The sequence below is a fragment of the Paraburkholderia sp. FT54 genome (assembly GCF_031585635.1).
GTDB lineage: Bacteria > Pseudomonadota > Gammaproteobacteria > Burkholderiales > Burkholderiaceae > Paraburkholderia.
The window spans coordinates 2,111,455-3,034,200 of the sequence record NZ_CP134195.1 but is presented as its reverse complement, the minus strand read 5'-3'; the positions used below and the strand labels follow the sequence as shown (position 1 = coordinate 3,034,200).

The 922,746-nt window shown below is 63.1% G+C and carries 802 protein-coding genes, 12 tRNA genes, 2 rRNA genes, 1 other RNA gene, 21 pseudogenes and 2 riboswitches (1 of these 840 only partly in view); of the genes and pseudogenes, 503 read left to right on the top strand and 335 right to left on the bottom strand.

Annotated elements, in window-relative coordinates; all coding sequences use genetic code 11:
- Positions 1–216: 216 nt before the first annotated feature.
- Positions 217–756 carry a hypothetical protein gene (locus tag RI103_RS14085; protein WP_310812581.1) on the top strand — a complete coding sequence of 180 codons (540 nt, stop codon included), beginning with the start codon at positions 217–219 and terminating at the stop codon, positions 754–756.
- 15 nt (positions 757–771) lie between these two features.
- Here the strand turns inward: RI103_RS14085 and RI103_RS14080 are convergent, their stop codons facing one another.
- The 4 genes from RI103_RS14080 to RI103_RS14070 form a co-directional block, all read right to left on the bottom strand.
- Positions 772–1,050 (bottom strand): DUF4224 domain-containing protein, encoded by a 279-nt coding sequence (locus RI103_RS14080; RefSeq protein WP_310812580.1) that lies wholly within the window; start codon positions 1,048–1,050, stop codon positions 772–774.
- Positions 1,047–1,154, bottom strand: a complete 108-nt coding sequence (locus RI103_RS39635) for a hypothetical protein (protein ID WP_409076944.1) — start codon at positions 1,152–1,154, stop codon at positions 1,047–1,049. The genes RI103_RS14080 and RI103_RS39635 overlap by 4 nt, the downstream gene beginning before the upstream one ends.
- Positions 1,155–1,258: 104 nt before the next feature.
- A complete protein-coding gene (locus RI103_RS14075; RefSeq protein WP_409076943.1) occupies positions 1,259–1,459 on the bottom strand; it encodes a helix-turn-helix transcriptional regulator in 201 nt (66 codons plus the stop codon).
- 23 nt (positions 1,460–1,482) lie between these two features.
- Positions 1,483–2,010, bottom strand: a complete 528-nt coding sequence (locus RI103_RS14070; RefSeq protein WP_310812578.1) for a hypothetical protein — start codon at positions 2,008–2,010, stop codon at positions 1,483–1,485.
- 65 nt (positions 2,011–2,075) lie between these two features.
- Between RI103_RS14070 and RI103_RS14065 the strand changes: the two genes are divergently transcribed.
- From RI103_RS14065 to RI103_RS14045, 5 genes are all read left to right on the top strand, one after another.
- Positions 2,076–2,411: a hypothetical protein gene (locus RI103_RS14065; RefSeq protein WP_310812577.1), complete on the top strand. Its 336-nt coding sequence runs from the start codon at positions 2,076–2,078 to the stop codon at positions 2,409–2,411.
- 293 nt (positions 2,412–2,704) lie between these two features.
- Positions 2,705–3,106, top strand: coding sequence for a hypothetical protein (locus RI103_RS14060; RefSeq protein ID WP_310812576.1), 402 nt, complete (start codon positions 2,705–2,707; stop codon positions 3,104–3,106).
- Positions 3,107–3,134: 28 nt separating this feature from the next.
- Entirely contained in the window at positions 3,135–3,413 is a 279-nt protein-coding gene (locus tag RI103_RS14055) for a hypothetical protein (protein WP_310812575.1), read from the top strand.
- A complete protein-coding gene (locus tag RI103_RS14050; RefSeq protein WP_310812574.1) occupies positions 3,406–3,882 on the top strand; it encodes a hypothetical protein in 477 nt (158 codons plus the stop codon). The genes RI103_RS14055 and RI103_RS14050 overlap by 8 nt, the downstream gene beginning before the upstream one ends.
- Positions 3,875–4,096: a hypothetical protein gene (locus tag RI103_RS14045; RefSeq protein WP_310812573.1), complete on the top strand. Its 222-nt coding sequence runs from the start codon at positions 3,875–3,877 to the stop codon at positions 4,094–4,096. The genes RI103_RS14050 and RI103_RS14045 overlap by 8 nt, the downstream gene beginning before the upstream one ends.
- Positions 4,097–4,123: 27 nt before the next feature.
- On the opposite strand, the gene RI103_RS14040 is transcribed toward RI103_RS14045, so the two are convergent.
- Complete coding sequence (locus tag RI103_RS14040; protein WP_310815239.1) at positions 4,124–4,330, bottom strand: DUF4224 domain-containing protein; 207 nt, start codon at positions 4,328–4,330, stop codon at positions 4,124–4,126.
- A gap of 138 nt (positions 4,331–4,468) precedes the next feature.
- On the opposite strand from RI103_RS14040, the gene RI103_RS14035 reads away from it, so the two are divergent.
- From RI103_RS14035 to RI103_RS14020, 4 genes are all read left to right on the top strand, one after another.
- On the top strand, positions 4,469–5,326 hold the full coding sequence (locus RI103_RS14035) for a hypothetical protein (protein WP_310812572.1): 858 nt from the start codon (positions 4,469–4,471) through the stop codon (positions 5,324–5,326).
- 65 nt (positions 5,327–5,391) lie between these two features.
- A complete protein-coding gene (locus tag RI103_RS14030; protein WP_310812571.1) occupies positions 5,392–5,628 on the top strand; it encodes a transcriptional regulator in 237 nt (78 codons plus the stop codon).
- Between the two features lie 110 nt (positions 5,629–5,738).
- The gene (locus RI103_RS14025) at positions 5,739–6,008 is read left to right on the top strand and encodes a ParB N-terminal domain-containing protein (RefSeq protein ID WP_310812570.1); all 270 of its coding nucleotides are present in this window, start codon (positions 5,739–5,741) and stop codon (positions 6,006–6,008) included.
- A gap of 89 nt (positions 6,009–6,097) precedes the next feature.
- Complete coding sequence (locus tag RI103_RS14020) at positions 6,098–6,289, top strand: rubredoxin (protein ID WP_007175738.1); 192 nt, start codon at positions 6,098–6,100, stop codon at positions 6,287–6,289.
- 153 nt (positions 6,290–6,442) lie between these two features.
- Here the strand turns inward: RI103_RS14020 and RI103_RS14015 are convergent, their stop codons facing one another.
- Positions 6,443–7,168 carry a GNAT family N-acetyltransferase gene (locus RI103_RS14015; RefSeq protein ID WP_310812569.1) on the bottom strand — a complete coding sequence of 242 codons (726 nt, stop codon included), beginning with the start codon at positions 7,166–7,168 and terminating at the stop codon, positions 6,443–6,445.
- A 149-nt stretch (positions 7,169–7,317) separates the two neighbouring features.
- Between RI103_RS14015 and RI103_RS14010 the strand changes: the two genes are divergently transcribed.
- The 7 genes from RI103_RS14010 to RI103_RS13980 all read left to right on the top strand — a co-directional run bounded on the left by RI103_RS14010 (position 7,318) and on the right by RI103_RS13980 (position 12,480).
- Positions 7,318–8,280, top strand: coding sequence for a helix-turn-helix domain-containing protein (locus RI103_RS14010; protein WP_310812568.1), 963 nt, complete (start codon positions 7,318–7,320; stop codon positions 8,278–8,280).
- Positions 8,281–8,526: 246 nt separating this feature from the next.
- Positions 8,527–8,601: transfer RNA gene (locus RI103_RS14005), tRNA-Arg, on the top strand.
- A gap of 168 nt (positions 8,602–8,769) precedes the next feature.
- Positions 8,770–9,975, top strand: coding sequence for a phage integrase central domain-containing protein (locus RI103_RS14000; RefSeq protein WP_310812567.1), 1,206 nt, complete (start codon positions 8,770–8,772; stop codon positions 9,973–9,975).
- On the top strand, positions 9,972–10,238 hold the full coding sequence (locus RI103_RS13995; RefSeq protein ID WP_310812566.1) for a pyocin activator PrtN family protein: 267 nt from the start codon (positions 9,972–9,974) through the stop codon (positions 10,236–10,238). Before RI103_RS14000 ends, RI103_RS13995 begins: the two co-directional genes overlap by 4 nt.
- Positions 10,239–10,524: 286 nt before the next feature.
- Positions 10,525–10,752, top strand: coding sequence for a hypothetical protein (locus RI103_RS13990; protein ID WP_310812565.1), 228 nt, complete (start codon positions 10,525–10,527; stop codon positions 10,750–10,752).
- A 505-nt stretch (positions 10,753–11,257) separates the two neighbouring features.
- Positions 11,258–11,470, top strand: a complete 213-nt coding sequence (locus tag RI103_RS13985) for an excisionase (RefSeq protein WP_310812564.1) — start codon at positions 11,258–11,260, stop codon at positions 11,468–11,470.
- A 173-nt stretch (positions 11,471–11,643) separates the two neighbouring features.
- A complete protein-coding gene (locus RI103_RS13980) occupies positions 11,644–12,480 on the top strand; it encodes a hypothetical protein (protein WP_310812563.1) in 837 nt (278 codons plus the stop codon).
- Positions 12,481–12,510: 30 nt separating this feature from the next.
- Here the strand turns inward: RI103_RS13980 and RI103_RS13975 are convergent, their stop codons facing one another.
- The 7 genes from RI103_RS13975 to RI103_RS13945 all read right to left on the bottom strand — a co-directional run bounded on the left by RI103_RS13975 (position 12,511) and on the right by RI103_RS13945 (position 15,351).
- On the bottom strand, positions 12,511–12,891 hold the full coding sequence (locus tag RI103_RS13975) for a DUF1353 domain-containing protein (RefSeq protein ID WP_310812562.1): 381 nt from the start codon (positions 12,889–12,891) through the stop codon (positions 12,511–12,513).
- Positions 12,888–13,316 carry a hypothetical protein gene (locus RI103_RS13970; protein WP_310812561.1) on the bottom strand — a complete coding sequence of 143 codons (429 nt, stop codon included), beginning with the start codon at positions 13,314–13,316 and terminating at the stop codon, positions 12,888–12,890. The genes RI103_RS13975 and RI103_RS13970 overlap by 4 nt, the downstream gene beginning before the upstream one ends.
- A 37-nt stretch (positions 13,317–13,353) precedes the next feature.
- On the bottom strand, positions 13,354–13,569 hold the full coding sequence (locus RI103_RS13965) for a hypothetical protein (protein ID WP_310812560.1): 216 nt from the start codon (positions 13,567–13,569) through the stop codon (positions 13,354–13,356).
- A gap of 8 nt (positions 13,570–13,577) precedes the next feature.
- Positions 13,578–14,063, bottom strand: a complete 486-nt coding sequence (locus RI103_RS13960; protein ID WP_310812559.1) for a hypothetical protein — start codon at positions 14,061–14,063, stop codon at positions 13,578–13,580.
- Between the two features lie 73 nt (positions 14,064–14,136).
- Positions 14,137–14,688, bottom strand: a complete 552-nt coding sequence (locus tag RI103_RS13955) for a glycoside hydrolase family 19 protein (protein WP_310812558.1) — start codon at positions 14,686–14,688, stop codon at positions 14,137–14,139.
- Positions 14,685–15,044 carry a hypothetical protein gene (locus RI103_RS13950; RefSeq protein WP_310812557.1) on the bottom strand — a complete coding sequence of 120 codons (360 nt, stop codon included), beginning with the start codon at positions 15,042–15,044 and terminating at the stop codon, positions 14,685–14,687. Before RI103_RS13950 ends, RI103_RS13955 begins: the two co-directional genes overlap by 4 nt.
- Before the next feature lie 91 nt (positions 15,045–15,135).
- Positions 15,136–15,351, bottom strand: a complete 216-nt coding sequence (locus RI103_RS13945) for an Arc family DNA-binding protein (protein WP_310812556.1) — start codon at positions 15,349–15,351, stop codon at positions 15,136–15,138.
- A gap of 161 nt (positions 15,352–15,512) precedes the next feature.
- On the opposite strand from RI103_RS13945, the gene RI103_RS13940 reads away from it, so the two are divergent.
- On the top strand, positions 15,513–16,595 hold the full coding sequence (locus RI103_RS13940; protein WP_310812555.1) for a phage portal protein: 1,083 nt from the start codon (positions 15,513–15,515) through the stop codon (positions 16,593–16,595).
- Here RI103_RS13940 and gpW read toward each other — a convergent pair.
- From gpW to RI103_RS13920, 4 genes are read right to left on the bottom strand one after another with little or no spacing between them, the layout of a single operon-like run.
- On the bottom strand, positions 16,552–16,800 hold the full coding sequence (gene gpW / locus RI103_RS13935) for a gpW family head-tail joining protein (RefSeq protein WP_310812554.1): 249 nt from the start codon (positions 16,798–16,800) through the stop codon (positions 16,552–16,554). The two genes, RI103_RS13940 and gpW, sit on opposite strands and share 44 nt — an antisense overlap.
- Before the next feature lie 12 nt (positions 16,801–16,812).
- A complete protein-coding gene (locus RI103_RS13930; RefSeq protein ID WP_310812553.1) occupies positions 16,813–17,781 on the bottom strand; it encodes a terminase gpA endonuclease subunit in 969 nt (322 codons plus the stop codon).
- Between the two features lie 13 nt (positions 17,782–17,794).
- On the bottom strand, positions 17,795–18,568 hold the full coding sequence (locus tag RI103_RS13925) for a toprim domain-containing protein (RefSeq protein ID WP_310812552.1): 774 nt from the start codon (positions 18,566–18,568) through the stop codon (positions 17,795–17,797).
- A 28-nt stretch (positions 18,569–18,596) separates the two neighbouring features.
- Complete coding sequence (locus tag RI103_RS13920) at positions 18,597–18,794, bottom strand: hypothetical protein (RefSeq protein WP_310812551.1); 198 nt, start codon at positions 18,792–18,794, stop codon at positions 18,597–18,599.
- Between the two features lie 199 nt (positions 18,795–18,993).
- On the opposite strand from RI103_RS13920, the gene RI103_RS13915 reads away from it, so the two are divergent.
- The 5 genes from RI103_RS13915 (at position 18,994) to RI103_RS13895 (ending at position 26,929) form a co-directional block, all read left to right on the top strand.
- Positions 18,994–19,395, top strand: coding sequence for a DUF4399 domain-containing protein (locus tag RI103_RS13915; RefSeq protein ID WP_134456770.1), 402 nt, complete (start codon positions 18,994–18,996; stop codon positions 19,393–19,395).
- Between the two features lie 180 nt (positions 19,396–19,575).
- On the top strand, positions 19,576–21,516 hold the full coding sequence (locus RI103_RS13910) for an ATP-binding cassette domain-containing protein (protein WP_310812550.1): 1,941 nt from the start codon (positions 19,576–19,578) through the stop codon (positions 21,514–21,516).
- 342 nt (positions 21,517–21,858) lie between these two features.
- Positions 21,859–23,844: a DNA topoisomerase IV subunit B gene (locus tag RI103_RS13905; protein ID WP_310812549.1), complete on the top strand. Its 1,986-nt coding sequence runs from the start codon at positions 21,859–21,861 to the stop codon at positions 23,842–23,844.
- Between the two features lie 69 nt (positions 23,845–23,913).
- Complete coding sequence (gene parC / locus RI103_RS13900; protein ID WP_310812548.1) at positions 23,914–26,238, top strand: DNA topoisomerase IV subunit A; 2,325 nt, start codon at positions 23,914–23,916, stop codon at positions 26,236–26,238.
- A gap of 232 nt (positions 26,239–26,470) precedes the next feature.
- The gene (locus tag RI103_RS13895; RefSeq protein ID WP_310812547.1) at positions 26,471–26,929 is read left to right on the top strand and encodes a CopD family protein; all 459 of its coding nucleotides are present in this window, start codon (positions 26,471–26,473) and stop codon (positions 26,927–26,929) included.
- 5 nt (positions 26,930–26,934) lie between these two features.
- Here RI103_RS13895 and RI103_RS13890 read toward each other — a convergent pair whose 3' ends face one another.
- The 6 genes from RI103_RS13890 to RI103_RS13865 all read right to left on the bottom strand — a co-directional run bounded on the left by RI103_RS13890 (position 26,935) and on the right by RI103_RS13865 (position 34,783).
- On the bottom strand, positions 26,935–28,143 hold the full coding sequence (locus tag RI103_RS13890; RefSeq protein ID WP_310815238.1) for a chromate transporter: 1,209 nt from the start codon (positions 28,141–28,143) through the stop codon (positions 26,935–26,937).
- Between the two features lie 164 nt (positions 28,144–28,307).
- Complete coding sequence (locus RI103_RS13885) at positions 28,308–30,662, bottom strand: EAL domain-containing protein (protein WP_310812546.1); 2,355 nt, start codon at positions 30,660–30,662, stop codon at positions 28,308–28,310.
- Positions 30,663–31,159: 497 nt separating this feature from the next.
- Positions 31,160–32,050: a PhzF family phenazine biosynthesis protein gene (locus RI103_RS13880; RefSeq protein ID WP_310812545.1), complete on the bottom strand. Its 891-nt coding sequence runs from the start codon at positions 32,048–32,050 to the stop codon at positions 31,160–31,162.
- Positions 32,051–32,249: 199 nt separating this feature from the next.
- Positions 32,250–32,714: a RidA family protein gene (locus RI103_RS13875; RefSeq protein ID WP_310812544.1), complete on the bottom strand. Its 465-nt coding sequence runs from the start codon at positions 32,712–32,714 to the stop codon at positions 32,250–32,252.
- Between the two features lie 99 nt (positions 32,715–32,813).
- Positions 32,814–34,010, bottom strand: a complete 1,197-nt coding sequence (locus RI103_RS13870; RefSeq protein ID WP_310812543.1) for a PLP-dependent aminotransferase family protein — start codon at positions 34,008–34,010, stop codon at positions 32,814–32,816.
- Positions 34,011–34,081: 71 nt separating this feature from the next.
- Positions 34,082–34,783: a VOC family protein gene (locus RI103_RS13865; protein WP_310812542.1), complete on the bottom strand. Its 702-nt coding sequence runs from the start codon at positions 34,781–34,783 to the stop codon at positions 34,082–34,084.
- A gap of 262 nt (positions 34,784–35,045) precedes the next feature.
- On the opposite strand from RI103_RS13865, the gene RI103_RS13860 reads away from it, so the two are divergent.
- Both RI103_RS13860 and htpG read left to right on the top strand, forming a co-directional pair.
- Positions 35,046–36,506, top strand: a complete 1,461-nt coding sequence (locus tag RI103_RS13860) for a PLP-dependent aminotransferase family protein (protein WP_310812541.1) — start codon at positions 35,046–35,048, stop codon at positions 36,504–36,506.
- Positions 36,507–36,689: 183 nt separating this feature from the next.
- Positions 36,690–38,588: a molecular chaperone HtpG gene (gene htpG, locus RI103_RS13855; protein WP_310812540.1), complete on the top strand. Its 1,899-nt coding sequence runs from the start codon at positions 36,690–36,692 to the stop codon at positions 38,586–38,588.
- A gap of 138 nt (positions 38,589–38,726) precedes the next feature.
- Here the strand turns inward: htpG and RI103_RS13850 are convergent, their stop codons facing one another.
- A complete protein-coding gene (locus tag RI103_RS13850; protein WP_310815237.1) occupies positions 38,727–39,008 on the bottom strand; it encodes a hypothetical protein in 282 nt (93 codons plus the stop codon).
- A 262-nt stretch (positions 39,009–39,270) separates the two neighbouring features.
- On the opposite strand from RI103_RS13850, the gene RI103_RS13845 reads away from it, so the two are divergent.
- Both RI103_RS13845 and RI103_RS13840 read left to right on the top strand, forming a co-directional pair.
- Complete coding sequence (locus RI103_RS13845) at positions 39,271–41,079, top strand: hypothetical protein (RefSeq protein ID WP_310812539.1); 1,809 nt, start codon at positions 39,271–39,273, stop codon at positions 41,077–41,079.
- A gap of 50 nt (positions 41,080–41,129) precedes the next feature.
- Positions 41,130–42,947 (top strand): tetratricopeptide repeat-containing glycosyltransferase family protein, encoded by a 1,818-nt coding sequence (locus RI103_RS13840; protein ID WP_310812538.1) that lies wholly within the window; start codon positions 41,130–41,132, stop codon positions 42,945–42,947.
- A gap of 63 nt (positions 42,948–43,010) precedes the next feature.
- Here the strand turns inward: RI103_RS13840 and RI103_RS13835 are convergent, their stop codons facing one another.
- Positions 43,011–43,517 (bottom strand): OmpA family protein, encoded by a 507-nt coding sequence (locus tag RI103_RS13835; protein WP_310812537.1) that lies wholly within the window; start codon positions 43,515–43,517, stop codon positions 43,011–43,013.
- Positions 43,518–43,756: 239 nt separating this feature from the next.
- Between RI103_RS13835 and RI103_RS13830 the strand changes: the two genes are divergently transcribed.
- The 6 genes from RI103_RS13830 (at position 43,757) to RI103_RS13805 (ending at position 49,333) form a co-directional block, all read left to right on the top strand.
- Entirely contained in the window at positions 43,757–44,440 is a 684-nt protein-coding gene (locus RI103_RS13830; RefSeq protein ID WP_310812536.1) for a chorismate lyase, read from the top strand.
- Positions 44,440–44,913 carry a DNA-deoxyinosine glycosylase gene (locus RI103_RS13825; protein WP_310812535.1) on the top strand — a complete coding sequence of 158 codons (474 nt, stop codon included), beginning with the start codon at positions 44,440–44,442 and terminating at the stop codon, positions 44,911–44,913. Before RI103_RS13830 ends, RI103_RS13825 begins: the two co-directional genes overlap by 1 nt.
- Entirely contained in the window at positions 44,910–45,842 is a 933-nt protein-coding gene (locus RI103_RS13820) for a spermidine synthase (protein ID WP_310812534.1), read from the top strand. Before RI103_RS13825 ends, RI103_RS13820 begins: the two co-directional genes overlap by 4 nt.
- A 421-nt stretch (positions 45,843–46,263) precedes the next feature.
- On the top strand, positions 46,264–46,509 hold the full coding sequence (locus tag RI103_RS13815; protein ID WP_310812533.1) for a DUF3311 domain-containing protein: 246 nt from the start codon (positions 46,264–46,266) through the stop codon (positions 46,507–46,509).
- Complete coding sequence (gene mctP / locus RI103_RS13810; RefSeq protein WP_310812532.1) at positions 46,509–48,059, top strand: monocarboxylate uptake permease MctP; 1,551 nt, start codon at positions 46,509–46,511, stop codon at positions 48,057–48,059. The genes RI103_RS13815 and mctP overlap by 1 nt, the downstream gene beginning before the upstream one ends.
- A 149-nt stretch (positions 48,060–48,208) precedes the next feature.
- Positions 48,209–49,333: an FUSC family protein gene (locus tag RI103_RS13805; protein WP_310812531.1), complete on the top strand. Its 1,125-nt coding sequence runs from the start codon at positions 48,209–48,211 to the stop codon at positions 49,331–49,333.
- Positions 49,334–49,348: 15 nt separating this feature from the next.
- On the opposite strand, the gene RI103_RS13800 is transcribed toward RI103_RS13805, so the two are convergent.
- From RI103_RS13800 to RI103_RS13780, 5 genes are all read right to left on the bottom strand, one after another.
- Entirely contained in the window at positions 49,349–49,762 is a 414-nt protein-coding gene (locus RI103_RS13800; protein ID WP_310812530.1) for a VOC family protein, read from the bottom strand.
- 485 nt (positions 49,763–50,247) lie between these two features.
- Positions 50,248–51,201: a transaldolase gene (gene tal, locus RI103_RS13795; protein ID WP_310812529.1), complete on the bottom strand. Its 954-nt coding sequence runs from the start codon at positions 51,199–51,201 to the stop codon at positions 50,248–50,250.
- A gap of 354 nt (positions 51,202–51,555) precedes the next feature.
- A complete protein-coding gene (locus RI103_RS13790; protein ID WP_310812528.1) occupies positions 51,556–52,776 on the bottom strand; it encodes a benzoate/H(+) symporter BenE family transporter in 1,221 nt (406 codons plus the stop codon).
- A gap of 40 nt (positions 52,777–52,816) precedes the next feature.
- Entirely contained in the window at positions 52,817–53,992 is a 1,176-nt protein-coding gene (locus RI103_RS13785; RefSeq protein WP_310812527.1) for a VWA domain-containing protein, read from the bottom strand.
- 96 nt (positions 53,993–54,088) lie between these two features.
- The gene (locus RI103_RS13780; protein WP_310812526.1) at positions 54,089–54,931 is read right to left on the bottom strand and encodes a MoxR family ATPase; all 843 of its coding nucleotides are present in this window, start codon (positions 54,929–54,931) and stop codon (positions 54,089–54,091) included.
- Positions 54,932–55,391: 460 nt separating this feature from the next.
- On the opposite strand from RI103_RS13780, the gene RI103_RS13775 reads away from it, so the two are divergent.
- Both RI103_RS13775 and RI103_RS13770 read left to right on the top strand, forming a co-directional pair.
- On the top strand, positions 55,392–55,760 hold the full coding sequence (locus RI103_RS13775; protein ID WP_310812525.1) for a c-type cytochrome: 369 nt from the start codon (positions 55,392–55,394) through the stop codon (positions 55,758–55,760).
- 56 nt (positions 55,761–55,816) lie between these two features.
- Positions 55,817–56,200 carry a c-type cytochrome gene (locus RI103_RS13770; RefSeq protein WP_310812524.1) on the top strand — a complete coding sequence of 128 codons (384 nt, stop codon included), beginning with the start codon at positions 55,817–55,819 and terminating at the stop codon, positions 56,198–56,200.
- Between the two features lie 110 nt (positions 56,201–56,310).
- Here the strand turns inward: RI103_RS13770 and RI103_RS13765 are convergent, their stop codons facing one another.
- From RI103_RS13765 to rsxB, 3 genes are all read right to left on the bottom strand, one after another.
- Positions 56,311–56,745: a DUF1841 family protein gene (locus RI103_RS13765; protein ID WP_012432270.1), complete on the bottom strand. Its 435-nt coding sequence runs from the start codon at positions 56,743–56,745 to the stop codon at positions 56,311–56,313.
- Positions 56,746–56,891: 146 nt separating this feature from the next.
- Positions 56,892–57,536: an endonuclease III gene (nth, locus tag RI103_RS13760; RefSeq protein WP_132375375.1), complete on the bottom strand. Its 645-nt coding sequence runs from the start codon at positions 57,534–57,536 to the stop codon at positions 56,892–56,894.
- 18 nt (positions 57,537–57,554) lie between these two features.
- A complete protein-coding gene (gene rsxB, locus RI103_RS13755) occupies positions 57,555–58,394 on the bottom strand; it encodes an electron transport complex subunit RsxB (RefSeq protein WP_310812523.1) in 840 nt (279 codons plus the stop codon).
- Positions 58,395–58,619: 225 nt separating this feature from the next.
- Here rsxB and RI103_RS13750 point away from each other — a divergent pair, with 225 nt between their 5' ends.
- Entirely contained in the window at positions 58,620–59,252 is a 633-nt protein-coding gene (locus tag RI103_RS13750; protein ID WP_310812522.1) for a TetR/AcrR family transcriptional regulator, read from the top strand.
- A 93-nt stretch (positions 59,253–59,345) separates the two neighbouring features.
- Here RI103_RS13750 and RI103_RS13745 read toward each other — a convergent pair whose 3' ends face one another.
- Together RI103_RS13745 and RI103_RS13740 are read right to left on the bottom strand one after the other, a co-directional pair.
- Entirely contained in the window at positions 59,346–60,623 is a 1,278-nt protein-coding gene (locus RI103_RS13745) for a polyhydroxyalkanoate depolymerase (RefSeq protein ID WP_310812521.1), read from the bottom strand.
- A 180-nt stretch (positions 60,624–60,803) separates the two neighbouring features.
- The gene (locus tag RI103_RS13740; RefSeq protein ID WP_310812520.1) at positions 60,804–62,684 is read right to left on the bottom strand and encodes a glycoside hydrolase family 15 protein; all 1,881 of its coding nucleotides are present in this window, start codon (positions 62,682–62,684) and stop codon (positions 60,804–60,806) included.
- A gap of 240 nt (positions 62,685–62,924) precedes the next feature.
- Between RI103_RS13740 and RI103_RS13735 the strand changes: the two genes are divergently transcribed.
- Positions 62,925–63,170, top strand: a complete 246-nt coding sequence (locus RI103_RS13735) for a hypothetical protein (protein ID WP_310812519.1) — start codon at positions 62,925–62,927, stop codon at positions 63,168–63,170.
- Positions 63,171–63,426: 256 nt separating this feature from the next.
- On the opposite strand, the gene RI103_RS13730 is transcribed toward RI103_RS13735, so the two are convergent.
- A complete protein-coding gene (locus tag RI103_RS13730; RefSeq protein WP_007175701.1) occupies positions 63,427–63,579 on the bottom strand; it encodes a DUF3096 domain-containing protein in 153 nt (50 codons plus the stop codon).
- 231 nt (positions 63,580–63,810) lie between these two features.
- Between RI103_RS13730 and RI103_RS13725 the strand changes: the two genes are divergently transcribed.
- The gene (locus tag RI103_RS13725) at positions 63,811–65,103 is read left to right on the top strand and encodes a lactonase family protein (protein WP_310812518.1); all 1,293 of its coding nucleotides are present in this window, start codon (positions 63,811–63,813) and stop codon (positions 65,101–65,103) included.
- A 120-nt stretch (positions 65,104–65,223) separates the two neighbouring features.
- Here RI103_RS13725 and RI103_RS13720 read toward each other — a convergent pair whose 3' ends face one another.
- Together RI103_RS13720 and RI103_RS13715 are read right to left on the bottom strand one after the other, a co-directional pair.
- On the bottom strand, positions 65,224–69,009 hold the full coding sequence (locus RI103_RS13720; protein ID WP_310812517.1) for a DNA translocase FtsK: 3,786 nt from the start codon (positions 69,007–69,009) through the stop codon (positions 65,224–65,226).
- A gap of 249 nt (positions 69,010–69,258) precedes the next feature.
- Complete coding sequence (locus tag RI103_RS13715; RefSeq protein WP_310812516.1) at positions 69,259–69,798, bottom strand: META domain-containing protein; 540 nt, start codon at positions 69,796–69,798, stop codon at positions 69,259–69,261.
- A 239-nt stretch (positions 69,799–70,037) separates the two neighbouring features.
- Here RI103_RS13715 and purT point away from each other — a divergent pair, with 239 nt between their 5' ends.
- The 6 genes from purT (at position 70,038) to RI103_RS13685 (ending at position 77,440) form a co-directional block, all read left to right on the top strand.
- Positions 70,038–71,252, top strand: coding sequence for a formate-dependent phosphoribosylglycinamide formyltransferase (purT, locus tag RI103_RS13710; RefSeq protein ID WP_310812515.1), 1,215 nt, complete (start codon positions 70,038–70,040; stop codon positions 71,250–71,252).
- Positions 71,253–71,399: 147 nt separating this feature from the next.
- Positions 71,400–71,612, top strand: a complete 213-nt coding sequence (locus RI103_RS13705; RefSeq protein WP_310812514.1) for a DUF6726 family protein — start codon at positions 71,400–71,402, stop codon at positions 71,610–71,612.
- A 92-nt stretch (positions 71,613–71,704) separates the two neighbouring features.
- Positions 71,705–72,073 carry an MliC family protein gene (locus RI103_RS13700; protein ID WP_310812513.1) on the top strand — a complete coding sequence of 123 codons (369 nt, stop codon included), beginning with the start codon at positions 71,705–71,707 and terminating at the stop codon, positions 72,071–72,073.
- A gap of 249 nt (positions 72,074–72,322) precedes the next feature.
- A complete protein-coding gene (locus RI103_RS13695; protein ID WP_310812512.1) occupies positions 72,323–73,975 on the top strand; it encodes an acetolactate synthase large subunit in 1,653 nt (550 codons plus the stop codon).
- Between the two features lie 90 nt (positions 73,976–74,065).
- Positions 74,066–75,502 (top strand): aldehyde dehydrogenase family protein, encoded by a 1,437-nt coding sequence (locus RI103_RS13690; RefSeq protein WP_310812511.1) that lies wholly within the window; start codon positions 74,066–74,068, stop codon positions 75,500–75,502.
- Positions 75,503–75,973: 471 nt separating this feature from the next.
- On the top strand, positions 75,974–77,440 hold the full coding sequence (locus RI103_RS13685; protein WP_310812510.1) for a DEAD/DEAH box helicase: 1,467 nt from the start codon (positions 75,974–75,976) through the stop codon (positions 77,438–77,440).
- 203 nt (positions 77,441–77,643) lie between these two features.
- On the opposite strand, the gene gluQRS is transcribed toward RI103_RS13685, so the two are convergent.
- Complete coding sequence (gluQRS, locus tag RI103_RS13680) at positions 77,644–78,534, bottom strand: tRNA glutamyl-Q(34) synthetase GluQRS (RefSeq protein WP_310812509.1); 891 nt, start codon at positions 78,532–78,534, stop codon at positions 77,644–77,646.
- A 27-nt stretch (positions 78,535–78,561) separates the two neighbouring features.
- A complete protein-coding gene (locus RI103_RS13675; protein WP_310812508.1) occupies positions 78,562–79,425 on the bottom strand; it encodes a sulfurtransferase in 864 nt (287 codons plus the stop codon).
- A 331-nt stretch (positions 79,426–79,756) separates the two neighbouring features.
- On the opposite strand from RI103_RS13675, the gene dnaE reads away from it, so the two are divergent.
- On the top strand, positions 79,757–83,326 hold the full coding sequence (gene dnaE, locus RI103_RS13670; protein WP_310812507.1) for a DNA polymerase III subunit alpha: 3,570 nt from the start codon (positions 79,757–79,759) through the stop codon (positions 83,324–83,326).
- Positions 83,327–83,504: 178 nt separating this feature from the next.
- On the opposite strand, the gene RI103_RS13665 is transcribed toward dnaE, so the two are convergent.
- On the bottom strand, positions 83,505–84,266 hold the full coding sequence (locus RI103_RS13665) for a glycosyltransferase family 2 protein (RefSeq protein ID WP_310812506.1): 762 nt from the start codon (positions 84,264–84,266) through the stop codon (positions 83,505–83,507).
- Between the two features lie 117 nt (positions 84,267–84,383).
- Complete coding sequence (locus RI103_RS13660; protein ID WP_310815287.1) at positions 84,384–84,641, bottom strand: hypothetical protein; 258 nt, start codon at positions 84,639–84,641, stop codon at positions 84,384–84,386.
- Here RI103_RS13660 and msbA point away from each other — a divergent pair.
- The 5 genes from msbA (at position 84,565) to RI103_RS13635 (ending at position 91,529) form a co-directional block, all read left to right on the top strand.
- Positions 84,565–86,259, top strand: a complete 1,695-nt coding sequence (gene msbA / locus RI103_RS13655; protein WP_310812505.1) for a lipid A export permease/ATP-binding protein MsbA — start codon at positions 84,565–84,567, stop codon at positions 86,257–86,259. The two genes, RI103_RS13660 and msbA, sit on opposite strands and share 77 nt — an antisense overlap.
- 112 nt (positions 86,260–86,371) lie before the next feature.
- Positions 86,372–87,448: a glycosyltransferase family 4 protein gene (locus tag RI103_RS13650; RefSeq protein ID WP_310812504.1), complete on the top strand. Its 1,077-nt coding sequence runs from the start codon at positions 86,372–86,374 to the stop codon at positions 87,446–87,448.
- Positions 87,449–87,794: 346 nt separating this feature from the next.
- A complete protein-coding gene (locus RI103_RS13645) occupies positions 87,795–88,922 on the top strand; it encodes a glycosyltransferase family 9 protein (RefSeq protein ID WP_310812503.1) in 1,128 nt (375 codons plus the stop codon).
- Positions 88,922–90,268 (top strand): O-antigen ligase family protein, encoded by a 1,347-nt coding sequence (locus RI103_RS13640; RefSeq protein WP_310812502.1) that lies wholly within the window; start codon positions 88,922–88,924, stop codon positions 90,266–90,268. Before RI103_RS13645 ends, RI103_RS13640 begins: the two co-directional genes overlap by 1 nt.
- A gap of 4 nt (positions 90,269–90,272) precedes the next feature.
- Positions 90,273–91,529, top strand: a complete 1,257-nt coding sequence (locus RI103_RS13635) for a glycosyltransferase (RefSeq protein WP_310812501.1) — start codon at positions 90,273–90,275, stop codon at positions 91,527–91,529.
- 16 nt (positions 91,530–91,545) lie between these two features.
- On the opposite strand, the gene RI103_RS13630 is transcribed toward RI103_RS13635, so the two are convergent.
- On the bottom strand, positions 91,546–91,866 hold the full coding sequence (locus RI103_RS13630; RefSeq protein ID WP_310812500.1) for a hypothetical protein: 321 nt from the start codon (positions 91,864–91,866) through the stop codon (positions 91,546–91,548).
- Between the two features lie 85 nt (positions 91,867–91,951).
- Complete coding sequence (locus RI103_RS13625; RefSeq protein ID WP_310815236.1) at positions 91,952–92,035, bottom strand: hypothetical protein; 84 nt, start codon at positions 92,033–92,035, stop codon at positions 91,952–91,954.
- A gap of 371 nt (positions 92,036–92,406) precedes the next feature.
- On the opposite strand from RI103_RS13625, the gene RI103_RS13620 reads away from it, so the two are divergent.
- From RI103_RS13620 to RI103_RS13605, 4 genes are all read left to right on the top strand, one after another.
- A complete protein-coding gene (locus RI103_RS13620) occupies positions 92,407–93,333 on the top strand; it encodes a recombination-associated protein RdgC (protein WP_310812499.1) in 927 nt (308 codons plus the stop codon).
- A 238-nt stretch (positions 93,334–93,571) separates the two neighbouring features.
- Positions 93,572–94,981: a DUF308 domain-containing protein gene (locus RI103_RS13615; RefSeq protein WP_310812498.1), complete on the top strand. Its 1,410-nt coding sequence runs from the start codon at positions 93,572–93,574 to the stop codon at positions 94,979–94,981.
- Between the two features lie 348 nt (positions 94,982–95,329).
- Complete coding sequence (locus RI103_RS13610; protein WP_310812497.1) at positions 95,330–96,277, top strand: transglutaminase family protein; 948 nt, start codon at positions 95,330–95,332, stop codon at positions 96,275–96,277.
- Between the two features lie 113 nt (positions 96,278–96,390).
- On the top strand, positions 96,391–97,194 hold the full coding sequence (locus tag RI103_RS13605) for a transglutaminase family protein (protein ID WP_310812496.1): 804 nt from the start codon (positions 96,391–96,393) through the stop codon (positions 97,192–97,194).
- 90 nt (positions 97,195–97,284) lie between these two features.
- On the opposite strand, the gene RI103_RS13600 is transcribed toward RI103_RS13605, so the two are convergent.
- From RI103_RS13600 to RI103_RS13585, 4 genes are all read right to left on the bottom strand, one after another.
- A complete protein-coding gene (locus RI103_RS13600; RefSeq protein ID WP_310812495.1) occupies positions 97,285–98,493 on the bottom strand; it encodes an MFS transporter in 1,209 nt (402 codons plus the stop codon).
- 190 nt (positions 98,494–98,683) lie between these two features.
- On the bottom strand, positions 98,684–99,154 hold the full coding sequence (locus RI103_RS13595; protein WP_310812494.1) for a VOC family protein: 471 nt from the start codon (positions 99,152–99,154) through the stop codon (positions 98,684–98,686).
- Between the two features lie 36 nt (positions 99,155–99,190).
- On the bottom strand, positions 99,191–99,655 hold the full coding sequence (locus tag RI103_RS13590; protein ID WP_310812493.1) for a VOC family protein: 465 nt from the start codon (positions 99,653–99,655) through the stop codon (positions 99,191–99,193).
- 153 nt (positions 99,656–99,808) lie between these two features.
- The gene (locus tag RI103_RS13585; RefSeq protein WP_310812492.1) at positions 99,809–101,419 is read right to left on the bottom strand and encodes an SH3 domain-containing protein; all 1,611 of its coding nucleotides are present in this window, start codon (positions 101,417–101,419) and stop codon (positions 99,809–99,811) included.
- A 263-nt stretch (positions 101,420–101,682) separates the two neighbouring features.
- Between RI103_RS13585 and RI103_RS13580 the strand changes: the two genes are divergently transcribed.
- The 4 genes from RI103_RS13580 (at position 101,683) to RI103_RS13565 (ending at position 105,245) form a co-directional block, all read left to right on the top strand.
- Positions 101,683–102,108, top strand: a complete 426-nt coding sequence (locus tag RI103_RS13580; RefSeq protein ID WP_310812491.1) for a TOBE domain-containing protein — start codon at positions 101,683–101,685, stop codon at positions 102,106–102,108.
- Between the two features lie 193 nt (positions 102,109–102,301).
- Complete coding sequence (locus RI103_RS13575; RefSeq protein ID WP_310812490.1) at positions 102,302–102,802, top strand: GAF domain-containing protein; 501 nt, start codon at positions 102,302–102,304, stop codon at positions 102,800–102,802.
- 159 nt (positions 102,803–102,961) lie between these two features.
- Complete coding sequence (locus RI103_RS13570) at positions 102,962–103,522, top strand: Rieske (2Fe-2S) protein (protein ID WP_310812489.1); 561 nt, start codon at positions 102,962–102,964, stop codon at positions 103,520–103,522.
- Between the two features lie 13 nt (positions 103,523–103,535).
- Entirely contained in the window at positions 103,536–105,245 is a 1,710-nt protein-coding gene (locus RI103_RS13565) for an EAL domain-containing protein (RefSeq protein WP_310812488.1), read from the top strand.
- A gap of 98 nt (positions 105,246–105,343) precedes the next feature.
- Here RI103_RS13565 and RI103_RS13560 read toward each other — a convergent pair whose 3' ends face one another.
- A complete protein-coding gene (locus tag RI103_RS13560; RefSeq protein ID WP_310815235.1) occupies positions 105,344–105,460 on the bottom strand; it encodes a DUF2945 domain-containing protein in 117 nt (38 codons plus the stop codon).
- A gap of 65 nt (positions 105,461–105,525) precedes the next feature.
- Here RI103_RS13560 and RI103_RS13555 point away from each other — a divergent pair, with 65 nt between their 5' ends.
- Positions 105,526–105,825 carry a hypothetical protein gene (locus RI103_RS13555; protein ID WP_310812487.1) on the top strand — a complete coding sequence of 100 codons (300 nt, stop codon included), beginning with the start codon at positions 105,526–105,528 and terminating at the stop codon, positions 105,823–105,825.
- Positions 105,826–105,999: 174 nt separating this feature from the next.
- Here RI103_RS13555 and RI103_RS13550 read toward each other — a convergent pair whose 3' ends face one another.
- The 14 genes from RI103_RS13550 to upp form a co-directional block, all read right to left on the bottom strand.
- Positions 106,000–107,112: a PHB depolymerase family esterase gene (locus RI103_RS13550; protein ID WP_310812486.1), complete on the bottom strand. Its 1,113-nt coding sequence runs from the start codon at positions 107,110–107,112 to the stop codon at positions 106,000–106,002.
- A 90-nt stretch (positions 107,113–107,202) separates the two neighbouring features.
- Positions 107,203–107,628, bottom strand: a complete 426-nt coding sequence (locus RI103_RS13545; protein ID WP_310812485.1) for a CopG family transcriptional regulator — start codon at positions 107,626–107,628, stop codon at positions 107,203–107,205.
- 324 nt (positions 107,629–107,952) lie between these two features.
- The gene (locus tag RI103_RS13540) at positions 107,953–108,120 is read right to left on the bottom strand and encodes a hypothetical protein (protein WP_310812484.1); all 168 of its coding nucleotides are present in this window, start codon (positions 108,118–108,120) and stop codon (positions 107,953–107,955) included.
- 17 nt (positions 108,121–108,137) lie between these two features.
- Complete coding sequence (locus RI103_RS13535; protein ID WP_310812483.1) at positions 108,138–108,536, bottom strand: hypothetical protein; 399 nt, start codon at positions 108,534–108,536, stop codon at positions 108,138–108,140.
- A 93-nt stretch (positions 108,537–108,629) separates the two neighbouring features.
- Positions 108,630–109,493: a hypothetical protein gene (locus RI103_RS13530; protein ID WP_310812482.1), complete on the bottom strand. Its 864-nt coding sequence runs from the start codon at positions 109,491–109,493 to the stop codon at positions 108,630–108,632.
- 115 nt (positions 109,494–109,608) lie between these two features.
- On the bottom strand, positions 109,609–111,078 hold the full coding sequence (gene rng, locus RI103_RS13525) for a ribonuclease G (RefSeq protein WP_310812481.1): 1,470 nt from the start codon (positions 111,076–111,078) through the stop codon (positions 109,609–109,611).
- Between the two features lie 9 nt (positions 111,079–111,087).
- Positions 111,088–111,717, bottom strand: coding sequence for a Maf family protein (locus RI103_RS13520; protein ID WP_310812480.1), 630 nt, complete (start codon positions 111,715–111,717; stop codon positions 111,088–111,090).
- A gap of 277 nt (positions 111,718–111,994) precedes the next feature.
- Positions 111,995–112,465 (bottom strand): 23S rRNA (pseudouridine(1915)-N(3))-methyltransferase RlmH, encoded by a 471-nt coding sequence (gene rlmH, locus RI103_RS13515; protein WP_310812479.1) that lies wholly within the window; start codon positions 112,463–112,465, stop codon positions 111,995–111,997.
- 64 nt (positions 112,466–112,529) lie between these two features.
- Positions 112,530–112,988 (bottom strand): ribosome silencing factor, encoded by a 459-nt coding sequence (gene rsfS, locus RI103_RS13510; protein ID WP_310812478.1) that lies wholly within the window; start codon positions 112,986–112,988, stop codon positions 112,530–112,532.
- A gap of 5 nt (positions 112,989–112,993) precedes the next feature.
- On the bottom strand, positions 112,994–113,710 hold the full coding sequence (locus RI103_RS13505; RefSeq protein WP_310815234.1) for a nicotinate-nucleotide adenylyltransferase: 717 nt from the start codon (positions 113,708–113,710) through the stop codon (positions 112,994–112,996).
- 49 nt (positions 113,711–113,759) lie between these two features.
- The gene (gene hemF / locus RI103_RS13500; RefSeq protein ID WP_310812477.1) at positions 113,760–114,683 is read right to left on the bottom strand and encodes an oxygen-dependent coproporphyrinogen oxidase; all 924 of its coding nucleotides are present in this window, start codon (positions 114,681–114,683) and stop codon (positions 113,760–113,762) included.
- A gap of 273 nt (positions 114,684–114,956) precedes the next feature.
- Positions 114,957–116,255: a phosphoribosylamine--glycine ligase gene (purD, locus tag RI103_RS13495; RefSeq protein ID WP_310812476.1), complete on the bottom strand. Its 1,299-nt coding sequence runs from the start codon at positions 116,253–116,255 to the stop codon at positions 114,957–114,959.
- Between the two features lie 240 nt (positions 116,256–116,495).
- Complete coding sequence (locus tag RI103_RS13490) at positions 116,496–117,224, bottom strand: YebC/PmpR family DNA-binding transcriptional regulator (RefSeq protein WP_091795956.1); 729 nt, start codon at positions 117,222–117,224, stop codon at positions 116,496–116,498.
- A 451-nt stretch (positions 117,225–117,675) separates the two neighbouring features.
- A complete protein-coding gene (gene upp, locus RI103_RS13485) occupies positions 117,676–118,326 on the bottom strand; it encodes a uracil phosphoribosyltransferase (protein ID WP_012432337.1) in 651 nt (216 codons plus the stop codon).
- A gap of 288 nt (positions 118,327–118,614) precedes the next feature.
- Here upp and RI103_RS13480 point away from each other — a divergent pair, with 288 nt between their 5' ends.
- The 15 genes from RI103_RS13480 to RI103_RS13410 all read left to right on the top strand — a co-directional run bounded on the left by RI103_RS13480 (position 118,615) and on the right by RI103_RS13410 (position 134,596).
- Positions 118,615–119,394 (top strand): SDR family oxidoreductase, encoded by a 780-nt coding sequence (locus tag RI103_RS13480; protein ID WP_310812475.1) that lies wholly within the window; start codon positions 118,615–118,617, stop codon positions 119,392–119,394.
- 63 nt (positions 119,395–119,457) lie between these two features.
- Positions 119,458–119,847: a methylglyoxal synthase gene (locus RI103_RS13475; protein ID WP_310812474.1), complete on the top strand. Its 390-nt coding sequence runs from the start codon at positions 119,458–119,460 to the stop codon at positions 119,845–119,847.
- A 52-nt stretch (positions 119,848–119,899) separates the two neighbouring features.
- Positions 119,900–120,874 (top strand): quinone oxidoreductase, encoded by a 975-nt coding sequence (locus tag RI103_RS13470; RefSeq protein ID WP_310815233.1) that lies wholly within the window; start codon positions 119,900–119,902, stop codon positions 120,872–120,874.
- Positions 120,875–121,129: 255 nt separating this feature from the next.
- Entirely contained in the window at positions 121,130–121,243 is a 114-nt protein-coding gene (locus RI103_RS13465; RefSeq protein WP_132375289.1) for a potassium ABC transporter ATPase, read from the top strand.
- Positions 121,240–121,332, top strand: coding sequence for a K(+)-transporting ATPase subunit F (kdpF, locus tag RI103_RS13460; protein WP_011487462.1), 93 nt, complete (start codon positions 121,240–121,242; stop codon positions 121,330–121,332). The genes RI103_RS13465 and kdpF overlap by 4 nt, the downstream gene beginning before the upstream one ends.
- Positions 121,329–123,134 carry a potassium-transporting ATPase subunit KdpA gene (kdpA, locus tag RI103_RS13455; protein ID WP_310812473.1) on the top strand — a complete coding sequence of 602 codons (1,806 nt, stop codon included), beginning with the start codon at positions 121,329–121,331 and terminating at the stop codon, positions 123,132–123,134. The genes kdpF and kdpA overlap by 4 nt, the downstream gene beginning before the upstream one ends.
- A gap of 68 nt (positions 123,135–123,202) precedes the next feature.
- On the top strand, positions 123,203–125,287 hold the full coding sequence (kdpB, locus tag RI103_RS13450) for a potassium-transporting ATPase subunit KdpB (protein ID WP_310812472.1): 2,085 nt from the start codon (positions 123,203–123,205) through the stop codon (positions 125,285–125,287).
- 27 nt (positions 125,288–125,314) lie between these two features.
- Positions 125,315–125,893, top strand: coding sequence for a potassium-transporting ATPase subunit KdpC (gene kdpC, locus RI103_RS13445; RefSeq protein WP_310812471.1), 579 nt, complete (start codon positions 125,315–125,317; stop codon positions 125,891–125,893).
- 182 nt (positions 125,894–126,075) lie between these two features.
- Entirely contained in the window at positions 126,076–128,910 is a 2,835-nt protein-coding gene (locus tag RI103_RS13440; RefSeq protein ID WP_310812470.1) for a DUF4118 domain-containing protein, read from the top strand.
- Positions 128,903–129,601, top strand: a complete 699-nt coding sequence (kdpE, locus tag RI103_RS13435; protein WP_168793126.1) for a two-component system response regulator KdpE — start codon at positions 128,903–128,905, stop codon at positions 129,599–129,601. Before RI103_RS13440 ends, kdpE begins: the two co-directional genes overlap by 8 nt.
- A 153-nt stretch (positions 129,602–129,754) precedes the next feature.
- On the top strand, positions 129,755–130,075 hold the full coding sequence (sugE, locus tag RI103_RS13430) for a quaternary ammonium compound efflux SMR transporter SugE (RefSeq protein ID WP_310812469.1): 321 nt from the start codon (positions 129,755–129,757) through the stop codon (positions 130,073–130,075).
- Positions 130,076–130,332: 257 nt separating this feature from the next.
- Positions 130,333–130,944, top strand: a complete 612-nt coding sequence (locus tag RI103_RS13425; RefSeq protein WP_007175644.1) for a DUF4126 domain-containing protein — start codon at positions 130,333–130,335, stop codon at positions 130,942–130,944.
- A complete protein-coding gene (locus RI103_RS13420) occupies positions 130,941–133,523 on the top strand; it encodes an FtsX-like permease family protein (RefSeq protein ID WP_310812468.1) in 2,583 nt (860 codons plus the stop codon). Before RI103_RS13425 ends, RI103_RS13420 begins: the two co-directional genes overlap by 4 nt.
- Before the next feature lie 25 nt (positions 133,524–133,548).
- The gene (locus RI103_RS13415; protein WP_310812467.1) at positions 133,549–133,962 is read left to right on the top strand and encodes a group II truncated hemoglobin; all 414 of its coding nucleotides are present in this window, start codon (positions 133,549–133,551) and stop codon (positions 133,960–133,962) included.
- A complete protein-coding gene (locus RI103_RS13410; RefSeq protein WP_310812466.1) occupies positions 133,955–134,596 on the top strand; it encodes a DUF924 family protein in 642 nt (213 codons plus the stop codon). The genes RI103_RS13415 and RI103_RS13410 overlap by 8 nt, the downstream gene beginning before the upstream one ends.
- Before the next feature lie 58 nt (positions 134,597–134,654).
- Here the strand turns inward: RI103_RS13410 and RI103_RS13405 are convergent, their stop codons facing one another.
- From RI103_RS13405 to RI103_RS13360, 10 genes are all read right to left on the bottom strand, one after another.
- Positions 134,655–135,401 carry an SDR family oxidoreductase gene (locus RI103_RS13405; RefSeq protein ID WP_310812465.1) on the bottom strand — a complete coding sequence of 249 codons (747 nt, stop codon included), beginning with the start codon at positions 135,399–135,401 and terminating at the stop codon, positions 134,655–134,657.
- 24 nt (positions 135,402–135,425) lie between these two features.
- Positions 135,426–136,010 (bottom strand): TIGR00730 family Rossman fold protein, encoded by a 585-nt coding sequence (locus RI103_RS13400; protein ID WP_310812464.1) that lies wholly within the window; start codon positions 136,008–136,010, stop codon positions 135,426–135,428.
- 2 nt (positions 136,011–136,012) lie between these two features.
- Entirely contained in the window at positions 136,013–136,738 is a 726-nt protein-coding gene (locus tag RI103_RS13395; protein ID WP_310812463.1) for a TetR/AcrR family transcriptional regulator, read from the bottom strand.
- A 206-nt stretch (positions 136,739–136,944) separates the two neighbouring features.
- On the bottom strand, positions 136,945–137,601 hold the full coding sequence (locus RI103_RS13390; RefSeq protein ID WP_310812462.1) for a diacylglycerol kinase: 657 nt from the start codon (positions 137,599–137,601) through the stop codon (positions 136,945–136,947).
- 20 nt (positions 137,602–137,621) lie between these two features.
- The gene (locus RI103_RS13385) at positions 137,622–138,653 is read right to left on the bottom strand and encodes a glycosyltransferase family 1 protein (RefSeq protein ID WP_106306728.1); all 1,032 of its coding nucleotides are present in this window, start codon (positions 138,651–138,653) and stop codon (positions 137,622–137,624) included.
- A gap of 30 nt (positions 138,654–138,683) precedes the next feature.
- Positions 138,684–139,625: a UDP-2,3-diacylglucosamine diphosphatase gene (locus RI103_RS13380; protein WP_310812461.1), complete on the bottom strand. Its 942-nt coding sequence runs from the start codon at positions 139,623–139,625 to the stop codon at positions 138,684–138,686.
- A 362-nt stretch (positions 139,626–139,987) separates the two neighbouring features.
- Positions 139,988–140,503 (bottom strand): RDD family protein, encoded by a 516-nt coding sequence (locus RI103_RS13375; RefSeq protein WP_310812460.1) that lies wholly within the window; start codon positions 140,501–140,503, stop codon positions 139,988–139,990.
- A 13-nt stretch (positions 140,504–140,516) separates the two neighbouring features.
- A complete protein-coding gene (locus tag RI103_RS13370; protein WP_310812459.1) occupies positions 140,517–141,275 on the bottom strand; it encodes a DUF3106 domain-containing protein in 759 nt (252 codons plus the stop codon).
- A 16-nt stretch (positions 141,276–141,291) separates the two neighbouring features.
- Complete coding sequence (locus tag RI103_RS13365) at positions 141,292–141,720, bottom strand: DUF3619 family protein (protein WP_310812458.1); 429 nt, start codon at positions 141,718–141,720, stop codon at positions 141,292–141,294.
- The gene (locus RI103_RS13360; RefSeq protein ID WP_054034971.1) at positions 141,717–142,280 is read right to left on the bottom strand and encodes an RNA polymerase sigma factor; all 564 of its coding nucleotides are present in this window, start codon (positions 142,278–142,280) and stop codon (positions 141,717–141,719) included. The genes RI103_RS13365 and RI103_RS13360 overlap by 4 nt, the downstream gene beginning before the upstream one ends.
- Positions 142,281–142,631: 351 nt before the next feature.
- Here RI103_RS13360 and RI103_RS13355 point away from each other — a divergent pair, with 351 nt between their 5' ends.
- The 6 genes from RI103_RS13355 (at position 142,632) to RI103_RS13330 (ending at position 149,738) form a co-directional block, all read left to right on the top strand.
- Positions 142,632–144,395 (top strand): acetolactate synthase 3 catalytic subunit, encoded by a 1,764-nt coding sequence (locus tag RI103_RS13355; RefSeq protein WP_310812457.1) that lies wholly within the window; start codon positions 142,632–142,634, stop codon positions 144,393–144,395.
- A 111-nt stretch (positions 144,396–144,506) separates the two neighbouring features.
- Positions 144,507–144,998, top strand: a complete 492-nt coding sequence (gene ilvN, locus RI103_RS13350; RefSeq protein ID WP_007175629.1) for an acetolactate synthase small subunit — start codon at positions 144,507–144,509, stop codon at positions 144,996–144,998.
- Positions 144,999–145,121: 123 nt separating this feature from the next.
- Positions 145,122–146,138 carry a ketol-acid reductoisomerase gene (ilvC, locus tag RI103_RS13345; protein WP_310812456.1) on the top strand — a complete coding sequence of 339 codons (1,017 nt, stop codon included), beginning with the start codon at positions 145,122–145,124 and terminating at the stop codon, positions 146,136–146,138.
- A gap of 130 nt (positions 146,139–146,268) precedes the next feature.
- Positions 146,269–146,907, top strand: a complete 639-nt coding sequence (locus RI103_RS13340) for a phosphatidylserine decarboxylase (RefSeq protein ID WP_310812455.1) — start codon at positions 146,269–146,271, stop codon at positions 146,905–146,907.
- A 24-nt stretch (positions 146,908–146,931) separates the two neighbouring features.
- The gene (gene pssA, locus RI103_RS13335; RefSeq protein ID WP_310812454.1) at positions 146,932–147,798 is read left to right on the top strand and encodes a CDP-diacylglycerol--serine O-phosphatidyltransferase; all 867 of its coding nucleotides are present in this window, start codon (positions 146,932–146,934) and stop codon (positions 147,796–147,798) included.
- Between the two features lie 392 nt (positions 147,799–148,190).
- Positions 148,191–149,738, top strand: a complete 1,548-nt coding sequence (locus RI103_RS13330) for a 2-isopropylmalate synthase (protein ID WP_310812453.1) — start codon at positions 148,191–148,193, stop codon at positions 149,736–149,738.
- 109 nt (positions 149,739–149,847) lie between these two features.
- Here RI103_RS13330 and RI103_RS13325 read toward each other — a convergent pair whose 3' ends face one another.
- The 3 genes from RI103_RS13325 to RI103_RS13315 form a co-directional block, all read right to left on the bottom strand.
- On the bottom strand, positions 149,848–151,428 hold the full coding sequence (locus tag RI103_RS13325; protein ID WP_310812452.1) for a SulP family inorganic anion transporter: 1,581 nt from the start codon (positions 151,426–151,428) through the stop codon (positions 149,848–149,850).
- Positions 151,429–151,515: 87 nt separating this feature from the next.
- Positions 151,516–152,151, bottom strand: coding sequence for a carbonic anhydrase (locus RI103_RS13320; RefSeq protein ID WP_310812451.1), 636 nt, complete (start codon positions 152,149–152,151; stop codon positions 151,516–151,518).
- A gap of 223 nt (positions 152,152–152,374) precedes the next feature.
- A complete protein-coding gene (locus tag RI103_RS13315; protein WP_116119424.1) occupies positions 152,375–152,926 on the bottom strand; it encodes a hypothetical protein in 552 nt (183 codons plus the stop codon).
- Positions 152,927–153,110: 184 nt separating this feature from the next.
- Between RI103_RS13315 and RI103_RS13310 the strand changes: the two genes are divergently transcribed.
- From RI103_RS13310 to RI103_RS13165, 30 genes and pseudogenes are all read left to right on the top strand, one after another.
- Positions 153,111–154,478 (top strand): branched-chain amino acid ABC transporter substrate-binding protein, encoded by a 1,368-nt coding sequence (locus RI103_RS13310; protein WP_310812450.1) that lies wholly within the window; start codon positions 153,111–153,113, stop codon positions 154,476–154,478.
- Positions 154,479–154,666: 188 nt separating this feature from the next.
- The gene (gene rpsO, locus RI103_RS13305; RefSeq protein ID WP_011487489.1) at positions 154,667–154,939 is read left to right on the top strand and encodes a 30S ribosomal protein S15; all 273 of its coding nucleotides are present in this window, start codon (positions 154,667–154,669) and stop codon (positions 154,937–154,939) included.
- A 346-nt stretch (positions 154,940–155,285) separates the two neighbouring features.
- Positions 155,286–157,433, top strand: a complete 2,148-nt coding sequence (gene pnp, locus RI103_RS13300) for a polyribonucleotide nucleotidyltransferase (RefSeq protein ID WP_310812449.1) — start codon at positions 155,286–155,288, stop codon at positions 157,431–157,433.
- A 149-nt stretch (positions 157,434–157,582) separates the two neighbouring features.
- Positions 157,583–158,599: an NAD(P)H-quinone oxidoreductase gene (locus RI103_RS13295; RefSeq protein WP_310812448.1), complete on the top strand. Its 1,017-nt coding sequence runs from the start codon at positions 157,583–157,585 to the stop codon at positions 158,597–158,599.
- Positions 158,600–158,720: 121 nt separating this feature from the next.
- Positions 158,721–159,500 (top strand): triose-phosphate isomerase, encoded by a 780-nt coding sequence (gene tpiA / locus RI103_RS13290; protein ID WP_310812447.1) that lies wholly within the window; start codon positions 158,721–158,723, stop codon positions 159,498–159,500.
- 82 nt (positions 159,501–159,582) lie between these two features.
- Positions 159,583–159,960 (top strand): preprotein translocase subunit SecG, encoded by a 378-nt coding sequence (gene secG / locus RI103_RS13285; protein WP_310812446.1) that lies wholly within the window; start codon positions 159,583–159,585, stop codon positions 159,958–159,960.
- A 113-nt stretch (positions 159,961–160,073) separates the two neighbouring features.
- Positions 160,074–160,158: transfer RNA gene (locus RI103_RS13280), tRNA-Leu, on the top strand.
- Positions 160,159–160,320: 162 nt separating this feature from the next.
- Positions 160,321–160,680: an NADH-quinone oxidoreductase subunit A gene (locus RI103_RS13275; protein ID WP_013339872.1), complete on the top strand. Its 360-nt coding sequence runs from the start codon at positions 160,321–160,323 to the stop codon at positions 160,678–160,680.
- A 63-nt stretch (positions 160,681–160,743) separates the two neighbouring features.
- Positions 160,744–161,223, top strand: a complete 480-nt coding sequence (locus tag RI103_RS13270) for an NADH-quinone oxidoreductase subunit B family protein (protein ID WP_006052903.1) — start codon at positions 160,744–160,746, stop codon at positions 161,221–161,223.
- Positions 161,224–161,244: 21 nt separating this feature from the next.
- Positions 161,245–161,847: an NADH-quinone oxidoreductase subunit C gene (locus RI103_RS13265; RefSeq protein ID WP_106280363.1), complete on the top strand. Its 603-nt coding sequence runs from the start codon at positions 161,245–161,247 to the stop codon at positions 161,845–161,847.
- A 9-nt stretch (positions 161,848–161,856) separates the two neighbouring features.
- Entirely contained in the window at positions 161,857–163,110 is a 1,254-nt protein-coding gene (locus tag RI103_RS13260) for an NADH-quinone oxidoreductase subunit D (protein WP_012432378.1), read from the top strand.
- Between the two features lie 131 nt (positions 163,111–163,241).
- Entirely contained in the window at positions 163,242–163,727 is a 486-nt protein-coding gene (gene nuoE, locus RI103_RS13255) for an NADH-quinone oxidoreductase subunit NuoE (protein WP_310812445.1), read from the top strand.
- Positions 163,724–165,052 (top strand): NADH-quinone oxidoreductase subunit NuoF, encoded by a 1,329-nt coding sequence (gene nuoF / locus RI103_RS13250; RefSeq protein WP_310812444.1) that lies wholly within the window; start codon positions 163,724–163,726, stop codon positions 165,050–165,052. The genes nuoE and nuoF overlap by 4 nt, the downstream gene beginning before the upstream one ends.
- A 112-nt stretch (positions 165,053–165,164) precedes the next feature.
- Positions 165,165–167,498, top strand: a complete 2,334-nt coding sequence (gene nuoG, locus RI103_RS13245; protein ID WP_310812443.1) for an NADH-quinone oxidoreductase subunit NuoG — start codon at positions 165,165–165,167, stop codon at positions 167,496–167,498.
- Positions 167,499–168,563, top strand: coding sequence for an NADH-quinone oxidoreductase subunit NuoH (nuoH, locus tag RI103_RS13240; protein WP_310812442.1), 1,065 nt, complete (start codon positions 167,499–167,501; stop codon positions 168,561–168,563). It abuts the gene before it with no gap.
- Between the two features lie 15 nt (positions 168,564–168,578).
- Positions 168,579–169,067, top strand: a complete 489-nt coding sequence (gene nuoI / locus RI103_RS13235) for an NADH-quinone oxidoreductase subunit NuoI (RefSeq protein WP_012432383.1) — start codon at positions 168,579–168,581, stop codon at positions 169,065–169,067.
- Between the two features lie 194 nt (positions 169,068–169,261).
- Positions 169,262–169,951, top strand: a complete 690-nt coding sequence (locus tag RI103_RS13230) for an NADH-quinone oxidoreductase subunit J (RefSeq protein ID WP_310812441.1) — start codon at positions 169,262–169,264, stop codon at positions 169,949–169,951.
- 20 nt (positions 169,952–169,971) lie between these two features.
- A complete protein-coding gene (nuoK, locus tag RI103_RS13225; protein ID WP_006052894.1) occupies positions 169,972–170,277 on the top strand; it encodes an NADH-quinone oxidoreductase subunit NuoK in 306 nt (101 codons plus the stop codon).
- A gap of 17 nt (positions 170,278–170,294) precedes the next feature.
- Complete coding sequence (nuoL, locus tag RI103_RS13220) at positions 170,295–172,361, top strand: NADH-quinone oxidoreductase subunit L (protein WP_310812440.1); 2,067 nt, start codon at positions 170,295–170,297, stop codon at positions 172,359–172,361.
- Between the two features lie 14 nt (positions 172,362–172,375).
- Complete coding sequence (locus RI103_RS13215; RefSeq protein ID WP_310812439.1) at positions 172,376–173,866, top strand: NADH-quinone oxidoreductase subunit M; 1,491 nt, start codon at positions 172,376–172,378, stop codon at positions 173,864–173,866.
- A gap of 25 nt (positions 173,867–173,891) precedes the next feature.
- Complete coding sequence (nuoN, locus tag RI103_RS13210; RefSeq protein ID WP_310812438.1) at positions 173,892–175,364, top strand: NADH-quinone oxidoreductase subunit NuoN; 1,473 nt, start codon at positions 173,892–173,894, stop codon at positions 175,362–175,364.
- The gene (locus RI103_RS13205) at positions 175,364–175,660 is read left to right on the top strand and encodes a DUF2818 family protein (RefSeq protein ID WP_054034952.1); all 297 of its coding nucleotides are present in this window, start codon (positions 175,364–175,366) and stop codon (positions 175,658–175,660) included. The genes nuoN and RI103_RS13205 overlap by 1 nt, the downstream gene beginning before the upstream one ends.
- Positions 175,661–175,702: 42 nt before the next feature.
- Positions 175,703–176,287, top strand: a complete 585-nt coding sequence (locus tag RI103_RS13200; protein WP_310812437.1) for an NUDIX hydrolase — start codon at positions 175,703–175,705, stop codon at positions 176,285–176,287.
- Between the two features lie 335 nt (positions 176,288–176,622).
- Positions 176,623–176,868: a hypothetical protein gene (locus tag RI103_RS13195; RefSeq protein WP_310812436.1), complete on the top strand. Its 246-nt coding sequence runs from the start codon at positions 176,623–176,625 to the stop codon at positions 176,866–176,868.
- Positions 176,869–176,920: 52 nt separating this feature from the next.
- Complete coding sequence (locus RI103_RS13190; RefSeq protein ID WP_310812435.1) at positions 176,921–177,445, top strand: DNA-binding protein; 525 nt, start codon at positions 176,921–176,923, stop codon at positions 177,443–177,445.
- A gap of 228 nt (positions 177,446–177,673) precedes the next feature.
- Positions 177,674–178,099 (top strand): DUF1178 family protein, encoded by a 426-nt coding sequence (locus RI103_RS13185; RefSeq protein ID WP_310812434.1) that lies wholly within the window; start codon positions 177,674–177,676, stop codon positions 178,097–178,099.
- A 48-nt stretch (positions 178,100–178,147) separates the two neighbouring features.
- Positions 178,148–179,344, top strand: a pseudogene (locus RI103_RS13180) (acyl-CoA dehydrogenase family protein).
- Positions 179,345–179,354: 10 nt separating this feature from the next.
- Positions 179,355–180,482 (top strand): acyl-CoA dehydrogenase, encoded by a 1,128-nt coding sequence (locus tag RI103_RS13175; RefSeq protein WP_310812433.1) that lies wholly within the window; start codon positions 179,355–179,357, stop codon positions 180,480–180,482.
- 35 nt (positions 180,483–180,517) lie between these two features.
- Complete coding sequence (locus RI103_RS13170) at positions 180,518–180,976, top strand: MaoC family dehydratase (protein WP_310812432.1); 459 nt, start codon at positions 180,518–180,520, stop codon at positions 180,974–180,976.
- Positions 180,973–181,449 (top strand): MaoC family dehydratase, encoded by a 477-nt coding sequence (locus RI103_RS13165; protein WP_310812431.1) that lies wholly within the window; start codon positions 180,973–180,975, stop codon positions 181,447–181,449. The genes RI103_RS13170 and RI103_RS13165 overlap by 4 nt, the downstream gene beginning before the upstream one ends.
- A 94-nt stretch (positions 181,450–181,543) precedes the next feature.
- Here RI103_RS13165 and RI103_RS13160 read toward each other — a convergent pair whose 3' ends face one another.
- From RI103_RS13160 to RI103_RS13135, 6 genes are all read right to left on the bottom strand, one after another.
- Positions 181,544–182,245 carry a glutathione binding-like protein gene (locus RI103_RS13160; protein WP_310812430.1) on the bottom strand — a complete coding sequence of 234 codons (702 nt, stop codon included), beginning with the start codon at positions 182,243–182,245 and terminating at the stop codon, positions 181,544–181,546.
- 143 nt (positions 182,246–182,388) lie between these two features.
- Positions 182,389–183,648: an acyl-CoA dehydrogenase family protein gene (locus RI103_RS13155; RefSeq protein WP_310812429.1), complete on the bottom strand. Its 1,260-nt coding sequence runs from the start codon at positions 183,646–183,648 to the stop codon at positions 182,389–182,391.
- A 78-nt stretch (positions 183,649–183,726) separates the two neighbouring features.
- A complete protein-coding gene (locus RI103_RS13150) occupies positions 183,727–184,833 on the bottom strand; it encodes a phosphotransferase (RefSeq protein WP_310812428.1) in 1,107 nt (368 codons plus the stop codon).
- Positions 184,834–184,854: 21 nt separating this feature from the next.
- The gene (locus RI103_RS13145) at positions 184,855–185,571 is read right to left on the bottom strand and encodes a histidine phosphatase family protein (RefSeq protein ID WP_310812427.1); all 717 of its coding nucleotides are present in this window, start codon (positions 185,569–185,571) and stop codon (positions 184,855–184,857) included.
- 11 nt (positions 185,572–185,582) lie between these two features.
- Positions 185,583–186,371: an oxepin-CoA hydrolase, alternative type gene (locus tag RI103_RS13140; protein WP_310812426.1), complete on the bottom strand. Its 789-nt coding sequence runs from the start codon at positions 186,369–186,371 to the stop codon at positions 185,583–185,585.
- A complete protein-coding gene (locus RI103_RS13135) occupies positions 186,368–187,933 on the bottom strand; it encodes a 3-hydroxyacyl-CoA dehydrogenase (protein ID WP_310812425.1) in 1,566 nt (521 codons plus the stop codon). Before RI103_RS13135 ends, RI103_RS13140 begins: the two co-directional genes overlap by 4 nt.
- 126 nt (positions 187,934–188,059) lie before the next feature.
- Between RI103_RS13135 and RI103_RS13130 the strand changes: the two genes are divergently transcribed.
- Positions 188,060–188,707, top strand: coding sequence for a glutathione S-transferase (locus RI103_RS13130; protein ID WP_310812424.1), 648 nt, complete (start codon positions 188,060–188,062; stop codon positions 188,705–188,707).
- 106 nt (positions 188,708–188,813) lie between these two features.
- Here the strand turns inward: RI103_RS13130 and RI103_RS13125 are convergent, their stop codons facing one another.
- Both RI103_RS13125 and RI103_RS13120 read right to left on the bottom strand, forming a co-directional pair.
- Complete coding sequence (locus RI103_RS13125; protein ID WP_310812423.1) at positions 188,814–189,986, bottom strand: pyridoxal phosphate-dependent aminotransferase; 1,173 nt, start codon at positions 189,984–189,986, stop codon at positions 188,814–188,816.
- A gap of 141 nt (positions 189,987–190,127) precedes the next feature.
- The gene (locus RI103_RS13120) at positions 190,128–190,625 is read right to left on the bottom strand and encodes a putative toxin-antitoxin system toxin component, PIN family (protein WP_310812422.1); all 498 of its coding nucleotides are present in this window, start codon (positions 190,623–190,625) and stop codon (positions 190,128–190,130) included.
- Positions 190,626–190,682: 57 nt separating this feature from the next.
- On the opposite strand from RI103_RS13120, the gene yaaA reads away from it, so the two are divergent.
- Together yaaA and RI103_RS13110 are read left to right on the top strand one after the other, a co-directional pair.
- Positions 190,683–191,465 (top strand): peroxide stress protein YaaA, encoded by a 783-nt coding sequence (gene yaaA, locus RI103_RS13115; RefSeq protein ID WP_310812421.1) that lies wholly within the window; start codon positions 190,683–190,685, stop codon positions 191,463–191,465.
- Positions 191,466–191,500: 35 nt separating this feature from the next.
- On the top strand, positions 191,501–192,655 hold the full coding sequence (locus RI103_RS13110) for a M14-type cytosolic carboxypeptidase (protein WP_310812420.1): 1,155 nt from the start codon (positions 191,501–191,503) through the stop codon (positions 192,653–192,655).
- A gap of 112 nt (positions 192,656–192,767) precedes the next feature.
- Here the strand turns inward: RI103_RS13110 and RI103_RS13105 are convergent, their stop codons facing one another.
- The 4 genes from RI103_RS13105 to RI103_RS13090 form a co-directional block, all read right to left on the bottom strand.
- A complete protein-coding gene (locus tag RI103_RS13105) occupies positions 192,768–193,424 on the bottom strand; it encodes a BspC domain-containing protein (protein WP_310812419.1) in 657 nt (218 codons plus the stop codon).
- Positions 193,425–193,591: 167 nt separating this feature from the next.
- The gene (locus tag RI103_RS13100; protein WP_132375227.1) at positions 193,592–194,266 is read right to left on the bottom strand and encodes an energy-coupling factor ABC transporter permease; all 675 of its coding nucleotides are present in this window, start codon (positions 194,264–194,266) and stop codon (positions 193,592–193,594) included.
- Between the two features lie 112 nt (positions 194,267–194,378).
- Positions 194,379–195,254, bottom strand: coding sequence for a response regulator transcription factor (locus RI103_RS13095; RefSeq protein ID WP_310812418.1), 876 nt, complete (start codon positions 195,252–195,254; stop codon positions 194,379–194,381).
- A gap of 234 nt (positions 195,255–195,488) precedes the next feature.
- Entirely contained in the window at positions 195,489–196,703 is a 1,215-nt protein-coding gene (locus RI103_RS13090; RefSeq protein WP_310812417.1) for a DUF2863 family protein, read from the bottom strand.
- A gap of 272 nt (positions 196,704–196,975) precedes the next feature.
- On the opposite strand from RI103_RS13090, the gene RI103_RS13085 reads away from it, so the two are divergent.
- From RI103_RS13085 to RI103_RS13050, 8 genes are all read left to right on the top strand, one after another.
- Positions 196,976–198,091 carry an AI-2E family transporter gene (locus tag RI103_RS13085; RefSeq protein WP_310812416.1) on the top strand — a complete coding sequence of 372 codons (1,116 nt, stop codon included), beginning with the start codon at positions 196,976–196,978 and terminating at the stop codon, positions 198,089–198,091.
- A gap of 473 nt (positions 198,092–198,564) precedes the next feature.
- Positions 198,565–200,095: ribosomal RNA gene (locus tag RI103_RS13080) — 16S ribosomal RNA — on the top strand.
- Positions 200,096–200,160: 65 nt separating this feature from the next.
- Positions 200,161–200,237, top strand: a tRNA-Ile gene (locus tag RI103_RS13075).
- 54 nt (positions 200,238–200,291) lie between these two features.
- Positions 200,292–200,367 (top strand) — tRNA-Ala (locus tag RI103_RS13070).
- 337 nt (positions 200,368–200,704) lie between these two features.
- A 23S ribosomal RNA gene (locus RI103_RS13065) occupies positions 200,705–203,580 on the top strand.
- The 16S and 23S rRNA genes sit together here with 2 tRNA genes alongside, the layout of an rRNA operon.
- 815 nt (positions 203,581–204,395) lie before the next feature.
- Positions 204,396–205,235: a translesion DNA synthesis-associated protein ImuA gene (gene imuA / locus RI103_RS13060; RefSeq protein ID WP_310812415.1), complete on the top strand. Its 840-nt coding sequence runs from the start codon at positions 204,396–204,398 to the stop codon at positions 205,233–205,235.
- Positions 205,135–206,946, top strand: coding sequence for a DNA polymerase Y family protein (locus tag RI103_RS13055; RefSeq protein ID WP_310812414.1), 1,812 nt, complete (start codon positions 205,135–205,137; stop codon positions 206,944–206,946). Before imuA ends, RI103_RS13055 begins: the two co-directional genes overlap by 101 nt.
- Before the next feature lie 5 nt (positions 206,947–206,951).
- Positions 206,952–210,521 carry an error-prone DNA polymerase gene (locus RI103_RS13050; RefSeq protein ID WP_310812413.1) on the top strand — a complete coding sequence of 1,190 codons (3,570 nt, stop codon included), beginning with the start codon at positions 206,952–206,954 and terminating at the stop codon, positions 210,519–210,521.
- Between the two features lie 113 nt (positions 210,522–210,634).
- On the opposite strand, the gene RI103_RS13045 is transcribed toward RI103_RS13050, so the two are convergent.
- Positions 210,635–211,555: an SDR family oxidoreductase gene (locus tag RI103_RS13045; RefSeq protein WP_310812412.1), complete on the bottom strand. Its 921-nt coding sequence runs from the start codon at positions 211,553–211,555 to the stop codon at positions 210,635–210,637.
- Positions 211,556–211,568: 13 nt separating this feature from the next.
- Entirely contained in the window at positions 211,569–211,826 is a 258-nt protein-coding gene (locus RI103_RS13040; RefSeq protein WP_310812411.1) for a cation transporter, read from the bottom strand.
- Between the two features lie 123 nt (positions 211,827–211,949).
- On the opposite strand from RI103_RS13040, the gene cueR reads away from it, so the two are divergent.
- The 4 genes from cueR to RI103_RS13020 all read left to right on the top strand — a co-directional run bounded on the left by cueR (position 211,950) and on the right by RI103_RS13020 (position 214,785).
- A complete protein-coding gene (gene cueR, locus RI103_RS13035) occupies positions 211,950–212,372 on the top strand; it encodes a Cu(I)-responsive transcriptional regulator (RefSeq protein WP_310812410.1) in 423 nt (140 codons plus the stop codon).
- Positions 212,373–212,676: 304 nt separating this feature from the next.
- Positions 212,677–212,823, top strand: coding sequence for a DUF3563 family protein (locus RI103_RS13030; protein ID WP_012432419.1), 147 nt, complete (start codon positions 212,677–212,679; stop codon positions 212,821–212,823).
- A 234-nt stretch (positions 212,824–213,057) separates the two neighbouring features.
- On the top strand, positions 213,058–213,402 hold the full coding sequence (locus RI103_RS13025; protein ID WP_310812409.1) for a hypothetical protein: 345 nt from the start codon (positions 213,058–213,060) through the stop codon (positions 213,400–213,402).
- A gap of 342 nt (positions 213,403–213,744) precedes the next feature.
- Positions 213,745–214,785 (top strand): ABC transporter substrate-binding protein, encoded by a 1,041-nt coding sequence (locus tag RI103_RS13020; RefSeq protein ID WP_310812408.1) that lies wholly within the window; start codon positions 213,745–213,747, stop codon positions 214,783–214,785.
- 201 nt (positions 214,786–214,986) lie between these two features.
- On the opposite strand, the gene RI103_RS13015 is transcribed toward RI103_RS13020, so the two are convergent.
- Entirely contained in the window at positions 214,987–215,832 is an 846-nt protein-coding gene (locus RI103_RS13015; protein WP_310815232.1) for a 23S rRNA (adenine(2030)-N(6))-methyltransferase RlmJ, read from the bottom strand.
- A 212-nt stretch (positions 215,833–216,044) separates the two neighbouring features.
- On the bottom strand, positions 216,045–217,016 hold the full coding sequence (locus RI103_RS13010; protein ID WP_310812407.1) for an aldo/keto reductase: 972 nt from the start codon (positions 217,014–217,016) through the stop codon (positions 216,045–216,047).
- A 222-nt stretch (positions 217,017–217,238) separates the two neighbouring features.
- Here RI103_RS13010 and RI103_RS13005 point away from each other — a divergent pair, with 222 nt between their 5' ends.
- Entirely contained in the window at positions 217,239–218,036 is a 798-nt protein-coding gene (locus RI103_RS13005) for a 3-hydroxybutyrate dehydrogenase (RefSeq protein WP_310812406.1), read from the top strand.
- Positions 218,037–218,046: 10 nt separating this feature from the next.
- Entirely contained in the window at positions 218,047–219,285 is a 1,239-nt protein-coding gene (locus RI103_RS13000; protein WP_310812405.1) for a patatin-like phospholipase family protein, read from the top strand.
- Between the two features lie 210 nt (positions 219,286–219,495).
- Here the strand turns inward: RI103_RS13000 and RI103_RS12995 are convergent, their stop codons facing one another.
- On the bottom strand, positions 219,496–220,695 hold the full coding sequence (locus RI103_RS12995) for an amino acid aminotransferase (protein ID WP_310812404.1): 1,200 nt from the start codon (positions 220,693–220,695) through the stop codon (positions 219,496–219,498).
- A gap of 446 nt (positions 220,696–221,141) precedes the next feature.
- On the opposite strand from RI103_RS12995, the gene uvrB reads away from it, so the two are divergent.
- From uvrB to RI103_RS12970, 5 genes are all read left to right on the top strand, one after another.
- Positions 221,142–223,235 carry an excinuclease ABC subunit UvrB gene (gene uvrB, locus RI103_RS12990; RefSeq protein WP_310812403.1) on the top strand — a complete coding sequence of 698 codons (2,094 nt, stop codon included), beginning with the start codon at positions 221,142–221,144 and terminating at the stop codon, positions 223,233–223,235.
- Positions 223,236–223,565: 330 nt separating this feature from the next.
- On the top strand, positions 223,566–224,114 hold the full coding sequence (locus RI103_RS12985) for an iron transporter (RefSeq protein WP_310812402.1): 549 nt from the start codon (positions 223,566–223,568) through the stop codon (positions 224,112–224,114).
- Positions 224,115–224,255: 141 nt separating this feature from the next.
- On the top strand, positions 224,256–224,588 hold the full coding sequence (locus RI103_RS12980; protein WP_310812401.1) for a cupredoxin domain-containing protein: 333 nt from the start codon (positions 224,256–224,258) through the stop codon (positions 224,586–224,588).
- Positions 224,589–224,662: 74 nt separating this feature from the next.
- Positions 224,663–225,508, top strand: a complete 846-nt coding sequence (locus RI103_RS12975) for an FTR1 family protein (protein ID WP_310812400.1) — start codon at positions 224,663–224,665, stop codon at positions 225,506–225,508.
- Complete coding sequence (locus RI103_RS12970; RefSeq protein WP_310812399.1) at positions 225,505–226,911, top strand: 4Fe-4S binding protein; 1,407 nt, start codon at positions 225,505–225,507, stop codon at positions 226,909–226,911. The genes RI103_RS12975 and RI103_RS12970 overlap by 4 nt, the downstream gene beginning before the upstream one ends.
- A 288-nt stretch (positions 226,912–227,199) precedes the next feature.
- Here the strand turns inward: RI103_RS12970 and hemP are convergent, their stop codons facing one another.
- The 4 genes from hemP to RI103_RS12950 all read right to left on the bottom strand — a co-directional run bounded on the left by hemP (position 227,200) and on the right by RI103_RS12950 (position 229,603).
- Positions 227,200–227,460, bottom strand: coding sequence for a hemin uptake protein HemP (gene hemP / locus RI103_RS12965; RefSeq protein WP_310812398.1), 261 nt, complete (start codon positions 227,458–227,460; stop codon positions 227,200–227,202).
- Between the two features lie 199 nt (positions 227,461–227,659).
- The gene (locus RI103_RS12960) at positions 227,660–228,142 is read right to left on the bottom strand and encodes an SRPBCC family protein (RefSeq protein WP_310812397.1); all 483 of its coding nucleotides are present in this window, start codon (positions 228,140–228,142) and stop codon (positions 227,660–227,662) included.
- 24 nt (positions 228,143–228,166) lie between these two features.
- Positions 228,167–228,565, bottom strand: a complete 399-nt coding sequence (locus RI103_RS12955) for an OsmC family protein (RefSeq protein ID WP_310812396.1) — start codon at positions 228,563–228,565, stop codon at positions 228,167–228,169.
- Between the two features lie 159 nt (positions 228,566–228,724).
- Complete coding sequence (locus tag RI103_RS12950; RefSeq protein WP_310812395.1) at positions 228,725–229,603, bottom strand: pirin family protein; 879 nt, start codon at positions 229,601–229,603, stop codon at positions 228,725–228,727.
- Positions 229,604–229,725: 122 nt separating this feature from the next.
- Here RI103_RS12950 and RI103_RS12945 point away from each other — a divergent pair, with 122 nt between their 5' ends.
- A complete protein-coding gene (locus RI103_RS12945; protein WP_310812394.1) occupies positions 229,726–230,712 on the top strand; it encodes a LysR family transcriptional regulator in 987 nt (328 codons plus the stop codon).
- A 354-nt stretch (positions 230,713–231,066) separates the two neighbouring features.
- On the opposite strand, the gene RI103_RS12940 is transcribed toward RI103_RS12945, so the two are convergent.
- The 11 genes and pseudogenes from RI103_RS12940 to RI103_RS12890 form a co-directional block, all read right to left on the bottom strand.
- A complete protein-coding gene (locus RI103_RS12940; protein WP_310812393.1) occupies positions 231,067–231,486 on the bottom strand; it encodes a biopolymer transporter ExbD in 420 nt (139 codons plus the stop codon).
- 16 nt (positions 231,487–231,502) lie between these two features.
- A complete protein-coding gene (locus RI103_RS12935) occupies positions 231,503–232,234 on the bottom strand; it encodes a MotA/TolQ/ExbB proton channel family protein (RefSeq protein ID WP_310812392.1) in 732 nt (243 codons plus the stop codon).
- 28 nt (positions 232,235–232,262) lie between these two features.
- The gene (locus RI103_RS12930; RefSeq protein WP_310812391.1) at positions 232,263–233,003 is read right to left on the bottom strand and encodes an energy transducer TonB; all 741 of its coding nucleotides are present in this window, start codon (positions 233,001–233,003) and stop codon (positions 232,263–232,265) included.
- 255 nt (positions 233,004–233,258) lie between these two features.
- The gene (locus RI103_RS12925) at positions 233,259–233,495 is read right to left on the bottom strand and encodes a (2Fe-2S)-binding protein (RefSeq protein WP_310812390.1); all 237 of its coding nucleotides are present in this window, start codon (positions 233,493–233,495) and stop codon (positions 233,259–233,261) included.
- 214 nt (positions 233,496–233,709) lie between these two features.
- Complete coding sequence (murI, locus tag RI103_RS12920) at positions 233,710–234,597, bottom strand: glutamate racemase (RefSeq protein WP_409076942.1); 888 nt, start codon at positions 234,595–234,597, stop codon at positions 233,710–233,712.
- A gap of 144 nt (positions 234,598–234,741) precedes the next feature.
- Positions 234,742–235,221 carry a bacterioferritin gene (gene bfr / locus RI103_RS12915; RefSeq protein WP_310812389.1) on the bottom strand — a complete coding sequence of 160 codons (480 nt, stop codon included), beginning with the start codon at positions 235,219–235,221 and terminating at the stop codon, positions 234,742–234,744.
- 192 nt (positions 235,222–235,413) lie between these two features.
- Entirely contained in the window at positions 235,414–236,937 is a 1,524-nt protein-coding gene (locus RI103_RS12910; protein ID WP_310812388.1) for a fumarate hydratase, read from the bottom strand.
- Positions 236,938–237,006: 69 nt separating this feature from the next.
- Positions 237,007–237,397, bottom strand: a pseudogene (locus tag RI103_RS12905) (YqhA family protein).
- Between the two features lie 273 nt (positions 237,398–237,670).
- Positions 237,671–237,808, bottom strand: a complete 138-nt coding sequence (locus RI103_RS12900) for a hypothetical protein (RefSeq protein ID WP_310815286.1) — start codon at positions 237,806–237,808, stop codon at positions 237,671–237,673.
- A 96-nt stretch (positions 237,809–237,904) separates the two neighbouring features.
- Positions 237,905–238,363 carry a hypothetical protein gene (locus tag RI103_RS12895; protein ID WP_310812387.1) on the bottom strand — a complete coding sequence of 153 codons (459 nt, stop codon included), beginning with the start codon at positions 238,361–238,363 and terminating at the stop codon, positions 237,905–237,907.
- A gap of 115 nt (positions 238,364–238,478) precedes the next feature.
- Positions 238,479–238,793 carry a ribbon-helix-helix domain-containing protein gene (locus RI103_RS12890; protein ID WP_310815230.1) on the bottom strand — a complete coding sequence of 105 codons (315 nt, stop codon included), beginning with the start codon at positions 238,791–238,793 and terminating at the stop codon, positions 238,479–238,481.
- 415 nt (positions 238,794–239,208) lie between these two features.
- On the opposite strand from RI103_RS12890, the gene sctC reads away from it, so the two are divergent.
- The 17 genes from sctC to RI103_RS12805 all read left to right on the top strand — a co-directional run bounded on the left by sctC (position 239,209) and on the right by RI103_RS12805 (position 253,211).
- Positions 239,209–241,272 carry a type III secretion system outer membrane ring subunit SctC gene (sctC, locus tag RI103_RS12885; protein WP_310812386.1) on the top strand — a complete coding sequence of 688 codons (2,064 nt, stop codon included), beginning with the start codon at positions 239,209–239,211 and terminating at the stop codon, positions 241,270–241,272.
- Complete coding sequence (locus RI103_RS12880; protein WP_310812385.1) at positions 241,262–242,359, top strand: FHA domain-containing protein; 1,098 nt, start codon at positions 241,262–241,264, stop codon at positions 242,357–242,359. Before sctC ends, RI103_RS12880 begins: the two co-directional genes overlap by 11 nt.
- Complete coding sequence (locus tag RI103_RS12875; protein WP_310812384.1) at positions 242,337–242,591, top strand: hypothetical protein; 255 nt, start codon at positions 242,337–242,339, stop codon at positions 242,589–242,591. The genes RI103_RS12880 and RI103_RS12875 overlap by 23 nt, the downstream gene beginning before the upstream one ends.
- A gap of 17 nt (positions 242,592–242,608) precedes the next feature.
- Positions 242,609–242,926, top strand: coding sequence for a hypothetical protein (locus RI103_RS12870; protein ID WP_310812383.1), 318 nt, complete (start codon positions 242,609–242,611; stop codon positions 242,924–242,926).
- Between the two features lie 63 nt (positions 242,927–242,989).
- On the top strand, positions 242,990–243,448 hold the full coding sequence (locus tag RI103_RS12865; RefSeq protein WP_310812382.1) for a hypothetical protein: 459 nt from the start codon (positions 242,990–242,992) through the stop codon (positions 243,446–243,448).
- 1 nt (position 243,449) lies between these two features.
- The gene (locus RI103_RS12860) at positions 243,450–243,773 is read left to right on the top strand and encodes an acyl carrier protein (RefSeq protein WP_310812381.1); all 324 of its coding nucleotides are present in this window, start codon (positions 243,450–243,452) and stop codon (positions 243,771–243,773) included.
- On the top strand, positions 243,773–244,690 hold the full coding sequence (gene sctJ, locus RI103_RS12855) for a type III secretion system inner membrane ring lipoprotein SctJ (protein ID WP_310812380.1): 918 nt from the start codon (positions 243,773–243,775) through the stop codon (positions 244,688–244,690). Before RI103_RS12860 ends, sctJ begins: the two co-directional genes overlap by 1 nt.
- Positions 244,687–245,262 carry a hypothetical protein gene (locus RI103_RS12850; protein WP_310812379.1) on the top strand — a complete coding sequence of 192 codons (576 nt, stop codon included), beginning with the start codon at positions 244,687–244,689 and terminating at the stop codon, positions 245,260–245,262. The genes sctJ and RI103_RS12850 overlap by 4 nt, the downstream gene beginning before the upstream one ends.
- Entirely contained in the window at positions 245,256–246,035 is a 780-nt protein-coding gene (locus tag RI103_RS12845) for a FliH/SctL family protein (RefSeq protein WP_310812378.1), read from the top strand. The genes RI103_RS12850 and RI103_RS12845 overlap by 7 nt, the downstream gene beginning before the upstream one ends.
- On the top strand, positions 246,032–247,003 hold the full coding sequence (locus RI103_RS12840) for a FliM/FliN family flagellar motor switch protein (RefSeq protein ID WP_310812377.1): 972 nt from the start codon (positions 246,032–246,034) through the stop codon (positions 247,001–247,003). The genes RI103_RS12845 and RI103_RS12840 overlap by 4 nt, the downstream gene beginning before the upstream one ends.
- Positions 247,000–247,644, top strand: coding sequence for a type III secretion system export apparatus subunit SctR (gene sctR / locus RI103_RS12835; RefSeq protein WP_310812376.1), 645 nt, complete (start codon positions 247,000–247,002; stop codon positions 247,642–247,644). The genes RI103_RS12840 and sctR overlap by 4 nt, the downstream gene beginning before the upstream one ends.
- Positions 247,641–247,916 (top strand): type III secretion system export apparatus subunit SctS, encoded by a 276-nt coding sequence (gene sctS / locus RI103_RS12830; RefSeq protein ID WP_310812375.1) that lies wholly within the window; start codon positions 247,641–247,643, stop codon positions 247,914–247,916. The genes sctR and sctS overlap by 4 nt, the downstream gene beginning before the upstream one ends.
- 2 nt (positions 247,917–247,918) lie before the next feature.
- The gene (locus RI103_RS12825; protein ID WP_310812374.1) at positions 247,919–248,641 is read left to right on the top strand and encodes a flagellar biosynthetic protein FliR; all 723 of its coding nucleotides are present in this window, start codon (positions 247,919–247,921) and stop codon (positions 248,639–248,641) included.
- The gene (locus RI103_RS12820) at positions 248,638–249,378 is read left to right on the top strand and encodes an EscU/YscU/HrcU family type III secretion system export apparatus switch protein (protein ID WP_310812373.1); all 741 of its coding nucleotides are present in this window, start codon (positions 248,638–248,640) and stop codon (positions 249,376–249,378) included. Before RI103_RS12825 ends, RI103_RS12820 begins: the two co-directional genes overlap by 4 nt.
- A gap of 1 nt (position 249,379) precedes the next feature.
- Positions 249,380–251,458 carry a flagellar biosynthesis protein FlhA gene (locus tag RI103_RS12815; RefSeq protein WP_310812372.1) on the top strand — a complete coding sequence of 693 codons (2,079 nt, stop codon included), beginning with the start codon at positions 249,380–249,382 and terminating at the stop codon, positions 251,456–251,458.
- An 11-nt stretch (positions 251,459–251,469) separates the two neighbouring features.
- Complete coding sequence (locus RI103_RS12810; protein ID WP_310812371.1) at positions 251,470–252,795, top strand: FliI/YscN family ATPase; 1,326 nt, start codon at positions 251,470–251,472, stop codon at positions 252,793–252,795.
- A gap of 35 nt (positions 252,796–252,830) precedes the next feature.
- Positions 252,831–253,211, top strand: coding sequence for a hypothetical protein (locus RI103_RS12805; protein ID WP_310812370.1), 381 nt, complete (start codon positions 252,831–252,833; stop codon positions 253,209–253,211).
- 190 nt (positions 253,212–253,401) lie between these two features.
- Here the strand turns inward: RI103_RS12805 and RI103_RS12800 are convergent, their stop codons facing one another.
- Positions 253,402–254,427, bottom strand: coding sequence for a DUF1521 domain-containing protein (locus RI103_RS12800; protein WP_310812369.1), 1,026 nt, complete (start codon positions 254,425–254,427; stop codon positions 253,402–253,404).
- Positions 254,428–254,734: 307 nt separating this feature from the next.
- Between RI103_RS12800 and RI103_RS12795 the strand changes: the two genes are divergently transcribed.
- Complete coding sequence (locus RI103_RS12795) at positions 254,735–256,312, top strand: hypothetical protein (RefSeq protein WP_310812368.1); 1,578 nt, start codon at positions 254,735–254,737, stop codon at positions 256,310–256,312.
- 153 nt (positions 256,313–256,465) lie between these two features.
- On the opposite strand, the gene RI103_RS12790 is transcribed toward RI103_RS12795, so the two are convergent.
- Positions 256,466–259,435, bottom strand: a complete 2,970-nt coding sequence (locus RI103_RS12790) for a hypothetical protein (RefSeq protein ID WP_310812367.1) — start codon at positions 259,433–259,435, stop codon at positions 256,466–256,468.
- Positions 259,436–260,045: 610 nt separating this feature from the next.
- Here RI103_RS12790 and acs point away from each other — a divergent pair.
- The 7 genes from acs to RI103_RS12755 all read left to right on the top strand — a co-directional run bounded on the left by acs (position 260,046) and on the right by RI103_RS12755 (position 268,377).
- Positions 260,046–262,028 carry an acetate--CoA ligase gene (acs, locus tag RI103_RS12785; RefSeq protein ID WP_310812366.1) on the top strand — a complete coding sequence of 661 codons (1,983 nt, stop codon included), beginning with the start codon at positions 260,046–260,048 and terminating at the stop codon, positions 262,026–262,028.
- 147 nt (positions 262,029–262,175) lie between these two features.
- On the top strand, positions 262,176–262,556 hold the full coding sequence (locus tag RI103_RS12780; RefSeq protein ID WP_310812365.1) for a DUF4212 domain-containing protein: 381 nt from the start codon (positions 262,176–262,178) through the stop codon (positions 262,554–262,556).
- Between the two features lie 4 nt (positions 262,557–262,560).
- Complete coding sequence (locus RI103_RS12775; protein WP_310812364.1) at positions 262,561–264,579, top strand: sodium:solute symporter family protein; 2,019 nt, start codon at positions 262,561–262,563, stop codon at positions 264,577–264,579.
- Between the two features lie 60 nt (positions 264,580–264,639).
- Positions 264,640–264,730, top strand: a tRNA-Ser gene (locus RI103_RS12770).
- A gap of 92 nt (positions 264,731–264,822) precedes the next feature.
- Complete coding sequence (locus tag RI103_RS12765) at positions 264,823–265,731, top strand: methyltransferase domain-containing protein (protein ID WP_310812363.1); 909 nt, start codon at positions 264,823–264,825, stop codon at positions 265,729–265,731.
- 204 nt (positions 265,732–265,935) lie between these two features.
- Positions 265,936–266,994, top strand: a complete 1,059-nt coding sequence (locus RI103_RS12760; RefSeq protein WP_310812362.1) for an acyltransferase — start codon at positions 265,936–265,938, stop codon at positions 266,992–266,994.
- A 120-nt stretch (positions 266,995–267,114) separates the two neighbouring features.
- A complete protein-coding gene (locus tag RI103_RS12755; protein WP_310812361.1) occupies positions 267,115–268,377 on the top strand; it encodes an MFS transporter in 1,263 nt (420 codons plus the stop codon).
- Positions 268,378–268,395: 18 nt separating this feature from the next.
- Here the strand turns inward: RI103_RS12755 and RI103_RS12750 are convergent, their stop codons facing one another.
- On the bottom strand, positions 268,396–269,307 hold the full coding sequence (locus tag RI103_RS12750; protein WP_310812360.1) for an EamA family transporter: 912 nt from the start codon (positions 269,305–269,307) through the stop codon (positions 268,396–268,398).
- A 136-nt stretch (positions 269,308–269,443) separates the two neighbouring features.
- Here RI103_RS12750 and RI103_RS12745 point away from each other — a divergent pair, with 136 nt between their 5' ends.
- From RI103_RS12745 to RI103_RS12720, 6 genes are all read left to right on the top strand, one after another.
- Positions 269,444–270,373 carry a LysR family transcriptional regulator gene (locus RI103_RS12745; RefSeq protein ID WP_310812359.1) on the top strand — a complete coding sequence of 310 codons (930 nt, stop codon included), beginning with the start codon at positions 269,444–269,446 and terminating at the stop codon, positions 270,371–270,373.
- A 94-nt stretch (positions 270,374–270,467) separates the two neighbouring features.
- Positions 270,468–271,544 carry an asparaginase gene (locus RI103_RS12740; protein ID WP_310812358.1) on the top strand — a complete coding sequence of 359 codons (1,077 nt, stop codon included), beginning with the start codon at positions 270,468–270,470 and terminating at the stop codon, positions 271,542–271,544.
- An 843-nt stretch (positions 271,545–272,387) separates the two neighbouring features.
- Positions 272,388–276,050 (top strand): type VI secretion system Vgr family protein, encoded by a 3,663-nt coding sequence (locus tag RI103_RS12735; protein ID WP_310812357.1) that lies wholly within the window; start codon positions 272,388–272,390, stop codon positions 276,048–276,050.
- 73 nt (positions 276,051–276,123) lie between these two features.
- Positions 276,124–277,497, top strand: coding sequence for a hypothetical protein (locus RI103_RS12730; RefSeq protein WP_310812356.1), 1,374 nt, complete (start codon positions 276,124–276,126; stop codon positions 277,495–277,497).
- 1 nt (position 277,498) lies between these two features.
- Positions 277,499–277,789 carry a PAAR domain-containing protein gene (locus tag RI103_RS12725; RefSeq protein WP_310812355.1) on the top strand — a complete coding sequence of 97 codons (291 nt, stop codon included), beginning with the start codon at positions 277,499–277,501 and terminating at the stop codon, positions 277,787–277,789.
- Positions 277,790–277,801: 12 nt separating this feature from the next.
- Positions 277,802–279,205, top strand: coding sequence for a hypothetical protein (locus RI103_RS12720; RefSeq protein WP_310812354.1), 1,404 nt, complete (start codon positions 277,802–277,804; stop codon positions 279,203–279,205).
- 204 nt (positions 279,206–279,409) lie between these two features.
- Here the strand turns inward: RI103_RS12720 and RI103_RS12715 are convergent, their stop codons facing one another.
- Positions 279,410–280,387 carry a chemotaxis protein gene (locus RI103_RS12715; RefSeq protein ID WP_310812353.1) on the bottom strand — a complete coding sequence of 326 codons (978 nt, stop codon included), beginning with the start codon at positions 280,385–280,387 and terminating at the stop codon, positions 279,410–279,412.
- Between the two features lie 414 nt (positions 280,388–280,801).
- Here RI103_RS12715 and RI103_RS12710 point away from each other — a divergent pair, with 414 nt between their 5' ends.
- The 3 genes from RI103_RS12710 (at position 280,802) to RI103_RS12700 (ending at position 284,441) form a co-directional block, all read left to right on the top strand.
- Positions 280,802–281,371, top strand: a complete 570-nt coding sequence (locus RI103_RS12710) for a DUF4142 domain-containing protein (protein WP_310812352.1) — start codon at positions 280,802–280,804, stop codon at positions 281,369–281,371.
- Positions 281,372–281,572: 201 nt separating this feature from the next.
- Positions 281,573–283,306, top strand: coding sequence for a tetratricopeptide repeat-containing glycosyltransferase family protein (locus RI103_RS12705; protein WP_310812351.1), 1,734 nt, complete (start codon positions 281,573–281,575; stop codon positions 283,304–283,306).
- A gap of 109 nt (positions 283,307–283,415) precedes the next feature.
- A complete protein-coding gene (locus RI103_RS12700) occupies positions 283,416–284,441 on the top strand; it encodes an aldo/keto reductase (protein WP_310812350.1) in 1,026 nt (341 codons plus the stop codon).
- Positions 284,442–284,491: 50 nt separating this feature from the next.
- Here RI103_RS12700 and RI103_RS12695 read toward each other — a convergent pair whose 3' ends face one another.
- Positions 284,492–284,683: a hypothetical protein gene (locus RI103_RS12695; RefSeq protein ID WP_310812349.1), complete on the bottom strand. Its 192-nt coding sequence runs from the start codon at positions 284,681–284,683 to the stop codon at positions 284,492–284,494.
- A 360-nt stretch (positions 284,684–285,043) separates the two neighbouring features.
- A complete protein-coding gene (locus RI103_RS12690) occupies positions 285,044–285,787 on the bottom strand; it encodes an SDR family oxidoreductase (RefSeq protein ID WP_310812348.1) in 744 nt (247 codons plus the stop codon).
- A gap of 137 nt (positions 285,788–285,924) precedes the next feature.
- Between RI103_RS12690 and RI103_RS12685 the strand changes: the two genes are divergently transcribed.
- The 21 genes from RI103_RS12685 (at position 285,925) to RI103_RS12585 (ending at position 318,275) form a co-directional block, all read left to right on the top strand.
- Positions 285,925–286,836, top strand: a complete 912-nt coding sequence (locus tag RI103_RS12685; protein WP_310812347.1) for a LysR substrate-binding domain-containing protein — start codon at positions 285,925–285,927, stop codon at positions 286,834–286,836.
- A gap of 206 nt (positions 286,837–287,042) precedes the next feature.
- Positions 287,043–287,966, top strand: coding sequence for a LysR family transcriptional regulator (locus RI103_RS12680; RefSeq protein WP_310812346.1), 924 nt, complete (start codon positions 287,043–287,045; stop codon positions 287,964–287,966).
- Positions 287,967–288,093: 127 nt separating this feature from the next.
- Complete coding sequence (locus RI103_RS12675; protein WP_106285001.1) at positions 288,094–288,411, top strand: single-stranded DNA-binding protein; 318 nt, start codon at positions 288,094–288,096, stop codon at positions 288,409–288,411.
- Between the two features lie 203 nt (positions 288,412–288,614).
- Complete coding sequence (locus tag RI103_RS12670) at positions 288,615–290,177, top strand: amino acid racemase (RefSeq protein WP_310812345.1); 1,563 nt, start codon at positions 288,615–288,617, stop codon at positions 290,175–290,177.
- A 291-nt stretch (positions 290,178–290,468) separates the two neighbouring features.
- Positions 290,469–296,354, top strand: a complete 5,886-nt coding sequence (uvrA, locus tag RI103_RS12665) for an excinuclease ABC subunit UvrA (protein ID WP_310812344.1) — start codon at positions 290,469–290,471, stop codon at positions 296,352–296,354.
- Between the two features lie 988 nt (positions 296,355–297,342).
- Positions 297,343–298,053, top strand: a complete 711-nt coding sequence (locus tag RI103_RS12660; protein WP_310812343.1) for an energy transducer TonB — start codon at positions 297,343–297,345, stop codon at positions 298,051–298,053.
- A gap of 77 nt (positions 298,054–298,130) precedes the next feature.
- Entirely contained in the window at positions 298,131–299,036 is a 906-nt protein-coding gene (locus tag RI103_RS12655) for a MotA/TolQ/ExbB proton channel family protein (protein WP_310812342.1), read from the top strand.
- A 12-nt stretch (positions 299,037–299,048) separates the two neighbouring features.
- Positions 299,049–299,471 carry a biopolymer transporter ExbD gene (locus tag RI103_RS12650; RefSeq protein ID WP_310812341.1) on the top strand — a complete coding sequence of 141 codons (423 nt, stop codon included), beginning with the start codon at positions 299,049–299,051 and terminating at the stop codon, positions 299,469–299,471.
- 106 nt (positions 299,472–299,577) lie between these two features.
- Positions 299,578–300,006, top strand: a complete 429-nt coding sequence (locus tag RI103_RS12645) for a biopolymer transporter ExbD (protein ID WP_035551441.1) — start codon at positions 299,578–299,580, stop codon at positions 300,004–300,006.
- Between the two features lie 9 nt (positions 300,007–300,015).
- Positions 300,016–301,200, top strand: coding sequence for a tetratricopeptide repeat protein (locus tag RI103_RS12640; protein ID WP_310812340.1), 1,185 nt, complete (start codon positions 300,016–300,018; stop codon positions 301,198–301,200).
- Positions 301,201–301,494: 294 nt separating this feature from the next.
- Positions 301,495–302,070: a cupin domain-containing protein gene (locus RI103_RS12635; RefSeq protein ID WP_310812339.1), complete on the top strand. Its 576-nt coding sequence runs from the start codon at positions 301,495–301,497 to the stop codon at positions 302,068–302,070.
- A gap of 303 nt (positions 302,071–302,373) precedes the next feature.
- Entirely contained in the window at positions 302,374–305,118 is a 2,745-nt protein-coding gene (locus RI103_RS12630; protein WP_310812338.1) for a TonB-dependent receptor, read from the top strand.
- Between the two features lie 282 nt (positions 305,119–305,400).
- A complete protein-coding gene (locus RI103_RS12625) occupies positions 305,401–307,332 on the top strand; it encodes an extracellular solute-binding protein (protein ID WP_310812337.1) in 1,932 nt (643 codons plus the stop codon).
- An 8-nt stretch (positions 307,333–307,340) separates the two neighbouring features.
- Positions 307,341–308,393 (top strand): ABC transporter permease subunit, encoded by a 1,053-nt coding sequence (locus RI103_RS12620; protein WP_310812336.1) that lies wholly within the window; start codon positions 307,341–307,343, stop codon positions 308,391–308,393.
- Complete coding sequence (locus RI103_RS12615; RefSeq protein ID WP_310812335.1) at positions 308,347–309,462, top strand: ABC transporter permease; 1,116 nt, start codon at positions 308,347–308,349, stop codon at positions 309,460–309,462. Before RI103_RS12620 ends, RI103_RS12615 begins: the two co-directional genes overlap by 47 nt.
- Entirely contained in the window at positions 309,459–311,126 is a 1,668-nt protein-coding gene (locus RI103_RS12610) for a dipeptide ABC transporter ATP-binding protein (RefSeq protein ID WP_310812334.1), read from the top strand. The genes RI103_RS12615 and RI103_RS12610 overlap by 4 nt, the downstream gene beginning before the upstream one ends.
- Entirely contained in the window at positions 311,119–312,555 is a 1,437-nt protein-coding gene (locus RI103_RS12605) for a TldD/PmbA family protein (protein ID WP_310812333.1), read from the top strand. Before RI103_RS12610 ends, RI103_RS12605 begins: the two co-directional genes overlap by 8 nt.
- Positions 312,555–313,916 carry a metallopeptidase TldD-related protein gene (locus RI103_RS12600; protein ID WP_310815229.1) on the top strand — a complete coding sequence of 454 codons (1,362 nt, stop codon included), beginning with the start codon at positions 312,555–312,557 and terminating at the stop codon, positions 313,914–313,916. Before RI103_RS12605 ends, RI103_RS12600 begins: the two co-directional genes overlap by 1 nt.
- Before the next feature lie 43 nt (positions 313,917–313,959).
- Positions 313,960–314,502 (top strand): GNAT family N-acetyltransferase, encoded by a 543-nt coding sequence (locus tag RI103_RS12595; RefSeq protein ID WP_409076941.1) that lies wholly within the window; start codon positions 313,960–313,962, stop codon positions 314,500–314,502.
- 4 nt (positions 314,503–314,506) lie between these two features.
- Complete coding sequence (locus RI103_RS12590; RefSeq protein ID WP_310812331.1) at positions 314,507–315,055, top strand: GNAT family N-acetyltransferase; 549 nt, start codon at positions 314,507–314,509, stop codon at positions 315,053–315,055.
- Between the two features lie 13 nt (positions 315,056–315,068).
- On the top strand, positions 315,069–318,275 hold the full coding sequence (locus RI103_RS12585; RefSeq protein ID WP_310812330.1) for a multidrug efflux RND transporter permease subunit: 3,207 nt from the start codon (positions 315,069–315,071) through the stop codon (positions 318,273–318,275).
- 22 nt (positions 318,276–318,297) lie between these two features.
- Here the strand turns inward: RI103_RS12585 and RI103_RS12580 are convergent, their stop codons facing one another.
- Positions 318,298–318,651: a DUF4148 domain-containing protein gene (locus tag RI103_RS12580; RefSeq protein ID WP_310812329.1), complete on the bottom strand. Its 354-nt coding sequence runs from the start codon at positions 318,649–318,651 to the stop codon at positions 318,298–318,300.
- A gap of 364 nt (positions 318,652–319,015) precedes the next feature.
- Between RI103_RS12580 and RI103_RS12575 the strand changes: the two genes are divergently transcribed.
- The 3 genes from RI103_RS12575 to RI103_RS12565 are packed head-to-tail and all read left to right on the top strand — an operon-like array spanning position 319,016 to position 321,847.
- Positions 319,016–319,693, top strand: a complete 678-nt coding sequence (locus RI103_RS12575) for a response regulator transcription factor (protein WP_310812328.1) — start codon at positions 319,016–319,018, stop codon at positions 319,691–319,693.
- A gap of 13 nt (positions 319,694–319,706) precedes the next feature.
- Positions 319,707–321,104 (top strand): HAMP domain-containing sensor histidine kinase, encoded by a 1,398-nt coding sequence (locus tag RI103_RS12570; protein WP_310812327.1) that lies wholly within the window; start codon positions 319,707–319,709, stop codon positions 321,102–321,104.
- Positions 321,105–321,139: 35 nt separating this feature from the next.
- The gene (locus tag RI103_RS12565; RefSeq protein ID WP_310812326.1) at positions 321,140–321,847 is read left to right on the top strand and encodes a response regulator transcription factor; all 708 of its coding nucleotides are present in this window, start codon (positions 321,140–321,142) and stop codon (positions 321,845–321,847) included.
- 171 nt (positions 321,848–322,018) lie between these two features.
- On the opposite strand, the gene RI103_RS12560 is transcribed toward RI103_RS12565, so the two are convergent.
- The 3 genes from RI103_RS12560 to RI103_RS12550 form a co-directional block, all read right to left on the bottom strand.
- Positions 322,019–323,839, bottom strand: coding sequence for a tetratricopeptide repeat protein (locus tag RI103_RS12560; protein ID WP_310812325.1), 1,821 nt, complete (start codon positions 323,837–323,839; stop codon positions 322,019–322,021).
- Between the two features lie 86 nt (positions 323,840–323,925).
- Complete coding sequence (locus RI103_RS12555) at positions 323,926–326,100, bottom strand: S8 family serine peptidase (protein ID WP_310812324.1); 2,175 nt, start codon at positions 326,098–326,100, stop codon at positions 323,926–323,928.
- Positions 326,101–326,265: 165 nt separating this feature from the next.
- A protein-coding gene (locus RI103_RS12550) for an IS3 family transposase (protein ID WP_310812323.1) occupies positions 326,266–327,401 on the bottom strand; the annotation gives its coding sequence in 2 pieces (ribosomal slippage) (positions 326,266–327,143 and positions 327,143–327,401; 1,137 coding nt in all).
- 367 nt (positions 327,402–327,768) lie between these two features.
- Between RI103_RS12550 and RI103_RS12545 the strand changes: the two are divergent.
- Positions 327,769–328,209 (top strand): annotated as a pseudogene (locus tag RI103_RS12545) (porin); the annotation flags it as partial.
- Between the two features lie 299 nt (positions 328,210–328,508).
- Here the strand turns inward: RI103_RS12545 and RI103_RS12540 are convergent.
- The 4 genes from RI103_RS12540 to RI103_RS12525 all read right to left on the bottom strand — a co-directional run bounded on the left by RI103_RS12540 (position 328,509) and on the right by RI103_RS12525 (position 331,411).
- On the bottom strand, positions 328,509–328,784 hold the full coding sequence (locus RI103_RS12540) for a DUF4148 domain-containing protein (RefSeq protein WP_310812322.1): 276 nt from the start codon (positions 328,782–328,784) through the stop codon (positions 328,509–328,511).
- Positions 328,785–329,092: 308 nt separating this feature from the next.
- A complete protein-coding gene (locus RI103_RS12535) occupies positions 329,093–329,767 on the bottom strand; it encodes a response regulator transcription factor (RefSeq protein WP_310812321.1) in 675 nt (224 codons plus the stop codon).
- Between the two features lie 16 nt (positions 329,768–329,783).
- A complete protein-coding gene (locus tag RI103_RS12530) occupies positions 329,784–330,707 on the bottom strand; it encodes a LysR family transcriptional regulator (RefSeq protein WP_310812320.1) in 924 nt (307 codons plus the stop codon).
- A 329-nt stretch (positions 330,708–331,036) separates the two neighbouring features.
- Complete coding sequence (locus RI103_RS12525; RefSeq protein WP_310812319.1) at positions 331,037–331,411, bottom strand: hypothetical protein; 375 nt, start codon at positions 331,409–331,411, stop codon at positions 331,037–331,039.
- A gap of 758 nt (positions 331,412–332,169) precedes the next feature.
- Between RI103_RS12525 and RI103_RS12520 the strand changes: the two genes are divergently transcribed.
- Positions 332,170–333,165, top strand: a complete 996-nt coding sequence (locus tag RI103_RS12520; RefSeq protein ID WP_310812318.1) for a helix-turn-helix domain-containing protein — start codon at positions 332,170–332,172, stop codon at positions 333,163–333,165.
- A 108-nt stretch (positions 333,166–333,273) separates the two neighbouring features.
- Entirely contained in the window at positions 333,274–333,825 is a 552-nt protein-coding gene (gene rfbC, locus RI103_RS12515) for a dTDP-4-dehydrorhamnose 3,5-epimerase (protein WP_310812317.1), read from the top strand.
- A gap of 47 nt (positions 333,826–333,872) precedes the next feature.
- Here rfbC and RI103_RS12510 read toward each other — a convergent pair whose 3' ends face one another.
- Positions 333,873–334,763, bottom strand: coding sequence for an EamA family transporter (locus RI103_RS12510; protein WP_310812316.1), 891 nt, complete (start codon positions 334,761–334,763; stop codon positions 333,873–333,875).
- Between the two features lie 108 nt (positions 334,764–334,871).
- On the opposite strand from RI103_RS12510, the gene RI103_RS12505 reads away from it, so the two are divergent.
- Positions 334,872–335,777 (top strand): LysR substrate-binding domain-containing protein, encoded by a 906-nt coding sequence (locus RI103_RS12505; protein WP_310812315.1) that lies wholly within the window; start codon positions 334,872–334,874, stop codon positions 335,775–335,777.
- A gap of 104 nt (positions 335,778–335,881) precedes the next feature.
- Positions 335,882–336,511 carry a GNAT family N-acetyltransferase gene (locus RI103_RS12500; RefSeq protein WP_310812314.1) on the top strand — a complete coding sequence of 210 codons (630 nt, stop codon included), beginning with the start codon at positions 335,882–335,884 and terminating at the stop codon, positions 336,509–336,511.
- Positions 336,512–336,712: 201 nt separating this feature from the next.
- Here the strand turns inward: RI103_RS12500 and RI103_RS12495 are convergent, their stop codons facing one another.
- Positions 336,713–336,874 (bottom strand): DUF1328 domain-containing protein, encoded by a 162-nt coding sequence (locus tag RI103_RS12495; protein WP_091795242.1) that lies wholly within the window; start codon positions 336,872–336,874, stop codon positions 336,713–336,715.
- 155 nt (positions 336,875–337,029) lie between these two features.
- Here RI103_RS12495 and RI103_RS12490 point away from each other — a divergent pair.
- Positions 337,030–337,216, top strand: a pseudogene (locus RI103_RS12490) (aldehyde dehydrogenase family protein); the annotation flags it as partial.
- Between the two features lie 90 nt (positions 337,217–337,306).
- Here the strand turns inward: RI103_RS12490 and RI103_RS12485 are convergent.
- Positions 337,307–338,164 (bottom strand): spherulation-specific family 4 protein, encoded by an 858-nt coding sequence (locus tag RI103_RS12485; protein ID WP_310812313.1) that lies wholly within the window; start codon positions 338,162–338,164, stop codon positions 337,307–337,309.
- 56 nt (positions 338,165–338,220) lie between these two features.
- A riboswitch (cyclic di-GMP riboswitch) is annotated at positions 338,221–338,300 on the bottom strand.
- A gap of 739 nt (positions 338,301–339,039) precedes the next feature.
- On the opposite strand from RI103_RS12485, the gene RI103_RS12480 reads away from it, so the two are divergent.
- The 11 genes from RI103_RS12480 to RI103_RS12430 all read left to right on the top strand — a co-directional run bounded on the left by RI103_RS12480 (position 339,040) and on the right by RI103_RS12430 (position 354,968).
- Positions 339,040–341,733, top strand: coding sequence for a sugar ABC transporter (locus RI103_RS12480; protein ID WP_310812312.1), 2,694 nt, complete (start codon positions 339,040–339,042; stop codon positions 341,731–341,733).
- Positions 341,723–345,730, top strand: a complete 4,008-nt coding sequence (locus RI103_RS12475) for a tetratricopeptide repeat protein (RefSeq protein WP_310812311.1) — start codon at positions 341,723–341,725, stop codon at positions 345,728–345,730. The genes RI103_RS12480 and RI103_RS12475 overlap by 11 nt, the downstream gene beginning before the upstream one ends.
- 37 nt (positions 345,731–345,767) lie before the next feature.
- Complete coding sequence (locus RI103_RS12470) at positions 345,768–346,319, top strand: penicillin-binding protein activator LpoB (RefSeq protein ID WP_310812310.1); 552 nt, start codon at positions 345,768–345,770, stop codon at positions 346,317–346,319.
- Between the two features lie 90 nt (positions 346,320–346,409).
- On the top strand, positions 346,410–347,852 hold the full coding sequence (locus RI103_RS12465; RefSeq protein ID WP_310812309.1) for a PelD GGDEF domain-containing protein: 1,443 nt from the start codon (positions 346,410–346,412) through the stop codon (positions 347,850–347,852).
- Positions 347,845–348,855, top strand: a complete 1,011-nt coding sequence (locus RI103_RS12460; protein ID WP_310812308.1) for a hypothetical protein — start codon at positions 347,845–347,847, stop codon at positions 348,853–348,855. The genes RI103_RS12465 and RI103_RS12460 overlap by 8 nt, the downstream gene beginning before the upstream one ends.
- The gene (pelF, locus tag RI103_RS12455; protein ID WP_310812307.1) at positions 348,852–350,489 is read left to right on the top strand and encodes a GT4 family glycosyltransferase PelF; all 1,638 of its coding nucleotides are present in this window, start codon (positions 348,852–348,854) and stop codon (positions 350,487–350,489) included. Before RI103_RS12460 ends, pelF begins: the two co-directional genes overlap by 4 nt.
- Positions 350,489–351,862, top strand: coding sequence for an exopolysaccharide Pel transporter PelG (gene pelG, locus RI103_RS12450; RefSeq protein WP_310812306.1), 1,374 nt, complete (start codon positions 350,489–350,491; stop codon positions 351,860–351,862). The genes pelF and pelG overlap by 1 nt, the downstream gene beginning before the upstream one ends.
- A 149-nt stretch (positions 351,863–352,011) precedes the next feature.
- Entirely contained in the window at positions 352,012–352,911 is a 900-nt protein-coding gene (locus tag RI103_RS12445; RefSeq protein WP_310812305.1) for an endo alpha-1,4 polygalactosaminidase, read from the top strand.
- A 45-nt stretch (positions 352,912–352,956) separates the two neighbouring features.
- The gene (gene galE, locus RI103_RS12440; protein ID WP_310812304.1) at positions 352,957–353,979 is read left to right on the top strand and encodes a UDP-glucose 4-epimerase GalE; all 1,023 of its coding nucleotides are present in this window, start codon (positions 352,957–352,959) and stop codon (positions 353,977–353,979) included.
- 420 nt (positions 353,980–354,399) lie between these two features.
- On the top strand, positions 354,400–354,750 hold the full coding sequence (locus tag RI103_RS12435; protein WP_310812303.1) for a hypothetical protein: 351 nt from the start codon (positions 354,400–354,402) through the stop codon (positions 354,748–354,750).
- Positions 354,750–354,968, top strand: coding sequence for a hypothetical protein (locus RI103_RS12430; protein ID WP_310812302.1), 219 nt, complete (start codon positions 354,750–354,752; stop codon positions 354,966–354,968). Before RI103_RS12435 ends, RI103_RS12430 begins: the two co-directional genes overlap by 1 nt.
- Positions 354,969–355,038: 70 nt before the next feature.
- Here the strand turns inward: RI103_RS12430 and RI103_RS12425 are convergent, their stop codons facing one another.
- Positions 355,039–355,656 (bottom strand): LysE/ArgO family amino acid transporter, encoded by a 618-nt coding sequence (locus RI103_RS12425; protein WP_310812301.1) that lies wholly within the window; start codon positions 355,654–355,656, stop codon positions 355,039–355,041.
- A gap of 97 nt (positions 355,657–355,753) precedes the next feature.
- Between RI103_RS12425 and RI103_RS12420 the strand changes: the two genes are divergently transcribed.
- On the top strand, positions 355,754–356,647 hold the full coding sequence (locus RI103_RS12420) for a LysR family transcriptional regulator ArgP (protein WP_310812300.1): 894 nt from the start codon (positions 355,754–355,756) through the stop codon (positions 356,645–356,647).
- Positions 356,648–356,720: 73 nt separating this feature from the next.
- Here the strand turns inward: RI103_RS12420 and RI103_RS12415 are convergent, their stop codons facing one another.
- Positions 356,721–358,118: an NAD(P)/FAD-dependent oxidoreductase gene (locus tag RI103_RS12415; RefSeq protein WP_310812299.1), complete on the bottom strand. Its 1,398-nt coding sequence runs from the start codon at positions 358,116–358,118 to the stop codon at positions 356,721–356,723.
- Positions 358,119–358,274: 156 nt separating this feature from the next.
- Between RI103_RS12415 and RI103_RS12410 the strand changes: the two genes are divergently transcribed.
- The 3 genes from RI103_RS12410 to RI103_RS12400 all read left to right on the top strand — a co-directional run bounded on the left by RI103_RS12410 (position 358,275) and on the right by RI103_RS12400 (position 362,598).
- Positions 358,275–359,255: a LysR family transcriptional regulator gene (locus RI103_RS12410; RefSeq protein ID WP_310812298.1), complete on the top strand. Its 981-nt coding sequence runs from the start codon at positions 358,275–358,277 to the stop codon at positions 359,253–359,255.
- 280 nt (positions 359,256–359,535) lie between these two features.
- Entirely contained in the window at positions 359,536–361,140 is a 1,605-nt protein-coding gene (locus RI103_RS12405; protein ID WP_310812297.1) for a cytosine permease, read from the top strand.
- A 66-nt stretch (positions 361,141–361,206) separates the two neighbouring features.
- A complete protein-coding gene (locus RI103_RS12400) occupies positions 361,207–362,598 on the top strand; it encodes an FAD-dependent oxidoreductase (protein ID WP_310812296.1) in 1,392 nt (463 codons plus the stop codon).
- Positions 362,599–362,714: 116 nt separating this feature from the next.
- Here the strand turns inward: RI103_RS12400 and RI103_RS12395 are convergent, their stop codons facing one another.
- A complete protein-coding gene (locus RI103_RS12395; RefSeq protein ID WP_310812295.1) occupies positions 362,715–363,086 on the bottom strand; it encodes a cupin domain-containing protein in 372 nt (123 codons plus the stop codon).
- 212 nt (positions 363,087–363,298) lie between these two features.
- Here RI103_RS12395 and RI103_RS12390 point away from each other — a divergent pair, with 212 nt between their 5' ends.
- Positions 363,299–364,744 carry an aldehyde dehydrogenase family protein gene (locus tag RI103_RS12390; protein WP_310812294.1) on the top strand — a complete coding sequence of 482 codons (1,446 nt, stop codon included), beginning with the start codon at positions 363,299–363,301 and terminating at the stop codon, positions 364,742–364,744.
- A 30-nt stretch (positions 364,745–364,774) separates the two neighbouring features.
- Here RI103_RS12390 and RI103_RS12385 read toward each other — a convergent pair whose 3' ends face one another.
- Positions 364,775–365,725 (bottom strand): LysR family transcriptional regulator, encoded by a 951-nt coding sequence (locus tag RI103_RS12385; RefSeq protein WP_132375086.1) that lies wholly within the window; start codon positions 365,723–365,725, stop codon positions 364,775–364,777.
- Between the two features lie 117 nt (positions 365,726–365,842).
- Here RI103_RS12385 and RI103_RS12380 point away from each other — a divergent pair, with 117 nt between their 5' ends.
- Positions 365,843–367,015, top strand: coding sequence for a M20 aminoacylase family protein (locus RI103_RS12380; protein ID WP_310812293.1), 1,173 nt, complete (start codon positions 365,843–365,845; stop codon positions 367,013–367,015).
- Positions 367,016–367,080: 65 nt separating this feature from the next.
- Complete coding sequence (locus RI103_RS12375) at positions 367,081–368,445, top strand: MFS transporter (protein ID WP_310812292.1); 1,365 nt, start codon at positions 367,081–367,083, stop codon at positions 368,443–368,445.
- Here the strand turns inward: RI103_RS12375 and RI103_RS12370 are convergent.
- Genes RI103_RS12370 through RI103_RS12360 form a run of 3 tightly spaced genes read right to left on the bottom strand, consistent with a single transcriptional unit; the run spans position 368,411 to position 370,921 of the window.
- Positions 368,411–368,671: a transposase gene (locus RI103_RS12370; RefSeq protein WP_409076940.1), complete on the bottom strand. Its 261-nt coding sequence runs from the start codon at positions 368,669–368,671 to the stop codon at positions 368,411–368,413. The two genes, RI103_RS12375 and RI103_RS12370, sit on opposite strands and share 35 nt — an antisense overlap.
- 22 nt (positions 368,672–368,693) lie before the next feature.
- Positions 368,694–369,947, bottom strand: coding sequence for an MFS transporter (locus RI103_RS12365; RefSeq protein ID WP_310812291.1), 1,254 nt, complete (start codon positions 369,945–369,947; stop codon positions 368,694–368,696).
- The gene (locus RI103_RS12360) at positions 369,944–370,921 is read right to left on the bottom strand and encodes a PRC-barrel domain-containing protein (protein ID WP_310815228.1); all 978 of its coding nucleotides are present in this window, start codon (positions 370,919–370,921) and stop codon (positions 369,944–369,946) included. The genes RI103_RS12365 and RI103_RS12360 overlap by 4 nt, the downstream gene beginning before the upstream one ends.
- A gap of 455 nt (positions 370,922–371,376) precedes the next feature.
- Between RI103_RS12360 and RI103_RS12355 the strand changes: the two genes are divergently transcribed.
- The 4 genes from RI103_RS12355 (at position 371,377) to RI103_RS12340 (ending at position 374,596) form a co-directional block, all read left to right on the top strand.
- Positions 371,377–372,759, top strand: a complete 1,383-nt coding sequence (locus tag RI103_RS12355; RefSeq protein ID WP_310812290.1) for an NCS2 family permease — start codon at positions 371,377–371,379, stop codon at positions 372,757–372,759.
- A gap of 303 nt (positions 372,760–373,062) precedes the next feature.
- Positions 373,063–373,464: a metalloregulator ArsR/SmtB family transcription factor gene (locus RI103_RS12350; RefSeq protein ID WP_310812289.1), complete on the top strand. Its 402-nt coding sequence runs from the start codon at positions 373,063–373,065 to the stop codon at positions 373,462–373,464.
- Positions 373,461–373,799, top strand: coding sequence for an SRPBCC domain-containing protein (locus RI103_RS12345; protein WP_310812288.1), 339 nt, complete (start codon positions 373,461–373,463; stop codon positions 373,797–373,799). The genes RI103_RS12350 and RI103_RS12345 overlap by 4 nt, the downstream gene beginning before the upstream one ends.
- 59 nt (positions 373,800–373,858) lie before the next feature.
- Positions 373,859–374,596 carry a thioredoxin family protein gene (locus tag RI103_RS12340; RefSeq protein WP_310812287.1) on the top strand — a complete coding sequence of 246 codons (738 nt, stop codon included), beginning with the start codon at positions 373,859–373,861 and terminating at the stop codon, positions 374,594–374,596.
- A 43-nt stretch (positions 374,597–374,639) separates the two neighbouring features.
- Here the strand turns inward: RI103_RS12340 and RI103_RS12335 are convergent.
- The 3 genes and pseudogenes from RI103_RS12335 to RI103_RS12325 form a co-directional block, all read right to left on the bottom strand.
- Positions 374,640–374,765, bottom strand: a pseudogene (locus RI103_RS12335) (helix-turn-helix transcriptional regulator); the annotation flags it as partial.
- A gap of 11 nt (positions 374,766–374,776) precedes the next feature.
- Positions 374,777–374,959: a hypothetical protein gene (locus RI103_RS12330; protein WP_310812286.1), complete on the bottom strand. Its 183-nt coding sequence runs from the start codon at positions 374,957–374,959 to the stop codon at positions 374,777–374,779.
- Positions 374,960–375,068: 109 nt separating this feature from the next.
- Positions 375,069–375,974: an NAD-dependent epimerase/dehydratase family protein gene (locus RI103_RS12325; RefSeq protein WP_310812285.1), complete on the bottom strand. Its 906-nt coding sequence runs from the start codon at positions 375,972–375,974 to the stop codon at positions 375,069–375,071.
- A gap of 106 nt (positions 375,975–376,080) precedes the next feature.
- Between RI103_RS12325 and RI103_RS12320 the strand changes: the two genes are divergently transcribed.
- The 8 genes from RI103_RS12320 (at position 376,081) to hutG (ending at position 385,615) form a co-directional block, all read left to right on the top strand.
- Positions 376,081–376,977, top strand: coding sequence for a LysR family transcriptional regulator (locus tag RI103_RS12320; protein ID WP_310812284.1), 897 nt, complete (start codon positions 376,081–376,083; stop codon positions 376,975–376,977).
- Positions 376,978–377,349: 372 nt separating this feature from the next.
- A complete protein-coding gene (gene hutH / locus RI103_RS12315) occupies positions 377,350–378,873 on the top strand; it encodes a histidine ammonia-lyase (protein WP_310812283.1) in 1,524 nt (507 codons plus the stop codon).
- Between the two features lie 25 nt (positions 378,874–378,898).
- Positions 378,899–379,594: a histidine utilization repressor gene (gene hutC, locus RI103_RS12310; RefSeq protein WP_310812282.1), complete on the top strand. Its 696-nt coding sequence runs from the start codon at positions 378,899–378,901 to the stop codon at positions 379,592–379,594.
- Between the two features lie 63 nt (positions 379,595–379,657).
- Positions 379,658–381,346, top strand: a complete 1,689-nt coding sequence (gene hutU / locus RI103_RS12305) for a urocanate hydratase (RefSeq protein WP_132375075.1) — start codon at positions 379,658–379,660, stop codon at positions 381,344–381,346.
- A 2-nt stretch (positions 381,347–381,348) separates the two neighbouring features.
- A complete protein-coding gene (locus RI103_RS12300) occupies positions 381,349–381,999 on the top strand; it encodes a HutD family protein (protein WP_310812281.1) in 651 nt (216 codons plus the stop codon).
- Between the two features lie 85 nt (positions 382,000–382,084).
- Positions 382,085–383,308, top strand: coding sequence for an imidazolonepropionase (hutI, locus tag RI103_RS12295; RefSeq protein ID WP_310812280.1), 1,224 nt, complete (start codon positions 382,085–382,087; stop codon positions 383,306–383,308).
- Positions 383,309–383,316: 8 nt separating this feature from the next.
- A complete protein-coding gene (locus RI103_RS12290; protein WP_310812279.1) occupies positions 383,317–384,723 on the top strand; it encodes a formimidoylglutamate deiminase in 1,407 nt (468 codons plus the stop codon).
- A gap of 76 nt (positions 384,724–384,799) precedes the next feature.
- Entirely contained in the window at positions 384,800–385,615 is an 816-nt protein-coding gene (gene hutG / locus RI103_RS12285) for an N-formylglutamate deformylase (RefSeq protein ID WP_310812278.1), read from the top strand.
- Between the two features lie 264 nt (positions 385,616–385,879).
- Here hutG and RI103_RS12280 read toward each other — a convergent pair whose 3' ends face one another.
- The gene (locus tag RI103_RS12280; protein ID WP_310812277.1) at positions 385,880–386,017 is read right to left on the bottom strand and encodes a hypothetical protein; all 138 of its coding nucleotides are present in this window, start codon (positions 386,015–386,017) and stop codon (positions 385,880–385,882) included.
- Between the two features lie 333 nt (positions 386,018–386,350).
- Here RI103_RS12280 and RI103_RS12275 point away from each other — a divergent pair, with 333 nt between their 5' ends.
- Entirely contained in the window at positions 386,351–387,016 is a 666-nt protein-coding gene (locus tag RI103_RS12275; RefSeq protein WP_310812276.1) for a hypothetical protein, read from the top strand.
- Between the two features lie 27 nt (positions 387,017–387,043).
- On the opposite strand, the gene RI103_RS12270 is transcribed toward RI103_RS12275, so the two are convergent.
- Entirely contained in the window at positions 387,044–387,607 is a 564-nt protein-coding gene (locus RI103_RS12270; RefSeq protein ID WP_310812275.1) for a hypothetical protein, read from the bottom strand.
- Positions 387,608–387,726: 119 nt separating this feature from the next.
- Between RI103_RS12270 and RI103_RS12265 the strand changes: the two genes are divergently transcribed.
- Positions 387,727–388,716 carry an AraC family transcriptional regulator gene (locus RI103_RS12265; protein WP_310812274.1) on the top strand — a complete coding sequence of 330 codons (990 nt, stop codon included), beginning with the start codon at positions 387,727–387,729 and terminating at the stop codon, positions 388,714–388,716.
- A complete protein-coding gene (locus tag RI103_RS12260) occupies positions 388,713–390,626 on the top strand; it encodes a DUF3857 domain-containing protein (RefSeq protein WP_310812273.1) in 1,914 nt (637 codons plus the stop codon). Before RI103_RS12265 ends, RI103_RS12260 begins: the two co-directional genes overlap by 4 nt.
- A 56-nt stretch (positions 390,627–390,682) precedes the next feature.
- Here the strand turns inward: RI103_RS12260 and RI103_RS12255 are convergent, their stop codons facing one another.
- The 5 genes from RI103_RS12255 to glgC form a co-directional block, all read right to left on the bottom strand.
- Positions 390,683–391,834 carry a branched-chain amino acid ABC transporter substrate-binding protein gene (locus RI103_RS12255; protein WP_310812272.1) on the bottom strand — a complete coding sequence of 384 codons (1,152 nt, stop codon included), beginning with the start codon at positions 391,832–391,834 and terminating at the stop codon, positions 390,683–390,685.
- A 423-nt stretch (positions 391,835–392,257) separates the two neighbouring features.
- Complete coding sequence (locus RI103_RS12250) at positions 392,258–392,719, bottom strand: hypothetical protein (RefSeq protein WP_310812271.1); 462 nt, start codon at positions 392,717–392,719, stop codon at positions 392,258–392,260.
- Positions 392,720–392,833: 114 nt separating this feature from the next.
- Complete coding sequence (gene pdxY / locus RI103_RS12245; RefSeq protein ID WP_310812270.1) at positions 392,834–393,700, bottom strand: pyridoxal kinase PdxY; 867 nt, start codon at positions 393,698–393,700, stop codon at positions 392,834–392,836.
- 293 nt (positions 393,701–393,993) lie between these two features.
- Entirely contained in the window at positions 393,994–395,454 is a 1,461-nt protein-coding gene (gene glgA, locus RI103_RS12240) for a glycogen synthase GlgA (protein ID WP_310812269.1), read from the bottom strand.
- Between the two features lie 70 nt (positions 395,455–395,524).
- Positions 395,525–396,787 carry a glucose-1-phosphate adenylyltransferase gene (gene glgC / locus RI103_RS12235; RefSeq protein WP_310812268.1) on the bottom strand — a complete coding sequence of 421 codons (1,263 nt, stop codon included), beginning with the start codon at positions 396,785–396,787 and terminating at the stop codon, positions 395,525–395,527.
- A 404-nt stretch (positions 396,788–397,191) separates the two neighbouring features.
- Here glgC and RI103_RS12230 point away from each other — a divergent pair, with 404 nt between their 5' ends.
- Entirely contained in the window at positions 397,192–398,313 is a 1,122-nt protein-coding gene (locus RI103_RS12230; RefSeq protein ID WP_409076939.1) for an alpha/beta fold hydrolase, read from the top strand.
- A gap of 78 nt (positions 398,314–398,391) precedes the next feature.
- Here RI103_RS12230 and RI103_RS12225 read toward each other — a convergent pair whose 3' ends face one another.
- The gene (locus RI103_RS12225; RefSeq protein ID WP_310812266.1) at positions 398,392–399,387 is read right to left on the bottom strand and encodes an LLM class flavin-dependent oxidoreductase; all 996 of its coding nucleotides are present in this window, start codon (positions 399,385–399,387) and stop codon (positions 398,392–398,394) included.
- Between the two features lie 176 nt (positions 399,388–399,563).
- On the opposite strand from RI103_RS12225, the pseudogene RI103_RS12220 reads away from it, so the two are divergent.
- The 17 genes and pseudogenes from RI103_RS12220 to astE form a co-directional block, all read left to right on the top strand.
- Positions 399,564–400,235 (top strand): annotated as a pseudogene (locus RI103_RS12220) (LLM class flavin-dependent oxidoreductase); the annotation flags it as partial.
- 7 nt (positions 400,236–400,242) lie between these two features.
- Positions 400,243–400,353 (top strand): annotated as a pseudogene (locus RI103_RS12215) (class II aldolase/adducin family protein); the annotation flags it as partial.
- 99 nt (positions 400,354–400,452) lie between these two features.
- On the top strand, positions 400,453–400,959 hold the full coding sequence (locus tag RI103_RS12210; RefSeq protein ID WP_310812265.1) for a cysteine dioxygenase: 507 nt from the start codon (positions 400,453–400,455) through the stop codon (positions 400,957–400,959).
- Complete coding sequence (locus RI103_RS12205; protein WP_310812264.1) at positions 400,956–402,557, top strand: rhodanese-related sulfurtransferase; 1,602 nt, start codon at positions 400,956–400,958, stop codon at positions 402,555–402,557. Before RI103_RS12210 ends, RI103_RS12205 begins: the two co-directional genes overlap by 4 nt.
- Positions 402,558–402,924: 367 nt before the next feature.
- Positions 402,925–403,179, top strand: a pseudogene (locus tag RI103_RS12200) (aliphatic sulfonates ABC transporter substrate-binding protein); the annotation flags it as partial.
- A gap of 559 nt (positions 403,180–403,738) precedes the next feature.
- Positions 403,739–404,290 (top strand): hypothetical protein, encoded by a 552-nt coding sequence (locus RI103_RS12195; protein ID WP_116116581.1) that lies wholly within the window; start codon positions 403,739–403,741, stop codon positions 404,288–404,290.
- Positions 404,291–404,325: 35 nt separating this feature from the next.
- Positions 404,326–405,279 (top strand): patatin-like phospholipase family protein, encoded by a 954-nt coding sequence (locus tag RI103_RS12190; protein WP_310812263.1) that lies wholly within the window; start codon positions 404,326–404,328, stop codon positions 405,277–405,279.
- Between the two features lie 270 nt (positions 405,280–405,549).
- Positions 405,550–406,239 (top strand): ABC transporter permease, encoded by a 690-nt coding sequence (locus RI103_RS12185; RefSeq protein WP_012432581.1) that lies wholly within the window; start codon positions 405,550–405,552, stop codon positions 406,237–406,239.
- A 4-nt stretch (positions 406,240–406,243) separates the two neighbouring features.
- Positions 406,244–406,957 (top strand): ABC transporter permease, encoded by a 714-nt coding sequence (locus RI103_RS12180; protein ID WP_310812262.1) that lies wholly within the window; start codon positions 406,244–406,246, stop codon positions 406,955–406,957.
- Between the two features lie 81 nt (positions 406,958–407,038).
- Positions 407,039–407,830 carry an ABC transporter ATP-binding protein gene (locus RI103_RS12175; RefSeq protein ID WP_310812261.1) on the top strand — a complete coding sequence of 264 codons (792 nt, stop codon included), beginning with the start codon at positions 407,039–407,041 and terminating at the stop codon, positions 407,828–407,830.
- Positions 407,831–407,855: 25 nt separating this feature from the next.
- Positions 407,856–408,905 carry a GlxA family transcriptional regulator gene (locus RI103_RS12170; RefSeq protein ID WP_310812260.1) on the top strand — a complete coding sequence of 350 codons (1,050 nt, stop codon included), beginning with the start codon at positions 407,856–407,858 and terminating at the stop codon, positions 408,903–408,905.
- A 143-nt stretch (positions 408,906–409,048) separates the two neighbouring features.
- Positions 409,049–410,284, top strand: a complete 1,236-nt coding sequence (locus RI103_RS12165; protein ID WP_310812259.1) for an aspartate aminotransferase family protein — start codon at positions 409,049–409,051, stop codon at positions 410,282–410,284.
- Positions 410,285–410,325: 41 nt separating this feature from the next.
- On the top strand, positions 410,326–411,384 hold the full coding sequence (aruF, locus tag RI103_RS12160) for an arginine/ornithine succinyltransferase subunit alpha (protein WP_310815227.1): 1,059 nt from the start codon (positions 410,326–410,328) through the stop codon (positions 411,382–411,384).
- A complete protein-coding gene (gene astA, locus RI103_RS12155) occupies positions 411,381–412,412 on the top strand; it encodes an arginine N-succinyltransferase (protein ID WP_310812258.1) in 1,032 nt (343 codons plus the stop codon). Before aruF ends, astA begins: the two co-directional genes overlap by 4 nt.
- Before the next feature lie 2 nt (positions 412,413–412,414).
- Positions 412,415–413,878 (top strand): succinylglutamate-semialdehyde dehydrogenase, encoded by a 1,464-nt coding sequence (astD, locus tag RI103_RS12150; RefSeq protein WP_310812257.1) that lies wholly within the window; start codon positions 412,415–412,417, stop codon positions 413,876–413,878.
- 9 nt (positions 413,879–413,887) lie between these two features.
- A complete protein-coding gene (gene astB / locus RI103_RS12145) occupies positions 413,888–415,228 on the top strand; it encodes an N-succinylarginine dihydrolase (RefSeq protein ID WP_310812256.1) in 1,341 nt (446 codons plus the stop codon).
- Positions 415,212–416,264: a succinylglutamate desuccinylase gene (astE, locus tag RI103_RS12140; protein WP_310812255.1), complete on the top strand. Its 1,053-nt coding sequence runs from the start codon at positions 415,212–415,214 to the stop codon at positions 416,262–416,264. Before astB ends, astE begins: the two co-directional genes overlap by 17 nt.
- A gap of 218 nt (positions 416,265–416,482) precedes the next feature.
- On the opposite strand, the gene RI103_RS12135 is transcribed toward astE, so the two are convergent.
- Entirely contained in the window at positions 416,483–417,241 is a 759-nt protein-coding gene (locus RI103_RS12135; RefSeq protein WP_310812254.1) for an acetoacetate decarboxylase, read from the bottom strand.
- A gap of 266 nt (positions 417,242–417,507) precedes the next feature.
- On the opposite strand from RI103_RS12135, the gene RI103_RS12130 reads away from it, so the two are divergent.
- Positions 417,508–418,890 (top strand): EAL domain-containing protein, encoded by a 1,383-nt coding sequence (locus RI103_RS12130; RefSeq protein WP_310812253.1) that lies wholly within the window; start codon positions 417,508–417,510, stop codon positions 418,888–418,890.
- Positions 418,891–419,026: 136 nt separating this feature from the next.
- Here RI103_RS12130 and RI103_RS12125 read toward each other — a convergent pair whose 3' ends face one another.
- Together RI103_RS12125 and RI103_RS12120 are read right to left on the bottom strand one after the other, a co-directional pair.
- Entirely contained in the window at positions 419,027–420,484 is a 1,458-nt protein-coding gene (locus RI103_RS12125) for an HDOD domain-containing protein (protein WP_310812252.1), read from the bottom strand.
- Positions 420,485–420,575: 91 nt separating this feature from the next.
- Entirely contained in the window at positions 420,576–422,390 is a 1,815-nt protein-coding gene (locus RI103_RS12120; protein ID WP_310812251.1) for a sensor domain-containing phosphodiesterase, read from the bottom strand.
- 301 nt (positions 422,391–422,691) lie between these two features.
- Here RI103_RS12120 and RI103_RS12115 point away from each other — a divergent pair, with 301 nt between their 5' ends.
- The 3 genes from RI103_RS12115 to RI103_RS12105 all read left to right on the top strand — a co-directional run bounded on the left by RI103_RS12115 (position 422,692) and on the right by RI103_RS12105 (position 425,360).
- A complete protein-coding gene (locus RI103_RS12115; protein WP_310812250.1) occupies positions 422,692–424,029 on the top strand; it encodes an EAL domain-containing protein in 1,338 nt (445 codons plus the stop codon).
- A gap of 201 nt (positions 424,030–424,230) precedes the next feature.
- Positions 424,231–424,794 (top strand): peroxiredoxin, encoded by a 564-nt coding sequence (locus RI103_RS12110; RefSeq protein WP_310812249.1) that lies wholly within the window; start codon positions 424,231–424,233, stop codon positions 424,792–424,794.
- Positions 424,795–424,895: 101 nt separating this feature from the next.
- Positions 424,896–425,360 (top strand): hypothetical protein, encoded by a 465-nt coding sequence (locus RI103_RS12105; RefSeq protein WP_310812248.1) that lies wholly within the window; start codon positions 424,896–424,898, stop codon positions 425,358–425,360.
- 72 nt (positions 425,361–425,432) lie between these two features.
- On the opposite strand, the gene RI103_RS12100 is transcribed toward RI103_RS12105, so the two are convergent.
- From RI103_RS12100 to RI103_RS12075, 6 genes are all read right to left on the bottom strand, one after another.
- A complete protein-coding gene (locus tag RI103_RS12100) occupies positions 425,433–428,756 on the bottom strand; it encodes an efflux RND transporter permease subunit (protein ID WP_310812247.1) in 3,324 nt (1,107 codons plus the stop codon).
- 3 nt (positions 428,757–428,759) lie between these two features.
- Positions 428,760–431,894, bottom strand: coding sequence for an MdtB/MuxB family multidrug efflux RND transporter permease subunit (locus tag RI103_RS12095; RefSeq protein ID WP_310812246.1), 3,135 nt, complete (start codon positions 431,892–431,894; stop codon positions 428,760–428,762).
- 18 nt (positions 431,895–431,912) lie between these two features.
- A complete protein-coding gene (locus RI103_RS12090; RefSeq protein ID WP_310812245.1) occupies positions 431,913–433,313 on the bottom strand; it encodes an MdtA/MuxA family multidrug efflux RND transporter periplasmic adaptor subunit in 1,401 nt (466 codons plus the stop codon).
- Positions 433,314–433,677: 364 nt separating this feature from the next.
- A complete protein-coding gene (locus tag RI103_RS12085; RefSeq protein WP_310812244.1) occupies positions 433,678–434,514 on the bottom strand; it encodes an IclR family transcriptional regulator in 837 nt (278 codons plus the stop codon).
- Between the two features lie 537 nt (positions 434,515–435,051).
- The gene (crcB, locus tag RI103_RS12080) at positions 435,052–435,432 is read right to left on the bottom strand and encodes a fluoride efflux transporter CrcB (protein ID WP_310812243.1); all 381 of its coding nucleotides are present in this window, start codon (positions 435,430–435,432) and stop codon (positions 435,052–435,054) included.
- A gap of 77 nt (positions 435,433–435,509) precedes the next feature.
- A riboswitch (Fluoride riboswitch) is annotated at positions 435,510–435,571 on the bottom strand.
- Positions 435,572–435,652: 81 nt separating this feature from the next.
- Positions 435,653–436,840: an ammonium transporter gene (locus RI103_RS12075; RefSeq protein ID WP_310812242.1), complete on the bottom strand. Its 1,188-nt coding sequence runs from the start codon at positions 436,838–436,840 to the stop codon at positions 435,653–435,655.
- A 410-nt stretch (positions 436,841–437,250) separates the two neighbouring features.
- On the opposite strand from RI103_RS12075, the gene RI103_RS12070 reads away from it, so the two are divergent.
- Complete coding sequence (locus RI103_RS12070) at positions 437,251–438,996, top strand: ATP-binding protein (protein ID WP_310812241.1); 1,746 nt, start codon at positions 437,251–437,253, stop codon at positions 438,994–438,996.
- 3 nt (positions 438,997–438,999) lie between these two features.
- On the opposite strand, the gene RI103_RS12065 is transcribed toward RI103_RS12070, so the two are convergent.
- Both RI103_RS12065 and RI103_RS12060 read right to left on the bottom strand, forming a co-directional pair.
- Entirely contained in the window at positions 439,000–439,323 is a 324-nt protein-coding gene (locus RI103_RS12065; RefSeq protein ID WP_310812240.1) for a hypothetical protein, read from the bottom strand.
- A 140-nt stretch (positions 439,324–439,463) separates the two neighbouring features.
- Positions 439,464–440,045 carry a DJ-1/PfpI family protein gene (locus RI103_RS12060; RefSeq protein ID WP_310812239.1) on the bottom strand — a complete coding sequence of 194 codons (582 nt, stop codon included), beginning with the start codon at positions 440,043–440,045 and terminating at the stop codon, positions 439,464–439,466.
- 108 nt (positions 440,046–440,153) lie between these two features.
- Between RI103_RS12060 and RI103_RS12055 the strand changes: the two genes are divergently transcribed.
- The 5 genes from RI103_RS12055 (at position 440,154) to RI103_RS12035 (ending at position 445,242) form a co-directional block, all read left to right on the top strand.
- On the top strand, positions 440,154–440,645 hold the full coding sequence (locus RI103_RS12055; RefSeq protein ID WP_310812238.1) for a GNAT family N-acetyltransferase: 492 nt from the start codon (positions 440,154–440,156) through the stop codon (positions 440,643–440,645).
- Entirely contained in the window at positions 440,642–441,115 is a 474-nt protein-coding gene (locus tag RI103_RS12050) for a hypothetical protein (protein ID WP_310812237.1), read from the top strand. The genes RI103_RS12055 and RI103_RS12050 overlap by 4 nt, the downstream gene beginning before the upstream one ends.
- 87 nt (positions 441,116–441,202) lie before the next feature.
- Positions 441,203–441,658, top strand: coding sequence for an Rrf2 family transcriptional regulator (locus RI103_RS12045; protein ID WP_310812236.1), 456 nt, complete (start codon positions 441,203–441,205; stop codon positions 441,656–441,658).
- Between the two features lie 142 nt (positions 441,659–441,800).
- Complete coding sequence (locus RI103_RS12040; RefSeq protein WP_310812235.1) at positions 441,801–442,448, top strand: NAD(P)-dependent oxidoreductase; 648 nt, start codon at positions 441,801–441,803, stop codon at positions 442,446–442,448.
- 178 nt (positions 442,449–442,626) lie between these two features.
- Positions 442,627–445,242 carry a mechanosensitive ion channel family protein gene (locus RI103_RS12035; RefSeq protein WP_310812234.1) on the top strand — a complete coding sequence of 872 codons (2,616 nt, stop codon included), beginning with the start codon at positions 442,627–442,629 and terminating at the stop codon, positions 445,240–445,242.
- 214 nt (positions 445,243–445,456) lie between these two features.
- On the opposite strand, the gene RI103_RS12030 is transcribed toward RI103_RS12035, so the two are convergent.
- The gene (locus RI103_RS12030; RefSeq protein ID WP_310812233.1) at positions 445,457–446,125 is read right to left on the bottom strand and encodes a cysteine dioxygenase family protein; all 669 of its coding nucleotides are present in this window, start codon (positions 446,123–446,125) and stop codon (positions 445,457–445,459) included.
- Positions 446,126–446,262: 137 nt separating this feature from the next.
- Between RI103_RS12030 and RI103_RS12025 the strand changes: the two genes are divergently transcribed.
- Both RI103_RS12025 and RI103_RS12020 read left to right on the top strand, forming a co-directional pair.
- Positions 446,263–446,736: an Lrp/AsnC family transcriptional regulator gene (locus tag RI103_RS12025; protein ID WP_310815226.1), complete on the top strand. Its 474-nt coding sequence runs from the start codon at positions 446,263–446,265 to the stop codon at positions 446,734–446,736.
- Positions 446,737–446,942: 206 nt separating this feature from the next.
- The gene (locus RI103_RS12020; RefSeq protein ID WP_310812232.1) at positions 446,943–447,152 is read left to right on the top strand and encodes a hypothetical protein; all 210 of its coding nucleotides are present in this window, start codon (positions 446,943–446,945) and stop codon (positions 447,150–447,152) included.
- 137 nt (positions 447,153–447,289) lie between these two features.
- On the opposite strand, the gene RI103_RS12015 is transcribed toward RI103_RS12020, so the two are convergent.
- Positions 447,290–449,848, bottom strand: coding sequence for an FUSC family membrane protein (locus tag RI103_RS12015; RefSeq protein WP_310815225.1), 2,559 nt, complete (start codon positions 449,846–449,848; stop codon positions 447,290–447,292).
- Positions 449,849–450,051: 203 nt separating this feature from the next.
- Here RI103_RS12015 and recC point away from each other — a divergent pair, with 203 nt between their 5' ends.
- The 3 genes from recC to RI103_RS12000 are packed head-to-tail and all read left to right on the top strand — an operon-like array spanning position 450,052 to position 459,391.
- Positions 450,052–453,426, top strand: coding sequence for an exodeoxyribonuclease V subunit gamma (gene recC, locus RI103_RS12010; protein ID WP_310812231.1), 3,375 nt, complete (start codon positions 450,052–450,054; stop codon positions 453,424–453,426).
- Positions 453,423–457,115: an exodeoxyribonuclease V subunit beta gene (gene recB, locus RI103_RS12005; protein WP_310812230.1), complete on the top strand. Its 3,693-nt coding sequence runs from the start codon at positions 453,423–453,425 to the stop codon at positions 457,113–457,115. The genes recC and recB overlap by 4 nt, the downstream gene beginning before the upstream one ends.
- On the top strand, positions 457,112–459,391 hold the full coding sequence (locus tag RI103_RS12000; RefSeq protein WP_310812229.1) for an AAA family ATPase: 2,280 nt from the start codon (positions 457,112–457,114) through the stop codon (positions 459,389–459,391). Before recB ends, RI103_RS12000 begins: the two co-directional genes overlap by 4 nt.
- Before the next feature lie 255 nt (positions 459,392–459,646).
- On the opposite strand, the gene RI103_RS11995 is transcribed toward RI103_RS12000, so the two are convergent.
- Complete coding sequence (locus RI103_RS11995) at positions 459,647–460,288, bottom strand: VC0807 family protein (protein ID WP_310812228.1); 642 nt, start codon at positions 460,286–460,288, stop codon at positions 459,647–459,649.
- Positions 460,289–460,441: 153 nt separating this feature from the next.
- Here RI103_RS11995 and arfB point away from each other — a divergent pair, with 153 nt between their 5' ends.
- On the top strand, positions 460,442–460,846 hold the full coding sequence (arfB, locus tag RI103_RS11990; RefSeq protein ID WP_012432640.1) for an alternative ribosome rescue aminoacyl-tRNA hydrolase ArfB: 405 nt from the start codon (positions 460,442–460,444) through the stop codon (positions 460,844–460,846).
- Here the strand turns inward: arfB and RI103_RS11985 are convergent.
- Entirely contained in the window at positions 460,843–462,162 is a 1,320-nt protein-coding gene (locus tag RI103_RS11985; RefSeq protein ID WP_310812227.1) for an EAL domain-containing protein, read from the bottom strand. The two genes, arfB and RI103_RS11985, sit on opposite strands and share 4 nt — an antisense overlap.
- 517 nt (positions 462,163–462,679) lie before the next feature.
- On the opposite strand from RI103_RS11985, the gene RI103_RS11980 reads away from it, so the two are divergent.
- A complete protein-coding gene (locus RI103_RS11980) occupies positions 462,680–462,970 on the top strand; it encodes a putative quinol monooxygenase (protein ID WP_310812226.1) in 291 nt (96 codons plus the stop codon).
- Between the two features lie 78 nt (positions 462,971–463,048).
- On the opposite strand, the gene RI103_RS11975 is transcribed toward RI103_RS11980, so the two are convergent.
- The 3 genes from RI103_RS11975 to RI103_RS11965 all read right to left on the bottom strand — a co-directional run bounded on the left by RI103_RS11975 (position 463,049) and on the right by RI103_RS11965 (position 464,768).
- Complete coding sequence (locus tag RI103_RS11975) at positions 463,049–463,306, bottom strand: hypothetical protein (RefSeq protein WP_007182306.1); 258 nt, start codon at positions 463,304–463,306, stop codon at positions 463,049–463,051.
- Between the two features lie 255 nt (positions 463,307–463,561).
- Entirely contained in the window at positions 463,562–463,801 is a 240-nt protein-coding gene (locus tag RI103_RS11970; RefSeq protein WP_310812225.1) for a hypothetical protein, read from the bottom strand.
- Between the two features lie 247 nt (positions 463,802–464,048).
- Entirely contained in the window at positions 464,049–464,768 is a 720-nt protein-coding gene (locus RI103_RS11965) for a YdcF family protein (RefSeq protein WP_409076938.1), read from the bottom strand.
- Between the two features lie 266 nt (positions 464,769–465,034).
- On the opposite strand from RI103_RS11965, the gene RI103_RS11960 reads away from it, so the two are divergent.
- On the top strand, positions 465,035–465,358 hold the full coding sequence (locus tag RI103_RS11960; protein WP_132374957.1) for a hypothetical protein: 324 nt from the start codon (positions 465,035–465,037) through the stop codon (positions 465,356–465,358).
- A gap of 333 nt (positions 465,359–465,691) precedes the next feature.
- On the opposite strand, the gene RI103_RS11955 is transcribed toward RI103_RS11960, so the two are convergent.
- Both RI103_RS11955 and RI103_RS11950 read right to left on the bottom strand, forming a co-directional pair.
- Positions 465,692–465,946, bottom strand: a complete 255-nt coding sequence (locus RI103_RS11955; protein WP_310812223.1) for a hypothetical protein — start codon at positions 465,944–465,946, stop codon at positions 465,692–465,694.
- Positions 465,947–466,245: 299 nt separating this feature from the next.
- Positions 466,246–466,641, bottom strand: a pseudogene (locus RI103_RS11950) (transposase); the annotation flags it as partial.
- A 409-nt stretch (positions 466,642–467,050) separates the two neighbouring features.
- Between RI103_RS11950 and RI103_RS11945 the strand changes: the two are divergent.
- The 9 genes from RI103_RS11945 (at position 467,051) to truB (ending at position 480,096) form a co-directional block, all read left to right on the top strand.
- On the top strand, positions 467,051–467,953 hold the full coding sequence (locus tag RI103_RS11945; protein WP_310812222.1) for a LysR substrate-binding domain-containing protein: 903 nt from the start codon (positions 467,051–467,053) through the stop codon (positions 467,951–467,953).
- A gap of 298 nt (positions 467,954–468,251) precedes the next feature.
- Positions 468,252–469,478, top strand: coding sequence for a pyridoxal phosphate-dependent aminotransferase (locus tag RI103_RS11940; protein ID WP_310815224.1), 1,227 nt, complete (start codon positions 468,252–468,254; stop codon positions 469,476–469,478).
- A 369-nt stretch (positions 469,479–469,847) separates the two neighbouring features.
- Positions 469,848–471,050, top strand: a complete 1,203-nt coding sequence (scpB, locus tag RI103_RS11935) for an SMC-Scp complex subunit ScpB (RefSeq protein ID WP_310812221.1) — start codon at positions 469,848–469,850, stop codon at positions 471,048–471,050.
- 64 nt (positions 471,051–471,114) lie between these two features.
- The gene (gene rluB / locus RI103_RS11930) at positions 471,115–472,983 is read left to right on the top strand and encodes a 23S rRNA pseudouridine(2605) synthase RluB (RefSeq protein WP_310812220.1); all 1,869 of its coding nucleotides are present in this window, start codon (positions 471,115–471,117) and stop codon (positions 472,981–472,983) included.
- A gap of 527 nt (positions 472,984–473,510) precedes the next feature.
- Positions 473,511–473,969, top strand: coding sequence for a ribosome maturation factor RimP (gene rimP, locus RI103_RS11925; RefSeq protein ID WP_007182297.1), 459 nt, complete (start codon positions 473,511–473,513; stop codon positions 473,967–473,969).
- Positions 473,966–475,441: a transcription termination factor NusA gene (gene nusA, locus RI103_RS11920; RefSeq protein WP_091794906.1), complete on the top strand. Its 1,476-nt coding sequence runs from the start codon at positions 473,966–473,968 to the stop codon at positions 475,439–475,441. Before rimP ends, nusA begins: the two co-directional genes overlap by 4 nt.
- A 93-nt stretch (positions 475,442–475,534) precedes the next feature.
- Entirely contained in the window at positions 475,535–478,501 is a 2,967-nt protein-coding gene (infB, locus tag RI103_RS11915) for a translation initiation factor IF-2 (RefSeq protein WP_310812219.1), read from the top strand.
- A 212-nt stretch (positions 478,502–478,713) separates the two neighbouring features.
- Positions 478,714–479,079 (top strand): 30S ribosome-binding factor RbfA, encoded by a 366-nt coding sequence (rbfA, locus tag RI103_RS11910; RefSeq protein ID WP_011487847.1) that lies wholly within the window; start codon positions 478,714–478,716, stop codon positions 479,077–479,079.
- Positions 479,080–479,160: 81 nt separating this feature from the next.
- Positions 479,161–480,096, top strand: coding sequence for a tRNA pseudouridine(55) synthase TruB (gene truB, locus RI103_RS11905; protein WP_310812218.1), 936 nt, complete (start codon positions 479,161–479,163; stop codon positions 480,094–480,096).
- A 113-nt stretch (positions 480,097–480,209) separates the two neighbouring features.
- On the opposite strand, the gene RI103_RS11900 is transcribed toward truB, so the two are convergent.
- The 4 genes from RI103_RS11900 to RI103_RS11885 all read right to left on the bottom strand — a co-directional run bounded on the left by RI103_RS11900 (position 480,210) and on the right by RI103_RS11885 (position 485,230).
- Positions 480,210–481,772, bottom strand: a complete 1,563-nt coding sequence (locus RI103_RS11900; protein WP_310812217.1) for a DHA2 family efflux MFS transporter permease subunit — start codon at positions 481,770–481,772, stop codon at positions 480,210–480,212.
- A 31-nt stretch (positions 481,773–481,803) separates the two neighbouring features.
- Positions 481,804–483,075, bottom strand: a complete 1,272-nt coding sequence (locus RI103_RS11895) for an EmrA/EmrK family multidrug efflux transporter periplasmic adaptor subunit (protein WP_310812216.1) — start codon at positions 483,073–483,075, stop codon at positions 481,804–481,806.
- An 81-nt stretch (positions 483,076–483,156) separates the two neighbouring features.
- Entirely contained in the window at positions 483,157–484,665 is a 1,509-nt protein-coding gene (locus tag RI103_RS11890; RefSeq protein WP_310812215.1) for an efflux transporter outer membrane subunit, read from the bottom strand.
- 49 nt (positions 484,666–484,714) lie between these two features.
- Positions 484,715–485,230: a MarR family winged helix-turn-helix transcriptional regulator gene (locus RI103_RS11885; RefSeq protein ID WP_310812214.1), complete on the bottom strand. Its 516-nt coding sequence runs from the start codon at positions 485,228–485,230 to the stop codon at positions 484,715–484,717.
- A gap of 322 nt (positions 485,231–485,552) precedes the next feature.
- Here RI103_RS11885 and typA point away from each other — a divergent pair, with 322 nt between their 5' ends.
- From typA to RI103_RS11855, 6 genes are all read left to right on the top strand, one after another.
- Positions 485,553–487,379, top strand: coding sequence for a translational GTPase TypA (gene typA / locus RI103_RS11880; protein WP_310812213.1), 1,827 nt, complete (start codon positions 485,553–485,555; stop codon positions 487,377–487,379).
- A 378-nt stretch (positions 487,380–487,757) separates the two neighbouring features.
- Entirely contained in the window at positions 487,758–490,619 is a 2,862-nt protein-coding gene (locus RI103_RS11875; RefSeq protein WP_310812212.1) for a 2-oxoglutarate dehydrogenase E1 component, read from the top strand.
- A gap of 144 nt (positions 490,620–490,763) precedes the next feature.
- Entirely contained in the window at positions 490,764–492,050 is a 1,287-nt protein-coding gene (gene odhB / locus RI103_RS11870) for a 2-oxoglutarate dehydrogenase complex dihydrolipoyllysine-residue succinyltransferase (protein WP_310812211.1), read from the top strand.
- A 161-nt stretch (positions 492,051–492,211) separates the two neighbouring features.
- Complete coding sequence (lpdA, locus tag RI103_RS11865; protein WP_310812210.1) at positions 492,212–493,642, top strand: dihydrolipoyl dehydrogenase; 1,431 nt, start codon at positions 492,212–492,214, stop codon at positions 493,640–493,642.
- An 89-nt stretch (positions 493,643–493,731) separates the two neighbouring features.
- A complete protein-coding gene (zapE, locus tag RI103_RS11860; RefSeq protein ID WP_310812209.1) occupies positions 493,732–494,829 on the top strand; it encodes a cell division protein ZapE in 1,098 nt (365 codons plus the stop codon).
- A 160-nt stretch (positions 494,830–494,989) separates the two neighbouring features.
- Positions 494,990–495,439 (top strand): transposase, encoded by a 450-nt coding sequence (locus RI103_RS11855; protein WP_310812208.1) that lies wholly within the window; start codon positions 494,990–494,992, stop codon positions 495,437–495,439.
- A 112-nt stretch (positions 495,440–495,551) separates the two neighbouring features.
- Here the strand turns inward: RI103_RS11855 and RI103_RS11850 are convergent, their stop codons facing one another.
- Together RI103_RS11850 and RI103_RS11845 are read right to left on the bottom strand one after the other, a co-directional pair.
- The gene (locus RI103_RS11850; RefSeq protein WP_310812207.1) at positions 495,552–496,037 is read right to left on the bottom strand and encodes a DUF2147 domain-containing protein; all 486 of its coding nucleotides are present in this window, start codon (positions 496,035–496,037) and stop codon (positions 495,552–495,554) included.
- Between the two features lie 230 nt (positions 496,038–496,267).
- Positions 496,268–496,593 (bottom strand): annotated as a pseudogene (locus RI103_RS11845) (ShlB/FhaC/HecB family hemolysin secretion/activation protein); the annotation flags it as partial.
- 156 nt (positions 496,594–496,749) lie between these two features.
- Here RI103_RS11845 and RI103_RS11840 point away from each other — a divergent pair.
- Together RI103_RS11840 and RI103_RS11835 are read left to right on the top strand one after the other, a co-directional pair.
- Positions 496,750–496,998 (top strand): annotated as a pseudogene (locus tag RI103_RS11840) (sigma-54-dependent Fis family transcriptional regulator); the annotation flags it as partial.
- A gap of 47 nt (positions 496,999–497,045) precedes the next feature.
- Entirely contained in the window at positions 497,046–497,768 is a 723-nt protein-coding gene (locus RI103_RS11835) for a DUF2968 domain-containing protein (protein WP_310812206.1), read from the top strand.
- A gap of 385 nt (positions 497,769–498,153) precedes the next feature.
- On the opposite strand, the gene RI103_RS11830 is transcribed toward RI103_RS11835, so the two are convergent.
- The gene (locus RI103_RS11830) at positions 498,154–498,330 is read right to left on the bottom strand and encodes a hypothetical protein (RefSeq protein ID WP_310812205.1); all 177 of its coding nucleotides are present in this window, start codon (positions 498,328–498,330) and stop codon (positions 498,154–498,156) included.
- 327 nt (positions 498,331–498,657) lie between these two features.
- Between RI103_RS11830 and RI103_RS11825 the strand changes: the two genes are divergently transcribed.
- On the top strand, positions 498,658–498,888 hold the full coding sequence (locus RI103_RS11825; protein WP_310812204.1) for a hypothetical protein: 231 nt from the start codon (positions 498,658–498,660) through the stop codon (positions 498,886–498,888).
- 22 nt (positions 498,889–498,910) lie between these two features.
- On the opposite strand, the gene hfq is transcribed toward RI103_RS11825, so the two are convergent.
- Positions 498,911–499,414 carry an RNA chaperone Hfq gene (hfq, locus tag RI103_RS11820; RefSeq protein ID WP_310812203.1) on the bottom strand — a complete coding sequence of 168 codons (504 nt, stop codon included), beginning with the start codon at positions 499,412–499,414 and terminating at the stop codon, positions 498,911–498,913.
- 353 nt (positions 499,415–499,767) lie between these two features.
- On the opposite strand from hfq, the gene RI103_RS11815 reads away from it, so the two are divergent.
- From RI103_RS11815 to RI103_RS11790, 6 genes are all read left to right on the top strand, one after another.
- Positions 499,768–499,911, top strand: a complete 144-nt coding sequence (locus RI103_RS11815) for a hypothetical protein (protein ID WP_310812202.1) — start codon at positions 499,768–499,770, stop codon at positions 499,909–499,911.
- Positions 499,912–499,925: 14 nt separating this feature from the next.
- Positions 499,926–500,456: a sigma-70 family RNA polymerase sigma factor gene (locus RI103_RS11810; protein ID WP_310812201.1), complete on the top strand. Its 531-nt coding sequence runs from the start codon at positions 499,926–499,928 to the stop codon at positions 500,454–500,456.
- On the top strand, positions 500,456–501,307 hold the full coding sequence (locus RI103_RS11805; RefSeq protein ID WP_310812200.1) for an anti-sigma factor: 852 nt from the start codon (positions 500,456–500,458) through the stop codon (positions 501,305–501,307). Before RI103_RS11810 ends, RI103_RS11805 begins: the two co-directional genes overlap by 1 nt.
- Before the next feature lie 255 nt (positions 501,308–501,562).
- Entirely contained in the window at positions 501,563–502,036 is a 474-nt protein-coding gene (locus RI103_RS11800) for a hypothetical protein (RefSeq protein ID WP_310812199.1), read from the top strand.
- A 39-nt stretch (positions 502,037–502,075) separates the two neighbouring features.
- A complete protein-coding gene (locus tag RI103_RS11795) occupies positions 502,076–503,653 on the top strand; it encodes an FAD-binding oxidoreductase (RefSeq protein ID WP_310812198.1) in 1,578 nt (525 codons plus the stop codon).
- Positions 503,654–503,694: 41 nt separating this feature from the next.
- Positions 503,695–504,129 carry a hypothetical protein gene (locus RI103_RS11790; protein ID WP_310812197.1) on the top strand — a complete coding sequence of 145 codons (435 nt, stop codon included), beginning with the start codon at positions 503,695–503,697 and terminating at the stop codon, positions 504,127–504,129.
- Here the strand turns inward: RI103_RS11790 and RI103_RS11785 are convergent.
- From RI103_RS11785 to RI103_RS11750, 8 genes are all read right to left on the bottom strand, one after another.
- Positions 504,126–505,199 carry a DUF1571 domain-containing protein gene (locus tag RI103_RS11785; protein WP_310812196.1) on the bottom strand — a complete coding sequence of 358 codons (1,074 nt, stop codon included), beginning with the start codon at positions 505,197–505,199 and terminating at the stop codon, positions 504,126–504,128. The two genes, RI103_RS11790 and RI103_RS11785, sit on opposite strands and share 4 nt — an antisense overlap.
- A 36-nt stretch (positions 505,200–505,235) precedes the next feature.
- Positions 505,236–507,050, bottom strand: a complete 1,815-nt coding sequence (locus tag RI103_RS11780; RefSeq protein ID WP_310812195.1) for an AMP-binding protein — start codon at positions 507,048–507,050, stop codon at positions 505,236–505,238.
- A gap of 193 nt (positions 507,051–507,243) precedes the next feature.
- Positions 507,244–508,545 carry an acetyl-CoA C-acetyltransferase gene (locus tag RI103_RS11775; RefSeq protein ID WP_310812194.1) on the bottom strand — a complete coding sequence of 434 codons (1,302 nt, stop codon included), beginning with the start codon at positions 508,543–508,545 and terminating at the stop codon, positions 507,244–507,246.
- 154 nt (positions 508,546–508,699) lie between these two features.
- Positions 508,700–509,635 (bottom strand): MaoC/PaaZ C-terminal domain-containing protein, encoded by a 936-nt coding sequence (locus tag RI103_RS11770; RefSeq protein WP_310812193.1) that lies wholly within the window; start codon positions 509,633–509,635, stop codon positions 508,700–508,702.
- Positions 509,636–509,637: 2 nt separating this feature from the next.
- The gene (locus tag RI103_RS11765) at positions 509,638–511,059 is read right to left on the bottom strand and encodes a 3-oxoacyl-ACP reductase (protein WP_310812192.1); all 1,422 of its coding nucleotides are present in this window, start codon (positions 511,057–511,059) and stop codon (positions 509,638–509,640) included.
- Between the two features lie 138 nt (positions 511,060–511,197).
- Positions 511,198–513,696, bottom strand: coding sequence for an acyl-CoA dehydrogenase (locus RI103_RS11760; RefSeq protein ID WP_310812191.1), 2,499 nt, complete (start codon positions 513,694–513,696; stop codon positions 511,198–511,200).
- 145 nt (positions 513,697–513,841) lie between these two features.
- Entirely contained in the window at positions 513,842–514,708 is an 867-nt protein-coding gene (locus RI103_RS11755) for a TetR/AcrR family transcriptional regulator (RefSeq protein WP_310812190.1), read from the bottom strand.
- A 357-nt stretch (positions 514,709–515,065) separates the two neighbouring features.
- Entirely contained in the window at positions 515,066–516,286 is a 1,221-nt protein-coding gene (locus tag RI103_RS11750; protein WP_310812189.1) for an MFS transporter, read from the bottom strand.
- 518 nt (positions 516,287–516,804) lie between these two features.
- Between RI103_RS11750 and RI103_RS11745 the strand changes: the two genes are divergently transcribed.
- From RI103_RS11745 to RI103_RS11730, 4 genes and pseudogenes are all read left to right on the top strand, one after another.
- Positions 516,805–518,136, top strand: a complete 1,332-nt coding sequence (locus RI103_RS11745) for a chloride channel protein (protein ID WP_310812188.1) — start codon at positions 516,805–516,807, stop codon at positions 518,134–518,136.
- A gap of 46 nt (positions 518,137–518,182) precedes the next feature.
- Positions 518,183–518,335 (top strand): annotated as a pseudogene (aspA, locus tag RI103_RS11740) (aspartate ammonia-lyase); the annotation flags it as partial.
- A gap of 334 nt (positions 518,336–518,669) precedes the next feature.
- On the top strand, positions 518,670–519,092 hold the full coding sequence (locus RI103_RS11735) for a hypothetical protein (RefSeq protein ID WP_310812187.1): 423 nt from the start codon (positions 518,670–518,672) through the stop codon (positions 519,090–519,092).
- Positions 519,093–519,173: 81 nt separating this feature from the next.
- Positions 519,174–521,777: a glucose/quinate/shikimate family membrane-bound PQQ-dependent dehydrogenase gene (locus RI103_RS11730; RefSeq protein WP_310812186.1), complete on the top strand. Its 2,604-nt coding sequence runs from the start codon at positions 519,174–519,176 to the stop codon at positions 521,775–521,777.
- A 342-nt stretch (positions 521,778–522,119) separates the two neighbouring features.
- Here the strand turns inward: RI103_RS11730 and RI103_RS11725 are convergent, their stop codons facing one another.
- The 4 genes from RI103_RS11725 to RI103_RS11710 all read right to left on the bottom strand — a co-directional run bounded on the left by RI103_RS11725 (position 522,120) and on the right by RI103_RS11710 (position 525,551).
- On the bottom strand, positions 522,120–523,016 hold the full coding sequence (locus RI103_RS11725) for a fructose bisphosphate aldolase (RefSeq protein ID WP_310812185.1): 897 nt from the start codon (positions 523,014–523,016) through the stop codon (positions 522,120–522,122).
- 499 nt (positions 523,017–523,515) lie between these two features.
- Entirely contained in the window at positions 523,516–524,490 is a 975-nt protein-coding gene (locus RI103_RS11720) for a helix-turn-helix transcriptional regulator (RefSeq protein ID WP_310812184.1), read from the bottom strand.
- Positions 524,487–525,304, bottom strand: a protein-coding gene (locus tag RI103_RS11715) for an IS5 family transposase (RefSeq protein ID WP_310812183.1) whose coding sequence is annotated in 2 segments (ribosomal slippage) — positions 524,487–524,956 and positions 524,956–525,304 — 819 coding nt in all. Because the reading frame shifts where the segments join, the coding sequence is not laid out codon by codon here. The genes RI103_RS11720 and RI103_RS11715 overlap by 4 nt, the downstream gene beginning before the upstream one ends.
- Before the next feature lie 61 nt (positions 525,305–525,365).
- Complete coding sequence (locus RI103_RS11710; RefSeq protein WP_310812182.1) at positions 525,366–525,551, bottom strand: hypothetical protein; 186 nt, start codon at positions 525,549–525,551, stop codon at positions 525,366–525,368.
- Between the two features lie 117 nt (positions 525,552–525,668).
- On the opposite strand from RI103_RS11710, the gene RI103_RS11705 reads away from it, so the two are divergent.
- On the top strand, positions 525,669–526,856 hold the full coding sequence (locus tag RI103_RS11705) for a LuxR C-terminal-related transcriptional regulator (protein WP_310812181.1): 1,188 nt from the start codon (positions 525,669–525,671) through the stop codon (positions 526,854–526,856).
- Here the strand turns inward: RI103_RS11705 and RI103_RS11700 are convergent.
- Positions 526,853–528,346, bottom strand: coding sequence for an APC family permease (locus RI103_RS11700; protein ID WP_310812180.1), 1,494 nt, complete (start codon positions 528,344–528,346; stop codon positions 526,853–526,855). The genes RI103_RS11705 and RI103_RS11700 overlap by 4 nt on opposite strands.
- Positions 528,347–528,551: 205 nt before the next feature.
- Positions 528,552–528,638: transfer RNA gene (locus RI103_RS11695), tRNA-Leu, on the bottom strand.
- Between the two features lie 672 nt (positions 528,639–529,310).
- On the opposite strand from RI103_RS11695, the gene RI103_RS11690 reads away from it, so the two are divergent.
- Positions 529,311–531,461, top strand: coding sequence for a phosphocholine-specific phospholipase C (locus RI103_RS11690; RefSeq protein ID WP_310812179.1), 2,151 nt, complete (start codon positions 529,311–529,313; stop codon positions 531,459–531,461).
- Between the two features lie 269 nt (positions 531,462–531,730).
- Positions 531,731–532,636 carry a MurR/RpiR family transcriptional regulator gene (locus RI103_RS11685; protein ID WP_310812178.1) on the top strand — a complete coding sequence of 302 codons (906 nt, stop codon included), beginning with the start codon at positions 531,731–531,733 and terminating at the stop codon, positions 532,634–532,636.
- Here RI103_RS11685 and RI103_RS11680 read toward each other — a convergent pair.
- Positions 532,623–532,820 (bottom strand): hypothetical protein, encoded by a 198-nt coding sequence (locus RI103_RS11680; protein ID WP_310815285.1) that lies wholly within the window; start codon positions 532,818–532,820, stop codon positions 532,623–532,625. The genes RI103_RS11685 and RI103_RS11680 overlap by 14 nt on opposite strands.
- An 8-nt stretch (positions 532,821–532,828) precedes the next feature.
- Here RI103_RS11680 and RI103_RS11675 point away from each other — a divergent pair.
- Positions 532,829–532,971: pseudogene (locus RI103_RS11675) on the top strand (IS110 family transposase); the annotation flags it as partial.
- A 353-nt stretch (positions 532,972–533,324) separates the two neighbouring features.
- On the opposite strand, the gene RI103_RS11670 reads toward RI103_RS11675, so the two are convergent.
- Positions 533,325–533,411: transfer RNA gene (locus RI103_RS11670), tRNA-Leu, on the bottom strand.
- Positions 533,412–533,748: 337 nt separating this feature from the next.
- On the opposite strand from RI103_RS11670, the gene rnr reads away from it, so the two are divergent.
- The 3 genes from rnr (at position 533,749) to rpiA (ending at position 537,952) form a co-directional block, all read left to right on the top strand.
- Complete coding sequence (gene rnr / locus RI103_RS11665; RefSeq protein WP_310812177.1) at positions 533,749–536,250, top strand: ribonuclease R; 2,502 nt, start codon at positions 533,749–533,751, stop codon at positions 536,248–536,250.
- A gap of 192 nt (positions 536,251–536,442) precedes the next feature.
- A complete protein-coding gene (rlmB, locus tag RI103_RS11660; protein ID WP_042323987.1) occupies positions 536,443–537,186 on the top strand; it encodes a 23S rRNA (guanosine(2251)-2'-O)-methyltransferase RlmB in 744 nt (247 codons plus the stop codon).
- Between the two features lie 70 nt (positions 537,187–537,256).
- Entirely contained in the window at positions 537,257–537,952 is a 696-nt protein-coding gene (rpiA, locus tag RI103_RS11655) for a ribose-5-phosphate isomerase RpiA (protein WP_310812176.1), read from the top strand.
- 96 nt (positions 537,953–538,048) lie between these two features.
- Here rpiA and RI103_RS11650 read toward each other — a convergent pair whose 3' ends face one another.
- Positions 538,049–539,326, bottom strand: a complete 1,278-nt coding sequence (locus tag RI103_RS11650) for a glycosyltransferase family 4 protein (protein ID WP_310812175.1) — start codon at positions 539,324–539,326, stop codon at positions 538,049–538,051.
- Between the two features lie 168 nt (positions 539,327–539,494).
- Between RI103_RS11650 and RI103_RS11645 the strand changes: the two genes are divergently transcribed.
- The 3 genes from RI103_RS11645 (at position 539,495) to RI103_RS11640 (ending at position 541,683) form a co-directional block, all read left to right on the top strand.
- Positions 539,495–540,712, top strand: a complete 1,218-nt coding sequence (locus RI103_RS11645) for a glycosyltransferase family 4 protein (RefSeq protein ID WP_310812174.1) — start codon at positions 539,495–539,497, stop codon at positions 540,710–540,712.
- 450 nt (positions 540,713–541,162) lie between these two features.
- Positions 541,163–541,264, top strand: coding sequence for a type II toxin-antitoxin system HigB family toxin (locus tag RI103_RS39630; protein WP_409076985.1), 102 nt, complete (start codon positions 541,163–541,165; stop codon positions 541,262–541,264).
- Positions 541,261–541,683 carry a transcriptional regulator gene (locus tag RI103_RS11640; RefSeq protein WP_310812173.1) on the top strand — a complete coding sequence of 141 codons (423 nt, stop codon included), beginning with the start codon at positions 541,261–541,263 and terminating at the stop codon, positions 541,681–541,683. Before RI103_RS39630 ends, RI103_RS11640 begins: the two co-directional genes overlap by 4 nt.
- A gap of 409 nt (positions 541,684–542,092) precedes the next feature.
- On the opposite strand, the gene RI103_RS11635 is transcribed toward RI103_RS11640, so the two are convergent.
- From RI103_RS11635 to RI103_RS11595, 9 genes are all read right to left on the bottom strand, one after another.
- Positions 542,093–544,489 carry a polysaccharide biosynthesis tyrosine autokinase gene (locus RI103_RS11635; RefSeq protein ID WP_310812172.1) on the bottom strand — a complete coding sequence of 799 codons (2,397 nt, stop codon included), beginning with the start codon at positions 544,487–544,489 and terminating at the stop codon, positions 542,093–542,095.
- 141 nt (positions 544,490–544,630) lie between these two features.
- A complete protein-coding gene (locus tag RI103_RS11630) occupies positions 544,631–545,584 on the bottom strand; it encodes a glycosyltransferase (RefSeq protein WP_310812171.1) in 954 nt (317 codons plus the stop codon).
- Between the two features lie 2 nt (positions 545,585–545,586).
- Positions 545,587–546,972 carry an undecaprenyl-phosphate glucose phosphotransferase gene (locus RI103_RS11625; RefSeq protein ID WP_310812170.1) on the bottom strand — a complete coding sequence of 462 codons (1,386 nt, stop codon included), beginning with the start codon at positions 546,970–546,972 and terminating at the stop codon, positions 545,587–545,589.
- Between the two features lie 36 nt (positions 546,973–547,008).
- Complete coding sequence (locus RI103_RS11620) at positions 547,009–547,743, bottom strand: Crp/Fnr family transcriptional regulator (RefSeq protein ID WP_006048767.1); 735 nt, start codon at positions 547,741–547,743, stop codon at positions 547,009–547,011.
- A gap of 629 nt (positions 547,744–548,372) precedes the next feature.
- Entirely contained in the window at positions 548,373–551,006 is a 2,634-nt protein-coding gene (locus RI103_RS11615; RefSeq protein WP_310812169.1) for a glycosyl hydrolase 2 galactose-binding domain-containing protein, read from the bottom strand.
- Positions 551,007–551,046: 40 nt separating this feature from the next.
- Positions 551,047–552,120 (bottom strand): DUF1839 family protein, encoded by a 1,074-nt coding sequence (locus RI103_RS11610; RefSeq protein WP_310812168.1) that lies wholly within the window; start codon positions 552,118–552,120, stop codon positions 551,047–551,049.
- Positions 552,117–553,181, bottom strand: coding sequence for an amino acid--[acyl-carrier-protein] ligase (locus RI103_RS11605; RefSeq protein WP_310812167.1), 1,065 nt, complete (start codon positions 553,179–553,181; stop codon positions 552,117–552,119). Before RI103_RS11605 ends, RI103_RS11610 begins: the two co-directional genes overlap by 4 nt.
- 1 nt (position 553,182) lies before the next feature.
- Entirely contained in the window at positions 553,183–554,469 is a 1,287-nt protein-coding gene (locus tag RI103_RS11600) for an acyl-CoA dehydrogenase family protein (RefSeq protein ID WP_310812166.1), read from the bottom strand.
- On the bottom strand, positions 554,466–554,717 hold the full coding sequence (locus RI103_RS11595) for an acyl carrier protein (RefSeq protein ID WP_007182182.1): 252 nt from the start codon (positions 554,715–554,717) through the stop codon (positions 554,466–554,468). Before RI103_RS11595 ends, RI103_RS11600 begins: the two co-directional genes overlap by 4 nt.
- Before the next feature lie 360 nt (positions 554,718–555,077).
- Between RI103_RS11595 and RI103_RS11590 the strand changes: the two genes are divergently transcribed.
- Genes RI103_RS11590 through RI103_RS11565 form a run of 6 tightly spaced genes read left to right on the top strand, consistent with a single transcriptional unit; the run spans position 555,078 to position 563,074 of the window.
- The gene (locus tag RI103_RS11590; protein WP_310812165.1) at positions 555,078–555,611 is read left to right on the top strand and encodes a GNAT family N-acetyltransferase; all 534 of its coding nucleotides are present in this window, start codon (positions 555,078–555,080) and stop codon (positions 555,609–555,611) included.
- Positions 555,611–557,167, top strand: coding sequence for a hypothetical protein (locus tag RI103_RS11585; RefSeq protein ID WP_310812164.1), 1,557 nt, complete (start codon positions 555,611–555,613; stop codon positions 557,165–557,167). The genes RI103_RS11590 and RI103_RS11585 overlap by 1 nt, the downstream gene beginning before the upstream one ends.
- Positions 557,168–557,178: 11 nt before the next feature.
- Complete coding sequence (locus RI103_RS11580; protein ID WP_310815223.1) at positions 557,179–558,357, top strand: glycosyltransferase family 4 protein; 1,179 nt, start codon at positions 557,179–557,181, stop codon at positions 558,355–558,357.
- On the top strand, positions 558,354–559,511 hold the full coding sequence (locus RI103_RS11575; protein ID WP_310812163.1) for a glycosyltransferase family 4 protein: 1,158 nt from the start codon (positions 558,354–558,356) through the stop codon (positions 559,509–559,511). Before RI103_RS11580 ends, RI103_RS11575 begins: the two co-directional genes overlap by 4 nt.
- A 13-nt stretch (positions 559,512–559,524) precedes the next feature.
- Complete coding sequence (locus tag RI103_RS11570) at positions 559,525–561,957, top strand: hypothetical protein (RefSeq protein ID WP_310812162.1); 2,433 nt, start codon at positions 559,525–559,527, stop codon at positions 561,955–561,957.
- The gene (locus tag RI103_RS11565) at positions 561,935–563,074 is read left to right on the top strand and encodes a glycosyltransferase family 4 protein (RefSeq protein ID WP_310812161.1); all 1,140 of its coding nucleotides are present in this window, start codon (positions 561,935–561,937) and stop codon (positions 563,072–563,074) included. Before RI103_RS11570 ends, RI103_RS11565 begins: the two co-directional genes overlap by 23 nt.
- 48 nt (positions 563,075–563,122) lie before the next feature.
- On the opposite strand, the gene RI103_RS11560 is transcribed toward RI103_RS11565, so the two are convergent.
- On the bottom strand, positions 563,123–564,586 hold the full coding sequence (locus RI103_RS11560) for an oligosaccharide flippase family protein (RefSeq protein ID WP_310812160.1): 1,464 nt from the start codon (positions 564,584–564,586) through the stop codon (positions 563,123–563,125).
- A gap of 333 nt (positions 564,587–564,919) precedes the next feature.
- On the opposite strand from RI103_RS11560, the gene RI103_RS11555 reads away from it, so the two are divergent.
- The 8 genes from RI103_RS11555 to lepB all read left to right on the top strand — a co-directional run bounded on the left by RI103_RS11555 (position 564,920) and on the right by lepB (position 574,189).
- The gene (locus tag RI103_RS11555; protein ID WP_310812159.1) at positions 564,920–565,912 is read left to right on the top strand and encodes a glycosyltransferase family 2 protein; all 993 of its coding nucleotides are present in this window, start codon (positions 564,920–564,922) and stop codon (positions 565,910–565,912) included.
- Positions 565,913–566,054: 142 nt separating this feature from the next.
- Complete coding sequence (locus RI103_RS11550; protein WP_310812158.1) at positions 566,055–567,950, top strand: alpha/beta fold hydrolase; 1,896 nt, start codon at positions 566,055–566,057, stop codon at positions 567,948–567,950.
- Positions 567,951–567,999: 49 nt separating this feature from the next.
- Positions 568,000–568,833 (top strand): class I SAM-dependent methyltransferase, encoded by an 834-nt coding sequence (locus RI103_RS11545; RefSeq protein WP_310812157.1) that lies wholly within the window; start codon positions 568,000–568,002, stop codon positions 568,831–568,833.
- A 105-nt stretch (positions 568,834–568,938) separates the two neighbouring features.
- Entirely contained in the window at positions 568,939–570,531 is a 1,593-nt protein-coding gene (locus tag RI103_RS11540; protein WP_310812156.1) for a mannose-1-phosphate guanylyltransferase/mannose-6-phosphate isomerase, read from the top strand.
- Positions 570,506–571,096, top strand: a complete 591-nt coding sequence (locus tag RI103_RS11535) for a flavin reductase family protein (RefSeq protein ID WP_310812155.1) — start codon at positions 570,506–570,508, stop codon at positions 571,094–571,096. The genes RI103_RS11540 and RI103_RS11535 overlap by 26 nt, the downstream gene beginning before the upstream one ends.
- Before the next feature lie 333 nt (positions 571,097–571,429).
- Positions 571,430–572,149: an FCD domain-containing protein gene (locus RI103_RS11530; RefSeq protein ID WP_310812154.1), complete on the top strand. Its 720-nt coding sequence runs from the start codon at positions 571,430–571,432 to the stop codon at positions 572,147–572,149.
- 147 nt (positions 572,150–572,296) lie between these two features.
- Positions 572,297–573,295 carry a Gfo/Idh/MocA family oxidoreductase gene (locus tag RI103_RS11525; protein ID WP_310812153.1) on the top strand — a complete coding sequence of 333 codons (999 nt, stop codon included), beginning with the start codon at positions 572,297–572,299 and terminating at the stop codon, positions 573,293–573,295.
- A 195-nt stretch (positions 573,296–573,490) separates the two neighbouring features.
- Positions 573,491–574,189 carry a signal peptidase I gene (gene lepB, locus RI103_RS11520; protein WP_310812152.1) on the top strand — a complete coding sequence of 233 codons (699 nt, stop codon included), beginning with the start codon at positions 573,491–573,493 and terminating at the stop codon, positions 574,187–574,189.
- Between the two features lie 18 nt (positions 574,190–574,207).
- Here the strand turns inward: lepB and RI103_RS11515 are convergent, their stop codons facing one another.
- The 8 genes from RI103_RS11515 to RI103_RS11480 form a co-directional block, all read right to left on the bottom strand.
- Positions 574,208–574,867, bottom strand: a complete 660-nt coding sequence (locus RI103_RS11515) for an amino acid ABC transporter permease (protein WP_310812151.1) — start codon at positions 574,865–574,867, stop codon at positions 574,208–574,210.
- A gap of 112 nt (positions 574,868–574,979) precedes the next feature.
- Positions 574,980–575,774 (bottom strand): cystine ABC transporter substrate-binding protein, encoded by a 795-nt coding sequence (locus RI103_RS11510; protein ID WP_310812150.1) that lies wholly within the window; start codon positions 575,772–575,774, stop codon positions 574,980–574,982.
- 172 nt (positions 575,775–575,946) lie between these two features.
- Positions 575,947–576,924, bottom strand: a complete 978-nt coding sequence (locus RI103_RS11505) for a quinone-dependent dihydroorotate dehydrogenase (RefSeq protein WP_310815222.1) — start codon at positions 576,922–576,924, stop codon at positions 575,947–575,949.
- Positions 576,925–577,078: 154 nt separating this feature from the next.
- Positions 577,079–577,900 carry an arginyltransferase gene (locus tag RI103_RS11500; protein ID WP_310812148.1) on the bottom strand — a complete coding sequence of 274 codons (822 nt, stop codon included), beginning with the start codon at positions 577,898–577,900 and terminating at the stop codon, positions 577,079–577,081.
- Between the two features lie 116 nt (positions 577,901–578,016).
- On the bottom strand, positions 578,017–578,754 hold the full coding sequence (gene aat, locus RI103_RS11495; RefSeq protein ID WP_310812147.1) for a leucyl/phenylalanyl-tRNA--protein transferase: 738 nt from the start codon (positions 578,752–578,754) through the stop codon (positions 578,017–578,019).
- 9 nt (positions 578,755–578,763) lie between these two features.
- Positions 578,764–579,309 carry an NUDIX hydrolase gene (locus tag RI103_RS11490; protein ID WP_132374874.1) on the bottom strand — a complete coding sequence of 182 codons (546 nt, stop codon included), beginning with the start codon at positions 579,307–579,309 and terminating at the stop codon, positions 578,764–578,766.
- A 776-nt stretch (positions 579,310–580,085) separates the two neighbouring features.
- Positions 580,086–580,265 carry a hypothetical protein gene (locus RI103_RS11485; RefSeq protein ID WP_310812146.1) on the bottom strand — a complete coding sequence of 60 codons (180 nt, stop codon included), beginning with the start codon at positions 580,263–580,265 and terminating at the stop codon, positions 580,086–580,088.
- Between the two features lie 382 nt (positions 580,266–580,647).
- Positions 580,648–580,724, bottom strand: a tRNA-Met gene (locus RI103_RS11480).
- A gap of 239 nt (positions 580,725–580,963) precedes the next feature.
- Here RI103_RS11480 and RI103_RS11475 point away from each other — a divergent pair.
- Together RI103_RS11475 and RI103_RS11470 are read left to right on the top strand one after the other, a co-directional pair.
- On the top strand, positions 580,964–581,461 hold the full coding sequence (locus RI103_RS11475; protein ID WP_310812145.1) for a heme-degrading domain-containing protein: 498 nt from the start codon (positions 580,964–580,966) through the stop codon (positions 581,459–581,461).
- A gap of 10 nt (positions 581,462–581,471) precedes the next feature.
- The gene (locus tag RI103_RS11470) at positions 581,472–581,804 is read left to right on the top strand and encodes an SMR family transporter (protein WP_409076984.1); all 333 of its coding nucleotides are present in this window, start codon (positions 581,472–581,474) and stop codon (positions 581,802–581,804) included.
- Between the two features lie 31 nt (positions 581,805–581,835).
- Here RI103_RS11470 and RI103_RS11465 read toward each other — a convergent pair whose 3' ends face one another.
- Both RI103_RS11465 and RI103_RS11460 read right to left on the bottom strand, forming a co-directional pair.
- Complete coding sequence (locus tag RI103_RS11465) at positions 581,836–582,225, bottom strand: hypothetical protein (RefSeq protein ID WP_310812143.1); 390 nt, start codon at positions 582,223–582,225, stop codon at positions 581,836–581,838.
- A 76-nt stretch (positions 582,226–582,301) separates the two neighbouring features.
- Entirely contained in the window at positions 582,302–582,493 is a 192-nt protein-coding gene (locus RI103_RS11460) for a hypothetical protein (RefSeq protein WP_310812142.1), read from the bottom strand.
- A 289-nt stretch (positions 582,494–582,782) separates the two neighbouring features.
- Here RI103_RS11460 and RI103_RS11455 point away from each other — a divergent pair, with 289 nt between their 5' ends.
- Together RI103_RS11455 and RI103_RS11450 are read left to right on the top strand one after the other, a co-directional pair.
- Positions 582,783–583,061, top strand: a complete 279-nt coding sequence (locus RI103_RS11455; protein ID WP_310812141.1) for a hypothetical protein — start codon at positions 582,783–582,785, stop codon at positions 583,059–583,061.
- Between the two features lie 176 nt (positions 583,062–583,237).
- A complete protein-coding gene (locus RI103_RS11450) occupies positions 583,238–583,522 on the top strand; it encodes a DUF1488 domain-containing protein (protein ID WP_310812140.1) in 285 nt (94 codons plus the stop codon).
- A 222-nt stretch (positions 583,523–583,744) separates the two neighbouring features.
- Here RI103_RS11450 and RI103_RS11445 read toward each other — a convergent pair whose 3' ends face one another.
- Positions 583,745–584,743, bottom strand: coding sequence for an NAD-dependent epimerase/dehydratase family protein (locus tag RI103_RS11445; protein ID WP_310812139.1), 999 nt, complete (start codon positions 584,741–584,743; stop codon positions 583,745–583,747).
- 135 nt (positions 584,744–584,878) lie between these two features.
- Between RI103_RS11445 and RI103_RS11440 the strand changes: the two genes are divergently transcribed.
- Both RI103_RS11440 and RI103_RS11435 read left to right on the top strand, forming a co-directional pair.
- Positions 584,879–585,742 carry a TetR/AcrR family transcriptional regulator gene (locus RI103_RS11440; protein WP_310812138.1) on the top strand — a complete coding sequence of 288 codons (864 nt, stop codon included), beginning with the start codon at positions 584,879–584,881 and terminating at the stop codon, positions 585,740–585,742.
- Between the two features lie 46 nt (positions 585,743–585,788).
- A complete protein-coding gene (locus tag RI103_RS11435) occupies positions 585,789–586,931 on the top strand; it encodes an enoyl-CoA hydratase/isomerase family protein (RefSeq protein ID WP_310812137.1) in 1,143 nt (380 codons plus the stop codon).
- Between the two features lie 177 nt (positions 586,932–587,108).
- Here the strand turns inward: RI103_RS11435 and RI103_RS11430 are convergent, their stop codons facing one another.
- Complete coding sequence (locus RI103_RS11430; protein WP_310812136.1) at positions 587,109–587,534, bottom strand: hypothetical protein; 426 nt, start codon at positions 587,532–587,534, stop codon at positions 587,109–587,111.
- A 582-nt stretch (positions 587,535–588,116) separates the two neighbouring features.
- Here RI103_RS11430 and ssuD point away from each other — a divergent pair.
- The 4 genes from ssuD (at position 588,117) to RI103_RS11410 (ending at position 591,461) form a co-directional block, all read left to right on the top strand.
- Complete coding sequence (gene ssuD, locus RI103_RS11425) at positions 588,117–589,277, top strand: FMNH2-dependent alkanesulfonate monooxygenase (protein WP_310812135.1); 1,161 nt, start codon at positions 588,117–588,119, stop codon at positions 589,275–589,277.
- A gap of 68 nt (positions 589,278–589,345) precedes the next feature.
- Positions 589,346–590,188, top strand: a complete 843-nt coding sequence (gene ssuC / locus RI103_RS11420; protein ID WP_310812134.1) for an aliphatic sulfonate ABC transporter permease SsuC — start codon at positions 589,346–589,348, stop codon at positions 590,186–590,188.
- Positions 590,185–591,198, top strand: a complete 1,014-nt coding sequence (locus RI103_RS11415) for an ATP-binding cassette domain-containing protein (RefSeq protein WP_310812132.1) — start codon at positions 590,185–590,187, stop codon at positions 591,196–591,198. The genes ssuC and RI103_RS11415 overlap by 4 nt, the downstream gene beginning before the upstream one ends.
- A 47-nt stretch (positions 591,199–591,245) precedes the next feature.
- Entirely contained in the window at positions 591,246–591,461 is a 216-nt protein-coding gene (locus RI103_RS11410) for a molybdopterin-binding protein (RefSeq protein WP_310812131.1), read from the top strand.
- Positions 591,462–591,469: 8 nt separating this feature from the next.
- On the opposite strand, the gene RI103_RS11405 is transcribed toward RI103_RS11410, so the two are convergent.
- Complete coding sequence (locus tag RI103_RS11405; protein ID WP_310812130.1) at positions 591,470–591,775, bottom strand: hypothetical protein; 306 nt, start codon at positions 591,773–591,775, stop codon at positions 591,470–591,472.
- Between the two features lie 150 nt (positions 591,776–591,925).
- Here RI103_RS11405 and RI103_RS11400 point away from each other — a divergent pair, with 150 nt between their 5' ends.
- Together RI103_RS11400 and RI103_RS11395 are read left to right on the top strand one after the other, a co-directional pair.
- Positions 591,926–592,123 carry a hypothetical protein gene (locus RI103_RS11400; protein ID WP_310812129.1) on the top strand — a complete coding sequence of 66 codons (198 nt, stop codon included), beginning with the start codon at positions 591,926–591,928 and terminating at the stop codon, positions 592,121–592,123.
- Positions 592,124–592,235: 112 nt separating this feature from the next.
- Positions 592,236–592,481: a hypothetical protein gene (locus tag RI103_RS11395; RefSeq protein WP_310812128.1), complete on the top strand. Its 246-nt coding sequence runs from the start codon at positions 592,236–592,238 to the stop codon at positions 592,479–592,481.
- A 369-nt stretch (positions 592,482–592,850) separates the two neighbouring features.
- On the opposite strand, the gene RI103_RS11390 is transcribed toward RI103_RS11395, so the two are convergent.
- The gene (locus RI103_RS11390) at positions 592,851–593,117 is read right to left on the bottom strand and encodes a hypothetical protein (RefSeq protein WP_310812127.1); all 267 of its coding nucleotides are present in this window, start codon (positions 593,115–593,117) and stop codon (positions 592,851–592,853) included.
- 315 nt (positions 593,118–593,432) lie between these two features.
- Here RI103_RS11390 and RI103_RS11385 point away from each other — a divergent pair, with 315 nt between their 5' ends.
- The 4 genes from RI103_RS11385 (at position 593,433) to RI103_RS11370 (ending at position 595,274) form a co-directional block, all read left to right on the top strand.
- Positions 593,433–593,657, top strand: a complete 225-nt coding sequence (locus tag RI103_RS11385) for a hypothetical protein (RefSeq protein ID WP_310812126.1) — start codon at positions 593,433–593,435, stop codon at positions 593,655–593,657.
- 29 nt (positions 593,658–593,686) lie between these two features.
- A complete protein-coding gene (locus tag RI103_RS11380; RefSeq protein WP_310812125.1) occupies positions 593,687–594,031 on the top strand; it encodes a hypothetical protein in 345 nt (114 codons plus the stop codon).
- Positions 594,032–594,108: 77 nt separating this feature from the next.
- Positions 594,109–595,110 carry a tRNA dihydrouridine(20/20a) synthase DusA gene (gene dusA, locus RI103_RS11375; protein ID WP_310812124.1) on the top strand — a complete coding sequence of 334 codons (1,002 nt, stop codon included), beginning with the start codon at positions 594,109–594,111 and terminating at the stop codon, positions 595,108–595,110.
- An 88-nt stretch (positions 595,111–595,198) separates the two neighbouring features.
- Positions 595,199–595,274, top strand: a tRNA-His gene (locus RI103_RS11370).
- Between the two features lie 76 nt (positions 595,275–595,350).
- On the opposite strand, the gene RI103_RS11365 is transcribed toward RI103_RS11370, so the two are convergent.
- A complete protein-coding gene (locus RI103_RS11365) occupies positions 595,351–595,698 on the bottom strand; it encodes a hypothetical protein (protein WP_310812123.1) in 348 nt (115 codons plus the stop codon).
- A 349-nt stretch (positions 595,699–596,047) separates the two neighbouring features.
- Here RI103_RS11365 and RI103_RS11360 point away from each other — a divergent pair, with 349 nt between their 5' ends.
- The gene (locus RI103_RS11360) at positions 596,048–597,640 is read left to right on the top strand and encodes a sulfotransferase (RefSeq protein WP_310812122.1); all 1,593 of its coding nucleotides are present in this window, start codon (positions 596,048–596,050) and stop codon (positions 597,638–597,640) included.
- A complete protein-coding gene (gene cysC / locus RI103_RS11355) occupies positions 597,637–598,176 on the top strand; it encodes an adenylyl-sulfate kinase (protein WP_310812121.1) in 540 nt (179 codons plus the stop codon). The genes RI103_RS11360 and cysC overlap by 4 nt, the downstream gene beginning before the upstream one ends.
- A gap of 174 nt (positions 598,177–598,350) precedes the next feature.
- Here cysC and RI103_RS11350 read toward each other — a convergent pair whose 3' ends face one another.
- Entirely contained in the window at positions 598,351–598,596 is a 246-nt protein-coding gene (locus tag RI103_RS11350) for a hypothetical protein (RefSeq protein ID WP_310812120.1), read from the bottom strand.
- A 207-nt stretch (positions 598,597–598,803) separates the two neighbouring features.
- Positions 598,804–599,016, bottom strand: coding sequence for a DUF3820 family protein (locus RI103_RS11345; RefSeq protein WP_012432778.1), 213 nt, complete (start codon positions 599,014–599,016; stop codon positions 598,804–598,806).
- A 165-nt stretch (positions 599,017–599,181) separates the two neighbouring features.
- Here RI103_RS11345 and RI103_RS11340 point away from each other — a divergent pair, with 165 nt between their 5' ends.
- On the top strand, positions 599,182–600,234 hold the full coding sequence (locus RI103_RS11340) for an NADP(H)-dependent aldo-keto reductase (RefSeq protein WP_310812119.1): 1,053 nt from the start codon (positions 599,182–599,184) through the stop codon (positions 600,232–600,234).
- A 233-nt stretch (positions 600,235–600,467) separates the two neighbouring features.
- On the opposite strand, the pseudogene RI103_RS11335 reads toward RI103_RS11340, so the two are convergent.
- Positions 600,468–600,623: pseudogene (locus RI103_RS11335) on the bottom strand (MFS transporter); the annotation flags it as partial.
- Positions 600,624–600,643: 20 nt separating this feature from the next.
- Here RI103_RS11335 and RI103_RS11330 point away from each other — a divergent pair.
- Together RI103_RS11330 and RI103_RS11325 are read left to right on the top strand one after the other, a co-directional pair.
- Entirely contained in the window at positions 600,644–600,835 is a 192-nt protein-coding gene (locus RI103_RS11330; protein ID WP_409076937.1) for a hypothetical protein, read from the top strand.
- Between the two features lie 448 nt (positions 600,836–601,283).
- Positions 601,284–601,706 carry a hypothetical protein gene (locus RI103_RS11325; protein ID WP_106283591.1) on the top strand — a complete coding sequence of 141 codons (423 nt, stop codon included), beginning with the start codon at positions 601,284–601,286 and terminating at the stop codon, positions 601,704–601,706.
- 65 nt (positions 601,707–601,771) lie between these two features.
- Here the strand turns inward: RI103_RS11325 and RI103_RS11320 are convergent, their stop codons facing one another.
- Entirely contained in the window at positions 601,772–602,599 is an 828-nt protein-coding gene (locus RI103_RS11320) for an ABC transporter permease (protein ID WP_310812118.1), read from the bottom strand.
- A gap of 67 nt (positions 602,600–602,666) precedes the next feature.
- Positions 602,667–603,581 (bottom strand): nodulation factor ABC transporter ATP-binding protein NodI, encoded by a 915-nt coding sequence (nodI, locus tag RI103_RS11315; protein WP_310812117.1) that lies wholly within the window; start codon positions 603,579–603,581, stop codon positions 602,667–602,669.
- A gap of 288 nt (positions 603,582–603,869) precedes the next feature.
- On the opposite strand from nodI, the gene RI103_RS11310 reads away from it, so the two are divergent.
- Positions 603,870–604,334 (top strand): universal stress protein, encoded by a 465-nt coding sequence (locus tag RI103_RS11310; protein ID WP_310812116.1) that lies wholly within the window; start codon positions 603,870–603,872, stop codon positions 604,332–604,334.
- Between the two features lie 153 nt (positions 604,335–604,487).
- Here RI103_RS11310 and RI103_RS11305 read toward each other — a convergent pair whose 3' ends face one another.
- The 3 genes from RI103_RS11305 to lexA all read right to left on the bottom strand — a co-directional run bounded on the left by RI103_RS11305 (position 604,488) and on the right by lexA (position 606,342).
- The gene (locus RI103_RS11305) at positions 604,488–605,156 is read right to left on the bottom strand and encodes a DUF2939 domain-containing protein (protein WP_310812115.1); all 669 of its coding nucleotides are present in this window, start codon (positions 605,154–605,156) and stop codon (positions 604,488–604,490) included.
- 118 nt (positions 605,157–605,274) lie between these two features.
- Entirely contained in the window at positions 605,275–605,619 is a 345-nt protein-coding gene (locus tag RI103_RS11300) for a hypothetical protein (protein WP_310812114.1), read from the bottom strand.
- Between the two features lie 72 nt (positions 605,620–605,691).
- On the bottom strand, positions 605,692–606,342 hold the full coding sequence (gene lexA, locus RI103_RS11295) for a transcriptional repressor LexA (RefSeq protein WP_310812113.1): 651 nt from the start codon (positions 606,340–606,342) through the stop codon (positions 605,692–605,694).
- A 313-nt stretch (positions 606,343–606,655) separates the two neighbouring features.
- Here lexA and RI103_RS11290 point away from each other — a divergent pair, with 313 nt between their 5' ends.
- The 6 genes from RI103_RS11290 to RI103_RS11265 all read left to right on the top strand — a co-directional run bounded on the left by RI103_RS11290 (position 606,656) and on the right by RI103_RS11265 (position 612,975).
- Positions 606,656–607,696, top strand: a complete 1,041-nt coding sequence (locus tag RI103_RS11290) for a sulfate ABC transporter substrate-binding protein (RefSeq protein WP_310812112.1) — start codon at positions 606,656–606,658, stop codon at positions 607,694–607,696.
- A gap of 150 nt (positions 607,697–607,846) precedes the next feature.
- A complete protein-coding gene (cysT, locus tag RI103_RS11285; protein WP_310812111.1) occupies positions 607,847–608,749 on the top strand; it encodes a sulfate ABC transporter permease subunit CysT in 903 nt (300 codons plus the stop codon).
- Complete coding sequence (gene cysW / locus RI103_RS11280) at positions 608,746–609,777, top strand: sulfate ABC transporter permease subunit CysW (protein WP_310812110.1); 1,032 nt, start codon at positions 608,746–608,748, stop codon at positions 609,775–609,777. Before cysT ends, cysW begins: the two co-directional genes overlap by 4 nt.
- On the top strand, positions 609,777–610,835 hold the full coding sequence (locus RI103_RS11275) for a sulfate/molybdate ABC transporter ATP-binding protein (protein ID WP_144143282.1): 1,059 nt from the start codon (positions 609,777–609,779) through the stop codon (positions 610,833–610,835). Before cysW ends, RI103_RS11275 begins: the two co-directional genes overlap by 1 nt.
- A gap of 93 nt (positions 610,836–610,928) precedes the next feature.
- Positions 610,929–611,855, top strand: a complete 927-nt coding sequence (locus tag RI103_RS11270) for a CysB family HTH-type transcriptional regulator (RefSeq protein ID WP_310812109.1) — start codon at positions 610,929–610,931, stop codon at positions 611,853–611,855.
- A 76-nt stretch (positions 611,856–611,931) separates the two neighbouring features.
- The gene (locus RI103_RS11265; RefSeq protein ID WP_310812108.1) at positions 611,932–612,975 is read left to right on the top strand and encodes an asparaginase; all 1,044 of its coding nucleotides are present in this window, start codon (positions 611,932–611,934) and stop codon (positions 612,973–612,975) included.
- Between the two features lie 160 nt (positions 612,976–613,135).
- On the opposite strand, the gene RI103_RS11260 is transcribed toward RI103_RS11265, so the two are convergent.
- The 4 genes from RI103_RS11260 to gcl form a co-directional block, all read right to left on the bottom strand.
- Entirely contained in the window at positions 613,136–613,531 is a 396-nt protein-coding gene (locus RI103_RS11260; RefSeq protein WP_310812107.1) for a DUF3597 domain-containing protein, read from the bottom strand.
- A gap of 556 nt (positions 613,532–614,087) precedes the next feature.
- Positions 614,088–614,996: a 2-hydroxy-3-oxopropionate reductase gene (locus RI103_RS11255; protein WP_310812106.1), complete on the bottom strand. Its 909-nt coding sequence runs from the start codon at positions 614,994–614,996 to the stop codon at positions 614,088–614,090.
- A gap of 96 nt (positions 614,997–615,092) precedes the next feature.
- A complete protein-coding gene (gene hyi, locus RI103_RS11250; protein ID WP_310812105.1) occupies positions 615,093–615,902 on the bottom strand; it encodes a hydroxypyruvate isomerase in 810 nt (269 codons plus the stop codon).
- A 109-nt stretch (positions 615,903–616,011) separates the two neighbouring features.
- A complete protein-coding gene (gcl, locus tag RI103_RS11245) occupies positions 616,012–617,787 on the bottom strand; it encodes a glyoxylate carboligase (RefSeq protein ID WP_310812104.1) in 1,776 nt (591 codons plus the stop codon).
- 157 nt (positions 617,788–617,944) lie between these two features.
- Between gcl and RI103_RS11240 the strand changes: the two genes are divergently transcribed.
- The 10 genes from RI103_RS11240 to RI103_RS11195 all read left to right on the top strand — a co-directional run bounded on the left by RI103_RS11240 (position 617,945) and on the right by RI103_RS11195 (position 625,738).
- Positions 617,945–618,859, top strand: coding sequence for a LysR family transcriptional regulator (locus tag RI103_RS11240; protein ID WP_310812103.1), 915 nt, complete (start codon positions 617,945–617,947; stop codon positions 618,857–618,859).
- A 139-nt stretch (positions 618,860–618,998) separates the two neighbouring features.
- A complete protein-coding gene (locus RI103_RS11235) occupies positions 618,999–619,733 on the top strand; it encodes an RNA polymerase sigma factor (protein ID WP_310812102.1) in 735 nt (244 codons plus the stop codon).
- On the top strand, positions 619,723–620,667 hold the full coding sequence (locus RI103_RS11230) for a zf-HC2 domain-containing protein (protein WP_310812101.1): 945 nt from the start codon (positions 619,723–619,725) through the stop codon (positions 620,665–620,667). The genes RI103_RS11235 and RI103_RS11230 overlap by 11 nt, the downstream gene beginning before the upstream one ends.
- Positions 620,668–620,949: 282 nt before the next feature.
- Positions 620,950–621,324 (top strand): 30S ribosomal protein S6, encoded by a 375-nt coding sequence (gene rpsF, locus RI103_RS11225; RefSeq protein WP_006048823.1) that lies wholly within the window; start codon positions 620,950–620,952, stop codon positions 621,322–621,324.
- Positions 621,325–621,374: 50 nt separating this feature from the next.
- Entirely contained in the window at positions 621,375–621,674 is a 300-nt protein-coding gene (priB, locus tag RI103_RS11220) for a primosomal replication protein N (RefSeq protein WP_310812100.1), read from the top strand.
- A 2-nt stretch (positions 621,675–621,676) separates the two neighbouring features.
- A complete protein-coding gene (rpsR, locus tag RI103_RS11215; protein ID WP_007182109.1) occupies positions 621,677–621,952 on the top strand; it encodes a 30S ribosomal protein S18 in 276 nt (91 codons plus the stop codon).
- A gap of 27 nt (positions 621,953–621,979) precedes the next feature.
- The gene (gene rplI / locus RI103_RS11210) at positions 621,980–622,432 is read left to right on the top strand and encodes a 50S ribosomal protein L9 (RefSeq protein ID WP_310812099.1); all 453 of its coding nucleotides are present in this window, start codon (positions 621,980–621,982) and stop codon (positions 622,430–622,432) included.
- 144 nt (positions 622,433–622,576) lie between these two features.
- Positions 622,577–623,962 (top strand): replicative DNA helicase, encoded by a 1,386-nt coding sequence (locus RI103_RS11205; RefSeq protein WP_064269887.1) that lies wholly within the window; start codon positions 622,577–622,579, stop codon positions 623,960–623,962.
- Positions 623,963–624,101: 139 nt separating this feature from the next.
- Positions 624,102–624,728: a DUF47 domain-containing protein gene (locus tag RI103_RS11200; RefSeq protein WP_007182106.1), complete on the top strand. Its 627-nt coding sequence runs from the start codon at positions 624,102–624,104 to the stop codon at positions 624,726–624,728.
- The gene (locus RI103_RS11195; protein WP_310812098.1) at positions 624,728–625,738 is read left to right on the top strand and encodes an anion permease; all 1,011 of its coding nucleotides are present in this window, start codon (positions 624,728–624,730) and stop codon (positions 625,736–625,738) included. Before RI103_RS11200 ends, RI103_RS11195 begins: the two co-directional genes overlap by 1 nt.
- Positions 625,739–625,796: 58 nt before the next feature.
- Here RI103_RS11195 and RI103_RS11190 read toward each other — a convergent pair whose 3' ends face one another.
- From RI103_RS11190 to RI103_RS11135, 12 genes are all read right to left on the bottom strand, one after another.
- Positions 625,797–626,603, bottom strand: a complete 807-nt coding sequence (locus RI103_RS11190; protein ID WP_310812097.1) for an SDR family oxidoreductase — start codon at positions 626,601–626,603, stop codon at positions 625,797–625,799.
- A 183-nt stretch (positions 626,604–626,786) separates the two neighbouring features.
- Entirely contained in the window at positions 626,787–628,001 is a 1,215-nt protein-coding gene (locus tag RI103_RS11185; RefSeq protein WP_310812096.1) for an NlpC/P60 family protein, read from the bottom strand.
- A gap of 212 nt (positions 628,002–628,213) precedes the next feature.
- Positions 628,214–630,082: a PhoH family protein gene (locus RI103_RS11180; RefSeq protein WP_310812095.1), complete on the bottom strand. Its 1,869-nt coding sequence runs from the start codon at positions 630,080–630,082 to the stop codon at positions 628,214–628,216.
- A 353-nt stretch (positions 630,083–630,435) separates the two neighbouring features.
- On the bottom strand, positions 630,436–630,897 hold the full coding sequence (locus RI103_RS11175; protein WP_310812094.1) for a peroxiredoxin: 462 nt from the start codon (positions 630,895–630,897) through the stop codon (positions 630,436–630,438).
- Between the two features lie 140 nt (positions 630,898–631,037).
- Complete coding sequence (locus RI103_RS11170) at positions 631,038–631,931, bottom strand: polysaccharide deacetylase family protein (RefSeq protein WP_310812093.1); 894 nt, start codon at positions 631,929–631,931, stop codon at positions 631,038–631,040.
- Between the two features lie 10 nt (positions 631,932–631,941).
- Entirely contained in the window at positions 631,942–632,988 is a 1,047-nt protein-coding gene (locus RI103_RS11165) for a bifunctional UDP-4-keto-pentose/UDP-xylose synthase (RefSeq protein WP_310812092.1), read from the bottom strand.
- Positions 632,985–633,920 (bottom strand): formyltransferase, encoded by a 936-nt coding sequence (locus RI103_RS11160; RefSeq protein ID WP_310812091.1) that lies wholly within the window; start codon positions 633,918–633,920, stop codon positions 632,985–632,987. The genes RI103_RS11165 and RI103_RS11160 overlap by 4 nt, the downstream gene beginning before the upstream one ends.
- Positions 633,917–634,960, bottom strand: coding sequence for a glycosyltransferase (locus RI103_RS11155; RefSeq protein ID WP_310812090.1), 1,044 nt, complete (start codon positions 634,958–634,960; stop codon positions 633,917–633,919). The genes RI103_RS11160 and RI103_RS11155 overlap by 4 nt, the downstream gene beginning before the upstream one ends.
- A 6-nt stretch (positions 634,961–634,966) precedes the next feature.
- On the bottom strand, positions 634,967–636,118 hold the full coding sequence (locus RI103_RS11150) for a DegT/DnrJ/EryC1/StrS aminotransferase family protein (RefSeq protein WP_310812089.1): 1,152 nt from the start codon (positions 636,116–636,118) through the stop codon (positions 634,967–634,969).
- Between the two features lie 257 nt (positions 636,119–636,375).
- On the bottom strand, positions 636,376–636,747 hold the full coding sequence (locus RI103_RS11145; protein ID WP_310812088.1) for an SMR family transporter: 372 nt from the start codon (positions 636,745–636,747) through the stop codon (positions 636,376–636,378).
- A 25-nt stretch (positions 636,748–636,772) separates the two neighbouring features.
- Complete coding sequence (locus tag RI103_RS11140) at positions 636,773–638,527, bottom strand: glycosyltransferase family 39 protein (protein ID WP_310812087.1); 1,755 nt, start codon at positions 638,525–638,527, stop codon at positions 636,773–636,775.
- Between the two features lie 442 nt (positions 638,528–638,969).
- Positions 638,970–639,344: an Mth938-like domain-containing protein gene (locus RI103_RS11135; protein ID WP_095419547.1), complete on the bottom strand. Its 375-nt coding sequence runs from the start codon at positions 639,342–639,344 to the stop codon at positions 638,970–638,972.
- A gap of 563 nt (positions 639,345–639,907) precedes the next feature.
- Here RI103_RS11135 and RI103_RS11130 point away from each other — a divergent pair.
- The 6 genes from RI103_RS11130 to moaE all read left to right on the top strand — a co-directional run bounded on the left by RI103_RS11130 (position 639,908) and on the right by moaE (position 646,369).
- A complete protein-coding gene (locus tag RI103_RS11130) occupies positions 639,908–641,158 on the top strand; it encodes a pyridoxal phosphate-dependent aminotransferase (RefSeq protein ID WP_310812086.1) in 1,251 nt (416 codons plus the stop codon).
- Positions 641,159–641,255: 97 nt separating this feature from the next.
- Positions 641,256–642,587, top strand: coding sequence for a homoserine dehydrogenase (locus RI103_RS11125; protein WP_310812085.1), 1,332 nt, complete (start codon positions 641,256–641,258; stop codon positions 642,585–642,587).
- An 8-nt stretch (positions 642,588–642,595) separates the two neighbouring features.
- Complete coding sequence (thrC, locus tag RI103_RS11120; protein WP_310812084.1) at positions 642,596–644,047, top strand: threonine synthase; 1,452 nt, start codon at positions 642,596–642,598, stop codon at positions 644,045–644,047.
- 220 nt (positions 644,048–644,267) lie between these two features.
- A complete protein-coding gene (gene glp, locus RI103_RS11115) occupies positions 644,268–645,566 on the top strand; it encodes a gephyrin-like molybdotransferase Glp (RefSeq protein ID WP_310812083.1) in 1,299 nt (432 codons plus the stop codon).
- 26 nt (positions 645,567–645,592) lie between these two features.
- Entirely contained in the window at positions 645,593–645,850 is a 258-nt protein-coding gene (gene moaD / locus RI103_RS11110) for a molybdopterin converting factor subunit 1 (protein WP_310812082.1), read from the top strand.
- A gap of 42 nt (positions 645,851–645,892) precedes the next feature.
- Positions 645,893–646,369, top strand: a complete 477-nt coding sequence (gene moaE, locus RI103_RS11105; RefSeq protein ID WP_310812081.1) for a molybdopterin synthase catalytic subunit MoaE — start codon at positions 645,893–645,895, stop codon at positions 646,367–646,369.
- 159 nt (positions 646,370–646,528) lie between these two features.
- Here moaE and RI103_RS11100 read toward each other — a convergent pair whose 3' ends face one another.
- Positions 646,529–647,080, bottom strand: coding sequence for a group III truncated hemoglobin (locus tag RI103_RS11100; protein WP_310812080.1), 552 nt, complete (start codon positions 647,078–647,080; stop codon positions 646,529–646,531).
- A 303-nt stretch (positions 647,081–647,383) separates the two neighbouring features.
- On the opposite strand from RI103_RS11100, the gene RI103_RS11095 reads away from it, so the two are divergent.
- Positions 647,384–647,884, top strand: coding sequence for an Rrf2 family transcriptional regulator (locus RI103_RS11095; RefSeq protein ID WP_310812079.1), 501 nt, complete (start codon positions 647,384–647,386; stop codon positions 647,882–647,884).
- A 119-nt stretch (positions 647,885–648,003) separates the two neighbouring features.
- Positions 648,004–650,601, top strand: a complete 2,598-nt coding sequence (gene clpB, locus RI103_RS11090) for an ATP-dependent chaperone ClpB (RefSeq protein WP_310812078.1) — start codon at positions 648,004–648,006, stop codon at positions 650,599–650,601.
- Between the two features lie 160 nt (positions 650,602–650,761).
- Here the strand turns inward: clpB and RI103_RS11085 are convergent, their stop codons facing one another.
- Both RI103_RS11085 and RI103_RS11080 read right to left on the bottom strand, forming a co-directional pair.
- Complete coding sequence (locus RI103_RS11085; protein WP_310812077.1) at positions 650,762–651,190, bottom strand: YidB family protein; 429 nt, start codon at positions 651,188–651,190, stop codon at positions 650,762–650,764.
- Positions 651,191–651,409: 219 nt separating this feature from the next.
- Complete coding sequence (locus RI103_RS11080; RefSeq protein ID WP_310812076.1) at positions 651,410–651,994, bottom strand: helix-hairpin-helix domain-containing protein; 585 nt, start codon at positions 651,992–651,994, stop codon at positions 651,410–651,412.
- Between the two features lie 301 nt (positions 651,995–652,295).
- Between RI103_RS11080 and RI103_RS11075 the strand changes: the two are divergent.
- Both RI103_RS11075 and RI103_RS11070 read left to right on the top strand, forming a co-directional pair.
- Positions 652,296–652,792: pseudogene (locus RI103_RS11075) on the top strand (MerR family transcriptional regulator).
- Positions 652,744–653,190, top strand: a pseudogene (locus tag RI103_RS11070) (carboxymuconolactone decarboxylase family protein). The pseudogenes RI103_RS11075 and RI103_RS11070 overlap by 49 nt, the downstream one beginning before the upstream one ends.
- Before the next feature lie 187 nt (positions 653,191–653,377).
- On the opposite strand, the gene RI103_RS11065 reads toward RI103_RS11070, so the two are convergent.
- From RI103_RS11065 to trxA, 8 genes are all read right to left on the bottom strand, one after another.
- Entirely contained in the window at positions 653,378–654,757 is a 1,380-nt protein-coding gene (locus RI103_RS11065; protein WP_310812075.1) for an MATE family efflux transporter, read from the bottom strand.
- Between the two features lie 2 nt (positions 654,758–654,759).
- Positions 654,760–656,517 (bottom strand): glycosyltransferase family 39 protein, encoded by a 1,758-nt coding sequence (locus RI103_RS11060; protein WP_310812074.1) that lies wholly within the window; start codon positions 656,515–656,517, stop codon positions 654,760–654,762.
- Between the two features lie 303 nt (positions 656,518–656,820).
- Positions 656,821–657,087 carry a type B 50S ribosomal protein L31 gene (locus RI103_RS11055; protein WP_064269917.1) on the bottom strand — a complete coding sequence of 89 codons (267 nt, stop codon included), beginning with the start codon at positions 657,085–657,087 and terminating at the stop codon, positions 656,821–656,823.
- A 238-nt stretch (positions 657,088–657,325) separates the two neighbouring features.
- Positions 657,326–658,159, bottom strand: coding sequence for a zinc-dependent peptidase (locus RI103_RS11050; RefSeq protein WP_310812073.1), 834 nt, complete (start codon positions 658,157–658,159; stop codon positions 657,326–657,328).
- 15 nt (positions 658,160–658,174) lie between these two features.
- Positions 658,175–659,728, bottom strand: coding sequence for an MFS transporter (locus RI103_RS11045; RefSeq protein ID WP_310812072.1), 1,554 nt, complete (start codon positions 659,726–659,728; stop codon positions 658,175–658,177).
- A complete protein-coding gene (locus RI103_RS11040; protein ID WP_310812071.1) occupies positions 659,725–660,261 on the bottom strand; it encodes a MerR family transcriptional regulator in 537 nt (178 codons plus the stop codon). The genes RI103_RS11045 and RI103_RS11040 overlap by 4 nt, the downstream gene beginning before the upstream one ends.
- Before the next feature lie 223 nt (positions 660,262–660,484).
- On the bottom strand, positions 660,485–661,753 hold the full coding sequence (rho, locus tag RI103_RS11035; RefSeq protein WP_006048863.1) for a transcription termination factor Rho: 1,269 nt from the start codon (positions 661,751–661,753) through the stop codon (positions 660,485–660,487).
- A 238-nt stretch (positions 661,754–661,991) separates the two neighbouring features.
- Complete coding sequence (trxA, locus tag RI103_RS11030; protein WP_006048864.1) at positions 661,992–662,318, bottom strand: thioredoxin TrxA; 327 nt, start codon at positions 662,316–662,318, stop codon at positions 661,992–661,994.
- 453 nt (positions 662,319–662,771) lie between these two features.
- On the opposite strand from trxA, the gene ffs reads away from it, so the two are divergent.
- The 8 genes from ffs to RI103_RS10990 all read left to right on the top strand — a co-directional run bounded on the left by ffs (position 662,772) and on the right by RI103_RS10990 (position 671,424).
- An RNA gene (gene ffs / locus RI103_RS11025) (signal recognition particle sRNA small type) lies at positions 662,772–662,870 on the top strand.
- Positions 662,871–663,101: 231 nt separating this feature from the next.
- Positions 663,102–665,885 (top strand): DNA polymerase III subunit gamma/tau, encoded by a 2,784-nt coding sequence (gene dnaX, locus RI103_RS11020; RefSeq protein ID WP_310812070.1) that lies wholly within the window; start codon positions 663,102–663,104, stop codon positions 665,883–665,885.
- Positions 665,886–665,952: 67 nt separating this feature from the next.
- Positions 665,953–666,279 carry a YbaB/EbfC family nucleoid-associated protein gene (locus RI103_RS11015; protein WP_007182071.1) on the top strand — a complete coding sequence of 109 codons (327 nt, stop codon included), beginning with the start codon at positions 665,953–665,955 and terminating at the stop codon, positions 666,277–666,279.
- A gap of 263 nt (positions 666,280–666,542) precedes the next feature.
- Complete coding sequence (gene recR / locus RI103_RS11010; protein ID WP_310812069.1) at positions 666,543–667,139, top strand: recombination mediator RecR; 597 nt, start codon at positions 666,543–666,545, stop codon at positions 667,137–667,139.
- 134 nt (positions 667,140–667,273) lie between these two features.
- Positions 667,274–668,506: a CaiB/BaiF CoA-transferase family protein gene (locus tag RI103_RS11005; protein WP_310812068.1), complete on the top strand. Its 1,233-nt coding sequence runs from the start codon at positions 667,274–667,276 to the stop codon at positions 668,504–668,506.
- 76 nt (positions 668,507–668,582) lie between these two features.
- Complete coding sequence (locus RI103_RS11000; RefSeq protein WP_310812067.1) at positions 668,583–669,620, top strand: ABC transporter substrate-binding protein; 1,038 nt, start codon at positions 668,583–668,585, stop codon at positions 669,618–669,620.
- Positions 669,621–669,739: 119 nt separating this feature from the next.
- Positions 669,740–670,552 (top strand): ABC transporter ATP-binding protein, encoded by an 813-nt coding sequence (locus RI103_RS10995; RefSeq protein ID WP_310812066.1) that lies wholly within the window; start codon positions 669,740–669,742, stop codon positions 670,550–670,552.
- A gap of 47 nt (positions 670,553–670,599) precedes the next feature.
- Positions 670,600–671,424 (top strand): ABC transporter permease, encoded by an 825-nt coding sequence (locus RI103_RS10990; protein WP_310812065.1) that lies wholly within the window; start codon positions 670,600–670,602, stop codon positions 671,422–671,424.
- A 131-nt stretch (positions 671,425–671,555) separates the two neighbouring features.
- Here RI103_RS10990 and RI103_RS10985 read toward each other — a convergent pair whose 3' ends face one another.
- A complete protein-coding gene (locus RI103_RS10985; RefSeq protein WP_310812064.1) occupies positions 671,556–672,530 on the bottom strand; it encodes an NADPH:quinone oxidoreductase family protein in 975 nt (324 codons plus the stop codon).
- Between the two features lie 224 nt (positions 672,531–672,754).
- Between RI103_RS10985 and surE the strand changes: the two genes are divergently transcribed.
- The 6 genes from surE to rlmD all read left to right on the top strand — a co-directional run bounded on the left by surE (position 672,755) and on the right by rlmD (position 679,030).
- Positions 672,755–673,513, top strand: a complete 759-nt coding sequence (surE, locus tag RI103_RS10980; protein ID WP_310812063.1) for a 5'/3'-nucleotidase SurE — start codon at positions 672,755–672,757, stop codon at positions 673,511–673,513.
- Positions 673,510–674,577, top strand: a complete 1,068-nt coding sequence (locus RI103_RS10975) for a protein-L-isoaspartate(D-aspartate) O-methyltransferase (RefSeq protein WP_310812062.1) — start codon at positions 673,510–673,512, stop codon at positions 674,575–674,577. Before surE ends, RI103_RS10975 begins: the two co-directional genes overlap by 4 nt.
- A gap of 5 nt (positions 674,578–674,582) precedes the next feature.
- A complete protein-coding gene (locus RI103_RS10970) occupies positions 674,583–675,518 on the top strand; it encodes a peptidoglycan DD-metalloendopeptidase family protein (protein ID WP_310812061.1) in 936 nt (311 codons plus the stop codon).
- 16 nt (positions 675,519–675,534) lie between these two features.
- Entirely contained in the window at positions 675,535–676,617 is a 1,083-nt protein-coding gene (gene rpoS, locus RI103_RS10965; RefSeq protein ID WP_310812060.1) for an RNA polymerase sigma factor RpoS, read from the top strand.
- A 4-nt stretch (positions 676,618–676,621) separates the two neighbouring features.
- Positions 676,622–677,398, top strand: coding sequence for a 3'-5' exonuclease (locus tag RI103_RS10960; protein WP_310812059.1), 777 nt, complete (start codon positions 676,622–676,624; stop codon positions 677,396–677,398).
- A gap of 213 nt (positions 677,399–677,611) precedes the next feature.
- Positions 677,612–679,030, top strand: coding sequence for a 23S rRNA (uracil(1939)-C(5))-methyltransferase RlmD (rlmD, locus tag RI103_RS10955; RefSeq protein WP_310812058.1), 1,419 nt, complete (start codon positions 677,612–677,614; stop codon positions 679,028–679,030).
- 143 nt (positions 679,031–679,173) lie between these two features.
- On the opposite strand, the gene RI103_RS10950 is transcribed toward rlmD, so the two are convergent.
- Entirely contained in the window at positions 679,174–680,034 is an 861-nt protein-coding gene (locus RI103_RS10950; protein WP_310812057.1) for an outer membrane protein assembly factor BamD, read from the bottom strand.
- A 38-nt stretch (positions 680,035–680,072) separates the two neighbouring features.
- Between RI103_RS10950 and RI103_RS10945 the strand changes: the two genes are divergently transcribed.
- The 14 genes from RI103_RS10945 to RI103_RS10880 all read left to right on the top strand — a co-directional run bounded on the left by RI103_RS10945 (position 680,073) and on the right by RI103_RS10880 (position 695,366).
- Positions 680,073–681,350, top strand: coding sequence for an RluA family pseudouridine synthase (locus tag RI103_RS10945; RefSeq protein ID WP_310812056.1), 1,278 nt, complete (start codon positions 680,073–680,075; stop codon positions 681,348–681,350).
- Positions 681,347–682,204 (top strand): peptidoglycan editing factor PgeF, encoded by an 858-nt coding sequence (gene pgeF / locus RI103_RS10940; protein WP_310812055.1) that lies wholly within the window; start codon positions 681,347–681,349, stop codon positions 682,202–682,204. Before RI103_RS10945 ends, pgeF begins: the two co-directional genes overlap by 4 nt.
- 638 nt (positions 682,205–682,842) lie before the next feature.
- Positions 682,843–684,672 (top strand): class I poly(R)-hydroxyalkanoic acid synthase, encoded by a 1,830-nt coding sequence (phaC, locus tag RI103_RS10935; protein ID WP_310815221.1) that lies wholly within the window; start codon positions 682,843–682,845, stop codon positions 684,670–684,672.
- Positions 684,673–684,808: 136 nt separating this feature from the next.
- Positions 684,809–685,990, top strand: a complete 1,182-nt coding sequence (locus RI103_RS10930; protein ID WP_310812054.1) for an acetyl-CoA C-acetyltransferase — start codon at positions 684,809–684,811, stop codon at positions 685,988–685,990.
- Between the two features lie 182 nt (positions 685,991–686,172).
- Positions 686,173–686,913 (top strand): 3-ketoacyl-ACP reductase, encoded by a 741-nt coding sequence (locus tag RI103_RS10925; protein WP_310812053.1) that lies wholly within the window; start codon positions 686,173–686,175, stop codon positions 686,911–686,913.
- A gap of 131 nt (positions 686,914–687,044) precedes the next feature.
- Entirely contained in the window at positions 687,045–687,674 is a 630-nt protein-coding gene (gene phaR, locus RI103_RS10920) for a polyhydroxyalkanoate synthesis repressor PhaR (RefSeq protein WP_132374758.1), read from the top strand.
- Between the two features lie 273 nt (positions 687,675–687,947).
- A complete protein-coding gene (locus tag RI103_RS10915) occupies positions 687,948–688,970 on the top strand; it encodes a tRNA-dihydrouridine synthase (RefSeq protein WP_310812052.1) in 1,023 nt (340 codons plus the stop codon).
- Positions 688,971–689,051: 81 nt separating this feature from the next.
- Positions 689,052–690,446, top strand: coding sequence for a 30S ribosomal protein S12 methylthiotransferase RimO (gene rimO / locus RI103_RS10910; protein ID WP_310812051.1), 1,395 nt, complete (start codon positions 689,052–689,054; stop codon positions 690,444–690,446).
- Between the two features lie 3 nt (positions 690,447–690,449).
- On the top strand, positions 690,450–691,400 hold the full coding sequence (locus RI103_RS10905; RefSeq protein ID WP_310812050.1) for a sugar kinase: 951 nt from the start codon (positions 690,450–690,452) through the stop codon (positions 691,398–691,400).
- A gap of 68 nt (positions 691,401–691,468) precedes the next feature.
- Positions 691,469–692,653 (top strand): beta-ketothiolase BktB, encoded by a 1,185-nt coding sequence (bktB, locus tag RI103_RS10900; RefSeq protein ID WP_310812049.1) that lies wholly within the window; start codon positions 691,469–691,471, stop codon positions 692,651–692,653.
- A 45-nt stretch (positions 692,654–692,698) separates the two neighbouring features.
- On the top strand, positions 692,699–693,346 hold the full coding sequence (locus RI103_RS10895) for a hypothetical protein (protein ID WP_310812048.1): 648 nt from the start codon (positions 692,699–692,701) through the stop codon (positions 693,344–693,346).
- Positions 693,347–693,485: 139 nt separating this feature from the next.
- On the top strand, positions 693,486–694,670 hold the full coding sequence (locus RI103_RS10890) for a cystathionine beta-lyase (RefSeq protein ID WP_310812047.1): 1,185 nt from the start codon (positions 693,486–693,488) through the stop codon (positions 694,668–694,670).
- Positions 694,671–694,862: 192 nt separating this feature from the next.
- Entirely contained in the window at positions 694,863–695,180 is a 318-nt protein-coding gene (locus RI103_RS10885) for a hypothetical protein (RefSeq protein WP_310812046.1), read from the top strand.
- A gap of 54 nt (positions 695,181–695,234) precedes the next feature.
- Positions 695,235–695,366 (top strand): hypothetical protein, encoded by a 132-nt coding sequence (locus RI103_RS10880; RefSeq protein WP_310812045.1) that lies wholly within the window; start codon positions 695,235–695,237, stop codon positions 695,364–695,366.
- Between the two features lie 52 nt (positions 695,367–695,418).
- Here the strand turns inward: RI103_RS10880 and serB are convergent, their stop codons facing one another.
- Positions 695,419–696,258 carry a phosphoserine phosphatase SerB gene (gene serB, locus RI103_RS10875; RefSeq protein ID WP_310812044.1) on the bottom strand — a complete coding sequence of 280 codons (840 nt, stop codon included), beginning with the start codon at positions 696,256–696,258 and terminating at the stop codon, positions 695,419–695,421.
- A 321-nt stretch (positions 696,259–696,579) separates the two neighbouring features.
- On the opposite strand from serB, the gene RI103_RS10870 reads away from it, so the two are divergent.
- The 4 genes from RI103_RS10870 (at position 696,580) to RI103_RS10855 (ending at position 702,377) form a co-directional block, all read left to right on the top strand.
- A complete protein-coding gene (locus RI103_RS10870; protein WP_310812043.1) occupies positions 696,580–697,833 on the top strand; it encodes a cytochrome P450 in 1,254 nt (417 codons plus the stop codon).
- Between the two features lie 134 nt (positions 697,834–697,967).
- Positions 697,968–698,993 carry a Ku protein gene (locus RI103_RS10865; protein ID WP_310812042.1) on the top strand — a complete coding sequence of 342 codons (1,026 nt, stop codon included), beginning with the start codon at positions 697,968–697,970 and terminating at the stop codon, positions 698,991–698,993.
- Between the two features lie 43 nt (positions 698,994–699,036).
- On the top strand, positions 699,037–702,027 hold the full coding sequence (gene ligD, locus RI103_RS10860) for a DNA ligase D (RefSeq protein WP_310812041.1): 2,991 nt from the start codon (positions 699,037–699,039) through the stop codon (positions 702,025–702,027).
- A 47-nt stretch (positions 702,028–702,074) separates the two neighbouring features.
- Positions 702,075–702,377 (top strand): hypothetical protein, encoded by a 303-nt coding sequence (locus RI103_RS10855; protein WP_310812040.1) that lies wholly within the window; start codon positions 702,075–702,077, stop codon positions 702,375–702,377.
- 42 nt (positions 702,378–702,419) lie between these two features.
- Here RI103_RS10855 and RI103_RS10850 read toward each other — a convergent pair.
- Positions 702,420–702,728 (bottom strand): annotated as a pseudogene (locus RI103_RS10850) (LysR substrate-binding domain-containing protein); the annotation flags it as partial.
- A gap of 254 nt (positions 702,729–702,982) precedes the next feature.
- Here RI103_RS10850 and RI103_RS10845 point away from each other — a divergent pair.
- The gene (locus RI103_RS10845; protein WP_310812039.1) at positions 702,983–703,540 is read left to right on the top strand and encodes a DUF6013 family protein; all 558 of its coding nucleotides are present in this window, start codon (positions 702,983–702,985) and stop codon (positions 703,538–703,540) included.
- Between the two features lie 37 nt (positions 703,541–703,577).
- Here RI103_RS10845 and RI103_RS10840 read toward each other — a convergent pair whose 3' ends face one another.
- Both RI103_RS10840 and RI103_RS10835 read right to left on the bottom strand, forming a co-directional pair.
- Complete coding sequence (locus RI103_RS10840) at positions 703,578–704,384, bottom strand: ABC transporter permease (RefSeq protein ID WP_310812038.1); 807 nt, start codon at positions 704,382–704,384, stop codon at positions 703,578–703,580.
- Positions 704,381–705,109 (bottom strand): ATP-binding cassette domain-containing protein, encoded by a 729-nt coding sequence (locus RI103_RS10835; protein ID WP_310812037.1) that lies wholly within the window; start codon positions 705,107–705,109, stop codon positions 704,381–704,383. The genes RI103_RS10840 and RI103_RS10835 overlap by 4 nt, the downstream gene beginning before the upstream one ends.
- Before the next feature lie 158 nt (positions 705,110–705,267).
- Here RI103_RS10835 and RI103_RS10830 point away from each other — a divergent pair, with 158 nt between their 5' ends.
- Positions 705,268–707,769 (top strand): AsmA family protein, encoded by a 2,502-nt coding sequence (locus RI103_RS10830; RefSeq protein ID WP_310812036.1) that lies wholly within the window; start codon positions 705,268–705,270, stop codon positions 707,767–707,769.
- Positions 707,770–708,035: 266 nt separating this feature from the next.
- Here the strand turns inward: RI103_RS10830 and RI103_RS10825 are convergent, their stop codons facing one another.
- On the bottom strand, positions 708,036–708,530 hold the full coding sequence (locus tag RI103_RS10825; protein ID WP_310812035.1) for a hypothetical protein: 495 nt from the start codon (positions 708,528–708,530) through the stop codon (positions 708,036–708,038).
- A 415-nt stretch (positions 708,531–708,945) separates the two neighbouring features.
- Between RI103_RS10825 and RI103_RS10820 the strand changes: the two genes are divergently transcribed.
- The 3 genes from RI103_RS10820 (at position 708,946) to RI103_RS10810 (ending at position 713,209) form a co-directional block, all read left to right on the top strand.
- On the top strand, positions 708,946–710,565 hold the full coding sequence (locus tag RI103_RS10820; protein ID WP_310812034.1) for an ATP-binding protein: 1,620 nt from the start codon (positions 708,946–708,948) through the stop codon (positions 710,563–710,565).
- A 79-nt stretch (positions 710,566–710,644) separates the two neighbouring features.
- Complete coding sequence (locus RI103_RS10815) at positions 710,645–711,154, top strand: response regulator (protein ID WP_310812033.1); 510 nt, start codon at positions 710,645–710,647, stop codon at positions 711,152–711,154.
- Positions 711,155–711,235: 81 nt separating this feature from the next.
- Positions 711,236–713,209, top strand: coding sequence for a response regulator (locus RI103_RS10810; protein WP_310812032.1), 1,974 nt, complete (start codon positions 711,236–711,238; stop codon positions 713,207–713,209).
- A gap of 127 nt (positions 713,210–713,336) precedes the next feature.
- On the opposite strand, the gene mscL is transcribed toward RI103_RS10810, so the two are convergent.
- From mscL to mfd, 4 genes are all read right to left on the bottom strand, one after another.
- The gene (gene mscL / locus RI103_RS10805; protein ID WP_310812031.1) at positions 713,337–713,783 is read right to left on the bottom strand and encodes a large conductance mechanosensitive channel protein MscL; all 447 of its coding nucleotides are present in this window, start codon (positions 713,781–713,783) and stop codon (positions 713,337–713,339) included.
- A gap of 183 nt (positions 713,784–713,966) precedes the next feature.
- Positions 713,967–714,989 (bottom strand): threonine/serine dehydratase, encoded by a 1,023-nt coding sequence (locus RI103_RS10800; protein ID WP_310812030.1) that lies wholly within the window; start codon positions 714,987–714,989, stop codon positions 713,967–713,969.
- Positions 714,990–715,043: 54 nt separating this feature from the next.
- Positions 715,044–716,282 carry an acetylornithine deacetylase gene (gene argE, locus RI103_RS10795; RefSeq protein WP_310812029.1) on the bottom strand — a complete coding sequence of 413 codons (1,239 nt, stop codon included), beginning with the start codon at positions 716,280–716,282 and terminating at the stop codon, positions 715,044–715,046.
- Between the two features lie 152 nt (positions 716,283–716,434).
- Positions 716,435–719,917: a transcription-repair coupling factor gene (mfd, locus tag RI103_RS10790; protein WP_310812028.1), complete on the bottom strand. Its 3,483-nt coding sequence runs from the start codon at positions 719,915–719,917 to the stop codon at positions 716,435–716,437.
- Between the two features lie 121 nt (positions 719,918–720,038).
- Here mfd and ispD point away from each other — a divergent pair, with 121 nt between their 5' ends.
- Both ispD and ispF read left to right on the top strand, forming a co-directional pair.
- On the top strand, positions 720,039–720,752 hold the full coding sequence (gene ispD / locus RI103_RS10785; RefSeq protein WP_310812027.1) for a 2-C-methyl-D-erythritol 4-phosphate cytidylyltransferase: 714 nt from the start codon (positions 720,039–720,041) through the stop codon (positions 720,750–720,752).
- A gap of 45 nt (positions 720,753–720,797) precedes the next feature.
- Positions 720,798–721,277, top strand: coding sequence for a 2-C-methyl-D-erythritol 2,4-cyclodiphosphate synthase (gene ispF, locus RI103_RS10780; RefSeq protein WP_132374734.1), 480 nt, complete (start codon positions 720,798–720,800; stop codon positions 721,275–721,277).
- A 103-nt stretch (positions 721,278–721,380) separates the two neighbouring features.
- Here the strand turns inward: ispF and RI103_RS10775 are convergent, their stop codons facing one another.
- The 3 genes from RI103_RS10775 to ompR form a co-directional block, all read right to left on the bottom strand.
- Positions 721,381–721,929 (bottom strand): peroxiredoxin, encoded by a 549-nt coding sequence (locus tag RI103_RS10775; RefSeq protein ID WP_310812026.1) that lies wholly within the window; start codon positions 721,927–721,929, stop codon positions 721,381–721,383.
- 187 nt (positions 721,930–722,116) lie between these two features.
- Positions 722,117–723,466 (bottom strand): ATP-binding protein, encoded by a 1,350-nt coding sequence (locus RI103_RS10770; RefSeq protein WP_035550334.1) that lies wholly within the window; start codon positions 723,464–723,466, stop codon positions 722,117–722,119.
- 44 nt (positions 723,467–723,510) lie between these two features.
- Positions 723,511–724,245: a two-component system response regulator OmpR gene (gene ompR, locus RI103_RS10765; protein ID WP_006048917.1), complete on the bottom strand. Its 735-nt coding sequence runs from the start codon at positions 724,243–724,245 to the stop codon at positions 723,511–723,513.
- Positions 724,246–724,474: 229 nt separating this feature from the next.
- On the opposite strand from ompR, the gene RI103_RS10760 reads away from it, so the two are divergent.
- The 3 genes and pseudogenes from RI103_RS10760 (at position 724,475) to RI103_RS10750 (ending at position 726,587) form a co-directional block, all read left to right on the top strand.
- On the top strand, positions 724,475–724,795 hold the full coding sequence (locus RI103_RS10760) for a hypothetical protein (protein ID WP_310812025.1): 321 nt from the start codon (positions 724,475–724,477) through the stop codon (positions 724,793–724,795).
- A gap of 280 nt (positions 724,796–725,075) precedes the next feature.
- Positions 725,076–725,277 (top strand): annotated as a pseudogene (locus tag RI103_RS10755) (DUF1800 domain-containing protein); the annotation flags it as partial.
- 65 nt (positions 725,278–725,342) lie between these two features.
- Complete coding sequence (locus tag RI103_RS10750; RefSeq protein WP_310812024.1) at positions 725,343–726,587, top strand: DUF1501 domain-containing protein; 1,245 nt, start codon at positions 725,343–725,345, stop codon at positions 726,585–726,587.
- 44 nt (positions 726,588–726,631) lie between these two features.
- On the opposite strand, the gene RI103_RS10745 is transcribed toward RI103_RS10750, so the two are convergent.
- Positions 726,632–727,456, bottom strand: coding sequence for a squalene/phytoene synthase family protein (locus RI103_RS10745; protein ID WP_310815220.1), 825 nt, complete (start codon positions 727,454–727,456; stop codon positions 726,632–726,634).
- 390 nt (positions 727,457–727,846) lie between these two features.
- Between RI103_RS10745 and RI103_RS10740 the strand changes: the two genes are divergently transcribed.
- The 9 genes from RI103_RS10740 (at position 727,847) to RI103_RS10700 (ending at position 737,095) form a co-directional block, all read left to right on the top strand.
- Positions 727,847–727,933: transfer RNA gene (locus RI103_RS10740), tRNA-Leu, on the top strand.
- A 239-nt stretch (positions 727,934–728,172) separates the two neighbouring features.
- A complete protein-coding gene (locus RI103_RS10735) occupies positions 728,173–729,582 on the top strand; it encodes an MFS transporter (protein WP_310812023.1) in 1,410 nt (469 codons plus the stop codon).
- A gap of 9 nt (positions 729,583–729,591) precedes the next feature.
- The gene (locus RI103_RS10730) at positions 729,592–730,137 is read left to right on the top strand and encodes a GAF domain-containing protein (protein ID WP_310812022.1); all 546 of its coding nucleotides are present in this window, start codon (positions 729,592–729,594) and stop codon (positions 730,135–730,137) included.
- A 166-nt stretch (positions 730,138–730,303) separates the two neighbouring features.
- Positions 730,304–731,452, top strand: a complete 1,149-nt coding sequence (locus tag RI103_RS10725) for a branched-chain amino acid ABC transporter substrate-binding protein (RefSeq protein WP_310812021.1) — start codon at positions 730,304–730,306, stop codon at positions 731,450–731,452.
- A 42-nt stretch (positions 731,453–731,494) separates the two neighbouring features.
- Positions 731,495–732,769 carry an FAD-dependent oxidoreductase gene (locus RI103_RS10720; protein ID WP_310812020.1) on the top strand — a complete coding sequence of 425 codons (1,275 nt, stop codon included), beginning with the start codon at positions 731,495–731,497 and terminating at the stop codon, positions 732,767–732,769.
- Between the two features lie 75 nt (positions 732,770–732,844).
- Entirely contained in the window at positions 732,845–733,747 is a 903-nt protein-coding gene (locus tag RI103_RS10715; RefSeq protein ID WP_310812019.1) for a dihydrodipicolinate synthase family protein, read from the top strand.
- A 257-nt stretch (positions 733,748–734,004) separates the two neighbouring features.
- A complete protein-coding gene (locus RI103_RS10710) occupies positions 734,005–735,003 on the top strand; it encodes a 4-hydroxyproline epimerase (RefSeq protein WP_310812018.1) in 999 nt (332 codons plus the stop codon).
- 46 nt (positions 735,004–735,049) lie between these two features.
- The gene (locus RI103_RS10705; protein WP_310812017.1) at positions 735,050–736,285 is read left to right on the top strand and encodes an amidohydrolase family protein; all 1,236 of its coding nucleotides are present in this window, start codon (positions 735,050–735,052) and stop codon (positions 736,283–736,285) included.
- A gap of 132 nt (positions 736,286–736,417) precedes the next feature.
- Positions 736,418–737,095 (top strand): GntR family transcriptional regulator, encoded by a 678-nt coding sequence (locus RI103_RS10700; RefSeq protein ID WP_310812016.1) that lies wholly within the window; start codon positions 736,418–736,420, stop codon positions 737,093–737,095.
- 55 nt (positions 737,096–737,150) lie between these two features.
- Here RI103_RS10700 and RI103_RS10695 read toward each other — a convergent pair whose 3' ends face one another.
- From RI103_RS10695 to RI103_RS10675, 5 genes are all read right to left on the bottom strand, one after another.
- Positions 737,151–737,627, bottom strand: a complete 477-nt coding sequence (locus RI103_RS10695) for an aconitase X swivel domain-containing protein (RefSeq protein ID WP_310812015.1) — start codon at positions 737,625–737,627, stop codon at positions 737,151–737,153.
- 10 nt (positions 737,628–737,637) lie between these two features.
- Entirely contained in the window at positions 737,638–738,894 is a 1,257-nt protein-coding gene (locus RI103_RS10690; protein ID WP_310812014.1) for an aconitase X catalytic domain-containing protein, read from the bottom strand.
- A 44-nt stretch (positions 738,895–738,938) separates the two neighbouring features.
- Positions 738,939–740,477 carry a hopanoid C-3 methylase HpnR gene (gene hpnR / locus RI103_RS10685; RefSeq protein WP_310812013.1) on the bottom strand — a complete coding sequence of 513 codons (1,539 nt, stop codon included), beginning with the start codon at positions 740,475–740,477 and terminating at the stop codon, positions 738,939–738,941.
- A gap of 171 nt (positions 740,478–740,648) precedes the next feature.
- Entirely contained in the window at positions 740,649–741,329 is a 681-nt protein-coding gene (locus tag RI103_RS10680; protein WP_310812012.1) for an ureidoglycolate lyase, read from the bottom strand.
- A gap of 142 nt (positions 741,330–741,471) precedes the next feature.
- Positions 741,472–742,086, bottom strand: a complete 615-nt coding sequence (locus RI103_RS10675; RefSeq protein ID WP_310812011.1) for a TetR/AcrR family transcriptional regulator — start codon at positions 742,084–742,086, stop codon at positions 741,472–741,474.
- Between the two features lie 85 nt (positions 742,087–742,171).
- Here RI103_RS10675 and RI103_RS10670 point away from each other — a divergent pair, with 85 nt between their 5' ends.
- Positions 742,172–743,302 carry an MBL fold metallo-hydrolase gene (locus RI103_RS10670; RefSeq protein ID WP_310812010.1) on the top strand — a complete coding sequence of 377 codons (1,131 nt, stop codon included), beginning with the start codon at positions 742,172–742,174 and terminating at the stop codon, positions 743,300–743,302.
- A 93-nt stretch (positions 743,303–743,395) separates the two neighbouring features.
- The gene (locus tag RI103_RS10665; RefSeq protein ID WP_310812009.1) at positions 743,396–743,533 is read left to right on the top strand and encodes a hypothetical protein; all 138 of its coding nucleotides are present in this window, start codon (positions 743,396–743,398) and stop codon (positions 743,531–743,533) included.
- 55 nt (positions 743,534–743,588) lie between these two features.
- Here RI103_RS10665 and RI103_RS10660 read toward each other — a convergent pair whose 3' ends face one another.
- From RI103_RS10660 to RI103_RS10620, 9 genes are all read right to left on the bottom strand, one after another.
- Positions 743,589–743,942: a RidA family protein gene (locus tag RI103_RS10660; protein WP_310812008.1), complete on the bottom strand. Its 354-nt coding sequence runs from the start codon at positions 743,940–743,942 to the stop codon at positions 743,589–743,591.
- Positions 743,943–744,018: 76 nt separating this feature from the next.
- Positions 744,019–745,203, bottom strand: coding sequence for an FAD-binding oxidoreductase (locus RI103_RS10655; RefSeq protein ID WP_310812007.1), 1,185 nt, complete (start codon positions 745,201–745,203; stop codon positions 744,019–744,021).
- Positions 745,196–746,602, bottom strand: a complete 1,407-nt coding sequence (locus RI103_RS10650) for an NAD(P)/FAD-dependent oxidoreductase (protein WP_310812006.1) — start codon at positions 746,600–746,602, stop codon at positions 745,196–745,198. Before RI103_RS10650 ends, RI103_RS10655 begins: the two co-directional genes overlap by 8 nt.
- The gene (locus RI103_RS10645) at positions 746,592–746,972 is read right to left on the bottom strand and encodes a (2Fe-2S)-binding protein (RefSeq protein ID WP_310812005.1); all 381 of its coding nucleotides are present in this window, start codon (positions 746,970–746,972) and stop codon (positions 746,592–746,594) included. The genes RI103_RS10650 and RI103_RS10645 overlap by 11 nt, the downstream gene beginning before the upstream one ends.
- A 7-nt stretch (positions 746,973–746,979) precedes the next feature.
- Positions 746,980–748,128: an FAD-dependent oxidoreductase gene (locus RI103_RS10640; protein WP_310812004.1), complete on the bottom strand. Its 1,149-nt coding sequence runs from the start codon at positions 748,126–748,128 to the stop codon at positions 746,980–746,982.
- Complete coding sequence (locus RI103_RS10635; RefSeq protein WP_310812003.1) at positions 748,125–748,922, bottom strand: ABC transporter permease; 798 nt, start codon at positions 748,920–748,922, stop codon at positions 748,125–748,127. The genes RI103_RS10640 and RI103_RS10635 overlap by 4 nt, the downstream gene beginning before the upstream one ends.
- Positions 748,923–748,938: 16 nt before the next feature.
- Positions 748,939–749,811, bottom strand: a complete 873-nt coding sequence (locus RI103_RS10630) for an ABC transporter permease (protein ID WP_310812002.1) — start codon at positions 749,809–749,811, stop codon at positions 748,939–748,941.
- Entirely contained in the window at positions 749,798–750,877 is a 1,080-nt protein-coding gene (locus tag RI103_RS10625) for an ABC transporter ATP-binding protein (protein WP_310812001.1), read from the bottom strand. The genes RI103_RS10630 and RI103_RS10625 overlap by 14 nt, the downstream gene beginning before the upstream one ends.
- Positions 750,878–750,934: 57 nt before the next feature.
- On the bottom strand, positions 750,935–752,002 hold the full coding sequence (locus RI103_RS10620) for an ABC transporter substrate-binding protein (protein WP_310812000.1): 1,068 nt from the start codon (positions 752,000–752,002) through the stop codon (positions 750,935–750,937).
- Positions 752,003–752,160: 158 nt separating this feature from the next.
- Here RI103_RS10620 and RI103_RS10615 point away from each other — a divergent pair, with 158 nt between their 5' ends.
- Positions 752,161–753,123, top strand: a complete 963-nt coding sequence (locus tag RI103_RS10615) for a LysR substrate-binding domain-containing protein (RefSeq protein ID WP_310811999.1) — start codon at positions 752,161–752,163, stop codon at positions 753,121–753,123.
- Positions 753,124–753,292: 169 nt separating this feature from the next.
- Here RI103_RS10615 and oxlT read toward each other — a convergent pair whose 3' ends face one another.
- Together oxlT and RI103_RS10605 are read right to left on the bottom strand one after the other, a co-directional pair.
- Positions 753,293–754,630: an oxalate/formate MFS antiporter gene (gene oxlT, locus RI103_RS10610; RefSeq protein ID WP_310811998.1), complete on the bottom strand. Its 1,338-nt coding sequence runs from the start codon at positions 754,628–754,630 to the stop codon at positions 753,293–753,295.
- 744 nt (positions 754,631–755,374) lie between these two features.
- A complete protein-coding gene (locus RI103_RS10605; protein ID WP_310811997.1) occupies positions 755,375–755,662 on the bottom strand; it encodes a hypothetical protein in 288 nt (95 codons plus the stop codon).
- 247 nt (positions 755,663–755,909) lie between these two features.
- Here RI103_RS10605 and RI103_RS10600 point away from each other — a divergent pair, with 247 nt between their 5' ends.
- Genes RI103_RS10600 through RI103_RS10590 form a run of 3 tightly spaced genes read left to right on the top strand, consistent with a single transcriptional unit; the run spans position 755,910 to position 761,035 of the window.
- On the top strand, positions 755,910–756,059 hold the full coding sequence (locus RI103_RS10600; protein ID WP_310811996.1) for a hypothetical protein: 150 nt from the start codon (positions 755,910–755,912) through the stop codon (positions 756,057–756,059).
- A 54-nt stretch (positions 756,060–756,113) separates the two neighbouring features.
- Entirely contained in the window at positions 756,114–759,575 is a 3,462-nt protein-coding gene (locus RI103_RS10595; protein ID WP_310811995.1) for a DUF2339 domain-containing protein, read from the top strand.
- The gene (locus RI103_RS10590; protein WP_310811994.1) at positions 759,572–761,035 is read left to right on the top strand and encodes a DUF3999 domain-containing protein; all 1,464 of its coding nucleotides are present in this window, start codon (positions 759,572–759,574) and stop codon (positions 761,033–761,035) included. The genes RI103_RS10595 and RI103_RS10590 overlap by 4 nt, the downstream gene beginning before the upstream one ends.
- 27 nt (positions 761,036–761,062) lie before the next feature.
- Here the strand turns inward: RI103_RS10590 and RI103_RS10585 are convergent, their stop codons facing one another.
- Positions 761,063–761,512, bottom strand: coding sequence for a MarR family transcriptional regulator (locus tag RI103_RS10585; RefSeq protein WP_310811993.1), 450 nt, complete (start codon positions 761,510–761,512; stop codon positions 761,063–761,065).
- Between the two features lie 62 nt (positions 761,513–761,574).
- On the bottom strand, positions 761,575–762,720 hold the full coding sequence (locus RI103_RS10580) for a glycerate kinase (protein WP_310811992.1): 1,146 nt from the start codon (positions 762,718–762,720) through the stop codon (positions 761,575–761,577).
- A 108-nt stretch (positions 762,721–762,828) separates the two neighbouring features.
- Between RI103_RS10580 and RI103_RS10575 the strand changes: the two genes are divergently transcribed.
- The 7 genes from RI103_RS10575 (at position 762,829) to RI103_RS10545 (ending at position 770,296) form a co-directional block, all read left to right on the top strand.
- The gene (locus tag RI103_RS10575; RefSeq protein ID WP_310811991.1) at positions 762,829–763,002 is read left to right on the top strand and encodes a hypothetical protein; all 174 of its coding nucleotides are present in this window, start codon (positions 762,829–762,831) and stop codon (positions 763,000–763,002) included.
- A 270-nt stretch (positions 763,003–763,272) separates the two neighbouring features.
- Positions 763,273–764,619: a trigger factor gene (gene tig, locus RI103_RS10570; protein ID WP_310811990.1), complete on the top strand. Its 1,347-nt coding sequence runs from the start codon at positions 763,273–763,275 to the stop codon at positions 764,617–764,619.
- A 190-nt stretch (positions 764,620–764,809) separates the two neighbouring features.
- Positions 764,810–765,463, top strand: a complete 654-nt coding sequence (gene clpP, locus RI103_RS10565) for an ATP-dependent Clp endopeptidase proteolytic subunit ClpP (RefSeq protein ID WP_007182010.1) — start codon at positions 764,810–764,812, stop codon at positions 765,461–765,463.
- Between the two features lie 183 nt (positions 765,464–765,646).
- Entirely contained in the window at positions 765,647–766,918 is a 1,272-nt protein-coding gene (gene clpX, locus RI103_RS10560) for an ATP-dependent Clp protease ATP-binding subunit ClpX (protein WP_007182009.1), read from the top strand.
- A gap of 202 nt (positions 766,919–767,120) precedes the next feature.
- Positions 767,121–769,544, top strand: a complete 2,424-nt coding sequence (gene lon, locus RI103_RS10555) for an endopeptidase La (protein WP_132374695.1) — start codon at positions 767,121–767,123, stop codon at positions 769,542–769,544.
- A 343-nt stretch (positions 769,545–769,887) separates the two neighbouring features.
- A complete protein-coding gene (locus RI103_RS10550) occupies positions 769,888–770,160 on the top strand; it encodes an HU family DNA-binding protein (RefSeq protein WP_007585907.1) in 273 nt (90 codons plus the stop codon).
- 60 nt (positions 770,161–770,220) lie between these two features.
- Positions 770,221–770,296: transfer RNA gene (locus tag RI103_RS10545), tRNA-Val, on the top strand.
- 313 nt (positions 770,297–770,609) lie between these two features.
- Here the strand turns inward: RI103_RS10545 and RI103_RS10540 are convergent.
- Together RI103_RS10540 and RI103_RS10535 are read right to left on the bottom strand one after the other, a co-directional pair.
- Entirely contained in the window at positions 770,610–772,199 is a 1,590-nt protein-coding gene (locus RI103_RS10540; protein ID WP_310811989.1) for an ABC transporter substrate-binding protein, read from the bottom strand.
- A gap of 42 nt (positions 772,200–772,241) precedes the next feature.
- The gene (locus tag RI103_RS10535; protein WP_310811988.1) at positions 772,242–774,299 is read right to left on the bottom strand and encodes an NADH:flavin oxidoreductase; all 2,058 of its coding nucleotides are present in this window, start codon (positions 774,297–774,299) and stop codon (positions 772,242–772,244) included.
- Between the two features lie 97 nt (positions 774,300–774,396).
- On the opposite strand from RI103_RS10535, the gene RI103_RS10530 reads away from it, so the two are divergent.
- From RI103_RS10530 to RI103_RS10520, 3 genes are all read left to right on the top strand, one after another.
- Positions 774,397–775,344 carry a LysR substrate-binding domain-containing protein gene (locus RI103_RS10530; protein ID WP_310811987.1) on the top strand — a complete coding sequence of 316 codons (948 nt, stop codon included), beginning with the start codon at positions 774,397–774,399 and terminating at the stop codon, positions 775,342–775,344.
- A gap of 342 nt (positions 775,345–775,686) precedes the next feature.
- Positions 775,687–775,763, top strand: a tRNA-Asp gene (locus RI103_RS10525).
- Positions 775,764–775,849: 86 nt separating this feature from the next.
- Positions 775,850–777,787 (top strand): SurA N-terminal domain-containing protein, encoded by a 1,938-nt coding sequence (locus RI103_RS10520; protein WP_310811986.1) that lies wholly within the window; start codon positions 775,850–775,852, stop codon positions 777,785–777,787.
- Between the two features lie 95 nt (positions 777,788–777,882).
- On the opposite strand, the gene RI103_RS10515 is transcribed toward RI103_RS10520, so the two are convergent.
- Together RI103_RS10515 and RI103_RS10510 are read right to left on the bottom strand one after the other, a co-directional pair.
- Complete coding sequence (locus RI103_RS10515) at positions 777,883–778,224, bottom strand: hypothetical protein (protein WP_310811985.1); 342 nt, start codon at positions 778,222–778,224, stop codon at positions 777,883–777,885.
- A 118-nt stretch (positions 778,225–778,342) separates the two neighbouring features.
- The gene (locus RI103_RS10510) at positions 778,343–779,017 is read right to left on the bottom strand and encodes an arylesterase (protein ID WP_310811984.1); all 675 of its coding nucleotides are present in this window, start codon (positions 779,015–779,017) and stop codon (positions 778,343–778,345) included.
- Between the two features lie 28 nt (positions 779,018–779,045).
- Here RI103_RS10510 and RI103_RS10505 point away from each other — a divergent pair, with 28 nt between their 5' ends.
- Positions 779,046–779,732, top strand: coding sequence for an ABC transporter ATP-binding protein (locus tag RI103_RS10505; protein WP_310811983.1), 687 nt, complete (start codon positions 779,046–779,048; stop codon positions 779,730–779,732).
- Between the two features lie 138 nt (positions 779,733–779,870).
- Here the strand turns inward: RI103_RS10505 and pgi are convergent, their stop codons facing one another.
- The 3 genes from pgi to RI103_RS10490 form a co-directional block, all read right to left on the bottom strand.
- Positions 779,871–781,493, bottom strand: coding sequence for a glucose-6-phosphate isomerase (pgi, locus tag RI103_RS10500; protein ID WP_310811982.1), 1,623 nt, complete (start codon positions 781,491–781,493; stop codon positions 779,871–779,873).
- A 232-nt stretch (positions 781,494–781,725) separates the two neighbouring features.
- Positions 781,726–783,315 (bottom strand): NAD(P)H-hydrate dehydratase, encoded by a 1,590-nt coding sequence (locus tag RI103_RS10495; RefSeq protein WP_310811981.1) that lies wholly within the window; start codon positions 783,313–783,315, stop codon positions 781,726–781,728.
- Positions 783,316–783,432: 117 nt separating this feature from the next.
- A complete protein-coding gene (locus RI103_RS10490) occupies positions 783,433–784,731 on the bottom strand; it encodes an FAD-dependent oxidoreductase (protein WP_310811980.1) in 1,299 nt (432 codons plus the stop codon).
- A gap of 393 nt (positions 784,732–785,124) precedes the next feature.
- Here RI103_RS10490 and purL point away from each other — a divergent pair, with 393 nt between their 5' ends.
- From purL to RI103_RS10475, 3 genes are all read left to right on the top strand, one after another.
- Positions 785,125–789,210: a phosphoribosylformylglycinamidine synthase gene (purL, locus tag RI103_RS10485; RefSeq protein WP_310811979.1), complete on the top strand. Its 4,086-nt coding sequence runs from the start codon at positions 785,125–785,127 to the stop codon at positions 789,208–789,210.
- Positions 789,211–789,573: 363 nt separating this feature from the next.
- Positions 789,574–789,831 (top strand): helix-turn-helix domain-containing protein, encoded by a 258-nt coding sequence (locus RI103_RS10480; RefSeq protein WP_310815219.1) that lies wholly within the window; start codon positions 789,574–789,576, stop codon positions 789,829–789,831.
- On the top strand, positions 789,821–791,113 hold the full coding sequence (locus RI103_RS10475; protein ID WP_310811978.1) for a HipA domain-containing protein: 1,293 nt from the start codon (positions 789,821–789,823) through the stop codon (positions 791,111–791,113). The genes RI103_RS10480 and RI103_RS10475 overlap by 11 nt, the downstream gene beginning before the upstream one ends.
- A 167-nt stretch (positions 791,114–791,280) precedes the next feature.
- Here RI103_RS10475 and RI103_RS10470 read toward each other — a convergent pair whose 3' ends face one another.
- The 5 genes from RI103_RS10470 to RI103_RS10450 form a co-directional block, all read right to left on the bottom strand.
- Positions 791,281–792,060, bottom strand: coding sequence for a peptidylprolyl isomerase (locus tag RI103_RS10470; RefSeq protein WP_310811977.1), 780 nt, complete (start codon positions 792,058–792,060; stop codon positions 791,281–791,283).
- 11 nt (positions 792,061–792,071) lie between these two features.
- A complete protein-coding gene (locus RI103_RS10465; RefSeq protein WP_310811976.1) occupies positions 792,072–792,386 on the bottom strand; it encodes a BolA family protein in 315 nt (104 codons plus the stop codon).
- A gap of 1 nt (position 792,387) precedes the next feature.
- Positions 792,388–792,918, bottom strand: a complete 531-nt coding sequence (locus RI103_RS10460) for a septation protein A (RefSeq protein ID WP_095419421.1) — start codon at positions 792,916–792,918, stop codon at positions 792,388–792,390.
- A 153-nt stretch (positions 792,919–793,071) separates the two neighbouring features.
- Positions 793,072–793,494 carry a peptide-methionine (R)-S-oxide reductase MsrB gene (gene msrB / locus RI103_RS10455; RefSeq protein WP_310811975.1) on the bottom strand — a complete coding sequence of 141 codons (423 nt, stop codon included), beginning with the start codon at positions 793,492–793,494 and terminating at the stop codon, positions 793,072–793,074.
- 98 nt (positions 793,495–793,592) lie between these two features.
- Complete coding sequence (locus tag RI103_RS10450; protein ID WP_310811974.1) at positions 793,593–795,149, bottom strand: protein adenylyltransferase SelO family protein; 1,557 nt, start codon at positions 795,147–795,149, stop codon at positions 793,593–793,595.
- A 195-nt stretch (positions 795,150–795,344) separates the two neighbouring features.
- Between RI103_RS10450 and RI103_RS10445 the strand changes: the two genes are divergently transcribed.
- From RI103_RS10445 to RI103_RS10430, 4 genes are all read left to right on the top strand, one after another.
- Positions 795,345–796,991: a 3-(methylthio)propionyl-CoA ligase gene (locus RI103_RS10445; RefSeq protein ID WP_310811973.1), complete on the top strand. Its 1,647-nt coding sequence runs from the start codon at positions 795,345–795,347 to the stop codon at positions 796,989–796,991.
- Between the two features lie 252 nt (positions 796,992–797,243).
- On the top strand, positions 797,244–798,248 hold the full coding sequence (locus RI103_RS10440) for a hypothetical protein (protein WP_310811972.1): 1,005 nt from the start codon (positions 797,244–797,246) through the stop codon (positions 798,246–798,248).
- A 251-nt stretch (positions 798,249–798,499) separates the two neighbouring features.
- Positions 798,500–800,584 (top strand): 3-hydroxyacyl-CoA dehydrogenase NAD-binding domain-containing protein, encoded by a 2,085-nt coding sequence (locus tag RI103_RS10435; protein ID WP_310811971.1) that lies wholly within the window; start codon positions 798,500–798,502, stop codon positions 800,582–800,584.
- Between the two features lie 87 nt (positions 800,585–800,671).
- Complete coding sequence (locus tag RI103_RS10430) at positions 800,672–801,850, top strand: acetyl-CoA C-acyltransferase (protein WP_310811970.1); 1,179 nt, start codon at positions 800,672–800,674, stop codon at positions 801,848–801,850.
- 118 nt (positions 801,851–801,968) lie between these two features.
- Here RI103_RS10430 and RI103_RS10425 read toward each other — a convergent pair whose 3' ends face one another.
- Positions 801,969–802,472, bottom strand: coding sequence for an LEA type 2 family protein (locus RI103_RS10425; RefSeq protein WP_310811969.1), 504 nt, complete (start codon positions 802,470–802,472; stop codon positions 801,969–801,971).
- 70 nt (positions 802,473–802,542) lie between these two features.
- Complete coding sequence (locus RI103_RS10420) at positions 802,543–802,917, bottom strand: hypothetical protein (protein ID WP_310811968.1); 375 nt, start codon at positions 802,915–802,917, stop codon at positions 802,543–802,545.
- A gap of 178 nt (positions 802,918–803,095) precedes the next feature.
- Between RI103_RS10420 and RI103_RS10415 the strand changes: the two genes are divergently transcribed.
- From RI103_RS10415 to RI103_RS10390, 6 genes are all read left to right on the top strand, one after another.
- Positions 803,096–804,592, top strand: a complete 1,497-nt coding sequence (locus RI103_RS10415) for a PLP-dependent aminotransferase family protein (protein WP_310811967.1) — start codon at positions 803,096–803,098, stop codon at positions 804,590–804,592.
- A 250-nt stretch (positions 804,593–804,842) separates the two neighbouring features.
- Positions 804,843–805,232 carry a hypothetical protein gene (locus tag RI103_RS10410; RefSeq protein ID WP_310815218.1) on the top strand — a complete coding sequence of 130 codons (390 nt, stop codon included), beginning with the start codon at positions 804,843–804,845 and terminating at the stop codon, positions 805,230–805,232.
- A gap of 409 nt (positions 805,233–805,641) precedes the next feature.
- Positions 805,642–806,127 carry a PaaI family thioesterase gene (locus RI103_RS10405; protein WP_310811966.1) on the top strand — a complete coding sequence of 162 codons (486 nt, stop codon included), beginning with the start codon at positions 805,642–805,644 and terminating at the stop codon, positions 806,125–806,127.
- A gap of 114 nt (positions 806,128–806,241) precedes the next feature.
- Positions 806,242–807,240, top strand: coding sequence for an NADP-dependent oxidoreductase (locus tag RI103_RS10400; RefSeq protein ID WP_310811965.1), 999 nt, complete (start codon positions 806,242–806,244; stop codon positions 807,238–807,240).
- 58 nt (positions 807,241–807,298) lie between these two features.
- The gene (locus RI103_RS10395) at positions 807,299–808,186 is read left to right on the top strand and encodes an SDR family oxidoreductase (protein WP_310815217.1); all 888 of its coding nucleotides are present in this window, start codon (positions 807,299–807,301) and stop codon (positions 808,184–808,186) included.
- Positions 808,187–808,268: 82 nt separating this feature from the next.
- Complete coding sequence (locus RI103_RS10390) at positions 808,269–809,228, top strand: alpha/beta hydrolase (protein ID WP_310811964.1); 960 nt, start codon at positions 808,269–808,271, stop codon at positions 809,226–809,228.
- Between the two features lie 62 nt (positions 809,229–809,290).
- Here the strand turns inward: RI103_RS10390 and RI103_RS10385 are convergent, their stop codons facing one another.
- Together RI103_RS10385 and RI103_RS10380 are read right to left on the bottom strand one after the other, a co-directional pair.
- Positions 809,291–810,148, bottom strand: coding sequence for an NRDE family protein (locus RI103_RS10385; RefSeq protein ID WP_310811963.1), 858 nt, complete (start codon positions 810,146–810,148; stop codon positions 809,291–809,293).
- Between the two features lie 88 nt (positions 810,149–810,236).
- Positions 810,237–811,310 (bottom strand): folate-binding protein, encoded by a 1,074-nt coding sequence (locus tag RI103_RS10380; RefSeq protein WP_310811962.1) that lies wholly within the window; start codon positions 811,308–811,310, stop codon positions 810,237–810,239.
- A 78-nt stretch (positions 811,311–811,388) separates the two neighbouring features.
- On the opposite strand from RI103_RS10380, the gene mltG reads away from it, so the two are divergent.
- The 10 genes from mltG (at position 811,389) to RI103_RS10330 (ending at position 821,975) form a co-directional block, all read left to right on the top strand.
- Complete coding sequence (gene mltG / locus RI103_RS10375) at positions 811,389–812,399, top strand: endolytic transglycosylase MltG (RefSeq protein WP_310815216.1); 1,011 nt, start codon at positions 811,389–811,391, stop codon at positions 812,397–812,399.
- The gene (tmk, locus tag RI103_RS10370) at positions 812,399–813,019 is read left to right on the top strand and encodes a dTMP kinase (protein ID WP_310815215.1); all 621 of its coding nucleotides are present in this window, start codon (positions 812,399–812,401) and stop codon (positions 813,017–813,019) included. The genes mltG and tmk overlap by 1 nt, the downstream gene beginning before the upstream one ends.
- 94 nt (positions 813,020–813,113) lie before the next feature.
- Entirely contained in the window at positions 813,114–814,148 is a 1,035-nt protein-coding gene (locus tag RI103_RS10365) for a DNA polymerase III subunit delta' (RefSeq protein ID WP_310811961.1), read from the top strand.
- A 113-nt stretch (positions 814,149–814,261) separates the two neighbouring features.
- Positions 814,262–814,795 carry a GNAT family N-acetyltransferase gene (locus RI103_RS10360; RefSeq protein ID WP_310811960.1) on the top strand — a complete coding sequence of 178 codons (534 nt, stop codon included), beginning with the start codon at positions 814,262–814,264 and terminating at the stop codon, positions 814,793–814,795.
- Positions 814,796–814,829: 34 nt separating this feature from the next.
- Positions 814,830–815,621, top strand: coding sequence for a TatD family hydrolase (locus tag RI103_RS10355; RefSeq protein WP_310811959.1), 792 nt, complete (start codon positions 814,830–814,832; stop codon positions 815,619–815,621).
- A gap of 67 nt (positions 815,622–815,688) precedes the next feature.
- Positions 815,689–816,402, top strand: coding sequence for an ankyrin repeat domain-containing protein (locus RI103_RS10350; protein ID WP_409076936.1), 714 nt, complete (start codon positions 815,689–815,691; stop codon positions 816,400–816,402).
- A 544-nt stretch (positions 816,403–816,946) separates the two neighbouring features.
- The gene (locus tag RI103_RS10345) at positions 816,947–817,303 is read left to right on the top strand and encodes a Rap1a/Tai family immunity protein (protein WP_007181973.1); all 357 of its coding nucleotides are present in this window, start codon (positions 816,947–816,949) and stop codon (positions 817,301–817,303) included.
- Between the two features lie 400 nt (positions 817,304–817,703).
- On the top strand, positions 817,704–818,927 hold the full coding sequence (locus RI103_RS10340) for a mechanosensitive ion channel domain-containing protein (protein ID WP_310811957.1): 1,224 nt from the start codon (positions 817,704–817,706) through the stop codon (positions 818,925–818,927).
- A 211-nt stretch (positions 818,928–819,138) separates the two neighbouring features.
- Positions 819,139–820,551 (top strand): alpha,alpha-trehalose-phosphate synthase (UDP-forming), encoded by a 1,413-nt coding sequence (gene otsA / locus RI103_RS10335; RefSeq protein WP_310811956.1) that lies wholly within the window; start codon positions 819,139–819,141, stop codon positions 820,549–820,551.
- Between the two features lie 356 nt (positions 820,552–820,907).
- Entirely contained in the window at positions 820,908–821,975 is a 1,068-nt protein-coding gene (locus RI103_RS10330; RefSeq protein ID WP_310811955.1) for a glycosyltransferase family 4 protein, read from the top strand.
- Between the two features lie 284 nt (positions 821,976–822,259).
- On the opposite strand, the gene RI103_RS10325 is transcribed toward RI103_RS10330, so the two are convergent.
- The 3 genes from RI103_RS10325 to RI103_RS10315 all read right to left on the bottom strand — a co-directional run bounded on the left by RI103_RS10325 (position 822,260) and on the right by RI103_RS10315 (position 824,225).
- Positions 822,260–822,847, bottom strand: coding sequence for a YSC84-related protein (locus RI103_RS10325; RefSeq protein ID WP_310811954.1), 588 nt, complete (start codon positions 822,845–822,847; stop codon positions 822,260–822,262).
- A gap of 379 nt (positions 822,848–823,226) precedes the next feature.
- Positions 823,227–823,676, bottom strand: coding sequence for a hypothetical protein (locus RI103_RS10320; RefSeq protein ID WP_310811953.1), 450 nt, complete (start codon positions 823,674–823,676; stop codon positions 823,227–823,229).
- A 252-nt stretch (positions 823,677–823,928) separates the two neighbouring features.
- Positions 823,929–824,225 (bottom strand): PsiF family protein, encoded by a 297-nt coding sequence (locus tag RI103_RS10315; RefSeq protein ID WP_310811952.1) that lies wholly within the window; start codon positions 824,223–824,225, stop codon positions 823,929–823,931.
- 446 nt (positions 824,226–824,671) lie between these two features.
- Here RI103_RS10315 and RI103_RS10310 point away from each other — a divergent pair, with 446 nt between their 5' ends.
- Together RI103_RS10310 and RI103_RS10305 are read left to right on the top strand one after the other, a co-directional pair.
- Entirely contained in the window at positions 824,672–824,968 is a 297-nt protein-coding gene (locus tag RI103_RS10310; protein ID WP_310811951.1) for a YciI-like protein, read from the top strand.
- A 593-nt stretch (positions 824,969–825,561) separates the two neighbouring features.
- A complete protein-coding gene (locus RI103_RS10305; RefSeq protein WP_310811950.1) occupies positions 825,562–826,743 on the top strand; it encodes a transposase in 1,182 nt (393 codons plus the stop codon).
- Positions 826,744–826,860: 117 nt separating this feature from the next.
- Here RI103_RS10305 and RI103_RS10300 read toward each other — a convergent pair whose 3' ends face one another.
- On the bottom strand, positions 826,861–828,426 hold the full coding sequence (locus RI103_RS10300) for a mannose-1-phosphate guanylyltransferase/mannose-6-phosphate isomerase (RefSeq protein ID WP_310811949.1): 1,566 nt from the start codon (positions 828,424–828,426) through the stop codon (positions 826,861–826,863).
- Between the two features lie 633 nt (positions 828,427–829,059).
- Between RI103_RS10300 and RI103_RS10295 the strand changes: the two genes are divergently transcribed.
- The 10 genes from RI103_RS10295 (at position 829,060) to RI103_RS10250 (ending at position 842,218) form a co-directional block, all read left to right on the top strand.
- Positions 829,060–830,457, top strand: coding sequence for an undecaprenyl-phosphate glucose phosphotransferase (locus tag RI103_RS10295; protein WP_310811948.1), 1,398 nt, complete (start codon positions 829,060–829,062; stop codon positions 830,455–830,457).
- 40 nt (positions 830,458–830,497) lie between these two features.
- Positions 830,498–831,949 (top strand): UDP-glucose/GDP-mannose dehydrogenase family protein, encoded by a 1,452-nt coding sequence (locus tag RI103_RS10290; protein ID WP_310811947.1) that lies wholly within the window; start codon positions 830,498–830,500, stop codon positions 831,947–831,949.
- A 43-nt stretch (positions 831,950–831,992) separates the two neighbouring features.
- Positions 831,993–832,448, top strand: a complete 456-nt coding sequence (locus RI103_RS10285) for a low molecular weight phosphotyrosine protein phosphatase (protein WP_310811946.1) — start codon at positions 831,993–831,995, stop codon at positions 832,446–832,448.
- Positions 832,442–833,671, top strand: a complete 1,230-nt coding sequence (locus RI103_RS10280) for a polysaccharide biosynthesis/export family protein (RefSeq protein WP_310815214.1) — start codon at positions 832,442–832,444, stop codon at positions 833,669–833,671. The genes RI103_RS10285 and RI103_RS10280 overlap by 7 nt, the downstream gene beginning before the upstream one ends.
- Positions 833,672–833,804: 133 nt before the next feature.
- Positions 833,805–836,003 carry a polysaccharide biosynthesis tyrosine autokinase gene (locus RI103_RS10275; protein WP_310815213.1) on the top strand — a complete coding sequence of 733 codons (2,199 nt, stop codon included), beginning with the start codon at positions 833,805–833,807 and terminating at the stop codon, positions 836,001–836,003.
- A 61-nt stretch (positions 836,004–836,064) separates the two neighbouring features.
- Positions 836,065–836,997, top strand: a complete 933-nt coding sequence (locus RI103_RS10270) for a glycosyltransferase (RefSeq protein ID WP_310811945.1) — start codon at positions 836,065–836,067, stop codon at positions 836,995–836,997.
- A 100-nt stretch (positions 836,998–837,097) separates the two neighbouring features.
- Complete coding sequence (locus RI103_RS10265) at positions 837,098–838,273, top strand: glycosyltransferase (RefSeq protein ID WP_310811944.1); 1,176 nt, start codon at positions 837,098–837,100, stop codon at positions 838,271–838,273.
- Positions 838,274–838,276: 3 nt separating this feature from the next.
- Complete coding sequence (locus RI103_RS10260) at positions 838,277–839,746, top strand: glucose-6-phosphate isomerase (RefSeq protein ID WP_310811943.1); 1,470 nt, start codon at positions 838,277–838,279, stop codon at positions 839,744–839,746.
- Complete coding sequence (locus RI103_RS10255; protein ID WP_310811942.1) at positions 839,743–840,972, top strand: glycosyltransferase family 4 protein; 1,230 nt, start codon at positions 839,743–839,745, stop codon at positions 840,970–840,972. Before RI103_RS10260 ends, RI103_RS10255 begins: the two co-directional genes overlap by 4 nt.
- A 79-nt stretch (positions 840,973–841,051) precedes the next feature.
- Entirely contained in the window at positions 841,052–842,218 is a 1,167-nt protein-coding gene (locus RI103_RS10250; protein ID WP_310811941.1) for a glycosyltransferase family 4 protein, read from the top strand.
- 161 nt (positions 842,219–842,379) lie between these two features.
- Here the strand turns inward: RI103_RS10250 and ppk2 are convergent, their stop codons facing one another.
- The 5 genes from ppk2 to RI103_RS10225 all read right to left on the bottom strand — a co-directional run bounded on the left by ppk2 (position 842,380) and on the right by RI103_RS10225 (position 847,074).
- Positions 842,380–843,426: a polyphosphate kinase 2 gene (gene ppk2 / locus RI103_RS10245; protein ID WP_409076983.1), complete on the bottom strand. Its 1,047-nt coding sequence runs from the start codon at positions 843,424–843,426 to the stop codon at positions 842,380–842,382.
- A gap of 200 nt (positions 843,427–843,626) precedes the next feature.
- A complete protein-coding gene (locus RI103_RS10240; protein ID WP_310811940.1) occupies positions 843,627–843,848 on the bottom strand; it encodes a YdcH family protein in 222 nt (73 codons plus the stop codon).
- Positions 843,849–844,053: 205 nt separating this feature from the next.
- Positions 844,054–845,097 (bottom strand): GDP-mannose 4,6-dehydratase, encoded by a 1,044-nt coding sequence (gmd, locus tag RI103_RS10235; RefSeq protein WP_310811939.1) that lies wholly within the window; start codon positions 845,095–845,097, stop codon positions 844,054–844,056.
- Positions 845,098–845,248: 151 nt separating this feature from the next.
- Complete coding sequence (locus tag RI103_RS10230) at positions 845,249–845,986, bottom strand: SGNH/GDSL hydrolase family protein (RefSeq protein ID WP_409076935.1); 738 nt, start codon at positions 845,984–845,986, stop codon at positions 845,249–845,251.
- A complete protein-coding gene (locus RI103_RS10225; protein ID WP_310811938.1) occupies positions 845,983–847,074 on the bottom strand; it encodes an acyltransferase in 1,092 nt (363 codons plus the stop codon). The genes RI103_RS10230 and RI103_RS10225 overlap by 4 nt, the downstream gene beginning before the upstream one ends.
- 671 nt (positions 847,075–847,745) lie before the next feature.
- Here RI103_RS10225 and RI103_RS10220 point away from each other — a divergent pair.
- From RI103_RS10220 to RI103_RS10210, 3 genes are read left to right on the top strand one after another with little or no spacing between them, the layout of a single operon-like run.
- Positions 847,746–849,947 (top strand): hypothetical protein, encoded by a 2,202-nt coding sequence (locus tag RI103_RS10220; protein ID WP_310811937.1) that lies wholly within the window; start codon positions 847,746–847,748, stop codon positions 849,945–849,947.
- Between the two features lie 57 nt (positions 849,948–850,004).
- A complete protein-coding gene (locus RI103_RS10215) occupies positions 850,005–851,471 on the top strand; it encodes a flippase (protein ID WP_310811936.1) in 1,467 nt (488 codons plus the stop codon).
- Positions 851,468–853,924, top strand: coding sequence for a glycosyltransferase family 4 protein (locus tag RI103_RS10210; RefSeq protein WP_310811935.1), 2,457 nt, complete (start codon positions 851,468–851,470; stop codon positions 853,922–853,924). Before RI103_RS10215 ends, RI103_RS10210 begins: the two co-directional genes overlap by 4 nt.
- A 116-nt stretch (positions 853,925–854,040) precedes the next feature.
- Here RI103_RS10210 and RI103_RS10205 read toward each other — a convergent pair whose 3' ends face one another.
- Entirely contained in the window at positions 854,041–855,252 is a 1,212-nt protein-coding gene (locus RI103_RS10205) for an acyltransferase (protein ID WP_310811934.1), read from the bottom strand.
- 242 nt (positions 855,253–855,494) lie between these two features.
- Here RI103_RS10205 and RI103_RS10200 point away from each other — a divergent pair, with 242 nt between their 5' ends.
- Positions 855,495–855,638, top strand: a complete 144-nt coding sequence (locus RI103_RS10200; RefSeq protein WP_165923841.1) for a hypothetical protein — start codon at positions 855,495–855,497, stop codon at positions 855,636–855,638.
- A 309-nt stretch (positions 855,639–855,947) separates the two neighbouring features.
- Positions 855,948–856,865, top strand: a complete 918-nt coding sequence (gene galU, locus RI103_RS10195) for a UTP--glucose-1-phosphate uridylyltransferase GalU (RefSeq protein WP_310811933.1) — start codon at positions 855,948–855,950, stop codon at positions 856,863–856,865.
- A gap of 341 nt (positions 856,866–857,206) precedes the next feature.
- On the opposite strand, the pseudogene RI103_RS10190 reads toward galU, so the two are convergent.
- Positions 857,207–857,813, bottom strand: a pseudogene (locus RI103_RS10190) (integrase); the annotation flags it as partial.
- A 642-nt stretch (positions 857,814–858,455) separates the two neighbouring features.
- Between RI103_RS10190 and RI103_RS10185 the strand changes: the two are divergent.
- From RI103_RS10185 to RI103_RS10145, 9 genes and pseudogenes are all read left to right on the top strand, one after another.
- Positions 858,456–859,273: pseudogene (locus RI103_RS10185) on the top strand (IS5 family transposase).
- The gene (locus RI103_RS10180) at positions 859,270–859,521 is read left to right on the top strand and encodes a hypothetical protein (protein WP_310811932.1); all 252 of its coding nucleotides are present in this window, start codon (positions 859,270–859,272) and stop codon (positions 859,519–859,521) included. Before RI103_RS10185 ends, RI103_RS10180 begins: the two are co-directional and overlap by 4 nt.
- Positions 859,522–859,837: 316 nt before the next feature.
- Positions 859,838–861,850: an iron-containing redox enzyme family protein gene (locus tag RI103_RS10175; RefSeq protein ID WP_310811931.1), complete on the top strand. Its 2,013-nt coding sequence runs from the start codon at positions 859,838–859,840 to the stop codon at positions 861,848–861,850.
- Between the two features lie 37 nt (positions 861,851–861,887).
- Positions 861,888–863,729: a carbamoyltransferase gene (locus tag RI103_RS10170; RefSeq protein WP_310811930.1), complete on the top strand. Its 1,842-nt coding sequence runs from the start codon at positions 861,888–861,890 to the stop codon at positions 863,727–863,729.
- A gap of 292 nt (positions 863,730–864,021) precedes the next feature.
- Entirely contained in the window at positions 864,022–865,116 is a 1,095-nt protein-coding gene (locus RI103_RS10165) for an SGNH/GDSL hydrolase family protein (RefSeq protein ID WP_310811929.1), read from the top strand.
- A gap of 266 nt (positions 865,117–865,382) precedes the next feature.
- A complete protein-coding gene (locus RI103_RS10160) occupies positions 865,383–866,936 on the top strand; it encodes a carbamoyltransferase C-terminal domain-containing protein (RefSeq protein WP_310815210.1) in 1,554 nt (517 codons plus the stop codon).
- A 53-nt stretch (positions 866,937–866,989) separates the two neighbouring features.
- Positions 866,990–868,339 (top strand): ATP-grasp domain-containing protein, encoded by a 1,350-nt coding sequence (locus RI103_RS10155; RefSeq protein ID WP_310811928.1) that lies wholly within the window; start codon positions 866,990–866,992, stop codon positions 868,337–868,339.
- A 23-nt stretch (positions 868,340–868,362) separates the two neighbouring features.
- Positions 868,363–869,565 carry a hypothetical protein gene (locus tag RI103_RS10150; protein WP_310811927.1) on the top strand — a complete coding sequence of 401 codons (1,203 nt, stop codon included), beginning with the start codon at positions 868,363–868,365 and terminating at the stop codon, positions 869,563–869,565.
- Positions 869,566–869,630: 65 nt separating this feature from the next.
- Positions 869,631–870,386, top strand: a complete 756-nt coding sequence (locus RI103_RS10145; RefSeq protein ID WP_310811926.1) for an alpha/beta hydrolase — start codon at positions 869,631–869,633, stop codon at positions 870,384–870,386.
- Between the two features lie 455 nt (positions 870,387–870,841).
- Here the strand turns inward: RI103_RS10145 and RI103_RS10140 are convergent, their stop codons facing one another.
- The 5 genes from RI103_RS10140 to glcD all read right to left on the bottom strand — a co-directional run bounded on the left by RI103_RS10140 (position 870,842) and on the right by glcD (position 877,387).
- Positions 870,842–873,016 (bottom strand): malate synthase G, encoded by a 2,175-nt coding sequence (locus tag RI103_RS10140; protein WP_310811925.1) that lies wholly within the window; start codon positions 873,014–873,016, stop codon positions 870,842–870,844.
- A gap of 115 nt (positions 873,017–873,131) precedes the next feature.
- Complete coding sequence (locus RI103_RS10135) at positions 873,132–873,536, bottom strand: heme-binding protein (RefSeq protein ID WP_310811924.1); 405 nt, start codon at positions 873,534–873,536, stop codon at positions 873,132–873,134.
- A gap of 18 nt (positions 873,537–873,554) precedes the next feature.
- Positions 873,555–874,784, bottom strand: coding sequence for a glycolate oxidase subunit GlcF (glcF, locus tag RI103_RS10130; RefSeq protein WP_310811923.1), 1,230 nt, complete (start codon positions 874,782–874,784; stop codon positions 873,555–873,557).
- A 36-nt stretch (positions 874,785–874,820) separates the two neighbouring features.
- The gene (gene glcE / locus RI103_RS10125; RefSeq protein ID WP_310811922.1) at positions 874,821–875,888 is read right to left on the bottom strand and encodes a glycolate oxidase subunit GlcE; all 1,068 of its coding nucleotides are present in this window, start codon (positions 875,886–875,888) and stop codon (positions 874,821–874,823) included.
- On the bottom strand, positions 875,888–877,387 hold the full coding sequence (gene glcD / locus RI103_RS10120; protein ID WP_310811921.1) for a glycolate oxidase subunit GlcD: 1,500 nt from the start codon (positions 877,385–877,387) through the stop codon (positions 875,888–875,890). Before glcD ends, glcE begins: the two co-directional genes overlap by 1 nt.
- 267 nt (positions 877,388–877,654) lie before the next feature.
- Between glcD and glcC the strand changes: the two genes are divergently transcribed.
- Positions 877,655–878,422 carry a transcriptional regulator GlcC gene (glcC, locus tag RI103_RS10115; RefSeq protein WP_310811920.1) on the top strand — a complete coding sequence of 256 codons (768 nt, stop codon included), beginning with the start codon at positions 877,655–877,657 and terminating at the stop codon, positions 878,420–878,422.
- A gap of 63 nt (positions 878,423–878,485) precedes the next feature.
- Positions 878,486–879,361 (top strand): MOSC N-terminal beta barrel domain-containing protein, encoded by an 876-nt coding sequence (locus RI103_RS10110; protein WP_310811919.1) that lies wholly within the window; start codon positions 878,486–878,488, stop codon positions 879,359–879,361.
- A 165-nt stretch (positions 879,362–879,526) separates the two neighbouring features.
- Here RI103_RS10110 and RI103_RS10105 read toward each other — a convergent pair whose 3' ends face one another.
- Positions 879,527–879,907, bottom strand: a complete 381-nt coding sequence (locus RI103_RS10105; RefSeq protein WP_310811918.1) for a response regulator — start codon at positions 879,905–879,907, stop codon at positions 879,527–879,529.
- 114 nt (positions 879,908–880,021) lie between these two features.
- Here RI103_RS10105 and RI103_RS10100 point away from each other — a divergent pair, with 114 nt between their 5' ends.
- Positions 880,022–881,227, top strand: coding sequence for a GAF domain-containing sensor histidine kinase (locus RI103_RS10100; protein WP_310811917.1), 1,206 nt, complete (start codon positions 880,022–880,024; stop codon positions 881,225–881,227).
- 80 nt (positions 881,228–881,307) lie between these two features.
- Here RI103_RS10100 and RI103_RS10095 read toward each other — a convergent pair whose 3' ends face one another.
- On the bottom strand, positions 881,308–881,700 hold the full coding sequence (locus RI103_RS10095; protein ID WP_310811916.1) for a hypothetical protein: 393 nt from the start codon (positions 881,698–881,700) through the stop codon (positions 881,308–881,310).
- Between RI103_RS10095 and nirB the strand changes: the two genes are divergently transcribed.
- The 7 genes and pseudogenes from nirB (at position 881,677) to RI103_RS10060 (ending at position 891,748) form a co-directional block, all read left to right on the top strand.
- Positions 881,677–884,217, top strand: coding sequence for a nitrite reductase large subunit NirB (nirB, locus tag RI103_RS10090; RefSeq protein WP_310811915.1), 2,541 nt, complete (start codon positions 881,677–881,679; stop codon positions 884,215–884,217). The two genes, RI103_RS10095 and nirB, sit on opposite strands and share 24 nt — an antisense overlap.
- Before the next feature lie 32 nt (positions 884,218–884,249).
- On the top strand, positions 884,250–884,603 hold the full coding sequence (gene nirD, locus RI103_RS10085; RefSeq protein ID WP_310811914.1) for a nitrite reductase small subunit NirD: 354 nt from the start codon (positions 884,250–884,252) through the stop codon (positions 884,601–884,603).
- Between the two features lie 35 nt (positions 884,604–884,638).
- Entirely contained in the window at positions 884,639–888,841 is a 4,203-nt protein-coding gene (locus RI103_RS10080) for a bifunctional nitrate reductase/sulfite reductase flavoprotein subunit alpha (protein ID WP_310811913.1), read from the top strand.
- Positions 888,842–889,041: 200 nt separating this feature from the next.
- Positions 889,042–890,411: pseudogene (locus tag RI103_RS10075) on the top strand (MFS transporter).
- Positions 890,412–890,624: 213 nt separating this feature from the next.
- Complete coding sequence (locus RI103_RS10070; RefSeq protein ID WP_310811912.1) at positions 890,625–890,819, top strand: MgtC/SapB family protein; 195 nt, start codon at positions 890,625–890,627, stop codon at positions 890,817–890,819.
- Between the two features lie 118 nt (positions 890,820–890,937).
- The gene (locus RI103_RS10065) at positions 890,938–891,399 is read left to right on the top strand and encodes an SRPBCC family protein (RefSeq protein ID WP_310811911.1); all 462 of its coding nucleotides are present in this window, start codon (positions 890,938–890,940) and stop codon (positions 891,397–891,399) included.
- Positions 891,383–891,748, top strand: a complete 366-nt coding sequence (locus RI103_RS10060) for a metalloregulator ArsR/SmtB family transcription factor (RefSeq protein WP_310811910.1) — start codon at positions 891,383–891,385, stop codon at positions 891,746–891,748. The genes RI103_RS10065 and RI103_RS10060 overlap by 17 nt, the downstream gene beginning before the upstream one ends.
- Before the next feature lie 194 nt (positions 891,749–891,942).
- Here RI103_RS10060 and RI103_RS10055 read toward each other — a convergent pair whose 3' ends face one another.
- Complete coding sequence (locus tag RI103_RS10055; RefSeq protein ID WP_310811909.1) at positions 891,943–892,569, bottom strand: NAD(P)H-dependent oxidoreductase; 627 nt, start codon at positions 892,567–892,569, stop codon at positions 891,943–891,945.
- 284 nt (positions 892,570–892,853) lie between these two features.
- On the opposite strand from RI103_RS10055, the gene RI103_RS10050 reads away from it, so the two are divergent.
- Positions 892,854–893,465, top strand: a complete 612-nt coding sequence (locus RI103_RS10050; protein WP_310815209.1) for a hypothetical protein — start codon at positions 892,854–892,856, stop codon at positions 893,463–893,465.
- Between the two features lie 110 nt (positions 893,466–893,575).
- Here the strand turns inward: RI103_RS10050 and RI103_RS10045 are convergent, their stop codons facing one another.
- The 10 genes from RI103_RS10045 to tam form a co-directional block, all read right to left on the bottom strand.
- On the bottom strand, positions 893,576–894,640 hold the full coding sequence (locus tag RI103_RS10045) for a ketoacyl-ACP synthase III (RefSeq protein ID WP_310811908.1): 1,065 nt from the start codon (positions 894,638–894,640) through the stop codon (positions 893,576–893,578).
- Positions 894,637–894,882, bottom strand: coding sequence for an acyl carrier protein (locus RI103_RS10040; protein WP_310811907.1), 246 nt, complete (start codon positions 894,880–894,882; stop codon positions 894,637–894,639). The genes RI103_RS10045 and RI103_RS10040 overlap by 4 nt, the downstream gene beginning before the upstream one ends.
- 21 nt (positions 894,883–894,903) lie before the next feature.
- Positions 894,904–896,268 (bottom strand): fatty acid--CoA ligase family protein, encoded by a 1,365-nt coding sequence (locus tag RI103_RS10035; protein WP_310811906.1) that lies wholly within the window; start codon positions 896,266–896,268, stop codon positions 894,904–894,906.
- 48 nt (positions 896,269–896,316) lie between these two features.
- A complete protein-coding gene (locus tag RI103_RS10030) occupies positions 896,317–896,664 on the bottom strand; it encodes a hypothetical protein (protein ID WP_310811905.1) in 348 nt (115 codons plus the stop codon).
- A gap of 83 nt (positions 896,665–896,747) precedes the next feature.
- Positions 896,748–897,539: an SDR family NAD(P)-dependent oxidoreductase gene (locus RI103_RS10025; RefSeq protein ID WP_310811904.1), complete on the bottom strand. Its 792-nt coding sequence runs from the start codon at positions 897,537–897,539 to the stop codon at positions 896,748–896,750.
- Between the two features lie 78 nt (positions 897,540–897,617).
- The gene (locus tag RI103_RS10020; protein ID WP_310811903.1) at positions 897,618–898,388 is read right to left on the bottom strand and encodes an SDR family oxidoreductase; all 771 of its coding nucleotides are present in this window, start codon (positions 898,386–898,388) and stop codon (positions 897,618–897,620) included.
- On the bottom strand, positions 898,385–899,557 hold the full coding sequence (locus tag RI103_RS10015; RefSeq protein WP_310811902.1) for a hypothetical protein: 1,173 nt from the start codon (positions 899,555–899,557) through the stop codon (positions 898,385–898,387). Before RI103_RS10015 ends, RI103_RS10020 begins: the two co-directional genes overlap by 4 nt.
- The gene (locus RI103_RS10010; RefSeq protein ID WP_310811901.1) at positions 899,554–900,594 is read right to left on the bottom strand and encodes an AfsA-related hotdog domain-containing protein; all 1,041 of its coding nucleotides are present in this window, start codon (positions 900,592–900,594) and stop codon (positions 899,554–899,556) included. Before RI103_RS10010 ends, RI103_RS10015 begins: the two co-directional genes overlap by 4 nt.
- Before the next feature lie 693 nt (positions 900,595–901,287).
- Positions 901,288–901,653 carry a hypothetical protein gene (locus RI103_RS10005; protein ID WP_310811900.1) on the bottom strand — a complete coding sequence of 122 codons (366 nt, stop codon included), beginning with the start codon at positions 901,651–901,653 and terminating at the stop codon, positions 901,288–901,290.
- 163 nt (positions 901,654–901,816) lie between these two features.
- Entirely contained in the window at positions 901,817–902,593 is a 777-nt protein-coding gene (tam, locus tag RI103_RS10000) for a trans-aconitate 2-methyltransferase (protein WP_310811899.1), read from the bottom strand.
- A 145-nt stretch (positions 902,594–902,738) separates the two neighbouring features.
- Here tam and RI103_RS09995 point away from each other — a divergent pair, with 145 nt between their 5' ends.
- Positions 902,739–903,635, top strand: a complete 897-nt coding sequence (locus RI103_RS09995) for a LysR substrate-binding domain-containing protein (protein WP_310811898.1) — start codon at positions 902,739–902,741, stop codon at positions 903,633–903,635.
- Positions 903,636–903,712: 77 nt separating this feature from the next.
- On the opposite strand, the gene RI103_RS09990 is transcribed toward RI103_RS09995, so the two are convergent.
- From RI103_RS09990 to RI103_RS09975, 4 genes are all read right to left on the bottom strand, one after another.
- A complete protein-coding gene (locus RI103_RS09990; protein WP_310811897.1) occupies positions 903,713–904,360 on the bottom strand; it encodes a GntR family transcriptional regulator in 648 nt (215 codons plus the stop codon).
- Positions 904,361–904,421: 61 nt separating this feature from the next.
- A complete protein-coding gene (locus RI103_RS09985; protein WP_310815208.1) occupies positions 904,422–905,780 on the bottom strand; it encodes an aspartate aminotransferase family protein in 1,359 nt (452 codons plus the stop codon).
- 46 nt (positions 905,781–905,826) lie between these two features.
- Entirely contained in the window at positions 905,827–907,164 is a 1,338-nt protein-coding gene (locus RI103_RS09980; RefSeq protein ID WP_310815207.1) for a glutamine synthetase family protein, read from the bottom strand.
- Between the two features lie 191 nt (positions 907,165–907,355).
- A complete protein-coding gene (locus tag RI103_RS09975) occupies positions 907,356–908,186 on the bottom strand; it encodes an oxidoreductase (RefSeq protein ID WP_310811896.1) in 831 nt (276 codons plus the stop codon).
- Positions 908,187–908,406: 220 nt separating this feature from the next.
- On the opposite strand from RI103_RS09975, the gene RI103_RS09970 reads away from it, so the two are divergent.
- From RI103_RS09970 to RI103_RS09960, 3 genes are all read left to right on the top strand, one after another.
- Positions 908,407–909,354 carry an AraC family transcriptional regulator gene (locus RI103_RS09970; RefSeq protein ID WP_310811895.1) on the top strand — a complete coding sequence of 316 codons (948 nt, stop codon included), beginning with the start codon at positions 908,407–908,409 and terminating at the stop codon, positions 909,352–909,354.
- Positions 909,355–909,443: 89 nt separating this feature from the next.
- The gene (locus RI103_RS09965; RefSeq protein ID WP_310811894.1) at positions 909,444–910,067 is read left to right on the top strand and encodes a glutathione S-transferase family protein; all 624 of its coding nucleotides are present in this window, start codon (positions 909,444–909,446) and stop codon (positions 910,065–910,067) included.
- A 138-nt stretch (positions 910,068–910,205) separates the two neighbouring features.
- Positions 910,206–910,550 (top strand): hypothetical protein, encoded by a 345-nt coding sequence (locus RI103_RS09960; RefSeq protein ID WP_310811893.1) that lies wholly within the window; start codon positions 910,206–910,208, stop codon positions 910,548–910,550.
- A 54-nt stretch (positions 910,551–910,604) separates the two neighbouring features.
- Here RI103_RS09960 and fabV read toward each other — a convergent pair whose 3' ends face one another.
- Positions 910,605–911,804 carry an enoyl-ACP reductase FabV gene (fabV, locus tag RI103_RS09955; RefSeq protein WP_310811892.1) on the bottom strand — a complete coding sequence of 400 codons (1,200 nt, stop codon included), beginning with the start codon at positions 911,802–911,804 and terminating at the stop codon, positions 910,605–910,607.
- A gap of 181 nt (positions 911,805–911,985) precedes the next feature.
- Here fabV and RI103_RS09950 point away from each other — a divergent pair, with 181 nt between their 5' ends.
- Positions 911,986–914,490: a transglycosylase domain-containing protein gene (locus RI103_RS09950; protein ID WP_310811891.1), complete on the top strand. Its 2,505-nt coding sequence runs from the start codon at positions 911,986–911,988 to the stop codon at positions 914,488–914,490.
- Between the two features lie 221 nt (positions 914,491–914,711).
- Here the strand turns inward: RI103_RS09950 and RI103_RS09945 are convergent, their stop codons facing one another.
- Complete coding sequence (locus tag RI103_RS09945) at positions 914,712–916,073, bottom strand: MFS transporter (RefSeq protein WP_310811890.1); 1,362 nt, start codon at positions 916,071–916,073, stop codon at positions 914,712–914,714.
- A gap of 109 nt (positions 916,074–916,182) precedes the next feature.
- Positions 916,183–918,045 (bottom strand): glycoside hydrolase family 15 protein, encoded by a 1,863-nt coding sequence (locus RI103_RS09940; RefSeq protein WP_310811889.1) that lies wholly within the window; start codon positions 918,043–918,045, stop codon positions 916,183–916,185.
- Between the two features lie 194 nt (positions 918,046–918,239).
- Here RI103_RS09940 and RI103_RS09935 point away from each other — a divergent pair, with 194 nt between their 5' ends.
- Entirely contained in the window at positions 918,240–918,611 is a 372-nt protein-coding gene (locus RI103_RS09935; protein ID WP_310811888.1) for a hypothetical protein, read from the top strand.
- A gap of 137 nt (positions 918,612–918,748) precedes the next feature.
- Here the strand turns inward: RI103_RS09935 and RI103_RS09930 are convergent, their stop codons facing one another.
- Complete coding sequence (locus tag RI103_RS09930) at positions 918,749–919,180, bottom strand: cupin domain-containing protein (protein ID WP_310811887.1); 432 nt, start codon at positions 919,178–919,180, stop codon at positions 918,749–918,751.
- Positions 919,177–919,860 carry an NAD(P)H-dependent oxidoreductase gene (locus tag RI103_RS09925; protein WP_310811886.1) on the bottom strand — a complete coding sequence of 228 codons (684 nt, stop codon included), beginning with the start codon at positions 919,858–919,860 and terminating at the stop codon, positions 919,177–919,179. The genes RI103_RS09930 and RI103_RS09925 overlap by 4 nt, the downstream gene beginning before the upstream one ends.
- A 236-nt stretch (positions 919,861–920,096) precedes the next feature.
- Between RI103_RS09925 and RI103_RS09920 the strand changes: the two genes are divergently transcribed.
- From RI103_RS09920 to RI103_RS09910, 3 genes are all read left to right on the top strand, one after another.
- Positions 920,097–920,534: a MarR family transcriptional regulator gene (locus RI103_RS09920; protein ID WP_310811885.1), complete on the top strand. Its 438-nt coding sequence runs from the start codon at positions 920,097–920,099 to the stop codon at positions 920,532–920,534.
- A gap of 70 nt (positions 920,535–920,604) precedes the next feature.
- Positions 920,605–922,119 (top strand): efflux transporter outer membrane subunit, encoded by a 1,515-nt coding sequence (locus tag RI103_RS09915; protein WP_310811884.1) that lies wholly within the window; start codon positions 920,605–920,607, stop codon positions 922,117–922,119.
- A 42-nt stretch (positions 922,120–922,161) separates the two neighbouring features.
- Positions 922,162–922,746: the start of an HlyD family efflux transporter periplasmic adaptor subunit gene (locus RI103_RS09910; RefSeq protein WP_310811883.1), read on the top strand. Its footprint extends 657 nt past the window's final position; only the first 585 of its 1,242 coding nucleotides appear in the window; it begins with the start codon at positions 922,162–922,164; its stop codon lies beyond the right edge, outside the window.

Genomic DNA, 922,746 nt, shown 5'->3' with positions numbered 1-922,746 from the left:
CATGGCGTCATGCCGCCGCGGACTTGGGTCGTGACAGTGTAATGCCCGTCGCCAGCCGGTGTTATATCGGTGACCGTTGTGCATGCAGCGAGCATGGTCAGGCTCGCAAGAGCTATTTTCGTTTTCATTTGAATCCCCCGATCGCACGTGATTGTGTCGCTTCTGAGGGAAGCCGGCAACGTATTATGCTTCGGTCGAAATCTAGGAGGCGATCCGATGGCAAAACAGCAATCGCTTGACCGTTACGAACTCTATGAGCAGGTCTGGCAATTCCCTATGATCAAGCTCGGGGAAAGGTACGGCGTCACGCGCGCGACCATCAAATGGGCCTGTACGCGCATGGGCATCCCACTGCCTCATCAAGGATACTGGGCGCATCTAGCCGCTGGACTTGCAAAGGCTAAAGCACCTCTACCGCCGCGCAGTGCAGATCAACCAAAGACGATCAGCCGTGCCGATCTCCTGAAGCAGGAGCCACCAAATCGGCGGAAGGGCAACCATCGGCAGCGCTCCCGTTGGATTGAGGAGCGAAAGCGTATCCTCGAAGAAGACATTAAACGTGCCAATCTGATGATGGAAGTCGATGGCTGGCATCGTGCTGAATCCATCAGGCGCTATCTCGGCGAATTGGACAAGCGTGTTGCGTTGGGAGGGACGCCGGCCGAAGGCTATGCCGAATGGCGAGCGTGGACCGAGCGGTGCGCTATGGATCTCGATTATTCCAGCTCGCGTGTCGAGACTGCGCCAGGAAGATGAATGCGGCGTCCACGCTCAGCCCTCCTTCAGGGAGCCGTCAGGATTCGGCTTCAGGCTCCCGTCCGGGTTCAATGCCTGTGGCTGCCATTTCTTTCTTGGTGGCTCGACATTCGCCTGCTTGCCCTCGATCGCCGAGCGGGGAACAGTCGGCCGTCCTCGAGCATTGACCCAGAACGGCAGCCCAGTTGTGCGCAGCCATTCAGCCTGCAATTGCTCACGCGTCTTGCCTCGCCGCCCCGTTCGTATGCCTGTGAGTTCGGCAATTTCCTCGGGTGTTAAAAAAGTTTCGCTCATTGCGATCCGACTCCGTGTCTCCGCGCCATCTCCCCGGCGTTGTCGGCATAGACCGCGATGGGCTCGACGAAGTAGCGATTCCCGATGCGGATGGGCGGCGCCACGATCAAGCCGAAGCGGCGCCAGTTGTAGAGGGTATTGCGGTCAGGTGCGTACTCGCCGAAAGACCCGCTTTGCCCACGCTTCGAGAGGGATCAGTTTGGGATGCTCAGTTGCCATGGCTGATGTTCTCGTTACTCTGGGCCAGTAGTGCATCGATACTCTCAGCAGTGACCCTGCTGGCGCGGCGGCCGATCTTTATCTTCGTCAGTTTGCCAGCGTCGACCAGTCTATAGACTGTCGCTCGAGAAACGCTCAGCAGCCTCATAACGTCGGTTATGCGGTATAACTTGACGGGGGTCTTGTCCACGATCATGCTTCCAGTGCGAGTTGTCAGCGAGCGCCGGTCATGCGTCGAATCTTCTGTACCACTGGGTCAAAGTACTCGGCATCCGGGCTACAGAAATGGCGATTGCCTACCCGGGCAGGCATCGGATAGATCAGGCCATTCTTGACCCAGTTCCGAAGCGTATTGGCACAGGGCGCGTACTCGCCAAATGTCTCTTCTGCCAATACGCCGACGGGTATCAGCTTCGGTCTCCGTTTTGTTGCCGTCGCTTTCGTACTCGGATCCGGTTTCGGCAGCATCGCACCAATCTCTTCAAGGTTGCGCTGGTGGTCTTCGCAGCTAAGCCGAACGCGTTCGATGAAGGGGAGTTTGCGGCGTTCCTTCTCCTCATTCAGCCACTCAAGATACTCCGTGACGTTCAGTTCGAACTGTCCCTCGCCAACTCTCCGGAAGTGCCGGTCGCGCTGGATACGACCGTTCCGCATCTGACTTTTAATTATCCTCAGATTGCGATTCATTACCGCTGCCGCCTCCTCGAGCGGTAGCCAACGGTCAACTTTCTTGTCGGCCATCCTAGCCTCCTGCATGACAATCTGGGCATGCTACAACATCCCTATTTTTCGGACGGAGTATGACGATGAGTGCGATTGGCAAAAAGCGCACCAGTGCGAAGGAGGCGGCCGAATTCCTCGGCGTGCCGTACGCAGCAATCAGCCGGATCGACAGAGCTGGAGAGTTCATCAAGCGTTATAAGCTCGGACACAAGACGTATGTCTACGACCTCGCGTCTCTGCATGCATTTCTCGAGGCCAAACTCGTCAAGCCGATCCCAAGTCCGGTCAGGCGGCCCCGCTCCCGACGATCTGACGTTGCGGTCGGGTTGTCAGGTGAGCAGAGGGAGTCGTTGCGGGATTTTTTCAACAAGACCCTAGAAGAGATCCGCGAACGCGAGCGCCGGTCGAAAGACCGTTAATGTTTACAAATTTCCGCTTGACGTCTGTGCGCCAGGTAACTAACCTACAACTGTCGCTTTAAACAAGAGCGACCGGGTTTGACAGCCCGGAAATGTAGGCGGACAACCGCCGCTCTGTGCGGTTTTTTTACGTCCGTTGTATCATCACGCTTACCCACTTTACGGGTGGGCTGTGGTGGGGGAGCGCTTGCGCTCGCCGGTGCCTACGTTCCGGTCTGTCAACCCTGTCACAGCCTGCCCACCCCGTTTGACAGCGCCAGGGCAGGCTCTTACTAAACGTAGGAGTCCGCACCATGACTACCAAAGCATCCGCTCGTCCTGAGCAATCCAACGACAACACGCAACCGCCGGCCGAGAAACGCTCGCTGGGACCGGTGACGCCATCCACCGTTCTCAGTTTCCTGTTCAACCGCGTTCGGGATTTTGACGCCGACGAACTCCGGTTCCTGAGCGGAGCGGCGGACTGTGCCAGCCACATGGCGTACGGCCTTGCCGATACCGTCTCGAATATCGGTTGCCTGATCAACGCGGATTTCACGCCCGGTCGCATGCGTGCCGGAAACTTCGAGATCCCCGACAACGTCAGCAGTCTGCTGTTCGTAGTCGCAGACCAGGTCCGCGTCATCAGCGAGCTCACCCAGATCGGCTCCGATGCGTCTTCTATGCTGCGCCACCGGGAGAGCAGCCGTGTCTGAGCGTCCTTCCCTTAGCGCGGACCGGTGGATGATGGACGATGGTCCGGAATTCATGCGCATCCGCAACGCAGCGCTTGCCGATATCTCGCGAGCATCGCGAGCCCTTGCGACGATCGGCCGCATCCTTCATAACTCCATCGGCGATGATTGCGATGGGGAGATCTGCAGCTCAATCAGCAACTACGACAATCAGAATCTGGCGGGAGCCGTGGAGTGCCTGAGCGACCTCATCTATTGGCATATCGAAAACGAGTCCTTTGACGCAGGCCAGGTAGAAAATCCGAAGCGGGAGACCAGGAATGTCTAAGCCCGTCAATCTCGCGTCTTTACCAAAAGACGAAGCGCTCGTGCTGTCCCGCGTCGACGGCCGTGCAATCTTCGGCGACGTCGACGCTGTGACCCACGTCTATTCTGAGTTGATGAGCCACTGGCTCTCCAAGCGTATGCCGCGGGCTGTCGGTCAGTCCGACGAGGAGTTTGGGGATCTCGTCGAAGAGGTAGAAAAGGAGTTCAACGCTGGTGTCGACGAGGCCGTTAGCGCAGTTCGTGAGGACGGTAAATCCAGGGAGGTCATCAAGCGCATCGACGATCTAGTGACCGCCCGGAGCATGTTTGCATTCAGGATTCAAGCTGTGGTGGCATTCATGGTCGAGGCGCTTCCCGACGACGCGGCCGATCAACTGCCAGTGAAGTTCACACTGACTGGTCTTCGCGACGATCTGCATCAACTCGGCGAGAACCTGTTGGACCTTGTGCATGAGGCTGAACATGGCTGACATCCTGCACATGCCACCGCGGCCTCTCCGGAAGGGCCGGCGCCGCGAACGTCCGACCGAGGGCGCTCCGTTGGCTCCGGTCATCGATGGCCCCCAGTTTCTGGAGCCCAACAAACCGACGTACGCGGAGGTCAAGGCGGCTGTCGACAAGCTTGCCTATCACTTGCTAGGAGCGATGCGGGCGGCAAAAGAGATTTTCCCGGCATACGAGTGACGGAGGCGTCGGCGCTCGCAAGAGCGCCTACTTCATCCAGTCTGGTTGCCACTCTGGCTCAGAAGGCTTGGCCGGCTTTTCTCCGAACAGCCGCTCTACATGGGATCGTAGAATAGCTACAGAGCCGTCCGGACGGATCTTGTGCTGCACGCACATACCGTTCAGCACCCGGATCCGCGCGGAGTTCCGGCACTTGCCGGTGAGGTCGGTAAGGTCGTCTTCGGTCAGGAACATCGTTGTCACCGCTGGCTCCGTTGGAGTGACAGGAAGTTTGCAATAATAGTTCACAACCGCGCCTAGCCCGACGGGGCGAAAGCAGGGCTCCCTTACCCTGTTGGCGCGGTTCCACATTCAAGGGTGCGTGAGGGCGCAATGTTTCCGTTCGAAGAAGAAATCTCCGCGTTGGGATTTGGCGGGAAAAACTACGTCAGAGATTGGGTGCGTACAAATCGGCCCCATCCGAACGTCGCAACCTTTATGCGACGAGGAAGCGCTTTTGCACGCGCTCCTTACAGTGAAAAGATGCTGCGCTCGAAAACTCGAGAAGCTCCTTTCAGGCGAGCCACTGAACTGAAGGCGGCAACTCGATCACTATGGCACCTGTTGACACGTAGTCACATAGCGAAGCTTGATTTGTTTTCCGCTGACTTCGTCGACGTCTTTGTCACCGGGGACGTAACAAAGGCCTGCAATGCAGTCTTCCAAAAGAAAGGATGGTCCAGCCATGTCTGGGCGCCTGAGTTCGTCGAACGATCATCGTTTAGGGCCGCGATTGGAATGGCACTGATCATCTATGCCTTCTATCTGCATCGTGCCTATAAGGCCGGCGACATTGATGCAGTGATCACGCAATGCGCTGACGCGGCAAACCTACTAGTCTTGGATCTGGAGAAGAAATCATCGGTCAAATATCGCCAGGTGAAAGCCGCATTGACAGTGATGCCTCGACAATTTGCCTTGAAAGGAGCGGCAGCGAAGAAAGAAAAGCGCGAGCCAGTTCGTCGATACGCCCTGCAGCTTGCCAACGAGGGTAATCATCGCAGTCGTCGGCAAGCCGTCCTCGCAATCAAGGATCTGGTAATTGCCTACGCGACGACAATACCTGGTGCTTCAATGAGCGCGCAGCAGGCCGAAAAGACGATTGATGGCTGGCTTAGAGACATGGGATATACCCCGTCTGCAAGCAAACAGGGTACGTCTGCAAGCAAAGGTAGTACGTCCTCAAGCTAACGATCTATATCGGAAAGTCAGCGAGGGACATTATTCGCTCACCAACATTCCCACGGTGAGCTAATATGCAAAGTCCCAACGCGCCGGTCCTCCCTGAGGTCGGCCTGCTCAAGTGGCGCCAGATAGCGCCATTCCTGCCTGTCGGCCGCGAGACTTGGCGCAAGCTGGTTCTCGCCGGCAGGGCTCCCCAGCCAGTCCGCTTTTCCAAGACCTGTGCCGCCTACTATGCGGCCGAAGTACACCTCTGGCTGGCCGATCCGATAGGTTATCGCGCCACGATGGCTGAAAAGCAGGCTGCCTAAGGCATGGCCTCCCTTCTCAAGCGCTTCATCATCGCCGCCTATAACCACGGCGTCTTGCCGCTTTCGGCAACAGGCTTCCTGATCCGTTCTCTGGGACTGGCGGAGCGCTGATGGAACTCGAACTTCATCCTCTGTGCACGCTTTTCCCGCGCCTCGAAGGTACCGAATTCGACGCGCTGAAGGCGGACATCAAGACCAACGGCCAACTTCAGCCGATTGTCATTCACGACGGCAAAATCTTGGACGGTGGCAATCGGTATCGGGCCTGCATTGAGCTTGGCATCTCCCCACTGATTGCCGAAAGGGATCCGTCGAGCGAGTTTGGCGTTGTGCCGGGCGCTGCGCGGCTCTGCCGCGTTGGTAGTTTTCGGTCGAATTGACAAATTCCGGTAATATTGCGGGTCGCCGCCGTGCCCAAAAAAGGGGCAGACTGGGCGGATCATTGCATTGAACCAGAGAAGAGTGCGTCGTGAGCGAAGTAATTGAAGTGACTGAATATAAGAGCTGGGTCTGCCTGATTTGCGGCTGGATCTACAACGAGGAAGAAGGTCTGCCCGAGGAAGGCATTGCGCCGGGCACGCGCTTCGCCGCAATTCCCGAAGACTGGCGCTGCCCGCTGTGCGACGTGGGCAAGGCTGAGTTTGCGGTGGTGGAGTTCTGAGGCGGCTTTATCCGGTCGCCGGAGCGCCGCGTTGATCTGTTTGCGCGCGCCGACGGTTCGCACGGCCCAGCAGGCTTTGACTGCTGGGCCGTTTGCTTTGTGGGACGGGCTTCGGCGCTTTTCGCGCGGCCCTCGTCCCAGTTCGACCTTTCGCTAAATGGACTTAGGAACTGAAGTCGAAAGCGAATCAGCATGTGCGACGCGGATAAGGTGAAACGTGCGACGCAATTCGAAGCCAAGACGCTCATACAATCCAATCGCCGAAATGTTGTCACTGAACACGTGGAGAAACGGCGTTGCCCCTCGTTGCCCAATTTCTCTGCGCAAGACTTTTACGAGCCGGCCAGCTAGACCATTTCCGCGATAATCTTCATCTACGCAAACGGCGCTGATCTCGACGTATCCGTCGACGCACATCCGTTCGCCCGCCATGGCAATAAGACGCCCCCGCTCGCGGATCCCAATGTAGTTGCCCATCTCGCGAGTTCGCTTGCCGAAAGGGCCGGGCTTGGTCTTTTGAACCAGGTCGAGCATGTCTTTCACATCCGCGTCACCCAGGCGGCTTACCTCGTGGTCGTCCGCGCTCCCTGCGTCGCGGTGCCGGGCGATCATTTGATGGATCACGCCCACGTCCGTCTTTTGAAGCCCGTCGATTGGACCGGTCGATTCATTGGATAGCAGGACTGCCTGCTCGTGAGGCAACAGAAGCTGAAGAAGCGTCTGGTATGCCGCGGGCGTTTCGCGTGCCAAAGCAGCAAAGGGCGCCACGTCGGGGTGGTATCGACGGGCAAGCGCCTCTCCATATCCAAGGTGCGCCTGCTTCGTTGTGAGGGCCACCCAGATCGGACGGTCCAGGTCAGCTTCTATTGAACCACTCATACTTTCTCCTTTTGCAAGCGCAGCTGTGTGTTGGTGGATTGGCTGAACGTTCAGCCAGCGCATTATCCTGGCCGCATTGCTACGCAGTCTAGACGTCCGATCGGAGCGAGGCTATAGTCGCAAATGACATTAATGGCGTTATTTGCGACATGCGATTGGTCATCTTCGCGCTTGACGGCCTGTTCGACACCGGGCTCACGGTACTACTGGATACTTTTGCGACGGCCAACGAACTGGCCGCCGCCCAGGGATTCGCCGCACCACCCTTCGATGTAAGGCTCGTTGGCGTGCGCCGACGCATCCGTACTGCGCATGGCTTGTCGACTTCAGTCGAACCGGCAAGCACCGTTCGCCGCCCGGATTGGGTGGTGGTGCCCGCGCCGAATGTCAGGCAACCGGAGCGCCTGATCGAGGCGCTGGAGGGTCCAGACGCGCGCGACGCGATGGCGCACCTGCGTACGTGGCACGCTGACGGCGTCGGCGTCGCGGCCGCCTGTATCGGTACTTTCCTGCTGGCCGAAGCCGGGCTTCTGGATGATCGCGAGGCAACCACCACGTGGTCACTGGCGCCTTTCTTCCGGCAACGCTATCCGGCCGTCAATCTGGATGATTCACGCATGGTCGTCGCCTCGGATCGCGTAGTGACGGCGGGTTCCGCGATGGGCCATCTCGACCTCGCGCTATGGTTGCTGCGTCAGGCAAGTCCCGAACTTGCGACGCTCGTTGCCCGCTTCATGCTCATTGACAAGCGTTCATCCCAGGCCGAATACATCATTCCCGATTACCTCGCCCACGCCGACCCGTTGGTCGCGCAATTCGAGCGATGGGCTCGCGACAATCTTTCCTCGGGGTTTTCGCTTCAGGCGGCAGCGGCTGCGTTGTCCGTCGGACCGCGCACTTTGCAGCGCCGTACCGAAGCCGTGCTTGGTAAGTCGCCACTGGCGTTCTTCCAGGATCTGCGCATCGAACGGGCGCAGAACCTCGTCTCGATTGGCTACGACCTCGAGACCATTGCGAGCGAGGTTGGCTACGCCGACTCGGCGACATTGCGGACTTTGCTGCGTAAGAGGCTCGGGCGGGGGGTGCGAGAGCTTCGCGCCGAAATGCGGTAGCGTCCCGGCGACGGATTGCGTTCTGTCTCTCGTCGATCTCGACTTCTTTTTCTCTTACCCAAGCCTCGGCAGCGCCTTTCGTTCTGAACGTTTTTGCTATACTCTGTGCCCTCGTTGGCGCACCTTGGCGCGCCAACGAGGGCCGACTGGCAGGATTGAAGCTGTGATTACCCGTCTCGAAACGCCCACGGGACAAGCCCAAGGCGATAGCAGAACGGGGTCGGTCGTCTCATTGCAAAGGTCCATCTCCCTGTAGTTCAATGGATAGAACAAGTGCCTCCTAAGCGCTAGATACAGGTTCGATTCCTGTCAGGGGGACCAACTAGCTTCCCAGCAACACCCAGATTTGCCTAGAAAAGCCCCGTATGCCTTGCGCTGCGGGGCTTTTTGCTGCCATCATTGCCCATACCTTCCCAACACAAACCAGAATGGTTGGGGGTATCGGTGGGTGTATCGCCGAATACCCCCAAATTTGATACCCCCAACATCATGCCCAAGCAAATCGCGCCGCTAAGCGAGCTTCAGGTGCGCAAGGCCAAGCCCGCAGAACAGCCCTATCGACTCGCAGATGGCAAGGGGCTCTATGTCCAGGTGATGCCGAACGGCTCGCGTTATTGGCGCATGAAGTATCGTTTTGACGGGAAGGAAAAACTGGCATCGTTCGGTGTTTACCCCGAAGTCAGCCTGGCGGATGCGCGGAAAGCGTGTCTGGCTGCACGGCAACTGCTGACCGCCGGCAAAGACCCGTCTGAGCAAAAAAAGGAAGTGAAGCGCGTTCGCGCGATCGAGGCGTCGTCAACGTTTGAAGTTATGGCGCGCGAGTGGTTCGAGTCGCAGAAAGCTGGCTGGACCGAAGTTTACGCCGGCAAAGTGATCAATTCGCTGGAAGTCGACGCGTTCCCAAAAATCGGCGCCAAACCGATCGGAGACATCGAAGCGCCGCACATGCTGGAGATCATCCGGACGATTGAGGCCCGCGGCGTGCGCGAAACGGCCAAGCGCGTCCTTCAGCGCTCCCGCGCCGTTTTTCAGTACGGGATCATGACCGGACGATGCTCACGCAACCCGGCCGCCGACATTGACGCTGAAACCGTGCTGAAGAAAGGCGCCGGCGTCAAGCACATGGCGCGCGTCAAGCCGATCGAGATCCCGCAACTCATGCGCGATATCGCCGGCTATCAGGGCGACGTCGTGACGCGCCTGGCGCTCCGATTCATGGCTTTGACTTTCGTGCGCACGACCGAAATGATCAACGCCGATTGGACAGAGATCGACGAAAAGGCTCGCGAATGGCGGATTCCGGCCGAGCGCATGAAGATGCGCGATCCGCACATCGTGCCTCTTTCGGAACAGGCGCTCGAAGTCCTTGCGGAATTGAGGAAACTCAACGGCGCCGAGAAACACGTCTTCTACAGCGTTCAGGGTAGGAGCCGCGGCCCCATTTCCAACAACACCATGCTCTTCGCCCTGTATCGCATGGGATACAAATCCCGGATGACCGGCCACGGGTTCCGTGGGCTGGCGGCGACGGTATTGCGCGAGATCGGTTACAGCCGCGACGTCGTCGATCGACAACTGGCGCATGCGGAACGGAATCAGGTAACGGCTGCTTATGTGCACGCGGAGTACCTGCCTGAGCGCCGCAGGATGATGCAGCAGTGGGCGGATTATCTCTCCGACCAAACACGCTCATGAAAACAGTGTTTCTGCTTCTGGCCCAGTATGACGCAACGGCTGTCGTCCCTATCGATCTCGTATGTCGTGATTATTTCCCACACCTCAGCACTGACAAGCTTATTCGCAAGATAAACATTGGCGAGGTGAAATTGCCGATGATACGCATGGAGCGATCAGCAAAGAGTGCCAAGGGAGTTCACATTCAGGATCTGGCCGACTACATCGATGCACGCCGAGCGGAAGCGATAAAAGAACTTGAACAGATGGGCGTTCGGATCTGAACCTGCTAGTATTCGTCCATTGCCCGCCGCGAGCGGGCTTTCGCACATTCAGCTCTCGAAACTGAGGTGTGACATGGCAGGTACAGCGCGGCGCCGGGCGGACCGGGCGCGAATCAGAAGGAATCGCAGCTACTACTGGTGGGGCCGTCGACTAACGTCGGAGGAACTCGGCAAAGTCGTCGACACTCCGACGCCCTGCAGTTGCTGGATGTGCGGCAACCCCCGGCGACATCTAAAAAAAGACAGGCTCTCTGTCTGGGAGCAACGCTGGTTCCAGGAGGGGACGATGAGTGACGAGAACCGAAATCTGATTGTCCAAAAAGCGAAAGCTTTGCTGCACCCGATCGCGAATGAGGCAGAGTACGACGGTGCTGTGTCGGTGCTGAACGCACTCCTTGATCTTCCGGAGTCGAGCGAAGGCGGGCCACTCGCGGGATTGCTTGTCGCGCTGGGCGAGTTCATTGGCGACTATGAGGATGCCCGCCGGGCGGACGAGGTCCGAGATGAGTCGTAGCCGACGCAAAATTCCGATACTGGGGATCACTACAGCTGAGACGGAGGCCCCGGCAAGGCAAAGTGGCATCGTCGGCATCGCCGCGAAGAGCGCGTGCGACTGAGCGCTACAGGAGATGACTACGTTGCGCGCAGTCACCGCGAACATTCCGACCCGTGGTCGATGGACAAGGACGGGAAGAAGTATTGGGCCGGTGCGCTTGGGTCTAAGTACATGCGCAAATGAACCTGGGCAGACGAGAAGACGCGCGAGCCGAGTTGCTCTGCGATCTCGTTGTAGCCGAACTGGTAGCGATTGCTGGCACTGCAGAATGGCTGCGCGCAGACCACCTCGCTGAACCGAGCCGCATCTAGTGGAAGGCAAACGGAGAGCACCCGGCCCGGCTGGGTCGCGACCGGTCTCGCACTATTTATCGATGAGTGACCAGAGGCCGCGCAGAAGGAATGCGAGCAGTTGACAGGGATTCGTCGTGACCTCGCCATGCGAATCGATACGGAGAGACTCAGTGCCCAACGAATTAGCTTTGCAAGTAAAGACCGCCCCGTACGTCACGATCGCACTGGCCGCCATAATTACTGGCCTAAGCCAGAAAGCGATTCGCAGGAAGATCGAAGACGGGAAATGGGTTGAAGGTCGGGAGTACCTGCGCTCACCCGATGGGGGCATCTTTATCTCTATGAAGGGATTCGAGCGGTGGGTAGAAAGTGGCGGTCGTTGAGCCAGTCGCAGAAAGCGAAAAGCCCAGCGAGAGGCTGGGCTTAGATCGACGCTCCAGTTGATGGAGCCGCTGCCGCACCTCAGATGACAGATTGAAGTGCGCCAGCGGGGGAAAGAATGTTTAAGCGCGATACCCAGCGTCGGATAAAATTCAAAAAAATACGAGGCGATTCTATGGCTGAATTTCTTGGTGTGCCTGACGTGATTTGGTCCGGTGTAGTTGCGTCATGCATAACTCTTGGCGGTGTTTGGCTTTCTAATCGAGGCAATACGGATCGCCTGGTCAAGCAGTTCGGTCATGACGAGAGGGAGAAGGCGAGGCAAAGGAAGGCCGACCTGCGCAGGGACGTCTACCTCGAATTCGTCGCCGAATTTTCGACCGCTAACGCACACACTGGGAAGCTACCGGAGATAGACATAGCTTCCGTCAACCCTGCCGCGGGCATCCAACCGTTTCTAGCTTTGGCTGCAAAGGTCCAACTTATCTGCACAAACGAGTCTGTCAACGCTATCACTCAGGTTATGGCAGCGTTTATGAGCCTCTTCACACGGGCGTCGGTCAAAGCACTCCCGATTCAGAACCTTGCAGCCGAAATTCGCAGCATAAACGCTGTGTACGAAGATTCACAGACCGAGATAAAAAGGCTTCTGTCAGCCATGCGGTCATTCACCGAAGCTGTCAAAACCGACGACATCGCGTTCGGTGTGCTATCACGGTCCTTCAAACAGCAGCAGGAATTCGCGAAAAGTCTTGCTGACAAGCGTGCTGACCTTTCGAACAAAAAAAACGAACTCCATGCAGACTATCTAAAATTCACAGTTGCAGAACTCTCCCCGATCATCGACTTAGTTGTTCCGGCCTCAGTCGCCCTTCGGCGAGAACTCGAAGTAGATGACGATGGCGACGATTTTGAAATTCAAGCCAGAAAGCGCGCCAATATCATGAAGGATCAAGTGCAGTCAGTAATAAACGAATTCCTCGCTGACATCAGGACTCATAGCGACGCATAAGCCTAGCGCTGCGGTGACGTCGACGCCACATCAAGCCGGGGTCGGTCCGTTCCAATGGTTACCACCGCCACCGATCCGTACGCCCATCCACATGAGCCACCGCCGCCACGCCGGCACACCGGTTACCGCTGAGGCCTCGCGAAGCACGGCATCAGCGACAGCGCGAGGCACGGCGTGCGTGGAGTACAGCCAGTCATGAACGACGCTCGCTTCGTTGGCGGTCCCACCTGCAAGCAAGTAGATCACCGGCCAGCGCGGCACTGAAGCGAGATCGGAGACGAAACCAGCTGGCACCGTGAACGTCTGCCCCGCCACATCCGACTGATAGATGACAGGCTCGTTCAGCCGCCACGTCGGCGGCGACTCCTTGATGAGATCGGCGTCGAGATCGCCAGACAGAAATTCACTCACGATGCGACCGCTCCCGATGCCGGCGCGGTAGACGTCGGCACGACCGTCGCGAGCGCGGTGTCGATCATCGCCTGAATGGTGCCGATCACAAGCACGGCTTTCGACTTGTCGTCCTTCGCGAGCTGCGAGGCGTTCACTATGTTGATGAGCAGCGGCGCGACGTCCTTTGATAGCGATTGCAGGTTGACCTGAGTCACAGTCGACGACGCCACGCATACCTTGTCGACGGCCGGCTGGATCTTGCTCGTCAGCGTGTCCTGTGCGCCGCCGGTGAACAGGCCCGCTTGCGAAAGCGTCGAGAGTTCGTCAGTCACGAGCGGGCACGCACGCGCGGCGATCTGCGCGGGTGTCTGCGGAGCCGTGGCGCAACCAAAGAGAGTGGCGAGCATGGCGATGCATGCCGCAAGCAGCAAAATGCGTTTCATGTGCGATTTCCAGAGAGTGCCGCGGGCGCGGCGGAGGTTACTGCGCGGGAGTGGCTTGTTTCATGGCGACGCGCGCGGCGATGTAGTTCAGTGCGGCATGCGCGCCGGATGCGAGTACGCCGGCGACGAGCGCCGATACACTGGCCGGTACCGGTACGTGAAAGGCCAAGGCTAGCGCCCACTCGACTGCGGGCATGAGGGTGGCGGTCGAGATCGCAACGCCGCCGGTGACGACTGCTGAGTTTTGAGCCATGAATGCTCCTACATTGCGTGGTGAATGACTTCGGCAGCCGAGAACTGATAGCCCTCTTTGCCGTACTTTTGCGCGATCCAGATCGGGAACGGCAGCGCATGCATGCCGTCGTCTTTCCCGATGTGGTGCGCCTTGCAAAGCAACATGCCGTTGACGGTCATGTCGTCGACGAACTGGGTCCAATCAGTGAAGTTGTCCCAGTCGAATGCCTTGATCGCGTCGCCCCACACGCCGGCCTGCGCGTCGAACTTGAACCGCTCCCAGTCGATCATCTCGGCGAACGAGCGCTCGATCGGGTGGTGGTGCGCCTCGAGCGGATGAGCGCTCTCCTCCGCCGTGGCATTGCAGACAAAACAGCGACCGCCATCGCGCGCGATCAGCGCCTTGCGCGTGCGCTCGAAAAGCGCCGTCGTCTTGCGCGGCTCGTGGCCTGGGATGTTGACGTCGACGGTCAACGTCTCTTTCTCTTCGTGGATTTGGGTAACGTCGGTCATGGTCCGTAAACGAAAGAAGCCACCCGTAGGTGGCAGGAATAATTTCCGGAATATTCCGGAGCGAGTTTTGTAGTCAGGCTACGCCGAGTGCTTTCTTCGCTGCGGTATAAAGCGCCTGCCGGTCGGCGAGCCCATTCGTGCCACCGTTGATGCGCCGGGTCAGCGTGACGAAGTCGCCCGCATGCGCGATCGCGCTCAGCTTCTTGTTGAACCAGAACCACGCGGCCGACATCGCGGCATGCTCCGGCTGTTCGAGCAACTCGGGGTGGTTCAGCAAATCGAGGTCAAGCCCGACCGCGGCGAGTGTGTAGTTGCGGCGCCCGGTGACCTGAATAAGCCCACGGCCGCAGAACCGCTCGCCATCACCGCGCTGCGTGTTGCCGAGATCGCTCGCTTTCTGGGACGGCGGCTCATACGCGCGCTGCGCGACTGTCGGGCCCCAGAGCTCCCGGGTGTAGAGCAAGCGCTGCGACTCGTGGCCGGTCTGTGCGAGAAACGCAGCGACGTCGAGCGGCGTGCTGATCTGGTAGTGGTCACAGGCCAGTTGCATGAACGGTGCGAACAGAGCCGCGCGCGACGGCGCCGCGCCGCAGCCGGCCGCGATGATCTGCGGCGTGAGGTTCATAGCACCGCCATCAGGAACTTGAAGCAGTCAGCAAGCCAGGCGGGAAAGCGATGGAATTGCGTGTAGTACCAAAGCCCGTAAAGCCCGAGCAATGGCAGCCCGAATGGCAGGAAGACCTGTTTTTGAAAGAACCGCCACGCGGCCGCTAAGCGACACATAAACCGCGCGCCGGCGGCGACGTCGCCCAGAATGCTGCGAATGAGCGCGGTGTCCTCGGCGACCTGATCGGCCGTCGCCTCCACCTTGCGAGTGACCTTGGTGTTCTCCGCAATCGCCGCATCGTGCGCAACGAGGTATTCGACAACGTGCGCGCGGAACTCTGGATCGGGCATCGTCAACATGTCTTTGGCTTCCATGAATCCCCGGAAATAAAAAAAGCCCTCCGGAGAGGGCTGGTGGTCGCGTTATGTAGAGGCGAAAAAAAACCGCCTCTAAGGCGGCTTGGTGCTACTTGTTTTTGATCGCCCGTCGCATTCGGGCTTCTATTTCATCCATCGATTTTTCGCCAATCTCAACGGCGGCTGCGCGCGGCTCAAATGATTCCTCAAGCCTCGCGATGATCTCGCCATTCAATGAGCGGTTTGATTCAGAAGTCGCTGCCTCGAGCTTTTCCTTCAATTCGACCGGCATCCGGATGTTCACTTGAGGGTCGGTTCGAGCCATAAAAATTTCTCCTGAGTGCTTGCCTATGTGCTACTACCGTACTATCATTGAATCGTGATAGCACAATGGTAGCACAAAGGATTTTCAACCCACAGGACTTTTGAAACAGGAGCGCCCCGCACGGCGGCAACGCGTTGCCGCGAAGCCCGAATCGGGCGTCCATGCTGGCAGGTCGAAGCAACGCGCCTTACGACGCCGCAGATCTGTACGGCGCGCACACAGAGGATTGGCAACCGTTCCTGTGGTCTCCCGATGGGGAGATCAACATGTATCGGGACCGGATCGTCTCGCGTGCGCGGGACTTGATCCGAAACGACGGATGGGCGACCGCGGCGGTAATGCGCACCGTCGACAACGTCATTGGCCCGGACTTCCGTCCGATCGCGAAGCCAGACTATCGTTCTCTGCAGGCGCTGACCGGCAACAAGGCTTTCGATCACGTCTGGGCAGACGAGTGGGGGCAGCAGGTTGAAGCGAACTGGCGCGCGTGGGCGCACGACAGCGGCTTTTATTGCGATGCGCAGCGGGCGCAGACGTTCCCTCAAATGATGCAGTTGGCTTTCCGACATCAGTTGATCGACGGCGACAGCCTCTCGATGCTTCACTGGAAGCCTGAGCGTGTCGGCTATGGTCGCGCGCGGTACGCTACGGCACTGCAGATCCTTGATCCCGACCGACTGTCGAATCCGCAGTTGCAGTTTGATCAGCAGGTGCTGCGCGGCGGCGTCGAAGTCGATGCTGACGGTGTAGCGGTTGCATATTACATTCGCCGCGCGCACCAGGGCGACTGGTTCAGTGCGGCCAAATCCGTGCATTGGGACCGCATCCTGCGCGAGACGGAGTGGGGGCGCCCGATCATCGTTCACCATTTTGAGCACGACAGAGCAGCGCAACATCGCGGTATTGGTTTTCTCACGCCGGTGCTGACGCGCTTCAAGATGCTGATCAAATATGACGGCACGGAACTCGACGCCGCGATCGTCAATGCGTTCTTTGCCGCATATATCCAGAGCCCCTTCGATGGCGAGCTCGTCGAAGAGGCGGTTGCCGGAAGCAACAAGGTAAGTGCGTACCAGCAGGAGCGGTCCTCATATCACAAAGAGCGGGGCACGCGCCTTGGTGACGTGGGTATGACCCACCTGTATCCGGGCGAAACCTTAGGGTTGCCGTCTGGGCCAAGAATCTGTACGGGGTTGTCCATTAGCGATATACGAAGCGAATTTGACGGCGCGCGCGCCGGATGATGCCGAGCTTCTGCTGAAGCACTGATATTGCGCCGTCGAGCAATCCGAGATCGGTCGCGCGGTAAGTGACTGATTTCGCGCCGTCACTCTGCGAATAACTGGCTTGCGCAACCTGCTGACCAGCAATCAGTTGGTCGTATGCCGACAGCAACGCTGTCAATTGCGCCTGCAGGTCCGCTCGGCTGCGGCCGTCGTAAGCGCCCATAAAAAGTCCCTTTCAGGCAAGTTGGCTTGTTCTGGAGAGCCCTGAACCGCCAGACCCCGCGACCGTGATTGACAGGCCACGCGGTGCTGTGGCGATAGGCGCCTCTACGACTGGCGTGTCCGGTTCAGGCTTCGGCGCGACATACGGCAATGACGTATGCGCTGCCTTTACCTCGTCAGCCGTCGCATTAAGTTTCAGGCCAAGATGCGATAAGCCGCACAGCGCTGCATATCCGTAGACGCGGCAATCAAGCGCTTCATTGGCTCGCCCTGGCGGCAAATCCCACACGCGGAATTTCTGACCGGCTGATACCTTCACGATCACGCGCTCAGATGTGAGCTGCGCAAAATAGTTGATGTCCCGGTCAGTCGGAAAGTGCATGTACCCGGGCCCGGGCACCTCTCTGTGAAGCCGCTCGCGGACCACGTCCTTGGCAGCATTCACACCGAGAATGACTGGTCGGAACGTGGCCTTCGTGCGCCGACTAGGCTTCTTCGTCGGCCACACAGGATTGCGCTTTCCACCAACGGCCGACTCGCCCTTGATCGCCCACACGCGACGCCCGAGCCGCTCCTTCGAAAAGTCATAAACCTTCTGCGTGTGGTGTCCGCCCGAGTCGATACACACCGCCATTGCTTCGAAGCCACGCCCATCGGCCCGATACCAGAGACGCTTGAGAAACGCGTCCAGACGATTCCACGGGTCCGGCGTTTCCATGTCGCCCTCAATCACCTCATGCGCGATCGACCAGCTTTCTTCGTTGCGTCCCCATCCGATCACCTCGACCTCGAATCGATAATCCTGTGTGTCTACGCCGACAGTTATGACGGCCACACCGTCCGGCACTTCGGCTGGCCAAACCTCGCAACGGCCCACCAATGCGTCTTCTTTCAGCGCGCGATCACCACGGTCTTCGTAGGTTTCGCCGAGCGTCGTGTTGATGAATGTCTGACGCTCAAGCGGATCGTCTTTGACCTCCAAGCACCGCCTCCCTTCATTTCATAACCAGCTTCGCGCCCTTCATGATCTGCATCCGGACTTTCGCCGGACCCCGATCGCCCCACTCCTGCAACGCATCGGCCCAATCGGTGCCCTTGATACCTTCCGGAAACGAGACACCGCAACCGATCATTTCGGCAGCCTTACGGCCGTTCTCGACGCCCTTGTTGATGCCCTTGTCATGTTGCGTTTCCCAGTCGTTATCGGCACACACAACGCCCATGCCGCGGATCTTGGTTTCCTTCGCGACCGCCAATAGGTTTTGTGCGTCGAAGCAGACGACCACCGATGAATTTGGCACAATCTGAAAAACCGCCAAACCAGTTGCGAACCCTTCGACGAAGCAGGTGACGGCACTTTTCGCGCGAGACATGACGAACGAAGCACACCGGGTCGGACATCCCTTCCGATAAAGCTTTTCCCCGCCCATCGAAATGTTTTGAAGGCTCACTAGCGCGCCGCCGCGATACATCGGGATAACCAGATCGTCGCCGTCAAGGCGCACGCCCTTGCATCCCTGCAGCGTCAGTCCCTTGCGCTCGATGTATGCGTGCCAATCAGTGAGGATCGGCAGCGATTCCCAGTGAGCCCGCGCCGCCGAAATCGCTTGGGCGCGCGCTGCGCATTCCTGATCGCGCAAGCGCTTGATGCGTTCATCCATCGCTCGTTGGTCGGCAATCGAAACTGGGCGATCTGAACGCCATTCGCAATAGTCGTCGTCGGTTGCGAAGTTTTTGAAGTAGCCGCGCTGGCCGCCTACCCACAACAAATAGGCACCATTCCTCTTGTTCGGCTTGTCAGCGGTCGGGCATGCGTTGGGTGCGTTCGCTGGCGCCCGACTTGGCCGCGCGGTCGGCGATAGTATCAAGCGGCAACGTTGCCACTTGCGCTGACTTACGATCGCCGCCGTGCGTCTGCGCCTCGAGCCAGTTTGTTGCAGCAGCGACGATCGCCGCATGCTGGCCCGGCGTCAGATGCCGGCGCAGGAGATTCACCGAAAGCACATACGAAAGCAGGTCGTAATCGCCCAGATCCCGTCACACACAGCGTGTATGCTCTGATCCGCAGCTGATCTTTTGGACCGGCGCGCCGGGGCGCCCGGCATGAACGGCGACGATCGACCTAGCCACCAGGGCGCCGTCGTCGCCGACATGGCCCGCGCATGACTCTCGTTTCCCACAAAGGAGAAAAACGATGTTCAAAAACAAATGGTTGGTCGGTGCGGCATTGGCCGGATTGCTCGCCGTATCCGGCGCGGCGCAGGCCGCAAGCGTGTCGTTCGTGCAGCCGGCGGACGGCGCAACCGTCAGCAATCCCGTCCACGTGGTATTCGGCGTCGACGGCATGAAGATCGCGCCAGCCGGCACGATGACAGAGGGCACGGGACACCATCATCTGCTGGTGGACGGCAAGCCGCTGCCCAAGGGCGAGGTCATCCCCGCGAACGACAAGTCGCTGCACTTCGGCAAAGGCCAGACCGAAACCGATCTGACGCTGCCGCCGGGCGACCACACGCTGACGCTGCAATTCGGTGACGGCGCGCATCGTTCGTATGGTCCGGAAATGAGCAAGACGATCACGGTGCACGTGAAGTAAGCCGCCGCACGAGACAGCCGGGCGCGTGCAAGCGCCGCCCGGCATCTTCATCATGTGCACCGGGCTTGTCCGCGTTTGGCAAGCCGGCCATTTGACCTATCTCTTCCGGCATGCAGGCACCCGCCCGCGCGCCCGGTACAATGGGCAGTTCCGACTCATCGCTGTCTTCTCCAATTCTCCATGTCGCTTTACACCATTACCGGGGCCCAACTGGCGTTCGGTCACGTCGCGTTGCTCGATCACGCGGATTTCTCTCTCGAAGCGGGCGAACGCGTCGGGCTGATCGGCCGCAACGGCGCGGGCAAGTCGTCGCTGCTGAAAATCGTCGCCGATCTGAGCAAGCCTGACGACGGCCTCGTCACGCGTCAGCAGGGCCTGACTTCGGTCTACGTGCCGCAGGAGCCGGAGTTCGACACGGACGACACGGTGTTCGACGCGGTCGCCGCCGGCCTCACGCACGCCCGCGCGCTGCTGGACGAATACGACGCGGTCGCCAACCAGCTCGCCGACGAGCCGGAAGGTCCGCAGCACGACGCGCTGATGTCGCGCATGAACACGCTGCAATCGTCGCTTGATCACTCGGACGCCTGGAACTGGAGCACGCGCGTCGCGACCACACTGCAGCAGATCGGCCTGAACGGCGAGGCGCGGGTCGGCTCGCTGTCGGGCGGCATGCAAAAGCGCGTCGCGCTGGCGCGCGCACTGGTCGTGCAACCCGACGTGCTGCTGCTCGACGAGCCGACCAACCACCTGGACTTCGACGGCATCCGCTGGCTGGAAGACCTGCTGGTCTCGCTGCGCGCGGGCCTGCTCTTCATTACCCACGACCGCGCGTTTCTCGACCGCGTCGCCACGCGCATCGTCGAACTGGATCGCGGGCGTCTATTGTCGTATCCGGGCAATTTCTCGGCTTATCAGACGCGCAAGGCGCAGCAGCTCGAGGTCGAGCAAGTGGAAGCCGCCAAGTTCGACAAGCTGCTCGCACAGGAAGAAGTGTGGATTCGCAAAGGCGTCGAGGCGCGCCGCACGCGCAGCGTCGGCCGGATCGCGCGACTCGTGGAGATGCGCAACCAGCGCGCGGAACGCCGCAACGTGCAGGGCAACGTCAAGCTCGACGTGGGCCAGGGCGAGAAGTCCGGCAAGATCGTCGCCGAATTGACCGACGTCACCAAGCGCTACGGCACGCGCACGGTGGTCGACAGCTTCACGGCCACCGTCATGCGCGGCGACAAGATCGGCTTTGTCGGCCCGAACGGCGCGGGCAAGACCACGCTGCTGAAGATGATCCTCGGTGAACTGGCGCCGGACGAAGGCACGGTGCGCATCGGCACGAATCTGCAGGTCGCGTACTTCGACCAGATGCGCGCGCAGCTCGATCTGGAAAAGAGCCTCGCCGACACCATCAGCCCGGGCAGCGAGTGGGTCGAAGTCAACGGCCAGAAGAAGCACGTCATGAGCTATCTCGGCGACTTCCTGTTCGCGCCGGAACGCGCGCGTTCGCCGGTCAAGTCGCTGTCGGGCGGCGAGCGCAACCGTTTGCTGCTCGCGCGTCTGTTCGCGCGTCCGGCCAACGTGCTGGTGCTCGACGAACCGACCAACGACCTCGACATTCCCACGCTCGAACTGCTCGAAGAACTGCTCACGGAATACGACGGCACGGTGCTACTGGTCAGCCACGATCGCGCGTTCCTTGACAACGTCGCGACCTCGGTGATCGCGTCGGAAGGCGGCGGCAAGTGGCGCGAGTATGTCGGCGGCTTTACCGACTGGCAGATCCAGAGCGACCGCTCGCAGCAAATGGCGCTCGACGCGCGCAAAGAAGCCGGCAAGGACGCGGGCAAAGACACGGCCGCGGCCAAAGACAGTTCCGCGGGCCGCAATCCGCCGCAACGCGCCGCGAAGCTGTCGTTCAAGGAGCAGCGCGAGCTGGAGGCGCTGCCGGAAAAAATCGCCGCGCTCGAAGCCGAGCAGAAAACGATTGGCGCTCAACTCGAAGACGGTTCGGTGTTCGCCAAAGACGCACAGGAAGGCGCGCGTTTGACCGAGCGCTATGCCGTGATCGACGAAGAACTGCTGGTTGCGCTCGAGCGCTGGGACGAGCTTGAAAACCGGCGCAAATGAGGCGTAAGGGCGGCGCGGGATCACCGCCGTCCCTTATCCAGAAGGCCAATCCCGCACGTCGTGAATTGCCGCTCGTAGTGAAATCAGTAAAATACCCCGCGAACAGGCTTCCTGGCGTTTGCGCCAGCGTCGACGTCGTCCGCCCTGCCAGATGCAGGACAGGCTGCGAGCCGCCGTCGAGCGCGCCCACGGAAGCCAGGCGACAAAACAGCTTGCCCGCCCTGCGGGCACCCCACCTAACCCCGTTGTTTCGTTTCGCTTTTTTTGAAAACTCAACGCATTGTCCACAGACCTGTGAACAGGACCTGTGGACAACGATGAACCGACGCACCCGAGTCAACCATGTCTACGAAAAAGCCAAACGCCGCGTATAGCGAAGCGTCGATCAAGGTGTTGAAGGGCCTGGAGCCGGTCAAGCAACGGCCCGGGATGTACACCCGCACCGAGAATCCGCTGCACATCATTCAGGAAGTCATCGACAACGCGTCGGACGAGGCCCTTGGTGGCCACGGCCGGCAAATCACGGTCACGCTGCACGCGGACCATTCGGTCTCGGTCGAAGACGACGGCCGCGGCATTCCGTTCGGTCTGCATCCGGAAGAAGGCGTGCCGGTCGTCGAGATCGTTTTCACGCGCCTGCACGCGGGCGGCAAGTTCGATAAAGCCGCCGGCGGCGCGTACACCTTCTCGGGCGGTCTGCATGGTGTCGGCGTGTCCGTCACCAACGCGCTGTCCACGCGCCTCGACGTCACCGTGTGGCGCGACGGCAAAGTCGCCGACCTGAGTTTCGCCAATGGCGACGTCGCCAAGGAACTCGAAGTGCGGCCCGCCGCGAAAGGCGACAAGAAATCCGGCACGCGCGTCACCGCGTGGGCCAATCCCAAGTACTTCGATTCGCCGAACCTGCCGCTCGGCGAACTGCAACGACTGCTGCGCTCGAAAGCGGTGCTGCTGCCGGGCGTCGAAGTCACGCTGATCAACGAGAAAACCGGCGAACAGCAAAGCTGGAAATACGAAGACGGTTTGCGCGGTTATCTGCTCGAAGGCATGAACGGCAGCGACCTGCTGATTCCGCTGTTCGAGGGAGAGCGCTATGCGGAAAACTCGCGCGCGAGCGAAGAGACCTTTGCCGAAGGTGAGGGCGCCGCGTGGGTCGTCGCGTGGAGCGAGGAAGGCACGCTCATGCGCGAGTCGTACGTCAACCTGATTCCCACGCCCGCGGGCGGCACGCACGAATCCGGTTTGCGCGACGGTCTGTACCAGGCGGTGAAGAGCTTCGTCGAGTTGCACAACCTGCAGCCGAAGGGCGTCAAGCTGCTCGCTGAAGACGTGTTCGCGCGCGTGTCGTTCGTGCTGTCGGCGAAGGTGCTCGATCCGCAATTCCAAGGGCAGATCAAGGAACGGCTGAATAGCCGCGACGCGGTCAAGCTGGTGTCGTCGTTCGCGCGGCCGGCGTTGGAATTGTGGCTGAATCAGCACGTCGAACACGGCAAGAAGCTCGCCGACCTCGTCATCAAGCAGGCGCAGGCGCGCACGCGTGCCGGGCAAAAGGTCGAGAAGCGCAAGAGCTCGGGCGTCGCGGTGTTGCCGGGCAAGCTGACCGATTGCGAATCGACGGAAATCGGCCGCAACGAACTGTTCCTCGTCGAGGGCGACTCGGCGGGCGGCTCCGCGAAGATGGGCCGCGACAAGGAATACCAGGCCATCCTGCCACTGCGCGGCAAGGTGCTGAACACGTGGGAAACCGAGCGTGACCGCCTGTTCGCCAATAACGAGGTGCACGACATTTCGGTAGCGATCGGCGTCGATCCGCACAGCCCGGACGACAAGGTCGATCTGTCGAATCTGCGCTACGGCAAGATCTGCATTCTGTCGGACGCGGACGTCGACGGCTCGCACATTCAGGTGCTGCTGCTCACGCTGTTCTTCAAGCATTTCCCGCAGCTGATCGAACGCGGACATGTGTGCGTGGCGCGTCCGCCGCTGTTCCGGGTCGATGCGCCCGCGCGCGGCAAGAAGCCGGCGCAGAAGCTCTATGCACTCGACGAAGGCGAACTCGAAGCGATTCTCGACAAGCTGCGCAAGGACGGCGTGCGCGATACGCAGTGGTCTATCAGCCGTTTCAAGGGCCTCGGTGAAATGAGCGCGGAACAGTTGTGGGACACCACGATGAATCCCGACACGCGGCGCCTGAGTCCGGTGGCGCTCGGCGAACTCGACTACGACGCCACGGTCGCGCGCATGACCATGTTGATGGGCAAGGGCGAAGCGGCGTCCCGCCGCAGCTGGCTGGAAGAAAAGGGCAACGAAGTGGAAGCGGATATCTGAGCGCGCGGTTTTGTCCGCGCTCTGACTTCGCACGAAAAACTCCACGCCAAACACGGATACGGAATCTAGATGGACGACGATAACACTCTCGACCTTTTCACCGAGCCGCCGCCCCCGGAGGGCGACTTTCTCACGCTCGGCAACTACGCGGAACGCGCGTACCTCGACTATGCGGTGAGCGTGGTCAAGGGCCGCGCGCTGCCGGATGTGTGCGACGGCCAGAAGCCGGTGCAGCGCCGCATCCTGTTCGCGATGAACGACATGGGTCTGTCCGACAACGCGAAGCCGGTCAAGTCGGCGCGCGTGGTCGGCGACGTGCTCGGTAAGTATCACCCGCACGGCGACCAGTCCGCGTACGACGCGCTGGTGCGTCTCGCGCAAGACTTCTCGATGCGCTACCCGCTAATCGACGGCCAGGGCAATTTCGGTTCACGCGACGGCGACGGCGCGGCGGCGATGCGGTACACGGAAGCGCGCCTCACGCCGATCGCGAAACTGCTGCTCGATGAAATCAACCAGGGCACGGTCGATTTCATGAAGAACTACGACGGCGAGTTCGACGAGCCGAGGCTGCTGCCCGCGCGCTTGCCGTTCGTGCTGCTGAACGGCGCGTCGGGCATCGCGGTGGGTCTGGCCACGGAAATCCCCTCGCACAATCTGCGCGAAGTCGCGGCCGCCACCGTGGCGATGATCCGCAATCCCAAGATCACGCACGCGGAATTGGTACAGCACATTCCGGGTCCAGACTTTCCAGGCGGCGGCCAGATCATTTCGAGCGAAGCGGAAATCTCCGCGGCGTATGAATCCGGCCGTGGCAGCCTCAAGGTGCGTGCCCGCTGGAAAATCGAAGAGCTCGCGCGCGGCCAGTGGCAACTGGTGATCACCGAACTGCCGCCGAACACGGCCGCGCAGAAGGTGCTCGAGGAAATCGAAGAGCAGACCAATCCGAAGATCAAACTCGGCAAGAAGGCGCTCACGCCCGAACAGTTGCAGACCAAGCAGACCATGCTGGCGCTGCTCGACGCGGTGCGCGACGAGTCCGGCAAGGACGCGCCGGTGCGTCTCGTGTTCGAGCCGAAGTCGAGCCGCATCGATCAGACCGATTTCGTGAACACGTTGCTCGCGCATACGAGCCTCGAGTCCAACGCGTCGCTGAATCTGGTGATGGTCGGTGGCGACGGCCGGCCGCGTCAGAAGGGCTTGAGCGAAATCCTGCACGAGTGGATCGCGTTCCGCTTCGCCACGGTGACGCGCCGCACGCGCCATCGTTTGAGCAAGGTCGACGACCGGATTCACATCCTCGAAGGCCGGATGATCGTCTTTTTGAATATCGACGAAGTCATCCGCATCATTCGCGAATCCGACGAACCGAAGGTCGCGTTGATGGCCGCGTTCGACCTGTCCGATCGCCAGGCCGAAGACATTCTCGAAATCCGCTTGCGTCAATTGGCGCGGCTCGAAAAGATCAAGATCGAGAAGGAACTCGCCGAACTGCGCGACGAGAAGGCCAAGCTGGAAGAACTGCTCGGCAGCGAATCGGCGATGAAGCGCCTGCTCATCAAGGAAATCGAAGGCGACGCCAAGCAATACGGCGACGAGCGCCGCACGCTGATCCAGCAGGAAAAGCGCGCGACGTTCGAAGCGCGCGTGGTCGATGAGCCGGTGACGGTCGTGGTGTCGCAGAAGGGTTGGGTGCGCGCGCTGAAGGGCCACGGTCTGGACGCGGCGGGCTTCACGTTCAAGGCCGGCGACGGCCTCTATGCGGCGTTCCAGTGCCGCACGCCGGACACGCTGGTCGCGTGGGGCAGCAACGGCCGCGTCTATTCGGTCGCGGTGGCGATGTTGCCGGGCGGCCGCGGTGACGGTGTGCCGGTCACATCGCTGATCGAGCTGGAGTCGGGCAGCCATCTGATGCATTACTACGCGGCGTCCGCGGATCAGGCGTTGCTGCTTGCTTCGAGCAACGGCTTCGGCTTCGTCGCCAAGGTCGGCGACATGGTGAGCCGCGTGAAGGCAGGCAAGTCGTTCATGACGATCGACGCCGGCGCCGCGCCGCTCGCGCCGATGCCGATGCTGCCGGATGCGACGAACATTGCGTGTCTGTCCTCGGGCGGGCGTCTGCTGGTGTTCGGCCTCGACGAGATGAAGACGCTCTCAGGCGGCGGCCGCGGCGTCACGCTGATGGGTCTCGACGACAAGGAAACGCTGGTGCAGGCGCTGGCCATCAACAACGCGGGTGTCGTGCTGATCGGCACGCGCCGTGGCGGCCGCGTCGACGAAGAGAAGGTGAGCGGCGCCGCGCTCGCGCCGCATATCGGCAAGCGGGCGCGCAAGGGCCGCGCACCTGAGAGCAAGATGAAGCTCGAAGGCATGCGTCCGGTGCTGGCCGTTTGACAAAACTTGACGCTGGAACACGGCAAGCGTCTGCTAGCATGCGAGGCGCTTGTCGTGCATAGTGCAAAACCGGGGAGCAGCATTGCCATGACAGTGGGCATGCTGCGATAACAACTACAAAAACGACGTGAAAGCCACAAGTGCCATGGAACTGCGTGCATAGCGCGTGGTCGAATGCGCTCAATAGCCGCTCGTTATAAGCGGTGTGGCGTCGTCGGGAGAGGAAAACAACATGAACAAGGCTATCGAACTCGCACTCTTTCTCCATCTGCTCGCGGTTGCAGTGTGGGTAGGTGGGATGGTGTTCGCTCATTTCTGTCTGCGTCCGGCCATTGCCGATCTCTCGCCGCAATTGCGCTTGCCGCTGTGGGAATCGGTGTTCGGCCGCTTCTTCAACTGGGTCGCTGCCGCCGTGCTGGTGATTCTCCTCACCGGCGGCTTCCTGCTGATGCAATTCGGCGGCGGTCACGCCACCTGGCCGCTGCATGCCATGGCCGGCCTCGGCATCGTCATGATGCTGATCTTCGGGCACATCCGTTTTGCCGTGTTCCCGCGCATCCGCCGCGCGGTGCAGGCGCAAAAATGGCCGGATGGCGCGCGCGCCGTCGGCACGATCCGTCGTCTGGTGCTGATCAATATCGTGCTCGGCGTGGTGACGATCGGTGTCGCGGTGCTGTCGCGCGGTTTTTGAGGCGTCTAGATCAGCGCGCCATACGCGAGCCACAATCCGCACACCGCCGCCACCGTCCCGTACACCACGTACACCGGCACCTTCAGCTTGGCGAAGCACATGGCGGAGAACAGCGCGGTCAGCAGATAAACCGGTTTGAACGGCACATGCGCGGCAATGCGCAGCACGGCCACCGCGAGAAACGCGGTGGTGACGGCGCGCAGGATCCGCATGCCGTGCTCGAAGCGCGGATTGGCCTTCAACTGATGCAGATGCCGCTGGGCCAGCACGACTAGACAGCCCGACGGCACGAACAACGCGAGCGTGGCAATCAGCGCGCCCACCCAGCCATCCACCAGATAGCCGAAGAACGGCACCACGTTCAGGAGCGGCCCGGGTGAGAGCGGCGACAGCGAGAATGCCAGCGTGAAGTCGTTATCGGAGACGCCGATCGCCGGCGTGACGAACAGCGTCTTGAGCACGGGCAACGCGGAGAATCCGCCGCCGAACAACGTCATGCCGGCACCCGCAAGCCGCGGCCACAATAGCGCCAGTTCATAGCCATGCGGCAACGGCATCGCAAACAGCGCGAGAAACACGCTCAGGGCGCTCAACATCTGCCAGTCGCCGCGCGCGAACGACACGACGACGCGCGAGTTGCGCACCGGGCTCACGAACCAGCCGGTGCCGAAGGCCGTCCCGAGCATGACGACATAAGCGGCCGGACTGCGCGCATAGAAGAGCGCGATGCAACCCAGCACGGCCGCGGTCCATTCGAGTTTGCCGCGCACCAGGGCGCGCGTCTGTTTGTACCAGGTGATCGCGATCAGCGTGGCCAGCACGACGCTGAAGTGATTGAGCAAGGTTTGCGAGGCAGCGGCGCGCACGAGCGGCGTGCGATAGAAGATCGCGAACAGCGTCATCAGCAGGAAGAAGGGCAACACGCTGGCAATGCCCGCGACCCACGCGCCGGCGCGTCCGCGCAGCGCGTGCCCGAGTTGCACGGCGACGTTGCAGCCTACCGGGCCGGGCACCATCCAGGCGAGCGCGATCAGATCGGAGAAGGCGACGCGCGAGAGACGTCCTTCGCGTTCGACATAATGGTTTTCAAGCTGCGCCATGAGCGCGAGGCCGCCCCATGACAACGCGGACAGGCCGAATACCACCCGGAACAGCGTCCATAGCGGTTCCCGTTCGCCTCGTCTGACAGCATCCTGGCTCGTGATCATCTGCATGGCGCCACGCGCGCCCGCATGCGGGCGCCCGTCCTTTGAGATCATCGTTTAGTGGTTTGCGCGACTGACGGACGGCATCGCGCTGTGATGCAGTACAGCGAGAATGTAGCCGGTTTTGCGGCGCAGCGGGTAGAAGACCCGACGACCCGCGCGGGCCGCGGCGCTCAGGTGTTGGTGCTGGACACGCTGCTGGTGTCGTCGGCTTCATGCGCGGCGCGGCGGGCCGTCATGCCGCAGACGCCGAAGCGTTCCAGCAGCGCCGGAATCGCGTCCACCGGCACCGGACGCGAGAACAGGAAGCCTTGCGCCTCGATATGGCCAAGCGCGGCGAGCCACGCAATCTGCTCTTCGGTCTCCGTGCCTTCGACCACCACCGTGAGCCCGAGCGAACGCGCCAGATTGACGATCGCGGTGACCATCACGCAGACGCTGCGGTCGCCCGGAATTGCCTGGATGAACGAACGGTCGACCTTCAGCGTGTCCACGGAGAAACGGTTCAGATAGGACAGCGACGAATAGCCGGTGCCGAAATCGTCGAGCGCGATGCGCACGCCGAGACGCTTCAACGCGAAGATCTTCTCGGAGACGAGTTCGGGATATTCCATCATCGCCGTTTCGGTGATTTCGAGTTCGAGGCGGCGCGCGGAGATGCCGCTTTCCTCGATGGCGCGCGAGATCGTTTCGTACAGGTCGCCGCGCCAGAACTGCACCGCCGAGATATTCACCGCGAGCGACAGCGTGTCGTAGCCCTGTTGCTGCCACAGCGCAAGTTGCCGGCAAGCGGTCTCGATCACGAAGTCGCCGATCGGCACGATCAAGCCGGTCGACTCGGCAACCGGAATGAATTCGTTGGCCGGAATCAAACCGTGCTGCGGATGATTCCAGCGCACCAGCGCCTCGAAACCCGTAATGCAGCGGCGCGTCAGATCGATCTTCGGCTGATAGGCAAGGAACAGTTGCCCTTCGGCGAGCGCCACGCGCAACTGCTGTTCCCACTTCATCAAATGATCCGCGCGATGCGACAGTTGCGGAGAATAGAACTGATAGCAGTTCTTGCCCGCGTCTTTCGCGCTGTACATGGCGAGATCGGCTTTTTTCAGCAGGTCGATCTCGCTCTCATTGGCGACCGAGTAGAGCGCGATGCCGATGCTCGCATGCAGCACGAACGAACTGCCGCGCACTTCGAACGGCTTGGCGAACGCTTCGGCCGCGGCTTCGGCGAGCGCGACGGCGCGCTTCTCGACGTCGTCGCCCTTGATCACGACGACGAACTCGTCACCGCCAATGCGGCTCAACGCGCCGCCTTCGCCGACCGCGGCGGCGAGCCGCGAGGCCGTCATTTGCAGGACGATGTCGCCGGCGTTGTGGCCGAGCGTGTCGTTGACAGTCTTGAAGTTGTCGAGGTCGATAAAGAGAATCGCGAGGCGGCCGAGGTTGGCCGGCAGCGCCACGTCGTGCCGCAGGGTTTGCAGCGTCGCATAGCGATTGCGCAGACCGGTGAGCAGATCATATTCGACCAGATGCGTCATCTCGCGTTCGCGGCCGAGCAGCTTGCCGATCAGGCCAGTGGCAACGGCGAAGAAGCTCAGCATGGCGAGCGAGATGAAACCCGCCATCAGCAGATAGACGTTGCGCGTGTGGTTGTAGTCGGCGAACTCTTCGGCTTGCGAAAGACCCACCAGCACGCCGAGTGGATAACCGTCGATATGCCGGTACGAGACGATGCGCGTGACGTTGTCGATCGAATCGACGTAGGTGCCCGACACATGCTCCGAGGTCGGATACGAGCCGCTCGCCGAGAATGCGCCGTTGGCGGTTTCGGCACTGCCGGTGCGCCGCGCGAGCACGGCGCCGTTGTCCGAGATCACCGCGATCACGCCGTCGCGGCCGATGGCCGCGTTGTTGTAGAAGTCGGTGGTGAAATAGCTGGGATCTTCCGAGACCACCACGACGCCCGCGAACGAGCCGTCCGGATGATTCAGACGCCGTGTCATTTGCAACGTCCAGTGACCGGACACGCGGCCGAGCACGGGCTTGCTGATATACAGCTGATCGTCGTTCTCGTGTTCGTGGACCTTGAAGTGCTCGCGGTCGGATAGATCGATGCGCTTGGGATTGAGTTCGGCCGTGTTGGCGATCAGCGTGCCGTGTTCGTCGATCAGCGACACCTGCACCAGCGTCTCGCTTTGCACGACGCCCTTTTCCACCGTGCTCGCAAGATCGAAGTGATTCGGCGTTTTCTCGAACTCGAACTTGACGAAGCGGGTGATCTGATCGACCTGGTGAATCGCCTTGACCGTGTGCTGCTCCAGCGCCGCTGAGAGAATGGCAGCAGAGGCCATGGCTTCACGATAAGTGGCTTCTTTCTCGACCGACAGACGCGCGAAGATCACTGTCCAAAGCAGGATCAGGACCAATACGCCGAGCGCGGGAATCGCCAGCAAAGCGCGCCGGCGCGACACTGCGGGGTCGCGCCGGGTTTTGGCTTCGCGCTGGTCGGAGAAGCGGGATTGACTCATCGGGCGGCCCGTGCCTGGGTGCCGGCCGGTTGCAAACGAACGAGCGTCGACTGCGCTGATTTCATGAGTGGCTGCATGGTGACCAAGGTGCCGGAACTGCTGCGCAGAAGAGATAAGCGTGGCGCCGTGCCTGACCATCCGCAGGTTATCGGGTACGTCTTGATATTACTTAATGCCACTGGATTAAGGAAGGGGCCGGGCATCGGGTATACGAGGGCGCGGCAAGCTGCCCGGTGCGCTACGCCTGGCACCCTGTGCGGCCGGCCTTGAGGCCGCTGTTTCGCGATCGTATTCGAGTATGTCATCGGGAATCGGCGCTCAGGCGCGTCAGCATTCAGGTGTGCCAGGCCTTTAGCGGACCTCTTCCAATGCAAGGCGCATTTAATAGTGCAAACGATGCGGCGTTTTGTGGTCAGGCGCGGCGGGGCAGGGCGAACCCTATGCCGCTTGGGTCGACGTGCACGGGCGACGCATGAGTGAGGCAAGGTGCGTGCCGGTCAGGGCAAGCGGAATGTGCCGTCGACAATCGTCACCGACGGGCCGCCAATCCACGTCTTGTGACGCGCGTCGTCGTAGTGCACGGAAACTTGGCCGGCACGGCCCAGCGCGGTGCCTTGACGGGCTGAATAGTGCGAGCCCGGGCGCAACTGCTGGGCACTCAGCAGGCCCGCGAGCGCTGCATTGGCGCTGCCTGTCACCGGGTCTTCACCGACGCCGAAACTGCCACCGGCCATCAGGCAGCGCACCTCGAAAGTAGCCGGGCCACCGGCCTCGTGCGGGCCGTAGACGGCGAGGCCATGCGTATTGACCGAACGCACCATGTCGGCGAGTGCGGCGGCATCGGGTTCGAGCGCGAGGCATTCACGCGCCGAATTGACGCGCACCACGAGCCATGGCGCACCATTGTCGACCGCGCAGGGCGTCGCGCTGAAGTCGATCGCGTCGCTACGTAAAGCCGTAGACAGTGCCGCGTAGCGATCTTCGGCAAGCGGCGTGACTCGCGCGGGCGGCGCCGCGAAGGCCCATGCGCCGTCCGAACCGGGCAGCACCTCGAGTTCGACGAGTCCCACGCCGCATTGCTGCATCAGCTTGCCGGCCTGCTTCGGCTGATAGCCGTTTTCGCGCAGCGCATGCGCGGTGCCGAGCGTTGGATGACCCGCGAACGGCAATTCGCCATGCGTAGTGAAGATGCGCACACGATAGTCGGCAGCGGGGTCGGTCGGCTTCAACAGGAAAGTCGTTTCGGACAGATTGGTCCAGTGGGCGATGGCCTGCATCTGATTCGCATCGAGTGCATCGGCATCGAACACGACGGCAAGCGGATTGCCTTTGAACGGCACCGACGTGAACACGTCGACTTGTTTGAAACGGACAGTGTGGGCGGGCATCGGGCGCGGTCCAGCGAATCAAACGGATTGATAGGGTTGGCGGATTCTATCCGTAGACGGCGGAACGAGCTACCTCGCCACAAATGCAAAACGCGCCGCGGGTGGCTGACACCTCGCGACGCGTTCCTTGCACTGCGCCGGACGAACCGGCAACCGTTGCGGGCCGCATTCGAGAATGCGGCGCGCAACTTCGACTGCGTTACTCGACTTCGGCGATCATCTCGATCTCGACGCACGCGCCGAGCGGAATCTGCGCAACGCCGAATGCCGAGCGCGCATGCTTGCCGCGCTCGCCGAACACGTCGGCGATCAGTTCGGACGCGCCGTTGGTGACCAGATGCTGTTCGGTGAACTCGAGCGTGGAGTTGACGAGACTCATCAGCTTGACGATGCGCGTGACGCGGTTCAGATCGCCGACATGCGCGTGCAGCGTGGCGAGCAGGTCGATGGCGATCGAGCGTGCCGCGGCTTTGCCTTCCTCGGTGGTGAGGGTAGCGCCGAGCTTGCCGGCCCAGACCTTGCCGTCCTTCTTGGCGATGTGCCCGGACAGGTACACCGTGTTGCCGCTTTGCGCGCTCATCACATACGCGGCTGCCGGCGCGCCGGCGGTCGGCAGTTCGATGCCCAGTTCCTTGAGCTTGTCGTACACATTTGCTTGAGCCATGGTGTGTCCTTCGTCAGTAGAGGATTTCGGTGGATGCGCGGGTCGGGCGAAATCATGCACGCCGCGCGCATGAAACACACGAACAGCGCGCGGCAGCGTTCAGATCTTCGCGCGGATCAGCGCGCCGAGCCGTGACACGCCTTCGTCGATCTTGGCCGGCGGCACCGTCACGAACGACAGGCGCAGCGTGTTGTGTTGCGCTTCGTTCGCGAAGAACGGACCGCCCGGCACGAACGCGACGTTCTGCGCGACAGCTTCTTCCAGCAGCTTCATGCTGTCGATCTGCGCGGGCAGATTCACCCACACGAACATGCCGCCTTCCGGACGGTTCCAGCTTACGCCTGCCGGCATGTAGCGTTCGAGCGAAGCCAGCATGGCCGCGCATTGATCGCGATACAGTTCACGGATGGTCGGCACATGCGTGTCGAGGAAGCCGTCCTTGATCACTTCGTACACGATGCGCTGCGTGAAGCTCGGCGTGTGCAGATCGGTGGCTTGCTTGGCTTGCACGAGTTTGAAGATCAGCTCTTCGGGCGCGATGATGTAGCCGACCCGCAGGCCCGGCGCCAGCACCTTCGAGAACGAACCGAGATGGACGATGTGGTCCGGCGCCATCGACAGCATGGTGGGCAGCGGTTCGCCCGCGTAGTCGAGCGCGCCATACGGATCGTCTTCGATCACCGGGAACGGCGCGGTCTTCGCGAACTCGGCGAGCGCGCGGCGGCGTTCGACCGGCAGGCGGCGGCCCGTCGGATTCTGGAAATTGGGTTGTGCATACAGGAGGCGTGCGCCGGCCATCAGATCGGGCGTGAGGCCTTCGGGGACGAGGCCTTGTTCATCGGTCGGCACTTGCACGTAACGCGGCTCGTACATCGAGAACGATTGCAGCGCGCCGAGATAGGTCGGTGTTTCGACCAGCACCGGGCTGTCCGGACACACCAGCACTTTGCCGAGAAGGTCGAGCGCCTGCTGCGAGCCGGTGGTGATCAGCACCTGAGTCGGACGAATCTGCGCGCCGTTCACCGAGTAGCGTTTGGCGATCCATTCACGCAGCGGCAGAAAGCCTTCGGTCGCGCTGTATTGCAGCGCCGCGGCGGGTTCGTCGCGCAGAATGCGGTCCGCTGCCGCGCGCATGCGTTCGGCCGGGAAGGTAGCCGGCGAGGGCAGGCCGCCCGCGAACGAGATGACTTCGGGCCGCTCCGTGACCTTCAGAATTTCGCGAATCGCCGAGCTCGTGAGCTTGCGTGCGCGTTCGGACAATTGCCACGTGGGGGCTTTCAAGTCGCTTTGGTCCATGGTCTCCTCTGCTGGTACTGGAACCGGTCAAACTTCAATTATCGCGCGAGTCGGCGACCCGCGCGCGCTGCTTATTCAAGGGTCCGTGGACCGTCTGCTGTTTCAAACTCGGCGATGAGCGCCGGCGCGCCGTCCGTGGGCTGCAACGCGATCAGATGGGTCGCGCCGAGCCAGCGCAGTTGCTCCGCCACCGTGTCGGCTTGCGGGTGGAAGCCTTTCAAGGCTTTCAGTGAAATCTCGCTTTCCGGCAAAGACGTCGACGGATGCCTGGTCGTGTCCCACTGGATCAGCGAGGGCAGCACGCCGTCGCCGATACCTTGCCACGCGGGGAACGCGCCGTCGTCGGGCACGGTGAGGCCCCACGTGAAATCGCCACGCGTCATCGGCACGACGGGGGGAATGCGCTGCGGATACTGTGCCTGCCACGTCGGCAGGTGTTTCGGCCGCTCGACCCGCGCGACCCAGTGCGACAGATACGGTCCGTTTTCGAGCCGCGCGTGCGTGGCCGGGTCGTCGAGCGCGAACAGGCGAGGGCGCGGCGCGCTGCCGTCGGCCGGCGCAGTGTCCAGCGACGCGCTCTGCGGATCGATCGCGATCACTTCCAGATACACGCCGCCCCACAGGTTCAGCAGGCGGTTGTGCGTGCGCATCAGCGGATGCGCACCGCCGCCGGCCGGTGCGACGCCGAGCCTGTCGGCGACGTACTGCGTGCCCTCGTCGAGGGTGCGGACGGAAATCACGAGGTGATCGAGGCGGAGCGGATGAGCAGTCATGACGGATCGGGGAAACGGTTTCTGCGGTAAACCGGAGCGTGCCGGGTGTCGCGGCAACGCTGCCGGGGCCGTAAGCATAACCGTTTGCCGGATCGGCGGGCCATGCGGATGGGTGTTCGGCAGGGTTTTGCCGGAGAGCGTGTGGGCGTCGTAAGGCTTGCCGCGTCGCATTCCATCCTTTACTTATCTCAAATGTAGCGATGCCGACCGGCACAGTAACGGTACAATCGATTCGATACTGTTCGGTACAGTTGGAGCCGCCATGTCAGTCCCGCTCGCCCAGATTCCCGCCCCGCACGATACGGCCTCGCTGACGCTGGTCGAGCAGCTCGTCCAGTGGGCGCGCCGCCGTATCGAGGAACGCGTGTTCCGCCCCGGCATGCGCATGCCGTCGATCCGCAAGCTCGCGCTCGACAAGGGCGTGTCACGCTTCACGGTGGTCGAGGCGTATGAACGGCTCGTGGCGCAAGGTTTTCTGGAGTCGCGGCGCGGCTCGGGGTTCTATGTGCGCGAGCGGCTGGGCGGCGCGGCCAGCGCCACCGCCGAGATTCATCCACTCATCGCGGCAGCGCCGGCGCCGGCCACGATCGACGTCGTCTGGCTCCTGCGCAACATGCTGCATACCGGCGCACGTCCCGAGCGCAGTCCTGGGCTTGGTTATCTGCCGGCACGCTGGCTCGACGGCGACCTGATCACCAACGCTCTGCGCACGCTCGGCCGGCAAAGCGGCGCGCAGATGCTCGGCATCGGCACGCCGCTGGGTTTTTTGCCGCTGCGCCAGCAGTTGCAGACGCGGCTCGAGGAACTGGAGATCGGTGCGTCGCCGGATCAGATCGTGATGGTGTCCGGTATCACGCAGGCCATCGACCTGATCTCGCGCATCTACGTGAAGCCGGGCGATGCGGTGATCGTCGGCGATCCGGCATGGTTTCAGATGTTTGGGCGTTTCGCCTCGCAGGGCGCGCGGCTGGTGGGCATGCCGTACACGCCGGACGGCCCGGATCTCGACGCGCTCGAGTCGCTCGTGCAGACGTGGCGGCCGAAAATGCTGGTGATCAATTCGGTGCTGCAGAACCCGACTGGCACGTCGCTCACGGCGGCCCAGGCGTTCCGCATTCTGCGCCTCGCCGAAGCGTACGATTTCATCGTCGTCGAGGACGATATTTACGGCGATCTGTGCCCGCCGAGCTATCCGGGCACGCGGCTGGCGAGCCTCGACCAGTTGAAGCGCGTGATTTACCTCGGCAGTTTTTCGAAGACGCTCGCGCCGAATCTGCGGGTCGGTTTCATTGCCTGCGCGCCTGATGTGGCCACAGCGGTGAGCGACCAGAAGATGCTGGTCGGCATGACGAGCCCGGAACTGAACGAGCGTGTGCTGTACAAGATTCTGACCGAAGGCCACTACCGGCGGCATGTCGAACGGTTGCGCGTGCGGCTCGACGGCGTGCGCGAGAAGTCCGTGCGGATGCTGGAGAAGACCGGCCTGAAGCTGTTCCTGACGCCGATGGCCGGCATGTTTCTGTGGGCCGACACGGGCGTCGACGCCGACGCGCTGGCGGCCGCCGGCCACGAAGCCGGTTTTCTGCTCACACCCGGCAGCCTGTTTTCACCCCAGCAGTCGTCGACTACCTGGATGCGCTTCAATATTGCCAACTGTGGCGATCCGGAGCTGGCAACCTTTTTATGCCGTTATCTCGACAGCGTGGCGCGCCGCGCCTCTTGAAACCGCGCCGGCTTGCCCCCAATTAGGCGGACAATCCGGCGGTCGGCGTATCCGGCGGCCGGCGCTTCGGCCCAGCGGCGGCGGCCCGCAGGCGTTACGCCGACGGCACGCCGGCAGGCAGGCCGCAACGAACGGCGCCGCGCCCGACTTGAACCCCATTCGCAACAGAGAGGAAGTCCGACCATGGCACAAGAAACCATGAGCTTTCAGGCAGAAGTGAAACAGCTTCTGCACCTGATGATCCATTCGCTGTACAGCAACAAGGAGATTTTCCTGCGCGAGCTGATTTCGAACGCGTCCGACGCGGCCGACAAGCTGCGCTTCGAAGCGATCGAAAACAGCGCGTTGTACGAAAACGATCCGAACCTGCGGATTCGCGTGTCGTACGACAAGGCCGCGCGCACCATCACGCTCGACGACAACGGCATCGGCATGAGCCGCGACGAAGCGATCGCCAACCTCGGCACGATTGCGCGCTCGGGCACCAAGGAATTCTTCGGCAAACTGTCCGGCGACCAGCAGAAAGATGCGGCGCTGATCGGCCAGTTCGGCGTGGGCTTCTATTCGGGCTTCATCGTCGCGGACAAGATCACGGTCGAAACGCGCCGCGCCGGTTTGCCGGCCTCGGAAGGCGTGCGCTGGGAAAGCGCGGGCGAAGGCGATTTCGCCGTCGAGCAGATCGAGCGCGCCGCGCGCGGCACGACCATCACGCTGCATCTGCGTGCGGATGAAGACGACCTGCTGTCGTCGCATCGTCTGAAGTCGATCATTCAGAAGTACTCCGACCACGTCGCGCTGCCGATCCTCATGCAGAAGGAAGAGTGGGACGCGGAAAAGAGCGAGATGGTCACGAAGGACGAGGACGAGACCGTCAATCAGGCCAGCGCGCTGTGGACGCGTTCGAAGAACGACATCACCGACGAACAGTACAAGCAGTTCTATCAGCACCTCTCGCACGATCATCAGGATCCGCTCACGTGGACGCATAACCGCGTCGAAGGCCGCAGCGAGTACACGCAATTGCTGTACGTGCCGACCCACGCGCCGTTCGACATGTTCAACCGCGATTATCGCGGCGGCCTGAAGCTGTACGTGAAGCGCGTGTTCATCATGGACGACGCCGAGCAATTGCTGCCGGCGTATCTGCGCTTCGTAAAGGGCGTGGTCGATTCTTCGGATCTGCCGCTGAACGTGTCGCGCGAAATCCTCCAGGAAAGCCGCGATGTGAAGGCGATCCGCGAAGGCGTGACCAAGCGCTCGCTGTCCATGCTCGAAGAACTGGCCAACTCGGATAACGAGGCGGACAAGGAAAAGTACGCCGGTTTCTGGAAGGAATTCGGCCAGGTGCTGAAGGAAGGCATCGGCGAAGACTTCGCCAATCGCGAGCGGATCGCGAAGCTCGTGCGCTTTGCCTCGACGCATACGGACACGACCGAGCAGACCGTGTCGCTGGCCGACTACGTCGCGCGCATGAAGCCCGAGCAGACCAGGATCTACTACGTGACCGCCGACACCTGGCAGGCCGCGACCCACAGCCCGCACCTCGAAGTGTTCCGCAAGAAGGGCGTGGAAGTGCTGTTGCTGACCGATCGCGTGGATGAGTGGATTCTGTCGTTCCTGAACGAATTCGAAGGCAAGCCGCTGCAAAGCGTGGCGCGCGGCGACCTCGATCTGGGCGCGTTGAACGACGAAGAGAAGCAGGCGCAGGAAAAGGTCGGCGAAGAGTTCAAGCCGCTCGTCGAGAAGATGAAGGAGGCGCTGAAGGACAAGGCCAAGGACGTGCGTCTCACGTTCCGCCTGACCGATTCGCCGTCCTGCCTCGTTGCCGACGACGGCGAAATGAGCGGCTACCTGCAACGCATGCTGAAGGCCGCGGGTCAGCAGGCGCCGTCGTTCCATCCGATTCTCGAAGTGAATCCGGAGCACGCGCTGGTGAAGGGTCTGCATGCGGACAGCGCGAACTTCGACGACTGGTGCCATCTGCTGTTCGATCAGGCCTTGCTCGCTGAAGGCGGCGCGCTGGACGATCCGGCGAGCTTCGTGAAGCGCACCAATGCGCTGCTGCTGGCGCGCGCGAATTGAGCGTGTGTCGAGCTTGAATCCGCGGCGTCGCACTGACGCGTGGGATTGAAAAATGCGCTGCTTCGGCAGCGCATTTTTTTTCAGACGCGGGCGCAGCGAAATACAGTTGAGTCCGCTTGGACCGGTTCAGGCGCGTGCTCAACGCGCGGGCGCCGTTCCCTCCAGATGACGCACTTGCGAAAGCACGCAACCGGCCAATTCCTTTGCCTCGTGACACGAAGCATGATCGACCAGCACTTTCGCCGCGAGTCTGCCGATGGCCTTGCTGGTCTGTTTTGACGTGTGGTGTTGCGCCAGCGCCGAACCTGCCAGTTCTTTTTCCAATTGCGCGACACCCGCGCGCCGCAACACGACCGCAGCCAGGTGTGCGATGCGGTCGGACGTTTCCTTGTGATTTGCCGTATTCAAACGATGCTCCATGTTGTAATGAGTCAACCTGATCGATTAGCAGGATGCTATTCGTAGTCGACGGAAATTAATTATGGTTAACTAACTAAATAGAAGCAACGGCATTAAATTGAGATTGGTTTATGAGATGCGAATGCGCGGTTTTGTCTTATGCTCGCGCGATTTTTATTCGGAGCAATGCGGGCTTATTTCTAATCTCTAAGCATTGAAAGCACCGAATCCTATTTTTGTGATTACGCGTTCGCGCATGACAACAACAACGCCCTGAACTTCCATGTCCGACTCCGCCCTGGCAGTATCTCTCGATTCCGTTCATCTCCTGTGGTCGATTCTGCGCGAGCAAGGCTTCGATGCCGCCGCGCGTCGTGCGGTCGAATTCGCCGTGGGCGGCGGGACACCGCAGTTGCACGCCGACCTGTGTGCGAGCGCAGGGCGATTCGAAGCGGCGTATCACAGCGCATCGCAGGCGCAAGCGTGCGCGAACGGCACGCGCCATGCGCGGGTGGCGCTCTTTGCCGATGGGCTCGGCAACACCAGCGCCGCGCAGCGCAACAGCGAGCGGGCGGTGGCGGCGCAGCCGCTCGAGGCAAGCATCGAGTGGGTTGCGTGGTTGATCGACACTTGCGGCGCGCATTCGGCGGCCGCCCACATGTTGCGTGCCTACGAGCGTCGAGCACCGCAGGACGCGCGCGCGCCGTGGTGGTTGTCGATCGCGTTGGCGGCACTGCCCGAGACGAGCGCGCGGGCCGAGCGTCGCGCGGCGCTGATGCGGGCGTATGCACTCGACCCCTCGGTCGATCCTGCGTTGCCGTTGCAACTCGCGCTGGCGTTCCGCGAAATTCGCGATTGGCCGACGGTCGAGCGCATCTGCCGCGAGAGTCTTGCGCGCCATCCCGCCGACGCGGAAATGGCATGGCAACTCAGCCACGCGCAATGGCAGTGCGATGACGCGGCAGCGGCGGAGGCCACCATGCGCGCCGTGGATGCCGCTGCGCCGGGCAATGCGGACGTGCTGGCGGCAATCGGCATGTATCTCAACGAGCAGGCGCGCTACGAGGACAGCGAGGCGGCGCTGCGCGCGGCACTTGCGCTCGATCCGTCAGCGGTGCAGGCAGCCGTCGATCTGGCAGACCTGGAATTGCGGCGCGGCGCGTGGTCGAGCGCGTGGCCGCGCTTCGAGGCGCGTCTTGCGCGCGAAGACCGCGAGCAGAACAACGTCGTCTGCGTGATGAAGCGCCTGTGCCCGCGCTGGCATGGCGAGGCGCTCGCCGGCAAGACTTTGGTCGTGCACAGCGAGCAGGGCAGCGGCGACGACATCCAGATGGTGCGCTTCGTTCCGCATCTGGCGGCACGGGTGCGTGACGAAGGCGGCCGGCTGGTGCTCGCCGTGCGTCGCGCGTTGCAACCGCTGTTCGCGCGTTTCCATGCCGATTGCGTGTCGATCGAAGCGGGCCCGCTCGGCTCGCCGGACTACGCTTTGCCGCTCATGAGTCTGCCGCTCGTGCTCGGTCTCGAGCCGCAGCAGGTGCGCGGCGCGCCCTACTTGCAGGCCGATGCGTCGAAGGTCGCGGCGTGGCGCGAGCGGATCAGCGTGTACGCGCCCAATGCGAAGTGGCACGTCGGTCTCGTCTGGTCGGGCAGCCCGACGCACCGGCGCGACGCGAAGCGGTCGATCCCGCTTGCCGCGCTGACGCCGCTGCTGGCGCTGCCGGATGTCGTATTCCATTCGCTCACGCCCGGACGCCACGCCGATGTGACAGCGCTCGCCGCACAGGGTTATCGCCTGTGCGATCTGAGCGGCGGCTATGACAGCGGCTTCGACGACGTGGCGGCGCATCTCACCGCGCTGGACGCGCTGGTGACGATCGACAGCGCGCCGTTGCATCTCGGCGGCGCGCTAGGGCATCGCGTGCTGGCGATGCTCGATCACGTCTCGCACTGGTCGTGGGGCAACGCAGAGACGCAGCCCTGGTATGACTCGGTCGATCTGTTCCGACAGCCGCAGCCCGCGCAATGGGCGCCGGTGGTCAAGCGGGTGACCGCGCGTCTGAAGACGACGATGGCGTCGGACCGGAAAGCCTGAGCGGCGCAAGCCATGGCAGGTTGAGCAACTCAGACAACTGATCGACGTTGATGCACAAAACCGATTTTCCGCTCCGCACCGGTTCTTCCGACGATGTCGGCACGATCGCCGCGCATGCCGACGCCTGCTTCGCCACTGGGCGTCATCACGAAGCCATTGCCGACTACCAGCGAGTCCTCGCGGAGCAGCCGCACAACGTGCACGCGCTCCACCGTCTGGGCCTCGCGTCATTTCGCGTCGACCGGCCCGACCGTTCGCGCGAGTATCTCGATCAGGCATTGAACGTCGCGCCCGAGCGCGCGGATATCTGGGAGCATCGCGGCTTGATCGCCGCGCTGGGCGGCGAGCTGATCGCGGCCGAAGCGTTCTACCACCGCGCCATGGTTTTGGGTGGCGGCAGCGCGAGCCTGCACCGCAATCTGGGCGATTGCCTGAAGCTCTCGAAGCGCTTTGTCGAAGCGCGCGAGCATTACCTCGCAGCGCTCGAACGCGAACCGTCGTTGCACCATGCCGTTCGCGCGCTCGCACAAATCAGTACGGATCTTGAACGCTACCAGGACGCGGCGGACTACTGGCTGCGCGCATGGACGCTCGACTCGACGCATCTGCCGGACGCGCTCGAGCTGATTGCGGCGTTCTCGAGAGCGCAGCGCGGCGCGGGGATCGACGGCATGCTCGCCGAATTGCGCGCGCGTTTTGTCGCCGACGCGTCCGCGTTACAACAGGTGGCCTATGCCCTGAACGGCGTCGAGCGTTTCAGGGATGCGATTAGCGTCGCCACTGAAGGCTTGGGCGTCGATCCGCACAACGGCTGGCTGCATCACAACATGTCATTTGCGTTCAACATGCTGGGCGAGTTCCCGGCCATGCATGCGCATGCCGTCGAAGCCGCGCGGCTGATGCCCGATCATCCGCTGATGCAATTCAACCTGGCGGCCGCACAGCTGCGTGCCGGCAACTACACAAGCGGCTGGCGGCAATACCGATGGCATGAAGCCTTGCCGGAAAATCACGATCTGGCTCGGCCGGCTTTTCCGGAGTGGCAAGGCGAGCCGGTGGCGGGCCGCCGGTTTCTGCTTGTCGGCGAGCAGGGGCTCGGCGATCAACTGCAGTTCTTGCGGATGGCCGACTGGCTGCATCGGCGCGGCGCACAGGTCGACGTGTGGGTCGAGGCTCCATTGGGCGACGTTGCGCGCCGGGCGGCCGGCGTGCATGCCGCATGGACCACCTTGCCGCCCGGACCGTACGACTACTGGTGTCGCATGCTCAGAATGCCGGAGCATATGAAGCTGGATCTGTCGATGCTGCCGCTCGCGACGTCTTATCTGCGAGCCGAACCGGCGCAGGCGCAACGCTGGCAGAGGCGGCTCGACGCAATCGCTCCGGGCGAGGCGCACGGTCCGTTCGGAAAACGCGTCGGCATTGTCTGGGCGGGCAATCCGGCGTATGGGCTCGATCGCTATCGATCGATTCCGCTGAGCCAATGGCTGCCGGTTTTGCAGCAGACCGGCGTGAGCTGGTTCGCGCTGCAAAAAGGCGAGGCGCAGAATGAGGCGATCGCGTGGCGCGCGGATCTCGGCATGCACAGGCTCGGGCCGGAGATCTGCACGTTCGCCGACACGCTGGCGATCGTGCAGTCGCTCGATCTGGTCATCACGGTGGACACGGCGGTTGCCCATCTGGCCGGCGCATGCGGCACGCCGGTCTGGGTGCTGGTGCCCACGTTCACCGACTGGCGCTGGATGACAGAGCGGGACGATAGTCCGTGGTATCCGTCGGCGCGTCTGTTCAGGCAGCGCGAGTTGGGGCGCTGGGATACGGTGCTCGCCGAGGTCGCGCAAGCATTGCGCGATTGTGTCGCCGGCTGAAAACCGGGCGGCCTCACCCGCGCCCGGGATTTCATCTGAAGCCGGCCTCGAAATGGCCGACGGCTACTTCTTTCCCATCAACGTCTCCATCGTTTCCCCGCGCACGACGATTTCGGTTCGACGGTTCAGCGCGCGGCCTTCGGGCGTGTCGTTGCTGGCCACCGGGTTGTTGTACGCGTTGCCCTTCGTACGGACGCGGTCCATCGCGATGCCGCGTGCCACCAGCGCGTAACCCACCGAGGTCGCGCGGTCTTCGGACAGGTGCTGGTTGTATTCGAGCGTGCCGACATTGTCGGTGTAGCCCTCGACGATAATCGGTTTCTTGCTGCGCTTGAGCAGCACGGCCGAACGATCGATGACCGCGGCCGCATCGCCGCGCACGTCGGATTTGTTGAAATCGAATAGCGCGGTTTCGGGCAGCTTGACCGCGACACCGCCGGCGACCGGCGCCACCTCGATGCCGACAGCCTTGTTCAACGACGTCTCCGTGTCGCGGTTCAGCGCAGACGCGCAACCCGCCACCAACAGGACCGAGATTGCGCATGCGGTTGCGCCCAGAATGTTCTTCATCTTCGTGCTTTCTCCTTGATTATTCATTGACGTGGCGCGCCGTTCGATCGCGGGCGGCCGGTTTGCGAAGCACGGAGGTTTTATCGCGCGACGCGAGCCGCGGAGAATCGGAACTATCTGAATTCGACACGTCAGTTGAAGTGCTTCACGACCGATGTCGGATTCGATGGAATCCGCTGAACGGAAAGGCGTGCGTGTTGGCGAATGGTCCGACAGCCACGCCGTTATAATCCGACACCATGTCTATCCGTTTCGATGCCGACGACGCCCACTGGCGCGTCGCGCCCTTACCCGGCTTGAGCGCCGCCCAGAAAGACTGGCTGACCCGTGGTGGTTCACTGACCGCGCATCTGCGCGCGCTCGGCGCGGTGGCGGTGCGCGTGACGCGCGAAGGCGTCGCGCTGCCGTGGGCCGACGAGAACGCAGCGCTCGGGCTCGTGCCGCGTGCGCCGGTCTGGGTCCGGGAAGTCGTCCTGTCCGTCGACGGCGTGCCGTTTGTGGCCGCGCATAGCGTTGCGCCGCTCGCCGCGAGCGCGGGCGTGTGGCAGGCCATGCGGCGCCTGCGCACGCGACCGCTGGCCGAGTTGTTATACAGCGATAGCAGCGTGGCGCGTTCGTCGCTGGTGAGCCGCAAGCTGACCGCGCGGCATCCGCTCTATCGTCTGGCGGCGCGTGAAGTCGATGGGTTGCCGCCGCACGCGCTGGTCGCGCGCCGCTCGGTGTTCGAGCGCCACGGCGCGCCGCTGATGGTGACCGAATGCATGTTGCCGGCGCTGTGGACGCATCTGGCGACGCTGTCCGGGGCGAGCACATCGCACGAGTGGCTCGCGCATCCGCGTGTGCGCGAACACGGCCGTGCGCTGGAGCACACCGCATCGCGCGCGCATCCCGCAACGCGTGCGTCCGACGAACCGGGCCGCTGATGCTGCGCGGCTTTCCTCCTGTCGTCGCCGCGGATACGCATACGCTGATTCTCGGAAGTTTTCCCGGCGAGGCGTCGCTCGCGGCGACGCAGTACTACGCGCATCCACGCAACCAGTTCTGGCGCCTGCTCGGCACCGTGCTCGACGAGCCGCTCGCCGAACTCACCTACGAAGCGCGTCTGCGGCGCGTGCTCGCGCATGGCATCGGCGTGTGGGACGTGCTCGCCGCCTGTACGCGCGAGGGCAGTCTCGACGCGGCGATCCGCAATGCCAGCCCCAATGATTTCGCTTCGTTGCGCGCCCACGCGCCGAAGCTCGCGAAAGTCTGCTTCAACGGCAAGACGGCGGGCCGCTTCGCGCCGGTGATCGGCGCGGCGGGTTACGTCACCCTGGTATTGCCTTCGTCGAGTCCGGCGAATGCTATGCTCTCGTTCGACCAAAAATTGCGTCTTTGGCGCGACATCCTTACATGACGAAATTGATCAAGCGCGCTTCGGCTGAAGCGCGTGCCTTCCGCAACCGCGACGCCGACGTCGCCGGCGGAAAACAGAAAACGCAGAAAGAGCACAACGCCATGCGCAACAAAAAGCGCGTTTCGCACGACGACGATCTGCACGACGCGCCGCAAATCGAAGCGCCGCGCAAGCCGCGTTTTGCACCGGTGACATTCTCGGAAGAGGGCGGCGTGCGCTTTCTGCATTTCGGCACGGAGTGGGTGCAAGGCGCGATGCGTCTGCGCAAGCCGGATCACATCGAACTCGAATACGCGCAGCAGATGATGGCCTGGCTGCTCTTCATCGAAACGCCCAAGCGCATCGTCCAGCTCGGTCTGGGCGCCGCGGCGCTGACCAAGTTCGCGCATCGTTTCCTGAAGCGCGCGAAGGTCGAAGCAGTGGAAGTGAACCCGGCGGTCGTGGTGGCCGCGCGCACGATGTTCGAACTGCCGCACGACGACGCCCGTTTGACCGTGCACGAAACCGACGCATGGGACTTCGTCAACGACCGCGCCAACCACGGCACGATCGGCGCACTGCAGATCGATGTCTATGATGCGACCGCGCGCGGCCCCGTGCTCGACAGCGTCGGTTTCTATCGTGCGGTGCGCGCGTGCCTGACCGACGCGGGCGTGGCGACGGTGAATCTGTTCGGCGATCACCCGAGCTTCGTGCGCAACATGAAGCGTCTGAACGAAGCCTTCGACGGCCGCGTGGTCGCGCTGCCGGAAGTGCACGACGGCAACCGCATTGCGATCGCGTTCTCGGGTCCGGCATTGGAGGTGCCGTTCGCGGCGCTGCAAGCGCGCGCGAAGCTGATCGAAGCGCAACTCGGCTTGCCCGCGCGCAAGTGGATCAAGGGTCTGCAGGAATCGACCGGGCAAACCGGCGCTTCGTTCTCGGTGTGATTCCCACTACCTGAGCGCTCGGGCCGCGCAAGCCGGTCCGATGCAAACCAGTGCATGCACTGAATGACTCGGCCGGTGTGCCGCTTGCCGTTGCGCCCACGCGACGCTCGCCGCCGTCATCTATCGCGCATTGAACAGCCGGTCCTCTTCCTCGCGAAGCGGGCCGGCCTGTCAGACCCAAGCTGCCCGGCCTGATGCGCCTCGCCGCAGCGCTTCAACTCCTCTTGCCGACACACGGTCCCGCCCGCCCTGAAAGCACGGTCGTGCTGGGGTCGTCCCTGCTTGACCGCGAGTTCGCCGCTCCTATACTCTTTCGAAGCTTCGGGGCGCCCGTGGCCATCCGCCGGGCGGCCATCCGCTATGGGATCCACCTCCCGTCAAACACGGGCCAACATTTCAATAATAGGGAAGAGGAGACGTCATGGCTCACGACGCCGACGCGAACAAGGCCAGCAAGAACTGGCTCTGGTTGCTGCTGTTGCCCTGGATCGCGATGATCTGGGTGCCGTCATATAACAAGGTCGAACCGGTGCTGTTCGACTTTCCGTTCTTCTACTGGTATCAGCTCCTGTGGGTGCTGATCAGCGCAGTCATCACGGCGCTCGTGTACTTCAAGACCAAGACGCGCTCGCGTTCCGACGGCCGTCCGCAAGGGGGCGCACGATAATGAACGCCATAGCAACTTTCGTCTTCGTTCTGTTTTTTGTCGGCGTCACGATTCTCGGCTTTATCGCGGCCCACTGGCGGCGCGGCGATCTCGCGCATCTGGAAGAGTGGGGCCTCGGCGGCCGGCGCTTCGGCACCATCGTCACATGGTTCCTGCTAGGCGGCGACCTGTACACCGCGTACACCTTCATCGCCGTGCCGGCGCTGGTATTCGGTGCGGGCGCAACCGGTTTCTTCGCGCTGCCGTACACGATCCTGATCTATCCGTTCGCGTTCGTCGTGTTCCCGAAACTGTGGAGCATTGCCAAACGGCAGGGCTACGTGACATCGGCCGACTTCGTGTCGGCGCGCTATGGCAGCCGTATGCTCGCTCTGGCGATCGCCGTGACCGGCATCGTCGCGACCATGCCGTATATCGCGCTGCAACTGGTCGGTATCGAAGTGGTGATCGGCGCGCTCGGTTTCGACACCAAGGGTTTTGTCGGCGATCTGCCGCTCATCATCGCGTTCGCGATCCTGGCGGCGTACACGTACACCTCGGGTCTGCGCGCGCCGGCCATGATCGCGGTGGTGAAGGACATCCTGATCTACATCACCATCTTCGCGGCGATCATTGTGATTCCGCCGCAACTGGGCGGCTTCGGCCACATCTTCAGCGTGGTGCCGCCGGCCAAGCTGCTGCTCAAGGCGCCGGACGTGTCGAGCCTGAACGGCTACAGCGCGTACGCGACGCTCGCGGTGGGTTCGGCGCTCGCGCTGTTCCTGTATCCGCACTCGATTACGGCGGTACTGTCGTCGAATTCGGGTAACACGATCCGCCGCAACATGGCGATGCTGCCGGCTTACTCGCTGGTGCTCGGCCTGCTCGCGCTGCTCGGCTTCATGGCCTTGGCCTCGGGCGTGAAGGACATGCCGGAGTTCGCGCCGTACTTCAAGGCATTCGGTCCGAACTTCGCGGTGCCGGCGCTGTTCCTGCATTACTTCCCGTCGTGGTTCGTCGGCGTGGCGTTCGCGGCGATCGGCATCGGCGCGCTGGTGCCGGCGGCGATCATGTCGATCGCGGCCGCGAACCTGTACACGCGCAACATCCACAAGGAGTTCGTCAACCGCAACATGACGCACGAGCAGGAGACCAATGTCGCGAAGCTGGTCTCGCTGATCGTCAAGGTCGGCGCGGTGGCGTTCATTCTCGGCCTGCCGCTCACGTATGCGATCCAGTTGCAACTGCTCGGCGGCATCTGGATCATCCAGACGCTGCCGGCGATCGTGCTGGGTCTGTACACGCGCGTGCTCGACTACCGCGGCCTGCTGATCGGCTGGGCGGTCGGCATCGCAACCGGCACGTGGATGGCGATTTCGCTGAAGCTGGCCGGCTCGATCTTCACGATCCACCTGTTCGGCATGGCGATTCCGGGCTACGCGGCGGTGTGGTCGCTAATCGTGAACCTGGTGGTGGCGGTGGTGGTGAGCCTGCTGGTGCGCGCCGCCGGCATGCAGCGCGCCGAAGACCGTACCCGTCCGGAAGACTATCTGGACGTGGTCGAAAGCTGATCATGCCCACTTTATGCCGTGCTGCTTCACGTGGCCCGACAGCCTGAAAACCGCAACGCCCGCATACGAAAGTGTGCGGGCGTTTGTCTTATAGCGCCACTCCAGGGCAGGATAGCGGGACCGACCATCACCGCATCGAGCGCGCCGCCATGGCTTCTGCCGATTCCCACACCGTGATTCCACGCCGCTCGGCGCTCAGCCGGATGGTCCGCGCGGTTACGTCACCTTACTACCGCTATCGCCACGCCAGGGTGCTGCACAGTCTGCGCGTCGGGCTGGCCATGCTGGTTTCGATTCTGGCGACCACCGGGATCGACATTCCGCACGGCATCTGGTCCTCGGTCACCTTGCTGGTGGTGATCGGCGGCTTGCAGCATCACGGCAACATCCGCAAGAAGGCGGCCGAACGGGCGGCCGGCACGCTGCTCGGAGCGTCGATCGGGCTTTCGCTGATCGTGCTGCAGAACCTCACTGGGTCGGCGCCGCTCACCTATGTGCTGATGTCGATCGTCGCGGGTATCTGCGCGTGGTTCGCGATCGGCTCGTCGGGCTATATCGGGCTCTTGACGGCCATTACCATGTGTATCGTCGCGGGGCACGGCGACAACCTGATCGAAGTCGGCCTGTGGCGCACACTGAACGTGCTGATCGGTATCGTGATCGCGCTGGCGTTTTCGTTCGCGCTGCCGCTGCATGCCACCTATTCGTGGCGCTATGGACTCGCGACGAATCTGCGCGAATGCGCGCGCGTCTACACGCGGCTGCTGGAGGGCGAGACGATCAGCGAGGAGGAGCAGGTGAAGCGCTTTCTGGCGATCCACAAGCGGCTCGTGCAATTGCGTTCGCTGATGCCTTCGGTGGCGAAGGAAATCGACCTGCCGCAGTCGAAGCTCGAAGAAATTCAGCGGCTGCACCGCTCGGTGCTCAGTTCGCTGGAGTTGCTCGCCACGGGTCCGTTGATGCAAGCCGACGCCGTGGCGCGTGCCGCGTATGCCGCGCACTGCGGCCTGGAGGTGCGCACCGTGCGTTCGATTTTGCTGGCGATGGCGCGCGGCCTGCGCTTTGGCCGGGCGACGCGCTTCGGCATTCCGGCCGCGTCGCCGCTTGCGCAGAGGGACAGCGACGCGGCGCTCAAGCTGCCGTCCGACTTGCAGGGGCCGTATTGGCTCGGCCAGCGGCTTGCCGAACAGGTGGACCGGCTGCGCGAGCGGTTGCTGGAAACCGAGCCGAACTGGAACATCGAACGGCATTCGAGGACTTTGCTGAAGGCGTAGTCCTGGCTATCGCCCTCAACCTTCCGGCACTGTCACCATCCACATGAGACCGAAGCGGTCGACCACCATCCCGAAGCCCTTGCTCCAGAAAGTCGGCTGAAACGGCAGCGTCACCTGGCCGCCGTCGGCGAGCGCATTGAAGTATTTTTCGGCGGAGGCGGCGTCGTCGGCGGTCAGTGAGAGGCTGAAGCCGTTCATCGTGGCAGCGGGGTCACAATGGCCGTCCGAGGCCATCCAGTCGGTCGAACCCATCCGCACGTTGGCGTGCATGATCTTTTCTTCGAGACCGGGACGCGGCTGATTTTGCGGATCGGGCGGCGCCTCCTTGTAGCGCATCATGAAGGTCACTTGCGCGCCGAGCTTCGCGCAGTAATAGTCGAGCGCTTCCTCGCAACGTCCGTTGAAAAACACGTAAGGTTGAACCAGCATGATCGTCTCCGGAAACAGGGTGAGCGGCGCGCGATCTCCGCGAAAAGCCACTGCAAGAGCCAACGGTTCGAAGAAGAACCGCGACGGCGCGCGCAGCGCCGCCGGAAGAATGAGCGCCTTGTCACTCACGCGGAATGTGCGAGGACACGGATTCCAGATGTACCACTAGCGTGGCTGCGCGAGGGACCCGCTTAAGAATTAGCGGTGTGAAGCGGCTTTCTTTGCCTACTTTCTTTGCCGCGGCAAAGAAAGTAGGTGCCGCCCCGCACAGGGGCAACGCTAATAGACCACCATGAAGCGCCCTTGCAGAAGATTCTAGCCGCCCCTCAGGCGACAATGGTGACTAAATGCCGTAAGCACACCGATGCCCGACGCGGTCCAAATGCACCCACACCCGCCGCAGGCCCGTAAACGCCACACGGCCCCGAACCATAAAGTCCAGGGCCGCGTGCGGAAAGCGCCGTTTCAACCAGCGCAAGCGAACCTTAACGCAACGCTTCGATCAGCTTTTCCAGCTTGACCGCGTCCGCAGCAAAGGCCCGAATCCCTTCGGCGAGCTTCTCAGTCGCCATAGCTTCGTCGTTGACGAGAAACCGGAACGACGATTCATCAACCGGCACGCGTTCGATATCCACATCCTTGGCGATATCCGGCGACAGCTTGCGTTCCACCTTATCGGTGCTGTCCTGCAGCTTTTGCAGCAGATCCGGACTGATGGTCAGCAGATCGCAGCCGGCCAGTTCCAGAATCTGACCCGGCGTGCGGAAGCTCGCGCCCATCACCTCGGTCTTGTAGCCGAACTTCTTGTAGTACGCGTAAATGCGGCGCACCGATTTGACGCCCGGGTCGTTGGCGCCGCCGTCTTTCGCTTCGTCCCACGCGCTGCCGGCGTTCTTCTTGTACCAGTCGTAAATCCGGCCGACGAACGGCGAGATCAGTTGCGCGCCCGCTTCGGCGCAGGCGGCCGCCTGGGCGAGCGAGAACAGCAGCGTCATGTTGCAGTGGATGCCTTCCTTCTGCAGCACTTCGGCCGCGCGGACGCCTTCCCACGTGGAAGCCAGCTTGATCAGCACGCGTTCGCGGCCAATGCCGTGCTCCTTGTACAACGAGATCAGTTCGCGGCCCTTGGCGATCGAGGCTTGCGTGTCGAACGAGAGGCGCGCGTCGACTTCCGTCGAGACGCGGCCCGGAATGATCTTGAGAATTTCGGTGCCGAAGGCGATTAGCAACTGGTCGATGATCGCGCCGACCGGCTTCGACGCGTGGGCTTTCACGGTCTTTTCGAGCAGCGGCTTGTAGTCGTCTTTCTGCACCGCTTTCAGAATCAGCGACGGATTGGTGGTCGCGTCCTGCGGCTTGTACTGGGCGAGCTGCTGGAAGTCGCCGGTATCGGCGACGACGGTGGTGAATTGCTTGAGTTGATCGAGTGCGGTTGTCATGTTCGGGCCTTCAGGGCGCGCGCGCCGTGGTTCAGGAGAAATGAGGTCGCCGCCGGCCTGAAACGCAAACCAGATCCGGCGGCCGCGGGTGACGCTGCAGCACTGCCCGTCATCTTGCCGGGGAATTTTGACGGAAAGCGCTGCCGGATGCTCCTATTCTATGGCGGATCGGCTGATGCGGTATTGACACTTGCCCGCGGCGGTCCGTTCACACGGATTTCAGGCGGCATTTTCCGCCGACCGATCTCGCGCTGACCGATTCCGCCGAGCGCTTTTTGCTGACCGATGTTGCCAACCGCCTTTGCCTACACCAAGCGGCTGGACATCGAGCCGCCGCCTCGTCCAGCGGTCGCCTCAGGCACGCCGCGCGTTCAACACCACTTGCGTCAGCACGCCCGCCACCAGTCCCCAGAAAGCCGAGCCGATGGACAACAAAGTCAGCCCGGACGCGGTCACCATGAACGTGACCAGCGCCGCCTCGCGCTGCTTCAGGTCCTGCATGGCGTTGGCGAGCCCGCTCATGATCGAGCCGAACAGCGCCAGCGCCGCGACGGAGACCACCAGCGCCTTCGGCAAGGCCGCGAACAGCGCGGCGATGGTCGCGCCGAAAATCCCGGCGATCAGGTAGAAGATGCCGCACCACACCGCCGCCGTATAGCGCTTGTTGCGGTTCTCGTGCGCTTCAGGGCCGGTGCAGATCGCCGCGGTAATCGCCGCAAGATTGATGCCGTGCGAGCCGAACGGCGCGAGCAGCAGCGAGGCGATGCCGGTGGTCGAAATCAGCGGCGCGGACGGCGTGGTGTAGCCGTCCGCGCGCAGCACGGCGATGCCCGGCACGTTCTGCGACGCCATCGCGACGACGAAGAGCGGAATCCCGATGCTGACGCTGGCCGCCACTGAAAACGCCGGCATCGTGAACACCGGCTGCGCCAGCGCGACGTGGAAGCGGCTGAAGTCGAGCAGTCCCAGTGCGCCGGCCGCCGCCGTGCCGACGATCAGCGTCGTGACGATCGCATAGCGGGGTGCGAGCCGTTTTACGATCAGGTAGGTGAAGAACATGGCCAGCACGAGCGCGGTCTGGAATTGCGCGGCGCGGAAAATCTCGATGCCGATCTCGAACAGGATGCCCGCCAGCAAGGCCGAGGCGATGCCCGCCGGGATCTTCTTCATGAGCGTGTCGAACCAGCCGGTCAGGCCGACCAGCGTAAGCAGCAGCGCACACACGATAAACGCGCCGATCGCCTCCGCATAAGCCACGTGCGGCAGCGACGACACCAGCAGCGCCGCGCCGGGCGTCGACCAGGCGATCACGATCGGCGCGCGAAAGCGCAGCGACAGGCCGATCGTGCAGACGGCCATGCCGATCGATAACGCCCAGATCCACGAGGAGATCTGCGCATCGCTCAGATGCGCGGCCTGACCCGCCTGGAACATCAGCACGAGCGAACTGGTGTAGCCCGTCATCATCGCGACGAAACCGGCGACGATGGCCGACAGCGACGTGTCGGCGAAGGGATTGAGGCGCCCGGGCGGCGTGACGGCAGGGGACAAATCGGGCGTGGAAGACGGACTCATGCAGATGCTTTCTTATCGTTGAAGGTAAAACCTGAGCGGACTATTTGCTCAGCGTGCGCATGGCTGTATCGAGACCGGCGAGCGTGAGCGGGTACATGCGGTGGCCGAGCACCTCGCGGATCGCGCTGACCGATTGCCGGTACGCCCACAAGCCTTCCGGTTCGGGATTGAGCCACGCGTGATGCGGGAAATGATCGGCGAGCCGGCGCAGCCATACCGCGCCGGCTTCGGCGTTGTTGTACTCCACCGACCCGCCCGGCTGCAGCACTTCGTAGGGGCTCATGGTCGCGTCGCCGACGAAGATCAGCTTGTAGTCGGACGTGAATTTGTGCAGCACGTCCCACGTCGGCATGCGCTCGGCGTGACGGCGGCGGTTGTTCTTCCACAGGAAGTCGTACACGCAGTTGTGGAAGTAGTAGAACTCGAGGTGCTTGAACTCGGCTTTGGCGGCGGAGAACAGCTCCTCGGTGCGCTTGATGTGATCGTCCATCGAGCCGCCCACGTCGAGCAGCATCAGCACTTTCACCTTGTTGTGCCGCTCGGGCACCATCTTCAGGTCGAGCCAGCCGGCGTTCGCGGCGGTACTGCGGATCGTGTCGGGCAGATCGAGTTCTTCGGCGGCGCCTTCGCGGGCGAACCGGCGCAAACGGCGCAGCGCGATCTTGATGTTGCGCGTGCCGATTTCCACCTGGTCGTCGTAGTCGCGATAGGCGCGCGCTTCCCAGACCTTGACGGCGGTGCGGTTGCCCGCCGCGTCGCCGCCGATGCGCACGCCTTCCGGGTTGTAGCCGCCATTGCCGAACGGTGACGTGCCGCCCGTGCCGATCCACTTGTTGCCGCCTTCGTGCCGCTCCTTCTGTTCGTCGAACAGTTCCTTCAGGCGTTCCATGAGCTTGTCGAGGCCGCCCATCGCTTCGATCTGCGCTTTTTCTTCCGGCGACAGGTCGCGTTGCAGCTTCTTCTTCAACCAGTCGAGCGGGACCTCGAAGGCGAGTTCCGAGGCTTGCGCGACGCCCTTGAAATACGCGCCGAACGCCTGGTCGAACTTGTCGAAATACTGCTCGTCCTTCACCAGCGTGATGCGCGCAAGATAGTAGAAATCGTCGAGCGACGGCGCGATCACGTTGGCTTTGAGCGCTTCGAGCAGCGTCAGGTATTCCTTCACCGACACCGGCAGTTTGGCGGCGCGCAGCGAGTAGAAGAAGTCGATCAGCATGCTGGGTCCTCTGCGGCGGCGGATGGTCGGGGCGGCGCTTTTCAGGCGCGGCCTGCCGTGCGCCCGCCGCTCAGTCAACGATCAATCGAAGATCAATCAGCGGTTGTTGCGATTCATGAAGATCAGCCGCTCGAACAGGCTCACGTCCTGCTCGTTCTTCAGAAGCGCGCCGTGCAGCGGCGGAATGATCTGCTTCTGGTCGGACGAGCGCAGCGCTTCCGGCGGAATATCTTCGGCGAGCAGCAGCTTGAGCCAGTCGAGCAGTTCCGAGGTGGACGGTTTCTTCTTCAATCCGGCGACGTTGCGAAGTTCGAAAAAGCTCTGCATGGCGGCCGCGAGCAGTTCCTTCTTGATGCCGGGATAGTGCACCTCGACGATCTGCTGCATGGTGACCGGATCGGGGAACTTGATGTAGTGAAAGAAGCAGCGGCGCAGGAATGCGTCCGGCAGCTCTTTCTCGTTGTTCGAGGTGATGATCACGAGCGGGCGCTGTTTCGCGCGGATCAGCTCGTGCGTCTCGTACACGTAGAACTCCATGCGGTCGAGTTCACGCAGCAGGTCGTTGGGGAATTCGATGTCGGCCTTGTCGATCTCGTCGATCAGCAGCACCGTTTGTTCCTCCGACTCGAACGCCTGCCACAGCACGCCCTTGACGATGTAGTTGCCGATGTCCTTGACGCGTTCGTCGCCGAGTTGCGAATCGCGCAGGCGCGACACCGCGTCGTACTCGTACAGACCCTGCTGCGCCTTGGTGGTGGACTTGATGTGCCACTGCTGGAGCGGCATGCCGAGCGCGGCGGCGACCTCTTCGGCGAGCATGGTTTTGCCCGTGCCGGGTTCGCCCTTGATCAGCAACGGGCGCTTGAGCGTCATCGCGGCATTGACCGCGAGCTTGAGGTCGTCGGTGGCGACGTACTGCGATGAGCCTTCGAAACGCATGGCGAGATGCTCTTTTCCAGGAAAAAACCCAGTATAAGTCAGAAGGCCTGTTGGCCTGAAACCGCCTCGCGTAAGGTGTCACCCGCAGTGCCGTGGCGCGCGGCGAGTACGCACGCGGCGCCGGCGAGCGGCCGGACGCTCGCCCGGCGCGCCCGGTGGGCGGGCGCGCCGGGCGAGAGCGGGCTGGATGCGGCGTCGAATGCCGTGTCGAACCGGCGCGACCGGGCGGCATGCGATGGCAGCCGCGACGCCTTGCGGATCGGGCGCGGCGGAGCAAAGCGGCGCTAGCCGTGGCTTTGCGGCGGCCGGATGCGCCGCGGCCCCGCGCGGTGGACGTTCGGCGCGGCGGCGCGGTACAATTAGCCCGATTTTTTTGGCCTGCGTGGCTACCCTATAAGAATAACGGCGCGGGCCGTTGCCTTTCTGGTCGCCCGTTTCCCCTCAAGCCAGGTTACATGCTATGAATAAATTCGTTGGCAAACACGTCGTGATCGCAGCGCTGACGGTGCTCGCGGGCTATACGGCCGGTGCGCAGGCAGCGGACGTGGTCGGCAACGCGAAGGCGGGCCAAGGCAAGGTCGCAATGTGTATTGGCTGCCACGGCATCCCTGAATACCGCACGGCTTACCCTGAGGTCTACCGCGTGCCGATGCTTGGCGGGCAGAACCAGGCGTACCTCGAGAACGCCCTGCATGGCTACAAGAAGGGCGACCGCCATTTCGAAACAATGCGCGCCATCACCGCGTCGCTGTCGGATCAGGACATTGCCGACATCGCGGCCTACTACGCAGCGCAAAATTCCTCTTCGAAGAGCAATCCCGACAAGTGACCTGCGGCTCGTCCATCCAGTCACTCGGCTAATAAATTCGCGGGATAGGAGAATTCATGAATAAGCCCCAACAGGCACTCCACACGGTGGTCAAGGCTGCATGCGCGTCGGCGGCAGTGCTCGGTCTGGTTGCAGCGAACCTCGCGCACGCCGCCGACGCCGGCAACGGCAAGGTGCTGTCCGACAGCCACAATTGCGCGGCTTGCCACGGTGTGAATCTGAACAAGCCGGTGAGCCCGGAATATCCGAAACTCGCGGGCCAGCACTCCGATTACGTCTACTGGGCGCTGCGCCAGTACCAGATGGGCAACGGCAACCCGCACCTCGGCCGCAACAACCCGATCATGCAGGCGCAAGTGCAAAGCCTGTCGCAAAGCGACATGAAAGACATCGCCGCTTATGTCGAATCGTTGAATGGCGATCTGGTGCAGAAGAAGTAAGCGAGCTTGCGCGGTTTCCGCGCGGCTTCCCGATTGAACAACACCCCGCTTTGGCGGGGTGTTGTGTTTTTGGGGCGAGGTTTTCGCGTGCCCTGCGACCGATGCCGCTCTCAGTCGCGCGTGGCGCGCCGCTCGATGCGCTGCAGATACGCGTCCGTATCCGGCGGCGTGCCGGTGCGCTGCGCTTCCCAGATGGTTTCGCCGAGGCAGTCCATGATGGCGTGCTGCGCCTCGTGGGTCGAGCCGAGGCGAGCGGCGAGCCGTTCGTGCGCGGCGCGAATGCCGGGCGGCTGGTCGATCGACAGCTGTTCGGTGATGGCGAGATGCATCGACAGATGCAGGAACGGGTTGGTCTGGCCGCGTTCGGGCGAATAGTCCTGCGCCTGGGCGGCGTCGCCGTCGGTCAGGTCGGCGTGGTATTCGGGATGCTCGACGATCCAGTCGGCGGCGATCGCCTCCAGCGGCGTCAGAATTTCGCCTTTGCGCTGCTTGCGCCAGGTGTCGGTGAAGAAGAGACGGACTTCGTCGCGGCTGGGATTGAACATCGTGAGGCCGGTGCGTTGAGTGGGGCGTGTGACGTGAGCCTGTCAAGCGTCAACCTGTGAAGCCGACGAGGCAGGGCGTCATTTTACGCCGGGGCGGCGCGGGCTGCTGGCGGCATCACGGCGTTTCACGAGGTGCCGGGCTCCGCTCACAGATCGGGCGGCGGCGTTTTCGGCCGGAACTCGCACAGCGGCTCGATCACGCAATGCCAGCATTCAGGCCGGCGCGCCTTGCACACATAACGGCCGTGCAGGATCAACCAATGGTGCGCGTCCTGCTTGAACTCGGCGGGCGTGAATTTCTCCAGCGCCGCTTCGACTGCGCGAACGTCCTTGCCGGGCGCGAGACCGGTTCGATTCGCAACCCGAAAGATGTGCGTGTCGACCGCGATGGTCGGATGACCGAACGCGGTATTCAGGATCACATTGGCCGTTTTCCGGCCGACGCCCGGCAAGCTTTCGAGCGCTTCGCGATCCTCGGGCACTTCGCCGCCGTACTGGTCGAGCAGAATGCGGCACGTCGCGATGACGTTCTTCGCCTTGGTGCGATACAGGCCGATGGTCTTGATGTAGCCGGTCACGCCTTCTTCGCCGAGATCGAAAACCTTCTGCGGCGTGTTCGCGACCGGGAACATCTTGCGCATGGCCTTGTTGACCGACACGTCGGTGGCTTGCGCCGACAGCAGCACGGCGATCAGCAGTTCGAACGGAGTGGTGTACTCGAGTTCGGTTGTCGGATGAGGAGTGAGACTCTGAAACGTCTCGTAGATGGCGCGGCGTTTGTTCGCGTTCATGCTGGGCTGACGATGCGGTTAGCGCTTGTCGGACGGCGTGCCGGTGTCGTCCGCGGCGAGGCCGAGACGGCGGCGGCGTGCTTCGGCGGCGTCGATCTGTGCCTGCACGTCCGCGCTCACACGCTCGGTGTTCAACGGGCCTTGGCCTTTGGCCGCCAATTCTTCTTTCTTCTTGCGAGCACGTTCGAGCGCGGCCTGGATGATCGCGCGTTTCTTCGCTTCGGCGTCTTCCGCAACGGGCGCGGCCGAAGGCGCTGCGTCGCCGGCTTGCGTTGTATCGGTAACCTGAGCAGCGGGGCTGCTGCCGGCCCGCCGCGCTGCCGCACGTGCCTCGGCGGCTTCGCGTTCGCGTGCGAGACGCGCTTCGCGCCGGTCATGGCGTTCGCGCGCGGCGTCGGCCTGGGCCTGGCTCCACGCGTCCCAACCGGTTGCTTCGCCGGTGACCGGCGGCAAGGCGATGCAGTCGACGGGGCAGGGTGGCACGCACAGATCGCACCCAGTGCAGAGTTCGGCGATCACCGTATGCATCTGTTTCGGTGCGCCAACTATTGCATCGACCGGACAGGCCTGCATGCACAACGTGCAGCCGATGCAAACTTGTTCGTCGATAACCGCCAACGGACGCGGCCGTTCGACGCCGTTGGCGGAATTGAGCGGAATCACCGGCTTGCCGAGCAAGGCGGCGAGCCGGGCGATGCCCTCGGCGCCGCCTGGCGGGCATTGATTGTAATTGGCCTCGCCGCTTGCGACGGCTTCGGCATAGGGACGGCATGCGGGATAACCGCACTTGGTGCATTGCGTCTGGGGGAGCAGATCTTCGATGCGGTCTGCGAGTGTTTTGGTATCTGTCACGGTCACGACGTGGGGCTTTGGCTTGCGGCCGCACAGCTTGAACTAAATAGCACATTATCACCGATTTCCCCAATTGCCATCCGCAATCCATGTGCCATAATCAAAGCGCTTTTTTCGAAAGACCGCAGAAGGGTATTCCCCCAACCAGCCCGTTCAGTGCCGTCGGTGCAAGGCCCGAGGAGAGGCCGGCGGTGCGATCCGGATAACGCGGCTCACGAAGACGATGCCACCATGAATCAGCCGAAAATCAAAAGAGATCCTGAAGGCACACGGCGCCGCATTCTGCTTGCGGCGGCCGAAGAGTTTGCAAATGGTGGGCTATTCGGCGCGCGCGTCGATCAGATCGCCCGCCGAGCGGAAACGAATGAGCGCATGCTCTACTACTACTTCGGTAGCAAGGAGCAGCTTTTTACCGCGGTACTCGAGCACGCGTTCAGCGCGCTCAATGAAGCGGAGCGTACGCTCGAACTCAATGGCATCGCCCCGGTCGAGGCCGTCACACGTCTCGCGCATTTTGTTTGGGATTACTACCGCGATCATCCCGAGTTGCTGCGTCTCATCAACAATGAGAATCTGCATGAAGCACGCTATATGCAGAAGTCGACGCGCATCCGCGAAATGATCTCGCCGATCGTCGCCACGCTTGCCGGCATTCTCGAGCGAGGACAACGCGCGGGGCTATTTCGCACCAACGTCGATCCGCTGCGCTTCTATGTCACGCTGTCCGGCATGGGCTATTACATCGTGTCGAACCGCTTCACGCTCGAAGCCACGCTCGGCCGCGATTTCAGCGGCGCGAGCGAGCGCAGTGAAGTCATTCAGATGAACACTGAGTTGCTGCTCGCGTATCTGTTGCGGAAGTAGGCTGCGTCGCAATCCGCGCAGTGAGGCTTCGGGATCCTCATAAACGACAACGGCCTCCGAAGAGGCCGTTGTTGTCGACTGCGCGTGCGAAGTTCAGGCTTCGATTTTTTCCTTCGCTACCTTCGCCGTCTTGTTGTGCTCGAGGATGAAGTCGCGCAGCTGCGGATAGATTATGGTGCGCCAGCGGCGTCCCGAGAAAATGCCGTAGTGTCCGCACTTTTCCGCGGTGAAGTGACGCTTGTGCTCTTCCGGAATGCCCGTGCACAGCTCATGCGCGGCAAAGGTCTGGCCGTCGCCGGAGATATCGTCCAGTTCGCCTTCGATCGTGAAGAGCGCGGTCTTCGTGATGTCCTGCGGCTTCACCCGTTCGCCGGAAACGTCCCACGTGCCTTCGGCAAGGCGGAATTCCTGGAACACCACGCGGATCGTGTCGAGGTAATAGTTCGCGTCCATGTCGAGCACGGCGTTGTACTCGTCGTAGAAGCGGCGGTGCGCTTCCGCGTCGTCTTCGTCGCCGCGCAGCAGGCTCTGGTAGAAATCCCAATGCGACGCCGCATGCCGTTCCGGATTCATCGCCACAAAACCGGTGTGCTGCAAAAAGCCCGGGTAAACCTTACGGCCCACGCCCGGATAATTCGGCGGCACCGTGAAGATCACGTTGTTATCGAACCACTCGTACGAGTGCTGCGTGGCGAGCGAGTTGACCGAAGTCGGGCTCTTGCGCGCGTCGATCGGGCCACCCATCATCGTCATGGTGCGCGGCGTGTCTTCGCCGCGGCTCGCCAGCAACGAAATGGCGGCGAGCACCGGCACGGTCGGCTGACACACTGAGATCACGTGCAGATTCTTCGCGCCGATATGGCGGATGAATTCCTGAATGTAGGCGACGTAGTCGTCCAGATGAAACTCGCCGGCTTCGAGCGGCACCATGCGAGCGTCGATCCAGTCGGTCAGGTAAACCTTGTGGTCTTGCAGCAACGTGCGCACGGTGTCGCGCAGCAGCGTGGCGTGGTGTCCTGACAACGGTGCGCACACCAGCACGACCGGTTCATCTTTCAATTGGATAACAGCGTCGCTGTCGTCGGCGAAACGCTTGAAGCGCATCAGGCGGCAAAACGGCTTCTCGATGATCGTCTGTTCAATGATCGGAATGTTATGACCGTCTTTGACAATCTGGTGAAGATTGAACTCAGGCTTCTCGTAATCTTTACCAAGCCGGTAGAGTAGTTCGTAACCGGCTGAGAGGCGCGTGGCGCCCGGCACGTAGGCCAGAGGGCTGGCGGGATTCGCGAAGGATTTCGACGCGGCCTGGGCCCAGGCGGTAAGGGGGCTCAACATCGCCCGCTGGAATTCGTGCAGTTGGTAGAGCATGGGTGCTCCGTTTTAAGCGGTTCGCATGGGGCTTCGCAAACACGCGCGAGGCGTTGCGGCGGGCCAATTTGGTTGTGGGCACATTGTTTTTCGGCCGACAGTCTAGTCGATCATATCGAACAAAGCGTATTTGTGCAATGCAGCATTTTACGGGCGACCAGCCCGCAAAGTGTCATTAAATCATGCTACTGGCGATGTTGCCGCGCCGCTATCGGGGGTTGCAGCAGCATCAAGTTCCGTTCCTCCGGTGCCGTCATGGGGCGGTTGCCCGGTCGCTTGCGCCATCGCCTGTTCATGTTTCATCAGGTTCAGGCCGGTGTGCACGAGCGCCACATGCGAAAACGCCTGCGGAAAATTGCCGACCAGCCGTTTCGCAGCAGGATCGTACTCTTCCGCGAGCAAACCCACATCGTTGCAGAGCGCGAGCAGCCGTTCGTACATCGCGATCGCTTCGTCGAGGCGGCCTTGCAGCGCCAGGTTGTCCACCATCCAGAACGAACAAGCTAGAAACGTGCCTTCTCCTGGCGGCAAGCCGTCGTCGTATTCAGTGGTGCGATAGCGCATCACGAAGCCGTCGCGCATCAGATCCCGCTCGATCGCCGCGACGGTGCCTTTGACGCGCGGATCGTTCGGCGGCAGGAACGCGACCAGCGGCATCAGCAGCACACTCGCGTCGAGCTGGTCGGTGCCATAGCACTGCGAGAACGCATTGAGCGCGGGATTCCATGCCTTCTCGCAGACTTCCGCGTGGATTTGCGCGCGGGTGGCGCGCCATTCGTCGAGTGGGCCGTCGAGCTTGAACATTTCCGCCGACTTGATCGCGCGGTCGTAGGCGACCCACGCCATCACCTTCGAGAAGGTGAAATGTTGACGGCCGCCGCGCGTTTCCCAGATGCCTTCGTCGGCTTCCTGCCAGATCGTGTCGAGATGGGCGAGCAGCGCGCGCTGCACGTTCCAAGCGGTGTCGTCCGCCTGCAGACCGCCGACGCGCGCGAGATGCAGCGCGTTCATCACTTCGCCGTAGACGTCGAGCTGGCGTTGGCCGACCGCGTTGTTGCCAATCCGCACCGGTTTCGCGTCCTGATAGCCGGGCAGCCAGTCGATTTCGAATTCGGGCAAGCGCCGCTCGCCCGCGATGCCATACATGATCTGCAACTGATCCGGCGCGCCGGCCATCACGCGACCGAGCCACGTGCGCCACGCGCGTGCTTCGTCGTAATAGCCGCCACGCATCATTGCGAGCAGCGTGATCGTGGCGTCGCGCAGCCAGCAGTAGCGGTAGTCCCAGTTGCGCGTGCCGCCGAGTTGCTCGGGCAGTGAAGTGGTGGGCGCGGCGACGATGCCGCCGGTGGGTTCGTAGGCGAGCGCCTTCAGCGTAATGAGCGAACGGCGGATCGGTTCTGCCCAGCGCCCTTCCACCGTGCTGCGCGCCGACCATTCGAGCCAGTGATTCTCGGTGCGCGCAAGCGAGGTGTGCGGATCGCGCGCCGGTGGAATGCGCAGATGCGAGGGCGAGTAGGCGAGCGAAAACGGCACGCGTTCGCCTTCGCTGACGGTGAACTCGGCGACCGTCTTCATGTCTTCGCCGCGCAACTCGACTGGCGTGCGCAACACCGCGGTATCCGGTCCGACGATCGCCTTGATGCCGCTGTCGTGCTTCAGGCGATCGACCCACGGCACCGAGAACCCGTAATCGAAGCGCAGGACCAGTTCCATTCTCATGCGCACGGTGCCGCGTTTGCCGACGACGAGCCGCACCATTTCCGACCAGCCGTTGCCCGGCGGCATGAAATCGATCAGCGTGATGGCGCCCTCGGGCGTCTCGAAGTCGGTTTCGAGGATCAGCGTCTCGCCGCGATAACGGCGGGTGACGGTGGGCGGCGTGTCCGAGACGGGCGAGATCAGCCAGCGGCCGTTCTCGGGCGTGCCGAGCAGGGCGGCGAAGCAGGCGCCGGAATCGAAGCGCGGCCAGCAGAGCCAGTCGACGGAACCTTCGCGGGAGACGAGCGCGGCCGTGTGGCCGTCGCCGATGAGCGCATAGTCTTCGATGAGTGCTGGCATGGGGAGCGGGTCAGTATGAAGCGTGGCAACCAGCGCCGCGCGTGGTGTCGTTGAAGTGTCGTCGTTGTTACCGGACTTGCGCGATGCGCTTTGGTTCATCACGCAACGCAGCAAAATGCGAGTTGGTAATTGTCAAATCAATGCCTACAATCAGATTTCATGCCGACGCCCGGAGCTTTCCGGATTATGAACCGGCCCCGCCCATGGCGCATCAACACGCCGTTTCCGAGGACCAAAGCTATGCTGAACCCGTCGAAATCCGATTGCATCACGATTCTCTCGGCCGCCAGCGAACTTGCCGAAGATTCGATGTTGCCGCTCGATCCAAGCCGGCTGGGCCTGAGCCGCAACGGCATGCTGGCCGCCGCTTCCTTTCTGGTCGAACGGGCCTGCTTCCGGCGTTATCAGGAAGGCGACGGCCATTATGCCGTCGGCGCGCTGTCGTTGCAGGGACGCCTGCGTCTCGACCAGCTTTCGAACGGCTGACCGGCCGCACTTGCGCGCACGCCGGATGGTTGCTGCGCCGCACTAGGCGCGCACTGGCCACACGCTCCCCGGTGCTTCGGGCGAGGACGCACTGCTTCACCGCGCCGTCCGGTTTTATCGCTTGCCTCGAACTTCACGGCCATCGGCGCGTGACGCTTCGGCGCGCCTCGCGTTCTGTCGTGATGCGGGACGGCGCCGGGCCGGCACTGCGCCCGGTCATGCGTGCCATGCTCGCGTGCGCGCTTGCCGCCGCCGCTCAGAAGTGCGACGACCCCACGCCGAAGATCCCAATGATGCCGATGATGATCAGATAGAGCGCGACGATGTAGTTCAACAGGCGCGGCATGACGAGAATCAGAATACCGGCGATCAACGAAACCAGCGGGCCCAGGCTGAGTGTGACGTTCATGAAGACTCCGTAGTGTGAGACGCGATTGGAAAAACGCCCCGTCAGGCGGGACAATTGCTGCTCATGCTGCCGCTTGCCGTCTGACCGGATGCCGGTCGCCGGATTAGCTGCATGATCCGACACAACGCTTTTATACTTCCTTCGATAAGAACAACGCTCGACCGATTGCGCGGCAGACCAGAGACACCATGACAACCGACTCAACCTAATAACCGATGTCCAGGAGGTCATATGCTTCGTCGTCACCGGGCCGCGATGTGTGCCGTTGCAGATTCCCGCTTGCCTTCTGCTGATCCCACCTCATGGCGCGCGGCGCAGTGTGCTTCATTGCGCTCTGCCCGCTCGATAATAAAAGGTTTCGTGCTCATGGTCTCGATTGTTGCTTCGCAGGCGTTTGCGCAAGATTCCGGCCCGGTTCCCGCCGACGGCATCTATGACATGCTGGTCGGCACGTATACAGGTCCCAAAAGCGAAGGCCTGTATGTCTATCGCTTCGACACGAAGACCGGTGAGGCGACGCGCGTCTCGGTCGTGCAGACCGTCAACCCGTCTTACCTGGTGGTAAGCCGCGACCGCCGCTTCGTCTACGCCGTCAACGAACAACCTGGCGACAACGGCCCGGCCACCCAGCGCGGCGGCATCAGCGCGTTTCGTTTCGATGCCGCGAGCGGCCAGCTCACGTTCCTCAACAAGGTCTCCTCCGACGGTAACGATCCGTGCTATCTGAGCCTGTCGCCGGACGGCAAATATTTGCTGACCGCGAACTACTCGGTGGCGGCCGATCCGGGCGGCAGCTTCGCGGTGTTCCCGTTGCAGGCCGACGGCCAGGTCGGCCCGTCGGTGCTCACGGTGCATCACGAAGGCGGCGGTCCGGTGAAGGGCCGTCAGGACAACTCGCACGTTCACTCCACCGTGTTCTCGCCGGACGGCCACTATCTGTTCGCGCAGGATCTCGGCGCGGACAAGCTGTACTCGTACCGCTACACGCCTGACGGCAGCCGCGGCCTGTTCGGCCCGACCGACTGGCGCTACAACCAGGAGAAGGCCGGCTCGGGTCCGCGGCATCTGGTGTTCGGCGCCGATGGCAAGCATGCGTATCTGACCAGCGAAATGGCCGCCACGGTCAGCACGTTCAATTACAACGAGGGCAAGCTCACGCAGGTGCAGACGCTGCCGTTGACCGAGCCGGGCTTCAAGGGCCCAGTGGGCGCGGCGGCGATTCATCTGTCGCCGGACGGACGCTTTCTGTACGCCACCAATCGCGGCGACGCGAACGACATCGTGATCTTTTCGGTCGACCCAACCAACGGGCACCTGAAGAAGATCGGCCATCAGTCGAGCATGGGCAAGTCGCCGCGTGAATTCGCGATCGACCCGACCGGCAACTGGCTGATCGTCGGCAATCAGAACAGCGATACCGTGTACGTGTTCAAGCGCGATCAGCAGAGCGGTCTGCTCGAAGCGAATCCGAAGCGTTTCGAGCTCGGCTCGCCGGTGGATTTCAAGCTGGTCTCGCCGTCGTGAGTGAAAACGAAGCGCGTGACGTAACGGCGCGCGCTGGATGAAAAAATGGGCCGCTGTTTTCAGGCGGCCCATTTTTTTGCGACGGGTGGGTTTGCTCCGGCGATGGCCGGCAATAGTCGCTTATTCCGCCGGCCCAGGCGCGAGCACTTCGCGGCTGCCGTTGATGCCCATCGCGGACACGAGGCCTGCCGTTTCCATCTGCTCGACGAGACGCGCCGCGCGGTTATAGCCGATGCGCAACTGCCGCTGCACCGACGAGATCGACGCGCGCCGCGTACGCACGACGAAGGCGACGGCTTCGTCGTAGAGCGGATCGGCTTCCGCATCCGGCGATTCGCCGAACAGGTCTTGCGCCGCGCCGCCATCGGTGGCCGGGCCGTCGAGAATGCCTTCCTCGTACTGCGGCTCGCCGAACTGCTTCAGGTACTCGACGATCCGATGCACTTCCTCGTCGGCGACGAACGCGCCGTGCACCCGTTGCGGATAACCGGTGCCGGGCGGCAGGAACAGCATGTCGCCCTGGCCGAGCAGCGACTCGGCGCCCATCTGATCGAGAATCGTGCGCGAGTCGATCTTCGACGACACCTGGAACGCCACACGCGTCGGAATGTTCGCCTTGATGAGGCCGGTGATCACATCCACCGAAGGACGCTGCGTCGCCAGAATCAGATGGATGCCGGCGGCGCGCGCCTTTTGCGCGAGGCGCGCGATCAGCTCTTCGATTTTCTTGCCGGCCACCATCATCAGGTCGGCGAGTTCGTCGATCACGACCACGATCAGCGGCAGCGGCGCGAGCGGCTCGGGCGCTTCCGGCGTCAGCGAGAACGGATTGCCGAGTTTCTTGCCTCTGGCTTCGGTGTCGCGGATTTTCTGATTGAAGCCGGCCAGGTTGCGCACGCCGACCGCCGACATCAGGCGGTAGCGCTTTTCCATTTCGCCGACACACCAGTTCAGCGCGTTGGCCGCGAGCTTCATGTCGGTGACGACTGGCGCGAGCAGATGCGGAATGCCTTCGTAGACTGACAGCTCCAGCATCTTCGGGTCGATCATGATGAGGCGGACTTCTTCGGGCGTCGCCTTGTAGAGCAGCGAGCAGATCATCGCGTTGATCGCCACCGACTTGCCCGAACCGGTCGTGCCCGCGACCAGCATATGCGGCGCCTTGGCCAGATCGGCGACCACCGGATGGCCGGTGATGTCCTTGCCCATGGCGAGCGTCAACTGCGAATGCGAGTTCTGATAAACGCTGGCTTCGAGGATCTCGGACAGGCGGATTGTCTGGCGCTTGGCGTTCGGCAGTTCGAGGCCCATGCAGGTCTTGCCGGGAATCGTCTCGACCACGCGGATGGACGTGAGACCGAGGCCGCGCGACAGATCCTTCATCAAACCGACGATCTGACTGCCGCGCACGCCGAGCGCCGGCTCGACTTCGAAGCGCGTGATGACCGGGCCGGCCGACGCGCCGACGACGGTGACCGGCACCTTGAATTCCTGCAGACGCTGTTCGATCAGCAGACCGGTTTCGATGAGCTTTTCTTCGGAGACCGGTTCGACGTCGATGTCCGCGGGCGCGAGCAGGTCGAGCGTGGGCAATTCGACCATCGACGCGGCGGGCGCGCGGAACTCGAAGCCGTTGGTGGGGCTGTGGCCGCGCACGGGTGGGCGTGGTTGGGCGGCGGGTTCGGTAGGTTCGGCGGGCTCCGTGGATGGGGCCACGGGTGTGTAAGGTGCCGATAGCGCCGGTGCGGGCGGTGCCAGTGGTGCTAGCGATGCCGGTGGAGGGATGGCGGCTTCGTTTGTACTGTCTTCGACGGCGACGGGTTCGTCGGCAATGACGTCGGACGTCACGGGCGCAGTCTGAATTGCGAAGCCCGGAAAGCGAACCACGTTCGATGCTTGCGGGGTGACGGGTTGCGACGGTGCTGCGCTGGTTATGTTGACCGCGTGCGCGGCGTTTGACGAATCGGAAACGCGCGGCGTGAGGTTTTGCGGCGGCACTGCGGTGGCTACGTCTTCCGCGTGCGCGGCATTTGACGAGCTCGACGCTCCAGCCGCGTCCGGGAACGCAGAGGAGTCCGCCGTTTCCGTTTCAACCCGCGCTGTGGATTCGCCAAGGCGAGCGACGGTCGACGTTGGTGTGACGTCACGCGTCGACACGGCCTCGCTCGACTCGACGACGCTGCTGACAGCCGGCGCACTCGATGACGAAGCCGCGTGTTGAGCTAGTACCGCATCGCGTTCGGCTTCCCAAGGCGCGAGCGTTTTATCGATCACGACTTGAGCGGCCGGCGCTGGCGCGGCCGGTTGTGGTTCGACAAGCGGTGCGGCTTCGTCGACGTGTTCTGCGATTGCCGGTGCAGTCGTCTGCTCGGCGACTTTCGGTGCGATGGCTTCTGAATGGTCCGTAGGCTCGCCAGGCGCCTGCGCGGTTTCAACCGGATCTGCTCGCGGCACATCCACACTCGACCGCTCAGCCTCGACCGACGGCGCGGCGTCCGGCGCACTCATCACCTTCGCGTTTTCCGCGCCGGTGCTGCGCGCGAGGCTGACACCCGCAATGTCAGTCCAACGCGCGGCGTTTTCCGCGATGCTGCGAAGCGTCTCCTGGACACTGGCGGGCGGCGTGACTTTCTGCGTCGTAGCCATCGGCCGCGTGTAACTCGGCGCCGGCTGGCGCGTTGCCGGCGGCGGCATGGCATCGTTCGAACGCGGGGCAGGCGAGAAGGCTTGCCGGGGCGCCGGCGCGCGATTGACGGAAGCCGCCGGGGTCGCCGTGCCTTGAGCCATCGTCGAAGGACGACCCACGCCTGTCGCGGCGTTCCCTGCGGAACGCGCAGCGGCGTGAGAGCGCGCGTCCGACACGGCAGGCGTCGTCGCTGTGGCATGCCCTGCCGCATGAGCCGCTTTAGCTGCCGCACCCGCTTTAGCCGCCATACCCGCCGCAGCCGCCGCACCCGGAGCGAAGGCAGCACCGGCTGCCAAACCCGCACCGATCCCTAACGATCCCGCCGGCCGCTGCTGCCCAGCCGAGCGACGTCCAACCTGCGACGCGCCATCGCGAGCCACGGCACCGGACGCACCCGGTCCCGCCATCGATCCCGCTCCCGGCGCGTTCGTGCGCTGCCCGGACTCGCGCAGCCAGCCAGCCGGCGCGACGGGTTCAGCCGGCATCCATGCAGCCTTGTCCGTTTTGAGTGGTTGCGTCTGCATCGGCACGTGTCGCGGCGGTGTCGTCGCGGCGCCCGTGCGCAGCACCGGCTCAGCCTGTGCCGTGCGGCGCGGCGTTGCCGCGCCGGCGCGCCAGTTCGCCCCGACGCCACGCGCCGCCGCATCCTTGCTCGCCGCGCTCGCCGCAGCGCTCGCCGCAGCGCCGGCCGCCGCATCGCGTCCGCGCGCCGGCGGCCGCCAGACTGTCGGGCGCGCATAACGTCCGTTGGTTTTGGGCGCCATCGTATTGGGGGCCGGCGAAACGTGCGACGGCAAACCGTCGTCGACGCTGCGATGACGGCGTGCCTCCTCGTCGCGTTTGGCGAGGCCGCGCGACAGGCCGAGGCCGAACGCGCCGTCGGCCCATGCGGCGAAGTCGCGCCAGCGGAAGTCGATGAGCCAGGGCAGGCTGATCAAAAACAACGCGAGCGCCGCCAGGGGCGTGCCGATATGCCCAAGCAGATGGCCGAAGCCCGCGGCCAGCGCATGCCCGAAGCCATCCACGCCGGCCACGCCGATCAGCGACGCCTCGAGTGTGCAGCTCGCCACCAGCACGCAGACGAAGCCGAGCCACAGCCGGATCGTGCCGGGGCCGCGCAGACCCGCGCCGCCCGGCAATGCCGACTTCACGAGGCGCCACAAAAGAGGAATGAACCAGACGGCAGACCCGCCGAACCAGCCGAAAACTACCGTGTGCATACTAGACATCAACGAATGACGGACGCGTAGAAACGCAATCCGTCGAGTTTAAACCGGCGAAGCCCGATGCTTCGAAGGCAGTCGCAAGTATGCTTGCGTCCAATTGGAAAGCAGACCGGCGCGCGGTCTGACGTCGGTGAAAAACAACGGCTGTCGAGACAGCCTTCACCCGTCATGCAGACCGTCCCGTTCGCGGCCCGCTTCGCTTGCGGGCGCGCCTGGGCATCGACCGCGCGCTGCGCGACTCGCTCATTTCGTGCTGCGGTCGAAGGTCAGCGTGTCGCCGTTGTCGAGCACCAGTTGCATCTGCTGTGGCGCGCGCATCTGCACGCCGGTGCGGTCGATGTGCGTCAGTGCATTGAGATACGCGCCTTCGATCTGTCCACCCGGCGTCATGCACGCCATGCGCGTGCCGCCCAGCGTGCCGAAGCTCAGCTTGCCGTCTTTCAGTGCGTACGAGCCCATGTAGCGGTTGCAGCCGGAGAAGCCGCTGGCGTGGCGCTGACCGGCCGACGTGGAGAGCGCGAGCGTGATCGGCGCACCCTGGTCCGCGGACGGAATCGCGCGCGCCGTGCCGTCGGCCTGTTTCCAGGCGCTCAGCACCCAACTGGTGTCGTCGAGCAATTGCGTGGCGGCGGGATTGAATGGATCGGGCGCGGCCGCTTCCGAGTCGGGATGTTTCGGGATCGCGCAGGCGCTCAACAGCGCGGCGAGGCTCAACGCGGCGATGGCGGTGCGCAGATACGGGGTGAAGCGCGCAACACGTCGCGCGGAGGAGCTTTGGAGCATGGCGTCGTTCCTCTTCAAACTGGCGAAGGCGTAAGGGTAACGCACTAAGCTCGCCGCACGCGAGAGCATTGGCAAGTGGAGCGCTCATTCGGAGCGCCGCGGCGCCCTTGCGCGCCGCCGTTGCCCTTCACGCGCGGATCAGGATGCGGCCGCCGCGAGTAAGGCGCGGCGAGGGGCTCGCATGTTAACATCGTGTTCCACCCAATCCCACCCTCATCCGACTTTTATCTGGAGACCTCATGCAGATCGGCCAACGGATCGGCACGCCCCTTTCTGAATCCGCCACGCGTGTCATGCTGCTCGGCGCCGGCGAGCTCGGCAAGGAAGTGATCATCGCGCTGCAGCGGCTGGGCGTCGAAGTGATCGCCGTCGACCGTTACCCGAATGCGCCGGGCCACCAGGTGGCGCACCGCGCGCACGTGATCGACATGACCGACCGCGCCGCGTTGCGCGCGCTGGTCGAGCAGGAACGTCCGCACCTGATCGTCCCCGAGATCGAAGCGATCGCAACCGACGCGCTCGCCGCCATCGAAAGCGATGGTCTCGCCGAAGTGATCCCGACCGCGCGCGCCACGCAGCTCACCATGAACCGCGAGGGCATCCGCCGTCTCGCCGCTGAAGAACTCGGCTTGCCGACCTCGCCATACGCGTTCGCCGATTCGCTCGACGAACTGCGCGCGGGCATCGCCAAAGTCGGCTATCCGTGCGTGGTGAAGCCGGTCATGTCGTCGTCGGGCAAGGGGCAGTCGGTGCTCAGGAGCGACGCCGACGTCGAATCCGCCTGGCAATACGCCATGGCCGGCGGCCGGGTGAATCATGGTCGCGTGATCGTCGAAGGGTTCATCGACTTCGAATATGAAATCACGCAGTTGACCGTGCGTGCCATCGACCCGGCGAGCGGCGAAGTCAGCACCTGTTTCTGCGACCCCATCGGCCACATCCAGGTGGCGGGCGACTACGTCGAATCGTGGCAGCCGCAGCCCATGAGCCCGCTCGCGCTCGAACGCTCGCGCGAAGTCGCGCACAAGGTGACGGCCGCGCTGGGCGGGCGAGGCCTGTTCGGCGTGGAACTTTTCGTGCGCGGCGATGACGTATGGTTTTCGGAAGTCAGTCCGCGTCCGCACGACACGGGGCTCGTCACGTTGTGCTCGCAGCGCTTTTCGGAATTCGAATTGCACGCGCGCGCAATCCTCGGTTTGCCGGTGGATACGTCCCTGCGGGCGCCGGGTGCGTCGGCGGTGATTTACGGCGGGCTCGACGAGGCCGGCATTGCCTTCGAAGGCGTCGCCGCGGCGTTGGCGGTGCCGGACGCGGACCTGCGTCTGTTCGGCAAGCCGGAGAGTTTCGTCAAGCGCCGCATGGGTGTGGCGCTTGCCACCGGCGAGAATACGGACGAAGCGCGCTCGCGTGCCAGACAGGCCGCGGCGGCGGTGCACCCCGTGTCGGCGAAGTAAGTGGCGGCGTGGCGCACCGGGAATCGCTGCAGCTGTCGCTGTAGCGAACCGTCGTGAGTCGCCCGACTCTCGCACCCCCGGCACGATCGCCGCGCGCGCAATCTGAATGTTTTTGGGCTGGTCGAGCTCATCGGAGTAGAAGTACCTATGGCGCTGGAAATCCGCAACACCGCGCGGCGCGGTCGTGTCCGCCGGCTCGGCGCACTCGGCGTGCTGCTGGCGCTGTCCGCCGGCTTGACGGGATGCGGCCTTGCGGCTGCGCCGTGCCGGGTTGCATCGGCAGGCTTGAAGATCGTGCCGCTAGTCGGGCACGTGGCCGCCGCGCCGACCGACGCGTGCGCCGACGTGATCGATCCATAACCGATCCGTTGTCGTCCGTTTTGAGCCGCAGCGCGAGGTGCAATGTGCGGCGCGCCGCCCTTGTCGAATTGCCGCAACGATCGAGGCATCTCATGAACAAATGGCTTGTTGTAGTCACCGCGGCGGCGGCCCTCGCTGCGCTGTGCGGCAATGCATGGGCCGCGCCTTTGCAGTTCTCCGAGATTCAGGCCAAGAACCGTCAGACGCACAAGTACACCTGCGCGACCGGCAAGATTTTGCACGTCACGTACTGGAACACGGCGAACGGCCAGAGCTTCGCGCTCGTGCCGGTGAAGGGCAAGCAACTGCTGTTCGTCAACACGCTTTCAGCGTCCGGCGCGAAATATCAGGCCGGCAGCTACACATGGTGGACCAAGGGGCCGCGCGCCGACCTGTATGACGCAACGGCCGGCGAAAACGCGCCGCCCATGCTCTCCGACTGCATCACCATCAATCGCTGAGCGCGATGCGGCGACTTGCCCTTCCCATGCCGCCGCTTGTCTTGTCCGCCTGCCGCTTCGCCGCGTTGCCCACCGGCGCACACCGTTTCCATCCGAGTAGTAAGCTGTCCCGCATGGCATTCGCCGCCGCGCCGTCGCGTCATGACATCGAAGCATGCCGGGCGTGGTCGTCGTCGTTGTCGATCGTCCGTTTCCGGGCCCCGCTGGTGGGGTCACGGCCCGCGTCCGTATCATCAAGCGAGACCTTTCATGAAAGCATCGGACCTGTTCGTCAAATCGCTGGAAGCCGAAAATGTCGAGTACGTGTTCGGCATTCCCGGTGAAGAAAATCTCGATCTGCTCGAATCGCTGCGCCGCTCGAAGATCCGTCTGATCCTCACGCGTCACGAACAGGCGGCCGGCTTCATGGCGGCCACGTACGGCCGACTCACCGGCCGCACGGGCGTGTGTCTGGCCACCCTCGGGCCGGGCGCGACCAACTTCGTGACCGCCGCGGCGTACGCGCAACTCGGCGGCATGCCGATGCTGATGGTCACCGGGCAAAAGCCGATCAAGTCGAGCAAGCAGGGGCATTTCCAGATCGTCGACGTGGTGCGCATGATGGAGCCGCTCACCAAATACACGCGGCAGATCGTGTCGATCGCGAATATTCCGGCGGCGGTGCGCGAGGCGGTCCGTCAGGCGGAAGAAGAGCGGCCAGGCGCCACGCACCTGGAATTGCCCGAAGACGTCGCGCATGAAGAGGGTGACGGTAAGCCGATTCCGAAGAGCTATAGCCGCCGTCCCGTGGCCGAGGAAAAAGCCGTCGCGCGCGCGGTCGAGGCGATCACCGGCGCGAAACATCCGCTATTGATGATCGGCGCGGGCGGCAATCGCAAGACCACGACCAAGATGCTGCGCGAGTTCGTCGACCAGATCGGCATTCCGTTCTTCACGACGCAGATGGGCAAAGGCGTGATCGACGAATCGCATCCCATGTGGCTCGGCAACGCGACGCTCTCCGACGGCGACTTCGTGCACCGCGCGATCGACCACGCGGACTGCATCATCAACGTGGGTCACGACGTGATCGAGAAGCCGCCGTTTTTCATGCGCAGCGGCGAGGCCGGCGAGAAGACGGTGATTCACGTCAACTTCCTCGGCGCGGAAGTGGATACGGTGTACTTCCCGCAGATCGAAGTGGTCGGCGATATCGCCAACGCCGTGTGGCAACTCAAGGAAAGTCTCAAGGAGCGGCAGGAGCATTGGGACTTCACGCGCTTCAAGGAGATCAAGGAGCACTTCGAAGCGCATCTCGTCAAAGGCCAGCACGACGACCGCTTTCCCATGTACCCGGTGCGGATCGTCAACGACGTGTACGAGACCACGCCGGTCGACGGCATCGTGTGTCTGGACAACGGCATGTACAAGATCTGGTTCGCCCGCTACTACCGCGCGCACGAACCGAATTCGCTGCTGCTCGACAATGCGCTGGCGTCGATGGGCGCCGGCTTGCCGTCCGCGATCGCCACCAAAATCGTGCACCCGGACCGCAAGGTCATGGCCGTGTGCGGCGACGGCGGTTTCATGATGAATTCGCAGGAACTGGAAACGGCAGTGCGTCTGAAGCTGGATCTGGTGATCCTGATATTGCGCGACGACGCGTTCGGCATGATCCGCTGGAAGCAGGAAAACATGAACTTCCCGGACTACGGCATGACGCTGAGCAATCCGGATTTCGTCGATTACGCGCAGAGTTACGGGGCGAAAGGGCACCGCATCGAATCGGCGGCGGAGTTCGCGCCGTTGCTGCGCGAATGTTTCGCGACGCCCGGCGTGCATGTGATCGATTTGCCGATCGACTATTCGGACAACGAGCGCGTGCTGAATCGCGAAATCAAGCGGCTTTCGGCGCAACTGTGAACCACGAGTGAACGGCGCAGGAGCGGCCGCGGGGCATGGGCCTTGCTGGCAGCTTCTCTATTGTCAGGCATCGGATCAAGGAGACGCGTCATGTTGCAGAAGACTTATCCGTACTACCTCGCTAACGTTGCGGTGGCCGCCAACACCGATCTCGAAGTCACCGATAAATTCAGCGGCGAAGTCGCCACCCGCGTCGCGATGGCCGACGCCACCGCGATCGACAAGGCGATCGGCCATGCCGTCGACGCCATGCCCGCCTTGCGCGTCTTTCCCCCGTTCAAGCGCCAGGCGGTGCTCGAACATTGCGTGAAGCGCTTTCGCGAGCGCTACGACGAACTGGCGCTCGCGTTGTGCATCGAAGCCGGCAAGCCGATCAACGATTCGAAAGGCGAGGTCACGCGTCTGATCGATACGTTCAAGGTGGCCGCGGAGGAAGCGGTGCGCATCGACGGTGAGATCGTCAACCTGGAGATTTCGCCGCGCGCCAAGGGCTATCACGGCTATGTAAAGCGTGTGCCGATCGGCCCGTGTTCGTTTATTTCGCCATTCAATTTTCCGCTCAACCTGACCGCGCACAAGGTCGCGCCGGCCATCGCCGCGGGTGTGCCCTTCGTGTTGAAGCCGGCGAGCCGCACGCCGGTCGGCGCGCTTATCATGGGCGAGATTCTGGCGGAGACCGACTTGCCGAAAGGCGCATTCTCGATTCTTCCCGCGCATCGCGACGGTGCCGATCTGTTTACCACGGACGAGCGCTTCAAATTGCTGTCCTTCACCGGCTCGCCCGCGGTGGGTTGGGACCTGAAAAAGAAAGCCGGCAAGAAGAAGGTAATTCTGGAGTTGGGCGGCAATGCGGCCGCGATCGTCGACGGCGATCAGAGCGAGAAGCTCGACTACGTGGTTGACCGGCTGGCGTTCGGCGCGTTCTATCAATCGGGACAGAGCTGCATCGGCGTGCAACGCATTCTGGTCCACGCGAAGGTCTATGATGCGTTGCGCGAGAAGCTGATCGCCAAGACCAGGTCGCTGGTGATGGGCGATCCGAAAGACGAGAAGACCTTCGTCGGACCGATGATCTCGGAATCGGAGTCCAAACGCCTCGCCGGCTGGATGGAGAGCGCGGTGCAGGCGGGCGCGAAAATCGTCGCGGGCGGCAAGGTCGATGGCGCGATGTTCGAGGCGACGCTGCTCGAAGGCGTGAAACGCGACACGGATCTGTATCGCAAGGAGGCCTTCGGGCCGGTCGCGATTCTGGAGCGCTTCGACGATTTCGGCGCCGCGCTCGCGACCGTCAACGACAGCGACTTCGGCCTGCAGGCGGGCGTGTTCACGGATTCGCTCGCGCATGCGCATCGCGCGTGGGACGAACTCGACGTCGGCGGCGTGGTGATCAACGACGTGCCGTCGTTCCGGGTCGACAACATGCCGTATGGCGGCGTGAAGGACTCGGGGCTGGGGCGTGAAGGCGTGCGCTACGCGATCGAGGACATGACCGAGATGCGGCTGATGGTGATGCGCGAGACGTGGTGAGGCGGCGGGGAGCTTGAATCGGTGAGGCGGCGACGCGACGTAGCCGCGAGACGGCTGAGACGCGCCAACGCCGCCCGCACGATCGCAACCCGGACGGCGCGCCGATCGCGGTGGCGCCGAACCGACACGCTGTCACGCAACTGTCGTCTCCACGAACTACGCTGCGAGCGACGCGCGCCACGGCTTTGCCGCGATTTGTCGGCCGGTGCGGGGCGTGTCGGCGATCGGCTTTCGCCGGCGTAAGCAGAAAGCCGGCACATGCGCCATGAGTGTTTTTGCTGAAGTGCTACAATACCGGCCTTTCCGGCGGGTGTTTCCGCCGGCCGGAGCCGGCCGCATTTTTTCCCGCCGTATTAACAGTACCAACGGGTCCCGTGCGGAACGCCGTGGCTCCGCCTTCATCACAATGCCTTCTGCGGTTCCGACCGCTGCCGCGCGCACGCGCCAAGCGCATTTTTAGCGAAAGCCACCATGTCCGACACAGCCGTCACGCCCAGCACTGCGACTTTTGATCAATTCGGCCTCGCGCCCGACATCCTGAAAGCCGTCAAAGAATCGGGCTACACCATCCCTACGCCGATCCAGGAGCAGGCGATTCCCGTCGTGCTGGCCGGCCGTGACATGATGGGCGCCGCGCAGACCGGCACCGGCAAGACCGCGAGCTTCTCGCTGCCGATCATCCAGCGCTTGCTGCCGCAGGCCAGCACGAGCGCTTCGCCCGCGCGCCATCCGGTGCGCGCGCTGATTCTCACGCCGACCCGCGAACTGGCCGACCAGGTCGCCGCGAACGTGCAGGCGTACGCTAAGCACACGGCGCTGCGCAGCGCGGTGGTGTTCGGCGGCGTGGATATGAATCCGCAATCCGAGCAACTGCGCCGCGGCGTCGAGATTCTGATCGCCACGCCGGGCCGCCTGCTCGATCACGTGCAACAGAAAACGGCCAATCTCGGCCAGGTGCAGATCCTCGTGCTCGACGAAGCCGACCGGATGCTCGACATGGGCTTCCTGCCGGATCTGCAGCGCATCCTGAACCTGCTGCCGAAAGAGCGCCAGACGCTGCTGTTTTCGGCCACGTTTTCGGGCGAAATCAAGAAGCTGGCCGCCACGTATCTGCGCAACCCGCAGACCATCGAAGTCGCGCGCAGCAACTCGACCGCGACCAACGTGACGCAGGTGGTGTACGAAGTCGCCGAGGGCGACAAGACCGGCGCGGTCGTGCAACTGATTCGTGAACGCGGTCTCAAGCAGGTGATCGTGTTCTGCAACAGCAAGATCGGCGCGAGCCGTCTGGCGCGCAGCCTCGAGCGCGACGGCGTGGTCGCAACCGCGATTCACGGCGACCGCACGCAGAATGAGCGGATGCAGGCGCTCGACGCGTTCAAGCGCGGCGAGATCGAAGCGCTGGTGGCGACTGACGTCGCCGCGCGCGGGCTGGACATCGCGGAACTGCCGGCGGTGATCAACTTCGATCTGCCGTTCAATGCGGAAGACTACGTGCACCGGATCGGCCGTACCGGCCGCGCGGGTGCTTCGGGCGATGCGTTGTCGCTGTGCAGCCCGAACGAGCGCAAGCAGCTTGCCGATATCGAGAAGCTGATCAAGCGTCCGCTGGATGTGCAACGACTGACGGTGGAAGCGCCGGTTCGGCATCACCATGAAGAGCGCGCGCCGCGTCGCGAGCGTAGCAGCGAAGGTCGTGAGGACCGCGGCAGCCGCCGGCGCACGGGTGCGTCGTCGGGTTCGCATGACCGGCCGCATCATCATCGCGCGCAGCCTGTGGATGATTTCTTCCTCAAGCCTTATGAGCCGTCGCCTTCTTCGGTTCGCAAGATCGAAGAAGCCGCTGCTTCCGCTGCGCCGCAAAAGGCGGCGTCCAAGCAGCCGCTGGCAGCGCTGCTGGGTGGGTTCGGGATGCCGAGGAAGTCGTCGTCTTCCTGATTTTCCTGGTTTGCTGGCACGGCTCGGTTCGGTTCGCCACGCGGACGGCGCTGCGCCCGTTCGGCTGATGGGCCGCCTGAAACGCGGCAAATTTGGGGCGCTGCAATAGCTCGTCCCGCGCCGCCCAAGTGTGCCGGTTGCCGCAGCCAGGCTGCGCAATGCACGCCGCGCACGGCGAGATCACTTCGAGACGCGAATCGCGTTCACGCTGCCGGTAAGCCCATTCGTTTTGCCCATGCCGCCGTTGCTGCAGCATAAAAGTCGTCTAGCGTCGTATGGGCGGCAGCTCTATCCAACTCCAGTCCAAGATGCCGTGCCGCCGCGCTCAGTGCCTCGAGCGGTTTGTCGTTATCCAGCGCCGTGGCTCCGTTCTGCTTGCTGAGTTTTTCGCCCTGTTCGTTCGTGACGACGGGCACATGCAAATACTCCGGTGTCGGCGCGCCCAGGCAGCGCTGCAAATAGATCTGTCGTGCCGTTGAATCCATCAAATCCGCGCCGCGCACGATGTGCGTGATGCCCGTGTCCGCGTCGTCGACGACCACCGCCAGTTGATACGCCCATTGGTCGTCCGCGCGTTTCAGCACGAAATCGCCGACTTCCGTGGCCAGATTCTGTGTCTGCCTGCCCTGCCAGCGGTCTTCGAACGTGATGAGCGCGCTGTCGCCGTCGGGCACGCGCAGGCGCCATGCGCGCGCCGGTTTGCCGTGCAGGCCGTCGCGGCAGGTGCCGGGGTAGGCGAGAGTCGTGTTGCGCGCATGCGCGTTGAGCAGCGAATCGGCGATTTCCTTGCGCGTGCAGCCGCATGGATAGATCAGACCGGCAACCTTCAACTGATCCAAAGCTTGCTGGTAGCGCGCCATCCGCTTGCTTTGCCAGACAGGCGGTTCGTCCGCATGCATGCCGAAGCGCTCAAGGGTGGCAAGGATGTCTTCGGCGGCGCCCGGCACAGTGCGCGGGCCGTCGATGTCTTCAATGCGAACGAGCCACGAGCCTCGATGCGCAAGCGCGTCCAGCCAGCTCGCGAGCGCGCTCACCAGCGAGCCGAAATGCAGCGGCCCGGTGGGCGAGGGCGCGAAACGTCCGCGATAGGTCATGACTGGATGGCCGCTGCTTCACCAGCCTCACGCGGCGCGCGCTGCCTTGCTGTCCGGATGGCATTCCGGACACGTCTTGCCCGCCACGTACATGGGCGATTCTTGTGCTTCCGGCGGAACCACCGCGCGGCAGCCGAAGCATTGCGTGGTCTTGCTCGGTTCCAGTTGCGGATTGAGCGCGGTGCGGTAGTCGAACACGAAGCAGTCGCCGTGATAATGCGCGCCGCCCACTTCCTCGAAGTATTTCAGAATGCCGCCTTCGAGCTGGTACACGTTCTCGATGCCGGCTTCCTTCATGTGGATCGCGGCCTTTTCGCAGCGAATCCCTCCCGTGCAGAACGACACGACCGTCTTGCCTTCCAGGTCGGCGCGATTCTGCTCGATCACTTCGGGAAACTCGCTGAATTTCGTAATGCGGTAGTCGAGCGCGTTGTCGAACGTGCCGACGTCGACTTCAAACGCATTGCGCGTGTCGAGCATCGCGACCGGACGGCCCTGGTCGTCGTGACCGCGATCGAGCCAGTTTTTCAGTGTCGGCGCGTCGACGAACGGCGCGCGGCCAAGCTCAGGACGAATGGCCGGCTTTTTCATCGTGATGATCTCGCGCTTGAGCTTGACCAGCATGCGGGTGAACGGCTGCTTGTCCGACAGGCTTTCCTTGAACTGCAGATTCACGAACTTGCCTTCGAACAGCGCGTCGTGGCGGATGTAGTCGATAAAGGCGTCGGTGTTCTCACGCGTGCCGGCGACGAACAGGTTGATGCCTTCCGGGGCGAGCAGAACGGTGCCCTTCAGGCCCAGCGCATTGCAGCGGTCCGTGACGAACGGGCGCCATGCGGCGGTGTCTTCGATAGTCGCGAATTGATACGAAGAGAGATTGACGATACTCATGAGTGTCCAGCAGTAAGAAGTGGCCGGCCTTGCGGAAAGCGGGCGCGGCGGGGTGCCCGCCTTCAGACGCCATGCGGCGCGGCCACGTCGAATAGAGCGAAACCCGTATTATCCCTCAACCCGGCGCTTTGCCCGACTCGGCCAAATGGCTAGCCGGTTGCCGTAGCGCAAATTGTCCGCGAACTTGCTGTCGGTCGCGCTCCGCGCGAGCGGCCATCCGCATGCACCGCAAGCTCAGGACCGCCTATGCAAGCGGCTCCCGCGTGTGCGTCCTAAGCCGATCGGCTAACGCGCGGTTTTGGCCTGAAAACTCCGGAAGGGTGGAGTTACAATGTCGCCCATGTCAGATCCCCGCTTCGTTCATCTCCGCGTTCACTCCGAATTTTCGATTGCCGACGGCATCGTGCGTCTTGACGACATCGTCAAGGCCGCCGCCAAAGACGGCCAGGGCGCGCTCGCCCTCACCGATCTGGGCAACGCATTCGGCCTCGTCCGTTTCTACAAGGAAGCCCGTGGCAAAGGGGTCAAACCCATTGCCGGCTGCGACGTCTGGATCACCAATCCGGACGACCGCGACAAGCCTTCCCGTTTGCTGCTGCTGGTGAAAGACCGGGTCGGCTATCTGAACCTGTGCGAACTGCTCAGCAAGGCGTCGCTCACCAATCAGTATCGCGGTCGCGCGGAAATCGAGGCCGGCTGGCTCGAATCCGGCCTGGGCGTCGGGCTGCTTGCACTGTCCGGCGCGCAGCAGGGCGACATCGGCCTCGCGCTCGCGGCGGGCAATGAAGAAGCGGCCAAACGTAACGCGTTGCATTGGGCGAAGGTATTCCCGGGCGGCTTCTATATCGAGTTGCAGCGCTGTGGTCTGCCGGGCGGCGAGCAGTATGTGCAGCAGGCGGTTGCGCTCGCGGCGTCGCTGAAACTGCCGGTGGTCGCCACGCATCCCATGCAGTTCATGACGCCGGACGACTTCACCGCGCACGAAGCGCGCGTGTGCATTTCCGAAGGCGACATTCTGGCGAATCCGCGCCGCTCGAAGCGTTTTACGTCCGAGCAGTACTTCCGTACCCAGGAAGAAATGGCTGCGCTGTTCGCGGACATTCCGTCGGCGCTCGCCAATTCGGTGGAAATCGCCAAGCGCTGCAACCTCACGCTCGAACTCGGCAAGCCCAAGCTGCCGCTATTCCCGACGCCCGACGGCATGTCGCTCGACGACTACCTCGTGCTTCTGTCGAAAGAGGGCCTCGAGAAGCGTCTCGAGCAGTTATATCCGGACGAAGCTGAGCGTGCGGCGCAGCGAGCAACGTATTACGAGCGCCTCGAATTCGAGTGCGGCACGATCATCAAGATGGGCTTTCCCGGCTACTTCCTGATCGTGGCGGACTTCATCAACTGGGCCAAGAACAACGGCGTGCCCGTCGGACCGGGCCGGGGCTCGGGCGCGGGTTCGCTGGTCGCGTACGCGCTCGGCGTGACCGACCTCGATCCGTTGCGCTACAACCTGCTGTTCGAACGTTTCCTGAATCCGGAGCGGGTGTCCATGCCCGACTTCGACATCGACTTCTGCCAGCACGGCCGCGATCGCGTGATCCAGTACGTGAAGGAAAAGTACGGTGCGGACGCGGTGTCGCAGATCGCCACCTTCGGCACGATGGCGGCAAAGGCGGCGGTGCGCGACATCGGCCGGGTGCTCGATCTCGGCTACATGTTCACGGACGGTATCGCCAAGCTGATTCCGTTCAAGCCGGGCAAGCACGTCACCATCGCGGACGCGATGAAAGAAGAGCCGCTGCTGCAGGAGCGCTTCGACAACGAAGACGAAGTGCATCAACTTCTCGAACTCGCGCAGCGCGTGGAAGGCCTGACGCGTAACGTCGGCATGCACGCGGGCGGCGTGCTGATCGCGCCCGGCAAGCTAACCGATTTCTGTCCGCTGTATACGCAGGGCGATGAAAGCGGCGTCGTGAGCCAGTACGACAAGGACGACGTCGAAGCCGTCGGCCTCGTGAAGTTCGACTTTTTGGGTCTGACCACGCTGACGATTCTCGATTGGGCCGAGCGCTATATCCGCCGCCTCGATCCGTCGAAGCAGGACTGGTCGCTCGGGCAGGTGCCGCTCGACGATCCGGCGTCGTTCTCGATCCTCAAGAAAGCGAATACGGTCGCCGTGTTCCAGCTGGAAAGCCGCGGCATGCAAGGCATGCTGAAAGACGCGCAGCCTGACCGCTTCGAGGACATCATCGCGCTGGTCGCGTTGTACCGTCCGGGCCCAATGGACCTGATCCCGAGCTTCTGCGCGCGTAAGCACGGCCGCGAAGTGGTCGAGTATCCGGATCCGCGGGTCGAATCTGTTCTGAAAGAGACCTACGGCATCATGGTCTACCAGGAGCAGGTCATGCAGATGGCGCAGATCATCGGCGGCTACTCGCTGGGCGGCGCCGACTTGCTGCGTCGCGCGATGGGTAAGAAGAAGGCCGAGGAAATGGCCGAGCATCGCGAGCTGTTCCGCCAGGGCGCCGCGAAGAACGGCCTGGCCAGTGAGAAGGCCGACGAAATCTTCGACCTGATGGAGAAGTTCGCGGGCTACGGCTTCAACAAGTCGCACGCGGCTGCGTATGCGCTGCTCGCGTATTACACCGCGTGGCTGAAGGCGCACCATCCGGCGGAATTCATGGCGGCGAATATGTCGCTCGCCATGGACGACACGGACAAGGTCAAGATCCTGTTCGAAGACTGTCTGACGAACAAGATGGCGGTGCTGCCGCCGGACGTTAATCTGTCCGCGTACCGCTTCGAGCCGGTGGCGGAAGCCGACGGCAAACGTTCCAGAACGATCCGCTACGGTCTCGGCGCGATCAAGGGCAGCGGCCAGAACGCGATCGAAGAAATCCTGCGCGCGCGTGAAGAAGGTCCGTTCATCGACATCTTCGATTTCTGCAACCGCGTCGATCGCCGCATCGTCAACCGCCGTACGGTTGAAGCCTTGATCCGCGCCGGCGCCTTCGACACCTTGCATGCGAATCGCGCCCAACTGATCGCTTCGGTCTCGCTCGCCATGGAAGCGGCCGAGCAGGCGAGCGCCAACGCGCTGCAAGCGGGTCTGTTCGACATGGGCGATGCGCCCTCGCAAGGTCACGAGCTGGTCGACGAGCCGGAGTGGCCGGAAAAGAAAAAGCTGCAGGAAGAGAAGGCCGCGCTCGGCTTCTATCTGTCTGGCCATCTGTTCGACGCCTACAAGGGCGAAGTGCGCCGCTTCGTGCGCCAGAAGATCGGCGAGCTGAAGGAAGGCCGCGACAAGCTGGTCGCGGGTGTGATCGCATCGCTGCGCACGCAGATGACCCAGCGAGGCAAGATGCTGATCGCGCTCCTCGACGACGGCACCGGCCAGTGCGAAGTCACGGTTTTCAACGAGACGTTCGAAGCGCACAAGCAGCTGTTCAAGGAAGACGAACTGCTGGTGGTTCAAGGCCAGGCGCGTAACGACGCGTTCACGGGCGGCATCCGCTTTACAGTCGACACGGTCATGGATCTCGGCCGCGCGCGCTGCCGTTACGCCGAAGCGGTGAAGGTGCAGATGAACGGCAATGCGGACGCGCTGGCATTGCGTCGTGTGCTCGAAGCGCATAGCGCGGGCAAGGACGAACCGCAAGCGGCAGCGGCGCCGGCGGCTTCATCGCGTGGTGGAAACGGCGGCGGGCGAAATGGTGGCGGCTATGGCGGCGGTGGCCAGCGTCAGGCCGTACAGATCCCGAACGGGCTTGCCGTGCAGGTGGTGTATCGCAGCCAGAATGCGGAAGGTGAAATGCGTCTGGGCGACGCATGGCGCGTGAAGCCGACCGACGAACTGCTGGCCGCCTTGCGCGGCGAGTTCGCGGGAAGCTCGATCGAGATCGTCTATTGATCTTGCATTTGCTCGCGCCGGTGGTGCGGGCAGAGCTGATTGGGCACTGTGGCGTCGAAGCATTGCGAAGCGAATGATGCTGCGCATGCCCGTTGCCCAAGCGGGGATCACTGGCGCGGGCGCCCGGCGCCCAGCGTCGCGGCAAGGCTGCTGGCGTTGGCGACGCACATGCCGACACCTACCGCGCCACCTTCTCCCCCAACCGCGCCAGCTTCAAAAACCTGTAATACACCGTCTCCGCATTGAACACGGCGATCATGAACCCAGCGCGGCCGTCCAGAAAACCACGGCGCAGCAAGTAAGTCCGCACGAACGCCCACGCGCCGCGCCCGAGCGCCTTGCCGAAGCTGCCGCGCTGACCCGCCGCGTGACGTTGCTGGGCGCCCGCTGTCGAATACGCGTCGAGCTTGCGCAACACGCCTTCGAAGTCCTCGTAGGAGTAGTGCATTAGCTTGCCGGTGAGGCGCTGCGCCGGGGTGTCGAACACCAGCCGCTCATGCACCAGATCGTCGGAGAAACGCGCGGCGCCACGTTTGAACAGACGCGGAATCCAGTCGGGATACCAGCCGCTGTGATGAATCCAGTGGCCGCAAAAACTCGACAGCCGGTCTACCGCGTAGACCTCCGCGGTAGGGGCCATAAGCGCCGCGCGGATCGCTGACGCCAGTTCCGGCGAGACGATCTCGTCGGCGTCGATCGAAAGAATCCAGCTGGTGCTGAGCGCGTCGACCGCGCGATTCTTTTGCGGGCCGAAGCCCGGCCAGTCGGTCTGCTCGATCACGCGGGCGCCGTGCGCGCGGGCGATCTCGGCGGTGCCGTCGGTGCTGCCGCCGTCGATCACGACGATCTGATCGGCGAAGGCCACGGCTTGCAGGCATTCAGCCAGCCGCGCCGCCGCGTTTTTGGTGATGATGGCGACGCCGAGGGTGGTTTCTTGCATACCTGAGTAGCGTGAGAGCGGATTGACGGAACGATCGCGCGAGCGGGGGGCGCCAGGCGAGTGGCACGAGGAGTATACACAGCCGGCCTCCAACCGCCGTCGCTCACCCCCAACCGTTTACAATGCTCTCTTTTGATATTCCGCACGGTCGGCATTCTGTTCGCCGCGCGGCTGCTGTCCCGCCTTCTCAGAGGATTCCTTGAGCGCGAAGCCAACGTTAAGCAAACCCATCGGTTCAGGTGAGGCGTCGTCGCCCGCCGTCGTCTTTAAACGGCTGTGGCCGTATATCCAGCCGCTGATGTGGGTTCTCCTCGGCGCAATCGTCGCGATGGCCGTCAGCGCCGCGACCGATGCGGCGATCCCCGCCTTGCTCAAGCCTCTGCTGGACAAGGGCTTCGGCGCGCATGCCAACGACATGACCAAGTGGTTCGTTCCGGCCGCGGTGATCGGCCTCGCGCTGATTCGCAGCCTGTCGCAATACGCGTCCGGGTATCTGCTTGCCTACGTGACGAACAAGATCCTGCTCGATCTGCGCCTGAAGATGTTCGAGCGCATGATCCACACGAGCGTCGCGTTCTTCCAGCGCGAAACCGCGAGCACGGTGATCAACGCGATCGTCTTCGAGGTGAACCAGATTCTCAACGTGCTGCTGAGCGTGCTGGTCACGCTGGTGCGCGATTCGCTCACCGTGGTCTTCCTGCTCGGCTACCTGTTCTATCTGAACTGGCGTCTGACGCTGATCGTCGCGGTGCTGCTGCCGGCCATCGGCTGGCTGGTCGGCAAGATCAACCGCCGCCTGCGTCGTTTGAACCGCGAACATCAGCTGCTCACCAATGAGCTGTCGTACATCGTCGAAGAATCGGTGGGCGGCTACAAGGTCGTCAAGGTGCACAACGGCGAGCAGTACGAGATGGAGCGCTTCGAGTCGATGAGCAAGCGTCTGCGCGGCTATGCCATGCGCATGACGGTGTCCGGCGGTCTCGCGCAGCCGTTGACGCAGTTCCTCGCATCGATCGCGCTCGCCGTCGTGATTACGATCGCGGTGGTGCAGTCGTCGTCGGATCAGACCACGGTCGGCGGCTTCGTCGCCTTCGTCACGTCGATGCTGCTGATCATCTCGCCGCTCAAGCATCTGATGGACGTGAACCAGCCGCTGCAACGCGGCATGACGGCGTGCGAACTGATCTTCGGTCTGATCGACGAGCCGTCGGAACCCGAAGGCGGTGGCAAGCCGCTCGAGCGCGCGCGCGGCGAAGTGGAATTCCGCGGCGTCTCGTTCAATTACAGCGCCAACGCCACGCACAACCGCCACACGCTCGACCAGGTGTCGTTCAAGGTGGCGCCAGGCGAGATGATCGCGCTCGCGGGCCCGTCGGGCAGCGGCAAGACCACGCTGGTGAATCTGCTGCCACGCTTTTTCGATCCGACCGCAGGTCAGATCCTGGTCGACGGCGTGCCGATCCCCGAATACGATCTGCACGCGTTGCGCGGCCAGATCGCGATGGTGAGCCAGGACGTGGTGCTGTTCAACGACACGGTCGCCAATAACGTCGCCTACGGCCAGACCGCCGATCCCGACAAGGTCAAGGCGGCGCTGCGCGCGGCCAATCTGTGGGACACCGTCGAGGCGATGCCCAAAGGCATCGACACGCTGGTCGGCGACAACGGCCTGATGCTCTCGGGCGGCCAGCGGCAGCGTCTGGCGATCGCGCGCGCGATCTACAAGGACGCGCCGATCCTGATCCTCGACGAGGCGACCTCGGCGCTGGACTCCGAGTCCGAGCGCCACGTGCAGGCTGCGCTGGAAACCTTGATGAAGGGCCGCACGACGCTCGTCATCGCGCACCGCCTGTCGACCATCGAGCGCGCCAACCGCATTCTGGTGATGGAAGCGGGGCGCATCGTCGAGAGCGGCAGCCATCGTGAACTGCTGGCGCAAGACGGGCTGTACGCGCATCTGCACCGCATCCAGTTCCAGCAGACCGCGGCCTGAAGCGCACGACACGTCAATCGTCCATTCGACTCTCCATTCACGCGGTCCGCCAGCCCGGACCGCGCATGACGTCCCCTTAACATTTGCCGAGGCGCAGGCGCGCGCTGTCTGAATGAAGAAACTTGGACTCTCCAGTAACGCCTTGCAGCACAGCGGCGGCCTCGAGCGCTACGCCATGGATCTGGTGCGCGGCCTCGCCGCGCTCGGCGTCGAGCCTGCCTTCTTCGCGCGTCGTTTCGACGCGTCGCTGCCGGAATGCAAGTTGGTCGAGCCGCATCGCATCAACGTCTCGTTCCTGCCGGGCAAGCTGCGCGATCGCTGGTTTTCGTGGCGGCTGCGCGCGGCGCGGCGCGCGGCGCATGTCGACGTGTTGATCGGCTGCAACCGCGTCGACTCGTCTGAAGTGGCGATCTGCGGCGGCACGCATCTCGGTTTTTTGCGGGCGACGGGGCGCGCGCAGAAGCGTTCGGACCGCTGGCAGATTGCACTCGAGCGTCGCCAATACGAGCGCTCGAAAGTGGTGGTGGCGCATTCGCAGCTGATGCACGACGAGTTGCGCGAACTGTACGCAGTCGACGAGGCAAAGATCCGCGTGCTGTTTCCCCCCGTCGACGGCACGCGCTTCGCGCCGACCAACGCCGCGACGCGCGCCGCCTTGCGTCGCAAATATGGTTTCGCCGACAACGAGATTGTCCTGCTGTTTCCGTCGAGCAGCCATGAGCGCAAGGGTTTGCCGCTGATCGAAGCCGCGCTGCGCGACACGACGCTGCCCGTGGTGGTGGCCGTGGCCGGCCGGCCGCCCGCGCGCACGTCGGAGCGGCTGCGCTATATCGGCTATGTGAAAGAACTCGCGGAGTGTTACCAGGCCGCGGACTTCACGATCCTCGCTTCGACCTATGAGCCGTTCGGCCTGGTCGGCATCGAATCGGTGATGTGCGGCACGCCGGTCATTTTCCCGTCGAGCATTGGGTGCTGCGATGCGATCGCCTCGCACGCGAAATTCATGTTCGCGCCGCATGACGTGGCCGATCTGCGCGCGACACTCGAACGGGCGGTGCGCGAGCATCGCGACGGCACGCGTCGCGCGCCGCTGGAACTGGCCCGCGACGCGGTCCTGTATGACGCAAGCGTGGCCGCTCACGTGAGCGCGCTGTTGACGCTGGCGCGACAGATCGACGCCGCGCGTTAGGGACCGCCGCACCCTTGTCACAGAAGGGGCGGGCGGGCCTGCTGGCGCGGTTTCGCGTCGTTCCGCAGCAGGGCCACATGTTATAATTTTGAGTTATCAACGCTCGAAATTCAATTCGAGCCGAACACCCACTTATTTGATCGAGCTTTCCATGCCGGCCCGGACAGGCGGCGGGCGAGAGGCGCCGCGTCCCGAGCCGCGCCGGCCCGCTGTGACGGGGCCGTAGCCGCTGCACTGGAGGCCTTCGGGAAGAATACCGCTGGAGATTGTGCATGGTGAACGCGACCTCGCGCCGGGTATCGGCGTACAGCAAGATCGCGGCGGGAACCCACGCGCCGATGAGCCTATGAGTCGGCTTGCCGGGCGTCTTCGTATCTTTGCGCGGGCCATTCCGCGACTGCTGATCAAGCCATTGCGCCGCGCGCCACGGCACCCGCGCCGTATCCTGATTGCGCACCATCTGTTGCTGGGCGACACGCTGCTGCTCACGCCGCTCGTCGCCAAGCTACGTGCACAATATCCGCAAGCGGAGATTGTTCTCGCCTGTCCGAAGGCGATCGTGCCGCTGTATGCCGGGCGGCCTTTCGACGTCACTGCGTTGCGCTTCGATCCGCGTGATTCGAAGTCGGTGCGCGACGTTTTGCTTTCCGGACCTTACGACCTCGGCATGGTGCTCGGCGACAATCGTCATAGCTGGCTCGCGTTGGGCGCGGGCTGCCGCTGGATCGTCGGACACGCGGGCGATGCACCGGCCTGGAAGAACTGGCCGCTCAACCGGAGCGTGCCGTATCCCGCTACGCCGGCAGCCTGGGCCGATCTCGCCACCGAGCTGATCGACGGGCCGCCGCCGCGCGCCTACCGGCCCACCGACTGGACCGCGCCGCAACACGCGGCCCTACCCGAGTCGGCGCTGCTTACGAAGCCTTATGTCGTGCTGCATCCGGGCGCGAGCACCAGCGTCAAACGCTGGCCCGACGCGCGCTGGCGGGAACTGGCGCAACGCGTCGAAGCACTCGGCTATCTGCCGGTCTGGACCGGCGGACCAGGCGAAGCGGAACTGATCCGTGCGATCGACCCGGACCCGCACCATCCGAACCTGGCGGCGCGGCTCGGTCTCGGCGAGTTATGGCACGTGTTCGCCGGCGCGCAAGCCGTGGTTTGTCCCGATACCGGCGTCGCGCATCTGGGGCGTCTGATTGGGGTGCCGACGCTCGCGCTGTTCGGGCCGGGCAACGCGCTGATTCACGGCGCGGGCCGCTACTGGCGCGAGGTGCCCTTCGTGCCGATTACGATCGCCGATATGCCGTGCCGCGATCAGCCTTTTATCTTCCGCCGCGAGGTAGCATGGGTGCGACGCTGTGATCGCAACGAGACGACCTGCGTCGCGTGGCGCGGCGACCATGCCGACTGTATGGGACGGCTGTCGGTCGAATCGGTATACAACGCATTGCAAAATGTTCTGGTGAAAGTGTAATGACTCACACGGCTGCGCGAGTGGAGCGCGTGTTCTGGGTTGCCTGTCCGGTCATTCTGTTTGTGGTGATGTTCGGCCACATGACGGCGATCGTCTTCAATGCACTCGCCCTGATGGCGCTCGGCGTGCTGGCGGCGGCCTGGTCGCCGGACCGGCCGTCGCCGTGGCACTGGCCACTGGCGCTGCCCATCGCGGGGTGGGCCGGCTGGAGCCTTCTTTCGGTCGCGTGGTCCATGTATCCGATGGTCAGTCTGCACGCGTGGTGCGACGAGGTGCTGTATCCGCTGGTGTCGTTCTGGGGCTTCTGGCTATTCGGCAATCAACTGCGGCGGCCTGAGCCCGTGGTGCTCGTCAACTGGATCGCGTGCGTGGCGCTCGCGGCGATCAGCGCGCGCTACTGGGGGCATCTGCAGCCGCCCACCGCGAATACTTTCCCGCTGCATTTCTATAACCGCGTCGGCCACACCAGTACGCTCGCGGTGTTTGCCATACCGCTGTTCGCGGGCTTCATGCTGCGGCCGCGTTGGCGTGTGATCGGCGCAAGCGGCATCGCGTTGTGCCTCTTCATCGGACTCGCCACGCTCAACCGGTTCTTCTGGCCGGCGGCCGCCGCGACGCTGCTGGTCGCCTTGTTCCCGCTGTACCGGCGTCGCCTGCTGCTGGCGTTGCTGGTCATTGCCGTGGTGGGCGCGGCCGGCGTGGGCACACTCGAACTCAGCTCCCGTCTGCGGACGGCCGGCGCCGTGCCCCTTCCCACGCAGGCGCGTGATGTCGCGATCGACGGTCATCAGGTTTACGTGCCGGGCTCGCTGTCCGCAATCGGCGACACGGTATCGGCTGACACGCGTCCGAAGCTGTGGGCGTTTTATGTCGGTGAAGCCGAGCGCCACGCGTGGGTCGGGGTAGGCTTCGGCAAGCCGCTGCCGGGTATCGTTTATCGCGGCGAAATGCCGGCCAGTTTGCTGGCGGTTGAACCACAAGCGCTGACGCATGCGCACAACCTGTTCATCAACACCTGGTTGCAGACGGGATTCATCGGGGTGGTGCTGCAGACCGTGCTGTTGGTGTGCCTCGTCAAGCGATTCTGGCGGCTGCGGCGAGTCGAGCCCTGGTTGTGCGCCGCGGGTGTGGCGCTGGTGGCGGGCATGATCGCGAAAAATACCACCGACGATTTCATGTGGCAGACCACCATGCTCGCGTTCTGGGCATTTGCGGGCCTGCTGCTGGGCTGCGCGGAACAAGCCGGCGCTTCGGGCGAGATATCGCCCGAAGCCGCACGCGGAGAATCGACGGTGGTGCGCAGAGAGCAACGGCGCGAAGCGCCGACGGCCGAGTTGGGCGAATGATCCAGTGACGAACGCAAACAACCGTCATGCTACTGAAGCTGACAGCACGCCGCTGCGCATCCTGTTTCACATCAACGATTTCGGCAAAGGCGGCACCGAGACCGCGCTGCTCTCCTGGCTGAAGACGCTCGACCGGCGGCTGTTCGCGCCGAGCCTGTCGGTGACGTATCCGACCGACGATCTGTCGTTCTGGCGCGCGCAGTCGATTCCCGATGACGTCCCCGTCCATGTTCTCGCCTCGTCGAAATGGATGTACGCGCTTCATCAGGCGGCGCGCCGGCGCAAGCTCGGCGTCGGCGCGAAGTTGTTGCACAAGCTATTGACCTACGGCGCGATCAGGCCGCTGGCGGCGCTGCGCATGCGGCGTCTTGCGAAGCGGCACGATCTGATCTGCGATTTCGATTTTTCGCTGCGCCATGTCGCGGGCAGTTGCAATGTGCCCTGGTTCGGCGTCAGCCATTTCAGTCTCGCGGCGCGCCTCGGCGGCAAGAGCGACCGCTATGTCGCCCGGCGCGTGAAGCATTATTCGCGTTACTCGGCGATCGCCGTGCTGACCCCAGCCATGCTGCGTGAGGCGCAAGAACTCTTCTCGGCAACCGGGCTGGACATTGTCGAATTGCCGAATGTGATCGACGTCGACGCACTGCGGCGCGCGGCGCGCGCGGAGATCGAACGTCCGGCGGAGTCGTTCATCGTTTCGGTGGCGCGTCTGGACGAAGGTCAGAAGGACCACAAGACGCTGCTGCGAGCCTATGCGCGGATATGCGAACGGGGCCGCTGCCAGGCGGCGCTTGTGCTGATCGGCGAGGGGCGCGACCGCCGGGAACTGGAGCAACTCGCCGAGGAACTGGGGATCGGCGCGTCCGTGCATTTTCTGGGCTTCTGCGCCAATCCGCCGCCCTATATCCGGCAGGCGGAAATGCTCGTCTTGAGCAGCCGCTACGAGGGATTCGGCATGGTGCTTGGCGAGGCCATGGCGCTCGGCACGCCGGTGCTATCGACGGATTGCCCGACCGGCCCGCGGGATTTGCTGGACGGCGGCAAGGCCGGCCTGCTCGTGCCGGTTGGCGACGTGGAAGCGATGGCGCTCGCAATCGAACGCCTGCTGACGGACACCGAGTTGCGCCGGAGTCTCGCGCAAGCCGCGCTGCAAAAGGTCGACACGTTCACGCCCGTGAGCGCCAACCAGCGGATGCTGGGACTGGCGTTGCGTATCTCCGGGAAGCAGGACTCGCCGTCGGGCGTGCAGGCCTCCCACTGAACCGCAAGCTACAGGTTCACACACCGCCGGTCACGAGCGGCAGCACCGTCAGATCAGGATGCGTGCCATCCACGATGCTGCGTCCCACGTGCACGCCCTCATAGAGCGCTTCGTTCTGGCCGGCGAAGCTCTCCTCGCCGTCGGCGTGAAACGGCACCGCATGGCCGGGGATGGCCGGATCCGCGCCCGGATGGCAAACGTAGCCGATATATGTGTAGCGTTGATTGGCAGCGGTCGGCGTGTGCCCTTCGATGGGCGGATTTTTCAGAAAAGGCGCTACGTGAATCTCGAAACCCTCGTATTCCACCATCTGCCAGGGTGCGGTTTCATCGGCCATGGCCGCCTCCGTCTAGTCGCGCGCTTGTCAAAAAGTCTAGGTGATTTGAACGTAAAGCGCGCTCAAAAGGGATACGGCTAAACCATTACGGCTCGATCGCGCCGAGCTGCTTGAGCAGCGTCAGATTGTTTTCGAGGTGCCAGTTTTCGACGATGCGGCCGTCCTTCACGCGATACAGGTCGAAGGCTGGAAATCCATGGTCTGGCCGTTGCGCGGCAAGGGCAAATCGGCGTCGCTGGCGGCATGGGCGCTCACACGCCGGCGAGGCCCGCGACGATCAGCGTGTGACGGGCGATTCTGGAGATTGATGAGGTGGACATGGCGCGTTGTAGAGAGAAAGTGAGTGGGGTGACGCGCAATTTTCCGGTGTAAGACCGTGTTTGATAATCGGTCTGCCGTTTAAGGGATTTTCTGCTGCCATTTGAAAATGACCGGCGCGGTGCGAGAGCGCCTGAAGGAAGTAACAGAGTCCGTCCGACCGGCCGCGCGATGTCTCTCGTCAGATAGAATGGTGCGCTTTGCCCGTACACGACTCTGCCCATGTGGTTCAAAAACCTTCAGCTTCACCGTCTTCCCGCTCCGTGGTCCGTCAACCCGGAACAGATGCAGAAGTGGCTCGCGCCGCATGCGTTCGCGCCCGGCAACAGCGTCGAGATGCAAAGCCACGGCTGGGCATCGCCGCGCGATAACGACTCGCTGGTGTACGCGCTCAATGGCCAGATGTTGCTGGTGTTTCGCGCCGAAAAGAAACTGCTGCCGGCGTCGGTCGTCACGCAGGTGACCAGGGAACGCGCGCTCGAACTCGAGGATCAGCAAGGCTTCAAACCTGGCCGCAAGCAGATGCGCGAACTCAAGGAACAGGTCACCGACGAACTGTTGCCGCGCGCTTTCAGCATTCGCCGCGATACGCGCGTGTGGATCGATTGCAAGAACGGTTGGCTCGTAATTGACGCGGCTTCACAGGCGGTCGCCGATGAAGTGCGCGGCCTGCTGGTCAAGTCGATCGATCAATTGCCGCTCGGCACGGTGCGCGTCACGCACTCGCCGGTCGCGGCCATGACCGAATGGCTGCTCTCGGGCGAGGGTCCCGCGGGCTTCACGCTCGACCAGGACACCGAGTTGCGTTCGCCCACCGAAGGCAACGCGACCGTGCGCTATGTGGGGCATACTTTGGACGCCGAAGATATGCGCCGTCACATCGAAGCCGGCAAACAATGCATGCGGCTCGCGATGACGTGGAACGATCGTGTGTCGTTCGTGCTGACGCCGTCGCTGACGATCAAGCGCATCGCGCCGCTCGACGTGCTGAAGGAAGCGAGCGATCCCACCGCGCAAAACGACGACGAACGCTTCGACTCCGACGTCACGCTGATGACCGCCGAACTGGACCGCATGCTGAGTGATCTGCTCGACGCGTTGGGCGGCGAGCAGGGCGGTGAAGCGATGCCACAAGCCAGGGCGGCGTAAGCAGCTTCTGGTTTTCTGGTTCGTTGCAGGCCGGCGCGTCGAAGTCATTTCCGCGCCGGCCTTTTTTATGCCGGATCGATTGAGCCGAAAGCGCATCGGTTTGACGGCGCATCGACGTTTGAGCAGCGCGCGGCGCGCGTGTGCGCTCGCCTGCATCATGCCGGAGCGTTGCGCGCCGGCGCCGCGATAGTGGTTAAGATGACGATCAACAGAACACATCAGTCACGGAGGACTTGCAATGGTTCGTCTGGTCATGATTCTGTTGGGCGTCGATTATCTGCGCACGCGCTGGCGATCGTTGCGGATCGTCGGTTGTCTCAGTCTGCTGCTCGGCGTCTTCGTGTTCATCGACGCGCTCGATAGTGCGCTCTATTTCCCAATCACCCCGTTCGCGTTGCTCCTGTTGCTCGAGGGCCTAGCCACGCTGGCCGTCGCCTGGACCGGCATGGGCGGGCAACGCACGCTGCGCTATGTGAAGGGCATCGCGTTCACCACCGCGGCGGCGCTGATTCTCGTCAGCCACGAGCACGGCAACTTCATTCTGTCGATGATCTTCGGCACGCTCTTTTTCGCCGACGGCCTGTTGCAGATCGTCTCGGCCAAAGTAGTCCGCTTTCGCACCTGGCGGCTCGCGATGATCGGCGGCGCCGTCGAAATCGCGCTGGCGATTTTCTTCTATCAGCCCTATCCGACTCACTACGTCGGCACCGTGCCGTACTGTGTCGGACTCGGCCTGATCTTTGGCGGATGGAACATGATCCTGCTGAGCGCGCGGGTGCGGCGGCTCGCGTCTAACCCGGCGGTCGTCGCGGGCGATTCGGCAGCGGATGCCGGCATTGCCGCCGCGAGCGCGCTGGCCGCCAGCCGCCTGATTGCGCATGAATGGGACGGCCCGCCGGCCGCCGATGAATCCGCCTTGACCGTGCACGTGTGGACGCCGGTCGGTTCGGCCAAGGGGGAAGCACGCCGGCAATTGATCGTGGATCGCTATATCGCAGCCGTGGATCGCAACGGCGTGATATCGACCGGCCATGCCGCGCTCGAATCGCCCGAGGGCGTCTACATCAGCTTGTACCCGGGTGTCGAGATCGATCGCTCGCCCGACGACTTCGCGCGACTCCTGCGTGCCACGCGCGAGAACGACGTGCCGGGGCTCTTCCAGCCCGATTACCCGACTGAATCGACAGCGTGGTGTCCGTCGACGGTTCAGGTGCGGATCCGCAACTACGATCCGGCCCGCCTGCGCCGTTTCTGGGACGCGTATCGACAGGACACGACTTACAACCTCACGCACCGTAACTGTTCGAGCAGTGTCTCGCGCGCGCTCGAGGCCGCGATCGAGGGCGCGTCGGCGCGTGTGTGGGGCGACCTCGGCGGATGGCAGCCGTTTTTGCGCGTCATCTCGACACCGGAACTGTGGGTCGCCGCGCAAGTGCGCAAACGAGCCGCGACGATGGCGTGGACCCCGGGCCTCACACTCGACTACGCGCGGGCGCTGAGCATGCTGGCCGACCCGCGGCCCTCGGGCTGGGTCAAGATGGCGCGCCTTGCGGTGCGCAGAATGGTTCGCTCGCGTCAGCAATGGCGCGAAGAAGCCCGTCACGCGCACGTCGCCGACGACACGGCGCGTGGCCCGATGCGCGAATGACGCGCGCCGGGCGCGAGCGCTGCCCAACTTCGGCGTCGCGGTAAAAACGGCAGTTGCATCAACAGCTTGTGGTTTTTGCCGGATAGTTATGCACAGCGTTAGGAACAGATTCTGTGGATAATTTCACCCCCGCCACGCCCTGCCCAAGTGAGTGTTTTCAACCAATATGGCGGGTGTATGCTGACCCCGTCAGTTTGTCGTTAAGAGCACTCGACCACACCGCAACCCGGCCGTGGCTCATTGAGGAACAAAACCGCGCCGCGCGCTTTTTGCCCGCTGCGTCGCGGCTTTTTACAAGCGTGAACGCGATGGACACGACGAACCCGGCGGCATCCATCGGACAGTCAGATGAATGACCCGCAGCGCTTCACGGTGCGCCACGTCAGCGTCTACCGTTACTCGGAACCCGTGCGCTTCGGCGAGCATCGCATGATGTTCCGGCCGCGCGCGAGCCACGATTTGCGCCTCGTCACAAACAGGCTGGTGATCACGCCCACACCGTCGCGGCTGCATTGGCTGCACGACGTATTCGATAACTCGGTGGCAGTCGCCAGTTTCGCGGACAAGGCGAGCGAATTGCGCTTCGACAGCGAAGTGACGCTCGAACACTTCGAAGCGCCCATGCCCGACTACGCGCTCGAACCTTACGCGGTGAACTGGCCGTTCGCGTACACGAACGAAGAGGCCTCCGATCTCGTAAACGCGCGCAGCCGCCAGTATCCGGACAGCGATGTGGACGAGTGGGCGCGCCGCTTCGTGCCGACCTTGGGTAGCGCCGCAAAGAGCGGCGAAAGTGGCAAGAGCGGTGCCGCAAGCGGCAGCGGCACGATGGCGCTGCTGCGCGCCATGACGCTCGAAATCAAGAACACGTTCTTCTACGTGCGCCGCACGGAAAAAGGCGTGAACCGTCCCGGCGACACCTTGCGCAGCCGCAGCGGCAGCTGCCGCGATTTTGCCGTGCTGATGATGGACGCGGTGCGCTCGCTCGGCCTCGCGGCGCGCTTCGTGAGCGGCTATCTGTTCGTGCCCGAGCACGACGCCACGCAAGGCGGCGGCGCGACGCACGCATGGTTGCAGATCTATTTGCCGGGCGCCGGCTGGGTCGATTTCGATCCGACCAACAGCATCGTCGGCAACCGCCATCTGATTCGTGTGGCGGTGGCCTGGAACGCCTACCAGGCGCTGCCGTTGTGGGGCACGTGGCATGGCGCGCCGCATTCGTTTCGCGGCTTGCAGGTGGATGTGAGCGTGACGGAAGGCGAATCTCGGCGAAGCAAGGCGGATAAGGGCGAATGAACGCCCGTCGAAGGCCGCGGCGGGTCGAATCGAAACGTGTTAGCGGGGCGTGCCGGTTTGGACGCTTCACCGTGCGCGTCATTTGAGTGTCTCAACTGGAAGAGGGCGTCGCGATGAAATTGCGCGTTGGCTACGAGCTGGTCTATGAGTGCGTGCAACCGACGCCGATGATGCTGATGTTGAACACCCACTATTCGCACGCGAAAGAGGTGCTGAATCCCGATTTGCTGGTGGTCGATCCGCCGGTGCCGATCAGCCAGTATCGCGATTCGTTCGGCAATCTGTGCAGCCGGCTGGTGGCGCCGCCGGGAAAAATTGCCTTTTCGACGAGCGCGGTGTTGGAGGTGTCGTCCGAGCCGGAGATGCGTCCGCCGTACACGGAACAGCATCCGGTGGAAATGCTGCCTGACGATACGCTGGTGTTTCTGCTCGGCAGCCGCTATTGCGAAACCGATCTGCTCTCCGAATTTGCGTGGCAGACCTTCGGCAAGCTGCCGCTCGGCCGCGGGCGCGTGGACGCGATCTGCAACTACGTGCACAACCACATCGTGTTCGGCTACGACTTCGCGCGACCGACCAAGACCGCGTGGCAGGCCTGGCAGGAGCGCAAAGGCGTGTGCCGGGACTTCGCGCATCTGGCCGTGGCGCTCTGCCGGGCCATGAATATTCCGGCGCGTTATTGCACGGGCTATATCAGCGATGTCGGCCTGCCGCCGCCCTACGCGACGATGGATTTCGCCGCGTGGTTCGAGGCCTATATCGGCGGATGCTGGCAGACCTTCGACCCGCGCAACAATGCGCCGCGCACGGGGCGTGTGCTGATGGCGCGAGGACGCGATGCGGCCGACGTGGCGCTCAGCAATGCGTTCGGTCCGACGCAGTTGTTGAAGTTCGCGGTGGTGTGCGAGGCTGTCTAGCTGCGTCGGCGGTAAGGACCTAAAGCCGCCCGAGCGCTTCGCAGCGCGCACTCGATATGAATAACGGCCTTCAGGCGAGCCGACGCGGCATTATTCCCCAAGCGCCAGCGCGCGCTTCTTGCGCACCAGCGCCGCGCCGATCGATACCGCCACACCGATGCCGCCCATCGTCAGCGACAGGATCACGATCAGCGGGCCGGTTTGCGTGCGCGCCGAAAACACGCTGACCAGCAGGCCGGCGAGCGGCTGCGTCATGTTGTTCAGGAGGATCACCACGCCAGTCGTCTTGCCGTAGTCCTTCGGCGGAATGATTCGCTGCCGCGCGCCGCGGATGTAGACGTTGAACATCTTGTCGAAGCCGACGATCAGCAGGAAGCCGAGCGCATAGCCCCACGGCGCCGCGCTCGCACCGGCGATCACGCCGCCCGCGCAGATCGAGACGAAGGCGACCAGGCCCAAGGCGCGGGCGGGCCATGCGGCGCGTGCGATCGTCAACAGAATCAGCACCGTGGCCACGGCGCCGGCCGTCTGCAGTCCGGCATAGTAGTGGTTCGACTGCGCGTGAAGGCCGGTCACCATGGCTGCGGACGTGGCGAGTGTCACGCCGATCACCAGATTTTCGGCGGCGGCGAGCAGCACGACTTTCTTCAGGCCGGGCAGCACCAGCACATGACGCAGCGCGATGCGCAGCGGCAGCGTCCAGTGACCCGGCACGAGCGGCGGCGGTGCGGGGGCGCGAAAACCGCTCGCGCGTTGCCACAGCAGCAGCGCGCCATCGGCGAGGAGAAACAGCACGCCAGTTGCGCCGACGACCCATTCCCAACGCCACAGGCCAAGCAGCAGCGCGGCGAGCATCGGACCGAGCACGAAACCCAACTGGTCGGCCAGTTGCGAATAGGCGAGCACGCGCTGAAACTGCTGCGTACTGAAGATCTGCGGCAGCATGACTTCGCGCGCGACCAGGCCCTGGCTCGTCAATACGCCGCACACGGCCGAGAGTGCGATCAGCCAGCCGATGCCGCCGAACAGCACATAAGCGAGGATGCCGCCGAAACACGCCAGCGCCCTCACGGTCTGGCTCACGCGCATCAATCTGAGCGGCGAGATGCGGTCGCACAAGGCGCCGAAGAAAGGAAACACCAGATAGCGGGGCAACGTTTCGATAAAGAACGCAAGCCCCGACCACGAGACCTGGTGCGTGGTCTGGAATACGACGAGCGGCACGAGAAACAGCAGGATCTGATCGGCGAGACGCGCGACAAACAGCGAGCAGAAGAAAGCCTGATGGTTGACGCGCACCGTTCATGTCCCGCCGTTTATGGGTCGAGACCGATGCTATCAAAGATGGCGGTCTTGCGCCCCGGCCTGCTTGCCGTGCCGTGGATTCAGGACAAGCTAACGGGACCGCAGGCCGACCGCCGACCTTGCGCCAAACTGCGCGCCAACCGCATGGCACTACGCGCCAACCGCACCGCTTATCGCGACCCCGCTAGCCGCGATAAGCCGCTTCGAGCGGCGCGATTTCCAGCTTGACCATATTCATCATGGTCTTCATTACGCGGCTCGCCTTGGCCGTGTCCGGGTCGCGCAGCATGTCGCCGAGTACGTCCGGCGCGATCTGCCACGAGACGCCGAACCGGTCCTGAAGCCAGCCGCACTGCCACGGCTTACCGCCGTCCAGGAGTTTGGTCCAGTAACGGTCGATCTCCTCCTGTGAGCTGCAGTGCACGAACAGCGAGATCGCCGGCGTGAAGGGGAACTGCGGGCCGCCGTTCAGCGCCATGAACTCCTGGCCTTCGATCTCGAACGTGATGGCCAGCACGCCGCCCTTCGGCCCGGGTCCGGCATCCGTGTAATGCATTGTCGTGGCGATGCGGGAATCGGAAAACACCGACGTGTAGAAGCGGGCCGCTTCTTCCGCATTGCCGTCGAACCATAGGCACGGCGCAATCTTTTGCATGACCTTTCTCCTCCTTCTCACCGGACGGACCGCGCCTTACTTCATCGCGGCCATGGCTTGCTGGATTTCTTCCGCGCTCAGATCGCGCTTGTGCGTGGCCAGCGACCAGCTATGGCCGAACGGGTCTTTCAACTGGCCGTAGCGGTCGCCCCAGAACATGTCGGTGACGGGCATCACGACCGTCGCGCCGGCGTCGACGGCCTGTTTGAAGCTGGCGTCCACATCTTCCACATAGTAGTGAATCGTGACCGGCGTGCCTTTCAGCGAATTCGGGCCGAACGACTGGTGCTCGGGCCATTCGTCAGTCAGCATCAGCATGGAATCGCCGATCTTCAGGGAAGCGTGCATGACCTTGCCGCCGGGGCCGGGCAGGCGGACCTGTTCGACGGCGTTGAAGGCCTTCGTGTAGAACGCGATGGCGTCCGCGGCGTTGGCGCAGATCAGATACGGCGTGAGCGAGTGCATCCCGTCAGGGATCGGTTTGACGGCGTTGCTGGACATGACGGCGACTCCTTGAAGTAAGAGGTTCGTGAGGTGAAAGACCGACTCGTCGAGTCAGGTCTTCAACGTTACGACGAGTACATGACCGTTGAATCGACACTCCGGAAAAAATATTTTTGGCCCGGGCATGCGGCGAGTGCCTGAGCGCGTGTATCAACCGGCCGGATTGTCCTCGTCCGGCGGCGCGGCGGACGGCGCCGGGGCGCCGCCGCGCGGTGCGCCGAGGATGCTGATCTGGAACGTCGGCGTCGCGGCGAGCGATTGCAGCGCGGCGTCTTCGGGAATGTGTTCGAACAGCGGCAGAATCACCGAGCCGCCGATCACCGCGCGCCGGCTATCGTCGGCGGGCCGCAGGCCCCACACGTCCTGATAGACGACGGGCACCGCGCTGCCGTTGCGGGTGGTGTTGCCGATATACAGCATCACGTGGCCGCCGATGTAGATCAGCGTGCGCAACGGCTCGCCGTGCTGCGCCAGATAGTCGAGCCGCTGCGCGGGCGTGGACGACGACAGGTCGATCATGCGGCCGGCGTTCATCTGCGTGGACGAATGGCGCGGCAGCCAGACGCCGAAGGCGGCGAAGATGCTCTGCAGTTCCGACGAGCAATCGTTGTAGAGGCCGCTATTGCCCCAGCCGTACGGGCGGCCGATCAGCGTTTTCATCAGCATCGCCAGATGGCGCGGCGTGGCGGCGAGCGGCATGGGCGCAATTTGCGCGTCGCTCAGGGCGGCGCTGCGGATCAGCGCCTGGCCGTCCGCGTCGCGGGCCGGGACGAGCACTTGACGCATCACTACATCGTCGACCGGGCCGCTGGCGTCGCTTGTGGCAGATTTTGCCTGCGCCGGCCGCGCGGCGTTGGATGGCGCGATCGGCAGCAGCGTGCCGGCCGGTGCGTCGAAGCGGAACACGCCGCGGCTGTCGCGCACCGGCGCCGACGCCACGATCACCGCTCCGAGCGATTTGGCCGTCGCCGCGCGCCATGTGTCGACGAAACGGTCGTCGGCCATGCCGACGCCGTCGCTGCGTACCCAGCCCTGCACGTCGGGCGTCTGCACGTAATGCCACGCGCCGTCGACGCTGCTGCCGAGCACATACAGCGGCGTGCCGGGCCGTACGGCCGAGATCTGCAGATTGTCGAACGGATAGCCTTCACCGGCCAGATGGTGGTCGTAGAACGACGGGTCGGTGGTCGGCAGTTCGCGCACCATCAGGTTGCTGGTGGCGATGGCGCGGCGCCGCGGCTGATAAACGGCCGTCTGCGTGAACTGCGCGACGTTCATGTTTTGCGCGATGGCGTCGATCCATGCCTTGTCGTGCGGCCGGAAATTTTCGCCGTAACCGACGTCCGCGCCGCTCTTGCCGGTGTTGTCGAACCTGCCGATGCGCCGCTGCTGCAATGCGGCAATGTCCGCGCCTTGCTGGCGATAGACGCGCGTCGTCACGAAGTTGGAGTTCCAGGGCGAGGGCGCCGTGGTGCCGGTGCCGAAGTAGCGTGCGTACAGGACTTTGAAGTGCGCCTGCTGGTCCGCGGCACTCAGGAACGGCTGGTCGTAGCCGGGGCTGTCCGGTTCGAGCCAGTGATCGACGTCCTGGTCGTAGCCGGCGATGGGAAACAACGTGACGGTGTCGACCGGCGCACGCGTGTCGCGCATCGGCGACGGATTGCTGCAGGCGCTGATCGCCGCGAGCGCGGCGCACAATGCGGCGGCGCGGCAGGCGTTCGGCCAGGCGGCGGTGAGGCGGGATAGAACGGCAACGGGCATGAGGTTCGGCGAAGAAGGTACAGGGCACGATGATACGGTGTCGGCGTATTGTGCCGCACGTTGTACCGGCGTCGCGTTGTGCATACCCAAACACAACGCTTGTGTGGTTTCATTGGGGTTCGCGTCGTCAATTGCGGCCGCGCGATGGCGCGCTTCACGCGCAGACTGTCGCAGCCGGCGAGCGTTCCACTACGCTCACTGCCCAACCCAACGCATGGCCTCGAAAAACGCCCGTACGAGGCTGCGTAACCAAGGAGAACAACATGCAGACCAGCGCACGCAATCAATTCGCCGGCGAAGTCACCGGACTCAAACATGGCGCCGTAAACGACGAAGTCACGCTGCGCACCCAGGAAGGCCTCGAGATCGTCTCGATCATCACCCACGGCAGCGCGACGTCGCTCGGCCTCACGGTAGGCACGAAAGCCTTCGCGCTGGTGAAAGCGTCGTCGGTGATCGTGATGGTCGACGTCACGAAAGAGCAGGTGTCGGCGCGCAATTGCATCGCCGGTACGGTGTCGGCGGTCACCAAGGGCGCGGTGAATTCCGAAGTGTCGATCACGGCGGGCGGCGCGCAGATCGCGGCGATCATCACCAACGATAGCGTCGACCGCCTCGGCCTCGCGAACGGCAAAGCGGCGACGGCGATTTTCAAGGCATCGAGCGTGATCATCGGCGTCGGTCAATGATCGTTGTGCGGTGATTCCCGTTGGCTCGAGCTTCGCGCCGATGCCGACGGGTCTGACGAAACCGGAAGGGACGAGGGTTTTGCTTTGCGCACGGCGCGGCGCAAGCGCGAGCGCGCGCCGTGAAGGAACCGGTGGCTTGCTTTAAACTGCACGATTCGCTGTTCCTCTTTCCGCTTTCCTCACGGACGCCGTCATGTTCGAAGTTTCCTCCGCCTCGCATCTGCCCAAAGCCGCGCACTACGAAGAACTGGTCGCCCAGGCGCGCTCGCTGCTCGCCGATGAGACCGACTGGATCGCCAACGCCGCGAACTTTTCCGCGTTCGTGTTTCATTCCCTCAGTGATCTGAACTGGGCCGGCTTCTATTTCCACGACGGCCAGGAGCTGGTCGTCGGGCCGTTTCAGGGCAAACCCGCGTGCGTGCGGATCGCGCTCGGCAAGGGCGTCTGCGGCACGGCCGCGCAAACCCGTCAGACGCAGGTGGTGCGCGACGTGCATGAGTTTCCCGGTCATATCGCCTGCGATTCGGCTTCGCAGTCGGAAATCGTCGTGCCGCTCGTCGCGCCGGACGGCACGCTAATCGGCGTGTGGGATGTGGACAGCCCAAGCGTGGCGCGCTTCGACGAAGAAGACGCGAAGGGCATGGAAGCGCTGTGCGCGGTGTTCATCGAAGCGGCCTTGCCGCGCGCCGCGTAAAAAGCGCGGCGGCGGTGCGGCGGCACCCTATGTTGCTCCGTACATAGAGTCAATGCGCTTCACGGGATGGGTCGGCGGACCTCATCCCGCTATCGTTCTCTCCAACGCGCTCGAGACAGCTCATGAGCGCGATGAGCCCACCAGGTTTTGGAGACACGCATGAGTTCCGCCGCTGCTTCTGCCACCGCCAGTCCGCTGACGTTCCAACGTTTCCCCGCCTTACCCCGCAATTGCACTTTCGCTAGTCACGACTGGGAGATTCTCAGCCGCTACTGGCATCCGGTGGCGTTCGCCGCCGAGGTCACCGACAAACCCATCAGCGTGACGCTGCTCGACGAACCGCTCGTGGTGTTCCGCTCGAACGGCCGACTGGTGAGTGCACGCGATATCTGTCCGCATCGTGGCGCGCTGCTCAGCCAGGGATGGGTCGACAACGGCAACATCGTGTGCCCGTACCACGGTCTTGCCTATAACAGCGAAGGCAAGTGCAAGCACATTCCGTCGCAAACGGACGGCACGATTCCCGAGCGTCTGCATCTCGTCACCTACGCGACACAGGAAGCGTACGGACTCGTGTGGGAGGCAGCGAATTCGGCGCGGGCGCGAAAGCCGCTATCATACGCACGGTTGCCCGAAACATCGGACCGGAATTTCGGGGCTTGCTGTTTGCACCCACGCGTCAAGAACACGTTCGATCGCTTTCACTACCCAGGAAAATAAAAAGGCCGGCGCGATGCAAGTCCCCCTTTACGCCGAAACGCGTACGCGCGATGCCGCGCTTGCTTCGGCGCCTTACGGCATGTTCATCTGCACTGCGGACGGTACGTTCGACTCCGTCAACGCCGCATTCGAAAAGCTGACTGGATTCGCGGCGGAGGAATTGATCGGCCGTCATACCTTCGAGTCTTTATTCGATCCTGCCGAACTTGCCAGGCGCCGCGCCGAACTGCCGCCGCTTGCCATGGTGGCCTTCCGCTACGAAGGCGAGTGGAATTTTTTGCGGCGTAACAGCACGCCGGTTCGCGTGGTGCTGGCGTTGGCGCCGCTCGTCACGGAGCCGGCGCGCTCCGGGGGTCTCGTCAGCGGGCCCGCGCGCTATGTCGGTATCGCCATCGACATGACGCGCTACGCGCAATCGGAAGCGCGTCTGTGGTACGTCGCGCATCACGACGGCGTGACTCGCCTGCCCAATCAAACGCTTTTTACTGAACGGCTGGAACTGACTATCGCGCGTTGTCAGCGCAGCGGCAGCGGTTTTACCGTGCTGATCGCCGAGCTCGATCATCTGCGCAAACTGCGCGATGCGCTCGGTTTGCATGCGGCTGAACTCGTGCTGCAGATCGTCGGCGAACGGTTGCGTGGTCTCTTTCCCAACGACGGTACGATCGCCTCGATCGGCGGAACGCAGTTCGCCTTGCTGGTCAACGAGAGCGGCGCGGCCGCCGATGCCTTCGCCGCCGAAGCACTGGGCCGCATCGCCGAGCCGATCGACTACGCCGGCACCACCTTGAACATTACCGCGAGCATCGGCATTGTGGCTTATCCGGCCGACGGCTGCGATGCGCCTACGCTGATGCGTCGCGCGGGCGTGGCGTTGTCGGCGGCTTCGGCGGTGAACGGTAATGCGGTGCGGCGGTTTTCCACCGCGCTGGAAGGTCAGGCGGCACGCCGCTTCGAACTGGAGACCCTGCTGCGTGATGCGATCGAGCGTCAGCAACTGCATCTCGTCTATCAGCCGCAGGTGACGCTCGCCAATGGCCGCATCGCGCAAGTGGAGGCGCTGCTGCGCTGGAACCATCCGCAGCGCGGCTTGATCAGTCCCGTCGAGTTCGTGCCGGTCGCGGAGGAGGCGGGTTTGATCGAGCAGATCGGCGAGTGGGTGATCCGGACCGCGTGCCGCGATGCCGGCAAGTTGCTGCGGCTGACCGGCACGTTGCCGCGCTTCGCGGTGAACGTGTCGCCGCAGCAGTTCCAGCGGCAGAATCTGTTCGAGACGATCCGCGAGGCACTGGAAGACGCGGCGCTCGACCCTTCATACCTCGAGGTGGAAATCACCGAGGGGGTGCTGCTCGGCGACACCGAGCAGGCTTTGCAGACGCTCTTTGCATTGCGCGATCTAGGCGTGGAGGTGGCGGTGGACGATTTCGGCACCGGCTATTCGAGCCTCGCGTATCTCACGCGTTTTCCGCTGAATCGCCTGAAAATCGACCGCTCGTTTGTGATGCGTATGAGCACCGATCCGCAGTGCGCGGCGCTGGTCGGCGCCATCATCGCGATGGCACATGCGCTCAAACTGCGTGTCACGGCCGAAGGCGTCGAAACAGCCGGGCAGGCCGCGCAGCTGGAAGCGCTCGGATGCGATGAAGCGCAGGGCTTCTGGTTCTCGCGTCCGGTTACTGTTGCGGCGCTGCGTAATTTGCTGAGGCCGTTGGGCACTCTCTGAGGCATTGCTTGCCGACGCTGGCTCGTTGCCGTGCCGGCGAGTTCTGCCGTTTGCTCTAGCGTCGTCGCGACGCCGATGGGTGTGGTTAGCCATCCATATCAATTCTTGAGCCGATGCAGCGCGTCGCCTCGATGAACGGCATGTTTGCCGCTCTTCTCACTTTCTACTTCGTAATGCGGGTCGGAGGTTGACGCGTTGACGGTCCTGCCCTCCACGATCGTATGGGTAGAAATGACACGCACCACCTTGCCGTGCGTGACGCCAGATCTGGAGCAATCCGGTGATCAATTACAGCAGCGGTGGCACGCAGCGCATCGAGGTCGAAGTGGGCCTCGCGCAGCGCAAGGACGTCGATGCCGCCATCGGCGAATTGAAGAAGCTGGTCGCCGACGAACCCCGCGTGCTGAGCGGCGCCACGCTCGCGCCGATCGTGACGGTAGCGGACTATCCCGACCATGGCGGTGCCACGCTGCGCATCGCGGCGTGGGTGCGTACGCCGGACGCGTCGCTGACCAGCGGCGACCTGCACGAGCACGCGCAAGCCGCGCTTGAACAGGCCGGTTGCCCGGTTGCGGCTTAGGCCCGCCTTGCGGTCTCTAGCGGGCCTATTAGCGGCTATCTGCGTTGGTATAGCGCACGAGGCGCCTCGCGCAGAACGAGTGTGATGCGATCAGGCGGCCGCCTATATAGCCAACCTCCGGTCATTCATGTTGAACTCCGGAGCCGTTTGGTTCGCCGCCGCCGATGTGTCGACTCAATGCGGGCGCGGATGGGCGAGGAAGAATCGCACCATTTCCGCGGCGGCGTCGGGCCCGCACGGGTCCGTGTACGAACCGCGCTGACTCCCGCCGGCCCACGCGTGTCCCGCGCCGTGAATCGACCACGACTCCGCTTCGACACCGTTCGCCGCTACATGCCGCTGCTGCGTGTACGCACGTTGGTGACTTGCATCGCCTGATTGCGTGCTGACTGTCGTGGTGCCGGCGTCGAAGGGCGCGATGATCTCGGCCGCATTCGACGGATGGACTGTCGTGTCAGCGTCGCCATGAAACACGATGAGCGGACGTTGCGGCGTGCCACGCGTGCGCTTGCGTTGCGCTTTGCCGCCCTTCATCGCGCCGAGCGCCGAGGGCAAGTCCTTCGCGCTGCCGTGGGCGAGACCCGAATGCACGCCGGCCGCCGCGTAGAGATCGGGCGAAGTCTTCAGCATGATGTCGGCCATTGCGCCGCCCGCCGACAGACCCGCGACATACACGCGCGCCGGATCCACTCGATAGCGGCCCATTACCTCTCGCGTGATGCCGGCGATCAACGACGGCTCGCCTTGGTCGCGTACCTGATCGGCAGGCTTGAACCAGTTCCAGCATTTGGAATGATTGGCCGCTTGCGCCTGATTCGGATACACGACGATAAAGCCATGACGCTCGGCCATTTCGTTCATGCGCGTGCCGGCGGCAAAGTCGTCGGCGTTCTGCGTGCAGCCGTGCAGCATGACGATCAGCGGCAACGGTTCACTGTTGTAGACCGCCGGCACGTAGAGCTTGTACTGGCGTTGTCCGGCTGCGTTGTTGAACGTGTGCGTACTGAAGGTGCCTGGCGTGTCGGCGTCGAAAGTCGGCGCGGCAGGGGCGTAAGGAGCGGGGCGCGCGTGGGCTTGCGCCTGGGTTTGCATCTGCGTCCACACTTGCGCCCATTCGCTGGCATTGGACGGCGTGTGCGGTGTTTGTACATGCTCGGCGTGGGGCATGTTCGCGTTGCCGCCCGAGAGCGCGCGTTGAACCGCCGCGGTGGCTTCCTGCGGGCCCTTCGTGCGCAATAGCTCGAAGGCGTCTGTCATTGATTTCAGGAAATCTTCGTTCATTTTCATGATGGTTTGCGTTGACCTGTGTGGGGCGTGGATGAGCGAGTCGACCGATGAGTCACTGCTTCAGCCACGGTAATGAGTCGAGCGTCGCGTCTAGCTGATGCGGCCGGCGAGCGCCGCCTTGACCGCGGGCGACGCATGAAAGGCGCCGAGCACCACCACGGATGCAATCGTGGCCGCCGCGAGTTCGGGCGGCACATCGGCTGCGATGCTGGCGAGGCCGAGCACATGAATGTCGAGTTGTTCGTGCGCGGCCTGAGCCGCCTCGAGATCCTGTCGCGAGAAGTGCTGCATGCCGAGCACCATGGCGCGCCGGGTGACCGTCTCCGTGACGACCTGGGAATGCACCGCGAGTTGGTTACGGATCGCCGTGCGGATCAGGTCGGTGCGATTCGAGTAAAAGCCTTCTTCGACCAGTAGATCGATCTGGCCGAGGTCGATCGGGCCCAGGTTGATGGTGATTTTTTCGGTCTCGCCGCCTTTGGGGCGGGAGGTGGCTATGAGGTTGAGTTTGGGCATTTGCACTCCGGTTGGCATCTTGATGCCATCCAATTAACATCCAGTGGGATGGTTATACGCCTGCCGGCGGGGTGCGGTCAATGGGGAAATTGGGGGGGCGTACGGGGTGGGTGTGGGTGTGGGGGGATTGGCGTCAATGGGTCGCCAAGCGATGCCACCAAACCGCACCCGATCGTTCCGATCGCCTGTCTCTTGTGCTTTACGTGCGTACTGGTTTCCCGGTCATCCGTTCAGACCGGTCGTAGAAGGCTGCCATGTTCGTCCATGTCGAAGACTTGGCCAAATATTTGGATTCGAGGTGTGCGGTCGCAGTGCGCGAGCACACTAGCCTATCTCCAACGGCCCGCACAGATGGTGCGGAAGGGCGTCGTGTGCTTGCCCGGATTTCCTGATGACATCCAGCGACCGATTATCGATGGCGGCAAGAGCTTCGGCGTCTTTTTCGTTGCCCTGGCCCATCACCGCGCCGAGGGTGTGCAACTTTTTGTGCATACCTCAGCACCGGGACCTCATTTGTGAGTCGAAAGCATGCAGATCAGAAGATCGCCGTAGCCCCAGATAAGCGTGCCTACCACCGTGAGGATAATGGAGAGCCGAAACCCAACCGCATGAACTGGCAAATATTTCTGCCTTAAAGCCACCATTTCAGAGCTTCCAAAAGCTCCAAACTGTAGATGCTCACCTAAACGAGTAGCCACGTTTTGCGAAAAAATCGCGAAGACGGTCATCGGAGCGCCGGCTCTCGACCACCACGCGCCCAAGGTTTGGCTGGCGGGTCTCGTTGCATTGATAAACGGCAATAGCATGGAGATCACTGCAATTATGGCAAACGCAGACATCCAGAAAATTAGTCGCCGGATTCTCAGTTCGTGCTTTGCCCAAAGCTCAGCGGTTGTTTCGTTGTACATCGTCTGATCCTTTTCGCTAGCCGCTGGCGGAGCTGCTGTCCGCGATATTTGAATGTCATATGCCCGCACGTTTTGCGACTCAGTGATGGATGCTCACTGGGAGGCAAGGAAGTTCGCGAGATTTTCCGGACTGACGAGTACTCTGCCTTTGGGCTTCCAAAGTTCTTCAAACGCTGCCGTGAAGAAACGCGTGTCAGAAGATACAACAACATCCGCATGATTTAGGAAGGTAAGCAGGTCGATATCCGCTTGGGAGTTGTCATCGATGGCGCTGTTCTGTTTGACGGCGGCGTAATAGCTCGCGTATAACAAACCCTCGACGAAGGAGGTGAAATACGGATAAAGGGCTTTGTTTGCGCACCATCGGTCCTGCACTTCTTCGATGCGCCGGGACACAAACTGTCCTTGTATGACGTCCCGTCCAAGAAAGTCAAAAGCCTGACGGCGGTGTTCCTCGAAGGGATATGAACTGAGAGCCCTTCCGAGGTGCTGCCTTTTGGCCTCTTCCGCAGCAACCTTGCGGATTTCTGCGTATAGGGACCGCTGCTTCGCCTTTTTGACGAACTCTTGGTCGCGCATCGGTCTAGTCGCGTGCCAGTGATTCCAAGATGCTTGGCGAATGCCTTTCATAGCACGCTGCCAGACTCTTGACTCTTCCTCTTTCGTAGTTAGGCAAGGCGTGCCTAACGCAAAATCACGGATCAGTTCGTCGGTCCAAATGTCGACGCTGTCGCGGAAAATTCCCCCGTTGCAAATCTCATGCAGGAAATCGATTTGTTCACGAAGTTCCTCCCTTCGATCCTTGCGGTTGTATAGCTCCAATGTCTCGGTTAAGAAGATCCCTGAATGCACGACCGCTAACTTGCCTTCGGAGACGAGTTGAACGATGCCGCTTTCTCGAACCTGCGCAAAGCGTTCGCGGTGAAGTGCGGATCGATCGAAAGTAATGCGGAGCATTGATTGGAGCCGTCCATTTGAGGACTTAGGAAGAGGCGCTTTAAAGTTGGGTAGCTAGTCTGCTATTTTTATGAAATTAGTGACGTAAGTTTTTGAAGAATATAAATATATTAAGTCACATCAGCACAATATCGTACTGCTCCTGACTCAAATTCGACTCCACCTGCAGTGACACCGGCTTGCCAATAAAATCAATCAACATCGCCAGATGCTGCGATTCTTCCTCGAGAAACAGATCGATCACCTGCTGCGACGCCACCACGCGGAACTCGCGCGGATTGAACTGCCGCGACTCGCGCAGAATCTCCCGCAGCACGTCGTAACACACGGTACGCGGCGTCTTGACCTGCCCCTTCCCCTGACAAACCGGACAAGGCTCGCACAACACATGCGCGAGAGATTCCCGCGTGCGCTTGCGCGTCATCTCGACAAGCCCGAGTTGCGAGAACCCATTCACCGTCACGCGCGTGCGATCGCGCGATAACGCCTTCTTCAATTCGCCCAACACCTGATCGCGATGCTCGACGTTTTCCATATCGATGAAGTCGATAATGATCACGCCGCCCAGATTGCGCAGACGCAATTGCCGCGCAATGGTGTGCGCGGCTTCGAGGTTGGTCTTGAAGATCGTGTCGTCGAAGTTGCGCGCGCCGACATAGCCGCCGGTGTTCACGTCGATGGTCGTCATCGCTTCGGTCTGGTCGATCACGAGATAGCCGCCCGACTTCAGATCCACCCGGCGCGACAACGCGCGCTGGATTTCCGCCTCGATGTTGTACAGATCGAAGAGCGGCCGCTCGCCGGTGTAGTGATGCAGTTTCGACGACACCGCCGGCGTAAACTCGGCCGCGAAGTCGGCCAGCATCTGATACGTCTCGCGCGAGTCGACCTGAATGCGCGACGTTTCATCGTTGACGAAATCGCGCAGCACGCGTTGCGCGAGATTCAGATCCTGATACAGCAGACTCGTCGGCGGCATGCGCTGCCCTTGCGAGAGAATCGTCGCCCACGTCTTGCGCAGATACGCGACGTCGCCGGCCAGCTCTTCGCTGGTCGCATCTTCCGCGATGGTGCGCACGATGTAGCCGCCTTTCTCATCGGCGGGCAGCACGGCGGTCAAACGCGCGCGCACGGCTTCACGTTCGGCTTCGCTCTCGATCTTCTGCGAGATGCCGATATGCGGCTCCTGCGGCAGATACACGAGCGTGCGCCCGGCAATGCTCACTTGCGTGGACAGGCGCGCGCCCTTGGTGCCGATCGGATCCTTCACGACCTGCACCATCAGCGTCTGGCCTTCGAAGACGATTTTTTCGATCGGCTGATGCGGCGTCTGATGCTGCGGTTCGCCGGCAATGCGCGGATGCCAGATGTCGGCCACATGAAGGAACGCGGCGCGTTCGAGACCGATGTCGATGAAGGCGGACTGCATGCCCGGCAACACGCGCACAACCTTGCCGAGATAGACATTGCCGACGCGGCCACGCGACAGCGTTCGTTCGACGTGAAGTTCCTGGACGGCGCCTTGCTGGACCAGCGCGACGCGCGTTTCCTGCGGCGTGACATTGATCAGGATTTCTTCATTCATGGTGTTATTTTAGAAGTCGATGCGCGCTGCGCGCAGGAGGGCAGCGGTTTCAAAAAGCGGCAAACCCATGATACCTGAATAGGACCCGTCGATATGCTCGATAAACTCCGCCGCGCGCCCCTGCACACCGTACGCGCCCGCCTTGCCGAGCGGCTCGCCGCTCGCCGCATAGCGGCGGATCGCGTCTGCGTGCAGTGCAGCAAAACGCACCTTCGACACGGATAGCGCGGCCGGCAGCAGCGCGCCCTCGGCATCGATCACGGCCACGGCGGTCAGCACTTCGTGATCGCGGCCGGCGAGGCGTTTGAGCATCGCGACGGCGTCGTCGGCATCGACGGGCTTGCCGAGAATCGCGTCGTCGATCGTGACGGTTGTATCCGCAACCAGAATCGGCCGCGCGGCATGGCCGCCGGCCACGAGGCGCGCGCGGGCCGCCTGCGCCTTGGCGATGCACACCCGCTGCACGTAGTCGTGCGCGCGTTCGTCGGGCAGCTCGGCTTCGAGCGCTTCGGCGTCTTCATCGGGGCGCGGCAGCAGCAGTTCGAAACGCACGCCGAGCTGTTGCAACAGCTCCTGGCGGCGTGGACTTTGCGAAGCGAGGTAGACGAACGGATGCAGCGAAGCGGCGGACGTGGACATGAACAGGTCTCGATGAAGCGGATTGCATGGGTGTGCGACGAGCGTGACGGTCGAGCGTCGATCAGCGCGGTAGGGAATGCCGGCGGTACGAGCATGGCAACGCGTACAACGCGCGTGCCTTTGTGCATGCCAACCTGCACGTCACTCAGCGCCGCAAACGCGACCCAAAAACCACGACAACGAGGCGCGATGCAAGGCGCGCAATTCAAGGCGCAATCTGAAGCCGCGGCTGACAACCCGCGCGCCAGCCGCGCATTTCACGCGCCGCCGCGTTCGCTCATACGCGATGATAGGGGTGATTTTGCGTGATGGTCCACGCGCGGTAAAGCTGTTCAGCAAGCAGCACGCGGACCATCGCGTGCGGCAAAGTCAGGCTGGAGACGCGCAGCAGCATGTCGGCGCGCGCTTTCAGATCGGGGTCGAGCCCGTCGGCGCCGCCGATCAGGAACGCCACGTCGCGGCCGTCCTGCTGCCAGCCGGGCAGGGCGCCGGCGAGTTGCATGGTGGTCCAGTCCTTGCCGCGTTCGTCGAGCGCGACAATGCGCGCATTCTTCGGCAACGCGGCTTCGATCTTGATACGTTCGGCGGCCATCACACTGTCCGCCGGCCGTCCCGACGAACGCTGCTCGGGTTTGATTTCGCGCAGTTCAATACGCAGTTCGGGCGGCATGCGCTTCGCGTATTCGTCGAAGCCGGTGGCGATCCAGTCCGGCATCTTGTGGCCGACGGCGAGGATATGCAGTTTCATGACGGATCGAATCGCGAAGGTAGTCGCGGACCAGGATGGCGTGAGTCGCCCAAGGCCCGCCTGCTTACTTGCGGCGGGCGGCCGTCTTACGCACGGGCTTCTTCACCGCCGGCGCGTCTTCGTCTTCGTCCTCGTCTTCATCGGGCTCGCTCGAACGCGCGCCGCCGAACGGATCGGGCGTGGACAGCTTGATGCGCACCGGCTTGTCGCCCCAGATTTCTTCGAGGTTGTAGTACTGGCGCAGGGCCGGTTGCAGGATGTGCACAATCGCGTCGCCGCAATCCACCAGCACCCATTCGCCGACGTCCTCGCCCTCGGTGCTGACGATGTCGCCGCCGGCTTCCTTGACGCTCTCGCGCACGCTCGAAGCGAGCGCCTTGGTTTGCCGGTTCGAGGTGCCGCTCGCGACGATCACGCGATCGAACAGCGCGGTCAGGTGGCTGGTGTTGAACACCTTGATGTCTTGCGCCTTGACGTCTTCGAGAGCGTCGACGATCACGCGTTGCAGTTTGCGAATATCCATTGGGGTTACCGGTGGTACAGATGATGTTGAAGAATATAGTCCCACACCGCGGTGGGGACATGGCTCGCCGCCTGGTCTTGCTGTTCGCCGCCCGCGAGGGCGAGCCGCTGGTTCACCTGCTCGCGCAGATGCGCGCGAATGTCGGTGGCCGAAACGTTGAACGCAAGCGTCGTATCGATCAGCAAGTGGCCGCAGGGCGTAGCTTGCAGAACGTCGGCGCGGGCACGGCGCGCGTCGATTTCTTGAGCGACCGCCGGCGGAATCGACGCGAGGTCGAAACCGGGCCGGGTGGCCGCGCAGATATGGGCAAAGTCGAACAGGCGCCGCCAGTCGCGCCATGTGTCGAGATGCACCAGTTGATCCGCGCCGATCAGGAGCGCGATCGAGGCGTCCTCACCTTCGCGTTCACGCCAGCGTCGCAGCGTGTCGATCGTGTAAGTCGGGCCGTCGTGATCGATCTCGTCGGTCGCGACACGCACGCTCGCGCCCGGCAGTTCCAGTTCGCCAGCCGCCGCGCGCGTCATGGCAAGGCGATGCACGGCCGGCGACACGTCCGCTTTCTGCCAGGGCTGCCCGGCGGGCAACAGCACGAGTTCGGTCAGTTGCAGCACGTGCGCGAAACGCCGCGCGAGCGCGAGGTGGCCTTCGTGGATCGGATCGAAAGTGCCGCCGAGCAGTCCGATCCGGCGAGGCAGGGCAACAGGATGAGCGTTCGGCTTCAGGTGAAGATCCTTTGTCGTGACGACTGGAGCGAGGTGCGGGCGCGGCCCGTCACACCCACTCGCGCGGCACGAGAAAATCGCTATAAAGACGCGCTTCCGGCGTGCCCGGTTCGGGCTGCCAGTCGTAGCGCCAGTTCACCACAGGCGGCATGGACATCAGGATCGATTCCGTGCGTCCGCCGCTTTGCAGCCCGAACAGTGTGCCACGGTCGAAGACCAGATTGAACTCGACGTAGCGCCCGCGCCGGTAAGCTTGAAAATCGCGCTCGGCTTGACCGTACGGAATGTTGCGGCGCCTTTCGATGATCGGCAGGTACGCTTTGAGGAACGCGTCGCCGACACTTTTGAGCATCGCGAACGATTGATCGAAGCCCGGCGCCGAGAAATCGTCGAAGAAAATCCCGCCGATGCCGCGCGGCTCGTTGCGGTGCTTGAGGAAGAAATACTCGTCGCACCAGCGCTTGAAACTCGGGTAGAGGTCCGCGCCATAAGGCTGCAGCGCGTCGCGGCAGGTGCGATGGAAATGCTGCGCGTCTTCTTCGTAACCGTAGTACGGCGTCAGATCCATGCCGCCACCGAACCAGAACACCGGTTCTTCGCCGGCCTTGGTCGCGATCAGGAGACGCACGTTCATATGCACGGTCGGGCAGTGCGGATTGTGCGGGTGCAGCACGAGCGACACGCCCATTGCTTCGAAACCGCGGCCGCCCAGTTGCGGACGCGCCGCGCTCGCCGAACCCGGCAAGGTGTCGCCCGCGACGTCCGAGAAACCGATGCCGGCCCGTTCGAAGAAGTTGCCGCCTTCGAGAATCCGCGTGCAGCCGCCGCCGCGCAGCTTCTCGCCGGGCGCGCGCTGCCAGGTGTCGGTGGCGAACGGCGTGCCGTCGAACGCGCCGAGCGTGTCCGCGATATGCGTTTGCAGGCCTTGCAGCCAGCCGCGCACGGCCTGTGCGTCGTAGCTCGAATCGGTCATGAATGCAGATGCTGAGGGCGGCACGCTCGTCGTGCCGCGGGTTCTTAGTGAAGGGCGAGGGCCAAGTCCGCGCCAGGTGTAACCTGCGCAGGCGTGGCCATGCGGTTTTTCGCGCCGGGCGGGATACCGCCGCCCCGCTCAGGCCACGTTGGGCCTGCCTCGGCCCATATCGTCCCACATGCTGCGGTGGGCGCGGTGAGCAACGTGAAAGCCGCCGCGAAAACCCGCAGTGTAGCGCCGTTGGCGCCGCACGCGGGCGAGTGGGATGATGGCTTAGTGCTTGCCTTCGGTCCTGGCGTCGTGCTTGCGGTTCAACGCACGGTAGCCGATGTCGCGGCGATACTGCATGCCGTCGAACGAGATCTGATTGATCGTTTCGTACGCGACCGACTGCGCGCTGCGCACCGAATCCGCCAGACCGACCACGCACAGCACGCGGCCGCCCGAGGTGGTCAGCTTGCCGTCCGTCAGCGTGGTGCCGGCGTGGAACGTGACCGAATCCGCGGTTTCAGCCGGAATGTCGTTGATGCGGTCACCCTTGCGCGGCGTGTCCGGATAGTTGTACGCGGCGAGCACGACGCCGAGCGCGGTGCGGCGGTCCCACTCCAGTTCCACCGTATCGAGCGTGCCGGCGATGGCCTGCTCGACCACCTTCGAATAGTCGCCCTTCAGACGCGCCATGATCGGCTGCGTTTCGGGGTCGCCCATACGGCAGTTGAATTCGAGCGTTTTCGGGTTGCCTTGCGCGTCGATCATCAGACCGGCGTACAGGAAACCGGTGTAGCGGATGCCTTCCTTTTCCATGCCGCGCACCGTCGGCAGGATGATTTCGCGCATCACGCGGGCATGCAGTTGCGGCGTGACGATCGGCGCGGGCGAATAGGCGCCCATGCCGCCCGTGTTCGGACCGAGGTCGCCGTCGAGCAGGCGTTTGTGGTCCTGGCTCGACGCGAGCGGCAGCACATGCTTGCCGTCGACCATCACGATGAAGCTCGCTTCCTCGCCGGCGAGAAACTCCTCGATCACGACACGCGCGCCGGCATCGCCGAGCTTGTTGTCCGACAGCATCATGTCGACCGCGGCGTGCGCTTCTTCCAGCGTTTGCGCGACCACCACGCCCTTGCCCGCGGCGAGGCCGTCGGCCTTGATGACGATCGGCGCACCCTTGGCGTCGAGATACGCGTGCGCGGCGGCGACGTCGGCGAAGGTTTCGTATTCGGCGGTCGGAATCGCGTGGCGCTTCATGAACGCCTTGGCGAAGTCCTTCGAGCTTTCGAGCTGAGCGGCTTCTTTGGTCGGCCCGAAAATCTTCAGACCGCGCTGGCGGAACAGATTGACGATGCCGGCCGCGAGCGGCGCCTCCGGCCCGACCAGCGTGAAGGCGATCTGTTCTTTTTCGACGAAATCGGCGAGCGCAGCCGGCTCGGTGATGTCGACGTTGCGCAGACGCTCGTCCTGGGCGGTGCCGCCGTTGCCGGGAGCAACGTAGACGAGCTGAACCCGCGGCGATTGCGCGAGCTTCCATGCGAGCGCATGTTCGCGACCGCCGGAACCGACGACGAGTAACTTCATGTGAATCCCCGAGACTTAAAAACCATAAACGGCTGACGCAGCGTGCTCAGCCGTGGAATGACAACAAGGTTTGCATTGAGCCCGCAGCAGCCGTTGCCGGCGCGCAGGGCACAGGGCGAACCCGGGTGGAAGCGCGGTGCGCAGTCACACGCACGCTCGCTCCGCAACGACGCGAGGGCCAGCCGACGGCATGGGCGTGGCTCGACACGAACCCACGCGCCACGCGCTGCCGGGGCGCGCTCATTCGTCGGCGATCGCGGCGTTTGTATAGACTTCCTGCACGTCGTCCAGATTCTCCAGCGCGTCGAGCAGCTTCTGCATTTTCACCGCGTCCTCGCCGGTGAACTCGACTTCCGTCTGAGGTTTCATCGTCACCTCGGCCAGCTCGGCCTTGAAGCCCGCGGCTTCCAGCGCGGACTTCACCTTCGGGAAATCGTTCGGCGGGCACAGCACTTCGATACTGCCGTCTTCATTCGTGACGACGTCGTCAGCGCCGGCTTCGAGCGCGGCTTCCATCAGCTTGTCTTCCGGCGTGCCGGGCGCGAACAGGAACTGGCCGACGTGATCGAACATGAACGACACCGAGCCGTCCGTGCCCATGTTGCCGCCGTTCTTCGAGAACGCGTGACGCACTTCCGCCACCGTACGCGTGCGGTTGTCGGTCATGGTATCCACGATCACCGCCGCGCCGCCGATGCCGTAGCCTTCGTAGCGGATTTCTTCGTAGCTTGCGCCGTCCACGCCGCCCACGCCACGCTGGATCGCGCGGTTGACGTTATCTTTCGGCATGTTGGCGTCGTACGCCTTTTCGACGGCGAGCCGCAGACGCGGGTTCGAGTCGATGTCGCCGCCGCCCATGCGGGCCGCGACCTGAATTTCCTTGATGAGCCGCGTCCAGACCTTGCCGCGCTTGGCGTCGGCCGCTGCTTTCTTATGCTTGATGTTGGCCCATTTCGAATGACCCGCCATACCTTTCTCCATCGCGCGCGCCAGTGGGGCGCACGCATTGTGCAATTGTCGTTGCGATGTCGGGCGCTTGCGCGTGCCTGCTTGTTCTGCGCCTCGATGTCAAACCGCCCGCTGCCTGACTGACCGGCTCAACTGTTCGCGGTTAACCGCCCGTGGCTGACCGTCTCGGGCCTGATCGCGCCCGGCCGGGCCCGGCTAGCGGGACCGCGGGTTGGCAGCGCGATTGGGACGGGGCGGCGCGGCTGGCGTGCGGCAAGCGCCGCGCCGGCCTGCCAGGCCCCGCGAAAGGCGCGGTGCGCCAGGCGGTGATGCGAGTTGAGCCGCTCTTTGAGCGGAGTCGAATTTTATCACGCCGCGGGGGCGCGGCAGAGGACGAGATAGCGGCCAACGCCGCGAAAAGTGCGCGGCAGCGGCGTCTGGCGCACGCCGTCACGCGCTTTTCAGGCCGCTTTCAGTTTTTCGTGCCGAACAGGCGGTCGCCGGCGTCGCCGAGACCCGGCACGATGTACGCGTGCTCGTTCAGATGCGAATCGAGCGAGGCGACATACAGCTTGACGTCCGGATGGGCGTCCTGAAACACCTGCACGCCTTCGGGCGCGGCGACCAGCGCGAGGAACATGATGTTCTCGCCGGCCACATTGCGGCGCTTGAGCACATCGACGGCGTGCACGGCGGAATAGCCGGTCGCGACCATCGGATCGCACAGAATGAACACGCGGTCTTCGAGGTCGGGCAGCCGCACCAGATATTCGACCGGCCGATGGTCCTCGGCGCGATACACGCCGATGTGGCCCACGCGCGCCGACGGCACCAGCTCCAGCAGGCCGTCCGACATGCCGATGCCGGCCCGCAGCACCGGCACGATCGCCAGCTTCTTGCCGGCGATCACCGGCGCGTCGATCTCGACGAGCGGCGTGGTCAGGCGGCGCGTGGTCATGGGCAGATTGCGGGTGATTTCGTAGCCCATCAGCAGCGTGATTTCACGCAGCAGTTCGCGGAACGTGCGAGTCGAGGTATCCCGGTCGCGCATATGCGACAGCTTGTGCTGGATCAGCGGGTGATCGAGGATGAAGAGATTGGGAAAACGGCTGTCCTGGGTCATGGCGGGTGCGCGCGGGGCGGCTAGAGGGATCGGTTCGGCGCGCCGCACGGCCGGAGAACCGGCTGGCGGGCGGACGCGCCACGGCGCAAGTTTACCGAAAGAGTGCCGCTCGAAGATACCGGAGATTGCAGCGGCCCGGCGCAGTCCGGCACCGATTCTTCTAGAATCGGGGAAACTTTGCCACGAGAGCGCATCCAGACCTGTCGCTTCGCGCCAGGCCACGGAGCGGGAAAACCTGGGGCGGCCCAGCGTTTTGTCTCGAGGCGCAACTTCACGAGGAGAACACTGATGGACATGGGAATCGCAGGACGCACCGCGCTGGTCTGCGCGGCCAGCAAGGGATTGGGACGCGGCTGCGCGGAAGCGCTCGCCGCCGAAGGCGTCAACCTGACGATCGTCGCGCGCACCGCCGAGACGCTGGAGGCGACCGCCGCGGAGATTCGCAAACAAAGCGGCGTGGAAGTGAAGACGGTGGCCTGTGACATCACCACGCCGGAAGGCCGCGCCGCGGCGCTCGCCGCCTGTCCGCAGCCGGACATTCTGGTCAACAACGCGGGCGGCCCGCCGCCGGGCGACTTCCGCAACTTCACGCACGAAGACTGGATCCGCGCGCTCGAGAGCAACATGCTGACGCCGATCGAACTGATTCGCGCGACCATCGACTCGATGAGCGCAAACGGTTACGGACGCATCGTCAACATCACGAGTTCGGCGGTGAAGGCGCCGATCGACGTGCTCGGTTTGTCCAACGGCGCGCGCTCGGGGCTGACCGGCTTCGTCGCGGGACTCGCGCGCAAGGTCGCGCCTACCGGCGTGACCATCAACAACCTGCTGCCGGGGCTTTTCGACACGGACCGCATCGGCGTCACCTTCGCGGCGCAAGCCAAGGCGCAAAACATTTCCGTCGACGAAGCCCGCAAGCAGCGCACGAAGACGATCCCCGCCGGCCGTTTCGGCACGCGCGAGGAATTCGGCGCCGCCTGCGCCTTCCTGTGCAGCGTGCACGCCGGCTACATCACCGGACAGAACTGGCTGATCGACGGCGGCGCATATCCCGGCACGTTCTGAACGGCACGTCCTAAAGCCTCACCACAACAACGACAATCACAACGGTTCCAGGAGTCTTACGTCATGACCACCCGTATCGCGCTGATCGCACACGATCATAAAAAAGACGACATCGTCAAACTGGCCGGCGAATACGTCGACACGCTGCGGCGCTGCGACATCGTGGCGACCGGCACGACCGGCGGGCGCATCGCCGACGCGCACGGCCTCGTGGTCGAGCGCATGTTGTCCGGCCCGCACGGCGGCGATCTGCAGATTGGCGCGCAACTCGCGGAAGGGCGCGTGGACATGGTGATCTTTCTGCGCGACCCGATGACGCCGCAGCCGCACGAGCCGGACATCAACGCGCTGGTGCGCGCGTGCGACGTGCACAACATTCCGTGCGCGACCAACATTTCGACGGCGCGCATGGTGCTCGACTCGCTGACCTTGCGCCTCACGCAACAGATTTGAGTTCGCACACTCTCGACCCGATCCAGGCGACACCTAACCTCAAGGAGACATGATGGCCAAAGCAATCCGATTCGATAAAACCGGCGGCCCCGAAGTGATGAAGTGGGTCGACGTCGAAGTCGGTGAGCCGGGCGCGGGCGAGATCCGCGTGAGGCAGACGGCGGTCGGGCTGAACTACATCGACGTGTACTTCCGCAAGGGTCTTTATCCGTTGCCGCTGCCCGGCGGTCTCGGCATGGAGGCGGCAGGCGTTGTGACGGCGCTCGGCTCGGGCGTGACCGGTCTGAAGGTGGGCGATCGCATCGCCTACGTGGGGCGCCCGCCCGGCGCGTATGCGCAGGAGCGCGTGCTGCCGGCGGCACAGGTCGTGAAGGTGCCCGACGCCCTGAGCGACGAGCAGGCCGCTTCGGTCATGCTGCAAGGTCTGACCGCGCAATATCTGCTGCGCCGCACGTATCCCGTGAAAGCCGGCGACACGATCCTGATTCAGGCCGCCGCGGGTGGCGTGGGTCTGCTGGTGTGCCAGTGGGCGAAGGCGCTCGGCGCGACGGTGATCGGCACGGTCGGCTCGGATGAAAAAGCGCAGATCGCCACGGCGCACGGCTGCGATCACGCAATCGTCTACACGCGCGAGAACTTCACCCGGCGCGTGCGCGAGATCACCAACGGCGCGGGCGTGCCGGTGGTGTACGACTCGATCGGTAAAGACACGTTTACGGCCTCGCTCGATTGCCTCGCTCCGCTCGGCCTGTTCGTGAGCTTCGGCAACGCGTCGGGGCCGTTGCCGCCGATCGACTCGTCGGAATTCGCCGGACGCGGTTCGCTGTTCTTCACGCGCCCGACGCTCTTTACCTACATTGCCAAACGCAGCGACTACGAGGCGATGTCGACCGAACTGTTCGACGTGCTGGTATCGGGCAAGGTCAAGACGAGCATCAATCAGCGTTATGCGCTGGCGGATGTCGGGCAAGCGCACGCGGATCTCGAAGGGCGTCGCACGACGGGCTCGACGGTGCTGTTGCCGTAACGCCCCGCGACACGAGCGCGACGCCAGCCGTCGTATAAAAACCGCGCTCATTCGAGGTCGCGCCAAGGCCGCCGCCGAACCGGCGCGGCATGCGGCAAAACCATGCCCAGCAGGCTCAAGGCCGTTCCATCGCAGGATGGAACGGTTTTTTTCGTTTACGCGATTTTTATATACGCCCCCCCATCTTTGACCAGCCCTTTACATGGTTCGGCATAACGTTGCGGCTATCCAAAGTCCGTGTAATGGAGAACAAAAATGGATGTGCTGTATGTCGGGGGGCTGGTGCTGTTTTCCGCGCTGACCTTCGCGTTGATTATCGGCTGCGAGAAGTTGATGCAGTTTCGCCGTGGGCAGGGAGCGCGCTCATGAACTGGATTCTCTGGTTGTCCGGCGCGGCGACCGCGCTGCTGTTCGTGTACCTGGTCTATGCGCTGTTGCGCGCGGAGGACATTGAATGAACTCGAACAATGTCCTGCAAGCGAGCCTCTTCATCGTCGTGCTGCTGGCAGCCGCGGTGCCGATGGCCCGCTATCTGAGCGCCGTGATGGACGGCAGCTCGCGCGTGGTTCGCCTCGGCGGTCCTGTCGAACGTTGGCTGTATCGCATCGCGGGCGTCGATTCGTCGACGGAAATGAGCTGGAAGCACTATGCGATCGCCACGATCGCGTTCAACGTGCTCGGCGTGGCGTTCCTGTACGTGCTGTTGCGCGTGCAAGGCTGGCTGCCGGCCAACCCGCAGCAGTTCGGCCCGATGACGGTCGACGGCGCGTTCAACACGGCGGTCAGTTTCGTCACCAACACCAACTGGCAAGACTACTCGCCTGAGCAAACCGTCAGCTATCTGACGCAGATGCTTGGCCTCACCGTGCAGAATTTCTTCTCGGCGGCTACCGGCATCGTGGTGGTGATCGCGCTGATTCGCGGCTTCGCGCGCCACACCGCGCAAACCATCGGCAACTTCTGGGTCGATATCACGCGCGTGACGCTCTATGTATTGCTGCCGATGTCGGTCATTCTCGCGGCCCTGCTGATGAGCCAGGGCGTGGTGCAGAACTTCAAGGCCTATCAGGACGTGCCGACGCTGCAAACCACCACGTATGCCGCGCCGAAGCTCGACGCGCAAGGCAACCCGGTGAAGGACGCCAAGGGCAACCCGGTTACGGTCGATACGCCGGTGAAGACGCAGACTGTCGCAATGGGCCCGGTTGCTTCGCAGGAAGCGATCAAGATGCTCGGCACCAACGGCGGCGGCTTCTTCAACGGCAACTCGGCGCATCCGTATGAAAACCCGACGCCGTTCTCGAACTTCCTGCAGCTCTTGTCGATCCTGGTCATTCCCGCCGCGCTGGCGTTGGTGTTCGGCCGCATGATCGCCGACCGCAAGCAGGGCGTGGCCGTGCTCGCCACCATGACGATCGCGTTCGCGGTCTGTGTGTTCGGCGAAATCAGCGCGGAGCAGAGCGGCAATCCGGCGATCGCCGCATTGCATGTCGACCAGTCGGCCAATGCGCTGCAGTCGGGCGGCAACGCGGAAGGCAAGGAAACGCGCTTCGGTATCGCGCAGTCGGGCATCTTCACCGTGGCGACCACCGCGGCGTCGTGCGGCGCGGTCGCCAACACGCACGATTCGCTGACGCCGATCGGCGGCCTCTATCCGATGCTGTTGATGCAACTCGGCGAAGTGATCTTCGGCGGCGTGGGTTCCGGTATGTACGGGATGCTCGTGTTCGCGATGCTGGCCGTGTTCGTGGCGGGCCTGATGATCGGCCGCACGCCGGAATACGTCGGCAAGAAGATCGAAGCGTATGAGATAAAAATGGTATCGATCGTCGTGCTGCTCACGCCGCTGCTGGTGCTGGTCGGCACGTCGATCGCGGTATTGAGCGACGCGGGCAAGGCGGGCATCGCCAACCCCGGCGCGCACGGTTTCTCCGAAATCCTCTACGCGTTCAGCTCGGCTGCCAATAACAACGGCAGCGCGTTCGCGGGCCTCACCGTGAGCACGCCGTTCTACAACTGGCTCACGGCGATCGCGATGTGGTTCGGCCGCTTCGGCACGATCATTCCGGTGCTCGCGATTGCCGGCTCGCTCGCGGCGAAAAAGCGCATCGGCGTGACGGGCGGCACGTTGCCCACGCATGGACCGCTGTTCGTCGTGCTGTTGCTCGGCACGGTGCTGCTGGTCGGCGCGCTGACTTATGTGCCTGCGCTCGCGCTCGGTCCTGGTGTCGAACATCTGATGATGATGGGCGCCCATTGAGGCAGCCCATCCGGATGACACAAGCGACCCATGACTGAACAGGCGCAAACGGGAAATTCGAGGATTCAATGACTGAACATAATGCAACCCGGTCCATGTTCGACCCGGCGCTACTGCGCCCGGCGATCGTGGACTCCTTCAAGAAGCTGACGCCGCGCACGCAGTTCCGCAATCCGGTGATGTTCTGCGTGTACGTGGGCAGCATTCTCACGACCATTCTCTGGATCGCCGCGCTCGGCGGCCAGGCCGAGGCGCCCGCGGGCTTCATTCTCGCGGTCACCTTGTGGCTGTGGTTCACGGTGCTGTTCGCCAACTTCGCGGAAGCGCTTGCCGAAGGCCGTTCGAAGGCTCAGGCGGCGTCGCTGCGCAGCGCGAAGAAAGACGTGATGGCCAAGAAGCTCAACGAGCCGCATCCGAAATCGCCGATCCGCATCCTGACGGCGACCGATCTGCGTAAAGGCGACGTCGTGCTGGTCGAAACCGGCGACGTGATCCCGGCCGACGGCGAAGTGATCGACGGTGTCGCGTCGGTCGACGAATCGGCGATCACGGGCGAATCCGCGCCGGTGATCCGCGAGTCGGGCGGCGACTTTTCGTCGGTGACGGGCGGCACGCGCGTGCTGTCGGACTGGATCGTGGTGCGCGTCACGGCGAACCCGGGCGAAGCGTTCCTCGACCGCATGATCGCGATGGTCGAAGGCGCGAAGCGTCAGAAGACGCCGAATGAAATCGCCCTGACGATTCTGCTGGTCGCGCTGACGATCGTGATGCTGCTGGCCACCGCCACGCTGCTGCCGTTTTCGATCTTTTCGGTCGAAGCCGCTAAAGCCGGCCACGTGGTGACGATCACCGCACTGGTCGCGCTGCTGGTGTGTCTGATTCCGACCACGATCGGTGGTTTGTTGTCGGCGATCGGTGTGGCCGGCATGAGCCGCATGATGCAGGCGAACGTGATCGCCACGTCGGGCCGCGCGGTGGAAGCGGCCGGCGACGTCGACGTGCTGTTGCTCGACAAGACCGGCACCATCACGCTCGGCAATCGCCAGGCTTCGCAATTCGTGCCGGCGCCGGGCTTGACGGAAGAAGCGCTCGCGGACGCCGCGCAACTCTCGTCGCTTGCCGACGAAACGCCGGAAGGCCGCAGCATCGTCGTGCTGGCGAAGCAGCGCTTCAATATCCGTCAACGCGATATGGCCTCGCTGCATGCCTCGTTCCTCGCGTTCACCGCGCAAACGCGCATGAGCGGCGTCGATCTGCCGGGCCGTGAAATCCGCAAGGGCGCGGCCGACGCGGTCAAGAACTACGTCGAAGCCAACGGCGGCCGTTTCCCCAACGAAGTGAGCAACGCCGTGGCCGAAGTCGCGCGGCGCGGCAGCACGCCGCTGGTGGTCGCCGAGAAAGGCGAGCAGGGCGCGCGCGTGCTCGGCGTGATCGAGTTGAAGGACGTCGTGAAGGGCGGCATCAAGGAGCGCTTTGCCGAACTGCGCAAGATGGGCATCAAGACGATCATGGTGACGGGCGACAACCGCCTGACCGCGGCGGCGATTGCCGCGGAAGCCGGCGTCGACGATTTCCTCGCCGAAGCCACGCCGGAAGCGAAGCTCGCCACGATCCGCGCGCACCAGGCCGAAGGGCGCCTCGTCGCGATGACCGGCGACGGCACCAACGACGCCCCGGCGCTCGCGCAGGCCGACGTCGCGGTGGCGATGAACACCGGCACGCAGGCCGCGAAGGAAGCGGGCAACATGGTCGACCTCGATTCGAATCCGACCAAGCTGATCGAGATCGTGGAGATCGGCAAGCAGATGCTGATGACGCGCGGTTCGCTCACCACGTTCTCGATCGCCAACGACGTCGCCAAATACTTCGCGATCATTCCGGCCGCGTTCGCCACGACCTATCCGGCGCTGAACGCGCTGAACGTGATGCACCTGGCCACGCCGACCTCGGCGATCATGTCGGCGGTGATTTTCAACGCGCTGATCATCGTGCTGCTGATTCCGCTGGCGCTCAAGGGTGTGCGTTATCGCGCGCTGGGCGCGGCGATTCTGCTGCGCCGCAATCTGCTGATCTACGGTTTGGGCGGGATCATCGTGCCGTTCATCGGTATCAAGCTGATCGATATGGTGCTGGCCGCGCTCGGTTGGGTCTAAGCGCTAGTTCAAGAGGAATTATTCATCATGAAAAATCTGTTCCGTCCGTTGATCGTGATCTTCGCGGTGCTCACCGCTGTCACGGGCCTGGCCTATCCCGCGGTGATGACCGTCGTCGGTCAAACGGCCTTCAACGATCAGGCCAACGGCAGCATGCTCGAACAGGACGGCAAGGTGGTCGGCTCGAAGCTGATCGGCCAGCAGTTCGATGCGCCGCAATACTTCTGGGGCCGCCTGTCGGCCACCAGCCCGATGCCGTACAACGCACAGGGTTCGAGCGGTTCGAATCTGGGCCCGACCAACCCGGCGTTGCTCGACGAAATCAAAGGCCGTATCGACGCGCTGAAGGCGGCCGGCACGGATATGTCGAAGCCGGTGCCGGTGGATCTGGTGACGTCGTCGGGCAGCGGTCTCGATCCTGAGATCAGCCCGGCGGCAGCGGCTTATCAGATCGAGCGCGTCGCCAAGGCACGCAAGCTCGCGGCCAACGACGTGCAGGCGCTGGTGGATCGCTATACGAGCGGCCGTCAGTTCGGCATTCTCGGTGAGCCGCGCGTGAACGTGCTGCAACTGAACCTGGCGCTGGACGAGATGAAGCGCGGTTGATCGACGAAACGCAGCAGCGCTTCGCTGGGCAAAGGCGGCGTCCGCGCGACTCCGCCTTTGCCTTTTGACGGCGCGACGAAGGTGTGGCGAGCGTTATATGCTGTGGCCGCCATTTGCGGCCGGCTCGCCGTCGTGCCACCATGCACACACCGCCGCTCGCCCAACCATGAAAACCATTGAGCATGAACCGCCCCGATCCCGATGAGTTACTCGACAAGCTGCAACGCGACGAAGAAAAACGTCAGCGAGGCAGGCTGAAGATTTTTTTCGGCGCGTCGGCGGGCGTCGGCAAAACCTATGCGATGTTGCAGGCCGCGCGCCGGCGTCACGATGAAGGCGCGGACGTGGTGGTCGGCATCGCCGAAACGCATGGCCGCACCGAAACCGCTGCGCTGCTCGACGGTCTCGACGTGCTGCCGCTCGCGCATATCGAATATCGCGGCCGCAAGCTCGGCGAGTTCGATCTCGACGCCGCGCTCGCCCGCAAGCCGGCACTGATTCTGGTCGACGAACTCGCGCATTCGAACGTGCAGGGCGCGCGGCATCTGAAGCGCTGGCAGGACGTGTACGAGTTGCTCGACGCGGGCATCGACGTCTATACGACGGTCAACGTCCAGCACCTCGAAAGCCTGAACGACGTGGTCGGCCAGATCACCGGTATTCGTGTCTGGGAGACGGTGCCGGACCGCGTGTTCGATCGCGCCGACGAAGTCACGCTGGTCGACTTGCCCGCCGAGGAACTGCTCGACCGGATGCGCGACGGCAAGGTGTACATGCCGCAGCAGGCCGAGCGGGCGGTGCGCAACTTCTTTCGCAAAGGCAATCTGATCGCGCTGCGCGAGCTGGCGCTGCGCCGCACCGCGGATCGTGTCGATGCGCAAATGCGCGAGTATCGCGCCGACCGTTCCATCCAACGCATCTGGCAGGCGCGCGAGCGCTTGCTGGTGTGCGTCGGCCCCGGCCCGGAAGCGCCGATGCTGGTGCGCGCGGCGGCGCGTCTGGCCGCCAGCCTGAAGGCCGACTGGATCGCCGTCTATGTGGAGACGCCGGCGCTGCAGCGTTTGCCGGATGAGCGCCGCGAACGCACGCTGAACGCTTTGAAGCTCGCCGCTGAACTCGGCGCCGAAACCGCGACGCTCGCGGCCGCCGACGCAGCCGTCGCGTTGATCGGCTATGCGCAGGCGCGCAACGTGTCGAAGCTGGTGGCCGGCGCGTCGTTGCGCACGGGCGTGAAGCGCTGGCTGTGGCGACCGCTCGGCGAACGTATCGCCGAGAAGGCGGGCGATCTCGATCTCACGCTGATTCGTGCCTCGTCCGAACTCGACAGCGGCGAGCATCGCCATCTGCTGAACACCACCGCGAACGCATGGCGCGAGGCACTGAGCGCGGCGCGCGAACGCCGCTCGCCGCCGCGCGCATACGGCTTCGCGCTGTTGATCTGCGCGGCCATCACGCTGCTGGCGAGTCAGTTGAGCGAGCATATCGATCTGACCAACCTCGTCATGCTGTATCTGCTCGGCGTGATCTTCGCGGCGGCGAAGCTCGGGCGCGGCCCCGGCGTGGTGCTGTCGTTCATGAGCGTAGCCGCGTTCGACTTTTTCTTCGTGCCGCCGCGCATGTCGCTGACGGTTTCCGATACGCAGTATCTGCTGACCTTCCTGGGCATGCTGCTGACCTCGCTGGTGATCAGCCATCTGACCTCGAGCCTGCGCCGCGAGGCGAGCGTGGCGCGGCGCCGCGAGCAGCGCACCGGCGCGATGTACGCGATGGCGCGCGAACTGGCCGCGGCGCTGACCATGGAACAGATCGTCGGCATCGGCAGCCGTCATGTGAGCGAGGTGTTCGGCGCGCGCGTGGCGATTCTGTTGCCGGACAGCGCCGATCAGGTGAAGCAGAAGATCGAGGATCCGGACGCGGCGATCACGCTCGAAGGCGAGATGCTCGATAGCGACGTCGGCCAGTGGGTCTACGATCAGCAGAAGCCGGCCGGCCACGGCACCGACACGCTGCCGGCCGCCGCCGCGCTGTACCTGCCGCTCAAGGCGCCGATGCGCACGCGCGGCGTGCTCGCGGTCGTGATGCGCGACAAGGGCGAACTCGACGTGCCCGAGCAGCAGCGCATGCTCGACGCGTTCGCCGCGCAGATCGCGCTCGCGCTGGAACGGGTGCATTACGTGGACATCGCGCGCGATGCGCTCGTCAACATGGAGTCGGAGCGCCTGCGCAACTCGTTGTTGTCGGCAATCTCGCACGATCTGCGCACGCCGTTGACGACCATCGTCGGCTTCTCGTCGATGCTGGCGCAATCGCCCGAGGCGCAGCCCAACAGCGAGCTGGTCGAAGCGATTCACGAGGAAGCGCTGCGCATGACCGGCATCGTCACGAATCTGCTCGACATGGCCCGCCTGCAGGCGGGCAGTCTGCAACTGAATCAGCAATGGACGCTGCTCGAAGAAACGGTGGGCGCCGCGCTGCGCGCGTGCAAACGCGTGCTGGCGAATCATCCGGTGCAGGTGAAACTGCCCGCTGATCTGCCGCTCTTGCACCTCGACGCCGTGCTGATGGAGCGGCTCTTCTCCAACCTGTTCGAGAACGCCGCCAAATACACCGTGCCGGCCACGCCGCTGACGATCGGCGCGCAGCGTCTCGACGCGGACGGCAAGTCGTTCGTGCGCGTCACGGTGGACGATACCGGTCCTGGCCTGCCCGCCGGCATGGAAGCGCGGGTGTTCGAGAAGTTCACCCGCGGCGAGAAGGAGTCGGCCAAGCCGGGCATCGGCCTGGGCCTCGCGATCTGCCGCGCGATCGTCGAGGCGCATGGCGGTACAATCGGCGCGCTCAATCGCGTGTCGGCGGACGGCCGTGTCGAGGGCGCGCGCTTCTGGTTCACGCTGCCGGTGGAAACGCCGCCCGACGCACCGGATGCACTGGAAAACGAAGGCGCCGATTCCCTGACCCACGTCGACACCGGCGGCGATTCAACTCTTAACCCGCTTTCCAAGCCTAGCCATGAGTGACCCCAGCATCACCGTCGTCCTGATCGAAGACGAAAAGCAGATTCGCCGCTTTGTGCGAACGGCGCTGGAAGGCGAGGGCATCGTCGTGCACGACGCCGAAACCGGCAAGCAGGGTCTCGTCGAAGCCGCGACGCGCAAGCCCGATCTGGTGATCGTCGATCTCGGCCTGCCCGACACCGACGGTCTCGACGTCATCCGCGAACTGCGCGGCTGGAGCGAGCTGCCGGTGATCGTGCTGTCGGCGCGCACCCAGGAGAGCGAGAAAGTCGCCGCGCTCGATGCCGGCGCGGACGACTACCTCACCAAGCCGTTCGGCGTGTCCGAACTGCTGGCGCGGATCCGCGCGCATATGCGGCGGCGCAATCAAGGCGGCGCCAACGAATCGCCGCAGGTGCGCTTCGGCACGGTAACCGTCGACCTGGCGCTGCGGCAGGTGAGCCGCGACGGCGTCGTCGTGCATCTGACGCCGATCGAATACCGGCTGCTCGCGACGCTCGTGCGCCATGCCGGCCGCGTGCTGACGCACCGGCAGTTGCTGCGCGACGTGTGGGGGCCGTCGCATGTCGAGAGCCATCACTATCTGCGCATCTATATGGCGCATCTGCGCGGCAAGCTCGAACGCGATCCGGCGCAGCCGGAACACATCATCACGGAAACGGGTGTCGGATACCGGCTGGTGGGCGCGGTTTGAGATTGTGTGGGTAATTTGCCACAGCGCGGCGCGCTTCCTGGCAGCGGGCCGCTGCCGGTGTCGTTGAGGCGGCTTTGCTACAATTACGGATCGTAAGGACGACCTTGCGGTTTCACAAACGGGGACGGCCCCATCTGACCATGGAGCTGTCTCATGTCCTGGATTCTGCTGTTGATTGCCGGTTTGCTCGAAGTCGCGTGGGCGGCCGGACTCAAAACCTCCGAAGGTTTCACCCGTCTCTGGCCTTCCGTGTTCACGGTCGTGACCGCGCTCGGCAGCTTTGCGCTGCTCGCCATGGCCATGCGCCAGTTGCCGCTCGGCACCGCCTATGCGGTGTGGACAGGGATCGGCGCGGTCGGCGCGTTCGTCTTCGGGATCGTGATGATGGGCGAGGCCTTGACCGTCGCGCGCGTCGCCAGCGCGGCGCTGATCGTGATCGGACTGATCGGGTTGAAGCTGTCTTCCGGGCATTGAGCCCCGCATTCCAGACCGCCGCCGGGCGTCTTTCACCATCTGCCTGCGCCCGGCGCGCGCTTCCATTTGAACCCCCAGTTATTGTCCGCTCTGCGTTCTGCGAATTAACGTGGCTATAATGAGATCGAATCCAACCTGAAATTGTCCGCGGCCCATTTGGCGCGACCGGCTTGGCGCGGGTCTGACGACTTCGATGCGGCTTCCCCATTAGCGGCCAGTCGAAGCGCCCGGCACGCACAGCGCGCCTGGAGGCGGCCATGCTTGAATCACTTTCGCTCGCGGCGGGCCTCTCATGGGGCAGCGGCCTGCGCCTCTATCTGACGGTACTGCTGGCCGGCGTGTTCGCTCGGCTCGGCCTCGTCCATCTTCCCGATACGCTCTCCGCGTTGTCTTCGCCGTGGGTCATCGGCGTGGCGGGCGTGCTGACCGTCACCGAATTCCTCGCCGACAAGATCCCCGCGTTCGATTCGCTGTGGGACGCGGTCCATACCTTCATTCGCATTCCAGCGGGCGCCGTGCTGGCGGCCGGCGCGCTCGGCCATGCCGATCCGGCGCTGTTGACCGTGGCCGCGCTCGCGGGCGGCACGCTGGCGGGCACGGCGCACCTCGCCAAGGCGGGCACGCGCGCGCTGATCAATCTGTCGCCGGAACCGGTGTCGAATGTCGTGACCTCGACCGCCGAGGACGGGCTCGTATTCGGCGGCATGCTGCTCGCGCTGTTCGTGCCGCTTGTCTTTCTGGTGTTGATGGTGGGCTTCCTGATGCTGGCCGGCTGGGCATTGCCGCGGCTCTGGCGTGGGGTGCAGGGCGGTTTTCGCGGCATGGCGACGCATATGGTGTCGCGCTTTGCCAGGAGCAGGCACGATTGAGCGATACGGTACGGGGTTCCACGGCGCGCAGGGCTTTACCTGCGACGCGCCGGTTCGGCGGCTTGGATCTGGTGCGCCAGGCCATTCGCATGACGTCGCGCGACTGGCGCGCGGGCGAGTTGACGGTGCTCCTGCTGGCGCTGGTTCTGGCCGTGGCGGCTTTGTCGAGTGTCGGCTTTCTGGCTGATCGTCTGCACCAGGGGCTCGAGCGCGACGCGCGGCGCATGATTGCCGCCGACTTCATCGTGCGGTCCGATCATCCGGTCGATCCGCAATTCGCCGGTCAAGCCAAAGCGCTCGGTCTGAACACCGCCACCACGGCGATCTTTCCCAGCATGATCAATTCGACCGGCGCGCAGCCGGTTTCGCGGCTCGCCGCCATCAAGGCGGTGTCGCCGGGTTATCCGCTGCGCGGCGCGTTGCGCATCGCGTCGGCGCCGGGCGCGGCGGACCATCCGGCGCAAGCGATTCCGTCGCCGGGCACCGTATGGGTCGATCAGGCGCTGCTCGACGCGTTGAAGGTGCATATCGGCGATGCGGTGAAAGTCGGCGGTCGCAACTTCACGATCGGCGCGGTGATCACGCGCGAGCTCGACCGTGGTTTCTCATTCGTCAATTTTTCGCCGCGCCTGATGCTGCGCGCCGACGACGTAGCCTCGACCGGCCTCGTCACCTACGGCAGCCGTGTGACGTACCGCTTGCTGGTGGCCGGGTCTGACGAGTCGGTGGCGCATTTCGCGCAGTTCGCGCACGAGCGGGTGGACGGCGGCAAGATGCGTGGGGTCGCGCTCGAATCCTTGCAGGACGGCCAGCCGCAAGTGCGCCAGACGCTCGATCGCGCGAGTCACTTCCTCACGCTCGTCTCGCTGCTCACCGCGTTGCTGGCGGCCGTGGCAATCGCAATGGCCGCGCATCGCTATATGCGCCGGCATCTGGACGGCTGCGCGGCGATGCGTTGTCTCGGCGTCAGCCAGTCAAGTTTGCGCGCGCTCTTCACGCTCGAATTCGTCGGACTCGGTTTGATGGGCGGCGCGCTGGGCGTGGCGCTCGGTTATCTCGGGCATCTCGCGCTGCTCACGTGGCTCGGCAGTCTGATCGATGTCGCGCTGCCGTATCCGACGGCATGGCCGGCGCTCGAAGGCATCGCGGCCGGTCTCGTGCTGTTGCTGGGCTTCGCGTTGCCGCCGCTGTTGCCGCTCACGCGTGTGCCGCCGGTGCGCGTGCTGCGCCGCGAATGGGGCGAAGCGGGACGCACCGCGTGGGCGGCTTACGCGCTCGGCATCGTCCTGTTCGCCGCGCTGTTGATCGTCGCGGCGGGCGAACTGAAGCTCGGCGGGATCGTGGCGGGCGGTTTCGCGGGCGGCTTGCTGGTGTTCGCGTGCATCGCGCGGCTGGCGTTGTGGGGCGCGGCGCGCGTGGTGCGCAGCGAGCGCGTGAATGCGGGGATTGGCTGGCGTTATGCGCTGGCGTCGCTCGAACGGCGCAGCAGCGCGAGCGCATTGCAGATCACCGCGCTCGGCATCGGCCTGATGTGCCTGTTGCTGATCGCCATGACGCGCAACGACCTGGTGGCCGGCTGGCGCAAATCGACGCCGCCGGACGCGCCGAACGAATTCATCATCGACATTCAGCCCGACCAGCGCGACGCCGTCACGCAGTATCTCAGCACGCATGGCGTGCCCGGCACGGTACTCGCACCGATGGTGCGCGGGCGCCTGACGGCGATCAACGGCAAGCCGGTCAATCCGGACGCGTTCAAGGGCGACGATGCCAAGCGTCTCGTGGATCGCGAATTCAATCTGTCGTACACGACCGAGCTGCCCGAGGACAATCGCCTCGCCGCCGGCACATGGTACGGCGACACGAAAACGCCGCAGATTTCGATCGAGCAGGGACTCGCCAAGCTGATCAACGTGAAGCCCGGCGACGTCCTGCGTTTCGACGTGACCGGCTTGCAGATCGACGCGCCGGTCACGAGTGTGCGCAAGCTCGATTGGGGGTCGTTCAAAGTCAACTTCTTCGTGCTGATGCCGCCCGCCGCACTGCAGGATTTCCCGGCGACCTTCATCACGAGCTTCCATCTGCCGCAGGAAAAACAGTCGACCATCGACGGCCTGATCGCCGCCTATCCAAATCTCACGGCCATCGACACCGGTCCGATTCTCGCGCAGGTGCAGCGCGTCTTGCAGCAGGTGATCGGCGCGGTGCAGTTCCTTTTCGCGTTCACGCTCGCGGCGGGTGTGCTCGTGTTGTACGCGGCGCTTGCCGGCACGCGCGATGAGCGTATGCGAGAATCCGCGCTGCTGCGCGCGCTGGGCGCGTCGCATCGCCAGGTGCGGGCGGTGCAGATCGCCGAGTTCGTCGCGGTGGGCGCATTGGCGGGTCTGATGGCAGCCGTTGGCGCGCAGGTCATCGGCTATGTGTTGGCGACGCGCGTGTTCGAGTTTTATCTGAGCTTCGACCCGTGGTTGTTGCCGGCGGGCATTGCCGCCGGCATCGCGTGTGCTGGCGTGGGCGGCTGGTTGAGCTTGCGGCATGTGCTCGCGCGGCCCGCGTTGCAATCGTTGCGGGACGCGTGATTTTTTTATCGGTTAGTGAGCAGGTATGAGTGATTTGAACGACGAAGTGTCCGCGGCGCAGCCGACGGCCTTCGAACTGGTGGGCGGCGAAGCGCGCGTGCGCGAACTGGTCGACCGCTTTTACGACTTGATGGATCTCGAAGCGGACTTCGCTGGAATCCGCGCGTTGCATCCGGAATCGCTCGATGGTTCGCGCGACAAGTTCTTCTGGTTTTTGTGCGGATGGATGGGCGGCCCCGATCACTACATCAGCCGGTTCGGTCATCCGCGCTTGCGCGCGCGGCATCTGCCGTTCGCGATTGCATCCAGCGAGCGCGATCAGTGGCTCAGATGCATGGCATGGGCCATGGAAGATGTCGGTCTTGCCGAGCCACTGAGGGAGCGCCTGCTCGGCTCGTTCTTCGAAACGGCTGACTGGATGCGCAACCGGAATGGCTAACGGGCCGGGCTCGGGGCAGACATCCGGCGCAGGATCCGCGGACTATGCTGACTTGCCGCAGGAAGCGCGCGAAGTGCTCGACTGCTGGTTCGGCGTACCGGGCGCGCCGGAGTTCGGCACGGAGCGCAAAATCTGGTTTTCACGCAACGCGGCTTTCGACACGATGCTGCGGGAACGCTTCGGTGCCCTGATCGACTCGGCGCGCGAGTCCGCGCTCGACAACTGGACACAAACACCGCTCGGCGCGCTGGCGCTGGTCATCGTGCTGGATCAGTTCTCGCGCAATTGTCATCGCAACACGGCGCGCGCGTTCGCCGCCGACCAGAAGGCATTGCGTACCGCGCAGCAGATGATTGCCAGCGGGGCCGACCGCCTGTTGCCTACCGTGCATCATCGCGTATTTGCTTATCTGCCGTTCGAGCACGACGAGACGCTCGCCAGCCAGCGCGAGTCGCTGCGTCTATTCGAGCAGTTGGAAAAGGAACCGGGCAGTGAGTCGTATTACCGGTCCGCGGTGCGGCACGCGGAAATCATCGAGCGGTTCGGACGCTTTCCGCATCGCAATGCGTTGCTCGGGCGTCCCTCGACAGCAGAAGAAATTGCCTTCCTGCGCGAACCCGGTTCATCGTTCTAGGTGCAATGCGCCGCTGCTGGTCGACGCGCGCGGCGCATCAGGACGAGGACAAAGAAGCTCAGCGTCCGCCGGACACGTCAAGCAGGGCGCCCGTCACGTACGAGGCGGCGTCGCTCAATAACCACACAATGGTTTCCGCGACTTCGTCGGCCGTGCCGGGGCGGCCGAGCGGCGTGCTCGCGCCAAGTTGCGCGGCGCGCTCGGGCTTGCCGCCGCTCGCGTGGATCTCGGTATCGATCAAACCAGGGCGCACCGCGTTCACGCGCACGCCTCGCGGGCCGAGTTCCTTGGCGAGACCGAGCGTCATCGTATCGACGGCGCCTTTCGAGCCGGCATAGTCGACGTATTCGTTCGGTGAACCAAGCCGCGACGCCGCCGACGACACGTTGACGATCACGCCGCCCGCGCCGCCGCGATCGGAGGACATGCGCCGCGCGGCTTCGCGCGCGCACAGATACGCGCCCAGTACGTTGACGTCGAACATGCGTTTCAGGCGCGCGAGGTCCATGTCGGCGAGCTGGCTGGACGGCGCGACGATGCCGGCGTTATTGACGAGTGCATCGAGCCGGCCGAACTTCTGCTGAAGCGCATCGAACATCGCGAGCACGTCGGCTTCATTCGCGACGTCGCCGGCAAGCGTCAAGGCGCGGCCGCCGGCGCGTTCCACTTCGGCGGCGGTGTCTTGCGCCGCGGCGAGATTTTGCGCGTAATTCACGCCGACGGACCAGCCGCGCGCACCCAGCAAACGCGCGGTCGCGCGGCCAATGCCGCGGCTGCCACCGGTGATCAGAACGGCTTTCGTCATCGCAACCTCAACGTTAGGGGAAATTCAGACCGCGTCGCGCGTGATCGCCCACTTGTCGCTGACGGGCGGCTGGTAGCGTTGCAGCTTGCCGATCAACCCGGCGGGATCGGCGTCGATCTGCAGGATGTCGAAATAGGTCCGGCGCATGAAGCCTTCGTCGACCGTGTGCTGAAGCATGTTGATCAGCGGATCATAGAAGCCGTCGATATTCAGCAGTGCCACCGCTTTCTGGTGGTAGCCGAGTTGCGCCCACGTGAAGACCTCGAACAGTTCTTCGAGCGTGCCCGCGCCGCCCGGCATCGCGACGAACGCGTCGGACAGGTCGGCCATCATCTTCTTGCGGTGATGCATGTCGGGCACGACATGCAGTTCGGTCAGGCCGTTATGGCCGACTTCCTTGTTGACCAGCAGCTCGGGAATCACGCCGATCGCGCGGCCGCCTTCGGCCATCACCGTATCGGCGATCACGCCCATCAGGCCGACCTTGCCGCCGCCGTAGACCAGCGCGAGATCGGCTTGCACCAGCGCGCGGCCGAAGGCGCGCGCCGCTTCCGCATACAACGGTCTGGCTCCGTTGGAGGAGCCGCAATACACACACACCGACTTCATGCTCAAACGTCCTTCGGTTCGTTGCGGGGCGCGGCGCCTTCCTTGGGCGGCAGGTAGTCGTAAAACTCGCGCTTGGGCAGCTTGCCCGACACGAGGTCGTCGAAAATCTGCCGCGAGCGGCCGCGCAGATAAGGCGCCATCAGCGATACGATCTGCACGCTCACCTGATGCAGCTCCGCGCGCATCGCTTCCTGCTCGTTGTATTTGCGCGGGTTCATCACGAACTGATACGAGAGCCAATACGTGCCGATCACGCCGACGTTGGTGGCGATCACATGCAGCTCTTCCGGCGTGACGACCATTTCGCCGTCGGCGACGAGCTGTTCGCAGAACTGGCTCGCAAAACGCACCTTGTGGCTGATGATCTGCTTGAAGTGCGTTTCGAGCGTGCGATTGCGCGCCAGCAGATCGTTCAGGTCACGATACAGGAAACGATAGCGCCACGTGAAATCGACCATGTACTGCAGATACGACCACATTTCGTCGATGGTCGCGCGATGGTCTTCGGGGAAGCGCAGACGCTTTTCGATCTCCTGCTCGAACTGGCTGAAGATGCTGTTGATGATGTCGTCTTTGTTGCGGAAGTGGTAGTACAGGTTGCCTGGACTGATTTCCATTTCCTCGGCGATCGTCGTCGTCGTGACGTTCGGCTCGCCGATTTCGTTGAACAGTTTCAACGACAGTTCGAGAATCCGTTCGCGCGTGCGGCGGGGAGGTTTGGCTTCCATGTCGTCCGGCCCTGGTTACGCCGGGCTGGGGCACACGGCGGCGTGCCGCAGTTTGCGTGATCCACCCGGACGCGGTTGGTGTATCGGACGATTATAAACCGAGCGTTCTTATACCAAGCGGATAGTCGGGGTTTTCATTGCTCGAGGCGATTTCGCGCGCCGTTCGACGGCGGCTCGAGCGCGTTCAAACGCGCTGACAGGTGACTTCACATCCACGCCTTGATCCAATGCACGACAAGCGGCCCGACGATCAGCAGCCAGGTCATCAGGCACATGCCGAGTGCGACCATCACGGCCGCGCTGCCGAGATCCTTCGCGCGGCGCGAGAGCTCGTGGCGTTCGAGCGAAATGCGGTCGATGGCCGCTTCCACGCTCGAATTCAGCAACTCGACGATCAGCACGAGCAGCACGGAGCCGAGCAGCAACACGCGCGACACCGGCTCGACCGGCACCAGCACGCCGCAGGGAATCAGGATCGCGGCGAGCGTGAGTTCCTGGCGAAACGCGCTTTCCTCGCGAATCGCGACGCGAAAGCCGGCGAGCGAATTCTTCATCGCGTGCCAGGCGCGCGTGAGGCCGCGATTGCCTTTATAAGGATTGAAAGGCAGCGGCGTGAGTGGATCGTCGGGACTGAGGGGTTCGTTCTGCGTCTCGTGTTGCGTGCCGTTTTGTTGCGTACCGTGCGCAGCGCTTGCGCCGTTCATGCCGTTCAAACCATGCGCGTGATCTGCATGATTCGACGTGCCTGGCTCGCTGACGTCGTCGAACGGTTCGATGCTTGCGTTGTCGTTGTCATTGTCGGCATCGACGGCACGCAGCGCGCCGTTCGGCGCGCGCCCCACGGTGGATGATCTGGTTCGCATGGACAACTCGGCACGCCGCGTCACGCGGCGGCGCTTTCCTCTCGGTACGAAGCGCGCGGCAGCGGCTTCAGATGCGCGGCGAATTGCTCGGAGGCCGCCGCCCACGAGAAGCGTTCGGCCCACGCGCGCGCATGGTTGCGGTCGATCTTCAAGGCTTCGAGACAGGCTTCGCGCAGGTCCTCGTGCATCGCACCCGCGCCGCCGTCGCCGAGCACATCGATCGGACCGGTGACGGGATACGCCGCGACCGGCGTGCCGCAGGCGAGCGCTTCGAGCAGCACGAGCCCGAACGTGTCGGTGCGGCTCGGGAACACGAAGACGTCCGCCGCCGCATAGACCTTCGCCAGTTCGGCCTGCGTCAGCACGCCCAGGTAATTCGCTTGCGGATAGCGCGACTTCAGTTCGGCGAGCGCTGGACCTTCACCGGCGACCCACTTCGAGCCGGGCAGATCGAGCTTCAGAAATGCCTCGACGTTCTTCTCGACCGCCACGCGCCCCACGTACAGAAAGATCGGCCGTGCGCTGTTGAGCACCTTCGAGTCCATCTGGTGAAAGATGTCCAGGTCGACGCCGCGCGTCCACAGCACGACGTTGGTGAAGCCGAATTTTTCGAGGTCGCTCTTGACGACTGGCGTGGGCGCCATCACCGCCAACGACGGCTTGTGAAACCAGTGCAGGAACTTGTAGGTCGCGGCAAGCGGAATGCCGAAGCGCGCCTGCACGTACTCCGGAAAACGCGTGTGATAAGCGGTCGTGAACGGCAGCTTGTGCTGGATCGCGTAAGCGCGGGCGGCCATGCCGAGCGGCCCTTCGGTGGCGATGTGCAACGCGTCGGGCGAGAAGGCGTCGATACGCTCGCGCAGTTTGCGGCGCGGCAGCAGCGAGAGGCGGATCTCGGGATAAGTCGGGCAAGGGATCGTTTTGAATTCGAGCGGCGTCAGCAGATCGACGTGATGGCCGAGCGCGCTGAGTTCGCGCGTGGTGTTTTTCAGCGTGCGCACGACGCCATTGACCTGCGGTTCCCATGCGTCGGTGACGATCATGATCTTCATCGGTTTCGGCCCAATAGAAGTTAAGAGGGACTACGCGGTCGCCCGGGCCTTTTGCACGCCCACTTCCGGGGAGCGCATCACGGTCCAGTAGATCACCTTGAGTTCGCCTTCATACGTCTCGACGAGTGCCGACAGGCTTTCGACCCAATCGCCGTCGTTGCAATACAGGACGCCGTCGATATCGCGTATCTCTGCTTTGTGGATGTGCCCGCACACCACGCCGTCGCAGCCGCGCCGGCGCGCTTCGTCGGTCATCACGCGTTCGAACGAGGAGATGAAATTCACCGCGTTCTTCACCTGATGCTTCAGGTACTGCGACAGCGACCAGTACGGAAAACCGAGCCGGCTGCGGATCCGGTTGAACCAGCGGTTCAGGATCAGGATCATGGTGTAGAGCGTGTCGCCGAGATAGGCGAGCCACTTGGCGTGCTGGATCACGCCGTCGAACAGATCGCCGTGCACGATCCACAGACGCTTGCCGGTGAGCGTGGTGTGAAACGCCTCGCCGCGCACGTGGATGTCGCCGAACGCGAGGTCGCAGAACTGGCGCGCGGCTTCGTCGTGATTGCCGGGCACGTAGATCACTTGCGTGCCTTTGCGCGCCTTGCGCAGCACCTTCTGCACGACGTCGTTGTGCGCCTGCGGCCAGTACCAGCCTTTCTTCAACTGCCAGCCGTCGATGATGTCGCCGACGAGGTACAGATATTCCGACTCGTTATGGCGCAGGAAGTCGAGCAGATAGGGCGCCTGGCAGCCGCTCGAGCCGAGATGGATGTCGGAGAGCCAGATGGTGCGGTAGCGGTGCGGCTCGGCGTGGTCGTCGTCGTGCTGACCGCCTTTGCCGTCGAGCGGCAGTGGCGCCACGGGCAACGGCAAGCCGTGACTATGATTGGGTTCCGGGCGGAACGCGACAGGGTCGACGCTCGGGCCGGTCTGGCGGAACAGGGAAGTCGCGGACGTTTTGGGGTCCATGGCTCACGCGTCGAGTTGCGGTGCCCGTATTGGGCCAAGTGTGCGTGACTGTGCCGTGACAGTCATGAGAAGTTCTTATTACTGTTGGGCGCGGGAGGGGAGGCGGTGGACGGGAGAGGCGGGGGATCAGAAATATGGACGGCCATCATGGGCGCGGCTCGCGCGGCGTAGCGGTGGGTCGACGGGCGCGCGAAGTTCATGGACTGTTAGCGCGGGCGCGACCGGCGTAGTGTGGTAACGAGCCGACAGGAGAGCGCAATAATTGTCCTGTCGGCACGGCCGCGGTCGGCATGACGCGCGCCGCGTGATGACGGCCCGGCCCAACAGATAAGCGAAACATCGACCGGCCGACTCGAGACGGATCAGCGCGAAACGATGATGACCCGTGTGCCGGCGAGGCGGTCGTGCAGAAATCGACGCTGCGGATCGAAACGCCCGGTGGCGGCCCACAGCACGAACCAGATGCCGGCGATCAGCAGCGTCTGCGGCAGCTTGAGTCCGAGCAGCGGATGCAGCGCGAGCGGCGGCAAAAACCACAACCACGCGAGCACGTAGCGGGCGATTGCACGACCGGTGGAGAGCGGCGCGCCGTCGGCGGCGACGACGCGCAGGCGCCAGGTTTTCATCGGCAGGGTCTGGCCGCTGTGGGTCCAGAACCAGACGAAATACACGCCGACCACGAGGCCGATCCATGTTGCCAGCAGGTTGTGATGGGTCAGGCCGTTGCGTTGCTGCGTCAGCGTGCTGAACAGGTAGCCGGCGATGAACACTACGCCGAACAGGATCAGTGCTTCGTAGAGCAGCGCCGCGAGGCGCCGCCGGACGGTGGGTGCGTTGGTATCGGTGGGCAACGCCGGGGTCGTGAGCGGCTGGGACACGGTGCGCCCGGGCTCAGGAGCCGTTGAAAATCGACGGCGCTTCCGCCGGCGAAACCGGCAACGGCGTAGCGGGCACGAAGCTGCCGGCGGCGGGAATCGGCGGCGCGGCGACCGGGCTCGGCAACGACGCGGCTGCGGCGGCGCTCACCGCCGCAGCGCCGCTTGCGCCGTGGTCGCGCGCATTCACCAGACGATCGAGCCCCTTGATTTCACTGCGCCCCGACGGCGGCGCGCTGACCACGCTGGGCCGCCGCTTGCGTTCGCTGGCGGCGAGCCGTTCCTTCTGCTCTTCGGGCAACTGTTGATAGGCCTTCCACGCGTTCTGACGGGTTTCCCGCGGCAATTCCTTCGACACCTGGTAGTTTTCCCGCGCGACGCGCCGCTGGTCGGGCGTCATATGGGTCCACTCAGTCATGCGCTCATGCAGCCGTTTTTGCGCATCAGCGGACATCTTCGGGTAACGCGACGCGATCTTGAGCCATTTGCGCTTGCGTTCGTCGCTGAAGGAATCCCATTGGGCTTCGAACGGCGCGAGCGCGATACGCTCGGCGGAAGTCAGGCGCGACCATGCCATCGGGCTTTTGCTGCCGGGCAGGCTGGGCAATTCGACGGCGAGCGTGGGCGCCGGCGCCTTGGCGGTGGCGTTGCCGCCCGCGACAGGTGCGCTGACGGGCGACGGGCTCGGATAAAAGCGCGGATAAGTCGCGGCAAACGACACCAGGGCCGCGATCGTGCATCCGAAAACAACGGCCAGGCCGCGCTTGTAACTCACCCGAAGAATCTCCCGCTCAGTGGGCGCGTGAAAGGTACGCGTTGAAACCGTGATCGAGATAGGCATTGAGCGGCAGATCGTCGCTTAGCATCGCGGCATCGATATCGGCGAGTTCGGCGGTGCGTTGCTGGTCTTCCCAGTACGCAATACCCACGAGGCTGACGACCAGCGCGACGAGCGGCCACGCGAGTGCAAAGCGGCGCAGCGGCGAACGGCGGCGCTGCGGCAGTTCGACCGGCGCCATGCCGGCTGCCATGCCCGCGCCGGCGAGAGCCGGCACGAACACCGGCGCGCTCACGGTGTCGGGCTTCTTGCGGGCGAGCGCGGCACGGCGCGCCGCGGCGAGTCGATCGACGGTGGCGGACGGAATGCTGGCGGCGTTTTCGTCGAGCGCGCGGCGCACCTGGCGGGCGAACTCGAGTTCTTTGGTTTCGAGGGAGCTCATAGCGTGATTCCTTTGGCCTTGAGCGCTTGCGCCAGCGTGTGGGTGGCCCGCGAGCAGTGCGTTTTCACACTGCCTTCGGAGCAGCCCATAGCGGCGGCAGTCTCGGCGACATCCATATCTTCCCAATAACGCATGAGAAACGCCTCCCGTTGACGTGCCGGTAACTTTTGGATCTCGTCGTCGATCAACTGCAGGACCTGTTCGCGTTCGAGTTTCTGTTCGTTGCTCTCGGAGCCCGCCGAGCCTTGCTGGGCCTCGAAGGTTTCGAGGGGGTCGAATTCGTCGTCGTCGGCGTTGCCAAGCGATGAGAAGAGACTAACCCAAGTATTGCGCACTTTGGCACGACGGAAATAGTCGTGCATCGCATTCTGCAGAATACGCTGAAACAGCAGCGGAAGTTCGGCGGCCGGGCGGTCGCCATATTTTTCGGCGAGCTTGATCATCGCGTCCTGCACGATATCCAGCGAGGCGTCGTCGTCCCGCACGGCGTAGACCGTCTGCTTGAATGCGCGCCTTTCGACGCCCGCCAGAAAATCGGCGAGTTCCTTGTCTGATGCCATCCGTTGGGGGTCGGCGCAGCGAGCGTGCGCGTAATCGGTCGAAAAATGTCGTAAAACTCGCGGATGCTAACAAACTTTTGCGCCGCTGGGGCGAAACGTGATTCACCTTGCATCTCCATAACAAGGTTTCGGTCAATTTTGAGATTTGGCCGATGGCGCCACGGCAAGATTTGCTTGACCGCGCGGGCGTCTGCAGATATCGTCGCTGGTTCGCAACATAAGTGACTTGTCTCAATTGAGGTGTGGCCCAAGAAGCTCACCTGTCAACTGGACGCGCCGCTTGAACCCGAGCCACAAGCCCGGCAGAGAGCACCCGATCAAATTTTTGCCGAAATTTCGAAAGGTGAATTAATGAATATGCCCAGCGCGGAATTCTCCACGTCGGATACGACACCCCATCCCGAAGCTGACTCTATCGGCGCCACCGTGCTCATGAAGGCACTGGCCGACGAAGACGTCGAGTTTGTATGGGGCTATCCCGGCGGCTCGGTACTCTACATTTACGACGAGCTGTACAAGCAGGACAAGTTCCAGCATATCCTCGTGCGCCACGAGCAGGCCGCTGTCCACGCCGCCGACGCCTATGCGCGTTCCACCGGCAAAGTCGGTGTGTGCCTCGTGACTTCCGGCCCCGGCGTCACCAATGCGGTGACCGGCATCGCCACCGCCTACATGGATTCGATTCCGATGGTGGTGATCAGCGGCCAGGTGCCGACTGCCGCGATCGGCCAGGATGCGTTCCAGGAGTGCGACACGGTCGGCATCACGCGTCCTTGCGTGAAGCACAACTTCCTCGTGAAGGACGTGCGCGACCTCGCCGCCACCGTCAAGAAAGCGTTCTATATCGCCCGTACCGGCCGTCCCGGCCCGGTGCTGATCGACATTCCGAAAGACGTGTCAAAAGCGCCCTGCCAGTACGAACCGCTCAAGACTGTTTCGCTGCGCTCGTACAACCCGGTCACGAAAGGTCACTCCGGCCAGATTCGCAAGGCCGTGGCGTTGTTGTTGTCGGCCAAGCGGCCGTACATCTATACCGGCGGCGGCATCATTCTCGCGGACGCCTCGCGTGAACTGAACCAGTTCGCCGATCTGCTCGGCTATCCGATCACCAACACGTTGATGGGTCTGGGCGGTTACCGCGCGAGCGACAAGAAATTCCTCGGCATGCTCGGCATGCACGGCACGTACGAAGCCAACATGGCGATGCAGCACTGCGACGTGCTGATCGCGATCGGCGCGCGTTTCGACGACCGCGTGATCGGCGACCCGGCGCACTTCTCGTCGCGTCCGCGCAAGATCATCCATATCGACATCGATCCTTCCTCCATCTCCAAGCGCGTCAAGGTCGACATTCCGATCGTCGGCGACGTGAAGGAAGTGCTGAAGGAGCTGATCGAGCAGTTGCAAACGGCCGAGCATGGCCCGGACACCGCGGCGCTTGCCGACTGGTGGAAGGACATCGAAGCCTGGCGCGCGAAAGACTGCCTCAAGTTCGACCGCAAGAGCGAGATCATCAAGCCGCAGTACGTGGTGGAAAAGGCGTGGGAGCTGACCGACGGCAATGCCTTCGTGTGTTCCGACGTCGGCCAGCATCAGATGTGGGCGGCGCAGTTCTATCGCTTCAACAAGCCGCGCCGCTGGATCAACTCCGGTGGCCTCGGCACGATGGGTTTCGGCCTGCCGGCGGCGATGGGCGTGAAGATGGCGCACCCGGACGACGACGTGCTGTGCATCACGGGCGAAGGCTCGATCCAGATGTGTATCCAGGAGTTGTCGACCTGCAAGCAGTACGACACGCCTGTGAAGATCATTTCGCTGAACAACCGCTATCTGGGCATGGTGCGCCAGTGGCAGCAGATCGAATACAGCAAGCGTTATTCGCATTCGTACATGGATGCGCTGCCGGATTTCGTGAAGCTCGCCGAGGCATACGGCCACGTCGGCATGCGTATCGAACGCACGGCCGACGTCGAGCCGGCGCTCAAGGAAGCGTTGCGCCTGAAAGATCGCACGGTGTTTCTCGATTTCCAGACCGATCCGACCGAAAACGTCTGGCCGATGGTTCAGGCCGGCAAGGGCATCACCGAGATGCTCATGGGTTCGGAAGATCTATAACGACGGTTCTTAGTGCTGGCTTCGTCATGCGCGCCTTCATGAAAGGCGAGGGCGGACGAAGCGGCGCGAACCGTTCGCAGACATCGACAAAACATCTGGAAGAAGCGAATCATGAGACACATTATTTCCGTCCTGCTGGAAAACGAACCTGGCGCGTTATCACGCGTGGTTGGTCTCTTCTCGGCACGCGGCTACAACATTGAAACCTTGACGGTGGCTCCGACCGAAGACCGTTCGCTGTCGCGCATGACCATCGTCTCCATTGGCTCGGACGACGTGATCGAACAGATCACGAAGCATCTGAACCGCCTGATCGAGGTGGTGAAAGTGGTCGACCTTACCGAGGGCGCCCACATCGAGCGCGAGCTGATGTTGATCAAGGTGAGGGCGGTCGGCAAGGAACGTGAGGAGATGAAACGGATGTCGGATATTTTCCGCGGCCGCATCATCGACGTCACCGAAAAGACCTACACGATCGAACTGACGGGCGCGAGCGACAAGCTCGATGCCTTCATCGAAGGGCTCGACGCCACCGCGATTCTCGAAACGGTCCGCACGGGCAGCTCGGGTATTGGTCGCGGCGAGCGCATTCTGAAGGTGTGACGCGCGAGCGTTCAATCCGTCTCGATCCCAGGCCGGGCCGTGCCTGCACCAACCCGGCCAAGCAACACACTATTTGCAGCATTTGAATTTCACTGAATCATCGAATTTAGCCAAGGAACCGACATGAAAGTTTTCTACGACAAGGACGCTGACCTCTCCCTCATCAAGGGCAAGCAAGTCACCATCATCGGCTATGGCTCGCAAGGCCATGCGCACGCGCTGAACCTGAAGGAAAGCGGCGTGAACATCACGGTCGGTCTGCGCAAGGGCGGCGCATCGTGGAGCAAGGCTGAGAATGCCGGCCTGCAAGTCAAGGAAGTGGCGGAAGCCGTCAAGGGCGCGGACGTGGTCATGATGCTGCTGCCGGACGAGCAGATCGCCGAAGTCTATGCGAAAGAAGTGCACGGCAACGCCAAGCAAGGCGCGGCGCTCGCCTTCGCACACGGCTTCAACGTGCACTACGGCCAGGTGATTCCGCGTGCCGACCTCGACGTCATCATGATCGCGCCGAAGGCGCCGGGCCACACGGTTCGCGGCACCTACACGCAAGGTGGCGGCGTGCCGCACCTGATCGCTGTTGCGCAAGACAAGTCCGGCGCGGCACGTGACATCGCGCTGTCGTATGCGGCAGCGAACGGCGGCGGCCGTGCCGGCATCATCGAAACCAACTTCCGCGAAGAAACGGAAACCGACCTGTTCGGCGAACAAGCCGTGCTGTGCGGCGGTACGGTCGACCTGATCAAGGCCGGCTTCGAAACGCTGGTGGAAGCGGGCTACGCGCCGGAAATGGCGTACTTCGAATGCCTGCACGAACTGAAGCTGATCGTCGACCTGATCTATGAAGGCGGCATCGCCAACATGAACTACTCGATCTCGAACAACGCCGAATACGGCGAGTACGTGACGGGTCCGCGTATCGTGACGGCTGAAACGAAGAAGGCGATGAAGGCTGTGCTGACCGACATTCAGACGGGCGAGTACGCGAAGAGCTTCATCATCGAAAACAAGGCTGGCGCACCGACGCTGCAATCGCGCCGCCGTTTGACGTCCGAGCACCAGATCGAACAGGTCGGTGCGAAGCTGCGCGCGATGATGCCGTGGATCGCGAAGAACAAGCTGGTCGACCAGTCGAAGAACTAAGCTGATTCCAGCTTATGTCCGGTGCGGCGCGATGCCGTAATAGCCGGACAGATCAAAAAGCCGCCCAAGGGTGCTGAACCCTGGGCGGCTTTTGCTATCCTACGGTTTTACAAAAACACAGAAGCCATTCATGAATTACCCTCATCCGATCATCGCGCGAGAAGGCTGGCCGTTCATCGCCATCGCGGCCGTCGTTGCACTCCTGGTTCACTTCATCGCGGGGTTCGGCTTTTCATGGCTGTTCTGGCTCATCCTGATCTTCGTCGTGCAGTTCTTCCGCGATCCGGCGCGCCCGATTCCCACCCAGGCGAATGCCGTGCTGTGCCCGGCCGACGGCCGTATCGTCGCCGTCGAAACCGCGCATGATCCGTATGCCAATCGTGAAGCGCTGAAGATCAGCGTGTTCATGAACGTCTTCAACGTCCACTCGCAACGCTCGCCGGTGGATGGCGCGATCTCCAAGGTCGAATATTTCCCGGGCGCGTATCTGAATGCCGCGGTGGACAAGGCTTCCACCGAAAATGAGCGCAATGCGGTGGTGATCGAAACGGCCGGCGGCCAGACGGTGACCTCGGTGCAGATCGCCGGCCTGATCGCGCGGCGCATTCTTTGCTACGTACGGGCAGGTGAGCCGCTCACCCGTGGTCAACGGTACGGATTTATCCGCTTCGGTTCGCGCGTCGACGTGTATCTGCCAGTGGGCAGCCGTCCGCGTGTGTCGATCGGCGAGAAGGTTTCGGCGTCGTCCACGATTCTCGCTGAACTATAAAGCGGCACCAAGGAGGTTTTCCGAATGGCCGCATTCAAACCGCGTCGACCCCGTAACAGCGGACCGCTTCCGCGTCCGTTCCGCCGTAACAAGCCGATGGTGACCGAGGCGGCGGTCGACAGCCGGCGCGCGCAGCGTCAGCAGTTCCTGAGAAAGCGCGGCATTTATCTGCTGCCGAATGCGTTCACCACGGCGGCGCTGTTCTGCGGCTTCTTTGCCGTCGTGCAGGCCATGAATGTGCGTTTCGAGGTCGCGGCCATCGCGATCTTCGTGGCCATGGTGCTCGACGGCATGGACGGCCGCGTTGCCCGCATGACGCATACGCAAAGCGCGTTCGGCGAGCAGTTCGACAGCCTGTCGGACATGGTGTCGTTCGGCGTGGCGCCGGCGCTGGTAATGTACGAGTGGATTCTGAAGGACCTCGGCCGCTGGGGCTGGCTCGCGGCATTCGTCTATTGTTCGGGCGCGGCGCTGCGTCTCGCGCGTTTCAACACGAACATCGGCGTGGTCGACAAGCGTTTCTTCCAGGGCATGCCGAGCCCGGCCGCGGCGGCGCTGATCGCCGGTTTTGTGTGGCTCGCCACCGACAACCGCGTGCCGCTCAAGCTGGTCTGGCTGCCGTGGGTGGCCTTCGTGCTGACCATCTACGCGGGCGTGACGATGGTGTCGAACGCGCCGTTCTATAGCGGCAAGGCGCTCGACGTGCGGCATCGCGTGCCGTTCGGCGTGATTCTGCTGGTGGTGGTCGCGTTCGTGCTGGTGTCCTCCGATCCACCGCTAATGCTGTTCGGCCTGTTCGTGCTGTATGGCCTGTCGGGTTACGTGTTCTGGGGCTATCAGGCGATACGGGGCAGGGCTAATCCGGCTCGCTCGGTGACAGCAGACAGGTAACTGTTCGCTCGCGCGTGCTGCTGCGCTCGACACGGGAAAACGGCGGCCTTCGGGCCGCCGTTTTTCGTTCGACGAGCCCGTTCGGCGGCGCCCGGCAGCGCTCCGTAGGCAGGTCCGGCGCTAATTGCACGCTGGCGGGAATGTCGCTATAGTCGTCGGATCAAGGCGTTCACGTTCCTTTTCGAACCGCGCAACGAGCCTCGCCAGGCGGAGCGCCGCTAGCGTGCCTGTGTTGGAACGTACGCCGCGCTGATTGCGAACGCTTTTGGTCGCGCTGATCGTTTTTACCCTCCGTCCGCCTTCTCCGTGATCGAGTGCCGCCAGCGGTGGCGCAGACAGCCGAATTCCAATTTCCCATCCCCACAATTGAACGACTCCGCAGGAGACTCGACATGTCCGACAAACTGATCATATTCGACACCACGTTGCGAGACGGCGAGCAATCGCCCGGCGCGTCGATGACGAAAGAAGAGAAAATCCGTATCGCCAAGCAACTCGAGCGGATGAAAGTGGACGTGATCGAAGCAGGCTTCGCGGCAAGCTCGAATGGCGACTTCGATTCGATCCATACGATCGCAGGCCTGATCAAGGACAGCACGGTTTGCTCGCTCGCCCGCGCGAACGACAAAGACATCCAGCGCGCGGCCGACGCGCTCAAACCGGCCGATCACTTCCGCATCCACACGTTTATCGCAACCTCGCCGTTGCACATGGAAAAGAAGCTGCGCATGACGCCGGACCAGGTGTTCGAGCAGGCCAGGCTGGCAGTCCGTTTCGCCCGCAAATTCACCGACGACGTCGAGTTCTCGCCGGAAGACGGCAGCCGCTCGGACATGGATTTTCTGTGCCGCGTGCTGGAAGCGGTGATCGCCGAAGGCGCGACCACCATCAACATCGCGGATACGGTCGGTTATGGCGTGCCGGAGCTGTACGGCCAGCTCGTGAAAACATTGCGCGAACGCATTCCGAACTCGCATAAAGCGGTGTTCTCGGTGCATTGCCATAACGACCTCGGCATGGCGGTGGCGAATTCGCTGGCCGGCGTACAAATCGGTGGCGCGCGTCAGGTCGAGTGCACGATCAACGGCCTCGGCGAGCGCGCGGGCAACACGTCGCTCGAAGAAATCGTGATGGCGGTGAAGACCCGCAAGGATTACTTCGGCCTCGATATCGGTCTCGATACCACGCAGATCGTGCCCGCTTCGAAGCTGGTCTCGCAGATCACCGGTTTCGTCGTGCAGCCGAACAAGGCGGTGGTCGGCGCGAACGCGTTTGCGCACGCGTCGGGCATTCATCAGGACGGCGTGCTGAAGGCTCGCGACACCTACGAAATCATGCGCGCCGAAGACGTGGGCTGGAGCGCGAACAAGATCGTGCTCGGCAAGCTGTCGGGCCGTAACGCGTTCAAGCAGCGTCTGCAGGAACTGGGCATCGCGCTGGATAGCGAAGCCGAATTGAACACGGCGTTCGCGCGCTTCAAGGAACTGGCCGACCGCAAATCGGAAATCTTCGACGAAGACATTATCGCGATCGTCACGGAAGAATCCGCCGAGGCACAGGAGAGAGAGCACTACAAATTCCTGTCGCTGTCGCAACATTCGGAAACCGGCGAGCAGCCGCACGCGAAAATCGTATTCTCGGTGGAAGGCAAGGAAGTGACCGGTGAAGCGCGCGGCAACGGCCCAGTCGACGCCACGCTGAACGCGATCGAAACGGAAGTGGGCAGCGGTTCGGAACTGCTGCTGTACTCGGTGAACGCGATCACCACCGGCACGCAGGCGCAAGGCGAAGTGACCGTGCGTCTGTCGAAGAGCGGGCGCATCGTCAACGGCGTGGGCACTGATCCGGATATCGTGGCGGCTTCGGCGAAGGCGTATATCTCGGCGCTCAACAAGCTGTATTCGAACGCGGACAAGTTGAATCCGCAACGTTCGGAGTGAGTGAGCTGAAAGCGATGCGTTGACACGCGCGACCGCGTGTCCGTCGTGTGAGTAGCAAACGAAGCCCCGTGCCTTGATTGGCACGGGGCTTTGTTCATTGCGAACGGCGTTACTCCGTCGCCGTGCGTCGCATCGACCAGCCGCGAGACGCGCGTGCCTGTGCCTGCACCTGATGCCGCACTTCGACGGCGATGCCGCGGCGTGGCGCATCGGCCGCGAACGTGTCGAGCAGTTCGCGCACGTCGTGGTCGACGAAATCGGCGCGTGTCGCATCGACGATCAAGGTGGAGCCGTCGGGAACCTGCTGCAGGTAGTGCTTGAGCGCCACTTTGCCGAGAAACGACACGTCCTTGCGAAACGACAGCAGATAGTGATCGCCGTGTTGCGCGAGCACGATCGGGCTGCGCAGATTCGCATACAGCGCGAGCAGCACGCTGCACAGAGTGCCGAGCACGATGCCGATCAGCAGGTCGGTCGCGAGCACGCCGACCAGCGTGACTATAAACGGCGCGAACGGCGCGAAACCCTGCTTCGCGACGGCGACGAACAGTGACGGTTTGGCGAGCTTCAGCCCAGTGAAGATCAGGATCGCCGCGAGGCAGGCCAGTGGAATCAGGTTGATGACACTAGTGAGCGCAAACACGCTGATGAGCAGCAACACGCCGTGAATGATCGCCGAGAGCCGGCTTTGCGCGCCCGCATGCACGTTGGCCGAACTGCGCACGATCACCGACGTGATCGGCAAGCCGCCGATCGCGCCGGCAATCAGATTGCCCACGCCTTGCGCCTTCAACTCGCGATCCGGCGGCGCGGCGCGCCGTTCGGGATCGATTTGCTCGACGGCTTCAAGGCTCAGCAGCGTCTCGAGACTCGCGACGATCGCCAGCGTGATCGCGACGCGCCACACATCGGGATTGACGAGTTGCGCGAAGTGCGGCCCGAAATCGGCCCATTCCAATGCGAGTTGCAACGCCGCGAACGATTCCAGCGGCGGCAGGGCAACCCGATGTTCGGCCGGCGGCGCGAGCGACGGCACCAGCACGCTGAGCAGCAACGTCGCGCCGATGCCCAACAGAACGACGGCGAGCGGCGCCGGTACGCGGCGCACCAGTGCGAAGCGTCGAAATGCGCGGGTTTCCCAGCCGATCAGAATCGCCAGCGACAGCAGGGTGATCACGCATGCCGCCAGCGAAATCGAGCCGAACGGCGTGGCCACCGCGCCGGCGGTCTGCGCGACGGCTTGCGTACCCGGCGCCGCATCCACGCCGGACAGCGCGAGCGCAAGCGGAAACTGCTTGACGATCAGTAGCACGCCGATGGCCGCGAGCATGCCCTTGATTACCGGCGAGGGCACATAGGCGGCAAACCGGCCGGCTTTGAGCATGCCGAAACCGAACTGGATCGCGCCGGACAGCAGCACGGCCAGCAGGAACGCGGAGAAGCTGCCAAGCTGCGCGATGCCGTCCACGACGATCACGACGAGGCCCGCGGCCGGCCCGCTCACGCTCAAGCGCGAGCCGCTCAGCACCGCCGCGACCAGGCCGCCGACAATGCCCGAGACGAGCCCGGCAAACGGTTCGACGCCCGATGCATTGGCGATGCCCAGACAGAGCGGCAGTGCCACCAGAAAAACGACCGTGCCCGCAAGCAGGTCGCGCTGAAACGTGGAGAAAAAAGCTCGAAGGTTCATGGTGTCGGTGCAGTGAGGAGTGGAGCCTGGCAGATGGCGAAGGCTGAACCGGATCGGATTCGCATGAGGTGTCGCCGAAGTGTCGCGCTAGGCGGAGCTGTGGGCGGCGGTCGTGCAGGTCATGGCGTCGTCGGCTTCGTAGCCGGATGTGAGCACCTTGATGCGCCCGTCTTCGAGCGCGAAGATCCAGCCGTGCACGAGCGGTGCCGGATCGGCGTCCCGCACGATGGGGTGCGCGCGCAACCCACGCACCTGTTCGAGCACGTTCAGTTCGGCGAGGCGGTTGACACGTTCACGTTCGCTCTCGTGGCCCTGCAATTCTTCGTGATGCGCTTTGGCCAGCATGCAGAGTGGCGCGATCCGCCGATTCACATGCGGCAGGCCCGGCTCGGGCGGTAACAGCGCGGCGCGCACGCCGCCGCATCCGTAGTGGCCGCAGACGACCACGTGGCCGACCTTCAGCACCTTCACCGCGTATTCGAGGACGCTCGCCGAATTGTCGTCGTCGGGTTGAAAGAGATTGGCGATGTTGCGGTGGACGAACAGGTCGCCCGGCTCGCAATGCGTGATGGTCTCGGCGGGCACGCGGCTGTCCGAGCAGCCGATCCACAGCACGTGGGGATTCTGGCCGCGTACCAGATCGCGGAAGAACTCGGGATTGCGCACGGCGGTTTCATGCGCCCATGCGACGTTGGCGACCAGCAGACGTTTGGGACGGTTCATCGATAGCGGCTCCATAAGGGGGCGCATTGATTCGGCGCGAATTCACGGCTGCGCTCGTGCGGCCTCAAGAGAGACCAGCGTTGAATCAATGCTTACGAAAGCCTTTCTAACAAAAAATAAATCCGTCGTGCGCGAAATAAAAAGCGCCACCATGCGCCATAAATAAAAAAAAGCCGCCCGGTGAGGCGGCTTCGTAGATGCATGCGATCGGGTACGGCGGCGCTCAGAAGAGGCTGCGGCGATCCGGATCGTGCAACGGATCGGGCGTTTTCTGCGTGAGGCGCACAATGCCCTGCTCGTCGAAATAAAAGCTGTACATCATGTACCAGACGTTGTCTTCCAGATAGCGGTAGGTCCAGACTTCGCGCTTCATCAGCGGGAAATACGACGTTTCGACCGGGCGGCCGAAGTTCACCAGCACGTCGCTCTTGGTCCATTTGCCGATTTCCGCGCGATAGAACTCGTTGGGCTGCAGCACCTGGCGCACGTTGACGATCTTGCCGGCCGCGTCGATGTCGGCCGCGGTGGTGGTTTCGCCCATCGGCTGGGTCGGCCACATCAGCCGCTTGCCGCCGTTCGGCAGGTCGTAGCTTTCGCGCGGCGGGCCGAGGCGCGCGACGATGGTCGATTCGTCCGCGCCCTGGGTGTATTGCTGCCACGGCTGCACGCAGCCGGCGAGCGCCAGTGCGCTCAGACAGACGAGCGCCGCGCGGCGCAGGCGCCCTGCGGCCGGCGCTCCGATCGAGGCCGCCGTGCTGTGATGGCGGTTGAACATGTATTCCTCCGATGGCGTGTGAGTAGCGGTTTTTATCATCGAGACGCATTATTTTGACACGCGCTGCGGCAAAAGATTTGCGCTTCGTGACGAGCCGGCCGGGCAATACGATAACGCTTGCGCCGGCTTGCTTATTCCGTCCCGAACGACCTATGATCCGCGCTTTCACCAATCAGGCGGGGCGATGACGATGGCGAAGTGGCAACGGAAGGCGGCAGCGGCGCTGGCGGCGATATCGATGGCCGCGGTGGCCGCGCTTGCTTATGCGGCGAGCGAGCCGGGCGCGACTGCGACTAAACCGGTGGCCGGCACCGCGGCTAACGTGGCAGCCAACGCGGTTACAAAGCCCGCGAGCAAACCCACCGGCGCTCCGATCCAACTGGCGCTGATCGAAGGCATGTCCGGCCCGTTCGCCAACGCGGGCGCGGCGGTGGAGCGCAACTTGCGCTTTGGCGTCGAACAGGTCAATGCGCACGGCGGCGTGAAGCTCGCCGACGGCGCGCATCCGTTCGAACTGGTCGTGCTCGACAGCAAGGGCGGCACCGAAGAAGCGCTCACACAACTGCGCGCGGCCGCCGACCGCCATATCGGCTACATCATGCAGGGCAACAGCTCGGCGGTCGCCGCCGCGCTGATCGGCGCGATCGACAAGCAGAACAGCCGCGAACCGGCCAACCGTGAACTGTTCCTCAACTATTCCGCCGACGACCCCGCGCTGACCAACGCCAACTGCAGCTTCTGGCATTTCCGCTTCGACGCGCACGCGGGCATGCGCATGGACGCGCTGGCCGACGTGATCCAGCGCGACAAGGCGGTGAAAAAAGTCTACCTGCTGAACCAGGATTACAGCTTCGGGCACGACGTCAGCAGCCTCGCGCGTTCGACGCTGGCGACGAAGCGTCCGGATATCGCGGTGGTCGGCGACGAGTTTCATCCGATCGGCCGCGTGAAGGACTTTGCGCCGTACATCGCGAAGATCCGTGCGAGCGGCGCGGACGCGGTGATCACGGGCAACTGGGGCAACGACCTGACGCTGCTCGTCAAGGCCGCGCGCGAGCAGGGCTTGGACACGAAGTTCTACACGTTCTACGGCAACAGTCTGGGCGCGCCCGCGGCCTTGGGCGACGCCGGCGTCGGCCACGTGATAGCGGTCGCCGACTGGCACCCCAACGCCGGCGGCGCGGCGTCCGACGCCTGGTACGCCGCCTTCCGGGCGCGCTTCCCGGCCGCGCAGGACGATTACCCGGTGCTGCGCATGCCGTTGATGATCGAAACCCTGGCCGCCGCGATGACTCGCGCCGGCAGTGCCGACCCGACGGCGGTGGCGAAAGCCCTCGAGGGCATCAAGTTCGACAACGGCTTCCACGCCTCGTGGATGCGCGCCGCCGACCATCAATTGATCCAGCCCCTTTACGTGATGGAGATGGACAAAGCCGGTGCGCCGGGCGTGCATTTCGATAACGAAGGCTCCGGCTACGGTTTTCGCACGGTGCTGGCGTTGCCGCCCGAGCGCACCGTCTTGCCGAGTGTCTGCAAGATGAAGCGGCCGTGACGCAGGCGCGGCGCGCGCCATCGCCCGACACAGCGGGCTTCGCGGCCGGAATCGGCTGTGCTACAATACGCGTCCCGTTGTGAGGCGAGCCTTTGTCAAAGGTGCGTCGGCAATATTGAAAGCACACGGGTAACCCACGGCACGGCCTTTCTTCCGTGACCGCCTGTCTAGTTCTTAAGGAAATCGACATGTCCGCAGTTGAAACAAGCAAGAAGTCCGAAGTCGTTGCGCAATTCGCACGCGCAGCTAACGACACCGGCTCCCCCGAAGTTCAGGTCGCGCTGCTCACGACCCGCATCAACGAACTGACCGTTCACTTCAAGGCACACACGAAAGATCACCACAGCCGCCGCGGTCTGCTGCGCATGGTGAGCCGCCGTCGTAAGCTGCTCGACTACCTGAAGGGTAAGGACGCGGATCGTTACCGCGCACTGATCGAGAAGCTGGGTCTGCGTAAGTAATCGGCCAGTCGTTCAGCAAGATGCCTGTGTCAGTTCCACTGATACAGGCATTTTGTTTTTGCACGGTGCGCTTCATGTGATGCGCGCCGGCTGTTCTCCGCAGTGGCATGCCGGTTCATGCGGCGGGGGCAGGCAGGAGCAGTAAAGCAGTAGAGCAAAGCAGCAAATAAGGGATTCACGGCCGGGCTTCAGGGGCGGAGCTTTGTGTCATTCCAGCGGTTCGCGCGCGTACTCGATGTAGGGCGTGGCTCTCTGGAATGGCATAACACTACTCTTCCCATGCGGCGCCGGTCCTGGCGTTGCCGCGCCGCTTCTGGTCCGCGCGGTATTACGAAGAGGAAAAGCAATGACTATGTTCAATAAGATCGTCAAAGAATTTCAGTGGGGACAACATAAGGTTCGCCTCGAAACCGGCGAAATCGCTCGCCAGGCGAGCGGTGCCGTGATCGTCGACGTCGAAGATACCGTGGTGCTGGCCACCGTGGTCGGCGCCAAGACGGCCAAGCCGGGTCAGGACTTTTTCCCGCTGACCGTCGACTACCTCGAAAAGACCTACGCGGCCGGCAAGATCCCCGGTGGCTTCTTCCGCCGCGAAGGCCGTCCGTCGGAAGGCGAAACGCTGATCTCGCGCCTGATCGACAGACCGCTGCGTCCGCTGTTCCCGGAAGGCTTCTACAACGAAGTCCAGGTCGTGATCCACGTCCTGTCGCTGAACCCCGAAATCCCCGCTGACATTCCCGCGCTGATCGGCGCGTCGGCGGCGCTCGCCGTGTCGGGTCTGCCGTTCAACGGCCCGGTCGGCGCAGCACGCGTGGCCTACATCAACAACGAATACGTGTTGAACCCGACGCGTCCGCAAATGAAGGAATCGGCGCTCGACCTGATCGTCGCCGGTACGGAACGCGCGGTGCTGATGGTGGAATCGGAAGCGCAGCAACTGAGCGAAGAAGTGATGCTCGGCGGCGTGGTGTTCGGCCATGAGCAAATGCAGATCGCGATCGACGCGATCCACGAACTGGTCCGCGAAGGCGGCAAGCCGGAATGGGATTGGCAACCGGCGGCGAAGAACGAGCCGCTGATCGCGCGCGTGACGGAACTGGCGCAAGCCGACCTGCTCGCCGCGTACCAACTGCGCGACAAGCAAGCCCGTTCGACCAAGCTGAAGGAAGTCTACGCAGCCACGTCGGCGAAGCTGGAAGAAGACGCCGCAGCAGGCGGCACGGTGGCGGCCGACAAGGCAACCGTCGGCAACGTGCTGTTCGACATCGAAGCGAAGATCGTCCGTACGCAGATCCTGAACGGCGAACCGCGTATCGACGGCCGCGACACGCGCACGGTGCGTCCGATCGAAATCCGTACCGGCGTGCTGCCGCGTACTCACGGTTCGGCACTGTTCACGCGCGGCGAAACGCAGGCGCTGGTGGTGGCCACGCTGGGCACGAAGGGCGACGAGCAGAACATCGACGCGCTCGAAGGCGAGTACCGCGAACGCTTCATGCTTCACTACAACATGCCTCCGTTCGCGACTGGCGAAACGGGCCGCGTCGGTTCGCCGAAGCGCCGTGAAATCGGTCACGGCCGTCTGGCCAAGCGTGCGCTGGCTGCGTGCCTGCCGAGCGCCGACGAATTCGGCTACTCGATTCGCGTGGTGTCGGAAATCACGGAATCGAACGGTTCCTCGTCGATGGCTTCGGTGTGCGGCGGCTGCCTCGCGCTGATGGACGCCGGCGTGCCGATGAAGGCGCACGTCGCCGGCATCGCCATGGGCCTGATCCTGGAAGGCAACAAGTTTGCCGTGCTGACCGACATCCTCGGCGACGAAGATCACCTCGGCGACATGGACTTCAAGGTGGCGGGCACGGAGCAAGGCGTGACCGCGCTGCAGATGGACATCAAGATCCAGGGCATCACCAAGGAAATCATGCAGGTTGCCCTCGCGCAAGCGAAGGAAGGCCGTCTGCACATCCTCGGCAAGATGACCTCGGCGGTGTCGGGCGCGAACACGGTGCTGTCGGACTACGCACCGCGCATGATCACCATCAAGATCAATCCGGAAAAGATCCGCGACGTGATCGGCAAGGGTGGTTCGGTGATCCGCGCGCTGACCGAAGAAACCGGCACGACGATCGATATCTCGGACGACGGCGTCGTCACCATCGCCAGCACCAGCAGCGAAGGCATGGCCGAAGCGAAGAAGCGTATCGAGAACATCACGCTGGAAGTCGAAGTGGGCCAAGTGTACGAAGGCACCGTGCTCAAGCTGCTCGATTTCGGCGCGATCGTCAACATCCTGCCGGGCAAGGATGGTCTGCTGCACATTTCCGAAATCGCCAACGAGCGCATCAAGGACATCAACGACTATCTGAAGGACGGCCAGCAAGTGAAGGTCAAGGTCATCCAGACGGACGAAAAGGGCCGCGTGCGTTTGTCGGCCAAGGCGTTGCTGAATGAAGGTGCAAACGGCGCGCCGCAAGGCGAACCGACGCCGCAGTAATGCGGTAACAGACAACGGCCGGCAGCGCGAATGCGCGCCGGCCGTTTTTTATGAAGGGTGCAGGATGGATTGCGTTGCAGGTAATGAGAAACGGGTACTCTAGTGTTCATCCCGGCATGCAACGCAATCCAATCTTGGAGTTGACGCAGATGAAAGCGATCGAAATCACCGAATTCGGAGCGCCGGACGTCCTGAAGCTGGCTGAGCGGCCCATGCCGCAGCCGAAAGCAGGCGAGGTGCTGATCAAGGTGGCCGCATCCGGCATCAACCGTCCGGACGTGTTCCAGCGCAAAGGCGGCTATGCGCCGCCGCCGGGTGCGTCGGATCTGCCGGGGCTGGAAGTGGCGGGCGAAATCGTCGAAGGGTCGATCGACGAGAAGAACAACCCGTTCGGTCTGAAGGTTGGCGATCGCGTGTGCGCGTTGCTGGCCGGCGGCGGTTATGCGGAATACGCAGTCGCGCCGTTGCTGCAATGCCTGCCGGTACCGGCCGGTTTGTCCGATGTCGAAGCGGCTTCACTGCCGGAAACGTTCTTCACGGTGTGGAGCAATGTGTTCGACCGTGCGCAACTCGGCAAGGGCGAAGGCGCGCCGAACGAAACGCTGCTGGTGCAGGGCGGTTCGAGTGGCATCGGCGTGACGGCGATCCAGATTGCGCATGCGCTCGGCTTTCGCGTGTTCGCGACGGCCGGCTCGGACGAGAAGTGCCGTGCATGTGAAGCGTTGGGCGCCGAGCGGGCGATCAACTACAAGACTGAAGATTTCGTCGAGGTGATCAAGTCGCTGACCAACGACCGCGGCGTCGACGTGGTGCTCGACATGGTGGCGGGCAGTTATGTGTCGCGCGAGCTCACGGCATTGGCCGACGGCGGCCGCATCGTATTGATCGCGTTGCTGGGCGGCGCGAAAGCGGAACTGAACCTGAACGAAGTCTTGCGCCGCCGTTTGACGGTGACCGGTTCGACGCTGCGTCCGCGGCCGATCGAATTCAAGGCGAAGATTGCCGCGCAGTTGAAGCAGCATGTCTGGCCGCATCTCGAAGATGGCCGCATCAAGCCAGTGGTGCATCGCGTATTTCCAGCCGCGCAGGCTGCCGACGCGCACGCGCTGATGGAGAGCAGCACGCATGTCGGCAAGATCGTACTGTCTTGGGGTCAGGACGCTTGACGCGGTCGGTTTGACCCGATCCACCCCACGCAGTAAAATTGCGCGTTTTGCGCACGCCGCATGAAACCGAAAGGCGGACTGTTAGCGCAAACAAAGTCCGCCGCCAAGACAAGACGAGACGATGTCGAAACAACGAGCCAAGCTGGTAGTCGGTAACTGGAAGATGCACGGGTGCCTCGTCGAAAATGCCACGCTGTTGCAAGCGGTGGCGCAGGGCGCGGGCGAATTGCCGGCCGACGTGCGCGTCGGGGTTTGCGTGCCGAGTCCGTACCTCGCGCAGTCTCGATCGTTGCTGGAAGGCAGCCGGGTCGTATGGGGCGTGCAGGACGTGTCAGCGTTCACGCATGGCGCCTATACCGGCGAAGTGGCCGCGCCGATGGTGGCGGAGTTCGGCGCCACGCTCGCGATCGTCGGCCACTCGGAACGCCGTGCCTATCATCGCGAAAGCGCTGAACTGGTCGCGGTGAAAACGCAGCGCGTGCTGGAAGCGGGTTTGACGCCGATCGTCTGTGTCGGCGAAACGCTTGAAGAGCGCGAGGCCGGTTCGACCGAGCAGGTGGTCGGCGCGCAACTGGAAGAAGTGCTGGCGAAATTGTCGGTGCAAGAGGCTGCGCGGCTGGTTGTCGCGTATGAGCCGGTTTGGGCGATCGGCACCGGCAAAAGTGCAAGCTCGGAGCAGGCGCAGGCAGTCCATGCGTTCCTGCGTGCGCGTCTGGCGGCAAAGGGCGCGGCGGTCGCGGATGTGCCGCTGTTGTATGGCGGCAGTGTGAAGCCGGAAAACGCGGAAGAATTGTTCCGCCAGCCGGATATCGACGGTGGCCTGATCGGCGGCGCGTCGTTGAAAGACCAGGATTTCCTGGCGATCTGCAAGGCGGCGGCCGCAACGAGCGTCGCCGGTTAAGCAGGGCGCCTTGGCGAGGATGACCCCATCCCGTGAAACACGTAGTGTGTGGCGCGGTTAAATAAAGACTCAGGTGAGTGTGATGCTGTATTTGAAAACATTGATTATCGTCGTTCAGCTGTTGTCGGCACTCGGGGTCATCGGCCTTGTCTTGCTGCAACACGGCAAAGGCGCCGATATGGGCGCAGCTTTTGGTAGCGGCGCGTCGGGCAGCCTGTTCGGCGCGACCGGTTCGGCAAACTTTTTGTCGCGTACAACGGCGGTGCTCGCCGCGGTGTTTTTTGTCACCACGCTGACGCTCACTTACCTCGGCGCGTACCGCTCGAAACCTTCGGCAGGCGTGCTGGGCGCGGCTGTGACTGCACCGGTTGCTGCATCGGCTGTTTCGGCACCGGCAGGTGGCTCGGCTGTTTTGCCGGCATCGGCCGCCTCCGTCCCGGCAACCGACGTGCCGAAATAAATTTTCGTTCAAACGTGCTTTTGTGCGTTGAACAATCTGTTTAGACCAGTTACAATCTAAGTCTTGAAGCGATTCGCGGGTTTTATAAGTTGTTTTCCCGGATTGCATGCAGTGCCGACGTGGTGAAATTGGTAGACACGCTATCTTGAGGGGGTAGTGGCGAAAGCTGTGCGAGTTCGAGTCTCGCCGTCGGCACCAAAATGTTATCTAAATGCCAGCCGCTTGCTTCGCTTCGGCTGGCATTTTCACTTCTGGCGTGCGGCTTGCGTTGGACTTGCGGCGTGTGCATTTCGGAAGTGATTTCGCGTCAGGAGTGCTATGCTCCTGACGGCACTCAGAACCAACCGATTGAGGATAGTCTTGAACCTCGCAGCCTATTTCCCCGTCTTGTTGTTCCTCGTTGTGGGCACCGGTTTAGGCGTAGCACTGGTCAGTATCGGCAAGATCCTCGGTCCCAACAAGCCCGATACCGAGAAAAACGCACCGTACGAGTGCGGCTTCGAAGCATTCGAAGATGCGCGCATGAAGTTCGACGTGCGCTATTACCTCGTCGCCATTCTCTTCATCATTTTCGACCTTGAAACCGCGTTCCTGTTCCCGTGGGGCGTTGCCTTGCGCGACATCGGCTGGCCCGGCTTCATGGCAATGATGATTTTCCTGCTCGAGTTCCTGCTGGGCTTCGCCTATATCTGGAAGAAGGGCGGCCTCGACTGGGAATGATGGATTAATCGCCGGTTTGCGTGGGTGGCCAAGGCTTGCCGCCCCGTCTGGAGTGGAAAGCAAATGAGTATCGAAGGGGTCTTGAAGGAAGGGTTTGTCACCACCACGGCTGACAAGCTGATCAACTGGACGCGCACCGGCTCGTTGTGGCCGATGACGTTCGGTCTTGCATGCTGTGCGGTCGAGATGATGCACGCGGGCGCTGCCCGTTATGACCTCGACCGTTTCGGTGTGGTGTTTCGTCCGAGTCCGCGTCAGTCGGACGTGATGATCGTCGCCGGCACACTGTGCAACAAGATGGCGCCGGCTCTGCGCAAGGTCTATGACCAGATGGCCGAGCCGCGCTGGGTGATCTCGATGGGCTCGTGCGCGAACGGCGGTGGCTATTACCACTACTCGTATTCGGTGGTCCGTGGCTGTGACCGGATCGTGCCGGTCGACGTCTATGTGCCGGGTTGTCCGCCCACGGCGGAAGCGCTGGTGTACGGCGTGATCCAGCTACAGGCCAAGATTCGACGCACCAACACAATCGCCCGTCAATAAGGCCAACGCCTCCCCCACAATATGGCAAGCAAACTCGAGACCCTGAAAGCGAACCTCGAGGCGGCCTTTGGCGGCCTCCTGCTGAACCTCAGCGAAGCAATCGGTGAGTTGACGATCGTCGTGAAGGCTGGCGACTACCTCAACGTGGCAACGCGTCTGCGCGACGACCGCTCGCTCGGTTTCGAGCAATGCGTGGATCTGTGCGGCGTCGACTATCAAACATACGCCGAGGGCGCTTACGACGGCCCGCGTTTCGCGGCCGTGCTGCATTTGTTGTCGGTGCAGAACAACTGGCGTCTGCGTCTGCGTGTGTTCGCACCGGACGACGAAGTGCCGATCCTGCCGTCTGTCGTCGAGATCTGGAATTCGGTCAACTGGTACGAGCGCGAAGCATTCGACCTGTACGGCATCGTTTTCGAAGGCCACCCGGACCTGCGCCGCATCCTGACCGACTACGGTTTCATTGGTCACCCGTTCCGTAAAGATTTCCCTGTCTCCGGCTACGTCGAAATGCGTTATGACCCGGAAGAGAAGCGCGTCGTCTATCAGCCTGTGACGATCGAGCCGCGAGAAATCACGCCGCGCGTGATCCGCGAAGATCGCTATGGCGGTCTGAAACACTAAGAGAACGCCATGGCAGAGATCAAGAACTACACGCTCAACTTCGGCCCTCAGCACCCGGCAGCGCACGGCGTGCTGCGCCTCGTGCTCGAACTCGACGGCGAAGTCATCCAGCGCGCCGATCCGCACATCGGCCTGCTGCATCGCGCGACTGAAAAGCTCGCCGAAACCAAAACATTCATCCAGTCGGTGCCGTACATGGACCGTCTCGACTACGTGTCGATGATGGTCAACGAGCACGGCTATGTGATGGCGATCGAAAAGCTGCTCGGCATCGAGGTGCCGGTGCGCGCGCAATACATCCGCGTGATGTTCGATGAAGTCACACGCGTGCTGAACCACCTGATGTGGATCGGCGCGCACGCGCTCGACGTCGGCGCGATGGCGGTGTTTCTGTACGCGTTCCGTGAACGTGAAGATCTGATGGACGTGTACGAAGCAGTGTCCGGCGCACGGATGCACGCGGCTTACTATCGTCCGGGCGGTGTCTATCGCGATCTGCCGGACGCCATGCCGCAGTACAAGGCATCGAAGATTCGCAATGCGAAGGCATTGTCGAAGATGAACGAAAACCGCCAGGGCTCGCTGCTCGACTTCATCGACGACTTCTTTACGCGTTTCCCGAAGTGCGTCGACGAATACGAAACGCTGCTCACCGACAACCGGATCTGGAAGCAACGTCTGGTCGGTATCGGCGTGGTCAGCCCGGAACGCGCGCTGAATCTCGGTATGACGGGCGCGATGTTGCGTGGCTCGGGCATCGAGTGGGACTTGCGTAAGAAGCAGCCGTACGAAGTCTACGACAAGCTCGATTTCGACATTCCAGTCGGCGTGAATGGCGATTGTTACGACCGCTATCTGGTGCGTGTTGAAGAAATGCGTCAGTCCACACGGATCGTGAAACAGTGCATTGAGTGGCTGCGTAAGAATCCGGGCCCCGTGATGATCGACAATCACAAGGTTGCGCCGCCGTCGCGTGTGGGCATGAAGTCGAACATGGAAGAGTTGATTCACCACTTCAAGCTCTTCACGGAAGGCTTCCACGTGCCGGAAGGCGAAGCATACGCCGCGGTCGAGCATCCGAAGGGCGAATTCGGCATCTATCTGATCTCCGACGGCGCCAACAAGCCGTATCGCCTGAAGATCCGCGCGCCGGGCTATGCACACCTGTCCACGCTGGATGAAATGGCGCGCGGCCACATGATCGCCGACGCCGTGACGATCATCGGCACGCAGGACATCGTGTTCGGCGAAGTGGATCGCTAGGACGTATTCATCAGAGCGCGCCTTCAGATTGCACCGAAGCGCGCGTCAAGCAAAGGAACGCCGGGTCTGTCGCATCATGCAGCGCGCGACAGGTTTTCGTTCGGTAGGAATTGAAAGAGTCGTGTCTGAAAATGATCTCAGCTGAAGGCCTGAAAGAAATCGATCGCGCGATCGCCAAGTATCCCGTCGATCAGAAACAGTCCGCCGTGATGTCGGCGTTGGCCACTGCTCAGGAAGAGCATGGCTGGCTGTCGCCCGAACTCATGCAGTTCGTCGCGGACTATCTCGGCATGCCGGCAGTCGCCGTGCAGGAGGTGGCTACCTTCTACACGATGTACGAGACCTCGCCGGTCGGCAAGTACAAGATCACGCTCTGCACCAACCTGCCGTGCCAGCTCGGCCCGGACGGTGGCTCGGACAGCGCCGCTGAATATCTGAAGCAGAAGCTCGGCATCGACTTCGGCGAAACCACGCCCGACGGCAAGTTCACCCTCAAAGAAGGTGAGTGCATGGGTTCGTGCGGCGACGCGCCGGTGATGCTGGTGAACAACCATCGCATGTGCAGCTTCATGAGCCGCGCGAAGATCGACCAGCTGCTCGAGGAACTTTCGAAATGACGTCTTTACACGATCGTCACATCAAACCGCTGATTCTCGCTGGCCTGAACGGCGATAACTGGCATCTCGAAGACTACGTGGCGCGCGGCGGTTACGCCCAGCTGCGCCGTATTCTGGAAGAGAAGATTCCGCCCGAGCAGGTGATCGCCGACGTCAAGGCGTCGGGTCTGCGTGGCCGCGGCGGTGCAGGCTTCCCGACCGGCTTGAAGTGGAGCTTCATGCCGCGTCAGTTTCCCGGCCAGAAGTATCTCGTCTGCAACTCGGACGAAGGCGAACCGGGCACGTTCAAAGACCGCGACATCCTGCGCTTCAATCCGCATTCGCTGATCGAAGGCATGGCCATCGGCGCGTACGCCATGGGCATCACGGTCGGCTACAACTATATCCACGGCGAAATCTGGGAAGTCTACAAACGCTTTGAACAAGCGTTGGACGAAGCGCGCCGCGCGGGGTTCCTCGGCGAAAACATCATGGGTTCGGGCTTCTCGTTCGAACTCCATGCGCACCACGGTTACGGCGCCTATATCTGCGGCGAAGAAACCGCGCTGCTCGAATCGCTGGAAGGCAAGAAAGGCCAGCCGCGCTTCAAGCCGCCGTTCCCGGCGAGCTTCGGCGTGTACGGCAAGCCGACCACGATCAACAACACCGAGACGTTCGCCGCAGTGCCGTTCCTGCTCGCGATCGGTCCGCAGAATTACCTCGAAATCGGCAAGCCGAATAACGGCGGCACGAAGATTTTCTCCGTTGCTGGCGACGTCGAACGTCCGGGCAATTACGAAATCCCGCTCGGCACGCCGTTCTCGACACTGATGGACCTCGCCGGCGGCATGCGCGGCGGCAAGAAGATCAAGGCCGTGATTCCTGGTGGCTCGTCGGCACCGGTGATTCCGGGCGACATCATGATGCAGACCGACATGGACTACGACTCGATCGCCAAGGCCGGCTCGATGCTCGGTTCGGGCGCGGTCATCGTCATGGACGAGACGCGTTGCATGGTGCGTTCGTTGTTGCGTCTGTCGTATTTCTATTACGAAGAATCGTGTGGTCAGTGCACGCCTTGCCGCGAAGGCACGGGCTGGCTGTATCGCGTCGTGCATCGTATCGAGCATGGGCTCGGCCGTCCGGAAGATCTGGATCTGCTGAACTCGGTCGCTGAAAACATCATGGGCCGCACGATTTGCGCGCTCGGCGATGCAGCGGCCATGCCGGTTCGCGGCATGCTCAAGCACTACTGGGATGAATTCGAATATCACGTCGCGCACAAGCATTGCCTCGTCGGCGGTCACGCCGGCGCAGCAGCGGCGTCGGAAACCGTTGCAGCTTGAGTCAGCAGATAAGCACGCAGAAGAACATGCCATCCGCGGGGTTCATCGCCTGAAAGCAGTCGATGAACAGGCGAACGATTGAGCGGTAACAGGTTAAGGAAGATTGGCCATCATGGTTGAACTTGAAATAGACGGCAAGAAAGTTGAGGTGCCCGAGGGCAGCATGGTGATCCAGGCTGCGCATAAGGTCGACACGTACATTCCTCACTTCTGCTATCACAAGAAGCTGTCGATTGCGGCCAACTGCCGGATGTGTCTGGTTGACGTCGAAAAGATGCCGAAAGCCGTGCCCGCATGCGCCACGCCGGTATCGGCCGGCATGATCGTGCGCACCAAGTCGGACAAGGCGGTGAAGGGCCAGCAAGCCGTGATGGAATTCCTGCTGATCAACCACCCGCTGGATTGCCCGATCTGCGACCAGGGCGGTGAGTGCCAGTTGCAGGATCTGGCCGTGGGCTACGGCAAGTCGGCCTCGCGCTATAGCGAAGAAAAGCGCGTGGTGTTCCACAAGAACGTCGGCCCGCTGATCTCCATGGAAGAAATGTCGCGTTGCATCCACTGCACGCGTTGCGTCCGTTTTGGCCAGGAAGTGGCCGGCGTGATGGAACTCGGCATGCTGGGGCGCGGCGAGCATTCGGAAATCACGTCGTTCGTCGGCAAGACGGTGGATTCCGAACTGTCGGGCAACATGATCGATCTGTGCCCGGTCGGCGCGCTGACCAGCAAGCCGTTCCGTTACAGCGCCCGCACGTGGGAACTGTCGCGCCGCAAGTCGGTGAGCCCGCACGATTCCGTCGGCGCGAACCTCGTGGTGCAAGTGAAGAACAATCGCGTGATGCGTGTTCTGCCGTTCGAAAACGAATCCATCAACGAATGCTGGATTTCGGACAAGGACCGCTTCTCGTACGAAGGCCTGAACAGCCCCGAGCGTCTGACTCAGCCGATGCTCAAGCAAGGCGGCAAGTGGGTCGAGGCCGACTGGCAGACCGCGCTCGAATATGTGGTGAAGGGTTTGAAGGGCATCAAGAGCGACCATGGCGCGAACGCGCTGGCCGCGCTTGGCAGCGCGCACAGCACGGTTGAAGAACTGTTCCTGTTGAAACAATTGGCGCAAGCAGTCGGCACGCCTAACGTCGACTTCCGTCTGCGTCAGTCGGATTTCTCCGCGGCGCTCAACGGTACGCCGTGGCTCGGCACCGCTATCGCCGATCTGTCGAACGTCGACGCCGCACTGGTGATCGGTTCGGATCTGCGCCGCGATCATCCGCTGTTCGCCGCGCGTCTGCGTCAAGCCGCGAAGGGCGGCGCGAAGCTCACACTCGTGCAGGCCACCAATGACGACGCGCTGATTCCGCAAGCGGAGCGCGTGGTGGCGGCGCCGTCGGCCTGGCTCGACGCGCTGGCGGGTATCGCCGGGGCGGTGTCGGAAGCCAACGGCGTGGCGCTGCCGGAAGCTTTCGCCGGCACGCAGCCCACGGATGTGAACAAGCGAATCGCGAAATCGCTCGCCACGGGCGAACGCCGCCTCGTGTTGCTGGGCAACAGCGCGGTCCGTCATCCGGACTTCGCCATCATTCACGCCGCGGCGCAATGGATCGCGGACGCGACCGGCGCGACGCTGGGCTTCCTCACGGAAGCGGCCAACACGGTCGGCGCGCATCTCGTGAACGCGTTGCCGGGCGAGGGCGGTCTGAACGCTCGCGAAGTGTTCGAGCAGCCGCGCAAGGGTTATGTGCTTCTGAATGTCGAACCGGAGTTCGACACGGCCAATCCGGCGCAGGCTCTGGCCGCGCTGAAGCAGGCTGAAATGGTTGTCGTGCTCTCGCCGTTCCAGACCGGCGCGGAATACGCCGACGTGCTGCTGCCGATCGCTCCGTTCACGGAAACGGCCGGTACGTTCGTCAACGCCGAAGGTACGGTGCAGACGTTCAACGGCGTCGTGCGTCCGCTCGGCGATACGCGTCCGGCATGGAAGGTATTGCGCGTGCTCGGTAGCCTGCTGGGCGTCCCCGGTTTCGAATTCGACACGTCGGAAGAAGTGCGCACGGCCGCCCTCGGCGACGGCGAACTGAACTCGCGTCTGTCGAACAAGACGGGCGTTACGGTTACGCGCGGTAAGGCGGTCAAAGCGGCGGAAGGCAAGTTCGAGCGTATTGCGAACGTGCCGATCTATCACGCCGACGCGCTGGTGCGTCGCGCCGAGTCGCTGCATCTGACCGCGGCGGCACGTGCAGCGAACTCGGTCGGTCTGCCGGCTGCGTTGTTCGACAAACTGGGTTTGAAGGAAGGCGACGCGGTGCGCGTGCGTCAGGGCGAGCAATCGGTGCAGTTGCCGGCCGTGCGCGACACAAATCTTGCGGAGACGGTCGTCCGCGTATCGGCGGCTACGCCTGCCGGTGCAGCGCTGGGCAGCCTGTTCGGTGAACTGCTGGTGGAGAAGGCGTAAATGAGCTTGTTCGATACGATCAACTCGGGCGGCACCCAGCTTCTCGGTGTGGCATGGCCCACGGTGTGGGCACTGGTGCGCATCCTGGTGGTGGCCGTCGTGATCCTGCTGTGCGTGGCTTACCTGATTCTGTGGGAGCGTAAGCTGATCGGCTGGATGCACGTGCGTCTCGGCCCGAACCGCGTCGGCCCCGCAGGTCTGCTGCAGCCGATCGCCGACGTGCTGAAGCTGTTGCTGAAAGAAGTGATTCAGCCGGCGCAGGCGAGCCGCTGGATCTACATGATCGCGCCGATCATGGTGGTGGTGCCGGCTTTCGCGGTCTGGGCGGTGATTCCGTTCCAGGCGGGCGCGGTGCTCGGTGACATCAACGCGGGTCTGCTGTATGCGATGGCGATTTCGTCAGTCGGCGTGTACGGCGTGATTCTGGCGGGCTGGGCGTCGAACTCGAAGTACGCGTTCCTTGGCGCCATGCGCGCCGCGGCACAGATGGTGTCGTACGAAATCTCGATGGGCTTCGCGCTCGTCGTCGTGCTGATGACGGCCGGCACGCTGAACCTGTCGGGCATCGTCAGTTCGCAGGAACACGGCTTCTTCGCGTCGCACGGTTTGAACTTCCTGTCGTGGAACTGGCTTCCGCTGCTGCCGATGTTCGTCGTGTACTTCATCTCGGGCATCGCCGAAACGAACCGTCACCCGTTCGACGTGGTGGAAGGGGAGTCGGAAATCGTCGCGGGCCACATGATCGATTACTCGGGTATGGCGTTCGCGCTGTTCTTCCTCGCCGAGTACATCAACATGATCGTGATCTCGGCATTGGCTGCAACACTGTTCCTCGGCGGCTGGAGCGCACCGTTCGGCTTCCTGTCGTTCGTCCCGGGCATCGTATGGCTCGTCGCCAAGGTTTTCCTGCTGTTGTCGGTGTTCATCTGGGCGCGTGCCACATTCCCGCGCTATCGCTATGACCAGATCATGCGTCTGGGCTGGAAGATCTTCATTCCGGTCTGCGTGGTGTGGCTGGTGGTGGTCGGTTTCTGGATCATGTCGCCGTTGAACATCTGGAATTAAAGGGCGGATGAACCCATGACCGCAATCCAAAATTTTTTCAAGACCTTCTTTCTCACGGAGTTGCTCAAAGGCCTCGCGCTGACCGGACGTTACACGTTCCAGCGCAAGGTGACCGTGCAATTCCCGGAAGAGAAGACCCCGATCTCCCCGCGTTTCCGCGGCCTGCACGCATTGCGCCGCTATGAAAACGGCGAAGAGCGCTGCATCGCCTGCAAGCTGTGCGAAGCGGTGTGCCCGGCGCTCGCCATTACGATTGAGTCGGAAACGCGCGCGGACAACACCCGCCGCACCACGCGTTACGACATCGACCTGACCAAGTGCATCTTCTGCGGTTTCTGCGAAGAGAGCTGCCCGGTCGATTCGATCGTCGAAACGCACATTCTCGAGTATCACGGCGAGAAGCGTGGCGACCTGTACTTCACGAAAGACATGCTGCTGGCCGTGGGCGATCGCTATGAAGCGGAGATCGCGGCGAACAAGGCAGCCGACGCACCGTATCGTTGAAGCGCTTTAGTTAATAAAGTAGTCAATGCGGCAGTAAATGCAGCAATCACGGCCTGTTGTCGGGCCGGGCGCCGCGGCCTGAACGCCGCGGCACGGCGCACCTGTGCGACTGTTCTGGCGGTATGCCAGTTGTATGCCAGCCGCGGGTGCCGAAGAACAATGCCTGACGATGGCCTAACGATGAACCGGTAATCATGGAATTTACGACCGTACTGTTCTACATCTTCGCGCTGCTCCTGGTGGTTTCAGGGCTGAAGGTGATCACCTCGCGCAACCCGGTGTCGTCCGCACTGTTTCTGGTGCTGGCGTTCTTCAACGCAGCCGCGATCTGGATGCTGCTGCAGGCCGAGTTCCTCGCGATCCTGCTGGTGCTGGTCTACGTCGGCGCGGTGATGGTGTTGTTCCTGTTCGTCGTGATGATGCTGGACATCAACGTCGACGTGCTGCGCAAAGACTTCAAACGCTTCGTGCCAATGGCCACCCTGGTGGGCGCGATCATCGTGATCGAAACCGCGCTGATCCTCTGGCACGGTTACGGCGCGACCGCCACGGCGCTGCGCGACACCACGGCCGCCGCGAATGGCATGGGCGACTGGTCGAACACGCGCCTCATCGGCAAGGTGATCTACACCGACTACATCTTCGCGTTCGAAGTGGCCGGTCTGGTGCTGCTGGTGGCGATCATCGCTGCGGTTGCGCTGACCACGAGCCACAAGAAAGACAGCAAACGTCAGAACGTCAGCGAGCAGGTCAAGGTGCGAGCCCAGGACCGTGTGCGTGTCGTGAAGATGGCATCGGAAAAGACCGCGGCAACCGTCGCGGCAGAAGAAGCCGCAGCAGCGGCAGCAGCAGCGGCCGACTCGGCACCGGCTAAGAACAGCTGAGCGGACAGGAGATAGAAATCATGTTGACCCTTGCCCATTACCTTGTCCTCGGCGCGATCCTGTTTGCGATCAGCATCGTCGGCATTTTCCTGAACCGTCGCAACGTCATCATCATCCTGATGGCGATCGAACTGATGCTGCTCGCGGTGAACACCAATTTCGTCGCGTTCTCGCATTACCTCGGTGACGTGCACGGCCAGATCTTCGTCTTCTTCGTGCTGACAGTTGCAGCAGCGGAAGCGGCAATCGGCCTCGCGATTCTGGTGACCCTGTTCCGTAGCCTCGACACGATCAATGTCGAGGATCTCGATCAGCTCAAAGGTTAATTTCAGGAAAAGCGGTTATGTCCACGATACTCAATGAAAACCTGCTGCTGGCGATCCCGCTGGCACCGCTGGCCGGTTCCCTGATTGCAGGTCTGTTCGGGAAGGCGGTAGGGCGAGCCGGGGCGCACTCGGTCACGATCCTCGGCGTCGCGATTGCCTTCGTCCTCTCTGTCATCGTCTTCTTCCAGGTGATGGACGGCGCGAGTTTCAACGCCACCGTCTACGAATGGATGGCGATCGGCAAGACGAAGTTCGAAGTCGGCTTCCTGGTCGACTCGCTGACGGCGATGATGATGTGCGTGGTGACCTTCGTGTCGCTGATGGTGCACATCTACACGATCGGCTACATGGCCGACGACGACGGCTACCAGCGCTTCTTCTCGTACATCGCGCTGTTCACGTTCTCGATGCTGATGCTCGTGATGAGCAACAACTTCCTGCAACTGTTCTTCGGCTGGGAAGCGGTGGGTCTGGTGTCGTACCTGCTGATCGGTTTCTACTTCACTCGCGAGAGTGCGATTTACGCCAACATGAAGGCGTTTATCGTGAATCGTATCGGCGACTTCGGCTTCCTGCTGGGTATCGGCCTGCTGTTCGCGTTCGCCGGTTCGATGAACTACGGCGACGTGTTCGCGAAGCGCACCGAACTGGCGGCGTTGACTTTCCCCGGCACGGACTGGGGTCTGTTGACGGCCGCCTGCATTTGCCTCTTCATCGGCGCAATGGGTAAGTCGGCGCAGTTCCCGCTGCATGTCTGGCTGCCGGATTCGATGGAAGGCCCGACGCCGATCTCCGCACTGATTCACGCGGCAACCATGGTGACGGCTGGTATCTTCATGGTCGCGCGCATGTCGCCGCTGTTCGAACTGTCGGAAAGCGCCTTGTCGTTCGTGACGGTGATCGGCGCGATTACGGCGTTGTTCATGGGCTTCCTCGGGATCGTGCAGAACGACATCAAGCGCGTGGTCGCCTACTCGACGCTGTCGCAGCTCGGTTACATGACGGTCGCACTCGGCGTGTCGGCGTACCCGGTCGCCATATTCCACCTGATGACGCACGCGTTCTTCAAAGCGCTGCTGTTCCTCGGCGCGGGTTCGGTGATCATCGGCATGCACCACGATCAGGACATGCGCAACATGGGCGGCCTGCGCAAGTACATGCCGATTACGTGGATCACGTCGCTGGTCGGTTCGCTGGCGCTGATCGGAACGCCGTTCTTCTCGGGCTTCTATTCAAAAGACTCGATCATCGACGCGGTGAAGCTGTCGCATCTGCCGGGTTCGGGTTTCGCTTACTTCGCTGTGGTGGCGAGCGTGTTCGTCACTGCGCTCTATTCGTTCCGTATGTACTTCATGGTGTTCCACGGCAAGGAGCGCTTCCGCGATCCGAAGCATCCGGAATCGCCAATGGGCATCGAAGCCGCGGCGCACGCGCATGACGGCCACGACGCGCACGGCCACGGCCATGGTCACGACGACCACGCTCATGAGCCGCATGAAACGCCGTGGGTAGTGTGGGTGCCGCTGGTGCTGCTGGCGATCCCGTCGGTGGTCATCGGTGCGATCGCAATCGGTCCGATGCTGTTCGGCGACTTCTTCCAGCACGGCGTGGCGTTCGACAAGGTGATCTTCATCGGCGAAAACCATCCGGCGCTGCATGAGATGGCTGACGAGTTCCATGGCTGGGCGGCGATGGGGCTGCACTCCGTTGCAGGCCTGCCGGTGTGGCTGGCGCTCGCGGGTGTGGTGGTCGCGTGGTTCCTGTATCTGGTTCGCCCCGATCTGCCGGCTGTCGTCAAGCGCGCGTTCGGTCCGATCTACACGTTGCTCGATAACAAGTACTACATGGACAAGATCAACGAAGTCGTGTTTGCGCGGGGCGCAGTGGCAATTGGCCGTGGTCTCTGGAAGGAAGGCGACGTCGTGGTGATCGACGGCATCGTCAACGGCAGTGCACGCTTTATCGGCTGGTTCGCCGGCGTGATCCGCTTCCTCCAATCCGGCTACATCTACCACTACGCGTTCGCCATGATTATCGGCATGCTGGGGCTCCTGACCCTGTTTGTAACGCTCGGCGGCAAATAAGGCGAGGGACACTAATGCACGCTTATCCGATTCTCAGTATTGCGATCTGGTTACCGATCCTCGTCGGTCTCCTGGTCCTGGCTATCGGTTCCGACCGGAACCCGGCTCCCGCGCGCTGGATTGCGCTGATCGGCTCGGTCGTCAGCTTCCTCGTGACGATCCCGCTGATTACCGGTTTTGATTCGAGCACCGCCGATCTGCAGTTCGTCGAAAAGGCGAACTGGATCGAGCGCTTCAACATCACGTATCACCTGGGTGTCGACGGCATCTCCATGTGGTTCGTCGTGTTGACTGCATTGATTACGGTGATCGTCGTGATCTCCGCGTGGGAAGTGATCACGAAGAACGTCGGCCAGTACCTCGCCGCTTTCCTGATCCTGTCGGGCATCATGGTCGGTGTGTTCAGCGCGGCCGACGGCATGCTGTTCTACGTGTTCTTCGAAGCGACGCTGATTCCGATGTACATCATCATCGGCGTGTGGGGTGGGGCGAACCGCGTGTATGCGGCGTTCAAGTTCTTCCTGTACACGCTGATGGGCTCGCTGCTGATGCTGGTCGCGTTGCTGTACCTGTACATCCAGACCGGCACGTTCGACCTCGCCACCTGGCAGCATGCGCAGATCGCCATGACGCCTCAGGTGCTGCTATTCATAGCATTCTTCATGGCCTTCGCCGTGAAGGTGCCGATGTGGCCGGTTCACACGTGGTTGCCTGACGCTCACGTTGAAGCGCCGACCGGCGGCTCGGTCGTGCTGGCCGCGATCATGCTGAAGCTGGGCGCATACGGTTTCCTGCGCTTCTCCTTGCCGATCACGCCGGACGCGAGCCACTTTCTGGCGCCGGTCGTCATCACGCTGTCGCTGATCGCGGTGATCTACATTGGCCTGGTTGCGATGGTGCAGGCCGACATGAAGAAGCTGGTCGCGTATTCATCGATCGCTCACATGGGTTTCGTGACGCTCGGCTTCTTCATTTTCAACCAGCTCGGCGTCGAAGGCGCGATCGTGCAGATGATCTCGCATGGCTTCGTGTCGGGTGCGATGTTCCTGAGCATCGGCGTGCTGTACGACCGTATGCATTCGCGTCAGATCGCCGATTACGGCGGCGTCGTCAACGTGATGCCGAAGTTCGCCGCGTTCGTGATGCTGTTCTCTATGGCCAATTGCGGCTTGCCGGGTACCTCGGGTTTCGTCGGCGAGTTCATGGTGATTCTGGCTTCTGTCCAGTACAACTTCTGGATCGCGGGCGGTGCGGCCGTCACGCTGATCCTTGGCGCGGCCTACACGCTGTGGATGTATAAGCGCGTGTACTTCGGCCCGATCGCCAACGATCACGTGAAAAGCCTCGTCGACATCAACCGTCGCGAATTTTTCATGCTGGCAGTGCTCGCCGCACTGACGCTGTTCATGGGCCTGTATCCAAAGCCCTTTACCGATGTGATGCACGTATCCGTGGAAAACCTCCTCGCCCACGTTGCGCAGTCAAAGCTGCCGTTGCCTCAGTAACGCAGAGCGGAGGAATTTAAAGACCATGCAAAACGCCCCTATGACTGCTCTGTTGCCCGACGCACTGGTGATGCTCGCCGTTGTCGTCGCGTGGCTCAACGACACGTTCGTCGGCCAGGCCGGTCGCCGTACCACGTACTTCATCGCGTTCTTCTCGACGCTGGTCGCCGGCGTCTGGTTCGCGATGAACGCGTTCGATCCGCAAGTGCGCTACTACTTTGGCCACATGTACGTGGTGGATTCGTTCGCCAATGTGATGAAAGCGGTGGTCACGCTCGGCTATGCGGTGTCGATCGTGTATTCGCGACGTTACCTCGAGGATCGCGGCCTGTTCCGCGGCGATTTCTTCCTGCTGGGCATGTTCTCGTTGCTCGGCCAGCTCGTCATGATCTCCGGCAACAACTTCCTGACGCTGTATCTCGGCCTGGAATTGATGTCGCTGTCGCTGTACGGTGCGATTGCCCTGCGCCGTGACGCAGCGCCGTCGAACGAAGCGGCCATGAAGTATTACGTGCTCGGCGCGCTGGCTTCCGGCTTCCTGCTGTACGGCATCTCCATGCTGTACGGCGCGACCGGTTCGCTCGACCTGAATGAAGTCTTCAAGGCGATCGGCACGAGCCACTACGACCCGAGCGTGCTGCTGTTCGGCGTGATCTTCATCGTGGCAGGCGTTGCGTTCAAGATGGGCGCGGTGCCGTTCCACATGTGGGTGCCCGACGTGTATCAAGGCGCACCGACGGCGATGACGCTGATGGTCGGCGGCGGTCCGAAGGTTGCCGCATTCGCCTGGGGTTTGCGCTTTCTCGTAATGGGTCTGCTGCCGCTCGCGGTCGAATGGCAGGAAATGCTGGTGATTCTCGCGGCGCTGTCGCTGATCGTCGGCAACATCACCGGTATCGTGCAACGCAACGTCAAGCGGATGCTCGCGTACTCGGCGATCTCGAACATGGGCTTCGTGCTGCTGGGCCTGCTGGCTGGCGTGGTCGATCGCAAGACCACCGGCGCCGCCAACGCGTACGGGTCGGCCATGTACTACAGCATCGTCTATCTAATCACGACGTTGGGCACGTTCGGCGTCATCATGCTGCTGGCGCGCCGCGATTTCGAAGCGGACACGCTCGAGGACTTCAAGGGTCTGAATCAACGCAGCCCGGTGTTCGCGTTCGTGATGATGATCATGATGTTCTCGCTCGCTGGCATTCCGCCCGCGGTCGGCTTCTACGCGAAGCTTGCAGTGCTGCAGGCCACCATGAATGCCGGTTTGACCTGGCTGACGGTGCTGGCCGTGATCACCTCGCTGTTCGGCGCGTTCTACTACCTGCGTATCGTCAAGCTGATGTATTTCGATGATCCGCAAGACAAGTCGCCCATTCTCGCCGACACCAGCACGCGCGCTTTGCTCGCGTTCAACGGTGTGGCCGTGCTGGTGCTCGGTATCGTGCCGGATCCGCTGTTGAAGGCCTGCCTGCAGGCTATCCAGCACACGTTGCTGCTCTGATGTCCGCTGCGGGTTGGTTTATCGTGCTGTTGGCGCTGGTCGGCGCCAACCTGCCATTCCTGAATCAGCGCCTCTTCGCCGCGGTGCCGTTGAAAGCGGTGAAGAAAAGCGCCTGGATCCGGATTGCCGAATTGATCGTGCTGTACTTCGTGGTCGGCGCGCTCGGTTTTCTGCTCGAAGCGCGCGCGGGTAACCGCTTCGAACAGGGTTGGCAGTTCTACGCGATCACGTTCGCTCTCTTCGTGGTGTTCGCATTCCCCGGCTTCACCTTCCAGTATCTCGTCAAACGTCGCTGACGGCGTTTCGCCGTCGGCGCACCAAGTGCCCAAGGTCCGCATATGGCTGAACTTCCCGATCACGACGCCGCGCTTACTGAGACCTGTCTCGAGAGCAAGACGATCCATCAAGGGCCGTTTCTGACGCTCAAGTGCGACACCGTTCGCCTGCCGGACGGCAAGCACGCCACACGCGAGTATGTGCAACATCCCGGCGCCGTGATGGTGATTCCATTATTCGACGACGGCCGCGTGCTGCTGGAAAGCCAGTATCGCTATCCGATGGGCAAGGTCATGGTGGAGTATCCGGCCGGCAAGCTCGACCCGAACGAAGGCGCGCTGGCCTGTGCGATACGTGAGCTGCGGGAAGAGACGGGCTATACCGCGCGTGAATATGTTTATCTGACGCGCATTCACCCGATCATTTCCTACTCGACCGAATTCATCGACGTCTACCTGGCGCGCGGTTTGACCGCCGGCGAGCGCAAGCTCGACGAAGGCGAATTTCTCGAACTGTTCACAGCGACTGTGGCTGAGATGTCCGAGTGGGTGCGCACCGGCAAGGTCACTGACGTCAAGACGGTGATCGGCACGTTCTGGCTGGAGAAAGTGTTGTCGGGTGCCTGGCCGTTGGCGGAGCCGCAATAACGCCGTTAGCGAAGCATGCGCGCGCTGCGCGCCGCTTCGAAAGTCTGAGAAGAGCCCCTGTTGGTTTAGGACCGGCAGGGGCTTTGTCATTGCGAAGCGGGAAATTGCGTTACCCCTGGCGTGTTTGCCGACGTCTTAAAAATGTGCCTTCGTCCTATGCCATTCGACAGTCTCGCCACACGAGCCTTGTCGCTCTAGTATCGACTCTTGAGAGCGGCTTTGACTATTCACTTTATTTCGGATAGCGAAGTTGTAGCAGGCGCTCTGGATTCCGGGTGGCGATCGAGTTGTCACTTGACAACCCGATCGCCACCCGCTAAATTGGAGGACATGAGATGGTTCGAGGAACCCACTCTAAGAAAGAGGTTGAGGCCGCGTTGACGTATGCCGAAAGGAACGGCTGGCGTGTTCAGGGCGGTGGCAAAGGTCATGCTTGGGGAAAAATGTATTGTCCCGACAAAGACGCGGAGTGTCAGTGCGGCGAGTTCTGCATATCGAGTGTCTGGAGTACGCCTAAGAATCCCGGCAACCACGCCAGACATCTGCGACGCATCGTCGACAACTGCACGGCTCGCCGGTAGCAAAGCGTTCTGTTGGCGAAAGCCTTGGGCTGAATGAAAGTAGGAGTAACTTATGGAATATGTGTTCACCTTGAAGTACCGGCTTTCGGCTGAAGACAGCGATCTCGACGCTATCGTCGAGCGTTTGGGCGAGGCAGGATGCGACGACGCAACTGTCGGCATCGGGCAACCAGGCCGCATCGCGCTGTTTTTTACCCGCGAAGGCACGTCCGCATTCGAGGCGGTAGTGAGCGCCCTCCAGGACATCAAACGAGTGGTGCCATCCGCGCGCCTTGTCGAGGCAGGCCCTGATTTCGTCGGCCTCACTGACGTCGCGGAAGTCGCCGGCGTGTCGCGGCAAAACATGCGCAAGCTGATGCTGAGCCACGCAACCGACTTTCCGCCGCCGGTCCACGAGGGCAGCGCGTCGGTGTGGCATCTGTCGGACATACTGGATTGGCTCGCGGCGCGTGGCGGCTACGAAATCAAGGCAGACGTGTTCGACATCGCAAGAGCGGTCAAGCAGATCAATCTTGCCAAAGAAGCGCGCGAAATCGAGCCGCGGCTTGGCCGTCAACTCGAATGTCTCGTGGCATAGAAGCGATGCGGCAGCCGGCGTGCAAAGCCGTCCAGGCGCATGTGACCGGCAAGCCCGTTTGTCTTCTGAAGCACCTTCGGCAGGCCTTTGCGCAAAGCGTTAAAATCGCCCACCGCGTCCGATTTGTCAGCCACTTCCGGCGCCGGCGCCTTCGTCCGTAAAATTTTACGAACGACCGTTCACAAATTTCCGTTTTGCGCTAAACTGGCACGCAAGCCCTGATTCCACATGAAGGTCCTCGATTTACAGTGTCCGCATGGCCATCGGTTCGAAGGCTGGTTCGCTTCGGCTGATGACTTCGAATCGCAGCAGTCCCGCAAGCTCGTCGAATGTCCGATCTGCGGTGCGAACGAGGTGAGCCGTTTGCCGTCAGCCCCGCGCCTGAACCTGTCGGGTGCGACTGAAACGAAAACGCCGGCGGGCGTAGGGGAAATGCAGGCGCGTGTGATGCGTGCCTTGCGCGAGGTACTGGAAAAGACCGAGAACGTGGGTGACCGCTTCGCCGAGGAAGCACGGCGCATTCACTACAATGAAGCGCCCGCACGCAATATTCGCGGTGTCACGACACCGGAAGACGCGAAAGCCTTGGTTGAAGAAGGCATCGAAGTGATGCCGCTGCCGGTCCCGGCTGCCTTGAAAGAACCGCTGCAATAGCGCAGTGGCTCGCTGGCGGCGGGTGGTGGCGGCCAGGAGACACTACGCATGAATCTGGACTATTCCCCCGCTGACAGCGCGTTCCGCGCAGACATCCGCGCCTGGCTCGAAGCAAATCTGCCGCGCGAGCTGAGCGACAAGGTACTCAATCACAAGCGGCTCGCCCGCGAAGACTTCGCCGGCTGGCATAAGCTGCTCGGTACGCGCGGCTGGTCGGCTGTCGCGTGGCCGAAAGAATATGGCGGCCCAGGCTGGGACGCGACCCAGCGGCACATCTGGGACGAAGAGTGTGCGCGTATCGGCGCGCCGTCCGTGCTGCCTTTCGGCGTCTCCATGGTGGCGCCCGTGCTGATGAAGTACGGCAACGAGGCGCAAAAGCGTCACTACTTGCCGCGCATTCTCGACGGTACGGACTGGTGGTGCCAGGGCTATTCCGAGCCGGGCTCGGGCTCCGATCTGGCTTCGCTGCGTACGCGCGCCGAGCGAGTGGGCGACCATTACGTGGTCAACGGCCAGAAAACATAGACCACGCTCGGCCAGTACGCCGACATGATGTTCTGTCTCGTGCGCACGGACAGCGGCGCCAAAAAGCAGGAGGGCATCTCGTTCCTGCTAATCGACATGAAAACGCCGGGTATCACGGTGCGGCCGATCATCACGCTCGACGAAGACCACGAAGTCAACGAAGTCTTTTTCGAGGACGTGAAGGTGCCAGTCGAGAATTTAGTCGGTGAGGAGAATCGTGGCTGGACTTACGCGAAGTATCTGCTCGGCCATGAGCGCACCGGCATCGCGCGCGTCGGCCAGTCGAAGCGCGAACTCGTCTTTCTGAAACGCCTTGCGCTGGATCAGAAAAAAAACGGCAAGCCGCTGCTGCAAGACCCGGTATTCGCCGCGAAAGTCGCGAGCCTCGAGATCGAGTTGATGGCGCTCGAAGTCACCGTGCAACGTGTGGTCGCCAATGAAACGGGCGGACGTGGGCCGGGACCGGAAGCGTCGATGCTGAAGATCAAGGGCACGGAAGTGCAGCAAGCGCTGACCGAACTGATGTTCGAAGCGGTCGGGCCGCTCGCCGCACCGTTCGACGTTCCGTTCCTCGAAGGCGAGCGTGAACACAGCCTGGCCGGCGACGACGATGCCGCGCCTCTCGCCGCGTACTACTTCAACTTCCGCAAGACGTCGATTTACGGCGGCTCGAACGAAATTCAAAAGAACATCATCGCGCAGATGATTCTTGGACTTTGAGGAGCGGCGCATGGACTTCAATTTCAACGACGAACAACAGCAATTCGCCGACGCGCTGCGCCGCTATCTGGACAAGAGTTACGGCTTCGAAGCGCGCCAGGCGATCGTGCGATCGGAAACCGGCGTGTCGGACGCGCATTGGGCTGCGTTCGCGGAACTAGGTCTGACAGCGTTGCCGGTGCCGGAAGCGCAAGGCGGCTTCAACGGCGGCCCGATCGACATGCTGGTGGTCATGCAGGAACTCGGCCGCGCGCTGGTCGTCGAGCCTTATTGGGCGACTGCGGTGGGCATCGAGGCGTTGCGCCTCGCGGGTAGTGAGCAGGGCGAAGACGCGTCGCTGCTCGAACGCGCGGCTCAGGGCGAGATCAAGCTGGCGGTGGCATTTCACGAACCGAACGCACGCTACGACCTGTTCGCGGTCGAGTCCACCGCAAGCGGGCAGGGCGAGCAGCAGACATTGACCGGCACGAAGTCGGTGGTGCAGCACGGCGCGCAGGCAGATCACTGGATCGTGCCAGCCCGGCTGAACGGCGAGATCGCACTCTTCGTCGTGGCGCGTAATGCGACCGGCGTCAGCGTAACGGACTACCGCACGATCGACGGCCAGCGTGCGGCCACACTCCAGTTCAATGACACGCCCGCGCGCCGACTTGCAGGCAAACACGCCGGCGCGGCCGCGCTCGAACATATCGCGGACTACGGCACGGTGTTGTTGTGCGCCGAGGCAATCGGCGCGCTCGACGCCTTGAACCTCGCCACCGTGGACTACACCAAGACGCGTCAGCAGTTCGGCCAGCCGATCGCGCGTTTTCAGGCCTTGCAGCATCGCATGGTCGAGATGCTGATTCACGCCGAGCAGGCGCGTTCCGTCACGTATCTGGCCGCTATGCGCTACACCAGCGCGGATGCCGACGAGCGTCGCCGCGCGGTTTCCGCCGCGAAGGCGCGGGTCGGTCAGGCCGCGCGTTTCGTCGGGCAGCAGGCCGTTCAGTTGCATGGCGGCATGGGCGTCACGAACGAAGTGGCGGCGGCACATCTGTTCAAACGGCTTGCTATCATCGAAACCACATTGGGCGATGTCGATCACCATCTCGCGCGGTTCGCCACGCTACCCGGTTTCGCGACCGCCGAAGCCTGATCAGACATCCGAATCGAATACAAGGAGGTGCGACGATGGGTTTGAGTTACGAGGACTTGATAGTCGGCACGAGCATCGAAATCGGCAAGCACACGTTCACGCACGACGAGATCGTCGAGTTTGCGCAGAAGTTCGATCCGCAGCCGTTCCATCTGGATGAAGCCGCGGCTGCCGAGTCGCCGTTTCGCGGGTTGATCGCAAGTGGCTGGCATACCTGTTCGGTCATGATGGGCATGCTGGTGCGTAACGCGTTCGCCGGTTCCACGTCGATGGGCTCGCCCGGTATCGACGAAATCCGCTGGTTGAAGCCGGTGCGCGTCGGCGACACGATCACCATGAAGAACGCCGTGCTCGACAAGCGTATCTCGGAAAGCAAACCGGATCGCGGCATCGTGTCCACGCAATGGGAAGGCATCAATCAGCATGGCGAAACGGTGATCACGGTGCGCTCGAAGGGACTGTTCGGCCTGCGCAATCCGGGCGCCGCGTCATGACGGGCGGCGCGGCGCCTGCCGCAACGTTCGGCAGTGCCGCGGCCTTGCACGAGTTGGTGGGCGCCGAGCCGCTCGTGAGTGACTGGCTGACGGTGGACCAGGCGAGCGTCGATCGTTTCGCCGAAGCGACCGGCGATCATCAATGGATTCACGTCGACCCGGAGCGCGCGCGCCGCGAGTCGCCGTTCGGCGGTCCGGTCGCGCACGGTTTCCTGACGCTGTCGTTGATTCCGGCGTTGCTCGGTAAAACGGTGGCGCTCAAGCAGCGCATGGGCGTCAATTACGGACTGAATCGCGTGCGCTTTACGTCCCCGGTGCTGGTCGGCTCGCAGTTGCGCGCGAAATTCGCGGTCGAGTCCATGACCGAAGTCGATAACAACGGTGTGCAAGTGGTGTGGAATGTGACGCTGGAGCGGCGGGACAGTGAGCGGCCAGTGTGTGTCGCGGAGTTCATCACGCGGCATTATTTCTAACGTTGCGGCAGCGCACGCGAGTTAAAAAAAGCGCGAGCCGGCATGAATGCCGCTCGCGCTTTTTAATGATGCAGATTCAGATGCGGCGGCGAATTCAATGTTTCGCGTATTGCGTCGCACCGAACAGTATTTCCTTCGCCTTGTCGTCCATGAGCGGTTGACGCGCCGACGCCAGCACTTCCACACCGCGCACGACCGCAGGACGCGCGGCGATCTCTTCATGCCAGCGCTTCACATTCGGAAACGCATCGAGTTCCAAGCCTTGGTTTTGCCACGAGCGCGTCCACGGGAAGGCAGCGATGTCTGCGATCGTATAGTCATTACCCGCGAGATATTGTGTCTTGCCGAGTTGCGTATCCATCACGCCATATAGACGCCTCGTTTCGTTCGTGTAGCGGTTGACCGCGTATTCAATCTGCTCCGGCGCGTAGTTGCGGAAGTGATGCGTTTGACCGAGCATCGGACCCAGACCGCCCATCTGGAACATCAGCCACTGCAGTACCGAATAGCGCGCGGCCGGATCGGTGGGCAGAAACTTGCCGGTTTTCTCGGCGAGATAAATGAGGATCGCGCCCGATTCGAACAGGGCGAACGGCCGGCCGTCGGCTCCCTTGGGACCCTCGGAATCGACGATTGCCGGGATCTTGTTATTCGGACTGATGGCGAGAAACTCGGGTTTGAACTGGTCGCCCGTGCCGATATTCACACCGTGCACGTTGTACGCGAGGCCCGTTTCCTCGAGCATGATGTGAACTTTGTGGCCATTCGGGGTCGCCCAGCTATAGACATCGATCATCGTAGCTCCTTTGTTTCGTGAAGGCGGCGCCCCGAAGGGCGCCACAGTTGACGAAAATTAGAGCATAGATCGCGCGATGCTGCTTGCGGCGCCGCGAGTCGGCCTCGACTTCGCGGCACAAGGCGTGTCTCGCCGACTCAGCGTCAAACCCGCGTGATCGGCGTCTCGACACGAGCCGCCGCGCTGGCATCCATATAGCGCGCGAGTTCGAGCCTGGCGATCGCGTTGCGGTGCACTTCGTCGGGACCGTCGGCGAAACGCAGCGTTCGTGCGCACGCGTAGGCGTAGGCGAGCGGGAAGTCGTCGCTGACACCGCCGCCGCCATGCGCCTGAATTGCCCAGTCGATCACCTGACACGCCATGTTCGGCGCGACGACCTTGATCATGGCGATCTCGCCGCGCGCGCCCTTGTTGCCGACGGTGTCCATCATGTAGGCGGTTTTCAGGGTGAGCAGACGCGCCTGCTCGATCATGCAGCGCGCTTCGGCGATACGCTCCTGGGTGACGCCTTGCGCGGCGACCGGCTTGCCGAATGCGACACGTTGCAGCGAGCGTTTCGACATGAGTTCGAGCGCGCGTTCAGCAAGGCCAATCAGACGCATGCAGTGATGGATGCGTCCCGGTCCGAGCCGGCCTTGCGCGATCTCGAAGCCACGGCCTTCGCCGAGCAGCAAGTTGCCGACCGGCACACGCACATTCTCAAGCGTGATTTCCATGTGCCCATGTGGCGCGTCGTCGTAACCGAAGACGGTGAGCGGACGGTGCACGGTGATGCCGGTGGCGTCGGCGGGAACCAGAATCATCGACTGTTGCTGGTGGCGCGGTGCTTCCGGATCGGTCTTGCCCATGACGATGTAGATCTTGCAGCGCGGATCGCCCGCGCCGGACGACCACCACTTGTGGCCGTTGATCACGTAGTAGTCGCCATCGCGCACGATGCTGGTCTGGATATTGGTCGCATCCGACGACGCCACTTCGGGTTCCGTCATCAGAAACGCCGAGCGGATCTGACCTTGCAGCAGCGGTTCGAGCCACGCGCGCTTGTTGTCGTCGCTGCCGTAGCGCTCGATCGTTTCCATGTTGCCGGTGTCGGGGGCGTTGCAGTTGAACACTTCGGGCGCCCATGGCACGCGGCCCATGATCTCGCACAGCGGCGCGTATTCGAGATTCGTCAAGCCGGCGCCGCGCACCGACTCAGGCAGGAACAGGTTCCACAAGCCGGCTTCGCGCGCCTTCTGCTTGAGTTGTTCGATCAGTTCGGTTGGCAGCCATGCGTTGCCGCTCTGGCGATTGCGTGCAATTTCCGCGTAGAACGCCTGCTCGTTCGGATAGATGTGCTCGTCGAAGAAGGCGAGCAGTTTCTCGCGCAACGCCTGAACCTTCGGGGTGTAATCGAAATTCATGTAGGACCTCGCGGATGACGGGTAACGGACGACGTTTATTCGAAGCACAACCGCGCGCGATTCAGCGCGCGATTCCGGTCAACGCACTTTCTGCGCGTAGCGCCAGGCGAGTTCGGCCATCGGCTTCGCGCGACGGCCGGCGTCGAGTGCCTGAGAGCTGGCCGCGGTGCCGTCGACGACGCGTTTCATGATCCCTTGCAGAATCGCGGCAATGCGAAACATGTTGTACGCCAGGTAGAAGTTCCAGTCGCCGTGAATCTCGAAGCCGGTGCGTTGGCAATAACGCTCGACGTACTGGCGTTCATCGGGAATGCCGAGGGCCGCCCAATCGAGGCCCGCGATGCCGCGGAATTGCGCCGGGTCGACGTGCCATGCCATGCAGTGATACGCGAAGTCGGCAAGCGGATCGCCGAGCGTCGACAGCTCCCAGTCGAGCACCGCAAGCACGCGCGGCTCGTCGGGATGAAAGATCAGATTGTCGAGCCGGTAGTCGCCATGCACGACTGCTGCGCGCTCACCCGTTTCGGCCGGCATATGCTGCGGCAGCCATTCGATCAGGCGTTGCATCGCGTCGATCGGCTCGGTCTCGGATGCGACGTACTGCTTGCTCCAGCGACCGATCTGGCGCGCGAAGTAATTGCCCGGCTTGCCGTAACCGGCGAGACCGACAGCCGCGACGTCGACGCTGTGCAGCGCCGCGATCACGCGGTTCATTTCGTCGTAGATGGCCGCGCGCTCGTCAGGCGTCATGCCCGGCAACGATTGATCCCACAGCACGCGGCCTTCGACGAACTCCATCACGTAGAAGGCGCGGCCCATCACGCTTTCGTCCTCGCACAAGGCGAGCATTTTCGCGACCGGCACATCGGTGTCGGCGAGCGCGTGCATCACGCGGTATTCACGTTCGACGGCGTGCGCGGACGGCAGCAGTTTCGCCGCCGGGCCCGGCTTGGCGCGCATCACATACGAGCGCGTCGGCGTAAGCAGTTTGAACGTCGGATTGGACTGGCCGCCGGCGAATTGCTCCAGCGTGAGCGGCCCGGAAAATCCGTCGACGTGCTGGGTCAACCAGGCAGCGAGTGCATCGGTGTCGAAGCGTTGCCGCTCGCTGACCGGGCGCGTGCCCTCGAAGTCCGAATAGTCCGGTTGGTGTTCTGGTTCTCCGGTTTGTGTGGCTTGCACCATCTGTCTCCTCCAGTTCGGGGTTCAGCTACGCTTGTATTGAATGAATTGTGCGTAGAGCATTTCCATCGTGGTGTTGCGGACGTCGCGATGCAGCGGCGACGGCGGTGAATAGTTGATGGTGCGCAGCACCCAGTCGCGCGGCGCGGCACCCACGTCGAGCGCGTTGATGCAGCCGGTGGCCTGCGCCAGATGCCCGAAGAACGTGCGGCCGCCGGCCGTGAGCGCATGCGACAGGATGGCCCGATTCACGCCGCCGTGCAGCACGAGCAGCACAGTGTCCCACGACATGTCCTCGCGCAACGCCGTTATCGCGGGCAATACACGATCGAACAGAGCGCCGATGGTCTCGCCGTGGAGAAAGCGTGTGCTTTCCGGCACGATGCCGTCGAACACGCCTAGAAACGCGGCCTCGATATCCTGCGGCGGGATATTGCTGAGCCTGCCGCCGCGAATCTCTTCCCAGGCAGGCTCGATGTCGAGTTCGATCTGCTGGCCGGTCTCGGCCAGAACACGCTGCGCGGTTTCGATGGTGCGCGGCAAGCCACTGACGATCACCCGGTCGAAACGGACCTGCTGTTCGGCGAACACGCGGCCGGCCGCGCTGGCCTGTTCGCGGCCGTTGGCGTTCAGGGGCACGGTTTCGGGATTGATCGCGCGGCCGGAGTCGTCGAAGTAGGTGACGTCGCCGTGACGCATCAGAAAGATGCGGCGGCGCTTGGGCAGTTGATAGTCAGGCATCGTCGCTTCGCTCACTTGTAGACCGGAGCGCGTTTTTCGAGGAACGCGGAAATCCCTTCCAGCCCTTCACGGTGATGCAGCGATGCGACAAAGCTGTCGCGCTCCGCCACGAGATGATCGGCGAGCGGTTGCGTGCCGGCCGCGCCGATCAACCCCTTGATGCGCGCAACCGAGTTGGGCGAAATCTTGCCGAGTTCGTCGGCCCACGCGATCGTGGCGTCGCGCACGGTGCCGGTCTTGACCAGTTTGTTGACGACGCCGAGTTCATGCAGACGCGTGGCGCCGATCGGTTTGCCTTCGATCAGCACTTCGGTGGCCAACTGACGCGGCAGGGCTTGAGCGAGAAACCACGAACCGCCGCCGTCGGGCGTCAAGCCGACGCGTGCATACGACATGACGAATTTGGCGTCGTCCGCGGCCACGATCAGGTCGCACGCCAGCGCGAGCGAGAAGCCCGCGCCGGCGGCGGCGCCGTCGACGGCAGCGATCACCGGCTTCGACGAAAGACGCAGCGCCGAGATCCATTCGCCGAGCAGATCGATGCTGCCGGCTTGCACGGACGGATCTTTCGCGCGGTTCTCGAGCAGGCGGTTCAGATTGCCGCCCGCGCAGAAGAAGTTGTCCGCGCCGGTAATCACAACGGCGCGAATCGATGGATCGCGCTCGATCGAGTCGAGCGCTTCGATGCCGGCGGCGTACATGTCCGGATGCAGCGCGTTGCGTGCGCCGGGATTCGACAGCGTGAGGACTAGCGTCGATTCGCTTTCGGTGGGGCGCGAGGTCAGCAGTTCGGCGCTCATTGTTGTGTCTCCTGGGTCTGTGTTTCGGTTCCGGCCGCGTCGCGTTGAGTGAGCGACATGCCGAGTTGGGCGCGCCGCGCGAGCCAAGGCGACGGACGATAGCGCGGATCGCCGAGCACGCCGAACATGTTGCGCAGGATCGCCAGAATGGTGGTCGCGCCGAGCGCGTCGCCGAGGGCAAGCGGGCCGCGCGGATAACCGAGGCCGAGCGTCACGGCGAGATCGATATCCTCCGGCGTGGCGATCTGTTTTTGCGCGATATCGCAGCCGATGTTGACGATGGTCGCCACCACGCGTTGCGCGACGAAGCCGGTCGAGTCACGGATCACGGTGACGGGCACGCCGTCGGCGGCAAAGAGCGCATGTGCCGTGTCACGCGCGGCGCGCGTGGTGGCGGGCGTTGTCATCAGCGTGCGGCGTTGCGCGCCGACGAGCGGGAAGAGCGCATCGATTGCGACGACGCGGCTGGCGTCGAGCGCTTCATCGACTGCGGCCGTGGTCGCATCGTGACCCAACGGCGTGACGACGATCAGCGAATTTGCTGCGGGCGTGGCGCCGTCGTCGAGCTTCACGCCGGCTTTCTCGATGAGTTGCACGACGGCGTCGTGGGCTTGCGGATAACGCTTGCTGACCCACACGCTGGCGGGCAATCCGGTCGGCGCGGGTGCTTCAGCGGGCACTTGCTGCTTGCCGTCTTCGTAGCGATAAAAGCCTTCGCCTGTCTTGCGGCCGATCAACCCACCGGCGAGCCGCGTGCCGGTGATGGGCGACGGCGTGAAGCGCGGCTCTTCATAGAACTGATGGTAGATCGACTCCATCACCGGATGCGAGACGTCCAGCGCCGTCAGATCGAGCAACTCGAACGGCCCGAGGCGAAAGCCCGCCTGCTCGCGCATGATGCGGTCGATGTCGGCGAAGCTGGCGACGCCTTCACCCGCCACGCGCAAGCCCTCGGTATTCATGCCGCGGCCCGCGTGATTAACGATGAAGCCGGGCATGTCTTTCGCGCGCACCGGCGTGTGACCCATGCGGCGCGCGAGATCCATCAACGCGTCGCCAGCCGCGGGATCGCTGCGCAGACCGTCGATCACTTCGACGACCTTCATCAGCGGCACGGGATTGAAGAAGTGGTAACCGACCACGCGCGCCGGGTCCTGACAGCCGGCGGCGATCGCCGTGATGGACAGCGAAGACGTGTTGGACGCCAGCACGCAACGGCCGCTCACGACGGTCTCGAGTTCGCGGAACAGCGCCTGCTTCACGTCGAGTTTCTCGACGATCGCCTCGACGATCAGATCGCAATCGGCCAACTCGCCGATGGTCTGCGCGCCGCTCACATTCGCGAGCGCCGCGAGTGAGCGGGCCTGGTTGAGCTTGCCTTTGGCGGTCAATTTGGCGAAAGTCTCGGCAAGGTAGTCGCGCGCGGCGCCGATCGCAGCAGGGTTGGTGTCGTACAGACGCACGGTGAGGCCGGCCAGCGCGGCGATCTGGGCGATGCCGCGCCCCATCGCTCCGGTTCCGACAATGCCGATAGTCTCGATGCTGAAATTGCGAGAGGTCATTGTGATGCTCGACTCCATGGTTATTTTAGAATAGCACGATCGTGCAATTTACTGGATGATTGCTCGAAGGCGGCTGCCTTGACGTCGATGGGCGGTCGCACACAACTCGAAGGAAGGAGACACCCGATGATCAAGCTGTGCGGTTTCGCGCTCTCGAACTATTACAACAAAGTGAAGTTCGTGCTGCTCGAACATGGCATTCCGTTCGAGGAAGTGTCGGTGAAGCCGAGCCAGGACGAGGCGATGCTCGAGCACTCGCCGCTCGGCAAGGTGCCTTATCTGCAGACTGAAGACGGCGACCTGTGCGAATCGCAATGCATTGTCGAGTATCTGGCCGCGCGTTTTCCCGACAAGGCGATTTTTTCCGCCGACCCATGGGAAGCGGCCAAGGAGCGCGAGCTGATCATGTTCGTCGACGTGCATCTCGAACTGACGGCGCGCAATCTCTACAAGGAAGCGTTCTTCGGCGGCACCGTGACCGACGCGACCAAAGGGCGCGTCGAGAAGCTGCTCAAGCATCACATTGCCGGCTTCAAACGGATCGCGAAGTTCGGACCGTATCTGAGCGGCGAGCGTTTCAGCGTGGCGGATACGGCCGGCTATGTGAGCTTGCCGCTGGTGGGCATGGCGACGCAGGCCATCTACGGCCGCGATTTTCTGCTCGACGCCGGCATCGACTGGAAGAGCTACGTGAAGGCGATCCACCCCCGGCCGGCCGCGCAGCGTGTGACTGAGGACCGCAAGGCGCATATCGCCGCGTCGCGCCCGGCTTGACGGGCGTTGCACGGAAGAAAGCGAACCAGGGTGTGTCACGCAAGCCTTGGCCGCTGCGCGCGATAGCGGGGAACGTAGGTTCGTTCGCAGCATCGCGCGGGGCATGCTAGAGGCGCGCCAGCCGCTCGAGCGCGGTGGCGAGCGTGCTTTCCTGCTTGGCGAAGCAGAAGCGCACCACGCCCGACTCATGGGCCTCGTGATAGAACGCCGAGACCGGAATAGCCGCGACGCCCATCTCGCCGGTCAGCCATTGCGCGAATTCGGCTTCGGGCAAGTCGCTGATCGCCGAATAGTCGACGCACTGAAAGTACGTGCCCGTGCACGGCAACAGCTTGAAGCGCGAGTTCGCGAGGCCGGCGCGGAAGAAGTCGCGCTTCTTCTGATAAAACGCCGGCAGGTCGAGATACGGCGCCGGGTCTTTCATGTAGTCGGCAAGGCCGATCTGCATCGGCGTGTTGACCGTGAACACGTTGAACTGATGCACCTTGCGGAACTCCGCGGTGAGCGTGGCGGGCGCGGCCACGTAACCGACCTTCCAGCCCGTCACGTGATAGGTCTTGCCGAAGCTCGACACCACGAAACTGCGCTGCGCCAGTTCCGGATAGCGGGCCACGCTCTCGTGCGGCGCGCCGTCGTAGACCATGTGTTCATACACTTCGTCGGACAGGATCAGCACGTTGGTGCCGCGCACGATCTCTTCGAGCTTGCGCATGTCCTCCGCGCGCCAGACCGTGCCGGTCGGATTGTGCGGCGTGTTGATCAGCAGGAGCCGCGTTTTCGGCGTGATCGCGGCAGCCAGTTTGTCGAACGGAATGGCGTAGTCGGGCGCGTCGAGCGTGACAAAAACCGGCTTGCCGCCGGCCAGTTCGATGGACGGCAGGTAACTGTCGTAGGTCGGTTCGATCACGATCACTTCGTCGCCCGGGTGGACCGTGCACAGAATCGCCGTCAGCAACGCTTGAGTCGCGCCCGCCGTGACGGTGATTTCGCTGGTGGCCTCGTAGCGGCGACCGTACAGGTTCGCGATCTTGTCCGAGATCGCCTGACGCAGCGGCGCGGCGCCGGCCATCGGCGGATACTGGTTGTGACCCTCGCGCATGGCGTTTGCGACGGCGTCGACAATGCGCGGATCGCAGCTGAAATCGGGAAAGCCCTGACCCAGATTCACCGCGCCTTTTTCGGCGGCGAGCGCGCTCATCACGGTGAAAATCGTCGTGCCGACGTCCGGCAGGCGAGACGGGAACGTGGGACTCGTGGGCGTGTCGTGCGGTGCATTCATGGCGCTGTCCGGAGCGTGGGCAAGTGAGTTAGACAAAGGCGTCGTTTGAAACGGCGAAGCCTGATTGTAGGGAATCGCGGCGCGCTGTGCGCGCCATGGAGCTCGCGTTAGCCGTCTGGCCAAGGCCATGCGGCTGGCGGGTCATGCGGTTAAAGGCTCGCTGGCGGCGCTCAGCGACATGCCGATGGCGGCGACGAACGGCGCCGGCTGCGCGATCTGAAAGCCGAAGTCACGCGCAATCCGCCTGGCCAGCTTCAATACCGCGCGATCCTTTGAAACCAGCCAGTCGGCCTGTGCGGCGTGCGCGAGCTCGAGAAACTTCTGGTCGTCGCGGTCTTTGCATTTGGGCAAGGGCCTGGCGTCTTCCGCTTGCGCCTCGGGTTCGACCAGCTGCGCGAGCCGCGCGACGACCGCCAGCGCCGCCGCCTTGTCCACATTCCGATGCACGAATTGCGGGTAGTCCAGCACATAGGCGAGTTCGGCGAGGCAGCGGGCATCGATCAGCGCGGCCAGCGCACCGCTTTCGAGCGCGGCCGCGATCGGCCGCGTGTGCGGGTCGTCGAACACGAGAATGTCGATCCACACATTGGAATCGAGGACGACGCGCAAAGCGTCAGGTGAGGCATGGGAACCGGGCATTCGTTACAATCTGGCTTTCGTCTTTGACCGCCAGGCACGGCGTGCCTGCAAGCCTCTATGATAATCGTTCTGTCGCCGGCGAAATCGCTCGACTACGAAAACCCGCCTCACGTCAAAAAACACACGATCCCCGATTTTGTCGACGACGCGGCCGAATTGATCGGCGGATTGCGTCGTTTGTCGCCGCAGCAGATCGCCTCCCTGATGGACATTTCGGATCAGCTCGCGCAGCTCAATTTCCAGCGTTACGCGGAGTGGTCGCCCAAGTTCGGCACGCACAACGCCAAGCAGGCGGTGTTGGCGTTCAATGGCGACGTGTACGAGGGCTTGAACGCGAAGACGCTGTCATCGGCGGATCTGGACTATGCGCAGAATCACGTGCGCGTGTTGTCCGGCCTGTATGGCTTGCTGCGTCCGCTCGATCTGCTGCAGCCTTACCGGCTCGAAATGGGGACGCGCTTCGCTAATCCGCGCGGCAAGGATCTGTACGCGTTCTGGGGCGAACGGATCACGCAGGCGTTGAATGCGCAATTGAAGAAGAATGCGGCGGCATCGCGCGTGCTGGTGAATTGCGCATCGGGCGAGTACTTCAAGTCGGTCAAGCCGAAGCTGCTCGAAGCACCGATCATCACGCCCGTGTTCGAGGACTGGAAGGGCGGCCGCTACAAGATCATCAGCTTTCATGCAAAGCGCGCGCGCGGCCTGATGGCGCGTTATGCGGTGGAAAACCGCCTGAACCAGCCCGAGCAACTGAAGGACTTCGACTCCGAAGGCTACGCGTTCGACGCCGGAGCCTCGAACGATTCCACTTACGTATTCCGCCGCCGCGTTGCTGAATAAGCGGCACGCCACGCATAGAAGCAGGGAAGAACATCATGACGTTATCGATTACGAGCAACTTCGACGCGGGTGCGATCGAAGTGCTGTCCTGCGAAGACGCGGGCAATATCCGTTTGCGCGTGCGGCCGGACAGCCATGCCGAGTTCGCGCAGTGGTTTTATTTCCGCGTGTCCGGCGCGGCGGGCGAGCGCTGCGTGATGACCTTCGAGAATGCGGCCGCGTGTGCCTTCGCCGAAGGCTGGCGCGACTATCAGGCGGTGGCGAGCTATGACCGCGTGAACTGGTTTCGCGTGCCCACGTCGTACGACGGCCGTGTGCTGACGATCGACCACACGCCGGATTTCGACCGCATTTACTACGCGTACTTCGAGCCGTACAGCGAGGAGCGCCATTCGGAGTTTCTCGGCGCGGTGCAGCAGATGCCGCAGGCGACGCTGACGGAATTGGGCACGACCGTCGAAGGGCGGCCCATGTCGCTGCTCACGCTCGGCACGCCGCAAACCGGCGACACGGCCAGAAAGAAAATCTGGCTGATCGCGCGCCAGCATCCTGGCGAGACGATGGCCGAATGGTTTATCGAGGGTCTCGTAAAGCGGCTCGCGGGCTGGGGCGATTGGGCAGGCGACCCGGTCGCGCGCAAGCTCTACGATCACGCCGTCTTCTACATCGTGCCGAACATGAATCCGGACGGCAGCGTGCACGGCAATCTGCGCACGAATGCGGCCGGCGCGAATCTGAATCGCGAATGGATGGAGCCGGATGCCGAGCGCAGCCCCGAGGTGCTGGTGGTGCGCGACGCGATTCATGCGACAGGTTGTGACCTGTTCTTCGATATCCACGGCGACGAGGCGCTGCCCTATGTGTTCGTGGCCGGCTCCGAAATGCTGCCGGGCTTTACCGAGCGGCAGGGGCAGGAGCAGAAAGCGTTCATCGAAGCGTTCAAGCAGGCAAGCCCTGATTTCCAGGACAAGTACGGCTACGCCGCGAGCAAGTATCGCGAGGATGCACTGAAGCTGGCGTCGAAGTACATCGGCAACGAATTCGGCTGCCTGTCGCTGACTCTCGAGATGCCGTTCAAGGACAACGCCAATCTGCCCGACGAACGGGTGGGCTGGAACGGCGAGCGTAGCGCGTCGCTCGGCGCCGCGATGCTGCAGGCGATCTTGCGGCACGTGGAAACATTTGCCTGAACATCGCTGCGCATAAAAAACGAGGCGCACGCTTCACAGCGTGTGCCTCGTTTTCATTGGGGCGCGTGTTTTACCCGCAGCGCTGGCGAACTGATGCCACGAGCGCGAGCCGCTATTGAGTTTTCTTTTTCGCCGGTGTCTTCTTCGCGGTTGCTTTGCTCGAACCCGTTCGCGACGATTTGCCCGAACTGGGTTTGGAAGACTTCGTGGTTGCCTTCTTCGTCGTGTTGCCGCTCGCCGAATGCTTGCCTTTGGCGCTCTTATGCTTGCCCGACGACGCTCGCGAACCCGAGGGTTCCGAACTGCGCGCGCGGGCCGCCGGCACCGGATCGTTCCAGCTGAACGCCAGCATCTGCGCGCCGACATAGCCACAGCGGAATTTCAGATCGGCAGGATCGCCGCCGCCGCTCTGGCGGATGCCGAGCCCTTCGACGGTGACGATGTTGTCTACCTTGACGCGCTGCTTGCCCTCGTCGAACGAATCGTTCCACGGCGTGACCGACGCATGCATGCTGTCAAACGAGCTAGGTGGAAATTCGACATGGTCGAAGGCGGTCGACGTGCTGGCCACAAAGTTGCCATGAGCTGCGCAGTCCGCCACGAGCGGGTCCGCATGCATGTCATTGACAAATTTGTTGACGAGATCGTTGTGCTGCTCGAGTTGATCGGCGAATGCGGGAGCAGAGCATATGAGCGAGAGACTCGCCGCACATGTTGCCAACCGGCCGAGCAACCGCAGCAATCGGCGCGGTACGTTGGTGCGATCCATCTAGTTCGTTAAACGCTAATCAGACATGAGGCACGTAAGATGCCCGGCGAGAGGGTGGAGTTCAATCCTGACACAAATATTTTGTCCTGTTGGTAGTGCGAGCCCCACGGCTCGACGTGGGCGAGTCGCTAATCGCCGTTGGTACGCGTTCAGTGTCCGCGCGAGTGTCAGGTGCGTGGTCCGCCGAGTCGGTATCTGCGCACATCATAAGTGGTGACCCACGCAGGGCGGTAGACCGCGATCAATGCCGTCGACATGCCAGTGAACCAGGATTCCCCGATGGCAAGTAGAAACACACTGAAAGCGTAGCCCGCGGGCACTACGGTCATCGAACCGTCGGCGAGCGCGATATGAATGCCGAGGGCGGCGGCGGCCGTGAGCGACACGGCGATGGCAGGCGAGACAAAACCTTGGCCGAGGATGAACATGAAGAGATTGCGTGGCAGCCACGCGATGCTGATGCGCTGAAGCAATGTGGAAATGCCGACCGGCAGCGCACCGTACACGAGGAACGTTAGCGCGATGCCCTGCCAGGGGGCATCGAAGATGACGGCGGCAAGACCCGTGACCACCGCCATGGCGATCAACGCCAGCGCCCAGTCGAATAACGTGACGACCAGCGTGGCGCCGAGCAGATGCATGACGGTGCCGTCGTCGAGCCATGCATTACTTGCCCACAGCACCGACACTGCGACGATGATCGCAAGCCAGACATGCTGCAGTGTGCCGTCCTGAAGTCGTTTGAAAGGATTTTTCCACAGTGCGAGCGCGACCACTATCGCAGTGGCGATCCAGCCACCGACAGCGACCCAGAACGGAAGCGGTGTGTAGAGGAAACCCATGAGTCTCATATTACTCGTTGGACGAGAAAAGGTGTGAGCGGATTCCATGCCAGCAGGCGCAAACGCTGCCGGTCAGTGCTCGCCCGGATTCCGTTGCGCGCGCCGGCTGCGTTCATGCAAGGCCTGGTGCGACCGGGTCGGCCGGTCCGGCGGCCGGCGCGTCGCCATATGGCGCGCCCGGTTCGGCCGCCATCGGCAATCGGGCCGCCGTGTCGTTAGCTGGCAACGGATACTGGAAGCGCCGCCGCACTCGGCGCCGCAACGGCACCACACCGGGTTGTCCCATGATCGGGCGGACCGGGCCTTCGCCGTCGTTGCGCAGGACTTGCAAATGGTTCGACAGCCAGCCGTTGTAAAGCGCGACCGCGGCCGCGCGATTCGGCGCGCCGAGCTGCTGGAATATGCTGGTCAGATGGATCTTGACGGTGCCTTCGCTGATGCCCAGGGTGCGCGCGATCATCTTGTTGGTGCTTCCCATGTGGACGCAGCGCATGATCTGCTGCTGCCGGGGCGACAGGCCGTTGGCGAATCTGGTGCGGCGCGGCGGCGGGCTCTTCTCGTCGAACGGCCGGATGGCGATGTCCGGCGGTAGCGGAGGATCGAGCGCCAGCGCGCCGGGCGGCACATAGTGACCGCCCAGCAGCACCATTTCAAACGCGCGCACGATCAGACAAGGATCGGTGTCGCGCGGCACGACGCCGAGCACGCCTTCGTCCATGAGATCTCGCACGGCGACCGGCGAGATCTGATCGGTGAGCACGGCAATGCGCAGATCGGGGTAATGGCTGAGCAGATGGCGAATATCCGCGACCGACATCCAGTCCTGCCAATCGATCGCGAGCAGGTCGGGCCGCTGACGCTTGAGCGTGCGTTCAACCTGACGCCAGTCTTGTGCCTCGTTGAAACGCGCCAGACGGTCAATTTGCCGCAGCAGTGCTTTGAGTCCGTCACGACGTTCCGCGTCTGAGTTGAGTATCGAGAATCGCATGCATGTCTCCAGATGAGTCGGGCGAAGTGGCGCGATGCGTGCGCTCGGCGCGTAAGAGCCGGATGCGTTTGCGATGCGTCGCCGTTCCTATGATGACAAATTCCCTTCAACTTGACGGCCTGTCCAAAAGGCATAGGAGGAATGACGTAAAAATGAGCCGGCGCAAAAAAGCCCCGCGCGCAGGCGGGGCTTTTAATGTCGACTCCGACGCGCAGAACGCGCCGGCGGCGATGATCAATGGAAGTGCGGCTGCGCGGGTTCCGCGTCCTCCGGCATTTCGGCATGGACGATTTCGCCGAGCGGGTCGGCATAGAGCGGTACGCCGCAGTCGTCGCAGTATTCCGGCTCGAAGCGGCCGGCGTGTCGGCGCACTTCGGCGACGCCGGTTTCCTTGAGCAACGCGACGATTTCTTCGAGCGGATCGTCCGACGCGGCGGTTTCCTGCGGTTCTTCGTCGATGCCCGGCTCGCCGTTCTCGCGACCGTACAGCGGCCACACGACGCCGTAGATCACATCATTGCTGCCGCGGCGCGTGAACCCAACTCTGTATTCGTCGATGCGGCGTTCGCCGAAGCCCGCGACAACCGCGCGCAACTCCTGCGGCGCCGCGCCGATCGTGTCGAACAGATAGCGCACGGCGGTCCGTACCGTGTGAGGGCGCACGCGCTCGTCGGCATCGCGGCAGGCCGAGTAATAGGCATCCGGCAGCAGGCACTCGAATTCGCAGCCGGGCAGCACCAGCGACAAATTGGCGCCGCCTTGCGTGGCCCATTGTTCAAGGCATTGTCCGCGCTCGATCCGGCTGCCGTGCTCTTCTTCCTGCCAGCGGAACGTCGGCTCGCCCAGCGGCGCCGCGACGACGGCCAGCAGGAAGCGCGGGTCGGCCAGAATCGGCGAGGTCTCCGGCAACTCGCCGAAATTCAGCTTGACGTTGCTGCCGGCCAAGGCCGCCTGCGTGAGTTGCTGGGCAATGCGCCAGGTTTCGACATGATGACGCGGCAGCTGATCGATGCTGTACAGGAACGGCGCCATGGCGACCCGCGTGTTGGCCGCGAGCACGTGCGCTTGCAGGTGCGCGCGCAGGGCGTCGGCGGCGTCGGCCTTGAGCGGGCCGGACGGAATCATGTAGCGCGTCCAGGCGAGCACCGGCGCGGCGATCAGCAGCGCCTCATAAGACGCGCCTTCATGTTCGACGATGAACGACTCGCTGTGGGTTTCCGCCATATCGGCAAGCGCGCCGTAGGCATCGGGATGATTTTGCTGCAGGTGATCGAGCGCGGCGTCCAGGGTAGTCTGGTTGGCGTTGCGGACGATCTTGGCCAGCAGCGCGTCGAGTTTCGCTTCCCAGAAGCGGTCCTCGGTGCGACTGCCCGACGCGAAAAGCGCGAGCGAGAGACCGACAAGCTTGTCGGCATCGGGGGGGAGACGTTTGGCGATTCGCGAGCGCATAAATCCGGAAATTGGGGTGCACAGAACCTTATATTCTAGTCTTTTCTATGCCGCCGTATTATTTGGCCGGCGATGCCGGATGAATTAGGACGTTTCTACACGAAAAATCAGCGCTGCTGTTGGCGCCTGTGGGCCCGTTGCATGGCAACCTGGCCCGATGATATAAGACGCCGCTAGCGCATGACTCGCTTCTATACTGGCCCTTTCAGCGGGCGCCTGACAAGCCGTATGTCCGCTCGTCACCGGTGGTTTGGCGCAACAGGAGATTCATTGTGAAATCGGACCAACTGATCGAACGTCTTGCCGCAGTGTTCGCGCTGATTATTCTCGTGGGTGGCTCGCTGCTGGTGCTTGCGCCTTTCACGACCGCGCTGCTTTGGGGCGCCATTCTCAGCTATAGCTCGTGGGGCTTGTACAGACGGCTGACCGCGGCCGTGGGCGGCCGGCGTAAGTGGGCCGCCACCTTGATCGTGTTGATTATTCTGATTGTGGTACTCGGACCGTTCGTCTATGCGGGCTTTGCCTTCGGGGCGCACGTGCATGACATCGTCGCGTTGGTTCAACGGCTCTTCGAGGCCGGCTTGCCGGATTTGCCGCCATGGGTTGCCCGGATTCCGCTGGTGGGGTCCAACATTGAGGCATTCTGGGAGCGTCTCACAAGCAGCAATTCGGAACTGATCGCGCAGTTGCGCACGCTCGCCGCGCCCGCCGGCAAGTGGATTCTGGCGGCCGCGATTGCTGTTACGCATGGTCTCGGGCTGCTGGCGTTGAGCATCGTGCTGGCCTTTTTCTTTTACACGGGGGGCGAGGGTGCAGCTGCCTGGCTGAATGCTGGCATGCGACGTATTGCCGGCGAGCGCGCCGATTATCTGCTGGCACTGGCCGGCAGCACGGTAAAGGGTGTGGTCTACGGAATTCTGGGCACGGCGCTCGTGCAAGGTATCCTGGCGGGTTTCGGGTGCTGGATCGCCGGCGTGCCGGCGCCGGCGTTGCTGGGGCTGGCGACATTCTTCCTGTCGGTGATACCGGGCGGTCCCGTTGTCGTCTGGTTGCCCGCGGCGATCTGGCTGTACCACGGTGGCGCAACTGGATGGGCGATCTTTCTGGTGGTGTGGGGCGTGCTGGTCGTCGGCATGTCCGACAACGTCATCAAACCGATCTTGATCGGCAAGAATAGCGACATGCCTCTAATCCTGGTGATGTTAGGAATCTTGGGCGGGGCATTTGCTTTCGGCTTCCTCGGGGTGTTCATCGGCCCGACTTTGCTGGCGGTCGCCTATACCGTGCTTCACGATTGGACGATCGGCGCGCCAGCTGCGCGCGCCTTGGCGCCCGACGTGAAAGCGCCTGTCGCCGATGAGCGTGGCCCCGTAAAAAAGGCGCCTTGAATAAATTCCAGATAACGCTTGCAAGGCGGAGTGGGGCTCGCTAGAATCTCGCTCTTTCGTGCTCCGGACAGCGGGGCACGGGAGGCGGGAGAGCCAGCAGTGGCAAGGCTTCCAGCGAAGTGGGCAGGTTCAGGAAGCTGGAAAAACCTGTTGACGGCGTAGCGGAAGTTCTTCATAATCTCGTTTCTCTGCTGCAGATGCAGCGACGCAGAACGAAGCGGTGCCGGGTGGTTGAAGTGTGGTGCTGGTTTGGTAGTGAATGCGTAACCGATCTTTAAAAATTAACAGCCGATAAGTGTGGGCGCTTGATGCGCGACGCGAGGCGGATCCTCCGGGGTCTGCCGCAAAGCGAAAGTATCAAGTCTCACACAGTAATGAAAGGAAGGTTTTTTCATCGCGAGATGGAAAGATCATTCGTCAGTACGTTGAGTGAGCGACCGGTTCTTAACTGAACCGAAAACAGTAACAGGTTTGAACTGAAGAGTTTGATCCTGGCTCAGATTGAACGCTGGCGGCATGCCTTACACATGCAAGTCGAACGGCAGCACGGGGGCAACCCTGGTGGCGAGTGGCGAACGGGTGAGTAATACATCGGAACGTGTCCTGTAGTGGGGGATAGCCCGGCGAAAGCCGGATTAATACCGCATGCGATCTGCGGATGAAAGCGGGGGATCTTCGGACCTCGCGCTGCAGGGGCGGCCGATGGCAGATTAGCTAGTTGGTGGGGTAAAGGCCTACCAAGGCGACGATCTGTAGCTGGTCTGAGAGGACGACCAGCCACACTGGGACTGAGACACGGCCCAGACTCCTACGGGAGGCAGCAGTGGGGAATTTTGGACAATGGGGGCAACCCTGATCCAGCAATGCCGCGTGTGTGAAGAAGGCCTTCGGGTTGTAAAGCACTTTTGTCCGGAAAGAAATCCTCTGCCCTAATACGGCGGGGGGATGACGGTACCGGAAGAATAAGCACCGGCTAACTACGTGCCAGCAGCCGCGGTAATACGTAGGGTGCAAGCGTTAATCGGAATTACTGGGCGTAAAGCGTGCGCAGGCGGTTCGCTAAGACAGATGTGAAATCCCCGGGCTTAACCTGGGAACTGCATTTGTGACTGGCGGGCTAGAGTATGGCAGAGGGGGGTAGAATTCCACGTGTAGCAGTGAAATGCGTAGAGATGTGGAGGAATACCGATGGCGAAGGCAGCCCCCTGGGCCAATACTGACGCTCATGCACGAAAGCGTGGGGAGCAAACAGGATTAGATACCCTGGTAGTCCACGCCCTAAACGATGTCAACTAGTTGTCGGGTCTTCATTGACTTGGTAACGTAGCTAACGCGTGAAGTTGACCGCCTGGGGAGTACGGTCGCAAGATTAAAACTCAAAGGAATTGACGGGGACCCGCACAAGCGGTGGATGATGTGGATTAATTCGATGCAACGCGAAAAACCTTACCTACCCTTGACATGTATGGAATCCTGCTGAGAGGTGGGAGTGCCCGAAAGGGAGCCATAACACAGGTGCTGCATGGCTGTCGTCAGCTCGTGTCGTGAGATGTTGGGTTAAGTCCCGCAACGAGCGCAACCCTTGTCCCTAGTTGCTACGCAAGAGCACTCTAGGGAGACTGCCGGTGACAAACCGGAGGAAGGTGGGGATGACGTCAAGTCCTCATGGCCCTTATGGGTAGGGCTTCACACGTCATACAATGGTCGGAACAGAGGGTCGCCAACCCGCGAGGGGGAGCCAATCCCAGAAAACCGATCGTAGTCCGGATCGCACTCTGCAACTCGAGTGCGTGAAGCTGGAATCGCTAGTAATCGCGGATCAGCATGCCGCGGTGAATACGTTCCCGGGTCTTGTACACACCGCCCGTCACACCATGGGAGTGGGTTTTACCAGAAGTGGCTAGTCTAACCGCAAGGAGGACGGTCACCACGGTAGGATTCATGACTGGGGTGAAGTCGTAACAAGGTAGCCGTATCGGAAGGTGCGGCTGGATCACCTCCTTTCTCGAGCTGGACGTGTCGAACGTTGAGCGCTCACGCTTATCGGCTGTGAAAATGGACAGACTCAGGGGTCTGTAGCTCAGTCGGTTAGAGCACCGTCTTGATAAGGCGGGGGTCGATGGTTCGAATCCATCCAGACCCACCAAAGTCTTGTCTGGTGTGCTGATCGTCTAAAAACCTCTGGGGTATCTGTATGACTGGGGGATTAGCTCAGCTGGGAGAGCACCTGCTTTGCAAGCAGGGGGTCGTCGGTTCGATCCCGTCATCCTCCACCAATCCTCAATGCCGGTTTTACTGCGGCAGACCTTGAAAGGGGTTTGCGGTGTAGTGAAACAGGCATTGGCGATTGAGCCAGTCAGAGTGACATGAAACAGGGTTTTATGTCGGCTGTCGTTCTTTAACAATCAGGAAGAAGTAGTAAAGAGATTCACGAAAGCATACTTAGAGATGGGTGTGCGAGTAGGTGAATCAGGGTTGTGATTGTATCAATGTATGAAAAGAGAGATCGAAAGATCGCTTTTGGAATACGGCGCAACACGAATACTCAACCTGTAGCGGGCGTGGCGAGCGTGTGATTCCCAGTGGATCACACAGGAGACACACCCGTTATAGGGTCAAGCGAACAAGTGCATGTGGTGGATGCCTTGGCGATCACAGGCGATGAAGGACGCGGTAGCCTGCGAAAAGCGGTGGGGAGCTGGCAAACGAGCTTTGATCCACCGATATCCGAATGGGGAAACCCGGCCCGTATGGGTCATCCATGACTGAATCCATAGGTCATGTGAAGCGAACGCGGTGAACTGAAACATCTAAGTAACCGCAGGAAAAGAAATCAACCGAGATTCCCAGAGTAGTGGCGAGCGAAATGGGACCAGCCTGTACTCTTTATCTTCATTGTTAGTCGAAGGCTCTGGAAAGTGCCGCCATAGCAGGTGATAGCCCTGTAGACGAAAACAGCGAGGAAGAACTAGGTGTACGGAAAGTAGGGCGGGACACGTGAAATCCTGTCTGAAGATGGGGGGACCATCCTCCAAGGCTAAATACTCGTGATCGACCGATAGTGAACCAGTACCGTGAGGGAAAGGCGAAAAGAACCCCGGGAGGGGAGTGAAACAGATCCTGAAACCGCATGCATACAAACAGTCGGAGCCTCGCAAGGGGTGACGGCGTACCTTTTGTATAATGGGTCAGCGACTTACATTCAGTGGCAAGCTTAACCGATTAGGGCAGGCGTAGCGAAAGCGAGTCCGAACAGGGCGTTCAGTCGCTGGGTGTAGACCCGAAACCAGGTGATCTATCCATGGCCAGGATGAAGGTGCGGTAACACGTACTGGAGGTCCGAACCCACTAACGTTGAAAAGTTAGGGGATGAGCTGTGGATAGGGGTGAAAGGCTAAACAAACCTGGAAATAGCTGGTTCTCTCCGAAAACTATTTAGGTAGTGCCTCGTGTATCACCTTCGGGGGTAGAGCACTGTCATGGTTGTGGGGTCCATTGCGGATTACTACGCCATAGCAAACTCCGAATACCGAAGAGTGCAATCACGGGAGACAGACATCGGGTGCTAACGTCCGGTGTCAAGAGGGAAACAACCCAGACCGCCAGCTAAGGTCCCCAAATATTGCTAAGTGGGAAACGAAGTGGGAAGGCTAAAACAGTCAGGAGGTTGGCTTAGAAGCAGCCATCCTTTAAAGAAAGCGTAATAGCTCACTGATCGAGTCGTCCTGCGCGGAAGATGTAACGGGGCTAAGCAATATACCGAAGCTGCGGATGCACATTTATGTGCATGGTAGGAGAGCGTTCCGTAAGCCTGCGAAGGTGCACTGGAAAGTGTGCTGGAGGTATCGGAAGTGCGAATGCTGACATGAGTAGCGATAAAGGGGGTGAAAGGCCCCCTCGCCGTAAGCCCAAGGTTTCCTACGCAACGTTCATCGGCGTAGGGTGAGTCGGCCCCTAAGGCGAGGCAGAAATGCGTAGCTGATGGGAAGCAGGTTAATATTCCTGCACCATTGTTGAATGCGATGGGGGGACGGATCGCGGAAGGTTGTCCGGGTGTTGGAAGTCCCGGTCCTTGCATTGGAGAAGGCGCTTTGGCAAATCCGGGCGCGGAATTCAAGGGTGCGAGGCCAGTCGCTCAGGCGACGAAGCAATCGGAAGTGGTTCCAGGAAAAGCCTCTAAGCTTCAGTTCAACAAGACCGTACCGCAAACCGACACAGGTGGGCGAGATGAGTATTCTAAGGCGCTTGAGAGAACTCGGGAGAAGGAACTCGGCAAATTGGTACCGTAACTTCGGGATAAGGTACGCCCCTGTAGCCTGACTGGCCTGCGCCAGAAGGGTGAAGGGGTTGCAATAAACTGGTGGCTGCGACTGTTTAATAAAAACACAGCACTCTGCAAACACGAAAGTGGACGTATAGGGTGTGACGCCTGCCCGGTGCCGGAAGATTAAATGATGGGGTGCAAGCTCTTGATTGAAGTCCCGGTAAACGGCGGCCGTAACTATAACGGTCCTAAGGTAGCGAAATTCCTTGTCGGGTAAGTTCCGACCTGCACGAATGGCGTAACGATGGCCACACTGTCTCCTCCCGAGACTCAGCGAAGTTGAAGTGTTTGTGATGATGCAATCTCCCCGCGGCTAGACGGAAAGACCCCATGAACCTTTACTGTAGCTTTGCATTGGACTTTGAACCGGTCTGTGTAGGATAGGTGGGAGGCTTTGAAGCGTGGACGCCAGTCTGCGTGGAGCCATCCTTGAAATACCACCCTGGTTTGTTTGAGGTTCTAACCTTGGTCCGTGATCCGGATCGGGGACAGTGCATGGTAGGCAGTTTGACTGGGGCGGTCTCCTCCCAAAGTGTAACGGAGGAGTACGAAGGTACGCTAGGTACGGTCGGAAATCGTGCTGATAGTGCAATGGCATAAGCGTGCTTAACTGCGAGACCGACAAGTCGAGCAGGTGCGAAAGCAGGTCATAGTGATCCGGTGGTTCTGTATGGAAGGGCCATCGCTCAACGGATAAAAGGTACTCTGGGGATAACAGGCTGATACCGCCCAAGAGTTCATATCGACGGCGGTGTTTGGCACCTCGATGTCGGCTCATCTCATCCTGGGGCTGTAGCCGGTCCCAAGGGTATGGCTGTTCGCCATTTAAAGAGGTACGTGAGCTGGGTTTAAAACGTCGTGAGACAGTTTGGTCCCTATCTGCCGTGGGCGCTGGATATTTGAAGGGGGCTGCTCCTAGTACGAGAGGACCGGAGTGGACGAACCTCTGGTGTACCGGTTGTCACGCCAGTGGCATCGCCGGGTAGCTATGTTCGGAAGAGATAACCGCTGAAAGCATCTAAGCGGGAAACTCGCCTTAAGATGAGATATCCCCGGGGCTTCGAGCCCCTTGAAGGGTCGTTCAAGACCAGGACGTTGATAGGTCAGGTGTGGAAGCGCAGTAATGCGTTAAGCTAACTGATACTAATTACCGTGAAACGACTCCACGCCGATGATAGTGCGGATTACCCGTGTGAAAGTAGGTAATCGTCAGGCTCCCCAGCAGCATCAGAAACCCCACCCAAAAAAGGTGGGGTTTCTGCGTTTACGTGGCCGCAAACACATAAAAAACGCACCGGAAACCGCCTTCACTCCCTGCCCATCCGCAGCGCGTTCGCGTAGCCTGTGAGCCTTCAGTTCTTGGCATTGTCTCGGCATCGATACTCGATTCCTCGACTCACACCCTTCGCAACAGTCCAAACTAAAGCGTAAAAATTGTACGGTCAGCCTTGTCTTTGCAACCTCAATCTGTAACCTAAGATAAACGGCTTGCGCAAATGTATCCGGGCTCGAAACAGGCGCAGATCAAGCGCCCGGCCCTCAATGAGAAGCCGCGTCCGACGGTCCTTAAAAAAGCCGTCAGTCTGCAGGACTGGATTTCATGTCAGGTTTCCTGCGCCACGACTCGTGTCCACGAGCGTGTTGCGCGTGAGGGAAAAAACAGTGCACGCCCAGATCGATACCGATCAGCGTCGCGTTTGCCATGCTGGCTTTCCGGAAAAGGAAACGGCCCGATCAGCGTAAGCCGATCGGGCCGTTTCTCTCAGGCTGACCATCCCAGTAAGCTGTTTTCATCAGACATAATAGCTGCCCGAAAATAGTATTCATCACCTCCTCAAACCCTTCCTGCATCCACCCGGGCAGCATCCCTCCGTCTTAACATTCATCCCAAAATACTGTATAAATATACAGTGAAAACTCGTCGCCTCATGCTTGCCTGATGCCGGGCAGGGCGGAGCATTCCCTTTCAAGAGCGTCCCTATGGCAGCAGCGATTCAGCTTGCGACGACCTCATTGTCGTCCCAATTACGGCGTCAGGTGTGGCAGGGCAACGAGCTTGCCGAGGCGGACTCGCGTGTGATTTCCAGCGGCTATGCTGCGCTGGATCAGTTGTTGCCGGGACAAGGTTGGTCGGCTGGCGGTCTGACAGAACTGTTGATCGAGCATGGTGGCGTGGGTGAAGTACGTCTGCTAGCCCATGCGCTGCGTCATCTGACGAGGCAAGCCGAGCGACATGTCATGCTCGTGGCGCCTCCGTATCAGCCATGCGCTGCCGCATTGAGAGCTTGGGGTGTCGATGTCGAGCGAGTCTTATGGGTGCGCTCAAGTGAAGACCAGGCCCTGTGGGCCGCCGCTCAGGCCTTGAAGCAGGATGGCATCGGAGCGGTCCTGGTTTGGCTGCCGAATGCGCGCGCCGACAAGGTCCGGCGTCTGCAAGTGGCGGCTCAGGAGTCGTCATCGCTGGCATTTTTGATCCGGCCTGTCGAAGCCGCCACGCAATCTTCCCCCGCGCCATTGCGAATGATCTGTGAGCCACTCTTGCCGGCCAATGCGCAGACGATCAACCGTCGTCAATGGCTGCAGGAGATTGGTCTATCGATCGACATCTTCAAGCGGCGTGGGCCGCCGCTAGCCGAGCCTCTTCGTCTCGTTTTGCCTTTACAAAGCGTCTTGTTACCGGAAAGCGGAGTCGGCGGCCATCAAGGACCAGAGATCAAACATGCTGTGGATCGCAGTCACATTGCCACTCTTGTCGCTGGAAGCGGTGAAGCCTCTCGTGCCGCTCCCGGATGGTTCGCTCGCGAAGCCGAATCGGCGTGAATCGCGCGACGAGACAAGCCAGCTTCACGATGCCGACAACATCGTTGAAGGACGTTGTTACGCACTAGCCGATTACGCGCACATCCTGATGCCGGATTTCGACGCATTGCGTGCCGGCGTGCATGCGGGTCATTCGCGTTCGTATGCCTTGGCGTTGGCGCCGGGGCTTGAACTGCTTTCCGTCGATGCCGCCCGCGAAACTCAGGCATTTGAAGCCATAGCGCTTGCCTTGCTGACGTACACGCCGAAAGTGTCACTGGCCGATGCGAGCACCCTGTTGCTGGAAGTCGGCTCCGGTTTGAGGCTGTTCGGCGGCTTGCGCACGTTGTTGTCGCGGGTGTCTGCCACGGTGGCGGAATTCGGCTATACGGCGCGCATCGCCTGTGCACCGACCGCTTGGGGAGCGTGGCTGTTGGCGCAGGCGCGCGCTGTTCGGCAGGGGCATCGCTGGCACGTGGTCAAGGAAACTTCACTCGCGCGTGTCCTCGATGGTTTATCGGTATCGTTGCTGCCGGTCACGCAAGCGCATCGCGATGCGTTTTCGCACATCGGCTGTACGACGCTCGCCGATTTGCGTCAATTGCCGCGCTCAGGTGTCGTGCGGCGTTTCGGCAGCGCAATCCTGGATCTGCTGGCGCAGGCGTATGGCACGCGCCCGGATCCACGCGAATCGTTTCGTGCGCCGGCGTCGTTCCATGCGCAATTGGAGTTGCCCTCGCGGGTCGATAACGCGGATGCATTGCTGTTCGCCGCGCGTCGGCTGATCGTGCAGTTGGCCGGCTGGCTGAGCGCGCATCATGCGGCGCTCAGCGGTTATACGTTGCTGCTCGAGCATGAATTGGCGTCTCGTCATGCACCGAAGACATCGAGTCTGAAGGTCGCGTGGGCCATACCGTCGCGCGATGCCGAGCATCTGATCTGGTTGCTGCGGGAAAAATTGAATCAGACGGTGCTGGCGGCGCCGGTCATCGAGTTGAAGCTGGTTGCGGATCAGATCGGCGAATATGCCGGGCGGTCGGACACCTTGTTTCCCATGCCCGAATCGGATGGCGATTCGATTGCGCGTCTGCTCGAACGCTTGAGCGCGCGGTTGGGACCGGAGAATGTGCTGCAGATGTCGGTGCAGGACGATCATCGTCCCGAGCGGGCAATGCGTGTCGAAGCCTACCAGGCGCAAGCGTTTTCGCGCAAGAAACGTTCGCCTGCGAAGTCCCGCTCGAAGATCAAAGCGGACAAAACCTGGCTGACCGATGAGTTGCGGCACGCTGCCGTGGAGGAAGGGCGCGAAGACGGGGAGACGGCCGCCTACGCGACCGAAGTGATGCTGGCCACCCAGGCGACCGAAGCCACCCAACGCCTATCCGGAACAAACAACGCTAAAAGCATCAACGCTAAAAGCATCAACACATCCGCACCGCAACCCAACAACGCCCAGGCATCCCTCGATCTACCCGACAGCGCGTTGCCTTCTCAACCTCGCCCGGTGTGGATGCTCGATAAGCCGCTGCGCCTGATGATGCGCGAGCAGCGGCCTGTCTATCGTCGTCCGCTGAAAATGCTCACGCGTACCGAACGGATCGAAGCAGGATGGTGGGACGGCAACACTGTCGAGCGGGATTACTACGTCGCGGCCGATGATCGCGGCCATATGTTCTGGGTATACCGCGAACGTCTTGGCGGCGAGTGGTATTTGCAGGGTTTGTTCGGCTGAGCATCATGTCCTTATCCCAGCCATCATTTCTCGCGCAGCAGGTACTCGCCGTCGATTTACCGGCGTATGCGGAGTTGCATTGCCTGACTAATTTCTCTTTTTTGCGTGGCGCTTCGCATCCTCATGAGCTCGTCGAGCAGGCGATGTCGCGCGGCTACAGCGCGCTCGCGATCACCGACGAATGTTCGTTGGCCGGCGTCGTGCGCGCTCACACAGCGTTGAGGGAAATCAAAGAGGAGCGAGACCGTCAGCAAAAAGAGCGAGATGACAAGGCCAAAGCTGCGCAACCGGAAGCGCCTTTGGACGATGCGCCGAAAGCCGAAACTTCTCAACAGGAAGCCACGGAAATCGAGGCATTAAAACCTCTTCCTCACCTGATCATCGGCAGCGAACTCAATCTGACCGACGAAAACGGCGAACCATTCTGCACCCTGGTTGCGCTGGCAACCAACCGCAACGGCTACGGCAATCTTTCCGAACTGATTACGCTAGCGCGCTCGCGAGCGGACAAAGGCAGCTATCGCCTTAGCCCGTCGGACTTCACCGATTTGCTCCCCCATCTTGCACATCTAAAAACGTTGCCCGATTGTGTCCTGATGCTCGTGCCGCAGCGCGCGGCGACGCTCTCGCATACGCTGCGTTGCGCGCATTGGCTCGCCTCGTTCGCTGCACAACGGGCGTGGATCGCGCTCGAACTCTGGCAAACGGGCAGCGACGATCTTCAGATCGACGCCTTGCGCATGATTTCAAAAGCGAGCGGTTTGCCACTGGTCGCGGCAGGCGGCGTTCTCATGCATGCCCGATCGCGCAAACCGTTGCAGGACACGATGACCGCCATCGGCCTCGTTACGCCGTTATCGCAATGCGGCCATGCGCTGGAGGCGAATGCGGAGCGGCATATGCGTACGCGCGTGCGGCTCGGCAAACTGTATCCGCGCGATACGCTGGAAGAAACGCTGCGTATCGCCGCGCTATGCCGCTTCTCGCTCGACGAACTCAAGTACGAGTATCCCGAAGAACTGGTGCCGGCCGGCGAGTCGCCGTCGAGTTATCTGCGCAAGCTGGTCATGGCCGGTGCGATGGAGCGCTGGCCTGAAGGCATGGACCTGAAGCGAATCGGTCAGATCGAAAAGGAGTTGGGGCTGATCGCCGATCTGAAATACGAAAAGTATTTTCTGACGGTGCACGATATCGTGAGTTTCGCGCGCTCCAGAAACATTCTCTGCCAGGGGCGAGGGTCAGCGGCGAATTCGATCGTCTGTTATTGCCTGCACGTCACGGAAATCGATCCGGTGCACATGAACATGCTGATCGAGCGATTCATCTCGCGCGCACGCAACGAGCCGCCTGATATCGACGTCGACTTCGAGCATCAGCGGCGCGAAGAGGTGATTCAATATATCTACGCGAAGTACGGCCGTCATCGGGCGGCCCTGACTGCATCGCTGATTACGTATCACGCGCGCAGTGCGCTGAAAGACGTCGGCAAGGCGTTGGGTCTCGAAGCGTCGTTGATCGAGCGGATCAGCAAGTCGCAACAATGGTGGGACGGCACAGATGCGGTCGCCAAATATCTGGCCGAAGCGGGCTTCGACGCCAACTCGCACATCACGCAGAATCTGATTCGCCTCACGAAGGAGTTGCGCACTTTTCCTCGTCATCTGTCGCAACACGTCGGCGGTTTTGTGATCGCGAAAGACAAGCTGTCGCGGCTCGTGCCGATCGAGAACGCGACGATGAAAGACCGCAGCGTGATCGAATGGGACAAGGACGATATCGACGCGCTCAAGCTGCTGAAAGTCGACGTGCTGGCGCTAGGCATGTTGTCGGCCATCCGGCGCGCGCTGGAATTCGTCGCGTTGAGGCGCGGTTTTCCGACATTCAGGATGCAGGATATTCCGCGCGAGGATCGCGCCGTCTACGAAATGTGCGGCCATGCCGATACGATCGGTGTATTCCAGATCGAATCGCGTGCGCAGCAAAGCATGCTGCCGCGTCTGAAGCCCAACAAGTACTACGATCTCGTGATCGAAGTGGCGATCGTGCGGCCCGGGCCGATTCAGGGCGGCATGGTGCATCCCTATCTGCGCCGCAAACAGGGGCTCGAACCTGTCGACTACGCGAAGGATGAGTTGCGTCCCGTGCTCGAACGTACGCTCGGCGTGCCGATTTTCCAGGAGCAGGTCATGCATCTGGCGATGGTTGCGGCGAAATATACCGGTGAGCAGGCCGATCAGTTGCGGCGCGCCATGGCCGCATGGCGGCGCAGCGGCAACCTGGCGAAGTACCAGAAGGATTTGAACGAGCGGATGCTCAAGCGCGGTTATGAACAGGAGTTCATCGATCGCATCTGCAAACAGATCGAAGGCTTCGGCGAGTATGGATTTCCGGAGAGCCATGCGGCGAGCTTCGCGCTGCTCGTCTATCTCAGCGCGTGGTTGAAGCGCTATGAACCGGCTGCTTTTCTGGCGGGTTTGCTGAACAGTCAGCCGTTGGGGTTTTATTCGCCGTCGCAACTCGTTCAGGATGCGAAGCGTCACGGCGTCGAGGTATTGCCGCCCGACGTGACCTTGAGCGATTGGGAGTCGACATTCGAACGACGCGGTCATGAAGGACAGCGGATCTCAGCGGACGAAACCTGTTTGCATCGTCAGCAAGCCGTACTATCCGCGCAGCAACTGCGCGATCTTTCGCTACGGCGCCTGACGGTAAGCAGGACGGTCCGGCGCGCGGCACAGCGATTGACTGCCCGCGTGTTTCAAGCGTCGAACACCTATGGCGCTCGCGGTCCCGCCGTGCGCATCGGCATGCATCTGATCAAGGGTCTGGCGCAAGGAGCCGCCGAGCGCATCATGGCCGCTCGCAACGAGGCGCGGTTTACCGATGTCGACGACCTGGCGCGTCGCGCGGCCTTGACGCGGCGCGATCTCGAAGCGCTTGCCGCGGCGAACGCGCTGCTCAGTATCGCGGGACATCGGCGCGAAGCGTGGTGGGCCGTGACGGCGCAACACACGGTGCCCAAACTGCTGCGCGATGCGCCGGTCGCCGAAGCGCCGCTGATGTTGCCGCAGGCAGCCGAAAGCCGCGAAATCGTCGACGACTATGCGAGTATCGGTCTCACGCTCAATCGCCATCCGCTCGCATTGTTGCGCGCACGCCTTGCCCAACAGCGTTTTCGCACGGCCGCCGAACTCGCCGCGTGTCAGCACGGCACACTGGCGCGAGCGTGCGGCATTGTCACTGTGCGGCAGCGGCCGGGCACGGCAAACGGCACGGTGTTCGTCTCCATTGAAGACGAGACCGGTTCGATCAATGTGATCGTCTGGCCGTCTCTGGTGGAAAAGCAGCGCAAGGTGCTGCTGGGTTCGTCGTTGCTGGCGGTGTACGGCGTTTTGCAGCGTGACGACGGCGTGGCTACCGGAGGCAACAACGCCGGCAATGGAGTGAGCGCGAATCAGGGCGACAGGGTGAAAAAGAAACACAAGGGCGAGGTGATCCATCTCGTCGCCCATCGACTCGAAGACCACAGCGAATGGCTCGGCGAACTGGCCACGGCGAGCCGCGATTTTCATTAAGGCCAGCTTGCCGCGGCCGAATCCGCAACCGTTACCACGCCGTTATGCCGGCGCACATCGCACGCATGGCACCGCGACTGCCCTGGCTGGCCCTACCCGCCACACGAGACGTTCTACGCTTGTGCGGCACCTCGCCACGGGAACGCGGCTAACACCTGACGGATCGCCGTATCGAACGGCGTGCGGCGGCCGATCCCAAGCGCTTCGAGCCGGTTAGAAGCCAGGTGGCAATTATGCGGGCGCGGCGTTGCGTCGGCCGGCGTGGGTTGCGGCGTCAGATGCGCATCGAGTTGCAGCGCTTCAGCAAGGCGCACGGCGATCTCGTACTTGTTCATCGGCTCGTCGCCCGACCATTGCACCATGCCGCGAATCGCATCGCCCTGCGCATGCCGTTCGAGCATCTGCCGGATCACGAAGGCGACGTCGGGCGTGAAGGTGGGATAACGGATCGCCCATGCGTCCATGACGGCGGATTTGCCCCCGGGCGCAGCCGACGCGGCGATCGCCGGCACGAGACTCGTCACGGCCGACTCCGCCCAACTGACGATCGGCCCGTACAGCAGCGGCAAACGCAGCACGCAGCCGAGGTCGGTCGATTCGGCCAGCGCGTGCTCGCCTTCGAGCTTGCTGCGCCCATAGGCATTGAGCGGAGCGGGCACGGAATCGTGCTGGTAGGGCGGGTGCGTGCCGTCGAACACGTAATCGGTTGAGATCGACAACGTCCATGCGCCACGCCGGTTTGCCGCCGCGGCAAGGCTGCGCACCGCATCGACATTCAGCGCGCGGGCCAGCGCCGGATCATGTTCGCACACGTCCGGCCGACGCTCCGCCGCGGCAATCACGAGCGCGTCCGGCGCTTCGCGCTCGACGAACTGCTCGACCGCCTGCGCGTCGCGAATATCCAGCGCTACCGTGCCCGGCGCGGGCCGGCTGAACGCCGTGGCCACGACCTGCCAGCCGGCCTGTTGCGCCAGCTCGGCGACGAGCGCGCGGCCTAGCAGCCCGGAGGCACCAATGACAGCAACTTTGAGCATGGCGTGAGCTCGCTTAACGGGTGCCGGACGCGCCGCTTGTTGAGCCGCCTGCGTTATTTGTCGCGCCATTTGCCACGCCAGTCACTGTGTAGCCGGCTTCGTCGATGGCGGCCTTCAGCGTCTCAGCCGCTTGCGCCGATTCCACCATGACGCGCCCCGCTGCGAGATCCACCTGGACTCGCGCGGCCTCATCGTGTTCGCGGATTGCGTTCGTGACCGCTGCCACACAATGCTGGCAGCTCATGCCTTCTACCTGAAATTCAATCGTCATCGGAATTGCCTCGGGAAAATGGATCGTGCGATGGTTGAATTATGCCTGCCGATCCGTATTTGAGTGGGTGACCTTCCCACCATGGGAAGGTGTACGATCGACGTCCACACTGGAGAAATGGCCATGAATATCGGTGAAGCGGCCCGTGCGTCGGGCCTCACGGCGAAAATGATTCGCTACTACGAAAGCGTAGGCTTGCTGGCGGCGAAATCGCGCACGAACGCCGGTTATCGCGTATATGGCCCGCAAGAGGTTCATTCGCTGCGCTTCATCCGCCAGGCGCGCCGGCTCGGCTTCCTGATCGAGGATATTCGACGGCTGCTGGCACTGTGGCACGACCACTCGCGCGCTAGTGCCGAAGTGAAGACAATTGCGCTGGAACACGTTGCGGAACTCGATCGCCGCATCGCCGAACTGACCGACATGCGGGACACATTGGCGCACCTGGCCGACCATTGTCACGGCGACGACCGTCCTGATTGTCCGATTATCGAGCGGCTTGCCGATACCGATCTCATTTCGGGCCAGGGCTGTCACCCAATTTGAGGTGGTTGTGGCGATGGGTGCAACCCGTTGGCTGAACCTAGTACAACTCGAATCGCATTTCGCACCAATAATGTGCGAAAAAATACGGGGCGGTATCGATTGCCGCTAACAACTCATCTTGAATTCAGCGAAATCAATAACTTACGTGCACCACGTCCGTGCATCATTCCAAAACGGAATGCACGTCATGCGGGCATTTCACTAGCCAGGTTGCGCCATAAGGCTATAATCCGGGTTAACCCTTTTACGGGAAATCCCTGATGCCCAATCCACCGGGGATTCAATCTGATCCTTGGAGAACATCATGTTTGCATACGTACTTGAAAAGCTGAGCACCTGGTTTGAAACCGCTGAACGCACCCGTCGCGAAGCTTACCTGGCATCGTCGTCGGACATCGTCCAGCTCGAACAGCGCATCCGTTCGCTCGAAACCAACGGCTACTCGCTGTAAGTTTCAACCGCATCAAGTTTGACCCCGGCAGCGCTAATTGCGTGGCCACAACAGTCAAAGCGTTGAGCCCCGTCTATGCGGGGCTTTGTCACATCTGGACCTCGAAAATTTCAGTCAGACGGCGCCCCACGGCTACTCGTGGCGAATATCGACTAGCCTCGAGGCTACCGTCGCGGTAAGGTAAAGCGTTTTTCTGCGCAATCCGGCTTTCTCACAATCAACCGGTCCGCCACCATGCCATCTGCCCGCCCGCTCAAATCTTTCCTGGCCGTAACCATTGCAGCCTGCCTGACCACGGTTTTCGCTGTCTCGACCGTGTCGGCCGCATCGACCAGCACGCGCAAGCCGGTGATTCTCGACTCGCAGAACGGCATCAGCGACGGCCAGAGCGGGACCGTGCTGCAGACCGCGCCGCTTTCGCGGCAGCCGATCGTCGAAGCGCAGCCCATCGCGACGCCGGCCGAACTGGCGCCGAATTCGTCGATCCCGATCGTTGTTGCGCCCTATATCCAGTTGCCCGCGGGCGGTGGTGCGCTGCCGCCGCAACCGCAACCTCGTCCAGCGCATCGGCCGCAGTAAGCTCTCGCGGTGTGATTGCTCACAGCAGTTCTTTCCGTCTCTATTGGTGGTTGGTGAGCGACTAGTTCGCCCCCGGGTGGACGCACGCGGTGAGTAGGCCTGCGATGATTGACGCACTCGCCTTACTCGCCGACTACGGCGGCGCGTGAGTAATGGAGGAGCACAAACACGGGACCGACAACTCATGCGCCTGCGCGCTGCGCGCCATTGGGGTTTGGGCGCATGGCGCGGGCGAAACCGTGCGACGACAATCATCGCGCGGTCTCTCGCCAGCGACTCGGGCCACGCATCAAGCCCGGCTCTACTGAATTGAACGAAAAAACCAGAACAAGGAGACATCGAATGCCGACTCACTGGATGCGGCAGGCCGGAGGGGCCTGCGTCACGCTGCTCGCGCTGGCTGCACTGCCTGGCGCCGCGCTTGCCAAAGACACGCCGGAAAAGCCCGCGCTGACGATGGCCGTCGGTGGTCTGCCGGGTCTTTACTATCTTCCGGTGCTCGCCGCGCAACAGTTGGGCTACTTCAAGGACGAAGGCCTGGACGTCACGCTCGAAGATTTCGCGGGCGGATCGAAGGCGCTGGAAGCGGTAGTGGGCGGCAGCGCGGACGTGGGCGCGGGCGCATTCGAGCACACGCTGTTCATGCAGGAAAAAGGACAGCACTACCGGGCGTTCGCGCTGATGGGACGCGCGCCGCAAATCGTCGTCGCGGTGCTGAAGTCGAAGGCCGATCAACTCAAGACTTTAGCGGACTTCAAAGGCGCGAAAGTCGGCGTGAGCGCACCGGGTTCGTCGACGGATCTCGTGCTCACCGTGGCTTTGCGCAAAGCCGGCGTGCAGCGCAACGAGATTTCGGCGATCGGCGTGGGCAGCGGCGCCTCCGTGCTCGCTGCGGTAAGCGGCGGCCAGATCGACGCACTCTCCAACGTCGATCCGATGATGACCAAATTGACGCGTAGCGGCGCGATCAAGGTGCTGGTCGACACGCGCACGGTGAAGGGCACGCAAGAGGTGTTCGGCGGGACAATGCCGGCGGCGACGCTGTACGCCTCGGACAATTTCATTCAGAAGTATCCGAAGACAACGCAGGCGCTCGCCAATGCAATCGTGCGCGCCGATCAGTGGCTGCAGACGGCAAGCGATGCCGATCTGCTGAAAATGGTGCCGCCGGCCTATCTGCTCAACGATTCGGCGCTGTATGTGGAGGCCTTCCACAACGTACGCGACGCCTATTCGCCGGACGGCCTGATGCCCGCGGATGGCCCGGCGACCTCGTTGCGCGCGTTGTCCTCGTTCGATGGCCGGCTCGATCCGAAAAAGATCGACCTGAATGCGACCTATACCAACGACTTTGCTCGCAAGGCCGCGGCGCAACTCAAGTAATCGGGCGAGCGGCTGACTGTGCAGCCGGTTGCGCGCGTCGTGTGCGCGTCGCCGGCGACAAGGGTGACCCGGCTCAACACCGTCGCAGGCCACAGCGCCGACTGTGCTGAACTCGATCTGTTGCGGCATTCGAGCAGGCTTCTCGTGCTGCCCGACGCACCGGTCACGCAGTTGCCCGCGCTCGCAGCCGGCAATACGGACTCAGTCGCCGCGATACTCCACCTTGAATTGCGCGACCTTGTCTTCTCCTAGCGCCTTGACGAGCCAGGGCATCTGATCTTTCAGCGTTTTTGCCAGCGTATACGGCGGGTTCAGGATGAACATGCCGCTGCCGAAAAGTCCAAAACCGTCCTCGGGCGGATTGCTGACCGTCAGGCTCACGTGCAGCCAGTTTTTGTCCTGCAACTTCTTCAACTGATCGGGGAAGCGCTGCGACTCCGGGCGTCTCACTTGCGGATACCACACGGCATACGTGCCGGTCGGGAACCGCTTCAGACTTTCTTCGACGCAGCGCAGCGTACGAATGTAGTCGCGCTTGTCCTCATACGACGGATCGAGCAGCACCAACGCGCGGCGTGGCGCCGGCGGCAACAAGGCGAGGATGCCGTCGAAGCCGTCGCCCGCATACAGCATCGCACGGCGGCCCGCGTCGCGGAAATTGTGACGCAGCACGTCGATTTCGGTGGTGTGCAGTTCGAACAGACGCATGCGGTCCTGCTCGCGCATCTGCCGCCACGCGATATACGGCGAGCCGGGATAGAAACGCAACTGGCCGTCCGGATTGAGCGCGCCTACCTCGTCGACGTAGTCCGCGAACATCGGCGGCAGATCGTTGCGCTCCCACAGTTTGGCGATGCCGGTCTGGAACTCGCCGGTTTTGGTCGCGTAACCTTCCTTCAGCGAATAGACGCCCGCGCCCGCATGCGTGTCGATATACCAGTAGGATTTGTCCTTCTGGCCGAGGTAGCGCAGGAGCTGCAACACGACGGCGTGTTTCAGAACGTCGGCGTGATTGCCTGCATGAAAGGCGTGGCGGTAGCTGAGCATGATGAGGAGACGCTGAAAGAGGGCGTGCCGCTCCAGGGCGGATTCGGCGATGCGGATGCAATGCGGCTGCACAACGGACATACGGCGCCGGCGTGCAACGCGGTCGCGTATTGTACGCGACGCCGCGTTGCGCCCCGCGCTTCGCAGCGAGTTGCACGCGTAACATGGCCGCGATGCCGCCGCAGCCATGTTACGCGGTCACGCGAATCCGGTCAGTCGTGCGCGTCGCCGATAATTTCCTCGATCCGCGTCTTGATCTCCGGCGTGATCCGCTCGGCCACCTCGGCGGACTTCATGTTCTCGCCGATCTGTTCCACCCGCGACGCGCCCGTAATCACTGTGCTGACATTGGGATTCTTCAGAATCCAGCCGATGGCGAGCTGGCCGACCGTGCAGCTCAATTCGTCCGCGACTTCGCCGAGCTTGCCGACCACGTTGTTCTGGCCCGCGTCGGTAACTTGCTGGCGCAACCAGTCGTAACCCTGCAATTGCGCGCGGCTGTCGGCCGGCACGCCGTCACGGTATTTGCCGGTCAGCAGGCCGGACGCAAGCGGACTCCAGGTGGTCAACCCGAGGCCGATATCCTCGTATAGCCGCTTGTATTCCTGCTCGACGCGCTTGCGGTGGAACAGGTTGTACTGCGGCTGTTCCATGACCGGCTTGTGCAGATGATGCCGTTCCGCGATCTCATAAGCGGCGCGGATTTCATCGGCGCTCCATTCGGAGGTGCCCCAGTACAGCGCCTTGCCGCGAGTGATCATGTCGCTCATGGCCCAGACGGTTTCCTCCACCGGCGTGTTCGGGTCGGGACGATGACAGAACACCAGATCGACATAGTCGAGTTGCAGACGTTTGAGCGACGCGTCGATCGCGTTCAGCAGATATTTGCGGTTCAACGTGTGGTACTGGTTCGGCGCTTCCGCCAGCCCCCAGAAGAATTTCGTCGAAACCACATAGCTCACGCGCGGCCACGCCAGTTCCTTCAGCGCCTGGCCCATGATCTCTTCGGATTTGCCACCAGCATAAACCTCGGCGTTGTCGAAGAAGTTGACTCCCGCATCACGCGCGGCCGCGAGTGATTCGCGTGCCGCGTGGGTGTCCACCTGATTGCCGTAGGTGACCCACGAGCCGATGGACAGCTCGCTGACTTGCAGGCCGGAACGGCCCAGACGTCGATAATTCATGCATTCCTCCTTGTTGGTGATGCCACCGGAATCCCGCTGAAAACGTCCAGTTTAAAGAGATAAGCTTTGATGCGCTTTTTACCGATGCAGTTCACACGGTTCATGCACAATAGCAGCGTTGGCCGCAGTGCAGCATTCGGCCGGACGGCCTATGCCGTTTGGCCGACTTCACGCCGCTCGCGGCCCGTGGTCTCATTGTCATCAACTGCATGGAGGTTCTGGATGTCGTCAACGAACACGAATCTGAATGGCAAAGTCGCCGTGGTTACCGGCGCCGCAAGCGGCATCGGCAAGCAGATCGCGCTGACTCTTTCCGCGGCGGGCGCGGCGGTCGCGATTGCCGACCTGAACCAGGACGGGGCGAACGCCGTCGCTGAAGAAATCAAAAAGGGCGGCGGCAAGGCAATTGGCGTGGCGATGGACGTCACGAACGAGGACGCCGTCAATCAGGGCATCGACAAGGTCGCCGCGGAACTCGGCTCGGTTGATATTCTCGTTTCCAACGCCGGCATTCAGATCGTCAATCCGATCGAAAACTATTCGTTTTCAGACTGGAAGAAAATGCAGGCGATCCACGTGGACGGCGCCTTCCTGACCACCAAGGCCGCGCTCAAGCACATGTACAAGGACGATCGCGGCGGCATCGTGATCTACATGGGCTCGGTCCATTCGCACGAAGCGTCGCCGCTCAAATCGGCCTATGTCACGGCCAAGCACGCACTGCTGGGCCTCGCGCGCGTGCTCGCCAAAGAAGGCGCAAAGCACAACGTGCGCTCGCATGTCGTGTGTCCCGGATTCGTGCGCACGCCGCTCGTCGACAAGCAGATTCCCGAACAGGCCAAGGAACTGGGCATCAGCGAGGAAGACGTGGTCAAGCGCGTCATGCTGGGCGGCACGGTCGACGGTGTCTTCACCACGGTGGAAGACGTCGCGCAAACGGTGCTGTTCCTGTCCACCTTCCCGACGGCGGCGCTGACCGGCCAGTCCTTTATTGTGAGCCACGGCTGGTATATGCAATAAGGAGGTGCCTATGGCGCAACGCAATCTCAAGCGGGCGCGCGTCGGCGCGCCCGGCGGCGGGGAGGGCGAGGGCGCCGGTCCGGCGCCCGCCGCGCATCCCGGCCGGCACCTCCATTTGCCCAACTACGAAACGGTTGCCCTGATGCTGCAAGGCGGCGGCGCGTTGGGTGCCTATCAGGCCGGTGTCTTTCAGGGACTTCACGAAGCCGGCATCGAGCCCAACTGGCTGGCCGGCATTTCGATCGGCGCGTTGAATACGGCGATCATTGCCGGCAATCCGCCCGAAAAGCGGGTCGAGCGGCTGCTGCAATTCTGGGAGACGATCTGCCAGCCGGCTTTCGGGCCGCCGTTGCCCGCGTTTATCGAGCACGCGTTCTTCAATTCCAGCGACGCCGTGCGCAAGGCCTTTACGGCGACGCAGGCAATGGGCGCCATCGTCGAGGGGCAAAAGGGCTTTTTCGTGCCGCGCTTTCCGCCGCCGTTGCCTACCGTCTCGGGACCGCCGCAACTGGCCAGCTATTACGACACCACGCCGTTGAAGGCCACGCTCGAAGCGCTCTGCGATTTCGACCGGATCAATTCGAAGGAAATGCGCGTGTCGGTGGGGGCGGTCAATTGCGGCACGGGGAATTTTGCATACTTCGACAACACGCATACGACGCTCCGGCCCGAGCATTTCATGGCGTCAGGCGCGTTGCCGCCCGGTTTCGCGGCGGTCGAGATCGACGGCCAGTATTACTGGGACGGTGGCTTGATGTCCAACACGCCACTCTACGAAGTGATCCAGTCCACGCCGCGTCGCGACACGCTCGCCTTCCAGGTCGATCTCTGGAGCGCGATCGGGCCGGTGCCGGATAACATCACCGACGTGCAAGGGCGTATGAAAGACATCCAGTACTCGAGCCGCACGCGTCTCGTGACCGACATGCTGCAACGATCGCAGCGTTTCCGGCACGTTCTGCGCGAGGTGCTGGATCGCGTGCCGTCCGATCAGCGTGACGACCCGTGGTGCAAGCTGGCCGAAGATCTGTCGTGTTCGAAGCGTTACAACGTGGTCCATCTGATCTACCGGCACAAGGAGTACGAGGGTCACTACAAGGACTTCCAGTTCGGCCTGTCGACAATGCGTGAGCACTGGCAGAGCGGTCTGGACGACATCCGCCATTCGCTTGCGCAACCCGATTGGTTAGACATGCCGGATAACGACGCGGGCTTTGTCACGCACGACATCCATCGCGATTCACGCTGAAAGAGCCACGGCAGTCTGAGCAGCGCATGACCGAGGCGGAGCGCCGTCATCGTGGCAATCCGCGGTGGATCGAGAACGATTTTGCTCGAGCGGCAATCAACAAGCCGCAGACTCGTCAGGCCGCAAACAGAAACGGCGCCCGAAAGGGCGCCGTTTCCACAAGCATTTCCAGCAGAGCGCGTGCAATAAATGCCCGCGCTCGCCAATACCTTACTTCAACACGTGAGCGACCGCGTTGGCCACCACGTCGAGGTTGCGCGTATTCAGCGCAGCCACGCAGATGCGCCCCGTGCTCACGGCGTAGATGCCGAATTCTTCGCGCAGACGGTCCACTTGCGGCGCCGTCAGACCCGAGTAGGAGAACATGCCGCGTTGCGCGTTCACGAAGCTGAAGTCGCGGTCCACGCCGCTCGCCTTCAGGCGTTCGACCAGACCGTTGCGCATGGCGCGAATACGGTCACGCATCTCGGCCAGTTCCGTTTCCCACGTGGCGCGCAGTTCCGGCGAAGCGAGCACGGCCGCGACCACGGAGCCGCCGTGCGTCGGCGGGTTCGAGTAGTTCGTGCGGATCACGCGCTTCAGTTGCGACAGCACGCGGGCAGCTTCTTCCTTGCTTGCCGTGATGATCGACAGGGCGCCGACGCGTTCGCCATACAGCGAGAACGACTTCGAGAACGAGGACGACACGAACACGTTCAGTTCCGACGCAGCGAACAGACGCACGGCTGCAGCGTCCGCTTCGATGTTGTCGCCGAAACCTTGATACGCGATGTCGAGGAACGGCACCAGGTTGCGCGCCTTGACGACTTCGACAATCTGCTTCCATTGCTCGACGCTCAGGTCCACGCCAGTCGGGTTGTGGCAGCACGCGTGCAGCACGACCACCGTGCCCGCTGCATAACTGTCAAGCGCGTTCAACATGGCGTCGAAATTCACGCCGTGGGTGTGCGCGTCGTAGTACGGGTACGAGACGACTTCAAAGCCTGCGCTTTCGAACAGCGCGCGGTGGTTTTCCCAGCTCGGATCGCTGATCGCGACCTTGGCGTTCGGGTTCAGGCGCTTCAGGAAGTCCGCGCCGATCTTCAGCGCGCCCGTGCCGCCCAGTGCTTGCGCCGTCACGACGCGACCCGCTGCGATCAGCGGCGAGTCGTTGCCGAGCAGCAGTTTCTGCACGGCGGCATCGTAGGCGGCAATGCCTTCGATCGGCAGATACCCGCGCGGCAGCGCGGCTTCGACGCGGGCCTTTTCGGCATCGCGCACGGCGCGCAGCAGCGGAATCTTGCCTTCTTCGTTGAAGTACACGCCGACGCCAAGGTTGACCTTGGTGGTGCGCGTATCGGCGTTGAAGGCTTCGTTCAGGCCCAGAATCGGGTCGCGGGGAGCAAGTTCGACGGCGGAGAACAGAGACATGATGATGGGCAGCAGTAGTGAGAAGAGGGCGGCTTCGATCGCAAGGCCGGGCCAGCGGCGTCCGACGCAAAACGCGGACGGCCTATGGACAACGGCGAGCGAGCGCAACTTGGCATTGTAACGAATTCACGACCGTTTTCGGACGACCAGGCCGCTGGCGGAGAATTTTTTGCTTGAAAAACAAGCACTCCGGCGCCACTTGGCAATGGCGGCGCTGCTCGCCAGCCCGCCAGGAGGAAGCCGGTAAGCGGCCCGCAGCCGGGGAATCAGGGCTCGTTGTGGCCGTTCGGTCGCCGTGAGCCAAGCCCACGCGACACTTCGAAGGGCCGCAACAATCGCGTCCCAACCTGCCCGAGCAAACCTCAAAAACCTGCACAGATCCGCTCGATCCTCGATTCCCGCAACCCGTTAGAATAGTTCTTTGCCCAAGGCCCGGTGCCGCCCACATGTCCGAACAACATCTGACTGAAGCCGAAGAGACGCTCGACGAATCCAAATTTGTCCGCTTCGAAGACTCGCCGTTCCAGCTCTACCAGCCGTATCCGCCCGCCGGCGATCAGCCCACGGCGATTGATACGCTCGTCGAAGGCGTCGAGGACGGTCTGTCGTTCCAGACGCTGCTCGGCGTGACCGGTTCGGGCAAGACCTTCACGATGGCCAACACGATCGCGCGGCTGGGCCGCCCGGCCATCGTGTTCGCGCCGAACAAGACGCTCGCCGCGCAGCTCTATTCGGAGTTCCGCGAATTCTTCCCGCGCAATGCGGTCGAGTACTTCGTCTCGTACTACGACTACTACCAGCCGGAAGCGTACGTGCCGCAGCGCGACCTGTTCATCGAGAAGGATTCGTCGATCAACGAGCACATCGAACAGATGCGGCTGTCGGCCACCAAGAGCCTGATGGAGCGGCGCGACGTGGTGATCGTGGCGACGGTGTCGGCCATTTACGGTATCGGCAATCCGTCCGAATATCACCAGATGATTCTGACCCTGCGCACCGGCGACAAGCTCGGTCAACGCGACATCATCGCGCGGCTGATCGCGATGCAGTACAACCGTAACGAGGCCGACTTCCAGCGCGGCTCGTTCCGCGTGCGCGGCGACACGATCGACATTTTTCCGGCCGAGCACGCCGAGATGGCGGTGCGCGTCGAACTGTTCGACGACGAGGTCGAAACGCTGCAACTGTTCGATCCGCTTACTGGCCGCGTGCGTCAGAAGATTCCGCGTTTTACGGTGTATCCGTCGTCGCACTATGTGACGCCGCGCGATACCGTGGTGCGCGCGGTCGAAACGATCAAGAGCGAACTGCGCGAGCGGCTCGAATTCTTCTATAGCAGCGGAAAGCTGGTCGAAGCGCAGCGGCTCGAGCAGCGCACCCGCTTTGATCTGGAAATGCTACAGGAGCTCGGCTTCTGCAAAGGCATCGAGAATTACTCGCGGCATTTTTCGGGCGCGGCGCCGGGCGAACCTCCGCCTACGCTGGTCGATTACCTGCCGGCGGACGCGATCATGATGCTCGACGAGTCGCACGTGCTGATCGGCCAGTTGAACGGCATGTATAACGGCGACCGGGCGCGTAAGGAGAATCTCGTCGACTACGGTTTCCGTCTGCCGTCGGCGCTCGATAACCGGCCGCTCAAGTTCAACGAGTTCGAACGCAAGATGCGTCAGGTGGTGTTCGTCTCAGCCACGCCTGCGGATTACGAGCAGAAGACGGCGGGACAGGTGGCGGAGCAGCTGGTGCGTCCAACCGGCCTCGTCGATCCGGAAATCGAGGTGCGCCCGGCGCGCAGCCAGGTCGACGACGTGCTGGGCGAGATCAACGAGCGCGTCAAGGTAGGCGACCGCGTGCTGGTCACGGTGCTGACCAAGCGCATGGCCGAGCAGTTGACCGAGTTCCTGGCCGACCACGGTGTCAAGGTGCGTTATCTGCACAGCGACATCGACACGGTGGAGCGGGTCGAAATCATCCGCGATCTGCGGCTGGGCACCTTCGACGTGCTGGTGGGGATCAACCTGTTGCGCGAAGGGCTGGATATCCCGGAAGTGTCGCTGGTCGCGATTCTCGATGCGGACAAGGAAGGTTTTCTGCGCGCCGAGCGCTCGCTGATCCAGACCATCGGCCGGGCGGCGCGGAATGTGAACGGCAAGGCCATTCTCTACGCGGACAAGGTCACCGACTCGATGCGCCGCGCCATCGACGAAACCGAGCGCCGACGTAACAAACAGATCGCCTTCAATCTCGAGAACGGCATTACGCCGCGCGGGGTGGTCAAGCGTATCCGCGACATTATCGACGGCGTGTACAACGTCGACGACGCCCGCGCCGAACTGAAGGAACAGCAAGCGCGCGCGAAATTCGAAGACATGTCCGAGAAACAGCTCGCCAAGGAACTCAAGCGTCTCGAAAAGCAGATGATGGAGCACGCCAAGAACCTCGAGTTCGAGAAAGCCGCGCAGACCCGCGACCAGCTTGCGTTGCTGCGCCAGCGCGTGTTCGGCGCGAACGTCGGCGATCACGTGGCCGGCGTCGACTGATTCATCCCCCGCTTCAGGGAGCGGCAACGCGCCGCGCCCTGTCAATTGATGTCTGGCGCCCGCCGGCATCGCATCGTTTGCGTCCCAGCATTTTCTTAAGACTGACTTAAGACCCTGCCTCCACCAGGCTTTGCGTGCGTTCTGATTTGTTCTCCCCCGAGATCGATGATAAACTCAACCAATATTGAGAATGGTTCGCATTAACGTTCGTACTGCCGCTTGACTGGCAATCGATCGCGGTGCTCGACGTCCGCGGCCGCTGCATCGAGGCATGCGCGACGCGCTGTTCCAATGGATTCGATTCCAGTCTGATAAAAATAAGGAGTTTCAATGCGGATTTCTTCATTTGTGCGAGGTGGCGCAGCAGCGGTGGCCGCGGTCGCGGCTTTCTCGGCGACGGCGGCGGAATATCCGATCGGCAAGCAGCAGATTCATGGCGGCATGGAAATCAACGCGGTCTATCTGCAGCCGATCACGATGGAACCCGAAGGCATGATGCGCAAAGCCTCGGATTCGGACATCCACCTCGAAGCGGACATTCACGCGGTCAAGAACAATCCGACCGGTTTCGCCGAAGGCGACTGGATGCCGTATCTGCAAGTGCACTATGAACTGACGAAAGCCGGTTCGACCCAAAAGCAGAAGGGCGACCTGATGGCGATGGTCGCCAACGACGGCCCGCACTACGGCGACAACGTCAAGCTGCAAGGCCCGGGCAAATACCACCTGAAGATGATCGTCGAGGCGCCGATGCAAACGGGCCATATGGCTTTCGGCCGCCACGTCGACAAGGAAACCGGCGTGGGCCCGTGGTTCAAGCCGATCACGCTCGAATACGATTTCACCTTCGCCGGCATCGGCAAGAAGGGCGGCTACTGATTGCCGCGCGTCATCACGTGTGACCACGCTTTAGCGCCTGGCCGCGCATGAGTGGGTGACTGAATGAGGCTGAACGAGCCAATGCAGCAGGCGGCGCGTCGGCGGTCCACCGTCGAGGCGCCGCGTTTTCCGGAAGGGCTAATGAGAATCAACCGAAAGATTGCGATCTTCGCCGCCACGGTTTTGCTGGCGGGCGCGGCCCACGCAGCCGACCTGCCGACCTTCAGGCTGGAAATGAGCGACGGCAAGCTCAACCCGGCCCGCATCGAAGTGCCGGCGGGGCAGCGTATCAAGATCGAAGTGCGCAACACGGGCAAAGGCGCGGCCGAATTCGAAAGCGTGCAGTTGCGCAAAGAAAAGGTGTTGGCGCCGGGCGCGGATTCGTTCGTCGTGATCGCGCCGCTCGAACCGGGCGAATACAAGTTTTTCGACGATTTCCACCAGCAGGCGCAGGGCGTCATCGTCGCGAAGTAGTGGGCTTGGGACGCGAGCGCCGGCCGTCATCAGGCCCGCTCGCTGGAAGCAGAAGCAGGCAGAGGGAGAGCTTGATGGGTCAGATTCTATTCATTGTGTGGCGGGAAAGTGTCGAGGCGTTGCTGGTCGTCGGCATCCTGTACGCGTGGCTGAAAAATGGCGACGATGACGCGCGCCGCGGTTTGCCGTACCTGTGGGGCGGCGTGGCGGCCGGTGTGATCGCGGCGGTGGCGCTCGGCGCGGCGCTGGTCGGTTTCACCGAAGTGCTCTCCGGTGACGCGCAGGATTATTTCCAGACCGCGATGGTGCTGATCGCCTGCGTGCTGATCGTGCAGATGGTGCTGTGGATGAAGCAGCACGGCCGCACGCTCAAGCGCGACATGGAACAGTCGCTGCAAAAGAGCCATCGCGATTCGAACTGGTGGGGCGTCGCCTTGCTGGTGGCGCTGGCGATCGCGCGTGAGGGCAGCGAGACGGTGATCTTTCTGTACGGCCTCGGCTTCGGCCAGTCGGGTCACGTTGGCGCGAGCCAGATGCTCGCGGTCGTGATCGGCCTGGCGCTCGCCTTGCTGACCTTCTACGTGCTGCAACTGGGCGGCAAGATCTTCTCGTGGCGGCTCTTTTTCCGCATCACGGAAATCATGCTGCTGTTCCTCGGCGCTGGACTGTTCCAGACCGGCGTCGACAAGCTGATCGACAAGGAAATCCTGCCGACGATCGTCGACCAGATGTGGAATTCGTCGATGATCCTCGATGATTCGAGCACTTTCGGTTCGCTGGTCGCGACGCTCACCGGCTATCGCGCTCATCCGGCGCTGATGAATCTGATCGCCTACGTAGCGTACTGGGCGGTGGTCTATCTGCTGCTGCGCCGCGCGAATCGCAAGCCGGCGCGGCAAGCCGCTGGGCGCGCGGCATGAGCACGCTCATGACCCGTCCGGGCCGCCTCGCGGCGGCCGGTCAGTGGATGCAGCGTCACGGTGCCGCGATTCGCGGCATTCAGTGGGTCGTGGTCGCGGTGTACGCGTTTCTGATTCTGGTGCCGGCGGTGATGCCGCTGCCGGACGACGCGGCGCACCTGTGGAACAACCTGACGCTCGCCGCTCAGTTCGTGTTCTGGGGTATCTGGTGGCCGTTCGTGTTGCTCTCGATGGTCATGCTTGGCCGCGTCTGGTGTGGCGTGCTGTGCCCCGAAGGCGCGCTCGCCGAGTTCGCCAGCAAATACGGGCGGGGCTGGGCGATTCCGCGCTGGATGCGCTGGGGCGGCTGGCCGTTCGTCGCGTTCGGCATCACCACCATCTACGGTCAGATGGTGAGCGTCTACCAGTATCCGAAAGCCGTGCTGCTGGTGTTGGGCGGCTCGACTTTCGCTGCGATGATCATCGGCTTGCTATACGGACGCGAGAAGCGTGTCTGGTGCAAGTATCTGTGCCCCGTCAACGGGGTTTTCTCGCTGCTGGCGCGGCTCGCGCCGTTCCACTACAAGGTCGATGAAGACGCATGGCGCCGTTCCTACAAGAACGGCGAGCATGGGCATCGCGTGATTCCGATCAATTGCGCGCCGCTCGTGCCGTTGCGCAATATGAAGGGCGCGTCGGACTGCCATATGTGCGGCCGTTGCAGCGGGCACCGCGATGCGATCGCGTTGACGTGGCGCGCGCCGTCGTCGGAAGTGGTGCAGTTGGGCGACAAGCGGGCCAACCCGTGGGATACCGCGTTGATCCTGTACGGTCTGCTCGGCATCGCGATCGGCGCGTTCCACTGGACCGCATCGCGCTGGTTCGTCGATCTGAAAATGTTCTTCGCGAACTGGCTGGTCGATCACGACATCACGTGGCCGCTCGACACCAACGCGCCGTGGTTCCTGTTCACGCACTACCCCGAGCAGAACGACGTGTTTTCGTGGCTCGACGGCACGATGGTGATCGGCTACATCCTCGCCACAGCGCTCGTGTACGGCACCGCGCTACTGCTGCTGCTCATGGGCGCGACCCGCATGCTGGGGCGCTTCAATGCCGTGCGTCTGCATCATTTGACGCAAGGGCTGATTCCGATTGCCGGCGCGGGCGTGTTTCTCGGCCTGTCCGCTACCACGCTGTCGCTGTTGCGCGCGGAACATGTGTCGTTGTGGTGGGCGTCGGATATGCGCATCGCGATTCTGGCGATTGCCAATCTGTGGAGCGCGTGGCTCGCCTGGCTCGTGACGCGTCGCTATAGCGAGCGCTTCATTCAGCGCGGCCTCGCGATGGTATGGGTCGCCGCGGCGCTGGCCGTGGTTGATAGCGCATGGTGGTTGATGTTCTGGGGCTGGGCCTCGAAGTAACGCATTCAACGCTTGCGGTCACGGTAGCCGACGCCGCCACAAACAAAAAGCCGTGGAGATGACAGCATCCCACGGCTTTTCCATTTTTTCCGCATGAGCGGCACACGTTATCGCGTGTTGCCGTATCGAGTGAGAACCAAAAAAAGCGGCCTGGCTTGCTGCGACGGCTGGCTTGGTGTCTGCACGAAGGGGTCTAGTTCTCACGTGCAAGCCGTCGTGGCTGGCTACTGCCCAACACCTCTCTGGGAGGTGGTCCCCACAATACCCGGTACTTACTTCTGTTCGTTCCTACTTCGTCAGGATCAGCTTGCCTAAGCGCGTGGCACGCAGTTGGTAGGTCTCGCCGTTATGCACGATGCTGACGTGGTTATGTCCTTGCAGCAACGCGTCGCTGCGTACGACCCGCTCCGACGTCTCGCCCGAACCGTTGGTACGATCCGCGCCAGGTTTCTGACCGGCTACCGTTGCCGTCGACAATTTCGGACGGCTGGTCAGCGCGGCCGCCGGGCGGCGCAGGCTGAGTGTGGAAGGGCGCGTGAGATCGGTCATTCGTTTTAGCTGTCGGTCGATTCGATGGATTAATTTTAAATGATAACCATTCCCATTTCCAAGAAAGAGAAATTGATCGGATCTGAGTTTCGATAGTCTGAGAGGGTAAAAGGCGGAACGGCGAGGGGAGTCTGCAGCAAGACCGCCATGTCGTTCGGCGATCTTGCGCTCAACGGCGGGCGAGGTGCCCGCGCGACATTCAATGCAACGTGCCGGGCTCCTGCTTCGCTTGCACGTACTGACGAATCAGCCGAACGGTATCGATATCGTTTTCCCGATACGCCGACTTCACGATCTCCTGCGTCTGATGCGCGTCGGGATCGGTCGATTCGGGCAGCGTAGTGGCGTACTCGAAGCGCAGGAACAACTGCAGTTCGTCCGGTTGCTCGATGGTCATGGTGAGCGAGCCGCCTACGTAGTCGGCCGTCTGCAGAATGTCGTAGCGCACGCTCTGGCTTTCCTCCAGCGTGACGCGGTCGCGCACCGTGGCCTGGCCATAATGCAGCTCCCGTTCGAGCACATTGCCTTCGCGCGAAAGGATCGTGCAACTGTCGAGCCCCATCACGAACAGTTGCGGCTGTTCGGCGCGCAGCACGAGACCTTCCCACAACTGCTCGCGGGTCATCGATTCGACAAACGGATTCAACGGATCGTTGATCTGGATAAGGTGTTCGAAATTCAAGACGACGGCTTCCTATGAAAGCGTTTAAGCGACGGCGAGCCCCGAACGAATCGTGATCGAATGCGTGAGAATCTTGTGAACCGGGCACTGGTTGGCGATTTGCAAGAGTCGTTCCCGTTGCTCGTCGGACAGATTGCCTTCGAGCACGATCTTGCGATCGATGGTCGTGCCCGCGTCGCCGGTTTCGAGCGAGAGCGTCACGCGCACGTCGGCGAGCGGCCATTCCTTGCGCTGAGCGTACATCTTCAGCGTGATCGACGTGCACGCGCCGAGGCTCGATAGCAACAGCGAGACGGGCGTCGGCCCGCGATCGCCGCCGCCAAGCGACTCGGGTTCGTCGCCAAGCCATGTGTGCTTGCCGTCGTCGAAAAGAACCTGGAAATTCGTCGAACCGATGTGGGCGGTGACGGTGGACTCTGCCATGCGCGCTCCTGAACAGGGACGGAAACCGCCGCGCGCCACGGTCCGTTATGAGTAAACAGCGCGGCGCGCGGCCTGAATCGCTATTGTGAACGAATTTACCGGCCTTCGCGTTTCGGGCCGAGGCATCGACGGTGCATATCTCGCCCGCCGCCGCTCAGCTCAATGCGTGATCGCACCCATACGCCCGGCCTGGTAATCGATCACCGCCTGGCGGATCTCGTCTTCCGTGTTCATCACGAACGGGCCGTAGCGCACCACAGGCTCCTTCAGCGGCACACCGCCCAGCAGCAGTACCTCGAGTGGCTCCGTGCCGGCCGTGAGGGTGACGGAATCGCCGTCGTTCTGAAACACGACCATCTTTTGCGCGTCGATTTCCTGACGCGCTTCGCCTTCACCGTAGAACCCCGTGCCGGACAGGCTATAGGCAAACACGCGATAGTCGCCTGGCACCGGCTGCCGAATCGTCGCGCCCGGTTGCAGCGAAAAATGCTGATACAGGATCGGTGTACGCGTTTCGATCGCCGCTTTGACGCCGAGCGCTTCGCCAGCGATGACCTTGACGCGCACCTTGCCGTCCCCGGACGTCGCCACCGGAATGCTCGACGACGGCATTTCCTGGTAGCGCGGCTCGATCATCTTGTCGCGGCGCGGCAGATTCACCCACAACTGCAAGCCGTGTACGCGGCCACCCGTGCGGATGAACGACGGGTCCGGCATCTCGCTGTGCACGACGCCCGCGCCCGCGGTCATCCATTGGACGTCGCCGGCATGCAGGGTGCCGGAATGGCCGGCGGAATCCTTGTGGCCGAGCTGGCCCTCGAGCACATACGTGACCGTTTCGAAGCCGCGATGCGGATGGTCGGGCGCGCCTTTGGCCTCGCCCGGCGCGTAGTCGATCGGCCCCATTTCGTCGAGCAGCAGGAACGGATCGAAGTCCATCAGCATGCGGGTCGGAAACGGGCGGTGGACGATAAAGCCGCCACCCTCGGTCGTGCGAACAGCCGGGAACGTGCGTTCGATCGTGCGGGTCGTGCTCATCAAAGTCACCTCAAAAAATGGGGAATAGCGTTATTTTTGAAACATGGAGCTATTATAGGGACCGTTTTCCGGGGTGCCAGCCGCCTCCACGCAATGGATTGTTCTATTACTGGAACGATGAGATGAAGATCGATTCACATAATCTGAATGACCTGATGTATTTTTCGCAGGTCGTCGAACATGGCGGTTTTTCCGCCGCCGAACGCGTGCTGGGGATTTCCAAGTCGCGCCTGTCGCGCCGGCTGACTGAGCTGGAAGCGTCGCTCGGCGTGCGCTTGTTGCAGCGATCCACGCGCAAGCTGGCGCTGACCGAAGCCGGACAATTGTTCTACCAACATTGCCAGGCGATGCTGAACGAGGCGCAGGCGGCCGTCAACGTGGTCCAGCAACTGCGTTCGTCGCCGCGCGGCACGGTGCGCGTCAGCGTGCCGGTCACGATCTCGCAGACCATTCTGTCGCAGATCCTGCCTGAATTCATGCATCGCTATCCGGAAGTGCGTGTGGTGATGCGCGTCACGAACCGCGTGGTCGATCTGTTCGAGGATTCGATCGACGTCGCGCTGCGGGTGCGCTCCGATCCGCCGGAAAACGCCAACATCGTGGTGCGGCCGCTGTGGCGCACGCAGCAAATGCTGGTCGGCGCGCCGAGCCTGTTGCAACAGAATGCGCCGCCGTTGCTGCCGGCCGATCTGAACGGTTTCGAAACGCTCGATGTGCCGACCGGCGACGGACGCCACGTCTATAACCTGATCGCACCGGACGGCACGCGTCACGCGCACGAACACGAGCCGCGCCTCGTGACCGCGGATCTGATGACGATTCGGGAAGCCGTGCTCGGCGGCGTCGGTATCGCTGCTCTGCCGGAGATGATGTATGGCGCCGCGTTGCGAGCCGGACAATTGTCGCCGGTCATGCCGGGCTGGACCTTCCCGACGCCGCAGTTGTACGCCGTATTCGTGTCGCGGCAGGGGATGGTGCCGGCCGTGCGCGCCTTTGTCGATTATCTGGTCGAGATGCTCGATCCCGACGACGGTAAACACATCATGGGCGAGTGCCCCGTGCGCGAAGAAAAGCTCGTTGACCTGCCGGCATTCGCGATTGCGTCATAGCACTTCCTGCGCGCCACAACATCGCTTTTAGCATTTAAGCGCGGCCTGTCATGAGTACTTTCAATGGCCGTTTGCTTGATTGCGCGGGCTCGCGGGCTTATAGTGAAATCCCTTCGCTAAGGAGTCTCTTATGCGGAAACTCATGGCCGCTATCATAGCGGGCCTGATAGGGCTGACCGCGCTGTCCGTGTCGATCACGGCTGTCGCATGCGATGGATCGAGTAGCTATCAATCTTCGACCGATGGCAAATGATCCCGCCGCCCGAAGGCGCCGAGTGCGCACAAAAAAAGGCCTTCGTCTGACGATGAAGGCCTTTTACTTTTTGACCCTTGTTTCAAGGGCTTTTCATCACATTACCTTGCTTTCGGTTGCGTCACGAAGCCGATCTTCGTAAGGCCGCCAGCCTGCGCCGCCGACATCACTTCCGCGACTTTCTCGTACGGCACCTTGCGGTCCGCATCCAGATGCAGTTCGGGTTGCGGGTTTGCTTGCGCGGCCTCCGCAATCTTGGCGCGCAGTGCGTCCTCGTCGACCTTCTTGTTGTCCCACATGACATTGCCGTCCGCATCGACCGCGACGGTCACTTGCGCGGGCTTGGTGTCTTCCTTCTGACTGCTTGCGTGCGGCAGATCGATTTTGACCGCGTGACGAATCACCGGAATCGTCACCATGAAGACGATCAGGAGAACCAACATCACGTCGACGAGCGGCGTCATGTTGATTTCGTTCATCAGGCCGTCGTCATCGTCGCCGGCGAAGGGGCTCATTGCCATCGGAATGCCTCGTCGATCAGTTCGCGCGCGCGGCGAGCCGCAGGCCGTCACCGCGCTTGGACGACGACAGGCGCGCGCCCGTCACGAAGAATGCGTGCAGGCCGTGCGCAAAACGGCTCAGTTTGGCGACGAGCGCCTTGTTCGCGCGCGTCAGGGCGTTGTAGCCGAGCACGGCCGGAATCGCGACGAACAGGCCGAACGCGGTCATGATCAACGCTTCGCCGACCGGGCCGGCGACCTGATCGATCGACGACTGGCCGCTTGCGCCGATTGCGAGGAGCGCGTGATAGATGCCCCACACCGTGCCGAACAGACCGACGAACGGTGCCGTGCTGCCGATCGACGCAAGAATCGCGAGACCGCTCTGCATGCGGGCGACGCTTTCGTCCATGGTGTCCTTCAGGCAGCGCGTGACCCAATCCGACACGTCCATCCGGTCATGCAGATGCGGCTGCGTCTGATGATGATGATCAGCCGCTTCCTGGCCCGACAGCGCCAGCGCGAGGAACGGATTGTCCTGCGGCGTCGACGACCCCGCGCCAAGGTTCTTCACGCCGTCGGCGAGGTCGTCCGAATGCCAGAACGCCTGTTCGGCATTCTTCGTGAGACGCTTCAGGCGCATCACGTTCCAGCCTTTGATGACGATCACGCTCCACGACATCACCGACATGATCAACAGCGCGAGCGCGATACCGCGCGTCACGAAATCCCCTTGCGCCCAGACGTGCGCCAGTCCGTAGTTTTGCATTGCAATTCCTTTTTTTTTAAAAGCTGCCTCAATCGTTCAGATTGAAGTCGTAAGGCTGGGTGTAGGCGGCCCGAATCGGCTGGCCGTTCTCGAGATAGGGCTTGCACGAGCTTGCGCGCACGGCGGCGAGCGCGGCGTCGTCGAGGCGGCTAAAGCCGCTGCTCTTTTTCAGTTCGATGTTTTCGAGCTTGCCGGTCAGGCCGACCACGAACTTCACATACGCCGTGCCGGTTTCGCCGCGACGCTTCGAGAGCGCCGGATAGTCGGGCGTAACAACGTTGCAGTCGAGGTGCGAGACGTTCTTGGGCGCGGTGATTTCCATCGTCTGACGGCCGACTGCCGGAGCAGCAGGCGCGGGCGCAACGGGTGCGGCCGGCGCAGGCGGCGTCGGATCGGGCGCGGCGACGGGCGTCGGCGACGGCGCGGCGGCCACCGGTAGAGGCGTTGGCGTTGGCTTGGGCGTCGGAGTCGGAGTCGGCTTCGGCTGGACTTTCGGCTTGGTATGAACCGGCGGCGTCGGCGTGGGTGGCGGCGGTGCGATCGATTGCATCGCGACCGGCGCGGCAACCGGCGCAGGCGGCAGCAACTGCGCGGTCATGACGCGCGATTCGAGGGCCGGTTGCACGGGGTCATGACGCAAGGTCATCACCACGGCAAGCAGCGCAACGTGAATCGCTGCAACCACGGCGGTTGCGGTCAGGACGCGGGAGTTCGTTCGGATAGACGAAGCCGGTATGGTGCCGGCTGAAACGGTGTGCGAGGCCTGCATGTTAGCGTGGCGGCGCGCTGTCGATGCAGCGCGTCAGACAAGACATCGTCATGTTCGAAAAATCAGCAGCGAAATGAACAAAGTAGTCACGAAACCAATCAGCAATTCCATCTCGAACTCCCTTGACGGGTGAGCGGGTAGCTGGCTGGTACGAATACTGGCTTGCTGGCGGCAGTGGGATAGCGCTTGAACAGCGAGAACGGCAGGGGCTCGCAAACACCCGAGGCACGGGTGAGCCGTGCCCAGAAATCTGGCTCAGGCCGCCTTGCGTTCGTAAAACGTCAACGGTACGGCCTGCGGATGATGCTCGAAACCACAGCGGCTCGCGCAGACGCCGCTTTTCATCATGACCTCGCGCACCGAGTCCGCGCATTTGCCACAGCAGGAAGCAACACCGAGCTCAAACTGAAGCTCGTCGAACGAATCCATGCCTTCCTCGATCGAAGCACGGATCTTCCGGTCAGAAACAGACTTGCAGACACAAACAATCATGGCGGGCGTCGTAGCTAACGTTAATGCGAATTATTATCATTTTGTTTGGGCCGTTTGGCAAGCGTCCTGCGTGGTTTTTTGTAACAAAACCAGACTCTTAGAAGGGTTTCGTCTATGGCGTTGAATCCGGCGCCGGAGCGGGCGGCGCCGAAAATGCGCCTAGAAACCGCGCGGAAGGCCGCGCAGCGTGCCGAAAACGCGCTTAGGCCGCAATTTATGCGGCTTGGGAGTTCGGCGCTGCCGTGCGGCGCGACGGGATCGAAACCTGTTCGACCGTCGCGTCGATGTGCAACAGCGTAGCGGCCAGTTGCTGCTGATGCGTGCCGTCGCCGGTGGAATAAAAGCGGGGCAGAACAGCGGCCGCGCTTTCCGGTGCCGCGCGCAAGCCGTCCTGATCGAGTACCCGTTCCAGTTGGCGCGCAATGGCGACGCTCGTGTCAATCAGCATCAATCGGTCACCGACAATGTCGCGAATCGCCGCATCGAGAAACGGGTAGTGCGTGCAGCCGAGCACCAGCGTATCCGCGCCCGCGTCGAGCATGGGCTGCAGGTAGCTGCGCAGCAGCGCGCGCAGTTCAGCGGAGCCGACATCGCAGCGTTCCACGGCCTGCACGAGCCCGTGGCCCGGCTGGCAAAGAAAGCGGCAATCCGCGGCGTAGCGTTCGAGCAGCGTCTGGAAGCGGGCACTGCGCAGCGTGACTTGCGTGGCGAGCACGCCGGCAACACGCGTTTTCGACCGCAGCGCGGCGGGTTTGACGCCGGGTTCGACGCCGACCAGCGGAATGGGCAGCTTTTCGCGAACCAGCGCGATCGACTGCGCGGTCGCCGTATTGCAGGCGACCACCAGCGCCTTCGCGCCTTGCTTGACCAGCCATTCGCCGATCGCCAGCGTGCGGTCGGCAATGAAGTCGTCGTCGCGCTCGCCGTAGGGCGCGTAGAGCGAGTCGGCGACATACAGGATCGCTTCGTCGGGCAGTTGTGCCCGGACCGCCCGCAACACCGACAAACCGCCGAGCCCCGAATCGAAAATGCCGACCGGTGCGCGCGATCCGGCGCCAGGCGTGAACATTCCTGTATTCATGGACGGCGATTCTGCGAGCATAGGCGAAGAGGACGCGTGCGGCACAGCAGTCAAGGGAAACTCTGAGAAACGGGAAGGTGCGCAAGTATATCGTCCGCGCGGCCGGGACCATCGCAAATAAGCCGACCCATGAACGGGCGCGCGGACGGTTGCAGCGTGATTCGATCAGGACTCGACCGAGCCCATTGCGGATTGCTGATAGTTCTGGATACCGACCTTGTCGATCAGGTCGATTTGGGTTTCAAGCCAGTCGATGTGTTCTTCGGTGTCGTCGAGAATCTTCGTGAAGATTTCACGCGAAATGAAATCGCGCACCGATTCGCAATACGCGATGGCTTCTTTACAGGTGCTCTGCGAAATCTGCTCGAGCTTCAAATCGCATTCGAGGATTTCTTTGGTTTCCTCACCGATCAGCAGCTTGTGCAGGTCTTGCAGATTCGGCAGGCCGTCGAGCATGAAAATACGTTCGATGAGCCAGTCGGCGTGCTTCATTTCGCCAATCGATTCGTCGTATTCGTGCTTGCCGAGTTTTTCGAGACCCCAGTGCTTATACATGCGCGCATGCAGGAAGTACTGATTGATGGCGGTCAGTTCGTTTTTCAACTGCGAGTTGAGATATTCGATGACCTTCGTGTCGCCTTGCATGGTGTGTCCTTGTAGGGGCTTTGAATTTCCCAGAACAATAAACGGCGAAACGCAAAAAGCCAAGCCGAAAAATCAGTTTTTCGCTTGATTTCAGAGGGTTTTTCGCGTGATGCGTACCGTTCTCATTTCATCATAAAAAAGCCGGGATTTTGAGGCCCCGGCTCCGAGTCATTCAACTCAAGTCAATACCGTTCAAACCGTCGCGACTGGAATCTTGCCGATCTTCGCTTGCCATTCCTTCGGGCCGGTCTGATGCACGGAGGTGCCGTTCGAGTCGACGGCCACCGTCACCGGCATGTCCTGCACGTCGAACTCGTAGATCGCTTCCATGCCGAGGTCTTCGAACGCGAGAACCTTCGCGCTGCGAATCGCCTTCGACACGAGGTACGCCGCGCCGCCCACGGCCATCAGATACGCAGCCTTGTGCTTCTTGATCGCTTCGATGGCGACAGGGCCGCGCTCCGCTTTGCCGATCATCGAGATCAGGCCGGTTTGCGACAGCATCGTCTCGGTGAACTTGTCCATGCGCGTTGCCGTGGTCGGGCCGGCGGGACCGACGGCTTCATCGCGCACAGGATCGACCGGGCCGACGTAGTAAATCACGCGGTTCGTGAAGTCGACCGGCAGCTTCTCGCCCTTGGCCAGCATGTCGGCGATGCGCTTGTGAGCCGCGTCGCGGCCCGTCAACATCTTGCCCGACAGCAGCAGCGTCTGGCCCGGTGTCCACGCAGCGACTTGTTCCGGCGTGAGCGTGTTCAGATCGACGCGCTTGCTCTTCTCGGTGTCCGGCTCCCATTGGACCTTCGGCCATGCGTCGAGCGACGGCGCTTCGAGTTTGGCGACGCCCGAGCCATCCAGCGTGAAGTGAGCATGACGCGTGGCCGCGCAGTTCGGGATGATCGCAATCGGCTTGGACGCGGCGTGCGTCGGCGCGGCCATGATCTTGACGTCGAGCACGGTGGCAAGACCGCCGAGACCTTGCGCGCCGATACCGAGTGCGTTGACCTTCTCGTGCAGTTCAACGCGCAGCTCTTCGATCCAGTCCTGCGGGCCGCGTGCGATCACGTCCTGAATGTCGATCGGATCCATCAGCGATTCTTTCGCCATCACCATCGCTTTCTCAGCCGTGCCGCCGATGCCGATGCCGAGCATGCCCGGCGGACACCAGCCCGCGCCCATGGTCGGCACGGTCTTGAGAATCCAGTCGACGATCGAATCCGACGGATTCAGCATCGCGAACTTCGACTTGTTTTCCGAACCGCCGCCCTTGGCCGCGACCTGCACGTCGACCTTATTGCCCGGGACGATCTCGTAGTGGATCACGGCCGGCGTGTTGTCCTTGGTGTTCTTGCGGCCACCTTCCGGCGGGCTCACGATCGACGCGCGCAGCACGTTGTCCGGGTTCAGGTAACCACGGCGCACGCCTTCGTTGATCATGTCGGTGACGCCCATCGTCGCACCGTCCCAACGCACGTCCATGCCGACCTTCACGAATACCGTGACGATGCCGGTGTCCTGGCAGATCGGGCGCTTGCCTTCGGCGCACATGCGACTGTTGGTGAGAATCTGCGCGATGGCATCTTTGGCGGCCGGGCTCTGTTCGAGTTCGTAGGCTCGGCCCAAGGCCTGGATGTAATCGAGCGGATGGTAGTAGCTGATGTACTGAAGCGAATCAGCAATGCTCTGAATCAGATCTTCCTGTTTGATGACGGTCATGGCTAGCTCAGTGGGGACATTGGCGCTTGTTGTCGGACTCGCAGGGCAGCGCGAGTCAGTCGTGCGCCTTCAGGGGAATGGAACCTTTGACAGTACCCACGGCGTGCAGCACCGTGGGCTCTCGAAATGCTCGGGATGCGTACGCGTGGTGAGGCGGTCGACCACCGCCATCACGATTGCCGAGACGAGAAACGCGACGTGAATGATGACTTGCCACATGATCGTATGCGTCGTGTTCTGATCGGGGCTGATGAAAGTTTTCAGCAGATGGATCGACGAGATGCTGATCAGCGCCATCGACAATTTGACTTTGAGCACGCCGGCGTTCGACGTAGACACCTTGCGCGACGATCAGGCCCAGATACAGCGGCAACTGCAACCAGCGGCTCATGAAGATGACGGCGAGGACCGGACGCATCGGGCGGCGCTGATGGGCGGAGTCGGATCGCTGAGCGGACATGGGCAAGAGTCGGATGAAACGCAGGTGACGGAACACGGACTAAATGCGGGCGCTAAACGCGCGACCCGGCATGGAAATACTCAACACGCACGCGATGGATCGGGCAGGCAAACCAGGCGCAGACGGTGCGGTGTGCGGCCAGGCGAGGCCGGAAAAGCTCGCGTCAGGCGCGCTATTGTACAGCGTCGGCTATATTTGCCGCGTTGCGGCGGGCAGGGCGGCGGCGCCTGACGCGCGGCGCGCCTCGCGTATTGCGCCTCACGCGTTCAGGCTTCAACGCTCGCGAGCCGCCGCCGGGACTCGCCGGACCTTCAGGCTCGCCAGACCAATCTCCGTGACTACGCAGGCGAGCGCGATGCCGTGCGCGAAGGGTTCGGCGGCCGCAGTCGGCGGGATGAATGATCTCGTCATGATTGAATTAGCGGGATTGGAAGCGGGGCGGCCCGCAGTTGAACCGCCCCGAATCTGGCCGATGCAACTGCGTCGGCCGTTTACTTTAGGCTCGCATCAAGCTTTGCCAGCGCCTGCCGCCCCCGCTCCGCCCATCAGCGACGTGATCATGCCAAGCAGCGGCGGAGCCACTTGCGTCGCGGCGGAAATGGCTGCTTTGACCATGTCCATGATCGGGCCCATCAGGTTTGCCATGCCCGCGGCGCCACCGCCCGCCTGCGGCGCTGCTGCGGCGGCCGGCTTCGGCGCAGCGGTGGCTTGTGCGGCTTGGCCGCCGGCGCCTTGCGCAGCGGTCGCTGGTGCGGCCTGGCCGCCGGCATCCTGCGCAGCGGCGGCTAAGGTCGGCTGCGTGTCGCCCATATTGTCGGAGTCGTCGGGAGCGAACATCTGCACGGTGGAACCGGGGTCGCCCGTCGGGCTATCTAGCGCCGTTGTCTGCATGTCGCCCATGCCGCCGCCCATGTCGCCCATGTCGAATGACGTGCTGTCGCCCATGTCGTTGATTGAATTAGCCATGATCTAGTCTGTGTCCTAAAAGTTAAACTGATTGGTTGCTTACTTAGCTTGAGTAATTAAGCGATAGTGCGCTATCACCGTCCTGCATCGATTTTTAAGATAAACCTCCTGTTGGTTATTGAGAGAAATTGCGGGGTGTGTCGGGGTCAATTGTCTTCAGATCGATCGGATGTATTTGTTCTAGTATTTGAGTGACGCAGATAATTCTGATGAAGCCGGTGAAATTACAGATTGTCTCCTGTGTCAAGTCGATTTCAAGAGCCCATTTGGAAATCAGTTTGCCTACTGTCAGAGATTCCTGACGCGCGATTTCCTCGATGATTCGCCAGTAAATTTCCTCGAGTCGCAAGCAGGTTGCCAATCCGTTGATTCTGACGGAGCGTAGCCTCGGTCTCGCTAGCTGAGGCGTGAAATTGCAATACTGTGTCATCCGCATGTGAGGGCTTTTGTAGGAATTGAAGGATGCGGAACCTCCGTTAGGACGCCGTGCTTCGTGAATATCCCGGAGACATCTGAAAAATCCTGGTAACTGTCGTGTGGATCGAGCGGGTCATATGTCATGGCTGGATTGATCGAAGTGCGATTCGTCAATCCTCTCTCTGTGCGGAAAAAGGGGGTCATACAGATGTATGACGCCAATTATTGAATTGACGTCCTAATTTCGGGATATGTGAGTCGGCGTGCTCAATACGATCGCTGGCATATCGACATTCCCGGTCCATGGAAAGAGCGATAATGTCGCAGCATTGGTCCACTTGTTATGTCTTACATGTGTATGACCTGAGCATCTGAGAACGCCATTAAATTCTCGCCAACGTAATCAATAAACGTGGCAGGGATTTTTAATGCTTATGATGCGGCGCAACGATTCGAAGATTCAGAAGAGCGGCTACACGGTCGCGACGCTGCCGACGCGCGCTAGCCGAGCCGTGAAGCGTCACATCGCGGGCCCGCTTGGAGTGGTCTGGGCAGTGTTGCTGGTCCCCGTGGCCGACGCTGCGACGCCTGTATGGCACGGGGCGCCGATTCATTACGCGGTCAACGGCGCGCCACTGCCCGATGTATTGCGCGACGTCCTTGCCGTCGAGGGGATGACCGCCGACATTGGGCGGGACGTAAAAGGCACGGTCAACGGCCGATTCGACGACACGCCCGGCAATCTATTCATCCAGCTGGTCGAGGCTTACGGCCTCGTCTGGTATTTCGACGGCAAAGCGATGCACGTTGCGACGGCGTCGGACGTGCGCAGCCGGATCATCCCGTTTGCGCCGATGACGCGCGAAGCAGTCGCGGCTCTGCTACGCAATCTGGATCTCGACGACGCCCGTCTGCCGATCAAATACTCGGCGACGACCATCAGGATTGCCGGGCCGTCGAAATTCACCGACGCGGTCGCGGACGCAATCGACAAGGCGCAGCGGCAGGCCACCGTCGAGCCGTCCTTCGACGAAACCGTCATCCGCGTTTTCCCGTTGCGCTACGCGCAGGCCCAGGATGTCCACTACACGATCGGATCCCAGGATCAGGTCGTGCCGGGCGTGGCTTCGCTGCTGCGCCGGCTGATGGCGGACACGTGGCAGGCAAGCGCACCGAACGCGCCAAAACCCCGCGACACCCGCAGCGCGCGTGGCGGCCCGCCACCCTTGCCGAGCCTGCTCGGGCTTGGCCTTGCCGGCGCACCGCCCGATAGCGACAACGAGCCGCCGCCGCTGCCCGCGTCTGACACCGTGAAGCCGGCCGCCACGCCCGCGCGGCGCAACATCGTTGCCGATCAACGCACGAACGCGGTGGTGATCAGCGACGTCGTCTCAATGATGCCGAATTACGAACGCGCGATCACGATGCTCGATCAACCGCAGGAGCTGGTTGAAATCGACGCGGTAGTGATCGACCTGTCGTCGAATGCGGCGCGCTCGCTCGGCATCAGTTGGGGCGGCGCGAATGGGCGTATCAACGTCGCTTCCGGCACCGCGAACGCGCCGCTCAGCTTCGGCGCGACGAGCCTGCTGACGGCGGCCGGCGCGGCGAGCGGACTGAATCTCGCGACGCTGGTCGGCAACTCGGCGCAATACCTGTTTGCACAGATTCATGCCTTGGAAGATGCCGGCCGAGCGCGTGTGTCGTCGCGCCCGCAGGTGCTCACCCTGAACAACATGGAAGCGTCGTTGACCTCGCGCAGTTCGGTCTATGTGCGCGTAGCGGGCAACCAGGCTGTCGATCTCTTCAACATCGACACGGGGCTCACGCTGAAGGTGACGCCGAGCGTGGAATCGAGCGCCGACCCGCGCCGCAATATCCGGCTCAACATCCAGATCGAGGACGGCACATTCGATTCGTCGACTTCGGTGGACGGTATTCCGAAGGTCGACAACCATTCGATCGTCACTCAGGCGGTCGTGCGCGACGGCGAGAGTCTTCTGATAGGCGGTTATCAATACGAACGCAGCGAAAGCAGCGCATCGAAGGTGCCTCTGCTCGGCGACGTGCCTTACGTCGGCGCCTTGTTTCGCAGTACCGAGACTACGCATGAACGTCTCGAACGGATGATCCTGATTACTCCGCGCCTGAAGCACCCGTCGGGCGACGCCGTGCCGAATGCGACGCTCGCCGATATGGGCTCGATGAGTGGACCGCCGGGATCGAGTGGGCCCTCCGCTCAGGTGGGCGAGGCCGTTAGTCCGGCTGGCTGGACCGCGATGGCGTCGGCACCGGCCAACGCGGTGCCGAAGGCGCTCGGGCCCGGGCAACCGACGCCCGTCAACACGACGCAAGCCATCGAGGCCTCGTTGCGCACGCTGGTGCGCCCCGAGAGACCGTACACGCCGCAGTCGGCCGTATCAATTCCAGCGCTACCGGACAGCTTGCCGGCCGTAAGCAAAACGTCTCGGGAGAACGGCCGTGACCGCTGACGCGCTAATCGTCGTAACTAACGGACTGCACGCCGGCGCGAGCATGGCGTTGACAGCCGCGAAGCCGACCCGGATAGGCAGCGGCGCGGAGGTGGACCTGATGGTGCTAGACGAAGGCGTCGAACCGCTTCATGCCACCATCGAATTGATCGATGCGACGCTCGCGTTGGTCGCGCATCAGCCAGGCGTGGCCGCGTTCGGGCGACGCTTGGCGCCGGGCCGGCGCGTGCTGTTGGCACGTGGCGCGCGCTTTTCAGCAGGCGCGGCCACCTTTCAGTTCGGTGGCCGCGGTACGCCGGGCGACGCGACGGCGCGGCACGCTGAGTACGCCTACCTGCTGCGCCATGCACCGCTCGCGTATATCGCAAAACGCTGGTCCGACGCGTCGCCCGTTGCGAAGGCGACCGTCTTCGCAACGCCGGTTGCGTTTGCGTTGCTCTTGGGGATCACGTCGGGCTCCTGGTGGAGCGCACCGCGTGCGCCGCGAACCAACGACGCGTTTAGCCTGGTGACGACGCATCTCGACCGGAATTCCGGCGCGCTCGTCTATGAAGGCTACGTGCAGTCGGCTACCGATCTGGCAGCGCTGACGGCCAGTGCCTGGTCGCGCCAGCGGGCGCCGGTCATGCATGTAATCGTGCTCGCGCAACTGCAGGAGCAGGTCGGCGAATTTCTCGCGCGTTACTACCGCGGCGCGCAAGTACGCCCTGGGCAACCCGGTGAATTCACCGCGACCCTGCCCGATGCCCGCGGCTTTCTATCGCCCGAATCGTGGGACTACGCACGCGTGGCGCGTCAGGCGCGCGGCGAGATCAACGGGCTGCGCAATCTCGCTTTTCCCGGTCACGTGCAGCAGGGAAAACGGGTGCGCGTTCCGCTCGACGCGCTTGGGCTCAACCTGCTCGCCAGTCCTCACGCGACCTGGCTCACCGACGCGCACGGGGTGCGCTACTTCGTCGGCGCGCGGCTGCCGATCGGACGGGTCACGCGAATTTCGGCCTGCACGGCGGATATCACGCGCGACGACGATGGTTCGGTATACGAATTGTTTATGGACGCTGGCCATGTCTCCAAGAGCTGCAAGTAAAAGCACGCTCGGCGCGTGCGCCGACTTGCCGCTCGAAACTCAACTTGCCGAAGCCGGCGGCGCGGGGCGCGAGGCAATCGCAGCGCGGCTGACGGTTGAGATCGGCTGCCTGAACGTTGCACTGGCGAGCGCATCGCCAGCCGTGAAGAACGAATTGACTCTCCTTGTCGAGTGTTTGCGCGCGGCTCGACAAGTGGTTGAACGAAGCGTCAGCTTCACTCACGCGCGATAACTTAAGGAATCGAGAATATGAATGATGTCAATACGATGATGTCCCCGAATCTGGGCGGCGCCGGCATGGCGGGCGGCGGCTCGACGGTAGGCGCGGGCGGCGGCCTGTCCAGCCAGAAAGTGGCCGAAGTGCTGGCGAAGATCCTCGAGAAGCAGAACAAGGATTTTGACAACAAGCTGCAACAGGCCGAAGGCACCGACGACAAACAGCAGAACACCGCAATGATGCAGGTCCAGCAGGCGATGGGCTCGGTCAACACGACACAGAGCGTGGCGACGGCTTGTGTGCAGGGTTTGACCGACGCACAAAAGGAAACGGCACGCGCCTCCCACTAACGTTCTTTGATTCCCTTTAACCAGGACGGAGACGCCCGCGCGGCGTCTTCGGGAACCATGCAGATGCAGGACGACACACTTGAACTGCTGATTTCGATCGGCCATTACGCCCGCGTCCATCGACGCTTCGACGAGGCGCGCTATCTGTTTGAGCGGCTCGCGTTGCTGTATCCGCAGCGGGCTTTTCCATACCTCGGGTTGGGCCTGATCGAGCTCGATCGCGCGAACTATCGCAATGCGTCGTTGCTGTTTGGCCGCGCGCTTGACGTCGCACCCGACAGCGCGCTGGCGCGCGCATGGCTCGGCGTGTCCCAGATTTTCGAAGGTCACTACGCGCTCGGCTCGCGAACGCTGATAGCGGTGGCCGACGGCGGCGAACCTGGCGCCAGTTCGATGGCGGCCGCTTTCATGAACCTGCCTGAATGCGCTGTCCACGCTCGCGCGGCGCGCGCCGCGCAGGCCGCACGCGCTACGGCTCCCATTTCAACCATTGATCGACTGTCTATTCGAGGCGGGCATTGATATGTTGCAACTTCCAGTCACACCCATTGCGCCGCAAGCCGACGCGCTGTCCCCTGTGTCTCGTGGCACCGGCCTGCCCACTGACGGAGCAGCCGACGAAGGTTCGCTGATCGAGCGCCTGCTCACGCGCGCCCAGGACGCGCAGGACGCATCCACGCAGCAACTGTCGCAGCACCTCGACCAACTCGACTCCGGCCGCATCTCGACTTCCGACCTGCTGCGTCTTCAGGCCGACATGGGTTCCTTCGCGGTGCGGGTGCAGATGACAGTGCGCGTCGCCGACGAGGCCGGCCGTGCAATCCAGACGTTGTCGCAGCGAAGCTGATGCGCCGCGCCTTAATGTTGTTGCCGGTCCTGCTCCTCCTCGCCGGCTGCAAGACCTCGCTTTTTGAAGGCCTGGACGAGGACCAGGCGAACCGTATCGTCGCTGCGCTGAGCCATCACGGTATCAACGGCTACAAAGAGCGCAACGCGGACCGGACATGGAACATCTCGGTCGACGACGCCGACGCCGTGGTCGCCACGGAGTTGGCCAGCGCGTATGCGTTGCCGCGCGGTGGCCATGCGAATCTCGGTGAACTATTCAGCCGCCAGGGGTTGATTTCGAGCCCCGAGGAAGATCGCGTGCGCTACGTGTACGGACTTTCGCAGGAGCTGTCCGAAACGCTGGAGAAGATGGACGGCGTGCTGCTTGCACGCGTGCATATCGTGCTGCCGGAAAAAGATCCGATGGATCCCGCGCAGGACGCGCCGCCGTCGGCGTCCGTGATGATGCGTTATCGCAGCGACTACAACCTGGAACCGATGCGCGACCGGATTCGCGCACTGGTGGCGGGCAGTGTCGAAGGGCTGACACCCGAGCGCGTGTCGTTGACGCTGATCGCGGTGACGCCGGTATTGACCTTTCCAGGCAGTTGCGTGGACGGCGCGGATGTCGGCAGCGCCGCGGGTGCGGTCGCTGCAACGTCCTGTGGGCGTGACGGCGGCGCCGTGCCCTCGCGTGCCACGGCGATGCTAAGCGCGCTGGCGCTGCTCGTGCTGCTGGTGTCCGGTTTCACGTTGTTGTGGCGCTCGGAGATGCGCACCTGGTTCAAATGGAAACCGCGCAATGGCACGGGAGCAGAACCGGGCCATCCCGGGCGGGCCGCGCCGAAAGCGGCGCCCGACGCATCGGATACGGACACCGCGAAGGCTGCCGTCAGTGCAGCGCAATCCGCGACTCACATGGGAGGCGACGCATGAAACACGCGTACACCTGCGCCCCTGCTCATTGGGCGCATCACAGCTGGCTCGAATCCCGGCAGCCGGTTCGTAGCGAGCGCGCCGCGCGTGCCGCCCATGCGTTTCTATTCGGCCAGCATCCGCAACTGGTACAGGTGGCGCTCGCCGACGTGCCTGTCGTGCTGCCGCTCTGGCCGCGTCCCGCGTGCGCGCGCCTGTGCCGTATCGTCGCCGCGCTTGCATTTGCCCCTTCGTTGCGCCGCGTGGTCGCCACGCAGGCTCGGGCGGCGTTCGCGGCTGGTGTCGCGCCGCAACTGCTGGCTGCGATCCAACGGCATCCGCGCGCCGATCTCGTCGACCTGAAAGTCGAGCCGGCGCCGTCGCTGTTCAGCCGGCGCGAGATGACCGCGCTCGGGCTGGTGCTGGCCACGCATGCCACCGCGGACTCACGCTACGCATTCTGGTGGAGCCTGCGGCTGCCGCGCGAGATATCCGAAGTCGCGGCGCGTTATCGGGTGCAGGGGCTGTCGGCGGGCGCCGCGCGCGAACTGATTGCCGATGCGCGACGTTTGATGGAGGGGCAGTCATGTTGATCTGTCGAATGGGCGAATGGAGGATCGAATCCGATGGGCATTTGAGCGCGCTCGAACTCGCCTCGCTCGAAGGCTTGCGGGCCGCCGAAGCGCAGCGCGCGGCCGAGACAGCGCGGGAGCGCAGCCGCCTCGGGATGCAGGCGCGCGAACTGAAGCGCCGCGCATGGCGTCACGGTCATTCGGCCGGAACTGCAGCGGCGCTGCGCAAGGAAGTAGGGCGAGCAGCGGCGACGGCGTTTGCGGCACACCGTCTGGAGGACCGGCTCGCGCAGATCGTGCTCGGCGCGGTGAGCGACATTGTCGGTCAACTGCCGCCGTCAGCCGCGTTGACCAACCAGTTGCGCCGTGCGGTCGCCGTGTCGCAGTCGCAGCGACTCATTTCCGTGCGTGTCGCGCCGGCAGCGTTCGAGGACGCGACGCGGCTGATTGCCACGATCGAGCAGGAACTCGGCACGCCGTTATGCACGGTACTGAGCGATGCGGGATTGCCCGTTCATTCGTGCGTCATCGAAACCGAGACCGGCGTGGTCGACGGCGGTCTGAAAGTGCAGTTGAGGGCGCTGGAGCGCGGCATCCGCGATGGCGTGGCTGCAGTGCTGCGCGCTTACGACTTCGCCGACGGCTCGGGACGCACTGCCCTCGACGGGATCGAGCACGGCGTGCGGGATGCGCTGGCCGCCCTCGCCGGACCGGCTTCGCCCCCGCTTCCACGGCCCCCGGCACCCAAGCTCGTGCGAGTCGTTCGCCGTCCGTTCGTGCGGGAGGCCGCATGAATCTTTGGTCCGACATGGAGTGCCTGCTGCCGGCGGACGCCGAGCGCCACAACCTGGCGATTCGTCACTTTGGGCGACCGCGGGAAGTGCTCGTCGGCGCGCGCCGCTTCACGCTGCAGTTCGAGCCGTGCCGGGCGCGCTACCCGCTGCGGCTCTCCGGCACGGCGGCACAAGCGCCCTTCAGCGCGGCATGCGATGCCGGAGCGCTTCTGCCCGAATTGACGCCGTCGGTGATCGCCGCGCGCGGCGACAGCACCCTCGTGCATGTCGGCGACGCGTTGAACGACTGGCTGTGCGCGCTCGAGGGGCTATTCGGCTTCACGATCGATGTCACCGCGGTCGGCTTCGACACCGTCCCGCAGCCGGGCGCATACGGGCTCGCCGTGACGCACGTGGCGAGCGGGCGCGCTGCCCACTTTTCGTTTTGCAGCCCGGCGGTCGATGCGTGGCTGCGTTTGAGGCTACCGCCGCCGGCGCTCAGCGAAACCCTGCTGCGACGCCTCTACGTGCGTATGCCGATTTGCATGGCCGGTCCGTCGATGTCGTTGCCGCGCTTGCGCAAGATCGCGGTTGGCGACGCGCTGCTGATCGACCGTTATTCGTGTTTCCTGCGCGTGCCGCTGCGGTTGGGCGCGTGCCGGATCTTGTTGAAGTTCACTGAGGAGCACACCTTGATAGACCATGTCCTGAATGATGAAACCACACCGGTCGAAGTGACCAGCGAACTGCTGCCGATCGACTCCCTGACGTTCGCGTTCGACGCGGTGCTCGGCACGCTGTCGCTTTCGGTTGCCGAACTGGCCCATTTGCGCGAAGGATCGATCGTCGCATTCCGGCTGCCCGCGCGTGAGCGTTCCGTCACGCTCTTATGTCAGGGCATTCCGTTTGCTCGTGGCGAGCTGATCGATATCGACGGTGCGTTGGGCGTGCGCGTGACCCGGCTGACTCAAGGAGATCTACCGGCATGAACCCCCAACTCGACCAGCTGCAGGTCATCAGCGTGTTCTTCATGCTCGGCCTGTTGCCACTTGCGGTCGTGATGACGACCTCGTTCACGAAGTTCAGCATTGTGCTGACGCTGTTGCGTTCGGCGCTCGGCGTGCAGCAGGCGCCGAGCAACCTGGTGATCTCGGGGATCGCGCTCGCGGCGACGCTGGTCGTGATGTCGCCGACTATCGGGAAGATCGAATCCGCATTGCCCGCCGGCGAGAACGGCGAGGTCGCGCTCCCACGTCCCGTCGAACTGCTGCGGGCGGTGCGCGATCCGCTCGGCGAATTCATGCTGGCGCATTCGCGGCCTGATGAACGGAAGTTCCTCGTCGGTGCCGCGAAGCGGATCGATCCCGAGCGCGACGCCCGGGAAACCGATCTCCAGTTGCTGATTCCCGCGTTTCTGATCAGCGAAATATCGAGTGGATTCGAGGCCGGCTTTCTGCTCTATATCGCGTTTCTGGTGGTGGATCTGGTCGTCGCCAACGTGCTGAGCGCGATGGGCATGATGATGCTGTCGCCGAGCACGGTGTCGATTCCACTGAAGCTTTTTATTTTCGTGTCCGTGTCGGGTATCTCGAAGCTGATGCACGGCCTTATCGTCAGCTATGCAAAATGAACAGTTCTCCCTCTCTCGCCACGTTGTCCAGCGACGCGCTCATGCTCGTTTTCTGGCTGTCACTCCCTGCGCTTGCCATCGCGACAGTCGTCGGCTTGCTGCTCGGACTATTGCAGTCGGTGACGCAGATTCAGGATCAGAGCCTGCCTTACGGCGCAAAGATCATCTGCGTCGGTGCTGTGCTGATGAGCACCGCACCTTGGGCGAGCCGCGAACTCGCGCGCTTTTTGGCCCATGTGTTCACCTTCATCGCCGCGGGGCGTCTGCACTGAGCATGAATTACATCGGCTATCTCGAGGGTTTCGCCTTCTGTGCGATCAGACCCGCCGTGGCGCTGTTTCTGATTCCGTTCGGACAAAGCGGCTCGCTCGGCATCCTGCTGCGTCTGCCGATGCTGCTTGCGCTTGCCATGTTGCCGCAGCAGAACGGCTGGCCCGCGCAGCTGCTGCCGGCAATCTGTGTCGAGGCGGCGACCGGTACGGCGCTCGGCCTTTTGCTCGGCACGATCTTCCATGCGGCAGCCGCCGCTGGCGCGGTGCTCGATCAGCAGGGCGGATACGCGAGCGCGGCCATCTACGATCCGCATTTCCAGCAGGACGCGGCGTTGTTCGAAACGTTGTTTTCACAGTTTGCCGCGCTGACGCTTTTCACGGGCCCCGGCTTGCCGCTCCTGTTCGGCTTTTTTACCGATGCATGGGTGCTGTGGCCGCCGGGCCGTTGGCGCGGCGATCTCGCCGACGTGTTCAGACAAATCGCGCTGCGCGACCTTGCCGGTTCGCTGACCGAAGGCGTGCGGCTTGCGAGTCCGTTGCTCGGCCTCGTGTTGCTGGTCGATGTCGCCTTCGGGCTGATGTCGCGACACGCAAAGCGGCTCAATCCGTTTTCCACCGCGCGCACGGTCAAGGCGATGATCCTGTCGTTTGCCGCGATGCTCAGCGTGCCGCCGCTGTTCGTGCAGTTGCGCGTTGCTTTCGACCACATCATCCATCTGCAATGAGCAACAAGACCGAAGCTCCGACCCCCAAGCGGATCCGCCGCGCGCGCAAGGACGGCGAGATCGCGAAAAGCACGCATCTGACGGTGGCGTTCAGCGGACTTTGCTGGTGGCTGTACCTGTTCATCGAAGCCCCGCATCTGTATGCGCTCAGCACGAAGCTGATCCAGCATGTAGCAACGCTAGACGCACCGCGCCCATTCGAGGAGCGGCTCGCATCGACATTCGCGATGCTCACCGCCTTCGTCACGCCGGTGCTGACGGCGCTTGGCGTAGGCGCGCTCGCGGTGCTCGTGCCGGAGCTGATGCAGACACGCGGACTGCTCGCGTGGAAACGCGTGGCGCTCGATGTAAAGCGTCTGAATCCGGTCAGCGGCTTCGCACGGATGTTCAGCCTGCGTCTGGTGTGGGACACGGTGCTCGCGCTGGCGCAGTTCGCGATTCTGCTGTTCCTGTTCGTGCAGGCGCTCGTCGCATGGTTGCGGCAACTGGCGCCCATCTGGGCTTTCTCGTTGCCGGTTCATCTCGGCTATACGGCGATATCGCACTCGCATTTGCTGGCCTGGATGGCCGCGTCGCAGATCGTGCCCGCCGCCGCCGACTATTTCATCCAGCGCTTTCTGTGGCTGCGCGGCATGCGCATGGACAAGAGCGAAATCAAACGGGAATTCCGCGACGACGAAGGGGACCCCGGCGTGAAGAGCCGTCGCCGCGCGCTGCATCGGGAGCTAGGTAAATAACATGTCGAATCGTTCCATTCTCAGCCGCTACGACCTGTCCGCGCTCTTTGCGCGACACGCCGACCTCGCCGTCGGCCTTGGCCTGCTCGCCGTGCTCGCACTGCTCATCGTGCCGGTGCCGCCATTCGTGCTCGATCTGTTTATTTGCGTGAGTTTTGCCGCGAGTCTGACGATGCTGACCACGACGTTGTATGTCGCAAAGCCCGCGGACCTCGCGAGCTTTCCGTCGCTGCTGCTAATGACGACGCTGCTGCGTCTCGCGTTGGCGATCGCCTCGACCAAGATGATCCTGCTGCACGCGCACGCCGGTCAGATCATCGGCGCATTCGGCGAAATGGTGGTGGGCGGCAACGTCGCGGTCGGGCTGGTGGTGTTCATCGTGCTCGCGGCGATCCAGTTCATCGTGGTCGCGAAAGGCGCGGACCGGGTCGCCGAGGTGGCCGCGCGCTTCACGCTGGATGGCATTCCGGGCCGCCAGATGAGTATCGACGCCGACATGCGCAACGGCGTCATCACCGCCGCCCAGGCGAGCCAGCGACGCACGGCGCTCGAACGCGATACCTACTTCTACGGCTCGCTCGACGGTGCGATGAAGTTCGTCAAGGGCGACGCGGTGGCGGGCATTGTCGTCGCGCTGGTGAATATCGTCGGCGGTCTGGCGGTCGGCATTGCCCAGCGCGGCATGTCATTCGGCGACGCGCTGCACGCATACACGATTCTCACCGTCGGCGACGGCCTGGTGTCGCAGATTCCGTCGCTGATCGTCTCGGTGGCGGCGGGCATTCTCGTGACCCGCGTGGGCTCGGCCGATCACAAGGACGCGCATCTGGGCGGCGACATCTACCGGCAATTGGCGGTGCATCCCAAGGCGATTGGGATGGCCGGCGTCGCGTGTCTGTCGTTGGCGGTAATCCCCGGTTTCCCGCACATCCAGTTTCTGGTTGCTGGCGGCCTGCTGCTGGCACTGGCAGTCACGTTGACGCGCAACGCCGCGGTGGCGACGAATTCGCAGCGCGCGCTGATGCCGGGAATGACGCGCGACGGCGGCAACTATGTGCCGCGCATTCTCGACGACGTCGAGTTGGGCACGAGCGCGACGTTACGGCTGCGCCTGGGCCTGAAGGCCTTCGACGCACTGCGGCCGGAAGCGCTGAACCGGCAGCTGGGCCGCTTGCGCCGCAACCTGATGGTCGAACTGGGCGTGCCCTTCCCGGGTCTCGCGTTGCTGCGCGACTCGCGGCTTGCGCCTGAGCGCTACATCGTCGATATCGAGGATGTGCCGTTCGCGAGCGGCACACTGGTTGCCGAACACACGCTGCTGAGCGGCGACGAAAGCCGCATTCCATTCGACGGCGTCGTGGGCTACCGGCCGCGCGCCGCAAAATCGGTCTGGGTGCCGGCCGCGACCGCGGCGTCGATCAAGGACCCGGAGATCCGCAAAGCGAGCGTCGACGAAGCGCTATGCGATCACCTCGCCGAAATCTGCGAGCGCTCGGCGCCCGAATTTCTCGGCACACAGGAGACCCGCTTCCTGCTCGATCAATTGGCGATCGAATTCCGCGAGCTGGTGGCTCAGGCAGGGCAGGCGCTGAGCATCGTGCAACTCGCCGGCGTGCTGCGGCAACTGTTGCGGCAGCGTGTGCCGATTCGCAACCTGCGCGCGATTCTCGAAGCCGTGGTGCGCGTGCCGGCGGCCGAACGCACGATCGACCGGATGGTGCGCGAAGCGCGCATCCAGCTCGGTCGTCAAATCGCGCGAGCCCACGCCGACCTCGCGACATGGACGATCGTCGCGGCCGTGCTGGATCCCGCGTGGGAGGTCAGTCTCGAAGCGCAGATCCGCAGCGGCGTCGACGGGGAGCCGCAGTGCGTGCTGTCCGCCGAAGAACTGACCCGCGCGCAGCGGATCCTGACGCAGGACCTGGCCGGGATCGGCCTGGTCGTCACGAATGCCGTATTGCGTCCGCACCTTGCGCGGTTGTTGCGCGACTTCGGCCGGCCCATCGAGGTGCTGGCGATCGAAGAGATTCCGCTCGACATCTACCGTATCCAGACTGTCGCGACGCTCGGCGCGGCATGAAGGGGGAAGTCATGCGATCGTCTGGAAATAGCGGCCTCAAGTTTATGTCCGCGCCGACCTTGCGCGGCAGGGTGGTGGAAGCGCGCGGCGTGATCGCGCGGGTGGTGGGCGTGTCGTTGCGAATCGGCGAGAAAGTGCGGCTGGTGCGCCCGGATACGCTCGAAGCTCAGTATGGCGAAGTAGTCGGGTTTGCGCACGACGGCGCACTGGTCATGCCGCTCGCCGGTCTGGACGGCCTGTCGGATATCACCGAAGTGCAAGGCTGCGGCGCCGCGTGGGGCCGGTTCGACGCGGCAGGGCTGCTCGGGCGGGTGGTCGATGGGCTCGGCAACCCGCTCGATGGCGGTCCCGTACCACAGCCGCTCGCGAACGATGCGGCAGCGCAGGCCGACGCCCGGATGACGCTGAATCCGCTCGAACGGCCGGTCATCGCCACGCCGTTCGCCACCGGGGTCCGCGCGATCGACGGCCTGCTGACCTGCGGCATCGGTCAGCGCACCGGCATCTTCGCGCCGGCGGGCGGCGGCAAGAGCACGATCATGGGCATGATCGCGAACGGCGCATCGACCGATGCGGTCGTGGTCGCATTGATCGGCGAGCGCGGCCGCGAGGTGGCCGAGTTCATTCACGATCATCTCGAGCAACGGCGCGCGTCGGCGATCGTGGTCGTCGCGACGTCCGACCGGCCGGCCGCCGAGCGGATCAAGGCGGCGGAACTCGCAGCGCAGGTTGCCGCGGGGTTGCGCGCCACGGGACGCAATGTCCTGCTGCTGTTCGATTCGCTGACGCGCTATGCGCGCGCTTTGCGCGAGCTCGGGCTGGCGGTCGGCGAGCCGCCGTTGCGCGGCGGTTTTCCGCCCAGCGTGTTTGCCCGGTTGCCAAAGCTGATCGAATCGGCCGGCGTGACGGGGCAGGGCAGCATCACGGCGTTCTACACCGTGTTGGCCGACGAAGCCGATCTGTCCGATCCTGTGGCTGAAGAAGCACGCTCTCTGCTCGACGGGCATATCCAGCTCTCGTCGAAACTGGGCGCGGCGGGACATTATCCGGCAATCGATATCTTGCATAGCCGCAGCCGGTTGATGACGCGCGTCGCGGACGCCGCGCAACGCGCGGACGCCGACCGCGTGCGCGAGTGGCTCGCGCGTTATGAGGAGGTCGAACTGTTATTGCAGATCGGCGAATACCAGCGGGGCAGCGATCCGAGTACGGAGATGGCTATCGAAAGGCGTGCCGCGATCCAGCGGTTTTTGCGCCAGCCCTATGACAACCGCTGCGCATGGCCGGACATGCGTATGCAGTTGCGCGCGCTGTGTGACGGCGGTCAGCGCGCATGATGCATAGCGCTGCCCGGTTAGCGGAATTCTGGCGCGTGCTCGCGCGCGTACGCGGTCTGCGGGTTCAGCGCCGGCTGCACGCAATGGTGGATGCCCGGCGTCGCGAGCGGCGCGCGTCGGCGGAAGTCGCAGCGTGTGTCTCGGCGCTTGAACAGCATGCCGACGAGCGGCTGCGCGTGCTGACATTTTGCCGGCGCGACCAGACATCGGGCCGGCAGTGGCATGCGACACTGCGCGCGCACGACGAGCGTATTCCCGTGCTGCGCCAGCAATTGGCCGAGGCCGAGAGGGCTTACGCGGCGGCGTGCGATGAGGCCGCCCAGGCGCTGCTGAACTGGCGGCGCGAGACGATGCGGCAGGACGAGGCGAACGCGCGGGCTCGCGAAAGCCTGATCCGCCTGCGCGACTCCCGATAGTGCCGCGCGGCATTTTCGATGCGGCGCGCAGCGGCGAGTGGAAGCGATAAAGCCGGACGGCCCTAAGGCCGACCGGCTTGCTTTGCGTCATGCGCCGCGCGCCGCGCGCCGATCTGAAGCGTGACGGCAGGCGGGCATCGCGTTTCGCGCACCGGACTACGCCGGTGCGCTGTTGCAGGCCGCCGCGTTGTTATGCGGCCTTCTTGAAGTCGTTCGCAGTCGGCTGCTGGCCGGTTGTCGGATCGATCCAGCCGCTACCGTCCCGTTTGGCCTGGATCGTGTAGCCATCCGGCGTGGCGGCGTCGAGCGCACGGCCGTCGTAGCTCTTCTGCACCGTGAGGCCCGCGCTGTCCTGCTCGCTCAGACCCTTCACCTGGTACGCCTGATTGCCGCGCGTGATGGTCAGATCGTCCGCAAACGACACGCTCGGGTTGTTCTTCGCCGCTTGCGTGCCGACCGTAATTTTCGTGTTGTCCGGCAGCATGAACGTCATCGGACCGTTGAACATATCCGATGTCTTGTTCGCGGTGTTGGCGTGCTGGTCGATATGCGGATCGCCCCAGACCTTTGTTGTATCGCCGGTTTTTGTGTTGGTCACGACCATCGACGAATCGGCTTTGTTGAGGTCGAGTTTGTAGTCGCCGAGATTGATGCTCGACTGGTTGTTGGAGACATCGGTGTTGGTCCACTGCGACTGGTCTGTCCTGCCTGAATCGTTGCCGCCGTGGTGGCGGCCGGAATCGTGATCACAGTCGCTGCGTTCGTCATAGCGGACGCTGTGCTCTTCATAGTGGCTGCTGCGATCGTCATCGCGGCTGCGGTGTGCGAACTGTGGGCGGCCGGCATCGCCGTAATTTTCCTGGGTTCCCTGGGCGAAGTACGTGCTGCTCTGGCCGTTCGCCGTGTTATGGCTTTCGACGGAGAACGAGCTCTTCGAGTAGTTGCCCGCCATGTCTGACATCTGCGCGGACGGGTTGTGAGCGCCGTTGAAGCCTGCGCCGTTGAAGCCGCCGCCGTTGAAGCCTGCGCCGTTGGAGCCGCCGCCATGGAAGCTCGGGCCGTTGAAGCGGCCGCCGTTGAAGCCCGGGCCATTGAAGCCTTCGCGATTAAAGCCAGCGTCATGCGGCATATGCGGCCGTGCACTGTCGCCAAAATTTGCGCTGATGTTGCCTTCGAGCGAGAGATGATGGTTGTTCATTTGCATTTCTGCATGCATGTCGATACTCCTGTAGTACAAAAAAGTCGGCTTGAATCGAACAGCCGGAACCGCGTCGCCGACGGTATGGGTTGGCTCCGCTTATTAAATGTTAGAGAGATTCAAACGTCATTCGACATACTTATTTATATCGTGACTGGAAATTGTTTAATGATCCTGATCGTTGTTCTCTGCCGGGGCGGCTGCGAGTTTAAATAATATATATATGGCCCGTGAGTGGAATGGATGCGATCAAATAGCCACGCCCCTCCCCCCTGCTGAGAGAGGTTCGGCAAAGCCGATTGTTCAACTAATTGAGGATAGGAAAATGGAAGTTCAGCAAGTTAGTACCCCCGATGACGTGTCGGCCGATGCATCGGCGGGACAGGGCGACGTGCAAGCCGCTGCGCCGGCTGCAGAGCCGGCGACTTACGATACGTCTTCGGACGACAGTGGAGGCTCGAGCACACCCCCCACCCTCCAGTCCGCGTCGGACGATGCTACGCAGGTTCCGCCCGCCGACAGTGGAAACTCGAACACAGCTGGCCTCGCCCAGCCCGCGTCGGCGGATGATTGGCAGGGCGTGCCCGCCGACAGTTGGAAACCCGTGAACCAGCAGCAGGCTGCCATCAATGATCCCAACCAGAAACCTCAAGCCGATGGTAGTACCCTGAATGTCGCAAGCACGTTCAAGTTGGATCCCAACGGCAACCCGTACTTTGTCGGGAGCACGCCGGTCGCGCCTCCCGCACACGACACCAGCAACGACACAACAGCATGGGGTGCCGCGCGGAACGGTTTTGTTGACGGCATGACGAAGCCGGGACAATTCTTCGGCAAGGTCGCGGATATGGCAAATAACGATAACTCGCACAGCGGCGAAAACACCGGCAAAAAGGTCGACGACGTCCTGAAACAAGTCCCCATCGTCGGCGATGGTTATAAAATCGGCGGACTGATAACGGGCCAAAAAAACGACGACGGCACCATCCCGACGCCATTTCCGAGCGTCAAGCCGGACATGGAGGGAGGCGGCAAGGCGCCGGTAGGCGAGCCCAAGGGCAAGCCGTCCGAGGGTGGGAAAGGGGCAGGCGGTGAGCCGGAAGGCCCGGCGCCGAAAACCAATGAACAGGACAAAGCGCCACCCGCCAACGAAGCCGTCAAGAATGAGCCGTCCACGAAGGACACGCATTTCAATGTTCCGGATTCTTATGCGTTCCAGCCATCCGGCAGCCTCGGAGCCGATCCGGTCGCTCCGGGTATCCTCAGGGACGACAACGGCGTGCCCTATATCAGTTCAGGCAATAAGCTCTACCGGGCCACGTTCGACAACGACAATGGCACTTGGCGCGTGATGGGCGACGATCCGACGAAGTTTCAATATCCCGTCAAACTCGACGAGAACGGCAACTGGCAGTCGCATGGCGATACCGGCCTGAAGGGCGGTGCACCGGGGGACGACGGCGCGAAGGGTGGGGCACAGGGGGCAGGCGACAATCGGGACCGGCTGAACAACGCTTTGCAGCCGTCCCCGACACTCAACCAGCCGGGTTCGTATCCGAGTACGGTCGAATCGGTTAATAATCTGCTGAAGCATTACGGCATCAACCTGTCGAATCAGTCCGCCGAAAACATCATGGACAACATCAAGAAGGTGAACGCCGGCGAAAAGACGCATGCGGGAGCCTCCGCGGGTGAAGCATGGCAATTCCTGCGTGATGCGAACGACACCAGCCTTCCGATGAAAGACCGCGCTGCCGCCGCGCTGGGTGCAGTGGTCAACAGTATTGCCGGACCGGCTTATATGGCGCAGATGGATATCGGTAACTATCACTTCGGTAAGGATCAGACGGCCGATCTCCGCAATGCAATGCATTTGTACACGCAATTCGATCCCCACGCCTAACCCGCGTTAGCTGTGCGGGCGGCGCCGGCTACGAAGCCGGCGCTGCCCTTATACCGCGAATCGGATACAGACCGAGCTGAACTGGATGCCTCAGGCAACCGGGCACGAGGACATCGATCATCTTCATCGACGAACCTCGTGGTTCCGTTCAGTTCAGACGCGTGATGTGCCCGCATTAGGATCGCCGTGCGTTGGCGGCGGCGGCAAGTTGGGGTCTTGCGCGGGCGGCGCCTTCAGCGTTGGATTCCGGGTGGTCTGCAATTGCCTGATGACCACCGGTACGCCCTGCGGATAGACCAGTTCCTGCTCGCCTGTCTGGATGTTCTTCGCGTACATGGGCCCGGTGATCGGCACTTCGGTCAGGCGTATGCCATATCGGGTAGTTCCCGCTGCATCGTTCGGCGTAGCGGTGGCGATTTCATCGACCCTGAATACCGTATTCGGCTTGATGAGCCATTCGCGTTCTCCATCGGCCAGCGTCGTGATGTTCGTGATGAATGGCTTCGCCGACTGTGTCTGGATGTCGTAGATGGCGACTGGATGTGCGGCGGCGCCCGCCCACTCCGTGTCCGCCAGGTTGGCATTTGCGTACCAGTTTTGACTCGACACGGACATAAAAGCCGGCGAATTGGTCACGTAGTCGCCCGGCGCAAACTTGCTCGCGTAGTTCGGGTCGACATTGGCGTAGCGCAGCAGACGGTTTTGCCCAGCCAGTGTTGGCAAACGGTCGAGGCCCTGCCGCAATGTGAGCGCATTCCTGGATGTGTCGGCTTCATAGTCACGGCTGTATAGCTGCTTGTTCAGGTCGTAATTGATACCCTGGTAGGAGCCGTCGGTCGAATAGCCGTCGCTATCGTCTCCAACATCCACATGAGTCCAGTCCCGGATGGCCCGTCGTTGTTCAGCGGGCAGGTTGTTGAACACGGTCCTGTATCGGTCGACGAAAGCGGGGTCGTCTATCCGGCTGTCCGCGTCAGAAGTCCATTGGACCGGGTCCAGCGTTTGTTGCATGGCGGCCGAAGGCGGCGCGCCGGTCGAGCTGGACACCTGGTATCTGTCCGCGAATGGCTTCGCCATCGAAGATTCGGAAGATGACGAGCTGCCGTTATCCATGCCCCCCGGCAGGCCAACATCGTTGTGCTCCTGCCAGTGGCCGTCCCTACCCATCCTGACGGGGTATTGTGGCTTCGTCGGGTCGTTGGGTTGGAAAACGCGCCAGGTTCGGTTGTCCTTGTCCCATCTGACCGGGTAGGTTTGTTTGCCTGAATGGACGAACGCCTGGTTCTTTCCGTCTCTGAATATGCCCACACTGTGCGGATCGGGTGTGAGGCCGCCGTCTGGCTTGGTGGCATAGGACTCTGGCACATTGGAGTGCGGGGTCCCGCTGGCAGGATTGGGCGGCTCGATCTCGGGAGCACCTTCGCCGCCGCCACCGAAATCCTTGACATCCTTGCCCACATGCTGACCGGTTTTGCCAGCCGCTATGGTCGCGTCATCAGCAAGCTGTTCCTCCTGGATGATCTTGCTGATCGGCTTGCTAATATTCCCCGCCTCGCCTAGTTCAGATCCCGTAGCCAAACCAGCCAAAGCGGAGCCCCACGCGATACCGTTCTTCTCGTTGTCGGTAAGCACGGAATTCTTGTCGAGAAGACTGGCCAACGGCGCCAACGGCGTCATGCCCAACGCAAAGCGGACGGCGCCTTCCATAACCCTGTTGACGATGTGCTCAGCCCTTGCTTGTGGCGTGATCGAATAGTTCTTGTATGTATTGTCCTTGAGCAAACCATCATACTGGTCACCAAGATCCCTCACATAGTCGGGGCCGGGAGCGGGCAAATTGTCCGGGATATGCAGATAACTCTTGCCGGCGTCGACACCATACTCATTCAGCTTGGTACCAGCGGCACCCTCCCACCCCTTGATCTTCTCGCGCAGCGCCTCATCCTTGCCGAGACGTTCGGTAAAGTCAAGAATCCGGCGGTCTGCGCTGTCGTCTCTGCCGCTACCGGGACTCGTCGTGTGCAACTCCCGCGCGATGACCACGACGCGTTTGCCCGGATCGTCCGTGACCCCTTCCGCCTCGCGGATGATGCGGTCGACGTCCGTGTGCGCCGCGTCCCATTTGGATTGTTCGTCCGCCGTATTTTTATCGACCGCTGCACCGATCCGATCCTGCAGGCTGGCTCTGGTTTGAAGGGCGTTCTGGTATACCGTCTGGCGTTCGGCAGGGGTCTTTGCCTTCAGATAATCCTCGCGCAGTTTCGACAATTCCTTCAACTGCTGCTGGTCCGCGCTATCCAGATATCCTTCGCCGCGAGGTGCGGTGAACGCCGCAAGCGTCGCCTCGCGGGGATCGCTGCCGACACGATTGGAAGCGTCGCGCGCCGAATCTTCGATAACGGTAAGTCTTTTGCTCAACTCAGCATGTCGTGCGGGATCCGCTGTCGTGGCCCATTCACCTGAAAGCGCACCGACGGCGCCGGCATAGAACTCACGCTCGCCGGACGGAAGCGGCACGACCAGTCTTTGCAGGTCCGAGATCCTTCCGTTGAAATCCTTCGTATCCTGCGGGTATCCCGTCTCCTGCAAATCTCGCAAGTGATCGATCTTGTCGCCAATGGCATTGTCCCGCGAAGTGAAATTCGCGAAATTGCCCTGTGCGCCCGGTTCCTGAAGAGTGTTCCCAGGCGTCCCGGCAGGCGGGGAGGGGGGCGATGTCGTGTCTCGACGAACCCGTGTGTTGGCAACTGGCGGCGAGCTTGCAGGCTCCGGTTGAGGGTCAGTGCCGGGCGAGTCGACTCGTAACGCCGACGCTTCGTCAAACGAAGGGGAGCCCGTAGCCCCCCGCTGAGAGTCGGTGGTCCATGCGTTGACGCCAGAGGCCGGAGTTTTGGCAGCGGGCGGCGATCCGGTACTCGCCGGCTGAGACTCGGCGGCCGATGCGTCATCCACCGAGGGCGGCGTCTGAGCAACCGCCGACGATCCGGTATCCGCAGTCTGAGGCGACTGGCTGGTGTCATATATCGGCGGTTGCCGAGCGCTGGGTTTTACCGTTCCATCAGAATCGCCTGCCTCGTCGGGGACCGGGTTGATCTGTTGGGTTCCAACCGTTTCGACTGCCATTGAAATGCTCCTTGATTACAGCTCAAGCATTGGATGCGCTTCACCTCGACGGTGTTGCGTGACGAACTACGATTTCATTACAGCACCCATGAAGCGCGGAACGGCGATACATAGTCTTACGGCTCCCATTCAGATCAATTCAAAAAATCGACATGCCATTTAATAAGCAGAGCCAACTCCATATCGTTGGCGACACGGTGGCGGCTGTTCGGGTCCGCGGCTCGACGCTCGCAAAGCGCTACCGAAGCACATGGAAACACCCTGGGTGTAACCCTGGTTGCTGATCGAGGAAGACGATGCTTGTACTTCTGCTGCTATATGCAGCCCATGACACAGCCGGATCGCACCGGTTAATATCGACTATTGGAGGCGCTGTGCGCATACAGCATCGCAACTGCCGTACGGCTGCCCGTAAGTAGTGGGTAAGTTGCAGCCTTTATCTTTATCGAAAGCTGGCCCTCGATCATTCGTATGATGCAGTGCCGCATGGGCGATCATGTTGCCGACGAATGGAAGGCCAATGCCGCGACTTTCGGCGCGCCCGTGCGATCAGACATGCCACGGCGCGCCGGCACAGGTTTTACGTTTCATCTTCACCAAGGGGTTGTCGATGTCTGCGATTGAATCGGTTCTTCACGAACGCCGTGTTTTCCCGCCCTCCGCTGAAGCAGTGGCAGGCGCCGCGATTTCCGGCATGGACGCGTACCGGGCGCTGGCCGCCGAGGCGGAACGCGATTACGAAGGTTTCTGGGGGCGCCTCGCTCGCGAGACGCTGAACTGGAACACGCCCTTCACCAAGGTGCTCGACGAATCGAAAGCGCCCTTCTACACGTGGTTCGAAGACGGCCAGATCAACGCGTCGTATAACAGCATCGATCGTCACGTGGAAGCCGGCAACGGCGAGCGCGTCGCGATCATCTTCGAAGCCGACGACGGCACCGTCACCAACGTCACCTATCAGGATCTGCTGCAACGTGTATCGCGCTTTGCGAACGCGCTGAAGAAGCGCGGCGTTAAGAAGGGCGACCGCGTGGTGATCTATATGCCGATGTCGATCGAAGGCATCGTCGCGATGCAGGCTTGCGCACGGATCGGCGCCACGCATTCGGTGGTGTTCGGCGGCTTCTCGTCGAAGTCGCTCAACGAACGGCTGGTGGACGTGGGCGCGGTCGCGCTCGTCACCTCCGACGAGCAGATGCGCGGCGGTAAGGCACTGCCGCTGAAGAACATCGCCGACGAAGCGCTCGCCATGGGCGGCTGCGAAGCAGTCACGAGCGTGATCGTGTACCAGCGCACCGGCGGCAAGGTCGCATGGAACGAAGGCCGCGATCTGTGGATGCACGAGCTCACGCAGGCCGAATCGGATCAATGTGCGCCCGAGTGGGTCGGCGCCGAGCATCCTTTGTTCATTCTGTACACGTCGGGTTCGACCGGCAAGCCGAAGGGCGTGCAACACAGCACCGGCGGCTATCTGCTGTGGGCCGCGCAGACCCTGAAGTGGACCTTCGACTGGAAGCCCAGCGACGTGTTCTGGTGTACCGCCGACATCGGCTGGATCACCGGTCACAGCTACATCACCTATGGCCCGTTGACGCTCGGCGGCACGCAGGTCGTGTTCGAAGGCGTGCCCACGTATCCGAACGCCGGCCGCTTCTGGGACATGATCGCCAGACACAAGGTCTCGCTGTTCTACACGGCGCCGACCGCGATCCGCTCGCTGATCAAGGCTGCCGACGCCGACGAGAAGGTCCATCCGAAGAGCTACGACCTGTCGACGCTGCGCATTATCGGCACGGTCGGCGAGCCGATCAATCCGGAAGCGTGGGTCTGGTATTACGAGAACGTGGGCGGCAGCCGTTGCCCGATCGTCGATACGTGGTGGCAAACCGAAACCGGCGGTCACATGATCACGCCGCTGCCGGGCGCCACGCCGCTCGTGCCGGGTTCGTGCACGTTGCCGCTGCCGGGCATCATGGCCGCGGTCGTCGACGAAACCGGCCAGGACGTGCCGAACGGGCAGGGCGGTATTCTCGTCGTGAAGCGTCCGTGGCCGTCCATGTTGCGTAACGTGTGGGGCGATCCGGACCGCTACAAGAAGAGCTACTTTCCCGAAGAACTCGGCGGCAAGCTGTATCTCGCCGGCGACGGCGCCGTGCGCGACAAGGACACCGGCTACTTCACGATCATGGGCCGCATCGACGACGTGCTCAACGTGTCGGGTCACCGGCTCGGCACAATGGAGATCGAGTCGGCGCTGGTGTCGAACCCGCTCGTCGCTGAAGCCGCTGTGGTGGGGCGCCCCGATGCGACGACCGGCGAAGCCGTATGCGCTTTCGTCGTGCTGAAGCGCGCGCGTCCGGAAGGCGAGGAAGCGGTGAAGCTCGCCAACGAACTGCGCAACTGGGTCGGCAAGGAGATCGGTCCGATCGCCAAGCCGAAGGACATCCGCTTCGGCGAGAACCTGCCGAAGACGCGTTCGGGCAAGATCATGCGCCGCCTGCTGCGCTCGCTGGCCAAAGGCGAGGAAATCACGCAGGATGTGTCCACGCTGGAGAACCCGGCGATTCTCGATCAACTCGGCGAGTCGCTCTGAGCTTGGGTTTAACTGTCTGAACGTCAAGGGCGTGTCGAACACACGCTCTTGATCCAACGCAGATCGCTCCCACTGAAGCCACGTTGTTGAAGCCACCGCGCGGACAATCCCGATTGCCTGCCCGGTGGCTTTTTGATACATAGGCGCATGGCCGCGCCGCACCACTCCTCTCACGCTACGCTCAATCCGCCGCCCGAACCGCCCGCGGTCTCGGCAGCGATGGCGCGCGCGCATCAAAAGTACTGGCGCTTCAACCTCGCGTTGATTGCGACGTTGATGACCTTGGGCTTCCTCGTCTCGTTCGTCCTGCCGCTGATGGCGCCGGCCTTGGCGCAGGTGCGGGTCGGCGGCTTCCGGTTGCCGTTCTACTTCGGTGCGCAGGGCGCGATCCTGATCTATCTGGCGCTCATCTTCGTGTACATCGTGCTCATGCAGCGTGCTGATCGTCGGCTGCAGCGCGCTTTCGAAGCGGACGCCGACGCCGACGCCGACGCCAGCGCCGACGCGCTCGCCACGCACGGGAACTGAGCCGATGAAGCTCACGAACCGGCTGATCCGTTCCTACGCCCTTTACACGCTCGGCTTCCTGCTTTTCATCTACGTGATGTGGCGCATCGAGCGCACGACCGGTCCCGGTGTGTGGATCGGCTATGTGTTCCTGTTCGTGCCGATCGCGGTGTATGCGGTGATCGGCCTGCTGTCGCGCACTTCCGATCTCGTCGAATATTATGTGGCGGGGCGGCGCGTGCCGTCCGCCTTCAACGGCATGGCGACGGCCGCCGACTGGCTTTCGGCGGCCTCGTTCATCGGCCTCGCCGGCTCGATCTATGCGACCGGATATGACGGCCTCGCGTATCTGATGGGCTGGACCGGCGGCTATTGCCTCGTCGCGTTCCTGCTCGCGCCGTATGTGCGCAAGCTCGCGCGCTACACGATTCCCGATTTTCTCGGCACGCGCTTTTCGAGCAACGCCGTGCGTGGCCTCGCGGCGCTGGCAGCGATTCTGTGCTCGTTCGTTTATCTGGTCGCGCAGATCCAGGGCGTCGGCCTGATCGCGACGCGCTTTATCGGCGTGGATTTCGCCGTCGGCATCTTCTGCGGTCTGGCGGGCATTCTGGTGTGCTCGTTTCTCGGCGGCATGCGTGCCGTGACGTGGACGCAGGTCGCGCAGTACATCATCCTGATCGCGGCGATTCTGATCCCCGTGTCGATGATCGCTCACAAGGATGGCCTCGGCTGGGTGCCGCAATTCAACTACGGCCGCTTGATGGAGCGTGTCGAACGCCTCGAGAAGCAGGTGCGTGAGGCGCCGCTCGAGCAGACCGTGCGCGACGATTATCGACGCCGTGCCGCGTTGATGCAGGTGCGGCTCGACACGTTGCCGCAATCGTTCGTCGACGAGAAACTGCGTCTCACGCAGGAAGTCGCCGACCTGCGCCGCCATAACGGCCCGCTGCGCGAGATCAAGGAGCGCGAGCGGGCGCTCGAACAGTTTCCGCGCGACGCCGCCGCCGCGCAGATCGTCTGGGCCCAGCGACGCGACGAAATGCTGATGCGCGCCGCCGCACCGGTGCCGATGCATGAGCCGTTCCCCGCCGCGAGCGATGAAGACCGGCGCACCCACGAACGCAATTTTCTTTCGCTGCTGCTGTGCCTGTCGCTCGGCACGGCGAGCCTGCCGCATATTCTGACGCGCTATAACACGACCACCTCGGTGGCCTCGGCGCGACGCTCCGTCGGATGGACGCTCTTTTTCGTCGCGCTGTTCTATCTGACGGTGCCCGTGTTGGCGGTGCTGATCAAGTACGAGATCTTGACCAACCTGGTCGGCCATCACTTCTCGGACTTGCCGCAGTGGCTCATGCAATGGCGCAAGGTCGAGCCGAGCCTGATCAGCCTCGCCGATACGAACGGCGACGGCATCGTGCGCTGGAGCGAGATTCAGATGCAGCCCGACATGGTCGTGCTCGCCGCGCCGGAGATCGCGGGGCTATCGTACGTGATGTCGGGGCTGATCGCGGCGGGCGCGCTGGCGGCGGCGCTTTCTACCGCGGACGGTTTGCTGCTCACCATCGCCAATGCCTTGTCGCACGATGTGTACTACCACATGGTCGATCCGAACGCATCGAGCCAGCGGCGCGTGACGATCTCGAAGATTCTGTTGCTGGGGGTGGCGCTGTTTGCGTCGTATGTGGCGTCGCTGAATACGGGGAACATTCTGTTTCTGGTGGGCGCGGCGTTTTCGCTGGCGGCGTCGAGCCTGTTTCCGGTGCTGGTGCTGGGCGTGTTCTGGAAGCGCACCACACGGCTCGGTGCGGTGGCGGGCATGGTGGCGGGGCTGGTGGTGTGCATCTACTACATCGTCTCCACGTACCCATTCTTTACGCAGATGACGGGCTTCGCCGGCGCGCGGTGGTTCGGGATCGAGCCGATCAGCTCAGGCGTATTCGGCGTGCCGGCAGGGTTTCTGGTGGCAATCGGCGTGAGTCTGATCGACCGGAAACCGGATGCTTATACGCGGGCGCTGGTGGACTACATCCGGCATCCTTAGGTCCGTTTGCGCGTGGGTCTGGCGCAGGGCGCGAAGTTTGCTATAATTCGGCTCCCCGCCGGAGAGATGGATGAGCGGTTTAAGTCGCACGCCTGGAAAGCGTGTATAGGTTAATAGCCTATCGGGGGTTCGAATCCCCCTCTCTCCGCCAGGAACGAAAAATAAGCCGTTGAATCTGCAAGGATTCAACGGCTTTGTGTTTTCTTGCTAGACTCTCGCGGAGACCACCGTGGAGCTCGCGCAATGGATCGCAAAGTCAAGCTGCTGTCTGGACTGGATCTGTCCACCGCAATCGGTGCGGAAATCGGCGCACTTTGCCGACCGGTCGTGACACGCGCGGATGGCAAGGTCTATTACGTCGACCACGCCACCACAGAAGCTCTGCGCGAAAAGTACAAACACGATCCGAATGTCGATATCGACGCGCTCGTCGACGTCGATGCCGTCTGGGGCAAGCAATCGCTCTTCGAAGCGCTAGGCGGTCGATCCGTCGACTACGTGATTGCATCCCATGTGGTCGAGCATGTGCCGGATCTCGTCGGCTGGTTTGCCGAGATTGGCGCAATACTCAAACCCGCTGGTCAACTGCGTCTCGCGGTGCCCGACAAGCGCTTTACTTTCGATCTGATGCGGGAAGAGTCGCGCATCAGCGACGTGCTGAGCGCTTATGCCGTGCGGGCGCGCATTCCTCAGCCGCAGGCAATCATCGACCATGTCGTGAACGTTCGTTACGACGTGAATGCAGGGGCGATCTGGGCTGGCCTCCCGTCGGGTGGACGGGCGGCGCATACATTCGCGGACGGCCTTGCCGCTGCTCAGGATGCTTTTGCCAATGGCAATTATCACGACGTGCACGTCTGGGTGTTCACGCCAAGCACATTTGCGAGGATTTGCCGGCTGCTCGTCGAAAACGGATTTCTGAGCATGTCGTGCGCGAATTTCTTCGACACCGCAAGAAACGAAATCGAGTTTCAGGTTCACATGCAGCAATGCGCGGACGTCGAAGTCGCTTCCGCCAGTTGGGCACGCATGGAAGCGGCAGCCGCACCGTTGCCGCCGCCGCCGGAGCCTCTCGCACCGGTGCTTCAGGTTCGCGCCGTGCCTTCGCGGCTGCATCGTGCGGTGCGGCGCGTGGCACGTCTGCTGTCGTAGTGCTACGCCTGGAACCGGCGCTTGAGCTTCGTCCGCGCGGCGCTTGCCCGTCCACCTCTGTTTCGACTCGGTCACGGCTGGTTCTGATTATTACGGCCGCGAGCATTCTGTAATCTGTAAAATGCGCGGATGGAGACGCACAGCATCCGAGACACAAGTTCTTTGCGCTACGTGACCGGCCTCGACGGGCTTCGAGCCATTTCGATGATGCTGGTCGTCCTGTTTCATTACACGAGCTATTTTTCCAGCCGCCTCTCGGAGTTGGGTGGCGCATGGTCCGGCCTCGTGCATATTGCGTCGACCGGCTGGATAGGCGTGGACGTGTTTTTCGTGATCTCGGGCTATCTCATCACCACAACGCTATTGAAGCGGCCCGTCAATTCAGTCGCGTCATATTCGACATTCATTCGGCGCCGTGCCATCCGGTTGCTGCCGGCCTACGTCGCGAGCCTGCTGATAGTCACGCTTGTCGCGCTGTTCATCGATCCGCATAGCAAAGTGTTGAGAAACGAGTATCTGCTATGGACATTCACGGCCAGCCTGCAGTCGCTGCTGGGCGACCGGGTCGCGCTTGCCGATCAACATTTCACCATGGCGCATTTCTGGACGCTGGCCGTGGAATGGCATTTCTATATCGTCTTCCCGATTCTCGTTGCCCGTTTCCATTCGTACTTTCGCCCGGCCGTGGCGCTCTTGCTGGTGGCGATATCGTTCAGATTGATTTGCCATTTTGCCGGGATTTCCGACAACGGCATCTATAGCTTCACGCTGTGCCGGATCGACTCGATTGCGGTAGGTTGTCTGCTCGCACTGGTGCCTTCCCACCTTCATTCCAGGCAGTCTGCAGCGGCAGGCGTGCTCGGCGCGGCGATTTTCATGGCGATCTGGATTGCGTTGGCATGTTCGGATGTCCCGTTCAAGACTCTGGCGTGGCTTCAGACGTTCGGATATACGCTGCTAGCTGTGTCCGTCGCGATGATGATTTACCGGGTCATTCATTCCTCTGCGCACTCGGTGATCGTGCGCGCACTGGAATTCAGGCCGCTTGCTTCAATAGGACGCGCAAGCTATAGCCTGTACATCTGGCACGTGCCTTTTTATCCGACCATCGTGCTGGTGGCGCAACGCAACTTCACGGACATCAGGCTTGCGTATCTGGTCGCGGTACTGGCCGGCGTCGCGATGACGGCGGTGCTCGGCAGCCTCTCTTATCTGCTCGTGGAATCCCGATTTACCCGCGCACGTCCAGCGGTACTTGCCTGAGGTGGCGAGCCGCGCTGTCGATGCCGGCGAGGTGTGCCGCTCGAGACAGTAAAGCAAAACAGATCATCTTGCTCTAAACTAGCGGCCGCCCAAGCCCGCCCAGTCAAGAGCACGAACCCCATGCCGCCAGCGCCCGCCGACCCGTCCGGATCCCCATCCGTTAGTTTGCCGAAACACCCCGCATTTCAACGTTTCTGGTGCACTCGCATCCTCTCGTCGCTGTCGTTCCAGATGCTCGCCGTGGCAATGGGCTGGCACATCTACGCGCTCACGCATAGCGCCTTCGCACTCGGTCTGGTCGGCCTCGCGCAATTTCTGCCGATGTTCGTGCTGACACTCGTCGTCGGCCAGGTCGCCGACCGTTACGATCGCCGCCGCATCGCGGCTATCTGCCAAAGCCTCGAAAGCGTCGCTGCATTGCTATTTGCTTTCGGTACCTTCGGCGGCTGGATCAGCGCACCGGTCATCTATATGCTGGCTGCCTGTGTCGGCGCGGCGCGCGCCTTCGAATCGCCCGCGGTGGCTTCGCTGTTGCCGGGCGTCGTGCCGCGCGGGCAGTTGCCCAAAGCGACGGCATGGGCCACGTCCGCGAATCAGACCGCGCAGATCGCGGGCCCGGCGCTCGGCGGTCTGCTTTACGGCATCGGCCCCGGCGCGGCCTATCTCGCCTGCACGCTGTCGTTCGCGGCCGCCGCCACGGCCGTGTGGAGCATCCCGCTACAGACGAAGCCGGCGAGCCGCGCGCCCGTCACGCTTGAATCGGTGTTCTCGGGCATTGCCTTCATTCGCAAGGAGCCGGTGATCCTCGGCGCGCTGTCGCTCGATCTGTTCGCCGTGCTATTCGGCGGCACGACCGCGCTGTTGCCGGTCTTCGCGCGCGATATCCTGCACACGGGTCCGCTCGGTCTCGGGCTGCTGCGCTCGGGCACCGCCATCGGCGCGCTCGCGGGCACCATCTGGCTCGCGCATTTCCCATTGCGCAACCGGCCCGGCGCGGCGATGTTCGGCGGCGTGATCGCGTTCGGCGCGGCCACGGTCGTGTTCGGTCTGTCGCATCAATTTCTTGTGTCGCTCGTCGCGCTCATGGTGCTCGGCGCTTCGGACACCATCAGCGTGGTCGTGCGTCTGTCGCTCGTGCAACTGCGTACGCCGCATGAAATGCTGGGACGCGTCAGTGCGGTCAATTCTCTTTTCATCGGGACCTCGAATCAATTAGGCGAATTCGAATCCGGCGTGACGGCAGGGTGGTGGGGCGCGCAACCGGCCGTGCTGGTGGGCGGCATGGCGACCATCGCGGTCGCCCTGCTATGGATGCGTTTCTTCCCGGACCTCAGGCGCACGCGCTCGCTGGAGCGTGAAGACGAACTGGCGCCGAGCCATTGATCGACGCAAGACTTTGCTTCAGGCCCGCGCGGCGCTCACACGCAGCGCGCTCCATCGCACCGTCGCGAGAATCGATGCCGCGACGATCAATGCGCCGCCGACCCACGCGGTCAGCGAAATCCGTTCACCCAACCAGATGCAGGCGAACCATGCCCCGAAGGCCGGTTCGCTGCCCATCAACAGGGAGACGCGCGTCGGGCTGCTACGTTTGATCGCGAAGTTCTGTGCGAAGAAAGCGAACAGGGTGCAAGCGATCACCAGATAGCCGACATAGCCCCAGAACGCCGCGTGTCCCGCAATCGACGGCACGGGCTGCCATTGCTGCGGCGCGAACAGCCAGGCGGCCGCGGCGCTGCCGAATGCCACCACGCCCGACTGAACCGCTGTCACCGACAGCGGCGGCAGGGCCGAATCGCGCATCACGCGTTTGGTCACGCACACGGTCAACGCGCGCAACAGGGCTGCAAGCAGAATCAGCGCGTCGCCGGGATTGAGGCTCAGTGCGCCGTCGCCGGCGAGCAGCCACGCGCCCAGCAGCGAAAGCGCCACCGCCAGCCATTCGGCGCGGCTCGGCCTGCGTTTGAGCAGCAACCATTCGACGAGCGGCGTCAACACCACGCATAAGCTGATCAGAAACGCGGCGTTGGCCGCGCGCGTCATCAGGATGCCGAAGGTTTCGCACAGGAAGATGCCGAGAAGCAGCGCGCCGGCGATCAGCACACCGCGCAGCGTGCGAGCGTCGGCGGCGAGCAGATGGCGCAGCGCAGGCGACAGGATCACGAAAGTGATGCCGAAGCGCAGCGCGAGCAAACCCAGCACCGGATAAAAGACCAGCGCGATTTTGACCACGCCGTAGCTGGTACCCCAGACGGCGGCGACAGCCAGCAGCATCAGATCGGACAACATGAGCAGGCGTTCCTGTTTCGACATGGACGGACCTCGGACTGATAAGCGGATATAAGCCGATATTGTCGAACTTTGCGTTTGACGTGATAATCGGGTCTCGGTGCATAGCGTTTATGTCGAGAATGCATTAATAGACCGACCGCACTCACGGATCCTGACGATGACTCCAACCGAGCTTTTTGCCTTGCTGCCGGATATGGCGGTTTTCGCGCGCGTCGTCGATGCCGGCAATTTCTCGGTGGCGGCGCGGCAACTCGGGAGCACGCCGTCCACGGTCAGCCGTCAGATCAAGCGCCTCGAAGACGCGCTTGCGATCCGTTTGCTCGAGCGCTCCACGCGCACGGTGCGGGTCACGGAATCGGGTGCCCAGGTCGTGCGATTCTGTCGCGACATGGTGAGCGCCGCGTCGGGCGCGGTTGACGCCGCCGGGCAACTGGCCGGCAGGCCGCAAGGCAAGGTGAGCGTGAGCGCGCCGACCCAGTTCGCCAGGTCCGTGATTCACCCGCTCATTCCCGCTTTCCTGCACGCGTACGACGAAGTGGATCTGCAACTCCTGTTCACCGACCACGACGTCGACCCGCTCGTCGACGACGTCGATCTGGTGATCCGCCTGACCGAGCGCCCGCCGCAAGGACTCGCGGGGCGCCGGTTGGGCGCGGTGCGCTGGCTGCTGGGGGCATCGCCGGCGTATTTGCGCGAGCGCGGCACGCCGGTGCAGCCACGCGATCTGCTCGAACACGCGTGCATCTACCTCGGCGAGACTGCCGACGACAACCGCTGGCGCTTTCGCCGCGGCACCCAGACACAGAGCGTCGACGTGAAGGGGCGCTACATCGCTAACCACGCCGGCGCGCGGCTCGAAGCCGCGCTGCAGGACTTCGGCATTGCGTGTGTCCCCGAGTTTGCCGCCTCGGAGTCGTTGCAGCGCGGCGAACTCGTGCAGGTCCTGCCGGACTGGAATCTCGAAGCGCGCGCCTACGTGGGCTCGGTGTGGCTGCTGTATCCGCCGAACCGTTTCTTGCCGCCGAAGGTGAGGGCGCTGATTGACTACCTCGTCGAGCATCTTCACGACACGCTCGATACGGCATGAGCACCACCGCATCGCGAGACGAAAGTGGAACCGTCCGCACAATTCATGATTCAATGCAGTCCCAGCGATTCGATCGATCACGAGGAGAAACAGCATGAGCTTGCGCGACACCGGGCCGATTGCGGCGACTGTCTATCGCGGCACTTCGATTGAGAACACGCATCGGGCGCACGTCGCGGTGGTCGACGCGAACGGGCGCCTGTTGGCATCGTTCGGCGATCCTTCGCGCGTGACGCTGGCGCGTTCCGCGGCAAAGCCCGCACAAGCGTTAGCGGTATTGGAAACTGGCGCGCTGGAGCGCTTTGGTTTCGACGAAGCCGACCTGGCGCTGATGTGCGGTTCGCACAGTAGCGAGGCGCGTCACATCGAGCGTACGCGGCAGATGCTGGCCAAGGCGCAGGCGAACGAAGCCGACTTGCGTTGCGGCGGCCATCCGCCGTTATCCGACGCTGTCTATATCGACTGGCTCAAACGCGACTTCAAGCCGAGCGGCGTGTGCAGCAACTGTTCCGGCAAACACGCGGGCATGCTGGCTGGCGCGCAATCGATCGGCGCGTCGATAGCGGGTTATGAGCGACCCGACCATCCGTTGCAGGTGCGTGTAAAACACACGGTCGCCGGCGTCTGCGATTTACCGGACGACGCAGTGCAATGGGCCACAGACGGCTGCAATCTGCCGACGCCGGCGTTCCCGCTAGACCGCCTCGCACGCTTGTTCGCGAAGCTGGCCGCCGCGGAAGACGAGGTATCGTCGAATGCGGAGTTCCTCACATCGCGCACCACAGCGCTCGCGCGAATCTACCGTGCAATGACGACGTATCCGGAGTGTGTAGCGGGCGAGGGCCGATTCTGCACGCAGTTGATGCAAGCCTTCGAGGGGGCACTAGTTGGCAAGGTGGGCGCCGACGGCAGCTACGCGATAGGCGTGCGGGCATCACAACAGACGGAGCGGGCGGGCGCGCAAGGCGCGCTGGGCATTGCCGTAAAAATCGAGGACGGCAACGTCGGCGTACTGTACGCGGTGGTCGCGGAACTTCTCGCGTTGCTAGACATCGGAACACCGGCCCAACGCGCAAAACTCACGGCGTTTCACGCACCGAAGATGCTGAACACAATGGGCATCCAGACGAGCCGAATGACATTTTCGGTGGCGCTAGAACGCGCCACATAGGCCACACTGAATGAACGACCGCACCGGCGCGCGCAGCGCCGCCGGAAGAATGACTGCCTTGTCACGAACGCGGAATGCGCGGGGGCACAGATTCCAGATGCACCACTACGGTGGCTGCGCGAGGGACCCGCTTAAAGGCTGGCGGTGTGAAGCTTTCTTTGCTTGCTTTCTTTGCGGCATACCGGCAAAAGCGTGGATGAGTGTTCCGTTTGAATATCCACTGGCCAAGACGTGTTACGGCGTCTTTCTTGTATGGTGCGGCCGTGGCGTCATGGACCGGATCGCACAGGCGCTGACCGATTCCATACCGGGCATAGCTGACGTGCTTGCGGTACGCCGTCTAAGACCCGCACCGCGTGCCCCCCGCAGCGTCTTGCAACGACTCGCTGCGTCAACGGCGAGGAGCGCACGCGGGACACGTCATGCGCCATGACCTGATCGTCTGGCCAGGCTGCGTACCCAATCAGCAAGCGCCTGCACCTCTTTCAGCGCCCCGTGACCCGGCGCAAACACCTGAAAGGCAGCATGAATGACAGGACGGGCGCGAGCATTCGCGCCAGTATCTGTCGCATATCAACCCAGGTGCGCGCCGACAGGCGGCGGGAAAACAAAAGTCATTTGTCAGGCGGCAACGAAGACCGTTCTGATGCGTCATGAATAAGACGCCGCCGATTTTGTGAATGCTTGTCAAATTCGCGCTATCCCAAATTAACTTCGTTGACCTGATGGAGGTTAGATGCTGAGGTACAGGCTTCGCAAAAAATAGGCACTGCTCTTAACAGAATGCATATGGCTGAAGCTGATCGCATAAGAACATATCTGACGGGGCGGCAGTCCGCGCACATGAAGTTCATGCCGCGCAAGCCGCAGCAGGTTGAGAAGGAAAGTGACACTGGCCGGCCGAAACCCGCGCCGGTTGTCTCGGTCGTATCGTGGGAAGTGCATGAGGAAATCTGCGAGCCGTATCGGATCAAGGCTGTGATCTCGACGCCGGAACCGGTGAGCAGAAAGAAGGTGCTGGGGCAACTCGCAGAGTTCTCCATCCAGCCCGAGGATGGGCGTGAACTGCGTACATTCAACGGGTTTGTGTCGCGCTTCGATCTGGCGTCGGAATCGCGTGATGGTTGCACCTATCGCGTTGTGATCCGCCAGCGACTCGCTGTCCTCGACGGGCCGAGCAACTGCGTCACATACCAGCGGATGGCATCGTGGGAAATCATCAGGACCATCCTTGAGCGTCACGAAATCCGCTTCTGGATGCAGGTGGAATTTCGCCTCCGGCGTGAACATCCGAAACACGACTTCCGGTTTCAGTTCAACCTGGGGGACTGGGCATACATCCGGCTCGAAATGGAACAGGCTGGCCTGTTCTGCTTCACGACGACCGGCGAGCATGGCGAAGTGCTGGTGATTGCCGATGACATAGACGGCTATGAGCGGCCCCCGGTCATGGTACTTGACCGCCCCACAGCCGGACTGTCAACGTTTGAGGAATCCATCTTTTCCTTCAAGGTGCGTACCCGCACCGTACCGGAATCCTTTACCGTTGCCGACTACAACCCGGACAGTGCGTGGGAAGTTCTGCGCAATGAAAGCCGCGCTGTCCCGGACGACGGGACGATGGTCGGCACGCCCTATGTGTGGGGCACGCATCATGGGGACGCCGGTGGCGCGAAGCGCGAGGCGCAGTTACGACATGAGGCGGCGCTTGCACAGCAGGTCCGCTACAAGGTCAAGTCGACCGTGCTCGCACTCAGGCCGGGTCGTCTTGTGCGTTCGGACCGGGAGCTTGAGGACGCAGGAGCGGGCATGTTCGTTACAAAGGTCGTGCATAGCGGCGCGCGAAGCGTCAGCTACATGAACCGTTTCACCGCCATTCCAGCTGACCGTCCATACCGGATGGCCATCGATGAAACCCGATGGCCCCGGATACACGGCACACTCGGGGCAACGATCTGCTCTCCCGATAAATACAAATTTGCCTACCTGACCGACAAAGGGGAGTATGTCGCGCGCTTTCATTGCGACTTCGGCAACTGGCCCAAAGGTGCGGAGAGCATTCCGTTGCGGCTGGCGAAACCGTTTTCGGGCAGAGACAACACCGGCATGCACATGCCCGCGCTGGACGGCGATGAGGGCCTGGTCGCCTTTCGTGAAGGCAACCCGAACAAGCCGTTCCTTGTGGGCTTCATGCCAAACAGCCAGCGTCCCGGCCTCATCAACTCGTCGCGGCGGCGCATGTCGCGCAACGAAATCCGCACGCAGTCTGGCAACAAGCTGTGGATGGATGACTGGGACGACCAGCAAGGGATCGAACTCAGCACAGAGCACTCGGGCCGCTCGCAGCTCAACCTGGGCTTCATACCGGACCGTGACCTGAAACAGCGCGGGGCGGGCGCGGAACTTCGGACAGACGGTTACGCGGTCACTCGCGGCGGATCTGGCGCGATGCTCACCGCCTATAACCAGGCGGGCGGCGGCGGCAAGGTGCTTGCGATGGATGAGACGGAGGCGCAACTGACGGAGCACCAGGCACTGTCGGAATCGCTCGCGCAATCCGCCAAATCCTCGAAGGCGTCGCCCGCCGATACGGACGCTCAGAAGCGCATCAACGATGGCCTGAAGGGACTGAAGAAGCCTGGCGTTCTGGTCACTGGTCCGGGGCCGGTGGGCGTGGCGTCAGGCGACGGTGTGCATGTCGCTGCCGATGGCTCGATCATCGGCACCGCCAGGAAAGGCGTGCATTTCAGCACGCTCAGGCGCTTCACCGTGGCTGCGCGTGATCTGGTATCGGTTTTCTCACAGAAAGGCATGAGTCTGATTGCGGCGGCGGGTGCTGTTGTCCTGCAGGCCCAGCGCGGCTCGATGCAGCTTGCGTCGCAGAACGACATGACCGTTGAGACAGTTGACGGTGTGCTGCGTGTGAAGTCGTCAAAGGAGATCGTGCTGAATGTTGGCGGCTCGTACCTGCGTATGACGCCGGGGGGGATCGAATTCGGCTCTTGGGGCGGGGCGGTGTTCAGGACCAGCGGCCTGAAGAAGGTTGGCCCCGCGCAGATGGACCTGGGTGGAGAGGCGTTCGCGCCGAAGCTCGTGCCATTCACGACGGATTGCGATGTGTGGCGCACCAATGCGAACTTCACGCGCGATATTGCGGGGACGCCCGCGTCTGACCCGGCGCAGTGGCAGGGGCTGGTGAATTCGGGCCCGGTGCCGCCAGCGCCAGCGCCCTCTCCCGGCGCTTCAATCATGAACGGCGTGCCGGATCCGGGTTCGATGGGGTCAGCGGGCGGTGGCGTATCGCAGGACACTCAATCAAAGGGCCAACAGCTCCCCGGCTCGATGGGTTCTGCTGGTGGTCCGGCGGGCAATGGCGGTCTGGTGATTAACGACCCGGAAAACGAAAAGCAGTACGGTATTTCAGCTGATCCAATCCAGTTGCAACCTGCTGCGCCGTGTAACTGGCAAATGCCAAATTTCACAGAGTCCGCCAGTATGGTGCGTGAAACGCCGACTTACCAAAAATATGGCTGGACTAGGACCGAACGCATCAAGGATGGAGACAAGCCTGTAATGTGTTCCGGGACGGCGACCACAACGTGTCAGTTCTCCTACGACTCGCAGGCCAAAACGCTTACTGCAAAGGTTGTCACTGCGTTGGTTCCGAGATTGCTAGTGCAGACGAACCCAGCCGGCGAGCCATTGCGCAATGCGAAAGGTGACTATATTACTGTCGAGTATGAGTCTTTCAAGAATGGAGCTAACTCCAAGAAGCCATTTTCGGCTTTTAATCTGAAGCAAATTGATCGTGATCCGGCGCAGGTTGACGCTTCGACCTACAAGAGCATGATCGAGAACACGTTGAATCAAGGGAATTACAAACTGATTCTGGATGGTTGCCAGAAAGGTGGTGCTTGCGGTTGCCGTATCTCAGTGAAATTTTGCGCAGACGTACATGTCGTCCGCGAGGCTGATGCGCAGGCGCTTAATCCAAATATTGTCATCAACCTGTTTCCGACGACTGCCCGTGCGGACGCCAAGAACTGGCCAGAGTTCGAATATGAGGATGATAACAGCGGTGATAATAAGGTGCCGAAGACAACTCAAGTAAAGGCGCATGAAACCGGACACTTGTTTAATTTCCCGGATGAATACTGGGTACAGGGTGGTTTTGTGCATTCAATCTATGTAAAGAATGGTGGCGACATTGACTTTGAACTGGCTGACAGAAACGTCGGAACCAACAAGATTTGGATCATAGACACTGATACCCAACTTATGGGCGGGGGTGCTCTGAAGCCTACGGCAACAATCCCTCCTTACTATCTTGAGTATATCCGCAGATGGTTTTCCTTACATACAAATAAACTCTGGAGAGTTGGCTATGAACCTGCCGCATTACCTCGCGTTAACAACCCGACCGGTAAAGCTAACACAGGCGCAACGAGCGGTGCCAAAACGGGTGTACCTAAGCCAACTGCTGCTTCGCACAAGAAACATAAATAGGTGGCTAGTTGTGCGGGCGTTGAGAGCGGTGTTTCTTATGACGTTGTTGGTATTCTCGGGTATGAAAAACGTAATGGCAGATTCTGAAAACAGTGTTGTGTTGCGTCCGGGTGCGTTCACGCTGTCGTGGTCCGCTGACCTTCAGTATGGATCAAGGGATTTAACTTTTGACGGTGAGCGAACATTCTATTTTGCCAAGGGAGACACCGTTAACGAGGATAGTCAAAAAGGTGTCGGCGTATTCGCCTTGAATCTACAGAATTCAGATTTGCAGGAGCTGAATGTTGTTGCACAGAATTTGTGTGACAAGGATATTCAAAGTGGTGGTCCTGAGACGGTAGACCCGCCGTCCACATTTAGCGTCATGTGCATGGGGGAGGATGGGAAGGCAGTTCGCAGGAGTGGTTCCATACGCCTGATTCCTGAACGCTTTAAGAGTCGCATCTTTGATGCTCCGCTTAGGCTGGCCGAGCGGGCATGGACTGAAGGCAGCAAGATTATCAAACTCGATTTCGAGACTGTGGCAGTAGAGCATAAAGATGGGCATTATATTGTTGCTGTGAAATTTATTAATTCTGGAAATCGATGGATTCAGTTCAAAACCCCGGATCAATGGGGCGGGTCCACTACCAGTGGACGATTGGGTGTGGGTGCAACTGGAGCAATTCACCCAAATGGTGACGTGGTGAAGGTGAAAGGTTCTTGGGCTTTCGGTTTGAGTGGGAAAGGATTAATAAATCGAAGCGAATTTAAAGGTGGCTTGGTATTTTTGAAGCCGGGCGGAAGCGAGGTCTTAAAATTCGAGGTTGATCCTGATTATAAGGCTCTTAAGGGTAGTTATGAATTCTCCGGTATCGTGTTTATGAGAATCGAGTACGAAGGATATGGGTGGGGGCTTGCATCCAACGTGGACTTTAAACCAATCAAAACCCGCATCACAATTGACCGCGACTACCCCTCAACCCCGCAGGAGCGCGAGCAGTGGGAGAAAACCCATCGCGAGAACATGTCCCAATGGCCGGTCAAGCCTGGCGCAACCTTTGCCGAGGACGGCCTGTATCGTGCCGTGCGCACTAGCGGCACCGCTCGCGGCCTCTTGCTGAGACCGTTCAAGGCGGGCGACGTGGCGACCACGGACGATGTGCGCATGTACACGGAGGTTGCTAGTGGCACCGAATTTAACGGGCCGGTGCAGTGGGTGTGGGAGGGCAGCGCGCCAACGCCCGTCAAGCAGTGGTCGTTCGACATCATCGAAGGCACCGAACACGTCTGCAAGGCGGGAGCCATTTGCCCACGCAGTGGCCGCTGGCTTGCGCGTGTTCACTCAGGCGGCTTTTCCGCCGCTGCGCCGTACCGTTACGACCTCGCGGGCATCGTCACCCTGTGCCGCGGACAGAGCATGCCCGCCAGAACCGACGGAGCCGATTGGGAATGGCTGGGGGCCTGACGTGAGCGAACGCGCCTGTATTCTCCGGCTCGACCGGACCACAGCAAACGGCACCGTACTCGATGGCATCGCAGATGTTGGCCCCGATGAGCGTGGCATGAGCTACCTCGGGGCGCGCGTGCAATGCCCCGCGTGTGGTTCCATCGGGCACATCGTCGCGAATGGCCCGCGTTCGGAAGATGACGCCATAGACGACAGGCTGCCGGCGCTGGAGGGTGACTTATGCCGTTGCCGCTGCAATCCGCCGCCAATACTGATTGCCTCCCAGCATGACTGGACATACGAAGGCTGACACGGAGAAACGATGACTTTTCGCTGGAACCAGGTGATACCCGACGAGGAGGAGGCGGGTGAGCCGCCACCTTTGTGGTTTTATCTTGCCATGTTCATTGTCGTGGAATGTTTCGCCCTGTTCACAACGGTGCGTTCCTGGCCGAAGGGGCAACCGGTAATGTCAATGGGGTTTTTCAAGAGCATCCTGCTGACCGGGCCGTCCTTCTGGGGAGCACTATGCGCGCTCGCCTATTACGTTGGATATGGTCTGAAGGCATTTGAGGCGGCGGTGTTTAACAGGGAGGGTTGGCAGTTGCGCAGATCGTGGCAGCGTCAGTGCCGCTCCGGTGTAGCCGTGCTGGATAGCGTAGTGCTCGCACCGGAACCGGACCTTGGCGAACGCATGCTTGGACTCGAAGGCACGCCACCGCAGAATCCGGGCAAGGTAATGGCGCTCGACGTGGACGAGACAGGGGCCGAGTCCAGGCTACATGCCGTCCTGGAAAAGCTGCTTGTGCCGCTCGCGCCGAAACTGGCAGGTGCCATACGGAGCAATTCGTTCCAGCTCATGATGCAGGGTGGCCGGGATGAATCGTCCGACATCATTCACGCCGTGTGGAAGAAGCTCGAATTGCCGGGAGCGCCGCGCATTGTCCGCATGCGGCCCGGCACGGAACCGAAGTTTGCTGAAAAGTGGTTCCCGGCTGACAGCGATCCGTCATACCGGCTGGTGCTGGCGTGGCATCTGAATGACAACCCGGATCTACCGAAGGATTGCTCGGAGTTTGCCGTGGCGCTGCTGCTGGCTTCGGACCAGTTCATGTACGACCAGCGCGGCAAGCTCAAGTCACAGGCGTGGCTGATGCGTGAGATCGAGACGGAAGCCGATCAGGTCGAGGAGGCGCTGTCGCTGCTGCTCCGGGCTGAACAGGCTGAGATGAAGCGCATCCGCAATTTCTGGCACAGCCGCCTGAAGGGCCTTGCGCAGCACGCAACCTTCGGCGCGGTGAAGGAGAGCGGGCTGGAAGTCTCCACGCATGCGCTCGATACATCCATTGGTCCGCAGGCCCCGGTGTCGCGATGGCTGCTATATGCGCTCGCGGCGAGGATGGCGCACTTCGGACAGGGTGCGCAACTCGTGGCACTGCCGGTAGAGAATGGCGTGACGCTCAGTCTCGCGGTGCGAGAGTTGCGACCGGTGAATGCGCCGTGGAAAGACGGCTATGACTATTCCCTTGTTCCGTTTGCCAAACTGCTCTTTCTCTCACTGATGATGTTCGGCATGTCCCTGCTCGATGACAGGCCGGGGTGGCAGACCACGGATACAGGCATAGTGATTGCACTGCCGTTTCTTGGCGTTGTGTTTGGCGCGCTGAGGTATTTCCGCGAGCAAGGCATCGCCGAAGACTTCTGGCGCGCCTACCGTCGAGGTTGATGAAGCTCCCACGATTGCCGCCTTCTGGGCCATGCACAAAAAAGGCCGCCGGAAGGCGGGCTATAAACTGAGAGGCGCGCGAAGCGAAACCGATGAGGGAGAACGTCTTGTTTCGCTTGCGCGCCCAGACCTATTACGCGGCATAGACCACCAAGACCACACGGAAAAGACCAACAAACTAAGGAACCCAAACAAAAGACCGGATCAAGCAGCGACCACAGAAGGCACACCCCCAATCGCACTCCGAATAGCATCCGCCAACTCCGAAGCGGCAAACTTAGCCACATACCCATTAGCCCCGGCATTCCTGACATGCGCTTCATTCGCGGCCCCGGTCAAAGAAGAATGAATAATGACCGGAATATCCCGAGTGCGCTCATCAGCCTTAATTTGCCGAGTGAGCATGAACCCGTCCATCTCAGGCATCTCAAGATCAGTCAAAACCAGCGCGATACTATCCTTGACGCGAGTCCCATTAGCCTGCGCTTCCCGTGCAACCTGCTGCAAGGTATTCCAGGCTTCTTCCCCGGTCTTGGTCATCACATAATCCGCCCCAATCGCACTCAAAGCCTGCTCAATGAGCTTACGAGCAAACCCGGAATCATCAGCAGCAAGAATTTTCGCTCCAGGCCGAATTCCCAACGCCTCCCCAACAGAACCCGGATCGACACTAGGGTGCTGTGACGGAAACACATCCCGCAACACCTGCTCGACATCGATCACCTGAGCGAGCCGCGAATCACCGGTATTGCCGTCGATCCGCGCAATGCTGGTAACGAGATTGCCCCCGGCCGCACCCTCGGCGGACAACACCTGATTCCACTCCAGTCGCACGATATCGTCGACCTCTTCAACCGCAAACGCTTGCGTTGACCGCGCGAACTCCGTCACCAGCAAAATGTTCAGCCCGCGCGTCGGCTCACACCCCATCAGCCGCGGCAAATCGATCACAGGGATGATCTGCCCGCGAATATCCACGGCTCCCATCACAAACGGCGACGAACCGGCGATCGGCGTAACCGTCGGCATGGTCGAGATTTCCCGCACCTTGAAGACGTTGATGCCATAAAGCTCATGCGCGTCGCTGCCGGGCACGCGGCCCAACCGGTACAACAACAACTCGAACTTGTTGGAACTGGTCAGGTTGCTGCGTTCATCGTGCGCGAGGTTTTCTGCTGCCATCGAATCTCTCCAGGATTGCGGTGCGTGTGATGCGCCATGCCACCGTTGCGTTCGATCCCGGCGCGCGCCCTACCTTCCAGTTATCGGCGCGGCGGGCGGAAAGTTCAGCGATTCCACGCTGTTTTCCTCGCATGCTCTGGTTGACGCGCAACCGCTATTGAGGACGCGGAAGGGGCACGAGCACTGCGCGCGCCAATACAGCGCTGTCAAGGCATTCATATGAAGCTTACCTAAGGTTACAGAAGCGACAGCGTCGTATCACATGCCGCACAGCGCGCCTCATAGAATTCACAGCGATAAAAGCGTGGCGCCGTCAGCGGCTCGCAAGCTGACTGCAAGGTAGTCGCGCAGTCGGCACGACGCCCGAGGCGCACACGCATCACCGTCGTTTCGCTTCCACCTCAAGGAGAACGTATGATCCGCTTGCCTCTCGCCACTATCACCAGCGCCTGCATGGCTGGACTGCTCGTCGTCGCCGGCGCGGCCAACGCTCAAACAACCCCGGCAGCACCGGCGGCGGCCGCGGCCGACACCGGCCGTCTGCATGCCGCCGACCAGACGTTCATCGCGGACGGTACCAAGGCCGTTGCGACGCAACGCGACGCCGCCCGCATCGCGACCTCGCGCTCGACCGATCGCGACGTCAAGGCATTCGCCGAGCGCGTCTCCACGGACAACGCGAAAATCTCCGACGCGCTGCGCGCGGCAAGCCCGCGCGGCGTCGATGTGCCGAAGAACGATCCCGACGCAGCGGTCCTCGCGAGCATCAACAACCTGCGTGGCGCCGACTTCGACAAGGCCTATATCGAACAGGTCGCGCTCGCCGGCGAACAGAAAGCGCTGTCGGCATTCCAGGCGGAAATCGCTGGAGGCCGTGACGAACAATTGAAGGACGCGGCCAGGAAGGCCTTGCCGACCATCCAGGAGCACTACGCGATGGCGCAGGATCTTGCCAAGCGTAAGCATCTGTCGACCGCGCAGTAAGCGGTGTAACGCGCGTCACGTTGCGGCGTGACGCGCGGTCGTCCGAGTGCGTGGTTTTCGGCGATAATCGGCTTCGCTCTTTCGAGTCCGCCGGGCGCATGAGCTAGCACGATGCATCGTTTGCGATTCATCTTGCGCGATGCGCACGCCTTACTCGAAAGCTCCCACGATTTTCACGCGCATTCCATCCAAGCTCTCCGCATGAGCAAGCCTGCCAATTTGCCGCAACAGTTGGACTCCATGCTTCGGCAAGCCGTTGCGCTTCAGCAGAACGGCGCATTCGCCGAGGCCGAAGAACTCTATCGCGAGATTCTCGAACTCAAGCCCCGTCATTTCGACGCGCTGCAATTGCTGGGCGCGCTGGCCCTGCAAGCCGGCCGTCTGCGAGAGGGTGTCGAGTTACTCAGGAAAGCGCTTGCCATCAACGCGAAACAGGCGCCGCTTCACTCGAATCTCGCCTATGCGCTGAACGCCTTGCAGCGTTTCGACGAAGCCCTCGCGAGCGCCGATCGCGCACTGGCTTTGCAGCCCAGATTTCCCGACGCGCTGAACAATCGCGGCAACGCGCAAGCCGGCCTGAACCGGCCGCTCGATGCGCTCGGCAGTTTCGATCGCGCGATTGCGCTCATGCCGGACTTCGCGCAGGCCTGGAACAACCGCGCGTGCGTGCTGCGCGACCTGGGCCGTCCCGCCGATGCGCTTGCCAGTTGCGATCACGCGCTCGCGCTGCAACCCAATTATCCGGATGCGTGGAGCAATCGCGGCAACGCATTCAGTGACCTGAACCAGCCGGAAGAAGCCGAGCGCAGCTACCGTCGTGCGATCGAATTGTCCCCGGCATTCGCCGATGCCTGGAACAATCTCGGGCTCACGCAGATCGATCTCAACCAGCACGCCGAAGCACTGTCGAGTTACGAGCATGCGCTAGCAGCGAACCCCGATGCTGCGGAAACACATTGGAACGAATCGCTGTGCCTGCTGCAAATGGGACAGCTCGAAGCAGGCTGGCAAAAATATGAATGGCGCTGGGAGCGCAGCCGCATCAAGGCAGGCCGGCGCAGTTTTGCGCAGCCCCTTTGGCTGGGGGATTTTTCGCTCGACGGCAAGACGATTCTGTTGCACGCGGAGCAGGGTCTCGGCGACACGCTGCAGTTTTGCCGCTACGCCGCGCTGGTGTCGAAGCTCGGCGCGAAGGTCGTGCTCGAAGTGCCGCCCGAGTTGACGCGACTCATGGCCACGCTCGACGGTGTGGATCAGTTGATCGAAGCCGGCCAAACGCTGCCGCCATTCGATTGCCACTGTCCGCTGCTGAGTCTGCCGCTCGCATTCAAGACTGGCCTCGACAGCATTCCATCGACAACGCCTTATCTTTTCGCGGATGCCGAAGCGGTTCGCCAATGGCGCGATCGGGTTCACGCGCAAGCGGATATCCGCCTGAAAGTCGGACTCGTGTGGGCGGGCGGAAGCCGGCCGCATGTCGCGGAGCTTCGCAAGAACGATGCGCGCCGTTCGATCGCTTTCGCGCAACTCGCGCCGCTTCTCGACGTGCCGAACGTGCAGTTCTTCAGCCTGCAAAAAGGAACGGCGGCAGAGCAACTCAGAAGCGCCCAGCAGGGCGGCTGCGTTGTCGATTACACGGAAGAACTAGGCGACTTCGCCGACACCGCGGCATTGGTGGCGAACCTCGATCTGGTGATTTCCGTGGACACGTCCACTGCGCACCTGGCCGGCGCGCTCGACAAGCCGGTCTGGATTCTGAACCGCTTCGACACCTGCTGGCGCTGGATGCTGCAGCGCACCGACACGCCGTGGTATCCGCGCGCCCGGTTGTTCCGGCAGCCGGCGCTGGGCGATTGGGACAGTGTGATGCAAGCCGCGCGTGACGCGCTGGCTGCATTGAGCGCTTCGGCTGCGCGCGCGGCGCATCCGCGATAAAGATCCCGTTTGCGCCCGCCACCATCCCTGCGCGATGGCCGGCGCGTTTGGGCAGACGCGCGTAGACTGATTGTCCATTTATCGACGGCTAAGCCACGGAGATTATTCAATGGAATACAGACATCTGGGTGCATCCGGTTTCAAGGTGCCGGTACTGAGCTTCGGTACGGGCACGTTCGGCGGCAAGGGCGAGTTTTTCGAGGCGTGGGGCGCAACCGACGTCGCCGAGGCGCGTCGTCTACTCGACATCTGCTTCGATGCGGGCGTCACCATGTTCGACAGCGCGGACATCTATTCGGGCGGCGCATCCGAGTCGGTGCTCGGTGAAGCGCTCAAAGGCAAGCGCGACAAGGCGATCATCTCGACCAAGGCGACCTTTCGTTTCGACGACGGACCGAACAGCGTCGGTTCGTCGCGCTTCCATCTGATCCAGGCCGTGGACGCGGCGCTCAAGCGCTTGCAGACCGATTACATCGACCTGTTCCAGCTGCACGGCTTCGACGCCAGAACGCCAGTCGCCGAAGTGATGTCCACACTCGACGATCTGGTGCGCGCCGGCAAGATCCGCTACACCGGCGTGTCGAATTTTTCCGGCTGGCATCTGATGAAGTCGCAGGACGTGGCGGATCGCTATGGCTATCCGCGCTATGTCGCGAATCAGACCTACTATTCGCTGGTCGGCCGCGATTATGAGTGGGAGTTGATGCCGCTCGGCGTCGATCAAGGTGTGGGCGCGGTGGTGTGGAGTCCGCTCGGCTGGGGGCGTCTCACTGGCAAGATCAAGCGCGGCCAGCCGCTGCCCGATTCGAGCCGCCTGCATAAAACCGCCGACATGGGGCCGCCGGTGCCGGACGAATATCTGTTCCGCGTGCTCGATGCGATCGACGAGATCGCGGCCGAAACTGGCAAGACCGTGCCGCAGATCGCGCTGAACTGGCTGCTGCAGCGGCCTACCGTATCGACGGTGCTGATCGGTGCGCGTAATGAGGAACAGTTGCGGCAGAACCTCGGCGCGGTGGGCTGGAATCTGACGCCGGAGCAGGTGGCGAAGCTCGACGCGGCGAGCGCCGTGCGTCCCGCCTATCCGTACTGGCATCAGGAAGGATTCGCGGAGCGCAATCCGAAGGCGGTGTAAGCGCGCTTGCGCCTGAGGGCGCGTTGCGTGGCACGCGCTCCGGCGCGGACTCATTTCGCGAGTTCGGCTGGGGCGGCAAACAGCTCGCTGTAGTAGCGGCGGCCCGCGTCGAGATGCGGGCCGAACGCAAAGCCTTGGGCGAGCATGGCGTCGAAGTCGGCGCGTTCGACTTCATCACGTAGCTGTGTTCGCTGGTGACAAGGCGGCACGAGATGCCGGTCGTCACCGCCGCGCTGAACCACTTGCCGGCGCTTGCGTGGTCCGCCGGATAAGCGTGCGGGCTCACTTCAAGTTGCCAGCCGCCATCCAGCAGAATCCACATGGTTTGATCCTCAGCGGTTGTCACGCTGTCTTTGCATTGCGCGACGACCGTGCCGGCTTGCGCTTCCCATTCGTGGGAGTGGCCGATCACCCACCGTAGCTGATCGGTCGTCAGGCTCGTAAAAAAACGGCGTGTGCTTCAGCAGATGAAGGTACGTGACCGAGGGTTTCATGGTCGTGCTCCTCGTCGTGACGGACGCGTCGGACGGTTGATACCCGTACCGGCGCCCGTCACGAGAATGATCTTCAGCGCCTGCCCCGTCGGTGGCGCATCAAGTGCGTCAAGCAATGCCGCCGTTGGCACGCAGGATCTGACCGTTGACCCAGCCCGCATCCGGACCGGCGAGGAACGCCACCACCGACGCGATATCGTCCGGCTGGCCGAGTCGCTGCAGCGGCGGCATCTTCGCGAAAGTCTGGATCTGTTCTTCGGTCTTGCCGTCGAGGAACAGCGAGGTCGCGATCGGACCCGGCGCCACGGCGTTGACAGTGATGTTGCGGCCGCGCAGTTCTTTGGCGAACACGTGCGTGAAGGCTTCGACGGCCGCCTTGGTCGCGTTGTAGATCGCATAGCCGGGCATGTTCAGCGCCAGCGTGGTGCTCGAAAAGTTGACGATGCGGCCGCCCTCGTTCATGCGCGCCGCTGCTTCGCGCAAGGCGTTGAAGGTGCCGCGCACGTTGATGTCGAAGGTCTGGTCGTAGAGCGCGTCGCTGGCGTCGGCGAGCGGCACGGTCTTGAGCACGCCCGCGTTGTTGACCAGCACGTCCACTTTGCCGAGTTGCTGTTCGGTGATCTCGAACATGCGGCGCACGTCGTCGGCATTCGAGACGTCGGCCTTCACCGCGATCGCCTTGGCGCCAGCCGCGGTGAGTTCCGCGACGAGCGCATCGGCCTCGGCCGAACTGGACGCGTAATTGACCGCGACGGCGAAGCCGTCCCCGGCGAGACGTTGCGCGACCGCTGCGCCTATGCCGCGCGATGCGCCGGTGACGATTGCGACCTGGGCGTTTTTGAGCGTGTTCATGATTCGTTTCCTTGTGGCTGTTGGATGTGTGAGATGAATCATGGACGCTTTCCAGGCGTAGATAATCAGGCTAGACTTGGCATCATCATTCCATTTGCTTTAACAATTGGCGCGCAGCCGCCTGACAGCCATCGGCCATGGATCGTTTCGAGGAAATGCGGGTTTTCATACGGATCGCGGAGCGGCAAAGCTTCACGCGCGCCTCGGACGATCTGCGGATTCCGCGCGCCACCGTGACCAACCTGATGAAGCGCATGGAGCAACGGCTCGGGGCGCGGCTGCTCGAGCGCACCACGCGCACGGTGCGTCTCACGCACGACGGCGAGGCGTACTACCGCCGCTGCGTGCGTCTGATTGCCGACATGGAGGAGGCCGAGGGCTCGTTTTCGAACCTTGCGCCGAAGGGTTTGCTGCGGGTGAATTTGCAAGGCACGCTGGCGCGGCACTTCGTGGTGCCGGCGCTGCCGGCGTTTCTCGCACGCTTTCCCGGGATCGAACTGACCATCGGCGAAGATGACCGGCTTGTCGATCTGGTGCGGGAGGGAGTCGACTGCGTGCTGCGCGCGGGCAATCTGCAGGATTCGTCGATGGTGGGGCGCCGCGTCGCGCAACTGCCGCAGGTGACGGTGGCGAGTCCCGCGTATCTCGCCGCCTATGGCGAGCCGGCTGAGCCGTCGGCGCTGTCCACGCATCGGGCGGTCAATTACGTGTCGAGCGCGACGGGCAAGGCCGTGCCGCTCGAATTCAGCGTGGCGGGCCGCGCGGTGGCGATGGTCCTGCCGTCGGCGGTGTCGGTGACCGGCACCGAACTCTACACCGGCTCGGCGCTTGCGGGGCTCGGCATCGTGCAGGTGCCGCAATACCGGGTGGCGGCCGAACTGGCGGCGGGGCGGCTGAAAATTATTCTCGCGGACTTTCCGCCGCCGCCGATGCCGGTGTCCGTGCTGTATCCGCAGAACCGTCAGTTGTCGTCGCGGGTGCGGGTGTTTGCGCAGTGGCTGCGCGACATTTTCGAAGCGGCCGTGGTGACGACAGGCGGCGCGGAGTAATCCTGAACGGGGCCGAACGGCAGGATGCTGGTCGAATGGATGCCGCGGTGGTTTTCGAGTGCTCGAAAAGCGTGACTCATGCGGATTTTCCGAAAGCCCATGCAAACGAAACTTCTCATCAACGCGGCTCTCATATCGCTGGAGTGGACCGGTGTTGCCGCGTTGCCGTACCATCTTTGGGTCGAACTCGTTCGAAGGAATGGAACATGCTGTCCGAAGACGAACTGGCTTTGCTCGACGCGATTCGCGAGACCGGCAGCCTGTCGCGCGCGGCGGCTCGGCTCGGCAAGGCGCCGTCCACCATCTCGCATGCGGCCCGGCAACTGGAGACGCGCTTCGACGCGTTGCTGTTCGACCGGCGTCGCTACCGGCTGCAACTCACGCCCGCGGGCCAGCTTCTCGCCGATGAAGCCGCGCGTTTGATGCTCGACATGTCGCGCATGACGCAGCGCGTGAAGCAGATCGCGAGCGGCTGGGAAGACCGCTTGTGGATAGTCACGGACGAAATCATCGAATTCGAACTGCTGATGCCGGTGGTGCGCACATTCGATGCGCTCGACTCCGGCGTCAAGCTGCGCATCACCCATGAAGTCTTGAGCGGCACCTGGGAAGCGCTGCGCGACGGCCGCGCGGATCTGATCGTGGGCGCGACCAACGAGCCGCCGGCGATTCCCGGCCTGCGCTGGTTCGAACTCGGCGTGATGGAGTGGGTGTTCGCGGTGTCGCCGCGCCATGCGCTGGCGGCCGTCGAGGGAACGCTGGGCCGCGAACGGATTCTCGAACATCGTGCGGTGGTAGTGGCGGATTCATCGCGGACTACCGCGGGGCGTGCCTATGGTCTGATCGGCGGACAGGCGTCACTGGCCGTGCCGTCCATGCGCGCAAAAATTCTGGCGCAACGCGATGGCCTGGGCGTGGGCTGGTTGCCGCGTCAGCGTGTCGCGACGTTATTGAAGCAGGGCGAGTTGATCGAGAAGACGACCTCCGATCCGCGCGAGCCGAACGTGCTGTACGTCGCGTGGCGCGGCGATCATGAAGGGCGCGCCTTGCAATGGTGGCTCGAACAGCTGCGGCAACCGCGGCTCGCGAAACGCCTCGTGCGCGGCGTGGACGTGACCATCGGCGCCTGATGTCCGCGCCTTTGGTCCGCGAGTGAGCGGTGCTTTTTATGCAGGCGGCGCGGCTTCTCGTGGGATCATACGCGCCGTGCTGGGCGATTCTGCTTTCCGCACGGTACGAATCAAGAGGAGCAGGGCGATGATCGATGGACTGGTGGGCGGGCGGTTGTACGGCGAGGCGCAGATTCGCACGGGGCAAAACGGCAGGCGTTTCGTGACCTGCAAGGTACGCGCGGCCACCAACGACGGCGACACGATTTTCGTCAATGTGATTGCCTTCGACGACGACGTGCAAACCGCGCTGCTCGCGTTGAGCGACGCGGACAGTGTCGCGCTGAGCGGCACCTTGACGCCCAAGGTTTGGACCGACAAGAACGGGCTCGTCAAACCGGCCGTGGATATGGTTGCCCACAAACTGCTGACCGCTTACGAAGGGCGCCGCGAAGCGGATGAATGAGGCTTGGCCTTCGGCTCGGCACCGGCATCCCTGAGATACTCGACGAAGCGGTCGGCGACCGGCGCCGCGTCGCCGCTCCGGCGCAACAGCAGCGTTTCGTGGTTAACCCCACGTCATAGTCCGCCCACATAATGTCATCCTCAATCGCGCAAAAGCTGCCTACCATCGAGGCGGGCGGAAAAAAAGACGGGGGGAAAGCCATCATGAATCGCTATCGTTCGCTGGGCGTCGTGACCGGCGCGGCGCAGCTCGCCAGCGCCGACGTTCTGTGCCGGATGACCGCCGCCTGGGACCGGCCAGGCGCGGCGCGGCCATTCGATCTCGTTCTCGAGCAGCAGTCCTGGCAAGGACCGGCCTCGCAGAGCGAGGTGAACGCCCAGTTCAAGATTCACGTGTTCGACACCATGCGCGCGTTCGAAAAGCGCGGCGTCGAGGCGATCGTGTTGCCGTGCTTCCTCAGCCATACCTTCATCGACGAACTCTCGGCGAACGTGGCCGTGCCGGTCGCCAACATCATGACGGCGCTATCGGCGCACGTGCGCCAGGCGTTTCCGTCGGTGCGCCGGATCGGCGTGCTGACTTCGGACGCCATCCGCGACAACGGTCTTTTCGAGCGTTATTTCGACGCCGCGCGGTTCGCCGTGCTGCATCCGCGCAACGAAGCGGGCGTCGATTGCGTGACGAGCGCCGTCTATAGCGACGAAGGCATCAGAAACGGCCGCCTCTATGGCCGCCCGATCGAGTTGCTGCGCGCGGCGTGTGCGGACCTCATCGCGCAGGGCGCGGAGATCATTCTGCCGGGGCTCGTCGAAATCGCGCTGGTCGCGCGCTCGCTCGGCCGGCTCGAGGTGCCGTTCGTCGACGCCAATCTGGTCTACGCGCGCTACGTCGCCGCGGCCCAATATTCGGAGCAGGAGCGGCGCTTCAAGGTGGGCGTGCTGGGCGGCGTCGGGCCGGCGGCGACGGTCGATTTCATGGCCAAGCTGGTGCGCAATACGCCTGCCGCGTGCGATCAGGACCACCTCAGGATCATGGTCGAGCAGAACCCGCAGATTCCCGATCGCACCGCCGCGCTGCTCGGCAACGGCGCCGATCCGACGCTCGCGCTCTATGCCGCCTGCAAGACACTCGAGGATGGCGGCGCGGACCTCATCGCGATTCCGTGCAATACGGCACATGCGTTCGTCGAGCGGATCCAGCCGTCGCTCAGCATTCCGATCGTCAATATGCTGACCTGTACCGCCGATTATCTGCATGAGACTTTTCCGGGCCTGCGCGAAGTCGGCGTGCTGGCCACCTCGGGCACGCTGGCGAGCCGCGTCTATGAGCAGTCGCTCGAAGCACGCGGTTTCGTGCAGATCGCGCCGGGCGACCTGGCCCAGGCGCGCCTGATGAACGCCATCTACGGACCGAAGGGCGCGAAAGCGGGCTTCACGTCGGGCGAGTGCTGCGATGATCTCGCCGCGGCGGTCGACGATCTGGTCGCGCAAGGCGTGCAGGTGATCGTGCTGGGTTGCACCGAGTTGCCGTTGCTGCTGCGCGACGCCACGCTGGCGTGCGCGGGCGGCCTGGTGGTGCGGCTCGTCGATCCGACGGAGGTGCTGGCAAGGCGTTGCGTGGCGTATGCGCTAGGCGAAAGCCGTGCGCTGGATGCCGCGCCGGTCGCTACGGCGGCGACAGCGGGCCGATCATCGCCGAGAGCGTCTACGGCCAGGAACGGTGCACCGGTCACGACCCCGCGGCGCATTGCAAGCCTCGCGCGATAACGCCTCTCCACGCCTTCAGCGCCGCTTCATGCGGCGCCAAACCTTGGCCATTCCAATCGGCACAACGTTTGCTGCCGCGCTGAACGGCGCGCGTTTTTTATCGCCGGTCATGTCCTGAGACGCTTCGAAAGCGCAACCGTGCCGCGTCGTGGAAAACTGTATAAATATACAGTATAGTATCCCGTTGCAAGCTGAGCTTCGGCGTGGGTTTCCGCCGTCCGGCTGCACCGAACTTGCGCGGTCGCGAGGCGTCCGTGAGAGGTGGCCCACTCATTCAGACGGTCGGAAAAATTGGCATCTAACGGCACTATCAAGATTCGCGGCGCACGCCAGCACAACCTCAAGAACGTCGACCTCGACGTACGAACCGGTGAAATGACGGTCGTCACCGGCCCGTCCGGTTCCGGCAAGTCGAGCCTCGTGTTCGACACGCTTTACGCGGAAGGGCAGCGGCGCTACGTCGAAACGTTCAGCGCTTACGCCCGGCAGTTTCTCGACCGCATGGACCGGCCGCAAGTGGACCGCGTCGACGGCGTGCCGCCGGCCATTGCGATCGACCAGACCAATCCGGTGCGCAGTTCGCGCTCCACGGTCGGCACCATGACGGAGCTCAACGATCACCTGAAGCTGCTCTACGCGCGCGCTGCAGAACTGTTCGACCGCAAGTCGGCACACCAGGTGCGTCACGACACGCCGGAAACGATCTACGCCGAACTGCTCGAACGCACGGCGGACAACGAACCGAGACTCGTCGTCACGTTCCCGGTCGAGCTGCCCGAGTCCGCCTCGGAGCAGGAAGTGGAGCAATGGCTGTCGGCCAGCGGCTACACGCGCGTGCAGGCGCAGCGCGAAGTCGATTCGCCCACCGGCAAGCGCAAGCTGCTCGATGTGGTGGCCGACCGCTTTCGCTTGCGCTCGGTGGACAAGCAGCGGGTGGTCGAGGCCATCGAGGCTTCGCTCAAGCGCGGCGGCGGGCGCGTCAATATCTATGTGTTGCCGGCGTCGTCGGAAGGAGCGGAAAGTCAGGAAGCCGAACCGCAAATCTGGCGCTTCTCCACCGGCTTGCACAGCCCGGAAAGCGATCTGCGCTACGCCGATCCGCAGCCCGCGCTGTTCTCGTTCAACTCGGCCTACGGCGCATGCGAAGTCTGCCGCGGTTTCGGTCGCGTGATCGGCGTCGACCTCGGGCTGGTGATCCCGGACGCGCGCAAGACGCTGCGCGACGGTGCGATCAAGCCCATGCAAACGCCTGCGTGGAAGGAGTGCCAGGACGATCTGATGCGCTATGCGGCGAAAGCCGATATCCGCCGCGGCACGCCATGGGGCGAACTGACGGACGCCGAGCGCGACTGGGTCATCAACGGCTCGCCGGATTGGAACGGCAAGTGGCAAAGCCACTGGTACGGCGTCAAACGCTTCTTCGAGTATCTCGAATCGAAGGCGTACAAGATGCATATTCGCGTGCTGCTGTCCAAGTACCGCAGCTATACGCCGTGCGAAACCTGCGGCGGCGCGCGTCTGAAAACGGAATCGCTGTTGTGGCGCCTCGGCAGCAAGGCGAATGCGGACGACGTGCTGCCGGCGGAGAAGCGCTTCCTGCCGCGCGGCGTCGACTGGACGCGCGGGCAGCTCGAAGCGTTGCCGGGCCTGACCGTGCATGATTTGATGCTGATGCCGATCGAGCGCATCCGGCGCTTCTTCGACGAAATCAGCTTGCCGAGTGCCTTGCTCGACGACGCGTTGAAACTCCTGCTCGCCGAAGTGCGCACGCGCCTCAAATATCTGTGCGACGTGGGCCTCGGCTATCTGACGCTCGACCGGCAAAGCCGCACGTTGTCGGGCGGTGAGGTGCAGCGGATCAACCTGACCACGGCGCTCGGCACGTCGCTCACCAAGACGCTCTTTGTGCTCGACGAGCCGAGCATCGGCTTGCATCCGCGCGATCTGAACCGCATCGTCGAAGCCATGCACCGTTTGCGTGACGCGGGCAATACGCTGGTGGTGGTCGAACACGATCCCTCCGTGATGCTCGCGGCGGATCGTCTGATCGACATGGGGCCGGGGCCGGGCGAGCGCGGCGGCTCGATCATTTACGACGGTGCGCCCGAAGCGATCCGTTCCTCCGGCACGCTCACCGGCGAGTACCTCGGCGGCCGCCGGCACGTGGCCGACGCGGCGCATTGGTCGCAGCGTCCCGTGGATGCCGCCACGCCGCGCATCGTGCTCGAAGGCGCGACGGAACACAATCTGCGCGATGTCACGGTGGAGATTCCCCTGCAGCGGCTCGTCTGCGTGACAGGGGTGTCGGGGTCCGGCAAATCCACGCTGCTGCAAGATGTGCTGTATCCGGCCATGGCGCGGCACTTCGGTCTCGCCACCGAATCGCCGGGTGCATTCAGAAACCTGAGCGGCGCCGATCAGGTCACCGACGTCGTGTTCGTCGACCAGTCGCCGATCGGCAAGACGGCGCGCTCGAATCCGGCGAGTTACGTCGGCGCGTTCGACGAAATCCGCAAGCTGTTTGCCAAGGCGCCGCTGGCGCAGCAACGCGGTTACGGCCCGGGCATGTTCAGCTTCAACTCGGGCGAAGGCCGTTGCCCGACCTGCGGTGGCTCGGGTTTCGAACATATCGAAATGCAGTTCCTGAGCGACGTGTATCTGCGTTGCCCCGATTGCGACGGGCGCCGTTATCGCGCGGAATTGCTCGAAGTGAAGATCGAGCGCGGCGAACCGGCGCGCGCGCTGAGCATTGCCGACGTGCTGGAATTGACGGTGAGCGAAGCCACCACGTATTTCGCTAAAGATGCCGAAGTGTTGCGCGTGCTGCAACCGATCGTCGACGTGGGCCTCGAATACGTGAAGCTCGGCCAGCCGGTGCCCACGTTGTCGGGCGGCGAAGCGCAGCGCCTCAAACTCGCCGGTTTCCTGGCGGAATCGGCCCAGGCGCGGACTGCGCGCAGCGCGAAGCAGCCGGTCGCGAAGCGTCTGTTCATGTTCGACGAACCGACCACCGGCCTGCATTTCGACGACATCGCCAAGCTGATGCAGGCGTTCGGCAAGCTGCTCGCGAGCGGTCATTCGCTGATCGTGATCGAGCACAATCTCGACGTGATCCGCGCGGCCGACTGGCTGATCGACCTCGGCCCCGAAGGTGGCGACGGCGGCGGTCGGGTGCTGTGCGCCGGCACGCCGGAAGACGTCAAAGCCTGCCCGGAATCGCATACTGGCGAGGCGCTGCTGCAATACGACCGCGCCATGAGCGCGGCGGCCGAACCGGCGTCGCAAGGCATTCCGCTGCAAAAGGCGTTGAGCGCGGCGCGAGCGCGCCGGGCGATCGAAGGCGAGGACGTGGTGCGCATCGTCAACGCGCGCGAGCACAACCTGAAGGCGCTGGATGTGGACATTCCACACGGCAAATTCAACGTGATTACAGGCGTGTCCGGTTCGGGCAAGTCCACGCTCGCCTTCGACATTCTGTTCCACGAAGGGCAGCGCCGTTACCTCGAATCGCTGAATGCCTACGCGCGTTCCATCGTGCAACCGGCGGGGCGGCCCGAAGTCGACGCGGTGTACGGTATTCCGCCGACCGTCGCGATCGAACAGCGGCTCTCGCGCGGCGGGCGCAAGAGTACCGTCGCGACCACGTCGGAGGTATGGCACTTCCTGCGTCTGCTATATGTGAAGCTCGGTCTGCAGCATTGCATTCACGACGGCACGCCGGTCACGGCGCAAAGCGTCGAATCGATCGCGGCGCAGTTGCTGCGCGATCACAAGGGGCAGCACGTCGGTTTCCTCGCGCCGCTGGTCGTGAACCGCAAGGGCGTCTATACGGATCTGGCGAAGTGGGCGAAAGCGCGCGGCAATACCCATCTGCGTGTGGACGGCGAGTTCGTGCCGGTGGACCCGTGGCCGAAGCTCGACCGCTTCCGCGAGCATACGATCGAGCTGCCGGTGGCTGACCTCGTCGTGTCGCCGGACAACGAAACCGAACTGCGTCAGGCGCTCGACCAGACGCTGGAAGTCGGCAAGGGCGTGATGCATCTGCTGGCGCCGCTCGACGGTTTGCACGACGCGATCACTGGCGGTCATCCCACGGCGAAACTCGGCGCCGTGAAGGTGCTGTCCACCAGGCGCGCGTGCCCGGTGTGCGGCACGAGCTACCCCGAACTCGATCCGCGCATGTTCTCGTACAACAGCAAGCATGGCTGGTGTACCACGTGCGTCGGCACGGGCCTTGCGCTCACGCGTGAACAACGCGCGGTGTACGACGATACGATCGTCGTCGACGACAATCGCGGTCGTGAACAGAGCCTGCCGTCGGAAGAGCAGGAGCCCGAGGGTCTCGTCGACGAACCATGTCTGGATTGCGCCGGTACGCGTCTTAATCCCACCGCGCGCGCTGTCACGTTCGACGCACAGGCGATTGTCGATGTCGCGCAGTGGACCGTGGCCGATACGCGCGCGTGGATCGACACGCTGGAGATGACCGGCCGCGACGCGGAAATCGCGCGTGACGTGGTGAGCGAAATCGGCAGCCGTCTGCAGTTCCTCGAGGAAGTGGGGCTTGGCTATCTGAGTCTCGATCGCGCGGCGCCGAGTCTTTCAGGCGGCGAAGCGCAGCGCATCCGGCTCGCCGCTCAACTCGGCAGCAACCTGCAAGGCGTGTGCTACGTGCTCGACGAACCGACCATCGGTCTGCATCCGCGCGACAATCAGATTCTGCTGAACGCTTTGCGCAAGCTCGGTGAGAAGGGCAATACGCTGGTGGTCGTCGAGCATGACGAGGACACGATACGGCGTGCTGATCACATCATCGACATCGGGCCGGGCGCGGGCAAACGCGGCGGCACGCTGGTCGCGCAGGGCAGTGTTGCCGACCTGTCGGCGCAGCCCGATTCGCTGACAGGACAGTTTCTCGCGCAGCCCATCGTGCATCCTTTGCAGCCGCGCCGCGAAGTGGTCGCGCCGGGTAAGCGCACGGCCGCGGTGCCGGAGAACTGGCTGACCGTGCACGGCGGCAAGTTGCACAATTTGCGCAACGTCACGGTCGGCATTCCGCTTTCGCGGCTGGTGGCGGTCACCGGCGTCAGCGGTTCCGGCAAGTCGACGCTTGCGCGCGACGTGCTGATGACCAATCTGCTGGATGCCGTCGGACGTTCGGTGCTGTCGTCGCCGGCCACGCGGCGCGCGCGCGCGGCGGCCGAGGAAAAGCCCGCGGCGAACCGGCGCTCCAGCGTGCTGGCGCGCTCGGCACCGCGCGCGCCGCTGAACGTGACGCATGCATGGCAAGGGTGCGATTCGATCACCGGCTGGGAAACCATCGACCGCGTACTTGAAGTCGATCAAACGCCGATCGGCAAGACACCGCGTTCGTGTCCCGCCACGTACATCGGCGTGTGGGACGCAATCCGCAAGCTGTTCGCCGGCACGCTCGAAGCGCGGGCGCGTGGCTATACGGCTTCGCGTTTCTCGTTCAACACCGGCGAAGGCCGTTGCCCCGCCTGCGAGGGGCAGGGCGTGCGCACCATCGGCATGAGCTTCCTGCCCGATGTGAAAGTGCCTTGCGATGTGTGTCACGGCCAGCGCTTCAACCCCGAGACGCTCGCGGTCACGTGGCGCGGCAAGAATATCGGCGACGTGTTGACCATGGAAATCGATGAAGCCGTCGAGTTCTTTGGGCCTATCTCGAACATCGCTCATCCATTGCAGTTGATGAAAGACGTGGGCCTCGGTTATCTCACGCTGGGTCAGCCATCGCCCACGTTGTCGGGCGGCGAAGCGCAGCGCATCAAGCTCGTCACCGAATTGAGCAAGGTGCGCGACGACATCACGCGGCGCGGTCAGAAGCCGCCGCACACGTTGTATGTGCTGGACGAACCGACCGTGGGTCTGCATATGGCGGACGTCGCCAAGCTGATCCGCGTGCTGCATCGTCTCGCGGACGGCGGCCATAGTGTCGTCGTCATCGAGCACGATCTGGATGTGATCGCCGAGGCGGACTGGATCATCGATCTCGGTCCAGAAGGCGGCGTGGGCGGCGGGTCGATCGTCGCTGCCACGGATCCCGAAGGACTGTCGCGCATTGCCGCGAGCCATACGGGCGCCGCGCTGCGACCCGTTCTCGCGCGATCGCGTAACAACAGCGCTGTCGTGGCAGGCGAGGGCACGAACGGATGATGCAGTCGAGCGGCGCGATCAACGTTGCGCCGCTCACACTTGCTCGTTTTGTCGAACCGGCGAGGGTTTGCCGGCGCATGTGCGTGTCGCTTTAGCCGGGCGTCCGGTCAGCGCGAAATTGCCATGCACAGCTCGCCAACATCGCACCGACATCGCCCGTACGCGGCATCCATCCATTCTGTCGGCAGTTTGTAATTTATTAGAATTGTTTTGTAATTCAATGCGGAGCGTAATTGAGATGCGTATTTAGAGTGTCGTAAATACCGCTAAGAATATTTTCAAATGCTTCTATCCTTCTGCTATCTTCTCGCCTTTGGCGGCGGTCACACGCCGGCGCCCGATCACCATCGCAAACGGGTCGTCCGCAATCGCACGTGAGTTACGCTGAGATGGCGTCGAAACGCCCGCCCAGAAAGGCTTCTGCACGCCGGGTCAGTCAGCCGGTCGACATTTTCGTGTGCATCGGTGCACTCCGAACGGGCAGCGAAATCCCAATTGCGGGGCAGAAAGAATTCGAATGCTCATCTGCTCCGCATACGCTTATTCTTTTAAAGCGACGCGAATTCGGCATGAGTTAGAGTCTCCTCTCTAAACTAAGTATGCTGACATCAAAAAAAGTTTGACCGCAGATTTTTTGTCCTGCTATCGTTGCGACCCATGAAACGAATGTGACGTTTGCGCAAAAAGTTCCGAGCGTAACGACTTATAGCGTTCAGGTTGTCTCCAGCGTTCATGCAAGGCAGAAGTGAGTGGCTCAAATTTAATCTATTAGTAGTTCTACTTAGATCGTCTATTCGACTCGCGTGACGCGCGGCCGTGGTCTCCTGGAGACGCGTCGTGTCGTCGGATCGGAGCGGGGTAGTGTCACGTCAATTTTGGACTGCGAATCGAAAATGGCAGATCGACGGATGACTGAAGTGAATGTTGTTTGCGGTAGGTAAGCGTACTGCAGTTACAGAAATGGACGGTTCACGCCGGAGGAGCAAAGGTGGGTACGAAAGTCGAAGGGCAATTTCCGGCAGCAGCGGCCCGTGTGGAGAGGCCGGGGCGCCCGCGTCAGTTTGGACGCAAGCAGCAAAACCCAGTACGCCGGTTCGGCGGCATCGCAGTCGTTCTGCTCCTGCATATTGTGTTGATCTATGCATTGATCAATGGCCTCGCCACCAAGGTGGTGCAGGTCATCCAGCATCCTATCGAAACGAAAATCATCGAACCGGTAAAGCCGCCGCCTCCGCCGCCGTTGCCCACGGTGCAATTGCCGCCGCCGAAATTCGCGCCGCCTCCGCCGCCGTTCGTGCCGCCGCCGGAAGTGCAGGTGCAAACGCCGCCGCAGCCGACCATCACTCATCAGGCGGCACCGGTCGTGTCGGCCCCCGCTGTGGCGCCGCCCGCACCGCCGGCTCCGCCCGCGCCGAGCAAGCCTGTGAGCACGGAAGTCGGCGTCGTGTGCCCGAACTCGGATCAGATCCGTTCGTCGATCCGCTACCCGAAGGAAGCGCAGGAAAACAATGTGACAGGTGACGTTCTCATTGAATTCGTCGTCGACCCGCAGGGCCATATTACAAATGAACGCGTTGCCAAATCCTCGGACGACTCCTCATTGGATCGTGCTGCATTCAACGCGGTCAAGCAGTTCACGTGCGTTTCCCAAGGCCAGGCTGTCCGTGTGCAAGTTCCGTTCTCGTTTAACCTGAACTGAATTCACCGGCTGTTCGGTACCGGTAGCGATTTATCAGTCTTAGTTTAGAAGTTGTACTAATGAACTTTGGAGCAGGCATGAAGAAGCGTACTCTCGCCGCACTGGCGGCAAGCATGTTGATCGCCGTAACCACGGTGGATACCTTTGTCGCACCGCAAATGGCCCATGCACAGGCCAGCGATGCCACGGCGTCGGCTGCCGCGCCGGCCACCGCCGCGCCGCAAACCGCGAGCTCGGCCGCCGACGAAGCAGTGCCGCCGCCGGCACCGGCCACGTCCGAGACCGTCAGCAATCCATACGGCCTTGGTGCCCTCTGGAAGAACGGTGACTTCGTCGCACGCTTCGTGCTGATCCTGCTGGTGCTCATGTCGATGGGCAGCTGGTACATCATGATCACCAAGTTCTTCGAGCAGTTCCGCGCGAACCGCCGTGCAAAAAGCGCCGACGAGCAACTGTGGACCGCGCCGTCGCTAGGCGAAGGTGCGAAGCGCCTCGACGAAGCGTCGCCGTTCCGCTTCATCGCCGAAACGGCCATCGAGGCGGGCGAGCATCATGACGAAGCACTGCTCGAAGCGGTGGATCGCAACACGTGGATCGATACCTCGGTCGAGCGTGCGATCACCAACGTGTCGAATCGTCTGCAAGACGGTTTGGCTTTCCTCGGCACGGTGGGTTCGACGGCACCGTTCGTCGGCCTGTTCGGTACGGTGTGGGGGATTTATCACGCGCTGACAGCCATCGGTATTGCCGGCCAGGCTTCGATCGACAAAGTCGCGGGTCCGGTGGGCGAGGCACTGATCATGACCGCCATCGGTCTCGCAGTGGCCGTGCCCGCGGTGCTCGGCTACAACTTCCTGGTTCGCCGCAACAAGTCGGTGATGGAACGCGTCCGTGCATTCGGCGCGCAACTGCATACCGTTCTGCTGGCCGGCAGCCGCCGTCCGGCGCGCGCCGCGGCTCGTGAAGCGTCGCTGGTTCAATAAGCGGAGTCTGTCATGGCAATGAGCGTTGGGCAGGACGACAACGACGAGGTCATCTCCAGCATCAACACCACGCCGCTCGTCGACGTGATGCTGGTTCTGCTGATCATCTTTCTGATCACGATTCCGGTCGTGACGCATACGGTGCCGGTTCAATTGCCGAAGGAGACGATCCAGCCGCTGCAGACCACGCCCAAAAGTATCGTCATCGCGGTCAACCACGACGGCGACTTCTTCTGGAACGAGAAACAGGTTGACGCGCCGACGCTGCTGGCACGCCTGAAGACCGTGTCGGTCATGACGCCGCAACCGGAAGTGCATGTTCGCGGCGACCAGAGCGCGCGTTATGAATTCATCGGCCGGGTCATTACCGAGTGCGAGCGCGCCGGTATCGCCAAGGTTTCGTTTATCACCGAGCCGCCCGCGCGCGGCGGCTAACTTTGCGTGGGACCGGACCGAGTGCTTTGCACTGGGTCCGATCAACTAGCGTTGCATGGGATCGGACCAAGTGCTTTGCACAAGATCCGATCGACAGGAGCCGATAATGGGAATGAATGTATCGTCGGGCGGCGGCAGTGAACCAGATGTGATGGTCGACATCAACACCACGCCTTTGATCGACGTGATGCTGGTGTTGCTGATCATGCTGATTATCACGATTCCGATCCAGACGCACGCCATCAAGATGAATCTGCCGGTCGGCAATCCGCCGCCGCCGATCACGCAGCCTGAAGTAGTGCAGATCGATATCGACTTCGACGGCACCACGACCTGGAACGGTCAGCCGGTGCCGGACCGCGCCGCGCTCGAATCCAGGCTCGCGCAAGTGGCCGCCGAGCCGGTGCAGGCAGAAATCCACCTGCGGCCGAACAAGCTGGTGCCGTACAAGGATGTCGCGGCGGTGATGGCGTCCGCGCAACGACTGGGCGCGACGAAGATCGGCCTGATCGGCAATGAGCAGTACATGCAATAGGGAGGGGCAATGCAAACGATTCATCAACAGTTCAGGCGCGCCGTCATCGCGGCAGCTCTCTTGCTGCCGCTCGCCTCTCATGCCGCCGACACCTTGCGGCCGGATGTGGCGAAACCGCTGAATGCTGCACAGGATCTATATCGCGCGCACAAGTACAAGGACGCGCTGACGAAGATCGATCAGGCGGCGGCCGTGCCCGGCAAGACGCCGTATGAAAGTACCATGATCGAGGAGATGCGCGGTGCGGCAGCGGCGGCGGCTGGTGAAACCGGCTTGGCTGCTCAGGCTTACGAAACGTTGCTGGGTTCCGGAAAGTTGAGCGGGGCGGATGAGCAGCGGACATCGGCGGCGCTGGCCGGCATCTACTTCCAGCAGAAGAACTATGCACAAGCCGCGAAGGTCGCGCAGCGTTATCTGAAGTCGGGTGGCGGCGATCCCGACATGCGTACCCTGCTGGTCCAGTCTTATTACCTGTCGAACGATTGCGCGAGCGTGGTGAGCCTGCTCAAGCCGGGCATCGACGCACAGGTGCACGCCGGTCACGCGCCCGACGAGTCGCAATTGCAATTGCTCGGCACGTGTGCACAACGCGTGAAGGACGATGCCACGTACCGCAGCACGCTCGAAAAGCTGGTCGCCTATCATCCGAAGCAGTCTTACTGGGACGATCTGTTCTCGGCGATTCGCAACAAGCCGGGCTATTCGTCGAAGCTCGATATCGACACGTACCGCCTGCGCCGCGCGACCGGCTCGCTGTCCACCGCCGACGATTACATGGAAATGACCCAACTGGCGATCGTGGCGGGCACCACCGCGGAAGGCAAGCAGGTCATCGATCAGGGCTTTACGTCGGGCGTTCTGGGACGTGACGCGCAGGCGGATCGCGAAAAACGTCTGCAGGCGCTTGCGGCAAAACGGGCGCAGGCGCCCGCCGATCCGGCGAATCCCGTCGCCCCCGTCGACATGGGTTTCAACCAGGTTTTCGCGGGGCAGGCGAAACAGGGTCTGGCAGCGATGGATGCCGCGATCGCCAGGGGTGGACTCGACCACCCGGACCAGGCGCAGCTGCATCTCGGTGAGGCGTACTACATGGCGGGCGACAAGGTCCGCGCGGTGCAAACCTTTCGCGCGGTGAAAGGCACCGATGGCTCGGCCGACCTCGCACGTTTGTGGGTGCTGGTGGCGTCGAAATAGGAGTACTCCGTTCCCGCTGTGTTCTATCAGACGAGATGCGTTCGACGCCTCCCATGGCGAGACCGAGGGGCGCGCTCGTGGTAAGGGACGTGGGCCGTCTCCGACACCTGTTTGTGGTTGCAGTGGCAAAGGCTTTCGGAATAGCCAAAAAGTATTCTGGACAACAAATTTTTCTGGTTATCCATGGCGGCATCTCAGTAGGCATATCTGGGATATTCCAGGAGGAACGTCGTGGTCGATAAAACATAATTTGCATCTATCAAACTATTTTTGACTACGGGATTCTGTCTTGCTATGGTCTTGCCACTCAATAACAAGGCACACGTTGCAGTCTCTATAGGAAGCAAAATCCGCGCGCTGCGCCAACGGCTCAGTCGCACGCTGGATGAAGTGGCAAAAACCGCGGGAATTTCCAAGCCCTTTCTGTCGCAAGTGGAACGGGGTCACGCAACACCTTCGATTACATCGCTAGTCGGAATTGCGCGAGCATTGGGTGTCACGGTGCAGTACTTCGTCGACACGCCGACCGAAGACAAGTCGGTGCGTAGAGGAAGCGAGTTGAAGTACTTCGGATTTGACGGGACCGCCAATCAATTTGGAAGGCTGACGAATCTGTCGGTCGGCGGCAAGCTGGAAGTGATTCTCGTCAGGATGCCGGTGGGACAGAATCCGTCGGAAGTTACGACGCATGCCGGTGAAGAATTCTTGTATGTGATGAGCGGCCAGATCTCGCTCACGTTGGAAGGCACAACGTTCGTATTGCAGGCGGGCGACACCGCGCATTACGAGTCTACCGTGCCGCACTCCTGGTCCAATACCGCGCGTGAAGAAGCAGTGGTCGTGTGGGTAGGAACGCCAAGATTGTTTTAGTGCCGTAGGCCATGCTTTAGAAAAAGCAGTCGCTCGATATTTGTAAGCATTACTTAAGTGCGCACCCGCGATTTGGGACAACAAGACGCCGCATGGCGGAAGCCATTCGCGTGGCAGTAGAAATGGCATCAATTGGAAAGCGCTGCGCATTCCGATTGCAATAAATTAGTAGTCCGACACTGGTTTATTTTGACGTTGCTTTAACGGAACGCGGCGCAAGATCGCCGTATATCGAGTAGAGCGGTCCACGAGACCACTCTTCACATACTGCTGTGGCCTTATTGACGAGCGAGAAGGGGAAAAATGAAACAAAGGGCATTGGCGCTGGCCATTAGAAGAATAGTCTGGGCTGAATTGGCATTGTCGGCCGTAATCGCCGTACCGGCGTTTGCACAAAGCCAGCCGGCCGCCACCGGCACTGCCGCAGGCGCGACGACGACGGAAAGCACCCCGGCAACGGGCACTACCGCCGCGCCGTCCGCGGATAGCAATACCGCGGCGCCCGCGGGCAAAGGGGTTCAGCAACTCAAGAAATTTGAAGTGACCGGCTCGCTGATCCGCACGTCGGACAAGGTCGGCAATACGGAAGTTCAGACCATCACGGCCAAGGATATCCAGCAAAGCGGTTATACGACCGTGGCCGACTTCCTGCGCGGCACATCGGCGAATTCGGGGAGCAGCTGGGGCCAAACGACGATGAACAGCTCCGCGCAAGGCGGTGGCGGCATTGCATTGCGCGGTTTGAGCGAGAAGTACACGCTGGTGCTGGTGGACGGGCAACGGGTGGCGAATTACGGCAAGGCGGTGAACTTCACCGATACGTTCTTCGACGTGAATTCGATCCCGCTCAACATGATCGATCACATCGACATCGTGAAGACCGGGGCGGTCTCGGTGTATGGATCGGATGCAATTGCGGGCGTGGTCAACATCATCACGAAGAAAGACTTCCAGGGCCTGCAGATCGATGGCCAGCTCGGCAAGGCGCAGCATCCGGGCGACGCGCAGGGCAACTTCGGCGTGCTCGGCGGTATCGGCGATCTGAATGGCGACCGCTTCAACGTGACGGCCGCCGCAAGCTACTACCGCGACACCGGCTCGTCGCTCGGCGATCGCGACATGACCGCGGGTCAGGACTTCAGCCAGTTCCCGGGCGGCCTCGCGGGTCCGCTCGGTCCGAACCAGCAGTCGTTCTGGACCACGGCCGACGGCACCAACATGGCGCTCAACCCCTGTCCTCCGGGCAGCGTGTCGGCGAACGGCGCGTCCACGTGTAAATCGAATCCGGCCAGTACCACCTCGCTGGTTCCGGCGATCACGCGCCTGAACGCGAAGGTGCGCGGTACCTTCAAGATCAATGACGATGTGCAGGCTTATGCCGACCTCTGGGTGAGCCGCAACGAAACCGTGCAGAACGAAGGTCCGGCAGTGCTGAGCAGCCAGACCAACGCGTTCAACCCGGCCACGGGTTCGGCGTTGCCGATCTCGCGCACGGTCTCGGGCACCAACCCGTACAACCCGTTCGGCGTGCCCACGCTGATCAACTACACGTTCCCGAACACCGTGTCGGCGGATACGGTGTCGACGTTCTGGCGTGCAATGACCGGGGTGAAGGGCTCGTTCACCACGGCGAAGTTCGGCGACTGGGATTGGTCGGCGGATTACGGCCATTCGCAGAGCACGGTCGACACGACCTACGGCAACGCGCTGAATGTTGCAGGCGTCGAGAACATTCTGCAAAACGGCGTGTTCAACTTCTCGAACCCGGCGGCCACGCCGAACGGTTTGAACGGCGTGTTCCAGAACGACTACGAGCAGGCGATCTCGAAGCTCGACAGCGTCACGGCGAAGACCTCGACGGGCAACCTGTTCAACCTGCCGGGTGGTCCGGTCGGTGTCGGTTTCGGTACGGAATTCCGGCACGAAAGCAACATCATCAACTCGCGCACGTATAGCGCGCTCGGGATTACCGCGCCGGCCAACGTGCAGATGGTCGACGGCGAGCGCAACGTGGCCGCCGTCTACTATCAGGTCGATATTCCGATCATCCGGAATTTGACGTTCACGCAGGCGGGCCGTTACGACCACTACAGCGACTTCGGTGGTGCGTTCTCGCCGAGCTTCGCATTGCGCTTCCAGCCGGTGCAGGCACTCACGACTTTCGCATCGTATAGCCGCGGCTTCCGGGCCCCGACGTTGGTCGAAAACTCGCAGGCAACCTATCTGGCCCACCAGAACCTTGTCGACCCGAACGACCCGAGCGGCACGCCGACCAAGCACTTCACGACGGAACAGGTGAACGGCAATCCGGCGCTGCAGCCTGAGCATACGAAGAACTACAACATCGGCTTCCAGCTCTCGCCGGATTCGTCGACGGATATCGGTGCGGCGTTCTACAAGATCCACATTGACGGCGTGATCGGCACGCAGGATCCGAACGCGGTGATGGATGCGAATAACCCGTCGAGCGTGATCCGCAACCCGGACGGCACGGTGGCCTACATCAAGGAACAGTTCGTCAACCTCGGCTCGCTCGATACCGACGGCTTCGACATGAACTTCCGCAAGTCGGTGGGCACGAAGTACGGCACGTTCACGCTGGCAGGCGACTGGGCCTACGTATGGCACTTCAAGCTGAATAGCCCGGGTGCGCCGACGCAGGACTTCGCCGGCAACAACCTCGCGCTGCTGCAGCCGTTCGGCGCGTCCAATCCGCGCTGGAAGGGTAATACCAGCTTCTCCTGGGATTACCGCAAGCTGACCACCACGCTGACGTGGCAGTACACTGGTCCGTACACCAACGCGGTGGCGGCCGAGTTCGGCGACGGCGGCACGCTGTCGGTGGCGTCGTACAGTCAGTTCAACCTGGTGGCCACGTATCGCGGCTTCAAGAACTGGACGATCTACGGCGGCATCAACAACATCTTCGATCGCAAGCCGCCGTTCGACGTCGAGTGGCAGGCCACCCCGGATATCACGGGCTACGACCAGTCGCTTTACACCAACATCGGCCGCTTCTTCCAGGTCGGTGCGACATACCGCTTCTGAAGTCATTGATGTTGGTGATGCACCGGCTGTCTGTCCAGCCGGTCGACCGCTCCGGTTTCCGTGCATCGGTACTGGAGCGGCGCAATTCTGTTAGAGAAGTACTTTGCAGTTTCCCGTGCACAATGCTCGTTCGAGATCACAGCGAGCGACGGCGGCCAGTAATCAGCAGTGCGGCGCCAACGGGGGAAGTTACGGGAGCGACGGCGTCGGGCCGTCACTCGCGCCTATCCGATTTACCGCGCGCCGGCCTGATGCCGGCGCGCGTCCCTAAGCATTCCGAAGATGAGACTTGTGAAGTTTCACTGGCCTCGCACCATGCGGACGGCAGCGACTGCGCCCGTGCCGCGGCGTCGCACCGTCGCGCGAATCGCGCTGTGCGCTGGTGCGTGTCTGGCATTGAGCGCGTTCTGCGCGCAGGCGCGGCCCTCGATTGCGCAATACGACGAGCCCAAATATCCCGCCGGCTTCACGCACTTCGACTATGCGGATCCCACCGCACCGGGCGACGGCAAACTCAGCTTCCAGAACTTCGATGAACTGCAGAGCTACGATTCGCTGAATCCGTTTCTCGTGCGCGGCGCGCCCGCGCCGGACATCCTGCATCTGATGTTCGATACGCTGATGCAGCGCAGCTGGGACGAACTGGCCACCGAGTATCCGCTGATTGCCGACGATGTCGAAGTCGCGCCGGACCTCGGTTCGGCCACCTTCCACATCAATCCCGCCGCGCGCTTTTCGAATGGCGATCCGATCACTGCGGCCGACGTCAAATACTCGTTCGACACATTGACGAGCCCGAAGGCCTCGCCGCTCTTCAACGCGCAGTTCTCAGTCATCAAAAGCGCGACCGTAGTCGACAAAAACACGATCCGCTTCGTTTTCAGGCACGCCGAGCGCGACGCGCCGCTGATCGCCGGCGATCTGCCGATCTTCTCGCCGAAGTGGGGCATGCGCGCGGACGGCACACGCCTACCGTTCGACCAGATCGCGAACGAGCCGCCTGTCGCGAGCGGTCCGTATCTGATCGAGTCGCGCAAGAACGACAAGCAGATCACCTATCGGCGCAACCCCGAGTACTGGGCCGCGAATCTGCCGTCGCGGCGTGGCATGTTCCGTTTCGCGAGCATCACATTCAAACTCTATCGCGATCATTACACGCAACTGGAAGCGTTCAAGGCCGGCGACGCCGACGCGATCGTCGAATACAGCGCAACGCAATGGGCGCGTAAATACGTCGGCAAGAACTTCGACAATGGACTGCTGAAGAGGGGAGAGTTCGCCGACGGCCCCGCGCAGATGCAAGGCATGCTGATGAATCTGCGCAAGCCGATGTTTCAGGACTCGCGCGTGCGTCACGCGTTGACGATGGCATTCGACTACGACTGGATGAACCGCATGATGTTTTACGGTCAATACCGGCGCACCAGCAGCTATTTCGCGGCGAGTCCGTTCGGCGCGACCGGCATGCCCGGCCCGAAGGAACTGGCGCTGCTTGAACCATTGAGAGCCAGCGTGCCGCCGGAAGTGTTCGGTCCCATGCTCAAGCAACCCACGACGATTGCACCGGATTCCTTGCGCGGCAACTTGTGCGCGGCGCGCGATCTGTTGGCGCAAGCCGGCTGGCACTATCGCGATGGCGCTTTGCGCGACGCCAACGGCACGCCGATGACGATCGAGATCATGGACGATCAGCCCGGCATGGACCGCCTGATCCTGCCGTACATGCAGGCCCTCGGCATGCTCGGCATTCAGGCACATATGCGCGAGATCGACAGCGCGTTGTACCAGAAGCGGCTGGATAACTTCGAGTACGATATGACCACCTTCATCTATCCACCGGTGACGATTCCCGGCGCGGAATTGACACGCCGCTTTGGCAGCGCGGCGGCGTCGGAAATCGGCTCGGAAAACTATCCGGGCATCCGCTCCAAAGCGGTCGACTCGCTGATTCACTCAGCACTCTCCGCCGACAATCTCGACGACCTGCAAGCGGCGACCCGCGCGCTGGATCGCGTGCTGATCTATTCGTTTTACCTCGTGCCGGAGTATTACGCGCCGGGCGCGCGAATCGGCTACAAGTCGACGCTCGGTCACCCGGACAAAGTGCCGATGTCGTATCAATACGAAGACTGGGTGATCGACTACTGGTACACGAAAACGCCGGCCGCCCAGACCGCATCTTCCACCGCGGCCACGGCCGCCACGGCCCACTGAGGCACAGCATGCTTGCCTACATTCTCAGACGATTGTTGTTGATGGTGCCGACCCTGCTCGGCGTGGTCACGCTGACCTTTGTCGTCACGCAGTTCGTGCCGGGTGGGCCGGTCGAACAGGTGATGACGCAACTCCGCCACGGCGGCGGCCGTGGCGGAGAGGCGGGCGCGGGCGGCGGCGGTTATCACGGCAGCCAGGGTGTCGATCCGCAGCAGATCGAGCAGATCAAGAAGCAGTTCGGCTTCGACAAGCCGCCGCTCGAACGCTATCTGCTGATGCTCAAGCGCTACGCGACGTTCGACCTCGGCGAGTCCTACTATCAGCACGACAGCGTGTGGGACGTCATCAAATCGAAGCTGCCGGTGTCGATCACGCTCGGCTTGTGGACGGTGCTGCTCACCTATCTGATATCGGTGCCGTTGGGGATCGCGAAAGCGGTGCGCAACGGCTCGCGTTTCGACACCGTCACGAGCGTGCTGGTGCTCGCGGGCTATGCCATTCCCGGCTTCGTGCTCGGCGTATTGCTGCTGATGTTATTCGGCGGCGGCACGTTCTGGCAGGTGTTTCCGATGCGCGGCCTCACGTCGGATAACTTCAATGATCTCAGCGCGTTTGGCAAAGTGCTCGACTATCTGTGGCACATCGTGTTGCCGGTCACGGCGTCGGTGGTCGGCAACTTCGCGATCGTCACCATTCTGACGAAGAACACGTTTCTGGAGGAAATCGGCCGGCAGTATGTGCTGACCGCGCGCGCCAAGGGCGCACCGGAGCGCGACGTGCTGTGGAAACATGTGCTTCGCAACGCCGCCATTCCGCTGCTCACCGGTTTGCCGGCGGCTTTCGTCGGCGCGTTTCTAAACGGGAATCTGCTGATCGAAACGCTGTTCTCGCTCGACGGCATGGGCCAGCTGTCGTACGACTCCGTGATTCGCCGTGACTACCCGGTCGTGCTCGGTTCGCTGTTTCTGTTCACGCTGATTGCCCTCGTAACCAAACTCATTGCTGACGTCTGCTATGTCCTCGTCGACCCCCGCATCCAATTCAACCGCCTGGACCGCTGACGCGGCCGGCGCGGCGCACGCGGCGTCGCCGTCTCCGTGGCGGCGTACGTGGCGGCGCTTCAGGCAGCAGCGTCTGGGCTACTGGAGCCTCGTGATCTTCGTGTCCCTGTTCGCCATCAGCCTGCTCGGCGAGGTGTTGTCCAACGATCGTCCGTTGCTCGTGCGTTACGACGGACACTACTATTTCCCCATCGTGAAGGACTATCCGGAGACGCTGTTCGGTGGCGATTTTCCGGCGCGTGCGAACTATCTCGATCCGTATATCCGTTCGCGGCTCGAATCGAACGGCAACTTTGCGATCTATCCGCCGAATCATTTCCACTACGACACGATCGACTACTTCGCCGCGCATCCTTATCCGGCTCCGCCTACCACGAGCAACTGGCTCGGCACGGACCAGTTCGGGCGCGACGTGCTGGCGCGGCTGCTGTACGGCTTCCGCCTGTCGGTGCTGATGGCGTTGGCGCTCACGGTGTCCGGTGTCGTGGTCGGCGTGCTGACCGGCGCGGTGCAGGGCTTTTACGGCGGGCGCACCGATCTGATCGGCCAGCGTCTGATCGAAATCTGGAGTTCGATGCCTGACCTGTACCTGCTGATCATCTTCGCGTCGATCTTCGAGCCCACGTTGTGGCTGCTCTTCATTCTGCTGTCGATGTTCGGCTGGCTCGTTCTGTCCGATTACGTACGCGCCGAGTTTCTTCGCAACCGTTCGCTCGATTACGTCAAGGCGGCGCGCACGATGGGTCTGTCCAACTGGCAGATCATGTGGCGTCATGTTTTGCCGAATAGTTTGACGCCGGTGATTACCTTCCTGCCATTCCGCATGAGCGCCGCGATACTCTCGCTGACCAGCCTCGACTTTCTCGGCCTCGGCGTACCGCCACCGACACCCAGCCTCGGTGAATTGCTGCAGGAAGGCAAGAATAATCTCGACGCATGGTGGATCTCGATGTCGGCGTTTGCGGCGCTGGTGATTACGCTGCTGCTGTTGACCTTCATGGGCGACGCGCTGCGCAATGCGCTGGACACGCGCTCGCGCGGTTCGGCTTTCGGCGGAGGTCCGCGATGACGACCACTCAGGTGCATATCAACCGGCCGTTGCTGGAAATCGACCGTTTCTCCGTGCGTTTCGGCGACAAGGTCGCCGTGCATGAACTCAGCCTGTCCATCGCACGCGGCGAGCGCGTGGCGCTGGTCGGCGAATCGGGTTCGGGAAAGAGCGTCACCGCGTTATCCATTTTGCGGCTCGTCGAGCATGCCGAATTGAGCGGCCGCATGCTGCTCGATGGAGAAGACCTGCTGCAGAAAACCGAGCACCAGATGCGTGGCCTGCGCGGCGCCGACGTCGCGATGGTGTTTCAGGAACCGATGACGGCGCTCAATCCGCTCTTCACGATCGGCAAGCAGATTGCGGAGAGTCTTCGTTTGCATGAAGGTTTGCGGCCCAATGCGGCGCGTGAGCGCGGCATCGAATTGCTCAGGCGCACCGGCATTCCTGAGCCGGAACGGCGCATCGACAGCTTTCCGCACCAGTTGTCCGGCGGCCAGCGGCAACGCGCGATGATCGCCATGGCGCTCGCGTGCCGTCCGCGTTTGCTGCTCGCCGACGAACCGACCACGGCGCTCGACGTCACCGTTCGCCAGCAGATCGTCGATCTGTTGATTTCGTTGCAGGAGCAGGAAGCGGCGGAGCGCGGCATGGCCGTGCTGCTGATCACGCACGACCTGAATCTGGTGAAGCGTTTCGCCCAGCGCGTCGCGGTGATGGAAAAGGGCGTGCTGGTCGAAACCAATACGACCGAGGCGTTGTTTGGGAATCCGCAGCATCCCTACACGCGGCGCCTCCTCGACAGCGAGCCGCAACGCGCGCTCGCACCGGTCGAAAAGGGCGCGCGCCGGTTGCTCGAAGTACAAGGCCTGGCCGTCGACTACCGCACGTCGGCGAAAGGCTGGCGCTCCATGTTCGGGCGTTCCACATTCCGCGCGGTGCATGACGTCGATCTGAACGTGCGGCGCGGCGAAACGCTCGGCATCGTCGGCGAATCGGGCTCGGGTAAATCGACGCTGGCGGCCACCGTGCTCGGGCTGCAACAACCGGCCGCCGGTCATATCCATATCGACGGCTTGCCGCTTTCCACGCTCAGGACGGCGAGCTCACGCCGTGCGCTGTATTCGCGCATGCAAGTCGTGTTTCAGGACCCGTTCGGCTCGCTGTCGCCACGCATGACGGTGGAGCAGATCATCGGCGAGGGGTTGGCCGTGCATAAGCCGGAAGTGGATGCGAAGGCGCGGCGCGCGCGCATCGGCAGTCTGCTCCAGGAGGTCGGCATGCCCGCCGACGCGATGCTGCGCTATCCGCACGAATTCTCCGGTGGCCAGCGTCAACGTATTGCGATTGCACGCGCACTGGCGGTCGAGCCGGAATTGCTGGTGCTCGACGAGCCCACCAGCGCGCTCGATGTCTCGATCCAGAAGCAGGTGCTGAATCTGCTGACAAATCTGCAGAAAAAGTACAAGCTAAGCTATTTGTTCATTACGCACGATCTGGCGGTGATGCGAGCCATGGCGCATCGTGTGATCGTGATGAAGTCGGGACGCATCGTCGAAGCCGGCGACACGCTCGATGTGTTGCATGCGCCGACGCATCCTTATACCCAGTCGCTGCTGGCCTCGTCGCTCAACGTGCCGGAGCCGGGCACCGGCACGACTCATACGGGACACGCCAATGATTGACGAACGTTGGGCGCAGGCTGCCCAAACGCTGAAGAGCCGCGCGGCCTTCTGGTCGCTGCGGATTGTCGATGGACAGATCGACGACCACGAGATCCGTAACGACATCGCGCAGCCGCTGCGCACGGTGTGCGACCGCGGTGCGATGCTGATCGCGTGGGTGGGCGCCGGCGCAGGCTATGCCGCGACGGCGAATCTGTCGGCGGCGGGTTTGCAGGCGGCGCTTGATATCGCCACCGCACGCGCGGAGGCGAGCGCGGCCTTGTCGTTGATCGACCATCGCGAAGTCGCGCGTCCGGTTGCGAGCGGCCAGTACGTGTCGCCGAATGCGCAACGCCCATTGCCGAGCCGCGCCGAATGGCTCGCGCTTCTCAGCGCGGAATGCGCGGGCGCGAACCTCGATGCAAAGATTGTCGAACGTGTGGCAGCGGTGCAGATCACGCACACCGATCAGCTTTACATCACTGGCGACGGTGTACGGATCGACCAGCAGTTCCGCTTCGTGATGCCGCAACTGAGCGTCGCCGCGCACGCGAATGGCGATACCCAGGTTCGCACGCTGGGCGGCAACTACGGCACGCTCGGACAGGGCGGCATGGAAGTGCTGGCGCGCTTCGGCTTCGAAGGCTCGGGCGCGCGCGTCGCTAACGAGGCGCTGCAATTGCTGGCTGCGCCGAACTGCCCATCCGGCAAGCGCGATCTGTTGCTGATGCCCGACCAGATGATGCTGCAGATTCACGAATCGATTGGCCATCCGCTCGAACTGGACCGCATTCTCGGCGACGAGCGCAACTTCGCGGGCTGGAGCTTCGTCAAGCAGGACATGTTCGGTTCGTATCGCTACGGTTCGGAACTGCTGAACGTCACCTTCGATCCGGAGCTGCGCGAAGAAGCGGCAGCCTACGCATTCGACGACGACGGCACCGAAGCACACAAGCAGTATCTGATTCGCAACGGCGTGCTGGAGCGTCCGCTTGGCGGCGCGCTGTCGCAGCAGCGCGCACGCATGCCGGGTGTGGCGAACTCGCGCGCGTCGAACTGGAACCGGCCGCCGATCGACCGCATGGCGAATCTGAATATCGAGCCCGGCGAGAGTTCGCTGGAGGAGATGATCGGCAATATCGAACACGGCATTCTGATGCGCACCAACACGTCCTGGTCAATCGACGACCATCGCAACAAATTCCAGTTCGGCTGCGAGTTCGGCCAGTTGATCGAGAACGGCAAGCTCGCGCAAGTCGTCAAACAGCCGAATTACCGCGGCATTTCGGCGAATTTCTGGCGCAGCCTGAGCGCGGTGGGCAACGCGGGCACGCGCGAAGTGTATGGCACGTCCATGTGCGGCAAAGGCGAACCGGCGCAGATCATTCGCGTCGGCCATGCGTCGCCGGCCTGCGTGTTCAGCGATGTCGACGTGTTCGGAGGCGCATGATGAGCCAGTTCATCACTTCGCGCGCCGCTACGTCGGTGGATTGGGAGCGGCATTTCGCTTTGCTCGCCGATGCGATCGAGCGTCTTCAGCAAGGCGGCGAAACTACGCTGAGTTCTTTCGCCGGCGAGCAGTCCGACTTCATTCGTTTCAATTCGGGCAAGGTGCGGCAGACCGGTAGCGTGTCGCAAGGCAAGCTGACTTTGCGTCTGATCGACGGCGCACGTCAGGCCTATTCCACGCTGACGGTCTGCGGCGATCTGCAACAGGATCTCGACGAAGTGAGCGCCGCGCTCGCCACGTTGCGTGAAGGTCTGCGCGATGCGGCGGACGATCCGCATCTGCTGTTCGACACGTCGAAATGGCAGCGCACGACGCAGCGCTCCGGCAAGCTGCCGAATCCAGACAGCCTCGCGCGTATCGTCGCGGAATGCGCGCAAGGGCTCGATTTCGTGGGCTTCTATGCGGGCGGCACGATCGTGCGCGGCTTCGCAAGCACGAACGGCAGCCGTGGCTGGTATGAGGTGGACAACTTCAATTTCAGCTGGTCGCTGTACGACCCGAGCGGCCGCGCGATCAAGACAACTTACGCAGGCGACGACTGGAGCGATGCCGTGTTCGCGCGCAAAGTCGAGCAAGCCGCGACACGTCTTGCCGTGCTCGCGCGCACGCCGCGCGCATTGGCGCCGGGACGTTACCGTTCCTATCTCGCGCCTGCCGCGCTCGCGGAACTGCTCGGCGTCACCGCATGGAGCGGCTTTTCCGCACGCGCCCAGGCGAGTTCACGCAGCGAGTTGTACAAGCTGCATGTGGGAGAAGTCGTAGTCGACCCGCGCGTCACGGTCAGCGAAGATCTGAGTCTCGGCATCACGCCAGGTTTCAACGACGACGGCTACCTGCGTGACAGTGTTCCGTTGATCGAGGCCGGCCGCAGCGCCGAACGCCTGACCAACGCACGCAGCGCACGCGAGTACGGGTTGACGCCCAACGGCGCGCTCGCCAGCGAGTCGCCGGCCGCGCTCTCGATGCAAGCGGGCGATCTGCTGGAAGAAGACGTACTCGCAAAGATCGATACCGGGCTCTACATCGGCAACCTTTGGTACGTGAACTTCTCCGACCGCATGAATTGCCGTCTCACCGGCATGACGCGCTTCGCGACGTTCTGGGTCGAGAATGGAGAAATCGTCGCACCGCTAGATGCCATGCGTTTCGACGACAGCCTGTACCGTTTGCTCGGCAGCGAACTCGAACAACTCGGCGCGCAGGCCGAACTGCTATTGAGCGACTCGACATGGGGCGAGCGCGCCACGGGCGGCATGCAATTGCCGGGCATTCTGGTGAGGTCATTCGAATTGACGTTATAAGCCTATGGATAGACCAATAAAAACAGATTCAAAACCTGAGAGCTTGCCCGAGGGCCTGACGCTGCGCGCGTTGCGCGTGGCCGACGCGGAACAATTTCATGCGCTGCTCCAGTTGCCCGCGGCGATGAACGGCAATCCGCAGATTCCGTTTCGGACCATTGCCAGCACGCGCGAGTACCTGCAAAAACTCGAGGCGCCCGAAATCGCCATCGCGGCGACGGTGGGCGATACGCTCGTCGGTCAGGCGAGCCTTAGACCTTTAAAGGGGCGCCGCGCGCATGCCGCATCGCTTGGCATTGGCGTGCACGACGCATGGCAGCGGCGCGGCATCGGTGATGCGCTGATGGCCGAACTGCTCGATCTCGCCGACAACTGGCTCGGTCTGCGCCGCGTCGAGTTGCATGTCTACACCGATAACTACGCGGCACTCGCGCTATATCGCAAGTTCGGCTTCGAGGTCGAAGCGCGTCAGCGCGGCGCGGTATTGCGTCGCGGCGTGCTGATCGATTGCTTCTTCATGGCGCGGCTGCGCGAGCCGGCGCCGTGGATGCCGCCGCCACAGGCCGTCCATCTCGCTGCGGAATAAGACCATGAAAGAAACAAGGTTGCCTGGTGACGCCGAACATTGCAAATGTATTGCGGTGCGCGCGCTCGAATCGTCGGACATGGATGCGTTCGCCGAGATTATGAGCCTGCCCGGCGTGCGGCGCGGCACGCTGTCCGTCGGCTATCGCAGTCCCGAACAACTCGCGGCGTGGTACGAGCGGCGCCTCAAAGGCGGCGTGAATGTATGCGCGATTATCGACGGACGCGTGGTCGGCCATGCCGGGTTGGAGGTCCACCGGTCGAGCCGCGCGCACTGCGCGCATTTAGGCGTTGCCGTGCACGATGCGTATCATGGCCGCGGTGTCGGCGCCGCGCTTCTGGAAGGGCTGACCGATTGCGCGGACGCGTCGCTCGGTTTGCGCCGCATCGACCTCACGGTGTTCTCCGACAACGCGCCGGCCATCGCGCTGTATCGCAAGTTCGGCTTTGTCGAAGAAGGCCGCTCGCGCGGTTTTGCCATGCGCGACGGCATGTTGGCCGACGTGCTGCATATGGCCCGTCTCGTCGACGCGCCGCGCCTCCAGACCATCTGAACGGATTCTTTGCGTGCCATTTTTCTTCATCGACCGCCCGGTCTTCGCATGGATCGTCGCGCTCGCCATCGTCGTGGCGGGCGCGCTGGCTATCCCGCAACTGCCGGTGGCGCAGTATCCGCGCCTTGCGCCGCCGCGCATCGTGATATCCGCCATGTATCCGGGGGCCTCGACTGAAGTCGTGGACGCCAACGTCGGCAGCATCATCGAGGAGAGTCTCGACGGTGCCGACAATATGCTGTACTACCAAACGACCAGCGACAACCTGGGCGAGCTCGAAATCGACGCGACCTTCGCGCCCGGCACCAATCCGGATCTCGCGCTGGTCGACATCCAGAACCGGCTCAAGCAGGTCGAGCCGCGTTTGCCGCAGCAGGTGGTGCAGCAGGGCATCAGCGTGTTCAAGGCGGCCAACACGTTCCTGATGCTGGTCGCGCTGAGTTCCACCGACGGCACGCGCGACTCCGTGCAATTGAGCGACTATCTGAGCCGCTACGTGTTGCGCGAGCTGAAGCGCGCGCCCGGCGTGGGCTCGGCCCAACTCTGGGACGCCGACGAAGCGCTGCGCATCTGGCTCGACCCGATGAAGCTGCGCGAATACGGCCTCGGCGCCGCCGAGGTGAACGCCGCCATCGCCGCACAGAACGCGACCGTGACGGCGGGCACGCTCGGCGACGCGCCGTTCGTGCCGGGGCAGCAACTGACGGCCTCGGTGAGCGTGAAAGGACAGCTGATCTCGCCGGCCGAATTCGGCCAGATCGTGCTGAAAGCGCGGCCCGACGGCTCGGCTGTGCGCCTGCGCGACGTCGCGAGGGTCGAACTCGGGCGTGACAACTACTCGTACTACTCGCGCCTGAACGGCAAGGCTGCGGCCACGGTCGGGATTCAACTCGGGCCGCGCGGCAACGCGCTGGAAACGTCGAACGCGATTCGCGCGCGGCTTGCCGAGCTGGCAAAGGGCTTGCCTTCGGGCGTCGCCATCGAAATCCCGTTTGACAATGCGCACTTCGTGCAGATCGCGATTCACGAGGTGCTTGTCACGCTCGCGGAAGCGGTGGTGCTGGTGTTCTTCGTGATGTGGCTATTTCTGCGCGATCTGCGCTACACGCTGGTGCCCACCGTGGTGATTCCGGTCACGCTGATGGGCGCGTTTCTCGCCATGTATGCGTGCGGTCTGTCGATCAACGTGTTCACGATGTTCGGACTCGTGCTCGCCATCGGCATTCTCGTCGACGACGCGATCGTGGTGGTGGAGAGCGTGCATCGCGTGATGGAAGAAGAGGGCTTGCCGCCACGCGAGGCCACGCGCCGTGCCATGTCGCAGATCGGCGGCGCGATCGTCGGCGTCACGGCGGTGTTGACGGCGGTGTTCGTGCCGATGGCGTTCTTTCCCGGAGGCGTCGGCGGGATTTACCGGCAATTCGCGGTGGCGATGATCGCGTCGATGCTGGTGTCGTCGTTCATGGCCTTGTCGTTGACGCCCGCGCTGTGCGCGAATCTGCTGAAGGCGCAGACGCGATCGGTGCGGCAACGCGATGCGCGGCGCGGCTTTCCTGGTTTCGCGGCGCGTGCGGCAAGCCGCTTCACGTCTGGCTTCGATCGCGCCGCGCGTGGATATCGCGGCCTGACCGCGCGCACGCTGCGCCGCATCGGCCCGATGCTGGCTGTCTACGCGGTGCTGGTCGCCGCATGCGGCGTGCTCTACTGGCAGATGCCCGGTGGTTTTCTGCCGAGCGAAGACGAAGGTCAGTTGCAGGTGATGGTGCAATTGCCCGCGGGCGCCACCCAGGCACGCACATTGGCTGTCGTGCAACGCATGGAAAAGATTCTCCATGCCGAGCCCGCCATCGCGAATGTCACGAGTGTGATCGGCTGGAGTTTTTCCGGCAGTGGCCAGAACGTGGCGATGGGATTCGTCGAACTCAAGGACTGGGGCCAGCGCGATATCGATGCACTGGCGCTGCGCGACCGGCTCAACGCAAAGTTCGACAAGATTCTGGACGGCAACGTCGAGGCGCAATTGCCGCCTTCGGTGCCGGGACTCGGACATTCGGAAGGTTTCGTGTTCCGCCTCGAGGATCGCGGCGGAGTGGGGCTCGACGCGCTGAAGGCCGCGCGCGAGCAACTCTTCGCGCGGGCGAAGGCGAGTCCGGTGCTGGCCTCGGTGCACTCGGAAGATCTGCCTGACGCGCCGCGCGTCGAGCTGATCGTCGACCGCGCGAAAGCGTACGCGCTCGGCGTGTCGTTCGATCGCATCTCGGACGTGCTGGGCAGCACCTTCGGCTCGACCTATATCGACGATTTCCCGGCCGGCGGCCGCATGCGCCGCGTGATGATCGCCGCCGACGCCGCCACGCGCATGACCGAAGACGATCTGCTCGCGCTCGCCGTGCCCAACTCGACGGGCGGCATGGTGCCGCTCTCGGCCATCGCGACGCGTCAGTGGACGATCGGCCCGGTGATGCTGACGCGCTACAACGGTTATCCGTCGCTCGACGTGAGCGGCCATGCGGCGCCGGGCTATAGCTCCGGTGCGGCCATGGCTGAGATGGAGCGGCTCGCGGCTTCGTTGCCGGTCGGTGTGCGCTATGACTGGGTCGATGCGGCACGCGAGGAAACCGCGGCCGCGAAACTCACGCCGCTGCTGATCGGCCTCTCGTTGCTGGCGGTCTTCATGGCGCTGGCCGCGCTCTACGAAAGCTGGACGATCCCGCTTGCCGTGCTGATGGTCGTGCCGCTCGGCGTGATCGGCGCGGTCGCGGCGGTGCTGTTGCGTGGCATGCCTAATGATGTGTACTTCAAGGTCGGCATGATCACGGTGATCGGCCTCGCGGCGAAGAACGCGATTCTAATCGTGCAGTTCGCCCGCGATCTGTACCAGCGTGGCCTGCCGTTGACGCGCGCCGTGACCGAAGCCGCGGGCGCGCGCTTCCGGCCGATCGTGATGACCTCGGCGGCGTTCCTGCTAGGCGTCGTGCCGCTCGTGGTGTCGAGCGGCGCGGGCGCCGAAAGCCGCCGCTCGATTGGCACGGGTGTATTCGGCGGGGTGCTGGCTGCCACGCTGTTCGGGCTGGTGTTCGCGCCGGTCGCGTTCCATGCGGTCGCATCGCTCACGCATGGCCGGCGACGGCTTGCGGAGCTGCATCGCAAGCGTGAGCAACGGCGGATGCGCCGTGCCGCGGTCGAACGCGGATCATTCGACGAATCGCCAACCGCCTGACTGTGCTTCACCAACGCCGTGCTCAACCGGCCGGCTGATTCGCGGCTTGCATGGGCGCCGCGCTCGTCGGCATCTGTGCATTGCTTGCCGACACGTTCGGCGCGGCCGGCATGCAGTCCGCGCGATACTCGGCCTGCAGCTTATGTTCCGCCTGTTGCAGTTCGTTCGGGTAGTCGTCGTCATCGGCGGTCGGTTGATAGCCGACTGCTTCGAGTTCGCCCAGTTCGCGCATCAACTGCTTGTGCGTCACTTCGCCTTTCAACGGTGTGAAGGGATAATCGTTGCATTGCTGCGGCGTGAGATGCGGTGCGGCCATGGCCGACGCACTGCCAATCAGAAGAAGGGCGCTGAGCAGGGTTTTCGTTGCAAGCTTCATGTTCATGTCATCCACAAGAGGGTTCGGGTCGTCCCGCGAAACGGGCTGCGGGTTGACATTAGACTAGTGGGCGCCCCCTACCGGAGCGGCATCGGCAGCATGAAACTTGTTTTATCCCGGTGTGGCTTGCCGGGTTTTGATGTCTTTGCAGCGAACCTAAATTTTTCTTCATGAAGCGGATATTCCCCGGCTAACAGCCCGCGCGTAATCTGCACTCAGGCACTTGGCGAAGCGCCGGCATCCGTCGAACCGCACGCCCGTGCTCTGAATGCGCAAGCCGAATATGGCATCATGTCCACCTACTGATAACCGGTCGCGCCCGCCGCTTGCATCGGTAGAGCTGGCTGCGGCGCAAGCAATGATCATGTCGCGAGTACTGACGATCGAAGATGATGAAATTACCGCGAATGAAATTGTCGGTGAGCTGAAAAGCCGCGGCTTCACCGTGGATTGGGTGGCCAACGGCCGCGACGGGATGGCGCGCGCGATCAGCGAAGACTACGACGTGATCACGCTCGACCGCATGCTGCCCGGCATGGACGGTCTGACAATACTGACGACCATGCGCAGCATCGGCATCCAGACACCGGTGCTGATGTTGAGCGCGCTGGGCGATGTGGATGAGCGGGTGCGCGGCCTGCGCGCCGGCGGCGACGATTATCTGACCAAGCCGTTCGACCCTGAAGAGATGACCGCGCGCCTCGAAGTGCTGCTGCGCCGCAGTCAGACGCCGGCCGCGCAACTCGAAACGCACTTGCGCGTTGGCCCGCTCGAACTCGATCTGATTTCACGCAAGGTGCAGCGTGACGGCGAGGAAATCGTTCTGCTGCCCACCGAGTACCGTGTGCTCGAATTCATGATGCGCCATGCGGGGCAAACCATTACGCGCACCATGCTGTTCGAGGCGGTGTGGGGTTATCACTTCGATCCGGGTACCAATCTGATCGACGTGCACATGGGGCGCCTGCGCAAGAAAATCGACCCGCCGGGTGTGACGCCAATGATCCAGACCGTGCGGGGCTCGGGTTATATCCTCGCATGAGCGACACATTTTGATGGACACAACCCCCCCCGCTCAATCTGCGCTCGGGCGGCGCTGGCATTCCACCACCTTTCGCCTGCTTTCCGTCTACGCGGTCATCTTTTCGTTATCCGTGATGCTGCTGCTGGGCTTCATCGGCTGGGCCGTGACCGGCGATATGGAGCGCGAGACCGACGTGGTGATGGACTGGCAACTGATCTACTTCGATTCGCTGCCCGATTCGGGTCTCGTGGAAGCGATTCATCGGCGCATCGAACATGAACGCATGCACACCGATTACTACGGCCTGTTCTCCGCTGAGGGCGGGCTGCTGGCCGGCGACGTGCTCGCGTATCCGGCTGCGCTGCCCACCAACCGCACCGGCAGGACGCTCGATCTGACACTTGCTTTGGGACACAACGATCAGGCGCCGGTGGTGCGCGCCATGTCCGAGCGGCGCAAGGACGGCTCGACGCTCGTGATCGCGCGTGACCTCACGCACATCTTGCGGATTCGCGAGACCATCATCAATGCGCTGGTAGGTGGCGGCGTGCTGTGTCTGCTCGCCGGCGTGGCCGGCGGCCTTGCGATGAGCGTGCGGCAGATGCGCCGTCTGAAAGCGATCCGGCACGTCACGCAGCGTATCGCGCAGGGTGATCTCGCGCAGCGTCTGCCGATCGGCGGCCGCGACGAAGTGGACATGCTCGCGCATCTCGTGAACCATATGCTCGCCGAAGTCGAGCGTCTGATGAACGAAGTGAAGGGCGCGTGCGACGGCATTGCTCATGATCTGCGTACGCCGCTCGCGCATGTGCGGACCTTGCTTGCACACGCGGCGGAGCGCACCGAAACGCTCGACGATGGCGAGCTCGCGAAACTGGTGGATCGCGCGCGCACCGAAACGGACGCCTTGCTCGACCGGTTTCGCGCCATGCTGCGCATCTCGGAGATCGGCACGTTACAGCGGCGCGGCGGCTTTGGTGAAGTGCAACTGGAGACGCTGATCGAAGAGGTCGGCGAACTTTACGAGCCGCTCGCCGAGAGCCGTTCGGTCCAGTTTTCCGTCCATGCACAGCCGGTGGATGCGATCTATGGCGATCGCGCCTTGCTGTTTGAAGCATTGAGCAATCTGGTGGATAACGCTATCAAGTTCACCCCTGAAGGTGGCGTGGCGCGCATGGAGTTGCGTCAGACGACCTCCGGGCCGCAGGTGGATGTCGTCGATAACGGACCGGGTATTTCCGCGGATGAGCGCGATGCGGTTCTGCAGCGGTTTTATCGTGGGGAGAGCACACGTCATCTGGCCGGATCCGGATTGGGGCTGAGCATTGTCTCCGCGGTGATGCGGGTGCATGACTTCACGATGAAGATCGGCAATGCGCAGCCTGGTGCCAGGATATCCATCGAATGCTGGTCGAGGACGCTCGCATGAGCCTGGCCTTTTTTCTTGTCCTTGCAGGGGAGTGAATGCGCATCCTCTTCGTGGGTCCATCTCATCCGGAAGCGGCTTGGCTTTTCAAGGCGCTTCAGGAGAGCGCACATAGTTTGCAGCCGGCTCAGGATCTGCGGGATGGGGTCTTTCTCGCGGCTCAGGAACCGTTTGATGCAATTGTTTTGATGGTGCTGGAGGTTGGGCTTTATTCTGCGTTACTTGAGTTTATTGCGGAGTTTGCCGCGGCTGGGAAGGGGGCTGCGATTGTGGCTGTGTTGGGGGCGGCTACTGCGCGGGATCGCACCAAAGTTCTGCGCGCCGGCGCGGACGCTTGCTTTTGCCAGCCTTTTTCGTTTATCGAAATGCATGAACGGATGCAGGCTTTGCAGCGTATTGGAGTGGGGCGCGCGGGGGCTGGTGTTTCGTCCTCGCTTTCTTCAGTTTTGAATGCTGTCGATGGGCCTTCGCTGGATGCTGCTACACGGGAGCTTGTTTTTGGTGGGCGCAGGGTTGGCGTTACTCGTAGAGAGTTTCTTTTGCTCGAGTGCCTGATCAGGCAGGTTAATGCGCCTGTGGCACGGGATCAGCTCATTCGATATGCCTGGCCGGAGAAGGAGGATGTCGATCCTTCTAGTGTCAATCTGGTTGTTTCCCGGCTGAGGAAGAAGCTGTTGGGTGATTTTCCTGAGGTTCGGATTGAGACGGTTAGTCGGTTTGGGTATCAGGTTTCGGTTGATGCGTAGTTTTTTGTTTGCGTTTTTTTTGGTTCACAGTAGTCCGCTATTTCAGTTGACATGTCGATGGTTCCCCCGAAGCCCGACAGCAACACGCAGCCTGGTTGACTGTCATTACTTCCCCCGAGCAAGTTGCCAAAGCGGAGCCGCGGTCCCCGGATGACACGGGTTACCCTGACACTATGGCGTCCGAGTACCACACCAATCCCTGAGAGCGTCGCGCACTTCTTCGATAACCGGGTCCCACTCCCCAAGCTCGCGCTGCCGGAATAGCCGCATCGACGGGTACCAGGGGCTGTCTGTTCTATCGGTCAACCAGCGCAACTCTGAATACGCGGGCAGTAGTACCCAGACAGGAAGATTCGCCGCGCCGGCAAGATGCGCGGCGGCCGTGTCAACAGTAATAAGCAAATCGAGCGTCTCAAGAATAGCGAGCGTATCTGCGAAATCTCCGATGACTGGTCCGAGCGTATGAAAATCGAACCTCTCCTCCAAGGCTTCGCTGTCGCGCTCATGCTCGCCTTTCTGGACCGAAAACCATGTGGTCCCCGGATGCGAGAAAAGAGGGATTAGCGCCTCGATGCAAATAGACCGAAACCGATCTAGAGCGGTATAGGGACCGCCGGACCACACGACTCCAATTCTCGGCGTTTTCTTTACTGCCACTAACGGCGAGGCCGCGTCAATCTTGACACGCCATCGGTCAACCTCGCGCGGAGGTGCCGCGAGGTATGGCATAGCGATGGGCAGCACTGTCAGATCGAGATTCATATACTCCGGCATCCTTAGCATGTGGCTCCAGTAGTCATAGGGGCCGGACGGGATCTCGGTAAAAACTGACCGTACACCCTTCATGCTGGTCGCAATTCTGGCAATGGGCTGGCTGACCATCACATCGACAGTTGCGCCTTGCTGGTATAGCCATTCAGCGAACCGGATAAACTGGATTTCGTCCCCGCGCCCCTGCTCGCCAACGAGCAGGAATTGGCGGCCGGCAACCGGTTCACCGTTCCAGAGCGGAAAGCCCGGGAAAACCAACGTGCTACGCGCCAATGGCGTGGCGTAAATAGTATTACGTCGCGCCCAGCCATTCTTAAAGTCACCTAAACTCAGTTCGAGGCATGCGAGCTGGCACTGCATGACTGGATCGTCCGGCGTGAGTCGCACGGCTTTCCTGCTGTGAACGATAGCCTCTGCAACTCTGCCGCGCACACTGAGTGCATGTGCCGCGTAGTGGTGCAACCTAACGCGTCGCGGATCAATGTCGAGCCCCTGGCGGGAGACACTCAGCATCTCGGCGAAACGGTCCATCTTATACAGCGTGAGACAAAGTTCTTGCAATGACTCGACACTGGCCGCCTCCCGGTTTCTGATCTGGGCAACCGCTTCGCCAACCAGTGTGGTCCGTCTAACTTTTTCTAGTGCGGTGATCAGATCAAGCCCGTCTTGCAGGGAGGACGGATCGAGTCCCCACGCGCGTAGCCAGTAGTCGGCAGCTTCATCGTCTTCCCCGAGTTCTGTGCTTATGCGCGCGACGGCACGAATCGCATGATGCAAGTCCGGTTCTATCGAAATGGCCTGTTTGTACTGTGCTTTCGCATCAGAGAGCCGCCCCGATAGACGCAGGCAGTCGCCAAGGTTACGGTGCAGCGTCGCGGTTCTGCCGGCGAGTCCAAGTGCATGACGGTAAAACGCCTCGGCCCGGACATATTCGCCTCTCATTGTGGCAACCAGGCCCGCATGTTCCCATAGGTCCGCACGGGCAGGGGCTGCCTGAAGTGCCAACTCGAGAAAAGCGCTTGCCTCTGTGGTCTCGTTAAGGTTCACGCTGACCAGCCCCATACGATGCAGCGAATGAACATCGCGCGGACTGATTGCCAGTACCTGACGATATCCATGAGCCGCATCTGTCATGCGTTGCGCGGAATAATCGGCATCTGCGCGGGCAATCAGGGCGTTCAGGTCTGTTATGCAGAAATTGCGGGCGGTGGGGTTGGACATTTCAGGAATAACTGGCGTAGCTTTTGCGGAGGCTGAGCTCCTGCGCGCCGCAATGGCGACGCAGGAGTCTTCACTACATCGTAAATTTATGGATTAAAGGTGGCAAAAAGGTCAGCGCCATTAAGGTTCGCGTTAGGACTCAGAATAATGTAGTAAGTGCCCGCTGTCGGGTTCGGCATGATGCAACTGGCGCTGCCGCCCGTTGAGGCAGAATAAGACCGGACGCAAGCCGCGCCTACCGTAGTGGGTGAACCAGCCGTGACATACATCGTTCCAGTTGCAAGGCTACTCAGGGTTGCCATTGCTACCCTCAGGAATGTCGTGCCAACCGGAACATCGAGCGAAAAATACTTCCTTACGTTGGCTTGGGCTGGGACCATTACGTGGGTCTCAGGGCTGATAGCAGTTGCTACCGGGGGGGCGACCAAAAAAGGGCGCGTAAGCCAGCTAATTGCGCCCGTGCTGTCAGTCGTAGTTAATGTGATGTTGTAGGTGCCAGGATATTCATAGTTGTAGTTCGGGTTCGTTGATTGCTTGGTGACCAAATCAGCTTGATTACTCGCGCCGAAGTTCCAGGCCCAAGACCTGATCGAGGTGGCGCCTCTCGCCGTGGAGAGGTCTGTGCATGTCACCGTCATCCCAGCCTCACCCTGCGAACAACTGAAATCTGCCGCTGCCGGAATCTTACCGGCTTTCGCCGCAGCGACTGCCGCCGCCGCATCAATAATGCCCGATCCTAGCGGTTGGTCCGGCTGTTTAGGAAATGGTTGCGCGTTCTGAGTGATTAGCGTGCGCATTTCCGCGGAGCTTAACGACATCGGCGCCACTGACTTCACCAGCGCAACGACGCCGCTAACCATCGGCGTGGCCATCGAAGTGCCGGATAAGTAAGCGTAACTTTCAGCGCCAAGCCCCCGGGTACCATCGTTATAGGTTGAATAAATATTTGTTCCTGGCGCGGCAATATCAACAGTAGCCCCATAGTTGGAATCATTGGCTCTCGCACCGTTTTCCTGAGTATTGCCGACAGCAATAACACCGTGACAATTGGCAGGCTGGCTATTCGATGCATCCTTGTTATCGTTCCCTGCGGCAGCAATCACGACCACGCCGTGACTGGTTGCATAATCAACTGAGGCCTGGATCGATTTTGAACATTGGCCTGGAGCCGAGATACTCAAGTTGATAACACTTACGGGGCGAGTATTGTCGGGAATGCCCGGAACCGATCCGCCAGATGCCCACATCACCGCATCCGAAGCGGAGGAAAGCACACCCGTTCCGCATCCGTTGAGCACCCGCGCGGAAACAACTTTTGCCGATGGGGCGATTCCTGAAATGCCGATGCCGTTGTTCGTCACGGCGGCCATGATGCCAGCAACGTGAGTGCCGTGATACGTGACGTAGCCACATCCTCCTGCTACGCCAGGATTTGAGCCACCCGGGGGGCCGAGGTAGGTGAAGTCGAAGCCTTGCGGGATGATATTGGCGTTCAGGTCGCTATGGCTTGCTACGCCATTGTCCACAAGTCCGATTGTGATTCCCGCACCTGTCGCGTTGTCCCACGCCTTGGCCGCGCGAATCCCCACATTGGACTGGCCAGGGTCAAGGTTTGATAAGACTCCCCATTGCAGATTGTAAAACGGGTCGTTGGGAGTAGAGTTTACGGATATAGGGACATCCGGCTCTACATATTCAACGTCCGGGTCCGACGCAATGGCGCGCATGAACTTCCTGGCATCGTCGGCGTTCAGTTTACGCTCTGTCGTTATTACATCCGACCCGACTCCCATGCGACGCAAATGACGCGCTTTAGATGGGAAAACTCCGGCGAGGCGGTCAAGTCTGGACTGCACCGCCGTCGTTGACGTGCGTTCCGCCGTAGTCGATTTGTATTTAACGATGAATCGGTCAACCGTAGTGTCCGAAGGCAGGCTGCTTCCGCCCATCTTTAACGACAGAGCAAGCGGAACAGTCGTTGATTTTGCTGCAAGCGCTGCTGTCGATTCGAGTGTCGGTGTCGAAGATTCATGAGAGGTAGCGGCGGGCGACGCATCACTACTGCCGCTTCCGCCGCACGCTGCGAGCGTGAACAGTAACGATACTGAGGCGGCTGCCGCGAGTCCGCGGTGCGCCTCTTTTTTCCACGATAGAAAACGACCGCCGTTGTTTGCCTTGCGTGAGTATTCCGGCTTTTGCCTTCGGGCTGTCTTTTTCATATTTGCTTTATCCCTGATCCTGTTGTGATAAGTCTTTTTCACAAACGGCATCCGCGCGTAAGCATTTGCAATAGCAGCGTAATAGATTGGGAGCGGGGCAAGCAGCAGACGCCGCTGCTTTGTGTGAAAGGGGATTTACCCTCGACGTCAGGAAAAGCGAACCGACTGTAGTGGTCAAGCCTCTTTGGACACCCACAAAGAGGTTTTTCAATAAATCGAAGTTTCGTATCGCACTGGAGGCAAATTGTTTGCCGCCGAATGAATGCGCCGGTAGTTGTAGAAGTCTGCGATGTAGCCCGCGATGTCGCGGCGGGCGACTTCGTGGCTGCCGTATTCCTGTTCGCCAATCCATTCACTTTTCAGGCTTCTGAAGAAGCGCTCGACCACCGCGTTGTCCCAGCAATTGCCCTTTCTGCTCATGCTCTGGACGATCCCGTTCGCCTTCAGATCGCTCACAAAGCGCTCGCTCGTGTACTGGCAGCCCTGATCGGAGTGGAACATCAGCCCCGCTGCCGGGCGCCGCTTCTGCCGGGCCTGCTGTAGCGCCTGGATGACCAGTTCCGTATCCGCCTGCAAGGCGAACGCCCAGCCTACGATGCGGCGCGAGTGCAGATCCATCACGATGGCCAGATAGGACCACCCCTGACGCGTTCTCACATACGTGATATCGCCCGCCCATACCCGGTTGATCGCGCCCGGCTCGAATTGCCGCTCAAGCAGGTTAGGTGCAATCAGGGCTTCACCCCCGGCCTTGCGGTACCGGTGCGTTCGCCGCCTGGCCACAGCCAGTTGCGCCTCGCGCATCAGCGAACGCGCCCGGTAGCGTCCGATCGCGTAACCCTGCTGCTGCAGTGCCTGCGCCATCCGGCGACTGCCGTAACTGCTGCGGCTTTCGCTGTGAATCTGACGCACGGCCTTCAGCAGTGGAGGCGATGCGACTGGTTTGCGTGGCCGCGCAGCAAAGGCGTAATAGCTGCTTCGCGGCACTTTCAGCAAACGGCACATCAGACTCACCGGCCAGGCCTTCTTCAGCGAACGGATCACTTCGAGGAGCGATCCATTTCCTTGACGAAGAAGGCCGTAGACTTTTTTAGTATCTCGCGCTCCCGCTCAAGCTCCATCACGCGCGCTTCCAGCTCACGGATGCGTCGCTGGTCGCGCTGGATCTGCATGTCGCTGCGTGGCGGCTCAGCCTGCTGCGCACGCCACTGCGCCACCCAGCGCCGCAAAGCCGAGTCGCCCACGCCCAGCGCCTCGCAAGCCCTGGTGATCGAATAACCCTGCCCAACCACCAGTTGCACTGCCTCTGCCTTGAATTCGTCAGTCAGGTTCCGTCTGCCCATGTCTCTCACCTCAGTTGGAGAATTATCCCCTTTAGAGGTGTCCAGAGCCATTGGACCACTACACACCTACTTTCTTTGCCGCCGCAAAGAAAGTAGGCAAAGAAAGCGGCTTCACACCGCCAGCTCATAAGCGGGCTCCTCGCACAGTCGCGGTAGTGGAACATCTGGACTCCGTGTTCTCGCACATTCCGCGTGAGTGACAAGGCCGTCATTCTTCCGGCGGCGCTGCGCGCGCCGTGGCGGTATTTCTAGAAAACAATTGCTTTGCTGCGTCCATGGTGGTGGGCGCGTGCGTTGATTTTTCTCCTCGTTCCCTCTCGCTTCTCGATTCCGGTTCACGCGCTCCGGATCAATGATCCGGAGCGCGGGCTACACCAATGCGGTGTACGGCAACTATCTCGCCAATGCCCGCAGTCAGGGCATCTTTGCCGCCGGCGCGTCGTATCAACTCGGCAAGTTCAAGGTCAGGGGCAACTTCACTAACGTCGATTTCCAGCAGGGTGACGCGGGACAGGATGTCAAATTCCAGAACTACGAAATCGCCGGCACTTTCGCCGCGACCAGTCAGCTCAATCTCGCAGCAGGCTACACCTACACCGATGGCCGGGATCACGCGACCAATCAGGAGCCGAAATATCAGCAACTCAATCTGAGCGCGGAATACGAACTGTCGAAACGTATTGCTGTGTATGCAGTCGCTGCATTGCAGAAAGCAAGCGGTGGGGCGGTCGCGCAAGTCGCGGGTTTCGATCCGTCGTCCAACGGCAAGCAGGTGGTCGGCCGGGTCGGCGTGCGGCACTCGTTCTAAAGTCGAAGCGGTCAGTAAAAGAGCGCGCTATCCGCAAGGGTAGCGCGCTCTTCTTTTTCAGGAACCGATGTAGATGTTGCAGTAACTGACTGGGCCGACGCAATTGTCGGCAGTGCTCGAAGGTGTCGTCGCGCAGCCGGATAACAGCAGGCCGGCTGCAACAGCGGCGGCGGCGAAACGAGCCGAACGTTTGATCGCGGAGCGAAGAGTCATTGATATCTCTGGTGAACAAGAGGGCGGTGCGATTAATAGATCCGGTGCAGATGCAGATGGAGATAATTCATCTGGCCGTCGGTAACTCAGTGCCAGTAAAGCGTCGAATCCAGAGTCGCGAGTTGGCCGTTCTTCTCAGCCTGCACCAGTTCCTGATAGACCTGGGCACGCGTCTTCTCGACGGTGGCCTGCCCATACGGCGCAACCCACGAACCAGCGGCATTGACGGGAGCCGTGCTATTCGCGGCGACTTGCATCGACGGCGCGGTGGTCTGCTGAGTGGGCGCCGTGCTTGATTGAGCGAAGGCGGAAGCCGTTGCGGTAACGCCGATGAAAGCGATGGCGAGCGTCAGAGATCTCATGTTCGTAATCCCCACAAATCAGATTGGATGGAACCGATGTGCGAACCTCAATGCATTCGTGGACCGGTTGAGCAGAAGGATAGTCAACTGGCTTTAGCGGATCGGTGGTGTGTGCATGAAAAGATATTTATCCGCTCAGGCGTCGGCGAGCGCCGCTGACGATGCCTTTCACGAAGACCGGTTGACGGCCAGCTTGACGAGCTTGAGCCCCGGCGGCAAGGTCGCTTCGATACATGGCAGTTGTGGCTTCACTTTGGCGCTGCATGCAGCGCCAAAGTCTGCTCTTCGGAAATGCGAATGCGGCTGACTCAGCCGAACAGATAGCCCGAGCCGCGAATCGTGCGAATCAACGGACGCTCGCCGGGCATCTCGACTTTCTTGCGCAAACGTCCCACGTGCACGTCGATCAGATTCGTACCGGGGTCGAAGCGGCATCCCCACACGGCTTCGAAAATCATCGTGCGCGTGAGCACCTGGCCGGTATGGCGCATCATGAATTCGAGCACGCGGAATTCCGTGGGTTGCAGATCGAGTTCGCGATGGCGATGCGTGACTTTGCGACGCACCAGATCCAGTTCGAGTGCGCCGTTGCGTAGCATCGTTTCTGGTTTCGCGTGACGTGGACGTCGCCGCAATAGCACCTCGATGCGCGCGGACATTTCCTCTGGCGAAAAGGGCTTGGTCAGATAGTCGTCGCCGCCGGCACGCAGGCCTTGAATGCGCTGATCGACATCGGACATCGCGCTCATCACGAGCACGGGGGTTTCCATGCCGACGCCGCGCATGGTCGCGACGATCGTCAGGCCGTCGAGATCGGGCAGCATCCGGTCGAGCGTGACGACGTCGTATTCGCCCGCCATGACTTTCGCCATGCCTTCTCGGCCGGTACGCGCCACATCGACGGAAAAGCCGCTCGCGCTGAGCGTGCGAACGATGTCGTGGGCGATCAGTTCGTCGTCTTCGATCGTCAATATTCTGGGCATGATACGCGAGCCCGCTTCAGGCGACCGCGCGCAATGCAACCGGGCGGTCCGGCGCGCGATACTGGCTGACGGCGAAGTCGATGAAGCTGCGCACGCGCATCGACAGGTATTTGCGGCCGGAGTAGAGAATCGACACCTGGCGCGGGCCGCCGTTGATCTCGAACTGTTCGAGCACGGGTATCAACGTGCCGCGCGCGAGATCGTCGGCGACGATCGGCATGGGCAGCAAGGCAATGCCCATATGATTGAGCGCGGCCACGCGCACCATCGCGCTGCTGGTCGCGGTGAGCGCGCTGCCGGTGTTGACGCGGTAGAGGCCGTCGGCGTCCGCGAATTCCCAGGCTCGCGACGAACCGTCGGACACGGTCAGCAGACCATGCCGGTTCAAGGCGGCGGGATCGCGCGGCGTGCCGTTGCGCGCGAGATAGGTGGGCGACGCGACGGTGAGTTCGTCGACGCTGGTGAGCGTGCGGCTCACCAGGGTGGAATTGGCGAGGCGCCGGTCGTCGGAGAAGCACACGTCGAAGCCGCCTTCCACGAGGTCGATGTGCGTGTCGAATGTCGTGACGTCGAAGCCCACGCGCGGATGCAGCGTGCGGTAAGCGGCGAGCAGCGCACCCAGACCCGCGGTGGCGAAGGTCATGGGCGTGGCGATCCGTAACGTGCCCTGCGGGTCACGCGTGGTTTCGAGCAGATTCGATTCCATCTCGTCGAGCTTCTCGATGATCGCGCGGCAACCGTCGAGATATTCGCGGCCCACGTCGGTCAGCGAGAGACTGCGCGTGGTGCGGTTCAGGAGACGCATGTTCAGATGCGCTTCGAGCGTGCCGACGCTGCGCGTGACTGCGGCTGCCGACATGCCTAACTGTCTCGCCGCGAGATTGAAGCTGGCGAGATCGACTACTCGTGTGAAGACACGCATCGCTTGTAGCTGGTTCATGTTGGAACAGTAGAGAGGGGGCGATGGGTGCATCATGGGCGATGGCGGATAAATCCACGCCGCTAGGTACATTAAGTCTTTTTTAATTTTGTGCAATGTTCATGAACTGGCCGCGCGGACTGCTTGCCGGCTCCAGAGAACACCATCGGCTACACCAGGCCATGGACAAAAAAAGAGCGCGGACAAAGCCGCGCTTGTGAAAGAGACTTGAATGAAAGTAGCCGCAGCTACGCGGCGACTAAAGTATAGGTGGGTTGCGCAACGCGTTGCGCGCGTGATCTGAAATCCAGTCCTGCGTGAAACGCAACACGCTCCGCGTGCCGGGTGCTTCAGTTGAGCATGCCGTGCACTTCCAGCGAGGCTTCCAGTTGCTGCGTAAGCGCGTGGTGCAGTTTGGCGAGGCTTTCAGTCGGCAGCGCGAAACCGGCCCAGCCGAGACCGGAATGGCGCAGGAACAGTACAGCGCCGTCGTGCAGCGGATGCTTCTCCGCATGCCAGCACGGGTCGATCTCGATCACATACTGATGGGTGCGTGAAGGCTGCTTGGGCACTTCGGGGCGCATGCCGGCGCGCAGCACGCTGAGGTGTTCGATCACGGCGTCCAGATCGGCCACCTCGAGCAGCACGGCGCTGTCCTCGACGGCGATGCGAACCGCGTGCTGACCATATTCGTTGACTCTTTCGATGCTCATGGGGCGCGACATGTCATGGCTCCTTGCGGCTAACACGATGCGCAAATTATGTCGCTGCCGTACCCGGCGTATCCTTAAAGAGCACGATCCATGGATGAAACTTTGTTTAAGGAACGCGCTTGCGTACTTCAGCGCGGCCGACATTCAATCTTCTGACGTTTATCGCAATTGTGCGCCGCACACGAGATTTGGTCATACGTATAAATCCGCCAGTGTTTCAATATAGAAACATTTTCAGACGTTAGAGAAGCGCGTTTCAAACTCTTAAATCGCAATCAATTCATTGAACGCCGGTTCGGCTGCATGGAGCAGCAAATAAATTCCCAATTTGCGAATAAAACGGCTATTGAACGGTCATTATCCGCGAGGTTTGGAGTTCAGGTTTGAAACACTTTTGGATGCCGCCTGGCCCAGCGCGGGTCACAAAACGGGCGTCTTCCGGCATGCTCGCGCGACGCCTGCCGACGCCTGAACAACGAGGCTGCGAGCCGCTTTGCGGCCAGACATCGAAATCGCGCCTGCATGGGTTTGCTGTCGCGGCGGAGCAATCCGCTGTTCTCATATGAGCCGCGAGATAACGGTTTTCTTCATACATTCTATTTTTCGATAGTAATTTGTTTTTCAAATTTACTATAGCCAGCCATTCCGCTAACATCACGCTAAATCCGTTAAGTGGCCGCGCCTCGTTGTGTCGGCAATAAATCATTCCACTCATATTGGCTGCTAACGGCGATCGGGGTCCACAATGTACGACAGTTTGGGGAAATATCATGCCGCACATGCACCTTGATACTGCGAGGATCACCTGGTTACATACGCCGACGCTGAACGTGCGTAGTGCAACGCGGCGAATCGGCGTGCTGCTGTTCGACGGCTTCTGGCTGCTCGGCCCGGGCACGGTGGTGGAGATGTTCCAGACCGCCAACGAACTCTCGGGTTCGCACACCGGTGAAGAACAGCCTTACGAAGTGCAATTCCTTTCCATGGACGGCGGCAGCGTCGCGAGTTCTTCTTCCGCGCGCATCTGGACTGACCGTATCGACACGCGCTTTGCCAGCGGTTTCGACGTGCTGTTCATCGCGGGCGGCTACGGCGCGCACGTGGCCGCCCGCGACGAGCGGGTACTCAGCTGGTTGCGTTCGGTGCAATCGCGCACGCGCGCGATCGAAACGATCGGTGAAGGGCGGCTCGTGCTGGAAGCGGCCGGCCCGACGGATAGCGAAGGACCGCAGGTGAACCGCTATCTCGCCAGCGTCGCGGGCGAGTCCGCGCTCAACGCGTCCAACGATCGTAACGACTGTGCCCGCAGCGCGCTCATGTTCATCAAACGCGATCTGGGCGCCGAGCTTGCTCGCAGCGTCGCCGACCGTGTGATGCCCGGCATGGCTGCAAGTTGGGTGCCCTTGCCGGCGGAAGGCGGCACGCTCAGTGTGGCCGAGAAGATCCGTGCGGCGGCACGCTGGATGGAGGCCAATTGCGACCGCCCGGTTTCGGTGGCCGACGCCGCACAGGTCGCGGCGATGAGCGAGCGCAATTTCCTGCGACGTTTCAAGCACGAAATGCAGGTCACGCCCTCGGACTATCTGCTGCAGGTCCGACTGCGCATTGCCTGCAACTTCCTGACCGAGACGGAATTGCCGGTCGACAAGATCGCGCGCCGCAGCGGTACGGGCAACGGCGATCGCCTCGCGAAGATTTTTCGCAAGCGCATGGCGTTGTCTCCCACCGAATATCGCGCGCGTAGCCGCGTGGCGACAGAGGCGTGATATTCATGCAGGCGTCCGTGCCGACAGCGGTTCGCCTTACGAGATTTGGACGCGTCCGTCGTGGCGGCCGCGTTTGCGCGGGTCAGGTTTCTTACGAGCACAGCGGCAATGGGCAACAAGGTGATCGCGACGGCATTGCCGGAGGTGAAACTCATCGAGCCCGAGGTGTTTTGCGACGAATTCGGCTTCTGCTTCGAAAGCTTTAGCGCGGACGAGTTTATCGACGACGTCTCGCAAGCTTTCCAGTTTGTGCAGGACCGGCATTCGCGCGCGGTGCATGGCGTGTTGCGCGGTTTGCATTATCAGGTGCAACGCCCGCAGGGCCGGCTCATGCGGGTCGTGGTGGGCGAGGTGTTCACGGTCGCCGTCGACGTGCGGCTCAATTCGCCGAATTTCGGCAAGTGGTGCGGGGCGTATCTGAGCGCGGCCAATTACCGGCAGATCTGGGCGCCGCCGGGTTTCGCCCACGGTTTCGTGGTGCTGTCCAACTTCGCCGAGTGTTTGTGGAAGACCACGGAATACTGGTTTCCCGAGCTGGAGCGCTGCATTCTCTGGCGCGATCCCGACATCGGCATCGAGTGGCCGATCGATTTCGAACCGACCCTCGGCGCGAAGGATGCCGCGGGCCGGCGTCTTTACGAAGCGGAAAACATCGCCTGAGCTAAGCACAGTGGCTTGCTGTGCCGTGCCGTGCTGTGCCGCGGCTTTCAGCGCGTCGCCACCACGGCGCCGACGCTCGCGGTCACCACCAGCAGCGTGCCCACGATCTGTAGAACCCCCATCGGCTGATGCAGTACGACGAAACCGGCCAACGCGCCGATCGCCGGTTCAACACTCATCAGGATACCGAACGAGGCGGCCGGCATGTGCCGCAACGCCACCATTTCCAGCGCATATGGCAGCAGCGGGACCAGCAGCGCGAGGCCCGCCGTCGCCGCGAGCTGGCCCGTTGCGACGTGCAGACCGCTTTGCGCCAATCCGAACGGCGTGGCCACGAGCGCCGCCGCGATCAGCGATACCGACAGTCCCTCGAGTCCGGCGAACAGGGTGCCGGCCTTCTTCATCAACACGATATAGCTGCCCCATCCGAGCGCCGCGGCGCAGGCAAGCAGCACGCCGAGCGGTTCGCCGATCCAGCCGGCGCGATCGCGCGAGAGCAGGATCACGCCGGCAATCGCCAGTGCGGGCCAGAGCAATGCTCGCGCGCGGCGCACCGCGAAGGTCGCCACGGCAAGCGGACCGAGAAAGTCGATCGCCACGGCGAGTCCCAACGGAATGCGCTGGAGCGCCGCGAAAAAACATAGCGTCATGCCGGCCATCGCCGCGCCGAGCACGCCAGCAGCGGTCCAATGCGCGCGCGAGTAGCTCAGAAAGCGCGGACGCACCAGCAAGGCGAGCACCACGGCCGCCCAGCATAGACGCAGCCAGGTGGTGCTGAGCGAACCGTAGGTGGCCATCGTCGGCGCGGAAAGTGCGGCGCCGAATTGCACGCACGACATCGACAGCACGCACAGCAACGCCGCCCCAGCTGCGGTGCGGGCGGGTTTCACGGTGGTTTGCGCGGAATTCAGCGCGGATGGGAGAGTGGTGTCCTGCATGGTCGTCGGTTGGGTTGGCGCTGGATCGGAATCCTGTCATCGCTATCTTATCGGTGTCGACGGTATTAAGATAAGTTGATATTTCTTATGCTGACTTCAGGAATCGTTATGAGCCGGGACCTCGACAGCAGCCTGTTGCGTGCCTTCGTCACCGTGGCGGAGACGGGCGCGGTGGGCGTGGCGGCGACGCGCCTCGCGCGTACCCAGGCCGCGGTGAGCATGCAGTTGCGCCGGCTCGAAGAAGAACTCGGGCAGCGTCTGCTCGATCGTTCGCCGCGCGGCGTGCAACTCACCGAAGCGGGTCATCTGCTGCTGCCGTATGCCCACACGATACTCGGAGCCGGCGCCGATGCGCGCCGCGCGTTGAGCGCGGGGCAGGTGTCCGGCACGGTGCGGCTCGGTATGCTGGAGGACATTGCGGTCGGCCGTTTGCCGCGGGCGTTGCGGCGCTTTTCGATCGCCTATCCGCAAGTGGCGCTGGAGATCGTCGTCGACAGCAGCGTGGCGCTGTCGAACCGGCTCGCGGACGGCAGCCTCGACGTGCTGGTCGCCGATCCCGCGCTGGTCGACGCCGCGCCGCTTCTCACATGGACGCAGCCGCTTTTCTGGGTCGGCGCACGTGGCTTCAGCCGCGACGCGCAGGCGGCTTTGCCGGTGGTGGCATTCGGCAGTGCGTGTCTGTGGCAGCAGCAGGTGCTGGCGGCGTTGCGGCGCGCGGGGATCGCGTGGCGCATCGTGTGCACCAGCACCAGTCTGCCGGCCGTGCAGTCCGCGGTTGAAGCGGGGCTCGGTGTATCGGTGCTGCTCGACGGCAACATCCGTTCGGAGTCGATGCGCGTGCTAGGTCAAGGCGATGGTTTGCCCGACGCGCCCACCGCGGACTTCGGACTCTTCATGCGCGAGGTTTCCGGTGCCCAGGCGGCGGCTGTGCAAACCTTGCAGACGTTCCTTTGCGAGGAGCTGCATCTCGGTCTGCGTGAAGGCGAACCGCAGCTTGCGCCGGCTTTGGGGTGATGCGCCGGCGACGGCTCCCATGTGAGTTTTTACGACATTTTTTCTTGAGACGCGCCCACGCGAAATCTACACTTTGGGCATCTTGATACCGCGAGGTGCTCAACGTGAAGCGACGTGCAACGACGCAGCAATCCGTTCGTATCGACTATGTGTGTCACGGTGTGGGCCGTGTCGAATTGCGCCGCTTCGATCCGGCGCGCGATTCGTTCGTTGCGTTGACGGCGTTGTTGCATCGGGCATTCACGCCGCTCGGCGCGATGGGCCTCAATTGCACCTGCGTGGATCAGACCGTCGAGACCACCCGCCTGCGCGCAACGCGCGGCGATTGCTACGTGGCGGTGTGCGATGGACGCATCGTCGGCACGATGACGCTCTATGCGACAGATCGTGACTCGGCCTGCGAGTTATACCGTCGCGACGATATCGCCAGCTTGCGGCAGTTCGCGGTCGAGCCGGTATGGCAGGCGCGCGGTATCGGTACGTTGCTGATCGCATTCGCCGACCATTGGGCCGCGACGCGAGGTTATGCGGAGCTTGCGCTCGATACGCCGCAACCGGCTGCGCATCTGATCGCGTTTTATCGTGGGCAGGGGTTTCGTATCGTCGATTTCGTGCGCTTCGAGGGCAAGCGGTACGACAGCGCGATCTTGAGCAAGCCGCCGGTGGCGACGCGCACGCTCGCGAACTGGTCGCATCGATTGAGTGTGCGTGCGCCGATTGCGCGCGCCGCGTAAACACGACGAAGCGACGACAAAAAAAGGAAGCGCTGCTGCAGTGCAATGAGTTCAACGGAACGGATGGATGCAGCGGATAGCTGGAAGCAAACGCCCCGGCGTGGGCAGCAACAATTGCAATACGGTACGGCAAGTATTGCAACGGAATGCTGACTGCGGCGCCGGGGCAGGTATTTTCCTACTAAGCGGTCGAAGCGTTCATCAGCGTCGCATCACGCCCATCAGCAAGGTGACGAGGAAGATCACCACAAAGATGAAGAACAGGATCTTGGCGATTTCCGTCGCGCCTGCGGCTATGCCGCCGAAGCCGAACACCGCGGCGATGATTGCGATGATGAAGAAGATTGCAGCGTATCGAAGCATGGGGCCTCCCACCGATGGATTGCTGGATTGAGATTGAAAACGGCGGCTCGTTGTGGGCACTGCGTGCTTTGACGGGTTACTTGCCGGCGAGCGGAATAGAGCAATAGGTGTGCCCAGATCCCGCGCATGTGCAGGAGCGCCCTGGTCGGCGCGCTGGCGTGCAGCAAATTTCGCTCGAACGTGACGGCAAGAATGCGGCAGTCATATCGCAGACGCGAACTACGATGCGGCGGTGGCGGGGCTCTGAAGCCGAGCGTCACGAATGCCGGGCAGGGGTGTCCGTGCAGCGAGAGCGTGTGTGTCGAGCGGTCGACCTTCGAACGCTTCGTCGTCGCGTTGAAGGCGGCGTGATTCAGGACGTCGGAATCGATTCGCCGCGACCGCCATCGTCGGCCGCGGCAGGCATGATGTATGTCGATATAAGTCAGCTCGTCAAGGCGCGGCGGCGTCGGTTACCTCGTCATTCCAGTAGGCCGGCAGCGCCTTATACGGATTACCCCCGGACAGCGACGTGACATACACGCCGCCCGCGCCATGCGTCTTCGCGTATTGTACGACTCCTGGCAACTGCGCGGCGGTCGCGCCGTACACCATGTGCACGAAGCGGCTCTTCGGATAGGTGGCTTGCCAGCTCATCGGTTGATATTTTGCGTAATTCTTCGCAGTGCTTTCGAACACGACGAACTGGTCGGCCGTCGGCAGGCTCGCGTAGAGCTCAGGAATGTTGGTGCCAGGATTGGCCGTCACCGAGTAGGTGGCATTCAGTCCTTTGATGTAGTTGTAGATCGACTGATAGAACTGGATGTGCGACATCTGGCTGTCGGACGTCATCTCGTCGATGAAGAAGCCATCCACCTTGTAGAGCGCCAGGTAGGTGTTGATGTCGGTCACGACCGCGGAGAGCGGGCGCTTGCCGTACGAGGTGGAGACGTAGCCCAGTACCTTGCCGCCCGCGGCGCGAAGCTTCGTGACGGCGGCGGCATAGTTCGGATCTTCCTTGACGCCCGGTCCGCTGTTCGGATTCAGAATGGCGGTGGTCGGCACTTTGCGCGCCGTGGTCACAAGGCTGTTCCAGTTCGCGACGCTGCCCGTGGCGTTGAAGTAGGAGGGTACGACGAGACTGGTCGCCGTGCTGGCCGCCAAGGCCGTGCCGCTGAGGCATGCCAGCAGCAGACCTGCGATGAGTCCGGCCCGTTTCAGACCTCTGCCGGTTCGCCTCGCGAGGCGACTTCCGTCCGCCGACTCCCAAGCAACCAACGCAACCGCCCCCATTCCCCGACTTTTTTGCATGTAGCCTCCTGACGCGGTTTTTCGAAACCGCTGTCGATTGGCCCGCCGTGGACACGGCGGGCAACTGGCAAACTCCCGCGAGGGAGTCCCTGTAGTTTTGCGTCGCCGGATCGCTCCGGGTTTGCCCAAACTGCACTAACGGCATCCCTTTAGATTTCTTTAGGGGGCCAATTTATTTTTCATCATTGAATCGAACGCGCTCGAGAGTACCCGAAAAATCGATTTCTGTTTTGCGTCCCGGTGTTTATTGCTGCATTCAGTGCTGACGCCGAGCGGGCGAGCTTATCGAATACGCGTGTTAGGTACAGCTTGAAAATATTTGAAAGAATCGGGAAAGACACGAGACAGTGCATTCCTTCGCGAGGATTTGCCGATCAGAACATCAAGTGCCGGAGAGATGGATTTGACATACCGCGGCGATTTTCCAACACATTGCCGACCCGCTTGACGAAGCGATTTTAATCAATGACGGCATTGGTATCGGCTGCGCCGGTGGGCGCAATCGTTTGCCTTTGAATTCAAGCGGATCCATTTACCTCTATTTAACTATTGGGATGCACGCGCTGACATAAGCGAGCTTGAGACGCCACATGTCATGTGATATCTTCCACCGCCTTACCAGTAATCAAACAAAAAGTCGGTTTCGCATCCGGCGCAACGTCGGATTTGCGCGATGTAAATAATGCCGACGGGCCGGCTCGAAAATCCGCTAGCGGAAACATTCTCCCCGAAGGAGAACGCCGCTCGCGTTCAGACTGAACGGGGAAAAGATTTTGGCGATGAAGAAGCGGGCCCGGGCGTGCGCCGGCGGGGACTCTTGCGGGGCTGTCGAACGTGCGGGCCAACGATTTCTTACGCGTACCTTGATTGCGGTAATGCTTGGGGCGGCCGGTATTGCACCGCTCGCGACTCATGCAGTGACGCCGGCGGAAGTTGCGCCGTTGCAGTCCGCTGCCGCGTCTCAACCCAACCTCGCTTTCTTCTATGCGGCCAATCCGCCTGTTGGCGAATTGCAGGCATTCGATGCCGTCGTGGTCGATCCCGCCACGGGATTCGATCCGGCGGCTCATCCGCTGGCTCATACCACCTGGATCGCGCGTACCAACGGTGCCGAGTCCGCCGGTTCCGCCGACGCGTTTCTCGCCAGTCAGATTGAGCCGCTGTGGCAGCGCGGCTATCGTGGCTTCCTGCTCGACACGCCGGCGGCCGTGGCCGCTGCGGGCCGCATTCATGAGACTCACCCGGACGCGCGCCTCGTGGCGGGCGGCGCCGATGTCATGCGCAACGCGCTGCCGGTTGCGAAGTCGCTGTACGCGGTGGTGGGCGACTCGCTGGTTCGCGGTCTGGACGACAGCGGCCAGCTTCTCGACGTTACCGAATCGTTGCGCGCGCAACGCATCGTAGAGGCGCGTGCGTTCACGCGGCAAAGCGGCGTGCCGGTCGTGTCCGTGGAGTATTGCGCGCGCACCGACCGGCAGTGCGCCCGTGACACGGCCGCGCGCGTCGTGTCGGCCGGCATGCTGCCGTATGTGACGAACAAGGCGCGCGATGTCGTCGGCATCGGCAAGATCGAAGTGCTGCCGCGCAAGATTCTCGTCGTGCAGGACCGCGACACCAGCGATCCGCTCGACCTGAGCGCCGGTGTGCGCGATCTGGCCACGCCGCTCAACTATATGGGCTACGACGTCGAGTACGCCGATTTTTCGTCGCGTCTGCCGGACGCCGTTACGCCGGATCGCTATGCGGGCGTCGTCGCCTGGATCCAGCGCGGCGCGGTGCCCGATCCGCAAGCGTGGCAACGTTGGGTCGCGGCCCGCATGGCGGATCATGTTCCGGTTGCGTTCCTCGGTCAGTTCGGCTTCGACGCCGCCGGCTCCGCCGGCGCGGCGCTCGATCTGCAAGCCGTGAGCGGCACGCTGGCGGGGCCGGTCACGGTGGTCAGGAGCGATCCGATGGTCGGCTTCGAGATCAGCCCGAAGCCCGAGCCGCGCGATCTGCAAGGCGTGCGCGTGGGTTCGCGCAGCCAGTCGCTGCTGCGCGTCTCGGCCAACGGCGTGCTGCTCGATCAGGTCGCGCTCACGCCGTGGGGCGGCTACGCGCTCAGTCCGTATACCGTGACGTCGCTCGACAGCATCGAGCAGGAGCGCTGGGCGATTCAGCCGATGGCGTTCATGAAGGCGGCACTGCATTTGCAGGACATGCCGTCGCCGAGCGTCACGACCGAAAACGGGCGGCGGCTGTTCATGTCGCACGTGGACGGCGACGGTTTTGCCTCGCGCGCCGAATTCCCCGGCCCCGACTATTCCGGCGAAGCGCTGTATCAGCAGATTTTCACTCGCTATCAGGTGCCGATGACGCTCTCGGTGATCGAAGGCGAGGTCGGTCCGAAGGGCCTGCATCCGGATATCTCGCCGCGCCTCGAAGAGATCGCACGCAAGATGTTCGCGCTGCAGCACGTCGAAATCGGCACGCACACGTATTCGCATCCGTTTCAATGGGAGCAGGTGGACAGCAAGACCGGCGCCCAGGTGGACCGCGGCGGCGGCGACGCGGCGTTCTCGCTGAACATTCCGGGTTACCGCTTCAATATCGACCGTGAGATCACGGGTTCGATCGACTACATCAACACGCGTCTTGCGCCGCCGGGAAAGAAGACCGTGCTGCTGCAATGGTCCGGCGACTGCCGGCCGCCGGGTTTCGTCGTGCGCAAGGTGTACGAGGCCGGCGTCTACAACTTCAACGGCGGCGACACGGTCATCACGAAATCGGCCGATAGCTGGACCAACATCGCACCGATCGGCGTGGACAAGGGGCCGGGCGCGTATCAGGTGTATGCGCCGAATCAGGACGAGAACGTCTACACGAACGATTGGCAAGGTCCGTTCTATGGTTTCCAGCGCGTGCTCGAAACCTTCGCGATGACCGATCGGCCGCTGCGCTTCAAGCCGATCGACATTTACTACCACATGTATAGCGGCACCAAGGTGGCCTCGCTGCGCGCGCTCGACCAGATCTTCTCGACGGTGCTCAAGCAGCCGGTGATGCCGGTGTATGTGAGCGAGTACATCCGCAAGGTGCTCGACTGGCACACGTTCGCCGTGGCGAAAGAGGTGGGCCCGCAGGCGAACGACTGGATCGTGCGCGGCAACGGCGAGGTGCGCGAGTTGCACTGGCCGCAAGCGGCCAGGCCGTCGCTCGATAACGCTTCCGGCGTGACCGGTTTTGCAACGGGCTCTGATGGCACCTATATCCATATCGACGGCGGCAGTGCCCGCTTTGCGATCGCCAACGCAACGACCGCGACCGCGAGCGCGGAAAGAGCGCCGTATATCGGCGAAGCCAACGGTTTCGTGCGCAACTTCCGGCGCACGGCGCAAGGCATGCGTTTCGAATTCGCCGGGCACTACCAGCCGTTCGTCAGGCTGGCCAACGCGCAGCAATGCAAGGTCAGCGTCGACACACAGGCTGTCGCCACGCGTCGCGATGGCGAGTTCCTGCGTTTCGATACGCCGGCTGACGTCGGACAGAAACTGAACTACCGGTCAGTCGAGGTCGCCTGTGGCCGATAGTCGCCCACGAATCGCGCCAACGTGGCTCGTCCTGTTGCTCGCGGGCGTCGTGTTGATCACGCTGTATCTCGTGCATCCGCGCGGCGGTCTGCGCAGCCGGATGACGTCAACCGACGCGCCGAGCGATCTCAGCATTGCCTATCTGGAAGCATGGCTGCGTGTGCAGCCCGACAACACGGAGATCCTCTCGGTGCTCGGCACGCAGTATGTGCGTCTCGGACGCAACGAGGACGCGCGCCGTATCGCCACACGCATGGAGGCGATTCCGGGCGATCAGATGCGCCGCGCGGCGCAGTTGCTGCGTCTGACGGTCGACACGCGCGAGACGTTCGCGATGCCCGCGAACGACCCGGGCCGCGATGCCGCGCTCGCCCATTTGCGTACGCAACTCACGAATGCGGCGGCGCTGACGTGGTCGAATGCCGATCTGCAGATGCTGGCCGAGGCGGCTGCATCGGTGAACGCGCAACAGCTCGCCGGCCAGCTCTATGCGCGTCTTGCCGCGCAGGACCCGGCGCAGCAAACGCGCTGGAATCGCGAAGTGGTGCGTTTCGCCATGTATGGCGGCGATTATCGCGGCGCGGCGAATGGCTGGTTCGGCCTGCAAGCGAGCGCGGCGACGTTCGATGCGAAGCGTCAGTGTTTTATCGAAGGCATTCGCGCCTTGCAATCGGGCAATCTGCTCGACGAAGCGCTCGCTGCCGCCAACGAACACGGCGCCGCATTTGCCCACGATCACGAGACGCTCGTCGTGCTGCTGAACCTGGCGCGCGCGGCACACCGTGCGGACCTCGTCGACCGTTACGCGAAGGCGCTGGCCGGCTATGCGCAGGTTCAGCCTGATGAAGACGGCGCGCTGCGCCTCGTCGACTTTATCCGCGAACGCGCGCGCGAAGACGGTTCGCAAAGGCAGTACGCTTATATGGACGGCCCGCAAGCCGGGTCCGGTCTCGCCATGCGCACTCGCACGCACGGCTCGCGCGCCGTGCATCTCGTGCGCGTCGCGGCGCCCACTGCTGCGCCCGCGAAAAGCGCGGCCGCTGTGCCCGCCGCGGCCACTTCGAGCCCTGCAACGGCAGCGGCTTCGGCTGCTGCGCCGGCCACCGCGTCGAACTCCGCGTCCGCATCGACCGACGTCCCCAGCCTCCTGTACCAGTCGTTCCTCGAATCGGGCGATTTGCCCAACGCACAGCGCGTGGCCACCGAACAGGTCGGCAAGAATCCCGGCTCGCCGCTCTGGACCAGGCGCCTCGCTCAGGTGGCCGAATGGAACCACGCGTCGCCGCTCGCCTTGCAGATGTGGCTCGCCTACGCGCAGGCCACGCACGATCCGGAAGGCTGGAAAAACGTCAAGCGCCTCGCGCCGATGCTCAACGACGACAACGCCTATCTGGCGGCATTGATCCAGGCATCGAATGCGGCGCCCGGTGATCTCAAGCTGATCGATTCGGTGGTCGCGGCCTACGAGCGTCTCGGCCGTCCGGACGACGCGCTGGCTTTCCTGCGCGGCCGTCAACGCAATTCGCCGGCTGAAGCGATCGACTCGCGTCTGGGTCAGCTCGCTGAGCGCTCCGGTCACGACGACGAAGCGCTGGCTTACTACCGCAAGCTGAATCAGCTCTATCCGTCGAACACGCAATACGCACTGCGCACGGCGAGCCTCCTGTATCGTCACGGTGACTACAAGGGCGCGCTCGACACGCTGCTCGCCGCACGCCGGGGCGCCAGGGACGACGATGTGCTGTTCTGGCGCAATGCCGCGCAACTCGCGCGTCTGTTGCAGCGTGACGATATCGCGAACGACGCCTACAGGCATCTGCTGGCAAGCGGCCAGGCCACACCCGAGGACCTGAGCGCGATGACGTACTTCTACGACGCGTATCCGGTCGATGCGGCTCGCACCTCCGAGTTGCAGTTCCGCCGCGATCACTCGCAGCGCGCACTGCAGAGCGCGATTCACTACTACACCGATGCCGAACAATACGATCGCGTCGACGCGTTGCTGAACAGCGTGACGCCCGAACAACTGAGGGCCGGTGAGGGCGACCCCGCGTTTCTGCGCGTGCGCGCCGAATACTATCGCCAGACCGACCGCCCGCTCGACGCGCTGCACGATCTTCAGCACGCGGTCTCGCTGCCAGGCGCGACGCTCGACTTGCGCGCCGCGCTGCTCTGGACGCTGGTGGACTACGGCAGCGAAGCGCAACTGCGCAAGGCGGTCGCCGAATGGCGCGATGCACCCGCGCAGGCGCCTGCTTTGTGGGGGCCGCTGGCCGCCGCGCTGATGCGTCTGAACCGGCCGCAAGCCGCGCTCGCGTATCTGCGTCTGCAGTCGGCGTCGATGTCGCGCGATCCGCTGTGGCAACTCACGTACGCCGAAGCGCAGGACATGGCGGGGCGCAGCGATCTCGCCTGGTCGATCCGCCGCAACGTCTGGCGTCAGATGCAGCAGGAAGAGGCCGCGATTCGCGCCAACACGGAGCAAGGTCGGATCGTGCTGCGCACGCGCGCCTCGCAAGGCAGTGAAGTGCGTGAGCAAATGCTCGGCCGCCGCGTCACGCTCGCATCGATCTTCGACAACGCGGACGTGTCGAAGGCTTTCCTGATCGATCTGCTGGCCAGCGACGCCGGCCGCAACGATAACAACGATGCGCGCCGCACGTTGCTGGGCGACGTAGCCGGCCTGCCGCCCGCGCAACCCGCAAAAGCACACGCTGCTGCGTCGCCGGATCAGGCGCAACTGACGTCCTCGGTGGCACGCGATGTGGCGCTCGCCTGGGCGATGTCGCATGAAGCGGATCCGCTGGCGAAGCGCTGGCTGGCTCGCCAGTACGCCAACGTGCTGGCGCAGCCCGCGGAGCAGTTGATCGCGATCGCGCTCGCCGAAAACGACAAGCCCGCGATGGAGCGTCTGCTGGACCAGCAAGGCGCGCGTTTGCCACTTTACAACCGGATCGACGCGTCGATCGCGGTGGATCGTCCGGGCACGGCTGAAAAGCTCGCGTTTCAGGGCCTCGAAGGCGCGCCCTACGATTCGGAATTGCATGGCCGGCTGGAGCAGACCGCGCTGACATGGCCGCAATCGCTCGACGCGAGCGTGACCAGCTACGTCGAGCATCCGCTCGATTACGTCGAACAGACGTTGGCGGGCAGCATCAAGGTCGCCGATTTTTACATGGTCGGCGTGAACGGTGTTCAACGCTTCCAGCATTCGACGGATGAGTCGCAACTGACCAATGTGCCGTCGGTGGATCGTTCGGTGGAGGTTTACGCGCGGCGTCAAACGTACGACACCGCCTTCGTGGTGACCGCCGGCCGCCGCGAAGCGCTCGACAGTTTTTACAGCGTGTCGGTGGGCGCCGAGTGGGGCAGGAACTCGCCGTTGTCGGTGGCCGTCAAGGCGGGCCGCAATCAGACGGCGCGTGAATCGCAGGCATTGCAGGTCGGCGGCATGAAGGACAACGTGATCGGCACGATCACGTACCGCGTGACGCAGCAACTGTATGCCACGGGCACGGTCGAAGCCGATCGTTTCTATAGCCAGGCGCGCAACTACCTGGGCAGCGGTGTGCTGTCGACCGGCGAAATCGGCTATCGGATCCGCACGAACTATCCCGACTACACGTTGCGGCTGGTCGGCGCGCATGGCGACTACAGCGCGAGCGGCGCCGCCGACGGTTTGATTTCTCGGCTGATTCCGGTGGCTGCCGGTCCGGTCAACGCATCGACCTTCATCCCGCAGACGTACTCGCAATACGGGCTGTTCGTCGGTTTCGGCAACGATCTGATCGACCAGTATACGCGTGCCTGGCGGCCGTTCCTCGACGTCGGCCTGTTGCACGACTCATTCCAGGGTTGGGGTCCGGGACTCAGCCTGGGCCTCGCCGGCACCGTATTCGGCGGCGATCACGCGGCGCTCTTTTTCTCGCATCAGCGCGTCTCGCATCTCGGCACACCGGTGACCCAGATCGGCGCTCGCTACAGCTGGTTTTACTGAACCGGATTTCGCATAGTCATCCCAAGGAGAATCCTTCATGTACGGCATTAAACGATTGGCTCGCACGAGCGCCTGGTGTGTCGCGGCAACCGCGCTGGCCCTGATGGTGAGCGCGTGCGGCACGGTGCGCCAGACGCCGGGTCCCGCGCTCTCGCGCGGCGACAAGGTGGCGGTGGTGTCGATCGCCAACTACACCGAAACGCCGGATGCCGGCCATAGCGCCGAGTCGATCGCGGCCAACGCGCTGCGCGCGGGCGGGATCGCCGACGTGCGCATCGCGCCGGCCGATTCGAACCGCAATTCATTGTTCGACACGACGCAACGCGCCGACAGCGACAAGTCGCTCGAATGGGCGCGTTCGCAGAACGCCCGCTATGTATTGTCGGGCGCGGTCGAAGAATGGCGCTACAAGACGGGCGTGGACGGCGAGCCGGTGGTCGGCGTGACCTTCGAACTGATCGACGTGTCGAACGGCGCCGTGGTGTGGAGCGCGACGGGCACGCATACGGGCTGGAGCCGCTCGGGTCTGTCGAGCGTGGCGATCTCGCTGATCGGCAAGGTTCTGTCGCCGTTGCAAGCACGTCAGTAAGAACGTCAATAAGCCTATCCCCGAGGTTGCCGGCTTGCGCCCGAAGTGCGGCCCGCAAGCCGAAACCCGACATGTCATAAGGAACTGGCCGTGAATACCGCAGCCGTGGAAAACAACCCGGGCGCCTCGAAGCCGCGCCATGCGCATCCGTTCGGCAATCTCGGACGCGTGCGCCGCTTGCTGGCGCCCGCGGTGGCGCGGCCGTTCGCGATCGTGGAGACCGTCGTGCTCGTGCTGGTGGTACTGGCCGTGGCGCGCTGGCTTCATCCTGAAGACGCGTTGCTGCTGCACGCCGGTTTTCCGTGGCTGTGGCTGGTGCCATTGCTGGTGGCCCTGCGCTACGGCAGTCTGCTCGGCCTGCTGAGCGGGGCTTTCATGCTCGGCGCATGGGCGCTCTTTTATCCGCACGGCGGCCCGTTCCCGGCGTTGTATTTCGCGGGCGGTTTGATCCAGACGATTCTCGCCGGGCATTTCGGCGATACATGGGGCAGCCGCGCCGGGCGCGCGTCCTCGTTGAACGACTACCTGAACGACCGTCTCGTGGCGTTGACCAACAGCCACTACCTGATGCGGCTGTCGCACGAGCGGCTCGAAAAGGACCTGCTTTCGCGTCCGACCACGTTGCGCGATTCGATTACCGAGCTGCGCCGTCTCTCGGTCGCGACCGATACGGCGCTTGCCGTGCCGGCGGCGGGCAAGGAAAGCGATCCGTCGGGCGGCGATCCGTCGGGCGGCGATCCGCTTGACGGCGCGGGCGGTCTGCTCGAGTTCGTCGCGCAGGCCTGCCAGATCGAGGTTGCGGCGCTGTATCCGGTGCATCGCGGCAAGCTCGGCACGCAGGCCATCGCGCAGATCGGCGACGCGTTCGAACTCGCCGTGCACGATCAACTCGTCACGCATGCGCTCACCACGCTGAGCGTCGCGCATCTGAAGAACGAAGACACGGTGCTGCCGGTCAGCCAGTACCTCGTCTGCGCGCCGCTGGTGTCCGCGAACGGTGAGCTGCGCGCGCTGCTCGTCGTCAAGCGCATGCCGTTCCTGTCGCTCAATTTCGACAACCTGCAACTGTTGCTGGTGTTGCTCGGTTATTACGCCGACGGCGTCGAGCATTCCGCTTTCGTGCAGCGCATTCTGGACCGCGTGCCGAATTGCCCGTACGAGTTCGCGCTCGACCTGAGCCGCCTCACGCGTCTTCAGCAGAAGGCGGGCGTGGCGTCGTCGCTCGTCGCACTGGCGTTTCCGCGCGATGAAGAGGGCGACTCGCTGTTCGAGCACGTCATGCGCCGACGCCGTTCACTCGACGTGATGTGGCCGGTGCAGACGGCCAAGCAGTCGGTGCTGGTGAACCTGATGCCGGCTACCGACACGACCGGGATCGACGGCTATCTGGCGCGGATCGAGGCCAGCCTCACGGCCCAGTTCAACACCGACCTGGAACGCGCGCGCGTCGGCGTTCATACGCTCCACCTCGAGGGCGACGAGCCGGGCGCGGCGCTGATGCGTCTTCTCAAACGAAGCGGCCTCGATGTCTAAGACCCTTTCTCTCGTCGTCAGCGCGCTTGCGGCCGTGGTGGCCGTGATCATGCAATATCTGGCGATCGCGAGCCTGCTGCAACCAGCCGGCGCGATCGATCCTTTGGTGCGCTTTCTCGCGCTGCAAGCGGTGGCGGGACTCGCCGAAGCAGCCGCGTTCAGCGCATGGTTGCCGTCGAATTATCGTGAGCCCCGAGTGGTGTCGTTCCTGTTCCTGTGGCTCGCCTGTACCTTCGTGCCGCTGTTCGGCGGCCTCGTCGTGCTGAGCAGCTGCGTGTGGGCGGCGCTCTTTCCGGGCAACAAGGACAGCGATCAGCTCGCCGATGTGCCGCGCCCGGAATTCGTCACCTACCTGGTGTCGCGTGTGTCGCACGGCGGCGGTGCGCGGCTGCAGGCGCGCCTTGCCAATACCCAGGTGTCGCCCACCGACCGGCTGTCCGCGCTGGTGGCGATCCAGAACATGCCGACCCGCACTACGGGCACGTTGCTGCGCGAGTTGCTTGCCGACCCGCTCGAAGACATTCGCCTGATCGCTTACGGTACGCTGGATCACGCCGAAAACGAAATCATGCAGAAGATCTTCCGGGCCAGCAAAGCGCTGGAAACGACCGACAGCGACGTCGAACGCCACACGCTCAACCGGATGCTCGCCGAGCTTTATTTCGAACTCGTGTACCAGAACCTGGTGCAGGGCGCGGTCTATCGCCATACGCTGCAACAAGCCGACCGCTACGCGCAGGCGGCGCTCGAGACCGATCCGGGGGATGCCGCGCTGTGGCTGATTCGCGGCCGTCTCGCGCTGGCGAGCAGCCAGCCGGATGCCGCGCACGAATATATTGGCCGCGCGCTCGCGCTCGGTTTCCCGCGCGAACGGCTCGTGCCGTGGCTGGCTGAAGCCGACTTCCTGCGCGGCGACTACGCTCGCGTCAAGCAGCTTCTCGCGTCGCTGGGCAATGCCGCCGCGTTGCCCACACTCAAACCGGTTGTGAAGTACTGGTCATGATGAAACAACTCCCGATCCGCCGTGCCGCCGATGCCGATGTCTGCCTGCTGCTGGAAGGCACGTTCCCGTTCGTGCGTGGCGGCGTGTCGAGCTGGGTCAATGAAATGATCCGCTCGTATCCGGCGACCCGTTTCGCGATTGTCTTCATCGGCAGCCGGGAACAGGACTACAACGGGGCTGCGTATGCATTGCCGGACAACGTCGTGCATATCGAAGCGCACTACCTGTACGAGCAGGCCGTGGCGGACTTTCAGCCGCGTGCCGTCGATGGCGACCCCGCGGCCTTTGCGCGCTCGCAGAATTTGCACGACGCACTGCGCGATCCGCGCAACGGCAGGGACGTGAGCGCGCTGATGGCCGACGTGATTCCGATGCTCGGGACGAACGGCGCATTGAGCGAGGAACAATTTCTGTCGAGCCGCGCGGCCTGGGACACGATCGTCGATCAATATCAGAAGTACTGCACCGATCCGTCGTTCACCGATTACTTCTGGACCGTGCGCATCATGCACAAGCCGCTGTGGCAGCTCGCGCGCGTCGCCGAAAAGCTGCTGCCGGCCAAGGTGTACCACACGGTATCGACCGGATATGGCGGCTTTCTCGGCGCACTGGCGCACTACCGCACGGGCCGCCCGCTGCTGATCTCCGAGCACGGCATTTACACCAAAGAGCGCAAGATCGATCTGCTGCAGAGCCAGTGGATTCGCGATAACCGCGGCGTGTTCGAACGCGACATTTCGCGTGTCAGCTATTTCCGTGAACTGTGGGTGCGTTTCTTCGAGGCGATCGGCAAGCTCGCGTACGACGCGGCGGACGACATCGTCGCGTTGTACGAGGCGAACCGCCAGCGCCAGGTCACGGACGGCGCGCGCGCCGAGCGCACGCAATGCATTCCGAACGGGATCGACGTCGACGCGCTCGCGCCGCTGGTGGCCGCACGCAAGCCGCGCTCGCACCGCGTGGCCGCGTTGATTGGGCGCGTGGTGCCGATCAAGGACATCAAGACCTTCATTCGCGCGATCTTCATTGCGTCGCGCACCATGCCGGATCTGGAGGGCTGGATCATCGGACCGGAAGAGGAAGATCCCGCTTACGCGCTCGAATGCCGCGCGCTCGTGGAGAGTCTCGGGCTTGGCCGCAATGTGAAATTCCTCGGTTTCCAGCGCATCGACGACATGCTGCCGCAAGTCGACGTGATCGCGCTGACGTCGATCAGCGAGGCGCTGCCGCTGGTGGTGCTGGAAGGATTCGCGGCCGGCGTGCCGGCCATCACGACGGATGTGGGTTCGTGCCGTCAACTGATCGAAGGCGTGGATGCGGAAGATCGCGCGCTCGGGCCGGCCGGCATGGTGGTCCAGCTCGCGGACCCGGCGGCGTTCGCCCAGGCGGTGCTGTCGCTGCTCGCCGACGAAACCCGCTGGCGGGCCGCGCAGCAGGCCGGACTCGCGCGCGTGCGCCGCTATTACACCAGGAAGCAGATGATCGACCGTTATCGCACGCTGTACGAGCGCCTTGCCGCGTTGCCGGACCGCGAGCGCAACGGCACGGCCGCCGACGCGGCGCGCTGCCCGATGCATCACGGCACTCAATCCAAGCCAGGGCCGCAGCCCGTTCAATCGCAGGAGACACGCTGATGGCGGGAATCGGCTTCGAATTACGCAAGATCATGCGCCGCGACACGCTGGTCGGCGTGGCGCGCGCGTATGCCTACGCGGGCCTGATCAGTTCCGGGCCGCTGATCCTGTCGATCTTCGGCATCCTGATCATCGGGCTGATCAGTCTCACCTCGGTGATTCCGCGCTTCGCGATCGTGCAGTTTCAGGTATCGGTCACTTATCTGATCGCGCTCAGCCTGATTCTGACCGGGCCGCTGCAACTGTCGTTCACGCGCTTCATCTCCGATCGGCTGTTCGAAAAGCGCGACGACCTCGTGCTGTCGAACTATAACGGTGTGGTGCTGGTGTCGTCGGTGCTGGCCAGCGTGGCCGCGGTAGTCGCGATGCTGGCAGGTTTTCGCGAGGAGCCGTTGATCTACCGCTTGCTGATGATTACGGGCTTCGTCGTGGTCAGCAATATCTGGATCGCCGTGATCTTCCTGTCGAGCGTGAAGCAATACCGGCAGATTCTGGTGGTGTTCGCCGTGGGTTATACGTGCGTGGTGTGCTTCGCGCTCGCGTTGAACGGCTACGGACTGGCCGGCCTGCTCGGCGGCTTCGTGGCGGGGCACATCGTGCTGCTCGCCGGGTTGTCGGGGCTGATCTACCGCAATTACCACAGCGAGCGTTTCGTGTCGTTCGAAGTGTTCGAGCGCCGCTTTGCCTATCCGAGCCTCGCGCTGGTCGGCCTGTTGTTCAACGTCGGCGTGTGGCTCGACAAGTTCATGTTCTGGTATGCGCCGGGCACCGGCACGCGCGTGATCGGGCCGCTGCATGCCTCGGTGATCTACGACATTCCGATTTTTATCGCCTACGTGTGCGTGATGCCCGGCATGGCGACCTTCCTCGTGCGCATCGAAGCGGATTTCGTCGAGTACTACGATGCCTTCTATGACGCGGTGCGCAGCGGCGCGACGCTGCGCCATATCAACGAAATGCGCGACATGATGGTGAGCAGCGTGCGTGCCGGTCTGTACGAAATCATCAAGGTGCAGGCCGTCGTGCTGTTGCTGATCATCGCCTTCGGCGAGCGCGTGCTGGGCTCGCTCGGCATTTCGCCGCTCTATATGCCGCTGCTCGTCGTCGACGTGGTGTCGGCGAGCCTGCAGGTGTTGCTGCTGGGCCTGCTCAACGTGTTCTTCTATCTCGACGGACGGCGCGTCGTGCTGCGGCTCACCGGCGCGTTCGTCGTGCTGAACGGGCTCTTCACCGGCATCACGCTCACGCTCGGGCCGGATTTCTACGGCTATGGATTCGCGCTGGCGTTGCTGGTCGTGGTGGTCGCATCCGTGAAGGTGCTCGACCGCAAATTCATGTCTCTGGAATACGAAACGTATATGTTGCGGGGTTGAAGTGAAGGCGTCGCTGTTTTCGACCCAGGAAGGCGGCACGGGTAGCGCGAATGGCTCGACGGCGGCCGGTGTCGTGCTTGCCCGCGGCCGTCAGAACCGACATCTGAAGCGGGCCGCGTTGCCCGCACGACACGAAAGAGGAACCGGCTTTGTCCGAGCACGATCACGACCGACGTTTCACATTGCGCGCGCTGTTGCGCCGTGTCAGCCGATTCGCGCGCATGGCCGCGTTGGGCGCGCTGGCTTCGGTGGCGCACGCGCAGGGCGCGGCGGATGCGCCCACGGGGCCGTCGGTGGCGCTGTTCTACGGCGCGAATCCGCCGGTTGAAGAACTGGCCAGATTCGATGTCGTGGTGATCGACCCCGACGCGCACTTCGATCCGCGCGCTCACGCGAACACGCATCCGGCGTGGTTCGCTTACGTGAGCGTGGGTGAGGTGAACCCGCATCGCTCGTATTACAGGGCCATGCCGCGCGCGTGGCTGCCAGGCGTCAACGAGGCGTGGGCCTCGCATGTGATCGATCAGACAGCGGCCGAATGGCCTGCGTTTTTCGTGGACAAGGTGATTGCACCGCTATGGAAAAAAGGCTATCGGGGCTTTTTCCTCGACACGCTCGACTCCTACCACCTGATCGCCAAAACCGACGCCACGCGAGCCGCGCAGGAGGCTGGATTGGTGCGCGTCATCCGCGCGATCAGGACGCGTTATCCGAGGGCGCAACTGATCTTCAATCGCGGCTTCGAGGTCTTGCCGCGAGTCCATGATCTTGCCTACCTGGTGGCGTTCGAATCGCTGTATCGCGGTTGGGATGCCGGCAAGCAGCGTTATACGGAAGTGCCGCAGGCCGATCGCGCCTGGCTGCTGATGCAGACGGCGATCATCCGCGAGCAATACAAACTGCCAGTGCTGGCCATCGACTATTGCCCGCCCGCCGACGACACGTGCGCCGCCGCCACCGCGGCGCGGATTACGGAAGCCGGGTTCGTGCCTTATGTCACCGACGGCGGGCTCGCGACTGTCGGCGTGGGCGCCACAGGGCGACGTTGAGCGACTGTGCCACTCGAATTGAATGCATATAAAGGGGAATTTCGCATGGTCTTGAAAGGCACGATTCTGGTAACCGGCGGCGCCGGCTTTATCGGCTCGCATACCTGTGTCGAATTGCTGAACGGCGGCTACGACGTGGTGGTGGTCGATAACCTCGTCAACAGCAACCGCGAGTCGCTCAAACGCGTCGAGCAGATTACCGGCAAGCGTGTGGCGTTCTACGAAACGGATTCGCGCGACGAAGCCGCGCTGCAACGCATTTTCGACGCGCACCCGGTGACCGGCGCGATTCACTTCGCGGCGCTTAAAGCGGTGGGTGAGTCGGTCTCGAAGCCGATCGAGTATTACGACAACAACCTCGGCAGTCTGCTGACGCTGCTCTCGGTCATGCGCGCGCGCAATGTGAAGCAGTTTGTGTTCAGTTCGTCGGCCACGGTGTACGGCGTTCCGAAGACCTCGCCGATCGACGAATCGTTTCCGCTCTCGGCCACGAATCCGTACGGCCAGACGAAGCTGATCGCCGAACAGGTGCTGCGCGACCTGGAAGTGTCGGATGCGTCATGGCGTATCGCGACGCTGCGTTATTTCAATCCGGTCGGTGCGCACGAGAGCGGTCTGATCGGCGAAGACCCGGGCGGCGTGCCGAACAACCTCATGCCGTATGTCGCGCAGGTAGCGGTCGGCAAGCTGGAGAAGCTGCGTGTGTTCGGCGGCGACTACGACACGCCCGACGGCACCGGCGTGCGTGACTACATCCACGTGGTGGATCTGGCGCGCGGACACCTGGCCGCGCTCGACGCGCTCGTCGAGCGCGATGCGAGCTTCGTCGTGAATCTCGGCACGGGGCAGGGCTATAGCGTACTGGATGTGGTGCACTCGTTCGAACAGGCGTCGGGCAAGCCGGTGCCGTATGAAATCGTGGCGCGTCGTCCGGGCGACGTGGCGTCGTGCTTCGCGGACCCTGCCGCGGCTGAAACGCTGCTCGGCTGGCGCGCGCGGTACGGCATCGAGCGGATGTGCGCGGACCACTGGCGCTGGCAATCGACCAATCCTGCCGGTTACGCCTGAGACCGCGCTCGATTCGGGGTGGCACAAGGCCCATGTGTTCGCGGCCGTGGCCCTTCGGAATGCGCGGGGGCTGAAGCATCGCCACTTGCCGTCTGCACCCTGCCATGTGCCCTGTGCCCCGTGTCTCGAGCGCACGGCGCGGCGCTCGCATCTCTCCAATCCTTCTCCCGCAGCCGCTCGCCCGCCGCGAAGCCCGCCATCGCGACGGGCGTATTGCTCCCGCAATCTGGCGGGCCGCTCATGTGATTGCGTAAACACCTGTATGAATGTACAGTATCTCGCAAGGCGTGTCGCAGCGGCGAGCCGGCATTCGATCGCCCGGTGCGAGACCGCCACGATGCGGCGGCTGCGACGGTTCGTGTGTGGGTACCGCGAAGTCCTGCAAGGCGTGAGATGCGCGAGAGAGCTTACGGAGAGAACATGTTTCGATTTTTGAGCTTGGGCACCATGCTGTTCGCTGTGGCTTCGACGGGAATGGCGGGCGAGCATTATGTCGAAATCTGGAACCCGCCGGAGGCGCGAGCGCGCATGCCGCATCGCGCGGTTGCTGCCTGTCGGGCGGCGAGTGGTAGACACTCCATTTCGCATGCCGTGACGGTCCACGCGCAGCGCACACCGGCGCCTGTCGCGAAGCTTGCAACGAGAACGGATATGCGAGAGAAGGTGCCTGTCCATGCGCCGGATATGTCCGGGATTCCGCGGCAGATCACGCCCGAGGGCAATGTGTTGCGTGTGGATGCTCGCGGCATCTCAGCCGAGGTGATGCGCTGATGGAGTCCCAGACTTATCACGGCTACACCGTCTGGGGTCACGCCATCTTGCAGCAGGAGGACATCTTGCGGCCCGAACGGTACGGTGCTAGCGGGACCATTACGCTCGCCGGCAAGCTGATCGAAGCGTCGGGCATTCTCGCCCACTTCGATACCGAGGAAGAAGCGCAACGCGCCGGTCTCGAATGGGCGCGTGCCTGGATCGACAGCCACGGGTGACCAGCGCGGAAAAGGTCAGGCATGGGTGACGACGCGCATCGCAGCACGTACATGCCGCGGCTCACACCCTTCACCGCAACTGCGTCACCGCGAGAAGCAGAACCATACTGCCGATCGCGCCATCCAGCACACGCCATGCCGTTGCCCGCTTGAAGAGCGGCGCGAGGGCGCGTGCGCCGTAACCCAAACCGATAAACCAGATCCCGCTGACGGCCATCGCACCCAGCGCGAACGCAAGCCGCGCGCCTTCGGGTTCGCGTGCGCCGGCCGTGCCGATCAGCAGGAACGTGTCGAGATACACGTGCGGATTGAGCCACGTGAAGGCAAGCGTCATCAGAATGATCGGTACGGCGCGCTGCACGGGCGCGGTGCCAGTGTCTCCACCTTCCAGCACTGCATGCCCCGGCCGCGCCGCGCGGCGCAGCGCGTTGATCCCGAACCACGCCAGATAGGCGAGCCCGACATACAGCATGGCGTGGACGAACACGGGATAGCGCTCGACCAGCACCGATGCGCCGCCGACGCCGGCGCCGATCAGAACAAAGTCCGACAACGCGCACAGTGCGACGATCTTGCCGACGTGCGAGCGCATGATGCCCTGACGCAGCACGAAAGCGTTTTGCGCGCCGATCGTCACGATCAGGGATGCGCACAAGGCGGCGCCGTGGGAAAAAGACAGCCAGTTCATAGTCGATCCGGTAGACGGGGGAAGCGAAGGGGGCTAGTCTGCGGGTTGGCTGCTCATGAGAGAAGCTAATTCGCTTAATGCCGATTAAGGAACGCTAATGCTCGACTATGCGTTGCTCGATGCGCTCGCCGCCGTGGTGCGTCACGGCTCGTTCGACCGTGCCGCCAGCGAACTGAATGTGACGCCGTCCGCGGTGTCGCAGCGGGTCAAACTGCTGGAAGAGCGCGTGGGCAGCGTGCTGGTGAAGCGCGGCCAACCTTGCGTCGCGACCACCTCGGGCGCGCTGCTGTGCCGCCATACCGAACGCGTGCAATTGCTGGAAGCGGAACTGACGGGCCGCCTGCCGGCGCTGCCCGGTGCGCTGGTGGAACCGTGGCCGGCGTTGCGCGTGGCCGTCAACGACGACAGCGTCGGCACCTGGTTCATCGACGCGGTCGCGCAATTCTGCATAGAACGGGAGATGCTGCTCGATCTCGTGATCGACGATCAGGACCACACCGCGCAGCGGATTCGCGATGGCAGCGTGCAAGGCGCGGTCACCACGCAAGCCGAGCCGGTGCAGGGTTGCCGCTCCACGCGGCTTGGACGCATGCGCTATCTGGCGGTCTGCTCGCCGGATTTTCTTGCACGTCACTTTGCCGACGGCGTCACGCGCGAGAGCCTGCGGCGCACTCCGTGCGTCGACTTCAATCCCAAAGATCAATTGCAAAAGCGTTTCATGCGACGCATCACGCGCGCGGAACTCGATCCGCCGCTGCATTGGATTCCGCACGTTGCCGGATTCTTGCGCGCCTGTGTCACGGGGCTCGGCTGGGGCATGTGCCCCGAACGCATGATCGTCTCGCATCTGGCCAGCGGCGAGCTGGTGGAGATCGCGCCGGGCAAGCCGATCGATGTCGATCTTTACTGGCAGAGCTGGCGATTGTCGATCGGCTGGCTCGACGACTTCGGCGCGGTGCTGCGCAAGCGGTCAGCGGAGTTTCTGGACTGAGGGCGCGGGACGTGTCGTCAGAACCGCTCACTGGCGGGAGGGAAAACGGCGACCGGTGAGCGGCAACGCTTTTTCAATGCAGACGGATCACCGGATGCACACGTCTGCGCAACCAGTGGCTCGCCGTATCAAGCGCCATACGCGCGAAACCGGTCAGCGTCATGACGTGCCGTCGATAGATGAGCTTGTAGACGGCGGTGGCCAGCCACCCGTCGACGAATACCGGCTGCGTCAGCAAGCTGCTGCTGAGGCTGCCAATGGTGCCTTCACGGCCGAAGCCGACCAAAGTGCCGGCGTCGCGATACACGAATTCGGGCAGCGCTTCGCCTGCGATCCGGCACTTCAAGGCACGCGCGAGAAACAGCGCCTGCTGATGCGCGACCTGCGCGCGCGGCGCGAGGAACGCGCCCGCGTCGTCGGCGGGGCAGGCCGCGCAATCGCCGAGGCCGAATACGTTCGCGTCGTTCGTGCACTGCAAGGTGCGATTCACCAGGATCTGCGCGTTGCGATTCACGGCAATGCCGTTCAGCGTGCGCAACACCGGCGGTCCCGAGATGCCCGCCGTCCAGATCGCGATGTCGCTGGCGAGCGGCGCGCCGCCGTCGGTCAGCACGGCATCGGCGCGCACTTCGGTGACGCGCGTGGCGCTCAACACTTCCACGCCGAGGCTGGCGAGCATCCGTTGAGCGCGGGCCGAAATCGTTTCTGACAAAGCGGGCAGCACGCGAGCGCCGCTTTCGATCAAACGGATGCGAAAGTCGCGCACCGGATCGAGCGAAAACGGACTGTAGCGATTCAGCAAACGTACCGTGTCGCGCACCGCCGCGGCAAGCTCCACACCGGTCGCGCCCGCGCCGATGATGTTGATCGACACCGGCGTATCCGCTTGCGCGGTCCGTGCCCGGCGTGCGTGATTCGCGCGCAGACAGGCGTCGAGCAGCTTGCGGCGGAATGCCTCCGCATGCGCGACCGATTCGAGCGGCAACGCATGGTCCGCGGCGCCGGGCACACCGAAATATTGCGTGACGCTGCCCATGGCCAGCACTAGCGTATCGAAAGCGAGTTGACGTGCCGGCAGGATTTCGCGGCCGTCGGCGTCATGCAGCGCGCTCAAGGTGATATGCCGCTCGGTGCGATCGAGCGCGGTGAGTTCGCCCTGTTCGAATTCGAAGCCATGCCGTTGCGCCTGCACCGCATATTGCAGCTGATGGGTCGCGGGATCGAGCTGGCCTGAAGCGGCTTCGTGCAGCAGGGGCTTCCAGAAGTGCGTGGGCCAGCGATCGACCAGCACGATCTGCGCGAGACCGGCGCGCCCGAGCGTTTCGGACAGACGCGTGGCCAGCCCGAGCCCACCCACGCCGCCACCGACGATCACGATCCGATGCGCCGCCGTATTGTCCGTGCATTGTGCGGATTGCGCGTGGTGCGTCCGTTGCGTTATTGCGCCTGCCTGCTGATCGATTGCGGCCATGATTTCTATCCTCCTGACGTTGTTCGTGCCGGGCCGGTGGTGGCGCCGCAGGGGCGCGGTTCCGAACGCTGCCCGGCTCATCTGTCAGGCCAGTATAGAATCGGCGAAAACCGCAGCACAATTTAATGTTTATACGGAACATATAGGTTTTCACTTATGTTAAAAGCGGCTACGTTTCGTCAGTTGAAGGCCTTGCATACGGTTGCGAAGCTCGGCAGCGTATCGCGTGCGGCCGAGGAATTGCGACTCACGCAACCGGCTGTTTCGCTGCAGGTCCGGCTGCTGGAAGAGGCCGCGGGCGCGCCGCTGTTGCAGCGCGTAGGGCGTGGCGTGCAGTTGACCGCGGCCGGTGAGATCCTCGCCCGCTATGCGCTCGAAATCCTCGACCTGTGGAACGGGGCGGCGGACGATCTGGCCGCATTGCACGGCGAGCAGGGCGGCACGCTGCGGATCGGCGCGATCACTACGGCCGAGTATCTGATCCCGCCGTTTCTGGTGCGTTTCACCGAATCGCGTCCCCAAGTGAAGGTGCAGTTCAAGGTCGGCAATCGCGCCGACATCATCCGCATGCTGGCGACGCACGAGATCGATCTCGCGGTGATGGGCAGCGCGCCGCGCGAATTGCGCACGGCGGCGACCGCGTTCGCCAAACATCCGATGGCGTTCGTCGCCTCGCCCGCACATGCGCTGATGAAGAAAAAGCGCTTGTCGCTCGACGATCTGCAAAGCGCGAATCTGTTCGTGCGGGAGCGCGGCTCGGGCACGCGTTCGACCGTCGAAAATCTGTTTCGCCTCGCGGGCCTCAAGCTTCACATCGGCTCCGAGTTGTCGAGCAACGAGGCGATCAAGCAGTTGGTCGAGGCGGGACTGGGCATCGCCTTTCTGTCGCTGCACGCCTGTTCGCTGGAGTTTCAGGCGGGCCTGCTCGCGTTGTTGCCGATGCCGGCTAACCCGATCGAGCGCGACTGGTATGTGATGCACGTGTCGGATAAACGTCTGCCGCACGTGGCCGGGCTGTTCCGCGATTTTCTGATCGAGCACGGCATGTCGGGCGCGGTGCGGGTGCCGCTGCCGGCTGTCGCCGCCGCGAAAAAGCGCCGCCATTCGCGTCAGGCGGCCGGCTCGGACGGCGCATAGGGCGAGCAAAAGGCGTGCGGATTCTCGCTATTCGCTTCGACGTTTGCGACGCGCGAGCGCTGCGGGAAGTCCCTATGCGGCCTTGCGAGCAGGTCACGGAGCCTTATCGGACAAGCCTTTCGGGTTACATCGCCGGCGATCGAAGTAAAGGTTGGGCGGACGATATTTTTGCCCGCGCCGATTGTCTTTACAGTGGCGCCCAGACATCTGAGAAAAGTGGACGCCGCATCCCCGTGGCGAGCCATTGTGATTGACCTGGCCGTTACAGGAGTCGGAGACAATGAGCAGCAACAGCATCACTCAAGTCGAAACATTCGGTTTCGAGCGCATTCCGGATCGCTCGCGCTATGCGCGGCCGATCGACCTGTTCCGCTTGCTGTTCGGCGGTTGCAATACCTTTTCGACCTCGGTGCTCGGCAGTTTTCCAGTGCTGCTCGGTTTGTCGTTCAAGGCGGGTGTCTGGTCGATCGTGCTCGGCGTGCTGATCGGCTCCTGCATTCTTGCGCCGATGAGCCTGTTCGGGCCACGCAACGGCACCAGCGACCCGGTCTCGTCGGGCGCGCATTTCGGCATTCATGGGCGGATCGTCGGCTCGTTTCTGGCGGTGCTCACGGCCGTCGCGTTTTTCTCGCTGGCAGTGTGGAGTTCGGGCGATGCGCTCGTGGGCGGCGCGAATCATCTGCTCGGCCTGCCGGTCAACTGGATGACGCTGAGCTTCGCTTACGGCCTGTTCGCGGTGCTGGTGCTGACCGTCTGCGTGTACGGTTTTCGCTTCATGCTGTGGGTCAACAAGATCGCGGTGTGGGCGGCGAGCATTCTTTTCGTGGTCGGTCTGTTCGCGTTCACCAGGTCGTTCGACGGCGCATACGCCGGCAAGGTCGCGCTCGGCTCGGTGGGTTTCTGGCCGGCCTTCGTGAGCGCGGTGCTGGTCGCGATGAGCAACCCCGTATCGTTCGCCTGCACGCTTGGCGATTGGGCCCGCTATATTCCGGAAAACACGCCGAAGCAGCGCACGATCATGGCGGTGATGCTCGCGCAACTGGCCACGTTCGTGCCGTTTTTCTTCGGCCTTGCCACGGCGACGATCATCGCCAGCAAGGCGCCGGATTTCATCGCGTCGAATAACTACGTGGGCGGTTTGCTGGCGATCTCGCCGAACTGGTTCTTCCTGCCGGTGTGCCTGATCGCGATCATCGGTGGCATGTCGACGGGCACGACCGCGCTGTACGGCACCGGCCTCGACATGTCGAGCATGTTTCCGAAGTTCCTGAACCGCGTGCGCGCCACGTTGCTGATCGGCAGCCTTGCCATCGGCTTCATTTTTCTCGGGCGCTTCGCGTTCAATCTGGTCGAAAGCGTGTCGACGTTCTCGGTGCTGATCAACGTCTGCAGTTGCCCGTGGATGGTGATCATGATCATCGGTTTCGTCACGCGGCGCGGTTTCTATCTGTCCGACGACTTGCAGGTGTTCAATCGCGGCGGCCGCGGCGGTCACTACTGGTTCACGCACGGCTGGAACTGGCGCGCAATGGGCGCGTGGATTCCGAGCGCGGCGATCAGCCTGTGCTTCGTCAATCTGCCGGATCAGTTTGTCGGTCCGCTCGGCCAACTCGCCGGCGGTCTCGACATCAGCATGCCGGTTTCGCTGACGCTGGCGGCCGCGCTGTATATCGCGCTGCTGCAGTGCTTTCCGGAGCCCGACGGCGTATATGGACCGCAAGGCCGGCGTTGGCTGCGCGGCGGCGCGCAGCACAATGTGACCGTGCATCCCGTGGTGCCGGCGACTAAGCTTAAAGCAGCCGCGCAACAGCGCACGAAACCGCAGCGCGCCGTGGGTGCGGAACGCGAATGCGAAGCCGCACTGGACACGCAGGACGCGGGTTGAAGCGCACGCCGATGTGCGACATCGTCCGGCACACGTAATGGTATTCAAGTTGAGTAGGCAAAGAAGATGAGCGAGTCAGTAAAGCGCGCGTTTGAAGGGGTAAAACTGTTTCCGTTCTGGCTGGACAATCCGCGCGCGCCGGCTGTCGAACGGGAATTGATCGGTCCGACTACCGCGGATCTGGTTGTGGTGGGCGGCGGCTTCACCGGTCTGTGGGCGGCCATTCAGGCGAAAGAAGCCGACCCGTCGCTCGACGTCGTGCTGGTCGAGGCGGGCAAGGTGGCTTACGGCGCCTCGGGCCGTCCGGGCGGCATCATCTCGACCTCGGTGATGCACGGCTTGCCGAACGCGACGCGCGTCTTTCCGCAAGACCTCGACGTGCTCGAAAAGCTGGGCCAGGAGAACCTCGACGGCTTCAAGGAATCGTTGACGCGCTACGGCATCGAGGCGGATGTCGAATGGAACGGCGAGATGACCGTCGCGGTCGATTCTGCTCACCTCGGTCATCTGAAGGGCGATTACGAGCTACATGTTGCACACGGACACGACGTGGTGCTGCTCGACAGCAAGGGCGCGCGCGAGCAACTCGATTCGCCGCTCTTTGCCGGCGCGATGTGGTCGCGCAATCGCAGCGGCACGATTCATCCGGCGAAGCTCGCGTGGGGTTTGAAGGCCGCCGCGCTGAAACTCGGCGTGCGTCTGCATGAACATTCACCGATCACGCGCCTCGAAGATTGTGGCGCGAAGATGATCGTGCACACGCAGGCGGGCCGCATCGAAACGCCGCGCGTGCTGCTCGGCACCGGCACTGCGGACGTCGGCGTGACCGACATCAAGCGCCGCGTGATGCAGGTGCGCGATCACATCATCGCGACGGCGCCGTTGAGCGAAGAGCAGATGGCGCGCATCGGCTGGAAGAATCGTCAGGGCATTTACGACACGCGCACGCAGCTCAATTATTTCCGGCTCACCAAAGACAATCGCATCATCTTCGGCGGCCGGGTGAGCTATCACTTCGGCGGCAATTCGAATCCCGCCGCCGATCGCGATGAAAGCACGTACTACAAGCTCGCCGAAGCGTTCTATCGCACCTTTCCGCAACTCGACGACGTACGCTTCACGCACGCATGGGGCGGCCCGATCGACTACTGCTCGCGTGGAGCGGTGTTCGCGCGCCGCTATCACGGCGGCAAGAGCGTGTTCGTCGCGGGTTATACGGGCTTCGGCGTTGCTGGCAGCCGCTTCGGCGCGAAGATGGGACTCGACATGCTGTGGCATCGCGATACGGTGATTACGTCCCTCGATATTTCGCGCAAGGGGCCGTCGTATATTCCGCCGGAACCGGTGCGCTGGATCGCCGCGAAGATTACCTTCAACGCATTCGACGGCGCCGACGATCGCGGCGGCTGGCGGCGCCTGTGGATCAATTCGATCAAGGCGCTGGGTTTTCCGATGTAACCAGAAGGCGTCCGCGCAGTCGTGGCGGACGCGTTTTTTATGCTGTGACTGGAATAAAAAAACCGCACCTTGATCAGTGCGGTTTCCGTTGAAGCAACGCTGCAATGCAGTAAGACTTAACCGCAGTACACGATGCTGTACTTCTTGGTCGCCACCGGCATGTGCCACGTGCCCGAGAAGCCTTTGTGCAGAATGAAGGCGTCGCCGGCGGCATAGCGTTCGCTGCGGCCGTCGTCGCTGGTGATCACGACTTCGCCTTCGATCAGCACGCACACTTCGTGGATCGGCAGGTCGGCCAGCTTCAGCGTGCCCGCATCGCATTGCCACACGCCCGCGGACAGCATGTTGGTGGCGTCGGAGTAAGCGTTCAGCGCGTGCGGTGCCTTGGCGCCTTCGAGAATGACGTCGGCCGGATCGTGCAGGGCCGGATTCAGGCCTGAAGCGCCAGGGCCTTTAGCGTCGATGCGGGTGAAAGTGAGGTTGCTCATGAGTCTCTCCTGGTGGATTCGATCGAGGTCGCTATCGTTGAAACGATGCGAAAAATGGATTCGAAGCCGGAGTCTGAGCCAAAGCCGCGTAGCGATGAATTTCGATTTGAAGACATTCAGATTGAGCGGCGTCGATGTAAGGCAGGCGACGCCGCCGCGGGTCCGATTGGCCCCGCGTCTGACCTGAAACTTTCATGTAGAGGACAAGCCCCATGCAACACGCCAGGCAGTTTTATATCGACGGTCAATGGGTCGACGCGCTCGCCCCGCGTGACCAAGAAAGCACGCCCACGCTCGACGTGATCGATCCGTCCACGGCTACCGCGTTCGCGCAGATCACGCTGGGCAGCGCGGCGGATGTCGATCGCGCCGTCGCGGCCGCGAAGCGCGCGTTTCCCGCCTACAGCGAAACGACGATCGCGCAGCGCATCGACTTGCTGCAAGCGATCCTCGACGTCTATCGCAAGCGCTATGACGATATGGTGCATGCGATCAGCCGCGAGATGGGCGCGCCGCTGCAGTACGCGAACGACGCGCAGGCCTGGACCGGCGTCGCGCATCTGGAAACGATGATCCGCACGCTCGATACCTTCGAGTTCGAGTACGTGAAGAGCGGCATTCTGATCCGCAAGGAAGCGGTCGGCGTGTGCGGGCTGATCACGCCGTGGAACTGGCCGGCCTTGCAGATCACCACCAAGGTTGCGCCCGCGCTCGCGGCCGGCTGCACGATGGTGCTCAAGCCGTCGGAACTCGCGCCGCTGTCCGCCATCCTCTTCGCCGAGATTCTCGACGAAGCGGGCGTGCCGGCCGGCGTGTTCAACCTCGTGAACGGCGAAGGCCGCACCGTGGGCGAAGCGATGTCGTCGCATCCGGACATCGACATGATGTCGTTCACGGGTTCGACGCGCGCGGGCGTGCAGGTCGCGAAGGCCGCGGCGGATACGGTCAAGCGCGTGCATCAGGAACTGGGCGGCAAATCGGCCAACCTGATTCTCGAAGATGCCGATCTGAAAGAGGCCGTGATGCGCGGCGCGCGTGCCTGTTTCGACAACAGCGGCCAATCGTGCGATGCGCCCACGCGCATGTTCGTGCCGCGTGCGCGCGAAGCCGAAGCGCTGGCGTACGCGAAAGAAGCCGCTGAGGCGCTGAACGTCGGCCCCGCGGATGCGAAAGGCACGGACCTCGGCCCCGTGATCAGCGAACAGCAGTTCGACAAGATCCAGCGGCTGATCGGCGTGGGCATGGAAGAGGGCGCCACGCTGGTAGCCGGCGGGCCGGGTCGTCCCGAAGGATTGAAGGACGGCTACTTCGTGCGGCCGACGGTATTCGGCAAAGTCACGCCGGACATGACGATCGCGCACGAGGAAATCTTCGGGCCGGTGCTGTCGATCCTCGCTTACGACTCCGAAGACGAAGCAATCGCGATGGCCAACGACAGTCTCTACGGTCTCGCGGGCTACATCCAATCCGGCTCGATCGAGCACGCGCGTGCGGTGGCGAAGCGCCTGCGCACCGGCACGATCTATCTGAACTACGCGGACTACAACCCTGAGGCGCCGTTCGGCGGCTTCAAGCAATCAGGTAATGGCCGCGAGTATGGTGAGTTTGGTCTGGAGGATTTTCTGGAGATCAAGGGCGTGGTCGGTTACGACGCTTGAATCCGCACAGCGCCGTGAAGTAACCGAAGACTAAAGCAGCAACTCGATCGAATGAAACAGCCGGCGCTGCTCGGGGTCTTGCGAGCGCGCCCCTTCGTCGATCACTTCACGCAGGCATTCGAGAAAGCACGCGGCCGCCGGACTCGTCGGCGCGCCGCGGCGTGACGTGATGCTGACAATGGTTTCATCGACCGTCTCACGCAATGGCAGCGCCCACAACTGCTCCTTCGCGAGCGTCACCTCCACGAGCGGCCACGGAAAAATGCTGAGCATGTCCGTATGGGCGAGCAGACCCAGCACGACCGCCAGCGAATGCGCGAGCAGAATGGTGTGCGGCACCTGCATGCCGCGCTTGCGGAACACATTGTCCGAGATCGACTCGCGACTCGCCGGGTCCCAGTTCAAAATCCACTCCGCGTCTTCCAGTTCGAGCAGCGTGCGGCAGCCGGCCTTCGGATGATCGCGCCGCGCGACCACGGCCGAATGCGTGGAGAACAGCGGCACGTTATGAAACTCCGATTGCGGCGACGCGGGTGGCGGCCGGCCGATCGAAAAATCGAGGCTGCCATCGCGCAAACGCGGTTGCACCACCGCGAGCAAGCCTTCGAAAAACTCCAGCTGCACTTCTGGCATGCGCTGCCGGAAGCGCTGCACCGTGGGCGGCAGAAACGTCAACGCGACCCACGGCGTGACGCCGATCGACAATTTGCCGGCCGCCGCGCCGCGCAACGCTTCGATCTCGGCTTGCGCGCGCTGCAATTGCCCCAGCACCACGCGCGCATGCACGACGAGCGCGCGGCCGAACTCGGTGAACGCGACGCCGCTCGCACTGCGCACCACCAGCGGCGCTTGCAGATCCGCTTCCAGTTCCCGCATCGCCTTGGTCACGGCAGCGGGCGAGAGGCCGAGTGAGCGAGCGGCGGCCCGGATACTTCCAGTATCGGCGATGGCCGCTAAGGTGCTGAGCTGATGCAGTTTCATCTGGCGAGGCGGGGATAGGGTGGCAACCACGAGTTGCTGCCGCAACGATTCTACGCCTGCCGCTGGAAAATCGGCGTCGTTATGCTGGGTTCACGCTTTCAATGACGGAGACACGACGTGAACACCATGGCCATTCCGGCGGGCATCGCCGAACTCGAAGACGAAATGATCGCGCTGCGCCGCCGCATCCACGCGCAGCCCGAGCTGGCGTACGAGGAATTCGCCACTGGCGACCTGGTCGCCGAACGCTTGCAGGAGTGGGGCTACACGGTGCATCGCGGGCTCGGTCAGACGGGCGTCGTCGGTCAATTGAAGGTCGGCGGCGGCACGCGCAAATTGGGGCTGCGCGCCGACATGGACGCGTTGCCGATTCATGAAACCACCGGCCTGCCCTACGCGAGCAAGGTGCCTGGCAAGATGCACGCATGCGGCCACGACGGCCACACGGCCATGCTGCTTGCCGCCGCCAAACATCTGGCGCAGGAAAAGTGCTTCGACGGCACGTTGAATCTGATTTTCCAGCCCGCGGAAGAGGGCCTGGCCGGCGCGAAAAAAATGCTCGAGGACGGCCTGTTCGACAAGTTTCCGTGCGATGCGGTCTTCGCCATGCACAACATGCCGGGCTACCCGACAGGCAAGTTCGGTTTCCTGCCGGGCTCGTTCATGGCCTCGTCGGACACGGTGATCATCAAGGTGACGGGCCGCGGCGGCCATGGCGCAGTGCCACATAAGGCGATCGATCCGGTGGTGGTGTGTGCGCAGATCGTGCTGGCGTTGCAGGCCATCGTATCGCGCAATATCGCCCCGCTCGACATGGCGATCATCACCGTCGGCGCGATTCACGCGGGCGAAGCGTCGAACGTGATTCCCGAGACGGCCGAGATGCGCCTCTCGGTGCGCGCATTGAAACCGGAGGTTCGCGATTATTTGCAGGAACGCATCACAGCGGTGGCGTGCGGCCAGGCGGCCGTGTTCGGTGCGCGGGCGGACGTGGACTATCAGCGCCGCTACCCGGTGCTCGTCAACGATGCGGCGATGACCGGGCTGGCGCGACAAGTCGCGCTCGACTGGCTCGGCGAAAGCGGCCTGATTGCCGACATGCAGCCGCTCACTGGCAGCGAAGATTTCGCGTTCCTGCTGGAACGTTGCCCCGGCAGCTACCTCATCATCGGCAATGGCGACGGCGAGGGCGGCTGCATGGTTCACAACCCGGGCTACGACTTCAACGACGATTGCCTTGCCACCGGCGCTGCGTACTGGGTGAGACTCGCGCAGACGTTTCTGGCCTGAGGCCACAGCGTTTGCATCAGCGGGCAAAGCCGCGCATTAGCAGGCAGAACATCACGGAGACACAGATGGACTATTCCGCCACACCGCAACCCGCAGGCACCGACGCGTTGAGCATGCAGGGCACGCCGGCCGCGCAGCCTGTCGAACGCACGAGCCACGCCAAGGCGATTGCCGCGATCACGCTGGGCAACGGCCTCGAGTTTTTCGACTTCACGATCTATAGCTTCTTTGCGACGATCATCGGCAAGCTGTATTTCCCGGTGGAGGGGCAGCTCGCGCAGCTCATGCTCGCGGTCGGCACGTTCGGCGTCGGGTTCATCATGCGGCCGGTGGGTGGCATCGTGCTCGGCGCGTATGCGGATCGCGCGGGGCGCAAGGCCGCGATGAGTCTTACGCTATGGCTGATGACGCTCGGCTCGGCGATCATCGCGTTCGCGCCGACTTATGCCGCGATCGGTGTTGCAGCGCCGCTGCTGGTGATTCTTGCGCGGTTGATTCAGGGTTTTGCGCTGGGCGGTGAGGTAGGGGCGTCGACGTCGCTGTTGCTGGAGTATGGCAGCAATAAGACACGCGGGTTTTATGGCAGTTGGCAGTTCGTGAGCCAGGGCTTGAATACGGTGTGCGGGTCGTTGCTCGGTGTCGCGTTGGCGGCGGCGCTGTCGACTGCGGCGCTGGAGAGTTGGGGGTGGCGCGTGCCGTTCGTGATCGGCATGGCGATGGGGCCGATTGGCATTTATATTCGGCGGCATCTGCATGAGACGCTGCCTGGTGTCGAAGATGGGGCGCCTGCGCAGTCGGGCGACGGTATAGCGGCGGCTTCGCAGCCGGTACGCAAGCTGTTTCGCGAGCATTCCCGCGTGATCACGACGGGTGTGTTGACGACGATCGGTGGCACGGCGGCGAACTATATCGTGCTGTTTTATCTGTCCACCTACGCGATCAGGATCTTGCATTTGCCGATGTCGTCGGCGCTTTGGGCTGCGTGGACCGCAGCGGTGGTGACGGTGATCTGTTCGCCGTTCGCCGGGGCGCTGTCCGATCGCGTTGGGCGTAAGCGCGTGTTGTGGGTTTCGCGGGTCTTGCTGATTGTGGCGGTGTATCCGGCGTTCATGATGATCAATGCTTCGCCGACGGTGCCGGTTTTGTTGTCCGTGGTCGCGGGGTTGGCGGTGCTAGTCGCGTTTACCGCTGTGCCTAATATCGTCATGTTGCCGGAGATGTTTCCTCGTGAGATTCGTGCTACCGGCATGTCGATTGTTTATTGCCTCGGGGTCTCCATCTTCGGCGGGTTCGCGCAGTTTTTTGCTACGTGGTTGATTCAGATTTCGGGGAGTAATCTGGCGCCGGCGTGGTATCTGATTGGGTGTGGGGTGGTTTCGTTGTTGCCGTTGCCGCTTATGCGGGAGACTGCGGGGCGGGATATTGGGTGAACCCGTCCGGCCCGTACGGACCGGCCAGGCGCAATTGCATGTTCCGACTCTCGATGGCATCTGCTGCGTATACGACCCGGCGGATCGCGGGCGCAAACAGGAAGAACGGCGTGACGTGTTCCCACGCCCGCTGCCAGGATCGGACGATTGTCTTTCCCCACGGTCCTTCGACGAAGGACTGCAGCGCCTGCAGGCGGCTCGCGGCGGCATGGATCGGACGTTTCATTTGGATGAAACCCCCTGCCCATTCACCGCACCGCCGACTTCCCCCCATCCGCCACCGGCGCCTCATCTTCAGCAGCCGCATCGCGAGTTTCCGGCATCGCCGCCCACACGAGCAAAACAGCCAACGCCCCCGCCGCCGCCAACCCAAAAAAGCTCACAGCATTGCCGAAACGATCGGCGACAAACCCGGCAGCGGTAGTACTCAACGTAGCCCCAATCCCGGCCGCCAACCCAAACAATCCAATACAAAGGTTATACCGCCCCTTACCGCCCGCCACATCGGCGGCAATCAACGGCAGCATCACCCCGAACACCGCGGCACTCAACCCGTCGAGCATCTGCACCGGCACGAGCAAATAAGGGCTGCTGATCCCAGCAAACAACAATGCCCGTATCGGCAGCGCTGAAAACCCGAGCAGCAGAATCGGCCGACGCCCCCATCGCTCGGCCGAGCGTCCGACCCACGGCGACATCATCGCCACGATCGCCTGCGGCACGATGATGCACGCCGCGATCACGAGCTGCACGTTGTCGCCCATGCCGGCCGTCACCTCACCGGCGGCGAGATTGAGCATTGCCGCGTTCGACAAATGGAACAGCACGATGCACGCCGCGAACAACAACATCCGCTTGTCGCGCAGCAACTCGCGCAGACTCTCGCGCCGCTCGATCTGCTGCGGCGTCGGCCCGGCTTTGGGCAGCTCGACGGTATCGGTGCGCTGGATCATCGTCAGCGCAAAGAGCGCGGGCACCGCGAGCGCGGCGGTCAGCCAGAACACCGCGCGCGGCGAATAATACTCGCCGAACACGCCCATCAGGCCGGCCGCAACCGCGCTGCCGATCGACGCCCAACGCGCATTGCGACCCAGCCGGTCGCCGAGATTCGCTCGCCCCACCAGCGCGAACGAGATCGCCGCAAGCGCCGGCGTCAGCATGCAACTCGCGAAGCCGTGAAACACCTCGGCGGCGATCACCGGCAGCACCGTCGGACTGGCGGCTAGCAGCACCGCGCTCAGGATGATCGCGACGATCGCCCACGCAGCCGCGCCTTTCTTGTTGCGCAAGGCATCGACGGCGGCGCCGCCGGGGACCTGGCTCACCATCGCGCTGATGGTGCCCACCGAGAGCGCCATGCCGATCTCGCCCTGGGTCCATTTATGCGACGCGAGATAGGACGCGATGAACGGTCCAAAACCCGTTTGAACATTGGCGACGAAAAAATTCAGCCAATCGAGCGCGCGCAAGCTGCGCGCCGTGACCAGAGTGCGGCCTGTCATCGGGCCGCCCGTGCGTTGGAAACCGCGGTGGATGTGGCCGCGGCGGCAGGCGCCGCAACAGCGGCGGGCGTGGAAGCAGGAGCAGGCGCGGGCGGCGGTGCCGGCGACACCGCCCGAATCGGTTTGTCGCTTGCATAAGGAGGTGTCGCGTTGATCTGCGCATCGCTCAGATCGATCAGCGGATGCAACTCCTTGTCTTTCGTGACGAAGCGCAGCGCCGACCAGTTGGCGGCGATCGTGCGCCGTTCGGTGCTGACCATGCCGTTGACATCGAGCACGACTGCTTGCGGCTGCGCGTTGGCGTCGATCAGCACGTCGATCACGCGGCCGACCTTGGCCCCGTTCGAGCGCTCGACCGTGGCGTCGATCAGCGACAGTTGCACGGCAACCGCGGCGGCTTTGGCCGCGTTCGCCGGAACCGCGGCGGCATTGAGCGTGATGGGGGCGGCCTTCGCGGTCGGCGTGAAGCGGAACGCGCTCCACGGGAAGTTCACCTTGCGGTCGCCTACGCCCAGGAAGCCTTGCAGGTTCACGACCATCTCACGCGGTCTGCCGCCGGCGTCGGCGATCACATCGACCGCGCGTCCGACCACTTTGCCGTCGGGCTTCTGCACTTCGCTATCGAGCAGCGCACGCGCTTCGTTGCGCTCGATAGTGCGCAGCACGATCAGCGGTGGAGGCGGCGGAGGTGGCGGCGGAGCGACGACGACGGGCGGCGGAGGCTCGACCTTGTGCGGCTTGACCACTGGCTTCCTCGGCTTGCGAGGCTGCTCGGGTTCGGCCGCTTCGGTCTCGACCGGTTCAGGCGCGGAAGCGGCCACCGGCGCGCTGGCCGGTTCGACAGGCATCACCGTGGCGTCGACGATCGGCGCCTGCTGCGGGCCCCACAGCAGGCTGCAACCGGACAGCGTGAACAGCGCGAACACAGCAAGAATCAAGAGACGCCAGGCAGGACGCGAGAAACCGCCGCTCATCAAGAAGGACTCCATGGGCCGGTGCGGACGGGCGCAGTGGGCCGCCGCAGTTGTGACAGGTACGGGCCAGAGTGTAACCCGCGACGTCGGGCGGGCCCGCTTTCGCAGGCAATCTGACAGGTTGCCCCAAGCACGGTTCATGCCGCGCTTCGCCGATTTACCGGGCTCGTCGAACTCCGTTTTCACGCGTGAAAACCCTCAAAACCCCTTCACATCTTCATGACAAACCGTAGGTGTAAACGCGCGGGCGGTGAAGCTACTTTGGCGTCCCTTAAAGGATATAAGCATCGCGACATGTCAGGCATGCCATCCATGCGATGGGAGACATATTTGTGTTGCCCTACATTTCGAGACAGCAAAAAGCCCCATCCCACACTAAACCAACGCAACGAGACGACCCTGATGGCGACCGCACCGGCGGCCGCTTCAGCACGCTGATAAAGGAGGCACTCATCATGATGGAACCCCACGCCCAACCGATTTCTGAAGTCGGCGCCGAATCATTCGACGGAAAGGGCTTTCTCGACCGCTACTTTGAAATCTCATCACGCGGCAGTTCGCAGCGTCAGGAAATCGTCGCGGGCATCACGACCTTCCTTGCGATGGTTTATTCCGTGTTCGTCGTGCCGGGCATGTTCGGCAAAGCGGGCTTCGACACCAGCGCGGTGTTCGTCGCCGTGTGTCTGACCACGGCATTCGGCTCGCTGCTGATGGGCGTGTGGGCGCGCCTGCCGATCGCAATTGGCTGCGCGATTTCGCTGACGGCGTTCACCGCGTTCGGCCTCGTGCTCGGCAAAGGGCTGCATCCGAACGTCGCGCTCGGCGCGGTGTTTCTGATGGGCGTGGTGTTCACCGCGATCTCGGTGACGGGCGTGCGTTCGTGGATTCTGCGCAATCTGCCGACGGGCATCGCGCACGGCACAGGCATCGGCATCGGCCTTTTCCTGCTGCTGATCGCCGCCAACGACGTGGGCCTCGTCGTGAAGAATCCGGGCGCGGGTCTGCCGGTTTCGCTCGGCAATATCACGGCTTTGCCGGTGCTGATGTCGGTGGCGGGACTCGCGGCCATCTTCGGTCTGGTGCGCCGCCGCGTGCCGGGCTCGATCCTGATCGTGATCGTGGCGATCTCAGCGATCGCGCTCTTCATCGATCCGGCCGTGTCGTTTCATGGCGTGTTCGCGGTGCCGTCGCTCAGCGCGCCGGGTCACGCTTCGCTGATCGGCGCAATGGACCTCAAGGGCGCGTTGTCGATGGCAGTTCTGCCTAGCGTGCTGGCACTCGTGATGACTGCGGTGTTCGACGCCACCGGCACGATTCGCGCCGTCGCGGGACAGGCGGGGCAACTCGATGAAAACGGCCGCATCATCAACGGTGGCCGCGCGCTGACGGCCGATTCGCTGAGCTCGATTTTCTCGGGCCTGCTCGGTGGCGCACCGGCTGCTGCGTATATCGAATCGACGGTCGGCGTGGCGGCGGGCGCGAAGACCGGCATGGCGGCCGCCGTGGTCGGTCTGCTGTTCCTCGTGGTGATGTTCTTCTCGCCGCTCGCCGGCCTCGTGCCTTCGTATGCGACGGCGCCCGCGCTGATGTACGTGGGTCTGCTGATGCTCTCGAACGTCAGCAAGCTGCATATGGACGACATGGTCGACTCGATGTCGGGCCTGATGTGTGCGGTGTTCATCGTGCTGACCGCCAACATCGTGACGGGCATCATGCTCGGCTTCGCGACACTGGTGATTGGACGCGTGGTCAGCGGCGAATATCGCAAGCTGAACGTGGGCACGGTGGCCATCGCTATCGTGCTGGTCGGTTTCTATCTCGGCGGCTGGGCAATCTGATCGTCACGTCATGGGCTCGGGCGTTGCCTGGGCCTCGCCGGGTTGAAGTATCAATCCGTTGAGTCTGTGCTGGAAAGCGAGAGCGCAGTGGTGCGATGCCGGCCGCTTCGCTCGAGCCTGTAGTCGGTTGTTCTCCACCTTTGACGCGGCGCGTTGCGGGCTTCATCTGCGGCGCGCCGCGTATCTTTTTGGCCGCGCCCCCCGCTTTCATTTCCGCGTATTTTACGAAAACGCGTACCTGTCCTTGACTTTCAGTGACCCGTTTCTACACTTAACCTCATGGTTAAGTTTAACGAAGCGCTATTGGACCGCACCTTCGCCGCGCTGTCCGATCCGACCCGGCGTGCGTTGCTCGCGCGTCTGTCGGCGAGTGATCTGTCGGTCAGCGAACTCGCCGAACCGTTCGCGATGTCCTTGCCCGCGGTGATGAAACACCTCGACGTGTTGACCGAGGCGGGTCTGATCACGCGCAGCAAAACCGGCCGCACGGTGGCGTGCCACCTGTCCGCCGGGCCGATGGAAGAAGCCATGGAATGGCTTGGCCGCTATCAGCGCTTCTGGTCCGAATCACTCGATCGTCTTGCCGCTTTCGTCGAAGAGGAACAAGCCCCATGTCCACCCAGCCCAGCCTCACCCTCCAGCGGCGTCTCAACGCCGCGCCCGCCAAAGTCTTCCGCGCCTGGACGGAGCCGGCGCAGTTCATGACATGGATGCATCCGGGCGGTGCGGACGTGGTGCGCGCGGAACTGGATGTGCGCGTCGACGGACGTTACGCGATCGTGTATCGCAAGCCGGACGGCAACGAGGTCGAGGTCAACGGCCGCTATCTGGAGGTGGTGCCCGAGCGCAAGCTAGTCTTCACGTGGGTGTGGCGCTACAGCCCGGAGCATGAATCGCAGGTCACGCTGCTGCTGGAACCGGACGGCGACGGCACGTGGCTCACCCTCACGCACGAACGTCTCGCCGACGACGCGCAATGTGAGGATCATCGCCGCGGCTGGACCGATGGAATCGATTCGCTGGAACGCTACGTGGCTTGAGCTGGTTTGAATTCGAGTACGCCGATCTGGTCTGCATGACGCAGGGAAAGGAGACGGATATGGAACCGCAACATCGTATTGGCTCGCGAGACGAATGGTTGGCGGCCAGCAGGTCATTACTAGCGGAAGAAAAAGCGCACATGCGCGCCGGCGACGAACTCGCGCGCAAACGTCGCGCGCTGCCTTGGGTCAAGGTCGACAAGACTTACACCTTCGATACGCCGCACGGCCGCAAGACACTCGCCGATCTGTTCGACGGACGCAGCCAGTTGATCGTCTATCACTTCATGTTGGGCGCGGATTGGGAAGAGGGCTGCGTCGGCTGCTCGTTCCTGTCGGATCACATGACCGGCATCGTCACGCATCTCGAGCATCACGATGTCTCGTACGTGACGGTGTCGCATGCGCCGCTCGCGAAGATCGAGGGCTTCAAGAAACGCATGGGCTGGACCTTCCCGTGGGTATCATCGAGCGGCAGTGATTTCAATTTCGACTATCACGTGTCGTTCACGCCCGAACAGCTGGCGGGCAAGAAGGCGTTCTACAACTTCACCGAGCAGGACGTCGGCATCGACGAGCAACACGGGCACAGCGTGTTCTACAAGGACGAAAGGGGCGACGTGTATCACACGTATTCCTGCTATGGACGTGGCGATGAACGCTTCATCAACACCTACGCGCATCTCGACGTCACGCCGAAGGGCCGCAATGAAGAAGGCAGTCTGACCGACTGGGTCAGGCATCACGACCGCTATGAAGAGAAGCCGCAAGGCGGCTGCGCCGCGTGTGGTTCTTGACGGACCGTGGCGCTAACTCGGGTTCGCGTCATGAAGCGGGACCTCATGCACGCTGGCGTCCCGCTTCATGGAACAGCGCGAACAGTTCCGATTGCGAGTTGACGTTCGGCTTCGTATAGATGTGCTTCTTGTGCGCGCGCACGGTCTCGAACGAGATCGTCGGTTTTTCCGCGCTTATCTTCAGAGCGACATATCAAAGGAGGGCCTGAGGAACAGTTCGATCGCCATCACGACGAGTCCCATCGCGGCCGCCGACAGCGTCAACGTGCCGTATTCGTCGTAGCGTGCATCGTAGAGACACGCCACGACGAAGAGAATCGCCAGCAGATTAGTTAGCCAATCGAAATTCAGCGCCAAAGTCATCGATTAAATCCGGGCTCGTGTGCGGCTCGGATTGTCGAACCGCACGATCGGGTGAGCGCGATTCTATCGAGTCGAGCTTACGGATTCGCAACGACGACGCTTACACAAATTACGCCCTGGACATCATGTCGTGCTCGATCCAGTCGATCACTGAAGCGCGCTCCGGTTGCCATCCAAGGAGCTTGCGGGCGCGCTCGCCGCGCACGCGGCTATTCGAGCCGAGGCCATACGAAGCCATTTCGTAGCCCCATTCCTTTTGCGCGTCTTCGAGCGGCCAGTCCTGCGGCTCGCCGAGCTTCATCGCGCGCGCGATCGCGGCGCTCATGTCGCGGAACGACGCTTCGCCGCTTTCGACGAAGTAGAAGGTGCCCGCCGGCGTCTTATCCAACGCGAGGCGATACAGTTCGGCGACATCGTCGATGAACACGTTCGACCAGATGTTGCCGCCGCTGCCCACATGGCGCACCACGCCGCTTTTCTGCGCCTGACGCACGAGGCGCGGCAGTTGCACGCTCGCGCTGCCCGGCACTGCGCCATGGCCATAGATCAGCGTGTTGCACAACACGGCCGAGCGGATGTTCCGCTGCGCGGCATCGAGCACGAACTGATCGATCGCGACGCGCGCGGCCTTGTCGGCGGTCGGCTCGGGCAGCGCGTCTTCGTGATAGATGCGCGCCTGACCCGCTTCGCCGCCCGACGCATCGCCGACGATGCTCGAACCGCTCGTATGCAGAAACGTTTTGCCGGAGCCGGCGAGCCCGTCGATCAGCGCCTTCACCGCGCCTGCATGATCGCTGCTCGCGGCGTTGATGACGGCGTCGGCGGCTTGTGCTTCGGCGATCAGCAACGCGCGGTCGTCGAGTGTGCCGATCACGGGTTCAATACCGAGCCGCTTCAGTTCGGCGCCATGTTCAGCGTTGCGGATCAGACCGCGGACAGTGTGGCCGGCGCGCGCGAGATGCGCCGCAATCGAGCCGCCGATAAAACCGCTTGCACCTGTGATGAAAATCTTCAAGACGTTCTCCTTGATGAGAAACACGATGACATGCACGCAGTATCCGCCGTGTTGATTCTCGCAAAAAGCGTGTTAGTCTCAAATCAAACTTGATTTGAAATCAACAATGAAAACTTCCACGGACGAGTTGCTGGTGTTCGTCACGGTGATCGACAGCGGCTCGATCACCGCGGCTGCGGAGAAGTTGGGCCAAACCGTCTCCGGCGTGAGCCGCGCGCTCACGCGCCTCGAAAAGAAACTCGATACCGCGCTGGTGCGGCGCACGACGCGCCGTCTGCAGCTGACCGAAGAGGGCGAGACTTTCCTGCAACGCGCGCGGGCGATTCTGGACGCGATGGAAGAGGCCGAGGAGTCCGTCACGCGCGGACGCGAGCGGCCTTCGGGGCGCCTGCGTGTCGATGCCGCGTCGCCCTTCATGCTGCATTGCGTGGCGCCGCATATGACGGCTTTCTCGGCGCAGTATCCGGAGATCAGGCTGGAGCTGACCAGCAACGAGCGGATCGTGGATCTGCTGGAGCAGAAGGTGGACATCGCGATCCGGATCGGCGAGTTGCAGGATTCGACTTTGCATGCGCGCGCCCTCGGCACCAGCAAGCTGAGCGTGCTCGCGAGCCCGGCGTATCTGGCCGAATATGGCGAGCCGAAATCGGTGGAAGCGTTGCGCGAGCATCGGCTGATCGGCTTCACGGCGCCGGAGCATCTGAATCGTTGGCCATTGCGGCAAGGACGCAAGAGCGGGGCCGAGTCGCTGAAGATCGAGCCGGCCATCACCGCGTCGAGCGGCGAGACATTGCGGCAACTGGCGCTGTCGGGCTGGGGAATCGCGTGTCTTGCCAACTTCATGAGCGCGGCCGATGTGCGCGAGAAGCGTCTCGTGCCGATCCTCGGCAACGTGCTGGCAGACGAGCGGCAGCGGGTGAGCGCGGTGTATTACCAGAGCGCGTCGCTGGCGGGGCGCGTGCAGTGCTTCCTGGATTTCATCGCGGCGCGCGTGCAGCTCTAGCAGCACCGTTCCATTCATTCACCTGGTTGAAACGAAGCCTGCGGCTCGCCAAAGCACGCGGGCTTTTTTTGCGTCGTGGGCCGCCTCTCCTATAACGCTCTTATCGGCAGCGAAGCGCGCCGGTTCGCGGGCGAAATCTTTTTGTCCGCCTCGCGCCTGCCATTTTGAACGTGTATATACAAGTTGAGATCCGCTTCGCCTGGAAAGGAGCCGCAGCGCACGGCCGCCGCAAATCGCCGTGATGGCAAGATCCAAGCCAAGCCTGCATCCCGCGCTAATGGAAACCCCCAGGCCAAAACCTCAAAAAACGAGTTGTATATACAAGCCGACGCCGCTAGACTTCTCTCAAATTGTATAGACAGGACGACAACCATGATGAATCTGAAGCCCGGCTACCTGACTCTCCCGCAACTGCGCCAGATCGCACGCGAACATGTCGCATTGCAACTCGATCCCGCCAGCCACGCCGCGATCGACGCCTGCGCGCAAGCCGTCGCCGATATCGCCGCGAAAGGCGAGCCGGCCTACGGTATCAACACCGGCTTCGGGCGCCTCGCCAGCACGCATATTCCGCGCGACCAGCTCGAACTGCTGCAACGCAATCTGGTGCTATCGCATGCAGTAGGCGTGGGTGAGCCGATGTCGCGTCCGGTCGTGCGTCTGTTGATCGCACTGAAGCTGTCGAGCCTCGGCCGTGGTCACTCGGGCATTCGCCGCGAAGTGATGGAAGCGCTGATCACGCTGTACAACGCCGACGTGCTGCCGGTCATCCCAGTGAAGGGTTCGGTCGGCGCATCGGGCGACCTTGCGCCGCTCGCGCATATGTCGGCAACGCTACTCGGCGTCGGCGAAGTGTTCGCCAAGGGCGAGCGCATGCCGGCCACCGAAGGCCTCGCGCTCGTCGGCCTCAAGCCGCTCACGCTGCAGGCCAAGGAAGGCCTCGCGCTGCTGAACGGCACGCAGGCTTCGACCGCGCTCGCGCTCTACAACATGTTCGCCATCGAAGACCTGTACCGCACCGCGCTGGTGTCGGGCGCGTTGTCGGTGGATGCGGCAATGGGTTCGGTCAAGCCGTTCGACGCGCGCATTCACGAACTGCGCGGCCATCAAGGCCAGATCGACGCGGCCGCTGCCTACCGCTCGCTGTTGCAAGGCTCGGGCATCAACGTCTCGCACGCCGATTGCGACAAGGTGCAGGACCCGTACAGCCTGCGCTGCCAGCCGCAAGTGATGGGCGCATGTCTGGACCAGATGCGCCACGCCGCCAACGTGCTGCTGCTGGAGGCAAACGCCGTCTCCGACAATCCGCTGATTTTCCCGGACACCGGCGAAGTGCTGTCGGGCGGTAACTTCCACGCTGAGCCCGTCGCGTTTGCCGCGGACAACCTCGCGCTCGCCGCCGCCGAAATCGGCGCGCTGGCCGAACGCCGTATCGCGCTGCTGATCGATGCGACGCTGTCGGGCCTGCCGCCGTTCCTCGTACGCGACGGCGGTGTGAATTCGGGCTTCATGATCGCGCACGTCACGGCCGCCGCGCTCGCCTCGGAAAACAAGACGCTCGCGCATCCGGCTTCGGTCGATTCGCTGCCCACGTCCGCGAACCAGGAAGATCACGTGTCGATGGCGACCTTCGCCGCGCGCAAGCTCGGCGACATTGCTGAAAACACCGCGAACATTCTGTCGATCGAACTGCTCGCCGCCGCGCAAGGCGTCGATCTGCGCGCGCCGCACAAGACCAGCCCGAGCCTGCAGAAAGTGATGGACACGGTGCGAAAGGACGTCGCGCATTACGAACTCGATCACTACTTCGCGCCGGATATCGCCGCTGTCACCAAGCTCGTGCAGGACGGCGCGATCGCGAAACTGAGCCCGCTCTCCTTCGCGTCCGAACAGTAAGCAGCCAGCGAGGCACAGCAAGTCAATGAACGCACCGGCCTATCAGGGCATCAAGGACTTCATCCTCGCGCGCATCCATGCGGGCGAATGGGCTGAAGGCGACCAGGTGCCCTCCGAAAACGAGCTCGCGCGCGAATTCAACGTGGCGCGCATGACGGTCAACCGCGCGTTGCGCGAGCTGACCTCGGAGCAGGTGCTCACGCGTGTGCAAGGCTCGGGCACCTTCGTGGCCCGTCCCAAGTACGAATCGACGCTGGTGGCGATCCGCAGCATCTCCGACGAAATCGTCGCGCGCGGTCATCGCTATCAGGCGAACGTGCTGCACATCGGCGCGAGTATCGCCGACGAAGCGCTCGCCGAGGAAATGCTGGTGAGCGCGGGCAGTCCGGTGTTTCATTCGCGTGTGCTGCATTTCGAAAACGACGAGCCAGTGCAACTCGAAGAGCGCTGGGTCAATCCGGCGGTCGCGCCCGAGTACGCGCTGCAGGACTTCACGAACACCACGCCGAACCAGTATCTCGTGCGCGTCGCGCCGTTGCAGCGGGTCGAGTACCGCATCGAAGCTTTGGCTGCTGACGGCGATACGCGCGAGTTGCTGACCATGGATGAACTCGAGCCGTGCCTCGTGCTGCACCGGCGCACGTGGTCGCAAAGCCAGGTCGCCTCGATCGCCAATCTCTGGCATCCCGGCAGCCGTTATCGCTTCACCGGACATTTCTGACGTCTCTGTTTTTGCCGTACCCGAATTTTTTTCGACCATCTTCAAGCATTCCCGAGGGCCATCATGAACAACCCGAAGCACATCGACCCGCGTCTCGATCCCACCCGCACGATCCGCGCACCGCGCGGCGCGGAAAAGACCTGCAAGACCTGGATCGCGGAAGCCGCGTATCGCATGATCCAGAACAATCTGGATCCGGAAGTCGCCGAGCATCCGCATGCGCTGGTCGTGTACGGCGGTATCGGCCGGGCCGCGCGCAACTGGGATTGCTTCGATCAGATTCTCAAGTCGCTGAAGGATCTCGAAGAAAACGAAACGCTGTTGATTCAATCGGGCAAGCCGGTCGGCGTGTTCCGCACGCATGCCGATGCGCCGCGCGTGCTGCTGGCGAATTCGAATCTGGTGCCGCATTGGGCGACGTGGGAACATTTCCACGAACTCGATCGCAAGGGCCTGATGATGTACGGCCAGATGACGGCGGGCAGCTGGATCTACATCGGCAGCCAGGGCATCGTGCAGGGCACCTACGAGACGTTTTTCTCGGTGGCGAACCAGCATTTCAACGGCGATCCGTCGGGCCGCTGGATTCTGACGGGCGGCTTGGGCGGCATGGGCGGCGCGCAACCGCTGGCGGCGACCATGGCTGGCTTCTCGATGATCGCCGTGGAATGCGACGAGACGCGTATCGACTTCCGTCTGAAGACGCGCTACGTCGACAAGAAAGCGGCGACGCTCGACGAAGCCCTCGCCATGCTCGAAGAAGCGAAGAAGGCAGGCAAGCCGGTGTCGATCGGCCTGCTCGGCAACGCAGCGGATGTGTTCGCTGAATGCGTGACGCGCGGCATCACGCCGGATTGCGTGACCGACCAGACCAGCGCGCACGATCCGATTCACGGCTACCTGCCGCAAGGCTGGAATGTCGAAGACTGGCGCGAGCGTCAGAAAACCGTGCCGGACAGCATCGTGCTGCCGGCCAAGCAGTCGATGGCCAAGCAGGTGCAGGCCATGCTGACGCTGCAGGAACGCGGCGCGGCCACGCTCGACTACGGCAACAACATCCGTCAGATGGCACTGGAAATGGGCGTTGAAAACGCGTTCGATTTCCCGGGCTTCGTGCCGGCGTATATCCGGCCGCTCTTCTGCGAAGGCAAGGGCCCGTTCCGCTGGGTTGCGCTGTCGGGCGATCCGGAAGACATCTACAAAACCGATGCGAAGGTCAAGGAACTGATCCCGGACGATCCGCATCTGCACAACTGGCTCGACATGGCGCGCGAACGTATCGCATTCCAGGGCCTGCCGGCGCGGATCTGCTGGGTCGGCGTGAAGGACCGCTATCGTCTGGGCCAGGCGTTCAACGAAATGGTCAGGAACGGCGAGTTGAAGGCGCCGATCGTGATCGGCCGCGATCACCTCGACACCGGTTCGGTGGCGAGCCCGAATCGCGAAACCGAATCGATGAAGGACGGCTCGGACGCGGTCAGCGACTGGCCGCTGCTCAACGCGTTGTTGAATACGGCAGGTGGTGCATCGTGGGTATCGCTGCATCACGGCGGCGGTGTCGGCATGGGCTTTAGCCAGCACTCGGGCGTGGTGATCGTCGCGGACGGCACGGATGCGGCGAAAGAGCGCCTCGGCCGCGTACTGTTCAACGATCCGGCGACCGGCGTGATGCGTCACGCGGATGCGGGCTATGAACTCGCGCAGGAAACGGCGCGCGAGGCAGGTCTGAATCTGCCGATGCTGGGCCGTTGAGCGTGGCGCTTCAAAACACGCCTCACAGCACGCCAGTCGGCAGCGGGGCAACCCTCACGCTGATTCGCGGCGCCGAGCTCGTGGCGGCGCCGTGGAAGAACGGCGGCGGCGTCACGCGCGAAGTGGCGGCGTTTCCCGAAGGCGCGGGGCTCGATGCCTTCGTGTGGCGGGTGAGCGTGGCCGATGTCGCGCAAGCTGGACCGTTCTCGCGCTTTGCTGGCATCGATCGCACACTCGTGTTGTTGTCCGGCGCGGGTATGTTGCTCGATGAAGCGGACGGCGATAATGGCGCGCATGGCGTGAAGACACATGCTTTGACGCAAGCGCTCGACATGGCCCATTTCACCGGCGAGGCGCGGATCGACGCACGTCTGGTCGACGGCGCGACGCGCGACTTCAACCTGATGGTGCGTCGTGACGCCGCGCAGGGTGAAGTGGAGGTGTGGCGTGCGGCAACGCAACGCTCGCTTGCCGCCGACGTGGTCCTCCTGTATTGCGCGGAAGGTTCTGTGTCGGTCACAGCGGGCGACGCGCAACCGCTGCCGCTCGTGATCGGCGACACGCTGCGCGTCGACACACCGAATGCACTGCCATGCGTAGTCGAAGGCGAGGGCGCCTTGCTCGCCATCAGCATCCACTACGCGCAACGATGACGACGATTCGCGTGCGCGACCAGCCGCATCACGGCACGCGCACGCGAATCACCACAGACACGCAACAAGCTGCAAAGAGCACGCGATGAAGCAAACCGTCTGGCATCACCTGAAACTTTGCCCCCAGGGCGATCCCCAACACACGCTGCCCGATGCCGCGATCGCCGTTGAAAACGGCACGATCGTGTGGCTCGGCGCGGCGTCCTCATTACCCGCCGACTACGCCGCATGGCCGCGCGAAGATCTGCACGGCGCGTGGGTGACGCCGGGTCTCGTCGATTGCCATACGCATCTCGTATACGGCGGGCAGCGCGCGGACGAATTCGCGCAGCGCCTCGCGGGCGTGAGCTACGAAGAAATCGCGCGGCAGGGCGGCGGTATCGTCTCCACTGTGCGCGCCACGCGCGCCGCGGACGAAGCCTCGCTATTCCAGCAGTCCGCTGCACGGCTCGAGCCCTTGCTCGCCGAAGGCGTGACCACGGTCGAGATCAAATCTGGCTACGGCCTCGACCTCGCCAGCGAGCGCAAGATGCTGCGCGTCGCGCGTCAACTGGGCGAACGTTATCCTGTGACCGTCTACACGACGTTTCTCGGCGCGCACGCGTTGCCGCCCGAGTTCGCCGGCCGCGCCGACGCGTACATCGACGAAGTCTGCAACACGATGCTGCCCGCGCTCGCCGATGAAGGCCTCGTCGACGCGGTCGACGTGTTCTGCGAACGCATCGGCTTTTCGCTGGAACAAAGCGAGCGCGTCTTCGAGGCGGCCGGGCGCTACAGGCTGCCGGTGAAAATGCACGCCGAACAACTTTCGAACGGCGGCGGTACGGCACTCGCCGCGCGCCATCATGCGCTGTCCGCCGACCACCTCGAATTTCTCGACGAAGCCGGCGTCGCCGCGATGAAGGAAGCCGGCACGGTGGCCGTGCTGTTGCCGGGCGCGTACTACTTCATCCGCGAGACGCAGTTGCCTCCTTTGGCATTGCTGCGGCGCTATCAGGTGCCGATCGCGATTTCGACCGACAGCAACCCCGGCACGTCGCCCGCCACCTCGCTGCTGCTGATGATGAACATGGCCACCACGCTGTTCCGCATGACCGTGCCCGAAGTGCTGCAAGGCGTGACCTCACATGCGGCGCGCGCGCTCGGCAAGGCGGATCGGCACGGCTCGCTGGAAGCGGGACGCGCGGCCGATTTCGCGGTGTGGTCGGTCGATTCGCTGGCGGAGTTGGCCTACTGGATTGGACGTCCGTTGTGCGCGCGAGTCGTGCGCGCGGGCGAGACCGTTTATACGCGGCGTGAACTGAGCTAGAGCCTGAGATGACTGAACCGCACAAGCAACCGAATCAATCGCTATTCGCAGAGCACGCGTACCTGCCGGACGGCTGGCGCCGCAACGTGCTGCTCGCGTGGGACGCAAACGGCACGCTGACGGCCGTCACGCCCGATATGTCGACGCCGCCCGCCGGCGTGCAAAAAGCCGCCGGTCCGGTATTACCAGGCATGCCGAATCTTCATTCGCACGCGTTTCAGCGCGCCATGGCCGGCCTCACCGAATATCGCGCGTCCGGCGCCGGCGCCACGGACAACTTCTGGAGTTGGCGCGACCTGATGTATCGCTTCGCCGCGCGCATCACACCGGAAGGTCTGGCTAGCGTCGCGCAGTGGCTCTACATCGAAATGCTGAAGGCGGGCTATACGTCGGTGTGCGAGTTCCACTATGTGCATCACACGCCGGCAGGCAGCCGTTACGCGAACCAGGCGGAACTCGCGCAACGCGTGGTGGATGCGGCATCCGCGAGCGGCATCGGCATGACGATGCTGCCGGTGCTGTATCAGTACAGCGGCTTCGGTTCGCGCGCGCCGCGCGAGGATCAGCAGCGCTTCATCAACACGCCGGAGAGTTTGCTCGATCTGCTCGGCACGTTGCGCGCGGCGCGGCCTGAGCACGCGGCGTTGCGTTATGGGGTGGCGCCGCATTCGCTGCGCGCCGTATCCGCGGATTCATTGCGTGCGCTGCTCGGCGGCATCGACCGCACGGCGCCTGTGCATATCCATATCGCCGAACAGACCGCTGAAGTCGACGCCAGCGTCGAAACCGAAGGCGCGCGTCCGGTGCAATGGCTGCTCGATCGCTTCGATGTCGACAGCCGCTGGTGCCTCGTGCACGCCACGCATGTCGACGCGAACGAAACGCTCGCGCTTGCAAGGAGCGGCGCGGTCGCCGGTTTGTGCCTGACCACCGAAGCCAATCTCGGCGACGGCATTTTCCCGGCGCAGGACTATCTCGACGCGCATGGACGCATCGGCGTGGGCTCGGATAGCCACATCGGCGTCGACTGGCGCGCGGAGCTGCGATTGCTCGAATACGGCCAGCGTCTCACTCGCCGCCAGCGTAACGTGCTGGCTTCGACGCAGGCCACGCATGTCGCCGACCGTCTGTTCGACGCCGCGCTCGCAGGCGGCGCGCTCGCGACGGGCCGCGCGGTCGGCGCCTTGCAGCCCGGCCGCCGCGCCGATTGGCTCGTGCTCGACGCGGATCATTCGAGCATCGCCGAGCATGGACCCAACGCCTGGCTCTCGGGCGTTGTATTCTGCGAGCATGGCGAAACGCCGATTCGCGACGTTTACGCGGGCGGCGCCAAGGTCGTCGACAATCGCCGGCATCGCGATGAAGAGGGCGCATACGCGCGCTATCGCGTGGCGCTTGCCGACCTGCTCAAATGAGCGGCGCGCCGACGTGCCGGCGCGCCTCGCATGACCTGCTGAATCGATCCTTCGATCTCACCGATTCCGGACTGACATGACTGCTTCGAACACTTCGCCGGTTTTCTCGCTGCATCAAGGAAGCCTGCCGTTCCTCATCTCGATTCCGCATCTGGGTACGCAAATCCCGGCCGACATCGGCGCGACCATGACGTCCGTCGCGCAGCGCACCGACGATTGCGACTGGCATCTGGACCGTCTCTATGCGTTCGCGAAACGCATGGGCGCGTCGATTCTCTCGCCCACCTACGCGCGTTATGTCATCGACCTGAACCGTCCGCCCGACGGCGCGAATCTCTACCCGGGCCAGGACACGACCGGTTTGCTGCCAGTCGATACGTTCGACAAGGAGCCGTTGTATCTCGACGGCCATCTGCCGGACGAAGCCGAGGTCGCGCGCCGTCGCGAGGCTTACTGGAAGCCTTACCACGAGGCGCTGCAAGGCGAACTTGCGGCGCTGAAAGCGCAACACGGCAAGGTGCTGCTGTGGGAAGCGCATTCGATCCGCTCGCATGTGCCGCGTTTCTTCGAAGGACGTCTGCCCGATTTCAACTTCGGCACCTCGAACGGCGCGAGCGCGGTGGCGGGATTGGCCGAGGAGATGGCCGCTATCGTCGAGCGCTTCGACGGCGGCTATACGGCTGTCGCCAACGGCCGCTTCAAGGGCGGCTATATCACGCGCGAGTATGGCCAGCCGTCGCAAGGCGTGCATGCCTTGCAACTCGAACTCTCGCAGATCACGTATATGGAAGAGCACATGCCGTATGCGTATGACGAAGCCCTGGCCGCGAAAGTCCAGCCGCTGCTGGAAACGCTGGTCGTGAAGGCGTTGGAGCGCGTCAAGGGGGCGTGACGCACGCGTCGTCGCCCGCCGTCTCTCTTCTTCTCCACGCGATTCACGGTGCCGCGCATGTTGCGCGAAGCCGTGGTCGCGTCGGCCGACACCGCAAAGGTGTAACAGCATGTGTCCGTGATTGCATGCTGCCGTTTTCGCGCAGAACGTATATAGCGCGTTGAAGAAATCTGGCTGCCCAGCGTCGATCCGAATGGCGAAAAAAAGCCCCGCATGTCGCGGGGCTTTGTGATGTGCCGTGCCGGTCAGGACATGGCACCGCCATTAGTGGCAGCGGTTTTCCCAGTGATGATGAACGCGCACCTTGTGGCACTCGCGATGATGATGTTCATAAGCTTGTGCGGGAGCGATGGCGCTCAGCGAGACGACGGCTGCGGCGATGGCGAGGACGATCTTCTTCATTACAAAATCCTTAAATCAGTGTTGGGGTACAAACGGTTTAGCACGGGGCGTGCCGCGACCGCCTGCAAGCATGCCACACCGCGCGCGCAGAGCGGAGGAACGCTGAACGAATGCACGTGTCAATTCTCCACGGTGATCGCTGCGAGCCGCCACCGGTGGCGGATGGCGGGCAACAGTGCGCAATGGCGCGGTGGCGTGTAATTACGACAGATTGCCGCTCACGCAATGGCATACCGGGATTGCGCGCCATGCGCTGAAGCGGCTACCCTTTCAAAACGATAACGCGCGCGAGCGCGTGATCTCTACATCGGGCAAAAGATGGAAGACCCAGCGATGGAAGATTCCGACGAACTGCTGCTCCCGGTCTGGCGAGCAAACCTGGTGCTGTTGACCCGCGAGGTCGGCGCGGCGACGCGACTCGCGCGCATGATGACCTTCTCCGCGAGCTATCTGAAACTGATCTTGTCCGGCCAGCGCGAATTCAGCGAGGAATTCGTGCGCGGGATCGAAGCGGTCACGGGATTGCCGGGCGGCTGGATGAACGTGCCGCACACCGAGCAGGACATACCGCCCAACGCACGCGAAGCGATCGACAACGAACAGCCGCTCGCGCGGTTTCGCGGCACGGCGCATCCCGTGCGAAAGAAGACGGTGCTGCGGCCGCCCGAGCCGATTTTCGGCCAGCCGGGGCCGGCCAAACGTGTCGAGGAAGAAATCCTCGACGCGGAGACGCACCGGCGTCAGGCGCACTTTCGCAAGGTCCGCGACGTGGCGATTCAGGACGTGCGGCGTTTCGAGCGGCATCTGACTCACGCGCCGGTTGAACTGGCGACCATGCGCGCCAAGGTGGAAGACGTGATCGCCGCCGCCGATCTCGACGATCCGATCCAGGCCGATCTCGCGGGACGGCTGGAGCAGATCGAAAAGCATCGCCATCTGCTGCTCAGACACGTCGAGAGATTGCAGGCTTTGCTCGGGCAACTCGGCGAAACGGAGTGATGCGGCGAGTCGCGAACTCGCGCTCGCTTACGTAGGCTGAGCGGAACGCCTGCGGCGGGCGTGAAACTCCGCCTCGAGCGTCCACGTGAGGCCGTCCTGCGCGAGCGCCACGCCGGTCCAACGGAACGAATCCCGCGTGATGTCGGTGAAGTTCCATCGAATCGGCGTACCGTCGGCGTGTGTGCCGATCTGCACGAGATGCTCGCCGATGCGGCGGCCCACCAACTCGTCACGCTGGCCGGTGCGTGGATTGATGTACGTAACTCGCCATGCTCGCAGCAGCGGATCCCAGACACGCAAGGTCGTGCCGTACATCGCGTCGCCGGCCGTCGGCGTGCCATGTCGCTCGTCGCTAAGCGGCGGCATGATCCAGACGTCCTGCACGGCGCGGCCTTCCAGCACCCAGCCGAAATGAATTTCGCCACGGCGGCGCGCGCTGCCCAGGTCGACGCGGTAATGCACCACGTCCATGTCCCAGCTGCCGATCAGCCAGCCGTAAAGGTCGTCGGCGGCGGCGATGTCCGCGGCGCGCGCGGGCGCGCTCAGTGCGGCGTGAAAGCCGCTGTCGAGGTTGTGCTCCAGCCTGGTCATCGTGTCTGCTCCTTCGGCTCATGCCGGATCGTTGAGCATCGGCGGGAACGGCGAACGGACGAAAACACGCCGGCCGCCGATGTGCTAAAACCACCATACGGACTCAGCCGAGGTGCATCTTGGGGAAAATTGCCGTCACGCTGCAACACGCGCTGGCCCGCCGCGAACAGGAAGGCGCGCGCGGCGGCACGTCGGCGCGCGCGCTCGCCGGGGGCGCGGGGTGGAGCGTCGAGGATGTCCTGTGCACCTTCGGCCCGCGCGACCAGCCGTTCGAAGAGCGGCATAGCGGCGTGTGCATCGCGATGGTGGTGGCGGGGTCGTTCGCCTATCGCGCGGCGACTGGCCGCGAGTTGCTCACGCCTGGCGCGCTGCTGCTCGGCAACACGGGTGACTGCTTCGAGTGCGGGCATCGGCACGGGGCGGGCGATCGTTGCATCGCGTTTCGCTATGCGCCGGCATACTTCGAACGGCTTGCCGCGGATGCGGGCCTGGCGAGCGGCGATCTGCAATTCAAACGCGCGCGTTTGCCGCCGCTGCGTGCGCTGTCGCCGTTGATCGCGCGGGCATGTGTCGGTGCTGGTGGTGGAACTGGGGCTGAAGTTGGAGCTGATGCAGGTTCCGCTGTCGGCGCCGGTGCTAACGCCGGTGCTAGTGCTGGTTCCGGCGTAAGCGGCTGTGCCGCAACTGCATGGGACGAACTCGCCATCGAGTTGGCCGCCGCGACGCTGCAGGCGGCCGGCGGCTTGACGCGTCCCACCGCGCCCGCCAGCGCCGCGGCGTGTTCCCGCGTCGCGCAGACTGTACGGCTGATCGACGACACGCCCAGCGCGCCGCATTCGCTCACGAGCCTCGCGGCCGCCGCGGGCTTGAGCGAGTTCTACTTTCTGCGCACGTTCCAGCGCGTGACCGGCGTGACGCCGCATCAATACCTGCTGCGGGCGCGTTTGCGCGCCGCGGCGCTGCGTCTTCAGGACGGCGGCGCGAAGGTCGTCGATATCGCGTTCGACTGCGGCTTCAACGATCTGTCGAATTTCAATCACGCGTTTCGCGCGGAGTTCGCTTCGAGTCCGCGAGCCTGGCGCGCGCGGGGCAGGACGCGGCGCACATGACGCGGTGCGCGGCGGTTTTTCTCAGGCTGGCCCTCGGGTCGGCACTGGGCGCGTGCCTCGCGGTCAGCGCGTTCGCCGACGACAGTGCGTCCACCGCATCCGGCGACGATCGCGCGCCTTCCACGATCGAGCGCGACGTCCATCTCTTCACGATCCAGAAAGACGGCTCCATCGAGGAGCACGACGACACCGTCATGCGCGCCAACACGACGAGCGGCGTCGACGATATCGCGCAACGCTACGTGTGGTTCAACAAGGACGTCGAGCAGGTGCAGTTGCTGGCCGCCGAGACGATCGACGCGGACGGCGTCGCGCACCCGGTCGGTCCCGAGGCGATCCGCGACGTGCAGGAGCCGCGCTCGGCAGGCGCGCCGAGTTTCGAGGACGGCGTGTTGCGCACGGTGATCTTTCCGGGCGTGGAGCCGGGCTCGCGCGTTCATCTGGCGTTTCGCAAGACGCGCACGAAGCCCTTGCAGGCGGGCACTTTCGCGTACCTCGTCGAACCGACGCGCGACCCCGTCGACCTGCAGCGCCTGATTTTCGATCTGCCCGCCGACGTGCCGCTCTACGCCGACGCGCGCGGCTATGTCGCCGTTCCGCCGGTCACGGCAAACGGCCGTACCCGCTACGAGTTCGACTACCGGCACGGGCCGTATGCGCCGCTCGAAGCGGGCGCGGTCGGTTACGCGAATTGGGGCGACCGCCTGATGGTATCGACGGTGCCGGACTTCGCGAGTTTCGCCGCGCGTTACCGCGGCCCCGCAGCCGACGCGACGACGAGCGATCCGGCGATTGTCCGCCTCGCGCAAGCGCTGACCGCCGGCACCGCCGACCCGCGCGTGAAGGCGCAGCTACTGTACGACTGGATGCGTTTGAATATCCGCTACGTCGCCTTGTTTCTCGGCGAAACGGCGGCGATCCCGCACAAGGCGATCGACATCCTGCACAACCGCTATGGCGACTGCAAGGATCATGTCGCGCTGTACGGCGCGTTGCTGGCCGCGGTCGGTATCCGCAGCGAGGCGGTGCTGCTCAATCTGGGTCCGTACTACAGTTTGCCCGACGTGCCTGGCTACGGCTCAAGTGCGATCAATCATGCGATTGTCTGGATTCCTGATCTGTCGCTGTACGCGGACACGACGGCGGGCGGCACGGCCTTCGGTTATCTGCCGCCGAGCGTGATGGACAGGCCGGTGTTGCTGGTCGGCGAGGGCGTCCTGTCGCGCACGCCGGCCACGCAGTTGCGCGAACGCAGCGCGCGCGTGCAGATCGACGTCGATGAAAGCGGCGCGGCGAATTACGCTTATCGCGCGGAGGACGCGGGTTTTACCGCCGAGATCGAGCGCAATACGTTGCGGCGCGCGACGCGGCAACGCACGCAGCAGATCGCCGCGAACCGTCTGTTGCAGACGGGTTTGCACGGCACGACGCAATTGCGCACGGCGGACCTCAGCGCCACGAATGGACCGTTCGCCACGTCGATGCAAGGGAAAGTGGAGCACTTCGTCTGGACCGACGGCACGACGGCGGTGCCGGCCTTGACGAGCTTTTCCGGCGGCATGGGCTCGCAGGTGCAGGCGTGGCTCGCGGAGCCCGCGAGGACTCAGCCCTGGGCGTGCATCGGCGCGGAGTTCGACGAGACCCTGGAAATGACGCTGCCGCGCTTCGTACGGGTGACGGATTTGCCGTCCGACACCGCCGTGCAAGACCGCTTTCTGAGCTTTTCATCCAGCTACGTCTACGATCCGGCCGCGCGGGTCTTGCAGGTCAGGCGGCACCTGCGCGCCGCCTTTGGCCACCAGACGTGTTCCGCGAGTGAATTCACCGAGATGCACGACGATCTCGTGCGAATCGAACGGGATCTCGATGCCGAGCTGGTGGTCAGGGCCGCCCATTCGAAGAACCCATAGCGGCGACGCCGGCACGGGTGCAAGCCACGACACCCGTGCTGGAATCAGAACGCTCCTTAACTGCCGCTCTTGGTCACGATGGGCACCCACGCTCCATTCTTGACCTGATAAAGCGTCGACGCGCCGCTCTTCAACGCGCCGGTGTTGTCGAAGGAAATCTTGCCGGTCACGCCTTCGAAATCGATAGCCTTGAGCGCGGGCCGGTAGTCGTTCGGCGCGCTGGACTTGGCCTTCTGCATGGCGTTGATCGCGGCCCATGCGCCGTCATAGCCAAACGGTGCGTAGGACAGGATGTCCGCCCCGAAGCGCTTCTTGAACTTCGCCGCGAAATCCTTGCCGCCGGGCAACTGCGCGAGCGGCCGTCCATATTCCCATGCCATCACGCCTTCGGCCGAATCGCCGGCGAGCTTGATGAAATCCTGATCCATCACGCCGCCGCCGCCCACCAGCTGCGCGTTCATGCCCAGTTGCTTCATACGCTTGGCAAAGCCCGCGGCCTGCGTGTCCAATCCGCCGAAGAAGATCAGATCGGCATTGGTCGATTTGATCTTGGTGATCTGCGTGCTGAAATCGACGGCCTTATTGTCGGTGTACTCCCGCGTCACGAGGTTTCCGCCGTGCGCTTTCACCGCTTTCTCGAACTCGTCGGCCTCGCCCTGGCCGAACGCGGTCCGGTCGTCGATGATTGCGATGCGCTTGGCCTTGGTCACTTCCACGGCATACACGCCCGCGTTGCCGGCGTTCTGCGCGTCGGTGGAAATCACCATGAAGGTGTTCGCGAAACCGCGTCCCGTGATGATCGGATTGGTGGCGGCCGGGTCGATCACCGGAATGCCGGCCTGCTCGTAGACCTGCGAGGCCGGGATCGTCGTGCCCGAGTTGAAGTGGCCCACCACCGCCGACACGCCCGCGTCGACCAGCTTCTGCGCGGCCTGCACGCCAATGCGCGGGTCGGCCTGGTCGTCCTGGGAGACGATCTGGAATTGGGCCACCTTGTCGCCGATCTTGATCTTCTGCGCGTTGGCTTCCTCCAGCGCGAGCCGGACACCGTTCTCCAGGTCCTTGCCGTAGCCGGCGTTGGCGCCCGTGAGCGGCGCGGCAAAACCGACCTTCACGGGCAGGTCGTCGGCGAAGCTGGCCGGCGGCGCGATGGCGAAGATAGCGCCAACGAACAGGGCAAGCGGTTTCAGCGTGTAGCGAAGACTCATGGTCTCTCCTTCCATCGACAGTTTCAGGTTGTGAAAGCGGCAAGGCGGTAACGCTGGATCGACGCGCAAGCATGGACTTCACATGGCGCGCATCGAGAGACTACGGATGGTCGGTCGCTTTGAACAATGCGGGAATGCGCGCACTTGCGTTCAGGCAGCAGTCAATCTGGCGCGAATATAGAAAGCCAATTTGCCGTCGTCTTGGCAATTCGAGGCGCTTTGAATGAGCATTTCGGCACAGCTTGCGCAGCACGTTCGCAGGCGGCTTATGAGCGCCGGCGCGCGGGTGCGGATTGCGGCATATGCTTAAGAGACCGGCGCGAACGCGCCGGCCGTGGGATTTTCCAGGCGCAGGGGCGCAGCGATGCCGCGTCTGCGCAATGCGCCGAGGTCAAGCCTCGTTGTGAATGTGAAGCCGGGCCCTCAATGCTCGCCTTGCTGGCGCAACAACTCCTCACGCAGACGCAGCAGCGGCGCCTTGGTGTCGTCGTCGGCCCAGGTGTCGAGATCGTCGATGGCGCGCTGGCAGCCGTCGAGCACGAGGTCGAGGTCCACCGGCACGCCGTTGTTCAGCGCGAACTCGATGGTCTCGGCGAACTGCTGGCATTCGTCCTCGCCGTATGAGATGTCGAGGTTGTCGGCGATCACTTCGGCGATATTGCTGCGCGCCTTGTCGTCCGGCGTCACCATGTCGACGATGCCGCGCGCCACGGCCGGCGAGTAGTAGAGCGCGATGTCGAGCCACTGCGCGGGATCGAAGTCGGCCTGGTCGAACTGGCTCTCGAAGAACTCGATCGCTTCCTGTTCGTGCACCTCGTCCGCATCGACGCTGATGCACAACTGCTCAAAATATTCTTCCCGCTCGCTGCGGATATAACCGTCCATCGATGCCTCGTCTGCTGAATGCCGGATGCCTGAAAAATACGATGTGGGCGGGCAAGGGCCTCGTCCACGCGGCACGCATTATAGGACGGGCGGCTGACAGGCGAGCGGCGCCGACTATGCCGCTTCCGCCACCCACGCGTCGAACCACTCGCGCGGCTGCGCGATTTCATTCTGCGCGGCGATCAGTTCGAGCTCATAGCGCCCAGCCTGCCAGGTCGTCTTCACCACTGCGTTCACGGCCGCCAACGTGTGCTCGAAGGCCGCGCGAATCGAATCGCCAAGCAGCGTACGCGCGACGAACACCGCGCTCGTCAGATCGCCCACGCCCACCGGTTGCCGCGCGAACGGATAGAGCGGACGCTGCCCCATCCACGCTTCGCGTTCGGTGACGACCAGCATGTTGAAGCGGTCGGCGGGACTGTTGCGGTCGAGCAGATGCTTGACCAGCACCAGCTTCGGCCCGCGTGCGATGAGCTCGCGGCAGGCCGTCACGGCTTCCTCCAGCGTTTCGATCTCGCGCCCCGCCAGACGCTGCAATTCGCTGTGGTTCGGCGCCATCGCGTCGGCCATCTCCGGCATGGTGCGCACGAGAAATTCCTGGATGCCCGGCTCGACCTTGCAGCCGCTCGCCGCGCCCATCACCGGGTCGCAGAAGTACCAGGCGCGCGGATTGGCGGCCTTCACGGCCTTGACGATTTCCAGCACCGACTGCGCCTGTTCGGGCGTGCCCAGGTAGCCGGACAGTACGGCGTCGCAGCGCGGCAGCATGCCGATCGCGCCGATGCCGTCGACCAGATCCTCCATTTGCGAGGCGTCGATCGCGCTGCCGGTCCAATGGCCGTATTGCGTGTGGTTTGAGAACTGCACGGTATTGAGCGGCCAGACGTTGACGCCGAGCCGACGCATCGGAAACACGGCCGCGCTATTGCCGGCGTGACCGAAGACGACATGTGACTGGATGCTCAGAACGCTTTTCGTCATGGTAGGGCTCGCGCAAACGGGTAGGCGCGTTCAATGAAAATGGGAAGGGTGCGCCGCGGCGGCGATCCGGCGAGCGCCGGACGCCTCATGCGGCAGGGCTGCTTTAGATGGTGCAGGAAATCGGCACGCTTTGCATTGTCAGGAAACAATACATGAGTTTGCCGCGCGCGAGTCGATCCGTCCCCGTGTTGTTGCGCCGAACCATCAGACGAGCAAACGGCGGAGGATGGCTGCAGCGTCCCTTACGGCCTGTAAAAATCCGCGTGGCCTGGTGGCCCGAGCGCCGTTCGAGTTCAGGCGAGCTCGCGATACAACGCCAGATAACGCTCCGCCGAGGCGCCCCAGCCGAAGTCCTGGCGCATCGCGCGCCGCTGGGTCGCCTTCCATTCGGTGCGGCGCCCATAGAGCGCGAAGGCGCGGCGGATCGCGGCGCCGATACCCTTCAGGTCGAATCGTTCGAACACGAAACCGGTGGCGAGGTCGTCGGCGAGATTTTCGAGCGATGAGTCCACCACCGTGTCCGCGAGACCGCCCACGCAATGCACGAGCGGCAGCGATCCATAGGCCAGCGCATACAACTGCGTCAGCCCGCAAGGCTCGAAACGCGAGGGCACCGCAATCACGTCGCTGCCCGCGACGATGGTATGGGCGAGCGTTTCGTCGAATCCCAGTTCCACCGCAACGGATTCCGGATGGGTATGCGCGACGCGTTTCAAACCGTTCTCCAGCGCCGGGTCGCCGGTGCCGAAGACGATCAGCTGGCCGCCGTGTTTGACGATCTCGGGCACCGCCTCGAGCAGCAGGTCGAGGCCTTTCTGCTCGGTCAGGCGGCTCACCACGCCGAACAGCAGCGCATCGTTTTTTTGCGCCAGGCCGAAGCGTTTCTGCAGCGCTTCCTTGCACGCTATTTTGCCGGCGAGGCGCGTCGTGCCGTAGTGGTTCGGGAGCAGCGCATCGGTGGCGGGATTCCAGACCGTGTAGTCGACGCCGTTCAGAATGCCGCTCAGATCGTGCGAGCGATGGCGCAGCAGCGCGTCGAGGCCGCCGCCCTGGGCGAGCGTCTGGATTTCGCGCGCATAGGTCGGGCTGACCGTGGTGATGCGATCGCTGTAGTAAAGGCCCGCCTTGAGAAACGACAGTTGCCCGTAGAACTCGACGCCGTGCATGTTGAAGTAATCGTCCGGCAGTCCGAGCTGACCGAACTGGTGGGCGGGAAACACACCTTGATAGGCGAGGTTGTGCACCGTGAACACGCTACGCGCGAAGCGCCGGCCATGCTGGCGTTCGGCCGCTTTCAGATAGGCCGGTGCAAGCCCCGCATGCCAGTCGTGCGCGTGGACGATTTGCGGCGACCACGCTAGGTCCAGTTGCTGCGCAAGGTGCGCGGCGACCCAGCCGAGCAGCGCGAAACGCTGCGCGTTGTCGCCGTACGGCACGTGCTCGTCGTTCAGATACGGGTTGCCAGGGCGGTCGTACAGTGTGGGCGCGCGGATCACATAGACGATCAGGCCGTTCGACGCCAGCGTGCCCCGTTCGAGCGTGACGCCCGGCGCGTCGAACCGGCGGCCCAGTTGCGCGACCGGCGTCAGGTCGGTCAGACCGGCGACCACCGCCGGGAAGCCGGGCAACAACACCCGCACATCGGCGCCGCGCTCGATCAGCGCGGGCGGCAACGCGCCCGCGACGTCGGCGAGACCGCCCGTTTTGAGGAGGGGATACAGCTCGCTTGCGACGTGCAGGGCGCGAATCGTCATAGGCTCCGTCTCTGTCCTGTTTGGTTCGGGTTGGGCGCGGATGCTCGGGGGCCGGTGGCAGCCGGCCTGACTACGTCGTCTGCCGCAACGCTTCCGGCGTGACCAGCACGACGCCGTCGTCGGTCCGGTAGAAGCGCTCGGCGTCGCTCACCGGATCTTCGCCGATCACCGTGCCGTCCGGTATCGCGCAGCCGCGGTCTATCACCACTTTCTGCAACCGGCAGCTCGCGCCCACGGTGACCTGCGGCAACAAGACTGCCTCATTGATGTTACAGAACGAACTCACTTTCACATTCGACGAGAGCACCGAGCGCGAAATCTGCGAGCCCGATATTACGCAACCGCCGCACACGATCAGATTGTTGCCCGAGCCTTGCAGCCCCTTCATGTCGCGCACGAACTTGGCGGGCGGCAACTGTTCCTGGTACGTCCAGATCGGCCAGTTGCGATCGTAGAGATCGAGCGTCGGGATGGTCGAGGCGAGGTCGAGATTGGCGGCCCAGTAGGCGTCGATCGTGCCGACGTCGCGCCAGTACGGTTCCACGTTCGGATCCGACGACACGCACGACATGCTAAACGGATGCGCGATCGCCATGCCTTGCGTGACGACGCGCGGCAGGATGTCCTTGCCGAAGTCGTGGTCGGTGTCGATGGTGGAGATGTTCTCTTCGAGCAACGAATACAGGTAATCCGCGCTGAACACGTAGATGCCCATGCTGGCGAGCGCCGTATCCGGGCGGCCCGGAATGCAGGGCGGATCGGCGGGCTTCTCCAGGAAGTCGGTCACGCGGCGGTTTTCGTCGACGTGCATCACGCCGAAGGCCACCGCCTCCATGCGCGGCACTTCGATACAGCCGACCGTGCAATCCGCGCCGCTCTCCGCGTGGTCGGCGATCATGCGCGTGTAGTCCATCTTGTAGATGTGGTCGCCCGCCAGCACCACCACGTATTTCGGCCGGATCGAACGGATGATGTCGAGGTTCTGGAACACCGCATCCGCGGTGCCGCGATACCAGTGCGCGCCTTCCACGCGCTGTTGCGCGGGCCACAGGTCGATGAATTCACCCATCTCGCCGCGCAGGAAGCTCCAGCCGCGCTGCAGATGGCGCAGGAGCGAGTGCGCCTTGTACTGAGTGACGACCGCGATGCGGCGGATGCCCGAGTTCAGACAGTTGGAGAGCGCGAAGTCGATGATCCGGTATTTGCCGCCGAAGTGCACGGCCGGCTTGACGCGTTTGTTGGTAAGCGGCCCGAGCCGCGTGCCCCGTCCGCCCGCGAGGACGATGGCGAGGGTAGTGCGTTGCAGATCGTTCAGCCGTGCCGGAGTGTCCATGTCTGTCTCCTGATTAGTATGCCCCGGATGGTTTGGTCGCTTGCTCTGCTCTGATGAATCGTGCCGTGCGGCGGGTCCGTCTTCGCGGGCCCGTCTGCTAGTTCTAGCACTGAATTGCAGCGGGCGAGTAGTCTGAATTGTGCGGATGCCGCTCGTGCGTCCACCTTGCGCACGATCAACCCTTGCCGTGCTGCGATCCGTGCGCCACGACACATAGAGCGTGAGGTGAGGGGCCGCAATATGCGTGCCACGGACGCCACGCCGTGATCGGGCTTGCGTTGGCGGCAGCAGAGTCGGGCGGCGCGTCGTAGAATCGTGCGCTCCTGGCCGGAGGCTCGGGCGTGGGTCTCACCGTGCGTTTGTCGCGCATGCCTCCTGTGTTTTCCCTTTATAAAAAAACTTCGATGAGTTTTCGCCGCCTTTCCTTATGCGCCACGTTGAGCGTTTGCGCGCTAACCATGACCCCTGCATCCGCCGTTTTTGCGGCTTCCGCCGCCACGCCGGCGAGCGGCGCTGCAAGCCTGGCCGGTTCGTCCGTCCCGGCGGCTGCCGACGCGGCGAGCGCCGCGGGCGATCCCGGTCCGGCTTACGGTCCCGAGTTGCAGGGCTTCAACTACCCGGCGCCGGTCGATCAGTACGACTTCACCTCGCAAGGGGTGGCGCTGCACATGGCGTACATGGATATCAAGCCGGCCAAGGCGAACGGCCGCACCGCGGTGCTGCTGCACGGCAAGAATTTCTGCGCGGCGACGTGGGATGCGACGATTCATCGGCTGAGCGACGCCGGTTATCGCGTGATCGCGCCGGACCAGATCGGTTTTTGCAAGTCGAGCAAGCCCGAGCACTATCAGTACAGTTTTCAACAGCTCGCACGCAATACACACGCGTTGCTGGAATCGCTCGGCGTGACTGACGCGACCGTGATCGGCCATTCCACGGGCGGCATGCTGGCGATCCGCTACGCGCTGATGTATCCGCGCGAGACTCAGCAACTGGTGCTGGTCAACCCGATCGGTCTGGAGGACTGGAAGGCGAAGGGCGTACCCTCGCTCTCCGTGGACCAGTGGTATGAGCGCGAGTTGAAGACGACTGCCGAAGGCATTCGCCGCTACGAGCAGGCCACCTATTACGCGGGGCAATGGCGCGCGAGCTACGAGCCGTGGGTGCAGATGCTGGCGGGCATGTATCGCGGTCCGGGCAAACGGATCGTCGCGTGGAATTCCGCGCTGCTGTACGACATGATTTATACGCAGCCGGTGGTGTATGAGTTGGGGCAGTTAAGCATGCCTACGCTGCTGCTGATCGGGCAGAAGGACATCTCCGCGGTCGGCAAGGACGCCGCGCCGCCTGAAGTGCGCGCGAAGCTCGGCCACTATCCGGAGCTTGGGAAGGCAGCGGCGAAGGCGATTCCGCATGCGACGCTTGTGGAATTCGCGGAGTTGGGGCACGCGCCGCAGATGCAGGATCCGCAGGCTTTTCATAAAGCGTTGCTGGATGGTTTGGCGGCGGTGCCGGCGAATCGATGAATTGAAGGACGGCTGAGGTCGCACCGGTCGACAAAAAAGGGCAGCCACGGGCTGCCCTTTCTACATTCGTCAACGAACTCACTTACCCGCCGCCAACTCCTCCCGCACTTGCGCGCCAATCTCGAACGAGCGCAACCGCGCCTCGTGATCATAGATTTGCGCGGTGAGCATCAACTCATCTGCACCGGTTTGCTCGATGACCGACTTCAACCCTTCGCGCACCGTCTCACGATCGCCGAGCACCGTGCAGGCGAGCGAGTGCGCCACGCCATTCAATTCCATCTCCGACGCCTCGAGCCGTTCGACCGGCGGCTGCAACTGACCGGGCGTGCCGCGTCGCAAATTGATGAACTGCTGCTGCAGCGACGTGAAAAGACGCTGCGCTTCTTCGTTGGTATCGGCGGCGAACAGATTGACGCCGACCATCGCATACGGTTTGTCGAGCGCGGCCGACGGACGGAATTGCGAGCGATACACCTGCAGCGCCGTGAGCATGTAATCCGGCGCGAAATGCGAGGCAAAGGCGAACGGCAGACCGAGCGCCGCGGCGAGTTGCGCACTGAAGAGCGACGAGCCGAGCAGCCACAGCGGCACGTTCAACCCCGCGCCCGGCACCGCGCGAATGCGCTGGCCGGGCGCGGGGTCGGCGAAATAGCGCTGCAATTCGACGACGTCGTCGGGGAACGACTCCGCGCTGTTTTGCAGGTCGCGGCGCAGCGCACGAGCGGTGCTCTGATCGGTGCCGGGCGCGCGGCCGAGGCCCAGGTCGATGCGCCCAGGATAGAGCGAGGCGAGCGTGCCGAACTGTTCCGCGATCACGAGCGGCGCATGGTTTGGCAGCATGATGCCGCCTGAGCCGACGCGGATCTTTTTCGTGCCGCCGGCGACGTAGCCGATCACCACCGAAGTCGCCGCGCTGGCAATGCCCGTCATGTTGTGATGTTCCGCGAGCCAGAAGCGGCGGTAGTTCCAGTTTTCCGCATGCTGGGCGAGGTCGAGCGTATTCCTGAACGCGTCCGCCGGCGTGGCGCCCGCGGTGACCGGCGAGAGGTCGAGGACCGAGAAGGGGATCATTGTCTGTTCACGTGTTGTTTCCGGCGCTGTCGCGCGATGGGGCATTCTCGCAAAGGTTGTGCTTTTCTGCTGACGGTGCCGCGATGTCCACGTTCGTGAAAGGGGGTTTGCTCGCGCGCGGCGCCGGGAATGCAAAGGCTGCGTCGGAAGCCCCAAGCGTTACATGCAATGCCGATATGCGGCGCATCTGGACCGAGACCAGACCGTTCGATCACGACGGCCAGTACTACCGCTTCGAACAGGGCTTCTCCGAAGTGAAGCCCGTGCAGCCGCCGCATATTCCGGTGTACTTCGGCGGCGCGTCGGCGCGCGCGCTCGAAATCGCCGGCCGTCACGCGGACGTCTACGCGCTGTGGGGCGAGTCGAAGGCGCAAGTGCGCGAGCAGGTCGCCCGCGTGCGCGCGCAAGCCGCGAAACACGGCCGCACTGTGCGCTTCTCGGTATCGTTCCGGCCGATTCTCGCGGCCACGGAAGCGGCGGCCTGGGAGCGCGCGGAACACATCCTCGAAGAAACGGAGCGGCTGCGCGCGGCGCAAGGCATCGGCGTGGGCGGCCCGGCGCAAAGCGAAGGCGCGCGCCGGCTGCTCGTGGCGTCGGGCGACTCGGATCGCGTGGACGAGCGCTTGTGGACCGGCGTCGCAAAGGAGATTGGCGGCCGCTCGAATGCGACCGCGCTCGTCGGCACGCCGGAACAGGTGGCCGACGCGCTCGCCGAGTATTACGCCCTCGGCGTCTCGACGTTCCTCGTGCGCGGCTTCGACCCATTGGAAGACGCCATCGACTACGGCCGTGAACTGATTCCCGCCACCCGCGAACGCCTTGCGCGCGTTGAGCGCGTGGCGGCATGACGGACGCGCGCTGCTCGTGAATGGCGAGGGCGAGAGCGTGGCCGGCGAAGGACCGGTCGATCAGGCGGCTTTCGCGATCCATGCGGCGATTCATGAAGCGCGCCTCGACGTGATCGCCATGCGATGACCTAACGTTCGAATTCGCCGGTGTCGTACCGGCGCCGACGGCTCATGACTGCGTTGAGCGCGTCATTCGAACCTACCTTCTGAACACTCGATGACTCAAGCCCTGAGGCTGGACCGCCTGCGCGCGTTCGTGAGCCAGATCGCGTCGCTCGTCGACGAAGCCCGGTATCAGCCGTATCTGCTGGACGCGCCTGCGCGCCAGCGTTTTTCGATCGCAAGTTTTGTATGGGGACCCGGGCAGGCGACGCCGGTGCACGATCACACCGTCTGGGATTCGATCGGCGTGCTGCGTGGCGCGGAAATTGCTGAGGGTTACCGTATCGCCCCGAACGGCGCGCTGCGGGAAAACCGCGCGGCAAGACGGCTGGACGCGGGCGCGGTGAATGCGGTGTCGCCGCGCATCGGCGATTTTCATCGCGTGAGTCACGCTTTTAGTGATCGTACGTCGATCAGCATTCACGTGTACGGTGCAGATATTGGTGCGGTGAAACGGTCCGTCTATCCGGGCGGCACCGCCCGCAAGCCGTTTATCTCCGGCTACGCGAACGACGTGTTGCCGAATATCTGGAATGTAGCGAAGGAGTCCTCGATCTCATGAGTTTCGTTCAGGCATTTCGTACCCGATCATTCGAAGACGTGCGCCACGCAGTGCTCGAGCGCGAGGAGATCGCGCTCGTCGACGTGCGCGAGGAAGATCCGCACGCTCGCAGTCATCCGCTGTTTGCCGCCAATCTGCCGCTTTCGCGGCTCGAACTCGACGCGCCCGTGCGCTTGCCGCGCCAGGCGGTGCCCATCGTCGTGTTCGATTCCGGCGAAGGGCTCGCTGAACGCGCCGCGCTCCGCCTGAATGAGTTGGGCTATACCGACGTCGCCCTGCTTGAGGGCGGTTTGCAAGGTTGGCGCGAGGCCGGCGGCGAACTGTTCCAGGACGTCAACGTGCCGAGCAAGGCGTTCGGCGAGCTGGTGGAAAGCGTGCGTCATACGCCGTCGCTGGCAGCGCCGCAGGTGCAGGCGCTGCTCGATCACGAAGCCGACGTGGTGGTGCTCGACGCACGCCGCTTCGACGAATATCACACCATGAATATTCCCGGCAGCATCAGCGTGCCGGGTGCGGAACTGGTGCTGCGCGCGCGTCAGCTTGCGCCGGACCCGGCGACGCGGATCATCGTCAACTGCGCGGGGCGCACGCGCAGCATCATCGGCGCGCAATCATTGATCAATGCGGGCGTGCCGAATCCGGTCGTGGCGCTGCGCAATGGCACGATCGGCTGGACGCTGGCGGGCCAGGCGCTTGCGCACGGCAGTTCGCGCCGCTTCGAGCCGATTGCCGACGATCAGCTGCGTCTGGCCGCCGCCGACTCCGCGCGCACGGTCGCGGACCGCGCGAGAGTGGGCCGCACTTCACGCGACGAAGCACGCCGCTGGGCCGGCGAAGCGGTACGCACCGTGTATCGCTTCGACGTGCGCACGCCGGAAGAATACGAAGCGGGGCACGTGCCCGGTTTTCGCAGCGCGCCGGGCGGCCAGCTCGTGCAGGAGACCGACATGTTCGCGCCGGTGCGTGGCGCGCGTGTGATCCTCGCGGACAACGACGGCGTGCGCGCGAACATGACGGCGTCATGGCTCGCGCAGATGAACATCGAGGTGTATGTCGTCGATGGTCTGATGGCCGCGGACTTCGCCGAGAAAGGCGCGGCGCCGGCAGTCCGCCATGCGCCCACGCCGCCCGACGTCGATGAGATCACGCCGGCCGGACTGGTCACGCTGCTGCAATCGCGAGGCACCGCCGTGCTCGATTTCACCGCCAGCGCCAACTATGTGAAGCGGCATATTCCCGGCGCGTGGTTCGTGATTCGTGGCGAACTTGAGAAAGCGCTGCACAAGGTGCCGGATGCGCAGCGTTACGTGGTGACCTGCGGCAGCAGTGTCCTCGCGCGCTTCGCCGCACCCGATGTCGCGGCGTTGACCGGCAAGCCCGTGCAGGTGCTGAGCGGCGGCACGGCGGCGTGGGTCGAAGCCGGCTTGCCGGTCGAGAGCGGCGAGACGCGCATGGCGTCGGCGCGCATCGATCGCTATCGGCGTCCTTATGAAGGCACCGATAACGCGCGCGAAGCGATGAACGCGTATCTGGAATGGGAGTATGGGCTTGTCGCGCAACTCGGGCGCGATGGTACGCATGGGTTTCGCGTGATCTGACTGGCTTGCCGGAACGAGGCCGTTGAAACCGGCGCACGCGCCCAGGCCGGCAAAGCGCGCGAAACCGGCGAAGCACGCGAAGCGAGCGAGAGTGGCGCGGCTCAGGCCGCGCGCTGCGCGCGCGCTTCCTTGAACTGCCGCTCCGCCGCCGTTCGTGGACGATGCGTCCCGTGGCCGTTGCCTTGAGCGGGCGCATATTTGCATAGCAGAATAACGCGTTTGTCTTATCCAGCGGCGCGTCTTAACGTCGACGACCAATCAACGCGTTGCCGCGACGTACGCACTGCCATGACGACTTTCCATTTTTATTTCGCAATCCGATGTGTTTTGCAACGGGCGTTGTCCATCACGCCCGCCGATGCGGAAGCGGCGCGTGGCAATCGGCCAGCGTTGGGCGCTCTCGCATCCCGACGAAGTCGCGGCGATGCAGTCGCGTGTCACGGGCTTGCCGACCGATGTGTTGAAGACCGTCTATCAGCGCGGCCAGGTGCACCCGGTGGCGATCGACGACAGCGTCGTCGCCGCGCAGCAGCGCATGGCGGACACCTATGAAGCCGCCAATGTGATCCGCGCGCATCTGGACGTGCGCCCGAGCTTCGATCGCAGCTTCCCTTTGCCTTGACGAGGCCAGCCGCGGTCCTCGCATGAATCCCTGATGCGATAGCGCCGTGACCTCGCCGCTCAGCGCGAATCATCTGCCGATTCGGTGTAAACGCGCTCTCGTCTAAACCCGCCAATGCGTTTAGATTAGCTGCACTTGGAAGGCTTATCGAGGGACCAGGACGGCCAATCAAGCAGCGGTTTGCCATTCCGGCAATGGCGCGAGGTGAGCAGCCAAGGTTGCTCACCGCTTCGTCGGGACCAGACCGCTGCGCGTCGTCCGCGGTGCTTCGTTTTAAGGCGGGGAGTTAGCCGCTTTCACTTTCCGGTTGACCGTATCGACCGACCCGGCGACGCTTTGCACAGCGTCGCCTTTTTGCTTGTGACGCCGGTTTTGAACGTGGTTCGCCGCGTGACTTACCGCCGTCGCCGCCTGCTGCCTCCGCCATCCATCATGTACGACGGCGCACACCTTCGTGCCGCGCCCGCTCGCGGTTTTCTCCGTGCGCGGTTATCCTGTAGCAGACACTACACAACGGGATGCGGGCCTTTCGCGGCTCACATCCGTACAGGAATCCGCTGTGAGCCTCAAACTGCTTACCGTCGCCATGCTGGCCGCGTGCGTCGCGTTGACCGGTTGCGACGACCAATCGAGCGACCGCGCCGTGCAAAAACTCAAGGAATTCTTCAACGCCGTCAAACCGGATGCGTTATTGCTCAAGGACATGACGCCGGGCGTCACGACCGAAGCGCAGATCCGCGACCAGATGGGCAAGCCGGAAACCGAGCGAACGTTCACCGACGGTTCGAAACGCTTCGAATATCCGCGCGGCCCGCAAGGCTTGAACACGTACATGGTCGACATCGATCGTGACGGCAAATTGCAGGCGATCACCCAGGTGCTGACGGCGGCCAACTTCGCGAAGATCCGCATGGGCATGAGCGAGGACGAAGTGCGCCGCCTGCTCGGCAAGCCGGGTCAGGTCGCGGTGTTTCCGCTCAAGCCGGAAACCGTGTGGAGCTGGAAGTGGCGCGAAGGCGGCGTGACCGAAGAAGGGATTTTCAACGTGCATTTCGACCAGTATCAGAAGGTGTACACGACATCGCGTTCGGACGTGATCCGTGGGCGATAGAAGTTAGAAGGTAGAAGACAGAAGCGGGGAAGAAGATGATTCGTCGACGTCGATACAGCCGGATCGGGCTGGTGTTAGGAGGCGGCGCCGCGCGTGGCTGGGCGCATATCGGCGCGATTCGCGCGCTGCACGATGCGGGCATCAAGCCCGACGTGGTCTGCGGCACGTCGATCGGCGCGCTGGTGGGCGCGGTGTATGCGAACGGCGATCTCGACTGGCTCGAGGAGTGGGTCGCGCGGCTCACGTGGCAGACGGTGGTGCGCCTGCTCGATCTGCGGCTCTCGGGCGGCCTGCTCGGCGGGCGCAAGGTGATCCAGCTTTTCGCCGATAAATTCAACGGCCGCTCGATCGCGCAACTGAACATGCCGTTCGCGGCGGTCGCCACCGAGCTCGATTCGGGCCGCGAAAGCTGGCTGCAGGACGGCAGCGTGGTCGACGCGGTGCGCGCCTCGATTGCGATTCCCGGCATCTTCACGCCGGTGTGGCACAACGGCGTCTGGCTGGTGGACGGCGGCTTGAGCAACCCGGTGCCGGTTTCGGTGGCGCGCGGCATGCGCGCGGACTGCGTGATCGCCGTCGATCTGAACAACGATATTCTGAACGGCCGCGATTTCGGCGGCGCGGTGGTCGACACGCCCGCCATCGACCCGACAGCGCCGCCGCCGCTCGCGCTGCGCCGCAACGGCAAGCCCTGGCCGCGCTGGCTCGCGCCGGCCGAGGCGCGCGCCACCGACGACGTGCGCGTACCGCCCGCGCCGAGCGCACGCGTGCCGTCCATGCTGAGCTCGATCGCGCAGAGCATCGACATCATGCAGGTGCGCATCACGCGCAGCCGCCTGGCGGGTGAGCCGGCGGATATTTTGATCCAGCCGCGTTTGGGCGGCATGGGGATCTTCGATTTTCACCGCGCGGCGCCGGCCATCGAGGAAGGGCGCGCGGCGGTGGAATATATGCTGCCTGCGATTCGGGCAAGGTTGGGGATCGACTAGCGTCTATCGAAAAAGCGACCCAAAACTTGCTAAATCGCGGCGGCGCTCACCGCACGCCGCGCACCCTGCAAACATCAATCTCCCGCGACACCACGCCCCGCAGGCTATACAGTCCGCCCAAACCACGCTCTGCTGCGTCGCAACAAACCCGCCGCGCACCTTTGAGAAATTAATTTTCGCCTGCGAGACTGCGCGCCATGCTGGACGAGTGGGGCAGGCGCGAGCCGACACCGTCCGACACATCCTCAAACAACCTGGATGGAGACACGCGTGTTCCTATACGGCTTTGGTCCGGTGCTGCTGGCCGGCACGATCCAGACGATCGAGCTGTCTGTCCTGTCGCTGGCGGCCGCCGTGCTGCTCGGCCTCGCGGGCGCGGCGGCGAAACTCTCGTTCAACCGTCCGCTGCGGGCAATCGCGACCGGCTATACAACGCTGATCCGCTCGGTGCCCGATCTGGTGCTGATGCTGTTGCTGTTCTACAGCATCCAGATCGCGGTCAACAATCTCACCGATGCACTGAATTTGCCGCAGTTCGATATCGATCCGTTCGTGGCCGGCGTGCTGACGCTCGGCTTCATCTACGGCGCGTACTTCACCGAGACGTTCCGCGGCGCTTTTCTCGCGGTGCCGCGCGGCCAGCTCGAAGCGGGCAGTGCGTACGGCATGAGCGGCGCGCGCGTGTTCACGCGCATCCTGTTTCCGCAGATGATGCGTTTCGCGCTGCCGGGCATCGGCAACAACTGGCAGGTGCTGGTGAAGGCGACGGCGCTGGTGTCGATCATCGGTCTCGCCGACGTGGTCAAAGCCGCGCAGGACGCCGGCAAAAGCACCTTCAACATGTTCTTCTTCATCCTGGTCGCCGCGCTGATCTATCTGGCGATCACCACCGCGTCGAATCTCGTGCTGATCTGGCTGGAAAAGCGCTACTCGATCGGCGTGCGGCACGCGGAGCTCTGAGACCATGATCGACATCCTCAATCAATTCTGGCGTGCGTTCCTGTACTGGGACGGCCAGCGCATGTCCGGCCTCGCGGTCACGCTGTGGCTGCTGGTGGCATCGGTCGGAATGGGCTTCTGCGCGGCGCTTCCGCTGGCGGTGGCGCGCGTGTCGAAGAAGCGCTGGCTGTCGACGCCGGTGCGTCTTTACACTTACGTGTTTCGCGGCACGCCGTTGTACGTGCAGTTGCTGCTGATCTATACCGGCATGTACAGCCTCGAATTCGTGCGCTCGCATCAGGTGCTGGACGCGTTTTTCCGCAGCGGCTTTCACTGCGCGATTCTCGCCTTCGCGCTGAACACCTGCGCGTACACCACGGAGATTTTCGCCGGCGCGATCCGTTCGACCTCGCACGGCGAAGTGGAAGCGGCGCGCGCCTACGGCATGAGCTGGTTCACGATGTACCGGCGCATTGTGATACCGTCCGCGCTGCGGCGGGCCTTGCCGTTGTACAGTAACGAAGTGATCCTGATGCTGCACGCCACCACGGTCGCTTTCACGGCCACGGTGCCGGACATCCTGAAGGTGGCACGCGACGCGAACTCGGCCACTTACCAGTCGTTCGACGCGTTCGGCCTCGCGGCGCTGATTTACCTCGTGGTGTCGTTCGCGCTGGTGGCGTTGTTCCGCCGCGCCGAGCGTCATTGGCTGGGTTACCTGGCGGTGCGCACGCATTGAAACGCGCCGTGTTTGCAGTAGGCGGCGCTTTGCGTTGGCGCCGTCACGAAGATTGATCCGTATTTTCAAAGGGAGAGCATCTTGCTCCACACGACTCAAACCGAAGCTTGCAAGCTCGCCGTACAGGACATTCACAAGCGCTACGGCGACAACGAAGTGCTCAAGGGCGTGTCGCTCAATGCGAACAAGGGCGACGTGATCAGCATTATCGGCGCGAGCGGGTCGGGCAAGAGCACGTTCTTGCGCTGCATCAATTTCCTCGAGCGGCCGAACGCCGGGCAGATCGTCGTCGACGGCGAAACGGTGAAGACGAAAACCGACCGCGCCGGCAATCTCGAAGTCGCCGATCACAAGCAGCTGCAACGCATCCGCACGAAGCTGGCCATGGTGTTCCAGCATTTCAATTTGTGGGCGCACATGAATGTGATCGAGAACATTGTCGAAGCGCCGATTCATGTGCTGGGTCTGAAGCGCAAGGAAGCCGAAGACCGTGCCCGCGAATACCTCGAGAAGGTCGGTCTCGCGCCGCGCCTCGAAAAGCAGTATCCGTCGCATCTGTCGGGCGGGCAGCAGCAGCGTGTGGCGATTGCCCGCGCGCTGGCGATGAACCCCGACGTGATGCTGTTCGACGAGCCGACTTCCGCGCTCGACCCCGAACTGGTCGGCGAAGTGCTGAAGGTCATGCAGAAGCTCGCCGAAGAAGGCCGCACGATGATCGTCGTCACTCACGAAATGGGTTTCGCGCGCAACGTGTCGAATCACGTGATGTTCCTGCATCAAGGCCGCACCGAAGAAGAAGGCTTGCCCGCTGAAGTGCTCAGCGCGCCGCGCAGCGAACGGCTCAAGCAGTTCCTCTCCGGCAGCCTGAAGTAACGCGCGGCTCGCGCAGATTCACTCGATGCCCCGTCCGTCCAGCCCGGCTCGCACCACGCAGGTCGCCATCGTCGCCTTGCCGCCCGTGTCGATGTCGGGCGTCGGGCCGATTGTCGACGCGCTCAATCTCGCCAATGAAATCGACGGCCGCGCGCTGTACCGCGTGCAGGTGTGCTCGTGGGACGGCCGCGCGGTGCCGCTCGCGGGCGGCGCGCACTGGCCCGCCGACGCCGCGTTCGGCGACGCGATTTCGTGCGACTGGCTGATCATCGTCAGCGAGCGCTTTCAGCAATTCGCCGACTATCGCCTCTTTCTTGCGAGCCTTTCGCGCGTCGGCCAGCGCACGCCGCTCGTCACCGGCATTCATCACGGTGTATGGTGGCTCGCCATGGCAGGGCAGTTGTCCGGCTATCGCGTGAGCGTCAACTGGGAAACCTATCAGCAGTTCTCCGAGCAGTTCGAGCGCTCCATCGTCACGCAACAGATCTTCGAAATCGACCGCGATCGCGCGACCTGCGCGGGCGGCCAGGCGACCGTCGACTTCATGCTGGCGATGATCGGCCGCGAGCACGGTCCCGAACTCGCGGATCGGATCGCGGACACGCTCGGCGTGGGCGTATTGCGCGCGGGCGAGGAGCGGCAGCGTATTCCGTTCGTGACCGCGCCGGGCGAGCGTCATCCACGCCTGAACGACGCGTTGCTGCTGATGGAAGCGAATATCGAAGACCCGCTCACCACCGATGAGATCGCGGGTCTCGTCGGCGTGTCGCGGCGGCAGTTGGAGCGCCTGTTTCGCCAGTATCTCGGCTCGATGCCGTCCAAATACTATCTGGGACTGCGGCTTTCGAAAGCGCGCACGCAATTGCAGCGTACCAGCAAGTCGGTGGTGCAGATCAGTCTCGCTTGCGGGTTTTCGTCGGCGGCGCACTTTTCGAATGCGTACCGCGAACGCTTTGGTGTCACACCACGCGAGGATCGTCGTAACTGGATCGACAAGCAGACCGGCGCGAGCGGCGCCGCGGCCAGCGAACCGCGGCCGGGCGCGCTGATCGAACGGCCGGATCAGGCGGATTGAAACGCACGCAAGCGCGCCGGCTCGGGCTGAACCCCGGCCGATTCGCGTGGAACCTCATAGAAAGCGTCGCGTATGCGCAAGACGTATCGCCTGCGGTTTCCTACACTACCTGTATTACCTCTCACCTGTAACGAGGATTTGCCATGAACGACCTGACAGTGACACGCCAGACCTTCGACGAAGTCATGGTACCGGTGTTTTCGCCCGCCGCCTTCGTGCCGGATCGCGGTCTCGGCTCGCGCGTCTGGGATACGCAAGGCCGCGACTATATCGACTTCGCCGGCGGCATCGCCGTCACCGCTCTCGGTCATGCGCATCCCGAACTGCTGAACGTGCTGCACGAGCAGGGCGGCAAGCTGTGGCACATCGGCAATGGCTACACCAACGAGCCGGTGCTGCGCCTCGCCAAGCGCCTCGAAGACCTGACGTTCGCCGACCGCGCGTTCTTCGCCAACTCGGGCGCGGAAGCGAACGAAGCCGCGTTGAAGCTGGCTCGCCGCGTCGCGTTCGAACGCCATGGCACGGACAAATTCGAAATCATCTCGTTCACGCAGTCGTTCCATGGTCGCACGTTCTTCACGGTCAGCGTCGGCGGCCAGCCGAAGTATTCGGAAGGTTTCGGCCCGGTGCCGGCCGGCATCACGCATCTGCCGTACAACGACATCGAAGCAGCAAAGAAAGCCATCGGCGCGCAAACCTGCGCGGTGATCGTCGAGCCGATTCAGGGCGAAGGCGGCGTGATCCCGGCGGATCCGGCGTTCCTCAAGGCGCTGCGCGAAGCCTGCGATCAGCACGGCGCACTGCTGATTTTTGACGAGGTACAAACGGGTGTGGGCCGCAGCGGCTATTTCTACGCATACGAGGAAACCGGTGTGACGCCGGACATCCTCACCACGGCCAAGGCGCTCGGCAACGGTTTCCCGATCGGCGCGATGCTGACCACCAACGAACTGGCCGCGCATTTCAAGGTTGGCGTGCACGGCACGACATACGGCGGCAATCCGCTCGGCGCGGCGATCGCCGAAAAGGTGGTCGAGCTGGTCAGCGATCCGAAGCTGCTGGAAGGTGTGCGCTCGCGCAGTGAAGCGTTGAAGGGCCACCTCGCGAAGCTCAACGAACGCTTCGGTCTGTTCACGGAAGTGCGTGGCCGAGGTCTGTTGATTGGTGCGGAATTGACCGATGCATTCAAGGGTCGTGCGAAAGATTTCGTCACGGCAGCAGGCCAGCACGGCGTAATCATGCTGATGGCCGGACCTGACGTGCTGCGTTTCGTGCCGTCGCTGATCATGCCGCTCGACGACATGAACGAAGGCTTCGAGCGACTCGCCAAGGCCATCGAGAGCGTTGTCGGCGCGAAGGCCGAAGCGGCGTCGAACTGATCCACGGCATTGATCACGCGTCACATTCAACAGGAACGATGATGCTCTTCGTACGCCCAGGCCGCCTCGCCGATCTCGACGCGCTCGAACATATGGCCCGCACCGCGCAGCCGGTGCTGCATTCCCTGCCGCACGACCGGCGTGCGCTCGAAGCGCGCGTCGCGTTGTCGGAAGACTCGTTTCGCGCGGAAGTCGATTTTCCGGGTGAGGAGTTCTATCTGTTCGTGCTCGAAGACGCGCTGAGCGGCAAGCTGATGGGCACGGCGAGCATCGTTGCCGCGGCCGGCTACTCGGATCCGTTCTACGCGTTTCGCAACGACGCGCTGATTCATGCGTCGCGCGAACTGCACGTGAATCGCAAGATTCACGCGCTCACCATGTCGCATGAGCTGACCGGCAAGAGTCGCCTCGCGGGCTACTACATCGATCCGTCGCTGCGTGGCGACGCCGCCGCGCATCTGATGTCGCGCGCGCGGATGATGTATATCGCCGCCAATCGCAAGCGCTTTACGCCCGAGGTGTTCTCGCTGCTGCTCGGCGTCACCGACGACAACGGCGTGTCGCCGTTCTGGGAAGCGGTGGGGCGCAAGTTCTTCGGCCGCAACTTCGCCGACATCGAGATCGAATCGGGCGGCCGCAGCCGCACGTTCATCGCCGAAGTGATGCCCACGTATCCCATCTATGTGCCGCTGCTGCCCGAGGCGGCGCAGCGGGTGCTCGGCGAGCCGGATTCGAAGGCCTTGCTCGCTTACGACATTCATCTCGAGGAAGGCTTCGAGACGGATCGCTATATCGACATTTTCGACGCGGGTCCGGTATTGACCGCGCAGGTGGATCGCAGCGCTTGCGTCACGCGCAATGAAACGCGGATGGTGCACGAGAGCAATGCAGCCGCTGACGGTTCGACGTATCTGATCGCGCATAACGGCGCCGACGGCGAGTTTCGCTGCGTGCTCGGCGAATTGACAGCGGGTAAAGAAGCTGGCGCGTCGTTGCCGCACGCGGCGCGAGCGGCGCTCGGCGTCGAAGAAGGCGACACGGTGCGCTGCGTGCCGCTGCACCAGCCGCGTCAGGATGAACAATCGGGAGAGGCACGATGATCGTGGTTCGCGTTGTGCAACGAGGCGATGTGGACGCGCTCATGCGGCTCGCGCAGGAAACCGGCCCGGGTCTGACCACCTTCAAGCCGGACCGCGAGGCACTCGCGGCACGCGTGGAACGCGCGCGCCGCACGATGGAAGACAAGGCCGAGCCGCATGAAGCCGGCTACTTCTTCGTGATGGAAGACACCGACACGGGCGACGTCGCCGGTGTGTGCGGCATCGAAACCGCAGTCGGCCTGCAACAGCCGTTTTACAACTATCGCGTGAGCACGGTGGTGCATGCGAGCCAGGACCTCGGCATCTGGACGCGCATGCGCGCGCTGAACATCTCGCACGACCTGACCGGTTATGCCGAAGTGTGCTCGCTGTTCCTCAGCCCGCGTTATCGCACGAGCGGCGTGGGCGGCTTGCTGTCGCGCTCGCGCTTCATGTTTCTCGCGCAGTTTCGCGAGCGCTTTCCGCAGCGTCTGTGCGCGGAACTGCGCGGCCATTTCGATGCCGAAGGCACCTCGCCGTTCTGGCGCGCGGTCGGCTCGCATTTCTACCAGATCGATTTCAACGCGGCGGATTATCTGAGTTCGCACGGCCGCAAGGCGTTTCTCGCCGAACTGATGCCGCGCTATCCGGTGTATGTCGAGTTGTTGCCGGAAGAGGCGCAGCAATGCGTGGGTCTCACGCACAACGACACGATTCCGGCGCGCCGCATGCTCGAATCGGAAGGGCTGCGTTACGAGAATCACGTCGATATCTTCGACGCGGGTCCGGTGCTCGAATGCCATATCGCCGATTTGCTCACCGTGCGCGAGAGCGTGGTGGTGCCGGTCGAAATCGGCGCGTCGAGTACGCCGCAGGATGGACCGAAATCGATGGTGTCGAATACGTCGTTGGGCGATTTCCGCGTCGGCGTGGTGGCGGGCGTGCCGCAGGACGGCGTGTTCCGCATGAGCGCGATGGAAGCCGCGGCACTCGATATCAAGGCGGGCGACCTCGTGCGCGTGCTGCCGCAGAAACACAAACAGGGATGATCATGAGCGAGCTTTTCATCGACGGCGAATGGACCGCCGGCACAGGACCCGCATTCGCGTCGCACAACCCGGGCACGGGCGCGATGGTGTGGGAAGGCAACAGCGCCTCGGCGGACGACGTCGATCGCGCGGTGCGCAGCGCACGCCGCGCCTTCGCCGCGTGGTCGGCCTTGAGCCTCGACGAACGTTGCGGCGTGGTGCGCCGCTTCGCCGCGCTCGTGACCGAACGCAAGGAAGCGCTGGCTGAAGCGATCGGCCGCGAAACCGGCAAACCGCTGTGGGAAGCGCGCACCGAAGCGGCGTCGATGGCGGCCAAGGTCGAGATTTCGATTCAGTCCTACAACGAACGCACTGGCGAGAAGCGCTCGGCGATGGCGGACGGCACGGCGGTGCTGCGGCATCGTCCGCATGGCGTGGTGGCCGTGTTCGGGCCGTACAACTTTCCTGGTCATTTGCCGAACGGGCATATCGTGCCGGCGTTGGTCGCGGGCAATGCGGTCGTGTTCAAGCCATCGGAACTCGCGCCCGGCGTCGCCGCGCTCACCGTGCAGATCTGGCGCGACGCGGGTTTGCCCGCGGGCGTACTGAATCTCGTGCAAGGCGAGAAAGACACCGGCATTGCGCTCGCGAATCACCGGCAGATCGACGGCCTGTTCTTCACGGGTAGTTCGGATACCGGAACATTGCTGCACAAGCAGTTCGGCGGCCGCCCGGAGATCGTGCTGGCGCTGGAAATGGGCGGCAACAATCCGCTCGTGATCGGGCCGGTGGCTGATGTGGATGCCGCCGTGCATCACACGATCCAGTCGGCGTTTCTGTCGGCGGGCCAACGTTGTACATGCGCGCGCCGTATTTTCGTGCCGAACGATGCGGGCGGCGATCGTTTCATGGAACGCCTCACCGAGGTCACGGCGCGCATCACCGTTGGCGAATACAACGCCGATCCGCAGCCGTTCATGGGCGCTGTTATCTCGGCGCGTGCTGCGTCGCGCCTGGTCGCGGCGCAGGAACGTCTGCTGGCCGACGGCGCCAAGGCGCTGCTGAAGATGGAACAACGCGACTCGAAGCTCGGCTTCGTGACGCCCGCGATTCTGGATGTCACAAGCGTGAAGAATCTGCCGGACGAAGAGCACTTCGGTCCTTTGGCACAAATCATCCGCTACGGCAGCTTCAACGAAGCGCTGGAACAGGCCAACGACACGGAATTCGGCCTCTCCGCAGGCCTCCTCGCCGACGATGAGGCGCTGTGGACGCACTTCCAGCGCACCATCCGCGCGGGCATCGTCAACTGGAACCGGCCGACCAACGGCGCATCGTCGGGCGCGCCGTTCGGCGGGCCGGGCCGCTCGGGCAATCACCGGCCGAGCGCGTACTACGCAGCCGACTACTGCGCGTTTCCGATGGCTTCCGTCGAAAGCGCGCAACTGCAAATGCCCGCGAGCGTCTCGCCGGGCCTTCAATTCTAAGGATCGACGATGCAAGCCACTGAAGCCAATTTCGACGGTCTGGTCGGCCCGACCCACAACTACGCGGGGCTCTCGTTCGGCAACGTCGCGTCGCAGAACAACGAGAAGTCGGTTGCGAATCCAAAGGCGGCGGCGCGGCAAGGCCTGCGCAAGATGAAGCGACTGGCCGATCTCGGCTTTCATCAGGGCGTGTTGCCGCCGCAGGAGCGTCCGTCGATGCGTCTGCTGCGCGAACTCGGTTTTTCCGGCGACGACGCGACCGTGATCGCACGCGTGGCCAAGGACGCGCCCGAATTGCTGGCCGCGGCGAGTTCGGCTTCGGCAATGTGGACCGCGAATGCGGCGACGGTGAGTCCGTCCGCTGATACGCACGACGGCCGCGTGCATTTCACGCCGGCGAATCTGTGCAGCAAGCTGCATCGCGCGATCGAACATGAATCGACGCGCCGCACGCTGCGCGCGATGTTCAGCGACGCGGACCGTTTTGTGGTGCACGAGGCGCTGCCCGGCACCCCGGCGCTCGGCGACGAAGGCGCGGCGAATCACACGCGCTTTTGCGCGGAATACGCTGCACGTGGTGTCGAATTCTTCGTGTATGGCCGCAGCGAGTATCGTCGCGGACCGGAGCCGAAGCGCTTTCCGGCGCGTCAAACCTTCGAGGCGAGCCGCGCGGTCGCGCATCGTCACGGCCTCGCGGAAGCCGCCACGGTGTACGCGCAGCAGAACCCCAATGTGATCGACGCGGGCGTGTTCCATAACGACGTGATCGCGGTCGGCAATCGCAACACGTTGTTCTGTCATCAGCTGGCGTTCGTCGAACAGAACGCGGTGTACGACGAGCTGCGCTCGAAGCTCTCCGGCCTGAAAGCGGACTTCAACGTGATCGAAGTGCCGGACGCGCAGGTGAGCGTGGCCGACGCCGTGAGTTCGTATCTGTTCAACAGCCAGTTGCTGACGCGCCCGGACGGCAAGCAGGTGCTGGTAGTGCCGCAGGAATGCCGCGAAAACGCGCGTGTGGCCGCTTACCTCGACGATCTGACGTCGCGCACGGGCCCGATCGACGACGTGCTGGTGTTCGATCTGCGCGAAAGCATGAAGAACGGTGGCGGCCCGGCGTGCCTGCGTCTGCGTGTGGTGCTCGACGACGCGGAGCGCGCCGCGGTGACGCAAGGCGTGTGGATCGACGACACGTTGTTCGGCCGTCTGGACGCGTGGATCGAAAAACACTATCGCGACCGTCTCGCACCGGCCGATCTGACCGATCCGCAATTGCTCGCCGAATCGCGCACCGCGCTCGACGAACTGACGCAGATTCTCGGTTTGGGGTCGCTTTATGACTTCCAGCGCTGAGCGCGATATGCCGGTTTCGATGCTCGACGATTTTCTCGCCTACACGCTGGCGGGCGCGCGGCCGGCCGCGAGTGAGACACAGGGCACGTGTGCCGGCGGCGTGCGCTGGTCGTGGCTTGACGACGGCGTGCTGATGATGGAGCCGGCGACACGGGAAGAGGGCGTGCGCAGTGTGCTCGTCTCCGCCGGCGTGCATGGCGACGAGACCGCGCCGATCGAATTGCTGGGATTTCTGGTGCGCGACATCGCGCAAGGCAGCGCCGCGCTGACTTGCCGCCTGCTGGTGATTCTCGGCAACGTCGACGCAATGCGCGAGGCCTGCCGTTATCGCGACGATGATTTGAACCGCCTGTTTAGCGGTCGACATCTGCAGGTGCCGCAGAGCTATGAAGCGCCGCGTGCCGCCGCACTCGAACAGGCGGCGACGCGGTTCTTCGCGGCAGCGTCGAGCGAGCCCGGCGCGCGCTGGCATATCGACATGCACACGGCGATCCGCGCGTCCGCTTTCGAGCAGTTCGCGTTGCTGCCGCACACAGGCGAGCCGTTTTCGCGCGCGATGTTCGAGTGGCTCGGCGAGGCGCGTATCAGCGCGGTGCTGTTGCATACCGCCAGGGGCAACACGTACTCGCATTTCACGGCGCAAGAATGCGGCGCGCAGGCGTGCACGCTGGAACTCGGCAAGGTGCGCCCGTTCGGTCAGAACGATCTGACGCGTTTCGCCGGTGCCGATCACGCGGTGCGTCATCTGCTGGCCGGCATGCGTGGCGAGGTTCGTGTCGACCTGCCGCGCGCTTTCACGGTGATCGGTCAGATCACCAAGCAAAGCGATGCGTTCGAATTGCTGGTCGCCGCCGACGTGGCGAATTTCACGCCGTTCGCAAAAGACGCCGTGCTCGCGCGCGACGGCGAGTACCGCTATGTCGTGCGGCATGACGAGGAAAGGCTCGTGTTTCCGAACGCGACGGTCAAGCCCGGTTTGCGCGCCGGTTTGATGGTCATCGAAACGACGCAGGACACGTTGTCGAAGCTTGTGTAGTTCATCACGCATGACTCAAACGTTGCGAGCTGGAGCGCGCGCTGACATGTCCGGCGGACGGCACGATCGACCGTTTCGCGGCGAAGTACTTCGATGTGAAGGTGGTGTTGAAGTAACGCGCTGCGCGTCTTACGCGTTTCGTTGTAGCTATTGCAAACGGCCGCTATCGCGGCCGTTTGCATTTGCAGTGGCGGCGGCGCGAGGCCGGCGCCAATCGATCAACGCAGGTTCGCTTCCGGCTGATCGAGATAATCGAACACCACTTCGCCGAGGCCGAGCGTCAGATCGGCAAGCAGATGGCGCGCCTCGACGATCTCCAGCACCGGCAATTCCGCGACCGGCGCGAGCGCGTGCGGCGCCAGTTCGAGCGCGGCGGGGCCGGTCCATGCGCCTTTCAGATCGATGTCCTGAAGGTAGTAGCGCACCAGTTCGCAGATACGCGGCGTGCCGTCCACATGCGGAATCACCTTGAGCAAAAAGTTTGGCGTTTCGAGGCGTTTTTTCTGCTGCGCCAGATCGAGCTGCCGGTGCTTGTAGCCCATCGTGCCGGTGGCGATGCGCACCGGACCGTAGTCGAGCGTGCCGACGAGCGTGTCGGTATGGACGGCGAGCACCGGGTTCGCGAGCTTCTTCGGAAAACCCCACAGCTCGCGGCCGCCGGCGATCGGCGGGTGATCGTCCAGATACATGGCCAACGTATAGCCGCCCGCCACGCCCTTGTACGACACCGGAATCACCTGGCCGCTTTCCGTGTAATCGCCGAAACCCGTCGAATCCGGCATGCGAATGAATTCGTAGTGAACCAGCGGCTCGCCGATCTCGAGCGGCTCGGGCACCACGGCGCGCAGTTTGTCCGGGTCGGTCCGGTAGGTGATGATCAGAAATTCGCGGTTGATGAACCGGTACGGGCCCATGGGGAATGCCGGGCTCGTGATCGGCATGGCGAAGGCATTTGACAGCACGCTTTTGACGTCCATGTTTTTCCTTGCTGGTTAAACGCGGTTGGAACGCTTCTGCACTGCACAAGAGTATCGGTGATTTCGTGCCGGATAGCTTTCAGACGCGTCTCCAATTATTTCAAGATATTGCTTCATAGGCATGTCCGCGCATGGCGGCCTGAGCTAAAATCGGCGCACGCACCGCAGGCGCCGCGGGCTTCACGGCCCGGGCCGGGCGCTCACGGTGCAGCGAAAACCAAAATACAGCAGTAAGCGCCAGGGCGGCGCTTAGCGGGGGGATAACAATGACCACCATCGCAATCGAGAATCCGGGCCGGACGGACCCACCTGGTGCAACGGACGATGCGCAATTGAATGCCAGCTTCGCGCGGCAGCCGATTCTGAATCGGGACGGCATGCTGTGTGGCTACGAGATCAAGGTGCGCGCACCGGAATGGACCGCGGACATGCTCGAGGCCGAGCGTGCCGCCGCGGACGCCGCGGGCGTCGATACCGACGCCTCGTCGGGCCGTGCGCCCGATCCCGCGCAACGCGTGGCGCGAGCCATCATTCGCGGTCTGCTGCAGGGCAATCTGCGCGGCGCGCTGACCGGGCATCCGGCCTACGTCGACGTCAGCCGCGACATGCTGTTCGACGACGCGATCCTGCGGTTGCCCGCCGAGCGCTTCATGCTCGAACTGGCGCCGACGATCGAGTTAGACGACGCGCTGGTGGCGCGCATCGTGCAGCTGCATGGCCGCCGCTATCGCTTCGTGCTCGACGAGGTGACTCAGCCCAACGAAACCTTCGCCAAACTGCTGCCCTACGCGGAAGTCGTCAAGATCGATTTCACGGGTGTGCCGCGCGCGCTGCTGCCGAAACTGGCGAGCGTGCTCAAGTCGGCGGGCAAGCTGCTGGTCGCCTCGGGCATCGACGCGCAAGCCGATTTCGAAACGGCCCATGAACTCGGCTTCGATCGCTTCCAGGGTTACTTCTTCGCCCGCGCGCAGATCTCGGCGACGCGCCGTGTCAGCGCGCCGCGCCATGCCTTGCTGAACCTGCTGCAACTCCTCTCGGGCGATCCGACCGTCGCGCAGCTCGAAGCGGAACTCAAGCTGAATCCGGTGCTGGTCATGCACCTGATGAAGCTCGCCAATTCGAGCGGCCTCGCTGTCGGCCATAAGGTCACGACGCTGCGCGAAGCGATCAATGCGACCGGCACCAACCGCATCGCGCGCTGGACGCAGCTGCTGCTCTACGCGGACGGCCGCAAGGTCGCCCTCGAGGACGATCCCTTGCTGCAACTCGCCGCGACCCGCGCGCGCTTCATGGAACTGGCGATCGAGCGCCTGCCCGAAGCCGGCCGCGACGAAGCCGACGCGGCCTTCCTGACCGGCGTGTTTTCATTCGTCGACGCGGTGTTCGGCGGTTCGCTGGAAAGCACCTTGAACGTGCTGACGTTGTCGCGGCCGATCCAGGCGGGCATCCTGCATCGACAGGGCGTGCTGGGGTTGCTGCTCACCGCCGTCGAAGCGCTCGAACGCGGCGCGTGGCACGAGCTCGAAACGCTGTGCGCGCGCTTGCCGCCGTTGACGGTGGAAGAGGTCGCGGAACTGGGTCTGGAGGCGGGCGCGTGGGCCGGTGTCGCGGACCGCAGCGCGGAAGGGCTGGAAAGAATCGAGGATTGAGGTCAGTGATTCGACCGGAAGCCGCGGCATGCCATGCATGGCGGTCCCGGCGAGGCTGACCCAAATTCAACGTGGCGTCGGGCAAATACAGAACAGGTGAGAGTGAAGCGCCGTGATCAACGATCACGCCAGGTCTTCACATCATCTCCATTTCCCGCATCTGCCCCAGGCCGAAAAAACGGCCTAACTCCCTGGCCAACTCGTTTAACACGCTCATCTCTTTCTGTGAGATGCGCCTTGGCTCCTGGCTATGCGACCAGTCGCCGTAAAGAAGCGCCACGGTCGTATCGCTTTCATCGACGACTGGCAGCAGCACGAAGGCGCGGGCGTCGTCGAATGAGCGGCGGAACCATTCGGGCAGCCGCGCGACCATCTTCGGGTCGCGTGCGTTCTCGATGAAGATGCCCACCGAGTTCGCGATCGCCAGATGGAACACGTCGGGCTCGAAGGCGGTGTTGAAGGTGAGCTTGGGCAACGCCGCGTCGGTCTTCGGTCCAAGCCCCAGGCGCGCCTTGAAGGTGCCGTTGCTGTGCTTGACGAACACGACAGTGCGCGCAAAACCGAGGCCGGCCAGCAGCGTTTCCGCGGCCATCGCCAGTGCCGGCTGGAGCGGGCTGCCGTCGGGCAGGCCGCGCAGATCTTCGACGCCCACCGCGATGCGTGCCTCGGGATTGAGCGCCTCGCGCGCGATCGCGTCCGCATTGGCGCGCAGCTCGACGATCTCGCGCATCACGCCGTCGCCGCCTTCCTCGCGGGCGAGCGCCACGCTCATCTCGAGCAGCACTTCCGGATCGGTGTTCAGCGCGCCGCTATATTCCTGCGCCAGTTCGGCGATGCGTTGCTCGCGCTCCCAGTCCGGCATGTTCTGCTGGGTGAGCACGTCCGCGACCGCCGTGGAGTAATTGGTGATGGCGCGCAGCCACTGCACCTGGCGCGGCTGCGTGACGTCCTGCGGATCGAACTCGCCCATGCCGGAGCGGATCATGTCGGGCAGGCGCCAGCGCACGGCGGCTTCGGCGCCGATTTCGTCGAACGTGACGCCGAGCACCAGCACGCAGGCATCGGCTTCGAGCGTGCCGTCGTCGATATGACGGCGAATCTGGTCCCATTCGGCGTCGAGATAGAACACCACGAGCAGCTTGCCGATCTGCCGCATCAGCGTGCAGACCACGGCTTCCTCGCCGGCGCGCAGATCGCCGCGCTCGGTCAGCTTGCGCGCGACGCAGCCCGACAGCAGCGTGCGGTTCAGTTCGAGTTTCGCGTCGATGCGGCGCGGTGCGCTGTGGTGAAAGTGGTCGACGATCTTCAGGCCGACCACGAGGTGGCCGACCGCGTCCATGCCGAGCACCATCAATGCGCGCGACACGGTCGTGATGTTGCCGCCGAACGCCATGTACATGGCCGAGTTGGCGAGCCGCAGCACTTTTTGCGTGAGGGCGAAGTCGGACAACACCACCTGCACGAGGCCGGTGAAGTCGAGGTCGTCGTTGTTCATCGCTGCCATGGTGGAGCGCAGCGATTGCGACAGCATGGGGAAATCGCCGCGCTCGCTCATTCGCGTCCAGAGCCGGTCGAGCACCGCCGCCTTTACCATGTGAGTCCCGCCAAAGCCATACATGTTCCAATGAGTGCCACGCCGGCCACAGGCCGGCTTGTTCCGCTGCATGTGCGCTTTGCCTGCATCGCTATGCGCTGTGCAAGTGAAGCGTGCGCGCTTCGAAACGCTGCGCGAGTTCGTCGGAGGGCAACGCTTTGCAGACGAGCCACCCCTGGATGTGGTCGCATCCCATCTCGGTGAGCAGCGTGCGCTGCGCTTCCGTTTCGACGCCCTCGGCCACCAGTTCGAGATCCAATGTCTGTGCAAGACCCACGACGGCGCTAACGATTGCCTGATCGTTCCGGGAGGTTAGCAGATTCTCGACAAAACTCCTGTCGATCTTGAGCTTGGCGAGCGGGAAGCGTTGCAGGTAAGCCAGGCTCGAATAGCCGGTGCCGAAGTCGTCGACCGCGAAGCGGATGCCCATCGCGGTCAGCTCTTCGAGCAGACCCTTGGCATGCGCCGGGTCGTGCATCAGCAGGCTTTCGGTGATTTCGAACACGAGGCGGCGCGGATCGATGCCGGTCAGTTCGATCGCCTCGCGCACGGAGTCCTTGAAGCGCGGATCGCGGAACTGCTGCGGCGACACGTTCACGGCCACGTATTGCAGGGAGATGCCTTTCGCATCCCACTGGATCAACTGCATGCAGGCCACCTTCAACACCCAGTTGCCGAGGAAGTTGATCAGGCCGATCGACTCGGCAAGCGGGATGAACATGGACGGCGGCACCAGCCCGTGCACCGGATGCGACCAGCGGATCAGCGCTTCCACGCCGACCACGCCATGCGTGCGGCTGCTCGTGATCGGCTGGAAGTGCAGCGAGAACTCGCCGTTGCGCACACCGTCGTAGAGGTCGGCCTCCAGCTTCAGGCGTTCGGCGTCGGCGGGGTTGTCGTCGGGCACGTAGAAGGCGAGCGTGTTGCCGCCGGCCGCCTTGGCCTGCAGGAGGGCATGGTCGGCCCAGCGCAGCAGATGGGTGTCGTGGGCGGCGGTGTCGTTGGCGTGGCGCACGTCGGGATAGAGCGCGATGCCGATGCTCGCCGACAGATGCACCTGCTGGCCGTTGAACACATACGGCTGCTGGATCGCGGTCAACAGGCGCCGCGCCAGCGTTTCGGCGGCGGCCGCCGCGTCGGTGCGGCTGGCGGCGGGCTTCACGAGGATCGCGAACTCGTCGCTGGCCACGCGCGCCACGGTCTCGCTCGGGCTCGTCATGTTCAGGATGCGGCGCGAGGTGTCGCGCAGCATTTCGTCGCCGGCGTCGTAGCCGAGCGCGCGGTTCACGCGCTGATAGTCGTCGATGTCGAGCAGCAGCAGCGCGGCCGGCGTGCCGTGCGCGTCAGCTTGCTGCTGGACGTCGAGCAGTGCCGGGATCAGCGCCGACTGGTTGGCCAGGTTGGTCAGGCGGTCCAGATGCAGCGCCTGGGTCAGGCGTTCCTCGGTGGCGCGCCAGGCCGACACGTCGAAGGCGGCGATCGCATAGCCTTGGGCGCCGTCGTGGCTGCTGCGCACCACGCGCAGCTCGACGGTGATCGGGTAAGTGAGCGACTTGATCAGACCCAGCGTGGCCTTCTCGACGTTGCCCGAGATGGCGGCGCGCGTCAGCAGGGTGTCGAGCCGCGGCACGTCGGCCGGCGCCACGAGGTCGTGCAGCGTGATGGTCTCGAGATACTCGCGGTGATAACCGATGAAGCGCAGGCTGGCCTCGGACACATAGATGAAGCGCAGTTCGTCGTCGACGTGCGCCAACAGGTCGACGGCGCCGACCACCTGTTCCAGTTGCGCAGCGCGGCTTGCGGCCGTCTGCGGTTTGCCGTCCACGCGCCGGCCGAACGCACGAAGCCGGTCGATGACCGTGCGCAAGGAGCCCCGGCGGGGCGCGGTGATCCTGTTCGCTTCCATGTTTATGGCTGGCAACCTGTATTCGTCTGCAGGCGAGGCGGCACGTTCGCCGCCGTATGAGGGCGGTCGAGAGGTATCAGGCCGCCCCATCAGAACGAGATAACGACCCCTGCGGCGAAATCTTTAGCGCCGGCCGTAAAAAACACCTGATAAGGAAACGCTTGCGCCGCCTCGCAACGGCGCGGGGCCGATTCAGTTAAAGTGCGGCTACCCGACGTCCGTTAATAGGACCAACCTGTTGTGCAGTGCCGGCTATGACGTCGCTGCTGCGTAGCTTACCGAACACTTGCACCGAAGCTCCATGTCTGAACGCCATCAAGCCAAGGCCACTGCCCGGCACATCGAGGTGCTCGACGCAACGGCCGAAGGCGCCGAGCCGTTGGCCGCCGCGCAATTCGTCTATCTGGGCCGCCAGCCGATCCTCGATCGCGACGGCGCGCTCAATGCGTACGAATTGTTGTTTCGAGCCGGCGCGCATAACTACGCCGAAGTCACCGACGACGCCCAGGCGACGGCGCAGGTGGTGGCGCGCGCCCTCGGCGGGATTGGCGTGCCGACGGTGCTGGGCCAGCATCGCGGCTTCGTCAACATCGATCGCGCGCTGCTCTTTAACGACATCGTCCATCTGATGCCGCCCGAGCGCTTCGTGCTCGAAATCCTCGAGACCGTCAAATTCGACGCGCAACTGGTCCGCCGTCTGGGCGAGCTGCGCCGCGCCGGCTTTCAGGTGGCGCTCGACGACGTGAGCGAACTGTCCGACGAGCTGATCGGCGCGCTGCCGCACGCCGACATCGTCAAGATCGACTTTCTGCAGACCGACCGCGCCGTGCTGCCGAAGCTGGCGTCGCTGGTGAGCGGCCAGGGCAAGACGCTGATTGCCGAGAAGGTCGAGACGCGCGAAGACTTCGCGCTCGCGCGCGATCTCGGTTTCGATCTGTTTCAGGGCTACTTTTTCGCCCGGCCGCAGGTGCTGGCCGCGCCGCGCAACCGCTCGCCGCGGCCGGGCCTGTTGCGCCTGCTGGCCTTGCTGTCGCGCGATGCCGGCATCGTCGAGCTCGAAGCGGAGCTCAAGCTGAATCCGAGCGTGGTGGTGCAGCTGCTGCGCCTCGTCAACTCGAGTGCATTCGGGCTCGGGCGCAATATCGCGTCGCTGCGCGAGGCGATCATCGCCACCGGCACGCGGCAGATCGCGCGCTGGGCGCAACTGCTGCTCTACGCCGACAGCGGCGATCTGCCGTGGCGCGCCGATCCGCTGGTGCAACTGGCGGGGACGCGTTCGCGCTTCATGGAACTAGCCGCAGCCTGGCTGCGTCCCGCCGACGACGAATTCGCCGATGCCGCGTTCATGACCGGCATTTTTTCTCTGATTCACGTGGTGCTCGGCAGTTCGCCTGGCGCGGCGCTGGACAAACTCGGCCTCGCGCCGCAGATTCGCGAAGCGATCGTGTCGGGGCGCGGCGAACTGGGCACCTTGCTGCGTCTCGCCGAGGCGGCCGGCGAGGGCGTCGACGCGGCGTCGATCGCGTTGGGCCCCGACGCGCCAGCCGGCTTCGTGGCCTTCACGCCCGAGGTGCTGGCCGAGCTGAATCTGTCGGCCGCGGCCTGGTTTGGCGCGCATATCGAGGAAGCGGTCGCCTGACGCGCGGCGGGGCGGTCGCGCGCGCTTTCCCCGCGTTTGCCGTGGCTGCGTTCACGGCAACGACTTCTGCATCCTTCAGGCTGCTTCTTACGTACCTTGTGAGTACGTGGTCCAATAGCGGAGTTGGCCGGCGTTCTCCTGAACGCGGCGGCCTTGGGTTCATTGGACGAACCGCGTGCATCCACGCCTGGAGGAAGGAAGATGAAGAAGAAATTCATATCGGCGGCACTTGCCGCCGTCGTGTCGGTGGGATTCGCCATGCATTCGCTGACGGCCTCGGCGACCCTCAAGCCGGGCGACGTGGCGCCGGCGTTCACCACGCAGGCCTCGTTGGGCGGCAAGACCTATACGTATTCGCTGGCCGACGAGCTGAAGAAAGGGCCGGTGGTGGTGTATTTCTATCCGGCGGCCTTCACCACGGGCTGTACGATCGAAGCCCACGAGTTTGCCGAAGCCGTCGATGAGTACAAGAAATATGGCGCGACGGTGATCGGCGTGTCGCACGACAACATCGACACGTTGACGAAGTTTTCAGTGAGCGAGTGCCGCAGCAAATTCCCGGTCGCGGCCGACGCCGATTCGAAGGTGATCGGTGCGTATGATGCGGGCCTGCCGATGCATGCGTCGATGGCCAATCGCGTGTCATATGTGATCGCGCCGGATGGCAAGATCATTTATGAATACACGAGTCTGTCGCCGGAGAAGCATGTCGAGAACACGCTGAAGGCGGTGAAGGATTGGGCTGCGACGCACAAGCAGCCGTAACTCCCACGCTCGCCGCACGCGCGATTTTCGCCATGATTTCTTGTTGTGAGAGGTAGGCGTCGCTCGTGCCAGACTGAGTTTTTTTGCCTCGTGAGCTTGCGATGCCGATTCTCGTTGCGTTGATTGCGCTGATCGCGCTGGTGTATGGCGCGGTGCGGGCGTTTTATGCCCTGCAGGCAGGCTTTGGTCTTGCCGTGGCGGTTGGCGTTGCCGTGCTCGTCGCTGTACTGCTGATTGCCGCGCTGGCTTATTGGTGGCGGCGGCGCATGGAAGTGTCAGCGAATGTTCGTGATGGTGATTGGACTCACGAACTCAAAGGCGGTTGGGGGCGGGTGCGCCTTGCCGCCGGCAAGCGGCTGTGTGAGATTCATCTCGGTGACGAGCAGGGGGCTTATATCTTTGCTGATTTGCTTGAGGCGCAAGTGCAGGGCGCCGATGCTCAGTGGCAGGTCGCCTTGAAGGTCAAAGATCCTAAGCGCCAGATTTGGGTTTTGCCTATGCGGGATGGGCGGCAGGCCAGGCAATGGGCGCGGATTTTTTTGCTCGCTGCGGAGCAGAAGCTTTAGGGTCCGGATTTGCTTCTGGATGCTTTGCACTGGTGGCCTTTTCTTAAAGGCACGGTGGTCTTTCGGCATCCATCAAGTAGCGGCCGTCCCCGCCCGGCGAGCCCTGTGAGACTCCCACCTAACGCGAATCCGATCCATATAGAGATACACCACCGGCGTGGTATAGAGCGTCAGCATCTGACTGACAATCAACCCGCCAACAATCGCGATTCCCAGCGGCGCCCGCAGCTCAGCCCCTTCACCGCGCCCGAACGCGAGCGGCAAAGCCCCCAGCAACGCGGCAAAAGTGGTCATCATGATCGGGCGGAACCGCAGCAGACAAGCCTGGTGAATCGCATCCCGCGACGACAGTCCCTGCCGCGACGCCTCGATGGCGAAATCCACCATCATGATCGCGTTCTTCTTCACGATGCCGATCAGCAGAATCACGCCGATCAACGCAATGATGCTGAACTCCGTCTTGAACAACAACAGCGCCAGCAACGCGCCGACGCCCGCTGAAGGCAGCGTCGACAGAATCGTCAACGGATGGATGTAGCTCTCGTACAGCATCCCCAACACGATATACACAGCGGCCAGCGCGGCCAGAATCAGAATCGGCTGATCAGACAACGACTGCTGGAACGCCTGCGCCGTCCCCTGGAAACTGCCGTGGATAGTCCCCGGCATGCCGATCTGCGCCATCGTGTCGTAAATCGCCTGCGTCGCGGTCGACAGCGAAACGCCCGGCGGCAAGTTGAACGATATCGTCGAGGCCACGAACTGGCTCTGGTGATTCACGGCGAGCGGGGTACTTCCCGGTCCGAAGCTCGCCATCGCCGACAGCGGCACCATGGTTTCCTTCGCGGTCGACACGGCCGCGCCCGACGAAGCGCTCGACTTGCCGCTCGCCGCGATCGAATTGATCGCCTGATTGCGCGCGGAGTCGGCAGCAATGCTCGCCGCGCTCAATGCGGTCGTGCCCGCCGTGCCGCCTGTCGTCGCGCTGGTCGACGAAGTGGTCGAGGTCGTGCTCGCCGTTGCCGTCACCGTGCCCGCCGGCGCGTTGGTGGTCTGCGTGCCGCTCGCGCTGCCACCCGAGGTACTGACGTAGATCTGCTTCAGCATGTCCGGGCTCTGCCAGTACTTCGGCGCGACTTCCATCACGACGTGATACTGGTTCAGCGGGTTATAGATGGTCGACACCTGGCGCTGGCCGAACGCGTCGTACAAGGTGTTGTCGATCTGCGCCGGCTTGATGCCGAGGCGCGCGGCGGTGGCCCGGTCGATCGTCACCATGGCTTCGAGGCCGCCTTGCTGCTGGTCGGAATTCACGTCCGCCAGTTCGGGGCGCGCCTGCAGCGCCTCGGTGAGTCTGGGTCCCCACAGGTACAGGTCGGGCGTCGAATCGGCCAGCAGCGTGAACTGGTACTGCGCGTTCGATTGCCGCCCGCCGACGCGGATGTCCTGCACCGCCTGCAGGAACGTCCGCGCGCCGGCCACGTCGCCGAGCGGCGCGCGCAGTTGCTGGATCACCTGATCGGCGGAGACCTTGCGTTCGGACTTGGATTTCAGCGTCACGAACATGAAGCCGGAATTGGTCTGCCGGCCGCCGGTGAAACCGGCCACGCTTTCCACCGCCGGATTCTTGCCGACGATCTCCATCATCTGCGCGAACTTGCCTTTCATGGACTGGAACGAGGTGGCCTGATCGGCCTGAATGCCGCCGATCAGGCGCCCGGTGTCCTGCTGCGGAAAGAAGCCCTTCGGCACGATGATGTACAGCCAGACGTTCAGGCCGATGGTCAGCAGCAGGATCGTCACGATCAGGCGCGGATGCAGCAGCGCCCAGCCGAGCGTGCGCTCGTAGCCGCGCTGCATCGACGTCAGGCCGCGTTCCAGCCAGCGGCCGAAACGTCCTTCTTCCTTCTGCTCGTGCGGCTCGCGCAGCAGGCGCGAGCACATCATCGGCGTGAGCGTGAGGGAGACGATCAGCGACACGCCGATCGCGAGCGAGAGCGTGAGCGCGAATTCGCGGAACAGGCGCCCGACAATGCCGCCCATCAGCAGAATCGGCAGGAACACGGCGACCAGCGAGATGCTGATGGACAGCACGGTAAAGCCGACTTCGCGCGCGCCGAGGAAGGCCGCCTTCATGCGCGGCACGCCATTCTCGATATGTCTCGAGATGTTCTCCAGCACGACGATCGCGTCGTCGACCACGAAGCCGGTCGCGATGGTCAAGGCCATCAGCGAGAGGTTGTCGATCGAGAATCCGAGCAGGTACATCGCGCCGAACGTGCCGATGATGGAGATCGGCACGGCCACGCTCGGAATCAGCGTGGCGCGCCAGTTGCGCAGGAACAGGAACACCACCATCACCACCAGCGCGACCGCGACCACCAGCGTGCGCTCGGTGTCTTTCAGCGAGGCGCGGATGGTGGTGGAGCGGTCGGCGGCCGGCGCGATGTCGACGTCCGCGGGCAGCGACGCGTGCAGTTGCGGCAGCATCGCGGTGACACGGTCGATGGTGTCGATGATGTTCGCGCCCGGCTGGCGGTACAGAATCACCAGCACCGAACGCTTGCCGTTGAAGAGGCCGAGGTTGCGCAGATCCTCGACCGAATCGACCACCTCGGCCACATCGGAGAGCTTCACCGCCGCGCCGTTGCGATAGGCGATGACCAGATCCTTGTATTGCGAGGCCTTGCTGGCCTGGTCGTTGGTATAGATCTGCACGCGGTTCGGGCCGAATTCGATCGAGCCTTTCGGGCTGTTCGCGTTGGCGGCGGCGAGTGCCGCGCGCACGTCTTCGAGACCGATGCCGTAGTGCGAGAGCGCATTCGGCTCCAGTTCGACACGCACGGCCGGATTGGCCGAGCCGCTCACATCCACCTCGCCGACGCCGTCCACCTGCGACAGCGACTGTTGCAGCACGGTGGCCGCGGAGTCGTACAACTGGCCGGCCGTGAGCGTTTTCGACGTGAGCGCGAGAATCAGGATCGGCGCGTCGGCTGGATTGACCTTGTGGTACGTCGGGTTGCTGCGCAGGCTCGCCGGCAGATCGGCGCGCGCCGCATTGATGGCGGCCTGCACGTCGCGCGCGGCGCCGTCGATGTCGCGGTTCAGGCCGAACTGCATGGTGATGCGCGTCGAGCCGACCGAGCTCGACGAGGTCATTTCGGTGACATCCGCGATCGTGCCGAGATGCCGTTCGAGCGGACTGGCGACGCTGGTCGCCACGGTATCCGGACTCGCACCCGGCAATGTGGCCTGCACCGAAATGGTCGGGAAATCGACCTGCGGCAGCGGCGCCACCGGCAGTTTGGTGAACGCGAAAACACCGGCCAGCGCGATGCCGATCGCCAGCAGCGTGGTGGCGACCGGGCGGGAGATAAACGGACGCGACAGATTCATCGCTCAGTTCCCTGCATCGGTGACGGGCGGCGTGGCGCCTTTGGACGGCCCACCGCGATTGAAGCGCTCGCGCGCGCGCCGGCCGAGCGAATCGAACGCGAGGTAGATCACCGGCGTGGTGAACAGCGTCAGCAACTGGCTGACGATCAGCCCGCCCGCAATCGCGATACCGAGCGGACGGCGCAATTCGGAGCCCGCGCCGGTGCCGAGCATCAGCGGCAGCGCGCCGAGCAGGGCGGCGAGCGTGGTCATCAGGATCGGCCGGAAGCGCAGCAGACACGCCTGGTAGATCGCTTCGCGCGGCGGCTTGCCTTCCTCGCGCTCGGCGTAGAGCGCGAAGTCGATCATCATGATCGCGTTCTTCTTCACGATACCGATCAGCAGCACGATACCGATGATGCCGATGATGTCGAGATCATGTCCGGTGATCAGCAGCGCCAGCAACGCGCCGACGCCGGCCGAAGGCAGTGTGGAGAGAATCGTGATCGGATGAATGAAGCTCTCGTACAGCACACCCAGCACGATGTACATCGTGATGATCGCCGCGAGAATCAGGAACAGTTCGTTCGACAGCGACGCCTGGAACGCCAGCGCCGCGCCTTGATAGCGCGTCTGGAACGACGGGGGCAAGCTGATGTCCTTCTCCGCCTGGTCGATCGCCTTCACCGCCGCGCCGAGCGACGAGCCCGGCGCGAGGTTGAACGACACCGTGGTGGCCGGGAACTGGCTCAGGTGCGTGACCAGCAGCGGCGCGGGCTTCTCGATGAACTTCGCGATCGACGACAGCGGCACCTGCCCGCCCGTCGACGTGGAAGAGGGCAGATAGATCGACTTCAGCGATTCGGTGTAATGCTGCATCGCCGGCTGCGCTTCCAGAATCACACGGTACTGGTTCGACTGCGTGAAGATGGTCGAGATGATGCGCTGGCCGAACGCGTCGTACAGCGCGCTGTCCACGGTGGCTGGCGTGATGCCGTAGCGCGACGCGGTGGCGCGGTCGATTTCGACGTAAACGGACTGGCCGTTGTCCTGCAGATCCGTGGCGACATCGGCCAGTTCGGGTGACTGCTTCAAGCGGTCGATCAGCTTCGGTACCCACGTGGTGAATTCGCCGATGTTCGGATCGGTCAGCATGAACTGGTACTGCGTCGGACTCACCGTCGAGTCGATCGTCAGGTCCTGCACCGGCTGCATGTACAGCGACACGCCGGGAATATGCGCCACGTCCCGCTGCAACTGGCGGATCACGTCGCTCGCGGTGTGGCTGCGGTCGTCGCGCGGCTTCAGGTTGATCAGCATGCGGCCGCTGTTCAGCGTGATATTGCTGCCGTCCACACCGATGAACGAGGTCAGGCTCACCACATCCGGATTCTTCAGGATCTGCGCGGCGAGCGCCTGCTGGCGCTCGGCCATCGACGCATACGACACCGACTGCGGCGCCTGCGTGATCGCCTGAATCACGCCGGTGTCCTGCACCGGGAAGAAGCCCTTTGGAATGAACACATACAGGACGCCAGTCAGCACTAGCGTGAGCACCGCGACGACCAGCGTGGAGCGTTGCCGGTTCAGCACCCACGTGAGCGCGACCGCGTAACGCGCGATCACCCAGTCGATCGCGCGGTGCGCCTTGGCTTCGAAACGGTGGCTCTCGTGCGGCGGCGTGTGGCGCAGCAGTTTGGCGCACATCATGGGCACGAGCGTGAGCGACACGACCGCCGAGATCACGATGGTCACGGCGAGCGTGATGGCGAATTCGTGGAACAGGCGGCCCACCACGTCGCCCATGAAGAGCAGCGGAATCAGCACGGCGATCAGTGACACCGTCAGCGAAATGATCGTGAAGCCAATCTGTTTCGAACCCTTCAACGCGGCTTCGAGCGGCGCTTCGCCTTCTTCCACATAGCGCGCGATGTTCTCGATCATCACGATCGCGTCGTCCACCACGAAGCCGGTCGCGATGGTCAGCGCCATCAACGATAAGTTGTCGAGCGAGAAGCCGCACAGGTACATCACGGCAAGCGTGCCGATCAGCGAGAGCGGCACCGAAAGACTCGGAATGATGGTCGCGTAGATGTTGGCAAGGAACAGGTACATGACCAGCACGACCAGCACGACCGACATGGCCAGTTCGAACTGCACGTCGCGCACGGAAGCGCGGATCGTGGTGGTGCGGTCGGTGACGATCCGCACGTCGAGCGCGGCCGGCAACGACTGCTGCAACTGCGGCAGCAGCTTCTTGATGCTGTCCACCACCTGGATCACGTTCGCGCCGGGCTGGCGCTGCACGTTCAGAATGATCGCGGGCGTGCCGTCGACCCACGCGCCGAGCTTGGTGTTCTCCGCGCCCTGCACGATGGTGGCGACGTCGGTGAGCATGACCGGGCGGCCGTTCTTGTACGCGACCACGGCGCTCCTGTACGCCTCGGCGTCGGTCAACTGGTCGTTCGCGTTGATCGTGTAGTTGCGCGTGGGACCGTCGAAGTTACCCTTCGGCGTGTTGACGTTCAGGTTCGAGATGGTGGTGCGCAAGTCGTCCAGATTCAGGCCGTACGCGGCGAGCGCGAGCGGATTCGCCTGAATGCGCACGGCCGGGCGCTGGCCGCCCGACAGGCTCACCAGACCCACGCCCGCCACCTGCGAGATTTTCTGCGCGAGACGCGTGTCGCCCAGATCCTGCACCTGAGTGAGCGGCAGCGTCTTCGAGGTGAGCGCGAGCGTGATGATGGGCGCGTCGGCCGGATTGACCTTGGCGTAGATCGGCGGCGCGGGCAGGTCCGACGGCAGCAGGTTGCCGGCCGCGTTGATGGCGGCCTGGACTTCCTGCTCGGCGATATCGAGCGGCAGATCGAGGCTGAACTGCAGCGTGATGATCGACGAGCCGGCCGAGCTCTGCGACGACATCTGATTGAGCGACGGCATCTGCCCGAACTGGCGCTCGAGCGGCGCGGTCACCGAGGACGTCATCACGTCCGGACTCGCGCCCGGATAGAAGGTCTGCACCTGGATGGTCGGATAGTCGACCTCGGGCAACGCCGACAGCGGCAAAAAGCGCAGCGCGACGAGACCGACCAGCATGATCGCCGCCATCAGCAGCGCGGTGCCGACGGGACGCAGAATAAAGGCGCGAGATGGATTCATGCGGTAAGTGCCGTGCCTTTATTGCGAGGCTTGCGCCGCGTGTCTGCCATGATGCGCGTGGGCGCCGGATGCGCCCGACGCAGCGGCCGCGCCCCGGGCGCCCGAGGCGCCGCGCGGCTTGTCGGCCGGAATGGTGATTTTCGCGCCTTCCTTGAGACGGTCCGAGCCGTCGATCACGACGCGCTCGCTCACCGCCAGGCCGGATAGGACGCTGGTGCGCTCGCCATCCACGGGGCCGACCTTGACCGGCCGCACGGTCACGGTGTTGTCCGCCTTCACGACGTACACGAACGGGCCCATCGAGCCGTTGAGCACGGCCGGCGTCGGCACGATCACGGCGTCTTTGATCGTACTGACCAGCAGACGCGTATTCACGAACTGATTCGGGAACAGCAAATTCTTGCTGTTCGGGAAGATCGCGCGCAGCTTGACCGTGCCGGTGGTGGTGTCGATCTGGTTGTCCAGTGTTTCGAGCATGCCGCCTTCGAGCGACGTGGTGTTGCTGCGGTCATACGCGGTGACCGAGAGCTTCGCGCCCGACTGGGTCTGCTGGATGACCTGCTGCAGATTGTCTTCCGAGGTGGTGAAGATCACGCTGATCGGCTGCAACTGCGTAATCACGACGATGCCGTTGGTCAAACTCGGCGTCACATAGTTGCCCGGATCGACCTGGCGCAGACCGACGCGTCCTGACACCGGCGCGGTGATACGCGCATACACGAGGTCGAGCTTGAAGGTGTCGATATTGGCCTTGTCGGACTTCACCGTGCCTTCGTATTGCCGCACCAGCGAGGCCTGCGTATCCACCTGCTGGCTGGCAATGGAGTCTTGCGAGAGCAGCGTCTGATAGCGCTTCAGGTCGAGGCGGGCGGTTTGCAGCAGGGCCTCGTCGTGCGCGAGCGTGCCTTGCGCGTTATCGAGCGAGATCTGATAGGGGCGCGGGTCGATCTGGGCCAGCACGTCGCCCTTCTTGACCATCTGGCCTTCCTTGAAGTACACGTCCTGCAACACGCCGCTCAACTGCGGCAGCACGGTGACGCTGGCAAGCGGCGTGACCGTGCCGAGCGCGGTCAGCACGACCGGCATTTCGCCCTGTATCGCGGCCGCCACGTGAACCGGTTGCGGCATATTGCCCATGCCGCCGCCGCGGCCCGAGCGCCCGGCCCGGGCGCCGCTCGCGTCGCTGGCGCCCGCCGCGCCGCTCGCGCGGCCGTCGGGACCGCCCCACGGATGCCAGCGCCACAGCACCACCCCGAGAATGACCAGCGCCGCGATGATCAACGCGGTGTTGCGGCCGCGATGCCGCTTTACCATGCCGGGCGGCTGGTGTGGTGTGCCGGCGGGACCGCCGCTGGAGGACGGTTGGGAAGCCGGAGGAACAGGGCGTGTGGTTTCCGGATGCTTTTGTTGTTCGTCCATCGATTCGGTCAGGTGACTGGCTTGGATGTGAGCCGTTCGCGCGTTCGTGCCGTTTCGACAGTTCAGCGGACCGGCACGCGTGTGGCATGACAGGCGGTTTCGACAACGGGTGCGCCGCGTTGGTCGGCGCGATGCTACCCGAGGCGCGGGACAGAGATGTTATCGCAAGGCGGCATCGAAACAGGCGGCCGGAACGTTATTGAAGGGAATAACGGCCAGCCGGGGCGTGCGTCCCGCGACGGGAAGGCATGATCCTACGTCGCGGGCTCTGTAACAGTCCACCCGCGTATTTTTCTTTTGATTACGAAGGTTACAGAAAGTCTTGCGATGACCATGGCCGCCGGCCGGCGAACCCGCGGCCGGTTCAGGTGTCCAGACGGCGCCCGGGCGTGCCGCCGATTTCCAGCACGATTCGGGCGACACACTCGAGCAGCGCCGGTGCGGCGCGCGAGATCAACCAGTCGCGCGGGCACTGGTCGGCTGAGCCGCCGCAATTGACCGCATAGCGTTCGCCCGACGGTCCGGTAAAACCTAATGCGATCGCGTTCAGTCCGTCGTACCATTCGCCCGTGGCGATTGCGAAGCCGCGCTCGACGGTTTCCTGCAATGCGCTGTCGAGACGGCTGCTGACGTGGCCCCAGTCGTCGCCTTCGGCCGCCTGTAAGCCGATCAGCAATTTTTCGCGTTCCGGCACTTCGAGCGCGGCCAGATAGGCGCGCCCGATGGCGGTGCGGCTCAGATTCATGCGCGAGCCAATCTCGAGACGCGAGACCAGCACCGCGGAGCGTGGCCGGATCGCGTCGATGACCACCATGTCGAGGCGGTCACGCACGGCCAGATGCACGGACAATGCCGTGCGTTCGGCCAGTTCGATCAGGAACGGCCGGGCGCGAGCGCGAATGTCGAAGTTGCGCAAAAAACCATTGCTCAATTCCAGCACCGACGACGTCAGCACGAAACGCTCGCTGTCGGGCAGGCGGAACAGGAACCCCGCGCTGACCAGCGTGGCGGTGATCCGCGAGACGGTGGGTTTGGGAATCCCGGTCAGCTCAGTCAGTTCGCGATTGCTGAGCGGCGCGTCCGCGGCGGCGATGGAACGCAGCACAGTCAGGCCGCGAGCGAGGGCGGTCACTTCGTCGCCGGAGCCGTCTTTGTCTTTGGCCGTGGCCACGGCGGGTCGGGAAGGCGTGGGTCGATTCATGTGTTTTTCTGGAACTTTATTTCAGTTTTATTCTTTGCAGGCTTGCCGGAGCTGTCTCTCAATACGCCGGCGACGGCCCCGGGACGGGGCATCGCGGTGATTTTTCATCGGAAGATTCATTGTATTGGAATATTTTCCCGCAACGAATGATGCCTATTCAGATTTTGCTTGACTTAGTCAGCATAACCATAAAAAATGGAATCTCATTTCGAAAGACGGTTTCAGGTTCCGCATTTCAAGTTTTCGAACCTGCCGTGGCCCGCACAATGTCTGTGTCGAGTGTCTTCTCATAGTCCACCGTAACAGTCCATGTCGCGCACCGTACATGGGTGCCGCGTCGCGTCGCAGGCCAACTTTCGAATACCGTCTCTCAGGTTCTAGCACGGCCCTCGGAATGGCTAGAACTTTTTAAGGCGTCACGGCAACGTGACGCCTTTTTTTTCGGCCGGCTTTTCGTGCTGCTTTCCAAGTCCTGTCCTTTAACTGCGTCGTTGCGCAGTCAACCATGCCAGCCCCGCCGTGACCATCTTGCACAGTTCAGCGCGACAGCAACGACACTGTCGCGATGCCGAGAATGGTCATCAGGAGCGACGCGGCCACGTGAATCACGATCTCGCCCGCGGCCCAGCCGAGCCGGCCGTCCTGCAGGCGTTGCACCACTTCCGCGGAAAACGTCGAGAAAGTCGACAGGCCGCCCATCAAGCCGGTGATGACGAAGAGCCGCCATTCGGGCGCGATCTGCGGTGCTCGCGCGAAGCCCGCGACAGCGACGCCGATGACATAGCCGGCAATGACGTTGGCGGCGAAAGTGCCGAGCGGCAAGCCGCTGAAGACGCCGTTCAGGCGGATGCCCAGAAACCAGCGGAACAACGAACCGAGCGCGCCGCCGATACCGACAGCGAGAATGGACCAATACATGGGAAGAGGCTTGGAAGAACCGGCATGTCATAAACCGGGCAGAGCGAGGAGTGCGATGCCGCCTCCGCGTTCATCCGGACGAAGCAGGCATCATCAGCCACGAAGGCGGTTAAGGGAGAATGCCATCTCCAGCCCGCAAGTCTAACATCGGCGGGTGCATGTGGGGACAGGTCGGCGCGCTCGCGCTGCAAGAGCGCCAGCCGCCGCGCTCACTCCGGCCTCACTCCGACGTCGCTGAAATCTTATGGATCGACAGATCGGCGCCGTTGTACTCGTCTTCCTGGTCGAGCCTCAGGCCCACCGTCAGCCGGATCGCGCCGTACACGAGCGTGCCGCCGAGCGTCGCCACCGCGATCCCGCCCAACGTGCCGACCAGTTGCGCGCCAAACGACACGCCGCCCAGACCGCCGAGCGCGCGCAGGCCGAAGATGCCTGCCGCGATGCCGCCCCACGCGCCGCACAACCCGTGCAATGGCCACACGCCCAGCACGTCGTCGATGCGCCAGCGGTTCTGCACGCAGGTGAACATGCAAACGAACAGCACGCCGGCGATGCCGCCCGTCACCAGCGCGCCGAGCGGATGCATCACGTCGGAGCCGGCGCAGACCGCCACCAGTCCGGCAAGCGGCCCGTTATACGTGAAGCCCGGGTCGTTGCGGCCCGCGAGCCAGGCGGTCAGCGTGCCGCCGACCATCGCCATCAGCGAATTGACGGCGACAAGGCCGCTGATCTTGTCGACGGTCTGCGCGCTCATCACGTTAAAGCCGAACCAGCCGACCGCCAGCACCCAGGCGCCTAGCGCCAGGAACGGAATGTTCGACGGCGGATGTGCGGCGATGCCGCCGTCGCGCTGATAGCGGCCGTGGCGCGCGCCCAGCAGCAGCACGGCCGGCAGCGCGACCCAGCCGCCGAATGCGTGCACGACGACCGAGCCGGCGAAGTCGTGGAACGGCGCGCCGAACACGCGGGCGAGCCAGTCCTCGATGCCGAAGCGGTCGTTCCAGGCGATCCCTTCGAAGAACGGGTAGATGAACCCGACCAGCACGAACGTCGCGAAGAGTTGCGGATTGAATTTCGAGCGCTCCGCGATGCCGCCCGATACGATCGCCGGAATGGCGGCGGCGAAAGTCAGCAGGAAAAAGAAGCGCACCAGCGCATAGCCGTTGTGGGCTGCCAGCGATCCGGCGCTGCCGAAGAACTGCACGCCGTAAGCGATGGTGTACCCGATAAAGAAATACGCGATGGTCGAGACCGAGAAGTCCACCAGAATCTTGACCAGCGCATTGACCTGATTCTTTTTGCGTACCGTGCCGAGTTCGAGAAATGCAAATCCTGCATGCATGGCCAGGACCATCGCGGCGCCGAGCAGAAGGAAGAGAGTATCGGTGCCGGTTTTCAGACTTTCCATCGATGTGTCCCGCTTATGCCAAAAAAGCGGGCAATGAACGCAAGAAGTGGGCCAAATTTGTGCCGACGCGCGTCGATGAGGTGCAGATTCGCACCGCTATGGGAGTAAGCGTGCATTTTGCGCAACGGGCGAGTGATCGTCGCCGCACCTCTAGTTGCACAAAAACGCACAATTCATGTGCATGAATCTTTCATTGGGAATCGAGAGAACCAAAACGGGGCGAAATATTCGATTTGATTTACGTTTAATTCAATAACCTGACATTCGATGCGCACTGATCGCGCACGCCGGCGCACGTGGCGGCGTATGCCTGGTCGATGGCGTGCCCTCTTTGTTTTCCTGCACAATCGCCGACATAATGTGCCGTTCCCGAGCATGATCTGCCGGGCCATCGACCTCCAGGCGCACGGATGAGACTGACCACTAAAGGCCTGTTGCTGATCGCGATTCCGGCGCTCTTCGAGTTGGCGCTACTGTCCGGACTGGTCAAGGCGCAGGCGGATGCGACGCAGGCGGAGCGCTGGGCGATCCATAGCCAGGACGTGCTGCGTCAGACCACCGCGATCCTCGAGCCGGTGCTGGGCGAGTCGGTAGCGCTGCGCGGCGCGGTGCTTGCCAACGACGCCCGTTTTGCCACACCCGTGACGGTGTGGATAGACGTCGACCGGCGCATCGATGAACTGGCCGAACTGGTCGCCGACAATCCGGCGCAAGTCGAACGCGTGGTTCAGGTGCGCCAGGCGGTGCAGGCTTACCGGCAATGGTCGGATCGCATTCAGGACATGCTGCATTCGGGCCGGCGACGCGACGTGCTCGCGCGCTTCCGTGATCTCGCGCCGTCCGATGTGCTCGACCGGTTTCGTCAGCAACTCGCGGCGTTTCAGGCCGAAGAGCGGCGTCTCGACACGCTTCGTTCGAATGCCGCCGACGCCGCCCGCGAGCGGCAGCAAACCCTGGTGGTCGCGGCCGTGTTCGGCTCCTTGCTGTTCGTCGCGCTGGCCGTCTGGCTGTTCACACGCGGTGTGCGCGGGCGGCTCGCGCTCCTCGCCGACAACGCCGGACGCCTCGCCGGCAATGAACCGCTGGCGCCGATCGGTTCCGGCCGCGACGAAATCGCGCGCCTCGATCTGACCTTGCACGAGACCAGCCGACGCCTGCTCGAGGCGGAGCGCATCCAGGCGCGTTTCCAGGCCGACCTTGCGCGCCGCACCGGCGAACTGGCGCGGATCAACGAGACCCTGCGTCAGCAGACCCAGGAAAACGAAATGTTCATCTACAGCGTATCGCACGATCTGCGTGCGCCGCTGGTGAACCTGCAAGGCTTCTCGAAAGAGCTGAATCGCTCGTGCGATGAACTGCGCGCCGCGGTGCGCGAGTCGTCGCTCGCGGCCGAGACGCGGCAGCGCATCGAACGGGTAGTCGAGGAGGACATTGGCGAAGCGCTGCACTATCTGCAGACGGCGGTGCTGCGCGCTTCGCACATCATCGACGCGTTGTTGCGGCTGTCACGCGTCGGCCGGGTGGAGTATCGGCAGCAAAAGGTCGAGGTGCGCGATATCGTGCCGCGCGTGATCGACGCGATGCAAGGCTCGATCCGGGCACGGCGCGCTCACGTCAGCGTGCACGAATTGCCGGCGGTGTGGGGCGATCCCACTGCGTTGGAACAGGTGTTCGCGAACCTGGTCGGCAATGCGGTGAATTATCTCGACCCGTCGCGGGAAGGCAGGATCGAGATCGGTACGACACCGGCACCCCCTGGTGTGCACTCGCTGCGCATCTTCTACGTGAGGGACAACGGTCTGGGCATTCCGGCGGTCGCCTTGCCACGGCTATTCAACGCGTTTCAGCGCTTGCACGGCAATGTGGCGGCCGGCGAGGGCATTGGCCTCGCGCTCGTGCGCCGGGTGGTGGAACGGCATGGCGGACGTGTGTGGGTGGAGTCGAAAGAAGGCGCGGGTACGACGTTCTATCTATCGCTACCCGAAGCCGAGGTGCGGATCGCGCCACTGGCTGTGAATATGCAAGCGCCACTGGCGGCGGTGGGTGTTCAACCCATTCGCGATGCCCGCCCGGGTCTGGAAACTCGCGATCGAAAGAGCGGAAGCGGCGGCGCCGCGCATGCCGCCGATGCCCAGCCCGGCATCAGCACGCCGTAGTCGTCACGCGGTAAAGAGACGGCGTGGTTTGAGCAGTTTGCTGCCGCGAATCGACCAGTAGCAGGCACAGGCTATCAGGATGGAGACGCCTGTCAGGGCTTCGAGCGGCGCGGGGCGCAGACCGGCCACGCCGTCCAGCGCAAAGAGGCCACGCGTGGCAATCAACAGCGCGGCCCATACCGAGCACGCGGCCTGACCTAGCATGCGCGTGCCTGCCAGGCGACGCGCGCGATTTTCGTGCGACCAGGTGGCCGGCGTACGTCCGCAGAAAAAAGCAATTGCCATCAGGACGACGGCAAGAATGACAATCCAGTCGGTCAGTTCCATCGAAAAACACTCCCCAGGTCAACCCGCGACTATAGGAAAGCCTTTCGCAGCGAACTATCGGACTAGTCTCAAATAAAGGGCAGTTTTGGCGAGCGCGTTGCCGCAGGGACACGGCGCTCGCCGATCGACAAGGCAAAAGATCAGAGTTCGATGCGCGTGCCGAGCAGCACGAGGAACTGGCGCAGCCACTCGGGATGCGCGGGCCACGCCGGCGCGGTGACGAAATTGGCGTCGGTGATCGCGGCGTCGACCGGAATGTCGGCGTATTCCCCGCCCGCCAGTTTCACTTCGGGCGCGCAGGCCGGGTAAGCGGAAATGCGCTTGCCGCGGATCACATCCGCGGCGGCCAGCAGTTGCGCGGCGTGGCAGATAGCCGCGATCGGCTTGCCCGCCTCGGCGAATTGCCGCACGACTTCGATCACCTTGTGATTGAGCCGCAGATACTCCGGCGCGCGACCGCCGGCGATTGCGAGCGCGTCGTATTGGCGCGGATCGGCGTCGTCGAAGGTCGCGTTCAGCGTGAATTGATGGCCGGGCTTTTCAGTGTAAGTCTGGTCGCCTTCGAAATCGTGAATCGCGGTCTTGATCCGGTCGCCCGCCTTCTTGTTGGGGCAGACCGCGTCGACCACATGGCCGACTGCCTGCAGCGCCTGAAACGGCACCATCGTTTCGTAATCCTCGGCGAAGTCGCCAGTCAGAAACAGAATTTTCTTTGCCGCCATCGTATGCCTCCAATTGATCAACGGAACACAGCGAATGCATCATTGATGCTCATATAAGCTCAAGCAGTCTACTCCACTACGTTTGACACAACCGCGACGGATCACGCTATGGACACGATCGAATGGCGCGCGTTTCGCGCCGAAGATGCGGCGGCGCTTGCCGCGTTGTTTCATGCCGCGGTCACGCAGCTTGCCGCGCCTGATTACGATGCGGCGGCGCGTGAAGCATGGGCGTCGGCCGCCGCCGACGTGCCGGCTTTTGCCGCGCGGCTCGCACGCGGCCTGACGCTCGTGGCGTTGCACGAAGGCAGGCCGGCTGCGTTCGCGCAGCTTTATCCAGCCGATCACGTCGAGATGCTGTACGTGGCGCCAGGCTACGCGCGGCAAGGCCTCGCGGCCAGATCGCTGATGCGTCTCGAAGCCGCCGCCCACGCGGGCGGCGCGGTGGAACTCGGCGCCGGCGTAAGCCTGAGCGCGCGGCGCAGCTTCGAGCGAGCGGGCTTCCAGGTACGCGCTGAGGAGCGCGTGCAGCGCAACGGCGTATCATTGGCGCGTTTTCGCATGCGGAAGCCGCTCGACGCGGCTCACACTCAATCATGATTTCATCGATCCGTTCATCTTTGCTGCGCCGTGTCGCGTTCGTGGCCGTCGTGTTTGGCGGGCTGGCCGCCTGTCAGAAGAACGACGCGTCAGCCGGGCAGGTTGCCGGCAAGCTCAACGACGCAGCCCAGGTCGCCGGTCAGAAGCTCGATCAGGCGGCCAGCTACGTCGGCCAGCAGGTCGACGCGACCAAATCCGCCGCCCAGCAGAACCTCGAATCCGCCTCGGCGCCGACGATCAATATCGACCCCAACGCGCTGGCTTCGACTGCGCAAGCGAATCTGCAGAGCGCGGCGAGCGCGACCAATGCGCAACTCGGCAAGGCTGCGTCGCTGACCGGGCAAAGCCTGGAGTCGGCGGGGCGCAAGCTTCAGGAATGGTCGGCGCAAAGCTCGGCGTCGTCGGCGAATGCATCGGCTTCGTCGTCAGCGGGCGATTCGAGCGATGCCCAGAAGCAGATGGACAAGTGACATGCCGGCCAGATTGGCTCGTCGTTTGACACTCCGATTAAATGTAATTACTATGGTTACACATTGTCGTCGCAGGACGGGTTTGCTGTGAACACGAGTAGCCGGTTTTCATTCGCGGTGCATGTGCTCGCGCTGCTGTCGTTGCAGGAGGGCGTGCCGCTTTCGTCGGACATGATCGCGGGCAGCGTGAATACGAATCCCGCGCTGATCCGGCGGCTACTGAGCATGCTGGCGGAGGCGGGCCTCACCGTCTCGCAGCTCGGCGCGGGCGGCGGCGCGCTGCTGGCGCGGGCGCCTCAGCAGATCACGCTGCTCGAGGTGTATCGTGCGGTAGACGACGCGCAGTTATTCGCCTTGCATCGCGAAGAGCCGAATCCGGCGTGCATGGTCGGGCGCAATATCCAGGGTGTGCTGCGCGGCATCATCGACGAAGCGCAGCAAGCCATGGAGGCCTCGCTCGGCGCGCGCACGCTGGCCGACGCCACGGCTGACGTGGTGCGGGCCGAGAGGCTGCGCGAACGCAAGAAGCGCTCGCACGGGTGACGTAGCAAACAAGCAGTGCGGAAGGTGCGTGTCGATCAATCGAAACACGCGCCTCTCAACGAACGGGGCTCACGCCCCGCTTTTTTTCCCATTATATGTAATCGATGTAGTTACATATTTGCTAATGACAGGAGCATTGAAAATGAGCAAACAGTTGAAGATTGCGCTGTTCGGCGCCACCGGCATGATTGGTTCGCGGATCGCCGCGGAAGCCGCGCGCCGCGGGCATCAGGTGACGGCGCTGGCGCGCAATCCGGCGCGCGTGCCGACCGATGTGGCGAATCTGAAAGCGGCGCAAGCCGATCTGCTCGACGCCGCGAGCGTCGGCGCCGCGGTGCGCGGTCACGACGTGGTGGCGAGCGCCTATGCGCCGCCGCAAGACGATCTCGCGGCACTCGACAAAGCGACTCACGCGCTCGTCGAAGGCGTGCGCGCGGCGGGCCTGCAGCGCCTCGTCGTGGTGGGCGGCGCGGGTTCGCTCGAAGTTGCGCCGGGCCAGCAACTGGTCGATACGGACGGTTTTCCGGACGCCTACAAGCCGATCGCGCTCGCGCATCGGAAGGTATTCGACTACTACCGCGGCGTGACCGACCTCGACTGGACATGCTTCGCGCCGGCCGCGATCATCGCGCCGGGCGAGCGCACGGGCAAATTCCGCACGGGCGCGAATACATTGCTGGCCGACGCCGAGGGCAATAGCCGCATTTCCGCCGAAGATTACGCCATCGCCTTCGTCGATGAACTGGAGCAGGGTCGTTTCATCCGCCAGATCGCAACGGTCGCTTATTGAGCTTGAAACGAGGCTGAACCGGCCGCGCGCGGGCACCGTGAGGCTGACGTCAGGTCTCACGCGCGGCCGTCATAAGCGTCGAGCCCGTGCAAGTGTCCTAACATTCGGTTACGCAAGTTCGGTTGCTCCCGATAAAACTGCGGATACACTGGCGTCTCCCGTTTTCTTACGGATTGCCATGCAGTCATGCCCGTTGCGGCGTGAGTCCGAGGCTGCGCCGTCCAACGGCGGGCAGCCGGCGACCCACGCCGCCTCTCATTCCTCTTCTGGCCATACCGCACGCGACGCCCGTCGCGGTGCGCGCCCGCAATGCGCGGCGCGGCTCGGCGCATGGGCGGTTGCGGTCTTCGTCGCGCTGATTCTGTGCATCGGCTGGATGCCCGCGAACGCGCTTGCCGCCGGCGCAGCCACCGGTACGCCGGTCATCCCGGCCTTGCAGAGCCTGATCAACAGCGCGACGGTCACGGCGACGCCCGCATCCTCCGCCTCGGGCGCTTCGGCGGCAGAGGCGGCGTCCGCGCCGTCGCCGGCGAGTCAGGCGGAACTGGCGCGCTCGCTCGACAGCGTGATCTCCACGCTCGACAACGACCGCCAACGCACCGCGCTCGTCGCCCAGCTCAAAAAGCTGCGCGACGTCTCGCAAAACGTCGCGCCGCCCGCGCCCGCGCAACCGAGCCCCGGCTTGCTCGGCGCGATCGCGTCGGGCATCGCGTCGTTCGAATCCGATGTACATCAAGGCCGCACGCCGGTCCGCTATTGGGGCGGCCGCTTCAACGCGGCCGGCAATGAGCTCTACACGATCATTTCGGGGCAGGGGCACGAGAGCTTCGGCCGCATTCTATTCTCCATGTTCGCGATGCTGGCCGGCTGGGGCGCATGTGCCGGCGCGCTGATCTATGTGCAACACCGGCTCTACCGGCGCTTCGGCATCGTCATGGGGCTCCAGCCGAATCCCACCACGCGCGAACTGCTGATCTTCGCGCTGCGCCGCGTGGGACCCTGGATCATCGCCTTCGTGGCCGCGCTGCTGTTCGTGCGCGCCATGCCCGACGCGCTCGGGCGCACGCTCGGCATGGTGGTCGCCTATGCGATCGTCGCGGGTGCGGTGTTTTCGGCGATCTGCCTGATCATGTTTTCGCTGTTCGGCTCGGGGCATCGGCGGATTGCGGTGCGCCTGCTGATCGATCACGCGCGGCGCGTGCTGTTCGTGGTCGGCGTGTGCGGCGCGCTTGGCGACGCCGCCGTCAATTACGACGTCGCGCATCAACTCGGCTCGAACCTCGCTGCGTTGATTTCGACGGCGGCCAACATGACGGCTGCTGTCCTCACCGGCTATTTCGCGCTTGCGTTTCGCCGGCCGGTCGCCCATCTGATCCGCAACCGGCCTTACGAGCAGCGCACCAATCACAAGGCCGCGACCGACGCCTTCGAAGTTCTCGCCGCGCTGTGGCACGTGCCCGTGCTGGTGCTGGCAGGCGCCTCGGTAGTGGCCACGCTCGGCGGTTCGGGCTCGAGCGAGAACGTGTTGCAGATTTCGGTGGTGACCGCGGCCCTGCTGGTGCTGGCGTTCTTCCTGTCGGCCATCGTATTGCGTCTGACGCGTCCGCGCAGCGCGCGGGCGCGTCGCCGTTCGCCGTATCTGACGCGCTTGCTGCGCTTTTTCGGTACGCTGGTGACACTCTTCATCTGGCTGTTCTTCTTCGAGCTCGCGGCGCGTTTGTGGGGCGTGTCGCTCGCCGCGGTGGTCGAGGAAAACGTCGCCGCGCGCGGTATCGCCCATGCGGTGACGGCGATCGTCGCCACGGTGTTCATTGCCTGGCTGCTGTGGATCCTGGTGGACACGGCGATCACCGAGGCGCTCAATCCGGCCGGCCCGCGCAACAAGGCGCGTGCGCCGAGCATGCGCGCCCGCACGATGCTGCCGTTGGTGCGCAACGTGCTGCTGGTCTCGATCATGACGATCGCCGGCATCGTCACGGCGGCGAATCTCGGTATCAATGTCACGCCGCTGCTGGCGGGCGCCGGCGTGATCGGCCTTGCGATCGGCTTCGGCGCGCAGTCGCTCGTGACCGACCTGATCACGGGGCTCTTCATCATCATCGAGGATACGATTTCGGTGGGCGACTGGATCGACGTCGACGGCGGGCACGCGGGCACGGTCGAGCATCTGTCGATCCGTACCGTGCGGCTGCGCGACGGCCAGGGCGCGATTCACGCGATTCCGTTTTCGCAGATCAAGATCGTCAAGAACCTGTCGCGCGACTTTGCCTATGCGGTGTTCGAAGTGCGCATGTCGTTCTCCACCGACGTCGATCAGATCACGCAACTGATCCGCGAAGTCGGCGCCGATCTGATGGCCGACTTCCGTTACCGCCGCGAGATGCTCGGACCGATCGAGGTGTGGGGGCTGGACCGTTTCGATCCGAACTGGATGGTCGTGAAAGGGCAGATCAAGACGCGGCCGTTGCAGCAGTGGAGCGTGGCGCGCGCTTTCAATCTGCGCCTCAAACGCAAGATGGACGAGGCGGGCATCGAGATTCCGGTGCCGCAGATGCGTGTGTACACGTCGTCGAAGGATAGCGAAGGGCAGCCTTTGCAGGACGATGAAGTCTCGGGATTCGTTCCGCATCCGCATGAGCATGCGCAGACCGGGGCGGCGCGGGCGGTGCATGCGCCGCTCGCCGTGGCGCGCGATGTATCGCATGAACCGCGACCGGCACCGCCGCCGACCGGGCAAACCGCGCCGATTCCGCCGCAGATTCCGACGGCGGGTGAGGCGGGTGGGAAGAGTTGATGGCTGCTGGGCACGGGAAGTTGTTGTTTTGTGGCCGTGCCGTTTCCATGCGAGGACGTCGAGGATCACGCGTCACATCTGGATGCCGGGCTTGTTTCGAGGTGTTGCGCCTCGGGCTATACGTGAGTTTCAGTCAGTGGGCGAGGCGCACTTGGCTTGCGCATCACGAAGTTCGCCAGACGCCGTAGGCGGGCGTCCGTGCCCTGTGTCGTTTTCAGGCCAGCGCTTGGGCATCCGCCGCGCGCACGATGTCGTTGACGTGCGTCGCGATTTGCGCGCCCGCGACACCGTAAATATGCAGCGAGACGGCAGGTGAATCGCTGCGATTACCCAACTGATGAATCCCGCCACGGCCGCCTCGCACGAACGACACCGCGCCCGCGCTGCGCGCTTGCGTACGCGTGGCGCTCGCACAATGCTGCGCGCCGTTCCATTCGAATATCGTTTCGCTCAGCGTGCCATCCAGCACCGCGTAGCCACACCACGTGTGATGCGCATGCACGGGGCTTGCCTGTTGCGGCAGCCACACGAGCGCGGCGATTGCATAACGTCCGCGCGGATCGGCAGCCAGCAGATGGCGCCGGTACGTCTCGACCGATCCCTCGCGCTGCGCCGCCGTCAGCAAATCGGGGCTCGCGGCCGCGTTGGCGAGCGCGATGCGCATGCTGCGCGCGAAGAACGTCGAATCCGACGGTTCGGGAAAATGCGCGCAGGCTTCGAATATCGCGTCCAGGGCATCGCACAGGCACGTGAGCGGCGCATTGCGTCCGGCGCGCAACAACCTGTCCCCCTCTTCGCGCGAGGCCGCCTGAGCCGTTCTGGCGGGCTGCGCGCGTTGGACTGGGAGACGTTCGAGGGAAGCTGGACGGAGGTCTTGGCTCATGATGGTTGGGCAGCGGCGGGCTGCTTATCGGCTGTTTTCGGATAGCGATATTTATACCGGTTTGAGCGGAGAAAGAGTTTCCATATAATTCCCCTTGGAATCTGAAAAGTAGAATAATTTCCTATGGGAGTGTCATGGTGGGAATGGATATCATCGACCGTAAGCTGCTGGAGTTGCTGCAGGAGGACGCGACCATGCCGATCGCCGAACTGGCGCAACGCGTGAATCTGTCGCAAACGCCTTGCTGGAAGCGGCTGCAGCGCCTGAAGGAGGCGGGCGTGATCCGCGCGCAGGTCGCACTTTGCGACGCGCGCAAACTCGGGGTGGGCACGACCGTGTTCGTCGCGGTGCGCACCAATCAGCACACGGAGGAGTGGGCACAAACCTTCACGCGTGCGGTGCGGGACATTCCGGAAGTGGTGGAGGTGTACCGGATGAGCGGTGAAACCGATTACCTGCTGCGCGTGGTGGTGTCCGACATCGACGACTACGACCGCGTCTACAAGCTGCTGATCGCCGCGGTGCCGCTCTTCGACGTGAGTTCGAGTTTTGCGATGGAGCAGATCAAGTATTCGACGGCGCTGCCGGTCAGGCCCGCCATGGTGAGGTAGATGCCAAAGGCGGCAGGTGCGTCGCTTGCTGTTCTTCAGATGGCGGGCCGTGCAACACGCCTGGTTCGCTGGCGAAACGTTGTGGCAGCCCCGCACGTACGCGCCGCTGGGCCCGTCTACTGCAAGCCGTGTGCAAGCTCACTGGGCGTAGAATGCCGCCTTCCCCAGACACCATCCGCGACTGCCTCGCGAACCGAGCCCGCCTCATGAACAAACCGCCGCGCAAGAAGAACCCGACCTTTGGCATTGCTGTCTTCATCGTGGTTGCGGTACTGCTGGTGATCGCCACGCTCTTCTATAACGCCATCAAGGAAAAGCGCGATTTCGACAGCCAGAATGCACCGGCGCCGTCGATTTCATCGGAGGCGGCGGCAGCGGCTAACGCCGCGAAGCCGGCGAGCGGCGCGGCTCAGTAAGGCGACGCGAACATCGGCCTGGTAGCGTCGCGCTCGACTCCCAGCGACGCTCATCACAACGCAGAAAGACCGCGGCGCATCCAAAAGCTGAAACGGGCCGCCGACCACACCCTGGCGCGATCTCGGCACACGTCCTGTCACTCGTCCGGAAGGCGAATCACGCTCGCATCCTTGCGAATCTGCGTTGCCGCCGACAGCATCTGCTTGCATTGGTGAACAAGCAATTTCATGTCATGCACGGCATCCACCGAATAGTCCGGCGACTTCTCCGTTTCGACCACCATCGCATCCAGTTCGCGGCTCAGCAGTTTGATCTGGTCGTTCTGATCGGCGGCTGGCGCGGTGCCGGTTTCCGCTTCAGTGAGATTGTCGCGCACGACGCTCAACGCGCGTTGCAGCGGCTGTAGCGAGACGCCGTCCACCTGCTGTTGCGCCGAGGTGCGCAAGAGCGGCGCCGCCGCGGTGATCTGCGAGGCGAGCACGTGGCTGCGCACCAGCAGGCCGTTCAATTCCGGCACGAACTTCTGCGCGGACTTCGGTTCGAGCATCATGCGCTGAAATGCCTGGCCGAGATTGGCGAACGCCACGTGAACATTCTTGCGGGCGAGCCGGTAGCGGTAGTCGCGATCGAGCGCAGTCGCCGCGGCTGCGGCGGCAGCGGAGGCGCCCGAAGGCTTCGCGGTCGGGTTGCTGACCGTCGTCGTACCCGCACTGGCGCCGGCGTCGGCAATCGGTTTTGTTGCTGCGCCGGTAGCGAGGGTGCTCGCCACGCCGCCTGCACCACTGTCTGAAGCGCCGTTTGCGCCAGCGCGCGCACCGCCGCTTGCACCACCGCCTGCACCGCCACCTGCGCCACCGCGTGCGCCGTCACCAGCCGCCGCCAGCACCGGTTTGCCGAAGTCGATCGCCGGATCGGCCATCGCGGCCGCCGGCGCACGCGCGCCGGCCTCGGTGACCGTGGCCACCACCGCGGCGGCCGGCTTGCCGCTCCACCACCAGCTTGCTTCCAGATACTGGCGCGTCGCATTGATCATGTTATTGACGAGCTTGCCCATCAAACGATATTCCCAGTACGGGAACAGGTGGCTCGCCGCGATCGCGATCGCGCAGCCCACCACGGTGTCGATCGCGCGTTCGCCGATGATGCGCATGCTGCCCGGCGCGAGCAGATGGAACATCAGCAGCACATACGACGAGGTGAACACCACGCTCGCCGTGTAATTGAACAGCAGCAGGCTGTAGCTCATCACCATCGACGCGAACATCACCACCAGCAGGATGTGCGGTTCCTTGACGAAGATCATCAGCGCGATGCTTGCCGCGCAGCCGATCAGCGTACCGACGATCCGCTGTCCGTTGCGCTGCTTGGTGAGCGAGTAACCGGGCTTCAGAATGATGACGGTGGTCATCACAATCCAGTAGGCGTTGGTGAGCGGCAACAGGCGCCCGAGCCAGAAACCCACGGCGACGGCGATCGTCACGCGCAACGCATGACGGAAGCTCGGCGACGCCATCGTCAGGTTCGAGAAGATTTGCCCGAACGGCACGCGGCGGCTCGACACGAAACGCGTCAGCGCCTGGTCGAGGCGCAGTTCGGTCTCGGTCGTGCTGGGGTCGCTCGAGAGGCTCCTGCGCATCTTGTCGATCAGACGCGTGGCGCTCCAGACCCGCCGGAAAGTCGACGAGATCGCCGAGTAAGCCTCGTGGTTTTTTGCCGGCAGACCCTGCTTGCGCATCAGATCGATTTCGAACTCGATGGCGCGCAATTCCGCTTTGACATTCACGCGCGAGCGCGGCGCATGGTTCTGCAGCACCGCCAGCCCGATCTCCTCCAGATCGGCGGCCGCCTTGCGAATCAGATCGCGGTAGAACACCAGCAGATCGGAGCCGCCGAACGTGTTGCGCACCAGCGGGTAATCGGTATGCGCGCCGACGAACAGTTCGTGCAGATCGACCGTGTTGATAAACAGGTTGAACAGCATGGCGCGGCGCGGTTCGAGCTTGCCGCTCTTGAACTTAGGCAGGTTGCGCAGCACGATGTCGCGCGCGGCGTCCTGACGATCCACCGCGGTGATCTGCTTGTCGACCAGATTGCGATAACACTCGTCGAGATCGTTATCGAGGTCGTAGAACTCGGCGCGCGCCAGCAGATAGTCGGCGCACGCGAACACGCTTTCGGCCAGCGCCTGCTGTTCGATGCGATGCATCATCCAGCGGCTCACGAAGGTCGACCAGTAGGTGTACCAGAGTCCGCCCACCAGAATCCACGATGCATTGACGAGCGCCTGCATTGGTGTGAAGCGATCTTCCAGCGTCATGATCATCATGAACAGCGTGGCAAAGCTGATCTGTGGCCAGCGATTGCCGTACACGACGATCAGTGACAGCAGGAAGGTGAGCGGCACGACCGTACACCACAGCGCTACCGCGTTCACCGTGGCGAGCCCGGTGGCGAGCGCGGACAGGAAGCCGATCACCGTGCACGCCAGCATTTCGTTGTGCTTGTACTTGAGCGGGCCGGGCATGTCGACCACGCACGCGCCGAGCGCGCCGGTGGCGATCGTGAAGCCGAGGTCGCGATCGTGAAACACGATCAGACACAGTACCGCCGGTAACGACACGCCGACTGCGATGCGCAGGCCGCCATAAAAGTACTGGCTGTAGAGGAATTTTTTTATTTCAACCGAATAGCGCATCGACTGCCTGGATTCCATTCACTGAGAAAACCGCGGTTGAAGGGGCAGACCCAAACTGCCGTCGAGTCTAACTGATTTTATGGCCTATCTGACCTCGTCCGTTCGGCCAGGTTCTGCCCTGGGGATGCGTTTGTTATGCTGTCGCTTCAATGTCTGTCGCGGCCTGGGCGTTCCGCCCGTGCCGCACAAAAGCCTCGGGATCCATGCTCCAGCTCTTCTACTCGAATCGCTACGAAACCCTTGTCGGCGCGTTGCTCGACGACCTGGCACAAGCGCCGTCCGATCCCTGGGCCGCGCAGCCCGTGATCGTCCCGAGCGCGGCGGTGCGACGCCGGCTCGAGCTCGATATCGCCGCGCGCCAGGGCATCTGTGCGAATGTCGACTTTGGTTATCTCGCGCAATGGCTGTGGGCGCAGATCGGCGGCGTGATCAGAGTGCCGAAGCATTCGCCGTTCGCGCCGGACCGGCTCGTGTGGCGTTGCTACCGGCTGCTGGGCGAGGTGGACGAAACGCTGCCCTGGAATGCGTCGCCCCGTCTGCGCACGTATCTCGACGCCGCGGACGCGTCGATGCGCTATGAACTTGCGCGGCGCGTGGCGACCGTGCTCGACCACTATCTGACCTATCGTCCGGAATGGCTGCAGCAATGGCAGAAGGGCGGCTCGATCTTCGCGAGCGGTGCGGCCGACGACACCGGTCCGCACCTTGTCGGCGCGAGCGAGGCGGCGCGCGAGGACGAGCGCTGGCAAGCGGCATTGTGGCGCGCGGTGCTCGCGGAATTGTCGGGCGACGCGCAAACGCCCGCCGCCGCATTGCCGCCCGCTTACCGTTTTCTGGACGAAATCGGCACGCTCGATCTGGAGGCGATCTCGAACGCACAGTGGCCCGAAGCGGTCAGCGTGTTCGCGCTGCCGACCATGCCGCCGTTGCACGTGGCGTTGCTGCGCGCGCTCTCGCGCTGGGTCGACGTGCGTCTCTATGTGATGAATCCGTGCCGCGAGTTCTGGTTCGACGTCGTCAGCGAGGGACGTGTCCAGGCGCTCGACGCCGCCGGCCAACTCGACTATCAGGAAGTCGGCCATCCGCTGCTCGCCGAGTGGGGCCGCCAGACCCAGGCGCAGTTGCACATGCTGCACGAATTAACCGAGAGCGCGGCTTCCGCCGAGACCGGCGACTTCACCGAGAATCCGCAACCGAGCTGGCTTGCCGCCGTGCAGAACGGCATCCTCGATCTGCGCGATGAGACCGACACCGACGAACTGCCGATCGAGCGCGGCATCGAAGTTCATGTGTGCCACAGCCTGTCGCGGCAGCTCGAAGTGCTGCACGATCGCCTGCTCGGCTGGTTCGACGAGTTCGACGATCTGCAGCCGTCCGACGTGCTGGTCGCGGTGTCGGACCTCGCAGCGGCCGGGCCCTTGATCGACGCCGTGTTCGGCACCACGCCGCCTGGCGACACGCGCCGCATTCCGTATCGGATCACCGGCTTGCCGCCATCGCAGGCCAATCCGGTTGCGCGTTTGCTGCTCGACTGGCTGGGTTTGCCCGAGCGTAGCGTGGGCGCGCCGGATCTGATCGAGTGGCTGCGCGTCGACGCGATTGCCGTACGTTACGGGATCGACGCGAGCTCGCTCGAAGCCGCGCAGGAATGGCTGGCCGCGGCCGGGGCGCGTCGCGGACTCGCGCCGGTCGAGCCGACCGGCGAACACGTGCCGATTGCCCGTCATACGTTCGCGGACGCGCTTACGCGTCTGTACCTCGGCTACGCGATGCCGGACGGCGGCGAGCCGGTCGATGCCTGGCTGCCGGTCGAAGGCGCGGACGGCTCGGATGCGGAATTGCTCGGCCGCCTCTCGCGTTTCGTCGACGACATCGACAGTTTCGCGGCGAATTGCGCGATTGAACGCACGCCCGCGCAATGGACGCAACTGCTGCTCGAAACGCTCGCGCAGTGTTTCGACGGCGGGGTCGAGTTCGCCGATTCGCTCGCCGCCGTGCGCGACGCGATCGACAAGATGGGCGACGCGATGCGAGCCGGCGCGCAGGAGGTCGCGATGCCCGCCGCGGTGGTGCGCGGCGCGCTCACCGAAGCGCTCGACGACCCCGCGCGCGGCGGCGTGCCCTGGGGCAGCGTGACGTTTTCGTCGCTGACCAGTTTGCGCGGCTTGCCGTATCGCGTCGTCTGTCTGCTCGGCATGGACGACGGCGTGTTGCCGAGTCTCGCGCGCGCCGACGAATTCGATCTGATGGCCGCGTTCGGCAAAGCCGGCGACCGCCAGCGGCGCGACGACGAACGCAATCTGTTCCTCGATCTGCTGCTCGCCGCACGCGAGCGTCTCTTCATCGCCTATACCGGCCGCAGTATTCGCGACAACGCGCCGTTGCCGCCGGCCGCGCTGGTCGATGAATTGCTCGACCATCTCGCGCAGGTGTCGGCGGGCGAGGGCGCGAGTCCAGCCGAAGTCGAGAGCGCGCGGCATGCGTTTATCGTCGATCATCCGTTGCAGGCGTTTGCATCTGACTATTTCTCGTCGCAATCCGAACTATTCAGCTACGACGCGGATCGCGCCGAGCTGGCCACATTGCTGGCCGCGCCCACGCACGCCGCTGTGGCGCCGTTCTTCGATCGACCGTTGCCGCCGGAAGACCCGGCGCCGATTGCCTTCGACGAATTCGTGCGTTTCTGGCGTCATCCGGCGCGGGCACTGTTGCGCGACCGTTTGGGTATCGTGCTGTCGGAAGCACAAGGCGAATTGCTCGACACCGAGCCGTTCGACCTGGACTACGCGGGGCGCGATGCATTGGCGGACCGTCTTTTGCCTGTGCTGCTCGACGTCGATACGGACGGCGACGTCATGTTCGAACGCGTGCGCCGCGTGGCGGCAGCGAGCCCGGAATTGCCGGGCGGCGCGACCGGCGCGGTGTGGCGCGCGCGTGAGCTCGGCGCGTTGCGCCAGCTCGCCGACAGCGTGCGCCGGGAGGTCGCCTCGGGTGTCGAGCGCTTGCCGTTCGTGCTCGACATTGCGCCGCGCTGGCCCGGGAGCGACGCGCTTGCCGGTGCGCTGTTCGGCCCGCATGACATGCAACTCCGCCAAGCCGCCGAAACGCCGCTGCAACTGCACGGCAGTCTGAATCTGCTCGCCGAAACAGGACAAGTGATTTTCCGCTACGCCAAACCTACCGCACGCGACTATCTGTCGGCATGGCTCGCACATCTGGTCTATTGCGCCGCGCAGCCGAACGGCCCGCGCCGTACCGTATGGCATGGCAGCGGCGAGAGTTTCGAACTCACGCCAGTCGCTGCGCCGCTCGACGAACTGGCGCCGCTCGCCGCCTTGTTCAAGGCAGGCCGCATGTTGCCGCTGCGCTTTTTCCCGAAAAGCGCGTGGACCAAGGTCAGCGAAAGCGATTCGGCCGCACAAGGTGTCTGGATCAACGACCGTGTGCGCGGCGAGTCCGACGACCCCGCCTTGCGCATCGCATGGCGCGGCACGCCGCTCACGCTCGACGAGCCGTTCGGCAGCCTCGCCGCGATTGTGTTCAAACCACTCATGCAACATCTGCGGAGCGCGTCATGAGCGGCGTCATGAAGAGTCACGCGCTGGTCGCCGAAGAGCTCGACGTCTTCGCCTGTTCGCTCGATGGCGTGAATCAGATCGAGGCGTCGGCGGGCACCGGCAAGACCTGGAACATCTGTGCTTTGTACGTGCGGCTGCTACTCGAAAAGAACCTGAACGCGGACCAGATTCTCGTCGTCACGTTCACGAAGGCGGCGACCGCGGAATTGCACGAGCGCATTCGCGGGCGTCTCGCCGAACTGCATCGCGCGATCGAAATGGATGACGACGGCGGCGATCCGTTCATTCGCCGTCTGTTTGAAACGACGCTGGCGCCGCAGCGCGGCATCGAGCGCGAGGACGCTTTGAAAGTGGTGCGGCGCGCGCTACGCACCTTCGATCAGGCGGCGATCCACACCATCCACGCATTCTGTCAGCGCGCGTTGCAGGAGGCGCCGTTCGCCGCCGCCATGCCGTTCGCCTTCGAAATGGAAGCCGACGACGCGGCCTTGCGCTTCGAAATGGCGGCTGACTTCTGGCGTGAGCAGGTCGAACCGGCGGCGCATGCGCATCCTGCGTTCGCCGCTTGGCTGGTAGCCAAACGCGCCGGTCCCGCTTCACTCGACGAACAACTCGCGCGGCGTCTGAAGAAACCCTTGGCGCAGTTGCGCTGGGGCAAGGTCGACGCAAGCGGCATTGGCGGTGATCCGCAAGCCGGTTTCGACGCCGCGCACGACCTCTGGCATGCGGAGCGCGACGCGATCGTCGGTTTGTTGGGCGCCGCGCAAGACCGCCTGAGCAAGACGTCGCATAAGCCCGATCACGTGAGCGCCGCCATCGCTGCATGGACAGAGTACTTCGCGCAAGGCGACTGCCATGCGCCGCCGCCGAAGACCGCGTTGAAGCTGACGGCTTCGGCGTTGAAGAAGGCTACCAAGGTCAAGTTCGAGCCGCCCGAACATGCGTTCTTCGAACACGCCGAAGCGCTGGCGGCGGCCGTGGTCGCGGCCGAAGCCGCGCAACGCGCGCGCTGGCTCTCGCTCGTGCAAAGCTGGCTCGACTACGCGCCCGCTGAACTGGTGGCGCGCAAGCGCACGCGCCGCGTGGTGTCGTTCGACGATCTGCTGTCCAATCTGTACCGCGCACTCGCCGCGCATCCGTGGCTGGCCGATGCGTTGCGCACGCGCTATCCCGCAGCGCTGATCGACGAGTTTCAGGACACCGATCCACTGCAGTTCGCGATCTTCAGCCGCATTTTCGCGCCGGCCGGTCCGCTCTTTCTGGTCGGCGATCCGAAGCAGGCGATCTACAGTTTCCGCGCGGCCGATTTGCATACCTATCTGGCGGCGCGTGAGGCGGCATCCGCGTGCTACACGCTGGCCGTCAATCAGCGCTCGACCGCGCCCATCGTCGAGGCGTGCAACCGGCTCTTCGAAGCCAACCCGCAAGCGTTCGTGCTGGATGGCCTCGACTATCAGCCGGTGCGGGCGGGCGAACGGCGCAGACCGCCGTTCGCCGATCAAGAGGCGAGCGACGGCGACTTCCGTATCTGGAGCTTGCCGCAAGGCGACGCCGCGTTGACCAAACGCGAGGCGCAGCGCGAAGCGAGCGAAGCGTGCGCCGCCGAGATCGTGCGGCTGCTGCGCGGCGCGCGCGAAGGTTCGGTGACGATCGGCGACGCGCCGCTCGCGCCGGGCAACATCGCGGTGCTGGTGCAAACGCATAAGCAGGGCAGTCTGATCAAACGCGTGCTGGCCGCGTGGGGCGTCGGCAGCGTGGAGCTGGCGCAGGCGTCGGTATTTGCGACGCTCGACGCCGAGCAGATCGAACGCGTGCTGGCCGCCGTCGATACGCCCGGCGATCTGCGCCGTCTGCGCGCCGCGCTGGCAACGGATTGGCTGGGTCTCGACGCCGCTGCGCTGTGGCGTCTCGAGCAGGTCGCCGACGCTCCATCGGTCGCCGACGATCCCACGCACGCCGCCGATGCGATGGGTTGGGTCGAACGTTTTTCGCGTTACCGCACGCTGTGGCATGAACGCGGCTTCGCGGTGATGTGGCGCACGCTGATGCGTGAGCTGCGCGTCGCGCAACGGCTGGTTGCCGCGGCGGACGGCGAACGGCGTCTAACGAACGTGAACCATCTGGCCGAACTCGTGCAGGCGCGCGCCGCAACGCAGCCCGGTATTGCGCCGACCTTGCGCTGGCTCGCCGCGCAACGCACCCAGGGCGGTGGCGAAGACGCGCAGTTGCGGCTCGAGTCCGATCGCAACCTCGTGCAGATCGTCACGGTCCACAAATCGAAAGGGCTCGAATATGCGGTGGTGTTCTGTCCGTTCCTGAACGACGGCGGGTTGCGCGAGCCGCCGTCGTCCGGTTTGCCGGATGCGCGCGAGTATCACGACGAGGCCGGCGATGCGGTGCTGCACTACGGTTGCGACGACGAAGAGGCCGAGCATGCGTCGCGCTACGCGGTACGCGAACAGGCGGCGGAACGGGCGCGGCTCGTCTATGTGGCGTTGACGCGTGCCGTCTACCGCTGCTATCTGGTTGCCGGCACGTATCTGTCGTCGCGCTCTACCAGGGAGTCGCGCCGCAGCGTGTTGAACTGGCTTGTGGCCGGCAGCGGCCATGATTTCGGCGACTGGCTCGCCGAGCCGCCCGACGAAGCTGCGTTGTCGGCGCGTTGGCAAGCGCTGGCGGGTGGGCCGATCACGTTGCAGGCGCTGCCCAGGCCGGCGCGCCGCGTACCGCTCGAAAGCCTTCAGGACCGCAGTGCGCGAATGCAGGCGCGCGCCAATCGCAGGCCGTTGCGCGATCAATGGCGCATGGCGAGTTTCAGCGGCCTGATCGCCGCCGGCAGTAAAGCCGAAGAGATGCACGCGCCGGCGGAAGAGGTGCGGCCCGATCACGACGAGATTGCCGATGCGCTCGTCGTCGCGCCGGCGCCCGCGCCGCTGGCGCCCCCCTACGCGGAAGACGACATCCTCGCGTTTCCGCGCGGGGCCGCTGCGGGCGATTGTCTGCATCGCATGTTCGAACTCGCTGATTTCAGCGAGCCGCAGACGTGGGCCGACGCCATCCGCGGTGCGTTGCGCGAGCGTCCGGCGCCAGCTGTGCCTGAACTCGCCGCACGCCTGCCCGCCATGATGCACAACCTGCTCGGGGACGTGGTCACTACCGAACTGCGGCCCGGCATGACGCTCGCCAAACTGAATCCGCGCCGGCGTCTGAACGAGCTCGAGTTTCTGTTCGCCGCGCCGTCGCTGGATTTTCCCGCGTTGCGAGAACTGCTGATCGAACACGGCTATCCCGACGTCGCACTGGAACCCGGCATGTTGCGCGGGTTCGTCAAAGGATTTATCGACATGATCGTCGAGTACGACGGCCGTTTCTGGATCGTCGACTGGAAGTCGAACCACCTGGGCGACACCGCCGCCGACTACGCCGCCGCGCCGCTCGAAGCGGCCATGGCGAGCCACGCGTATCACCTGCAGGCGCTGCTTTACACGGTCGCGCTGCATCGTTATCTGAAAACGCGGGTGCGCGATTATTCGTACGACACGCACATCGGCGGCTATCTGTATCTGTTCGTGCGCGGCGTGCGTCCGCATTGGCGCGACGTAGACGGACCGGCGGGAGTGCATGCGCGGCGGCCCGCGTTCGAGTTGGTTGCATTGCTCGATGCGGCCATGATCGGGGGTGTCGCATGAGCACGTTCGAACAGAGCGCATCGGCGGCGCTGCCTGAGCTCGACGACATCGGCGTGCATTTGCCCGCGCCGGCCGATTTCAGCATCGCGCTCGCTGAAGGCTTTGCGCGCCGCATCGGCACGTTGGCGCGGCGCGGCGGAGCGTCGGCGGAGGCGGTCAGGTGGGCGGCTCGCGGCGCCTTCGCCGCGAGCCGCGCGACGGCTGAAGGGCACGTGTGCGTGCCGCTTGCGTTGCTGGCGCGACGTTTCTCGGCATCGAGCGCCGACGTGCGCGCGGCGCTGCTCGCCAGCGGCATGGCGAGCGATGGTTCGCAAAGCGCGGCGGCGTTGCGGCCGCTGGTGGTCGATGGGCAAGGGCGCTTGTATCTGGCTCGCTATTACGACTACGAGCGGCGGCTTGCGCGCGCGTTGGTGGCGCATGCGGGGGCGGGAAAGGGCGTCGAGCAAGCGGTGGATGCTCAATCTCGTGGGCGTGATGCTGCGGAGGACGGTGCTGAGGCTGGATTGTTTGCTGGTGTCGGCGCGCGCGCGGGAGCAAGTTCGGACGCTAGCGGGAACGCCGGTGCGAAGGCCGGTGCCAACGCCAACGCCGATGCCGATGCCGATGCCGACGCCGACGCCGACGCCAGCGGTAACACGAGCGCTAACACCAACGCCCAGACACTGCACGAGCGTCTGCTGCGCTACTTCGGTCCGCCGAAGGACGACGAAGTCGACTGGCAACGTGTCGCGGCGGTCATGGCGCTGTCGGGACAGCTCACCATCGTCAGCGGCGGGCCTGGCACCGGCAAGACCACCACTGTGGTCGGCGTGCTGGCCTGCCTTCTCGACGCGCGCGCGGATTTGCGGATCGCACTCGCCGCGCCCACTGGCAAGGCCGCGCAGCGCATGCAGGAGGCCTTGCTCGCGCGCGCCGGCGATTTGCCGCCGGAACTCGCCACACGTTTGCCGCAGACGTCGTACACCTTGCATCGTTTGCTCGGCTCCGGGCCGGGAGGACGTTTCCGGCATCATCGGGACAACCCGCTGCCTTACGATGTCGTCGTGATCGACGAGGCGTCGATGATCGACGTCGCCATGGGCGCGCATCTGCTCGACGCCATCGCCCCGCAGACGCGTCTCGTGATGCTCGGCGACAAGGACCAGCTCGCCGCCGTCGAGGCCGGCGCGGTGTTTGCCGAACTCAGCGCGCGTCCGGCTTTTACGCAAGGTGGTTTGCGGCAAATCGCCGAGGCGCTTGGCATCGACGAAACGCGGCTCACTGAAGCATTGCCGGACGCATCGCGGGGCTTCGACAAGGAGCCCACTGATTTTTTTGCGCGGTCCAACATGGCGGACGACGACCAGTTTGCACATGCCGGTTCGCCGGATGCTTTCGATGAACCCCCCCTCGGTGACCTCTTCGAAAGCGCAGTACCGCCGCCGACACTCGCGTCGCCCATGCAGACCCCGCTCGCCGATTGCGTCGTCTGGCTCGAGCGCAACTACCGGTTCGGCCTGGAGTCGCCGATCGGCCGACTGTCGCTCGCGATTCGCAACGGCTCGGCGAGCGCCGCGCTCGATGTCCTGCGCACCGATCCCTCGCAAACGTGCGCAGCGGCGCTTCACGAGGATACGCACGCGACGCTTGCCGAGCGCACCGTCGCGCGGCTCGCCGCCGGTTTCGCGCCCTACGCCGAGGCGCTTGCCGCAGCGCTAGCAGCCGAAACGCCCGACCCATTGCCGCTGTTCGACGCGTTGAACCGTTTCCGCATTCTGTGCGCGACCCGCTCCGGGCCACGCGGCGTCGATCAGGTGAATACGGCGATGGCGGCGCAGGTGCGGCGCGCGGCGGGTGTGACGCTGGCAGTGGGCGCGCCGTGGTTCGCCGGCCGTCCGGTCATGGTGACGCGCAACGATTACGCGCTTGGTCTCTTCAACGGCGATATCGGCATTGCGCTGCCGGGCGCGAGCGGTGCGTTGCGCGTGTATTTCCGGACCGGCGACGGTGGTTTGCGAGCGGTATCGCCGGCAGCGCTTCCGCCGCACGACACCGCGTTCGCGCTCACGGTCCACAAATCGCAGGGCTCGGAGTTCGAGCATGCGGTGCTGATGCTGCCGTCGGTATTCAGCCGGGTGTTGTCGCGTGAACTGGTGTACACGGCGATCACCCGCGCGCGTGAACGGGTGGAAGTGATCGGCGGGCGCGCCGTGCTGGCGCAGGCCATCGCGACGCCGACACAGCGTGACTCGGGGTTAGCCGCGCGGATAGCGGAGGCGTGGCGCGGCGCTGAGTAGCATGTGCGACTGGCGGGGGCTGCCGCGCGGCCGGATCACGCGAATTAAGCTGCAGAACGGCAGAACGGCAGAACGGCAGAACGGCAGAACGGCAGAACGGCAGAACGGCAGAACGGCAGAACGGCAAGGGGCAGAGGGCAGAGGGCAGAGGGCAGAGGGCAGAGGGCAGAGGGCAGAGGGCAGAGGGCAGAGGGCAGACCGGCAAATGGGCAGATTGCCGCGACCGTCCAGGCGCGCATTCAGCGCCGAACCCGCTCAACTAGCAGCGCCACCCGGCCGCACGCGCGCCTCGACCCGCCCGCGCATGGTCTTTCGATACCACAGCGTCCACAGCGTGAGGCCGCCATAGATGCCGTAACCGATAAACGGCGAGACCACCAGGAAGCGCTCGATCGGCCACGTAAGCGCCATCCACGCACGCAGCGCCGTTTCACCGGTCAGGCCGACGCCCCACACGAGCGTCATCAGCCGCATCGCGGTGACGAGGGCGGGCCGCTCCTGCCAGAGCGCTTCGAAGCGCGCCGCGCCGCCTTCCGTCTCGCGGGCGACGGTGGCGCGCGCGAGATAGAAGATCAGTGGGCGACGCATCGGCAACGAGAGCAGAAACACCACGCCGACCGCACCAGACACCAGCGACTCGCGCAACAGCAGCATGCGCGGACTGCCGCCGAGCGCCATCGCCGCGACCGAGAGCACGATGCCGGCCACCACCATCACGCTCAGCGCGTCGACGCGCCGAAAACGCACGAGCTCGATCAAGCTCCACACGATCGGCGGCACGGCGGACGCGATCAACGCGCCGGTCTCGCCCAGGTGCGGCAGCGCAAGCCGGTAGGCGAGCCACGGCAACAGAAAGTTGACGGCCAGTTCCAGCACAAAACCTGGACGGAGTTTCATCTGAATTTACGCTGTAAGCGAAAAATGCAGTATCGATGAACTGGCCGCGCGGACGCAAATAGTTTTTCGCATTGGCCGCCGCGCCCGGTAGTCCGTAGGCTGCAATCGGGCTCGCGCTGTGTACACTCATGCCTTCAATTGCAAGCTCGCCTCATGACTTCCCGCTATCCGATCCCGCCGAACGAAATCGAACTGACCGCAGTGCGCGCGCAAGGGGCGGGCGGCCAGAACGTCAACAAGGTCTCGAGCGCCATTCATCTGCGCTTCGATGTGCAGGCTTCGTCGTTGCCGGAAGTGTTGAAAATGCGCCTGCTCGCGCTGTCCGATCATCGGCTCACGCGCGACGGCGTCGTCATCATCAAGGCGCAGGAGCATCGGACCCAGGAGATGAATCGCGCGGCGGCGTTGGCGCGGCTCGATGAACTGATCGAAAGCGTCAGCGTAACGCGCAAGCCGCGCGTCGCAACCCGGCCGACGCGCGCGTCGAACCTGCGGCGCCTCGACGGCAAGGCCAAACGCAGCGAGATCAAATCCGGCCGCGGCCGGGTGGACGATTAGCGCTTGCTGCCGCGTCCCGCGGGACGCGCATCCGTGGCCGTGGCGGCCGGCACGAAATCGACGCAGAGCACATGCGTGCCGTCATGCTCGAAGGCGAGGGCCGCGGTGTAGCAGTCCTGACCGTCGGCGAGCGAATAATGCGGACCCATCATCGCGACGCGCCCCGGCGCGGCGAGCGCGTGCTTGAAATAGGCCCGCCGCGACCAGTTGCTGCGCGTATCGGTATAGAGCGGCGCGAGCCGCAGCGGAGGCGGCGGCACCGAGGCGGCCGTGACGGAGGGTAGGGTCTGCTCGCCCTGTCCGTCGGTGATGAACACGCGGCGTGCTTCGCGCAGATGCCAGACCTTTTGCGCCGCCTGGCGCAGATCGCCGGTGGCATTGTAGGTCTCGGCGGCGGCCAGCACCGCTTCTGCAAAGCCTTCGAAACCGAGCCGCTGGTGGCCGGCGTGCTCGCGTTCGTAGTCGGCGAACTTGCGCCACATCGATTCGATCACCGCCGGCACTTTCGCGCAGGCCGCCTGCACGGAACTCTTCGGTTGCCCGAGCCAGAACCCCTGGACGAAATCGACGTCGGCCTCCATCAGGATCATCAGCTCCTCGTCGGTTTCGACGCCTTCGGCCAGCACCAGCGTGCCGGATTGATGCAGCATCGAGACCAGATGGCCGATCATCGAGTCATCGCCTTCGCGCTTACCGGCGCGCGCGACCAGCGAGCGGTCGAGTTTGACGATGTCGGGGCGGAAGCGCCATACGCGGTCGAAGTTCGAGAAGCCGGTGCCGAAGTCGTCGATCGCGATCAGGAAGTCGCGCGGCTGCGACGCGGCGAGCATGCTGGCGACAGCGGATTCGTCGTCGGCAGGCTGCTCGAGCACTTCGATCACGATGCGCTCCTGCGGCAGACCGAAGTGCGCAGACAGTTCGTCGATGAAAGCGCGTTGCGGCCAGCCGGTTTCGAACACCTGCGGACGCGTATTCAGAAACAGCCAGCCGGTGCTGATGCCTTGCTCCATGAAATTCGCCACATGCAGGCAGCGCGCGATGCGGTCGAGCTCGCGGGCGTCAGCGGCCGAGCGGGTGCCGGAAAACAGCACGTCGGGCGAGACCGGCAACCCGACTGGATCGAAGGCGCGCAGCAACCCCTCATAGCCGACCACGCGCTGGTGCGTCACCGACAGCACCGGCTGGAACACGCTGTGTAAAGTCAGCGCGCGCCACGTCGCGGTCCAGCCGGACTCTTCCCGGACCAGATGCGGGAGCAGGCCGTTCAGGGTCAGTTCGCTGACGGATGGCATAAAGGCAGGCAGGAGAGCGGACATGGCGACATCGCGGTAAGCGGGTGACGGGACGCGCCAGCCAATACGGCGCGTAACGGATGCACGGCCCGCGCGTGCGTTGGGCGGGTCGGATAAAGCCCGGGAACGCGGAGAACGATGCCAGCCATGCTGGACTCCGGCGGATTAGTCAAAACCAGTCTAACAGTTTGCAATTCGCGTGAATGTGCGGGTTATCACAGACGCGGGGTCATATCCCCGGTCATGCCGACCGCCACGCCAATCGGCCATCCGGCGTGAGTTTTGCGCCGGCTTGCCGCGCGCAAAATCGATTGCGCGTATCGCAATCAATCGCCTGTATGAAACTGAGCGTAACAGGGCGGTAAGTGGACACCCGCCAAACTCCAGGCAACGACGGTACTCGAAGTGTGGACGCTTGAACGGGTTATCCGGTCAGCGTGGACGAAACCCGAACAGGGCCGCCGCTGGCTTGCACGCAGGCTGCCAGCAGGTTTGGCAAGCGCCGGGTATGCTGCCGCTTTTCGTAAAATGGAGGTCCGGCATGCTGGAAATCGCTGTGGTCGCAATCTCGGTGGCGAAGCCGGGCTATGAAGAGCAACTGCGGCAGGCGCTCGAAGGCCACGTCGGCCCGACGCGCAACGACCAGGGAGCACTTCAGTACGATCTGCACCGCGACGTGCAGGAGCCGCGCCGGTTTGTGTTTGTCGAGCGTTGGGAAAGTCAGGAAGCGCTGGCGGTGCATGCGGGATCCGCACACATCGAGGCGTATGAAAAAGCGGTGGCGGATTGGGTGGAACACGCGGACATTCGCGTCGTGTCGAAGATCGCCTGAACGTTCACGCGCATCGCGGCACAACGGCGAGCGAATTGCCGGGGCGATTTGCCCGGCAACTCGCCCGCCGTTCAATTCTCAGTGCGTGGCTTGCGGCACGTCGAGGATCAGAATGATGGTCCAGTCGGCGTCGCCATCGTGGTGATACTGGCGTTCCGCGACGATGAACGGCTGCTGCTTGCCGTCCGGGCCGAGAAACAGCACGTCGCCTTCCATCGGCAGACATTCGACGGGCGGCAGCGCCAGAAACGCTTCCTGACCGCCGCGCGGCATCAGTTTTTCGATTTTGCGAGATGCTGCTTCAGTCCATTCGATATCAAGCTGGATGTTGCTCATGCTGTCCTCCGCACCAAGGTGCGCACGGGTTAGGGGATTCCGGCCAGGTGCCGGTCGGTGCGCGACTTTAGCACACCGCCAGCCGGGCGCCGCGAGGCTGAAGCGGCTGGCGCGGGGCCGGTCGGCGCGCCGCGCTGCTCCGAGGCTCGCGAGTTCTTCGCCAGTCCATTAGACAACAAAAAAGCCGAAGCCGGCGGTGCCGGCTTCGGCTTTTCACCTTCGCGGCGCGACCGCGGGTGAGTCGGGTAACTGCGCTTAGGAGCCGGCGTCGGCCTTGGGGGCCTTCTTGTGATGCGGGGCCGACTTGTGGTGTTTCATCGGCATCGCCGGTGCGCTTTCCATTGCTTGCTGGCGGTTTTGCAAATCTTGCGCGCGCTGCTCGACGTCGGCGGCCTTGGCCGGATCGGTGCTCATCATGACGCCGTTGTCCTGCGCATAAGCCACGCCCGTTACGGCACTGAGGGAAACCAGGATCGCCAGGGACACTTTCTTCATCGCTACCTCCGCAGAGTGGTTGTGGACCCGAGTATTTGCCTGTCCAAACGGAAAGACAATGCATTCTAGTCAGCAATATCCGCTCCAACAGACGGTTTTGTAACTGCAATGACAATTCGTTACATATTGTTACGTGCAGCCAACAGCCGTGATGCTCACTGATTTCCTGCGCCAGTCACGCACGTACTGCCACTCAAACACAATCTTCGCATCTCTAAATAAATCGATGCGTGATGCTATTCGAGCTTCAGAACCATCCGATTGCGCGATAGACATGAAATTGCGCGATGCCAATCAATTCATGCAGCGCGATCTCCGCAGTCACCAGGTTGTCATATCGCGGCAGTACACCAAGACGTGCGCGCCGCGCGTTCGAAATCATCGGCTGCGGCGCGAGGCCGAAGCGGTGGAAGTCGAGCAAGGCGCGCGGCATCTGATAGGCGGAGGTGACGAGGATCAGCGAATCGTAACGTGAGCCCTGCAGAATGGTGGATACGTTGCGCGCGTTTTCATAGGTCGTACGACTGCTGTTTTCCAGCACGATGTCCGCGCGCGGCACCTGTTGGCGCAGCAGGTAAGGCAGATAGGTGTCGGCTTCAGTCGCGCGATGCCGCTGCGGATTGCCGCCGCTTACGATCACATGACATATATCCGCCGCGCGTTTGCAGGCAGCGTAGTTCTCCGCGCTTGCCGTGATGCGCGCGAGCACGTCGCGCGGGGGCACGAGCATGTGGTCGTCGTCGTAAATCGTGCCCCCGCCCAGCATGATGATCGCGGTGCGCGGCGCGAACGTGGCGGGCGTGTCGGTCCGCCAGCGCGGCTGCGCCAACTGCAGCAAAGGTGCGGTGAGCCAGCCGGCGGCGAGCAGCCAGAACAGGGCCACCGTGCAGACGGCGAGAGGGCGGCGGGCGCCTTTCCATAGCACGATTGCTGCAAAAAAAAGCGCTAATAAAGTGAATAGAATCAATTTAAATGGGGTAACGTATGTCTTTCGGGACAAATCTACGGGCTTGCTATCGCACCGCAGCGGTTGCATCGGCAGTTCGTGGACAGAACGCTAACATGCCGTTCAGACGGGGGTTCCGAAAACGAGACCAGGCAGCACCTGGCGGAATTCGGCTGTACGAGTTGCAGCCAGCTTCCAGCCAAGGGCGGGTGCTATGCGCGTCACTGGTGGCGCGGTGACGTGTTGGGCATAAATGTGTCATAGCTGCACTTTAAGAAAGAAGTGAGATGACCACGTATTCCAACGAAGCGGTACTTGAAGCGCTGCGGCGGGCGCAATATCGCCAGGTCCCATGGGCCAGAAGGCCGGGTGTTTTCCAATATCTTCGCGCACTAGGCTTGATGGACACCGTTCGGCAGCGCACGGTCGCGCCTGCTCCGGGTTTCCACGCACCTGTCGATATCGCCGTGCTCACGGAGCGGGGCAGGGCCGAGTTTGCGCGGCTCGCCCATGACGAACGCCTGCTCACCTGGACAGCACAGCGTATGAACGACTACGTCGTCGCCACGGCCGACACGCGGCCTACCGCCGCGCTCGAAGTCCGGCCTTAGATCCGGCCTGGCGCAGGCGTTGTGTTCCCCGGCCGCTTAGCGCGGCTGGCGGTGACTCCATTGCTCCGTACATCTGCATAATTGCATGCATGCGCGGCAGGTGCCTTGTGCGCCTGCCGTCGCTCTTTCTTTGCGCAAAAAAAAGCCCGTATCGCGGGGATACGGGCGTACCGGAATTACTGCTGCCACGCTGTGCTAATGGCGTTAAATCAGACTGGCACAACGCGCGGTGGTTCCCTTAATTATTCAATATGCGCTGTAGACTTTCGCGAGTAGACACGTGCAGACGATGCGAGGTTGCTGGCACACGGCTTGGATAGCGCCGCCGCCAGACTAGCGTCGAGGCGCCGGATCCTGACGAGGCGCGTCCGGCCGTGCGCGCACGTTGCTCGCGATATCGCCGCGCAAGTCTCCACGCGGTGCCGGCGGCGTGAAGTCGCGGGCGCGAGTATCGCTTTGCTGCCAGGCTTCGACGGTAGCCGGACGATCCGGCCGCCAGTTCCAAGCCTGTTGGCGCTGCTGGGCAAGCGCCGGTGCGGCCATTGATGAAACGACAATGCCGCACAGAAGCAGTGACATTGGTTTCATGCTGAGCTCCCGTCAAGCCGATCGACTGAAGGCCTGTTTGCATACACATAAAGGTATGCCCAGTCGCGAAAGCACGCTGTAAGTAATAGTAAATGGATGTTTCACCCGCAACTGTCGCGCTGCTTCAGGCGTCTGAAGCAGCGCGTTCGCAGGCTGGCTGTAGCGGGAGGGGACGACTGTGGTGGGCGCGCCGAAGAGCGGTGCCCATGACAGGTGCGGCGTGCGTGGAGACGCCTCGACCTGGGTTCGATACACGCCGGGCGCCCGCAGGCGCCCGGAGGAAAAAGCAGTTCGCGTCAGGCCATCTTGACCGGCGCGCGCCACGATTCCGGATTGGTCCAGAACGCGCCGCGCAGGCGGTCACGGCTCGGCGGTGCCGGCGGTTTCGCGGCGGTCGCGCCAATCCGGCCGCGTAGCGAAATTTCACGGCCGCTCGTGCCGAGTCGCTTAACTATTTCGGCGAGCGTACCATCGGCTTGCCACTCGTCGAAGCGACGGCGGCAAGTCGGCGGCGACGGATAGCGGCCCGGCAGTTTGGACCAGCCCTCGCCTGTCGAAAGCACCCACAGTACGGCGTTGACAACTGCGCGCGCTTCCACGCGTGGCCGACCGCGCCGTTCGCTCCGTGCTGGCTCCGCACAGAACAACGCCTCGACCAGCGCCCACTCGTTGTCTCTCAAATCGTCGAACAGCATCATGTTTCACCTCAGCGAAGCTAACTCCGGTGCGCTGCCCCGCGCCGCGCACTCTCCATGCACTCGATAGGCGAGTGCCAAGGAGGGTCGGGCTTGCCACGGTCTGCTATGCAGTCAGAATCATGGCGCCGACCCTTGTCTGCAGGTAAATGCAGGAAGTGTGCCAAGTTGAGTCCAACCGCCTGAAAGCCCCATGACAGCGGGCCAGCGCGGGCGCTAGCTAGGGGCGTATAAGAATCCAAAAAACCCATCTCGCAAATCGGGACAATCACCAATCTTGTGCAATCAGGCCCGAGCAGCGTGCGTTTGCGCCTTATTGCTGCCCTGCAGCGAGATTGCTGGAGGCGAATGCAGCGCTGTCTTTCGCCTTACAATGTGCATCAAATGATGCAATTGATGAGGATGGTAAATGAATGTCACGCTGCGCCAGCTAAGGGTTTTCATCGAGGTCGCCCGTTTGCAGAGCTTCAGCCGGGCCGGCGATGAAATCGGCCTGACGCAGTCGGCGGTTAGCCGCTGCGTGCGCGAATTGGAAGGCGAGATCGGTCTCAAGTTGATCGATCGCACCACTCGCGAGGTGCAACTCACGGACGTCGGGGGCAACCTGGTGTCGAGCGTGTCGCGTCTGCTGACGGATCTGGACGACGCGCTTCGCGAGATCCGCGAAATCGGCGAGCAGCGCCGCGGACGCGTGGTGGTGGCCGCCAGCCCGACAGTGGCGTGCCGGCTCATGCCGCGCGTGGTGGCGTCGTGCGTGCAGCAGTTTCCCTACATCGACCTGGGCCTGCGCGACGACGTGCAAAGCGACGTGGTGCGTAAGGTGAAGTCGGGCGAGGTCGACTTCGGCGTGATCATCGGCCCGTTTTCCGCCGACGACCTGCTCAGCGAATCGCTGATGACCGATTCGTTCTGCGTCGTCTCGCGCGACGATCACCCGTTGGCGGCGAAAGAACGCGTGGCGTGGACGGACCTGGAAGGCCAGCAGCTAGTCATGCTCGATTACGCGTCGGGCAGCCGGCCGATCATCGACGCCGCGATGCAGGAATACGGCGTGAGCGCCACGGTGGTGCAGGAGCTGGGGCATTCCGCGACCGTTTTCGGGCTGGTCGAGGCGGGCGTCGGCGTGAGCGTGCTGCCCTGGCTGGCCTTGCCGCTGCCGGCGGGCGCGTCGCTGGTGGCCCGGCCGCTGGTGCCGCGCGCGGAGCGCACGGTCGAACTGGTGCGCCGACGCGACCGCTCGCTCTCGCCGGCGGCGGAAGCGGTATGGGGGCTGATTCGCCAGTTGCCGGGGCGGGCGGAGGATTTGAACTAGTTTGCGGTGGTGGGACGTGCGCGATGTTCCCGCGGGCGCAAAGGGGCCGTCTAGTGGGCAGTGCGATATTCCCGCGGGCAGCAAAGGTGCGGTCGCGCAATGCCGCATGATCGGAAAGGGTGCGACGCGGCGATCGGTGCGCCTTTCGATCAGGGCGCCTGGCCGCAACCTGTCCGGGATCGATCGTCGCGCCACGGCTTCTCACAGAGCGACTTCGCCGTCCCGAAAAGTCGCGCCAAGCTAAACTGTCGCCTCTACTGAAGTTCAACCCATGCCTTTCACCCGCCTGGAAGCCTCGATGAGCGAATCGGATCTGCCCGTGCCATCCATCCCGAATGCGCGCGACGCCGTGCGCGCACTGCGTCCGTCGCAGATCCGCGAAGTCGCCAACGCCGGCTTTGGCGTCGACGACGTGCTGCCGTTCTGGTTCGGCGAGTCCGACCGCGTCACACCGGCCTTTATCCGCGACGCCGCCAGCGCCGCATTGGCGGCCGGGGCGACGTTCTACACGCACAATCTCGGCATCGCGCCGCTGCGTGCCGCGCTGGCGGGCTACGTCGGCGAACTGCACGGCGCGACATCGCCGGAACATATTGCGGTGACGAGCGCGGGCGTCAACGCGCTGATGCTCGCGGCGCAACTCGTGGTGGGCGCGGGTGACCGCGTCGTCGCGGTGACGCCGCTTTGGCCAAATCTGGTCGAGATTCCGAAGATTCTCGGCGCGCACGTCGAAACCGTCGCTTTGGGCTACGGCGAGCGCGGGTGGCAGCTCGACCTCGAGCAATTGTTGATGACGCTCACGCCCGACACGAAAATGCTGCTGATCAACTCGCCGAACAATCCGACTGGCTGGGTGATGAGCCGCGACGAGCAGCGCGCCGTGCTGGCGCATTGCCGGCGCCACGGTATCTGGATCGTGGCGGACGAGGTCTACGAGCGCCTTTACTATGCGGACGCCTCCGCCGACGCGGCCGGCGCGCCCTCGCGCACCGCGCCGTCGTTCCTCGATCTGGCGACCCGCGACGAACGCGTGATCTGCGTCAATTCGTTTTCGAAGGCATGGTTGATGACAGGCTGGCGGCTCGGCTGGATCGTCGCGCCGGCCGCGCTGATGGACGATCTGGGCAAGCTCGTGGAGTACAACACGTCGTGCGCGCCGGCCTTCGTGCAGCAGGCGGGCATCGCGGCCATCGAGCAGGGCGAGCGCTTTACGCAGGAACTGGTGCGCGACCTGAAGATGTCGCGTGACCATCTGGTGCGCGCGCTCGCCACGGTGCCGGGCGTCGACGTCAAGGCGCCGCCCGGCGCGATGTACCTGTTTTTCTCGATGCCGGGCGCCTCGCGCAGTCTGGAGCTTTGCAAGGCGATGGTGCGTGACGTCGGGCTCGGCGTGGCGCCGGGCAGCGCGTTCGGTCCGCAAGGCGAAGGCTTCGTGCGCTGGTGCTACGCCTGCGACACGGCACGGCTGGACGCCGGCGTCGAGCGCCTGAACCGGTTCCTGGCGGAACACGCCACGGCGCAGTAAATGCGTGGCGCAACAGGCGGCTGCTAAAGCTATTGCATCCGCCAGTGAAGAACAGCTGAAGAAAGCGGTTTTTTTATCAAATTAAGCCCGTTTTTTTCGCTAAAGCACGTCCGCCAAGGCATGGCTGGAAAATGCGCGGGGATTTCGTCTTTACGCACTGATTGTTTTTGCGTAATATGGCGCTCAGTCACGCGGTTCCCTTCAGGAATATCGCTGCTCCGTCCGGCTGGGTTTGGCTCGATTGTCTGTTTCGCCTCCCCCCGGTGCGTGCTCCCATCAATATGACCGATCAGAATCGGGCGAGCGCGTCTTCAGTTCCACATCGTCTGTTTGATCCGGTTCTTTGACCACAGGGTCTGACCTAGCTGCATGAATACCCAAGAGGCGAAGATCGTCCTCGAGACTGCCTTGATCTGCGCGCAGGAGCCGTTAAAGCTCGGCGAGTTACGCAAGCTCTTTGCCGACGGCGTGTCGGCAGACACCGTTCGGACTTTGCTCGAAGACCTCAAGCAGGACTGGTCAGGGCGCGGTGTGGAGTTGGTCGGGCTGGCGTCGGGCTGGCGGTTTCAAAGCAAGCCCGCGATGCGTTCGTATCTGGATCGTTTGCATCCTGAGAAACCGCCGAAATATTCGCGCGCGGTGCTCGAAACGCTCGCGATCATTGCATACCGGCAACCGGTGACGCGTGGCGATATCGAAGAGATTCGCGGCGTCACGGTGAATACGCAGGTCGTCAAGCAGCTCGAAGATCGCGGCTGGATCGAGGTGATCGGTCATCGTGATGTGCCGGGCCGTCCCGCGCTGTACGCGACCACGCGGCAGTTCCTCGACGACCTCGGGCTGAAAGCGCTCGACGAATTGCCGCCGCTCGCCGATCCGTCGGCGCAGTTGAACGCGGATCTGCTCGGCCAGCACGCGATCGAGTTCGCCGACGCTGATGCCGCGCAGGTTTTGGCTTCGGAAGACGAGCGGGTGGATTCCGGCGTCGTAGTTGAAGCGGGCGCTGTTGCGGAGGAATTTGTGAGCGGACCTGCGGATGGCGTGTCGCGGAATATTCCGCAAGCCGCGGGCGAGGCGTCGCAATCCGGCTCCGCTGACGCAGCGAGCGATGCCATCGACAGCGAACTTGGAACAACAGTAGACGAGGCGGTAGGAACGGAAATCGCTGGCGATCTCGCGGAACAGCATCAGGCGCGCCACGCAGAGCCGGTGAAACCGGCGCAGGCGGTCGACAACGCAGCGGAAGTCGCTGCGCAAACCGCATCGGCATCCTCCGGGTCGCATCCGGACGGCGCGGGCGCGCCGGCCGCGCAGGAACAAGCTGAAACGGCACGCCCGGCGGCACACGTTGCACCGCAGACCGGCGCCGCCGAGTCCGCACTGAATCACGATCCGGTCTCCCAGGCCGATCCGGCAATACCCGCGCACGACTCTGGCGTACTCCGCAATACGGAGCACGCCGCCGAGCCGAACCCGACCAAGGCGGCGCACGGCGATCCTCTGGATCGTCGCGATGCGGCGCAGGACGCAGGCATTCTGACCGACGACGAACCCGAGTCGCGCAGCGCCTGACGTAACCGAACTTTTTTTGCCACGCCCGCAACGGGCGTGCGCGACCTGACATTTTGAGGTTGTTTTGACACATACCCACGACACCGATTCGTCCGAATCCGAGCGCGCCGTGCCGTCGGCGCGCGTTGACGAAACGCGCACCACGCAAGCGTCGGCAGGCGAGGGCGAGCGCCCGGCGCAGACCACGGAAGCAGACGGTGAAGACCGTCCGCGCCGCGGCCTGCGTCGCGGCCCGCGCAGCCTGATCGCCCGGCGCCGCGCCGGCGCGAAGACGAAGGGCGCCGAAGGCGCGCCCGCGCAGGGGGCGCCGGTCGTCACCGAGGCGCCGCCGGACGGCGAGGTCGTCGCGCAAGTGCGTATGCCGCGCAAGGATGCTGGCGCCAAGGGTCAAGGGCCGCGCCGCAATGCAGGCGGCGCGAAGCGCGAAGGCGCACCGCGTGACGGCGCGCCGCGTGATGGTCAACGCGAGCGTCAGCCGCGCGAAGGCGGCCAGCGCCAGAACAACCGCCGCGGCGGTGAAGCGCCGGTGGCAGCGGCAGCCGCGGCAGCCGCGGGTCAGGACGACCTGTTCTCGTACGTCACATCGCCCGCGTTCGACGCGGACAACAGCGCCACCGGCGGCGTGCGCGCGCCGATGCTGCGCCGTGGCAAGCCGGCCGCGCCCAAGCGCGTGCTCGCAGCCGACGACGACGCGCCGAAGCTGCACAAGGTGCTGGCCGAAGCCGGCATGGGCTCGCGTCGCGACATGGAAGAATTGATCGTCGCCGGCCGCGTGTCGGTGAACGGCGAGCCGGCGCACATCGGCCAGCGCATCATGCCGACCGACCAGGTCCGCATCAACGGCAAGCCGGTCAAGCGCAAGCTGGCCAACAAGCCGCCGCGCGTGCTGCTGTATCACAAACCGACCGGCGAAATCGTCAGCCACGCCGATCCGGAAGGCCGCCCGTCGGTGTTCGACAACCTGCCGCCGATGAAAACCGCCAAGTGGCTCGCGGTCGGCCGTCTCGACTTCAATACGGAAGGTCTGCTGATGCTGACCACGTCGGGCGATCTGGCGAACCGTTTCATGCATCCGCGTTATAGCGTCGAGCGTGAATATGCGGTGCGCGTGGTCGGCGAGCTGGCGGAAGGCATGCGTCAGAAGCTGCTGCACGGCGTCGAGCTGGAAGACGGTCCGGCGAACTTCCTGCGTATCCGCGATGGCGGCGGCGAAGGCACCAATCACTGGTATCACGTCGCGCTCGCCGAAGGGCGTAACCGCGAAGTGCGCCGTATGTTCGAAGCGGCCGGCCTGATGGTCAGCCGCCTGATTCGTACCCGTCACGGCCCGATCGCGCTGCCCAAGGGTCTCAAGCGCGGCCGTTGGGAAGAACTTGAAGACAATCAGGTGCGCGCGCTGATGGCGTCGGTCGGCCTGAAAGCGCCGACGGAAGAAAAGGGCGGCCGCAGGGAAGCGCCGGAGCGCAAGCAGCCGGATCCGATGCAGACGTCGATGGGCTTCATTAGCCGCGAACCCGTGCTGATGTCGCACGGCCGGTTCGACCAGCAGCAACCGCGTGGCCAGGGCCGGCGCGGTGCGGCGGGCGGTGGCTTCGGTGGCGGCGCGGGCGGCGGTTTCGGCGGTGGCTACGGCAATCGCGGCGCGGGCCGTGGCGCCGGTGGTTTCAGCGGCCCGATGGGCGGCGGCGTGGGCGGCCCGCGTGGCGGCCGTGAAGTCGATGGCAATCGCGCACCGTCGGGCAGTGGCAACCGTGCGGCTGGCGGCGGCAAACGCGCGGGCGGCAGCGGTCCCAATCCGGGCAGCGGCGGTGCCAACCGCGGGCCGGGTGGCAATCGCGGCAGCGCCGGTAATCGCGCGGGCGGCGGCAACGCCAATGCCGGCGGCGTTAATCGTGGCGGCGGCGCACCGCGCGGCCGTTCGCGTGGCCGTTGAGCAGTACGTGAGTCATGCATGGCGGTCGGCCGCTGGTCGTTCTTGAACGATTTTTCGCCAGCCACCGCCACAGTCGATCGACGAGCGCCTTGAGTGGCGGTTTCATGCGATGCATAAAATCGCAGGCGTTGACGGATGTGGGGGCAGATTTCATTTGCCCCGCTCGTACGGCGTGCGAACGATGCGGCATGTGCCGCCTTGCAAAAGACCCGAAGCGCCATCACATCGCTGAAAGATTCCCGTGAAATCAAGCGGAAAAGCGCGTTGGGCGGCGTTCTGCGGTTTGCGTTTGTCCCGAAAAATGGCTACAATCGCGAAGTCGCTGGGCGTGCGGCTTTTTATGTGCGGCTCAGGTGCGACCACCGGCAATAAGATGATGGGCGTTTAGCCCATTTTTTTTTGCCGATCAGTTCTCAGTGGTTCGGCATCTCGGGTAGCACGAACGTGCGCCGGCTTGGCGCGCGGCCCGCATTGGTTGTTTGCAAAACAAGCGGCAGGCTCGCTGCGCGAACATCTAAGAGGGCACTGTGCAACTGACGGAACTGATTGAAACCACGGTCGTGGGACTCGGCTACGAGCTCGTCGATCTCGAGCGCACCGGGCGCGGCATGTTGTGTATCTATATCGACCAGCCGGCCGGCATCGCGATCGAAGACTGCGAGAAAGTCACGCGTCAGCTCCAGCACGTTTTGACGGTCGAAAATATCGATTACGAGCGGCTTGAAGTATCGTCGCCGGGGCTCGACCGCCCGCTGAAAAAACTGGCGGATTTTGAACGCTTCGCAGGCAGCGAAGTGGTAATCACATTGAAAAAGCCATTGGACGGACGGAAATCGTACCGGGGCATCCTGCATGCTCCGCAAGGCGAGACGATCGGTCTGGAATTTGAAGGGAAGGAAGGCGCCGCGATGCTCGATTTCACGCTCGCGGACATGGACAAAGCACGCCTCGTTCCGAAAGTTGACTTTAGGAGCCGCAAACAATGAGTCGCGAAGTGTTGATGCTGGTGGATGCGCTGGCACGCGAGAAGAATGTCGACAAAGACGTGGTATTTGCCGCGCTCGAAGCGGCTCTCGCTTCGGCCTCCAAGAAACTCTTCGAAGAAGATGCGGATATCCGCGTCCACATCGACCGTGAAAGCGGCGAACACGAAACGTTTCGCCGCTGGAAAGTGGTGCCGGACGAAGCCGGTTTGCAGGAACCGGATCAGGAAATTCTGCTGTTCGAAGCACGCGAACAGAAGCCCGAAATCCAACTCGACGAGTTCATCGAAGAACCGGTGCCGTCGATCGAATTCGGCCGTATCGGCGCGCAGGCCGCCAAGCAGGTGATCCTGCAGAAGGTGCGCGACGCTGAACGCGAACAGATCCTGAACGACTTCCTCGAGCGCGGCGAGCACATCATGACCGGCTCGGTGAAGCGCCTCGACAAGGGCAACTTCATCGTCGAAACCGGCCGTGTCGAAGCGCTGCTGCGCCGCGACCAGCTGATTCCGAAGGAAAACCTGCGCGTGGGCGACCGCGTGCGCGCCTACATCGCCAAGGTCGATCGCACCGCGCGCGGTCCGCAGATCGAGCTGTCGCGTACGGCTCCCGAATTCCTGATGAAGCTGTTCGAGATGGAAGTGCCGGAAATCGAGCAAGGCCTGCTGGAAATCAAGGCCGCGGCCCGGGATCCGGGCGTGCGCGCCAAGATCGGCGTGGTCGCTTACGACAAGCGCATCGATCCGATCGGCACGTGCGTCGGTATTCGCGGTTCGCGCGTGCAGGCGGTGCGTAACGAGCTCGGTGGCGAAAACGTCGACATCGTGCTATGGTCGGAGGATCCCGCACAGTTTGTGATCGGCGCGCTCGCGCCGGCAGCCGTCCAGTCGATTGTCGTCGATGAAGAAAAACATTCGATGGACGTCGTCGTAGACGAAAACGAACTGGCGGTCGCGATCGGCCGCAGCGGCCAGAACGTGCGTCTTGCCAGCGAACTCACCGGCTGGCAGATCAACATCATGACGCCGGACGAATCTGCGCAAAAGCAGAATCAGGAACGCGGTGTATTGCGTGACCTGTTCATGGCGCGTCTCGATGTCGACGAAGAAGTCGCCGACATCCTGATCGACGAAGGCTTCACGAGCCTCGAAGAGATCGCTTATGTGCCGCTCAACGAAATGCTCGAAATCGAGGCATTCGACGAAGACACCGTTCACGAACTGCGTAATCGCTCGCGCGACGCGCTGTTGACGCTGGCGATTGCGAATGAAGAAAAGGTCGAAAATGTAGCGCTCGACCTGAAGAGCCTGGACGGCATGGACGCCGACCTGCTCGCCAAGCTGGCCGAACATCAGATCCAGACGCGCGACGAGCTCGCCGAGCTGGCTGTGGATGAACTGGTCGAGATGACCGGAATGGAAGAGGATGCCGCTAAGGCGTTGATCATGAAAGCACGTGAACACTGGTTCCAGTGAGAAATGACCATGGCGCACTAAATTGAAGCGGCCGTCAGGCCGCATGACCCGATGCTAACCGCAAGGAATCGGTCCTTGCATTAAGAGGAATGAATGGCGAGTAACAACGTAGCCCAATTTGCCGCGGAACTGAAAATGCCTGCAGGCGTGCTGCTTGAGCAGCTGCAGGCGGCGGGCGTCACAAAAGCGAGCGAAGACGACAGCTTGTCCGAGACGGACAAGGCGCGTCTGCTCGACCACTTGCGCAAGTCTCACGGCTCGACTGATGCTGACAAGCGCAAGATCACGCTGACGAAACGGCATACGTCGGAAATCAAGCAATCCGATGCGACGGGCAAAGCTCGCACCATTCAGGTCGAGGTGCGCAAGAAGCGCACTTTCGTCCGCCGCGACGAAACCTCTGCTGAAAACGGCGATGCATCGAATCATGTAGCCGAGGCCGATGTCGACGATCTCGAACTCCAGCGTCGTGAAGAGGAAGCTCGTCACGAAGCCGAGCTGCTCGAAAAGCAGGCTCAGGAGTTGAAGGCGCGTCAGGAACAACTCGAACGCGAAGAAGCGGAACGTCAGGCACGCGAGCAGGCTGCTGAGGCCGAGCGTCGCCGTGCGGAAGAAGAAGCCGCGAAGAAGCGCGCCGCGGCCGAGGCGGCCGCGCGCGAGCAGGCTCAGGCCGCCAACGCCAAACCGGCGCAAGCTGCACAGCCGGTGGCCGCGAAGGCTGAACCGGCAGCTACCAAGGCAGCGGAGCCGGCGGTCGCGAAGCAAAGCGAGCAGGACGACGAGCGCGCCGCCGCAGAACGCGCCGCGCAGCGCGAAGCTGCGAAGAAAGCAGAAGACGCAGCGCGTCAGGCCGCCGAGAAAGCGCGTGCCGAGCAGGAAGAAATCGCCAAGCGCCGCGCCGCGGCCGAAGCCGAAGCGCGCGCAATCCGCGAAATGATGAACACGCCGCGCAAGGCGCAGGTCAAGGCGCCGGAACCGGCACCGAAGCCCGCCGAGCCGGCCAAGGCCGTGGAAGCCAAGGGCACGCTGCACAAGCCGGCGCGTCCGGCGGGTGAAGCACCGGCGCGTCCGGCAGCCAAGAAGCCGGCTGCTGCGGCTCCGGCTGCCACGACCACGCCTTCCGCCGGCGACAAGAAGAAGCCGGGCGGCGGCAAGGGCGGCTGGCAAGACGACGCAGCGAAGCGCCGCGGCATCAAGACGCGTGGCGACACGAGCGGCGGTGTCGATCGTGGCTGGCGCGGTGGCCCGAAGGGTCGCGGCAAGCATCAGGATCAGAACACTACCTTCCAGGCGCCGACCGAACCGATCGTGCGTGAAGTGCATGTGCCGGAAACCATCACGGTCGCCGATCTGGCGCACAAGATGGCGGTGAAGGCGTCGGAAGTCATCAAGTCGATGATGAAGCTCGGCCAGATGGTCACGATCAACCAGATGCTGGACCAGGAAACGGCGATGATCATCGTCGAGGAACTGGGCCACCACGCGGTTGCGGCCAAGCTGGACGATCCGGAAGCCATGCTGGTCGAAGGCGAAGTGTCGGATGCGGAATCGCTGCCGCGTCCGCCGGTCGTCACGGTCATGGGTCACGTCGATCACGGCAAGACGTCGCTGCTCGACTACATCCGCCGCGCCAAGGTCGCAGCGGGCGAAGCGGGCGGGATTACGCAGCATATCGGCGCTTACCACGTCGAAACGCCGCGCGGCGTCATCACGTTCCTCGACACGCCGGGTCACGAGGCCTTTACGGCCATGCGTGCCCGCGGTGCGAAGGCAACCGACATTGTGATTCTGGTGGTCGCAGCCGACGACGGCGTGATGCCGCAAACGAAGGAAGCAATCGCCCACGCGAAGGCAGGCGGCGTGCCGCTCGTCGTCGCGATCAACAAGATCGACAAGCCAGATGCGAATCCGGAGCGCGTGAAGCAGGAGCTCGTCGCGGAAGGCGTCGTGCCGGAAGAATACGGTGGCGATTCGCCGTTCGTGTCGGTGTCGGCTAAAACCGGCGCGGGCATCGACGATCTGCTCGAGAACGTCCTGCTGCAGGCTGAAGTGCTGGAACTGAAGGCACCGGTCGAGGCGCCGGCCAAGGGTCTCGTCATTGAAGCGAAGCTCGATAAGGGTAAGGGTCCGGTCGCAACGATCCTGGTCCAGTCGGGTACGCTGAACCGCGGTGACGTGGTGCTGGCAGGTAGCGCTTACGGTCGCGTGCGAGCCATGCTCGACGAAACCGGCAAGCCAACCAAGTCGGCAGGTCCGTCGATCCCGGTTGAGATTCAAGGTCTTTCGGAAGTGCCGCAAGCGGGCGAAGAAGTCATCGTCATGCCGGACGACCGCAAGGCGCGTGAAGTCGCGCTGTTCCGTCAAGGCAAGTTCCGCGACGTCAAGCTGGCCAAGCAACAGGCCGCGAAGCTCGAGAACATGCTGGAACAGATGGGCGAAGGCGAAGTGCAGTACATGCCGCTCATCGTCAAGGCCGACGTGCAAGGTTCGCAGGAAGCTTTGGTGCAGTCGCTGCTCAAGCTGTCGACCGACGAAGTGCGCGTGCAGATCGTGCACGGCGCCGTGGGCGGCATCAGCGAGTCCGACGTCAACCTGGCAACGGCTTCGAAGGCGGTCATCATCGGCTTCAACACCCGTGCGGATGCCCAGGCTCGCAAGCTGGCGGAAGCCAACGGCGTCGATATTCGCTACTACAACATCATCTATGACGCAGTGGATGACGTGAAGGCCGCGATGTCGGGCATGCTGGCGCCGGAGAAGCGCGAGATCGTGACGGGTACGGTCGAAGTGCGTCAGGTCTTCAAGGTACCGAAGATCGGCGCGGTGGCCGGCTGTATGGTCACGGACGGTTTCGTCAAGCGCTCGTCGTCGGTACGCGTGCTGCGCAACAACGTCGTCATCTTCACGGGCGAACTCGATTCGCTCAAGCGCTTCAAGGACGACGTGAAGGAAGTCCGTCAGGGCTTCGAGTGCGGTATGTCGATCAAGAACTTCAACGACATCGTCGAAGGCGATCAGTTCGAAGTCTTCGAGGTCACCGAAGTCGCGCGTTCGCTGTAATTCACGCGGCACGGCTCTAGGGGCGGAGCGGGCTTTAACGCCCGCTCCGCCCGTTGTTTTTGGGGCCGCGCGTCTGTGTTTGTCGCGCAGGGCGCCCGCTGCCGAGCTGCTTCTGGTTACGCCGGGCCGCCTGAATGCCGCCCGAACAAGAAGCCCGCACCGCGGCGGCGCGTACTACTTTTTGCATCCGTTAGAACGGATCACATCACACCATGCCTAAAAAACGTTCTTCTCCCAATCGCAATGTGCAGATCGCCGATCAGATCCAGCGCGATTTATCCGAGCTGCTGCGCGAGGTCAAGGATCCGCGCATCGGCCTCGTCACGATTCAAAGCGTCGAACTGACGCCGGATTACGCACACGCCAAGGTCTATTTCACGACGCTCACCGGCGATCCGCAGCAGACGCTCGAAGCGCTCACGCATGCGGCCGGTCATCTGCACAATCAGCTTTTCAAGCGGCTGCACATTCACACCGTGCCGACGCTGCATTTCCATTACGACAAGACGATCGAGCGCGCGGTTGAGATGTCGCGTCTGATCGACGAAGCCAACGCCAATCGCGCGAAAGAAGACTGAGCACGCTGTTCGCTACCATGCCTGAATTACCACGCGCTCAGTGCCGTTTCCGTATCCATCGAAGACTTTCGTCTTTCTGACATGACCGCACCTCAACGCCCCCGCGTGCCGCGTCGCGCGCTCGACGGCGTGCTGCTGCTCGACAAGCCGCTCGGCCTGTCGAGCAACGACGCGCTGATTCGCGCGAAGCGTCTCTATCTGGCGAAAAAGGCGGGCCATACCGGCACGCTCGATCCACTGGCGACCGGCTTGCTGCCGCTCTGTTTTGGCGAAGCCACCAAGTTTTCGCAAGATCTTCTCGAAGCCGACAAGACGTATGAGGCCACCATGCGCCTCGGTATTCGCACGACTACGGGCGACGCCGAAGGCGAAGCGATCGACACGCGCGAAGTGAGCTGCGACGAGGCGGCGGTTCAAGCCGTGCTGCCGACATTCCTCGGCGAGATCACGCAGGTTCCGCCGATGTATTCGGCGCTCAAGCGTGACGGCAAGCCGCTGTACGAATACGCGCGTGCCGGCCAGACCGTGGAGCGGGAGGGGCGTCAGGTGACGATCCACAAGCTCGACGTACTTGCCTGCGCGTTGCCGGACGTGACGTTTCGCGTGACCTGTAGCAAGGGCACGTATGTGCGCACGCTGGCCGAGGATATCGGTGAAGCGTTGGGTTGCGGCGCGCACTTGGTGGCGCTGCGACGGACCGGCGTCGGCGCGCTGACGCTGGAAAATTCGGTGACGCTCGACGCATTGTCCGACGCGGCTGAGGGCGAACGCGATGCGTGGCTGCAACCGGTGGATGCATTGCTGTCGACGTTTCCGCTCGTGCAGTTGAACGAAGACGCGACGCGCCGGTTTCTGCACGGACAGCGATTGAAGCTGTCCGAGTTGACGATCACGGGCGAAGCGGTGAATGCGCCGCGCGTCCGTGTGTACGCTGCGGAAGGGCGTCTGCTTGGTGTCGCGAAACAAGGTGAGGGCGTGCTGGCACCCGAGCGACTGGTGGTTACAACGGCGAGCTAAAAACCGAATAGAAGGCGGAGCGAGCGATAGGCGTAGCAAAGAAAAAGGCGGGATCGCTCCAGAGCGGTCCCGCCTTTTTCACATCGTCCGTGGCGGTGGACTGGCGCCGAAACTCAGTGCGCCGCCGCAGCCGCCGCACCCGCGTCGCCACCGGCGCGTTCAGGTCGCGTGATCCAGATCAGCGCGATCAGCGCGACAAAGATGCCGGCGGATACAAAGAACAGGTCGTTCACACCCAGTTGCGCGGCCTGTTGCGTGGCCATCGTGTTGAACAGGCCATAGGCCTGCGGTTGACTGAAGCCCGCCGCGCCCATCTGCCGGATCGACTGGTCGAACACCGGGTTGTACGCGTTGGCCTGTTCGGCCAGTTGCGCATGATGCATGATCGTGCGGTGATCCCACGCAGTCTGGAAGATCGACGTGCCGATGCCGCCGCACATGATCCGTACGAAATTCGACAAGCCCGATGCCGCAGGAATCCGGTTGCCCGGCAGTCCCGACAGGGTGATCGAGACCAGTGGGATAAAGAACCCGGCCATGCCGATCCCTTGAATCAGGGTAGGCACCAGCAATGAATAAGTATCGACGCCGGTCGTATAACGCGAGCGCATCCAGAAACACAGCGCGAACACGAGAAACGACAAGGTCGCGATATAGCGCGGATCGGTACGCGGCAAAATCTTGCCCGTGATCGGCGAGAGCAGCACGGCGAACAGGCCGACCGGCGCCATGACGAGGCCGGCTTCGGTCGCCGTGTAGCCGATATCGGTTTGCAGCCACAGTGGCAGCAAAACCAGATTGCCGAAGTAGAGCCCGTAACCGATCGACAGCGCGACGGTGCCGCCCGTGAAATTACGCCGGCTGAATAGCGACAGGTCCACCACCGGATGCTCGGCGGTCAGTTCCCACACGATAAAGAACGCGAGCGCGATCACCGCGACCAGCGCCAGCACGACGACGGTCGTCGATGAAAACCAGTCGAGATCCTTGCCCTTGTCGAGCATGACCTGCAGCGAGCCGACCCAGACGATCAGCAAGCCGAGACCGACGCCGTCGATCGGCGCTTTCCTGATGACGGAGTCGCGATTGCGGAAGATCATCCACGTTGCCACGGCGGCAATCGCGCCGACCGGAATGTTGACGTAGAAAATCCACGGCCACGAGATGTTGTCCGAGATCCAGCCGCCGAGAATCGGGCCGGCCACCGGTGCGATCAGCGTGGTCATCGCCCACATCGATAACGCCATCGGCGCCTTGGCGCGTGGATAGCTCGCGAGCAGCAGCGTTTGCGAGAGCGGAATCATCGGACCGGCCACCGCGCCTTGCAGCACGCGCGAAGCGAGCAGGAACGGCAGGGTCGGCGCGAGGCCGCACATCCACGACGAGATCACGAAGAGGATGATCGACGCCATGAAGAGGCGCACCTGGCCGATGCGCTCGGTCAGCCAGCCGGTGAGCGGCACGGAGATCGCGTTGGCGACCGCGAATGAGGTGATCACCCACGTGCCCTGGTCGGACGACACGCCGAGGTCGCCGGAAATCGACGGAATCGACACGTTGGCGATCGACGTATCGAGCACGTTCATGAAAACGGCGAGCGACACCGCGATGGTGCCGATTACCAGTTGCGCGCCCTCGAGCGGCGGATGAGGGACTTGCGCTTGAGCCTGAGCCATCAAAGAAGCCTTGTCTGATTCGTCGCGCGGCTTACATCAGCTTCGCGGCGACAGGCTTCGCGCCGCCCGCTTGGGCCGACTTTTGCGAGCCGCCGTTCGGACCTGCGTTTTCCGAAATGATGCGAGCGATTTCCGCGTCGGCCTGGTCGCCGTACTTTTCGAACACGTTGGTCTGGTAGACCGTGTTCGGCGCCTGACCGAGCTGGCCGCCGTTGTCGTCCTTGATGCTGACGTCGGCTTGCATTGACAGGCCGATACGCAGCGGATGCTGTTCCAGTTCCTTCGGATCGAGCGCGATCCGCACCGGCAGACGCTGCACCACCTTGATCCAGTTGCCGGTCGCGTTCTGCGCGGGCAGCAGCGAGAACGCCGAACCCGTGCCCGCCGAGAAGCCGACCACCTTGCCGTGGTACACCACCGACGAACCGTACACGTCGGCCGTCAGTTCTACCGGCTGGCCGATGCGCATGTGCTTGAGCTGCACTTCCTTGAAGTTCGCGTCGACCCATACGCCGCCGAGCGGCACGATCGCCATCAATGGGGTGCCCGGCGAGACGCGCTGGCCGACCTGCACCGAGCGCTTCGCGACGTAGCCCGTGACCGGCGCCGGCAGGTTGTTACGCGCGTTGTTCAGGTACGCGTCGCGGACCTTCGCGGCGGCGGCCTGCACGTTCGGGTGATTCGCGATCGTGGTGTTGGCGGTCAGCGCGCGGTTCGAGTTCAACTGCTGCTGGGCGGCGTCGACAGCGGCTTGCGCGCTCTTGACGGCATCGCGGGCGTGGGAAATTTCTTCAAGCGACACGGCGCCAGTTTGCGCGACCGTCATACGGCGCTTCAGGTCGTCCTGGGCGCGCGACAGATCGGACTGGCGCTGGGCCACTTGCGCCTGGTATTGATTGTCGTCGGCGAACAGGCCGCGCACCTGGCGCACCGTCTGCGCGAGATTCGCTTCGGCCTGTTCGAGCGCGACGCGGGCGTCGGCCGGATCGAGCACGACGAGCGGGTCGCCCACCTTCACCGTTTGCGTGTCGTCCGCGTTCACGGCGACGACCGTGCCGGTGACCTGCGGCGTGATCTGCACGACGTTGCCGTTCACGTACGCGTCGTCGGTGTCTTCATGGAAGCGCGCGACGAGGAAGTAGTACAGGCCGTAAGCGATCGCGGCGATCAGGATCACGATGACGAGCAGCGTCATCATGCGCTTGCGTTTGCCGTTGTTCGCCGGTGGTTGCGCCGGTTGCGTCGGCTGCGGGGCCGACTGGGTCGGCTGTGTAGTAGCCGCGGGCTGTTGGGTGGTGCTCATGGATGTGCTCCGGGTTCTCTCAAACGTCGTCGTTTATTCGGATGTTCGTACGTGTGTTCGATCTGGCCGTGCTTCGCGCGCTCAGTTTGCCGCGGCGGTCGCGGCGGTGGCCGATGCCGGAGCATCGGTCGGCACCACGAGGCCGGTTTGCGTCGCGTCGAAACCGCCGCCGAGCGCCTTGATGAGGCCGATCTGCATGTCGCGGCGACGCATCTTCAGGCTGGTCACCGTCTGTTCGGCGGCAAGGCGGTTCTGGTCGGCGGTCAGCACCTGCAGCTGCGGCGATAAGCCGGCCTTATAACGGATCACCGCCAGCTGATATGCCTTGGTCGACGCGTCGAGCGCGCGTTGTGCGTCGCCTTGCTGCTGGTCAATCGAACGGATCGACGAGACTTGCGTCGCGACGTCCGAGAGGGCGTTGATCAGCGTCTGGTTGTAGTTCGCCACGTCCAGGTCGAAGTCGGCGTAGCGGCCCTTCAGTTGCGAGCGCAGCGCGCCGGCGTCGAAAATCGGCAGATGGATGGCCGGGCCGAACTGGATCTGGCGGCTGCTCGCGGTAAGGAAGCGGCCCCAGCCGAACGCGTCGAAACCGAAGCCGGCCGCGAGGTTCACGTCCGGGAAGAATTCGGCTTTGGCTTCCTTCACGTCGTGCATGGCGGCTTCGACTTGCCAGCGCGCGGCGACGATATCCGCGCGGCGCGCGACGAGGTCGGCCGGCAGATTGTTCGGCAGCGCCACGATGTCGCCTTTGGTCAGCGTGGGCTGGGCGATTTGCAGGCCGCGATCCGGACCCTTGCCGAGCAGTGCGCCCAACTGGTAGCGCACGACGGTGATCTGGCCGTCGAGGTCGGTCAAATTGGACTGGCTGGTCGCGATGTTGCCGTTCGCGGTTTGCCGCTCGACATTGGTGTCGAGGCCGGCAGTCACACGGCCGTTGGTGATGCGGCCGATATCCTCGCGGTTGGTGATTTCGCGCGCGGCGATGTCGCGGAACGCGTACAGCTGGGCAAGCTGGTTGTACGTGCTGGCCACCGACGCCGCGAGCGTCACGCGCGCCTGCTGCATGTCGGCCTCAGCGGCTTTTTCCTGCGACACGGCCTGGCCCAGACGCTGGCGATTCTTGCCCCACAGGTCGAGATCCCACGACGCGCTCGCCAGCACGTTGTTCTCGTTATACCAGGTGCCGCCAAAGGGCGGCGGGTAGATCGAGTTCTCTGAGAATATTTCACGGGTCCACGAATAGCTGCCGTTGACCTTCGGGTACAGCGCCGAGCGCGAACTCTCGATGTAAGACGAGGCCTTGGCGATCCGCGCCTGCGCCTGCGCGATCGACGGGCTGCCTTCCAGCGCTTCGGCGATCAGCTTGGGCAGTTGCGGGTCGCCGAACTGGTTGGCCCAGTCGAGCGAGGGCCACTGGCCGCCCTGACCGGCGAGGCTCTGGGCGGATTCGTACTGAGCCGGCGACGACATCTGCTTGTCGCTTTTCATACCGAAGTAGTTCGCGCACCCCGTGAGGGCGAGCGCCGTCACCGCGGCGGCGACAGCGGCCCGACTCGAAAGCGCGGGCGCGGACAGGGAAAGGGATTTCATCGCTCGACTCTTTGAGTGAAATGTAATGATGGACGCTGCAAGCAATTTTTTACGATTTGCTGTCGAAATTGCTTGCTGCATCACGGGTTAGCCCCGTTTGTTCCCCGGAATTAATGAGCACTCGACGCAGCATGCTCTTCAGAAAACCTACTTCTTCCGGGGTGAAGCCGCCTAGCAGACTGTCCAGCACGCCGGTGAAAATAGCGGGCATTCTGGCGGCGATGGCATGACCTTCCGGCGTCAGCGCGAGGCGCACGACGCGGCGGTCTTCATTGCTGCGCACCCGCGTCAGCAGGCCACGTTTCTCCAGCCGGTCGATCAGACGCGTGACGGCACTTGCGTCGATACCGTATTCACGGGCCAGTTCGGCGGCCAGCAGGCATTTGCCGCTCGCCACCATGAACAGGATGCTGCCTTGTTGGCTGGTAATACCCAGTTCGGCCATGCTGCGCTGGGTGACCAGGTTCGACAGGGTCGATTTCACTCGCGAGATCAGATAGCCGACGCTTTCGCCTAGCTGATACTCGCTGACCTCTGTCGTGGGGGTAGACGACGGCTCCGTCATGATTCTCGTGCGAATGCAATGGTTGACTAAGCAGGATTATAGGGGGCCGTTGATTGACGCGGCAAGTGTTATTACAGCTTAGGCAACGAACTTTCCCCGCTCAAGTCACATTCCGCGTGATTTTGCGTAGGGTTTCGCCCGTCAGCTTATGTTTCATTTTCCTGACACGCCGCTGCGTGGACTACGGCGGCTCTATCAGGGAATACCAGAAAGCTTCATTTGTGCGTGCTACAATATTGGGTTCCCAAAAGTGCGCTTTGGGCTTTGTTGGTTTCGTTCACACAATGCTGCTGCTGGCGCACTCAACTGTCTCCAGGTTCCTATGACTCGCGCCCTACGCAACATCGCCATCATTGCTCACGTCGACCACGGCAAAACCACGCTCGTCGACCAGCTTCTCCGCCAGACCGCCACGTTCCGTGACAACCAGCAGATCGCTGAGCGCGTGATGGATTCGAACGACATCGAAAAAGAACGTGGCATCACGATTCTTTCGAAGAACTGCGCGGTCGAGTACGAAGGTACGCACATCAACATCGTCGACACGCCGGGCCACGCCGACTTCGGCGGTGAAGTGGAGCGCGTGCTGTCGATGGTCGACTCGGTGCTGCTGTTGGTCGACGCCGTCGAAGGCCCGATGCCGCAAACGCGCTTCGTGACCAAGAAGGCGCTGGCGCTCGGCCTGAAACCGATCGTCGTGGTCAACAAGGTGGACCGTCCGGGCGCGCGGATCGACTGGGTGATCAACCAGACGTTCGACCTGTTCGACAAGCTGGGCGCAACCGACGAACAACTCGACTTCCCGATCGTCTACGCATCGGGTCTGAATGGCTACGCAGGCTTGACGCCGGACGTGCGCGAAGGCGATATGCGCCCGCTGTTCGAGGCCGTGCTGGAACACGTGCCGGTTCGCCCGGCCGATCCGTCGGCGCCGCTGCAATTGCAGATCACGTCGCTGGACTACTCGTCGTATGTCGGCCGTATCGGCGTGGGCCGCATCACGCGCGGCACGATCAAGCCGGGCATGTCGGTCGCCGTGCGTTCGGGTCCTGATGGCGCGATTCTGAATCGTAAGATCAACCAGGTGCTGTCGTTCAAGGGTCTGGAGCGCGTGCAGGTGGATTCGGCTGAAGCCGGCGACATCGTGCTGATCAACGGCATCGAAGAAATCGGCATTGGCGTGACTATCTGCGCGCCGGAACAGCCGGAAGCGCTGCCCATGATCACCGTCGACGAACCGACGCTGACCATGAACTTCCTCGTCAATTCGTCGCCGCTGGCCGGCCGCGAAGGCAAGTTCGTCACGAGCCGTCAGATCCGTGACCGCCTGATGAAGGAACTGAACCACAACGTCGCGTTGCGCGTGAAGGAAACCGGCGACGAAACCACCTTCGAAGTGGCGGGTCGCGGTGAACTGCACCTGACTATTCTCGTGGAAAACATGCGCCGCGAAGGTTACGAGCTGGCCGTGTCGCGTCCGCGTGTGGTGATGACGGAAGTCGACGGCGTGAAGCACGAGCCGTACGAAAACCTGACCGTCGACATGGAAGACGGCCACCAGGGCGGCGTGATGGAAGAGCTGGGCCGCCGCAAGGGGGAAATGCTCGACATGGCGTCGGACGGCCGTGGCCGGACGCGTCTCGAGTACCGTATTTCGGCGCGTGGCCTGATCGGCTTCCAGTCGGAATTCCTCACGCTCACGCGCGGCACGGGCCTGATGAGCCACACGTTCGACTCGTATCAGCCGGTCAAGGAAGGCGCGGTCGGCGAGCGTCGCAACGGTGTGCTGATTTCGCAGGACGACGGCGCGGCAGTCGCGTACGCACTGTGGAAACTGCAGGATCGCGGCCGCATGTTCGTGTCGCCGGGCGAGCCGCTGTACGAAGGCATGATCATCGGCATTCACAGCCGTGACAACGACCTGGTCGTGAACCCGATCAAGGGCAAGCAGCTGACCAACGTGCGTTCGTCGGGTACGGACGAAGCCGTGCGCCTCGTGCCGCCGATCCAGATGTCGCTGGAATACGCGGTCGAATTCATCGACGACGACGAGCTGGTCGAAGTCACGCCGCAGTCCATCCGTCTGCGCAAGCGTTACCTGAAGGAACACGAGCGTCGCAGCGCGAGCCGCAAGGGCGCCGTGGACTAAGCCAGGCAGCGCATCGGCTTTAGTCGGTACGAAGTCATAGTTGCCAAGCGGAAGCCACCTTCGGGTGGCTTTCGCCGTTTCCGGGCTTAGGCAACGCTAATTGAGCCATGGCTGACGGGCGTGCATCCGTTTGTCCCCGTTCCTGCAGAAGACTGTTGCGGGCTGTGAAAGTGGCCCGAAAGCCCGTCGGGACGGGCTTGAGCGGCAATCCGTCTGCTATCTGCCCTATCCGTTATGTGATATGCTCCCCGGGTGCAAAGTTTTAGGTCCTTCCAAGCAAGACTTGATTCGCGCAATCCGCTAAACGGTCAGGCCGTGTCGCGGAAGGTTCTGTAACCCGCTATTTCTCGAGAAACTCGAAGAAAGGTGAGCGTAAAAATGATGAAGCAATTCCAGTCGAACTCTTATCTGTTCGGCGGCAATGCTCCGTACGTAGAAGAAATGTACGAAGCGTATCTCGATAATCCGGCGTCAGTGCCCGAGAACTGGCGCAGCTATTTCGACGCGTTGCAGAACGTCCCTGCATCGGATGGCAGCAATGCCAACGACGTGGCCCATGGCCCGATCGTCGAATCGTTTGCACAACGGGCCAAGGCAAATGCCTTCATCCCGCGCACGGCAACCGGCGGCGAAGATCTCGCTACCGCTCGCAAGCAAGTCTATGTGCAGTCCCTCATCGGCGCATATCGCTTTCTCGGCTCGCAATGGGCCAACCTCGATCCGCTGAAGCGCCGCGAACGTCCCGCGATCCCCGAACTCGAACCCGCGTTCTACGACTTCACCGAAGCCGACATGGACCAGGAGTTCAGCGCCACGAATCTGTATTTCGGATTCGAGCGCGCGTCGCTGCGTGAGATCGTCAAGGCATTGCGCGACACGTACTGCGGCACGCTCGGCGCCGAGTACATGTACATCAGCGATCCGGAACAGAAGCGCTGGTGGAAAGAGAAGCTCGAATCGATCCGTTCGACGCCGAACTTCTCGAACGAAAAGAAAAAGCACATCCTGAACCGTTTGACGGCCGCTGAAGGCCTCGAGCGCTTCCTGCACACCAAGTACGTCGGCCAGAAACGCTTCTCGCTCGAAGGCGGCGAAAGCTTCATCGCGTCGATGGACGAAGTCGTGCGTCATGGCGGCGCCAACGGCGTTCAGGAAATCGTCATCGGCATGGCTCACCGTGGCCGTCTGAACGTGCTGGTCAATACGCTCGGCAAGATGCCGGCTGACCTCTTCGCCGAATTCGAAGGCAAGCACCACGACGACCTGCCGGCCGGCGACGTGAAGTACCACAAGGGTTTCTCGTCGGACGTCTCGACCGAAGGCGGCCCGGTTCACCTGTCGCTCGCGTTCAACCCGTCGCACCTCGAAATCGTCAACCCGGTGGTCGAAGGTTCGGCGAAGGCCCGTATGGACCGTCGCGGCGACGACAGCGGCCTGCAAGTGCTGCCGGTGCAGATCCACGGCGACGCGGCTTTCGCGGGCCAGGGCGTCGTGATGGAAACGCTGAACCTTGCGCAAACGCGCGGTTACGGCACGCACGGCACGCTGCACATCGTCATCAACAACCAGATCGGCTTCACGACGTCGGACCCGCGCGACTCGCGCTCCACGTTGTACTGCTCGGACGTCGTCAAGATGATCGAAGCGCCGGTGCTGCACGTGAACGGCGACGATCCTGAAGCGGTCGTGCTGGCTACGCAACTGGCTATCGACTTCCGGATGCAGTTCCACAAAGATGTCGTCGTCGACATCGTCTGCTTCCGCAAGCTTGGCCACAACGAGCAGGACACGCCGGCCGTCACGCAGCCGCTCATGTACAAGACGATCGCCAAGCACCCGGGCACGCGCGCACTGTACGCTGAAAAGCTGGTGCAGCAAGGTGTGATCACCGCGGAAGAAGGCGACGAATTCGTCAAGGCTTACCGCAAGGCGATGGACGAAGGCCATCACACCGTCGACCCGGTGCTCTCGAACTACAAGAGCAAGTACGCGGTGGACTGGGTGCCGTTCCTGAACCGCAAGTGGACCGACGCAGCCGACACGGCCGTGCCGCTCGCGGAACTGAAGCGCCTCGCCGAACGCATCACCACGGTGCCGGAAAACTTCAAGGTTCACCCGCTGGTCGAGCGCGTCATCAACGACCGTCGCGCGATGGGCCGTGGCGAAGCGAAGCTCGACTGGGGCATGGGCGAGCACCTGGCGTTCGCGTCGCTGGTCGCGTCCGGTTATGCCGTGCGCCTGACGGGTCAGGACTCGGGCCGCGGCACGTTCACGCACCGTCACGCGGTGCTGCACGATCAGAACCGCGAACGCTGGAACGACGGCACGTACGTGCCGCTGCAGAACATCGCCGAAGGTCAGGCGAAGTTCACGGTGATCGACTCGGTGCTGTCGGAAGAAGCGGTGCTGGGCTTCGAATACGGTTACTCCACGGCTGAACCGAACACGTTCGTCGCGTGGGAGGCGCAGTTCGGCGACTTCGTGAACGGCGCGCAAGTCGTGATCGACCAGTTCATCTCGTCGGGCGAAGTGAAGTGGGGCCGCGTGTCGGGTCTGACGATGCTGCTGCCGCACGGCTACGAAGGCCAGGGTCCGGAGCACTCGTCCACGCGTATCGAACGTTTCCTGCAACTGTGCGCAGACCACAACATGCAGGTCGTTCAACCGACCACTCCGGCGCAGATTTTCCACCTGCTGCGCCGTCAGATGATCCGTCTGTTCCGCAAGCCGCTGATCGTCGCCACGCCGAAGTCGCTGCTGCGCCACAAGGAAGCAGTGTCGGATCTGTCGGAACTGGCGAAGGGCGCGTTCCAGCCGATTCTCGGCGAAATCGACGAAGCCATCGACGCGAAGAAGGTCAAGCGCGTAGTCGTGTGCTCGGGCCGCGTGTACTACGACCTGCTCGCACATCGCCGCGAATCGAAGTCGAACGACGTCGCGATCATCCGTATCGAACAGCTCTATCCGTTCGCGCATAAGCAGTTCGAAGCGGAAATGAAGAAGTACGACAACGCGACCGAAGTGGTCTGGGTGCAGGACGAGCCGCAGAATCAGGGCCCGTGGTTCTACATCGAGCACCACCTGAAGGAAGGCATGAAGGAAGGTCAGAAGCTGGCATACAGCGGACGTCCGGCTTCGGCCTCGCCGGCAGTCGGCTACTACGCGAAGCACTACGAGCAGCAGAAGGCGCTGGTCGAAGGCGCTTTCGGCCGCCTCAAGAGCGCGTCGATCGCCAAATAAACACTAAAACCGAACCGGGAAAGCGCCACGCGCTTTCCCGTGCCGCATCCGAACAGATCAGTTGCGGCATTCGAGGTTCGCAGGCGGTCGACGGATCCATGGATCGCGCGCCGTCACCCGATACGTATTCAGGATATTCACAAAATGGCTATTGTTGAAGTCAAGGTTCCCCAGCTCTCCGAGTCGGTCTCGGAAGCCACGATGCTGCAGTGGAAGAAGAAGCCGGGCGAAGCGGTTGCTCAAGACGAAATTCTCATCGAAATCGAGACCGACAAGGTCGTGCTCGAAGTGCCGGCACCCTCGGCCGGCGTGCTCGCGCAAGTCATCGCGAACGACGGCGATACCGTCACGGCTGATCAGGTGATCGCCAAGATCGACACCGAAGGCACGGCAGGCGCCGCTGCTGTCGAAGCCGAAGTGAAGCCCGCTCCGGAAGCCGCACCGGCACCTGCCGCCGCAGCGGCGCCGGCGGCTCAAGCCGCATCCGCAACGGGGGCGAACGCCGCCGCTTCGCCGGCTGCCGGCAAGCTGATGGCCGAAAAGGGTCTGGGCGCGGGCGACGTCGCCGGCACGGGCCGCGACGGCCGCATCACCAAGGGCGACGTGCTGACCGCGGGCGCTCCTGCTGCCAAGGCCGCACCGGCTCCGGCTCCCGCCGCCGCACCGAAGGCTGCCAAGCCGTCGCTGCCGGACGTCAAGGCGCCGGCTTCGGCTGACCAATGGCTGAAGGATCGTCCGGAACAACGCGTGCCGATGTCGCGTCTGCGCGCGCGTATCGCCGAGCGTCTGCTCGAGTCGCAGCAAACCAACGCCATCCTGACCACGTTCAACGAAGTGAACATGGCGCCGGTGATGGACCTGCGCAACAAGTACAAAGACCGGTTCGAAAAGGAACATGGCGTGAAGCTCGGCTTCATGTCGTTCTTCGTGAAGGCGGCGGTTCACGCGCTGAAGAAGTTCCCGCTGGTGAACGCGTCGATCGACGGTAACGACATCGTCTATCACGGCTACTTCGACATCGGTATCGCTGTCGGTTCGCCGCGCGGTCTGGTGGTGCCGATCCTGCGCAATGCGGATCAGCTGAGCCTCGCCGAAATCGAGAAGAAGATCGCCGAATTCGGCCAGAAGGCGAAAGACGGCAAGCTGTCGATCGACGAAATGACCGGCGGTACGTTCTCGATCTCGAACGGCGGTGTGTTCGGTTCGATGCTGTCGACCCCGATCATCAACCCGCCGCAATCCGCGATTCTGGGCGTGCACGCCACGAAGGAACGCGCTGTGGTCGAGAACGGCCAGATCGTGATCCGCCCGATGAACTACCTGGCGCTGTCGTACGACCACCGCATCATCGACGGTCGCGAAGCGGTGCTGTCGCTGGTCGCCATGAAGGATGCGCTGGAAGACCCGGCGCGCCTGCTGCTCGACCTGTAAGCGCCGGTTCGGCGGGCGCCGGCTTGTCATTCAGCAAGCCGGCGCCATATAGGTCTTAAGCAAGCAACCCGCAAGCAGTACGCCTCTAGCATTCCGCAGTACAGGAACGCCGCGCGCCACGAAGCGCGGCCGCGTGCCGTTCCGTTATCAAAAGGATTGTCATGTCCAAAGAATTTGACGTCGTCGTGATCGGCGCAGGCCCTGGCGGTTACATCGCCGCCATCCGCGCAGCGCAGCTCGGCAAGACCGTCGCATGTATCGAAAAATGGAAGAACCCGGCCGGCGCCCTGAAGCTCGGCGGCACGTGTCTCAACGTGGGTTGCATTCCGTCGAAGGCGCTGCTCGCGTCGTCGGAAGAATTTGAAAACGCGTCGCATCACCTCGCTGACCACGGCATCACCGTGGAAAACGTGAGCGTCGATATTACGAAGATGATGACCCGTAAAGAAGGCATCGTCGAAAAGATGACCAAGGGCATCGAATTCCTGTTCCGCAAGAACAAGATCACGTGGCTCAAGGGCCACGGCAAGTTCACAGGCAAGACGGACGCCGGCGTGCAGATCGAAGTGAGCGGCGAAGGCGAAACGGAAACGGTCACGGCCAAGAACGTGATCATCGCCACGGGTTCGAAGGCACGCCATCTGCCGAATATTCCGGTCGACAACAAGATCGTCGCCGACAACGAAGGCGCACTGAGCTTCGACACGGCCCCGAAGAAACTCGCCGTGATCGGCGCGGGTGTGATCGGTCTGGAACTGGGTTCGGTGTGGCGCCGTCTGGGCGCGGAAGTGACCGTGCTCGAAGCGCTGCCGGAATTCCTCGGCGCGGCTGACCAGGCGCTCGCGAAAGAAGCGGCCAAGCAGTTCAAGAAGCAGGGTCTGGACATCCACGTCGGCGTGAAGGTCGGCGAAGTGACCACGACCGATAACAGCGTGACGATCAACTACACGGACAAGGACGGCAACGCGCAGAAGCTCGAAGCCGACCGCCTGATCGTGTCGATCGGCCGGGTGCCGAACACCGACAACCTCGGTCTCGAAGCGATCGGCCTGAAGGCCAACGAGCGCGGCTTCATCGACGTCGACGACCACTGCGCGACGGCCGTGCCGAACGTGTACGCGATTGGCGACGTGGTGCGTGGCCCGATGCTCGCGCACAAGGCTGAAGACGAAGGCGTGCTGGTCGCCGAAATCATCGACGGTCAGAAGCCGCATATCGACTACAACTGCGTGCCGTGGGTGATCTACACCGAACCGGAAATCGCGTGGGTCGGCAAGACGGAACAGCAGCTGAAGGCAGAAGGCCGCGAGATCAAGACGGGCCAGTTCCCGTTCATGGCGAACGGCCGCGCACTCGGCATCAACAAGGCGGATGGTTTCGTCAAGATGATCGCCGACGCCAAGACCGACGAACTGCTTGGCGTGCACATCATCTCGGCCAACGCATCGGACCTGATCGCGGAAGCCGTGGTGGCGATGGAATTCAAAGCGGCGTCGGAAGATATCGGCCGCATTTGCCATCCGCACCCGTCGCTGTCGGAAGTCATGCGCGAGGCGGCACTGGCCGTCGACAAGCGCGCGCTGAACATGTAATCACGCGCACGCCTGACTGACAGTACTCCGGCATTACCACGAAGGCGGGCGGGTTCACTCCCTCCCGCCTTTCTATTTGCAGCAACACAATGAACGTCACCGAATACTACGAAAAAGAACTGCAGACGCGGGGTTACCAATCGGACCCGGCGCAACGCGCGGCGGTGGACCGTCTGCAGCGGTGCTACGAAGAGTGGGCCGAATATAAGTCGCGCCGCTCGAACGCGTTCAAGAAACTGCTGATCCATCCGGATCTGCCGCGCGGCGTGTACATGTGGGGCGGCGTAGGGCGCGGCAAGAGCTTCCTGATGGACAGCTTCTACATGATCGTGCCGTTGCATCGGAAAACGCGTCTGCATTTCCACGAGTTCATGCGCGAAGTGCACCGTGAGCTGGAAGAACTGAAAGGCACCGCCGATCCGCTCGACGAACTCGCGCGTCGTATTGCCAAACGCTACCGGCTGATCTGTTTCGACGAGTTCCACGTGTCGGATATCGCCGACGCGATGATTCTGTACCGCCTGCTCGACAAGCTGTTCGAAAACGGCGTGCAGTTCGTGATGACGTCCAACTACGACCCGGACACGCTGTATCCGGACGGCCTGCATCGCGACCGCATGTTGCCGGCGATCGAACTCATCAAGGAAAAGCTCGACGTGATCAACGTCGATGCGGGCATCGACTACCGGCAACGTACGCTGGCTCAGGTCGAGGTGTATCACACGCCGCTCGGCGCCGCCGCCGACAAGGCGTTGCGCGACGCGTTCGCGCGTCTTGCCGCGGTGCCCGACGAAAGCTCGATCCTGCATATCGAAAAGCGCGAGCTGAAGGCGTTGCGCCGTGCCGACGGCGTCGTGTGGTTCGACTTCGCCACCTTGTGCGGCGGTCCGCGCTCGCAGAACGACTATCTGGAACTGGCGAGCCGGTTTCATGCGGTGGTCCTCTCCGGCGTGCCGCAGATGTCCGCGCGTATGGCCTCGGAAGCGCGCCGCTTCACGTGGCTGATCGACGTGTTTTACGATCACAAGGTGAAGCTGCTGATGTCTGCCGCGGTGCCACCCGAACAACTGTACGTCGATGGTCCGATGGCCAACGAGTTCGCGCGCACGGTCTCGCGCATCGTAGAAATGCAGTCGAAGGAATATCTCGATACGCCTCGGCGAATCGTCGATACGTCGCTGACCTGAGGCGTCGCGCGCCACGGCCGGCGGCGCTTTTGCGATAGATCACGCTCCGTTTGCCGATGCCGCGCCGTCGCCCGGCGTATTTTCAAGATTCGGATTGGTCTTATATTCCGTCCGCGGACGACTGGATATCTTTTGTCACGGCTTTGACAAAGGAGAAACCATGAATCCCCACCGTGACATCAACGACGAAGAATGGCAGCGTGTCGCACCGTTGCTTCCCGAGCTACGGCCGCGCTCCGAACTGCGTGGCCGGCCGCTCGCCAATACACGCTCGGTGCTCAACGGCGTGCTGTGGGTCATGTATAGCGGCGCCACTTGGTCCGCCATGCCGCGCAAATATCCGTCCTACCAGACCTGCCATCGCCGCTTCAAGGCGTGGTACGAATCCGGCGTGCTCAACCGTGTAATGGAGCAATTGTTCGGCGCGGCGAGCGAAGAGCTTTGCGGCTTGATGGAGGCGCGCATGCGCACGCACGTGAATGGGAAACCGAAGAGCGTCCAAGCCGAGAAGGCTCCCGTCGTTACGCCCGCGGTGTACAGCCCGCCATCAAACCAACCGCTGCCGTCTTCGCCGTTCGCGTTCCATTCGCCCTTCAAACACGCTGCATGATCGATTCAACCCAGCGTCTTCAAACAAAAGAAACGGCCGAACGATTACGATCGTCGGCCGTTTCTTATCGTTCTACCCGGGCTTTGCAACCGGCACCTGAACTACCCACGCATCATTGCTGACGAACCCAAGTCTGCGAGCGGCCTAGCAGCGACACGCCGATATAGCCTCGCACGACCAGTTTGTTGCCACCGTCTTCCAGGTGCATCTTGCATTTGTAGAGCTTGCCGTTTTCCGGGTCGAGAATCTGCCCGTGATCCCAGGCGTCGCCGTTCTTCTTCATATCGCTGATGATCGTCATGCCGAGAATCGGCTGATCCTTGCGCGCGTCGGTACAGGCCGTGCAGCGGCGATCCGGCTGGTCGTTCGCGCCGAGGCCCTTGATCACCTTGCCGCTCAGCGCGCCGCTGCCATCCTGCGCGATTTGCACGAGCGCCTTGGGCTGGCCGGTATGATCGTCGATGGTTTGCCACGTGCCGACGGGGCTGTCGGACTGTGCCATGGCTATCACGGCGCTGCCGAGCAATACGCCGGCGAGCGCGGCATGCTTGGCTGTGCGAAGCGCGATTGCGCGCGCGCGTTGGCTGAACTGCGTCATTGTCTTCCTCCTTGATTAAAGACGGCGCGATCATGGTCGCGCGGCATTATTGGCATTTCGCGGGGTCGTCAGACGCCAGCCGGAGTGATGGCTGGCATGGTCCCTCAGGTTCGACTTCCGCTGCCTTCGTGTGCCATCCGCAGCTTGCAGATTTGGGCTTGCGCGCCGCGAGCGACGCATCGTCAGCGCAGAATACGTGAAAGTGCGCGCGTCGTTTGATAGTGGACCCTCTAATCAGAACGCGGCACTTTTACTGATCCATTCAGCTGGTACGAGAGCGTCTCGTTGATGCGTGGACTGCGCGATGCGCTCTCCATCGGCGCGTCGCCGATCGCTTTGGCCACCGGGAGATGCAGGCTGTAGTACTTCGCATCCGGGATACGGAAGCCGAAGGCGATCGACGAAAGCTTCAAAGGCGAGGCCGTACCCGCCTGCAGGCGGACGCGCGCCATGTCGAACGAGACATTAGGTGTGAGCGTGCGCCGATACGTGAAGCCCGTCGTGAACGCATGGCCGACTCCAGTATCGCGCCCCAGCCCGAATCGCCCGATGCTTCGTGTGCTTCCATTTGCAGGGTGCTCGGCGCGAGCGCCGCCAGTACGACGGTCCATTCGCTGCGATACCCGAATTTCGGCGGTTTTCCCTCGTATGCCGTTTTTGTGTCGCGGATGCGTCACCCGCCGGGCGGGTCGCGAGCGCGTATGTGTGTGGCTTACAACGGCTTCCCGCGCTTGCGCGCACCAGCCAACCGGTGCCGGCCGAGAGCGTCACAGAGGTGCTCGTGGACCGCGGCAAATGGGACATGGCCGAGCGTAACCGAGTGCTGGCCGCGCTCGGCGCAAACGATTGGCGCCGCCAGGATAGAGCGCTCTGGGTGTGCACTAGCCGCAAGGTTTTGTGGGATAAGATGCGCAAGTATCAAATTTTCGACGAAGAGCCCGAAACACGCGAAAGTGAGTAATAATGAGACAGTTGTACTAAAACAAAAACTGTTCAAGCAGGAATTACATGGACCAAAAGTCGAAATTACGACAGATTGCCTTTGCCGCATTCATCGCGATGTGGGCAGCGCAAGGCGTCAATGCGCAGACTTTGTCTGACAGCAGCGCCAGCGCCGGGGGTGGCGTTGTTTCCGAGGCGAGCACGACGGCGGCGTTGCCGGCTACCTCACAGACAGGACAGGCACAGACCTCTGCGCTCACGCCCGACGAAGCGAAGCAATCCGCGGCGGGCAACGTGGCGGAATTGCAGCAGATGATCCACGGATCGGATCTGAGCGAATTGCGCACCACGTACAACGGCAGCTATGGGGCGAGCTTGCTGTTTTACGGCAAGGAAATGACGTACTACGTGGCGCTGTTCCAGCAGAAAAATTTCTGGCGCGTCATCAAGACGCAGGACGCGGGGCGTGCCGACATGATTTACAAGGATTTCGTGCGTCAGACGTTGCAGCTGTCGGACGTCGAAATTCGCCGCACGCAACTCGAGGCGCAAAAAGCGTTTACAGACCGGATGATCGCGTTGTCGCAAGACCGCGCCAACCGCTTGCAGGCGGACCTCGATGTCGCGCGTCAGCAGCAGAGCATTGTGGCGGCCCAGCAGCAGCAGACTCGCGCCGAAGCCACCGCGCTCTCCCAGCAGAAGGCTTCCGCGCAAGATCAGTTGCGTGCCGCGCAGCGTCAGGTGCGCGATCTGCAGCGCCAGCTGGACAGCGGTTTGCCCTTGCACTGAGTGCGACCGTCTGATGAGCAGCAGGTGGGCAGGGCGGCGCGGTGGGGTGCTGAAAGTGCCGCCGGGTCCACCGGAAAGACGGGTCGTTTTTCAGCTTGGTCCGTGCAACGCACGTAGTTCGCGAGGTCCACGCGATCCATGCGGGCGGTTCACGGCTTCAATCCACTTCTCATTGTCGCGGCAGTAGCAACCCGCTCGCTTGCTCCGCGCATTTGTGTCGAGTGCCACGTCTCACGCGCGGCGCATGGCTCGGCGTGATATCCCATTTGCTTGCACGGGCATGCCCACGAGCGCCCACACCCCAACGCACCCGCTGTGCGGCGGCGGGCTGCCTTGCCGGCTGCTTCGCTTCCTTGTGCTCCGTATGACAAAAATGCGGCCGACTCTAGTGCCGCTTCTTTCCCTCCGGAGACGCTCCCTTCTCCGGCACGTGATGCGGGTCCGCCATGTCGACGGCGATCGGATCGCTGGCGGGAAAGCTTTCCTCAAGTGCCTCGTCGAGGCGGCTGTCGGACGCTTGCGTTTCCGCGGATTCAGATTCGCGTTGCTTCTTGCTGGTCATGGCGTGCTCCGTGAGAAGAGAGTCTGCAATCCAGCATAGCGCAAAGCGGGCCTTGGCGAACATCGGCCGAACGGGCTAAGACTATGCGCCGAAATCTTCTGCTGCAAAGCCGCGAGCCAATCGAGGGCCGCGCCGCTACGGCGTCATCAGCCAGAACTTAAAACCATTGCACACCAACTCGTTTTCCGTGTGTCGACGCAGCGCCGCGCGGGACAACCAAAGCAAGCGCCGGCCGCGTGGGCCGGTAGACCGCAACGCATGCCGCAGACCGGCCGTGTCGCGCTCGGGAGGGGCGCAACCAGAACCCGTGAATAAGGCAGCGACAACATGAACCGGAAAAAGACCGCGAGCGCGGCGCAGCGCCTCAACGCGTCACACGTCGTGGAAGCTGAACTGGAACACCTGGATTGGGCAACGAAGCAACCGGCGCAGCGCCTGCTGGACGCCGTGTATTGGCGCCGCCGCGTGCTGGCGGTCAAATGCGGATTCGAACTGACGGAACTGCAGGGGATGCGTCTGGAAAAGATTTTGCAGCGGCTCGGCCATTCAACGGAGTAGCCAAGCGCGCTGCCGCTGCTGCTTACTCGCTACCGCCGTTGCCGCCGTGATTGCCGCCGCCATGGTTGCCGCCACCGTGATTGCCGCCGTCGCCGCCCGTGCCGAACAGACGCCGGCGGCGCGTGACGACCACCGGGCCGTCCGACGTGCTGCCGCTGCGATCCGGCGCAGGCCGGTCCGAAGACGGTGCGCCATACGACTCGCGCGGTTCACGCGGTTCGCGCGGCTCACGATGATCGCGCGGTTCACGCGAACCGTGCGGGCCACGCGTGGTGTGCTCACCGTGCGAGGGACGCCCCGCGCGCGGAGCCGGACGCGTACCGGTGTCGAGCTGGATCGTCGAGATCGCGCGCTTGTAGATGCCTTGCAGGCCGACAGGCGTGCGCAGCATCACCAGATACTGATCGAACGACTCGATGCACCCCGTCAGGCGGATGCCGTTGACAAGGTAGATCTCGACGCGCTTTCGTTCCTTGCGCGCAGCGTTCATGAAGTCGTTTTGCGGATGCGATTCTGCGGAAGCCATGGACAATTCAGGTTAGAAAGACGGTTGTTCGCCGCGATTCTACCCTGTGTGAGGGCGGAACGCGTCGGCGGGCGAACTGCGTCCACTATAACGGCTTGTGGGCACATAAGCATCTGATAACTATTGACTGTAACGTTGCGTTACGAATCTGCGGACGAACGCCGCGTTCTTCCGCCACACACAAAAGCCTGGGCGGCGCGGATGGCGGAAAAAGATAGCGCATGGTCGTGCTTTCAGCGGAATAAATCATCGCCTGAACGCGTTATATCAGGCATGGCGACGCTGCATCGTGCGCGTGGCCGATCGGTTTTCCGGTCGCACCACGCGTCCGGGCGCTCACAAGGAGACTCACCATGAAAGTATCCCGCATCCTTTCCGCCATCTTCGTTGTGCTGGCGCTTGCGGCTGGCACGGTCGCGACGAGCGCGTGCACGTCCGCGACCGACAGCGGCGCCTCCGGCACGAGTGGCGGCACTGGCGGCGGTGGCGGCTACTGAGCGCCACACGCCGGGTGAATTTCGAAGCTGAAGTGATTTCGTGGCTCCCGCAGTTGCGCCGCTACGCGCGCGCGCTGACGGGCGACCGCGCATGGGCCGACGACCTCGTGCAGGATACGGCGGAGCGTGCGCTCGCCCGTTGGGCGGCGTTCCGGCCCGACAGCAATCTGCGCGCTTGGTTGCTGACGATCCTGCGGCATCTCTACATCGACCAGTTGCGCGGCCGCCGCGAGATTGCAGTCGACGACGAGAGTGCGCCGTGGCGTAATCTCGAAGCGCCTCAAGGGGAAGTCGACGGCCTCGTGCTGCGCGATCTGCAGCGAGCGCTGTATTTGCTGCCGGTCGAACAGCGCGAAGTGCTGTTGCTGGTCTGCGTGGAGGAACTGTCTTATCAGGAAGCGTCGAGCGCGCTCGGCGTGCCGATCGGCACGGTGATGTCGCGGCTTTCGCGCGCGCGCGAACACATGCGCGCGTTGCTGACGGACGGACCGGTTCAGGGGCCGGCGCGCAAAAATCCACCGTTGAAAGTAGTGAGAAACCCGTGATGAACAGCGACGACTACGATTCCAGCTTGCCCGAAGGGCTCGATCTGCGAGCGCTGTCGGCGTTTGTCGACGGCGAATTGCCGGCCGCGGAGCGCGCCGCGATCGAGGCCCAACTGGAACAGCACCCGCAGGCCGCCGCGCGCGTGGCCGCCTGGCGCGCGCAAAAGGCTGCGTTGCGCGTGCTATGCGGCGCGCCGCAGCGCAGCGAACGTGACGAGCGTCAGGAGCGCCATGAGCGCGAGGGGGCCGATGAACCGGCTTTCATCGTGCTGCGCCGGAGGACCTCGTGGTGGCAGCGCGCGGGCGTCGCGGCCTGCTGGCTGGCGGCGGGCGCCGGGCTCGCGCTCGCCCTTGGGCCGCTCGCGCCGCGTCTGACCGGCGGCGCATGGAGCGGTCTGGGCGGCAGCCCGCCGAGCTTCGCCGAGCGCGCGGACATCGCCTACGCGGTGTACACGCCGGAGCGGCGTCATCCGGTGGAAGTCGCCGCGAACGAGGAAGAGCATCTGATCAACTGGCTCTCCAAACGGCTGAACCGGCCGCTCTCGGTGCCGTCCTTGCAGGAATACGGCTACTCGCTGGTGGGCGGGCGGCTGTTGCCCGGCGAAGCGGGACCGGCGGCGCAGTTCATGTACGAGAACACCAGCGGCGCGCGTCTCACGCTCTACGTCACCGGTATATCGCGCGACGAAACCGCGTTCCGCCTGTTCCGCGACGGCAACCGGCGCACCTTCTACTGGGTCAGCGACGGCATGGGCTACGCGCTGTCCGGGCCGATCGCGGAAGGCAAGCTGCGCACGATCGCCATCGACGTGTGCAGCGCGCTCGGCGGCAAACCGGAGTCGTGGCAGTAGTGGCCGCAACTCGGCTTGGGCCGCCCGCCGCCCGGCCGGTTCTGCAACACCCGGTAACAGAAACCGCGTGCGTGCCCGTCGCGCATGCGGAATAGCATCGCGCGACGCAACGTTTACCTGTTGCTGGACCGTGCCGTCGCCGCGTGCCCGCGCGCGTTCACGGCAAGGTCTCGGGCAAGGCAAACCGACGGTGTCTTCACGGTGCCGACACGTTTCTTGCGTGTCGCAACGCCGGCGCGTCGAGGCAGCACAATCATGCTCACATTTCATCAGTTCGGCGGCGGGCTGTATTGCGGCGTAGCCTGCATGTGCCTGTGCGCCGCGTGCGCGGCGCCGGTCGAGGCGCAATCGGAAGCGCCGATGTGCCGGTTTGTGGCGGGGCAGGCGGAAATCGACGGCGTCATGCAGCAGATTACCGGCCGCGCGTGCCTGCAACCGGACGGCACGTGGCAGATCGTCGAGGACGACGCCGCGGCGCAGACCTTGGCGGATGGGCCCGTCTACTACTACGATCCATGGTACTGGGGGCCGCCGGTGGTGTTCGGAGTCGGCGTGTCGTTCGTGTTCGTTGACCGCTTTCATCATTTTCATCACATGGATCATGTGCGCTATGTGCATGGCGTGCACGGATCGTATGGCATGGGCGGCCGCGGCGCGTGGCATGGCGGGCAGCCCATGCACACATGGGGCGGCATGTCGCATGGCGGCGGCGGGGGAATGCGCCGCTGACTCACTGTCGCTGACTCGCGCGGCGGCCAAGGAGATGCTTTGATTCGCAGTTTGCCGCCGAAGGTATCCGCCGCGCAGTTCGATCGCGCGCTCGCCGGCTGGCGCTCGATTGTCGGCGAGCCGCAGGTGGTGACCTCCGCGGACGGACTCGCCACGTATCTCGATCCGTTCGCGCCCGGCGAGCGCGAAGCGTTTTCGGCCAGTGCCGCCGTCTTGCCGGGCTCCGTCGATGAAATTCGCGCGGTGCTGCGCATTGCCAATCAATTTCGTATTCCATTGTGGACCGTCTCCACCGGACGCAACTTCGCGTATGGCGGCGCCGCGCCTCGCCTCGCCGGTTCGGTGGTGCTCGATCTGCACAGGATGAACCGCATCATCGAAGTGAACGAGGCCATGGCGTACGCACTGGTGGAGCCGGGCGTCAGTTACTTCGATCTGTATGCGTATCTGCGCGACAAGGGCTACAAGCTGTGGGTCGATCCGCCCGCGGCCGGTTGGGGCAGCGTGGTCGGCAATACGCTCGAACGTGGCTTCGGCTATACCGCATACGGCGATCACGCAGCGTCGCAGTGCGGCATGGAAGTGGTGCTGGCCAACGGCGACGTGTTGCGCACGGGCATGGGCGGGATCGACATCGGCACCGCCTGGCAGTTGTACCAGCCGGGTTACGGGCCCTCGTTCGACGCGATGTTCATGCAGTCGAACTACGGCATCGTCACCAAGCTGGGCGTCTGGCTGATGCCCGCGCCGCCCGCATATCTGCTCGGCGAAATCCAGTTCAAACATGAAGCGGATCTCGAAGCGATCGTGGAGATCTTGCGGCCGTTGCGGCTCGATGAAACGATCCGCAATCACGCGGTGATCGAAGGCGGTTTGCGCCGCGCGGCCGGCTTGTCGGCGCGCGCGCAGTGGTATGACGGACCGGGCGTGATGCCCGAGAGCGCCGTGACCGCGATGCTCGAGAAGCTGAACGTCGGCCGCTGGAATCTGCATTTCGCGCTCTACGGCACACCTGAATCGATCGACGCGCGCCATGCGATCGTGCAGCGCGCGTTCGCGCGCGTGCCGCAGGCGCGCTTGCTCGCGGCGCGTTACGCGGGCGATGCGCAGCCCACGGGGGGCGGCGATCGCAACCTTGCCGGCATTCCGGCGATGACCGCGTTTCGCATGCTCGACTGGCGCGGCGGCGCGGGCGCGCATGTGGACTTCGCGCCGGTGTGTCCCGCGACCGGGCGCGACGCGTTGCGCCAATATACGATGGTCAAGGCGCGCGCCGCGGAATACGGCTTCGATTACTACGGCGGTTTTACAGCGGGTGTGCGGCATCTGCATCACATTTTCGCGGCGATCTTCGACCGCGACGACCCGAACCAGGTCGAGCAGGCCGGCGCGCTACTGCGTTCTCTGATGAGCGACGCGCGCGCGGCGGGCTATGGTGAGTATCGCGCGCATCTCGCGTATATGGATTTTGCCGCGGCTCAATACAGCTTCAACGACGGCGCCTTGCTGCGGCTCTCGGAAACGATCAAGGACGCGCTCGACCCGAACGGCATTCTCGCGCCAGGCAAGCAGGGCATCTGGCCGGCGGCGTGGCGCGACCGGCGCGGCTACACGTAAGGGCGCGGGCCGTACGCGCGACATGACGACAGGAGCGATGCATGGACCGGCGCACTTTCATGATGACCGGCGCTTGGCTCTCGAGCGCGGCAGGCAGCGCGTGGCCGTGGCTCGCGCATGCGGCGGCGCGTAGCAATACGGTGGCGGTGGCCGATTCCACGCTGGCGTACGGCGCCGCGTTCGCCGCCTATGCCGCGCACAGGCAGTTGCCCGTCTTCGAAACCGGCGACGATATCGGCGCGCTCTGGTACACGACACTTGCACCGCTGCTTTGCGCAACGCCCGCGCCCGTGTTCTCGCCGGCCTCGCTGATCGGCCTCACACGCGCTTCCGATTACTTCGTGCTGACCCAGCTCGCTAAAAGCGCGGGACATGTGATCGAACACAGCGACGAGCAAAGCATGGGTTCGCATACACGGCGTGCCCATGTCGCATTCGCACTCGCTTTTGCGCCGCGTGTATCGCGCAGGAGCTAGAACTTGTACGCCTTGTTCTTCGGATCGAAGGTCGAGTCGTCGAATGTTTTCGGCGTGATGGTTTCGAACACGATCTTCTCGAAGATCTTGCCGTCGTTGCCGTAAGACCCGACGGTGCGGAAATAAGGATGCCGCAGATCGAGCCCGAGCGTTTCTTTCTTCGCGTAGAACTGCGGCTGGCCGGTCGGCGTTTCGAAGGTGAAGGCCACCACGCGCACGCCGCCGATTGTCTTGACTTCCACCTGCGTCGAACGCGGCAAGCCGGCCTCGATGTATTTCCTGCCTTCGGCGAGGTACTGGTTCGCAATGTATTCGGTGCCCAGATCGCGCACCTGATGGTTCGATTGCGCGCGCGCCAGGGCGCCGTTCAGCGATGTCCACACCGGCATCACATTCATGAAGCCGCCCAGGTGTCCATACATTTCGTCGGTCCGTTTGGACTCGTCGTAGATGATTTCCTGGCCGGCGTGCGCGCCGTCGGGCAGCCACTTCGCGTAGATGCGCAGCGGGTCGTGCGCGACGCGCACCAGCATGTGATCGGGCTCGTCGGGCCACTGGCCGTGAATGCGTTCCGAACGCGACATCGTGAACTCGTACGACGGATAGCCGTTCGGCCCTTCCTTGATATAGCGCGGTAACGCGAGCGGATCGAGCGACTGGAAGAGCGCGACCAGTTGCGCGTCGCCGAGCTTTTCCATGGCGCCGCTCTGCTGTGCGGCGCGCAGCCATTTGACCTGCTGATCCAGCGTGAGCTTGCCGACCTGCGAGGACGGCGTGGCAGGCGCCTTGACGGCGCTGGCGGTATCGAGCGCGGGCGGTGTGTCGTCGTTTTGCGCGAAGGCCGTGGGCGCGGTCAATGCAACCGCGCCCGCTATGAGAGCAGCGATCAGGAGCTTGCACGACGGTACGCTTGGCAGCGACGCACGGAAGGGCGCGCTCAAGGACGCACTCAGGGACGCACTCAACGACGCGAACCGGCTCGCGCGCAGACCAGCGGTGCACGGCGAAAATAGGGCGAGGCGCATGAAGGCCGGCGAGCGGTATGAGCATGCGGACAGGCGGTGCTTCATGAATCTCTCCGAAGGTGACGCGAAGCGCGTTCCCTGTCAGGCAGGCTTTTGCTTCGCGAGTTCCTCGTCGCGCAGGGCGCGGCGCAGAATCTTGCCGACGTTGGTTTGCGGCAGTTCGTCGCGGAACTCGACGAGTTTCGGCACCTTGTAACCGGTCAGGTTCTTGCGGCAATGAGCGATCACCTGTTCCGCCGTCAACGACGGGTTGCGCTTGACGATGAACACCTTCACCCGTTCGCCCTGCGCGGCATCGGGCACGCCGATTGCGGCGACTTCGCGCACGTCCGGATGCGCCGCGATCACGTCTTCGACTTCGTTCGGATAGACGTTGAAGCCCGACACCAGGATCATGTCCTTCTTGCGGTCGATCAGCCGGATGAAGCCGCGCGAATCCATCACGCCGATGTCGCCGGTGGCGAGCCAGCCTTCATCGTCGATCACCTTGGCGGTTTCTTCCGGACGGTTCCAGTAGCCTTTCATCACCTGCAGTCCCTTCACGCACAATTCGCCCGCCTCGCCGATGTTTGCCCAACTGCCGTCGTCCTTCCTGAAACGCACCTGGGTGGATGGCGCGGGCAAACCAATCGAGCCTTCGAAATCGCGCATATTGGAGAGGTCGACCGGATTCATCGACACGATCGGCGAGCATTCGGTCAGCCCATAGCCTTCGATGATCGATTTGCCGGTCACCGCCTTGAAGCGCTCGGCCACCGACTTCTGCGTGGCCATGCCGCCCGCCATGGCGAGCTTGAGATCGGAGAAGTCGCGCTTGCAGAACTCCTCGTTGTCGAGGAACGCGTTGTAGAGCGTATTCACGGCGGTCATGCCGGTGAATTTCTCGTGACGGATGATCATCATCACGCGCTTCATGTCGCGCGGATTGGCGATCAGAATGTTGCGCCCGCCGAGTCCCATGAAGATGAGCGCGTTCACCGTCAGCGAATAGATGTGATAAAGCGGCAGCGGCGTGAGGACCGTTTCGATGTCGCCGGTCAGTTGAGTCTCGGACCACGCCTTCGCCTGCAGCAGATTGGCGATGATGTTCTTGTGCGTGAGCATCGCGCCCTTGGCGACGCCGGTCGTGCCGCCCGTGTACTGCAGGAACGCGATGTCGTCGTGCGTGGGGTGCACGGGCGTCAACGGGCGCGAGTAGCCGCTCGAGAGCGCTTCGAGCAGCGGCACTGCCTTGGGCAGGTTGTACGCGGGCACCATTTTCTTCACATGCCGCAGCATGAAATTGAGCAGACGTCCCTTCAGATTCGGGCCCTTGGCGAGCAGATCGCCCAGGCCCGTCACGATGACGTTCCGCACCTTGGTGCCGGGCAGCGCGTCTTCCACCGTCTTCGCGAAGTTCTCGAACACGATGATGGTTTGCGCGCCGCTGTCCTTCAACTGATGCGCGAGTTCGCGCACCGTATACAGCGGATTCACGTTGACCACCACGCCACCGGCCTTCAGTATGCCGAACAGCGACACCGGATACTGGAACGTATTCGGCAACATGATCGCCACGCGTTCGCCCGGCTTCACGCCGAGGCTTTGCAGATACGCGGCGAACGCGGTGGCCTTGCGGCCGAGTTCACCGTAGGTCAGGTTCGCGCCCACGCTCACATACGCGACACGCTCGCGGAACTTCGCGATGCATTCGTCGAAGAACTGCACGACCGATTCGTATTGCGCGACGTCGATCTCACGTGGCACATCCGCCGGATAGGATGCGTACCAGATGCCGTCGGTGTTGGGCGCGCGGCGCGGCGCCTGACCCTGCATGGAAGCGGGCGCCGGGTTCGCTGCGTTCGGCGCCGCGGATTCGCCGGCAAGCGGAAGCGGAGTTTGAGTAGGCTGGGTCACGGTCGTCTCCTTGTCGACCGGAGTGCGCGCTTTAGCGCGTTACTCCGGTCTCATGCAACATGGTTGCTGAAGCTGTGGCTTCATCTGTTTGTATGCTGGTCTTGCGGCCAGTCTTCAAAGCAATCCACGCGAGTGTGGCAGCGTGCAAAGCAAAAACATGCGGCGCAGCGAACGCTGAAACGCATCACGGTGCTCAGCGTTCCAGAATCGCGACCACCCCCTGGCCGCCCGCCGCGCAGATCGAAATCAGCCCGCGCGCGGTGCCGGCCGGTTTGTCGAGTTGCGTGAGCATTTTCGCGAGGCCGGCGACGATGCGTCCGCCCGTCGCGGCGAACGGATGGCCTGTGGCCAGCGAACTGCCGTTCACGTTCAATCTCGTCCGATCGATCGCGCCGAGCGGGCCCGGCAAGCCGAGTTGCGTGCGGCAATACTCGTCATCCTGCCACGCCGCGAGCGTGCACAACACCTGGGCGGCGAACGCTTCGTGGATTTCATACAGATCGAAGTCCTGCAACGTGAGCCCGGCGCGCGCCAGCATGCGCGGCACGGCGTAGGCGGGCGCCATCAGCAAGCCTTCTTTCCTGTCGAAGAAATCGACGGCGGCGGTCTCGCACCAGCTGAGGTACGCGAGCACCGGCAGTCCGTGACGCGCGGCCCATTCTTCGCTCGCGAGCAGCACGGCGGAGGCGCCGTCGGTGAGCGGCGTCGAATTGCCGGCGGTCAGGGTGCCGGCGTCGCGGTCGAACACCGGCTTCAGGCTTGCGAGTTTTTCGAGCGTGAGATCGGAGCGCAAATTGTTGTCTCGCGCGAGACCCCGGTACGGCGTCATCAGATCGTTGACGAAGCCGCGCGCGTACGCCTCCGTGAGCTTGCGGTGGCTGTCGTAGGCGAGCACGTCTTGCGCCTCGCGCGAGATATTCCAGCGCTTGGCCATCAGCTCGCAATGCTCGCCCATCGACAGGCCCGTGCGCGGCTCGACGTTGCGCGGCAGGAGCGGTTTGAAAAACATGCCGGGCCGCAGCTTGGTCAGCGCGCCGACGCGTTGCCCGGTGCTCTTGCCGCGATTCGCTTCCAGCAGAATCTTGCGCATCCGCTCGTTGACGCCGATCGGCGCATCGGACGTCGTATCGACGCCGCCCGCGATGCCCGCTTCGATCTGCCCCAAGGCGATCTTGTTGGCGACGAGAATCGCGGCTTCGAGTCCGGTGCCGCAGGCCTGCTGCACGTCGTAAGCGGGCGTTTCCCTGGCGAGCGTGGTGGACAGCACGGATTCGCGCGTCAGATTGAAGTCGCGTGAATGTTTGATGACGGCGCCGGCCGCGACTTCGCCCAGACGTTCGCCGTGCAGGTTGTAGCGGTCGATCAGGCCTTGCAGCGTGAAGGTCAGCATGTCCTGATTCGACGCGGTCGCGTAGGCGGTGTTCGAGCGGGCAAACGGAATCCGGTTGCCCCCGACGATGGCGACTCGGCGTACGGCTGGCAGCGGGTTGGACATGCTCGTCTCCTTCGGGTCGTTCCCTGGTTATTGAATGATACGAATGGTGCAATGGTGTGACGGTGGCTCGCGACGGTCCTGATCCAACAACGATTTCATCCACCCTGAATTCCACACCTCGACGCATGTTTCGACGCACGGCGCGCGCGCCGCCTCATTGCAACCTCCATTGCATGCGGCCGCGCAAATGCGGTTTCTGCCCGGCGACGTCGCGCACTTCGATGTCGCGTTCGATCAGCGAAGGCGACGCGCTCCACAGCGAGGCTTCGCCTGGCAGCAGCATCGGCAGTTTGAATTCGGCGCTGAGCGTGGCTTCCGCGAGCGGCTTGGGCGGCTGCAACGCAGAGGCGGCGCGCGCGAGCGTCCACATGCCGTGCGCGATTGCGCGCGGAAAGCCGAAGGCCTTCGCGGACAGCGCGGTCAGATGGATCGGGTTGTAGTCGCCGGACACGCTCGCGTAGTCGCGGCCCAGTTGTGACGCGAGTTGCCAGCGCGCGATGCGTTGCAGCGCCTCGGGTCCGAGTTCGAGCGGATCGAGCACGCTGCCGCTCGGCGGCACGCCGCGCTTCAGATAGACGCTGTCGCCGTCCCAGACCGCTTCGCCGCGCCGGTACATGCGGGTGTGCAGCACGAACGCCTGGCCTTTGTCGTGGCGCAGCAGCGCGCCGAATTCCACTTCGACGCGCAGCATCTCCTTGTAGGCGAGCGGCCGGCGCAGGCGCACATGGTTGGCCACATGCACCAGGCCGAGCGCCGGCCACGGAAACGCCGGGTCGGTCAGCATCAACAGATGCAAAGGAAAGGCGAGCAGATGCGGATACGTGAGCGGCACGCCGTGCTCGGGGATGAAACCGCAGACGCGCGCGTAACGCCAGATCGGCCCCGGATCGAGCGCGACGGCGGGGCGCACGAGCCGCAGCGGCGGCAAACGCGTCTCGCGCCCGCGTTTGGCGATGCCGGATAACGCGCGCGCATAAAGCTTCGCGGGCGCGGGCAAGGTGTCGATGACGACGGTCTTGGGCCGCACCGCATCCGGTCGCGCCGGGTTCGATAGAGGACTGCCGCCGAACGGATCACCGGGCTCACCCATGGTCACGCTCCAATCAGGCTCTGTCCGCACACGCGCACGACCTGGCCGCTCACGCCGGCCGATCCCGGATGCGCGAGCCACGCGATGGTCTGCGCGACGTCGACCGGCTGGCCGCCCTGGCTCATCGAATTCATGCGGCGGCCGGCTTCGCGGATAGTCAGCGGAATCTTCGCGGTCATCTGCGTTTCGATGAAGCCGGGCGCGACCGCGTTGATCGTGATGCCGCGTGCGCGCAGGTGCGGCGCCATGCTCTGCACGCGGCCGATCACGCCCGCCTTCGAGGTGGCGTAATTGGTCTGGCCGAGATTGCCGGCGATGCCGCTGATCGACGATACGCCGATGATCCGTCCGCCGTCGCGCAGAATGCCGGCGGCGAGCAAGGCGTCGTCGATCCGCTCCTGCGCGCACAGGTTGATGTCGATCACGCTTTGCCACGCGGCGTCGGTCATCTTCGCGATGGTTTTGTCCTTCGTGATGCCGGCGTTGTGCACGACGATATCCACGCCCTGTTCGTCGAGCGCGGCGGCGATTTGCGCGGGCGCTTCGGGCGCGGCGATGTCGAAGGCGAGCGCGGTGCCGTTCAGCTGACGCATGCCCGCGTCGAGCGCGTCGCGGGCCGTTGGGATGTCGATACCGATCACGTGCGCGCCTTCGGCCGCCAGCACGCTCGCAATCGAGGCGCCGATGCCGCGCGCCGCGCCGGTCACGACCGCGCGCCGGCCCGCGAGCGGCTGGTGCCAGTCGAAGGCGGGCGTCGTATCGTTAGCGGCGTTGCCCGCGCCGGCGGCGATGCGCACGACCTGGCCCGACACATAGGCGGAGCGCGGCGACAGAAAGAACCGCAGCGTCGCTTCCACGCGGCTCTGCGCACCTTGCTCCACATACACGAGATTCGCCGTGATGCCGCGTCGCGCTTCCTTGCCGAGCGAGCGCGTGAAGCCTTCGAGCGCGCGCTGCGCGGTCCATTGACGCGGCGTCGCGCAATTTTCCGGCGGCCGTCCCAGCACGACGATGCGCCCGCACTTGCCGAGCGAGCGCAGCGTGTCGTGAAAGAAACCGTGCAGCGGTTCGAGCTGGGTACTGTCTTCGATACCGCTCGCATCGAACAGCAGCGCCGCGAGTTTGCCTTGCGAGCCGGACTCGGCCGCTTCGAAGCGCCCCGTCATGAGACCGTGGCGGTTGGCGAGCGGCACCCACAAGCCGGCGCTTTGATGCGCGACGCTCGTCACGCCGATGCTCGCCACGAGTGTCGCGAGCGCCTCGAGCAGATGCGGTTCGCGGCCCGCGCCGATCGCCACCAGGCCGCCGAACTCGGGCTGGTCCGCGCGATAGCGGCGCAGTACCTCGGGCTTGGGCAGACCGAGCGAGCGCGCAAGGCGCGCGCCGAACGGCGAATTGACGAAGTTCAGGTAAGAGTCGTTCATATTATTAGTCGCTCCGCTGGCCACGCCGGAAGGAAGTCCTGCTCGAAGAGAGAGGGACGTCGAACGTGTGTCAGTGTGCACCGAGTTCGGCGCCCGCGGCGCGCCTTCCCCGGATGTTTTTTTAAACCGGTGCCGAACTCAGGCCGCGAACTCCAGCGCCTTTTCGAGCGTCTCCGTGCGCTTTTGCAAATTGGCGAGCATGTCGAAGTCGGCGGGGAAGTCGTCCACCTTCACGACTTGCGCGCCGTAACGCGCGTAGTCGTCGAGCACGCGGCGGTCGTCGGCGTCGAGCAGGCCTTTTTTCTGCGCCGCGTCAGTCCAGGCGGCCAGTTGCGGCAGGCTCTGCGGCATCGGTTCGAGCAGGCCTTGCTTGACCGCGTCGCGCAGCTTCTGGTCGATCTGCGTGAAGCGCGGGTTCAGTTCGAACACCAGCTCGCCATAGCCGAGCGCGTCGATGTCCGGATGCGGCACGTATGAATCGGACACCAGACGATTGCGCGCGGCGCCTGGCGTTTGCATCAGTTCGGCGATGTCACTGCCGAGCTGGTCGGACGGCTCCCGATAGGGCAGGCCGAACGGAAACGCGAGCACGCGCACGAGGCCCGCGGCGAGGCGGTTCGGATAGTTGGCGAGCACGCCGTCGAGCGCGTGTTGCGCCTTGTACAGCGAATCCTCGACACCCCAGCGCACCAGCGGCAGGTCTTCTTCCTGACGGCCTTCGTCCTCGAAACGCTTGAGCGTGGCCGAGATCAGGTAGAGCTGTGAGAGCACGTCGCCGAGCCGCGCGGAGATGCGCTCGCGGCGTTTCAGATCGGCGCCGAGCACGAACATCGAGACATCGGCGAGCAGCGCGAACGCGGTGGACAGGCGAGTGGCCGCGCGGTAGTACGCATGCAGCGGCGCATGGGCCGTGCGCGGTTTGGCGATGAAGGCGCCGCCCGTCACGCCATACACGAAACTGCGCACCACGTTGGAGAGCGTGAAGCCGACGTGGCCGAAGAACGCCTCGTCGAAATCGCGCAGCGCGCGGGAGTGGTCCGTTTCGCGCGTGGCGGCCATTTCCTTCAGCACATACGGATGACACCGGATCGCGCCCTGGCCGAAGATGATCAGGCAACGCGTGAGAATGTTGGCGCCTTCCACGGTGATCGAGATCGGCACCTGCTGATAGGCGCGTGCGAGGAAGTTCGACGGCCCCATGCAGATACCCTTGCCGGCGGTGATATCCATGCCGTCGTTGATGACCATGCGGGCGCGCTCGGTGATGTGATACTTTGCGATCGCCGAAATCACCGAAGGCTTTTCGCCGAAATCCACCGCGTGCGCCGACAGGCGCCGCGCCGCGTCCATGACGTACAGGTTGCCGCCCATGCGGCCGAGCGCTTCCTGCACGCCTTCGAACTTGCCGACGGCGGTGCGGAACTGGCGGCGAATCGCGGCATAGGCACCGGTGCCGCGCACGGCGATCTTCGCCATCCCCACGTTCGACGACGGCAGCGAAATCGCCCGGCCCGCCGCGAGACATTCCATCAGCATGCGCCAGCCGTTGCCGACCTGCGCGCGTCCACCGATCACCCAGTCGAGCGGAATGAAGACGTCCTTGCCCGAGTTCGGACCGTTCTGGAACACGGCGTTGAGCGGCCAATGACGGCGACCGATGTTCACGCCCGGATGATCGGTCGGAATCAGCGCGCAGGTGATGCCGGGTTCGACGTCGGTGCCGAGCAGATGGTCGGGATCGAGCGCGCGAAAGGCGAGGCCGAGCACGGTCGCGATCGGGCCGAGCGTGATATAGCGTTTGTCCCACGTGACGCGAAAACCCAGCGTCTCACGGCCGTCGAACGTCCCTTTGCATACGATGCCGACGTCAGGAATCGCCGCCGCGTCGGAACCGGCATAGGGGCTCGTCAGCGCGAAGCAGGGGATTTCCTCGCCGCGCGCGAGGCGCGGCAGGTAGTGGTTTTTCTGCTCGTCGGTGCCGTAGTGCAACAGCAGTTCGGCGGGACCGAGCGAGTTCGGCACCATCACCGAAACGGCGGCGGCCGAGCAGCGCGTGGCGAGCTTCATGATGACCTGCGAATGCGCGTAGGCGGAGAACTGCTTGCCGCCGTACTGCTTCGGAATGATCATGCCGAGAAAGCCACGCTCCTTGATGTACTGCCAGGTTTGCGGCGACAGGTCCTGCCAGACCATGGTGGTTTCCCAGTCGTTTGCGAGATCGCACAACTGCTCGCATTCGACGTCGAGGAACGACTGTTCTTCCGCGCTCAGCGTGGCGGGGCCGTAGCTGAGCAGCTTGTCCCAATGCGGGCGTCCCGAGAACAGTTCGGCATCCCACCAGACCGTGCCGGCTTCGATCGCATCGCGCTCGGTCGGCGACATCTGCGGCAGGATCTTGCGGAAGATGTCGAGCACCGGCTTCGCGAGCCACGTGCGGCGCAGCGGTTTGAGCGCGAGCACGAGAGCGGGGAGGACGAGGACGATGGCGAGCAGCGTCGTGGCCACCGGACCCGCGGCTCCGCTGACATGCGCGGCCGCCACCCAGACGATCATGAAGGCAAGCCACCATGTCGCGCGCGCCTGAATGTAGACGAGCGCGAAAGCGGCAATGACGAGCATCAGGATGAACCACGGCATGACGTTTCCTCCTGTTTCGATGGTGCGAACGAACGCATCCACGCAGCACGGACGGTTCGCGTTCTACTGATTTTTTGCCCGCTCGCGCGAGCGCCGCGTGCGCAGCCGCGGCTTCTGACAGCGCGCTTCCCGCGGCGCCCGATCGTCAAGCCGCACCGTCACATGCGTGCTGACGCGGAGCTGCTTCCATGTTGCCGTCACGATGTTCGCTTTCCGATACGGCCGGCGATAACGATTCCGCTCCGCCTTCAATGTGTGCCGCGCTCGCGCATTCCGCGCTGCCGTCGCCGACGCAGTGCGAGCCGCCGTCGGTGGCATCGCCCAGAACGGCGGCAAACGCGGCCAGTTGCGAGCCGTCAGGCAGCGGTGCCTTGAGCGCGGCCACCATCAGCGAGGCGAGGCGTGCGATGAGTTGCAGGTCGTTCATCGACTTGCCCTGCGAGAACTCGGAAATCAGGCTGTCCGTGTCGGTGCCGGCCAGCACGCCAGACAGCGCGCCGATCGCGAAGTGCAGGCGCCAGCCGAGTTCCTCGCGCGGCAGATGCGGCAACGCGCGCTGGAACGCATCGAAAAAGCGCACCGCTACTGACGCGTAGTGCCCGTTGAGAAAGTCGCGAATGAACGACGACGGATCGGTATAAGCGCGGCCCAGCAAACGCAGAAACGCCTTGCCGCCCACGCGCGGATCGCGCGACAGGCGCAGCGCCGGAATGAACATCGCGCCGAGCACGTGCTCGCAGGTCAGGCGTTCGCCGAGCATGGCGTCGAAGCGGTCGAGCAGCTTGAGCCGTTCCTGATTGAGGTGGTCGAGGCGGCGTGACAGCATCGAGTGAATCAGCGATTCCTTGTTGCCGAAGTGATAGTTCACTGCCGCGAGATTTACTTCGGCGCGCGAAGTAATCTGGCGCAAAGACATGGCTTCATAGCCGCATTCGATGAATAGTGTTTCGGAGGCGTCGAGGATGCGGGATTTCGTATCGCCGGCATGTCGGCCCGTTGTGCGAACTGCCATGTTGCGTCTCCCAGTTGCCGGGCGCCCGGCCCGCAAACAAGCGATTCAAGTGTTTATTTGAAACGGCCGTTCTTTTCAGGATAAGAAGGAATGGTCCGTGCGATCAAGGGTCTGTGTCGACTAACTCCTCTAGAAGACCTGACGAAGGTCCGCTTTTCCGTGCACGCGGCGCGTCAAACCGCGTGGCAATAAAAAAGCCGTTCCGATGGAAATCGGAACGGCCTCGTATTGCCTGCTGCCTTGTTTGGCCTTGCGTTTGTTGGCTGACGCGTGCTTTGCGTCGCGGCGGTTCGAACCGCCTTGCTCGTCTATCGAGCCCGATGACGCGCCGGCAAAACAGCTGTTGGGTTCGAACGCTTAAAGCTGTGCCGCAACCTGTTTAGCCGACTGCGTCATGTCGATGCCGCGGCGCTCGCGGCTGAACGGAATCAGTGCGGCAATCACCACCACCACGATGCCGATCACGACCGCCATGATGAGCGCGTAGTTGTTGCCGTGCGCTTCGGCAGCACTCGCCTGCAACGGGCCGTTGACCGACGCGATCAGATTGCCGAGCTGATACACGAGGCCGGGGAACGTCGCGCGGATTTCATCGGGCGAGATTTCGTTCAGGTGCACCGGAATCACACCCCATGCACCCTGCACGGAGATCTGCATCAGGAAGGCGCCGACCGCGAGCAGCATCGGCGTGGTCGAGAAGGCCCACAACGGCAGCACCGGCAACGCGATCAATGCCGCGATGAAGATCGCACGCTTGCGGCCGATCTTCTCGGACAACGAACCGAAAAATAGTCCGCCGCAAATTGCGCCGATGTTCAGCACGATCGTGATCCATGACACCGTATGCGCATCGAACTGATGCTGCACGCGCAGGAAGGTCGGATACAGATCCTGCGAACCGTGCGAGAAGAAGTTGAACGCGGTCATCAGAATGATCGCGTACAGCGACAGCTTGACGTTCTGCCTGAGCGTGGCGACGAGACCCGGACGCGCTTTCTTTTCGAGCGTCTTGAAGGCGGGCGATTCCGGCACGTGCGCCCGCACGTACAGCACGAGCAACGCCGGCAGCACGCCGACGAAGAACATGCCGCGCCAGCCGATGTACTGATAGAACACGCCGAACACGACCGAGGCGAGCAGATAGCCGCTCGGATAGCCTGCTTGCAGCAGACCCGAGACGATGCCGCGCGACTTCGGCGGCACGGTTTCCATGGTCAGTGCGCCGCCGACGCCCCATTCGCCGCCCATCGCGATGCCGAACAACGCGCGCAGCACGAGCAGGGTGGCCAGGTTCGGCGAAAACCCGGACAGCAGTTCCAGCAGCGAGAAGCACGCGATGTTCACCATCAGCGTGGGACGGCGGCCGTACTTGTCGGCGAGCCAGCCGAAAATCAATGCGCCGACCGGACGCATCATCAAGGTCAGCATAATGCCGAAGGCGACTTCAGGGATTTTTGTATTGAACTCCGCCGCGATATCTTTCAATACGAACACCATTAGAAAGAAATCGAATGCGTCGAGTGTCCAGCCCAGATAGGCGGCGATCGTGACGTTTCTTTGTTCCCGTGTCCAACTCATTGATTGTTCTCCTGATTCTCCAATCACCCGTGTTCAACGACGGGTGGCTCCGCAGCCCCGCACGCCCCGTGGCATGGGCTCCGAGCGAGTGTACGCCGACTGTTAAACGCTTGCATGAATGAACGCGCGTTTATCGGTATTAATCCCTGGAGCACATTTCATGCTGAATGGCCGTGGTGTGCTTTATGTTGGGTAAATGTAATTATTGTATTGGCGCTGTGTGCAATTCGGTTTGTTATTTGTAACCTGTTTTCGGACGCGATTTCGCGTTAATCCGGTCGATTTGACTTCAGGTAATTCGCCAATCGGTAGAGGAGATACTCGCCGGTCAGGTTGGCGGCGGTACGGCCGGCAGACATGGCGCCGGGCCGAAAACGCCAGTTTCGCAGGCACCGTGAAGTCCTTTGTTTGAACATATGCAGTATTTGCATCAGTCAAACCGAAAAATCAATTTGATTCATGCTGCATTGCGCAATAAAATGGCCGCTTTTACTCTTTTCGCACTTTCTCGACGCACCATGTCAGTCAAATCAACCACCTCCGAGCCAGTACGCTGCGAGCGCAGTCCGTTTGCCATGGTGGCCGCGGTCACGCTGCTGACCGGCCTCGGCGCCGGCCTTGGCGGCATGCTGCTCGCGCTGCTGCTGCACGGCATCCAGCACCTTGCGTACGGCTACAGCGTGACGCACGTGATCAGCGCCGAGAGTTTTCTGCAAGGCGTGAATGGCGCCGCGCCCGAACGCCGCCTGCTTGTGCTGACGATTTGCGGCCTGGTGGCGGGACTCGGCTGGTGGGCGCTCTATCGGTTCGGCCGGCCGCTCGTGAGCATCCGCCAGGCCGTCAAGTCTGACGATCCGCAGATGCCTTTAGCGAGCACGACCATCCACGCAGTGCTGCAGATCGTCACCGTGGCGCTCGGTTCGCCGCTCGGCCGTGAAGTCGCGCCGCGCGAGATCGGCTCGGCGCTTGCCGGCTGGCTGTCGCGTCGCGCGGGTCTGTCGGTCGCGCAGAGCCGGATCATGGTGGCGTGCGGCGCGGGCGCCGGTTTGGCCGCGGTCTATAACGTGCCGCTTGGCGGCGCGGTATTCGTGCTCGAAGTCCTGTTGGGCACCTTCGGCTGGCCCGCTCTGGTGCCGGCCGTCGTGACCTCGTCGGTGGCCGCGCTGGTCGCTCAGGTGGGGTTGGGCAACGAGCATCAATACCTCGTGCCGTCGATCACGCTGGGCTCCTCGCTCGTGGTCTGGTCCGTGGTGTGCGGTCCGATTTTCGGCGCGGCCGCGTGGAGCTTCGCGGAGCTGATGAAACGCTCACGTGAGGCCGCGCCGAAGAACTGGCGCCTGCCTGTGTTGTCGCTGTTGAACTTCGCTATGATCGGCGTCCTCGCGATGCATTTCCCGCAGTTGCTCGGCAATGGCAAGGGCCCTGCGGGACTGGCATTCGATGGTGACTTGACCATCAGCCTCGCCGCGATGCTGCTGGTACTGAAAGTGGTGATCACCGCGAGCAGTTTGCGCGCGGGCGCCGAGGGCGGCCTGCTCACGCCGGGGCTCGCGAATGGCGCGTTGCTGGCGATCGTGCTCGGCGGATTGTGGAGCCTCGTGTGGCCGGGGGCGTCGTTGGGCGCATTCGCGGTGGTCGGCGCAACGGCGTTTCTCGCTGCCTCGATGCAGATGCCGGTTACCGCCGTGGTGCTCATGTTCGAATTCACCCGCGTGAGCCAGGATTTTCTGATTCCTGTTCTGTTTGCCGTGGGCGGCGCGCTGCTGGGTTTTCGTGCGTGCGCGAAGTGGGCGCCTGCGATGCAGTCGAGCTTTGGTTTTAGCTGGAGTGGGACGAGCAAAGCGCGATAAGGCCGCGGCCTTTGACGACGGCATGGTTTGGAGGTCATGCCGTTAGAAGCTTCAACTCAATGCCTTCGAACCCATCATTGCCTGCGCGCTGGTGCGTAGCTTCACACATCTCACCGCGGCGTGCATGACGCTCGCGGACAGGTGTGTGAAGGGTATTACGGTGAATGCCGAACATCTGCGCGAGACCATGAAGCGCTCGTTCTGGCCACGGCGTTCAATCCCGCAGGCCGGGCAGGGTAACCCACTACAACGAATATGTCATACCAAGTCGCTTCTGCGCCTTCTACTATGCATAGCTCCAGCCACGGCGCATTCCCATGTTCCGCAACGTCATGTTAGTGCTCGACGATTCGTGCGAATCACAACCAGCGTTATAGCAAGCAATCGAGTTGGTGGGCCGACTTTGTCTTCTCCCTGGGTACGCTATCCGTCGGCACCGCGGCGGCCCGGACGGCAAGGAGAACGAAAGGAGAATCCGCCTGGAACCTCACATGAGATAACCACGGTGCGGTATCGTGCCGCGCGCGGCTGGCATGGCTGCTTCCGCACAATCGAGCGTGACGCTGTTTGGCCGTGCCGTCGGCTTCGCTCATGCGCGGACGCAACTGGCAGCAGACGAGCAACAACCTCGAGTACCCAGGCCGGTCTTCCATGGCTTTGACATTCAGGACACGCCGCGCTGGGCGGTGACGGCGGCGGCCTTTTATATCCATGTCAGCGAAGGCGCCGTACATGCTTCGTACGATGCCGGCAGTCATGCCTTGCCATATGCACTCGGAACCACCTATAACCTAGACGCGCACACATTCCTCTACGGGACTGTCGCCTATGTGAACAACAGCCGGAACGGTACGTTCCCAGTGTTCGCGACGCCACGCGATCCGTCGTCGGCTACGAGCCCAGTGGCCGGCGAATCGCAAACCGGCGTGTACGTCGGGATGATGAACACGTTCTGATGCTTTGTGCCGTGCTCCGGCATGTGAATTCGACGCCGATACCATCAGCAGGCGGCGCCACTCGAGAGGGTTGAGATCATCATGACCAGTCAGTCGAATTCGCGGGGCGTGATCGGCGTCATCACATTGCTGTTTACGGTCCTGACCGCGCTCTATCTGGTGATTGGTGGCGCATGGCTGCTCGCGGTCGGCGGCTCGGCGTACTACATCGTCACAGGCGTCGTGCTGTTGGGCGTGGCCTGGCTGCTTTGGCGGCGCAGTCCCGCCGCGCTCGTGCTCTATGCGCTTGTGCTCATCGGCACGGCGATCTGGGCTCTGCTGGAGTCGGGTCCCGACTTCTGGGCGCTCGCGCCGCGCTCCGGTGTGCTCGTCATCTTCGGCGTGTGGTTGCTGCTGCTCATGAGCTGGCGGCTGGAGGGCGAGCGTAAGCTGGGTGTCGCGTCGCTCGTCGTCGCGCTCGTGGCATGGGCGGGCGTGCTGGTGTACGCGAACTTCAACGATCCGCAGCAAGTCAACGGCACACTGAGCGCTTCCACGCCCGCGAGCGGCACCGGCATCGACGCCGCTGACTGGCCCGCCTATGGACGCACCCAGGAAGGCACGCGCTATTCGCCATTGCAGCAGATCACGCCTGAGAACGCGAAGGATCTCCAGGTGGCCTGGACTTTCCGCACCGGTGATATGAAGGGGCCCAACGATCCCGTCGAGATTACCAACGAAGTCACGCCGATCAAGATTGGCGATCTGCTTTACCTATGCTCGCCGCATCAGATCCTGTTCGCGCTCGACGCGAAGACGGGCACGCTCAAGTGGAAGTTCGATCCGAAACTGCAGCCCGACCCGTCGTTCCAGCATGTGACTTGCCGCGGCGTGTCGTATGTCGATCTGTCGGCCAGCGCCGCGGCGGCCGCGCCCGCGGCGGCGCCGGCGAGCGATGCCGCCGCAGTTGCAGCCGCAGCGGCGCCGGCGAGTGATGCCGCCGCAGTCGCAGTCGCAGCGGCGCCGGCGAGCGATACCACCGCAGCCGTACCGGCAACAGCGCCGGCGAGCGACACCACCGCTGCCGTACCCGCAGCCGCGCCGGCAAGCGATACCGCCGCAGCCGCGCCAGCAAGCGACGCCGCCGCTACCATAGCCGCCTCGGCCCCCGCCGCCATGGCCGCCTGTACGCGCCGCATCTACCTGCCAGTCAACGACGGCCACCTCTACGCGCTCGACGCGCTGACCGGCCAGCGTTGCGAGGGTTTCGGCAATCACGGCGACCTCGACCTTCAACACGCGCAGCCGGTCGTGACGCCGGGCATGTACGAGCCCACCTCGCCGTCGATCATCACCAGCAAGGTGATCATCGTGGCGGGCGCGGTCGAGGACAACTTCTCGAACCGCGAGCCGTCGGGCGTCATCCGCGGTTTCGACGTGCGCACGGGCGAATTGCTCTGGGCGTTCGATCCGGGCGCGAAAGACCCGAATCAGATTCCGGGGCCGGGTGAGCATTACACGTGGAATTCGCCCAACTCGTGGGCACCCGCCGCCTACGACGCGAAGCTCGACATCGTCTATCTGCCGATGGGCGTGACGACACCGGATATCTGGGGCGGCGAGCGCACGCCGGAGCAGGAGCGCTACGCCAGCGGCCTGCTGGCACTTCACGCCTCGACCGGCAAGCTCGCCTGGTTCTACCAGACCGCGCACCACGATCTGTGGGACATGGACCAGCCATCGCAGCCGACGCTCGCCGACATCACCGGCAAGGATGGTCAGAACGTGCCGATCGTGTACGCGCCAGCCAAGACCGGCAACCTGTTCGTGCTCGACCGACGCACCGGTGTGCCAGTCGTGCCGGCGCCCGAAACGCCGGTGCCGCAAGGCGCCGCCCCCGGCGACCACGTTGCGCCGACGCAGCCGTTCTCGCAACTCACGTACCGCCCGTCGAAAAACCTGACCGACGCCGACATGTGGGGCGCCACGATGTACGACCAGCTCGTGTGCCGGGTGATTTTCCACAAGCTGCGCTATGAAGGCACGTTCACGCCGCCTTCGCTGCAGGGCACGCTGGTGTTTCCGGGCAACCTGGGCATGTTCGAGTGGGGCGGCATTGCCGTCGATACCGACCGCCAGATCGCCGTCGCGAACCCGATCGCGCTGCCGTTCGTCTCGCGTCTAATTCCGCGCGGCCCCGGCAATCCGCTGGAGCCGGTGCCGGGCGCCAAGGGCAGCGGCACGGAGTCAGGCATCCAGCCGCAATACGGGTTGCCGTACGGCGTGGTGATCAACGCATTCCTCTCGCCGTTCGGCTTGCCATGCAAGCAGCCGGCATGGGGCTACATCTCCGCGATCGATCTCAAGACCAATGAGATCGTGTGGAAAAAGCGCATCGGCACTGTGCGAGACAGCTCGCCGATTCCGCTGCCGTTCAAAATGGGCATGCCGATGCTGGGCGGTCCGATCGTCACTGCGGGCGGTGTCGTGTTCATTGGCGCGACGGCGGACAACTACCTCCGCGCGTTCGACGTGAACAACGGCAAGCCGCTCTGGGAGGCCCGCCTTCCCGCAGGCGGTCAGGCTACGCCGATGAGCTATTCGATCAACGGTCGTCAATACGTGGTGATCGCGGCGGGCGGGCATGGCTCGTTCGGCACGAAGCTCGGCGACTATGTGATTGCCTACGCGTTGCCGCAGCAGTGAGGAGACGCGTCGGCCGGAATCAGACAATGTCGCTTCTTGCCACGTGTGCGCTGTGTTGGACGACACGGTGCGGAGTTCGCTGCGGACAGCGACGACGCCTTACCGGCGAACGCGCGATGAACGTCTCTGCTGACGGGAACATATTGCCTGCATATCCGCTCCGATGACCTTCGCGGCACGTGAGCAGTTAACCATTTCGCGCTTTGTGCGAATGTGCAAAGAAGAATTCTTGGAGGATCAGGCCGCGAGCTTTGTCCGGCCCGCGGGCCGGACAAAGCAGCACGTTCTTGTTAGGCGGCCCGGGTCTCTTGATTCGCAGGAGTCGCCCTCCTGAAAGTCGCTTCAAACCTTGACGACAGAGGCCCGATAGATCTCGTCGACGGACTTTGCGAGTGTCGCGTTGAACTCACTGTCGTTCATCGATTCCTTGAGTTCGTTGATCAAGGCCCTCGAGAAGCTGGCGATCATGCCGTGATTCGTAGCGAGCCGTTCGCACGCGTCGGCTCGCGTGTATCCTCCTGAAAGCGCGACGACCCGTGCGACACGCGGGTGCTCGACCAGTGGACGATAGAAGTCCGCCACGTCGGGCAGGGTCAGCTTGAGCATGACGCGACGGCTATCCGGCAGGGCGTCGAGACCTTTGGTCAGTTCGGCGAGCAGGGTGGCTTCCGCTCCTGGCTTGTCCGGACTCTTGATCGAAATCTCGGGTTCCAGTATCGGCATGAGACCGTGGGCATCGATCTGTGCTGCCAGTGCGAACTGTTGCTTGACGATCGCAGCGATACCGCTTGCCGAATTCAGGTTGATGACCGAGCGCATCTTGGTGCCGAAGATACCGAGTTTCCCAGCCCGAGCGAGCAGCTCGTCCAGTCCGGGTATCGGCTTCATCAGTTGCACGCCGTCGGCTTCGGCTTCCAGGCCTTTATCGACCTTCAGGAACGGCACGACGCCACGCTCCTCCCACAGGAACGTCGGCACGGGTTTTCCGAGTGCCTGTCCGTCCATGGTAGCTTCGAAGAGAATGGCGCCAATGATCTTGTCCCCCGTAAAGGCGGGCGCAGTGATGATGCGCACCCGCATCTCATGGATCAGTTTGAACATCTCGGCGTCACCACTGTAGGCGCTCTCCGGAATGCCATAGAGCCGCAGGGCGCCCGGGGTCGATCCGCCGCTCTGGTCCAACGCCGCGAAAAATCCCTGTTTTTCACAAACTTGCGCCAGCATCTTTTCGTCAGCCACGATTGCCTCCCTTTTTCACAACGGAATATCAAACCAGCACGTCTGGTTGTGACCGGCTGCGTTCAATACGTTCAGTGCCCTGATGTTAATGCAAATGTCGGACTCCATGAAGAAACGGCCGCCGACGTCACCCGATGACAATCCGCCCAAGTCATAGCGAGTATTGTCGAGCGTCCTGCTGTTCGCGGTCGAACGGAGATTCCTTCGCCCAGTCCCGGCGTCTGCGGTGGGTCGAAGGTGCGCGTTCGTGGAAGTCGGTAGCGGCCGTTCGCCGTTGTCCTTGACGAATGACGGGTCTGCAGTAGCGCGCGGGAATTTCAGCGTCGATAGACGAATGTCGGAAAATGCCGATGACTTGTCCGCTGCGGCGAGTGACCGAACGATAGCCGTACTTGCGGGACGGCCGTCACGCCAACGTGAGCGCGTAAGACCTTCGGGAATTGAAGGCCGTGCGCGCTGGTGCAGGGTGAAGCATCAGTAGTCGGCAAGTCGCAAAGCGTCAGCTATTCGCGGCCCACATAGGGCGCCTGTCCGTATCGCCGCCGACGCCATGAAAAGCGGCCTTTAGCTGCCCGAGGCTGTGGACATCGAGTTTCCCGTATATCTTGCGCACGTGATCGATTACCGTGCTTTCGCGGATGCCCAGCAGTTGTGCAATGTCGCCGTGCGAGCGTTCGAGCAACAGATAAGTGCAGAGCTGCCGCTGCCGCTCGCTCAAGCCAAGCTGAAAGCCTCGCGTCTCGATTTCAAATGCGAGCGGGGCGAAATGCTCGGCGTAGATAGCGATAAATGTGTGGTCGGTCATCGTATCCGCGTGGTCGAAGCGATACGCCTTGAACGTGAATCGACCGGCGGCATTGAAGCGTTCATGCAGAGGCGGAGCGGCCGCACAGCCGCGCCAGATTCTATTGAAATTGATGACCAGCGGCGTCAGCCAGTCGGGAAGGCGCGTGTGCCGCACGTAGCTGGCCGACTCGCCGCTGGCCAACGCAAGCATGCGCATGCCGGTGCCGTTCTGCATGACGATCTTCCCAGTGTCGTCGACCACGATGACGGACGACCGACCGTTTTCCGCGTGATTGAGAGATTGCGCTTTGGGGCAAGCGAGCGCATGCGCGATATGCCTCGATAAAGGGCGAATGTCCGCGAGGTCGCGCTCCGAAAACGGCCGGTTGTCGGGCATGCGCTTGAGAGTCACACTGCCCCAGCCACGTTTGCCGTCGAACGCGGTCATTTCGAGGCTGTGCCGAATGTACATAGGCCGGTAGAGCTCGTTATACATCGTGCTCTTGAGCAACGCGGCATCATTGCGTGCCGTGTTCTCATAGCCGCGTCCTCGCCGCATCGCTGTGGTGAAGTCGACACCCATCGCATCCGCCTGTTTCTCCGTGTTATGCACTTCTTTCATATAGAGCGGCATGATTTCGTATATGGCTTCGTTCTGACTGAACATTTCGCTAAGAGACGGTTTCATAAAGACTGTTGAGCTCGCTGAAGGGTGTTCCAACAGATCAAGCAACAGCCGAGTTTGAGGAACGCTTCATGAATGTCAGCGCGACGTTCGAAGCGAATACGTAGACGACGGAAATGATGCAGCCAGGCATGTGTACGCTCGACAACCCAACGGACTTTGCCAAGGCCACTGCCGTGCGGGTGGCCACGCCGCGCGATGCTAGTGGGAATACTGCGCTCATGGAGAGCGCGTCGGTATTTGTCGTGGTCGTAACCTCGGTCAGCGTAGACACGGCCAGGACGGCTCAGCGGCCGCCCGCGCCTGCCGGCGATCGGTACGATGGCCTCAATCAACGGCACGAGTTGGGTGACATCGTTACGATTGGCGCCAGTCAGGATTGCCGCGATGGGCGTTCCGTTGGCATCGGTGGCGAGGTGGTGCCTGGATCCGGGTCGCGCTCGATCGGTGGGGTTCGGACCAGTTTTTCGCCCGCCCCAACCGCGCGAATCGACGACGAATCCACGACCACGCGCGAGAAGTCGATCTTGTCCATCGCTCGCAACCTCGCCAGAAGCACTGCGTGCAATCGATCCCATATGCCGGCTTGTTGCCAATCGCGTAGCCTTCGCCAGCAACTGACGCCGGAGCCGCATCCCATTTCTGCTGGCAAATCTCGCCACCGGATACCGGTCTTTAGCACGAACAGGATACCGGTCAGCGCAGCCCGATCCGGAACTGGCTTGCGGCCCGGATACTTGAAGCGGCGTGGCTTCGCTGGTGGTAGCAGTGGCTCGATCAGTGTCCACAGTTCGTCGTCGATGATTGGTTTGCCCATCTCCTCGATCCTGTTATCACAACGATCGAGGTTAACAGGTTGCGTTACGGGTTAACAGCCCCTACGAAGCCTTTTTGAAACCGTTTCTAAGCGCGTAATGTTCATCGGCATAAAAGAACATGCCCCAATCCGCACCCACGAGTGTCCGAATTGTTTCGACGACATGCGGAATGACAATGTGCGGCTCGGCACCGAGCGAGCATAGCCGCCGAACATGACCTGCCAGGGCAGTATGTTTGGATGACATGTCTGTCTCCGGGAATTGCAGAAACCTGGTCTTCCTATCGTTCTTACTATACTGACAGAGTGAAGGTGCAACTGTTACTCCCATTTGGGAGGGTGGCTGTACAGCGCAGAGGTGAAGGTGGGACGCGTCGACGATATTCATGCTGCGGTTCGTCACGTCTATCAGGCGGCGCTCGCCCCTGACGAGTGGCAGGCGGCGCTCCGTTCGGTCGCGAGCGTCATCGGCGCGCATAAGTCGATGTTGAACGAATTGACGGACGGTGCCACCGGCATGGTTGTGTCCACAGGTATCGAGCCCGATTGCGTTGCGCGACTGCAGCGCGAGTTCGAGTCACGCATTCCAGACTGGATCAGCGCAATTCCGGTCGGCACGTCATTGCTGCAATCGTCGGCGATCTCGGATGCGGATTTCAGACGTTCATATATCTATAACGAGGCGGTCCGGCCGGCCGGCGGCTTCTATGGAGTCGTCGCACCGCTCGTCCGCACGCCTGTGCGGCAGGTTTATTTCTCGGCGGGCCGTGAGCTTGGCGCAGCGGATTTCAGCAGTGAAGATGTCAATGCGATGAATCTCATCGTGCCACACCTGGTGAACTCGCTGGAAGTTCGCAGCCGCCTCGCCGTCACCAACGTGCAGGTCCAGTCCGCACTCGATGTACTGGCCTGTGTGAACGTGGGCGTGATTCTTTTCGACATCGCGCTGCGTCCCGTATTCGTGAACGGGTGTGCCGAGGCGCTTGCGTCGGGCGGCGACGGATTGCTATTGCGAAAAGGCACTGTCATGGCGACGCATCATGCGCAAACGCAGGCATTGCAAAAGGCGATGGCGAGGGCTGTCGGCCTGCATGACGCGCAACGCATGGCCTGCGAGAGTGCCATACGACACGCTGCTCCCGTCCGCTGTTATCTGTCGCGCGAGCCGCCGCGTCTGCCGCTGGTTGTCAGCGTCATGCCATTCTGTGCGCAGGAGAAATCGGCCGGGTGGGGTGATTCCCGCGAAGCAAGGACCGCGCGTGGCGTTCTGTTCGTGATGGAACCCGACCGTCCGTTGAGCCTCGACCTGGGTGTGCTCGTCGAGACATTTCAGCTAACGCGTCGTGAGGCGCAACTTGCCGCGTTGCTCGCGCGCGGCTGCGATCTTGCGGAAGCGGCATCGAAGCTCGCGATCAGTATGGGCACAGCGCGGGGATATCTGAAACAGATACTCACCAAGACGTCCACTCACAGGCAGGCGGAGCTTGTCGCGCTGGTCCTGCGAAGTAGCGTGCAAGTTGTCGAATGTGCCGAGTGTGTCGCTAGCCGCTAGAGGCGGGGCGGCAGATTGGGTTGCGCCAGACTGACAAGGGGGCGGTTGTCACGCGAACGCTGGCACATCATGCCCAAGGCCAGCAGGACAACCGGATAGAGGATCTTGTAACTGAATCCTGCGAGCAGGAAGCCGCAGGACAATAGTGCGAGTGGTGTCAGAAGCCATCGCTGCAGTCCGCGCTCGATCTTCCAGCAGGCGTAGATGCATACCAGATAGAGCACCAGGAAGTTCTGATTGGCGACGAGCACCAGATCCGGGACACTGATGTGAAACAGCGTCGCCGCCGCCAGTACGGCCGCAAAACATGCCGCCACCAGCCATAGCGCGTTACGCGGCGTGCCTTGCCGGTCAAGACGCGCGAACACTTCAGGCAGCAGACGGTTTCTACCGGCGGCATAGAAAAGACGGCTGGCGGCGAAGACCCATGCATTGGCTGTCGCCTGGATAATCACGAGCGTCACGAGAGAGAAGAGCGACTGCCAGCGCAACGGAACGAGACGGGCAATGCCTTCCGTTACGTTCACGGAGGAGTCTCCACGCGACGCTCCATTGATCGTCGCGGCCAGCAGGAAATACAGCGCCACCACCACGAGAAAACTGAACAGGTAGACACGCTTGATCGTGCGCTGCGGCTCCTTGAACTCTTCGAGACCGAACGAGACATTTTCCCAGCCCACGAATGCCCAGAAGAGCAGGGCGCTCACTTTCCATACTTGCGATAGCTTGATACCCGTCCAGTCCGGACGAGTCCACAGCAACATGCCGGTGTGAAGATCGGACTGGCGCATCGTGCATAGCGCGAGCACAGCAGCGACGATCAATGCCAGTGAAACGGTATTGACGAGCGCCGTCGTGCGAATGCCGGATAAATTGAATGCGACGGCGACGAGCAGGATCGATGCGGCTACGGGAACAAGCGCACTTTGATCGAGCCCGAACGCAACGAGCGCATAGCTTGCACCGATCATCGACTGGGCCGGTACGGTAAGCGGGAAGGTTCCGCACAGAACGGCCGTGACGGCGAATTCGGCACGTCGCCCGAGCGCGGCTTCGGCGTAACGCGAAATGCCTGCAGCAGAGGCATAGCGGGTGCCGAGAATCGCGAATATCCAAATGAGAGGAAGGCAGGCGATTGCGCAGGCCAACCATCCGAACGCCGCGGTTTGAGGCGAACTGAGTTGTAGCGCGAGGCCTGGCAGCCCGAAGACGCCGGACCCGACGACCATTCCAACCGCCAACGCCGTGCCGCCAAACACCGAAATCTGCCGACGCAATCCCGTCACCGTGCCTCTCCTCAAGCGACCTGATTTCTGGCCGGCCGTACGCGGCCCGCGACGTATGCGTCGGGGCCGTTTCGGCCGAACTTGGCGTGGAATTGTTTCAGTTGTTTGCGCCGATAGACGCGTTGGCGCCGTGCAGGTCATCGCTGATGGCGATGCGGTTGCGATTGCAGGTGTCACGCCGACAGAAAGCGGCGTGACCAGCACGGATGTACCTCATGCTAGAGATCTGGCGAAAGCGAAACACCCCCTGCGCAGGGGGTAGTTGGACCTTCGCTATAGAGTCGGTGAAGGAAGCCTGAGCGTGTTTCTTTTCGGACCATGACCGCATGTCCGCAGAAACAAAAAACCCCGTAAGACGTTGATCTTACGGGGTTCCTCGAACTTCTGCGGCTTACGCCGGAACAACTGTTGGTGCCCAGGAGAGGACTCGAACCTCCACGGTGTTGCCACCGCTAGGACCTGAACCTAGTGCGTCTACCAATTCCGCCACCTGGGCACGTCTTCAAGCTAGACCGCTATTTTAGCGAGCTGATGCGGCGTGTCAATCCCCCCAGGCAAACTAACTTCGCTTCAATCAACCGACGCTAGCCGTTTGCAGCACGCGTAATAGCCGCGCGCGAAAACGCCTGCACGATGGGTCAACTACTGTGTTGCCACCACAGACTGCGGACCTAGGTGGAGTGCTTGTGGAGACCAGGCCGCGTGGCCAGCGAGTCGCAGCGGAGCCGGAATCGACAGGCATAGAATGAAATTTGTTCAGGGCGGTTGTTATATGAAAATGAAAGTTATTCATTGCGCTGACACATTCAGTTTTTATTCTCTGTGTGCCGGTACCTGCTACTGCTCAAGCTTTAGCGCCGTGTTCGGACCAGACCAGATCATCGCGCAAATCGGTCAACTGTCTTCGTAATCAGTTGTACCAATTGTCTATCAGACCATGAGATCCCGCCCATGACCCAATTCCTGTTGTATGGCCGTGCCGTAGCGGCCTGCATCGTTCTGAGCCTGTCGCTGACCGCCTGCGGCGGGTCTTCGACAAACACGCCAGGCGCCGCCAACGCCGCTTCCGGCGCTCAGCCGTCGTCCGCTCCGCCCAGCGTCAAGCTGAGTTGCGCACCCTGATGCCGCGAAGTCCCGCCCCGCGCTCAATCCCTACATCGTCAAGACCATGAAAAAACTCGATCGACGCAGTTTCCTCACCGGTGCCGCCAAGTCGGCAGGCGCCGCCCTCGCGCTGGGCATGCTGCCGCCCAGTATCGCCCGCGCACTTTCCGTTCAAGCTGCGGTAGACACCGGCACCATCAAGGACATCAAGCACATTGTCATCCTGATGCTGGAAAACCGTGGCTTCGATCATTACTTCGGCACCCTGAAGGGTGTACGCGGCTACGGCGACCGCTTGCCGATTCCACTCGAGAGCGGCAAGGACGTGTGGTACCAGCAGGACGCAAGCGGCAACGAGATTCCGCCGTATCACATGGATATGACCAAGGTTAAGGCACTGCAATCGCCCAGCACGCCGCACAGCTTCTCCGACATGCAGGCCGCCTGGAATCAGGGCAAGTCAGGCCATTGGCCCGTTTACAAGACGCCGTACACGATGGGCTATCTTGCCCGCAACGACATTCCATTCCATTTCGCGCTGGCCGAAGCGTTCACGATTTGTGACAACCACTTCTGCTCAACCACGAGCGGCACGGACCCGAACCGCGTGGTTTTCTTCTCGGGCTCGGGCTTCGACCCGAAGCTGGCGAAGATGGGCATCAACAGCGACGACCGGACCTCGGAACCCAACAACGATCGTTGCTGGATCACCGGCACCATGCCGACGCCGGGCTATACGTATGCGGACAACGCACTCACCTGGCTCTCCCTGCCGTCAGTCCTCGAGAACGCCGGCGTGAGCTGGAAAATCTACCAGGACACCAACGACAACTGGACCGGTGCCATGCACGGCGGCCTGGCTTTCCAAGACTTCCGCACCGCCAAGCCCGGCGATCCGCTGTACGTGAAGGGCATGACGGACTACTCGATTGCGGATTTGAAAAACGATGTGATGGGCAATACGTTGCCCGAAGTGTCGTGGATCTTGTGCACGGCAGCCAACTCGGAACACTCCGGCAACAGCAATCCGGCGATCGGTGCGAACTTCACGGCCGAAGTGCTCGACGCGGTCACCGCCAATCCAGAGGTCTGGGCACAGACAGCATTCTTCCTGACCTACGACGAGAACGACGGCCTGTTCGACCATGTGCCGCCGCCGGCGCCACCGTCGTACAACCTGGACGGCACACTGGCAGGCAAGGCCACGTTACCGCTGGACGGCGAGTACTTCTCCGATCCGGCGAGAAAGTACCTGAATGCCAAGGACACCATCAGCGGCAACGTACGGCCGTGGGGTCTCAGTGCGCGCGTGCCGATGTACGTCATCTCGCCATGGAGCAAGGGCGGTTGGGTCAACTCGCAGGTTTTCGACCACACGTCGATGAGCCTTTTTCTCGAGAAGCGCTTCGATATCACTGTCGACGCGGTCAGTCCGTGGCACCGCGCGGTCTGCGGCGACCTGACCTCGTGTTTCGACTTTGTTTCGCCGAACGATCCGGTCGTTCCCACGCTGCCGGATACGAGCAACTACCAGGCCGTGCTTGCCGCCCAGGCCTCCCTGCCCATCGCAGCGCCGCCGGCCACGCCACAGCCGCTGTTCCAGGAGCCGGGCACGCGATTTTCGCGCGCGCTGCCCTATGAACTGCATACCAGCGCACGCATCGAAGGCCCCGGTCTCGTCAAGCTGATGTTCAGCAATACAGGTAAGCAAGGAGCAGTCTTCCATGTGTACGACAAGAGTCACATGGACCGCATCCCGCGCAGATACACGGTCGAAGCCGGCAAGGCGCTCGAGGACTACTGGGACGACACGCTGAAGACCGACCTCGGCAAATACGAGCTCTGGGTCTACGGCCCGAACGGCTTCCTGCGTACCTTCGCGGGCAACGCAGTGGCCGCCAGTACCGCGACCTTCATGCCGGAAGTGCAGGTCTGCTACGATACGGACGCCGGCCAGGTCTACGTGAAGTTGCATAACACCGGGACCGCGCCCGGCACGGTGACGGTGCAGTCCAACGCCTACCGCACCGATGGCCCCTGGCAGATGAATGTTCCTGCCGGCGATGTCGGCATGCTGCACTGGGATCTCTCGGGCAGCGGCAACTGGTACGACTTCACCGTAACGGGCGACAACTTCATGCGCCGCTTCTCCGGTCGTATCGAGACGGGCAAGCCGACTGTCAGCGATCCGGCGATGGCGCTTCACTTAAGCTGAAGTGGCTCCGGCCGGCGGAAGCGGCATCCGGCTTCCGCCGGCAGTTGGGATCGTCGACATCGCAAACATCATTCGACCGATCGTTATCAACGCCGAGGGTAATCGATTTTGCCTCGCCTCCTTGATACTCGCCGCTTTCATAACGCCCGGCAGTCACGCTATCCTTGCGGCTGCCTTGTTGGGCGCGGTTGCGATCGCGCACTGGCTGGCCCGAGCAGGGCCTCGCGTGGCGTGCCAGCGGGTCGACGGATTCTTTCACAGGAGCTTTGATGAAACCCGCAAGGAAGGGCGCGGCGAGTGCCGGGGCCGCTGCCCCGGCCCAGCCGAATTCGGTGTCGGCGATCCTGTCGCGCATCGAGCAGCTTTATCCGACCTTCGGCGCCACCAGCCAGCGCATCGCCGACTTCGTCCGCCAGCACGCGCAGGAAGTGGTGCACATGTCGGTCAGCGAGGTCGCCGAGCGTGTGGGTGCGAGCGAAGGCAGCGTAGTGGGCCTGTGCAAGGCGATCGGCGCCACCGGCTTTCAGCAGCTCAAGATCGTGCTGGCGCAGGAAATCGTGCGCCCGGTGCAGTTGATCCACGAAGATCTCGAGCCCAGCGACAACACGGCCGCGGTAATTTCGAAGATCTTCAGCTCGAACGTGCAGACCCTGCATGAAACCCAGTCCACCCTTGACGTGGGCGAGCTCGAGCGGGCGGTCGAGGTGATCCGCAACGCCCGCCGCATTGAAATCTACGGCGTGGGCAGCGCGGCGTCGATCGCCGAAGATGCGCACTACCGCATGCTGCGTATCGGGCTGGACGTACGCGCGGTGATCGATCCGCACATCCAGGTCATCAGCGCGTCGCTTTGCGACCCCACCGTGGCGACGCTCACCATCTCCCACTCGGGCAGCACGCACGAAACAGTGACGGCAACGCGCCTCGCCAAGGAAGCCGGCGCACGCACCATCTGCCTCACGAATTTCGGGCGATCGCCGATTCAGGCCTATGCCGACATCGTGCTGTTCACCATGGCGCGCGAGACGAAGTTTCGCACGGAAGCCATGACGAGCCGTCTCGCACAACTGGCGATCATCGACGTGCTGATTGCGTGCCTCGCGCTATCGGACTACGAGAAGTCGGTGGAAACGATCCGCCATACGTTCGACGTGCTGTCGCTCAAGCGATATTGACGGCCACGGGCAGCGTCGCCACAGGCTCCAGTTCGAACAGATCGGCAAGCGACCCGGCGTCGGCCTGCGCATGCGTTCCGACGAGTACGAGCGGCGTCGAGAGCCGTGCGGCGCCAGTCGCATTGCTGGCGGGGCTGTCGCCGACTATCAGCGTGGCTGTGGACGGCGTGCCAAGTTGCCGCATCGCAGTCTCGCAGCCTCTTAACAGAGTGCCGTGAGGTGATGGGTAAGAGCCGCGCTGCATTGGATAAAGCGATAGCAGCGTGCTGGCGAAGCTGGCCGAACGCCGGCCAGCGGTACTCATCGAAACGTTACGCGAGCAGTGGAATGGGCTGGAATGAAGCCGTCCTACAACACTAGGAGAGCGGGCCCCGGAATCCTATTGGGATCGGTCTCGCAATCCCATTCGACAGCAAAAGCGCTCTTCCCGAATGGGGATCAATGGCCGAGGTGTGCATCGAAAAATTGAGTGATTTCTGCGAATGCCGCTTTGTCCTCGGGCACACTCTCGACGTCGTCGAGCACGGGAGAGGCCATCATCATGGCGGGTCTTGGACACTACAAGGTCATTTCGCAAAAACAGTCGATGCCAGTGGAACGCACGGCAACCGCAGGCAACAAAAAACCCCGTAAGACTTTGATCTTACGGGGTTTCTCGGACTTCTTCGGCTTGCGCCGGAACAACTCGTGGTGCCCAGGAGAGGACTCGAACCTCCACAGTGTTGCCACCGCTAGGACCTGAACCTAGTGCGTCTACCAATTTCGCCACCTGGGCAGGTGATGAACAGCAAAGAACGCCATTATAGCGACAGACTGGAGGCTGTCAAGCGTTTCGCAGAACTCGCTTGAACATCGAGCCGACGAGGCTGCGGGCGCCTCACAGCAAGTGCCCGGCGACTATCGACGGCCCGCTTGGCGCGCAAGACGGGTGTTAGAATGCCTCGCAGTAGTTCGTTGGCACGGTGCACACGCCCGTCGGACTCAGCCTTGAACGAGCCGGACCCGAGCAGTCTTTTCCGTGCATTTGCAGGTGCAATTCAAGCGCAACTGAAGCGTAACTGAAGCGCTAAGCAAACGCTTTCCAAGCCGAGCCACATCGCCGACCGACGTCCATGCAACGAGAAAAAATCATCGACAAGCCCTTGAGCAAATTTCCGTATCCGATTCCAAGCCGCGAAGAAATCCTGGGCGTCCTGCGCACGAGTGAAGCGCCGCTTGCAGCGAACGACATCGCCGAAGCCCTGTCGATCAAGCGCCAGGAGCGAGAAGGATTTTTCAAGCGCCTCGGCGCGATGGAGCGCGACGGCCAGATCCGCCTCGATCAGCGCAATCTCTATCAGCTGACTCATCCGTCGAACTTCGTCGCCGGCCGTGTGCAAGGTCATCGCGACGGCTTCGGCTTTCTGATTCGCGACGACGGCCAGGACGATCTGTTCCTGCCCACCGCCGAAATGCAGAAGGTCATGCACAACGACCGCGTGCTCGCGCGCATCGTCGGTTATGACCGGCGCGGCCGTCCGGAAGGGCATATCGTCGAGGTCACGGATCGCGCCAACAAGCGCGTGATCGGCCGCCTGCTCAACGAGAACGGCGCGCTGATCGTGGCGCCCGAAGACAAGCGCATCGGCCACGACATTCTGATCCAGCAGAACACCAAGAAAGCCAAGGTCGGCCAGGTGGTGGTGGTCGAGCTGACCGATTTCCCGAGCCGTCATTCGCAGCCGCTCGGCCGCGTGGTGGAAGTGCTCGGCGATATCGACGACCCCGGCATGGAAATCGAAATCGCGGTGCGCAAGTACGGCGTGCCGCACGAATTCAGCCAGGCCGCGCTCGACGAAGCCTCGCGCCTGCCCGACGAAGTGCGCCCGGTCGACGCGCGCCATCGCATCGATCTGCGCGATGTGCCGCTCGTCACGATCGACGGCGAAGACGCCCGCGACTTCGACGACGCCGTGTACTGCGAGCCGGTTCAGGTCGGCCGTGGCGAGGGCTTTCGCCTGATCGTCGCGATCGCGGACGTCTCGCACTACGTGCACCCGAAGAGCGGGCTCGACGCCGACGCGATCGAACGCAGCACCTCAGTGTATTTCCCGCGCCGCGTCATTCCCATGCTGCCGGAAAAGCTGTCGAACGGCTTGTGCTCGCTGAACCCGCACGTCGACCGTTGCGTGCTGGTGTGCGACATGATCGTCACCGCGCGCGGCGAAGTGAAGGCGTATCAGTTCTATCCCGGCGTGATGCACTCGGCCGCGCGTCTGACCTACACGGAAGTCGCCGCGGTGCTGAAGAACACCAAGGGTCCGGAGGCCACGCGCCGCGCCGCCTTGCTGCCGCAACTGCAGAATCTGTACGGCGTGTACAAGTCGCTGTTCGCCGCGCGCCAGAAACGCGGTGCGATCGACTTCGATACGACTGAGACCTACATCGTCTGCAATGCGCAGGGCAAGATCGAACAGATCATTCCGCGCACCCGCAATGACGCGCACAAGCTCATCGAGGAATGCATGCTGGCCGCGAACGTCTGCGCGGCCGACTTCCTCAAGCGCAACAAACATCCGGGGCTGTTCCGCGTGCACGCCGGACCGACCGCGGAAAAGCTCGAGAATCTGCGCACGTTCCTGCGCGGCATGGGCCTGACACTCAATGGCGGCGACAAACCGCATGCAAGCGACTACGCCGCGTTGATGGCGCAGATCCGCGACCGGCCCGACGCGCAGATGCTGCAAACCATGCTGCTGCGCTCCATGCAGCAGGCGGTCTACAGCCCGGACAACATCGGCCACTTCGGTCTCGCGTATGAGGCGTATGCGCACTTCACGAGCCCGATTCGCCGTTATCCCGACCTGCTCACACACCGCGCGATCTACGCGATCCTGCAGGGCCGTAAGTATCAGCCGGAGCCGCCGCAAGGCGTCGAGCTGAATACGGCGCTCTCGCCGCGCGCTCGCGCCATGCAGCAGGCCGACGACGATAAGCGCGGCCGTCAGCGCTCGAACAACGTGGCGATCTGGGAAGAGCTTGGTCTGCATTGCTCGGCCAACGAACGCCGCGCCGACGAAGCCTCGCGCGACGTCGAAGCGTGGCTCAAGTGCTACTTCATGCGCGACAAGCTCGGCGAAGAGTACGGCGGCATGGTGAACGGCGTCACGTCGTTCGGCATTTTCGTGCAGCTCGATTCGCTCTTTATCGAAGGCCTCGTGCACGTCACCGAACTCGGCTCGGACTATTTCCAGTACGACGAGATCAAGAACGAGTTGCGCGGCGAGCGCACCGGGATTCGTTATCGTCTGTCGGATCGCGTGCGGGTCCAGGTGAGCCGCGTCGATCTCGATGCCCGCAAGATCGACTTCCGGCTCGTGCGCGACACTCCGATCAAGCCGCCGTTGGTGCGTGGGCCGTCGGCCGACAAGTCGTCCAGTGAAAACGGTGGAGCACGCGTGCGTGCGTTGCCGCCGGTGGAAGGTGGCGCGGCAGCGCCGGGCGCGCGCCGCAAGAAGGCCGCGCCCGCGCAAACCGCGGCGGTCAAGGAAGCACGCGCTGCGCGCGGCGTGGCGAAGAAGCACGGTGCCGCGACCAAATCGGTGTCGAAACCGCAGGCACGCAAGAAACGCTGAAGCGGCCTGCTTGCTTATACCGCGCGCATCGGGCACGTACCAACGTGCCGGTTGCGCGCGGTCTGCGTTTCATCGCCGTCAAGCATTCGAACACAGGCGCAGTGCTGACATATAAGCACGCAAAGCACGCAGGTTCGTATTCATCACAGCAGCGCGCGTCGAACGCGCGCTCAATCAAAGGTTGTATCAGTCATGGCACGTCTCAAGGTTTTATACGGTTTCCACGCAGTGACGGCACGTATCCGGCACGATGCGTCGACAGTCGAAGATGTCTACTACGACGCGACGCGCAAAGACCGTCGCATGACCGAATTCCTGCACACGGCGAAAGAGGCCGGCGTGCGTCTGATCGCCGCCGACGAAACGCGTCTGTGGGGCCTCGCGCACACCGAGCGTCACCAGGGCGTAGTGGCGCGCGCGGGCGACATGCCGCTCGCGCAGAACCTGGCCGAGCTGCTCGACGGCATCAACGGTTCGCCGCTGATTCTCGTGCTGGACGGCGTGACCGATCCACATAATCTCGGCGCCTGTTTGCGTGTGGCCGATGCCGCCGGCGCGCACGCGGTGATCGCGCCGCGCGATCGCGCGGTGGGTTTGAACGCGACCGCCGCGAAGGTGGCGAGCGGCGCCGCCGACACCGTGCCGTACATCACCGTGACGAATCTGGCGCGCGCGCTGCGTGAGTTGAAGGACGCGGGGGTGTGGGTCGTCGGCACGGCCGGCGAGGCCACCAAGAGCCTCTACGACACGGAGCTGGACGGTCCGGTGGCACTGGTGATGGGCGCTGAAGGCGAGGGCATGCGGCGTCTCACGCGCGATACCTGCGATGTGGTGATGCAGATTCCGATGGCGGGCACGGTCGAAAGCCTGAATGTTTCGGTGGCAAGCGGCGTGTGTCTGTTCGAAGCGGTGCGTCAGCGGGCGGTGAAGAAGTAATCCCGACACGACCGGAGTTAGCATCCCACTCCGGTAAACTACCAGTTTTCACTGCTCGCCTGCCTCTCCCATGACTCAAGACGAACTCAAGCAACTGGTCGGCCAGGCCGCCGCCGACTACGTGAACGCCACCGTGCCCGAAGGCTCGATAATCGGCGTCGGTACAGGCTCCACCGCGAACTGTTTCATCGACGCGCTCGCCGCCAACAAGGCGCGCTATCGCGGCGCGGTGTCGAGTTCGCTCGCCACGACCGCGCGGCTGCAATCGCACGGCTTCAAGGTGCTCGACCTCAACGAAATCGATTCGCTGCCAGTCTATGTGGACGGTGCCGACGAGATCGACCACAGCGGCGCGATGATCAAGGGCGGCGGCGGTGCGCTGACGCGCGAGAAGATCGTCGCGTCGGTGTCGGACGTGTTCGTGTGCATCGCGGACGCCAGCAAGCTGGTCGAGACGCTCGGTACTTTCCCGCTGCCGATCGAAGTGGTGCCGATGGCGCGTACCGCGATCGGCCGCCGCGTCACGGCGCTCGGCGGCGTGCCGGTGGTGCGCGTCACGAAAGAAGGCGTGCCGTTCATTACCGACAACGGCAACGAAATCATCGACGTCAAGGGTTTGCGCATCAGCGACCCACGTACGCTGGAAATGCACATCAACGCATGGCCGGGCGTGGTGACAGTGGGCCTGTTCGCCGGCCGTGGCGCGAATCTGTGCCTGCTCGGCACGGACACCGGCGTCGAGACGATCGAGTACAGCAAGGGCTGAGCAGCACCGCCCGAGCCTTGCGCGCGAGCCTGGGCTCAAGCGGCTCGCGCGGACATCGAGTGCGCAACGCCAAATGGCATGGCGCATCCACATGCATTAGCGCGCGGCTTGCCTGACTGCCTGCGTCATCCGCTGCAAATACAGTTCCACTGAAAATTCCGTTTGTGCATCGGCCAGCGCCTGCTGCGCAAGACGCTGCGCCAAAACCGGATCGGCACGCAATGTGCCGATCGCGTCAGCCAATGCCACGGCATCCCCCGGTTTCACCAGCCAGCCGTTGCGTGCGTGCCGCACGATCTCGGTCACGCCGCCGGCCGCCGACGCGATCACCGGACGTCCCGCCGCCATCCCTTCGACGATCACCCGCCCAAACGGCTCGGGTTCGGTCGACGTGTGCAGGATCACGTCCATCGCTTTCATCCACGCGGGCACGTCGTCCTGAAAGCCCGCGAAGTGCACGCGATCCGTCACCCCGAGCGCCGCGGCCTGCTCGCACAGGCGTTGCGCGTACGCATCCTCGCCGAATAGCGGTGCGCCGACCAGCACCAGATGCGCGTGCGGCAAACGCGCCAGCGCATCGAGCGCGATATGCTGGCCTTTCCACGGCGCGAGACGGCCGAACAGCCCCGCGAGCCACGCCGCTTCCGGCAAGCCGAGACGGCGCCGCAACGCGGCCGCGTCGCTGCCGTCCACACGGCTGAAGGCGGCCGCGTCGATGCCGTTGTAGACGACCGGCACCGAGTCGGCTGCGATACCCGTGAGCGCGGCAAGGGAGCGCGCGGATGCCTGCGAATTCACCACGACCTGATCGACCGCGAAGCGCACCAGCCATTTGACGATGCTCAACTGCACACGCCCGAAATGCTCACGCGTGAGAATGTCGTGCTGATACCAGATCACCGGTTTGCGATGCAGCGGTTTGCCGAGCGCCCCGAGCACCAGCGCTTTTTGCGTGTTGAGAAACAGCACGTCGAAACGGCGCGCATGCGTGGCGATCGCGCGCACCTGACGCAGCATGGCGGGCACGACGCGCAGACAGTTCATCACGGACGCTTGCCGCTCGACGCCCGACACCCGCGCGTCGTTCATCACCTGGACGCGCGCGCCGAGCGCTTCGAGGCGCGCGCGAAACGGCCCATCGGAAAGCAGAATGACCTCGCTGTGCGCGGCGCAATGTCCAGCCAGTTGCAGCAGCGCGAATTCGGCGCCGCCGAGCTGGCCGCTCTGATCGACGAACAGCACGCGCGGTGCCGCAGGCGTCGCGGTGTTTGCGGCCGACGTCGAAGCCGCGGGTGCGGCAGGAGGATCGATCAGCGCCGGCTGAACCAGCGGTAAGGAATGGGTGAGGGGCGAGGCGTCGATCGTCGGGCGCATAGGAGGGCGTAGTCATTGAACGCGCAGGTTCGCAATAGGCGAAGAGCGATGCTTAATTATTCGCGAGCTGTCACGCGTCGAATGTGGGCACGCGCACGCACAGCAAACGAAGCGCCACATACACTCGTTGCTAAGCCCAAGAGGCGTTAAATAGAAAACGGGGGGATCATGAAAGTGGCGATCGTGCACGACTGGTTAGTCGCGCCGGGCGGGGCGGAGAAGGTGCTTGAGCAGATCATCGAGTGCTTTCCCGACGCGGATCTCTTCAGTCTTGTCGATTTCCTCGAAGACCGTGGGCCGCTAGGCGGCAAGCCCGTGACGACTTCATTCATTCAGCGCCTGCCATTCGCGCGACGCCATTATCGAGCTTATTTACCGTTGATGCCGCTTGCCGTCGAACAATTCGATCTGTCCGGCTATGACCTCATCATTACGAGTTCCTATGCGGTCGCCAAGGGTGTGCTGGTCGGCCCGGATCAGACGCATGTGAGTTACGTGCATTCGCCGATGCGCTACGCGTGGGATCTGCAGCATCAGTACCTACGCGAAGCGAATCTTACGCATGGACCGAGGTCGTGGGCGGCGCGCGCGTTGCTCCACTATCTGCGCGGCTGGGATTCGCACTCGGCGAACGGCGTCGACCGCCTGATCGCGAACTCGCACTTCGTTGCGCGTCGCGTGATGAAAACCTACCGGCGCGATGCGGCCGTGATTTCGCCGCCCGTCGACGTGAACGAATTCGAACTGTGCACGCGCAAGGAAGATTTTTATCTGACCGCTTCGCGCATGGTGCCGTACAAACGCATCGATCTGATTGTCGAGACATTCAATGCCACGCCGCACCGCAAGCTGGTCGTGATTGGCGACGGGCCGGAGATGGCGGCGATTCGCGCCAGGGCCCGTCCGAATGTGACGATTCTCGGCTATCAGCCGTTCGAGGTGCTGAAGGACCATCTGCAACGCGCGCGAGCCTTCGTGTTCGCCGCCGAGGAGGACTTCGGCATCGTCGCGCTCGAAGCGCAGGCATGCGGCACGCCGGTGATTGCATTCGGCAAGGGCGGCGCGCTCGAAACCGTGGTGCCGATCGGCGAGGCGCATCCGACCGGCGTGTATTTCGCTCGTCAGACCGTGGTGTCGATGCTCGACGCAATCGATCGCTTCGAGCGTCAGCGCGACCAGATCACGCCGGCGGCATGCCGCGCGAACGCGGAACGTTTTTCGGCGGCAGTGTTCCGGCGCGCCTTCATGGCCGAAGTCACGCGGACGATCGCGGCGGCAGGGCTGCGTCAGCGGATTGGAACAGTGGAGCGGATCGAACCGGATCTTGCCACCCAGGAGCTACGGTGGCCCGGCGAGCCGGCGCAGAAAAGCAGTTGGGGCCGCTGACGTGCTCGAACGCGATAGCGTCAGCCGGCCTCCGCATGTTGGCGCGACGACGCCGGGAAGCGGCAAGTCGGCCAATTATTCGCGTATTGGGAACTTCGCAGTACGCGAATAAAATGCTTTCGTCGTACCGCAGTCAGTTGTAAATAGCCGTTCGGACGATGCCGTCCGGCCGGCTATTGGTGTCGATTCGCTCCGTTTGGCCTTGCAGGTGAAGCGCGCATTCTCAGCGCGCGAACATGTGCGAGGACATCCGATGCGGGTCATCTCAAAGAAAGCGTTGCTGGACTTCATAAAGAGACATCCGGGGTGCGCGGTGCGCTATTGACGAGGTATTCACTGGCGCAGGCATGCCTCGCGTATGCCCATAACGACCTGAAGCAGACGTTCGCCCGCATGGACTACGTGCCGCCTTAATACTCGGTTTTCGATGTAGGCGGCAACCGGTTCCGGATCGTCGCGGCGTGTCACTACAACAGGCAGTCGTTGTTCGTTCGTCATGTATTGACGCATGCGCAGTACGACCTTTGGACGAGGAAGAATCTAAACTCATGAATGCCGATCGCCTTCCGGGAGCTTTTCCCGACATCGCTCAAACCTGGGCGGCGCTGCAAGCGCAGTTGCCGATCACGCCCATTCGCAACGAGCAGGACTACCAGACCATGGTGCGGCTCGCCAACTCGCTCGCCGATCATCTGAACAGCAACGAGGAGGACCCGCTCGCCGATCTGTTCGCGATCGTGACCGACCTGGTCGAAAGCTGGGAATCGCATCACGTGACGATTCCAAAAGCGGAGCCGCGCGAGGTCTTGCGGCATCTGCTGGAAACGCATGGGCTCAAGCAGAAGGACCTGATAGGTATCGCGTCGCCCACCGTGGTGAGCGATATTCTCGCGGGCCGTCGCGCCATCAGCAAGAAGGTGGCCAAGGCGCTGGCCGTGCGTTTTCATACCGACGTCAGCGCGTTTCTGTAAAAGCCGCGCAACGCCGGAGCTGGCCGCGCGCGTGCGCGGTGCTGACCGGCAAGCGCTCTCGTCGCGCGCCTCGTCGTCTCCATACCGCGCCCTCGGCATGTGCATAGCCGTCGGCGTCGGTGCCGCCGCATTGGCGTCGGTGCCGCCGCATTGGCGTCGGTGCCGCCGCATTGGCGTCGGTGCCGCCGCATTGGCGTCGTTCCCGTTTCTGTTCCCTTTCCGTCGCACGAACCACGCGGACGAAACGTACCCACGCCACCCCACTCAAGCCACGTACAAAGCAGCCCTACGCGCGCCACGCGTTAGAAGCGCGTGCGCCAACCAGGCCTGAGGAAACTCCGTCCCAATACAAAAAGGGCTGTGCCTCGATCCGGCACAGCCCTTTGCTTCGTCTTGCGTTCAACGCGCCTTAGCGCGGCGCATGAATGTCAGGCGGATCGCCGGCGGAGTAGGTGTATGCATACGCATAGTCGTACGTGCCGTTCCGGTTGTGGCTCTTGAGCGGCACCGCGTTCATCACGCCGCCTACCACCCGCGCCCGCGCGCGCCGCAACTTCTTCAGCGCGTCGGCTACATGGCCTTCGGTGTGTGCGCCGGAACGCATCACCAGCACGGTCGAGCCGGCGATATTGGCGACCACCGCGGCGTCCGCCACCGCCAGCAGCGGCGGCGTATCCACGATGACCAGATCGAACTCCTGCTCGAAACGTGCGAGGATTTCGCTGAAGCGCGACGACGTCAGAATCTCCGACGGGTTCGGCGGATAAGCGCCCGCCGCGATGAAGTGCAGCCCGTCCACACCGGTCGCGCGCGCCACGGCTTCCAGATCCGCCTGGCCGGTCAGCAGTTCGGTCAGTCCGCCGTCAGGCGAGCGGCCGAGATAGTGCGCGAGCCGGCCGCGCCGCAGATCGGCGTCGATCAGCAGCACGCGCTTGCCCGATTCGGCCATCAGCGCGGCGAGGTTCGCGCACAAAAAGCTCTTGCCGTCCGAAGGCGCCGGGCTCGTGATCGCGACGATGCGGTTGGGCGCGTCGAGCAGGCCGAACTGCAGCGTGGCGCGCAATCCGCGCAAGCCTTCTACCGTCGTGTCGTACGGATGGGTCTTCACCAGCAGCGGCCGGATCGGCGTCCTGCCCGAGCCGATCACGGTCTGCGTGCCCACCGGCACTTCGCCCGCCGGGCGTCGCCGCAGCAGCTGCATGACGCCCGACGGCTCGTCGGCGACCGCGGGCACCTCGGTCGGCGTGGAGCGCGGCGCGGGCAGGGCGGCGCTGCGCATCGCGCTCAGTTGACGGTCGCTGCGCGCCTGTTCCGGACTGAAGGCGATCGAGCCGAAAATCGGCAGATGAAAACGCCGTTCGACGAACTCGGGGTCGGCCACGCCGGTAAAGAACGTGCGGCGGCAGAACGCGAACAGAATGCCGCTGATCACGCCGAGCAGCGTACCCGCCGAAATGATCAGCGTCGACTTCGGCCGCACCGGCTGGGACGGCAGCAGGGCTTCGTCGATGATATGCACGTTGCCGATCGTGCCGGCACGTGAAATCGACAGCTCCTGCGTTTTGTTCAGCAGCGTCACATAGATTTCCCCAGCAACCTTCGCATCGCGCTGCAAGGCGATGGCGTTGCGCTCGGAACTCGGCAGCGAGGCGAAATGATCTTCGAAGCGCTTCTTCTCGCGCGTCATCGCGGCGATTTGCGCGTCGACCTGCTGCACCTCTTGCGACGCTTCGGTGAAACGCTGCAACAGTTGCGCGCGCTGGATGCGCAGCGTGCCAAGCTGCTTGTCATAATCGAGGCCGCCGGCCAGGTACACGCCGGCTTCCTGGGTCGGCTGGAACGAGAACGAGCCGACTTTCGACTGATACTCCGACAAGGCGGTTTCCGTCCGCTTCACTTCTTCGCGCAGGCGCGGCAATTCGCCGTTCAGGAAGCTCAGCATGCGGCTCGCTTCTTCCTGAGCGCGTTCGGTGCGTTGCTTCAGATAGGACTTTGCCACCGCGTTGGCGATATCGGTGATCGCGTGCGGGTCGGCGCCGGTGTACGACAGTTGCACGACGCCGGTGTCGCGACCTTTCTCCGTGACCTGCAGACCGGCGGCAAGGCCGGTGACCGCGTCGAGCTGGTTGTAGCGCGTCACGTAGAACTCGGTGCCCGGACGCGCCACCAGTGTCTTCACGAACAGGCTGACGCCGCCGGCTTCGGCTTCCTGGCCGGCGACGCCGGTCAGGATCTGCTGGCCGAACGCATCGGTCAGTTCGTAGCGGCCGTGCTCGAGCGCGCGCAGCGTGAGGCGCGCGCCTTCGAGCGGCTTTGGCACGGTGATCGACTGAACCTCGAATTGCTCGCCGCCCCACGCATACGAATCCAGGCCGAAGGCCGTGCCGAGCGGATGGCCCGGACGCGCGAACAGCGCCGAGATCTTGCCGAGCACCGGCACGGACTTCTCGGACGTGGTGAAGTTCAGCTTGAACTGTTCGACGACGGGTTCGACCACCGCACGGCTCTTGATGATTTCGATTTCCGCGTCGGTGCGCATCGGGCCGACCGTCGGCATGAGCGACGCCGAGTTCTGGGCTTGCGCGTTGCCGTTGTTGTTGCTTTGCGCGTCGACCTGAAGCAGCGCGTCGGCGGAATAGATCGGTGTGGCGATCTTCGTATAGAGCACCGCGGCGAGAATCACGCTCGCGGCAATCCCGATCACCCACCAGATCTGATCCATGACCATGCGCAAGAGGTCGCGCATGACGGCGTCTTCGTCGCTGCTGGACGCCGGTCCTGGTTCCAGCATGTCGTATGTACTCATAGTGATACCCCGTTGCGAGCGATTGTTCTGAACAACTGTGCCAACTGTGCTTCGTGGAAAAGCGGTGTGGCCGCGAGCCCGGCGGCCATCGTTCTGATCGTCATGTTGTGGTCCCCCGCGAGAAGCCGGTGCGTTGATCGGTCAGCGCATCGCTTCCTGCCATGCCCCGCGCATTGCGCGTAAACCGACCCGCCATTTGCGAAACGCAAGCGCCACGCCGCCGCGCTCGAATGCCAACGACAATGCGCGCAGGAACCCCGGGTCCGCACGATCGCCGATCAGCGTCGAGTAAACGACGAACGCCCATCGGCCGGGCGGCGTCAGGTATTCGCACATGATGAGTCGGAGATTGAATGACGCGTTATAGAACGCCGCGTCGTTGAAGGTGAAACGCTGGTCTTCGTCGCTGCGCTGGGCAGGGAAGTGCTCCACCAGCAGCGCGGGGTCGTAGATCAGTTTCCAGCCGCGCCGTTGCACGTCGAGACTGAAAGCCATCTCGCAGTGAACCTGCGCGCCGGTGCCGCGCAAGCGGCCGTCGAAGCGCAGCGCGCCGATCGCCTCGCGGCGAAACGACATGTTCACCCCTTTAAGCACGTGCACTTCACGCGCCTTGCCGTGGCCGATATGGTGATTGCCGATGGTCCGCCCATACCAGCGCACGATGCCCACGCGCGGCTTCTGCCCCTGCAGGATGCCGTTGCGTTCATGCACGATGTCGCGTCCGCCCAGGCCGCCGAGCGCCGCATCGCGTTCGAAGGCGCGCGCGATCCGCGCGATCCAGTCCGAATGCGGCGCGGCGTCGTCGTCGGTGAAGCAGAGCACGTCGCCGCTCGCGCTCTCGATCCCGAGGTTGTACGCGGCGACCACGCCCGGCTTGCGCACCAGCACGACCACGCGGCGCGGATCGGGCCGGTTGGCCTCGCGGGTGCGCAGCCAGTCGAGCGTGGCGTAATCGTCATGACGTGCGATCACGATCATTTCGTCGGCACGGCGCTCCTGGGCGTCGAGTGCCGCGAGGCAGCGCGCCAGATCGGCAGTGCGCCGGTAGGTCGGCACGATCACGGAGACTTTCACGAACGGTTCCCGTATTGGCATGATCAGAATGCGTTGCGGCCGACAAAGCCCTTGAAGATCGTGATGAACACGATCTTCATGTCGAACCAGAACGACCAGTTATGAATGTAGAAGAGATCGAACTTGACGCGCGCTTCCATCTTTTCCACCTTGCTCGTGGCGCCGCGATAGCCGTTGACCTGCGCCCAGCCCGTGATGCCCGGCTTGATCCGGTAGCGGTACATGTAGCCGTACACCTGATCCTTGTAGAGGTCGTCGTGTTCCACCGCATGCGGTCGCGGCCCGACCACCGACATTTGCCCGAGCAGCACGTTGAGAAACTGCGGCAGCTCGTCCAGACTGGTGCGGCGCATGAAGGCGCCGAGCTTCGTGACGCGGGCGTCGTTGCGCGAGGCTTGGGTGAGCTGGCCCTGCGCTTCGTGATGCACGTTCATCGAGCGGAACTTGTAGATCGCGAACGGCTGGCCGTCCACGCCCTTGCGCGTCTGGCGAAAGAACACCGGCCCCGGCGAGCCGAGCTTGATGCCGATCGCGAGCGCGACGAACACCGGCGCGAGCGCGAGCAGCGCGGCCGCGGCGAACAGGCGGTCGAAGACCAGCTTGGGCCACATCTGCGGCGGCGAGAAGGGCGTCGCGCTCAGATTGAGCGTCGGCAAGCCGACCACATCGACCAGCGCGTGATTGAAAAGCGAAAGGCTGCGTACATCGGGAATGAAGCGCAGATTCACGAAGTCATGGCGGAACATGCGCGTGAACCGGTAGATCGTATGTTCTTCGGAAAGCGGCAACGCGAGCCACACTTCGTTCACATGGTCTTCGCGCACCTTGGCGGCGAATGCGTTCAGATCGGTCAGGACCGGCAGCCGGTTCAGACGCGCGCCGTACGTTTCGGCCGCTTCGATGCTGGTGTCGAATACGCAGACCGGTTTGAAGCCGGCTTGCGGCGCATGTTCGAGATGGGCGAGCAGCGTGCGCGCAAAGCCCGGTGCGCCGACGATCGCGACGGTGCGGTAATTCATCCCGCGACGCCGCACGATGCGCAGCGCCACATGCACGAGGCACTTGGTGACGATGATCAGCGCGCCGGAAATCAGCGTCGAGTAACCGAACCACAAGCGCGACACCGCATCCATGCGATGCAGGGTGAACGCCAGCACGAGCGCGGTGAAGACCACGACCATCCACGCGGCAGCGACTCTCGCCAGCATGGAAGCCAGCGGCTTGCCGCGCCAGGTTTCATAGACTCCGAAGCCGGGAAACAGCAACAGCAGCAGTACGCAGTTGAAGGCGATCAAAAGACGTTCGGTGTCCGACAGCGCAATCGGCGTCGAGAACCGCATCCAGTGAGCGAGCAGGCCTCCCGCAATCACGAAGAGTGCGTCGAGGAATCGCGCAGTATTCCTGAACATGTTTGACTCTATTCATTAGTCAGACGAACCAGCGCTTTACTCGACGGTTTCGGCCTGGCGAAGACGCGGCAGAAGGCGGTCGAATTCGCGCTTGACGAGGCCATAGCATTCGCAGGCGCGTGCTTCGAGTCCTTTACGGTCGAGCACCTTGATGTGGCCGCGGCTATGATGGATCAGGCCTTCGTCGTGCAACTTGCCGGCCGCTTCGGTAATGCCTTCGCGGCGCACGCCGAGCATGTCGGCGATCAGTTGCTGGGTCACGGTCAGGTCGTTCGAGGCAACGCGGTCCACCTCGATCAGGAGCCACCGGCACAGTTGCTTGTTCAGCGCGTGGTGGCGGTTGCAGGCGGCGGTTTGCGCGACTTGCGTGAGCAGAGCGTGCATGTACAGCAGCATCAGGCGGCGCAGGAAGTCGGAGCGGGCGAATTGCTGCTTGAGCGCCTGTGCGCTCATGCGGTAGGCGAAGCCGGCGCATTGCACCTGCACGCGGTTCGGCATGGTTTCGCCGCCCGTGAGCACCGGCACGCCGGTCATGCCTTCGCGGCCGACCGCGGCGATTTCGACCGAGCTGCCGTCTTCCATCGTCGAGAGCATCGAGATGATCGCAGTGGTCGGGAAGTAGACGTGATGAATGCGCTGACCGGAGTCGCACAGCAATTGCTCAGTGCGCAGATGAACCAGTTCGAGATGGGGAGCCAGCGCCTGCCATTCATGGGACGGCAATGCGCCGAGCAAATGGTTACCGTGCAAATCGGATTGAAGTGTCAACATGATCGGTCCTCGCGTGAAAGTCGCGCTCTGCGTGACTTTCTGTTTTTGATCCGATGCCTGCATCCCTTTTGTACGGCGTGCTGCCTGGCGAGCAGCGAAGGATGAACAGGACCGGCCCCGTATTGGCCTGATGCGCCGCCGCCGTTGTTGTCGGTCTGTCTGCGGTGACGCGGTGTTGCGCTCTTCTATTAGCGAGGAGCGTGCCAGCGATAGGCAAAACAAGGACTGGTGCGGGGTAACGCACCAAGGCTTAGCGGCGCGCGAAGCCAAACGTGGCTTTTTGTTTCAAATCTGCACAACGTCCTCGCGACCGGCACGCGCCTCGCGGACTCGTCTGGTTACGCTCAAATCCTTGATGCGATTGGGTCAGCGGGTGCTGGAAGGGGCTTGACGGCACTTGTCTCACGCTTGAACCAGCCCCTCGATACACGTTGTCACGCGGCGTCCGGGATGTGCCGGAAATGATTCAGATGTGTTCAACGCGCTTGGTTCGGTGCCGTACGGATGATGTTTTTGGCAACGCAAAAGTCTGAGAAAAACCAACAGTGATTCCGCAGACCAGACAGGTCGATACGCGCAGCGCGAGGTTTTACGCGCCTTGCGAAGGGGTGGTTAGATCAGGGAGACGGTCAGCCGTAGAAGATGGCGGATATCGCATTGACCGCGCGAACTTCACCGGCGGGCGCCGCGTATGTTGCATCAGCTTTAAACACGGCATTCGATGCGGGTGCAACGAATCGTTCCTGCGGCGCGAGCGGGATGAGCGGTACGACGCAAGGCCGGTTCGGCGGCAGATGAAACCAGTCGCGCGCGGCCCGATAGTGTGTGTCAACGATATGAACGAAGCGCGCAAAACGCTTCGCCTCGATCACGAGTTGCCAGCCGTCGCCGTTGCGCTCGGCGGCGACCGTCAGTCCCAGATCGTGGCGCTCGCTCACGCGCCGCTCAGGCAGATGAAACGCTTCCCCGACGATCCGGCCGCTCGCCTGGTCGCGCAGCGTGGCGATCGTGACGTCGTGCGCGCGCGAGCCGAAGCGGTACGCGTGGGTGAAATCGAAGAACTGGCCGAGGCACGCGGCCGCGCTCAGTCGCTGCGCACTGTGCGGCGCCAGCTCCACGTCGCAGCCCGCGGAGGCGACCTTGATGCTGCCGTCGCGCAGGCACATCAATTCCAGTCGCGCGCGCAATGGCTGCGCACGCTCGTTGAGCAGATGAATATCGAGGCCGTTGAGGCCCTCGTCGGTCATGACCACCTGAATGGGTTGCAGTGCTTGCACAAGGCCGTGCAGGGCGCTTTTAGGCCGTCCTGTGGCGTCGATCAAGCCCCAGCCCGCGCCGGGGCGCAAATCCTGAAGCTGCCAGACCAGCGCCCCGCCGCAGGTGGAACCGGCGCGGCGCCATTCGGCGAACACCTCGGCCATCAGTTCGGCGACCACCGCGCGCGACAGGTCCAGATAACGTTCGGGGTCTTCGTAGCGCAAGCGCGCCGGATCGACACCGTAGAGCGTCTGCAGATAGTGGTCGCGCACGTCGTCGAAATCCCAGCCGGCGCCGGGGTCGCGCGGCACGGCGGTTTTCCAGCGCGGATCGTGCAGATGTATCGTGCCGAGCGCGTCGTGCAAGGTGGCGTCGTCGGGTACGTTGGCGAAGGCGAGACACTCGGCGGCGAAACGCACCTGCGAGCGGCGCACGTCGTCGAGCGGCCGCTGATAGGCGCCCACGCCGTAGTAGTGCGTGATCCCTTCATTAGTCGAAAACGGCCACACGCCCCCCGAGGGCGAGTTGCCGACATACGGCACGTCGGCGCGTTCACGCGCGACGATGGCGGGCAACTGTTCTGTAAAGATGGGCTGCGCGCGCATCGCAGGCGGCAGGCCGAACATGGCCGCCTGCTGGTCGACTTCGCTGCCGCCGCATAGCACCGCGAGCGAAGCGAAGCGTCGTGTGCGCGTCAGAAACTGCGTGGCCTCACGCTCGATCGACGCGCTGAATGCCGCATCGTTCGGATAGTCGAAATTCGCCAGCGCGAAGTCTTGCCAGATGAGCATGCCGTATTCGTCGGCGAGCGCATAAAACGCGTCGGACTCGTACACCATCGTGCCGCCCACGCGCAGCATGTTCATGCCCGCATCGCGGGCCAGCGTGAACGCGTGGCGCAGTTGCGCCTCGCTGCCGGCGAGCGTGACGAGGTCCGCGCTGGTCCAGCAGGCGCCACGGCAGAACACCGGCACGCCGTTGACGCGCAATGCGAAGCCCATGCCGTCCGCGCCATGGTCCACTTCAATACGACGAAAACCCACTGAACCCAATACGTGCGATGTCGCGTGCCCGTCATCGAGCTGCAACGTCAATGGATATAAAGTGGGCTCGCCGTGCGTGTGCGGCCACCAACGCTCGGCGCGCGGCACGCGTACGCTGCCGGTCAGTGTATATGCATCGCTCCATTGCAAAGACGAAACAGCATCCCCGCATTCAAGCGACGCGCGGCAGGTCGCGTCATCGTGCGGATGAACGAAACGTAGCGTGAGCGAAACAAGGCCGTCGTCGTGATCGAGCCGGCTCGACACGTCGACGGTGTCGAATGCGTGGACCGCGTCGCTCAGCAGCTCCACCGGACGCCATGGGCCGACTGCCTGCACCGAAGGACACCAGCCAGGCATATGGCCGAGCAGCGTGGTGCGCACGTTGCGCAAGGTGGGCGGCGCGACAAGCCGTGGCCGCCAGCGCGCGCGTGAACGTTTGGCCGTCAACGCCGGTGTGAGCGAGCGGAAGCACAGCGCGAGCGTCGCACTGCCGTTCAGTTCGATGTCGAGATCGTGCGCGACGAACATCGAATCAGAGTCGAGGCGCTTGATGCCGTCGAGCCAGACTTCGGCGATGGTGGCGAGGCCATGCAGACGCAAGCGGCGTTTGCCGGTGCCTTCGAGTGCGAGGCGATACCAGTGGTCGTCGAAAGCGAGCGGTGGCGGATGCGCGATGTCCAGCAGACCCGCCGCGCGTCGCGCGCTCGCGACGGTGCCGGGCACCTGCGCGGCGAGCCAGCCGTGCGCGGGTAAATCGGCGGGCGACGCGCACGCGCCCGCCGGCGTACTGACACACTGCCAGCCGAGCTCGAGGCGCCGCGGCCAGAGCGTTTGCGATGCTTGCGCCGACGTGGCATCGACATCGGCTTGACTGGCGTTGCCGGCTTCGTCATGCGCGGTCGCGAGCGCGCCGCTCGCGCCGCCTTCATCAGGCACCAGGTCGATCGTCAGTGCATCCACGGCGAGTTTCCGAGAAGTTCGCAAGGCCGCGCGCGGCGCGTCACAGCACCAGCGCGGCGAGCGGCGGCAGCGTCTTTTCGTAGGCGCTTTCCAGTACGTCGAAGCAGTCTTCGCACAGGTCGCGGCGCCCGCGGGTAATCGCCCGCACGAGCCGGAACTGCATCACCATCGACTCCGACGCAATGCTCTGCGCCGCCGCCGGAATCGATGCCGGCACCTCGAAGCCTTGCGCGGAAAGCCATAACAGATACTTCGACAGAAACTCGAAGTTGGCACCGAGCTGCCGCATCAGGTTGAACGAGTACGGGTGGAAGAACTTTTCGCCGCGTTCGAGCAACGTCTCCAGATGCGCGGGAAACGCGGCACGCCATTGCGAAATCGGATTGGTGAGCGGCCGGCGCCCAAGATGCGCGCACAGCAGTTCCGCCGACGCTTCCGCGAGCGCGGTGCCTTCGAGCGCGGGCCGCGCCTGCTTGGCGAATTCCACGTACGGGAACAACAGATCGGGCTGCTGCGCGAACTGCGGCAGCTTGCGGAACACGCCGTCGTAGTCCTCGCCGTCGAGCAGGTGATAGCCGGTGTTGTGGAAATAGCCGAGACGGCGCGCGGCCGGATCGATGAAGTCGATGCCCACCGTGGTCTTCGGATGCTCGCGCTGGTACGACGTGGCGCGCGTATTCGGCAGGTAGTAGCCGTCCACTTCCACCAGCACGGTGTGGCCGCGCGAGGTCTGCGCGAGCACGCGCGCTTCCAGCGAATCGTAGATGGCCAGCTCCTGCACCTGAGTGCCGTAGAGCCGTTCGAGATCTTCGAGCGGAAACTTGAAGAACGTGAACTGATCGGCTTCGAAATCCTGTGTGACGGTGAAGCCGAGCGCCGCGCGCGGGTCGAGCCCGAAGCCATGCAGCAGTTCGATCCACAGATCGACGTAGCAGTTGGTCTCCTGCCACACACGCTCGCCCTGATGCAGCGCATGAGGCGCATGCTCGCGCAAACGCGCGGCGGGCGCGGCCGGTGTGCCAACGACGCCGCCCGCAGCGGGCAGATCGACGCGCCGGGTCAGCGGGAAAGCCGAGTGCGCGCCATTCGGCATGGGTGTCAGAGACGGATTCATACGCGCTCTCCGGCGCCTTGCTCCGTTTCGCCGGACGCCGGTTGCATGGTTGCGATGCCATGCGCCACACGTGCTTCGGTATCGCCCCACAGCAGCGCGCGCACGTCGTCCGGCCACGTGTCGACGTCGAGTCCATGATGACGGAATAGCGCGAGTGTGATGCGTTCCATGCCGAAACCAACACAGCCGGTATGCGCAACCGTGCCGTCTTCGCACGCGATCTTCCAGATCGCGCCGAAGTGTTCCATGTGATAGTTGAACGACAGGCACGCGGTCTTGCCGCGCGGGTCGGCGACCGGAATCAGCAGTTCGAACTTGAGCGCCTGGGCACGCTGGCTATCGGCGACAATCTTGCCGCCGCGGCCGAAGAACGGGTCGTTGGCGAGGTCCACTTCGACCGGCAATTGCAGCAGCTTCACGAGTAGCGAGCCGCGCTCGATCCACATCTGCCGGAATGCCATCACCTGTTCGCCGCTGCCGAGTCGCACGTACTCGCGCTGGCGGAACATCTGCATGCGGCCGGGATCGAGCGAGGGTTCGTGACGGAAGCAATACGACAGCACGTCGATCGTGCGGCCGTCGGCGGGCAACGGACCGCGCCGCGCCATCACCGGGTAGATCGGGTAGCAGGCGGCCGGCGTGAGCACCACGCGGGTCGGCTTCTGCTGCGCCATCCAGTCGTCGCTGCGGTCGTCGTCGCGTTCGGTCATGGCGTCGTCGAGGGCGCGCAACAGGCGCTGATGGCCCATGTCGTTGCCGCAGAACGAGTGGATCGTGCCCGCCAGATTCGGGAAGCTCTTCAGATACTCGCTGTCTTCGAAGTCGGTGCGGCGCATGGCGGGCGGAAAGCGCAGCACTTCCGGCTGCTGGTCCGCGCCCAGATGCGTGATCGCCACATTCAGACGGTCCACCACGTCTTCGAAAACCTGGCTGCGGCCGTACAGGCCGTTTTCGCCTGTATCGATCAACAGGCCCGCGGCCAGCAGTTCGTCGCGAAAGTTCGGCGCCTCGGCTTGCTGAGCGGCGGCTGCGAGGGCGGCGGTATCGGTCATCGTATTCATGTCAGGCTCTCCCCGGGGCGGCAGGACGTTGCGCGAGCAACAGGCTCGCGGTGTTCTGCGCAATACGGTCGTTATTGATCATCAGCGGCGCGGAGTGCAGATCGCGCAAATGGCGCCCGACGCTGTACGGTGTGCCGTTCTTGTAGCCCGCCATGCCGCAGATCATCAGCACCTCGTGAACGACCTGCAGCGCGGTGGTGGAAATGCTCGTCTTCAGCGTGTTCATGTCGGAGGCGAAGCCGAGCATGGCCGCGAGCGGCGCATCGGCCTGCGAGCCGCCGTGGCGTGCCTGGTGAGCGGCGCGTGCCGCCTCCAGCGCAACCGCTAGGCGCGCCTGCATCATTTGCAGCAGACCGACCGCTTCAGCGAGGCGCAAACCAGCGGGTGGAATCGCACCGGGCTTCGAACGCGCTTGTGCGCGGAAGAACGCTTTCGCGCGATTGACGGCGTCAGTGGCCACGCCGGTCCAAACCGAGGCCCACAACGTGTGCGAGACCGGCAGCATGGTCTGATCGGCGATCTCGGCGAAGGGTGTCGGCAGGATCTGTTCGGCCAGACCCGTGGCGACGAGCCGGAAGCCCTCGCTGCAGGTGCCGCGCATGCCCATCGAATCCCAGCCGCCGCGCTTTTCCAGTTGCGTATCGCCGCGCAACGCGACGATCAGCACCTGGTCGGCGGCTGCCGATTCAGCGGTGCGGCGCGCGGTGACGAGAATGCCGTCGGCGTGCGCGCCGTACGAAATCGTCGGTGCGAGCTTTTCGATGCGAAAGCGCGCAGCGTCGAATTCGACCGAGCAGGCGCTGGTGCGCATATTGCCGCCGATGGTTTCCTCGGAAGTGGCCGACGCCAGCAGCCACTGCTGCTTGACCAGTTGCACGAGCAACTGCCGATGCCATACCGCGTCGCTGCCATGCGCCTCGATACACGCCACCTGGATCTGGTGCATCGCATACACCATGGCGGTGGACGCGCAGCCTTGCGCGAGCGTTTCGCAAATCGCGCCGACGTCCGCGAGCGACAGGCCGGCGCCACCGAACTCGGCAGGCACCATCACCGAGAGCAGGCACTCGCGCTTGAGCGCCTCGAATGCTTCGCTCGGAAAACGCGCCTCGCGGTCCACGGAGTCCGCGAACTGCGCGGCCACCGCTGCACAGCGTTGCGCGGCCGCGCGCCAGCCCGGTTCGGTTTCGACAGCGGTCAGCACCACCGACGCGTCGGCGCCTGCAACCGCATCGTGCGCCTGCATAGGGGCGGCTGCCGCCGCCGCGTCCAGCAGCGGGGCGTTCATGCTGCCGCCTTCGCCTGTTGCAGCTCGGTGACCGCGGCAGCCATCGAATCGATGCTGGAGAACAGCCGGCGCGTCAACAGACGGTCCGGGATCTCAATGCCGAATTCATCTTCGATTGCCAGCATCAGATGCACGGTCGCGAGCGAGGAAAGCCCCGCGGCGTACAGGTCGGCGTCGTCGGCCAGGGTGTCCGGCGGGACATCCAGGCGGGCCGATTCGGAAAGGATGCGTCGCAATGCGGTTTTCATGGTGTGGTCCCCCAGTTGTTCAACGGTCTCGGATGTTGCGAACATCGATCGAACGCACGTGATCGTTATTTGTGTCGATTGCCGCGCGCGGGCCGGCGTGGTCCCCGCGTGGTCCCCGTTTGCCGGACGCGGCGCGTTCACAGTGACTGCGTGCGGTGTCAGGGGGCGTCCTGCCATGCCGTGCCCCGATGTCCGTATTTAAGAATTGTCAAAGCCCAGCGTCAGTGCGATGGCGCACGGAAACACGCGTTTCGCGGACGTACCGTGTAGCCATCAGAACGGGCCGGCCTATGCAGCCAGGCCGTCAAAGCCGGCACGCGATGCCGGCCTCGATGAACTTATTGACCGCTGGGGAACGTGATGAACTGGAAAACGCTGGAATTCGATCAGCTTTCGGCTCGCGAGTTGTATCTGATCTTGCGGGCGCGCAGCGCGGTGTTCGTGGTCGAACAATCGCATGTTTGTCTCGATGCGGATGGCCGTGACGAGAACGCGCTGCACGTGTTCGCCGTGGAGGACATGTCGCGGTCGATGCCGATTCTCGCTTACGCGCGCCTGCAACCCGGCGACGCGGAAGATCCGGAGATCACCATCGACAAGGTGCTGACGAGCCCGCTGCGCCGCGGTGACGGCACCGCCGAACTGCTGCTCGAACGCGTGCTGCAGGCGATCGCCGAGCGTTGGCCGGGACATGCCGCGCGGGTCAGCGCGCCGCTCAATCTGCGCGGCTTCTATGAGCAATTCGGCTTTCGCAAGACGGAAGGGCCGTACCTCGAACACGGCGTGCCGTTCATCGGGCTCACGCGCCAGCTGCGCGCCAGTCAGCCGCTTTTCGGTGGGCGGTGCCGTGAGCGCGGCAGCGCGGTGCTCGTCAACACGTTCGAGTTGCTGTGATGGACCGCATGCTCGTCACGCCTTCCAGCGCACAGGTCGCACTCCCGGGCCCGATGCCGGACAAGCCACGCGCTGCGCCCGGCGCGGCGTTTTCGTCCACGCTCGCCGCGCCGGCCGCTCGCTCGCAGGCCAGGGGCTTGCGTCATCCACTGCGGCTGCCGTTGCTGCTCTTCGCAGTGACGTTGGGACTGATCGCGCTGCATCAGGGCAGGCTGGTCGAATACTTCTTTCCGCTCGGCGCGTTCGGTGTCGCGTTGGTGCTGTATTGGCGCTCGCCCGCGCATTACCTCGGCTTTGTCTGCTGGCTGTTTTTCCTGACGCCGGAAGTGCGCCGTCTCGCGGACTTCGTCAATGGTGCGTTCAATGATCAGAGTCCGATCATGATCGCGCCGTTGCTGGCCGTCGCGCTCACCGGCCTGACCTTGCTCAAACATGTCTCGCTGCTCGGGCAGCGCCGCGCGGCGCCGCTCGTGCTGATCGTGGCCGCGTTGCTGTATGCGTATGTGGTCGGCGTCGCGCAGGCCGGTCCGGCGCCCGCGACCTACACGCTCATCAACTGGCTGTATCCCGTGATGGTGGCGTTCTATCTCACCGTCACGTGGCGCCACTATCCCGCCTATCACCGCGTGTTGTTGAAGACGTTCGTGTATGGCGGACTGCTGATGAGCGTGTACGGCATCATCGAATTCGTTTCGCCGATGCCGTGGGACGCGTTCTGGCTGATCGCCTCGAAGATGCAATCCGAAGGACAGCCGGTGCCATTCGGCATGCGCGTGAGCAGCACGATGAATTCGTGCGGCCCGTTCGCGGTCACGCTCATGACGATTCTGCTGATGTCGCTCGCGGCGCGCGGCAAAACGCGCATCGTGCTGGGCTGCGTGGGGATTCCCGTGCTGCTGCTCACCAGCGCGCGCAGCACGTGGGGCGGCTTTGCGATTGCGCTCGCGTATTCGTTCCTCATGCTCGACGGCAAGAGCCGTATGCGTCTGGTTGCCGGCGTGCTGGGACTGGCCGTGATGGCGACGCCGCTGTTGATGATCGATCAGGTCGCCGAACCGGTGATGCAGCGCTTCAGCACGATGCAGAACCTCGGCCAGGACAACAGCTATCAGGCGCGCGCGGAGTTCTACAAGACCTTTTTCTCCTCGGCGTTCACCGACATCGCGGGGCAGGGGCTCGGCACTACCGGTCTCGGCACCAAGCTGTCCGACGATAAATCGTCGACGGCGATGCTCGATTTCGACAGCGGGCTGATGGAAGTGCCCTTCGTGATGGGCTGGCCAGGCACGCTGCTGTACGCCACCGGCGTCCTCATGCTGCTGTGGCGCGCGTACCGCGCGAGCCGTCTGCATCCGACCGACCTGCTGGCGATTTCCGGCGTCGGCGTAGCCGTGGCGATTTTCTCGATGATGATTTTCATCAACACGCTCGTCTCCGTGTCGGGGATGTTTTTCTTTCTTGGCGTGACGCTGCCGGTGATTTCGCTGCGCTACGCGCGTGAACGCCAGGGCGCCGCCGCCGTCGCTTCGCTGCGAAACCACAAGATATCCAGATGAAGGACAAGAGGATGCGGATTCTGATCGTCACCCATGTCGTGCGCAAAAACGACGGACAGGGGCGGGTCAACTACGAGATCGTGCGCGCGGCGCTCGCCGCCGGCCATTCGGTGACGCTGCTCGCCGCCGAGGCGGCGCCTGAGCTGGTGGAGCATCCGCACGTGCGTTTCGTGCAGGTCGCCACCAGCCGCTTGCCGAGCAGGCTGCTCCAGTACCAGATGTTCGCGTGGCACTGCGGCGCATGGATTCGCGGACATCGCGACGAATTCGATGTGGTGCACGTGAACGGCTTCATTGCGTGGGCGCGTGCCGATGTCAACGCGGTGCATTTCGTTCACGACGGCTGGTATCGCTGCGGCTTCTATCCGTTCCGGCTGCTGCACAACCTGTATCACGCTTACCAGGTCGTCTACACGTTGCTGAATATCGTGTGCGAGAAATGGGCGTTCCGGCACGCCGAAGTGATCGTGCCGGTCTCGCAGAAAGTGGCCGGCGAGGTTCGCGCGCTCGGCATCGGCAAGGCACGCGTGGAGGTGATTCATAACGGTGTCGATGTCGGCGAATTTACGCCCGGTGCGCCGGAACGCGCGCGCTTCAACCTGCCGCAAGCGCCGTTCATGCTGCTGTTCGCCGGCGACCTGCGCATGTCGCGCAAGAATCTCGACACGGTCCTGCATGCGCTCGCGCGCACGTCCCCTGACGTGCACCTGGCAGTCGCGGGGATTCTCCACAACAGTCCGTATCCCGCGCTGGTGGAGTCGCTCGGGTTGACGCACCGGGTTCACTTCACCGACATGGTGATGGACATGGCCGCGTTGATGCGTTCGGTCGACGCGTTCGTATTTCCCTCGCGCTACGAACCGATGGGACTCGTGCTGCTCGAAGCGCTGTCCGCCGGACTGCCGGTCATCACCGTGCGCACCGCGGGCGGCGCGGAAGTGATCACGTGCGGCAGCGGGATCGTGCTCGACGACCCCAACGACGCCGCCGCGCTCGCCGTGGCGATCGAACATCTCGCCAGGGAACCGGATTACGCGCGGCGTCTTGGCCTCGCCGCACGCGCGGTGGCGGGCAACCTGAGCTGGCAGGCCATGGCCGGGCGGTATCTGTCGGTCTATGAACAGGTGCATGCGCGGCGCACGTCGCGCGAGTTGCCGACGGCTCGCGCAACCGCGTCGGTGGAGCTATGAGCGATACGCCGATCGAGTCGCTGCAAATCGGTATGCACTGGTTCAACGAGAGGCCGGGCGGCCTCGACCGCATGTTCAAGGCGCTGATCGATACGCTGCCCGCCCAGGGCGTCAATGTACGCGGCATGGTGGCGGGCACGCCGGGCGTGTTCGACGCGTCGGGTGGCCGCGTGCTGGCCTTCGCCGGCGCGCAGTCGCAACTCGGCACGCGGCTGTGGGGCTCGCGTGTGCAATCGCGCGCGCTGCGGGCGGCGAAGATGCCCGATGTCGTCGCCTCGCATTTCGCGCTGTACACGGCGCCGACCGTGGGCGTATTCCGCCGCGTGCCGAAAGTCGTGCATTTTCACGGACCGTGGGCGGCCGAATCGTTTCCGGGCGGCGGTGGCGGCTGGACGCGCGCGGCGCGGGTCGCGCTGGAGCGCTTCGTGTATCGCAGCGGGACGCGGCATATCGTGCTCTCGCGGGCGTTCGGCCGGCTGCTGCACGAGACCTATGGCGTAAGCGAGGACAGCATTCGTATCGTGCCGGGTTGTGTCGACGTGGCGCATTTCAATCCGCGAGCGACGCAGCAGCAGGCGCGCGCTCGCCTGCGTTTGCCGCAGGACCGGCCGCTGCTGTTTTGCATGCGGCGTCTCGTGTCGCGTATGGGACTCGAGGATCTGATCGACGCCATGGCGCTCGTCAAGCCGACAATCCCGGACGTACTGCTGATCATCGCCGGAAAGGGTCCGCTGGAAGAACAGTTGCGGGCGCGCATCGTCTCGCGCGGCCTGGAGCGCAATGTCCGGTTGGCGGGCTTCGTGCCGGACGAGACAGTGCCGCTGTGGTATCGCGCCTCGGATCTGTCGGTGGTGCCGACGGTGTCGCTCGAAGGCTTCGGGCTCACCACGATCGAATCGCTCGCGACCGGCACGCCGGTGCTGGTGACGCCGGTCGGCGGCCTGCCGGAAGCGGTGGCGCCGCTGTCGTCCGAACTGGTGCTGCCTTCGAGCGGGTTCCGGTCGATCGCCGAAGGGATTACCGATGTCCTGCTCGGCCGGCGCGTGCTGCCGGATGCCGAGGCGTGCCGCGCGTACGCGAGCGCGCATTTCGACCGGCCGGTGGTCGCCGCGCAGGTCGCGGACGTCTATCGCGAAGCGATCAGCGCGTTCTGATGCACCTGTGATCATGCGAAGCCCGGCACGCAAAACCTTCGAACGCCTCGTGTGCGTCGCAGCCGTGGTGTTGCCGGTGCTGGTGCTGATCGCGGTGGGCGGTTCGGACGGCACGCTGCATGAACCGGCGCTAGCCACGGAAGCCGCGGCAGCCACGGCCACGGCACCGACAACCGCAACGACCGTGGCCGCAGCCAGCCGCCCCGCCGCCGAGGCGCAAGCGGCGTCGGCACATCCTTCGCTTTCCTACCGAACCTCGTGGATCGGCAACACGTGGGGCTACGCCGATCATCGCTGGATGCAGATCGACGTGCAGGCACTCGCCGTCACGCCGGACGGCGACGTATTCACGAACGCGCCCTGGGACGAAGGCGGCGGAGAAGTCGGCCAATACCGCAACGGCCAACTGGTGCGCCACGGCGGCGAGTCGCACGGCTGGGGCGTGATGGGCGGCGACGCGATTGCCGTGAACAGCGAATACGTGTACGTCGCGCAAACCATGGTCAGCCTCGGCAACGAGGAGGCGAAGCATCGCGCGACGCCGCATGAGGGCGAAGCATGGACGGGCGTGGCGCGCCGCAGCCGCGCCGACATTCGCGACGGCGTGCCGTTCGCCGGCCAGGTGAAATTTCCCGCCGGCAGCCGGCTGGCGTATCTGCTGATCTCCACCTATTCCGACAAGACCGACTATGCGGTGCGCGGCCTCGCGGCGGACGACACGCGGCTCTTTGTCTCGAACCTGCTCGATAACCGCGTGCAGGTGTATGACGCTCAAACCATGCAGGCGGTCGGCGCATTCCCGGTGCACGAGCCCAGCCGGCTTGCGCTCGCGCCTGACGGCTCGCTGTGGATCATTGAGAACAGCCGCACAGACGGCGCGCGCCGCGTGGTTCACCATGCGCGCGATGGCACACGCATTGGCGAACTCGCATTGCCCGACGGCGTGGTGCCGGTGGATCTGACGGTCGACACGCGTGGACGCCTGTTGATCGCCGACAACGGCGTGCGTCAGCAGATCCTGATCTTCACCGCGGCCCGCGGTGCAACGGCGGGCGCCGCGTCTCAACAGGGAGCAGGCATGCAACTGTCAGCGAGCTTCGGACAGGAGGGCGGCATCTACGCAGGCCGCGCCGGCGCGCCAGGACCGCGGCGCTTCAATGGCCTGACCGGCGTGGGTGTCGATCGCAGCGGCAACCTCTATGTGTCGATGAACGGCGCGGGTCCGCGCCCGTTCGGCACGGGCCCGAGCACCTACGACGGCGCATTGCTCGAAAGCTATACGCCCGACGGCAAGCAGCGCTTCAGTTTGCAGGGGCTGCTGTTCGTCGACGGCGCGCAGTTCGTGGATGGCGAGCCGCCTTCGGTGTATAGCGGCAGTAAGCGCTTCAAGCTCGACCTTTCGCGTCCGCCCGGGCAGGAGTGGTCGTATGCCGGCTACACCGCGGACCGTTTCCGCTATCCGTACGATCCGTATTTTCATCTGTACCTCGGCGCTCAGCGCGGCATGCCGATGGTGCGCGACGTGCGCGGTCACCGGCTGCTCTATACGACGGACATGTACTCGTCGTTTCTGAGGATCTATCGTTTCGCCGACGATCGCGAGACCGCGATTCCTTCGGGACTCTTCACGCAGGCGCATATCGACGGCGCGTGGCCGCCCAACCAGCCGCCGCAAGGCGAATGGATCTGGCGCGACGTGACGGGCAAGGGTGACTTTTCCGCTGCGGCATTCGACCAGAACGCCCACGATACCGACGCGCCGCAAATGCGCGGCTGGTGGGTGGATAGCCACGGCGACATCTGGCAGGGCACGGAGTCGCAGGGCATTCGCTGCTTTCCGTTGCAGGGCTTCGACCGCGTCGGCAATCCGGTCTACCGCTACGCGTCGATGCGGCAATACGCGGCGCCCGCGCCGTTCACCCGGATCGCGCGCCTGAATTACTTCCCCGACGAGGACACGATGTTCGTCTCCGGTTCGACGCCCGCGCATCCCTTCGTCAGGGAGAACTGGAATGGCGCGGGTTCGCAGCTGGCGCGCTACGACCACTGGAAGAGCGGCAAACCCGTGCTGCGCTATGTGATCGGCTTGCCCGATCGCGGCGCGCCGGACTGGTCGTCGATCAACGGTTTCGCCGTGGCGGGCGACTACGTGTTCGCCGTCGAAACGCGCGGCGCCGTGGTGCGTGTCTACGACCGCGCCACCGGACGCGATGTGGGTCGCCTCTCACCCGGCAAGGAAGTCGGCTCGACGAGCGGCTGGGTCGACGTGCCGATGCCGATGACGGCCCATCGCCTCGCCTCGGGCGAATACCTCGTATTGGTGGAAGAAGACGCATACGGCAAAGCGCTGATGTATCGCTTCACCCCACCGAGCGCGCCGCTTGCCGCGGCTCTTCCCATTTCACTACTGTTGCGTGGACTCCATGAAAATCATCCATCTAGCTAATCACGCGCAATGCATCGGCAACGGCATCGTCAACGTGATGATCGACCTTGCCTGCACGCAGGCGCGCGCCGGCCACGACGTGACGGTGGCGTCGGCGGGCGGCGGCTTTGAAACGCTGCTGGCGCGATACGGTGTGCGTCATGTGCTGCTGCCGCAATTGCCCAAACCGTCGCGCGTCGCGGGGATGGTGGCGGGTTTCAGGCGGCTCGTCGCGCAATATGATCCCGATGTCGTGCACGCTCACATGATGACCGGCGCGCTGATCGCTCGCGTGAGCGTGCTGCGGCGGCGCTACGTGCTGATCACGACGGTGCACAACGAGTTTCAGCGCAGCGCCACGCTGATGGGCGTCGGCGATCACGTGGTGGCGGTGAGCGCCGCGGTGGCCGTGGCGATGGAGCGGCGCGGCATTCCGAATGCGCGTCTGAGCGTCGTGCGCAACGGCACGGTCGGCACGCCGCGTTTTGCCGACACGCCGGTGCCCGTTGGGCCGCAGCTTGCGCATCCGTGCATCGTCACCGTGGCGGGCATGAATGAGCGCAAGGGTATCGCCGATCTGCTGCATGCTTTTGCGCTGTTGCGCGAAAGCGTGCCGGAGGCGGTGCTGTATCTCGTCGGCGATGGTCCTGACCGCGCCGCGATGGAAGCGCTGGCCGGACAACTGGGTGTCGCCGAGCGAGTACGTTTCGAAGGTTTTGTCACCGACCCGCGTGCGTATCTCGCGCAGGCCGACGTGTTCGTGCTCGCCTCGCACAACGAACCGGCCGGGTTGGTGCTGTGCGAAGCGCGTGAATTGGGACGTGCGATCGTGGCGACGCGCGTGGACGGCAATCCGGAGATGCTCGACGGCGGCGAAGCCGGTTTGTTGGTGCCGGCTAGAAATCCCGCAGCGTTGGCGCAGGCGATCGGGCATCTCCTGACCGAGCGGGCCGCACACGCGGCGCTCACCGCGCGCGCGCCGCTCAAACTCGAACGATTCAGCGTGCAGCGGGTGACCAACGGCTATATGTCGATTTACGAACGCACGCTGGCCAGTTGCCAGCCGCGCCGTTTTGCGAGTATTGCGACGCGTGGTATGGCGGCTTCGGACACGGTGACGCAGTCCACTACGATCTGATCGAGCGGGCCGCATCGAGCGGCTCGCTTCTTCGATCGAACTCGCGGATCAACTGCTGCTGGTAGACGGCGTAAGCCGCGCCCAGAGCTTGTAGACCACGCCGCGAAGTTCACTCGACCCATGCAGCGACATCCCCAGATTCGCGAGCACCAGCACCAGCGGCGCGACGATGAGTGCCGGCAACTCGCTTAGCGAATCAGCGAGCACTAGCGCCACCAGCAGGAACGCAAGGTGAGCGAGCATATTGCGCACGATGGTCCACGCGTGCAGTTTCGCGAACACCAGCAGCACCGCGTAGTCGAATAGCATTTTCAGCGTGACGACGACGCCCGCGCCCATGATCCCGAACCAGTGAATCCCACACCACAGCGCGCCGGCGAACACCGGCAATTCGAGCCAGCTTACCGTGGCGAGGGAGGCCGGACTGGTCTGCGCCTGGATCAGAATCCCCAGAATCCCGCATTGACCGCTCAGCCACACGCCGAGCACGAGCACGCTCGCGACTGGCGCGGCGGCCGCGACCGTCGGTCCGAGCCAGAGCAACAGGAAAGGCTTGAGCGCGAATAGCGCGACGATCACGCACGGCGTGAACGTGCCGTTGAGAAAGGCGAGGGCGCTGTGCGCCAATGCGTCGGCATCCGCACGGGATACGGCCGACAGCCGTGGGAATAGCGTGCGCACCATCGCGACAGGCAAGAGATTCAGGCGCGTAATGAGGTTCTGCGGTGTCGCGTAGTAAGTCACGTAGCGCGCGCCGAGCAGCGCGCCGACCAGCACGCGGTCGAGCGTCGAGGCAAGCATGTTGGCGCCCGAGAACATCAGCATCCAGCGGCCATAGCGGAAGAGTTCGACCATCACCGGCCATTGCGGCATCCGCACGCGGCGAATCCCGAGCGCGCGAAATGCCGCCGCGCCGAGCATCAGTCCGGCGACGAGGCGCGCCACCACGGCCGCGGGAATCACGACCGCGAGCGAAGGCGAAAAGCAGAAGATCGCCGCCAACGGCAGCAACTGGAATAGAGCCGTGCCCAGCGTCTGGTTGATGTTGAAACTGGTGAAGCGCTCCACGCCGTTGATCGCGCCGGCGAACACCCAGGAGACATTGGCGATCGGCACGGCGATCGCGATCCACGGCAGGCTCGCCATGACTTCGCGCTGGAAGGCGGGTTCGATCTTCACGCCATGCGTGATATAGACGACCGTGCCGAGATAGATGAGCAGGCCGCCCACGATGCCGGTGGCCAGGTTCATGAACCACGCGCTCCAGAAGATGCGTTCTATCGAGTCGTCGTTGGCGGCGCGCGCTTTGGAGATCTGATTTTCCGTGGCGAGACTCGTGCCGAGATCCAGCACGCTGAAGTAGCCGATCAGGGTCCACACCAGATTGATCACCCCGTATCGCTCGACGCCCATCAGGTGAATGTAGGCGGGCACGGTGACGAGGGAGATGAACGTTGGAGCGATCGCTCCGGCGAAGTTGATGACGATGTTCCTGACGATACTTCTTTCCATGGTGCGCTGTCCGGGTCTGAATTCCTGCAATGATGTGGTTAGCCCTGGCTGCTGTCGGTGCGCAGTCGCACCCTGTAGCGCGCTTCACTCGACGGCGTCGGCCCGTCGCAGGTTTCGATATTGCCTCAGGCCCCAGCACGCCTATGTGTGTGGCCGTACAGATACTCTCCATCGGGCAGGGTTAAATGCAAATCATCAGAAGGTAGTGCTGCGCGGCGGCGTTTTCCCGCGTATTCATCAAACGGGGTTTAACAATGAAGCGTGCCGGACTCCAGCGCCGCTCGTCAGCCAGAGCGCAACGCAGCCTGAGCGACAACTGTATTCGGGGCATCCATGGTTGATTCCACGTCCGAACAGCGCGCCAGCGCCGGGAGTGAACTGCACGCGCGGCTGATCTCCATCTGCATTCCCACCTGCAACCGGCCCGCGTTGCTCGAACAGGCCATCGACAGTTGCCACGCGCAGACCTACCGCGAGTTTGAAATCGTGATCGGCGACGACTCGACCGACGACAGCGCGCAACAGGTCGTGGACCGCTGCCGCTTGCGCAGCGACCGGCCCATTCGCTACGAACGCAACCTGCCGCGACTCGGTCAGGCGTCCAACGTCAACCGCCTGTTCACGCGTGCACGAGGTGCACGGCTCGTGCTGCTGCACGACGACGATCTGCTCGAACCGGATGCATTGAGCCGTCTCGACGCATGCTGGCAAACATATCCCGAGTTGACGGCGGCGTTCGGCAAGCAGCGTGTGATCGCCGACGACGGTACGCCGCGGCCCGACGCCAGCGAACGCCTGAACCGCGATTACCGGCGCGTGCCTGAGCGCGCCGGCCGTTTGCCGGTGCCCGCGCTGGCCGGCATCGACCAGATGTTCCCGAACAACGGCTATCTGGTGAATACCGTGGACGCGCGCCGCATCGGTTATCGCCCAGCCGCCGAAGTCGGCGAAGCATGTGATTTCGATTTCGGCTTGCGGCTCGGTGTCGATGCAACCGCTATCTGCTTCGTGGATGAGTTCGTGTCGGTATCGCGCGAAACGGCGCTGTCGATCTCGACCCATGCGTTGCCTGCGATGCACGCGTTTGCGCAGTTGCGCGAGAGTCGTGTGCCCGCCGCGGCGCAGGCCGCGCGCGAAGATGCGTTGCGGCGCGTGGCGCCGCGCGCGGCTTCCGCTTATGCACGTGCGGGCGAATCCGCTGCCGCGTGGCGTGTGCTGCTGTCGAAGCATTACCCGATGCGCGACCGGCTGCGCGCGCGTTTCTTCTATCACGTGCTGCTCGCCGCGCGCTCGACGTTCGCGCTGCGCGCGCCACATGGCAACTGACCACGCAGCCGCTTCTGATGACACGCCCGACGTGCATTCGCCATTGCATTGGACTCCGAGACAATGTGGCGGGACGTACAGAGCAAGCATGCGACGTTTGTTGTAATGCGTTGGAAAGGGGGAACCCCGTGAGGAGCGTAGCGTGAGGCCAGTAGTCTTCGATGGCCAGTTCGGCTGGTTGCATCCGGCGAGCGGGCCGCACGGCGTGGTGGTGTGTTATCCGTTCGGCTACGACTCGCTGTGCACTTATCGCGGCATGCGCAGGCTGGCCGAGCGGCTCGCCGCGCGCGGCATGCCGGTGCTGCGCTTCGACTATCCGGGCACCGGCGATTCGGCAGGCGAGACGAGCGAACCCGGCCGCTGGCGCGCATGGATCGACAGCGTGAAGCAGGCCGTGGCGCTGCTACGCGAGTCCACCGGTGTCGAACGCGTGACGTTGTGCGGCATGCGGCTCGGCGGCACGCTCGCCGCGCTGGCCGCTCAGGAACTCGGTGGCGTGGACGGCCTCGTGCTGCTCGCGCCCGTGCTGTCCGGCAGGAACTATCAGCGCGAGTTGCGCGCGCATTATCGACAGTGGCTGTCGATTCCGGCCGCGATGGATTGCGTGCCCGAACCCGATGGCGATGCCTTTGTCGAGGCATATGGCTTCCGTCTCTATCAGGATACGTTGGAGAGTCTGCGCGCCGTCGATCTGAAACGCGATGCACCGCGGCCTGCCGGTCGCGTGCTCATGCTCGATTCGCTGGACCCCGTGCGGATCGACGCACTGGCCGCGCACTACCGCGAGCAAGGCATCGAAGTCGAGCGGCAGTCGTTCGACGAGTACGGCAAGTTCATGATGGAGTCGCTCGATAGCGAGATTCCGCAGGCGGCATTCCAGTCCATAGAGAACTGGTTGACGGTCGGCGCGATTGCATCCGGGCATGCAGGCACAACTAGCGACACTAACGACAATGCCCACTTCGCCGCCGATCACGACACGGCTCACGTCGTTGAGCCCGGTGTAGTCGAAACGCCGGTATGGATCGACGGCGGCAGACTGTTCGGCATCTATTGCCGGCCTGACGCTCGCACCGCCGCCACCGCGCCGGCAGCACTGCTGCTCAATACCGGGGCGGTCTCCCGAATCGGCAATGCGCGGCTCGGCGTGCGCTTTGCAAGGCGTCTCGCGCAACAGGGCATCGCGTCGCTGCGCGTCGATCTCGGCGGTCTGGGCGACAGCATGCCGTCGCTGGATGCATTGAGCCTCGACGCGCTGTACGCGCAGTCGGGCGTCGACGACGCCGCCTGCGCGGCACGCTGGCTGAGCGCGCAAGGACATCGCGGCGCGGTGCTGCTCGGCATCTGCGCGGGCGCGTACGTCGGCTTGCATGCCGCGGCGCGCGAAGCGGCAGTGGCCGGCGCGGTGCTGGTCAATTTGCAGAAGTTCACATGGCAGAACATCTGCGACGAACATGGCAAGCCGAGCGTCGCGGTGGCCGCTTTCGGTTCGACGCGCACTTATCTGCGTTCGATGTGCCAGCCGCGCAAATGGCTGCGCGTGCTGAAGGGCCAGTCGGGCGGATGGCCGGTCGCGCGCGAACTCGCGGGACGTTTCGCGGCGCGCTTCGGCGCGACGCTCGCTGATCGTATCGAACGTGTTTGCGGCGTCGAACTCGGTGCGCGGGAAGAGCGTAGCCTCATCGCCGCGGTGGATGATCAGCGTGTCGAGACACGGCTTCTCTACGGCGTGCTCGACGAGGGCGTCGAAGAACTCGAACGCCATTTCGGCGTGCGTGGCGCGCGGCTGCAGCGCTTTAACCACGTTCGCGCGGCGTTTTGCGAGCACACCGATCACGCGATCCTGTCAGCCAGCGCGCAGGAAAACGTGATGTCGTATTTCGAGCAGTTTTATCGCAGCACCTTCAGCGAGAGCCGCGTGCCCGACACCGTCGCCGCCCGCGAACCGCTCGCGCGGCGCGCCGGTGGGCGGCGTGCCAGAGCCACGCAATGGCTTGTAAAGCGTGCGCGCGCGTTTCGTCTATTCGGGGAAGCGTAATGCCTGCGCACGGATTGTCCGGCGCACATACGCTTGAAGGGAGCGCGCTGTGAACAGTCAATCCGAGCTGGACCGCATCAATCGAGTTGCGTGGAATTCGCCGGACGCCGCACGCGTTTTCACGCTCGAGAAGACCTACTCCGATCCGGGCGAGCAGGCTGCCTTCGACTGGCTCGCACCACGTTGCGCGGGTGAGCCCGTGCTCGATATCGGTGTCGGCACCGGCCGCACGATTCCGTTGATGACGGCGATCTCCGACGACTACACCGGCATCGACTATACGCAGAAGCTGCTCGATCTCGCGAAGGCGCGCTATCCCGAACGGGACCTTCGGCATATGGATGCGCGCGACATGTCCGCGTTGCCCTCGGGTCACTTCGGGCTCGCCGGATTCAGCTGGAATGGTATCGACTGCGTCGACTACGGCGATCGCGTGAGGATTCTCGAAGAGATGTATCGCGTGGTGCGGCCCGGCGGTTATGTGCTGTTTTCGTCGCACAACCGCGGCGGGCCCGGCTACGGCGAAAACATCTGGCAACTGCTGCCGCAATTCACGTTCAATCCGCTGCGACTTGGCTGGCGCACGCTGCGCTCCGCGCGGCGCTTCCAACTCGGCACGCTGAACTATGTGCGCAACGTGAAGCTGAATCGCGACTACGGCGACTATGCGGTCAAGACCGCGGCGGCCCACAACTTCGGCATTGTGATCGTCTACACGACGCTGCGTGAGCAGCGCCGGCAACTCGCGCAGGTCGGCTTGCAAAGCGACGCGGTGTTCGGCAGTTGCGCGGGCAATCGCATTCCCGAGAACGTGGAAGAGAGCGGCGCGTGGTGGTTTCACTTCATCGCCCACAAACCGCTCGCCGCTTACCGCTTCGACTGACAACGACCACTGAACCAGGACACGGCTTCACACGTAGCGCGCACGACAACCTCGAACAATGCACTGGACCAGCTTGACCAGCTTGACCACATACGGGACTCGGACATGAATCGCATCGTAGAACCAGGCAACCCGCTCGCGTCGACCGCGGGCGTCATCGAAACGGCCACGCGTTTGTCCGTGCAGCCGGTGATTCTCGCAGGCGGTTCGGGCACGCGATTGTGGCCGCTGTCGCGCGAGCGCAATCCGAAACAGCTCATCGGCTTGATGGGCGACGAATCGCTGCTCGAAGCCACGCTAAGCCGGCTCGATGCGTCGTTTGCCGCGGCGGAGCATACGACACCGGCGTCCGGCACGCGATCCATCGCCGCGCCGCTGGTGGTCTGCTGCGAGGACCTGCGCCTGCAAACGCTCGAACGCCTGGAACGGCTCGAACGATCCGGCCGGCCGGTGCGCATGGTGCTCGAGCCGGTGGCGCGCAATACCGCACCCGCGCTGACGGTCGCGGCGCTCGCCGCGCGCGCGGCGGCGGTGGAGGGCGACGACCCGCTCATCGTGGCGTTGCCGGCAGATCACCTGATTGCCGATCACGTTGCGTTCGGCGCGGCGCTCGCCGAGGCGCTCGAGCACGCGGCGCGCGGCGCGATCGTCACGCTCGGCGTGCCGCCCAAGCGCGCGGAAACCGGCTACGGCTATATCCGCACGGGTGCGGCGCTCGGTACGCGGGGCGCGCGCGCCATCGAACGGTTCGTCGAGAAGCCCGATCCGGAACTCGCCGAGCGCTATGTCGCCTCCGGCGATTACTGGTGGAACAGCGGCATGTTCGTGGTGCGCGCGTCGGTGTGGCTCGCGGCCATCGAACTCTGCCAGCCGGCGATCGCCGGGGCCTGCGCGGCCGCGTTCGAGAATGCCACGGTCGATGGCGACGGCGCGCTGCATCTCGCGCGCGAAGCGTTCGCGCTGTGTCCATCCGATTCGATCGACTACGCGGTCATGGAGCGCGTCGCCACCGACGCGCGGCTGGTCGGCGTCGCGGTGCCGCTCGTCGCCGGGTGGTCGGACGTGGGCGCGTGGGATTCGGTGTGGGAAGCGTCCGCCAAGGACGCCGACGGCAATGTCGCGCGCGGCCGCGTGATGTTCGAAGGCTCGACCGACAGCTTCGCGCATTCGGAGGGCCGGCTCGTCGCCTGTGTCGGCGTGAGCGGCATGGTGGTGATCGAAACCGCCGACGCGGTGCTGGTCGCCGCGAAAGATCGCGTTCAGGACGTCAGGGCGATTGTCAGCCGTCTCAAGCTGGAACACGGCGCGGAAGCGCAGGAGCATCGCAAGGTCGGGCGGCCGTGGGGGTTTTACGACTCGCTCGAACGCGGCGCGCGCTTTCAGGTGAAGCGCATCGTCGTCAAACCGGGCGGGCGTCTTTCTCTGCAGATGCATCACCATCGCGCCGAACACTGGATCGTGGTGCGCGGCACGGCGCGCGTCACGCGCGGCGACGAATGCTTCCTGCTCACGGAGAACCAGTCGACGTACATTCCGCTCGGCGTCACGCACCGGCTCGAAAATCCGGGCAAGACGCCGCTTGAAATGATCGAGGTGCAATCAGGCGGCTATCTCGGCGAAGACGACATCGTGCGCTTCGACGACCAGTACGGTCGCGATCTGGGGGACGGCCATGCAGGCACGGGTACTTCACGCTGAGGCGCCGCGGGCCTCACAGGCGGCTTTCGACGAGCGGCGCTTTCGCCACGCGTTGGGGCGCTTCGCGACGGGCGTCGTGGTGATCTCGACCGGCAGCGGCGACGGCATGCACGCGATGACCGCCAATGCCTTCATGTCGGGTTCGCTCAAGCCGCCGTTGATCGTCGTCTCGGTCGGACACCGGGCGCGCATGCACGAGCGCCTGATGGACAGCGCGCTGTTCGGCGTGAGCGTGTTGTCCGAGGCGCAGGAGCCGCATAGCCGCCACTTCGCCGGCGAGCCGCAGAGCCGGCTCGCGCCACGTTTCGCGGCGGTCGAAGGGCTGCCGGACGTGGTGCTGCTCGAACACGCGGCGGCGCGTTTCGCGGCGCGCGTGGTGGACCGGCATCCTTGCGGCGACCATACGCTGTTCGTCGGCGAGGTGCTGGTGTTCTCGCTCGATGAACACGCGCCGCTGATCTTTTTCGGCGGGCGTTATGGTTCGGTCGCGGCGCCGGCTCCCATTCAGGGATCGCCGGCGGTTGCCACGCAGGACTCGTCACCGCTGGCCGCGAGCACCTGTTGATGCGAGCGTCCTCTGTCATTTCCCGCCAGTTCCTGTCCGCCGACGCGGGTGGATCAGACAATTCATCGCACAACGTGCGTCTTCGCACTATGCAAATTCCGCAATGCAGGCACGCTTGTGGCGCAAGCTTATGGCCCATCAAGATATGCGGCGTTACAAGGAAGAAACAATTCTTCAGAGGGATAACCCTGTTAGGAAGTTTCCCAACTGGCGCAACCGTTTTGAAGCTAGCAACGTATCGTAGAAGAACTAAGTGACGTCGATAAAGCGACACATAAGGGCCGCTCGATCAACAGGCTACGCGGGGACAAACACCGCTTCGGGGAGAGTGTCATGGAACAGGCAAACAAAGATCGATCGCTCGTGAGCAAAGTCATGGATGGACTGGTCACGGGCATCGTCGAAGAGAAGTACGGCGCCATACTGCCACCGCAGGATGTGCTGTCGAAGGAGTTCGACGTGAGCCGCACCGTCATGCGCGAGGCGCTGTCGATGCTGCTCGCGCGCGACATGCTGGACGTGCGGCCGAAAATCGGCACGCGCATCCGGCCGATGAGCGATTGGCGCATGATCGACGAGGACGTCGTGAACTGGCGTTTTCGCGCGAAACCCGATCCGCTGTTTCTGCGCGACGTGATCGAATTTCGTATCCTGATCGAACCGCGCGCCTCGGCGCAGGCGGCCGCGCGCGGCAGCGCGGCGGATATTGCCGCGATCCGCGAGGCGTTCGAGGCGTTCCGCACGATCCAGCCGGGCGAGCCGGGCTATCAGGAAGCGGACGAACTGTTCCATGCCCGCATCGTGGTGGCGAGCGGCAATCAGTTCTTCAAGCAGATGGCGGCGATCATTCGCGGCGCACTGTCGACCGTCAATCCCATCGTCACCGACAAGGAGGGGCTGTGGGAAACGGCGGTGAATTCACATCGACGCGTGGTCGAAGCGATCGAACGGCACGATCCGAAGGAAGCGGAACTCGCCTCGCTCGCGATGATCGACTACACCGCGGAAGAAGTCGGCAGCCAGTTTTCACCGGAACCGCCGCCACACGGCTGAGCGTCGCCGCCGCGGCGGCACGCTGGGTCTTTTATCTTTCCCTGTGAGACTGTGCGGTACGAAAAGGCGCGAGTTCACGTCCACGCGTGAGCGTGCGGCATGCGCGACAATAGCGCCTGTTCTGAACTGCATGGACTCCAAGGAACGATGACAATCGCAACGCAGGAAATCCCCACGGGCGGCACGATCCGCTGGGGAATCGTCGGCACGGGGCGCATTGCCCGTCGCTTTGCTCTTGGTCTCGCTCATGTGCCGCACGCGCAACTGACCGCGCTGTGGTCACGCCGCGCGGCACCTGCCATGGCTTTCGCCGGAGAATTCGGCGGCGAGGTGTGCGCGAGTTTCGACGCGCTGCTCGCGAGCGGCATCGACGCGCTCTATATCGCCACCGTCCAGGACAGTCACGCCGACTACGCGATCGCCGCGCTGCAAGCCGGTCTGCACGTGCTGTGCGAAAAACCCGCCACCATCAATCAGCCGCAGCTCGAGCGCGTGCTCGATGCCGCGCGCGCCGCGCAACGGCTGTTCATGGAAGCCATGAAGCCGCCCTTTTATCCGCTCTACAGAAAGTTGCGCGCGCATCTGGATGCCGATCCGATCGGCGCAGTGGGACTGGTGCGGGCCGGCTGCTCGGTGCCGGGCGTGCCGGACGATCACCCGTCGCTGTCGTTCGAGCACGCGGGCGGCGCGCTGCTCGACATCGGCATCTACGAGATGTTTCTCGCCGTCGACTGGCTGGGCGCGCCGCGTGAGGTGCAGACGCTCGGGCGGCTCGGCTCGACCGGCGTCGATACGTTCGCGAGCCTGAACAGCCAGCACGAGGGCGGCATCGCCCAGTTGTTCTGCGGGCTCGATCTGCACGGCAAGGGCGATGCGCTGCTGATGGCCAAAGGGGGCCACGTCACGATTCACGAGCCGTGGTGGAATCCGTCGCGCGCGACGATCCGTTATGCCGACGCACGCGTGGTCGAACTCGACGAGCCGTTCGAAGGCGGCGGCCTGAACTACGAGACCGCGCACTTCTGCGAGCTGATCCGGGCCGGACAGGTGGAAAGCCCCGTCATGCCGCATCGCAAGTCGTTGCAGATGATCGCGATGGCTGACGCGGCGCGCGCGGCGCTCGGGCTGAAGTTCGCGGGCGAATGAGAGCGGGCTGAGCGTGCGTCGAGGTGCGTGGGGCCGTGCGGCCGCTCTGCCATCCCGCTATCGCGCCATGCCGGTCCGCCGCTGGTGTTCATGCGTGGCTTCGAGCAGCGGTGGTAGGATTTGCGCGGGCATGGGGAGAGAGAAAACCTCCACATGTCCGCCGCTTTCGAATTCCTTCCAATGGAGCCGCCTGCCATGCGCATGCCTGGAAAACTGTGGCGCGAGAACAAGAGCCTCGTCGCGTTTCTCTTCTTGATGGTGCTGTTTCGCAGCGCCGTGGCCGACTGGAACGTTGTGCCGAGCGGCTCGATGCTGCCGACCATCCGTGAGGGCGACCGGATTTTCGTCGACAAGATGGCCTACGATCTGCGCGTGCCGCTCACGCACATCACCATCGCACATCTGCACGATCCGCAGCGCGGCGATATCGTGACGATCGATTCTTCGGCGGCGCATGAGCTGATCGTCAAGCGTCTGATCGGCTTGCCCGGCGACAGCGTGGCGATGCGCGAGAACGTGCTGTACGTGAACGGCGTGCGCGCCGATTACCAGCCGCTCAAGCTCAAGCCGCTGACCGGCGACGCAAGCTCACCCGGCGAGTATCTGACCGAGCGCTTCGACGGCGTCGCGCACACCGTGCGGCTCGCGCCGCAGGCGCCGAGCCCGCGTGACTCGTTCGGGCCGGTGGTCGTGCCGCCCGGCGAGTATCTGATGCTCGGCGACAATCGCGACGACAGCGCCGACTCGCGTTACTTCGGCTTCTTTCCGCGCAAGGAACTGATGGGCCGCACGCGTCACGTCGCGTTTTCGCTCGACCCGGATCATTACTACGAACCGCGCTTCGAGCGCTTCGGCGCGTCGCTGGATGCGGCGTCTTCTGTCGCCAGCCGCTAAATCAGAAGCGCCACGTGTTCAGTGGCGCGACGGCAGCGCAAGGCGCCGTTCGTACCAGCGCTGCACGCTTTCAAGCACCTGGCACAGCACCCAGTAGACCGCGGCCGCGGCGAGATACAGCGGCAGCGGCTGATAGGTCGAAGCGATGATCTCCTGCGCGCTGCGCAGCAGTTCGGTCACGGTGATCACCGACACCAGCGAGGTGTCCTTGATCAGGCTGATCAGGCTGTTCGACAGGCTCGGCACGGCAATGCGCAAGGCCTGCGGCGCGATCACGTAGCGCAGCGTCTGGCGGCGCGAGAGTCCGAGACTGTAGGCGGCGAGCCACTGGCCCTTGTGAATCCCCAGAATCGCACCGCGCATGCTCTCCGAGAGGTAGGCCGCCACATTCGCCGACAAGGCGATTACGCCGGCCGGCGTCGGGTCGAGTGAAATGCCGAAACTCGGCAAGCCGTAATAGATCACGAAGATCTGCACCAGCAGCGGCGTGCCGCGCATCACGCTCACATAAATGCGCGCGATCCAGTTCAGCACGCGGTTGTGGCTCACGCCCATCAACGCGAGCACGGCGCCGGCGATCAGGCCGAAGATCATCGACAGAACCGCGAACTTGACCGTCAGGACGGCGCCCTGCGCGAGCACAGGAAGCGATTGGACGAGCAGGGAAGTGGTGGACATGAGCGGGGCGGTGGTCGGTTTGGCGCGCAAGCGCGGCCTTCATAAACATTGCTGTATAAGCGCGAAGGGCGGCATCGCCGACGATGCCGCCCCTGGTTTCAGTCAGCGCGTCTTACTTGATCGGCTTGCTAACGTCGATGCCGAACCACTTGTCCGAGATCTTCGAGAACGTGCCGTCTGCTTCGAGCTGGGTCATCGCGTCGTCGATCGCCTTGGCGAACTTCGGATTGCCCTTCCGGAACGGAATGCCGGAAGGATTGCCCGCGCCGACGTTCGCGCCCGTGCGCAGCGGCAGCTGCGAGTTCTTCATCAGGTAGGCAAGCATCAGGCGGTCGTTGAGCGCCGCGTCCAGACGGCCGGCGGCCAGGTCGCGCAGGTACTCGGGCGCGCCCGGATACGTCTTCACGTCGATGCCCGGCACCGACTTCGCCATGTCCATGTAGTTCGTGCCCAGACCGACGCCGAGCTTCTTGCCCTTCAGGTCGTCGAGCGACTTGAACTGGCGCGTGTCGTCCTTGCGCTGGATCAGCTGCGCGGCCGAGTACGTGTAGGCCGGCGAGAAGTCGAGCGCCTGCTTGCGCGCGTCGGTGATGCCGACCTGGTTGACGATCACGTCGAACTTGTTCGCCTGCAAACCGGCGATGATGCCGCTCCACTCCGTCGTGACGAATTCCGGCTTCACGCCGAGTTTGGCGGCCACGGCCTTGGCGATGTCGACGTCGTAGCCGACCAGTTCGCCCGACGGCGCTTTCGAATTGAACGGCGGGAAGGTACCTTCGAGACCGATGCGCAGCGTACCGCGCTGTTTGACCTGATCGAGCAGGTCGTCGGCGTGGGCGGCGACGGCGGTGAACGACGCACCGATCAGACCGGCGACGAGAATTTTTTTCAGCAAGCCAACTTTCATCGAGTTCCTTTTTGTTCGTCTGGCGTTTTAACAGACGAAAGCATAACAAAGCAGACTATCGAAACCTAAATATCGTTTGTTTATGTCTATATTACTGGCGCGCCCGCGGGCGTGGGAGTGCGACTGCGGGCCTGAAGCCGAGGGGCCGGCGCGGCGCTCAGCGGAACTAGATTTACCGCAGCGCTTGCGCGCATTCGGCGACCAGCGCCGGTCCGCGGTAGATAAACCCGGTGTAGAGCTGCACCAGCGATGCGCCGGCCGCGATCTTCGCGCGCGCGTCGTCGCCGGAAAAAATCCCGCCGACGCCGATGATCGGCACCGCTTCGCCGACTTCCGCGCGCAGCTTGCGGATCACTTCATTGGACGCGTCGAACACCGGCTTGCCCGACAGGCCGCCGGCCTCGTCGCCGTATTGCATGCCGGCGACGGCCGTGCGCGAGAGCGTGGTGTTGGTGGCGATTACGCCTTCGAACTGGTGGCGCAACAGCGTGTCGGCGATCGACTTGATCTGTTCGTCGTCGAGGTCCGGCGCGATCTTCAACGCGAGCGGCACGAGCTTGCCGTGCAGGTCGGCGAGGCGCTGCTGCTTCTCCTTGAGTGCCGCGAGCAGCGCGTCGAGTTCGCCCGCGCCTTGCAGCTGGCGCAGATTCTTCGTATTCGGCGACGAGATGTTGACCGTCACGTAGCTGGCGAACGGATACACGCGTTCGAGACAGTACAGGTAGTCTTCGGCGGCGCGTTCGATCGGCGTATCGGCGTTCTTGCCGATGTTCAGGCCGAGAATGCCGCGATAGCGCGCGGCCTGCACGTTCTTCACGAACTGGTCGACGCCCGCGTTGTTGAAGCCCATCCGGTTGATCACGGCGTTCGCCTGCGGCAGACGGAACATGCGCGGGCGCGGGTTGCCCGGCTGCGCGCGCGGCGTGACCGTGCCCACCTCGATGAAGCCGAAGCCGAGCGCGGCGAGGCCGTCGACGCAGGCGCCGTCCTTGTCGAGGCCCGCGGCGAGTCCCACCGGATTGCGGAACGTCAGCCCCATCACGGTGCGCGGCGCATCCGGCACATGCGGTGCGAGCGCGCCGGCCAAGCCGGTGCGGCCGGCGGCGCCGAGCATGCGCAAGGTGAGATGGTGAGCGTCTTCCGCGTCCATGCGAAAGAGTTGGGCGCGTACAAGCGGGTAGAGGGAACTGAACACGGGACGAAGCCGGACGGCCGAAAAATGGGAACCCGCCATTTTACCGGCTTTGAGGCTCTAATGAGACCAACTGACGGGATCGGGCGGCGGCCCGCGCGGGCCGCCCAGGCTACGGCTTGAACGGCGGGCGCTTGCCGTGAATCGCCAGATCGACCGGCGGCAGGTCCACGCCCTTGGGATCCAGCACGCGCCAGGCGCCGTCGATCAAACCCTCGAGCGGCCGGAAATTCGCCTTGTACGCCATCTTCGGACTCTCGCGAATCCAGTAGCCGAGGTACACGTAAGGCAGCTTGAGACTGCGCGCCTGCTCGATCTGCCAGTAGATGTTGTAGGTGCCGAAGCTCGTGTTCGGCAGCCCCGGTTCGAAAAACGTGTACACCGACGAGAGCCCGTCACCGAGGATATCGATCATGCTGATCATGCGCAGAATGCCGGGCGCATCCGGGTGGTCGTGCCGCGGCTCGCGGAATTCGACCAGCCGCGAGTTGATCCGGCTTTGCAGCAGGAACTGTTCATATTGATCGCGGCTGTCGCGATCCATGCCGCCGCCCGCATGCCGCGCCGATTGATAGCGCATGTAGAGCGCGTAGTGTTCTTCGTCGTAGTGGAGCGGCGCGACGGTAGCGACTAGTTCGCCGTGTTTCTTCCAGATGCGGCGCTGGGTGCGGTTAGGCTCGAACTGGTCGACCGGCACGCGCACCGGCACACAGGCGCGGCAGCCGTCGCAATACGGCCGGTACGTGAACACGCCCGAGCGCCGGAAGCCGGCCTTGACGAGGTCGGTGTAGACGTCGGAGTTGATCAGGTGACTCGGCGTGGCAACTTGCGAGCGTGCGATGCGCCCATCGAGGTAACTGCAGGGATAGGGCGCCGTTGCATAAAATTGCAGCGCCGAAAGCGGAGAAAGAGGCAGCTCGTTGGGATGAGTCACGTTGGCAGCTCTCGAAGCGTCTCTGGTAATGCAAACCCGGCGCCTTGCGGTGGACGACCCGCGGCTCGTGACCCGCGGCTCGGTGGGCGGCGGATCCGGATTCGGCCTGATTCTTCCTACGCCGCTGGCGCAACGACCTCGAGCAACGCGGTTTTGTCGAAACGCCAGGGAATCGGCGGCGCCTCGACCGACGCGCGAACATGCGCGATGAACGCCTTGCGCGCTATCTCGCGACCGCCTAGCGACGCCAGATGCGACGTGTTCTGCTGGCAGTCTATCATTTCTATTTCGTGACGGCGCAAGTGTCCGACAAGCGCGGCCAGCGCCATTTTCGACGCATCCGTGACCTCCGCGAACATGGATTCGCCGAAGAACATCTTGCCGAACGACACGCCGTACAAACCGCCCACGCGCTTGCCTTCGAACCAGGTTTCGATGCTGTGCGCGTCGCCCACGCGATGCAGCGACGAGTACGCTTCGACCACATCCGCGGTGATCCATGTGCCGCGCTGTCCGCGTCGCGGCGCCTGCGCGCAGGCGCGCATCACCGCGGCGAAATCATGATCGACGCGGATTTCCCACGCGTCTTCGCGCAGCACGCGCTTGAGCGTCTTGCGCAGCGACGGCGCCACTTTGAATTCGGCGGGACGCAGCACCATGCGCGGGTCGGGACTCCACCACAACACCGGCTGGCCATCGGAATACCACGGGAAAATGCCGCGCCGATAGGCGTCGATCAGGCGCGACGGCATCAGATCGCCGCTCGCGGCGAGCAGGCCCGGCGCGCCACTCGTCGCGCCGAGGGCGCGCTCGACGGGCGGAAACGGATCGTCGGGTCCGAGCCAGGGAACCATGCGCGCCGCTCAACCTTCACGCAGCGAGCGGAAGATGTCGCCCGTATGCAGGCCGAAGCTGCCGGCGGCGCGGTCGGCGAAAAAGAAACGCAGGGTCTGGCCGACCGTGGGAAAGGCAATCTCGTCCCAAGGGATTTCGTGTTCTTCGAAGAGCTTCACTTCGAGGCTTTCTTCGCCGGCGGCAATGTCGAGATCGAGCAGGCGCGCCATATAGAACAGATGCACCTGATGCACGTGTGGCACGTTCAGCAGCGAGAAGAGGTTTTGCACTTCGACGCGCGCGCCGGCTTCTTCCAGCGTTTCGCGCGACGCCGCTTCGGCGGTCGTCTCGCCCATTTCCATGAAGCCCGCGGGCAGCGTCCAGTAGCCGTAGCGCGGTTCGATCGCGCGACGGCACAGCAGCACTTTCTCGTCCCAGACCGGGACGGTGCCGACCACGTTGCGCGGATTCTGATAGTGCACCGTGCCGCAACTGCCGCATACGAAGCGCTCGCGATTGTCGCCAGGCGGAATGCTCAGGCTGACGCCCTGGCCGCAGACAGAACAGAATTTCATAGGAAGGGGACGAGAAAGGGTGATAGGAGTTTATCACTGGGGCGCGATTTGTCTCAGGTCACAAATAGCATCGCGCGGGATTGTGCGGCGGCCGAAGTCGGCGCGGAGAGTACGCCGAAGACTGCTGTCAAAAGGCGCAACGATTTTGTTCGGAATCCGGAGTATCTTGCGCGCGAGGCTTGAGCCGTGGGCGTGGGCGTGGGCGGGACGATTTGCCGTCGCGAACCGCCGATGGAATCAGAGTGGGGAAACGGGAAAGGAGGACAACACGCTGTGAAATATTTGGAAAGAAAACGAAAAAGACCTGCCGGATGGCCCCGCCAAAAACTTTCGCTTTCAGGTGGTGCGGCACATCTCCAAGCCCGTGCAAACGCCCCTGGGCGTTTCTCTGCTAGTCGACGGGTTCGCGATTTTGAATTGGATCGTGCGGGCGGTGCTTTTTATCTCCCGCGCGAACGGGATGCTCTGACACTCCATCCATGGATGGCCTTTCGCGATCCGTGCAGGAGCTGTCACCTGCCCGCGCCTTTCGTCTCGCCTCCGTCACGATATATTCGCCGCAACTCGCCAGAGTTACTATCCTCTGAATATAGCGAATCCCAAACCTGACATGAGGGGCGACTATGCGTACCTCTTGGATAGCGGTTGCGGCCCTGTTGACTTGTGCCGCTGTCTTTCCCGTTAGTTCGTTCGCCGACGCGGGAGCACCGACATCCGCGACTCTTGAATTTAAAGGCTTGGTAGTTGGTCAAGCGGCAACTACACAACAGATTCAGTCAGCGCTCGGCATTTCGTGCGGCATCGGCGCAGAACAGAAGCAGGTTTGTAACGGGCAGGGGACCATTCTCGGCTTTCCAGCAAGCTTCAATGTAGTTGTAGGAGCCGACGGGATACTCGATCGCATCGCGATAAGAATGGATTCGTACCACTACGCCGCAGTCGCGGACGCTTTTCACAAGAAGTTCGATCCCCCAACTTCGACGGATCACTCGACAGTCCAAAACAGATACGGAGCGACATACGAAAACGAACGTATTGTGTGGGGGGACCTCAACGGTGTCGCTCTCGTGCTGAGCAAGTATGCGGCCAGGGTCGACAAGTCGTCCGCCATGTTTTCCACGAAACGTGACCGCGATCTTCTCAGCGGGCCCAGGAAAAGCGACGACCTATAAAGCGCTCGCGGAAACTTTCCGTACCTCCGGACCGAAAAACAAAAAACCCGCTCGAAGGCGGGTTTGATGGTGCGACGGTGTTGCCGAAAATTTGCCGACTTTGCCCACATGCGGGAAAAATGCTGTTCGCGAAAATCCGGGAAGCCGCACAAAGCCTTGCTGGTATTGGTTGCGGGGGTAGGATTTGAACCTACGACCTTCGGGTTATGAGCCCGACGAGCTGCCAGACTGCTCCACCCCGCGTCCGTCGAAGAAAAGATTATAGGACAAAGCGGATACCGACGCAATAGCTATGTAAGAACCGGCTTCAATCCACGGGCGATGCATCCACGTGGGTTGTCTTCCGGGTCGCCGCATGCATTGCCCGCGCCGCATGCCGGAATGCCAGCGTCAGGCGCTACGCTAGAATTCAGGTTCTTCTCGCGGCGCCGCCATGCATGCACGACGGCGCACGCTTCACCTCTTACCTTGCTCTGAACTCCATGGATATCGCTCACGATCTGCAGATGATTGCCGCTCAGGAACACGCGCTGGTGTTCCCACAATTCGACGCCGACCGCGCATGGCAAGTCGGCGCTTATCTGCACGAGGTCGCCAAGGCGCGGGGCATTCCCGTTGCGATCGACGTGCGCACCTTCGGTCAGCCGCTGTTTTTCAGCCTGCTCGACGGCGCGACGCCGGACAATGTCGATTGGGTGCGCCGCAAGAGCAACACGGTCGCGCATTTCCGCCGCAGTTCGTACGCGATTGGCCTGAAGATGCAGCAGGCCGGCGGCACGCTCGCTGACAAGCACGGCTTGCTCGCCACGGAATATGCGTCGCATGGCGGCGCGTTCCCGTTGACGGTGGCGGGCGCGGGCGTGATCGGTTCGATCACGGTGTCGGGTCTGCCGCAGCGCGCCGATCACGAGCTGGTGGTGGAAGCGCTGTGCGCGCATCTCGGCCACGACTTCAGCAAGCTCGCGCTTGCAAAGGCTTGAGGCGATGCGGGTGCCTCCTTATGCCTTGCTCGGTATTGCCATCGTGGCCGAGGTGATCGCCACCTCCGCGATGCGCGCTTCGGAGGGTTTCTCGCGGCTGTGGCCTTCCGCAGTGGTCGTGCTCGGCTATGGCGTGGCGTTCTATTGTCTGTCACTCACGCTCAAGAGCATTCCGGTCGGCATTGTGTACGCGATATGGTCCGGCGCCGGCATCGTGCTGATCACGCTGGTTGCGGTTCTGCTGTACGGGCAGGTGCCCGACGTGCCGGCCATTATCGGGCTCGGCCTGATCATCGCGGGCGTCGCCGTACTGAACATATTTTCGAAGATGCAGGCGCACTGAGTCGTCGCATGGACGCAGGCGCCGTGGACGCCTATTTGCAGCGTACGATCATCGAACGGTTTTTCACGTTGGCCGAGACGACGTTCGTGACGCTGCCGCCCGCCGTGCCGCCTTCGTCATTGTCTTTCGACACGATGTCGTAGCCCGTCGCGCCGCATGCCTTGCCGGCCTGCACGTAGCATGAAGCCCAGCTGGAAGCGGCGTCGGCGCCGCTGCAATTCACGGCGAAGCCGGTCTGGCCGTTCGGCAGATTGATCAGCGACGTGGTATTCGACGATGCGCAGCCGGCGAGGCCCGCGCCGAGCAGCACGGCGGCGGGAAGGGCGGCCGACAACGACGTCCGGCGAACGAGAGCAAGTGCTGAGCTGGTTCGGAGGCGGTTGAAGCGGCCGGCGCGGCGCAGTTGCGTCATGAAATGCATCGTGTTGTTTCCTTTCAGATTGATATTCGGGCTTGCCACGTAGACCGGGGAGCGCCTGTTGAGGATCGCAAGACGTTCAGGACGTTTCGATCGTAATGCCCGCCGCGCTGACCATCCGGCGGCTTTCCGCGCCTTCCCTGGTGGCCGCGTCTTCCCAGATGCTGATGGCTTTCGGAATGTCGATCCCGTGGCTTTCGGCGTACGCAAACCATGTGTTAGCCGCATCCGGCTCGGGCAGTTCGTGGTTTTGCAGAAAATATTTTCCCATATTGCGCTCGCTGAACTGAAAAAGGCGTCGTGGCGGCAGCACGGACCGTGCCGATGATCCAGTTCGACCGGCGCGGGCCGAACAAGTGCGTTTCGGGTGCATCGCTGCGTGGCTCGACAGAACTAATCCGCTCGCGAGGCGCCTTACCTACTGGCTGGCCGCGCGCCGGCGCGGGTGCTGCACCGGCCGCGCGGACGCAGCCGGCGACACGAAGGTCAGCGAGCAGGCAGACATATCGAATGCGGCGCCACGCGGCGTTCGCCCATGAATTGCAACGAGGAGAACGAATATGGCTGAACGGGTCAGCGGCCCCTACCGTGGTTATTACATCAGCGCCGCCGCTCGCCTCGTGCCGGCGGTCGACTCACCGGCCACGGCCGCCGGTGGCGCGAGCGGGACTTACGTCGGCTCGGTGAGTCTCGCTGAGCACGGCCCGGACGATCCTCACCGCATGGAAACTTTGCTTGAACTCGGCGACGGGCAGCGCTTCAGCAGCGAAGAGGAGGCACTCGTCTTCGTCGAGCAGGCGGCGCGCGATTACGTCGATCGCTTGTTGGGAGGCGCTTGATGGCGCGGCGTGAGGAGGAGAAAAGCGGCGCCGGGAGCATCGGCGAAACCGCTGATGAAAGCGCCGCGGCAGGCTGGACCGCGGTCCGGCCGCGCGAGTACCATAGCGACGTTGTCCGGGGCCGGCCGGTTCTCGCCGGCGCCGGTTTCCTGCCGGATCATTCTGATGAGGCGACCATGGAAATTCGGTTTCCCGCGGACGCGCCTGCCTACCGCGACTCCAATCTGACCGTTGTCTTTCCCGCTTTGGTGGACGGCCAGCCGGTGCCGTGCGCGATCTCGGTCGAAGCGCTCGAAGATCACTTCGGCGCCTACTCCGAGGATCTCGAAGGCTGGATGCGCGCGTTCGACGCCGGACGTCCGCGCATCGAAGCCGTGGCGCGCGAGCACCTGCAGATCAGTAACGGCACGCCCGTGCTGCTCAAGAGCGGACATTTTCCGCCGGGCAACATGGCGGGTTGATCGCGCTCGCCCGAAAGAGAATGCGGCCATGCGGGGTCCATCGCATCGACACCGGATTCGATAGATAGACGCGGTACGTCGATGAGCAAATTGCGGCTGGGCGAGCAATGCGGCCAAGGCTGGTCGTCATGCGCCCGCCTGAAAGACTGGAAGACTGGACAACCGCGCACAGCATAGCTCGCCAACGCCGCTCGCCACACCCAACGGTCCTCGCGTCCTCATTCAAGCCGCGTTCGCGGCGGTTCCGTTTGCTCCGGCGTTCGCCGATGCCACCTTGCGCGCGGCATCGAAAGCATGCCGGATCCCATCCTCATAAGACGTCCTGGCGATCGGGCCGATCAGTTTCGTCAACGCCGAATCGTCGAGGACGACCGGATCGGTCATCAGGTAGTTCATCTCCACCAGTTCCCGCATCAGCGGATTGAACAGGCCGAGCACCCGCAGCAGAGTCTTGCCGGCCACCATCAGCTTCGGTTCGCGGCCCGCCAGCGCGTAGGCCTGCCGCGCCACTTCGCGCTGCGTGATGGTGCCCGCGCCGGCGAGGTGCCACCAGCGCCCATACGCCTCGGGCGTGCGCGTGAGTTTTTCGACCACCGGCCCAATATCGGGCAGATAGATGAATTCGTGCGGCACGTCCACGGGGCCGATCACCTGCGCGCGCTTGCCGTTCGCGGCGCCTTCGAACACACCGTTCAGCAGGCTGCGCTCGATACCCGGACCGTAGAAGTCGGGCAGGCGCAGCACGAGGGCCGAGAGGCCGCCCTGCCCATGCGCCGCCAGCACCAGATTCTCTTGCGCCAGCCGCATCCGGCCCTTGAACGTGTGCGGCTCGCGCGGATGATTTTCGTTGATCGGATTGCCGCGCGTGCGGCCGTACGGATACACCGTGCCGACCAGAATGAAGCGCTCGACGCCCGCCGCCGTCACACCCGCAAGCGTTCGCTCCATGAGCGGCGGATGCGCGGCGAACTGGTCGTAGGGCACGCCGACCAGATAGATCACCGTCTGCAAACCTTGCGCCGCCGCGCGGATCGAAGCCGGGTCGTCCGGATTCCACGTGACGATCTGCGCGTGCGGATCGTGGCCAAACGCGGCTTCGAGCGCCTGGCGCGAGCGGCCGACCACCCGATAGTCAAGGCCCGCCGCGCTGAGCGCCGCCGCGATGCTTTGACCGGCCGCGCCCGCGGCTCCGAATAAACCCACCTTGCCTGTGGCTTGCATGACGACTCCTCGAAGCGGCGCCGTACCGCGCTCGCACAAATAGTGACTGATGCTGGGAAATTTAATGAACACCGTTCAGTGAACATTGTTCAGTTTAATTTGACTTTTCAGTTTGTCAACCCGAGAATGTTCGTCATGGGAATCGCTGAACGAAAGAACCGCCAGAAACAGGCACTGCGCGAACGCATCCTCGATGCCGCGCGGCGCATCGTGATGCGCGAAGGCTTTGCCGCACTGTCCATGCGCAAAATCGCCGACGCCATCGAATATTCACCGGCCACGCTGTATCTTCACTTCGCGAGCCGCGACGAGATCGCGCAGGCTTTGTGCGCGGAAGGCTACGCGCAACTGCTGGAGACGTTCGTGCCGCTCGCGGACATCGCCGATCCGGCCGAGCGGCTTAAGGCGCTTGGGCGGGCCTATGTGGCGTTCGGCGTTGCGCATCCGCAGACGTATCGGCTGATCTTCATGGAAGATCCGAGCTATACCGGCGCGGCATTGGGCGGCGCGGCGAAAAATCAGGCGGCGCACGAGGAGGCCGGCATCACGGCGTCGGAGGCGACCAGCGGCGACGCGGTCGAACCCGAGGACGACCCCGGCGCGGCCGCGTTGCACATCATGATTTCCGCGCTCGAGGAGCTCAAAGCGGCGGGGCATCTGTCGGCGTCCACAGATGTGGCAGTGTGGGCCGAGGCGTTCTGGGCGACCTTGCACGGCATCGTCGCGCTGAATCTCACGTGCCCCGTGTTTCCGAGCGCACCGCTCGACACAGTCGTCGGCCTCGCGCTCGACGCCTGGCTGGGCGTATCACATTCAACGCAATCGCAGAGCAGCGCGACCGCCGGCGGCACGCGCGAGAAAAAATCCCCCGGCGCGGGCACCGCGTCGCCGGCGGAGTCGGGCCACGAACCTGCCGCTCAGCCGTCCAGCAAAAAATCGGCGAAAGCAGCAAGCCGTATCACCGGGCCCGCACCCAGGCGCAAAGCCGCGAGTGCGTGATAACGTTCAATTCCACCTCACTTTGCGCCGTGGCGCGTAGCTCTCCATGTCCATCTCCGCCTCGCCCGCCGTCAGCGACGAAGTCGCGACTTACGTAGCCAACCGCATCGGTTTCATCGAGCTGGAAAGGCCGAAGGCGCTCAACGCGCTGTCGACCGGCATGATTCGCGCGATGCACGCGGCGCTCGACCAGTGGCGCGCAGATCCCGATGTGCTCGCCGTCGTGGTGCGCAGCCAGCACCCGCGCGCGTTCTGCGCGGGCGGCGACATCCGCTTCCTGTACGAGTCGGCACTACGCGGCGAGCATGCTGCGCGCGACACGTTTTTCATCGAGGAATACCGGCTCAATCACGCGATCTTCACCTATCCGAAGCCGTATATCGCGTTGCTGAACGGCATCGTGATGGGTGGGGGCATGGGTATTTCGCAGGGCGCGCACCGTACCGGCGGCCTGCGAGTGGTCACCAGTTCGACGAAGATGGCGATGCCCGAGACCCGCATCGGACTCTTTCCCGACGTCGGCGCGGGCTGGTTTCTGGCCCGCACGCCCGGCGCGATCGGGCGCTATCTGGCGGTGACCGGCGCGACGATCGGCGCGGCCGACGCGCTCTACGCGGGTCTCGCCGACACCTACATCGACGACGCGGCGTTGCCCGCGCTGGTCGATACCTTGCGCGGCGAGCGGTTCGAGCGTGGTGCGGACGTGGTGGCGTGCGTCGAACGCGAGACGCTCGCGCATCGGGTCGTGCCGCGGCGCGAGGCCTCGTCGCTGGCGAACGCGCGTGCTTTGATCGATCGTCACTTCGCGCTGCCGGACGTCGCGCGGATTCTCGATTCACTCAAACGCGAGCGTCACAGCGATGGCAATGGCGAAGCGGCCGATTGGGCTGAACAGATGATCGCGGTGTTGCGCGAGCGTTCGCCGTTGTCCATGGCGGTGTCGCTGGAAGTGGTGACGCGCGCCGAGGGTTCGATGGCGGACGTGCTGCGTGGCGATCTCGATCTGACGCGCTCGAGCTTTCAGCATGGCGACACGATCGAAGGTATTCGCGCGCGCATCATCGACAAAGACAACGCGCCGCGCTGGCGCTTTGCGCGCATTGAAGACGTCAACGCCGCCGAGGTCGAGAAGATGTTCGACAGCCCGTGGCCGGCGAACGAACATCCGCTGCGCGATCTGCGAGGTTAAGGCGAGAGGGAATGGCGTTTCAGCATGCTATGCGGCCCTTGCCGGCGGCATAGCGTTGCGACTAACTTGCCGCCGAGCCGCCGAGCCGCCGAGCCGCCGAGCCGCCGAGCCGCCGAGCCGCCGAGCCGCCGAGCCGCCGAGCCGCCGAGCCGCCGAGCCGCCGAGCCGCCGAGCCGCTCATTCCTCGTCTTCGTTCGCCATGAATGCGCGCATGAACACCAGCGCGCCCCAGCCCCACATCGCATTTCCGGCGAATCCCACCGCGAGGCGCGGCAGCATATTGCCGCTCGGCCAGATACCGCGCAGCGGATCGACGACGAACACGCCCGCCGCCGTCAACACGACGCCGCCGAACACGAAGGCAGGCACCCACGGCGCACGCCGATGCGGCGCGACGCGCAGCAGCCACGCCATCAGCACGGCCCAGAACGCGCTCCAGATCGCATTGGCGATGAACTCAGGCAGCCCGAGCGGTAAAAACGGCGCGGTCGAAAAACCGGTCGGGTCGATCATCCCGGCTGCGTGCAGCAGCGCCAGCGTCGATTCGTGGAAGAACAGGGAAGCCAGAAAACCGGCGACGAACGGCAGGATGAGTTTTTGCATGCATTGCACCGCCAGGGTACAGGCGGCGTGGTTCGCGGGGCCTGCACCGGGTTATTGGAAACGTGCGCCATTATATAGAGCGCCTCCCAACCTGTCGCTTCGCGGCAGGCCTCAAAGGGCGCGAGAAAACTTGGGGTGGCCCGGCGTTTTCCCGGGAGGCGTACCCGCTTTCCAGCGGACACGTCGTGCGCAACGTCCGTATGCTTTAGCGTCGGGCTAATCACGAAAGTGGAAAACCTAAGCTAAAAAAAATCGTTCAAAAGCCGCAGCCCGGTCCATAGACTGTTTCTCCATGCAGACGGCGTTTGCCGCCGTCGCCGTTTAATCGAGCGCATGACGCGCACGTTTGGTCGAGGGAAGCCGTCGCGATGTCCTGCCTGATGCCGATCTTCACCCGCCGCATGGCGCACGCGCACCGGTTTGCCTGCTGTCGCCGCTAACCAGCGCCGCTTCCGTATTTTTCCGCCTCCTTGCGATGCACCGTCCGGCTGTGTGCCGGAGGGATGCGCGCGGCCGGTGTGTGCGCGAAGGCTCGACGCACCGTCTCCATTCAATCCAGTTTCGAACCTGCAGGAGCAGCAAATGAATGTGTTCTGGTTCATTCCGACTCACGGCGACAGCCGCTATCTCGGTACGTCCCAAGGCGCACGCGCAGCCGACTACGACTATTTCCAGCAGATCGCCGTCGCCGCCGATACGCTCGGCTACGAGGGCGTGCTGCTGCCGACCGGCCGCTCGTGCGAGGACGCATGGGTCGTCGCGTCGAGCCTGATCGCCGCGACCAAACGGCTGAAGTTCCTGGTGGCGATTCGTCCCGGTATCTCGTCGCCGGGTCTGGCCGCGCGCATGGCGGCGACCTTCGACCGGCTGTCGAACGGGCGTCTGCTGATCAATGTCGTGACGGGCGGCGACGCGGCCGAACTGGAAGGCGACGGCGTATTCGTCGACCACGACACGCGCTATGAAATCACCGACGAATTCCTGCACATCTGGCGCAAGCTGCTCGCCGCCTCGCACACCAAAGAGGCGATCGATTTCGAAGGCAGGCATCTCAGCTCCAAGGGCGGCAAGGCGTTGTATCCGCCGGTGCAGAACCCGCATCCGCCGCTGTGGTTCGGCGGTTCGTCGCCGGCCGCGCACGACATGGCGGGCGAGCATATCGATACCTATCTGACGTGGGGCGAGCCGCCTGCCGCGGTGGCGAAGAAGATCGCCGACATTCGCGCGCGCGCCGCGGCGCATGGCCGCCAGATCAAGTTCGGGATTCGTCTTCACGTGATCGTGCGCGAAACGGAAGAGGAAGCGTGGGCCGCCGCCGACAAGCTCATCAGCAAACTCGACGACGAAACCATCTCGCGCGCCCAAACGTCGTTCTCGAAGATGGACTCCGAAGGCCAGCGACGCATGGCCGCGCTGCACGGCGGCAAGCGCGGCGGCCGCGCCGAACTGGAGGTCTATCCGAATCTGTGGGCGGGCGTAGGTCTCGTGCGCGGCGGCGCGGGCACGGCGCTGGTCGGCAGTCCGGAACAGGTGGCGGCGCGCATGAAGGAGTACGCCGGGCTCGGCATCGACACCTTCATTCTGTCGGGCTATCCGCATCTGGAAGAGTCGTATCGCTTCGCTGAACTCGTGTTTCCGCTGCTGCCGGATCGGCGGAACAAGGTGTCGAATGGACCGCTGTCGGGGCCGTTCGGCGAGATCGTCGGCAACAACTATCTGCCGAACGCGGCGAGTTCGAGCTGAGTCTCGGGTTGAACTCGCGTGCTGCAAACGGCATGCACGATCATCGACAGGCAATGAGGAACGCAAGCATGGCTCAATCCACAGTGAGCGCCCGGCGGGACGAAGGCGCCGAGGCCGGTGCGGGTTTGAACACGTTGCGCCGTATCGGCGCGCATCTTGCGCCGTGGCTCGCGCCGCTCGCGATTCTGCTGGCGTGGGAATTCGCCGCGCGCAGCGGCGTGCTGTCGACGCGCGTGCTCCCTGAACCGCTCGCAGTCGTGAAGGCCGCGTGGTCGCTGATCCAGTCCGGTGAAATGTGGGCGGACGTGAAGGTGAGCACGTGGCGCGCGGTGTCGGGTTTCGCGATCGGCGGCGGCATCGGCCTCGTGCTCGGGCTCGCGACGGGGCTGTTCAGACCCGCCGAAATCGCGCTCGATTCCACCGTGCAGATGATCCGCAACATCCCGGCGCTGGCGATGATTCCGCTCGTGATTCTATGGTTCGGCATCGAGGAGGAAGCAAAGGTGTTTCTCGTCGCGCTGGGCGTGTTTTTCCCGATCTACGTGAACACCTTTCACGGCATTCGTTCCGTCGACGCCAACCTGATCGAAATGGCGCGCAGTTACGGCGTGAAGGGTTTCGCGCTGTACCGGCATGTGGTTCTGCCGGGCGCGTTGCCGTCGATTCTGGTCGGCGTGCGCTTCGCGTTCGGTCTGATGTGGGTCACGCTGATCGTCGCCGAAACCATTTCCGCGCAATCGGGCATCGGCTACATGACGATGAACGCGCGCGAATTCCTGCAGACGGACGTGGTGGTGGTCGGCATTCTGCTCTATGCGGCGCTCGGCAAACTCGCCGACGTGCTGGCCAAAAGTCTCGAACGCGTGTCGCTGCGCTGGCACCCGGCCTATCAGCGCGGAGCGAAATCATGAATGCAACGACTTTGTCCGCGTCGTTCGGTGGGATTGCCGGCAGCGATCTCGAAGCCGAGTTGGCGCAAGCGCGCAATGTCGATCACGACGCGAACGAAGCCGCGGATGTCGAGTACGCGGATGCGACGCATCGTCATCAGGTGCGCGTGGAGGCGCGTGTCGAGATGGGGTTGTCGGCTGGCGCGCTCGCGCGCAACGACGCCCGCCGCGCCTCGGATCATTCGGTGGAATTGCGCGGCGTCGGCAAACGGTACGGCGAACGCCAGGTGCTGTCCGATTTCAATCTGTCCATCGGACGCGGCAGTTTCGTGGCGATCGTCGGGCGCAGCGGCTGCGGGAAATCCACCTTGCTGCGGCTCGTCGCCGGATTGGACAAGACCACTGCGGGCGTGCTCGAAAAGCGCAGCGAAGACGGCGGCCCGCTCGACACCCGCATCATGTTTCAGGACGCGCGTCTGTTGCCCTGGAAGAGCGTGCTGCAAAACGTGATGCTCGGCCTCGGGAGCAGCGCGCGCGAGGACGCCCGCGCCGTACTCGCCGAAGTCGGCTTGCTGGAGCGCGCCAACGACTGGCCCGCGCAGCTTTCCGGCGGCCAGCGTCAGCGGGTGGCGCTCGCGCGGGCGCTCGTGCATCGGCCGCAATTGCTGTTGCTTGACGAACCGCTCGGCGCGCTCGACGCGTTGACGCGCATCGAAATGCACGCCTTGATTGAGCGCCTGTGGCGCGAACATCAATTTACCGCGCTGCTGGTCACGCACGACGTGCATGAAGCCGTGGCGCTCGGCGAGCGCATTCTGCTGATCGAAGAGGGGCGCATCGCGCTCGACCAGCCGGTGCCGCTGGCGCGTCCGCGGGCTCGCGCATCGGCCGGTTTCGCCGCGCTCGAAGACCATGTGTTGCAACGCGTACTGAAGACGGCGCCGAACGACGACGCGCTATCCCATCGTGCGTACGACGCACGTGAAGCAGGCCGCACCACGCGGCCGACAGACGTCCGCTGGGCCGTCTGACATTCCTTGACTGACTGTTTTCAACCGCTTCTCTGGAGTCACTCGATATGAGCATTTCCGCAATCAACGTGCGCAATCAGTTCAAAGGCAAGGTCAAGGAAATCATCCGCGGACCGGTGGTGTCCGAAGTCGATGTGGATACACCGTTCGGTATCGTCACCTCGGTGATCACCACGCGCTCTATCGACGAACTCGAGCTGACGGTCGGCTCGGAAGTCATCGCGCTGGTGAAGTCGACGGAGGTGTCGATCGCGCGCCTGTGAGGCTCGCGCTATTTTGCATTCGCGCCGCTGGCGGGCGGCGCGTGCATCATTTTGTCGTTGGGCGGCTGGCGCGGACGCTTGATCGGCATATTGTCAGGATTGCTCGAACCGCCTGAACCGGAAGCGGCCTCGGGCGGTTTGACCATCGGTGAGTTGTCGGTTTGCGGCGCTGCCTGTGCCGTTTTTTGCGTCGTTTGTTCCGCTTGGTGAGCCTGTTCCGGCTTGGCCGTCTGCGCGAATGCCGCTGCGCCGTTCGCGCCGGCTATCGCCAACGCGACGCACGCCGTCAGCACTGCCCATCTGCTTCGCTCCATCTCCGTCCTCCTTCGCGTCGCCGCCTGCCGGTTGCGCCGCTATCACGCTGGTGGGATGACTTCCGCCACGCAACTCGCGTGCCTCCACGCGCGCCTGCATACGTCCCCGAAACTTGCTAGGATGAATTGAGCATGTAGACGGAGACGGCCATGTCGAAGTCATTGAGTCCCGAAGCGGTTGAAGCCTTGCGGCGTCTGAACGACGTCGGCGTCGGACAGGACGCGCCGAAACTGGCGCAGTCCGTGACCGCCGAATTGCTGGCGGGCGGCCTGGTTGCCAAAGCGAGCGGCGGCGACGTCGAAATCACCTGCAACGGCCGGCAATATCTTTCTGGCGATTGCGATTGATCGTCAGCGCAGCGTTGGCCTGACGCTCAGGCCGAAACGTTTCCGCGAGCCGTCGAGCGTGCTCGCCGGACAAGTCTGGCCGTCACATTGGTGGCGACACCACGGAGGCGACATGGAGCCGAAGGGCCTCGACATGGGGGACTACCAGGAGCGCTATCAGGACTACGACATCGAAGTCGCCGTCGAACAGGTATTGACGGGCGTAAAAGCGCATTTTCGGGTGCTGCGGGGTGAGGCGGTGGTGATCGACTGGCGGCTCGTGCATATCGACACCTTGTGGTCCACCGAGCATGCCGCCGCCGAGGCGGCTTTCCGGGCGGCGCGTGCAGCGATCGACGCGGGCGGCCTTGCCGCCTAGCTGCGAGTTCCTTGCGCATCAGGGTGAAATCGCGAACGCGTTCGATCAAGCTGGCTGTTCCTTCATGGCCCGCTGGAGACCGCTGTGCATTTCGCGCGTGCTGTCCCGATCATCCGTAGCCTTTCCCGGGCGTTGAGACGTTGCCGACGGAAGGGTACTGGAGACAGTCGATCTGTTCAGTAACCGGATCCGGTTTTGCGAATCACCGAAACAGGCGCACCCCGCCGATCAGTTGCGCAGTGGTGAGCGGAGTGCAAAGGTGCGGCTTTAACGCCGCGTAAACGCAACTGGGCGCCGGCATCGATACTGCATGCGCGGCGCCCAGTTTACCGGTTGCCCTCGTGAGGCAGCCGGTTCAACGGCAACTGCTTAGTGGCCGAAGAAAACCGATTGCGGGCCCGAAACCGGCTCCTTGGCACCCGATTGCGACGACACGTTGTTCACGCCGCCGTAAGCATTCGATTCCGCGTTGGCGCGTTCAGCCGCGACGGTTTGTGCATTCTGGCCTTGTTGCGAAGCCGGTGCGCCGACCGACGGACGGTAGTACGGTGCCGGACCGTAGCCGCTAGCAAAAGCGGGAGCGGCGATCGAGGCAGAAACAGCAACCAGCAGGGCGGCGATGAGCTTGGTCTTCATGGTGTGACTCCGATAACGTTTCGACTTCATTGCAGGAAGGCGTCGCAGGGGCCGGTGAGGTGTGCCTGCAACGTCGATGGAGGGCAGTGTATACCCCTACTATCGAAAATTTGTATCGATAATCCGAAATTACTATTCTCGATTCTGAAATAATCGGTCGAGGATAGACGCGACAAGCGTCGGCGGTGGTCCGACCCCGTGGGACAAGCGTATTTGGGCGTGAAAGACCCAGGTCGCAGCGTGGGTTAATCGCGGCGGCAAGCGTGGTGCGAGTCGAATTTGGGTCTTGGACTCGTTGCTTTGGAGAGCACTTCGATGGAGTTGTGGATTCAACCGTGCACTGCCTGCTTCGACCTTTATGGCCAGCCGGCCGCCCATCGCCCGCACGACAATCTGACGCTGAATACTCGCGGGGCGGTGAAGGACGTGCGAATCGCCGAGCACTACACGTGCGCGCGTTGCGGAGCGGCGTTCGCGCGCATCCTCGCCGGTGAACCTCGAAAACGGATATGGATGCTGGTGAACGCGGGTCAGCATTGACGGCTGGCCGGTTTGGCGAAGTGCGGCCATTGCGCAAGCCCTCGCCAGCGTGCTTTAAAGTTTTCGGCGCGGCTGCCGAAAACGGGAGCATGAAATACTTCTTCGACTACAAGCTCGCCGAGCGGTATGGCTATGGAATGGCCGTGTATATCGCCGCTGAAACGTCGGATCTGCAGCGCGCCATCGACCTGACGAACACACGACGCCTGCGCGCCGGCCGGCGCCTGATCGAGGACGCGCGGACCGAGGACGTGCTATCGGCCATGCGCAACACTGGACTGCTTCCGACTGAAACGGATGAGGCGGAGCAGGCATCCCGGGCGCGACTCGCTGAAGCCCAGCGTATTGCCGCCAAACAATTGAAGCGCGGCTGACGGGTATTCCGCCCGGGCCGGCGATTTCACGGCTTGCGGTAAAATCGGTGTTTTGAATCAAGCCGTCTGGCCGCCCCATGTCTTCACCTCACATCTCCAGTCCGCGCCGCATATCGGTCGCCCCGATGATGGACTGGACCGATCGTCATTGCCGTTCCCTGCATCGCGTGATCTCTCGCCATACGTGGCTTTACACGGAAATGGTGACGACCGGCGCGCTGCTGCACGGCGACGTGCCGCGCCATCTCGCGTTCACACCCGAAGAAGCACCCGTCGCGCTGCAACTTGGCGGCAGCGAACCCGACGACCTCGCGCGCTCGGCAAAGCTGGGCGAGCAATGGGGCTACGACGAAATCAATCTGAATTGCGGCTGCCCATCCGAGCGCGTGCAACGCGGCGCATTCGGTGCGTGCCTGATGAACGAACCGCAACTTGTCGCCGACTGCGTGAAGGCCATGCGCGATGCAGTGTCGGTGCCGGTGACCGTGAAGCACCGCATCGGCGTCGATGCCGTCGAGGAGTACGGTTTCGTGCGCGATTTCGTCGGCACGATTGCGGACGCCGGCTGCAATGTGTTCGTCGTGCACGCGCGCAACGCGATTCTCAAGGGCTTGAGCCCGAAAGAAAACCGCGAGATTCCGCCGCTCAAATACGACTACGCGTATCAGTTGAAGCGCGACTTTCCGCATCTGGAGATCATCATCAATGGCGGCATCAAGACGCTTGATGAAGCACAGGCGCATCTTCAACACGTCGACGGTGTGATGCTCGGACGTGAGGCCTATCACAACCCGTATGTGCTCGCCGATGTCGACGCACGCTTCTACGGCGCGACGCAGACGCCGCTCACTCGCGAGCAGGTCGAAGCAAAGCTGATCGAGTATTGCGCCGCTGAAATGGCGCGCGGCACTTATCTCGGCGCCATCACGCGCCATGCGCTCGGCCTCTATCGTGGTGAAGCGGGTGCACGTGGATGGCGTCGCGTCTTGTCCGATAGCAAGCGACTCGCCGCGCGCGATCTGACCATCTTCGACGAGGCAAGACAGCATCTGCGCGAGCCCGTCGAGATTTTTGAATAAAGGACTAGGCAAACGGGATTCTTGTTCGTATAATCTCGTTTCTTCATCGGCGAGCCAAGTTTTACGGCAAGTCAAGCAGATGTCAGTGGTGGCTGTAGCTCAGTTGGTAGAGTCCAGGATTGTGATTCCTGTTGTCGTGGGTTCGAGCCCCATCAGCCACCCCAAAGAATTCAGGCGGTAAAGTTTTGCGAACGGCGTTGTGAGAAATCACAGCGCCGTTTTTGTTTTGGGTTCGTAGTTTCAATGGCCATGTCCACCGTGGCCGCCGCCACCGCTGCTCCACGAACTTCCCCCGCCGCTGGCGCTGCTGCCGCCGTGAGATCCGCCGTATCCACCGCCATGCCAGCCATTTCCGCCGTGCCATCCATGGCCGCCATGCCAGTATCCGCCGTGATAACAGCAGGACCCGCCCCAGCCTCCATAGATGCCGATGCTGCCATAAACCGGCGCATACGGTGGCCCGTAGCCATAGCCGTAGCCAGGATAATAAGGTTGCGCGTAGCCATAGTCATATCCGGGTGCAACAGCGCATCCGGTCAAACTGGCTACCACCGCCAACAGCGCCATTGATGCAATGAGCCTGCTCACGATTTTCTCCCACATTATTTGATTAAGAAGAATCGCGCGCTCAGGAGTTCAGCAGCATTTGTGTCCGCAAATTACGGTCCGCGCGTGAAATGGCGTGCTTCGGACAGACACGGCAAATCGAAGACCATGACGGTGAGGCTCGGCGCCTAACTTTCCAGACCTTACCCATGCATCACGCTGTAACAGTTAGTTAAATTCTCGCAACGAAACTGTAGGGCGCGCCTGTTAATTTCCCTTCCGACAATTACCTTCGAACCCAGACCCTGCCATCTGCCGGGCTGGATGAAAAGATCACACTCGCTTACTGTCAGGACCGCTCCATGCGAAGCCTGCAAAAAACCAGTCGTCAATGAAGCAAGATCCACAGCCGGCTACCGCATCGCAATGGCGAGCCGAAGGCGACGCCTGCGCCGCGCGCGGCGAACTCGACGCCGCGCTCCAACGTTTCGAAATTGCCCGCGTGCTCGACCCCGCCGATGCGCTCAGCCAACAGCGCGTCGCGGCCACGCTCGCCGCCCTGAACCGTTTTCCCGAAGCCGTGATCCGCTATCACGAAGCGATCGCACTCGATCCGCGCCACACGGATTCGCATCACGGCCTCGGCTGGACGCTCGAACAGATGCATCGACTCGAACAGGCGGTGGAGGCCTATCGCGAGGCGACGCGCGTGAGTCCGCGAGCCGACGGCTCGCACAACAACATGGGCAATTGCCTGCAGGCACTCGGCCGATTCGACGAAGCGCATGAGGCGTATCGCCGTGCGATCGACGCCGCGCCGCACGTGCCGCTGTATTACCGCAACTTCGTGCAGTCCAAGCGCCTTGCCGCCGACGATCCGGTGTTCCTCGCGATGGAGCGCCTCGTCGACAACGCCGCTTCGCTCACGCCGGCCAATCAGGCGGAGCTTCACTTCGCGTATGGCCAGGCGCTGTCCGACGTGGGCCGCAACGACGCGTCGTTCGATCAGTTTCTGAAGGGCAACGCGTTGCACCGCGCCAACGTGCCTTATAACGAAGCGGAGACGCTCGGCCTGTTCGCGCATCTGCCTGAGTTGATGACCTCGGAGGTGCTGGCGGCGAAGCGCGGTCTGGGCGACTCATCGCAGGCGCCGATCTTTATCATCGGCATGCCGCGCTCGGGGTCGACCTTGATCGAACAGATTCTCGCGAGCCATCCACAGGTGTTTGGCGCAGGCGAGCGCACGGAATTCGGTGAGGCGCTGGTGAACTGCATCCGCCGCGATCTCGGCGATCCGTTGCGGATCGATATCGAAGCATTGCAGAACGTGGACGGCCCGCCGTTGAGCACGCTCGGTGCGGACTATCTGCGTCGCATGCGCAATGCGGTGCCGGAACTCCGGAGCTTCACGCAAAACGACGAACGCAGTCCGGCTGCAAACTACACGCACTTCACCGACAAATATCCGTTCAACTTCATCAACCTCGGTCTGATCCATCTCGCGTTGCCGAACGCCCGCTTCATTCACAGCAGCCGCGCGCCATTGCCAACCTGCCTGTCGATTTTTTCGCGGATCTTTCACGACGTGCCGTTCGGCTATGATCTCGGCGAACTGGGCCGTTACTATCGCGCGTACGACGCCTTGATGGCTCACTGGCAACGCGTGCTTCCGGAAGGCGTGATGATCGAGGTCAAGTATGAAGAACTGGTCGACGATTTCGAAGGCAATGTACGCCGCTTGCTCGCGCATTGCGGGCTCGGTTGGGACGAACGCTGTCTGTCGTTCCATCAGACCACTCGCCAGGTGACTACCGCCAGTTCCGCGCAGGTGCGCCGTCCGCTGTACAAGACGTCGCTGCAACGTTGGCAGCCACAGCAGGACTTGCTTCAACCGCTGTTCGACGGCCTCGGTCCGGAGTTGGCCCCGGCGCATCGCCACGCGCCCGGCGAGCTTGCGGCCAGCGCCATGGAGTGTCGCTCATGAGCGCGTGCCGCGGTGCCGTGATATGGATGACGGGACTTTCCGGCGCCGGCAAATCGACGCTGGCCAACGCCTTGTATGAGCGGCTGAAGGAAGCGGGACATGCCGCGATCGTGCTCGATGGCGACGTGTTGCGGCGCGGACTGAACGCCGACCTCGGCTTCACGCCCGAGGACCGCACGGAAAACCTGCGGCGAGTCGCACACGTCGCCGCGCTCTTCATGCAGCAGGGCTTTATCGTGATTGCCGCGGTGATCTCGCCGGAGCATCGGCATCGGCGCTTGGCGCGCGAAATCGTCGGCGACGGTTTCGTCGAAGTGTTCGTGAAGGCCCCGCTGCAAGTCTGCGAAGCTCGCGATGCCAAAGGACTCTACGCTCGCGCGCGGCGCGGCGAGATCCCGCATTTCACGGGGATTTCCGGACCTTTCGAAGCGCCGCTGACGTCCGATGTCGTGATCGAGACTGACCGGATGCCGGTCGACGAATCCGTCGACCGCCTGCTCGCGCATCTGGTCGCGACAGGGTATCTGGGCAGCTAGCGCGCTTCGTCACGAAGCCCGGCAAGCCACGCGCAGCACGGTGCCGCTCGCGCAGGTTTTTCACTCCGCCCGCGACGTATCGCTATACCGTTCGATTTCTCGGGGGTGATGCGCGTCGAGCGCAGGCACGCACGTGCACGGCACGTTTTGAAGCCAGTTCGAAACGGCTTTGCGTCACCGCAACAACCCGGCTGAATGATGCAGAGCCGGATACACGCCGATGATGAACGCCGCGTAGATCGCGGCCATGGTCACGCCGGCGGCGGTACCCCAGATGTCGCGAGATGCGGCGCCCTGGCGGAAATGCACCGGCAGCCCGACGACGAGGTAGCCGATCAAAAAGAATACGATGACCGCCCGCACGGGCGACAGGTCGTGGCCGATAAATTCGAGCAGCGCGGACAAGCTGAATTCAGACATGGACAGACAGACAAGATGACATGCGGATGATGGCACGAACCACGGGGGTTCGCGCGAAGACCTACGTGGATTAAAGTCCATTCAGACGGCAACGTACAAGCAAAAGACTGTATAAATTTGTACAGGCCGGCATTGCTTGCACGATGCCTGCGGCGCAGCTTTCATCCATGATTCACAGTGCTTCACGCCGCTTTCACCGCGAGGCGATCAGCGCTTGCGCAAAGGCTCGAGCAGCGACTTCAAACCGTTGTGATCGATCTCGTGCATCAAGGCCAGCAATCGGCCGATTTCGCCCGGCGGGAAGCCTTGACTAGCGAACCAGTTTAGATAATGACCGGGCAGGTCCGCAATCACGCGGCCCTTATATTTCCCGTAAGGCATGATGCGCGTGACGAGCAGTTCGAGATGTTCAGGGTTCATCGCAAAAGGGGACGCGGGGAAACCGCGAAGTCACCGCGGCAGCGCGCTGATGTGTGGAAAAACGGGCGGCGCCCGCTGGAACCGCATTTTAGCGTGCGCAGCAGAGCTCACGCGGGCGTGGTAACGTCTGCGTTTTTCGTTCAATCAATCAACAGGACAAGTTCGATGGATTACCGCAGACTCGGCGATTCCGATGTGCAGGTCAGCCTGATCGGTCTCGGCACCATGACGTGGGGCGAGCAGAACACGGAGCAGGAAGCGCACGCGCAGATCGATTACGCACTCGATCACGGCGTCAATCTGATCGACACCGCTGAAATGTACCCGGTGCCGCCGCGTGCCGAGACGCAGGGTTCGACGGAGCGCTTCATCGGCACATGGCTCGCGCAGCATCGCAGCGCGCGCGAGAAAATCGTGCTCGCCACCAAGATCGCCGGCCCGGCGCGTCAACCGCACAACCCGACCCATATTCGTGGCGAAGGCAATCAGTTCGACCGCAAGAATCTGACCGAAGCGCTCAACGACAGCCTCAAGCGCCTGCAAACGGATTACGTCGATCTTTATCAGCTGCACTGGCCGGATCGCAGCACGATGACGTTCGGCCGTCCGGCGTATCCGTGGGTCGACGACGCCTATACGGTGCCGATCGAAGAGACGCTGTCAGTGCTCGCGGAATTCGTCAAGGCGGGGAAGGTGCGTCACGTCGGCGTGTCGAACGAAACGCCGTGGGGCGTCGCGCAGTTTCTGCGCGCCGCTGAAAAGCTCGGCTTGCCGCGCATCGTCAGCATTCAGAATCCGTACAGTCTCGTGAATCGCACGTACGAAGTCGGTCTGTCCGAGTACGCGCATCACGACAACATCGGCTTGCTGGCTTATTCGCCGCTGGCTTTCGGCTGGCTGTCGGGCAAGTACGAAGGCGGTGCGCGTCCGGCCGGCGCCCGCATCTCGCTGTTCGAGCGCTTTAAGCGCTACAGCAAGCCGCAGGCGGTGCAGGCGATTACGCGTTACGTCGAGCTGGCCAGGCGTCACGGTTTGTCGCCCGCGCAATTCGCGCTTGCGTTCGTCAATAGCCGGCCGTTCGTGACCAGCAATCTGATCGGTGCGACCTCGCTCGATCAGTTGAAGGAAAACATCGCCAGCGTCGAGGTGAAACTCGCGCCGGAAGTGCTCGCGGAAATCGACGCGCTGCACGAGTTGCAGCCGAATCCGGCGCCTTGATGTATCAGCGTTGAGCGCGTGCTTCGGGTTCGGTTCGAATCATGCGCGAGTGGTGTAGCCCCGGCGTTGTGGCCGGGGCGCTCACAGGCGGTTCACGCTTCGCTTCTGCGAAGCAGCCGCGTTGGCCCGCTCTTTGGCCGATTATCAATGTTCCGCGCACGCCACTGCGCCCTCAGCGGATTTTCAATTTCCTGCGCACGGCATAGAACGCGAGTAGCCTGGCCACCGCGCGCTCAGCGCAAGTTCAACTTCCCGCGCACGGCCTGAAGCGCCAGCAAACTCGCCACCGCACAGAACATCAGATAGAACCCGGGCGGGAGCTTATTGCCGCTTGCATCGATCAGCCAGGTAATCACGAACGGCGCAAAGCCGCCGAACACCGTCACGCCGATGCAACAACAGCGGCGCGATGTATCGCTACGCGCAGAAGTCCGGCGCGATCATGTTCACGGGCCTGCTGTCCGTGCGCGATCGTTATGCCGGCGAGGGCGTCGTCGTGATGCGGCTGACGCATCCGCAGATGTGTCAGCGCAGCATGCAGTGCAGACCATGGCGGGACGTGAACTGCCGCCATCGGCGAGGGCCTTCCGCGATCATCTGATCGTGGAAATCGCCGGCGCGAAGCAGGCGGATGCCGCTGCGTCGAAGACCGCTCGAAAGCGCGGCAGGACCAGGCGCTGACGGCGGCAGGGCACGGAAAATCCAGAGGACGCCAACGCGGCAGGACAACGTTTGCCACCACCGGCGCACCACGAGCCACGAGGGCGGCGTGTGTGCGATAGCGATCCATGCACTACGAGATGAAAGGCAAATGTCCCAGCCGGATCGCGAATCACGACCTAAACTGTGGTGGACGGGGAGGGCTGAAGGCGCTGGAACTGCTGAAGTGCGCGGTTGGCAATGCTGCAGTGCACGCTCTTGGAGGACGTCTCTTGGAGGACGTACCTCTGAGGGACACCGGTGGTAGCATTCAGCCCGAAAAATGGAGAGCGGCGCGTGCTCGATGCGGCGCGTCGTCCACAACGGAGCGATAGGACTCAGGACATCGAATGGCGCAACAAAAAACAAACCCAAAACTTGAGCAGGCGCTGACGCGCGGGGATCTGGCCATCCGTCAGGCGAATTCGGCGCGGGCCACGGCATTGCTGCGCGCGCTGGGCAAGATGATCGTGGACGCGTCGGCGACGATCGGCGTGGAAGCCTTCACGCTGATTCCCGACGGCGACAAGATCTACGATCCGGCCGATGGGCTGTGGCCTCAGGAACTGCAGATCTCGCTCGACGGTCCGGTCGAAGAAGCCGATCCGGACGAAGTGCGCACGGTCCGCCTGATCGCCGACGATCCGGGCACGGTGTTCCGGGTCGAGTGGCAGCGCGCCGACGGCAAGATCGGGCGCCAGGACGGCGGGCCGTTCGCGACGGTGGCCTTTATTTCCGACGTGGATATTCCGTGGACGGATGACGAGGACTGAGCAGGATTGATGTGCGGCAGGCGCTGACCGGACGCTTTGCCGATGTCAGCGCCTGTGGCCCGAACCTACTTCATCATCCTGCGCCGGAACAGAATCGCTGCAACGACAAACCCGCCCACCGCATAGGCCGCCAGCACGGCCACATGCAACCACGCATTGTCGACAGGCCGACCCAGCATGGCGGGCCGCATCAAGTCGACGGCATGCGCCAACGGCAACACCTGGGTGACGCCCCGCGCTACGGCGGGCAATTGCGACACCGGAAAGAACACGCCGGATAACAACAGCATCGGCGTCAACACCAGCGTCTGGTAAAACATGAAGAAGTCGTACGAGGGTGCGAGCGCCGTCACGACCATCGCGATGCTCGCGAACGCGAGCCCGGTCAATACGATGACCGGCAACGCCAGCAGCATCGACGGAAAATTCGCGTAGCCCAACGCGCCCGCCACCAGCATGATCGCCGCGCCGGAGAGCACCGATTTGCTGGCTGCCCATATCACCTCGCCGAGCACGATGTCGCCGAGCGTCAGCGGCGTATGCATGATCGCTTCCCAGGTGCGCTGCACATGCATGCGCGAGAACCCCGAATACATCGACTCGAAACTCGCCGACATCATCACGCTCGAGGCCACCGTCCCCGCCGCGAGAAACGCGATATACGACACGCCGTCGACCTGGCCGACCATCAGCCCCAGCCCGAAGCCGAGGCCGAACAGATAGATCATGGGATCAGCCAGATTGCCGAACATCGAGGCGATCGCGAGCTTTTTCCACACCAGATAATTGCGGCGCCACACGGCGATCCAGTTGCTTGCGTTCGCGGGAAAGGCGCCGAAGGCTTCCTGTTTCGACGGCGTATCACCCGGGGGTTCGTAAGTGCGTGCGTCCATTGCGTGTCTCGTGCGGTGTCCTGTTTATAGCGCTAGCGCTGCGTACGATGCCGGTCTCGGTGGGCCTTCAATCCTGCATCTCGCGCCCGGTGAGCCGCAGGAACACATCCTCCAGATTCGCCGGTCGATGCAGATAGCGCAGATCCGCGCGCTGCTTGAGCCGCGCATGCACGGGCTGGGCGTCGTTGACATAGCAGAACAGCGTCTCGCCGCTGATCTCGGTGCGCTCGACAAGCGGCGCCAGTTCATCGCGCAAGGCCACCGGATCGGGTCCGAAGATCTCGATCACATCGCAACCGATCTCGGAAGCGATCAATGCGCTCGGCGCGCCTTCCGCGATCTTGCGCCCTTCCTCGATCACGCACAGCCGGTGGCAGAGCCGTTCGGCTTCTTCCATGAAGTGCGTGGTCAGCAGAATGGTCTTGCCGCGCGCGAGCAACGAGCGCAGCCGCTCCCAGATGAGATGCCGCGCCTGAGGATCGAGGCCGGTGGTCGGCTCGTCCATGATCAGCACGTCGGGGTCGTTGACGAGCGCGCGCGCCAGCGTGAGGCGCCGCTTCATGCCGCCGGACAGCTCGCTCACCCGCGCGTCCGCCTTGCTTTCGAGACGCGCGAATTCGAGCAGCGACGGCACCATCGCACGGCATTGCGCGGCGCTCAAACCGAAGTAGCGGCCGAACACGAGCAGATTCTCGCGCACCGTGAAGTCGGGATCGAGATTGTCGAACTGCGGCACCACGCCGACGCGCGCTCGCGCCACGCGCGCGCGGCCGGGGATCGGCTCGCCGCACAGACGGATCACGCCCGCATCCGGCGCCGCAATGCCGAGCAGCATGCGCAACGTGGTGGTCTTGCCGGCGCCGTTCGGGCCGAGCAGGCCAAAGCATTCGCCGGCGTTGACATGGAACGACAGTCCGTCGACCACTGTTTTCTCGCCGTAGCTTTTTCTGACCTGATGAAATTCGATGGCGGCTTCGGGCATGGATCGAACGAGTCTCCGGGGGAAAAGACGTGAATGACGCGAATGGCCGGGAAGGCCGCCTATTCTAGGGCATCGGCAGGACGGTGTTGGTCCGCGCCCGACAGTCCGTAACGGGTTTTAGTGCACTGCGGCATTGGCATGCGTGCGACCCCGGGCAGCGCGCGCACCTGTTTAGGGCGTCGTTGAGATGCAGTGAGCGCGCAGTTAGCGTTTTCCATCCCTTGCAACCTGAATTGCGGCGCACCATGATTAATTCAGATCGCGCGTCCCGCGCGAAGGGAGAAAATCATGGCGAGCTACCAGAAGATCCTGCTGTGCTACGACGGCTCGCGCGAAGGCCGCAAAGCACTACGCTGCGGCGCCGACCTGGCGTTGGATCTGAAAGCGGAAACGCACTTGTTGTCGGTGGTCGACATGCGTTCGAGTATCGCGCAAAGCGCGGGCCTGCTGACCGATGTGGCGTGCGGCAGTTTCGAGAAGACCGCACGCGACATCCTGCAGGAAGGCGTGGACTGGCTCACCGAGCGAGGCGTTACCGCACAGGGGCATTTCGCATTCGGTCATCCGATCGACGAGATCGCGAACCTCGCCAATGAATTGCATGTCGACCTGGTCGTGGTCGGCCACCGCTGCCGCACGGGTTTGTCGCGCTGGTGGATGGGTGCGGGCAATACGCCGCTACTCGACCGTGTCTCGTGCAGCATTCTGGTGGCCTGTTCTTCCGCGCAGGAACAGCAGCAAGTGGCGGCTTGACGGGTGGTGGTCGTTTGCAGCGCGGCTGACTAATGGCCTCGGCCTGACGACATTGGGCGGGTGGCTTTGACGTCGCAATGGAGTCGTCGCACGACTCTCCGGGAATTGGCGCGGCCAGATGATGCCGCGCCAAACAAAGCGGACGTCCCGTGATCACTCGTTAAGGTTGACCGCGGCCAGCTTCCAGGTAAATGCACCCTCGCGCTGAAAAATCGCCGAGTAATGCGCGTCGCCGGCGCCATGCTGGTAGGTGACCACGAACTCGTTGATGCCGCGATAGCCCGCCGTGGTTTGCGGCGGTTGTGGTGGCGCGGCGTTGGCATTGCCATTGGGTGCGTTGCCGGCCGTGGGCGCTGCCGGCGCTGGCGCGGGCGAAGTCGCAGCGGCGTCCGGCGGATTGTTCGCGGCGGGCGGCGCGGGCGGCCGCTCGCCCGGATCGCCGCGCGGCGGCATGCCGTTCAGCAAGGCCGCCACGCCGTCCGGTGTGGCATAGGCATCCACGAGCGGACCAATCAACGCGACGCCGATCATCGCGCCAATCGCGGCCAACGGATTCCCGTTGCCATGCGCGTCAAGCCGGCGCGTCAGCAAGCCGGCGACCTGCTGCTTCAGGCTCTCACGCAATGCGGGGAAATCAACGTATTGATTGACGGTTTGCGCGTCGCGCGCGTCGGCAGCGCGTTTGAGATTGTTCAGCGCGATGTACGGTGACGCGTAAGCGAACCCCAGCGCGGCGATGACTACAATCACGATCAGCGTGATGATCAGCGGCCGGGTAGCACCGCCCTTGGTGCCGCTTTTGGTAAGTTGCGGAACTGCCATCGAGTGAGACTCTCCATCAGGTGTGATCTAACGTGGACCGCGGCCACGCGAAAACGATCCCACGCAATGCAATCTCTTGCCGTCCGGTTCAAGACTCGCCGAGTGCCATCAAGACAGATCAAGACTCGAATACCGCGCCATGCACGTTGGCCTCGTCGGCGATGCAGCGGTCGATCATGCGGCATACGGCTTCCATCGTGCCGACCATGATGAGACGCGACGGTCCGTGATAAACACGCACCGGTGCGCGACGCGCCGGTTCAGCCGTATTCAAACCCGAATTCAACGACACGCGGGCAAACGCCGGCAACGACGACGGCAGGCTCGGCACAGCGTCGGGCGAATCGAACAGCGACGGCGTGCTGAGCGTGGCCGCCTCGATCAATGAGCAGGGTACCAGCTTGCGAAGATGGCGCAGACGACCGAACTGGCGAAAGGGCAGCAGGCGGGCAAGACGTTCCATGAGACTCTCCAGACAATGCAGCGTTGATGCGGCGTTGGCGCGGCGTTTTATTTTGTCGAACGAGCGGGAGGGTCAAAACTCGCCGGGGCGAATGAGCCCCACGGCGATGCCTTCCAGCGCGAACTCCGCACTGCCGGTTTCAACGAAGATGTTTTCGTAATCGGGGTTCTCGGCGATCAGTTCGAGCCCGTTCGGCCGGCGCTTCAGGCGCTTGACCGTGACGTCGTCGCCCAGCCGGGCAATGATGATCTGGCCGTCTTTGGCTTCGCTGCGCTTTTGCACCGCGAGCAGGTCGCCGTCGAAGATGCCCGCGTCGCGCATGGACAGTCCGCGCACCTTGAGCAGGTAATCGGGCTTGCTCGAGAACAGCGCCGGGTCGCACGCGTAGTGCTGCGAGATATGTTCCTGCGCGAGAATCGGACTGCCCGCGGCCACCCGTCCGATCAGCGGCAGCGACAGTTGCATGATGCTGGCGTGCGGCAACGTGAACTGGTACGGCGAATCTTCCGGGCCGGCCAGCAGGCGAATGCCGCGCGACGCGCCGGCCGCGAGTTCGATCACGCCCTTGCGAGCGAGCGCGCGCAGATGCTCTTCTGCCGAGTTGGCCGAGCTGAAACCCAGCTCGGCGGCGATCTCCGCGCGGGTGGGCGGAAAGCCGGTGCGTTCGATAGCCCGGCGGATCAGATCGAAAACCTGCTGCTGTCGTGCGGTGAGTTTGGTCATGGCGCCACTGTATGTATGAACAGGTGACTGTATTTTTATACAGTATTCGGCGCAATTCAAGCTTTACTTTAAGTTCGCGGTGAAGGACGGCGTTCGAGCGTCGTCAAGCGACGCTTGAACACCCGTTTTCATGCCGCAACGCCTTATCTAGCTGTCATTACCACTTTTGCGTATTAAAGAATGAAGAAACATTATTTTTAATGATGAAAGCCCTTCGATAGACTGGCCTCCAGTTGACGTTCATGTGCACGTGACCGCGACGCAATAAGACACCACACGCTGTTTCAGCGGACACAACGCGGAGAAAGTTGACATGAATCACCAAGGTACGGGGCTGGCAGGCAGGACGAAGAAACTGATCGCGGCGCTCGCGTTGGGCGCGGCGAGCGCGCTCGGCGTGATGGCGCAGGCGCATGCCGCCGACACGACGCTGCTGAATGTCTCCTACGACCCGACGCGCGAGCTGTATCAGGAGGTCAATCAGGCGTTCGGCAAGGAATGGAAGGCGAAGACGGGTGAGACGATCACCTTCAAGCAGTCGCACGGCGGCTCGGGCGCCCAGGCGCGCTCGGTGCTCGACGGCCTGCAGGCCGACGTCGTGACGCTCGCGCTCGCTTACGACATCGACGCGCTGGCCAACAAGGGTTTGCTGGACAAGGGCTGGCAAAAGCGTTTGCCGGATAACGCGTCGCCGTACACGTCGACGATCGTGTTTCTGGTGCGCAAGGGCAACCCGAAGCACATCAAGGATTGGGACGATCTGACCAGGCCGGGCGTGTCCATCGTCACGCCGAATCCGAAGACATCGGGCGGCGCGCGCTGGAACTACCTCGCGGCGTGGGCGTATGCGGAGCATCAACCGGGCGGCAATGACCAGAAGGCCAAGGAATTCGTCGGCAAGCTCTACAAGAATGCCGGCGTGCTGGATTCGGGCGCGCGCGGCGCGACCACCAGCTTCGTGCAACGCGGTATCGGCGACGTGCTGATCGCATGGGAAAACGAAGCGTTCCTGTCGCTGAAGGAGTTCGGTCCGGACAAGTTCGAGATCGTGGTGCCGTCGGTCAGCATTCTGGCGGAGCCGCCGGTGGCGGTGGTGGACAAGGTGGTCGACAAGCACGGCACGCGCAAGCTGGCCGAGGCGTATCTGAACTTTCTGTATAGCGAGCAGGGCCAGGAGATCGCGGCGAAGAACTTCTACCGTCCGCGTTCGAACAAGGTGCCGGCCGAGCTGACCGCCAAGTTTCCGAAGCTGAAGCTGTACACCGTGGACGATTCGTTCGGCGGCTGGGCCAACGCGCAGAAGACGCACTTTGCCGACGGCGGCGTGTTCGATTCGATCTATCAACCGCAGTAACGCACAGGCACGAACAGGCCTCTGCCGTCACCGGCGTTGGCAAGAAAACGGCGCGGCAACGCGTCACTCCCGAGCGCGCCCATGGGCGCGCTTTTGGCCGCCGGGCCCGGCGACCGGCAACACGAGCATCAACCTGAACGAGTAACGAGCATGACGACGTTGACTTTCCGAAAACCGAGCGCGTTGCCCGGTTTTGGCCTGACACTCGGCATCACGGTGGCTTATCTGAGCCTCGTGGTGCTGATTCCGCTTGCGGCGACCTTTCTCAAGACAGCGACGCTCGACTGGAGCCAGTTCGTGCGGGCGGTGAGCTCGCCACGCGTGCTCGCGTCGTATCGCCTGACGTTCTTTTCCGCGCTCGGCGGCGCGCTGATCAACGCGGTGTTCGGCTTTCTGGTCGCGTGGGTGCTGGTGCGCTACACGTTTCCGTTCAAGCGCATCGTCGATGCCGTGGTCGATCTGCCGTTCGCGCTGCCCACCTCGGTCGCCGGCATTTCGCTCGCGGCCGTGTACGCGGGTAACGGCTGGATCGGGCAGTTCCTCGAACCGCTCGGCCTGAAGATCGCGTTCACGCCGGCGGGCGTGCTGGTCGCGCTGACCTTCATCGGTTTGCCGTTCGTCGTGCGCACGGTGCAGCCGGTGCTCGAAGAGTTCGAGCGCGAACAGGAAGAGGCGGCTGCGTGCCTGGGCGCCTCGCGCTGGCTGACGTTTCGCCGTGTGGTGTTGCCGGCGGTGTTTCCGGCTTTGCTGACGGGTTTCGCGCTGGCTTTCGCGCGCGCGCTCGGCGAGTACGGTTCGGTGATCTTCATCGCCGGCAATGTGCCGATGAAGTCGGAGATCACGTCGCTGCTCATCATCACCAAGCTCGAACAATACGACTATGCGGGCGCGACGGCGCTGGCGGTGGTGATGCTGGTCGTGTCGTTCCTGATGCTGCTCTTCATCAATACCTTGCAGTGGTTTTTGCAGCGCCGCACTAGCCGTGGCGGAGCGGGTCCGGCGCCTGCCGTTGCGAGTGTCGCCGCGATTGGTGTCGGCGGAGGTGCGCAATGAGCCGCGACTCCGTGAAGAATGCAGGTGCATCAGCCGCTGCCGTAGCCGTGGCGCCGCGCGCGCCGCTGAACGTTGCGCGCCGGCCCGATCCGGTCACCGAACCGCCCGTCGTGCGCTGGATCCTGACCGGCGTCGCGCTGCTGTTTCTCGCGCTGTTTCTCGTGGTGCCGCTCGTCGCTGTGTTCTATCAGGCATTGAACAAGGGGCTCGGTTTCTATCTGGAATCGCTCGCCGATCCGGACGCGCTCTCGGCGATCAAGCTCACCGTGATCACCGCCGCGATCGCGGTGCCGCTGAACCTCGTATTCGGTCTCGCGGCTTCATGGTGTATCGCCAAGTTCGATTTCCGCGGCAAGGCGTTGCTGACCACGCTGATCGATCTGCCGTTCTCGGTGTCGCCGGTGATCTCCGGTTTGATTTATGTGCTGATGTTCGGCGCGCAGGGCTGGTTCGGCCCGTGGCTGCAGGACCACAACGTGCAGATCATTTTCGCGGTGCCGGGCATCGTGATGGCGACGATCTTCGTGACATTCCCATTCGTCGCGCGTGAACTGATTCCGCTGATGCAGGCACAAGGCAACGACGAAGAAGAAGCCGCGCATGTGCTCGGCGCGTCGGGCTGGCAGATTTTCCGCCGCGTCACGCTGCCCAACGTCAAATGGGGCCTGCTGTACGGCGTGATTCTGTGCAACGCGCGGGCGATGGGCGAGTTCGGCGCGGTGTCGGTGGTGTCGGGCCATATTCGCGGCCAGACCGACACGATGCCGCTGCACGTCGAAATTCTCTACAACGAATACAACTTCTCGGCGGCATTCGCCGTGGCGTCGGTGCTGGCTCTGCTCGCACTCGTGACGCTCGGCCTGAAGCTGCTCGCCGAGCGCCATATGTCGGCGGAACTGTCGGCCGCGCGCGATGTGCCCGCGTACGCCGGTCCCGTCACGCCGGCAGCCATTGCAGCACCGGCAACGCAATCAACGCACGCAACGCATGCATCGCAGCAACACCCGCTCAAGCAAGGAGAGCTGTAATGGGTATCACCGTTCGTAACCTGCAGAAGCGCTTCGGCGATTTCGTCGCGCTCGATAACGTCTCACTCGACTTTCCGCCGGGCGAACTGGTTGCGCTGCTCGGGCCGTCGGGTTGTGGCAAGACGACCTTGCTGCGCGTGATCGCCGGACTCGAATACGCGGACGGCGGCCAGGTCGTGCTGCAAGGCCAGGACGTGGCGACGGTCGGCGCACGCGAGCGGGAAGTGGGCTTCGTGTTCCAGCATTACGCGCTGTTCCGCCATATGACGGTGTTCGAGAACGTGGCGTTCGGCTTGCGGGTGAAACCGCGCAAGGAGCGTCCCTCGGAAGCGGTGATTCGCGAGAAGGTGCATGAACTGCTCAAGCTCGTGCAACTCGACTGGCTCGCGCAACGCTATCCGTCGGAATTGTCGGGCGGCCAGCGGCAACGAATCGCGCTTGCGCGCGCGTTGGCCGTCGAACCGAAAGTGCTGCTGCTCGACGAACCGTTCGGCGCGCTGGATGCGAAAGTGCGCAAGGAACTGCGCAGCTGGCTGCGGCGTCTGCACGACGATCTGCATATCTCGACGATTTTCGTCACACACGATCAGGAAGAAGCGCTCGAAGTGGCCGACCGTATCGTCGTGCTCAATCGCGGGCATGTCGAACAGGTGGGCAGTCCGCAGGACGTGTACGATCATCCGCAGACTTCGTTCGTCTACGAGTTTCTCGGCGCGGCCAACCGTCTGCATGGCAAGGTCGATGCGAGCGGTTTCGTGGTGGACGGCGCGGCGCTGCCGGTCTCGATCAAGGCCGATTTCAGCGGCCCCGCGTTTGCCTATGTGCGTCCGCACGATCTGCAGTTGTATCCGCAGGCGTCGGGCCATCGCGAGGGCATCGTCGTCGACGTGCGGCGCGTGGTGACGCTGGGCGGCTCGGTGCGGGTCGAACTCGCGGGCCGCGAGGGCAACCTGCTCGAAGCCGAACTCGATCGCGAAGCGTGGCGCGATCTGCAGCTCTCGATCGGCGACGGCGTGACGGCGGTGCCGCGTGCTTTACGCGTGTTCCCGGCGCAGTAAGCGCGGTCGAACGCGTAGCAACTTGCACCAACACGACTCGGTGTTTCAAGCAAACTCAAATAACTCAACTCTGGCTGAACCGGAGACATCAAGATGAATTTTCAGCAATTGCGCTTCGTGCGCGAAGCCGTGCGTCAGAACATGAATCTGACCGAAGTGGCGAACGTGCTGTACACGTCGCAGTCGGGCGTATCGAAGCAGATCAAGGATCTGGAGGACGAACTCGGCGTCGACATTTTCATTCGACGCGGCAAGCGTCTGACGGGCCTCACCGAGCCGGGCAAGGCGGTGCATCAGCTGATCGAACGGATGCTGCTCGATGCCGAGAATCTGCGGCGCGTCGCGCGCCAGTACGCTGACCAGGATAGCGGCCACCTCGTCGTGGCGACCACCCACACGCAGGCGCGCTACGCGTTGCCGAAGGTGATCCGTCAGTTCACCGAGGTGTTCCCGAAAGTGCATCTGGCGCTGCGTCAGGGCAGTCCGCAACAGATCGCGCAGATGATCATCAACGGCGAAGCGGACATCGGCATCTCCACCGAAGCGCTCGACCGCTTCCCGGATATCGTCACGTTCCCGTGCTATTCGTGGCATCACGTCGTGGTCGTGCCGAAGGATCATCCGCTGGTGGGCCGCCCGAATCTGACGCTCGACGAGGTCGCCGAATTCCCGATCGTCACTTACGACCAGGATTTCACGGGCCGCTCGCATATCGATCAGGCGTTCGCGAAAGCGGGCGCGTTGCCCGACGTCGTGCTGACCGCGATCGACGCCGACGTGATCAAGACTTACGTCGAACTCGGCATGGGCATCGGCGTGGTCGCGGCGATGGCCTACGATCCGAAGCGCGACACGGAACTGGTCGCACTCGACACGCAGCATCTGTTCGAAGCGAGCACGACGCGGGTCGGTTTGCGCAAGGGTGCGTTCCTGCGCGCGTACGCGTACCGGTTGATCGAGATGTTCGCGCCGCAATTGAACGAAGCGGATATCGCCGCGCAGTTGCGCGAAGCGGTTTGAGAATGGGGCGGGCCGTTGACGGCCATTTGTTTTTCCACGCGTGGCGGCGCGCGGCGCATCGCTTACAATCGCCGCCATGAATACTTCGACTTCTTCTTCCGCTATACCTTCAGACGAAGGCGCCACGCCGCCGCTGCCGCGCATCGTCGTCCTGGCGACCGGCGGCACGATTGCCGGGGCGGCCGCGAGCGCTACCAACACATCCGGTTATCAGGCCGGTGTGATCGGCGTCGAGCAATTGCTGGCCGCGGTGCCGGCCTTGTCCACGGTGGCGCGAATCGAGCGCGAGCAGATTGCGAGCGTCGACAGCAAGGACATGGCCATGCCGCTGTGGACCACGCTCGCGCAACGCATCAACACGCTGCTTGCCACCGACGACATCGACGGTGTGGTGGTCACGCACGGCACCGACACGCTCGAAGAAACCGCTTACCTGCTGCATCTGACCGTCAAGTCAGACAAGCCGGTCGTGTTGACGGCGGCCATGCGCCCGGCCTCGGCGCTGTCCGCCGACGGTCCGCTGAATCTGCTGAACGCGGTGACGGTCGCGGCGCACGCAGCCTCGCGCGGGCAGGGCGTGCTGGTGGCCTTCAACAACAGGATTCATAGCGCGCGCGACGTGGTCAAGACGAGTACCTACGCGGTCGATGCGTTTCAATCGCCCGAGATCGGCGCTCTCGGCTGGGTGCAGGACGGCCGCGTCGAATTCCAGCGCAGCGTGATGCGTCCGCATACGCTCGCCACCGAATTCGTGATCGGCGCGAAGTGGCCGCATGTGGAGATCGTCGTGAGCTACGCGGGCGTTTCGCGGATTGCCGTGGATGCGTTGGTGGCCGCCGGTGTACGCGGTATTGTCGTGGCGGGCACGGGCAATGGTTCGATTCACGCCTCGATGCAGCAGGCGCTGGCTGATGCCGCTTCGCAAGGCGTCGCGGTGGTGCGTGCGTCGCGCGTGGGTTCGGGGCATGTGATGCGCAACGGCGCGGCCGCCGACGACGCGCTCGGCTTCGTCAGCGCGGGTTCGCTGAATCCGTACAAGGCGCGCGTGCTGCTGATGCTGGCGTTGGCCGCGGGTGGCACGGGGCCGGTGGTGTTGCAGAAGTTCTTCGATACGTACTGACCGATTCAGCGCGGACAGGCCAGGTTCAAAGTCAGAACCGTGTCCCGCTCATGAAGCTTGAATGACAACGCGGCGCCCAGGTGATCGACCGGAGCGCCGCGTTGTCGTTTCTGCTTGAGGCTTACCGCTATCGCCGCGACGAAGCGGCGTCGGCAAGCAGTCAGTTCGCCAGATCCGGCGGCAGCTTGCCGCCGTTCGCCGCCAGCGCCTGCATGACCTGCTTGTGCAGCCAGATGTTCATGCTCGCCGAATCGTTCGTGTCGCCGCTGTACTTCAGCTCCTTGGCGAGCTCCTTGCGATGATCGAGGCTGCTGTCCACGCCGAGCGCTTTGAGCGTGTCGACGATCGACGTGCGCCAGTTCAACGTTTGACCGCTCTCGCTCACGAACTGGTCCATGATGGCAGCGACGTCGACATCGGCCAGCGGCGCGGGCGCCGGCGCAGCCGCGGCAGCTTGCGCCGCTGCCGGATCCGGTGTTGCCTCAACCGCGGGAGCAGGCTGGTCGGGCTTCGCTTTGCCGAAGAGCTTGTTGACGATGGTACCGAAGATGCTCATTCTGAGTCCTTTGCAGATGGGTTACTGGCGCAAGCACGTTCCGCTTACGGGTTGAACACTGATTGGGAATCGGGCGAATGACGCAGAGGACATGCGTTGCCTTGATCGGCAAGCCGCACTTGAACGCTGACCCGCCCGCAACCAGACTCAACGAGTGTAGGAGAAAAGCGCGGACCGATGTGTCAAAAAAGGTCGAGCAAAGGGGACGGAGTTGCAAGCAAATGCAAGCGGACTTGCGAGCACGCGCACGAGGGGAGCCGCAAAGAGAGATGCTGGTGGGCGGCGTGCCTGATGCACCCGCTGCGAGAGTTTGGCCGAAAAAGCATAAGCATCGTTAAACATGAAATCCGACAGCCGGACACCCGACGACGACGTCTGACCGACCAAGGCTTCCCCGGCGCCGCCGGGTGCCGCTGCGGACCCCACTTACCGCTCTCAGCCCAGAGCGGCACGATTTGCCCGTTCCGCCGTGCATGCCGCACGACGAACCGGGCGCCCCACCTGCGACTGTCATGACGTTGATATCGCAACGATCAGGGCAGTCCCTATCACTTCCTTAAGCGGCCTTGGCTTCGCTACCCGGCGCTTGCGCGACTTCGTAGTTCGCCATGATTTCGAGCGCGCGCACCATCGCCGAGTGATCCCATGCCTTGCCGCCGTTCGCCGCGCACACGCTGAACAGTTGTTGCGCGCTCGCCGTATGCGGCAGGGCGATACCGAGCTTGCGCGCGCCGTCGAGTGCGAGATTCAGATCCTTCTGGTGCAGTTCGATGCGGAAGCCCGGATCGAACTTGCGCTTGGTCATGCGCTCGCCGTGCACTTCCAGAATGCGCGACGATGCGAAGCCACCCATCAACGCCTTGCGCACACGTTCCGGATCGGCGCCCGAGCGCGACGCGAACAGCAGCGCTTCGGCCACGGCTTCGATGTTCAGCGCGACGATGATCTGGTTCGCGACCTTGCAGGTTTGACCCGCGCCGTTCTCGCCGATCAGCGAGATGTTCTTGCCCATCAGTTCGAACAGCGGCTTCGCCGTGGCGAACGCTTTTTCCGGGCCGCCCACCATGATCGTCAACGACGCTTCACGTGCACCGACTTCGCCACCGGAGACCGGCGCGTCCAGGTAGTCCACGCCTAGCGCGTTGATCTTCTTCGCGAACGCTTGCGTGTCGAGCGGCGAGATCGAGCTCATGTCGATCACGAGCTTGCCCTTCGTGAGGCCGGCGGCGACGCCGTCGTCGGCGAACAGCACGTTGGCGACATCAGGCGTGTCCGGCACCATGATGATGACGATGTCGGCGGCCTGCGCGACAGCGGTCGAATCGGCGACAACGCTCGTCGTCTTGCTCAGATCTTCCGGCACCGGGTACGCGCCAGTCACGAACAGCGAGTGGCCGCCCTTGATGAGGTTGCGCGCCATGTGCGCGCCCATGATGCCGAGGCCGATGAAACCGATCTTTGCCATGTGTCTAAATCTCCAGTGTTGTTTGGTGTCCCGCAAGAGGACGTTCTTCGGGACGGGAAGCGCCTGATCCGAGCGATCAATGAAGCAAGGCGGCGCTCAGGCGGCGGCCTGCGCCGCGCCGCGGCTTTGCCCGGCCACGCTCTGCACCCAGCCGAGGCCGGCGGTGGTCGTCGTGCGCGGTTTGTATTCGCAGCCGACGTAGCCGTCATAGCCGAGCGAGTCGAGCAGATCGAACAGGAACGGGTAGTTGATTTCGCCGGTGCCCGGTTCGTTGCGGCCGGGGTTGTCGGCGAGCTGGATGTGTGCGATCTGCGGCAGGTTCTTCTTGATGGTCGCCGCGAGTTCGCCTTCCATCCGTTGCATGTGATAGATGTCGTATTGCAGGAACAGATTGTCCGAACCGACGGCGCGAATCACGTCGAGGCCTTCGCCCGAACGGTTCAGTGCGAAGCCCGGAATATCGTAGGAGTTGCACGGCTCGACCAGCAGCTTGATGCCGACCTTCTTCAGTTCGCCGGCGGCAAAACCCAGGTTGTCGACGATCGTCGAGCGTGCCTTGTCCGCATCCACGCCGGCCGTCGGAATGCCGACGAGGCAATTCAGTTGCGGCACCTTCAGTGCTTTCGCGTATTCGATCGCGCGGCCCACGCCTTCCTGGAACTCGCTCACGCGATCCGGCAAGCACGCAATGCCGCGTTCGCCCGCTTCCCAGTTGCCGGCGGGCAGGTTGTGCAGCACCAGCTTCAGGCGGTTCTGCTGCAGACGTTCGCTCAACTCAGCGATCTGAAACGGATACGGAAACAGGAATTCGACGGCTTGAAAGCCCGCGTCCGCCGCAGCCGAAAAGCGGTCGAGGAACGGGACTTCGTTGAATAGCATGGTGAGATTCGCTGCGAATTTCGGCATGGTGCGTCTGTCTCTCTGGTCGGTCAGTGGGATAATTTTCGTGAGGCGGTTCGGAGTTGCTGAACCGCGCTCACGTAATGCTCATTTTTTAATGCATCAGTCGACTTGCTTAGTCGAGCATACTGATCGCGGTCGGTGCGTCTTCGCGCTTCGCGGCCAGCTCTTCGAACTCGTTGATCGCGTCGATCTCGGTGCCCATCGAGATATTGGTCACACGTTCCAGAATCACTTCCACGATCACCGGCACGTTGAACTCGGAGAGCATCGACTGCGCCTTCAACAGCGCGGGCTTCAGTTCTTCCGGCTTGAACACGCGGATCGCCTTGCAACCCAAACCTTCCGCGACGGCGACGTGATCCACGCCATAGCCGTTGGTTTCCGGCGAGTTGATGTTCTCGAAACCGAGCTGCACGCAGAAGTCCATGTCGAACGCGCGCTGTGCCTGGCGGATCAGGCCGAGGTACGAGTTGTTCACCACCACATGCACGTACGGCAGTTTGAATTGCGCACCGGCTGCCAGCTCTTCGATCATGAACTGGAAGTCGTAGTCGCCCGAGAGCGCCACGATCTGCCGTTGCGGATCAGCCGCACGCACGCCGAGCGCTGCCGGGATCGTCCAGCCGAGCGGGCCGGCCTGGCCGCAGTTGATCCAGTTGCGCGCCTTGTAGACGTGCAGGAACTGCGCGCCGGCGATCTGCGAGAGACCGATCGTGCTCACATAGCACGTGTCGCGGCCGAATACCTGGTTCATCTCTTCGTAGACGCGCTGCGGCTTCATCGGCACGTTGTCGAAGTGCGTCTTGCGCAGCATCGTCTTCTTGCGTTGCTGGCAGTCGCCGACCCATGCGCCGCGGTCTTTCAGCTTGCCCGCGGCCTTCCATTCCTGCGCCACTTCGACGAACAGTTCGAGCGCGGCCTTCGCGTCCGACACGATGCCGAGATCCGGGCCGAACACGCGGCCGATCTGCGTCGGCTCGATGTCGACGTGCACGAACTTGCGGCCCTTCGTATAAACCTCGATGCTGCCCGTGTGACGGTTCGCCCAGCGGTTGCCGATGCCGAGCACGAAGTCGGAGGCGAGCATGGTCGCGTTGCCGTAGCGGTGCGAAGTTTGCAGACCGACCATGCCGGCCATCAGCGGATGGTCGTCGGGAATCGCGCCCCACGACATCAGCGTCGGGATGACCGGCACGCCGACGGTTTCAGCGAACGTGACGAGCAGGTCTTCAGCGGCTGCGTTCAGCACGCCGCCACCCGAGACGATCAGCGGCTTCTCCGAATTGTTCAGCAACGTGAGCGCGGCTTCGATCTGTTTGCGCGTCGCTTTCGGCTTGTAGACCGGCAGCGGTTCGTACGTGTCGATGTCGAATTCGATTTCGGCGAGCTGCACGTCGATCGGCAAATCGACCAGCACCGGCCCCGGACGGCCCGAACGCATCAGGTGGAAAGCCTGCTGGAATACGCGCGGCACCAAGGCCGGTTCACGCACGGTGACGGCCCACTTGGTGACGGGCTTGGCGATCGATTCGATATCGACGGCCTGGAAGTCTTCCTTGTACAGACGCGCGCGCGGCGCCTGGCCCGTGATAGCGAGAATAGGAATGGAGTCGGCCTGAGCCGAGTACAAACCGGTGATCATGTCGGTGCCCGCGGGGCCCGAGGTGCCGATGCACACGCCGATGTTGCCCGGTTGAGCGCGCGTATAGCCTTCGGCCATATGCGACGCGCCTTCGACGTGGCGGGCCAGCACGTGGCTGATGTTGCCCGCCTTGCGCATGGCCGAGTAGAACGGGTTGATCGCTGCGCCCGGAACGCCGAATGCGGTGTCGATGCCTTCTTTTTCGAGCACCAGCACGGCTGCGTCGACGGCTCTCATCTTGGCCATGAATGTCTCCTGAATGTCTGGGAATGGGCGAATTAAACGTGTTGAGTGCACTTTAGGCTTGACCTAAAGGTTTGATAAGATCAGTCCGGGTCGCTTATTTCGAAACAAAAAGTATGGAATGGCCCGCAGCCCGGCGCCCCGCCAGGAGGAGACAGAAATGGATCGCTTCAAACAGATCGAAACGTTCGTGCGCGTTGCGGACGCCGGCAGCCTGGCTGCGGCCGCGATGGAGGAGGGCGTGTCGCCGGTGATTCTCGGCCGCCGCATCGATGCGCTGGAAAAGCGCCTTGGCGTGAAACTGATGTATCGCTCGACGCGCCGGCTGGTGGTCAGCGAAGACGGCGCCGCGTTTCTGGAGCGCTGCCGCGGTCTGCTGACCGAATGGGATCAGGCGGAAAACGAACTGAGCGCCGGGCGGCGCGCGGTCAACGGCCATCTGATCGTGTCGGCGCCGGCTGCGTTCGGACGCAAGCACGTCGCGCCGCTCGCGCCGGCGTTTCTCGCCGACAAGCCGGAATTGCAGGTGTCGTTCAATCTGACCGACCGGGTGGTGGATCTGGTGCGCGAGGGTTATGACCTGTCGATCCGCATCGGCGGGACAGTCGATCCGAATTTCGTGGCGGTCAAGCTGGCGTCGAACCGGCGCGTGGTGTGTGGCACGCCTGAGTATTTCCGCCGGCACGGCAAGCCGAAGAGTCTCGAGGATCTGCCGCAGCACAACTGTCTCGCGTTCAATCTGCAGGGCGGACAGAACCGCGGCTGGTACTTCCGCCGCAACGGCAAGCTGGCGACGGTGCGGGTGGGCGGCACCCTCGACTGCAACGACGGCGAATTGCTGCACCGCTGGGTGTCGGAAGGACTCGGGCTCGGCTGGCGCTCTACGTGGGAGATCCAGCAGCAACTGGCGCGCGGCGAGCTGGAAACCGTGCTCGACGAGTTCGCGCTACCCGATTACGACATTCTCGCGGTCTATCCGCAGCAGCGGTATGTGCCGGCCAAGGTGCGGTACTTCATCGACTATCTTAAGGAGGTGTACGCCAGCGAGGATTACTGGAATCGCCCGGCTTACTAGCCGAAGCCGGCGGCCCGGCCTGATTTTTTGCGGATTCCGCGCGGCGTCGGGAATAAACTCGGCAGATGCCCGGTCATGTGCTGTAGAGAGTGTCACGACGAGCTCCATCGCATAGCCCGCAATGCCCTGGAGGGCCGAGGTGGTCCAGACCGATTCAGAACCTGTCCGCGCGCACGGCGAGTCCGAAGCAGCGAGGAGCCGGCGCTTTCAGCAGATGGTGCTGCCGCACCTCGATGCCGCGTACAACCTTGCGCGCTGGTTGTGCGGTAACGCCAGCGACGCCGACGATGTCGTGCAGGAAGCCTTCATGCGCGCGTTTCGCTTCTTCGACACCTTTCGCGGCGATTCGGCGCGACCGTGGCTGCTGGCGATCGTGCGCCGCACCTGGTACACGGAATGGCGGCGGCGGGCGTCGTCGCACGAAACGGTCGAGTTCGACGACACCATGGACGACGCCACCTTCGACGGCTGGAGCGTGGGCGGCGCCGACCCGCAGGCTCTCCTGATCCGCGACGAGGATACGAAGCTCGTGCACGAGGCGCTCGCGCAACTGCCGGTCGAATATCGGGAAGTGCTGATGCTGAGGGAACTGGAGGAGATGGGTTATCGGGAGATCGCGGCGGTGGCGGACGTGCCGATCGGCACGGTGATGTCCCGGCTCGCGCGGGGGCGTCGCAAGCTTGCCGCGTTGCTCATGGAGAAACAGGGGGGCGCAACAGCGTCGCACAGGTCGTCGACGTGCGCGGCGCCCGGCCCAGGCAAATCGGCCACGGCGAGCGTGACGCCATTGCGGGCGTCCGCCAACGGCCGGCCACTCAACACGCCAGGCGGCACGGCCGCCGGCAACGCTCAGGAGACGCCAGATGGACTGTAAAGAAGCGCGGCCGCTCCTCGACGCGAACGCCGATCACGAATTGCCCGCACCGGATGCCCGGCGCATTCAGCAGCACATGGAGAGCTGCGCCGACTGCCGGCGCGAGAGCGAGAACCTGCGGGCCTTGAGCGGTGCGCTGCGCGCGGCGCCTTACCATCGTGCGCCGCAGTCGCTGCGCGAGCGGATCGTCGCCGGACTGCCGTCTGTCGACGAACCGGTTGCGGCGGCCGAGGCGCCGGTCGCCAACGTCAGGACGCCACCGCGCGAGCGTGCTCGGCGGGGCTGGCTCGATCGTTGGCTGGACGGCTGGCGCGCCCCGCAAGGCGGCGTCGGCTGGCCGACGGGCGCGGGCGGCCCGGTTGGCTCAGGCGGCGTGTTCGCGCGCGGCTGGCTGACGGTGCTGGTCGTCGCGTTGTGCGCGGTCGCGGCGGGCGTGGCGTTGAACCTGCGCCGGCCGGCGGACTTCGGACCGTTCGCCGACGAACTGGTGGAAAGCCACGTGCGCGCGCAGGTGTCGGGGCGCGACATCGACGTGATTTCGACGGATCGGCATACGGTCAAGCCATGGTTCAACGGCCGGCTCGACTATTCGCCGCCGGTCGAGGATCTGGCGGCGAACGGCTTCGCGCTGGAGGGCGGGCGCCTGGATTACCTCGCGCATCAGCGGGTGGCCGTGCTGGTGTACCGCTACCAGAAGCACGTGATCGACGTGTACGTCTTTCCGCAGACTGGCTCCGGCGGGACAGGCCGCAACACGGATAGCGCGGCACCGGCGACGCTCGGCCGCGAAGGCTACTCGATCGCGCACTGGAACGCGGAAGGCATGACCTGGTGGGCGATTTCAGATGCCGCGCCCGACGCGCTGAAGGGACTGGAAGTGGCACTGAAGGCGCGGCTACAAAGCGGTAGCGAGCGGACGGAAGCCGGCTCGTAGGTTGCAAACGGCGGCCTGGCGGGCCACCAGCCGCCGGACGGTGCGGGTTGGCTGGCTCTTGTGTAACGCGCGAAGACTGACCGCCCGTCTCAGGCTTCCCGGCATGAGATGCTGTCTCAGGCTTTGCTTCGCCGCCGCCTAAACCCTTGAAAACACACCCGATTCGCGCGCCGCATTAACGGGATATCTTGCAACCCGGCCCCAATCGGGTTACACTCTTTGGCTTCTCACTTGCCGCACCGGTTCCGACGCCCGGGTGGCTTTAATCCACAAGGAGTGTGTATGCGTCATTATGAAATCGTCTTTATCGTGCATCCCGATCAGAGCGAGCAAGTGCCCGCCATGATCGAGCGTTACAAGAGCACGATCACCTCGCACGGTGGCCAGATCCACCGTATCGAAGACTGGGGCCGTCGCCAACTGGCCTACATGATCGAGAAACTCGCGAAGGCTCACTACGTCTGCATGAACATCGAATGCGACCAAACCACGCTCGACGAGCTGGAACACGCATTCAAGTTCAACGACGCCGTTCTGCGTCACCTGATCGTCAAGATGAAGAAGGCCGAAACCGGCCCGTCGCCGATGATGAAGGAAGTGCAGCGCGAAGAAGCCAAGAAGTCGGCTGCTACGCAACCGTCCGAAGCGCAGGCTTAAGACACACTATTTAAGCTACCAGACTCAGCGTCGTTCTCGCCAAAGGCTACATGAACCGGCTGCAACTCACGGCCAGCGTCGTCGAACGCGAACCGGTGCGGTATACCCCCGCCGGCGTTCCGATTGCAGGCTGCACGTTGCACCACCGCACGGAAGTCGTCGAAGCCGGGATTGCCCGGCAAGTCGAACTGACCATGCAGGCAGTAGCCGCAGGTGAGGCGAGCGGTAAGCTGGAAGGCTGTCAGATGGGCGTGGAAACGCTCTTCACAGGCTTTCTGGCAAAAAAGCACCGCAACGCAAGAACTCTGGTATTTCACATCACAGCATTGCAGGACATTGGAAAGGACTGAACATGCCCCGCCCGACTGGTAAGAAATTCGACAAGCGTCGTCAGCAACAAAATCCGCTCTTCAAGCGCAAGAAGTTCTGCCGTTTCACGGCCGCTGGCGTCGATCACATCGACTACAAGGACCTCGAAACGCTGAAGGACTTCATCGGCGAAAACGGCAAGATCACGCCGGCGCGTCTCACGGGTACGAAGTCGCACTATCAACGCCAGCTGGACACGGCAATCAAGCGCGCACGCTTCCTCGCGCTGGTGCCGTACACCGACCAGCACAAGGCCTAACCCGACGACGCGATAAGGAGTCTCCGAATGCAAATTATTCTTCTGGAAAAAGTCGTCAATCTGGGCAACCTGGGCGATATCGTGAAGGTCAAGGACGGTTACGCACGTAACTTCCTGATCCCGAACAAGCAAGCTCGCCGTGCAACGAAAGAAGCCCTGGCTGAATTTGAAGTGCGCCGTGCAGAACTCGAAAAAGTCGCCGCTGAAAAGCTGGCTGCGGCCCAAGCCCAAGGCGAAAAGCTGGGTGGCTCGACGGTTCAGATCAATCAGAAAGCTGGCGTCGACGGCCGTCTGTTCGGTTCGGTGACGAACGCGGACATCGCTGAAGCCCTGGTCAAGCAAGGCTTCGCAGTAGAAAAGGCGCAAGTGCGTCTGCCGGAAGGCCCGCTGAAGATGGTTGGCGAGCACGCAGTTCAAGTCTCGCTGCACACTGACGTTCTGGTCGATGTGACGGTGGCTGTGATCGGCGAACACGTCTAAGCACCAAATAGCATCTGCCAGGAGGTTGCTGGCAAAAGGCAGGGGCCGGGTAACCGGCCCCTGCTTTTTTTGTGCCCGTTTTTTTGTTTTTCCCGCTCGCCGCGGCCGCCCGCGCGCCCCCGATTTGCCCGATAATCCCACTCCATGAACGCACCGTCCAAAGACCCCCAACTCGAGTCGCTGAAAGTCCCGCCGCATTCGATCGAGGCCGAGCAATCGGTGCTGGGCGGCCTGCTGCTCGACAATGCCGCGTGGGACCGCATCGCCGACTTCCTGTCGCAGAGCGACTTCTACCGCTACGATCACCGCATCATCTTCGAGCACATCGGCAAGCTGATCGCGGCCACGCGTCCGGCCGACGTGATCACCGTGTACGAGGCGCTCGGCACCTCGGGCAAGGCGGAAGAGGTCGGCGGTCTGGCCTATCTGAACGCGCTGGCGCAGAACACGCCGAGCGCGGCGAATATTCGCCGCTACGCGGAAATCGTGCGCGATCGGGCGGTGCTGCGCCGTCTGGTGTCGGTCGCCGATGAGATCTCCGCCGACGCCTTCAACCCGCAGGGCAAGGAAGTCCGGCAGTTGCTGGACGAGGCCGAGTCGAAGGTGTTTTCCATCGCCGAAGACGGCGCGCGCGGCACTCAGGGTTTCCTCGAAATCGGGCCGCTGCTCACGGAAGTCGTCGAGCGGATCGACACGCTTTATCACACGGCGAATCCGAGCGACGTAACCGGCACGCCGACCGGCTTTGTCGATCTGGACCGCATGACTTCCGGTATGCACGGCGGCGAACTGATCATCGTCGCGGGCCGCCCGTCGATGGGTAAAACGGCGTTTTCGATGAACGTCGGCGAATACGTGGCGGTCGAGTACGGCTTGCCGGTCGCGGTGTTCTCGATGGAAATGCCGGGTTCGCAACTCACCATGCGTATGCTCGGCTCGGTCGGCCGGCTGGATCAGCATCGTATGCGAACGGGGCGTCTGACCGACGAGGATTGGCCGAAGCTCACGCACGCCGTGCAGAAAATGAGCGAGGCGCAGATTTTCATCGACGAAACCGGCGGTCTGAATCCGATGGAACTGCGTTCGCGCGCGCGCCGATTGTCGCGCCAGTGCGGCAAGCTGGGGCTGATCATCATCGACTACCTGCAACTGATGAGCGGGTCGTCGTCAGGGGAAAACCGCGCGACCGAAATTTCGGAAATCTCACGTTCGTTGAAAAGTCTCGCCAAGGAACTCGACGTGCCGGTGATCGCGTTGTCGCAGCTCAACCGGGGTCTCGAACAGCGTCCGAACAAGCGGCCGATCATGTCGGATTTGCGCGAATCCGGCGCTATCGAGCAGGATGCCGACGTGATCCTGTTCATTTACCGCGATGAGGTCTATAACCCGGACAGCCCCGATAAAGGCACGGCCGAGATCATCATCGGTAAGCAGCGGAATGGCCCGATCGGCCCCGTTCGGCTCACGTTCCATGGCCAATTTACGAAGTTCGACAACTTTGCCGGCGCGCAGAATTTCTACAGCGACTAAAAACGCAAATTCGCGCAGAAGTGAAGCGATAACTGGAGCGCCGTTGTAACGGCGCTTTCAAAAGTGCGGCCCGAGTCTCGCAACGGTACAATGTGGCGGTTTTATGTCAGCCATAATGTGACCAATTTTCGGGATCCCAATGTTCGGTCGTTTCATGCCCACCGAGGGCAAGTTCTTTGAAATTTTCAATGCGCACGCAACGTGCATCGTCTCGGCAAGCCGCGAACTCGAGCTGCTGATCGACAATCTGCAGGACGCCGAGACCCACAAGCAAAACGTACAAAAAGCCGAAAAGGCCGCCGACAAGCTCACGCACGAAACCATCGACCTGCTGCACAAGACGTTCATCACGCCGCTCGACCGTGACGAGATCCACAAGCTGATCACCACGATGGACGACATCCTCGACCTGATGGAGGACGTCGCCACCGCCATTTCGCTGTACGACGTGCAGGCCGTGACCTCCGAGGCGAGCCAACTGGCACACATCTGCACGGCGACCTCCGAGCGCGTGCAGTTCGCCGTGAGCCTGCTGTCCGACATGAAGCAGGCGAGCCAGATCCTGAAGGCCTGCGAGGAAATCGATCGTCTGGAATCGGAAGCCGACCGCGTGCTGCGCTCGGCCATGTCGAAACTGTTCCGTGAAGAAGACAACGTCAAGACGCTGATCAAGCTGAAAGCGATCTATGAATTGCTCGAAACGATCACGGACAAGTGTGAGGATGTAGCGAACATCATCGAAGGCATCGTGCTGGAAAACGCATAATGCAATCGATACAACTCGCAATCTGGGTCGTCGGCGGCCTGGTCGCTGTCGCACTGATTTTCGACTTCATGAACGGCTTCCACGACGCGGCGAATTCGATCGCCACGGTCGTCTCGACCGGCGTGCTGAAGCCGCAGCAGGCGGTGGCCTTCGCGGCGGCGTTCAACGTCGTCGCCTATTTCGTGTTCCACCTGAAAGTGGCGGCGACCGTCGGCAAAGGCACGATCGATCCGAACATCGTCGACCATTACGTGATTTTCGGCGCGCTGGTCGGTGCGATCGGCTGGAACATCATCACGTGGCACTACGGCATTCCATCGAGCTCCTCGCATGCGCTGATCGGCGGCCTGGTGGGCGCGGCGCTCGCCAAGTCGGGCTGGGGCTCGCTCAATTTCGACGGCCTGATGAAGACGGTGGCCTTCATCTTCATTTCGCCGCTGCTCGGCTTCGTGCTCGGCTCGTTCTTCATGCTGGCGGTGTCGTGGATCTACTTCCGCACGCCGCCGAGCAAGGTCGATCGGCGTTTCCGGCGCCTGCAGCTGGTGTCGGCGGGCTTGTACAGCCTCGGCCACGGCGGCAACGACGCGCAGAAAACCATCGGCATTATCTGGATGCTGCTGATCGCAACCGGTTATGCGTCGTCGATCGCGGATGCGCCGCCGCTGTGGGTGATCGGCGGCTGTTATCTCTCCATGGGCATCGGCACGCTGTTCGGCGGCTGGCGCATTGTCCGCACGATGGGCCAGAAGATCACCAAGCTCAAGCCGGTCGGCGGCTTTTGCGCGGAGTCGGGCGGGGCGATCACACTGTTTACCGCCTCGTGGCTCGGCATCCCGGTGTCCACCACGCACACGATTACCGGCGCGATTGTCGGTGTCGGCGCGACGCAGAAGTTGAGCGCGGTGCGTTGGGGCGTGGCGGGCAACATCGTCTGGGCGTGGATTCTGACGATCCCGGCTTCCGCGGCGCTCGCCGGGGCGGCGTGGTGGCTCGGCCACCGTTTCTTGTAGAACGCGCGGCGGCGTTGTCCGCCGCGCTATCAAACTGTCCGGCTTCGAAGCGCGCCGTCTAGATCAGCGGCGCGCTGGCTCCATCCATCGGGACGATTGCGCCCGTCACATAGCTCGCGCGGCGGCTCGCCAGAAACAGCGCGACATCCGCGATTTCCTCGGGTTTGGCATAGCGTCCGAGCGGTACTTTGGCCTGCCCGCGCGCGAGCGCTTCCGTGCTCTCGATGCCTTGCTGCGTCGCTTCCAGTTTGACCGCTTCCTCGACACGCTCGGTCAGCGTCGCCCCGGGGTTGATCGCGTTGATGCGGATGCCATAGCGCCCGTAATAATGAGCGAGGCCGACGGTGGCGAGCATCAACGCGGCGTTCGCAGCGCCGCCGGCAATATGGATATCGCTCGCGATCTTGCCGCCCATGCCGATGATATTGACGATCGTGCCGGGCTCGCCGCCGTTGCCGGCCTTGACGCGCTCGGCCATGCGGCGCAGCACTTCCTGCTGGGGATAGATGTAGGGGAAGTATTTCGCTTCCATGGTGGCGCGGAACGCCTCGGCATCGAGCGTTTCCGGGTCGTAACGGCGAGCGGCGCCGGCGCTGTTGATCAGTATGTCGATCGGGCCGACCGCGGTGCTGACTTCCTCGACGATATCGGCGGCGCTGTGCGGTTCGTGCAGGTCGGCGCGGGTTCGATGCACGTGCAGGCCTTCCTGCTTCAACTGCTCGTAAGCGCGCGCGAGATTGGCCGGATCGCGTGAGACGATCGCGACTTTCGCGCCCTCTAGCGCAAACGCCCGGGCGCAAGCGAACCCGATTCCCTTGCTGCCGCCCGTGATCAGCACCACCTTGTCCTTAAGCCCGAGATCCATCGTCATCACCCGCTTTCGAAAGAATATCGATGACGATAGCAGATCGGCGGCGTCGTGGTGGTGTCGGCCGCGTGCGCCGCCGGCCGGCTTGTGTCTTGAGGTATGGACGCCGCAGGCGGCATGATCCGGTCGTGTTCGCGTGCAGAGCGCGGAAAGGGTCGACGCCTGGCCGGCGTTGCGGTCTCAGAAGTTGCCGTTGGCGAAGCGGGCGATTGGATCGTCGTTGGTCTGCGTGGGGGCGGGTATGCCGCGCGAGGCGGTCGACGCACGCATGATCTGCACGCTGCCGTTCTCATCGGCTTGCTGCGCCTGGCGAGCCTGACGCGCGGCGACGGAAGCGGGCGGCGGCGGCTCGAACGCGTCGGCGGCGGCATCGATTGGATCGGGAGCGCGTCCGGCCGCCGCTTGCGGCGCAGTGCGTGAAGGCATCGGCTGTGGCTGAGCCAATGCGCTGGCGTTGGCGACATCGGCACTGGCTTGAGCGGCAGGCCCCGGCGTCGGCGACACCGCGCCTGCCGCACGCGCTTGCATCTGCGCTGCGCTCAGGCCCGGCGGTGGTGGTTCGAACGGATCGGCTTGTGGCGTGGCTGCGGTGGTTGTCGGTTGAGCTTCTGTGGTTGACGGTGCGCGCGGCGTCGCCGCCACGCGGGCCGTCGGCTGCGTTTGCGATTGGGGTTGCAGCGCGCCCGTGGCATAAACCGGCGGCTGTGCCGCTGTCTTCGTCGACGCCGGCGCCACGGTCGCCGCTGCACCCGCCACGCCCGCATACGCCGGCGCTGTCTGCGCCACAGGCGCAACACGCTCAGGCCGCGGCGCCGCAGCCTGATAGTTCGGCGTATCGAATGGCGCGGGTGTCGCGGCCGGCCCGGCCACGCGGCGAATCCCGTCGAAACGTTTGGCCCAATAAGGATTGGTCAAATAGTCGAGCCTCACCGTCCCACCGGTCGACGGCGCGTTGACAAAACGCAGCTTGCCCACATAAATGCCGACGTGCGAATGCGCCCGCCCCGTCGTGTTGAAGAAAATCAGATCGCCCGGCGCGATCTCGTCCGGCTCGATCGATTCGCCACGCCCGCTCATATCCGCCGTCGTGCGCGGCAGATTCACGGACGCCGCGCGCAAGACGACATAGCGAACCAATCCGCTGCAATCGAAGCCGCTATCCGGCGTATTGCCGCCCCAGCGGTATGGAATGCCGACGAGACTCATCGCCTGAATCGAGATTTCCTCGCGGCCGATGCTGTGGTCGACGAAATTCGGAAAGCCGGGCGGCGGAGCGTGATAGGCGCCGTTCGCCACGACGACCGAGCTGCCCGAGCGCGACAACGTCTTCTGCGGCGCGCCGGCACAGGCGGCGAGCAGCAGAACGGTCAGCAACGAGAGGGCGAGTCGGCGCATGAAGACGAGGCGAGCGGTAAGCGCTCGTTTAACGGCAAACGATGTCGGGATGGTAGCCCTTGGGACCTCGCTCCGGCAAGAATTCTTGACAAATTACTTGAAGTTCGCGCGCTAAGTGTTGCCCGGTGAGAACGCGCGGGCGAGAAAAAAGCCGCGTCCAGATTGCTCCAGACGCGGCTCGCGACTTCTAACAAACGCTAACTAGCTGAACCTTAAAGAATTTCCGATGCGTAATCCGCCAGACGCGAACGCTCGCCGCGTGCCAGCGTCACATGCCCACTGTGCGCCCAGCCCTTGAAGCGATCGACCACGTACGTCAGTCCCGAACTGCCTTCCGTCAGGTAAGGCGTATCGATCTGCGCGATGTTGCCCAGACAGATGATCTTCGTGCCCGGACCCGCACGCGTGACCAGCGTTTTCATCTGTTTCGGCGTCAGGTTTTGCGCCTCGTCGATGATCAGATACTTGTCCACGAACGTGCGGCCGCGCATGAAGTTCATGCTCTTGACCTTCAGGCGCGAGCGGATCAACTCCTGAGTCGCGGCGCGGCCCCATTCGCCGGCTGCGTCGTCGGTCTTCTGCAGGACTTCGAGGTTGTCGTCGAATGCACCCATCCACGGCTGCATTTTTTCCTCTTCCGTACCCGGCAGGAAGCCGATGTCTTCGCCGACCGGCACCGTCGCACGCGTCACGATGATCTCGTTGTAGCGCTTGTCGTCCAGCACCTGCGCAAGACCGGCGGCGAGCGCGACCAGCGTCTTGCCGGTGCCGGCCTGACCCAGCAGCGTGACGAAGTCGATCTCCGGATTCATCAACAGGTTCAGCGCGAAGTTCTGCTCGCGGTTACGCGCCGTGATGCCCCACACGTTGTTCTTGTGGTGGCCGTAGTCGCGCAAGGTTTGCAGCAGCGCGGTCTTGCCGTTCAGCTCGCGCACCAGCGCGTGAAACGCCGGCTCGCCGTTTTGCGGCTCGAGATAGACGAACTCGTTGACCAGCATCGAGGCGCACAGCGGACCGGTCACACGGTAGTACGTCGTACCGGTCTTGGTGTCCTGCCAGCTCTCCATGCCCTTTGCGTGCTTGGTCCAGAAATCCTGCGGCAGTGCGCGGATGCCGGAATACAGCAGATCGCTGTCTTCGAGCACCTGGTCGTTGAAGTAGTCTTCGGCGGGCAGGCCAAGCGCATGCGCCTTGATGCGCATATTGATGTCTTTCGACACCAGCACGACCTGGCGATCCATCCGGTCGCGCTGCAACGCGCGCACCACGCCGAGGATCTGGTTGTCGGCCTTGCCTTCCGGCAGGCCTTCCACCGGCTCGATGGCGGTGAGCTTGGTCTGGAAGTACAGCCGCCCGGAAGCCTCGCGGCTGCCCAGACGCGCCAGCGAAATGCCGTCGGACATGTTGCCGGCGTTCGCCACCAGCGCGTCCAGTGTGCGGCTCACCTGACGTGCGTTGCGCGCGACTTCCGACATGCCCTTCTTGTGGTTGTCGAGTTCTTCCAACGTCATCATCGGGAGATAGACGTCGTGTTCCTCGAAACGGAACAGGCAGCTCGGATCGTGCATCAGCACGTTCGTGTCGAGCACGAAGAGCTTCTGGACTTCGGCCGGCTGGGTGCCGGTGCCACGTTTCTTGCTGGTGCCGCGCGTGCTCGGCGCGACGGCCGCAGGTGTGCTGGCCTCGGCCTGCTTCGCGCTCGGCGTGCGGGCGACGACCGGCTGCGCGGCCGGCTCGGCCGGCGCACGGGTAGCGGGAACCGGTTGCAGCAGGGCGGCGGTCTGCTTCGATCTGCGGCCCGGTGCCGTTGCGCTGCGCGCCGGAGCGGCCTGGCCGGCGGATGCGGACGACGCGGCAGGAGCAGCCGACGATGCCGGCACAGGCCGCAAAGTGGTCGCGGCATTGGCGGCGTGCGCCATCGGCGTGGCGACGTTCGCGCGGCCGTAATCGGCCGACTCTGCGGATTCCCCGTCGGCAGCCTGTTTCTTCGCGGCGGAGCGCGCCGGACTGGCGGCTTTGGCCTTGTATTCGTCAGGCGGCAGGAGATTGCCGAGCTTGCTGGGGGGGGTAGGCAAAGGCATGGTTTCCCTCGAATTAATCGGGTCACATATCGTGCGCCGCCTGTCGCATTCTGCCGGTGCCAGTGAGTGCGCACGCAGTTTGCGCCCGGAGGCGCGCATTCGGTCTAGAGATGCCGGTTCGCCTGGTCTTCGATCGGCTCCTTAACGGAAGCGCGTGGCCGAGTGAACGAACGGCCGCGCGCAATTGAAAAAGCCGCCGCCCCGGCGTACGGGGCAAGCGGCTCGCCTACAGTGCTCGCGTTGCACCTCGCGACTCCGACGGAACCCAGGAAACGGGAAGCGGCCGTCAAGTCTGGCGCAGCGGCAAAATTTGGGGGTGTACAGGCACTCATTGCAACCCAATATAACGCGCCTCAAAGCGCTTGTACAGCCTCCAGAATATCGTCGACGTGGCCCGGCACTTTCACGCCGCGCCACTCCTGGCGCAGCACGCCTTCACCGTCGATGAGGAACGTGGAGCGTTCAATCCCCCGTACTTCTTTGCCATACATTTTCTTCATTTTGATGACGCTGAAGAGCGCGCACAGCGTTTCTTCCGGATCCGAGATCAGTGGGAAGGGCAATTCGAGCTTCGCCTTGAAGTTGTCATGCGAGCGCAGGCTGTCGCGCGACACGCCCATGATCTCCGCGCCGGCCTTCTTGAACTTCGGATACAGATCGCGAAACTGCAGACCTTCGGTCGTACAGCCCGGCGTGTTGTCCTTCGGATAAAAATACAGCACCACCTTCTTGCCCCGCAGCTTGGACAGCGTGATCTCGCCACCGGTAGCAGAAGCGGTGAAGTCGGGGATGGGTTGGTCGACTGCGATGGACACGAGGTTCTCCGGTTGTAATAGCCTGCGCCGGATGAGTGCGGCGGCGTCGGCCTGGCATCGAAACTTGGGGGAGGGTGACCGGCGCGCGGCATGCTCTCGCGTGGCGGTCGGGTCGTCAGGGCCGGTTGCGGGTTGACCAGTCAGGGCTGAACAATCAACTCGCCGGAGCGCCCTGGAATTTCACCCCACGTAACAGGGTACGATGGCAGCGTGTTGCGGTCTAGCGTGGCGTAATAGTCACCCATGGTCGCGAAGGTGTGGCCTTGCGCGCGCCAGCCTTCCAGAAGCTGTTCGAAGATCGGCGCGAGCTTTTGCCCTTCGAGTTCCGCGTGCAGCGTGAACACCTGGTCGTGCGGATTGTTTTCAGTGTGCTTCAACATCCATGCGGCGACGTTGTGGGTTTCGACACCGTCCACGCCAAGCACTTCGTCGAGCGTGGGCAGCGTGGTGGGCATCTGCACGTGCGCGAGTGTGCGCCCGTCGACCACCGGCAGATACGGCGAGTGGCCGCGCCCGTCGGACGCATAGCGCATGCCCCATGCGTCGATCTGTTCGAACGCATGGCCGTTCATCTGCCAGCCTGCCGCGCCGTGCGTGACCGGCGGCGCGCCGAACACCTCGACGAAGCGGTCGTGGCTTTGTTGCATCTGCGCCGCGGTCCACGCGCGATCTTTCGAGCGCACATTGTCCTGCCAGTACACGTGATCCCACGTATGAATGCCGCATTCGAAGCCGGCTTCATGGATCGCGCGCATTTGCGCCGAGGCCTTGGCGCCGATGTCCGGACCGGGCAGCAGCACGCCGTACATCAGTTGCTTGACGCCGTAGTGTTCGACCACCGAGGTACGCGACACCTTCTTCAGAAAGCCCGGCCGCAACACGCGGCGCATCGCCCAGCCAGTGTGGTCGGGCCCAAGGCTGAACAGGAAGGTGGCGCGCGCCTTGAAGCGGTCGAAGATGCGCGCGAGGTTCGGCACGCCTTCGCGGGTGCCGCGCAGCGTGTCGACGTCGATCTTCAGGACGATGCGAGCCAAGGATCAGCCCTTATTGCTGTTCGACGAGCGCGCGCGCTTCGCCGACGTGGCCACGATACGCTTCGAAAATCTTGCGCAGCGCTTCGTCGAAAGTCGACTTCGGCGCCCAGCCGAGTTCCTGCATGGTGTTGTCGATCTTCGGCACGCGGTTCTGCACGTCCTGATAGCCCGCGCCGTAGTACGCGCCCGACGACGTTTCGACCAGTTGCACCTGCTTGGCCGTGTCCGCGTATTCCGGGAATTCGGCGGCGAGCGCCAGCATCTTGTGCGCGAGTTCACGCACCGAGAAATTGTTGGTCGGGTTGCCGATGTTGTAGATCTTGCCCGTGGCGACGCCGTCTTTGTTCTCGATGATCTTCATCAGCGCGCCGATGCCGTCGTCGATGTCCGTGAAAGCGCGCTTTTGCGCGCCGCCATCGACGAGGCTGATGTTCTCGCCGCGCACGATATGGCCGAGGAACTGCGTGACCACGCGCGAGCTGCCTTCCTTCGGCGTGTAGATCGAGTCGAGGCCCGGGCCGATCCAGTTGAACGGACGGAACAGCGTGAAGTTCAGGCCTTCCATGCCGTAACCCCAGATCACGCGGTCCATCAACTGCTTGGAGCATGCGTAGATCCAGCGCGGCTTGTTGATCGGGCCGTACGACAGTTGCGACTCTTCCGGATCGAACTGCTCGTCCGTGCACATGCCGTACACCTCGGACGTGGACGGAAACACGAGGTGCTTGCCGTACTTGACGGCTGAACGCACGATCGGCAGGTTCGCCTCGAAATCCAGTTCGAACACCCGCAGCGGCTGCTTCACGTAGGTGGCGGGAGTCGCGATCGCGACCAGCGGCAGGATCACATCGCACTTCTTGATGTGATATTCGACCCACTCCTTGTTGATCGTGATGTCGCCTTCGAAGAAGTGCATCCGCTCATGATTGATCAGATCGCCCAGACGCTCGGTCTGCATGTCCATGCCGAAGACTTCCCAATTGGTCGTTTCGAGAATGCGTTTGGACAGGTGATGGCCGATGAAGCCGTTCACACCCAGAATCAGGACTTTTTTCATGAGTAACGGGGAGTTTGGATGAGCTGGGCAAATTCGGCCGGAGTGACGACAGTCTCGCTGCCGTCTTGCTGGTGCCGCAATTCGTGGATGGCGATCGCGCGGCCGTCGCCGCATATCGCGAAAACGGCATTATCGCTTACGTGCAGGCCCGGGGGCAAATCCGAGCGAAGCGCGCCGGGCGCGGCGAGGCGCGCGCGCGTCACGACGAAACGCAGCTCGCCGATCTCCGTGAAAGCGCCAGGATAGGGCGGCGCGACCGCGCGAATCAGGTTGTAGACCTGCTGCGCCGATTGCGTCCAGTCGATGCGGCCGTCTTCCGGCTTGCGTCCGCCGTAATAGCTGCCGTGCGCGAGGTCGTTCGGCAGATGCGGCGCTTCGCCCGCCAGCAGCGACGGCAGCACGCGCCACAGCGTTTGTTCGGCGGCCACCGTGACCTTGTCGAACACTTGCGCGGCGGTGTCGTCGGGCAAAATCGGCACCGGCGTTTGCGCGAGGATCGCGCCCGCGTCCGGTTTGGCGGCCATTTCGTGCAGCGTCGCGCCGGTTTCGCTCTCGCCGTGCAGCACGGCCCAGTTGGTCGGCACGCGGCCGCGATATTTCGGCAGCAGCGAGCCGTGCATGTTGTAAGCGCCACGTGCGGCGAGCGCGAGCAGCTCGACCGGCAACATGTGGCGGTAGTAGAACGAGAAGATGAAGTCTGGCCGCGCGGCGCTCACTGCCTCACGTAGTTCGGCGCTCTTTGGATCGGCGGGCGTGACCACCTTGATGCCGTGCTCGGCTGCAATCGAGGCGACGCTGCCGAACCAGATGTTTTCGGTCGGACTATCTTCGTGCGTGACGACGAGCGCCACATCGACGCCGCGCGCGAGCAGCACCTGCAGGCAGCGCACGCCGACGTTGTGATACGCGAATACGACAGCGCGTGGCTTCATGGGTTCGGGCCCTGATCGAGGAGCGGCGCGGCCTGCACGGCCTGCACCACCGCCTGGCGCGGCGCTTCGGTCACGGTTGTGCCGTCGCGCTGTTCGAGAATGGTCTGAACCAGATACCGCGGACGCGCGCGCACCTGCTGGTAGATGCGCCCGATGTATTCACCGAGCAGGCCGAGCGCGAAAATGATCACGCCGAGCAGGAAGAAGATCACGGCGAACAGCGTGAACACACCTTGCACTTCCGCGCCGATGATGAAGCGCCGAATCAGCAGCAGCACGAACAGCGCCGCGGACCCGAGCGACAGGATCACGCCGATGAACGACAGCCATTGCAGCGGCACCACCGAGAAGCCGGTGACGAGATCGAAGTTCAGGCGGATCAGCGAATACAGCGAGTACTTCGATTCGCCGGCAAAACGTTCTTCGTGCGCGACCTCGATTTCCACGGGATTCTGCGCGAAGGTGTAGGCAAGCGCGGGAATGAACGTGTTGATTTCGCCGCAGCGATTGATCGTGTCGATGATATGCCGGCTGTACGCGCGCAGCATGCAGCCCTGGTCGGTCATCTTGATGCGGGTGATGCGTTCGCGCAGCCGGTTCATCGCGCGCGAGGCCTTGCGGCGCCACAGGCTGTCCTGGCGTTGCAGGCGAATCGTGCCGACGTAGTCGTAGCCTTCGCGCATCTTCGAGACCAGCTTGGTGATCTCTTCCGGCGGATTCTGCAGGTCGGCGTCGAGCGTGATGACGATCTCGCCGCGCGATTGCTCGAAGCCCGCCAGAATCGCCATGTGCTGGCCGTAGTTGCCGTTCAGCAGAATCACGCGGGTCGTGTCGGGACGCGCGCGGAACTGTTCGGCGAGCAGGGCTGCGGATTTGTCGCGGCTGCCGTCGTTGATGAAGATCACTTCATAACCGGTGCCGAGCGCGTCGAGCGCCGGATACAGGCGCGCGAACAGCGCGGCCAGGCCGGCTTCCTCGTTGTACACCGGGATGATGACCGACACTTCCGGTGCGGCAGCGCGATGTTCCGAATAAATCATTTCCGCTTATTTTCCGTATTGTTCGCAAATTTCATTGACCGCGCGGCACACCCGTTTCACGTCGCTTTCGTTCATCAACGTGAAGAGCGGCAGCGTGACGTTGGTCGCGCCGAACTTCTCCGCATGCGGGAACATGCCTTCCCTGAAGCCGCGCGCACGGTACAGCGAGAACAGGTGGATCGCCGGATAGTGCACGCCCGAGCCGATGCCGCGCTCCTTCAACTGACCCATGAAGCCGGCGCGGTCGATCGTGAGTTTCTCGAGCGGCAGCGTGATCTGGAACATGTGCCAGTTGCTGTTTTCAAGATCAGCAAACGGCAGGCCGACCCCGAGTTTCGCCGCCGCGCCGCCTTCGAAACCGGCGAAATACGCGCGCACGAGTTTCCTGCGCTGCGCGAGGAAGCGCTCCAGATGCGGCAGCTGGCCGAGGCCGACGCGCGCCGCAACGTCCGTCAGGTTGTACTTGCCGCCAAGCACGTCGCAGTCCATGCCGTCGAAGCCGGTGCGCGTGATGCCTTGCAGGCGGTACTTCTGCGCAAGAACGGCTTCTTCTTCATTGTTCAGCACCAGCGCGCCGCCTTCGATCGAGGTCAGGTTCTTGTTCGCGTGGAAACTGAACGAAACCATGTCGCCCAGCTTGCCGATGCGCTCGCCTTTCCACGTCGAGCCGAACGCTTGCGCGGCGTCTTCGATCACGCGCAGCTTGTGGGCACGGGCGATCTCATACAGACGGTCCATATCGACCGGCAGTCCCGACAGATACACCGGAATCAGCGCCTTGGTGCGCGGCGTGATGGCTTTTTCAAGCAGATCGAGGTCGATATTGCGGGTCACCGGGTCGATGTCGGCGAACACAGGCGTCGCGCCGACTTCATAGATCACATTGCTGGTCGAGACCCACGAGGCCGGTGTCGTGATGACTTCGTCGCCTTCGCCCACCCCGGCGATGCGCAGGCCGATCTCCAGCGTCGCCGTGCCGGAGTTGAACGTGCGCACTGGACGGCCGCCGCAGAACTCGGAGAGCGCCGCTTCGAACTTCTGGTTCTGCGGGCCGGTGGTGATCCAGCCGGAGCGCAGCACGTCGGCGACGCCTTGAATCGTTTCCTCGTCGATCTCGGGTTTGACAAAAGGCAAAAACGGGACTGTTGACTGGCTCATGAATGCTTCGCTCGATTGAAAGGGGCGCATCCCGAAGGGCGCGAAGTAAACCACACACTATGCGCAAATTGTGCGCAAACCGGGGCAGCGGCAAAAAAGGGCGCAACCGCATAGCATACCGTGGTCAACCTTACGTGATCCTTAGCCGACCGGGTCGCCCGCTTACGGTATCTTGTGCCGTCTGCGTCTTGCCAGCCGGCGCTGGCGGTAATCAGTAATAAAAAGTGTCCGGCACACCGTGGCCTGGACCGCGGCAGCTAGCTGCGCGCCAGAAGCACCACGCCGATCAGAATGACGCCGATGCCGACCAGCTTCTGTACCGACAGCACTTCGCCGAACAGGTACCACGCCGCGAGCGCATTGACGACATAGCCGAGCGACAGCATCGGATAGGCGATCGACACGTCCACTCGCGACAGCCCGATGACCCACACTGCCACGCTAATCACATAACAGGCCAGGCCGCCGATGATCGGCGGCTGGGTTGCCAGGCGAAAGGCGATGGGCAGGATGTTCGCACGGGTGAATTCGAAGTGTCCAACGGCATTCGTACCGGCTTTGAGCAGCAACTGCGCGCCGGCGTTCAACGTCACGCCCGCAAGAATGCAAAAGAGGGAAATCGGGTTCATCGAACGGTTAGTTCCTGATATGGGGTCATGGTTGTGCTTTTTCCAGCGGCGCCGACGCGGACGCCGGTGCTGGTGCATCGGCGGCCGGCGCGCCGGCCGCGGCGAGCGGCTTTTCCACCACGACCCGGCGCGAGTCGCGGGCGATCAGCCGCATCGGCAGGCCTTCCTTGAGGAGGCGGTCGTAGGTCGGCGGCGGGATCAGCGCGAGCGCGTAACGGTCGGCCTTCCAGCGCTCGATCCACGCATCGACGGACGGAATCCATTTCTGCGGCTCGACGGACACGCCGAACGCCAGTTCGTCGGGATGCTCGACCATGATCATGGTGTGGTCGACATAGAACGGCATCGTGTGGTCGAGTACACCCACTGAATAGAACGGCGTATCCGCCGGCAACTTCGCGATCTCCGCCTTGATGGCCGGCGCGAGCGGCGCGCCGGAACTGAGCCTGCCGAACACGTCGTGACCCGTGCCGGCGATGGTGCCCAGCAGCAGCCAGGCCGCGCCGAAGGTGGCGACGGCGCCGAGGCTGCCGGCCCGGCTGCGCCGGTTCAGCCACAGCGCGGCCAGCGTCAGCACGAAGGCGACGGCGAGCGCGGCCAGCACCCACGTGCGGTACTCCGCATACAGTTCGGCCGGATTGCGGGCGCTGCCGAAGCGCGCCATGAACAACGCGGCAAACGCGGCCACGACCAGAAAGAGCGCATAACCGGCAAGATGGCGGCGCAACTGGTCGCGCGTGACGAGCGGCAGATACATGCCGATCAGCAGCGCGATGGGCGGCGCGATGGGCAGCGTGTAGGACAGCAGCTTCGAGTGAGACGCGCTGAAGAACAGGAAGATGAAGATCGTCCACGTCACCATTAGCGTGATCGGTGCGAAGCCGTTCGGCTGGCGTGGCAGGCGCCACGCGTGGCGCACGCTTTGCAGCGTCACCGAGAGCCACGGCAGGAAGCCCACAATCAGCACCGGCACGAAGTAGTAGAACGGCCCCGGACGGTTCTGCTCGGGCGTCAGATAGCGCTTGAACTGCTGAACGATGAAGAAGAAGTTCAGGAATTCCGGATTGCGCTCCTGCACCAGCACGAACCACGGCGTGACGATCGCGAAGAACACGATCAGGCCGCCGATCAGATGCAGGCGCTTCCACACGGCCCAGTCGCGCGCGATCACCGTGTACAGCACCAGCACCGCGCCCGGCAGGATGACGCCGACGAGGCCCTTGGACAGCACGGCCAGCGCCATCGAGCCCCAGCAGATCCACATCCAGCCGCGCACGCAGCCGGTCGCCAGGTTGGGGCGCTGCGCGAGCAGCAGCGCGCACAGCGTCAGCTGCATCCAGAACGACAGGCCCATGTCGAGCGTGTTGAAGTGGCCCATCAGGTTCCAGTACGGCGAGGTCGCCAGCACGATTGCCGCGAACACGCCGGTCGCCGCGTTGAACACGCGCGCGCCGGTGAAGCCGATCAGCAGCACGCCGGCAAAGCCCGTCAGCGCCGTATAGAGCCGTGCCTGCCATTCGCCGACGCCGAACCACGCGAACGTGAGCGCGTTCGCCCAGGTCTGCAGCGGCGGTTTCTCGAAATACTTGTAGCCGTTGTAGCGCGGCGTGATCCAGTCGCCGGTCGTGAACATCTCGCGCGCCATCTCGGCGTAGCGGCCTTCGTCGCTCGGCAGCAGGTGGCGCCAGCCGAGCGGCACGAACCAGATCACGGCAAGGGCCAGCACCAGCAGCAGAATCGTGGTGCGGTTGAGCGGTAGCCTGGACGGCGTATCGTTCATGGATTTCAACCTTTATGGCGACGCCGCGCAGGCGGCGAAGCTGTGTTGTTCGGAAATGGCGACCGGTCAGGCGGGCGGCGCCCGTGAGGCGGCCGGCGCTTCGCGGGACGGCCCTCCTCGGGGCGCGCGTGCATGAGACTGTCCGCGCAGCGTTCTGGTTGCCTGCAAGTACACCGTGACGCCGGCGCTGAGTCCCGGCGCGGGGACACGCCGCGAGTCTCGACGGCGGCGGTTGCTTCACTTTCCGCCGACAGGCAACCGGCGCGCGGTCGTGCTCAGGGACGCCGGTCCGGCATCGATGGCGCGCAGTGTACGTTATCGGCCACGACGCGGCCAAGACGCGCGGTTCAGGCCGCTGCTGCGAATGCTTCAGATACGGCCGCGCGGCGGCCTGTGCGCGCATGGCAAGCGACGCGCGCGAGGCCGGCATCGCGGCACGGCTCTAGGCCTCGATCAGCAGCGCAGCCGCGACCTTGCGGCCCTCGGCCATCAGAATGTTGTACGTGCGGCAGGCGGCCTTGAAGTCCATTGTTTCGACGCCGATGCGCTTCGCGGTGAGCGCGGCCGTCAGGCGCGGATGCGGAAAGCGCAGCCGCTCGCCGCTGCCGAACACGACCACTTCCGGCGCGGAGTCGACCAGCATGGCGAAGTGCTCGGCGCTCAGTTGCTCGAAAGAGGAGACGGGCCAAGGGATGACTGGCGCGTCCGGCAGCACGAGAAGGCTGCCCGAATGGCGCACCAGATTGATTTCGACATAGTCGGCGCCGTAGCCGGTGACGGTGTTGAGGGCGCCGCTGGAGTCCTGATGTAATTTCAAATTGGTTTTCCGAAGTCGTCGTGAGACATCATGCGTGTGGGCGGCCTGACCGGCTTCAGCCGAGACGGGGCGATTCGACGCGAGTGGGACACGCGCATGGGGCACAAACGGGCAGAAGTGGCCGAAAAGGCTTGCCGTTGCGGTTGGTGCATTGCGGAAGTCGGCCAAAATCCGCTAAATTATAACTTTTTAGCCGCCTTGCGGCGCCCCTCGCTCATGTGCCGCCACAAGCCGCGCTGGGAACATGGGTGCGGCCCACCGGCTACCCGCCTTGGCTTTGCCCGCGTTCGGCCGCTTTTCGTCGGGTTTACCGGGTTGTTCTTCTGCCCGCCATACCGGTGCAACCCGCCGCCGGCGTGCCGGACGGACGCCGGAAACCTACGAAAAAATGCTCGAGCAGCGGCCTCAGGGAAGTGGCGCTGCGATTTGGCCTGTTTGCGCATCCGCCGGCCGTCGTTCGCTGCCGCCTTGCGTGCCGCGTCCGAATTCCCCTTATCGGCGATTTTGCCCGGCCCGTTTGCTATTTGCCGCGCTTGCTCGCCCAAGCCATCAACCAGGATGAAGTGCCCGCCGTGAAACCGATTCTCAAATCCAACAAGTTGTTGAATGTCTGCTATGACATTCGCGGGCCCGTCCTCGAACATGCGAAGCGGCTCGAAGAAGAGGGCCACCGCATCATCAAGCTGAACATCGGCAATCTCGCGCCGTTCGGCTTCGACGCGCCGGACGAAATCATTCAGGACATGATCCTGAACCTGCCGGGTTCGTCGGGTTACTCCGACTCCAAAGGTGTGTTCGCCGCGCGCAAGGCGATCATGCATTACACGCAGCAAAAGGGCGTGCACGGCGTCGAGCTGGACGACATCTACATCGGCAACGGCGCGTCCGAGCTGATCGTCATGGCGCTGCAGGGCCTTTTGAACGACGGTGACGAAGTGCTGCTGCCCGCACCGGATTACCCGCTGTGGACCGCCGGCGTGAGCCTGTCGGGCGGCACGCCGGTGCACTACATCTGCGACGAAGCGAATCGCTGGATGCCCGATCTCGACGACATTCGCGCGAAAATCACGCCGAACACGCGCGCGCTCGTGGTGATCAACCCGAACAATCCGACCGGCGCGCTGTATTCGGACGAACTGCTGCTCGGCCTGATCGAGATCGCCCGCCAGCACGGCCTCGTGATCTTCGCCGACGAGGTCTACGACAAGATCGTCTATGACGGCAAGAAGCACACGTCGATGGCGGCGCTCTCCGAAGACGTGCTCACGGTCACCTTCAACAGCCTGTCGAAGAGCTACCGGTCGTGCGGTTATCGCGCCGGCTGGATGTTCATCTCTGGCCTGACGGCCGGCGAGAACCGCCGTCACGCCAAAGACTACTTCGAGGGGCTCGGCATTCTGGCGTCCATGCGCCTCTGCCCGAATGTGCCGGGCCAGTACGCGATCCAGACCGCGCTCGGCGGCTATCAGAGCATCAACGACCTGATCGTCCCGACCGGGCGCCTGTACAAACAGCGTGAACTCGCGTATGACATGTTGACGGCCATCCCCGGCGTGAGCTGCGTGAAGCCCGAAGCGGCGCTGTACATGTTCCCGCGTCTGGACCCGAAGGTTTATCCGATCGAGGACGACCAGCAGTTCATCCTCGACCTTCTGCTGGAAGAGCGCGTGCTGCTCGTGCAGGGCACGGGCTTTAACTGGAAGACGCCGGATCACTTCCGCGTCGTGTTCCTGCCGAACGTGGACGATCTCGCGGATTCCATCAACCGCATCGCGCGCTTCCTCGACGGTTACCGCAAGCGTCACACAGCCTAGCGCACAATAGGGTGTACGACGCGGTTCTCACCGCGTCGCGCCGTCCGCCGGGCGCCACCCGTTTCCTTTTAATCATCTACTCGAAAACACACGCTGCATGGAACCGATCAAAGTTGGACTGCTGGGCTTCGGCACGGTAGGCAGCGGCACCTTCACGGTACTGCGCCGCAATCAGGAAGAAATCAAACGCCGCGCGGGCCGCGGCATCGAGATTGCGCGCATTGCCGTGCGCCATCCCGCCAAGGCGACAGCGGCGCTCGGCAGCGAAGCCGGCACGGTGGCGCTGACCGATGACTTCAACGCGGTGGTCGACGACCCGTCGATCGATATCGTGGCCGAAATGATCGGCGGCACGGGCGTGGCGCGCGACCTCGTTCTGCGCGCGATCAAGAACCGCAAGCATGTGGTCACGGCCAACAAGGCGCTGCTCGCGGTGCACGGCACGGAAATTTTCGAGGCGGCGCGCGCCAACGGCGTAATGGTGTCGTTCGAGGCGGCGGTGGCGGGCGGCATTCCGATCATCAAGGCGCTGCGCGAAGGTTTGACGGCCAATCGCATCCAGTACATTGCGGGCATCATCAACGGCACCACGAACTACATCCTCTCGGAGATGCGCGATCGCGGGCTCGACTTCGCGACCGCATTGAAAGCCGCGCAGGAGCTGGGTTACGCCGAGGCCGATCCGACCTTCGACATCGAAGGCGTGGACGCCGCGCACAAGGCGACCATCATGAGCGCGATCGCGTTCGGCGTGCCGGTGCAGTTCGACAAGGCCTACGTCGAAGGCATCAGCAAGCTCGCGGCGATCGACATCAAATATGCCGAGGAACTCGGCTACCGCATCAAGCTGCTCGGCATCGCGCGCCGCACGGATAAGGGCATCGAATTGCGCGTGCATCCCACGCTGATTCCGGAAAAGCGCCTGCTGGCGAACGTGGAAGGCGCGATGAACGCGGTCGTGGTGCATGGCGATGCGGTCGGCACCACGCTCTACTACGGCAAGGGCGCGGGCGCTGAGCCGACGGCTTCCGCCGTGGTGGCCGATCTGGTCGATGTGACGCGCCTGCACACGGCCGACCCGGAGCATCGCGTGCCGCATCTGGCGTTCCAGCCGGACAGCCTGTCGAGCACCCCGATCCTGCCGATCGACGAGGTCACGAGCGGCTACTACCTGCGTCTGCGGGTGGCGGACGTGACCGGCGTGCTGGCCGACATCACGCGTATTCTGGCCGACACCGGCATCTCGATCGACGCGCTGCTGCAGAAGGAATCGGAGCAGGTCGACGCGAACGGCAAGGGCGAAACCGACATCATCCTGATTACGCACGAAACGGTCGAGAAGAACGTCAACGCCGCGATCAGGACGATCGAGGCGCTGAAGACCGTTGTCTCGCAAGTCACGAAGCTGCGCATGGAAGCGCTGAACTAGGCCGAACTATGAACTACCTTTCCACGCGCGGCGCCGGAGCCGGCGAGCGCCACACCTTTTCCGACATCCTGCTGGGCGGTCTCGCAAAAGACGGCGGCCTGTACCTGCCCGCCGAGTATCCGCGTGTCAGCGCCGACGAACTGACGCGCTGGCGCACGTTGCCGTACGCGGACCTCGCCTTCGAGATCCTGTCGAAATTCAGCGACGACATTCCCGCCGAAGACCTGCGCGCGCTCACGCGCAAGACGTACACCGCGGCCACATACTGCAACGTGCGCGACGACGAAAGCGCCGCGCAGATCACGCCGTTGAAGACACTGGGCGTCGAAAACGGCGCGCCGCTGTCGCTGCTGGAACTGTCGAACGGTCCGACGCTCGCGTTCAAGGACATGGCGATGCAGCTGATCGGCAACCTGTTCGAATACGCGCTCGCCAAGCACGGCGAAACGCTCAACATTCTCGGCGCAACCTCGGGCGACACCGGCAGCGCCGCGGAATACGCGATGCGCGGCAAGAAGGGCATCAGCGTGTTCATGCTGTCGCCGCACAAGAAGATGAGCGCGTTCCAGACCGCGCAGATGTACAGCCTGCAAGACCCGAACATCTTCAATATCGCGGTGGAAGGCGTGTTCGACGACGCGCAGGACATCGTCAAAGCCGTTTCGAACGATCACGCGTTCAAGGCGAAGTACAAGATCGGCACGGTCAACTCGATCAACTGGGCGCGCGTCGTGGCGCAGGTCGTGTATTACTTCAAGGGCTACTTCGCAGCCACGAAGTCGAACGACGAGCGCGTGTCGTTCACGGTGCCGTCGGGCAACTTCGGCAACGTGTGCGCGGGCCACATCGCGCGCATGATGGGCCTGCCGATCGAGAAGCTGGTCGTGGCGACGAACGAAAACGACGTGCTCGACGAGTTCTTCCGCACCGGCATTTATCGCGTGCGCAAGGCGGCCGAGACGTATCACACCAGCAGCCCGAGCATGGACATTTCGAAGGCATCGAACTTCGAGCGTTTCGTGTTCGATCTGCTCGGCCGCGATCCGGCGCGCGTGCTGCAACTGTTCCGCGACGTCGAAGAGAAGGGCGGTTTCGATCTTGCGGCGAGCGGCGATTTTGCGCGCGTGCAGGAGTTCGGTTTCGTATCGGGCAGCAGCAGCCATGACAGCCGCGTGGATACGATCCGCGACGTGTTCGAGCGCTACGACACGATGATCGACACGCACACGGCCGACGGCCTGAAGGTGGCGCGCGAACATCTGCAGCCGGGCATTCCGATGATCGTGCTGGAAACGGCGCAACCGATCAAGTTTGGCGAGACCATCCGCGAAGCGTTGTTGCGCGAGCCGGAGCGGCCGGCGGCGTTCTCGGGCCTCGAGTCGCTGCCGCAGCGTTTCGAAGTGCTGCCGGCGGATGTGCAGCGCGTGAAGGACTACATCGTGGCGAACGCGGGCGCTTAGCTCGCCGTCGCCGTGAAGCGTGAGCGCGTTTGTCCAGCGCTTGCGCATCCTGTCCGACACGTCCCACGTGCTTCATGCGCTTCACGCAAAACGACGCTCGCCGCGAAATCTTGCGGCGAGCGCTCAAACACCAAAAAATCCCCCCGCAACGCCAGTCCGCCCAGGCTATCTGCCTGGGCCGCTACAATATTCTTTTTAACCTGCGGCTTCGAGACCAGAGATGTCCACACCCACGCCCCGTGCGCCGATGCTCGCCACAGCCGAGGCCCTGGCGACGCTCCTCGGCGCGGCGAGTCCGCTTGCCGGCACAGAGTCGATCCCCACGCTGGAAGCGCTGAACCGCGTGCTCGCGGCCGACGTCACGTCGCCGCTCGACGTTCCGCCGATGAACACCAGTTCAATGGATGGCTACGCGATCCGCACGGCGGATCTGACGGCTCAGGGCAACACCCGCTTGCCTGTCTCGCAGCGTATTCCGGCCGGTCACGCGCCGGAGCCCCTGAAGCCCGGCACGGCGGCGCGCATCTTCACCGGCGCCACGGTGCCGCCCGGCGCCGATGCGATCGTGATGCAGGAGCAAACCGAAGCCGCCGGCGCGGAAGTCACGATCCTGCACAGTCCGCAACCGGGCGAATGGATCACGGCGCAGGGCGCGGATATTCGCAGCGGCTCGGTCATTCTTCCGGCGGGCACGCGGCTCACGCCGCAGGCGCTGGGACTCGCGGCTTCGGTCGGTTGCGCCGAACTGGTGGTGCGGCGGCGCGTCAAGGTCGCCGTTTTCTTCACGGGCGACGAACTGACCATGCCCGGCGAGCCGCTGAAGCCGGGTGCGATCTATAACTCGAACCGTTTCACATTGCGCGGCCTGCTGGAGAAGCTCGGCTGCGAAGTCACCGACTACGGCATCGTCGCGGACAAGCTCGACGCGACCCGGGCGACACTGCGCGAAGCCGCCGAGGCGCATGATCTCATCCTGACCTGCGGCGGGGTCTCGGTGGGCGAGGAGGATCACGTGAAGCCGGCGGTGGAGGCGGAGGGACGGCTTGCGATGTGGCAGATCGCGATGAAGCCGGGCAAGCCGCTCGCGTTCGGCGCGGTGCGCCGTGCGGCGCAGCATGGGGAGACGGCGGCGGGGTCGGCATCGGCTTCGGCCCCGGCCCCGGCCCCGGCCCCGGCAGAAACCTTCTTTATCGGTTTGCCGGGCAATCCGGTTTCCAGCTTCGCCACCTTCCTGCTGTTCGTGCGCCCGTTTATCCTGAGTCTCGCCGGCGTGCAGACGGTCGCGCCGCGCGCGCTGTCGCTGCGGGCGGATTTCACGCAGAGCAAGGGCGACCGCCGCAACGAATTCCTGCGGGCGCGCATCAACCCGGCCGGCGGCCTCGACCTGTTCCCGAATCAGAGTTCGGCCGTGCTGACGTCGACGGTCTGGGGCGACGGCCTGATCGACAATCCGCCGAATCACGCGATCAGCGCCGGCGAGACCGTGCGCTTCATTCCTTTTTCCGAATTGCTGAACTGAGGCCGGCAAGAGCCGGTGGCATCCCGATGAAGATTCAACTCCGATATTTTGCGAGCGTGCGTGAAGCGCTCGATCTGGCCGACGAAACCGTCGATCTGCCCGACGGCATCGCGACCGTCGGCGATGTGCGTGCGTGGCTGCGCGTGCGCGGCGGCATCTGGGCCGACACCCTGGCTGAGGGCCGCGCGCTGCGCATGGCCTGCAACCAAGTGATGACCGGCGCCGGCACCCGCGTCACCGAGGGCTGCGAAGTCGCGTTTTTTCCGCCCGTCACCGGCGGCTGAACCGCCACGCCACCACGTTGCTTAACTGCATAGGAGCCCTAGATGCCCGTTCGCGTCCAGACGGAAGACTTCGACCTCACCGCCGAGGTCGCCGCATTGCGCGCGCGCAATCCGAAGATCGGCGCGGTGGCCTGCTTTGTCGGCACCGTGCGCGATCTGAACGACGGCAGCACTGTCGAGACGATGGAGCTCGAACACTATCCCGGCATGACCGAGAAGTCGCTGGAGGCGATCATCGTGAGTGCGCGGGAGCGCTGGCCGGGCATCGAGGTGTCGATCGTGCATCGGGTCGGCAAGCTCTATCCGCTCGACCAGATCGTGCTGGTGGCGACGACGGCCGCGCATCGCGGGGAGGCCTTTGCGTCGTGTGAATTCGTGATGGACTATCTGAAGACCCAGGCGCCATTCTGGAAAAAGGAAAAGACCGAGGCCGGCGAGCATTGGGTCGATGCCCGCGTCACCGACGACGCGGCGCTCGCCCGCTGGGGTATCGAATCGGGCAACCGGACGGCGGAGTAGGCGCGGGTCCGGGCTGGCGGCATACTCGAATCTGCGAGCCAGCAAGCGTTTTGGCGCCGCTCACTCCGTGTCGAGGCGGTCTTGAGGCTGCCGGACGCTCGCGCGGTGCACTCCGCGCCGCCGTATGGGCTTGAAACGGCCTTCAAGGTGAACCCCGGATCATTCGTCCGGCGCCCGGCCTACGATCCGCGTGGGAAAAGGGGGAAAAGGCTCACCAGCCGGCCGCGCGCCGTGGCTATCGTCGCCCTCGCGCGCACGCCGCTTCGGCGCAACGCGGTCCAGCAGCGCCTTCTGTTCCTCCGGAATCTTGTAGTCCCAGCCGAAACGGCTCAACTGCAGGCTCTGCGCGATTCGCAGCGCCGGTTCCATGAACCGCACCGCCGCGGCAGGCTGATAACGCGATTCGACCGTATCCAGAAACAGATACAGCCAACGGCTGAAGTGCTGCGGTTCGATACCCTCGAGCGGCTGATGCGCCTGCTGCACGTTGCCGCGGTATTGCTTCGCGCCCAACACGAGGCTGCCCCAGAACGTGCACATCTTGGGCAGGTGGTCGTCCCAGCGGCCCGCCAGCGTCGCGTCGAAGACGGGGCCGAGCAGCGTGTCGGCACGCACGCGGTCGTAGAAACCGTAGACGAGATCGCGGATATTCGCCTCGGTGGGTTCGGCGGCGCGCTCGACCACCGGCGCGGCAGGGAAGGACGGATTCATGCAAATTCCAGGAAATGCGGCCATTCATCGTGTATCGCCACACAGCGCTACGGAGTGTCAGGAATGGCCTCATATTGAGTCCAAACGAAAGGAAGTAGGATGCGAACACCCCGCTTTTCGTAAGAATGCCCCACGCAGGAAACGTTACCATTACTGTCGAATGACCCACTCCGCCAGTCTGCGCAGAACTCGAAATATGCGTAGCGCCTGCATCTTAGGGCGAAGCGACGGCCCACGGCAACCCTTGCATCGACGCGGTTATCTCCCGGATCGCGGCTTGCGCTTATTGCGATACCTGCACTTATGAGACTGACCGACTATACGGATTACTCACTACGCGTCCTGCTCTACCTCGCTGTTCGTGGCAGCGGCTTGTCGACAATCCAGGACATTTCGGACGCGTACGGCATTTCCAAGAACCACTTGATGAAAGTCGTGCAGCAACTCGGCGAACTCGGCTGGGTCGAGACCGTGCGCGGGCGCAACGGCGGCCTGCGACTCGCCGAGCAGACCAGCGCGCTGACGGTTGGCGAGATCGTGCGCGCGACCGAAAGCGACTTTGCGCTGGTCGGTTGCTTTCCGGACCAACATGGCGAGCGCCGAGGCTGTGTCATCACCGCGCAGTGTCGTCTGCGAGGCGCTCTCGAGACAGCCCGCAATGCCTTCCTCGCCGAGCTCGACCGTCATACCATTGCTGAGGTGGCGCAGCCGCATGGTCCGCTGGCCGCACTGCTCGGCTTGAGCAGCGTGATTCCGATCATGCCGGTTGCGCCGGCCGGCGGCGATTCCGCATCGCTGGTCTGAAAATGCGCAGGCATTTCTCTCGCGTGAAGTGTTAAATAGTTGTCGCTTGAAGCAAAAAAGCGCTTGAAACCTGGGTAAAACGCCTCATTTTGGTGGTAATCGAAATTGGAGGTCTCTTGATGAGAATCGACAAACTCACCACTAAATTCCAGGAAGCACTGGCGGATGCCCAGAGTCTGGCCGTCGGCCATGACAATCAATATATCGAACCGGTTCACGTGCTGTCGGCGCTAGTCGCCCAACACGACGGCTCGGCGCGCTCGCTGCTCTCGCGTGCCGGCGTGCACGTGCAGGCGCTGCAAACGGCGCTCGGCGACGCCATGACGCGTCTGCCGCAAGTGCAGGGCACGGACGGCAACGTGCAGATCGGCCGCGAGCTGACCGGTCTGCTGAACCAGGCCGATAAGGAAGCGCAAAAGCTCAACGACACGTTCATCGCGAGCGAGATGTTCCTGCTTGCGATCGCGGACGACAAAGGCGAGGCCGGCCGTCTCGCACGTCAGCACGGTTTGTCGCGCAAGTCGCTGGAAAGCGCGATCGCCGCGGTGCGCGGCGGCTCGCAGGTCCATAGCCAGGACGCCGAAAGCCAGCGTGAAGCGCTGAAGAAATACACCGTGGATCTGACCGAGCGCGCGCGGGCCGGCAAGCTCGATCCGGTGATCGGCCGCGACGACGAAATCCGTCGCTCGATCCAGATCCTGCAACGCCGCACCAAGAATAACCCGGTGCTGATCGGCGAACCGGGCGTGGGCAAGACCGCGATCGTCGAAGGTCTGGCGCAGCGCATCGTCAATGGCGAAGTGCCGGAAACGCTCAAGGGCAAGCGCGTGCTGTCGCTGGATATGGCGGCCTTGCTGGCCGGCGCCAAGTATCGCGGCGAGTTCGAAGAGCGCCTGAAGGCCGTGCTCAGCGACATCGCGAAAGACGAAGGGCAGACCATCGTCTTCATCGACGAAATTCACACCATGGTCGGCGCGGGCAAGGCCGAAGGCGCGATGGACGCGGGCAACATGCTCAAGCCGGCGCTCTCGCGCGGCGAACTGCATTGCGTCGGCGCGACCACGCTCGACGAATATCGCAAGTACATCGAAAAGGATGCCGCGCTCGAGCGCCGCTTCCAGAAGGTGCTGGTCGACGAGCCGACCGTGGAAGCGACCATCGCGATCCTGCGCGGTCTGCAGGAAAAGTACGAACTGCATCACGGCGTCGATATCACCGACCCGGCGATCGTGGCGGCGGCGGAACTGTCGCATCGCTACATCACGGATCGCTTCCTGCCGGACAAGGCCATCGACCTGATCGATGAGGCCGCTTCGAAGATCAAGATGGAAATCGACTCAAAGCCGGAAGAGATGGATCGGCTCGACCGTCGTTTGATCCAGTTGAAGATCGAACGCGAAGCGGTCAAGAAGGAAAAAGACGAAGCGTCGCAAAAGCGTCTGCAATTGATCGAGGAAGAAATCGAGCGGCTCAATCGCGAATATTCGGACCTCGAAGAAATCTGGACCGCGGAAAAAGCAGCGGTGCAGGGCAGCGCGCAACTGAAGGAAGAGATCGAAAAAACGCGTGCGGAAATCACGCGCCTGCAACGTGAAGGCAAGCTGGAGAAGGTCGCCGAACTGCAGTACGGCAAGCTGCCGGGTCTCGAAGCGCAGTTGAAGGAAGTGACCAAAGCCGAGGCGAGCGAGCAGAACAACCCGACGCGTCCGCGTCTGTTGCGCACGCAGGTCGGTGCGGAAGAAATCGCTGAAGTCGTGTCGCGTTCCACCGGCATTCCGGTGTCGCGCATGATGCAGGGCGAGCGCGAAAAGCTGCTGCAGATCGAAGAGAAACTGCACGCGCGCGTGGTCGGCCAGGACGAGGCGATCAGCGCGGTGGCCGATGCGATCCGCCGCTCGCGCGCGGGTTTGTCGGATCCGAACCGGCCGTATGGTTCGTTCCTGTTCCTCGGTCCGACCGGTGTCGGCAAAACCGAGTTGTGCAAGGCCTTGGCGTCGTTCCTGTTCGATTCGGAAGATCATCTGATCCGTATCGACATGAGCGAATTCATGGAGAAGCACAGCGTCGCGCGTCTGATCGGTGCGCCGCCGGGATACGTCGGCTATGAAGAAGGCGGTTATCTGACGGAAGCCGTGCGTCGCAAGCCGTATAGCGTGATCCTGCTCGACGAAATCGAGAAGGCGCATCCAGACGTGTTCAACGTGCTGCTGCAAGTGCTCGACGACGGCCGTATGACCGACGGCCAGGGCCGTACCGTGGACTTCAAGAACACGGTGATCGTGATGACGTCGAACCTCGGTTCGCAGGTGATCCAGTCGATGGTCGGCGAGCCGCAAGAAGCGGTGAAGGACGCGGTCTGGGAAGAAGTGAAGCTGCACTTCCGCCCCGAGTTCCTGAACCGGATCGACGACGTCGTGGTGTTCCATGCGCTCGACCGCTCGAACATCCAGTCGATCGCGCGGATCCAGTTGCAACGTCTGCACGAGCGGCTTGCCAAGCTCGACATGCAATTGGTGGTGTCGGATTCGGCGCTCGAGCACGTGGGCAAGGTCGGCTACGATCCGCTGTTCGGCGCGCGGCCGTTGAAGCGCGCGATCCAGCAGGAGATCGAGAACCCGGTCGCCAAGCTGATACTGGCCGGCAAGTTCGGTCCGAAGGACGTGATTCCGGTCGAACTGGAAGACGGCAAGCTGGTGTTCGAACGCGTCGTGCATTAAGCGGATCGCGTTCTTCTTCGAAGGCGGGAACGGTAGCGGTCGAGCCGTTCCTGACGACGTAAAAAAACGGCAACGAAGGTGACTTCGTTGCCGTTTTTTTTGCCCGCTGATCGTGCAAGCGGGGGTACGGGTATGTGGGCAGGCGAGGCCGCCCGCGTCGTTACGCGTTGCCCTTGCCGAACAGCGCCGACAAACCGCCGAGCGCGCCGAGCACGGTGGTGGCGTTCAGCTTGCCTTCAGCCGGCACTTCGCCTTCCGGCGTGGCGGCGTTGACGACGTGAGGGAGAATCTGCGACAGCAGACCAGTGACCTGATCCGGCTGCACGCCAGCCTTCGCCGCGAGGTTGGTGACGGTCTCCGAGCCGAGGACGCTGTGCAGCGCATCGGCCCCGATCGGCTGGTTCTCGCCGTTGCTGACCCACGAGGCCACGACGTCGCCGAGGCCTTTTTCCTTGAAACGGTCGATCAGGCCGTTCAGGCCGCCCGGCTGGCTATTGACGAATTCGAGTGCGGCCGAAACCAGGGCTTGCTGGCCACCGCCCTCGGGGGATTTGCCAACCAGGGAACCGAGTGTGTCGAGTAGGCTCATGACGGTCTCTCTTGAATGCCGACACGTGCTTGACGGGTCAGCGGGTGAAAACGCCGCGCGGTTGCGCGGCGCCGTGGAAGGAAGGCGGACGGCGGCACGACGGCGCCGATGGGTTCATTCGCGTGGGGAGTCACGCGCGTACCACCGGGCCGCTACGCTGCCGGCGCTCAGTCCTGTTTCGTACTCCGTTTGATTCTGTCCGGTCCTCGTTTCGTGCTGTCAGGCACCGCCCGAGGCCGCCGCAGCCGAGGCGGCCTTGCTCTTCTTGGCTTTCTTCTTCGATGCTTTAGTGTCGGAGGCATCGGCCGGCGCCGCCGCAGCCGCGGTGGCCGGCGCGGAAGCCGCTGCCGCTTCGGACGCCGCGGCCTTGCTCTTCTTCTTCGACTTCGACGCCTTCGCGCCGGAAGCGTCAGCCGGCGCGGCTGGCGTCGTGTTGGCTGCCGTGGTGGGCGCCGCCGTAGGCGCGGTAGCCGCTGCCTTGGTGCTGGCCGTGGTGCTCGGCTTCGTTGCGGGCTTGGCGCCGCTCGGCGGCGTGGACGAACCGTTGATCGTGAGGCCGGCCGCTTCGAGATTGGTCACCGATTTCGCGCCGATGCCCTTGACGCGCGTGGCCAGATCATCGGCGTCCTTGAACGGGCCATTCTTGGTTCGTTCGTCGATGATCGCTTTCGCATGCACCGGGCCGATACCCTTGACCGATTCGAGCGCCGCCTGATCGGCGGAATTCACTTCGACGGCCGCCGCGAATCCGGCCGACAGCGACAGAGCCAAAGCAACGCAAAGCATCAAAAGCTTCTTCAGCATGGCAAGCACTCCATTGAGGGCAAAAAAGTTAGCCGCTAAGGGACAACTCGTCCTGTCAGCATTCGCTGCGCTTAAGCATAGGACAAATTGCGCGCCCCTATTTGCGAACGCGGACGATTTATACCGATCGATTCATGACAAGTAAATCAGTGTGAACAAGATTTAAACCTTTTGCCTCGTTATTGGGCTGTTATGAGTTTATCGATCAAATCCGCGTGCCATAAAAAAAGACAGCGCAGACAAATGGCAGCATGACGCACTTGACTTAGAGTGCACTCGAAGTCCTAACCTGAGTTCCGTCATGTCGAATATCTCGAAAGCACTCACCATCGGGCAGGTCGCTGAAACGATCGGCGTTTCGACGCATACGCTGCGCTGCTACGAACAGGCCGGGCTGATTCGCGCCGTCGGCCGGACGAAAAGGCGGGGCATCGGCTGTATTCGCCGGCCGATCTCGACTGGCTGCAGTTCGTAATGCGGCTCAAGGCGACCGGCATGCCGATCGCCGGCATGCAGGCGTTCGCAGCGCTGCGTGCGCAAGGTCAGCCGACGGTGGGCGCGCGCCGCGACATGCTGGTGGCGCATCGGGATGCGGTTTTGGCGCGGATCGCCGAGTTGCAGATCAACCTCGGCGCGATCGTCGACAAGATCGCTTACTACGAAGCGGTCGGGCGCGCACCCGCCGTGGAGCACTCGACACGACAGACCGACGCAATCCAGCCACATTCACATTCGGAAGAGGACTCACCATGGACCACGCACACAACGACCGTTACACCCGAGGCTGGGACAAACTGAAGGAAATCGACGGCTCGGCCGGCGAACACGTGATCGCCGCGCTCGCGCCGATCGCGCCGGATTTTGGCCGCCTGCTGATCGAATTCGGCTTCGGCGACATTTACAGCCGGCCGCAGCTCGATCTGCGCGCGCGTGAAATCGCCACGATTGCGTCGCTCGCCACGCTTGGGTGCGCAAAGCCGCAGTTGAAGGTGCATATCGAAGCGGCGTTGAACGTCGGCTGCACGCGCGAGGAGATCGTCTAGGTGTTCATGCAGATGGCGCTTTATGCCGGCTTTCCGGCGGCGCTGAATGCGTTGTTCGCGGCGCACGAGATTTTCGAGCGCCATGATCAGGCGTCGAACGACACGCAATCGGAAAGCGCGGTGCGGGCGGAGGAGGAAGCGCACGCGGGTTGATATCCGCGAGGCAAGGGGGCAGCAAGAGTAGGCAAGCGGGTGCGTTGCGCAGCCGCTTTTTTAGGAGTCTATAACGCAACTAACTGTCTGTTGCTGATAACCACCACCACAGCGCGCTGATGGCCTCAGATCAAAGTCCTGTTTACCAGCGAGAAAGCCGGCCATCCTGCACCCTGCAACAGCCCCGTCAAGCCGCCGAATCGACCCGAAGCGCCGCCTCGGCATGCAAATACCGCTTGCTCACCACGCGCCAATACATCAGCAAGCCGATGCCCGCAATCGCCAGACTCGCGGTATTCGCCACCCAGAAGCCGCGCGCGCCGGTCAGCCATTCCGGCGTAACGCCGGTCACGTTGAAGCCGAGCGCATAGCCGCCGCCGAGCCCCACGCCCCATAGCGCCACGGCGTAGATCACGGTCGGCACGACCGCGACCTTGTAGGCGCGCAACACGAACGCGGTGGTGATCTGCAAGGCATCGAACAGGTGATAGCACACGACGATCAACACCAGCGGCAGCGCCGCCGCCACGACCTGCGCATTCGGCGTATAGCCTTCGATGATGTATGGCCGCAGCACCAGCACGATCGCGCCGTAGCAGCAGGCGATCGTCATGGCCATCATGATGCCGTGACGCGACAGCGTACGCGCCGCTTCCGGACGATGCGCGCCGAGCGCCTGAGCGACCAGCGTCGACGCAGCAATGCCGATCGACAGCGGCGTCATGTACAGCACCGCGCCGATATTGCCGGCGATCTGGTGGCCGGCGAGCGTCGTCGTGCCGAAGCGCGCAATGAAAAGCGCCATGAACGTGTAGGAGGTCACTTCGATCAGATAGGACAGGCCCATCGGAATGCCCAGCCGCAGTAGCGCCGCCTGGCGCCGCCAGACCGGCGTGCAAAACTGCGCGAAGATCGCGAACGGGCTGAAGACGTCGACGCGCGTCAGCAGCAGCATGCCGACCACGGCCAGCGCCCAGTTGATCGTCGTGCTGGCGAGTGCGCAACCCGGCCCGCCGAGCGCCGGCACGCCGAAGCCGCCGAAGATGAACCACGTGTTGAGCGGCACCTTGAGCAGCAGCGCGCCGACCTGCAGGATCATCACGAGCCGCGGTTTGCCGACTGCATTCGTGACCGAACTGTAGACGCGAAACGCCAGGCCGGCCGGCAAGCCGAAGGCCAGAATCCGCAGGTACGCGACAGTGCGGTCGTGCAGCGCCTCGGGCACGCGCGCCACCCGCAGCACGGGGCCCGGGAAGAACAGAATCAGGAAGCCGATCACGGTTAGCGCCGCCGCGAGCCACAAGGCCTGGCGAACTTCTTCACCGATCTCGGCGTAGCGGCGCGCGCCGTAGAGTTGCGCGGTAATCGGTTGCAGCGCGGTCAGAATGCCGGTCAGGCCGATATACACGGAGATATAGATCGACGAGCCAAGGCCGAGCGCGGCCAGATCGACAGCCGAATAGCGGCCGACCATCGCCGTGTCGATCACACCGAACGCGATGATCGCCAGTTGACCGATCAACACCGGCCACGCGAGGCCGGCGATTTTCCGTACGTCGGCGAGCATGCTCAGTCGGACTTCTTGTGCCAGCTGCGGCGTTTGACGACCGGCGGCTTCGGACGGTCGATACGCACGTACAGACGGAAGCGTTCATCGCGGTCGGCCACGCGGCGGCCTTCCCACACCAGCTTCCAGACGAAGTCGGACATCGCGCTCGGTTCGCCATAATCCTGCGTGTCCTGACGCAGGATCACATCGCAGTCCTGGTCGAAGGCGAAGTGCATGTCGCCGAAATAGGCGAAGGTCGCGATCTGCGCATTGCCGAGGCGCACCGGCGAAATGCAGGTGTAGTCGTCCGGCAGATGGGCGGCGATCTGTTGGGCGACGTCCTTATAGGTCCGGCTGTAGTTGACGACCGGCAGCCACAGCGTCATGAGCAGCACCCACATCAAGGTGGTGCCGGCGCTCGAGAGCACCACGCTGCGCCACAGGACCTTCGGATGGCGCGCGAGACGCCACTGCACCAGCACGAACCAGCAGACCGTCACGGCGACCGCGCACACGAACGACAGGATCTTGAACTGCGGCGCGAAGCCCGGCGCGAGACGCGCCAGATTGCGCGCGAGCGGATGCGGAAAGCCGGTCAGCCCCGCGATATAGACCAGCCAGACGAAGCTGCCGAGAATTGTGAAGCTCAGGAGCGCGAACCAGTCGATCGCATTGATCGCGCCACGCTTGAGCGTGGGCAGCGCGAAAGCGGCCAGCACCGCGAGCGGCGGCAGCAGCAGCATGTAAAGCCGGTTCGACTGATGGCTCTGCAGCACGACCAGCACGAACAGCGGCCCGATCACCGAAAGCGGAATGGCGACGTGCGGCGCCCGCCGCAGGCCCGACCAGCTGAACCACGCCCAGAGTGCCAGCGGCCATGCCGGCCACGTGAAGAGCGGCAGGTTTTTCAGCGCATAGCCGGCGACCGAGCCGGGCGGCCCGGCGAACGAACTCAAGCTGACGTGCACCCATTGATTGAGATACCAGACGGCGTCGTTGGGGAAGGCGGCAAGCGCGGCGATCGGCCACGCCACGGACACCACGAGCGCCACCGGCAGACCCGCCAAAAGCAGCCAGCGCGAGCGCGTCTCGCGCACGACCAGGGTCATCGCCAGCGTGCCGAGCAACAGCGCGCCCACCAGCACCGGGCTGCTGGCCAGAGTGACGAGGGCGATGGCGAGCCCCCAGACCAGCGCGCCCTGAATCGGCTTGTCGATCATGCGCACGAGGCCGTACACGAGCATCGCGATGCCGAAGAACTGCGCGAGCTGCGGCGTGGTTTCGTGGCCGCGCTCGGCGAGGCCGAAGCAGGCGAGCAGGATCAGCAGCGCGCCGTCGGCGAGCGTGCGGCCGTAGTCGCGCGGCTCCGGCTCGCCGCCGAAGGCGTACTTGAACGGCTGGACTTCGGCGCGGCGGCCGAGCAGGTAGGCGGCGTACCAGACGAACGCGCAGCCCGCGCAGAACATCAGGCCAGTGAAGACTCGTGAGGCATTGCTCGCATCGACCCACGGCGCGAGCAGGCGGATCGCGCTGGCGCCGAACCAGTAGCCGAGCGGGCCGTCTTCAGTGAGGTATTTGCCGACCAGGTTCGGCAACAGCCAGTCGTGCGCGCCACCGTTCGCCATGGTCCACATGACGCCGAAGCCGGCTGCGTCCTCGTTCTTCCACGGATCGCGGCCGAATAGGCCGAACGATGCGTAGACGATACAGATGGTCAGCAGCAGCCAGCGCGGCAACGCACTGGTCGCTGAGGCAGTGAGGCGAACGACAGGTCTCATGCGGTGTGTGGATATCGGATAAGCGGTGCAGCCGGGACCGGACGGCATGTCCGGCTGGAATGGCCAATTTGGAGCATCCGGCATTGTAGTCGTGCCGTGCGATGCGCGTCACGGCCGGTAACGGCTCGCAACGTCGTTGGGAATGCTGTAACACGGATTGGGCGGCACGCCGGCGCTGCGGTCGAGCGTTTGCTCCGGCATTGGCCGCCAGTCACCCATCAGCCAGGCGACAAAAAAGGGCAGCTCGCGCTGCCCTTTTTGCTCCTGCTGCGCTGCCGGCCAGGGCCGGCGACGAGGCGGGTATTACTTCGCTGCTGCCTTGCCGGTAGCGCGCGAGCCGAACTTGTTGCGGAACTTCTCGACGCGGCCTGCCGTGTCCATGATCTTTTGCTGGCCGGTGTAGAACGGATGCGATTCCGACGACACTTCGATCTTGGCGAGCGGGTAGGTCTTGCCGTTGAATTCGGCGGTTTCACGCGTCTGGATGGTCGAGCGCGTCACAAACTTGAAGTCGTTCGACACGTCGATGAACAGAACTTCGCGGTAATCCGGGTGAATGCCTTCTTTCATGGTCTTTCCTTTAATCTGGCGGTAGCCAACCCGCGTGCGGCCGAAATTAAACGATCCGCATCTAGGCGCGAGCCACTTGCCTATGGTCGAAAAACGGCGATTATGCCAGAAAATCAGTCGTTTGACGACTTTTGCGGCGGCTTTTTGCCAGCAATGCGTGCCGTTTTCGCGGCTGTCCTGGCGGCTCGCGGCCGGTGTGTGCGCCGGGCGGCGGACCTTGCCTGGCGGGTGTTGCGCGTCAGGCGGGCGTGAACGCTACGCCGACTCGCGCCGGATCCTGTCTGTAATAGCGCGCAAGCAACCGGTAAAGCTCCGGATACTCGGCTTCGAACGCCTGCGGCTGGACGAACAGCGCCTCGCTGCAGACGGCAAAAAATTCCGATGGATGGTCCGCCGCGTACGGATCGATCAACGAGTCGCGCTCGAAGCGCGCCCAGCGGCGTTCCGGCACCGCATCGACTTCGGCGCAGAAGTGGTCGTAAGCATGGTCGAACACGTCGGCCCAAGCCTGCGAATCGAGCGGCGCGTGCCAGCGGCGCATGAGCGGCGGGTGGCCGTCCGCCTCGCCGTTCAACATGTCGATCTTGTGCGCAAATTCGTGAATCACGACGTTGTAGGCGTCCGTGCCGTCCGTCATCTGCGCGTCTTCCCACGACAGCACCACGGGCCCGCCTTCCCACGCTTCGCCGCTCGCGTCCTGTACGACTTCGTGCACCACGCCGTCTTCGTCCTCGACCGTCTTGCGGATCACGAACTCGCCCGGATAGACGATCACGCCGACCCAGCCGCGATACAGATCGAGGCTCAGGTTCAGCACCGGCAGACATGCCTGGGCGGCAATCGCCACGGTCATCGCGTCGGTCAGTTCGAGCTCGTGCGCCGTCGAAAATTCCTTTTTTGCGAGGAACAGGCTCGTCTGTTCGCGCAAGCGCACGAGATCCGGCGCGTCGAGGTGCGCGAGGAACGGCAAGCCGTCGAGTGTCGCTTGCCAGAGCGCATCGCCGATCGCGTAGTCGCGCAGCGCGCGGTCGCGCCGGCGTGTGCCGAGCCATTGAGTCAGTTTCGATAGCATCGCCTGATGCAACCCTTAGTCGATCTGTTTTTGCCACGCGGCAAACAGGCCGCCGCATATCGCCACGCCGATCAGGAAATAGAAGCCGTCGAGCGAGGTCAGAAAACTGGCCTGTTGCGCGACGGTGCGGCCGATTTCCGCGATTGCCAGCGAGTGCGCCTCGGACGGTGAGCGGCCGGTGGCGAAATCTCTAGTCAGCACGGCGAGCGAGTTCTGGAACACAGGATTGTACGGATTCACGAACTCGGCGAGGCGAGTTTCATGCAGCGCTTGCCGATGCTGCTCGACGATGATCACGGAGGCCGTCGCGAACGATATCGTCAGTTGCCGCACGATGTTTTTCAGCCGGTAGCCGTGCGTGAATTCTTCGATGGCGAAGATTCTGAACGTCAGATTGGCGACCGGCAACACGATGAACAGCAACAACAGGCCGCGCAACAGCAACGGCAGCATCAGCGCCGCTTCGCCGACGCCGGGCGACATGCGTGTCATCAATGCCGCGGCGAACGCGGCCACGGCGAAGCCGGGCACGATGATCCACTTCTTGCGCGGCAGCAGCTTCGCATAACGCAAATAGACGAACAGGGCGCTCGCCGAAATCAGCGAGGTCACGCCGACCAGTTGCCCGGTGTTTTCGACCGGATAGCCGAGACCGCTCTCGAGAAAGCGCGAGATCAGATTGCTGAACACCGTCGAGATGAAGTAGTAGAACATGTAGAGCACGAGCCCGGCCTGGAAGACCTTCTCGCGCAGCGCATGCAGGCGCACGAGCGGCGCGGGATGATGCCACTGGTGATAGGCGAACCAGCCGAGCGCCACGATTCCGGCGACGGTCAGCAGAATCAGTCCGGGCGAGGCGCTGAACAACTGGAAGCGCACCTGCTGCATCACGATTTGCAGCGCGCCTTGTGCGAACGCGAAGATGATGTACGGCCAGAAATGCGCCGAGCCGCGCTCCTCGGGCAGACGGTTGCCGGAGTCGGGCAGCGCGAGCAAGGCCAGCACGGCGAACAGCACGCCCACCGGCGCCGTGCATGCGAAAAGGGCGCGCCAGTCGAAATGCCCGACCAGCTGGCCGCCGATCAGTGGCGCGAGCGCGCTGCTCAGGACGATCAGTATGAGAAAAGCGCGAATGGCCGCGGGCCGTTGCTGCGGCTTGAAACTCATCTGGATCAGGATGCGGCAGGTGCCCATCATCGGGCCGATGAAGTAGCCTTGAAAGCCGCGCGCGAACGCCAGCTCGATCGACGATTCGCACAGCGCCGCGGCCACCGCGCCGGCGGCGTAGAGCAGCATGCAGCCGGCGACGTAGCGCCGGTAGCCGAAGCGTTCGACCCACCACTGTTGCTGCAGGATGCCCAACACCGCCGCGACCGCATAGGCGCTCGACGCCCACACCAGTTCATCGGGCGACGCGTTGATGCCGCCGGCGATATAGCTGGTGAAAAACGAGAAGATCGAATTGTCGAAATAGTCGAGGCCGGTGACGACGGCCAGCACCCAGGGGAAGAAATCGCCGCGCAGTTTTTCGACGCTGAACAACGGCACGCGGGCCGATGTGGTGCTCATGAGGATTCGCCCGGCGCGGAATCGTCTGGTTCTTTTGCCTGTTTTGGAGGTGTCGCGTTGCCAGCCTTGGCGCGCGCATTGCGGCGCTGCTCGAGCAGCGCCTCCGCATTCTCGCCGGCAAGGCGCCGTTTCAGATAGTCGAGATCGGGGCTCAGTTCGGCGCGCAGCTTCTGCGCTTCCTTCAGTTCGCGGCGCACGCTTTCGATGCGGGCGTCGAGTGCCGCGACCTGTTGTTCGATGGCGTCGTGAATCTGCTGCAACGATTCGGTCGAGTAGCGGTGGCCGCCGTCGACGGGTTCCAGCGGACGCTTGAGCATTTCGGTCACGCTGTGCAACGAGAAGCCGAGCGAGCGCAAACGCAGAATGCGGCCGAAGCGCTTCAGATCGTCCTCGTCGTAAAGCCGGTAGCGGCCTTCGCTGCGCGTGGGCGAAACGAGGCCGCGTTCCTCGTAGTACTTCAGGGTGCGCGCAGTGACGCCGAGACGTTCGGCGGCGTCGCGCACCGTGAGCAGAGTTGGTGAATCTTTGGGCATGGGCGGGTGACAGACATGGCGGACCGGACGTATTGTACTTCAACGTGTACGTTCACGTACATGTTGTCACGCCTGACCATATCAATGCCGCATATCCGGAGCGGTTAGCGCGCCGCGCGGGGGATGGCAAAAAAGACGGACGAAAAAAAGCCGCTCGTTACGCGAGCGGCTTTTCCATGCGATGCGGATGCAGTGGCTAGTGCGGCAATATCAGCTTAAAGCCTTAGCTGCCACCACCACGACGCATCATGTCGAAGAACTCGGAGTTGCTCTTCGTCTGGCGGATCTTGTCGAGCAGGAATTCCATCGACTCGACTTCGTCCATGTCGTGAATGAACTTGCGCAGCACCCAGATCTTTTGCAGCACTTCGGGCTTGATCAGCAGTTCTTCACGGCGTGTGCCGGACTTGTTCAGGTTGATCGACGGGTAGACGCGCTTTTCAGCAAGACGGCGCTCCAGGTGCACTTCCATGTTGCCTGTGCCCTTGAATTCTTCGTAGATCACGTCGTCCATGCGGCTGCCGGTTTCGATCAGCGCCGTGCCGATGATGGTCAGCGAACCGCCTTCCTCGATATTGCGCGCCGCGCCGAAGAAGCGCTTCGGACGTTGCAGCGCGTTAGCGTCGACACCACCTGTCAGCACCTTGCCCGAGGCCGGCACGACAGTGTTGTATGCACGCGCGAGACGCGTGATCGAGTCGAGCAGAATCACCACGTCGTTCTTCATTTCGACGAGGCGTTTGGCTTTTTCGATCACCATTTCGGCGACCTGCACGTGACGCGCGGCCGGTTCGTCGAACGTGGAGGCGATCACTTCGCCCGCCACCGAACGCTGCATTTCGGTCACTTCTTCCGGGCGTTCATCGATCAGCAGCACGAACAGCACGACATCCGGATGGTTCTGCTTGATCGCGTGGGCGATGTGCTGAAGCATCACGGTCTTGCCGGACTTCGGCGAAGCGACCAGCAGGCCGCGCTGGCCTTTGCCGATCGGCGCGATCATGTCGATGATGCGGCCCGTGACGTTTTCCTCGCCACGCATTTCACGTTCGAGCAGCAGCACCTTGTTCGGGTGCAGCGGCGTCAGGTTTTCGAACATGATCTTGTGCTTCGAGGCTTCCGGCGGCTGGCCGTTGACCTTGTCCACCTTCACCAGCGCGAAATAACGCTCGCCGTCTTTCGGCGTACGCACTTCGCCTTCGATCGTGTCGCCCGTATGCAGGTTGAAGCGGCGGATTTGCGACGGGCTGATGTAAATGTCATCCGTGCTGGCGAGGTACGAGGTTTCCGGCGAACGCAGGAAGCCGAAGCCGTCCGGCAGCACTTCAAGCGTGCCGTCGCCGAAGATCGTGTCGCCCGTTTTGGCTCGTTTTTTTAGAATGGCGAACATCAGTTCCTGCTTGCGCAGGCGGTTCGCACTTTCGATCTCGAGGCCATTGGCCATCTCGATCAATTCGGACACGTGCAGAGTCTTAAGCTCGGATAAATGCATACGGAGAACCCGCAGGAGAAGGTGCGACGAAATGAAATCTGGGAGGAGAGTGAGCGGAACCGCTCAAGGACTTACACGTCTTTTCGACGTTTTGCGGATTCTAGCATAGCACACGCCAATTTCCGCCGGTGCGACGGCATGGCATCTTTCTTGTTGAGCGTGTTGTCGCCTGACAACACGCTCAACACGACGCGCTCGCGGGCCTCACTGGGCTCGCAGCGCGCCGATGCGACCGTTTTTACAGGTTGCCGTCGAGGAACGCGGTGAGTTGCGATTTCGACAATGCGCCGACCTTCTGCGCGGCGACGGCGCCGTTCTTGAAGAGGATCAGCGTGGGGATGCCGCGCACGCCGAACTTGACCGGCGTCGATTGATGTTCATCGACGTTGATCTTGGCGATTTGCAGGCGATCGGCGTAATCCTTCGCGACTTCGTCGAGGATCGGCGCGATCATCTTGCACGGACCGCACCATTCAGCCCAGAAATCGAGCAGCACGGGTTTATCGGATTTCACGACGTCCTGTTCGAACGATGCGTCGCTGATATGCTTGATTTGTTCGCTCATTGTATGAATACCTCTATCGGTTCGAGGCCCGCCTGAATTGCTCGCCACGATACGTCAAAACTTAAGGAAACTTCCGTTCGCTTTGCCGCAATCGGAGCCTTGCCGACACACGCCCGAACAGGTGAAAACCCTTTCCAGAATATGTGGAGCGCTCGCGTTTGCGGGTCATCCGTACGGCAGTTTAGCTTAATTCGCTATGCGTTGTCGGGGCTGATAGTACTCATCAGGGCAGTGGGGCCAATGGCTGCCGATGAAGTGCCACCGTGATTCATCAAACCATGACGCAACCTATCTGGTGGCTCGGCGGCCAAAACTCAAGTGGCTCCGACGCGGCCGGTCGCGAATTTCGCCTATATGGCCTATATGGTTCGAAGGGCGCGATTCGGCGCGTCGTTGACGCTTTGCTCGTATTAACAGTCGCGCGACGGGCCAAGCGGTGATAGAATGTTTCGTGACGGGCCTCCTCGCATGGAGGGATGGTCAACCTGGTCAGGTCGGGAACGAAGCAGCCACAGCCGTTTTCCACCAGTGCCGAGGGTCGGGCTCGTCACCTTCCTTTTTCTGTTTTTTCTTGTTGTCCTGCGCGGGTTCTTGCGCAAACGCACCCCATCTCCTGTTTTACCCTGAGTGCAGCCGCATGCAGCCATGCGTTGTGGTGTTTCTCGCGCGCCTCATCTATTTTTTTCTATCGGTCCGGTAGCCAGTTTCAATGAAGTCGCAGCATGCGTTCGCGCGCCGTCGCGAATCGGTTTTGCGTGCCATCGTTACTGATACAATTTCCGGATGACCTATCAAGTTCTCGCACGCAAATGGCGGCCGAAGGATTTCGCCTCGCTCGTCGGACAGGAGCACGTGGTGCGCGCGCTCACGCACGCGCTCGACGGCGGCCGTCTGCACCATGCCTATCTGTTTACCGGCACACGCGGCGTCGGCAAAACCACGCTGTCGCGCATCTTCGCCAAGGCGCTGAATTGCGAAACCGGCGTGACCTCCACGCCGTGCGGCGTGTGCCGCGCGTGCCGCGAGATCGACGAAGGGCGCTTTGTCGATTATGTGGAGATGGACGCGGCGAGCAATCGCGGCGTCGACGAAATGGCGGCGCTGCTGGAGCGCGCCGTCTACGCGCCGGTGGATGCGCGCTTCAAGGTCTACATGATCGACGAAGTGCACATGCTGACCAACCACGCCTTCAACGCCATGTTGAAGACGCTGGAGGAGCCGCCTTCGCACGTCAAGTTCATTCTTGCCACCACTGATCCGCAAAAAATTCCCGTCACGGTGCTGTCGCGCTGTTTGCAGTTCAATCTGAAGCAGATGCCCGCCGGCCATATCGTCTCGCATCTCGAACACATTCTCGGCGAAGAGAAGGTGCCGTACGACGCCCAGGCGCTGCGCCTGCTCGCGCGCGCAGCCGACGGGTCGATGCGCGACGCGCTTTCGCTGACCGATCAGGCGATTGCCTATTCGGCCAACCAGGTGAATGAAGAAGCCGTGCGCGGCATGCTCGGCGCGCTCGACCAGAGCTACCTGATTCGTCTGCTCGACGCGCTCGCGGACGGCGACGGCGCCGCGGTGCTGTCGGTCGCCGACGAGATGGCGTTGCGCAGCCTGTCGTTTTCGACGGCGCTGCAGGATCTGGCGAGTCTGCTGCATCGGATCGCGTGGGCGCAGTTTGCGCCGTCGTCGGTGCTGGACGAGTGGCCCGAGGCGGCCGACCTGCGCCGGTTCGCCGAAGCGCTGAGCGCCGAGCAGGTGCAATTGTTCTATCAGATCGCGACGATCGGCCGAAGCGAACTGGGTCTCGCGCCGGACGAATACGCCGGCTTCACCATGACGCTGCTGCGCATGCTCGCGTTCGAGCCGGCGCCTTCGGGCGGCGGTGGCGCCGTGGGTTCGGCGCGTGCGCCAGGCCAGGCCGGAGCGAGCGGGGCGAAACGTGCTGGTGCGCCGGCCGTGGCCGCGCACCAGGGTATGTCGGGTTCGCCGGCAAGAGCGGCCGCGATACCTGCGCCGGCGAGTTCGTGCGAAGCGAACGTGAATGCGGGCGCGCCGGTCCGTGAGATGCGGCCTGACAATGGTGTGGTGGCCGACAAGGGCGCCGAGGTCGATGCATCGGTTGAGCCTGCGGCGCACGCTGCGATGCCAGCCGACAGTCGAGTTGACGTGCGGCCTGTTGTTGGCGGCAAGCAAGCAACGCCGCCGGCGGATTCCAACCAAGGCGCCGCACCGGAGCAGTCGCCGGGTGCCGAAACGGCAATCGTCGCCAAGTCGACGCCCGTAGTCGACGACGTGAATTCAGCGCCGTCGCCAACGGTGGTCGATGCTGACACAACATCGACGCCGCCAGCGACATCTCCATCGTCGGTATCGTCCACAGCAGCCTCAGCGCCCGCCGTGGCCCCATGGGACGACGTGCCCGCCAACCCGGCAGAGAACGAAGTCTCCGCGAACGGTGGCATAAATGGTCAGGCTTCGACTGAAGTTTCCGCGAATGCGGGCATCAATGGCCCGGCTTCGAATCAAGCTCCCACAGCCGCAGCCCTCGATGACGCAGCGCCCGCGTCCTCCCTCAGCGCACCGGCAGCCGCCGCGCTCGCACGCACCGAGCAGGCCGCCGCAGTGGCGCCGTCGCAGGAGCCGTCACCCGCAGCCGATACCGCGCCGCGTCGAGCAGGCGGCGCGAGCGCCGCACTCGACGTCCTGCGCAGCGCCGGCTTGAAAGTGTCCTCCGACCGTGGCCGCGCCACCGCGGCAGCGGCCGCGAAGCCCGCCGCGCCGGCTACGCCAAAACCGGCTGCGCCGCGTGTCGTCGTTCCCGTGCCGACACCGGGCGCGCCGCGCCGCGCACCGCAGCAGGAGGCCGCGCCGGCGGCACCTGACGCGCGCACGTCAGCGTCCGCCTCTTCGTCGCCGACACCGCGCAACGGCGCTGAACAGAACGGCTCGTCGGTGCCCCCGTGGGACGACATGCCGCCCGACGAATACATGCCGCTCACCGCCGCGGACGAAGGCTATTACGGCCTGCCGGACGACGGCTACATGCCCGTATTCGACAGCGGCCCGGACGATGTCCGAGTAAGCGCCGCGCCAGCGCCCACGCCGGCGCCGGTGGTCGATCAACGTCCGCTGCCGCCCGCCGTGCCGCTCGATCCGCTGGGTTTCAAGGGCGACTGGCCGGCGCTTGCCGTCGAGCTGCCGCTCAAGGGCATTTCGTATCAGCTCGCGTTCAACAGCGAACTCATGGCGCTCGAAGGCAACACGCTCAAACTGAACGTGCCGGTGCCGCAATACGCGGAAGCCTCGCAGGTCGCTAAACTGAAAGCCGCGCTCGCCGACAGGCTCGGCCAGACTGTCGACGTGCTGGTTGAAGTCGGTCCGGCGCGCCGCACGGCCGCCGCGCACGACGCCGCCATGCGCGCGCAGCGTCAGCAGGAAGCGGAGCGCGAGATCGGTGCCGATCCGTTCGTGCAGTCGCTGATCCGCGAGTTCGGCGCGAGCATCGTGCCGGGCTCGATCCGCCCGATTACTCCGGACGCCGGCTCGAACGGCGCGCCGTCGGTCCACTGATTCGTCGCGCGATACGCTATAGCGCGCCCGATTTCCGAATTTCACGCTATCAAGAAGGAGCATGTCCATGATGAAAGGCCAACTCGCCGGGCTGATGAAGCAAGCCCAGCAGATGCAGGAAAACATGAAGAAGATGCAGGAGCAACTCGCGCTGATCGAAGTCGAGGGGCAGTCGGGCGCCGGTCTCGTGAAGGTGACGATGACCTGCAAGAACGACGTGCGCCGCGTGTCGATCGACCCGAGCCTGCTCGCCGACGACAAGGACATGCTGGAAGACCTCGTCGCCGCCGCGTTCAACGACGCCGTGCGCAAGGCTGAAGCCACCGCCCAGGAAAAGATGGGCGGCATGACTTCCGGCTTGCCGTTGCCGCCGGGCTTCAAGCTGCCGTTCTAAGCGACGTCGCCGCAAGGCGGAGGGTCGGCGCCGCGGCTGCTGTTGCCGCGGCGAGAGTGGAACGCGCGAACTGCACATGCTGCGCGTGCTGTCAGTGCCGCACTCGCTGCGCGCGTGTTCCGCGCTTGACCCGACTGGTTTGGGTGCGTTCGAGGGCGCGTCGTGCGCGCCTGTCCGGACCAGCGCCGCAATGATAGAAGCCGACCGAATCACCGCATCGCCACCCGGATAGCCGGGCACTACCCACTTCGACGCCGATCCGCATGAAACAACCTTCCGCCTTGTCGGCGCTCGTCGAAGCGCTGCGCGCGCTGCCCGGTGTCGGGCCGAAGTCGGCACAACGCATGGCGTACCACCTGATGCAGCACGACCGCGACGGCGCCGAAAAACTCGGCCGCTCGCTGCTGTTCGCCACCGAGCATCTGCAGCACTGCGAGAAGTGCAACACCTTTACCGAAGCGCAGATCTGCGAGGTCTGCCTCGACGAGGAGCGCGATCCCAGCTTGCTGTGCGTCGTCGAGACGCCCGCCGACCAGATCATGCTCGAGCAGACCATGACATATCGCGGCCTCTATTTCGTGCTGATGGGGCGTCTGAGTCCGCTCGACGGCATTGGTCCGAAGGAGATTCATTTCGACCGGCTGGTCAAACGCGCATCGGATGGCGTCGTCAAGGAAGTCGTGCTCGCAACCAATTTCACCAACGAAGGCGAGGCGACCGCACATTACCTCGGGCAGACGCTCAAGGCGCGCGGCCTCGCCGTCACGCGTCTCGCGCGCGGCGTGCCGGTGGGCGGCGAACTCGAGTATGTGGACGCCGGCACCATTGCCCGCGCCATGCTCGACCGTCGCTCCATGTAGCGCATGGCACCCGCCGCGGCGCGACGGGCGTCAGCACCAGAGTAAGTCGCTAAAGCGCCAACTCTGGTCGACAGCTTTGCATGGGACCAGAGTAAGTCGCTAAAGCGCCAACTCTGGTCGACAAAAGGAGACATATGAGCGCTATCCCTGAATCAGACGCGAGCGCCGCGCCGCAAGGCCCGCTCGCCGGCGTCAAGGTGCTGGAACTGGGCACGCTGATCGCCGGTCCGTTCGCCGCGCGCTTTCTCGGCGAGTTCGGCGCCGACGTCATCAAGATCGAGGATCCCAAAGGCGGCGATCCGCTGCGCAAGTGGCGCAAGCTCTATCCGGAAGTCGGCGGTACGTCGCTCTGGTGGGCCGTGCAGGCGCGCAACAAGAAATCCGTCACGATCAATCTGAAAGCCGAAGAGGGTAAGGAGATCGTGCGGCGCCTCGCGAAAGAAGCGGATATCGTCGTGGAAAATTTCCGGCCGGGTTTGCTGGAAAAACTCGGGCTCGGCTATGACGTGCTGTCCGCGGAAAATCCCGGGCTCGTCATGGTGCGGCTGTCCGGCTACGGCCAGACCGGTCCGTATCGCGACCGGCCCGGCTTCGGCGCGATCGCGGAATCGATGGGCGGCTTGCGCCATATCACCGGCTATCCGGATTTGCCGCCGCCGCGCATCGGTATTTCGATCGGCGATTCGATTGCCGCGCTGCACGGTGTGATCGGCGCGCTGATGGCGCTGCATCACAAGCAGGTGAACGGCGGCAAGGGGCAGGTCGTCGACGTCGCGCTGTACGAGGCCGTCTTCAACATGATGGAAAGCGTGGTGCCCGAATACGGCGTGTACGGCATGGTGCGCGAGCGCACCGGCGCGTCGCTGCCGGGGATCGTGCCGTCCAATACGTATCCGTGCCGCGACGGCAGCATCGTGATCGGCGGCAATAGCGATCCGATCTTCAAGCGTTTGATGATCGCAATCGGGCGTGAAGACCTCGCCAACGATCCGGCGCTCGCGCACAACGACGGCCGCGTGCCGCGCACTCAGGAAATCGACGGCGCGATTGCGGCGTGGCTCGCCACGCGCACCATCGACGAAGCCCTCGCCGTGCTGAATGCCGCCGACGTGCCGGTGGGCCGCATCTACAGCGTGGCGGACATGTTCACCGATCCGCAGTTCATGGCGCGTCAGATGATCCAGCGTTTCAAGTGGCAGGACGGCAAGGAGATCACGTTGCCGTCGGTCACGCCGAAGCTCTCGGCCACGCCGGGCGAGACGCGCTGGCTGGGTCCGGAACTGGGTGAACATACCGATGAAGTCCTGCAAACGCTAGGTTATGATGCAGACCACATTGCAAGGTTGCACGCGCAACAGATCGTTTGAGTAAGCACACGCGGCGCCCACGAGCGCTGCGGTAAAAATCAGAAACCGGACAACAAAAGTTTGGAGACTCGAGACCATGCAACGGAGAAGTTTTCTCGCCGGCACTGCCGCACTCGCGGGCGCCACGCTCGCCGCCACGCCGCTCGCCTTCGCGCAGGGCAAACCTGAGACCAGCAAGGTGGCGATCGCGGTCGGCGGCAAGAACCTGTTCTACTACTTGCCGCTCACCATCGCGGAGCGCCGCAACTACTTCAAGGACGAAGGGCTCGACGTCGAAATCTCCGATTTCGCGGGCGGCTCGCAGGCGTTGAAGGCGGCCGTCGGCGGCAGCGCGGACGTGGTGTCCGGCGCGTTCGAGCATACCTTGCTGCTGCAGGCGCAGAAGCAGATGTTCCGCGAATTCGTCCTGCAGGGACGCGCGCCGCAGATCGTGCTCGCGATCTCGAAGAAGACCATGCCGAACTACAAATCGATTGCCGATCTGAAGGGCAAGAAAATCGGCGTGACCGCGCCGGGTTCGTCGACTTCGATCATGGCGAGCTTCGTGCTGGCGAAAGCCGGGCTGAGCGCGAAAGACGTCGCGTTCATCGGCGTGGGCGCGGGTGCCGGCGCGATCGCCGCGTTGCAGTCGGGGCAGATCGACGCTATCGCCAACCTCGACCCCGTCATGACCAAACTCGAGCGCACCGGCGAGATTCGCGTGGTGTCGGACACGCGCACGCTCGCCGACACGCGCAGCGTCTTCGGCGGCGATATGCCGGCGGGCTGCCTGTATGCGTCGCAAACTTTCATCACGAAGAATCCCAACACCACGCAGGCGCTGACCAACGCGATGGTGCGCGCGCTCAAGTGGCTGCAAACGGCGACCGGCAGCGAACTGATCAACACGGTGCCGGAAGGCTACCTGCTCGGCGACCGCGCGGTGTATCTGGACGCGTGGCAGCACGTGAAGGAAGCGATGTCGCCCGATGGCCTGATGCCGGCGGACGGCCCCGCGACGTCGCTGAAGACCTTGCAGGCATTCGACCCGAACGTGCAAGGCAAGCCGATCGATCTGTCGAAGACGTGGACCAACGACTTCGTCAAGAAAGCGCTGAGCACCGTCAAGGCTTGAGCCGAGCCTGGGCGTGCGGGCTGCGAGGCGGCGCGAGCCGCGTTCGCATCGGCTTCGGCCCCGCCGCTGGCCATGACGTGATCACAAACCCAATCCGATCTTTCGAAGCGAGCTGAACGATGACCGTTGCCGCACTGGCGCTCGACAACATCACCTGCACGTTCGCCGCGCGCGACAACCGCGCGCAGCGCTACACGGCGGTGAGGGACACCACCTTGCGCATCGCGCCCGGCGAGTTCGTCTCGGTGGTCGGCCCGACCGGCTGCGGCAAATCCACGCTGCTCAATGTCGGCGCGGGTTTGCTCGGACCGTCGTCGGGCACGGTCAGCGTGTTCGGCGAGCCGCTCAAGGGCATCAACCGACGCGCCGGCTACATGTTCCAGGCCGACGCGCTGATGCCGTGGCGCTCAGCCATCGACAACGTGATGGCCGGCCTCGCGTTCCACGGCGTGCCGCCCGTCGAAGCCCGCGTTAAAGCCGACGAGTGGTTGAAGCGCGTCGGTCTCGGTGGTTTCGGCGATCGTTATCCGCATCAGCTATCGGGCGGCATGCGCAAGCGCGTCGCGATGGCGCAGACGCTGATTCTCGATCCCGACATCATTCTGATGGACGAGCCGTTTTCCGCGCTCGATATCCAGACCCGTCAGTTGATGGAAAACGAGTTGCTCGACCTGTGGGCCGCCAAACGCAAAGCGGTGCTGTTCATCACGCACGATCTCGACGAAGCGATCGCGATGTCCGATCGTGTAGTGGTGCTGTCCGCCGGGCCTGGCACGCATCCGATCGGCGAATTCACGATCGACCTGCCGCGTCCGCGCGACGTTGCCGAAATCCGCTCGCATCCGCGTTTCGTCGAATTGCATGCGCAGATCTGGAGCGTGTTGCGCGACGAAGTACTCAAGGGTTATCAGCAACAACTCACCGCCGTATAAACGCGTCACGTATTGGCGTCAATCAATCGTCCAAGGCAAACCGAGTCATGTGGAAGACGTTGCGCCCGAACCGGGCGAATCTGGTGATCTGGCAATGGCTGCTGCTCGTGCTGTGCTTCGTGCTCTGGTACGTGCTGACCAGCCCGACGCTGCTGCCGGCTTTCTATTTCGACGATCCGAATAAAGCCGCGTTCTTCTTCGGCGAGCCGCAGAAAGTGCTGCAGCGGATCTGGGAGTGGTTCACGGGCGGCGAGATCTATCTGCACCTGTGGATCACGCTGGTCGAAACCGTGCTCGCGTTCACGCTCGGCACCGCGCTCGGGCTCGGCGTGGGTTTGTGGCTCGCGCTCTCGCCGCTCGCGAGCGCGCTGTTCGATCCGTACATCAAAGCCGCCAATTCGATGCCGCGCGTGATTCTCGCGCCGATCTTTGGCGTGTGGTTCGGGCTGGGCATCTGGTCGAAGGTGGCGCTCGGCGTCACGCTGGTGTTCTTTATCGTGTTCTTCAATGTCTATCAGGGCGTGAAGGAAGTCAGTCCGGTCGTGCTCGCCAACGCGCGCATGCTCGGCGCGAACGGCAAGCAGTTGCTGCGCTTCGTCTACTTGCCGAGCGCGATGAGCTGGGTGTTTTCCAGCTTGCATACGTCGGTGGGACTGGCGTTCGTCGGCTCGGTGGTGGGCGAATATCTCGGCTCGGCGCGCGGCGTCGGTTATCTGATTTTGCAGGCCGAAGGCACCTTCGATATCAATACGGTGTTTGCCGGGATTCTGGTGCTCACCGCGTTCGCGCTGATTCTCGATGCCATCGTCGGTATCGGCGAGCGGCGCTTGATGAAGTGGCAGCCCAAGACGGGCGATACGGAAAAGTTGTAGGTCAGCGCAACGCGAAGTTAAACGCGCGAAGCTCAACGCACGACACTCGGCGAAAACGAACCGACGCGCCCGTTGGAAAACCGCGCGTCGCTTCGTTTGGCTGCGACCAGAACGAATCGGTCGCGCCAGGACTAAGGCGTCACCACCACCTTCCCGATCACGCGACGCTCTGCCATATCACGCAACGCGCGCCCAGTGTCCTCGAGCGAATAGCGCGCCGACACGTACGGCTTGAGCTTGCCTTCACCGATCCACCGCGTCATCTGCTGGAACGCCGCGTGATTGCGTTGCGGCTCGCGCTTCGCAAAGTCGCCCCAGAATACGCCGACCAGACTCGCGCCTTTGAGCAGCGTCAAGTTGAGCGGCAGCTTCGGAATCTCGCCGTTTGCAAAGCCGACCACCAGATAGCGCCCGCGCCAGCCGATGCTGCGAAACGCCGGCTCCGCATACACGCCGCCGACGGGATCGTAGATCACGTCCGGGCCCTGGCCAGCGGTGAGCGCCTTGATGCGCTCGCGCAGGTCCTCGGTGCTGTAGTTGATGGTGGCATCCGCGCCGTGCCTGACGCAGGTCGCGAGTTTCTCGTCGCTCGACGCCGCCGCGATCACGCGCGCGCCGAGCGCCTTGCCGATTTCGACGGCCGCCAGTCCGACGCCGCCGGCCGCGCCGAGCACCAGCATCGTCTCGCCCGCTTGCAACGCGCCGCGATCGACCACGGCGTGATGCGAAGTGCCGTACGCCAGCGTGAACGCCGCGGCCAACTCCAAGTCGACATCGTCCGCCAACGGCACACAGGCTGTGGCTGGCGCGAGCGCCTGCTCCGCGAAACCGCCCTGACCGGTGAACGCGACCACGCGCGAGCCGACCTTGAACTGCGTGACGTCGGCGCCCACCGCGCGCACCACGCCCGCGACTTCCGAGCCAGGCGTAAAGGGCAGGGGTGGTTTGAACTGGTATTTGTTCTCGATGATCAGCACATCGGGAAAGTTGACGGCTGCCGCTTTGACGTCGATCACAACGTGGCCAGGCGGCGGCTCGAGGTCCGGCAGGTTTTCGACGACCAGGCTCTCCGGCGGCCCATATTGTTTGCAGCGAATCGCGCGCATCGTGTCTCCATATCGATCAGGGGTTCGCAAGTATTCTGAGTGTAAAACAATCAGCACGACCGTGCGTTTTTATTGCCTTACCCGTGATCGGCAAGCGATCGATGCGCGTCCGGCCGCCGACTCGCGCCGGCCATTCACGATCCCGACGCGTGCGTGTTGCATACGGCGCGCGCACGGCCCGCCGTGTCGTTCGCGCGTCTTCTTTCCTCGGTTACAATCGCCGCATGCGAATCCTACTCAGCAACGACGACGGTTATCTTGCGCCCGGCCTTGCTGCGCTTTACGAAGCGCTCAAGCCGATCGCGGACGTCACCGTGATGGCACCCGAACAGAATTGCAGCGGCGCGTCGAATTCCCTGACGCTGTCGCGGCCGCTCTCGGTACTGCGCTCGGCCAATGGTTTCTACTACGTGAACGGCACGCCCACCGACTCGGTGCACATCGCGCTGACGGGCATGCTCGACCATACGCCGGACCTCGTGGTCTCGGGTATCAACAACGGTCAGAACATGGGCGAAGACACGCTCTATTCAGGCACCGTCGCGGCCGCCACCGAGGGCATCATGTTCGGCGTGCCGGCCATCGCCTTCTCGCTGGTCGACAAGGACTGGGTGCATCTCGACGACGCCGTGCGTGTCGCCGCTGAAATCGTTGCGCACTATCTCCAGCAGCCGTTGCCCGGGCATCCGCTTTTGAACATCAACATTCCGAATCTGCCTTACGAGCAACTCGGCGACTGGCAGATCACGCGTCTCGGCAAACGGCATCCGTCGCAGCCGGTGATCCGCCAGACCAACCCGCGCGGCGAACCGATCTACTGGATCGGTCCGGCCGGCAGCGCGCGCGACGCGAGCGCAGGCACCGACTTTCACGCCGTCGCCAACGGTCACGTGTCGATCACGCCGCTGCAGCTCGACCTGACCCACACGCAAATGCTGCCTGCGGCGCGCGACTGGGCGCGCGCCGGCAGCGGCGCTTCATGACCAGCGAGCGCGCCAAGCGCTTTCCGCTCGGCCTCGAGGATCTGGTGCGCGAACCGCGCCGGCCCGAAGGGCGCCCGGGCGAAATTCGCGCGGCGGCGCTGGCCGCGAGCGCCGCGCTGAACGCGCGTCAGCAGCCGGTAAAGAACGCACCGCCGGGTTCAACGGGTAAGTCCCAATCCAGGCAGCAGGCGACGGCTCAGACCGCGGTGCAGGTGAAGCCGCAAACCCGGCCATCCGCAGCAACGCCGCCGAAGCCGCTGGCCGCACCTGCCGCCAAGGCGCCGGTTAAAGCACCACCCAAGGCCGCCGTGCAGAGCTCGAGCGCGCGCCCCGCGCCACAGTCGGCGGCGCCGGCCAAGCCCGCTGCCCGATCCGCTGAACGCAGCGCCGCGCCGAACGTCGCTTTGAATGGCGCGATGGCACTCACGTCGGAACGGGTTCGCGAACGGATGGTCGAACGCCTGCGTGCGAATGGCGTGACCGATCAGCGCGTGTTGAACGCGATGTCGGTGGTGCCGCGCCACATGTTCGTCGACCCGGGTCTCGCGGTTCAGGCCTACGAAGATGCGGCCTTGCCGATCGGCCATCACCAGACGATCTCCAAGCCTTCCGTGGTCGCGCGGATGATCGAGCTGGCCGCCGCCGGCCGCGCGCTGAACAACGTGCTCGAAATCGGCACCGGCTGCGGCTATCAGGCGGCCGTGCTGAGCCAGGTCGCGCGCGAGGTTTACTCGATCGAACGTATCAGGCCGTTGTCCGAACGCGCGAAGACGAATTTGCGTCCGCTGCGCATTCCGAACATCCGCCTGCACTACGGCGACGGTCGGTTGGGACTGCCGTCGGCGGCGCCGTTCGACGCGATCGTGATCGCCGCGGCGGGGCTCGACGTACCGCAAGCATTACTTGAACAACTCGCGATCGGCGGCCGTCTGGTCGCACCGGTCGGTTCGCAGGAAGGCCAGAACCAGGTGCTGACTCTGGTCGAGCGTCTCGGACCCGCGCAGTGGCGCGAGTCGCGGCTTGATCGCGTTTTCTTTGTACCCTTAAAATCCGGAGTGATTTGACACCGATGAGTATGTTGCGCGCGATGCAAAGAACCAGACTGAATGTCCCCATGACCGTAACCCAGCGTAGCGTGTGCGTGCTCGCCTTGTCCCTGTTGATGACGGCCTGTGCATCCCGGCTCGATCAGGCGCCGGTCGTCGACCGCTCCGGCGGCGGTGTGCTCACCACGCAAGGCGCGCAGCCGGCCGTGCCGCTCGGACCGCCGCCGCCGGGCTACTATCGCGTGAAACCGGGCGACACGCTGTACCGGATCGCGTTGGAGAACGGCCAGAACTATCGCGACATTTCGGCGTGGAACAATCTCACCAACCCGAATCAGATCGAAGTCGACCAGTTGCTGCGCGTCGTGCCGCCGGGTGCGAACACCGCGGCATTGACGCCGGGCGTGTCGACCGCGCCGATCGGCAGCGGCGCCGCAGTGCAAAGCGCGCCGCTCGGCAGCACGCCGCCGTCCGCGGGCGCCGCAGCCGGCGTCGCGGCGCCGCCGATCTACGGCTCCGCCACGAACAACGCGTCGCTGACACCGCCGGCCACCCCGGGCGCGGCAGGCGACTCGAACGCCGGCGCGTCCGGCAACGTGGCCTTCGCGTGGCCGGTGCGCGGGCCGCTTCTCGGCACCTTTAACGATTCGACCAACAAGGGCGTGAATATCGGCGGCGCCGCGGGCGATCCGGTCAAGGCGTCGGCGGACGGTCGCGTGGTTTATGCAGGAAATGGGCTGCGTGGTTACGGCAATCTCATTATCATCAAGCATGACGCAACTTATCTCACAGCGTATGCACATAACCGCGCTTTGATGGTAAAAGAGGGGGACGCGGTAACGAAGGGGCAGAAGATCGCTGAGATGGGCAATAGCGATTCCGACCGTGTGATGTTGCATTTCGAAGTTCGCCGGCAGGGTAAACCTGTCGACCCACTGAAGTATTTGCCGCCGCAATAAGCGATACGATACGACCATGCCGAAATCGAAGCGCCGCCCGCCGCAAGCCGAGTCTGAGACGATCAGCCACGCTATGTCCGCTTCGGTCGACGAAAGCGGCGCTTCGGAAGTGGAAGAGGAGATCGCCGAGGAGCGCGATCTCGACGAACGCCAGGGCGGCGCGGACGAAAGCGGCGAGGCCCGTGAAGTCACGAGCGAAGCCGCTCCGGACGCGGACGATTTCCGCGCGCTGCTGCAAGCCGAGCTGACGGCCGACACGATTCAGCACTACCTGAACCGAATCAGCGTCAAGCCGCTCCTGACCGTCGAGGAAGAGCAGAAGTATTCGCGTCTTGCCAAGGCGGGCGAGTTCGAAGCGCGGCAGGTCATGATCGAGCGCAATCTGCGGCTCGTCGTCAGCATCGCGAAGGGCTACCTGAACCGCGGTGTGCCGCTTCTCGATCTGATCGAAGAGGGCAATCTCGGCCTGATGCACGCGATCGAAAAATTCGATCCGACGCGCGGCTTCCGGTTTTCCACTTACGCCACGTGGTGGATCCGCCAGAGTATCGAGCGCGCCATCATGAACCAGGCGCGCACGGTCCGTTTGCCGGTGCATGTGATTCGTGAACTCAACCAGGTGCTGCGCGCCAAGCGCCATCTGGAAAAAAATTCGATGAACTCCGGTGAAGCCGCCGAGCGCCGCGACGCCAGCATCGACGACATCGCCTATCTGACCGGCAAGACCACCGATGAAGTCACCGACATCCTCGCGCTGAACGAGCACACCGCGTCGCTGGACGCGCCGCTCGATCTCGATCCTGCAAGCAGCCTGCTCGATCTGCTGTCGGACGACCAGAGCCAGTCGCCGGACGCCGAAGTGCAGCACCGCGAACTGGAAACGCTTACACGCGCGTGGCTCGCTCGCCTGTCGGATAAACATCGTCATGTGATCGAGCGGCGCTTCGGCCTGAATCACATCGAACCCGCCACGCTCGAAGAGCTGGCCGACGAAATGGGCCTCACGCGTGAGCGTGTGCGTCAGATCCAACAGGAAGCGCTCGTGCGGTTGAAGCGCTTCTTCGCCTCCAACGGTGTTCGGAAGGACGCCGTTCTATAACCTGATGACACCGATTCTTGTATTCGACATCGAGACGATTCCCGATGTCGCCGGCATTCGCCGCCTCGAAGATTTGCCCGCCACCCTGAGTGACGCCGAAGTCGCCGAGCATGCGTTCGCCGCGCGCCGCGAAAAGACTGGTAGTGATTTCCTGCCGCATCATCTGCAACGGATCGCCGCGATCTCCTGCGTGTTCCGCGACAACAACGGCTTCCGGGTGCGCTCGCTCGGCACGCTGGAAGACGGCGAGGCCGCGCTGGTGCAGTCGTTTTATCGCGTGATCGAGAAGTACACGCCGCAGCTCGTGTCGTGGAACGGCGGCGGCTTCGACCTGCCGGTGCTGAACTACCGCGCGCTCGTCAACGGCATTCCCGCCTACAAGTTCTGGGATCTTGGCGAGGACGACCGCGAGTTCAAGTGGAACAACTACATCAGCCGGTATCACGCGCGGCACACGGATCTGATGGACGTGCTCGCCATGTACCAGGCGCGCGCCAACGCGCCGCTCGACGCGCTCGCCAAGATGTGCGGCTTCCCCGGCAAAATGGGCATGGACGGCAGCCAGGTGTGGCACGCCTACCAGGACGGACGCATCGAGGAAATTCGCAACTACTGCGAGACTGACGTCGTCAATACGTACTTGCTCTATTGCCGCTTCCAGTTGATCCGCGGCGCATTTTCGCCCGCCGAGTATGCTGACGAGATCAACCTGGTCAAGAACGCCTTGGCGCTGGAAACGGCGCCGCAATGGGCGGAATATCTGGCGGCATTTGATCAGTAAGCCGCTCGCGGTTCGCGGCATGACGGGTTGGCGCGGCGGCGGATGGCGAAGCCGCTGCGGCTTTCGCCTGGGTGCAGGTCGCGCGTCTGCGGGCCGGCGCCACGCTCGGCCTGAGCCCGCGCGGGGGCCATTCCCCGCCGTGCCGAATGATGGCCGGGCCCGGCGCTTCGTCTACAATCTCGCCTTTCCCTCAAGTTTGTCAGGAAGTCGCAGGTGTCCCGAACTGCCCCCCATCGCCGCGCGCCGAAGCGCTTCAAGACGCCTCCGCCCGCGCCGGCACACATCGTCACCGGCAATGAGCCGGTCATCGAAATCGTTTCGCTCGATATGGAAGCGCGCGGCGTCGGCCGCACCGAGACCGAAGACGGCACGCCCGGCAAGGTGATCTTTGTAGAAGGCGCGTTGCCCGGCGAGCGCGTCAGCTATTCGACGCATCGCAGCAAGCCAAAATTCGAACAGGCCGAAGTGGTGCAGGTGTTCCGCGAAAGCGTGATGCGCACCACGCCGAAATGCACTTACTTCGATATCTGCGGCGGCTGTTCGATGCAGCATCTCGACATCCGCGCTCAGGTGGCCGTCAAGCAGCGCGTGCTCGAAGACAACCTGCAACATCTGGCGAAGCTGCGCCCCGAGACAGTGTTCCGGCCGATTCACGGGCCGTCCTGGGGCTATCGCTATCGTGCGCGGCTGGCCGTGCGTTTCCTGCCGGAAAAGGGCGGCATGCGGATCGGCTTCCACGAGAAGAAGAGCAGCTACATCGCCGACATGAAGACCTGCGAAGTGCTGCCGCCGCATGTGTCGGCCATGCTGATGCCGTTGCGTTTCATGGTTCGCAAGCTGTCGATCTACGACCGCCTGCCGCAGCTCGAACTGGCGGTCGGCTCGACGGTCACGGCGCTGGTGGTGCGCAATCTCGAGCCCCTCACCGCTGCGGACGAGCAGGTGCTGCGCGATTTCGCCGACCAGCACAAGGTGCAGTTCTGGCTGCAGCCGGGCGGCCCGGACACGGTCACGCCGTTCTATCCGCTCGACGTGCAGCTCGACTACACGCTGCCGGAATACGGCATCCGCATGCCGTTCAAGCCGACCGACTTCACCCAGGTGAATCACGCCATCAACCGCGTGCTGGTGAGCCGTGCGCTGCGGCTGCTGGCGCCGGCGCGCACGGATCGCGTGCTCGATCTGTTTTGCGGGATCGGTAACTTCACGCTGCCGCTCGCGCGCATATCGCGGGAAGTGGTGGGCATCGAAGGCAGCGAGGTGCTGACCTCGCGCGCGCTGGCCAATGCCGAGCTGAACGGCGTGGCGGGACATACGTCGTTCGCGTGCCGCAACCTGTTCGAAGTCACCGCCGACGACATGCGCGCGCTCGGCCACTTCGACAAGTTCCTCATCGACCCGCCGCGCGAAGGCGCCCTGGCCGTCGCCAAGGCGCTCGCGGAGATCGCTCAGAGCGGCCATGGACCGCTGCCCAAGCGCATCGTCTACGTGTCGTGCGCGCCGGCGACGCTCGCGCGCGATGCCGGCCTGCTCGTGCACGAGGCGGGCTATCGGCTGTTGGGCGCGGGCGTCGTGAACATGTTCCCGCATACGTCGCATGTGGAGTCGATTGCGTTGTTCGAGCGGGATTGACGCGCCGCGCTGCGGATGCACCGGCGCAGCATGACAGTGCGGCGGCATGACAGCGCGGCGATGTGGCAAGCCACAAACAAAAACGCCACGACCGAAGTCGTGGCGTTTTTAATTTCCGGCTGATTTTCAGCGCGCCGTGCGGCTTAGAATTGCCACCACGACTTTTCCTTACCCGGCCTTGCATGACCCGTGATGTACGGGCTGTCGGGGAAGGTGCCAGCCAGCACGCGCTTCGTGTCGTCGGCCAGTTGCGGCTGGTTCAGCTTTTCATACGACAGCATCATGATGTGCAGTGCGTCTTCGATAGCCGGTGCGTTCTTGTACTGCGTGAGCGCCAGTTGCGCGCGGTTGATCGCGGCGACATAGGCGCCACGGCGGTAGTAGTAATCCGCCGCGTGGACTTCGTGCGACGCCAGTGCGTTCACGATATAGCGCATGCGTTGCGCGGCGTCCGGCGCATACTTGCTGTTCGGATATTTGTCCACCACGATCTTGAAGGCGTCGTACGACTCGCGCAGCGACTTCGGATCGCGCTCGCTCATGTCCTGACCTGAGAAGCGGCCGAACAGACCGAGGTCGTCGTTGAAGTGGATCATGCCCTTCAGGTAGTACGCGTAAGCGATGTCCGGATGATCCGGATGCAGCTGGATGAAGCGGTCGATGGCCTGGTCGGCGGCGGCGTTTTCGTTGTCCTTCCAGTTGCAGTACGCGACATTGATCTGCGCCTGCTGCGCGAAGTGACCGAACGGATCGCGCCCTTCGAGCATTTCGAAGTACTTGGCGCACTTGCCGAAGTCACCACCGGTCAGTGCGTCGTTCGCCTCCGTATATAATTTGTTGTTGTTCCACGTTGCCGTCTCGTCGGTCTTTTCCGGCAGGCCGTGGCAAGCCGCGACAACGGCGACGGCTGCGGCGCACGCAATGTATCTGGCCACTTTCCCGGCCGCCTTCTTGATGGCCGCCAAATTGATCGCCGTTTTAGTGATGGTGTTCAAGGCTCGCATTTTCCAGTCTAGCTTTACGTCCAGGTGACCCAGACTCAATGACCCGCTCAAATACTCCAGGCGCCGCAACCGGCGCCGGGAATAGCAACAAAGATTATAGCGTAAGCGCTGACCCCTCCGACGCGTTGGGCGTCGATTCCCTCGACGACGATCTCGGCAGCGACGCGCTCGGCGCCGCCGTGCTGCCCGCCCACGTGCCGACCGTGGCGAGCCGCGTGGCGGACGAGACGCCGCGCAGCGTCGTCGTGCCGGACGAACTGGCCGGCGAGCGTCTCGACAAGGTGCTCGCACGGGTTTTTCCCGAGTTCTCGCGCAATCGCCTGCAGAGCTGGATCGAGGCCGAGCGCGTGCGGATCGACGGCAAGCCCGCGAAAATCCGTCAGCCCGTGCCGCTTGGCGCGACCATCGAGCTCGTGCCCGATCTGCTGCCCGAGCAGCTCGCGTTCACGCCGGAGCCGGTGCCGCTGGAGATCGTCTACGAGGACGACACGCTGGTGGTCATCAACAAGCCGGCCGGCATGGTCGTGCATCCGGCGGCCGGCAACTGGAGCGGCACCGTGCTCAACGGTCTGCTGTACCGTTATGGCGACGCGGCCGCGGGCCTGCCGCGCGCGGGCATCGTGCACCGTCTCGACAAGGAAACCTCCGGCTTGATGGTGGTGGCGCGCACGCTCGAGGCGCAGACCGACCTCGTGCGCCAGTTGCAGGCGCGCACGGTGAAGCGCCGTTATCTCGCGCTGGTGTGGGGCAACATGCCTGAAGAAGGCACGATCGACGCGCCGATCGGCCGCGATCCGCGCGAACGCACACGCATGGCGGTGGTCACGAGCGCTTCGGGCAAGCCCGCGCGCACGCATTTCCGGCGTGTCGATTCGGCGATCTGGCAGCGTCAGCCGGTGACCGCGATTCATTGCGATCTGGAAACCGGACGCACCCATCAGATTCGCGTGCATTGCGCGCACATCGGTCATCCGCTGCTCGGCGATCCGGTGTACGGGCGCGCGCGCGGCAAGCGCTCGGTGACGCCGCTGCCGGACGGCTTCGCGCGTCAGGCGCTGCATGCATGGCGCCTCGGTCTGATTCATCCGCAGACCGGCCGCACGATGCAATGGCGCGCCGATGTGCCGGCCGACATGGAAGCGCTGTCGGCGGCGCTCGGCCTCGGCCGCGACGACGCCGGCGAGTTCGACGACACGTACTACGAGGAAGACGACTACGACGCGTCGCTCGATGAGGACGCCGATGAAGACGGCGCACTGGATCACGACGAAGCCGGCGATGACGCTGACGAACACGACGAGGACAATCACGCATGAACGTGCCCGAGCTGAGCTTTGCTGATGTCGTGCAACCTGCATGGAATGTGTCGCCGCGCGTGCGCGCACTCGTCACCACACGTGACGGCGGCGTAAGTGAAGCGCCGTTCGGCCGTTGGCGGGACGGCGCTGATTTGCCCGGCGGCCTGAATCTGGGCTTTAAATCCGGCGACGATCCGGCCGCGGTCGCGGCCAATCGCGAGCGTCTGTTGAAGCTGGCCGGCGTGAGCGAGGCCGCATGGCTCGAACAGATTCACGGCGCCGGCATCGTGCGCGCGGAAGAGGTGCTCGCACAGGCGCGCACGAACGGCACACCGACGCGCGCCGATGCCAGCGTCACCGATCGTCCCGGCACGGTGTGCGTCGTGATGGTGGCTGATTGCATGCCGGTGTTGTTCTGCGACGAAGCGGGCCGCGCGGTCGGCGCGGCGCATGCGGGATGGCGTGGACTGGCGGCGGGCATCGTCGAGCAGACGGCGCAGCGCGTCGCCGAACTCGCCGGCGTGGAGGCGGGCGCATTGCACGCTTATCTCGGCCCGTCGATCGGTCCTGACGCCTTCGAGGTCGGTGCGGATGTGCGTGACGCCTTCATGAACGGCGTCGGCGCCGCACAACGCGATGCGACGGCAAACGCGTTCGTCGAGCATCCGCACAATCCCGGCAAATATCTCGCCGATCTCCCGGCGCTGGCGCGGTTGCGTCTGCAACGGCTCGGCGTGACGCGCATTGTCGGCGGCGATCTTTGCACGGTCACGCAACGTGAGCGTTTCTATTCCTATCGCCGCGATCGCGAGACCGGCCGCATGGCCGCGTTGATCTGGCTCGACGATCGGGCGCAGTCGATCGCGGACTAGCTTGCGACGCGCATCGTGCGCGGCCACTCTCCTGCGAAATTCAATGCACACGCGCCCGCAGTACGACATCGACATGTCGAGACGTCATGCTGCGGGCGTGTTGGTCTGAGCATTACCGCCCCCGCATGATGCTTGCCTGCGAGCACACGTATCCGGGTTTATTCGGAGGAATGCCGGCGTTTTTGCTGCACTGCCGGAATTCCGCGCGCTGGCGTAAATCTGCCGCCAAAACTGTCCGTCCGCGAACGGATAAACACACATAAACCCATGCAATACGGGAGCTTTTTTCGTTCGACCGGGTCTCGAATCACGCAGGTTCCAAAAGCGCGATCTTCTACACAGGGAAAACGATAATTAAAAAACTATCGCACTGCGGCAAAATCGGGAACAAGCATTGACATGCCTTGCGATGGGGAGCAAGAATGTTCCTCACGGCTCCTCGTACAAGGGACAGGGCGTGACGAGGTCGCGAGCATTTTGCTCACGTGCGCACGAACCTGCCTCTCAACCCGTCCGCAAGGACTTACCGGTCAAAAGCAGGTATGGCAGCTTCTCATTCCTCAGCTTCCCCCAGCACGGACTCCTCGACGGAGCACATGCAGCAGGCCGGTACGAGCGGTGCAACACCGGCCGCGGGCATGCAGCAGTTTCTCGACGTGTGGATGAACGCATGGCGTTCGCTCGGCACATCGCCAGGCGGCAACGGCATGCCTTTCACGATGCCTCAGATACCGCTGCAAATGCCTCAAATCAGTCTGCCGCAGGGTTTCCCTCAAATGCCGTCGTTTCCCGGCATGCCCGATTTCAGCAAACTGGCGGCGGGATCGATGCCCGGCATGCCGTCCTTCGCCGGTCTGAACATATCGAGCGCGGCCATTCCATCCGAGCGTCTGCAGAAACTGCAGGCTGACTATTCGCGCGAGGCAATGGAATTGATTCAGCAAGCCACCACGTCCGCGACTCAGGCGCCGGAACTCAAGGACCGCCGCTTCAGTTCCGACGCATGGAGTTCGGCGCCGGCGTATGCCTTCACTGCCGCCTGGTATCTGTTGAACGCGCGCTATCTGCAGGAAATGGTCGACGCGCTCGACATCGAACCCAAGGTGCGCGAGCGGATCCGCTTCGCCGTGCAGCAGTGGACCGCGGCGGCATCGCCGAGCAACTTCTTCGCATTGAATCCGGAAGCGCAAAAAACCTTGCTGGACAGCAAGGGCGAGAGCTTGCGCCAGGGCGTGATGAACCTGCTCGGCGACTTGCAGCGTGGCAAGATCTCGCAGACCGACGAATCGGGTTTTGTAGTCGGTGAGAATCTTGCGAACACCGAAGGCTCGGTCGTGTTCGAAAACGACCTGATGCAGGTGATCCAGTACAAGCCGCGCACGCCGACCGTGCGTGAACGGCCGCTCCTCATCGTGCCGCCTTGCATCAACAAGTTCTACATTCTCGACCTGCAGCCGGAGAATTCGCTGGTCGCTCACGGGCTCGATTCCGGGCATCAGGTGTTCCTGATTTCGTGGCGCAACGCGGATCAATCGATCGCGCATAAAACCTGGGACGACTACATCAGCGAGGGCGTGCTCACCGCCATCGACACGGTGAGCAAGATCAGCGGCCGCGAGCAGATCAACACGCTTGGTTTCTGCGTCGGCGGCACGATGCTCGCCACGGCGCTCGCGGTGGCCGCGGCGCGCGGCGAACACCCGGCCGCGTCCATGACGCTGCTCACCGCCATGCTCGATTTCTCGGACACCGGCGTGCTCGACGTGTTCGTCGACGAGGCGCATGTGCAGATGCGCGAGCAGACCATCGGCGGCAAGAACGGTACGCCGCCGGGGCTGATGCGCGGCATCGAGTTCGCCAACACGTTCTCGTTTCTGCGGCCGAACGATCTGGTGTGGAACTACGTCGTCGACAATTACCTCAAAGGTCGCACGCCCGTGCCGTTCGACCTGCTGTACTGGAACAGCGACTCGACCAACCTGCCGGGCCCGATGTATGTCTGGTATTTGCGCCATACGTATCTCGAGAATCGTCTGCGCGAGCCGGGTGCGTTGACCACGTGCGGCGAACCAGTCGATCTCTCGAAGATCGATGTGCCCACCTTCATCTACGGTTCACGCGAAGACCATATCGTGCCGTGGCAAACGGCGTACGCGTCGGTGCCGCTTCTCAACGGGCCGTTGAAGTTCGTGCTCGGCGCGTCGGGTCACATCGCCGGTGTGATCAATCCGCCCGCGAAGAAGAAGCGCAATTTCTGGACGCTGGAAGGCGACGGGAAAACGCTGCCGGAGAACCCGGACGAATGGCTCGATCAGGCTACCGACGTCGCTGGCAGCTGGTGGCCGGAATGGACCACGTGGCTCGATCAGTACGGCGGCAAGAAGGTGAAGCCGCGCGCCACGGCTGGCTCGGCTGACTTCCCGGTGATCGAGCCGGCGCCCGGGCGTTACGTGCGGCAACGGGAGTAAGTTCGAGCGTGCTTCATGGCGCGGTTGTCTGCGGTGTGAACGAGCGTCTGATTGAATCAGGGCGTGATTAAGAGCAACGAGATTTTTAACTTGACGGGCAGCGGCGCATGCGGCCGACCGCCCGGAGGATATCGAAATGACTGATGTTGTGATCGTATCGGCCGCCCGTACGGCAGTAGGCAAATTCGGTGGGTCGCTGGCGAAGATCGCCGCGCCCGAACTCGGCGCCACGGTGATTCGCGCCGTCCTCGAGCGGGCTGGCCTGAAGCCCGAGCAGGTGAGCGAAGTGATCCTGGGTCAGGTGCTGACGGCAGGGTCGGGCCAGAATCCGGCGCGTCAGTCGCTGATCAAGGCGGGCTTGCCCACCGCCGTGCCCGCGATGACGATCAACGTGGTGTGCGGTTCGGGCCTGAAGTCCGTGATGCTCGCGGCCAACGCCATCATTGCCGGTGACGCGGATATCGTGGTGGCCGGTGGTCAGGAAAACATGAGCGCGGCGCCGCACGTGCTGCCGGGCTCGCGCGACGGTTTCCGCATGGGCGACGCAAAGCTGGTCGACTCGATGATCGTCGACGGCCTGTGGGACGTCTACAACCAGTACCACATGGGCGTGACGGCGGAAAACGTCGCCAAGGAATACGGCATCACGCGCGAGCAGCAGGACGCGTTCGCGGCGCTGTCGCAGAACAAGGCGGAAGCCGCGCAGAAATCGGGCCGCTTCAACGACGAAATCGTGCCGGTCGAAATCCCGCAACGCAAGGGCGAGCCGCTGCGTTTCGCAACGGACGAGTTCGTGCGCCATGGCGTAACGGCTGAATCGCTGGCGGGCTTGAAACCGGCCTTCTCGAAAGAAGGCTCGGTGACGGCGGCCAATGCGTCGGGTCTGAACGACGGCGCGGCGGCCGTGCTGGTGATGTCGGCGAAGAAGGCGGAGGCGCTCGGCCTGACGCCGCTCGCGCGCATCAAGGCTTACGCGACCTCGGGTCTGGACCCGAAGGTGATGGGCATGGGCCCGGTGCCGGCATCGCGCCGCTGTCTCGAACGCGCGGGCTGGACGCCGGCCGATCTGGACCTGATGGAAATCAACGAAGCGTTTGCCGCGCAGGCGTGCGCCGTGAATCAGCAAATGGGCTGGGACACGTCGAAGATCAACGTGAACGGCGGCGCGATTGCGATCGGCCACCCGATCGGCGCGTCCGGTTGCCGGATTCTCGTCACGCTGCTGCACGAAATGCAGAAGCGCGATGCGAAGAAGGGTCTGGCGTCGCTGTGTATCGGCGGCGGCATGGGTGTGGCGCTGGCGCTCGAGCGCGCCTGAACAAGGGCGCGTGGCCGGCGCCACGGGCGTCGGTCATGCGTCGAATGGAACGTTGCCGCGCGCTGTGGCGCGCGGTCAGCGCAGGCCTCGTCAGCCGGTCGCCCGGCGGCAGCGGAGATGAAGCACAGGCGAGGGAAGAGGCCGCCAGTCGGCGCCTCGAAAACGATAATGGAGTCTAGTTTATGACACAGCGAATTGCGTACGTAACGGGCGGGATGGGTGGCATCGGCACGAGCATTTGCCAGCGGCTGCACAAAGAGGGCTTCAAGGTCGTCGCGGGCTGCGGTCCGAACTCGCCGCGCCGCGTGAAGTGGCTCGAAGAGCAGAAGGCCCTGGGCTTCGATTTCATCGCGTCCGAAGGCAACGTCGGCGATTGGGAATCGACCAAGAACGCGTTCGACAAGGTCAAGGCCGAAGTCGGCGAGATCGATGTGCTGGTGAATAATGCCGGCATTACGCGCGACGTCGTATTCCGCAAGATGACGCACGAAGACTGGACGGCGGTGATCGACACCAACCTGACCAGCCTGTTCAACGTCACCAAGCAGGTGATCGACGGCATGGTCGAGCGTGGTTTTGGCCGCATCATCAACATTTCGTCGGTGAACGGCCAGAAGGGCCAGTTCGGCCAGACCAACTACTCGACCGCGAAGGCCGGCATTCACGGCTTCACGATGTCGCTGGCGCAGGAAGTGGCCACCAAGGGCGTGACGGTCAATACCGTGTCGCCGGGCTACATCGGCACCGATATGGTCAAGTCGATCCGCCCCGACGTGCTGGAAAAGATCGTCGCTACAATTCCGGTGCGCCGACTCGGTCAGCCGCAGGAAATCGGCTCGATCGTGGCATGGCTGGCATCGGATGAATCGGGTTTCTCCACGGGCGCTGATTTTTCGCTGAACGGCGGTTTGCATATGGGCTGAGTCACCGGCGTGCCGCTCGCAAGGCAGCGCGCTTCGGCTCAGATGGTTCGGCGGCGTCTCGACTGCGCAATGGCCCGATTGCGCAGCCGCTGACGCCGTTTCCGCGCTCAACTTGCGCTCAAAGGCGTTACATGACCACTACTACAAAGAAAACAGCCGAACGACTGATCAAGAAATATCCGAATCGTCGGCTCTACGATACCGAGACAAGCACGTACATCACGCTGACGGACGTCAAACAGCTCGTGTTGGATCAGGAGGATTTCAAGGTCATCGATGCGAAGAGCAACGAGGATCTGACGCGCGCCATCCTTTTGCAGATCATTCTCGAAGAGGAGAGCGGCGGCTTGCCGATGTTCTCGTCGTCGATGCTCTCGCAGATCATCCGTTTCTACGGTCATGCGATGCAGGGCATGATGGGCACGTACCTGGAAAAGAATATCCAGGCCTTCATCGACATCCAGGCGAAGCTCGCCGACCAGTCGAAGAATCTGTACGAAGGCAAGGCGATGAACCCCGAAGTCTGGTCGCAGTTCATGAACATGCAGGCGCCGATGATGCAGGGCATGATGACCAGCTATATCGAGCAGTCGAAGAACATGTTCGTGCAGATGCAGGAGCAGATGCAGAACCAGGCGAAGTCGATGTTCGCCACGTTCCCGTTTACGCCGGGTGGCGCGGTCAATGCGGCCAATCCCGGGAATGCGCCGGCCAATCCGCAGAGCAATCCGGAAGTCAATCCGGAGCCGGAGAAGAAGTAGCGGCGCGCAAGCGTTCGAGCGAGTGGGGTGTCCCGGCGTTGGGCGTCGCCGGGGCGAGGCCCCGGAGCCTTGACGTCGCTAGCGCAGCCTTTGCCTTGGCGCCAGGCGGTCGGTGCCGACGCGGTACAATCGCGACCTGCGTGTGTGGGGCATTTTCCTCGGAGAGGGCGCTCTGGCCGCCAATTCCACCCCCATTCCGACCGCTGATCTCATGTTTTACGGCTGCCTCACTTATCCGCAGGAAATGCGCCACCGTCCGGCGCCCGCTCTCGCATGAGCCGGCTCTACCTCGCCCCGATGGAGGGCCTCGCGGACTATGTATTACGCGACGTGCTGACCGGCATCGGCGGCTTCGACGGATGCGTGTCCGAATTCATCCGCGTGACCGGCTCCCTGCTTCCCAGTCGCGTCTACGAGCGGGAAGCGCCCGAAGTGCTCGAAGGAGGCCACACTCCGAACGGCACGCCGATGGTGATCCAACTGCTCGGCAGCGATCCAGCATGGATGGCCCGGAACGCCGCCCACGCAGCCACGTTGTCGCCGCATGGAATCGACCTGAACTTCGGATGTCCGGCCAAGGTCGTGAATCAGCACGGCGGCGGAGCCATGCTGCTGGCCGACCCTGAACAACTGAACCGGATCGTCTCAGCGGTTCGCGCCGCGGTGCCGGCCGGCATCGCCGTGACGGCGAAAATGCGCCTCGGCGTGTCCGACACCTCGCTCGCGATCGATTGCGCCACGGCGCTGGCCGAAGGCGGCGCGGCCTCGCTCGTCGTGCATGCCAGAACGCGGGATCACGGTTACCGGCCGCCCGCGCACTGGGAGTGGATCGCGCGTATCGACGCCGCCGTGGACGTGCCGGTCATCGCGAACGGAGAAGTCTGGACGGTGGCCGACTGGGAGCGCTGTCGCGCGGTCAGCGGCTGTGCGGACGTGATGATCGGACGCGGCGCCGTATCGGACCCTTTCCTGGCGCTTCGGATACGCGGACTGATGGACCGCTCCCCATCCGAAGGGGAATGGCAGGACGCGCTTGGCCACATCGCCGGTTATCTGCGAAAACTGCAAGCTCGGGTCGCCTCCCGGCACGAGCACGGACGCGTCAAAAAGTGGCTGAGCTACCTGCAGCGCACCTGGCCGCAAGCCGCCGAACTGCATGCGGCGATCCGCCGGGTGCAGGATTCGCACGAAATCCTGGAAGTAATCGAGCGTGCTTTGGCCGTGGGCCACTTAATGGCGACACATCAATTCGCGCGCCTCGGCCGAGTCGATCCAGCAGACGTCGCGGTCGTTTGAGGGCGAATATTCAAAGACTTACGAGCGGCAGCCGTGGTGAACCGCTACAATTCAGGGTTTAACGTCTTCAAGCGGTCCCCCATGTCTGCCACCCCCCCGATTGCCCCGATTGCCCCGACTGCCACGCCGAAGGTCGGCTTTGTGTCGCTCGGCTGCCCGAAAGCCCTGGTCGATTCCGAGCAGATCATCACCCAACTGCGCGCCGAAGGTTACGAGATCTCCGGCACGTACGACGGCGCGGACCTCGTGGTCGTCAACACCTGCGGCTTCATCGACGAAGCGGTGCAGGAAAGTCTCGACGCGATCGGCGAGGCGCTCAACGAAAATGGCAAGGTGATCGTGACCGGCTGTCTCGGCGCCAAGAAGAGTGCGAGCGGCTCGGGGCTGATCGAAGAAGTGCATCCGAAAGTGCTCGCCGTGACCGGCCCGCACGCGCTCGGCGAAGTGATGCAGCACGTGCACACCCATCTGCCGAAGCCGCACGATCCGTTCGTCGATCTGGTGCCGGCCGCGGGCGTCAAGCTCACGCCGCGCCATTACGCGTACCTGAAGATTTCCGAAGGCTGCAATCACCGCTGCACGTTCTGCATCATCCCGTCCATGCGCGGCGACCTCGTGTCGCGTCCCGTCGCCGACGTGATGCTCGAAGCGGAAAATCTCTTCAAGTCGGGCGTGAAAGAACTGCTGGTGATTTCGCAGGACACGAGCGCCTATGGCGTCGACGTCAAATACCGCACGGGTTTCTGGAACGGCAAGCCGATCAAGACGCGCATGACCGATCTGGTCGGCGCGCTTGGCGAACTCGCCGCGCAATACGGCGCATGGGTGCGTCTGCATTACGTGTATCCGTATCCGAGCGTCGACGAAGTGATTCCGATGATGGCCGAAGGCCCCTACAAGGGCCACGTGCTGCCGTACCTCGACGTGCCGTTCCAGCACGCGCATCCGGAAGTGTTGAAGCGCATGAAGCGCCCGGCCAACGCCGAGAAGGTGTTGGAGCGCGTGAAGAAATGGCGCGAGATGTGCCCGGATCTGACTATCCGCAGCACGTTCATCGCCGGCTTCCCGGGCGAGACCGAAGAGCAGTTCCAGACGCTGCTCGACTTCATCCGCGAGGCGGAACTGGATCGTGTCGGCTGCTTCGCCTATTCGCCGGTCGAAGGCGCAACGGCCAACGAACTCGACGGCGCGTTGCCCGACGAAGTGCGCGAAGAGCGTCGCGCGCGCTTCATGGAAGTCGCCGAAGAAGTGTCGGCGAAGCGTATCGCGAAGAAGGTCGGCAAGACGCTGAAGGTGCTGGTCGACGAGATCAATGCCGACGGCGGCATCGGCCGCACCGCGGCTGATGCGCCGGAGATCGACGGCGTCGTGTATATCGCGCCTGCCGTCAAGGCGTCGAGGCGCTACAAGGTCGGCGATTTCGTGTCGGTCAAAATCACCGGCGCCGACGGTCATGACCTGTGGGGCGAGGTTTAATCGATGACGGCGAGCACGACTGCCGCGCCGCAAGTCCAGCGCCCCGAAATCCTCGCGCTCGGCGAGGCGATGATCGAATTCAACCAGTCGGCGAAAGACCAGCCGAACTATCTGCAAGGTTTCGGCGGCGATACGTCGAACTTCTGTATCGCGGCCGCACGGCAAGGCGCGCGGACCGGTTTCGTGTCGGCGGTGGGCGCGGATCATTTCGGGCGGCTGCTGGTCGATCTGTGGGAGCGCGAGCAGGTGGACACGTCGCTGGTGCGCGTCGATCCGCAGGCGTCCACGGGTGTGTATTTCGTGTCGCACGGTCCGAATGGTCACGCGTTCGACTATCTGCGCGCCGGTTCGGCCGCGAGCCGCTATGCGCCGCACGATCTGCCGCTCGACGCGATCGCCGCGGCCAAGGTAGTTCATCTGTCCGGCATCAGTCTCGCGATCAGCCTGAGCGCCTGCGACGCGGCGCTGGAAGCGATCGCTCACGCGCGCGCCAACGGCGTGCGCGTGAGCTTCGACACCAATCTGCGTCTGAAGCTGTGGCCACTCGCGCGGGCGCGCGCGGTGATGCTCGAAGCCATCCGCCAGACCGACATCTGTCTGCCGAGCTGGGACGACGTCACCGACCTCACAGGCCTGACCGGCCGTGACGAGATCGTCGATTTCCTGCTGTCGCACGGCCCGCGCGTGGTTGCGCTGAAGCTCGGCAAAGAGGGCTCGTATATCGCGACGCCGAACGAGCGGCGCGTCGTGCCGGGCCACGCCGTCAATGCAGTCGACGCAACCGGCGCGGGCGACTGCTTCGGCGGCGCGTTCATCGCGCGCATCGTCGCGGGTGACGATCCATTTGCAGCGGCGCGTTATGCGAACGTCGCCGCGGCGCTGTCCACGCAAGGTTACGGCGCGGTGGCGCCGATTCCGTCGCGCGCGACGGTCGAACAACTTCTGGCGGGCTGAACACACGCGCCATGAAGCGCGGCCCGCCGAGGCAAGATCATCTTGACAGACTAGAAGAGGAGCGAGCGATGCAACGGGACGTAGTGGTGGTAAGCGGTGTGCGTACGGCAATCGGCGGTTTCGGCGGCAGTCTGAAAGATTTTTCGCCGACCGATCTGGGCGCACGCGTCGTGCGTGAAGTGCTGGCGCGCGCCAACGTGTCGGGCGACGAAGTCGGCCACGTGGTGTTCGGCAACGTCGTGCATACCGAACCGAAAGACATGTACCTCGCGCGCGTGGCCGCGATCAACGGCGGCGTCGCGCAACATGCGCCGGCGCTGACCGTGAACCGCCTGTGCGGCTCCGGCTTGCAGGCCATTGTCTCGGCCGCGCAAAGCGTGCTGCTCGGCGACGCCGACATCGCGATCGGCGGCGGCGCGGAAAACATGAGCCGCGCGCCTTACTCCATGCCGGCCGCGCGCTTCGGTCAGCGCATGGGCGACGCGCGCCTCGTCGACATGATGGTCGGCGCGCTGAACGATCCGTTCCAGTCGATCCATATGGGCGTGACCGCCGAGAACGTCGCGCGCAAATACGATATCTCGCGCGAAGCGCAGGACGCGCTCGCCCTCGAATCGCACCGCCGTGCGGCCAATGCGATCACGAGCGGCTACTTCAAGCAACAGATCCTGCCGATCACGATCCCGTCGAAGAAAGGCGACGTCGTGTTCGACACGGACGAACACACGCGCATGAACGCGTCGGCGGAAGATTTCTCGAAACTGAAGCCGGTGTTCGCGAAAGAAAATGGCACGGTAACGGCCGGCAACGCATCGGGCATCAACGACGCCGCCGCGGCCGTCGTGCTGATGGAGCGCAGCCTCGCGCAACAGCGCGGCATCAAGCCGCTGGCGCGGCTCGTGTCGTACGCGCATGCCGGCGTCGATCCAGCGTACATGGGCATCGGCCCGGTGCCGGCCACCCGCAAGGCGCTCGAACGGGCCGGGCTGACCGTCGCCGATCTCGACGTGATCGAGGCCAATGAAGCGTTCGCCGCGCAGGCGTGCGCGGTCAGCAAGGAGTTGGGCTTCGATCCGGCCAAGGTCAATCCGAACGGCTCGGGCATTTCGCTCGGCCACCCGATCGGCGCGACCGGTGCGCTCATCACCGTCAAGGCGCTGTACGAACTGCAGCGGATCGGCGGGCGCTATGCGCTGGTCACGATGTGTATCGGCGGCGGCCAAGGCATCGCGGCGATCTTCGAACGGATCTGACGCGCTGCGTGTCAGTAGCAAGCGGTATCGAGCAATGAGGAAGGGATGCGGGAATTGAAATCGATGAAGGGTGCGGTGCGTCGGCGCGGCTGGGCAGTCACGAGCGCTGCCGCATTGCTGTGTGCCGGCGCGGCGGCGATGCTGCCCGCGCAGGCATGGGCGGAAAGCGACGCGGTGAAGGAGTTGGCGGCGCCCCCGCCGATCCAGTTGCCGCTCAGGCCCAGCCCCGATTTCGCGAAGTTCCCGCGCTACGCCGGCATGCTGGGCTCGCGCCAGATCGTGCTGAAGCTCGGCCCGAAAAGCGACGACCCATCCGGCGTGCACGGCGAGTATCAGTTCACGGACACCGGCGTGGTGATCCTGATCGCGGGCGACCGCGACGGCGACACGCTCGAAGTCGAGGAATCGAACGACGGCACTCATATCACCGGCAACTGGGTCGGCAAGTTCGCGGCGGACGGCTCGGTGGCGGGCGAGCGCATGAACGTCGACGATTCCGATCCGCAGCCGTTCGATCTGAAGCCGCTGGCGGCAGGGCAGGCGGTGCCGCCGCCCGGCGCGCCGGCGACCGCGGCGGACAAGGCTACAGCCGCGCCGCAGGCCTCCGCGGGCGCCGCCACGGCGCCGGCTTCGGCCGCCGCCACCGGCGGCCACGCCGTGGGTGGCGTCAGCAACCTGCAAACCGGCGAGTGAAACCGCAGCCGCGTGACGCCCGACGTCTCGCGCGCTGCCCGCAAGCGAAATCCCGCCAGCTCGTCTACTCTTGCGGGTGCGGCGCGCGCCTTGAAACCGCGCGCCCTCCGTTTCCGTCCGCATTTCACCGAAACTCACCATGACCCAATCCAAACTCCAACGCGGTTTGCAAACCCGTATCGTGCGTGCCGAGGACCAGCTCACGCCGGGCTTCGAGTCGTTCTCGATGCCGGTCACTCGGGCGTCGACGGTCGTGTTCCCCGATCTCGCGACCATGCGCGCGCTCGACTGGAAGAACGACGCGCAATGGCGCTACGGCCTGCATGCCACGCCGACTTCGCTGGCGCTGGCGCAGCGCCTTGCCACCATCGAGGGCGGCAATCACGCGTTGTTGCAGCCGTCGGGGCTGTCGTCGATTTCGAACGTGTATTTCGGCCTCGTCAAAGCCGGCGACGACGTGCTGATTCCCGATAACGTCTATTCGCCGAACCGCGATCACGGCGACTGGCTGGCGCGCGATTTCGGCGTCACCGTGCGCTACTACGATCCGATGATCGGCGCGGGCATCGCCGATGTGATCCAGCCGAATACGCGTCTGATCTGGCTCGAAGCACCCGGCTCGGTGACGATGGAAGTGGCCGACGTGCCGGCCATCACCGCGGCGGCGCGCGCGCGCAACGTCGTCACGGCGATCGACAACACGTGGTCGGCGGGGCTCGGTTTCCGGCCGTTCGATCATGGCGTCGACATTTCGGTGCAGGCGCTCACCAAATATCAATCGGGCGGCGGCGACGTGCTGATGGGCGCGACCATCACCGTCGATCGCGAATTGCATCTGAAGCTGAAGGCGGCGCGCATGCGCATGGGTATCGGCGTCTCGTCCGACGACTGCTCGCTGATTCTGCGCAGCCTGCCGACCATGCAATTGCGCTTCGAGCAGCATGACCGCGCGGCGCTCGGCCTCGCCAGGTGGTTGAAGGGGCGGCCGGAAATTGCCACGGTGTTGCACCCGGCCTTGTCCGACTGCCCGGGCCATGAGTTTTACAAGCGCGATTTCACGGGCGCGGGCGGACTCTTTTCCGTCGTGTTCGACGGCCGCTACAGCCCGGCGCAAATCGACACGTTCTGCGAGTCGCTTGAATTGTTCTCGCTCGGCTGGAGCTGGGGCGGAGCGCACAGCCTCGTGATGCCGTACAACGTCGTGGCGATGCGCACGGCAGGACAGTGGCCGCATCGCGGGACGTTGGTGCGGTTCTATATCGGGCTCGAAGCCGAGGCGGACTTGCGTGCGGACATCGAGCAGTCGCTGGCGGGGCTGGGTTAAACATCCGAACGACGTTTTTCCGTAGGACGAGTGAGCCCATCGGGACATGTTCCCGGTGGGCTTTTTTCTTGTCAACGGCGAGTGTCGATATAGCCAGTAAGCCTAACCATTCGGCCGAATATTCAGCGTGAAATCCCGACGCTACGATGGTGCGCATCCCGACTAACGGTTGCCGCGCCATGGTGAGTTTCGATGAATCTTTTCTTCTGGATGTTGCTGAATCTCGGCGTGCCGATCATCGGCCCGATCTTTACGCTGGCGCTTGTCGTCCCCGCGCACGGCTGGCACGTCGCAAAGACGTTGATCGCCGGCTCGGTGAAAGACGGCCAACTGTTCTGGTGTGCGATCGGGCTGTTTGCGTCGGCGATTTATGAAGCGGTCACGGCGCTGGAGCGGGGCCGTGGCGAGGCGTCGGTTCTGGCGGAAGCTTTTCGCCAACCGAGATTGTCATCTCGATTCTCTCCACGGTCATTGCTGCATCTTTATTTGCAATCCTACATGTACAACTGAATTAGATTTTTTAGATAGTGGGGCATCTATACTGATCCTCTCAGGGAGGCAATCATGAAAAAATTCTCGTTGTGGCTAGTCTCAGAAAAGATCTACCCGCGCTTTTTGATGTGGGCCGTAATCGTCATGAGCCTTGATGCGATCAGCATGATGGTGGTGCTCACAACTGACATTCTGAAAAAATAGAGCCACTGCCAGCGCCGGCCGCCATTGCGTCGGCCAGCGCATCCAACTGGCATCAGAACAGCCGCAGCAACCCATCCAGCCCGACATGGTTGAACGCCACGCTGGCCGCTTCCCGCACCACCGGCTTCGCGCGAAACGCAACGGAAAGGCCGGCTTCGACTATCATCTTCAGATCGTTCGAGCCATCGCCCATGGCGATTGCGCGGCTCGGTTCAATGCCCAATTGCGCGCATGTTTCGCGCAGTGTGCGTGCTTTGACATCGGCATTGACAATCTCGCCGATTACCTTGCCGGTCAGTTTGCCGTCCACGATTTCAAGCGTGTTCGCGCGCGTGAAATCAAGGCCGAGTCGTGCCTTCAGCTTCTCGGTGAAGAAGTTGAATCCGCCCGACACCAACAGCGTTTTCAGGCCGGCCGCCTTCGCGCCAGCGAGCATCTTCTCGGCGCCCGGCGAGAGTTGCAGCCGCTCCTCGTACACACGCTCGAGCGCGCTTGCGTCGAGGCCTTCGAGCAGCGCCACGCGGCGCGTCAGGCTTTCGTTGAAGTCCTTGATTTCGCCGCGCATTGACGCCTCGGTGATCGCGGCCACTTCCGCTTTCAGTCCGCAGAAGTCGGCGATCTCGTCGATACATTCGATTGTGATCAGCGTCGAGTCCATGTCCATCGCGACCAGCCCGAAGTCGCGCAACTGGCGGCCGGCTTCGACAAACGCGTAGTCGAGTTGATGGGTGCCGCAATAGACATCGAGGTCGGCGCGCTGGGCGACGTTCGCATCGGCAATGCGAATCGCGTTCGCGTCGATGACGCTGGCGTGTGAACCGCGCGCGAGCGCGACGAGCGCTTTGTGATGATCGGCAGAAAGGGGCGCGGGGCTTTGAATGACGAGGTTCATGGACGACGACGCAATAAAGCGGAAAAGGACGGCGCGCGATGCGCGCAAAAGCACGGGCGCGCGGCGTGCGCGGAAAATCCCGCTATTGTAACGGGTCGCCGGCCGGCATCGCGTCTCGGTGTCCGCTCCGAACGCTGCTCAAGGCGACACCTCGCATCGCGCCGTGCAATCTTGCGGCGCGCAGTTCATACTGACGCATCGAACGACGCCTCGCAGCCACAGCGCGCACCGACCGTCGCATCCGCACTTTGCGGCGCGCAACGTCCGGCACGCGAACGCACTGACATCCCATGATGAGGCGCATCATGACGGAGACAACGCATGCCCCAGGCGACCGCCAGCGACGCATCCACTCTTGCGCGCGACTTCGATCTGCGCCACCTGAATCCCGCTTTCCATGCCGATCCCTATCCGGTCTATCACGCGCTGCGCACCCATGAGCCGGTCAAGCGCATGCCGGACGGTTCGCTGTTTCTGACACGGTTTCGCGACGTGCAGGCGGTGTATCGCGACCCGAAAACCTTCAGCTCCGACAAGACGGTTGAATTCAAGCCCAAGTACGGCGACTCGCCGCTGTACACGCATCACACCACGAGTCTCGTCTTCAATGATCCGCCGCGCCATACACGCGTGCGCAGGCTGATCGCCGGGGCGCTGACCGCGCGTGCCATCGCGGCGATGGAGCCGGGGCTGGTGCGCCTCGTCGACGGCTTGCTCGACGCCGCCGCCGAACGCGGTCGGATCGATCTGATCGGCGAGTTCGCGTCGGCGATTCCGGTCGAGATCATCGGCAATCTGCTGGATGTGCCGCACGCGGAGCGCGAGCCCTTGCGTGACTGGTCGCTGGCGATACTCGGCGCGCTCGAACCGGCGCTCAGCGAGGCGCAGCTCGAACGGGGCAATCGCGCGGTGAGCGAATTCGTCGGCTATTTGCGCGATCTGGTCGCGCGACGCCGGCGCGAGCCGGGCGATCCGCAGCACGACGTGCTGACGCGTCTGATTCAGGGCGAAGAGGGCGGCGAGCAGTTGTCCGAAGCGGAGTTGCTGCAAAACTGCATTTTCATTCTGAACGCCGGCCATGAGACGACCACGAATCTGATCGGCAATGGCCTCGTCACGCTGACGCAATGGCCCGAGCAGCGTGCGGCGCTGCTGCGCGAGCCGTCGCTGATCGAATCGGCGGTGGAGGAATGTCTGCGTTTCGAGAGTTCGAACCAACTCGGCAACCGCATCGCAACCGTCGATACCGAGATCGGCGGTGTCGCGCTCGCGCGCGGCACGCCGGTCACGCTTTGCATCGGTGCCGCCAATCGCGATCCGGAACAGTTCGCGGATCCGGATCGCTTCGACATCCGCCGCGATCCGAACCGGCACCTTGCGTTCGGCTTCGGCATCCATCAGTGCGCCGGGTTGTCGCTCGCGCGACTCGAGGCGCGCATCGCGATTGGCCGCTTCGTGCAGCGCTTTCCGTCCTATCGTCTGAACGGCGAGCCGACGCGCGGCGGCCGCGTGCGATTTCGCGGCTTCGCCGCGGTGCCGCTCGAGCTTGAACCGGCAGGACACCGAACAGCGTAGCTTTTGCCGTGCTGTCGCAAGACTTACAGTCTGTGCATGCGCCGCCAGACGACGCCGGCGCGTGCCAGCTGTGGCCGACAACCCGTGGCACGCTTGCTGCTTCACGTCAGGTCTTAGGCCCATGGGAGCGCACGATGCCACACATGATCTGGAAGGGCGCAATCAGCTTCGGCCTCGTCCACGTACCGGTGCAGTTATATCCGGCGACGCAGTCGGAGAAGGTCGGCTTCAATCTGCTGGATAAGCGCTCGATCGATCCGGTCGGCTACAAGCAGATCAACAAGCGCACCGGCAAGGATGTGACGCGCGATAACATCGTGCGCGGCTTCGAGTACGAGAAGGACAAGTACGTCGTGCTTTCGGATGACGAGATCCGCTCGGCGAACCCCGAGTCGACGCAAACGGTCGATATCCTCGCTTTCGTCGACGCCCCCGACATCTCGTTTCTGTATCTCGACACACCGTATTTCCTCACGCCCGATCGCAAGGGCGAAAAGGTCTACGCACTGTTGCGCGAAGCCATGAAGGCGTCGGGCAAGGTCGGCGTGGCGAGCGTCGTGCTGCATAACAAACAGCATCTCGCGGCGCTGATTCCTGTCGGTCCGGTGTTGGCCTTGAACACGCTGCGCTGGGCCGCGGAAGTGCGCGACTTCGACGAATTCAAGCTGCCGCCCGAAGGCATGAAAGCCGCAGGTGTGTCCGCGCGCGAACTCGACATGGCGAAGAAGCTGATCGATGACATGAGCGACAAGTGGGATCCGTCGCAGTATCACGACACCTTCCGCGACGACATCATGGCGCTGGTCGACCGCAAGATTCGCGCGGGCAAGACCGAGGAAATCACCGAAGTCGAAGTGCCCCACGAGTCGCGCCAATCCGCCGATATTCTCGACCTGTCTGATCTGCTCAAACGCAGCCTTGGGCGCGGCAAGAGCAAGCCGGCGGCAGGCAGCCGCAAACGTGCCGCGGACGACGACGCTGAGGACGACGACGCCGATAGCGACGCAGAGGCGGCAACGCCGGCCCGCAAGAAGCCACGCGCGACGCGCGCGGCGAGTACCACAACGACGCGTAGTCGCGGCAGCGGCGGCGCAAGCGGTCGTGCGGCTGCCAAAACTTCCTCGACGCCGGCCGCCCGTAAACGTCGCGCGGCAGCCTGAGCGTCTGTGTCGCGCCTGAGCCACTCACGACGACGTCATCGCCATGAACGACAGACTCGACCTGTACAACCGCAAGCGCCGCTTTGACGAAACGCCGGAGCCGACGGGCACGCGCGCGAGTCGCAGACCAGGCGGCAGGAAGACGACAAGGCAGGCAGCGGACGAGGCGCTCTCATACGTGATTCAGGAGCATGACGCGCGTCGCCTGCACTACGACTTCCGGCTCGAACTGAACGGCACGCTCCTGTCATGGGCGGTGCCGAAAGGGCCGAGTCTCGATCCGTCAGTGAAACGGCTTGCGGTGCATGTCGAAGACCATCCGGTCGAATACGGTTCATTCGAAGGAGAAATTCCGCCGGGCAATTACGGAGCGGGCAGCGTGATCGTATGGGATCGCGGCACGTGGGAACCGATTGGCGGCGCGGCGGAAGCGGCCAGAACGTACTCGGCCGGCAAACTCAAGTTCCGGCTGAACGGTGAAAAGCTGCACGGTGGCTGGACCCTGGTGCGCAGTCATATGCGCGGCAGCGGCGACAAGGAGCAGTGGCTGCTGATCAAGGAACGCGATGAAGAAGCGCGCAACGAGAGCGAGTACGACATTCTGAAGAAGCGTCCGGGCAGTGTGCTGAGCGGCAGCGCCTCGGCGGCCCAAGGCGCGAAAACGACGAAAACGACGAAGACGGCGACAGCGAGGGGCACAGGCAAAACCGCGAACGCCACTGCGGAATCGAGCACTGCGTCGGCCGCAAAACGAGCCGGCAGGAATGGCGCGAAAGCCGCTTCGTCGAGTCGCGCCGACCCCAGGCGACCCGACATCGTAGCGACGCGCAACGCGCAGTCGCTGCGAGAACTTGCCGCCGCGCCCTCGATCGAGGGCGCGGTGAAAGCACGCTTGCCCGCGACCTTCAAACCGCAACTGGCGACGCTCGTCGACGCCGCGCCGCCCGGCGATGAATGGTCGTATGAAATCAAGTTCGACGGCTATCGTGTGCTGACCCGCATCGATCGGGACGCCAAGGCAAGCGCAGTCACAGTGTTCACCCGCGCCGGTAATGACTGGACCGCGAAGTTCAGCAAACAGGTCGAGGCGTTCGAACAACTCGGTATCGAAAGCGCATGGCTCGACGGCGAAGCGGTGGTGCTGGACCAGAACGGCGTGCCGAATTTTCAGGCGCTGCAAAACGCCTTCGATGCGAGCCGTCCGCAAGACATCATCGTCTACCTGTTCGACATACCGTTTCTGAACGGCTACGACTTGCGCGGCGTGCCGCTCGAACAACGCCGCGCGATTCTGCGCGCCTTGCTTGAAGACGTCGACGACAGCGTGCTGCGCTTCTCGAACAATTTCGACTTCAGCGCGGAAGACCTGCTCCGGAGCGCGTGCGACATGGCGCTGGAGGGGATCATCGGCAAGCGGCGCGACAGTGGCTATTTGTCGGGGCGTTCGTCGACGTGGATCAAACTGAAGTGCCGCCGCCGCCAGGAGTTCGTGATCGGCGGCTATTCGGAACCGTCCGGCAGCCGGGCGGCGTTCGGTGCGTTGCTGCTCGGCGTCTACGACGGTAAAGGCAAATTGCAGTATGCGGGGCGCGTCGGCACCGGTTTCGACGCGGCGTTGCTGCGCTCGGTCAAGAAAGAGCTCGACGCGCATGAGATCTCGCGCATGCCGTTTGCCGCTGCGCCGCGCGAGCGCAGTCGCACGCCGGTGCATTGGGTCGAACCGGTGCTCGTGGCCGAATGCAATTTCGCGGAATGGACAAGCGATGGCATCGTGCGCCAGGCGTCGTTCGTGAGCCTGCGCAACGACAAGCCGGCGCGGCAGATCGTCAAGGAAACACCTCGCCAGGGAGCCGACGTGCAACAGCAAACCGATTCTGGATCCGACGACGCGCCGAAGAAACGCACGGCGCGCAAAGCTTCCGCTAGTACTGCGGCTGTATCTGGCGCGCAGAAGCCTGGCGCGGTGAGATCCGGCGCCGAGGCGAAAACGGCGGACGCGAAAGGCGTCAGCATAAAGAGCCGCGGCGCGCAGACAGGCGGCGCGAAGGTCAGTGCCGCGAAAACCGCTGCAACGAAAAGCACGGCTGCTAGAGCCAAAGCAGGCAAAGGCGCAGCCGCCAAATCAAACACTGCCGCGACTCCGGCTGAAGTCGCCGGCGTTCGCGTCTCCCATCCCGAGCGCGTCATCGACAAAAGCAGCGGCGCGCGCAAGATCGATCTCGTGCACTACTACGAATCGGTTGCCGGCTGGATGCTGCCGCATCTGCAAGACCGGCCGGTGTCGCTGGTGCGCGCGCCGGAGGACATCGGCGGCGAGCTGTTCTTCCAGAAGCACAGCCAGAAGCTGTCGATTCCGAACGTCACGCAGCATCCGGGCCTCGATCCGGGTCATCCGCCGCTGATCACCGTCGATACGCTCAAGGCGCTGGTCGGTGCCGCGCAGATGGGCACTGTCGAATTTCACACATGGAATGCCGTCGTGTCGAATATCGAAAAGCCGGACCGCGTGGTGTTCGACCTCGACCCCGACGCGTCGCTGGGCTGGGAACGCATGATCGAGGCCGCGCAACTGACACGCGCGCTGCTCGAGGAACTCGGCCTCAAGTCGTTCTGCAAGACGAGCGGCGGCAAGGGCTTTCACGTGGTCGTGCCGCTCGCGAAACAGGCCGGCTGGGACGAGGTGAAGGATTTCTCGCAAGCCGTCGCGCAGCACATGGCGGCGACGCTGCCCAAGTACTTCAGCGCGAAGATGGGCGCGCAGAATCGCAAGCAGAAAATCTTCGTCGACTACCTGCGCAACAACCGCGGCTCCAGCACGGTCGCCGCGTTCTCGGCACGCGCGCGTCCGGGCCTGGGCGTATCGGTGCCGCTTTCGTGGGACGAAGTGGCGAGCACCAGCGGCGGCGATCAATGGACCATCGAGAATCTGCACGAGCGCCTCGCCGACCTCAAAAGCGACCCGTGGGCGGACTATGCGAAGACGCGCCAACGCATCACCGCGGCCATGAAAAAACGTCTGGATGACGCGCAGTAAGCGCGCTTCAACCGGCGGATCCGATTCAGAACGACAAGGAGCACACCATGAAGACCTCACCGCAATCGTCCGATGGCGACAAGCAGGCGGACCCGCACGCCAAAAAGCAACCCGAATCGCTGCAGGAGGCTGCCGTGCCACTGCCGCACGAAACCGATCAGGATCCGGAATCGCAGCACGAGGACAGTCCGCGCCATGTCGGCAAGCAGGCGCATAGCGACCTCGAACGGGGGCTGAAAGACACCGACCGTCGCGGCGGCGACGAGTATCAGCAAAAAACGCAGAACGACGCGCACACCGACGTCAACTCCGGTGGCAAAGGAACCAGCGGCACACGCGGCAAGCATTGACCGACGACGTATCGATTCGCGCCCGTCGGCGGCGCCTCCGTCTCATACCGGGTCGATGTCCCAGTAAAGCGGATCGCCGAAATGGGCCGTCAGGAATTCGATCAAGGCGAGCGTCTTCGGCGGCACGAACGAACGGCTCGGATACACCGCCCAGATTGCCGCGTTCTCGGCGAGCGGATAGCTGTCCAGCACGCTGACCAGTTCGCCGCTGCGCAGATAGGGCGCGACGTCCCAGGTCGATTTGAGCGCGATGCCGAAACCGGTCAGCAGGGCGTCGCGGATCACCTCGCCGTTGTCCGTGACGAGGCGTCCGCTCACGCGCACCTCGAGCGGTCCGGCAGGCGTCACAAAATATCGACATCGACCAGGGCTGCGGCCGCGGGCATTCGTGCGTGTCTGAACCGCCACACGCGCGGAAAACGCGTCGCCGCAAGCGGGTTAACACCCGATTCGCGGGCAGCGCGCGCAGCCTCGCTTGGCGTTAGACTGGTAGGGCATCATGCTAAAACAGTTGCGTGTCTCGCGGCCCGGCTTCGTCCAGTCTGGCGGTGCGTGGGCAATAGCGCTGAAGCGGGCGCGCAGCGGCACAACAACGAGGTGACAGTATGAGCTTCCGACTCTCCGCCGTTTCAGTTGTTGCTTCTCTCGCATGCGCGTTCGCGCCCGGCATGCTCGTGCCGATGGCTCACGCCGCCACGCCGATCACGGTCACGTCCCAGTCCGCCCTCGACGGCCCGATTCGCTACACGGTGCGCGTCACATCCAAACAGTTCGGCAATTCGCAGGAAACGCGCACGATCCGCTCCGGCGAATCGGACGACTTCACATGGAAAACCGTGCCGCCGGGCGGCCCGGTTCCCGCGACGGATGCGTGCCCCAACTACGCGTCGCTGCCCGTCGACACCAACGGCGCGATGATCCGGCAGACGCAGATCCGGTTCGCGCCGGTGGTCGCCGGCGACGGCACGGCGAGCGTGCAGTTGAGCTTCCAGGCGCAGACGCCGAAGGGCGTGAAAACCGTGACGGCCGGCGGCAAGACGCTGAAGTGCCCGAACGACGTGAGCGTCAGTCAGATCGTGCGCTTCACGATGCCGGTCAATGGCAGCACGAAAACGCTCACGCTCAGCGACGGCACGGAAGTCGCGGTCAGCGCCAAGCGCTAGAGCCAGGTCCGCTGCGTGGCGAGGGCCTGCACGCGGCTCAGCGCCGCGCCGCGGCCCGTTCCACGAGCCGCGCCGACAGAAACCGGTGCTCCGCCGAAAAGAGCCGCCGATACGTGAGCAGCACCGCGCCCACCGTCCCCAAGGCGGACGCCGCGGCGATCAGGAACATGATCACGATCTGATAGCGCACGGCCTGCAATGGCGATTGTCCGGCCAGCACCTGGCCGGTCATCATGCCGGGCAGACTCACCACGCCGACCACGGCCATCTGATTGAGCGTCGGCATCATGCCCGCGCGTACCGCTTGCCGCGCCGGCGCCTGCGCGGCTTCCCAACGTGTCGCGCCGAGCGCGAGCGCCATGTCGACGCGGTCGCGCCGCGCGGTCAATTCCTCGCTCATCCGTTCGATGCCGAGCGACACGCCGGTCAGCGTATTGCCGAGGATCATGCCGAGAATCGGAATCGCGTACTGCGGCTCGTACCACGGGTGAATGCGGATCACGACGAATAGCCCGACCGCGGCCACCAGCCACGAACTGACCCAGATCGACAGCACGCTGTCGGCACGTTGTCCGCGATAGGTGCGGTTGCCGCGTTGCGCGCCCGCGAAGCCGGCAATCAGCGTCATCACGATCATGAGGGGCAGCACCACGTACCAATGGGCATAGCGGAACACCCAGCCGAGCACGTAGCCGATCGCCAGCAATTGCACGACAGTGCGCACGGCCGCCCAGGCGAGCTTGCGTTCGAGATCGAGCTTGAGCGCCACCGACACGACACCGTTGACGACGATCAACAGCGCGGCAATCGCCACATCCCACAGAGTCAGGTTTTGCAGGGTCATTGGCCGAACTCCTGATGAGCCTGATGCGCGGGCGGTGTCTCGTGCTGCGCGGTTTCGTCGAGCACGCCGGCGCGCATGGTCAGATGCCGCGCGCTCATGCGCGTGGCTTGCGCCGGATCGTGGGACACCCAGATCGACGCATGACGGCCAGGCTCGGCGTCGAACCATGCGTGCACCAGACCTTCGATGGCACGCGACGACTCCGGGTCGAGCGAGGCGGTGGGTTCATCGAGCAACAGGACCTCGGGCGCGAGTTGCAGCACGCGAATCAGCGCGGTGATCTGCGCCTCGCCGCCGGACAGCTCGCTCGCGCTCTTGTCGAGAAAATCGTCGCCGCGGCCGGCTTGAGCGGCGAGGCGCGCCGCGCGCGCGCGATCGAAGCGCACGTCGCGATAGGCGCGCAATCCGAACGGGTAGCGCAGATTGTCTTCGACGCTGCCGTCGAGCAGCGCGGGCCGCTGCCGGATATACGCGACGTTGCGCCGGTAGCGCGGAATGGCGGCGCGTTCCACCGCCGCGCCGTGCCACATGATGCGTCCCGCGTCGAGCGGATCGAGCAGCGCGAGCGCGCGCAGGAACACGCTCTTGCCCGAGCCGGATGGCCCGGTGATTGCGACGCGGTCGCCCGCGTGCAGGGCGAAGGTGGTCGGCTGCAGCAGCGTCTGGCCGCGCACGGCATCGCGCCGGGCGAGGCCGTCGGCGAGGACGAAAGGAACATCGGTCATGAGTAAATGTGCAATGGGGGAATGGGTAATCTCGAAGGCCGCCGCGACCTGCGTGTGCAGCATGATAAAACGCCAGCGACATGCGCTTGCTGATCGAGGATCGGGCACGCAACGTGCTGAACGGTGCTCAACGTAGAACAAAGTAGCGGAGCCTCTCAATGGCAGTGTCGAACACGATCGGAAGGCGGATCGGAAAAATCATCGCATGGCTGCTGGCGATCGTCGCCATTCTGATTGTCGCGCTGACCATTTTCATACTGACCTTCGACTGGAACCGGGCAAGGCCCTATATCAACGACAAAGTGACGCAGGCCATCGGCAGGCCGTTCGCCATCAATGGCGATCTGAAGGTCGGCTGGCGGCATCCGGTCGGCGAGACCGGCTGGCGGGGCTGGGTGCCCTGGCCGCGTTTCTCGGCGGCCAATATCACGGTGGGCAATCCGGACTGGACCAGGCAGCCGCAGTTCGCCACGCTCGACGAGATCGACTTCCAGGTCAAGGTGCTGCCGCTGATCACGCACGATATCGTGATTCCCACCATCAACCTCGTGAATCCTTCCGTCGACCTCGAGCGCCTGCTCGACGGGCGCAACAACTGGACCTTCAAACTGGCGTCGTCGAGCGCGCCTTCCGAGTGGAAGCTCGAGCTGCATGACATCGCCTTTGCCAAGGGCAACATCGCGCTCTCCGATCAGCAGAAGAAGGTCGAGTTGCAAATGGTCGTCGACACGCTCGGCCAGCCGATCCCTATCGGCGAAGCGATGAAGCAGCAGGAAGCCGCGTCGCGCAGTTCGTCGGCGCAAGCAATCGGCAAGTCGGGCGCGAACAAGCTGACCGCGCAGGCGAATGCGCAGGCGGCATCGGAAGCCGCGGCGGCGTCCGCGGCGGCAGCCTCCGGCGCGTCGTCGACGGATATCACCGCGTCGGGTACGACGGCGGCCACGGGCGCCTCGGGCGGGTTGGTCGCGGGCGGCTCGAAGGGCGCCAGCCAGGCCGTCGCCGCGGGCGCGAGCGGCGCGGTCGTGGCGTCCGCGCCTGCTTCGGCTTCGGGCGCGAGCGAGGCGCAAGCGCAAGCCGGCGCGCAGCAGGAGATTCCTCCGTACGCCATCGGCTGGACCGTCAAAGGGACTTACAACAAGACGCCGGTGTCGGGCACCGGCAAGGTCGGCGGCGTGCTGGCGTTGCAGGACGCGAACCGGCCGTTCCCGGTGCAGGCCGATGTGAAGGCGGGCGATCTGCATGTCGGCCTCGTCGGCACGATCACCGATCCGGCGCATCTCGCCGCGGTCGATCTGCGCCTCTGGCTGCAAGGCAACAGCATGGCGCGTCTCTATGCGCTGACTGGCGTGACTTTGCCTGACACGCCGCCGTATGCGACCGAAGGACGCCTCGTCGGGCAGTTCAAGTCCACCGGCAACGTCTTCAAGTATGAAAATTTTACAGGCCGGGTCGGCGGCAGCGATATCAACGGCTCGTTGATCTATACGGCGCGTGAACCGCGTCCGTTGCTGCAGGGCGAACTGGTCTCGCATCTGCTGCAATTTTCCGATCTGGCGCCTGTGATCGGCGCGGATTCGAACGCGAACAAGGCCAAGCGTGGCGACGCAACCGCGCAGCCGTCGAACAAGGCGCTGCCGGTCGAGGAATTCCGCACCGACCGCTGGAAGGCGATCGACGCCGACGTGAAGTTCACCGGCCGGCGCATCGTCAAGGACGTGAATCTACCGATCACGGATCTGTACACCCACATCGTGATGACCGACGGCGTGCTCTCGCTTGAGCCGTTGAAGTTCGGCGTGGCCGGCGGCACGTTCGCTTCGGACATTCATCTGGACGGCAGCGCGACACCGCTCAAGGGCCGCCTCGCGACATCGGCGCGGCATCTGAAGCTCAAGCAGTTGTTCCCGAACTTCAAGTCGATGCAGAACGCGCTCGGTGAAATCAATGGCGACGCCGCGCTGACCGCAACCGGCAATTCGCCGGCGGCGCTCGCGGCAACCTCGAACGGCGAGGTGAAAGCGCTGATAACGGACGGCACGGTGAGCCGCCTGCTGATGGAAGCGGCCGGGCTGAACGTGGCGAACGTCGTGTATGAAAAGCTGTTCGGCAATCGCGACGTGAAGATCAACTGCGCGGCCGCCGATTTCGTCGCGACCAACGGCGTGCTCGATTCGCGCGTCTTCGCGCTCGACACGGATGACGCGGTGATCAATATCGACGGTGACGTGAATATGCGTGACGAGTCGATGGACCTCGGCGTGCATCCGCATACCAAGGGCTTCCGGGTGTTCTCGCTGCGCTCGCCGCTTTATGTGAAAGGCACCTTCAAGGATCCGCACGTGGGCGTGAACGCGGCCGCGCTGGCATTGCGCGGCGGCGCGGCGGTCGGCCTCGGCTTGATCAATCCGTTCGCGGCGCTGATTCCGCTGCTCGCGCCGAGCAACAACAAGCCGTTGCCGTGCACGCAGATGCTGGAGCAGATCCGCCAGGCGCCGACCGCGCCTCCGCCGGGCGTGAAGCAGCAGCCCAAGTCGGCGATTTCTCTGGATGGCGCGCCGGTCAACAAGCCTTCCGGCGGCGCGTCGTCGCCGGCCACGACGGACCAGAAGAAGCCTGCGACGACGTCGCCCGCCAGCGCGGCTGAATACAAGGGGAGCTGATGCCTTTTTTCATCCTGCCTGCACACTGGCTCAGCTGGAGCTTCGGCGGCGGCCTTTCCCTGATTTTCTTGTGGCTCATCAGCGTGCCGCCCGGACGCGGCCGCATCGACGAAATCACGACGAGATGAGGCAAGGCGTTGTACGCGCGCAGACAGATCGCGCGTACAACGCCTGAGATGGCGAGTCAAATCAAGGAAAGGTGATGACACAACGCCGCCTGACGAACAGACGGTGTCGTGAGCGTGAAGGTCTACAAAGGTAAAGGTCTACCTGAGCGAACGCGGTGCGGCGTCTCCGGCAGCATCCTGCCGACGCACCCCGCGACGGGCGCCGCCGATGCGAGTCGCGCCGAATTCCGCGAGGATCTTGCCGCGAGCCCGGCTGGCAAACACCAGAAAGCCGAAACCGTCGGCCTCGTACCAGTAGCCGCCGTTCTCGAGACCGTCGAGCGGCTGCTCCAGCGCATTGGTAATGGATTCGATGCAGCGGCGCCGCAACTCGGCCGGTGCGGGATAGGGCGGTTGTGCTCCACGCACACTGCATAGGAGCACGTCGAGCCCTGGCAGCACATGTGCATAGAGGACCGGCTCGTCTTGCGCGCGAGCGCGCGCAATCTTGGTGTCGAGCTGACCGAACGGCTTGAAATGCCGTAGTACCGCGAGGAACGACTCATCGCCGTCCACCTTCGCGCGTCTACGCTTTTTCGGGAAGGACATAAAAATTCGCCTGAAAAAGAATTGCAAGAAACGCAGCGTCCTCATGCGACCACTCCCGGCTTCGCGCGCCGCACGTCGATCTTTTATAGCATACGACAAGACCGGATTCACGATGATTCGACGACTACGCCGCCCCACCGCCTCCCGCACGAATCATGCCGAACCGCCTCGCCGCGCGCTTTCGCTTCCCAGCACATCTGTCTCCATCATAGACGCACGAGGCGCCGAAAAATCATCTCATACCAATAAAAAAGTCGTTTTTGTGTGGGCGAGCGCATCATGCCGCTACGTTGAAATATCTCGAATTCACGTCGATAATGGCCCGTCCGGCTGCACTGCGCCGAGCTCGCCGATCCGGCGCTGTACAGTCTCGCCGACGCGGCCGTGGCGTGGCCGGTCACGCGAATCGCCGCGCCTTGAGTGACCGCTTGAGTGACCCTTTGCGACTCTTCGGGCGAACATGAAACTATTCACCAAGGGTCTGCTGCTGATTGCAGTGCCGAGCGTGGTCGAGCTGGCGCTTCTCGGCGTCGTCTTCGATACCCAGGAGCAGACAGCGCAGGCCGCGCAGTGGGTCACCAACAGCAAACAGATCCTCTATCAGTCGTCGGCCATCGTCGATCCGCTGCTACGCCAGGCCGCGCGGGTCCGCACGGGCATGGTCATCGGCGATGCGTCGCTGATCGACCGCCATACGGTGTGGGTCGATCTGAACGACCGTCTGTCGAATCTCGAGGTGCTGGTTGCCGGTACGCCGCAGCAGGTCGAGCGCGTGCACAAGATGCAGCGGGCGATCGACGCGTATCGCGCGCAGACGGTCGGAATCTCGCAGGCGCTGCATGCAGGGCACCGCCCGAATTCGTTTGCCGCGCTGGAGACCGGCGCGTTGCCGCAGGAGATCGCGGTGTTTCGCGACGAGCTCGCCGCGTTCGGCAACGAGGCGTCGCGGCTGGACGCTGAACGCTCGGCCTCGCTTGCGCGGCGCCGTGACCGTCAGCAGTACGCGTTGATCGGCGCCGTGCTGGGCTCGATGCTGATCTGGGCGGCCACCGCGGTGGTCTTTGCGCGCAGCATCGGCCGGCGGCTGGAAGTGTTGACCGACAACGCCGAGCGCCTGGGCAGCGGGCGCTCGCTCGCGGCACCGCTGTCGGGCAACGATGAAATTGCCGCGCTCGACACCGTGCTGCACCAGACAGGCGCGCGCCTGCGCGAGGCGGAAGCCGAGCAGGCCATGCTGAAAGCGCGGCTCGAAGCGCGCGCGCGGGACCTGGCGGGCGTCAACGAGGAACTGCGTCAGGAGACGCAAGACAATGAAATGTTCATCTACAGCGTGTCGCACGATCTGCGCTCGCCGTTGGTGAATCTGCAAGGTTTCTCGAAGGAATTGCAGGTCTCGTGTGACGAGCTGGACAGCGTCGTCGCGGCGGCAACATTGCCGGAGGCCGAGCATCGGCGCATGGCGCATATTCTCAACGGCGAGGTGCGCGAGTCCTTGCAATATCTGCGCACGGCGGTGACGCGGGCTGCCTCGATCATCGACGCGCTGCTGCGGATTTCGCGCGCCGGCCGGCTCGAGTACCAGTGGCAGCGCGTAAGCGTCGGGCGCGTGGTGGGCCGGGTGGTCGACGCGCTGCAGGGCACGATCGGGCAGCACGCGGCTGTGGTGACCGTGCGCGAACTGCCGCCTGCATGGGGTGACCCCGGCGCGATCGAGCAGATTTTCAGCAATCTGATCGGCAACGCGTTGAATTACCTCGACCCGGCGCGCAACGGGCGTATCGAAGTCGGCGCGCTGGAACCCGAACCGGTCGAGCCGGTCGAGGCGGGCGAGCCGCGCGCGGTACGCATGCGCACGTATTATGTGCGCGACAACGGTCTGGGTATTCCGGCCGCGTATATGTCGAAAGTGTTCCGGGCGTTTCAGCGGCTGCATGGCGACGTCGCGAATGGCGACGGCATCGGCCTCGCGGTGGTGCGTCGCACGGTGGAGCGGCATGGGGGCCGTGTGTGGGTCGAGTCGGCGGAAGGCGCGGGGTCGACGTTTTTCGTGGTGTTGCCGGAACAGCCCGCGCGGCTCTGAACAAGGGCGGGCAGATGCGGCAGCGGCGCGGATCATCACAAGCGGCAGGCATCAACCAATCGTTCAGTACGGAGAGCATATGAGTCACGGGGAAACGGTCAGCATCGTGCTGATCGAAGATGACGACGGCCATGCCACGCTTGTCGAGCGCAATCTGCGCCGTGCCGGTATTTCGAACGGTTTCGTGCGCTTTCGCGACGGCCAGCAGGCACTCGATTATTTTTTCGGCCCTGCGCCGTCACCGGCGGACGCCGCCGCGCGTTCCGCGGCCGAGCCCGCTGACAGCGCCGTACCCGCGCGTGAAGATTTGATGAATTTCGTCGTGCTGCTCGATCTGAAAATGCCGCGGGTGGACGGCTTCGAAGTCTTGCGGCGTCTCAAGGAATCGCCGCAGACAGCCGCCGTGCCGGTGATCGTCCTGACCACGACCGACGACCCGCGCGAAATCGCGCGCTGCTACGAGCTCGGCTGCAACGTCTACATCACCAAGCCGGTCGAATATGATGCGTTCATCGAAGCCGTGCGCCGCCTCGGGTTTTTCCTGCAGGTGGTCAAGTTGCCTACGGGGCATCGCCTCGCGGCGCCGTGATGGAAGGTTCGCATGAAGCTGGCCGAAAGCCGCTCGTGACAAGATAGACCACTTGAAGACCTTAGCCAGAGAAGACTTCGCATGACCGAAGAAGTGTCCACGCAGCCCGCCGCATACGTGCTGGTCGTCGATGACGACGAAGGCATCCTGCGGCTCGCGCGCAAGTCGCTCGAGCGCGCCGGCTGCCGGGTCACGATCTGCGCCGGCGTCGAAGCGGCCCGCGAGCGGCTCGCGGGCGGCGGTCCCGACTTGCTGGTGCTCGACTATCAGCTCAACGGGCCGGAGACCGGCCTCGACTTCTTTCGCCGTTTGCGCGCGGAGGGCGTGCGGATTCCCGCCATTCTCGTGACTGGTTTCACCGACGAATCACGCGTCATCGAAGCACTGCGCGCCGGCGTGTCCGACGTGGTGCCGAAGTCCGGCGATTACCTCGATTACCTTCCCGAAGCGGTCGAGCGGGTGCTCTCGCAAGTGCGTCTGCAGCGCGCGTCGGATGAAGCCTTGCTGCTGCGCGATCGCGAGCAGCATTACCGCACCTTGTCGGAGGCGTTGCCGCACCTCGTCATGACCTGCAACGGCGTGGGCGACTGCGATTTTCTGTCGAAGCAGTGGTACGACTACACGGGCCTCGCTGAAAGCTGTTCGTACGGTCTCGCCTGGCTCGACGCCGTACATCCGGACGACCGCGAGGAGATTCGCCGTAGTTGGCTCAAGGCGGTCTCGGGCAATGCCGGCGATTACCGGCACGAGCTGCGGATCTGTCGCCATGACGGCGAATACCGCTGGTTCGACTTGCGCGCGGTGGCGATGCGCGACGCCGAAGGCGCTGTCAGCAAATGGTTCGGCAGTTGCACGGACATTCATTCGCAGCGCGAGGCAATCGAGGAGCGCGAACGGCTGCTGACCTCGGAGCAGGCCGCGCGCCAGACCGCCGAAGAAGCCAACCGCGCCAAGGACCGCTTTCTGGCCATGCTGTCACACGAATTGCGCACGCCGCTCACACCGGTGCTGGCCGGCGCCAGCGTGCTCGAGATGATTCCGGATCTGCCCGATCAGGCGCGCGCGAGCGTGCGCATGATCCGCCGCAACGTCGAACTCGAAGCGCGACTGATCGACGACTTGCTCGATCTCACGCGCGTGGCGAACGGCAAGCTGCGGCTGTCCCTGGAAACGGTCGACGTGCACGACGTGATGGACAGTGTGCTCGAACTCTTTCGCAGCGAGATTCAGGTCAAGCAGCAGGACGTGCACGTCCACAAGGACGCTCGGCACCATTACGTGCTGGCGGATCGCGCGCGGCTGCAGCAGATGCTGTGGAACCTGATTCGCAATGCCGCCAAGTTCACGCCGGACGGCGGCCATATTTATGTGCGTACCCGCGACGAACGCATGCATGTGCAGATATCGGTGGAAGATACGGGGATCGGCATCGAGCCGGACCAGATCGGCAAACTCTTCAACGCGTTCGAGCAAGGCAATCAGAACATGACGCGGCAGTTCGGCGGTCTGGGCCTTGGACTCGCGATCACGAAGGCGCTGACCGACGTGCATGGCGGCACGGTGACCGCGCAGAGCCCCGGCGCGCACTGCGGCGCGACCTTCACGATCACCTTGCCGACGGCCGCGGCGCCGGAGGCGGCTTCACCGGTCGCGGTGCCGGACCAGGTGCATCCGGCCGGTCTGCTGAACATCCTGCTGATCGAAGACCATGTGGACACCGCCGAGGTCATGGAGCAACTGATTCGCAGCCTCGGCCACGAGGTCACGACCGTGGGCCGGATCGACGACGCGTTGGCCGCGACTCAATTGCAGAGCTTCGATCTGATCGTCAGCGATGTAGGATTGCCCGACGGCACCGGCCTCGATTTCATCAAGGCGTTTCGCGAGCACTCGGACGCGCCCGCGGTCGCGTTGACCGGCTTCGGCACCGACGAAGATGTGCGTCGCTGCCTGAGCGCCGGCTTCACTTCGCATCTGACCAAGCCTGTCAATTTCGGCCAGCTGGAGACGATGATCGAAGGCGCGGTCAATCAGAAGGAGCGCAAGGAGGCTTGAGCGCATGCGCCGCAGGTATTGGCGCACGATAAGGAAAAAGGCCTGTTGCGGGGGATTCGCAACGGGCCTTTTGCTTGTTGCGGCTTGTGGCTGCTTGTGGCTGGCTCCGGCTCAGACGCCGGCAAACTCAACGCGGTGAGTTCTTCAACGAATCGCGGATTTCACGCAGCAGCAGAACGTCTTCCGGTGTCGGCGGAGGTTCTGCCGGCGCGGCTTCAGCCGGCTTGCGCAGATTGTTGATGAACTTGACCATCAGGAAAATGATGAACGCGAGAATCAGGAAGTTGATCAGCACGGTGATGAACGAGCCATAACCGAATACTGCGACGCCCGCCGTTTGCAGGTCTTTATACGACTCCGGGCTGCCTTTGAAGCTAGGCGGAATCGCACCGAGACGAACGAACTTATTGGAGAAATCGAGGCCGCCGGTGGCAAGCCCGACTACCGGCATGATCAGGTCTTTAACAATTGAATTGACGATGGTGGAGAAAGCGCCGCCGATAATCACACCGACCGCGAGGTCCATCACGTTGCCTTTGAGAGCAAATTCCTTGAATTCCTTGACCATGCTCATAGAGGTTCCTCCCAGAAGTCGATGTGCGAATAATACCAACCTGAGAAGGATAGGCTAGTTTTTTGGCCGGGAACGTGAGGATTGTTTTTAATAACGAGCGCCCCAAGCTGGCGCTTCGCGCCAGGCCCGCCAAGAGGGCCCGGGAAAACTTGGGGCGGCCCGGCGCCTTCTTTATTGAGGAAACTATGACTCGCCATGCCGCGCACGTTCTATATGCGCGGCAAATGTGACCGGGTCGGTATTGGTGCCGCACAGCAGCACGCCTACGCGTTTGCCTTGTAACTGTTCACGCAGCGGGCCGAGCAATCCGGCGGTGGCTGCGGCGCAGGCCGGTTCGACGGCAAGCTTCAGTTGTCCGAACAAGGTCAGCATCGCCGCGCGCAACTGGTCGTCGGAGACGGTGACGAGTTGATCGATATGACGGCGGCACAATTCGTAGCTGTATTCCTCGGTATGCGGCGACATGAGCGAATCGGCAATGCCGTGCATCTGGCGCATCTTGACCGTGTGATTGGCGGCGAAACTCTTGCCCATAACGTCCGCGCCTTCGGGTTCCACGCCAAAGACATGGACGTTCGGATTCGCGAGCCGCATGGCGGTCGCGACACCGGCGGCCAGGCCGCCGCCGCCGATCGGCACGATCACCGCTTCAAGATCGGGCGTTTGCGTGGCCCACTCGTAGCCGAGCGTGGCCGAACCCAGCACCGTGCGATAACCGTTGAACGGATGCACGAAATAGCGGCCTTCTTCGGCCTCGATATGGCGCACCAGTTCGAATGCCTCGGCGATGTCTTGCGCGAATACGATCTCGGCGCGATATTGCCGGCACAGCGCCACGCGTGCCGGATTGGCCGCGTGAAACAGCACGACCTTGGCGCTGATGCCCAGGCGCATGGCCGCATACGCGACCGCCACCGCATGATTGCCGCCCGACACGCAGGTGACGCCCGCACTGCGTTGGGTTTCGTCGAGTGCGAGCAGATTGGTGAACGCGCCGCGCGCCTTGAAGCTGCCACCCGCTTGCAACAGTTCGAACTTGAAGTTCACCACCGTGCCTTCCAGCGACGGAAAGTCCGGCCTGTCGAACACCGGCGTTCGCGTCACCCACGGTGTCAACGCAAAATGCTGTGCGGCGATGTCGTCGAGCGTGGGGATCGGCTCGCCGTCGATCGTATGGTCGGTGTGTCGCGGCGTGGCAGTTGACATGGCGTGGGCGTGCGAGGATCGATGTGAGTAAGACTCTTTCTACGCGCCTCAGTTTCAGTGCGCGTGCGCGTCTACCGACATGCTGTGAATGAATTTCTGCAAGAAACGCTCGCACGCCACCAGCTGATCCAGCGCGACGAATTCGTTGGCCTTGTGCGCCTGCTGAATGTCGCCAGGGCCGCATACGATGCTCGGAATGCCCGCCAGCGAGAAAAGGCCGGCTTCCGTGCCGTAGGCGACCTTGCGCTTGTCCTGATCGGCGGTCAACGCGCGCACCAGTTGCGTGATGGCCGCTTGTTCAGACGAATCGAGGCCGGGCGCTGCGGCGATTTTCGTAATCTCGATCGCCGCCGATGGATGCTCGCGCAACATCTTCGGCAGCAGCGTTTCACGCGCGTATTGATCGATGCGCGCGAAGATCGGTTCGGGATCGAGCGTGGGCAGATTGCGGAATTCGAACTGGAACCTGCACTCGGCCGGCACGGTGTTGATCGCGTTGCCGCCCACGATCGTGCTGGTTTGCGCGGTGGTGAACGGCACGTCGTACAGTTCGTCGAACGGACCCTGTTCGCGGAACTGGTCGGCGATATCGCGGATGTAGCAGATCAGGCGCGCGGCGTATTCGATCGCGTTCAAGCCCTTCGGCGTGAGCGACGAATGCGCGGCCTGACCGCGTACGCAACACTGGTAGGCATTGATGCCTTTGTGCGCCACGACCGGCCGCATGCTGGTCGGCTCCCCGACAATGCAGCCGTCCGGCTTCACGCCGCGCTTCATCAGGTCGGCGATCATGAGCGGCGCGCCCGCGCAGCCCACTTCCTCGTCGAACGACAGCGCGAAGTGAATCGGCTTGGCGAGTTTGGTGCGCTGCATCTCCGGTACAAGTGTCAGCGCGGCGCCGATGAAACCTTTCATGTCGCAGGTGCCGCGGCCGTATAGCTTGTCGCCGCGAATTTCCGGCTTGAACGGATCGCTGTCCCATTGCTGGCCGTCCACGGGCACGACGTCGGTATGGCCCGACAGCACCACGCCGCCGTTCGTTTCGCCGTTATGTGCGGGAATCGTCGCGAACAGGTTGGCCCATTTGCCGCGTTCGTCGTGCGTGAGCGTGGCCTCGATGCCGACGGCGCGCAACTCGTCGCGCACGGTTTCGATCAGGCCGAGATTCGGATTGCGGCTGACCGTGTCCATCGACACAAGGCGGGTGACCCAGGGGAGCGAGACAGGCGAGGAAGAACTCGAAGCAGAGGCGGGCGATTGGGAAGACTGCGCTGATTCAGCGACGTGGGACATGAGAAGACTCCGGCATTTAAGTCTTTCGATCATACCCAAAAAAAATGTCGCCCGTATGCCGCGGCGCGCGTTTGCGCACCGCAGCATGAACGAAAAACCACTAGACGTACCCCGTTTTTTAACGCCGCGTTAGCGCGGCGCGATCCGCGAACTCATCGCGCGGCGGCGCTGGCGGCGGTGCCGCGGCCAGGCGTGCCGAGCGCGCGCAAGGTTTCCTTGACGGTGGCGACACGCACGGCGAGATCGGGGCTGCGCGTTTCGATACGCAGCTTGTCCTGACCCGCGAGCTTGATGTGCTTGTGCTTTTGCACCATCTCGATGATCCGCATCGCGTCGATGGGCGGATTGGGGATGAACTGCAAGCCGATCACCGCTTCGCCGGCATCGATCTTCGAAATGCCCAACGGCTTCGCCGCCAGCCGCAGACGATGCGTCTCCACCAGCGCATGCGCTTGCGGCGGCAATTTGCCGAAGCGGTCGATCAGCTCTTCCTGAATGCCGTCGATCGAATCGTTGTGTTCGCAATTAGCCAGGCGCTTGTAGAGCGACAGACGCTCCTGCACATCGCCGCAATAGTCCGCGGGCAGAATCGCCGGCGCGTGCAGGTTGATCTCGGTGGTCGCGGCGAGCGGCGCGGTCAGGTCCGGCTCCTTGCCTTCCTTGAGCGCCTTCACTGCGTCGTTCAGCATGTCGGTGTAGAGCTGGAAGCCGATTTCGTGAATTTCGCCAGACTGTTTGTCGCCGAGCACTTCGCCCGTGCCGCGAATCTCGAGGTCGTGCATGGCCAGATAGAAGCCCGAACCGAGTTCCTCCATCTGCTGGATTGCTTCGAGGCGGCGTTGCGCCTGTTTGGTCAGCCCTTGCGGATCGTGGACCAGCAGATACGAATAAGCCTGGTGATGTGAACGGCCCACACGGCCACGCAACTGATGCAACTGCGCGAGACCGAACTTGTCGGAACGGTGAATCAGGATCGTATTGGCGCTCGGCACGTCGATACCGGTTTCGATAATGGTCGTGCACAGCAACACGTTGGCGCGCTGCGCAACGAAGTCGCGCATTACGCGTTCGAGTTCGCGTTCATGCATCTGGCCGTGCGCGACCGCAATGCGCGCTTCGGGCACCAGCGCTTCGAGCATCTGCCGGCGATTCTCGATCGTCTCGACTTCGTTGTGCAGGAAGTAGACCTGGCCGCCGCGCTTCAACTCGCGCAGCATGGCTTCGCGAATCACGCTGTCTTCCTCGCGGCGCACGAAGGTTTTGATCGCGAGGCGCTTTTGCGGCGCGGTGGCGATCACGGAGAAATCGCGCAGGCCTTCGAGCGCCATGCCGAGCGTACGCGGGATCGGCGTGGCGGTCAGCGTGAGCACGTCCACTTCGGCGCGCAAGGCCTTCAGGGCTTCTTTCTGACGCACGCCGAAACGGTGCTCCTCGTCGATGATCACGAGTCCCAGCCGCTTGAATTGCACGTCGGACGAGAGCAGCTTGTGCGTGCCGATCACGATATCGACACTGCCTTCGTTGATCTGCTGAATCGCCGCGTTGACTTCCTTGGTCGACTTGAAGCGCGACAGTTCGGCGATCCGCACCGGCCAGTCGGAGAAGCGGTCGCTGAAGGTTTGCGTGTGCTGTTCGGCGAGCAGCGTGGTGGGCGAGAGCAGCGCAACCTGCTTGCCGCCCATCACCGCGATGAACGCCGCACGCAGCGCCACTTCGGTCTTGCCGAAGCCGACATCGCCGCACACGAGGCGATCCATCGGCTTGCCGCTCGTCATGTCGCCGATCACGGCCGCGATCGCGGCGGCCTGGTCCGGCGTCTCCTCGAAGCCGAAACTCTCCGCGAACTTCACGTAGTCTTTCGGTTCGAGCGCGAACGCATGGCCCGAACGCGCGGCGCGGCGAGCGTAGAGATTCAGCAGTTCGGCCGCGGTGTCGCGGATCTGCTGCGCGGCCTTGCGTTTGGCTTTTTCCCACTGGCCGGAGCCGAGCGAGTGCAGCGGCGCGCTTTCCGGATCGGCGCCGCTATAGCGCGAAATCACGTGCAGCTGCGCGACCGGTACGTAGAGCTTGCTGTCGCCCGCGTATTCGAGATGCAGGAACTCGGTCTCGCCTTCGCCGAGATCCATCGTGACGAGTCCCATATAGCGGCCGATGCCATGCTGCGAATGCACGACCGGATCGCCCACCTTGAGCTCGGACAGGTCGCGCACCATCGAATCGACGTTGCTCGCCTGTTCCTGGCGGCGACGCCCCGCGCGACGCGCGAGCGGACCATACAGCTCGGTCTCGGTGATGATCGCGATGCCGTCGGCCGGCACGGCAAAACCGTTGGCAAGCGGCGAGACGCCCAATGAAAAGCGCTCGTCGCTCGTGAGCCAGTCCTGGAAGCTGTCGCTCGACACCGGCCGCAGATGATTGTCCGCAAGCAACTGCAACAGCGTTTCGCGCCGGCCCGCCGATTCGGTGGCGAACAGCACGCGATTCGGCGTGGTGTCGAGATACGCGCGCAAGGCTGCGACAGGATCTTCCGCATGACGGTCGATCGCGAGATTGGGCAACGGGGTCGACCAGCCGCCGCCCGCGTTCGCCGGCAGCGAGAGCCGCGCGAACGGCTTGGCGAGCGTGAAGAAATCCTCGTCCGACAGGAACAGTCGCTGCGGCTCCAGAATCGGCCGGTCGCGGTCGTGCGAGAGGAAGTTGTAGCGCTGTTTCGTGTCGTTGGTGAAGCGCCGGATCGCCGCGTCCAGATCGCCGACGAACGCCAGTTGCGCGCCTTCGGGCAGATAGTGGAACAGCGTGGCCGTGTCGTCGAAGAAAAGCGGCAGGTAATATTCGATGCCCGCGGACGGCACGCCGTTGCCAATGTCCTTGTAGATCGACGCGCGGCTCGGATCGCCCTCGAAGGTCTCGCGCCAGCGGCTGCGGAACGCGGTGCGGGCGGCTTCATCGAAGGGGAATTCGCGGCCTGGCAAGAGGCGCACGTCTTTCACGGGGTACAGGCTGCGCTGGGTGTCCGGGTCGAACGCGCGGATCGAGTCGACCTGGTCGTCGAACAGATCGATCCGGTAGGGCAAGGGCGAGCCCATCGGATAGAGATCGAGCAGCGAGCCGCGCACGCAGTATTCGCCCGGACGCACCACCTGGCTCACGTGTTCGTAGCCGGCCAGCGTCAACTGCGCCTTGAGTTTGGCTTCGTCGAGGCGCTCGCCTTGCGAGAAGGAGAACGTGTAGGCGGCCAGAAACGAGGCGGGCGGCATGCGGTACAGTGCAGTGGTGGCGGGCACCAGCAGGATGTCGCAACGGCCTTCGCCGAGATCGTGCAGCGTGGCGAGACGCTCCGAGACCAGATCCTGATGCGGTGAAAAGGTATCGTAAGGAAGCGTTTCCCAGTCCGGCAGCAGGCGCACGCGCGCCTCGGGCGCGAAAAAGCCGATTTCCTGCGCCAGACGCTGGGCATCCACGGCGCTTTCGCACACGACCGCCAGCAGCGGCACCTGCTCGCGATAGGCGAGATGGTAGCGGGCGATCAGCAGCGCGTCGGACGAGCCGTGCGTGCCGTCGAAGGCGAAACGCTGGCCGGCCTTGACGAGCGCGACGGGCGGGGAGTACTGCGATGTTGCGGCGATGTCTGGCATAGATGGGAAAAAGCGGCCTCGGGCTCACACGTGACCGGCAAGTTTACGCGTGTCGGGGCGTGGATGCGAAGGACCTATTATAAAATCCGTGCTTTACTTTGACTTCGCGGCATCCGCACTCGTGACTTCCCGTCTATTTGCCCTGATTCCGTGCGCTGGCACCGGCAGCCGTTCCGGCGCCGCGATGCCCAAACAATATCGCACTGTCGCCGGCCGCGACATGTTGCATTATTCGCTGGCGGCGTTCGACGCCTGCAGCGAGTTTGCGCAAACCCTTGTCGTGATTGCCCCTGACGACACGCACTTCGACGGCCGCCGCTTCGGCGGCTTGCGTTTCGCCGTGCGGCGCAGCGGCGGGGCCTCGCGCCAGGCCTCGGTGCTCAACGGCCTGCATGCGCTCGCCGAGTTCGGCGCGCGTGACGACGACTGGGTGCTCGTGCACGATGCGGCACGCCCCGGCATCACGCCCGCGCTGATCCGCACGCTGATCAACGCGCTGAAGGACGACGCGGTGGGCGGCATCATGGCCTTGCCCGTGGCGGACACGCTGAAACGGCTCGACGCGGGCTCGGCCGACGGCCGGATCGCCCGCACCGAGGCGCGCGACGGCTTGTGGCAGGCGCAGACGCCGCAGATGTTCCGCATCGGCATGTTGCGCGAGGCGATTCTGCGCGCGCAGGCCGACGGTCACGACCTGACCGACGAAGCGAGCGCGATCGAGTGGCTGGGCCATGCGCCGAAGCTGGTGCAGGGCAGCTTGCGCAACTTCAAGGTGACCTATCCGGAAGACTTCGATCTGGCCGAGGCGATTCTGAGCCGGCCAGCGGCTTCGTGACGGACGATTTCAATTTTTGTGAGCGGACTTGAGGATTTGACGCATATGGATTTCAGAATTGGGCAAGGGTATGACGTGCATGCGCTGGTGCCGGGACGTCCGTTGATTATCGGCGGCGTGACGATTCCTTATGAGCGCGGCCTGCTCGGCCATTCGGATGCGGACGTGCTGCTGCACGCCATTACCGACGCCATTTTCGGCGCCGCGGCGATGGGCGATATCGGTCGGCATTTCTCCGATACCGACGCAAAATTCGCCGGCGCCGATAGCCGCGTGTTGTTGCGTGAATGTTTCGCGCGCGTGAAGGCGGCGGGTTTTTCCATCGCCAACGTGGATAGCAGCGTGGTGGCGCAGGCGCCGAAGCTCGCGCCGCATATCGAGGGCATGCGCGCCAATATCGCCGCGGATCTTGATCTGCCGATCGAGCGGGTCAACGTCAAAGCCAAGACCAACGAGAAGCTCGGCTATCTAGGGCGAGGCGAGGGCATTGAAGCCCAGGCCGCGGTGCTGCTGATCAAGAACTGATTGAATTGACTACGCGCGCAGCGGGGGGAGCGGCATCGCGCTGCGCGCTTCACTGCAGTGACTTGCTTTCGGCGACCGGCGTGTCGAAGTGCGCTTTCACAGCTTAGAGCGTGGCGCCGCCGACGGGGCGGTTGCAAGCACATAGTTCGTCCGTTTGCAGGCCGTCCAGAATACGCAGCACTTCTTCCGGGTTACGGCCGACGTTCAGATTGTTCACCGACACGTGCTGGATCGTGTTGTCCGGATCGACGATGAAGGTGGCGCGCAACGCGACGCCGGCTTCCTTGTCGCGCACGCCGAGCTGGTCGATCAGCTCGCCCTTCACGTCGCCGAACGCATAGTGGTTCAGCCTGTCGAGGTCCCTGTTCTGGCGGCGCCATGCCAGTTTCACGAATTCGTTGTCGACGCTGCCGCCCATCAACACCGCGTCGCGTTCCTCGAAATCTTTGGCCAATTTGCCAAACTCGACGATTTCCGTCGGACACACGAACGAGAAATCCTTCGGGTAGAAGTAGATGATTTTCCACTTGCCCGGGAACGACTGCTCCGTGATCTCTTCGAACGCCGACGCGCCGTTCTCTTCGTAGTGGTTGAAACCCGGCTTCGCGGCAGTGACGGTGAACGCTTCGAGTTTATCGCCGACAGTTCTCATGCGAGTGCTCCTTCGTGCGTCGGAAAAACAGCATGTTTGAGGCTACCAACTCGTCGCAACGAGCGCGTTCACGTCTTTCACTGTAGCGCTGTTGGGTTATTTGTTAGATAGTTTTCGAATGACTAACCGGGGTGGTGGTTATTCGACGCGGCAACTCATTACGAAGGCCGGATGATGCCCGTTCCGCTCAGGCGCCCTTGGCTAACGGAAACTCGATGGTGACCTCGAGACCCGGTCCAGGCGTGCGATTGCGCAGGCGCAGCGCGCCGCGGTAACGGCCGACGAGACGCTGGACAATCGCCATGCCAAGGCCCGTGCCGTTCGCTTGAGTGCGCGCCGAGTTCACACGATAGAACGGCCGCGTGACAAGCGCCAACTGGTCTTCCGGAATGCCGGGGCCTTCGTCGACCACGGACAGCTCGACCCGCGAGTGCGACACCCGCGTTTCCAGAATCACGTGCGGAATGCCGTCGCCGTCGCTCAGACCGTACTTGCGCGCATTTTCCAGCAGATTGCCGACTACCCGGCGCATGTCGGTTTCGTCGGCCTCGATCACCGCCGACGGCGCGAGTCGCGTGATCAGTCGCATGCTGTCTTCGCTCTGCATGCGCGCGGCCAGTTCTCCCGCGATCACCGACAGGTCGACAGGTTCCGGCACGCGCTGCACCGGGCGCGCGTAATCGAGGAACCGGCCGATGATCATGTCCATCTGCTCGATGTCGTCGACCATCGCGTCTTTGGTGCTCTGGTCCGACGGACTCATTTCGGTTTCGAGCCGCAGCCGCGCGAGCGGGGTGCGCAGATCGTGCGAGATGCCCGCGAGCATCAGCGCGCGGTCGGCCTCGAGCTGTTCGAGGTCCTGCACCATCTGGTTGAAACTGCGATTGGTCTCCGCGGCCACGCCCATGCCGCGCTCGGGCAGCGGCTCCGGCGACTGCCCGGAGCCGACCTTGCGGGCGGCCATGGCGAGGCGCGCGAACGGTCGGTTCACGAGGCTGGTGATGAAGGCCGCGCCGAACAGCGATAGCGCCAACGCGAACACGCCCCAGCCGGCCCATTGCAAACCAGTGGCGTTGTCGAGCTGATCGCGGTCGAGCGCGACCCAATAGTCGTCGTCGTCGATCTTGAAACTGATCCACACGCCGGGGATGTCGTTCACGCTCTGCGCAATCACGGTGTCGTCGCCGAGGCGGCCACGAATGTCGTGTTCGATCAGCCGGTTCAGCGACTCGTCGGGCTGCAGCTTGTACTTGTCGGTGGTTTCGCGCGGGTACACGCGCACCCCTTCATTGCTTTCCAGATCCTGCAGCAAGGCGCGCCGCAGGTCGGGATCGGAATAGAGGAGTGCGGTGCGCGTGAGCTTGACGATGGCGACGAGTTGCAACGCCACGCGCTGCGCGCGCGGCTCGCGTTCGATCACCCGGAAGCTCTGGAACCACGCCGCGAGACTGACTGCGATCAATAGCGCGATCAACAGAAAGGTCCGCCAGAAAAGGCCGCCGAACGCGAGCGTCAGGAGGCGCCGGTCGATCCGCATGGGCCCTTCTTATCTGAAATCAAAAACTGGAGGCGAGAGCAAACTCAGGCTGCACCGTCGGGGATGAACACGTAGCCCAGACCCCAGACTGTCTGGATGAAACGCGGGCTGCCCGGATCGGGTTCGATCAGCTTGCGCAGACGCGAAATCTGCACGTCGAGACTGCGGTCGAACACTTCGTACTCACGCCCGCGTGCGAGCTCCATGAGCTTTTCACGCGAGAGCGGCTGGCGCGGATGACGCGCGAACACCTTGAGCACCGAGAACTCGCCCGTGGTCAGCGGAATTTCCTGGCCGGCCTTGGTGAGCGTGCGGGTGGCGAGATTCAACGCGAACTCGCCGAACTCGAACACCTCGGTGGTTTCCGACGGCGCGCCCGGCAGCTCCGAAGGCGACTGGCGGCGCAGCACGGCATGGATCCGTGCAACCAGCTCGCGCGGGTTGAACGGCTTGGGCAGATAGTCGTCGGCGCCCATTTCGAGGCCGACAATGCGATCGACGTCTTCACCCTTGGCCGTCAGCATGATGATCGGCGTACGGTCGTTGCTGCCGCGCAGGCGGCGGCAGATCGACAGACCGTCTTCGCCGGGCAGCATCAGATCGAGCACCAGCAGATCGAAGCGCTCACGCACCCAGAGCTTGTTCATGGACGGCGCATTCTCGGCGACATAGACGTTGAAGCCCTGTTCACCAAGGTAGCGGCGCAGCAGATCGCGCAGGCGCGGATCGTCGTCGACGACGAGGATTTTCGAAGGGTTTTTGGTTTCCATGGTCGGCATCTTAGCGCGATTACAAAGTGGTGCGCGTTTGCATCATTTAACGGGTTACAGTCAGTTACAAAATTTACCCGCACTGTGGCACGACGTAAAGCGGGGGCAGTTAGACTCCTTTACTGAATGCGGCTGTTCGGTGGATACTTCACACGACTAAAACTATCGCACCCGGCTCGTTACCGGGGTTCGTATACGCATTTGAGGTAGCCGGTTGCCGCGCCACGAAGGGAACAACATGAAGGGAGGGGTTTGGCCGAATGTGCGCCTAAGCGTGATTGCACTGGCGGTAGCCGGTACGCTTGCAGGCTCACTAGGACCGACGCTCGCCCATGCCCAGCCTTCCGCCGACAGAGCTGCGAGCGCGCACGCGCCCAAGCAGGGCAAGTCCAGCCGCCACGACCCGAACACCGACCACCCCGCTTCAGATGTCATGTTGCGCACAGCAGTTCCCCCCGATCTTGATCAACGCCGCCGTGACGGCCATATGACGCCCGACGAACGGCGTCTGTTACGGCAGCATATTGAAGACGCTGTCCGCGAACTCTATAAGCGGTAGCCATTATCGTGCCTGCCCCCGGCACGCGTTTCACGCTCGTCGCTTGCGTGAAAAATTTCATTGCACTTCCTTCGACAACTTGCCCGTTCAGTCTGTCGTTGAGTCGTCAGAGCGAAGCGCGCCATGCACGCGCGCATGCGTCAACGCCTTTTCCGTGACGTCACGTCAACGATCAACATCGCGAGGCGCAGCGCTTGCGCGGGCAGCGTTACGAATTATTACGTGCATGGTGGGTGCGCGCGATGTTGAGCACGCCGTCGCCGCTCACAGAGCGCATGAAGGTGGCGTACGCTTCGACATCGAGACATGGCTTGCGCACTACGGCACCGCGCCGACAGCGAGGCCCGGGTTGTCGGCGGCGCAGTTGCAGTGGCAGCATGCGGTCCTGCGCGCTTGCGCCGGTGGATACGATCGAGACAGTTGCGACCGCAAGCGCCTGCCTGGAAGCGTTGCTGATGAACCCGGCGTATCAATTGAAATGATCCACTGAATAAAGCACGGTCGACGGCGATACGCCCCGCGCCGCGACAATAGAACGAGGTGCAGGATGAAACGACGCAGCTTTCTCTCGATGAGCGCCGCCGTGAGCGCCGCACTTTGGCTGCCCCGCGCGTTCGGCGCGCAGATGGCGGCGCCGGGCGCGTCGTCGGCGCGCGGCTATGACAAGCTGTTGATCCTCATCGAACTGAAGGGCGGCAACGACGGTTTGAATACCGTGATTCCCTTTGCCGATCCCACGTACTACCAGTTGCGCAAGAACATCGGCATCAAACGCGAGCAGGCGATTCAGCTCGACGAGCGCACCGCGCTGCACCCGTCCTTGCAACCGCTGATGCCGCTGTGGCGCACCCAACAACTCGCGATCGTGCAGGGCGTGAGCTATGCGCAACCGAACCTGTCACATTTCCGCTCGATTGAGATCTGGGACACCGCGTCGCGTTCCGACCAGTATCTGCGCGAGGGATGGCTGACGCGTGCGTTTGCGCAGACGCCGGTGCCCGCCGGTTTCGCCGCTGACGGCGTGGTGATCGGCAGCGCCGAGATGGGGCCGCTCGCGAACGGCGCGCGTGCGATCGCGCTGGTCAATCCGGCACAGTTCGTCAAGGCTTCGCGGCTCGCCAGGCCCGTATCGCTGCACGAGCGCAATCCAGAGCTGGCCCATATCCTCGACGTCGAGAACGACATTGTGAAAGCCGCCGACCGGCTGCGTCCCGCGCAAGGTCAGGCTCAGTTGCAAACCGTGTTTCCGGGCGGAGCGTTTGGCAGTTCGATCAAAACGGCGATGCAGGTGCTGGCGGCGGGTGACGCTGCGAAGGAAGTCTCCTTGGGGAGCACGCCGCAAGGACAGCCGCAGCGTGGCCACGGCGTCGCGGTGATTCGCCTGACGCTGAACGGTTTCGACACGCATCAGAATCAGCCAGGTCAGCAGGCGGCGCTGCTCAAGCAACTCGCCCAAGGATTGATGTCGATGAAGTCGGCGCTCGTCGAGCTTGGCCGCTGGGACGATACGCTGATGATGACTTATGCCGAGTTCGGTCGGCGGCCGCGTGAGAATCAGAGCCACGGTACCGATCACGGCACTGTGGCGCCGCATTTCGTGACAGGCGGGCGCGTGCGCGGCGGCTTGTACGGCGCGGCGCCGGTGCTGGCGCAGCTCGACGGCAATGGCAACCTGCCGGTCGGCGTCGATTTCCGGCAACTGTACGCCACCGTGCTCGGGCCGTGGTGGGGGCTCGACGCGTCGACGATCCTGCAACAGCGGTTCGAACCGCTGCCCTTGTTACGCGCCTGACCGCGCGCTGAGCGAGACCGGAACGAAACGGCCACGCGGGTCGGTCACTTGGCGCGCCACGCGATCCAGAGCTTGCGAATCGGCGTCAACGCGATGCGCTGATGCAGAACGTGATAGCCGTCGCGTTCGATTTCATCCAGCAAGGCCAACGCCAATGCCGCCTGCGCGACGAGCGTGCGCTGCGAACGACGCTCGCTGGCGGGCACGGCGCTGAGCGCGGTCTGCAACGCATCGCGGGCGCGCTTGGTCTCGAAGCGCATCAACTCGGTGAAGGCGTCGCTATATTTTCGATTGATCAGGTCAGCGGCGGTCACATTGAAGCGCTGCATTTCGTCGATGGGAATATAGATGCGGCCGTGGCGCGCATCATTGCCCGTTTCGACGACGATCTGCGCGAGCAGCAGCGCCTCGCCGAGCGGCGCGGACCAGTTCGACGCCTGCGCGGCGTCTTTCGCCGTTGCGCGCGCGACCAGCGAGGCGAAGGTGCCGCCCACGCCTTGTACATAGCGCCGCAGATTCGGGTAGTCGAGGTAACGCGCCTGGTCGAGGTCCATTTCGAAGCCGGCGAGCAACGCCTGCAGCGCCGGATACTCGGCCTTCACATCGGGCATGTAGGCCGCCAGCGCCTTGGAGACCGGGTGCGACGGCGAACCCGAAGCCAGCGCGGCGAGTTCGTTTTGCCACCACGCGAGCTTCGTGCGGCCGATGGCCGGATCACTGGTCTCCTTGACCGTTTCCTCGAACTCGCGGCGCAGCGCGAACAGCGCGGTCAACAGCGGCTGGCTGGCTGCGGGCGCCTGCCGAAGCGCATAGTAAGTGCTTGATCCGGGCGGCGCCGCTTTCTGCTGGCAGTATTCGTCGAAATTCACTGGATTGGGAATGTGGGGAAGGGCAGGCAAAGAGGGGGCACGCCGCGCGTGCACGAAGCCAAAAATTGTAGCATCGGCGCCGCCCGGACAGATGCCTGGCAGATGCAGACAAGCGCGAATCAATCGGTTAGAATCTCGCGCTTACGCTTTCGGGGCGCGTGTTTTCGACGCGGCTGACAGCATGCAGTACAACGGGCGGGCGCATCGTGCCATGCCCGGCTGCGCGGGTGGCGAATTGGTGGAGACGCCAGGGAGGTCCTGCCGCTGCATGCGGCGGCAGCAGCACTGAAAGTCGCGGGAACCCGCGTAAAATAAGGGTTGTTGCCGGTGTCGCAGAGGGCTTGTCGCGCGCGATATCGCAGCGGTCCTGCCTGCAAGGTATAAAAATTCGCGTGAGTGGCGAAATTGGTAGACGCACCAGGTTTAGGTCCTGACGGGAGCAATCTCGTGCCGGTTCGAGTCCGGCCTCACGCACCAAAGAAATAAAGGCCACGTTCCCAAAAGGTACGTGGCCTTTTTTACGTCCGCAGTATGGTTTCTTGAACGCATTCCGCCGCGCGCTCAGGTTCTGATGCCGTCTGCCGCGTCCCCGGCGAGGAAAGCGCACGCAGAGGTTTACCCGCCCTTGACTCTGGATTTTGGATACAGGATATTGTCATCGCACATTGGTCCGGGCGATTCCGGGCTGGTCGATCTCTCATTTCGGGAGCAACTACATGTCACCGATTGCAGCCCGGCTCGAACGCCTTCCGTTCAGTCGTTTCCACTTCAAGCTGCTCATCATGGGCGGTTTGGGCTTCATGTTCGAAGCCGTCGACGCAGCCATCATCGCGTTTATCCTGCCCGTTGTTCGTACCAAATGGCATCTGACGAGTTTCGAAACCGGGCTTCTGGGCAGTAGCACCTATGTTGGATTTCTCGTCGGTGCGCTAATCGCCGGCCTGCTGGGCGACCGTTTCGGCCGCCGTGTCGTCATGATGTGGGCGCTGACCTTCTTCTGCGTGCTGACCTTTGCCAACGCGTTTGTGAACGACTGGCACACGTTCGCTCTGCTGCGAGCAATCGCAGGTATCGGAATGGGCGCCGAGGGCGCGATCATTGCGCCGTTCCTGGTGGAGTTCGTCAGTAACCGCTATCGGGGCGCCTTTACTGGCGCACTGGCCGGTTTCTTCTCGTTCGGCTTTGTTGCCGCGGCGTTGATCGGCTACTTCGTGATCCCGCTGAATCCGGAGGGCTGGCGTATCGCGCTGGTGATCGTTTCCGTACCTGTCGTCGTGCTGCTCTGGTGGCGGCGTTCGCTGCACGAGTCGCCGCGGTGGCTGGAGATTCGCGGCCGTCACGCTGAAGCCGAAGCCGTAGTGTCCGATATCGAGCGGCAGATCGAACGCACGGGTGTAACGCTGCCTCCCGTCGTGCCTGTGACAGGCGCTGCCGCCAGCTATGAGCACTCGGGTTCCTTCTTCGGAAACCTGAAGCTGCTGTGGAGGCCGCCTCTCGCCAAAACGACGCTGATGAGCTGGTGTCTATGGCTGTCGGTGACGTTCTGCTCGTATGCATTCTTCGTCTGGATCCCCGGCCTGCTCGTTCAGCATGGCATGACCATTACGAAGAGCTTTTCCGTCTCGATCCTGATCTACCTCGCGCAGATTCCAGGCTACTACTCGTCGGCCTATTTCTGCGAAAAACTGGGACGCAAGACGACCATCGTCACGTACATGGCACTCGCTTGCGTCGCAGGTATCTGGTTGGCCAATGCGGGCAGCGATACATCGATCGTCCTTGCTTCGATATTCATGTCGTTCGCGATGAACGGCGTCAACGCGGGCGAATATGCCTATACCCCTGAAGTGTTCCCGACGCATCTGCGTGCGACGGGGATGGGCACGGCTTCGGCGTTCGGCCGTATCGGCGCGATCTGTTCACCCATGCTGGTGGGCTACATCTACCCATTGTGGGGTTTTGCCGGCGTGTTCGGCATGACCACGGTCATCCTGCTGATCGGCGCGCTCGCCGTGATTTTCCTGGGCGTCTCGACGACCGGCAAGACGCTTGAAGAAATTTCCGAGGAGGAGTACGGCTCAATGCGTCCCGACGCGCACAGCGCCGCACTTCGAACCGCGAAATAAGGAGTTTTCGTGACGGACACCAACCACGCGCACATTTCTCTGGCGATCGAGCGTCTAGCCGCGATTCAGCAGGAAGGCGGCAACGCCGACATCATATGGTCCGAGTTCGAGCGCTCCCTCACGGAGGTATTCGGCCAGCGCCTCTTCACGGTGCTGGCGTATGACGAGGCATCGAGCCGGCTGGGACGTCTGCATAGCAATCGCCTGGATATCAATCCGGTAGGCGGGCTCAAGCGGGTGACGCAAAGCCGCTGGTCGGACCAGGTGCTTCGTCGCGGGGAGATCTTTGTCGGTTCAACGCGCGAGGATATCCAGGCCGTGTTTTCGGAGTACGAGGTGTTGTGGTCCATTGGGTGTGAGAGCGTGCTGAACATCCCCGTGCGCAAGAACGGCGTCACGCTGGGCACAATGAATCTGCTTGGCGAAGCTGGACTGTATGACCATGCTGATTTGGGACTGGCGCTGGTGTTTGCACAACTGGCGGTTTCGCCACTCGAAGATCAGGTGCAAAGGCTGCGTGGGCTAGAGGATCCTGACTTCATGGAGCAGGTGTAGGAGCGGCGGCGGGGACACAGAAAACCGCGTTCCGCCAATTATTTCGAACGCATTTGACAGACCCGCTTAAGGGGCGCATCATACGCGGAATGCTTGTATATTGGATCCAATATAATGTGTTTCCGGCGTCCCCAAGTGCGGCTTTTACGGTAGCAAGGAGACTGGCATGAAACTTCGCACCACCGCTTTTGCAGCCGCTGCTTCGGGATTGCTCGCCCTGTCGTTCGGAGTCGCCCAGGCCGCCGAAACACAAACGGTAAAGCTGGGTCTGGCCGCGCCGATGACGGGCGCGCAGGCGCAGTACGGCAAGGATTTTGAATCGGGCGTGCAACTCGCCATTGACGACTTCAACGCCACGAAGCCCAAGGTCGACGGCAAGGAAACCAAGTTCGTGCTGGAGGCGCTCGACGACCAGGCGGACCCGAAGACGGGCACGGTCGTCGCCCAGAAGCTGGTCGACGACGGGATCAAGGGCATGCTTGGTCACTTCAACTCCGGCGTGACGATCCCCGCTTCGGCGATCTATTCACGCGCAGGCATTCCGCAGATTTCGACGGCAACCGCGCCCGCCTATACGCGCCAGGGTTTCAACACGACGTTCCGGATGATGACCTCGGATACGCAGCAGGGCAGCGTGATGGGCAAGTACGTGGTCGAGACGCTCCATGCGAAGCGCATTGCAATCATCGATGACCGCACGGCATACGGCCAGGGTCTTGCGGAGCAGTTCGAGACGGCAGTCAAGGCGGCTGGCGGCAACATCATCGATCATCAGTTCACGTGCGACAAGGCAGTCGACTTCAAGGCCATTCTGACCGGCATCAAGTCGAAGAATCCTGATTTCATCTACTACGCAGGCGCCGATGCGCAGTCCGCGCCGCTGGTCAAGCAGGCGCGCTCGCTTGCGATGAAGGCAACCTTCGCCTCGGGCGAAATGTCGAAGACGGAGGACTTCATCAAGATCGCCGGGCCGGCCGCGGACGGTGCCATTGTCTCGCTCGCGGGGCTGCCGCTGGAGAGGATGCCGGGTGGCGCGGGTTTCACGCAACGCTACAAGGCCAAGTTCGGCGCTGAACCGACAACCTATGCGCCGTACACGTACGACGGCGCGATGGCCATGATGCAGGCGATGCAGAAGGCCAATTCGTCGGACCCGGCCGTCTACCTGCCGGTGCTCGCGAAGACGGACATGAAGGGTGTCACGAGTGAGCACTTCGCATACGACAGGTTCGGCGATCTGCGCGACGCAATCATCACCGTCTACAAGTGTGAAAACGGACAGTGGAAGCCGATAACGGTCCTCGGATCCAGGTAACCGAAGCAACGGCGGACCCATGCAATACCTTTACTCACGGAAATGATCCAGCAAGCGCAACACTCCCGGACGACCCCCGACGTCGTGGTTATCGGTAGCGGAATCGTCGGTCTCGCGTGCGCGTGGTCCGCACTGCGCGATGGCGCGACCGTCACCATTATCGACCGCGACTTCGAAGGCGATCGCACGTCGCACGGAAACGCGGGCGGTATCGCCGTGACGGAGAGCACGCCCATTTCAGTGAACGGCTTGTACATGAAGGCGCTGAAGTGGCTGTTCGATCCGCTCGGGCCGCTTGCGCTCGACTGGAAACATGTGCCGGCAGCCTTACCCTGGTTCATGGAGTTTCAGCGCTCCGGCAACAGGGACCGTTTCCGCGAAATCTCGCTGGCGTTGGCCAGGCTGAACAACCGTGTCTACGACGACATCGTCCCGATGTTCGAGGACATCGGCGCGATGGACAGTTTCTATCGCCGCGGCGCATTGACGGTCTACGAGACCGACGAAGCCTTCGCCGCCGATCAGCATGAATGGGAATTCAAGCGCGATCTGGGCGTGCGCTGGCACGCCATGTCGGCCGACGAGGTCCGCGCTTGCGAGCCGTCCCTTGCGCCGGTTTTCCGTCACGGAGTATTCCTCGACGACTGGTCGCACATTGGCGACCCGAAGCGTCTCGTGACCCAACTGCGTGAGCGCGTGAAGCGACTCGGCGCCACGTTTGTCGTGGGCACCGTGAAGGCGCTTGATCTCGCAGATGCGCTTGCGCCGGCAGCGGTCACCGAGACGGGCGAATGGGTGAAGGGGCGCCGCCTCGTCGTGGCGACGGGTGCGTGGTCCGCCGCGCTGGCCCGATCGATTGGCGACCGCGTACTGCTGGACAGCGAGCGCGGTTACAACACGACGCTTCCCGCGCACGGCATCAGTCTGTCGCGCGAAGTGATTTTTGCCGAACGCAAGTTTGTCGCCACTCCGCTTGATATCGGTGTGCGCATTGGCGGCGCGGCGGAGTTCGCCGGCCTCAAGGCGCCGCCGAACTACCGACGCAGTGACGCGCTGCTCGCGCTCGGCAAGCGCTTCATGCCCGGCATCAACGACAAGGGTGCCGTGAAGTGGATGGGGCACCGTCCAGCCACGCCGGATTCCTTGCCCGTCATTGGCCGGTCGCCACGCAGTCCTTCCGTCATCTATGCGTTCGGTCACGGCCATCTTGGGCTGACGCAATCGGCAACGACAGGTGCGCTCGTCGCGGATCTGCTTGCCAATCGAACACCCGAAATCGGCCTCGAGCCGTACTCGATCAGCCGCTTCCGGAATTAACGGGGCCCCCGCGGCCTCGATCGACCCGCGGGACATCCCGCCTCTGATTATCATTTTTTTTGCAAAGGTGCAGCCATGCAAGTCAACTGGAAAGGTGTGTTTCCCGCTGTCACGACGAAGCTGAAGGACGACGGTTCCCTCGATCACGATGCGATCAAGGCAGGTCTGAATCGCCTCATCGAGAGCGGCGTCGGCGGCGTCGTCATGATGGGGATGGTCGGTGAGAACGCCCAGCTCACGCCCGAAGAGAAGCGCACAGTGATCAAGCTTGCTGTCGAGACCGTGAACGGCCGCGTGCCGGTGATCGCCGGTCTCGCCGAGACCAATACGGCAAACGCGGTCCAGTACGCGAAGGAAGCGCAAGCACTGGGCGTTCAGGGCTTGATGGTTTTCCCCGGACTGACGTACAAGTCCGACGCGCGCGAAACCGTCGCTTTCTTCAAGACGGTCGCGCAAGCGTCGAAGCTGTCCATTCTGCTCTATAACAACCCGCGCGGTTACGGCGTCGACCTCACGCCGGACCTCGTAGCACAATTGCTGGAAGAGCCGACGATCGAAGCCATCAAGGAAGAATCGTATGACACCACGCGCGTCACCGATCTGATCGGCCGTTTCGGCGACCGGCTTGCGGTCGTGTGCGGTGTCGACGACCTGGTGCTCGAATCGGCTGCGTTGGGCGTGACGTGCTGGGTCTCGGGCATGGCTAACGCCGTTCCGAAGGAATCGGTCGAACTGCTGAATCTGGCGGTCGCCGGCGACTATGAATCGGCCCGCAAGCTGTACCGTGCATTGATCGACCTGTTCCACCTGGACACGCATGTGAAGCTCGTTCAGTACATCAAGCTGGCGGAGAACATCACGGCGGGTTACCCGGAAACGGTCAAGGCTCCGCGTCTGAAGCTCGAAGGCGAAGAGCGCCAGAAGGTCATTGCAATCGTGGAGAAGACGCTCGCCAACGTGCGCGCGCTGGCGAAGTAATGCGGGTGGGCCTGCACCTTGCCGCTTTGGCGTGGACAGGCCTGTTCCACATGAATTGAGCAGCTCGTTTAGCCGGTGACGAAAGGCCTGCCGTTTCGTCATCGCATCAGGGGTTCAGGGCCGAATCGTGGAAGTGTCCGGCGACGTAAAAAAGATGCCGGATGATCCGAACGTCAGGGCAGCGTATCCTGGTGAATAAGAACAGGTGGCCATCACCGGGCTACTTTCTGTATGTCATTCTGGATGGAGCAGGGCAAATGAAATCGACATTTTTTTGCATCGATGGACATACGTGTGGCAATCCGGTCCGCGTCGTCGCGGGAGGCGCACCGCGGCTGGAAGGAGCGAACATGATCGAGCGACGCGCGCATTTTGAGCGCGAGTTCGACTGGATCCGGACATCGCTCATGTTCGAACCTCGGGGCCATGAAGTGATGTCGGGCAGCATCCTCTATCCGCCGACCCGTTCCGACTGTGACATTGCCATCCTGTTTATCGAGGTCAGCGGCTGTCTGCCCATGTGTGGCCACGGCACCATTGGGACGGTGACCACGGCCATCGAGCACGGTCTCGTGCGGCCGCGTGAAGCTGGCGTGCTGCGTCTGGATACGCCAGCCGGCCTGGTGATTGCACGCTTCAAGATGGACGGAGACAACGTCGACTCCGTGCAACTCATCAATGTGCCGTCATTCCTTCACTCGACTGACCTGACGGTCGACGTCGAGGGGCTCGGCGAAATCCGCTTCGATGTCGCCTACGGCGGGAATTTCTACGCGATCGTCGAACCGCAGAAAAACTTCGCTGGCCTCCACACACTCAAGCCTTCGGATATCCAGCGTCTGAGTCCGATCCTGCGCCAGAAGGCGAACGAGAAGTATCAGTTCGTTCACCCCGAAAAGGCGGAAATCCGCGGTCTGAGCCACGTGATGTGGACCGGCGAACCGACGGTCGAAGGTGCGAGCGCACGCAATGCCGTCTTCTACGGTGACAAGGCCATCGACCGGTCGCCTTGCGGCACGGGTACTTCGGCCCGCATGGCGCATCTGGTCGGCAAGGGCAAACTCAAGATCGGTGAACGTTTTGTTCACGAAAGCATTATCGGCACGCTCTTCACTGGTGTTCCGGAAGACGCGGCCAAGGTAGGTGAATTCGACGCGATCATTCCGAGCATCGAGGGTTGGGCGCGGGTGACGGGACACAACACGATCTTTGTCGATGACCGTGATCCGCTCGCCAAAGGCTTTTTGCTGAAGTGATCTGCCGCGGCCCGTGGGCCGCTCAACAATCAGGTGGGGAATTGACATGCTGGTCCTGAAAAACGCACGCATCCTGGACGTGAATCACGAAAACGATACTGCCCGCTATTCGATTGTCGTGGACGGCGAGGTCATCAAGGAAGTGACCCGCGAGCCGGTGTCGATAGATGGCGCGCAGATCATCGACGTGGGAGGCAAGACCGTCATGCCCGGCATGATCGACTGCCATGCGCACGTCATCGCCTCGGTGGCGCACCTCGGGAACAATGGGCGTTTGCCGAATACCTTTGCCGTTTTGCGGGCAGTACCTATCCTGAGCGGCATGCTCAACCGGGGCTTCACGACCGTGCGGGATGCCGGCGGCGCAGACTACGCGCTTTCGCGTGCAATCGAGGAAGGCGTGATCGCCGGGCCGCGGTTATTCGTGGCCGGCAAGGCGCTCTCGCAGACGGGAGGTCACGGCGACTTCCGTGAGCGTTTCGACAACTCCGATCCTGACCCTTGCGGCTGCCATCGCAATCTCGGGGCGATCGGACGCATCGTCGATGGCGTGGACGACGTACGCAAGGCCGTGCGCGAAGAGATGCGCGCCGGCGCGCATCACATCAAGATCATGGCGTCGGGTGGCGTTGCATCGCCGACGGATCCGATTGGCAATCTTCAGTTTTCCGTCGACGAGGTCAAGGCCATCGTCGAGGAAGCCGCGTCGCACCAGACCTATGTCATGGCACACGCATACACCGGCAAGGCGATTTCTCGCGTCGTGAAGCTCGGTGTCCGAACGATCGAGCACGGCAACCTGATCGACGACGAGGCGGCGGCTGTCATGGCGGAGTTCGGCGCGTTTGCGGTGCCCACACTCGTGACCTATGACGCGATGAACAAGGTCGGTGCCAAAGCCGGTGTGGCGGAAAGCGCTCTCGCGAAAAACGAGAACGTTCGCATCCAGGGCCTGAAGGCGCTCGAACTGCTCAAACGCAAGGGCGTGAAAATGGGTCTCGGCACCGACCTGCTGGGCGATATGCACCAGTATCAAAGTGACGAACTGACGATCCGTTCAGCAATTCTCGGTGCTTTCGAAACGATCTGTCAGGCCACCGCCGTGGGTGCCGAGATCGTCGGACAGCAGGGCCGTCTGGGCGTCGTCTCCGCGGGAGCCTTCGCGGATCTGCTGGTCGTCGATGGTGATCCGCTCGCAGACATCAGTGTCCTGACCGGGCAGGGCGAGCGCATCGCCGCAGTGATGAAGAACGGCACATGGGTACGGCAAACGTTGCAGTGACGCAGCGCCGGCCATTGGATTTTGTATCCGAAAGCCAGCGCCGTGTTAGGATGCCACTGTATCCTGAATCCCTCACTGAGCCTGATCATGCCCCCGGTAGCCGCCAAACGTCGTACCAAAGAGGCGTCCGCAATGAGCGAAGTTATCGCGGACGAAAGCACGCGAAAAATCGTTCGGCCAACTACAGTCGAACTCGTCACCACGGCGGTTCGACAGCGAATCCTGAGCGGCGACCTGGCGCCGGGTGAGGTATTGCGGCAGGAGGCGCTCGCCGAAGAACTCGGCGTGAGCCGTGTCCCGATCCGCGAGGCTATCACCCGTCTGACGGCAGAGGGGCTGCTGATCAATGTCCCGCACAAGGGCGCTTATGTCGCCGAGTTGTCGATAGACGAGGTGAAGGAGACGTTCGACATCAGGCTGCGTCTTGAACCGTGGATATTTTCGGAAGCTATTCCGCGCATCACTGAGGCCGAGATGGGCAAGGCGGAGCGGCTTATCAAGGAAATGGACAAGGCGGACTCGGGCGTGTGGGGGCAACTGAACTGGCGTTTGCACGAAACGCTCTATCTGCCTGCGCAGCGCGATATCACGCTTCAGATGTTACGGGTGCTGCATGACCGCTGCGATCGGTATTTCCGCTTCCAGGCCGTGCAGGTGCCGATCCGCGAACAGTCGCATGACGAGCACATGGCGTTGGTCGAGGCATGCAGGAAGCGCGACACGAAGCTTGGAGCGAAACTGCTGGAGCAACACGTCAAGACGGCCGCGCAGCAGATCATGTCGGTTGTCGAGGCGGTGGTGGCGCGCTGATCGCACTGGCCGTCGTCTGTCAGTCTTTATCCTGTCTACCCGCTCAAGCAAGTGTTCAGCGATTCCTGACGCGCTCGGGAACGCGATCGCCGTCTGTGGCATGGATGCTCGCGGGCCGCGCCATATCGCACGCGTCAATCTCCAGTGTGCCGGTGAAAGATGCAATCTGCGCGAACACGTTCTCGCCGACGCTCACCACTGGCACGCTGAGGGCGTAGAGCTCATTGGCAGCAATCACGCCGATGGCGAGAATCAGGTCGCGTTCCGACAGGATGATGCCGCTCGGGCCAGTCCCGTTGCGCAACGCTTCAGCCAACACGCTGCTGCTGGAACTCGACCCGCGCGCTCGCGCCATGATTAGTGTCCGGCCTTTCAGGCTTTGTCCGTAACCGGAATGTGTCTTGTCGATGATCATTCCGCTTTCGGCGTCGTAGCCGCCCCAGAAGCTCAGCGGAGGTAGGGCGATTGCAAGGCCGCTTGCGCGGCCCGCAACGAGTACTTGCCCGGCAAGCACGGTAGTGGGCGAAATCATGGTCGTCGCTCTAGCCGGCCAGTTCATCGATGCAAACCCTCCCTTCAAAGGCTGAGTGCACACACTCGGCCATGCTCCCAAACGCAACGGTGACACCGATGTTCGCCGGTGCATAGTGGGCCCACTTCCCCGAGTTGGTCATCACCAATCCACTGATCTGTTTCATCACGGGCGTGATGTAGGTACATGTGTCCACCACAATCTGGACGCCCTTGGAACTGAGTTGCTGGGCGAGCCCTTCCGCTTCGATCTGCCACAGAACGAAACGGCTCGTATTGACATAGAAGTCGCATCGTGGCGAACCATCGTGTCCTTCGAACAGTTTGCCAAGCGTGCGGAACTCATCGACCGAAAAATGCGGGGTTCCCAGACTGATCGCGGCAAGTGGCTCGCCGTGCCCAGCCGCGTTCCACTTCCGATGGATGCCGACGAGATCCGCCTCGGTGACGACAATCGTCCGCTCCGGCTCGCCGCCCTGCAGCGCGGCGTCGAGTGTCGGGGCTTCCGGCGTGATGCCTACCGCGTGAAAGAGCGCCACGGAGCCACTGGAAGCGGCTGCCGCGCCCAGAGACTTAAGCTCGTCCTCTGTTGTGTCGGCAGGCAGGCCCGTGATGGCCGCCACCGTTGCGCCGGCATTGAGGCCAAGCAGAAAACCGAGCGCCGCGAAGCAGGCGTCGCGCCGCGGGGAGTCACCAAAGCTGGGCGCTTCGAGCACAATGCGGGCGGCCCTGTTCTCGGTGACGTGTAGTCCGGCATTCGGGGCGCGGCCGGTAATTGCCGCCGCAAGATCGAGAAAATCGCCGTAGCGGCTTGTCCGGGCGCCCAACACGGAGTTGGCGAAAACGATCGCGTTCGATTCAGCCCATGCGATCTGATCGCCCATGCGCGGACGGTGCTTGAGCTGGTACGGCGCGCATGTGAAGGTCGCTTCGCACCCGAGTTCCAGATGCGCTTCCATCAGGCGCCTGGCGGCATTCGCGGTTGCCGTTTTGCCGCGATACAGCTCCGGATGAATGAGATCGAGCGATCCGACATTGAGTGTGGTCGGCACGGCGACCCGCGTTCCGGACGCGACAAACCGTTCGACGAAATCGAGACTGACGGATCCGTGATAGAGACACCCGTCGATGTGCGCGGAGGAAATGTCGACGAGTTCCTGGGCGTTCATCACATGCGCCGTGGCGGCAACTATGCGCATCGCGAGCGCTGCGCCATCACCCAACTCACCACTGAGCATTGCTTTGTCACGAACCGATAATTCAAGCACTGGCGCCTCTTCGTTGTGGTCACTCTCGTATCGGCATTAGAACATCAGCCCGCACCCATGCGGGTTTCGTCGACGAAACTTTCCGTTGCATCGTCGAGCTTGCGGCCCTTGCGTCCCGCCGGCCCGTGCACATACAGTACCTTGACATTGGCGTGCTCGGCCGATGCGGCAGGCGGCGTCATCGAATACCGGACTTCGCGCGCGTGGTCGTTCAATTGCAGGTTCGGATTGAACACCGAGTTGAAGCGCCACAGCATTCGCACGAAGTTCGTTTGCCCGTGCAGCAGCAGATGTGCCGCTTCGCTCGCCGCTCCGCGCAGTGCGCGCCAGCCAAGGTGCTTGCGGTTGAGTACCTGTTGCGTGCGCACCAGTTCGCGGTAGAACTCGGGCAAGGGCAGTTTCGTCGGCAGGACGGCGTGCTGGATGTCATAGAGCCGGTAGTCGAGGCTGGTCAACTGGCGATGCTCGCGCAACCAGATTTCCGTGCCCGGATAAGGTGTGTTCACGCTGATGTTGACGATCTCGGGAATCTCCAGACACCATTGCCTGATCGCTTCGAAGCGGTCATGGTCCCAGTCGGGATCGGCGATCAGATTGATCGCGACGGTGATGCCGAGCGAGCGCGCGAACGCGAGCGCCTCGAAGTTCTTGTCGAGATTGACGCGCTTGCGAAACGCCTTGAGCCCTTCGGCGTCGATCGCCTCCATGCCGATAAACATGTATTGCAGGCCCAGCGTGCGCCAGTACTCGAAAACCTCCTTGTTGCGCAACAGCATATCGCCGCGTGTCTCGAGGTAGTACTTTTTGTGTATGCCGCGGCGCTCGATTTCGCGGCCGATCGCCATGCCGTGATCCGCATGCACGAAGGCGACATCGTCGACGATGAAGACGCCTGGCTCGCGAATCGACGCCAGTTCGTCGGCGATCACTGTGGGGCTGCGTGAACGATAGCTGCGTCCGTAGAATGTCCATGCGCTGCAGAACGTGCAATCCCACGGGCAGCCGCGCGCGAATTCAATCGACGCACACGGATCCAGCACGCCAATGAAGTATTTGCGCCGATGTCGCAGCAGATCGCGCGCGGGGCAAACCTGATCGAGGCTTTCGGCGAAGCCCGGCAGCGGTCCCTCGCCGTTGCGGGTCACGACGCCCGGTATCGACAGCGGATCGGCCTGGCGGGCGACGGCGTCGAGAAGTTCGGCGACCTTCGCCTCGCCTTCGCCTCTCAGCACGCAGTCGATGGCGCCCTCGGCGTGCCTGAGCATATCGGCTGCGGTAAACGACGCGCTGTGTCCGCCCACGAACACGAAGCAGGCGGGCCACTGCGCCTTGATCGCTTTCGACAGATCGATGATTTCGGGAATATTGGCGAGGTAATTGCCGGAGAAACAGACGGCATCAGGACGCCACTTGCGGATCAGCCGCTCCAGATCGCGATGCGATTCCACTTGCAGGTCGAGCAACCGGACCTCGTGTCCAGCCGCGCGGATAACGGCCGCGACCGTCTCCAGGCCGAGCGGTTCGAGTCGCAGGAACACGCGGGTGTACATCAAGCCACTGGGATGTACGGCGAGTACCTTCATGAGATCTCCTCGGCAGAAAGGGCGCGTCCGTGACCTGCCGGTACGCGCCGGGCCTTCCTGCAGAAATCCTCGATACGGTTGGCTGCCGCGCCTTGCGTCCTGGCTGGCGATGCCAATGCGCACGCGCTCCTTGCGATTCTACTGCCCGTCGTCGCGGCGCGCTCCCTGCCGCTACAGGTCGCCGCCTCGGCCAGTCAGTCGGTCATCGCTCGCGATCGGCGCCTCGAGAAGACAACCAAACTCGCGGGCAAAGTCGACGGACACGCGTGCGTGGACGGCGCCCTGCTTATCAAAAAACCGCTGTATGCCTCCAAGAGCGAACACCCCCTCATGCCAGATGTTTGGATGGATGTAGAGACCCTGCTGTCCATCGAAGCGAAAGCACACGAACTTCTCTGGCGCAATGTCGTCCCCGGGCAATGCCAAAGGAACATAGAACGGGCGATGGTCGAGAGGAAAGAACAGTTGTCCGCCATCCGGGTGGTAGTTCGCGTGCCAAAGCAGCATCCGTTCCGGTGCATGGGGGTGGTCGTCGCGGGCAGCTTCGGGCTCCGTTGCGTACGCAAGAATGTAGTCACCGCCCACAGCCTCGTTTCGACCGTAGAGAATATCTCCGCGCCATTCGCTGACAAACGTGCCTTCGGTCGTGCCGGCTTCATCACCGGTGCCAGGGTCTATGGGCCTTGCTCCGACCGCTGGCCACTGCACAATCTCGACCGGGCACTCGCTCGGGTCTGTCACGAGCCTGCCAAATCCATCAAGCGTCGTTGGGGTCGCGTCGACCACGGGCATCGTCACGCGCCGGAGGCCAGCAGGAAGGGCGGGGTTGAGGTAATCGATTTTTTGGGACATGGGTACAATTTACATGAGTCGAAAATACACAGCACAGAGGCTCGAACAAGGCGTTTGGCCGACCCTCGCACACGTGGAAACGGCCACGGGGACAATGTCGGACCTGACGTCGGAAGCGGGCCGGCAAGCGCCCGACGTCTGCTCACGCATAGTATGCGAGGAACATGTCAGCGGCCGATTCCGCGACCTGCTTCTGCTCCTTTTCATCGAGCGGCGCCTGACCCATCGTCACCTGTGGCCAGAACGCGAAGGCCTTCACCAGCGCCTGCAACTGCAACGCCGCAAGGAGCGGGTTGTCGGTTTTGAGGCGGCCGTCGGCGACGGCTGCCCGGACCCACACGGTCAGGTCCTCCTCGCGTTCGCCGAGGCGGGCGACCATGTCCCGGGCTCGCTCCGGCGAATGGATGCCGGCCGCGATCGCCACACGTGCAAGCGACAGAAAGGACTCGTCGGTGAGCAGCCGCAGCTTGCGGCCCAAAAGGTCGAGCAACTGCGCGCGCAACGGCTGGTCGGCGCGATAGGCGGGCGCATCGCCGCTCTGGCTCGCGTCCCACAGTTGATGGAGAATCGCCGCGAAAAGGACTTCCTTGCTGGGGAAATGGTTATAGACCGTACGTTTCGAGACGTTCGCGCGGGCGGCGATACGGTCCATGCTGGTCGCGTCGTAGCCGGCCGCGAGGAATTCCTCGATCGCGGCGCCGACGATGGCGACCCGCTTGCGGTCAGTCAGGCGTTGGTGGGTGGCACTGGGATCCATGAGCGGATTTTACACCGGTCAGTTTACTTTTCTCAAAAATAAACTACACTGCCGAGTGTACATTTCTATCAGGACGGCCCACCTCATGACGTCGCTTTCCGCCCTTGTCCGTCGCGTGCTTGGCGTGAACGCCGCGCAACGCGGTCGCGCGTTGTCCAGCACCTCGCCGCAGCATGACGGCGAACGCTTTCGCAACGTCAAACCGCGTCCCGCCGAAGGCCTGCGCAAGACGCTCGGCATTGCGTGGAACGTGTTGCTCAACAAGCCGCGCGGCACCGCGCCGACAGGGGCGTTGCCCGTCGACGCGCTGACGCGTGCGCAGCTCGATGCGGCGCCCGAGCGCAGCCTCTACCGGCTCGGCCACTCGACGCTGCTGCTGAAGCTGCGCGGCCAGTTCTGGCTGACCGATCCCGTGTTCGCCGAGCGTGCCTCGCCGTTCCGGCGTCTCGGGCCGAAGCGCTTCCATGCGCCGCCGATCGCGCTCGCCGAGTTGCCGCCGCTGCGCGGCGTGATCCTGTCGCATGACCACTATGACCACCTGGACCGCGAAACGGTGCTCGCGCTCGCGCAGACCACCGGCGTGTTTCTGACACCGCTCGGCGTCGGCGACCGGCTGATCGAATGGGGCATCGACGCGTCGAAGGTGCGGCAGTTCGACTGGTGGCAAGGCGCCGAGGTAGACGGTGTGCAGTTCACCGTTACGCCCGCGCAGCATTTTTCCGGCCGCAACCTGTTCGACGGCAACAGTACGTTATGGGCGTCGTGGGTGATCGTCGACGACGATCTGCGTGTGTTTTTCAGCGGCGACACCGGTTACTTCGATGGCTTCAGGACGATCGGCGAGCGCCTTGGGCCGTTCGACGTCACGCTGGTCGAGACGGGCGCCTACGACGCGCAATGGCCGTACGTTCACATGCAGCCCGAAGAAACCGTGCAGGCGCACATCGATCTGCGCGGCCGTTGGCTCGTGCCGATCCACAACGGCACCTTCGACCTCGCGATGCACCGCTGGCAGGAGCCATTCGAAAGGGTGATGGCACTGGCCCTCGCGCGCGGTGTCGCGCTGTCGACGCCCCGCATGGGCGAGCGGCTGGATCTGGACGCGCCGCATCGCGGTGAACGCTGGTGGCGCCATCTCGCCACCAGCGTCGCTGCGCCAAAGGCTGCATGGCGCCTGTGTGCGGCGCGCAATGCCGAAGACGCGAAGTCTTCGTGATCGCTTGTGAGCGCCGCCTTGCCTGAGGCCGCGCTAGTCCCGCTGTAGACGGCGCTGACGGGCAACGAATGGATTGCCAGCACGGAAGCGATATTGACGATCACGCCTCCGTTTCACGACACGAACGCGGGCATGACGGCCTGCGTCAGCCGGGTGAGGGCCGCGATGCTGCGGACGCTCGCGGACGAGGTGGCGTCCGACGGGTTTCTCGCCGCGTATCACGGGCAATAGCCTCCCGGCCGGGCGCCGTCACCGGTCAGCCGGTGGCGCTGTATGACAGCGCCTCTTAACCCAGCGCCACGACCGCGATTTCGATGAGCAACTCGGGCGCGGCAAGCTTCGCTTGCACCGTCGCGCGCGCGGGTGCATGACCTTGCGGAATCCACGCGTCCCATACTTCGTTCATGCCCGCGAAATCGCGGGCAATGTCCGCGAGCCAGACTTGCGCCGAAACGAGGCGCGTCTTGTCGATGCCGGCTTTCTCCAGATAGCCGTCGATCTTCTCCAGCACCTTGGCGGTCTGGAGTTTCACGTCCGGGCTGTGATCGGCGGAAGTCTGGCCGCCGACGAACACGAGGCCGCCGGCTTTGACAACGCGGCTCATACGCTGGTTGGTGTCGATACGAACGATATCGGTCATGACAATCTCTCCATTTGAATAAAGGCGAACGAAGCCGCCGCGCGCATCGACTGAAGGGCGCGGCGGAAAAAATCAGTCAGTGCGTAACGAGATGCGAAGCGAGATGCGAAGCACCAAGGCTGGAAGCCGCCGCCGCGCGGCCAAAACGATCAATGGCAAACGCATCGAGCGAAAGCGAGGGCTTGCCGTCCAGCATCAGTTCGGACACGAGCTTGCCGCAACCCGGCCCGAGCTGAAAGCCGCTGCCGCAATAGCCGAACGAGTAATACAGATTCGACGCCTGGCGGCTCGCGGAAATCACCGGCAGTTCATCGTCGGTGAAGGCTTCCACGCCGGCCCACGCGCGGTTGACGCCGAGATTGCGCAGATGAGGAAACAGATCGGTCACGGTGCGTGCGCTGCGCACGAGGCGCACGAAATCGACTTCGCCGTGACGATTCGCCAGATCCGCAATGCCGATCAGTTTGCCGCCGATCACCACCGTGCCGTTGTCGAACTGCTTGAAGGACAACGGCCGGCCCGTTGCGCCGAGCGTCGCACGACAGAAGGGCGCGACGCGGTGCGTAACCATCAGCATCAAACCTTCGGGACGCACCGGCACGGGCTCGCCGACCTGCTTCGCCAATTCACCGGACCATGCGCCCGCGGTGACGAGCAACTGGTTCGCGCTGAACGTGCCATGCGGCGTGAGCGCGAACCATCGGGTGCCGCGCTGCTCGATGCGGCGCACCGGCGTGCCTTCCTGAAAACGCACGCCGAGCCGCTGCGCGGCGAGGCGGAACGCCGTCGTGGTTCGATAAGGCAGCGCGTAGCCGTCGCGTTCGACCCAGATGCCGCCGGTGACATGGCGCGCGAGCGCCGGTTCGAGTTCGAGCACGGTGTCGCGGTCGATCACTTTCTCGTGGGTGAATCCATGCGATTCGAGCAGCGCGACGCGTTGGCGGCACGCTTCGAGTTCATCATCCGTTTCCGCGATCTTCAACTGACCGGACGCAACGAAGCCGCCATTCTCGCCGAGCAGCTCGCTCATGCCGTGCCAGATTTCCCGCGACATCAGCGCGAGCGGAATCTCCGCCAACGGACGGCCCAGCGTGCGCACGCCGCCCGCGTTCACGCCCGACGAATGACGCGCGACATAATCGGCTTCGAGCACGATCACCTTCGCGCCGCGCCGCGCCAGGTGGAACGCGCTGCTCGTGCCATGCAGCCCGCCGCCGACCACGAGGACATCGGCTTCGTGGATGCCGGTCGTGTCATTCACCGGCGAGTTCTCCGAGCGTGAGCGGCTTGATCGGCGGACGGATGCGGTAATAGCCGACTTCGGCGGGCGAGACACGGCGCGCATCGGCGATCACTTCCGTCACCGTGAGACCGCACATGCGTCCCTGACACGGGCCCATGCCGCAGCGCCCGAACGACTTCGCCTGATTCGGTCCGACACAGCCGAGCTCGACGAACTTGCGCAATTCGCCCGCGGTGACTTCCTCGCACCGGCACACGACGGTCTCGTCGCGCGGAATGCGGTTGATGTCGCGCGGACGATAAAGGGCGTCGAGAAAAGGCCGGATGCGCATGACGTCCGCGAGCGCGCGACGCTGCGCGACGGCTTCGGCATCGCGCGCCGCGGACGTGATCGCGCCCAACTGCGCGGCCGCCGCGAGGCCCGCGAGCGTGCCCTGCAAGGCTGCCGCCTGCGCGCCGCCGATGCCCGCGCCATCGCCCGCGACGAAGATGCCGGGCACGTCCAGCTCGCCCCACGCATCGACTTTCGGGGTGAAGCACAGTTGCGCATTGTCCCAGCGGTGCGCGGCGCGCAGCGCCTGCGTGAATTGCGTGTTCGGCACGACGCCTTGATGCAGCAGGATCACATCGGCTTCGAGACGATGCGCCGTGCCTTGCGTCGTGAAGTGCAGCGCGGCGGCGCGCTCGACGTGATCCGTGCCGATGCGCGCTTCCACGCGCAGATCGTCCGCCGCCTCGAAGATCGGCACCTTCGCTTCGCGCAGCGTGCGGATCAGTTGCAAGCCTTTGCTCAGGAACGGCCACGCGCGCAGCGCCGCCAGCATATGGCGCTTCGCGCGCCAGCGGTCTTCGTGACGCGTGGTATCGACCAGCGCGCGGATCGGCACGCCGGCACGCACGTATTGCCAGCCGAGCAGATACAGCAGCGGTCCGCAGCCCGCGAGCACCGGCGGCGCGGCGGGCACTTCGCCCGCGCTCTTCAACAGGATCTGCGCCGCGCCCGCCGTCAGCACGCCGGGCAGCGTCCAGCCGGGAATCGGAAAGGGCCGCTCCAGCGCGCCGCTGGCGAGAATCACGCGCTGCGCGTCGAAGCTGCCGATCTTGCCGTCCTGCAAATAATTGACGCCGCGCTCGCGCGTGACCTGCCACACGCTCGCATTCGTCAGGTGGCGCGCGCCGGAGGCGGCGAATGCTTCGGCGACGGCGGCGCCCGCCGCGTAGTCCGGCCCGAGAATCTCCTTGCGGCGCGCATCGGCGCGGCCGATGGCGCGATAGATCTGGCCGCCCACGGCGTCCTGTTCGTCGATCAGCACGGTCGTGAGGCCGGCGCGCGCCGCGCGCGTCGCCGCGCTCATGCCGGCGGGTCCGGCGCCGACTACGACGACGTCGACGGCTTGCGAAGCGAAATCAGCGGTCATGGGCGTTCTCCAGCGGTGCGTCGGTGATGCCAGCCGTGCCGAAGGGCGGCAGATCGCGCGCGCCTTCCTGCGAGCGGATGCGCATGCCGGCTTTGACTTCGACCATGCAGGCCTGGCGGCTCGGCATGCCGTCGATCTCGACGAGGCATTCGAAGCACGCGCCCATCATGCAGAAGGGCGCGCGCGCTGCGCCGGACACGGGCGTCGCGCGAAAGCGCGATATCCCCGCGCCGAGCAGGGCGGCCGCGACGGAGCAGCCGCCCGGCACGGACAGCGGCTGATCGTTGAACCAGATGCCGACATGCGTGGCGGCCGCGCCTTGCGCGCCCGGCAGTGGCTTGAAAAGCGTGTGAGTCGATTGGGTAGTCATGTCGAATTCAATGAGCGTGAATCAGTTCGCCGGCATGCTCGAAGCGGCGCGCGGAGAAATGGGGCAGTTCCTCGGGCATCGGCGCGCCCATGATCCACGGCGCGACGCGCAGCGCATGCGCGGCCGCCAGCGTCACGCCGCTATGGCAGGTGACGACGAACGCGCCGGGGTGCGCCTCGGAGTGGTCGTAGATCGGAAAGCCGTCGGGGCTGTAGACACGCAACGCGGCCCACATGCGCACGAGCCGCACGTGCTGCAACATCGGGAACGCGCGCACACCGCGCCGGGCGATGTCGGCAAGCACGTGCGTGGTGGTGAAATCGTCGAAGCCGACTTCCTCCATCGAATCGCCGAACTGCACGCTGCCTTCGTCGGTCTGGCGCACGTTGAGCGTCGGATAGTCGAGAAACCGCGCGACGCGCTCGCTCACCAGCACCTGCCCGCGATTCGGCGCGACCGGTGCGTCGAGTCCCACAAACGGCGCGAGCGAACGATTGCCGAGCCCCGCGGCGAGCACGACGCGCGCCGCGCGATACGTCCCGCGCTTTCCGTGCACGACGAAGCTCTGCGCTTGCGGTTCGATGCGCTCCGCGCGTTCGCCCGACACGAGCCGCACGCCTCGCGCCTGCATGGCGGTATGCAGGCCGCGCAGGAGCTTGAGCGGATTCACGTGACCGTCCATCGGCGAATAGCTCGCGCCGATCACCGCAGGGCCGATTTGCGGAATGCGTTCGCGGACTTCGGCGGCATCGAGCATCTGGTACGGGTAATCGCCGAGCTCGGCTTGCAGCGTCGAGAGGCGTTTCTCGCGTTCGGCGAGTTCGTTGTCGTTGAAGCAGAAGTGAAAGCCGCCTGGCTGACGCAACGCGACGTCCACGCCCGTTTCCTTCAGGAGCGCTTGCGCGAGTCCCGGCCAGCGCGTGGCCGAACTGCGCGACCAGCGTGCATAAGGCGACAGGCCATAGCCCTTGCCCTGAATCCAGACGAGGCCGAAATTGCCGCGCGATGCGCGAAAGCCGCCGTCGTCCTCGTCGAGTACGGTCACGCGCGCGCCTTCGCGGGCGAGCCCGTAGGCCACGGCCGAACCAACGAGGCCGCCGCCCACGACCACCACATCCGCCAGGACGTTGGGGCTGGCGCTGCTTATCAATGTCATCGGGTTTCTCCGATCAGAATGCGATCCAGTCCGACCATGCGGTCGAGCAGGATCATCAGGAGGACCGTGCCGACGATCAGCACCGCCGACACCGAAGCGACCAGCGGATCGATCGTCTGCGCGATCTGGTTGTACATGGCGACGGGCAGCGTGGTCGTGCCGGGCGTCGCGACGAAGATGGTCATGGTCAGTTCGTCGAAACTCTGGATGAACGAGAGCACCCAGCCGCCCGCCACACCGGTGCGGATCATCGGCAGGACCACGCGGCGAAACGCGGTGAAGCGGCTCGCGCCACAGGAGAGCGCGGCGCGTTCGGCATCGCGATCGAGCCCGGCCGCCGACGACAGCGCGAGCCGCAACGCATACGGCAGCACGATGACGACGTGCGCGCAGACCAGCGACCAGAACGATCCCGACAGATGCAGCAGCGACAGAAAGCGCAGGAACGCGATGCCGAGCACGACCGCGGGAATCATCATCGGCGAGAGGAAGAAGCTCGTGAGCGCGGCGCGGCCCGGGAAGCGATAGCGCGCGATCGCCAGCGCGGCGGGCACCGCGAGCAGCACGCCGATGCTCGCCGCGGCGAACGCGAGCCGCACCGACAGCCAGAAGGCCGCGACAATGTCGCCGTTCTCGATGATCGCGCGGAACCAGCGCAGCGACGCGCCATCGAAGGGCATCGAGATGAAGCCCTTGTCGGTGAACGCCACCAGCATCACCACCGCGAGCGGCGCGAGGATGAAGGTCAGAAAGAACGCGTTGTAGACGAGGCCGAGAATGCCGTTCTGTTTCATGATCGCTCTCCGTGGCTCAATCGAAGATGTGCTTGAAGCGGCGTTCGGCGAGGCGGCTGCAACCCATCACGATCGCCACGTTGGCGATCAGCAGCAGCACGGCGATGCTCGCGCCGAGCGGCCAGTTGAGCGTGCCGAGGAACTCGTCGTAGGCGGCGGTGGCGACCACCTTGAGGCGCCTGCCGCCGATCAGCGCCGGCGTGGCGAACGCCGATGCCGACAAGGCGAACACGATGATCGAACCCGACAGCACGCCCGGCATGATCTGCGGCAGGACCACGCGGCGAAACACCGCGAACGGCGAGCCGCCGAGCGAGCGGCCGGCCCATTCCACCTGCGGGTCGAGCTTCTGCATGGTCGCCCACACCGACATCACCATGAAGGGCACCAGCACGTGCGTAAGGGCGATGATCATGCCGGTCATCGTGAAGACGAGGCGGATGGGTTCGTCGGTGACGTGCAGTGCCTGCAGCAGGTTGTTCAGCACGCCGTTGTTGCCGAGCAGAATCTGCCAGCCGAGCGTGCGCACCACCACGGAGATGAGCAGCGGGCCGAGCACGACCAACAGACACAGCGACTGCCACGGACGCTTCATGCGCGCGAGCACGATGGTCTCCGGCACGCCGAGCACGATGCACAGCAGCGTGACGGCGAAGGCGAGGCCGGCGGTGCGCAGGAAGATCGTGCCGTAGTACGGGTCGCTGACGACTTCCCAGTAGTTCGCGAGCGTATAGGCGGCGGTCACGCCCGCCGTATCGCTGAAGACGCGGAACGACAGCATCAGCGTGAGCAGCAGCGGCACTAACAGCAAGCCGACGAACAGCAGCAGCGCGGGCCCCGACAGCAGCCACGGCGCGGCGCCGGGACGGGCGTCGTCAAGCGTGGCCATGAGCGCTCTCCGGATTATCCTGCGTGAGCACGCGCAGATCGTCGTCGGTCCACGCGAGGCCGACTTCGTGGCCTTCCTCGGGCGGCGGTGCGCCGTGGTTCGGTTGCGCGACGCGCAGCTTGCCGAGTTCGGTGTCCACTTCGAGCAGCCACTGATTGCCGACGAAGACACGCGTCGCGATGCGGCCGCGCAGGCGGGCATCGCCATTGGCCAGATGAACCTTTTCCGGACGGATATAGACGTTCACCGTGCCGTCGACATGACGGCCTTCGTGGGGCACATGCAGCGTCGTGCCGGCGACGGCGACTTCCGCGCAGCGCGGATTGCGCCGCAGCACTTCGCCGGAAAACGCGTTGGTGCGCCCGAGGAACGTCGAGGCGAACGGCGTGGCGGGACGCTCGTACGCGTCATACGGCGTGCTGAGTTGCGCAATGGCGCCGCGATGCATCACCGCGATGCGGTCGCTCATGGTCATCGCTTCGACCTGATCGTGCGTGACGAGAATCGTCGTGATGCCGAGGCGCTTCTGGATCGCGCGCAATTCGATGTGCATCTCTTCGCGCAGCTTGGCGTCGAGATTGGACATCGGTTCGTCGAGCAGCAGCAGTTCCGGCTGCATCGCGATGGCGCGCGCGATCGCCACACGCTGCCGCTGGCCGCCGGACAGTTCCTTCGGATAGCGGTGCCCGAGGCCTTTCAGACGCACGAGGGAAAGCGCTTCGGCGACGCGCTCGTCGCGCTCCTTGCGCCTGACCTTGCGCATCTCCAGCCCGAAGCCGACGTTGCCCGCCACCGTCATGTGCGGAAACAGCGCATAACTCTGGAACACCACGCCGATGCCGCGCTTCTCAGGACGCTCGTAAGTGATGTCGCGGCCATCGAGCAGAATGCGGCCCGTGGTCGGCGTGACGAAGCCCGCGACCATTTGCAGCGTGGTGGTCTTGCCGCATCCGGAGGGTCCGAGCAGCGAGAGCAGTTCGCCGCGTTCGACGGCAAGATCGAGTTGATCGACCGCCGTGAAATCGCCGTAGCGTTTCGAGATGCCTTGCAGAGTCAGGAAGGCCATGCGCCTCGCTCCTTCATCAGATCGCGCGCCGCGCGAGGAACCTGCTGGTGCCGCACTTCAGCGTTCCACCGAACGGTTCCAGCGTTCGGTCCATTCGGTCCGATGCTGGTTGATCGTGGCCCAGTCCATCGCGGTCAGCTTCGAGACCTGTTCGGGACCATAGGGCACGCGTGCGGCGATGTCGGGCGTGAGCCTGACGGTCTTGTTGACCGGACCCAGTCCGATGCCTTGCGCCTGCAATATCTGTACTTCCGGGCTCAACAGGTACTGCACGAACTGCTGCGACAACTGCGGCTGGGCGTTCTCTGCGACCGCGCAGGCCGCCACCTGCAACGCGACCGCGCCTTCCTTCGGGTAGATGAACTTGAGCGGGAAGCCCGTGTTCTGCAAGGCCACCGCCCGGCCGCTGCCATACGGCGCGAGGATCACGTCGCCGGACTGCATCTGGCCGTCCATCTCGCCGGGTGTCGGCGCCCACGACAGCACGTTCGGCGCGACTTGCTTCGTCATCGCGGCAAAGCCCGGATCGATGTTCTTCTCGCCGCCGCCGGAAAGCCGCGCGAGCATTACGAGCGTATGCAGGCCGTAGGTGTTGGTGATCGGCGGCACACCGAGTTTGCCCTTGATGCGGCTGTCGGTGAGCGCCTTCCACGAGTCGGGCGGCGGCAGGCCGGCCTTCTTGAACGCCTCTTCGTTGTAGCCGATGCCCGTGGCCACCATGCCGACGCCGATCGCGCTCGGCCCGAGCTTCGCGAGCGGGTAGACGTCTTTCATCACGGGCGCGTCGTCGAGCTTCGCGCACAGGTTGAGCTGCATCGCCTGGTACATGGGACCGTCGTCCATCACCGCGACGTTGATCTGCTGATGGCCTTTCTGCGCCTGCAGCTTGGCGAGCGTATCGCTCGAATTGCCGGCGACGTAAACGATCTTGACGTTATGCGCTTTCTCGAACGGCGGGATGATTTTCTGCCGGTAGATCTGCTCGTTCGAGCCGCCGACGTTGGCGACATAGAGCGTTGTCTCGGCCTGCGCGAAGCGCGGAGCGGCCACGGCGCAAGCGCATATAAGCGCAGCGACGGCGGTGTGGGACGGGGCGGACAGGCGGCGATGCAGCGCTCTTCTCATGACGACGATCTCCAGTACCGGTGTGGGGGAGGCGGGCTTCGCTGCCCGTCGTTAGAATGCAGTGTCGCGCTGGCTGGTCATGTCGTCCAATACGAATAAAATACCTATCTATGTATGGATGATATGGGTTGAAGGGCGTCGTCTAAGGGAGAATACGGATGAATCTCAAGCACATCGAGGCGTTCCGCGCGGTGATGGTGTCGGGGTCGATGACCGCCGCGGCCAAGGCGCTCTTCACGTCGCAGCCGAACGTGAGCCGTCTGATCGCGCAACTCGAGCGCGACACGGGGCTGCAACTCTTTCAGCGCAGCGGCGTGCGGCTGATTCCAACGAGCGAGGGTGAGGCGTTCTTTCGCGAAGTCGAACGCGCCTTTGTCGGCTTGCAAGGGTTGGCGAATGCCGCGGCGCAGATTCGCAATCTCGGCAGCGGGCGTCTACGCATCGCGGCGATGCCTTCGGCGGGCATGACGTTGGTGCCGCACGCCATCAAACGTTTTGTCGAGCTGTTTCCTGATGTCACCGTGTCGCTGCACGTGAATACGTCGGGCACGGTCAATCATTGGACCGCGTCGCAGTTTTGCGATCTCGGCGTGGCGGTATATGTCAGCGAGGCGTCCGATTGCGAGGTCGAACAGCTAGCGGACGTGGCTGCGGTTTGCGTGATGCCGGCATCGCATCGGCTGGCGAAGAAGCGCAACATCAAGCCGGAGGACCTGGAGGGCGAGTCGTTCATTTCGCTGTGTCACGGTGACGGCACGCGCACCTTGATGGACGAGGTGTTCCAGCGCGCGGGCGTGCAGCGCGTCATGGCGATCGAGGCGCAATACACCGCGATGTGCTGCGAGATGGTTCGCCACGGCATGGGCGTGACGCTCGCGCACCCGATCGTCGCGCGCGACTTCGCCGGGCCGGATATCGCGATTCGCCCGTTCCTGCCGGCCACGCGTTTTCAGACCTATCTGCTGTTTCCTCCGCACAGGCCGCGAGAGCGGCTGGCGTCGGCGTTCGTCGAAGTCTTGCGCGGGCTGCACGAGGAACTGCTCGCAGAGGTCGTGGCGCCGGCGCGCAGCGCGGCAGGACGAGGGCGGTCGCGGGCCGAGGCGGGAGGAGACAGGCTTTGAATCGGGCGGCCGCCAACTAGCGGCCCCGACCAGGCACCGCTAGGCGGCCCAATGTTTTTCCGGTTCCAGTCCGTCGAAACGTTCGTGATTCGTCTCGGTCCGGTCAGGAAAGGACTGCCCGGACCCTGGCGCTCACAGTCGACCGGAAACCGCTCAACTGCCTCGCCGATTAACCACCGTCGGCCGAAACTCGAGCCGAGTCACTGACGAACGACGCACCATACGGCATCTCCAGAGCCGGCGCGGCGTGCTGTTCCGCGTACGCGCGACGCATTGGCTTCAGCACGAACAGCGCGAGCAGCGCCGCCACTGCGGCCATTCCGGATGCGAGCATGAACACCGCGTGCCAGCTGCCCGTGATCGCCGTGACGACGCTGGTGAACGGCACCAGCAGCGCGGCCGTTCCCTTCGCCGTGTACAGCAGCCCAGCGTTGGTGGCGGCAAATTTCGGTCCGTACGTGTCGCCGCAAGTGGCGGGGAACAGGCTGTAGATTTCGCCCCATGCAAAGAACACGATGCCGGTGAGCAGCACAAACGCCACCGGGCTTTGGCCGTACTTCGACAGCGCCAGAATACCGACCGCCTCGATGGCGAACGCAATGAACATCGTATTTTCCCGGCCGATGCGATCCGAGATCCAGCCGAAGAACGGCCGGGTCAAACCGTTCAGCACGCGGTCGATGGTCAGCGCGAAGGTCAGTGCGGGCAAGGTCAATCCGAGCAGCGAAACCGGCGAATCGTGCAGACCGAAGTCTTTTGCGATCGGTCCGAGCTGCGCGGTCGCCATCAGGCCGCCCGCCGCCATCATCACGAACATCAGGTACATGACCCAGAACACCGGTGAGCCAATTACTTCGCGTGGCGTCGCGTTGTAGACCACGCGCTGCACCGCGCTCTTCGCCGTCGCGAGCAGAGTGGCCGGCGGCGCGAGCAGCGCGAGACCGAGTACGAAGACGATGACACCCTGGCCAAGACCGAACCAGAGGAACGTGGCTTCGTAGCCGCTGCTCTTGATCATGCTGGCAATCGGCACGACGGTGGCCGCCGACCCTGCGCCAAAGCCGGCCGCGGTTATCCCCGCGGCGAGTCCGCGGCGATTCGGAAACCACTTCAACGCGTTGCCCACACAAGTGCCATATACCGCGCCCGCGCCGACGCCGCCAATGGCCGCCGCGATATACAGCAGCGGCAGCGACGACGCCACCGAGTTGAGTGCCCATGCCACGGCGCAAAGCAGGCCGCCGACGACCACGACGGGACGCGGACCGTACTTGTCGACGAGATAGCCTTCGATCGGCACAAGCCACGTTTCCGTCACCACGAAGATCGTGAATGCAACCTGGATCGCGGTGCGACCCCACTGGTATTTCTCGTTGATCGGATTCACGAACAACGTCCAGCCGTACTGCATGTTCGCGATCATTGCCATGCAAATCACACCAAATACGAGCTGCACCCACGGCGACGCCCTCCACGACGACGCCCCTCCCTGATGATCCGTGCTCATGACTGTCTCCTAGGCCTGGCTACCTGATGTTTGCGGGGCCAACGTGGCTTCTCCGCCCGCCACCGGCTTGTTAGCTGGTGATCTACCCCATACAGTATGTGATATATCAAGTAAGTCAAGTGAAAGAATAATTAGGGTTGTCACCACGTAGGGCTGGGAACGAAAGCTGATCGTATGTAAGCGCCAGCATGGGTTCGCCGCAAAAAAAAAGCCCGCTGGCAATGCCGGCGGGCCGAGGACATGCAGCGAGACAAGGCGTGTTCGCAACATGCTTCTGCCTTTATAGATGAAAGCTAAAAGTAATGTTAGTTTTTTGTTTGAAAGAAATTTCGATGCTCATCGATGTCGAGTCATCGAGACGGTGCGCGAGTTTGGCGCGGAAACGGAAGCTCACGGGCCACGCGCGGCATGCAACTGCATACACGCGGCGACTGTGTCGCGTTTGATACAGGGAGGCGCGTAGTCTCGATGATGTAGTGTCGCGCTCAAGTCGCCCGCGCCGACGTGGCGGCAGGTGGCGCTTTCCGCGAATCAAAGTCACAAGTGTCCATAAGCCCCGGCAACGCACTCGACGAGGAGGCCGTTGCCGTCATTTGGCTTGACATTCGAGGCGACAGAATTCAATTCGAATGGCGGTTTTTATCGCACCTTTTTAGGTGCGGTCCGAATGACCGTTTTTTAGAAGTTCAAGCGAAAGTTTGAGGTCGCCTTACTCCGTTCGCCTCGGGTAGAAACTGGCCGCGCTCATGCGTCCGGCGTTTGCGAGGGTGTTTGCGTGCCCGGCAGATCCGCTTGCGCGGCGCCTTCGAGAAAACGGCGGGTCGATTCGAATGCCTGCAGCATCTGATCGGGCCACGGCGTTTTCAGCATCACCGCCTGATGGTTTTCGAACGCCGACGACAACAGCTTCGCCAGCTCAGGCGAGCGCAGATGGCGCAGCAGCACGCTGACCGCAATCGCCGTGGCCTGGCTCGCGCCGGCCGTCTGAAGTTCTGAAGCGGTGAGGGCCGCGACCTGTTTGTTGATATCCACTGCGACTTTCCTTGGATGAAATGTGGGAGATTGAAGGCCCGGTGGCCGGTGCCGAATTTTGACATGGTTGGCCGCTTGCTGTGAGCGCCCGCCAGTGCGAGGCCGTATTAACGACCCCACGTAACGCGCCGGATGCCCATTTGAGATGCGCTCCGGTAGTGGTCATTGCCACAGTTTGCTAATGCGCCGGCTGATCTAATCCGGGTATTCGCGGGCGCTGATTTGCGCGGCTGCGGGAATCGATCTGGTGAATATCGATGGCGAAATGTCGGCGGAAAAATCATCAAGCATCGCTGGATATGCGCCATTCACTTCAGTGCTGGTTCGAAAGCGCGATTTACATGGTATTCTGCGCGCCGAATTTCGCCCTATGGTTGAAGTAATACTCGCGGATTAATCCGTGCGTGACTAAACAGATCTCGCTACAGAACACAATAAAAAGAGGGATGCGATGAGCGTGATATTCACCGTGCTTGGCGCGGTGGTCGGCATGCTGGCCGCCCTGTCGAATGAGTTCTCGATCCGCCTCGGTGCACTGCTGGGCGGCGCGGCTGGTTTTGCGCTTTCGCGTCTGCTGCAAAAGAAGCCTTCGGGTGCCGCGACGGAACCTGCGGCCGAAGCGGCCACGACTGATAGCTGGAATCCTCCGGGCGAACTGGCGGCGCGTGTCGAACGGCTCGAACGGGAGATCGTCGCGTTGCGCGGCGAGATTGGTCAGTTGCGCGCAGGAGGCGCGGAGGGCGCTGCGGATACCAATGCGCAGGCCGCCGAGACCGCGGCGTTCAAGCCGCGGTCATCGGACGCGGCATCGAGCCCGTATGCGATCCCGCCTGCAAATGAGCAGGTGGCACGGCCACAGGGTTCGGTGCCCGCCATGCAAATCGTCGCCGCGCGCGCTTCGGCTTCGAGCACCGCCGAAGCTATGGCGCCGGCTGGCCCGCGCACTTCAAGCGCGTCAAGCACACCGAGCACACCAGGCACACCAGGGACACCAAGCGCATCAAGCGCATCAAGCGCATCAAGGACACCAGGTACACCAGCAACCGCTCCGGCCGCCGCGTCCGCACACCCCGTTTCCGCCGAGCCGGCAGCGTCAGCGCCGCTGCAACCCGTTGCGCCGCCGCCAGCCGCGCCCCCGCGCGGCCCGGGTCTCGCGGAGCGCCTCTTCAAAGCGGGCCGCGACTGGCTGTTAGGCGGCAACACGGTCGTGCGGGTCGGCATCATCGTGCTGTTCTTCGGCATTGCCTTCCTGCTCAAATACGCCGCCGACAACAGCCTGCTGCCGATCGAATTGCGCCTCGCCGGTGTGGCGCTGGCCGCGACCGCCTTGCTCGTGCTCGGCTGGCGCATCGGCGAGCGACGCGGCGCGTATGGACTGACCCTGCAAGGCGGCGGCGTCGGCGCGCTATATCTGACCGTGTTCGCGGCCACGAGGCTCTACCATCTGCTGCCGGTGGGCGCGGCCTTGCCGCTGATGGTCGCGATCTGCACGCTCAGCGCATTTCTGGCAGTCCGGCAAAACGCTTCGTCGCTGGCCTTCATGGGCAGCGCGGGCGGCTTTCTCGCACCGGTATTGCTGTCGACCGGCGGTGGCAGTCATGTGATGCTGTTCAGCTACTACGCGCTGCTCAACGCCGGCATCTTCGCGATTGCCTGGTTCAAGGCGTGGCGCCCGTTGAATCTGCTCGGCTTCGTGTTCACGTTTTCGATCGGTGCAGCGTGGGGCGCGATGGCCTACCGCCCCGAGTTGCTCGCGAGCACCGAGCCGTTCCTGATCCTGTTTTTCATGATGTACGTCGGCATCGCGCTGCTCTACGCGGTGCGGCGCGAAATCGCGCTCAAGCACTACGTCGACGGCACGCTGGTGTTCGGCACGCCGCTGGTGGCGATCGGCCTGCAAGCCGCGTTGATGAAAAACACCGAGTTCGGCCTGGCGTGGAGCGCGGTGGCGCTGGCCGCGTTCTACCTTGCGATTGCGGGCTGGCTCTCGCGACGCCGCGAGCGCCTCGGCATGATGTTCGAGGCCATCCTCGCGCTGGCGGTGATCTTCGCGACGCTCGCCGTGCCGCTCGCGTTCACGGGACCGACGACGAGCGCGACCTGGGCCATCGAAGGCGCTGCGATCACCTGGCTGGCCGTGCGTCAGCGGCGCCTGACCGCGTTTGCCTTCGGCCTGCTGTTGCAACTGGCCGCGGCAGGTGCGTACGCGCTCGGCACGATCACGCAGGGCCACGACGCGAGCGTCTGGCCGGTGCTGAACGGCGCGTACATCGCGTCCGTGCTGATCGCGGTCGCGGGCATTTTCACGGGATGGCGTCTGCACGGCCGCAGCGAAGCAGGGGAGTGGCACCCGTGGATGCCGCAGATTGGCCTCGTCGCCAGCGTGTGGGGTTTGCTGTGGTGGACTTTCGGCGGCCTTTACGAAATCCATGCGTACGCGAGCGCCCATCTCGCTTACGACCACGCCCGTTTCGATACCGCCGCCGTCGCGCTCTTCGCCGTGCTGAGCGCGTGGCTCGCGCACGCCGTGCGCCGCACGTTACGCTGGCCGCTCGCCGAACTGCCGGCATTGGCGCTCGTGCCGGTCCTCGCGTTGCTGACAGCGGGTCTCTTCACATTGGGCGTGGCGCCGGTGAGCGGCTATGGCTGGCTGGTTTGCGCGCTCGCCGCGCTCTCGGCGTATGGGCTGTTGTGGCGCCAGCAGCGCGACGTCAGTGACATGCCGCTCGCGCCGCTGCATACGCTGATGTTCTGGACGGGCGGCGCGCTCGCCGCCCTCGCAGGCTATTGGGGTTTGCGGGCCTACGTGCCCGAAGGCGCGTGGAGCTGGAGCGCGTGGGCATACGGCTTCGGCGTGCTGCTGTTATTGCTGGCGGCCGCCGGGCACCGTCTGCGCTGGCCGGTTGCGCGCTTCACGCGGGCGTATCAGGTATGGGCCGCGGCGCCGCTCGCCGGCCTGCTGTGGGCGTGGAGTATCGCGAGCGTGACGAGCGACGGCAGCGCAGCGCCGCTCATGTGGCTGCCGATCCTCAATCCGCTCGACGTCGCGCAGATCCTTGCGTTCGTCGCCTGCGCGGTATGGCTGCGCAGATTGCGCGCGTTGAGTGTGCAATGGCATCCGCGCGCCTTGGACTACCTGGTGCTCGCCACACTGTTCCTATGGTTCAACGCGCTGCTTCTGCGCACGCTGCATCATCACTTTCACGCGGCGTACGATATCGATGCGGTGCTCGCGTCGTTCAATCTGCAGCAGGTGTTTCTGGTGGGCTGGAGCGCGTTTGCCTTTGCCGGGCTGTGGCTCGCGCGCCGCGACAGTATCGTGCGGCTGTGCGCGATCGCGTCGACGCCGCTCGTGCTGGTGATGTGGGTGTGGACGTTCTACGCGAACCTGACGCAGGATGGCGGCACGTGGGCGCGCCTGCCTCTGCTCAATCCGCTCGACCTGGTGCAGGCGGTGGTGTTCGCACTGGCGGCGTTCTGGCTCGTGCGTATTCACCGGCTCGGCGTGCCGATCGGCGAATATCGCGTGCCGTTGCAGGCGGTGGCCGGCGCGACCGGATTTTTCTGGCTGAACGCCATGTTGCTGCGCACGTTGCATCATTGGACCGGCGTGCCGTACGAGTTCGATGCGATGTCACACTCGATGCTCGTGCAGGCCTCAATATCGGTATTCTGGACAGTGTGCGCGCTTGCCATGATGATCTGGGCGACGCGCAAGGCGAGCCGGATGTTCTGGTTCATCGGCGGCGCGCTGCTGGCGGCGACCGTGGTCAAGCTGTTCCTGTTCGACCTGTCTCACGTGACCGGGATCGAACGGATCGTTTCGTTTATCGGCATCGGCTTGATGTTGTTGCTGATCGGCTACTTCTCGCCGTTACCGCCCAAGGATCTGGTCGTGGAAACCAAGCAATGACGCGTGTTCTTACCTTGACCGGCTGGTGTTTTGCGATCCTGACGACGTGGGCGCCCGCGTCCGCGCTCGCGGCCGACGACTTCGCGCAGCATTTTGCGCTTCAACTCGACGACGGCGCCGCGTACTACAGCGTGACACTGCCCGCTGCCGTCTACGCGGCAAGCCAGCGCCACGATCTGGGCGACGTGCGCATCTTCAACGGCACGGGCGAACCCGTGCCGTACTCGCTCGATGCGCCACGCGAGCCCGCCCGCACGCCGCCCACGCTGCATCCGGCGCGCTGGTTTCCGTTGCCACCCGCGGCCGCCGGCAGTTCCGGCGTGCCGCTCGGCGTGACGATCGCCGCCGACGGTTCGCTGCGCGCGACCTCGGCTCCGCCGTCCCGCGCGCAACACGACACCGACCTGATCGACCTTGGACGCGCGTCGCATACAGGCCAGGTGAGCGCGCTGCTCGTGCACCTGCGCGACGACAATTACCAGGGGCGCGTCACGGTCGAAGCCAGTGACGATTTGCGTCACTGGCAACCCGCCGGCGATGCGCAGCTTCTCAAGGTCAGCTACAACGGCAGCACGCTGAGTCAGGACCGGATCGAACTGGACGGCACGCGTGTGCGTTACCTGCGTTTGCGCTGGCTCGACGGCTCGCCGTATGTCGAGTCGATGGACATGGAGGTGCAGGCGACTGCCGCCGACCCGGCGCAACGCGCGGACCGGGCGTGGCGCGAAGGCATCGTCGCGCACGCGGGACCGAAAGCCGGCGAGTATTTCTTCAGCACCGGCGGCCCGTATCCCGTCGACCGGTTGCGCCTGAACCTGCCTCAGCCGAATACGGTTGCGCCCGCGGTCGTCTATTCGCGAACGGGGCTGGATACGCCGTGGCGTGAAGTGGCGGGCGCCACATTGTTCCGCTTGCACAACGGCGCGGTGGAGCAAAGCAATCCTTCGCTCGAATTGACGCCCGACACGGATCGTCAATGGCGTGTGGTGGTCGACACGCGCAACGGCGGACTTGGCAGCGGGGCACTGACCGTGGCCGCGGGCTGGCGTCCGGCGACGCTGACTTTCGTCGCGCGTGGGACGGCGCCCTTCACGTTGGCGGTGGGCAGTGCGACGACGGCGTCCTCGGCGGTGAGCCGGGACGATCTGTTGATGGGCGCCTCAGTGGTCCCCGCGACGGCACGCCTGGGTGAGGCGCTGTCGCCCGAGCAGGCCGCGAGGGCGCAGTCCGCGAGCAAGGATCCGGATGCGATGCGCCGCTATTTGCTATGGGCGGCGCTGCTGCTGGCAGTCGGTTCGCTTGGAGCGATCGCGTGGCGGCTCGCGCGTGGTGCTCATGCGCAGGCGGGCGTCGCGCCCGAGGGCGCACCTCGCGGGTCAGCAGGGTCGGGGGTAGCCGGCGCTACGGCTAACGATCCCGGCGCGGGCGAGGTGAACGGGCAGGGCGACCGCAAGAGCTGAGTTCAACGCCCGCATACGGCGCGCATGTCACTCGTCACGCGCCATCATCGTGGCGATGATCTTGTCGAGCGCGAGGCTGAAGGCGAGCTTTTCCTGCTCGTCGAGACAGTCGAACAGGTCGCCGTTCCACTTGCGCGCGATCGGCATCACCTTTCGATACAACGCGCGACCCTCCGGAGTCAGCGAGACCAGCACGACGCGGCCGTCGTCGGCGCTCGCCTCGCGCTTCACGAGGCCTTGCTTGATCAACGCTTCGGCGGCGCGGCTTGCCTGGCTTTTGTCGAGATTGGCATGCCTTGCGAGTTCCATGATCGAGAACGGCCCGAAGGATCCCACCGACGCAATCACGCGCGCTTCGGGCAAGGTCACGCCGAGTCTGTCCTGATAGCGTTCGCTGATGCCGCGTTCGGCGAGTTTGTTGAGGACATGCAGACGGTACGTCAGGAACTGTTCGAGCCCGGCTTTGGTGTCCTTCATAGTTTTCCCGTAGTGTGTGAGCGGTCGCGGCGCTGTGATTGTTGCCGCAACCGTCTTGCCGGTCAACGCGTGCCGTACTTCAGGCGCGTCAACTGTTCGGCTTCGTCCGCCAGGAGGCGCGCCGCGTCGCGAATTGCGACGTCCAGCGTGATCGGCCCCGGCGCCGGCGAGAAGCAGCCGCTGAAATATTCGGCAAGACGCGGCAAAGCGGCGGAGTCGACGCCGCCAGAGAGGAGCGTGGCCGGTACGCCCGCTGCCTGTGCGTGGCGGCAGGCGATGAAGGGCGCCTTGCCGTGCAGCGTTTGCACATCCGAACGGCCTTCGCCGGTGATCAGCCAGTCGGCACCTTCGAGCGCGGCGTCCAGACCGATTTGCCGCGCGACGGTTTCCGCGCCCGGTTCGAACTGCGCGCCGAGCATATGCAGCGCGAAGCCGAGGCCGCCGGCCGCGCCCGCGCCGGGTTGTTCGCGCGCCGTGCGGCCGAGTGCCGGTTCGAGCAAATCGGCGAAGCGGGCAAGCGCTGCGTCGATCGCGGCAACCTGCTCCGGTTTCACGCCCTTTTGCGGACCGAACACCGCGGTTGCGCCGTGTTCGCCGGTGAGGGGATTGTCCACGTCCGACATACCGACGAACTGCGTGTCGACGAGCCGCGCGTCGAGTTGCGACACGTCCACTCGCGCGAGACGCGCGAGTTGTTCCGGCGTGGCGTCGAGTTCATTGTCCTGAGCGTCGAACAGTTTGAGGCCGAGGCCGGCCAGCAAGCCGGCGCCGCCGTCGTTCGTGCTGCTGCCGCCAAGCGCGACGAAAAAGCGCCGCACGCCGGCGTCCATCAGCGCGCGAATCGCCTCGCCCATGCCGCGTGTGCTGCGTGCCTCGACGGGCACGCCCATTCCCACCGGATCGGTAATGCCGACGACCTCGGCTGTCTCGATGATCGCGCTGCCGTCGGCAAGCAGGCCCGTGAGCGCTTCGCGCACCGGACCGGCTGCGCCGCGCACGCTCAGCGCGCGGCGTTCGCCGCCGCTCGTGAGCATGGCGTCGAGCGTGCCTTCGCCGCCGTCGGCCATCGGGCAGATGCGCACCTGCGCGGCGGGACGGGCGCGCTTGATGCCCGCCGCGATCGCTTGCGCGACCTGTTCCGCGCTGAGCGAGCCTTTGAAGGAATCGGGAGCAATGACGACGACGGGCGAGGACGGCGAATTCGGCATGGTGTCTCTAAAGAGTTGGAATCGTTGCGAGGGCGGGTGAACTGACTGGAGGCGGGCGCAGCCCCGAGCGCGTCCATTAGCTTATCAGCATGGGCGCGCCGACTGAATATGTCGAATGGCATAGCCGGCATCGTCGCGGGCAAAGCGCGCACGCGCGGCGCGTGCGGCAGTCCGCGCTGGATGATCGGTGCGAAGCCACCGGAAACGATGCATGCGGACCGGCACGGCGTAGCAGCGGCGCGGCGCCCGGGGCGCACCGGAGCAGTGCGCAAACGCGCCTGAAACAGCACGGAAAGCGGCCGGAATCCGATCAAAACGCCGACAAAAACGCGCGCATTCATCGAATCCCGGCTAGGCGCGCAAATAGTTTGCTAAAATATTCGGCTCTTTGGACTCAACCGTGCTGCCGGCGGCCTGCAGGCCCGCGGCGCAGGCGCGCAATCGATGCGAAGCGACTCAAACGCGACCGAAAAACGCGAGATCGCGCGGCATCGACAAGCGGCACGGAGAAGATAACTGATTCGCTCGAATAATTTTAGGACGATTGAAGCCATGGCTAACGTTGTTGAAAACCTCGGCAAGCTCGAACGCCGCGTCACGATTTCCCTGCCGAAGGACGCCGTCCAGAAGGAAGTGGACTCGCGTATCCGTCAACTCGCGAAGAACGTGCGTATGCCGGGTTTCCGCCCGGGCAAGGTGCCGCTCAAGATGGTGACGCAACAGTATTCGGGCCAGGTGGAAGCCGAAGTGCTGAGCGACAAGGTCGGCAAGGAATTCTTCGACATCAGCCGCGCCGAAAACCTGCGCGTCGCCGGTCAACCGAGCTTCGCGCCGAAGAGCGACGCCGTCGAAGGCGACTACGCGTTCGACGCGACGTTCGAGGTGTATCCGGAAGTGAAGCTGGGCGACGTCGCCACCGCCGAAATCGAGCGCACCACGACCACCATCAGCGAAGCGGAAATCGACCGCACGCTGGACATCCTGCGCAAGCAGCGCGTGCACTTCCACGCTCGCGGCGAAGCCGGCGAGCATGGTGACGGCGGCGCCGACACGGCAGCGAAAGAAGGCGATCGCGTAACGGTCGACTTCGTCGGCAAGATCGAAGGTGAAGTGTTCCAGGGCGGCAGCGCGGACGATTTCGCGTTCGTGCTGGGCGAGGGCCGCATGCTGCCGGAATTCGAAAAGGCTGCCACGGGCCTGAAGGTCGGCGAATCGAAGGAATTCGATCTGGCGTTCCCTGAGGATTATCACGGCAAGGACGTCGCTGGCAAGACCGCACAATTCACGATCATTATGAAAAAGATCGAGTGGCCGCACCAGCCGGAAATCGACGCTGAATTCGCGAAGTCGCTCGGCATCGAAGACGGCGATCTGACCAAGATGCGCGCTGAGATCAAAGACAATCTCGAACGCGAAGCGAAGCGCCGCACGCAAGCCATCGTCAAGAACCAGGTCATGGACGCGCTGCTGAAGATTTCCGAGTTGGACGTGCCGAACGCACTGATCGAACAGGATCAGGAGCGTCTCGTCGCGATGGCGCGTCAGGATCTGGAGCAACGCGGCGTGCCGAACGCCAAAGATGCGCCGATCCCGGCTGAAATGTTCAAGGAACAGGCTGAGCGCCGCGTCAAGCTGGGCCTCGTGCTGGCCGAGCTGGTCAAGGCCAATGAGCTGCAGGCCAAGCCCGAGCAGATCCGTGCCGAAGTGGACGAATTCGCGAAAAGCTATGAAGACCCGAAGGAAGTCGTCCGCTGGTATTATTCCAACCAGCAACGTCTTGCCGAAATGGAAGCGTACGTCGTTGAAGCCAACGTCGTCGATTTCGTCCTCAGCAAGGCCAAGGTGACGGACAAGGAAGTGAGCTTCGAAGAACTGGCAAGCGCAACGGCGCAAGCGTAAGCGTCGCTGCAACGGCGTGCCGGCTGTCGGAGCGACGGCCCGCACGCCGTTTTTTTGTGCTGTGAATGGGCGCCGCGTTTTGCATTGTGTCACGCATCGTGCCGCACTTATCGCGCACTTGAATACGGGGTCGTCGACCACACCTGTCCAGCATCTAATATTTAGAATATTTCAGACAAGGATCAACTGCATGACCTTTCGCGCTCAAATGCTGGACACGTTGACCTCCCAGTCGTCGCGGGATCTCGAAGCGCAGGCGCTCGGACTGGTGCCGATCGTCGTGGAAACGAGCGGCCGGGGCGAGCGCTCGTATGACATATACTCCCGTCTGCTGAAGGAACGCATTGTGTTCCTGGTCGGTGAAGTGAACGACCAGACGGCCAATCTCGTCGTCGCGCAGATGCTGTTCCTCGAAAGCGAAAACCCGGACAAGGACATCAGTTTCTACATCAACAGCCCGGGCGGTTCGGTTTCCGCAGGCATGGCGATTTATGACACGATGCAATTCATCAAGCCGGACGTCTCCACGCTGTGCATGGGCCTTGCAGCCAGCATGGGCGCATTCCTGCTGGCGGCCGGCGCGAAAGGCAAGCGTTTTGCTCTGCCGAATTCGCGCGTGATGATTCATCAGCCGCTCGGCGGCGCGCGCGGTCAGGCGTCGGACATCGAAATTCAGGCGCGTGAAATCCTGTATTTGAAGGAACGGCTGAATCATCTGCTGGCGCATCACACCGGCCAACCGGTCGAACGTATTGCACGCGACACCGACCGCGACAACTTCATGTCCGGCGACGACGCGCAAGCTTACGGCCTCGTCGACCAGGTGGCGCACAAGCGTCCTTGAAATGGTGCGTTTTTGCCCCGAAATGGGGCAAAAACAGCGCCGGATCGGTTGTGAAATAATCAAACTTCGTCCGAGTGCCTGCGGCAAACGCCGTCACCTTGGCTCAAGCCCGGCCCCGCCCCAACTGCGAGGCCAGGGCAAACGGCGTATCATGTAATCGAGTGTCCGGAGGCTCACACATCTATGGCGGACAAGAAAGGTTCTAACAGCGAAAAGCTGTTGTATTGCTCGTTTTGCGGCAAGAGCCAGCATGAAGTCAAAAAATTGATTGCTGGCCCGTCGGTGTTCATCTGTGATGAATGTATCGACCTGTGCAACGAAATCATCCGCGATGAGGCTGCAGGTGCGGGCATCGAAGCGGGCTTGTCCAAGTCCGATCTGCCGAGTCCGCAAGAAATCCGTGAAATCCTCGACCAGTATGTGATCGGTCAGGAACGCGCGAAGAAGATTCTCGCGGTCGCGGTGTACAACCACTACAAGCGCCTCAAGCATCTCGACAAGAAGGACGAAATCGAGTTGTCCAAGAGCAACATCCTGCTGATCGGCCCGACCGGTTCCGGCAAGACGCTGCTCGCGCAAACGCTCGCGCGCCTTCTGAACGTCCCGTTCGTGATTGCCGATGCAACCACGCTGACGGAAGCCGGCTACGTCGGTGAAGACGTCGAGAACATCATCCAGAAGCTGTTGCAGAACTGCAATTACGAAGTCGACAAGGCCCAGCGCGGCATTGTCTACATCGACGAAATCGACAAGATCAGCCGCAAGTCAGACAACCCCTCGATCACCCGCGACGTCTCGGGCGAGGGCGTGCAGCAGGCCTTGCTGAAGCTGGTGGAAGGTACGATGGCGTCGGTGCCGCCGCAAGGCGGCCGTAAGCATCCGAATCAGGACTTCATCCAGGTCGACACGACCAACATTCTGTTCATCTGCGGTGGTGCGTTTGACGGCCTCGAAAAGGTGATTGTCGATCGTACCGAGAAGACCGGCATTGGCTTTGGCGCGAGCGTGAAGAGCAAGCAGGACCGCGACGCCGGCGAAGTGCTGCGCGAAGTGGAGCCGGAAGATCTGATCAAGTTCGGTCTCATTCCCGAACTGATCGGCCGTCTGCCGGTGGTGGCCACGCTCGGCAAGCTCGACGAAGTCGCATTGATGAAAATTCTCGTCGAACCGAAGAATGCGCTGGTGAAGCAGTACCACAAGCTGTTCAACATGGAACGCGTCGAGCTCGAAATTCGCCCGGCCGCGTTGCAAGCTGTCGCGCGCAAGGCAATTCGTCGCAAGACGGGCGCGCGTGGTCTGCGCTCCATCCTGGAACAGGCGTTGCTTGATGTGATGTACGACCTGCCGCAAATGAAAGGCGTTAGCAAGGTCATCATTGACGACAACGTGATTGACGGCGACGGCAAACCGCTACTGATCTACGAAGACGCGCCCAAAGTGGCGGGTTCGAACTGATCGGCTTTCGGGTTCTGCAAAAAAAGCCGTTCATGGCAACGTGAACGGCTTTTTTCGTTTATCGTGTGGTCAGGCTGGTTGTTTTCACTATGGAGTCACTGAACCTTCGGAGTCACTGAACTTTTCCCACACGCGGAGGCTTGCAATCTTTTCTGCTGGCCTCACCTATCGAACGAACTGATTCCACTCATGGGGAAATGAAATGTCAGGAACCCAACTCCTTCCGCCGGAACGCATTACGCTCCCGCTGCTCCCGCTGCGTGACGTAGTCGTCTTCCCGCACATGGTGATTCCGCTCTTCGTAGGCCGCCCGAAGTCGATCAAGGCTCTCGAAGCAGCGATGGAAGGCGGCAAGCACATCATGCTCGTCGCCCAGAAAACGGCTGCGAAAGATGAGCCGACCGAAAAGGACATGTACGAAGTAGGGTGTGTTGCGAACATCCTGCAAATGCTGAAGCTGCCCGACGGCACCGTGAAGGTGCTCGTCGAAGGCTTGCAGCGTGCGAAAACGCTTTCCATCGAAGAGCAGGAAACGCAGTTCTCGTGCGAAGTCATGCCGCTCGAACCCGACCACGCCGACAGCGCTGAAACCGAAGCGCTGCGCCGCGCGATCGTGTCGCAGTTCGACCAGTATGTGAAGCTGAACAAGAAGATTCCGCCCGAGATCCTGACGTCGCTGTCGGGTATCGACGAAGCGGGTCGTCTGGCCGACACGATCGCGGCGCATCTGCCGCTCAAGCTCGACCAGAAGCAGCACATCCTCGAAATGTTCCCGGTCATCGAGCGACTCGAGCATCTGCTCGCGCAGCTTGAGGCCGAGATCGATATCCTGCAGGTTGAAAAGCGCATCCGTGGGCGTGTGAAACGCCAGATGGAAAAGAGCCAGCGCGAGTACTACCTGAACGAACAGGTCAAGGCGATCCAGAAGGAACTCGGCGAAGGCGAAGAAGGTGCGGACCTCGAAGAACTCGAGAAGCGCATCACGGCTGCCCGCATGCCGAAGGAAGCCAAGAAGAAGGCCGACGCCGAACTGAAGAAGCTCAAGCTGATGTCGCCGATGTCGGCTGAAGCGACGGTCGTGCGCAACTACATCGACACGCTGATCGGCTTGCCGTGGCGCAAGAAGAGCAAGGTCAACAACGACCTCTCGAATGCGGAACGCGTGCTCGACGAAGACCACTTCGGTCTCGAGAAAGTGAAGGAACGCATTCTCGAGTATCTCGCGGTCCAGCAACGTGTCGACAAGGTCAAGGCGCCGATCCTGTGCCTCGTTGGGCCTCCGGGCGTCGGTAAGACGTCGCTGGGTCAGTCGATCGCTCGCGCCACGAACCGCAAGTTCGTGCGCATGGCGCTCGGCGGCGTGCGCGACGAAGCCGAGATTCGCGGTCACCGTCGTACGTACATCGGTTCGATGCCCGGCAAGATTCTGCAAAGCCTGACCAAGGTCGGCGTGCGCAATCCGCTCTTCCTGCTCGACGAAGTCGACAAGATGGGCCAGGATTTCCGCGGCGATCCGTCGTCGGCTCTGCTCGAAGTGCTCGATCCGGAACAGAACCATACGTTCGCCGATCACTACGTCGAAGTCGACTTCGATCTCTCGGACGTGATGTTCGTGGCGACGTCGAACTCACTGAACATTCCGCCGCCTTTGCTCGACCGGATGGAAGTGATCCGTCTGTCGGGTTACACGGAGGACGAGAAGGTCAGCATCGCACAGCGTTATCTTTTGCCCAAGCAGAAGAAGAACAACGGCCTCAAGGAAGGCGAGGTCGATGTGACGGAAACCGCGATTCGCGACATCATTCGTTACTACACGCGTGAAGCGGGCGTGCGTTCGCTCGAGCGTGAAATTTCGAAGATCTGCCGCAAGGTCGTGAAGATGCTTCTGCTGAAGAAGGCGGAAGGCGCGGTGAAGGTGGACGGCAGCAACCTCGACACGTTCCTCGGCGTGCGCAAGTACGACTTCGGTCTGGCCGCGAAGGAAAATCAGGTTGGCCAGGTCACGGGTCTCGCATGGACGGAAGTGGGCGGCGATCTGCTGACCATCGAAGCCGCGGTGATGCCGGGCAAGGGCAATGTGATCCGCACGGGTTCGCTCGGCGACGTGATGAAAGAATCGGTCGAGGCAGCACGCTCGGTGGTTCGTTCGCGTTCGCGCCGTCTCGGTGTCAAGGACGAAGCGTTCGAGAAGCAGGACATTCACATCCACGTGCCGGAAGGCGCGACGCCGAAAGACGGTCCGTCCGCCGGTATCGCGATGACGACCGCGCTGGTGTCGGTACTGACCGGAATTCCGGTGCGCGCCGATGTCGCGATGACGGGCGAAATCACGCTGCGTGGCGAAGTTCTGCCGATCGGCGGCTTGAAGGAAAAACTGCTGGCGGCGCATCGCGGCGGTATCAAGTTGGTGCTGATTCCGGAAGAAAACGTCAAAGACTTGACGGAGATTCCGGATAACGTGAAAAACGCAATTGAGATCGTGCCGGTCCGCTGGATCGACAAGGTGCTCGAACTGGCACTCGAACGTGTGCCGGCGGCGTTGCCGGAAGAAGAGCCGAAGCCTGCTGCGCCGGTCGCAGCGGAGCCGGGCAAAGACGCCGCTGCAACGGAAGTCGTGAAGCACTAAGACAGTCGGCAACGAAGCTGTTTGTTTGAAGAAAACCCGCGGTCACGGCCGCGGGTTTTTTTATTTCCCACGCCGCCTCCGTCTAGCGTCTCGCGAGACGCGTTTTCCCACCTATTGAGTAAAGCTGCCGTGCGCTTGCCGACTGGTTGTGTGTGCATCGATGTGCGGCAACATTTCGTTATAGGCAACCCCCTCAAAAACCTCGCGAATCAGGCTCAATCCCGCTTGACACAAGGGTTTCGGACAATTCTAATGATTGCGCCCGGCGTTGGCCGCCGGCCGCGTGATGCCAGGCGCTAAGAGAGCGCCGTCACGATTGCCATAAACATTCTCGGGGGTTGGAATGAACAAGACGGAATTGATCGATCACATTGCACAGCAAGCCGACATTTCGAAGGCAGCGGCAGGCCGCGCACTCGATGCTGTGATCGGTGGTGTCAAAGGTACGTTGAAAAAGGGCGGTTCAGTGACGTTGGTCGGTTTCGGCACGTTCGCGGTCGGCAAGCGCACCGCGCGCACCGGTCGCAATCCGCGCACCGGCGCCGCCATCAAAATCAAAGCGGCGAAGGTTCCTAAATTTAGGCCTGGCAAAGCCCTGAAGGATGCGCTAAACTAACGCGCTTGCTGCTTGGGAAAGCAAAATCAAGCGGCAAGCAGAAGCGCTGAATTGCGAAACGGGTGCTTAGCTCAGTTGGTAGAGCGGCGCCCTTACAAGGCGTAGGTCGGGAGTTCGAGCCTCTCAGCACCCACCATTCCGTTTCGCGTCCAAGTTTGTCTGAAGGCGCTCATGGTAGTACCCGGAAACCCGCATGGCTAATGGCTCTGCGGGTTTTTTCATGGCTTCAGATGTCAAGGGATGCTTATTGGCATCCAATCAAAGCCATACGCGCTCTGCGGCCTATACGGTGCCTGCATTCTTCAAGCGACGACCGTGCGGATGGCGCTGCAGAACCACCTCGGACAGATCCGGCTCCGCGAACAGGGCCCGGCGGTGTCGACGCCGGGCCAACGACAGCGGTTCGAAGGCCGCGGCGCATGCAGGCTTTCGCTTGCGCGAATGCCCGATCACGCAGCGTCGAGCCATGCAAATTCCGCAAAGCGGTAGCCCATCAAGCGTCCCGAAGGCGAACCGGCCAGCCCTTTGACATGGCTGCTATGCGCATCGATAAAGTTGATGAATGCAGGGATGATGATGCTGCCTTTCTCGTACACGATGGTCTGCATGTCGCCGTAAATCTGCTTGCGCCTGGTGTCGTCCTTCTCCTGGCGCGCCAGCACCAGCAGCTGGTCGAACTGCGCATTCTTCCAGCCCGACTCGTTCCACACGGAATCGGACTTGAAGAATTGCGTATAGAGCAGATCGAGCGTCGGCCGCGGCAGGATCGAGCCGTAGGTCATGGGATGCTTCATCCAGTGCGTCGACCAGTAGCCGTCAGCGGGCACGCGGCGCACGTCGAGTGTGAGGTCGGTCTGCATCGCGGCTTGTTGCAACATCAGCGCGGAATCGAGTGCGGATTCGATCGAAGGAGGGACCACCATTTCCGCCGCCGTGCCGGACAGATTCGCTTTCTTGATGAGCGACTTCGCGCGCTCGGGGTCGTAAGTGCGCTGCGGCAGTCCTGCGAGATAGTAGGGGTGCCACGCGGGAACCGGATGATCGTTGCCAATCGTCGCATAGCCGCGCAGCAGCGTCTTCTGAATGCGCTCGCGGTCATGCAGGGACCTGATCGCCTGGACGAACTCGGGGTTGCGGGTGGGCGCCGCGTCCTGACGCAGGATGAGATCGGTGTAGAGACCCGACTGGCTTTCGAGCACGCCGAAGCCGCCGGCGCGCTTGAGGCGCTCGACGTCGCGCGCGGGCACCGGCGAGACGAGCTGGATGTCACCGGCGAGCAGGGCGTTCAGGCGCGCGGCATCGTCGACGATGCCGACGAGTTGCACTTCGTCGAGATACGGCAGTCCCGGTTTCCAGAAGTTCGGATTGCGCGTGCCGACGCATAGGCCGCCCGGCGTGAATTCCTTGCAAACGAACGGGCCCGTGCCGTTGCCCTTTGAGAAATCCTTCGTACCGGCCGCGACGATGACGAAATGCGGCACGGCGAACAGCGCGGGCAAATCGACGTTGGGCGCGTTCAGCACGATCTCCACTTGCAGCGGTCCGGTCGCCTTGACAGAGTCGATTGCATCGGCGATCGATCTGGCTTTCGACGCCGTCACCGGATCTTTATGACGCAAGAGCGAGAACACGATATCGTCCGCGGTGAGCGGCTTGCCGTCGTGGAAATGCACGTTCGGCTTGAGCTTGACGATCCACCGCTTGTGATCGCTGGTGTCAAACGCGTCGGCGAGTGCGTTCTGCACCTTGAAGTTGCTGTCGAACTCAGTGAGGCCGCTGTAGAACATGAACATGCGCGAATAGTCCGCGGTGTGCGAGGCTTTCGCGGGGTCGAGCGAATCGGACTGCGACTGGTTGGCCGTCGCGACGCGCATGATGCCGCCTTGACGCGGCTTCGCCGCGGCGGTCGCCGTCGCAGTGGCGGCCGCGCCGGCCAGGGCGGACCAGCCCGCGGTCGCGGCGGCGCCCGCCGCGAGAAGCGTTTTCACGGCGCGCCTGCGTTCGAGGTCGGGGGTATTTGTGTCCGGAGTCGTGGCCATGGTTTGTCCTTTGAGTTCTGATCGAGCGGGAAGGGTGTTCGCCTAAATCGCGACGCAGAGGCGATACGCGTCATAGATCGCGGTATGGATGTCGCGCGAAGCCACCGCGTCGCCGATCCGGTAAAGATGAAACTGCGCATCGCCGGTCGCGCTCCGCAGGACCGGCTGCGCCTGCGCGCGCGCGAACGCCGCGAGGTCCATCTGGCCGTCGTTGACCGAATGCACGCGAGCGGCTTCGAAGAGATCGTCCGCGGCGAGGGTCCCGCGTTCGACGACCATATGCTCCGCTTCCATTTCCACGAGTTCATCGGTCAACTGATGCCTGAAGATCGCGCGCAGCATGCCGGCGTCGCCGTGCCGCACTTCGACGAGTTCGAGATGGGTGCGCACCGGCACCTGCCACTTTTCGAGGTTGCGCATCCACACGAGGTCGTCGCCCTTGCCGCCGGTTTCCTGCGCGGGCAACGCGTCGAGCACGGCGAGGCGCACGTCGAGTCCCGCCGACACGAAGCGCTCGGCGCATAGATACGCGTTGTGACGGCCGGTGCCGTCGTAGACGAGCACGCGCCCCGCTCTGGGCGGCGTATCCGACAACGCATCGACCACCGAGCGGCACGATTCGCCGCCTGGCAGCGCGTCGAGATCGGGCGTGCCGCCCGTTGCCACGATCGCCACGTCCGGGCGCTGTTCGAGCACGTCGGCGAGTTCGGCGTACTGGTTGTAGCGGATGTCGACTCCCATCCGTTCCAGTTCGGCGAGACGCCAGTCGACGATGCCGATCAGATCCTTGCGCCAGCTTCCCGACGCTGCCAGCAGCACTTGTCCGCCTGCGCGGTCGGCCGCTTCGAGTAGCGTGACCCGATGGCCCCGGCTCGCGCACACGCGCGCCGCTTCGAGACCGGCCGGCCCCGCGCCGACGACCAGCACACGACGAGGCGTCGCGGCCGGCTCGATGTCGTGCGGCAGGAAGGTTTCGCGCGCGGTCGCCGGGTTGTGGATGCAGGTCGCCTTCGTATTGCGGCAATGCGAGCCGCCGACGCAAGGGCGCGCGGCCGCCTCGCGGCCCGTCTCGATGAGCCGCACGAGATGCGGCTCCGCGATGTGCGCGCGCGTCATGCCGGCCATGTCGATGAGGCCCTCGCCGATCGCATAGCGCGCGGTGGCGAGATCGGCGATCTTGGCGGCGTGAAAGACCGGCAGCCGCACCGCGCGCCGGAACGCGGCGGCCTTGGCGAGCCAGGGCGCGGACGGCATGAACATGCCGGGCATGCTGTTGACGACCAGCGACATCTTCGTGTCCATGCGGCCGTAGACCACGTTGAAGAAGTCGAGAAGCTCGCTTTGCTGCAGGATGCGGGCCATTTCCAGACTTTCTTCGAAGCTGCAGCCGTCTTCGAGCGCGAAGCGAAGACCGACCGGATAGGCGTCGCCGACTTCCTTGCGGATCGCCTCGTGAACCTCGATCGCAAAGCGGCACCGGTTCGCGGCCGAGCCGCCGTAACGATCGCTGCGCAGGTTGACGGCCGGGTTGAGGAACTGCCCGATCAGATGCCCGCCCGCGTGCGTTTCCAGGCCGTCGAGTCCGCCTTCCATGCAGCGGCGCGCCGCGCGTCCGAAGTCGGCCGCGATGCGCTTGATGTCGTGCTCGTTCATCGCTTGCGGGATCGCGCGGTGCAGCGTTTCGCGGCGCGGCGACGGCGCGAGCATCGGCAGCCACGGTTCGGCGTAGGGATCGCCGCGCCGGCCGAGATGGGTGATCTGACACATCAGCGCGGCGCCGTGGGCGTGCACGCGTTCGGAGAAGCGCCGCAGATGCGGGACGACTTCGTCGACACCCATGTTGATCTGCTGGAACGTGTTGGGACTGTCGATGCTCACGTTCGACGAGCCGCCGAACATGGTGAGCCCGATGCCTCCCCGAGCCTTTTCCTCGTGATAGCGTTGATAGACTTCCTGCGGGAATTCGTTTTGAATGAGACGGCTCGCGTGGCTCGTGCTCATCACGCGGTTCTTCAGCACCAGATGCCTGAGCGTCAGCGGTTGCAGCAGGGGATCGGACGAAGCGGCCGGCCGCGCTTGGTCCGCGTTTTGTTCTGTCATGTCGGGACTCTCTCGATGGGTCTGCCGACAAAGTAGAGTTGCCCTGAAGGCGCGTCAATTTACATGTTCGTCAACGCGGATAACATGGTGTTAGCAGATGGGACTTAGGCTTCCTTCGCTTCAGGCGCTGCTCGTTTTCGAGGCCGCCGCGCGTCACATGAGCCTCACGCGCGCGGCGCTCGAACTGAACGTCACACCGGTCGCGGTGAGCCGCATGGTGACGCGTCTCGAAGACGCGCTCGGCTTCAAACTGTTCGCGCGCACCAAGACCGGCCTGGCCCTCACCGACGAAGGCGTGAAACTGCGCGTCGCGGTGGCTTCGGGCTTCGGCCAGGTGAGCGACACGATCACCGAACTGAAGAGCCGCAAGGAAGAGAGCGAGACGGTCACGCTCTCCATCTCCAGCGGGTTCGCGTCGCAGTGGCTGCTGCCGCGCCATGAGCGCTTTCAGCATGCGTTTCCGTCGGTGAACCTGCGCTTGCAGGTGATGGCGAGCCGCCTGTACGGTCCGCTCGATGGCGCCGATCTCGGTATCCGTCTGCATAAGCCCGGCTCGGAGCACGATGCGCTCTGTTTCTGTCCGGAGCTGATCGTCGCCGTATGCAGCCCGGACTATCTCGCGCAGCACGGCCCCCTCGACGCGCCGCGTCAGGCGGGCGGTCACACGCTGATTCACCTCGAGCCGACCACGCATACGTGGGCCGACTATTTCGAGCTGACACGAGTGATGAACCACGCATCGGCGAAACACGCCAGCTATTCCGATCCGGGTCTCGCGCTGCAGGGCGCCATGCTCGGGCACGGGGTGCTGCTCGGCTGGCTGCTCGCGGTCGCCGCGCCGCTCAATACGGGGGCGGTCGTCCCCGCATCGGACCGGATGGTGGAGACGGGCTGCAATTACGTGCTGGAATGCCGCTCGCGCGAGCCGTCGGGATCGGTGCGCCAGGTGGCGCAATGGCTGGTCGACGAGATGCGCGCGGAGCTGGCGAAAGTCGCGCCGGTTCTGGCTTCGCTGGAGCGGATAAAGAGTGGGGCGTCGAATTGACGCTTGCGGCACGGGCCGGACAGGGACGTGTCCGCGATTGCCCGCAGGCTGTCTACGACCACACCCAGAATTGCGGCGATGGTACGCATGCGCCGCTCTGGCTCGCGCGGAGCGAGCCCAACGCTCCCGCCAAGGCTTCCTTACTGTTGGGCAACACGGTCGCACTTCGGAAGTGTTGCAGTCATGCGACGCTTTCGGTTACAATTTCCGTCTGTTGTATTTTTCGTTGCAGTCAACCAATCGAATCGCGTGGAAGCGCTTGTCTCAAGGCTTTGTTGGGAGTTTTCGAGCCCTTCGGCACCACTGGTTTCAGATCCGGTTAAGTGTTTCAGTGCAGTATAAGGAGTGGTAGTTCAGTCGGTTAGAATACCGGCCTGTCACGCCGGGGGTCGCGGGTTCGAGTCCCGTCCACTCCGCCAGTATCCTCGAAAGGCGAACTCCGGTTCGCCTTTTTTATTGCCCGCTGTTGTAAGATCGGGCGTTCTGTTTTTGGCACTCCTCACGCATGCTCGATTTTTTCCGCAATCACAAACGCCTGATGATGTTCATGCTCATCCTCGTCATTGTGCCGGGGTTGGGTTTTGTGGGTATTCAGGGCTTTCGCGGCTTCTTTGACGAAAGTGCAAACGTCGCGAGCGTCAACGGTCACAAGATCACGCGCGCTGAATACGACGACGCGATGCGTCAGCAGCTCGACCGCGCCCGTCAGATGCTCGGCGCGCAGTTCGACATGAAGTCGTTCGACACGCCCGAACGCCGCAGTCAGATGCTCGACGGTCTGATCGAGCAACGCGTGCTGGCCGATGAAACTCAGCGCCTGCACCTCACCGCGTCCGACGACGCCGTGCGCCGTGTGCTGCTCAACGATCCGGTGATCTCGTCGCTGAAGAATCCCGACGGCACGATCGACGTCGACCGCTACAAGCAGTTGCTCGCCATGCAGGGCATGACGCCTGACCAGTACGACGAACGCGTGCGCTACAGCATCGCCACGCAGCAGTTGCCGGCCGCCATTCAAGGCAGCGCGTTCACGTCGAAAACGCTCGCGCAGCATCTGACCGAACTCGCGGAACAGCAGCGCGAAGTGCAGGGCATCGCGTTCCATCCGCGCGACTACGCCGCGAAGGTGCAGCCCACCGACGCGCAACTGCAAGCGTATTACGACGCGCATCGCAACGAATTCGCCACGCCCGCTACGGCCACGATCCAGTATCTCGTGATGTCGCCGGCCACGCTCGCCGCTTCCGCGCAGCCGAGCGACGCCGATCTGAAGAAGTACTACGACGACAACCTCGCGCACTACCGCACCGACGGACAGGTGCGCGCGAGCCATATCCTGATCGCGGCACCGAAAGACGCGAGCGCGGCCGACAAGGCCAAGGCGAAGCAGAAGGCCGAAGACTTGCTCGCGCAGATCAAGGCGCATCCGGACCAGTTCGCGCAGATCGCGCAACAGAATTCGCAGGATCCGGGGTCGGCGTCGAAGGGCGGCGATCTGGGTTACTTCGGCCGTGGCATGATCGCGGGCGGCCAGGCGTTCGACGACGCCGTGTTCGCGCTGAAGAAAGACGAAGTCAGCGGCATCGTGCAGACCGATTTCGGCTATCACATCGTCAAGGTGACGGACGTGAAGCCGGCGGTCACGAGGCCGTTCGACGAAGTGAAAGATCAGATCTCGAAAGACCTGAAGACGCAGTTGGCCAGCAAGGCTTTCACCGACGATTCGGAAGGCTTCACCTCGATCGTCTACGAAAAGGCCAAGAGCCTGCAACCGGCTGCCGACAAGTACAAGCTGCAAGTTCAGACCGCCACGGTCACGCCGCAGCCGGATCCGAAGCTCGCGCCTGACAGCCCGCTGAACAACGCGAAGTTCCTCGCCGCGGTGTTCGCGACTGACGCCACGACGGCACGCAACAACACGCAGGCCATCGACGTCGGCGGCAACACGTTGATCGCGGCGCGCGTGACCGACTACAAGGCCGCGGCGGTGCCGGCACTTGACGCCGTCAAGGATGCCGTGCGTCAGAAGGTGATCGCGGTTCAGTCGAACGAGGCGGCTCACAAGGACGGCGTGGCCAAACTGGCCGAGTTCGAAAAGTCGAAGGCGACCACGGGCTTCTCGTCGCCGCTGAAGGTGTCGCGCAACGACGCGCAAGGCGTGCCGCCGGCCGCATTGAGTGCAATCTACAAGGCGGATGCGCAAAAATTGCCGGCCTACGTCGGCGTGGATCTCGGCGACGACGGCTATGCGATCTATCGCGTGAACTCGGTGGTGGCGGGTTCGACGGTCGATCCGCAACATCTGGCCGCGGCGCAACAACAGATCGCGCAGGTCGATGCGCAGTCCGAAGCAGAGGCGTATGTCGAAGCCGTGCGTGCGCGCTCGAAGGTGAAGTTCTACGGTTCGCTTGACAGCAGCAATGCACAGGCGAGCGGCGAGTAACACCGCGCTGACACAAAAAAGCCCCGCAATTGCGGGGCTTTTCGTTTGACGAGGGCAAGCCTCATCAAACGGTTTGCTGCGACACTCTGGAGCTATTACAGGCAGCCGCTGATTGCACCCGTGGCCTCGCTGCCCGCAGCGCCATTCGCGCGGAAGCCGACCCACGTGCCCTTGCCGGTGTACGACGGACGTACGACAGCGGCGGCGCCGCTAGGCGGCTGCTGACCCGGAACATACACATCCATGGCTTGATCGTTAGCCAACGTGTCTTGCGAAACGACTTGTTGCTGCGAGGTGTCGGCCCATTTTTGCGCGATGCAGGTAGCGACAGCCTTCGGCGGTTGCTGGCTTTGACCAACGGATTGAACGCCAGCGGGCGGTTGAGCGGCGCAGGCGGAAATTGCCACGGTCAAAGCGATTAACGGTAAATATTTCACGTTATCTCCTCATAAGTCGCTCAAAATCGAGCCGGGTTACACGGGATTACGAAAGTGTCAGAGAGACCTTACCGATCCGCGTTCCCGAAGTTCTGGAAACAAGTTGTTAGCAGGCTTTTCAGTGCGGCGAACTTGTGCGAAGGAGTGGCTTGATTGCCGGCCACACGTTGTTGAGTAGCACTGGCTGTGCCTGCTGTGTGGGATGAAGCTGATCGGCCTGGAACATGTCCGGTTTGTCGGCGATGCCGGCGAGCAGAAACGGCACGAGGGGCACACCCAACTGCTTCGACAGTTCGCCGTACAAGCCGTGGAACTTTTGCGTATAGTCCGGGCCGTAATTAGGCGGGACATACATGCCTACCAGCACGACCTTCGCGTGACCTTGCTGAGCCTGCTCGATGATCGTGCGCAGGTTGTCCTCGGTGGTGGAGAGCGGCACGCCGCGCAAGGCGTCGTTGGCGCCGAGTTCGACAATCACGATGCTCGGCTTCAGGCGTTGCATGAGCGCGGGCAAGCGGGCTCGTCCGCCGCTCGTGGTGTCGCCGCTGATGCTCGCATTGGCAACGCTATAATCGATTCGCTCGTCGGTGAGGCGTTGGCGCATCAAGGCGACCCAGCCCGTGTCGCGGGGCAGGCCGTATTCGGCGGAGATGCTGTCGCCGAGCACGACGATCACCGGCCTGGCCGGTTCGGGCGCGTTGGCGGCCCGGGCCGCGAGGCTCACTGAAAACAGGGTGGCGGCCACAACGGCGCAGCTGCATGCCGTTGTCAACGCCGTGGCGCGAGACGTCATGGCACGCACTTTCAACCTACGCTTCACCATGCTAAACAAAACTGATCCAGTCATTGAAGTGCGGGGTTTATCCAAGAAGGTTAAGGATGCAACGGGCGAACTGACGATTCTCGACGACATCGATCTTGCTATCGATGCCGGCAGCAGTGTGGCAATCGTCGGAGCATCCGGGTCGGGCAAGTCTACGCTGCTCGGCTTGCTCGCAGGATTGGACAGCGCGAGCTCGGGCTCGGTTCGGTTGCTCGGCCGCGAACTCGGTGAACTGAACGAAGACGAGCGCGCCGCCTTGCGCAGCGGTTCGGTCGGCTTCGTGTTCCAGTCGTTTCAACTGATGCCTCATTTGACGGCTCTCGAAAACGTTACGTTGCCGCTGGAGCTGCAAGGCGGCATTGGCACGCGCGAGGCTGCAACGCGTGCGCGCCGCTTGCTGGAACAGGTGGGTCTCGGCAAGCGCACCGGTCACTATCCGAAGCTGCTCTCGGGCGGCGAGCAGCAACGCGTGGCGCTCGCGCGCGCGTTCGTCACGCATCCGGCGATCCTCTTCGCCGACGAACCGACAGGCAGTCTCGACGCCGCCACCGGTCATGCGGTGATCGATCTGATGTTCGAGATGAACCGCGCGAACGGCGCCACGTTGATTCTCGTCACGCATGACATCGAACTGGCGCGCCGCTGCGATACGACGGTGACGATCGAGGCGGGACGTCTCGCCTGAGCGGATGTCGAGCGTCGCTACAAAAGCGAAGCGGGCCACAAGGGCCCGCTTTTTCATTCCGGCTCACCTCGCCAAAAGGTGAGTGCCCCAATCAAGTCAGCGTAACTTCAGCGGCGCGGCCCACCGCGCCGCTCACCATCACTTCTTCAACGCCGCGCGCGCCCGCGCGATCAATGCGGACGTCGACGAATCGTGCTTCTTCACATCGGCGCTCGGCGCCGTCAGATCGGCTTCGACCACCTTGCCGAGAATCTTGCCCAACTCCACGCCCCACTGATCGAAGGAGTTGATGTTCCACACCGTCCCCTGCACCAGCACCTTGTGCTCGTACAACGCGATCAATGCGCCGAGCGAACGTGCGGTGAGCGCGTCGACCAGCAGCGTGCTGGTCGGACGGTTGCCTGGAAACACCAGGTGCGGTGCGAGTTCAGGCTTGTCGGCGCCGGCCACTTTCTTCGCTTCTTCGAGCGTGCGGCCGACCATCAGCGCTTCGCTTTGCGCAAAGCAATTGGCGAGCAGCTTCGGATGATGGCTGACGAGCGGATGCTCCGGCGTCAACACGGCGATGAAGTCGATCGGCACGATCGTCGGACCTTGATGCAGCATCTGAAAGAACGCGTGCTGACCGTTCGTGCCCGGTTCGCCCCACGTCACAGCGGCGGTCGGATAGTCGACCGTCGCGCCGTCCAGACGCGCGGACTTGCCGTTGCTCTCCATTTCGAGCTGTTGCAGATACGAAGGCAGGAAATGCAGCGCTTGCGAATACGGCGCGACCAGATAGCTTTGCGAGCCGAAGAAGTTGCGATACCAGATGCCGATCATGCCGAGCAGCACCGGCAGATTCTTCTCCAGCGGCGCGTCGCGGAAATGCTGGTCCATCTCGTTGGCGCCGGCGAGCAGTTCGTCGAACTGCTGCGGTCCGATCGCGATCATGATCGACAGGCCCACCGCCGACCACAGCGAATAGCGTCCGCCGACCCAGTCCCACATCTCGAACACGTTCTCTTTCGCGATGCCGAACTTGACCACTTCCGCGGGATTGGCCGACACGCCGACGAAGTGCTTCGCCAACGCGCTTTCCGGGCAGCCTTTCTCGATGAACCAGTCGCGCAGCGAGCGCGCGTTGGTCATGGTTTCGAGCGTGGTGAAGGTCTTGGAGACGATGATCGCGAGCGTTTCTTCGGGATCGATCTGCTGCATCACGTTGTACAGATCGGCGCCGTCGACGTTCGACACGAAGTGCGTGGTGATCTCCGGCATGGCCAGATGATGCAGCGCATGCACGACCATCTTCGGCCCGAGGTCCGAGCCGCCGATGCCGATGTTCACGACATAGCGGATCCGCTTGCCGGTATAGCCTTTCCATTCGCCGCTGCGCACCTGCTCGGCGAACGCGGCCATCTTCTTGCGCTCGGCCTGGACTTGCGCGTAGAACGGCGCTTTCGGATCGGTGGCGCGCAAGGCGGTGTGCAGCACGGCGCGGCCTTCGGTCGGATTGACGATATCGCCCGCGAACATGGCGTCGCGGCGTTTCTCGACGCCGGCTTCGCGCGCGAGTTGCACTAGCAGTTTCAGCGTTTCTTCGGTGATGCGGTTCTTCGAGAAATCGGCCGCGAGACCGCCGCCCGCGAACGCAAAGCGCTCAGCACGGGTAGGGGCGGGATCGTTCTCGGGGGCGAACCAGTCGCGCATGTGCGCATCGCGAATCTTCTCGTAATGCGTTTGCAGCGAGGACCAGGAGGGGAGCGAGTTCTGGGTCATAGCGTCCGTCTAACCAAGTAGCACGAAGAAAGGCGCGCGCGTGAAGCGCTGCCGAGGATGATGCAACGATGCTGTTAGAGATGCCGCGCGGCCGGGTTCGCCGTGAGTGGCGGCGAAAGTTCGCCGTCACCCGTCGTGGCTCCGACGCGCGGCGCGGTCAGTCAGTATAACGGCGTTGCGTGACAGACGGCAGCGGTTTGGGCCGTCCATCCATAGGTTGGGACGGACAGCGTCAGGACTGCGCCGCCGGATAGAACAAATGGTTCAGCAAGGTTCGCACCATCGGCGCCAGTTCGCCCGCCGTCAGGCCCGCGGGACCGTGGCCTTGCGCGCTCAGCGTGTCGGCGGCGAGGCCGTGCAGATAGACGCCCGCGAGCGCCGCTTCGTAGCGCGGCAGATGCTGCGCGAGCAGGGCGCCGATGATGCCGCCGAGCACGTCGCCGGTGCCGCCCGTCGCGAGCGCGGCGTTGCCGGTCGGATTGATGGCGAGGCGCCCATCCGGAGCCGCGACGATGGTGCCGGCGCCTTTGAGCACCACCACGCTGGCAAAGCGCGCGGCGAGCGAGCGCGCCGCGCTGAGCCGGTCGCGCTGCACGCCCGGCGCGTCGGTGCCGAGCAGACGCGCGGCTTCGAGCGGGTGTGGCGTGAGGATGCACGGATCGCCTTGCACGCCGCGCGCGGTGACGTCGGCCGCGAGCGCGGGATCTTTCGAGATCAGGTTCAGCGCGTCCGCGTCGAACAGCTTGGGCACGTCGAGTCGCAGCACGTCGTGCATCACCTGCGTGGCGCGTTCGCGATGACCCATGCCGCAGCCGACGGCGAGCGCGTCCATCTGATCGAGCGGCAGATCGTCGACGGCATGCAGCATGAGCTCGGGATGCGGCGGATCGTAGGGCGGAGCGCCTTCGCCCAGCAACGCGACGTGCACCTTGCCCGCGCCGGTGAACAGCGCCGCGCGCGAGGCGAGGATCGGCGCGCCGCACATGCCGGTGTCGCCGCCGACCACCGCGAGGCTGCCGAAGCTGCCCTTGTGGGTCGCGAAATCGCGCGCCGGCAGGAAGGCGGCGAAGAGTTCGGGCGCGTTCAGTTGCACGGCCGCGCGGCCGCTGGTGTCGACGCCGATCGGCGCGACGGTGACGGTGCCGGCGAGGTCGCGCCCTTGCGCGGTGAAAAGCCCGGGTTTGGCGCCGATGAAGCTGACCGTGTGGGTGGCGTGGACGGCGGCGCCGTCGCCGTTGCCCACCACCGTGCCGGTGTCGCTGTCGAGGCCGCTTGGGACGTCGAGCGCCAGCACGCCGCCTTTGCGCGGCCGGGCTTTGGCTCGTTGCGACAGCTGCCGGGCGAGCGCCGCGAACACGCCTTCGAGCGGACGTGTCAGGCCGATGCCGAACATGCCGTCCACCAGCCAGGTGTAGCCGTCCAGTGAGGCGGGCGGTGCGGTGGTGATCGCAACGCCTGCCGCGCGGGCCGTGTCGAGTGCCCAGCGCGCGTCTTCCGGTTTCACTTCGACCGGCATGCAGAGCTCGACGGCGATGCCGGCTTCGTGCAGCTCCGTCGCGAGAATCAGCGCGTCGCCGCCGTTGTTGCCCGGCCCGGCGATGAGCCACACCTTCTGGCTGGATTTCCCGATCGAGGTATCGCGCGTGATCTGCTCGCGCAGGAAGCTCGCGGCGGATTTGCCGGCGCGCGCCATCAGCGTGTGTTTCGGCAAGGCGGCGGCCGCCTGGGATTCGGCGATCCGCAGGTCGGTAAGCGTCAGGAGCGGCAGTGCCCGGCTGTGCGGGTTGATGAGCGTCGGCGGCGTGTTATCGGCTTCTGTCATGGCGAGGCTTGGCGGTTCGCCCGTTGGCAGGCGAAAAAGCTTGGGGAATCGCTATGGTAGTGCCGATGGGCGCCCGGCGGGCGCCTCTTGCGGCCCGCTCGTGCGCGGGCCGGCGATTTACCTGAACCGATCCGGGCGTAGGGCGGCCAGCGTGTCCGCGGGGACGTCCGGCGTGCCGCCCGAAATCAGGTCGGCCATGAGCTTGCCCGCTCCGCAGGCGAGACCCCAGCCCGCGGGGCCGTGGCCCACATTGACGAATAGACGCGGATGCAGTGCGTTGCCGATTACCGGCAAGCCGTCCGGCGACAGCAGTTTGACGCCTTCCCACGGCAAGGCCGCGGAGATCCGTGCGGCGCCCGGGATCCAGTCGTGCGTAGCCTGGCCGAGCAGCGCGAGGGCTTCTTTCGTCACCGCTTCGCCCAGCGGCTTGTCGATCTGGCCGGCGCTTTGCAAAACCGCACCGCCCGCGATCCGCAGGCGATGGTTCATGCGGCTGATCGCGATCCGCTTCACGGCGTCCACGATCGCGACGTGCGGCGCGCATTCCTCATGCGCGATCGGTGCGACCAGCGTGTGCAGGCGCAGCGGATGCAGCGGCAGGCGCAAGCCGAGTTGCTCGAGCAGCGGCAGGCTGCCATGGCCGGCAGTCACGACCACGGCGTCGGCGTGGATCACATCCACCTCGCGCGAACGGGAGTTCGTGCCCGGCCGCGGCGCCAGTTCCACCGAGGCGCGCTGGCCTTCCAGGCGAATCGACGAGACTTCGCAGCCCAGCATGAATTGCACGCCGCCTTGCCCATCCAGCGTCTGCTTGATCAGCTTGGCGAAGAGCGGCGCATTGGCCGTACGCTCCTGGTCGAACAGCACGCCGCCGGCGAATTCCGGTTCGGTGCGCACCGAGTGCTCGAAGGCGGCGCATTGCTCGGGTGTCAACTCGTGGTGCGGCACTTCGAAAAGCTGCAGCAAAGCGCGCGCGGGCCGCATCTGCTGCCACTCCTGTTCGGAGCGCACCAGATAGAGCACGCCGCTCGTCTGTTCAAACTCGAGGCCGAAGCGCGCCTCCATGTCCGCCATGGTGTCGCGCGACAGCTCGATCAGCGGCCGCAGCAGTCCGTATTGACGGCCGAACGCGTCGGGTTCCTGCAGCTCGGCGAGCTGCTTGACGAACTGGCGCGCCGATCCGTTGAAGCCGGTCTTGTTGACGACGCCGTTTCTGGCGTTCTGACGGCTCGCCATGAAAGTCGGACCGAACCAGGTGTCCAGCGGGGTCGGCAGGATGGTGCCGCCGTGCCCATAGGTGGCGCCCTGCGCGACCGTGGCGTGGCGCTCGACGACGCATACCCGATGGCCGGCCGCGCGCAGTTGATAAGCGGTGGCGACGCCCGCGATCCCGCCGCCGATGACAATGACATCCATGTTCTGATTCGAATGGCCGACGGGACGCCGAAGCGGCGCATTCCCGTTGAGCGTGACATGCGGCGCGCTGCCGGCCTGTTCAGGCCGCTCGCGCCGATCTGGTGAAAGGGCGAATGATAGCAGTCAAACCGCTGGCGCGGCCACGCGGATGCAACGCCTGAGCGCCGCCGCCGTGCGTGCCGCGGGCGTGTCCGAGGCCGGCCGGAACGTGCCCGGAGCCCATGTGGAACCCGCGCGAAACTATCTCGAAACGCGCCCGAAACCGCACCGCCAAGCCCGCTGGAAGCCTCTTCCCGGGGTATAATCCCGGACTTCCTTTGCGCCTCACGTCGCCTTCACGCGCGACTCATCGGCATCACTCATCGGCATCATTAGCGACGCAACGTCAAGTCCATGGCCCACTTCTCGTGTTTCCCCGGCGCTTCGGCCCTTTCCGATTTCCGTCAAACCCGCCTGCTCGAAACGCTCACGCGCATCGATCCGAACATTACCGGCGTGCGCGGGCAATATCTGCACTTCGTCAACGCCCAGACGCCGCTTTCCGCTGAAGACAACGCGAAGATCGAAGCGCTGATGCACTACGGCGATCCGCTCGAAGAAACCAGAGAGCGCGGCACGGCCGAGACGTTCCTCGTGGTGCCGCGTTTCGGCACGGTGTCGCCGTGGGCCAGCAAGGCGACGGATATCGCGCATCTGTGCGGCCTCACGCAGGTGCGCCGCATCGAGCGCGGCGTCGAATACACGGTCACGCTGAAAAGCGGCCTGCTGGGCGGCAAGAAGGCGCTCTCCGACGAAGCCCGCGCGGCTGTCGCGGCAGCCTTGCACGATCGCATGACCGAAAGCGTGTCCGCGTCGCGCGACCATGCGCTGCATCTGTTCGACGAACTGCCGGCCAAGCCGCTGCAGACCGTCGACGTATTGGCCAATGGCCGCGGCGCGCTGGAAACGGCGAACACGGAACTGGGCCTCGCGCTCGCCGACGACGAAATCGACTACCTGGTCGAGGCTTTCACGAAGCTCGGCCGCAACCCGACCGACGTCGAGTTGATGATGTTCGCGCAGGCCAACAGCGAACACTGCCGCCACAAGATTTTCAACGCGGATTGGACCATCGACGGCGAGAAGCAGGACATCTCGCTTTTCAACATGATCCGCAATACTGAGAAGCTCAATCCGCAAGGCACGATCGTCGCGTATTCGGACAACTCGGCGATCATGGCGGGCGGCATGGCCGAGCGCTGGTTCCCGCGCACGCCGGCCGACCTGGGGGCGAGTGAGTTGCCGGAGCACTACCGCCGCAGCAACGAACTCACGCACACCTTGATGAAGGTGGAAACGCACAACCACCCCACCGCGATCTCGCCGTTCCCGGGCGCCGCGACCGGCGCGGGCGGCGAAATCCGCGACGAAGGCGCGACCGGCCGCGGCGCGCGTCCCAAGGCGGGTCTGGCGGGCTTCACCGTGTCGAATCTGGAACTGCCGGACGGCGTCGAAGCATGGGAAAACGCGCGCGACGCCGCGCAGCCGCTCGCGCACCGCAATCCGGCCGACCAGCACGAAGCGTACGGTCGGCCCGATCGGATCGCTTCGCCGCTGCAGATCATGATCGACGGCCCGCTCGGCGGTGCCGCGTTCAACAACGAATTCGGCCGGCCCAACCTGGGCGGCTATTTCCGCGCTTACGAGCAGAATGTCGCGGGCCTGGTGCGCGGTTATCACAAGCCGATCATGATCGCCGGCGGCATCGGCAATATCTCGGACCAGCACACGCATAAGCACGATCTGCCGGAAGGCTCGCTGCTGATCCAGATCGGCGGTCCAGGCATGCGCATCGGCATGGGCGGCGGCGCGGCAAGCTCGATGGCGACCGGCACCAACACCGCTGAACTCGACTTCGATTCGGTTCAACGCGGCAACCCGGAAATCGAACGCCGTGCGCAGGAGGTCATCAACGCGTGCTGGCAGCTTGGTGAAAAGAATCCGATTCTGAGCATTCACGACGTGGGCGCGGGCGGTCTGTCGAACGCCTTCCCGGAAGTGGTCGACGGCGCCGGCAAGGGCGCGCTGTTCGATCTGCGCAAGATCCAACTGGAAGAAAGCGGTTTGTCGCCGCGCGAAATCTGGTCGAACGAGGCGCAAGAGCGCTACGTGCTGGCCATCGCGCCGGCCGATCTGCCGGCCTTCGCCGCCATGTGCGAGCGCGAGCGCTGCCCGTTCGCGGTGATCGGCACGGCCACCGCCGCGCGCCAGCTCAAGCTGATCGACTCCGAACTGAACGACGACACTGCGCACCAGCCGGTCGACATGCCGATGGAAGTGCTGCTCGGCAAGGCGCCGCGCATGCATCGCGACGTCAAACGCGTCGAGCAGAAGCTCGAACCGGTGGATGTGACCGGCATTGCGCTCGCGGATGTGGCGACCAGCGTGCTACGTCATCCCACGGTGGCGAGCAAGTCGTTCCTGATCACGATCGGCGACCGCTCGGTGGGCGGCACGACCGCGCGTGACCAGATGGTCGGCCCGTGGCAAGTGCCGGTGGCCGACGTCGCGATCACCACCATGGACTACGCGGGCTTCACCGGTGAGGCGATGACCATGGCCGAGCGCACGCCGCTCGCCGTGATCGACGCACCGGCGTCGGGCCGCATGGCGGTCGGCGAGGCCGTGACCAACATTGCGGCGGCGCCGATCGCGTCGCTCGACAAGCTCAAGCTGTCGGCGAACTGGATGGCCGCTTGCGGCGCAGCGGGCGAAGACGCCGCGCTCTACGACACGGTCAAGGCGATCGGCATGGAGTTGTGCCCGGCGCTCGGCATCAGCATTCCAGTCGGCAAGGATTCGCTGTCCATGCGCACCAAGTGGGAAGATCGCGGCGTCGCGAAGGAAGTGGTCGCGCCAGTCTCGCTGATCATCTCGGCGTTCGCGCCGGTTCAGGACGTGCGCCGCCACCTCACGCCGCAACTGCGTCGCGTCAGCGACGTGGGCGAGTCCGTGCTGATCGCGATCGATCTCGGCCGCGGCAAGCATCGTCTGGGCGGCAGTATTCTCGCGCAGGTCACGCAGCAGGTCGGCGACACGGTGCCGGACGTGGAAGATCCGGAAGACCTCAAGCGTTTCTTCACCGCGATCCAGGCACTGAATCAGGACGGCAAGCTGCTCGCTTATCACGACCGTTCCGACGGCGGCCTGTGGGCGACCGTGTGCGAAATGGCGTTCGCGGGGCACGTCGGCGTGTCGTTGAACGTCGACATGCTGGTGCTCGATCCGAACCATGAATCCGATTACGGCGACGCCAAGGACTGGGCGAAGCAGACCAGCGGCCGCCGTGAAGATCGCACGATCCGCGCGCTTTTCACCGAAGAACTCGGCGCCGTCGTTCAGGTGCGCGCGTCTGAGCGCGACGCGGTGCTCGGAGCGTTGCGCGAGCATGGGTTGTCGGCGTGCTCGCATGTGATCGGCAAGCTCAACGAGCGCGACACGATCGAAATCTATCGCGACGCCAAGAAGATCTATGAAGCGCCGCGCACCGAATTGCATCGTACGTGGAGCGAAGTGAGCTGGCGTATCGCGCGTCTGCGCGACAACCCCGCTTGCGCCGACGCCGAATACGACGCGCTGTCCGACGCGGCCGATCCGGGCATCACGCCTGTGTTGACGTTCGATCCGGCGCACGACGTCGCGGCGCCGTTCATCGGCGGGAGCGCGCGTCCGCGCGTCGCGATCCTGCGCGAGCAGGGCGTCAACTCGCACCTTGAAACAGCCTATGCATTCGACCGCGCCGGCTTCGACGCGCACGACGTTCACATGAGCGACCTGCTGGCCGGCCGCGCGAACCTCGCGGATTTCGCCGGCGCGGTGGCGTGCGGCGGTTTCTCGTACGGCGATACGCTGGGCGCCGGCGAAGGCTGGGCGAAGGCGATGCGCTTCAACTCGCAACTGGCCGACATGTTCGCCGCGTTCTTCGGCCGCGAAGACACGTTCGCGCTCGGCATCTGCAACGGCTGCCAGATGATGAGCAGCCTTGCCTCGATGATTCCGGGCGCCGAAGCCTGGCCGAAGTTCACGCGCAACAAGTCGGAGAAGTTCGAAGCGCGCTTCTCGCTGGTCGAAGTGCAGGCTTCACCGTCGCTCTTCTTCAACGGCATGGAAGGCTCGCGCATTCCGGTGGCGATCGCGCACGGCGAAGGCTACGCGGACTTCTCGCAGCAAGGCGATGCGTCGAAGGTCGCCGTGGCGATGCGTTATGTCGATCACCGTGGTCAGGCGACCGAGCAATATCCGTTCAACCCGAACGGTTCGCCCAACGGCATCACGTCGGTGACGACGCCGGACGGCCGCTTCACGGTGCTGATGCCGCATACGGAGCGCGTGCATCGCGCGGTGCAGATGAGCTGGCATCCGGAAGGTTGGGGCGAAGGCGGCACGGACGCCAGCCCCTGGATGCGCGTGTTCCAGAACGCGCGTCGCTGGTTGGGGTGATGGTGTGAGACAGGCTGCCGTGCAGTTCGCGCGCGGCAGCCTTGCCGTGCTGCGGCCACAGGGCCGTGTGACGCGGAAGGAGCGTGGACGGCAAACGCGCCGGTCCGTCTCAGGGCGATGACCCAGATAGACGGCATCTTTTTCGTATCCGCTCGGGTACGTCAACCGCGATATTTCCAATTTGTTCATTCCTTCGTACCCGATCGGGTACGAAACCCCGCATATAAAGAGCCAATTCGCCATTTCGTACCTGCTCGGGTACGAAATAGCGTCTGCCGTTCTGTCTCGTGGCATAATGTTCCCGAGCGGGTACGAACGGACACAGGGGGAAGAGTGCCGGAATCCAACGTTCTCATCGGCAATATGATGGAGTTAGGCGATCTTGTGCGGGCATCGAGGCTCGCACAAGGATTGACGCGTGACGACGTCGCCATCGCGACGGGCCTGTCCCCCAAGTTCATCACGCACATCGAGGCGGGCAAACCGACCGCCCAGATCGGCAAGGTACTGCATCTCCTCAGCGAACTGGGCATTGCTCTGCGGGCGCAAGTTTCCGTAGATATTCCCGCGGCCGTGACCACCAAGGCGCTCCATCGCAGGCGGAATCCCCATGGCGGCTAGAACGCTCGTCGCTTATGCGAACGGCCGGCGCGTGGGCATCGTGAGCGATGACAGCGGCGTCTGGTCATTCACCTACGACAAGGACTGGCTCGGTCATGAAGATGCGTTCGCGCTGTCACCTGCTTTCCCGCTGGATCCCCAGCCTTTCATCGACGGCTCGAGCCAGCGGCCGGTGCAATGGTTCTTCGACAACCTCCTGCCTGAAGAGGAAATGCGCAGCGCGCTCGCCCGCGAGGCCAAAGTCGATGCGAGCGATGCGTGGGGTTTGCTGGCCTACTACGGCCGGGAATCGGCTGGCGCCCTGACGCTGCTTGCCGAGGGCGAGCGGGAGGCGCCTGGCGGCCTGCAGCCTTTGTCGAACGCGAATCTGGAGGCTCGCATACAGGCGATGCCGCAGCATGCGCTCACTGCCACGGCGCCTAAGCGCATGTCCGCGGCGGGCGCCCAACAGAAGCTGCTCCTGACCTTGCGCGGCGACGCGCCGGAGTACGAACTCCTGGAGCCCGTGGGCAGTGAACCGTCCATGCATCTGCTCAAGCCCGACATGCGAAGCACCGGCTATCCGCATTCGGCGATCAACGAGTTTTTCTGCATGCGGTTGGCGCGTGCGATGGGTGTGCGCGTACCGCCTACGCATTTTATGCGTGTGCCTTCGGCCTGCTACCTGATCGATCGATTCGACCGTGACACGAGCGGCGAGCCGGCCCGGCGGCTGCATACCGTCGACGCCATGCAACTGTTGAACTACGACCGCAGCTTCAAATACCAGAACGCGACGGCGCAGGTACTCAGGGACGCTATCGAGAAAACGAGTACGCGGGCAGTGGCGCGTCTCGATGTATTCCGATGGGCGATCTTCAATGTGCTGATCGGCAACGCCGACTCACATCTGAAAAATCTCTCGTTCTTCGTCAGCCCTCGCGGCTACATGCTGGCGCCGTTTTACGATCTGGTCAGTACGGTCGTCTACCACACGCCGACCTACCAGCCGCAGCAGCGGGACCGTTGGCCGCACTGCGATCTGACCATGCCCGTAGGGGACGCCACGCAGTTCGCGCAGATATCCAGAAAGAACATGCTCGCATTTGGCGAAGCGCTTCGTCTCTCGTCGAAAGGCTCGGAAAAGTTGCTGGACGACATGCTGGCCACGCTCGACGTCCGCGTGGCGGAAACCCGGCGCGGCGTCGAGCGGATCGCACAGCCGAATGCCGGCGAAGTGCGGCTGCTCGACTCGATTGTCGCGATGCCGCTTGCGGAGATGAGCCGCGCTTTGCGCAAGTGAGAGATGAACGCCTCGGTTTCGCCAGACAGGTTCGATCCCGCATGAAAAAGGCGCTGTTCAATCATTGACTGAACAGCGCCTTGGCGCAGAAGCGAAGACCGCTGATCAAGAAAAGCGCTAAACCGAAGCATTAAACCGAAGCGCAATCTTGAAGCGGCAAAACCCGCTTACTGAATCTTCGCGTTCTTGCGCAGACCTTCCTCGAACGCCTGCAGCTTTTCCTGCTGGATCTGCTGCACGATCTGCGGGCGCACCTGTTCCAGCGGCGGCGGCGTGATGTTGCGCACGTCGTCCACACGGATGATGTGCCAGCCGAATTGCGTATGCACCGGCGTGTCGGTCATCTGACCTTTCTGCAAATGCGTGGCGGCGTCCGCGAATTCAGGCACGTAGGCCTTCGGGTCCGACCAGTCCAGATCGCCGCCGTTCTTGCCCGATCCCGGGTCCTTCGAATATTGCTTGGCCAGATCTTCAAAGCTTGCGCCGGCCTTGATCTTCGCGATCAGGTCCTTCGCCTGCTGTTCGTTGTCCACGAGAATGTGGTGCAGGTGATATTCCTTGCCGCCCGCATCCTTGATCAGCGCGTTGTAACGCGCGGTGACTTCGGCGTCGCTAGGCGTGTTGTTCTTCACGAAGTCTTCGATCAGCGCGCGCAGCACGACGGTCTGCTGTGCCACGGCGATTTGCGCCTTGATGTCCGTACGATTCGGCAAACCACGGCGCAGCGCTTCCTGCATCAGGATCTCGCGGTTTACCAGTTCCTCGCGCACGGCTTGTTGCAGTTGCGGCGTATTTTGCTGACCTTGATGAACCAGTTGGTCGATCAGCGCATCGGCACGTGCTTTGGGAATCGGCGTGCCGTTCACGACGGCGATGTTCTGTGCGAATGCAGGTGCGGCTGCAAATGCAGCCAGCAATACCCAAAGGTGGGTTTTCTTCAAGGTCATCGAAAATTTTCCTAGCGGGGCAACAAAGCGAATTCTTCGGGCGTATACGCCGTGATGGCAAGGGCGTGAATGCCGCGCTGCATGGCATCGGCCAGCGCATCATACACCATGCGATGCCGCGCCACGCGGGCCTTGCCGGCGAATGCGACAGCCACGATCGTGACACTGAAATGACCGCCGGCGGAGGCGCCGGCGTGGCCCGCGTGCTGCGCGCTGTCGTCTGTGATCTGGATGGAAGTGACCGGCGCCAGCGCGGCGGCAAGGCGTGCCTCGATCAGTGCGGCGCGCTCGGCAGTGGTGGCGTGCATGAACACATCGGTTGTCATGTCATTCTTCCTTCATATACTTCGACAGCCACAAACTCTGTCCAACGATGAACACCACCAGGCACCCGGTGGCCCCGAACAGCTTGAAGTTGACCCACTGATCGGTCGTGTAGTTGTACGCGACGAACAGATTGACGAGTCCGAGCAGCACGAAAAACACCGCCCACACGACATTCAGCTTGCCCCAGATCGCGTGCGGCAGCGTGATCTGCTTGCCCATCATCGCTTCGATCAGGTTCTTGTTGAAGGCCAGTTGCGAGACGATCAGCGCGACGGAAAACGCCCAATACAGCACGGTCGGCTTCCACTTGATGAACGTGTCGTTGTGCAGCACGAGCGTGGCGCCGCCGAACACCGTGACGACGCCGAGACTCACCCACAGCATCGGATCGACCTTGCGGTGGCGAAAGGCCACCCACGCGATCTGCACCAGCGTGGCGACGATCGCCACTGCCGTCGCCGTGAAAATGCCCCAGATCTTGAAGGCGACGAAGAACAGGATGATCGGGAACAGATCGAACAGGAATTTCATTATCTGGTCGGGAAGTCGGAAAATGAGCGGAGAATAAGGGCGCGGTGCGAACCGTCGGGGCAACCGGTTCGCAAGCTGGATGAAGGGTGTCGCGGCCGGCGCGCGCACGTGTGAGCAGACGCCGGCCGGCAACGCGCCGGACTCCGCGCTGCGTTACTTGGGCTCGAATTGTAACGCAGCTGAATTGATGCAGTAGCGCAGGCCGGTCGGCGCGGGTCCGTCTTCGAATACATGACCCAGATGGGCGCCGCAGTTCTTGCACTCCACCTCGATACGCAGCATGCCGTGCGAGCGGTCGGTCTTCTCGGTGATCACTTCGCCGTTGATCGGCTTGAAGTAGCTAGGCCAACCGCAACCGGCGTCGAACTTGGTGTCCGATTCGAACAGCGGCGTGCCGCAACAGACGCAGTCATAGACGCCGCGGTCCCAGTGATCGTGATAGCGGCCGGTGAACGGGCGCTCGGTGGCGGCGTGGCGCGTCACCTGATATTCGATGTCGGAGAGCTGCTTGCGCCACTCGGCGTCGTCTTTCTGTACAGCGGGGGCGTCGGTCTTGAGTTCGTCGGGCTTGTTCATGGTCGGTTCCTGTCTCGGGCTTGTTTTGAGGGCAGCTGGATGGTCAGGTGGATTCGGGTCACTACTTCACTACGCACAATCAGAAGTCGATTAGCGCCTCACGACGAGCAGCTCACTTCCAGCGAACTCGCCCAATCCGGCGGCAGCCCCGCATACGCTTCATGCTCGGGCTGTTCGTCGAACGGACGGCGCAGCACGGCCGCCAGTCGTTCCACTTCGGAAAAATCCTTCTCTTTCGCGTGGCGGATCGCCGTTTCCGCCAGATGATTGCGAAGTACGAATTTGGGGTTCACACGGTTCATTGCAATGGCGCGCGCGGCGTCGTCCCGTGTTTCTTCCGACAGCCGCGCGCGGTAGTCGTTCGCCCAGGCGTCGAACGCGGCGCGGTCGAGAAACAGGTCGCGCACGGGTGCGTCGCCGCTCGCGTCATGCTTCGACACGCGCGCCAGATTGCGGAAGGTCAGCGTGAAATCCGCGCGATTGGCGTGCATCACTTCGAACAGGCGATTCGCAAGCGCATCGTCGCCGGCACGTTCGGTTTCGAGGCCGAGCTTCGCGCGCATGCGCCGCTCCAGCGCCGGGGCGAAACGGTCCTTGAAGCCGCCGAGCACGCGCTGCGCGTCTTCGATCGCCTTCTCGCTGCGCACGCTTTCTTCATGCTTTTCGCCCAGCAGCGGCAGCAACCCTTGCGCGAGGCAAAAGAGGTTCCAGTAAGCGATCTGCGGCTGCATCCTGTATGCGTAACGGCCTTGCGAATCGGAGTGATTACAGATGTAGCCGGCGTCGAAGCCGTCCATGAAACCGAATGGACCGTAGTCGATGGTGAGGCCGAGGATCGACATGTTGTCCGTGTTCATCACGCCGTGGCAGAAGCCGACCGCCTGCCACTCGACCATCAGGTCGGCGGTCGATATGACGGCTTCATTGAGCAAGGCGAGATAGGGATCGTCGGCTTCGCGGCAATGCGGATAGAAACGCTCGATCACGTGATCGGCAAGCGCGCGCAGCGCATCGGTGCGGTCGTTCGAATAAAAGTGCTCGAAGTGGCCGAAGCGCACGAAGCTCGGCGCCACGCGCGTGACCACCGCGGCTGTTTCGACGGTTTCGCGGCGCACCGGCTGATCGGAGCCGATTACACACAGCGCGCGCGTGGTCGGAATGCCGAGGTGGTGCATCGCCTCCGAACATAGATACTCGCGAATCGACGAACGCAATACGGCGCGGCCATCGCCCATGCGCGAGTAGGGCGTGCGCCCGGCGCCTTTGAGCTGCAACTCGAAGCGCTGGCCGTGGTGTTCGACTTCGCCGAGGCCGAGCGCGCGGCCGTCACCGAGCTGGCCGGCCCATACGCCGAACTGATGCCCCGAATAGACCGACGCATAAGGCAGCACTTCGGCAGGCCATTCGCGCGTGACGTTGCCCGAGAACAGTTCGGCAAAGCCCGGATCGTTCTCGAGCCCCGGTTCCAAACCGAGCAGCGCGGCGGTTTCCGCGGAAAACCCGACAAGGTAGGGCGCGCTGAGCGGCGCCGCGGGCAAACGCGTCAGAAACACGCTGCCGAGCCGTGCGAACGCGCTCTCGTGCAACGTGGTGAGCGCATCGGAAAGAGCCGTCAAAGGCCCGGATAACCCTGCAATGCTTGGGGAAAACGACATGTTGAGCGCCTCTGGATTAACCGATATTGTAAGTCCGCGCCCGCGGAGCTGCTGGCCGGCCGTACGTACGTCTGTCCCGTACCGATCCTGTCCGGGTCGTTTGCCGGCTTTGCGCTTTTCGCCGATGGCGCGTCGAGGCGCGCCCCCCGAGCTGCAAAACCAATTGAAACGATCAAGCCGAGGAGACCACTCTTTATGACGACGCCGCTGCCTGGCCAGATGATGGACGTGCCGCTTACCGTGCCTTCGTTGCTCGCCCACGCCGCGCGGCATTTCGGCAGCACCGAAATCGTGTCGCGGCGTATCGAAGGCGACCTGCATCGCTATACCTATCGGGATTGCGAAAAGCGCGCGAAGCAGCTCGCGCAGGCTTTGCTCGCACTCGGCGTCGAACCCGGCGAACGGGTCGCGACGCTTGCGTGGAACGGCTACCGCCATCTGGAAGCGTATTACGGCACGACCGGCTTCGGCGCCGTTTGCCACACGATCAACCCGCGTCTCTTTCCCGACCAGATCGCTTACATCATCAATCACGCGGACGACGCCTACGTGCTGTTCGACACCACGTTCGCGCCGCTGGTCGATGTCCTCGCGCCGCAATGTCCGAGAGTGCGCGGCTGGATCGCGCTCGCCGACGAAGCGCATCGGCCCGCCATGCGGACGCCTGCGCTCAGCTACGAAACGCTCGTCACCGCGCAGGACGGCAACTTCGAGTGGCCGCCGCTCGACGAGCGGCAAGCCTCGTATCTGTGCTACACGTCGGGCACCACCGGCAATCCGAAAGGCGCGTTGTATTCGCATCGATCGACGGTGCTGCATGCGTTCGGCGCCTCGTTGCCCGACGCCATGAGTCTTTCCGCGCGCGACTGCGTGCTGCCCGTCGTGCCGATGTTTCATGTGAACGCATGGGGCATTCCGCACGCCGCGCCGCTAACGGGCGCGAAGCTGGTGTTCCCCGGCAAGGATCTCGACGGCAAGTCGCTGTATGAACTGATGGAAAGCGAACGCGTCACGTATTCGGCCGGTGTGCCGACCGTGTGGCTCGGCCTGCTCAACCATCTGCGCGAAGCGAAGGTGCGGTTTTCATCGCTCAATCGCACGGTGATTGGTGGTTCGGCTTGTCCGCCGGCCATGCTGCGCACGTTCGAGGACGACTACGGCGTGCAGGTCATCCATGCGTGGGGCATGACCGAAATGTCGCCGCTCGGCACGTTGTCGAAGCTGACGTGGGAGCAGAGCCAGCGTCCACAGTCCGAGCAGCGCAAGTTGCTGGAAAAGCAGGGCCACGCGATTTACGGCGTCGATATGAAAATCGTCGGGGAAGACGGGCGCGAACTGCCGTGGGATGGTGTCGCATTCGGCGATCTGCATGTGCGCGGGCCATGGGTGATCGACCAATATTTCCGCAAGGACGACTCACCGCTGGTGGACGGCTGGTTCCCGACCGGCGACGTCGCCACCATCGACCGTGACAGCTTTCTGCACATCACGGACCGTTCGAAAGACGTGATCAAGTCGGGTGGCGAGTGGATCAGTTCGATCGACATCGAGAACGTCGCGATTGCGCATCCTGCGGTAGCGGAGGCTGCGTGCATCGCCTGTGCGCATCCGAAGTGGACCGAGCGGCCGTTGCTGGTGGTCGTCAAGCGGGCGGGCTTTGAACTCACGCGCGAAGCGTTGCTCTCGTTCTACGACGGCAAAGTCGCCAAGTGGTGGATTCCCGACGACGTCGTCTTCGCCGACGAACTGCCGCACACCGCCACCGGCAAGCTGCAAAAGATGCGGCTGCGTGAAACCTACCGGGACCACGTTCTGCCGGGCCTCGAAGAAAGGGCCGTCTGAGCCGCTTTCGCGCCGTCGGGCTTTTAACTGAATAACTTGATCGCCATCCAGGACCGTGATCGCCGCTGGAAGTTGGGTTGCGACGGCTTCGCCTTCGCCGGGCCGCTCGGCAGTCAATCGCGCGCGCAGGGCATTGCCGGCCATCATGTAGTAGCTGTGTGTTTCCTGTTGAGCGGACATTGACCGTTTAATGACTCGTGGGCCGGAAATGAATTTGGCGCACTCGTTTTTTGAACTCAACTGGAAAAACACATGCCGATCGACACCGTAAGCCAAGCCCCCGCCTTTGCGTGGCAGCCGGACAATAATGAGCAGGTCGCCAGCGATGGTCAGGCCGTTCAGCAAACGCCCACGATTACCCCTCCCGATGGCAATGAGAGGACGATTGCCTGGAATTACCACACGACCGCGGAAGGAGACGTGAGCCAGACCCCCGACAGCACGCAGACGACGCCGACCGGGGATGAGGACGTGAGCCAGACCCCCGACAGCACGCAGACTACGGCGGGAAAGGACCTTGAGAAGGAGCGCGAGGCGTCCGGCACTGTGAAGCAACTCGACCAGAGCAGTAACCTTCCGTTTGATCAGAATTACTATAAGAAGTATGTCGAGGCCAGCGGCATTCCGATCGTTGCCTCTGCCGAGGTAGGCGACAAAGCACTGCTCAAAATGCGAGACGTCGTCGATACGATGTTGAAAAAAGATCCGGCGACCCGAGAGGCGTTGGCGAAGAATCTCAAGGGCATTCTCATCATTCCCAAGGACAAGGGAATGACCACACTTCCAGAGTATGCCAATCTCGACAAAACGAATCCGCTCCCGGGTCAATCCTGGAACGACAGAGCGCAAGGCATAGGCTGGACGCCGTCTCTGCCCTATGTCAGTGCTAGTGAAGCAAACCTGTTGCACTCCGGGAGCCCTCAGGACAAGTACCCTGACGAGTCAATCTATATCCACGAGTTTGCACATGCCGTGTTCGATGCGGGTATCGCCAGTCGTGACCCGGAGGCACGCAGCCGCCTGAACAACTTGTTCGCTGATGCAAAGGCAAACGGCTATCTCCAAAACTCCTATGCAGCTTCGAACCCTAGTGAATATTGGGCTGAGGGCGTACAGGCATGGTTCAATGCCGCGGCGGCTAACGGGTCGTCGACGACAATCGGCACGAACAAGCAACTCCACGATGCCGATCCGAATCTCTGGAATGAGCTTCGCCGATGGTTTCCCGCACCCGATGAGCTGACACACGCAATCTAGGCATAAAGATCGGCTAACACCATCTGCTTATGCACGTCTTTTGCCTCCTCTCCAGAATTGGAAGAATCTTGTGCGCTTGGGGGGGGGCGGCCGACCCTCCTTCCGCCTGAATCTTTTCTCGCAGAATTGAACGATCGTTCTTTTTTGTGTATTCTCTTCCCGTAACTCACAATAGTTCGCACTAGAGAAGCCGTGCGCGCGGCCATCCGGCCGGGGTGCGGCATCGCCTACGCATCAAGGGAGGCAGTCACATGGCAGTGGATTACGCGGTCCGCGACGGCATCGCCGTCATTACGCTCGACAACCCGCCGGTCAACGGCCTGGGGCATTCCACGCGGCTTGGCATCGTCGCGGGCATCGAGCGCGCGGCGCTCGACAAGGAAGTGTGCGCCATCGTCCTCACGGGCGCGGCCAAGGCCTTTTCGGGCGGCGCCGACATCACCGAGTTCAATACGCCGAAGGCACTTCAGGAGCCCTCGCTCGCCACGGTCATCCAGGCTGTGGAGGGCAGCGCGAAGCCGGTGGTCGCCGCCATTCACAGCGTCGCGATGGGCGGCGGGCTCGAACTCGCGCTCGGCGCGCATTACCGCATCGCCGCGCCTGGCGCGCAGATCGCGCTGCCGGAAGTGAAACTCGGCATCCTGCCGGGCGCGGGCGGCACGCAGCGCTTGCCGCGCGCAATCGGCCTCGAAGCCGCGCTCAATATGATCGTTTCCGGCACGCCGGTCATGTCGGAGCAACTCGCGGACTCCGGTCTGTTCGACGAGATGGTGGACGGCGATCTGGCCGAAGCGGCGCTCGCGTTTGCCCGCAAGGTGGGCGCGAAAGACGGCCTGCATCCAAAAGTGCGCGATCGCAAGATCGAGCATCCAAACGCTGCCGGTTTCATTCAGTTCGCACGCAATAGCGTTGCGGGTCTGGCGAAGAATTTCCCGGCGCCGTTAAAGTGCATCGACGCGGTCGAAGCGGGCGTGCAGAAAGGTTTCGACAAGGGTCTCGCATTCGAACGCGAATGCTTCATGGCGCTCGTGCAGACGCCGGAAAGCCACGCGCTGCGTCACGCGTTCTTCGGTGAACGCGCGGCGAGCAAGATTCCCGACGTGCTCTCGGACACGCCGGTGCGCGAGATCAAGCAGGTGGCCGTGATCGGCGCGGGCACGATGGGCGGCGGCATCGCGATGAACTTCATTAACGCGGGCATTCCGGTCACGCTGCTGGAAACGAAGCAGGACGCGCTCGAGCGCGGCCTCGCCACGATCCGCAAGAACTACGAAGCCACCGTCAAGAAGGGCAAGCTCAAGCCCGAAGCGCTCGAACAGCGCATGGCGCTGATCACACCCACGCTTTCATACGACGACCTGAAGAACGCCGACCTGATCGTCGAAGCCGTGTTCGAAGAACTCGGCGTGAAAGAGCAGGTGTTCACGCGTCTCGACGAAGTGGCCAAGAAAGGCGCGATCCTCGCCTCGAATACCTCCACGCTCGACGTCGACAAGATCGCCGCTTTCACGAAGCGTCCGCAGGACGTGGTCGGCCTGCACTTCTTCAGCCCGGCCAATGTGATGAAGCTTCTTGAGGTAGTGCGCGGCAAGGAGACGGCGAAAGACGTGCTCGCCACCGTGATGAAGCTCGCCAAAAAGATCAAGAAGACCGCCGTGGTCTCGCGCGTGTGCGACGGTTTCATCGGCAACCGGATGATCGAGCAGTACATCCGCCAGGCGCTCTTCATGCTCGAAGAAGGTGCGTTGCCCGCGCAGGTGGATCGCGCCATCGAGAAGTTCGGCTTCGCCATGGGTCCGTTCCGCATGAGCGATCTGGCCGGCAACGACATCGGCTGGGCGATCCGCAAGCGCCGCTATCAGGAACATCCCGACATGCACTACTCGAAGATCGCCGACCGTCTCTGCGAGACGGGGCGCTTCGGCCAGAAGACCGGCGGCGGCTGGTACGACTACAAGGCGGGCGACCGCACCGCGTATCCGTCGAAAGTGGTCGACGACATGATCGTTGCGTACTCGAAGGAAGCCAACGCCGAGCGCCGCAAGATCAGCGACGAGGAAATCGTCGAGCGCCTCGTGTTCGCGCTCGTGAACGAAGGCGCGAAGATTCTCGAAGAAGGCATTGCGTCGAAGGCGTCGGACATCGACATGGTCTATCTGACCGGCTACGGCTTCCCGCTCTATCGCGGCGGCCCGATGCTGTACGCGGACACGGTCGGCCTCTACAACGTCGAGCGCGCGATTCGCCGTTATGCGGCGCGGCCGAACGGCGATGCCTGGCAATTGGCGCCGAGCATCGCGGAACTGGCGGCCAAGGGCCGTGGGTTCAATGGCTGAGCTATAGCGCGAGTGAATTGACTGAGGTGGCGCTGTGCGGCGAACCGGCCGCGCGCCATCATCGACATCTGGAAGTAGGAGACTTGCATGACTGACGCCGTAATCGTATCGACCGCCCGTACGGGTCTCGCCAAATCATGGCGCGGCGGTTTCAACATGACGCATGGCGCGACGCTTGGCGGCCACGTGACCCAGGCCGCCGTCGAGCGCGCGAAGCTCGACCCGGCGCGTGTCGAAGACGTGATCATGGGCTGCGCCAATCCGGAAGGCGCGACGGGCATGAACATCGCGCGGCAGATCGCGCTGCGCGCCGGTTTGCCGGTCAGCGTGCCGGGCATGACGGTGAACCGTTTCTGTTCATCGGGATTGCAAACTATCGCGCTGGCCGCGCAACGCGTGATCGCCGGGGAAGGCGAGGTGTATGTGGCGGGCGGCGTCGAATCGATCTCGTGCGTGCAGAACGAGATGAACCACCACATGCTGACCGAAGGCTGGCTCAGCCAGAACAAGCCGGAAATCTACTGGTCGATGCTGCAGACCGCGGAGAACGTCGCGAAACGCTATTCGATCTCGAAGGAACGCCAGGACGAATATGGTGTGCGTTCGCAACAGCGCGCCGCTGCCGCGCTCGAAGCCGGCAAGTTCAAGGACGAGATCGTGCCGTTGACGGTGCTCGCCGGTGTCGCCGACAAAGCGAGCGGACGTCTCTTCACGAAGGAAGTCACCGTCAGCAGCGACGAAGGCATTCGCGCCGACACGACGCTCGAAGGCGTGTCGAAGATTCGCACCGCGATGCCGGGCGGGGTCATCACCGCGGGCAATGCGAGCCAGTTCTCGGATGGCGCATCGGCTTGCGTGGTGATGAACGCGAAGGTCGCTGAGCGTGAAGGGCTGCAGCCGCTCGGCATTTTCCGCGGCTTCGCGGTGGCGGGTTGCGAGCCGGACGAGATGGGCATCGGCCCGGTGTTCGCGGTGCCGAAACTGCTCAAACAGGCGGGGCTGAAGGTCGAGGACATCGACCTGTGGGAACTGAACGAAGCGTTCGCGGTGCAGGTGCTGTATTGCGCCGACAAGCTCGGCATTGCGCAAGACCGTCTGAACGTGAACGGCGGCGCGATCGCGGTCGGCCATCCTTATGGCGTGTCGGGCGCGCGGCTGACCGGCCATGCGCTGATCGAAGGCAAGCGGCGCGGTGCGAAACTGGTCGTCGTGACCATGTGTATCGGCGGCGGGCAGGGCGCAGCAGGTTTGTTCGAAGTGGTGTGATCGTGATCCGGCTCGGGCGGTAATGAACGGCGGGTGTCGTGTGGTGCAGCGCGAGAGCGGTGAACCACACGGCGCCCGTTTTTTCATTCAGGCGCGATGGCGGTCCGATGAACCGCTTTCAAGGCAAAGCCATGCCGGACGATGGCAGGCTCAAGCTGCCCTGATCGATGAATCGCGTCGTGCCCGTCAGTCCACCCGCGAGCTTGCCACGCAGAATGTAGGGAATCTGGCCCGACTGGGTCGCGCCCGCGAAGGCGAAGGCCTGGCGAACCGCGGCGAAAGCGGGCACGGTCAGCGGCACATTGACGACCGTTTCGCCGAAGCGCGGCACGGTGCCGGCCTGGTCGCTCACGCCGCTCGCGAACGGTTTGCCGTTCAGTTCGAGATCGAGCGACACGCCATTGAAGCTCACCTCGGCGTCGTTCGGATTCTGCACGCGCAGTTTGACGTTGAAGCGCATTTCGAGGCCCTGGCCGTCGATCGGTTCGATGCCGGCCACGCTCACGCGCACCGGATCGCCGCCGAACAGGCCGGCGCAACCGCTGAGCGTCAGCGTGACGATGGCAAGGATGGTGGCCAGGCGAACGGAACGGCCGGACAGCAGCGCGCGGAAGAAGGACATGACCTGCACCTCGCAAGAAGTGGCTTGGGTCATGCATTGTACCGGGCCATGCTGTACGCGGAGCGGTGTTTCAGACCGCGCGCCGCAGACGTGTTTTGACGCGGCTGGCAAGATCACGCAGCGTTTGACGGATCAGGCCCCGACGGTCCTTTAGCGCGCGGCATGGCTGCACGACGAACGCAGCAGCGCGCGCATGCGCGGCGCTAATCGCCACGACGCCGCGTTGCGGCGTCACGAAGCACTCGCCTTCGTGCAAGGTGATCGACGTGAGCGGCACGGCGTCGCCCAGCCACGCTAGCGAGTGATCGCGAAAGTCGAGTTGCAAATCGCCTTCCACGGCGACGATCGAAGTCCGCACGCGCAAGTCGTGCACGGCCAACTGGCCGGCGGTGAGGTGACAAGCGGCGTTGTGCGCCGAACCAAAGCGACGTTGACGGACTGACATGGCGGATTCCTTCAAAGCGTTTTCATGCCGCCCAGCTTATTGAGTCCGCTCATGTGAAAACAGCTGCAGCCATCGACAATCTGAACCAGTACAGTAACGCGTTTCAGCGCGGTGTATCGGTCGGAATCGCGCAAATGTGTATCTGTTGCGACGCGCGGACTGCTCGCACCATCGGCTGATGACCCAATCCATTCTCACCCGGCAGGCAGCGCCCGCGGACCGGCTGCCGGACAGCCAGCCTCTTTACCGGCAGTTGGCCGACCAATACCGCCGCGCGATCGGCAACGGCGTGCTGCGTCCGGGCGACCGCATGCCGTCGATGCGCGCATTCATGCAGCGGCACGGCGTAAGTCTCGCGACGGCGACCGAGAGCTATCGCGTGCTGGAACGCGACGCGCTGATCGATGCCCGGCCGCGCGCCGGTTATTTCGTGCGCGTGCCGCCCACGGCTGCATTGCCGGCCGCGTCCGAGCCCGACCTGGCGGCACTGCCGGGCGCGGCGCAATTCGTCGGCATTCACTCGGCGATTTCCGCGATCGTGTCGAAGTTCCAGCGCTATCCGGACGCGCTGAATCTCGGCGGCGCGACCGCGTCGCCCGATCTGTATCCGACGGACGCGCTGCAGAAAGCCGCGCTGCGCGCATTGCGCAAGCGGCCCACCTTGCTGACCGCCGCCGGACACGATCAGGGCGATCCGGCCTTGCGCGCGATCATTGCGCGCCGCGCGCTCGACGCCGGCATCCAGATCGGCGCCGACGACATCATCATGACCCACGGCGGCATCGAGGCCGTGAACCTCGCGTTGCGGGCGGTGACACAACCCGGCGACACCGTCGCGGTCGAGTCGCCGTGTTTTTTCGGGCTGCTGCAGGCGCTCGAAAGCCTCGGCTTGCGCGCGCTCGAAATTCCGGCCAGTCCGACCACCGGCCTCGCCATCGAAGCGCTGGCCTTCGCGCTGCACACCCATCCCGACATCAAGGCCGTGGTCGTGGTGCCGAACTTGCAGAACCCGCTCGGCAGCGTGATGCCCGACGCGCACAAGGCGCGGCTCGTCGAACTATGCGCGCGAGCCGGCGTGCCGCTGATCGAGGACGATCCGTACCGCGAACTGGCCGACGCCGCGCAGCCGCCTAAATCGTTGAAGGCCTGGGACATCGACGGCACCGTGATTCACTGCACGTCGTTCAACAAGGTGCTGGCGCCCGGCATGCGGGTCGGCTGGATCAACGGCGGCCGCTGGCACCCGCGCATCGGCATGCTGAAGTTCGCGCAGTCGCGGCACAACGAACAGCTGTCGCAAGTCGTGCTCGCCGGGTTTCTGGAAACGAACGCGTATGAGCGCCATTTGCGGCGTCTGCGCGACCGGCTGCGGCTGCAGCGCGAACGGATGGCGGCGGCCATCGCCACCTCGTTTCCCGATGGCACGCGCTTCACGCCGCCAGGCGGCGGCATGTTCTTCTGGATCGAGTTGCCGCAAGAAATGTCGTCGACGACGTTCTTCGAGGCCGCGCTGGCCGACGGCATTCGCGTGATGCCGGGCACGGTGTTTTCGAACGCCGGGCGCTTCGATCATTTCATCCGGCTCAGTTCGCCGAGCACGGATCTCGATCTGGCCGACGAGGCCGTGCGCAGGTTAGGGCGGCTGGCCGCACGGATGACGAAGCATTCAGGTTGATGCGGGTGCGACGCCGATGTATAAGTGCTTGAAGAAACACATCACTTCGATCGTCGGCGGACCGTGTGCCAGCGCAGCGGTTCATTGCAAGGAGTCACAAAAGACCTGCAAAGCACGCCAAATGGCATCTTCTTATCATTAGCAATCCGGTCATGTGCGGATTGCTCCCCGGCTGCTTCTGGCAGATCGTTTCTTGAAGGCAATTCCGGTCTGCCCCGCGTTACCACTCGAAGATCACCACGGAGACGATATGCCATTCATTTGTGAAAATGTCGAGTGCCGAGCTGTGCTTGCCCGCAAACAGGTCAAACCGAATCGGGACAACAACACGTTTTATTTCTTCTGTCCCGACTGCAATACGCGAAACGCGCTGATCGATGTCGGCGCCGCCGGTGGTCCTCTGGAACTGATTCAGCCTGTGCGGCAGGGGCTTCCGCACAAGGTGGTCGCAACGGCCCGGCCTCTCGAGGACGGAAGGTACGCGGCGCAATTGAGCATTCAGAAAGCGCTTGGAATCAAGGGGCCTTTTGCTGCGGAAGAGCGGTGGGATCAGCTTGGTATTTTCCCCGATCCACAAGACGCCGTCAGCTATGCGAAGACCACCGCAGCCGATTGGCTGGGGGCTGACTTCAGCCATTAAAAACGCCGAACGATTCGGTGCCGCGCTCGCGCGCCGATCTTGACGGTTTGTCTGTGAACGTCTCGTAGGCTTCTTCTAATTTGCCACCGGCATAGCCTGTACCCGACTGGAGTCAAGCGCCGACTCCAATCGGGCAGCAGTCCTGCCAGTCGTCGCAATGCCTTTCCTTTCCGCCCCACGGGCGTGAATTCGCCGCAGTGCGCAATGCTCGCGAGCGCGCCTTTAGCAGCATCGCCAGGGCCCGTTTTCTGCCCGCCCAAATCGCCCGATAAAACTCCACCCATCGCGTAAGTTTGATAGGCTTGCTCTTTGCCTTGGCCGATGAGGAAGCTCGAAGAAAATGCCAAAGCCTCCCACGCGCCGCATAGCACTCTCATGAACGTACCGACCACACAATCTGCAAACACCCATGACCGATTCGCCTTCATCTAACACGAGCACTGCGTCCATGCCCGAGAGCCCGTTCGTCGACCGGCTCGGCGCGCGGCTCCTGTCGGCCGCGGACGGCGCCAGCGAAGTCCTGCTGCCGCTGCGGCAGGATCATATGAACACGTGGGACGTCGCCCACGGCGGCGTCACCATGACGCTCGCCGACATCGCGCTCGCCATGGCCGCGCGCAGTCTGGCCGGCGACGGCGTGGGCGTCGTCACGGTCGAGATGAAGGTCAACTTCATGCAGCCGGGCCGCGGCGAATTGCGCGCGAGCGCCCGCGTGCTGCACCGCTCGACCACCATGGCCTACTGCGAAGGCGAGATCCGCGACAGCGAAGGCCACTTCGTCGCCAAGGCGCTCGGCACATTCAAGTACATGCGGCGCCTCGCCGTGGGCCGCGACATCACGCAGCAGCGCCTGCGCAGCGACCCGTCGGCGAAACCCGGTCCTAGCGACGGCTGAGCGCCGCCGTGCGACCTGCGTGCGTGTCCGAGAGCCGCGCGCGGGTTCCTGTCTTCACAAAACGCCGTTCGAATCATTCGCCGAACTAATCGGCAACTCATGGAGACGATCGTCATGCCCCAGATCAACCGTCAACTCGTGCTGGCATCGCGCCCGCAAGGCGCCGTGACGCCCGACAATTTCCGCCTCGTCGAAACGCCGCTCGCCCCGCTGGCCGAGGGCGAATTGCGCGTGCGCAATCACTTCCTGTCACTCGACCCCTACATGCGCGGCCGCATGAACGACAGCAAATCGTACGCGGCGCCGCAGCCGCTGAACGAAGTGATGATCGGCGGCACGGTCGGTGAAGTGGTGGAGTCGAAGAATCCGAAGTTCGCGGTGGGCGACAAGGTCGTCGCGATGTTCGGCTGGCAGGAATACGGCACCTCGAACGGGGTGGGCGTGCAGAAAGTCGACGATACGCATGTGCCGTTGTCAGCCTATCTCGGCCCGGTCGGAATGCCGGGTGTCACGGCGTGGTACGGCCTGAACCGCATCATCGCGCCGAAAGCGGGCGAGACCGTGGTGGTCAGCGCGGCGAGCGGCGCCGTGGGCAGCGTGGTCGGCCAACTGGCGAAGCTGGCCGGCGCGCGCGCGGTCGGTATAGCCGGCGGCGCGGACAAGTGCCGCTACGTGATCGAGACACTTGGCTTCAATGCCTGCGTCGACTACAAGGGCGGCAATCTCTATCAGGACCTCAAGGCCGCGACGCCGAACGGCGTGGACGGCTACTTCGAAAACGTCGGCGGCGAAGTGCTCGACGCCACGCTCGCGCGCATGAATGCGTTCGGCAGGATCGCGCTGTGCGGGTTCATCGCGGGCTATGACGGCCAGCCGTTGCCGCTCAAGCATCCGTCGCTGATGCTCACGCAGCGGCTGCTCGTGCAGGGCTTCATCGTCAGCGAGCACATGGACGTGTGGCCCGAAGCGCTCAAACAACTTGGCACGCTGGTCGCGCAAAAAAAGCTGGAGTATCGCGAGACCATCGCGCAAGGACTCGATGCGGCGCCAGAGGCGTTCATGGGTCTGCTCAAAGGCAAGAACTTCGGCAAGCAGCTCGTCAAGCTGATCTGAGCGCGGCAGCGGTCAAGCGAATCACACAAGACGCCGATCAACCCAGGGGAGTCACATGATGTTCGAATTCGCAGGCAAGGTGGCGGTGATCACCGGTGCGGCAAGCGGCTTTGGCCGCGCGTTCGCGCAGAAGGGAGCGTCGCTCGGCATGAAACTCGTGCTGGCCGACGTGAATCCCGACGCGCTCGCGCATACCGTCGACGCATTGCGCGAAGGCGGCGCCGAGGCGATCGGCGTGCCGACCGACGTCGCCAGCGCGGCGCAGGTCGAGGCGCTCGCGCAGGCGGCGCTGGAGGCCTACGGCCGCGTGCATCTGCTGTTCAACAATGCGGGCGTGGGCTCGGGCGGCTTCCTGTGGGAAAGCTCGGCGAACGACTGGTCGTGGGTGTTCGGCGTGAACGTGATGGGCGTCGCGCACGGCGTGCGGGTCTTCACGCCGATCATGCTGGCGCAGAACGAGCCGGCGCATATCGTCAACACGGCGTCCGTCGCGGGTCTGCTGTCGCCTCCCGCGATGGGCATCTACAACGCGTCGAAGCACGCCGTGGTGTCGCTCACCGAGACGCTGTATCACGACCTGCAGTTGGCCCAGGGTGGAGATGCAGCGGGTGGGCTCGTGGGCTGTTCGCTGCTATGCCCGGCCTTCGTGCCGACCGGCATCGCCGACGCGGAACGCGCGCGCCCCACGGACCTGCGCAACGACAGCGGTCCGACGCGCTCGCAGATCGCAGCGGGCAAGCAGCTGCAGCGTGCGGTGCAATCGGGCAAGCTGAGTGCCGACGACGTCGCCGACATCACCTTCGAAGCGATCGCCGCGCGGCGTTTCTATATCGTCACGCATCCGGGCATCATGGCGACGGTGAAGCTGCGGCACGAGGATATCGAGCAGCTGCGCAATCCCACCGATCCGATGTCGCTCAAGCCGGAAGTGAAAAACGCCGGCTAGGCGCGACTGTCGTCGCATCGCCGGCGCGCTATCGCGCCGGTTTTTTTTAAGCCTTCGGCGCTCATGCGCCGTCACACGCACAATGCCGCTGAATCCAAAGATCGAGCAGGTTCTCGACATGATCGCGCGGGCCAGGCGCCCGAAGCTTCATGAAATGACCGCGCAAGACGCGCGGGCCTCGTACGAAAAAAGCGCGCCGATTCTGGAGATCGCCAGCGCGCCGATGTTCGCGCTGGAAGATCTGCGTATCCCGACACGCGACGGCGCGACGATTCGCGCGCGCTTTTACCACCCGGTCGAACCGGGCTGGGCCGAGCCCGCGCCGGCGCTCGTGTACTACCACGGCGGCGGCTTCACGGTGGGCAGCGTCGATACGCACGATGCGCTGTGCCGGATGTTCGCGCGCGACGGCAACTGCACGGTGTTGTCGGTGGATTACCGGCTCGCGCCGGAGCACAAATTTCCCACGGCCGTCGACGACGCATTCGACGCGTTGACCTGGTTGCATATGCACGCCGGGGAATACGGCGTGGACGCGACGCGGCTCGCGGTGGGCGGCGATAGCGCGGGCGGCACATTGGCCACGGTCTGCGCGGTGCTTGCACGCGACGCCGGCATCAAGCTCGCTTTGCAACTGCTGATCTATCCGGGCACGACCGGCTATCAGCAAACCGATTCGCACTCGCGCCTCGCCGACGGCTTTCTGCTGTCGGGCGACACGATTCAATGGTTCTTCGAGCAATACGTGCGCGATAGAGGCGATCGCGACGACTGGCGGTTCGCGCCGCTCGACGGCCAGCGCGGCGCGCCCAATTTCGCCGGCGTTGCGCCGGCATGGATCGCCACCGCCGAATTCGATCCCTTGAGCGATGAAGGCGACGCCTACGCGGAGAAATTGCGCGCCGCGGGCAATGTGGTCACGCTGAAGCGCTACCCGGGCATGATCCACGAGTTCTTCAAAATGGGCGGCTTCGTACCCGAGGTCGCTCAGGCGCACGCGGATGCCGCCGCGGCATTGCGCGCGGCGTTCGGCGTGGACTGAACGCGCGCCGTCCAGCAGTCAGCGGCGCAAACGCAAATGGCAAACGAGCCGCCGCCCGATCCTCACACCATCTCGCGTTCGATATTGAAAGCGAAGCTGCGCTCGAAGTCGCCGGGCCGCGCGATCCGGTGTGAGCCGTTGTCGTCGCTACGCTCGGCGACGGCCACGTTGAGCACTTCGCCATATGCGGCCACGCGCAACGCGGTCGTGCCGCGCGTGCCGTACTCCGGCGTTTCGATAAATGCCGCCGAAAGCGCCCGCTCGCGTTCGAGCGAAATGCCGGTGGACGGCAATTCGTCGTCGCGTGCGAGGCGCGGATCGCGCATCAGATCGATCAGGCGTTCGAGCGGCGGCATGGCCTCGCGCGCGAGCAGGGTGCCCAATTCGGTGCGCTTTTTCACGAGCTTCGGCCACGCGGTATCGAGCACTGCGTTCGAGATGCCGTGCGTGCCGGGTGCGAGCAGCGCGGGCGCGAGGTCGGCGCGGTTGCAGTACCAGGCGAGTTCGCGGCGCGTCCAGTCGCCCACCAGCAGATTGAAACCGTTGTAGATGTCGCCGGTTTGCGCGACGTGTTGCAGGTACGCGAGCGGCGTGCCGCGCGAGTTGCCCTCGACGTTGCCATGCACGTCGCGCGCGGCGCCGTTCAGCCAGTCGCTGACGAGCGTGCCGCGGGTCGGCGCGTCGGCGCGCATTTCGTGCGGCGCGCGGTAATTGGTCAGCGCCGCGAACCGGCCATCACGCGACATACCGAGCCACGTGCCGCCGCCCAACAGATCGCGGCCCGCCAGCACGCCCGGCGCGTCATGCCACCAGCTGATCGGTTCGGCCGTGCGGCGAAAGAATTCGTCGCGATTCGCGGCGAGCGTGAAGAGCGGGCCGTCGACCGCGTCGGGTCGCCAGTCGAAGACGATCAGGCACATCGAGGGACGTCTCCCGGTGGGGCATTGCGGTTCAAAAGAGCAGCAAAAAGCGGCGCACGATTGCGCCGCTTCGTACCATGCGAGAAGTTCAGACTTCGCTCGGCAACCCGTAGGGCAGCGCGAGAAACTGAAGCGCCGGGCCGTGCGCCGCGCCCAGATGCACCGAGCCGGTTTCCAGCGCCGCGAGCTTGGTCTCCACCAGCACATCGACGCCGCCCTCCGGCGCCGACGCCGCGTTCACGACCATGCCGCACGGCTGGCCCGGATCGGCCGAATGGAACAGTTCCGCGCCGGCATGCACCGCGTCGAGTTCGCCGGCCACGTTGGCGAGCGAGGTGCGCCGCTTGATCGTGCCGCGATACTGGCTGCGCGCCACCACTTCCTGGCCGGGATAGCAGCCTTTGCGGAAATTCACCGCGCCGAGCACGTCGAAATTGACCATTTGCGGCACGAACTGCTCGACCACCGGCTGGGTGATGCGCGGCTCGCCCGCGCGAATGTCGAGCCAGTCCCACACGGCCGGCGAGACGCGCTTGAGTTTTTCGTCGAGCGAGGGCAGCAGCGACTCGACTTGCGCTTTCGGGCCGATCCACAGAAAACGCAGGCGTTCGAGCGCGTCCGGCACCCGAATCAGCGAACCCGCCGCGCCGTCCACCTTCACGTGCACACCGTCGGGCAGCGCGTCGAACACGCCTGAGAGCGCCTTGCGCACGTCGCCGGCGAGACCGACCACGGCCACCTCGCCGCTCGCGTCCACCAGTTTGGCCCTGGCGCGCAGCACGAACATCGACAGACGCTTCTGCACGGCAGCCTGCACGTCTTTCGACGCCAGCAGGCGAATTGTGTCGCCGCTGCGCCACGTCAGGAACGATGCCAGCAGTCGTCCCTTGGCCGAGCAGTAACCGGCCAGACGCGCATTGGCGGCGTCGAGATGCTGGGTGTCGTTGGTCAACTGGCCGTGCAGGAAGCTCGCTGCGTCGTCGCCGGTGACGTCGATCACGCCGAACTGCGTGAGCGGCATGTACGCGCCGTGGTGAATGACGGCGTCGAATTCATCGGCGCAAGGGCGTGGCAGCGTGGGCAGAGCGGCGGGCGTGGCGGCAGCGGCCATGACGGCGCTGCCTGGAGAAGTGCCTGAAGCGGTAGCGAGCGGTATGTTCATGGATTCCGAGAACAGTCAATTCTGACTTTAGCTAAGGCAAACAAGTATTATATGCAGTCCAACCCTGCCACGTTTCGCATGACCCTTCTGAAGAAATGTCTCGTCGCCGGCTCACTCGTCGTTGTGCTGGCCGCAGCCGCAATTGCCGGCGGATACCACTGGGCCAATAGCCCGCTCGATCTGACTCCCGCGCAACTCGATGTCACCGTCAAGCCGCACAGCAGCCTGCGCAGCGTCACGCTGCAGCTCAATCGCGGCGGCGTGCCGGTCGAGCCGGAACTGTTCGTCATCATGACGCGGCTGCTCGGACTGCAAAGCGAGCTGAAATCGGGCAACTACGAGTTCAAGACAGGCGTGACGCCGTACGACGTGCTGCAGAAAATCGCTCGCGGCGATGTCAACGAATACGTGGCGACCATCATCGAAGGCTGGACCTTCAAGCGCATGCGCGCCGAACTGGACGCCAATCCGGCGCTCAAGCACGACACGATCGGCATGAGCGACACCGATCTGATGAACGCGATCAATGCGCCGGAAGCGTCGATCGGCAATGGCGAAGGGCTGTTTTTCCCGGACACCTATCTGTTCGACAAGAACACCAGCGACCTCGATGTGTACCGGCGCGCGTACCGTCTGATGCGCCTGCGTCTGGACGAGGCGTGGACCGCGCGCGCGCCGAACCTGCCGTACAAGACACCGTACGACGCGCTGACCATGGCGTCGATCATCGAAAAGGAAACCGGCAAGCAGTCCGACCGGCCGATGGTCGCGGCGGTGTTCGCGAACCGCCTGCGCGTGGGCATGCCGCTGCAAACCGACCCGACCGTGATTTACGGCATGGGCGACAGCTACACCGGCCATATCAGGAAAAAAGACCTGCAGACCGACACTCCCTACAATACCTACACCCGCATGGGTCTGCCGCCGACGCCCATCTCGCTGCCCGGTGTGGCGTCGCTGCAAGCCGCGCTGAACCCGGCGCAAACCACGGCGCTGTATTTCGTGTCGCGCGGCGACGGCAGCAGTATCTTTTCTGACACCCTCGGCGATCACAACAAGGCCGTGGACAAATACATTCGAGGGCAATGATGGCGCGGGGCAAATTCATTACGTTTGAGGGCATCGACGGGGCGGGCAAGACCACCCATCTCAGCTGGTTTCGGGAGCGCCTCGAACAGAAAGTCGCAAGCACCGGGCGCTCGGTCGTCATGACGCGTGAACCGGGCGGCACGCCGCTCGGCGAGCAGATCCGCGAAATCGTGTTGCATCAGAAAATGGACCTCGAAACCGAGGCGCTGCTGATGTTCGCGCTGCGCCGCCAGCACCTGGCCGAAGTGATCGAGCCGGCGCTCGCGCATGGCGACTGGGTCCTGTCGGACCGTTTTACCGATGCGACCTTCGCTTATCAGGGCGGCGGCCGCGGGCTGCCGCGTGACAAGCTGGAAACGCTGGAGCGTTGGGTGCAGGGCGGTTTTCAACCGGACCTGACGGTGCTGTTCGACCTCGCGCCCGAGGTTGCCAATGAACGGCGCAGCGCGGTGCGCGATCCGGATCGGTTCGAAAGCGAGTCGGCCGCGTTTTTCAACCGGACTCGCGCCGAATATCTGCGCCGCGCCGAAGAAGCGCCATATCGGTTCGCTATCATTGACTCCGCGCAGAGCATCGTGCAAATTCAGAGAAAACTTGAAGAACTGATTGCAGTTCTTTGATTTTAAAAGAATATAAAGTTTACTTATGACGCTACGCAGAGTTCGTGTCACGTCTCACAAAAGTCCTGCAACAGTTTGATTTAAAAGAGAAACGATGATTTATCCGTGGCAAGCCGATGACTGGAACCGCCCGCAGCAGCTGCGCGGCCACTGGCCGCACGCCCTGTTGCTGCATGGACAGGCCGGCATCGGCAAGCTGCGCTTCGCGCAGCATCTCGCGCAAGGCCTGCTGTGCGAGGCGCAGCACGCCAACGGCGAGCCGTGCGGCGCGTGCGTGGCGTGCAACTGGTTCGCGCAGGGCAATCATCCGGACTACCGGATCGTCGTGCCCGAAGCGCTGGCCGCGGAAGCCGGCCTGAACAACGCCGCGGACGAAAAGGCCGACAAGGCCGACGCCGACGAAGGCAAGAAGACCCGCGCGCCCAGCAAGGAAATCAAGATCGAGCAGATTCGCGGCTTGCTCGACTTCGTGGGCGTGGGTTCGCACCGCGGCGGCGCGCGCGTGGTCGTGCTGTATCCGGCGGAGGGGCTGAATATCGCCGCGGCCAACGCGCTCCTGAAAACGTTGGAAGAACCGCCGGCGGGCGTCGTGTTCCTGATGGTGTCGGCGCGTATCGACCGCGTGCTGCCCACTATCATCAGCCGCTGCCGCCAATGGCCAATGACCATGCCGGCGCCGGACGTGGCGACGAAATGGCTCGCCGCGCAAGGCGTGGCCGAAGCGCCCGCGCTGCTCGCCGAAGCCGGCGGTGCGCCGCTCACGGCGCTCGCGCTCGCCAGCGACGAGAACCGCGCGCTGCGTGACTGGACGCTCAAGCAACTCGCCGCCGGCCCCGACTGCGATGCCTTCGCGTGCGGCGAGGCGCTGCAGAAGCTGCCCGTGCCGCTGGTGCTAGGCTGGCTGCAACGCTGGATGTACGATTTGCTGGCGCAGCGCACGGCGGGCGCGCCACGTTACTTTCCACAAGCGTCGGCGGCGTTGACGCGCTGCGCGTCGCAAGCCGACGCCAGCGCGTTCGCGCGCTTCATGCGCAACGTCACGCGCCAGCGCGCCGTCGAGAACCATCCGCTGAATGCACGGCTGGTGTTCGAGGAACTGTTTATCGGCTACCGCGAACTGTTCGCGTAAGCCCAGTCCGCGGGACATACCGGCAGCGGCCGGCGCGCTTCGCAGCGCCACGCGGCCGGCGCCGGCCCGCCTCTTCGTCCTGTATTGGCCTTCCATCTCACGTTTAATGCACCATGAGCCTTTCCTACCGCGATGCCACGCTCGACGATCTGCCCGCTATCGTCGCCATCTACAACTCGACTGTGCCGTCACGGCAAGTCACGGCCGATCTCGAACCGGTCAGCGTCGAAAGTCGCATGGGCTGGTTTCACGCGCACGGTCCACAAAAGCGGCCGTTGTGGGTGGTGGAAGACGCGCAACAGCCCGGCCGCGTGATCGCGTGGCTGAGCTTTTCGGACTTCTACGGTCGTCCGGCCTATCAGCGCACCGCCGAAGTCAGCATCTATCTCGACGAAAGCGCGCGTGGCCGAGGCCTCGGCAAGCAATTGCTGGCGGCTTCGCTGGCGGCGGCGCCGGCGCTCGGCATCGACTCCGTGCTCGGCTTTATCTTCGGCCACAATGAGGCGAGCCTGCGCCTGTTCCGCGCCTTCGGTTTCGACACGTGGGGCTCGTTGCCGCGCGTGGCCGTGCTGGACGGCGTGGAACGCGATCTGGTGATTCTCGGCAAACGCCTTGACGCTGTCGCGGCCGCCGCGAACGCCGCCTGATTCATCTCGAGCTCTCCTTACGCAGGACATCACCATGTTTGTCGACTCGCACTGCCATATCAACTTCGAAGGACTCGCCGATCGCCTGCCGCAGGTGCTCGAGAATATGCGCAGCCATTCGGTCACGCATGCGCTGTGCGTGTCCGTCGATCTGGAAACGCTGCCGTCCGTGATCGATATCGCCACCCGGTATGAGAACGTGTACGCCTCGGTCGGCGTGCATCCGGATCACGAGGACATGCGCGAGCCGAGCGTCGCCGAACTGGTCGAGCTGGCAGAGCATCCGAAGGTGGTCGCGATCGGCGAGACGGGTCTCGACTACTATCGCCTGGAAGGCCGCACAATCGCCGACATGGAATGGCAGCGCGAGCGCTTTCGCGCGCATATCCGCGCGGCGCATGCCACCGGCAAGCCGCTGATCATCCATACGCGCTCGTCGTGGGAAGACACGCTGCGCATCATGGCCGAGGAGCGCGCGGGCGAGCCGGGCGGCGTGATGCATTGCTTCACGGAACCGTGGGCCGTCGCCGAACAGGCGCTGGCGCAGAATTTTTACATCTCGCTGTCGGGCATCGTCACGTTCAAGAGCGCGACGGACGTGCAGGACGTCGCGCGGCGCGTGCCGCTCGAGCGTTTGCTGATCGAAACCGACTCGCCGTACCTCGCGCCCGTGCCGTATCGCGGCAAGCCTAATGAACCTGCGTACGTGAGTTATGTCGGACGGTTCATCGCGCAGCAACGCGAGATGCCGGAAGCGGCGCTGGCCGCCGCGACCACGCAGAACTTCTTCCGCCTTTTCAAGATCCCCGCGCCGGCCGGCGCGTGAGACGTAAAGTCGATCAATATCAAAAGGATAGGGACGTTTCCTAAAGTTAAACATGAGAGAAATTTCGATGTCGACTGCAGCTTTTCAGGATTTTTCGGCGGCGCGTGGCGCGCTGGCTTCGGCACGGCGCGTCGCATTCGCGGCAACGCTGGCATGTGTGGCGCTGACTTCGCTGCTGGTGTCGCCGGCTCAGGCTGCGCCGATCGATTCGCTGATCAAATCGGTCAAGTTCGACGACGTGGACGGCGTCAACAAGCTGCTCGCCAAGGGCATGGACCCGAACAGCGTGGATAACCAGGGCATTCCGCTGCTGGTGCTGGCCGCGCGCGAGAAATCGGACAAGGTCGGCGCCGCGCTGGTCGCTAATCCGAAGACCAACATCGAGATCCAGGACAAGGCCGGCGAGAACGCCATGATGATGGCCGCGCTCAACGGCGACCTCGCCTTCGTCAATTTGTTGATCGCGAAAGACGCCGAGGTCAACAAGAAGGGCTGGGCGCCGCTGCACTATGCAGCGGCGAATGGCCATGACGACATCGTCAAGGTGCTGCTCGACCATTCGGCCTACGTCGACGCCGGCTCGCCGAACGGCACCACGCCGCTGATGATGGCCGCGCGTGGCGGCCACGTGTCCACGGTGAAGCTGCTGCTCGACAACGGCGCGGACCTGACGGTGAAGAACCAGATCGGCATGACGGCGCTCGATTTCGCGAAGACCTACAAGGAGCCGGACGTGGTCGAAGGGCTGACCGCGCGCCTGCAGCAGATGCAACAGAAGTGACGCGGGCGGCGGCGCGAGTCGGCGGTTGACGGCAGAGGGTCCGCCGGTCGGTTGAGCGCCGGCCGCGGGCCAGCGGGGTTGCCAGCTGCTCGGCGTCGGGCACGGGCCAGCTCGGTCTGCAGGTCGCGTGAGCGCCGGCCATCGGGCGGCGGGACTGCCGGCAGCTCGGGCGTCGAGCACGGATCAGTCCGGTCTGCAGGTCGCGTGAGCGCCGGCCATAGGGCAGCGGGACTGCCAACTGCGCGAGCGCCGGTCGCAGGTCAGCGGGTTTGCCAGCCGCTTCGGCTTCGGTCACGGGCCAGCCCGGCTTGCCGGCCGTATGAGCGCCGCTCGCAGAGCACTGGCCGCGCTACCGCGCGAAGCGCAAAAATACCGGCGCAGCACCCGCTGGCTGACGCGCAGTAAAAAGTGCCTGAAGATAGCGGCGCCGCACACGCTTGCGCTTCGCAAAACAGTGCAGAATGACGACTTTGGCGCGCCGCGTGGGCGCGCGCTTTGGACGCGGCGAAAGACCGCCTGATAAACGACCCTGGAAAGGAACACCATGCTGCGGGCTTTGATTTTCGCCAGCGCGTTTGCCGTACCGCTATCGGCAGCCGCGTTCACGGGAGGCGACCTCAACAAGCTGTGCACCAAGACGGACGTGGCATCGCGTAGCGCGTGTGCCGCTTATATCGAAGGCGCCGCCGACGGCATCTTCAACACCATCGACGCGATCGGCGGCACGACCGGTCCGCGCGTCGGCCAGTACTTCTGCTTGCCGCAGGACGCGCGGTCGGCGCAGTTGACCGACGCGGTGCGCAAGTACATCGCGGAGAATCCGAACGTCGCGGGCTATAACGCCAGCACGGCGATCTCGCTGGGGCTCGGCAAGGCGTTTCCCTGCAAGAGCGGTAGTTGAGTTGAATCGCGGCTGATGCCGCGCGCGTCCGCATCGGGCGCGTTGGCGTTTTAGCCTGCGGCGTGTTTCGGGTTTGTTGGCAGCCGGAATCCCGCCGGGGGCTTTTTCCGAAGCCCCGCCTGAAAACCGGTTTAAACCTTGGCCGTCCGTTTGCAGAAGCGGCTGGCCTCGCCACCTTTCCAGGGACAGGCTGGCGAACGACCTAAGATGTCTGTAGGCAGGCCGCGACGGCGCGCAGTCGTCCGGCTCGCGCCCGCGTCAATGGCGGATGCCAAGCCACGGCGCCGTCCGGCACCCCGGGCGCGTCACGCAGCACCGCAGCCACCTTCAAGGCCCGCCGGTTCCGCGCTCGTTCTGCGCAGGTTCTGTCCACACTCAAGCCAGGAGGACAATCCCTTTCATGCCAACTCTCGACGACCTCAGCCGCATCGCCGAAGCGCCGCTGCATACGTGGCTCGGCGCATTGATCGTCTCGGTCATCGGGATGGTGCTGGCGGTGGGCATCCATCGGATCGGCGCGCGCATCGTGACGCGGCTCGCGCGGCCTTATCCGCTTACCAGCGTGGTGCTGCGCCATATCGACAAGTCGTCCCTGTTCGTGCTCGTGATCCTCGCGCTGGAGGCGGTGTGGTGGGAAGCGCCCGACACGCTGACCTTCATCACGCCGCTGCGCGACGCTGTCGCGATCACGCTGATCGGCGGGATTACGTGGCTGTCGGTGCGCTCGGCGGCGGCGATCGGCGAAGCGATCATTCAGGCCCATCCGCTCGATACCGCCGACAACCTGCAGGCGCGCCGCATCCATACCCAGGCGCGCGTGTTGGCGCGCTCGGTGATGTTCGTGATCGTGATCGTCGGCGTAGGCGGCGCGTTGATGACATTCCCCAGTGTCCGGCAGATCGGCGCGAGTCTGCTGGCGTCGGCGGGCGTGGCGGGTTTGGTCGCTGGTATCGCGGCGCGGCCGGTGCTGGGCAATCTGATCGCCGGCTTGCAGATCGCGCTGTCGCAGCCGATCCGTCTCGACGACGTCGTCGTGATTCAGGGCGAGTGGGGGCGTATCGAGGAAATCACCGGCACGTATGTGTCGGTGCGGCTGTGGGATCAGCGGCGGTTGATCGTTCCGCTGCAATGGTTCATCGAAAACCCTTTTTCCAACTGGACGCGCAGCAGTTCGCAGATCATCGGCACGGTGTTTCTGTACGTCGATTACCGCATGCCGCTCGCGCCGTTGCGCGAGGAACTCGCGCGCATCGTCGAGGACGCGCCTGAGTGGGATCGCCGCGTGCAGGTGCTGCAGGTCACGGACGGCACCGAGCGCTCCATGCAATTGCGCGCGCTCGTCAGCTCGCTCGATTCCGGCCTGAACTGGGATTTGCGCTGCCGGGTACGCGAGGGGTTGCTCGACTTCATTCAGCAGCACTACCCGCAGTACTTGCCGCGGGCGCGAGCGGAAGTGTCGGCGGAACTCGAAACCGGTAACGGCGAACCGCTCGACTGGGTGCCGCGCAGCACGCAGACGCCGGCTGGCAGCACGGCCGCGCATACCGAGGCCGATCCGGTGGCAAGCCGCGCCGGACGGCCGTCCGCAACCGATGCGCCGCGCGAGGTGAAGGAAAAGGTTTGACGGCGGAAAGCGGCGTACTCTGGCGTAGCGGTGCCGATGAATGCAACTGATCGGGCACCAAAGCGGCCGAACCGTCCACTCACTCACGAAGCTGGCGCGGCGGCGCGTGCCTCATGGTGTTTCGGTTCTCGTCGCGCCACGGCGCGCGCGACACTAAAAACACACCTGAGACGCGCCCGTGCGCGCCACGCGAACCAAGGAGACATGCAACATGGGCCGACTGATCGTCGTGTCGAATCGCGTCGCAACGCCGACGGAAACCAAGGGCTCGGCCGGCGGCCTCGCGGTCGGCGTATTCGGCGCGCTGAAGGATGCGGGAGGCGTGTGGTTCGGCTGGAGCGGCGACGTGGTCAGCGAGACCGTCGCCAACGCGGGTCCGACGCTGGAGCAGGACGGCGCGGTGACTTTCGCGACCGTCGGTCTGACGCGCAAGGATTACGACCAGTACTACCGCGGCTTTTCGAACGCGACGCTGTGGCCGGTGTTCCACTACCGCAACGACCTCGCGCGCTACGAGCGCGAGGAATACGCGGGCTACCGCCGCGTCAACGCGTGGCTCGCGCACAAGCTGATCAAGCTGCTCGAGCCGGACGACGTAATCTGGATTCACGACTACCATCTGATCCCGTTCGCCGAGGCGCTGCGCAACGAGGGCATCACGAACCGCATCGGCTTCTTCCTGCACATTCCGTTTCCCGCGCCGCAGATCCTGCTCAACATTCCACCGCACGAAGAACTGGTGAAGTCGCTGTCGTGCTACGACCTGCTGGGCTTCCAGACCGCCACCGACGAACTCGCCTTCAAGGATTACGTCACGCGCCACGCGCGCGGCACGGCGGGCGCGGACGGCGTCGTCGAAGCATTCGGCCGCAAGCTGCGCACGGGCGTCTACCGGATCGGCGTGTTCCCCGACGAAATCGCCGAGCAGGCGAAGCGTTACGAAAGCCGTCAGCACGTGCTCGACCTGAAGCAGAGCCTGGAAGGGCGCAAGCTGATCATGAGCGTCGACCGGCTCGACTACTCGAAGGGGCTCGTCGAGCGGTTCCGCGCGTTCGAGCATCTGCTGGAGCGCTCGCCGGAATGGCGCGGCAACGTCACGCTGGTGCAGATCGCGCCGCCGACCCGCTCGGACGTCGCCACCTATCAGAAGATTCGCCAGGATCTGGAATACGAAGCAGGGCGCATCAACGGACGCTATTCGGGGCTCGACTACACGCCGATCCGCTATCTGAACCAGCAGTACGACCGCTGGAAACTGATGTCGCTGTTTCGCGAATCGCAGATCGGATTCGTGACGCCGCTGCACGACGGCATGAATCTGGTCGCCAAGGAATACGTCGCCGCGCAGAATCCCGACGACCCCGGCGTGCTGGTGCTGTCGATTTTCGCAGGCGCGGCGGCGGAGTTGACCGGCGCGCTGCTGGTCAATCCGCATGATGCGATCGGCATGTGCGAAGCCTTGCAGCGCGCGTTGCAGATGCCGCTCGACGCGCGTCAGCGGCGTCACGAGATCAACATGGCGGCGCTGCGCGAGAACGATCTCGGTGTATGGCGCGACACCTTCCTGCGCGATCTGCGCAGCGTGCCGGACCAGAAACCGGGCAAGGGCGGCGGGCATAAGTGATGGGGCGTCTCAACGGGGTAGTTTTGCGAGGCGAGCCGCGCCCCGGCGCCGCGGCCTTGCAAACCAAACCCGTATCACCGACCTGGACGATCGCGACGTGCCGGCCTGGAAATGGCCCGTGCGCCGAACGCGCCTCCCATACGCGTGGCGAGCCGTATGTAAGCTAAATGTAACAACACCGAGGAAATGCAAGACCGGAGGCTTTTTGTTGTCCTGTAGTGAATAATGCTTCGATGCCGATGGTGCACGCGGCCGCATTCGGGCGCTGCATTGATCGGAGATATCGGCGCTGTCATGCTCGGCGCCGCTGACGCGCACCGCCAGAGGCGCAAGCCGTCAGTTCACGGAGACAAAATATGAAGATTGCGCAGATCGCCCCTTTGACCGAATCGGTGCCGCCGAAGCTGTATGGCGGCACGGAGCGCGTCGTGTCGTACATCACCGAGGCGCTGGTCGATCTCGGCCATGACGTGACGCTGTTCGCGAGCGGCGATTCCGTCACCAGCGCGAAGCTCGAAGCCGTCTGGCCGCGCGCGCTGCGTCTCGACCCGGGCATTCGCGACCGCGTGGCGCCTCATATGCTGCTGATGGAACTGGTGCGCCGCCAGGCCGAAAATTTCGACGTCCTGCATTTTCACCTCGACTATTACTCGTTCTCGGTCTTCAAACGCCAGGAAACGCCGTTCGTCACGACCATGCACGGCCGCCTCGATCTGCCCGAGCAACAGCCGGTGTTCGACACTTTCAACACCGCGCCGGTGATCTCGATTTCGAATTCGCAGCGGCATCCGTTGCCGCAGGCCAAGTGGCTGACCACCGTCTATCACGGCTTGCCGGAGCAGCTCTACACGCCGCAGCCGGTCGAGCAGAAGTATCTTGCGTTTCTCGGCCGGATCTCGCCGGAAAAGCGTGTCGATACCGCGATCCGGATTGCGGGCCGCTGCGGCATGCCCATTCGCATCGCGGCAAAAGTGGATGCCGCCGATCACGAGTATTTCGAACGCGACATCCGGCCGTTGCTGGACTTGCCGTATGTCGAGTTCATCGGCGAGATCGCGGATCATCAGAAGGCCGAATTCCTGTCTGGCGCGCACGCGCTGCTGTTTCCGATCGACTGGCCGGAGCCGTTCGGCCTCGTGATGATCGAAGCGATGGCATGCGGCACGCCGGTGATCGCTTTCAACCGCGGCTCGGTGCCGGAAGTGCTGGAAGACGGCGTGACAGGTTTTATCGTCGAAGACGAAATCGGCGCGGTGGCGGCGGTCAATCGCCTGCACAGGATGCCGCGCGCGGGCGTGCGGCAGCGCTTCGAGGAGCGCTTCACTTCGCACCGCATGGCGCAACAGTATGTGGATGCGTATCAGTTGGTGATTCGCGCGCAGAAGCGTTCGCGCTTCAAGGTGATCGATACGTCGGGCAGCTGAGCGGAAGAGATTCGGCTCACGTGGCAGGGTAAAAAAGAACGGCGATGCGTACTGCGCATCGCCGTTTTTTATTGGCGCACGACCTGGGACGATGACGGCTCTCGCATCAGGGAACGAGCGGTGGCTCACCGCCGCGACCACAAAAGCTCACCAGCGCGGCGCATGCCACGTTGATCACGTTGCAAAGGCGGGCTGCGCAGGATTGCGTCTGACCCGGCCACCGCTGCTCACGGAACCCGGCGGCTCAGACGCACACCCCGCAGACCGGCACTCGGAAAGCGCGCCTAGATCTTCAGACGCGAGACCTTGGTGCCTTGCAGCGAGACATCGGCCATCAGGCCAGCATTGGTCAGCACGAACACTTCGACCGGAGCCGTCGCCGTGGTGGTGTCGACCGCGCCGTTTGCGCCCATCTTCACCAGCGCGACGGACGCGTCGGCGCCCGCCGACCAGCCGTCGGCATTGCGGAATTTGTCCAGCGCATCCTGCGTCATGAACAGGAAGATGATCGCCTTCGACTGCGCACCCGCCTGCAGGCCGAATGAACCGGAAATCGTGCTGTAGTAACCGACCGTGCCACCGCCTACGCGCAGCGCACCTTCGCCATACTGCCCGCCGACGACGAAGCCCACCTGCAGCACCGACGGGAACACGAGGACGCCACGCGCCTTCGAGACCAGTTCGCGCGAACCCTGTACGGTCGTGAAGAGCCGCGACATGGTGCCGTCGACGCTAGCGTCGATCGACTGGCGTTTGGCTGAGTCGGTGGCGGGTGTATCCGGGTTGCCTTTATTGGTCGTACAACCAGCGAGTGCAAGGCCTCCGAAAGCGAGCGCAGCGGTAGTCTTCAACATGAAGTTTCGTCTTTGCATCGTTTTTCTCCGTCATTGTTCCGGGGCGCAACCTCATCCGATGTTGCCGGGTTGCCTTTGAGTTATATCACACGCAAGCACAAAAGGCGCACTTCGTTGCCAGGCGAAAAGCCTTGTGCGGCGGGGCTTTCGGGCTAATCGTAAGACATCGTGCCGTAATTTTGACCGGCGCTGGAGCGCGCCTGGGAGCGACGCGCGGCGCGCGTTCGAACAGGCTCCCGCCGAATCGCGCCGGCTTTCGACGGAGCCAGGCGGAGCCAGGCTGCGACGGTTTCGAAAGCTCGTTTTTACCGATTTTACGCCGCGCGAATCGACCTTGAAGCCAAATTGAAAGTGTTGTCTCGACGCCGCAGATCGGCCGTTTGATCCGGGCTCGCGCTCAACCATGGTTCGCCGGGCTCTTGACCGCCGGCGGACGCCGCAGCGCGCGGCGCACCATGCCGATCAGCACGCCCATCAGAAACAGCGTCACGGACGGCACGATCCAGTAGCCGACGAAGGCGTGCCAGAGATAGGCCATCAACGTGGAGCGGCGCACGCTGTATTCATTGCGGGCGTCCTGCTGACGCGGCGCATTGGCGGCCAGCACGTCGGCCGGACAGCCCGCGGCTTGCGCTTCGTCGGGCTTGCCGTGGCAGCGCGCGGGGGCACCGGCGGCGCGCTGCGCGTCGGTGAAATTCCAGGTGGTCAGCGCACGGTCGAGGTCGACGGCGTTGTACGCCATTTCCTCCCGGATCTCGCTCACCGCTACGATCGCCACGGGCACCGCCCAGAATATGATGACGACCAGCCACCGCCTCAACCAGCGGTTTTTATGCTTCGATACCATTCTTGCCTCCGATGGATGCTCTGCAGCACCAACGACAAGATGGCGGCCCGTCTGATGTTGTATAGGGGGTGGGCCGTCTCCGCAGCCATCATAGAAGAAAAATGGCGGGTTCGGGCGGCTGGACTGCAGGGGCAGGGAGGCTGGCTGGCAGGGAGGCTGGCTGGCAGTGAGCGCGCCGGATGACAACGTAGCTCTGTTCGAGCGGAGTACGTTCAGGCGCCGCGCCTGGCACGCGGCGCCGATGCGCGAGGTTTAATTGGCCGGCGCGGACGACAGGCAGCTCTTCATGAACGCCTTGCGGTCATCACCCTTCTTGCCGGTGGCTTGCGTGTTGCACGCCTTCATCTTGTCCTGCTGGCTCATCGGCGCAGCGGCGGCCGGCTTCGCGGACAGGCAGGTCTTCATGAACGCCTTGCGGTCGTCGCCCTTCTTGTCGCCGGCCTGCTTGTTACAGTCGGCCATTTTCGTTTGCTGGCTGTTCTGCGCGAACACCGGCGAAACGAGGACAGCGCCCAACACCAGCGTGGCGATAGCGGATTGGATTTTCATGTGACACTCCATCGGTGGTGAAAACGTTTTTGGTCGTTCATGCGCGCGGGCGTCAACGGTATCCAGGCCCCTCGGCACGTCCATTATTGCAAATGCTGTCTGCGAGAACGGCCAAAAGCGCATTCCGGTTGACAGGCGCTCACGCTGGTTTTCCCTTACGTGGCAGGGACCGACGGCGCATTGGAGTGTGAAACGGCGAATCGCGCGAGTGTCGAATCATGTTATGCATTCCAGATTAAATGCATGAAACGAATTCGAACGAATTAAGACTATGCCATTCGATCAGATCGATAAAAATTCAACCATGCCTTGCGCATTGCTGCACATGCAATTGAATTGTAATTAGGCAGGAAATTCCACCGCCCAACATATGGGTAATATTGACCAGCATGCATGTTGCGCATTGCATCGCTGGTCTGCTCTCACAGCGGCCAAGGAGGCTCGCCATGCACTATCTGTTGATGTACGACCTGGTGTCCGACTACCTCGACCGGCGCGCCGCGTATCGCGACGAGCATCTGAAGCTCGCGTGGGCCGCCACGGAGCGTGGCGAGCTGTTGCTGGCCGGCGCGCTGGCCGAGCCCACGGACACCGCCATGCTGCTGTTCCAGGGCGACTCAGCCGCTGCCGCCGAAGCCTTTGCCAAGGCCGATCCGTACGTGCTCGCCGGTCTCGTAACACGCTGGCGCGTGCGTGAATGGACGACGGTGGTGGGCGAGGGCGCGGCGAAACCAGTGCGCTGAAACCTGGTCTATCGATCGTATCGGCGGAGTGTCGAGTAGCGAAACCAGTCGCTCGCTTCATGCTCCGGCGCCGTTCAGGCCGCGCGATTTCCTCGGCGTCGATGCACTGCACATAGCCCGTTCAGCACTGCTTCGCGCATTTCAGCCGATCGGCCAAAGCCGAGTCAAATTGCATCGAAATCATGTGCCGGACGGGCGGCGGATTCATAAAAGTTATTCGTCGGTCATGCCTGCTGATTGCGCGACGCAATAGCATCATTTTGCTGCGGGAAGCGCCCCGAGTTTTGTGACGGCAATGCGAGAAAAGACGCAGCAAAAAGGACAAGTTTGTTTCTATCCGTAACACTTGTCTCATTGATATTCATGGAAACCCTGGGGATGGTATGCTTCGTGCACAAATTCTCCCATGCACGAGTGAGACCACGTTTTGTGCTTCGCAATAGGGATAAACCGCCCCAAGTCAGGGCGGTATTGACCAGTCAACAGAACGTACAAGACATATTTGTGCAACCGAGGCCTGCACACGGATCGTGAAAGTTGAATTCGTGGCGGTCCTACGCCGCAGCCCGGCCAGGCTGTGTGGAGAAAACCCAATGTTTTTCGATGAGCTAAGCAATGACGAATGGGCGCTGCTGGCAGCGCTTGTCTCAGATGAGCCGGCCGTCCGGCTAAACCGACGCGGCCGGCCCCGCGCCGAACCGCGTATCGTAACGAATGCGGTGCTGTGGATTCTGACAACCGGCGAACCCTGGTCGAAACTGCCAGGCCGCTATCCGTCGGGGCCGACCTGCCGGCGCCGTTTTGAAGAGTGGCAGTTGAACGGCACGCTCCTCGAGATGGTTCGACTGTTATCGCAAACCGGGCGCACTTTTGCGTACGTCCCTCAACCGGCGCCGCCCGTCGCGGCCAAACCCGCGGCACCGGTAGCGGAAACCCCCAGCGTGCGCGACGAGCATCCGCGCGGCGTGTCCTGGAGAAGCCCGGAGTCGTGGCAGGCGCCCGGCGGCATGTCGAACAGCTCGAGCAGCTGGCGTTCGGCCGATCCGATCGCGGACATCACGCGTCAGCTGTCCGGTGTCGCGAGTGTGCCGCCTGTGTCTCGTGCGCCGGCAGCACCCGTTGCAGCGCCCGCACGGCATGTCGTGCGGGGTGGACTGCCGCGTCCGGACGAAGCGCGCGCGGTGGGCGCGGCCATGCATGGTTTGATTTCCGCGGTCGCATCGGCGCGTGGCACGCCTGCGTCCGACGATCGGCGCAGCCCGCTGTCGATGAGCCTCGCGCCGCGCGGCACGGAAATCGCCGACCGGCGCGGCTACGTGATTTATGTCGCGGCTGAGCAGGTGCCGAACGCCATGTATCGCGCATGGGCGGAAATCACGAAGGACGGCAAACGCGTCGAGCGATCCGGCCTTGTTGGCCCGCGCTTTGCGCAAGCCGAGGCGGCGCAGCAGTACGCGCTCGACTGGGCGCGGCAGTGGATCGACCGCGAATGCCTCACGCTGGCAGCAGCGGCTGAATCGGCAACTGCGGCTCAGGCGTCGGCTCATGTCTCGGCGAATCCTGCGCCCACGGCGGTTCGTCCGTTGCCGGCCTTGCGCCATGTGCCCGAGCCGGTTGCGGCCAATCACAGTGCGCCGTTGCATGGACCGCTCAACGCGTTCCGTGGTCCGTTGCGCCGTTATCCCGGCGAACCGGCCGCTGCTCCCGCAGCGACCGAGAGTAGTGCATCCGATCGTTATCCGTCGTACACAGAACTCATCTCCCACGCGGGATGAGCACAGCAGTACCCCGCGGCCGGTAGGAGCAACCGCCGCAGACTCCCGCTTCATTCGTAGTGATTCACTGGTGTTGTCAGAAGGACGCCGTTCGCCGACGCCCCTGACCCACGCGCGTTACTGACGTCCGTAAGTGTCGTCGAAGCGCACGATATCGTCTTCACCGAGATACGACCCGGACTGCACCTCGATCATTTCGAGCGGCATCTTGCCCGGGTTCTCGAGACGGTGGGTGACGCCCAGCGGAATATAGGCCGATTCGTTTTCGGAGACGATAAAGCGCTCTTCACCGCGCGTGACGAGCGCCGTGCCGCGCACGACGATCCAATGTTCGGCGCGGTGATGATGCATTTGCAGCGAGAGCCGCGCACCCGGTTTCACCACGATCCGTTTGACCTGGAAGCGCTCGCCAGTGTCGACGGAATCGTAATTGCCCCACGGACGATGCACCTTGCGATGGTTGGCCGCTTCCAGCCCGCCGTCGTTGCGAATCCGGCCCACGATCTTCTTGACGTCCTGCACGCGCGACTTGTCGGCCACCAGAATGGCGTCGGCCGTTTCCACCACCACGAGATCATGCGTACCCACGCAGGCGATCAGGCGTCCTTCCGAATGCGCAAAGGTCGAGGCCGCGCCTTCGAACATCACGCGCCCGCGTCCCACGTTCTGATCGGCGTCCTTATCCGAGATGTCCCAGATCGCGTCCCACGAACCCACGTCGGACCAGCCCGCCTGCAACGGTATGACCACGCCCGTGGCCGCGCTCTGATCATTGCCGAGCTGCTCCATCACCGCGTAGTCGATCGAATTCGACGGCGAGGCGCTGAACGCGTCGCGTTGCAGACGGAAGAAGTCGCCGTCCGCCTTGCCGCCCACGAAGGACGCCTCGCAGGCTTCGTAAATGGCCGGCTGGAAATGGCGGATCGCCTTCAGCCAGGTCGACGCGCGCATGATGAAGATGCCGCTATTCCACCAGTATTCCTTCGATTCGATATAACGCTGCGCCAGCTCCAGATGCGGCTTTTCGACGAAACGATCGAGCTTGTGCGCGCCGATCTTGCCGGGTGTTTCCGCGTCGGCGTCTTGCGTGTCATTAGTCATGCCAGGCGTCGCACCAAGCGCCGCGCCGATGCGAATGTAGCCGTAGCCCGTTTCCGCGCGGGTCGGCACGATACCCATCGTGACGATATGACCGGCCGCCGCGTGCTGTACGCCGGCAGCCACTGCCGCGTGAAATCCGTCGATGTCCGTGACTGCGTGATCGGCGGGCATCACGACCATGATGCCGTCTTCGTCCTGCGCGGCGACCGAAAGGGCGGCCACGGTGAGCGCCGGCGCCGTATCGCGGCCGGCGGGTTCGAGAATCAGCCGGGTCGGCTTGCCGCTCGTGCGCAATTGTTCGGCGGTGGTGAAGCGCTGTTCTTCATTGGCCACCACGACGAGTTGCCCGGTAAGCGGATAGCCGGCCTCGAGTCCGTCGAGACGGCGGGTGGTGGATTGCAATAGCGAATCGTCGCCGAGCAGGCCGATCAACTGCTTCGGGTGCTGTTCGCGCGACATTGGCCACAACCGCGTGCCGGAGCCGCCCGCCAGAATCACGGGATGAACCTTGAGCTTGACGTTCAGGGACTTGACTTGCGTGGACCGGGTGTCGGCAGGCGTGGCCGTAACCGGAGCTGTCATGATGGACTCCTCGAGGCTGGGTGAATGCGTCGAGTTTTATCACGAACTCAGGAATCAATAAAAGCGCGTTAAATAGAAACTATATAAAACGCCTAATAAAATTATCCGTTTCGTGAAGAAAAAATGTTCGGCTAATTTTTTAAAAAGAAAAATTACGCGAAAAAAATCCAGCAGCATTTTTTATCGCCCCGCATGCCTCAGAATGATAACGGAAGGCGTCGCGTAAGTTTCGTAGGAAAACACTCGAAAAGCACCAGATTGGCTTACATAAAGGCTTGAGAGACGTCTATCAAACGCCCGGTTCGGTAACAATTGCCGAACAAAATTCAGAAAAAATGCCGAAACATTGACCGATACAATTTGAGATATTTTGTGGTCTTGCAACGGGAATTTTAATATCGCTTTATCTATACCTGTACAAGGGTATTCACTCATTCCGACACGGTTTCCCAATTCGGCTGTTCAGGCAGGTTTTTCGAGCGGGAAACAGTAGGGCAATTAGCACCGGTTCAAACAGTGTCGCGTCGCGCATGGATTTGCATGACGCGGTTACCGGCGTTGTGCGTCCCGTCGCCGGACTGGATTTCAACTAACCAACGGATGGCACTTGACTGACGAACTGAGGGGCAGCGCATGCTGAGCGTTCTATCGAGAATCATCGACATCGCAATGGTCGCGCTCGGCGCCGCCATCGCGGCGGCCGTGCACAGCGGGAAAGTCGTGTGGCTGGACGATATGCAAAGCGTGTCGCTCGCGTTCGACTGCCTGCTGGTAGTGGTGTTTTTCCCGGCGCTCGGGATCTATCAGTCGTGGCGCGGCAAGCCGCTCTACGACCTGCTGTGCCGTGTGGCGGGCGGCTGGCTGCTGGTGGAAGTCACCGGCGTGCTGATCAGCTTCAGCCTGCACCGCTCGGACAGCCTGTCGCGGCTGTGGCTCGTCTATTGGGCGGTGGCCACGATCGTGCTGCTGATCGTCACCAAGGTGATCGTCTATTCGATTCTGCGCGGGCTGCGCCGCGAAGGCTTCAATCAACGCGCGGTGGCGATCGTCGGCGGCGCGCCGTATGGGCGCTTTCTGATCCAGCAGATGCGCAGCCGTCCGGACGCGGGCTTCTCGCCGGTCGTGGTGTTCGATGAAGACAGCACGATCAATCACTACGAAGACCCGGACGCCGGCGAGGCGATCGAAGGCGTGCCGGTCGAGCGCGACTATCAACGCTTGCTGCACCTCGTGCGCCAGCGCGCGATCCGCGAACTGTGGCTGGCGCTGCCGATCTCGAAGGAGAAGGCGATCCACCGCTTCGTGATGGACCTGCGCAACGACTTCGTGAACATCCGCTTCATTCCGGACGTGCGCAGCCTGACGCTCTTCAATCAGCCGATGGTCGATCTGCTCGGCGTGCCGGCAATCAATCTGGCCGCCTCGCCGATCACCGATCTGCGCGTGCTGCCCAAACGCGTGTTCGATCGCCTGTTCGCGCTGGCCGCGTTGACCGCGCTCGCGCCGGTGATGCTGGTGATCGCCGCCGCCGTGAAGGTGAATTCGCCGGGCCCCGTGTTCTTCCGGCAAAAACGCAAGGGCATCGACGGCAATCAGTTCGAGATCTACAAATTCCGCTCGATGAGGATGCACAAGGAAGAGGCCGGCAAGATCACCCAGGCCACGCGGCGCGATCCGCGCATCACCGCGGTCGGCGCGTTCCTGCGGCGCACCAGTCTCGACGAGTTGCCGCAGTTCATCAATGTGCTGCGCGGCGAGATGTCGGTGGTCGGCCCGCGTCCGCATGCGCTCGAACACGACGACATCTACAAGGATCTGGTGAAGGGCTACATGCACCGCTACCGGATCAAGCCGGGCATCACCGGGTGGGCGCAGATCAACGGCTATCGCGGCGAAACCGACCGCATCGAAAAGATGATGGGCCGCGTCAAGCTCGATCTGTACTACATGCAGCACTGGACCTTCTGGCTCGACATCAAGATCGTCGTGCTGACGCTGTGGAAGGGTTTCGTGGGCAGCAACGCTTACTAAGCTCATTCCCCAATCAACTCAATTCTGCGAGGTGCAATACATGAACCTGACGATCATCGGTAGTGGCTACGTAGGCCTCGTGACGGGCGCTTGTCTGGCCGACATCGGCCACGATGTGTTCTGTCTCGACGTCGATCAGCGCAAGATCGACGTGCTCAACAACGGCGGCGTGCCGATCCATGAACCGGGTCTGCAGGAGATCATCGCGCGCAATCGCAAGGCCGGCCGCCTGAAGTTCTCGACCGACGTCGAAGCCGCGGTCGCGCATGGCGATATCCAGTTCATCGCGGTCGGCACGCCGTCCGACGAAGACGGCTCCGCCGACCTGCAATATGTGCTCGCCGCCGCGCGCAATATCGGCCGCCATATGACGGGCTTCAAGGTGATCGTCGACAAATCGACGGTGCCGGTCGGCACGGCCTCGCGCGTGCGCGAAGTGATCGCCGCCGAACTGGCCGGGCGCAACGCCGCTCATATGTTCTCGGTGGTGTCGAATCCCGAGTTCCTGAAAGAAGGCGCGGCGGTGGAAGACTTCACGCGCCCCGATCGCATCGTGCTCGGTTGCGACGAGGACGTGCCCGGCGAAAAAGCGCGCGACCTGATGAAGCGCCTCTACGCGCCGTTCAACCGCAATCGCGAACGCACGCTGTACATGGACGTGCGCTCGGCCGAATTCACCAAGTACGCGGCCAATGCCATGCTCGCCACGCGCATTTCGTACATGAACGAACTCGCGAATCTGGCCGACCGCGTGGGCGCGGATATCGAGGCGGTGCGTCGCGGCATCGGTTCCGATCCGCGCATCGGCTACGACTTCCTGTATGCCGGTTGCGGTTATGGCGGCTCGTGCTTTCCAAAGGACGTGCAGGCGCTGATCCGCACGGCCGCCGATCACAAGGCGAATCTGCGCATTCTCGAAGCGGTCGAAGCGGTCAACGACACGCAGAAGAAAATACTCGCGCACAAGATCGTCTCGCGTCTGGGCGAAGACCTGTCGGACCGCACGTTCGGTGTGTGGGGCCTCGCCTTCAAGCCGAACACCGACGACATGCGCGAAGCGCCGAGCCGTCCGCTGATCGCCGAACTGCTGCGCCGCGGCGCGCGCGTGAAAGCGTACGACCCGGTCGCCATCGACGAATCGAAGCGCGTGTTCGCGCTGGACCTGAAGGACGTGCCGCAACAGCACGCGCGCCTCGAGTTCGTGAAGGAAGAGATGGATGCGGCCGTTGGCGCCGACGCGCTGGTGATCCTCACCGAATGGAAGGTGTTCAAGAGCCCGGACTTCGACTCGCTCAAACGGATCCTCAAGACGCCGCTGATTTTCGACGGCCGCAACCTGTACGAACCCGACGCGCTGCTCGAACTCGGTATCGAGTATCACGCGATCGGCCGTCAGCACGCGCTGCGCATCGCGCCGGCGAAGGTCGGCACGAGCGGCTTGCCGCATGCGCAGGCGCAAGCAGCACTGGACGCGGCCGAAGCCGGCCGCTGATCCGTCGCCAACGTACCGACACGCCTTCATCACGGAGCCCGCCATGTTCGCCAACGTACTGATCGTCTGCCATGCAAACGTGTGCCGTTCGCCCGCCGCTGAAATGCTGTTCAAGGCGCGGCAACGCGCGGCGCCGCGTTCGCAGGCGGCGCCGATCGCGTTTCATTCGGCGGGCTTGCGGGCGATGAACGGCCACGCCATGGACCCGGTCATGCAACGCCTGCTCGCCGAGCAGGGCGTGGCCTCCGGCATCCACTACTCGCGGCGGCTCGACCGGCAACTCGTGCGCGACGCCGATCTGGTGCTGGTCACCGAGCGCGCGCAGGTGAGCGACGTCGAAGCGCTCGACCCGGCCTCGCGCGGCAAGGTCTATCCGCTCGGCAAGTGGGAAGCGGATTCCGACGTCGCCGATCCGCACGGCGGTGCGGAAACCGCTTATAGGGAGAGTCTCGTGCTCATCGAACATCTGGTCATGGGATGGCTGAAGAAAATATGCTGATGAAAAAACTCGCTGCACACTCATTCGCGAATGGCAAGTCGACGGGTTTCAAGTCGAATCTTGCCGCCACGCTTTTGCTGACGTCTTTTCTGTCGGCCTGCGCCACCGCACCTGGCAATTACCTCGATACGTCCCGGCTGAAAGACGACGGCCAGCACGATAGCCAACCCGCCGAGACCTATCCGGTCCATGTGATCGATGCCGCCGTCGTGACCGCGCAGGCGCAGGCTGCCGCCGCGAAAACGCAAGTGCTGCCGACCTCGACCGTGAGCGATCCGTCGCAGTACGTGTACCGACTTTCGCCGCAGGACATTCTCGGCATCACCGTGTGGGACCACCCTGAACTGACTACGCCGCAGGGCAGCACGCTGTCCGCCGGCGGCAACACCACGCAGTCGATCGGCGGCGCCTTGCAGCAGCCGTACACGGCCGCGCTGCCGGGGCAAGCCGATCCGTACGGCCAGACCATCGCGGCCGACGGCACGATATTTTTCCCGTTCGTCGGCCGTATTCGGGCCGCGGGCAAAACCGTCAGCGAGTTGCGCGATCAGTTGAGCTCCGGCCTCGTGCGCTATATCCGCAATCCGCAGGTCGACGTGCGCGTGCTGTCGTATCGCGGCCAGAAGGTGCAGGTGACCGGCGAAGTGAAGACGCCGGGCCCGCTCGCGGTGAGCGACGTGCCGCTCACGCTGGTCGACGCGATCACGCGCTCGGGCGGCACGAACTCGGACGCAGACATTCAGCGAGTGCGTCTCACGCGCAACAACAAACTCTACATACTCGACGCCGACCGCATGCTCGATCGCGGCGACACCACGCAGAACGTGATGCTGCAAAACGGCGACGTGATCAACGTGCCGGACCGCACCGACAGCCGCGTCTTCGTGATGGGTGAAGTGAAGACGCCGATCCAGTTGCCGATCATCAAAGGTCGCATGACGATCGCCGATGCGCTGACGCAAGGTGGCGGCATTCTCGACACCGACGCCAATCCGCGCCAGATCTTCGTGATGCGCGGCATGAAGGATCACCCGACCACGCCGGACGTGTACCGCCTCGACATGACGCAGCCGGACGCCATCATGCTGTCCTCGCAGTTCCAGCTGCAGCCGCTGGATGTCGTGTACGTGGGCACTGCCGCGTCGACCACCTTCAACCGTGTGTTGCAGCAGGTGTTGCCGACCGTGCAGACGTTGTTCTACCTGAAACAGCTGACGCGCTGATCGTGTCAGCCGCAATCTGAGCCGTCGTCAGGCCCGCGCCGCGCCGTCCGTGATCGACGCGGCGCGGGACCGAAGCAAATACCGCTGTAACCGATACGGGAAGCGAATTGTGAGCAACCAAATCTCTCCACACATGGGCGGTCCGATCAAGACCGAAGAAGAGGACGTCGTCCTCGGACAACTGGTGCAGGTGATCCTCGACGACATCTGGTGGCTCATCGCCATCGCCGCCGTGATCGTCGGGATCGCCGGCGCCTACTGTTTTCTCGCCAAGCCGATCTATTCGGCCGATGCGCATGTGCGGGTCGAGCAATCGGACAACACGTCGCAGGCGCTCACGCAGACGCAGACCGGCGCGGCGATCACCACCGGCTCGACCTCGCTGCCGACCGACGCCGAGATCGAAATCATCAAGAGCCGCGGCGTGGTCGGCCCGGTCGTCCAGCAGCTGAAGCTGAACTTCAGCGTCACGCCGAAGACGCTGCCGCTGCTGGGCAGCATCGCCGCGCGCATGGCGACGCCGGGTCAGCCGGCGCGTCCGTGGCTGGGGCTGTCGTCGTACGCATGGGGCGGTGAAGAGGCCGACGTCGATTCGATCGACGTGATCCCCGCGCTCGAAGGTCAGAAGCTGACCATGAAGGCGATTGACGACCAGCACTACAACCTGTACGCCGAAAACGGCTCGCTGCTGCTGCACGGCCAGGTCGGCCAGCAGGAGCAGGGTGGCGGCGTGACCATCATGGTCAACAAGCTGGTCGCGCGGCCAGGCGAGGAATTCACGGTGATGCGCGCCAACGACCTCGACGCGATCTCCGCGTTCCAGTCGGCCATCACGGTGCAGGAGCAGGGCAAGCAGACCGGCGTGATCCAGATCTCGCTGGAAGACAAGAGCCCTGAACATGCCGCGCTGGTCGCCAACGCGCTGGCGCAGTCGTATGTGCGCCAGCACGTGCTGAACAAGCAGGCCGACGCGAGCAAGATGCTCGACTTCCTGACGAGCGAGGAGCCGCGCCTGAAGTCCGATCTCGAACGCGCCGAGGCCGCCCTGACCGCGTATCAGCGCCAGTCCGGCTCGATCAACGCGAGCGACGAGGCCAAGGTCTACCTCGAAGGCAGCGTGCAGTACGAGCAGCAGATCGCCGGCTTGCGCCTGCAGATGGCGCAGCTCACCGAGCGTTACGGCGACGACCATCCGATGCTCGTGGCCGCGCGTGAGCAGATGGCCGAGTTGCAGGCGCAACGCGCCAAATACGCCGACCGCTTCCGCGATCTGCCCGCCACCGAGGTGAAGGCCGTGCAGCTGCAGCGCGACGCGAAGGTGGCGGAAGACATCTACGTGCTGCTGCTCAACCGCGTGCAGGAACTGTCCGTGCAGAAGGCCGGCACCGGCGGCAACGTGCATATCGTCGACGCCGCGCTGCGCCCGGGCGTGCCGGTCAAGCCGAAGAAGGCGCTGATCCTGTCGGCGGCGGTGATTCTCGGGCTGATAGCGGGCACCGGCTTCGTGTTCCTGCGCCGCAATATGTTCAAGGGTATCGACGATCCCGATCACATCGAACGTGCGTTCCATCTGCCGGTGTTCGGCCTCGTGCCGCTCTCCGCCGAGCAGGGCGTGCTCGAAGCCAGCTTCCAGCGCGGCGGCGAACGCCTGCGCTCGGTGCTGGCCAATGCGCGGCCCAAGGACGTCACGGTCGAAAGTCTGCGCAGCCTGCGCACCTCCATGCAGTTCACGCTGCTCGACGCGAAGAACCGCATCGTCATGCTGACCGGTCCGATGGCCGGCGTCGGCAAGAGCTTCCTGACGGTGAACCTGGCGGTGCTGCTCGCGAATTCCGGCAAGCGCGTGCTGATGATCGACGGCGACATGCGCCGCGGCGTGCTCGAACGCTATCTGGGCGGTGCGCCGGATAACGGCCTGTCCGAATTGCTGAGCGGCCAGATTTCGCTGGAAGAAGCGATCCGCAGCTCGCAGGTCGACGGCCTGAGCTTCATCTCGTGCGGCCGCCGTCCGCCGAATCCGTCGGAACTGCTGATGTCGCCGCGCCTGCAGCAATACCTCGAGGGCCTCGCCAAGCGCTATGACGTGATCATCATCGACACGCCGCCGGTGCTGGCCGTGACCGATGCGTCGATCATCGGCGCGTATGCCGGTTCGACCTTCTTCGTGATGCGCTCGGGCGTGCACAGCGAAGGCGAGATCAACGATGCGTTGAAGCGTCTGCGCGCGGCCGGCGTGCATGTGCAGGGCGGCATTTTCAACGGCATGCCGGCCCGCTCGCGCGGCGGCTACGACCGTGGCTACGCGGCGGTGCAGGAGTATCTGAGCACCTGAGGCGGCGAGTTTGCGGATGCATTCCGAACCTCGCGCAACGACGATTAAAAAGGACATCTCGATGAAAGTGACGGTACTGGTTCCGACTTACCGCCGCCCGGCCGATCTGGCGCGCTGCCTCGCCGCGCTGCAACGGCAGTCGCGGCTGCCCGACGAAGTAGTGGTGGTGGCGCGCGCCGACGACGAAGCGACCCACGCGTGTCTGCGCGATCCGGCCGTGCCGGGCGCGCTGGCGCTCTCAGTGGCGCTGGTCGAAGTGCCCGGCCAGGTCGCGGCGCTGAATCGCGGCTTGGATGCGGCGCGCGGCGACGTGATCGCGATCACCGACGACGACGCCGCGCCGCACGCCGACTGGGTCGAACGCATCGCCGCCGCTTTCGCCGGCGACGCACGCCTCGGCGCGCTCGGCGGACGCGACTGGGTGCACGAGAAAGGCCGCGTGCTGGACGGCGAACGGCCGCTGGTGGGCAAGGTCACGGCACACGGCAAGATCATCGGCAATCATCATCTGGGCGTGGGCGGCGCGCGCGAAGTCGACATTCTGAAGGGCGCGAATATGAGCTACCGCCGCGAGGCGGTGCGCACCATCCGCTTCGACGCGCGTCTGCGCGGCGCCGGCGCGCAGGTTCACAACGACATGGCCTTCAGCCTCGCCGTGAAGAACGCCGGCTGGAAGCTGATGTACGACCCGCGCGTGGCGGTCGATCACTTTCCCGCCGAGCGTTTCGACGACGACCGGCGCGACGCGCAAACCATGGCCGCCTTGCGCAACGCCGCGTTCAATTTCCATCTGATCCTGCGCGACCAGTTGCCGCCGCTGCACCGCGAAACGGCGTGGTGGTGGTGGACGCTGGTCGGCACGCGGGTCTATCCGGGTCTCACGCATGCGGCGCTCGCGCTGCTCTCGAAGCGGGCCGGCCTGCAGCTGACGCGCTGGCGCGCCGTGCGCAGCGGCGCGCACGAGGCGCGTCGCGCGCTGTCGCGCGCCGCGTGATCGCTACGTCGCGTCCCACGTCCCGCACGTTCGCGCATCGGCGCATGGCCAGCGTCAGGGCCGCCGATGCCCCTTTCCACCGGCAGAGCGGAGTGTCTGCATGAGTACGAAAGTTCACGTTCATCTGTTTTACGGCGCGGACCCGCGCTTTTATCGCCAGGGCGACGACATTGGTTGTCTGTATGGTTATCACCACGCGGAATCCGACGCGTTCAAGCTCACCTATTCGCAGGACGCCCGCGAAGGCAAGCCGGTGCGCCTGCTGCGCCGCGCGCTGAAGGCGGCGCTGGGGTTCGACTTCATCCATACGTGGCGCAATCGCGCCGAGATGCTGCGCTCGGATGTGATCTGGACGCATACCGAACAGGAATGGCTGTCGGCGGCGCTCATGCTGCTGCTGAGCGGTCGCAAGTCGGGCGCTGAGGCATCCCCCTTGTTGCTCGCGCAAAGCGTGTGGCTGCTCGATAAATGGCCTTCCTACGGCGTTCTGCGCAGCTGGCTGTATCGCAAGCTGATGACGCGCGCCGATCAGCTCACCACGCTCGCCAGCGAAAACGCCGAGCTGTGCGAGCGCTATTTCGACCGCGATGCCAAGCCGTTGCTTTATGGCCTGAACACGCGCGACTTTCCGGTCCGGACGCCGAGCGAATGGACGCCGCACACGCCGATCCGCATCGCCGCGATCGGCAACGACCGCGACCGCGATTGGGAGACGCTTATCAAGGCGTTCGGCAACGACGCGCGTTACACGGTGAAGCTCGCGACACGGCGCCGGATTCCCGCGTCGCTGCGCGCGCCGAACGTCGAGATCGCGCTGTTCTCCGGCATCAGGAAGCAACACGAACTGTACGACTGGGCCGATGTGATCGTCGTGCCCTTGCGGCCGAATTCGCACGCCTCGGGCATCACCGTGATGCTCGAAGCGGCGGCGGTCGGCAAGCCGATGGTGGTCACCGATGTCGGCGCCTTGCAGGATTATTTTCCGGCGGGCGAAGCGTCGTATATCCCGCCGTTCAATCCGCAGGCGTTGCGCGAAGCGGTGGACCAGCTCGCCGCCGCGCCTATGGACGCGCTGCGTCAGGCACAAGCGGCCGCCGCCGGCCTGCTGTCGCGCGATCTGACCACGCAGCACTACGCCATGCAGCATGTGCGGATCACCCAGGAGATGCTGCGCGCGCGGGCCGCGTCGCGCGGGCGCGCGGCGGCCGGCATGGCAACGGCAGCGGGCGTGGCCGAGTCCGAGCGGCCGGCGCGCCAGTCGCGCGGAGGTTTCTGAACGATGTCGACGATTGCGCGAAGCGCCGATAGCGTGAACGGCCGCGGGCGGGCGCCGTCCCGCGGCCGCAAGGAATGGCTGCCGGAGGCTTTGCTGTGGTTCGTCACGACGCTGTTGATCGGCGCGCATCAGGGTACCGTGCTCACGCTCGGGTTTCCGGTGCTCGCGATCCTGACGGGCCTGTGGCTGTACTTCAAGAGCCCGGCGCGCTACATCGGCTTCATGTGGTGGCTGTGGTTCCTGAGCCCGGAAGTGCGGCGTCTGGCCGACTGGTCCAAGGGATCGTTCACGCCGACCAGCCTGATCCAGGTCGCGCCGCTCGCGGTGACGATGATCAGCGCGCTGTCGCTGCTGCGCTACTACAAACTGCTGGCGCAACGGCGCGGCCTGCCCGTGCTGCTGATCCTGCTCGGCCTCATCTATGCGTTCCTCGTCGGCGTGATGTCGAGCGGCCCGCTCGCGGCCACCTACGACCTCGCGAACTGGCTGTATCCGATCCTGATCGGCTTTCACATCATGGCGAATACGCGCCAGTATCCGCAGTACCGCGACACCATCGTCAATACGTTCATCTGGGGCATGCTGGCGATGGGCGGCTACGGCCTGGTGCAGTTCTTCATCATGCCGCCGTGGGACGCGCTATGGATGCTCGGTTCGCAAATGAACTCGCAAGGCGACCCCGTGCCGATGGGCGTGCGCGTGTTCAGCACGATGAATTCGTCCGGACCGTTCGCGTTCGCGATGATGGGCGCGATGGTCTTCGTCATGGCGGCCACGCATCGCGTGCGCTGGATTGCGGCGGCGCTGGGCTTTTTCGCGTTCGCGCTGAGCCTCGTGCGCTCGACGTGGGGCGGCTGGGTCATCGCGCTGCTGATCCAGCTCGTCAAATCGAACAACAAGGTGCGGGTGCGCATCGTCGCCAGCGCTGTGTTGTTGGCGGGGCTATGCGTGCCGCTGCTTGCCGTCGGCCCGGTGGCCGAGCGGATGCAGGCGCGCCTGACCACCATCGTCAACCTGAACGACGACCAGAGCTACGCCGCGCGTAACGAGTTCTACGCGACCTTCGCCAAAACGGCCTTTACCGACGTGTCCGGCGAAGGCATGGGCGCCACCGGCACCTCCACCAAGCTCTCGAACGACGGCGGCCAGCTCGGCCAGTACGGCAACTTCGACAGCGGCGTGATGAACATTCCGTTCGTGCTCGGCTGGCCCGGCACGCTGCTCTACATGTCCGGAATCATCTGGCTGGTCACGCGTTCGGTGCTGGCGTCCTTCAAGCTGCGCAACGACAAATTCGTCTCCGCCTGCATGAGCCTGAGTCTCGCGACCTTCGCGATGCTCGTGTTCACCAACTCGCTGGTCGGCACGGGCGGACTGCTGCTGTTCATGAGTGTTTTTTCGATCCTTTCCGCGGTTCATTACGAGAAGATAAACCGCAGACGCACGCTATTTTTCCACGGAGGCACTGATTGAGAGTCGCCATTGTCACGCACGTCGTGCGCCATAACGACGGCCAGGGGCGCGTCAACCACGAGATCGCGCGCGCGGCTCTCGACGAGAACATCGGCGTCACGCTGGTCGCCTCGCACGTCGCGCCGGATCTGCTCGCGCATCCGAACGTCCGCTGGGTGCCGATGAAAATCGGCCGCTGGTGGCCGACCAATCTGCTGCGCCAGCAGGTGTTCGCGTTCAAGAGTGCGATGTGGCTGCGCGCGCATCGCCGCGAGTACGACGTGCTGCACGTGAACGGCTTCATCACGTGGGTGCCCGCCGACGTCAACACCTCGCACTTCGTGCATAGCGGCTGGTTCGGTAGCAAGTACTACCCGTTCGGGCTCACCAAGGGCGTGTGGTCCGCGTATCAGTCGGTCTATACGCGCTGCAATGCGCTGCTCGAACGCTGGGCCTACCGGCGCTCGAAGGTGATCACGGCGGTGTCGCAAAAGGTCGCCGACGAGATCCACGCGATCGGCCTCACGCCCGATAACCGTGTCGACGTGATTTACAACGGCGTGGATACGCAAGGCTTCGCCGCGGCCACGGGCGATCGCGACAAATTCGGCTTGCCGAAGGACGCGTTCCTGCTGCTGTTCGTGGGCGACCTGCGCACGCCACGCAAGAACCTCGGCACCGTGCTTGCCGCGCTCAAGCATCTGCCCGAGCACGTGCAGATCGCGGTGGCGGGTTTCCTGCCGGGCAGCCCGTACCCGGAAGAAGCGAAGGCGCTGGGCATCGCGCATCGCGTGCATTTTCTCGGTCTCGTGAAAGAGATGCCGGTGCTGATGCATTCGGTCGACGCCTTCGTGTTTCCATCGCGCTATGAAGCGATGAGCCTGTCGCTGCTCGAAGCGATGGCGGCGGGCTTGCCGGTGGTCACCGCGCGCACCGCGGGCGGCGCTGAAATCATCACGCCGGAATGCGGCATCGTGCTCGACGACCCGGACGATCCCAAGGCGCTGGCCCGCGCGGTCGCGCGCCTCGCCGGGAACCACGTCGAGCGGCGCGCCATGGGCGTTGCCGCCAACGAACTCGCGACCGGCTTCGGCTGGGCGCGCATGGCGGCGCAATACATCGCGCTGTATCGCCAGTTGGCGGGGCAGCAGCAAAATCGCCGGCGCAGCGAAGCGGAAGCGGCAGCGGTCGCCAAGACCGACGCGTTGACGCTGAACACGCTGGCCGGCCAGAAGAGCGCGGAATGACGTTGCGGGTTTCACCAAACCGGCTCGCGCATTCATCGCGCAACCATCACCACTCTCAGAACGCACAGGGGTCACAACCATGACGACGAGCTCTATCAAATCGCTGCAGATCGGGATGCACTGGTTCCCCGAGCGCGCGGGCGGCCTCGACCGCATGTATTACTCGCTGGTCGGCGCGCTGCCGGGCGCAGGCGTCGCGGTGCGCGGCGTGGTGGCCGGCTCGCCCAAAGTGGCCGCCGACACCGGCGGCGCGATCAACGGCTTCGGCTCCGCCGCGCAATCGCTGCCGTTGCGGCTGATGGCGGCACGTCGCGCGCTGCGCCAGGAAATCAGCACGTCGCGCCCCGACGTGATTTCGTCGCACTTCGCGCTCTACACCTTTCCTGGGCTGGATGTGACGCGCGGCATTCCGCAGGTCTCGCACTTTCAGGGGCCGTGGGCCGACGAGAGCCACGTGGAGGGCGCCGATTCGCTCGGCCAGCGCGCCAAGCGCTATCTGGAGCAATCGGTGTATGCGCGCTCGTCGCGGCTGATCGTGTTGTCCGAGGCGTTCGGCAAGATTCTGACCTCGCGCTATCGCATCGCGCCGGACCGTGTGCGCGTGGTGCCGGGTTGCGTCGATGTCGAACAGTTCAATCTGCCGATCTCACCCGCCGAGGCGCGTCTGAAGCTGCAATTGCCGCAAGACCGGCCGATCGTGCTGGCGGTGCGGCGGCTGGTGCGCCGCATGGGTCTCGAAGATCTGATCGATGCGGTGAAGCTGCTCAAGCGCAGCGCGCCCGATGTACTGCTGCTGATCGCGGGCAAAGGGCGGCTCGAAGGGGAGTTGCAGGCGCGCATCACCGAGGCGGGTCTCGAGGACAACGTCAAGCTGCTGGGCTTCGTGCCCGATCAGCATCTGGCGGCGCTGTATCGCGCGGCGAATATCAGCGTCGTGCCGACGGTGGCGCTGGAGGGCTTCGGGCTGATCACGGTCGAATCGCTGGCATCGGGCACGCCGGTGCTGGTGACGCCAGTGGGCGGTCTGCCCGAAGCCGTGGCCGGTTTATCGCCGAATCTGGTGCTGCCGGAGACGGGCGCGAAGGCTATCGCGGATGGACTCGCGGGCGCACTCAACGGCACACTGAAATTGCCCGATGCCGATGCATGCCGACGGTATGCGCGCGAGAACTTCGATAACTCGGTGATCGCGAAACGGGTGGCCTCGGTGTATAGCGAGGCGATTGGGGCAGGCGGGGTGCACTGAAGCTGCGGCGCGCGCACGGATGATCTCGGGCGGTCGCCGCCATGCGCCCGGCGCAATGGCGGCCGCTCAGTCCGATCGCGAGGTGAGCGCGAACAGCCCCTGCGGCAGCGCTTTGGGTCCGCGCTTTCGCCGGCACCATGTCACTAAAGTGCCGCGTCGGCTCACATCGCCCGGCCGACGATCAACGGATCCACCATGCCAATCGACTCGACATCGCGATTCGCATAGGGCAGTTTATGCAGCACGTAGCGCATTGCATTGAGGCGCGCGCGTTTCTTGCAATCGGAGCGAATCACGGTCCACGGCGCGTCGGCGGTGTCGGTTTGCGCGAACATCGCTTCCTTGGCCTGCGTGTATTCGTCCCACTTGTCGAGCGAGGCCAGATCCACGGGGCTGAGCTTCCATTGCTTGAGCGGATGAACCTGGCGCTCCTCGAAGCGGCGGCGCTGTTCCTCGCGGCTCACCGAAAACCAGAACTTCACGATATGGGTGCCGCTGCGCGCGAGGTGCCGCTCGAACTCGGGCACCTGCTGCATGAATTCGCCGTATTCCTGCGCGGAACAGAAGCCCATGACCCGCTCGACGCCGGCGCGGTTGTACCACGAACGGTCGAACAGGACGATCTCGCCCGCAGTGGGCAGATGCTGGACATAGCGCTGGAAATACCACTGGCCGCGTTCGGATTCGCTCGGCTTTTCCAGTGCGACGACCCGTGCACCGCGCGGATTCAGGTGTTCCATGAAGCGTTTGATCGTGCCGCCCTTGCCGGCCGCGTCGCGCCCCTCGAAGAGAATCACGACGCGCTGGCCGGTTTCGCGCACCCATGCCTGCAACTTCAGCAACTCGACTTGCAGCCGGTATTTCTGTTTTTCGTACGCGCGGCGCGACATCAGGTTGCGGTACGGATAGCCGCCCTCGCGCAGGGCGGGCGACAGTTCGTCGTCTGGATGGCGCGCGGTGCCCGCATGCCAGGCGGCCGGATTGCCTTCGATTAATTGCGCGCGTAGCGCGCGGGCTTCGTCTGGCGAGAGGCCGTCCATCAGCGCCTTGATGGTGCTCAACATGCTGCCGGCCTCACTTCTGGCGGACGCCGGCGCGGCGAGCACGCTCTCCATGCCGTTGAAGATCAAGGCATTGGCCGCCTCCACGGCGCGGCTGGTTTCATTGCGCTCGACCGCGCTTGCCGCCCGCGCGGCGTGACTGGCCAGCGCGGCGGATTGACACGAATTCTGGTTTGCATCAAGCGCGCCGCCGCCTACTTCGAGCGCGACGTTGCCCTGGCTGACGAGCTGCGCGACGGGAGGGCGGTCGCCCTTTTTGTTCTCATGGGATGCCAAGTTAGGGATACCTCGATGAAGATTGAACTCCGTGCGTGTCTATCGACATGCGCGGACCCACGCCGCTCGACTCAGGCGGCGGTGGCTGCCTTTCTCAGCACGCCGTAAAGCTGATCCTTCAGCAGGAGCTTTTTCTTCTTCAGGGTTTCGATCGTCACGTTGTCAGCGGGCGTGACGTTGGTTTCCATGTTGTGGATGCGGTGATCCAACTCGTTATGAAGTTCAAAAAGGCGGGAAAAGTGGGCGTCTTCCGTTTTGAGGCGGGAGATCAGGTCGCGATATTCGGGAAACATAAGTCGCTCCATCCAGCAGAAGGAAGGCGGCGGTTTTTTCGGGGAGAACCGACGCACTTTGGAGCTGTCATTTTTGCACTACCAGGGTATCGCCGGCATTGATCTGAATCATTGCGATAGGGCTTGGCGGCCCGTGCCCCGGCGAAGGCCGAGGGATAGCGCAATACGCGCGACCGCCTGCACGGCCGCGCATCTTCACCGCGAATCAGAACGTCTCGTGATGCTCGTTACGTCCCAGATCCGCATGAACCATCATGTGGCACAACTGTTCCAGCGTGGTTTCCGGCTTCCAGCCGAGTTTTTCGTGAGCCTTGTCGGCGCAGCCGATCAGCAGGTCCACTTCGGCCGGGCGATAGAACTTCGGATTCACGCGCACCAGTGTCTTGCCGGTGGCGACATCGATACCGGATTCGCGCTCTTCCTTGCCCGACCATTCGAGTTGATAACCCGCGGCCGCGAACGCCATGCGGACGAAATCGCGGACCGTTTCGGTGCGGCCGGTGGCGAGCACGAAGGTGTCGGGTTCGTCGGCTTGCAGCATGCGCCACATGCCTTCCACGTATTCCAGCGCGAAGCCCCAGTCGCGTTTCGCGCTCAGGTTGCCGAGCTCGAGGACGTCCTGCTTGCCGAGCTTGATCTTGGCGACGGTGTCGGTGATCTTGCGGGTGACGAATTCGCGGCCGCGCAGCGGCGACTCGTGATTGAACAGAATCCCGCTGCTCGCAAAGAGACCGTACGACTCGCGATAATTGATCGTCGACCAGTGCGCGAACAGCTTGGCGACGCCGTACGGGCTGCGCGGATAGAAGGGCGTGTCCTCGCGTTGCGGGACGGCCTGCACGAGGCCGAACATTTCCGACGTCGACGCCTGGTAGTAACGCATCTTCGAATTCAGGATGCGGATGCCTTCGAGCAGATTCAGCGCGCCGATGCCGGTCACTTCGGCGGTGGTCACGGGCTGGTCGAACGAGACGCCCACGAAGCTCTGTGCGGCGAGGTTGTACAGCTCGTCGGCCTGCGCGCCTTCGAGCAGGCGCAGCGTCGAGCCGAGGTCGGTCAGGTCGTGTTCGACCAGACGCAGATTCGGATGATCGAGCACGCCGAGTTCACGCATGCGCCAAAAGTTGACGGAGCTCGTGCGCCGGTAAGTGCCGGTCACGATATAGCCCTTGTCGAGCAGCAGTTTGGTCAGATAGGCGCCGTCCTGTCCGGATACGCCGGTGATGATCGCTTTGCGTGGTTGGCTCATAGCTTGCCTTCGAGATTGTTAAAAGAGAAAAAGAAAAAGCAGTCGCGCCGGCTAGGGCGCATTTCATCGGCACATTCGGAAGCGCATCTCAGAAGCACGTTTCACAAGCACCCAAAACACCCGGTGCACGAAACGCACTTGAAAAAGCGTTTCAGGATGTGCCGTTCAACAGCCGCCGCACCAATGGTTCGACGACCTGAAAATCCTGTTCGGCCTTGAGCCGGTACAAATCCGGCTTGGGATGCGCGCCGTCGGACATCAGCGTCTTCCAGTCGGGCAGAGCGCTGATGTAGGCAAACTGGTCGACGAGCGGCACCTGCTGCTCGGCGGCCACACGGCGCGTCATCGCGGCCATCGCGGCGAGCCGCGCGTTGAGCCGGTTGTCCGGCATCGGGTTCGCGGTCTGCAATACCGGCTGCTTGCCGAGCGCGCGTGCGGTTTTCACGAGCGTCGTTTCGGCTGCGTAGAACTGCTCGGGCGTCTGGTTCTGCATCACTTCGTTGATGCCGTAGTTGATCAGCACGATCTGCGCGGGCGAGGCGGCGAGCCGTTCCCGCCACGGCAAACCCGCCGTCGGTCCGGCGCGGCGATTGCCCGTGCCGTCGCGCAGTTGCGTCGCCATCGTGTTGCCCACACCGTAATTCGTGACACGCACCTGTTCGCCGTGGCGTGCCTGTAACTCGTCTTGCAAATACGACACGGCGTTTAGCGCCTGCGGGCCGCAATGACCGTCGCGGCAGGTAATGCCAAGCGTCGTCGAATCACCGTAGGCCTCGATCAGCACTGGCGATCGCGGACCCGGCGTCGCGGCGAGCGCGGCCGATGCCAGCAGCGATGCAACCGCGCATACGCTTGCAGCGAGCCATGCACGGCGTTTCAGGCACTTCATGCGCGGCTTTGCGGCGCGGTGCTGACGCTGCCGCCTGTCGTGGCTTGCCCATGTGCATGCGCGTTGCCCGCCGAGCCGAATATCAGGCGTTTCTCGAATGCGAACCACGTGATGCTGGCGTACACGAGCGTGATCGCGAGCGCGAGCGCGGCGGTGACAACACGGTTCAGATGCAGCGGCCACAGCGCGTACAGCACGCTCAGGTGAATCAGATAAACCGTGTAGCTGATGGTGCCGATATAGACCAGCACGGGATTGCACAACAGCCGTTTGACGATGCCCTTGCTTTGCAGGGCGATGACCACGACGGAAGTACAAAGCACCAGTGAAACGCTGTAGAGCGCCGCGTTCGACAGCGGCGTATTCGCCGCGCGAAAGCGCGGAAAGTGCAGATGCAGCCAGGCGAGCACGGCCAGCGCCGCAAAAAATCCCAGCACGGCGAGGCCTTTGAACGGCTCGAGCGCATGGCGGTCACGCCGCACGGCGACCGCCAGCAGCGCGCCTGCCGCGAGCAGGTCCATGCGGAACGGCGTCAGGTAATAGATCGGCCAGAACGAATCGAACCAGGGCGTGGCCACCGCGCGCAGCACGGGCACCAACAGGACCAAGGCAGCCGCCACGTAGCCGAGCACACGCTCGGGTACGAGCAGGATCACGAAAGGCCAGAAAATATAGAACTGCTCTTCGACGGCGAGCGACCAGAGCACATTCAGGCTGTCGTGACCGCTCTGGTTGAGCGCGTCGCCGATATTGGTCGCGAAGAACGCATACCACTGCCAGTGCTGCGCCCAGCCGAGCCCGAACAACATCGACGACACCACCATCAGCAGCACATAGGACGGCAGGATTCGGCGCGCGCGGCGTGCGTAGAAATAGCCGAAATACGACTGCTGACGCGCCTTGCGCTCGAGCAGGATGCCGGTAATCAGAAAACCGCTCAAAACAAAAAACAGATCGACGCCCATCCACAGCGGCGCCTTCAAGGCGTGCTGCGCGAATACGGCGAGCACGGCGATGGCGCGCAAGCCGTCGAGCTGCACGATGCGGCGGGAGTGGGAAGGCGCTAGGGGCAGTGCGCTGGCAGTCATGAACCGTCCATGGTGTGAAGCAGATGGGCCGGGCGAAGGATCGCGCGAGGGTACGGAGAACAGGCGCGCTCGCTTCGCGTCGCAACGGAAGTGCAATCGATTCTAGGGAAAATAAAATCGTGAAAAAACGGGAATGAATTGGATAAATGAATCAGATTGCAACAGGGTGTTTCGTTATCCATTCCCAATGGATTTTTATGCTTGTGTCGAGCAGATGACGGAGTATGTAATAAGTGCGGATCGCGTTGCTGCGCATCGGTAAAGATGGTGCAGAGCGAGGCGCGGCGCCATGCGTTGCAGTCGATTTCTTTTTAATCGATTTTTAATTGGTTTCTTTCACAACGCTTAAAGCGTCGAATATTTTTGAATTATTTTCGATTTTCGTCGCGGTGTTTTTTCCGCGTAATGTGAGCCGTGCGGACTGGGTGGCCAGGGAGGGCGCGTGGCTTCGCGCTCCCCACTGCTGTCAGGTGCGCGGTGTCGCGGCGGTTTTGCTGTCAATGCCGTATTTGCCCGCGCTGTCCCGCACGAATCTGTCTGACGTCCTTGCATGCTTTCTAGCGGCTCGTGCCGCGACATTTACCGCGATTCGTACCGTCGTCTCATTGGGTTTAGTACCCGCGCTAGCCTCGTTGCCCGCGCGCGGCGCAGCGCTGACTGGAGGAACTACCTTGCCCCGTTTCACGTTCAAAAGCTGGCTCGCCGTGTTCGCGTGTGCCGCCGGACTGGCTGCCGGAGCGGCCAGTTTCACGGCGCATGCGCAAACGGCGTTGAACGCGAAAACGTCGTGGATCGGCAATACCTTCGGTTTCGGCGACGGCACGTGGGCGCAGATCAACATCACCGCTATCGCGGTGGCACCCGACGGCAAGGTCTATACGAACGCGCCGTGGGACGAAAGCGGCGCTGAAGCGAGCATCTATCAGAACGGCAAGATGCTCGGCTTCGCGGGCGGCACGCATGGCTGGGGCAACGGCGGCGGCAACGCGGTCGCTTTGAATCGCAAGTACGTGTTCGTCGCAATTGCGGTCGGCAACGAAAAGGGGCGCCTCGTCGAGCACGGCGTGTGGCCTGAAAAGGGCAAGCAGTGGTACGGCATTTCGCGCCGCCAGATTGCCGATCCGAAACTCGCCGCGCCGTTCCAGCCCGCCGCGCAAAGCGCTGACCCCCATGCCCAACTGGCGGCCGGCTTCCTGATGATGAACGAAGTGCCGACCGGCACGAGCGCTGAAATCGGCGGCCTCGCGGCGAACGACACCACGCTGTTCGCGGCCAACACGGCGCGCGATCGTATCGAGGTCTACGACGCGGAGTCGATGCAGCAGAAGACCACCTGGAGCGTGCACGAGCCTGGCCGGCTCGCGCTGGCGCCGGACGGCACGCTGTGGGTATTGAGCGGCACGCGCAACGACCGCGCGCCGCATGTCGAGCACTACACGGCGGCGGGCAAACGCATCGACGAAAACTTCACGCTGCCGGCCGACACCGTGGCAGTGGATATCGCGGCCGATGCGCAAGGCCGCATCCTGATCGCGGATAACGGTCCGCGTCAGCAGGTGCTGTATTTCAGCAGGAACAACGGCCGTTATGCCGAGTCGGGTTCGCTCGGCGAGCGCGGCGGCATTTTCAGCGGCGTCGCCGGCAAACCGGGGCCGCGGCGTTTCAACGGACTCACCGGCGTGGGCGTGGATGCGAGCGGCAACGTGTATGTGTCGACCAACGGCATCGGTCCGCGCTACGACCCGATCGGCGCGGGCCTCGGAGCGACGCTCGAAAGTTATGCGCCGGACGGTAAGCAGAACTGGCAGGTGCAGGGGCTGCTGTTCGTCGACGGCGCGTGGATCGATCCGTCACGGCCGGACAGCGTCTATACCGGCAACAAGCGCTTCGAACTCGATCTGTCGAAGCCTGCCGGACAGGACTGGAAATACGCAGGTTTCCTCTCTAACCGTTTCAGGTTTCCGGACGATCCGGTGTTTCACACCGATCAGTATCCGGGCCTGCCGATCGCCCGCAAGTTGAAGGGCCGCACCTTCCTGTACCTCACGGACATGTACGCGGACCATCTGAAGATCTATCGCTTCGACCCGCAGCACGACGGCGAAACCGCGATTCCTTCCGGCTTCATCGCGGGACGCGAGCGCGCGGTGGCCAAGGTGCCGAATGCGCCGCCGGGCGGCGACTGGATCTGGCGCGATGCGAACGGCGACGGCAAGTTCAACACCGACGAATTCACGCTCAACACGAGCGGCACGAAGCTCGCGGGCGGCTGGGGCTGGTGGGTCGATACCGCCGGCGACATCTGGCGCACGCGCGATACGAAGGGCATTTACCGCTTCCGTTTCGGCGGGCTGGATGCGAAGGGCAATCCGGTCTACTCGTATTCGAACATGACGCAGTACCCGGTGCCGCAACCGTTCACGGAACTGCATCGCGCAATCTACGACCCCGACACCGACACGATGTACGTGACGGGCTACACGCCCGACACGCCGGTCGATCGCGGTTTCTGGAAGGAAGTGGGCCGCGTGCTGGTGCGCTACGACAAATGGTCGAGCGGCAATCCCGTGCAACGCTATGCGATCACGTTGCCGTGGCAGACGCAGAGCAAGCCCATCGCCACCATCATCGGCCTGACGGTCGAAGGGCAATACATATTCGGCGTCGAACCGGTCGGCGCGGTGCACGTGTGGGACAAGGACAGCGGCAAGGAGATCGGCGTGATCCGGCCGGGCCCGGAAGTGGGCCGCGCGTCGGGCTGGGTCGATGTGCCGAACGGCATCAGCGCCGCGAAGCGCGCCAACGGCGAGTACCTCGTGTTCGTCGAGGAAGACGCGCGCGGCAAAGTGATGATGTACCGCTGGAAGCCGTAACGGCGCACAGCAGTTAATCAGCCATACCAGGTAATTGCAGTCAACCCAAGGCATCCGATGGACAAAGGCATTCTCAAGAACGTAGCGATCAACTTCTTCGGGCTGGTGCTGCCGACTTTCGTCTCGCTCGTGACCGTGCCGTCGTATATCAAGCTGCTCGGCGTCGAGCGCTACGGCGTGATCAGCCTCGTGTGGACGCTGATCGGCTACTTCGGGATTCTCGATCTCGGCATGAGCATGGCCGCGCAGAATCACATCTCGAAGGCGCGCGCGTCGGGTGACAAGGAGGAGAGCGTGCGCGTGTTCTGGAGCGCGACCTGGCTCAATCTCGCCACTGGCGTGATCGGCGGATTGATCATCTATTTCGGCGCGTTTCTCTACACCGCGTATTTCACCAAGGTGTCGCCCGAGTTGCAGCACGAGGTGTATATGGCGCTGCCGTGGCTCGCGGTGGCGATTCCGATTGCCAACGTCTCGTGGGTGTTCGCGGGCGCGATCAACGGCGCGGAACGCTTCGGGGTCTACAACACCAATCAGACCATCGGCACGTTTCTGTTCCAGTTGCTGCCGCTCGGCGCCGCGCTGTGGATGGGCGCGACCTTGCAGAACGTGCTGGCCGCAGCGGTGTTCGCGCGCATCGTGGCCGCGCTTCTGCTGGGCCGCTCCGCAGTGAAAGTGCTGGAGATCCGCCGTATTCTGCCGCCGCAATTCGGCGTGGCGAAGGGGCTCTTCAATTTTGGCGGCTGGATGCTGATTGCGAGCGTCACCACCATGATCGCCGACTCGCTCGATCGCGTGATGCTCGGCACGAGTCTCGGCGCGCGTTTCGTGACGTACTACACAGTGCCGCAGAACCTCGTGACGCGTCTGAACATCGTACCGACGGCGCTGGTGCGCACGCTGTTTCCACGGCTCTCGGCAGTGGGACGCGCCGACGCCGACACCATCACCCAGCAATCGCTCGAATTTCTCAACGGCGTATTCACGCCGGTCGCGCTGGTCGCGATGCTGGTGCTCGAACCGTTTCTGCATCTGTGGGTGGGCAATGAAATCGCCACGGTGGCCGCGCCGGTCGGCCGCATCATGATCGTCGCCGTGTGGCTCGTCGGCCAGGCGAACGTCACGCGGATTCTGATCCAGTCGCAGGTCAATCCGGCCACGGCCGCGCGCGTCGGTTTGTTCGAATTGCCCCTGTTTGCAGGGGCATTGTGGTTCGGCATCACGCATTTCGGCCTGACCGGCGCGGCGGTGGCCGTGACCGGCCGCGCGCTGTTCGACTACGCGGTGCTGCTGCGACTGTCGGCGATCCGCGCGCGGCAGATCGCGCTCGACATGCTCGCCCACCTTGCTTTCCTGCTGGCCAGCCTGTGGCTCGCCAGCTTCCTGCCGGGTCTCGCAATGGCGATTGTTGCCGGCGTATTGATGGTAGGCGCGAATGTCGCCTGGTCGATCACGATGACACCCGCCTTGCGCGATCTTGCGCGTTCACTGCTGTTGCGACTGAATCCGAGGAAAAGCGCATGAACCACGAAGTCCTTGAAGAAGCCGTGCTGCAACCCGCGACGCGCAGCGCACTGGCCGAACTCACCACCGTTCCCGGCGTGCAGGCGCCGCCGCGCCGCAACGCGCTGCGCGCCGACAAGACAGTGCGTGTCGCGATCGTGCACGACTGGCTTGTCACCTACGCGGGGGCGGAGAAGGTGCTCGAACAGATCGTCGCGTGCTTTCCGGATGCGGACCTGTTCAGCCTCGTCGATTTTCTCGACGACCGCAGCTTTCTGCGCGGCAAGTCCGTGACGACATCGTTCATCCAGAAGCTGCCGCTCGCGCGCACCAAGTACCGCTCGTATCTGCCGCTGATGCCGCTCGCGATCGAGCAACTCGACGTGTCCGCCTACGACGTGGTGATTTCGAGCAGCCACGCGGTCGCCAAGGGCATTCTCACCGGCCCCGACCAGGTGCATATCAGCTACGTGCATTCGCCGATCCGCTACGCGTGGGACTTGCAGCATCAATATCTCAAGCAGTCGAAGCTGACCAACGGACCGAAGTCGGCCATGGCGCGGCTGATTCTGCATTACATGCGCAACTGGGATATCCGCACTTCGAATGCGGTGGATGGCTTCGTCGCCAACTCCGAGTTCATCGCGCGGCGCATCAAGAAGGTCTATCAGCGCGACGCGCAGGTGATCTTTCCACCGGTCGATGTCGAAGCCTTCGCGCTCTGCACCGACAAGGACGACTTTTATCTGACCGCCTCGCGCATGGTGCCGTACAAGAAGATCGATCTGATCGTCGAGGCGTTCGCGCGCATGCCGGAGCGCAAGCTCGTCGTGATCGGCGACGGTCCCGACATGCAGAAGATCCGCGCGAAAGCGGGGCCGAACGTCGAGATCATGGGCTACCAGCCGTTCAAGGTGCTCAAGGAAAAGATGAGCCGCGCCAAGGCCTTCGTGTTCGCCGCGGAAGAAGACTTCGGCATTTCGGTGGTCGAAGCGCAGGCGTGCGGCACGCCGGTGATCGCCTACGGCAAGGGCGGCGCGCTAGAAACCGTGCGCGATCTGTCCGAGCCGCGGCCCACTGGCATGTTCTTCGACGAACAGAACGCCGAGTCGATCATCGCCGCGGTCGAGCGTTTCGACGGCCACGTGAAGCGGTTTTCGCCGGTGGATTGCCGCGCGAACGCCGAGCAGTTCTCCGCCGCTCATTTCCGCGAGCGCTTCTTCGCACACGTGCGGGCAGCGGTGCCGGCGCTGCGCACGGCGACGCTGCCGCCGTATGTGCCGTATAAAGCGCCAACCGTCGCTAGCGGACCGCGCATTCTGGCCGTCGATCAAAGCGGCGTGCTCGGCGGCGCCGAACTGTCGCTGCTGGAAATCGTCAAGGCGTTGCGCTCGCGCATCGAGGTCGTGCTGTTCGACGACGGCCCGTTCCGCACCGCGCTCGCCAAAGCCGGCGTGGCCGTCGACGTGCTGGAGGCAGGCGCGCTGCGCGATGTTCGCAAGCAGGGCGGTTCATTGCCGAAGGGCCAGGCGCTCAAGGGCTTGATGTCGCTCGTGCGCGCCACGGCCAAACGCGCGCGCAAGGCCGACGTGATCTACGCGAACACGCAGCGCGCCATGGTAATCGGCGCCATCGCCGGCAAGCTGGCGCGGCGCCCGGTGGTCTGGCATCTGCGCGATATCGTGAGTCCCGAGCATTTCGGCGGCAAGCAACTGGCGATCATCAAATGGTGTGCGCGTCTAGGCCTCACGCATGTGATCGCGAATTCAGCCGCGTCGGCGCGCGCGTTCGCCGAACTCACGCAGTTCGACGAAAAACGCATCGACGTGGTATTCAACGGCATTTCCGCCGCGCCGTTCGACGCTTTGCGCACAGTGCCGCAAGCGACGCTGCGCCAGCGCCTCGGCCTGCCGCAGGACGCGTTTCTGGTCGGCTCGTTCAGCCGTCTCGCGCGCTGGAAGGGGCAGCACGTGCTGCTCGAAGCGATGGTGCTCAATCCGCATATGCACGCGGTGCTGGTCGGCGCGCCGCTCTTTGGCGAGGACCAGTACGAGATCGAATTGCACGCGTTCGTCGCCGCGCACAACCTCGGCGGGCGGGTGCATTTTCTCGGTTTTCAGCACGATATTGCGGCCTGCATGTGCGCGGTCGACGCGGTCGTCCATACGTCGATCACGCCGGAGCCGTTCGGCCGTGTGATCGTCGAAGGCATGCTGGCGCAGCGGCCGGTGGTGGCGGCGCGGGCGGGCGGCGTGCTGGAGATCGTCGACGACTACGAGAACGGCGTGCTGTGCACGCCGGGGGATGCGCACGGCCTGGCCGACGCGCTCGCCGAATTGCGCTCGAATGACCCACTGCGCAACAGGCTGGTCAGAAACGGGTATGAGACAGCGCTGAGCCGGTTCGGCACCGCAACCTATGTGGAAAGCGTCGAACGGATTCTGAAGCGCGTGGCGGGGCTTAAAACGGCTTAGGAAGGTTTTTACGCGGGGGTAGGCAGGGACATGGCCAGTCCCTGTCGTTGGCGCAGCGGAGCGAAAGTCTCACGACGTTCGCTCCTTTTTTTATCGCGTGGTTTTGCTGCGTTGGCTCAAGCCTTTTTCAAAGCCGCTTTCGGCTTGAAACTGGCCGACCATTTCATGGCCGGCAGTTCGACCAGCCGGTAGAACACATAAGCCACCGGCACGGCCACCAGCATGTAGCCGAACGACGGCCAGATCGACATTTGCAGCGACGAGCGGAACAGTAGCGACGACAGCAGCACGAAGATCGGCAGATGGATCAGATAGAGCGAGAAGCTGAAATCGCCGAAGCGCGAGAGCACACGCGTGCCGAACGCAGGGCCGCGGTCCGCGTTGCCGCGCTCCAGCGCCTTGTACAGGTAGAACGCAAAGCCGACGGCCCAGAGCTGGAACGCGCCGTACTGGCCGAAATGGAACGCCGCGCAGCCGAGCGCGACGAAGCCCGCGGCGAGCGCGTAAAGCCACATCGAGGAGCGGGCCTGCGGCGCGCGATGGGCACGGGCGTCGGCGATCCACGCGCCGAGCGTCCACGAAAACCAGTACGACGTGAAGAACTGAATGTCGTGGCGTTCGAGCACATAGGCGGACACCGCGTTGATGACCGCGACGATCGCCAGCACGGACGTCATGCCGATACGACGGCGCAGCGCGAACAGCAGCGGATAGATCGCGTAGAACTGCACTTCGAGCGAGAGCGTCCAGAGCGCGCCGTTCGATCCGAACGTCTTGCCGGCCACGCCTTGCAACGAAAACAGATTGACGAGGAAAGCCTGCAGGCCGATCTCGCGGATCTTGTGATTGACGGGCGGCAGTTGCAGGCTGAACCAGTCGAGCGCGAAGGTCAGCACCAGCGCCGCGAGCAGCACCGGATAAATGCGCGCAAAGCGGCGCACCCAGAAATTGCCCGTATCGAGTCTGTAAGCGGGATTGCTGGCGAGCCGCAGTGCGCCGCCGCGGTGAATGCAATAGCCGCTGATCACGAAGAAAATCGGCACACCCGCCGAGCCCCACGCAATCGGGAACGTCAGATACGCGGCAATCGCGTTCAGACTGAATGCGTGGCCGACGCTCTGGTGAAACGCCTGCATGCCGACCCATTCGACCTGGCGGCAATGAAAATACGCCACCAGCAGCGCGGCGAAGCCTCGCATGGCGTCGATGACATGCTCCTTGCCGGCGCTTTCGGTGCGCGCTTCGCTCTGGGCGCGCGGCGCGGCGGCCGTTCGAGGTGAGGAGAGGGGCAGGGATGAGCCGGCGGCATTCAGTGCTGAGTCGCTCATGCGCGGTCCTTATTCTGACGGAGGAAAAAGCGGATTCGCGCGGGCGCCATACGTGCCCGCGGTGCATGACATGCTAGTGCACGGCGCGGGCAAAAAATCGATAAAAAATTGCGCGGTGAATTCAATCGAACGGCAATTTTGTGACGAATTGTAATTGAGCACAACCAGATGCGGCAGCGAATTATTTGCCGCTTTTGTCGTGCTAATTTAAACCACGGATTCTCTTGACCCGAGGTGAAGTCATGAACCTGCATTTACTCGCCGGCATTGCCGTACTGCTGATCCTTGTCGCTGCCTCAGCCTATCGTGAGGCGCTGCGCAACGAGCCCATTCGCCGTTTTCGCATGAACCCCGGCAAGTTGCCGCAACTCGACGAGAACGAATAACGCGGGCTTGACGAGACGCGAGGGCGCGCCTGTGATGCTTCCGCCGGCACGTCTCGCGCATCTGAAGGCCAGTTGTCAGGATATGTAAAATTTTCGGAATTGCCGGAAAATAAATCAACTTCAGTGCGTAATTGTTGCTCACGGCTTATCGCAATGCGGCACATTGAAAAGTAATAGATTTATTTATTCGAATTGAGGAAATTTCACACAAGTACTGGCGTCATTTTTTTGCTAGTCTTTGCGCCGACATCCGATTGGCCGCCAGGCCCGCGAACACACCAATTTCTAACCGATGTGGGAATGCCTACCATGCTGAAAGTCACCAAAGCCGTGTTTCCCGTAGCGGGCCTCGGGACACGATTCCTGCCGGCTACCAAAGCAAGTCCCAAGGAAATGCTTCCGATCGTCGACAAGCCGCTGATTCAATACGCAGTTGAAGAAGCGATTGCCGCCGGCATCACCGAGATGATCTTCGTGACGGGCCGCAGCAAGCGCGCCATCGAAGATCACTTCGACAAGTCCTACGAGATCGAAGCCGAACTCGAGGCGCGTAACAAGCAGAAGCTGCTCGATCTGGTGCGCAGCATCAAGCCGGCCAACGTGGACTGTTTCTATGTGCGTCAGGCCGAAGCGCTCGGCCTCGGCCATGCGGTGCTGTGCGCCGAGAAGCTGGTGGGCGAGAGCCCGTTCGCCGTGATTCTGGCCGACGACCTGCTGCACAGCTCGAAGCCGGTGATGAGCCAGCTCGTCGACACCTTCAATCACTATCACAGCTCGGTGATCGGCGTGGAAACCATCGCGCGCGAGGACAGCCGGTCGTACGGCGTGGTGGATGGCCGCGAGTGGGAAGACAACGTGATCAAGCTGTCCGGCATTGTCGAGAAGCCGGCGCCGGACAAGGCGCCGTCGAATCTTGGCGTGGTGGGCCGCTATGTGCTGATGCCGACCATCTTCAAGCACATTCGTGCATTGAAGCCCGGTGCGGGCGGTGAGCTGCAATTGACCGACGCGGTGCAATCGCTGCTGACCGAAGAGCAGGTGCTCGCGTATCGTTACTTCGGCACGCGGTTCGATTGCGGCAGCAAGCTGGGGTATCTGAAGGCGACGGTGGAATTCGCGCTGCGGCATCCGGAAGTGAAGGCGGAATTCGAGACTTATTTGCAGGCGTATATGCAGACTAATAGGCAGGATGGTGTGACGGCGCAGTTTGCGGTGGAGGTGGCTTAAGCGGCGTCAGTGGTCGCTGCGGACTCACCCTGCAGAAGTAACGCGCAGCAGCATCGCGCACATTGAAACGGGCGCCGGTCAACTACACGGCGCCCGTTTTTGTTTCAGCCGTAGGTTGTGCCAGTGCTGTACCTTCTTCAGGAAAACGAAGCGCGCACTGAGCAGGTAATGCACCCTTTCGTTTTTGGGGACGTAGAGCGTTTCTTACTTCAATTGAAAACCGGTCCTCTATAAATCTGATTCCGCTTTCGATATCCTCCAGGTAGTTAGCAAAACTACAGGGTATCGTAACGGGGATATCAATGGCCAGCCTATTTCGAAGCCGCGGCGGTTTCCCCAGTGTGCGGCGTGCTGATGCCTGCCACACTGGCCTGCTCGAGACTGCCAGTGAGCGGCGTGGCGGGACGCCATCGGGCCGGCGTGACGGGCAGTTTCCGTTCTACCAGAGAACGGTCCAGCGCAGTGCGTGCCTGCGGCGGCAGCGCAACCTTACCTGTCTTGCGATCTTTCCCGATAACGCTCACGCAATGATCGCCCGGGCATCGGCTTCGATGTCGCCGAGGGAGACGCCGGTCAGTTCGCTCACGCGTAGGCCGATCGCATACGCAAAATTCAGCACAAAGCGCAGGCATTGCGCCGCAGGCACCTCCCAGCCATATGACCACTCGAGTCCGTCAGCAATGCTATGCACGAGCATCCACTCGCCCTCGGTAAAGGCGTGGGACGGGTCGAGCACGGTGGATCGACTGGTGCCGCGTAGGCGCTCGGCTTCCTTACGTTAAGCACGATGCGTCGCCGTGGATTCGTGCAGCGACAGCCATGCCTGAACGACTGCGTAATCGTTATCCGCGTCGAGCGTGCAGATCTGCGCGGCGCACGCAAGGCGCCCGACGAACCATCGACCTCGTGCGGCAGCCGCAGCGATTCCCATGGGACGACTGCGTCCGGACCGGAGGGCGTGAGGCTGATTTTCATGACATGGAGTTTGTTCAACAACGTGTATCTTGAGACAAGAATACCTATCTTGGTATTAAGATTCTCTTGGCATCTTTGTCCACATCCTTATCCTGCAAGTCCCGGCGTGTTCTCTCCCTCTCATTATCGAGTTGGCATTCATAAGATGGCGCTGCCATTTCATGCAATTTGAATAACATTATCGATGTTTGCATCACCGGATTATATCCGTCGCGCATAATCATGTGTAATGAATTCGAAAAATACCGAAATTCTGAAAATGTTTTCACAAATCCGGGATTGTAAATAATCGTCAAATTTTTTCTTGGCTGATACATAACGCTTGACGAGATCAGAGCTTCATATGAAACTAAATAGAGTCAGATCTCTGCTGATCAATTAGAAATAGATGCACGCCATTTTAATGACCTTCATTTATCGTATCGCCGTGCGTCCTGCTTTCCTTGAACCTGCCGGCGACACATGCTTAAGGTCTTTCGTAGAGATTTTGTTTAGCGTGAGTGCGCCCAGAGACGGGGTTTGCTCTTAGAAACGGTTTCAAAAAGGCTTCGTAGGGGCTGTTAACCCGTAACGCAACCTGTTAACCTCGATCGTTGTGATAACAGGATCGAGGAGATGGGCAAACCAATCATCGACGACGAACTGTGGACACTGATCGAGCCACTGCTACCACCAGCGAAGCCACGCCGCTTCAAGTATCCGGGCCGCAAGCCAGTTCCGGATCGGGCTGCGCTGACCGGTATCCTGTTCGTGCTAAAGACCGGTATCCGGTGGTGAGATTTGCCAGCAGAAATGGGATGCGGCTCCGGCGTCAGTTGCTGGCGAAGGCTACGCGATTGGCAACAAGCCGGCATATGGGATCGATTGCACGCAGTGCTTCTGGCGAGGTTGCGAGCGATGGACAAGATCGACTTCTCGCGCGTGGTCGTGGATTCGTCGTCGATTCGCGCGGTTGGGGCGGGCGAAAAACTGGTCCGAACCCCACCGATCGAGCGCGACCCGGATCCAGGCACCACCTCGCCACCGATGCCAACGGAACGCCCATCGCGGCAATCCTGACTGGCGCCAATCGTAACGATGTCACCCAACTCGTGCCGTTGATTGAGGCCATCGTACCGATCGCCGGCAGGCGCGGGCGGCCGCTGAGCCGTCCTGGCCGTGTCTACGCTGACCGAGGTTACGACCACGACAAATACCGACGCGCTCTCCATGAGCGCAGTATTCCCACTAGCATCGCGCGGCGTGGCCACCCGCACGGCAGTGGCCTTGGCAAAGTCCGTTGGGTTGTCGAGCGTACACATGCCTGGCTGCATCATTTCCGTCGTCTACGTATTCGCTTCGAACGTCGCGCTGACATCCATGAAGCGTTCCTCAAACTCGGCTGTTGCTTGATCTGTTGGAACACCCTTCAGCGAGCTCAACAGTCTTTATGAAACCGTCTCTTAAGGCGACGGAGAAGAATGTGAATCTTGGAGAGCAGCTTGTGGATTGTCCAGAGCAATTCGTTGAAAGCAAGATTTTTCGATTCGATAATCGAGTGAGCGCTGGAGGCGAATCCCGGGTGGAATCGCGGCTGGATTTAACACACAACCCTGCGGCAGGTGTTAATCCCACATTTAGTGAGGGAGACGAATTCCGCGATGCTCATCCATTTAGTGGATTTTCTGCATTCATGGATTGATCATGCTGATGGTGTTCGAGAATCGTCGGTCGGATGGGTTGGATATCTCCATTTTAAATGAATGTACTTGTAACATTCAAATTTAACAGAAAATCCATAAAATTCGAGCAGTCTTTTTCACGTGAAATCTTGATAAATAACAAGCTCATTTTTCGATGAATGGAAAATGATGAGTGCGCACCTTTACTATCAGATAATGAATCTGGAGCAGGCGCATGTCGAGGTGCGCGGTGCGGCAAAAGCATATATCGAATCATTTCTTGAGGATGACAATGCGGTGCTGGGATCCGGTTCTCGTGACGCAACAAATCCGTGCGTGGATGCTGGCGATCTGGTCGGGCTACTGAACGCGCGCGCTGAGCATTGGCGATCCGATCAACTGGCCCGCCATTCGATCGAGTGCACGTCCGCTACTGTTCGCTTCGTCTCAGCGCAATATGCTCCAGTGGGACTCGCACCGGGCTGCGTGCTGCAGAACTTCGTGCACGCAGCAAACTGCCATGAGCCGGTGCCTGCGCACGCGCATGCGGCGCACCTGTGGCATGTCGGCGATTTTTCCCTCGCGCGCAATCATGCTCGCCTGTATCGTCAATTACTCGAACATACCGGCCAGTATCTACCGACGATCGATTCGCCGATGTTCGCGGAGCAGGCCGGACTGCTGCCGACATCGGCGGACCTCGCGGCTTGCTGGCTGGCGTTGTCGCTGAGTCCCGGCGCATATGGTCCTGAAATTTTCGGCGCGGCGATGTTCGAGGTGCAGGTCCCGATTTCGCCGGTCGTCGACGCATTGCTATGCGCCAGCGACGCCACACGTGAACATCCATATCTGACGGCGCGGCATGATGCATCCAGGCAGGCCGCGCAACGCCACATCGAGCAGGCAATAGGCCGGATGCTCGGCGGCCCGGGCATCGACTCGTCGGCCATGGTGGCGCGCATCGAACGCGGACACCGTATGTCGATGCATCTGCAGGGCGCGTGGCACGCCGCAATCGCTCGGCACGTGCGCGAGCTTCTGCTCGATCCGACGGTCGCGATGGTCGAATTGATCCGCCGAAAATCCCGCTTCGCGGTGGGTTACCACAATCGGCTCCAGCTCGCGGACCGTCCATTCGACGACTCCGTAGTACAGGATCCCGAGCATTTTGTCCGCGATCTCGCACACTCGCGCTGGATCGTGCGCGGCCATCCCGAACAGAGCCTGTTGCTGACCAGGCTGGTCGCGTTCGGTGGCCCGATGTTTCGGGTGTTTTCCGATAAAGAACTTGATGTGATGCGCACGTGGATCGCATCGCTGTCTGCCGGCACGTCGGCAGGGCCCTCCACGAATAGCTCGCGGGTTACAACATCAGCTCAATACGCCCCGTCTGTGTCGCGCGAGCATCGCGTTTCCGAAGCCGTGGCGCTTACTCGCGTCGAAGCGGAACCCGTGCGCGCCGCGAGCGGGAAGGTGGGTGCGCGCGAGTTGTATCACCGGTTGCTTAACCACGAGAACAACTCGACTGTCTTCGACGACGCGCGCGCATTCGCGCAAACGTGGCTCGCGCGTGCAGCCGGGATCGCCGACCGGGATCCGGACGCGCTGCCATTCGCCGACTACACGCATGAAAGTCTGCGCCATTGGTTCGAGGATCGGGCGCTGCGTCAGGCGCAGTCGTATGCAGGCTGCCAGGACATCGACAAGCCGCGCGAACAGGTGATCCAGGAGGCCGTACAGCTCTGCCCAATGATCTTTGTCGACGGCGGCTGGGTGCAGCGGTGGACCAACGCCGGGCATGTGGAGACCGGCATCGGCATGCTGCTCTACCGGATCTTTTCTGACGAGATCGGCAACGGCGACACGCAACTTAACCATCCAAATATCTATCGCGACTTGATGCGGCAGATGGGTATCGATCTGCCTGATTTCAGGAGCCGCGCATTCGCAATGAGCGAGGTGTTCAGCGACGCTGCTTTCGAAGTGCCCGCGTTCTGGCTGTCGATCTCTCAGTTTCCGCGCCGCTTTTTGCCGGAAACGCTCGGGCTGAATCTGGCGATGGAGTTGTCGGGCGTCGGAGGCGCGTACCGCACCGCGCGCGACGAACTTCGCCACTACAAGTTCGATACCCGCTTCGTTGATCTGCACAACACGATCGACAACGTTTCCACCGGGCACTCCGCCATGGCACTGCAAGCAATCGAACTATATATGGATGCGGCGCTGGCCACGGCCAGCCCGGCAGCGTCGAGCGCGCAGTGGCGGCGTGTATGGACCGGCTTCCGTGCGCTCGCGATTCCGCGACGCAGCTGGAAGGACGTGTTCGCGAAGTCGACGTATACCGTTTGAAGATTCACGCGTTGCACATCGGAAAAGGGATCTGACAGTGAGTTCATATGTCATTGGCGTTTCATTCGGTTATCACGATAGCGCGGCAGCAATAGTCCGCGACGGCGAGATCGTCGCCGCGGCGCAGGAGGAGCGCTTCACGCGGATCCGGCACGATTCGGGCTTTCCGCTGAATGCGCTGCGTTATTGTCTGCGCGAGGCCGGCGTCACGCTCGCGGATGTCTCGGCGATCTTCTACTACGAGAATCCGGTCAAGAAACTCGGCCGCATCGTGTCGACCTACTTCTCCTTCGGTCCGCGCGGCTTCGGCTCGTTCATTTCGGATATGCCGGACTGGCTTACCGACAAGGTGTTCGTCAAACGGCTAGTTCGGCGGAAACTGGAGACGGGCTTTGGGGAATCCGCGCGTGTACCGGCGGTCCATTACATCGATCATCATGTGTCGCATGCATCGGCGGCGTTCTTCCCGGGTCCGTTGCCGGACGCAGCCGTGTTGTGCGTGGACGGCGTCGGCGAATGGGCGACCACCAGCGCGTGGGTTGGTGAGCGGAACACCCTGCACCCAGTCTGGGAGATCCGTTTTCCCCACTCGCTCGGCCTGCTGTACTCAGCGATGACCTACTTCTGTGGGTTTAAGGTCGATTCGGGCGAGTACAAGTTGATGGGGCTCGCGCCGTATGGTGAGCCGGTCTACTACGACATGATTCTCGACAACCTGATCGACCTGAAGCCGGACGGTAGTTTCTGGTTGAACATGAAGTACCTTGATTACGCAGTCGGCAACTGCATGGTCAGCGACGAGTTCGCGACGCTATTTGGCGGGCCACGCCGCGCATCCGAGAGCCGCATCACGAAGCGTGAGTTCGACCTCGCCGCGTCGGTGCAGCGCGTGCTCGAGGAAGCGATGCTGCGCATCGGCCGCACGATACGCAAGCAGACGGGCCAGCGCAACTTGTGTCTTGCGGGCGGCGTCGCGCTGAATTGCGTCGCGAACGGCAAGCTACTCAAGGCGCGGGTCTTCGACCGAATCTGGGTGCAGCCAGCCGCCGGCGATGCAGGTGGCGCGCTTGGGGCGGCGCTCGCGGGCTGGCACATGCAGATGGGGCACGCTCGTACGCTCGGATCGACGGACCGGATGAAAGCGACGCTGCTCGGCACGTCCTATAGCAATGCGGAAATCGAGGTCGTTCTCAACGGCCACGGTGCGGTGTTCGAGCGGCTCTCCGACGAGGCTCTGCCGGCCCATGTCGCCGGGTTGCTCGCGGAGGGCAATGTGGTCGGCTGGTTTCAGGGCCGCATGGAATTTGGGCCGCGTGCACTGGGCGCGCGCTCGATTCTCGGCGATCCGCGCAACCAGACGATGCAAAGCGTGATGAATCTCAAGATCAAGAACCGCGAGTCGTTCCGGCCGTTCGCGCCGGCCGTGCTGGAGGAGCACGCGAAAGAGTGGTTCAGTCTGGACAGCGCGAGCCCGTACATGCTGTTCGTCGTCGATGTCCAGCCCACCCATCGCAAGCCGGTCAGCGCGTCGCAGCAAGCGCTGACTGGCATCGATCTGCTTAACTGCGTGCGCTCGTCGATTCCCGCCGTCACACACGTCGATTTCTCGGCGCGCGTTCAGACGGTGGGCAAGGACGCGAATCCACGCTTCAGGCAGCTTCTCGAAGCGTTCCATCAACAGACGAACTATCCGGTCCTCGTCAACACGTCGTTCAACGTGCGCGGGGAGCCGATCGTCGAGACGCCGTCGAATGCTTACCTCTGCTTCATGCGCACTCAGATGGATTACCTCGTGTTGGGCAACTTCGTGCTGCGCAAGGCCGATCAGCCGGAACTGGTGGAGGAGGGCGACTGGCGCACCGAATTCGCACTCGACTGACCCGGGCGACGTCGCCCTGTATCCATGCAGTTTTATTCTTCGGGACGTCCATGAAAATGGTCTTCAGATTTGTGTTGCTTGTCGTTCTCACGTTGTCGTTTTTCATCTTCGTCGTTCCGGTCGGAGCATGCGCGCGGCTGGTCTCGGACACGCTCCGTTTGCGTAAGCACGAACGGGCATCAACCTACTTTCATCTGTTTCCGATCTGCCGGACGAACGGTGCGCGCCTTCACCAGGGCAGCGTAGAGCAGTTCACGAGCCGCAATTCCTGACATCGAGACGAGGAGGTTGAATGGACAGGCGCGCATTGACGCACGATGAGGCGGTTCGCGAGGTGTACCGGTTGACGCCGCAGATCCGCGAGTATGACGAGTTTATGTATCTCGGCGTGCGCTGGCTGCCGTACACGATGTTCTTTCATCATAAGAACTACCGGTCCGACGTGATCAACACGGACGATCTGGGTTTCCGGCTCAGCACATTCGGCGACGTCCGCGACGTGAGCGTCGCCAATCTACCGAGCGGGCGACAGGTCAACCTGCTGGTCGGTGGCTCGACCGCGCTGGGCACGGGCGCAACGGCAGATTCGCACACCGTCGCCTCACGGCTCGCCGCGTGGACCGGCGAGCCATGGTTGAATTTCAGCGGACGCGGCTATAACGCGGTCCAGGAGGTGCTCATGTACATGATGCATCAGCACCGCTTCGAGCAGATCAATCACATCGTGGTGCTGAGCGGCATCAATACACTCGCGCTCGAAGGGCAGCCCGACGAACTCGCCACCGACCACGGGCGTTACTACTACTCGTTCGAGTATCAACACTACATGAACCGGTACAACGACGATCTGAAACGGCGCGCGCGAACTTACGCGTCGACGCTGGACGGTCGCGAGAAGAACTTCATCTCCCGATATATCAACCGGTTGCTGTCGGAGGACAACCCTGCCGACGTCGTGATCACCGACGACAGTACCGACACCGATGCGCGGGTCAAACGTGCGGCTTGGGTCGTTTCGAACTCGCTGAAGCAGTGGCAGCAGTTACTGGCTGGAACGGGGGCGAAGTTGAGTTTCGTTTTGCAACCGATGTCGTTCTGGACCCGTGATCATTTGACGCTGGACGAGGCGGACATCTTTCACGCGATTGACAGTTGTCCGAACAACTTCTGGCGACTTTTTGCGGGGATCCTCGGCAAGGAGATTCATGTCCCGTTTGCCGACGGCATACGCGAAATCTGCGAGAAGCGGAAGATCGGTTTCGCCGACATGAACGTGCTGCTGCGCGACTCGCCGGTCATCGACGACTACCTGTTTGTCGATCGCGTGCATTTCAACGACAAGGGCTACAACGAAGTAGCGCGCCTGATCGCCAACAAGGTGCTTTAACGACTTGCCGGAAGTGGCAACTGGAGGAATTCATGAAACCGCAGACGAAGAAAGCTGGCTTTATCGCGATCATTGCCGCGTTGTTCCGCAAGCTGTTCCGGAAGAGTAAGAAGAAGCAGGAGAGTTCGATCTATCCGCTTCGCTGAGCGTACAGAACAGACGGGCGAGGCGCCTCCGCGACCGACGGGGCGCCGCGATGTTCATTCCACGGGGGACAGTGAGCGCCCCAGGTCAACAAGGACAGGAGTTCCGTGAAGATTTTTGCTATGAAGCCGGGCCATGATGGCGCCATTGCGCTGATCGATGCTGCGAGCGGCAAGTTGGAATGGTCGTTCGAACCGGAGAAGGACAGCTTTCCGCGCTATGAGGTGTTCAATCCGTCGCAGTTCGTGTTTGCCGCCGAGCAGCTTGGCGCGATGCCGGACGTATTTGCCGTGAGCGGTTGGGGCAAGGGCTCTATGGCAGCGAACGCGCCCATCGGCGCCGGCTATTACGGACACGGCAGCGGGGCGGTCCAACATCACCGCACGACGATGTTCGGTGCGAACGTAAACTATTTCACCAGCAGCCATGAACGCTCGCACATCTGGTGCGCGTATGGCTTGTCGCCTTTCGAGCAGGGCAAGCCGTGCTATGTGCTCGCATGGGAAGGCGCGCTCGGCGACTTCTATCTGGTCGACGAAAAACTGGACGTGCATCACGTCGGCCGCGTGATGATCACGCCAGGCAACAAGTACGCGTTTCTGTACGCGCTCGCGGACCCCACGTTCACGTTGCCGAAGGGCAAGCTGCGCAACGAGGACCCGGGCAAACTGATGGCGCTGTGCGCGTACGGGCAATCTGGCGAAATGTCGCGTGACGAGCGCGAGATCACCAATTTTCTGCTGGAGCGCGACAGCATCCTCGCGACGCTGTCGAAGGACGATCTACGCAAATCGAAGTATTACAACATCGGCTTGCAGCATCCGGATTTCACCCGGCTCGCTAGGCGTTACTCTGATGAGATCTTCAACCGCTTCTATATGTACGCAAAGGAGCATCTGACGGATGGCTATCCGCTGTTGATTTCCGGAGGATGCGGGCTCAACTGCGACTGGAACACGATGTGGCGCAACAGCGGACTGTTCGAGGACGTGTTTGTACCACCGTGCACGAACGACACGGGCTCCGCGATCGGCACCGCCGTCGACGCGATGCGGGAGTTCACGGACCGCGCGAAGCTCGAGTGGTCAGTCTATAGCGACCGTGCGTTCATCGATGATCAGCCGGACATGCCGGACGTCGATACCTATCCGCTGGATCTGGCGCGCGTCGCCGGCTTTCTCGCACAGGACAACATCGTCGCGTGGACCCAGGGACGGTGCGAAATCGGCCCGCGCGCGCTCGGCAACCGCTCGATTCTCGCCGCGCCGTTCGCGCGATCGACATGCGATCGCCTGAACCGCATCAAGAAGCGCGAAGGGTTCCGTCCCGTGGCACCCATTTGCCTGGAGGAAGATGTGTCGCGTCACTTCGACTGGGCCGGTCCTTCGCCGCACATGCTGTACTTTCAGAAAGTGCGCAATCCCGAACTGGCTGCTATCACGCACGTCGACGGCACTGCGCGTGTGCAGACCGTGAACGCGCAGCAGAACCCACGGATGCACGAGCTGCTCACGCAGTTCCGTGCTCAGACCGGCTCAGGTGTGCTGTGCAACACGTCGCTGAACTTCAACGGCACTGGCTTCATCAACCGCACGAGCGACCTCTACCTGTACTGCAAAACCACTGGGACCGACGGCTTCGTCTACGACGACCGGTTCTGCGTGATCCGCAAGTAAGCTCCCACCGGGTTCCCGAATCGCATACGTTCTGCCTGAGGCATTCCGCAACCATGACCAAGAAGATTCTCTACGTATACGCGCCGGCGGGGCCGCCGCTCGACTACTTCTTCCCGAAAGTCGCGAGCCGCGGCGACGTGCATACCTGCGTCGTCAGCGAGCCGTCCTCCTATAACCTCGAGATCCTGCGCAAGCACAGCGCCGCGCTGCACGATTTCAGCGGGCTGCGGCCGGACGACGGTTTCGCGCGCGTTGCCGAAATCGCGCATACGCTGAAGCCGGACGTCGTGTTCACGTTTTCCGAGTTCCTTTTAAAGTCCGTGTCGGAACTCGCGGTGCAACTGGGCGTGCGCGGCGTAGGCCCGAATATCAACCTCGCGCGCAACAAAACACTGATGCGCCAGCGCTGGCAGGAAGCGGGTCTGCCGCAGCCGGCATTTCGCGCGATCCGCCGGCACGACGACTTGCATCGGGTCGCGGAATTGCGCTTTCCGGTGCTAATCAAGCTCGCGTATGGCGCAGGTTCGATCGGCCAGCAAATCGTCCATGGCATGTATGAACTCGACAGCGCCGTCGCGCGTCTGCTCGGGGCCACCGAAGCGGCGCGTCGCGCCGGAAAGCATGAGTTCTCGGAGCAGTCCGGCTTTCCACAACTGATAGCTGAAGAGATCATCGAGTCGACTACCGAGTCGTGGTACGCCGAAGATGGATACGGCGATTATCTCAGCGTTGAGGGGCTGGTGCGCGACGGCGAGTATTTCCCGCTTGCGATGACGGGCCGTCTGCGTACCATCGAGCCGTTCACCGAACTGGGAAACGTAGCGCCATGCGTGCTGAGTCGCGACAGGAAGGAGCAGATCGTCGCGCTGGTCCGGACTGCGGTCGACGCGCTCGGTTTCGAGAACTGTGCGACACACACAGAGATGAAGCTGATGGCGAACGGCGGTGTGTCGTTCCTCGAAACCGCGGCGCGCATGGGCGGAGTCGCGATCGCAAAGGAAGTGGATGAGGTGTTCGGCATGGATTACATCAACCTGTTTCTCGACGTGATGCTTGGCGAGCGGACGCCGATTCCTTCGTTCGAGCAGAACCTGCCGCGCTGCGCGGCGGCGTCAATTGCGCTAATCGGCTGCGACAGCAAGGGCACCCCGTGGCGTGGCGCGAAGACCTTCAGGCCAGAGCAGGTGGACTGGCGTGCGCTTGTCGACGAGCGCGCCAACGTGGGGATAGAAGCCGCTCAGTCGGTGGACCCGGGCAGCCGCATGATGCCCTACGACGGTGCGGGCGGACTGCTGAACTATGCCGGACAGGCGTTTCTCGTCAGCGCCACGCCGGCCGATCTGAAGCGTGCCGCCTACAGCCTGATCGACGGGCTCGAGGCACACCTGCCCGACCACGCGTGAGCACTGAGCGGAGACCACACACAATGAATCCGACCCCCCAGCGAGTCAGTCTGCTGCTTTGGATCGTCAATCTCTCGTCGATCGCGGCGAGCGTCTTTAGTTATGTCTATCTGTCGTACATTGCGTATCAGAAGACCGGCTCGATGTTGCTGTCCGAGGCGGTTCTGCTGGCGCCGATGGTGATTCCGGTCCTGCTGTGCCTCGTCATCAACGCGGCGGCTGGCCGGCGCTCGCCGAAGGCTATCCTCGTCTGGTTCAACCTCGCGGGCGTGCTGGTCGCGGCGGCGACCTACGCGCTGATCGACCGCTTTGTCGCTGCGGCGATCGCTGGCACGCTGGTGATCGGTTTCCTGGATGCGACGCAGCGGATCGCGCGAACCGTCGCGATCAAACGTTATTTCTCGACCAACGACATTCGCTATGCGTTGCCGATCACGCTGACCGCGCAGTTCATCGCCGGTGCGATTGCGGGTGTCGCGTTGTCGGTGTACAAGAGCGAGATCACCTCGGCGATGGCCGGGGCTATCACGATCGCTGCATACGGTCTGGGCACACTGGCAGCGATGTTGCTGCCCGGCGCGCCGGCCCAACTTGCCCCCGCCGTGTCGACCGGCGCTTTCGGCACGCTCATGCAGGTGCTGCGGACATCGCCCGCGTTGCAGCGTCACTTTTTCGCGTTCTTCCTGCTGGTGTCGGTCTACCAGGGTTTCTTCAACGTGTCGCGGGTGACGCTGCCAACGTCGGTGCTTGGCCTGTCGCAGACCTATGTCGGCTATCTGCAGATCATCAGCGCGACGTCAGCGCTGATCGCTGCATTGCTGTTTGCGCTCGCGAGCCGGCGTGGCATCACGCCAGGCAAGGTGGCCATGCTCGCGATGAACCTGATCTGTCTCGGCGCGATGGCGGGATCGGCGGCGTTCCGGGACGTGACGGCCAGCTACACGCTCTACTTTGTCTACATGTTTTTCTGGGAGGTGCTGTTCTTCAAGCATCAGGCTGACGTCGTCGCGGCGACGCCGCCCGAGCATATGGCGCTCGTCGCCACGTTCCAGTATGCGAGCGTCTACCTTGGGATGATCGTGGCCGGCTTCGCGGGCAGCTGGGCCGCGCAGCGGTACGGTTTGTTCGTTGCGGCGCTTGCGTTCGTTGTGTTCTACGTAATGAGCATGACGTGGAACGCGGTACGGAACATCGGCGCCGTGTGCGAAACGACTTATAGCCGCTGACAGCGGTTAACCGCCGTCGGCGTTGCCGGAAACATTGTTGCATTCCTATTGCCAGGTGAAACACCATGAGTAAAGCTATGCCGCTGGTCTTGATTCACGGCCTGTTTGGATCACAAAGCTTCTATGCGCCGAACCGGCGCATCGCCGCCGTCGATGTTCATACCCCCGATCTGATTGGCTACGGCGCGCTGGGAGACGACGCGGTCGAGCCGATCACGCTGGCCGGCCAGGCGGCGCATGTGATCCGATATGTGCAAGAGCACGTCGGCGCGCCGAGTGTCCTGCTTGGACACAGCGTTGGCGGCGCAGTCGCGATGCTCGTTGCCGCGTCCGCGCCCGACCTTGTGCGCGGGGTGATAAATGTCGAAGGAAATTTCACCCTCGACGATGCATTCTGGTGCCGGAAAATCGCCGGTCTGGACGCCACCGCGTGGCAAGCGGAGCACGCGCGGCTCGTCGCCGATCCGGAGGGCTGGCTGAAGGACGGCGGCATTGTCGTCACGCAGCAGCGTCTAGAGTGGGCTCGCGCCGTACTCGCGAACCAACCGCGCGAAACGATTCAGGCAATGGCACGCGCGGTAGTGCGGGAAACGGGCGCGCCCGATTTCCTTTCGCGCATTCGCATGGTCGTCGAGCGGGGCACTCCTCTCTTCATGCTCGCTGGCGAAAGGTCCGCGTCTGGGTGGCACGCGCCGGACTGGGCGCAAGCTGCGGCGCTGTCCTACGTGGTCCAGCCGGAAGTCGGCCACATGATGATGCTCGAGGAGCCCGACGGATTTTGCCGGATCGTGGGCGGGATGGTCGCCCAGATCGCGGCTTGACCGGAGGCGCCATGTCGATTGCGGAAACTGGCTGGTGAGGCAGGAGTAGTCACGGGATTTACGCGGCATGACTCGAATCAGGCCATTAACTGCGGTGTTTCGCCAGGCGTTATGTGCGACGCGGTGAACAATTCAATCTGCGTCACCCGGAGATCGAATGGTACTACCAGGTACACAGGGGGCGGTGGCGTCGTTGTGCTGTACCCGGCCGGTCGGGCTGTAACGGTTTGGGGCCAATAGAGGGGCAAATCGATGAGCCGGAAACAGTAACTTAGCCAAGTCCTGCAGGATGCAGTCGTGGCCGGAAGGCTGGGTCAACTCGTTTAATGCCGCATTTCGATGATCTAGCGTCGTTATGTGAACGAAGGGCCGCGCGAGCGGCCCTTCTGCCTTTAAAGCGGCGTATTGACGACAACCGGCCCACGCATCCCGCGCGACCCGGCCAAGATCCGCTCTCAACCTTCCTTCTTCACCTCCAACCGGAACTTATGCAGCAACGGTTCCGTATACCCGCTCGGCTGCTGGCGTCCTTCGAACACCAGCGCTTGCGCGGCCTTGAACGCGATCGTGTCGAAGCCCGGCGCCATCGGCTTGTAAAGCGGATCGCCCGCATTCTGCTCATCAACCACCTTGGCCATACGCTTGAACGTCTCTTCGACGACCTCGCGCGTCACCACGCCGTGATACAGCCAGTTGGCGATGTGCGTACTCGAAATACGCAACGTAGCCCGATCTTCCATCAGGCCGACATTGTGAATGTCCGGCACCTTCGAGCAGCCCACGCCCTGATCGATCCAGCGCACCACGTAGCCGAGAATGCCCTGCGCATTGTTGTCGATCTCGCTGCGGATCTCGTCGTCGCTCCATTTCGCCTCGGCGACGACCGGAATCGTCAGCAGCCCGTCGAGCAGTTCGTCGCGAACCTTCGCGTAATCCGTGCGTTCCAGTTCGCGCTGAACAGCCTGCACGTCGACCTGGTGATAATGCAACGCGTGCAGCGCAGCAGCGGTCGGCGAGGGCACCCATGCGGTGTTCGCACCGGCCTTCGGATGCGCGATCTTCTGTTCGAGCATGGCGTGCATCAGGTCGGGCATCGCCCACATGCCCTTGCCGATCTGCGAACGGCCGCGCAGGCCGGCGCTCAAACCGACCAGCACGTTGCTGCGCTCATACGCGGCAATCCACGTGCTCGACTTCATGTCGCCCTTGCGCATCATCGGACCGGCTTGCATGGCCGAGTGCATCTCGTCGCCCGTGCGGTCGAGGAAACCCGTGTTGATGAACGCGACACGCTCCGACGCTTGTGCGATACAGGCGAGCAGGTTCACGCTGGTGCGGCGCTCCTCGTCCATGATGCCCATCTTGATCGTGTTGCGCGGCAGCTTCAGCAGGTCTTCCACGCGCGCGAACAACTCGCTGGAGAAGGCTACTTCGGCCGGCCCGTGCATCTTCGGCTTGACGATATAGACCGAGCCGGTGCGCGAATTCAGCTGGTGCTTGCGGTCGTGCAACGCGCACAGCGTGGTGATGACCGCATCGAGAATGCCTTCCGGAATCTCGTGGCCGTCTTTGGTCAGCACCGCCGGATTGGTCATCAAATGACCGACGTTGCGGATGAACAGCAATGAGCGGCCATGCAGCACGACCGGCGCTGTGCCGTTCGCGGCGGTGTACACGCGGTCGGCGTTGAGCCGGCGCGTGAACGTCTTGCCGTTCTTCGTGACCTCTTCGGTCAGGTCGCCGGTCATCAGGCCGAGCCAGTTGCGGTAGAGCTGCACCTTGTCGTCCGCATCCACGGCCGCGACCGAGTCTTCACAGTCGATGATCGTGCTCACCGCCGCTTCGACCACCACGTCCTTCACATGCGCCGAATCGGTCCTGCCGATCGAATCGTTCGCATCGATCTGGATTTCGAAGTGCAGGCCATTGTGCTTGAGCAACACCGCGGACGGCGCGCTCTCTTCACCCTGATAGCCGATCAATTGCGCCGGCGTCTTCAGCTCGCTCGTGCCGTTCTTCAGGGTGACGACCAGCTTGCCGCCTTCGACGCTATAGCGCGTCGCGTCGGCATGCGAGCCGTTCGCGAGCGGCGCGGCCTGATCGAGAAACTTGCGTGCATAGGCGATCACCGCGGCGCCGCGCACCGGGTTGAAGTCCTTCTGCTTTTCGGCGCCATGGGTCTCGGGGATCGCGTCGGTGCCGTACAGCGCGTCGTACAGGCTGCCCCAGCGCGCGTTCGCCGCGTTCAGCGCATAGCGCTGATTCGACAGCGGCACCACGAGTTGCGGGCCGGCCTGTTCGGCGATTTCGGTGTCGACGTTGTCGGTTGTGGCCTTGACGCTGGCTGGCACGGGCACGATATAGCCGATGCCTTCGAGAAACGCACGGTACGCTCGCAGATCGCGCACCGGACCCGGATTGGCGCGATGCCAGTTGTCCAGTTCGGTTTGCAGGCGGTCGCGCTCGGCGAGCAACGCACGGTTTTTGGGCGCCAGCTCGTGCACGAGGGCATCGAAACCCGACCAGAATGCGGCGCTGTCGATTCCGGTGCCGGGCAGGGCTTCGGTTTCGACGAACTGGTCGAGGTTGGCGGCGACTTGCAGTCCGCCGCGCGGGTTCATCTGAGTCATCGACTGCTCCATCTATCTGAATGGGACCGATGAGGGGGAATCGGTCCGCGTTGTGCAACGGTTATCTTCTTGCTTCCGGGCCGCCGCGTGGTCGGATCGCGAACGGCCCGCGAATTCAGGCGGCGATGGCCTGAATACCTGCTTTGGCGATCTGCGCGTCCTGGTCCGACTTGACGCCCGACACGCCCACCGCGCCGATCACCTGGCCGTCGACGATCACCGGCACGCCGCCTTCCAGCGTGCCTTGCAGCGGCGCGCTCAGGAAGGCGGTGCGGCCGTTGTTGATCATGTCTTCGTATACCTTCGTTTCGCGGCGGCCGATCGCCGACGTGCGGGCCTTTTCGGTCGCGATGTACGAGCTGGCCGGCGCGCTGCCGTCCAGGCGCAGCATGCCGAGCTGATGGCCGCCATCGTCGACCACCACGATGGCGACGGCCCACTGGTGCTTCTCGGCTTCCGCGCGGGCGGCTTCGAGGATTCGGGTCGTCTCGGCAATGGTCAACACGGGTTTGCTCAGCATATGAATTTCCTGATTCGTTTAGGGTAAGGATGCTTCTACAAGTTCTATCCAGTGGCGCACCGGAGTGCGCCCGGCGCCGTCCAGATGCGTCTGGCAACCGATGTTGGCCGTGACGATCACGTCCGGCTTGCCGCTTTCCAATGCGTCGAGCCTGTTCTCGCGTAGCCTTTGCGCAAGCTCGGGCTGCGTAATCGAATACGTGCCCGCCGATCCGCAGCACAGATGGGCATCGGGCACGGCGGTGAGATCGAAGCCGAGCCTTTGCAGGATCGCCTCGACCGCGCCGCCCAGCTTCTGCGCATGCTGCAGCGTGCATGGGCAGTGAAACGCGATTCTTTGCCGCGTCTGCTCTGGCGAATTGACTTGCAACTGACCGAGCGGCTCGTTAGCCAGTACCTCGACGAGGTCTCGCGCCAGTTCGCTGACCCGCTGCGCTTTTGACGCATAGCGAGGGTCGCCGCGCAGCAGATCCCCGTATTCCTTGATGAACGCGCCGCAGCCGCTCGCGGTTTGCACGATGGCTTCGGCGCCGGCCTCGATGGCGGGCCACCACGCGTCGATATTGCGTCGTGCCCGCGCGAGGCCAGCCTCCTGCGCATTCAGATGATAATCGGTCGCCCCGCAGCAACCGGCCTGCCCGGCGTTCACGATGCTGACGCCGAGCCGGTCGAGCACACGCGCGGCGGCCGCGTTGGTGTTCGGTGACAGCGCGGGTTGCACGCAGCCTTCCAGCATCAGCATTGTGCGCGGATGCCGCGGCGCCGGCCTTGTCTTTGCCGGAGCGCTTTGCTTGGGGATTTTACGTCCAAGCGCGGCCGGAAGAAACGGCCGCATCGCCCGGCCGGTTTTCAGCAGCGCGTCGAACACGGCGGGATGCGGGATCACGCGGCGCAAACCCTCGCGCAGCAGGCGTTCGGACAGGGGCCGCTCGACTCGCCGTTCCAGCTCGGCGCGGCCGATATCCAGCAGCGCATGATAGGTGACACCCGACGGGCAGGTGGTTTCACAATTGCGGCAGGTCAGGCACCGGTCGAGGTGCAACTGGGTTTTCCGCGTGACCGGCTCGCCTTCGAGCATCTGCTTGATCAGATAGATGCGCCCGCGCGGGCCGTCGAGTTCGTTGCCGAGCAGCTGATAGGTCGGGCAGGTCGCGTTGCAGAAGCCGCAGTGCACGCAGGCGCGCAGGATCTGCTCGGCTTCGTCCGCGCGCGCCAGGGTTTTGGCGGCATCGCTGAGATTGGTTTGCATGATGGTGTTCGCCTTCAGGTCTTCACGAGCCGACGCTCAGAGGCCGGCGTACAGGCGGCCGGGGTTGAAGAGGCCACGCGGGTCGAGTCGCTGCTTCAGCTGCTGGTGAAAACGCAGCAGCGCGGGTGGCAGCAGCGTGAACGGCCCGGCGTCCGCGTGCAGGGTGAAGCAGGTCGCGTGGCCGCCCGCGGCCTGCGCGATCTGGCGGATCGTGGTAGCCGGGGCATCGCTTTTCAGCCAGCGTTGCGCGCCGGCCCAGTCGAGCAGCGCGTCGCCCGGCAGCGCGGTCAGCGGCGACGCGTTCGGCAAGGACAGACGCCAGAGCGGACGCGGGTCGTCGAAAAACGCCAGGCGATGCTCGCGCAACTGGTCCCAGAAACGCGGATCGAGTTGCGCGCCGCCAATGCGATCCACCGCCGACGCCACCGACCCCACGCCGCCTTCGAGCCGCACATGCAGATGGCCGTCCACGTGACAGGCCGCGCTGATGGGCAACACGGCGCGTCGCCAGGCGGACAGTTCGCGCAGCGCCTCAGCGGCGTCGAGATCGACAGCGAGACTGGCGACGGCGCGCGGTTTGGGCAGCACCTTCAGCGAGACCTCCGTGATCAAGCCGAGGCAGCCGAAGCTGCCCGCGAGCAAGCGCGACACGTCGTAGCCGGCCACGTTCTTCATCACTTCACCGCCGAAGCGCAGATGCTTCGCCTCGCCCGTAATCAGGCGGCAGCCCAGCACGAAGTCGCGCACCGAGCCGGACCACGGCCTGCGTGGGCCGGCCAGTCCGGCCGCGACCATGCCGCCGACGGTGGCGTTGCCGCCGAAGTCCGGCGGCTCGCACGGAAGCATTTGTCCGGCCGCATCGAGCGCGGCGTTCAGTTCGGCGAGCGGCGTGCCGGCGCGCGCGGTGATCACGAGCTCGGTCGGATCGTAGCTCAGCACGCCGCGATGCGAGCGCGTGTCGATCGGCGTGCCTTGCACGGGACAGCCGAGAAAGGCCTTGCTGTCGCCGCCGCGAATCCTGAGCGGCGTGCCGCTCTCGAGCGCTTGCGAGACTTCGGCGACGAGCCGTTCGCTGTCGTCCATCGAGACGGGTTCGATGCGCATCAGAAACGCTCCAGTTCAGGAAAAGGCAGCGCGCCGCGATGCACATGCATCGAGCCGAATTCGGCGCAGCGGTGCAAGGTCGGCACATTCTTGCCGGGGTTGAGCAGGCCGTCGGGGTCGAACGCGGCTTTCAGCGCATGGAAAAAACTGAGCTCGTCGCTATTGAATTGCGCGCACATCTGGTTGATTTTTTCGCGGCCCACACCGTGTTCGCCGGTGATGCTGCCGCCCACCGCGACGCACAGTTCGAGAATGCGCGCGCCGAGCGCTTCGGCGCGTTCGGTTTCGCCGGGCGCGTTGGCGTCGAACAGGATCAGCGGATGCATGTTGCCGTCGCCGGCATGAAACACGTTGGCGACTTTCAGGCCGTATTCGTTCGAGAGCTCTTCGATGCCCTTGAGCACGCGCGGCAATTCACGGCGCGGAATCGTGCCGTCCATGCAGTAGTAGTCGGGCGAGATGCGGCCCACGGCGGGAAAGGCGTTCTTGCGGCCGGCCCAGAAGCGCTGCCGTTCGGCTTCGTCGTGCGCGAGACGGATGTCGGTGGCGCCGGCCGCGCGCAGCAGCGCTTCCACGCAGGCCACGTCTTCCTGCACGTCGCTTTCCACGCCGTCGACTTCGCACAGCAGGATTGCTTCGGCATCGACCGGATAGCCGGCGTGGATGAAGTCTTCCGCGGCGCGAATCGCAAGGTTGTCCATCATTTCCAGGCCACCCGGAATCACGCCCGCGCCGATGATCCGCGCGACCGCCGCGCCGGCCTTTTCCACATCGTCGAAGCTGGCGAGCAGCACCTTTGCGCTCTGCGGTTTGGTGAGCAGCTTCACCGTGACTTCGGTGACGATGCCGAGCATGCCTTCCGAGCCGGTGAAGAGCGCGAGGAAATCGAAGCCCGGCGAATCGAGCGCGTCTGAGCCGAGCGTGAGACGCTCGCCGTCGATGGTCAGGATCTCGAGCTTGAGGATGTTGTTGACGGTCAGCCCGTACTTCAGGCAATGCACGCCGCCCGCGTTTTCCGCGACGTTGCCGCCGATCGAGCAGGCAATCTGCGACGACGGATCGGGCGCGTAGTAGAGCCCGTGCGGCGCCGCGGCCTGCGAGATCGCGAGATTGCGCACGCCGGGTTGGACGCGGGCCACGCAGGCTTCGGGATCGACTTCGAGAATGCGGTTCAAGCGCGCCATCACCAGCAGAATGCCTTTGTCCAGCGGCAGCGCGCCGCCCGACAAACCGGTGCCGGCACCGCGCGCGACCACCGGAATCTTCCTGGTGTTCGCGAATTTGAGCAGCGCCTCGACCTGTTCGACCTTGTCGGGCAGCGCGACCAGCATGGGTGTCGCGCGATAGGCGGCGAGGCCGTCGCATTCGAACGGCCGCAGGTCTTCCGCTTCGTGCAGGAGTTGCAGATCAGGGATCAGCGCCTGTAATTGCGCGACCACGCTGGCTTTGTCGTGCGTCGCGAGCGAGCCGTCGACGCGTTCATCGTAGTGATAGGTCATGGGGTGCCTCCTCAAGCCGCGCTTCGCCGGAACCTGCTGGAAGCGGTCGGAAATGCCCGTGCGGATGGGCGCGCGGGCGCGTCGCTGAGCGGATTGTTGCGGCTATGCGCGCCGCTGTCGATGGGCGTGGGAAGTGGTCGTACCAGTTTTTTGCATGGCGTACCACGGCTATTTGCACGTGAATGGGCACCTCGCATGGCTCTCTAGCGACGCGCCTGATCCACGCGTGGTAGCATTAGAAGGTGGTCATACCAGTCAAAACGATCGATGCAAACAGCGGTTCCGGACAACCCAAGGCAGGTCGCGGACGTGGTCGCCGAGCGGATCGAGCGGCTGATCGTCGACGGCGTGCTGAAAACGGGGCAGGCGCTGCCATCCGAGCGGCGCCTCACCGACAAGCTCGGCGTCTCGCGCACGGCGCTGCGCGAAGGGCTCAAGCTGCTGCGTGCGCGCGGCATCATCGAGACGTCGCACGGCAGAGGCTCGTTCGTCGCGAGCCTCACCGCGCAGCCGGCCCTCACGCCCTTGATGCATCTGCTCGGCTCGCAGCCGCGCACGCTCTACGATCTGTTCGAAGTGCGCGCGCTGCTCGAAGCGGAGTCCGCACGCCTGGCGGCGCTGCGCGGCACGCCCGCCGACTTCGTGCTGATCACGCGCCGCTACGAGGAGATGATCGCGGCGCAAGGCACGCAGACGAGCGCGTCGACTCACGCGCGGCTCGACCACGCATTTCATCTCGCGATCTGCGAGGCGTCGCATAACCCCGTGCTGGTGCATACGTTGAGCTCGCTGACCGATCTGTTGCTGAGTTCGGTGTTTGCGTCGGTCAACAATCTCTATCACCGTGGCCCGCAAAAGCGCGTGATCGACCGTCAGCACGCGCGGCTCTACAACGCCGTCACCGGCAAGCTGCCCGAACAGGCGCGCAAGGCGGCGGCCGATCACATCCAAAGCGTCTGCGCGAGCCTGCGCGAGATCGAGCAGGAAGAGCAGCGGCTCGTTCGGGCGACATTACGGCTGGAAGGATGGGAGTAGAGGGCTTTACAATCAGGCTTCAAACACAAGAATTCGCGCGCTCTCACGCGCACTCCCCACGCCATGCCGACCATCAGCGAGCTATTCGTCTATCCGATCAAATCCTGCGCGGGCATTGCGCTCAATGAAGCACGCCTGCTTCCCACCGGCCTCGAATACGACCGCTGCTGGATGGTCACCGACCCGGCCGGCGCCATGCTTACGCAGCGCGCGTATCCGCGCATGGCGCTGATCAAGGTCGAAATCGGTGCCGAGGACCTCGTGATTCGCGCGCCCGGCATGAGCGAATTGCGCACGCCGCTGCATAGCGCGCGGCTCGCCGCGCCGCACGCGGTGCAGACCCAGGTCTGGCGCGACGCGGCCTACGGGCTCGACACCGGTGAAGCAAGCGCCGCATGGTTCTCGACATTTCTCGGCGTGTCCGCGCGGCTCTTGCGCTTCAATCCCGAACGCGAGCGCATTGTCGATCCGGACTACACGGCAAGCGTGGGCGGCGCGACCACGCATTTCGCCGATGGTTTTCCGCTGCTGGTGATCGGTCAGGCATCGCTCGACGATCTGAACACGCGGCTGAACGGCAAGGGCGCCCCGTCGATTCCAGTCGACCGTTTCCGTCCCAACGTGGTGCTGACAGGGCTCGACGCGTACGAAGAGGACTATGTGGAGACGCTGAGCGTCGACGGAGAGGCGGGCGGGAGCGTGCAGCTGCAACTCGTCAAGCCGTGCTCGCGCTGTCCGATGCCGACCATCGACCAGGCGAAAGGCGCGCCGGATCCGGACTGGCCGAACGAGCCGACCGACACCATGAGCGTCTACCGCGCGAATCCGCGGCGAAACGGGGCGATCACGTTCGGCAACAATGCGCTCGTCGCGAGCGGCGCCGGCGCGTGGCTGCGTGTGGGGCAGGCGGTGGCGGCGGAACTGGGCTTCGGCGAGTAAGAGCGGTGACTGGGCGAAAACGGTCGGAACACGCGTAGAACGTGGGACACGAGGCTGGGCACAACGTCAGGCGCAAGTGGCAATGACGGGCAAAAAGGGACAACAAGGGACAAACACGGGCAAGCACGTGGTAGTGACGCCCGAGCAAAACGGGAGCAACACCGGCTAGTGCCGCACCCGCCCAGTCAACGCCGCGAGAATCACCGGCATCGGCACCGGCTTGACGAAATGATGGTTGAAGCCCGAGCGCAGCGACTCGCTTTTTTCCTCGGCGCGCCCGAGTCCCGTGACCGCCACCAGCGTGGGCGCCGGAATATCGCCTACGTAGCGGATCCGCCGCGCTACCGCGCGCCCGTCCAGACGCGGCATTTCGACGTCGAGCAGCGCGGCCTGCGGATGCCACGCACAGTATTGGGCAAGTGCGTCGAGGCCATTGCGCGCGGTCCGGACGTCGAAACCATGCGCGCTGAAATAGTGCACGTAAGCAGCCAGCAGATTCGCGTCGTCGTCGGCGATTAGAAGGCGTACGGCTTGGTGATGGACCATGATGTCCCTCAGGTTGTGTTCCTGATAGTGAGCAATTTGAAGTCCCGATAGAATCAATGCTCGATAGAGTGTTTTTCCACGCCGGATCGGCAAGGGTAAGCAGTACTGCTTCTTATGAATAAATTACCGCTCGTCAACGACCAGGACGACATCGCCCGTGATATCGAGGCGGTCCAGCGTATCGACGCCGTGCCCTCCATTCTGCGCATGATCTGCAAGAACACCGGCATGGGCTTTGCCGCGGTGGCCCGCGTCACGGAGCAGCGCTGGACGGCCTGCGCGGTGCAGGACGAGGTGAACTTCGGGCTCGCGCCCGGCGGCGACCTGGACCTGCATACCACCCTGTGTTTCGAGTCGCGCGCCGCGCGGGCGTCGATTGTCATCGACAACTTCCACACGGATCCGGTCTATAACGGCCATCACACGGCGCGAATCTACAACCTGGGCAGCTATATTTCCGTACCGATCATTCTTCCCGACGGCAGCTATTTCGGTAATCTCTGCGCGATCGACCCCGATCCCGCCGAGCTGTCGAATCCGCGCACGCTGCGCATGTTCGAAGTGTTCGCCGAGCTGATCGCGATCCAGCTCGCCAACGAAGGCCGCCACCAGGCCACCGAGGCCGCGCTGCGCCATGAGCGGGAAAACTCCAGCCTGCGCGAGCAGTTCATCGCCGTGCTCGGGCACGATCTGCGCAATCCCTTGTCGGCGGTGAGCGCGACCGCCGAACTGCTGTCGCTGCGCAAGAACGAGCCCGATCTCGTGAAGATCGGTCAGCGCCTGAAGTCCACCACCTTGCGCATGGCCCGCCTGATCGACGACGTGATGGATTTCGCGCGCGGCCGGCTCGGCTCGGGTATCGGCGTGTCGATCGACGAAGTCGACGATCTGGCGACGGCGCTGCGCGTGGTCGTCGCCGAAGTGCGCGAGGCCAATCCGGACCGGTTGCTCGCCGACGACATCGCGATCCCCGCACCCGTGCGCTGCGACCGTACTCGTGTGCAGCAGCTGCTCTCGAACCTGCTCGGCAACGCGGTCACACATGGCGCAGCCGAGTTTCCGGTGCGGGTGCTGGCGCGCATTGAAAACGGCGAGCTCATGCTGAGTGTCCTGAACGGCGGCAACGCGATTGCGCCGGAGAGCTTGAGCAAGGTCTTCGAACCTTACTGGCGGCCGGCGACCAGCAAACCCGGCGGCGGCCTTGGGCTGGGCCTCTATATCTGCAAGCAGATCGTCAGCGCGCACGGCGGCACGCTGGAAGTCAGATCGTCCGCGGAACAGGGCACGTGCTTCGTGGCGAGACTGCCGACCGGCGTTTGAGTGGGGCGAGCCGATCGGGGCGGCTGACGAGAGGCCGCTCATGACCGCCGCCAGCACATTGCACGACGACTGCGCTCCATTTACGGGCCCGCACTCGCACGTACTGGGTGCCGCGTCGCACCATCGATGTGCCTCGCTGCATCAAAAGGCGTCGTGCGCAGGACGCGCCGCATGCGCGTGCCATTCACCGCAAAGTCCCGCGCCACGGCCTCGTCACAGCCATTTAGTGCAACTGGCATAGGCTTTGCATTAAGCCTTGCCATCGGATCAACGTGGATCCGGCGCGAGTGCAACACAAAGTACTCGCCGCAGGACAGATCAGGACAACGGCGTCCCCCGAATTCAGTCATCGACTGGATTCGCGGGACGCCGTTTTTATTTCCGGAATCGCTTTCGCCACATGTCGTACGGCGTCGCTCGCAACCCAGCACATTGAGGAAATCGCGGTCATGAAAATCATCGTTATCGGTCACGGGATGGTCGGTCACAAACTGATCGAGTGCGTCGCACGAGACGCCGCGCACGGCCTCGATATCACGGTGTTGTGCGAAGAACCGCGGCCGGCCTACGATCGCGTGCACCTGTCGGAGTTTTTCGCGGGCAAGACGGCGGACGATCTGTCGCTGGTCGAGCCGGGTTTCTTCGAACGCCAGAATGTGTCGCTCAAGCTGAATACGAAAGCCGTGGCGATCGATCGCGCCGCGCGCACCGTGACAGTGTCGACGGGCGAAACGCTGCCTTATGACAAGCTGGTTTTCGCCACCGGCTCCTATCCCTTCGTGCCGCCCGTGCAGGGCCGTGAGCGCGCCGATTGCTTCGTGTACCGAACCATCGACGACCTCGAAGCAATGCTTGAATGCGGCGCGCGCTCGAAGACGGGCACGGTGGTCGGCGGCGGACTGCTCGGTCTCGAATGCGCGAAGGCGCTGCGCGACATGGGCCTGCAAACCCACGTGGTCGAATTCGCGCCGCGTCTGATGGCCGTGCAGGTGGACGACGGCGGCGGCCGCGTGTTGCGCAACAAGATCGAAGAACTGGGCGTGACGGTGCATACGCAGAAGAACACCACGGCGATCGTCGACGGCGAAGAAGGTACGCACCGCATGCAATTCGCGGACGGCAGCCACCTCGACACCGACATGATCGTGTTCTCCGCGGGCATCCGTCCGCGTGACGACCTGGCGCGCGCAAGCGGCCTGACGCTTGGTCCGCGCGGCGGCATCGTGATCGACGACGCGTGCCGCACGAGCGACCCGCACATCTATGCAATCGGCGAATGCGCGCTGTGGAATGGCCAGCTGTTCGGCCTCGTGGCACCGGGCTACGACATGGCCCGCGCCGTGGCGAAGCAATTGCTCGGTGACACGGCCGAATTCGCCGGCGCCGACATGAGCACCAAACTGAAACTCATGGGCGTGGACGTGGCGAGCATCGGCGACGCGCACGGCAGCACGCCAGGCAGCCGCGCCTACCAGTTCAGCGACGAACGCAAGCAGGTCTACAAGAAGCTGGTGGTGTCCGAGTGCGGCAAGTATCTGCTCGGCGGCGTGATGGTGGGCGATGCCGGCGAATACGGCACGCTGTTGCAGATGATGTTGAACCGCATCGAACTGCCGGCGTCGCCTGAATTTCTGATCCTGCCGCAAGCAGACGGCAATGTGAAGCCCGCGCTCGGCGTCGAGGCCTTGCCTGCTTCCGCGCAAATCTGTTCATGCAACAACGTCTCGAAGGCCGAGCTGTGCGCCGCCGTCTGCGCAGGCGCCACCGACATCGGTGCTTTGAAATGCGCGACGACCGCCGGCACCTCATGCGGCGGTTGCGTGCCGCTCGTCACTCAGGTGATGAAGGCCGAGCTGAAGAAGCAGGGGTTCGCGGTCAACAACCACGTCTGCGAACACTTCGCTTACTCGCGTCAGGAGCTGTACCACATCGTGCGTGTGGAAGGCGTGCGCAGCTTCGGCGAGCTGCTCGCGAAGCACGGCCACGGCCTCGGCTGCGATATCTGCAAGCCACTGGTGGCGAGCATTCTCGCGTCGTGCTGGAACGAGTTTGTGCTGAAGAAAGAACACGTCTCGCTGCAGGACACTAATGACTACTACCTCGCCAACATTCAGCGCGACGGCACCTATTCGGTCGTGCCCCGTATGGCGGGCGGCGAAGTTACCCCCGACGGTTTGATCGCGGTAGGCCAGGTGGCGAAAAAATACGGCCTTTACACGAAAATCACCGGCGGTCAGCGCGTCGATCTGTTCGGTGCGCGCGTGGAGCAATTGCCGCTCATCTGGGAAGAACTGATCGCCGCCGGATTCGAATCCGGGCATGCGTACGGCAAGTCGCTGCGCACCGTGAAGTCGTGTGTCGGTTCGACGTGGTGCCGCTACGGCGTCGGCGATTCGGTGGGCCTCGCGGTCGAATTCGAGAACCGCTACAAGGGCCTGCGCACGCCGCACAAGATCAAGTTCGGCGTGTCGGGCTGCACGCGCGAATGCGCGGAAGCGCAGGGCAAGGATGTCGGCATCATCGCGACGGAGAAGGGCTGGAATCTCTATGTGTGCGGTAACGGCGGCATGAAACCGCGCCACGCCGAACTGCTCGCGTCGGACCTCGATAAGGAGACGCTGGTGCGCTACATCGACCGTTTCCTGATGTTCTACGTGCGCACCGCCGACCGTCTGCAACGCACCAGCGTGTGGCGCCAGAACCTCGAAGGCGGCCTCGACTATCTGATCGACGTAGTCGTCAACGATCGCCTCGGCGTGGCCGACGAACTCGAGTCGGAGATGCAGCACGTGGTCGACACCTACGAATGCGAATGGAAGAAGGCCGTCACCGATCCCGAAACACGCAAGCGCTTCCGTCATTTCGTCAACAGCGGCGAGTCGGACGGCAACGTCGCCTTCGTCGAGGAGCGCGGCCAGATCCGGCCGGCCACGCCCGCCGAGCGGCGCTCGAAGCTTGCCGCGATTCCCGTCGTCGTCGAAACCGTCTGATTGAACCGCACCCTTTACCGAGGACTTCCGTCATGAACAACGATCGCCTGTCGCGCGCCTGGACGCCGGTTTGCCAGCTCACGGACATTGTGCCCAACACGGGCGTTTGCGCGCTCGTCAATGGCGAACAGGTCGCGGTCTTTCACGTGAACAACGGTGGCGCGGACCCCGTCGTGTACGCGATCGAAAACTTCGATCCGGGCTCGCAGGCGGCAGTCCTTTCGCGCGGGTTGATCGGCAGCCTCGGCGAACGCATCGTGGTCGCTTCGCCGATCTACAAGCATCACTTCGATCTGCGCACCGGCGAGTGCCTCGAAACACCGGCGCATTCCGTTGGCGCGTTCGCCGCGCGCGTGGAAAACGGCCAGGTGTGGGTCGCGGTTTGAGCCACTGAATCCTTTTACAACGACGTTGCCCGCCCATGTCCTCTACTAGCGTAAAAACCGTGTGCCCTTACTGCGGCGTTGGCTGCGGCATGGTGCTGCACGTCGAGGACGGCCAGGTCGTGAAGATATCCGGCGACAAGGAGCATCCGGCCAACTTCGGCCGGCTGTGCACGAAGGGACAGTCAGCGCATGTCGCGTTGCGCAAGTCGGGACGTCTCGAAGGCGCGTTCGTGCGCCATGCGCGCGGCCAGGACCCGGCGCCGCTGCCGATGGCGCAGGCGATCAGCACCACGGCGGCGCGTTTGCGCGGCCTGCTCGATGAACATGGGCCGAACGCGTTGTCGTTCTACGTCTCGGGCCAGATGTCGATCGAGGCGCAGTACCTCGTCAACAAGCTCGCCAAGGGCTTCGTCGGCACGAGCAACATCGAATCGAATTCGCGCCTGTGCATGGCGAGCGCGGGCAGCGGCTACAAACTGTCGCTCGGCGCGGACGGGCCGCCGGGATCGTACGAAGACATCGATCACGCCGATCTGTTCTTCGTGATCGGCGCGAATATGGCCGACTGTCACCCGATTCTGTTTCTGCGCATGATGGATCGCGTGAAGGCCGGCGCCAAACTGATCGTCGTCGATCCGCGCCGCAATACGACGGCGGAGAAGGCAGATCTCTTCATGCAGATCAGGCCGGGCACCGATCTCGCGTTGCTCAACGGCCTGCTGCATCTGTTGCACGAAAACGGCCATACGGATGCCGCTTTCATCGACGAGGCCACCGAAGGCTGGGACGCAATGCCCGTGTTTCTCGCCGACTACACGCCGGAAAAAGTCGCGCTGATTACCGGCCTCGCCGTCGAAGAGATCCGCCAGGCTGCGGAGATGATCGGCACCAGTAAAGAGTGGATCAGTTGCTGGACCATGGGCCTGAATCAGAGCACGCACGGCACATGGCATACCAACGCAATCTGCAACCTGCATCTGGCGACGGGCAAGATTTGCCGGCGCGGCAGCGGCCCGTTTTCGCTGACGGGCCAGCCCAATGCGATGGGCGGCCGCGAGATGGGTTACATGGGGCCGGGCTTGCCGGGCCAGCGTTCGGTGCTGGTTGAAGAAGACCGCGCGTTTATCGAGGACCTGTGGCGCATTCCGAAGGGCTCGCTCAAGCCGCAGGTCGGCAACGGCACGATCGACATGTTCACCCGTATGGCGGCCGGCGAGATCAAGGCGTGCTGGATCATCTGCACGAACCCGGTGGCGAGCGTGGCGAATCGTCAGAACGTGATAGACGGATTGAACGCGGCGGAACTCGTGATCGCGCAGGACGCGTTCCTCGACACCGAGACCAACCGCTACGCCGACGTGCTCTTGCCCGGCGCGCTGTGGGCCGAAGCGCAAGGCGTGATGATCAACTCCGAGCGCAATCTCACGCTGATGCAAAAGGGCATCGAGCCGCCGGGCGCCGCGCTGCCGGACTGGCAGATCATCGCGCGCGTCGCGTGTGAGATGGGTTTCGCGCAGGCCTTCACGTATGCGAGCGCCGAGGAAGTCTTCGCGGAAATCACCCGCGCGTCGAATCCGAAAACCGGCTACGACCTGCGCGGCGCGAGTCATCGCCGCCTGAAGGAAACGCCGCTGCAATGGCCGCTTGCATCCGACGATTCAAGCGATCGCAATCCGGTTCGTTACCTCAACGACGGCGTGAGTCAAACGCTTAGGGAGCGGCCGGACGGCAGCCGTCCACAACTCGTCTTTCCGACGCCGAGCGGCAAGGCAATGTTCTTCGCACGCGCCTACGCTGCGCCGGCCGAATTGCCGGATCGTGAATTTCCGATCGTGCTGAATACGGGCCGCTTACAGCATCAATGGCACACGATGACCAAGACCGGCAAGGTCGCGATGCTCAACAAGCTGAATCCCGGCCCGTTCGTCGAGATTCATCCCGAAGATGCCGCCGCCCTCGGCATCAAGGCAAAAGACCCGGTGGAGATTCGTTCGCGCCGCGGCCGCGCGGTGCTGCCGGCTGTCGTGACCGGGCGCATGAGCGCGGGTCACTGCTTCGCGCCGATGCACTGGAACGACGTATTCGGCGACGACCTGTGCATCAATGCCGTGACGAGCGACGCTATCGACCCCATCTCGCAGCAGCCCGAATTCAAGTTTTGCGCCGTCGCGTTGAGTCCGGTCGTGGCAGAGAGCGTCGCGCCTTTCCTGAATGACGACGATGCATCCGTTGTGTTTGCCGCGAGCGCGGCGCCCGCCAACACCGTATCGGCAAGCGCGAAGGATCTGGATATGCCCCGTATCGATGCACTCACCAGCCTGTTGCGGTTGCCGGCGATACCCGCGCCTTCGTTCACGGACCAGGAGCGCGTCTATCTGGCCGGCTTCGTGAATGGACTGCGTTCGGCGGAAGCGCAAGGCATCGAAAGCGCGCCGGTTTTGCCGGGCAACGCGCCGTTCGATACGACAAACCGTCTTTACGTGGATGGTTTGCTGGCCGGTCTCTATAGTCGCGGCGCGACGGTTCCCGCCGCGCCGGCCGCTGTGCCTGCTGCGGGGAATGCAACGGCGCATGCCGAGGCATCGCATGCTTCCGGTGTGCGCATCGTGCGCGCGCGCCCGAAGGTCACATTGCTGTGGGCCTCGCAAACCGGCAACACCGAGTCGCTGACCGAAGGCTACGCCACTCGCCTGATGGAGTCGGGCTTTGAAATCCGCACCTCGTGCATGGCGGACTACCAAGCCTCGGCGCTCGCCAGGGCGCAATACGTGCTGCTGATGACGAGCACCTTCGGCGACGGCGATCCACCCGACAACGCGCAAAGTTTCTGGACGCAATTGAGCGGCGAGGGCGCGCCTCGGCTCGACGGCGTGCGCTTCGCGGTCCTCGCGCTCGGCGATCGCAACTACGACCAGTTCTGCGGCCACGGCCGCCGCCTCGACGAGCGGCTCGCCGGGCAGGGCGCGCTGCGGCTGATGGAACGCGTCGATTGCGACAGCGAGTACCGGGAGAACGCGGACGCGTGGCTCGAACGCATCATCGTGCGCATCAAGGAAGAGGACGCCGCGCTATATGCCGTGCCGCGAGACGGCATGATCAACGCCGTGGTGCCGGGCACGGTGCCGACCAAAACACGGCCAGCAGCCTCGCGGCTCATCACCAATCTGCGCCTGAACAGGCAGGGCGCGGCGAAAGACACGCGCTATTTCTCGCTCAGCACGGGCGACTCGGGACTCGAATACGAAGCAGGCGATGCGTTGGGTGTATGGCCGAGCAACTGCCCCGAACTGGTCGACGAATTGATCAGCCTGAGCGGTTTGAGCGCCGACGCCGCGGTGAACGTGGCGGGCGTGGGCGAGATGTGCCTTGCCGATGCACTCGGCAAGCACTACGAGATCGCGCGCCCGAATCCGGATCTGCTCGCGCTCGTCGCAGCGCGCAGCAATAATGGCGCGCTGCGCGATCTGCTGTCGCCTGAGCGCAAATCCGGCCTCAAGCAGTGGTTGTGGGGCCAGCAGATTGCCGACGTGCTGCACGAATTTCCGGTGAGCCTCACGGCAACCGAATTGACGGGCATGCTCAAGCGTCTGCAGCCGCGTCTGTATTCGATCGCCTCGAGCCCGAAGGCGCATGCGGGAGAAGTTCATCTGACTGTGTCAACGGTGCGCTACAGCAATGGCCGCCGTCATCGCAAAGGTGTGTCGTCGACGTTTCTCGCCGACCGCGCGGGCGATGTCAACGTGCCCGTGTTCGTGCAGAAGTCCGCACACTTTCGTCTTCCTCATCGTTCCGATACGCCGATGATCATGGTCGGTCCCGGCACCGGTGTTGCACCGTTCCGCGGCTTTTTGCATGAGCGGCGCGCACGCGGGGATAGCGCACGCAACTGGCTATTCTTTGGCGAGCAGCACGCCGCCTCCGATTTTTACTATCGCGACGAACTCGAAGCGATGCTCGACGACGGTGTGCTGACCCGGCTCGACGTCGCGTTCTCACGCGACCAGGCCGACAAGGTCTATGTGCAGGACCGCATGCGCGAGCAAGGTGCGCAATTGTGGTCATGGCTCGAAGACGGTGCGCATTTCTACGTATGCGGCGACGCCAACCGGATGGCGAAGGATGTCGATGCCGCGCTCATGGAAGTCGTGGCCCGACACGGCTGCATGAGCGATGAAAAAGCGCGCGAATACGTGAACCGCCTCGCGCAGGAAAAGCGCTACGCCCGCGACGTTTATTGAGCGTCGCGCGGTTTGGAGTGCAACGAACGCACTCACCGTTTCAAGGTTTCAACGAGTACGCAGTACAGCTTCAAGACACGGAGCCGCATGGCATGGAGGTTGCATGTTTAAGCCGGTTTTCAACATCGTGATCATTCCGGTGCGTGGCGTGTAGCGCGATCTGCCGGATAGTCGAAAAATCAGTTTTATGAGGATGTCTGATGAAAAACGTGATGAGCTCCCTAAAGAGTGGAGACTGGCGCGCGCTGGTGGCGTGTTTCCTCTATTTCGACACTGGCTTTACTGTCTGGGTCCTGTATGGACCGCTCGCGCCGTTCATCAGCAAGAGCATCACGATGACACCCGCACAACAGGGCTTGCTGGTCGCCGTGCCGGTGCTGTCCGCCGCCATTCTGCGCGTGACGCTCGGCAACCTGTATCAATCTGCGCACGGGAAGCGCATTGCGCTGATGGGCGTGCTGTTGTCGGCGGTGCCGACCATCGTGTTGCCGTTGATGCCGGCCGTGCCGTCGTACACGGTGCTGCTGGTGCTCGGCGTGTTCCTCGGCGTCGGCGGTGCGAGTTTCGCCGTCGCGCTGCCGATGGCGGGCAGCAACTACCCGCCGAAGGTGCAGGGCCTCGTCCTGGGCCTCGCCGCGGCCGGCAATATCGGCGCGGTGCTCGACGGCTTCCTGTTCCCGCAGCTGGCCACCCGCTACGGCTGGCAGATGGCCGCCGGCGGCGCGCTGCCGCTGCTCGCGATCGCGGCGATCACGCTGTATTTCTGGGCCAATGATTCCGGCGTGAAATCGGGCAGCGTGCTGCGCGCATTCGGCAGCTTTGCGGTCACGCTCGTCGGATTGGTCGTGCTGGTGCTGCTGGTCGAAGCCGGCATGTTCGGCTCCGGCAAGACCGGTGTGCTGCTGTTGCCGGTGATCGGCGCATTGCTGGCGATCGCGGTGCTGCCCAAGCGCTATCGCGCGGTGCTGGCCGAGCGTGACACGTGGGCGATCATGCTGGTGTACGGCATTACGTTCGGCGGCTTCGTCGGTATGTCCTCGTATGTGTCGCTGCTTCTGACCAACCTGTACCAGCTCTCGAAGATCGACGCGGGCCTCTTCATGGCGCTGCTCGCCGCGACCGGCGCGATGGTGCGCCCGCTCGGCGGTCTGATTGCCGACAAGGTGTCCGGCGTGCGCGCGCTGACCTTCCTGCTCGCGATCATTTCGCTGTGCGACTTTGTGTTCGCCGCGGCCATGCCTTCAATGGCGGGTGGCATCGCGCTGCTGTTGTGCCTGTACGTGGCCTTCGGTCTCGGCAACGGCGCGACCTTCCAGCTGGTGCCGCATCGCTGGGCCGGCCGCACGGGTCTGATGTCGGGCATTGTCGGTGCCGCGGGCGGGATCGGCGGATTCTATCTGCCTGTCGTGATGGGGATCGCGAAGGAAAGCACAGGCAGCTATCAGATGGGCTTTGCGACGTTCGGCGCGTTGGCGGCATGCGCGCGTTCGTCGCGATCGTCGCGCTGCGCCGTCCGTGGATGGCGTGGTCGATGCACGCCGGTGTGATGCACGCGCACGCAACGGAGTAATGCAGTCATCCGAACCATCAGGCTTTCGCATTGACGCGTAGGCCGCATCGCGCGACGGAGCCGAGTCGGCGGGATGAGGTACGCGGCGCCGTGTTATTGCCGTATGCTTGGCGTTTTCCGCAATGTCAGGCAAATGTAATGAATAACTGGTGGCACGTTGTGTGAGCAACCGCCCGCGCAGAATTCTCCGATCTCGGCAGCGCGGCCGACGTCATGCAGGTCCTGATGCTCAGCGCCGAGCGCGAGGTGCGCGGCCTGACGACAGCGGCGAGCCTGTGGCTGAGCGCGGGCGTCGGCGTGGCGGCGGGGCTCGGTCGTGAGGCCACGGCGATTCTCAGCGTGGCGATTGCGCTCGCCATTCTGTCGAGTGCGCGTCTGTTCAAGAGTCGTGAATCGGACGACAAGTAGGGACGCTGTGCGTACTCGGGTCTACGAAAAACCGCCGTGAAAACATGCAGGCAATCACTTGCATGTTGGCCATGCTGCTCCTAATATGCAGTCAGCAACCAGATTGCATGGGACGCATATGAACACATCGACCGATCGCATCGAAAAACAGATTCTGCTCAAAGCGCCGCGCTCGCGGGTCTGGCGCGCGTTGTCCAACGCCGAGGAATTCGGCAACTGGTTCGGCGTGAATCTCACCGGCAAACAGTTCGTGGCCGGCCAATCCGTGCAGGGCAACATTACCTATCCAGGCTACGAGTATCTCGTCATGGACGTGCATGTCGAGCGGGTCGAACCCGAGCATCACCTGTCGTGGCGCTGGCATCCGGCCGCAGTCGACGTCACCTTCGACTACTCGCCGGAGCCGACCACCCTGGTCGTCTTCGAACTGACCGAGGTCGAATCGGGCACCTTGTTGCGCGTGGTCGAATCGGGCTTTGATCAGCTTCCCGTGGGCCGCCGTGAAGAAGCGTTCCGCATGAATAGCGGCGGGTGGGAACAGCAGATGACCAACATCGAACAGCATGTCGGCAAGGGTTAAGAAGGCCTCGGCCGCAGCGGATCTGAAGGCGTCGGTGCTGCGCGGCTCAGCGGCCATTTTCGCGGCGCTCGGTGATGAGACACGTCTGCGTCTGATCGCCGTGTTGTGCGCGGGTAGCGCGATGTCGATCGCGCAACTCACTGCGGGAACGGACATCACGCGGCAGTCCGTCACGCAGCATTTGCAGGTGCTCGCCAACGCGGGTCTGGTGCGCGATGTGAAGGTGGGCCGTGAGCGCTTATGGGCGTTCGAGCCGGCCCATCTCGACGAGGCGCGCCGTGCGCTCGACGCGATCTCGCGCCAATGGGATCACGCGTTGTCGAGGTTGAAGGCGGCGGTGGAGGAGTGAGGGCATGGGCTTCATGAGGTCATGCCCGGTATCTGAAACTCTCACGAATGAGAAGCCTTCGTGCTTGGGAGCCTCCCGAGTGTTTCAATACGGCACGGCGGCGCCTCGCGACGAATCTCCTCCACGCCTCGCGCGATCTGGCCGGCTTTGTCGCAACAGGGAGCCTGCTACAGTCGCAGAGTCTTTACGGCGGACTACCAGCAATCGCCAAGTTGGGCGATGTTTTCGATGCCCAATTTCATCGCCGTGTTTGCCAACTCCGGTGTTTCCGAGCGACTTCCAACCGAAATCACCGAAAAGTCCGTGATCCCTATGAAAGCGAACACTCCTCGAACATAGGGCGTTAGAAAGTCGAACGGAGCCATTTCGGTGCCGGCTGAGTAATCACCGGCCGCTGTCCAAACGAGCAGCAATTTCTTTCCGGCAGGAAGCAATGGACCATGTCCCGTATCGGGGCTGAAGAAGAATGTCTCGCCTTCCCGAACGATATTGTCGAAGTAGGCTTTGAGATTCCAGGGAACAGAAAAATTGTACATCGGTGCAGCAATGACCACGTGAGTCGCCCACCGCAATTCTTCGATGAATTCGTCGGACTGCGCCAGAAGAAGGCGTTGCTCGACAGTACGGTCATTTTCCGCTGTCAAGTTGGCGACGACCCAGCTTTGATCCGGTCCGGTCACGTTGCCCGGACCCGTGTCACGTCTTGTGACGATTGCGCCAGGATTTGCCTCTAGCCATCGATTCACAAACAGATCGGCTAACTTTCCCGTAGCCGAATCGATGCCGCGTGGACTGGCCTTTATCAATAGAAGTTTAGACATAACGTGCCTTTATGAAATAGGACTACGACAAAAAAACAGAACGAAACAGTCAGCAATTCAGACGTGGCTTCATCATCTGATTAGTTTCCGCCTTTGTGAAGGTGGGACGGATCCAATTCTGTTGAGCAAAGACATCGCATCTGATCTGGATCAAGTAGTTAGGTCCATCAATACGGCGTTTCGCATTGAACTGACCAGGTCGGTTACCGTGGGTCTAGAATGTGATGCAGCGCCACAGCCAAAATGGTTGCTCAGTGCTTCTAAAATATTTTCAGGGAGTTGAAATGACGTTATGCGGATTCATTCGGGAGGTAGACAGTAGAACAGCCGTTTACCGGACCCCGTTTCTTCCCACGTTCAGCTTTTATGAAGTTCACGAGTCAAGTCCGATTCAGGCAGATGCCAGAAGAATAATCAGTGTCGTCGAGGGACTTGATATGCGAGATGACCGGGTGGCAAACGTGCTTCTTAGCGCCCGTGAAATTCCATCGAGGCTCGCTGCTCTGCTCCGCAAGCAGCGCCATGATCGTCCGTCGGCGCGATTTGGATTCGACACGTTCACATTGCTGTGTCGAGACGATCACGAAATATCGCGAGGGCTAGTGGGCCGCTTCTGGCGTCCCGACCTCGGTATTGCGCCGATCGCGGACGCCGCCGAATTTCAGCACTCAGTCGATCCGACAGCCGCGAGACTGGTATTGCGCTTTAAAGCAATCGCAGGTCCGAACGACACGCATATTTTAAGAACCGAAACGTTCGTATATTGCCCCACCACTCGAACGAAGTTTCTTTTTGCGCCCTATTGGCTCGCTATTCGCGTGGCGAGCGGATGGATCAGGCGACGTACGCTGGCTTCGGTGCAGAGCGCCCTCGCGACTGGCGACCTGACGCCGTGACATTAGAGATCGACACCGGTATCGATAGCTGTGGGCAGTGTGCGAATCAGCTGCGGTGGCAGGATATGCATCATCTATCCGGAACATCATTGCTTCTCGACGCTGAATTGTCACGGCTTGAGATCACTGATAGGCAGGGTCGCTAAGCTGTGGGTCAAGTCCGGGACCACACATGGCGGCACGACTACGGTATTTTGTAGATCCACCTTTGCGGCCAACCACGACAAACCGACTCCAAATCCGCAGAGAACCACGTTTTTTGCCTGTGGACTCCCGATTGCCGCGTGGCGAGACAGAACTAGCGGAATCGAGGTTGAACTCGTGTTGCCAAAGCCGTCGATGTCAATGGGTACTTTCGCGGCGTCTACGCCGATAATCCGGCGGAGGTAGGTCAACATGAATTCATTGGCCTGATGTAAAACAAGAAGATCAAGCGTCGCCGGTGTCAAGCGGGTTGCCTGAAGCAAACTCTTGACCATTGCCGGTACCCTCGCGAGCGCAAAGTTCATAACGGCTTCGCCGTCCATGTGCAGCCCATGAATCTCCGCGCAGACGTGCGCTTCGGATGGCTCGCTATAGCGCAACTTCGCGCCAAGTAAATTGCGGCCACTTCCGTCCGCGGCACACATGAACTCGATCTGCTCCGTGCCCTGGCCAACCAGAGTCGCGGACGCACCATCGCCAAATAACATTGCTACATGCCGGTCATCGTCGCTGATGAGTTTTGACATTACATCACCCGTACAGACAAGCACTTTTTTGCAGGCACCGGAGGCGACGAGAGCTCCGGCCTGAAACAGGGCGCTCAAATATCCAGAGCAACCTGCGTTCAAATCTGTAACGAGGCAGTCCTGGGAGAGACCAAGCCGGCAGTGGATGGTGAAGGCAGCACCCGGACTCCAATCGTCAGGAGTCTGGGTAACGACGATCAGACCGTCTATCTCCGCGGCACTGGTAATCTTCGCGCTGAACAGGTTCTTGCAGGCCGCAGTAATCAGATCCGTAGCCGACAGGTTCCCTGCATAACTTTTGGACCTGACACCGGTTGTCCTGGCAACGCGACCTGCTTCCCGCTCGCCGTATAACAAGGAGAAGTCTTTCAGTGTTGTCTTCTTTTCAGGAACAGCCGCTGTCACGGCCTGGATGGCGGCGCCGGAAATTATGCGTAGACTCATCGCGGTGCGCGTCCCTTGTCTAATAGATCAAAGATGTCGCCTAATGTTTTGGCTTCAGACAGAGCGTCCTTTGATACCGATGCTCGCGTTGCCTCGACAATGAGGGCAATTGCCGCCATCTTCGCGAGCGAGTCCCAATTGCCGGTCATGTTGAGATCCGTTTCCGGATGGAGATTTTCTAGTGGAATCGCCAAAAATTCGGCTAGCCCTTCACGCACGCGCTGCTGGTCAATTTTTTGCATTGTCTTCTTGTCTCCTGCCTTTCAACCTGGTTCGACTAAACCAGGAATTGAATTCAACTTCCGGGATTTTTTGAACCGTGCCGTATGAAGTGGCTCTTCGCTAATCGAAAAGACACGCGGCACCTGTTCGGGCGTGAGTACGCCCTTGACGTACATGAATACTCTGGATTTGAGGCTATCGAGCGTTTCATGCCGTGACAGAGAAAACCGCGCTGCAACGACTTGCCCGAGTAACGGATTAGGTTGACCATAGACGACGACGTCCAGTACGCCGCTGATCTCCTTCAGAATGTTCTCTACGTCGATGGGATAGACTTTTGTGCCACCAACGTTGATCAAATCCGTGTCCCGTCCTTTGACCCGAAAAAATCCGTCGCTCTCTTCAGCCAGGTCACCTGTAATGAAATAGCCGTCTTCGGTTAACGCAGGCGCGCCCGCAAGATACCCCACCAGATTCGTTGGACTGCTGACCTGCAGGATGCCATCAACAATCCTCACCCGATATTCGGGGTCGACGACTTTGATCCATGAACTGTCTTCCGGGCGGCTGACGCAGGGAAGTACACCAATTTCCGACATTCCGTAAAGTTGTCGTAGTTCAACAAGAGGCAGTTCCTCTTTTACACGATTCACTAACGCGGAGGGAGCGGGCTCCGATCCGTAATATATACGTCGCAGGCTCTGTACTTCCCCAAGTTGGAAGCTGTCAGATGACAGTGCCAGATTGAGCAGAGTGGGAGAGACGTGTAGCGTCTGAACACCATATCGTTCGATACAGCGATTGACCTCGTACGGGGAACGCTCACGTGGAAGGACTAGCGTTCCGCGAGTGAACAGCGCGTGCAGGACCGTTGCCAGACCGCCTATATGATCAAAGAGAAGGAACGCCAGCATGACTCCACATGGCTCTGAGTTCAGGTACTGTCGAAGAAACGGTGCCAGGCAGTGCACCACGCCCTTTGCAGGACCTGTCGACCCCGAAGAAAATACGACAAAACCTGTCGCACGTTTGGTGAGCAGGCGTTCAATTGCAGGGGGGAGGGCGGAAACATCCCGGGTCGTGATTTTGGGAAGACCTGTTGAACTTCCGCGGATCACAAAGCTGCATCCGGCTGCACGTGCAAGAGATTCGACGTGCGCGTCACCCGCGGGGACAGCAAGGGCGACAACGTTGTTGTAACGTGCCAGCGCGAATAGCATGGCGATGCTACCCATACTATAGTCGTCAACGAGTAAAACACTGGAATCACAGACGAGCGTCGAGCGAAGCAGTGAAGAGAATTCGAGAACAGCTTCGTAAAGGTCGGCGTAGGAGAAAACACCAGAATCGCCCACGATTGCTGTCACATGATTGAGTGCTTCGATCTCTTTAAGAAAATCTTCCATGTGCTTGCCTCAATAGTTGTCTTCGAGGATTTAGAGCGATTGGGTTAGTCAAATTTCGCTGGTTAGCGCGAGCTCCAATCGTCTGGCGACGTATCTTGCCAGGGATGCAACGGTTGCGAACGGTGCTTCGCCCTTGGGCAGTACCGTTAGATCAGCCAGGCAGACTTCCATACCAAACTGCAATCTGATTTGATCCTCAATGTCGACTATCACGGACACCAGCGTGAGCGAGTCGATTTGTCCGTCGGGCCCGTACAATCGACTAGATTCTCCGCGCGATAGATCGACGGGTTTCTCCAGCAGAGGTTCTTGACGCAAGATCGCGGCTTCAATCAGGCTGATGATGCTGTGGCCCTGGTTACAACTTTCTTTGCCAAAGATGTGTCTATCCGACATGTCAATCCCATTTGTTCTAGTTGAGACCAATCAGCCAATACTTCCGACAGCCGATTACTCGCCGAGCATCTAGACGGATATCCTTACTTACGCGTCGAAGGAGGATGGTGAGTAGAATGGGAAGCACCGGACATGCCGGTTCCTCCAATTACCGTCCGGATGTCGACAAACTCGCCGCTCTTTATTCCGTAATGCTCGCAGTCATTGATGACGGAGTAGATATCATTAGCGCGTTGACGAGGAGAAACCATGTAGCCTGTCGTTAGCGCGCGGCTCTGCAATGCCTTGAGCTCGGGAAATTCGGCGGTTCTCTGACTGAAACTCACCTGCCGGGAAAGATGAGTGTCGACGTTGCATAACCCGAGCACGGCGAACAAAACGTCCGGATTTTCTGCGGCATAGACTCCGGCCAGTGCCGACAAGGCGGCTTTCGAAAGACTGTATGGCAGAGTCCCACCTCTGAAGCGTACTCCGGCCATCGATGCGGAAAGTACACAAATTTTCGGGCGATAACGTGCAGACAAGAGTAGATCGATCAGCAATTTGTTCGCGAGCACATTGACGGAAATCACGTGATTGAGCTCGTCAACGCTAAAATCCTCGCCGCGCCCCGGTACATTCCCGCTCACGCCTGCATTCAGAAAGGCAACTTCGACACCCTGAGTAAGCGCGTCATGAAATGGCCCATACATGAGTTCACGAATCGCGTCAGGCTGTGAGAGGTCGCATCGATGGAACCGGAAGTTCTCGTACGGGATCAGCTGATATGGTGGGCGCCGGGATGTCCCAAGCACAACATAATTTTCCTGCAGATAGAGTTTGGCCAGCGCTTCGCCGATTCCGCTGCTCACACCCGTTATGAGAACTTTTTCCATTGTCGGTATCATTTGAACCAGTGCGTCGCTACGAGGCAGGTGTTTAGTAGAGACGCGAGATAAACTATCCGCGAATATTTAAAACTTGCCGGCGGAATAGCCGCCGTCCACCGGCAAGACAATCCCTGTCACGTACGACGACGAGTCACTGAGCAGCCATAGGATCGTGTCGGCGATTTCATCCGGATTAGCGAAGCGTTTCATCGCCGTGACCTGGATTTTGTGTTGGGTTGCCTCCGGGTTGGCCCGCAATCGTTCTTGTGAATTCATTCCTCCCAACGTTGGACCCGGGCACACGGCGTTGACTCGAATTTGGTGACGACCAGGCATTGTTTCAGCGCATTCAAGTGCGCAAACCTGGGTCAACATATTAAGAGCAGCCTTGCTCGTTGAATAGGCGCTTTGGGCAGCGACGCCGAGCAAACCTGCGCATGAGGACACGTTCACGATCGATGCTCCAGCGTGAACAGCCATAAGTCTTATTTCATGCGAGATCAACAGAAGCGGTCCGAGAAGATTGATTTCGAGAACACGTTTCCATTCCGCCATGTCGAGATCGACTACAGGCGCACGCCTGGTCGTAACGCCGGCGTTATTGACAGCGAGATCGAGCCGGCCGTGGCGGCTATCGATCGTCCTAAACAACTCGGCTATCGATTCTTGATCGGTAACGTCACTTTTGACAAAGTGGCACATGTGGCCAAGCAATCGTTGTGCTGTCGCACCGTCTACTTCGTTTCGCCCCGTGATATAGCAGGTAGCGCCAGCTCCGATCAGTTTTTTGCTAACTTCAAGACCGATGCCACGTGTTCCACCCACCACAAGCGCAATCTTCCCGTCAAAGCTCATGCTGGATTTTCCTTGTAATAGATCTGCAGTTTGCGCGGGCGCTTGTAAGCCGGGTTGACACAGCAATACACCCGCGTCGCCGGTGAGGCACGTTTATCGCGGAAACAATTTGAATCCCACAAGCAGCGGGTAACTTCGTCCTCCCTGCCGGCCAGTTCTTTTTTCACCAGGTTGTTATCAGCCAAAACCGCGCGTGCAAAGCCGACAAAGTCGGCGTCTCCGCTTTCAATGATCTCGTTCGCGACAGAGATGCTGGGTATCGATCCGGTGAAGCCTGTTGGCAATCCAGCAATCCGCTTCAAGAACCGCGAACCGCGCCGCGAGATATTGATCGCCTGTTCTCTATCGCTAAAGAATTTTCCGAAGGTCTCGCTGACGCCAATCGAGCATGTAATCGCGGCAATTCCACTTTCTTTGAGGGCACACGCTACGTCCCCGAGGAGTTCAACTTGTTGACCGTCGGACCCAAAGCCGTCGTCGATCCCGAGACGAACCGTTAAGGTTGCTTGCCCATTCGTGACCTTGCGGATTTCCTGAATGATCGATAGAAGAAGCTTCGCCCGCTTGAGCGGCGTACCGCCCCAATCATCGACGCGTCGGTTTGTTCGCGGCGACAGGAAACTGCTGATCAGGTATCCATTCGATGCCTGGATCTGGAGGAGGGTGGCACCTGCGGCCACGGCCAACTGTGCCGCGGACGAAAACTGTCTGATGCAAGAGAAAATCTGCTCCTGCGTCATTGCGACTGTGCGCGCATGTGGATACCGTGCCGACGCACGAGACGGAATTCCGCTCGGACTCGGTATGACGGCGTTGTCGCCCACCGGCATTCCCTGAGGGCCGTAGTGCTGCAATTGCAGTCCGAGCGGGAATCCTCGGTCCAACGCCGACTGAAAAATTGGCCGCAGCGCTTCGGCGTGTGCCATTGAAGTTAGTTTCAGCCCGCGGCCGTTATAGCGTGAAGTCTCATCAACCGTTGCATTGCCGAGAAACCCGAACCCGCATCCGCCGTCCATCAGTGATTGGTAGACCTGCTCGAACTCCGGCCGGGGCATACCCAGTTCGGAACATAGGTCCAGCCCCATCGGTGCAAAGTAAAGGCGATTTTTCGCGCGGATTTGCGCACCCAGATTGAGAGGTTGTGCAGCAGCCAGGTGAGAAATGTTCATTGCGGGACCTTCGACAGCGAGGTCAATGGGTCCGCAACCTGCCTGAAGGCTCGCTTGATGATCTCGCTAAGGCTGAGAAGCTCTTTCGCGGAAAGTTCTGCGAACGTCCACGTCAGGGCTGGCGTGATTTTTTCGCATGTAGCTACAGGTAGCGTGAGGCTGGTCATGCCGTCCAACTCGACGTGCAACGATGTCGCATTGGTGTCGATTTCCGATGACAATGCCGTTACGCAACCTGCCCTGGAAATGGCCAGAGGCGAAACCGGATGTCGTGTGCCGTTGTGCGTAACAACAAAGCAATTCAACTTTCGAGAGTCGAGCGGCGCAAACCAGTTGTCATCAAATAAAAGGACATTCCGGATTCTTTCGAATAAACCAATGTCTATAATGGGAGCTTTCGTATCAATTGTCGCCAGAAGCGTTTGTCTCTGGTAAATCGAGACTCGATAGTGGATATTTTTTGGCTTTGAATGTGGTGTTTGATCAAGGTCATCGACCACGAGCTCGACTGGATACATCAATTCGGCGTAGCCGAAGAATCTGGCATTAAGTTCAGAAAGAGTTACAGTGATATGCCCGCGAGCGTGTGTCGTATGGTTATATAAGTGATGGTAAACAGCCTGGCGGGCTGCCTCTATCAACATGGTTCCGGGCACGTGTTCGTGCAATTTCCGGTAGAAAAAGTAGTGCTGACCTGTGTTGATTAATTCGAATGAACTCGACCCACACCCGCGTAAATGCAGATTCGACAATTCATCTGGAAGGTCCGCTAATGTGTCCCTTTCGCCTTTATCGGCGGTTGGGGCATTCGAAAGACGGGGCGTGATTGCCTGGAACGGTATCGCTTTGATACTCTCCCAGTGCTCATCGAGGGGACTGCTGGCGGCCCGATCGGAAAGCTGACATTGCCTGAGCACTTCCGGAGATGCACAGAACCGGTAAAGCTTCTGTTCGTAGGGGCGATAAAAGCGTTTAATCTTTTCTTGCTTGTCGCCACTTGAAGCCGATACGGCTGCTGCGTCGATGAAAAGCGGCATAGCGGTTCTCGGGCGGCAGATCAATACATCTTCCGGTACGTCTTTATGCAAAATGCCGGGGGATATCGTTTTGTTAATTATTTTCATTCGATGCGAATACGAGCGAGCCTGCCGTAGGTGAAATGGATCGCAGATAGGAAACAGATTTCTTATCTCCGAGATTTAACCGGTACGCAGGATTTAACGAAAGAATGTCGTGGATCTATTATTGGCAGATTTGCCGCCGCCGTGCAATTTTTTATAACCACATAATCGTTTGATTTGATATGTGTCAATGTTGACTCTTGTGCGCGTAATGAATTGAATGCATTCGCGGTCGCCAACGGACTCCGTTCTACCGTCCCAGCACGATCTGCGCGCGCTTGCGCAACACGATCGCGACGACGGGTCCATCCAGAGGCTGATCGATGAGATCGGCCATGTGCGAGATTCAATGCAGCGATTGGCCGCTCAGGTACTGCAAAGCCGCGCTCGGGCGTGCAGGTAAACAGCCGGATGGCCGGACCCCGTGCCGCTCATGGTCTGTGGGCGCCGCTCGGGCTCGTTGAGAATTGCAGCCAAGTTCGCTTTTTTTAACGACGTCAAACCAAACGGGAGCGGGTCGACGCGGGTGTATCAGGTCGATCTCGGGGTCGTGTACAGCTTGGTTTTTTGGGGGCTTGATTTGCTTGTGTTCCCGGCAAAATCCCCAAATCAATCCGCCAGCCTCTTATCCGCCAAAGCACTCTGGCAATCCGCAATAACCTGTCTCACAAGCCTGGCTTGAGGATCAAGCTCATCCGTATCAAGAATCTCCTCAACCGCATCTCTCGCCCAATCCGCTTCGACAAACTGCGCATGCCTGCGCGCAATCTCCACAGCGGTAGCGGTCAGCTTCGCGATAGTGAGCCAATCGGCCTCGCGCGCCCGCCGATCCAGCCACTTATGCGCGGCCTGCACATGAAACGCCGCATCCGGCCAGTCCTCATTCAGGTAATAAGCGCCAAGACTCCCGCATGTGAGCCAGCACAACAACTCCAAACGGTCTCGTGGACTCAGATGATGGCGTACATCACTCATGGCGACGCTCGCTGCTGAAAATTGCGTTCCGGTGAGAACGGCTAGCCGCCATCCCCCGCTTTGATTGAACAATATCACGCAGAATTCAAACGCGGCAATTCCTGAGTACCCTGGCGCGCGGGCGCCACAGCCGGCACGGCAACCCGCTCGCGAGCCGGCGCCGCTAGCGGGTGGCGACGATGAACAGCCGTGGAAACGGCAGCAGCACCGTGCCGTCGGTGAGCGCCGGATACGCCCTGGCGATCGCGTCCCGATAACGCTCCAGGAAAGCGGCTTGCTCCGCATCGTCGAGTTCGGCGAGAAACGGCCGCAGCGCGCTGCCCTTGAACCATTCGACCACCGCGTCCGCGCCGCCCGCGAGCGGGTGGTGGTAGACGGTACGCCATACGTCGACCCGCGCGCACAGCGGCTCCAGCAAGCCGTAGTACCAGTCGGCGCCGTAGCGCATGCTGCGCTCGACGCCCTTGAGCTTCTCCGCCCACGGGCCGTCCGCAGCGATGTCGCGCAGCAGACGGTGCGCGGGTTCGTCCAGATTGTCCGGCATCTGCACGGCGAGGCTGCCGCCCGGCGCGAGCTTCGCCACGAGTGACGGAAACAGCCGCTCGTGGTCGGGCACCCATTGCAGCACCGCGTTGGCGAGGATCAGGTCATACGGTCCCGGCGCGTCCCACGTGGAAATGTCGCTCACGTCGAACTGGAATTGCGGCAGGCGCCGGCGGGCCGCCTCGATCATGTCGGGCGAACTGTCCATGCCGCTGACCGCCGCGCCCGGCAGGCGCGCGGCGAGCGTCTCGGTCGAGTTGCCGGGTCCACAGCCGATGTCCACCGCGCTCTTCACGTCAGTCGGCGGCACGGCCGCCAGCAGATCCCTGACCGGACGTGTGCGCTCGTTTTCGAACAACACGTATTGCTTCGCATGCCAATCCTTCTTCGACGTCATCTGATGCTCCTTTTGTCCGTGGTAGCGGATCGGCGGCCGGCGATTGCGTCTCTTCGACGTCTCGAACCGACCCAATCCGCTCATTCTCGGCGGCGCCGAAGGCGGAGTAAAATGAATTTATCATTCCGATTCCTTCATTTTTCTAATGAAAATCGACACGCTCGGCGTTCAGGCCTTCGTCGCCATCGCGGATCGCGGCAGTTTCCAGGGTGCCGCCGATTCACTGCACGTCACGCAAACAGCCATCACGCAGCGGCTGCGCAAGCTCGAAACCTACCTCGGCGTCACGCTGATCGAGCGCACCACGCGCTCCATGGCGCTCACCGAAATCGGCCGCGGTTTTCTGCCGCAAGCGCGCCGCCTGCTCGGCGAACTCGCCGACGCGCTGGTGGAAATCCGCGAGACGGGCGTGGCGCGTCGCGGCGATGTCTCCATCGCCTGCGTGCCGACGGTGGGCGTGCAATATTTGCCGCGTATTCTGCTGGCGTATTCGGCGCGTTATCCGCATAACCGCATCAGGATCCTCGATCACGCGTCGTCCGCGGTGGAGGCGGCCGTGCTACGCCGCGAAGTCGAGTTCGGCATCAATATCGCGGGCGAGCATCATCCGGATCTGACCAGCGTGCCGCTCACGGAGGACCGCTACGTCCTGATCTGCCATCAGGATCATCCGCTGGCGAAGCGGCGCCGCATCGCCTGGCAGCAGCTGCAATCCTATCCACTGATCTTTGCCGGCGAGGTGAGCGGCAACCGCGCGTTACTGGACGTCGCGCTGCAAACGAGCGAACTGGCACTGCGCTCGTTCTACGAAGTGCAGCGCAGTTCGACGGCCGTCGGGCTGGTCGCGCAGGGCGTGGGCGCGGCCGTGGTGCCGGCGCTCGCTCTTCAGAAGGGCGCGTATCCGACGGTACGCACTGTTGAACTCACGCAGCCGGCGGTGTCGCGCACGCTCGTCCTCGTGGCGCGCAAGACCGCGCAGTTGTCGCCGGCGGCGCAGGCGCTTTACGACATGATTCGCGAGCAGGCGACGCTAAAAGCCTGAGAGCGGTCAGATAGCTCCGCTGCTTCAAGTCAGAGCGTCTGCGAGCCGCGGATTGCGTTCGGCGGGCGATCACACGCCTACAAGCATTGCGCCCGCAAGCACGTCGCCGCGTGATTCAGGTCGCGCTCGATAGCCCGCCGCACGCCGGCCGCGTCGCGCGCTTTTGCGGCGCTCAGCAGATCGTCGTGTGCGTCGTTGAGCGTGTCGGCAAAAAGCGACTCGCCGAACAGCAAATTCGAAATCGGCCCGACCTGCAGCCACACGGTTTCTATCAGTTCCAGCAGCAGCGGCGAGCCGGCCGCCCGGTACAGAATCAGGTGGAATGCCTCGTTGGCGTCGAGATAGCCTTTGGCGTCGGCGCTGCGTAACGCCTGCGCCATCTGCGCATTCAGCATTTCCAGCGTGCCGAGGTCGTGCGCCGTGAGATGCGGCACGCCGAGTTCGGCGGCCTGGCCTTCGAGAATCAGACGCACGCGCAGGACGTCGTCGAACTGTTGTTTCGACAGATGCGGCACCGTCACGCCGCAATTGGGCACGTTGACGAGCGCCGATTCGGCCGCGAGGCGCTGCAAGGCGGAGCGCACCGGCATTTCACCCACGCCGAGTTCGGCGGCGACGTGGCGGATCTTGATGCGCTCGCCGGGCACGAAGCGTCCAATGGTGAGCCACTGCCGCAGCGTGTCGTAGGTCTGGTCCTGCAGCGTGTGATGACGCGAAGTTTTCATAAAGCTCGTTGCAAAACCCCGTGGAAAAGGGTGCAAAAAAGGCCGGCGTGTCGGCGCGACCTCACATCAGTTCGCCAAGACACGCGTCGAACGCGGCGACCAGCTTGTCCACGTCCTGTACCGACGTCTCCGGGCACACCAGAATCATGTTGTGAAACGGGGTGATCAACACGCCGCGGTTCAGCAAATAGAGGTGCAAGACGTGTTCCAGTTCGTGATCGAGTTGCCGTCCGGCTTCGCTGCCGTTACGCGGCGGCGTCGGCATGAACTGGAATTCGTTGCGGGCGCCGACACGCGTCACGCACCACGCGAGGCCATGCCGCGCAATCGCGTCCCGCAGTCCGCTCTCGATGCGCTCCGCCAGCGCGAACATATGCGCGTAGGCCGCATCGGTCATCACCTCGGCGAGCGTGGCGCGGATCGCGCTCATCGCCAGCATGTTCGCGGTGAGCGTCGTGCCGATACCGGAGTGACCCGGCGGCGCACTGCGCTTGGCCTGCTGGGCACGCGCGGCGAATTCAGCGCTGAAGCCATATACAGCGCACGGAAAGCCGCCGGCGACGGGTTTGCCGAGCACGAACAGATCGGGTTCGAGCCCGTGCGCTTTCGTATAGCCGCCTGGGCCGCAACTGATCGTGTGCGTTTCGTCGATGACGAGCAGCGTGCCGTAGCGGCGCATCAGCGCTTGCGCCTCGCGCCAGTAATCCGCCTCGGGCAGCACCATGCCGATGTTGGTCATCGCAGGTTCGGCGAGCACGCAGGCCGCGTCGCCATCTTTGAGTGCATCCTCGAGCGCGGCGAGGTCGTTGAATTCGATCACGCGCGTGCTGCCGAGCAGATCGTGCACCTGGCCGATCAAACTGTCGCGCTGTTGCGGCTGACCGTCGACCAGATCGACGAAGACGTCGTCCACGGTGCCGTGATAGCAGCCGTTGAAAATGACGATCTGTCTGCGCCCGGTCGCCGCGCGTGCCCAGCGCAACGCGAAGCGGTTGGCGTCGCTCGCCGTCATCGCGAACTGCCAGTACGGCAGCCCGAAGCGGCGCGCGAGTTCTTCGCCGACCCACGCGGCGTCTTCGCCCGGCAGCATGGTCGTCAGGCCGCGTTGCGCTTGCGCCGCGAGCGCCCGTGCGACGGGCGCCGGCGAATGGCCGAACATCGCGCCGGTGTCGCCGAGGCAGAAGTCCGCATAGCGGTGACCGTCCACATCGGTAAACGCAGCGCCGCGTGCTTCTTCGACATAAAGGGAGAAGGGCGTCGGCCAGTCGTTCATCCAGTGCAGCGGCACGCCGAACAGCAGGTGGCGCGCGGCGCGTTCGGACAGCGCGCGCGACTTCGGCATGGCCTCGACAAACGCGCGGCGTTCGCGCTCGACGAGCGCTTGCGCGCGCGTCCAGTTGATGCCTCGACGGGTATTCAATGGCAATTGCACGCTCTCCAATCGGGTTACCGGCCGCGGCCCGCGTTCAGACGAGCAGTTGCAGATGCTCGCGTTCCCACGCGGTAATGCCTTGCGAGAAAGTCTCGAATTCCTTTTCCTTCACCGCGCAATAGGCTTGCACGAAACTCTCGCCCAGCACACCGGCGAGTTCGGGGCATTTCAAAAGCGCCTTGAGCGCGTCTTCCAGGCCGCGCGGCAACTCGTACTCGAGGTCGTAGGCGCTTTCGATCATCGGCGTCGACGCTTCCTGCTGCTCCGCCATGCCGAGATAGCCGCAGGCGAGGGTGGCCGCCATGGCGAGATACGGATTCACGTCGACGCCCGGCACGCGGTTCTCCAGGCGCCGGCCGTCCGGCTCGGAATTAGGCACGCGGATGCCGCAGGTGCGGTTGTCGTAACCCCAGCGCACGTTGATCGGCGCGGCGGTGAAGCGCGACAGGCGCCGGTAGGAATTCACATACGGCGCGAACATGGGCATGGCTTGCGGCATGTACTTCTGCAAGCCGCCGATATAGTTGAAAAACAGCGGGCTCGCCGAGCCGTCGGGCAGCGAGAAAATGTTCTGCCCGCTTTCCCGATCGACGATGCTTTGATGAATATGCATCGCGCTGCCCGGTTCGTGCTCCATCGGCTTGGCCATGAAAGTGGCGAAAATGCCATGACGGAAGGCGGTTTCGCGCACCGCGCGTTTGAACAGGAACACGCGGTCGGCGAGATCGAGCGCGTCGCCGTGCGAGAAGTTGATCTCCATCTGCCCGGCGCCGACTTCGTGCACGAGCGTCTCGACGCCGAGATGCGTCATCTCGCAGAAGCGCGACAGGTCCTGGAAGAACGGATCGAATTCGTTGACCGCGTCGATCGAAAAAGACTGGCGGCCGGCTTCGTGACGCCCCGCGCGGCCGAGCGGCGGGCGCAGCGGCTCGTGCGGATTCTTGTTCTGCGCGATCAGATAGAACTCCATCTCCGGCGCGACCACCGGGCGCCAGCCGCGTTCTTCGTAAAGCTGCAGCACGCGGCGCAACACCGCGCGCGGCGAGATGCCGATCGGCTTGCCGTCCAGTCCGACGCAGTCGTGAATCACCACCGCGACCTGTTCGATGGCCCACGGCACGAGCCGCACCGTATTCGGATCGGGAATGCAGACCATGTCGGGATCGCTCGGCCCGACAAAGCGCTCGAAATTCGCGAATTCGCCGTTGACGGTGATCATCAGCAGCGCGTTCGACATATGCATCTTGCCTTCCGCGAGGAACAGATTCTTCGGCACGATCTTGCCACGCGCGACGCCGGTCATGTCCGGTATCACGCACTCCACTTCATGGATGCGGTGATGTTCCAGAAATTCGCGCAAGCCGCAGTGCAGGTCGCTTTGCAAGGTTGACTCCAGTCGGTTGATGACAGCGGCGCGAGGCGCTTTCGACAACGGAGCGCAACGGGCCGCCTGTTCGGAAAAGCTGGATTTTTTGCATTGTGGGATTTGATCAAATCATGCCACGATTTTCGCGTCTTGAGAAATCGCCTCGCCATTTCTCAAGCGCAGTCGCGCTTTTTGCGTCAGGCGAAGTCGGTCGAGCGCGACAGCGCTTCCCACGTTTCGATCTCCTCGTTCAGCGCCGCCAGCTTCGTCTTCACCAGGTCGAGCGCATCGTTGCCGAGCAGCAGATGCACCGGCGGATTCTTTGCCGCGACGATTTCCAGCAGCGCCCGCGCCGCTTTGCGCGGGTCCCCCGCCTGCTTGCCGCTCTTTGCTTCGCGCGCCTCGCGGACCGGGTCGAACAGGGCGTCATAATCGGCGATGCTGCGGCTTGCCCGGACCATCGAACGGCCCGCCCAATCCGTGCGGAACGAGCCGGGCGCGACAGCCGTGACCTTGATGCCGAAGGCCGCCACTTCTTTCGCCAGCGCGTCGCTGATGCCTTCGAGCGCGAACTTGCTGCCGCAGTAGTACGCAATGCCGGGCATCGTGATGAAGCCGCCCATCGACGTGATATTGATGACGTGACCCGAGCGGCGCTCACGCATGGCCGGCAGCACGGCCTTGATCATCGCTACCGCGCCGAACACGTTGACGTCGAATTGACGACACAGATCGTCGAGCGGCGACTCTTCCAGCGTGCCCTCGTGTCCGTAGCCGGCGTTGTTGACGAGGACGTCGATCGGGCCGACGGTTTGGGTGATCGCGGCGACGGCGGGCGCGATCGCCTCGAAGTCCGTGACGTCGAGCACGACGGCATGGGCCCGTTCGGCCGCGAGCGCGGTGAACGCATCGCGCGCCGCTTCATTGCGCACCGTGCCGACGACGGTATGGCCCGCGTCGAGCGCTGCCTGCGCGAACGCACCGCCGAAACCGGAACTGACGCCGGTGATCAGAAACGTTTTGCTCATGATGATTCACTCCGTTGTTTTGTCCGTCATTGCATGGCGCCTTCGGGCGAAAACGCGTGGCATCGACGGAGACCAGCGCAGGACTGAATGGTAGGGGCGCGAGAGCCGGGTGCGAATGCCGGTTCGTCTGCGGTGATTGCCTGATCCTATGAATGGATGGATTTTCCGCCGTGGCGATGGCACAGTGCAGGCTTGCGAATCATGGGACACGGGGCACGTCATGGCGTCAAAACGCGTTGATCGGAGCACGCAGCAACGCATGGTGGCCTTGCTCGAAAATCTCGCGCCGCTGGAAGGCTACAACCTCACCGCGCTGCCCGACGTGCGCTTTCTGCGCTCGAACCGGCCGCTCAGCCGCACTCCGGTGCTGTACGACCCGGGCGTGGTGATCGTCTGCCAGGGGCGCAAGCGGGGCTTTCTCGGCGAGACGATCTACGTGTACGACGCGCAGCACTACCTGGCCGTCTCGGTGCCGGTGCCGTTCTCGATGGAAACCGAAGCGAGCGAGGCGGAGCCCTTGCTGGCGATTTATTTCCGCCTCGACTTCAAAGTTGCCGCCGATCTGCTGCTGCAACTCGACGAGCGTGAGGCCGGCGTGCCGGCCGAGCCGCGCGGCATGATGTCGACGCCGCTCGACGCGAAACTGAGCGCTTCGGTACTGCGCTTTCTGGAGGCGATGAGCGTGCCGCTCGAGGCTGACTTGCTCGGTCCGGCACTGGTGCGCGAAATCTACTTCCACGTGCTGACCGGCGAGCAGGGCGGATCGATGCGCGCCGCGCTGACCGCGCAAGGCCAGTTCGCCCGGATCGCCAAAGTCATCCGCAAGATTCACGCATGCTATCGCGAGCCGCTCGACGTCGAGCAACTCGCGCTGGAAGCGAACATGAGCGTGCCCAGCTTCCACGCGCATTTCAAGGCCGTGACGCGCACGTCGCCAATGCAATATCTGAAGTCAACGCGGCTTCATCAGGCGCGCCTGCTGATGGTGAGAAACGAGGTGACGGCGGCGCTCGCCTGCGCGCAGGTGGGCTATGAGAGCGCCTCGCAATTCAGCCGCGAATTCAAGCGCCTGTTCGGACGCAGTCCGGTCGAAGAGGCCGACCGGATGCGTAAAACCTTCGCCGTGTCGCCGCCCGCGCCGGGCTCGATCTTCGTCGCGTCGCACTGAGTGGCGTCGCACTGAGCAGCGCTGGCACGGCGCGCATGAGGCAAACTGTGCCTGTCCGAGCCACCGAGCCGTCGATACGCTTTGAACCCATGCTACAGATACTCGGCAAGACCTCATCCATCAACGTCCGCAAAGTCTTGTGGACGTGCGCGGAACTCGCGCTTCCATTCGACCAGCAAGACTGGGGCTCCGGATTCCGCGCGACCGACGTGCCGGAATTTCTCTCGCTGAATCCCAACGCAATGGTCCCCGTCATCAAGGACGGCGAGTTCGTGCTGTGGGAGTCGAATTCGATCATCCGTTATCTGGCGGGCCGCTATCACGGCGAGTCGTTATATCCCGTCGATCCATACGAGCGCGCCCGCTGCGATCAGTGGATCGACTGGCAGGCGAGCGAATTGAACCGTTCCTGGAGCTACGCCTTTCTGGCGCTGGTCCGGCATTCTCCGGCCCACCAGGATGCGCTGCAGATCGATCTGTCGTGTGCGAACTGGGCGAGGCAGATGGCCATGATCGAAGGTCAGTTGTGCAAAACCGGCGCGTTCATCGCGGGAGAGTCGTTTTCGCTCGCGGACATTCCGATTGCGCTGTCCATCAACCGCTGGCTGGAAACGCCGTTGCAGCACGGCGATTTGCCCGCGGTCGCGGCGTATATGGCGCGTCTCGCCACGCGCGACGGCTACCGGAAGTATTGCCGCAACGGCACGCCGTAATGCATTCGCGCGTACCCGCGACGCTTACAACAAGCGTATGCAATGCTTACGGCTTCCTGCCCATGCAAGCGCTGCTGCGCGGCACGTCCCAACTCACCTACAATGACCGCTTTTGCGACACCGATTGAAGGTTCCACGATGCGGGTATCGAAAGTTGCGCTGGCGTTGCTGGCCGCGTGTTTCACTCTGAATGCGAGCGCCGAGATGACGGCCGCGCAGTACAAGCAATGGGCGCACGCCGACAATAACTCGATCTACGCCGCGTACATTACCGGCACGATCAACGCGTTCGGCTGGGCCAACGGCGAGCTGGTATCGAAGAAGAAACCACCGCTCTTCTGCCCGCCGCAAAATCTCGCCATCGGCAATCAGAACGTCTATCCGTTGCTCGACGAGTTCTTCACCAACCACCCGGGTATTTCGGACGACTTTCCGATCGGCCTCGCGATTCTTCGTTCGCTTCAGGCCGCGTTTCCCTGCTGAAAGCCCGATAAGGATGGCGCGGCTCAGGCCACCGTCAGCGCGTTGCGATCGTAATTATCCAACCTGCACGAGCTTCGGAATCTGCACGTCCGGATTGACGTCCGCTTCATAATCCACGCCCGCGATCTCGAAGCCGAACAGACGCAGGAAGTCCGTCTTGTAGCCGCTGAAGTCGGTGAGTTCGTAGATATTGTCGTTGGTCACCTGGCTCCAGAGCGCCTGCACGCGGCTTTGTACCTCGGGGTCGAGCTCCTTGTAGTCCGCGCGCAGGCGTCCTTCTTCGTCGAGATGCGGCGCCGCGCCGTACATGCTGTCCTTGTACAGGCCGTAGACCTGTTCGATGCAGCCTTCGTGCGTGCCTTGCTCCTTCATGACCTTGAAGAGCAGCGACAGATACAGCGGCATCATCGGGATCGCGGAGCTGGCCTGGGTGACGACTGCCTTGAGCACCGAGACGCGCGCGTCGCCGCCCCTGGCCGCCAGCTTCTCGCGAATGCCCAGCACTTTCTGGTCGAGGTCCTTCTTGGCGGCGCCGATCGAGCCGTTCCAGTAGATGTCGTGGGTGATCTTTTCACCGAGATAGGTGAACGCGGTGGTCTTCGCGCCGTCCGCGAGCACGCCGGCTTCGAGCAGGGCGTCGATCCACATCTGCCAGTCTTCGCCGCCCATCACCGCGACGGTGTGGTCGATTTCCTCCTGCGTGGCGGGTTCGAGCACGGTTTCCTTGATGACTTCCTTGTCCGTGTCGATGCCGCGCAGATTCACGGCCTTGCCGACCGGCTTCAAGGTCGAGCTGAACACTTCGCCGCTCTTCGGATGCGTGCGCTTGGGCGCGGCAAGGCTGTAGATGACCAGGTCGACCTGACCCAGATCGCGCTTGATGACTTCGATGGTGCGCGCCTTGACTTCATCGGAGAAGGCGTCGCCGTTGATGCTGGTCGCGTACAGGCCTTTCTCCGTGGCGAATTTCTCGAAGGCGGCGGTGTTGTACCAGCCGGCCGTGCCGGCCTTGGTTTCGCTGCCGGCGCGCTCGAAGAACACCCCGAGGGTAGCGGCGTCGGAGCCGAACGCCGCGCTGATGCGGGCGGCGAGGCCGTAGCCGGTGGATGCGCCGATCACGAGCACCTTCTTCGGGCCATTGGCGATGGGGCCGCGTGCCTTGACGTATTCGATCTGTTCCTTGACATTGGCTTCGCAGCCGGTCGGATGGGTGGAAACGCAGATGAAGCCACGCACGCGCGGTTTGATGATCATGAAGCACCTCTTGTCGGAATTGGCGACATTATAGTGGGCCGCGATTGTTGCGGGCGCGCCGCAGCGGTTCGGCCGATTGCGATGCGCTTGCGCTGCTTCGGCGGCGCGCGCGCGGCAAAAAATCGGCTACCGCCGCGCATCTTGGTAGGATTGCGCCTTTCCAAGCCGACGGTAAGCTAGTGTGAAGCGCTTCATCCCCTCATTTCTGGCGGCCCTTGAAAAAGGGCTGACTTTGGCGAACCCGCTCGTCGCCCAGGCGCTGTGGCACTTGCGCCATCCTACGCGCCGCGGCGTGCTGAAGGCTTGCGCGGCGCTGGCGCTGCTGTTCGTGCTGTATGTGCTGATCCTGATTCCGTTCACGCCGGGCATCGGCGATATCCGCAAGGCCAAGATCGAGCAGCCGGCGCAGATTCTGTCCGCGGACGGCAAGCTGCTGGCCGAATTCAAGCCCTCCAACCGCGAATGGGTCAAGCTCAAGGACATCTCGCCCAACGTAGTGAATGCGCTGATCGCCACCGAAGATCACCGCTTCTACCAGCATTGGGGCCTCGACTGGCGGCGCACGGCATCGGCCGCGCTGCATACGTTTTCCGGCGACCGGCAAGGCGGCTCGACCATCACCCAGCAGCTCGCCCGCAATCTGTACCCCGACGAGATCGGCCGCGCGCCGACGCTCACGCGCAAGCTCAAGGAAGCGATCACGGCTTTCAAGATCGAGGCGCTCTACACCAAGGACGAGATTCTCGAGACCTACCTGAACACGGTACCGTTCCTCTATAACGCCTACGGCATCGAGATGGCGGCGCGCACCTATTTCGACAAATCGGCTTCCGACCTGAACGTGCTGGAAAGCGCGACGCTCGCCGGCATGCTCAAGGGCAACAGCTACTACAACCCGGTGCTCAATCCCGAACGCGCGTTGCAGCGGCGCAATACGGTGCTCGGACAGATGGTCAAGTACGGCAAGCTGACGCCGGCGGCTTATGCGACGCTCAGCCGCCGGCCGCTGCGGATCGATTTCGAGCGCCAGACCGAGCCGCCCGGACCGGCGCCGCACTTCGCGCAGCAACTGCGCAAGTGGCTGGCGTCGTGGGCGGATCGCAACGACTACAACATGTACTCCGACGGGCTGGTGGTACGCACCACCATCGACTCGCGCCTGCAGACCATGGCGACCCAGGCCGTGACCTTGCAGGGCAATCAGCTGCAGGGCATCGCCAACTCGGCGTGGGGTACGCGCGCGGGCTGCTCGAACGGGCGCGACCTGTTGCAGACGTTCCTGCGCGAAACACCCGACTACCGCGCCGCCAAAGACGCGGGCCTGACCGATGACGACGCGCTCAAGCGCGTCTCGTCCGAGCGCGACCTCGTGAAGTCGGTCTGCGAGTCCAAGACCCGCGTGCAGGCGGATTTCCTCGCGATGGATCCGCGCAACGGCCAGATCAGGGCGTGGGTGGGCAGCCGCGATTTCAGCCAGGATCCGTTCGACCACGTCCAGCAGGCGCGGCGCCAGCCGGGTTCCACCTTCAAGCCGTTCGTCTACGCGGCGGCCTTCGAGTCGGGCGCGAAACCCGCCGACACCTTCGTCGATAAGCCCGTGGAAATTCCGCTGGCAGGCGGCGAAGTCTGGCGTCCGGGCGACGAGGACGAGCCGAGCGAACGCAAGATCAGCCTGCGCGACGGCCTCGCGTATTCGCGCAACCGGATCACCGCGCAACTGATGGAGACGGTCGGCCCGAACAAGGTCGCGCGCCTCGCCCGCGCCATGGGCGTGCGCGACAGCGAACTGGACCCGGTGCCGTCGCTCGCGCTCGGCACGAGCCCTGTGACGCTCAAGGAAATGGTCTCGGCCTACGGCACGATCGCCAATCTCGGCGGCTACGTGGAGCCAGTGATGGTGACGCGCATCGAGAACCGCAAAGGCGACGTGCTGGCGGAATTCGCGCCGGTGTCGCCGAAACAGGAACTGCCCGCCGACACCGACCGCGTGCTCATCGACGTCATGCGCGACGTAGTGAACCGCGGCACGGGTTCGAGCATCCGCAGCCGCTTCGGCGTCCGTGGCGATGTGGCGGGCAAGACCGGCACGACGCAGGGCAACGCGGACGGCTGGTTCATCCTGATTCATCCGCAGCTCGTAGCGGGGGCATGGGTGGGCTTCAACGACAGCCGCGTGACCTTGCGCAGCGACTATTGGGGGCAGGGGGCGCACAGCGCGCTGCCGATCGTCGGCGATTTCTTCCAGCGCGCGCAGCGCTCGAGGCTGGTCGACAGCCGCGTCAAATTCGCGACCGACCAGCAGCCGGGCTGGTTCGCCGAGCGCTCGGGCAGGTTGCGCGAGTGGTTCCAGAATCTCTTGACGAGTTCGCCGGCGAAGCCGGAGGCACCAGCAGTGCCGCGCACCACGACGCGTCGCACGCCGGCTGCCGTGCCGGCTGAACCGTCGGTTGCGCCATCGGCGTCGATCGCGGTAGCCGAGCCGCGAACGTTGCCGCAGCCGCCGTTGCTGCCGGCGCCGGGTTCCGCGCCGGTGGCGGCGAGCGGGGCGGTCGACGGCGAGGCGCGCGGCGGCGGCGAACCGGCCCTCGCGCCGACGCCCACGCCGGACGATGTGGTGCCGCCGGACGCCGGCAGCCCAACTAATGCGTTGCCGGAAACGTCGGCGGGTGGTCGCGGCGCGCCGTGAGCGATGGAGTCGCCGCGTCGCGCGGCTGAGCGGTTGGCGATATTCCTTTGGTGCGGCCAGGTTCATGCGGTGCTTTGGTCGGCGTGGCTGAGCCGGCGGCGGTTCCCGCAAGGGCGGCTATGTTCGCGGCGTTTCCCGTAGGCCCGGCTGCGCTCGCGTCGCGCTTCTTATGGCCGGCGGCGACCCGACGCGATGCGCTTGGACCGCGGCAACGAACGCCGCTACGAGCCCGCCGCCTTGGTCGCCCCCGCCACCTCCGCATCCGGATCCGAAAAATGTGCCGCCGATGCCTCAAGCGAAGCATCGTGATGCAGCAACAGCACGGCCGCGACCCCGACGAGTCCCGCGCCCGACAGGCATAGCAGCCCCGCGCCGAAGCCACCGGTGCTGTCCTTGATCCAGCCCATCGCATAGGGGCCGAAGAAGCCCGCCAGATTGCCCAGCGAATTGACCGCGGCAATGCCGCCCGCCGCCGCCGCGCCCGACAGGAACGCGGCCGGCAAGGTCCAGATCACCGGCAGGCAGCCGAAGATGCCGAACCCGGCGATCGACAGCGCGATCATCTTCTGCACCGGATTGTCGAGCCCCGCCGCCGCCGCGATGCCGCCGGCCGCCACCAGCAGTGCGATCGCCACGTGCCATTTGCGTTCGAGCTTGCGGTCCGAATGCCGTCCCCAGAACACCATGCTGATCACGCCGACGATATACGGCAGCGACGTCACGAAGCCCGTCTGCAAGTTGCTGAGCCCGAAGGATTTGACGATCTGCGGCAGGAAGAAACTCAACCCGTAGTTGGTTGCGTTCGCACCGAAATAGATCAATGCGACGGCGAGCACGCGCGGATTGAAGAGCGCCTCTTTCACGCTGAACGTATGCACCGCTTCGCGATGAGCGCGCTCCTGCTTCTGGCGCGCGACCAGCCAGTCGCGCTCGTCGGCGGCGAGCCAGGTGGCGTCGGCGGGCTTGTCGGTGAGGTAGTAGAGCACGGCGAACGTGAGCAGCAGCGCGGGCGCCGCCTCGATCAGATAGACCCATTGCCAGCCGGCCAGTCCGGCAAAGCCGTCCATCGACAGCAACGCGCCGGAAATCGGGCCGCCGATCACGGTGGACAGCGGAATCGCCGCCATGAAATAGCCGACCACGCGACCGCGATACGCGGCGGGGAACCACAGCGTGAGCAGGAAGATGATGCCGGGAAAGAAGCCCGCCTCGGCCACACCGAGCAAGATGCGCAGCCCGTAAAACACGTGCGCGGCGGAGAGTCCGGTGAAGCGTGCAATATCTGGGATATACGCCATCGCGCCCGCAAGAATGCCCCACGTGAACATGATTCGCGCGATCCAGCGGCGCGCGCCGAACTTCTCCAGCAGCAGATTGGATGGGACTTCGAAGAAAAAATAGGCGATGAAAAAAACCCCAGCGCCGAACCCGAAAGCACTCGCGGACAAGCCGAGCGCCTTGTTCATTTGCAGCGCGGCAAAGCCGACGTTGACGCGGTCGAGATAGGCAATGAAATAACACAGGATCAGGAACGGCACGAGCCGAACCGTTACGCGTTTCATGGTACGTGCTTCGAGCTCCATCGATGTCTCCTCCGGTTCAGCGTCCGGGTTGGTTTAAATGATGTCGTTACAGACTAGACGGTGAAATCCGATTCCGGAAGATTTTTGCGCTGTAAGCGATGCCGCCTGCTCAAGTCCACGGAACGTGAACCTTGTCCAGGTTGCGATCGAGCTGGTATGCCGCGCTGATCAGCGCGAGATGCGTCAAAGCCTGCGGAAAATTGCCGAGCGCCTCGCCGCTGGTGGCCACTTCCTCGGAGAAGAGGCCGACGTGATTCGCGTACGCGAGCATCTTCTCGAACACGAGGCGGCCTTCGTCGACGCGTCCGGCCCGCGCCAGCGCTTCCGCATACCAGAATGAACAGACGCTGAAGCCGCCTTCGATGCCGGGCAGGCCGTCGAGCGTCGCGCCTCGCGTGTAGCGGAAGATCAGCGGGTCGACTTTCAGTTCGCTGCCGATCGCGTCGAGCGTGCCGAGCCAACGCGGATCGGTCGGGCCGATGAAGCGCACGAGCGGCATCATCAGTGCCGACGCATCGAGCCGCTGCGAATCCGGCGTCTGCACGAACGCATTCCGTTCCTCGTTCCAGAAGTTCTCGTGGATGTCGGCGTGAATCGCGTCGCGCGTGTCGAACCAGCGCTTGAGCGGCGCGGGCAGCGAACGCTTTTCCGCGAGACGCAGTGCGCGGTCCACCGTGACCCAGCACATCAGCCGCGAATGGAGCAAGGGGCGCAGGCCGTTGCGAAATTCCCAGATGCCGTGGTCGGGCTCGCGCCAGTGCCCGATCACATAGTCGACGGTGCGCGTGACGTCGCGCCAGCCGTCGTGTGAGATCGCGGCGCCGTACTTGTTGTACAGATAGATCGCGTCGAGCAGCGCGCCGTACACGTCGAGCTGGGTCTGATTGCGCGCGGCGTTGCCGATGAGCGGCACGCCCGCGCTTTCTCCATTCGCGAGCGCCGCGATTTCGCTTTCTTCAGGCGGCTCCTTGCCGTCGACGGTGTACATGACGCTCAGCGAGCCGTCCGAATCGCAATGGCGGCTGCGCCCGGCGATCCATGTCATGAAATGCCGCGCTTCGCCGGTATAGCCGAGCCGCAGCAGCGCGTACACGGAGAACGCGGCGTCGCGGATCCACGTGAAGCGGTAGTCCCAGCGGCGCGAACCGTCGAGCGCTTCGGCGAGGCCGAAGGTCGGCGCGGCCACGATCGCGCCATGCTCGCTGGAACTGAGCAGTTTCAAGGTCAGCGCCGAGCGCATCACGACTTCGCGGTAGCGGCCGCGATAAGTGGATTGCGCCGACCAGCTTCGCCAGTAGCGGATCGTGTCGGTCAGCGCCGTTTCGCAATCGAACGACTTTTCACGCAGGCCTTCGGCATCGCCGAAAGCGAAGCCCGCCGACTCGCCATCGCGCAATTCGAATTCGGCGCGCGCGGCGCCGTCGTCGAGCGCGAGCGGCAGGGTGCTGTTCAGGCGCAATTGCATGCTGCCTTCGAGGCCGGCGTTTGCGGCGGCGTGGAACTCCACCGCGCCGTCCTTATCGATGTGAGCCGTGTGCGATCCTCGCGCATAGTAGAAGCGCGGCTCGCAATGCATCCTGAACGCCATGCGCCAGTGCACGACCCGCACGACGCGGATCACGCAGTTGGGCGGCGGCGCGTCGGCGGCGCTGCCGTCTTCGGGCACCGGCATGAAGTCCATCAGTTCGCACACGCCTTCCGGCGTCATGAAACGGGTCAGCAGGACATTGGTGTCGGGCAGGTACATCTGCTTGACATTGGCGGTTTCGAACTTGGGTTCGATCGAGAAAGCGCCGCCGCGCGACGGCTCGAGCAGGCCGGCGAAAATGGCCGGCGAGTCGATGCGCGGAAAACACATGAAGTCGATCGAGCCGCGCAGCGAGACGAGCGCGGTGGTTCTCATATTGCCGATCATGCCGCGCGCGTCGGTCGGCAATGCCGGTCGTGGAGGGATAGGTCGGTGATCGGGCATGTCTGCACACTCCGTGAAGCGAGCCGCGATGCGCTCACACGGAACCGGTTAGCAACGACTGTGCCGCGCCGTTCGCGCGGGCGGCATTGTTTAGCCGCGAGCAACAGTGTTTTCGGATGGTGAGGCTGATCTCCTGCGCATGATTACGGATAATTTCAAGAATTGGTCAATCCGTAAAAATGTGCAGGTGATATATGTTCAATACTGTCTCAGGCCGCATGGCCGAACGGAATGAGGCATTCGGCGCGCTCGCGGCGCGAGACGCGTTGTCGGCATCGGCGCGCGCCCTCGTTGCGGCCGTGGCGGCGTGCGCGAGCCTCGTGGGCTGCGCCAGTTCCAGCGACGTGGTCGCCACCAGCAAACCGAATACTTATACGGTCGCCGCAAGCGCGACAGGCGGACGCCTCGCCTGGGCCCGCGCGCATGAACAGGCCATGAACGAGGCGCGCGATTACTGCGAGCGTCGCGGCATGCAGATCAGCGTGACGACGGAAACCGTCAGCGGCGTGCAGGGGATGACGGAGCATGGGTCGTCCATGAGTTTTGAATGTCATCCGAAGTTCTAGGCGCGAAGTTCCGGACGCGAAGTTCGGGACGCGCAGCGAGCGCCGTTTCGGGCTCCGCTCGCGGCGGCGACTGGCATAGTCGCCGGCCGCCATCGCGGTGCAATGACGGTGCGACCAGCCCGGCGCCGTCAATACACTTACTTCTTGTCGAACGTAACAAGGTTCTTGTCTTTCGAGTCGGCCACGAAGATCGCCAGCAGCTTCGCAGGTTCCGTATCGCTCGCGTTTTCGCTGACCGTGTGATGCACGCCCGGCTTCTCGGTCCAGTACTCGCCGGCATGATAGACGCGCTCTTCGCCGGCGTTCACGCGACTGCGGATCGCCCCCGACAGCACATAGCCGACCACGAACGCCTGACCGTGCCGATGCGAGGGCGACTTGCCGCCGGGCGGATACTCGACCACGAGCGCCGTCATCGTCTTGCCCGGCACGTTGGCGATCGCCTCGGCAAAAGCAGGCGTAATCGTCTCGTGCGGCGCGGTTGCGTCGGCGGCGAAGGTGGACTGGGAAACGCCGAAAATGGCGAAACCGGCGAGCGTGGCCGTCGCGATCAGTGGGCGGATTTTCATGCTGTGACTCCTGACAAGGCATCATGGTTTGCACGGCTCGAATCTGACGACGACGCCGCCCAATTCGACGCCACGGCGTCCAGTTCGGCGCGTGCGCGCTGAAGCGCTTCGATACGCGCTTCAGGATTGGCAAACTGCAGCGGCTGGGCGTCGACAAAGGTCGGATCGGCGACGCCGAGGAAGCCGAACGCAGACTTCAGCGACGGCGTGAGCGCATCCATGCCCGCGTAAGGCGAGCCCGGGCGCAAATCCGCGCCGCGGCTCGTGATGAACAGCACCTTCTGACGCGAAAGCTGCCCGACCACGCGGCCATCGTCCGCATTCACGTAGGTTAGGCCCGTGCGCGTGACGCTGTCGATAAACGCCTTGAACGCGGAGGGCATCGACCAGTTGTACATGGGCATGGCGAAGACGAACGCGTCCGCGTCGAGCAGGCGCTGGCAGAGCGCATCCGAGCCGGCCAGCGTCGCCTTCATCGCAGGCGTGCGATCCTGCGCGGCCGTGTAGGTGGCAATCGCGAAGGCCTCGGTGACGTGCGGTGGGGTGTCGATCGTCACATCCAGGTAATCGACTTCGAACTCCGCGCCTTCTTCACGCAGGCGTTCCAGAAAATAGCGGCTCAATGCGCGGGAGTTGGATCGCTCGCGTTTGGCGCTTGCGTCGACGTGCATGATCTTCATGGTTTCCGTCCTTCCGTTAGTGGCATGGGTGGTTTAGCGTGAGAGCAGATTAAACGCTCGACTGGCTTTGTTAAATGACCGGTTTTGGCTAATTCAAGGTAACCACTTTTCTCGCTACCGGGCGCTATGGAAGGGGCGCGATTGTGCACCTGACTGAAACAGTCCTGTGTCGGAATCGATCTTTGACAATATCTGACTATGCAGATAAAGTTCAGCGCATCGAACGGGAGGCATGAATGAATCACTACACGCCGGAAAATTTCAGCCTGACGCTGAGCGTTGGTTTCTCGATCAACAAAGCACGTAACTTGCTGGTCACCGAAATGGACACCGCGCTGAAGGATCTGGACATCACCAGCCAGCAGATGGGCATTCTGCTGTCCATGCGCCGGGGCGCCGCCACCACGCCGTTCGAACTGTCGCGGCTGCTCGGCATCGACACCGGCCTGATGACGCGCATGCTCGACAAGCTGGAAGCCAAGGGTTTGCTGGAACGCTCGCGCAGCATCGAAGACCGCCGCGTCGTCAACCTGAAACTGACGAAAGAGGGCGAAGCGGTCGCCGCGCAGCTTCCCGCGATTGTCCCAGTGGTGCTGAACCGGCGTCTGAAGAAGTTTACGAAAGCCGAATTTGAAGAGTTGCGCCGTCTGCTGAACAAGTTTCTCGCCCCGTAGGCGAGGCCAGGCAAACCATGCTGCGGACGCTGCAGCGATTTTTTCACTCATATATCTGACAGGTCAGAAAATGAAATCACAGTTAAATCCACGGCTCGCCAGGTCGCGGATCGCAAAGGCTGGCGTGACGGTGATCTTCGCGGCGGTGCTGTCGGCTTGCGCGAATTACGCCGGCATCTCGAGCGACAAGCAGATGGCGCAGCCGCAGTCCTACGCGACTCGACAAAGCATTGCGCAGGACAACGGTCATTGGCCGTCCGCCGATTGGGCCGACCAGTTCGGCGACGCGCAACTGAAAGCCTTGCTTGCCGAAGCGCTGACAGGCAATCCGTCGGTCGAGCAGGCCCGCGCCCGCGTCGCGGCGGCCGCCGCGTACAGCGATACGGCGAAGGCGAACACCATGCCGCAAGTCGGCGCGACCTATTCGTTCACGCGTCAACAGTATTCAGCTACGACGCTCGTGCCGCCGCCGTATGGCGGTTCGTGGCAATCGGAGAACAAGGGCTTGTTGTCCGCTTCCTACGATCTCGATCTGTGGGGCAAGAATCGCGAAGCGCTGAAAGCCTCGCTGTCGCAATTGCAGGCGACCCAGGCGGACGAGGAAGTCGTCAAGCTGTCTCTCACGTCGGCCACCGCGCGCGCTTATAACCAGCTTGCGCGGCTCTATGCGTTGCGTGACATCGCGCAGGAGGAAATCGCGCAGCGCGAACAGATCGACCGCATTACCGCCGGCCGCATTGCAACGGGTCTCGACACGCAAGTGGAACGCAAGACGGCCCAGGCGAATCTCGCCACCAGCCGCGCGACGCTCGCTTCGATCGACGGCAGTATCGTGACGACGCGCTATCAACTGGCCGCCTTGCTTGGCGCCGGGCCGGACCGCGGCCTCGCTATCGCACGGCCGACGCTCGGCGTGGGCGACGAAGTGCGGCTGCCCGACAACCTGCCGGCCGATCTGGTGAGCCGCCGCCCGGACCTGGTCGCGGCGAAATGGCGGGTCGACGCGTTCACGCACGACGTCAAAGAGGCCAAGGCCGAGTTCTATCCCGACATCAATCTGAGCGCCGCGATCGGTCTCGATGCGTTCGGGTTCGGCCGCTTCCTGACGGCAGCGAGCCGCACGGCGTCGGTCGGACCGGCGATCCATCTGCCGATTTTCGACGGCGGTCAATTGCGCGCGCAATTGAAAGGACGCTACGCCGATTTCGACTACGCGGTCGCCACGTATAACCAGACGCTCGTCACCGCCTTGTCCGAAGTCGCGACGCAACTCGCGCAAATCCGTTCGACAGACGAGCAGCTCAGCGACGCGCAAGCCGCTCAGGAAGCCGCCCGCAGCGCCGATCAGTTGGCGCTCACGCAATACAAGGCCGGCCTTGCGAATCAGTTGACGGTGCTGAACGCCGACACCACCGCGCTCGTCGCCGACCAGCAGGTCGCGAATCTGAAGATGAACCGGCGCGATCAGCAGATCGCGTTGGCCGCGGCGCTCGGCGGCGGTTATGTCGATAACGCCGATTCCGTCGCTCGCGGCAGTGCGGCCGTTCAATCCACATCCGTCAATCCAGTCGTCGCCGCGCGCTGAGCCGCCATCGCGACACTTTTCTTATCTGTCAGGAGCCATATCATGAGCGACACGATCAACACCGGCCGCGCGACGGCGGACGCGGACCAACCGCTGCAAGCGCAGGCCCCCACGAAGCGCAAGCTGCTGCTCGCCCTGCTGGCGGCCAGCGTCGTGCTGGCCGGCGCCGGCTACGGCGCGTACTACTTCACGGTCGGCCGCTACTACCAGTCCACCGACGACGCGTATGTGAGCGGCAACCTCGTGCAACTGACGCCGCAAGTGAGCGGCACCGTAGTCGCGGTCAACGCCGACGACACGCAGATCGTCAAGCAGGGCGCGCCCATCGTCACCCTGGATAACGCCGACGCGAAAGTCGCCTTGTCGAATGCGGAAGCGACGCTCGGCCAGACCGTGCGGCAGGTGAGCGGTCTGTACGTGAACAACGATTTCTATGCGGCGACCATCGCGCAACGTCAATCGGATCTGGCCCGCGCCAACGACGACCTGAAGCGTCGGCAGGCCGTGGCTGAAACGGGCGCGGTGTCCGGCGAGGACATCGCCCATGCCCGCGACGCCGTCAGCTCCGCGCAGGCCGCGCTCGACGCCGCCCGTCAGCAGGCCGAGGCCAACCACGCGCTGACCGAC

Coding starts and splice junctions, on each gene's coding strand:
- RI103_RS10215 (WP_310811936.1), top strand. CDS start 850,005: ATGGACAAAGGCATTCTCAAGAACGTAGCGATCAACTTCTTCGGGCTG.
- RI103_RS14085 (WP_310812581.1), top strand. CDS start 217: ATGGCAAAACAGCAATCGCTTGACCGTTACGAACTCTATGAGCAGGTC.
- htpG (WP_310812540.1), top strand. CDS start 36,690: ATGGCACAAGAAACCATGAGCTTTCAGGCAGAAGTGAAACAGCTTCTG.
- RI103_RS13265 (WP_106280363.1), top strand. CDS start 161,245: ATGGCAAGCAAACTCGAGACCCTGAAAGCGAACCTCGAGGCGGCCTTT.
- RI103_RS13665 (WP_310812506.1), bottom strand. CDS start 84,266: ATGCAAGAAACCACCCTCGGCGTCGCCATCATCACCAAAAACGCGGCG.
- RI103_RS12720 (WP_310812354.1), top strand. CDS start 277,802: ATGACTTTTCGCTGGAACCAGGTGATACCCGACGAGGAGGAGGCGGGT.
- RI103_RS12735 (WP_310812357.1), top strand. CDS start 272,388: ATGAAGTTCATGCCGCGCAAGCCGCAGCAGGTTGAGAAGGAAAGTGAC.
- RI103_RS12090 (WP_310812245.1), bottom strand. CDS start 433,313: ATGGACGAACAACAAAAGCATCCGGAAACCACACGCCCTGTTCCTCCG.
- RI103_RS11085 (WP_310812077.1), bottom strand. CDS start 651,190: ATGAGCCTACTCGACACACTCGGTTCCCTGGTTGGCAAATCCCCCGAG.
- RI103_RS13195 (WP_310812436.1), top strand. CDS start 176,623: ATGGTTCGAGGAACCCACTCTAAGAAAGAGGTTGAGGCCGCGTTGACG.
- RI103_RS12980 (WP_310812401.1), top strand. CDS start 224,256: ATGAGAATCAACCGAAAGATTGCGATCTTCGCCGCCACGGTTTTGCTG.
- RI103_RS11180 (WP_310812095.1), bottom strand. CDS start 630,082: ATGCCTTTGCCTACCCCCCCCAGCAAGCTCGGCAATCTCCTGCCGCCT.
- RI103_RS11040 (WP_310812071.1), bottom strand. CDS start 660,261: ATGCCCAAAGATTCACCAACTCTGCTCACGGTGCGCGACGCCGCCGAA.
- mltG (WP_310815216.1), top strand. CDS start 811,389: ATGACCCTTCTGAAGAAATGTCTCGTCGCCGGCTCACTCGTCGTTGTG.
- RI103_RS11645 (WP_310812174.1), top strand. CDS start 539,495: ATGAAAGTGGCGATCGTGCACGACTGGTTAGTCGCGCCGGGCGGGGCG.
- RI103_RS14030 (WP_310812571.1), top strand. CDS start 5,392: ATGCAAAGTCCCAACGCGCCGGTCCTCCCTGAGGTCGGCCTGCTCAAG.
- RI103_RS10325 (WP_310811954.1), bottom strand. CDS start 822,847: ATGCAAAGACGAAACTTCATGTTGAAGACTACCGCTGCGCTCGCTTTC.
- RI103_RS10825 (WP_310812035.1), bottom strand. CDS start 708,530: ATGAGGACGCTGCGTTTCTTGCAATTCTTTTTCAGGCGAATTTTTATG.
- RI103_RS12180 (WP_310812262.1), top strand. CDS start 406,244: ATGATCGACATCCTCAATCAATTCTGGCGTGCGTTCCTGTACTGGGAC.
- RI103_RS11885 (WP_310812214.1), bottom strand. CDS start 485,230: ATGACGGAGCCGTCGTCTACCCCCACGACAGAGGTCAGCGAGTATCAG.
- RI103_RS10135 (WP_310811924.1), bottom strand. CDS start 873,536: ATGCTGAGCAAACCCGTGTTGACCATTGCCGAGACGACCCGAATCCTC.
- RI103_RS10535 (WP_310811988.1), bottom strand. CDS start 774,299: ATGACAGAACAAAACGCGGACCAAGCGCGGCCGGCCGCTTCGTCCGAT.
- RI103_RS11340 (WP_310812119.1), top strand. CDS start 599,182: ATGGATTACCGCAGACTCGGCGATTCCGATGTGCAGGTCAGCCTGATC.
- RI103_RS13685 (WP_310812510.1), top strand. CDS start 75,974: ATGTCCGACACAGCCGTCACGCCCAGCACTGCGACTTTTGATCAATTC.
- RI103_RS13630 (WP_310812500.1), bottom strand. CDS start 91,866: ATGGCCGATGAAACCGCACCCTGGCAGATGGTGGAATACGAGGGTTTC.
- glcF (WP_310811923.1), bottom strand. CDS start 874,784: ATGCAAACCAATCTCAGCGATGCCGCCAAAACCCTGGCGCGCGCGGAC.
- hfq (WP_310812203.1), bottom strand. CDS start 499,414: ATGGCTTCCGCAGAATCGCATCCGCAAAACGACTTCATGAACGCTGCG.
- RI103_RS10165 (WP_310811929.1), top strand. CDS start 864,022: ATGGACAGGCGCGCATTGACGCACGATGAGGCGGTTCGCGAGGTGTAC.
- RI103_RS13425 (WP_007175644.1), top strand. CDS start 130,333: ATGCTTGAATCACTTTCGCTCGCGGCGGGCCTCTCATGGGGCAGCGGC.
- RI103_RS14025 (WP_310812570.1), top strand. CDS start 5,739: ATGGAACTCGAACTTCATCCTCTGTGCACGCTTTTCCCGCGCCTCGAA.
- rplI (WP_310812099.1), top strand. CDS start 621,980: ATGCAAATTATTCTTCTGGAAAAAGTCGTCAATCTGGGCAACCTGGGC.
- clpX (WP_007182009.1), top strand. CDS start 765,647: ATGGCGGACAAGAAAGGTTCTAACAGCGAAAAGCTGTTGTATTGCTCG.
- RI103_RS12460 (WP_310812308.1), top strand. CDS start 347,845: ATGTCTAAGACCCTTTCTCTCGTCGTCAGCGCGCTTGCGGCCGTGGTG.
- RI103_RS12385 (WP_132375086.1), bottom strand. CDS start 365,725: ATGAAACTGCATCAGCTCAGCACCTTAGCGGCCATCGCCGATACTGGA.
- RI103_RS13010 (WP_310812407.1), bottom strand. CDS start 217,016: ATGAATTATCGACGTCTGGGCCGTTCCGGCCTGCAAGTCAGCGAGCTG.
- RI103_RS13260 (WP_012432378.1), top strand. CDS start 161,857: ATGGCAGAGATCAAGAACTACACGCTCAACTTCGGCCCTCAGCACCCG.
- pelG (WP_310812306.1), top strand. CDS start 350,489: ATGGCGGGAATCGGCTTCGAATTACGCAAGATCATGCGCCGCGACACG.
- RI103_RS12710 (WP_310812352.1), top strand. CDS start 280,802: ATGATCCGCTTGCCTCTCGCCACTATCACCAGCGCCTGCATGGCTGGA.
- RI103_RS14040 (WP_310815239.1), bottom strand. CDS start 4,330: ATGTTCCTGACCGAAGACGACCTTACCGACCTCACCGGCAAGTGCCGG.
- RI103_RS10620 (WP_310812000.1), bottom strand. CDS start 752,002: ATGAGAAGAGCGCTGCATCGCCGCCTGTCCGCCCCGTCCCACACCGCC.
- lon (WP_132374695.1), top strand. CDS start 767,121: ATGTCAGGAACCCAACTCCTTCCGCCGGAACGCATTACGCTCCCGCTG.
- RI103_RS11625 (WP_310812170.1), bottom strand. CDS start 546,972: ATGTTCAGGAATACTGCGCGATTCCTCGACGCACTCTTCGTGATTGCG.
- RI103_RS11815 (WP_310812202.1), top strand. CDS start 499,768: ATGAAAGTATCCCGCATCCTTTCCGCCATCTTCGTTGTGCTGGCGCTT.
- RI103_RS14060 (WP_310812576.1), top strand. CDS start 2,705: ATGACTACCAAAGCATCCGCTCGTCCTGAGCAATCCAACGACAACACG.
- RI103_RS11300 (WP_310812114.1), bottom strand. CDS start 605,619: ATGGAACGTCTTGCCCGCCTGCTGCCCTTTCGCCAGTTCGGTCGTCTG.
- ssuC (WP_310812134.1), top strand. CDS start 589,346: ATGGCTCAATCCACAGTGAGCGCCCGGCGGGACGAAGGCGCCGAGGCC.
- RI103_RS10330 (WP_310811955.1), top strand. CDS start 820,908: ATGAAGATTGCGCAGATCGCCCCTTTGACCGAATCGGTGCCGCCGAAG.
- RI103_RS12420 (WP_310812300.1), top strand. CDS start 355,754: ATGCTCGACTATGCGTTGCTCGATGCGCTCGCCGCCGTGGTGCGTCAC.
- RI103_RS11080 (WP_310812076.1), bottom strand. CDS start 651,994: ATGCTGAAGAAGCTTTTGATGCTTTGCGTTGCTTTGGCTCTGTCGCTG.
- RI103_RS11460 (WP_310812142.1), bottom strand. CDS start 582,493: ATGGGAAAATATTTTCTGCAAAACCACGAACTGCCCGAGCCGGATGCG.
- RI103_RS10890 (WP_310812047.1), top strand. CDS start 693,486: ATGACCCAATCCAAACTCCAACGCGGTTTGCAAACCCGTATCGTGCGT.
- RI103_RS13770 (WP_310812524.1), top strand. CDS start 55,817: ATGAATAAGCCCCAACAGGCACTCCACACGGTGGTCAAGGCTGCATGC.
- RI103_RS12790 (WP_310812367.1), bottom strand. CDS start 259,435: ATGGCAGTCGAAACGGTTGGAACCCAACAGATCAACCCGGTCCCCGAC.
- RI103_RS11755 (WP_310812190.1), bottom strand. CDS start 514,708: ATGGCAGTTCGCACAACGGGCCGACATGCCGGCGATACGAAATCCCGC.
- RI103_RS13725 (WP_310812518.1), top strand. CDS start 63,811: ATGCTTCGTCGTCACCGGGCCGCGATGTGTGCCGTTGCAGATTCCCGC.
- RI103_RS10230 (WP_409076935.1), bottom strand. CDS start 845,986: ATGAAGTGCCTGAAACGCCGTGCATGGCTCGCTGCAAGCGTATGCGCG.
- RI103_RS12470 (WP_310812310.1), top strand. CDS start 345,768: ATGTACGGCATTAAACGATTGGCTCGCACGAGCGCCTGGTGTGTCGCG.
- imuA (WP_310812415.1), top strand. CDS start 204,396: ATGGCAGCAGCGATTCAGCTTGCGACGACCTCATTGTCGTCCCAATTA.
- RI103_RS13155 (WP_310812429.1), bottom strand. CDS start 183,648: ATGAATTTCGATTACACCCCGAAGGTTCAGGCGTTGCGCGAGAAACTG.
- RI103_RS12430 (WP_310812302.1), top strand. CDS start 354,750: ATGGAGTCCCAGACTTATCACGGCTACACCGTCTGGGGTCACGCCATC.
- RI103_RS10360 (WP_310811960.1), top strand. CDS start 814,262: ATGAGCCTTTCCTACCGCGATGCCACGCTCGACGATCTGCCCGCTATC.
- RI103_RS11530 (WP_310812154.1), top strand. CDS start 571,430: ATGGAACAGGCAAACAAAGATCGATCGCTCGTGAGCAAAGTCATGGAT.
- RI103_RS13835 (WP_310812537.1), bottom strand. CDS start 43,517: ATGAAGAACATTCTGGGCGCAACCGCATGCGCAATCTCGGTCCTGTTG.
- RI103_RS12115 (WP_310812250.1), top strand. CDS start 422,692: ATGTCTGAACGCCATCAAGCCAAGGCCACTGCCCGGCACATCGAGGTG.
- secG (WP_310812446.1), top strand. CDS start 159,583: ATGCTGTATTTGAAAACATTGATTATCGTCGTTCAGCTGTTGTCGGCA.
- RI103_RS11720 (WP_310812184.1), bottom strand. CDS start 524,490: ATGAAACCGTCTCTTAGCGAAATGTTCAGTCAGAACGAAGCCATATAC.
- sctS (WP_310812375.1), top strand. CDS start 247,641: ATGAACAGTTCTCCCTCTCTCGCCACGTTGTCCAGCGACGCGCTCATG.
- RI103_RS12035 (WP_310812234.1), top strand. CDS start 442,627: ATGCAGTCATGCCCGTTGCGGCGTGAGTCCGAGGCTGCGCCGTCCAAC.
- hpnR (WP_310812013.1), bottom strand. CDS start 740,477: ATGAAGGTACTCGCCGTACATCCCAGTGGCTTGATGTACACCCGCGTG.
- RI103_RS13295 (WP_310812448.1), top strand. CDS start 157,583: ATGAAAGCGATCGAAATCACCGAATTCGGAGCGCCGGACGTCCTGAAG.
- RI103_RS14000 (WP_310812567.1), top strand. CDS start 8,770: ATGCCCAAGCAAATCGCGCCGCTAAGCGAGCTTCAGGTGCGCAAGGCC.
- RI103_RS11505 (WP_310815222.1), bottom strand. CDS start 576,924: ATGGACGCGGAAGACGCTCACCATCTCACCTTGCGCATGCTCGGCGCC.
- RI103_RS10585 (WP_310811993.1), bottom strand. CDS start 761,512: ATGAAGGACACCAAAGCCGGGCTCGAACAGTTCCTGACGTACCGTCTG.
- RI103_RS12050 (WP_310812237.1), top strand. CDS start 440,642: ATGATTTCATCGATCCGTTCATCTTTGCTGCGCCGTGTCGCGTTCGTG.
- purT (WP_310812515.1), top strand. CDS start 70,038: ATGCAGATCGGCCAACGGATCGGCACGCCCCTTTCTGAATCCGCCACG.
- RI103_RS11515 (WP_310812151.1), bottom strand. CDS start 574,867: ATGTCCACCACTTCCCTGCTCGTCCAATCGCTTCCTGTGCTCGCGCAG.
- RI103_RS12425 (WP_310812301.1), bottom strand. CDS start 355,656: ATGAACTGGCTGTCTTTTTCCCACGGCGCCGCCTTGTGCGCATCCCTG.
- RI103_RS12400 (WP_310812296.1), top strand. CDS start 361,207: ATGAGCGAGTCAGTAAAGCGCGCGTTTGAAGGGGTAAAACTGTTTCCG.
- RI103_RS10065 (WP_310811911.1), top strand. CDS start 890,938: ATGAACACATCGACCGATCGCATCGAAAAACAGATTCTGCTCAAAGCG.
- RI103_RS11475 (WP_310812145.1), top strand. CDS start 580,964: ATGGATATCGCTCACGATCTGCAGATGATTGCCGCTCAGGAACACGCG.
- RI103_RS11200 (WP_007182106.1), top strand. CDS start 624,102: ATGTTCGGTCGTTTCATGCCCACCGAGGGCAAGTTCTTTGAAATTTTC.
- RI103_RS13775 (WP_310812525.1), top strand. CDS start 55,392: ATGAATAAATTCGTTGGCAAACACGTCGTGATCGCAGCGCTGACGGTG.
- RI103_RS12685 (WP_310812347.1), top strand. CDS start 285,925: ATGGATCGTTTCGAGGAAATGCGGGTTTTCATACGGATCGCGGAGCGG.
- RI103_RS11100 (WP_310812080.1), bottom strand. CDS start 647,080: ATGAATCCGTCCTTCCCTGCCGCGCCGGTGGTCGAGCGCGCCGCCGAA.
- RI103_RS11600 (WP_310812166.1), bottom strand. CDS start 554,469: ATGAACGCCCCGCTGCTGGACGCGGCGGCGGCAGCCGCCCCTATGCAG.
- tpiA (WP_310812447.1), top strand. CDS start 158,721: ATGTCGAAACAACGAGCCAAGCTGGTAGTCGGTAACTGGAAGATGCAC.
- RI103_RS11195 (WP_310812098.1), top strand. CDS start 624,728: ATGCAATCGATACAACTCGCAATCTGGGTCGTCGGCGGCCTGGTCGCT.
- RI103_RS12715 (WP_310812353.1), bottom strand. CDS start 280,387: ATGGCAGCAGAAAACCTCGCGCACGATGAACGCAGCAACCTGACCAGT.
- RI103_RS10695 (WP_310812015.1), bottom strand. CDS start 737,627: ATGATTTCGCCCACTACCGTGCTTGCCGGGCAAGTACTCGTTGCGGGC.
- RI103_RS13990 (WP_310812565.1), top strand. CDS start 10,525: ATGAGTGACGAGAACCGAAATCTGATTGTCCAAAAAGCGAAAGCTTTG.
- rpoS (WP_310812060.1), top strand. CDS start 675,535: ATGCCGAAATCGAAGCGCCGCCCGCCGCAAGCCGAGTCTGAGACGATC.
- RI103_RS10595 (WP_310811995.1), top strand. CDS start 756,114: ATGAGCGTGATATTCACCGTGCTTGGCGCGGTGGTCGGCATGCTGGCC.
- nusA (WP_091794906.1), top strand. CDS start 473,966: ATGAGTCGCGAAGTGTTGATGCTGGTGGATGCGCTGGCACGCGAGAAG.
- RI103_RS12970 (WP_310812399.1), top strand. CDS start 225,505: ATGAGCACGCTCATGACCCGTCCGGGCCGCCTCGCGGCGGCCGGTCAG.
- RI103_RS11000 (WP_310812067.1), top strand. CDS start 668,583: ATGCAACGGAGAAGTTTTCTCGCCGGCACTGCCGCACTCGCGGGCGCC.
- RI103_RS10885 (WP_310812046.1), top strand. CDS start 694,863: ATGAATCTTTTCTTCTGGATGTTGCTGAATCTCGGCGTGCCGATCATC.
- RI103_RS13465 (WP_132375289.1), top strand. CDS start 121,130: ATGGATGTGCTGTATGTCGGGGGGCTGGTGCTGTTTTCCGCGCTGACC.
- priB (WP_310812100.1), top strand. CDS start 621,375: ATGAACCGGCTGCAACTCACGGCCAGCGTCGTCGAACGCGAACCGGTG.
- RI103_RS13330 (WP_310812453.1), top strand. CDS start 148,191: ATGTCCGACAAACTGATCATATTCGACACCACGTTGCGAGACGGCGAG.
- RI103_RS14070 (WP_310812578.1), bottom strand. CDS start 2,010: ATGGCCGACAAGAAAGTTGACCGTTGGCTACCGCTCGAGGAGGCGGCA.
- RI103_RS12520 (WP_310812318.1), top strand. CDS start 332,170: ATGCCGCACATGCACCTTGATACTGCGAGGATCACCTGGTTACATACG.
- RI103_RS12575 (WP_310812328.1), top strand. CDS start 319,016: ATGTCGCGAGTACTGACGATCGAAGATGATGAAATTACCGCGAATGAA.
- RI103_RS12525 (WP_310812319.1), bottom strand. CDS start 331,411: ATGTCGCGCCCCATGAGCATCGAAAGAGTCAACGAATATGGTCAGCAC.
- rpsF (WP_006048823.1), top strand. CDS start 620,950: ATGCGTCATTATGAAATCGTCTTTATCGTGCATCCCGATCAGAGCGAG.
- RI103_RS10280 (WP_310815214.1), top strand. CDS start 832,442: ATGCTGATGAAAAAACTCGCTGCACACTCATTCGCGAATGGCAAGTCG.
- trxA (WP_006048864.1), bottom strand. CDS start 662,318: ATGAGCGAACAAATCAAGCATATCAGCGACGCATCGTTCGAACAGGAC.
- RI103_RS13055 (WP_310812414.1), top strand. CDS start 205,135: ATGCTGTGGATCGCAGTCACATTGCCACTCTTGTCGCTGGAAGCGGTG.
- RI103_RS13365 (WP_310812458.1), bottom strand. CDS start 141,720: ATGAGCTCCCTCGAAACCAAAGAACTCGAGTTCGCCCGCCAGGTGCGC.
- RI103_RS10430 (WP_310811970.1), top strand. CDS start 800,672: ATGACTGACGCCGTAATCGTATCGACCGCCCGTACGGGTCTCGCCAAA.
- kdpE (WP_168793126.1), top strand. CDS start 128,903: ATGAGTGACCCCAGCATCACCGTCGTCCTGATCGAAGACGAAAAGCAG.
- RI103_RS13160 (WP_310812430.1), bottom strand. CDS start 182,245: ATGATCGATGTCTATAGCTGGGCGACCCCGAATGGCCACAAAGTTCAC.
- RI103_RS14045 (WP_310812573.1), top strand. CDS start 3,875: ATGGCTGACATCCTGCACATGCCACCGCGGCCTCTCCGGAAGGGCCGG.
- RI103_RS11835 (WP_310812206.1), top strand. CDS start 497,046: ATGGACCAAAAGTCGAAATTACGACAGATTGCCTTTGCCGCATTCATC.
- RI103_RS12570 (WP_310812327.1), top strand. CDS start 319,707: ATGGACACAACCCCCCCCGCTCAATCTGCGCTCGGGCGGCGCTGGCAT.
- RI103_RS10700 (WP_310812016.1), top strand. CDS start 736,418: ATGAGCGAAGTTATCGCGGACGAAAGCACGCGAAAAATCGTTCGGCCA.
- RI103_RS13875 (WP_310812544.1), bottom strand. CDS start 32,714: ATGGCTCAAGCAAATGTGTACGACAAGCTCAAGGAACTGGGCATCGAA.
- RI103_RS10750 (WP_310812024.1), top strand. CDS start 725,343: ATGAAACGACGCAGCTTTCTCTCGATGAGCGCCGCCGTGAGCGCCGCA.
- rnr (WP_310812177.1), top strand. CDS start 533,749: ATGCAACGAGAAAAAATCATCGACAAGCCCTTGAGCAAATTTCCGTAT.
- typA (WP_310812213.1), top strand. CDS start 485,553: ATGACTCGCGCCCTACGCAACATCGCCATCATTGCTCACGTCGACCAC.
- RI103_RS10150 (WP_310811927.1), top strand. CDS start 868,363: ATGAATCCGACCCCCCAGCGAGTCAGTCTGCTGCTTTGGATCGTCAAT.
- RI103_RS13830 (WP_310812536.1), top strand. CDS start 43,757: ATGTCTATCCGTTTCGATGCCGACGACGCCCACTGGCGCGTCGCGCCC.
- RI103_RS09970 (WP_310811895.1), top strand. CDS start 908,407: ATGGCGTCAAAACGCGTTGATCGGAGCACGCAGCAACGCATGGTGGCC.
- RI103_RS12825 (WP_310812374.1), top strand. CDS start 247,919: ATGAATTACATCGGCTATCTCGAGGGTTTCGCCTTCTGTGCGATCAGA.
- RI103_RS10480 (WP_310815219.1), top strand. CDS start 789,574: ATGATGGAGTTAGGCGATCTTGTGCGGGCATCGAGGCTCGCACAAGGA.
- RI103_RS09995 (WP_310811898.1), top strand. CDS start 902,739: ATGAAAATCGACACGCTCGGCGTTCAGGCCTTCGTCGCCATCGCGGAT.
- glgC (WP_310812268.1), bottom strand. CDS start 396,787: ATGGACACTCCGGCACGGCTGAACGATCTGCAACGCACTACCCTCGCC.
- sugE (WP_310812469.1), top strand. CDS start 129,755: ATGTCCTGGATTCTGCTGTTGATTGCCGGTTTGCTCGAAGTCGCGTGG.
- ilvC (WP_310812456.1), top strand. CDS start 145,122: ATGAAAGTTTTCTACGACAAGGACGCTGACCTCTCCCTCATCAAGGGC.
- RI103_RS11630 (WP_310812171.1), bottom strand. CDS start 545,584: ATGCCAATACGGGAACCGTTCGTGAAAGTCTCCGTGATCGTGCCGACC.
- RI103_RS10010 (WP_310811901.1), bottom strand. CDS start 900,594: ATGCCGCTTTTCATCGACGCAGCAGCCGTATCGGCTTCAAGTGGCGAC.
- RI103_RS11445 (WP_310812139.1), bottom strand. CDS start 584,743: ATGCAAGCCACAGGCAAGGTGGGTTTATTCGGAGCCGCGGGCGCGGCC.
- RI103_RS10270 (WP_310811945.1), top strand. CDS start 836,065: ATGAAAGTGACGGTACTGGTTCCGACTTACCGCCGCCCGGCCGATCTG.
- RI103_RS11775 (WP_310812194.1), bottom strand. CDS start 508,545: ATGTCCAACCCGCTGCCAGCCGTACGCCGAGTCGCCATCGTCGGGGGC.
- RI103_RS10985 (WP_310812064.1), bottom strand. CDS start 672,530: ATGCGCGCGATTCGCTGCAAACAATATGGGCCGCCGGAGAGCCTGGTC.
- RI103_RS12095 (WP_310812246.1), bottom strand. CDS start 431,894: ATGAATCCATCTCGCGCCTTTATTCTGCGTCCCGTCGGCACCGCGCTG.
- RI103_RS11255 (WP_310812106.1), bottom strand. CDS start 614,996: ATGGCAAAGATCGGTTTCATCGGCCTCGGCATCATGGGCGCGCACATG.
- kdpB (WP_310812472.1), top strand. CDS start 123,203: ATGACTGAACATAATGCAACCCGGTCCATGTTCGACCCGGCGCTACTG.
- RI103_RS11190 (WP_310812097.1), bottom strand. CDS start 626,603: ATGGATCTCGGGCTTAAGGACAAGGTGGTGCTGATCACGGGCGGCAGC.
- RI103_RS12840 (WP_310812377.1), top strand. CDS start 246,032: ATGAATCTTTGGTCCGACATGGAGTGCCTGCTGCCGGCGGACGCCGAG.
- RI103_RS12535 (WP_310812321.1), bottom strand. CDS start 329,767: ATGCCCAGAATATTGACGATCGAAGACGACGAACTGATCGCCCACGAC.
- RI103_RS13040 (WP_310812411.1), bottom strand. CDS start 211,826: ATGACGATTGAATTTCAGGTAGAAGGCATGAGCTGCCAGCATTGTGTG.
- RI103_RS10345 (WP_007181973.1), top strand. CDS start 816,947: ATGCTGCGGGCTTTGATTTTCGCCAGCGCGTTTGCCGTACCGCTATCG.
- RI103_RS10030 (WP_310811905.1), bottom strand. CDS start 896,664: ATGTCGGATAGACACATCTTTGGCAAAGAAAGTTGTAACCAGGGCCAC.
- RI103_RS13960 (WP_310812559.1), bottom strand. CDS start 14,063: ATGACCGACGTTACCCAAATCCACGAAGAGAAAGAGACGTTGACCGTC.
- RI103_RS11680 (WP_310815285.1), bottom strand. CDS start 532,820: ATGCGGCAACTTGGCACGCCGTCCACAGCCACGCTGATAGTCGGCGAC.
- RI103_RS11440 (WP_310812138.1), top strand. CDS start 584,879: ATGGGAATCGCTGAACGAAAGAACCGCCAGAAACAGGCACTGCGCGAA.
- astB (WP_310812256.1), top strand. CDS start 413,888: ATGCAAGCCACTGAAGCCAATTTCGACGGTCTGGTCGGCCCGACCCAC.
- RI103_RS09930 (WP_310811887.1), bottom strand. CDS start 919,180: ATGAAAATCCGCCCACTGATCGCGACGGCCACGCTCGCCGGTTTCGCC.
- RI103_RS10040 (WP_310811907.1), bottom strand. CDS start 894,882: ATGCAAAAAATTGACCAGCAGCGCGTGCGTGAAGGGCTAGCCGAATTT.
- RI103_RS11260 (WP_310812107.1), bottom strand. CDS start 613,531: ATGAGCATCTTCGGTACCATCGTCAACAAGCTCTTCGGCAAAGCGAAG.
- RI103_RS13690 (WP_310812511.1), top strand. CDS start 74,066: ATGTTGCAGAAGACTTATCCGTACTACCTCGCTAACGTTGCGGTGGCC.
- RI103_RS11770 (WP_310812193.1), bottom strand. CDS start 509,635: ATGGGTGAGCCCGGTGATCCGTTCGGCGGCAGTCCTCTATCGAACCCG.
- RI103_RS11240 (WP_310812103.1), top strand. CDS start 617,945: ATGGATCGCTTCAAACAGATCGAAACGTTCGTGCGCGTTGCGGACGCC.
- RI103_RS10320 (WP_310811953.1), bottom strand. CDS start 823,676: ATGGTATCGAAGCATAAAAACCGCTGGTTGAGGCGGTGGCTGGTCGTC.
- RI103_RS13050 (WP_310812413.1), top strand. CDS start 206,952: ATGTCCTTATCCCAGCCATCATTTCTCGCGCAGCAGGTACTCGCCGTC.
- RI103_RS12800 (WP_310812369.1), bottom strand. CDS start 254,427: ATGCATGCAGAAATGCAAATGAACAACCATCATCTCTCGCTCGAAGGC.
- tam (WP_310811899.1), bottom strand. CDS start 902,593: ATGACGTCGAAGAAGGATTGGCATGCGAAGCAATACGTGTTGTTCGAA.
- RI103_RS10760 (WP_310812025.1), top strand. CDS start 724,475: ATGAAGGGAGGGGTTTGGCCGAATGTGCGCCTAAGCGTGATTGCACTG.
- RI103_RS10710 (WP_310812018.1), top strand. CDS start 734,005: ATGAAATCGACATTTTTTTGCATCGATGGACATACGTGTGGCAATCCG.
- oxlT (WP_310811998.1), bottom strand. CDS start 754,630: ATGAGCACGGATCATCAGGGAGGGGCGTCGTCGTGGAGGGCGTCGCCG.
- RI103_RS13205 (WP_054034952.1), top strand. CDS start 175,364: ATGTCCGCTGCGGGTTGGTTTATCGTGCTGTTGGCGCTGGTCGGCGCC.
- RI103_RS13890 (WP_310815238.1), bottom strand. CDS start 28,143: ATGCAGATGATCACGAGCCAGGATGCTGTCAGACGAGGCGAACGGGAA.
- RI103_RS13995 (WP_310812566.1), top strand. CDS start 9,972: ATGAAAACAGTGTTTCTGCTTCTGGCCCAGTATGACGCAACGGCTGTC.
- RI103_RS13475 (WP_310812474.1), top strand. CDS start 119,458: ATGACCACCCGTATCGCGCTGATCGCACACGATCATAAAAAAGACGAC.
- RI103_RS10005 (WP_310811900.1), bottom strand. CDS start 901,653: ATGAGTGATGTACGCCATCATCTGAGTCCACGAGACCGTTTGGAGTTG.
- purL (WP_310811979.1), top strand. CDS start 785,125: ATGGCCCACTTCTCGTGTTTCCCCGGCGCTTCGGCCCTTTCCGATTTC.
- RI103_RS12820 (WP_310812373.1), top strand. CDS start 248,638: ATGAGCAACAAGACCGAAGCTCCGACCCCCAAGCGGATCCGCCGCGCG.
- RI103_RS13910 (WP_310812550.1), top strand. CDS start 19,576: ATGTCGCTTTACACCATTACCGGGGCCCAACTGGCGTTCGGTCACGTC.
- RI103_RS11230 (WP_310812101.1), top strand. CDS start 619,723: ATGGACTGTAAAGAAGCGCGGCCGCTCCTCGACGCGAACGCCGATCAC.
- RI103_RS13440 (WP_310812470.1), top strand. CDS start 126,076: ATGAACCGCCCCGATCCCGATGAGTTACTCGACAAGCTGCAACGCGAC.
- RI103_RS13785 (WP_310812527.1), bottom strand. CDS start 53,992: ATGCTGATCGACTTCTTCTACTCGCTGCGCGCCGCCAAACTGCCGGTG.
- RI103_RS14015 (WP_310812569.1), bottom strand. CDS start 7,168: ATGAGTGGTTCAATAGAAGCTGACCTGGACCGTCCGATCTGGGTGGCC.
- RI103_RS13135 (WP_310812425.1), bottom strand. CDS start 187,933: ATGACCTCTCGCAATTTCAGCATCGAGACTATCGGCATTGTCGGAACC.
- RI103_RS10365 (WP_310811961.1), top strand. CDS start 813,114: ATGATTTATCCGTGGCAAGCCGATGACTGGAACCGCCCGCAGCAGCTG.
- RI103_RS12190 (WP_310812263.1), top strand. CDS start 404,326: ATGATTCGTCGACGTCGATACAGCCGGATCGGGCTGGTGTTAGGAGGC.
- RI103_RS10925 (WP_310812053.1), top strand. CDS start 686,173: ATGACACAGCGAATTGCGTACGTAACGGGCGGGATGGGTGGCATCGGC.
- RI103_RS12610 (WP_310812334.1), top strand. CDS start 309,459: ATGACGACCACTCAGGTGCATATCAACCGGCCGTTGCTGGAAATCGAC.
- RI103_RS13605 (WP_310812496.1), top strand. CDS start 96,391: ATGAAATTGCGCGTTGGCTACGAGCTGGTCTATGAGTGCGTGCAACCG.
- RI103_RS12375 (WP_310812292.1), top strand. CDS start 367,081: ATGGACTATTCCGCCACACCGCAACCCGCAGGCACCGACGCGTTGAGC.
- RI103_RS10575 (WP_310811991.1), top strand. CDS start 762,829: ATGTCGAATGGCATAGCCGGCATCGTCGCGGGCAAAGCGCGCACGCGC.
- RI103_RS10670 (WP_310812010.1), top strand. CDS start 742,172: ATGACGTCGCTTTCCGCCCTTGTCCGTCGCGTGCTTGGCGTGAACGCC.
- RI103_RS11830 (WP_310812205.1), bottom strand. CDS start 498,330: ATGACCAGCAAGAAGCAACGCGAATCTGAATCCGCGGAAACGCAAGCG.
- gcl (WP_310812104.1), bottom strand. CDS start 617,787: ATGGCCAAGATGAGAGCCGTCGACGCAGCCGTGCTGGTGCTCGAAAAA.
- RI103_RS11055 (WP_064269917.1), bottom strand. CDS start 657,087: ATGAAAGAAGGCATTCACCCGGATTACCGCGAAGTTCTGTTCATCGAC.
- rng (WP_310812481.1), bottom strand. CDS start 111,078: ATGAATGAAGAAATCCTGATCAATGTCACGCCGCAGGAAACGCGCGTC.
- RI103_RS11570 (WP_310812162.1), top strand. CDS start 559,525: ATGCGAAGCCCGGCACGCAAAACCTTCGAACGCCTCGTGTGCGTCGCA.
- nuoN (WP_310812438.1), top strand. CDS start 173,892: ATGCAAAACGCCCCTATGACTGCTCTGTTGCCCGACGCACTGGTGATG.
- RI103_RS11955 (WP_310812223.1), bottom strand. CDS start 465,946: ATGAAACCAATGTCACTGCTTCTGTGCGGCATTGTCGTTTCATCAATG.
- RI103_RS12775 (WP_310812364.1), top strand. CDS start 262,561: ATGAAGCTCACGAACCGGCTGATCCGTTCCTACGCCCTTTACACGCTC.
- RI103_RS12250 (WP_310812271.1), bottom strand. CDS start 392,719: ATGGACGGTTATATCCGCAGCGAGCGGGAAGAATATTTTGAGCAGTTG.
- RI103_RS10915 (WP_310812052.1), top strand. CDS start 687,948: ATGAGCCGGCTCTACCTCGCCCCGATGGAGGGCCTCGCGGACTATGTA.
- rpsR (WP_007182109.1), top strand. CDS start 621,677: ATGCCCCGCCCGACTGGTAAGAAATTCGACAAGCGTCGTCAGCAACAA.
- RI103_RS12950 (WP_310812395.1), bottom strand. CDS start 229,603: ATGAGCACGACCCGCACGATCGAACGCACGTTCCCGGCTGTTCGCACG.
- RI103_RS13765 (WP_012432270.1), bottom strand. CDS start 56,745: ATGTTCAATCCCAGCCGCGACGAAGTCCGTCTCTTCTTCACCGACACC.
- RI103_RS12060 (WP_310812239.1), bottom strand. CDS start 440,045: ATGGCGGCAAAGAAAATTCTGTTTCTGACTGGCGACTTCGCCGAGGAT.
- nuoL (WP_310812440.1), top strand. CDS start 170,295: ATGTCCACGATACTCAATGAAAACCTGCTGCTGGCGATCCCGCTGGCA.
- RI103_RS12540 (WP_310812322.1), bottom strand. CDS start 328,784: ATGAGATCTCTGACGCTCGCCATCGCTTTCATCGGCGTTACCGCAACG.
- RI103_RS13145 (WP_310812427.1), bottom strand. CDS start 185,571: ATGCCTGACTATCAACTGCCCAAGCGCCGCCGCATCTTTCTGATGCGT.
- RI103_RS11690 (WP_310812179.1), top strand. CDS start 529,311: ATGAAAAAACTCGATCGACGCAGTTTCCTCACCGGTGCCGCCAAGTCG.
- RI103_RS12750 (WP_310812360.1), bottom strand. CDS start 269,307: ATGTCGAAACAGGAACGCCTGCTCATGTTGTCCGATCTGATGCTGCTG.
- RI103_RS11410 (WP_310812131.1), top strand. CDS start 591,246: ATGAGCATTTCCGCAATCAACGTGCGCAATCAGTTCAAAGGCAAGGTC.
- RI103_RS13915 (WP_134456770.1), top strand. CDS start 18,994: ATGTTCAAAAACAAATGGTTGGTCGGTGCGGCATTGGCCGGATTGCTC.
- RI103_RS12320 (WP_310812284.1), top strand. CDS start 376,081: ATGAAAACTTCCACGGACGAGTTGCTGGTGTTCGTCACGGTGATCGAC.
- RI103_RS10735 (WP_310812023.1), top strand. CDS start 728,173: ATGTCACCGATTGCAGCCCGGCTCGAACGCCTTCCGTTCAGTCGTTTC.
- RI103_RS13410 (WP_310812466.1), top strand. CDS start 133,955: ATGGCTAACGGGCCGGGCTCGGGGCAGACATCCGGCGCAGGATCCGCG.
- RI103_RS13095 (WP_310812418.1), bottom strand. CDS start 195,254: ATGCGATTCTCGATACTCAACTCAGACGCGGAACGTCGTGACGGACTC.
- RI103_RS13820 (WP_310812534.1), top strand. CDS start 44,910: ATGACGAAATTGATCAAGCGCGCTTCGGCTGAAGCGCGTGCCTTCCGC.
- RI103_RS10660 (WP_310812008.1), bottom strand. CDS start 743,942: ATGACCGATATCGTTCGTATCGACACCAACCAGCGTATGAGCCGCGTT.
- RI103_RS10050 (WP_310815209.1), top strand. CDS start 892,854: ATGACGTTATGCGGATTCATTCGGGAGGTAGACAGTAGAACAGCCGTT.
- RI103_RS12910 (WP_310812388.1), bottom strand. CDS start 236,937: ATGACCGTCATCAAACAGGAAGATCTGATTCAGAGCATTGCTGATTCG.
- RI103_RS10975 (WP_310812062.1), top strand. CDS start 673,510: ATGACCAGCGAGCGCGCCAAGCGCTTTCCGCTCGGCCTCGAGGATCTG.
- nuoE (WP_310812445.1), top strand. CDS start 163,242: ATGATCTCAGCTGAAGGCCTGAAAGAAATCGATCGCGCGATCGCCAAG.
- RI103_RS12280 (WP_310812277.1), bottom strand. CDS start 386,017: ATGAAGAAGATCGTCCTCGCCATCGCCGCAGCCGTCGTCTCGCTGAGC.
- purD (WP_310812476.1), bottom strand. CDS start 116,255: ATGAAGTTACTCGTCGTCGGTTCCGGCGGTCGCGAACATGCGCTCGCA.
- RI103_RS13745 (WP_310812521.1), bottom strand. CDS start 60,623: ATGCTCTACCAACTGCACGAATTCCAGCGGGCGATGTTGAGCCCCCTT.
- RI103_RS13805 (WP_310812531.1), top strand. CDS start 48,209: ATGGCTTCTGCCGATTCCCACACCGTGATTCCACGCCGCTCGGCGCTC.
- RI103_RS13000 (WP_310812405.1), top strand. CDS start 218,047: ATGGCGCAACGCAATCTCAAGCGGGCGCGCGTCGGCGCGCCCGGCGGC.
- RI103_RS13705 (WP_310812514.1), top strand. CDS start 71,400: ATGGCGCTGGAAATCCGCAACACCGCGCGGCGCGGTCGTGTCCGCCGG.
- moaD (WP_310812082.1), top strand. CDS start 645,593: ATGAAGATTCAACTCCGATATTTTGCGAGCGTGCGTGAAGCGCTCGAT.
- nirD (WP_310811914.1), top strand. CDS start 884,250: ATGAACAACGATCGCCTGTCGCGCGCCTGGACGCCGGTTTGCCAGCTC.
- RI103_RS11095 (WP_310812079.1), top strand. CDS start 647,384: ATGAGACTGACCGACTATACGGATTACTCACTACGCGTCCTGCTCTAC.
- RI103_RS12225 (WP_310812266.1), bottom strand. CDS start 399,387: ATGATCCCCTTCTCGGTCCTCGACCTCTCGCCGGTCACCGCGGGCGCC.
- RI103_RS09935 (WP_310811888.1), top strand. CDS start 918,240: ATGTTCAATACTGTCTCAGGCCGCATGGCCGAACGGAATGAGGCATTC.
- RI103_RS10905 (WP_310812050.1), top strand. CDS start 690,450: ATGACGGCGAGCACGACTGCCGCGCCGCAAGTCCAGCGCCCCGAAATC.
- RI103_RS13730 (WP_007175701.1), bottom strand. CDS start 63,579: ATGAACGTCACACTCAGCCTGGGCCCGCTGGTTTCGTTGATCGCCGGT.
- RI103_RS10950 (WP_310812057.1), bottom strand. CDS start 680,034: ATGCGAGCCTTGAACACCATCACTAAAACGGCGATCAATTTGGCGGCC.
- RI103_RS13185 (WP_310812434.1), top strand. CDS start 177,674: ATGAAGGTCCTCGATTTACAGTGTCCGCATGGCCATCGGTTCGAAGGC.
- RI103_RS10055 (WP_310811909.1), bottom strand. CDS start 892,569: ATGTCTAAACTTCTATTGATAAAGGCCAGTCCACGCGGCATCGATTCG.
- RI103_RS13965 (WP_310812560.1), bottom strand. CDS start 13,569: ATGGCTCAAAACTCAGCAGTCGTCACCGGCGGCGTTGCGATCTCGACC.
- RI103_RS12975 (WP_310812400.1), top strand. CDS start 224,663: ATGGGTCAGATTCTATTCATTGTGTGGCGGGAAAGTGTCGAGGCGTTG.
- aat (WP_310812147.1), bottom strand. CDS start 578,754: ATGGTTCCCTGGCTCGGACCCGACGATCCGTTTCCGCCCGTCGAGCGC.
- RI103_RS13815 (WP_310812533.1), top strand. CDS start 46,264: ATGGCTCACGACGCCGACGCGAACAAGGCCAGCAAGAACTGGCTCTGG.
- RI103_RS12370 (WP_409076940.1), bottom strand. CDS start 368,671: ATGAAACGTCCGATCCATGCCGCCGCGAGCCGCCTGCAGGCGCTGCAG.
- RI103_RS12925 (WP_310812390.1), bottom strand. CDS start 233,495: ATGATTGTTTGTGTCTGCAAGTCTGTTTCTGACCGGAAGATCCGTGCT.
- clpB (WP_310812078.1), top strand. CDS start 648,004: ATGAGAATCGACAAACTCACCACTAAATTCCAGGAAGCACTGGCGGAT.
- RI103_RS11620 (WP_006048767.1), bottom strand. CDS start 547,743: ATGTTGACACTTCAATCCGATTTGCACGGTAACCATTTGCTCGGCGCA.
- RI103_RS12365 (WP_310812291.1), bottom strand. CDS start 369,947: ATGACAGGCCGCACTCTGGTCACGGCGCGCAGCTTGCGCGCGCTCGAT.
- RI103_RS12340 (WP_310812287.1), top strand. CDS start 373,859: ATGGAACCGCAACATCGTATTGGCTCGCGAGACGAATGGTTGGCGGCC.
- RI103_RS11015 (WP_007182071.1), top strand. CDS start 665,953: ATGATGAAAGGCCAACTCGCCGGGCTGATGAAGCAAGCCCAGCAGATG.
- RI103_RS11435 (WP_310812137.1), top strand. CDS start 585,789: ATGTCCATCTCCGCCTCGCCCGCCGTCAGCGACGAAGTCGCGACTTAC.
- RI103_RS10635 (WP_310812003.1), bottom strand. CDS start 748,922: ATGAAACAGAACGGCATTCTCGGCCTCGTCTACAACGCGTTCTTTCTG.
- odhB (WP_310812211.1), top strand. CDS start 490,764: ATGGCTATTGTTGAAGTCAAGGTTCCCCAGCTCTCCGAGTCGGTCTCG.
- RI103_RS10630 (WP_310812002.1), bottom strand. CDS start 749,811: ATGGCCACGCTTGACGACGCCCGTCCCGGCGCCGCGCCGTGGCTGCTG.
- RI103_RS13535 (WP_310812483.1), bottom strand. CDS start 108,536: ATGTACAACGAAACAACCGCTGAGCTTTGGGCAAAGCACGAACTGAGA.
- RI103_RS13005 (WP_310812406.1), top strand. CDS start 217,239: ATGTCGTCAACGAACACGAATCTGAATGGCAAAGTCGCCGTGGTTACC.
- RI103_RS10420 (WP_310811968.1), bottom strand. CDS start 802,917: ATGTCAGTCCGTCAACGTCGCTTTGGTTCGGCGCACAACGCCGCTTGT.
- RI103_RS13480 (WP_310812475.1), top strand. CDS start 118,615: ATGGACATGGGAATCGCAGGACGCACCGCGCTGGTCTGCGCGGCCAGC.
- lexA (WP_310812113.1), bottom strand. CDS start 606,342: ATGACCAAACTCACCGCACGACAGCAGCAGGTTTTCGATCTGATCCGC.
- RI103_RS11345 (WP_012432778.1), bottom strand. CDS start 599,016: ATGAACCCTGAACATCTCGAACTGCTCGTCACGCGCATCATGCCTTAC.
- RI103_RS10495 (WP_310811981.1), bottom strand. CDS start 783,315: ATGACAGAAGCCGATAACACGCCGCCGACGCTCATCAACCCGCACAGC.
- RI103_RS09975 (WP_310811896.1), bottom strand. CDS start 908,186: ATGAGCAAAACGTTTCTGATCACCGGCGTCAGTTCCGGTTTCGGCGGT.
- RI103_RS10800 (WP_310812030.1), bottom strand. CDS start 714,989: ATGTCAACTGCCACGCCGCGACACACCGACCATACGATCGACGGCGAG.
- RI103_RS10240 (WP_310811940.1), bottom strand. CDS start 843,848: ATGTTTCCCGAATATCGCGACCTGATCTCCCGCCTCAAAACGGAAGAC.
- RI103_RS13575 (WP_310812490.1), top strand. CDS start 102,302: ATGTTCGAAGTTTCCTCCGCCTCGCATCTGCCCAAAGCCGCGCACTAC.
- RI103_RS13895 (WP_310812547.1), top strand. CDS start 26,471: ATGAACAAGGCTATCGAACTCGCACTCTTTCTCCATCTGCTCGCGGTT.
- RI103_RS10675 (WP_310812011.1), bottom strand. CDS start 742,086: ATGGATCCCAGTGCCACCCACCAACGCCTGACTGACCGCAAGCGGGTC.
- RI103_RS10105 (WP_310811918.1), bottom strand. CDS start 879,907: ATGGTCCATCACCAAGCCGTACGCCTTCTAATCGCCGACGACGACGCG.
- RI103_RS12730 (WP_310812356.1), top strand. CDS start 276,124: ATGGCAGATTCTGAAAACAGTGTTGTGTTGCGTCCGGGTGCGTTCACG.
- RI103_RS10960 (WP_310812059.1), top strand. CDS start 676,622: ATGACACCGATTCTTGTATTCGACATCGAGACGATTCCCGATGTCGCC.
- RI103_RS13470 (WP_310815233.1), top strand. CDS start 119,900: ATGGCCAAAGCAATCCGATTCGATAAAACCGGCGGCCCCGAAGTGATG.
- RI103_RS13380 (WP_310812461.1), bottom strand. CDS start 139,625: ATGGACCCCAAAACGTCCGCGACTTCCCTGTTCCGCCAGACCGGCCCG.
- RI103_RS11065 (WP_310812075.1), bottom strand. CDS start 654,757: ATGCTCGCCGACGTACGGAAAATCGCCGGCCTCGCGTGGCCGGTGTTG.
- RI103_RS11685 (WP_310812178.1), top strand. CDS start 531,731: ATGAAACCCGCAAGGAAGGGCGCGGCGAGTGCCGGGGCCGCTGCCCCG.
- RI103_RS10715 (WP_310812019.1), top strand. CDS start 732,845: ATGCAAGTCAACTGGAAAGGTGTGTTTCCCGCTGTCACGACGAAGCTG.
- thrC (WP_310812084.1), top strand. CDS start 642,596: ATGAACTACCTTTCCACGCGCGGCGCCGGAGCCGGCGAGCGCCACACC.
- msrB (WP_310811975.1), bottom strand. CDS start 793,494: ATGAACAAGCCCGACGAACTCAAGACCGACGCCCCCGCTGTACAGAAA.
- RI103_RS11510 (WP_310812150.1), bottom strand. CDS start 575,774: ATGAAAGTTGGCTTGCTGAAAAAAATTCTCGTCGCCGGTCTGATCGGT.
- rbfA (WP_011487847.1), top strand. CDS start 478,714: ATGCCTAAAAAACGTTCTTCTCCCAATCGCAATGTGCAGATCGCCGAT.
- RI103_RS11525 (WP_310812153.1), top strand. CDS start 572,297: ATGACAATCGCAACGCAGGAAATCCCCACGGGCGGCACGATCCGCTGG.
- RI103_RS12075 (WP_310812242.1), bottom strand. CDS start 436,840: ATGGAAAGTCTGAAAACCGGCACCGATACTCTCTTCCTTCTGCTCGGC.
- RI103_RS11875 (WP_310812212.1), top strand. CDS start 487,758: ATGATGAAGCAATTCCAGTCGAACTCTTATCTGTTCGGCGGCAATGCT.
- RI103_RS12705 (WP_310812351.1), top strand. CDS start 281,573: ATGAGCAAGCCTGCCAATTTGCCGCAACAGTTGGACTCCATGCTTCGG.
- RI103_RS11150 (WP_310812089.1), bottom strand. CDS start 636,118: ATGAGCCAGTCAACAGTCCCGTTTTTGCCTTTTGTCAAACCCGAGATC.
- RI103_RS10340 (WP_310811957.1), top strand. CDS start 817,704: ATGCCAACTCTCGACGACCTCAGCCGCATCGCCGAAGCGCCGCTGCAT.
- RI103_RS14080 (WP_310812580.1), bottom strand. CDS start 1,050: ATGAGCGAAACTTTTTTAACACCCGAGGAAATTGCCGAACTCACAGGC.
- rsfS (WP_310812478.1), bottom strand. CDS start 112,988: ATGGATATTCGCAAACTGCAACGCGTGATCGTCGACGCTCTCGAAGAC.
- RI103_RS13090 (WP_310812417.1), bottom strand. CDS start 196,703: ATGCGCTCGCGAATCGCCAAACGTCTCCCCCCCGATGCCGACAAGCTT.
- cysT (WP_310812111.1), top strand. CDS start 607,847: ATGACGACGTTGACTTTCCGAAAACCGAGCGCGTTGCCCGGTTTTGGC.
- RI103_RS12955 (WP_310812396.1), bottom strand. CDS start 228,565: ATGGCAGAGTCCACCGTCACCGCCCACATCGGTTCGACGAATTTCCAG.
- RI103_RS11595 (WP_007182182.1), bottom strand. CDS start 554,717: ATGAAAACCGCATTGCGACGCATCCTTTCCGAATCGGCCCGCCTGGAT.
- RI103_RS10870 (WP_310812043.1), top strand. CDS start 696,580: ATGCCCCAGGCGACCGCCAGCGACGCATCCACTCTTGCGCGCGACTTC.
- RI103_RS11590 (WP_310812165.1), top strand. CDS start 555,078: ATGAACTGGAAAACGCTGGAATTCGATCAGCTTTCGGCTCGCGAGTTG.
- RI103_RS10505 (WP_310811983.1), top strand. CDS start 779,046: ATGCTAAACAAAACTGATCCAGTCATTGAAGTGCGGGGTTTATCCAAG.
- RI103_RS12040 (WP_310812235.1), top strand. CDS start 441,801: ATGAGCAAACAGTTGAAGATTGCGCTGTTCGGCGCCACCGGCATGATT.
- RI103_RS10140 (WP_310811925.1), bottom strand. CDS start 873,016: ATGACTCAGATGAACCCGCGCGGCGGACTGCAAGTCGCCGCCAACCTC.
- RI103_RS12940 (WP_310812393.1), bottom strand. CDS start 231,486: ATGGCAATGAGCCCCTTCGCCGGCGACGATGACGACGGCCTGATGAAC.
- RI103_RS12615 (WP_310812335.1), top strand. CDS start 308,347: ATGTCCTCGTCGACCCCCGCATCCAATTCAACCGCCTGGACCGCTGAC.
- RI103_RS11980 (WP_310812226.1), top strand. CDS start 462,680: ATGCTGGAAATCGCTGTGGTCGCAATCTCGGTGGCGAAGCCGGGCTAT.
- otsA (WP_310811956.1), top strand. CDS start 819,139: ATGGGCCGACTGATCGTCGTGTCGAATCGCGTCGCAACGCCGACGGAA.
- RI103_RS11765 (WP_310812192.1), bottom strand. CDS start 511,059: ATGAACGACTCTTACCTGAACTTCGTCAATTCGCCGTTCGGCGCGCGC.
- RI103_RS11540 (WP_310812156.1), top strand. CDS start 568,939: ATGAATCGCATCGTAGAACCAGGCAACCCGCTCGCGTCGACCGCGGGC.
- RI103_RS14050 (WP_310812574.1), top strand. CDS start 3,406: ATGTCTAAGCCCGTCAATCTCGCGTCTTTACCAAAAGACGAAGCGCTC.
- RI103_RS11730 (WP_310812186.1), top strand. CDS start 519,174: ATGACCAGTCAGTCGAATTCGCGGGGCGTGATCGGCGTCATCACATTG.
- pelF (WP_310812307.1), top strand. CDS start 348,852: ATGATGAAACAACTCCCGATCCGCCGTGCCGCCGATGCCGATGTCTGC.
- RI103_RS12780 (WP_310812365.1), top strand. CDS start 262,176: ATGGCCGCGCCGCACCACTCCTCTCACGCTACGCTCAATCCGCCGCCC.
- RI103_RS11890 (WP_310812215.1), bottom strand. CDS start 484,665: ATGAAATCCCTTTCCCTGTCCGCGCCCGCGCTTTCGAGTCGGGCCGCT.
- RI103_RS11605 (WP_310812167.1), bottom strand. CDS start 553,181: ATGAATACGATGACCGATACCGCCGCCCTCGCAGCCGCCGCTCAGCAA.
- RI103_RS10310 (WP_310811951.1), top strand. CDS start 824,672: ATGCACTATCTGTTGATGTACGACCTGGTGTCCGACTACCTCGACCGG.
- tig (WP_310811990.1), top strand. CDS start 763,273: ATGGCTAACGTTGTTGAAAACCTCGGCAAGCTCGAACGCCGCGTCACG.
- RI103_RS10275 (WP_310815213.1), top strand. CDS start 833,805: ATGGGCGGTCCGATCAAGACCGAAGAAGAGGACGTCGTCCTCGGACAA.
- RI103_RS11585 (WP_310812164.1), top strand. CDS start 555,611: ATGGACCGCATGCTCGTCACGCCTTCCAGCGCACAGGTCGCACTCCCG.
- sctJ (WP_310812380.1), top strand. CDS start 243,773: ATGCGCCGCGCCTTAATGTTGTTGCCGGTCCTGCTCCTCCTCGCCGGC.
- RI103_RS11205 (WP_064269887.1), top strand. CDS start 622,577: ATGAACGCACCGTCCAAAGACCCCCAACTCGAGTCGCTGAAAGTCCCG.
- rpsO (WP_011487489.1), top strand. CDS start 154,667: ATGTCCGCAGTTGAAACAAGCAAGAAGTCCGAAGTCGTTGCGCAATTC.
- RI103_RS10990 (WP_310812065.1), top strand. CDS start 670,600: ATGTGGAAGACGTTGCGCCCGAACCGGGCGAATCTGGTGATCTGGCAA.
- RI103_RS13715 (WP_310812516.1), bottom strand. CDS start 69,798: ATGCTCCAAAGCTCCTCCGCGCGACGTGTTGCGCGCTTCACCCCGTAT.
- RI103_RS11785 (WP_310812196.1), bottom strand. CDS start 505,199: ATGAAGCACCGCCTGTCCGCATGCTCATACCGCTCGCCGGCCTTCATG.
- RI103_RS13590 (WP_310812493.1), bottom strand. CDS start 99,655: ATGTCCAGCAACGCCGTCAAACCGATCCCTGACGGGATGCACTCGCTC.
- RI103_RS10350 (WP_409076936.1), top strand. CDS start 815,689: ATGTCGACTGCAGCTTTTCAGGATTTTTCGGCGGCGCGTGGCGCGCTG.
- RI103_RS10650 (WP_310812006.1), bottom strand. CDS start 746,602: ATGACCGCTGATTTCGCTTCGCAAGCCGTCGACGTCGTCGTAGTCGGC.
- clpP (WP_007182010.1), top strand. CDS start 764,810: ATGACCTTTCGCGCTCAAATGCTGGACACGTTGACCTCCCAGTCGTCG.
- RI103_RS13735 (WP_310812519.1), top strand. CDS start 62,925: ATGCTGAACCCGTCGAAATCCGATTGCATCACGATTCTCTCGGCCGCC.
- RI103_RS12410 (WP_310812298.1), top strand. CDS start 358,275: ATGTTAAAAGCGGCTACGTTTCGTCAGTTGAAGGCCTTGCATACGGTT.
- RI103_RS12275 (WP_310812276.1), top strand. CDS start 386,351: ATGGAAGATTCCGACGAACTGCTGCTCCCGGTCTGGCGAGCAAACCTG.
- truB (WP_310812218.1), top strand. CDS start 479,161: ATGACCGCACCTCAACGCCCCCGCGTGCCGCGTCGCGCGCTCGACGGC.
- RI103_RS11350 (WP_310812120.1), bottom strand. CDS start 598,596: ATGTCTGAATTCAGCTTGTCCGCGCTGCTCGAATTTATCGGCCACGAC.
- cueR (WP_310812410.1), top strand. CDS start 211,950: ATGAATATCGGTGAAGCGGCCCGTGCGTCGGGCCTCACGGCGAAAATG.
- RI103_RS12210 (WP_310812265.1), top strand. CDS start 400,453: ATGACTCAAGCCCTGAGGCTGGACCGCCTGCGCGCGTTCGTGAGCCAG.
- RI103_RS09965 (WP_310811894.1), top strand. CDS start 909,444: ATGCTACAGATACTCGGCAAGACCTCATCCATCAACGTCCGCAAAGTC.
- tmk (WP_310815215.1), top strand. CDS start 812,399: ATGGCGCGGGGCAAATTCATTACGTTTGAGGGCATCGACGGGGCGGGC.
- RI103_RS11405 (WP_310812130.1), bottom strand. CDS start 591,775: ATGGAGCGAAGCAGATGGGCAGTGCTGACGGCGTGCGTCGCGTTGGCG.
- RI103_RS11855 (WP_310812208.1), top strand. CDS start 494,990: ATGAATCCCCACCGTGACATCAACGACGAAGAATGGCAGCGTGTCGCA.
- RI103_RS12560 (WP_310812325.1), bottom strand. CDS start 323,839: ATGTCCAACCCCACCGCCCGCAATTTCTGCATAACAGACCTGAACGCC.
- RI103_RS11640 (WP_310812173.1), top strand. CDS start 541,261: ATGAATGCCGATCGCCTTCCGGGAGCTTTTCCCGACATCGCTCAAACC.
- RI103_RS11360 (WP_310812122.1), top strand. CDS start 596,048: ATGAAGCAAGATCCACAGCCGGCTACCGCATCGCAATGGCGAGCCGAA.
- RI103_RS11960 (WP_132374957.1), top strand. CDS start 465,035: ATGACCACGTATTCCAACGAAGCGGTACTTGAAGCGCTGCGGCGGGCG.
- RI103_RS12435 (WP_310812303.1), top strand. CDS start 354,400: ATGTTTCGATTTTTGAGCTTGGGCACCATGCTGTTCGCTGTGGCTTCG.
- RI103_RS11400 (WP_310812129.1), top strand. CDS start 591,926: ATGTCGAAGTCATTGAGTCCCGAAGCGGTTGAAGCCTTGCGGCGTCTG.
- RI103_RS10945 (WP_310812056.1), top strand. CDS start 680,073: ATGACCCGCTCAAATACTCCAGGCGCCGCAACCGGCGCCGGGAATAGC.
- RI103_RS09915 (WP_310811884.1), top strand. CDS start 920,605: ATGAAATCACAGTTAAATCCACGGCTCGCCAGGTCGCGGATCGCAAAG.
- rpiA (WP_310812176.1), top strand. CDS start 537,257: ATGACTCAAGACGAACTCAAGCAACTGGTCGGCCAGGCCGCCGCCGAC.
- aruF (WP_310815227.1), top strand. CDS start 410,326: ATGCTCTTCGTACGCCCAGGCCGCCTCGCCGATCTCGACGCGCTCGAA.
- pssA (WP_310812454.1), top strand. CDS start 146,932: ATGGCCGCATTCAAACCGCGTCGACCCCGTAACAGCGGACCGCTTCCG.
- RI103_RS10015 (WP_310811902.1), bottom strand. CDS start 899,557: ATGAACATTTCTCACCTGGCTGCTGCACAACCTCTCAATCTGGGTGCG.
- RI103_RS12935 (WP_310812392.1), bottom strand. CDS start 232,234: ATGCAAAACTACGGACTGGCGCACGTCTGGGCGCAAGGGGATTTCGTG.
- RI103_RS10020 (WP_310811903.1), bottom strand. CDS start 898,388: ATGAGCTTTGACGGGAAGATTGCGCTTGTGGTGGGTGGAACACGTGGC.
- RI103_RS13885 (WP_310812546.1), bottom strand. CDS start 30,662: ATGAGTCAATCCCGCTTCTCCGACCAGCGCGAAGCCAAAACCCGGCGC.
- RI103_RS12030 (WP_310812233.1), bottom strand. CDS start 446,125: ATGAGCCAAGACCTCCGTCCAGCTTCCCTCGAACGTCTCCCAGTCCAA.
- RI103_RS10775 (WP_310812026.1), bottom strand. CDS start 721,929: ATGAGAACTGTCGGCGATAAACTCGAAGCGTTCACCGTCACTGCCGCG.
- glgA (WP_310812269.1), bottom strand. CDS start 395,454: ATGACGATTCGCGCCCTGCACGTCGCAAGCGAGCTGTATCCCCTCCTC.
- RI103_RS11995 (WP_310812228.1), bottom strand. CDS start 460,288: ATGAAACTCCGTCCAGGTTTTGTGCTGGAACTGGCCGTCAACTTTCTG.
- glp (WP_310812083.1), top strand. CDS start 644,268: ATGTCCACACCCACGCCCCGTGCGCCGATGCTCGCCACAGCCGAGGCC.
- RI103_RS11850 (WP_310812207.1), bottom strand. CDS start 496,037: ATGACGCAGTTCAGCCAACGCGCGCGCGCAATCGCGCTTCGCACAGCC.
- RI103_RS12510 (WP_310812316.1), bottom strand. CDS start 334,763: ATGCAGGACACCACTCTCCCATCCGCGCTGAATTCCGCGCAAACCACC.
- RI103_RS13175 (WP_310812433.1), top strand. CDS start 179,355: ATGGACTTCAATTTCAACGACGAACAACAGCAATTCGCCGACGCGCTG.
- RI103_RS13215 (WP_310812439.1), top strand. CDS start 172,376: ATGCACGCTTATCCGATTCTCAGTATTGCGATCTGGTTACCGATCCTC.
- RI103_RS13825 (WP_310812535.1), top strand. CDS start 44,440: ATGCTGCGCGGCTTTCCTCCTGTCGTCGCCGCGGATACGCATACGCTG.
- hyi (WP_310812105.1), bottom strand. CDS start 615,902: ATGCCGAAATTCGCAGCGAATCTCACCATGCTATTCAACGAAGTCCCG.
- recB (WP_310812230.1), top strand. CDS start 453,423: ATGAGCGGCGTCATGAAGAGTCACGCGCTGGTCGCCGAAGAGCTCGAC.
- RI103_RS10580 (WP_310811992.1), bottom strand. CDS start 762,720: ATGCCGAATTCGCCGTCCTCGCCCGTCGTCGTCATTGCTCCCGATTCC.
- hutG (WP_310812278.1), top strand. CDS start 384,800: ATGACTGCTTCGAACACTTCGCCGGTTTTCTCGCTGCATCAAGGAAGC.
- RI103_RS11900 (WP_310812217.1), bottom strand. CDS start 481,772: ATGGCTCAGGCTCAAGCGCAAGTCCCTCATCCGCCGCTCGAGGGCGCG.
- RI103_RS13790 (WP_310812528.1), bottom strand. CDS start 52,776: ATGAGTCCGTCTTCCACGCCCGATTTGTCCCCTGCCGTCACGCCGCCC.
- RI103_RS13140 (WP_310812426.1), bottom strand. CDS start 186,371: ATGAGCGCCGAACTGCTGACCTCGCGCCCCACCGAAAGCGAATCGACG.
- RI103_RS13360 (WP_054034971.1), bottom strand. CDS start 142,280: ATGGCATCAGACAAGGAACTCGCCGATTTTCTGGCGGGCGTCGAAAGG.
- RI103_RS12620 (WP_310812336.1), top strand. CDS start 307,341: ATGCTTGCCTACATTCTCAGACGATTGTTGTTGATGGTGCCGACCCTG.
- dnaX (WP_310812070.1), top strand. CDS start 663,102: ATGACCTATCAAGTTCTCGCACGCAAATGGCGGCCGAAGGATTTCGCC.
- hutH (WP_310812283.1), top strand. CDS start 377,350: ATGATGAATCTGAAGCCCGGCTACCTGACTCTCCCGCAACTGCGCCAG.
- RI103_RS11395 (WP_310812128.1), top strand. CDS start 592,236: ATGGAGCCGAAGGGCCTCGACATGGGGGACTACCAGGAGCGCTATCAG.
- RI103_RS10720 (WP_310812020.1), top strand. CDS start 731,495: ATGATCCAGCAAGCGCAACACTCCCGGACGACCCCCGACGTCGTGGTT.
- RI103_RS10355 (WP_310811959.1), top strand. CDS start 814,830: ATGTTTGTCGACTCGCACTGCCATATCAACTTCGAAGGACTCGCCGAT.
- scpB (WP_310812221.1), top strand. CDS start 469,848: ATGAATACCCAAGAGGCGAAGATCGTCCTCGAGACTGCCTTGATCTGC.
- RI103_RS10315 (WP_310811952.1), bottom strand. CDS start 824,225: ATGAAAATCCAATCCGCTATCGCCACGCTGGTGTTGGGCGCTGTCCTC.
- RI103_RS12875 (WP_310812384.1), top strand. CDS start 242,337: ATGTCTCCAAGAGCTGCAAGTAAAAGCACGCTCGGCGCGTGCGCCGAC.
- glcD (WP_310811921.1), bottom strand. CDS start 877,387: ATGACCTATCACTACGATGAACGCGTCGACGGCTCGCTCGCGACGCAC.
- rho (WP_006048863.1), bottom strand. CDS start 661,753: ATGCATTTATCCGAGCTTAAGACTCTGCACGTGTCCGAATTGATCGAG.
- hutU (WP_132375075.1), top strand. CDS start 379,658: ATGAACAACCCGAAGCACATCGACCCGCGTCTCGATCCCACCCGCACG.
- RI103_RS10080 (WP_310811913.1), top strand. CDS start 884,639: ATGTCCTCTACTAGCGTAAAAACCGTGTGCCCTTACTGCGGCGTTGGC.
- crcB (WP_310812243.1), bottom strand. CDS start 435,432: ATGTATTGGTCCATTCTCGCTGTCGGTATCGGCGGCGCGCTCGGTTCG.
- astD (WP_310812257.1), top strand. CDS start 412,415: ATGAGCGAGCTTTTCATCGACGGCGAATGGACCGCCGGCACAGGACCC.
- RI103_RS12120 (WP_310812251.1), bottom strand. CDS start 422,390: ATGGAAGCGAACAGGATCACCGCGCCCCGCCGGGGCTCCTTGCGCACG.
- RI103_RS12065 (WP_310812240.1), bottom strand. CDS start 439,323: ATGGAACTGACCGACTGGATTGTCATTCTTGCCGTCGTCCTGATGGCA.
- RI103_RS09945 (WP_310811890.1), bottom strand. CDS start 916,073: ATGGAGCTCGAAGCACGTACCATGAAACGCGTAACGGTTCGGCTCGTG.
- RI103_RS10520 (WP_310811986.1), top strand. CDS start 775,850: ATGCTCGATTTTTTCCGCAATCACAAACGCCTGATGATGTTCATGCTC.
- RI103_RS12640 (WP_310812340.1), top strand. CDS start 300,016: ATGCAAACGATTCATCAACAGTTCAGGCGCGCCGTCATCGCGGCAGCT.
- RI103_RS12590 (WP_310812331.1), top strand. CDS start 314,507: ATGAAAGAAACAAGGTTGCCTGGTGACGCCGAACATTGCAAATGTATT.
- RI103_RS10895 (WP_310812048.1), top strand. CDS start 692,699: ATGCGGGAATTGAAATCGATGAAGGGTGCGGTGCGTCGGCGCGGCTGG.
- hutI (WP_310812280.1), top strand. CDS start 382,085: ATGAAGCAAACCGTCTGGCATCACCTGAAACTTTGCCCCCAGGGCGAT.
- RI103_RS13750 (WP_310812522.1), top strand. CDS start 58,620: ATGAATCAGCCGAAAATCAAAAGAGATCCTGAAGGCACACGGCGCCGC.
- murI (WP_409076942.1), bottom strand. CDS start 234,597: ATGCTCGCAGAATCGCCGTCCATGAATACAGGAATGTTCACGCCTGGC.
- arfB (WP_012432640.1), top strand. CDS start 460,442: ATGACTTCCCGCTATCCGATCCCGCCGAACGAAATCGAACTGACCGCA.
- RI103_RS12655 (WP_310812342.1), top strand. CDS start 298,131: ATGAAGAAGCGTACTCTCGCCGCACTGGCGGCAAGCATGTTGATCGCC.
- RI103_RS12505 (WP_310812315.1), top strand. CDS start 334,872: ATGAGCCGGGACCTCGACAGCAGCCTGTTGCGTGCCTTCGTCACCGTG.
- RI103_RS12765 (WP_310812363.1), top strand. CDS start 264,823: ATGGATCGCAAAGTCAAGCTGCTGTCTGGACTGGATCTGTCCACCGCA.
- RI103_RS10425 (WP_310811969.1), bottom strand. CDS start 802,472: ATGTCCTTCTTCCGCGCGCTGCTGTCCGGCCGTTCCGTTCGCCTGGCC.
- RI103_RS12650 (WP_310812341.1), top strand. CDS start 299,049: ATGGCAATGAGCGTTGGGCAGGACGACAACGACGAGGTCATCTCCAGC.
- RI103_RS11145 (WP_310812088.1), bottom strand. CDS start 636,747: ATGAACCCGATTTCCCTCTTTTGCATTCTTGCGGGCGTGACGTTGAAC.
- RI103_RS11430 (WP_310812136.1), bottom strand. CDS start 587,534: ATGCAAAAACTCATCCTGCCGTTCGTCGCCGGTTTTCTGGCTTCCCTG.
- RI103_RS12360 (WP_310815228.1), bottom strand. CDS start 370,921: ATGAGCGGCGGTTTCTCGCGTCCTGCCTGGCGTCTCTTGATTCTTGCT.
- RI103_RS13595 (WP_310812494.1), bottom strand. CDS start 99,154: ATGCAAAAGATTGCGCCGTGCCTATGGTTCGACGGCAATGCGGAAGAA.
- RI103_RS12000 (WP_310812229.1), top strand. CDS start 457,112: ATGAGCACGTTCGAACAGAGCGCATCGGCGGCGCTGCCTGAGCTCGAC.
- RI103_RS11490 (WP_132374874.1), bottom strand. CDS start 579,309: ATGAAATTCTGTTCTGTCTGCGGCCAGGGCGTCAGCCTGAGCATTCCG.
- RI103_RS12680 (WP_310812346.1), top strand. CDS start 287,043: ATGCTGTCCGAAGACGAACTGGCTTTGCTCGACGCGATTCGCGAGACC.
- RI103_RS12415 (WP_310812299.1), bottom strand. CDS start 358,118: ATGGCCGCAATCGATCAGCAGGCAGGCGCAATAACGCAACGGACGCAC.
- RI103_RS13100 (WP_132375227.1), bottom strand. CDS start 194,266: ATGGGTTTCCTCTACACACCGCTTCCGTTCTGGGTCGCTGTCGGTGGC.
- RI103_RS11575 (WP_310812163.1), top strand. CDS start 558,354: ATGAGCGATACGCCGATCGAGTCGCTGCAAATCGGTATGCACTGGTTC.
- RI103_RS10200 (WP_165923841.1), top strand. CDS start 855,495: ATGAACCTGCATTTACTCGCCGGCATTGCCGTACTGCTGATCCTTGTC.
- RI103_RS11320 (WP_310812118.1), bottom strand. CDS start 602,599: ATGGACGCACGCACTTACGAACCCCCGGGTGATACGCCGTCGAAACAG.
- RI103_RS12755 (WP_310812361.1), top strand. CDS start 267,115: ATGCCGCCAGCGCCCGCCGACCCGTCCGGATCCCCATCCGTTAGTTTG.
- RI103_RS11050 (WP_310812073.1), bottom strand. CDS start 658,159: ATGCTATCGAAACTGACTCAATGGCTCGGCACACGCCGGCGCGACCGC.
- ompR (WP_006048917.1), bottom strand. CDS start 724,245: ATGCCGACCATGGAAACCAAAAACCCTTCGAAAATCCTCGTCGTCGAC.
- RI103_RS10290 (WP_310811947.1), top strand. CDS start 830,498: ATGAACCTGACGATCATCGGTAGTGGCTACGTAGGCCTCGTGACGGGC.
- RI103_RS13860 (WP_310812541.1), top strand. CDS start 35,046: ATGTCAGTCCCGCTCGCCCAGATTCCCGCCCCGCACGATACGGCCTCG.
- RI103_RS10490 (WP_310811980.1), bottom strand. CDS start 784,731: ATGGATGTCATTGTCATCGGCGGCGGGATCGCGGGCGTCGCCACCGCT.
- zapE (WP_310812209.1), top strand. CDS start 493,732: ATGAACGTCACCGAATACTACGAAAAAGAACTGCAGACGCGGGGTTAC.
- RI103_RS10810 (WP_310812032.1), top strand. CDS start 711,236: ATGACCGAAGAAGTGTCCACGCAGCCCGCCGCATACGTGCTGGTCGTC.
- RI103_RS11560 (WP_310812160.1), bottom strand. CDS start 564,586: ATGGAAAGAAGTATCGTCAGGAACATCGTCATCAACTTCGCCGGAGCG.
- RI103_RS12700 (WP_310812350.1), top strand. CDS start 283,416: ATGGAATACAGACATCTGGGTGCATCCGGTTTCAAGGTGCCGGTACTG.
- RI103_RS10250 (WP_310811941.1), top strand. CDS start 841,052: ATGACGACGAGCTCTATCAAATCGCTGCAGATCGGGATGCACTGGTTC.
- RI103_RS12230 (WP_409076939.1), top strand. CDS start 397,192: ATGAGTTTTCGCCGCCTTTCCTTATGCGCCACGTTGAGCGTTTGCGCG.
- RI103_RS10615 (WP_310811999.1), top strand. CDS start 752,161: ATGAATCTCAAGCACATCGAGGCGTTCCGCGCGGTGATGGTGTCGGGG.
- nth (WP_132375375.1), bottom strand. CDS start 57,536: ATGAACGCGAACAAACGCCGCGCCATCTACGAGACGTTTCAGAGTCTC.
- RI103_RS12760 (WP_310812362.1), top strand. CDS start 265,936: ATGATGCTGGTCGTCCTGTTTCATTACACGAGCTATTTTTCCAGCCGC.
- RI103_RS10470 (WP_310811977.1), bottom strand. CDS start 792,060: ATGACCTTGAAGAAAACCCACCTTTGGGTATTGCTGGCTGCATTTGCA.
- RI103_RS13415 (WP_310812467.1), top strand. CDS start 133,549: ATGAGTGATTTGAACGACGAAGTGTCCGCGGCGCAGCCGACGGCCTTC.
- RI103_RS12125 (WP_310812252.1), bottom strand. CDS start 420,484: ATGGTAAAGGCGGCGGTGCTCGACCGGCTCTGGACGCGAATGAGCGAG.
- astE (WP_310812255.1), top strand. CDS start 415,212: ATGACTTCCAGCGCTGAGCGCGATATGCCGGTTTCGATGCTCGACGAT.
- tal (WP_310812529.1), bottom strand. CDS start 51,201: ATGACAACCGCACTCGATCAACTCAAGCAATTCACCACCGTCGTCGCC.
- RI103_RS11945 (WP_310812222.1), top strand. CDS start 467,051: ATGAATGTCACGCTGCGCCAGCTAAGGGTTTTCATCGAGGTCGCCCGT.
- RI103_RS12110 (WP_310812249.1), top strand. CDS start 424,231: ATGAAGAAGAAATTCATATCGGCGGCACTTGCCGCCGTCGTGTCGGTG.
- RI103_RS13400 (WP_310812464.1), bottom strand. CDS start 136,010: ATGAAGTCGGTGTGTGTGTATTGCGGCTCCTCCAACGGAGCCAGACCG.
- RI103_RS11635 (WP_310812172.1), bottom strand. CDS start 544,489: ATGAGTACATACGACATGCTGGAACCAGGACCGGCGTCCAGCAGCGAC.
- RI103_RS12865 (WP_310812382.1), top strand. CDS start 242,990: ATGCAGGACGACACACTTGAACTGCTGATTTCGATCGGCCATTACGCC.
- RI103_RS12945 (WP_310812394.1), top strand. CDS start 229,726: ATGAAGATCGATTCACATAATCTGAATGACCTGATGTATTTTTCGCAG.
- RI103_RS11385 (WP_310812126.1), top strand. CDS start 593,433: ATGGAGTTGTGGATTCAACCGTGCACTGCCTGCTTCGACCTTTATGGC.
- RI103_RS10300 (WP_310811949.1), bottom strand. CDS start 828,426: ATGACAGCTCCGGTTACGGCCACGCCTGCCGACACCCGGTCCACGCAA.
- RI103_RS13740 (WP_310812520.1), bottom strand. CDS start 62,684: ATGCCAGCACTCATCGAAGACTATGCGCTCATCGGCGACGGCCACACG.
- RI103_RS12605 (WP_310812333.1), top strand. CDS start 311,119: ATGATTGACGAACGTTGGGCGCAGGCTGCCCAAACGCTGAAGAGCCGC.
- RI103_RS11790 (WP_310812197.1), top strand. CDS start 503,695: ATGGACCGGCGCACTTTCATGATGACCGGCGCTTGGCTCTCGAGCGCG.
- RI103_RS10045 (WP_310811908.1), bottom strand. CDS start 894,640: ATGAGTCTACGCATAATTTCCGGCGCCGCCATCCAGGCCGTGACAGCG.
- RI103_RS11825 (WP_310812204.1), top strand. CDS start 498,658: ATGAACCGGAAAAAGACCGCGAGCGCGGCGCAGCGCCTCAACGCGTCA.
- mfd (WP_310812028.1), bottom strand. CDS start 719,917: ATGCCAGACATCGCCGCAACATCGCAGTACTCCCCGCCCGTCGCGCTC.
- RI103_RS10025 (WP_310811904.1), bottom strand. CDS start 897,539: ATGGAAAAAGTTCTCATAACGGGTGTGAGCAGCGGAATCGGCGAAGCG.
- pgi (WP_310811982.1), bottom strand. CDS start 781,493: ATGACCCAGAACTCGCTCCCCTCCTGGTCCTCGCTGCAAACGCATTAC.
- RI103_RS12870 (WP_310812383.1), top strand. CDS start 242,609: ATGAATGATGTCAATACGATGATGTCCCCGAATCTGGGCGGCGCCGGC.
- lpdA (WP_310812210.1), top strand. CDS start 492,212: ATGTCCAAAGAATTTGACGTCGTCGTGATCGGCGCAGGCCCTGGCGGT.
- infB (WP_310812219.1), top strand. CDS start 475,535: ATGGCGAGTAACAACGTAGCCCAATTTGCCGCGGAACTGAAAATGCCT.
- RI103_RS12290 (WP_310812279.1), top strand. CDS start 383,317: ATGACTGAACCGCACAAGCAACCGAATCAATCGCTATTCGCAGAGCAC.
- RI103_RS11750 (WP_310812189.1), bottom strand. CDS start 516,286: ATGAGTTGGACACGGGAACAAAGAAACGTCACGATCGCCGCCTATCTG.
- RI103_RS12625 (WP_310812337.1), top strand. CDS start 305,401: ATGAGACTTGTGAAGTTTCACTGGCCTCGCACCATGCGGACGGCAGCG.
- RI103_RS12480 (WP_310812312.1), top strand. CDS start 339,040: ATGCTTGGGGCGGCCGGTATTGCACCGCTCGCGACTCATGCAGTGACG.
- RI103_RS12850 (WP_310812379.1), top strand. CDS start 244,687: ATGAAACACGCGTACACCTGCGCCCCTGCTCATTGGGCGCATCACAGC.
- RI103_RS13545 (WP_310812485.1), bottom strand. CDS start 107,628: ATGCCCAAACTCAACCTCATAGCCACCTCCCGCCCCAAAGGCGGCGAG.
- RI103_RS13310 (WP_310812450.1), top strand. CDS start 153,111: ATGACGATGGCGAAGTGGCAACGGAAGGCGGCAGCGGCGCTGGCGGCG.
- mctP (WP_310812532.1), top strand. CDS start 46,509: ATGAACGCCATAGCAACTTTCGTCTTCGTTCTGTTTTTTGTCGGCGTC.
- RI103_RS11735 (WP_310812187.1), top strand. CDS start 518,670: ATGGCTGCTTCCGCACAATCGAGCGTGACGCTGTTTGGCCGTGCCGTC.
- RI103_RS13585 (WP_310812492.1), bottom strand. CDS start 101,419: ATGCCCGTTGCCGTTCTATCCCGCCTCACCGCCGCCTGGCCGAACGCC.
- RI103_RS13385 (WP_106306728.1), bottom strand. CDS start 138,653: ATGAAGATCATGATCGTCACCGACGCATGGGAACCGCAGGTCAATGGC.
- moaE (WP_310812081.1), top strand. CDS start 645,893: ATGCCCGTTCGCGTCCAGACGGAAGACTTCGACCTCACCGCCGAGGTC.
- ispF (WP_132374734.1), top strand. CDS start 720,798: ATGGATTTCAGAATTGGGCAAGGGTATGACGTGCATGCGCTGGTGCCG.
- RI103_RS13580 (WP_310812491.1), top strand. CDS start 101,683: ATGCAGACCAGCGCACGCAATCAATTCGCCGGCGAAGTCACCGGACTC.
- RI103_RS13150 (WP_310812428.1), bottom strand. CDS start 184,833: ATGGTGCAAGCCACACAAACCGGAGAACCAGAACACCAACCGGACTAT.
- RI103_RS10415 (WP_310811967.1), top strand. CDS start 803,096: ATGACCCAATCCATTCTCACCCGGCAGGCAGCGCCCGCGGACCGGCTG.
- RI103_RS10510 (WP_310811984.1), bottom strand. CDS start 779,017: ATGACGTCTCGCGCCACGGCGTTGACAACGGCATGCAGCTGCGCCGTT.
- RI103_RS12330 (WP_310812286.1), bottom strand. CDS start 374,959: ATGACTTTGGCGCTGAATTTCGATTGGCTAACTAATCTGCTGGCGATT.
- hutC (WP_310812282.1), top strand. CDS start 378,899: ATGAACGCACCGGCCTATCAGGGCATCAAGGACTTCATCCTCGCGCGC.
- RI103_RS09990 (WP_310811897.1), bottom strand. CDS start 904,360: ATGAAAACTTCGCGTCATCACACGCTGCAGGACCAGACCTACGACACG.
- rlmH (WP_310812479.1), bottom strand. CDS start 112,465: ATGAAACTGCATATCCTCGCCGTCGGCCACAAGATGCCGGACTGGATC.
- kdpC (WP_310812471.1), top strand. CDS start 125,315: ATGAAAAATCTGTTCCGTCCGTTGATCGTGATCTTCGCGGTGCTCACC.
- RI103_RS13165 (WP_310812431.1), top strand. CDS start 180,973: ATGACGGGCGGCGCGGCGCCTGCCGCAACGTTCGGCAGTGCCGCGGCC.
- RI103_RS12345 (WP_310812288.1), top strand. CDS start 373,461: ATGACATGGATGCATCCGGGCGGTGCGGACGTGGTGCGCGCGGAACTG.
- RI103_RS12670 (WP_310812345.1), top strand. CDS start 288,615: ATGAATCGCTATCGTTCGCTGGGCGTCGTGACCGGCGCGGCGCAGCTC.
- RI103_RS12055 (WP_310812238.1), top strand. CDS start 440,154: ATGGACACGATCGAATGGCGCGCGTTTCGCGCCGAAGATGCGGCGGCG.
- RI103_RS13565 (WP_310812488.1), top strand. CDS start 103,536: ATGCAAGTCCCCCTTTACGCCGAAACGCGTACGCGCGATGCCGCGCTT.
- RI103_RS09920 (WP_310811885.1), top strand. CDS start 920,097: ATGAATCACTACACGCCGGAAAATTTCAGCCTGACGCTGAGCGTTGGT.
- RI103_RS13520 (WP_310812480.1), bottom strand. CDS start 111,717: ATGTCCACGTCCGCCGCTTCGCTGCATCCGTTCGTCTACCTCGCTTCG.
- RI103_RS10145 (WP_310811926.1), top strand. CDS start 869,631: ATGAGTAAAGCTATGCCGCTGGTCTTGATTCACGGCCTGTTTGGATCA.
- surE (WP_310812063.1), top strand. CDS start 672,755: ATGCGAATCCTACTCAGCAACGACGACGGTTATCTTGCGCCCGGCCTT.
- RI103_RS10100 (WP_310811917.1), top strand. CDS start 880,022: ATGAATAAATTACCGCTCGTCAACGACCAGGACGACATCGCCCGTGAT.
- RI103_RS10435 (WP_310811971.1), top strand. CDS start 798,500: ATGGCAGTGGATTACGCGGTCCGCGACGGCATCGCCGTCATTACGCTC.
- RI103_RS11275 (WP_144143282.1), top strand. CDS start 609,777: ATGGGTATCACCGTTCGTAACCTGCAGAAGCGCTTCGGCGATTTCGTC.
- RI103_RS13905 (WP_310812549.1), top strand. CDS start 21,859: ATGTCTACGAAAAAGCCAAACGCCGCGTATAGCGAAGCGTCGATCAAG.
- RI103_RS12630 (WP_310812338.1), top strand. CDS start 302,374: ATGAAACAAAGGGCATTGGCGCTGGCCATTAGAAGAATAGTCTGGGCT.
- RI103_RS13355 (WP_310812457.1), top strand. CDS start 142,632: ATGAATATGCCCAGCGCGGAATTCTCCACGTCGGATACGACACCCCAT.
- RI103_RS12260 (WP_310812273.1), top strand. CDS start 388,713: ATGACGCGGTGCGCGGCGGTTTTTCTCAGGCTGGCCCTCGGGTCGGCA.
- RI103_RS14055 (WP_310812575.1), top strand. CDS start 3,135: ATGATGGACGATGGTCCGGAATTCATGCGCATCCGCAACGCAGCGCTT.
- RI103_RS13880 (WP_310812545.1), bottom strand. CDS start 32,050: ATGCCCGCCCACACTGTCCGTTTCAAACAAGTCGACGTGTTCACGTCG.
- nuoF (WP_310812444.1), top strand. CDS start 163,724: ATGACGTCTTTACACGATCGTCACATCAAACCGCTGATTCTCGCTGGC.
- RI103_RS11535 (WP_310812155.1), top strand. CDS start 570,506: ATGCAGGCACGGGTACTTCACGCTGAGGCGCCGCGGGCCTCACAGGCG.
- cysC (WP_310812121.1), top strand. CDS start 597,637: ATGAGCGCGTGCCGCGGTGCCGTGATATGGATGACGGGACTTTCCGGC.
- RI103_RS10440 (WP_310811972.1), top strand. CDS start 797,244: ATGCCGATCGACACCGTAAGCCAAGCCCCCGCCTTTGCGTGGCAGCCG.
- RI103_RS10400 (WP_310811965.1), top strand. CDS start 806,242: ATGCCCCAGATCAACCGTCAACTCGTGCTGGCATCGCGCCCGCAAGGC.
- RI103_RS12845 (WP_310812378.1), top strand. CDS start 245,256: ATGTTGATCTGTCGAATGGGCGAATGGAGGATCGAATCCGATGGGCAT.
- RI103_RS13015 (WP_310815232.1), bottom strand. CDS start 215,832: ATGCTCAGCTACCGCCACGCCTTTCATGCAGGCAATCACGCCGACGTT.
- rfbC (WP_310812317.1), top strand. CDS start 333,274: ATGGGCAACAAGGTGATCGCGACGGCATTGCCGGAGGTGAAACTCATC.
- RI103_RS09960 (WP_310811893.1), top strand. CDS start 910,206: ATGCGGGTATCGAAAGTTGCGCTGGCGTTGCTGGCCGCGTGTTTCACT.
- RI103_RS13800 (WP_310812530.1), bottom strand. CDS start 49,762: ATGCTGGTTCAACCTTACGTGTTTTTCAACGGACGTTGCGAGGAAGCG.
- RI103_RS10625 (WP_310812001.1), bottom strand. CDS start 750,877: ATGGCCTTCCTGACTCTGCAAGGCATCTCGAAACGCTACGGCGATTTC.
- RI103_RS13695 (WP_310812512.1), top strand. CDS start 72,323: ATGAAAGCATCGGACCTGTTCGTCAAATCGCTGGAAGCCGAAAATGTC.
- RI103_RS10390 (WP_310811964.1), top strand. CDS start 808,269: ATGCCGCTGAATCCAAAGATCGAGCAGGTTCTCGACATGATCGCGCGG.
- RI103_RS10540 (WP_310811989.1), bottom strand. CDS start 772,199: ATGGCCACGACTCCGGACACAAATACCCCCGACCTCGAACGCAGGCGC.
- RI103_RS12900 (WP_310815286.1), bottom strand. CDS start 237,808: ATGACGAGATCATTCATCCCGCCGACTGCGGCCGCCGAACCCTTCGCG.
- RI103_RS13620 (WP_310812499.1), top strand. CDS start 92,407: ATGTGGTTCAAAAACCTTCAGCTTCACCGTCTTCCCGCTCCGTGGTCC.
- RI103_RS11265 (WP_310812108.1), top strand. CDS start 611,932: ATGAATACTTCGACTTCTTCTTCCGCTATACCTTCAGACGAAGGCGCC.
- RI103_RS12795 (WP_310812368.1), top strand. CDS start 254,735: ATGGAAGTTCAGCAAGTTAGTACCCCCGATGACGTGTCGGCCGATGCA.
- RI103_RS13780 (WP_310812526.1), bottom strand. CDS start 54,931: ATGCGTTTCGAAGGCTCATCGCAGTACGTCGCCACCGACGACCTCAAG.
- RI103_RS10995 (WP_310812066.1), top strand. CDS start 669,740: ATGACCGTTGCCGCACTGGCGCTCGACAACATCACCTGCACGTTCGCC.
- RI103_RS10155 (WP_310811928.1), top strand. CDS start 866,990: ATGACCAAGAAGATTCTCTACGTATACGCGCCGGCGGGGCCGCCGCTC.
- RI103_RS13190 (WP_310812435.1), top strand. CDS start 176,921: ATGGAATATGTGTTCACCTTGAAGTACCGGCTTTCGGCTGAAGACAGC.
- sctR (WP_310812376.1), top strand. CDS start 247,000: ATGAACCCCCAACTCGACCAGCTGCAGGTCATCAGCGTGTTCTTCATG.
- RI103_RS11005 (WP_310812068.1), top strand. CDS start 667,274: ATGAGCGCTATCCCTGAATCAGACGCGAGCGCCGCGCCGCAAGGCCCG.
- RI103_RS13025 (WP_310812409.1), top strand. CDS start 213,058: ATGCCATCTGCCCGCCCGCTCAAATCTTTCCTGGCCGTAACCATTGCA.
- RI103_RS12600 (WP_310815229.1), top strand. CDS start 312,555: ATGAGCCAGTTCATCACTTCGCGCGCCGCTACGTCGGTGGATTGGGAG.
- RI103_RS11710 (WP_310812182.1), bottom strand. CDS start 525,551: ATGTCATCCAAACATACTGCCCTGGCAGGTCATGTTCGGCGGCTATGC.
- nuoG (WP_310812443.1), top strand. CDS start 165,165: ATGGTTGAACTTGAAATAGACGGCAAGAAAGTTGAGGTGCCCGAGGGC.
- rlmB (WP_042323987.1), top strand. CDS start 536,443: ATGGCACGTCTCAAGGTTTTATACGGTTTCCACGCAGTGACGGCACGT.
- RI103_RS13570 (WP_310812489.1), top strand. CDS start 102,962: ATGAGTTCCGCCGCTGCTTCTGCCACCGCCAGTCCGCTGACGTTCCAA.
- RI103_RS10295 (WP_310811948.1), top strand. CDS start 829,060: ATGCTGAGCGTTCTATCGAGAATCATCGACATCGCAATGGTCGCGCTC.
- RI103_RS13540 (WP_310812484.1), bottom strand. CDS start 108,120: ATGCACAAAAAGTTGCACACCCTCGGCGCGGTGATGGGCCAGGGCAAC.
- RI103_RS10855 (WP_310812040.1), top strand. CDS start 702,075: ATGAAGACCTCACCGCAATCGTCCGATGGCGACAAGCAGGCGGACCCG.
- RI103_RS13640 (WP_310812502.1), top strand. CDS start 88,922: ATGACTCACACGGCTGCGCGAGTGGAGCGCGTGTTCTGGGTTGCCTGT.
- nuoH (WP_310812442.1), top strand. CDS start 167,499: ATGAGCTTGTTCGATACGATCAACTCGGGCGGCACCCAGCTTCTCGGT.
- RI103_RS11895 (WP_310812216.1), bottom strand. CDS start 483,075: ATGAGCACCACCCAACAGCCCGCGGCTACTACACAGCCGACCCAGTCG.
- RI103_RS13850 (WP_310815237.1), bottom strand. CDS start 39,008: ATGGAGCATCGTTTGAATACGGCAAATCACAAGGAAACGTCCGACCGC.
- RI103_RS11800 (WP_310812199.1), top strand. CDS start 501,563: ATGCTCACATTTCATCAGTTCGGCGGCGGGCTGTATTGCGGCGTAGCC.
- RI103_RS10385 (WP_310811963.1), bottom strand. CDS start 810,148: ATGTGCCTGATCGTCTTCGACTGGCGACCCGACGCGGTCGACGGCCCG.
- RI103_RS10820 (WP_310812034.1), top strand. CDS start 708,946: ATGAAACTATTCACCAAGGGTCTGCTGCTGATTGCAGTGCCGAGCGTG.
- RI103_RS10930 (WP_310812054.1), top strand. CDS start 684,809: ATGACTGATGTTGTGATCGTATCGGCCGCCCGTACGGCAGTAGGCAAA.
- RI103_RS12355 (WP_310812290.1), top strand. CDS start 371,377: ATGATGGAACCCCACGCCCAACCGATTTCTGAAGTCGGCGCCGAATCA.
- RI103_RS10705 (WP_310812017.1), top strand. CDS start 735,050: ATGCTGGTCCTGAAAAACGCACGCATCCTGGACGTGAATCACGAAAAC.
- RI103_RS13490 (WP_091795956.1), bottom strand. CDS start 117,224: ATGGCGGGTCATTCGAAATGGGCCAACATCAAGCATAAGAAAGCAGCG.
- rimO (WP_310812051.1), top strand. CDS start 689,052: ATGTCTGCCACCCCCCCGATTGCCCCGATTGCCCCGACTGCCACGCCG.
- RI103_RS11270 (WP_310812109.1), top strand. CDS start 610,929: ATGAATTTTCAGCAATTGCGCTTCGTGCGCGAAGCCGTGCGTCAGAAC.
- RI103_RS13020 (WP_310812408.1), top strand. CDS start 213,745: ATGCCGACTCACTGGATGCGGCAGGCCGGAGGGGCCTGCGTCACGCTG.
- RI103_RS12485 (WP_310812313.1), bottom strand. CDS start 338,164: ATGCAAAAAAGTCGGGGAATGGGGGCGGTTGCGTTGGTTGCTTGGGAG.
- RI103_RS13840 (WP_310812538.1), top strand. CDS start 41,130: ATGCACAAAACCGATTTTCCGCTCCGCACCGGTTCTTCCGACGATGTC.
- RI103_RS11760 (WP_310812191.1), bottom strand. CDS start 513,696: ATGCCGTGGTTCATCCTGATGCTCGTCATTGCCGCTTTCGCGCTCGTC.
- RI103_RS11305 (WP_310812115.1), bottom strand. CDS start 605,156: ATGGCAGTTCCGCAACTTACCAAAAGCGGCACCAAGGGCGGTGCTACC.
- RI103_RS11390 (WP_310812127.1), bottom strand. CDS start 593,117: ATGAAGACCAAGCTCATCGCCGCCCTGCTGGTTGCTGTTTCTGCCTCG.
- cysW (WP_310812110.1), top strand. CDS start 608,746: ATGAGCCGCGACTCCGTGAAGAATGCAGGTGCATCAGCCGCTGCCGTA.
- hemF (WP_310812477.1), bottom strand. CDS start 114,683: ATGACCGATTCGAGCTACGACGCACAGGCCGTGCGCGGCTGGCTGCAA.
- RI103_RS12740 (WP_310812358.1), top strand. CDS start 270,468: ATGAGCTTGCGCGACACCGGGCCGATTGCGGCGACTGTCTATCGCGGC.
- RI103_RS12015 (WP_310815225.1), bottom strand. CDS start 449,848: ATGCGCTATTCGGTTGAAATAAAAAAATTCCTCTACAGCCAGTACTTT.
- RI103_RS12810 (WP_310812371.1), top strand. CDS start 251,470: ATGCGATCGTCTGGAAATAGCGGCCTCAAGTTTATGTCCGCGCCGACC.
- RI103_RS13675 (WP_310812508.1), bottom strand. CDS start 79,425: ATGAGTATCGTCAATCTCTCTTCGTATCAATTCGCGACTATCGAAGAC.
- RI103_RS12085 (WP_310812244.1), bottom strand. CDS start 434,514: ATGAATCGACCCACGCCTTCCCGACCCGCCGTGGCCACGGCCAAAGAC.
- RI103_RS10550 (WP_007585907.1), top strand. CDS start 769,888: ATGAACAAGACGGAATTGATCGATCACATTGCACAGCAAGCCGACATT.
- RI103_RS13405 (WP_310812465.1), bottom strand. CDS start 135,401: ATGACGAAAGCCGTTCTGATCACCGGTGGCAGCCGCGGCATTGGCCGC.
- gmd (WP_310811939.1), bottom strand. CDS start 845,097: ATGAGCCAACCACGCAAAGCGATCATCACCGGCGTATCCGGACAGGAC.
- RI103_RS10460 (WP_095419421.1), bottom strand. CDS start 792,918: ATGAAATTCCTGTTCGATCTGTTCCCGATCATCCTGTTCTTCGTCGCC.
- RI103_RS13940 (WP_310812555.1), top strand. CDS start 15,513: ATGCTGGCAGGTCGAAGCAACGCGCCTTACGACGCCGCAGATCTGTAC.
- mscL (WP_310812031.1), bottom strand. CDS start 713,783: ATGAGCATGGTCAAGGAATTCAAGGAATTTGCTCTCAAAGGCAACGTG.
- RI103_RS10380 (WP_310811962.1), bottom strand. CDS start 811,310: ATGAACATACCGCTCGCTACCGCTTCAGGCACTTCTCCAGGCAGCGCC.
- RI103_RS11565 (WP_310812161.1), top strand. CDS start 561,935: ATGAAAATCATCCATCTAGCTAATCACGCGCAATGCATCGGCAACGGC.
- parC (WP_310812548.1), top strand. CDS start 23,914: ATGGACGACGATAACACTCTCGACCTTTTCACCGAGCCGCCGCCCCCG.
- RI103_RS13130 (WP_310812424.1), top strand. CDS start 188,060: ATGATCAAGCTGTGCGGTTTCGCGCTCTCGAACTATTACAACAAAGTG.
- recR (WP_310812069.1), top strand. CDS start 666,543: ATGAAACAACCTTCCGCCTTGTCGGCGCTCGTCGAAGCGCTGCGCGCG.
- sctC (WP_310812386.1), top strand. CDS start 239,209: ATGCTTATGATGCGGCGCAACGATTCGAAGATTCAGAAGAGCGGCTAC.
- ligD (WP_310812041.1), top strand. CDS start 699,037: ATGAACGACAGACTCGACCTGTACAACCGCAAGCGCCGCTTTGACGAA.
- RI103_RS09940 (WP_310811889.1), bottom strand. CDS start 918,045: ATGCCCGATCACCGACCTATCCCTCCACGACCGGCATTGCCGACCGAC.
- pgeF (WP_310812055.1), top strand. CDS start 681,347: ATGAACGTGCCCGAGCTGAGCTTTGCTGATGTCGTGCAACCTGCATGG.
- hemP (WP_310812398.1), bottom strand. CDS start 227,460: ATGACCGATCTCACGCGCCCTTCCACACTCAGCCTGCGCCGCCCGGCG.
- RI103_RS10305 (WP_310811950.1), top strand. CDS start 825,562: ATGTTTTTCGATGAGCTAAGCAATGACGAATGGGCGCTGCTGGCAGCG.
- RI103_RS10445 (WP_310811973.1), top strand. CDS start 795,345: ATGACGACGCCGCTGCCTGGCCAGATGATGGACGTGCCGCTTACCGTG.
- RI103_RS11330 (WP_409076937.1), top strand. CDS start 600,644: ATGTATCGCTACGCGCAGAAGTCCGGCGCGATCATGTTCACGGGCCTG.
- msbA (WP_310812505.1), top strand. CDS start 84,565: ATGTGGGTTCTCCTCGGCGCAATCGTCGCGATGGCCGTCAGCGCCGCG.
- gpW (WP_310812554.1), bottom strand. CDS start 16,800: ATGGGCGCTTACGACGGCCGCAGCCGAGCGGACCTGCAGGCGCAATTG.
- RI103_RS11650 (WP_310812175.1), bottom strand. CDS start 539,326: ATGCGCCCGACGATCGACGCCTCGCCCCTCACCCATTCCTTACCGCTG.
- RI103_RS12390 (WP_310812294.1), top strand. CDS start 363,299: ATGCAACACGCCAGGCAGTTTTATATCGACGGTCAATGGGTCGACGCG.
- RI103_RS13650 (WP_310812504.1), top strand. CDS start 86,372: ATGAAGAAACTTGGACTCTCCAGTAACGCCTTGCAGCACAGCGGCGGC.
- RI103_RS11745 (WP_310812188.1), top strand. CDS start 516,805: ATGTCAGTCAAATCAACCACCTCCGAGCCAGTACGCTGCGAGCGCAGT.
- RI103_RS11140 (WP_310812087.1), bottom strand. CDS start 638,527: ATGAACGATACGCCGTCCAGGCTACCGCTCAACCGCACCACGATTCTG.
- RI103_RS13340 (WP_310812455.1), top strand. CDS start 146,269: ATGAATTACCCTCATCCGATCATCGCGCGAGAAGGCTGGCCGTTCATC.
- RI103_RS11975 (WP_007182306.1), bottom strand. CDS start 463,306: ATGAGCAACATCCAGCTTGATATCGAATGGACTGAAGCAGCATCTCGC.
- RI103_RS12645 (WP_035551441.1), top strand. CDS start 299,578: ATGGGAATGAATGTATCGTCGGGCGGCGGCAGTGAACCAGATGTGATG.
- bfr (WP_310812389.1), bottom strand. CDS start 235,221: ATGCAAGGCGACACGAAGGTCATCGAATATCTCAACTCGCAGTTGAAA.
- RI103_RS12105 (WP_310812248.1), top strand. CDS start 424,896: ATGCCGATTCTCGTTGCGTTGATTGCGCTGATCGCGCTGGTGTATGGC.
- RI103_RS10725 (WP_310812021.1), top strand. CDS start 730,304: ATGAAACTTCGCACCACCGCTTTTGCAGCCGCTGCTTCGGGATTGCTC.
- RI103_RS11450 (WP_310812140.1), top strand. CDS start 583,238: ATGGAAATTCGGTTTCCCGCGGACGCGCCTGCCTACCGCGACTCCAAT.
- RI103_RS12930 (WP_310812391.1), bottom strand. CDS start 233,003: ATGCAGGCCTCGCACACCGTTTCAGCCGGCACCATACCGGCTTCGTCT.
- RI103_RS11805 (WP_310812200.1), top strand. CDS start 500,456: ATGAACAGCGACGACTACGATTCCAGCTTGCCCGAAGGGCTCGATCTG.
- glcC (WP_310811920.1), top strand. CDS start 877,655: ATGCAAACAGCGGTTCCGGACAACCCAAGGCAGGTCGCGGACGTGGTC.
- RI103_RS13320 (WP_310812451.1), bottom strand. CDS start 152,151: ATGAACCGTCCCAAACGTCTGCTGGTCGCCAACGTCGCATGGGCGCAT.
- RI103_RS10835 (WP_310812037.1), bottom strand. CDS start 705,109: ATGACCGATGTTCCTTTCGTCCTCGCCGACGGCCTCGCCCGGCGCGAT.
- acs (WP_310812366.1), top strand. CDS start 260,046: ATGTCTGCGATTGAATCGGTTCTTCACGAACGCCGTGTTTTCCCGCCC.
- nirB (WP_310811915.1), top strand. CDS start 881,677: ATGAAAATCATCGTTATCGGTCACGGGATGGTCGGTCACAAACTGATC.
- RI103_RS12985 (WP_310812402.1), top strand. CDS start 223,566: ATGCGGATTTCTTCATTTGTGCGAGGTGGCGCAGCAGCGGTGGCCGCG.
- RI103_RS14010 (WP_310812568.1), top strand. CDS start 7,318: ATGCGATTGGTCATCTTCGCGCTTGACGGCCTGTTCGACACCGGGCTC.
- nodI (WP_310812117.1), bottom strand. CDS start 603,581: ATGCCCGAAGCCGCCATCGAATTTCATCAGGTCAGAAAAAGCTACGGC.
- RI103_RS10880 (WP_310812045.1), top strand. CDS start 695,235: ATGAAAAAATTCTCGTTGTGGCTAGTCTCAGAAAAGATCTACCCGCGC.
- galU (WP_310811933.1), top strand. CDS start 855,948: ATGCTGAAAGTCACCAAAGCCGTGTTTCCCGTAGCGGGCCTCGGGACA.
- RI103_RS11155 (WP_310812090.1), bottom strand. CDS start 634,960: ATGATTTATTCGGAACATCGCGCTGCCGCACCGGAAGTGTCGGTCATC.
- RI103_RS13980 (WP_310812563.1), top strand. CDS start 11,644: ATGGCTGAATTTCTTGGTGTGCCTGACGTGATTTGGTCCGGTGTAGTT.
- RI103_RS11165 (WP_310812092.1), bottom strand. CDS start 632,988: ATGAAAAAAGTCCTGATTCTGGGTGTGAACGGCTTCATCGGCCATCAC.
- RI103_RS12635 (WP_310812339.1), top strand. CDS start 301,495: ATGGTCTTGCCACTCAATAACAAGGCACACGTTGCAGTCTCTATAGGA.
- galE (WP_310812304.1), top strand. CDS start 352,957: ATGGTCTTGAAAGGCACGATTCTGGTAACCGGCGGCGCCGGCTTTATC.
- uvrB (WP_310812403.1), top strand. CDS start 221,142: ATGTCCGAACAACATCTGACTGAAGCCGAAGAGACGCTCGACGAATCC.
- RI103_RS11310 (WP_310812116.1), top strand. CDS start 603,870: ATGGCGAGCTACCAGAAGATCCTGCTGTGCTACGACGGCTCGCGCGAA.
- ilvN (WP_007175629.1), top strand. CDS start 144,507: ATGAGACACATTATTTCCGTCCTGCTGGAAAACGAACCTGGCGCGTTA.
- RI103_RS12165 (WP_310812259.1), top strand. CDS start 409,049: ATGAACGACCTGACAGTGACACGCCAGACCTTCGACGAAGTCATGGTA.
- RI103_RS10205 (WP_310811934.1), bottom strand. CDS start 855,252: ATGAGCGACTCAGCACTGAATGCCGCCGGCTCATCCCTGCCCCTCTCC.
- RI103_RS13615 (WP_310812498.1), top strand. CDS start 93,572: ATGGTTCGTCTGGTCATGATTCTGTTGGGCGTCGATTATCTGCGCACG.
- RI103_RS10645 (WP_310812005.1), bottom strand. CDS start 746,972: ATGACTACCCAATCGACTCACACGCTTTTCAAGCCACTGCCGGGCGCG.
- RI103_RS10815 (WP_310812033.1), top strand. CDS start 710,645: ATGAGTCACGGGGAAACGGTCAGCATCGTGCTGATCGAAGATGACGAC.
- RI103_RS13720 (WP_310812517.1), bottom strand. CDS start 69,009: ATGCACACGGTAGTTTTCGGCTGGTTCGGCGGGTCTGCCGTCTGGTTC.
- RI103_RS12745 (WP_310812359.1), top strand. CDS start 269,444: ATGACTCCAACCGAGCTTTTTGCCTTGCTGCCGGATATGGCGGTTTTC.
- dnaE (WP_310812507.1), top strand. CDS start 79,757: ATGTCGCCCATGTCAGATCCCCGCTTCGTTCATCTCCGCGTTCACTCC.
- RI103_RS12895 (WP_310812387.1), bottom strand. CDS start 238,363: ATGGCTAATTCAATCAACGACATGGGCGACAGCACGTCATTCGACATG.
- RI103_RS13315 (WP_116119424.1), bottom strand. CDS start 152,926: ATGTTCAACCGCCATCACAGCACGGCGGCCTCGATCGGAGCGCCGGCC.
- phaR (WP_132374758.1), top strand. CDS start 687,045: ATGACCACTACTACAAAGAAAACAGCCGAACGACTGATCAAGAAATAT.
- yaaA (WP_310812421.1), top strand. CDS start 190,683: ATGATAATCGTTCTGTCGCCGGCGAAATCGCTCGACTACGAAAACCCG.
- RI103_RS12135 (WP_310812254.1), bottom strand. CDS start 417,241: ATGGACGTCAAAAGCGTGCTGTCAAATGCCTTCGCCATGCCGATCACG.
- RI103_RS12395 (WP_310812295.1), bottom strand. CDS start 363,086: ATGAGCAACCTCACTTTCACCCGCATCGACGCTAAAGGCCCTGGCGCT.
- pnp (WP_310812449.1), top strand. CDS start 155,286: ATGACTATGTTCAATAAGATCGTCAAAGAATTTCAGTGGGGACAACAT.
- RI103_RS13645 (WP_310812503.1), top strand. CDS start 87,795: ATGAGTCGGCTTGCCGGGCGTCTTCGTATCTTTGCGCGGGCCATTCCG.
- RI103_RS13550 (WP_310812486.1), bottom strand. CDS start 107,112: ATGAAAATGAACGAAGATTTCCTGAAATCAATGACAGACGCCTTCGAG.
- RI103_RS12690 (WP_310812348.1), bottom strand. CDS start 285,787: ATGAACACGCTCAAAAACGCCCAGGTCGCAATCGTCACCGGCGCATCG.
- RI103_RS10405 (WP_310811966.1), top strand. CDS start 805,642: ATGACCGATTCGCCTTCATCTAACACGAGCACTGCGTCCATGCCCGAG.
- RI103_RS13870 (WP_310812543.1), bottom strand. CDS start 34,010: ATGGACCAAAGCGACTTGAAAGCCCCCACGTGGCAATTGTCCGAACGC.
- RI103_RS11580 (WP_310815223.1), top strand. CDS start 557,179: ATGCGGATTCTGATCGTCACCCATGTCGTGCGCAAAAACGACGGACAG.
- RI103_RS13200 (WP_310812437.1), top strand. CDS start 175,703: ATGGCTGAACTTCCCGATCACGACGCCGCGCTTACTGAGACCTGTCTC.
- RI103_RS11970 (WP_310812225.1), bottom strand. CDS start 463,801: ATGAAGAAAGTGTCCCTGGCGATCCTGGTTTCCCTCAGTGCCGTAACG.
- RI103_RS13105 (WP_310812419.1), bottom strand. CDS start 193,424: ATGGATCGCACCAACGTACCGCGCCGATTGCTGCGGTTGCTCGGCCGG.
- RI103_RS13230 (WP_310812441.1), top strand. CDS start 169,262: ATGGAATTTACGACCGTACTGTTCTACATCTTCGCGCTGCTCCTGGTG.
- argE (WP_310812029.1), bottom strand. CDS start 716,282: ATGTCCCACGTCGCTGAATCAGCGCAGTCTTCCCAATCGCCCGCCTCT.
- RI103_RS14065 (WP_310812577.1), top strand. CDS start 2,076: ATGAGTGCGATTGGCAAAAAGCGCACCAGTGCGAAGGAGGCGGCCGAA.
- RI103_RS12270 (WP_310812275.1), bottom strand. CDS start 387,607: ATGACCAGGCTGGAGCACAACCTCGACAGCGGCTTTCACGCCGCACTG.
- RI103_RS12995 (WP_310812404.1), bottom strand. CDS start 220,695: ATGTCTCTGTTCTCCGCCGTCGAACTTGCTCCCCGCGACCCGATTCTG.
- RI103_RS11940 (WP_310815224.1), top strand. CDS start 468,252: ATGAGCGAATCGGATCTGCCCGTGCCATCCATCCCGAATGCGCGCGAC.
- RI103_RS10680 (WP_310812012.1), bottom strand. CDS start 741,329: ATGTCCCAAAAAATCGATTACCTCAACCCCGCCCTTCCTGCTGGCCTC.
- RI103_RS10060 (WP_310811910.1), top strand. CDS start 891,383: ATGTCGGCAAGGGTTAAGAAGGCCTCGGCCGCAGCGGATCTGAAGGCG.
- RI103_RS12530 (WP_310812320.1), bottom strand. CDS start 330,707: ATGAACCAGCTACAAGCGATGCGTGTCTTCACACGAGTAGTCGATCTC.
- astA (WP_310812258.1), top strand. CDS start 411,381: ATGATCGTGGTTCGCGTTGTGCAACGAGGCGATGTGGACGCGCTCATG.
- RI103_RS13170 (WP_310812432.1), top strand. CDS start 180,518: ATGGGTTTGAGTTACGAGGACTTGATAGTCGGCACGAGCATCGAAATC.
- lepB (WP_310812152.1), top strand. CDS start 573,491: ATGCGCATGCCTGGAAAACTGTGGCGCGAGAACAAGAGCCTCGTCGCG.
- RI103_RS10845 (WP_310812039.1), top strand. CDS start 702,983: ATGAGCTTCCGACTCTCCGCCGTTTCAGTTGTTGCTTCTCTCGCATGC.
- RI103_RS13390 (WP_310812462.1), bottom strand. CDS start 137,601: ATGCGAACCAGATCATCCACCGTGGGGCGCGCGCCGAACGGCGCGCTG.
- RI103_RS10070 (WP_310811912.1), top strand. CDS start 890,625: ATGCAGGTCCTGATGCTCAGCGCCGAGCGCGAGGTGCGCGGCCTGACG.
- RI103_RS10640 (WP_310812004.1), bottom strand. CDS start 748,128: ATGACATTGATAAGCAGCGCCAGCCCCAACGTCCTGGCGGATGTGGTG.
- RI103_RS09925 (WP_310811886.1), bottom strand. CDS start 919,860: ATGAAGATCATGCACGTCGACGCAAGCGCCAAACGCGAGCGATCCAAC.
- glcE (WP_310811922.1), bottom strand. CDS start 875,888: ATGCGCATCGAACCCGTCTCGATGGACGACAGCGAACGGCTCGTCGCC.
- RI103_RS10180 (WP_310811932.1), top strand. CDS start 859,270: ATGAAACCGTCTCTTAAGGCGACGGAGAAGAATGTGAATCTTGGAGAG.
- RI103_RS12405 (WP_310812297.1), top strand. CDS start 359,536: ATGAGCAGCAACAGCATCACTCAAGTCGAAACATTCGGTTTCGAGCGC.
- RI103_RS11610 (WP_310812168.1), bottom strand. CDS start 552,120: ATGAATCCGTCTCTGACACCCATGCCGAATGGCGCGCACTCGGCTTTC.
- bktB (WP_310812049.1), top strand. CDS start 691,469: ATGCAACGGGACGTAGTGGTGGTAAGCGGTGTGCGTACGGCAATCGGC.
- RI103_RS11555 (WP_310812159.1), top strand. CDS start 564,920: ATGGTTGATTCCACGTCCGAACAGCGCGCCAGCGCCGGGAGTGAACTG.
- RI103_RS13045 (WP_310812412.1), bottom strand. CDS start 211,555: ATGCTCAAAGTTGCTGTCATTGGTGCCTCCGGGCTGCTAGGCCGCGCG.
- nuoK (WP_006052894.1), top strand. CDS start 169,972: ATGTTGACCCTTGCCCATTACCTTGTCCTCGGCGCGATCCTGTTTGCG.
- RI103_RS12205 (WP_310812264.1), top strand. CDS start 400,956: ATGAGTTTCGTTCAGGCATTTCGTACCCGATCATTCGAAGACGTGCGC.
- RI103_RS12565 (WP_310812326.1), top strand. CDS start 321,140: ATGCGCATCCTCTTCGTGGGTCCATCTCATCCGGAAGCGGCTTGGCTT.
- RI103_RS11985 (WP_310812227.1), bottom strand. CDS start 462,162: ATGTCCGCTCTCCTGCCTGCCTTTATGCCATCCGTCAGCGAACTGACC.
- RI103_RS10830 (WP_310812036.1), top strand. CDS start 705,268: ATGGCAGTGTCGAACACGATCGGAAGGCGGATCGGAAAAATCATCGCA.
- RI103_RS13120 (WP_310812422.1), bottom strand. CDS start 190,625: ATGCCCGGTTCCCATGCCTCACCTGACGCTTTGCGCGTCGTCCTCGAT.
- RI103_RS11415 (WP_310812132.1), top strand. CDS start 590,185: ATGAATGCAACGACTTTGTCCGCGTCGTTCGGTGGGATTGCCGGCAGC.
- RI103_RS10840 (WP_310812038.1), bottom strand. CDS start 704,384: ATGACCCTGCAAAACCTGACTCTGTGGGATGTGGCGATTGCCGCGCTG.
- RI103_RS10265 (WP_310811944.1), top strand. CDS start 837,098: ATGAGTACGAAAGTTCACGTTCATCTGTTTTACGGCGCGGACCCGCGC.
- RI103_RS13125 (WP_310812423.1), bottom strand. CDS start 189,986: ATGAATGCACCGCACGACACGCCCACGAGTCCCACGTTCCCGTCTCGC.
- RI103_RS10110 (WP_310811919.1), top strand. CDS start 878,486: ATGCCGACCATCAGCGAGCTATTCGTCTATCCGATCAAATCCTGCGCG.
- RI103_RS14035 (WP_310812572.1), top strand. CDS start 4,469: ATGTTTCCGTTCGAAGAAGAAATCTCCGCGTTGGGATTTGGCGGGAAA.
- RI103_RS12070 (WP_310812241.1), top strand. CDS start 437,251: ATGAGACTGACCACTAAAGGCCTGTTGCTGATCGCGATTCCGGCGCTC.
- RI103_RS13110 (WP_310812420.1), top strand. CDS start 191,501: ATGACGTTATCGATTACGAGCAACTTCGACGCGGGTGCGATCGAAGTG.
- RI103_RS13845 (WP_310812539.1), top strand. CDS start 39,271: ATGTCCGACTCCGCCCTGGCAGTATCTCTCGATTCCGTTCATCTCCTG.
- fabV (WP_310811892.1), bottom strand. CDS start 911,804: ATGATCATCAAACCGCGCGTGCGTGGCTTCATCTGCGTTTCCACCCAT.
- RI103_RS13530 (WP_310812482.1), bottom strand. CDS start 109,493: ATGCTCCGCATTACTTTCGATCGATCCGCACTTCACCGCGAACGCTTT.
- RI103_RS10035 (WP_310811906.1), bottom strand. CDS start 896,268: ATGGAAGATTTTCTTAAAGAGATCGAAGCACTCAATCATGTGACAGCA.
- RI103_RS10450 (WP_310811974.1), bottom strand. CDS start 795,149: ATGTCGTTTTCCCCAAGCATTGCAGGGTTATCCGGGCCTTTGACGGCT.
- RI103_RS10260 (WP_310811943.1), top strand. CDS start 838,277: ATGTCGACGATTGCGCGAAGCGCCGATAGCGTGAACGGCCGCGGGCGG.
- RI103_RS13970 (WP_310812561.1), bottom strand. CDS start 13,316: ATGAAACGCATTTTGCTGCTTGCGGCATGCATCGCCATGCTCGCCACT.
- dusA (WP_310812124.1), top strand. CDS start 594,109: ATGTCTTCACCTCACATCTCCAGTCCGCGCCGCATATCGGTCGCCCCG.
- RI103_RS10590 (WP_310811994.1), top strand. CDS start 759,572: ATGACGCGTGTTCTTACCTTGACCGGCTGGTGTTTTGCGATCCTGACG.
- RI103_RS10530 (WP_310811987.1), top strand. CDS start 774,397: ATGGGACTTAGGCTTCCTTCGCTTCAGGCGCTGCTCGTTTTCGAGGCC.
- RI103_RS12495 (WP_091795242.1), bottom strand. CDS start 336,874: ATGCTTCGATACGCTGCAATCTTCTTCATCATCGCAATCATCGCCGCG.
- RI103_RS12675 (WP_106285001.1), top strand. CDS start 288,094: ATGATCGATGGACTGGTGGGCGGGCGGTTGTACGGCGAGGCGCAGATT.
- RI103_RS10210 (WP_310811935.1), top strand. CDS start 851,468: ATGAACCACGAAGTCCTTGAAGAAGCCGTGCTGCAACCCGCGACGCGC.
- RI103_RS10410 (WP_310815218.1), top strand. CDS start 804,843: ATGCCATTCATTTGTGAAAATGTCGAGTGCCGAGCTGTGCTTGCCCGC.
- RI103_RS11060 (WP_310812074.1), bottom strand. CDS start 656,517: ATGAGACCTGTCGTTCGCCTCACTGCCTCAGCGACCAGTGCGTTGCCG.
- RI103_RS12890 (WP_310815230.1), bottom strand. CDS start 238,793: ATGACACAGTATTGCAATTTCACGCCTCAGCTAGCGAGACCGAGGCTA.
- RI103_RS13955 (WP_310812558.1), bottom strand. CDS start 14,688: ATGAACCTCACGCCGCAGATCATCGCGGCCGGCTGCGGCGCGGCGCCG.
- RI103_RS11455 (WP_310812141.1), top strand. CDS start 582,783: ATGGCTGAACGGGTCAGCGGCCCCTACCGTGGTTATTACATCAGCGCC.
- RI103_RS11160 (WP_310812091.1), bottom strand. CDS start 633,920: ATGAAGCCACGCGCTGTCGTATTCGCGTATCACAACGTCGGCGTGCGC.
- RI103_RS12860 (WP_310812381.1), top strand. CDS start 243,450: ATGTTGCAACTTCCAGTCACACCCATTGCGCCGCAAGCCGACGCGCTG.
- RI103_RS12815 (WP_310812372.1), top strand. CDS start 249,380: ATGTCGAATCGTTCCATTCTCAGCCGCTACGACCTGTCCGCGCTCTTT.
- RI103_RS12100 (WP_310812247.1), bottom strand. CDS start 428,756: ATGAATCTGTCGCGTCCGTTTATCTCCCGCCCGGTCGCCACCACGCTG.
- RI103_RS13950 (WP_310812557.1), bottom strand. CDS start 15,044: ATGGAAGCCAAAGACATGTTGACGATGCCCGATCCAGAGTTCCGCGCG.
- phaC (WP_310815221.1), top strand. CDS start 682,843: ATGCAGCAGTTTCTCGACGTGTGGATGAACGCATGGCGTTCGCTCGGC.
- ssuD (WP_310812135.1), top strand. CDS start 588,117: ATGAATGTGTTCTGGTTCATTCCGACTCACGGCGACAGCCGCTATCTC.
- RI103_RS10225 (WP_310811938.1), bottom strand. CDS start 847,074: ATGACTGCCAGCGCACTGCCCCTAGCGCCTTCCCACTCCCGCCGCATC.
- RI103_RS12580 (WP_310812329.1), bottom strand. CDS start 318,651: ATGAAGCTTGCAACGAAAACCCTGCTCAGCGCCCTTCTTCTGATTGGC.
- RI103_RS11465 (WP_310812143.1), bottom strand. CDS start 582,225: ATGCATTTCATGACGCAACTGCGCCGCGCCGGCCGCTTCAACCGCCTC.
- RI103_RS10865 (WP_310812042.1), top strand. CDS start 697,968: ATGCCACACATGATCTGGAAGGGCGCAATCAGCTTCGGCCTCGTCCAC.
- kdpA (WP_310812473.1), top strand. CDS start 121,329: ATGAACTCGAACAATGTCCTGCAAGCGAGCCTCTTCATCGTCGTGCTG.
- recC (WP_310812231.1), top strand. CDS start 450,052: ATGCTCCAGCTCTTCTACTCGAATCGCTACGAAACCCTTGTCGGCGCG.
- RI103_RS13395 (WP_310812463.1), bottom strand. CDS start 136,738: ATGGAAGCCAAACCTCCCCGCCGCACGCGCGAACGGATTCTCGAACTG.
- RI103_RS10160 (WP_310815210.1), top strand. CDS start 865,383: ATGAAGCCGGGCCATGATGGCGCCATTGCGCTGATCGATGCTGCGAGC.
- RI103_RS13700 (WP_310812513.1), top strand. CDS start 71,705: ATGAACAAATGGCTTGTTGTAGTCACCGCGGCGGCGGCCCTCGCTGCG.
- kdpF (WP_011487462.1), top strand. CDS start 121,240: ATGAACTGGATTCTCTGGTTGTCCGGCGCGGCGACCGCGCTGCTGTTC.
- RI103_RS11290 (WP_310812112.1), top strand. CDS start 606,656: ATGAATCACCAAGGTACGGGGCTGGCAGGCAGGACGAAGAAACTGATC.
- RI103_RS12130 (WP_310812253.1), top strand. CDS start 417,508: ATGACCACCATCGCAATCGAGAATCCGGGCCGGACGGACCCACCTGGT.
- RI103_RS11185 (WP_310812096.1), bottom strand. CDS start 628,001: ATGCGCCGACTCGCCCTCTCGTTGCTGACCGTTCTGCTGCTCGCCGCC.
- serB (WP_310812044.1), bottom strand. CDS start 696,258: ATGAACCTCGTCATTCAAAGCCCCGCGCCCCTTTCTGCCGATCATCAC.
- RI103_RS10285 (WP_310811946.1), top strand. CDS start 831,993: ATGTTCGCCAACGTACTGATCGTCTGCCATGCAAACGTGTGCCGTTCG.
- RI103_RS11125 (WP_310812085.1), top strand. CDS start 641,256: ATGGAACCGATCAAAGTTGGACTGCTGGGCTTCGGCACGGTAGGCAGC.
- RI103_RS11325 (WP_106283591.1), top strand. CDS start 601,284: ATGGCGCAACAAAAAACAAACCCAAAACTTGAGCAGGCGCTGACGCGC.
- RI103_RS13030 (WP_012432419.1), top strand. CDS start 212,677: ATGTTTGCATACGTACTTGAAAAGCTGAGCACCTGGTTTGAAACCGCT.
- RI103_RS13945 (WP_310812556.1), bottom strand. CDS start 15,351: ATGGCTCGAACCGACCCTCAAGTGAACATCCGGATGCCGGTCGAATTG.
- RI103_RS12020 (WP_310812232.1), top strand. CDS start 446,943: ATGAACAAACCGCCGCGCAAGAAGAACCCGACCTTTGGCATTGCTGTC.
- RI103_RS13610 (WP_310812497.1), top strand. CDS start 95,330: ATGAATGACCCGCAGCGCTTCACGGTGCGCCACGTCAGCGTCTACCGT.
- RI103_RS13325 (WP_310812452.1), bottom strand. CDS start 151,428: ATGAACCTTCGAGCTTTTTTCTCCACGTTTCAGCGCGACCTGCTTGCG.
- upp (WP_012432337.1), bottom strand. CDS start 118,326: ATGACCCAGGACAGCCGTTTTCCCAATCTCTTCATCCTCGATCACCCG.
- RI103_RS13270 (WP_006052903.1), top strand. CDS start 160,744: ATGAGTATCGAAGGGGTCTTGAAGGAAGGGTTTGTCACCACCACGGCT.
- nuoI (WP_012432383.1), top strand. CDS start 168,579: ATGACCGCAATCCAAAATTTTTTCAAGACCTTCTTTCTCACGGAGTTG.
- RI103_RS12255 (WP_310812272.1), bottom strand. CDS start 391,834: ATGAGTCTTCGCTACACGCTGAAACCGCTTGCCCTGTTCGTTGGCGCT.
- RI103_RS10465 (WP_310811976.1), bottom strand. CDS start 792,386: ATGACAACCGATGTGTTCATGCACGCCACCACTGCCGAGCGCGCCGCA.
- RI103_RS10395 (WP_310815217.1), top strand. CDS start 807,299: ATGTTCGAATTCGCAGGCAAGGTGGCGGTGATCACCGGTGCGGCAAGC.
- RI103_RS10475 (WP_310811978.1), top strand. CDS start 789,821: ATGGCGGCTAGAACGCTCGTCGCTTATGCGAACGGCCGGCGCGTGGGC.
- RI103_RS13865 (WP_310812542.1), bottom strand. CDS start 34,783: ATGACTGCTCATCCGCTCCGCCTCGATCACCTCGTGATTTCCGTCCGC.
- RI103_RS11045 (WP_310812072.1), bottom strand. CDS start 659,728: ATGAGCACCACATCGGCCCGCGTGCCGTTGTTCAGCGTCGAAAAACTG.
- gluQRS (WP_310812509.1), bottom strand. CDS start 78,534: ATGACCTATCGCGGACGTTTCGCGCCCTCGCCCACCGGGCCGCTGCAT.
- RI103_RS10770 (WP_035550334.1), bottom strand. CDS start 723,466: ATGCGGATCGACCGGCGCCTCCTGACGCTCGCGTTCGGCGGCCTTTTC.
- RI103_RS12170 (WP_310812260.1), top strand. CDS start 407,856: ATGCCCCGTCCGTCCAGCCCGGCTCGCACCACGCAGGTCGCCATCGTC.
- pdxY (WP_310812270.1), bottom strand. CDS start 393,700: ATGACGAAAAGCGTTCTGAGCATCCAGTCACATGTCGTCTTCGGTCAC.
- RI103_RS10970 (WP_310812061.1), top strand. CDS start 674,583: ATGAGTATGTTGCGCGCGATGCAAAGAACCAGACTGAATGTCCCCATG.